This is a genomic window from Enterobacter cloacae complex sp. 382A5, from assembly GCF_050031095.1.
Lineage (GTDB): Bacteria > Pseudomonadota > Gammaproteobacteria > Enterobacterales > Enterobacteriaceae > Enterobacter > Enterobacter cloacae.
On record NZ_JBLGVK010000001.1, the window covers coordinates 1,151,382 to 2,066,554 of the forward strand.

The following is a 915,173-nucleotide window of genomic DNA, read 5'->3' on the forward strand; positions in this document are numbered from 1 at the left end:
ATCGCCAGCCCGGTCAGCAGAATCGAGCTGGTGCTGTAGCGGGCAATCAGACGCGGGGCAAACCATGCCGATATAAAATAGGTCACCCCCAGGGCGATAAAACTGTTCCCCGACTGCCACGGTGCCATTCCCAGACCGGTTTGCATGGTCAGCGCCATACAGAACATAAACCCGGACCAGACGCTGAAAAAGAGCAGCGCAATCAGCACGCCAAAGCGGATGCTGCGAAGCTGCATCAGACGCGGCGGGATCAGCGGATGGGCATCCTCACGCTCTTTTTTACGGGCATTTAAGACCATCAGATACCCCAGCGGGATAATCGCCATCAGTGCGGCCTTCAGCGGCCAGGACCAGTGCCACTGCGGGCCGAGGGCCATCGGAAACAGCAGGCAGCAGAGAATGACGGCCAGCAGGACGGTGCCCGTCCAGTCAATGCGCGACGGGGTTTCGCGACGGGTTTCCGGCACATAGCGACGGCTCAGCCCCAGAACCACCAGACAGATGGGCACGTTGATAAAGAAGGCGTTACGCCAGCCCAGCCCGGCGATATCTGCCGACACCAGCCAGCCGCCGCCCATCTGCCCGACGATAAACGCAATGCCGCCGATACCGCCAAACAGGCTGATCGCTTTCGCATGGGCCGTGCCTTTTAGCGTCACGTGCAGCGTGGCGAGGATTTGCGGCACGATCAGCGCCGCTCCTGCGCCCTGAATGATGCGCGCGGCAAGCAGTTGCTCAATGGTTCCCGCCATTCCACACAGCAGCGACGCCAGGCCAAAACTTGCCACGCCCCACATAAACAGACGACGGCGCCCGAGGTTATCCCCGAGCTTGCTGCCAAGGGCAAGGCAGACGGCGAAGGCCACGCCGTAGAGCGCGACAATCAGCTCCAGTTCGGTGGCGGTGGCGTGCAAGGAGTGGGTGATAGCGTCCAGCGCTACGTTGGTGATCGAGGTATCAATCAGCGGCAGCATCTGGCCGGTTAACAGCAATATCAGGCCTGCGCGACCCGGTGAAACAACTGACGTATTCATGGTAACTCCATTGCGTCATTCAACAGATGGTCGTAGCATCAACGATCTGATAAACGGGTACCAGTTCTTGCTTATACTGGTACTGGCACTACCATGCAGGGGGAGTTATGGCGCTGATGTCTGAACCTGTTGTCTCACTCAAGGACGACACGCGAAAACAGCTGGGGGCATTTTTACGCGCCCGGCGTGAGAGCCTTGATCCACAGCGTCTTGGATTGCCGCGCAGCGGCCGCCGCCGCACGCCGGGGCTGCGCCGTGAAGAGGTGGCTTTGCTGGCTGACGTGGGCGTGACCTGGTATACGTGGCTGGAGCAGGGCAGAGATGTTAATCCCTCCAGCACCGTGATGGCGGCAGTGGCAAAAGCGCTGCAATGCACCCCGACCGAGACGCGCCATCTGTTTGTGCTGGCCGGATTGCCACCGGGTGAAGCGCCACAGGCGACGGGCTGCGAGGGGATTAGCGAGGGCACGCGTCGCCTGCTTGATACCCTCATGCCGAAACCCGCCAGCATCCAGAAACCCAACTTCGATATCGTGGCGTGGAACGACAGCTTCGGGCACTTAATGGGCGTCGATTTCAATGCGATCCCGCCGGAAGATCGCAACTGTATTTATCTTTTCCTCACCCATCCCGCATGGCGTGCGCGGCTTGGCAAGCGTGACGACGTGCTGCCGATCTTTGTCTCCTATTTCCGCGCGGCGATGGCCGAGCACCGGGGCGATCCGCTGTGGGAAGCGAAACTGGCGCGTTTCTTTGCGGTGTCTGAAGAATTTAAAACCCTGTGGCATCAGCGCAATGACGTGCGCGGGGTGGAGAACCAGCTCAAGCTGTTTACCCATCCTGAGCTGGGCGAGTTTACCCTGCAGCAGATGTACTGGTACTCTGCACCGCGTAATGGATCGCGGCTACTGGTCTATCTGCCGGTGGATGACGCGGGGGAGAGGGCGATGGAATGGCTGGCGGAGCAGGCAAAATGAAGGTAACCCGAAAACAGGAGCGGCTTTTGCGCCGCGCGCTCAACGAGTGGCAACAGGAAGGCACATTAAGCGCTGACGAGCATCAGCGTCTGGCGGGCACCTTGACACGCGTCACCATGGACTGGCAGCGGCTCAGCCGCTATGCCTTCTGGACGGCGCTGGCCTGCGTGATCATCGCTATTGGCAGCCTGTTCTCCGACAGTGAACTGATGGCGCGCATTATTGCATTCTTCTCTTTCTCCTCCATCGCCCGCATCGGGCTGCCTGCGCTGGTTGCCGTGCTGTTTTATCTGTGGGGCTTCAGCCGACAGCGGCGTGAAACCCAGTGGCATTACAGCACTGAAGCCATGCTTTTTCTCGGCGTGCTCTTTACCGCCATCGCGCTCTGGCAACTCGGGGAGCGACTGGATAACGGCAGCGGCCATATCGCACCGCTGTTCCTGGCGGGATGTGCGGTTTACGGGCTGGTGGGCTTCTTTGGTCGCTCCGGCCTGGTGTGGCTGTTTTTCCTGCTCTCACTCGGTAACTGGTTTGGCGCGGAGACGGGTTATATGTCGGGCTGGGGCGCCTACTGGCTGGGAATGAACTACCCGGTACGCTTTATCTTCTTCGGCGGTGCGCTGCTGGCACTGTGCTGGCTGCTGCGCGGAAGGCTGCAGGCGCGCCATCTATATACGACCAGCAAAGCGATGGGGCTCACGTATCTGTTTGTTGCCCTGTGGATCATGTCGATTTTCGGCAACTACGATATCGATAACTGGTATGGCGTTACGCAGGCTTCGCTGCTGCCGTGGGCGCTGCTGTTCGCCGTGGCGGCGGTGCTCTGCATTTACATCAGCCTTAAAACCGACGACGGCATGCTGCGCGGTTTTGGCCTGACCTTCCTCGCCATTAACCTCTACACCCGCTACTTCGAATACTTCTGGGACGGCATGAACAAAGTGGTGTTCTTCCTGCTCCTCGCGGCGTCGCTGGCGGTGATTGGGCGCTATGCAGAACGAATCTGGCACGCGGGTAACCCGGCCAGGTAAGTTTTTTGCGAGAAGGATTCAGGGAATTGACGTGGACTCGGTTGATCCTGGCGCAAACGTGTAAGGTAAATCACGAAAGGCGAAATTAGCCTTTAATGCAAATTGCCTTATATGTTAATATTGTCAGGGATGAATAACCATGTTCAGACTTATCGTTCATCATGCGGTTCGGGAGGAGATCCTCGCATTGCCTGCGGTGGTACAGGCGAAGTTGATTCGCCAGCTAGATAAATTGCGTACTCATCCAACCGCATTGAGGGAGCCTGATAGCAAGCCGTTGCCACATGGCTTGTTTGAAATAAGAACAGTTGGGCTGCTCCATAGTCGGGGAATTTATGTCTACCAACGGGAGAAGACCATTTTTCTGTTGCGGGTCTTTATTAAGAAGACGCAAAAAACCCCCTCCGCTGAAATCCGTCTGGCACTGAAGAGACAACAGGAGATGTTGGATGAGCAAGAAGATTATTAACTGGGACGAATTAAGAGCTGAGTTATTAAGTGATTCAGAGGTACAGGCATCTTTTGATGCGGAAGAGCGTAAAGCGCGTCTTCGTGACATGCTGGCGCAATGGCGAAACCAGGCCGGACTGACGCGTGCGCAGGTGGCAGAGAGGATGGGGGTTAGCGCGCCAACGGTTTCACGAATGGAAGCAAATATCACACGAGCCAGTCTGGATACCTTAACGCGTTATGCGCTGGTGTGTGGGGTAAAGCATCCGCAGATCACGCTTTATTAACAGCTGGCACGCCGGGATCCAGCGTGCCAGTACTGATTAGCACTCAGTCACAATCGTGCTCAGCAGCAGGCGAGATTTTGGCAGCGTGGCGTTGAAATCTTCCACGCTGTGATGCCCAACCGGCACCACCACCAGGCTGGTGAAACCTTTCTCTTTCAGGCCGAACTCTTCGTCGAGGATCGCGGCGTCGAAACCTTCAATCGGTACCGCATCCAGGCCCAGCGCAGCCACGCCCAGCAGGAAGTTACCCACGTTCAGATAAACCTGTTTCGCCATCCACTGGTCGTCATCTTTCAGATCCACACGGTGCATGTCAGCGAAGTAGGTACGACCTTTATGGTTCGCCGCTTTGGCTTCTGGCGTGTTGAAACGGCCATCGGCCTCTTCCTGATCCACCACGCGTTCCAGCCAGGCATCATCCATCGCGGTTTTCGCGCAGAACACCACCACGTGAGAAGCGTCCAGCATTTTGCGCTCGTTGAAGACGTAAGTACCTGCGGCAGATTTCGCCACGCGAGCTTTACCTTCCTCGGTGCTGGCGACAATAAAGTGCCACGGCTGGGAGTTGGTGCTGGACGGGCTGTATTGCAGCAGGGTTTTGATCTTTTCCGCTTCGTCTGCGGTCAGTTTTTTAGCGGGGTCGAACGCCTTGGTGGAGTGGCGTTTCAGGGCGACAGAAATAATATCCATAACAACTCCTGGTAATGAAATTCGCCCGCACGCGGGCGCGAAAGGAGAGCAGATTACAGCGAGACGCGGAAAAAGATAAGTGCGATTCGAGCGCTTATACTGTTCGTCTCAGACGAACAATCAAACCGGTCTGATCCACTTCTGGTCTTTTTTCGGCAGCTTATCCACCACCAGATTCCACGAGTCATTGATGAGATCGGTCACCAGCTCTGGCGTAACGTCGTCGGTACCGTAGAGGGAAATCCAGTGTTTTTTATTGAGGTGATAGCCCGGTTCCACCCCGCGATAAATCTGCTGGTTTAACAGCGATTTTTCCGGGTCTGACTTCAGGCTGACGTGGGGCCGTCCATGTACGGTGCCCATCAGCATAAAAATTTTTCCGCCTATCTTAAACACATCGTATTCCGGCCCAAACGGCCAGCAGTGTTCGGTGAAAGGCAGCTCCAGCGCCACGCGTTTGGCGTGCTCCTGCAGGGATTTACTGTCCATCGCTCTCTTCCTGGGCAAGCCCGCGCCACATAACCTCAAACCCGAGCGCTTTAAAATCGACGGCGCGAGAAGGATCGCGGGTGGCAAATTCCATTGTGGATTCGGCAAGCGATAAGAAAAGCGCATCGCCAAAGGTTTTAAACTCATCGGACATAAATACCTGGCGCACCGAGCGGCGGCAGAGTTCATGCAGCTCCGGGAACATCTCTTTCACCGCCAGTTCCGTTTCGGCGCTCAGCTTTTCACTCACGCCTATCTGGCGGATTGCCGCATGCGCCACGGGGTTACGAATCCCCCAGTCCACATAGCTGTTCCAGATGTTTCGCGTATGCTCTTTCGGTGTGGTAAGGCTGCGATCCAGATTAGAGAGCATTGACTGACAGAGGTCCTGCTTGAGGTGCAGGTAGAGGGCATTCAGCAGATCGTCTTTGGTAGCAAAGTAGCGGAACAGGGTGCCTTCGGCGACGCCCGCTTTACGGGCAATTAACGCCGTTGAGGCGGCAATACCTGACTGCGCAAATGCCGCGGTTGCGGCGTCCAGTAAGGCCTGTTTTTTATCTTCACTCTTCGGACGTGCCACTAAATTTTTCCTCCTGTCAATTGTAAAAACCCTGATTGAAACACGTGCTTTGACCCGCTGCAACGCGGAATGTCAAAGATCGAAAACGTCTTGACGACTTTATCATCATATCTATAATGAGTGCTTACTCACTCATAATCAAGTTCAGCCCGCGCAAACCATCGGATGGGGCGCGTTTTCGGGTCAGGATATGAAAAAGTCCCTCTTCATCTGCGTGGTGTTTGTCATGATTATTGCTTCAGCCGCGAGTTTACCGTTTGTTCTGAATGCCGGATTTGGCCAGCCACCGCAGGGTGCGCAGCTCACGGAAGTGGAGGCCTCGCCGCAGTATCGCGACGGCAAATTCCACAATACATTGCCCACGCCAGGCTATAACGGCGACAAAAATATGCTGGTGGCGATGTGGGAGTTCCTGACCAAAAAGACTGAAAACGCCCGTCCTGCACAGCCGCTGCCGCTGGTGAAAACCGATCTCGCGAGTCTGCCGCTGGAGCAGGAGACGCTGGTGTGGCTCGGTCACTCCTCCTGGTATATGCAGCTTGCGGGGAAACGGATCCTTATCGACCCCGTTCTTGGAAATTACGCCGCGCCGTTTTCATTCCTCAACAAAGCCTTCGCCGGGGAATATCCCTGGCAGGCGAGCAGCATGCCGGAGATCGACCTGCTGATCATTTCGCACGATCACTACGATCACCTGGATTACGCCACCATCACGGCGCTGCTGCCGAAGGTGAAACGCGTGATCACTCCGCTGGGCGTGGGATCGCACCTGCGTTACTGGGGAATGAAGCCGGAGATTATTGAAGAGCGCGACTGGAACCAGTCGGTGCGCATCAGCGAGGCGCTGACGGTACATGTACTGCCCGCGCGTCACTTCTCCGGGCGCGGCATCAAGCGCAATCAAACCCTGTGGGGCAGTTTTATGTTCGTTACGCCCGAACAGAAGATTTATTACAGCGGCGATTCAGGTTACGGGCCGCATTTTAAGGCCATCGGCGAGCAGTTTGGCGAAGTGGATTTAGCCATTATGGAAAACGGTCAGTACGACCAGGACTGGAAGTACATCCATATGCTGCCGGAAGAGACGGCGCAGGCCTCGGTGGATCTAAACGCGAAAGCCGTGGTGCCGGGACATAACGGGCGCTTCGTGCTGGCGAAACATACCTGGAACGATCCGCTGATCCAATTGGCAAAAGCCAGCAAGGACAAAAATTATCGGCTGTTGACACCCGCGCTGGGCGAGCCTGTCCGGGTGAGTGATCCCACGCAAACATTTCGTGAGTGGTGGGAATAATGATCAATCAGGAAGCTGAAGGGGAGAGCAGTATGACCATTTCCGCTCAAGTCATCGACACTATCGTCGAGTGGATCGACGATAACCTGCACCAGCCATTACGTATCGAAGAGATTGCCCGCCATGCGGGTTACTCGAAATGGCACCTGCAGCGGCTGTTTATGCAATACAAAGGGGAGAGTCTGGGGCGCTATATCCGTGAACGTAAGCTGCTGCTGGCGGCGCGGGATCTGCGCGAATCAGACGCCCGGGTGTACGACATCTGCCTGCGTTACGGGTTTGACTCGCAGCAGACCTTCACCCGCATCTTCACCCGCACGTTCAACCAGCCGCCTGGGGCGTATCGTAAAGAGAACCACAGCAGGGCACACTGAGCTGTTTTGCCCGGTGGCGGTTTCGCCTGACCGGGCCTGCATCCTTACGACGCCAGAGAAAACCAGCGGCGCCAGACGAAACGCAGCACGAAGAATTCGATGGCGCCGAGCAGTAAGAACCACACGCAGAACAGAATGGTGTAGAGCTGGTTAAGGTCGACCATGTGGAAGGTCTGAACCAGCTTCTGCGCCAGCACCAGCCCGAGAGAGGGGGCCGGTAGCAGCAGGCACGAAAGCAGGGCCAGCAATAAAATGCCGCCCGCAGTGAGCAGCGATTCTAACGGGTGTTTCATCGTAATGTTAATCGTCAGTTAAAAATGTCATTGTCCGGCATCCCGGAACGTAAAGCAATATAAACCCACCCACCCGGTTTCACTGAAATAATCACCGCTTATCAGCTTCTTATTCGTAAAATAAAAATAAATCCTCACGCGCGATTAAAACAATATCGCGTTATGTCAATTAATGTCTGGATTACGAAAATAATTTTACAAAGGAATAGGTGCTATATCCAATTAACGTTGCAATAACAATGGCTGCGATAATGTATAACGCCAGACGGCGTCCGCGATAAATACCAAACATGGTTCCTCCTCGTTTAAAGTTGGTTTAGAAATATTTTGTAAAAATTGGCTCATCGAAATAGTTTTATGCAGTTTTGAATAACCGAGAAGTCATTATATTGCGGTAGATCAATTTTACTCGCAAGACTTTAAAATGAATTTATTTTAGCCCGAAAGGAATTCAGGCTTCAGTTCACCGGATATTGAAGGAAAAATACAATGACCGAAAAAAAATTGTCCCCGAACGTGCCGCCTTCCGGCGGGCTGGCATACCAGCAGACCGTAGAGCAGGTGCTTGCGCACACCCAGAGCCAGGCCAGGGGTCTGGAGCGTGCAGAGGCGCAGGCGCGTTTGCAAAAACATGGCCCGAATGCGCTGCCGGAGAAAAAAGGTAAACCCGCCTGGCTGCGTTTTTTAGCCCATTTTAATGATGTTCTGATTTATGTCCTGCTGGCCGCAGCCGTATTAACGGCAATAATGGGCCACTGGGTCGATACGCTGGTTATTTTAGGCGTGGCGGTGATCAATGCGTTAATTGGTCATATTCAGGAAAGCAACGCGGAAAAATCGTTGAAGAGTATTCGTAATATGCTCTCCAGCGAGGCGCGTGTTATTCGCGATGGCAACCATGAAACAATACCCACAACTGAAATAGTTCCGGGCGATATTATTGTTTTACGTGCGGGGGATCGTATTCCCGCAGATATGCGCTTAATCGAAGCACATAATTTACGCGTGGAAGAGGCGATTCTCACCGGCGAATCAACGGTGGTAGATAAACACACCAACCCGCTGACCGGTGAACTGCCGCTGGGCGATCGCACTAACCTGGTCTTCTCGGGCACCACCGTAAGCGCGGGTGGGGGGATCGGCGTGGTGATTGCCACCGGGCAGGAGACCGAGCTTGGCCACATCAACCAGATGATGGACGGGATTGAAAAACACCGCACGCCGTTGCTGGTACAGATGGACAAGCTGGGCAAGGCTATCTTCGCCATTATTCTGGCGATGATGGCGGCGCTGTTTATCTTCAGCCTGGTGTTCCGCGAGATCCCAATGGGCGAGCTGCTGCTCTCGCTGATTAGCCTGGCGGTGGCGTCCGTACCGGAAGGTCTGCCGGCGATTATCTCCATTATCCTCTCTCTGGGTGTGCAGGCGATGGCGCGCAAGCGGGCGATTATCCGCAAGCTGCCAACGGTTGAAACCCTGGGGGCGATGACCGTGGTCTGCTCGGATAAAACCGGCACCCTGACCATGAACGAAATGACGGTGAAGGCCATCATCACCGCTGACGCCTGTTACCGCGTGGACGGCAACAGCTACGAGCCGGTGGGTAACATTTACCTGGAAGGCAGCGACGAGCCGATGCAGATCCAGCCGGACACCGTGCTGGAGCAGTACCTGCGCACCATCGACCTGTGCAATGACAGCCAGCTGATTCAGGACGAGCGCGGCCTGTGGGGCATCACCGGTGGGCCGACCGAAGGCGCGCTGAAGGTGCTGGCGGCGAAAGCCCACCTCGCGCCGGTCATGACCACGCTGATTAACAAAATCCCGTTCGACTCGCAGTACAAGTACATGAGCACCCACTACCAGATTGGCAGTGAGGAGCAAATCCTGATCACCGGCGCGCCGGATGTGATTTTCGCCCTCTGCGCACAGCAGCAGACCCGCAACGGTGCGCAGGCGTTTGACCGTGCGTACTGGGAAAGCGAGATGGAGCGCTATGCGCGCCAGGGGCTGCGTATGGTGGCCGCAGCGTTCAAACCGGCAAACGGCGAGCAGGCGCTGACGCATGACGATCTCAGCCACGGTCTGATCTTCCTCGGTATCGCCGGGATGATGGATCCACCGCGCCCGGAAGCCATTGACGCCATTAACGCCTGCCAGCAGGCGGGGATCCGCGTGAAGATGATCACCGGCGATCACCCGCAGACGGCAATGAGCATTGGCCAGATGCTGGGGATCACCAACAGCGAGCAGGCGGTGACCGGCTACCAGCTGGAGAAGATGGATGACACCGAGCTGGCGGACGCGGCGGTGAAGTATGACATCTTCGCCCGTACCAGCCCGGAGCATAAGCTGCGCCTGGTGAAAGCGCTGCAGGACAAAGGCGAGATCGTCGGCATGACCGGCGACGGCGTGAACGATGCCCCGGCGCTGCGTCAGGCGGACGTGGGTATTGCGATGGGCATCAAAGGCACGGAAGTAACCAAAGAGGCGGCGGACATGGTCCTGACGGACGATAACTTCGCCACCATTGCCAGCGCGGTAAAAGAGGGGCGTCGTGTCTACGACAACCTGAAGAAAACTATTCTGTTCATCATGCCAACTAACCTGGCGCAGGGGCTGCTGATTGTGATTGCGCTGCTGGCGGGGAACATCATTCCGCTCACGCCGGTACTGATTCTGTGGATGAACATGGCAACCTCCGCCACGCTCTCCTTCGGCCTGGCGTTTGAAGCCGCCGAGCGCAACATCATGCGCCGTCCGCCGCGTCAGACCGGGCAGCACGTGATGGACGCGTATGCCGTGTGGCGCGTGGCCTTTGTGGGCACCATGATTGCCATCGCCGCCTTTGCGCTGGAAGCCCTGCTGGCCCCGCGCGGTCACAGCGCGGAGTTCATCCGCACCGTGCTGCTGCAGATGCTGGTCTGCGCCCAGTGGGTGTACATGATTAACTGCCGCAATACCGAAGGGTTCTCCCTGAACCGTGGCCTGCTGGCAAACAAAGGGATCTGGCTGGTGACCGGCGTGCTGTTCCTGCTCCAGGCGGCCATTATCTACCTGCCGTTTATGCAGATGCTGTTCGGGACGGAAGCGCTGCCGCTGCGCTACTGGTTCGTAACGCTTGCGGTAGCGGGTGTGATGTTCTTCGTCGTCGAAATCGAGAAGCGACTCACCCGCAGGTTCCGTAAGGCTGCATAATCTTTTGCCCTCACCCTAACCCTCTCCCACAGGGAGAGGGGACCCTGACCTCCCTCTCCCGGTGGGAGAGGGCCGGGGTGAGGGCAACAACCCTGAGGTACTCCCATGAAATTCCCACTCCTGTTCGCACTGTTTACCTTCACCCTGCCACCTGCCTTTGCCGCCGCCATTCCTGTTCGCGTTGCCACCGTGGAACAAACTACCCACGCTGCTGAACGCCAGATCCCGGGGCGCATCGAGGCGATTCACACCGTTGAGTTGCGCGCACGCACGGAAGGCGTGATAACCAAAATCAACTTCCGCGACGGGCAATATGTGAAAAAAGGCGACGTGCTGTTCGAACTGGATGATGCCGAGCCGCGTGCTGCCGTGCGTCTGGCCCAGGCCGAGGTGACAAGCGCTGAAGCGACGCTGCGGCAGGCGCAGCAGCAGCTCTCCCGTTTTGAAAGCCTGGGCAACAACAACGCCATCAGCCGCCACGATGTGGATAACGCCCGTATGCAGCGCGATGTTGCCCGCGCTGCGCTGGAACAGGCGAAAGCCCGGCTGGAAACCCGCAACGTGACGCTGGGGTACACGCGCATCACATCACCGATTGCCGGGCGCGTGGGGCACAGCAACTTCCACGTCGGCAGCCTGGTCAACCCCGCAAGCGGCGTACTGGTGGATGTGGTGCAGCTGGATCCGATCCGCATCGCCTTTGCGCTGGAAGAGGGCGCCTTTGCTACTAAGGCCGGACAGCATGCGGATATCAACGCCATGAAGCGTGCCTGGCAGGCGCTGATCGACAACAACGGCCAGCGCGTCAGCGGCGAGCTGACGTCGGTGGATAACCGCATCGATCCGCGCACCGCCAGCGTGATGCTGCGCGCCGAGTTCGCTAATCCGCGCCATCAGCTGCTGCCCGGCGGCAATGTGAATGTGACTTTGCGCCCGATGAGCGAGAAGGCGGTGCTTACGCTGCCCACCGCCGCGGTACAGCAGAACGGCGACGGGTTCTTTGCCTGGGTGATTAACGCCGACGGCAAAGCCGAAATGCGCCCGCTGAAGATCGCCGGACAGATCGGGCAGCAGTTCCAGATCGCCTCTGGCGTACAGCCTGGTGAGCGAGCGATCGCTGACGGCGTGCAGCGTGTTCAGCCCGGCGCTGCCGTCCAGATACTGAATTAAGGAGCCATCATGCTGACGTTTTTCATCAAACGCCCGCGCTTTGCGATGGTGATTGCGCTGGTCATTACCCTGTTGGGGGCTATCGCGCTGAAGCTGATCCCGGTGGAGCAGTATCCGCAGATCACGCCGCCGGTCGTGAATGTGTCAGCGTCATGGCCGGGGGCCAGCGCGGCTGACGTGGCCGAGGCCATCGCCACGCCGCTGGAGACCCAGCTTAACGGCGTGGATCACATGCTGTATATGGAGTCCACCAGTTCGGATGAAGGAACCTACAGCCTGAACATCACGTTTGCTGCCGGGACAGACCCGGATCTGGCCGCCATCGACGTGCAAAACCGCGTGTCGCAGGCCGTGGCACAGCTACCGGCCGAGGCACAGCAAAACGGCGTGCAGGTGCGCAAGCGCGCCACCAATCTGATGATGGGGGTAAGTCTTTACTCACCGGAAAACACCCATACGCCGCTGTTTGTCAGCAACTACGCCAGCACCCAGGTGCGCGAGGCGCTGTCCCGTTTGCCCGGCGTCGGGCAGGTGCAGATGTTTGGCGCGCGCGACTACAGCATGCGCATCTGGCTGCGGCCCGATCGCATGAACGCGCTCAACGTCACCACCGACGACGTGGCGCAGGCGCTGCGCGAGCAGAACGTGCAGGGCGCGGCAGGCCAGGTCGGTACACCACCGGTCTTTAACGGCCAGCAGCAGACCCTGACCATCAACGGGCTGGGGCGCTTAAACCAGGCAGAAGAGTTTGCCAACATCATCATCCGCGCGGGCGAGATGGGGCAACTGGTACGCCTGCAGGACGTTGCCACCATCGAACTTGGCTCGCGCAGCTACAGCTCGGGCGCGCAGTTGAACGGACATGACTCCGCCTACCTTGGTATTTACCCCACTCCGTCTGCTAACGCCCTGCGCGTTGCCGGGGCGGTGCGTGCAGAGCTGGAGCGTCTCTCGACGCGCTTCCCGGACGACCTGGTTTATGAGGTGAAATTCGACACCACCACCTTCGTGGCTGCCACCATTAAAGAGATTGGTGTCTCTCTGGCGCTGACGATGCTGGCGGTGGTGGTGGTCGTCTCCCTGTTTCTGCAGAGCTGGCGCGCCACGCTGATTGTCGCCCTTGCCATTCCGGTGTCGCTGGTGGGCACCTTTGCGGTGCTTTACACGCTTGGCTATTCCGCCAACACGCTCAGCCTGTTCGCCATTATTCTGGCGCTGACCATGGTGGTGGATGACGCCATCGTGGTGGTGGAGAGTGTTGAAACGCTGATGGCGGAAGGGCAGAGCCGGACGGCGGCGACCGCGCTGGCGCTGCGCCAGATTGCCGGGCCGGTGATCGCGACGACGCTGGTGCTGCTGGCGGTATTCGTGCCGGTGGCGTTGCTGCCGGGGATTGTCGGCGAGCTGTACCGCCAGTTTGCGGTCACGCTCTCCACCGCCGTAACGCTCTCAAGCCTGGTGGCGCTGACGCTGACACCCGCGCTGTGTGCGCTGCTGCTGCGTCCGCGTCCGGCGCAGTCCGCGGCGATTTTCCGCGGCTTCAACCGGGGGCTGGAGGCCACGCGTAGCCTCTACTCCCGCATGGTGAGTATATTCACCCTTCGTCCGTGGCTGGCACTGCTGGCCACCGCTGGTGCAGCGGCTGTGGTGGTGTTCAGCTTTATGTCGATGCCTAAAGGCTTCCTGCCGCAGGAAGATCAGGGCTACTTCTTCGCCAGCGTTCAGTTGCCGGAAGCGGCCTCGCTGGAGCGCACCGAGGCGGTGATGGCTACGGCACGCGAATTAATTGCTAAACATCCGGCGGTGGAAGACGTGATTCAGGTCTCCGGGTTTAACATCCTCAACGGCACCAGCGCCTCCAACGGCGGGTTTATCTCCATCATGCTGAAGGACTGGAGCGAGCGTCCGCCGCTGGATGAAGTGATGGGTACCCTTCAGCGCCAGCTGCTGACGCTGCCGGAAGCAACCATCATGACCTTTGCCCCGCCGACGCTGCCGGGGCTGGGCAATGCTTCCGGCTTCGACCTGCGTATTCAGGCGCAGGCGGGGCAGAGCCCGGCGGAGCTGGAGCGCATCACCCGCGAGGTGCTGGTGAAAGCCAACCAGCATCCGCAGCTGAGCCGCGTATTCACCACCTGGAGCAGCAACGTGCCGCAGCTGACGCTGACCGTTGACCGCGAGCGCGCGGCGCGTCTCGACGTACCGGTGTCACGCATCTTCAGCAGCCTGCAAACCGCATTTGGCGGCACGCGTGCCGGCGATTTCAGCGTCAACAACCGCGTCTACCACGTGGTGATGCAAAATGAGATGCAGTGGCGCGAGCGCGCCGGGCAAATCAGCGAGCTGTTTGTGCGCAGCAACAACGGCGAGCGGGTGCGCCTGAGTAATCTCGTGACCATCACGCCCACCGTTGGCGCGCCGTTCCTGCAGCAGTACAACCAGTTTCCATCGGTGTCGGTGAGCGGTTCCGCGGCGGAAGGGGTGAGCAGCAGCACTGCGATGGCGGCGATGGGCGACATTCTGGCGGAAAACCTGCCAGCCGGCTACGACTATGCCTGGAGCGGCATGTCATACCAGGAGCAGCAGACCGGCAATCAGGCGATATGGATTGTGCTGGCGGCGGTGGTGATGGCGTGGCTGTTCCTCGTCGCCCAGTACGAGAGCTGGACGCTTCCGGCGAGCGTAATGCTCTCGGTGCTGTTCGCCATCGGCGGGGCGCTGGTCTGGCTGTGGATAGCCGGCTACGCCAACGACGTGTATGTGCAGATTGGCCTGGTGTTGCTGATAGCCCTTGCTGCCAAGAACGCGATCCTTATCGTCGAGTTTGCCCGCGCGCGGCGCATGGAGGGGATAGCAATTGTCGATGCGGCTCGCGAGGGGGCATCACGCCGCTTCCGTGCGGTAATGATGACGGCGGTATCGTTCATCATTGGCGTCCTGCCGATGATGCTGGCGACCGGGGCGGGTGCCCAAAGCCGTCGCATCATTGGTACTACGGTATTCAGCGGTATGCTGGTGGCGACCGTAGTGGGGATCCTGTTCATCCCCGCACTGTTTGTGCTGTTCCAGCGCCTGCGCGAGTGGGGGCATAGCCTTACGGACTCGTCGCCCACAGCTCGCAGTGCTTCTGAACCAGAGAAATAAGCGAGCCGCCGTCGGCGATAAAGTCCCGCATGCGCTGCGCCTCGCTCTTGCCCTGCTTTAACAGCAGGGCAAGTTCCTTAATCGCGCTCGTCGCGCCGAGTTTCTCGGCCGATGGCGCAACCTGCTCCAGCAGCCAGGCAAGATCTTCCGCCACCGTCTTATGCTCGCCGGTATGCACGTCCGTCAGTATGCCCTCAAGCCCGTAGCGACACGCCTGAAAACGGTTAAAGCGATACAGCAGAAAATCCCTCTCCTGATGCTTATACGGCCGGGTGGTCAGCAGCCAGTGGGATGTCGCCTGGATCAGCCCGGCGATATTGATCGCATGGCCGAGCGTCAGCGGCGTATCCATCACCCGCACCTCAACGGTGCCAAAATGTGGGCTGGGGCGGATGTCCCAGTGCAGATCTTTAATGCTGTCGATCATGCTGGTTGAGCTCAGGCGGCGAAACAGCCCCTCGAACTCCTGCCAGTTGTTGACCCACGGCATCTGCCCGTTATCCGGGAACCCGGAAAAGATATTGAGTCGCGAGGAGGCAAACTTTGTGTCCGTGCCCTGCATGTAGGGTGATGCGGCGGCCAGGGCGATAAAGTGCGGGACAAAGCGTGACAGGCCATGCAGCAGATAAATCGCGTCATCGCCGGTCCGGCACCCGACATGCACGTGCTGGCCAAACACCGTCGCCTGTAAAATCAGATAGCCAAAGCGCTCCAGCGTGATGTTGTAGCGCTCGTCATCGCACACCTCCTGCCGCTGCCACTTCTGGAACGGATGCGTCCCGCCGCCGCAGATCTGAATATGCTGCTCCGCCGCCGCCCGCAAAATGCTCTGCTGCATCATGGAGAACTGTGCCGCCGCCTGATCGATGTTCTGGCACACGCCGGTGGCAATCTCAAGCATGCTTTCGGTGATATCGTGTTTAACTTCACCGCCTTTGATGTCGTCTTTAACGGCGGCGATAAGCGCGGAAGAGTCCTGGCTCAGATCGTATCCCGGTGGGTTAACCACCTGCAGCTCGAGTTCGATGCCAAGGGTATAGGGTTCAGAGGATTTGAAATCGGGTAAAGGCATGGCGCACTCCGTTGTCTGTCGTGTGTTGAGTATAGACAACGACGTGGCGCTCACTTTTTACAGTGGTATAACTGTTAGCAGGCTTAGCGAAAAGGGGAGTTAACCATGTCTGACAATCCAGTGATTGCGCTGATTGGTCCTGGTGCAATTGGTACCACCATCGCCGCGGTGCTACATGACGCTGGCCGCACGCCGCAGTTGTGCGGACGCACCGCACATCCTGAACTGCGTCTGCGCGACGACGAAGGTGAAACGGTCGTGCCGGGTCCGGTATTAACCGACCCGTCCGTCGTCACGCGTCCCGCCGATCTGGTTTTTGTGGCGGTAAAAACGACGCAGAACGCCGACAGCGCCGGGTGGCTGCGCGCCCTGTGCGATGAAAACACGGTGGTCTGCGCCCTGCAAAACGGCGTGGAGCAGAAAGCCCAGTTGGAGCCGTGGGTTAATGGCGCAACGGTGCTGCCGTCGGTGGTCTGGTTCCCGGCGCAGCGTGAGCCGGATGCGTCGGTCTGGTTGCGTGCCAAACCGCGCCTGACGCTGCCGGACGTTCCGCAGGCAAAACGGGTGGTAGACGCGTTGCAGGGCACACGCTGTGCGGTTGAGCTGTCGGCTGATTTTGCCACTGTCGCCTGGCGCAAGCTGCTGCAAAACGCGGTGGCCGGGCTGATGGTGCTGGCCAACCGTCGTGCCGGGATGTTTTCGCGCGAGGACATCAGCGCGCTGGGGCTGGCGTATCTGCGCGAAGGCCTTGCTGTCGCCCGTGCCGAGGGGGCAGCGCTCAATGATGACGTTGCGCAGGAGATCCTGGCGAACTTCCAGCGCGCCCCGGCCGATTTAGGCACCTCGATCCTTGCCGACCGTCAGGCCAACCGCCCACTGGAGTGGGATATCCGCAACGGCGTGATCCAGCGCTATGGCCGCGCGCACGGTATTCCGGTGCCCATCAGCGATGTGATAGTGCCGCTGCTGGCGGCGGGGAGCGAGGGGCCGGGGTGAGATAGAGTCTGGAGCGAGTGAAAGACCCGGCCATTGTGCGCCGGGTTCCCTTCTTACTTAGCCCGACGGGCTTTCTCTGCTTTGAACTCTTCCATTGTTGCCTCCAGGATCCAGAGGCAATGAGCACCGTCTACGGTTTCGAGTAGCGCCTGGCGTGTGTGTTGATAGAACGCGTCGATTTCTGCGGATGATTTCTCTAAAGGTGGGGTGCAGACGATATCGCTGCCTACCATGTGCGGCCATTTTCCGGCGTCAATGGTGCGGAGCGTTTTCAGCGTGGCGTCCGTGTTTGTTGTGAGCGCAGCGGCCAGGGCATCCTCTAGCCGCTGCGCCTGGTTCCCATCAGCGACGGCAGCCAGCGCTGGGGCTTGCTCAATCCAGTGTGCGTCGCCTGAGGCGATTCCCTTAAGTGCTAAAGACCAGTCAGTAACGCCAGCTATTGCCGGGGCTGTAAAAGCAGATAGCAGTAGTACGATCGAGTATTTCATCGTACAACCTCAAGCTCGCCGCCATCGCGAAGAATTTTACGCCTCGTTGACGGTGAGAGAATGATGCATCCCTCGGATGCAAAACCGGCGGGACCATACTTATGGTCACCATGAATGCGGAATTCTGAGCGACCAAAACTTTCTCCCGAGGTTTGCTCAAGAATGATGGTTATCGGTCCTTTAGAATTCGAATGACCCGCAATTTTATACGTACCGCGAGGCAGTGGCCCCAGTCCCTTTACATGCTGACGGTCCGGGTTATTTTTATTTGTAAGAGCACCGGAATATCCGGTCTCAATTAATTTACCATCTTTATACATCTTGCCGGTAGACTGCTCATACTTCCATCCCATAACACTCTCCTTATGCCGTCTTGCGGTCGTTCCAGCTGTCTGAATGTATAATGTTACCGTCCACATAGCGCCATGTGATTTTTTCATACAGCAGTTCTACCAGCTCAAGATGGTTATGTTTCTCATAGTCAGGATTTTTGACGTCAAGCATCATTGGACAGACGCTGACGATCGTCACGCCTTCCATGAAGGTGGAAAAATATTCTACTTCCTGTCCTGCATCATTGATGTGATAAAATTTGACCTCTGCGGATTTAAACTTCTGGCCTGTGCTGACAGCCTTGTACAAATAGGGGCTGGAGGCGTCTATCTCTTTATCGAAAGAATAGGGGGAATGGACGCGCAGACTGGTTGCCTTGCCGTTATGCTTGTCGGTTGGTTGCACTACGCCGTGATTCAGTCCGATTATCTCGATACTTCCTTCACGACCATATATATCAACAGAGCCTTTGATATCGGCACCGCCGTCATCTTTAAGCCATAAATAAGCGGGAATAGCCATTTATATAAACTCCATTTAAGGAAATTATGAAAAAATCTTTTTGCTTTAGTGGGTTATGTAACTATTTCAACGCTAGCGCTTCCAAAGTGGCTCGTCAATTTTTGTACGGCATGGATATAAAACGATCTGCGATTTCGTTGATGAAAATTAAGAAATGATGGGTTCTTACGGTTTGGAACTGGATAAAGTGTTAACGATTAATATCGTGGTTTAACTTAAAGTTTGATTAAGTTAATAATGATTGTAAATGTAATAAATAGTTGATCTGTTATTAAGGTTACATCGATTTGACGAGTTATGAGTTAATTAAAAGTTCCTGACGGCTCGTCAAAATCCCGTCAGTTTGGTGCCGCTGCTGGCTGCTGGCTGCTGGCTGCTGGCTGCAGGCCAGCGAGGGGCCGGGCTAACGGCCGCTGTTTTTCCGTTCGGCAAAGTAGTGCGCGGGCGTGGTGCCCATTGCTTTGCGAAACATGGTGATAAACGCATTCACGGATTCATACCCGAGTTTTGTCGCCACATTCTGCACCGGGGCACCGCTCGCCAGCTCCTGCAGGGCGATAATCAGGTGCAGCTGCTGCCGCCATCGCCCAAAGCTCAGCCCGGTCTCGCGCTGTATCAGACGCGCAAAGGAACGTTCGCTGAGCGCCAGCCGTTTGGCCCAGTCTTTCAGGGTGCTTCTGTCCTCAGGGTGGCTGACCAGCGCGTCGGCCATCGCGCGTATTTTGGGATGCGCCGAAACCGGCAGGCTCAGCTTTTGCTGCGGCATGCTGGCCAGTTCATCAAGCGTTACCCGGGTGAGTCTTGCCGCATGGCTGTCCGGCGGATAATCAACCTCCTCGCGGGTTAAGCGGTCAACCAGTTCCTTAATCAACGGCGAAATCGCCAGGATGCAGCATCGCGCCGGGAGCGCCGCCGCACCGGGCTCAATAAACAGATAGTTGAGATGGGCGTTCCAGGTTGCTTTGGCACTATGCGGAATGCCGCCGGGGATCCAGACCGCGCAGTCTGGCGGCACGATCCAGATATCGTTTTCTGCATAACAGCTGACCGCGCCATAGCGGGCAATAATCAGCTGCCCCTTGCGGTGGATGTGTACCGGCACTTCTGCAGCGTAGTCCACGAAGTCCAGATGACGCGCCACGGCAGGAGAGGCTGTGGCGTCAGGGTCATAGAGCGTATTAGCAAGTTGAGGTTTCATGTTTATGGCAATATTTAGGTATTTTTTGACAGAATAGAGTATTTAAGCGCGCTGACAAGCCGGTAATAATCCCGGCATGAACATCCTCATCTCTCGTTATTTACCAGCCGCACTGCAAAGCGATGCCCGCGCGCTGCTCTATTCCGCAAGGACATTTGCCGCCGCGATGCTGGCGTATTACATTGCGCTGTCGATCGGTCTCGACCGCCCTTCATGGGCCATTATTACCGTTTACATTGTGTCGCAGACGTCGGTGGGGGCATCGCTCAGCAGGGGCCTTTACCGTCTGGCCGGAACCGTAACGGGGGCCTGTGCCACCGTGCTGATCGTGCCCACTTTCGCAAATATGCCGATGGTTTGCAGCGTGGTGCTGACGGGGTGGATCACGTTCTGTCTCTGGTTATCCCTGCTGGAACGCACGCCCCGGGCCTATGCCTTTGTGCTGGCAGGTTACACCGTGAGCTTGATTGGTTTCCCGGCGGTCTCTGAGCCCGGTGCGATTTTTAACATCGCCGTCGTTCGGGTGCAGGAGATTGCGATTGGTATCTTCTGCGCGGCGGTGATTCACCGCTATGTATTGCCTGCGCGTATCTCCGCGCAGTTCAACAGCGCCTTATCGCAGACGCTGCGCACCGCACGCGAGCGGGTAGCCGACACGTTAGCGGGCAAACCCGGTACGGTGACGTCGCCCCTGCATTTTGCGCTGTCGCTGCAGTTCCTGCAGGGAATGAGCCATCATATCCCGTACGATTTCGCCCTTGCCGTTCCGGTACGCCAGGCCCGAAAAGCCATTCATGACCGGCTGGCGCGGTTGATTATGGTGAACTGTGAACTGCGTGACCGCTTACCCCTGACGGCGACAATGCCCGCTGAACTGCAAACCGTGCTGGACGATGTCCAGGCCTGGCTTGCCTGTGACGATGAAGAGCAACGAAAACAGCTGGCAGATGCCCTCATTAAGCGTTGCCAGCAGGTCGCTGACCGCGATGCTTCTCGGGCGCGGAGCCTGAAAGAGGCGGAGCGGGCAAGTTTTACCCGTTATCTGACAGAGGCCGTGCTTCTTTTGCAACAGTGCGATCGTCTTTCGGATGCCATCCACCACAGCCGGTTTGCGTCCGATCGCGTACAGAGCAGCGCGATCAAAGGCTACGTCTTCCACCGCGATCCGCTTACCGCCGCGCGCACGGCGCTGGGGGCGTTCGTCATCATCCTGAGCGGTTGTCTGGTCTGGATTTACTCCGCCTGGCCCGACGGCGGCACGGCAGTTTCGATCCTCGGTGTCTGCTGCACGCTGTTCGGCAGCTTCGACACCCCGGCGCCGCACCTCGTGAAATACATCATCGGCAGCATCTGGGGCGTAGTGATAAGCCTGCTCTACAGCTTTGCGCTACTTCCACAGGTGAGTGATTTCGCCGTGCTGGTGGCGGTACTTGCGCCAGCGTATCTGCTGGCCGGGTCGCTGCAGGCGCGCCCACCCACCACCTTTATGGCGATGGGGATCACCCTCACGCTGCCGGTATTATCGGAGCTAAGCGCGCGCTACAGCGGCGATTTCGCCGCGGCGCTAAACACCGCCATTGCTCTCTTTTTCGCGACCGGTTTTGCCGTCATCAGCATGAGCCTGCTGCAAACCGTGCAGGCCGACGCCGCCATCAACCGGCTGCTGAGGGTGTGTCAGCGCGATATCCGCCGCAGCGTGAAAGGAAAAATGCAGAGCGATGAAACCCACTGGATCAATCTGATGATCGACAGGGCGGCCCTGTTACTGCCGCGTTTGCCGCGCAGTGGGCACGCTACCGAACAGGCGCTTAACCGACTGCTACACGCGCTGCGGATTGGCCTCTCGGTGCGACACCTCCGCCGTACTGATATGCCGCCGGAGATCAACGCGCTGCTTTATCAACTGACGACGACGTCAGACACCGCCGCCTTACGTGAACGCCTCGCCGCCGCCATTGGCTGCCGTTTGCCTGCGGCTGATGAACAAACGCGGCAGGTTATCGGCAGGCTGGTGGATCTCCACTGCGCATTACGGGGGCCGGACGATGGTCAATGATCTCAATGTCGGGGGCGTATTGATCCCCGGGTTACTGATGGTGGCGCTTGTGGCGCTGGTCTGCACGCTGCTTCTCATACCGCTTTTCTCTCTCAGCAGGCTTTACCGCCGTTTGCCGTGTCGCCCGCTGATGGATGTTTCAACCTGGATCGTCACCTTTTACCTGCTCATGCAGGGGTTAACCGCGTTGGGGTTATTGATATGAAAGCATTACTTTCTCTGCTGGGCCGTTATGCGCTGACGCTAAGCGCCGTTGCGGCGGCAACGTGTCTGGCGTTTATCTTGTGGAAACATTACGCCCAGACCCCGTGGACCCGCGACGGACGCGTGCGGGCGGATGTGGTGCAGATAGCGCCGGACGTCTCCGGGCCGGTTATCAGCGTGGCGGTGCGGGATAATCAGTGGGTAAACCAGGGCGATGTGCTCTACAGCATCGATCCGCGCTGGCTCAAACTGGCGGTGGCCAGCGCGCAGGCGGATGTGGAGTCAAAACGCCATGAGATGCTGATGCGCCAGGATGCTGCCCGGCGACGCACGCAGATTAAGGAAGCCATCTCCCGCGAGGATTTGCAGCAAACTGGCAGTGCGGCCAACGTCGCGGTGGCCAATTATCATGGCGCACTTGCCGCGCTGGCGCTGGCGCTGGCCGAGCTTAATCTGGCTCACGCCACCGTTCGCTCGCCAGTCTCGGGCTACGTCACGCATCTGCGGCTTCGGCCTGGCAATTATGCGACAGCGGGGGAGACAAAGGTGGCCATCGTTGATGCCCACAGCTTTTGGGTGGTGGGGTATTTTGAAGAGACCAAACTGCGCCATATCCGCGTGGGGGATAGCGCGCAGGTGGCGCTGATGGGTTATGACCCTGTACTCACGGGGCACGTAGAGAGCATCGGTCATGGGATTGGCGATAACAACGACGAGACCGGCGGGCTGGGTCTGCCCGACGTGGAGCCCACCTTCAGCTGGGTGCGGCTGGCGCAGCGCGTACCGGTGCGCATTCATATCGACACCTTACCGAAGGGGGTTGAGCTGGTGGCGGGCCTGTCGGCGAGCGTGGCGGTGGGACAATAATCTGGGGATAGTCAGCCTTAAACACATATGCGAAACTTACCGCTTCTGAAAAAATGTGGTGGGACCCGCTCAATGTCAGAATCATCTTCGCAGTGCCTGTTTAATGAAGGAATGATCGCTTTTCCTGAGGGCTATCAGGATCGTACCGTCAATGTATTCGCGCCGCCTGCAGCGGATGCGCCAGCATTCAACATCTCCCGTGATACCCTCAACTCCGGCGAAGCGCTTGCCGCGTATATCGATCGCCAGCTCGCCCTGATGGAAAAACATCTCAAGGGCTGGAAGCAGGGTGAACGCAGTGCCGCAACGCTCGGCGACGGCCTGTTGCAGGGTGAAATTGTCCACGCCAGCTATCTGCGCGACGGGAAACGCATCTGGCAGCAGCAGGCCGTGTTTAATGCCGAGGACGATAACATTCTGGTGTTCACCATGACCTGCACCCGTACGCTGGGCGATACGGACTGCGCGCTGTTCGGCGATCTTCTCAGGAGCTTTCGCTTCCACCATTAACACCAGGGATAGTCGTTATGCTTGAAGCTGCACGCGTTGGTGATGATATCGGCCACTCCGGTGCGCTGGCCGGAATGATTGCCGGAACGATTGTCGGTGGCCTGATTGCCGCCGCCGGGGGCATTCTGGCAGGGGCCATGTTTATTGCCGGTCTCGGCGCATCCTGCCTTGGCGTGGGTGTGCTGCTCGTCGGCGCCAGCCTGGCCGTGGGGTATTACACCGGGGAGCTGGCGACCGCCGCCCGGGACAGTATCGCCGACGCCGGGGCATCCAGTATGACGAAGAAAGGTGTCATCACCTCCGGCTCGCCCAATGTGTTTATCAACAGCAAACCCGCCGCCATCGCGACGGACAGCGCGGTGAAGTGCTCGGACGACGGCTCGCAGCAGATGGCCGAAGGCTCCAAGCGCGTCTCGATTAACAGCCAGCCTGCGTCCCGCATCGGGGATCGCACCACCTGCGACGCGAAGGTGATGACCGGCTCGGACAACGTCTTCATCGGCGGCGATCCGCAGCAAACCCTGCCCATTCAGTCTGAAGTGCCCGAGTGGCTCTATAAAGTCTCCGATCTTACTTTGCTGTTCGCCGGGCTTCTCGGCGGCTGGGGCGGTGCGGCCGGCAAAGTCGGGGCGCTCTCTAAGCTGCTGGGCAAAATCCCTGGGATCAATAAGCTGGCCCGTATCGCCTGCCGCGCCGGCACGCTGATGACCGGCGTAGCGGCCGCGGGGATCATCGCCCGTCCGGTGGATATCGTCAGCGGACAGAAGTTTCTCGGCGGGGATGATGAGCTCGATTTCGTTCTGCCGTCACGCCTGCCGGTGCGCTGGCAGCGCTACTGGCGCAGCGGCAACCCCGGCGACAGCGTGTTGGGCCGCGGCTGGAGCCTGTTCTGGGAAAGCCGCCTGGAGCCCTATCAGGACGGGCTGGTGTGGCGTGCGCCGTCCGGCGATTACGTTGCCTTCCCGAACGTGCCGAAAGGGATGCGCACCTACTGCGAGAGCGAAAAAAACTGGCTTGAACATCACCATGACGACAGCTGGTCGGTGTATGACGTCAGTGGCGAGCGCTGGCACTACGCAGCGCTGAAAGATGACGCACCGTCACTGCTTCAGCGTATCTCAGAACCCTGCGGCAACGATATTCTCTTCGAGTGGAATGCGGATAATACCCTGCATGCCCTGACCGACAGCGCGGGCCAGCGCGTGGTCTGCCGCTACGACCGTGGCAGGCTCGCCAGCGCCTGGCTGGATGACGAGATTTGCCTGGTCAGTTACGCTTATGATGAACAGCGCCAGCTGGTCTGCGTGACCGGCCGGGGCGGTAGCGTGCGCCGACGCTTCCGCTGGCAGGACGGGCTGATGAGCGCCCACGAGGACGCCAATGGCCTGCTGAGCGAATACCGCTGGCGGGAGATTGATGGTCTGCCGCGCGTGGTCGGTTTCCGCCACAGCGGCGGCGAACAGCTGACGTTTGAATACGATTTTGAAAACGGCATCCGTCGCGCCAATCGTGATGATGGTGCGCAGGCGCACTGGCTGATTGACGACGACGACAACGTCGCGCGCTTCACGGATTACGACGGCCGCCAGACGACGTTTGTCTACCGCGACGGCGAGCTCAGCGATGTCATTCTGCCCGGCGGTGCAATGCGCTGCAGTACCTGGGATAAGTATGGCCGCATGACCAGTGAGACGGACCCGGCAGGCCGTCGCACAGAATATTACTGGTATCGTCTGACCGACCGCATCACCCGGACGGTCTACCCGGACGGTACTTCATCGCAGGCCATGTACGACCTTCGCGGTCGTCTGCTGTCGGAAACGGATCCGGCCGGTAACGCCACCGCGTATCACTATCCCGATGAGGAAGAGAACCTGCCGGAGAGCATCACCGATGCCCTCGGCGGCGTGGTACGTCTGGTCTGGAACATCCAGGGGCTGCTGACGCAGCGCACCGATTGCTCCGGCAGCGTGACCCGTTTCAGTTACGACCGTTTCGGGCAGCTGATTGCCAGCGAGGATGCGGAAGGGAATATCACGCGTCGGGAGTGGAACAACGCGGGGCTGTTGAGTGCCGTGATCCATCCGGACGGCAGCCGCGAGTCGCTGGTGTGGAACGAACGCGGCCAGCTCACGGGCTGGCGCGACCCGCTGGAAAGCGAGGTAAGCTGGGCCTATAACGCGCTCGGTCTCCCGGTCAGCCTTACCGACCGTATTGGTCGCGTGCGCCAGTGGCGCTACGACCCACGCGGTAACCTGCTGCGACTCGATAACGGCAACGGGGCGGAATACCGCTTCACCTATGACGCCGTGGGCCGCCCGCTCAGCGAAACGCGCCCGGACGAGACCGTGCGCCATATGGAATGGGATGCGCGAGGGTTCCTCTGCGCGCTCGAAGAAAATGGCCGACCTGCCGCCGACGGCGGCATCGCCCGTCGCGTCCAGCAGTTCAGCTATGACGACAGCGGGCTGCTGATCGGGCGCACTCAGCGCCACGCGGAGTACCGCTACGTCCGCGACCTGAGCGGCCAGATCACCCGCATCCGTCGCACCCCAACAGCCGACGGCGTTGCGCTGGGTATCGAAAGCGATGAGATTGCATACCGCCATGATGACGCCGGGCACGTGCTGAGCGAATCCGGCATTAACGGCGCGGTGGGCTATGAATGGGATGCCCTGAGTAACCTGACCGGCCTGACGTTGCCCGGCGAGCAAAAGCTGGCCTGGCTGCACTATGGCTCCGGCCATGTCAGCGCCATCCGCTTTGGGCAGCAGCTGGTGACCGAGTTCACCCGCGACCGCCTGCACCGCGAGGTGCGCCGCACCCAGGGCGCGCGCGAGCAGTTCCGCCAATATGACAGCCTTGGCAGACGTACCCTGCAGCGCAGTGAGCTAAGTACGGAGGTGACCCTGCCGGAGCAGGCGATACTGGAACGTCTGTATCGCTACACCGCACGCGGTGAGCTTTCTGGTGTCAGCGACACCCTGCGCGGTGAGGTGGACTACGGCTACGACGCCGAAGGGCGTCTGCTGAAGCACTACGAGGCCCGACAGGGGCACAGCCGCGCGCAGTTCAGCTATGACGCCGCGGATAACCTCGCCGCCAATGATGATGCGGTACCGGTCACGGATAACCGCCTGCAGCACTGGCAGGCGCTGTTTATGAAATACGACCACTGGGGCAACCTGGTCAGCCGCCGCAACGGACTGTATGAACAGCATTATGCGTATGACGCCGAGAACCGGCTGGTATCCGCCCGCGGAACCGGGCCGGAAGGGCGGTTTGAGGCGCGCTATCACTACGACGCGCTGGGCCGCCGTACCCGCAAAATAGTCACCACCGCGCACGGCACCACCGAAACGCGCTTCCTGTGGCAGGGCTACCGCCTGTTGCAGGAGCAGCAGCAAACCGGGCTGTGCAGCACGTATATTTATGACCCGAATGAAGCCTGGAGCCCGCTGGCGCGGGTGGATCATCTCCGTGACCAGAGCAGCGGTGAGATTTACTGGTTCAACACCGACCTGAACGGCGCGCCGCTGGAGGTGACCGACGAACGTGGTGCGGTTCGCTGGAGCGGCCAGTACGGCAGCTTTGGCGAGGTACGCCACCAGAGCGAAGGGTTCTCAAGGCTTGTAAATCGCACAGCGATGGCGCATCAACCGCTTCGCTATGCAGGGCAGTACGCTGACGGTGAAACGGGACTGCACTATAACCTGTTCCGCTACTACGACCCGCAGGTCGGGCGGTTTATTGTGCAGGATCCGATTGGGCTGAATGGTGGGTGGAACCTTTATCAGTATGCGCCGAATCCGTTGGGGTGGATTGATCCGCTGGGTTTGTCATTTGGCACTGGCAAAGGCACTCATACCGCCCATGCAACGCTTTTTGACAGTGAGGGTAATGTCAAAGCTCAAGGTATTTGGCAGAGCGGGAACATGACTCCAGAGGAAAAAGCTCTGGGCTTCCCACAAAGTTCCCTGGCAACACACACTGAAGCAAGAATCACCAGAGAACTTGATCAGATAGCGTCGCCTGGGGATAAACTGGTTATTGATGGACAGTATCCACCGTGTACATCATGCCGTGGTAAAATGAATACTTTTAAATTGAATACTGGCGCAGATGTCGTCTACAACTGGCCTTCCGACACTGGTCAGATTAATGAATGGCAGGCTTCTGGTAAAAAATCAGCCAGACGAAAAAACTGCTCAGGATGAGGATAGCGAATGAGTAATGTTAAAAATTTTGCTGCAACATGTATCAATTGCACTGAAGAAGACGATGTTCTTACCATTGGGGTAGGAGATGACGACTATGATCCTAAAAACTTTATCATTATCGGACGATTTGATGAGGATGAGTTACCTGTTAACGAATGTATTGGATTCCAGAGTGAGTCAACGGAATATGAGTTAACAGACTCTATTCGTTCCGTTCAACTCACAGATGACAAACTTGTGATCGTGCTTAATGATGATGCCGCAAAAAAAATTGGCATCAGCGAATATCACGTGGTCATTCCTGCTGCAAAAGATTCAAAATCGCTTGCAAAGAATTTAAGGGAAATGTTTGATGGCAGTGATGTGCCCCTACAATTACCGTAAGGTTTTAGCCACTACATGGCTATCTTAGCACCCGTTCTTTAAAATGATGCAAGCGAGCCATTTCGAGTAGAGTGCATATGTGTTGAGCCAACGTTTAACGGCGAATAGGATTGCTACGTCACTTTTTTCTTAATAAATAGAAATATGCCATCCTAATCAATTCCCCACAAATGCACTCACCGGCACGCCAAAACGCTTCGCCAGCGCGCGCATATGATCCAGCGTTAACGTGCGCTGTCCGTTAAGGATCCGACTCACCAGAGACTTCTTGCCTATCTCGTTCTCGAAATCGCTCTGAGTGAGATGGTACTGGTCCATCAGCGTTCGCAATAACGCAACGCCTGACGGAATGCTGGCAACACGCGCATTAAATTCTGCAAACTCCGGAGACTCGTTTTCATATTTATCGATTGTGGCGGTGAACCTCTCTACCAGCGGACTATCTGTGCCATGCTCAATTAGGTACACCACCAACCCCAGAGGATCCTCGTAATCTTGTCGCGACGGGCTTGAGCCCAGGAAAGGGAGTTCACTTGTTAAATCGTTTGCCGCTTTGATGGCTGGCTGCTGCATAGTCCATTCTTTCGTTCTCCGCTAGAGGTCCGTGAGCTTGTCTTACTCTGCGTGAGTGCTAATGTGCTTGATGAAGACTTTCCGCGCTCAAAATCAGCAAAAACATCACTCTTAAATGCCCGCCACCTACATCGATGACCCACCATTTTTCCCAGTATTTCATTCTGTCCAGTCTGGAAAATGTTCTAGTATGTTGTCCGGTGAAGAGTTATGTCCCTTAACATATGGCAAAGCTTGTTTGGCTAAGTGAAAAGTCATATAGATGGCTAAAAAATTCATTTGCTTTATGTCCGAAGCGGACATTGCAGACAATTAGAATGTTAATTTCGGCGGATGGATCAGTTCAATAATGTTAATAAATGGAGGTTAGCGTAAAGAAAATAATTAAATTTTCAGTCGCTTACCTCCATTTTTCCAGCTTGGCCACATTCTTGCGGTATCGAAAGAATTATGCGTTCTGCTGTGCTGTAATCTGCAACGCCGCACGGACTTCTTCATAGATAGGTAGCGAGACTCCAGGCGTATCCAAAGTCGCGATCACGACATAAGGAACCTTGAGGTTCTTGATGCCTGCACGGCCATAGCAGTTGATGCGTATGGCAAGTTGATCTCCTCTGGTAAATGCCGAGGCTCGATTACCTCTTCGAACCTCGTGATAAACAGTGCCATTCTTAAGGTAGGAGGGATAGTTATCGAATTCATCCAAGTCGATAGTGCCAAAAGCAGGACTCGCCCACAATTGGGCTCCACGATAGTCTTTATGTCCATGATTTACTGGTGAGAACCATGCAACAGTTACAATTAGACGGCGGTTGATAGTCCGGGCTGCTAGGCTGGGGGGGAGGGGCAGATAAAAATCCTGTGCCTTTTCGCCTTCAATAACGTTGGTATAAAGAAGTGTGGCTTGGTTGTCATGGCAGAAATGGATACGCCTTTCATTCACACGACCAAATCCCAAATATTGATTTAAGTCGGATTTGAATGTTCGACTGTTGTTTATGTCAAGATGGCGGCTGATAAGTTGCCTTGCCAGCACATCGTGTTCAGCACCATGAATCATCATTGCCTTTAAGATCAGCGCGTCTGGGGCTTTAGATAACGCCTCCCCATAGCCAAGCTCTTTCATTTCCTGCAGTGTTTCATGGAGCATGGCGAGTCTACGGGTTGCCAGCGCTGCAGCATTACTTGTTCCAGATGTAAACCCATAATGATTAATAGCCCCTTCTATTCCAGGCATAGCTGACAGGAGTCCAGGTCCGAACCGAGGTGTCTGAGAAACAGCTAATCTGACTGGATCACGGGCGGTAATGGTTTTATTAATATAAGTTTGCCTACCCCCCGGCATATGAATTTCGGGTTTGACCGATTTACGTCTCCCTAGCGCAATGGTGTTAATCGGAGAGAACATCCCCTGCGTTCTAAAAACATCTATCTGATTAATAGGGATTGCACCGCTATAACCATCATGATGCGTTGCTCCAACAGTAAGAGAGTTGATTGATTCTGCTGGTGATAGCAGGCGTCGCAGCGGACGCTGTGTTGCAATAGCTTTGAGGGCATGTTCTTCCAGCTCATCAGGAGTCAGTGTACTAAAGTCATCTCCGGCAACATTATCAAGTACCAATTGCATCCCAGAATTACCTGCGCTCACGACGAATAACACCTGAAACTCTAAAGAAAGCCAGTCAAGCATTCTCGCCCATGGGCTCATATGTGCATCAAACATTCTGCTGGGATCGCCCACAGACAAATTAATAACCGAAACATCCGGTGCAGTAGGGGGCTGACCGTTTTCCCCTTTTTTCATTCTAACTACGGCCCGATGAATAAGATCAGCAGGAAGGTAACGAGTCGGTATTTGCTCTCTGACACTACCATGAAATCCCGCACTGCCTGGCGCCATGATGGGTCTAACGTGAATTCTACGTCGAAGCGGGGGCTCTTCGGGATCGGATAAATCACCGTGCACTATCAATGAGGCCATTGAAGTCCCGTGGCTCTGGTAAGAAGGTGAATCATAGAGTGACTCAAAGTCATCTGGATCATCAATTTCGAGTCTGCCATTGAGTGCTTGATGATTCTCAAGGGGGAGCCCGTCGAGTAAAGCGATTACCGGATTAGCATAGGGATCAGGTAAGGGTTGATGGCCGAAGGGCAATCCCTGATGGGCAATCGTATCCTCGTTGTTCACGGTGATTGCACATTGTCCAAGTGGCCTGAAATACATAATATCGTCACAGCGCATGAGCTCCATAACTTCGCCCCCATTAGCAAGAACCTCCTTAACTTTGCTGACAGGTAATTCACCAACAAGTGCGTGATAGCTGATCCCATTATGAAGGCATCTGCCAGTGATTTTTCCACTGGCTTGGGCTATAAGATGTCTTATTCGTGTTTCCGCTTTGGTCTGCTCTGTCGGTAGTGCCCGGTACCAAAGTTCAATTTCAAATGGCACTTGAGTTTCATATCCGTCCGCCGCATCGTCAACAAGAGCTTGCCAATTTTCTATTACTGAGGTTGCTTCTAATCTGTCTCGTGTATCCCAGAATCTGATATCAATTAGTCTGTTGAATACATCTTTTAGGGCACCATATCCACGTGCAACGGTACGGGATCTCTGATATTCACGCCACAACGCAAGAAGACGACTCAGCCCAGCTTGGTTACTCATGGTTAGGTAAGCATTTTTGGAGGTAGGAGTACGTCTATTGTTGCTCAGAGTATAATAATCTTCGCTATCAAAAGACTTTTCTAGCAATGTTGAGGATAGATATTCAAAACCTTTGACGCGGGCAAGCGCATTAGCTAGCCCCTGAATCTCACCAGCGACTTCCAGGACGAGAACTTTCTCAGGCAAGAAGCCATCAGCAGTATCAGCTAGCTCAATATATTCTGCAAATTTACGTTCAAGTATTTCAACTTTAGGTATTACCCGAGCAGCCTGAATATCAAAAGGTGGTGACTGTATTGATGATACAAAGGGCGGAAGAACGTCCCTCTCACTGACGGTTTTCGGTGCAGTAAATATCAGTAGGGGGTTTTTCGCCATTTCACGTTCCTTTTATGTGAATTAATTTTCCTGCCGGTATCTCTCCGTCCAATGTTTGAGACAATGAACGGATATTTCCTTCAGCTTATTTTTACTTGCGGGGAGGCCAAGCACATATTTACGTTGTACGTCTAGAGCAAATTCCTCAAGTTCGGCAAAACTTAGTCCTGAGAGCTTTTTAGCTAGTGTTGAAGGTGCTAGTCCCAGAGTGTGACCAACACGTTTTTCAAATTCTTCAAACCATTTCGTTGCCATACTGTGTGTTGGCGCTGGTACAATAATCTGTAACTGGAATCTGCGCCAGATGGCTTTATCGAGCATTGATTCATGGTTTGTAGCTCCCACGACAACAACATGACTAGGCAAAAGATCAATCTGCTTGAGTAGTGAATTCACTACACGCTTCATTTCACCGTTATCGTTAGCATCTTCGCGCTCTTTTCCTATGGCGTCAAATTCATCAAAAAAGAGAACGCAACGTTGTGTTTTCACAAACTCAAATAATTTATCAATCTGCTGTGCTGTTTCGCCGAGGTAACGATTGATAATCCCTTCGTATTTTACCGTGAAGAATGGTAGAGAAAGATGATTTGCAAGTGCCTCGGCAAGGGAAGTTTTACCGTTACCCGGAGGACCAGATAGAAGAAGTCTGTGTCGGGGTTCAAGATTATAGGACCGCAGTATATCGCGGCGCGCATGTTCTTCAATAACCTCCAAAATCTGCGAGACAACTGATTCTGGAACAATAAGATCATCTAGGATTTTACGTGGCTGAATTTCATAAAACGCATTCTGGAGGTCATTATCGTAGGTATAACGACGCGTCTCACCTGAACTGGTAAGAATATTTTTTAGTTTGTCTGCCAGTTGATACTGGTGGCGTGCTGTAGCCTCAGCAGCTATCGCTTCTGCGGTAATTTTGAAACGAGGTAGATCACCTTTTATCCCCGTTTCTACTAAATTCAGCACTAAGTCGGCTCTGGCCATCTCTTACCTCACATAACTACAGAGTGTAGTTTATCAAGCCGATCAGACCCGGCAAACATATATCTGATCAGATCCTTCGATCAGGTGATTGTTGCTTCCACAGTGTGTCAAATGAGATTGATTCACTGGGATTTTCCGATTCCAGTGATGCTTACCTTATGAAGTGTAACGCGCTCAGTACTATGAGAAATATTAACCCAATGCTAAAAGTCTGTAAGCGCAAATCTTTCTTCTTACCCTTGAGCTGAGCCAGAGTAACAGATGGTGTGCTGCAAGCAATTACCATAAAAAATAGAAGTGTATCTGGCCGAAATTTTCGCCCATACGCAGCAGCAAATCCCGGTCCTCCATCACAGATGTCAGTGCGCCGGGATATAAGGCTCTTTCACAAACTCCGCCAGCAGCCAGACCATATCGTGCAACAGCCCGGTCAGGTCTTTTGCCACGTCCGCAGGCAGCGTACCACCCCTTACCGCACGCGTAAGTGCCAGCGCATAATCCACCTGCAACGTCGTCTCCTGCCAGCAGTCCGGCACACAGGAAACGATCTTTTCCCCCGCAATCAGTTGCTCAACCAGATGCGAGGGGAGTTCTGCATCGCAACGTTCACGCAGGCGTTTCAGTACCGTCAGCAGACGCTCGCAAAGGGTGGCATGGGTAAAGGCATCGTCGGTTTCAACCAGCACGCTGACACAGGCGGCGCAGGTGTCTGCCAGTTCGAACAGATCCGCAGAATCGGGAAGGGGCAGATGAGTAAGGTGATACACCGCGCTTTCTTCAGCGAGCGCGTAAGAAAATCCAGGGAGAGTCGTCATTGAGCATCCTCTTCAGGTAAAAATGTCGCGTCATGCTTGTGGGTTCCTGGCCCCGGTTGCGGATGTGCCGCAACGCAGGCACTTTACGGCGGCAAAAAAAGGAAGGAAAGGGATGCCCATGAATTACATAAGGTTGCTTGCAGGTTTGCGAGGCGGCTTCCAGAAGGGCATTGCCGGATGGCGGCTACGCCTTATCCGACCTACAAAAACCACCAACCAAACCGGCCGCTACTCCTCGCTTATCATCGTCAAGAACCGCTTCACCGTCCGCGAGCGTTCAAAGCGCCGCCAGCAGAGCGCGATATCGGTATAAAGCTCCGGTGAACTCAGCGCGTGGTAGGTGACATTCGGCGGAGAGATGGCCGCCATTGACTTAGGCACCAGCGCGAATCCGCCGCCTGCAGAGACCATGCTCAGGGAGGACGAGAGCTGAGACGACTGCAGCGCGTGCTGTACGTCTATTCCGGCCCGTTCGCAACAGCTGTAAACCCGGTCGAACAGGCCGGGCGCGACCTCCTGCGGGAACAACACCACTGGCGAATCCCGGAGCTGCTCCAGCGCCAGATCGCCGCTTGTTGCGAGCGGATGGTCGCGATGCAGTGCCACCACCATCGGCTCCCGGTCGAGGATTTTTAACTCGAATGCCTTGCTGCTCTCGCACGGCAGCCGCACGAAGGCGATATCCAGTTCCCCCTCCGCCAGCATCGCCGTCAGAGAAGACATATTGGCCTCCACCTGGTGTACCTGCACCGCCATGTTCTGTACCTGAAACTGACGAATGAGCGCGAAAATTTTGGGATGAAAAGCATCTGAACTGGTGATGCCAATCGACAGGTTGCCGTTCAGACCGCGCGCGATGCCGCGGGCTTTCTCCAGCGCGGCGTCGCTCAGCGCCAGGATCTTACAGGCATCCTCGTAGAAGGCTTCTCCCGCTTCGGTTAGCTCCACACCTCTCGTCAGACGCCTGAACAACGGCGTGCCCACTTCCTCTTCGAGCCGTTTGATCTGCTGACTCAGAGGAGGCTGCGAAATACCCAGCGCTTTGGCCGCCCTGGTGAAGTGTCGCTCGCGTGCAACCGCGACAAAATACCGCAGATAACGAAGTTCCATATCTAAAACGTCTCAAACCAGCATGGATTCTATATTGGAACTCTCTGCTGAATCGGGTCAACATTTATTTAACCTTTATAAATAAAGTTGAAGAGGACGAGCATGATGATGCACTCATCTGCCTGCGACTGTGAGGCGAGCTTATGCGAGACCCTGCGCGGGTTCTCCGCTAAGCATCCTGACAGCGTGATCTATCAGACATCGCTAATGAGCGCCCTGCTAAGCGGCGTATACGAGGGGGAAACCACCATCGCCGATCTGCTGGCACACGGTGATTTTGGTCTGGGCACCTTCAACGAGCTGGACGGCGAAATGATTGCCTTCAGCAGCAAAGTGTACCAGCTGCGCGCCGACGGCAGCGCCCGGGCCGCGAAGCCAGAGCAGAAAACGCCGTTCGCGGTGATGACCTGGTTCCAGCCGCAGTATCGGATAACCTTCAATGGCCCGGTCAGCCGTCAGCGGATCCACGACGCGATCGACCAGCAAATCCCCTCCGACAACCTGTTCTGCGCGCTGCGCATCGACGGCAACTTCCGCCACGCCCACACCCGTACCGTACCGCGTCAGACGCCGCCATACCGCGCGATGACCGACGTGCTGGACGACCAGCCGGTGTTCCGCTTTAACCAGCGCGAAGGGGTGCTGGTTGGGTTCCGCACGCCGCAGCATATGCAGGGCATCAACGTGGCCGGCTATCACGAACATTTCATTACCGACGACCGTCAGGGCGGGGGACATCTGCTGGATTACCAGCTGGAGAGCGGCGTGCTCACCTTTGGCGAAATACACAAGCTAATGATTGACCTGCCCGCCGACAGCGCGTTTTTACAGGCCAACCTTCACCCCAGCAATCTTGATGCAGCGATCCGTTCCGTCGAAAACTAACAGGAGAACTACCGTGAACAGTGAGAAACAGTCACGTCAGTGGGCGCACGGCGCCGATATGGTTGTCGGCCAACTGGAAGCGCAGGGCGTGAAGCAGGTGTTCGGGATCCCGGGGGCGAAAATCGACAAAGTCTTTGACTCCCTGCTGGATTCGTCCATCGAAATCATCCCGGTACGCCACGAGGCGAATGCGGCGTTCATGGCGGCGGCGGTAGGGCGTCTGACCGGCAAGGCAGGAGTGGCGCTGGTTACCTCCGGGCCGGGCTGTTCCAACCTGATCACCGGCATTGCCACCGCCAACAGCGAAGGCGACCCGGTGGTGGCGCTGGGTGGAGCGGTGAAGCGGGCGGATAAAGCCAAACTGGTGCACCAGAGCATGGACACGGTTGCCATGTTCAGCCCGGTCACCAAATACGCAGTGGAAGTCAGCTCTCCGGATGCGATTGCTGAGGTGGTATCGAACGCGTTTCGTGCCGCCGAGCACGGCAGGCCGGGGGGCGCGTTCGTCAGCCTGCCGCAGGATATTGTTGACCAGCCCGCCACGGGCGCGATTTTACCGGCCAGCGGCCCCGCGCTGATGGGCCCGGCTCCCGAATCGGCCATTAACGATGTGGCGAAGCTCATCGACAAAGCCAAAAACCCGGTGATCCTGCTGGGGCTGATGGCGAGCCAGCCTGCCAACAGCGCGGCGCTGCGTAAGCTGCTGGAGAAAAGCCGCATTCCGGTCACCAGCACCTATCAGGCCGCCGGGGCGGTGAACCAGGAGCACTTCACCCGCTTTGCCGGACGCGTCGGTCTGTTCAATAACCAGGCGGGCGACAGGCTGCTGCATCTGGCGGATCTGATTATCTGCATCGGCTACAGCCCGGTGGAGTATGAGCCTTCCATGTGGAACAGCGGCGACGCCACGCTGGTGCACATTGACGTGCTGCCGGCCTATGAAGAACGCAATTATGTACCGGATCTGGAGCTGGTGGGGGATATCGCTGAAACGCTGAACCTGCTTGCTAACCGGATCGATCACAAGCTGGAGCTGAGCCAGCGTGCGTCAGAGATCCTGGTCGATCGCCAGCATCAGCGCGATCTGCTCGATCGCCGCGGTGCCTCGCTTAACCAGTTTGCCCTGCATCCGCTGCGTATCGTGCGGGCCATGCAGGACATCGTGAATAACGACGTGACCCTGACCGTCGACATGGGCAGCTTCCACATCTGGATCGCCCGCTACCTCTACAGCTTCCGGGCGCGTCAGGTGATGATCTCCAACGGTCAGCAGACCATGGGCGTTGCGCTGCCGTGGGCTATTGGCGCGTGGCTGGTCAACCCCGGACGCAAAGTGGTCTCGGTATCCGGCGACGGCGGCTTCCTGCAGTCAAGCATGGAGCTGGAAACCGCCGTGCGTCTTAACGCCAACGTGCTGCACATCATCTGGGTGGATAACGGCTACAACATGGTCGCCATTCAGGAAGAGAAAAAATACCAGCGTCTTTCCGGCGTGGAGTTCGGCCCGGTCGATTTCAAAGCCTATGCCGATGCCTTTGGCGCCAGGGGCTTTGCCGTGGAGAGCGCCGATGCCCTTGAACCGACGCTGCGTGCGGCGATGGATGTGAATGGCCCGGCCGTGGTGGCCATTCCCGTTGACTACAGCGATAACCCGCTGCTGATGGGCCAGCTCCATCTCAGCCAGATTTTGTGACTCACTATAAGGACAGAGAAATGCAAAAAGTTGCTCTCGTAACCGGCTCAGGCCAGGGGATTGGTAAAGCGATTGCGCTGCGCCTGGTGAAAGATGGCTTTGCTGTCGCTATCGCCGACTATAACGATGAGACGGCGCGAGCCGTTGCCGATGAAATCATCCGTAACGGCGGTAATGCCATCGCCGTGAAGGTGGATGTCTCTGACCGCGACCAGGTGTTTGCGGCGGTTGAGAAAGCCCGCACCGCGCTGGGCGGTTTCAACGTGATTGTGAATAATGCCGGGATTGCGCCGTCTACGCCCATCGAATCCATCACGCCGGAGATTGTCGACAAGGTCTACAACATCAACGTCAAAGGGGTGATCTGGGGCATGCAGGCCGCGATTGACGCGTTTCGCAAAGAGGGACACGGCGGCAAGATCATCAATGCCTGCTCCCAGGCGGGCCATACCGGTAACCCCGAACTGGCGGTATACAGCTCCAGTAAATTCGCGGTTCGTGGCTTAACCCAGACCGCAGCACGGGATCTCGCGCCGCTGGGGATCACCGTTAACGCCTACTGCCCGGGCATCGTGAAAACGCCAATGTGGGCGGAGATTGACCGCCAGGTGTCCGAGGCGGCAGGTAAACCGCTTGGCTATGGCACCGAAACCTTTGCCAAACGCATTACGCTTGGCCGCCTGTCCGAACCGGAAGACGTCGCCGCCTGCGTTTCGTATCTCGCCGGGCCAGATTCCGACTACATGACCGGCCAGTCTCTGTTAATCGATGGTGGGATGGTGTTCAACTAAAAACGTAATACTAATAAGCTCTGACATGAGTTTTCCCCTGCCCCCGTGCAGGGGCTTTTTTTTGTCTCCTCCGCCATTGTGCATTACACTGCGCGCTGCAAAACTTTAGTCATGACGATTTGACAGGCGGTAACAGCGATGAACGGTACAATCACAACGTGGTTTAAAGATAAAGGCTTTGGATTTATCAAAGATGAAAACGGTGACAACCGCTATTTTCATGTGATTAAGGTCGCCAACCCTGATCTGATCAAGAAAGATGCGGCGGTGACTTTTGAGCCAACCACCAATAACAAAGGCCTTTCCGCCTATGCGGTGAAGGTGATCCCGGAAAGTAAGCACCTCTATATTGCGGGCGAGCGCGTGAAGCTCACCTCCATCAAATCCTTCGTGGTGTTTAGCGAAGAAGAGCCTGCGGATACGGGCATCGACAAAGAGAACGCGGTGCTGTCTGTCGGGCTGCTGATGAACAACATCAAACCGAAATCCGACAAAAAGCCGGGCGAAATGCGCACGGTGAAGAAGCTGGCAATCACCACCTTCCAGAACACCACGCTGATCTTTACCGAAGATGAAATCGATATCGACGCTACGGTTAAGCTGCTGAAGTAATCTGTTGCCGGGTGGCGTTTCCGTCTAACCCGGCCTGTAAATCCTCCCTTCTCGCCCGCTTTTTAACCTGCTATAACAAACTCCTTACCTTTCAGGGAGTCATCGCCGTGCCCGAAATCAATCAACATGGTCAAACCGTTAACGATATCGTCCCGGACTAGAAATGCTACCGGGTCTTAACCCGCACCCAGCCTGAAAGCGTGGAAGCCACCGTGCACTGGGTGCTCGGCAAGATAATGGATGACGATCTGGTTCCGTTTGCGGTAATCGATTTACGCACTGAAAAAGCTGTAGGGCTGGTGAGCTACATGGCGATTGAGCGGTTTCAGGACTCGGTGGAGATCGGCCGCGTCACCTGGTCGCACAGGATGAAAGTCACCCGCATCGGCACCGAAGCGGTGTGGCTGGTGTTGAAAAATGCCCTTGATCACAAGTACCGTCGGCTGGAGTGGAAGTGCGATTCGATGAACACCACCTCACGTAGTGCGGCGGAGCGGCTGGGGTTTGTCTGGGAAGGGTGCCTGCGTCAGAAACTGGTGCGTAAAGGGCGCAACCGCGACAACGATATGCTTTCAATTATTGACGGCGAATGGCCGCAAAGGGATGCGGAGCTGCGCGCCTGGCTGGCGGTGGAGAATTTTGACGGGGAAGGGCGGCAGATTAAGCGGTTAGAGTCGTTTCGCTAGCTACATGCACGCATTCTAGTTTTTGAGGACTTGTTTTCATTTTCGTTTCTGTCAGAGAATCCTTTCTCCTTTGAAACGCTGACAAGAAGGTATGTCTCAGGATTTTTCTGCACTTCTCTAGGTTTCCATGGAGTATGTTCATTATCCTTGAGATTGTTTGTGCGTTATAACAACTCTGAATGATATTTTGAGGCAATATATCACATTCATGATGAAAATGATTGTGATAAATTTACCGTGTAAATATTATTCTATATTGTTATTGTTTTAGACAAACTATTAAATGGTTATTTAATAATCTCGATCAAGATTTATCATCATATTAGCTAGTACTGTCACGAGACTCGATTTTTAGTCAATATTCTGAATGATGAGAAGGAGTGATAAATGGCTTGGACTGGATTTGGTGGTGGTTGGTCTAATGGTGTTCATAGTGGCGGTGATGATTCAGGTAGTATTGGAGGGGGAGGTATTCAACTCGATGGAAAAGGTAATCCAGTAAATACAAGAGCGCCAAATGCAAATGATATTGTCTCGCAATTTAATAGCTATGGAGGGACACAGATCACTTCTAGTCAAGTATCAAATATAAGAAGTGATGGGTATGGAGGGTATGCTGCTGATATTGCTGGACAGATGCATACGGTTTCATCAGAAACAGGCTCAGAAACCTCAAATACAGTTTCTGGATTTACAGGTGTATCTACAAGTTCAAATGGAAATGCTAATGGTTGGAATAATGTTACATATCAGATTCAACAGGGGAGGATCCCTTCCGATTTTTCACTGAAACATGGTAAGGTCGGTATCATAGTGGATGAAAAATTCATAGAGATTCCTTCTTTAACTTCGGCATACAATCAAGGTAAGGCGCAAAGAAAATCTGCAGATGAAAAGAAGGTATTAGAAAAAACAAGTGAAATTATTGTCGGCTCAGGGGAAAAGATTAGTCATAAACTTAATGTGCATTTTGCTACAATATCGAAAGAACTTGCAGATGAAATTAAGCGTTTTCAGGGAAAGAAAATCAGAAAATCAGCTGATGCTATGAAAACCATTAATAAGATTATAAATGACCCCAACCCACGAATGAAACTCAGTAATGCCGACAAGGCTAGCGTGGTCAAAGCATTAAAGTCATTTAATCTAAACACCTTCGCCAGTAATTTTAAAAACCTTGGGACGTCCTTTAAAGTTGCGGATATTGTAATGAAAGGTCAGACTATAATTGATAAAACGATTATAGGTTTTGAAACCGGAAACTGGTCTCCTCTTATGCTGGAGATTGAAACAATGGCTATTGGCAGCGTATTTAGCAGCGCTACTATAGGAATAGTTGGTGCTATAATCACAGCATATCTGGCACCCTCATCCTTGTTAGCATCGGCATTAACTATTGCTGCCGTTATTGCATTTACTATTTTAGCATCTTACATAGATACAAGTTTAATAGAAAAAATTAATACTTATTTAGTTCCGAGGACGGGGACAAAAATTCCTTCAAAGCTTCCCGCTAACGATATTAGTAGGCATTTAAATAGTAAGTAAAATCTATAAATAATTATATGTCCGTCATTTTTAGAATGACGGACGGTTACATTATCGATCAAAAACAGTATCAATCCGTTTTGATAAAAGGAAATAGGGTATTAACACTATAACATCGAAACTTAATGATACTAATATACCAATCTCTTTTAGTTCAAGTTGTATGTCAAGCATTAACCATGAATAAAATATTAAAGGAGCATTTGTTGCTATATTTACAAGGTAATATAATATCATTATGTATTTGGTTTTTTTTAGTTTTTTGAAAAATGAAAAAGTGGCAGCGTACAGTGTTAATAAATATACAAAAGAACCTGTTAATATTATTATCGCGAGCCAGCTTGAAACTGGTTCGTTATGATTAAATTTAGAAATAAATAATGCTATAATCCCCAGGGCGTTTAATGACCCCGACACGCAAGATATAACAAGCCCCGCAGCAGGGAAGTACAAAAAACCATTTATTTTTTTATTTTCAGTCATGAGTTACCCAAACTAAAGTTATAGACACTCTTAAATTATCATTTCAGCCTTCAGTTGGGATAGTAAACCACCGCACATAAGGATGTAAATCAGAAATATTTTTTGGATAACTGGTCACGTTAAATTATCTAACTAATGGCGTTGTGGTCTCTTTTCAAATTTGTGAATGTTTTGCATTTGTGAGTTTAAATCCATACCAAATTGTAATGACTGTGGAATGGTGTTTGGTCGGGTATTCGGCGAATGTAAATATTTAAGAAAAGATCCAAAAGGAAATTTACTTCGCATTCTTTAGAGAATTTATATCGTGGGAGTGATTTTAATGTTCCGTCATGAAACGTTAAATTTTTCAAGGAGTTTGCACCCATAAACATATGGTTTGTATAATAACCTGGTTCGTTATGACCTTAATGAGAAACTTTTTTAAAGTAACCCCTCTTGAGAGGGGCTCGATCTATCATCGGCGAACCGGCGCTCCGTTCGCCACGTAATACGCCGCCGTACTCTTCGCCAGCGGCTCACGCCCGCGAATGGCATCAGCAATTTTCTCACCGATCATAATTGTGGTGGCGTTCAGGTTGCCGGTGATGATCTGCGGCATGATCGACGCATCCACCACGCGTAACCCTTCGAGCCCGTGAACGCGGCCTTCGCCATCGACTACCGCCATCTCGTCATAGCCCATTTTGCAGCTTCCACACGGGTGGAAGGCGGTTTCGGCGTGGTTGCGCACAAACTCGTCCAGCTGTTCGTCGGTCTGGCACTCAACCCCCGGGCTGATTTCGCGGCCACGGTATTTGTCCAGCGCGGGCTGATGCATGATTTCGCGGGTGATGCGGATCGCATCGCGGAATTCCTGCCAGTCCTGCTCGTGGGACATATAGTTGAACAGGATCGCCGGATGCTGGTGCGGATCGCGTGATTTAATACGCACATGCCCGCGGCTTGGTGAGCGCATCGACCCAACGTGACACTGGAAGCCGTGCTCTTTCACCGCGTTGGAGCCGTTGTAGTTAATCGCCACCGGCAGGAAGTGATACTGAATGTTCGGCCACTCGAACTCCTCGCGGCTGCGGATAAACCCACCCGCCTCGAAGTGGTTGCTCGCCCCCACGCCGGTGCCGCCAAACAGCCACTCGGCGCCAATCTTCGGCTGGTTCCACCACTGCAGGGCAGGGTAGAGGGAGACCGGCTCTTTGCATTCGTACTGGAGATACATCTCCAGGTGATCCTGCAGGTTTTCGCCCACGCCGGGCAGGCCATGCACCAGCGGAATATCAAACTGCTTCAGCAGTTCCGCGTTGCCCACGCCGGAGCGCTGCAGGATCTGCGGAGAGGCAATCGCCCCGGCGCACAGCAGCACCTCTTTGTTTGCCGATGCTTTGGACGGGATGGTGCTTTCGCCTTCCAGCCACTCGACGCCCACGGCGCGCTTGCCGTCAAAGAGAATGCGATCGGTCATGGCATGGGTGCGGATGGTCAGGTTCGGGCGCTGCTTCGCCTGGTCCAGATAGCCGCGCGCGGTGCTGGCGCGTCGGCCCTGTGGCGTAACCGTTCTGTCCATCGGGCCGAAGCCTTCCTGCTGATAGCCGTTGAGATCGTCCGTGCGCGGGTAGCCCGCCTGTACGCCCGCTTCCACCATTGCCTCAAACAGCGGGTTCACGCCCGGTTTGGAGGTGGTGACGCTCACCGGGCCGTCGCCGCCGTGGTAGTCGTTCGGACCCACGTCGCGGGTTTCAGCCTTACGGTAGTAGGGCAGGCAGTTGAGGTAGCTCCAGTGCTCCAGACCTGGCTCTTTCGCCCAGTTGTCCAGATCCATCGCGTTGCCGCGCACGTAGCACATGCCGTTGATGAGCGACGACCCGCCCAGCCCTTTACCGCGTCCGCACTCCATGCGGCGGTTATTCATATAGGGCTCTGGCTCGGTTTCGTACGCCCAGTTGTAGCGCTTGCCCTGCAGCGGGAATGCCAGTGCGGCAGGCATCTGGGTGCGGAAGTCAAAGCGGTAATCCGGGCCGCCCGCTTCAAGCAGCAGAACGGTGGTGTTCGGATCTTCAGTCAGTCGTGTTGCCAGAACGTTGCCGGCAGAGCCGGCACCAATAATGATGTAGTCAAATTGCAAAAAAACCTCCCGGTTAAAATATGGACTGGAATTTACCCATCTCAACCTGGATGGACTTCACCTGGGTGTAACTCTGGAGCGTCATCACGCCGTTTTCGCGGCCGATACCTGAGTGTTTGTAGCCGCCAACCGGCATCTCTGCCGGGGATTCACCCCAGGTATTGATCCAGCAAATACCCGCCTCAAGCTGATGAATCGCGCGATGGGCCCGGTTCAGATCGGCCGTCACGATGCCTGCCGCCAGCCCGTAGTCGGTATCGTTGGCGCGGCGGAGAGCTTCTTCTTCAGATTCATAGGTGAGGATGGACATCACCGGCCCGAAGATCTCTTCGCGCACAATGGTCATCTCGTCGGTGCAGTCGGTGAACACGGTCGGAGCGACCCACGCGCCGTTGTCAAAGCCTTCGCCCTTCAGCACGTCGCCGCCGCACAGCACGCGCGCACCTTCCTCTTTGCCTTTGGCGATATAGCGCAGCACATTGTCGCGGTGCGGGAAGCTGACCAGCGGGCCAAAGTTGGTGTTTTCATCGAACAGATCGCCCGCGCGGATGCGGCCCACGCGCTCAACAATTTTCTGCTCAAACGCGGCCTTGAACTTCGCGGGTACGAACACGCGGGTGCCGTTGGTGCAGACCTGGCCGGAGCTGAAGAAGTTGGCCATCATCGCGATGTCGGCAGCGAGATCGAGATCCGCATCGTCAAACACAATCAGCGGGGATTTGCCGCCCAGCTCCATCGTCACCTCTTTCAGGGACGAGGCCGCCGAGTTCGCCATCACCTTTTTGCCGCTGGCGACGCCGCCGGTGAAGGAGACTTTCGCGATGCCCGGGTGTTCGGTCAGGTACTGGCCGGTCTCCGCGCCTACGCCCGGCAGAACGTTAAACACGCCGTCCGGCAGGCCCGCTTCGGTGTAGATTTCCGCAAGCTTCAGGGCGGTGAGGGGGGTGACTTCGCTCGGCTTGAAGATCATCGCGTTGCCCGCCGCCAGCGCCGGGGCGGATTTCCACAGGGCGATCTGGATCGGGTAGTTCCACGCGCCAATACCCGCCACCACGCCCAGCGGCTCGCGACGGGTGTAGACGAAAGAGGTATCGCGCAGTGGGATCTGGCTGCCTTCCAGCGCCGGGATCAGCCCCGCGTAGTACTCCAGCACGTCCGCACCGGTGACGATATCCACGGTTGAGGTTTCCGAATACGCTTTACCGGTGTCGAGGGTTTCCAGCTTCGCCAGTTCGTCGTTCCGCTCGCGCAGGATATCGACGGCGCGACGCAGAATGCGCGAGCGCTCCATGGCGGTCATTGCCGCCCAGATTTTTTGCCCTTGCCGGGCACTCTCGACGGCGCGATTGACATCTTCGCGCCCGGCGGCCTGTACGGTCGCCAGAACGTCGCCGTTAGCCGGGTTAATGGTCTCGAAGGTGCGACCGCTGGTGGCGGATGTATAACCACCATTGATATAAAGCTGCTGTTCTGCCATTCGGGACATAAATTCTCCTCGGTTATTCGGTCGGTAAATGCTGGCTGATAAAGTGGCTGGTGAGCGACTGGGCTACGTTTTTATCCAGCGGTTTGCCGCTTAGCGCGGCGCGCAGCCACAGCCCGTCGATCAGCGCTGCAAGCCCGTAACCCGCCTCCTGCGCCTGTTCACGCGGCAGTTCGCGGCGGAATTCGTACACCAGGTTTGAAAGCAAACGGCGGCTGCTCACCTGCTGCAACCGGTAGAGCATCGGCTGATGCATGCTGCTCGCCCAGAAGGCCAGCCAGGCTTTCATTGCCGCGCTGCTGATCTGGGTTTCATCAAAGTTGCCGCCGACAATCGCCTGCAATCGTTGCTCTGCGCTGCCATCCGGCAGGGCATGCAGGCGGCTCAGAACCGCGTCGCGCAGCTGGCCGGTGATGTCGCGCATGGTCGCTTCCAGCAGGCCATTTTTATCTTTGAAGTAGTGACTGATGATCCCGGTTGAGACACCCGCCCGACGGGCGATCTGCGCGATGGTTGCGTCATGCATTCCCACTTCATTTATTGCTTCCAGCGTGGCGTTGATCAGTTGCCTGCGCCGGATCGGCTGCATCCCCACTTTGGGCATTTTTGCCACTCCATTCATCAGCGTTGGTTAACCATTAAAGCGGTTTTTGATTGGACGTTCAATATAAAATGTGTCTTAATTGTTGCGGATTTGGATTTTAATAGTTACAAAAACAGTGGGGATACTGGATGACAGATCTTTCGCAAGGCAGAGAAAAGGACAAAATCAATCCGGTTGTTTTTTATACTTCCGCAGGACTGATTTTGTTGTTTTCCCTGATGACGATCTTCTTTAGCGACTTCTCTGCCGAGTGGATTGGGCGCACCCTGAACTGGGTGTCGAAGACCTTCGGCTGGTACTATTTGCTGGCGGCGACGCTCTATATTGTCTTTGTTGTCTGCATTGCCTGTTCGCGCTTTGGTTCGGTGAAGCTCGGGCCCGAGCAGTCAAAACCCGAGTTTAGTCTGTTAAGCTGGGCGGCGATGCTGTTTGCCGCCGGTATCGGCATCGACCTGATGTTCTTCTCCGTGGCCGAACCGGTCACGCAATATATGCAGCCGCCGGAAGGGGCAGGGCAGACGATGGAGGCCGCGCGCCAGGCGATGGTCTGGACGCTGTTCCACTACGGACTGACCGGCTGGTCGATGTACGCCCTGATGGGCATGGCGCTCGGATACTTTAGCTATCGTTATAATTTACCCCTCACCATTCGCTCTGCGCTGTACCCCATTTTCGGTAAAAAGATTAACGGCCCGATAGGGCACAGCGTCGATATTGCGGCGGTGATCGGCACCATCTTCGGTATCGCCACTACGCTCGGGATTGGCGTGGTGCAGCTCAACTACGGGCTGAGCGTGCTGTTTGATATCCCGGATTCGCTGGCGGCGAAAGCCGCGCTGATCGCGCTTTCGGTGATTATCGCCACCATCTCGGTCACTGCCGGCGTGGATAAGGGGATCCGCGTGCTCTCCGAGCTGAACGTCGCGCTGGCGCTGGGGCTGATTTTGTTTGTGCTGTTTGTGGGCGACACCTCTTTCCTGCTCAATGCCTTAGTGCTGAACGTGGGCGATTACGTGAACCGCTTTATGGGCATGACGCTGAACAGCTTCGCCTTTGACCGCCCGGTGGAGTGGATGAACAACTGGACGCTGTTCTTCTGGGCGTGGTGGGTGGCGTGGTCGCCGTTTGTCGGCCTGTTCCTGGCGCGTATTTCACGTGGTCGCACCATCCGCCAGTTCGTGATGGGCACGCTGATCATTCCGTTCACCTTTACCCTGCTGTGGCTGTCGGTCTTTGGCAACAGTGCGCTGCATGAGATCATCCACGGCGACGCGGCGTTTGCGCAGGAGGCGATGGCGCACCCGGAGCGCGGATTCTACAGCCTGCTGGCGCAATACCCGGCGTTCACCTTTAGCGCCTCCGTGGCCACCATTACCGGTCTGCTGTTTTACGTCACCTCGGCGGATTCCGGTGCGCTGGTGCTGGGGAACTTCACCTCGAAGCTGAAGGACATCAACAGCGATGCACCAAACTGGCTGCGTATCTTCTGGTCGGTCGCCATCGGCCTGCTGACGCTCGGCATGCTGATGACCAACGGGATTTCCGCCCTGCAGAACACCACGGTGATCATGGGGCTGCCGTTCAGCTTTGTGATCTTCTTTGTGATGGCCGGGCTGTATAAATCGCTCAAGGTGGAAGACTACCGCCGCGTCAGCGCCAGCCGCGATACCGCGCCGCGCCCGCTGGGTGCCCAGGACAGACTGAGCTGGAAGAAGCGTCTCTCGCGCCTGATGAACTACCCGGGCACGCGCTACACCAGCCAGATGATGGAGACGGTCTGCTTCCCGGCAATGGAAGAGGTGGCGCAGGAGTTGCGATTACGCGGTGCCTACGTGGAGCTGAAAAACCTGCCGCCGGAAGAGGGCGAGACCCTGGGGCATTTGGATCTGCTGGTGCATATGGGCGACGAGCAGAACTTTGTCTATCAGATCTGGCCGCAGCAGTATTCGGTGCCCGGGTTTACCTACCGCGCCCGCAGCGGCAAATCGACCTACTACCGGCTGGAGACCTTCCTGCTGGAAGGCAGCCAGGGGAATGATTTGATGGACTACAGCAAGGAGCAGGTGATTACGGATATTCTGGACCAGTATGAACGGCACCTTAACTTTATCCATCTGCACCGGGAAGCGCCGGGGAATAGCGTGATGTTCCCGGATGTGTAAGCGAATCGCATTCTAAATTGATGCCGGGTGGCGGCTTCGCCTTACCCGGCCTACCGCGAGCCAACTTTGTAGGCCTGATAAGCGAAGCGCCATCAGGCTTGTAGCAGCGTCAACACGCTGTCATCCCTTTTGTGCCAGAAGAGGGTGAAACGTGTGCCCTCCGCATATTCTCCAGCCGGGCGCGAAAGCACCAGCACAAGGGTTTTATCATCTAACGCTGCGACTCTCGCACAGTCAAAACCCATGTAAATCTTTACCTGCGGAAACAGCGCTTTAAACAAACTTTCTTTCGCGCTAAACGCGAGCGTCAGCGCCTGTGCAAAAGGGTAGCCTGAACGCGTTAAACACGCCGCTTCCTGCGCATTGATGATACCGTCCTGGATTTCATGGGCTTCACGCTCGGAAAGGATCGCCTCTGTATCGATACCTACAAGGGCATGAGGATGGTGAACCACAACCGCCATCGCCTGCGTGCCGCTGTGAGTGATGCTACCCGAAACCCCGTGCGGCCAGAGCGGTTCGCCGCTGGGGCCGATGCCGGGAACGGCGTGGCCAGGTAAGGCATGCGCGGCGGCGATGCGGCCCGCCAGATGTTCGGCTTTGCGTTTGCGTCCGGCGTCAGCCAGCTGTGCGTGATGGGGGAGCCAGAGGAGATCGGCGTCGGTGAAGGTGGTGGGGTCGAAGGTGATGCGGTGAACGGTGAGGCTGGCGAGAACGAACGTGCTGTGGGTTGTGTGCATGGTTTTCCCTTCAGAATTGTGCGGCCTGTTGCCCTCACCCCGGCCCTCTCCCACGGGGAGAGGGAGCAAACACTAAAAACGGCAACGGGGTTGCCGTTTTGCTTTTACCTCGCCCTCACCCCGGCCCTCTCCCACTGTACGGTCCGGGGACATGGTAGACAGGTGTTCGGGGACATGGTGAACACTTTTTAACATCCTTTACCCATGGTGATCGACTTTTTCTTCAGGTCGATCACCCCCACTTTTGTGCTGTACCACCACACCTCGTAGCGGCCGTCTTCCTGCATCTCCTTCAGCCCGACCCGTTCTCCCCTGAATGCCTTGCCTGCGCTCAGACTTACCCCTTTCACGCTCAGCTTTCCGCTGATATCCACTTTCCTGACCATCACGCCCTCGTCATACTCCGGAGGTGTTGTGTTGCCGCTGTACTGCCGTGCAGACGGCTGATACCGCGAGCCCGGTACCGCCATGTCCAGCGCCTCATGCGGGCGTTCAAGGTTATAGACCGTCCTCCAGTGGTCGAAGGCGCGCTGCAGTTCTCCCTCGTTCGCGAACCACTTCCCCTGCAGCACCTCTGCCTTCAGGCTGCGGTGAAAACGCTCCAGCTTGCCCTGCGTCTGCGGATGATACGGCCGGGAGTGCCCCACCCGGATACCATGGCGCATCAGCCACAGCTCCAGTGCCGTCCAGGTGCCGGTGGTGTCTCCCCACGGGGCGCCGTTGTCCATTGTCATCCGGTCCGGCAGGCCGTAGCGTTCAAACACGCTGACCAGCCGCTGCTGCACGGTCTCACGCCGTTCATCGGTACAGTGCGCCAGGCACAGGGAAAAACGGGAGTGGTCATCCAGCAGGGTGAGCGGATGGCAGCGGCCACCGCCAAAGGGAAAGTGGCCCTTAAAATCCATCTGCCAGAGCTGGTTCGGCGCGTCATGTTCGAACCGCCCCGTGGCGGGAATGCCCGGAGAAGTGCCCGGCAGCAGGCCGTGACGGGCCATCAGGTTATGAACGGTGCTGAAGGCGGGCATACGGTGCCCCTGGTCTTCGAGCCAGCGCTTTATCTTGCGTGCGCCCCAGCGTTCATGGCGGTCATGGGCCATACGCAGCAGGGCAGTGATGTCGTCAGACGAGCGGTTCGGGGAATGGTGCGGTATGCGCGGGTGGTCCTGAAGGCCGGCGGCCCCTTCCTCCCTCCAGCGGCGAAGCCACTTGTAGCCGGTGGCAGGTGAAATGCCGAAGCGACGGCAGAGGGAACGGATGTTCGCCCCGTCCTGCGAGGCGAACAAAACAAACTCAGTACGTAATGACATGGTATCTCTCGCATCCCAGGGCATAAGCGACTCCATAAACGGGTTCTTATGTCTTAGTTGTAAGTGTCTACCATGTCCCCGAACAAGTGTTCACTATGTCCCCGGACCGTACACCCACAGGGAGAGGGTGGAAGTCACTGCCTGTATCAGAATCGGGTATTCACGCTCATATACCACGTGCGGCCTGGCTCATTATAGGTATAAGCCCCCGCGCCGTACATATAGGCACCCGTCGAGGTATTCCCGGTGGTCTGGGCATTACCCGCACGCCACTGGCGTTTGTCGAAGACGTTATCCACGCCGCCGGTCAGGCTGACGTTTTTGGTCACGTCCCACGTCGCGCTCAGGCCAAGGATGCTATACGGGCTGACCTCGTCTTTCTCTGACCCGGTCACCGGCTGACCTTTGTAATTGTACTTCTTCGGCTGCTGCTTGCCGTACCAGGTGAAGGTCGACTGGAGCGACACATCCTGATGCACCTGCCAGCTCAGGGTAGAGTTCAGCGTGTACTCCGGGATGATCGACAGACGGTCGCCGGTCTCCTTGTTCTTGCTCTGCAGCATGTAGGTAATGTTGTTGGTCCAGTTGATGGTATCGCTGACCGGCACGTTCAGGGAACCTTCCAGGCCTTCAACCACCGCTTTCGGCACGTTCTCCCACTGGTAGATATCGGTGGTGACTTTGCTGGTGGAGGTCTGGCCAATCGGCGCATAGCCCGCTTCAATCTTGTTGCGATAGTCGTTGCGGAACCAGGTCACGCCCGCCAGCCAGCCGTCGCGTTTCCACTCCAGACCAATCTCTTTGTTGATGCTGGTTTCGGCTTTCAAATCGTCGTTACCCATCATGTAGCAGCCCACGCCGTCAGAGCTGGCGTAGCAGCCCTGACCCTTGCTGTATAACAGGTAGTTCGGGTTGGTCTGGTACAGGCTCGGTGCTTTGTAAGCACGCGCAATACCCATCTTCAGGGTGAAATCATCCCCCAGACCCTGCGACAGGTTCAGGGACGGGCTCCAGTTGTTACCCACGATGGTGTGATGGTCGAAGCGCAGCGCCGGGGTCAGCATGGTGCTGTCGGTCAGCTCCATATTGTTTTCCGCAAACAGGGAGAAAATCTCTGCGGAGGTATACGGGCTGCGATCGTCGCTCATCCCTGGAATGGTCCCGCCCTGCAGGGTTTGCGAGAAGGAGGTGGAATCCTTCATGCGCTGCTGGTTCCACTCGGTGCCCAGCGTCAGGTTCTGGTTGACGATGAAATCAATCGGCAGGTTGATCTCACTGTGCAGCATGACGTCGGCCAGGTCGGTATCGGTGAATTTATCGCTGTTGAACAGCCCTTCGGTTCCTCCGGCCAGCCCTTCACCCAGACGTGAGTTGCGGGTGTGTTCATACTGTGCCCAGTTGCTGGTGGTAATGCCGTTATCCCAGCCGCCGTTCCACGTGACGGCGAAGTTCTGACGATAGATACGGTTGGTCTCTTTACCGTAGTTCTTCTTCACCAGCGCATTGTCGTTGTTGGTGTTCTGGGTATCACCGGCGTAGAGGTTGTTCTGGCGGCTGTAGCCCGCTTCAAACTCCAGAGACTGCATTGGCGCAAAGTCCCAACGCACCACGCCATTGATGTCTTTGTTTTCTACCCCTTCACGGCCTGCAGGCAGGGTGTTGGCATAGGCGCCGGTACGCTCGGACTGATGGCCCTGGTTGATGTCCCACGCATCGGCCTGGGTTTTGTCGAGGTTACCGTACATGCGGAAGCTGAAGTCGCCGCCCAGCGGGCCGCTCAGGCTGAAGTTGGTGCGTTTTGTGGAACCTTCATCCTTGTGTTCAGGCGCGTTCAGATAGGTGTTCCAGGAGCCGTGCCACTGGTCGTCGAATTTTTTGGTGATGATGTTCACCACGCCACCTGCCGCACCGTTGCCGTAACGCGCGGCGGCCGGGCCACGAATCACTTCGATACGCTCAATCATCTCAGGCGGCACCCAGCCGGTATCACCGCGGGTGTCGCGCTCGCCGCGCCAGCCCAGACGAATCGAGTTGCGGCTGGTGACCGGCTTGCCGTCGATCAGGATCAGCGTGTTTTCCGGGCCCATACCGCGGATATCAATCTGGCGGTTGTTACCGCGCTGGCCGCTGGTGGAGTTACCGGTCAGGTTAACGCCCGGCATGGTGCGGATGATTTCAGACACGTCACGCGCGGGCGGATTTTTACGGATCTCATCGGCGGTAATGGTGGAAACCCCGGGCGCCTGCAAATTCTGCTCGGCGGCGGTGATCACCATGGTGTCTTCATGCTGCGCGGAGGCGGTGTTGTCGTCTGCCATGGCAGGCAGCGCGACGCCATAAATCCCTAAATTGACCAGCAAGGCCAGAGAGTGAATCTTCTTATTCATTGGATGTCCCGCTTTTATGGTTTCTTATGAACGCGCTTCCCACAGCGCGGGCATTACGCTATTGCAAATGCAAATAGTTATCAATAATATTATCAATAAAATTTGTCCTGAAACAAAAAAGACTGTTAAACATGAGGTTAGAAGGGTGTCGGTGTTAACAACGGGAAGTGAAGCCTGGTGGCAGTCGAAAAACGGCCCGGAATGGGTGCGTGAACAGGGGAAATATCGGGTCACCTTCTGGTGGCGCGATCCGGCGGGAACGCAACACACCTCGGCGGTGAAACGCGTCTGGCTGTATATCACCGGCGTAACCGATCACCATAAAAATGCCCGCCCACAATCCCTCGAACGCATCCCGGATACCGACGTCTGGCAATGGCAGGGCGAGTTCAGCCCCCAGTGGCGTGGCAGCTACTGCTTTATCCCCTCAGAGAATACAGACGATTTTGCGCCCGATGTGTTTCACGGTGAGCAGCCGGATCGCCTGGCGCTGCGCGAAGGCTGGCGCAAGCTGCTGCCGCAGGCAATGTCCGACCCGCTTAATACCCAGAGCTGGCGAGGCGGGAGGGGCCATGATGTCTCTGCGCTGGAGATGCCCGACGCTCCGGTGCAGCCCGGCTGGGATCGCCCCAATACGCCATACCGGCAGCCGGTCTGCATTGACTGGCAGAGCAAGCGGCTGGGCAACCGTCGTCGCGTCTGGATATTTACCACTGGCGATGACGATCCGGAACGCCCGCTGGCGGTGCTGCTCGACGGCCAGTTCTGGGCCGAGAGCATGCCCGTCTGGCCAGCGCTGACGGCGCTAACCCTCGGACGTAAACTGCCGCCTGCCGTCTACGTTTTAATCGATGTGATAGATATGGCGCATCGCAATAACGAATTGCCCTGTAACCCCGATTTCTGGCTGGCGGTGCAGGAAGAACTTCTTCCTCTTGTAAAACAACGCACGCCATTCAGCGACCGCGCAGACCGTACGGTGGTCGCAGGCCAGAGCTTCGGCGGTCTCTCCTCGCTTTATGCCGCACTAAACTGGCCGCAGCGTTTTGGCTGCGTGCTGAGCCAGTCCGGCTCTTACTGGTGGCCGCATCGCGGCGGGCAGCTGGAAGGGCTGCTTATCGCGCAACTGAAAGCGGGTGAAAAAACCGCACGCGGCCTGCGCATCGTCCTTGAGGCCGGGTGCAACGAGCCGCTGATTTATCGCGCAAATCAGGCCATTTACGACGAACTGCACACACAGCAGCAGGTTTACTGGCGTCAGGTTGACGGCGGACACGACGCGCTTTGCTGGCGCGGTGGGCTGACGCAGGGGCTGATGACCCTCTGGCAGCCGCTTATTCACTAACGGAGTCTGTATGGAATTCAGCAATCCTTTCGATAATCCGCAGGGGCAATTTGCTATTTTGCGTAACGATCAGGGGCAGTACAGCCTGTGGCCGCAGCAGTGCGAATTGCCCGCAGGCTGGCGCGTGGTATGCGAAGCGCAATCGCAGGACGCATGCAAGCAGTGGCTGGCCGAACACTGGCAGACGCTCAGCCCCTCTAATTATGCGGGGGAGTATGCATGAACCGTCTGCCGCTTGTTGCCGCCCAGCCGGGCATCTGGATGGCGGAGCAGCTTTCCAGCCTGCCGAACGCCTGGAGCGTGGCACACTACACCGAACTGAAAGGCGATATTGACGCACCGCTGCTGGCAAAAGCCATTGCCGAAGGTATGATGCAGGCCGACACTCTGCGCATGCGCTTCACCGAGGATAACGGTGAGGTGTGGCAGTGGGTGGATGCATCAATGACGCTGCCTGAACCGGAAATCGTGAATGCCGGTTCCCATGACGCCGCCGTGGCGCTGATGGACGCCGACCTTAATCAGAACCTTCGTGTCGACAGCGGTCAGCTCCTGGCGTTTCACCTGCTGATTCAGATCGGTCCGCAACACTGGTACTGGTATCAGCGCTATCACCATTTGGTGGTCGATGGCTTCAGCTTCCCGGCGATTACCCGCCAGATCGCCGCGATTTATGCCGCGTGGAAGAGGGGCGAGCCCACGCCTGACTCCCCGTTTACGCCGTTCGCCGGGGTGGTGGACGAGTATCAGCGCTACCGCGACAGCGAGGCGTATCAGCGCGACGGTGCCTTCTGGGCTGAGCAGCGCAAACAGCTTCCTTCTCCGGTCTCGCTTTCCTCTGCGCCGCTGCCTGGGCGCGCCGCCACCACCGACATCCTGCGCCTGAAAATCGCCGCCGATGGCCGCGCCTTCAGCCAGCTTGCGCAGGCCGCAGGACAGGTACAGCGCACCGATCTGGCGCTTGCGCTGGTGGCGCTGTGGCTGGGCCGTCTCACCGGACGGCTGGACTACGCCGCCGGGTTTATCTTTATGCGCCGCATGGGCTCCGCTGCGCTGACCGCGACCGGCCCGGTGCTCAACGTGCTGCCGCTGGCGGTGAACATTCATCCGCACGAGAGCCTGCCGGAACTGGCGCAGCGCCTGGCAAACCAGTTGAAAAAAATGCGTCGCCACCAGCGCTACGACGCCGAGCAGATCGTGCGCGACAGCGGGCGTGCCGCGGGTGATGAAGCCCTGTTCGGCCCGGTGCTCAACGTCAAGGTATTCGATTATCAGCTGGATATCGCTGGCGTGGAGGCCACCACCCACACGCTGGCCACCGGCCCGGTGAACGATCTGGAGCTGGCATTGTTCCCGGACGAGCTGGGCGGGCTGAGCATTGAGATCCTCGCCAATAAACAGCGCTACGATGAAACCACGCTGGCCCGTCACGTGGCGCGCCTGAATGCGATGTTGACCCAATTTGCCGCTAACCCGGACCTGCGCTGCAGCGAGGTTGAAACGGTCTCAGAGCAGGAATACCAGAAGCTTGCACGCATCAACGACACCGGGCTGGCGCTACCGTCCACCACGCTTGCGGAACTGGTGGCGGAACAGGCGAGCAAAACGCCGGACGCGCCCGCACTGGCGGATGCGCACATCGAGCTCAGCTATCGCCAGATGCGCGAGCAGGTGGTGGCACTGGCGCATCTGTTGCGTGAGCGCGGCGTGAAACCGGGCGACAGCGTGGCGGTGGCGCTGCCGCGCTCGGTATTCCTGACGTTAGCGCTGCACGGCATTGTGGAGGCGGGGGCCGCGTGGTTGCCGCTGGATACCGGCTACCCGGACGATCGTCTGCGGATGATGCTGGAGGACGCGAAGCCGTCGCTGCTTATCACCACCGACGAACAGCGACCGCGCTTTAGCGATCTGTCCGTCGGGACGTTTAGTTACAACACACTATTACCGGCTGAGGATGCTGAACCGCTGCGGCTGGCGAAGCCGGAGCAGACGGCGTACATCATCTTTACGTCGGGCTCGACAGGGCGTCCGAAAGGGGTAATGGTCGGGCATACTGCCATCGTTAACCGTCTGAAATGGATGCAGGATCACTACCCGCTGACGGCGTGCGACGTGGTGGCACAAAAAACACCGTGCAGCTTTGACGTGTCGGTCTGGGAGTTCTGGTGGCCGTTTATTGCCGGGGCGAAGCTGGTGATGGCCGAGCCGGACGCGCACCGTGATCCTCAGGCCATGCAGCAATTCTTTGCGCACTATGGCGTCACCACCACCCACTTTGTGCCGTCGATGCTGGCGGCGTTTGTCGCCTCGCTGACGCCGGAAAACGCCGACTGCTGTAAAAGCCTCAGGCAGGTATTCTGCAGCGGGGAAGCACTGCCGACGGAACTTTGTCGCGAATGGGAGCGGCTCACCCACGTGCCGCTGCATAACCTCTACGGCCCGACGGAAGCGGCGGTGGACGTTAGCTGGTATCCGGCATTTGGACCAGAGCTGGCGGCAGTTGCAGGTAACAGCGTGCCGATCGGTTTCCCGGTATGGAACACCGGGTTGCGGATCCTGGATGCGATGATGCGCCCGGTGCCGTTTGGCGTGGCGGGCGATCTCTATCTCACCGGTATTCAGCTGGCACAGGGGTATCTGGGGCGTCCGGATCTCACCGCCAGCCGCTTTATTGCCGATCCGTTCGCGCCGGGCGAGCGGATGTACCGTACCGGTGACGTCGCCCGCTGGCTGGACAACGGCGCGGTGGAGTATTTAGGCCGCAGCGACGACCAGCTGAAAATTCGCGGCCAGCGCATCGAGCTTGGCGAAATCGACCGGGCGATGCTGGCGCTGCCTGACGTGGCTCAGGCGGTGGCGCACGCCTGCGTGTTCAACCAGGCGGCGGCCACGGGCGGGGATGCCCGTCAGCTGGTGGGATATGTGGTTTCTGAATCCGGTTTACCGCTGGATCGCGACGCGCTGCTTGCCTCACTCAGATCGCAATTGCCGCCGCATATGGTGCCGGTGGTGTTACTGCAAATCAGCGCGCTGCCGTTAAGCGCAAACGGCAAACTGGATCGCAAGGCGCTGCCGCTGCCGGAGCTGACCAGCAAAACCAGCGGACGCGCACCGGAAAGTGCAACCGAAATTGCCGTCTCGCAGGCGTTTGCGTCTTTGCTGGGCTGTGCGGTGAACGACATCGAAGCCGACTTCTTTGCCCTCGGCGGCCACTCGCTGCTGGCGATGCGCCTGGCTGCACAGCTCAGCCGTACGTTCGCCCGCAAGGTGACGCCGGGGCAGATAATGGTCGCCTCTACGGTCAGCAGGCTGAGTGCTCTGCTGGATTCGCCGATAAGCGACGAGCAGGCACAGCGTCTGGGTTATGAAACCTTGCTGCCGCTGCGCGTAAGCGACGGCCCGACGCTGTTCTGCTTCCATCCGGCTTCCGGTTTTGCCTGGCAGTTCAGCGTGCTGGCGCGCTACCTTAGCCCGCGCTGGTCCATTACCGGAATTCAGTCGCCGCGCCCGGAGGGGCCGATGCAGCAGTGTGCGGATCTGGATGGGGTGATTGAACATCATCTGACTACGTTACGTGCCCGGCAGCCCCACGGGCCGTATTACCTGTTCGGCTACTCGCTTGGCGGTACGCTGGCGCAGGGGATTGCTGCGCGTCTGCGTGAACAGGGCGAAACCGTCGCCTTCCTTGGTCTGCTGGATACCTGGCCACCGGAAACCCAGAACTGGGCGGAAAAAGAGGCCAACGGACTCGACCCGGCGGTGCTGGCCGAAATTGAGCGCGAGCGACAGGCGTTTATCGCTGCCCAGCAGGGGCAGGGCTCCAGCGTGCTATTCAACGCCATTGAAGGTAACTACGCCGACGCGGTGCGGCTGCTCACCACGGCGTACAGCTCGCGGTTTGACGGGAAAGCAACGCTGTTTGTTGCCGAGCGCACGCGAACGATGGATCCGCAGGTGGCATGGTCGCCGTGGGTAAATGAACTGGAGGTATACAGCCAGGATTGCGCCCACGTGGACATCATTTCGCCGCAGGCGTTTGAGAAGATTGGGCCGGTGTTGCAGAAGATGTTGGGGGAGTGATTTCCCCTCACCCTAACCCTCACCCACGGCGAGGGGGGATGGTTTGCTCCCTCTCCCTGTGGGAGAGGGCCGGGGTGAGGGCATCAGCGCGCACGCTTTCCAAGCGGCACCACCAGCGGCGTGCCCGCCACCGGGTCGTCAATAATCATGCAGCGCATGCCGTAGATCCGCTCGATAAGCGCTGGCGTCACAATCTCCTTCGGCGCGCCCTGCGCCACAATTTCGCCGTCGCGCAGTGCAATTAAATGCGTGGCATAGCGGCAGGCCTGATTCAAATCATGCAGCACCGCCGCCAGGGTGTAACCCTGCGTGCGGTTGAGCTCGCTCAGCAACTCGAGCAGATCGATCTGATGGCTGATATCAAGCCAGGTCGTCGGTTCATCCAGCAGCATAATGGAGGTCTCCTGTGCCAGCACCATTGCGATCCACGCTCGCTGACGCTGGCCGCCGGAAAGCGTGTCCACGCTCTGCCGGGCAAGGTCGGTAATGCCCGTTGCCTGCATCGCGCGGTTCACCGCGTCTGCATCTTCCTTGCGCCAGCGGGTAAACAGCGGCTGGTGCGGATAGCGTCCGCGTGAGACCAGCTCCTGCACCGTGATGTCTCCCGGCGTGGTGGCGTTTTGCGCCAGCAGCCCGATGCGCCTGGCCACCTCTTTACTGGCAAAGCGCTGGATCTGCTCGCCGTCGAGGAATACGTGGCCTTCAACCGGCGTCATCAGGCGACTGAGGGTGCGCAACAGGGTCGACTTGCCGCAGCCGTTCGGGCCGATAATCGCCGTGAAATGGCCGTCAGGAATGTTGACGGTTAAGTCATGGGCAACGATTTTTTTGCCGTAACCGAGAGTAAGGCTTTCGCCGCGCAAGCGGGTGGTTGAATCGGTCATTTCTTGCGTGACTCCTGAACGAGCAAGACGATGAGGTAAATCCCGCCAAGGCTGACGGTGACAACGCCCACCGGAAGTTGATAAGGCATAAACAGCCGCTGGGCGCAGAGATCGGCGGCCAACAGTAACATTGAGCCGCACAGCGCCGCCTGGGTTAAGCCCCAGCGGGCCGTACCGCTAAGACGACGCGCAATGTGAGGGGCAACAAGGGCGATAAAGGAGATGGGTCCGGCAATCGCAGTGGAGGCCGCGGTGAGCAACACGGCGACCAGCATCAGCATCAGGCGCGAACGCTCAACGCCAACCCCCAGCGCACAGGCGCTGTCGTCACCCATCTCCAGCAGCCGCATGCGCCGCACCAGCAGCAGCGCGGCGATAAACATCAGCAGAATCAATGGCGCGGCAGGCCAGACTTTGCCCCAGGTCAGGCCGTTGAGGGAACCGGCATACCACAGCCCGGCCGACAGCGCCGTTTCCAGCGAAGCCTGCAGCAGCAGCCAGGTATTGAACGCCATCAGCATGGCACGCACGCCGATACCGATAATGATCAGGCGGAAAGTGTCGATACCGTTGCGCCAGGCAAGCAGCCAGATCACCAGCGCGGTCAGTATCCCGCCGGTCATCGCCGTCACGGTGATGGCCGTCAGATGCTGACCAAACAGCACCATCGCGACCAGCACGCCGCTCCAGGCGCCGGTGTTGAGACCCATTACATCCGGGCTACCGAGCGGATTGCGCATCAGCGACTGGAAAATCGCGCCGCTGACGCCAAGCGCGGCACCCACCAGCATCGCCATTGCCACGCGCGGCAGTCGCCACTCCGTCACCACCATCGTGACAGCGCGCGGGGCGCTGCCGGTGAGCGCGTTAAACACCTGGGCCAGATCGAGCGTCACCGCGCCGCTGCACAGGCTTGCGATCGCCAGCATCAGAATGGCGATAACCAACAGCGAAACGCTGACGATCAAACGACGAGAGGGGGCCATCATGCGTCACCTCCGCGTTTACGTCGTACCAGGAAGATCAGGACCGGCGCGCCGATAAAGGCGCTTACCACCGAAACGCGCAGTTCGCCGGGAACCAGAAGACGCCCGACAACATCAGCGAACAAGAGCAGGGCCGGGGTGGCCAGCAGCGTCACCGGCAGCGACCAGCGGTGATCGGCCCCCACCAGCCAGCGCGACAGATGCGGCATCATCAGCCCGATAAAGGCAATCGGGCCGACCACTGCCGTCGCACTGCCGCACAGCACGGTGATGACCACTAATCCCGTCAACTGGGTTCGCGCCACGCGGTTGCCGAGCGCGGTAGCGGTGTCGCTGCCAAGGCTCAGGCTGTTCAGCGCCCGGCTTAAACCGAGTGCCACGGCGGCGGCAATCATCACCGGGATGACCACCACCTTAAGCGTCTCCAGCGTGCGGATATCCAGCGAACCGGCCTGCCAGAAGCGGAGCTGGTCGTAAACGTCCGGGTTAAGCAGGGCAATGCCGTTAGATAACCCTTCCAGCACGGCGGCAAGCGCCACGCCCGCCAGCGTCAGACGTACCGGGCTAAGCTGCCCGCCGCCCTGGCTGCCGGTGAAGGCGACAATCAGCGAGGCCGCCAGCGCGCCGCAAAAGGCCATTACCAGTTGTACTGAGGGAGAGGTAAACCCGAACAGCGCCGCGCCAAGCACAATGGCAAAGCTGGCACCGCTATTCACGCCAAGAATGCCGGGGTCAGCCAGCGGGTTGCGGGTGAGGGTTTGCATAAGTGCCCCCGCAAGCCCCAGTGCGCCACCGGCAAGTAATCCGGCCAGGGTACGGGGCAGGCGGGCATCCAGCACGATGGTGCAGTCGGCGCTCTGACAGGTACCAAAGAGCGCATCAACAATCACGGAGGCGGGCAGCGGTTTCGCACCAACCAGCAGACTGAGCGCCATCGCAAGGATTAACAGCAGCAATAACACGGGCACGGCAACGGCGCGCACCGCAGAAGAAGAGGAAAACGACATAGCAACATCCATGATTTGATAATGATAGTGATTATCGTTATCTATCTTATTTGGCTATGTTAGCATGTGTGCCCATGGAATGGGTAGAAATAGACTCAAGGTCTTGTCATGAATCAAAAATCCTGGCTGATTAACCTCAGCCTGCTGAAGACGCATCCGGCGTATCGCGCCGTGTTTATCGCGCGTTTTATCTCCATTTTGTCCCTTGGCCTGCTCGGCGTTGCCGTCCCGGTACAGATCCAGACGTTGACGCACTCAAGCTGGCTGGTCGGGCTGTCGGTCACCTTAACCGGCGGGGCGATGTTTATCGGTCTGATGATCGGCGGCGTGCTGGCCGACAGGTACGAACGCAAGAAGCTGATCCTGCTGGCGCGCGGCACCTGCGGGGTGGGGTTTGTCGGATTGTGCCTGAACGCAATGCTGCCAGAACCCTCCTTACTCGCCATTTACGCCCTCGGGCTGTGGGATGGTTTCTTTGCTTCGTTAGGTGTGACGGCGCTGCTGGCCGCCACGCCCGCGCTGGTAGGACGTGAGAATTTGATGCAGGCGGGGGCAATTACCATGCTCACCGTCCGTCTTGGCTCGGTGATATCGCCGATGGTGGGTGGCCTGCTGCTGGCCACCGGTAACGTGGCGTGGAACTACGGCCTCGCGGCGGCGGGGACGTTTATCACCACCTTAACCCTGCTGCGTCTGCCGCTTCTGCCACCGCCACCGCAGCCGCGTGAGCATCCGCTGAAATCGCTGATGGCGGCGATCCGGTTTCTGTTCAGCAACCCGCTGATTGGTGGTATTGCGCTGCTCGGCGGCCTGCTGACGATGGCGAGCGCCGTACGCGTGCTGTACCCGGCGCTGGCGGGGGTGTGGCAGATGAGCGCCTCAGAGATTGGCGTGCTGTACGCCGCCATTCCGCTCGGCGCGGCGTGTGGTGCGCTAACCAGCGGCAGGCTGGCGCAGAGCGCGCGTCCGGGGTTGATTATGCTGTTGACGACGCTGGCGTCGTTTATCGCGATGGGGTTCTTCAGCCTGATGCCGGTCTGGGCGCTGGGTGTGCTGTGTCTGGTGCTCTTCGGCTGGCTGAGCGCCATCAGTTCTCTGTTGCAGTACACCCTGATCCAGACCCAGACGCCGGAGGGAATGCTCGGGCGCATCAACGGCCTGTGGACCGCGCAAAACGTGACGGGCGATGCCATTGGCGCGGCGATCCTCGGTGGGCTGGGGGCCGTCATGACACCGGTGGCTTCGGCGAGCACCAGCGGGTTTGCGTTAGCCGTTGTAGGTGGGATCCTGTTAATGGTATTAGCAGAATTGCGCCGGTTCAGGCAGGAGGTTGTATTGAACGACGGTGCGGCCTGATGCCCTCACCACGGCCCTCTCCCACGGGGAGAGGGAGGTAAAATGCCTACTTAAACAATGCGTTTAATCTCTCTAACACCAACATCGCGCTGTAATAATCCAGGCGGAACGTCTCCGTTCCCAGTGCCCACACGCGTTTGTTCTTCACCGCAGGCAGGTGCGCCAGCAGTGGGTTGGCGTAAATCGCCTCGACATCTTTTTGATCGCCGGCAAACAGGAACAGGCCTTCACCGTTCAGCCCGGTAGCCAGATTTTCACCGCCTAACTGGATGATGTCGTGACGTTTGCCCTGACTTTTTGAGGTGTGCAGCCCGGCAGGCAGATCGGCCAGGGTAAAGCCTAACTGGTGCAACAGCTGGCCCTGAGCGGACTCCGCGGTCCACAGGTTAGCGCTGTGCGCGGCAGCGGTGTAAACAATGGCGTTCACCGGCTGCGGCGGCAGCGTCATCTGCTGTTTCACCTGCGCGAGTTGTTTATCGAATGCTGCAATGCGTTCGGCGGCCTGTTTTTCCTGTCCGGTTATCGTGCCTAGCTGCTTCAGCAGTTCCTGCCAGCTTTTGTCGTCGTAGTTGATGATGAGCGTCGGCGCGATGGCGGAGAGCTGATCGTACAACGCCAGGGCCGAGTCTCCGCCGGTGGCGCTAATCAAAATCAGATCCGGCATTTGTGCCGCCACCGCTTCTGCGCTCGGCTCGCCAATGTACAGGCGCGCTACCTTGCGCTGTTTCGCAATATCACCCCACTGACGTAAAAAGCCCTGCGCATCCGCCACGCGGTTATTGGGCGTGGTCGCCCCGCTGGCCACTACCGGAGCGTCAATCGCCAGCAATGAGCCGGTCAGGGTCACGCTGGTGGAGACAATGCGCGTGGGTTTGCTCTCCAGGGTATGCACGCCGCGGCTGTCGGTTACCTGACGCGGCCAGTCGGCGGCGATGGCTGAGGTTAGTCCTAAAACAAAACATCCCGTTAAAAGAAGGGCATTACGGCAAACGGCGGGGAATTTCACAACGCGGCATCCTGTTCTCTTTGAAGTTAATGCTTCTCATTTTCATGATTGCGGCGAGGGGATGCAAGCGATACTCGCACAAGATGTTCGCTCTGCGGTTGACACCGGTGCGATGTGGGATTAGGTTAGCCAACGAAAATATAAATGATAATCATTATTGCTTCTTTTATCATTTTATGGAGGATGATATGGATACGTCCCTGGCTGAGGAAGTTCAGCACACCGCGACCACGCTGCCATCAGACAGCTTTTTCTTTATGTCGCCTTACCGCAGTTTTACCACGTCAGGCTGTTTTTCCCGTTTCTCTGAACCCGCCGAGGGCGGTGATAACCCGTCGGGGGCCTTCCAGCAGAAACTGGCTCAGGCTTTCCGCAACGCGAAGGCCAGCGGCATTGCCCATCCCGTGATGGTGGGAGCCATCCCGTTCGATACCCGCAAGCCCTCATCCCTGTTTATTCCGCAGCACTGGCAGACATTTTCGCGCCCGGCGCGTCAGCAGTCCGCGCGCTATTTTTCCGCTTCTCAGACGTTGAACGTGGAAACCCGCACTGAGATCCCGCCGCAGCCCGTGTTTGAAGAGATGGTTGCCCGTGCGGCAGCGCTCACCGCCACGCCACAGGTGAACAAAGTGGTGCTGTCGCGGCTGATTGATATTGCGACGGATAAAACGATTGAGAGCGGCGCGCTGATGGAGCGACTGATCGCCCAGAATCCGGCCAGCTTCAACTTCCATGTGCCGCTGGAAGATGGCGGCGTGCTGCTGGGCGCGAGCCCGGAACTGCTGCTGCGTAAAGAAGGGGCACACTTTAGCTCTCTGCCGCTGGCGGGCTCTGCGCGTCGTCAGCCGGATGACGTGCTGGATCGCGAGGCGGGTAATAAGCTGCTGGCCTCCGAGAAGGATCGCCACGAGCACGATCTGGTGACCCAGGCGATGAAAGCCATTCTGGCACCGCGCAGCCATCATCTCAGCATGCCAGCTTCCCCGCAGCTGATCACCACCCCAACGCTCTGGCATCTGGCGACGCCGGTGGAAGGGGACGCCCGTGAAAATGAGAACGCCCTGACCCTGGCCTGTCTGCTGCACCCAACGCCTGCGCTGAGCGGTTTCCCGCATCAGGCGGCAAAAGAGCTGATTGCCGGGCTGGAGCCGTTCGACCGCGAACTGTTTGGCGGCATCGTTGGCTGGTGTGACAGCGAAGGCAACGGCGAGTGGGTGGTGACCATCCGCTGCGCACGTTTGCTTAAAAATCGCGTTCGCCTGTTTGCCGGTGCGGGCATTGTGCCAGCCTCCTCCCCGGTGGGCGAGTGGCGCGAAACCGGGGTGAAGCTCTCCACCATGCTCAACGTTTTTGGTTTGCACTGAGGAATCATCATGACCATCCCCTTTACCCGTTGGCCTGAGGAGTTTGCCCGGCGCTACCGTGAAAAAGGCTACTGGCAGGATCTGCCGCTGACCCACATTCTGACCGACCACGCGGAGAAAGATACCGTCGCCATTATTGACGGTGAACGTCACCTGACCTGGCGCGCGTTCAACCAGGCGGTGAATAACCTGGCCTCCGTCCTGCAGGGGCAGGGCGTGCGTCGTGGCGAGACCGCGCTGGTTCAGCTCGGCAACGTGGCTGAGTTTTACATCACCTTTTTCGCGCTTCTGCAGGTGGGTGTGGCTCCGGTGAACGCGCTTTTCAGCCACCAACGTAACGAGCTGAACGCCTACGCCGCACAGATCAAACCCGCGCTGCTGATTGCCGACCGCGAGCACGCCCTGTTTGCAGGCGATGATTTCCTGAACCGTTTTGTGGATGAACATCGCTCTGTGCGTGTTGTCCTGCTGCGTGGCGATAACGGCGCACATGCCCTGGAGGCGGCCATCGCCCACCCGGCGGCCCATTTCATCCCCAACCCCACGCCCGCCGACGAAGTGGCGTTCTTCCAGCTTTCAGGCGGCAGTACCGGCACGCCAAAACTGATCCCGCGTACGCATAACGATTACGACTACAGCATCCGTCGCAGCAACGAAATTTGCGGCATTACCGCGGATACCCGCTATCTGAATGCGCTACCGGCGGCCCATAACTACGCCATGAGTTCCCCGGGTTCGTTAGGGGTATTCATGGCTGGTGGCTGCGTGGTGCTGGCGCACGATCCGAGCGCCACGATCTGCTTCCCGCTGATTGAACGCCATCAAATTAACGTCACCTCGCTGGTACCCCCGGCGGTCAGCCTGTGGTTGCAGGCGATTGCCGACGGCGCGGGCAATGCGCAGCTTAAATCGCTGAAGCTGCTGCAGGTGGGGGGCGCACGCCTCTCCGCCACGCTTGCCGCGCGTATTCCGGCGGAAATTGGCTGCCAGCTACAGCAGGTGTTCGGCATGGCGGAAGGGCTGGTGAATTACACCGCTCTCGATGATACCCCGGATCGCATCATCCACACCCAGGGCCGTCCGATGTGCCCGGATGACGAAGTGTGGGTGGCGGACGAGCACGGCAACCCGCTGCCACGTGGCGAAACAGGGCGTCTGATGACCCGCGGGCCGTACACCTTCCGCGGCTATTTCAACAGCCCGGAACACAACGCCAGCGCCTTTGATGCCAACGGTTTTTACTGCTCCGGCGATCTGATTGCCATCGACGAGCAGGGGTACATCACTGTGCAGGGGCGCGAGAAAGATCAGATCAACCGCGGCGGGGAGAAGATCGCCGCTGAAGAGATCGAAAACCTGCTGCTGCGCCATGAGGCGGTGATCCACGCCGCACTGGTGAGCATGGAGGACAGCCTGTTGGGCGAGAAAAGCTGCGCGTTTCTGGTGGTGAAACAGCCGCTGCGCGCGGTTGAGGTGCGTCGCTTCCTGCGCGAGCAGGGCGTTGCCGAATTCAAACTGCCGGATCGCGTGGAGAGCGTGGATGCGCTGCCGTTAACGCCGGTCGGCAAAGTCGATAAGAAACAGTTGCGCCTGTGGATCGCTGAACGCGCCCGGGCCTGAGGAACAGAGTATGGCTATTCCAAAATTAACCGCTTATGCGCTGCCAACTGCCGCAGAGTTGCCGACAAGTAAAGTGAACTGGGCGTTTGAGCCTGAACGTGCCGCGCTGCTGATCCACGATATGCAGGAGTATTTCCTGAACTTCTGGGGCGAAAACAGCGCGATGATGCAGCAGGTGGTGGCGAACATCGCCAGGCTGCGCGCGTATTGTAAAGCGCACAACATTCCGGTTTATTACACCGCCCAGCCGAAAGAGCAGAGCGACGAAGACCGTGCCCTGCTGAATGACATGTGGGGCCCGGGCCTGACCCGCTCCCCGGAGCAGCAGCGCATCGTCGCTGAACTGACCCCGGATGAAGCGGACACCGTGCTGGTGAAGTGGCGCTACAGCGCGTTTCATCGCTCGCCGCTGGAGCTGATGCTGAAAGAGACAGGCCGCAATCAGCTGCTGATCACCGGCGTGTATGCCCACATCGGCTGCATGACCACCGCCACCGATGCGTTTATGCGCGATATCAAACCCTTCTTTATTGCCGACGCGCTGGCAGATTTCACCCGCGAAGAGCATCTGATGTCGCTCAACTATGTGGCGGGGCGTTCCGGCCGCGTGGTGATGACCGATGACCTGTTGCCGTCGGTTCCGGCCTCAAAAGCGGCGCTGCGTGAGCTCATCCTGCCATTACTCGATGAAACCGACGAACCGATGGATGATGAAAACCTGATCGACTACGGCCTGGATTCGGTGCGCATGATGGCGCTCGCCGCACGCTGGCGTAAAGTCCACGGCGATATCGATTTCGTGATGCTGGCAAAAAATCCGACCCTCGACGCCTGGTGGGCGCTACTCTCCCGCGAGGTGCAGTAATGGTTTTTGATTTCACCGGCAAAACCGTCTGGGTGACAGGGGCGGGTAAGGGGATTGGTTATGCGACGGCGCTGGCCTTTGCCGACGCGGGCGCGAAGGTGACCGGATTCGATCTGGCCTTCCCGCAGGTAAATTATCCATTTGCTACCGAAGCGCTGGACGTATCTGACGCGGCGCAGGTGAGCGACGTCTGCGGGCGCTTGCTCGCCGTAGAGGAACGTCTGGACGTACTGGTCAACGCCGCCGGCATTCTGCGCATGGGCGCCACGGACCAGCTTTCGCAGGAGGACTGGCAGCAGACGTTTGCGGTCAACGTTGGCGGGGCGTTTAACCTCTTTCAACAGACGATGGGCCAGTTCCGTCGTCAGCAGAGTGGGGCGATTGTCACCGTGGCGTCCGACGCGGCCCACACGCCGCGCATCGGGATGAGTGCCTATGGCGCCTCGAAAGCGGCGCTGAAAAGCCTGGCCCTCACCGTCGGGCTGGAGCTGGCGGGCAGCGGCGTGCGCTGTAATCTGGTGTCGCCGGGGTCAACGGATACCGATATGCAGCGCACCCTGTGGACCTGCGACGATGCGGAGCAGCAGCGCATTCGCGGTTTTGGCGAGCAGTTTAAGCTGGGGATCCCGCTCGGGAAAATTGCCCGTCCTCAGGAGATTGCCAGCACGATCCTGTTCCTGGCCTCCGATGCTGCCAGCCATATCACCCTGCAGGATATCGTGGTGGACGGCGGCTCCACGCTGGGGGCGTAATGATCTGGAAACGCCATTTATCGTTAGATGCGCTGAACGCCACCAGCCAGAACACGCTGGTGGCGCATCTGGGCATCGTTTATACCCGCCTTGGCGACGATACGCTGGAAGCGGAAATGCCGGTGGATACGCGCACCCATCAGCCGTTTGGCCTGCTGCACGGTGGCGCGTCGGCGGCGCTGGCGGAAACGCTGGGCTCGATGGCCGGTTTTCTGATGACCCGCGACGGGCAGAACGTGGTGGGAACGGAGCTGAATGCCACCCATCATCGTGCGGTAGCGCAGGGGACCGTGCGGGGCGTGTGTCAGCCGCTGCATCTGGGTCGATCCAGCCAGAGTTGGGAGATTGTGGTGTTCGACGAGCAGGGACGGCGGTGCTGTACCTGCCGGTTGAGTACGATGGTGCTGGGGTAATGTTGTGCGGGCTGTTGCCCTCACCCTAACCCTCTCCCACAGGGAGAGGGGACGGTGTAGTACAAAATTAGAGCATTGAGACGACGCGTTTAAGTAACCGAATTCGCGGCGCAATGGACGCTTTGTCCAGCCACTCCGCCGGGCTGTGGAAGCCCGCGCCAATCGGCCCTAAGCCGTCAAGCGTGGGAATACCCAGCGCGGCGGTGTGGTTGGCATCGCTGCCGCCGCCAACCGCCTGCCAGGTAATGGCGATGCCTTCCGCTTTACCTGCCGCTTCAACCTGCTGCATCAGTGCCTGAGTCGCAACGCTTGCTGCCATCGCCGGTTTGTGATTGACCCGCGTCAGCGTCGTCGTCACGCCGTCTAAAAAGCCTTTTTCACATAAGGCTTCCAGCGCCTGATTCACCCGGTCGTACTCGTCGTTTTCCCAGAAGCGAACGTCGAGCTCGGCCACGGCGTTGTCCGCCACCACGTTTGCCGCGCTGCCGCCGCTAATCACCCCTACGTTGAGTGTGGTGCCGCGCGACCCGTCGCTCAGCGCATTCAGGGCAACGATGCTGTTTGCCAGCGCTGTGATTGCCGAACGGCCTTTTTCCGGGTCGTTACCCGCGTGTGCCGCCACGCCCTTGAAGGTAAGGTGATAGCCCGCCATACCTTTACGCGCTTTCACCAGAGAGCCATCAGCACGGGCAGCTTCGCACACCAGCACGCAGCGGGAGCGTTGTGCCAGTGCACCGATCCATTCGTGGGAGTATACCGAGCCCGTTTCTTCGTCCGGGTTCATCGCGACCGCGATTGCCAGGCGATCTTTATCCGCAGGATCTAGCTCGCGCATTGCCCACAGAATATTGAGCAGTCCGCTTTTCATATCAGACACGCCGGGGCCGTAGAGACGCGTATCGTCCTCGCTCAACGGGCGTTCGGCCACGGTGCCGGGGGCAAAAACGGTATCAAGATGGCCGACCAGCAGCACGTCGAACTGCTCTGCCTGCGGCTTGTTGCTGACGAAGAGGCCCGGGCCAACCTTCTCGCCCAGGTTTACCTGCCCGGTATGCCAGCCTTCGCGTTGCCAGAGTGATTCTAAAATGCCAGCCACGGCGGCAACGCCCGCGATGGTCTGGGTACCGCAGTCCACGTTCACCAGGCTTTTCAGCTCTTCAATGTAGCGATCCAGATTCATTTCCTTTTCCTTGTAAGCGGTAAGCGCGCGATCGCGCACGGTCATTCTGGCGAGGTTGAGCGTAAAAAAAATGATACAAATCATCCCGTAAGGTTGAGCCAGGACGAAAAACGCAGAAGTGTGACCGATGACAGCGACGGGGTTGTTTCAGCCTGAAAGTGATCGACTTAACACTGTGGTGTAAATCTCTGGTTTGACCACGCATTATTGCGTTTCAAAGTTGTTAAATTTTACGCGTTGTTCTAGAAACAAAATGTAACATCTCACTGTTCCACAACAACGGACAACAACTATGAACAACTCAGGGAAATATCTTACATGGGCACTGCTTTCCGTTGTGGGAGCTTTTGCCCTGGGCTATATCGCCCTCAACCGGGGGGAACAGATCAATGCGCTCTGGATTGTCGTTGCCTCCGTCTGCATTTATCTGATCGCGTATCGTTTTTATGGTCGCTATATCGCCAAAACGGTGCTGGCGGTTGACGGCACGCGCATGACGCCCGCCGTTCGTCATAACGACGGGCTGGACTACGTTCCGACCGATAAGAAAGTGCTGTTCGGTCACCACTTTGCGGCGATTGCCGGGGCAGGCCCGCTGGTGGGGCCGGTGCTGGCGGCGCAGATGGGCTATCTGCCGGGGATGATCTGGATCCTTGCCGGCGTGGTGCTGGCGGGGGCCGTACAGGACTTTATGGTGCTGTTCGTCTCCACCCGTCGCGACGGCCGTTCGCTTGGCGAGCTGGTGAAAGAGGAGATGGGCGCGACGGCCGGGGTGATTGCGCTGGTGGCGACCTTTATGATCATGGTGATCATCCTTGCGGTGCTGGCGATGATTGTGGTGAAAGCGCTGACCCACAGTCCGTGGGGGACTTACACCGTCGCGTTCACCATTCCGCTGGCCATTTTTATGGGGATCTACATTCGCTACCTGCGTCCGGGACGTATTGGTGAGGTGTCGGTGATTGGTCTGGTGCTGCTGGTGTTCGCCATTATCTCCGGCGGCTGGGTGGCAGAGAGCCCAACCTGGGCACCGTTCTTCGACTTTACCGGCGTACAGCTGACCTGGATGCTGGTGGGGTACGGGTTTGTGGCCGCGGTGCTGCCGGTGTGGCTGCTGCTGGCCCCGCGTGATTACCTTTCCACGTTCCTGAAAATTGGCACCATCGTCGGGCTGGCTATCGGTATTTTGATCATGCGCCCGACGCTGACCATGCCAGCGTTAACCAAATTCGTTGACGGTACGGGCCCGGTCTGGACCGGTAACTTGTTCCCGTTCCTGTTTATTACCATCGCCTGTGGTGCGGTGTCTGGCTTCCACGCGCTGATTGCCTCCGGGACCACGCCGAAGATGCTGGCGAATGAAAATCAGGCCTGCCTGATTGGCTACGGCGGCATGCTGATGGAGTCCTTCGTGGCGATCATGGCGCTGGTCTCTGCCTGCATTATCGACCCGGGCGTCTACTTCGCGATGAACAGCCCGATGGCGGTTCTGGCTCCGGCGGGCACCGCCGACGTGGTGGCATCCGCAGCACAGGTGGTAAGCGGCTGGGGCTTTGCCATTACCCCGGATACGTTATCGAGTATCGCCAGTGAAGTGGGTGAGCAGTCGATTATCTCCCGCGCGGGTGGCGCGCCTACGCTGGCGGTGGGCATGGCCTACATCCTTCACGGTGCGCTGGGCGGGCTGATGGATGTCTCGTTCTGGTATCACTTCGCCATTCTCTTTGAAGCGCTGTTTATTCTGACGGCGGTGGATGCGGGGACGCGTGCGGCGCGCTTTATGCTGCAGGATCTGCTGGGCGTGATCTCCCCGAACCTGAAGCGTACCGATTCGCTCCCGGCGAACCTGCTGGCAACGGCCTTGTGCGTGCTGGCGTGGGGGTACTTTCTGCATCAGGGCGTGGTGGATCCGCTTGGCGGTATTAACACGCTGTGGCCGCTGTTCGGTATCGCTAACCAGATGCTGGCAGGGATGGCGCTGATGCTGTGTGCGGTGGTGCTGTTCAAGATGAAGCGCCAGCGTTATGCCTGGGTGGCGCTGCTGCCTACCGCCTGGCTGCTGATTTGTACCCTGACGGCGGGCTGGCAGAAAGCCTTCAGCCCGGACAATAAAGTGGGCTTCCTGGCGATTGCCAATAAGTTCCAGGCGATGATCGACAGCGGTAAAATCCCGGCGCAGTATACGGAATCACAGCTGTCGCAGCTGGTGTTTAACAACCGTCTGGATGCCGGGCTGACCATCTTCTTTATGGTGGTGGTCGTGGTACTGGCGTTGTATTCTCTGAAGACCGCGCTGGCGGCGCTGAAAGAAGACAAGCCGACAGCGAAAGAGACACCGTATGAACCGATGCCTGAGAACCTGGAAGAGATTGTCACCCAGGCCAAAGGGGCGCATTAACCTGTGTGCCGGGTGGCGCTAGCGCTTACCCGGCCTACATTTCTTATCCTCCCTCTCCCTTTGGGAGAGGGCCGGGGTGAGGGAAACAAACGAGAAATGACTTATGTTCGACACCCTTTCGAAAGCAGGCAAATACTTAGGCCAGGCCGCCAAAATGATGATTGGCGTGCCGGACTACGACAACTACGTCGAGCATATGCGCGTCAACCATCCGGACCAGACGCCAATGACCTACGACGAATTTTTCCGCGATCGCCAGGACGCCCGTTACGGCGGCAAGGGCGGGGCGAAGTGCTGTTAACCCTCTTTCGGTAAATAGAGGCTGATCTGTTCCTGTTTACAGCCGTAGATCGCCGCCAGCTTTTCACGGGTGCGCTTTTGCGGACGGGAGTCCAGCGCTTCCAGCTGTGATACGGCAGACTGGGTGATGCCGAGTTTCTCTGCCACCTCCTGCTGGGACATGCCGCGCAGGATGCGCCAGGCGGCCTGCAGGCTGACGTTCTGCCAGGTCATGATGCTGCAAACCTCACCTGGAAGTTCAACGTCATCCAGCTCATCGTGTTCGACTTCAATATCCTCCAGATCGTCGTCGGTTTCGTCGTCGATTTCCGCCATCTGCAGGCACATACGAAAATATTCATCATAGGGAATAACCACGTACTGCGTTTTTCCGTTATCGTCCTTAATTAGCTGAACAGCCATAGGTGGCTTTCTCCTCGTGCAGGTAAGTTGTTGATGTTCTGCGCTTAACGGCCAAAACATAACAATGGTTATCGGGGTCGTCCCGAAGCGTATAGACGATGCGGTAATCGCCAACGCGTAGCCGGTAGTGATCTTCTGTCGCCGATATTTTTTTGATATCGGGCCGGGGAGCCGAGCGGTCATCCAGCTCAACAAGCTTCAACTCAATGCGACGCTGATATCGCTCGTCAATCTTTAAAAATGCCTTCTTTGCCCCATTGGACCAGACAATCTTCATCCGTACCTCCACTGTACGCCCACACAAAATATAAGGAAATAATAAGACTATTAGATAAATTCCGAATTTCTTATGGGCTACTGTAGAGCGGAGAACAAATGCAAGTAAGCGGCAAAACGCAAACCGTCGAGGCGGTGCGAAAACGCCTCTGCCGGGCGACAGAGGCTTGCAGAAAATGTGCGATCAGGCGTTCAAACCGCCGTCCACATCCAGCCCTGTACCGGAGATCTGTCCGGCGGCCGGGCTGGCGAGGAAGGTGACCGCCGCCGCGATATCTTCCGGTTGCCCGTAATGACCGACGGCAATCATCTGACGCTGGGCTTCTGCCTGTTCGCCGTCCTCCGGGTTCATATCGCTGTTGGTCGGGCCGGGATGCACCAGGTTCACGGTAATACCGCGGGGCCCCAGATCCCGCGCCAGACCGCGCGTGAAGGAGTTAAGCGCGGATTTGGTCATGGAGTAGACGGAGATACCCGGCATCGCCACGCGGTTTGCCAGACAGCTACCGATATTGATAATGCGTCCGCCGTCAGACATGTGTACCAGCGCTTCCTGCGTGGCGATCACCACGCCGCGAATGTTGACGTTAATCAGGGCATCGATATCCGCCAGCGTCATGGACTCCAGCGGGCCGCCGCGGGCGATACCGGCGTTATTGACCAGAATGTCCAGCCCGCCGAGGGTGCGCGCCGCATGGGTGACCGCGTCCTGAATAGCCTCTGCACTGGCGCTATCGGCCTGAACCGCCTCACTGTGCCGCCCCAGCGCGCTTATCTCATCGACCACGGCCTGGGCTTTATCGACGGACTTTTCATACGTGATAACCACATCGGCACCGGCGCGTGCCAGCGACAGCGCGATAGCACGGCCCAATCCCCGGCTGGCGCCGGTGACCAGCGCTTTCTTACCTGTTAAATCGATCTGCATGATGACCTCGTTGCGAGAGTGGTGAGAATCATCATTAGGTATAGTCGCTCGGCGCGTTTAACGGCTGAAGGATTCCACTTTCTCGAATGCCGCGCGCAGAACGTCAGGTGTGAGCGCCACGGGCAAATAGTGAATCGACTCCACCGGGCGCAGGGTGTGATTGATGACCTTGTCCAGTTCGTCACGGTTGTTGATATCCACCTCCAGCTCGCGAAGCCGGGTCGGCAGGTTAAAGCGCTGATACGCGGTGATAAGCTGCGCCAGCACGTCGTCCTGACCGAGCAGGGCGCTTTGCACCAGAATGCCGTAGGCCACTTTGGTGCCGTGCAGGTATTTTTCCGTCTGCGGCAGGACGGTTAAGCCGTTATGCACCGCATGTGCCGCCGCCACGCGTGTATAACGTTCGCCGAGGCCACCGACCATGCCGCCACCGGCAATAATGGCATCCACCACATCCCTGAATGCCTGCGTTGCTTCGCCGCGCTGCTGGTCAGCCAGCGCGTCCTCGCTGCGTTCCAGCAGCACGTCGCGGATAGCCAGCGCGCCGTTAATCCCCAGACGTACGGTCAGCGGCAGGTGCTCAGGCTGCGGTGCGAGTACAACCGCTTCATACCACTTCGCCAGGGTATCGCCGATACCAGCCAGCAGGTATTCCGCCGGGGCGTTAAGGATGATTTGCGGCTCCACCAGCACCAGGAAATTGGCATCGTCGAAAATTTCAAACTGCAGCGCCTGCCCGGCATCGTTGTACCAGACGGAGAGCGGCGTCCATGCCGCACAGGTAGCGGCGATGGTCGGGATACCCACGAACGGAACGCCCAAACGACGCGCCACGGCTTTGACCGTATCCATCACCACTCCGCCGCCAACACCAATCACCACGGCCGCCTCGCTGCCGGATTCATTCACCAGATGGGTGACGTCACGCTCGCTGCAGTGGCCTTTGAACAACAGGTGTTTTGCGCCGGGGGCCGCAAAGCTCTCCGGCAGGTAGGGACGTGCGCCTTCAAGCGCGCGTTCGCCGTAGATCCACACCGCGCGAGAAAGCTGCTCCGGGGTGAAGAAGTCATGCAGATGCGCAAGGCTTCCGGGGTGAGAAAAGTAGTTCGCCGGGCCGGGAACGACGCGGATATCGGTGTTGCTCATGGTGTTGTCCTTTTTTAGCAAGCGCTAACCCGATGTTATGTCTGGACATCCGGATGGCTAATAATATTTGGCTTTATCTTATGCCTTTTCTGTCGTTGTCAGTCAACCGGAGCTGTGAAAAATTCAATAAATCAAACTATTAATGAGGATCCTACGCGGATGGTTTCCAGTCGCCTTGAGATGCGCGGTATCAGCCTGGCCTTTTCCGGCTTTCAGGCGCTGTCGCGCGTGGACTTTACCCTGAACGGCGGATCGGTGCATGCATTGACCGGGGCTAACGGCGCAGGGAAATCGACGCTGATGGCGGTGCTGTGCGGAACGCACGATCGCTATGAGGGGGAGATCTGCATTAATAACCAGCCGGTGACGATCCGCGAACCGCTCGATGCCAAACGGCTGGGGATCCACCTTGTGCAGCAGGAAGTGGACGTGGCGCTGGTTCCGGGGCTGAGCATCGCTGAAAACATCATGCTCGACCAGCTGGCGCAGCCGGGACATCGCTACCGCTGGCGTGCTATTCGTCAACAGGCGAAGCAGGCGCTGGCGCAGCTCGACGTTACGCTGGACGTTCGCCGTTCCATCGACAGCTGTTCGTTGGCTGAAAAACAGCAGATCCTGCTGGCGCGGGCGCTGTCGCATCACTGCCGTTTTTTGATCCTCGATGAACCTACCGCACCGCTGGATGCCCACGACAGTGAACGCCTGTTCGCGGTGGTGCGACGTTTAAAGCAGCAGGGCATTGGCGTGGTGTTTATCTCGCACCGCATTCATGAACTGAAAGCCATCAGTGACACCTTAACGGTGCTGCGTGATGGCAAGCTGATTGAGACCGGCCCGATGGCGGATCTCAGCGGCGAAGCGATCGTCGAGAAGATGCTCGGCCACGAGCTGAGCGATATCTACCCGCCAGCACGTCCTGTGCATAGCGACGAGACGCTGCTGCGGGTGGAGGGACTGCACGACGACGCATTGCTGAAAGATATCTCCCTGCATCTGCGTAAAGGCGAAATCCTCGGCATTGCCGGGTTGGCGGGCGCAGGCAAAACCGAACTTTGCAAGGCGCTGTTTGGTGCCAGCAAAAGCCGGGTGGAGCGTGGCGAGCTCAATCATCAGCCCTGGAAACCGCGCGATCCGGCCGATTCCGTGCTGCGCGGGCTGGCGCTGGTACCGGAGGAGCGGCGCAAGGAGGGGATTTTCATCGACGAGCCGGTGAGCATGAACCTGGCCGTGACGGCAGATACCAGCTTTTCGCGCTGGAGTCTCTTTGGCCATCGTCAGGCGTGGCGCTGGGCGGAAGAGGTGATAGCCCGCGTCGGCGTGCGAACACGCGGGCCGGGGCAGGTTTTACGTCGGCTTTCTGGCGGTAACCAGCAGAAGGTTGCTATTGGCAAATGGCTGCGCAATGACGCCAGCGTGCTGATATTTGACGAGCCGACCAAGGGCGTTGACGTCAAAGCGAAGACCGATCTGTTTCAACTGATCGACGGTCTGGCCCGCGAGGGCAAAGGGGTGATTTACGCTTCGGGCGAATTTGCCGAACTGGTAGGGCTGTGCGACCGCATCTGCGTGCTCTGGGACGGACGCATCGTGGCGGAAATCCCCGGGGCCGAGGCCCGTGAAGAGACACTACTTTATTATTCAACCGGAGGAACGGCGTCGTGAGCAAAGCCCTTTCAGTGACCGCGGCGGCGTCTGGCCGTCAACAGATTTTCGATTTTCTCTACCGGTGGGGCATGTTGCTCACCGTGGTGGCGCTGGTGGTGGTTTTTGGCCTGGCGTCGGACAGCTTCCTCGACCCAAACAACATCATCAACATTCTGCGCTCGATCGCCATCGTCACGGTGATTGCCATTGGCGTATCGATTTCACTCACCGTGGGCGGGTTCGATCTCTCCGTTGGCTCCACGGCCTCGCTGGCGAATGCGCTGGTGATTTCGCTCTTCGTCTGGCACGGCTTCGGCACCACCGAATCGATTGTGATCACCCTTGCGCTCTGTACCCTGGTCGGGCTGTTTAACGCCTTTCTGATCGTCATTCTGCGTATTCCAGACATGCTCGCGACGCTTGCCAGCCTGTTCGTCATTCAGGGCGTGGCGATGACCTACAGCTACGGCGGGTCGATTACCGAAAACATGGTGCTGCCGAGCGGTGATATGGCGGAAGGAACCATTCCGGCGGCGTTCAGCCTGCTGGGGCAGGTGCCGACCATCGTCATCATCATGCTGGCGGTGACCCTACTGGCACAGCTGGGATTGTCACTGACCACCCACGGCCGGCGTATGTACGCCATCGGCGGTAACCCGGAGGCGGCGCGCCTTTCAGGCATTCGCACCACGCGCTACAAAGTTGCGGCCTACGTGCTTGCCTCGCTGCTGGCCGGACTGGGCGGGATTTTGCTGGCCTCGCGCATTGGGTCGTCGCAGGTGAATGCGGGCGGCGGGTATCTGATGGACGCGGTGGCGGCAGCGTGGATCGGCTTTTCGCTGGCCGGGTCAGGCAAGCCGAACGCGCTGGGAACGCTGGTGGGGGCGGTCATTCTGGGCGTGCTGTCGAACGGGCTGGTGATGCTCTCCGTACCGTATTACGCCATGGACATTATAAAAGGGCTGGTGCTTGCCGTGGCGCTGGCGATTACTTACATACAAAAACGCTGACAACACAACGGGATAAAAAAATGAAAAAGATTGCACTCTCTTTGGTGGCTCTTGGGTTACTCACCTCTCTGCCGGGCTTTGCGGCCACGCCTGCACCGGTTCCGGCGGCCATTGCCAACCACGACGGCCCCATTCGCATTGCGGTGATCCGCAACCTTGGCTCGGATGACAACACCACGCAGTTTGTCGCCGGGGCGATTCAGGAAGGGAAAAAACTTGGCTTTAAGGTCAGCACCTTTTTAAGCAACGGTGACGACGCAAAATTCCAGGACTTTGTGAATCAGGCGATCAGCCAGAAATATGACGGGATTATTCTCTCTCAGGGGCGTGATCCGTATGCGACCGCGCTGGTGAAGAAGGCGGTGGATGCCGGGATTAAGGTTTCGGTGTTTGATACCGCCGTCAACGGCGAGATCCCAGGTGTGACGGTCACCCAGCAGGACGATGCCTCCCTGACGAATCTCTCCTTCGGCCAGCTGGCGAAAGATTTCAACGGCAAGGCCAATATCGTCAAGCTGTGGGTCGCCGGTTTCCCGCCGATGGAGCGTCGTCAGGCGGCGTATAAGGAACTGCAAAAACAGTATCCGAATATCAAAGAGCTGGAGTCTATTGGCGCGGTGTCGTCTGACGTGCAGGGCGATACCGCCAACAAGGTCGGGGCAATTCTGGCGAAATACCCGAAAGGTAAAATCGACGCTATCTGGGGCACTTGGGACGCCTTCAGCCAGGGGGCGTATAAAGCCCTGAAGGAGAATGGCCGCACTGAAATCAAGCTCTACAGCATCGACATCTCCAACCAGGATTTACAGCTGATGCGCGAGCCGGGAAGCCCGTGGGCAGTGAGCGTGGCGGTGGATCCAAAGCTGATTGGGGCAACTAACGTGCGTCTGATCGCCAACAAGATTGCCGGAGAGCCGACGCCTGCAACCTATGATTTTAAAGCAGCGGCGATCCCGCAGGCGCTGCTGACCGCCCAGCCGGGTGCGGTGAACGTGGCGTCGCTGGGGAAAATCATTCCGGGCTGGGGACAGACCGAAGACTTTATTGCGCCGTGGTTTGCGACGCTGGAAGCGAAAAATAAATAAAAACAAGCCGGGTGGCGTCAGGTGCAGCCTGATGCCCTCACCCCGGCCCTCTCCCACAGGGAGAGGGGGAAAACCAACAGGAGCTAAAGGTGACAACATTACCCACCCCTGAATACAGCCGCAATATGCGGCTGATTGGCCATAGCGACCAGGGCGGTCGCCCGGACGGCGTGCAGCTGATGGTGCACCGCGGTTATGCGTATATTGGCCATATGGTGTCGCAGGGCTTTTCGATTGTTGACGTGCGCGACCCGAAAAACCCGAAAGCGGCGGGTTATGTACCTGCGCCGCCCGGCACCTGGAATGTGCATTTGCAGGCACACGACGATTTACTGCTGGTGATTAACGCCCGGGATCTGTTTGCCGATGCCCGCTTTGCCGATGAAAAGGTCTACTACACCCGTCAGGTGGGGGAGACCGTCAGCGACGTGCAGGACAAAGGCTGGAGCGCCGGGCTGCGCGTATTTGATATCTCCACGCCGGACAGGCCGCGTGAAATCGGTTTTCTGTCGTTAAATGGCATTGGCATTCACCGCATCTGGTACGTCGGCGGTCGCTGGGCCTATGTGTCGGCGCTGATCGACGGCTTTACCGATTATATCTTCCTGACCATCGACCTGGCCGATCCGCGTAAGCCCGAAGTGGCAGGGCGCTGGTGGTTGCCGGGGATGAACCAGGCCGCAGGTGAACGGCCAGAGTGGCCGGAAGGCAAACGCTACGCGCTGCATCATGCCATTATCGCCGGGGATACGGCATACGGCAGCTGGCGTGACGGTGGTTTAACGCTGCTGGATGTGAAAGATCGCACTCAGCCGAAGCTGATTAGCCACCGCAACTGGAGCCCGCCGTTTGGTGGCGGAACGCATACCGCGCTGCCGCTGCCGGACCGCGATCTGCTGGTGGTGCTCGACGAAGCGGTGCTCGACAACCAGGAGGACGGCGAGAAGCTCATCTGGCTGTTTGATATCCGCGAGCCGTCGAACCCGGTAAGTATCTCCACCTTCCCGCAGCCGGATGAAAGAGACTACGTGGCGAAAGGCGCGCATTTCGGCCCGCATAATCTGCACGAGAACCGGCCGGGAAGCTTTGTCAGCTCCACGCTGATCTTCGCCACCTTTCAGAATGCAGGGGTACGTGCGTATGACATTTCGAATCCCTACCGCCCGGTGGAAACGGGGGCGCTGGTACCTGCTGCACCTGAAAGGATGATGGATACACGCCCGAATCGCCCGCAGGTGATCCAGTCGTGTGATGTTTTTGTGGATGCGCAGGGAATTATTTACAGCACGGATTATAACGGCGGGTTGTCGGTGATTGAATATTGGGGGTGAATGCGGTTTGATGCCCTCACCCACAGTGAGAGGGAGAAAATCAACTGTACTGGCGCACTCTTGCCACCAGCTCTTCCACGCTGTCGATGCGATCGGCAATCACAATTAGCGCTTTACCCAGCGTGATGGCGTGGCGCAGACATTCGTGACGCATCGCGTCGTCCTGAATGGTATCGATGTCCGCGACGTGAGACAGCCCCACACTGCGGCGGATCAGCTCCGTTCCGCAGAAACCAATGGTATCTCTCCAGACCTTTTTCAAAAATTCAGAGGCATAGCCCGGCGCACTCAGCGCGGCATCCCGGGTTTTCTCGTGCGCCAGCGCCTGGAAGCGCTCCGCAAAGGTATTCCATAACGCCTGAATGTCGATCAGACGCTGTTCCCGGGCGGCCGCGGCATCGCGGATACCTAAATGCCCCGGCAGGCCACAGAAATTCAGCAGAAGGTTGCCGATGGCGGTACCCACGTCAAACCCAATCGGGCCAAAGTAACCGAATTCGGCGTCGATTGCTTTAAGACTGCCCTCGGCCACGAAAATCGATCCGCTGTGGATATCCCCGTGCAATAGCGCTTCGGCGTGGGAGAAGAAGCGATGCTTCAGGGAGGCCACGGCAATTTTCAACTGGGTGTCATCGCGCAGGGCGGCGACATCGTTTTCCAGCTCTGCCGGATAGTTGTTGCGCTCGTGGATCTGGTACGGATCGTTAAAGAACAGATCTTCAGTGATCTCGCACATCTCCGGGTTAATGAACTGGGCAACCTGCGCTTTTTTATCGTGCGGGTGCAGGTAAAAATCGCTGGTGTGGAACAGCGTGTGCGCCAGGTACTCCCCCAGTTGACGCGCAGCCTGCGGGTAGGCGTTATTCTTAATCAGCTCCCCGCGCCAGATGCGATGGTCGGAGAGATCTTCCATCACCATGACCGCCAGTTCCGGGTCAAAATGATGAATTTTCACGGTATGCTGCGGGCTGTGCTTGTAATGCTCCACCAGCGTTTGCGCCTCAAGACGGGCGCGGTCCAGCGTCAGCGGCCAGGACTCTCCGACGCAGCGAACGTATGGCAGCGCCTGTTTTACGATGATGCGGCTCACGCCCTGAGCATCGAAAATTTTGAAGACCAGATTGAGGTTGCCGTCGCCTACTTCCTGCGCCTCTACCAGTGATGATGGATTATCAAGGCCGCCAAACTGCCTGGCATACTCCACGGCGTCCTGGGCGGTAAAGGTACGGTATTGCGACATTGCCTGCTCCTCACTGATTTGCGAATAAAGACATTTAGACGTCTATACATCTGGATTTCATCCTGACACAATGTGCTACAACAACGCAACAGGGAATTAACGACATGCAGACATTACAGACGACCAGCCTGCGGGTGGCGGATAATCAGCTCTTTATTCTCGACCAACAGGCCCTTCCGCAGGAGAAACGCTGGCTTGACGCCTCAACGGTTGAGGCGCTGGTGGGGCATATTCACGCCCTTAGGGTGCGCGGTGCGCCGCTGATTGGTCTCTCTGCAAGTCTGCTGCTGGCGCTGCTGGCGGAAAAGGGGAAAAGCCGCGACGAGCTGGCGCTGGCGCTGGAAACGCTGTGCGCTGCCCGCCCGACGGCGGTCAACCTGATGAACAATCTCGACCGCATGAAGCAGGCGCTCTGGCAGGAAGATTTCGTTCCGGCGCTGGTGACGGAAGCTCTGCGACTGATTGACGAAGACAGGCAGCTTTGTGACGCCATTGCGACAGCGGGCAGCGCGCTGGTGAAGCCCGGTAGCCGCCTGCTGACCCACTGTAACACTGGCGGTCTGGCGACCGCTGGCGTCGGCACTGCGCTGGGTGTTATTGCTCGCGCACATCAGGAGGGCAACGTCAGCAATGTCTGGGTGGATGAAACCCGTCCGCTGCTGCAGGGCGGCAGGCTGACCGCGTGGGAGCTCGGCGAGCTGGGCGTGCCGTATCAGCTGATTACCGACTCCATGGCCGCCAGCCTGATGGCAAAAGGGGAGGTAGATGCCGTGTGGGTGGGGGCAGATCGTATTGCCGCCAACGGCGATGTGGCGAACAAAATCGGCACTTATTCCTTGGCGGTGCTGGCGAAATTCCACGGCATTCCGTTCTATGTCGCCGCCCCGCAAACCACCCTTGACCCGGCGTGCCCGAACGGTGAGGCGATCCCGATTGAGCAGCGCGCGGCCAGTGAAGTGACGGGCGTGGCGGGAAGCTTCGGCGCGGTACAATGGGCACCGGAAAATGCGCAGGTTTACAACCCGGCGTTTGACGTCACCCCAGCCTCGCTGATAAGCGGCTGGGTACTGGATACGGGCGTGGTCACGCCGGAAGCGGTAGCAAAGGGGAAATTCGCCTGAGTCCGGCTATCCTTGTAAGGGGTTCCCCTGAGAGGACAACATCGTGACGCTCGATCCCGAAACAGACTTAAAACTGGAACGCGTGGTGGATGCACCGCGCGACCTGCTGTGGCTCTGCTGGACGACGCCAGAGCACATCAAAAACTTCTTTATTCCTGCCCCCCATAAAGTGACCGAATGCGACCTCGACCTGCGCGTGGGTGGACGGTTCAATACCGTTTTCGACGTGGACGGGCAAAAAATGGACAATAAAGGTGTTTTCCTGGAAATCGATCCCGGTAAAAAGCTGGTCTTTACCGACGGCTATACCGAAGGGTGGAAACCAGCCGAAAAGCCGTTTATGACGGCGATTTTGTTGCTGGAAGATCTTGGGGAGGGCAAAACCCGCTATACGGCGATTGCGCGCCATCCCACGAAAGAAATCCGTGAGCAGCATGAACAGATGGGCTTCCATGAAGGCTGGGGGATCGTGCTGGATCAGCTGGTGGGGTATGTGAAGTCTCTCAGACCCCCTCTCCCTTGAGGGAGAGGGTTGGGGTGAGGGGGAGCATACGGTGATAGTGTTAAAGATGGGGGCGTTTTCTTGTCGCCCTTCTCTGACGAAAAATGGGTGTCCCCTTTTCATCAAAATACCTTTCCGGCCATATCACTTCTGGCGAGATGTTGAGCGCCTGAGCGATTAGCCATTCCCCTTTAGGCCATGGCCGGGAAAGCGCATTTGCCAGTGTAGATGATGATAGTCCAGCCTTACGTGACAAGGCTGCCAGGCTTGTTCCGTGTTTCTTTAGCGCGGCAACGATATCGGCAGGATGCCAGTTTTTATCACGCATTGTGTCCTCCTTACGTAAGTTCGTTACGGGCTCAATTATCCCGTTTTGGGATAAAAAGACAATGGGAGGATATTCGATTTCAGGATATTTGTATGGAATCGGAACAATGGCCTCAGTTTATTCAGATGAATACCAGCGAGTTATCAATTCGTTGAAGAAGGCACGTAAAGAGAAAGGGATTACTCAGACGCAGCTTGCGGAGGCGCTGGGAAAACCGCAGTCTTTTATCGCTAAAGTGGAAAGTGGTGAGCGCAGGTTGGATGTGGTGGAGTTTGTGCATTTGGCAAAATTGGTTGGGGCAGATGTGCAGAGGATTATTGCCAGCATTTAATTAATGTGTGACTGCAGAAATGACCACCAGAGCGGTATGTTCCCCCTCACCCCAGCCCTCTCCCACAGGGAGAGGGAGCAATGCTTCCACCTATGCGAGACGCGGATACGCATCCGCAATCGCATCACCGGTAAACTGCGCCACCCAGCCCTCCGGATTATCGAATATACGGATGGCCGTAAAGTTTGGCTCTGAGCCCATATCAAACCAGTGCGGTGTGCCTGCTGGCACCGAAATCAGGTCGTTTTTCTCGCACAGCACCTGATACACCTCATCGTCAATGTGCAGGCAGAACAATCCCGCGCCTTCCACGAAAAAGCGCACTTCATCTTCGCCGTGGGTGTGCTCGTTGAGGAATTTGGCGCGCAGCGCTTCTTTTTGCGGGTTGTCGGCGCGCAGGCTGATCACATCCCAGCTCTGGTAGCCTTTCTCCGCGACCAGCTTGTCGATGGCATGCTGGTAAGCGTCAATGACCACTTCTGGGGCAGGGTCGCGCCCTAAATCACGGTCAGCCGCCCAGCGTTCAAAACGCACGCCTTTGGCGTTGAGCTGTTGGGCGATCTCGGCGGCGTCGGTGCTGTGCCACAGGTGCTTACTCGCGTCTTTATCGGAATAAATGGTTAATGCGCTCATGAAGGGATCTGCTCCGGGTTAATCTCGTCGAACTGGTGAACCTGATGATGGTGGCTTGCACCGTCATCATCACCGCGAATCAGCTGCAGGGTGCGAAAACCGGCCTGTTCAGCAGCGTCCAGCTCCTGATGGATATCCGACAGGAACAGGATCTGCGACGGGGCGATGCCCGTCTGCGCCGCAATATTCTGATAAGACTGCACCTCACGCTTGGCACCAATATGGGTATCAAAGTAGCCGCTGAACAGATGAGTAATATCACCTTCATCGCTGTAGCCAAATAACAGTTTCTGCGCAGCGACGGAGCCAGAGGAATAAACATAGAGATCAATACCTTGCGCTTTCCATTTTTCCAGCGCCGGCAGCACGTCCGGGTAGAGATGGCCGGTAAAGTCGCCGTTGACGTAACCGTCGTGCCAGATAATTCCCTGCAGGGCCTTCAGCGCCGTCGATTTACGGTCTTCATCCATAAAGGTGAAGAGAGTCTCGATAAGATCGCTGACGCTGGCGTGCGGAGCGTCGATTTCATCGCGCAGGTTGTCCAGAATCGATTTGACCGGCTCGGCGTACTGCTGGGCGGTGACGAAGGCCGCCAGACGCTCACGCGCATAAGGGAACAAAACATCATGGACAAAACGGATATCGCTGGTGGTTCCCTCAATATCCGTCACAATCGCGCGAATCATATCTTCTCCAGTTGTCGTAAACGCATTTCGCATTCAAATAAGAATTCTAATCCTTCCAGATGACGGCGGGCTTCGGCCACATCACGTCCCCAGCAGGTTAAGCCATGGCCGCGCAGAAGAAAACCATAATTAAGCGGGCGCTCCTGCGTGTAATGGGCGATTCGCGAAGCGAGGGCGTCTATGTCCTGGTCGTTATCGAATACCGGAATGGCAACCGTAGACAGGTGCGTAGTCTGCCCGGTGAGGGATTTTTGCATCTCAAAGCCGCTGATGTACAACTCCGCCTCTTTCACCAGCCGCGAGAGCACCGTGGCGTTCACCGTGTGGACGTGCAGTACGGCGTTGGCCTCCGGGAACAGGCGATAGATGAGCGTGTGTAACCCGGTTTCGGCCGAAGGTTTACGGCCAGAGGGGGCGCGATTGGTGGCAATCTCCACCTGCAGAAAATCATCCGGCGTGAGGCTGCCTTTGTCTTTGCCGGATTCACTGAGCCAGCACAGGTTTTCATCCTGACGTACCGACATGTTGCCGCCGGTGGCGGGGGCCCAGCCTTTGGCACCAATCCAGCGGCAGGCTTCGACCAGTTGCGTGAGTTGCAGGTTGTCTGTCATTTCCTTTTACCCTCTCGGTCAGGAATATTCATATTGTTTAGACGTCTAAGCGTCTTGATTGCCAAAGACTAACATCGTGTTATAGTGGCAGCAACATAAGTATTACAAGCAGGCACCCCACAATGAGCAATAACGCATTGATTCCGCAAAGCAAACTTCCCAACCTGGGCACCACTATCTTTACGCAGATGAGCGCTCTGGCCCAGAAGCACAACGCCATTAACCTCTCGCAGGGGTTCCCGGATTTTGATGGTCCAGGCTATTTGCAGGAGCGTCTGGCCTGGCACGTTGCCCAGGGGGCGAATCAGTATGCGCCGATGACCGGTGTGCAGGCATTACGTGACGCCATTGCGGATAAAACGGCGGAATGCTATGGCTATCAACCGGATGCCAACAGCGACATTACGGTGACGGCAGGTGCGACTGAAGCGCTGTATGCGGCCATCACCGCGCTGGTTCGCGCGGGCGATGAGGTTATCTGCTTTGACCCAAGCTACGACAGCTATGCGCCTGCCATCGAACTGTCCGGCGGCGTGGTGAAGCGCGTGGCATTACAGCCGCCGCATTTTCGCCCCGACTGGCAGGCGTTTGCTGCGCTGCTGAGCGACAACACCCGGCTGGTCATTCTGAATACACCACACAACCCGTCGGCGACCGTGTGGCAGAAGAGCGATTTCGCCGCGCTGTGGCAGGCCATTGCGGAACATGAAATTTATGTCCTGAGCGACGAAGTGTATGAGCACATCTGCTTTGCCGGGGAAGGGCACGTCAGCGTGCTGGCCCATCCGCAGCTTCGCGAGCGCGCTGTGGCGGTGTCGTCATTCGGTAAAACCTATCATATGACCGGCTGGAAGGTGGGGTACTGCGTGGCACCGGCGGCCATCAGCGCGGAGTTGCGTAAAGTGCACCAGTACCTGACGTTTGCGGTGAACACGCCTGCCCAGCTGGCGCTGGCGGATATGCTGCGCGCTGAGCCTGAGCATTACCGTGAGCTGCCCGAGTTTTACCGCGCACGCCGGGATCGGTTTGTGAGTGCCCTGAGTCAGAGCCGTCTGGAGATCCTGCCGTGTGAAGGCACCTATTTCCTGCTGGCCGATTACAGCGCCATCTCCGATCTGGACGACGTCAGTTTTTGCCAGTGGCTGACCAAAGAGGTGGGCGTGGCGGCGATCCCGTTATCCGTCTTTTGCGCCGATCCCTTCCCGCATAAGCTGATTCGTCTCTGCTTTGCGAAACAGGAATCGACGCTGCTGGCGGCGGCAGAGCGTCTTAACGCGATCTGATTATTTGACCGTCCAGGCTTCTGAATAACGGCGGTCTGCAAAGAGTTCCAGCAGACCGTTGATTTGCTTGAGGCGTAATACCTCGTCGCTATCCATTCCCAGTTCCTGACTGATTCTCTCGTCGTCCCAGCCAAGCTGCACCAGCTCGCGGACGATATCGGACATCGCATTAATTTGATGGCGGCCGCGCGCCCGATTGTGGCGAATGGTGGCCGCTATCCGGTCGAACTTTTTCTGCCGCTCTTTACGCAGACAGGTGACAGGAAGATAGCCTTTAAGCTGGCGTTTCAATACCGCCCGGTTGGATCCAATTTCATGCCGATGGAAGCCATCGACAATTTCATAATGCCGGGCCTCACTTTCCGTCACCACAATGGGTTGGGTAAAACCGTCCATCTCCAGGGATTTACAGAGCAGCCGTTTTTCCGGCGGGGCAACGTTGTTGGGGTTGTAATCGTTCGCGGTAATCTCGTCCTGTTTGATCCACAGTACGCAGTCGACAGGCTGTTCGCGAAAAGGGCTATTTTCATGGATAGCCTGGCGAAAGGCGTTAATAGCTTCAATGCGTTTATCTTCGGGAAGAGACTGAAGATAATTTTTCATCTCGTTAATTAATTGCTGCTGCATAAGATCCCCCACTCCTTGCGTTTTGATTTCATCCGTTCGCTGTAACGCTGGTAATGCCTGGGTTTGTTCGGACTGAATGACAGCGCCCGGCACCAGTAGTCATTGTTGAGCAATACCTTGCACACGCGTCGCCAGGACGGGATATCTTTGGCGCCGATATCGCCCTCCTGGGTGTCGGGAATATCGGCCATGCCTCTCTTCTGGTACCAGTGCAAATAGATCGCGATTTTATTGCGGTAATGTTCCGCAGTGGTGTGCGGCATGCTGTCGAGAAGCAGCATGGCGTATTCCCGCCAGCTGAGCGCGTCGGGTTTCAGAATTTTGCGGTGGCCATAGAAATGATTGTCCTGCCCTGCGTAGACCCCGCCACTGTGCACGCCGTTTACCCGCTCACACATCGCCGCCCAACGTTCGGGCTCCACAACATGATAGAGCCACAATCCCTGACGCTGCTCCGGGCCAAAGGGTTCACAGATGCGCATATAGCGCGGCGGCACGCCAGCCTGAAACATCAGGTCGTAAAGCGGGTTATAGCACCCGCCTGTTTTCGCAAACCAGGTCCAGATATCGGCGGTTTTCCAGTCATAAAGCGGATAGACATACCAGGCGTGCCCGCCGGGGGCGACGGTGGTCCAGGGTTTGTCATCGGCAAAGCGCTGCTTTCGTGCGTTGGCGATTGTCAAAAAGCGATTGTAGGATTCATCGGCACGAATGCCGATCATCATTGCTGCCGGGCGCTTTTTGGCAAACCAGTCGGAAAATTCGCGAACAAAGGCCTCGAAGGTCATGCCGGGCTGGTAGAACGAGAAGTAATCGGGATCGGTTACCGCCTCTTCCGGGGGCGTGCGTACCCAGTTTTTACCCGGCTCCCAGCACTGCCATTCGGGCTGGAACTGTGAAAGTGAATTTTGCGTGGTCAACGGGAGCGCTACCCACCAGCACTTTTCAATCACATCGGCGTATTGTGCGATCATGTTATTCACATGCTGAATGGTACAGGTGAACTGTGCTTCCCAGTCGATAAATAACAGACAGATTTTCTTTCCCATTTTTCGGGCTTGTCGGGCCGTTAAATGGAACATAATGGTGGAATCTTTTCCGCCAGAAAATGAAACACAGACCCTTGGCAGATTCTCAAGCGTCCATGTTATGCGCTCTGTGGCAGCGTCAAGGACATTTTGATTGAGCGGATGCTTATAAATTGACAAAGGCAACTCCTCCTGGAAATAAATACCGGACGTTCATGTCAATGCAGGAGAGAGAATAATAGTAGTGAAAATAAAGGCAGGTAAATCAAAAAAGGCAGATTTTTTATTATCTATAAATGAGGGTTATATTTTGATGAGAGAAATGGCTGTAAATATCACAGCCATTTGGATTTATTTTTGCGCGATCTGCTCAACAAACTTCGAGAAAACCGAGCTATTAAGCGCTGAGCGGTTATAAACCATGAAGACTTCCATTTGTGGCAGCATGAAGGGGGCGTCCACTTTTTTCAGTCGCAATACGTCACGGTATTTTTCATACAGGACTTCCGGGATATATCCCACTAAATGCGATGCGCTGATCATGTTTATGATTGAAAAGAGAGAGTCGCAGCGAAAACCGATTGTCCTGTCGGCATGCACTTCCTCAGTCTTTGACTGATAGTGTTTCACACCCGCTTCATCGCTCAGGAAGATCGTAAACTTCTCTTTCTGCAGCTCTTCCAGGGTAGCGGTCTCCTGCAGACGGGGGTGATCCTGGCTGCACACCAGAATCATTCGGTAATTAACATAGGGAACGCACACCATTGAGCGATTGTTGATAGGCGCAATGGAGAAAATTAAGTCTGCTTTGCGGTAGGCAAGCAGGTCTTCTGCAGAATCCGCGGACAGCAGCATGTCATGAAGCTCTATTTCATAATTGTGCTCTCGCATCAAGAGCTTCATGGGGCTGAGCAGATTGTCGGTTGTCAGAACCTGCGGGCAGTAGATGACAAAATTCTTTTTGAGCGATGAGCCATGCATGATGTTGATGGTCTGCTCAAGCTGATTGAGGTTTTGCTCAAGATGATGATGCAAATTTGCCCCGACGGTGGTGGGAGTGATCCCTTTTCCTGAACGGATAAACAGCGGATCGTTCAGCTGGTTACGCAGCCGCTGCAGGGATTGACTGACCGCGGAAGGCGTTATGTAGAGCGTTTCTGCTGCCTTGCTGATGCTCAGGTGTTGGTAGATGCATTCGAAAATGACCAGCAGATTGAGATCGAATTTTTTTAAGTCGTAAAGATTTGCCATGTTTCATCCTGAGTGTGCTGCGTTGCGTTATCACATCACTGATAACTATAGAAGGAACGTAACCATTTACCATCCTTGATGGTTAGTTCGCTTAATTATGATTGAAAACCAACTTAATATATCACGAACGTAGATTAATGAAATAGAACTTCAATAATGGTTAAGATATTTTTACCTTTAAAATAGAAAACAGAACTGAATAAAAATAGTCAGATTTATATATGGACAAGTAATTATCACTCATTTTTATTTTTACTGGCGTGAGCATTAGCGGCGATGGGGAATGCTTAGTTTGGTAAAACCTATCACAGCCATAGATATGATTATCCCTTCAATCCATTGCCCTGTCCCGACAAGAGTGCTGTAATCGAGGGGCTGTAACGACCTTGATATAAAGGTATGTAGAGCGCAACGCAACGCCAGTCTCACTGGCACTGAAAGTTCCTGTGGAAAGTTCAGGTATCAGGGCCGCCCACCAGGGCGGCCTTTTTACTTTCGGGCTTTTATTCATTGGGTTCACAACGTTGTCTTGTTCGGGTTGTTAGGTATGGCTGATTGATTTGATAAAGCAAACGCATTAGCCCATGTAGCGAAAGTTCGTTACCTTACATCTCAACGAAAACACGGAGGAAGTACAGATGTCTTTGATTAACACCAAAATTAAACCTTTCAAAAACCAGGCGTTCAAAAACGGCGAATTCATTGAAGTCACTGAGAAAGATACCGAAGGCCGCTGGAGCGTGTTCTTCTTCTATCCGGCTGACTTCACTTTCGTTTGCCCGACCGAACTGGGTGACGTGGCCGATCACTACGATGAACTGCAGAAGCTGGGCGTAGACGTGTACTCTGTCTCTACCGACACCCACTTCACCCACAAAGCGTGGCACAGCAGCTCTGAAACCATCGCGAAAATCAAATACGCGATGATCGGTGACCCGACTGGCGCCCTGACCCGTAACTTCGACAACATGCGTGAAGATGAAGGCCTGGCAGACCGTGCGACCTTCGTTGTTGACCCGCAGGGCATTATCCAGGCTATCGAAGTTACCGCTGAAGGTATCGGCCGTGATGCATCTGACCTGCTGCGTAAAGTGAAAGCCGCTCAGTACGTGGCGTCTCACCCTGGCGAAGTGTGCCCGGCGAAATGGAAAGAAGGCGAAGCGACGCTGGCTCCATCTCTGGACCTGGTCGGCAAGATCTAAGTCTGTAAAGCCTGGCGGCGCTGCGCTTGCACAGGCCTACAGTATCGTAGGCCGGCTAAACGACGTGCCACCCGGCAACCCATGGGCGCCCCCCGCGCCCATTTCATTCCAGCACCATGATGCAAGTTGCATTCAGGCCGCCCGTATAAGGCAGCTTGCATGATGACGTTTTTAGAGAGGGAATAACAATGCTCGACACTACAATGAAAACCCAGCTCAAGGCATACCTTGAGAAACTGACCAAACCTGTTGAGCTGATTGCCACGCTGGACGACAGCGCTAAATCGGCAGAAATCAAGGAACTGCTGGCGGAGATCGCCGAACTGTCACCGAAAGTGACCTTCAAAGAAGCGAACGATCTGGCGGTGCGTAAGCCATCTTTCCTGATCACCAACCCTGGCTCTGATCAGGGGCCGCGTTTTGCCGGCTCACCGCTGGGCCACGAATTTACCTCACTGGTGCTGGCTCTGCTGTGGACCGGTGGGCATCCGTCGAAAGAGGCGCAGGCGCTGCTGGAGCAGATCCGCGATATCGACGGGGATTTCACCTTTGAAACTTATTATTCGCTCTCCTGCCACAACTGCCCGGACGTGGTGCAGGCGCTGAACCTGATGTCAGTCCTGAACCCGCGTATTAAACACACCGCAATTGATGGCGGCACTTTCCAGAACGAAATCACCGATCGCAACGTGATGGGGGTTCCGGCAGTGTTCCTGAATGGGCAGGAGTTTGGCCAGGGCCGTATGACCTTGTCCGAAATTGTGGCCAAAGTGGATACCGGCGCCGAAAAACGTGCCGCAGAAGAGCTGAACAAGCGCGATGCGTATGATGTACTGATTGTCGGCTCTGGCCCGGCGGGCGCCGCGGCAGCGGTCTATTCCGCACGTAAAGGTATTCGTACCGGTCTGATGGGCGAACGCTTTGGCGGCCAGGTGCTGGATACCGTGGATATCGAAAACTACATCTCTGTGCCGAAGACCGAAGGCCAGAAACTGGCTGGCGCACTTAAAGCGCATGTCAATGATTACGCAGTGGATGTAATCGACAGCCAGAGCGCCAGCAAGCTGGTTCCTGCCGCAGTCGAAGGTGGCTTACACCAGATTGAAACCGCTTCCGGCGCGGTGCTGAAAGCCCGCAGTATTATCATTGCCACCGGTGCCAAATGGCGCAACATGAACGTGCCAGGTGAAGATCAGTATCGCACCAAAGGCGTGACCTACTGCCCGCACTGCGATGGTCCGCTGTTTAAAGGCAAACGCGTGGCGGTGATTGGCGGCGGTAACTCCGGTGTCGAAGCGGCTATCGACCTGGCGGGCATTGTTGAACACGTTACCCTGCTGGAATTTGCACCAGAGATGAAGGCAGACCAGGTTCTGCAGGATAAAGTACGCAGCCTGAAAAACGTCGACATCGTGCTGAATGCGCAGACCACGGAAGTGAAGGGCGACGGCAGTAAAGTCACCGGTCTGGAGTACCGCGACCGCGTCAGTGGCGATGTGCACAGCGTTCCGCTTTCGGGGATCTTCGTGCAGATTGGTCTGCTGCCAAACACCACCTGGCTGGAAGGCGCCATTGAGCGTAACCGCATGGGCGAGATTATCATCGATGCCAAATGTGAAACCAGCGTGAAGGGCGTATTTGCGGCGGGCGACTGTACTACCGTGCCGTACAAGCAGATCATCATCGCGACCGGTGAAGGGGCGAAAGCGTCTCTGAGCGCGTTCGACTACCTGATTCGCACCAAAACAGCATAATAAAAGTCAGTAAGACTGCACCTGCACCAGGAGAGGCCACCAGAAGGTGGCCTCTTTTTTTTATCTCACGACCATCACCGGAATGTGGGTGTGACGGATAACGCTGGAGGCGTTTGAACCCAGCAGATGCGTGGTAATGGACGGATTGCGTGAACCGATAACCACCACGTCGGCGTTCAGCTCGCTCGCCAGCTCGTTAACGGCATCGCGCACGCTGCCAAACCGGACATGCGTTTTAATGCGGGAAGGATCGATGGTGAAGTGCCCGACCATCGTTTGCAGGCGATTTTCCGCCTCGTGCTGCAGATGCTCTTCAAAGCGGCGTACATCGGCGGCAAAGCGATGCAGACTCAGGCTGGCAGAACCCGGCAGCACGTGTAGAAGATGAATAATCCCGTCCTGCTGCGCCAGAAATTCCGCATGGCGTACGGCCTTGTCGCTCAGCTCCATCTCAAAAACATCAACCGGCATAATAATTCTTTGATACATACCCGTTTCTCCTTGTTTATAAACGCTGGACCCATTCAACCATAAAATGAATATGGTTTTTGTAAGCACTGCGGCACTTTTCTGTTTTTCCCAGGATAAATCTCAAAAGCCCGCTAATCCCGGGCAGGTCGTCAGGGAACGCTACCCTTAAATACTTACCCGGATCCTTTCGGAGGTCGCATGAAAGCACTCACGTACCACGGTCCACATCATGTTCGTGTCGAGAATGTCCCCGATCCTGTTATTGAACAACCTGACGATATTATCCTGCGCGTAACGGCCACGGCGATCTGCGGATCGGATCTGCATCTCTACCGCGGGAAGATCCCCAAAGTTGAACACGGCGATATTTTTGGCCACGAGTTCATGGGCGAAGTGGTGGAGACGGGCAGGGAAGTGAAGACGCTGCAAAAAGGCGACCGGGTGGTGATCCCGTTTGTCATCGCCTGTGGTGACTGCTTCTTTTGCCGCCTGCAGCAGTACGCGGCCTGCGAGAGTACCAACGCCGGGCAGGGCGCCGCGCTGAATAAAAAGCAAATTCCCGCGCCCGCCGCGCTGTTTGGCTACAGCCATCTTTATGGCGGCGTGCCCGGTGGACAAGCGGAATACGTTCGGGTGCCCAAAGGTAACGTTGGGCCTTTCAAAGTGCCTCAGCTGCTCTCCGATGATAAAGCGCTGTTCCTCTCCGATATCTTGCCTACCGCCTGGCAGGCGGCGAAAAATGCCCAGATTGAAAAAGGCTCCAGCGTCGCCGTTTTTGGTGCAGGACCGGTGGGGTTACTGACCATCGCCTGCGCGCGGCTGTTAGGTGCCGAACAGATCTTTGTGGTTGACCATCACCCGTATCGTCTGCGTTTTGCCGCAGAGCGCTACGGCGCTATCCCCATCAACTTTGATGAAGACAACGACGCAGCGGAAAAAATCATTGAGCAAACCGCAGGCCAGCGCGGCGTGGATGCCGTCATTGATGCCGTGGGGTTTGAAGCCAAAGGCAGCACCACGGAAACCATCCTCAGCAACCTTAAAATTGAGGGCAGCAGCGGTAAAGCGCTGCGTCAGTGTATTGCTGCTGTTCGACGGGGTGGGGTGGTGAGCGTGCCCGGCGTGTATGCGGGCTTTATCCATGGCTTCCTGTTTGGTGATGCCTTCGATAAGGGGCTCAGTTTTAAGATGGGCCAGACCCACGTCCACGCCTGGCTTGGCGAGTTGTTACCGCTGATCGAAAAAGGGCTGCTGACGCCGGAGGAGATTGTCACCCACTATCTGCCGCTGGACGATGCCGAACGCGCCTACCGGATCTTTGAAAAACGGGAGGAGGCGTGCCGCAAGGTGATTCTGGTGCCCGGTGCCGAAACGCCGGAAGCGGCGGAACAGCAGGTTAAAGGGCTGGTGAATGCGTTTCCGGGTGGGGTGGTTTAAGACGGTTCCCTTACCTGCGGCACGATATAGGACGTCCAGGTGAATCTGCGGAAAGAGGATGCGCAGGCATCCTCTGTGCAACGCGGGTCGCGCTTGTTCAGATGGGATTAACGCAGGTAATCGCCTGCCGCTTCTGGCTGGTAGAGCAACGCCAGCACTTCCAGATGGGTCGAGGCACCGCCCGGCAATTCCCAGTGAATGGTATCCCCCGTACGCAGGCCCAGCAGGGCCGCGCCGACCGGTGCCAGCACGGAAAGCTGAGCGCTGCTGTCGGTCATTTGCGCCGGGTAGACCAGCGTGCGGGTTAACTCTTCGCCCGTTGTCAGGTTGCGGAATTTGACCTGGCTGTTCATGGTGACCACGTCATGCGGCATGGACTCCGGGGTACACATCTGCGCCCGGTCGAGCTCTTCATTCAGGGCATCGGCTACCGGGAGCGAGGCGAATTCTGGTTTCTCCAGAAGTCGGTCAATACGTTCTGCGTCAAGTTCATTGATAATGATGGTGGGTCTGGACATTTTTTACTCCATGTCGTTAATGCTGCGTGTAACGCAGAAACCAATCCAAAAGAAAACCCTCGCCGTATGGCAGCGAGGGTTTAACTCTCCCGATGATACTGTCTGCGCACGCAACTTTGAAGTGATAGAGGTCACATTCATGGGCCATATGAATTTTCGCTGAAATTTATTCAGTCTGCATTTCTGGCGGATTGCGTTACGCTGAACGTTCTGAATCAGGATAGTGGGTAAACGCAGTTCGCGTCTGCCCCTTATAAGAGAGCGCTATGTACTTTTATCAACCGTCACAGGGGCATGGCCTGCCGCATGACCCGCTGAATGCCATTATTGGTCCGCGTCCGATTGGCTGGATCTCCTCCTGCGACCAGGCAGGACAGATCAACCTGGCACCGTATAGCTTTTTTAACTGCTTTAACTACCGCCCGCCGATTATTGGCTTTTCCAGCAACGGCTGGAAAGACAGCGTGCGTAATATTAACGAAACGGGTGAGTTTGTCTGGAACCTTGCCACGCGCGATCTGGCTGAGGCGATGAATCTCACCTCCGCTACGCTGCCTCACGATCAAGACGAGTTCTCTTTTTCCGGATTGACGCCAGCGGCAAGCCAGCTTGTAAAGGCGCCACGCGTGGCCGAGAGTCCGGTGAACTTTGAGTGCCGCCTGTCGCAGTGTATTCAGCTGACCGGCGCCGACGGCACGCCGGTTGACACCTGGCTGGTGCTGGGCGAAGTGGTGGGTATTCATATTGCAGAATCGCTGCTGGAAGAGGGGATCTATCAGACGGCGAAAGCGCAGCCCATCCTGCGTGCGGGTGGGCCGACGGCCTATTATGGCATCAGTGATGAACACCGCTTCGATATGGTGCGCCCGATTGTGGATCAGTAACCCACTTTATCGATAACAAACTGTTTGCCACAGTTACCCGGATGTGGCTGTGGCGCAAAAGAGCCGGCAGACAGCGGGTTATTAATGGTGCTGGCCTTAAGCGAGATCTGCATTTCGGTCAGGTAGGCCGGATTGCCATTGCAGGTCAGTTTGAATGCTTTGACATTGTCTTTGCTCCAGCTTTTCGCCACGGCGTTATCAAAATCTTTACGGCTTACCGTTTTACCGTAGTTATCCGCCAGGAATTTACCCACCGTGCTGTTTTTTATCTCCTGATTCATCCGTACCATGGTGCCGAAATAGGCGTCAGGATCAAAGCCGAAGCAGACGCCGTGTTTGGCATATTCATAGCGTTCCAGGCAGGAGTTACCGCCAGCACCGGGCATGACGCTGTTCAGCTTTGCGGCACCCGACAGTGATAGCCCGGTTTCGGCGGCTGAGCATTTGCGGCTGGCTTTGGCTTCCGGCATGTTCGGGATTGGGCGGGTCGCGCAGCCAAAACGCATCCAGCGGCGTTCATCCACGCCGCGTGCGGCGATGGATTTTGGCAGGCCAGGCCATAATCCGTGTACGGTCAGATAATCGGTCTTGTTATTGCTCTCTTTTTGCAGACGGCACTCTTCGGGTTCGTTACGGTTACGTTCAGCCATGCTCTGGCAGAACCCGGTTTGCCAGGAAAGCGCCAGAACGTAGCGATCGAAATCGCCATACTGCGTGGCTTTGAGCGGATCCGCCTGCGCGGAGAAGACACAGAGTGCAAGCGCCATGGCGCCAGACGGGATAACGATATCCTTCCTGAACATGTGATTTCCTGATGGGTTAACGCGATAGATTTCTGGAAGTTATTAAAGCACAAAAAGCGCCCGCAGGCGCTTTTTGGATATCGGTCATTTTACTCAGGCTGCGCCAGGAACCAGCACTTCGGTTGCGATAATCACGATGATCAGGCCCACAAGCACCGGGACCGACGTGCGTTTTACCACTTCGAACGGCGAGATTTTTGCCATCCCGGCGACCGCGACTACGACACCCGATACCGGCGAAATGGTACGACCGAGGTTAGACGCCTGCAGCATGGGAATGGAGAGGTAAGCCGGGTTAATACCGGAAGAATGTGCCAGTTTTGGGATCATCTCAACGAAGGCATAGAACGGCGCGTTGCCTGAACCGGTGGTCATTGCCGCCAGCATGGTCAGCACCACCAGTACCAGCATCAGGATAATGCTGGCAGAGCCGAACGACGTGGCGATAGAGATGAGGCTCTGAATAAAGCCGATAGTGCTCAGACCCTGCGCGAAGACGCCTGCCGCCACCAACAGCATCACAACGCCTGCAAATGCATCAGCCATACCGCGATACGCCACTTCCAGGCCAGAAAATACCTTCTGAGTGTTGAAACCACGAATAAATTCCAGCATGGCGGCCAGCAGCATACAGATAACCAGAATGGTAATGATGTGCAGCTGTGGTCCCCATTTGCCGTCAAAAATCAGCACGCCGATGATAGGCGTGAACGGCAGAATGGAATAGAACGCCGGGGCGGTGGTGGTGATTTCATTCACGTCCATCATTTCGTGGCTGATGTGCTCTTTTTTATCGAGATAACGCTGCCAGAAGAAATGCGCGATCCCCATGCCCACGATAGCCACAATGGAAATCGGCAGCGTGGTTTTAAAGGCGAAATCGATGAGTGACATTTCTGCGGCTTTCGCCGCCAGTACGACGTCGCCAGAGGTAGGGGAGAGAATAATGGCCGCCGGAGAGGCGCAGATAGCTGCCGCTGCACCACGGCTAATGCCGACGTTAACCATCACCGGGAACAGGGTAGCCATTAACAACACCCCCAGGCCAGTGGCGGACGACACGGCCAGCGACATCAGACAGGCGAGGAAGTAGGCTGCCACCATCAGCAGATACGGGGAGTTGATGTACTGCAGCGGTCTGGAGGCCAGCTTCACGACCATATCGTTGGCACCAATATGGGTCATGTAGGCGGCAAAACCGCACAGCATCATGATCATCATGCCCAGATCGCCACCGCGGCTCATGAGCAGAATTTTAATGTATTCAACAATGTCTGTGGCGGTATACCCGGTGCTGGCTGCGCTGGCGGGTAAGACCTGGTGACCCATCAGGGCGCTAACGATCAGCAAGGCCAGGCCGCCGACAAATAACACGCCCGTGGCGGAATACCCCTTAATGATGTAGCGTGCTACACCGACAATGACGACGACTCCGATAAGGAGCTCGAAAAACGTAAGCATGATTTCCCCTGTATCCTTGCTGCCCGAGAGCACAAATAATCAATAAAAAAGAAGGATGAGAATGTGCCGAATTAATGGCCAGTCCTTGCTGATTAAAATCAATAAATATACTACTAAAGCAGATGTTAGCGATATTTTTGCCATGGTGATGGCAATAATGACATATGGGTATTGACCGGTGACAACAGTGGAGTATGTCATTTAAATGCTAATGGGTTGTTAATTTATTGATTCTATATTAACACGTTCTTGAATAAGAGGGGAAAAGACTTTTCCTGCCGGTGCGCGTTGGTGAGTGGGTCCGTACAGCGTTTCGTGAGAAAGGGCTGAGCAGCACAAAAACACTGGCTGTAGAGGCTAATGATAATCTTTATACCTTGCAGACAGGGCGTTATGTTTGTCCTGAAAGCCATATTAAATGCAGGGTTATTTTTACCGGTAGGCATTATTAAAAAAGGTTTAAACGCGCCCGGGAGATGATTATTCAAAAGGCCACCGTGCCGCTCTCAGAATATTCTCGCAAAGTGGCTGATTAATTAGGAGTAATGCCGATGCCGTTAAGGCTCCATTCAACTATTGTATGGTAAACTTTGCCTCGAATACTAAGAATGGTAATTGCATTGTGATCGTACGTAATAAATTTTTCTTCATTTTTCTGTTTATTTTTGCACAGTTAACGCTCTCTTCTGTGGCACAGGCTGAAGAGAACGCGACGGATAAGGGCTGGTTCTCCACTTTTACGGATAATGTTTCGCAGACCTGGAATGCGCCAGAGCACTATGATCTCTACGTGCCGGCCATCACCTGGCATGCACGCTTTGCCTACGACAAAGAAAAGACCGACAAATATAACGAGCGCCCGTGGGGGGCAGGTTTTGGTCAGTCGCGCTGGGACGAAAAGGGCAACTGGCACGGTATTTATCTGATGGCCTTTAAAGACTCCTTTAACAAATGGGAACCGATCGGTGGCTATGGCTGGGAGAAAACCTGGCGTCCGTTAGCTGACGACAACTTCCACGTTGGCCTGGGCTATACCGCCGGGGTGACTGCACGCGACAACTGGAACTATATCCCCATTCCGGTTCTGCTGCCGCTGGCCTCAATTGGTTATGGCCCTGCAACGTTCCAGATGACCTACATTCCCGGTACGTACAACAACGGTAACGTTTACTTCGCCTGGATGCGTTTTCAGTTTTAACTGAAAAAAGCTGACAAAGCGGTGAAAAAATGCGCAGTCGTTGATTCATATGGGATAAAAATCCGCCAGCGAAAATTAACGCGACTTTAGTCACTTTTTATCAAAGATCCGCTGGACAAAAGGTCCCACAATTGTTGTACTGGTAACCGACACAGCATTTGTGTCGTTTTTTAATGTAAAGGTAATTTTGATGTCTAAGATTAAAGGTAACGTTAAGTGGTTTAATGAGTCCAAAGGATTCGGTTTCATTACTCCTGAAGATGGCAGCAAAGACGTGTTCGTACACTTCTCTGCAATCCAGTCTAATGGTTTCAAAACTCTGGCTGAAGGTCAGCGTGTAGAGTTCGAAATCACTAACGGTGCCAAAGGCCCTTCTGCTGCTAACGTAATCGCTCTGTAATTCAGACGCGTCAGCAAGAATTTCAAAACCCGCTCACTGAGCGGGTTTTTTTCGTTTTGCATCAGCCAAGCAGATACATCTTCAGGAAGCTGGCAACGATCAGCACGCTCAACAACACCACGCCTGCGCTCATCAAACTCTCTTTCATTCTGTCACCCTCGTTCTGTATTGGCACCAGAGTGACAGAGAAAAATTAAGCCAACATTAACGCTTCGGCAGTTAGTGGGGGCTGGCGGAAGAAAACAGCCAGAATGCGATCCCGGTCATCGCAAAAGAGCCGAGCATATTTATCGCAACGTTCAGCAACGCCCAGCCGATACGGCCTTCCTGAAACAAAAACACCGTTTCCGCAGAAAAGGTGGAGAAGGTGGTTAAACCGCCGCAGAACCCGGTGGTAATCAATACTTTCCACATGGGATCGATGTGCGTCATACGGTTAAACCAGGCCAGACCCATGCCAATGATAAACGCACCAATCAGGTTTGCGGCCAGTGTTCCCATTGGAATCGCCTGATGCAGTGGATTAAACCGCATACTCAGGAACCACCGCGCAACGCTTCCCGTCCCCCCACCAATAAAAACAGCTAAAAGGAGTTGTAACACTGTAAATACCTGCTATTTGATGTGTAAGAGTGGCGAGTTTAACGCTGTTTATAATCAGGGGACAAATATGTATGTTGCGGTAGGGCAGTTTGCGGTCACGCCTCGCTGGCATGAGAATGCGGCGCAGTGTGTCTCGCTGATGAAACAGGCACAACAGAAGGGGGCGTCGTTGCTGGTGCTGCCGGAGGCCTTGCTGGCTCGCGATGATAACGACCCGGATTTATCGGTGAAATCCGCGCAGCCGCTGGATGGCGCGTTTTTACAGCAATTACTGGCCGAGAGTGCGGGTAATGACATGACCACAATTTTGACGGTCCATGTGCCGTCAACGCCTGGCCGGGCAGTTAACACACTGGTAGCCATCCGTGGCGGCGTCATCATCGCCAGCTATGCCAAGCTTCATCTCTATGATGCGTTCAGTATCCAGGAGTCGCGCCTGGTTGACCCGGGGGAGTGCGTTCCGCCCCTGATCGCGGTTGATGGTTTAAACATTGGGCTGATGACCTGCTACGATTTGCGCTTTCCTGAGCTGGCGTTGAGCCTGGCATTAGAGGGAGCGGATGTGCTTGTTCTGCCTGCCGCGTGGGTGAAAGGGCCGCTGAAAGAGCATCACTGGGCCACGTTGCTTACGGCGCGCGCGCTGGATACCACCTGTTATGTGGTCGCGGCAGGGGAGTGCGGCAATAAAAATATCGGGCAGAGCAGGGTGATTGACCCGCTGGGCGTCACGATTGCCGCCGCAGCGGAAGGTCCGGTTTTGCTGATGGCGGAGATAATTTCAGAAAGGATAGCGCTTGCACGGCAGCAATTACCTGTTCTTCGCAACCGACGTTTTGCGCCACCGCAATTATTGTGATGTTTTTTTCAACAATGCTTGATTCACCTTGTTACAGGTTGCTATTGTGTGCACGCGCCAAATGACCGTTAATATGATCCGGTTTTGACGCTGAATGCAGCCTGTTTTAAGTAAAGAAGGTATCTATGGGTGAGATTAGTATTACCAAACTGCTGGTGGTTGCCGCACTGGTCGTCCTGCTGTTTGGTACCAAGAAGTTACGCACGCTGGGTGGTGACCTGGGTGCCGCCATCAAAGGCTTTAAGAAAGCGATGAACGACGATGACGCGGCAGCGAAGAAAAGCGCCGAGGATACCGTTCCGGCTGAAAAGCTCTCTCACAAAGAGTAACGGCAATGCCTTAAGGCTTGCGAAAAAAACCGGCTCAACAGGCCGGTTTTTTTGTATTCCTGTAAGTGAATATTACAGGGTTATTTAACTTCTTCGCCTTTTGCCTGCATATCGGCATGGTAAGAGGAGCGCACAAACGGACCGCAGGCAGCATGGGTGAAGCCCATCGCCATCGCTTCCGCTTTCATCTCATCAAACTCATCCGGGCTAACGTAGCGCTGCACCGGCAGGTGATGACGGCTTGGCTGCAGATACTGGCCCAGCGTCAGCATGGTCACACCGTGGCGACGCAGATCGCGCATCACTTCGATGATTTCGTCATTGGTCTCACCAAGGCCGACCATCAGACCTGACTTGGTAGGGATATGTGGATGCGCTTCTTTAAAACGCTCCAGCAGCTTCAGGGACCAGTTGTAGTCAGCACCCGGACGCACCTGACGGTAGAGACGCGGTACGTTCTCCAGGTTGTGGTTAAAGACGTCTGGTGGCGTTGCGGTCAGGATATCCAGCGCGCGGTCCATACGACCACGGAAATCCGGCACCAGCGTCTCAATCTTAATGTTCGGGCTTTTCTCGCGAATGGCAGTAATGCAGTCAGCAAAGTGCTGAGCACCCCCATCACGCAGGTCATCACGGTCAACGGAGGTAATGACCACATAACGCAGCGCCATATCAGCAATGGTCTGCGCCAGTTTTTGAGGTTCGTTTGCATCCGGCGCCACCGGGCGGCCATGAGCAACATCGCAGAACGGGCAACGGCGGGTACAGATAGCACCCAGAATCATAAACGTCGCGGTGCCGTGGTTGAAACACTCAGCAAGGTTCGGGCAAGAGGCTTCTTCACATACAGAGTGAAGGCCATTCTTACGCATCGCCGCTTTGATCCCCTGGATACGCGAAGAGTCGGCCGGAAGTTTGATTTTCATCCATTCCGGTTTTCTTAACAGCGCCTCGCGCTCTGTAGCCACGTTTTTAACCGGGATAAGGGCCATTTTATCGGCATCGCGGTATTTAACACCGCGTTCCATCACAATGGGTTTACTCATAGCGTGCGTGTTCCAGTTGCGAATATCGAAGGAAAGCGTTTCAATTCAAGGGAATGTTGTATTTATCAACTATTTTTGAACGAACGACAGGCAGTATATCATTGAAACGGTCGTTAAAGCAGCCTGCCAGGTCGCCAATTTGTAAAATAGTTGTTGTTTTGTGCCTTTTGCCCTGCGTGCGGCAGGGGCTTGTGCTGTGTCAACCTGTCAGAAGGCCTGGCGGATGATGCGGATCACATTTTCAAGTACCGGATCGCGCAGACTGAGCTTATTGTAATGCAGTGAAATCTCAATAGATTCTGCATTCAACTGGCTGAGCGGAATACTCTCCAGCGGCCAGCATTTCCGCAGCAGATGATACAGGCGCGAAGGCATGATGCAGAGCATGTCACTGCTGCCAATCAGGGATGCAGTAGTGAACATATTGTAACTGCTGAAGCTTATCTGTCGCTCCGGGAAAATGTCATCGATACGCTGGCGCAGCGCATGATGAGACTGTCCTTCCGTCATAAATGACGAGTGATCGTAGTTACGCAGATTTTCTATGGTGAGCGGCTCGCTGAGCACCGGATGCTGCTGGCGACAAACCAGCACCAGGTTGTCGGCATAAAGGACATTCTGCCCCAACGCGCGGGCGCTGAAGCTGCCGCTGTCGATAATTAAATCGGTCTGGAACTGGGCAAGCTGCACGTCAGGTTCGCTGATCGGTACATTACGCAGCAGCAGCTGCGGCGCATGCTCTTTTACGGCCTGGTATATTGCAGGCATAACCAACACCCCCACAGAGGGAGAGCAGCCGATGGTGATGGTTCGCTGTTTGTCGTAGCTTCCAGTTAAATCCAGCGCGCCCAGAATCGACTCCAGCCCCTGGCTGATGTACTCATGCAGATGCGTGGCGTAAGCCGTGGGGGTGACACCCTGTCCCTTACGAATAAATAACGGGTCCGGAAATATAGCGCGCAGCTTTTGAATTGACTGGCTTATTGCAGAGGGCGTGAGATTAAGAATTTTCGCAGCGTTAACGATACCCTTATGGACATATACCGCCTCAAAAATAGTCAGTAAATTGAGATCAATATTACGTAAAGTCCGAAAAATTTGCGGCTTGTCTTCGCCACCGGGTTCATTCAGGCGTTTGGCTGGTAAATTATTATACTCCACGCTTTTACTCCGTACACATTCACAACATGAATGATAGTTGAATTTATTTATTATGCTTGTAGAGATTCGTAAAGTGTTGGTTTTGTTTCACTTGTTTATCAAAAACAACCAGTTGAGTGATTATCACGCAAGTTACTTAGGTCCTGCACGCAGCGCTGACGGGAGGCTAAATAATATGGATCGGTAATATTCGAGCGCTTCGAAAATATAGAATCTGCGGATTATTGTAAAGTGTAAAAGCGGCAATTAAATCGTGGCCCGTCAAATTATCGAGCCACAATGTATAATATATTAAGCAGTGATATATTCGTGTGGGGGATTGTTAAGTAGCGCTAACATATTAGCTAAAAGTACAGGACGGATATTTTCTGTTGTTGCCGTATCAACCCACTGGCACATTTGCGTCATTTCCATCCCGGCATAGCCGCAGGGGTTGATGCGCTGGAAGGGCTTCAAATCCATATTAATGTTCAAAGCCAGCCCGTGAAACGAGCAGCCTTTACGGATACGCAACCCCAGCGAGCAGATCTTCATCTCGCCCACGTAGACTCCCGGTGCGTCGGCCCGCGGATGCGCATCAATACCGTATTCCGCCAGCGTGTTGACGACCGTTTGCTCAAGCAGAGTGACCAGTTCACGTACGCCCAGCTTTCTGCGTTTGAGGTTCAGGAGAACGTACATCACCTGTTGCCCTGGGCCATGGTACGTAACCTGCCCGCCGCGGTCGCTCTGAATAACCGGGATATCGCCCGTCATCAATAAATGTTCCGCTTTTCCCGCTTGCCCCTGCGTAAACACCGGCAGGTGTTCTACCAGCCAGATTTCATCGGGGGTGGTGTCATCGCGTGAGTCGGTGAAGTCATGCATAGCCTGGGAGACAGGCTCATATGGTTGCAGCCCGAGATGACGGACAAGAATTTTATCCTGATACAAAACGACGTCTCCGAAGACGAGGGACAAAAGATGAGGGGGAGTATATCACAGCGGGGAGAGGGGTTACCCGGCAAACCGGGTAACCGCAGAGGGACTACAGCACCATACGAACAATTTCGATATTGCCGAGCTCTTCGTACAGCGTCTCAACCTGCTCAATGTGTGTTGCGGTAATGGTAATAGATACCGAGTGGTAGTTGCCCTTGCTGCTTGGTTTTACTGACGGAGAGTAGTCACCCGGCGCATGGCGCTGTACCACTTCAACCACCTGATCAACCAGCTCAGGTTTCGCCAGACCCATTACTTTGTAAGTAAATGGGGTAGGGAATTCAAGCAGTTCGTTAAGTTTGGTTTTCATGTCAGCTCCGGCGTAACGTCAAAAAGAATAACTCCCACGTCAGGTGGGAGTTATCAGGATACTTAGTATATGGGGATCAAAATCACACTTTCAAGTGTTCAATTTTTAGCCAAACCAGTGATGGAACATCAATTTAATGTAATCAATGATTTTGCCGAAGAAATTGCCTTCAGGAATTTCCTGCAGGACAACCAGCGGGCGCTGATCGATAGTTTTGCCATCCAGCTGGAAGTTGATGGTGCCTACAACCTGGTTTTTCTGCAGCGGTGCATGCAGCTCGGTGGTGTTCAGCACGTAGCTGGCTTTCAGGTCTTTCATGCGTCCGCGTGGAATGGTCAGGTACAGATCTTTGTCCACGCCCAGGGAGGCGCGATCGTTATCACCGAACCAGACCGGCTCAGAGGCAAACTCTTTGCCTGCTTTCAGCGGGTTCACGGTTTCGAAGAAACGGAAGCCCCAGGTCAGCAGTTTTTTGCTTTCTGTCTCACGGCCTTTAAAGGTACGACCGCCCATCACGGCAGAGATCAGGCGCATCTGACCTTCGGTAGCAGAGGCGACCAGGTTGTAACCCGCTTTGTCGGTATGACCGGTTTTGATGCCGTCAACGTTCAGGCTGTTATCCCACAGCAGGCCGTTACGGTTGGTCTGGCGAATACCGTTGAAGGTAAACTCTTTCTCTTTATAGATGGCGTATTCGTTCGGTACATCGCGGATCAGCGCCTGGCCAATCAGCGCCATATCGCGCGCAGAACTGTACTGACCCTCCGCATCCAGGCCGTGAACGGTCTGGAAGTGGCTGTTTTTCAGGCCCAGCGCAGAAACGTAGCTGTTCATCAGGCCCACAAACGCATCCTGGCTGCCCGCAGCGAAATCGGCCATGGCGACACAGGCGTCGTTACCGGACTGCAGGTTGATACCACGAATCAGCTGAGAGACAGGAACCTGCATACCCGGTTTCAGGAACATTAAAGAAGAGCCTTTAAAGACCGGGTTGCCGGTTGCCCACGCATCGTTACCGATGGTGACCAGGTCTGTTTCTTTAAATTTACCTGCCTTCATCGCCTGGCCGATAACGTAGCTGGTCATCATTTTCGTCAGGCTGGCCGGATCGCGGCGGGCATCGGCATTCTGTTCTGCCAGAACTTTGCCAGAGTTGTAATCGATCAGGATGTAGGATTCCGCATCGATTTGCGGAACGCCAGGGATCATGGTCTTGATGTTCAGGTCATCGGCGTGAGCTGCGGAGAGCGCAGCAGCGCAAAGGGCCGTGGTCAGCGCCATGCGCTGCACAAAACGAGCAGAAAAAGTGGTCTTCATGGTCAGAACTACGACATCCGTGATGGAATTAAAAAAAGTGCCTTACTATAGCAAATGCTATTCAGGCAGGCATCCGACTTTAAGCATGAGTTTGTGAATGACTTTTACACAAACTGACAATTCGGATGCCGCCGATACATTACTTCGCTACAGCGATAAATGACTGGAGTTGCGCTTCATTTTGCAGACGCTGCTGCAGGGTCGCTGCCTGCGATTTGCTGGCAAACGGTCCCATCTGAATACGCCACACAGCCCCGTTTTGCTCAACGCGGCCTGGAACGCCAAACTGCTGGCTCAGGCGCTGTTGATACTGCTGCGCGCGGGCCTGATCGCTGACGGCGCCCACCTGAACGACAAAGCCGCCGCTGGAAGCGGCAGCAGGCGCTGCTGCCGCCGCGCTCTGGGTCGTTGCCGGAGCGGTGACGGGGGCAGGCTGCTGCGCTACGGGGGCGGCAACAGGCGCCGGAGCAGGTTCACTGCCTTCCAGCACGCCGGAGGCCAGGGTCGTTGGAGCCCCCAGGAAACCGCTACTCTTTACCGGTGCGCCAGTGTTGTCATCGCTTTGCAACGTGTCGTTGCTGATAGGACGCACTTCGCCTGCTGGCTGAGAAGGCTCGGCCGGCGATGAGACGCTCCCCATGCCACCGTCAAGATTCGGACGGTCGGGAAGGGCGTAGGTCTGTTTCGCCACTGTCGTACACGCGGTACCCGGCCCGGAGAGCGAGCCATCCGGTGCCACGATAATGGGGTCGATACGAACCTTGGTATTGTTCGAGGTGTTCAGGCGGTCGGCGGAGGCGCGCGACAGCGAAATCACACGGTCGTTACCGTACGGACCGCGATCGTTAATGCGGACCACAATCATACGGCCGTTCGCCAGGTTGGTGATACGCGCGTAGCTTGGGATAGGCAGCGTCGGGTGTGCCGCAGTGAGTTGCGTCGGGTCGAACGCTTCTCCTGATGCCGTCAGGTTGCTCCCGGGTTCCGCATCATAAATGGCGGCGAAACCCGCCTGGCTGAAACGGGAAGGGTCCTGAACGATTTTGTAGCTTTTGCCGTCGCGCTCATAATCCTGATTCGCGCTGGCGTTGAGCGGTTCATAAACGGGATCGGCGCCGCTGATTTCAACGATTGGGCCATTACACACCGCAGGCTGCGGCGGCGCGACGGTTGCCTGTTGCTGACCATCATCACTTGTGCACGCCGCAAGTAAACTTGCCGCAATGCAGATCCCCAGCCACTGCTTACGCATTCCGATCCCCTTATTTTTATACGCTTTTTGACAACATTTTTCTGTGGGTATGGATCGACATCACGATACCAAACCCGGCCATCAACACGATCAGTGCCGAGCCTCCGTAACTCACCAGCGGAAGCGGAACGCCTACAACCGGCAGAATACCACTCACCATACCAATATTTACGAAGACATAAACGAATAAAATCAACATTAACCCGCCCGCCATGACGCGGCCAAAGGTGGTTTGCGCGCGCGCGGCAATCCACAACCCGCGCATGATTAACAGTACATACAGCGCGAGTAAGATCAAGATGCCGACCAGCCCAAGCTCTTCCGCCAGGACCGCAAAGATAAAGTCGGTATGGCGCTCTGGTAAGAACTCCAGCTGCGACTGGGTGCCGTGCAGCCATCCTTTACCGCGCAGGCCACCGGAGCCAATCGCGATCTTGGACTGAATAATATGATAGCCCGCACCCAGCGGATCGGTTTCCGGATCGAGCAGCATCATCACGCGCTGGCGCTGATAATCATGCATCAGGAAGAACCAGAGAATAGGGATGAACGCGGCAACCAGCACCACCGCAATACCAATCAGACGCCAGCTCAGGCCCGACAAGAAGAGAACAAACAGGCCAGAGAGTGCGATGAGGATCGAGGTACCAAGGTCAGGCTGCGCCGCCACCAGCAACGTTGGCAGGAAAATCATTACCAGTGCGATGGCCGTGTTTTTCAGTGATGGCGGACAGACGTCGCGGTTGATAAAGCGTGCCACCATCAGTGGAACGGCGATTTTGGCAATTTCCGAGGGCTGGAAACGAACTACACCCAGATCCAGCCAGCGCTGTGCGCCTTTAGAGATGGCCCCGAAGGCATCTACCGCAACCAGCAAAATAATACAGAAGATGTAGAGATAGGGGGCCCAGCCTTCGTAGACGCGTGGCGGGATCTGCGCCATGACGACCATAATGACCAGCCCCATCGCGATCTGGCCAATCTTGCGCTCCATCATGCCGATGTCCTGGCCGCTGGCGCTCCAGATAACCAGAGCGCTGTAGACCAGCAGAGCCAGCAGGATCAGCAGCATGGCTGGGTCGATGTGGATTTTATCCCACAGCGATTTTTTATTTGGATTATCCGTCATGATTATTGGTCCTCCGCCGCAGCGGCCGCCGGGTTTTCAGCCGGCAGTTCGGTGTTGTTATCACCCAGCATGATGTGGTCGAGGATTTGGCGCATGATGGTACCTACGGCTGGCCCTGCGCCACCGTTTTCCAGAATCATTGCCACTGCCACCTGCGGGTTATCATAAGGTGCAAATGCCGTCATAAGCTTATGGTCACGCAGTCGTTCGGCAATGCGGTGCGCGTTATAGGTTTCGTTGGCCTTCAGGCCGAAGACCTGCGCCGTACCGGATTTGGCGGCTACTTTATACGGCGCACCGGCGAAATACTTATGCGCGGTACCGTTCGGGCGGTTTGCCACCCCGTACATCCCGTCTTTGGCGATCTCCCAGAAGCCGGAGTGAATATCCCCCACTGGCGGTTCATGCGGCTGGATCCACGGCACTTTTTTGCCCTCTTCAACGGTACTTTGCAGCAGGTGCGGGACTTTCACCACCCCGTCGTTAATGAGGATCATCATCGCTTTGTTCATCTGCAGCGGGGTCGCGGTCCAGTAGCCCTGGCCGATACCCACCGGAATGGTATCACCCTGATACCACGGCTTCTTAAAGCGCTTTAGCTTCCACTCGCGGGTTGGCATGTTGCCGGAGCGTTCTTCGGCGAGATCGACCCCGGTGTAATGGCCGTAGCCAAATTTGCTCATCCACTCTGACAGGCGGTCAATACCCATGTCGTACGCCACCTGATAGAAGAAGGTATCCGCAGACTCTTCCAGCGATTTCGTCACGTTCAGATGACCGTGGCCCCATTTTTTCCAGTCGCGATAGCGTTTCTCTGAACCCGGTAACTGCCACCAGCCCGGGTCAAACAGGCTGGTGTTGCGGTTGATGACACCCGCGCTCAGCGCCGAGACGGCGACGTAAGGTTTCACCGTGGACGCCGGCGGATAGACCCCCTGCGTGGCGCGGTTGACCAGCGGCGTGTTCGGGTCATTAAGCAGGCCGGAGTAGTCCTTACTGGAAATCCCATCGACAAAGAGGTTAGGGTCGTAGCTTGGCATGGAGACCATCGCCAGTATGCCGCCGGTACGCGGATCGGTCACGACAACTGCCGCACGGCTGCCCGCCAGTAAGGTTTCAATATACTGCTGGAGTTTCAGGTCGAGCGTCAGGTAGACGTCATGTCCTGCCTGCGGCGGCACCTCTTTCAGCTGACGAATAACGCGGCCACGGTTGTTAACTTCCACCTCTTCATAGCCGGTCTGCCCGTGCAGGACATCTTCGTAATAGCGTTCAATTCCCAGCTTACCGATATCGTGCGTCGCGGCGTAGTTTGCCAGCTTGCCGTCTTTATCGAGACGCTCAACGTCTTTATCGTTGATCTTGGAGACGTAGCCGATTACGTGCGTCAGTGCGGAACCGTAAGGGTAGTAGCGACGCTTGTAGCCTTTCACTTCCACACCGGGGAAACGGTACTGGTTGACGGCAAAGCGGGCGACCTGGACTTCCGTCAGGTTGGTTTTAACCGGAATGGAGGTAAAGCGGTGAGAACGGGCGCGCTCTTTCTTGAACGCAGCGATATCGTCATCGTTAAGATCGACAACGCTTCGCAATGCTTCCAGCGTATCCTGAACGTTGTCGACTTTTTCCGGCATCATCTCAATCTGGTAGATGGTGCGGTTTAAGGCCAGCGGAGTGCCGTTACGGTCGTAAATAATGCCGCGGCTGGGGGCGATAGGCACCAGCTTGATGCGGTTTTCGTTTGAGCGCGTCTGGTAATCGGTATAGCGGACAATTTGCAGATTATAAAGGTTGGCGATCAGCACGCCGGTAAGCAGCAAAATCCCCGTAAAGGCGACCAGCGCCCGGCGCACAAACAGCGCGGACTCAGCCGTATAGTCGCGAAAAGAATTCTGTAGTTTCATCCGCTGCTTAATCTACCCTGGTCAGTCATTACTCGCGGTGATAGGGGTGGTTGGTAGTAATGCTCCACGCGCGGTACAGGCTTTCTGCCACCAGTACCCGAACGAGCGGGTGGGGAAGCGTCAGCGCGGAGAGAGACCAACTTTGTTCTGCCGCCGCTTTACAGGCAGGGGACAACCCTTCAGGCCCGCCAATCAACAGACTGACGTCACGACCATCCTGCTTCCAGCGCTCCAGTTCGTGCGCCAGCTGCGGCGTATCCCAGGGCTTGCCTGGAATATCGAGGGTCACGATGCGGTTTTTGCCTGCGGCAGCCAGCATCAGTTCTCCCTCTTTATCAAGAATGCGTTTGATATCCGCGTTCTTGCCGCGCTTTCCGGCGGGGATCTCCACCAGCTCGAACGGCATATCTTTAGGGAAACGACGCAGATATTCAGTAAAACCGGTTTGTACCCAGTCCGGCATTTTGGTGCCGACGGCGACCAGCTGCAACTTCACGCATTAACCCCAGAGTTTTTCCAGCTCATACAGGCGACGGCTCTCTTCCTGCATGACGTGGACAATCACATCGCCAAGATCGACAACCACCCAGTCAGCGGTCGCTTCACCTTCAACACCGAGCGGTAGCAGCCCTGCTGCACGTGATTCCTGCACAACATGATCGGCAATTGAAACCACATGGCGAGTAGACGTACCGGTGCAGATGATCATGCAGTCGGTGATGCTGGATTTACCCTTAACGTCGATAGCGATGATGTCCTGACCTTTCAGGTCATCAATTTTGTCGATAACAAAATCCTGGAGTGCTTTACCCTGCAAGTTTTCCCCCTGGGTGAATGAGATTGTGCAACTATGAATTCGTAGCCAGACAGTATACCTGAACTGACGCCCCTGTCGGGACAAATGTCACCGGCCGGGCTTTTGAAGGCGGGTATCATCCCACCCTCCGCCGGAGATTGCATCGCCATTTTTGTAAAACAATTTCTGTAAAGCAATGAGCGGCGGGAAAGTCTGGCAGCGGAGGATAACAGTATGGCTTACTCTGTCAAGGCAGGATAATCAATAAGGCGCTTTTTGTGCGCCCGGATTATGCGTCTGCGCTTTTCTGATACAACCCGTGCGCGTGGATATAGTCCAGCACTGACGATGGCAGGAGATCGTCACAGGCTAAACCGTGCTGAAGCCGGTCGCGAATGATTGTCGCAGAAATATCAAACCACGGCGTCTCCGCCAGATAGATCTTCCCGGCAGGTTGATTATGCAGATCTTCCACATTGTCGGTCAGATGAGCTTCCAGCCACTGCTGATACTGTTCTTCACGCATGGTCAGCGGATAGCCCGGACGGCGGCAGACGAGGAGATGGCTGTTCTCCAGAATGGTTTCATACTGGTGCCAGGTGGGGAAGTTGAGCAGAGAATCCTGGCCGATGATAAAGGCCAGCGGTTTGTCCGGCCCCTGTTCGGCCCGCCACTCCTGTAGCGTTTGCGAGGTCCAGGACGGGGTGTCGCGACGGAGTTCACGCTCGTCCAGGCTGAAGAGCGGTTTATCCGCAATGGCCAGGGCGAGCATCTCTTTTCGCTGCTCGCTGGTGGCTTCAGGCTGAGGCCGATGTGGCGGAACGTTATTGGGCATGATAATCACGCGCTGAAGACCAATCAGATTCGCCAGAATTTCAACCGGTTTCAGATGACCGTAATGGACCGGGTCAAAGGTGCCACCGTACAGGGCCTGTAGAGAGTGCATGCTATCCATCGATAAATACATCTGCCAGCGCCTTGTGGCAGAGCAGCAGAGAAAGGCTTTCCAGTTCCGCCCAGACGGACTGGCCGTAATCTTGTTTTAACGTGAGCTCTGCGCGCATCAAAAGCTGTACCGCCTGGCGCAGCTGTTCATGGCTCAGACGATTAATGGCCTCGGTGGTCATCGCCCGACGGTTTTGCCAGATACGGTGTTTGTCGAACAACGAACGCAATGGCGTATGAGCAGACTGACGCTTGAGCGTGATGAGCATCAGCAGTTCACGCTGCAGCGTACGCAGCAATATAACCGGTTCGCTACCCTCAAGGCGTAGCTGCTGCAAAATATGCAGGGCACGCTTGCTCTTTGCCATCAGCAGCGCATCAACCCAGTGGAACGGCGTGAAGTGTGCGGCGTCGTTAACCGCCTGCTCCACGCGCGGCAGAGTCAGCTTGCCATCGGGCCAGAGGAGGGCGAGCCGGTCCAGCGCCTGAGCCAACGCCAGCAGGTTGCCTTCATAGCAGTAGCACAGCAGCTGATTCGCTGCGTCGTCCAGTTGCAGGTTATTCTGCTTCGCTCTTGCCGCCACCCATTTCGGCAGATGGGCCTGCTCAGGCGTCTGGCAGGTGACCAGCACGGCATGAGTGGCGAGTTGGGTAAACCACGCGGCGTTTTCCTGCGCTTTGGTGAGCTTGTTGCCACGTACGATTAACAGCAGATCGCTGTGCAACAGGCTGACCAGCGTCGCCAGTTGTTCATTGATGGCCGCGTTCGGACCATTCTCTGGCAGCAGGATCTGGATGGTCTGGCGTGATGCAAAGAGACTCATCGCCTGGCAAAGGGAGAAGAGGGCATTCCAGTCGGTATTGTTATCCAACTGGACGGTGTGGTGTTCATCAAAGCCCTGAGCGGCGGCGGCATGTCGCACGGCATCCAGGCTTTCCTGAAGCAAGAGCGGGTCGTTACCCAGTAGCAGATACGCCGCGCGCAGCCCTTCATTGAGCTGCGCGCGGAGTTGTTCAGGATACAGCCTGATCATCAGTTACCCATGGAGGTAGAAACAGGAGGCGTGTTGGCATCCGGTTTGTCGATGATGTCAGAACCCTGTCTTGTCGTTGCGGCAATGCCTGGCAGCTTACGGATCAGCTGTTCTGCGGCCTTGTCGTACATCTCGTTAATGATAATCTGCTGCTCAGCATCTTTTGCCAGCGCCGTTTGCGGGTTATCAAAGAACGAGCGGTACACTTTGGTATTGATAGGGAAAATGTCTTTACCCGGGATCAATACTGCCGCGTTCACCGTCAGCACCATCTGATATTCCGCAGTACGTCCATCCTGGAAGATCGACGCGGTATCTTTAGCCAGCGATGAGCTTAAGATACGTAATGACGGTACATCCTGGCGCAGGGTTCCTTTTTCGATCAGTTGAACATCGTTCAAACGCAGCTGGTTACGCACTGCCCGGCTGAGTGGACCATTCGGATCCCCTGAGTCGAAAATCATCGTTTTCATCTCAGCGGGCACCGCCGTGGTATTGCGCAGATGCCAGCCACACCCCGCGGTGACCAGCACCGCCAGAGATAAGAGTATTGTTGCCAGTTGTCGCACGTTTCCTCCCGCGCTTAGCCAACGACCAGATTCAGCAGTTTACCCGGTACGTAGATCACTTTACGTACGGTAACGCCCTCAAGATATTTCGCCACCAGATGTTCCTGGCCAGCACGCTCACGAACCTGTTCTTCGGTTGCATCAACGGCGACGGTAATTTTACCGCGTACTTTACCGTTGACCTGTACCACCACCAGCGTGGTGTTTTCCACCATGGCGGATTCATCAGCAACCGGCCACGGCGCGTTGTCGATATCGCCTTCGCCTTTCAGCTCCTGCCACAGGGTGAAGCTGACATGCGGGGTGAACGGGTTCAACATGCGCACGACGGCCAACAGCGCTTCACGCATTAAGGCACGATCCTGCTCGCCTTCCTGCGGTGCTTTCGCCAGCTTGTTCATCAGTTCCATAATAGCCGCAATTGCGGTATTGAAGGTCTGACGACGACCAATATCATCGGTCACTTTTGCAATCGTTTTATGAACATCACGACGCAGCGCCTGCTGATCTTCAGTCAGGGCAGCAACGTTCAGTGCCGGTGCGTCGCCCTGAGCGGTGTGTTCGTAAACCAGTTTCCAGACGCGCTTCAGGAAGCGGTTCGCCCCTTCAACGCCGGACTCCTGCCACTCCAGGGTCATGTCTGCCGGTGAGGCAAACATCATGAACAGACGCACGGTATCCGCGCCGTAGCGCTCAACCATCACCTGCGGGTCGATGCCGTTGTTTTTGGACTTGGACATCTTGCTCATGCCGGTATACACCAGTTCATGACCTTCGGCGTCTTTCGCCTTCACGATACGGCCTTTCTCGTCGCGCTCAACAATCGCATCAACCGGAGAGACCCAGTTACGTTCGCCGTTCGCACCCACATAGTAGAACGCATCTGCCAGTACCATGCCCTGACACAGCAGCTGTTTCGCTGGCTCGTCAGAGTTCACCATGCCTGCGTCACGCATCAGCTTGTGGAAGAAGCGGAAGTAGAGCAGGTGCATGATGGCATGTTCAATACCACCGATGTAGATGTCTACCGGCAGCCAGTAGTTTGCCGCGTCGGAATCCAGCATCCCTTCCTGATACTGCGGGCAGGTGTAGCGGGCGTAGTACCAGGAAGACTCCATAAAGGTGTCAAAGGTGTCGGTTTCACGCAGCGCAGGCTGACCGTTAACGGTGGTTTTTGCCCACTCAGGATCGGCTTTGATCGGGCTGGTGATGCCATCCATGACCACGTCTTCCGGCAGGATAACCGGGAGCTGATCTTCCGGGGTTGGCATTACGGTGCCGTCTTCCAGCGTGACCATCGGGATTGGCGCACCCCAGTAACGCTGACGGGAAACGCCCCAGTCGCGCAGGCGGTAGTTCACTTTACGCTCGCCCACACCCAGCGATGCCAGTTTGTCGGCGATGGCGTTGAAACCCTCTTCGAAGCTCAGGCCGCTGAACTCACCAGAGTTAAACAGTGTGCCTTTTTCCGTCAGTGCTTGCTCAGACAGGTCAGGTTCAGAGCCGTCAGCCGCCAGAATAACGGCTTTGATCGGCAGGTTGTATTTGGTGGCAAATTCATAGTCGCGCTGGTCGTGACCCGGAACAGCCATCACGGCACCGGTACCGTATTCCATCAGCACGAAGTTTGCTGCCCAGACCGGAATCGCTTCGCCAGTCAGTGGGTGCTTCGCATAGAAGCCCGTGGCAACGCCTTTCTTCTCCATGGTCGCCATGTCGGCTTCTGCCACTTTCGTGTTGCGGCATTCGTCGATAAAGGTAGCCAGCTCTGGGTTATTTTCGGCAGCTTTCTGCGCCAGCGGGTGACCTGCGGCCACGGCCAGATAGGTCGCGCCCATGAAGGTATCAGGACGGGTGGTGTAGACGGTCAGAGTCTGATCGTAGTTCTCAACGTTGAAGGTGATCTCCACGCCTTCAGAACGGCCGATCCAGTTGCGCTGCATGGTCTTAACGGTATCCGGCCAGTGGTCCAGCGTGTCCAGATCGTTCAGCAGTTCGTCAGCGTAAGCGGTGATTTTGATAAACCACTGTGGGATCTCTTTACGCTCAACTTTGGTGTCGCAGCGCCAGCAGCAGCCGTCGATAACCTGTTCGTTCGCGAGAACGGTCTGGTCGTTCGGGCACCAGTTAACGGCAGACGTCTTCTTATAGACCAGGCCTTTTTTGTACAGCTCGGTGAAGAACTTCTGTTCCCAGCGATAGTATTCCGGGGTACAGGTCGCCAGCTCGCGGCTCCAGTCATAGCCAAAGCCCAGCATTTTGAGCTGGTTTTTCATGTACGCGATGTTGTCGTACGTCCACGGCGCTGGCGCCGTATTGTTTTTGACCGCCGCGCCTTCAGCAGGCAGACCGAATGCATCCCAGCCGATTGGCTGCAGCACGTTTTTGCCCAGCATACGCTGGTAGCGTGCAATCACATCACCGATGGTGTAGTTACGCACGTGGCCCATGTGTAGTCGACCAGAAGGATAGGGAAGCATCGACAGGCAGTAATACTTCTCTTTGCTCTCGTCTTCGGTTACTTCAAAGGTACGCTTCTCGTCCCAGTGTTGCTGGACTTTTGATTCTATCTCTTCCGGGCGGTATTGCTCTTGCATGGCAGCCAGTGGTCCTGTTTTCAATACAGCTACAAATGTAGCCAATGGATGTGGTATTTCAGATCCGCATAGCATAGCCCAAACGCCCGCGTCAAAACAGCCTTTCGCACAAATGCGCTTTGCAGGAATTTACCGGGTCTGTGGTTCACCTGACAAAGCGGCGATGAAATAAGGTCTATTATTAGAAATAGTTACTTACCCGGGAGGCAAAATGATGAACAAGGTTGCTCAATTTTACCGCGAACTGGTGGCGACACTGACGGAACGGCTGCGTAACGGCGAGCGTGATATCGACGCGCTGGTGGAACAGGCGCGTGCGCGCGTGACGCAAACGGGTGAGTTAACGCGAACCGAAGTGGAAGAGGTGACGCGCGCCGTGCGTCGTGACCTCGAAGAGTTCGCGCGCAGTTACCAGGAGAGCCAGGACGAGGTGACCGACAGCGTATTTATGCGGGTGATCAAGGAGAGCCTCTGGCAGGAACTGGCGGATATTACCGATAAAACACAGCTGGAGTGGCGTGAAGTCTTTCAGGATCTGAATCATCACGGCGTGTACCACAGCGGTGAAGTGGTGGGGCTGGGAAATCTGGTCTGTGAGAAATGCCATCACCATATTGCCGTTTATACACCGGAGGTGCTGTCACTTTGTCCGAAGTGCGGGCACGATCAGTTCCAGCGTCGGCCGTTTGAGCCCTAGGTAAAAGCAAAACTGTTTGCGCCCTCTCCCACAGGGTTGAGGGATCCCCAGTAATTTTTTACCGAAAGCGACGAAAGTTGTTTCAGGAAAATTAATGACTTACAGCGACGCCCTGGTCCGGCTGTAAATCGCTGAGGCGTTTCCTGCAGGCCGGGGCGAGGCGCATGGATGCGCCGAGAGGGCGGATTTACAGGGATAATGAGATGGACGCTCCAGATTTTGCGGTATCAAGGTACCAGACTGGATCGTTGCAATACGTCCTGAAAAATGAGGAGCGTCCACATGAAAGTATCAACTCTTGGTATCGACCTGGCAAAGAACGTTTTCCAGCTTCATGGTGTCGATCACGAAGGTCATACAGTTTTGCGTAAAAGGCTAACCCGGGCCAAATTCGTTCAGTTTGTCATTCAACTGGAACCTTGCCTGATTGGCATGGAGGCCTGCTCGTCCAGCCATCATTTTGCACGATTATTCAGTCGTCACGGCCATGAGGTAAAACTGATTCCTCCGCAATATGTGAAGCCATATGTCAAAACGAACAAGACGGATGCAGCAGATGCTGAAGCAATCTGCGAAGCGGTAACCCGCCCGAATATGCGTTTTGTACAGATAAAAACCGAAGAGCAGCAGGCCGTTTTAGCGTTACACACTGAACGGGGAATACTTATCCGCGAGCGGATCGCCTGTTCCAATAGTTTAAGAGCCACACTTGCTGAGTTTGGTATTACGATTGCAGCCGGACAAAGCCATTTAACCCGTGAGCTACCAGCCATTCTGGAAGACAGCGAAAATGGTTTATCTCCCTTTGTCAGAGCCAGCATCTACAGACAGGCTAACCATATCCGGGAACTTGAGGAGCAGATTAAACAGGTAGAAGAAGCTCTGGCCTCCTGGTATAAAACGCAGACGGCCTGCCAGAGACTGGCCAAAATCCCTGGGGTAGGCATGCTAACGGCCACTTATGTGGTAGCAGCAGTGGGTAATGCCCAACAATTCAGCACCGCAAAGCAATTCGCTTCATGGCTGGGGCTGACACCAAAAGAACATTCCAGTGGCGGCAAACAGCAACTGGGCGGGATAAGCAAACGCGGAGATGGATATTTCCGATACCTTCTGGTTCACGGCGCACGAGCACTGACAGCCTGGGTCAACCGGAAAGGCTCAGTTGAGGAGAATGCCTGGCTTCAGGGGCTGCTTGAGCGGAAGCACTACAATGTTGCAGTTGTCGCGATGGCGGCAAAAACGTCGAGAATAATGTGGTCAATGCTGACACACGACACGGAATATAAGCCTCGTCAGGCCGCCTGACACAAGGCCAGTCAACCTGACGAGGTGCTGAAAAAGAGTTACGTCCTGGTAGGTGCAGTTGACTTCAGAAGATGGCAAAACAGGTAAGACCGCAGGCAGGATACACCGAGAGGCAACAAGGGCAAGTCAGCCCGAAGAGGATGATTGGTACCTGTCTGGCGGATTTCATCATGGTTCGGGATAAATAAATCCTATCAGAAACCGGATATATGGCTGCATCTACCCGTTTAATTGCTGAACTGAAGAAAACGTTGCATTCCGGGAGCGTCCATATATGTTACCTCCGCCCGTCCCCGATAAGCCGGAAGGAATAAGCCGAGGGCACCGCGAAGCGGCGATTTACCGCCGGGAGCCCGGGTCGCCAGGGTGGTGGCGACTGAGCCACCCTGGCACGTTCACGGGCTATGTCGTTACAGAGTAGCAAGGAACATAAAGTGAACGGAATGACCTCTACAGCCATATGTTCCCCCTCACCCCAACCCTCTCCCTCAAGGGAGAGGGGGTCCTCCGTGCAGGCATTATTTTGTGGGGAACCCTCAGCCCACAGGGAGAGGGCTGGGTGAGGGCATCAGGCCGCAGAATAGTAAGCCAGCTTCTCCGCCAGCAAATCCACAAACGCCTGCCGATCGATATCCACCATTAGCGTGGTATTCGGTTTATTGCCCGTCAGCGAATAGTAATCCACTACCGTCATCCCCTGGGTGTATTTCCCCTGGGTCTCCACACCAACCCAGCGCTCTACCGTGGTAAACATCTCAGGCTTCAGCAGCCAGGCAATGGTGCACGGGTCATGCAGCGGCGCGCCGTGGAATCCCCATTTCTCGGCTTTGTGATATTCCATAAAGAAGTCGAGCAGCTCGGCCACGGTCGTGGCAATCGGGTTGCCAATCGCACGAAAACGCTCGATGTCATTCGCCATAATCTGCGCCCGGTGGGTAACATCCAGTCCGGCCATCACAATCGGCAAGCCCGACTGGAAGACGATCTCCGCCGCTTCCGGGTCAACAAAGATGTTGAACTCCGCCGCAGGCGTCCAGTTACCCAGCCCCATGGCTCCGCCCATAATCACGATACGGGCAATATTGCTGTGCAGTTCAGGATGGCTGTTCAGCAGCAGCGCAACGTTGGTTTGCGGGCCCGTTGCTACCAGCGTGACGGGTTCGGCACTCTCGCGTAGTACCTTTGCCATCAGCTCCACGGCGGTACAGGATTGCGGGGCGAAACCCGGTTCCGGCAGCGCCGGGCCGTCCAGGCCGCTTTCTCCGTGTACGTTGTCGGCAATGATCAGTTCACGCATCAGCGGTTTGACCGCGCCACCGGCCACGGGAATATCGGGGCGCTTTAACAAGGTCAGCATACGCAGGACGTTGCACAGGGTTTTATCCGGCGTCTGGTTGCCGGCAGATGAGGTGACAGCTTTGACTTCAAGTTCAGGGGAGGCAAGTGCAAGGACGAGGGCAATCGCGTCATCATGACCCGGATCGCAATCGAAAATAATAGGCTGTGCCATAGCGTTCTCCATACGTAGCGTTATTTTGTGACAAGGTTAACGCTGCAATGTGATGCCGACGAGAAGCAGAGAGTGAAAGCGTGAGACAGTGCGCAATCCGCAGATTGCGCACTGAGAAGATTAATGCAGGATTTTAGCCAGGAAGTCTTTAGCGCGTTCGGATTTCGGGTTGGCGAAGAACTCTTCTTTCGGCGAGTCTTCAACGATCTTGCCTTCATCCATAAAGATCACGCGGTTTGCCACTTTGCGGGCGAAGCCCATTTCGTGGGTCACCACCATCATGGTCATCCCTTCGTGGGCCAGTTCAACCATGACGTCCAGCACTTCGTTGATCATTTCGGGATCGAGTGCGGAGGTCGGTTCGTCGAACAGCATTGCCACCGGATCCATACACAGCGCGCGAGCAATCGCCACACGCTGCTGTTGGCCGCCGGAAAGCTGTGCCGGGAACTTATCGGCGTGCGCAGAAAGCCCCACGCGATCCAGAAGCTTCAGCCCTTTCTCACGCGCCGCTTTTTTGTCACGCTTAAGCACTTTCACCTGCGCCAGCGTCAGGTTCTCGATGATGGAGAGGTGAGGGAACAGTTCAAAATGCTGGAACACCATCCCCACGTGGGAGCGAAGCTGGGCAAGGTTGGTTTTCTTGTCGTTCACTTTGGTGCCGTTAACAACAATTTCACCCTGCTGCACAGGCTCCAGACCATTAACCGTTTTGATCAGCGTCGATTTACCGGAACCGGACGGCCCGCACACTACCACCACATCACCTTTTTTGACTTCGGTGGAGCAGTCGGTCAGCACCTGAAAGTGCCCATACCATTTAGAAACATTTTTCAGGGAAATCATTATACCGTCCTTTTCTTCAGCCAACTGACCAACAGCGACGCGCTTAAACTAATCACAAAATAGACCGCACCTGCGAAGAGCACCATCTCAACCTGCGTACCATCGCGCTCACCGATGGTGGACGCAGTACGGAAGAAGTCTGCCAGGCTCAGGACATATACCAGAGAGGTATCCTGGAACAGCACGATGCCCTGGGTCAGCAGGAGGGGAACCATGGCGCGAAACGCCTGCGGCAAAATAATGAGTTGCATGGACTGCCAGTGGGTCATCCCCAGCGCCAGCGCCGCGCTGGACTGCCCGCGGGAGATACTCTGTATGCCCGCACGGATAATCTCGGAATAGTAAGCGGCCTCAAACATGGAGAACGCAACCATCGCGGAAATCAGGCGGATATCGGTCTTCGGTGACAGTCCCAGAACGTTTTGCAGGAATCCGGGAACAATCAGGTAAAACCACAGCAGCACCATTACCAGCGGAATAGAACGGAAAACGTTAACGTAGGCAGTGGCAAACCAGGCGAGCGGTTTAAAGCTCGACAGGCGCATTACCGCCAGCAGGGTGCCCCAGACGATACCGACGATGATGGCGATCGCCGTGATTTTTAAGGTGATCACCAGGCCATCCAGCAGGTACGGCATGGAAGGAACAATGGAACTCCAGTCAAATTCGTACATTATTTGCCCCCCAGATTGCCCGGCAGGCGAATTTTGCGTTCAACCAGGTTCATCACCAGCATGATGAAAGCGTTAATCAGAACATACGCGAGCGTAATTGCCGTGAAGGATTCCCACGCGTGGGCGGAATAATCCAGCAGTTTACCCGCCTGTGCCGCCATATCGACCAGACCGATCGTGGAGGCGATGGCCGAGTTTTTGACCAGGTTCATCATCTCTGAGGTCATCGGTGGAACAATGACGCGGTAGGCGTTAGGCAGCAGGACGTAGCGGTAGGTTTGCGGCAGCGTTAACCCCATCGCCAGACCCGCGTTCTTTTGTCCACGCGGCAGCGACTGAATAGCGGCGCGTACCTGCTCGCACACGCGTGCGGCGGTAAACAGCCCCAGACACATCATCGAGGAGACAAAGAACTGTACGTTAGGATCCAGTTCCGACTTGAACCACATGCCAATATTTTCCGGCAGCAGTTCAGGAACGACCAGATACCAGGTAAAGAACTGCACGATCAGCGGAACGTTACGGAACAGTTCCACATACAGCGTGCCGATAGAAGAGAGAAAACGGTTAGGGACGGTGCGCAGAATACCGAACAGTGAACCGACAAGGAACGCAATAATCCACGCCGTTATCGATAACGCAACGGTAACCTGAAAGCCGCTCCACAGCCAGCCAAGATAGGTTGTGTTGCCGAACGGGGCTTGTTGCAGAAATATGCCCCAGTTCCAGTCTATTGACATAATAAACTCCAGAAAAAAAAGGGTAGCAGCGCTACCCTCGAAGATTGGTGAGAAGCTCATTTTTCGCGCTGAGTGGGGAACGACCACTCAACGTATAGTCTGTCCATGCTTCCCGACAATCGAGAGGGCAGGAGATCCCGCCCCTGTAGTTCTAATTAGTTAAGAGCCTTGTCATTTGGTGATTTGAACAGTGCTTTCATGTCGTCAGACAGTTCAAAGTTCATGTTGAGATTTTTGGGTGGAATTGGGTTCTTGAACCATTTGTCGAACCATTTTTCCGCTTCGCCGGAGGTTTGCACCTGGGCGATGGTGTCATCGATCAGCTTCTTGAATTGCGGATCGTCTTTACGCAGCATACAGCCGTAGGCTTCTTTCGACTGGGCGGTACCAACGATATCCCAGTTGTCCGGTTTCTTCGCTTTTGCACGTTCGCCAGCCAGCAGAGCATCATCCATCATAAACGCGACGGCACGGCCACTTTCCAGCGTACGGAAGGAGTCACCATGGTCTTTCGCGCTGATGATGCGCATATCCATTTTCTTCTCGTCGTTCAGCTTGTGCAGCAGCACTTCTGAGGTTGTCCCGGAGGTCACAACAACGGCTTTGCCTTTAAGGTCAGCAAAATCTTTGATGTCACCGCCTTTTTTGGTCAGTAGACGGGTCCCCACCACAAAGATGGTGTCGGAGAAGGCGGCCTGTTTCTGACGCTCCAGGTTGTTGGTGGTTGAGCCACACTCAAAATCGAAGGTGCCGTTTTGCAGCAGTGGGATACGGTTCTGCGAGGTGATTGGAATCAGTTTTACCTGCAGGTCGGGTTTGTTCAGCTTTTTCTTCACGGCCTCAACGATGGCGTTAGAGTAGTCCTGTGAATAGCCCACGACTTTTTGCGTGTTGTCGTAGTAAGAGAACGGGACAGAAGATTCACGGTGGCCGACCACGATCACGCCGTTTTTGGCAATCTTGTCGAGAGTGCTGCCGGCTGCCGGCGCGTCTTCAGCGTGTACGACGCCTGCGGACATCCCCATTACCAGCATTGCTGTGGCCAGTTTACGTAATTGCATACCCAACTCCTTTCTTATCAGCGTCAGCGACGCATTGATACCCATTGTGATGTTGTTATATTTCGCGCTATGCGAGTGCAGTGTTATGCAAGCTTGTTAACATTTAGTCTGGCTTAATGTAAAGATTTTGCTGCGTTATTGTTTATTTTTGCGAAGCGCGCCGCACCATTCCGAGGCAGAAATTTCTCGTTGCACCGTTTCGGTGCTGCCGGCGATCTATGCTGGTGCGACAAGGTTGCACACGAAGCCAAACTGCGTTTACCTGAATAAACAAAGCAATAGGCGTGCCAGAATTGAAATTTGGGAGGGAACTGTCGGGTGGCGGCTACGCCTTACCCGACCGACGAAGCAAATGTAGGCCGGGTAAGCGTCAGCGCCACCCGGCAACAGAAGGTAAGATTAGCGACGACGCTGACGAAGGCTCATCAGCACAGCCCCAAAGCCAAACAGGGCGGTCAGGATCCACAGCGGCCAGTTGCCGGTGCGGGCATATGGCGTCAGGCCGCTTGTCGGCGTGACTTTAGCCGTCAACACGTCGCGCGTAAACTGCGGGATCATGGCCTGAATTTCTCCTCGCGGTCCAATCACGGCGGTGATGCCATTGTTGGTGCTGCGCAACAGCGGACGCGCCAGCTCCAGTGAACGCATCCGCGCCATCTGGAAGTGCTGCCACGGACCAATCGACTTACCGAACCAGGCATCATTAGAGATAGTCAGCAGGAAGTCCGTATCCGGACGGAAGTTATCGCGCACCTGTTCACCGAGGATGATCTCGTAGCAAATGGCCGCCGTCAGGGCAAAGCCGTGTGCATGCAGCTGCGGCTGCACATACGGACCCCGACTGAAGGAGGACATTGGCAGGTCAAAGAACGGTGCCAGCGGACGCAGTATCGATTCCAGCGGAACAAACTCGCCAAACGGAACAAGGTGATTCTTGTTATACCGGTCAGTCGAGGTGTAGCTGTACTCGCTGTCTTTGCCGAGCGTAATGATGGTGTTGTAGGTATCGTAGCGGTTCTGCTGATTCAGACGCGCATCCACAATCCCGGTGATCAGCGTACTGCCGCGCGCGCGCAGCAGATCGTTCATCATGTTGAGAAACGGCTGCTGGTTAATTTCCAGATCCGGAATGGCAGATTCAGGCCAGATGATCAGCTGTGATTTACCCATCACCTCTTCAGTGGCGTTGGCGTAAATTTTCAGCGTGTTCAGCAGCTCTTTTTCATCCCACTTCATCGCCTGCGGAATATTTCCCTGCACCATCGATACCTGTGTGGCGCGCTCTGGCATCAAGGTATACCACTGGATATAACGCAGCGGGAAGGGCAGAGCGAAAAGAACCAGCGCCACCACCAGCGGTTTCCAGTTACGCGTGACCAGCGCCAGCATCAGCAGGCCGCTCACCACCATCAGCAGGAAGTTAATGGCTTCAACACCCATTACCGGCGCCAGACCTTTCAGCGGGCCGTCAATCTGGCTGTAGCCAAACTGCAGCCACGGGAAGCCGGTCAGCACCCAGCCGCGCAGAAACTCGGTAATCTGCCAGACCACGGGAGCCGCAATGGCAACGCGCAGCCAACTGGTTTTAGGCCACAGGCGGGAAAGAATGCCCGCAAACAGACCGGTGTAGAGCGAGAGATAGGCGGCCAGCAGAACCACAAGGAAGACGTTAACCGGCCCCGGCATCCCCCCAAACTGGGCGATGCTGACGTAGACCCAGTTGATGCCGGAACCAAACAGCCCCAGCCCCCAGAAGTAGCCAATGGCTGCAGCCTGAACGGGACGACGATTCAGGGTTAACCCCTGTAACCCCATCAGGGAGAGAATGGCTGCAGGCCAGATATCGTAAGGAGAAAAAGCCAGCGTACCGCTGGCTCCGAGTAACAGCGCCAGCAGCAAACGGACGCGCTGGCGTTCAAGCAGTGGGGCAAATGCCATTTACATTAATCTTCCAGTTTTGGCACCGGTGAGTCGTCCGGCGTTCTGACATGAACCTGTATAATACGTCGGCTGTCGGCCATCGCCACTTTGAACTGGTAACCATCGATGTCAACGGTTTCGCCGCGGGCAGGAAGATGACCAAAGGCCTGCATCACCAGCCCGCCAATGGTATCCACCTCTTCATCGCTGAAGTGGGTGCCGAAGGCGTCGTTGAAATCCTCAATGGAGGCCAGCGCGCGGACGGTCCACGTGTGGCGGCTAAGCTGACGGAAGTCGATATCTTCTTCTTCGTCATACTCGTCTTCGATCTCGCCCACGATCAGCTCAAGAATATCCTCGATCGTGACAAGGCCTGACACGCCGCCAAATTCATCAATCACAATCGCCATGTGGTAACGCTGGGAGCGAAACTCTTTCAGCATCCGATCCACACGTTTACTTTCCGGCACAACCACGGCCTGGCGTAACACTTTTTCCATGCTGAAGGCTTCGGCATCGCTGCGCATAAACGGCAGCAGATCTTTGGCCATCAAAATCCCTTCGATGTGATCTTTGTCTTCGCTGATGACCGGGAAACGGGAGTGAGCGGATTCGATAATCACATCGAGGCATTCATCGAGGCTCTGGTTACGTTTCAGGGTAATCATTTGCGAGCGGGGGATCATGATATCGCGAACGCGCTGGTCGGCGATGTCCATTACCCCTTCGAGCATTTCGCGCGTATCTTCGTCGATAAGATCGTTTTGCCCGGAATCACGAATCAGCTCCAGCAGTTCATCACGGTTTTTGGGCTCACCATGGAAAAGCTGGCTCAGAATGAGGGAGAAAAATCCCTTTTTACTGTTTGTCGTGTCGCTACTGTGTGAATTGTCGTCGCTCATGGCGTTTGTTAAGGGTTCTCTCGTCAGTTCAATGTTTACCGCCGCGCTATTTCCTTACGCGGCGGCATGTTAGTCAGTCGGTTGTCTGACTATTCTTTCTCGGCAATGTACGGATCCTCATAGCCCAGAGCAAGCATTATCTCTGTCTCAAGGGACTCCATCTCTTCCGCTTCGTCATCTTCAATATGATCGTAGCCCAGCAGGTGCAGGCTTCCATGGACGACCATGTGCGCCCAGTGGGCCTCGAGCGGCTTTTGCTGCTCTTTGGCTTCCTGTTCCACCACCTGACGGCAGATGATCAGATCGCCGAGCAGCGGCATTTCAATACCCGGTGGGGCTTCGAACGGGAAAGAGAGCACGTTGGTTGGCTTATCTTTCCCGCGGTAGGTCAGGTTAAGCTCATGGCTTTCTGCTTCATCCACCAGGCGAATCGTGACTTCTGACTCTTCCTGAAACTGGGGGATAACAGCATCCAGCCATTTCTGAAACTGCGCCTCTTCTGGCATGCCGGAATTATCTTCACAGGCCAGCTGTAAATCGAGGATCACCTGACTCATTTCTGTTCTTGCTCCTGCGCTTCGCGCTTACGTTCTGCGGCCAGTTCGGCCTTACGCTTCTGATCGGCCTCTTCCCAGGCTTCATAGGCGTTAACGATACGCGCGACCACCGGGTGGCGTACCACGTCTTCACTGTGGAAGAAGTTAAAGCTGATTTCGTCCACCTCAGCCAGCACTTCGATGGCGTGGCGCAGGCCCGATTTGGTGCTGCGCGGCAGGTCAATCTGGGTGACGTCACCGGTGATAACCGCTTTCGAATTGAAGCCGATACGCGTCAGGAACATCTTCATCTGTTCGATGGTGGTGTTCTGGCTCTCATCCAGAATAATGAACGCATCGTTAAGGGTACGGCCACGCATGTAGGCCAGCGGGGCGACTTCAATCACGTTACGCTCAATAAGCTTCTCAACTTTCTCAAAGCCCAACATTTCGAACAGCGCGTCGTACAGTGGGCGCAGATAAGGATCCACCTTCTGACTCAGGTCCCCCGGCAGGAAGCCGAGTTTTTCACCTGCTTCAACCGCCGGGCGGGTCAGCAGAATACGGCGGATCTCCTGGCGCTCCAGCGCATCAACCGCAGCGGCGACGGCCAGATAGGTTTTACCTGTACCCGCCGGACCTACGCCGAAGGTGATGTCATGGTCGAGAATGTTGGCAATGTACTGCGCCTGGTTCGGTGTACGCGGCTTAATGACGCCACGTTTGGTCTTGATATTGATGGCTTTGCCATAGTCCGGCACGCTTTCTGCGCTCTGCTCAAGCACGCGCGCCTCTTTAATGGCGAGGTGAATTTGTTCCGGTTCGATATCCTGAATTTCGCCACGCATCGGGGCGGTATCAACATACAGGTTACGCAGGATGTCCGCAGCCGCATTGACGCAGATAGGGCGTCCGGTGAGTTTGAAATGATTATCGCGACGATTGATTTCGATACCCAGACGTCGCTCCAGTTGTTTGATGTTGTCATCAAACGGCCCGCACAGGCTCAGCAGGCGAGCGTTGTCTGCTGGCGTTAGGCTAATTTCAAGCGTGTCTATGTTCAAACTGTTCCTCTTTGATTGGTTAACTGGCCCGGCGCCCTCAGGCGTAATAAAACGGTCATTACCGAAATTATTCACGCCATGGAAAAAAGGCGCAAGCGTTGCGGAAGATATTGGGGACGTTGAGAGGAAATACAAGGCCTGCCGGGAGGGCAGGCCTGAAGGATTATGGCTGGTAAACCCGAACGCCAGAATCGTTTTCTTTACGCGTGCGGGAAATGACGGATTCAGGAGATTGCGCAATGCGCAGCCCCATCTCATCTTCGGTGCGCACCAGTTTTCCGCGCAGCGAGTTGGTCAATACTTCCACAATCTCGACGTCCACAAATTTACCGATCATGTCCGGGGTGCCTTCGAAATTCACCACGCGGTTGTTTTCGGTACGGCCTGAGAGTTCCATGATGCTCTTACGGGAGGTGCCTTCCACCAGAATACGCTGGACGGTGCCGAGCATGCGGCGGCTCCAGGCGTTGGCCTGCTGGTTGATACGCTCCTGCAGAATGTACAGACGCTGTTTTTTCTCTTCTTCCGGGACATCGTCAACCATATCGGCCGCCGGTGTGCCAGGGCGCGCAGAGAAGATGAAGCTGTAGCTGACGTCAAAATTCACTTCGCCGATGAGCTTCATGGTGCGCTCGAAGTCGTCAGCGGTTTCACCAGGGAAGCCAACGATAAAGTCGGAACTTATCTGGATATCCGGACGCGCTTCACGCAGCTTACGAATGGTGGATTTGTACTCCAGCACCGTATGCGGACGCCCCATCAGGTTCAGCACGCGGTCAGAGCCGCACTGAATCGGCAAATGCAGGAAGCTCACCAGCTCCGGCGTATCGCGGTAAACGTCGATAATATCGTCGGTGAATTCCATTGGATGGCTGGTGGTAAAGCGAATACGGTCGATACCGTCAATCGCGGCCACCAGGCGCAGCAGTTCAGCAAAGCTGCCGGTGGTGCCGTCGTAGTTCTCACCACGCCAGGCGTTAACGTTCTGCCCCAGCAGGTTCACCTCGCGTACGCCCTGTGCGGCAAGCTGCGCGATTTCAAACAGAATATCGTCTGCCGGGCGGCTCACTTCCTCACCACGGGTATAAGGCACCACGCAATAAGTGCAGTATTTGTTGCAGCCTTCCATGATTGAGACGAACGCGGTCGGGCCATCCGCACGCGGCTCGGGCAGACGGTCAAATTTTTCGATCTCCGGGAAGCTGACATCAACGACCGGACTACGATCGCCGCGCACCTTGTTGATCATTTCCGGCAGGCGGTGCAGGGTCTGGGGGCCAAAGACAATATCCACATAGGGGGCTCTCTGACGAATCAGCTTACCTTCCTGCGACGCGACGCATCCACCCACACCGATGATCAGGTCCGGATTTTTTCGTTTGAGAAGTTTCCAGCGACCTAAAACGTGAAAGACTTTTTCCTGCGCTTTTTCACGAATTGAGCAGGTATTCAGCAGCAGCACATCGGCTTCTTTCGCATTTTCAGTCAGCTGGTATCCGTGGGTGGTATCCAGCAGATCGGCCATCTTGGATGAATCGTATTCGTTCATCTGACAGCCCCAGGTTTTTATATGGAGTTTTTTAGTCATCGACTTGCTCAGCTCAGGATTGCAAGCCGTGTATTGTAATGCTTTGGTGGGGTTGTGACCAGTGTGAAGGTTATGCGTCTCAGGACCGCAAAAATCCGGTAAACTTAAGGGATTCTCCAATAAGGAAAAGTGACCATGACACTCCAACACACCGAAATTGCCGTTGTCGGCGGCGGTATGGTCGGCGGCGCGCTGGCGCTGGGGCTGGCGCAGCAGGGATTTGAGGTAACGGTTATTGAGCAGGCGGCTCCTGCTGAGTTTGACCCGACGGCAAAGCCGGATGTCCGCATTTCCGCCATCAGCGCGGCCTCTGTCGATCTGCTTCGCGGGCTGGGCGTCTGGGAGGCGGTGCTTGATATGCGGGCTCACCCTTACAGTCGCCTTGAAACCTGGGAATGGGAAAATGCCCACGTCGCGTTTGATGCCGCCGAGCTGAAGCTGCCGCATCTGGGCTATATGGTGGAAAACAACGTCCTCCAGCGGGCGCTCTGGCAGGCGCTGGAGGCGCATCCGAAGGTGACGCTGCGTGTTCCTGCGTCGCTGAAGGCGCTGCATTTTCACAATAGCGGCTACACGCTGACTCTCGACAGCGGCGATGAACTGGCCGTGAAGCTGGTCATTGGGGCTGACGGTGCTCACTCGCAGGTCAGACAGATGGCGGGCATCGGTGTTCATGCCTGGCAGTATGAGCAGTCCTGTATGCTGATCACCGTTCAGTGTGAAAATGCGCCGGGAGAGAGTACCTGGCAGCACTTTACCCCGAATGGTCCGCATGCCTTTTTACCGCTGTTCGATAACTGGGCATCGCTGGTGTGGTACGACAAACCGGCGCGCATTCGCCAGCTACAGGGACTTTCAATGGAGCAGTTGCAGCGTGAAATTCTGCAACACTTCCCGGCCCGTCTGGGACATATCACGCCGGTTGCCGCAGGGGCGTTTCCTCTTACACGTCGCCATGCGCTGCAGTATGCCCGTGAAGGGCTGGCGCTGGTGGGCGATGCGGCGCACACCATTCATCCTCTGGCGGGGCAGGGCGTGAACCTCGGGTATCGTGACGTTGACGCTTTACTGGATGTGCTGGGCAATGCACGCGCGCATGCGGAAGCCTGGTCAAGCCATCACGTACTCAAGCGCTACCAGACGCGACGTATGGCGGATAACTTCATCATGCAGTCTGGGATGGATCTGTTCTATGCCGGTTTCAGCAATGATCTGGCCCCGGTGCGTATTCTGCGAAACATTGGATTGATGGCGGCGGAACGCGCTGGCGGCTTGAAGCGTCAGGCGCTTAAATACGCTCTGGGACTCTAATCCTTTTACCCTCTCCCCGTGGGAGAGGGCCAGGGTGAGGGCATCAGGCCGCACAATTCTGTACAAAAACAAAAAAGCCCGCAGAGCGGGCTTGTTTGTTTTAAGTGGCTGGGGTGCAGGGATTCGAACCCCGGAATGCTGGTATCAGAAACCAGAGCCTTACCGCTTGGCGACACCCCAATTGCGTTAAACGTACTGCTTAACGACTTTTAAATTGGCTGGGGTACGAGGATTCGAACCTCGGAATGCCGGAATCAGAATCCGGTGCCTTACCGCTTGGCGATACCCCAACAATTTTTTATTACCGAAACAGATCGATAATCTTAATATGGTGGCTACGACGGGATTCGAACCTGTGACCCCATCATTATGAGTGATGTGCTCTAACCAACTGAGCTACGTAGCCAGTACTGCGTTCTTCGATGGCTGGGGTACCTGGATTCGAACCAGGGAATGCCGGTATCAAAAACCGGTGCCTTACCGCTTGGCGATACCCCAATACCGCGGAGAACCGCATGATCGAAGAAATATGGCTGGGGTACCTGGATTCGAACCAGGGAATGCCGGTATCAAAAACCGGTGCCTTACCGCTTGGCGATACCCCATCCGTGCAACGCTTACCTGGGAATGGTGCGGGAGGCGAGACTTGAACTCGCACACCTTGCGGCGCCAGAACCTAAATCTGGTGCGTCTACCAATTTCGCCACTCCCGCAAAAAAGATGGTGGCTACGACGGGATTCGAACCTGTGACCCCATCATTATGAGTGATGTGCTCTAACCAACTGAGCTACGTAGCCATCTTTTTTCGCGTTACCTTATCGGCGTTGCGGGGCGCATTATGCGTATAGACCCTTGCAGCGTCAACACCTTTTTCAACGAAAATGGCCGGAATGTGACTGTTTGGTTAGGTTGCGAACAGCGTGACCGAATATTCGGCAATTATTGGTTATTAATCGATTTTAGACGGTGAAATGTAAGGCAAATAAAAACAGGCCCCGCAGGGCCTGATGTTCAAATACGTGTTTATTTATAGGCAGACTGGTGAACGCCTACTGCACGTCCTGATGGATCGTTCATCGCTTTGAAAGATTCATCCCATTCAATGGCTTTCGCTGAAGAGCAGGCCACTGATGGACCGCCTGGCACACACTCAGCAGCACTCGGTACCGGGAACAGCTCTTCGAAGATCTCACGGTACAGATACGCTTCTTTAGAGCCTGGCGTGTTGTACGGGAAGCGGAAGCTTGCTGTTTCCAGTTGTTGGTCTGAAACCTGTTTCGCCGCCACCTCTTTCAGGGTGTCGATCCAGCTGTAGCCAACGCCATCCGAGAACTGCTCTTTCTGACGCCATGCCACGCTCGCCGGCAGGTAGGATTCAAAACATTCACGCAGGATATGTTTTTCCATTTTACCGTTGCCGCACATTTTGTCCTGCGGGTTAATGCGCATGGCCACGTCGAGGAATTTTTTATCCAGGAACGGAACGCGCGCTTCAACACCCCATGCGGACATCGCTTTGTTAGCACGTGCGCAGTCAAACATGTGCAGCGCCTGCAGTTTACGTACGGTCTCTTCATGCAGCTCTTTCGCGTTCGGCGCTTTATGGAAGTACAGGTAACCGCCAAACACTTCATCAGAACCTTCACCTGACAACACCATCTTGATGCCCATTGCTTTAATCTTACGGGACATCAGGTACATAGGGGTGGATGCACGAATGGTCGTCACATCATAGGTTTCAATGTGATAGATCACATCGCGGATCGCATCCAGTCCTTCCTGCACGGTGAAATGAATTTCATGGTGCACGGTGCCGAGGTGGTTCGCCACGTCCTGCGCGGCTTTCAGATCCGGTGCACCTTCCAGCCCTACGGCAAAGGAGTGCAGCTGCGGCCACCAGGCTTCTGAACGCTCCTGATCTTCAACACGACGCGCCGCAAATTTCTTGGTGATGGCTGAAATAACGGAGGAGTCCAGCCCGCCGGAGAGCAGCACACCGTAAGGCACGTCTGACATCAGGTGGCTTTTAACGGAATCTTCCAGCGCCTGACGCAGCTCGGCTTTGTCAGTCACGTTGTCTTTTACCGCATCATAGTCAAACCAGTCGCGCTGGTAGTACTGACGGATTTCACCATCTTTGCTCCACAGGTAACTACCTGCCGGGAACTCTTTAATGGTGCGGCATACCGGCACCAGCGCTTTCATTTCAGACGCAACATAGAAGTTGCCGTGTTCATCATGGCCCATATACAGCGGAATGATACCAATGTGGTCGCGGCCGATCAGATAAGCGTCTTTTTCGCTGTCGTACAGGGCGAATGCAAACATACCCTGCAGGTCGTCCAGGAACTCAGGGCCTTTCTCCTGATACAGCGCCAGAATAACTTCACAATCAGAGCCGGTCTGGAAGGCGTAGCGATCGCCATACTCGGCACGCAGCGCCTGATGGTTATAGATTTCACCGTTGACAGCCAGCGCGTGTGTTTTTTTCTCGTTATACAGCGGCTGTGCACCGGCGTTGACGTCAACAATCGACAGGCGTTCGTGCGCCAGAATTGCTTTGTCGCTGGCGTAGACGCCAGACCAGTCCGGGCCGCGATGGCGCATCAGGCGGGACAGTTCGAGTGCTTTTTTACGCAGTTCGCCCGCGTCAGTTTTAATATCCAGTACGCCAAAAATTGAACACATAACCTTCTCCGTTAACCCTGTTGCTTTGTAATGTTGCTTGCTTATGAAAATGCCGCAAAGGGGCAGGGTGCGCAAGGGGTGATAGAGAGGAAAAAGAAAATAATCAAAATTGATTGCGGAATGACAATTATTGAACAGCCCAATCACCTTATTATTGATGAATTGTCATTCTATGACGGATTTTTTTGTTGGATATCTAATTTTATATGATTCGTGTCGACCCGGTGCGCTGTTGCCACCGGGTCAGCGTGCGAGAATGATCAGAAGTGGTAGTAGAGACCGAGACGAATACGGTTTTCATCTCTGTTTTCGCTGGCCTTATCAAGCTGCGAGAGATCGATGTAAGGCGTAAAGTGGTCGTCGATTTTGTAACTCACCGACAGGGTATGCTCGTAGTTTTCTGTGCTGCCATTCCCGTAGCGGAAGTTGTCATCACGCTTATGATAAGTGAAGTTGTACTCCATCCAGATTTTGTCGGTAACGTTGATATCCGCCCACAGATTGACCTCCTGGTTGGAATCTTCAGTATAGCCACCATAATAGTTGTAGCTTTCGTAGTTGTTCTGGTTATAGCGATAACCGCCAATAAGCATGAAGTTATCCGTGACCTGCACACCCAGTTTTATGTAGGGGTCAAAAGCGCTGCCGTTGGATCCCCAGTTGAAGACGAAACCCGGCCAAAAGAACAGACGTGGAGCGAGCTGAATTTTGTAGTTCATCTCGGTTTCATTATACCGGTTGTTAAATTCATCCAATTCCTCTCCCTGACCAGAAGTATTTTGAATACTGAAATAGAGTAGGTCATCTACCTTCATGCCATATTCTATTTTAGTCTGGAATTGTTGACTTCCTGTCATATAGGCTTCACGGAAATTTACCCACGAGTCAGTGATTTCCATTGCGGGCGCATAAGCGCTAAATAAAGACAGGCTTAGCGCTGCATGATAATAATATTTTTTATTCATTAGGGTTCATCCATTATTGATTAGAATGTTTATCTCCGATACAACCCTATTCGGATATTTGTGACGGTTTTTTTAAGGCCATAATTTTTCGTGTTCGATCCCAGTAAGGGAATAAAGTGCTTTTTTGATCTGCGGATCGGTATTGTCTAAGTGACCTCCATTTTTAAGACGGGTAATCTCCTCTTTAACACGTTGATGGTTCTCTTTAGAAAGCTTAAAGCGAAAAGCAATTATCGTACTGACCAGCAATAACAGAATATTGCCAAAAAAGAACAGACCGGTAATACCATGAATGGTGGTGAGTGACTGGGTGCTGCTGGCCGGATCAAAATGAACAAACTGCAATACCGCGCCAATAAACATTCCTGCAAGCGCTGATGTACTTTTTCTGGCAAGTGTCATGACACCGGCAAAAAGACCTTCCCGACGTTGGCGAGTCACCAGTTCGTCGACATCAGGGATAAACGGATAAATATTCCAGATAATGTAGACGTACCCCCCTTTGAAAAACTGATAGAGCAGTGAGGTGGCATACATAATGGGGATAATGGATACCGGTCGCCAGAGAGAGAGGCCGCCAAAGATAAAAAACGACACCAGGCTGACAATAAGGCAGACTTTCAGGCACAGCGTTTGCCCGTAACGGATGACCGCCCAGGCCATCAGCGCATTGCTCCACCCTGTCAAAAAGATCCCGATGGCCAGCAGGTTTGAAGCAAGGATGGCATCACCGTTGAGAGAGTAAATAACAAAATAGATAAAAACCGTATAGAACAGATCTAAGGAAGTAAACGAGAAGATATACATGGTCAGGTGCTGACGGAAACAACGGATCCGCAGCGTTGATGCCATATCTAAGAAAATAGACTTCAGGTTAAAACGACTGGCAGACGCTACCGATTCGGAGGGGCCCTGTTTACGCTCCCAGGTTGTCGACCAGGTGATAAGGAGTGCAAACATAAAGATAATAGAAAATATCACCCCATTAATAAAAAAGACTTTACTGTCAGATGTACCGAAATGGGCGAATAACCGTCCGGGTAAAAAGGTTGCCAGCCAGGTACTGAAACCACCATAAAACAGTCGGATTGCGGAGAGGATACTGCGCTGCTTATAGTCGTCGGTCATTTCAGAAGCCAGCGTTTCCCAGGGGATAATCACCAGCGCGGCGATAATCTCGACGGCAATATAAACGAACAGATAATAGATCCAGGGCATACCCGGTATCCAGAGTAGAGAAAAGACATACACCAGCGCAGCGCCAGCCAGCAAAAACAGGCGTCGACGGCCAAAGCGTTTCCCTAATCGGGTATTGCCAATGTTATCGGTGATATAGCCCACGCAAGGGCTAATAAACGTGTCGATAATTTTGGCGATAAAGAGAATGGATCCCCCTTCAATCGGGGTTAAACCGGCAAAGTTAGTAAAAAAATACATCATCCATGCGGCTATAATGGCAAATGCTCCGCTGGAAAAGAGATCTGTCATTCCATAACCGATATACGTTCTCAATTTTATTGCAACAGGGGTGTCCATAAACTTTCTCCAGAAAGTACGGTGTTAATCCTCAGTACACTTTTCTGCTAATCTGCGCTGAACAGAAAATAGCGGCCCTTCTACGGGTAAATCGTGCGGTTGCGGCAATCCTTGATTCTGGATTTACGATAAAAATAGGTGTTGATCTGGTCTCGCCAGTCCCGGGCATTCACCAACTGTTTTTGTAAACGCAGAAGCACTTCCTCGAAAATATCGTCATCAATTCTTTGTTTCAGTGTTTGCCATTGCTGCAGGTACTCTTCGACCTGGCTGGCACCGTTAAAATGGCTGTCATATATATGCTGAATAAGCGTTTTCCCGGAGGGGAGAACATGGCGATACTGTAGAGAGTGGAAAAAAAGCAGGAGCTCCTGCGGGCAGCGATGCGGGTTGTTATACATTTGACAATTCAACGGATGATACTGCTTAACGAAACCGGTACCCCTGCCATGGGTTCTGTCGACGCCAAGGCGATAACGATCGGCATAATGGTAGGTGCCCCAACAGCTGTACTCGTATCCATCAATGGCAGGACCGTAGTGATGATGGGGCTGCACCATCCAGCCGATCCCCAGTGGCGCGGTATAATTTTCGTACGTTTGCCAGCTGCTCAGGAGCATCTGACTGACTGTTTTCACCACCAGAGGGTCGGAAGAGAGGGTCAACTGGCACCACTCCTCCGCAAGGGTGCGTTCGTCTGTCTGCGGATCCCACAGCAGCCGGCCATAGCCATACAGATTGGCCTGAGCAAGTGGATGCCCGGTCCAGCAGGGGCTGTCCCCAGTATTCACAACGGCGGTGACGCCTGTGTGCCGCATGTTATGGTGTGATTTTCCAGCGAGAATGTCGCTAATCAGCGCGTGATGTTCGCCTGGTCGGGTGTCGAAGTTAAGAATGGTTTTCCACTGTGGTACCAGCCAGCATAAGTCGATCTGCTGCCCCGTATATTCCTGAGTGATCTGCAATTCCATGACTTTATTGGTGTTGACCATTCCCCCAAGAAGCGGGGAGACGGGCTCGCGAACCTGAAAATCCATCGGTCCGCTTTTGATCTGCAAAATGACGTTATCATCAAAGTGACCATCCAGCGGTGAGAAGTGTTCCCAGGCCGCTTTTGCTCGATCTGTGGTGCGGTCGTACCATTTTTGCTGGCAGTTATACACAAAGCACCGCCAGTAAACGACGCCCCCTACCGGAGCCAGGGTTCTGGCCAGCATGTTTGCACCGTCGGCGTGGGTGCGTTGATAGGTAAAAGGGCCTGGTCGGTGTTCAGAATCGGCCTTGACGATGTAACCCCCGAAATCGGGAATATGGCTATAAATGCGTCTGGCCGCGGCTTGCCACCAGTCGATAACGGTATTATCAAGCGGGTCGGCAGTGTCGAGTGCCCCCGATTCGACGGGAGCCGCAAAGTTAATGCTCAAAAAGAGCCGGATGGCGTATTGACGGAAAATGGTGGCAATCTGTGAAACTGCAGGAAGGTGTGACTCCTCGATCAAGGCGGTTTCATGGTGATGGACGTTGACATTATTTATTGCGATGGCATTAATGCCGACGCTGGCTAACAGTCGCGCGTACTGGTACAGACGTTCGGCGTCGTAGCTGATCTGATTGTTGCAGAAAAATAATGAGTTCCCGGCATACCCACGTTCAATGGTACCGTCCATATTGTCCCAGTGATTAATCATTCGAATGGTGAATGCGGGCTGCTCATTAATAATAAGAGGTAATCCGGCGGGGGATTCATTATGTCTGAGTAGATGAAACCAGGCGTACAATAACCCCGACCAGTCATTTGCGGTAATTGATATTGTATTTTCAGCCACAACAATAGAAAATTGCTCGCTATTCTGCGATGGCGTTGTTGAGAGCCTGAAGATAATTGTGGCGCTTTCGGCTTCGTCAACGAATATTACATTAGCATTCAAAGCCTGAATTTCTGCACAAAGGGTAGCCTTTACTGGATTCATCTGCTCTGCCAGATGAACGGACTGAAGATAGCGAATAAGCCAGATGTCGCCTGAGGGGGAGGGAAGCCAGCATGGGCTGTAAGGTGTCGTTTTCTTATTACAGGGTTGCGTTGTCATAAGATTATTTCCATCTACCATACAAGTATCTCTAGGGTAGGGTCGATGAAAAATAAATCTATTATAAAAAATGCCATTCGAATTACGAGAATTCCTTTTCTCATAACCGATCACATTTTTACAGAATAGACAGAAAATTCGATGAGAATAATGTTATGGCTCAGAGAGGAGGCAATTAATAAATGATCAATTACCTTGGTTAGCTGAGAAAGAAAATGGATGCCCCGGTAAAGAGCATCCACAGAGTGATGACTTCAATCAGATGATGTCAATTTCGTCGACGGAGGGGTAGATCCAGCTCGGCCGGAACGGCATCGAATCAATGTCATCAAGTTGAGAGACACCGGAGAGCACCAGAATGGTCTCCAGACCCGCCTGGAAACCGGCCAGAATATCGGTGCGCAGGTTATCACCGACAATCACCGTCTCTTCAGAGTGGGCCTGCATCGTGTTCAGCGCGGCACGAATGATCCACGGGCTCGGTTTACCGACCACAAACGGTTTACGACCGGAGATTTTTTCGATACCGGCGCACAGTGCGCCGCAGGCCGGATAGAAACCGCGGCCGTGCGTATCCGGGTTGGTGGCGATAAAGCGCGCGCCGCTGGCGACAAAGTAGGCGGCCTTATGCATCATCTCCCAGTTAAACGAGCGCGTTTCGCCGACGATCACAAAGTCCGGGTTCACATCGGTAATGGTAAAGCCTGCTTTATACAGCTCGTGGATCAGCGCACCTTCACCGACCACGTAGGCTTTTTTCCCTTCCTGACGCTTCAAAAAATCTGCCGTCGCCATTGCGGAGGTATAAAACACGCTGTCCGGTACGTTGATGCCCGCAGTGGCAAAACGGTTCGCCAGATCCTGACCGGTTTGGGAAGGGTAGTTCGTGAGAAGAACCAGCGGCATTCCTTTGTCGATGATGCGGTGTAGAAACTCCGCAGCACCTGGCACGGCGACGTTGTCGTGCATCAGCACGCCGTCAATATCACAAATTACATTCTTAATGGTCATGAACAATCCGACATCAAAAAAAGAAGGCGTTACTATAAGTCCCGATTAGCTTTCCAGCAAATGCTGCAACAGGATCCCGTTGAGCATGGCGCGTTTGACCAGCGCAAACGCGCCAATCGCAGAGCGGTGATCCAGCGTCGAACGCACGACCGGTAAATTCTGACGAAACGCTTTCAACGCCTGGGTGTTAATGCAGCCTTCAATCGCGGGCAGTAACACTTTTTCCGCCTCGACGATTTCACCTGCAATCACCACTTTTTGCGGATTAAAAAGGTTGATGGCAATGGCAATGGTTTTGCCGAGGTGGCGCCCGACCTGTTCGATCACTTCGCAGGCCAGCGCATCGCCTTTATTGGCGGCTTTGCAGATGGTACCGATTTTACAATCATCCAGCGTCACGCGGCTCTGGTAGCCTTGTTCCAGCAGATGACGGACGCGATGCTCAATGGCCGCGTTGGCGGCAACCGTTTCAAGACAGCCAAAATTACCGCAGTGGCAGCGCTCGCCAAGCGGTTCCACCTGGATATGACCAATCTCGCCCACGTTGCCGTTACGGCCAATAAAGATACGTCCGTTGGAGATAATGCCCGCCCCGGTACCGCGGTGCACACGCACCAGAATAGAGTCTTCACAGTCCTGACTCGCACCAAAGTAGTGCTCGGCCAGCGCCAGCGAGCGGATGTCGTGACCCACAAAGCAGGTCACCTTAAAACGCTTTTCCAGCGCCTCCACCAGCGCCCAGTTCTCGACCGGGATATGTGGCATATAACGAATGACACCGCTTTCCGGATCAACCAGCCCGGGCAGGATCACCGAAATGGCGATGAGCTCGCGGATCTTGCGCTGACAGCTTTCGATAAAGTGCGCGATGGTATTGAGCAGCGCGTGCTCCAGTGTCTCCTGGGTGCGCTCCGGAAGAGGGTAGTGCTCTTCGGCAATGGCTTTACTGCTCAGATCGTAAAGCGTCAGGGTGGTGTCATGGCGACCAAGACGAACGCCAATGGCCTGAAAATTGCGGGTTTCGGTGATGATGGAAATTGCGCGGCGGCCTCCGGTGGAGGCCTGCTGATCGACTTCTTTGATCAGGCCGCGCTCAATAAGCTGACGTGTAATTTTTGTCACGCTGGCGGGAGCAAGCTGGCTTTGTTCGGCTATCTGAATACGTGAGATTGGCCCGTGTTGGTCAATCAGGCGATATACCGCCGCGCTGTTAAGCTGTTTAACGAGATCGACATTACCGATTTGAGCTTGTCCGCCTGGTGTCATACTTTTACTTACTCAGTGACGACCTCGTTACCATTAACGATGGTCTTAATAATTTTATAATCGTGTGTGAATGCCGTCAGGTTTGCAACCATGCCTGGTGCAATTCTGCCGAGCTGTTTATCCACGCCGATGGCACGCGCAGGATAAAGGGTTGCCATGCGCAGCACTTCTTCAAGCGCAATGCCGCAATGCTCGACCAGGTTACGCACGCCTTCAATCATGGTCAGGGAGGAGCCGCTCAACGTACCGTTTTCATCCACACACAGTCCGTTGCGGTAGTATATTGTTTTACCGGCAAAAATGAACTGCTCAATATTTGCACCTGCCGGTGCGGTGGCATCCGTCACCAGGCAAAGCTTGTCACCTTTCAGCCGCTTGGCGTTGCGAATGTTGGTGTAATCGACGTGTAAACCGTCCGCGATGATGCCGCAGTAAACGTCTGGCTCATCCAGAATCGCCCCGACCAGCCCCGGTTCACGACCCGTGATATACGGCATGGCGTTATACAGGTGTGTCGCAAAGGTAATACCCGCACGGAAACCGGCTTTTGCCTCTTTCAGCGTGGCGTTTGAATGGCCCGCTGACACGACAATCCCGGCGGCGGCCAGTTTGCTGATCACGTCAGTACCGGTCATTTCAGGTGCCAGCGTCACTTTGGTGATCACATCCGCATTGGCACACATATAGTCAACCAGTTCGGCATCAGGCTTACGCACATAATCCGGATTATGCGTGCCTTTCTTGACTATATTCAGCCATGGCCCTTCAAGGTGCAGACCCAGAGCCTGATTTGGGTGTTTCGCCAGGTATTCACGCATAACGCGGATACCCTGTTTCATCAGCTCATCGCTGCTGGTGATGAGGGTTGGCAGATAGCTGGTGCAGCCCGATTTCTCGTTCGTTTTCTGCATGATTTCCAGCGTTTCGACGGTGACGGCGTCTGCGGTGTCGTTAAACTGCACACCGCCGCAGCCGTTCAGCTGTACGTCGATAAAACCGGGGGAGATTACTGCTCCATTGAGTGAGCGCTGTTCAATCTCCGGCGGCAGCTCTGCCAGCGGACAAACACGTTCAATCAGGCCATTGGCGATAACAATCGCATGGTCATCCAGAATTTCATGGCCGGTATAAATCCGACCGTGGGTTAAAGCGTACATAACGACCCCCGGTTAAAAAAAGCGGCCGCCTCTTCATGAAGAGGCGGTTATTCAATTACAGACCTTTGATGTTCTCAGCTTCTAACTCGTTGAAGTATTTCAGCGTCTTCACCTTCAGTTCCATCGTGGACGGTTCGTCACAGACGATGACGGATTTTGGATGCAGCTGCAGGCAGCTGATGGTCCACATGTGGTTTACGTTGCCTTCAACGGCAGCCTGGAGCGCCTGCGCTTTCACGCTGCCCAGGACCAGAATCATCACTTCTTCGGCATCCAGCAGCGTGCCGACACCGACGGTCAGGGCATATTTAGGAACCTGGTTCACATCGCCATCAAAGAAGCGGGAGTTTGCCACGCGCGTGTCATGGGTCAGCGTTTTAATACGGGTACGGGACGCCAGTGACGACGCGGGTTCGTTAAACGCGATATGACCATCGTTACCCACACCGCCCATAAACAGGTGGATTTTACCGTAAGAACGGATTTTTTCTTCATACTGACGGCATTCTGCGTCAATATCAGGCGCGTTTCCATTCAGCAGGTTAATGTTTTCAGCTGGAATATCAACGTGATCAAAGAAATTACGGTGCATGAAGCTATGGTAGCTTTCCGGGTGATCCTTCGGTAAGCCGACATATTCATCCATGTTGAAGGTGACAACGTGTTTGAAGCTAACCTGGCCTGCTTTGTGCATCTCTACCAGTGCTTTATATGCGGTCAGCGGTGTGCCGCCGGTAGGGAGGCCAAGTACGAAAGGACGATCGGCGGTTGGTTTGAAGGCGTTGATACGGTTAACGATATGGCGAGCGGCCCATTTACCGACTTGTTCAGCAGTTGCCAGGGGAATCAGTCTCATTGTTCACCTCAAGAGTTTAAGTAGAAGAGTGGGCGGATGGGTATCGGGACCTGATACTTAAGCGTAACCTGGAACCTTTCAGGCCGGATCAATCCGTCTTGATTTTTCGAATGATAAAATAAGTTTTCGATGTTAGCCAGTGAAAGGGAGGGTGATAAACGATATTTGGTGACAAAAATCACAAAAAGTACGCTTTTAATTTGCGATACGAATTAATTTTTCACACACTCACAATGCCAGTGAATCATCAACTGTATTTCTAGTTCGTGACACAATAAAAAACATAGTTAATGCACGAGCCTTAACAAGGGTCTCGTAGGGGGAATAGGATGAATATTTTAGGTTTTTTCCAGCGCCTCGGTAGGGCTTTGCAGCTCCCTATCGCCGTGCTACCGGTTGCAGCACTGCTGTTGCGATTCGGGCAACCCGATCTTCTTAACGTGCCGTTTATCGCGCAAGCGGGTGGTGCGATATTTGACAACCTGGCGCTGATTTTCGCCATCGGCGTGGCGTCCAGCTGGTCTAAAGACAGCGCGGGTGCCGCGGCGCTGGCAGGGGCAGTCGGTTATTTCATCCTGACCAAAGCGATGGTAACCATCAACCCTGAAATCAACATGGGTGTTCTGGCGGGTATTATTACCGGTCTGGTCGGCGGTGCAGTGTACAACCGTTGGGCGGGTATCAAACTGCCAGATTTCCTGAGCTTCTTTGGCGGAAAACGCTTTGTCCCGATTGCGACAGGCTTTTTCTGTCTGATTCTGGCCGCTATCTTTGGTTATGTCTGGCCGCCGGTACAGCATGCCATTCATGCAGGCGGTGAGTGGATCGTGTCTGCGGGCGCAATGGGTGCAGGTATCTTCGGTTTCATCAACCGTCTGCTGATCCCAACCGGCCTGCATCAGGTTCTGAACACCATCGCATGGTTCCAGATTGGTGAGTTCACCAACGCGGCAGGTACCGTATTCCACGGTGATATCAACCGCTTCTACGCGGGTGACGGCACCGCGGGCATGTTCATGTCCGGTTTCTTCCCAATCATGATGTTTGGTCTGCCGGGCGCTGCACTGGCAATGTATCTGGCCGCGCCAAAAGCGCGTCGCCCAATGGTTGGCGGCATGCTGCTCTCCGTTGCGGTAACGGCGTTCCTGACCGGTGTTACTGAGCCACTGGAATTCCTGTTCATGTTCCTGGCCCCGCTGCTGTACCTCATGCACGCGGTGCTTACCGGTATCAGCCTGTTTGTGGCCACTCTGCTGGGCATTCACGCGGGCTTCTCCTTCTCTGCCGGTGCGATCGACTACGTGTTGATGTACAACCTGCCGGCAGCCAGCAAAAACGTCTGGATGCTGGTTGTGATGGGCCTGGTGTTCTTCGTTGTCTACTTTCTCCTGTTCAGCGCGGTTATTCGTATGTTTAACCTTAAAACGCCGGGCCGCGAAGATACAAAAGATGACGTCGTAACCAGTGAAGCAAACAGCAATACCGAAGAAGGGTTGACCCAGCTGGCAACCAGCTATATCGCCGCGGTAGGCGGTACCGACAACCTGAAAGCCATTGATGCCTGTATTACCCGTCTGCGTCTGACCGTTGGCGACTCTGCGCGCGTAAGCGATGCCATGTGCAAACGCCTGGGCGCGTCTGGTGTGGTGAAACTGAACAAACAAACCATCCAGGTTATTGTGGGTGCGAAAGCCGAATCTATCGGCGATGAAATGAAAAAAGTGGTTGCCCGTGGACCGGTTGCTGCTGCCTCAACGGATAGCGCGCCTGTGGCTGATGCTCCGGTTGCTAAACCGCAGGCTGTACCAAACGCCGCTACTATCGCCGCGCTGGTTTCACCGGTTACGGGTGAGGTGGTCGCGCTTGAGCAGGTACCTGACGAAGCGTTTGCCAGCAAAGCGGTCGGTGACGGTGTTGCGGTGAAACCAACGGAGAAAACCGTTGTGTCTCCTGCGGCGGGCACCATCGTGAAAATCTTTAACACCAACCACGCGTTCTGCCTCGAAACCGAAAAAGGCGCGGAGATCGTGGTTCATATGGGTATTGATACCGTTGCGCTGAACGGCCAGGGCTTTACTCGCCTGGTGGAAGAGGGCGCAGAAGTGGTTGCAGGCCAGCCGATTCTGGAAATGGATCTGGACTTCCTGAACGCCAATGCCCGTTCGATGATAAGCCCGGTGGTATGCAGCAACATCGACGACTTCAGCGGCCTGGTGCTTCAGGCGAAAGGTCAGGTGGTTGCGGGGCAAACGCCACTGTATGAGATTAAAGGCAAGTAATCGCTCCTGAGTAGAGTCATGCCTTAAGCGGCGGGGGAGATCCTCCGCCGCTTTTTTTTGCAGCAAATGCCCCCATTATTTTCTTCCGGGACGTTTTAAGGGTTGTCACTACGTCCGGCTTATAAGATCATATGCCGTTATACGTTGTTTACGCTTTGAGGAATCCACGATGAGTGAGGCAGAAGCCCGCCCGAGTAACTTTATTCGTCAGATCATCGATGAAGATCTGGCCAGTGGTAAGCACACCACGGTGCATACGCGTTTCCCGCCGGAGCCAAATGGCTACCTGCACATTGGTCACGCCAAATCGATCTGCCTGAACTTTGGTATCGCACAGGATTACCAGGGGCAGTGCAACCTGCGTTTCGATGACACCAACCCAGTAAAAGAAGACATCGAATACGTTGAGTCCATTAAGAACGACGTGCAATGGCTGGGCTTCAACTGGTCTGGCGATATCTGCTACTCCTCTGACTATTTCGATCAGCTGTATGCCTATGCCGTTGAGCTGATCAATAAAGGTCTGGCCTATGTTGACGAGCTCTCTGCGGATGAAATCCGTGAATACCGCGGCACGCTGACGGCACCGGGTAAAAACAGCCCGTTCCGCGATCGCAGCGTGGAAGAGAACCTGGCGCTGTTTGAAAAAATGCGTGCTGGTGGCTTCGAGGAAGGTAAAGCGTGCCTGCGTGCCAAAATCGATATGGCATCACCGTTTATCGTGATGCGCGACCCGGTGCTGTACCGCATTAAATTCGCTGAACATCACCAGACCGGTAACAAGTGGTGCATCTACCCGATGTACGACTTCACCCACTGCATCAGCGATGCGCTGGAAGGCATCACCCACTCGCTGTGTACGCTGGAATTCCAGGACAACCGTCGTCTGTACGACTGGGTGCTGGATAACATCACGATTCCGGTGCATCCGCGTCAGTACGAGTTCTCTCGTCTGAATCTGGAATACACCGTGATGTCCAAGCGTAAGCTGAACCTGCTGGTGACCGATAAGCACGTTGAAGGCTGGGACGACCCACGTATGCCGACCATCTCTGGTCTACGCCGTCGTGGCTACACCGCGGCGTCAATCCGTGAGTTCTGCAAACGCATTGGCGTGACCAAGCAGGATAACACCATTGAGATGGCGTCTCTGGAATCCTGCATTCGTGAAGATCTGAACGAAAACGCGCCGCGCGCGATGGCCGTTATCGACCCGGTAAAACTGGTTATCGAAAACTATCCGCAGGGTGCGAGCGAAATGGTCTCGATGCCTAACCATCCGAACAAACCGGAGATGGGCAGCCGTGACGTACCGTTCAGTGGTGAAATCTGGATCGATCGTGCTGACTTCCGCGAAGAAGCGAACAAACAGTACAAGCGACTGGTGCTCGGTAAAGAGGTGCGTCTGCGTAACGCCTATGTGATCAAGGCTGAGCGCGTAGAGAAAGATGCTGAAGGCAACATCACCACGATCTTCTGCACTTACGATGCCGAGACTCTGAGCAAAGATCCAGCGGACGGTCGTAAGGTGAAAGGCGTGATCCACTGGGTCAGTGCATCACACGCGCTGCCGGTAGAGATTCGTCTGTACGATCGTCTGTTCAGCGTGCCTAACCCAGGCGCAGCAGAAGACTTCCTGGCGACCATCAACCCGGAATCGCTGGTCATCAAACAGGGTTACGCTGAGCCATCCCTGAAAGCGGCTGAGGCGGGTAAAGCGTTCCAGTTTGAACGTGAAGGTTACTTCTGCCTGGACAGCCGTCACAGCACCGCTGAAAAACCGGTATTTAACCGTACGGTTGGTCTGCGTGATACCTGGACGAAGATCGGCGAATAATAACGCCGCGCTGGTCAATGAGAAACAAACGCCGCGTAATGCGGCGTTTTTTTATAGAGTGATCATGCTTTTAAAGCGGTAGCCAAATAGCGTTTATTAAAATAACAGGTCAATGTGGTGCTACTTATTTTTTTTAAAAAAAGTTTATCCCCTTCCAATTGTCTGATGCACCGTAAAAAGAATATCATTTAACGCGTTACTTATTGAAAATCGGCCTTTTCCCCCGCCAGTTCTGGCATCCCGTTAAATGTTACAAAGCACTACCAATTATGTGCTCTTCGTCATAATCCTGAGTTTTAGCCACCGAAAAGCATTGATAATTCGCGTCGCGAAAAATAACCTAAAGACGGTAGTTATTCGAGGGTATTTCCGACTACCCCTGACCATCAGGTCTTTTATATTTTTCGCCGTTTTAGGCGTTTTAATTCGTCAAAGAGGAATAATCTATGCGTACGTTCAGTGGCAAACGTAGTGCGCTGGCGCTGGCTATTGCCGGTGTGACAGCAATGTCAGGCCTGGTGGTGACGCCAGACGCTAAAGCAGCAGGCTTCATCGATGATTCAACCCTCACGGGCGGTATTTATTACTGGCAGCGTGAACGTGACCGTAAAGATGTCACGGAAGATAAATATAAAACGAACCTTTCTCACTCTACCTGGAACGCCAATCTGGATTTCCAGTCTGGTTACGCTGCCGATATGTTCGGCCTGGATATTGCCGCCTTCACGGCAATTGAAATGGCGGAAAATGGTGACAGCGGCCACCCGAACGAAATAGCCTTCTCCTCCAGTAATAAAGCGTATAAAGAAGACTGGTCCGGAGATAAAAGCGGTATCAGCCTGTATAAAGCTGCCGCGAAATTTAAATACGGCCCGGTATGGGCGCGCGGTGGTTATATTCAGCCAACCGGTCAAACCCTGTTAGCACCGCACTGGAGCTTTATGCCAGGTACCTATCAGGGGGCAGAAGCGGGCGCCAATTTTGATTACGGTGACGCAGGTGCGTTGAGCTTCTCGTATATGTGGACCAACGAGTATAAAGCGCCGTGGCATATCGAAATGGACAAGTTCTACCAGAACGATAAAAAGACCAAAGTAGATTATCTTCACTCGCTGGGCGCGAAGTACGACTTTAAAAATGATTTAGTGCTTGAAGCGGCATTTGGTCAGGCGGAAGGTTATATCGATCAGTATTTTGCTAAGGCCAGTTATAAATTTGACATCGCGGGTAGCCCGCTGAGTACCAGCTACCAGTTCTACGGTACGCGAGATAAAGTCAGTGATGGTGGCGTGAATGATATTTATGACGGCACGGCGTGGTTGCAGGCGCTGACCTTCGGCTACAAAGTCGGTCAGGTAGATTTGCGTCTTGAAGGAACGTGGGTAAAAGCGGAAGGGCAGCAGGGCTACTTCCTGCAGCGTATGACCCCAACCTATGCCTCTTCAAACGGTCGTCTGGATATCTGGTGGGATAACCGTTCCGACTTCAACGCCGATGGCGAAAAAGCAGTCTTCTTCGGCGCAATGTATGATCTGAAAAACTGGAACCTGCCAGGCTGGGCGGTGGGGGCATCTTACGCCTACGCATGGGATGCGAAGCCTGCTGATATGGCAACGCCAGACGCATACTACGATCCAAACTATCGTCTCAAAGAATCCGCTTACAGCCTGGATGCGATCTACACCCTGCAGGATGGTCGCGCCAAAGGGACCATGTTCAAACTGCACTTTACACAATACGACAACCACTCCGATATCCCGAGCTACGCGGGCGGTTACGGCAACATCTTCCAGGATGAACGCGACGTGAAATTCATGGTTATCGCACCGTTCACCATCTTCTGATGACTCGTCCGGCGGGGTAATTCCCGCCGGACCGGAGACTACATATGAAAAAGATTGTAATCGTCGCGTTGCTGGCATCGGGACTGGTGGCTTGTGCGCAGAATCAGGCCTCGAAAGAGGACTCCCGTCTGAAAGAAGCCTACAGCGCGTGTATCAATACGGCGGAAGGTTCGCCGGAGAAGATCGAAGCCTGTCAGAGCGTGCTGAATGTGCTGAAAAAAGAGAAAGCGCATGAACAGTTCGCAACCCAGGAGAATATTCGTGTAATGGATTATCAGGCCTGTATCCAGGCGCGTAAAACCGGTAACGATCAGGAAGTCGCGAAGCGTTGCGATCAGATCTGGAAAGAGATTCGCAGCAACAACAGCCTTTAACCCGCTGTTATCATGCCCGGTAGCGCTGCGCTGCCGGGCTTTTTTTTTGCCAGACAGCAGGCAAAAAAAAGCCAACCTTGCGGCTGGCTCAGAGTATGAAACGTGTTTATTTCGCGTCGTGCGCGTGATCGTCTTCGCGGCAATCGCCTTCAGCGCAATGACCATACAGGTACAGGCTGTGGTTCGTCAGGCGGATACCGTGACGTGCGGCGATTTCACGCTGGCGAGATTCAATGGAATCATCGCTGAATTCAATGACCTTGCCGCAATCCAGGCAGATCAGGTGATCGTGGTGATGCTGTTGAGTCAGTTCGAATACAGATTTACCGCCTTCGAAATTATGACGAGTGACAATGCCCGCGTCATCAAACTGGTTCAGCACACGATAGACGGTTGCCAGCCCAATCTCTTCGCCCATGTCGATAAGACGCTTATAAAGGTCTTCCGCACTGACATGGTGATTGTCTGGACCCTGAAGCACTTCAAGGATTTTTAACCGAGGAAGCGTAACTTTCAGGCCAGCCTTCTTTAATGCGGTATTGTTGTCAGTCATGCGGAATCTGTCCTGTTGCTAAACGATTCACTTCTGTAGGAAGTGACAGAAATTGCACCCGGGATAATGCGTCTCATTATAGAACTGCCATGGCTAAATGAAAACTGCAAGTCTCAGGTAAAGTATGCTTATAAAAACGTGGTATCACCAACAAACTTGCATTGTGAAAGCCACGTTTTATCAGGGGGTCATTGTACAGGTCTGGGCGAAAAAGTTAAAAGATTGTAGCAATTAATTTAATCGGTTTGACCTGGTTTATGGGCGCAACCACCGTTGCGCCGCAAGAATCATCAGGCGTTGAGAATATCGTCCAGGTGCAGCTCTTCACGGATCTGCTTAACCCATTTTTCAACGCGCTCGGCGGTCAGTTCTGGCTGACGGTCTTCGTCAATCGCCAGACCCACGAAGTGATCGTCGTCTGCCAGACCTTTAGACGCTTCGAAGTGGTAACCAGCAGTAGGCCAGTGACCTACAATAACGGCACCGTTTGGCTCAATAATGTCGCGGATGGTGCCCAGCGCATCACAGAAGTACTCTGCATAGTCTTCCTGGTCGCCGCAGCCAAACAGGGCAACCAGCTTGCCGTTGAAATCCACCTCTTCCAGCGTTGGGAAGAAATCATCCCAGTCACACTGGGCTTCACCGTAATACCAGGTCGGAATACCCAGCAGCAGGATGTCATAGCCTTCGAGATCTTCTTTGCTGCTCTTGGCGATGTCGTGCACATCGGCAACGTCTTTACCGAGCTGTTTTTGAATGTTTTTTGCGATATTTTCGGTATTGCCGGTATCACTGCCGAAGAAAATGCCGATAATTGCCATGAGTAAAATAACCTCTTGATACTTAATGGTATGGTGGCGCAATTTGTCCACGGATAAAGGCAATAATAGCAGAACAGGCAACCCTGCGGAAACAGCTATCGCGCAGGACTGCACTCTGTGCTACATGAAAAGGGTAATAAAGGGATTTTTCGGACTTATGCCTTACTGCGCATGGTCTCGAGTTGGGTGAGTAACATCTCTTCGATCAGCTCGCTGCGGCTGATATTACGTGCGTCAGCCAGTTCGTTTAGCGCATCGACAGCGTCGGCGTTGAGCTTCAGTTCGACACGCTTAAGCCCACGATTTTTATCGCGTTTAAGCTGGTTGCGTTTATTAATACGCAGCTGTTCGTCGCGCGAAAGCGGATTCGTTTTTGGTCGTCCCGGTCGACGCTCATTCGCGAACAGATCTAGTGTCGTACGGTCCGTTTGTTCTTTGGCCATGATTCTGAGACTTCGGGGGAAACACGCCGCCCTGCTAATGCCTGGGCGATAAGCGCGCCATCATACATCACCAAAAACGGCACGCCAACGACTGGAAGCCCGCAGCCTTCCAGTCGCTCTCTTTTTAATCAATTTGCCGTATCAGTCAGATAGCGGCGAATGGCGCGTAAGACGGCGTCTGGTTTTTCCGCATGAACCCAATGTCCGGCGCCAGCTATGACATGAGCGCGTGCCTGCGGGAATTGCGCCAGCAGGGTATCGCGACAGGCGTCGGTAACGTAGGGCGAATTGCCGCCACGAATGAAGAGGGTAGGGTGCGGCCATGCCGGAACGGTTTCCCAACCAACGATGTTATCGTACTGCTCCCACAGCACCGGCACGTTGAACCGCCACTGGCCGTCAACGAACGATTTCAGCAGAAACTGGATAACCCCTTCTTCATCCAGATGCTCACGCATAACGACAGCTGCCTGTTGGCGCGTCGAGACGCCAGCGTTGGTCACCGCGTTGATGGCGGCGAAAATCTCATCATGGCGACGCACGTGGTAATCCACCGGGGCGACATCTATGACCACCAGGCCACTTATTCTTTCTGGTGCCAGAGCCGTCAGTGCCATGACCGCTTTGCCGCCCATTGAATGCCCGATCAACGTCACTTTCTCGAGATTGTTGGCATCCAGCGTATCCAGCAGATCCTGCGCCATGGCCGCATAGGTCATCTCTTCTGAACGCCCGGAAAGGCCATGATTTCGCATATCCACCTGCAAAATATCGTGATCGGTAACCAGATCGCGCGCCAGCACGCCCAGGTTATCCAGGCTGCCAAACAGCCCGTGAACCAGTACGATGGGAGGATTCGTGTTCGGCGATTGTGCAGATTGCGCTCGGGTATTCAATTTCATGGCAAAGTTCTTTTTTTAGGTGTGACAGGTTAGGGTATTATGTTGACCATTCTGCCGCCCGGCTGCAAGGTTCCAGTTTAATCTGACTTTTGCCGCCAACCTGGTTTGACGCTATCCGCTGTTGGGATTTGACTTTATAATCTCAACGACTTGTATTCAGATAAGATATCGCACTGGATTAAGATGAAAACAATCGAAGTTGATGACGAACTCTATCAGTTTATTGCCAGCCAAACGCGGCATATCGGGGAGAGCGCGTCCGACATTTTACGGCGTATGCTTAAAATTTCCGCCGCCTCACCGTCTGCTACCCCAGCCACTAAAGATGTCGTGTCTCAGCCGAGTGTTGTTGCACAAGCAAAACCTGCCGTCGTGCAGGTGAAAGACAAAGTACGTGCGATGCGCGAGCTGCTGCTGTCTGATGAATATGCAGAGCAGAAAAAAGCGGTCAACCGCTTCATGCTGGTGCTGTCTACACTTTATTCACTGGATAACAAGGCGTTTGCTGAAGCGACTGAGTCGCTGCACGGTCGCACGCGCGTCTATTTCGCGGGCGACGAGCAGACGCTGCTGCAAAATGGCAACCAGACCAAACCTAAACATGTCCCTGGCACACCGTACTGGGTCATCACCAATACCAATACGGGCCGCAAGTGCAGCATGGTTGAACACATCATGCAGTCCATGCAGCTCCCGGCGGAATTGATTGAAAAGGTTTGCGGTACAATTTAACCCTTGCATCAGAAGGACCCGGTAATGGCAAATCACAGCCGTGCAGGCCAACCTGCACAACAAAGCGATTTGATTAACGTCGCTCAGCTGACCGCGCAGTATTATGTGCTGAAACCGGTCGTGGGCAACGCAGAACACGCAGTGAAGTTTGGGACATCAGGCCATCGCGGTAGCGCGGCACGCCATAGCTTTAACGAACCGCACATTCTGGCCATTGCTCAGGCCATCGCGGAAGAGCGCGCCAAAAACGGTGTTACCGGTCCGTGCTACGTGGGGAAAGATACTCACGCCCTGTCTGAACCGGCATTCATTTCCGTGCTGGAAGTTCTGGCGGCGAACGGCGTTGATGTAATTGTGCAGGAAAATAACGGTTTCACCCCAACGCCTGCCGTCTCTAACGCTATCCTTGTGCACAACAAAAAAGGTGGCCCACAGGCTGACGGTATCGTTATCACGCCTTCTCACAACCCGCCGGAAGACGGTGGTATCAAATACAACCCACCTAACGGTGGCCCGGCAGATACCAACGTCACCAAAGTGGTGGAAGACCGCGCCAACGCCTTACTGGCCGATGGTCTGAAAGGCGTTAAGCGTATTTCTCTGGATGCGGCCATGGCGTCCGGCCACGTGAAAGAGCAGGATCTGGTGCAGCCGTTCGTGGAGGGGCTGGCGGATATCGTCGATATGGCGGCTATCCAGAAAGCCGGCCTGAAGCTGGGTGTGGATCCGCTGGGCGGCTCTGGTATTGAATACTGGAAACGCATTGCAGAGCATTACAAGCTGGATCTGACCATCGTTAACGATCACGTCGATCAGACCTTCCGCTTTATGCACCTTGATAAAGACGGCGCGATCCGTATGGACTGCTCCTCCGAGTGCGCGATGGCAGGCCTGCTGGCACTGCGTGACAAATTCGATCTGGCCTTCGCCAACGACCCGGATTATGACCGCCACGGTATCGTTACCCCGGCCGGTCTGATGAACCCTAACCACTACCTGGCTGTGGCAATCAACTACTTGTTCCAGCATCGTCCACAGTGGGGCAAAGAGGTGGCTGTTGGTAAAACGCTGGTCTCCTCTGCGATGATCGACCGCGTGGTCGACGCGCTGGGTCGCAAGCTGGTGGAAGTGCCGGTGGGTTTTAAATGGTTTGTTGACGGTCTGCATGACGGCAGCTTCGGCTTTGGTGGTGAAGAGAGCGCAGGGGCATCCTTCCTGCGTTTCGACGGCACACCATGGTCAACCGACAAAGACGGTATCATCATGTGTCTGCTGGCGGCGGAGATCACCGCGGTCACCGGCAAGAACCCGCAGGAACACTACGACGAGCTGGCGGCGCGCTTTGGTGCACCGAGCTACAACCGTATCCAGGCAAGCGCGACCTCCGCACAGAAAGCAGCCCTGTCTAAACTCTCTCCGGAGATGGTCAGTGCCAGCACGCTGGCCGGTGATCCCATCACGGCCCGTCTGACGGCAGCGCCGGGTAACGGTGCCTCTATCGGGGGGCTGAAGGTGATGACCGAAAATGGCTGGTTCGCCGCGCGTCCATCCGGTACGGAAGATGCGTACAAAATCTATTGTGAAAGCTTCCTCGGCGCTGAGCATCGCCAGCAGATTGAGAAAGAAGCGGTAGAGATTGTCAGCGAAGTGCTGAAAAACGCGTAAGTGGTGTTTGGTGCGGGCTGATGCCCTCACCCCGGCCCTCTCCCACAGGGAGAGGGTGAAAACACGAAAAACGGCAACCCTTGGGTTGCCGTTTTGCTTTTACCTAACTATGTTTATTCTTCAATTCAAACCGCGGTGAGACCAGCCCGTACAGCGTCCAGCCCATAAAGGTCACCATCGCACCATAAAGCATCGCCTCCTGGCCGGATGAGTAGAGCGCATAGAAGCTGTAAATCGCCCCAATCAGTGCCACAATATTGGCCGCCCGTGCTTTACGGGGATCGACTTTCGCCACCTTCTGAATGATCACCAGCGCCGCCATCGACAGAATATATGGAATGATATTTGTCACCACCGCCAGGTTGACCAGCACGTTGAACTGGCTGTTCAGCGACGGGCTAATGGTCATCAGCGACAATCCGCTCTGGAAGATGACAATGGCCAGCATGCCCTGCACCGGCGCATCGGCTTTGGTCACGCGGGAGAAGATTTTCGGGAAGTAACCTTCGTCAGCCGAAGATTTAAACACCTGCGCAATGGTGAACTGCCAGCCGAGGAGTGAACCGCAACAGGACATGACCATCAGCCCCATGATCACTTTCCCGACTTCCGGGGTGAACATCTGCGCGAAGGCCAGCCCAAACGGCGCCGTGGAGTTAGCCAAATCCATGTTCGGTACGATACCGGCAATAACGTTAGTGGAGACGATATAGATCACCGCCGCGCCCAACGTTCCGCCAAGAACGGCAATCGGGACGTTCTTTTCCGGGTTCTCTACCACTTCCGCATTAGCACAGGCAGATTCCAGACCGAGGAAGGCCCATAACGTCATGGCGATAGAGGACCCCACAGCGGAAAAGAACGGCACATGGTGCGGGTTCCAGGAGTTCGCGTACAGGGTCGGACTGAACCAGAACCAGCCGATGATGCACAGCCCCACAACCGGGATAATCACGCCCCAGACGGTGATGCTACTCAGCTGGCCGGTGATGCGCGCGCCGCCAAAGTTGGCCACGGTGCAGATCCACAGTACGCCGATGGTCGCCAGCCCAATTTGCACCGGGCTGAGCGTGGCACCAAACAGCTCCGTACCGTAACCCACGGCGGAGATGGCAATCGCCACGTTGGCGATCAGCAGCGACACGCCATAGGTGTAGTTAGCCATAAAGTTGCCAGATTTGCCGAAGGCGTATTCGGCGTAGCCGCCCATCCCGCCTGACTTACGGCTGAACATTCCGCATTTGGCAAATGCCCATGCCAGCGCCATGGAGCCGACCGCGGTTACCAGCCAGGAGATAATCGAAATGGTACCCACCTCGGCAAGTTTGGTGGGCAGCATAATAATCCCTGACCCCATCATGTTGACCATGGTGAGGATGGTCAGCTGCACCACGCCCATCTTGTTGGACTTACTCATAATTTTTCTCCTTTCAGCAGCGCGGGCTGAGCGGCGGGTTGTTTGATGACGTTACAGCGAACCTGTTTGCGTCCGTCACACTCCTCGACGTACACACCCTGCAGTTCCGGTGCGAAGCCCGGTAAAAGGTTGATACCCTCTTCCAGCGCGGCAAAGTAGCGCAGGACGGAGCCTCCCCAGACTTCACCCGGAACCACGCACAGCACGCCTGGTGGGTAAGGCAGGGCGCCTTCGGCGGCAATACGGCCTTCCGCATCACGCAGCGAGACCAGTTCAACCTCACCACGCAGATACGCATAGTTTGCGTCCTGCGGGTTCATCATCACGCGAGGGAAGTGAGACTTGCGGAACATCTCTTTTTGCAGCTGTTTCACGTTATGGCGGGCGTACAGTTCATGCATCTCCTGGCATATCTGGCGCAGGGTATAACCGGCGTAGCGTTCCGGGTATTGCTTACAGATAGACGGAAGCACCTCTTTTAATGGCGCATCGGTCTGAAGCAGTTTTTCGAAACGCACCAGCTGCGCCACCAGCTGCTGCAGCTTGCCCATATCTTCCGCAGGGGTCAGCAGGAACAGGATCGAGTTGAGATCGCATTTCTCCGGCACGATGCTGTTTTCACGCAGGAAGTTAGCCAGGATGGTGGCGGGCACGCCGAAATCCTCATACTCGCCGGTACGGGCGTTGATGCCCGGCGTGGTCAACAGCAGTTTGCACGGGTCGATAAAGTATTGATGCTCGGCATACCCTTCAAAAGCGTGCCAGTTTTCACCCGGCACAAAGTGGAAGAAGCGCAGGTCGGTGGCAATTTCAGCCGTGTCCCAGCTTTCCCACGGACGGCCATCTACCAGCTCCGGCACGAACGGGCGAATAAACTGGCAGTTCTCCAGGATCAGCTTGCGTGCTTCAATGCCGGTAACCACGCAGTCCATCCACATATTGCGGCCACTCTGCCCCTCGTGCATGCGGGCGTTGATATCCAGTGCGGCAAACAGGGGGTAGAACGGGCTGGTGGAGGCGTGCATCATAAAGGCGTTATTCAGGCGCTTGTGCGGTACATAGCGCGGTTGGCCTTTAATATGGCGGTCTTTCTTGTGAATTTGCGAGGTCTGCGAAAAACCCGCCTGCTGTTTATGGACTGACTGCGTAACCAGAATCCCCGGATCGTTTTCGTTCAGCTCCAGCAGCAGCGGAGAGCAGTCGGCCATCATCGGAATAAATTGCTCGTAGCCCACCCAGGCAGAATCAAACAGGATGTAGTCGCACAGGTGACCAATTTTATCGACGACCTGCCGGGCGTTATAAATGGTGCCATCGTAGGTGCCCAGCTGGATCACCGCCAGACGGAACGGACGTTCGTCACGCGCACGACCCGGCGCCACTTCCGATACCAGCTCGCGCAGGTAGCTCTCCTCAAAGCAGTGGGCATCAATGCCACCAATAAAGCCGTACGGGTTGCGCGCCGTTTCCAGATAGACCGGCGTGGCACCCGCCTGAAGCAGGGCTCCGTGGTGGTTGGATTTATGGTTATTACGATCGAACAGCACCAGGTCGCCGGGGGTGAGCAGGGCGTTTAGCACCACTTTGTTGGATGATGAGGTACCGTTCAGCACAAAGTAGGTTTTATCCGCATTAAACACTTTCGCCGCGTGTTGCTGGGCAATGCACGGCGCGCCTTCATGAATCAGCAGATCCCCCATGGCCACGTCGGCGTTGCACAGATCGGAGCGGAAAAGCGTTTCGCCGAAGAAATCGACAAATTGATTACCGGCAGGATGACGGCGGAAAAATTGCCCACCCTGATGCCCCGGACAATCGAATGCGCTGTTGCCCTGATTCACGTAGTCGACCAGTGCGCGGAAAAACGGGGGGCGTAGCTGGGTTTCGTACTTCTGCGCGGCCGCTTCCAGTTGACGTCCGTAAAAGTCGTTACTGGTCTCTGAACACTCAAACACACCGTGGATGCGCGATAAATATTCAGCCGGAATGAACTCTTCTTTATGTGTCGCAATAAATACGGGAATACCAAACCCGGTAGCTTCTATTTCTTCCAGAGTGCCACTGGAAATATCGCTCACGGCCAGAACAATGGCGGCGACGTCAATATAATCAGAGGTGCTGACATCTACCAGTTCACGGTGAGTGGTAAAGCAATCAGGGCATGCACGGCTGGCTGCAATTTTTAAACTTTTCATCTTTCTCTCTTTATTTAAGGCAATATTCGTCCCTCGATTTCTCGCAAGAAAGAAATCGATAATGTCCGGAAATAAAAGCAAAGTGTGGCCGCTGATAAAAAATCAGTAAGTTGCTTTTTAATGAATGAGATTCAGTCCGCCCGGCTGCGGATAAGTCTGAATTAAATTGAATGAACGCACGCCTTCACAGGCAACGGCCTGTAAAATAGAGTTTTTTTCAGGTTAACCTGCAAGCGGGTGCGCCAGAAGTCGAAGGACTACCGGGCATTAAAGAGATGGAAGTCAAAGCAGTTTCGGTGGGCAAACATCATGATATGTGTTGTCCGCCTTATATGGGGCATCAAGCGATTATTGTTTTCCATGTTTCATTTTCCTTTCAGTAATTGAAAGCATGGTCATTTTATCCAGGAAAAAGCGATTAACTGTGAATCAGATCACCCTTAACCGATCAAATCAGAAATAATTATTCGTTTTCGATGAATATCGCAGATCAAAACACTGATTTGTTGGCGGTGCGTTAACGGATTGTGTTGTTTCTGTTTTGAATGAGCGAAAATAAGCCAAAATTATCGCTTATGGCTTATTTAAACGGAATTATGTGGGTGGGTTTGTTTTTATTGGAAATAAAATTGAATAGTTATTCAAAGCATAAACCGATAACCGATACCGGTTTCAGTTAATAAATGGCGAGGACGTGCGGGGTCGGTTTCAAGTTTCTGGCGCAGGTGGCCCATATATATGCGTAAATAGTGACTATGTTCCACGGCGTTGGGTCCCCACACCTGAGCCAGCAGCTGACGTTGGGTCAGCACCTTACCGTGGTTGTTGAGCAAAACCGCAAGCAGGCGGAACTCTATCGGCGTGAGATGGATCTCCTCTTCACCGCGCACAATACGTCGCGAAGCGAGATCAACGTGCACATCACCGAAAGTATACGTTGGGTCGGCAGGCGTGGCGGCACCGTGGCGACGCAGCGCCACACGAAGGCGAGCCTGTAACTCACCAATCCCAAAAGGTTTAATAAGATAGTCGTCCGCCCCGGCATCCAGCGCGGCGATTTTATCCGACTCTTCGGTGCGTGCAGAGAGCACCAGAATGGGCATCTGGCTCCACTGGCGCACCTCGCGAATAAAATCGATACCGTCGCCATCCGGCAAACCGAGATCGAGGATCACCAGGTCCGGCTTGCGGGTAGCGGCTTCAATCAACCCGCGCTGGAGCGTACCGGCATCATGAACGCGCAGACCGTCACCTTCCAGCGCAGCGCGCAGAAACCGGCTAATGGCGAGTTCATCTTCTACAATCAGGACGTTGATCACAAATCCTCTGGTAATTCATCAAGTTCTGGCGGGATGTCCAGAGGAAGTGTAACACAAAAACGTGCGCCTCCTTCCGGGCGGTTCTCTGCCGAAATGGTGCCGCCATGGACGTCAATAATGGCCTGGCAGATCGCCAGACCCAGCCCAACCCCCGGAATGGCAGACTCTTTATTGCCCCGCGAGAATTTTTCGAATATCGCTTTTTCCTGCCCGGCAGGAATACCGGGCCCAGTGTCCCAGACGTCGAGCCGCAGGGTGTGATCTTCCACCGAAGCATTCACCCCAATTTGCGCGTGTGCTCCGGCATATTTACCCGCATTTTCCAGCAGATTAATTAACACCCGCTCAAACAGCGGGCCATCAACGTGAATTAATGTCAGGGGATCGGGCATGTTCAGGGCGATATGCCGTCCGCCGAGACCGGGCTCCAGCATTTTCAGCGCGCTTCCTACCACTTCCTCAAGCGTGAGCCACTCTTTTTTGAGGTTGAACCCGCCAGACTGTATCCGCGCCATATCGAGCAGGTTATTCACCAGTCGCGTGGTGTTCAGCACGTGCTGGCGGATCTCGCTGGCCTGCAGGGCGTGTTTTGAACCTTCCGCCGCCAGATCCAGGGTCAGAATTTCCGACTGGCCAAACAGCACGGTGAGAGGCGTGCGAAGATCGTGTGAGAGCGCTGCCAGCAGCGAGTTGCGAATGCTTTCGCGCTCGCTTGCCAGCCGGGCCTGTTCTTCGCTGGCCGTCAGCGCCAGCCGCTCCAGGGCGCTGGCAACCAGCAACGTAAAGGTCTCGAGCAGCCTCTGCTGCTCAGGGATCATCAGCTGGCGCAGATTAGAAGGCTCGACGATGACCAGCCCCTGATTTTTATCTGCACTGCGCAGCGGCAGGATCTGATACGGCACGCCGGGGAGGGTGTCTGTCCCTGCGCCTGCCGGTAACCCTTTATCGAAGCTCCAGCGTGCAATGGCCTCATCCCACGGCGTCATGCCCGTGGCCGACGTCAGCGGGCGCAGCTTACCGTGCTCATCCGGGAGTAAAATCAGGTTGCTGGCGTTAAATGTCGAGCGGATAAACTGCTCGCTGGTCTGGACGATATCCAGCGGCGTGCGGCCCACCGCCAGCGATTTAGACATCTCGTATAAATGTCGGGTGCGCTGTTCACGATAGCGGGCGATACGCGCCTGATAGCGAACGCCTGCTGTCAGATTCCCGATCACCAGCCCGACGGTGAGCATGACGGCAAACGTGAGGACGTACTGTACATCCGAGACGGCAAGCGTTCCGCGCGGGTCGATAAAGAAGAGATCGAAGCTGATGACGTTAATCACCGTTGCCAGGACTGACGGCCAGCGCCCGTAAAAGAGCGCCACCACCACCACGCCGAGCAGGTAGATCATCACCAGGTTGGCGGCATCAAACGCAATCAGCCACTGGCTGGCAATAAAGGTAATCAGGGCGCAAAGCACGACGGCGACAAGGCAACCGCGAAGCTGGATGCGCCATTTATCGGTGAACGTGCGGCTGTCTGGCGCACGGTTGGGTAACGGCGTGGGTTTGTCGTCCAGCGCCACGACCACCAGATCCAGGTCGGGTGCACGCCGGGCCAGCTTGTCGGCAAACGATTCGCGGCTAAACCAGCGCCGGTGCTGGCGACGGCCAATGACAATTTTGCCCAGGTTGTGCTCACGCGCGTAGCGCAGAATGGCTTTATCTTCCTGCGGATCGGAGAGGGTCGCGGTTTCCGCCCCCAGCTCCTGCGCCAGGCGCAGCGAACTCAGGATCGCGCGACGCTGGTTTTCTGGCAGGGCGTGAAGCTGCGGTGTTTCGACATACACCGCGTGCCAGACGCTGCCAAATTTCGCAGCCAGCCGGGCGGCGGTACGGACAAGCTTTTCATTGCCGCTACTGTGACCAATGCACAGCAGGATGGCATCCCGCGTATGCCAGACGCGTTCCTGTCCTTGCAGATCGCGCCAGGCACGCATCTGGTCATCCACGCGATCGGCGGTGCGGCGCAGGGCCAGTTCGCGCAGGGCAATCAGGTTGCCTTTACGAAAGAAGTGTTCGATAGCGCGTTCGGCCTGGCCTGCAATATAGACTTTCCCTTCATGCAGGCGCTGGCGCAGATCGTCTGGCGGCAGGTCCACCAGCACCACTTCATCAGCGGAGTCAAAGAACGGATCCGGCACCGTTTCGCGCACCTGAATGCCGGTCACGCCGCTGACCACGTCGTTCAGGCTTTCAAGATGCTGAACATTCACCGTAGTGAAGACGTCAATCCCGGCTTCAAGTAACTCTTCTACGTCCTGCCAGCGTTTGGGGTGGCGCGAGCCTGGCGCATTGCTGTGCGCCAGTTCGTCCATCAGAATAAGGGCGGGGCGGCGGGCGAGGGCGGCGTCGAGATCAAACTCCGTCACCAGCCTGCCACGATGGCTGATACGGCGAGGAGGCTGCGTGGCCAGCCCCTTTAACAACGCCGCGGTCTCTTTACGGCCGTGGGTTTCCACCACGCCGATCAGAATATCGAGCCCCTGAGCCCGAAGCCGCTGAGCTTCTGTCAGCATGGCGAAGGTTTTCCCGACGCCCGCGCAGGCACCGAAGAAAATTTTCAGCTTGCCGCGATGGGCTTCAGCTGTCTGTTCCAGCAGCCTGTCAGGATCCGGGCGCAAGGGCTCGTCGGTCATTTAGTTATTCCTTAGCGCGTCCAGCGCCAGATTCAGCTCAACAATATTTACTACCGGCATGCCAATGAAACTGACCAGCGGCTTTTGCGTGTGCGCTGCCACCAGCTGGCTGACCTGCTCGACGCTCAGATGACGGGCAGCGGCGACGCGCGGTATCTGCCAGGCCACCGCTTCAGGCGTCAGGCTGTAGTCCAGCCCACTGGCGGAGGCGGTCACCAGTTCCACTGGAATCTCCCGGCTGGCCTGCGGGTTGGCGCTGCGCAGGGCCGCCACACGCTCAGCGATGGCTTTGTTCAGTTCAGGATTACTGCCCGCCAGGTTGCTCCCGCCGGATGCCATCGGATTATACGGGCTATCGGCGGTAGCGGAAGGGCGTCCCTGAAAGTACCGGGCGTCCGTAAAGTTTTGACCAATCAGGCGGGAGCCGCGGTTTTCACCCTGCTGTATGATCAGCGAGCCATTGGCCTGATCCTTGAACCACCACTGGCCCAGCGCGGTGGTCAGCAGCGGGTAAAGCCCACCGGTAATGAGAGACAGCAGAATAAACAGAAGTATAGCGGGACGTAACATCGTCATTTGATTCACCTTTTAAACCAGCCCGAACAGCGTTAACAGCAGGTCGATAGCTTTAATCCCGATAAAGGGCACCAGCAGCCCGCCCAGCCCGTAAATCCACAGGTTACGGCGCAGCATGGCAGCAGCCGTCAGCGGTTTATAGCTCACCCCTTTCAGCGCCAGCGGGATCAGGAAGACAATAATCAGGGCGTTGAAAATCACCGCACTGAGAATGGCCGAAGACGGGGAGTGCAGATGCATCACGTTCAGCGCGTTTAGCTGCGGATAGGTGGCCGCGAACGCCGCGGGAATAATGGCGAAATACTTCGCCACGTCATTGGCGATACTGAACGTGGTCAATGACCCGCGCGTCATCAGCATCTGTTTACCGATATGCACCACTTCAATCAGCTTGGTCGGGTTAGAGTCAAGGTCGACCATGTTGCCCGCCTCTTTTGCCGCCTGGGTACCGGAGTTCATCGCCACCGCCACGTCGGCCTGTGCGAGGGCAGGGGCGTCGTTGGTGCCGTCACCGGTCATCGCGACCAGACGACCTTCCGCCTGGTACTGACGGATCAACGCCAGCTTGGCTTCCGGTGTGGCTTCCGAGAGGAAATCATCCACGCCCGCTTCTGCGGCAATCGCGGCGGCAGTCAGCCGGTTATCCCCGGTGATCATCACCGTTTTAATCCCCATTTTACGCAACTGGGCGAAACGCTCTTTAATGCCGCCTTTGACGATGTCCTTCAGCGCAATCACCCCCAGCACATTCGCCCCTTCGGCTACGACCAGCGGTGTGGCCCCCTGGCGAGCAACGCTCTCAACCAGATTGTCCACTTCCGGTGGAAAATGGCCGTTGTTGGCTTCAATGTGGCGACGAATGGCATCAACGGAACCTTTACGGATCATGCGCTCCTGAATGTTGATACCGCTCATTCGGGTTTGTGCCGTGAAGGGGACAAAAGTGGCGTGCAGGCTCTGCACATCACGCTGGCGCAGATTAAAGCGCTGTTTCGCCAGAATAACGATGCTGCGGCCTTCCGGCGTTTCATCGGCAAGAGACGAGAGCTGGGCGGCATCGGCCAGCGTTTTTTCATCCACGCCCGGGGCAGGTAAAAACTCGGAGGCCTGGCGGTTGCCGAGGGTGATGGTCCCGGTTTTATCCAGCAGCAGCACATCCACGTCACCGGCGGCCTCTACGGCGCGTCCGCTGGTGGCGATAACGTTCGCGCCCAGCATGCGGCTCATACCCGCCACACCAATAGCGGAGAGCAGGCCGCCGATGGTGGTTGGGATCAGGCAGACCAGCAGCGCCACCAGCACGGTGATGCTGACCGCGGTGCCCGCGTAGCTGGAGAAGGGCCACAGCGTGGCGGTAGCCAACAGGAAGACGATGGTCAGCGCCACCAGCAGAATGGTGAGGGCAATTTCGTTGGGTGTTTTACGACGCTGCGCGCCTTCTACCATGGCGATCATCCGGTCGAGGAAGGTTTCACCCGGGTTGACGCTGCACTGGATCACCAGCCAGTCGGAGAGAATACGCGTCCCGCCCGTGACCGAGGCGAAGTCACCGCCAGATTCACGAATGACCGGCGCGGATTCCCCGGTAATGGCGCTCTCGTCTACCGAGGCGCCCCCTTCAATGACTTCGCCATCACAGGGGATGATGTCACCGGCTTCCACCAGCACCACATCGCCTTTACGCAGCTCATCTGCCGGCACGTGGTCCATCTGCGCGCCGTATTTTGGCTCACGTAATTTACGTGCGAAGGCGGTCTTTTTTACCCCTTTCAGGCTGTTGGCCTGCGCTTTACTGCGGCCTTCCGCCAGCGCCTCGGCAAAGTTGGCAAACAGCACGGTAAACCACAGCCACAGGCTGATGGCTCCGGTGAACATGGCGTTGCCCGGGAGGTGACCCGTTCCCATGGCAAGCGCCAGGACGGTAGTCAGCACGCTGCCTGCCCAGACGATAAACATCACCGGGTTGTGCCACTGTACGCGCGGGCTCAGCTTTTTCACCGCATCCATGAGGGCCTGACGAACTAACGACGGTTCGAACAGGGCCAGTTGTTTACGACTCATGACAATTCTCCGCAAAATCAGCGTAAAGAGAGGGTTTCCGCGACCGGGCCTAACGCGAGGGCGGGGATAAAGGTCAGGGCGCCTACCAGCAACACGGTGCCGGTCAGCAGGCCAATAAACAGCGCACCGTGTGTCGGTAATGTGCCGGTGGTGGTCGGTTGGATTTTTTTATTTACCAGCGATCCGGCGATGGCCATCACCGGCACAATCACGCCGAAGCGGCCGACAAACATGCAGAATGCCAGCAGACAGTTCCAGAAAGGCGAGTTGGCACTTAAGCCTGCAAAGGCGCTGCCGTTGTTGTTCGCCGCAGACGAGACGGCGTAGAGCACTTCACTAAAGCCATGGATACCCGGGTTAAAGATGCCGCTGCGGCCGGCTTCGGTCATCAGTGCCAGCGCGGTGCCGAGCAGCACGAGGGCAGGCGTGACCAGAATGGCCAGCGCGGTTAATTTCATTTCCCGGACGTCGATTTTTTTGCCCAGGTATTCCGGGGTACGGCCAATCATCAGACCGGCGATAAACACCGCCAGCAGCACAAACAGCAGCATGCCGTAAAGACCAGAGCCCACGCCGCCAAACACCACTTCGCCAATCTGCAACAGCCACATTGGGATCATGCCACCCAGTGCCGTAAAGGAGTCATGCATGGCGTTAACCGCCCCGCACGAGGCTGCGGTGGTAACCACGGCAAACAAACTGCTGGACAGGATGCCAAAGCGACTCTCTTTCCCTTCCATGTTGATCGCGCTGTCAGCGCCCAGCGTCAGGAAATGCGGATTACCTTTCCATTCCGCCCACATCACCAGCGCGACGCAGACCACGAAGATCAGAGACATGGTCCACAGAAGGGTGCGTCCCTGACGGCGGTCGTTGACCACATCGCCAAAGGCAAAACAGAGCGCGGCGGGGATCAGGAAGATCGCCAGCATTTCGACAAAGTTGGTCAGCGCTGTTGGGTTTTCAAACGGATGCGACGAGTTGGCGTTGAAGAAGCCACCGCCGTTAGTCCCGAGCATCTTAATGGCTTCCTGCGAGGCCACCGGCCCCATAGGCAAAAGCTGTTTTGCCCCTTCCAGAGAGGTATACGGCGCGTAAGGCAGCAGGTTTTGCAGGGTACCTTGCTGAATAAAGAACAGCGCGATAATGAGGGCAACCGGGAGCAGTATCCACAGCGTGATGCGTGTCAGATCGACCCATGCGTTGCCCAGCGTGCTGATATTTTGACGCGCAAAGGCACGCGTGAGCGCGAAGATCACCGCAATACCGGTGGCAGCAGAGAGGAAGTTTTGCACGGTTAACCCGGCCATCTGGCTAAAGTAGCTCAGCGTGGTTTCCCCGGCATAGGACTGCCAGTTGGTATTAGTGACAAAGCTGACTGCCGTGTTCAGCGCCAGATGCCAGGACAGACCCGGCAACTGCTGTGGATTGAGCGGTAAGCTCCCCTGCAGCATCAGCATGCTGAAGAGGACGATGAGGCCGACAATATTCAGCAGCAGGATCGCCATCAGATACTGGCGCCAGTTCATTTCCCCCTCCCGAATGCCCAGGACGCGCCAGATCCCTTTTTCAACGCGACCTGCCACTGGCAGCGCCACGTTGTTAATCATCCTTGCCAGCACTGTTCCCAGCGGTCTTGCCAGCAGGAACAACACCCCTAAAAAACTGGCAATAAGCAAAAACGCCTGAGCAGCCATCAGAATGCCTCCGCATTAATCAGGGCATAAACCAGATAACCCAATAACAGGAATACCAGCACGATGCCGGCAATAAGGCCTGCACTCACAATCCACCTCCGGGTGACATTTGTATTTGTGCTAACGGTAGGATTTATGGCGCAAAGATTTCGCAAAAATCAGGACGAGGGGTGTAAAAAAAGTATAAAAATGGCAAAGCCCACAATTTAACTATTGATAAGTAAATCGTTAACTTTTTTGTAACTTAATTACGGTGTGAATGTAAATTTTGGCTAAACGGCTAAAAATAAGTGGTCGGATGAGTAGTAAAATTACAAACAAAGCGATATTATTTTAGCCAGGTCACAGTTTTTGAATTTTCCGGAGTCAGTTTCCGGCCAACTACAGGGGAGAAAAATATGGATCTTTATAAAGAGTATCCGGCTCATATCGTGTTCATGCGTCGCGCTTTCGCCGTAGTGGCTGGCGTGCTGGCCCTGCCGGTGATGTTGTTCTGGAAAGATCGCGCACGTTTTTACAGCTATCTGCACCGCGTCTGGGCAAAAACCAGCGAGAAGCCGGTATGGATGGATCAGGCCGAAAAAGCGACCTGTGATTTCTACTGATAAAAAAGACTACACACAGCAATAAACAAACCGCCTACAGCAATGTGGCGGTTTTTTTGTCCCTCCTGATTCGCGGTTCGTTGGGTGGTTTTCAGGCATAACTTCTTATTCTGAGTCATCAACAGCCACTACCTTATTTCATCCTGTCTACACTTCATGGCAAAGTAGTTCAATGCGTGCCTTTTTCGTTTTACGGCATGCCCTTACGGACATAATGGACAATTGCCTGGAGTTTTATGCCCACCCATCTGGTTTGGTTTCGCGCGGATCTGCGCCTGCATGACAACATCGCCCTGGCGGCGGCCTGTCGCTCTGAACACGCCCGCGTGCTGGCGCTGTTTATCGCTACTCCCGGACAGTGGCAGCAGCATGATATGGCCCCCCGACAAGCCGCTTATCTCTGTTCGCATCTGAATGCCCTGCAACGTTCGCTGGCGGAAAAAGGCATTCCGTTGATTTACAAAGAGGTCAGCGATTTTACCGCTCAGCTCAGCGCGGTACAGGAGGTGTGTCAGCAGAACGACGTTACGCATCTTTTTTACAACTACCAGTACGAATTCAATGAACAGCAGCGCGATCGCGAGCTTGAGCGCATCCTCGGGGATGTAGAGTGTCAGGGATTTGATGACAGCGTCATGCTGGCGCCGGGCAGCGTGATGACCGGCAATCGCGAGATGTATAAGGTCTTTACGCCGTTTAAAAATGCATTTATCAAACGGCTGAAAGAGGCGTTGCCGGAGTGTGTTGCCGCGCCGTCTGCGCGAGGGGAGTGTGTAAACGACCTGCCTGAACTGACGTTTGACTATCCGCAACAGGCGTATGACCACTCTTTATTCCCGGCTGATGAAAAAGCGGCAATCGCGCAGCTGCGCCAGTTCTGTAAAACGGGGGCGGCCGCTTACGAGGCACGCCGGGATTTCCCCGCCATTGAAGGTACCAGCCGGTTGTCGGCCTGTTTAGCGCTGGGCGTGCTTTCTCCGCGCCAGTGTTTACACCGTCTTCTGGCAGAGCAGCCCCAGGCGCTGGAGGGGGGCGCTGGTTCGGTATGGCTTAACGAGCTTATCTGGCGCGAATTCTATCGTCATCTGATGACGTATCACCCTGAATTATGTAAACATCGTCCTTTCATTCGCTGGACCGAAAATGTGCAGTGGCAGCAAAACGAGACGCTGCTGCAGGCCTGGCAAAAGGGTGAAACCGGCTACCCGATTGTGGACGCCGCGATGCGCCAGCTGAATGAAACCGGATGGATGCATAACCGCCTGCGGATGATTACCGCCAGCTTCCTGGTGAAAGATCTGCTTATCGACTGGCGTGTCGGGGAGCGGTATTTTATTTCTCAGCTGATCGATGGCGATCTCGCGGCGAATAACGGCGGCTGGCAATGGGCGGCCTCGACCGGAACCGATGCGGCACCTTACTTCCGGATTTTTAATCCCACCACGCAGGGACAAAAATTTGATGCGGACGGGACGTTTATCCGCCACTGGTTGCCTGCGCTGAAAGCGGTTCCCGCTAAGGCGATCCACGACCCGTGGGCATGGGCGGACAAACAGGGCGTAACGCTCGATTATCCTCGTCCGATTGTTGAACATAAACAGGCGCGCGTCGCCACGCTGGCGGCGTACGAAGCGGCCCGCAAAGCGTAAGAGAGTCATGATGAAAAATACCGAACTGGAAAGTCTGATCAACGAAAAACTGAACAGCAGTGCCTTCAGCGACTACGGCCCGAACGGGTTACAGGTTGAAGGGCGCGACACGGTGCAAAAAATTATCACCGGCGTGACCGCCAGTCAGGCGTTGCTGGATGAAGCCGTGCGTCAGGAGGCCGATGCGGTCATCGTCCATCACGGCTATTTCTGGAAGAACGAATCACCGATCGTTCGCGGCATGAAGCGCAACCGTCTGAAAACGTTGCTGGCAAATGATATCAACCTCTATGGCTATCACCTGCCGCTGGACGCTCATCCCGAGCTTGGCAACAACGTCCAGCTCGCGCAGCTGTTAGGGATCACCGTAATGGGTGAAATTGAGCCGCTGGTACCGTGGGGCGAGCTGTCGATGCCGGTACCGGGTCTTGAGCTGGCCTCCTGGATTGAAGCACGTCTGGGCCGCCGTCCGCTGTGGAGCGGCGATACCGGCCCGGATACGGTGAAGCGTGTCGCCTGGTGCACCGGTGGCGGTCAGGGCTTTATCGATAGCGCTGCGCGTTTTGGTGTTGATGCCTTTATTACCGGGGAAGTCTCCGAGCAGACCATCCATTCAGCCCGTGAACAGGGGCTGCATTTTTACGCGGCAGGTCACCACGCCACCGAGCGCGGCGGCATTCGCGCCCTGAGCGAATGGCTGACCGAAAATACCGATCTGGATGTCACCTTTATTGATATCCCTAACCCGGCCTGATGAGAGGTACCTGAGTGCAGCGAGCGCGTTGTTATCTTCTGGGGGAAACGGCGGTGGTGCTGGAGCTGGAGCCGCCCGTCACCCTTGCTACCCAAAAGCGTATCTGGCGGTTAACGCAGCGTCTGGTGGATGTGCCGGAGGTGGTTGAAGCGATCCCGGGGATGAATAACATCACCGTGGTGCTGCGTAATCCGCATACGCTGGCACTGGATGCCATTGAACGTTTACAGCGCTGGTGGGAGGAGAGCGAAGCGCTGGAGCCGGAATCCCGCACGATTGAGATCCCGGTGGTGTATGGGGGCACAGGGGGACCCGATCTTGGCGTGGTGGCTGAACACAGTGGGCTAACCGAAAAACAGGTCGTTGAGCTGCACGCCTCCGTTGATTATGTGGTCTGGTTTTTGGGATTCCAGCCGGGCTTCCCGTATCTGGGCGGACTCCCTTCGGCACTGCATACGCCACGTCGCGCTGAGCCGCGTCTGAGCGTGCCGGCGGGTACCGTCGCGATTGGCGGCGAACAGACGGGCATTTATCCGCTGACGTCGCCGGGGGGCTGGCAGCTCATCGGACACACGTCGATGCCGTTATTTGAACCGGACCTGGACTCGCCGGTCCTCCTGCGTCCTGGCGACACCCTTCGCTTTATCCCGCAGAAGGAGGGGGTATGTTAACGCTTATTCGCGCCGGGCTTTACACCTCTGTTCAGGATGCGGGTCGCTTTGGCATGCGCCAGTCTGGCGTGAGCTATTGTGGCGCGCTGGACAGACCAGCACTGGAGATTGCCAACGTGCTGGTGGGCAATCCCGGCAATACGGCTGCGCTCGAAATTACGCTGGGGCAGTGTGTCATTGAATTTAGTCAGGAGACCTGGTTTGCGTTAACCGGCGCCGGGTGCGATGCCACGCTTGATGGCAAAGCGGTCTGGACCGGCTGGCGGCTGCGGGCAAAAGCCGGACAGCGTTTAACGCTTAAGCGTCCTCAGCATGGGGTTCGCAGTTATCTTGCCGTTGCCGGTGGGATTGACGTGCCGGAGGTGCTGGGCTCATCCAGTACCGATCAGAAAGCCGGAATTGGCGGCCACGAAGGACGTTTGTTGCGCGATGGCGATCGTCTGGCGATAAAACCGTCAACGCGGCACTTTTCAACCGCGCAGGGTGTAAAACAGCTCCTGTGGGGAAACCAGATCCGCGCCCTGCCGGGGCCGGAGTATCAGGAATTTGATGAGGTGTCTCAGGAGTCTTTCTGGCGCTCGCCGTGGAAGATTAGCCCGCAGAGTAACCGCATGGGGTATCGTCTTCAGGGGCAGCCGCTGACCCGTACGACGGACCGCGAGCTGCTTTCACACGGTCTGTTGCCCGGCGTCATTCAGGTACCGGGTAACGGTCAACCGATTGTGTTGATGAACGATGCACAGACCACGGGCGGTTACCCGCGCATCGCCTGCATTATTGAGGCCGATCGCTACCATCTGGCGCAAATCCCTCTCGGACAGCCGATTCACTTCGTGCAATGCTCCCTGGAGGAGGCGCTGAAGGCGCGGCAGGACCAGCAGCGTTATCTGGAACAACTGGCGTGGAGGCTTGATGGTAAAGATTGATTTAAACGCCGATCTGGGCGAGGGCGGCAGCGCCGACGCTGAACTGATGACCCTGGTCACCTCGGTGAATATCGCCTGCGGTTTTCACGCGGGTGATGCCCAAACGATGCTGGCGAGCGTGCGCAATGCCATCAAAAATGGTGTTGCGATAGGGGCGCATCCGAGCTTCCCTGACCGGGAGAATTTTGGCCGCACGGCGATGGATCTCCCGCCCGAGACGGTCTACGCCCAGACGCTTTACCAGATTGGCGCGCTCGAGGCGATTGTGCGTTCGCAGCAGGGCGCGCTGCGCCACGTGAAGCCGCACGGCATGCTCTATAATCAGGCGGCGAACGACCCCGCGCTGGCAGAGGCCATCGCCCGGGCGGTGTTCGATTGCAACCCACAACTGATCCTGGTTGGCCTGGCGGGGAGCGAGCTGATTCGCGCCGGTCAGCGTCTGGGGTTAACCACCCGCCAGGAAGTGTTTGCCGACCGAGGCTATCAGCCCGACGGAACCCTGGTTCCCCGTTCCCGGCCCAACGCGCTGATCACCGATGAGTCTCTGGCGCTGGCGCAGACCCTTCAGATGGTGCGCGAGGGAACAGTAACAACGGTTGAAGGTACAACGGCCAGCGTTCAGGCTGACACAGTATGCTTACACGGTGATGGCGAGCACGCGCTGCAGTTTGCCCGCCGCTTACGGGCGGCGTTTGCAGAGCAGGGGATCCTCGTCAGCGCCTGAAAATCATAAGGATAAAGAGATGCCAGAAGGCCCGGAGATCCGCCGCGCTGCGGATAGCCTCGAGGCGGCGATAAAAGGCAAACCCCTGACGGACGTCTGGTTTGCTTTTCCTCAACTGAAGCCGTTTGAAGCACCGCTGGTGGGAAAAACGGTGACCCACATCGAAACACGGGGAAAGGCGTTACTCACGCATTTTTCCCATAACCTGACGTTATACAGCCACAACCAGCTTTACGGCGTCTGGCGGGTGGTTAACGCCAACGAGCAGCCGCAAACCACCCGCGTGCTGCGCGTCAGGCTGCAAACCGCGGATAAAGCGATTTTGCTGTATAGCGCGTCTGATATCGAAATGTTAACGCCGGAGCAACTGCTTACGCACCCGTTCTTACAGCGGGTCGGGCCGGACGTGCTGGATATGCGTCTGACGGCGAACGATGTCAAAGCCCGCCTGTTATCCCCTAAATTCCGCAACCGGAAATTTTCCGGGCTACTGCTCGATCAGGCGTTCCTGGCCGGATTAGGCAATTACCTTCGCGTCGAAATTCTCTGGGAGGTCGGGCTGGCACCGCAGCACAAAGCGTCGCAGTTGAGGGATGATCAGCTGGAAGTGCTCTCTCACGCGCTGCTGGATATTCCGCGGCTATCGTACAACACCCGCGGCGTGGTAGATGACAACAAGCATCACGGGGCGCTATTCCGCTTTAAGGTGTTTCATCGGGCGGGGAAGAGGTGCGAGCGGTGCGGTGGGGTGATTGAGAAGACAACGCTCTCTTCACGACCGTTTTACTGGTGTCCCGGGTGCCAGAGGTAAAAAGTAAAACGGTAACCCTCAGGTTACCGTTTTTAATGTTTTCACCCTCTCCCGGTGGGAGAGGGCCGGGGTGAGGGCATCAGGCCGCACCCACGTCTTTTAGCGCTTAAGATCAGACTTAAAATCACGCTGCTCGTAGCCGGTATACAGCTGACGAGGACGGGCGATTTTCATGCCTTCGCTGTGCATTTCGTTCCAGTGCGCAATCCAGCCCACGGTACGCGCCATGGCGAAGATCACGGTGAACATGGAAGACGGAATGCCCATCGCTTTCAGAATAATGCCAGAGTAGAAGTCTACGTTCGGGTAGAGTTTCTTCTCGATGAAGTACGGGTCGTTCAGCGCGATGTGTTCCAGCTCCATCGCCACTTCCAGCAGATCGTCTTTGGTGCCCAGCTCTTTCAGCACTTCGTGGCAGGTTTCACGCATCACGGTTGCACGTGGGTCGTAGTTTTTGTACACACGGTGACCGAAGCCCATCAGACGGAAGGAGTCATTCTTGTCTTTCGCGCGGCGCACGAATTCAGGAATGTGCTCAACGGTGCTGATCTCTTCCAGCATCTTCAGTGCAGCTTCGTTCGCGCCGCCGTGCGCCGGTCCCCACAGGGAGGCGATGCCCGCAGCGATACAGGCGAACGGGTTCGCACCTGAAGAGCCTGCGGTACGGACGGTGGACGTCGAGGCGTTCTGTTCGTGGTCAGCGTGCAGGATCAGAATACGGTCCATCGCGCGTTCCAGCACCGGGTTCACTTCGTACTCTTCGCACGGTGTGGAGAACATCATGCGCAGGAAGTTACCGGCATAGGAGAGGTCGTTACGTGGATACACAAACGGCTGGCCGATAGAGTATTTGTAACACATTGCCGCCATGGTTGGCATTTTGGACAGCAGGCGGAACGCCGCGATATCACGGTGACGCGGGTTATTCACGTCCAGTGAATCATGGTAGAACGCCGCCAGCGCACCGGTAATCCCGCACATCACCGCCATCGGGTGAGAGTCACGACGGAACGCATGGAACAGACGGGTAATCTGCTCATGGATCATGGTGTGACGGGTCACGGTGGTTTTGAATTCATCGTACTGTGCCTGCGTCGGTTTTTCGCCGTTCAGCAGGATGTAGCACACTTCCAGATAGTTGGATTCGGTGGCTAACTGATCGATGGGGAAGCCGCGATGGAGCAGGATACCTTCGTCACCGTCAATGTAGGTGATTTTGGATTCGCAAGATGCGGTAGAGGTAAATCCAGGGTCAAAGGTGAACACTCCTTTGGAACCCAGCGTACGGATATCAATAACATCCTGACCGAGCGTGCCTTTTAGCACATCCAGTTCAATAGCATCACCACCGTTGAGGGTGAGTTTTGCCTTTGTATCAGCCATTTACGGTCTCCTTAGCGCCTTATGCTTAAGACTGCGCTTTACCGGATTTGCTTTCAGCTGTTAATCACCGTTACCAGATTGTTATTTGGCTTACCGCTCAGCTCACGAGGACAAACCAGGGTACAGAGCTATGGCGCCTTGCAGGTAAACGAATGAAATATCAGTGAAACAACAGCAAATCAGCGTTTTTGCAGTCCGAATTTTTCAAACCTGTATATCACTAATAACTGTCCTGATAACTTCGGTCAATACCATCACACTGTTACATAACTATTTGTCAGGTGAAAGAGAGACCTCATAACTTTTGCGCATTATATGCCTTTTCTGATGACGTTTGTAACAATATTGTTTAACATTTGTCAAATCAGATGATTAAAAATTAAAAAGATGTTGTTATCGTGACCCTGATCACTGTTCCAGAGAAAACCCGACAAACTGTATGTAGGTTAATTGTAATGATTTTGTGAACGGCCTATACTGCCGCCAGGTCTCCGGAACACCCTGCAATCCCGAGCCACCCAGCGTTGTAACGTGTCGTTTTAGCATTTGGAAGCAATGTTTTGCATGACGCGCAGTTATAGAAAAGGAACGCTGTCTGACCCGCATCGCAGTCCGGAGGAAGGAAACAATAAGAACAGCATGTGGGCGTTATTCATGATAAGAAATGTGAAAAAACAAAGACCTGTCAATCTGGATCTCAAAACGATCCGGTTCCCCGTAACAGCAATAGCGTCCATTCTGCACCGTGTATCGGGTGTGATTACGTTTGTGGCGGTAGGCATTCTGCTGTGGTTACTGGGCACCAGTCTCTCTTCTCCTGAAGGATTCCTCCAGGCCTCTGCCATCATGAACAGCTTCTTCGTGAAATTCATCATGTGGGGCATTCTGACCGCGCTGGCGTACCACGTTGTGGTGGGTGTTCGCCATATGCTGATGGACTTTGGTTACCTGGAAGAGACTTTCGAAGCCGGGAAACGTTCCGCTAACATTTCATTTGTGATTACAGTCGTGCTTTCACTTCTCGCAGGAGTTCTCGTATGGTAAGCAACGCCTCCGCATTAGGACGCAACGGCGTACATGACTTCATTCTGGTCCGTGCTACCGCCATCGTTCTCACCCTCTACATCATCTATATGATCGGTTTCTTCGCGACCAGCGGCACGCTGACGTGGGAAATCTGGAGCGGGTTCTTCGGATCTGCCTTCACCAAAGTGTTCACCCTGCTGGCGCTGTTCTCCATTCTTATTCATGCCTGGATTGGCATGTGGCAGGTGTTGACCGATTACGTTAAACCGCTGGCGATTCGCCTTCCTCTGCAGCTGGCCATTGTCGTTGCACTGGTGGTTTACGTTATTTATGGATTCGTTGTGGTGTGGGGTGTGTAATGAAACTGCCAGTCAGAGAATTTGATGCTGTTGTGATTGGTGCGGGTGGCGCAGGTATGCGCGCCGCGCTGCAAATTTCCCAGAGCGGCCAGACCTGTGCGCTGCTCTCTAAAGTATTCCCGACCCGTTCCCACACGGTATCTGCGCAGGGCGGTATTACCGTTGCGCTGGGTAACTCCCATGAAGATAACTGGGAATGGCACATGTACGACACGGTAAAAGGGTCCGACTACATCGGCGACCAGGATGCCATCGAATATATGTGTAAGACTGGCCCGGAAGCGATTCTGGAGCTGGATCATATGGGTCTGCCGTTCTCCCGTCTGGAAAATGGCACCATCTATCAACGTCCGTTTGGCGGCCAGTCGAAAAACTTCGGCGGCGAGCAGGCGGCACGTACCGCGGCAGCGGCTGACCGTACCGGTCACGCGCTGCTGCATACTCTGTATCAGCAGAACCTGAAAAACCACACCACCATCTTCTCCGAGTGGTATGCGCTGGATCTGGTGAAAAACGCCGATGGCGCGATTGTCGGTTGTACCGCGCTGTGCATTGAAACCGGTGAAGTGGTCTACTTCAAAGCGCGCGCAACCGTGCTGGCGACCGGCGGTGCAGGGCGTATTTACCAGTCCACCACTAACGCCCACATCAATACCGGTGACGGCGTTGGGATGGCTATCCGCGCTGGCGTGCCGGTGCAGGATATGGAGATGTGGCAGTTCCACCCAACCGGTATCGCCGGTGCGGGCGTTCTGGTGACCGAAGGCTGCCGTGGTGAAGGCGGTTACCTGCTGAACAAACACGGCGAACGTTTCATGGAACGTTATGCCCCGAATGCGAAAGACCTGGCGGGTCGTGACGTGGTGGCGCGTTCCATCATGATCGAAATCCGTGAAGGTCGCGGCTGTGATGGTCCATGGGGTCCACACGCCAAACTGAAACTCGACCACCTGGGTAAAGAGGTGCTGGAATCCCGTCTGCCGGGCATTCTGGAGCTGTCCCGTACCTTCGCCCACGTCGATCCGGTGAAAGAGCCGATTCCGGTTATCCCGACCTGCCACTACATGATGGGCGGTATTCCGACCAAAGTAACCGGTCAGGCATTGACCGTGAACGAGCAGGGTGAAGATGTGGTCATCCCAGGCCTGTTCGCGGTAGGCGAAATTGCCTGCGTATCCGTACACGGTGCCAACCGTCTGGGCGGCAACTCCCTGCTTGATCTGGTGGTGTTTGGTCGTGCGGTGGGTCTGCACCTGCAGGAATCCATTGCCGAACAGGGCGCGCTGCGTGACGCCACTGATGACGAAATTGATGCGTCGCTTGAGCGCCTCAACCGCTGGAACGGTAACCGTAACGGTGAAGATCCGGTGGAAATCCGCAAAGCGCTGCAGGAATGTATGCAGCACAACTTCTCGGTATTCCGTGAAGGTGACGCGATGGCGAAAGGTCTTGAGCAGCTGAAAGCGATCCGCGAGCGCCTGAAAAACGCCCGTCTGGATGACACTTCCAGCGAGTTCAACACCCAGCGCGTTGAGTGTCTTGAGCTGGATAACCTGATGGAAACCGCGTTCGCAACCGCGATGTCGGCCAACTTCCGTACCGAAAGCCGTGGCGCGCATAGCCGCTTCGACTTCCCGGATCGTGACGATGAAAACTGGCTGTGCCATTCCCTGTATCTGCCAGAGTCGGAAACCATGACGCGCCGTCAGGTGAACATGGAACCGAAACTGCGTCCGGCGTTCCCGCCGAAGATTCGTACTTACTAATGCGGAGACAGGACAATGAAACTCGAATTCTCAGTTTATCGTTATAACCCGGATGTAGATGACGCTCCGCGCATGCAGGATTACACGCTGGAAGCGGAAGAAGGTCGTGACATGATGCTGCTGGATGCGTTAATCCAGCTGAAAGAAAAAGATCCGACACTGTCGTTCCGTCGCTCCTGCCGTGAAGGGGTGTGTGGCTCTGACGGCGTCAACATGAACGGCAAAAATGGTCTGGCCTGCATCACGCCAATTTCCGCGTTGCAGCGCCCGGGCCAGAAAATTGTTATCCGTCCTCTGCCAGGCCTGCCGGTCGTGCGTGATTTGGTGGTAGACATGGGGCAATTCTATGCACAATATGAGAAGATTAAGCCTTACTTATTGAATAATGGGCAAAATCCACCCGCTCGTGAGCATTTACAGTCTCCTGAGCAGCGTGAAAAACTCGACGGATTGTATGAGTGTATTCTCTGTGCATGTTGTTCAACGTCGTGCCCGTCGTTCTGGTGGAACCCGGACAAGTTCATCGGCCCGGCCGGTCTGCTGGCTGCCTATCGCTTCCTGATCGATAGCCGCGACACCGAAACCGATAGTCGTCTGGAAGGTTTAAGTGACGCTTTCAGCGTATTCCGCTGCCATAGCATCATGAACTGCGTCAGTGTGTGTCCGAAGGGGCTGAACCCGACGCGCGCCATCGGCCATATTAAGTCGATGCTGCTGCAGCGCAGTGCGTAAGTAAGTAGTGAGAGGGGGCGCTGTTCCCCCTCACCCTAACCCTCTCCCAAAGGGAGAGGGGATAGATTGCAGAAACCTTTAAAAACTGCCCTGAAGTCTAGACAGTTTCTAAAGGTTCCTTCGCGGGCCAAAGTAAAAGAGCTCGCAGGTGAACCCCGGCACGTACACGCGGTGTGCGTGGTAGTTTCTACGGCGAAAGTAAGCATAAAAATGCTTAAGGGATCACGATGCAGAACGGCGCAATGAAAGCCTGGCTGGACTCTTCTTACCTCTCTGGTGCCAACCAGAGCTGGATAGAACAGCTCTATGAAGACTTCTTAACCGATCCTGACTCAGTGGACGCAAACTGGCGTTCCATGTTCCAGCAGTTGCCTGGCACGGGAGTCAAACCGGATCAATTCCATTCCAAAACACGTGATTATTTCCGTCGTCTGGCGAAGGATGCCTCACGTTACTCTTCTGCGATTTCCGACCCTGACACCAATGCGAAGCAGGTTAAAGTCCTGCAGCTTATTAACGCTTATCGCTTCCGTGGTCACCAGCATGCGAATCTCGATCCGCTGGGACTGTGGAAACAAGACCGTGTGGCGGATCTCGATCCGGCGTATCACGATCTGACCGAGGCCGATTTCCAGGAAAGCTTTAACGTAGGTTCTTTTGCCATCGGTAAAGACACGATGAAGCTGGGCGATCTGATTGACGCCCTCAAGCAAACCTACTGCGGCTCCATCGGCGCGGAATACATGCATATCACCTCGACAGAAGAGAAACGCTGGATCCAGCAGCGCATTGAGTCCGTGGCGGGCCACGCGACGTTCTCTGCTGAAGAGAAAAAACGCTTCCTCAACGAACTCACGGCAGCTGAAGGTCTTGAGCGCTATCTGGGCGCGAAATTCCCGGGCGCAAAACGCTTCTCGCTGGAAGGCGGCGATGCGTTAGTGCCAATGCTGAAAGAGCTGATTCGTCATGCAGGCAAGAGCGGTACCCGTGAAGTGGTACTGGGCATGGCGCACCGTGGTCGTCTGAACGTGCTGGTCAACGTGCTGGGTAAAAAACCGCAGGACCTGTTCGACGAATTCGCGGGCAAACATAAAGAACATCTCGGCACCGGTGACGTGAAGTACCACATGGGCTTCTCGTCTGATATCGAAACCGAAGGCGGTCTGGTTCACCTGGCGCTGGCGTTTAACCCGTCGCACCTGGAGATCGTCAGCCCGGTAGTTATCGGTTCCGTGCGTGCGCGTCTGGATCGTCTGGACGAGCCAAGCAGCAACAAAGTGCTGCCAATCACCATTCACGGTGATGCGGCGGTCACAGGGCAGGGCGTGGTTCAGGAAACCCTGAACATGTCCAAAGCGCGTGGTTATGAAGTGGGCGGTACCGTTCGTATCGTCATCAACAACCAGGTGGGCTTCACGACCTCTAACCCACTGGATGCGCGTTCAACCCCTTACTGCACCGACATCGGCAAGATGGTACAGGCGCCAATCTTCCACGTTAACGCGGATGACCCGGAAGCGGTCGCCTTCGTGACCCGTCTGGCGCTGGACTTCCGTAACACCTTCAAACGCGATGTGTTCATCGACCTGTTCTGCTACCGCCGTCACGGCCACAACGAAGCCGACGAGCCAAGTGCAACCCAGCCGTTGATGTACCAGAAAATCAAAAAACACCCGACGCCGCGCAAAATCTACGCTGACAAGCTGGAAAGCGAAAAAGTGGCGACGCTGGAAGATGCGACCGAAATGGTCAACCTCTACCGCGACGCGCTGGATGCGGGTGAGTGCGTGGTGAAAGAGCTGCGTCCGATGAACATGCACTCCTTTACCTGGTCGCCGTACCTCAACCACGAGTGGGATGAGAGCTACCCGAACAAGGTCGAGATGAAGCGCCTGCAGGAGCTGGCTAAACGCATCAGCACCGTGCCAGACGCCATCGAGATGCAGTCTCGCGTGGCAAAAATTTATGCTGACCGTCAGTCTATGGCGGCAGGTGAGAAGCTGTTCGACTGGGGCGGTGCAGAAACGCTGGCTTACGCGACGCTGGTTGACGAAGGTATTCCTGTTCGTCTGTCCGGTGAAGATGCGGGCCGTGGCACCTTCTTCCACCGTCACGCGGTAGTTCACAACCAGTCCAACGGTTCAACCTACACCCCGCTGCAGCACGTGCACAACGGTCAGGGCCAGTTCAAGGTCTGGGACTCCGTACTCTCTGAAGAAGCGGTGCTGGCCTTCGAATACGGTTACGCTACCGCAGAGCCGCGTACGCTGACCATCTGGGAAGCGCAGTTCGGTGACTTCGCCAACGGTGCTCAGGTGGTTATCGACCAGTTCATCTCTTCTGGCGAACAGAAATGGGGCCGTATGTGTGGCCTGGTGATGCTCCTGCCACATGGTTATGAAGGCCAGGGTCCTGAGCACTCCTCCGCGCGCCTGGAACGTTATCTGCAGCTCTGCGCTGAGCAGAACATGCAGGTTTGCGTACCGTCCACCCCGGCTCAGGTTTACCACATGCTGCGTCGTCAGGCGCTGCGCGGTATGCGCCGTCCGCTGGTGGTCATGTCACCAAAATCCCTGCTGCGTCACCCACTGGCGGTGTCCAGCCTGGATGAGCTGGCGAATGGCACCTTCCTGCCTGCCATCGGTGAGATTGATGAACTGGATCCGCAGGCTGTGAAGCGTGTGGTGATGTGTTCTGGTAAGGTTTATTACGACCTGCTGGAACAGCGCCGTAAGAACGATCAGAAAGATGTCGCCATCGTGCGTATCGAACAGCTTTATCCATTCCCGCACCAGGCGGTGCAGGAAGCGCTGAAACCGTACGCTCACGTGCATGATTTTGTCTGGTGCCAGGAAGAGCCGCTCAACCAGGGCGCATGGTACTGCAGCCAGCATCATTTCCGTGAAGTGATTCCATTTGGGTCTGCCCTGCGTTATGCAGGTCGCCCGGCCTCCGCCTCTCCGGCGGTAGGGTATATGTCCGTTCACCAGAAGCAGCAACAAGATCTGGTCAATGACGCGCTGAACGTCGATTAATTAAAGGATACATAATGAGTAGCGTAGATATTCTTGTTCCCGACCTGCCTGAATCTGTAGCAGATGCGACCGTCGCTACCTGGCATAAAAAACCAGGCGATGCCGTTAAGCGCGATGAAGTGCTGGTAGAAATCGAAACTGACAAAGTGGTACTGGAAGTACCGGCTTCGGCGGATGGCGTTCTGGACGCGGTGCTGGAAGACGAAGGCACCACCGTAACCTCTCGCCAGATCCTGGGTCGCCTGCGTGAAGGCAACAGCGCGGGCAAAGAGTCCAGCGCGAAGTCTGAAGAGAAAGCCTCTACGCCGGCTCAGCGCCAGCAGGCTTCTCTGGAAGAACAGACCAACGACGCGCTCAGCCCGGCGATCCGTCGCCTGCTGGCTGAACACAGCCTTGACCCGGCAGCCATCAAAGGTACCGGTGTAGGCGGTCGTCTGACCCGTGAAGACATCGACAAACACCTGGCGAAAGCGCCTGCTCAGGCAGAAGCGAAAGCCCCTGTGGCAGCCCCAGCAGCACAGCCTGCTCTGGGTGCGCGCAGTGAAAAACGCGTGCCAATGACTCGCCTGCGTAAGCGTGTGGCAGAGCGTCTGCTGGAAGCGAAAAACTCCACCGCGATGCTGACCACCTTCAACGAAGTGAACATGAAGCCAATCATGGACCTGCGTAAGCAGTACGGTGACGCGTTTGAAAAACGTCACGGTATCCGTCTGGGCTTTATGTCCTTCTACGTGAAAGCGGTTGTTGAAGCGCTGAAACGCTACCCGGAAGTGAACGCGTCCATCGATGGTGATGACGTGGTTTACCACAACTATTTCGACGTCAGCATGGCGGTGTCTACGCCACGTGGTCTGGTGACTCCGGTTCTGCGTGATGTGGACACCCTGGGTATGGCCGACATCGAGAAAAATATTAAAGAGCTGGCCGTGAAAGGCCGCGACGGCAAGCTGACCGTAGACGACCTGACCGGCGGTAACTTCACCATTACCAACGGCGGCGTATTTGGCTCGCTGATGTCTACCCCGATCATCAACCCGCCGCAGAGCGCGATCCTGGGTATGCACGCCATTAAAGATCGTCCGATGGCGGTAGACGGTAAAGTGGAGATCCTGCCAATGATGTATCTGGCGCTCTCTTACGATCACCGTCTGATCGACGGCCGCGAGTCCGTGGGCTTCCTGGTAGCGATTAAAGAGCTGCTGGAAGATCCAACGCGTCTGCTGCTGGACGTCTAGTCCCTTTTAGCATCACCTGCCCTGTAGGCCGGATACGCCTTGCACCGGCCTGCAGGTTTGAAGATAACGATTACCCTGAAGGATGGATAGAACACATGAACTTACATGAATATCAGGCCAAACAGCTGTTTGCCCGGTATGGCTTACCGGCTCCGGTGGGTTATGCCTGTACTACCCCGCGTGAAGCAGAAGAAGCCGCATCTAAAATCGGTTCCGGCCCGTGGGTAGTTAAATGTCAGGTTCACGCTGGTGGCCGTGGTAAAGCGGGCGGTGTGAAGGTTGTTAAGAGCAAAGAAGAAATTCGTGCATTTGCTGAACATTGGCTCGGCAAGCGTCTGGTCACTTACCAGACAGATGCGAACGGCCAGCCAGTCAACCAGATCCTGGTTGAAGCGGCAACCGACATCGCGAAAGAGCTGTATCTGGGCGCGGTGGTAGACCGTAGCTCGCGTCGCGTGGTGTTCATGGCGTCTACCGAAGGCGGCGTGGAAATCGAAAAAGTGGCAGAAGAGACGCCACACCTGATCCATAAAGTGGCTATCGATCCACTGGCAGGTCCAATGCCTTACCAGGGCCGTGAGCTGGCGTTCAAACTGGGTCTGGAAGGCAAGCTGGTTCAGCAGTTCACCAAGATCTTCATGGGTCTGGCGACCATCTTCCTGGAGCGCGATCTGGCGCTGATCGAGATCAACCCGCTGGTGATCACCACTCAGGGCGATCTGATCTGCCTCGATGGCAAACTGGGTGCTGACGGCAATGCCCTGTTCCGCCAGCCAGATCTGCGCGAAATGCGTGACCAGTCTCAGGAAGACCCGCGTGAAGCACAGGCTGCTCAGTGGGAACTGAACTACGTGGCGCTGGATGGCAACATCGGCTGCATGGTTAACGGTGCGGGCCTGGCGATGGGCACCATGGACATCGTTAAGCTGCACGGCGGCGAGCCAGCGAACTTCCTCGACGTAGGCGGTGGCGCAACCAAAGAGCGCGTAACCGAAGCGTTCAAAATCATTCTCTCTGACGACAACGTGAAAGCCGTTCTGGTGAACATCTTCGGCGGTATCGTACGTTGCGACCTGATCGCAGACGGCATCATCGGCGCGGTAGAAGAAGTGGGCGTTAACGTTCCGGTTGTTGTGCGTCTTGAAGGTAACAACGCTGAACTCGGCGCGAAAAAACTGGCTGACAGCGGCCTGAATATTATTGCAGCGAAAAGTCTGACGGATGCAGCTCAGCAGGTTGTTGCCGCAGTGGAGGGGAAATAATGTCAGTTTTAATCAATAAAGATACCAAGGTTATCTGCCAGGGCTTCACCGGTAGCCAGGGGACTTTCCACTCCGAGCAGGCGATTGCCTACGGTACGCAGATGGTTGGCGGTGTAACACCAGGTAAAGGTGGCACCACGCACCTGGGCCTGCCGGTGTTCAACACCGTGCGTGAAGCCGTAGAAGCGACGGGCGCAACCGCGACCGTTATCTACGTTCCGGCACCGTTCTGCAAAGACTCCATTCTGGAAGCGATCGACGCAGGCATCAAACTGATCATCACCATCACTGAAGGTATCCCGACGCTGGATATGCTGACCGTGAAAGTGAAGCTGGACGAAGCGGGCGTGCGCATGATCGGCCCGAACTGCCCGGGCGTGATCACCCCAGGCGAATGCAAAATCGGCATCATGCCAGGTCACATTCACAAGCCGGGCAAAGTGGGTATCGTTTCCCGTTCCGGTACGCTGACCTATGAAGCGGTTAAGCAGACCACCGACTACGGCTTCGGCCAGTCCACCTGTGTGGGCATCGGCGGTGACCCAATCCCTGGCTCTAACTTCATCGACATCCTGAAGCTGTTCCAGGAAGATCCACAGACCGAAGCGATCGTCATGATCGGTGAGATCGGTGGTAGCGCGGAAGAAGAAGCGGCTGCTTACATCAAAGAACACGTAACCAAGCCAGTAGTCGGTTACATCGCGGGTGTGACCGCGCCGAAAGGTAAGCGTATGGGTCACGCAGGCGCGATTATCGCCGGTGGTAAAGGTACGGCTGATGAGAAATTCGCAGCGCTGGAAGCCGCAGGCGTGAAGACCGTTCGCAGCCTGGCGGATATCGGCGAAGCACTGAAATCCATCATTAAGTAAGTCCTCTCTGCGCCCTGAAAGGGGCGCGTTGAAATAAAAAATGTCCGTTTCGACATGGTTGGCCGCTGTAAAGCGGCCTTTTTTATTGCCTGCGTTTCGCCACGAGGGTGAATTTGTAATCGTCGGTATTGAACACGTTGCGGCTGTATTCGAAAACCCGGCCATCATTCAGGAAACCGCGGGAGACTTTTTCCAGGATCGGTTTTGCCGGATCGAGCGCCAGCGCGGCAATCGCCTCTTCTGAGGGCATGACCGGCACCAGCTCCTGTTCACTGCGATCGATGACCAGCTTTTTGATCTGTTCAACGTAGTGGTATTTCGACTTTTCCATCACTTCCCAGGTGAGGTCGGGGAACATCGCCAGCGGCATCCAGGTTTCTTCCAGGTTTACCGGCTTCTGCTTAATGAAGCGTACGCGCTTGACGTGCCAGACCTTATCATCCTCGCCAATTGCCAGCGTAGCCGCGAGTCTTGTATCGGCTTTTACCACTTCAAAAATTTTAACATCGCTGTGCGTATCAACGTTGCGGTCCGCCAGTTTTTCGTAAAAGCCGGTGAGCTGGTAAATGTCGTAATTGACCCGCTCCTCTTTTACATATGAACCACTGCCCTGGATGCTTTCGATGATCTGTTCGTCGGCAAGCAGTTTCAGGGCCTGCCGGACGGTGACGCGGCTGACGCTAAACGCCTCCTGAAGGCTGGATTCCGTTGGTAGCGCGTCACCCGGTTTTAATTCTCCGGCGTTAATTTTTTCGCGGAAGACATCCGCTATCTGCCGGTATCGCGGTTTATTGCCCATTTTATCGCGCCTGATTAATACCTTTTCAAAGAATTATGCATTCAACTAATGATTTGTAAATAATACAACTTAAATACAAATGTTGATGTTAGTGAAAATGATCACATAAATGTATTATCCGCTCTGCCACAATCCTCCGCAGACTATAACGATGCAACTGTGAGGATCTCTATGAACCTGACGACCCTGACCGATCCGCGTGCTGTCTGCGTTCAGGCGCAGTTTACCCGCCGTGATGAGGCAATACGTCAGCTCGCGATGCGGCTGGAGGCGCTGGGCAAAATCACTGACGCCGAGGCTTTTCTGGTGGACGTTTTTCAACGGGAATCGCTTGGCCCAACCGCGCTGGGTGAGGGGCTGGCTGTCCCCCATGGCAAATCGGCCACGGTAAAAGAGGCGGCATTTGCCGTCGCAACGCTGTGCGAGCCGCTGGAATGGGAAGGGGTGGACGGGCCGGAAGAGGTCACGCTCATTTTCCTGCTCGCGATCCCTCCGGCGGAAGCCGGATCAACACATATTGAGGTGTTAACGGCGCTCACGTCTCGCCTGGCGGATGACGATCTCAGGGCCCGCGTAATGGCGGCGACCACGGCAGAAGGTGTGCTGAGCGCGCTGGACGCCGCACCCGGGGAGCAGGCCGACGCCATCCAGGAGAGTGCCCCGACTATTGTCTGCGTTACCGCCTGCCCGGCCGGGATTGCCCACACCTATATGGCGGCGGAGTACCTGGAAAAAGCGGGACGCAGGATGGGCGTCAACGTGGTGGTGGAAAAGCAGGGGGCGAACGGCATTGAGGGACGCCTCACCTCGCAGCAACTGCAGGAGGCCAGAGCATGTATCTTTGCCGCAGAAGTGGCGATCAAAGAGAGTGAACGCTTTGCGGGGATCCCCACCGTTTCCGTACCCGTTGCGGAGCCACTACGTCATGCTGAAGCGTTAATAGAACGCGCGCTGGCGTTAAAGCCTGCCGACGCTGCGCGGCATGCGCCCGTCGATACTGAAACAAAAAAGAGTGTCAAAACCGAGCTCAAGCAGGCGCTCCTGAGCGGCATCTCCTTTGCGGTGCCGTTGATTGTCGCCGGTGGTACGGTGCTGGCCGTGTCGGTATTGCTGGCGCAAATTCTGGGGCTGCAGCACTTATTCGATCAGGAAAATTCGTGGCTGTGGATGTACCGCAAGCTTGGCGGCGGCATGCTCGGCATGCTGATGGTTCCCATTCTGGCGGCGTATACCGCTTATTCACTGGCGGATAAACCGGCGCTGACGCCGGGTTTCGCTGCCGGTCTGGCTGCCAATATGATTGGTTCCGGTTTTCTGGGGGCCATCGCCGGCGGGCTGATTGCGGGCTACCTGATGCGCTGGGTGAAAAATCACATTCGTCTCAGTAGCCGCTTCAACGGCTTCTTAACCTTTTATCTTTATCCGGTCATTGGCGTACTGGGCGCGGGCAGCCTGATGCTGTTTGTGATTGGCGAACCGGTGGCCTGGATAAACAACGCGCTCACCGCCTGGCTTAATGGTCTTTCTGGCGCGAATGCGCTGCTCCTGGGCGCGATCCTTGGCTTTATGTGTTCGTTCGATTTGGGCGGGCCGGTTAACAAAGCCTCCTACGCGTTCTGCCTCGGGGCGATGGCCAACGGGGTGTATGGCCCCTATGCAATTTTCGCCTCCGTCAAGATGGTCTCGGCCTTTACCGTGACGGCGTCAACGATGCTGGCGCCGAGATTGTTTAAACCGTTTGAAATTGAAACCGGCAAATCAACGTGGCTGCTTGGCCTCGCGGGCATTACCGAAGGGGCGATACCGATGGCGATTGAAGATCCCCTCCGCGTCATTGGCTCATTTGTGCTGGGCTCCATGGTGACAGGGGCGATTGTTGGCGCGATGGGGATCGGCCTGTCCACGCCGGGCGCAGGCATTTTCTCGCTCTTTTTACTTCATGATGCAGGGCTGAGCGGTGTGGTTGCAGCGGCAGGCTGGTTTGGCGCGGCGCTGGTGGGGACCGCTATCTCCACATTTATTCTGCTGCTCTGGCGACGTCAGGCGGTCAAAACGGGCAAATACATCTCTGAAGACGCCATACCGTAAAACGCACAACACAGGAAACGAAGATGAAAGCTGTATCTCGCGTTCATATCACGCCGCATATGCACTGGGACCGTGAGTGGTACTTCACCACCGAAGAGTCGCGTATTCTTCTGGTCAATAATATGGAAGAGATCCTGACCCGTCTGGAGCAGGACGAGGCCTATAAATATTACGTTCTCGACGGACAGACGGCAGTGCTGGAGGATTACTTTGCCGTAAAGCCCGAAAACCGCTCGCGGGTGAAGGCGCTTGTCGAGCGCGGAAAATTGATTATCGGCCCGTGGTATACCCAGACCGATACCACGATCGTCAGCGGCGAGTCGATTGTCCGCAACCTGATGTACGGTATTCGCGACTGTATGGCGTTCGGCGAGCCGATGATGATCGGTTATCTGCCGGATTCGTTTGGGATGTCAGGCCAGCTTCCGCATATTTATAACGGCTTTGGCATTACCCGCACGATGTTCTGGCGCGGCTGTTCTGAACGACACGGTACCGATAAAACCGAATTTCTCTGGCAGAGCCAGGACGGCAGTGAAGTGACGGCACAGGTGCTGCCGTTGGGCTATGCGATTGGTAAGTACTTACCTGAGGATGAGGCCGGGCTACGAAAACGGCTCGACAGTTATTTCGAGGTCCTGGAAAACGCCTCTGTCACCAAAGAGATTTTGCTGCCCAACGGCCACGACCAGATGCCGCTGCAGCAGAATCTCTTTGCGGTGATGGAGAAGCTTCGTGAAATCTATCCGCAACGTCAGTTTGTGATGAGCCGCTTCGAGGAGGTGTTTGACCATATTGAGGCGCGGCGCGATGGACTGGCGACGCTGAAAGGGGAGTTTATCGACGGGAAATACATGCGCGTGCACCGGACAATCGGCTCCACGCGCATGGATATTAAAATCGCCCATGCCCGTATCGAGAATAAAATCGTCAACGTGCTTGAGCCGCTGGCGACGCTTGCCTGGACTCTCGGCTTCGACTATCACCACGGTCTGCTGGAGAAAATGTGGAAAGAGATCCTCAAGAATCACGCCCACGACAGCATCGGCTGCTGCTGCAGCGACAAGGTGCATCGCGAGATTATCTCCCGCTTTGAGCTGGCGGAAGACATGGCAGACAACCTGGTGCGCTTCTATATGCGCAAGATTGTCGACAACATGCCGCAATCCGACGCCGATAAGCTGGTGATGTTCAACCTGATGCCCTGGCCGCGTGAAGAGGTGATGAACACCACGATTCGGCTGCGCGCCAGCCAGTTTCGTCTGCGTGATGAGAAAGGCAACGAGATCCCGTATTTCATTCGCAGCGCGCGCGAGCTCGACCCTGGTCTCATTGACCGGCAGATTGTCCATTACGGTAACTACGAACCGTTTATGGAGTTTGATATCCAGCTCAGCCAGATCCTGCCGTCGATGGGCTACCGTACGCTGTTTATTGAACCGCACGTAGCCGGAAAGGTGCTCTCTCCGGCGCAAAACACCGGTGCCTTACTGGAAAATGCCTTCTGGCAGATTGATATAAACGACGACGGTACGCTGCGTCTGCGCGACAAAGAAACCGGCCTGATTTACGACCGGGTACTGGAGATTGAAGAGAGTTCGGATGATGGCGATGAGTACGACTACTCGCCTTCACGGGAAGAGTGGAGACTCACTTCAGCACAGGGCAAGCATCAGGTTGACGTCATACACGAAGCCTGGCAGAGCAGGGCGGTGATCCGCCACCGTATTGCTGTACCGGCAAACCTCTCTGAACGCGCAGCACGTCAGCGAAAGGGTTCTCTTGAGGTGGCATTTGACATTACGCTCAGCCACAACAACAGACGTATTGATGTGGCTGTGCGTCTGGATAACCAGGCGGATGACCACCGCGTTCGGGTGCTGATCCCCACACCGTTTACGACTCAGCACGTGCTCGCGGATACGCAGTTTGGCACCATTACTCGCCCCGTGCAGGACGCTGCGATGCAACGCTGGCTGGAAGAGGGCTGGAAAGAAGCGCCCGTTCCTGTCTGGAATTTGCTCAACTATGCCGTGCTGCAGGAAAAGCGAAACGGGCTTGCGCTCTTTACAGAAGGACTACGTGAATTTGAAGTGGTGGGCGATACCAAAAAAGCCTTTGCGCTGACTCTGCTGCGCGGCGTGGGGTTACTCGGAAAAGAAGATTTGCTGTTGCGCCCTGGCAGACCTTCGGGGATCAAGATGCCCGTCCCGGATTCCCAGATGCGTGGTCCGTTAACCTGCCGTTTTAGCCTGTTCAGTTTCAGTGGCACCCCTGAAAGCTCGGGCGTCACGCAGCAGGCTAAGGCGTGGTTAACGCCGGTGCAGTGCTATAACAAGATCCCCTGGGATGCGATGAAATTAAACCGTGCGTCGTTCACCACGCCGGAAAGTTACAGTCTGCTGGCGCTTTCCCCGACGGGATGCGTGCTCAGCGCGCTCAAAAAAGCGGAAGATCGGGATGAACTTATTCTTCGCCTGTTCAACCCTTCGGAGTCCAGCGTCTGCGAGACGACGTTATCCGTTAACCCGGCGTTGAAACGGTGCGGCGAAACGGACCTGAATGAACGGTTACTGGATGATCGTAAAGAGCAGGGGATTACCGGCACGTTCAGACCGGGGCAGTCACGAACCTTTAGCATTCTTCTTGCCTGAAAAACGAAAAAAGGCTGCCAGGTGCAGCCTTTTTTCATTAAATAGTCACGCTACGGTGTTAACTTATAGAGCGCGAAAAGTAAATTAAATGTAATTTCGAAGGGTTGCAGTCAAACTCTGGAAAAATAACCTGGCCCGACTACGCTTTAAGGATTGCCCCGCGTCGAAAAGGTGTTTTTCTTTTGCGTTAATTAAAATCACTTCTGTTTATATTTTTTCCCTTCTTCGATAACCAATCACAGCTTTGTATGCACATATCGTTAACATGGTTTTTACCATTCTTACCGCGTTTAAACATAGTTAACATCGGTCGTTGTTTTTGATTTAAATCAAAGTTTAATCCTTGGAAAAAGGTGCTTAAAAGCGCTAAATTGTCCCCGATCAAAATGGTCGAAAAGTGGTAATTTTGCTATAAATTGATCGCCGTCGAAAAACGTAAATATGATTCAATAAAAACCTGTTTATTGTAAGGGTTTTGCAGCGTATTATATTTGCGGGACCAATTTGAGTTTTTTATTAACGTATTTGTAACCTTTCATCACTGCTTTTTCATTCTGTAGAGAATAGGCAACGAAGAAGGGGAGCAGATAACTTTGTATTGGGGCATGCGTGTGGATCCTTTTCCTGGGGTTCACTCTCGGAGTCTTCATGCGATGAGCAAGGAGTCATAATGTTAGACGTAGTCGAACTGTCGCGCTTACAGTTTGCCTTGACCGCGATGTACCACTTCCTGTTTGTGCCGCTGACGCTCGGTATGGCGTTCCTGCTGGCCATCATGGAAACGGTATACGTTCTGTCCGGCAAACAGATTTATAAAGATATGACCAAGTTCTGGGGCAAGTTGTTTGGTATCAACTTTGCACTGGGCGTGGCTACCGGTTTGACCATGGAGTTCCAGTTCGGGACTAACTGGTCATATTATTCCCACTATGTAGGGGATATCTTCGGTGCGCCGCTGGCCATTGAAGGTCTGATGGCCTTCTTCCTCGAATCCACCTTTGTAGGTCTGTTCTTCTTCGGCTGGGACCGTCTGGGCAAAGTCCAGCATATGGCGGTGACCTGGCTGGTGGCATTAGGGTCTAACCTGTCCGCGCTGTGGATCCTGGTGGCAAACGGCTGGATGCAGAACCCGATTGCGTCTGATTTCAACTTCGAAACCATGCGTATGGAGATGGTCAGCTTTGCCGAGCTGGTCCTGAACCCGGTTGCTCAGGTTAAATTCGTCCACACCGTGGCCTCTGGCTATGTGTGCGGCGCGATGTTCATTCTGGGCATCAGCTCCTACTATATGCTGCGTGGTCGTGACTTCGCCTTCGCTAAACGTTCCTTTGCTATCGCTGCAAGCTTCGGTATGGCTGCCATCCTCTCCGTTATCGTGCTGGGTGATGAATCCGGTTATGAAATGGGTGACGTACAGAAAACCAAGCTCGCCGCAATCGAAGCTGAATGGGAAACCCAACCGGCCCCGGCTGCCTTTACCCTGTTCGGTATTCCGGACCAGGACGCCCAGGAAAACCGCTTCGCCATTCAAATTCCTTATGCGCTGGGTATCATCGCCACCCGTTCTGTTGACAAACAGGTGACGGGTCTGAAAGAGCTGATGGAGCAGCACGAAGGCCGTATCCGTAACGGTATGAAAGCCTACGCTCTGCTGGAACAGCTGCGTGCCGGTTCTACCGACCAGGCCGTTCGTGACCAGTTCAACGACGTGAAGAAAGATCTGGGCTACGGTCTGCTGCTGAAACGCTATACCCCGAACGTCTCCGACGCGACGGAAGCGCAGATCCAGATGGCAACCAAAGACTCTATTCCACGCGTAGCGCCACTCTACTTTGCATTCCGTATCATGGTAGGCTGCGGCATCATCATGCTGCTGATCATTGCGGCGTCCTTCTGGTCTGTGATTCGTAACCGCATCGGCGAGAAAAAATGGCTGCTGCGTACGGCGCTGTATGCTATCCCGCTGCCGTGGATCGCTATTGAGTCCGGCTGGTTTGTTGCGGAGTATGGACGTCAGCCATGGGCGATTGGTGAGGTGCTGCCAACGGCGGTGGCCAACTCCTCGCTGACAGCAGGCGATCTGATCTTCTCAATGCTGCTGATCTGTGGTCTCTACACCCTGTTCCTGGTGGCTGAACTGTTCCTGATGTTCAAGTTCGCGCGCCTTGGCCCAAGCAGCCTGAAAACCGGTCGCTATCACTACGAGCAGTCCGGTGTGACTACTCAGCCGGCACGCTAAGACAGGAGTCATCAAATGATCGATTATGAAGTATTGCGTTTTATCTGGTGGCTGTTGATCGGTGTTCTGCTGATCGGTTTTGCTGTCACGGATGGTTTCGACATGGGGGTGGGGATGCTCACCCGTTTCCTCGGTCGTAATGACACCGAGCGTCGAATCATGATCAACTCCATCGCCCCGCACTGGGACGGTAACCAGGTGTGGCTGATCACCGCAGGCGGCGCGCTGTTCGCTGCCTGGCCGATGGTTTACGCGGCTGCGTTCTCCGGTTTCTACGTGGCGATGATTCTGGTTCTGGCGTCTTTATTCTTCCGTCCGGTAGGTTTCGACTACCGTTCCAAGATTGAAGACACCCGCTGGCGTAACATGTGGGACTGGGGCATCTTCATTGGTAGCTTCGTTCCACCGCTGGTGATTGGTGTGGCATTCGGTAACCTGCTGCAAGGTGTACCGTTCCACATGGACGAGTACATGCGTCTTTACTACACCGGTAACTTCTTCCAGCTGCTGAATCCGTTTGGTCTGCTGGCAGGCGTAGTCAGTGTGGCGATGATCATCACCCAGGGCGCAACCTATCTGCAGATGCGTACTGTTGGTGAGCTGCATCTGCGTTCTCGTGCAACGGCTCAGGTTGCTGCCCTGATCACACTGGTCTGCTTCGCGCTGGCAGGTGTTTGGGTGGTCTACGGTATTGATGGTTACGTGGTGACGTCTGCCATTAACCACGTCGCGCCGTCTAACCCGCTGACCAAAGAAGTGGCGCGTGAGGCCGGTGCATGGCTGGTGAACTTCAACGCGATGCCTGTGCTGTGGGCTATTCCGGCGTTGGGTGTGTTGCTGCCGCTGCTGACGGTTCTGACGTCTCGTCTGGAAAAAGGCGCTCTGGCGTTCGTGTTCTCATCACTGACGCTGGCGTGCATCATCCTGACTGCAGGTATCGCTATGTTCCCATTCGTGATGCCATCCAGCACCATGCTGAATGCTAGCCTGACCATGTGGGATGCAACCTCCAGCCATATGACGCTGAACTTAATGACTTATGTTGCTTGCGTGTTCGTTCCGATTGTTCTGGCCTACACCATCTGGTGTTACTGGAAAATGTTCGGTCGTATCACTAAAGAACATATCGAAAGCAACACCCACTCTATGTACTAAGTAAGGAGCTGAATATGTGGTATTTCGCATGGATTTTAGGGACGCTTCTTGCCTGTGCTTTTGGTGTCATCACTGCCCTGGCGCTTGAGCACGTTGAAGCGACCAAAGCGGGTGAAGAAAAACACTAATGAATATTATCGCAACGTTATATGCGGTAATGGATAAGCGCCCGTTACGGGCGCTTTCTTTAGTGATGGCATTACTGCTGGCAGGGTGTATCTTCTGGGACCCTTCGCGTTTTGCAGCGAAGACCAGCGAGCTTGAGATCTGGCACGGCTTTCTCATTATGTGGGCGGTGTGCGCAGGTGTGATCCACGGCGTAGGCTTTCGTCCGAAAGCGATTCACTGGCAGGGCATTTTCTGCCCGCTTATTGCCGATATCGTGCTGCTTGCTGGATTGATTTTCTTCTTCTTCTGAATAAGAAATGTCCGTTAACCATATGGGCTTACCCGAGCCCATAAAAATTTACTCTCCGTTTACTTTCTCCCATTCCAAACCATCATTCCCGCGCGTATAGTAGCGAAGTTTAAAGCATAAACTTTTGTTGCATTACCGGGATGTAAAGTGAATACAACGCTGTTTCGATGGCCGGTTCGTGTCTATTACGAAGATACCGATGCCGGTGGTGTGGTTTACCACGCCAGCTACGTTGCTTTTTATGAACGGGCACGCACAGAGATGCTGCGCCATCATCACTTTAGTCAACAGGTACTGTTGGCTGAGCGAGTTGCCTTTGTGGTACGCAAGATGACGCTTGAGTATTTTGCGCCTGCCAGACTCGACGATATGCTCGAAGTCCAAACTGAAATTACATCAATGCGCGGAACCTCGCTGGTTTTCACGCAGCGGATAGTCAATGCAGAGAACACCGTACTTAACTCAGCTGAAGTACTGATTGTCTGTGTTGATCCAACCATAATGAAGCCTCGTGCGCTTCCTAAGTCTATTGTCGCGGAGTTTAAGCAGTGACTGACATGAATATCCTTGATTTGTTCCTGAAGGCAAGCCTTCTGGTTAAACTTATCATGCTGATTTTGATTGGTTTTTCAATCGCATCCTGGGCCATCATCATCCAGAGAACGCGTATTCTCAATGCGGCTGGCCGTGAAGCGGAAGCGTTTGAAGATAAGTTCTGGTCGGGTATCGAACTGTCCCGTCTGTATCAGGAAAGTCAGGGTCGTCGCGATAGTCTCGCTGGCTCCGAACAAATTTTCTACAGCGGATTCAAAGAGTTTGCCCGTCTGCATCGCGCGAACAGCCATGCACCTGAAGCGGTGGTGGAAGGGGCCTCGCGTGCGATGCGTATCTCCATGAACCGCGAGCTGGAAAATCTTGAAACGCACATTCCCTTCCTGGGAACGGTGGGGTCCATCAGCCCGTATATCGGCCTGTTTGGTACGGTGTGGGGGATCATGCATGCCTTTATCGCGCTGGGCGCAGTGAAGCAGGCGACGTTGCAGATGGTTGCACCGGGTATTGCAGAAGCACTGATTGCAACCGCTATCGGTCTGTTTGCGGCAATCCCGGCGGTTATGGCTTACAACCGTCTGAACCAGCGCGTGAATAAACTGGAACTGAACTACGACAACTTCATGGAAGAGTTCACCGCGATTCTGCACCGTCAGGCGTTTACCAGCACCGAGAGCAACAAGGGGTAAACCATGGCCAGATCGCGTGGACGAGGTCGTCGCGAGCTCAAGTCCGAAATCAATATCGTTCCGCTGTTGGACGTACTGCTGGTGTTGCTGCTGATCTTTATGGCGACAGCGCCCATCATTACCCAGAGCGTGGAAGTTGATCTGCCGGATGCGACAGAATCACAGGCGGTAAGCACCAATGACGATCCTCCGGTCATCATTGAGGTTTCCGGCGTAGGGCAATACAGCGTCGTGGTAGAGAAAGATCGTATGGATCAGCTACCGCCGGAGCAGGTGATTGCTGAAGCGCAACGACGCCTGGAGTCAAATCCGAAAACGGTCTTCTTAATCGGTGGTGCGAAAGACGTGCCTTACGATGAAATTATTAAAGCGCTGAACTTGCTACATAGTGCGGGTGTTAAGTCGGTTGGCTTAATGACTCAGCCTATTTGATCATCCGCGTAGTTTTTGGGAACCGATAGTGTCAAAGGCAACCGAACAGAACGACAAGCTTAAGCGAGCGATAATCGTCTCCGCAGTGCTGCATGTGATCCTTTTTGCAGGGCTGATCTGGAGTTCGTTCGACGAGCATATTGATGCATCAGGCGGCGGTGGCGGTTCTTCTATCGACGCCGTCATGGTGGATCCCGGTGCGGTCGTGCAGAACTATAACCGTCAGCAACAGCAGCAGGCGAGTGCAAAACGGGCTGAAGAGCAGCGAGAAAAACAGGCGCAACAGCAAGCGGAGGAACTGCGTGAAAAGCAGGCCGCCGAGCAGGAACGTCTGAAGCAGCTTGAGAAAGAGCGTTTGCAGGCGCAGGAAGCCGCGAAAGAGCAGGCACAACAGCAGAAGCAAGCCGAAGAGGCCGCGAAGAAAGCCCAGGAACAGCAAAAGCAGGCGGAAGAGGCGGCAGCGAAAGCCGCAGCGGATGCCAAAGCACAGGCTGATGCCCAGGCGAAATTAGCGGCAGAAGCGGCGAAGAAAGCCGCTGCCGACGCCCAGAAGAAAGCGGAAGCGGAAGCCGCGAAGAAAGCCGCCGCTGATGCTCAGAAGAAAGCGGAAGCAGAAGCCGCGAAAAAAGCCGCTGCTGATGCTCAGAAGAAAGCGGAAGCCGAAGCCGCGAAAAAAGCGGCTCAGGAAGCCGAGAAGAAAGCAGCTGCCGAGGCTGCGAAGAAAGCCGCTGCTGCCGAGAAAGCTGCCGCAGAAAAAGCCGCCGCTGCTGAAAAAGCGGCTGCGGAGAAGAAAGCTGCCGCCGAGAAAGCGGCTGCCGACAAAAAAGCTGCAGCTGAGAAGGCTGCTGCCGATAAAAAAGCGGCTGCTGAAAAAGCTGCAGCGAAAAAGGCTGCTGCAGAGAAAGCCGCTGCCGCTGCGGGCGTTGACGATCTGCTGGGCGATCTCAGTTCCGGTAAGAATGCGCCGAAAACAGGCGGTGGGGCGAAGGGGATTGGTCAGCCGTCTAAAGACAGCGGTACTTCGGGTGCCAACGGTGGTGCGACGGGGGCGGATATCAGCGCTTACGCTAAGCAGATTCAGGTGGCTATTCAGAGTCGCCTGTTTGATGCAGGCCTTTATCAGGGTAAACAGTGCGTGCTGCATATCAACCTTGCGCCAGACGGCCGGTTGAAAAATGTGACGTCTGAAGGGGGCGATCCTGCGCTTTGTCAGGCAGCATTGGCCGCAGCAAGATCGGCGAACATTCCTAAACCGCCTAGTGAGGCTGTTTATGAAAAGATAAAAGATGCCAAACTGGACTTTAAGCTGTAATCGACTCTCCTTACGGAAGTATGGAAAACAGTCTATTGTCGTAACCAGGGTTTAGTAGTTTTGTCTATTTGGGTTTGTTAACATTCTGCTAAATTATCGTGGGTAAGGTTACCCAGATAAGGGAGATATGATGAAGCAGGCATTACGTGTAGCATTTAGTTTCTTAATGCTGTGGGCAGCTGTACTGCACGCAGAAGTACGTATCGAGATCACCCAGGGGGTGGACTCGGCACGCCCAATCGGTGTAGTTCCATTCCAGTGGGCTGGCCCTGGTGCGGCGCCTGAAGATGCCGGCGGCATCGTGGCTGCTGACCTGCGTAACAGCGGTAAATTCAACCCGTTAGATCGTTCTCGTCTGCCTCAGCAGCCGGGTAGCGCGCAGGAAGTTCAACCTGCCGCGTGGTCTGCACTGGGCATTGATGCCGTGGTTGTGGGTCAGGTTACCCCTAACCCGGACGGCTCTTACAACGTGGCCTGGCAGCTGGTGGATACCGGCGGTGCACCGGGTACCGTTCTGGCTCAGAACTCTTACAAGGTCACTAAACAGTACCTGCGCTATGCGGCTCACGCTGCCAGCGATGCGGTATTCGAAAAACTGACCGGTATTAAAGGTGCGTTCCGTACCCGTATCGCCTATGTGGTACAGACCAACGGCGGCCAGTTCCCGTATGAGCTGCGCGTCTCTGACTACGACGGTTACAACCAGTTCCTGGTGAAACGCTCTTCTCAGCCACTGATGTCTCCAGCCTGGTCTCCGGACGGATCTAAACTGGCCTACGTGACCTTCGAAAGCGGTCGTTCTGCGCTGGTTATCCAGACGCTGGCTAACGGTGCTGTTCGTCAGGTGGCGTCGTTCCCGCGTCACAACGGTGCGCCTTCGTTCTCGCCGGACGGCTCTAAGCTGGCCTTTGCGCTGTCCAAAACCGGTAGCCTGAACCTGTACGTGATGGACATTGGTTCTGGTCAGATCCGTCAGGTGACGGATGGTCGCAGCAACAACACGGAACCATCATGGTTCCCGGACAGCCAGAACCTGGCGTTTACCTCTGACCAGGCAGGCCGTCCGCAAATCTATAAAGTGAACATCAACGGCGGTGCTCCGCAGCGTATCACCTGGGAAGGCTCTCAGAACCAGAACGCAGACGTGAGCAGCGACGGTAAATTTATGGTAATGGTCAGCTCCAACGGTGGGCAGCAGCACATTGCCAAACAAGATCTGGTAGCGGGTGGCGTCCAAGTTCTGTCGTCAACGTTCCTGGATGAAACGCCAAGTCTGGCACCTAACGGCACTATGGTAATCTACAGCTCTTCTCAGGGGATGGGATCTGTGCTGAATCTGGTTTCTACAGATGGGCGTTTCAAAGCGCGTATTCCGGCAACTGATGGACAGGTAAAATCTCCTGCCTGGTCGCCGTATCTGTAAATAATAATTAATTGATTACTAAAGGAATCATAGAAATGCAACTGAACAAAGTGCTGAAGGGGCTGATGATCGCTCTGCCTGTAATGGCAATCGCAGCGTGTTCTTCTAACAAGAACGCCAGCAATGACCAGAGCGGCGAAGGCATGATGGGTGCCGGCACCGGTATGGACGCGAACGGCAATGGCAACATGTCCTCTGAAGAGCAAGCGCGTCTTCAGATGCAGCAGCTGCAGCAGAACAACATCGTTTACTTCGATCTGGATAAATACGACATCCGTTCTGACTTCGCTGCGATGCTGGATGCTCACGCTAACTTCCTGCGTAGCAACCCGTCTTACAAAGTCACCGTAGAAGGTCACGCGGACGAACGTGGTACTCCAGAGTACAACATCTCCCTGGGTGAACGTCGTGCTAACGCTGTTAAAATGTACCTGCAGGGTAAAGGCGTTTCTGCTGACCAGATCTCCATCGTTTCTTACGGTAAAGAAAAACCTGCAGTACTGGGTCATGACGAAGCGGCTTACGCCAAAAACCGTCGTGCCGTACTGGTTTACTAAGAGAATTGCATGAGCAGTAACTTCAGACATCATCTGTTGAGTCTGTCGTTACTGGTTGGAATAGCGGCCCCCTGGGCCGCTTTTGCTCAGGCACCAATCAGTAGTGTCGGCTCAGGCTCGGTGGAAGACCGGGTCACTCAACTCGAGCGTATCTCTAACGCTCACAGTCAGCTTTTAACCCAACTCCAGCAACAACTTTCCGATAACCAAACTGATATCGACTCCCTCCGTGGTCAGATTCAGGAGAGCCAGTATCAGCTTAACCAGGTTGTGGAACGTCAAAAGCAGATCTTGCTGCAGATTGATAGCCTGAGCAGCGGGGGGGCAGCAGCGCAACCAGCAGCGGGCGATCAAAGCGGAGCGGCCACAGACGCGCCAGCGCCTTCAGCCGATGCCTCTGCTGTGACAGGGGCACCTGTGCAGAGCGGTGACGCGAACACGGATTACAACGCGGCCATTGCACTGGTACAGGATAAATCGCGCCAGGATGATGCTATCGTTGCGTTTCAGAACTTCGTTAAGAAATACCCGGATTCCACTTACCAGCCAAACGCAAATTACTGGCTGGGTCAGTTGAATTACAACAAGGGTAAAAAAGACGATGCGGCGTTTTATTTCGCTTCTGTGGTGAAAAATTACCCGAAATCGCCAAAAGCGCCTGATGCGATGTTTAAGGTCGGCGTGATCATGCAGGACAAAGGTGACACTGCGAAAGCCAAAGCGGTTTATCAGCAGGTGGTTGCAAAATTCCCGGGCACGGAAGGGGCCAAACAGGCGCAAAAACGTCTGAGTTCGATGGGATGATTATCGCATGACCAGAAATCGCGTTATTTCTGGTCGTGCAGCATGATTACTAAGCAGTTAAGTGATCTTCATCGAAATTTTTGTTGCGCAGAATTCTTAAATCAGTAATATATGCCGCCGTTGCCACGGGATATCAAACAACGTGAAAGCAGCGTAAAAGTGGGTCGTTAGCTCAGTTGGTAGAGCAGTTGACTTTTAATCAATTGGTCGCAGGTTCGAATCCTGCACGACCCACCACTTAAAGCAGTTCCGGCAGTACAGAGTGGGTGATTAGCTCAGTTGGTAGAGCATCTCCTTTACACGGAGGGGGTCGGCGGTTCGAGCCCGTCATCACCCACCACTCGGGTCGTTAGCTCAGTTGGTAGAGCAGTTGACTTTTAATCAATTGGTCGCAGGTTCGAATCCTGCACGACCCACCAATTTTAATGTCTTACTCAGATATTAAACGTGAAGGATAACGTTGCTTTAGCAACGGCCCGAAGGGCGAGGCGAAGCCGAGTCATCCTGCACGACCCACCACTTCAAACGTGGAACCGAGTAAAATCTTCGAAGTCAGCACCCGAACGGGTCGTTAGCTCAGTTGGTAGAGCAGTTGACTTTTAATCAATTGGTCGCAGGTTCGAATCCTGCACGACCCACCACTTCGAAGAAAAATCCCGCAAGGGGTCGTTAGCTCAGTTGGTAGAGCAGTTGACTTTTAATCAATTGGTCGCAGGTTCGAATCCTGCACGACCCACCAATGTTAAAAAGCGCCCTAAAGGCGCTTTTTTGCTATCTGCGATACAACAAATGCTCAGCACATCTATTCCCGGTGACTTTTCACTCCAGATTCGCTATCTTGTTTAGTATACAAAACACAATTGCCCTGCGTTTTGCTATGTCAGGCAAAAGAAAGGCAATATTGTTAAGCCAGTAAAACGAGAAGCCATAATGAGCGTGATGTTTGATCCTGAAGCCGCAATCTATCCCTTCCCGCCGAAGCCTGTTCCGCTGAGCATGGATGAAAAGCAGTTCTACCGTGAGAAAATCAAGCGTCTTCTCAAAGAGCGAGATGCCGTGATGGTGGCACATTACTACACCGACCCGGAAATCCAGCAGCTGGCGGAAGAGACCGGAGGCTGTATTTCTGACTCTCTGGAGATGGCGCGCTTTGGTGCAAAACATCCTGCTTCCACGCTCCTGGTTGCGGGGGTGCGTTTTATGGGGGAAACGGCAAAAATCCTTAGCCCTGAAAAAACTATCCTGATGCCAACGCTGAACGCGGAGTGTTCACTGGATCTCGGCTGTCCGATTGACGAATTCTCGGCCTTCTGCGATGCCCATCCTGACCGGACCGTGGTGGTGTACGCCAATACGTCGGCAGCAGTGAAAGCGCGCGCAGACTGGGTTGTTACGTCGAGCATCGCCGTTGAACTGATTGAGCACCTGGACAGCCTGGGTGAGAAAATTATCTGGGCACCTGACCGCCACCTTGGAAACTACGTCCAGAAGCAGACCGGGGCAGACGTGCTCTGCTGGCAGGGCGCCTGCATCGTTCATGACGAGTTCAAGACGCAGGCACTGTCCCGCATGAAGGCGCTTTACCCTGACGCCGCTATTCTTGTCCATCCTGAATCACCACAGTCGATTGTCGACATGGCCGATGCCGTGGGTTCAACCAGCCAGCTTATTAATGCTGCCAGAACGTTGCCGCATAAGCAGCTTATTGTGGCGACCGATCGCGGTATCTTCTACAAGATGCAGCAGGCCGTGCCGGAGAAAGAGCTCCTCGAAGCGCCAACCGCAGGCGAGGGAGCCACGTGCCGCAGCTGTGCGCACTGTCCGTGGATGGCGATGAACGGCCTGAAAGCGATTGCCGAAGGGTTAGAAACCGGCGGTGCGGCGCATGAGATCCATGTGGATGCCGCTCTGCGTGAAGGCGCGTTAGTTCCACTTAACCGCATGCTGGATTTTGCGGCTACACTACGTACTTAATTCACTACGTCCCGGGGAAAAGATGGATTTTTTTAGCACACAAAACATTCTGGTTCATATACCGATTGGTGCAGGTGGCTATGACCTGTCATGGATTGAGGCCGTTGGCACGCTGGCGGGATTACTCTGTATCTGGCTCGCAAGCCTGGAGAAGATCAGCAATTACGCGTTCGGGCTCATTAACGTTACGCTGTTTGCGATTATCTTCTTCCAGATCCAGCTCTACGCAAGCTTGCTTTTGCAGCTGTTCTTTTTTGCGGCCAATATCTATGGGTGGTACGCGTGGTCTCGGCAGAACAGCCAGCAGGAGGCCGAGCTGCAGATCCGCTGGTTACCCTTGCCGAAAGCCATCGCCTGGTTTGTCGCGTGTGTGGTCGCCATTGGTTTAATGACGGTCTACATCAACCCGGTATTTGCTTTCCTGACCCGTATTGCTGTGGCGGCCATGTCCGGCATCGGGTTACAGGTGACAATGCCTGTGCTTCAGCCGGATGCTTTCCCGTTCTGGGATTCCTGCATGATGGTGCTGTCCATTGCGGCGATGATCCTGATGACCCGTAAATACGTTGAGAACTGGCTGCTGTGGGTCATCATCAATGTCATCAGCGTGGTGATTTTCGCCCTGCAGGGCGTCTATGCGATGTCTCTGGAATATCTGCTGTTGACCTTCATTGCCCTGAACGGAAGCCGGATGTGGATTAACAGCGCGCGTGAGCGAGGCTCTCACGCGCTCTCCAGTTAATGGTGGTGATGATGTGAATGGTCGGACTGCGCCTCATTCAGGTGGCAATCCGGCCCGTTACAGGGCTGGTACTCCATCTGGATGGTCGCGTGACCAATTTCATAGTGATGTTCAAGAAAGTGCTGGATGCGTTCGAGCAGCGCATCGTGGTCGTGCGGCGGGATCACCTGGACGTGCAACGTCATAACCGCTTTCTCGCCCACCAGCCAGACGTGCACGTGGTGGACGTTACGTACTTCAGGAACTGAACGATGCAGATTACGCTTTAACTCGGCGATATCCACAGAGGCGGGCGCCCCCTCCAGCAACTCATTGACGCTCTCCTTCAATAGCCGCCAGGCGCTGCGTAACACCAGACACGAGACCAGTACAGAAAGAATAGGGTCGACAGGCGTCCAGCCAGTGTAGAGGATCACCAGTGCGGCAACAATGGCTCCCACCGAGCCCAGTAAATCTCCCATCACATGCAGAGCCGCGGCGCGTACGTTAAGGTTCTTTTCACCACTGCCGCGATGCAAAATCCAGAAGGCCAGAAGATTGGCAAGCAGCCCCGCCACGGCGATCGCCATCATTGTCATCCCGGCGACCGGCTGAGGGTGTCTGAAGCGCTGAATGGCCTCCCAGACGATAAGAAGGGTAATGACCACCAGCGCAATCGCATTAACAAACGCGGCAAGCGTCGTCAGCCTCAGCCAGCCGAATGTATGGCGTGCATTAGGAGGACGACGGGCAAACTGTACGGCCAGGAGGGCAAAAAGCAGCGCTGCTGCATCGGTAAGCATATGTCCGGCGTCAGCCAGCAGCGCCAGGGAGCCGGAGATCAAACCGCCGATGATCTCAATAATCATGAAGGTGGCGGTAACGCCGAAGGCCAGCAGCAGGCGTTTAGCGTTGTCGTCGCCGGAGGCGTGGGAATGCGTGTGTGCCATGTTATCTTTCCTGATTCGTTATTGTTATTAGTGTAGCGTTTTTAATAAGTTACTCAAAAAGAAAGGAGAGCCTGAGCTCTCCTTTCGCAGTTAAATCCCTAACCGGTTACTGGGTTGTACCATCCGTTTTGGTATTGGCATCATCGCCCACTTTGTCATTCGCGTCCGGGCAACGGCCGTCTTTACACATCGTGTTTTTGTGAACCTCATCCTTGCTCATATTGTCATGATTCATGGTGCCTGAGTCGGTACCATCAGGGTGCAGCATCGTGCCGCCGGTATTCGTGTTCCCGTTATTAATTTGGCTGTTATCGACATTGTTCGGGGCGACATTCTGTTTGGCATCAGGGGCCACCTGGCCTGCTGACGCAGCCGCGTTAGCATCGCCGTTACCCGATGAGCTCGTTTCAGCCGCAAGAACGCTGCCGCTTGTCAGGGTGAGGGTTGCCGTCAGGAAGAGAGTTGCCAGTTTCGTCATTTTCATCATGGTGCTCCTGTTCTTGTCGTTACGCTGGATAACATTCTCCAACAGTGCATCTTTTTCAGAGGCGAAAGATCCCGCCAGACGGACTTACGTCAGTAGGGAATCGCGTTTAATAAAGCAAATATGGTTGTTACAGTTAAAAAGCTTAGGTTAGATCTCGTTTTTCGCTATTTTGTGGCGATTTTTAGGCGAATTCCAGGAATTATCTGCGTGAAGTGTAAAACCGTGTTTACACTTCCTGGTCGACAAGATAGATTGAAAGGATTGCTTTCATTACAAAAGATATGGCAGAGCTGGAAAGAAGATGAATTATCAGAACGACGATTTACGCATTAAAGAGATCAATGAGTTATTACCTCCTGTAGCACTCCTTGAGAAATTCCCCGCCACTGAAAATGCCGCAAACACGGTTTCTCATGCTCGTAAAGCGATCCACAAGATCCTGAAAGGTAATGACGATCGTCTTCTGGTGGTGATTGGCCCGTGCTCAATCCACGATCCTGCCGCGGCAAAAGAGTATGCCGCGAGACTGCTTAAGCTGCGCGAAGAGCTTAAAGATGAGCTGGAAATTGTGATGCGCGTGTACTTTGAAAAGCCGCGCACCACCGTTGGCTGGAAAGGGCTGATTAACGATCCGCATATGGACAACAGCTTCCAGATTAACGACGGCCTGCGTATTGCGCGCAAGCTGCTGCTGGAGATTAACGACAGTGGCCTGCCAGCCGCCGGTGAGTTCCTGGATATGATTACGCCACAATATCTGGCAGACCTGATGAGCTGGGGCGCCATTGGCGCGCGTACCACTGAATCTCAGGTTCACCGTGAACTGGCGTCCGGCCTCTCTTGCCCGGTGGGTTTTAAAAACGGTACCGATGGCACCATCAAAGTCGCGATTGATGCCATCAATGCGGCAGGGGCACCACACTGCTTCCTGTCCGTGACCAAATGGGGTCATTCTGCCATTGTTAACACCAGCGGTAACGGTGACTGCCATATCATTCTGCGCGGCGGTAAAGAGCCTAACTACAGCGCAAAACATGTCGCAGAGGTGAAGGTCGGGCTGGAAAAAGCCGGGCTGCCGCCTCAGGTGATGATCGACTTCAGCCACGCCAACTCCAGCAAGCAGTTTAAAAAGCAGATGGAAGTCGGCGCAGATGTTTGTCAGCAGATTGCTGGCGGCGAGAAAGCGGTGATAGGGGTGATGATTGAAAGCCATCTGGTTGAGGGTAACCAGAACCTCGAAGGCAGCGAGCCGCTGGTCTATGGCAAGAGCGTGACGGATGCCTGCATTGGCTGGGAAGATACCGACGCCATCCTGCGTCAGCTGGCGAATGCGGTAAAAGCCCGTCGCGGTTGATTCTTTCGGCACAAATAAAAAAGCGCGGAAGGCTCCGCGCTTTTTTTATGTCCGGCGAAAATTACTTCGCTTTACCCTGGTTCGCAACAGCCGCGGCTTTCGCTGCGATCTCATCCGCGTTACCCAGATAGTAGTGTTTGATTGGCTTGAAGTTTTCGTCGAACTCATACACCAGCGGTACGCCAGTCGGGATGTTCAGTTCGAGGATCTCGTCTTCACCCATGTTGTCCAGGTATTTCACCAGCGCGCGCAGGGAGTTACCGTGAGCGGCGATGATAACGCGCTCACCGCTTTTCAGGCGTGGCAGAATGGTTTCGTTCCAGTAAGGAACAACGCGGTCAATGGTCAGCGCCAGGCTCTCGGTGGTTGGCAGCTCAGCGTCGGTCAGTTTCGCGTAACGCGGGTCGTGGCCCGGATAGCGCTCGTCATCTTTGGTCAGCTCTGGTGGGGTTACCGCGAAGCCGCGACGCCACTGTTTAACCTGCTCGTCACCGTACTTCTCAGCGGTTTCGGCTTTGTTCAGACCCTGCAGCGCACCGTAGTGACGCTCGTTCAGTTTCCAGGATTTCTCAACCGGCAGCCAGGCCTGATCCAGCTCGTCCAGCACGTTCCATAGGGTGTGGATGGCACGTTTCAGCACAGAGGTGTAAGCAAAATCAAAGCTGAAGCCTTCTTCTTTCAGCAGTTTACCTGCTGCTTTTGCTTCGCTTACGCCTTTCTCAGACAGATCAACGTCGTACCAACCGGTGAAGCGGTTTTCGTTGTTCCACTGGCTTTCGCCGTGGCGCACCAGAACCAGCTTAGTAATAGCCATCTCTTACTCCTCAAGCATTTTTAGAATGATAACAATTCTCATTATATTGCCGTGGCCGTGCCAGCAGCAACGCTTAACCCTAACCATAGCGAAAATAGTCTCTGAGTGTAAGGTGCTTGTGAATCCAGGGTTATGATTTTGTCTGCGATTGGCGCTATTTTCAGCAAGGCGTGCAGAAAAAAGCCCTCCAGGGGAGGGCTGACGATGTTGCGGCCGGAGGTTAAGCGTGCGGAGTAAAATGATACTCGGTGACGCTGACGTACTCTTCACCCGGGCGCAGGACACAGTCCGGCTGTGGCCATTCGGGATGGTTCGGGCTGTCCGGCAGGAACTCGCTTTCCAGCGCCAGACCTTGCCAGTCGCTGTACTCGCCGTGCTCACGTGCGGTTGTCCCGCCAAGATAGTTACCTGAGTAGAATTGCAGGGCAGGGGCGCTGGTGTAGACCGTCATCTGCAGTTTTTCATCCGCAGACCAGACCTGTGCAGCAGGCTGTTTCACATCGCCTTGTGCCTGCAGCAGGAACGCGTGGTCGTAACCTTTCACCTTGCGCTGATCGTCATCGCTCAGGAAATCCTGGGCGATAGATTTTGCGTTGCGGAAGTCAAAGCTGGTACCTTCCACGGGCTTCAGCCCCTGATACGGAATGCCCATCTCGTCCACCGGCAAATAGGCATCCGCAAGGATATGCAGCTTATGGTTACGTACATCGCACTGGTTACCGTCCAGATTGAAGTAGGCGTGGTTGGTCAGGTTGACCGGACACGGCTTATCGACCGTCGCACGGTATTCAATGGCGATACGGTTGTCGTCGGTCAGCGTAAAGCGTGCAAACGCGGTAAGGTTACCCGGGAATCCCTGGTCGCCATCCAGCGAGTCAAGTGAAAACAGCACTTCCCGGTCGTTTTGCTGGACAATTTTCCAGCGGCGTTTGTCAAATCCTTCCGGTCCACCATGCAACTGGTTCTCACCCTGGCTTGGCAGCAACGTGTAGCGAACACCGTCGAGCTCAAAACGGCTTTTCGCAATGCGGTTCGCATAGCGCCCGACGGACGCGCCAAGATAGGCGGCCTGGTTGATATACTGCTCAGGCGAGGCGCAGCCGAGAAGGGTTTCGCGCACGCTGCCGTCTGGCATTGGTACGCGGGCGGAAAGTAGGGTGGCACCCCAGTCCATGAGCGTAACAACCATCCCCGCGCTGTTGCGCAGGGTTAACAGGCGATACGGCAGACCATCCGGTGCGAGGGTTGGCGTTTCGTTTAGCACTGTCCGGCTCCTTGTGATGCTTTACAAACATAGAACGTTTCTTTAATGCCCGTTTTGGCTTCGTACTGTTTCTCCACCGCCGACTGGACGGCCGGGACGAGATCTTCCGGCACCAGAGCGACGATGCAGCCACCAAAACCACCGCCCGTCATGCGTACACCGCCTTTATCGCCGATGACCGCTTTGACAATCTCCACCAGGGTATCGATTTGCGGAACGGTGATTTCGAAGTCATCGCGCATGGAGGCGTGGGACTCTGCCATCAGTTCCCCCATACGTTTCAGGTCTCCTTTTGCCAGCGCGGAAGCGGCTTCAACGGTTCGGGCGTTTTCGGTCAGCACATGACGAACGCGTTTTGCCACTACCGGATCCAACTCGTGCGCCACTTTGTTGAATTCATCAAGCGTCACGTCGCGCAGGGCCGGCTGCTGGAAGAAGCGTGCGCCGGTTTCGCACTGCTCGCGGCGGGTGTTGTACTCGCTGCCCACCAGCGTACGTTTAAAGTTGCTGTTGATAATCACGACCGCGGCACCCTTTGGCAGGGGAACGGCTTTGGTTCCAAGCGTTCGGCAGTCAATCAGTAACGCATGCTCTTTTTTGCCCAGCGCGGAGATAAGCTGGTCCATGATGCCGCAGTTGCAGCCCACAAACTGATTCTCCGCTTCCTGGCCGTTCAGTGCGATTTGCGCCCCGTCCAGCGGCAGATGGTACAGCTGCTGGAAGACGGTTCCCACCGCCACTTCCAGGGATGCCGACGAGCTTAAACCGGCCCCTTGTGGCACGTTGCCGCTGATGACGAGATCTGCACCGCCAAAATTCTTGTTACGCTTTTGCAGATGTTTCACCACGCCGCGCACATAGTTGGACCACTGCTGGCTGTCGTGGATAACAATCGGGGCATCGAGGGAAAACTCGTCCATCTCATTACTGTAATCCGCCGCAATCACGCGCACTTTGTGGTCATCGCGCTTTGCGCAGGCGATCACCGTCTGGTAATCAATGGCACAGGGCAGAACAAAACCGTCGTTGTAGTCGGTGTGTTCACCAATCAGGTTTACGCGGCCAGGTGCCTGGATAACGTGGGTGGCAGGGTAGCCAAATTTTTCAGCAAACAGGGATTGTGTTTTATCTTTCAGACTCATTTATTAGACTCCTGATTCGCGATAATGGACATCGCTAACGGCACGCAGGCGTTCTGCGGCCTGTTCTGCCGTCAGGTCACGCTGGGTTTCCGCCAGCATTTCATAGCCCACCATAAATTTACGCACCGTCGCAGAACGCAGCAGCGGCGGATAGAAATGGGCATGCAACTGCCAGTGTTGATTCTCTTCGCCGTTAAACGGTGCGCCGTGCCAGCCCATTGAGTACGGGAAGGAGCACTGGAACAGATTGTCGTAACGGCTGGTCAGCTTTTTCAGCGCCAGCGCAAGATCGTCACGCTGTGCGTCGCTGAGATCCGTAATGCGCTGAACATGTGCTTTAGGCAGCAGCAGCGTTTCAAAGGGCCACGCCGCCCAGTACGGTACAACGGCCAGCCAGTGTTCCGTTTCGACCACAGTACGGCTACCGTCGGCCAGTTCACGCCGGGTGTAGTCCACCAGCATCGGGGAGCCGTTTTCCGCGTAATAGGCTTTTTGCAGGCGATCTTCTCGTTCGGCTTCGTTGGGCAGGAAACTGTTCGCCCAGATCTGCCCGTGTGGATGCGGGTTAGAGCAGCCCATCGCGGCGCCTTTATTTTCGAATACCTGCACCCACGGATAAGTCTGGCCCAGCTCCGCAGTTTGTGCCTGCCAGGTGCTCACCACCTCTTTCAGCGCATCAACGCTAAGCTCCGGTAGCGTTTTGCTGTGATCGGGCGAGAAGCAGATCACGCGGCTGGTTCCCCGGGCGCTTTCACAACGCATCAGCGGATCATCGCTCTGCGGCGCGTCCGGCGTGTCGGTCATGAGCGCGGCAAAATCGTTGGTGAAAACGAAGGTGCCTTTGTAGTCCGGGTTTTTATCTCCCGTTACGCGGGTGTTGCCCGGACACAGGAAGCAGTCCGGGTCGTGCTGTGGCAGCGTCTGTTTTGCAGGCGTCTCTTGCGCCCCCTGCCAGGGGCGCTTGGCGCGATGCGGAGACACCAAAATCCATTGCCCGCTAAGCGGGTTAAAACGACGATGCGGATGATCGACGGGATTGAATGAAGTCATGACGGATCCTTAGTCCGGATAACCTTGTGGGTGGCGAGACTGCCAGTGCCAGGTATCCTGTGCCATTTCATCCAGCGTGCGGGTAACACGCCAGTTAAGCTCTTTATCGGCTTTGGTTGCATCAGCCCAGTATGCCGGGAGGTCTCCTTCGCGGCGGGGGGCGAAGTGATAGTTGACCGGCTTACCGCAGGCTTTGCTGAAGGCGTTAACCACATCCAGCACGCTGCTGCCAATACCGGCGCCGAGGTTGTAAATATGCACGCCCGGTTTGTCGGCCAACTGCTGCATTGCTGCCACGTGGCCGTCGGCCAGATCCATAACGTGGATGTAATCACGCACGCCGGTGCCATCTTCAGTTGGATAGTCATTGCCGAACACCGCCAGCGACTCGCGGCGGCCCACCGCCACCTGTGCGATATACGGCATCAGGTTATTTGGAATACCCTGCGGATCTTCACCCATATCGCCTGACGGATGGGCGCCGACCGGGTTGAAGTAGCGCAGCAGGGCGATGCTCCACTCCGGCTGTGCTTTTTGCAGGTCGGTCAGGATCTGTTCCACCATCAGTTTGCTTTTGCCATACGGGCTTTGTGGCGTACCGGTGGGGAAGCTTTCAACGTAAGGAATTTTGGGCTGATCGCCGTAGACGGTGGCGGATGAGCTAAAGATGAAGTTTTTGACGTTCGCCGCGCGCATGGCGGAGATAAGACGCAGGGTACCGTTGACGTTGTTGTCGTAATACTCAAGCGGCTTCGCGACCGACTCACCGACCGCTTTCAGGCCAGCGAAGTGGATCACCGTTTCAATGGCATGGTCGTGGAGGATCTCGGTCATCAACGCTTCATTGCGGATGTCACCTTCGACGAAAGTCGGCTGTTTTCCGCCAAGACGTTCAATCACAGGCAGCACGCTGCGCTTACTATTGCACAGGTTGTCGAGGATGATGACATCATGACCGTTTTGCAGCAGTTGCACACAGGTATGACTTCCTATGTAACCGCTACCACCTGTTACCAGAACTCGCATATTTCGCTCCATTAGGCTTATGGTATGTAATAACCATAGCATAACAGAGACGTGAAAAGTGTGACATGGGATAAATTAGTGGAATCGTTTACACTGTTTTTCAAACCCGCTTTTTTTTGATCCACTCGCATTGTAGATCAAAGAGATAATGAAGTATCACTGCAGGTTATCTGAAAAGCGGAGGGCGGCGCCCTCCGGAAGTTAATCGATTTTGCTCAGCAGGTAACGATAGTGCTCACCGTCCGGGATAAACTCCAGACGGTGCGTGATGCAGGCCGGTGCGTCTTCAGCATGATGTGAGACAAACAGTAACTGGGTCTCACCTTCGCCAATCAGCACATCCACAAAGCGACGGATCAGCTGGCGGTTAAGCGGATCCAGCCCCTGAAGCGGCTCATCGAGGATCAGCAGCGTCGGGTGTTTCACCAGCGCCCGGACGATCAATGCCAGACGCTGCTGCCCCCAGGACAGACTGTGAAACGGCGCGTCAGCGACCCGGTTGTCCATCCCCAGAATATCCAGCCACTGCTGGGCCAGCTTGTGCTGTTTGTCCGATACCGCCTGATAAATACCGATGGAATCAAAGTACCCGGAGAGGATCACATTGCGTACGGTGGTGCTGACCCGGTAATCCAGATGCAGGCTGCTGCTGACATAGCCGATATGCTTTTTGATATCCCAGATGGTTTCACCGCTTCCGCGACGGCGGCCAAACAGGGTCAGATCGTTACTGTAGCCCTGCGGGTGATCGCCGGTGATCAGACTCAGCAGCGTCGATTTCCCCGCGCCGTTGGGGCCGACAATCTGCCAGTGTTCGCCCGGATTAACCGTCCAGCTGAGATGATTCAGGATCGGACGATCGTCATAAGAGACCACCCCGTTACGCAGCACAATCCGCGGCTGATTGGGATCTAAAGCGAGACGTACCGAAGGGGCGTCGGGTTCGGGCAGGGTAATGCCGTCGAGCTTTTCGCTGTGCGCCAGTTGGGCAATCAACGCCTGTTTCAGCAGTACCGATTTTTCGCCGGTTTCGGTAAGGCTGCAGTCCGCCAGCACCCCGGCGTTCTGCACAAAATCCGGGATTTCATCAAAACGGTTAAGCACCAGCACAAGGGTGTAGCCCTGCTGGTTAAGCGAGGCCAGCAGGTCTGCCAGCTGGGCGCGGGACTGCACGTCCAGACCGTCGAACGGCTCATCCAGGATTAACAGCTCAGGTTCGCTCATCAGCGCCTGGCAGAGCAGCGTTTTACGCGTCTCGCCGGTGGAAAGGTATTTGAAGCGGCGGTTGAGAAGGGCGGTGATGCCAAACTGCTCCGCCAGCTGCTGACAACGGGCGGGATTGTTGACTTCGTCCTGAATAATTTCTGCCGTTGTGCGGCCCGTGTCTTCTTCGCCCGGGCTGAGGAGGTCCGTGTTGTTACGCTGCCATTCATCGCTCACCAGCTTCTGCAGCTGTTCAAACGACAGGCGCGTCGTACGCGTAAAATGGCTCTGGCGTTCACCTTTAAGCAGGGTGAGCTCTCCGGCCAGCGCCCGGGCCAGCGCGGACTTGCCGCTTCCGTTGGTGCCCACAAATGCCCAGCTTTCACCCGCATGGAGTGTTAAATCTGGCAGCGTCAGCGTTCGGGTATCGCCAAGACGAAACGTACCTTGCGAAATATGCAATGATGACATGATTTATCCCATTTTTTGCAGCATCAGATGTCAGGGATACTCACTGTCGACACGCTTGTCAATCTGCTCAGCACAATGTGGCGATAATTACCCGGTCTGCGTTGAAATATGCGGTGACTACAGCACCTTCTTCTAATTCGTGCGCCTCGCTCAGGGCAACCGTCGCGCACAGCACCTGGCCGTCCGGCAGGGTCATCAGGACCTCACACTGCGCTTCACCACGTTCAATGTGCTGGATGGTGCCCTGCAGCTGGTTGTCTGCCGCTTTGGCGCGTTCGGCATCGCGCGTCACTGCGACCCACGGCGCTTTCAGCAACACCAGCACCTCCTTGCCTTCATCCAGCCCCAGACGCTCTCCACTTTGGGCGGTAATCGCGGCTTTCAGGCGGGTGGTACCGTCGGCAAGCAGGATCTCGATATGTTGCTGTACCTGCCCGTTATCGCGTGCGGTGACCGTGCCAAACCACTGGTTGCGGGCGCTGGTCTGGAGTGAGAAGCGAGAAATGGCGGCTAACAGGCTGTCCAGCGGGAGGTTATCATCGTCACTTAGCACATCGAACGCTTTCTGCTGGATCTGGGCCAGCAGGTCATAAAGCTGAATCAGACGCTGGCCGTAGCGGGTCAGCACGGCGCCACCGCCCCCTTTGCCGCCCGTGGCTCGCTCAACCAGCATCTGCTCGCTCAGGGTATTCATGTCGTTGATCGCGTCCCAGGCGCTTTTATAACTAATGCCCGCGTTCTTTGCCCCCTGGCTTATTGAACCCGTTTGTTCTATTTGTTTAAGCAGGGCGATACGTCGCGGATCGGCGAAAAGCTTCTGCTGAAGTCGTAGGGTAAGGAGAATTTCAGCCTGCATAACGGAGTGTCCTGACAAAAGGGCTATTGTGAACCAAATGGCACAGGGCGCAAAGGGGACCGCACAAAAGGGGATGTTTTTCTTACTTTTCAGGGTAGAATAAGCCGTCCACAATATCTGGAGAAAACCATGTTAGAGTTGTTGAAAAGTCTGGTATTCGCCGTGATCATGGTACCAGTAGTGATGGCCATCATCCTCGGTGCCATCTACGGCCTGGGTGAAGTGTTCAACGTCTTTTCGAACATTGGTCACAGAGACCGCGCTAAAAAGCAGCACTGATTCCCCACAAAACGCCCGGCTTGCCCGGGCGTTTTGCTCTCAAGTATTTTTCGTCATCGCCGATATGATTTAAAGCATCCGGTAATTGTACCTCTTGATCGGTACGATTTAACGCTGGGATATCTCCGGCGTTGTCGTTATATTATTGCGTATATAACGAAACTCACAGGAGCTACAGATGGCACGTACAGGGTTACGCTTTTTCGCAGGGGCAACGCTGGCACTTTCGCTGACCGGACACGCGCTGGCCGACGAAGGTAAAATCACGGTTTTTGCGGCGGCGTCGCTGACGAATGCGATGCAGGATATTGCTGCTGCGTATAAAAAAGAGAAGAACATCGACGTCGTCTCCTCTTTCGCGTCTTCTTCTACACTGGCGCGCCAGATAGAAGCGGGGGCACCGGCCGATCTGTTCATCTCTGCCGATCAGAAATGGATGGATTACGCCGTTGAGAAGAAAGCCGTGGATACCACAACCCGCGAAACGCTGCTGGGGAATAGCCTTGTCGTGGTCGCGCCAAAAGCCAGTCCGCAGGGTGACATCACCATCAACAAAGAGACTCACTGGACGCGTCTTCTGAACGGTGGCCGGCTGGCAGTGGGCGATCCGGACCATGTACCGGCTGGGATTTACGCGAAAGAGGCCCTGCAGAAACTGGGCGCGTGGCAGACACTGTCATCAGATCTGGCGCCGGCAGAAGACGTACGCGGTGCGCTGGCGCTGGTGGAGCGCAATGAGGCTCCGCTGGGCATTGTCTACGGCTCGGATGCCGTTGCCAGCAAGGGGGTCAAAGTGGTTGGCACGTTCCCGGAAGACGCCCACAAAAAAGTGGAATATCCTGTTGCGATTGTTGATGGACATAAAAATGCGACCGTGACGGCCTTCCAGGCGTACCTGAAGGGGCCGGAAGCGTCCGCAATCTTTAAACGTTATGGATTTACGACTCACGAATGATATTGACCGATCCTGAATGGCAGGCTGTACTGCTGAGCCTGAAAGTCTCTTCCCTGGCGGTTGCGCTAAGTTTGCCCTTTGGGATCTTCTTTGCCTGGTTGCTGGTGCGCTGTAAGTTTCCCGGCAAAGCCCTGCTTGACAGCGTTCTCCATCTTCCGCTGGTGTTGCCGCCCGTCGTGGTGGGATATCTGCTGCTGGTGTCCATGGGCCGACGCGGGTTTATCGGCCAATGGCTGTACGACTGGTTCGGGCTGACCTTTGCCTTTAGCTGGCGCGGTGCGGTGCTGGCCGCGGCGGTGATGTCATTTCCGCTGATGGTGAGGGCTATCCGCCTGGCGCTGGAAGGGGTGGATATCAAACTGGAACAGGCCGCCCGCACGCTGGGTGCCGGGCGCTGGCGCGTCTTTTTCACCATTACGCTACCGCTCACGCTGCCGGGCATTATTGTCGGTACGGTACTGGCCTTTGCCCGTTCGCTGGGTGAATTCGGTGCCACCATTACCTTTGTTTCGAACATCCCCGGTGAAACGCGGACGATCCCTTCGGCCATGTATACGCTGATACAGACGCCGGGTGGCGAAGGTGCTGCGGCGCGTCTGTGCGTTATCTCAATTGTGCTGGCGCTGATATCGCTGCTGGTCTCTGAATGGCTGGCGCGACTCAGCCGCGAGCGGATGGGGAAATAGTTATGCTGGAACTCCATTTCACCCAGACGCTGGGAAACCACACCCTTACACTGGACGAGACGCTGCCTGCCACCGGCATCACCGCCATCTTTGGGGTCTCCGGCGCCGGGAAAACCTCGCTCATTAATGCGATCGGTGGCCTGACACGCCCGCAGGCAGGTCGCATTGTGCTGAATAATCGCGTCCTGAATGACGTTGAAAACAAGATTTACCTGACGCCGGATAAACGGCGCATTGGCTATGTGTTTCAGGATGCGCGGTTATTCCCGCACTACAGCGTGCGCGGGAATCTGCGTTACGGCATGGCCAAAAGCATGGCCGCGCAGTTTGACAAGCTGGTGGCGCTGCTGGGCATTGAGCCACTGCTTGACCGGTTGCCTTCCTCGCTCTCCGGCGGTGAGAAGCAGCGGGTGGCGATAGGGCGCGCGTTGCTCACCGCCCCCGAACTCCTGCTGCTTGATGAGCCGCTGGCCTCGCTGGATATTCCGCGTAAACGTGAACTCCTGCCGTATCTCCAGCGCCTGGCGCGTGAAATCAAGATCCCGATGCTGTACGTCAGCCACTCCCTGGATGAAATTCTACATCTGGCGGATAACGTACTGGTGCTGGAAAACGGCAGCGTAAAGGCGTTTGGCAATCTTGAAGAGGTCTGGGGCAGTAGCGTCATGCACCCGTGGCTGCCCCGGGAGCAGCAGAGCAGTATCCTGAAGGTGAGCGTGCTGGAGCACCACCCGCATTACGCGATGACCGCCCTGGCGTTGGGCGACCAGCACCTGTGGGTGAATAAAATCGACAAGCCCCTGCAGTCGGCGCTGCGTATTCGTATTCAGGCGTCGGATGTCTCTCTGGTTTTACAGCCTCCGCTGCAGACCAGTATCCGTAATATCCTGCGCGCGAAGGTCGCCGAGTGTTTTGATGATAACGGTCAGGTAGAGGTGCAGCTTGAGGTGGGGAGCAGGACGCTCTGGGCACGGATCAGTCCGTGGGCCAGGGATGAGTTAGGGATCAAACCTGGCCTGTGGCTTTACGCGCAAATCAAGAGCGTCTCCATTACCACCTGATTACAGCAGGTGGGTATAAATATACTGCGCGATGCTGTCGGTGGTGTTATCGCCAATCACCACGTTAGCGCGCGCTTTCACCGCGTCATCGGCATTGCCCATTGCCACGCCCGTTCCGGCGGCTTCCAGCATGCTGATGTCGTTGTAGTTATCGCCAAAGGCGATTACATCCTGCATTGACCACCCCTGAGACTCTACGAACTGTGTCAGGCGTTTACCTTTGCTGTTGCCTTTACGGGCAATATCAACCTGGTCATGCCAGGACCATTCGCACTCCAGACCCAGCGCCTGTTCAACGTGTTTCGCGAAGGTATTCAGTTTGCTGGTATCTTCATCGGTCAACGCGAATTTCCAGATAGCCTCAACATCCTGAGCCGCCTGGCGCAGGGAAGAGACCTGGGTAAAGACCGGACGCTGCGCTTCTGGCAGAGACAGAGCCCAGTTGGTGGTGCGGATAACGTGGCCGGTCGGGCGCTCATAGACCATCGCATTATCGACATACATCAGGCCGTGGATCGCATGTTCATCCAGCAGATCTATTAACTGCAATGCCTGGGGAACCGGCAGTGGGTCGGATTCTAAAACCTTTTTTGCTTGATAATCATACAAATAAGTGCCATTACAACAAATTGCAGGTGTATCTAACGCCAGTGCCTGATAAAAAGGGTGAATGGCAACGTGATGTCGACCCGTTACGATAAGGAGTTGATATCCCACTTCCTGCGCGCGTTTAAGCGCTTGAAGGGAGGAGGGGAGAAGGGTTTTTTGCGGCGTCAGTAAGGTACCGTCTAAATCCAGAGCAATCACACGCGAGGTCATTTGTTTTTCCGGGTTAATATTGAATTTACGATCTGATGGGATGGTACACCGAGAGGCGAACGCGTCAAAATTCCCGTCGACAATTCAGCATTCACCGTCAAAAGTTAACTACTTTCATGCGCAGTGAGGAGTGAATATTCATGAAACAAACCGTTTATACCGCCAGTCCTGAAAGCCAGCAGATCCACGTCTGGCGTTTAAATGCCGAGGGGACCCTCACGCTGGTGCAGGTTGTTGATGTGCCTGGTCAGGTACAACCAATGGCGATCAGCCCGGATAAACGTTTCTTGTACGTGGGTGTGCGCCCGGAGTTTCGCGTGCTGGCCTACCGCATCTCTCCGGATGACGGCGCGCTGACTTACACTGCGGAAGCGCCATTGCCGGGTAGCCCAACCCACATCTCAACCGATCGCCAGGGCAACTTTGTTTTCAGCGGCTCCTATAACGCGGGCTGTGTCAGCGTGACGCGTCTGGAAGAGGGCATTCCGGTCGACACCGTGGATGTGGTGGAAGGGCTGGAAGGTTGCCACTCGGCGAACATCTCTCCGGATAACCGCACGCTGTGGGTACCGGCGCTGAAGCAGGATCGTATCTGCCTGTTTACCCTGAGCGACGATGGTCACCTGGTGGCGCAGAATCCGGCTGAAGTGACCACCGTAGAGGGGGCAGGCCCGCGTCATATGGTCTTCCATCCAAACCAGCAGTACGCCTACGTGGTCAACGAGCTGAACAGTTCAGTGGACGTCTGGGAACTGAAAGATCCTAACGGGCAGATTGAGTGCGTGCAGACGCTGGATATGATGCCGTCTGACTTCTCGGATACCCGCTGGGCGGCGGATATTCACATTACGCCGGATGGTCGCCATCTCTACGCCTGTGACCGTACTTCCAGCCTGATCACCATCTTTAGCGTCTCGGAAGACGGCAGCGTGCTTGCAGTAGAAGGCTTCCAGCCGACGGAAACGCAGCCGCGTGGCTTTAATATCGATCACAGCGGTAAATACCTGATTGCAGCGGGGCAGAAGTCTCACCACATCGCCCTGTACGAAATCAAAGGCGAGCAGGGCCTGCTGGAAGAGAAAGGGCGCTATGCGGTAGGCCAGGGGCCAATGTGGGTAGTGGTAAACGCTCACTAAGCGGCTTAAAACAAAAAACCTCGCGAACGCGAGGTTTTTTTATGCCCGGTGGTACTGCATTAACGGACAGGCCGGGTAAGGCGAAGCCGCCACCCGGCAAAAAAAGATTACTGCTTCGGCTCAGCAACCACTTTGCTACCCAGACCGCGGTTGTTGTATTCCCACATGCGGTTGAAGTTAGCGTCGTTCAGGTTGCGCTGCACGTTTCCTTTATCGTCCACGGAACCGGTATTGCCGGAGAATGGACGTTTGGAGATGGCGGCGTCAGCCCATGGTTTTGCCACGTTGAAACCTTCGTTGATAACGCTGTCGCGGATCACAACCTGACCGTTGGTTGCAGAGTCCACGTCCAGGGAGCGACCCAGCTGCGCCACGCCGTCACCGGAGGCGTTGAAGCGGCTGTTGACGGCGAGGAAGCCGTAGAACAGGTTAGACTGTGTCGCAGGTGCAAACACATAACCTTCCTGCTGGGTACGTGAGTTCACGACGCGGAAATCGGTGTTATCAAATACCACCGCGCCACGACCGGAGACCATATCCACATCACCTTCGATGTAGCTGTTGGTCACCAGCGTACGGGTCAGACGGTTATTCTGCAGGGTGTTCTGTACGCCGCTGTTGGTCACGAAGAAGGTGTTCTGACGACCCAGAATGTTCACGTTGTTGATCTGCACTTTGTCGCCATCGCTACGCAGCGCCACGGCCTGGTGGTTACCCGCATCAACGCTGTCGCCCAGGGTGTTCTGAATGGTCAGGTTCTGCAGTTGCAGACCGTTGTTCTGAGACCAGACGACCGCAGAACACATCACGCCAATGGTAGCGGCACGCTTGCTCTGGCAGTTATCAAACATATACCAGGCCGGTTTGCCCGGCATGTATTTACCCGCCGGGTTGACCAGGTGACGCCAGGTGGTGCTGTCAATTTCGGAATCAATCGCCAGACCAATTTTAACGTCGATGGCTTTTTCGCCCAGACCGTAAAGGGTGATGCTGCCCGGTGCTGCCGGAATGTAAACGGTACCTTCATATTCACCTGGCATGATCGCGATGTACTGGCGAGATGCGCTGTGTTTGGTGATGGCAGCGTCAACCGCAGCCTGGATAGAGGTATGCGTCACGCCCTGCGCCCCTGCCGGACCCACAACAAAGTTTGGCTGCTTTGGCAGGTTAATAGAAGACGGCGTCCACGGCGCAGCGTTTGGATCCATCGCGGAGAAGTAGTGCGCGCGATCGAAGTTTTTCGCTTCATCAGCGGACAAAATCGGACGGGACGCGGTGCCTGGCGCGACCTGCTCAGAAGGTCGCTGATCCGGTGGCGTTGAACTGCATGCGGATAATGTCACGCCAAAGGCGAGTGCCAACGCCAGACGGGAAATCCTGGAAATGTTCAAGGTGAAGCTCCTGGGTATGCAAGTCTTAAACGAGATAGACGAAATAGCCTGCTTTTTTATACTAAGTTGAGCGAAACGGGAAGATAAAAAGGGGAAAAGTTGCATTTTTCGCCCGCAGGGGGCGGGAAAGTCGTCACAAATAAATAACATTTTCATAAAGGCGGTTGACAGCAGCCAGCAGATGAAAATAAATGTCTATACAACCCATGACAAGTGAAAGGCTTATGCTGCAACTTCATCCCGACGATGTGATATGGCGAAATGCGCGACTGGCGACAATGGTTCCTGGTGAAGAATCGTATGGCCTGCAAGCGCATCATGCCCTTGTGGTGCGCGGTCAAACCCTTCTGGCCGTAATTCCTGAAGCAGAGCTCCCTTCCGGGCATGATAAATGCGTCGATCTCGGTGGACGCCTGGTTACGCCGGGTCTTATCGACTGCCATACCCACCTGGTGTTTAGCGGCAATCGCGCGGCGGAGTGGGAGCAGCGTCTCAACGGTGTCTCCTACCAGACCATCAGCGCACAGGGGGGCGGAATTAACGCCACCGTCTCGGCAACCCGCGACAGTTCGCCGGAAAATTTGCTTACACTGGCGCAGCAGCGGCTGGAGCGGTTAATGAATGAAGGGGTGACCACCCTGGAAATCAAATCCGGCTACGGTCTTAACGCCGCGGCTGAAGAAAAAATGCTGCAGGTCGCACGCCAGCTCAGCCTGAGTAATCCGGTTGAGATCAGCCCAACCCTGCTGGCCGCGCATGCGGTTCCGGCGGAATACCGCCACGATCCAGAAGCGTACCTCACACTGGTGTGCGAGCAGATCATGCCCGAACTGTGGCAAAAAGGGCTGTTCGAAGCGGTGGATGTTTTTTGTGAAAACGTCGGCTTCACGCCAGCACAAACCGAGCGGCTTTTCCTGGCCGCCCGCGCACGGGGTATTCCGGTGAAAGGGCACGTGGAGCAACTTTCTAACCTGGGCGGTGCGGCGCTGGTCAGCCGATTTAAAGGGTTATCTGCCGATCATATCGAATACCTGGATGAGAAGGGTGTTCAGGCCATGGCGCAAAGCGGCACGGTCGCGGTACTGCTGCCTGGCGCGTTCTATTTTCTTCAGGAGCGTCAGCGTCCACCGGTTGAACAGCTCCGGGCGCAGGGCGTACCGATGGCGGTCGCCACGGATTACAACCCCGGCACCAGCCCGTTCGCGAGCATTCATCTGGCCATGAACATGGCCTGCGTACAGTTTGGCCTGACGCCTGAAGAGGCCTGGGCTGGCGTCACGCGACATGCCGCGCAAGCGCTGGGGCGTGGAACAACGCACGGGCAGTTAAAGGCCGGTTTTATGGCTGATTTTATCGTCTGGGATGCAGACCATCCGGTAGAAATAGTTTACGAGCCGGGACGCAATCCGCTGTATCAACGCATTTTCCGGGGGGAGGCAGTATGAGTTGGCAGCCCGTTGCTAAGACCGTCTGGCAGGGGCGCGACGACAGCGCCGAGGCCAGCAACGCAAAACGTATTTTTCAGACCATACGCCAGCCGTCGCAATTTACCCCGGTTTCATCCGCGATTGCGCTGATAGGCTTTGCCTGTGATGAAGGAGTAAGGCGTAATCAGGGCAGGCAGGGTGCGGCGCAGGCTCCCGACGTGCTGCGTAAGGCGCTGGCGAACATGGCAACGCATTCCGGCCACGAACGGCTGGTGGACATGGGGTCGGTTTACGTTGAGGATGACCAACTGGAAGAGGGCCAACAGGCACTGAGCGATGCCGTGGTGACCTGTCAGCAGGCTGGCATGCGTACGCTGGTGTTGGGCGGCGGACACGAGACCGCCTGGGCCCACGGCCGTGGTATCCTTGAGGCGTTCCCGAATGAGCGCGTGGCGGTCATCAACCTGGATGCGCATCTTGATTTGCGCAAGGCCGAACGGGCCACCTCCGGCACCCCGTTTCGTCAGCTGGCGAACTACTGTGCTGACCACGCGCGGGAATTTGAGTACGCCTGTTTTGGCGTCAGCCGCGCGGCGAACACCCAGGCGCTGTTTGACGAGGCTGAACGGCTTAACGCCACGCTGGTGGACGATCTGCATTTCCACCGGGATGCGCTATCAGCCCTGGAACAGGTGCTGGCGCAGGCCGATCGTGTTTACCTCACCATTGATCTGGACGTTCTGCCCGCAGCCGAGATGCCCGCCGTGTCAGCCCCCGCGGCGTTAGGCGTGCCTGCGCGGGATCTCCTGCCCGCGATCGAGCGCATTTGCCGTAGCGGAAAACTGCAGGCCGCCGATCTGGTAGAATTTAACCCTCACTACGATCGGGACGGACAGGGGGCGAAGCTTGCCGCCCGTCTGGCCTGGCAAATTGCTCACTGGTGGGCATAACAACATTTAAGGAGTCACGATGTTCTCACGCTCACCTCAGCCGCCGTCCGGCTCTCCCGCGCCTTTCTACGAAAAGGTGAAGCAGACGATCAGCGAAAAAATCGCCACCGGCGTCTGGCGGCCGCATGACCGCATTCCCTCTGAAGCCGATCTGGTGGCGCAGTTTGGCTTTAGCCGGATGACCATCAACCGGGCGTTACGCGAGCTAACCGACGAAGGCCTGCTGGTGCGTCTGCAGGGGGTCGGGACGTTTGTGGCGGAGCCGAAAGGACAATCGGCGCTGTTTGAAATCCGCAGCATTGCGGACGAGATAGCGTCGCGAAACCATCAGCACCACTGCGAAGTGCTGGTGCTTGAAGAGACGCAGGCCAGCGCCGAACAGGCTGCGGTACTGAACGTCAAGGAGGGAACCCGGATCTTCCATTCCGTAATGGTGCATTTCGAAAATGACGTGCCGGTGCAGATTGAGGATCGCTGCGTAAACGCCGAACGGATACCGGACTATCTGGACCAGGATTACACCCAAACCACGCCGCATGCCTTTCTCTCGCTTGTCGCACCGCTGACGGAAGGGGAGCATATTGTGGAAGCGGTGCGCGCGACGCCGCAGGAGTGCGAGCTGCTGCGTATCAAAGAGCACGATCCCTGCCTGCTGATCCGCCGCCGCACCTGGTCATCCGCGCAGATTGTGTCGCATGCAAGACTGCTGTTCCCCGGTAGCCGCTATCGGTTGCAGGGCCACTTTATGTCATAAGTTTTAAAAGCGTGATAGCTAACGCAATATAACAAAATTGTATCTTTTTTGTTAAATCTGACCTTGTGTGTGCTTGTCTATACAAGTATATCTAAATGCATCATCTGTCCCGTATGAGGAGCACACAATGTCGTCAGGTAAATACCGTCAGCAGGATGTCCGCGCCGCGCGCGGCACCACCCTTACCGCCAAAAGCTGGCTCACCGAAGCACCACTGCGCATGTTGATGAACAACCTTGATCCTGAGGTTGCGGAAAACCCCCACGAGCTGGTGGTGTACGGCGGCATTGGCCGCGCCGCGCGCAACTGGGAATGCTATGACGCCATTGTTAAGGCCCTGACCGAACTGGAACACGACGAAACCCTGCTGGTGCAATCCGGCAAGCCGGTCGGCGTGTTTAAAACCCACAAAAACGCGCCGCGCGTTTTGATTGCCAACTCTAACCTGGTCCCACACTGGGCGACCTGGGAACACTTTAACGAACTGGATGCCAAAGGGCTGGCGATGTATGGCCAGATGACCGCGGGTAGCTGGATCTACATTGGCAGCCAGGGGATTGTGCAGGGCACCTATGAAACCTTCGTCGAAGCCGGTCGTCAGCACTACAACGGCTCGCTGAAAGGCCGCTGGGTACTGACCGCGGGTCTGGGTGGCATGGGCGGTGCACAGCCGCTGGCCGCGACGCTGGCTGGCGCCTGCTCGCTGAACATTGAGTGCCAGCAGAGCCGCATCGATTTCCGTCTGCGTACCCGCTATGTTGACGAACAGGCCGACAGCCTCGATGACGCGCTGGCGCGTATCAAAAAATACACTGCGGAAGGTAAAGCGGTATCGATAGCGTTGTGCGGCAACGCGGCAGAGATCCTGCCGGAACTCGTGGCCCGTGGCGTTCGCCCTGACCTCGTCACCGACCAGACCAGCGCCCACGATCCGCTGCACGGTTATCTGCCAAAAGGCTGGACGTGGGAAGCCTACCAGCAAAAAGCCGAAACCGATCCTGAAGGCACGGTACTGGCCGCTAAGCGTTCGATGGCAGAACACGTCTCCGCCATGCTGGCGTTCAGCGAGATGGGCATTCCGACCTTCGATTACGGCAACAACATCCGCCAGATGGCAAAAGAGATGGGCGTCAGCAACGCCTTTGATTTCCCGGGATTTGTCCCAGCCTATATTCGTCCGCTGTTCTGTCGCGGTATCGGTCCGTTCCGCTGGGTGGCCCTGTCCGGCGACCCGGAAGATATCTACAAAACCGATGCCAAAGTGAAGGAAATTGTCGCGGACGATGAACACCTGCACCACTGGCTGGATATGGCCCGCGAGCGCATTAACTTCCAGGGCTTGCCGGCGCGTATCTGCTGGGTTGGGCTGGAGTGGCGGCAAAAGCTGGGTCTGGCTTTTAACGAAATGGTGCGCAGCGGCGAAGTGTCAGCCCCGATTGTGATTGGTCGCGACCATCTGGATTCTGGCTCCGTCGCCAGCCCGAACCGTGAAACCGAAGCCATGCGCGACGGCTCAGACGCGGTCTCCGACTGGCCGCTGCTGAATGCCTTACTCAACACCGCCAGCGGCGCGACCTGGGTATCGCTGCACCACGGTGGTGGCGTGGGGATGGGCTTCTCCCAGCATTCCGGGATGGTTATCGTCTGTGACGGAACGGATGAAGCCGCCGCGCGTATCGCACGCGTGCTGCACAACGACCCGGCAACCGGCGTGATGCGTCACGCGGATGCGGGTTACGAGATTGCCATTGAATGTGCCACAGAGCAGGGACTGAACCTGCCGATGATCCCTGCCACACAAGGAAAGCATGAATGAACGCGTTAACACTCACTCCCGGCTCACTGACACTCAAACAGCTGCGAAGCGTCTGGCGTCAGCCGGTCACGCTCTCGCTGGATGAAAGCGCCCATGCCGCCATTAACGACAGCGTGGCCTGCGTTGAAGCCATCATTGCTGAGGGGCGTACCGCCTACGGTATCAACACCGGTTTTGGTCTGCTGGCGCAGACGCGCATTGCCACGCACGATCTGGAAAATCTCCAGCGTTCGCTGGTGCTTTCCCACGCCGCAGGCGTTGGCCAGCCGCTGGACGACGAGATTGTCCGTCTGATGATGGTGCTCAAAATTAACAGTCTGGCGCGCGGCTTCTCCGGCATTCGTCTGAGCGTGATCCAGGCCCTGATAGCGCTGGTGAACGCGGAAGTCTATCCGTGGATCCCCGCCAAAGGCTCTGTTGGCGCCTCTGGCGATCTCGCCCCGCTGGCGCATATGTCACTGCTGTTGCTGGGGGAAGGCCAGGCGCGCTGGCAGGGAGAGTGGCTCCCGGCAAAAGAGGCGCTGAAAAAGGCCGGGCTAGCGCCAATCACCCTTGCGGCAAAAGAGGGGCTGGCGCTGCTTAACGGCACGCAGGCCTCCACGGCCTTTGCGCTGCGTGGTCTGTTTGAAGCCGAAGATCTGTTCGCCTCGGCCGTGGTGTGCGGTGCGCTGACCACGGAGGCGGTGCTGGGCTCGCGTCGTCCGTTTGACGCGCGTATTCATGACGTACGCGGCCAGCGCGGGCAAATTGACGCTGCCGCAATGTATCGCCATCTGCTGACGGAGACCAGTGAGATTGCTGATTCGCACCATAACTGTGACAAGGTACAGGATCCGTACTCGCTGCGCTGTCAGCCGCAGGTGATGGGCGCGTGTCTGACGCAGCTGCGCCAGGCCGCAGAAGTGCTGCTGGTGGAAGCCAACGCGGTGTCCGATAACCCGCTGGTGTTCGCCCAGGAAAACGAGGTGGTCTCCGGTGGTAACTTCCACGCCGAGCCCGTGGCGATGGCGGCGGATAACATCGCGCTGGCGATTGCCGAAGTGGGCGCCTTGTCCGAGCGGCGCATTGCGCTGATGATGGATAAGCATATGTCCCAGCTGCCACCGTTCCTGGTGCGCAACGGCGGGGTGAATTCAGGCTTTATGATTGCCCAGGTGACGGCCGCAGCGCTGGCGAGCGAAAACAAAGCGCTGTCGCATCCGCACAGCGTGGACAGCCTGCCAACCTCTGCCAACCAGGAAGATCACGTCTCGATGGCTCCGGCTGCCGGACGTCGTCTGTGGGAGATGGCCGCCAATACCCGTGGCGTGCTGGCAGTGGAATGGCTGGCGGCGTGTCAGGGGATCGATCTGCGTGAAGGGCTGAAGTCCAGCCCGCTGCTGGAGCAGGCACGTCATGCGCTGCGTGAGCACGTATCGCATTACGATGATGACCGCTTCTTTGCGCCGGATATTGATAAGGCGATGCAGCTTCAGGAAGAGGGGCGTCTGGTGGGGTTGTTGCCTTCGGTGCTGTGATTTTTTTGCCCGGTGGCGCTGCGCTTACCGGGCCTACGAATCCGAAATGTAGGCCGGGTAAGGCGTAGCCGCCACCCGGCTTTTTTTTACGAATACATCGCCGTAATCGACGCGCTCTCCAGCGAATGGAAATGCACATTAAACCCTACCATCGCGCCGCTCGCCCCTTCGTCGACCTCAATCTTCTCTACATCCAGCGCGTGAACCGTGAAGATATAGCGGTGCGTTTCCCCTTTTGGCGGCGCCGCGCCACCGTAACCGGCTTTCCCAAAATCGGTGCGCGTCTGAATGGCGCCTTCCGGCAGGGCGACCAGGTCGGAGCCGGAACCCTGCGGCAGAACGCGCGTATCGGCGGGCAGGTTGGCCACAACCCAGTGCCACCAGCCGGAGCCGGTTGGCGCATCCGGGTCGTAGCAGGTGACCACAAAGCTTTTGGTGCCCGCCGGCACATCGTCCCATGCCAGATGCGGAGAGATATTATCTCCCTGATACCCCATCCCGTTGAAGACGTGGCGTTCAGGCAGTTTTTCGCCGTCGCGCAGATCTTTACTGATGATTTTCATACGGTTTGCCCTCGTTATTCACTCGTTCAGGAAGTGTAACGCATAGGGTCAAATCGTGAAATGCGCCGGAATGTTAACGGCTTCAACCACCGCGGCGGTTAACGAGCGTAGCTGTTCAGCCGTGATGATATACGGTGGCATCAGGTAGATAAGTTTGCCGAAAGGCCGCACCCAGACACCCCGCTCTACAAAGAAGCGCTGCAATGCCGCCATATTCACCGGATGGGTGGTCTCAATCACGCCGATGGCACCCAGCACGCGCACGTCCGCCACGAAATTCGCCCCCGAGGCGGCACTGAGCTCTTCTTTCAGCTGCGCCTCAATCGCCGCAACCTGCGTTTGCCACTCGCCGTTTTGCAGGATCGCGAGACTTTCGTTTGCCACCGCGCAGGCCAGCGGATTGCCCATAAAGGTCGGGCCATGCATAAAGCAGCCCGCTTCGCCGTCGCTGATGGTGTCGGCCACCTGGCGGGTGGTAAGGGTGGCGGAGAGCGTCATGGTACCGCCGGTCAGCGCTTTCCCCAGGCACAGGATATCCGGTGTAATATCCGCATGTTCGCAGGCAAACAGCTTACCCGTGCGGCCAAATCCGGTGGCGATCTCATCGGCAATCAGCAGGATGCCCTCGCGGTCACACATTTTACGAATGCGTTTTAACCACTCGGGATGGTACATGCGCATCCCACCAGCACCCTGAACAATCGGTTCGAGGATCACGGCGGCAATCTCATGGCGGTGGGCAGCCATCAGCCGCGCAAAGCCGACCATGTCCATTTCATTCCACTCACCGTCGAAACGGCTCTGCGGGGCCGGGGCAAACAGGTTTTCCGGCAGGTACCCCTTCCACAGGCTGTGCATGGAGTTATCCGGATCGCACACCGACATCGCGCCAAAGGTATCGCCGTGGTAGCCGTTGCGGAAGGTCAGGAATCGCTGACGGGATTCCCCCCTGGCATGCCAGTACTGCAGCGCCATTTTCATCGCCACTTCCACCGCCACCGAGCCGGAGTCGGCAAGGAACACGCACTCCAGCGCATCGGGCGTCATCGCCACCAGACGACGGCAGAGATCAACCGCCGGTTGATGGGTAATGCCGCCAAACATCACGTGCGACATCTGCTCAATCTGCGCTTTCATCGCGGCATTCAGACGCGGGTGGTTGTACCCGTGAATGGCCGCCCACCAGGATGACATACCGTCAACAAGCGGCTCGCCGCTGGCAAGGTGCAGTTCGCAGCCGTGGGCCGAGGCCACCGGGTAGACCGGAAGCGGGCGAGTCATGGAGGTGTAAGGGTGCCAGATATGCTGCTGGTCGAAGGCGAGATCGTCCTGGGTCATAATCGACTTGTAAACCATTTTGAAAAGTTTTAGGTTTACGAGTATAAACCGAACCGAAAATTAACAAAACCCTTTGGAGAAGCCCCATGGCTCACCACGCACGCTGGACGATGTCGCAAGTCACTGAATTATTCAATAAACCTTTCCTGGAGCTGATGTTCGAAGCCCAACAGGTGCATCGTCAGCACTTCGATCCGCGCCATGTTCAGGTCAGTACGCTGCTGTCGATCAAGACCGGCGCCTGCCCGGAAGATTGCAAATATTGCCCACAGAGCGCGCGCTATAAAACCGGGCTGGAATCCGAACGTCTGATGGAAGTGGAGCAGGTGCTCGACTCCGCGCGTAAGGCGAAAAACGCGGGCTCTACCCGTTTCTGCATGGGGGCGGCATGGAAAAACCCACACGATCGTGACATGCCGTATCTGGAGCAGATGGTGAAAGGGGTCAAAGAGATGGGGCTGGAAGCCTGTATGACCCTCGGCACGCTGAACGAAGAGCAGGCGCAGCGCCTGTCTGCTGCAGGGCTGGATTATTACAACCACAACCTCGACACCTCACCAGAGTTTTACGGCAACATCATCACCACCCGTACCTATCAGGAGCGTCTGGATACGCTGGACAAAGTGCGCGAAGCGGGCATCAAAGTGTGCTCGGGCGGGATTGTGGGGCTGGGCGAGACGGTGAAAGATCGCGCCGGTCTGCTGCTGCAACTGGCGAACCTGCCGACCCCGCCGGAAAGCGTGCCAATCAACATGCTGGTGAAGGTCAAAGGCACGCCACTGGCGGATAACGAGGATGTCGATGCGTTTGATTTTATCCGCACCATCGCGGTCGCGCGCATCATGATGCCAACCTCATACGTCCGCCTTTCTGCCGGTCGCGAACAGATGAACGAGCAGACGCAGGCGATGTGCTTTATGGCTGGCGCTAACTCCATCTTCTACGGCTGCAAGCTGCTGACCACGCCGAACCCGGAAGAGGACAAAGACGTCCAGCTGTTCCGCAAGCTGGGGCTGAACCCGCATCAGACCGAGGTGCTGGCGGGAGATAACGAGCAACAGCAGCAGCTGGAGCAGCAGATTTTCAACGCCGATACCGAACAGTTCTACAACGCGGCATCCGTATGACCTGGCAGGCTCGTATTCAATCCGCGCTGGAAGAGCGCCGGGCGCGGGATGCTTTTCGCGTTCGCAGGGTAGTGGAAAACGGTGCAGGCCGTTTTCTGACCCACGCCCGGCGGCAGTACTGTAATTTTTCCAGCAATGATTATCTCGGCCTGAGCCAGCATCCGGCGATTGTTCGCGCCTGGCAGCAGGGGGCGGAACACTACGGCGTGGGCAGCGGCGGTTCGGGGCACGTCAGCGGCTATACAACAGCGCATCAGGGGCTGGAAGAGACGCTTGCCGACTGGCTGGGCTATCCGCGCGCGCTGCTGTTCATCTCCGGCTTTGCCGCCAATCAGGCGGTGATTGCCGCGCTGATGGGCAAGGACGATCGTATCGCCGCGGATCGCTTAAGCCACGCCTCTTTGCTGGAGGCGGCGAGTCTCAGCCCGGCACAGCTGCGGCGCTTTGCCCACAATGATGCGCTTTCGCTCGCCACGTTGCTGGATAAACCCTGTGCCGGACAACAGCTGGTGGTGACGGAAGGAGTGTTTAGCATGGATGGCGACAACGCGCCGCTTCGTGCGCTGTCTGACGTTGCGAAACAGCAAAACGCCTGGCTGCTGGTGGATGATGCCCACGGTATTGGCGTGATGGGTGAGGACGGTCGCGGTAGCGCCAGTCAGCAGGGCGTGAAGCCGGAACTGCTGATCGTCACCTTTGGCAAAGGCGTTGGCGTGAGCGGGGCCGCCGTGCTGTGCAGCGAGTCCGTCGCCGATTATCTGCTGCAGTTCGCCCGACATCTGATTTACAGCACCAGTATGCCGCCTGCGCAGGCGGTGGCGCTCTCTGCCTCGCTGGAGGTGATCCGCGGTGAAGAGGGGGCTGAACGGCGCGCGCGTCTGGCAGAACATATTCAGCGTTTCCGTCAGGGTCTGGATCGGCTTCCTTTCCAAAGCACCGATTCGCAGAGCGCCATCCAGCCCGTTATCGTGGGGGAAAACAACCGTGCGCTCGCGCTGGCACAAACGCTGCGCGAACGGGGAATGTGGGTCACGGCCATCCGTCCGCCCACCGTGCCGCCGGGTACGGCGCGTCTGCGTCTGACGCTGACGGCGGCGCACAAAGCGGAAGATATCGATGCGCTGCTGGAGGCTCTCCATGTCGCCAGTCAATAAACAGGCCATTGCGGCGGCGTTTGGCCGGGCTGCACGCAGTTATTCTCAGCATGATGAGCTTCAGCGTCAGAGCGCTCAGGGGCTGCTTGAGCTACTCGGTGCGCGTCGTTTCCGGTACGTACTGGATGCCGGATGCGGCCCCGGCGGCAACAGCCGCTACTGGCGCGACGCCGGAAGCCACGTTACCGCACTCGATCTCTCTGAGCAGATGCTGGACGAGGCGCGACAGCAACAGGCGGCTGACCGCTATCTGACTGGCGATATTGAGTCGCTTCCGCTGCCGGATGCGCAGTTCGATCTGGTGTGGAGTCACCTGGCGGTACAGTGGTGCAGTAGCCTTTCGCAGGCGTTAAACGAGCTGTATCGCGTGGCGCGTCCGGGCGGAAAGGTGGCCTTTACCACCCTGCTGGAAAGCTCGCTGCCCGAGCTGAATCAGGCATGGAAAGCGGTAGACGAACAGCCGCACGCCAACCGCTTTTTAGCGTATGAACAGGTGACGGACGCGCTGACGGGCTGGCGCTATCAAAGCCAGGTGCAGACCATCACGCTGAACTTTAGCGATGCGTTCAGTGCCATGCGCTCGCTGAAGGGCATTGGCGCTACGCATCTGCATGACGGGCGCGAGAGAAAACCGCTCACGCGCGGGCAATTGCAGCGCCTGGAGCTGGCCTGGCCGCAGCGGCGGGGCACTTTCCCGCTCTCTTATCAACTCTTTCATGGGATTATCGAACGTGACTGAACGTTATTTTGTCACCGGAACGGATACCGAAGTGGGTAAAACGGTGGCCAGTTCCGCGCTGTTGCAGGCGGCTCGTCTGCAGGGCAAAACCACCGCCGGGTACAAGCCCGTCGCCTCCGGAAGTGAGATGACGGCACAGGGGTTACGCAATACCGACGCGCTGGCGCTGCAGCGTAACAGCACGCTGCCGCTGGACTATGCGGCGGTGAATCCCTATACCTTTGCCGAGCCGACATCGCCGCACATTATCAGCGCCGACGAAGGCCGCCCCATCGCGTTTTCCGTGCTCTCGGACGGCCTGCGCGCACTGGAACGCCAGGCTGACTGGGTGCTGGTGGAAGGCGCAGGGGGGTGGTTTACGCCGCTGTCGGACGAACTGACGTTTGCGGACTGGGTCCAGCGCGAGCAGCTTCCGGTGATCCTCGTGGTCGGGGTGAAGCTCGGCTGTATCAACCACGCCATGTTAACGGCACAGGCCGTTCAGCAGGCCGGGCTGCGTCTGGCGGGCTGGATAGCCAACGACGTGGTCGCACCCGGTAAGCGTCACCAGGAGTATCTGGCCACGCTCAGGCGAGTGCTTCCCGCGCCGTTCCTGGGGGAGATCCCATGGCTTGCGGACGGTGCTGAGCACGCCGACACCGGACATTACCTCGACCTCAGTGCCTTGCTTCCCGCGACATCCAGTGGGCAATAAGCTCGTCATCCAGCTCGGTAACGTGGCCCTGGGCCACGTTACGCCCGCGATACAGCATACAGAAGCGATCCACTACCCGGCGGATAAACGACAGTTGCTGCTCGGCTAATAACACCGTCATCCCCAGCTCACGATTAAGCCTCGCCAGCAGATGGCCCAGCTTCTGAGCAAAGCTGTACCCTGCGCCCTGCAGCGGCTCATCCAGAATCAATACCCGCGGTCGGTTGACCAGCGCGTTAGCCAGCGCCAGCTGATACTGATCGTCCGGGGAGAGCCCGTTCGCCCGAATTTGTCGCAGCGCCCACAGCTGCGGGAACAGGTCATAGACATCGCTTTTTGCACGCGTGTCCGTTGCCCCTGTCGCCCGCATGGCGATGTGCAAGTTTTCCTCAATGGTCAGTTGCGAAAAAATCCGTCGGTCCTGTGGCACGTAGCCAATCCCCGGCAGCGCGCGTTGATCCGGTGCCTGACGCAGTAAATCACAGGGCGGGGCACCGGCTTCGTGCCAGACGATGGTTCCGCTCTGCACCGGTAACGCGCCGGTGATGCAGTTGATGAGGGTGGTTTTTCCCATGCCGGGCAGGCCAATCACCCCTGTGCATAAGCCCTGCGGTAAATCCAAATCGACATTCCATAGCGTATGTTGGTTTCCGTAAAACTGATTGACTGCACGCAGACTCAACATCTTTCTCTCCTTAAAAATGTATGTGGGTGAGGCTCGTTAATGAATCTGCAAATCTCCTGCCAGAACCGTTGAACTGATTAAAAAAGAGGCTTTTTTAGGATAATGCCGTCGCAAAACGACCGATCGATAAGCGGATTGCACTGTCTCAGTGCCAGAACTGTTAGCGGTGGTGCAGGGACTGAAATGGCTGAATTGTGAGCAAGATCTCATTGATTGGTTATGAATAACGCAACGGTTGATTGGCAAAAATTAGCGATAAAAATTTTTTGTCACCGCCTCGTGGGAAAAACCGGGAATTTGCTGAGCGGCAGTCTGTATGGGCTGGACGCAGTTATCCACTATTCCTGTGGATAACCATGTGCATTAGAGTTAGAAAACACGCGATAAGCGAGAGAAGACGCGGGTTACGCCCAAATTGACGCGAAACGCGGCTCTGGAAAATATCCTTTAAGATTTAACTGGTTAGATAAAATCAATTGCCGTCATAAAAGTGTCACCGGTTGCCATAAAACTACCATTACCTGGCTTGACAAATGTTAAAAATGAAAATGTTCTGGGGATAACCGGGTAGGGCTGGTGTTTTATGTCGTCTCAGTCGAAATTTTGACCGGGAATACGCTAATCCTTCGGGTGCTATGCTAAATATCGTGACACGCTACTGGTTTTACATCCAGTGTTTTTTACTGGCATTCCTGGCCACAACGAGTAAAATTACTCACCTGCCGCTTTTTACATCACCAGGTTGTCGCCCATGAGTAAACCGTTCAAACTGAATTCTGCTTTCCGTCCTTCTGGCGACCAGCCTGAGGCGATCCGTCGTCTTGAAGAGGGGCTGGAAGATGGGCTGGCACACCAGACGCTGCTGGGGGTGACCGGTTCGGGTAAAACCTTCACCATCGCCAACGTCATTGCGGATCTGCAACGCCCCACCATGGTGCTGGCGCCCAACAAAACGCTGGCGGCGCAGCTGTATGGCGAGATGAAAGAGTTCTTCCCGGAGAATGCCGTCGAGTATTTCGTCTCGTATTACGATTACTACCAGCCAGAAGCCTATGTGCCGAGCTCTGACACCTTCATCGAGAAAGATGCCTCGGTGAACGAACACATTGAGCAGATGCGTCTCTCGGCGACGAAGGCGCTGCTGGAACGTCGTGATGTGGTGGTGGTCGCGTCGGTGTCTGCCATCTACGGTCTGGGCGACCCGGATCTCTACCTCAAGATGATGCTGCACCTGACGCAGGGGATGATCATCGATCAGCGTGCGATTTTGCGCCGACTGGCGGAGCTGCAGTACACCCGTAACGACCAGGCGTTCCAGCGTGGTACGTTCCGCGTGCGCGGCGAGGTTATCGACATCTTCCCGGCGGAATCGGACGACATTGCCCTGCGCGTTGAGCTGTTTGACGAAGAGGTGGAACGCCTGTCGCTGTTCGACCCGCTCACCGGCCACGTCGAGTCCGTTATTCAGCGTTACACCATCTACCCGAAAACGCACTACGTAACGCCACGCGAGCGTATTGTGCAGGCGATTGAAGAGATCAAAGAGGAGCTGGCGGAACGCCGTAAGGTGCTGCTGGCGAACAATAAGCTGCTGGAAGAGCAACGCCTGAGCCAGCGTACCCAGTTCGATCTGGAGATGATGAACGAGCTGGGCTACTGCTCCGGCATCGAAAACTACTCCCGTTTCCTCTCTGGCCGTGGGCCGGGCGAGCCGCCGCCGACGTTGTTTGACTACCTTCCGGCGGACGGGTTACTGGTGATCGACGAATCCCACGTCACGATCCCGCAGATCGGCGGGATGTATCGCGGTGACCGCGCGCGTAAAGAGACGCTGGTGGAATACGGCTTCCGCCTGCCGTCGGCGCTGGACAACCGTCCGATGAAGTTTGAAGAGTTTGAAGCGCTGGCACCGCAAACCATTTACGTTTCGGCGACGCCGGGCAACTACGAGCTGGAGAAATCGGGCGATGAGGTGGTTGACCAGGTGGTTCGTCCGACAGGGCTGCTGGATCCGGTGATCGAAGTCCGTCCGGTTGCGACGCAGGTGGACGATCTGCTCTCCGAGATCCGCGCCCGTTCGGCAATCAACGAGCGCGTGCTGGTCACCACGTTGACCAAACGTATGGCGGAAGACCTGACTGAATATCTGGAAGAACACGGCGAGAAGGTGCGTTATCTGCACTCGGATATCGATACCGTGGAGCGTATGGAAATTATCCGCGACCTGCGCCTGGGCGAGTTTGACGTGCTGGTGGGGATCAACCTGTTGCGAGAAGGTCTGGATATGCCGGAAGTCTCGCTGGTGGCAATCCTCGACGCCGACAAAGAGGGCTTCCTGCGTTCAGAGCGCTCGCTGATCCAGACCATTGGCCGCGCCGCGCGTAACGTCAACGGTAAAGCGATTCTCTACGGCGATAAAATCACCCCGTCGATGGCGAAAGCGATTGGCGAAACGGAACGCCGTCGCGAGAAACAGCAGCGCTACAACGAAGAGCATGGCATTACGCCGCAGGGTCTGAACAAGAAGGTGGTGGATATTCTGGCCCTGGGTCAGAACATTGCGAAGACCAAAGCGAAAGGACGCGGCAAGGCGCGTTCCGTGGTGGAGGAAGATACCGTCGCGCTGACACCGAAAGCGCTGCAGCAGAAAATCCACGAGCTGGAAGCGCAGATGATGCAGCACGCCCAGAACCTGGAGTTCGAAGAGGCAGCGCAAATTCGCGACCAGCTGCATCAGCTGCGGGATCTTTTCATCGCCGCATCTTAGGTAAAGCAGCGTGTTTTCGCCCTCTCCCGGTGGGAGAGGGCCAGGATGGGTGCATCAGGCCGCACAAAACGAGCCTAACCCAACTCCTGAATCGCCTTCTCCAGCGCCTCACGCAACAAGTGACGGTCATGACGGTATTTGATATCGCTGGCCTCCAGCGGCTCCTGCACCACCACGCGATCGCCAATACCCGACACATCCACTTTCGGCCCGACCACGACACCATCGATGATTTTTTTACCGACGTACTGCTCCATCAGCTCCAGTTTATCCGCCAGCGACAGGCTGGCCGCTGCCGGACTCAATTCGCGGCCTAAATTACCGATGTACACCATCGGGGCGGGCGTTCTGCGCAGGGCCTGCGCCAGCTCTTTCACCAGTAAAATCGGCATCAGGCTGGTGTAAAAACTGCCCGGGCCAATCAGGATCAAATCCGCCTCGGCGATGGCCTCAACCGCTTCGCGCGTGGCGGGAACGGCCGGGTAAGTCATCAGCTCTTTTGGCGGCAGCGTAAGCTGATCAATATTCACTTCGCCGTACACTTCATGACCTTCTACGTCGATGGCCATCAAATCGACCGGTTGTTCAGACATCGGGATCAGGAACGCATCCACTTTGAGCAGATTGCGGATGAGATTGATCGCTTCCAGCGGGCGCACGCTCAGGTGATCCAGCGCTTTAAGCATCAAATTTCCAAGGTTATGCCCGGAAAGTTCCCCGTTACCGCCAAAACGGTACTCAAACATCGCCGAGGCGACGCTCGGTTCGGTAATTAACTGGTTCAGGCAGTTACGCATATCGCCCCAGGCAATGCCGCCTTCTGCGCGTCGGATCCGCCCCGTCGATCCGCCGTTATCCGTTGTTGTTACTATCCCTGTCAGTCTTGAGCCAAGGGATGACAAAGAGGACATCACCCGGCCCAGACCATGGCCTCCACCCAGTGCCACCACCCGGTCAAGATCCGCAAAAGTGCGATTGCGCATACCTATTCCTTATCACGTTCGATCTGCGTAACAGTAACCTAACTACCCCTAAAAGACGATGCCTCAGCCAGGGCAAAATGACGTATATCAATGCGAATCTGCTGTTTTGGCGTATTCTGTAACGAAAATGCACGATCAGGTCGCTATATACATGTTTATATAGCGTTAAGCGGTAATGGCGAAAGGGTGATTTACGCGCTACTATCGCCATAACCACGTTTTCAAATTTGAAAACATACACTCTAGCCCTGGTGCCTGTGTCGAAAGATATGGCGCCCTGGCCGTGGCAACTATGCCACCAGGGTACAGAAAGAAATGACTGTGCCTCCCGTATCTGGAAAGGTGTACATGGCTTCACAACTTACTGATGCTTTCGCGCGTAAGTTTTACTACTTACGTCTGTCGATTACCGATGTGTGCAACTTCCGTTGCACCTACTGTCTGCCCGACGGCTACAAACCGGGCAGCGTCACCAATAATGGCTTTCTCTCCGTGGATGAAGTTCGCCGCGTTACGCGCGCGTTCTCGGCACTCGGCACGGAAAAAGTGCGTCTGACCGGCGGAGAACCTTCGCTGCGCCGTGACTTCCCCGACATTATTGCCGCCGTGCGTGAAAACGAACGCATCCGTCAGATTGCGGTGACCACCAATGGCTACCGCATGGCGCGCGATGTCGCCACCTGGCGTGATGCGGGCTTAACGGCCATTAACGTCAGCGTGGACAGCCTGGATGCCCGTCAGTTTCATGCCATTACCGGCCAGGATAAATTCCAGCAGGTGATGGACGGTATTGATGCTGCGTTTACCGCCGGGTTCGATAAGGTCAAAGTCAACACCGTGCTGATGCGTGATGTAAACCATCATCAGCTGGACACCTTCCTGGCGTGGATCAAATCCCGCCCCATTCAACTGCGGTTTATTGAACTCATGGAGACGGGCGAGGGCAGCGAGCTGTTCCGCCGCCACCATATCTCCGGCATGGTGTTGCGCGATGAGCTGCTTAAACGCGGCTGGATCCACCAGATCCGCCAGCGCAGCGACGGCCCGGCGCAGGTCTTTTGTCACCCGGATTACGAAGGGGAGATTGGGCTTATCATGCCTTACGAGAAAGATTTCTGCGCCAGCTGTAACCGCCTGCGCGTCTCCTCGGTGGGCAAACTGCATCTCTGTCTGTTCGGGGATGGCGGCGTTAACCTTCGCGATCTGCTGGAAGACGATGCGCAACAGGCCGCGCTGGAAGCACGTATTTCTGAGGCGCTGACGCATAAAAAACAGACCCACTTCCTGCATCAGGGCAACACCGGCATTACTCAGAACCTGTCATACATTGGCGGGTAATCAGGCTTAAGAAGGAACCAGAAGATGAGTCAGGTCAGCGCGGAATTTATCCCGACACGTATTGCCATCCTTACCGTTTCCGACCGTCGTGGCGAAGAGGATGACACCTCCGGCCACTGGCTGCGCGAAGCCGCCCATGACGCCGGGCATAAGATCGTCGATAAAGCGATCGTCAAAGAGAACCGCTATGCCATACGCGCGCAGGTCTCCCAGTGGATTGCCAGCGATGAAGTGCAGGTGGTGTTGATCACCGGCGGCACCGGTTTTACCGCAAGCGACCAGGCGCCAGAGGCGCTTATCCCGCTGTTTGACCGCGAGGTAGAAGGCTTCGGCGAAGTGTTTCGCATGCTGTCGTTTGAAGAGATAGGTACCTCGACGCTGCAGTCACGTGCGGTGGCGGGCATGGCGAACGACACACTGATATTCGCCATGCCGGGCTCGACCAAAGCCTGCCGCACCGCGTGGGACAACATTATCGCCCCGCAGCTGGATGCCCGTACCCGTCCGTGTAATTTTCATCCCCATTTAAAGAAATAAGCTATGTCGCAACTGACCCACATTAACGCCGCTGGCGAAGCGCATATGGTGGACGTTTCTGCCAAGGCCGAAACGGTCCGCGAGGCGCGTGCCGAAGCGTTCGTTACCATGCTGCCAGACACCCTGGCGATGATTATCGACGGCAGCCACCATAAGGGTGATGTCTTTGCCACTGCCCGCATCGCCGGGATCCAGGCGGCGAAACGCACCTGGGACTTAATTCCGCTCTGCCACCCGCTGATGCTCAGCAAGGTGGAGGTCAATCTTCAGGCCCAGCCAGAGCACAACCGCGTGCGCATCGAATCGCTGTGTCGTTTAACCGGTAAAACGGGCGTGGAGATGGAAGCGCTGACGGCGGCGTCCGTTGCCGCGCTGACTATCTACGATATGTGCAAAGCGGTGCAGAAAGATATGGTGATTGGCCCGGTTCGTCTGCTGGCGAAAAGCGGCGGCAAATCCGGTGATTTTAAGGTGGACAGCCATGATTAAGGTGCTCTTTTTTGCCCAGGTGCGTGAACTGGTGAATACCGACAGCCTGACGCTGGAAGCGACGTTTAAAGACGTTGCCGCACTGCGTGCGCATCTGGCGGCGCAAAGCGACCGTTGGGCGCTGGCTCTGGATGAAGGGAAGCTGCTGGCCGCCGTCAACCAGACGCTGGTGGAGTTTACCCATCCGCTGGCGGCAGGTGATGAAGTGGCTTTCTTCCCACCGGTGACGGGGGGTTAAGATGGCTGATACGCGAATTCTGGTTAGCCCTGAGCGCTTTAACGTCGGTACGGAATATCACTGGCTGGCAGAGCGCGATGAAGACGGTGCTGTTGTGACCTTCACCGGTAAAGTGCGTAACCACAACCTTGGCGACAGCGTAAAAGCGCTGACGCTGGAACACTATCCGGGCATGACCGAGAAATCTCTGGCTGCGATCGTCGAAGAGGCGCGAGACCGCTGGCCGCTCGGGCGTGTGACCGTTATCCACCGCATCGGTGAGATGTGGCCGGGCGAGGAGATCGTTTTCGTGGGGGTGACCAGCGCCCATCGCGGCAGCGCGTTTGCCGCCGGGGAGTTCATCATGGATTACCTGAAAACCAAAGCCCCGTTCTGGAAACGTGAAGCGACGCCGGAGGGGGAGCGGTGGGTTGAATCGCGCGACAGCGACAAACAGGCCGCCAGCCGTTGGTAACAGGTTTATGTGGATGTGTTAGTCTTAACGTGTGTGTCTACTTAATCAGGAGTGAATCATGGACCGATTTCCGCGTTCCGATTCGATAGTACAGCAGACCCGTAGTGGCCTGCAGACGTATATGGCTCAGGTTTATGGCTGGATGACGGTAGGCTTACTGCTTACCGCATTTATCGCGTGGTATGCGGCCAATACCCCTGAACTGATGATGTTTATCTTTTCCAGCAAAATCACCTTCTTTGGGCTGATCATTGCGCAACTGGCACTGGTGTTTGTGCTCTCCGGTCTGGTACAGAAGCTGAGTGCCGGGATGGCGACCACCCTGTTTATGCTCTATTCGGCACTGACGGGGCTGACGCTTTCCAGCATTTTCATCGTCTATACCTACTCCTCTATTGCCAGCACCTTTGTGGTCACCGGCGGGATGTTTGGTGTGATGAGCCTGTACGGTTACACCACCAAACGTGACCTCAGCGGTCTTGGCAACATGCTGTTCATGGGGCTGATCGGGATTGTGCTGGCGTCGCTGGTGAACCTGTGGCTGAAGAGCGACGCGCTGATGTGGGCGGTAACCTATATCGGGGTGGTGATCTTCGTTGGCTTAACCGCCTACGACACCCAAAAGCTGAAAAACATCGGCGAGCAGATTGACGTGCGTGACAGTTCCAACCTGCGTAAATACTCAATTCTGGGCGCCCTGACGCTGTATCTGGACTTCATCAACCTGTTCCTGATGCTGCTGCGTATTTTCGGCAACCGTCGTTAAATACTGCCCCTCACCCTAACCCTCTCCCACAGGGAGAGGGCCGGGGTGAGGGCATCAGACCGCTGCGCCTATTTTGCCATCGCCTTCTCGTTCTTCGCTCTCAGTTTCTTCGCCCGGCTCTCAAGCACCAGATAACAGACCGTTGCCAGCGCCAGCGGCAGGAAGTAATAGAGCATGCGGTAGGCGAGCAGGGCGGCGATAATCGTCCCATGAGAAACATGTTCTCCGGCAAGAAGGGCGATAAATACCGCTTCCAGCACCCCAATCCCGGCCGGTATATGTACGATCACCCCGGCAATACTGCTCACCAGCAGCACCCCCAGCACGAAGAAATAATTCACATCTTCGCCAATGAGCAGCCAGATAATTGCCCCCATCGCCATCCAGTTGGCGCTGGAAACCGCCATCTGCAGCACGGCAAATTTCCATGAAGGTAAAACCAGCTTTTGCCCTTTGATGGTCATATGGCGGCGTCTGGCAAAGGCGCAGGCCCAGAGATACAGGGCGATAATGAGCAGGAGCGCGAAACCTAAAATCCGCAGCGTGGCTTCATCGATATACCAGTGTGCGGGCAACTGCACCACGCCGATGGTAAAGATCACCCCACCCAGCAGAATATAACCCAGCCAGTTGGTAGTGATGCTCAGCGAAAATATACGCGTGATGGTCCCACCGGGCAGTCCCAGGCGCGAGTACAGGCGATAGCGCATGCCAATCCCCCCGACCCAGGTGCTGAGCGTCAGGTTAAAGGCGTAGCAGATAAACGACACCAGCATGACCTGGCGTTTTGCCAGCTTGTGGCCACAGTAGGCGCGGCCCAGCAGGTCATAGCAGCCGTACATCAGATAGCTCACAATCACCAGCCCAACCGCTCCCAGCAGCACCATCCGGTTGTAGTTGCGGATGACTTTCCACACCTCTTCCCAGTCCACCTTTTGCGCGTAAACCACCAGCAGCACCGCAACGGCAATAAAAAACAGCCAGGTCAGGATCTTTTTCGCCATTCGCCAGCGTGGATGCGATTTAGGCATCAGGTTTTCCCTCCATCTTCCGCCTCAATGCGGTCCTGGGTTTCCATCTCGGGTTGAACAGGCGGATCCACCAGCGCAAGTTTTGGGGTATGCGCCGGCAGCCAGCCCACCATCGCCGGGAAATGGCGCAGGAAGTGGAACACCACTACGCTGATCCCCAGATTCCACCAGGTGCGTTTTGGCACCATGGACTCGTCCACGCGCACGCAGTCGTTGACGATCAGACCCTGCAGGTTATCCCGCAGGGTCTGGTTAAACTGGCGATCGTGAATGATCAGGTTCGCTTCCAGGTTGAGCGACAGGCTCAGCGGATCGAGGTTACTGGAGCCGACGGTCGCCCAGTGATCGTCCATCAGCGCGACTTTGCCGTGCAGCGGTCGGCGACGGTATTCGTAGATCTGCACTCCGCCTTTGAGCAGGTAGTTATAGAGCAGCCGAGCGCCGACTTTGACGATGGGCATATCCGGCTCGCCCTGCACAATCAGCTTCACGCGGACGCCGCGTCGGGCGGCACTGCGCATGGCGTGCAGCAGCCGGTAGCCCGGGAAGAAGTAGGCGTTGGCGATGATCACTTCGCGTTTGGCATTCGCCAGCATTTTCAGGTAGTGGCGCTCAATATCGTCCCGGTGCTCGCCGTTATCCCGCCAGACGAACAGCGCCTGCGCTTCGCCGGGCTTCCGGTTCTCTTCCGGGCGATGACGGCGCTTCCACCAGCGCCTGGCGGCCTCTTTGCCGGGCAAGTTTTCCAGTTCAAACAGCAAAATGTCCTGAACCACAGGCCCTTCGATGCGGATGGCGTAATCCTGCTTGGCCTCCGGGCCGTAGTCAGACATATGCTCGGCGGAGTAGTTAATGCCACCGACAAACGCCACCGTCTCATCAACGACGACGATTTTGCGGTGCATCCGGCGAAAGAGATTGGTACGCATACCGAACAGGCGAGGGCCGGGATCGTAGTAGCGGAACACAACGCCTGCGGCAGTGAGCTCATTCACGAACGCATCGCTAAGATCGGGCGAGCCATAGCCATCCAGCAGCGCTTCAATTTTGACGCCGCGCTGGGCGGCGCGCAGCAGCACGCTGTGCAACTGTTTGCCCACATCATCTTCAAACCAGATAAAGGTCTCGAGGATCACTTTATGCTGCGCGTGGTCTATCGCATCAAAAACGGCGGGGTAATATTCGTCCCCGTTGACCAGCAGCGTGATCCGGTTGCCTTCCTGCCAGGTACATTTCATAAGTGGATCTCCGCGCTCAGCGGGGCATGGTCGGAAAGGTGGCGCCAGTTAAGCAACGCCAGCGCGGTCGGGCTGCTGGCATGGGCGTTTTTCACATAAATGCGGTCAAGCCTCAGCAACGGGAAGCGCACCGGAAACGTGCGCGCAGGTCTGCCGTGCGCGCGGGTGAAAATCTCCTCCAGCCCGGCCTCCACCTTCAGAGGGTGGTTAGCCCGCTGCCGCCAGTCGTTGAAATCCCCGGCAATCACCACCGGCTCTCCTTCGGGCAGGGCGTTAGTCCACTCGGCCAGCATCTGCAGCTGTGCCTGGCGATGCGCTTCCCGCAGACCGAGATGCACACAGCCAACGTGCACCGGAAAATCGAGATCCGGCGGGGCGATACGGCAATACAGCAGCCCACGCTTTTCGCTTTCGCCGACGGAGACGTCCCGGTTCTCGTAATGTTCAATGGGATAACGCGACAGCACCGCATTTCCGTGATGCCCTTCAGGATAGACCGCATTGCGGCCGTAAGCGTAATCACTCCACATGGTGTCGGCCAGAAATTCGTAGTGGGGCGTGTCGGGCCAGTTTTCGAAGTGCATCGGATGGACCTCGTGCGCGCCCATCACTTCCTGCAGGCAGACAATGTCCGCGCTGACGGTGCGAACCGCGTCGCGCAGCTCCGGTAAAATGAAGCGGCGATTAAATGCTGTGAAGCCTTTATGAATGTTTATCGTCAGCACTTTAAGCGAGAAATGCTGCATTTTTTTGGTCATAAGCTCCTTCCTGAGTGACTATCCCAATGAAAATAAAGTGTAGTCGTCGTCACAAAAAGATGCGGTGTTACGGAATTTTCCGTAAAGTGCGGTAGTCTGATTAAGCAGAGAAAAATCCTTCAGGAGAGAAGCCATGAAGTGGCAACAACGTGTTCGTGTCGCAACGGGTCTAAGTTGCTGGCAGATAATGTTGCATTTACTGGTCGTGGCCGTACTGGTGATGGGCTGGATGAGCGGCACGCTGGTGCGTGTTGGCTTAGGACTATGCGTCCTCTATGGCGTCACCGTGCTGTCGATGTTGTTCCTGCAGCGCCATCATGAAGCGCGCTGGCGCGAGGTGGGTGATGTGCTCGAAGAGCTCACCACCACCTGGTACTTTGGTGCCGCAATGATTGTGCTGTGGCTGCTGTCCCGCGTGCTGCAAAACAACCTGCTGCTGGCGCTGGCCGGTCTGGCCATTCTTGCAGGGCCTGCGGTGGTCTCTTTGCTGGCCAAAGAGAAAAAGCTACGCAATGTTGCGTCTAAACATCGCGTACGCCACTGACCCCGTCGTGGCCGCTATGACCAGTAGCGGCCACAAACTTCCCCAGATAATATCCAGACTCGCATCCTTCAGATAAATTTGCTTGGTGATATCCGTAAAGTGACGAATCGGGTTTATCCACGTCAGATCCTGTAACCACACCGGCATATTCTCAACCGGCGAAACATACCCGGAGAGCAGGATGGCCGGCATCATAAAGACAAACACGCCAATAAACGCCTGCTGCTGCGTGGAGCAGAGCGCGGAAATCAGCAGGCCAAACCCGACCAGCGACAGCCCGTAGATCACCATCGTGAAGTAGAACAGCGCCAGCGACCCGGCGAACGGGATCTGGTAGGCCCAGATCCCCACACCCAGCACGATGGTGGCCTGGAACGTGGCAACAATCAGGGCGGGAACTGCTTTACCGACGAAAATTTGCCAGGTCGCCAGCGGGGAGACCAGCAGCTGATCGAGCGTACCTTGCTCGCGTTCGCGGGCGACGGACAGGGAGGTGACGATCATCACCCCAATGGTGGTGATCATGGCGATCAGCGACGGCACCACAAACCATTTGTAGTCCAGGTTTGGGTTGTACCAGTTACGTACCACCAGCTCGCTGTTGTTGGGCTTCGGTTTCCCCTCCATCAACTCCTGCTGATAATCCTTCACCACCTGTTGCAGATAATTCGCGGCAATCTGCGCGCTGTTGGAGTTACGCCCGTCGAGGATCAACTGCATGGGCGCGGGCTGGAAGGTGTCCAGATTGCGGGAAAAATCAGCCGGAAAACGCACCAGCAGCAGCGCTTTCTGGGTATCGATGGTGGGCTGGATCGCCTGTGGGCTTTTCAGCAGCAGGATATGGGTAAAAGCCTTCGCCCGGGCAAAGCGCTGGGTCAGCTCGACGGAATGTTTACCGTTGTCTTCGTTGTAAATCGCGATGGTGGCGTTGGTCACCTCAAGCGTGGCGGCAAAAGGGAACAGAAACACCTGGATGAGCACCGGCAACACCAGAATGGCGCGGGTTTGCGGCTCGCGCAGCAGCGATTGCAGCTCTTTGCGTATTAACGTCCATAAACGGTGAAACATGTTCGCTCCTTAATCCAGACGCCGTTTGGTTTTCATCCACGTCAGCCCAATAAACATCGCCGCCGACGCCAGCAAAAACAGGGTATTGATAATCAGCACTACCGGAATATTCCCCGCCAGGAACAGGCTTTGCAGCGTGCTGACGAAATAGCGCGCCGGAATTATGTAGGTCACGGCACGGATCACCGCGGGCATGCTGTCTATCTGGAAGATAAACCCGGACAACATAATCGACGGTAAAAAGGCGGCGTTCAGCGCCACCTGCGCGGCGTTAAACTGGTTGCGGGTGACGGTGGAGATGAGCAGCCCCATGCCCAACGTGCTCAGCAGGAACAGGCTGGTAATGAAAAAGAGCAGCACCAGCGAGCCGCGGTACGGCACCCCGAGGATAAACACCGAGACCAGCATACAGAGCAGCATCGCCAGCATGCCGAGGAAGTAGTAGGGGATAAGCTTACACAGCAGCAGCTCAAGGCGCGTCACTTCGGTTGAAAGCAGCGCCTCCATGGTGCCGCGCTCCCACTCGCGGGCAATCACCAGCGAGGTCAGGATTGCGCCAATCACCGTCATAATGATGGTGACCGCACCCGGGATAATAAAATGCTGGCTGATGGCGGCAGGGTTAAACCAGTAGCGCATCTGTACGTCGATCAGCGGTTCGAACGTTTCGCCCCGGTCTTCGGCGCGCTGCATCTGCCAGAGCTGCCAGATCCCCTCTACGTAGCCCTGGACAAAGTTGGCGGTATTCGGCTCGCTGCCGTCAGTGATCACCTGGATCGGTGCAGCGGTATCTGCCCGCGCCATGTTGGCGGCAAAATCGACCGGGATCACCACCAGACCGCGGATTTTCCCGGCCTGCATCTTCTGAACAAGCTCTTGCCGGTTGTCGCTGATGGTGGCGTCAATATAGGGCGAGCCGGTCATGGCGTGGGTGAAATCCAGCGCCTCTTCGCTCTGCTGCTCCAGTAATATCCCGACCCGCAGCTTGCTGGAGTCGAGGTTGATCCCATAGCCGAAGATAAACAGCAGCAGAAGCGGGATAACCACCGCAATCAGCCAGCTGCTGGGGTCACGCACGATCTGACGCGTCTCTTTGATGCACAGCGCGCGCACCCGGCGCCAGGAAATCGCGTTATTGCGCATCGGCATTCTCCTTATCCCAGTCGTGGATGAGGGTGATAAACGCCTGCTCCATGGTCGGGTCCGGCACCTCATCGTCTGCGGCCTGGGCTTTCAGGTCATCCGGCGTGCCGTGGGCAATCAGCTTGCCGCGATAGACCAGCCCGATACGGTCGCAATACTCCGCCTCGTCCATAAAGTGGGTGGTTACCATCACCGTTACCCCTTTCTCCACCATGCTGTTGATGTGTAGCCAGAACTCGCGGCGGGTGAGGGGATCAACACCTGACGTGGGTTCATCCAGAAACAGAATATCGGGCTCGTGCATCAGCGAGCAGGCCAGCGCCAGCCGCTGTTTGAAGCCAAGGGGCAGCTCATCCGTGGCGTGGGAAGCGATAGCTGTCAGGCCAAACGCCTCGCTCATGCGGTGGATTTTCTCGTCCTGGGCGCGCCCTCGCAGGCCGTAAACGCCGGAGAAAAAGCGCAGGTTCTGCTCGACCGTCAGGTTGCCGTACAGCGAGAACTTCTGCGCCATATACCCCAGATGCTGGCGCGCCTTGCCGGAGCTGACTTTCAAATCCATATCCAGTACCAGCGCTTTGCCGGACGTAGGCACCAGCAGGCCACACATCATCTTAAAGGTGGTGGATTTCCCCGCGCCGTTTGGCCCGAGCAGGCCAAAAATTTCACCGCGCTTCACCGCGAAATTGACGTTATCGGTGGCGGCGAAATCACCGAATTTTTTGGTCAGGGATTTGGCTTCGATCACCGTCTCACCCGGCGTACCTTCCACCGTGTGCAGGATCGCCCCGAGCGGCGATTCCGAAGTACCCGCTCCGCCCAGCAGATCGATAAACGCGTCCTCAAAGCGGGGAGCCGTCTCTTCCATCTCAATGTCAGGCATGCCCGGCGCGTGACGAATATCCGCTTCGGTCGCCTCTTTGGTCAGGATCACGCGCACCGAACGGCCCTGAATCATCCCGTCGCTGACCTGGGGCAGCTTAAGTACCCGTTGCAGCAGTTTGCGGTTCGACTCCTGCGGGCTGTGCATCAGGAAACTGCGTCCGGCCATGCTTTGCGTCAGCTTCGTCGGTTCTCCCTGATAAAGCAGCTCGCCTTCGTTCATCAGCAGCACATCGCGACACTGCTCGGCTTCATCCAGATAGGAGGTGCTCCAGAGGATCAGCATTCCGTCACCGGCCAGCTCGTGCACCATCTGCCACAGCTCGCGGCGTGAAATGGGGTCCACGCCCACGCCGGGCTCATCCAGCAGCAGCACTTTCGGCTCGCCGACCAGCGTACAGGCCAGCCCCAGCTTTTGCTTCATCCCGCCGGAGAGCTTGCCCGCCAGACGATCGGTGAAGGGACCGAGGGAGGTGAAGGACAGCAGACGGGCGAAAGTCTGCTGACGGGTTTCACCGGTCACGCTGCGCAGATCGGCGTACAGATTAAGGTTTTCCATCACCGTCAGGTCTTCATAGAGACCAAACTTCTGCGGCATATAGCCGAGCATGGCGTGGAGTGCACCGTCATCTTTAATCGGATCGAGTCCGAGCACGCTGGCCGCCCCTTCATCGGGCTTAAGCAGGCCTGCCAGCATCCGCATCAACGTGGTTTTGCCTGCGCCGTCCGGGCCAACCAGCCCGGTCACATAGCCTTTCTGGATGGTGCAGTTCAGCGGCGCGACGGCCGGTTTTTCCATGCCCGCGAAGCGTTTGACCAGATTGTCGAGCCGGATAACCGCGTCATTCATGTCGTTCCCCGCTGTTCACTTTTACGGTGACTGGCATGCCCTGGCGCAGCGCGTCGTCCGCATCGGTGACGATGATGCGCAGGCGATACACCAGGTCGGTACGCAGATCCGGCGTTTCCACCGTTTTTGGCGTGAATTCAGCGGTGGGCGAAACAAAGCCCACTTTGCCGTGATACGGCTTATCGGGACGACCGTCGGTATAGAGCAACAGTTCGCGACCCGGCTGCATCTGGCCGAGGTTTGGCTCATCAATGTAGGCGCGCACCCATACCGGACGGGTGAGCGACAGGGTTAAAACGGTGCTGCCGGCGTTGAGCATGCTGCCGGGCTCCACGGCGCGGGTCATCAGCGTGCCGTCAGACGGTGCCACCAGCGTGGTGTCATGCAGATCGAGCTCCGCCTGGGCCAGCTGGGCCTGCGCCTGTTCAAGGCTGGCTTTGGCCTGGGCGATGTCCTGCGGGCGGTTACCGGTGTGGTACTGACTCAGCTTGTCCTGCGCGGATTTCAGCGTTGCCTGAGCCTGATCGCGTGATGAACGGGCGTTTTCCAGATCGTTGGCCGAAATGGTGCGGCTTTTCCACAGCCCTTGCTGGCGGGCATAGAAATTCTGCGCATAGTCATAGGCCGCCTGCGCCTGTTTGACTGCGGCAGCAGCCTGGGCAATCTCTTCGTCACGATAACCGGCCAGCATCAGATCATATTGCGCCTGGGCGACGGAAACCCCGGCTTTTGCCTGCATCAGCGCGTTCTCGTAGGGCGCTTTATCAAGCATCCCCAGCGTCTGCCCGGTTTTGATGGTGTCGCCCTCATCCACGTTAAGCGACGCCAGCCGCCCCCCGACGCGGAAGCTCATATTCACGGTGCGAATATCAACGTTACCGTACAGCGTCAGGCCGCGATCCTGATGGCTTTGATACCACAGCCAGCCACCGACGCCTGCGGCAAGCAAAACAACAACCACCAGAATGATGGCGACAGGTTTTTTCATGACTTCAGGCTCCTTTGCGTTAAGCCTTGCAGGATCAGATCCAGATGACAGGTGATAACCTGGCTAATCTGCGCGGCTTTATCCTCATCAAATTGTGTCCAGCCGGTGCGTAACAGAATCGTTTCTCGCCCCAGACGGAAGGCCAGAATCTCACCCAGCAGGGCGTGGGTATGCAAAATCGTAGCGGTATCGTTGGCGTCTTGCCCGGTATAGGCCGCGATCAGCCGGGTCAGGTGCGTGTGCATCGGGGCAATCACCTGGTCATGCACCAGCTGGTAGGCGGCAGTGGGGAAGAGCTGTTCACGGGAGATAAATCGACTCAGGTTCAGCGTGTCGTCGTGCGTCAGCAGGCGGATCATGTTGTGGCAGGCGTTGAGGATCAGCTGGCGGATGGCGTCACGATCGGGCGACGGCTGGCTGAGCAGCGCGGTGGCTTCCTCCACGTGCGGGTGAAACTGCGTGCCAATAAAATCGGCGATACACTGGGCACAGGCGAGGTATAAATCCTCTTTTGAGCCAAAATAGTAGGGGATAGCCGCAATGTTTTGCCCGGCCTGCGCCGCGATATCCCGGGTGGTGGCGTGTAAGCCATACTCACCAAACTGCGCCAGCGCGGCAGCAATAAGCTGGCTTTTGGCCTGTTCGCCTTTAGAGGTTGTCGGGGTTGTATTCATAGCGGCATTAAAAATTAATCAATCGATTGATTAAGATTATGCCTGATTAGCGAAATCGTCGAGGGAAGGTGGAGGGATATTTTATGCGCCACGTCACAAAAGCTGCTACACTCCGCCCCTTCGCGACATTGTGGTTTTTGTCCTCCTAATTGTTATATCTCCCTGAAAACTACACCTGTGATGGTCGGGGCGGTTCGGAGTTTTTATGTCTTTTGATTCCCTTGGCCTGAACCCGGAAATTCTGCGCGCGATCGCAGAGCAGGGCTACGTTGAGCCAACCCCAATCCAGCAGCAGGCGATCCCTGCCGTTCTGCAGGGCCGTGACCTGATGGCCAGTGCCCAGACCGGGACCGGTAAAACCGCAGGCTTTACCCTGCCACTGTTAGAGCTGCTGGTAAAAAATCAGCCGCACGCGAAGGGGCGTCGCCCGGTTCGTGCGCTGATCCTCACCCCAACCCGCGAGCTGGCGGCGCAGATTGGCGAGAACGTGCGTGATTACAGCCGCTATCTCAACATTCGTTCGCTGGTGGTTTTCGGCGGTGTGAGCATTAACCCACAGATGATGAAACTGCGCGGCGGCGTGGACGTGCTGGTGGCAACGCCGGGCCGTCTGCTGGATCTGGAACATCAGAACGCCGTGAAGCTAGATAACGTCGAAATTCTGGTGCTGGACGAAGCCGACCGCATGCTCGACATGGGCTTTATCCACGATATTCGCCGCGTGCTGGCTAAGCTCCCGCCGCGCCGTCAGAACCTGCTGTTCTCCGCGACCTTCTCCGACGAGATCAAGCTGCTTGCTGAAAAACTGCTGCATAACCCGCTGGAAGTTGAAGTGGCGCGCCGCAACACCGCCTCTGAGCAGGTGACCCAGCACGTGCACTTCGTTGATAAAAAGCGTAAGCGGGAACTGCTCTCCCAGATGATTGGTCAGGGTAACTGGCAGCAGGTGCTGGTCTTTACCCGTACCAAGCACGGTGCAAACCACCTGGCGGAACAGCTGAACAAAGACGGTATTCGCAGTGCGGCTATCCACGGTAACAAGAGCCAGGGGGCGCGTACCCGTGCGCTGGCGGACTTTAAATCCGGTGATATCCGCGTGCTGGTAGCAACCGACATCGCTGCCCGTGGTCTGGACATTGAAGAGCTGCCGCACGTGGTGAACTACGAGCTGCCAAACGTGCCGGAAGATTATGTTCACCGTATCGGCCGTACCGGTCGTGCGGCGGCCACTGGCGAAGCGCTCTCGCTGGTCTGCGTGGATGAACACAAACTGCTGCGCGATATCGAACGTCTGCTGAAGAAAGAGATCCCGCGTATTGAAACGCCGGGATACGAAGTGGATCCGTCCATTAAAGCGGAGCCAATTCAGAATGGTCGCCAGCAGCGTGGCGGCGGTGGACGCGGTCAGGGCGGCGGCCGTGGTCAGCAGCAGCCACGCCGTGCCGAAGGCGGCGCGCCGAAGTCGGGTAATAAACCGCCTCGCCGCGACGGCGAAGGGAAACCGGCAGGAGAAGGGCAGCGCCGTCGCCGTCCGCGTAAACCGGCTAACCCACAGTAATCTGGAAGCCCGGCCGTAAAGCCGGGCTTTTCTTTTTGCGGCGACGAAAATAAAGTGCCACAATAGTGGCTGTTTATACAGTATTTCAGGTTTTCCGATGGCTTTAACCGCGGCGCTGAAAGCGCAGATTGGTGCCTGGTATAAGGCACTCCAGCAGCAGTTCCCCGACTTTATCCCCCGGGCACCACAGCGGCAGATGATTGCCGATGTGGCAAAAACGCTCGCCGGTGATGACGGGCGACATCTGGCGATTGAAGCGCCAACCGGGGTCGGTAAAACCCTCTCTTATTTAATCCCGGGCATCGCTATTGCGCGGGAAGAACAAAAGACGCTGGTGGTCAGCACCGCTAACGTGGCGCTACAGGATCAGATCTTCAGCAAAGACCTGCCGCTGCTGCGCAAAATTATCCCCGAGCTGCGTTTTACCGCCGCCTTTGGCCGCGGACGTTATGTCTGCCCGCGTAACCTGGCGGCGCTCGCCAGCAGTGAGCCCACCCAGCAGGATCTGCTGGCGTTTCTTGATGACGAACTGACGCCAAACAACAAGGCGGAGCAGGAACAGTGCGCGAAGCTGAAAGCCGATCTCGACAGCTACAGGTGGGACGGTTTGCGCGATCACACCAGCCAGGCCATCGGCGATGATTTATGGCGCAGGCTCAGCACCGATAAAGCCAGCTGCCTCAACCGTAACTGTCACTACTACCGCGAGTGCCCGTTTTTTGTCGCCCGGCGGGAGATCCAGGAAGCGGAAGTGGTGGTCGCCAATCATGCGCTGGTGATGGCGGCGCTGGAGAGCGAGGCGGTGCTGCCGGAGCCGAAAAACCTGCTGCTGGTGCTTGATGAAGGCCACCATTTGCCTGACGTAGCCCGGGATGTGCTGGAGATGAGTGCTGAAATCACGGCCCCGTGGTTCCGCCTGCAGCTCGATCTGTTCTGCAAGCTGGTGGCCACCTGCATGGAGCAGTTCCGTCCTAAAACCACGCCGCCGCTGGCGGTGCCCGAGCATCTGAGTGAACACTGTGAAGAGGTCTACGGCCTTATCGCATCCCTGAACAACATTCTGAATCTGTATCTCCCGGCGACTCAGGAGGCAGAGCACCGTTTTGCCATGGGGGAGCTGCCGGACGAAGTGATGGAGATTTGCCAGCAGCTGGCGAAGCATCTGGAAAAGCTGCGCGGCCTGGCAGAGATGTTCTTAAACGATCTCAGTGAAAAGACCGGCACCCATGACGTGGTGCGTTTGCACCGTATTCTGCTGCAAATGAACCGTGCGCTGGGCATGTTTGAAGCGCAAAGCAAACTCTGGCGGCTGGCCTCAATGGCGCAGGCGTCCGGCGCGCCGGTCACCAAATGGGCCACCCGCGAAGTGAGAGACGGGCAGGTACACCTCTTTTTCCACTGCGTGGGCATCCGCGTGGCCGATCAGCTGGAAAAGCTGATCTGGCGCAGCGTGCCGCACGTGGTGGTAACGTCAGCGACCTTGCGTTCCCTGAACAGCTTCTCGCGGTTGCAGGAGATGAGCGGCCTGAAGGAAAAAGCGGGGGACCGCTTCGTGGCGCTGGACTCGCCGTTTAATCACTGCGAACAGGGCAAGCTGGTGATCCCGCGCATGCGCTATGAGCCGCTTATCGATAACGAAGAGCAGCATATTGCCGAAATGGCCGCCTATTTCCGCGAACAGCTGGAGAGTAAAAAATACCCCGGCATGCTGGTGCTGTTTGCCAGCGGACGCGCCATGCAGCGCTTTCTGGAACATGTTACCGATCTGCGTTTACTGTTGCTGGTGCAGGGCGATCAGCCGCGCTATCGGCTGGTAGAGCTCCACCGCCAGCGCATCGATAACGGCGAGCGCAGCGTGCTGGTGGGGTTACAGTCTTTTGCGGAAGGTCTGGATCTGAAGGGCGACTATCTGACCCAGGTGCATATTCACAAAATTGCCTTCCCGCCCATCGACAGCCCGGTGGTGATCACCGAGGGAGAATGGCTGAAAAGCCTCAACCGCTATCCGTTTGAGGTACAAAGTCTTCCGGCGGCGTCGTTTAACCTGATTCAGCAGGTGGGTCGTCTGATTCGTAGCCACGGCTGCTGGGGCGAAGTGGTGATCTATGACAAGCGTCTGCTCACCAAAAACTATGGTCAGCGCCTGCTGAATGCCCTGCCGGTGTTCCCGATAGAACAGCCGGAGGTGCCTGAAATAAAAAAACGCCCGGCAAAACAGACTGCCGGGCGTCGGAAAAGCATCCGTGCTAAGGGGCGCGGTCCTACTGGTAAGTAAAGGTGGCCTGAACAACGCTGTTGAAGGTACCCGCCGTCACAGGCAGGGCGGTAGCGTAATAGCGTGCCGCCATAGGAAAATCGGCGGTGTGGGTACCGGCGTCAATCACCACGCTGAAGCGGGCTTCGGGGGCAAGCACGATGTAATCCAGACGGTCGGCCAGCTCTAATGCCACCCCTTTGGCGGTGCCACTATTGGCGAATTTAAAGGGGTGGTCCGTATCGCGGGGGCCGTCAACGCTGATGGTGGCAACCGTCAGCGTGGGCGGACAATTGGTGAGCTTTAAATCGAAGTTTTTCCACGGGCCGGTGTCGCCGATATCCTTAAAATCACTGGCGACGGCCTGTCCCAGATCCACCACCATGTTCTGGCTGGCGCTGTCTACCTGGCAGGTGGTGTCGTAAATATTCCCTTCGATATTGAGCGTGACGTCGGTCGCGCCCGCTGAGAGGCTCGTCAGAGCGAGCAAAAGGGATAACGTTTTCATCTTCGCTCCGTTACTGGTATTCAAGATCGATGGTGGCAATCGTATTGGCTTTCCCCGCTGTGACGCTGGCATCCGTCTGGTAATACTGCACCGCGAAGGGGATCACATCCGGAACGCCTGGTTCGGCTCTTCCACCCACCGGGATTGGGTAGTCGTATTTAAGATCGACACCGTCAAGCAGCATTCTCACCCCCACGCCCGTGGCGCTGTCGCTGCCGGGCGTCAGGTTCAGGACATCTGCATACTGGCTGTTGATGCCATTTGCGCTGGTTACCGAGGCCGTAAGATTGACCTCTTCGGTACAGGTGGCGGTGATGTTGAAATACTTCCAGGCCGTATAGCTGCCCACGTGGGTAAATTGCGACACCGGGAAATTGCCGAGGGTCACCGTCAGATTTAGCGGATCAATAGAACAGGTCGCCGTTCTTTCGCTGACCGTGGCGGAATAGTGGCTGGTATTACGTGCACCAGAAATCCCCACAGAGTTAAAAACCCCGAATCCATAGGGATCCTGCGCGAGCGAAAGGGTACCGCTGCCGATATGTGATGCCGTTTTGATTAACCGCTGGGTGTAGCTGAAAGAAAATGTTTGTCCGCTGTCGCTGCTGACCGTCCCAATGGGCGTGGCGGTTGTATCGCATGAGTACCCTTTGCCGCGAACGATCTGCCCGCTGCTGTTCAGAAGCTCAATGCCGATGCCGTCAACATTGGTGGTATACACGCCCGGCATGCCAGGCACTTCCGTTCCCGTTCCGTAATAGCAGGAAATAAGGGTGTGATTCGTCATCGTGCCGGTACAGCTGCCGTTAACGGTATGGGTCTTTGCCGAACCCGGGATGACGCCGCCAATATCGAGTGTTGTGGGTACAGAAAGCGTGCCCGCATCAAGGGTATAAGGCAGATCGGCGCTGTCACAGGAGGTTGCCGCCTGGGCATGCGGCACCAGACACGCGCTCGTGAGTAAAACCAGCAGTGCGAAGACATATCTACACATGTTCATTTTTTCCTCGGGAAGGGTCATACACACTGCGCCGTGACGTTAAGAACAGGGCCGTCGGCTTTGGCAGGCAGGTGATAAGTTGCCTTGCAATGGCCGTCGGCGGTTTTCCCCCAGCTGACGTTAACCGTACCTGTCTCGTGCATACCGGTGAGGTACACCTGCCCGCCGTCGCCTACGATAAATTCACCGTCCTGATGGGCCTGAGATGCCGTTGCGCCAAAGGGGATCGGGCGACCATCCGCGCGTTTTAGTGTCATCAACACCCGACTGCCTACGTGCGTTTCATAATGTGCTCGCACGATGGCGCCGCGCGTTGGCGTCACAGTTTTGGCGGCCTGGTCGATATCGGCATTTTCCGGCAAGGTTTCGGTGTTCAGCGCGAGGGTGTTGTGACGGTATGGCGAAACGTACGGCACAATGGCATAGCCGCGATAATCGGTGTTGATGCCTGTCTGATTGGTGACATTGGTGTCGTCTGCGCCCGGCGCTTCGATCAGCGCAGCGGTCTCCCCCATCGGCTGACCAAGGGTGATGCCGTGCGCATGGGCGATCATGCTGCCCTGAAGACCGATATTGAGCTGTTGTTGCTGGTTATCCTGGGAATACCCGGCGCTCACTTCGCCGTAGGTGCCTTTATAATCGGCATTCAGACTGGTGCTGTCCCCACTGCTCTGACTATGGCCCTGCTGAACCCCCCAACTGAGGTTATTACCGGCCAGCGCCGTGCCGTTCAGACCCACGCTTTGGGTTGTTTCGTGCTTCGTGCTGTTCAGGTTGTAGTTCACCCAGGTGTTGCTGAGCCAGCGATCGAGCGGAACGGAGACGTTAAACGCGATCGTCTGCTCGCTGGTTTTCTCATTATTATCATCCCCGCTGTCACGCGTGTTTTTATCCAGTCCGTAACTGAGACCGTAGCTGATGCCGTGCCAGGAGTTGTTGTAGCCGAGGTTCAGTGAGGTCATCCCCTGGCTTGAATTCCAGTAGTTCTCTTTGACCAGGCTTAACGTCAGGGAACCAAACGCCCCGCCCAGGGACTGGTCGACAGTCGCCTCCTCGCGGCTGCGGCGCGTGTCCGGCGTTTCCCAGTCGTCATTACGGGTATGGGAATCCAGCGTGTCCTGCAGGGTGTAGAACCCCTTGCTGTTATAGCGATAGCCAGCAATGGAAAAATGGGTACCGGTGGTGGCGAAATCTTTGCTGTAGCGGATGCGCCAGGAGCGCCCGCGAGTGGGATCCTGATCCTGCATCTCTGATTTGGCGTCGGTGACATCCACCGAAAAGGCCCCGAGATCGCCGATATTCTTGCCGACCCCCAGCGCCAGCGCATCGTAATACTGGCTTGCCTGCACGCCGCCGTAGACTGTAAAGCCGTAAGGCAAGCCGTAGATTGCCGTACCCTGCATAAACGGGGTTTTTTCGACGTCGTTGTCATAGCTGCGATAGCGCCCCGCGGTGAGGCTGTATTTAAAGCGGCCTTCACGCTGCAACACCGGCACTGACGCATAAGGCACCACAAAATGCTGTTCGCTGCCGTCCGTCTCTTTCACGGTGACGTTCAAATCGCCGCTTCCGCCGGTGGGGTAGAGATCGTTGATCTCGAACGCGCCGGGAGCGACATAGTTCTGGTAAATGACGTAACCATTCTGGCGAACGATAACCTGGGCGTTACTGTGCGCCGTACCGCGTATCACCGGCGCAAAGCCCTTCATGCTGTCCGGGAGCATGTCGTCATCCGAGGCGATCTGCGCCCCGGTGTAAGAGATGCTGTCAAACACGTCGGAAGGGGAAGAGCTTTGGCCGAATGTGACGTTCCCGCCAAGGGCGATAATATCGCGCTGGGCGTAGGTATAGACCGAAGAAAACTGGCTCGCTGCGTCACCGTCACCGCTGGTTTTGCTCCAGGTGGAGTAGTTACGAAAACGCCACGCCCCGAGGTTAAGACCCGGACGCAGGTTAAGAAACTCGCTGCGCTGATCGCTACCGTTTTCACCTTTGCCGCGGTTGTTCCCGGCGGTGAAGCTGTAATTGAACAGCAGGGCGTTAATTCCCTCGTCATACTCCTGCGGGTCGACGTAATCACGCGGTACCTGAGTAATCGCGGTCTGGGGGATGCTTAACAGCAACTGCTGCGGATTAACATGAAACGTTGCGCTGGCGGAGGGGATCACGCTCAGGTCAATGCACTGCGCCTTATCGTCCTGCCCGAATTTTTCGATATTAATACCGAAGCTTTTTAACTGGGCGGCGCTAAGGCACGGCTGCAGGGTTGATTTACCGCTGGCGTCTTTCTTCAGCGTGAACTCAATCTCTTTGCTTGCCACTTTATTATTGTTGACGTAAACGTCAACGTGATATTTACCGGGAGCCTGACCGGGACCAATCTCATAAATACTGAGGTCGGTTTTACCCTGACCTGGGTTATCAATATCCAGTAGCGCCGGGTTGAAATAATCATCGGCCAGAACTTTTTGCACGCACACACCCAACAGCGTGCAGCCCAATGCAATAAGCATTGAGCGTCCGTGCTGTTTGGGTGGTTCGGTGGAGTAGTCCCAGCTCATAATAAATTTCGCTATTCCAGACGTTATTTAATCTGTGCGCTATAGGACTGGCTAATACCGCCGTAATCATTGATGATTTTCCAGGTCACGGTGTGTGCTGTAATATTTCCTGATGTCGCGAAATGGGTTTCACTTTTTGGGCCGGCATAGGTGGCTTTATCAACTTTTTTACCGTCGAGCGTTATTTCCTGGAAATTCATATAAAACGGCGTGGGGTTTTCGACAATCAGCTGGTTTCCCCGGGTGTGCCAGGATAATTGCGTGGCGACATCTTCCGGTTTTCCGGTAATACCTGACGGACGATAAAGCAGCTTAATGCGGGTTTTAATCGCAATCTGCAGCGTATTAACGCTCTCATTGCGCGCAGAAGAGGGGATGGATTTAATATTCAGCCAGAACAGCGATTCGCGATCGGCAGGTAAGTTTCCCCCGGTTCTGATGATGCGCAGAACGTTCTCTTGCTTCGCATCAAGGCGAAACAGCGGCGGCGTGATCAGAAACGGTGCTTTCTCACGTGCGTTATCTTCCGTCTCGACCCATGACTGCACCAGATAATCGAGATTGTCCGGGTTGGTGATCCCAATAGAGGATTCTTTTTTACTTTCTGGGTAGACCACGCGCGTGCCGCCAATGGTAATACCCGCATGGGCAACGGAGGCAATAAATAAAAAAGAGGAGGCCAGAAGATATTTTCGCATAGTGACACCGTAATAAAGCAATAACAGATATTAGCCACTGGGGTAGCTAATATCTGTTTTATTAGTTGTAAACGATAGTGAAGGTAGAAGCGGCATTCGCCAGTCCGGCAGACACCGTTCCTCCGGTCTGGATATAACGTGCACCAAACTGCAGATCGTTTGTTGTGGTACCAGGCGTGAGCGTATACGCAGCAGAGGCCGTATATAAACTCAGTGGATTTTCTGTTTTATCCAGCAACTGAACACCCACTCCTGACGCCGAACCGGTTCCTGATGTCACAGCAAGAATATCTTTGTTGTTACTGTCAGGCGTCCCGCCGAATGTCACCGAGGCGCTGGTAACCGTTTCAGGACAATCTTTTAACTGAATACTAAAGCGGGTTGTCGAGGTCGTCGAACCACTTCCGGTAAATGCAGATTTAGACACCTTACCTAATGAAACATTAAGCGGATTGCTTAAACCGTTTACCACAGTACATGCAGAATCAATAATCTCACCTGTGAAATTAATTTGACCTTCACCACTGGACGCAAATACAGAAACGGAAGCACACGCCATCCCGGCGGCGATCCCCGCAATAATCATTTTTTTCATTTAAATCCTCTGAATGAAAGTATGGCACTTCAGGTATTAATCATCACGTGGCTGATTAATTCGGCATGAACTATCGCTGAGAACTATTTTTCGTTCAATTTATCTTCAGACCATTTTTACCCTCGAAGGGCGTTTGTCAGGGTGTCGGGAGAGAAAGGAAAATGATTACCCGCCAGGCATTTATCAGGGCTATAGTATCTGCAAAGAGCCGCAAGGAGAGATGTCGTGGACTATCGTAAAATTATCAAAGAGGTAGGGCGGGGGAAAAACCATGCCCGCGACCTGGATCAGGAAACGGCCCGTGCGCTGTACACCCATATGCTTAACGGCGACGTGCCCGATCTGGAGATGGGCGGTATCCTGATTGCGCTACGCATTAAAGGTGAAGGCGAAGCGGAGATGCGCGGTTTCTATGACGCGATGCAGGCGCAAACGCTGCGCTTAACGCCACCGGTAGCCAGACCGATGCCGATTGTCATCCCTACCTACAACGGCGCGCGCAAACAGGCGAATCTGACGCCACTGCTGGCTATTCTGCTGCATAAGCTCGGGTTCCCGGTGGTTGTTCATGGCGTTAGCGAAGATCCGACTCGCGTCCTGACGGAGACCATTTTCGGCATGTTAGGTATCGAGCCGACCCTGCACGCCGGACAGGCACAGGCAAAGCTGGACGGTCATCAGCCGGTCTTTATTCCGGTTAAGGCGCTCTGTCCACCGCTGGAAAAACAGCTGGATATGCGCTGGCGCATGGGCGTGCGCAACAGTGCGCACACTCTGGCGAAACTGGCGACGCCGTTTGGTGAAGCGGATGCCCTGCGCCTCTCCAGCGTATCGCACCCGGAGTATGTCACGCGGGTGGGCAAGTTCTTTGAAGATATCGGCGGCAGGGCGCTGCTGATGCACGGCACCGAAGGGGAAGTTTACGCCAATCCGCAGCGCTGCCCGCAACTGGTGCTGATTGATGCCGCCGGCACGCGACCCGTGCTGGAGCGGGGTGAAGAGAATGTGGATGTGGTGTTGCCGGAGGCAAAAGATCCGCACACGACTGCACACTGGATTGAGCAGTGCCTTGCCGGTAATGTCCCTGTTCCGCACGCCCTTAAGCTGCAGATGGCCTGCTGCCTGCTGGCAACCGGTGAAGTGGAGTCTGTCCAGGCGGGGTTAGCCCGTGTGGAACAGGCGTTTTAGGCAAAAAAAAGCCCGTCCAGTGGCGGACGGGCAAGCAAGGGTAACAACAGGGTCAATGAGGGTTGGAGCAGCTCACCAGAGGGTATGGTGAGGGTGGAGCATTAATTCAGTCGATTATTTGTAGATAACCGCAGTGCCGCTCAGCTTGTTATTGCCGTTAGCGGAGGTGATGGTGTATCCGCTTGCACCGGCCGCAGCGGCTTTTTCAGCCAGTTTGGCTTCCAGACCGTCCAGCGTGGTTGCGCCATCAGCACTCACCACACCTACTTTATTCATGTTCTGTGCCTGAGCAGAAGAAACGGGCTCTACAGCGAAAGCGCCAAAAGACAGAGCGGACAGGGCAACAGCAGCAACAGCATATTTGATGGTTTTCATAATTAATCTCTCGCAGGTTTTTCTGTTAAGGGGACGATGTTCCGTCGATGTGATAAGTATCACGTTTTTTTTCGGCAGATAAAATCGAAGAGAATTGACGTGGTTGCTCAAAAAAATTGAATGACAAATAACTTATTGAATATTAATAAATTCAGAAGGGCAATTTACAGTTCTTGTCGCTCCGGTTTACAGACGCATGATTCATGGCACATTTTGCTACGCGCCTGTTAAAAAATCGTGAGCGTAAAGGAAATCGCTTGCGCGGTGAACTTCGGTAAAGGAAAGTCAACGTAACTGGCTGTCTTTCGATCCTCTGCGATTATATCCTGAATGTGATTTGTTTTTTGAATCTTTATCCTGCTGACAGGAGACGCATAACCGTACGCCGGGCATGGCTTTACGGCGCGCTTCCGGAATCGTTTCTCCGCACTCTTCACATTCCGTTAAACTTTCCCCGCGCGGAATTTCACCGCGAGCACGGGCAACGGCATCTTCAATGGTACTGTTGATCTGTTCGTTAACGGCGTCATCATTCGCCCATCCGGAAGCCATGGCTTATCCTCACGTTCGGTGTGTATCTTATTCATATGGGGTCAAAAAACGTACAGTCAAGACGGGGGGTGAGAACTGCATCTGTCAGCCAGATGCAGTGGTTCTCGGAAGGGGAACTTATTTATAGATGGTTGCTGTGCCATACATATGGTTATCGCCGCCAGCGGAATTCACCACGAAGCCTTTCGCACCTTCTTCGCGCGCTTTTTCGGCCAGCTTGTTTTGCAGATCGTCAAGGTTACTTGCACGGCTTACCGAGACGGTGCCTGCGGGGCGCAGCTGGCTGGTATCGGTACTTTCGGTCAGTGACTGAACGGCCATGGCAGAAAATGACGCACTCGCCAGCGCGCCAGCGATAACAACAAGAGTCAGGTATTTTTTCATAATCACATCCTCAGGGGGAAACAACAGGTGATTCCCTTTAAGTTTAGAAGCCTGACGAGTGTGATTTAGCGCAAAAATTTGATGATGATCTGCTTATTTTTTGAACGATATAAATTGACAATTCGCTGACAGATCAGCGACATAAAGGTCACTGATTTATGGCGTTTTTTTGCGCACAGCAGAGAGATATTTACCGTTGCTCCCGCACAGGGTATCTTACGCCGCTGTTTAAAGGAGAATGCCATGACTTCCAAGCCGGGATTACACCCGCGAAATCGCCACCGCAGCCGCTATGACATGAAGGCGTTATGCCAGAGTTGCCCTCCGCTGCAGGACTACATCGTGCAGACCCCAGCCGGTGAGCCTTCGGTCAACTTTGCCGACCCGCAGGCGGTAAAAATGCTGAATAAAGCCCTGCTGGCGCATTTTTACGGCGTTACGCACTGGGATATCCCGGAAGGCTTTCTCTGTCCGCCCGTGCCGGGGCGTGCCGACTATCTCCACTATCTTGCCGATCTGCTGGCTGACGATCGTGGCGGCGTTATTCCTCAGCAGGCCACGGTTCTGGATATTGGGACCGGCGCGAACCTGATTTATCCGCTCATCGGCGTGAATGAATATCACTGGCGCTTTACCGGGAGCGAAATTGGCGCTGAGGCGTTTGCCAGCGCGCAGGCGATCATTAATGCCAATCCTGGCTTAAGTCGGTCTATTCGCTTACGCCGTCAGAAAGATGCCGCCTCTATTTTCAACGGCATTATCCACAAGAACGAGCACTACGACGCCACCCTCTGCAACCCGCCATTCCATGATTCAGCGGCTGCCGCCCGGGCCGGGAGCGAACGTAAGCGTCGCAATCTGGGTCAGGCTGAAGATGGCGCGCTCAACTTCGGCGGCCAGCAACAGGAGCTGTGGTGCGAAGGGGGCGAGGTGGCGTTTATCCTGCGCATGATCGCGGAAAGTAAACAGTTTGCCCGTCAGGTGAAATGGTTTACCACCCTGGTTTCGCGCGGCGATAACCTGCCGCCGCTCTACCGCGCGCTGACCGAAGCCGGCGCCGTGAAGGTGGTGAAAAAAGAGATGGCGCAGGGACAAAAACAGAGCCGCTTTATTGCCTGGACGTTTATGGACGATAACAAACGTCGCAAATAGCATGCCGTCGTAAGCCGGGTAAGGCGAAGCCGCCACCCGGCTCGGTTACAGCGTCGGCTCCTGCGGCGGGAGCGGCGAGGCGGGCGGCGGCAGCACCTGATACGTCTGCACCGGCATACGCACATCCGCCAGATCAAAGTGTTTTTTCACCATGCTGTCGAGGGCAAAACGTACCGTCCACTGTTTGAGCGGCTGGGTAGTGAACGACACGCGCAGGGTAAAGGCGGTGTTGGTCAGCCCGACAATACCGGCAAACGACGGCTCGCCAATCACCAGGCCGCGAATATCCTCCATGGCCATCATCTCATCTACCGCGTTCCGCAGCGCCTGCTTGGCTTTATCGGCATCTTCATGACGATCGACATCGTAATTTGCCACCACCGAGCCAATACCCCGGACGAAGTTGGCGAAGGTGGTAATCGATGACCACGGAATAATGTGGTACGCCCCGGTGTCCTGGCGCACGCCGACGGATCGAATCGACATTCGCTCAACGGTGCCGGTCAGCGGCCCGATGGTCACCAGATCCCCGGTGTTCATGCCGTTTTCAAACTGAATAAAGATACCGGTGATGATGTCCTTCACCAGCGTCTGCGAGCCGAAGGAGATAGCCAGACCCAGCGCACCCGCACCGGCCAGCAGTGGCGCGATATTCACGCCAATTTCCGAAAGCACAATCATAATCGTGATGGTACTGATGATAACCGCCAGCGCGTTGCGGAACAGGGTGAGCAAGGTGCGGGCACGCGCGCTTGGCAGCGGCCTGCCGTGAATGTCAGAGACCAGGCGGTTCTCAATCAGGCTGGCCAGCAGCGTCCAGCCTACGGCAGAGAAGAACAGGATCAGCGCGATACGAATTAAAATATCAACGGTCTTTTCCCCCGCGCCGTTGTGCAGCCAGTTCCAGAAATCGAACAGTCCCCAGGCATTGAGCAGCAGCATAATCGCCACACAGACGGTGAGAATGCGCGCCACCTTCAGTGAAACCGAGAGCCAGCCGTTCACCCGTTTTTGCAGCTCCGGGTAATTGCGCTGGACCTGCGCAGACAAGGTAATGGTTTTCGATAGCCAGCGAGAGAGCAGGCCGGAAACAAAGGCCGCGACGCCAATAATGGCCAGGCTTTTAAACGTGGCACCCATCATAAATTTCAGGCTGTTGCCGGGATCGAACAGCGAGAAGAAGCACAGCACAATGAAGTAAGTGCTGGCCAGCCAGTGCCACACCAGGGCAAAAGCGCGAATAAAGAGGCTAAAGAACGAAAGGGAACGGTCGGCCAGATGCAGCAAGCTCTCGGTGATCGTCTTTTTGTTATGGAAGATGAGGTAGAGCGCCCAGACGGTAATGCAGATCATAATCAGCACATTCGCCAGCGCACCAGACTGGACGTTCACCTGGTTGGAGATGATTGGCACGGCAACCAGCAGACCATAGCCAATCAACCCGCTGAGCACGCTCAGACGCAGCGCCCAGTATCTGGCGCTGCTATCCCGAATAGTGAAAGGGCGAAGATCCGGCACGCGTGGGCAAAATATCAGCCGCAGCAGCGCCTTAAAGAACTCAATTACGGCGAAGGCATTCAGGAACAGCGCCTGCTGGAAGGCGATAGTTTTGTTGCCGGTATTTAGCCTGTCGGCCAGCAATTGCCCTGTAAACAACGTCAGCGCCAGCAGCAGTAAATCAATGATAAACGCGGCGGCGATCATCAGCGGCAGATGCAACCAGCTGCTTTTCTGCTGATTCTTCTTGCGACCCCATTGCCCCATTTTTCGGTACAGGGGCCACGCGCACAGGCGCACCAGCCAGTAAAAAATGAAGATGGCGGACGCCAGCAGTAAAAATTGCGTGGCAGCCGCGGTAAACGTCCGGGGGTTAAAGGGCTTGTGCGAAGAGCCCATCAGGTTGCGATAGAGCTGGGCAAAGCGCGAGGAGAGGGCATCGGCATAGTGGCGGCTAACCTCGGTCACATTTTCCAGCACCGTCTTTTGCTCTTCTACCGGCGGCGGGGTGATGGTTGGAACGGGCTCCTGGGGCGGTGTGGCGGCAATTTTTCGCAGCTGATCGACTAACTCTTGCCGGGAGGTGTCGTTTTCCAGCACATCGGCAAGGGCACTGTAGGCGGCTTTTTTCTCTTCTGCATCCGGTTCCGGTGGAGGCGTTTTTTGCTGCGCAGTGGACGTTCCGGTAGTGACGCCGGGGATAGCAACGGCTATCGATGGCGCACTAAACAAGCTAAGCAACAACAGCAGGATCCACGGCACGGTGCCCTCCGGTGAAAATGTCGAACAAAATGATAAGTATAGAGGGCAGGGAGCGGAGGGCGTGTTTTGGGAACAATCTGGCGTAAAAAAGCCGGGCATGCCCGGCTTTGTATTTCAGAGGTCTGGCATTCAGGAGACGTGCTGCAGAAACTCCTGCAAACGCTGGCTTGGCGGGTTTGCAATCAGCGCCTGCGGGTTACCGTCTTCTGCGATACGGCCTTTATCAATGAAGATAAGGCGGGACGCCACTTTCTCGGCGAAGCCGATTTCGTGGGTCACGATCACCATCGTCATGCCTTCTTCGGCCAGATCCTGCATGACTTTCAGCACCTCGTGGCGCAGCTCCGGGTCGAGTGCGGAGGTTGGCTCATCAAACAGCATCATTTTCGGTTTAACCGCCAGCGCGCGGGCGATAGCCACACGCTGCTGTTGTCCACCGGAAAGTTCAGAAGGGTAGTGGTGAGCACGTTCTGCGAGGCCCACTTTCGCCAGCAGATCTTTAGCCAGCGCTTCCGCCGCCGCTTTGTTGGCACCGCGTACGCGCAGCGGGCCAAACATCACGTTTTCCAGCGCCGTCAGGTGCGGGAACAGGTAAAACTGCTGGAACACCATGCCCGCTTCCTGACGAATCAGACGGTCATCCACTTTTGGATCATTTACCTTCAGACCATCGACGATCAGATCGCCACTGGTGATCTCTTCCAGCTTATTGATGCAGCGCAGCAGCGTGGATTTACCGGAGCCAGAGGGCCCGATAATGACAACCACTTCACCCTGTTTGATGCTCAGATCGATATTGTGCAGCACCTGGGTTGGACCAAAGTGCTTGGATACGTTTTTAAATTCAATCACAGGATTTTCATCCTTCTTTCAAGACGACGCAGAACGAAGCTCAGAACCAGAGTGATAATCAGGTAGACAACGGCTACCGCACTCCAGATTTCCAGCGCACGGAAGTTGCCAGCAATGATCTCCTGGCCCTGGCGGGTCAGTTCAGCAACGCCAATAACGATGAACAGCGACGTGTCTTTGATACTGATGATCCACTGGTTGCCCAGCGGTGGCAGCATGCGGCGCAGCGCCAGAGGCAGAATCACATGACGGATGGTTTCGCGACGCGAAAGGCCTAACGCCAGACCCGCTTCACTGAAACCTTTATGAATCGACAGCACCGCACCGCGCGTAATTTCCGCGATGTAGGCACCTGAGTTGATCATAATGGTCACGACGGCGGCGCTGAACGGGTCGATGCGCAGGTCGGTGAAGGCCATTGGCAGGGCGAAGTAGATGAACATGACCTGTACGACAATAGGCGTGCCGCGGATCACTTCGATGAAAACCAGTGCGATGTGGTTTGCAATCCAGCCACCGTAGGTGCGGGCGAAACCGGCGACAAGACCGATAATCAACCCGCCAACCAGACCGAGGACCGAAATCCACAGGGTCATTTTAGCGCCTTCAAGCAAGAGAGGAATGGCAGGCCAGATGGCGCTCCAGTCAAACTGCATGATGTATTCCTGTATACCGTGGTGAAAAACGAAAAACGTAGGCCCGGTAAGCGTGAGCGTCACCGGGCGTTACAAACCTGAATTCAGGTAAAATTATTTAGGCTCGGTACCGAACCATTTTTTGTAGATTTCGTTATACGTGCCGTTCTCTTTCAGGGTTTTCAGCGCGCCGTTAACTTTCGTACGCAGGTCGTCGCTGCCTTTCGGGAAGGCAATACCGTACTGCTGTGCTTCCAGAGACTCACCGACCGCTTTGAACTTACCGTTACCTGCGGTTTTGATGAAATAGAGGATGTTAGGCGTATCGTGCAGAACCGCGTCAGCACGGTTGGTGCCAAGTTCCATATAGGCGTTATCGATGTTCGGGAACTGGCGCAGATCTTTGGTTTTGATGTTCGCTTTCGCGTAATCAACGGAGCCGGTGCCGCTCTTCACCGCCACCACTTTACCGTCGAGATCTTTCACGCTTTTAACGTCGTTATTGTCAGCTTTGACCATCACCAGCAGGCCGCTTTTGTAGTAGCCGTCAGAGAAGTCGATCGCTTTTTTACGCTCATCAGTAATGGTGATGCCTGCCAGGGCCAGGTCTACGTTTTTGGTTTGCAGTGCCGGGATGATACCGCTGAAGTCCATTGGCTTCAGGGTGTAATCCAGTTTGAGTTCTTTTGCGATTGCGGCCCACAGATCCACATCAAAACCAACGTATTTATCACCCTGTTTGAATTCAAACGGAACAAACGCCGTGTCGGTGGCTACAACCAGTTTATCGGCGGCCTGAGAAGAGACCGCAAAAGCCAGGGTAAGTGCAGCCAGTGAAACTTTTAATACAGACTTCATAGCATTTCCTTTTATATCCACGGGGCGATCCCCTGCGAGAACGAAAGGCACAATGAAAAAATCGTGCCAACTTTACAAGCTGTTGTTTTGCAAAGGGGAGGATGTCATGCATTGCACAATAAACGTGGCAATGATGTCTGATTGCACCAAGGTGGAGCACCGTTTTGGTGCGCGTCGTTTGGCTCAACTGACGGGGAGATATTTAGCGCAAATAATGATGAAAAAACAATCTTCCGTTAACGGTTGTGTGAGGTGATTATTACATTTCTTTCACTTTTGCAGCGTCTCAGTGGAAAAGTGTGCACCATAAATGTGCAAAACCCTCACCGGAGGCGAGGGTTTGATAGAAAATTCGTATGGATTATTCGATGTTAGATTCGATAAACCACAGGAATTGATCCAGGTCGCGAGACGCGGCAGTGAAGATATCCGCAGTATCTTCGTCTTTAGCCTGGCTAATCGCTTTACGCACGTCGTTAGCCACAATCGCATAACGGTCTGCCAGCTCTTTCAGGTGATCCTGAACGGTGTGAATATCCAGCGGATAGCTTTTCAGTGGCGTTTTGCTGTTAATCACCTGCGTGGTACCCAACGCCACACCGCCTAACTGCACGGCACGTTCGGCCATGGTGTCCAGGTGGGTGACCAGTGCTGTGCGGAAGCCATCCAGCATTTCATGAACGGCAATAAAGTTTGCACCGCGCATATTCCAGTGGGCCTGTTTGGTGATCAGCGAAAGATCGATGAACTGGATCACCTGGCGATTCAGCAACTCAATCGTTGCTTTTTTGTCGCTGTCCGATACATCGTTACGGGTATAAAGCAGATTAGACGCTTTCGTTTTCACCAGTTTAGCGGTACTCATAATCTCATATCCTCTTGATGTTTATGTCCCAGGTAATTACGGAACTAAGTATAGCACCGGATTTTTTCCCTGCGGTTTGGCTGTGCCTATTGGTTTAATAGCAAGAAGGGAGTTGAATTATTAACTGATTGAACTGTATGGTATTTTTTAAAATTGACACAGATCAATCTTAATTCTCTATTTCCCATTAAGGGCGAGAGAAATATGACTTTTCGATGACGAAGAATGTAAGAAATTATAAATAATACAGAACTGGCCTTTATTCTGCATGGCACCGAGGCCATGCAGGATATACGGTATTAGCGGATGTCCACTTTCTCAACTTTTGGCTCAGGGCGCATGGTGAGCGTTGACCCCATCGACGCCGCAATAATGGAGCACAGCGCCAGCGTCTGGGTAAAGGTGAGGGTTTCCCCAAGGAATACCATACCGGAGATGGCGGCCAGTGCAGGCTCCATGCTCATCAGGGTACCGAAGATGCGCGTCGGCAGCCGCGTGAGGGCAATCATCTCCAGTGAATAAGGCAGAGCCGTTGAGAGGATGGCGACAGCAAAACCCACCGGCATTACTGACCACTGCCAGATAGAGTCCGTCGCCTGAGCCATACCCAGCGGAACAAAGATGATGGCGGCAATGAGCGAGCCCAGCGCGACGGTCGCCGGGCCGTGCTCTTCGCCAGCGCGCTGACCCGTAAGGATATACACCGCCCAGCAGGCTCCGGCGCCCAGAGCCAGCGCGGCACCCGTCAGGTCGATTTCAGAGACGCTCTGGCCCAGTGGCAAGAGGAACCACAACCCCACAACCGCTAGCACCACCCAGATAAAATCGACAGGCCGTCGGGAGGAGAAAAGGGCCACCGCCAGCGGGCCGGTAAATTCCAGCGCGACGGCAATCCCCAGCGGAATGGTCTGGATAGAGAGATAGAACATATAGTTCATGGCCCCCAGCGCCAGCCCGTAGAAGAGCAGCGGGAGGCGCTGCTCTTTTTTGACGCGCAACCGCCAGGGTTTAAAAATGACCACGAGGATCAGGGTACCCAAAGCGATACGCAGGGCAGTGACGCCCGGTGCGCCTACCAGTGGAAAGAGCGATTTCGCGAGGGACGCGCCACTCTGTATGGACAGCATCGCAATCAGAATTACAGCAACCGGCATCCATACCGATGACGTGCGGGATATCCCTGGCATCCTTTCTCCTGTCAATTTTTGTCAAATAGGGTAAAAGCCGCAGTGTAATTGAAATATGGCGCAACGGTTGAGCTACTGTTGAAAAAAAACCAGGGAAAATCCGTAAAATGGATAAGCGTTGCTGGTTTTATCGCCTGTCAGATTAGGAATAATCTGGATGAATGTAACGGCGTTGACGCGCAGTATGAGTATTTAGCAACAGAAATCCTTTGTGATTTGAACAAGATAACTGATGCTGGAAACGTTCTGTTACAGGAAAGGTCCCGTTAGACATCACGAATCACAAAGAGTTTCGCAAATTTTTTTGATATATTTAAAACTTACGGATTTACTTGAAGCACATTTGAGGTGGTTATGAAAAAAATTGCATGTCTTTCAGCACTGGCCGCTGTACTGGCTGTTTCCGCAGGTACCGCTGTAGCTGCTACTTCCACTGTTACCGGTGGTTACGCTCAGAGCGATATGCAGGGCGTAATGAACAAAGCTAACGGTTTCAACCTGAAGTATCGTTACGAGCAGGATAACAACCCACTGGGCGTGATCGGTTCTTTCACCTACACCGAGAAAGATCGTTCTGAAAACGGCGCATACAACAAAGGCCAGTACTACGGCATCACCGCTGGTCCAGCTTACCGTATCAACGACTGGGCAAGCATCTACGGTGTTGTAGGTGTTGGCTACGGTAAATTCCAGCAGACCGAAAACCAGGGTCTGAACCGCACTGCAAGCAACAGCGACTACGGCTTCTCCTATGGCGCGGGTCTGCAGTTCAACCCAATCGAAGACGTTGCTCTGGACTTCTCCTATGAGCAGAGCCGTATCCGCAACGTTGACGTTGGCACCTGGATCGCGGGCGTAGGTTACCGCTTCTAATCACTTCGGTGAGCCAGTAAAAAATCCGCCCATGTGGCGGATTTTTTTTAACCTTTTTCTCTATCCCTGTGGGCTGAGGGTTCCCCAGTCATTCACAAACAGAAACAATAACGCTGCCTTCAGAATGACTGAGGGCATTCAGCGATGCCCTGGTCCGGCTGTAAATCGCTGAGGCGTTTCCTGCAGGCCGGGGCGAGGCGCATGGATGCGCCGAGAGGGCGGCTTTACAGGGACGTTACATCCGCCCGTCCCCGATAAGCCGGAAGGAATAAGCCGAAGGTACCGCGAAGCGGCGATTTACCGCCGGGAGCCCGGGTCGCCAGGGTGGTGGCGATTGAGCCACCCTGGCACGTTCACGGGTCATGTTGTTACAGAGTAGCAAGGAACATAAAGTGAACGGAATGACCACCAGAGCTGTATGTTCCCCCTCACCCCAGCCCTCTCCCCTAAGAGGAGAGGGGGCCGTCCGTAGACGCTTTTTGTATGGGGATCCCTCTCCCGTGGGAGAGGGCCAGGGTGAGGGCATCAGATCGTACAGCTTACTTACTCTTTATATCGAAAATATCCGTACCCAAATGGTTATAGTCAACTTTCTGTAACTTGAAGTTGGTAACGTACACTGGGGGAGCTTTCTTGTTTGACATAAACGGGTAAGCATTTTTGATCTGCTCTGCTGAAATCCCCGTCCACTGCGAGAAGAACGTCAGGAAATCATTGGCCGAGCGGCGCGCGGTGATAATACGATGCTTCTTGTCATCACTCGACAGCACCATAAACGGTACCTGGAAGTTCTGCTGGAATTTATCGTCGTGCGCCAGATACTGCACCTCTTTACCGCGCTCTTTAAACGCCAGCCCGTGATCCGAGAAATAAACCATCGAGAAACTCTCACCCGTATTACGTAGCTGATCGTACAGCTTGCTGAGCAGCTCGTCGGTTTGCGTCATGGTGTACAGATAGCAAGAGGTCTCTTTAGATTGCACAAACTCGGCGTATTTCCCCTGCGTGCGGTCACAGGCCTGAGGGTGCGAACCCATCAGGTGCAGGACGATCAGTTGTGGCTGCGTGCGCTGCGTGGCAAAAACCTGTGCCGTCATCTTGAGCAATGCTTCGTCTTTGGTATTTTTATCGGCTTCAAAATCCCCGTTTTTCAGGAACTGCACTTCATCGGCACGCTTCGCGATGCTGGCAATGGCGGTATCGTATTCGCCAATTTGCCCCTGATTAGAGAACCACCACGTCTGAAAACCGGCACGGTTTGCCAGCGTGACAAAGTTATCCTGATACTGTGGTTTGCCGTCGACAACGCGGTTCAGGGTCAGGCCGAGCGATTTCTGCGTCGAGCCGCTGGCCGCAATATAATCGGTAAACAGGGTACCGTTGACGGCGCTGGCGAACGGCGTGTTATGCCAGTGTCCGCCGAACGCGCCCATCGCATCGCGGCGTGCGCTTTCGCCGATGACGACCACATAGGTATGGTACTTCGGCTTCACCGCCAGCACGTTCCAGGTGTCTTTCATATTTGAGAGCTCAGCCATGCGCGCCTGCTCGTCGAGAACTTCCTGGTTATTAACGACAACGTCTTTTACAAAGCGGAACACCGGGTAGCCGGTATCCTTCAGCTTGAACACGCCGCCCCAGGCCAGGTTTTGCACGGGGGTGACAAAGAAGGTCACTACGCTGAATGCCAGACACAGCGTCTCTATTTTTCCCCACGCTTTTTTCTCTTCGGGTTTACGACGCACCGCTATAACGCCAAGCGCAAAAATAAAAAGGCCGACCACGTAGCTGTACCACGGGAAAATCGTCAGGATCTCGGTCGACTCTTCCATGTTGGTCGAGTGCAGCGCCAGCAGGGTATTAAAGTTTGGCGAACCGTAGGCCTGACCAAACGGGAAATAGAGCGCTGCAATCAGGGAGCAGATGCCCACTAACGTTTTTTGCGCGCGCGGCGCGGTACGCCACAGCAAATGCAGAATGCAGGTAAACGCAACGGCATACAGCAGGCTGAAGGGGTAACCCAGCGCAAAGTTAATCAGCAAAGATTGTAAAAAGTAGAATGCCGTCCACGGACTTAAGGCCCGACTGCGGGTAACAACGGTGTCTATCAGGGTTAAATTCATAGGTCACTATCATGCATAAAAACGCCATGTGCTCACCCTGGCGTCAAGGGTCATAACCTGCCTGACAGTGCGTGGAGAGGGAATGAGGGTCCGCTTCAGCGAGCCGCAAATTGTGCAGGGCTGCAAGAAGATAGTGCGAGCGCTAAATAATATCAACCGTTGCTAAGCAGATGTTTTGCGAAGAGGATTGCAAATCCGTAAAAAAAACCGGGAATAGGGCGGCCGGAGGCCAGTTTACAGCGGGAATATGACGGCAAAATGAAGCGGCGTACCGCAACGCCGCTTAGTGGGAAGGTTTGTCGTCCTGATGCGGCTTGTTGTTAAACATATCGCACAGCATGTTCAACAGCATTAAGCGCACCCTGAAGGGGGAGTGAGTAAACACGGTCATACACCTCTTGAATTCGTTCATAAGACCTCCTGATTTTTGATCCCTTCGATCCGTGAAGGGTGACTGCATTACATACAGATATAGCACAGGCTATATTGTATAGCTATGGCTATTTCGTTAATTTTTTGTGCTTGTAGAGGTATGGTTTACAATGTGCGCTCTCGATACCGGGCGCTGGAAGCGTCACCCCACTGAGGAAGTACAATGAACCGTCGCGCAGGTAAGCCAACAATCAGAAAAACGACGCAACTGGTGAATGTGGAAGAGCACGTCGAAGGTTTTCGTCAGGTGCGTGAAGCCCACCGACGTGAACTGATTGATGATTATGTTGAGCTGATTTCCGATCTGATTCGCGAGGTCGGGGAAGCACGTCAGGTTGATATGGCGGCCAGGCTGGGGGTTTCGCAGCCAACCGTTGCGAAGATGTTAAAACGTCTGGCCTCCGTCGGCTTAATCGAAATGATCCCGTGGCGCGGCGTCTTTCTGACGCCGGAAGGGGAGAAGCTGGCGCAGGAGAGCCGCGAGCGCCACCAGCTGGTGGAGAACTTCTTGCTGGTGCTGGGCGTAAGCCCGGAGATTGCCCGTCGGGATGCGGAAGGAATGGAACACCACGTCAGCGAAGAGACGCTGGTGAAGTTTCGTGAGTTTACGCTTAAATATGGTTCCTCCGCTGAATGAAAATCCCTGGACTGCAGGCCCTCACGCGCGATCGCTTCTTTCATCTCTTATTGATTATTGGTGCAGGTTTAAGCCTTTTTGTACCGTTTGCGCCCAAGGCCTGGCCTGCGGCGATTGACTGGCGCACCATTATTACCCTGAGCGGGTTAATGATGCTCACCAAAGGGGTGGAGCTGAGCGGCTACTTTGACGTGCTGGGGCGCAAAATGGTGCGCCGGTTTGCCACCGAACGCAGGCTGTCGCTGTTTATGGTGTTCTCCGCCGCGGTGCTGTCGACCTTTCTCACCAACGATGTGGCGCTGTTTATCATCGTGCCGCTGACGCTCACCCTGCGTAAGCTGTGCGAGATCCCGGTGAGCCGGTTGATCATCTTTGAAGCGCTGGCCGTCAACGCGGGCTCGCTGTTAACCCCTATCGGCAACCCGCAAAACATTCTGCTCTGGGGACGTTCAGGGTTATCGTTCGCCGCCTTTACCTGGCAGATGGCGCCGCTGGCGCTGGTGATGATGGCGTCGCTGCTGGCGGTCTGCTGGTTTGCCTTCCCGGATAAAAAACTGCAATACCACAGCGGCACAACCGGCCCGCAGTGGCAGCCTCGTCTGGTCTGGAGCTGCCTGGGGCTGTATATCGTCTTTCTGTTTGCGCTGGAGCTGCGGTATGAACTGGCGGGCGTGCTGCTCGTGGCGGCTGGTTTTGTCGTGCTGGCGCGACGCGTGCTGGTGAGCGTGGACTGGACGCTGTTGCTGGTCTTTATGGTGATGTTCATCGACGTGCATCTGCTTATCCAGCTCCCGGTGCTGCAACACGTACTGCACAGCGTCAGCGGTCTGTCTCAGCCGGGGCTGTGGCTGACGGCGATTGGCCTCTCGCAGGTCATCAGCAACGTGCCTTCTACCATTTTACTGCTCAACTATGTTCCGCCGGACACGCTTCTGGCCTGGGCGGTTAACATCGGCGGGTTTGGTCTGCTGCCCGGCTCGCTGGCCAACCTGATTGCCCTGCGGATGGCGAACGATCGTCGCATCTGGTGGCGCTTCCATCTCTGGTCGATCCCCATGCTGCTCTGGGCTGCGGCGATCGGTTTCGGATTATTCCTTCTCATATAGTGCGCAATTTGTCAGTTTTTCCTGGCAAACGTATAGCAACGTCCTAGCTTTAGTGAACGGCATAGTGTGATGCCGCTCACTGACAGGACCGTTGCTGAACTATGGCTGAAGAACAAAACCCGCCTGCTGACGAGCAGGACAAAAACAATAATGAGCGTAAGCGTCCGGGCAAAAAACCGTTAATTATCCTCGGCATTGTCGTGGTGGTGATGGTCATCGTGGCGCTGGTCTGGTGGTTTTTAACCCGTAACGAAGAGACAACTGACGACGCCTTTACCGACGGCGATGTGGTGACGATTGCCCCTAAAACGGCGGGTTATGTCACGGCGCTACATGTGCGTGATAACCAGCGCGTGAAAAAGGGCGATCTGCTGGTGGTTATCGATCCGCGTGATACCACCGCCCAGCGCGATCAGGCTCAGGCCCAGCTTGGCCTGGCTATTGCGCAGCTGCATCAGGCCCAGGCACAGCTGGCGCTCTCGAAAGTGCAATACCCCGCCCAGCGCGACGAAGCCAAAGCGCAGGTGCTGAAAGCGCAGGCAGACCTCGCCAACGCGCAGGCGGAGTATCGCCGCCAGCGCGGGGTTGATCCGCGTGCCACCACCCAACAAAGCATTGATTCCGCCAACGCCCAACTGCGTAGTGCACAGGCCGCTCTGGCAAGCGCGCAGGCCCAGCTGGAAGTGGCGGAGCAGGTACAGCTGCAAATCCGCCAGCAGGAGACCAACGTCGAAGCGCGTGAGCGCCAGGTCGATCAGGCTAAAGCGCAGCTGGAAACCGCTAACCTCAACCTCTCTTACACCGAAGTTCGCGCCCCGTTCGACGGGTTTGTCACTAAGCGCAACGTGCAGCCGGGTACGCTGGTACAGGCGGGCACGGCGCTGTTCTCGCTGGTCTCACCCAACGTCTGGGTGGTGGCCAACTTTAAAGAGTCTCAGCTTGAGCGCATGAAGCCAGGCGATAAGGTGGAGGTTTCCGTCGATGCCTGGCCAGATATGGCACTTGTAGGCCATGTCGACAGTATCCAGCAGGGCAGCGGCTCGCGTTTCTCGGCGTTCCCGTCGGAAAACGCCACCGGCAACTTTGTTAAAATTGTCCAGCGCGTGCCGGTGAAAATCGTGATTGATAAAGGGCTGGATCCGAACAAACCGCTGCCGCTGGGGCTGTCGGTGGAACCGAAGGTCACCGTGGAATGACGGATCACAGCCACGACAACTGGAAGCCCGCCAGCAATCCGTGGGCGGTGGCGATTGTCGTCACGCTGGCGGTGTTTATGGAGATCCTCGACACCACCATCGTCAACGTGGCGCTGCCGCACGTGGCGGGCTCGCTCTCGTCCAGCTATGACGAGTCCACCTGGGTATTAACCAGCTACCTGGTGGCTAACGGCATCGTCCTGCCCATCTCGGCATTTCTCAGCCGGGTGTTTGGCCGCAAGCAGTTCTTCCTGATTTGCATCGTGATGTTCACCGTCTGCTCGTTCCTGTGCGGGATCGCGACCGAGCTGTGGCAAATCATCTTGTTCCGTGTGATGCAGGGCTTTTTTGGCGGCGGCCTGCAGCCCACGCAGCAGTCGGTGCTGCTTGACTACTTTAAACCGGAAGACAGGGGTAAAGCGTTTGGTCTCTCCTCCATCGCCATTATCGTTGCGCCGGTACTCGGCCCGACGCTCGGGGGCTGGATCACTGACAACTACTCCTGGCGCTGGGTGTTCTTTATCAACATCCCGGTGGGGATAGTGACGGTGCTGGCGATCTACCAGCTGCTGGAAGATCCACCCTGGGAGAGTAAAGCCAAAGAGAAGCTGACTATCGACTGGACGGGGATCGGCCTGATCGCGCTTGGCCTCGGCTGTCTGCAGGTGATGCTCGACCGGGGCGAGGATGATGACTGGTTCTACTCGAACTTTATTCGCACCTTTGCGGTGTTAACGCTGGTCGGCATCATTGGCGCCATTTACTGGCTGATGTATGCCAAAAAACCGGTTGTTGATCTGCACTGCATGAAGGACCGCAACTTTACCATCTCCAGCCTGCTGATGGCGGGGATGGCGATGATCCTTTACGGCAGCTCGGTGGTGATCCCGCAGCTGGCGCAGCAGGATCTGGGCTATACCGCCACCTGGTCCGGGCTGGTGCTGTCGCCCGGCGCAGTGTTGATTGTATTGACCATCCCGCTGGTCCTGAAGCTGATGCCGGTGGTGCAGACGCGCTGGATCATCGCCTTTGGCTTTACCTGTCTGGCTGTGTCGTTCTTCTGGTCGCGCACGCTCACCCCGGATATCGACTTCGAAACGCTGGTGCTGTTCCGCAGCGCCCAGTCGATTGGGCTGGGGTTCCTGTTTGTCCCGCTGACCACCATTGCGTTTATTTCTATCCCGAGGCGGCTGAACGCGGATGCCGCGGCGCTGTTCACCATGTTCCGTAACGTTGCGGGCTCGATTGGCATATCGCTTTCCACGGCGGCCATCACCGAGCGCTCGCAGGCCCACAGCGCGCACCTTGCGTACCACGCCTCGCCGTTTAACGAGCAGTTCCAGCAGGCGATCCGCGAAAGCGCGCAGGCGATCCAGAACTTTACCACTCAGGTCGGCGACCCGACCGGCATTGCCACCGGGCGCATGTACCAGACCATGATTGAGCAGTCGCGCTTCCTGGCCTATATCGACGTATTCACCATTCTGAGCGTGGTGGCGCTGGTCCTGATTCCGTTTTGTTTGTTGCTCTCGCCGGTTAAGAGCGAGGGGAGTGCAGGAGCACATTGATGATACACAGACGTTTACACCCCCTGATGATAATGATGCTGCTGGCAGGTTGCGCCGTGGGGCCGGATTACCAGCCGCCTGCACCGCCTGCCGTCACGCACTGGAACGATAAAGGCGACAGCACGGTCAAATCACAAACCACCTCCGCTGCGACTAACCCGCGCTGGTGGAAAACGTTCGGCTCGCCGCAACTCGACAGTCTGATTGAACGCGCCATCGCCGGGAATTTGTCCCTGCAACAAACGGTGCTGCGCATCGCTGGTGCGCGTGAACAGATTAACCAGGCGGGCGGGGCGTTTTATCCGTCGGTCAACGGCAATCTGCAGGCGACGCGCCAGCAGCTCGGCCTGGAAGGTGAGTTGAAGTCTCATGGGGTCTACGACCAGCTTGATAACGTCGATCCGGAACTCAGGGGTGCGTTAGGACCGCTGACGCAGCCGATCAACCTCTACCAGGGCAGCTTCGACGCCCAGTGGGAGATTGACCTCTGGGGTAAAGTTCGCCGTCAGGTTGAAGCTGCTGAAGCGCAGCAGAAAGCCGCTATTGAGCAGCGTAACGACGCGCTGGTCTCCCTTGAAGCCGAAGTGGCGCGCGCCTGGCTCCAGCTGCGCGGGGCGCAGAGCATTATTGCCACGCTGAACACCCAGATTAAAAGTGCGCAGCAAACGCTGGATCTGACCGAAAGTCGCCAGCGGGGAGGGCTGTCTCCGCAGATGGACGTAGAAAATGCGCGGGCGCAACTGGGCAACCTTGAAGCACAACTGCCGCAATATCAGGCGCAGGAGCGGCAGGCGATGAACGGCCTGGCGATCCTGCTCGGCAAGCCGCCGGGGGCGTTGGATGCGGAACTACAGTCGGCCCAGCCGATGCCTGCGCTGCCGGATATCGTGCAAACGGGTATTCCATCCACGCTGGCGCGACGTCGTCCGGACGTGCGAGAAGCGGAAGCGAATCTCCATGCGGCCACAGCGCAAATTGGCGTGTCGGTGGCCGAGCTGTTCCCGAGCTTTACCCTTTCCGGGCAGTTTGGCCTGCGCAACAGCGAATCCAACTGGCTCACCGACTGGAGCAGCCACTTCTACAGTTTTGGTCCGCAGGTCTCCATTCCCATCTTCCAGGGCGGAAGACTGGTCTCCAGCGTGAAAGTGGCGCGTGCGCAACAGGGGGCGGCGGTGCTGGATTATCGCCAGACGGTACTGACTGCGCTGGGGGATGTTGAGAATGCGCTGGTGAGTTACCGCACCGATCAGCAGCGTGAAGCGGGTCTGGCAAAAACCATCGATGCGCTGCAAAACGCCTTCGATCTGGCCAGCGACAGCTACCGGCAGGGGATTGCCAGCTTTATCGACGTGCTCGACGCCCAACGGCAGCTGGCACAGGCCGAGCAGCAACGTGCCCAGGCGCAGGTGCAAAGCGCGCTCGATCTGGTGGCGCTCTATAAGGCGCTTGGCGGCGGCTGGGAGCCCTATCAGCAGGTGCAGTTACCGGATTACGCCGTCTTTGGCGATGCCCCGCGCGGATAATATTCAGAGGATTGGGCAAGAAACGGACAGGAACGCCACATTCGCGTTGGCCAGGGGGCGGGTATAACTATCAGGCACCCATCAAACGACATGTGAGGACTATCTTATGCGTTATCAAAAACTGGGCAATACCGGTCTGTTTGTTTCTGAACTGTGCCTTGGCACCATGACCTTCGGCGGTGAAGGTGGCATGTGGGGCAAGATTGGCCAGCTGCAGCAAAGTGAAGCCGAGCAGCTGGTGGGCCGTGCGCTGGATGCCGGGATCAACTTCATCGACACCGCGAACGTCTATTCCGAAGGCCGCTCGGAGGAGATCACCGGCCAGGCACTCAAGAACCTGAAAATTCAGCGCGAAAACGTGGTGGTGGCCACAAAAGTGTTTGGCGAAACGGGCACGGCGGGGGTGAACTCACGCGGCAGCTCACGCTATCACATTATCAGCAGCGTGAAAGAGAGCCTGCGCCGTATGCAGCTCGACCATATCGATCTCTACCAGCTTCACGGTTTCGACCCCGCAACGCCGATGGAAGAGATGCTTTATGCCCTGGATAACCTGGTGCAGCACGGCCACGTGCGCTACATCGGTGTCTCAAACTGGGCCGCGTGGCAGATCGCCAAAGCGCTGGGCATTTCCGAGCGACTGGGTCTGGCCCGTTTCGCGTCGCTGCAGGCCTATTACACCATCGCCGGACGTGATCTGGAGCGCGAACTGGTGCCAATGATGCAGAGCGAAGGCGTCGGGCTGATGGTCTGGAGCCCGCTGGCGGGTGGCCTGCTGAGCGGAAAATATGGCCGCGACGGGCAAAGTGAAGCCGGTGGCCGTCGTCTGGAGTTTGACTTCCCGCCGGTGGAAAAAGAGCGCGCCTTCGACTGTGTGGATGTGATGCGTACTATTGCCGAAAGCAAAGGCGTCTCCGTCGCGCAAATCGCCCTGGCGTGGCTGCTGCATCAGAAGGTGGTGACCAGCGTCATTATTGGTGCCAAACGCGTCGATCAACTGGATGACAACATCGCCGCAACGGGGATCCGTTTAAGTGAAGACGAGCTGAAACAGCTTGATGCCGTCAGCGCACTGCCGCGCGAATATCCGGGCTGGATGCTGGAGCGGCAGGGTGAATATCGTCGTAATCAGCTCGCACAGCAATAACCCTCCTTTCCCCGGTGGCGCACCGCTCACCGGGGCTTTTTTTCCCGCTCTGCTCACAAAATTCGATCCTCCTCTTTGATCGCTTTTACATCTTCGCCTATATGACTAGTCATAAAATTTAAATGACTAGTCATATAGGGAGGGACCATGAATCAATCACTGCCAGCCAACTTTTTATGGGGCAACTCGGTGTCCAGCATGCAGACGGAAGGGGCATGGAATGAGGGCGGGAAGGGGATGTCGGTGTACGACATTCGCGAAGCGGGGGAAAACATCTCCGACTGGAAAGTGGCGACCGATTCCTACCACCGCTACCGGGAAGATTTCGACCTGATGCAGGATCTGGGCATGAACTGCTACCGCTTTCAAATCTCCTGGAGCCGGGTCTGTCCGCAGGGCGACGGCGAGTTCAACGATGAGGGCATCGCCTTTTACGACCGCTTTATTAACGATCTGATCGCCCGCGGTATCGAGCCGATGATCTGCCTCTATCACTTCGATATGCCGCTGGCGCTGGCGCAGGAGTACAACGGTTTTAACGATCGTCGCGTCATGGAGGCCTTTATCCGCTATGGCAAAAAAATGATCGACTGCTTCGGCGACCGGGTGAAATACTGGCTGACCTTCAACGAGCAGAACATCTTCCATATGCCGGAAGCATTCCGCATTTCCGGCTACATGAAAGGCGAGAAAACCCTGCGCGAGCTGTACGAGTTGCAGCATCACACCATGGTGGCGCATATGACGCTGACCGAGTACCTGCATCAGACCCGGCCAGGTCAGCTGATGGGCGGTATGCTGGCGCACCAGCTGGTTTATCCGGCCACCTGCAAACCACGCGATATCTTCTGTGCCCAGCAGTATGACGAATTCCTCAACCAGAACCTGCTGCGCGTCTTTGCCGGCCAGGGCTATAGCCCGGCGGTGATGGCGGTGGTGGAGCAGGAAGGATTTGGCGATATCTACCATGCCGAGGATCTGGCCCTGTTCGCAAGAACCCAAAACGACTTTATGGCCTTCAGCTACTACGCCAGTAAAACGCTGGACAGCGATGCCATTCCGCAGGGAACCCCGGTGAACAATTACCTGCTGTACGGCGATAAAAATAACCCGTACCTGAAAGCCACCGAATGGAACTGGCAGATCGATCCGCTCGGTTTTCGCACCATCATCACCCGCTACGCCAACGACTGGCGCATGCCGGTGTTCCCGATTGAAAACGGCATTGGCGTGATTGAATCCTGGGATGGCGTGAACCCGATTGAGGATACCTACCGCATCGACTATCACCGGGCGCATATCGAGGCCATGAAAGCCGCCATATTCGAGGATGGCGCAGAAGTGATGGGCTATCTCGGCTGGGGGCTGATCGACATTCTGAGCTCCCAGGGCGACATGCGTAAGCGCTACGGCGTGGTCTATGTCAACCGTGAAAACCACGACCTTAAAGACCTGAAACGCGTGCCGAAGAAGAGCTACGCGTGGTTAAAACAGGTTATCCATACCAACGGACGCGAGATGTAAGCCGTACGCTGCCGGGCCGTTTTTGTGACTGATTGATGGGAACTATCCGCTATGTCTGAAACAAAAATCACACCGCATATGCAGTCCTTTGTCGATAAATTTGTTGAGTTCTCGGCGCGCCTGGCAAACCAGGTGCATCTTCGCTCCCTGCGCGATGCCTTCGCCACGGTGATGCCGATTTTCATCCTCGCCGGACTGGCGGTGCTGGTGAACAATGTGGTGTTCCCATGGATTTTTGACGGCGACACGCTCATGCACTTCAAGGTATGGGGCGAGGCGATCATCAATGGCACGCTGAATATCGCCGCGCTGCTGCTGGCGCCGATGATTGCCTGGTCGCTGGCGCGCAACAAGGATTTCGACAATCCGGTCTCGGCAGTGGTTATCGCTGTCAGCAGCTTTATTATCATGATGCCGATGCGTCTGCAGCTCACGCCCGTCGGCAGCGACACCACGGTGAATGTCACCCAGGTGCTGACCTTCGCCAACATTGGTTCGACCGGGATTTTCGCCGGGGTGCTGATTGGCTTGCTCTCGACGGAGCTGTTTATCGCCATCTCTCGGCTTAAGGCGCTGCAAATATCACTGGGGGAAAACGTGCCGCCGGCGGTCAGTAAATCTTTTAGCGCCCTGATCCCGACCATCCTGACGCTCTCACTGTTTGCCGTTCTGGCCGCGCTGCTGGCGAACGTATTGCATACGGATCTGATTCACCTGATCACCACCTTTATCCAGCAGCCGCTGCGGCTCATCAATACCAGCCTGCCGGGGACGATTTTTATCTACAGCTTTGGTAACTTCCTCTTCACGCTGGGTATTCATCAGTCGGTAGTCAACAGCGTGGTGCTGGAGCCGTTCCTGTTGATTAATACCAATGAGAACATGCTGGCCTTTGCCAACGGCCAGCCGATCCCGCACATCATCAACAACATCTTCGTGCCGACCTTTGGCATGGTGGGCGGTACCGGTAGCACCATTTCACTGCTGATCGCCATTTTTATCTTCTCGCGGCAACAATCGGCGAAACAGGTGGCACGTCTGTCGCTGGCGCCGGGTCTGTTCAACATCAACGAGCCGGTGATTTTCGGCCTGCCGATTGTGTTTAACCTGCCTTTAATGATCCCGTTTGTCCTGTTGCCCGCCATTGGCATTTACTTCGCCTGGCTCTGCACCACGCTGGGATTAATGTCGCGCTGCGTGGTGATGATCCCGTGGACCACGCCGCCAATTCTGAGCGCCTGGCTGGCAACGGCGGGTGACTGGCGGGCGGTGGTGGTGCAGTTGGCAATCATCGTATTTGGTGTATTCTTCTACCTGCCTTTCCTCAAAATTGCCGAGCGAGTGGCGTTGAAAAACAGCGGGATAGAACATTAAACAGAAGGAAGGACGATGGCGGCGAAGTACATCACCATAGCGCGTGAAATCAAAAAACGCATCATCAGCCAGCAGTATGCCGCCAATGAACCCCTGCCGGACCAGTTTGCGCTGGCGGCGGAGTTCAATACCAGCCGGATGACCATTCAGCAGGCCATGCGTCAGCTGATCGTTGAAGGGCTGGTATATACCCGTCAGGGGCAGGGGACGTTTATCCGCAAAAACTTCCTTCAGCTGTCGCAGTGGGATCTCTCCGGCAGCGACTACTTTGGCGCGACCAAAACCTGGGAGCATCTGGGCACGGTAACGAGCCAGGTGGTGCATTTTGAACTGCGCTTCCCGAACGAAAAAGAGCAGGCCTCGCTGATGATCAATGCCGATACGCCGGTCTATGACTTCATTCGTCTGCGTTTGCTTAATGGTGAGCCCATGTCGCTGGACGCGACCGTAATGCCGCTCAACCTGGTGCCCGGGCTGAACAAAAGCCATCTTGAAAGCTCGGTGTTTCGCTATGTGCAGGAGACGCTGGGGCTGAAAATCATGGGATCGTACCGCGTGGTGCGGGCGCTAAAGCCGAATGCGCTGGATATGCAGCATCTGGTCTGCGAGGAGAGCGACCCGGTGCTGGAGGTGGAGCAGGTGATCTATCTGGAAGATGGCACGCCGCTGGAGTATGCGCACTGTCATTATCGTTACGACCACGGCGGGATTGTGATCGTGAATAACGGATAAAAAAAGCGGGCATCGAAGCCCGCTTTTTTCGCTGTATCGCGATTAGTTCAAACGCACCGGCATACCGGAACGGTTCTGCACAGCCTGGTCAACGATAGTCGTTTCCACGTCCGGCTGAGAGGTCACGGACTGCACCGCGCTGGTCAGCGTAATCGGCACGATTTCGTTATTGTTGATCTGGTCTTCGCTGGTGGACAGCGGGTTGTGCACTTCAATGTAACGGCTGCCATCCGGCTCAGAGGTCGCTTTAACCGGTTCGTTGATGAACTGGACGCGGGTACCTACCGGCACGTTTTCGAACAGGAATTTGATGTCGTCGTTACGTAGACGCACGCAGCCGTGGCTTACGCGCAGGCCGATACCGAAGTTAGCGTTGGTACCGTGGATGGCGTACAGGCGGCCGATGTACAGGGCGTACAGACCCATTGGGTTATCCGGGCCTGCCGGAACCACGGCTGGCAGCGGTTCACCTGCCGCGATGTATTCCGCGTGCATTTTCGCCGTTGGGGTCCAGGTTGGGCCTGCTTTCTTACGTTCAACTTTGGTGGTCCAGTTCAGCGGGGTATCTTTACCCAGCTGACCGATACCGATTGGCAGCACGATTACCGTGTTAGTGCCTTTCGGGTAGTAATACAGACGCATCTCCGCGCTGTTAATCACGATACCTTCATGAACGGTATCCGGCAGGATCAGCTGCTGAGGGATGTTGAGAACGGTACCTGCTTTTGGCAGGTATGGGTCAACGCCCGGGTTCGCTTCCAGCATGTTAGACAGGCCCAGCTGGTACTGAGCTGCAAAATACTCCAGCGGCTGAGTGTTACCCTCAGGCACCGTCACCACCTGGTTTTGACCCACCAGACGGCTACCGTCTGTCGGCAGCGGATAAGTCACCGCAGAAGCGGTTTTGCAAAAACCTACTACGGCTAACGCCGCCGCAAAAAGCGTTGTTAATTTCATGTTCATGTTGTGCGAGGTATCTAAGCCATTCAGGCGTGAGTTGATAAGTCTGAATCTGTGATGGGAGCGCATTATATGTGCATTCCCGCTAACAGGGAATTCAGATGTGTACGAAATCACATTTTTTTCGATTTTGTTAAAGTTTAGCGGAGCGTCGCAACACAGGATCTCAATTCGGAATTGTGGCATAATGCCGTGTTTATCACACTTTTCGCAGGAATCTCCCCGTGTTAGTTACCAGCAACGTCACTATGCAGTTTGGCAGTAAGCCGCTGTTCGAAAACATTTCCGTCAAATTTGGCGGCGGCAACCGTTACGGCCTGATTGGTGCCAACGGTAGCGGTAAATCCACCTTTATGAAGATCCTCGGCGGTGACCTGGAGCCGACGCTCGGCAACGTGTCGCTCGATCCCAACGAGCGCATCGGTAAACTGCGTCAGGATCAGTTCGCCTTTGAAGAGTTCACCGTGCTCGACACCGTGATCATGGGGCACGCGGAGCTGTGGGAAGTGAAGCAGGAGCGCGACCGTATCTATGCGCTGGCCGAAATGAGCGAAGAAGATGGCTACAAAGTGGCCGATCTGGAGACGCAATACGGCGAAATGGACGGTTATTCTGCAGAAGCGCGTGCGGGCGAGCTGCTGCTGGGCGTGGGCATTCCGGTCGAACAGCATTACGGCCCGATGAGCGAAGTGGCACCCGGCTGGAAGCTGCGTGTGCTGCTGGCGCAGGCACTGTTCTCTAACCCGGACATTCTGCTGCTCGATGAACCGACGAACAACCTGGACATCGACACCATCCGCTGGCTGGAGCAGACGCTCAACGACCGTGACAGCACCATGATCATCATCTCGCACGACCGTCACTTCCTGAACATGGTGTGTACGCACATGGCGGATCTGGATTACGGTGAGCTGCGTGTTTACCCGGGCAACTACGACGAATACATGACGGCGGCCACCCAGGCGCGTGAACGTCTGCTGGCGGATAACGCCAAGAAGAAAGCGCAGATTGCGGACCTGCAGTCCTTCGTCAGTCGCTTTAGCGCCAACGCCTCTAAATCCCGTCAGGCAACATCGCGTGCTCGCCAGATTGACAAAATCAAACTGGAAGAGGTTAAAGCTTCCAGCCGTCAGAACCCGTTCATCCGTTTCGAGCAGGACAAGAAACTGTTCCGTAACGCGCTGGAAGTGGAAGCCCTTACCAAAGGTTTTGATGAAGGCCCGCTGTTTAAAAACTTCAACCTGCTGCTGGAAGTGGGCGAGAAGATCGCCATTCTGGGTGCCAACGGCGTGGGTAAATCCACCATGCTGAAAACCCTGGTCGGCGAACTGCAGCCGGACAACGGGAGCGTAAAATGGTCCGAAAACGCGCAAATTGGTTATTACGCGCAGGATCATGAATATGAATTTGAAAACGACCTGACCGTCTTCGACTGGATGAGCCAGTGGAAGCAGGAAGGCGACGATGAGCAGGCGGTGCGCAGTATTCTGGGGCGTCTGCTGTTCAGCCAGGACGACATCAAGAAGCCTGCTAAAGTGCTCTCCGGTGGAGAGAAGGGCCGTATGCTGTTCGGCAAGCTGATGATGGAAAAACCGAACATTCTGGTGATGGACGAACCGACCAACCACCTGGATATGGAATCTATCGAATCGCTGAACATGGCGCTGGAGATGTACCAGGGCACCCTGATCTTCGTCTCTCACGACCGTGAGTTCGTCAGCTCGCTGGCGACCCGCGTGATTGAAATTACGCCAGAGCGCGTGGTGGACTTCACCGGTAACTATGAAGATTATCTGCGCAGCAAAGGTATCGAGAACTAAAAAAAAAGCCGGGTGGCGGCTTCGCCTTACCCGGCCTACGTTCTGTTCCCTCTCCCTGTGGGAGAGGGTTAGGGTGAGGGCATCAGGCCGCACTACATCACCCACTCACTCCCTTCAATCCCATTCACCAGCAGCCTGCGTTTTTCCCCCGCCGGTAATGACACCTTCAGTGCTTTCCACGCCGGACGATAATCTCCGTGCGCAGTGATCTTCAAATTGATGGTTGCCCCATCGCACACCATTTCCCACTCTACCCACAGCGCATTGCCGTTCTGATAGCCCCAGCTTTCACCGTCATCTTCAAACAGCAGACCGGTGCTGGTGCCCACGCCTTTGACAGGGAACAGCTTCAGCTCGCGGGTGTCGTCTTTTTCCGCGCTGACGTGAGTGATGCGTTCGCTGAGCGGCAGACCGGCACCGGTGCGCACCAGCAGCGGCAGTTTTTCCAGCGGTGCATCCAGAGCGATCCACTGCCCGCCCGCGTACCACGCGTGGGTGTAAAAATCGTACCAGCCGGTTTCGTTATCCGGCAGCCAGAGACGGCGCTCGCGCTGTCCGGCCTCCACCACGCTTGCCACCAGCAGGTCCCGGCCCAGCAGGAACTCGTCGCACTCTTCAAAGGTCTGCGCATCGTGTTCGTGGTCGAGGAAGGTTGGGCGCAGCATCGGTTCGTCATCGGCATGCGCCTGCCAGAGCAGGGTGTAGAGATACGGCAGCAGACGATAGCGCAGCTCAATAGCACCGCGAATAGCGGGGGTGACGCCCGGATACATCCACGGCTCGTTCACCGTGTGGTCATCGTTCCACGAGTGAATGGTAAAGCGCGGGTGCATCACGCCGTTCTGCACCCAGCGGACAAACAGTTCGGCGTCGGGTTTGTCGCCAGAAAAACCGCCCACGTCATGGCCAACGTTAAACAGCCCGGACAGGCTCATACCCAGTCCCATGCGGATGTTATAGCGTAGGGTGTCCCAGTTGGTGCGGTTATCGCCGCTCCAGGTCTGAACGTAACGTTGCATCCCGGCGCAGCCGGAACGGGAGATCAGATACGGGCGCTTTTCCGGGGCAAACCGCTGCTGCGCTTCCAGCGAGGCGCGCATCATCAGCAGCGGCATCACCGGGCGGATGTGTTTGATAGCGATCTCCTTGCCAAAACCATGGCAGCGCGCTTCGCCATCCCACACTTCGTACTCGTTGTTATCGTTCCAGGTGGAGTCGATCCCCATCTCCAGCAGCTGCGTGGTGACTCCTTCCTGCCACCATTTCACCGTCTGCGGGTTGGTAAAGTCGAGGTGGGAACCTTCGTCATCCCAGAAGCTGGAGCGTTCTGGTGCGTCGGTTTCTGAATCACGAATGAACAGGCCGTTTTCCGCCACTTCGCTATAGCGCGGGTGGTCCTGCAGCAGGCACGGCTTGATGTTTGCCGCCAGCCGCAGCCCCGCATCGTGGAATGCTTGGGTCATCACCTTCGGTTGCGGCACTTTGTCGTAGTTCCAGTTAAAGACATAGCGCTTGCCGTTGATTGAGGTATAACCCGATGAGAGCTGGAACGAGTCGCACGGGATCGCATGCTCTTCGCACAGGCGAATAAAATTCATCAGTTGATTCTGCGCGTCCGGCGCGTCGGTGTAATGCATGGTCGACCCGCTGTAGCCCAGGCTCCATTTCGGCCCGAACAGCGTTTTCCCGGTCAGGCGCACAAAGGCTTTGGTGACGTCCAGCACCCGTTTGCCGGTAAAGAGGTAGTAATCGATATCACCCGCTTCCGCCTGCCAGCGACGGTAGGCGGTGTGGTAGTTATCAATTTCGTTGCCCAGATCCAGCCAGCAGCTGCTCAGGTTGTCGTAGAACAGGCCGTAACTCACGTCATCGCGGCGGGTAAGGGTAAACGGGATGTGTTTGTACAGCGGGTCGGTGCTGGCCGCGTTGTAGCCCATGGCGTCGAGGTTGCGCATCTCGAAGCGCTTACCGTTGCGCTGCAGGTCGCCCGCTTTCTCACCCAGGCCGTAAAAACGCTCGTCCTTGCGACGGCTCAGGTAGTGTGCCACCCCGTCGCCGTGAGCGTTCAGCAGATAGGCGCTGGTCGGACGGTCATTGACCAGCGGCTGCCACTCACCGGTGTCATTGCGATAGTGCCACTCCAGCCACAGCGGCTGATGAACGGTCACACGCAGCTGTTCTGTGGCAATTGTCAGCCCCTCATCCTGCTGGCTTAGCGTCCAGGCAGGGCAGGTGAAGCCGCTCAGATCGTCGCGACGACGGCCTTCCCACGGCACATCTTCTTCCGGGGCGATGCTCCAGGTGCGGTCCAGCGCCAGCTCACCTTTACGTTTGATCAGTACGCGGAACAGGTTCTCTTCCAGCACATACAGGCACAGGCGGTGCTGGTTATCCACCAGCAGTTCCAGATGGTTGGCCGATTGCTTATCGACGGTCCAGTTTTTCAGGGTTTTCATATGCAATACATCCACTATCAGGCGCGCTTGGCGCGACGTTCAGCAATAAATGCCACCAGGAAAACAGCGCCAATCAGGTCAAAGAAACCCATGGCAATAAAGAGCGGGTTGAAGCCGATTTTGTCGGCGGTCACACCAATCAACAGCGAGAACAGGAAGCTGGCGATCCACGCCGCCGAGCCGCGCATACCGTTAACGGTCGCCATCTGGCCTTTATCGAACGACTCCACCACCAGGGCGCTGAGCATGCAGGAGATGATCTGATGCCCGAAACCGCCGATGGAGATCAGCACGATGGTGATGTACGGGTCGCGGGTAATGGCGACGACGGCCAGAGAGATCATCAGGAACGCGCCGGTGACGGAGCTTGCCACCACGGAGTTGACGCGGGAGCAGCCAAACAGGCGGGTATACAGACGGGTGAGGTAACCGCTTGCCACGCTGCCGAGATCGGCGGCCAGGAACGGCAGCCAGGCAAACATCGCGATCTGCTTCAGGTCCATGCCGTGCTCTTTGGCGAGATACAGCGGCACCCAGAAACTCAGCACTGCCCAGGCCGGTTCCGCCATAAAGGCCGGGATGGCGATACCGTAGAAGCGTTTATTTTTTGAGACGGTTTTCAGCGCGGTCAGGAAGGGCAGTTTTACTGCAGGCGGTTCGTTATCCTGCTTGATAAACGCCAGCTCGTCTTTGCTCAGGTTCGGGTGCTGTTCCGGATTGTGGTAGAACGCCCACCACAGGATCACCCACAGCAGCGCCAGCACGCCGGTGAACATAAACGCGCCCTGCCAGCCAAACGAGGCGTGCGCGAAGTAGATGATAGGCGGAGCCAGCATCGCGCCAATGGAGAAGCCCACACCAGCCCAGCCGGCTGCCACAGGACGTTCCGATTTCGGGAACCATTCACCAATGGTTTTGGCGTTTGCGGGCGTGGCGGCGGCTTCAGAAGCCCCCATAAAGAAGCGCAGGATGGCAAGGTGCAGCCAGCTCCCGGCACCCGCGTGGAAAATACACATCAGCGCCCAGATCCCGGCGCAAATCATAAAGCCAATCTTCAGGCCGATCACGTCGATCAGCCAGCCGCACAGAGGCTGGAAAATGGTGTAGGCGATCTGGAATGCCCCGACGATCCAGGAGTACTGCTCGGTGGTGATCCCGAGGCTCTCTTTCAGTTCCGGGGCGAGGATCCCGAGTGAGTTTCGGGTGATGTAGTTAACGGTGACGCCAAGTAAGAACAGCACCAGCACATACCAGCGCAAGTTTTTAATGACGCGACGGGTTTTGCTTGCCGCAACGGTGTTATTAATGTCCTGACTCATTTTACTCTCCACAAGACGGACGGTAAGGGGACGGAGGTTCAGGTGTCACACAGATTTATGACGTTGATTGTTATCTGTTTTACCGCTTCAAGTTGCTATACAACTAGTATGGAAGTTGTGTGACAACTTCACCTTAAGGGAGAAAATGAGAGGGCAATAGTGGATTTTGTGCAAAATTTCTCATAACTGAGCGACATCATTTGGCATCATGGCTTTGACATCAGCTATTGCCTGATATCCACGCTATGAAAATTTTGTCATTTCGCAAATGGAGCCAGATCACAAAATGGACAAAAGGCTAAAAATCACCGAAATCGCTGCCCGGACTCAGCTCTCCATCAGCACCGTTTCGCGGGTCCTTGCCGGGAAGGCGAATACCAGTGAAAAAGCACGTGCGAAGGTGCTGGCATGCGCGCGCGAGCTGGGGGTGCTGGACGGAATGGCTGCGGGCCGTTTGCTGCTCAACAGTCTCGTTGTCTTCGCCCCACAGCGCGCCTTTGACGAGCGGTCTGACATCTTTTACTACCGTGTGATCCAGAGCGTAAGCAAAGGCCTGGCCTCGTACGATGTTCGCCTGCGTTACTGCGCGCTGGAGGAGAACGACAGCGACGCCCAGCTGTTTCTGGCGCGAATGAACGAGCCGGACACCCAGGCCGCCATCCTCCTCGGCATTGACGATCCGCATATCCACGACCTGGCAGTGGATGTCGGTAAACCCTGTATGCTGATTAACTGCCGCGACCGGCATATGCGCCTGCCTGCCGTCGCGCCGGACCATCGGGCCATTGGCGAGCGGGCGGCGGACTATCTGTTTGAAATGGGACACCGTGAGGTGATGAATGTGTTGTGCCTGCGGCGTTACACCATGGAGCTGCGCCTTGCGGGGATCCGCGATGCATGGCAGTCACACAACCTGAAGTTCAACGATAAACGCGATTTGCTGGTGGCGCCGAGCTTCAGCGCTCGCGAAACAGAGCAACTGGTCACCGACTGGCTGAGCCACATGCAGGGGAAAGACTTGCCGACTGCGTTTCTGGTGGGTGGTGACTTTATGGCGGCGGGCACCATCAGCGCCCTGCAAAAACAGGGGTTGCGCGTGCCGCAGGATATCTCGGTGATGAGCATTGACGGCTTTAATCTGGCGGCCATTCAGGATGTACCGTTAACCGCGGTACATGTCCCGCGTGATGAGCTGGGCACCGAAGCGGTACATATGCTCCAGCAGCGGCTGATGCGCCCGGAGGCGCCATCAGGCACGCTATTGCTTAACGGCACCCTGACCGTACGGGAATCGGTCCGGCGGATACGTCAGGGGAAACGACGCACCGCCGTTGAGCGGGAAGGGCTGTACGACAGTTAAGCCATGCCCAGCGCACGCTTGCCGTGGATATTGAGATCGGCCACGGTAAAGCGATCCTGCCAGGTTTTTTCATAATCTTCGCGCGGGAAATCACCCGGCGATGCCCCGGTTTCCAGCGCCGCTTTCACCTTCTTCGCGTAGGCGAGGTTCTTCTCGCACATTGGCGCGGCAGGAATGTACATCACGTTGCCCCAGCCCTGTTGATCCTCAACCGGCGCGACGGAGTGGATCACATCGCAGTGCCACCACACCGAATCGCCCGCCTCCAGTGCCGGAATGCTGGTGAGCGCTTCGATAAGCAGCGGGTGCCATTTCTCTGACACCGGCAGAACGCGCCCCGGCGCGACGCCGCACAGTTCGTCCTCCGGCACGTCATCCAGCAGCGGACGCAGCAGAATATAAGCCATCGCTTCCGGGATTGGCACCACGTGCAGCAGCCCCTGGCCCGGGATCATGTCCGACAGCGCCGTCCAGCCCTGGAAGGTGCGGAACACCGAACATTTGGTGGTGTTATCCACGGTGTACTCTTCCACTTCAGTACGGTGCGCAGCATTCCACGGATCGTATTTCTCTACGTTGCCATCAAAGACGCGGGCGAAAACCTGCTGATAGGCGGGCAGCAGCCAGCGCTCCAGCGCACCGGAATCGGTATGCGCGCCCAGCCCTTTCGAGGTGGTGCCCGGTGGACGACGGCGGATGCGATCCGGGTAAATCACGCTGACGTCCGGGTCGAACCACTGTTTGCCGTTGCTCTCGAATGTCCACAGACGGTTCAGAAACGACTGCACCTGCGCCATCTCTTCACTCTGGCGCGCCTGCATTTGCGCCTGTGACCAGTAGATAGGGTAAATCTCCGGGCGAGACGCCGTTAAGGTACCAAAGAAGTTATCGCCTGGCCCTTTATAGACTTCATCAAACTGGTTGAGATCGAGGTAATCGAGCATCGACTGATCCCATGCCAGCGCCTGCTCGCGCGGGAAATGACCTTTTATTACCGCGCAACCCCGGCGTTTGATCGCCTCACGCTGCGCGGATGTGATGGTACCATTTTTCACATCCGCAAACGGGATCACCGGCCAGACGGGCTCGCCTTTGTTTTTCAGGGCGTTAATTTCCGCCACGCGGGTCGCGATGGTATCGCTGAGCTTATCGAACACCGCCTGCACATCGCCGATTTGCGCCCGTAGCTCGCGCTTCATCTCACGGATTGCGGCTTTGTGATCCGCCGGCAAAGTTTCACTGGTAAACGTCATAACTGCCTCGCATCTTTCATTCGAAAGTAAAAATGTCTACATGTGATACTTTAAGTTAAAAATTGGTTAATGCAAGTTTAAAAAATTGATGGGTAGCACAGGATAGAAAAAGAGTGAGGGGGGCCGGAGCGCGGCTCCGGCAGGAAGGGAATCAGGCGTCGAACGGGGAGTGGTGGTCCAGCACCGCCTGAATAACGTTCAGCGCGCCCTGATGGTTGTTGTCGTCGGTGCTGTAACGGCTTACGTCTCTGATGCTTTCGGCCGCGTTGCCCATTGCAAAGGAGTATTTCACCAGCTTCAGCATCTCTGCGTCATTGCCGCTGTCGCCAATACCCACGCACTCCTGCGGGGAGACTTTCCAGCGTTTCAGCAGACGGCTGATGCCATTGGCTTTGTGCAGGCCGGGGATAATCAAATCGACAAAACCAAAGCCGCTGGTGACCGGCTTCATAATGCCGTCCAGGGAGACATGCAGTTTATCGACCAGATTCGGGATATCGCTGTCCGGCAGGTTCAGGGAGAACTTAAACAACACGTCGTTAATGTCGCGGTAGTCGCTGATACGCTTTAAGCGGTGATAGTGCTTTGACATCAGCGCCACGAACGCCTCCGGGGCCTGGTCGCTGACGTAAGCGCTGTCGAGACCGCAGGCCACAAAGTTCAGCCCTTTGTCTTTCAGCAGTTCGCCAATAACGATTTGCGACTCATGACGCGTCAGCTCGCCGTGGAAAATTTGTTCACCGTGATCGAAGACCAGCGCACCGTTTTCCGCCACGAAGGAGATCTGATCTTTCAGTTCCGGGAAGAAGGAGATGAGCTGGTAATACTGGTTACCGCTGGCGACAACAAATTCAATATTACGGGCTTTAAGCTGCTCAAACTGTGCCTGAAAGCGGTCACGATCGTACTGCTTGGCATCATCAAGGAAAGTTCCGTCCATATCGGTGACGATAACTTTAACGGTCATACTGTGCTCCTGGGTCACTGCGTTTTGAAACATTCTAATAACAAGGTGACGGGGAGCACAAATTTAATTTCGAATGAAAGTAGAAAAGCCGGGTGGCGGCTTCGCCTTACCCGGCCTACGGGGATAATTGTAGGCCCGGTAAGCGCAGCGCCACCGGGCGTTTTTTTACAGCGTATGCTCCGTACGCGCAATGATATCGTCCTGTGCATCCGGCGACAGGGCGGTGAAGAACGCCGAGTAGCCTGCGACGCGTACCACCAGGTCACGATACTGGTCCGGGTGTTTCTTCGCGTCCAGCAGCGTTTCGCGTGAAACGATGTTGTACTGAATATGCCAGCCTTTATGCACCTCGAAGAAGGTACGCAGCAGCACCATCAGCTTTTGACGGTCGCTGTCGTTTTCCAGCGTTGACGGGTTCAGCTTCTGGTTTAACAGCACGCCGCCAAGAATCGCTTCGGTTGGCAGTTTACCCACGGAGCCGATTACCGCCGTTGGACCGAGGTGATCGGTACCGGAGGCCGGACTGGCGCCTTCCGCCAGCGGGGTGTGCGCTTTGCGTCCGTCCGGAGTCGCCATTGTCGCTGCACCAAACGGCACGTTTGCGGAGATGGAGGATGTGCCCGCGTAGTAGTTACCGCCAATGGGGCCACGGCCGTAACGCGGGTTGTGATACTGCTTCAGCTCGTCAATGTAGGTCTGATAAGCACGGGTCAGCAGCATGTCCACACTGTCGTCATCGTTGCCGTACTTCGGCGCACCGTTGATCAGACGCTGACGCAGCTGCTCGTGCGTCAGCCCGTCGAAGTCATCCGCCAGCGCCGCCGCCAGCTGTTGCTGACCGATGACGCCCTGCTCGAACACCAGTTTCTTCACCGCCGCCAGGCTGTTACCGAGGTTGGCAATACCTACCTGCAGGCCGGAGACCCAGTCATACTTCGCACCGCCCTGCTTGATGCTTTTCGCCCGCTCGATGCAGTCATCCACCAGCGCCGAGCAGAGGATATCGTGGACATTCTCTTCCAGCATGGTGTCCACGACATACTCAATCTCGATGGATTTACGGGTGTAATAGCGGATCTGGGTATCCCAGGCCGTCATCACCTCGTCGAAATTGCTGAAGTTACCGGCAGAGAGCGCTTTCTCCTGCGGCAGGAACACTTTCCCGCTGGTGGCATCGCGGCCGCCTTCCAGCGCGGCGAGCATCACGCGGGCGAAGTTAATAAAGCTCATGCCGGTGCAGCGGTAGCCCCATTTGCCGCCAACGGCGGTTTCGATGCAGCCGATGGCGGCATAGTCGTACGCATCTTCTTTTTCCACGCCGAGCTTGATGAATTCCGGGATCACGATTTCATCGTTGTTGAACGCCGGCATGCCGAAGCCGCAGCGGATCACCTGCACGCAGGCGTCGAGGAAGTCGTTGCTCATCCCTGCGTGATAACGCACGCTCAGGTTTGGCTGGGTGGAGCGCAGACGACCGCAGGACTCCAGAATCGCGTAAGAGAGCGGGTTGACGGCGTCCATTGGCTCACCGTTGACCAGCTTCTGACCGCCGATGGTGACGTTCTGGTACAGCGGGCTGCCTGCGGAGGCTTTGGAGTGCGAGCCGGAGCGGATCTTGTTCACTTCCAGCAACTTCAGCCAGCAGCTGTGGAGCAGCTCGATGGCGTGCTCGCGGTCAAGGCTCTGGTTCAGCTCTACGTCGCGACGGTAGTACGGGTAGAGATACTGATCCATGCGGGCGAACGACACGGAGTGGCCGTTGGACTCAATCTGCAGGATAAGCTGAATGAAGTAGCACAGCTGCAGCGCCTGCCAGAAGGTTTTTGGCGGTTCATGGGCAATCGCGTCACAGTTTTCCGCTATCGCCAGCAGCTCGTCGCGGCGGCTGACGCGGGATTCGGTAGCCGCCATTTCACGCGCCAGGGCTGCAAAACGTTCGATATGCAGACTTACCGCCTCCAGCACGATATCTATCGCTTTCAGGAACTGATCGCCGTGCAGGTCGTCCAGCACCGTCAGGTTGATGCGCGAGCGGCGCTCGGCCACTTTAGCACGCAGGCCGTCGAGCCCTTTTTCCAGCACCAGCGGGAAGTTCACCGCCAGGTGGGCATCGCCGGAGGTCATGTTGCCTTCGGCTTTGATAATGCCGGTTTCCAGCAGGCTTTTCTGCTCGTCGGTGAACATGCCGTAACAGCGATCCTGTACCGTCTGGCCGCGCCACCACGGGCAGATCTCATGCAGAACGCGCTTATTCTCTTCGCTGACCGCAAAGCCCGCGCCGGGACGGTCCGCCAGATCGTCAATCTCTTTCTCAATCCAGGAGACGGTATATTCCGGGAAGATCGGCGCGGCGCGCACTTCGCTTGCCTGGTTACCAACGATCAGCTCATCGTGTTTGATCCAGATGGTGCGCTGCGCGAGATGATGCGCCAGCGCCAGCGCGCGACGCACCGGGATCGGTTTATCCATATGCTGCTGGTACATTTCAGTGTAGTGCTGGGCGCGCTCGGTACAGACCGGCGGCTTCACGATATGCACCAGGGCCATTTTGTGCGCTTTAATGCGCTCGCTGAGGGTGTTGAGATTCAGGGTAGTCATCGTTTTATCCTCGTAAGGTCGCGGTTAACCCTTTCTGGCAGGCATACTGCTGTGCAAAGTCCAGTAGCGCAGGGTTATCCAGCGGTTTGTCAGGGGCAGAGTAAGGTTGGCCGAGCAGGGTGTATTTGTTCATGCCCAGCGTGTGATACGGCAGAAAGTGAATGTCGCGAACGTTCAGTTCGTCGGCGGCGAAATTGGTAATGGCGGTAACAGAGGCTTCATCGGCGTTAAAGCCCGGGATCAGCGGCACGCGAATGATGATTTTTTTCCCGGCCGCCGCCAGGCGTTTCAGGTTGTCCAGGATGCGTTTTGCCGAGCCGTCCGTCCACTGTTTGAACACCTCTGCATCCACATGCTTCAGGTCGGCGAGGAACAGATCGACATACGGAAGTGAAGGTGCGATATAGTGCCACGGCACGTGAAGGCAAGTTTCGACGGCGGTATGAATACCCTGTTCATGGCTGGCTTTAAACAACGCCAGTGCCAGATCGGGGTTCATAAACGGCTCGCCGCCGGAGAGGGTGATTCCACCGCCGCTGCGGTCGTAAAACGGCTTATCGCGCAGGACGGTCGCCATGATCTCCTCCACCTGACGTTCTTCACCACACACGGTGAGCGCCTGCGTCGGGCAGCAGTCGGTAAGGGCGTTAAGCGTCTGTTCGTCTAGTTTCTCTCGGTGGATGACCAGCCCGTTCAGCGCACGTTCGATACAGCCCGGTGCCGCCTGCTGGCACAGATCGCAGCCGTCCAGGCACAGACGCGCATCAAACAGCACGTCCCGCGTGCGGGCCCGGCTTTCCGGGTTCTGGCACCAGCGACAGCCCAGCGAGCAGCCTTTCAGGAACACCACGGTACGGATCCCGGGGCCATCGTGGGTAGAGTAACGCTGAATATTGAAGATCATGATTTTGCCTCTCATCTTGCATATGAAGATTAATTACTTTCGAATGAAAGTTATCTTGATACAGGTCAACTCCTGAGCAGGTTTTGTCGTGATAGGGTAAGTGCAGGCTAAAATTGAGGGCGACATCATGGAACTTTATCTCGACACTTCTGACGTTGCGGCAGTGAAAAAGCTCGCACGCATCTTCCCGCTGGCGGGCGTAACCACCAACCCCAGCATTGTGGCGGCAGGCAAAACGCCGCTTGAGGTTCTGCTGCCAGAACTGCACGACGCGCTGGGTGGCAAAGGCCGTCTGTTCGCGCAGGTGATGGCCACGACCGCCGAAGGCATGGTGGACGATGCGCGTAAGCTACGTTCTATCATTAACGACCTGGTGGTGAAAGTGCCGGTGACGGCGGAAGGGCTGGCGGCGATCAAAATGCTGAAAGCAGAAGGGATCCCGACGCTGGGGACCGCGGTATATGGTGCCGCACAGGGGATGTTGTCCGCGCTGGCGGGGGCAGAGTATGTCGCGCCTTACGTTAACCGCGTGGATGCGCAGGGCGGAGACGGGATCCAGACCGTTGTGGAATTACAGCAATTGCTGGCGCTGCATGCCCCGCAATCAAAAGTGCTGGCGGCGAGCTTCAAAACTCCGCGTCAGGCGCTGGATTGCCTGCTGGCCGGCTGTGAGTCCATCACGCTGCCGCTGGACGTGGCGCAGCAGTTTATTACCTCTCCGGCGGTGGATGCGGCGATCGTGAAGTTTGAGCAGGACTGGCAGGGGGCGTTTGGACGGACGGCTCTCTGACGCGTTATCTCCCTCTCCCGGTGGGAGAGGGCCGGGGTGAGGGCATCAGGCCGCAACGAGGTTTAACCGCTGCACACCTCACACCCCGGATTACGCATCAGCTTCATCTCGCGGAACTGGCAGGTCATTGCGTCATACATCACAATTTTCCCCGCCGCTGGCGTACCGTAACGGGTCAGCACTTTGATCGCTTCCATCGCCTGCAGTGACCCGATCACGCCGACTAACGGCGCCATCACGCCCGCCTCGACGCAGGTGAGCGCATTCTCACCAAACAGGCGGCTCAGACAGCGATAACACGGTTCGCCTTCAGCATAGGTAAAGACGCTGATCTGTCCTTCCATGCGGATTGCCGCGCCAGAAACCAGCGGCGTTTTGTGGGTAAAACAGCCGGCGTTTAGCTGGTTGCGGATGGCGACGTTATCAGTACAGTCCAGCACCAGATCGTGCTTTGCGATTTGCGCGTATAACGCCTCGTCATCCAGCATCGCGTTAATCGGGGTAAACTGAACGTGGGGGTTGATGCGCGTTAACGCTGCGCGGGCAGAGTCCACCTTCGGCTGGCCAAGTGTCGCATCGCTGTGCAGCGTCTGGCGCTGCAGATTTGACACCGACACGGTATCAAAGTCCAGCAGCGTCATCTTGCCCACACCCGCCGCGGCGAGGTATTGCGCGGCGGCGCAGCCCAGACCGCCCAGGCCGACGACCAGTACGCTGGCCGCCTTGAGCGCTTCCTGGCCTTCAAAATCAAAACCGCGCAGCACAATCTGGCGGTTATAGCGCATCATCTCTTCATCGCTCAGTTCCGCCGCCATCTCAGCCTCCGAACAGGTGGTTAAAGTGCTCCACCTCAACCCATTCGCCTGCTTCCACATTGCCACGCTCGCGCTCCAGCACGATAAAGCAGTTGCCCTGGCTGAAGGAGCTGAAAATGTGCGAACCCTGATGGCCGGTGGTGCTCACCTCCAGCTCGCCCTCCGCGTTGCGCGTCAGAATACCGCGCTGGAAATCAAGACGACCGGGGGATTTCTTAAGGCGCGTAGCGGCACGCACGCGCTGGCGTACCGGCAGCGGACTGGCACGGTTGCCCGAAAGCTTCGCCAGCAGCGGGATCACCAGCTGGTAGAAGGTCAGGGCGGCAGAGACCGGGTTACCCGGCAGGCCGCAGAACCAGCTGTGCTTAAGCTTGCCAAAAGCGAACGGTTTGCCCGGCTTGATGGCCAGCTTCCAGAAGGCGATTTCACCCAGCTCTTCCAGGATGGTTTTGGTGTAATCCGCTTCACCCACCGAAACACCGCCGGAGCTGATCACCACGTCGGCCGCGTTGTCTGCCTCAATAAAGGCGGCGCGCAGTTTTTCCGGGTCATCAGGAATAATGCCAAGGTTGATCACTTCACAGCCCAACTGCTCCAGCATCAGGTGTACCGCCAGACGGTTGGTGTCGTAAATCTGCCCGTCCTGCAGCGGCTGGCCCGGAAGCTGCAGTTCATCACCGGTAGAAAAGAGCGCGACGCGCACCTGACGGATCACCTCAATGTCCGCGATACCGAGCGAGGCCAGCACCGGCAGTTCACCCACCGTCAGCTTCTGCCCCGCAGCGAATACCGTTGCGCCAAGAGCAATATCTTCGCCGGTGCGGCGGATGTTCTGGCCTGCTTTGACGCTGGCGGTAAAGCGCACGCCGTCAGCGGTCTGTTCGGTCTCTTCCTGCATCACTACCGCATCGCAGCCTGCAGGAACCGGCGCGCCGGTCATGATGCGCACGCAAGTGCCCACAGGCCATTCTCCGTCAAACGGTTGACCGGCGAAGGCTTTTCCTGCGACAGGCAGCGCCTGACCCGTCTGGAGATCCGCCAGGCGTACCGCGTAACCGTCCATCGCTGAGTTATCAAACCCCGGCACGTTAAGCGGGGAAATGATGTCGCGTGCGGCAATACGACCAAAACAGCGCGCCAGCGGCAGCGTCTCTACGTCGTGCAGCGGGGAAAGTCGGTCCAGCATCTGCGTGAGTGCCGTCTCAAGCGGCATCAGTCCGGCGGTAAAATCCATGGTGGGCTCCAGCACAGTAACAACGAAAGCGCTCATTATGGCAGAAAAGTGCGGCTAACTGTATGACCCACCATGAGTACCCTTTACATCGCAGTTGCGTCTTTCTATATTCAAAAATTATCTGAAGAATCATCAACGATAATGATATTTATAGAAAAAGCCGCCATGCAGGCTGACAGGTGAGGCGAAATGGTTAATGCGGTAATCGCAATTCATGGCGGCGCCGGGGCTATTACCCGTGCACAGCTCACTCCTGAGCAGGAGAAGCGCTACATTGATGCGCTCTACGCCATTGTCGAAACGGGCCAGCGAATGCTGGAGGCGGGCGAAAGCGCGCTGGATGTGGTGACCGAAGCAGTGCGTCTGCTGGAAGAGTGTCCGCTGTTCAATGCGGGGATAGGTTCCGTGTATACGCGTGACGAGACGCACGAGCTGGATGCCTGCGTGATGGATGGCGTCACCCTGAAAGCAGGGGCCGTGGCGGGCGTGAGCCATTTGCGCAACCCGATTCTGGCGGCGCGACTGGTGATGGAAGAGAGTCCTCATGTGCTACTGACGGGCGTTGGGGCGGAGAACTTTGCCTTCGCACACGGGATGGAGCGGGTATCGCCGGATCTTTTTTCCACTGACGAGCGCTACCAGCAGCTACTGGCAGCCCGTACGGCGGGCATGACCCAGCTGGACCACTCCTCACCGCTCAATGAAACCACCAAAATGGGCACGGTTGGCGCGGTGGCGCTCGACAAGGCCGGTAATCTGGCGGCGGCCACCTCAACCGGCGGTATGACCAACAAGCTACCGGGCCGGGTTGGCGACAGTCCGCTGCCGGGCGCCGGGTGCTATGCCAATAACGCCACGGCGGCGGTCTCCTGCACCGGAACCGGCGAAGTGTTTATTCGCGCGCTCGCCGCATATGACATTACCGCCCTGATGGATTACGGCGGGCTCAGCCTGAGTGAAGCCTGCGAGCGTGTGGTTATGGAAAAGTTGCCCGCGCTGGGCGGTGAGGGTGGACTCATTGCGGTGGACCGTGAGGGTAACGTAGCCCTGCCGTTCAACAGCGAAGGGATGTACCGCGCCTGGGGCTATGCCGGTGATGAACCCAGCACCGGGATCTATCGTGAATAAGGGGGCAACGCGTGCCGCACAGTGAAGAGCTGGATAACCGCGAAGTGCTGGCTGTCCATCAGCTGAATATTGCGTTTCAGGAGGAGCGGCAGTTCATCCCCGCAGTAGAGAATTTATCCTTCTCACTCAACCGCGGCGAAACGCTGGCGATTGTGGGTGAGTCCGGCTCGGGGAAATCGGTCACCGCGCTGGCGCTGATGCGCCTGCTGGAACAGACGGGCGGGCAAATCAGCAGCGAGAAGATGCTTCTGCGCCGTCGCAATCGTCAGGTCATAGATTTAAATGAGCTGAGCGCAGCACAGATGCAGGGCGTGCGCGGGGCGGATATCGCGATGATCTTCCAGGAGCCGATGACCTCGCTGAACCCGGTCTTCCCGGTTGGAGAGCAAATTGCCGAATCCATCCGCCTGCATCAGGGGCTGAGCGGCGATGAAGCGCTTCTGGAAGCCAAACGGATGCTGGAGCTGGTACGTATCCCGGAGTCGCAGTCCATACTCGGCCGCTATCCGCATCAGCTCTCCGGCGGGATGCGTCAGCGGGTGATGATTGCCATGGCGCTCTCGTGCCGTCCGGCGGTATTGATTGCGGACGAGCCGACGACAGCGCTGGATGTCACCATTCAGGCGCAGATCCTGCAGCTTATCAAAGTGCTGCAGCAGGAGATGGAGATGGGGGTGATGTTTATCACCCACGATATGGGCGTGGTCGCGGATATTGCCGATCGCGTGCTGGTGATGCACCAGGGCAGGGCGGTAGAAACCGGCACGGTAGAGCAGATTTTCCATGCGCCCGCCCACCCATACACCAAAGCGCTGCTGGCGGCGGTTCCGCGTCTGGGAGCGATGAACGGCAGCGATCTTCCGCGCCGTTTCCCGCTGATTTCCCTTGAGGCGGCGGGCCGCCAGGAAGAGGAAACCGAGCAGGACACCGTGGTCCCCGGCAAGCCCATTCTGGAGGTGCGGGATCTGGTGACCCGTTTTCCTCTGCGCAGCGGCATTTTCAACCGCGTAAAGCGTGAAGTGCACGCGGTTGAAAATGTCAGTTTTGATTTATGGCCAGGCGAAACGCTGGCGCTGGTGGGGGAGTCGGGCTGCGGCAAATCCACCACCGGACGCGCGTTACTTCGGCTGGTGGAGTCGCAGGAAGGGAGCATTACCTTTAACGGCGAACGTATCGACACCCTTCCTGACAGTAAGCTTCAGGCGGTGAGGCGGAATATCCAGTTTATTTTTCAGGATCCGTATGCGTCTCTGGACCCGCGCCATACGGTGGGGTATTCGATTATGGAGCCGCTGCGGGTGCATAACCTGCTCGACGGCGAAGCCGCACAGCGTCGGGTGGCGTGGCTGCTGGAACGCGTGGGGCTGAAGCCGGAACATGCCTGGCGTTACCCGCATGAGTTTTCCGGCGGTCAGCGGCAGCGAATTTGTATTGCCCGCGCGCTGGCCCTGAACCCAAAAGTGGTGATCGCAGACGAATCTGTCTCGGCGCTGGATGTCTCTATCCGCGCGCAAATCATCAATTTATTGCTCGACTTACAGCGGGATCTGGGGATTGCCTTTCTTTTTATTTCCCACGACATGGCGGTGGTGGAGCGCATCAGCCATCGCGTGGCGGTGATGTATCTGGGGCAAATCGTCGAGATTGGTCCGCGGCGGGCGGTGTTTGAGAACCCGCAGCACCCGTACACCCGTAAGCTGATGTCTGCAGTACCGGTTGCCGATCCTGAACACCGTCACGGGCAGCGCGTGCTGCTGCAGGATGAGATGCCGAGCAATATTCGTAAACGGGGTGAGGTCATGGAGCGGGTCACGCTGCGTGAAGTGGGCCCCGGACATTTTGTTGCCCCTCCGCGTCAGGACAATGCATTTTCGCGGTTATAACGTACAACAGGCAGGAGAACACAATGGTTAAATTTGTTGCTCGTACATGGCTGTTAGCCGCGAGCGTGACGGCAGCCCTGGCCGCCTCTCCCGCGTTCGCTGCCAAAGATGTGGTGGTTGCCGTCGGCTCCAATTTCACCACCCTTGATCCCTATGACGCCAACGATACGCTGTCGCAGGCGGTCGCCAAGTCGTTCTACCAGGGGCTGTTTGGCCTGGACAGAGAGATGAAGCTGAAAAATGTGCTGGCAGAGGGGTACACCGTCTCGGATGATGGGCTGGTCTATACCATTAAGCTCAGAACCGGCGTGAAGTTCCAGGATGGCACCGATTTCAACGCGGAGGCGGTGAAGGTTAACCTCGACCGCGCCAGCAACCCGGAAAACAGCCTCAAGCGCTATAACCTCTATAAAAATATTGCCAGCACCGAGGCCGTCGATCCGACAACGGTAAAAATTACCCTGAAAGAGCCGTTCTCGGCCTTTATTAATATTCTGGCGCATCCGGCGACGGCGATGATCTCACCTGCGGCCCTGAAAAAATACGGGAAAGAGATTGGGTTCCATCCGGTCGGTACCGGCCCGTATGAGCTGGTGACCTGGAACCAGACGGACTTTGTAAAGGTGAAGAAATTCGCCGGCTACTGGCAGCAGGGGCTGCCGAAGCTCGACACCATCACCTGGCGTCCGGTGGTGGATAACAACACCCGCGCGGCGATGCTGCAAACCGGCGAAGCGCAGTTTGCCTTCCCGATCCCGTACGAGCAGGCGGCGATCCTGCAGAAGAACAGCAAGCTGGAGCTGGTGGCCAGTCCGTCCATTATGCAGCGTTACACCAGCATGAACGTGACGCAAAAACCGTTTGATAATCCCAAAGTGCGCGAGGCCATCAATTACGCGATTAACCGTCAGGCGCTGGTAAAAGTGGCCTTCGCGGGCTTCGCCACCCCGGCCACCGGCGTGCTGCCCCCGGCTATTGCCTATGCGCAAAGCTATCAGCCGTGGCCATACGATCCGGCGAAAGCCCGTGAACTGTTAAAAGAGGCGGGCTTCCCGAACGGCTTTAGCACCACGCTATGGTCATCCCATAATCACAGTACCGCGCAGAAGGTGCTGCAGTTTACCCAGCAGCAGCTGGCGCAGGTCGGTATTAAGGTGCAGGTCACCGCGATGGATGCCGGACAGCGTGCGGCAGAAGTGGAAGGGAAAGGGCAGAAAGAGAGCGGCGTGCGGATGTTCTACACCGGCTGGTCGGCCTCTACCGGTGAGGCTGACTGGGCGCTGTCGCCGCTGTTCGCCTCGCAGAACTGGCCGCCGACCCTGTTCAACACGGCATTCTACAGCAACCCGCAGGTGGATAAAGATCTTGCCGATGCGCTGAAAACCACCAAACCGGATGAGAAAGCGCGCCTCTACAAAGACGCACAGGATATCATCTGGAAAGAGTCGCCGTGGGTACCGCTGGTGGTTGAAAAACTGGTTTCGGCGCATAACAAAGCGTTGACCGGGTTTTACATCATGCCGGATACGGGCTTTAGCTTTGACGATGCGGATTTAAAATAACACTCATGCTCAATTATGTTTGTAAACGCCTGCTGGGGCTTATCCCGACGCTGCTGATTGTGGCGGTACTGGTGTTTTTGTTTGTCCATCTGCTGCCGGGCGATCCGGCGCGTCTGGTGGCCGGGCCAGAGGCGGATGCCACCGTCATTGAACTGGTGCGCAAACAGCTTGGTCTCGACCAGCCTCTGTACATGCAGTTTCTCCATTATATTTGCAACGTGCTGCAGGGCGATTTTGGTATCTCGATGGTGTCGCGTCGCCCGGTATCGGAAGAGATTGCCAGCCGCTTTATGCCTACGTTCTGGTTAACGATTGCCAGCATGTGCTGGGCGGTGGTGTTTGGGCTTGGCGCCGGGATTGTCGCTGCCGTCTGGCGCAACCGCTGGCCGGACAAGCTCGGCATGGCGCTGGCGGTGACCGGGATCTCTTTCCCGGCCTTTGCGCTGGGGATGCTCCTGATGCAGATTTTCTCCGTGGAGCTGGGCTGGTTGCCCACCGTCGGGGCCGATACCTGGAAGCACTACATCCTGCCGTCCATGACGCTGGGCGCGGCCGTCTCCGCGGTGATGGCGCGCTTCACACGCGCGTCGTTCGTTGACGTGTTGAGTGAAGATTACATCCGTACCGCACGGGCGAAAGGGGTGAGCGAGAAGTGGGTCATCCTCAAGCACGGTTTTCGTAACGCGATGATCCCGGTGGTGACCATGATGGGGCTGCAGTTCGGCTTCCTGCTGGGGGGCTCTATCGTGGTGGAAAAGGTCTTCAACTGGCCGGGGCTGGGGCGCCTGCTGGTGGACTCGGTCGAGATGCGCGACTATCCGGTCATTCAGGCGGAAGTTCTGCTCTTCTCGCTGGAATTTATTCTTATCAATTTAGTGGTGGATGTGCTGTACGCCGCCATTAATCCGGCCATCAGGTATAAGTAAGATGCGATTGTTGAACTGGCGTCGTCAGGCCATTGTAAACGCTATGCCGGGGCTGAAGCCGGACCATATCCGCACCCCATGGTTTGAATTCTGGCGGCGCTTTCGTCGCCAGCCTGTTGCCATGACGGCTGGGCTGTTTGTACTGCTGCTGATTGTGGTGGCCGCCATTGCGCCGTGGGTGGCACCGTATGATGCGGAAAACTACTTTGATTACGACCGCCTGAATGACGGACCGTCGATGATGCACTGGTTCGGCGTGGACTCTCTGGGACGCGATATTTTTAGCCGCGTGCTGATGGGCGCGCAGATATCGCTCGCCGCCGGGGTGTTTGCGGTGCTTATCGGTGCGGTCATCGGTACCGTTCTGGGCCTGGTGGCAGGGTATTACGAGGGCTGGTGGGACCGGATCATTATGCGCATTTGCGACGTGCTGTTTGCCTTCCCCGGCATTTTGCTGGCCATTGCGGTTGTCGCCATTATGGGTAGCGGCATGGCGAATGTCATCATCGCCGTCGCGGTCTTTTCGATCCCGGCGTTTGCCCGCCTGGTGCGCGGCAATACGCTGGTACTGAAGCAGCAGACCTTTATTGAATCCGCCCGCAGTATGGGGGCCAGCGACGCCAACATCCTGTTCAGCCATATTCTGCCGGGTACGGTGTCGTCGATTGTGGTCTATTTTACGATGCGTATCGGCGTGTCGATAATTTCCGCCGCCAGCCTGTCGTTTCTGGGATTAGGGGCCCAGCCACCGACGCCGGAGTGGGGCGCGATGCTCAACGAGGCGAGGGCAGATATGGTGATTGCGCCGCACGTGGCGATATTCCCGAGTCTGGCGATTTTCCTGACCGTGCTGGCGTTCAACCTGCTGGGTGATGGGCTGCGCGATGCGCTGGATCCGAAGATTAAGGGGTAGGGCAGTGGAATGTGCCGGGTGGCGGCTACGCCTAACCCGGCCTGAAAATGAGGTGCAGCGAGATTAAACCCGGCTACCCCACAGGTCATACTCGTCGGCGTTTTCCACTTTCACGCGAATGATGTCACCCGGCTTGACGTTGGTTTCCCCGTTCAGGTACACCGCGCCGTCGATTTCAGGGGCATCCGCCATGCTGCGGCCAATCGCGCCTTCTTCGTCAACTTCGTCGATGATGACCATAATTTCGCGGCCCACTTTCTCCTGCAGACGTTCAGCAGAGATCTGCTGTTGCAGCTGCATGAAGCGGTTCCAGCGCTCTTCTTTTACCTCTTCCGGCACCTGATCCGCCAGTTCGTTAGCGGTTGCGCCTTCAACCGGGCTGTACTTGAAGCAGCCTACGCGGTCCAGACGCGCCTCTTTCAGGAAGTCGAGCAGCATCTGGAAGTCTTCTTCGGTTTCACCCGGGAAGCCAACGATGAAGGTCGAACGCAGGGTCAGATCCGGGCAGATTTCGCGCCACTGCTTGATGCGCGCCAGCTGGCGGTCAACGGAGCCTGGGCGTTTCATCAGCTTCAGGATACGCGGGCTGGCGTGCTGCAGCGGGATATCCAGGTACGGCAGGATTTTGCCTTCGGCCATCAGCGGGATGACGTCGTCAACGTGCGGATAAGGGTAAACGTAGTGCAGACGCGTCCAGATGCCCAGTTTAGCGAGCTGTTCGCACAGGCCGACCATGCTGGTTTTCACCGGCTCGCCGTTGTGGAAACCGGAACGGTGCTTCACATCCACGCCGTAGGCGGAGGTATCCTGGGAGATCACCAGCAGCTCCTTCACGCCCGCATCGGCCAGACGTTTGGCTTCTGCCAGCACTTCGCCAATCGGGCGGCTCACCAGATCGCCACGCATGGACGGGATAATGCAGAAGGTGCAGCGATGGTTGCAGCCTTCGGAAATTTTCAGGTAAGCGTAGTGACGCGGCGTCAGCTTCACCCCCTGTTCCGGCACCAGGCTCAGGAACGGGTTGTGCTTAGGCTTGGGTACGTAGTGATGAACATGTTCCAGCACCTGCTCGTAGCTGTGTGGACCGGTGATCTCCAGCACCTTCGGGTGCACTTCACGGATCTGGTCCTCTTTTGCGCCCAGGCAGCCGGTCACAATCACTTTGCCGTTTTCCGTCAGGGCTTCACCAATGGCTTCCAGGGATTCCTGAACCGCGCTGTCGATAAACCCGCAGGTGTTCACGATCACCATGTCGGCGTTGTCGTAGCTTGGCACCACGTCGTAGCCCTCGGTGCGAAGTTCGGTCAGGATGCGTTCAGAATCCACCAGGTTTTTCGGACAGCCCAGGGAGACAAAGCCGATTTTCGGCGGGTGCGTAACATTGCTCATAGGTTAAAAATTCATCAATTATGGAGTTATCAGGGCGGGATTTTACAGCGTATCGCGGGGGATTTATACACTCTTTGCAGTGCAGATGATGTCCGCGCAAGTTGTAACATTGTAAAGAATGTTAATCAGTTAAGAATAATTGATCTCAGGCATTAAACTGTACAAAAAATAACCTTATTCTGACTGTGCACAGGGCTGACAGAGGAGGAATGAGCATGTCCGTTGACAGACTGAAACGCGATCTGCTGAACAAGCTGATCAACGCCCGAATCGACCTTGCCGCATATCTGCAGCTGAGGAAGGCGAAAGGGTATATGTCAGTCAGCGAAAGCGAACATCTGCGTGATAATTTCTTTGAACTTTGCAATTTCATGCGTGAAAAAGCACCCATCCTGAAAGCGGAATACGCCGAAAGCGAATGTATAGCGCTGCGCCGCGCCGCCGAGGTGCTCTCCATTGCCGGGGTTTGTCTGATGAACGGACGCCATGACTGCCCGACTTTTATCGCTGTAAACGCGGAGAAGCTTGAAAACTGCCTGACAACGCTCTCTCTATGCATCATGTGTCTGAACGAGCACGCGAAGCTTGAACAGCACTGATTCCGGGGGAGGCAACTCCCCCTTCTGATTAAGCTTTTGTAAAAGTGATAACGTGCCTGGACGTAGTGGCTAATCTTTATGCCATATGCCGATAAAGGAGCGCGTTATGCACCGATCCTCGCTGATTTTCCTGCCTGCGTTGTTATTTCCGTTTTCGCTCCTTGCTGCGCCTGATGCGGTTAAGGTTGAGGTATTGCAGAACAAACTCGAACACCCCTGGTCGCTGGCATTCCTGCCGGATAACAAAGGGCTGCTCGTGACGTTGAAGGGCGGCCAGTTGAAACACTGGCAGGCCGGGAAAGGGCTGTCAGACCCGATAACAGGGGTGCCCAAAGTCTGGGACAACGGACAGGGAGGACTGCTGGACGTGGTGCTGGCGCCGGATTTTGCCACCTCGCGCCGCGTCTGGCTGAGCTACGCCGAGGCAGGTGCTGACGGCAAAGCCGGAACGGCAGTGGGTTACGGGCGCTTAAGCGACGATCTTTCCCGCCTTGAGGCGTTCCAGGTGGTGTTCCGTCAGATGCCGAAACTCTCCACCGGTCACCACTTTGGCGGAAGGCTGGTATTTGATGGCAAAGGCTATCTGTTTATTGCGCTGGGTGAAAACAACCAGCGCCCGACGGCGCAGGATCTGGATAAACTCCAGGGGAAAGTGGTGCGCCTGACGGAGGATGGCAAAGTCCCGCCGGATAACCCCTTTGTGAACACCGCCGGTGCGCGGCCGGAAATCTGGTCTTATGGCATTCGTAACCCGCAAGGGATGGCGATGAACCCGTGGAGCGACACGCTGTGGCTTAACGAACACGGCCCGCGTGGCGGGGATGAGATCAACATCCCGGAGAAAGGGAAAAACTATGGCTGGCCGCTGGCGACCCACGGTATCAACTACAGCGGATTAAAAATTCCTGAGGCGAAAGGTGAACACGTTGAAGGAACCGAAAAACCGCTGTTTGTCTGGAAAGTCTCGCCCGCCGTGAGCGGAATGGCGTTTTATAACAGTGACGTATTCCCGCAGTGGAAAAACAAGCTGTTTATCGGGGCGCTGAAAGAGAAGGATGTGATCGTGCTGAGTGTGAACGGCAACACGGTGACCGAGGACGGACGGATCCTGGGCGACCGGAAACAGCGCATCCGCGATGTGCGCGTCGGTCCGGACGGCTATCTGTATGTTCTGACCGATGAAACGGACGGGCAGTTGCTGAAAGTCAGCCCGTCCGGGAGGTGATCAGCTTACCGGAATCATCACCACGTTACGGTAGGCCGGGCGTTCGCTCAGCTGTTTAAGCCAGCGCGCCAGGTGAGGGCGCGGCGTCCACGTCAGACCGAGGTTGGTCAGGTTCCAGACAAATGGCGCAACGGCAATGTCGCCCACGCCGAAGTCGGCACCCGAGAACCAGGCGTGATTCGCCAGCTCATCGTCCATCATCGCAAACAGATTTTCACAGGCGTCCTGCGCCGCATGAATGGCGGGATAGTCGCGCTCGGCTTCGGGGGTTCTGACCAGCCCCATCAGGATCACGCGGTGCGTGGGGGAGAGCGTCTGGTTGGCCCAGTCCATCCATTTTTCCCCCTGCGCGCGGCGGGCCGGATTTTCTACCCACAGACGGCCTTGTCCATACTGGGCGGCCAGGTAGCGGACAATGGTGTTGGATTCCCACAGCGTGGCGTCCGTCTCATCATCGCGCAGCAGCGGCACCAGGCCGTTCGGGTTCATCGCCAGGTAGTCGGCGTCTTTATTAACCCCATACTGCAAACCCGCCATTATCTGGTTAAACGGTAAATCCAGCTCCTCCAGCGTCCAGAGCACTTTTTTGACGTTGGTCGAATTATTCCTTCCCCACAGCGTAATCATAATTACTCCCGATAAGATGTGAATCCGAGTCAGCTTTTCGCCATGGTGAGATAAACCTAACAATTACGCAACAGAAGAGAAAAAAATCGCCTTAATCAAAGCGTATCTGAATGTTATTGCATAAACTTTAATAACTTTACCCTCGTTGGGTTTCATTAACCGTTTTAGTGCGCTATTACTCATCGCTTCTTGCGACACGGTGATGTGACGTAATTTTTGAATGGACACTCGGGTGGCATTTATGACGCGAAAAATGACTTCTCTGCGCAGCCTGGCGGCAGGCTCCGCGCTCCTTTTCCTGTTTGCACCAACTCTCTATGCGGCTGAGCAGGCTGCGCCCGAAGCGCCGCCGGTAGATGCGCGTGCCTGGATCCTGATGGATTACTCCAGCGGTAAAGTGCTGGCGGAAGGCAATGCGGATGAGAAACTCGACCCGGCCAGCCTGACCAAAATCATGACCAGCTACGTGGTTGGCCAGGCGTTGAAGGCGGGTAAGATCAAGCTCGACGATATGGTCACCATCGGGAAGGACGCCTGGGCGACCGGCAACCCGGCGCTGCGCGGGTCATCGGTAATGTTCCTGAAACCTGGCGATCAGGTTTCCGTTTCCGATCTGAATAAAGGGGTGATTATCCAGTCCGGCAACGATGCCTGTATCGCCCTGGCAGATTATGTTGCGGGAAGCCAGGACTCGTTTATTGGCCTGATGAACGGCTATGCGCAAAAGCTGGGTCTGACCAACACCACCTTTAAAACCGTCCACGGTCTGGATGCGCCGGGCCAGTTCAGTACCGCGCGCGATATGGCGCTGCTCGGCAAGGCGCTCATCCACGATGTGCCGGACGAATATGCCATCCACAAAGAGAAAGAGTTTACCTTTAATAAAATCCGCCAGCCGAACCGCAACCGTCTGCTGTGGAGCAGCAACGTCAACGTTGACGGGATGAAAACCGGCACCACGGCCGGGGCGGGTTATAACCTGGTGGCCTCCGCGACCCAGGGTGACATGCGTCTGATCTCGGTGGTGTTGGGCACCAAAACCGACCGTATTCGTTTTAACGAGTCAGAAAAACTGCTGACCTGGGGCTTCCGCTTCTTTGAAACCGTGACGCCGATTAAACCGGATGCCACGTTCGTCAGCCAGCGCGTCTGGTTTGGTGACAAGAGTGAAGTGAACCTGGGGGCCGGTGAAGCCGGGTCGGTGACCATTCCACGTGGTCAGCTGAAAAACCTGAAAGCGAGCTATACCCTGACCGATCCGCAGCTCACCGCGCCGCTGAAAAAAGGCCAGGTGGTCGGGACGATTGATTTCCAGTTAAACGGTAAGTCGATTGAACAGCGTCCGCTGATTGTGATGGAAGCGGTCGAAGAGGGCGGCTTCTTCAGCCGGATGTGGGACTTCGTGATGATGAAATTCCATAGCTGGTTTGGCAGCTGGTTTAGTTAAGTCTTCCAGCTTTTCACCCTCTCCCGGTGGGAGAGGGCCGGGGTGAGGGCATCAGACCGCACCCCTCTCAATACATTAACTTCACCTGCTGCGCCTTCGCGTAGGTCACGTATTCTTCATCCGGGCGGCAATCGCTGATGATGGCATTGAACTGTGCCAGCTCGCCCATCCGTGCCGGACGCACCTTGCCGAACTTGCTGTGATCCACCACCAGCACATGGTACTGCGCGGCGCTTAACGCCCAGTGTTTTACCGGTAGCTCTTCCAGGTTAAAACAGGTCGCCCCCTGACGGGTACTCACGCCCGCCGCGGAGTAAAACGCGATATCCGGGCACAAATTGCTGAGCGTGTCCTGAAGATTGAGCGGCTTAAAAATGGCGTTGCTGGCGTGGAACTCACCGCCGCAGAGGATCACCCGGCACTCGGGTTTCTCCTGAAGGGCCAGGAAGGTGTTCAGCGAGTAGCACACGGCGGTAAAGGGGATGCTGCTGTCGATGGCTTCGATTATCCACGGCGTGGTGGTGCCGCAGTCAAAAAACAGTGTCTGGTGCGGTTGTACCAGAGAGGCCGCCAGACGGGCGGCTTTGCGTTTCTCTTCAACCAGGCGCGTCTTTTGATCGCTGATCAGATAATGACTGGCGCTACGTGGCTCCAGCACAATATAGCCGCCCAGCAGCACGACGGGCGCGCTCTCGCTGTTCAGGTCACGGCGAATGGTCATCTCTGAAACGCCGAGGAGGGTCGCGGCTTCCTTAAGATGAAGCTTATCACTGCGCTTCAGCGCCTGTATCAACTGAGCTATGCGGTCATCGCGGCGTGTTTCCATAGATCCTCAGGATGAAAAAGTGAGCCCCCGCAGGGCGGGGGCTCAAGTGTAACCTGTCATACCGGGGTTAGTCACGTATCCAGCCTTTGCGGATCGGGATAGCGAAAAGGGTGCGATAGAGAGACGAGAGTCCGCGATACAGCGCCAGCCCGAAGAGGTTCCACAGGATCGCCGCACTGACGCAGCCGATCAGCCCCACCAGGAAGCCGCCTACCATATCCAGCGGCCAGTGTACGCCCAGATACACGCGAGACCAGGCAATGGCGACCGCAATGGCCATCAGCAGCGCACCTGACCACAGGCGATGCCAGAACAGGAAGGCCAGCGCAAAAGCAAAGATCACCGTACCGTGATCGCTTGGGAACGAGTCATCCGGCGCGTGGTGCAGGAAGGTATAGCCGACATGTTCGACAAAAGGACGATCGTGCGGGAAGGCGAGACCCAGAACATAGCTGACCAGCACGCTGACCCCGAGCGTCATCGCCACTTTGATCACCAGCTGACGCTGCGCGTTGACCTGGCTGCGCGGTCCCCACAGCCAGAGGATAGCCGCCAGCACAGGCACAATACTGATCAGATCTTTTGCCAGGAAAGTGGCCAGATCGATCATCCACTCAGGCGAGGCCGGTGTGGCGTTGATCAGATAAAACAGCTGGTAATTCAGATTCTCTAACATAGCGTTTTTACTCTTTAGCAAACCAGGCAGAAACGAGGCCGTAGACCGCTACCTGGGAAAACCAGACCCACCACCCAGCCCACAGGTTGTGAGAGAAAAAATGCGCCCCGCGCATGACCTGACCAAAGCCCATCGCCAGACCTAACACCACGCCGAAGGCCACAAAGCTCCAGGCGAGACGCGGACGCTCGCGCCAGAAGGCAAAGAACAGACCCATCACCATAAAGCCGCTGGACGCATGGCCGCCGGGGAAGCAGCGGCCAGGACCGCTGTCTGCCGGAGCGGAACTGAACAGGGGGTAAGAGACGGCCTTACCGCCATACTCCACCAGATCCCACGGGCAGCTGTGATGGCTCAGGCTTTTCAACACGCCAACCACCAGCGTGCCAAGCCCCATCAGCAGCGCGGCAGTGACCAGTCTCGCATTGCGCTTCCAGGCACCGTAAAACAACGCACCCACCGCCATGGCAATGGCGATGTACTTCGCCAGCCGGTGGTTCAGCAGATCCAGCAGCGGGTTTTTCTGCAGCGGGAAACGGTGTGTTGCCGCGTCATACCAAAAGCCAGTGATCCATTTATCAAGCGTTTCGCCACGAGAAAGCCAGGTAAACACCACGGCAAGGGCGATCAGCACTAAAAGCTGATAACCATAAAAGCGCACAGGCAGGCGGTAAAGTTGTTTTGTCTTATTTGTCTGTAACTTAGACAATTCTGAACGAGGGGATATGCGGGTCATAGAGTTGGTTGGCAGCGTGAAATATGGCTATCATATTGGTGTCAACTTAAGGAAACCTTAAACAACGACGATAAATGCTTTATTTCTGTTTCTTCTGGATAATTTGCTATCTCAGACAGCGGCAATTCATTACACTCATCGCGATTTTTTCATCATAAAGAGATTGCATGTTAAACCGTTCTTCTTCGGGTACGCGTCTGGGTCGTCAGGCGTTACTTTTCCCTCTGTGTCTGGTGCTTTACGAGTTCTCTACCTATATCGGCAACGATATGATCCAGCCCGGCATGCTGGCCGTGGTGGCGCAATACAACGCAGGTATTGAATGGGTGCCGACCTCTATGACCGCCTATCTGGCTGGCGGCATGTTTTTACAGTGGCTGTTAGGGCCGCTGTCGGATCGTATTGGCCGCCGTCCGGTGATGCTGACGGGCGTGGTGTGGTTTATCGTGACCTGTCTCGCCACGCTGCTGGCGCAAAACATTGAACAGTTCACCCTGCTGCGGTTCCTGCAGGGGGTAAGCCTGTGCTTTATCGGTGCCGTGGGGTATGCCGCTATTCAGGAGTCCTTTGAGGAGGCGGTGTGTATCAAAATCACCGCGCTGATGGCGAACGTGGCGCTGATTGCTCCGTTGCTGGGGCCGCTGGTGGGCGCCGCGTGGGTGCATGTGGCACCGTGGGAAGGCATGTTTGTCCTGTTTGCCGTGCTGGCCGCCATCGCATTCTTCGGCCTGCACCGCGCAATGCCGGAAACGGCCACCCGACTGGGTGAGACGCTGTCGCTGAAAGAGCTGGGACGGGATTATAAAGCGGTGCTGAAAAACGGCCGCTTTGTGGCAGGCGCGCTGGCGACGGGCTTTGTTAGCCTGCCGCTGCTGGCGTGGATCGCCCAATCACCGGTCATTATCATCAGCGGTGAACAGCTCAGTAGCTACGAGTACGGGCTGCTGCAGGTGCCGATTTTTGGCGCACTGATTATCGGTAACCTGGTGCTGGCGCGTCTGACATCACGACGCACGGTGCGCTCGCTCATCATCATGGGCGGCTGGCCGATTGCGGCGGGCCTTACCGTGGCCGCGGTGGCGACGGTGGTATCATCTCATGCCTATCTGTGGATGACGGCGGGGTTGAGTATTTACGCCTTCGGTATTGGCGTGGCGAATGCCGGGCTGGTGCGTCTGACGCTGTTTGCCAGCGAGATGAGCAAAGGCACCGTTTCGGCGGCGATGGGGATGCTGCAGATGCTGATTTTTACCGTCGGGATCGAGGTGAGTAAACACGCTTATGCGCTCGGCGGCAACGGTCTGTTCAGCCTGTTTAACCTCGCCAACGGCGTGCTGTGGGTTATCCTGATGGTGATGTTCCTGAAAGACAAACGCGTCGGGAACGCCCTGCAGCCATAATTCTTATTCCCTCTCCCGGTGGGAGAGGGGCAGGGTGAGGGCACCAGAGCGCACGGAATCAATTAAACGGTGCTTCTCTGTTGAGCACCTTATCAATCACATCCAGTACGCCTTCCTCGTTATTATGCGGCGCTTCAAACCGCGCCGCTGCCTTAATATGCGGTCTGGCATTCGCCATCGCAAAGCTGAAGCCTGACTGGCGCAGCATCTCCACATCGTTCCCGCTGTCACCGAAAGCCACCACCTCGCTGTCGTCAATGCCCCAGCGCTGTTGAAGGATCCGCAGGCCGTTGGCTTTATGCACGCCCGGGATAATCAGATCGATACTTCCATGGCCGGTCGTGACGGGCACCATAATGTCGTTGAGTTTTTCGTGCAGCATGGCCTGTATGCGCGGGATTTCATCATCAGAAACGTTGAGTCCGAACTTGAAGAAAATATCGTTCAGGTTGTCGAAATCACTTACCATTTCGAGGCGATGATAGTACTTCGCGGCGATAGCTTTGAACTCATCGTCATAGGCTTTGAGCGTATAGGCACTGCCTTTGCCGCAGGCGATAATCTCAATGCCGGGAACGTCGTTTAGCACGGCAGCAACGGTGTCGAAGTGCGTTTTCGACAGTTCACCGTTAAAAACATCTTCTCCGGCGCTGACCACCCAGCCGCCGTTTTCGGCGACAAACGCAATCTCATGCGCAATCTCCGGGAAGAAGGATATCAGCTGGTAATACTGGTTACCGCTGGCCACCACAAAGCGAATACCTTGCTCCTTCATACGCGCATACTGCGCCAGAAAACGTTCGCGATTGTAGGTTTTCGCGTCGCTCAGGAAGGTGCCATCCATGTCGACTGCAATCAGTTTAACGCTCATATCCCTTCTCCAGTGTCGTTTGATCTTTTTCCGGCTTCGCCACGGCGCGCGCCACCAGCGCCGCAATCATGACCAACCCTAATACCACCAGCATGGCGCTGCGCAGCCCGTAGTGCTCACCAAGGAAGCCCAGCAGCGGCGGCCCGACCAGGAAGGCCAGATAGCCTGTGGTCGCCACCACGCTGACGCGCGTCGGGGCGTCCGGGCCGGTATCGCTGGCGGCGGAGATGGTCAACGGGAAGCCAAGTGAGGCACCCAGGCCCCAGAGGATCACCGATACGCCGGCAATCCAGTCCACATCCACGAATATGATCATCGCAATGCCCAGCCCGCCGAGCAGGGCGCTGGCACGCACCACCGCCACGCGGCTGTAGCGGTCAATAAACCAGCCGCCGGTAAAGCGTCCGACGGTCATCCCCAGCGTAAACCCGGCGTAGATCAGCGAGCCAGAGGTCGGGCTAAACCCGTGGCCGTCCACCATCAGCAGCGGCAGCCAGTCGTTGGCGGAGCCTTCGGCAAACGCCATCGCCAGCACCACCACGCCGATCAGCATCAGCTGGAAATCACGGTAGAACGGCAGCCCTTTTTCCGCCGTTTTGTGTTCATCAGCGGTGTTTTTGCCCGTGCCGTCCGGAATGGCGCGGATACCGGTCAGCACCGGCACAACAGAGATCAGCGCGGCCAGCAGGATATGCAGATTCGCGCTTACGCCGGAGGCCGTCAGCGCCATGCCCACGCCCGCACCGGCCAGCGTGCCAAGGCTGTAAAAGCCATGCATCATTGGCAGCACGGTTTTATTCATCTCGCGCTCGACCGCAGCCCCTTCAACGTTAATGGCCACTTCCGCCGCGCCAAAGCTGCCGCCAAAGATCAGCAGACCCAGGGCAAACATGACCGGCGAGGCATACCACAGCGCCACGCTGAGCACCAGCATCCCCAGTATTGCGCAGCACATGGTGGTGCGGATCACCGCCCGGGTACCAAAGCGCTTCACCAGCCACGCCGAGCAGAGAATACCGCTCATTGAGCCTATCGACAGGCCAAACAGCACAATGCCCATCTCAGCGGTGGAGACCGACAAAATATCGCGGATTGCCGGGGTACGCGTGGCCCAGGACGCCATCAGCAGACCCGGAATAAAGAAGAACATGAAAAGCGCCCACATGCGCAACCGCAGGGCCTTACGGGATGAGGTCAGAGTCATTGAGATAAGCACCAGAAGCACAACAATAGCGACAACACTAGCAAGTTTGTGTACATTTGTACACAAATCAGATGAGGCATGTATGAGCAGACCACCAAACGACCCGCATCGCCGGGAGAAGATCCTGCAGGCGACGCTGGACACCATTGCTGAGCACGGTATCCATGCCGTCACGCACCGTAAAATCGCCAGCTGTGCCGGGGTTCCGCTGGGGTCGATGACCTACTATTTCGACGGCATGGAGTCGCTGCTGGAAGAGGCGTTCACGTGGTTTACCCGGCAGATGTCGCAGCAGTACCGTGATTTCTTCGCGGGGGTAACCAGCCCGGAGATGGCGTGTGAATCTATCACCACGCTGATCCACAGCTCGCAGGTGACGACGCCGCACAACATGGCGCTGATGTACCAGCTCTACACTTTTATGCACCGCAGCGCGGCGCTGAAAACGGTAATGCAGGACTGGATGCAGATGAGCCAGACGACGCTTGAACAGTGGTTTGACCCGGTCACTACCCGCGCGCTGGACGCCTTTATCGAAGGAATGACGCTACACTTTGTCACCGACAGAGCGCCGCTAACGCGCGAGGAGATCCGGGCGATGGTGGGAAGGATTGCAGGCGAGGGGGACCGCTAGCCTGCAGGCCCGCCTCTATTTCTGAGTGATTTTTTTCCCGCTGGCATCCACGACGGCTTCACCGTCCTCTTTCGTAAATGCCCCTTTCTGCGCAGCCGGCAGAATATCGAGGACCACTTCAGACGGGCGGCACAGGCGGGTGCCCAGCGGCGTCACCACAATCGGACGGTTAATCAGGATCGGGTGTTGCAGCATAAAACCGATAAGCTGGTCGTCAGTGAATGTATCTTCTGCCAGGCCCAGTTGCTCATAGGGCTCCACGTTTGTACGCAGCAGCGCCCGCACCGAAATGCCCATGTCGGCAATCAGTTTGATCAGTTCATCGCGTGACGGCGGATTTTCCAGATAGAGAATGATCTCTGGCTCGGTGCCGCTGTTGCGGATCATCTCCAGCGTGTTGCGCGAGGTGCCGCAGGCGGGGTTGTGGTAAATGGTGATGTTGGTCATATCAGTGGCTCATTACAGTGTGAAGGAGAGACGTAACGCCAGCGCGGCGAGCGTCACAAACAGAACCGGCAGCGTCATGATGATGCCCGTCCGGAAATAGTAGCCCCAGGTAATGGTCATGTTTTTTTGCGCCAGCACGTGGAGCCAGAGCAGGGTGGCGAGACTACCGATAGGCGTGATTTTTGGCCCCAGATCGCAGCCAATCACGTTGGCGTAAATCATCGCATCTTTAATCAATCCTGTTGCTGTGCTGCCATCAATAGAGAGCGCGCCAATCAGCACCGTGGGCATATTGTTCATTATGGATGACAGGAAGGCGGTGATGAACCCGGTTCCGAGGGTAGTTACCCATAAACCGTGGGTGGACAGCACATTCAGTACGCCTGAAAGGTATTCGGTTAACCCGGCGTTACGCAAACCGTAGACCACCAGATACATCCCCAGTGAGAAGATGACGATCTGCCACGGTGCGCCGCGCAGCACTTTTCCGGTATTAATCGCGTGTCCGCGTTTTGCAACGGCGAATAAAATCAGCGCGCCAGCTGTTGCAATGGCACTGACCGGAATGCCGAGAGGCTCAAGCACAAAGAAGCCGACGAGAAGAAGCAGTAGCACTATCCAGCCTGTTCTGAAGGTCGGGAGATCGTGAATGGCCCGGGCGGGCTCCCGGAGTTTCGCAAGATCATATTCCGGTGGAATTTCCTTGCGAAAGAACAGATGCAGCATTACCAGCGTGGCAGCAATCGCGGCGATATCAACCGGGATCATCACCGAGGCGTATTCGCTGAACCCCAGCTTAAAGAAGTCTGCCGACACAATGTTAACCAGGTTCGAGACAATCAGCGGCAGGCTGGCGGTATCGGCGATAAAACCTGCCGCCATCACAAACGCCAGCGTGGCCTGCTTGCTGAACCCCAGCGCCAGCAGCATGGCGATGACGATAGGTGTCAGGATCAACGCTGCACCGTCATTGGCAAACAGCGCCGCAACGGCCGCACCCAGCAGCACGATATAAGTAAAGAGCAAACGCCCCCGACCGTTTCCCCAGCGGGCGACATGCAGCGCCGCCCACTCGAAAAAGCCGGACTCATCCAGCAGCAGGCTGATGATAATAACGGCGATAAACGCCGCCGTGGCATTCCAGACGATATTCCACACCACCGGAATATCGTTAAGGTGGATCACGCCGCTGGCCAGCGCCAGCACGGCGCCAATCGTCGCGCTCCAGCCGATACTGAGCCCTTTGGGCTGCCAGATGACCAGTATCAGCGTCAACAGAAAAATTGCCCCTGCCAGAAACATCGTTTACTCCGTTATATCTGTTTTCATGAATGTGTTTAACACGACCCTGGCAGGCTGTTCTTTAGCCTTGCACGCGTTTCATCCCGCAGGCAGTTCCAGCTGTTATCGATGACGCTAGCTGCCCACGCAGGCATGTTCGGAGACAAACGGTAATAGACCCACTTCCCCTCACGACGGTCGATAACCAGCCCGGATTCGCGAAGTAAGGCCATATGGCGCGAGACTTTCGGCTGTAACTCCGTGGTTGCGGAACAGAGATCGCAGACGCATAGCTCACCGGCTTCACGCAGAAGCATGACGATGGAGAGCCGCGTTTCGTCGGAGAGGGTTTTGAAAAGCTGGAGCGGGTGGAGCATGGTTGAACCCTGCGGATAGTTGATACATATTTGTTTAATCATATATGTTTGAGGTGGGGGAGGGAAGAGGGGGATGATGGAGCAGAGAATTTCAGGCAACAAAAAACCCATCAACCTTGAACCAAAACGGCGGGGTTGATGGGCTCCACAAATTGGGGACATCAAAGAAAAGCAGTGGCACTAGTTATGACTGCCCCCTGATAAAAAAGTTCTGCGCGTAACGAAAATTTTTTCGTTACGCGCAAAGTTAAGAGTTATCCGAGTCCAGGCCAGATGATGATGATGAGCGTACCTGCCAGCGTAAGCAGTACGTTAGCGATAGCGTAGGTGCCCGCATAACCCAGCGCCGGGATGTTGCTGCGGGCGGTATCGCTGATGATTTCCATGGCTGGCGCACAGGTACGCGCACCCATCATCGCCCCAAAAAGCAGGGCGCGGTTCATGCGCAGCACGTAGGCGCCGAACAGGAAACAGATCACCACCGGCACCAGGCTGACGATAAGTCCGGAAACTAACATTTGCCAGCCGACGGCGCCCAGGCTGTGGCCAATGCCGCTCCCGGCGCTTAAGCCGACACCCGCCATAAAGACCATCAGACCGAACTCTTTCACCATGTTCAGCGCGCCCTGCGGAATGTAGCCGAAGGTTGGGTGGTTTGCTCGCAGGAAGCCCAGCATGATCCCGGCAAACAGCAGCCCGGCGGCGTTACCGATGCCAAAGCTAAAGTTGCTGAACTGGAAAGTGATCATCCCAATCATCAGGCCAACAATAAAGAAGGCGCAGAAGGCCAACAGGTCGGTGACCTGGCTGTGAATGGAGATAAAGCCGATGCGGTCGGCGACGGTTTTTACGCGGCGTGCGTCGCCGCTGACCTGCAACACGTCACCTTTATTCAGGACGACATTATCGTCGATAGGCATCTCAATCTGGCTGCGGATCACGCGGTTCAGGAAGCATCCGTGGTCGGTCAGCTTCAGTTGCGCCAGACGACGGCCGACGGCGTTGTGGTTTTTCACCACAATCTCTTCGGTGACGATACGCATGTCGAGCAGGTCGCGGTCGAATACCTCTTTACCGTTACGGAAGCTTGGGTCCAGCCGCGCGTGGGCATCCGGGTAACCCACCAGGGCGATGTCGTCGCCCATCTGCAGTACCGCGTCGCCGTCCGGGTTCGCCAGGATGCCGTTACGGCGGATACGTTCGATATAGCAACCCGTCTGGCGGTAAATCCCCAGCTCGCGCAGATTTTTACCGTCCGCCCAGGCGACCAGCTCTGGCCCGACGCGATAAGCGCGGATCACCGGAAGATAAACTTTTCGTTTGGAGTCCGTGTCCAGACCGCGCTCGCGGGCGATTTGCTGGGCGCTGGTCTGCAGATCCTGATGCTGCAGTTTCGGCAGATAGCGTGCGCCTACAATCAGGCTCACCAGACCAATCAGATAGGTCAGGGCATAGCCCAGGCTCAGGTGATCGAGTGCGGTAGAAAGCTGTGCCCCGGCCATACCGGAATGGCGCAGGGTATCGCCTGCACCCACCAGAACCGGCGTCGAGGTCATGGAGCCTGCCAGCATACCGGCCGTTAACCCGATATCCCAGCCAAACAGTTTACCCAGCCCTAACGCGATCAGCAGCGCACTGCCGACCATCACCAGCGCCAGCATCAGATAATTTTTGCCGTCGCGGAAGAAAATGGAAAAAAAGTTAGGACCCGCTTCCACACCAACACAAAAAATAAACAGCATAAAACCTAAGTTAAGCGCGTCTGTGTTAATGCTGAAATGCTGCTGACCTAATAATAAGGAGACGACTAAAACGCCAATGGAATTACCAAGTTGTACTGAACCCAGGCGCAATTTACCCAGGCAAAGGCCCAGCGCCAGTACCACAAATAATAACAGGATGTAATTCCCATTTAACAAGTCTGCGACGTTTATATTCACGGAGGCTAACTTCTTGTTTACCAGTAAGTTGTTGAATGAAAGGACATTTTGGGCTACTGTTTTCAGTGCCAGGGAATACTTCTACACTCCCTGCGGCCAAAAAAATTCCCTAAGACAATAGCAGCTGGATAGTTTAATCGCATTAGCTACCAACGGCTACTCATTATCGCATAACCGTATGCGGGTTTTGGCAAGGATTGCCGCATAACTTTATCCGATCGGGTGTCCACGCGACGAAACTTTATTTGATAGAGAAGTCAGGAGGATAATTTGAACAATAAAGGAAAATGGGCAGGAGCGATAAGCTGTTTCTTACTGTTCACCGTTGTCTGTATGTCATTAGCGTTTAATGTTAAGGGGGCATTCAGAGCCTCCGGGCATCCGGAACTGGGACTGCTCTTTTTCATTCTGCCCGGCGTGGCCGCGAGTTTTCTCTCCCGCGAAGGCGAGGTTGTTAAGCCGCTGTTAGGGGCAATGCTGGCGGCACCGCTGTGTCTGGTGCTGATGCGGTTGCTTTTCGTGTCCACGCGAAGCCTCTGGCAGGAGCTGGCCTGGCTGCTGAGCGGCGTATTCTGGTGCGCGCTCGGTGCGCTGTTTTTCCTGTTTCTTCGCACTCTGATACGGCATCAACGGTTACATAATAAAAAAGAATGAGGACGCCGTTGCGCCCTCATTGCGTCCTCATAACGGCAGCACGGTTCCGCCGGGCAATTGCACCCTCATTGGCCCCAGGATGCTATTCATCAGGAGATCGCCATCCGGCATAAACTCCATCTGCGCGTAAATACCGTTGCCGCAGATATTGTCGTTAAATACGGTACTGTGCACGGTTTGCCCGGTATTCCAGTCCATACCTACCACCTTCCATCCGCCGTTATTGCGATAGTAACCGCTGGTATAAACCGTATTACTCGCAGAACTGATGGCCGGGATCATGGTGTTGGAGCAGATATCAGCCCGGCTCCAGGTTGAGCTCCAGCTGTGACTGACGGGATCCCAGGCAAAGCGCTCAACGCCCTGAGGAGAATCAAGGATCGGGCCGCGCGCTAGCGCGTCGGTAAGGGCGACTCCCGTACCGGTGCCTGCGCCCACGTTATTGACCACAAAGGCACCGTAGTCCTGAATCGCCACGGACTGATCGCTCTGGATGTATTCAGTGCTCAGCGGCAGACCGCAGGTTACCGGGATGATCCCCGCAATGCGCTCGCTGAACCCGGTAGGGATCGCATCGCGCCAGAAAGCCACCAGACTCATTCGCTTCTTACCGTCGGTGATCACCACCAGCTTATCGGCATCGCTGCCGAACCCCATTAATGTCGGCGTAGCCCCTGAACCCGAGCCGAAGATGGTCGGGTAGGTATCACCGGTGGGATAAGAACTTACCCATGCGCCATCGGCCGGATCGGCAGAGAGCGTGCTGCCTGTCCAGACGACTTTATGCATCAGCTTATCCGAGACGACATAAATACCGCCGTGTTCATCTACCGCCGCCGAGTTCGAAACATACTCATCAGCGCCCAGCGTCAGGGTATGCACCGGGCCAGAGAAGGTGCGCGAAACGACCGAAATGGACCGCGTGCCCAGCACAACCAGATTCCCGTCATAGGTCAACACGAGACCTGTGATGGCCTGTCCTTCCGGAATAAATGCCGAGGTATCCAGCGTGCGTTTAATGCCTATCCCCAATAACGGTAAATCAGGAACGTTCAACCCAACGGCATAGACTTTTGTGCCGTAGTTAGCGAACAAGGTATTAGTGTTATCCACAAGGCAATAGGCACTGTTAATTCCCCCGGAAGGGGTAACCGGTGAGAGTTGAGAAGTGATGCCTTCGATCACGCCAGGTGAATCCAGAGGTTGGGTGAGCAGTGTCACCAGCAGGTCTATGGGAAACTGAGTCAGTCCCGGAACGGGCAGGCGTGCTACGGGTGTAAAGGCATTACCGCTGGTACTGATATAGGTAATGCCGGTCCAGGTAACTCCCCACATATAATCGGGTGAGGGAGAGGCGAGGGTCATGATGTTAATGGGACCATTGACCGCCTGCGGCAGAGCAGGCGTGAGCGGTAACGACGCATGCACTGTACTTTCACCCGACGGAACCGGAAACGGCAGCGAGTCGGATTGAGAAGAGTCGAAGTGTGTGATAGCGGCTTTAGGGGCGGCGAGGTAAATATTCACGACAGGGTTCATGGTGTATCTCCACGGGGTAACCTGCATAACGGACGTTGCCCAGCGTCAGGCGACGTCCTGCCCGGAACACAATTTAGCTGTATATATATACAGTATTTTGAGTTCGTTCAGAAAGTATAATCAGATCGCCCGGCTTCGCCAGAGAAAATAAGAAATTTTTAATATATTGATTTTTATATATTTATTTTTGAGTTGTCTGCGTAACAGGTTGAGGTGGGGAGCCCGGACTTCATCGTAAAGATCATTTGTGAAGAAATACGCAAGGGGGTATTGAAAGGTCTGTCCTGACGAACTGCGTCAAAACCCTTTTTACGGAAGGCTTTGTAAGTTGTTGATTTATTAAGAATGAACTGAATGAGTTGAAAAAAGGGTTAAAGGCATCAGAATTGATTATTTTCTTTTATGACAATACGATAGCGATGTTTGCTTTCAGTGCACTGCCGTACAGGCAGCTTAGAAATGCGGCAGCTGTCCAGATAGCCTGCGCAATGTGTGCACTGCCGTACAGGCAGCTTAGAAAGGGCCGCGACCTCAGAAAGCATGTCGTCCATCGTGCACTGCCGTACAGGCAGCTTAGAAATGAATGTCGGGATTGGTAGGCGACCTACTGCCGTGCACTACCGTACAGGTAGCTTAGAAAGTCACAGTACGCCGTGACGTGCTCATTTGGCTTGTGCACCGCCGTACAGGCAGCTTAGAAAGGCTTCGTAGTCCGGCGTCTGGTGCAACTCAAGTGCACTGCCGCACAGGCAGCTTAGAAACATTCAAACCAACCGTCTGCAAAGCAGATTGCGTGCACTGCCGTACTGGCAGCTCAAAAAGAATTAACCAACAGTTCCGGGAGCAGCGACATTTTTACTGCCGTTCAGGGAGATTTACAACCACCTGGCCGTCAACAATGCCGGGTGGCGCTGCGCTTACCCGGCCTACAATCGGCATTAATATCAAGGAATTACATTATTTATCGTAGGGCAAAACGCAAGACGCGCACTGGATTAACAGGCTAATCCATGCATCATATGGTTCAATTCTATTGAATGAAGTAAAAAAGCAATGACTGGCAAATAGATAAAACCCCACGTCAGGGCGTGGGGTTTGCTTAGTGATTACTGAGCGGCAAACAGTCCCAGATGTTCTTTAGCGTAAGCTTCAAAATCGGTGCAGCCGCCAATGTGTTTCTGATCGAGGAAGATCTGCGGTACGGTTTCAACCGGTTTACCCACGGTTTTTTCCAGATCGGCTTTGGTGATGCCTTCTGCGTGGATATCCACATAGCGGAAGTTAAAGTCATCACGCTCTTCAGTCAGTTTTTCAGCCAGCTCTTTTGCGCGCACACAGTAAGGGCATCCTGGACGACCAAAAATTACTGCAAACATTTCTCTCTCCTCAAAAAACAAGCCTGACGGCGAATGACACGTATAGTGCACGATAACCTGCCGTCATTAAAGTAGGTTTCGCCTGTCGCTTTAATACCCTTGAGCTATGTTTCGCCAATTACATGCCGCGCATCATTGCCTATACTGGCTGCCACACGTATTAAGCAAGACAAAGAGAGAGACGATGACGCCAACAATTGACCTGCTCCGTTCCCACCGTTCTATCCGCCACTTCACCGATGAGCCCATTACCGAGGCGCAGCGTGAGGCCATCATCGACAGCGCCAGAGCCACCTCGAGCTCCAGCTTTCTGCAGTGCAGCTCGATTATTCGTATTACCGACAAGGCCATGCGCGAGCAGCTGGTGACGCTCACGGGCGGGCAGAAGCATGTAGCCCAGGCCGCCGAGTTCTGGGTATTCTGCGCTGACTTTAACCGTCACCTGCAAATTTGCCCTGAAGCCGAGCTGGGGCTGGCAGAACAGCTGCTGCTGGGCGTGGTCGATACCGCACTGATGGCGCAAAACGCCTTTACGGCGGCGGAATCGCTGGGATTAGGCGGCGTGTATATCGGCGGGCTGCGTAACAATATTGAAAGCGTAACCGAACTGCTGAAGCTGCCGAAGCACGTCCTGCCCCTGTTCGGTCTCTGCCTCGGCTGGCCGGCTGACAACCCGGATCTCAAGCCGCGCCTGCCTGCGGCGATGCTGGTCCATGAAAACCACTACCAGCCGGTCGACCAGGATGTTCTGAATCAATACGATGAAGAGCTGGCGCACTACTACATGACGCGCGGCAGCAATAACCGCCGCGATACCTGGAGCGACCACATCCGCCGTACCATCATTAAAGAAAATCGCCCGTTTATTCTCGATTATCTGCACAAACAGGGCTGGGCGACGCGCTAGTCCATTCGGTATGATACGCAGGCTTTTCCCATGTCTTTAGAGAGGTGCAGGGTGAAAATTGCCATTTTGTCCCGGGATGGAACGCTCTATTCATGCAAACGCCTGCGAGAAGCGGCGGCAAAACGCGGACATCAGATTGAGATCCTCGATCCGATGTCCTGCTATATGAACATTGACCCTGCTGCTTCCTCGATCCATTACAAAGGCCGCAAGCTACCGCATTTTGATGCGGTGATCCCCCGCATCGGCTCGCAGATCACCTATTACGGTACGGCCGCGCTGCGCCAGTTTGAAATGCTGGGCAGCTATCCTCTCAACGAATCTGTCGCCATTTCCCGTGCCCGGGATAAGCTGCGCTCGCTGCAGCTGCTCGCCCGCCAGGGTATCGATCTTCCGGTCACCGGCATCGCTCACTCCCCGGACGACACCAGCGATCTGATCGACATGGTGGGCGGCGCGCCGCTGGTCATCAAGCTGGTGGAAGGCACACAGGGTATTGGCGTGGTGCTGGCAGAGACGCGACAGGCAGCAGAGAGCGTGATTGACGCCTTCCGCGGCCTGAATGCGCACATTCTGGTGCAGGAGTACATCGAAGAGGCCAAAGGGCGCGATATCCGCTGTTTCGTGGTGGGCAATGAGGTGGTGGCGGCCATTGAGCGTCAGGCGAAAGAGGGCGATTTTCGCTCCAACCTCCACCGGGGCGGCGTTGCGCGGGTTGCTGATATCAGCGAGCGCGAGCGGGAGATTGCCGTGAAAGCGGCGCAAACGCTGGGGCTGGACGTGGCAGGCGTAGACCTTCTGCGGGCGACGCGCGGGCCGCTGGTGATGGAAGTGAATGCCTCGCCCGGGCTGGAAGGGGTAGAAAAAACCACCGGTGTCGATATTGCAGGTAAAATGATTGCATGGATTGAGCGTCATGCCACGCCGGGCTACTGTCTTAAAACGGGTGGTTAAATGGATTACCGCGCACTTTTTGAGTACCCTATGCGAAGTTTTTACTAAAGAGGCTCCACCGCGATGGATTTACAGGTCGTTCCAACACTGGATACGTTACGTCAATGGCTTGATGATGCCGGTATCACCTTCTTTGAATGTGATTCCTGCCAGGCGCTGCATCTGCCTCACATGCAGAATTTCGACGGCATTTTTGATGCCAAAATCGATCTCATTAACGACGTGATCCTCTTCTCTGCGCTGGCAGAAGTTAAGCCGTCTGCGCTGCTGGCGCTGGCCTCTGACCTCTCTGCGATCAACGCCAGTTCTTTGACGGTGAAAGCATTCCTCGATATACAGGATGATAATCTGCCAAAACTGGTCGTTTGCCAGTCTTTGTTCTCCGGCGCGGGGCTCTCCTTCAAGCAGTTCGCCTGGTTTATGCGTTTGAGTGAAGAGCAAATTTCAATGGTAATGATGGAAGCCAATGCACACCATCTGCTGTACAGCGCGGAAGACGATGCAGAGAATAATGATGCATCTCCCAATTTTCTTCACTAAGCCTGTCTGACTTTTGCGCAGTCGCTGCCAGAGCGGCTGCATAACGCCATTTATTCTGCTGCTTTTAACCTTTCTTTAAAGAATTTTTCACCTCCCCAAAGGCCATTTCGGCTTATCACGTAGACATAACCTGCATAAAAAATTGATAAAAGGCGTTTTTTCGTCTGGGCTATAGCCGGAGACACGGGCTACAGTTATTCTTGCGATGCTTAAAAAAGCGAGCGGATCCTGCCGGGTAAAGAGGTTTCTTTTTATTTTGAGCAGAGCGACAAACTATGCATGATTTTTGCATATATCCAGATTGCACAGTTTTAGTTCGTTTGTTAACGAGCTTTCAGAAGGAATAACACTATGATCGCCTTGAATAAAAAATGGTTATCGGGTCTGGTTGCGGGTGCTCTGATGGCCGTCTCTGCCGGCACGCTCGCTGCGGAACAAAAAACGCTGCATGTTTATAACTGGTCTGACTATATTGCCCCGGACACGGTGGCTAATTTTGAAAAAGAGACCGGCATTAAAGTGGTCTACGACGTGTTTGATTCCAACGAAGTGCTGGAAGGCAAACTGATGGCAGGCAGCACCGGTTTTGACCTGGTGGTACCGTCCGCAAGTTTCCTGGAGCGTCAGCTGACCGCAGGCGTTTTCCAGCCGCTGGACAAGAGCAAGTTACCAAACTGGAAAAACCTCGACCCGGAAGTGCTGAAGCTGGTCTCTAAGCATGACCCGGAGAACAAATACGCCATGCCGTATCTGTGGGCGACCACCGGTATTGGCTACAACGTGGATAAAGTCAAAGCGGCGCTGGGCCCGGACGTCAAGCTGGACAGCTGGGACGTGGTGCTGAAGCCGGAGAACCTTGCGAAGCTGAAAAGCTGCGGCGTCTCCTTCCTGGATGCCCCGGAAGAGATTTTCGCCACCGTGCTGAACTATCTTGGCAAAGATCCGAACAGCAACAAGGCGGATGACTACACCGGCCCGGCGACCGATCTGTTGCTGAAGCTGCGTCCGAATATCCGTTACTTCCACTCTTCACAGTACATTAACGACCTGGCTAACGGCGATATCTGCGTGGCAATTGGCTGGGCAGGGGACGTCTGGCAGGCGGCTAACCGCGCGAAAGAGGCGAAAAACGGCGTGAATGTCTCCTACTTCATTCCGAAAGAGGGGGCGCTGGCCTTCTTTGATGTCTTCGCCATGCCTGCCGATGCGAAAAACAAAGATGAAGCGTATCAGTTCCTTAACTACCTGATGCGTCCGGAAGTGATTGCCCATATCAGCGACCATGTCTACTACGCCAACGGTAACAAGGCCTCCTTGCCACTGATTAGCGAAGAGATCCGTAATAATCCGGCTATCTATCCGCCAGCGGATGTGTTTGCCAAGCTCTTCACCCTGAAAGTTCAGGATCCAAAAATTGACCGCGTACGTACCCGTGCGTGGACCAAGGTGAAAAGCGGGAAATAACGGCGTTTGGTAACGTTGCCCGGTGGCGCTATCGCTTACCGGGCCGACACAACCCGTAGGCCGGGCAAGCGTTCGCGCCGCCCGGCGATGCGCACCCTGACGGTGCGTTTGCACCAGTTTTGATCTATGCCGGAGAACACCCCGTGAATGACGCGATCCCCCGCCCGCAGGCGAAAGTCCGTAAAGCGCTGACCCCGCTACTTGAAATTCGTAACCTCACCAAATCTTTCGATGGCCAGCATGCCGTGGACGACGTCAGCCTGACTATCTACAAAGGCGAAATATTTGCCCTTCTCGGGGCGTCTGGTTGCGGTAAATCAACCTTGCTGCGCATGCTGGCCGGGTTTGAACAACCTACCGCCGGGCAGATTGTGCTGGATGGCGTGGATCTCTCCAGCGTACCGCCGTATCAGCGTCCGATTAACATGATGTTCCAGTCTTACGCACTGTTCCCGCATATGACGGTGGAGCAGAACATCGCGTTTGGCCTGAAGCAGGACAAGCTGCCAAAAGCCGAAATCACCGCGCGTGTGGCGGAGATGCTGAGTCTGGTGCACATGCAGGAGTTCGCGAAGCGTAAACCGCACCAGCTTTCTGGTGGTCAGCGTCAGCGCGTGGCACTGGCCCGAAGCCTGGCGAAACGCCCGAAACTGCTGCTGCTTGATGAGCCGATGGGTGCTCTGGATAAAAAACTGCGCGACCGTATGCAGCTCGAAGTGGTGGATATCCTCGAACGCGTAGGCGTGACCTGCGTGATGGTCACCCACGACCAGGAAGAGGCCATGACCATGGCCGGGCGTATCGCGATCATGAACCGCGGTAAGTTCGTGCAGATTGGCGAGCCGGAAGAGATTTATGAACACCCGACTACCCGCTACAGCGCGGAGTTCATCGGCTCGGTGAATGTTTTTGAAGGGCTGCTGAAAGCACGTGAAGAAGACGGGCTGATCATCGAATCGCCGGGGCTGCAGCATCCGCTGAAGGTCGACCCGGATAACTCCGTGGTAGACAACGTGCCGGTCTATATCGCCCTGCGACCGGAGAAAATCATGCTCTGTGAAGATCCTCCGGCCGATGGCTTTAACTTTGCCGTGGGCGAAGTGGTGCACATTGCCTATCTGGGCGATCTCTCTATCTACCACGTCCGTCTGAAGAGCGGACAGATGCTCAGCGCCCAGCTGCAAAACGAACATCGCTACCGTAAAGGACTGCCGACCTGGGGCGACGAAGTGCGTCTGTGCTGGGATGCGGACAGTTGTGTCGTGCTGACGGTATAAGGAGCGGCCAATGAGTACACTTGAACCGCCAGCCCGCGTCGAAAAACCGGGCGGCTTTGCGCACTGGCTGGCGCGCATGCAGATGAACCACGGCCGCAAGCTGGTGATTGCCATGCCTTACGTGTGGCTGATCCTGCTGTTCATGCTGCCGTTCCTGATCGTTTTCAAGATAAGCCTGGCGGAAATGGCGCGGGCGATCCCGCCCTACACCAATCTGCTGGACTGGGCAGACGGACAGCTGACGCTGACGCTTAACCTTGGCAACTTCCTTCAGTTGACGGAAGATCCGCTTTATGTCGAAGCCTATCTGCAGTCGCTGCAGGTGGCGGCGATCTCCACGCTCTGCTGTCTGCTGATGGGCTACCCGCTGGCATGGGCGGTGGCGCACAGTAAGCCCTCGACGCGCAATATTCTGCTGCTGCTGGTGATCCTGCCGTCGTGGACCTCGTTCCTGATCCGCGTCTACGCGTGGATGGGGATCCTGAAAAATAACGGGGTGCTGAATAACTTCCTGATGTGGTTAGGGGTTATCGATCAGCCGCTGACTATTCTGCACACCAATCTCGCGGTCTATATCGGGATTGTGTACGCCTACCTGCCGTTTATGGTGCTGCCGATCTATACGGCGCTGACGCGTATCGACTACTCGCTGGTGGAAGCCTCGCTGGATCTGGGCGCCCGTCCGCTGAAGACTTTCTTCAGCGTGATTGTGCCGCTGACCAAAGGCGGGATTATCGCCGGGTCGATGCTGGTGTTTATTCCGGCGGTTGGGGAGTTTGTGATCCCGGAACTGCTCGGCGGCCCGGACAGCATCATGATTGGCCGCGTGTTGTGGCAGGAGTTCTTCAATAACCGCGACTGGCCGGTGGCCTCCGCGGTGGCGATCGTGATGTTGCTGCTACTGATCGTGCCGATCATGTGGTTCCACAAGCATCAGCAGAAACAGATGGGAGACCACGGATGAACAACTTACCGGTAGTGCGCTCTCCGTGGCGAATTGCGATCCTGGTGATCGGCTTTACCTTCCTGTATGCGCCGATGCTGATGCTGGTGATCTACTCGTTCAACAGCTCCAAACTGGTCACCGTATGGGCTGGCTGGTCGACGCGCTGGTACAGCGAGCTGTTCCACGACGATGCGATGATGAGCGCGGTGGGGCTGAGCCTGACCATCGCGGCGCTGGCGGCCACGATGGCCTGCGTGCTGGGCACGATTGCCGCGCTGGTGATGGTGCGCTTCGGGCGTTTTCGCGGCTCGAACGGCTTTGCCTTTATGATCACCGCGCCGCTGGTGATGCCGGACGTGATCACCGGCCTGTCGCTGCTGCTGCTGTTTGTGGCGCTGGCGCATGCCATTGGCTGGCCGGCGGATCGCGGCATGCTCACCATCTGGCTGGCGCATGTGACCTTCTGTACCGCGTACGTGGCGGTGGTCATCTCCTCGCGTCTGCGCGAGCTGGATCGCTCCATTGAAGAGGCGGCGATGGATCTCGGTGCGACGCCGGTGAAGGTCTTTTTCATCATTACGCTGCCGATGATTATGCCGGCGGTGATCTCCGGCTGGCTGCTGGCCTTTACCCTGTCGCTCGACGATCTGGTGATCGCCAGCTTTGTCTCCGGGCCAGGGGCGACGACGTTGCCAATGCTGGTCTTCTCCAGCGTGCGCATGGGGGTGAACCCGGAGATCAACGCCCTGGCGTCGATTATCCTCGGCGTGGTCGGAATTGTCGGATTTATCGCCTGGTATTTGATGGCGCGCGCGGAAAAGCAGCGCGTGCGCGATATCCAGCGTGCAAGACGCGGCTGAAGGAATTATTATTTCCAGTGATGTGCCGCGCATGACGCGGCACTGTTTTTCAGGGAAGTAAAACATTGGGATTATTAAAAAAATCACGTCTTACGCACGCTCGTCCAAACGTTCCTGCGCTGGTGCAGGTGGCGGCGCTCGCTATTATTATGATCCGCTGTCTTGATGTACTGATGATCCTCAACACCCTGGGGGCGCGCGGCATCGGTGAGTTCATTCACCGCAGCGTGCAAACCTGGAACCTCACGCTGGTATTCCTCAGCAGCCTTGTGCTGGTGTTTATCGAAATCTACTGCGCGTTTTCGCTGGTTAAAGGGCGCAACTGGGCGCGTTGGGTCTATCTGCTGACGCAGGTGACCGCCGCCAGCTATCTGTGGGCCGCCTCGCTGGGCTATGGCTATCCGGAGCTGTTCAGCATTGCCGGTGGATCCAAACGCGAGATCTTCCATGCGCTGGTCATGCAGAAATTACCCGATATGCTGGTGCTCCTGCTGCTCTTTGCTCCAGCCTCAAGCCGGCGGTTCTTCCGCCTGCAATAATGTGTATAATCGCAGCCCTCGTTATTCTTAAGGTTTTCCTATGCAGTGCGCACTCTATGACGCCGGACGCTGTCGCTCCTGTCAGTGGATAGAACAGCCGGTCTCTCAACAACTCACCGCCAAAATGGCCGACCTGCAACAGCTGCTGGCTGAACATGCGGTGGGTGAGTGGTGCGCCCCCGTCAGCGGCCCGGAGCAGGGTTTTCGTAATAAAGCCAAAATGGTGGTCAGCGGCAGCGTAGAAAAACCGCTGCTGGGCATGCTGCATCGCGACGGTACGCCGGAAGATCTCACCGGCTGCCCGCTTTATCCTGCCTCGTTTGAGCCGGTCTTCGCGGCACTCAAACCGTTTATTGCCCGCGCGGGGTTAACGCCTTATAACGTCGCCCGTAAGCGCGGCGAGCTGAAATATCTCCTCCTGACCGAGAGCCAGATGGACGGCGGTATGATGCTGCGTTTCGTGCTGCGCTCGCAAGCCAAGCTGGAACAACTGCGCGCGGCGCTGCCGTGGCTGCAGGAGCAGCTTCCGCAGCTGAAGGTCATTACCGCCAATATTCAGCCGGTGCATATGGCGATTATGGAGGGGGAGACAGAGATCTTCTTCACCGGGCAGCATGCACTGGCGGAAACGTTCAACAACGTGCCGCTGTGGATCCGCCCGCAAAGTTTCTTCCAGACCAACCCGACGGTGGCGAGTGCGTTATATGCCACCGCCCGCGACTGGGTGAGGGCGTTAAACATCCATCATATGTGGGATCTGTTCTGCGGTGTCGGGGGCTTTGGTCTGCACTGCGCCACGCCCGAGATGCAGCTGACCGGGATTGAGATCGCCGCCGAAGCGATTGCCTGCGCGAAACAGTCTGCCGCTGAGCTCGGATTAACCAATCTGCACTTCCAGGCGCTGGACTCCACGCAGTTCGCGACCGGGCAGGGCAACGTACCGGAGCTGGTGCTGGTCAACCCGCCGCGCCGGGGCATTGGCAAGGCGCTGTGCGACTATCTGAGCCAGATGGCGCCGGATTACATTATTTACTCCAGCTGCAACGCCCGTACCATGGCGACAGATATCGCTCATCTGCCGGGCTACCGTATTGAACGCGTTCAGCTTTTCGATATGTTCCCGCATACCGCGCATTATGAAGTGTTGACGTTGTTAACCCGCATCCCGGGTAAGGCGTAGCCGCCACCCGGCATGACATCCGCAAAATCTTCAACAAAATGTGAACTCTTCAACCCTGCGAAATCAGGTAAGCTTACGTCATAAGAGATGAAATAAGGCTTACCCATGAAGCAGATCCTGCTGGTGGAAGATGACCACGATATCGCGGCACTTCTGCGACTCAATTTAGAAGATGAAGGCTACACCATTACCCACGAGCCCGACGGCGGCAACGCGTTACAGTGCCTTGAAAAACAGCCGTGGGACGCGGTGATCCTCGATCTTATGCTCCCCAACGTCGACGGTCTGGAGATTTGCCGTCGTATTCGCCAGATGACCCGCTACCTGCCGGTGATCATTATTAGCGCCCGCAGCAGCGAAACCGATCGGATCACCGGCCTGGAAACCGGCGCGGATGATTATCTGGCAAAACCGTTCTCGGTGCAGGAGCTGATTGCGCGCATTAAGGCGCTGTTCCGCCGCCAGCAGGCGATGGGGCAGGCGCAGAGTGCCGGGAATATTCAGGCGCATGGCCTGACGATCGACCCGCTGGCCCGCAGCGTGCTGCTTCACGGCCAGATAGTGGATCTCACCCCGCGCGAGTTTGAACTGCTGTACTTCTTTGCCCGCCATCCTGGCGAGGTCTTCTCGCGTCTGGCGCTGCTGGAGCAGGTGTGGGGCTATCAGCACGAAGGTTACGAGCATACCGTTAACACCCATATCAACCGCCTGCGCATCAAGATTGAAAAAGACGCTGCCGAGCCGGAGATCATTCGCACCGTCTGGGGCAAAGGCTATAAATTTGCGGAGCCGCACCATGATGCGCCGCTTTAGCCTGAGCCAGCGCCTGACGCTGCTGTTCATTTTATTGATGATGCTCTGTGCCGCCGTCGCCTGCGCCGTCCAGCTCTACAGCAGCATGCAGTATGGTAACGCCATGGTTCAGCGTCTCTCTGGCGGCCTGGCGCAACAGATCGTGCAGCGCGAACCAATTCTGAACGCCCAGGGCAGGGTCGACCGTACCGCGCTGAAACCGCTCTTTGACAGGCTGATGACCTTCAACCCGAGCGTGGAACTGTACGTCGTCTCCCCGGATGGCGATATTCTGGCCGATGCCGCCCCGCCGGGCCATATTCAGCGACAAAGCATCAATCTCGCGCCGGTACAGGAGTTCCTCAGCGGTGCGGCCATGCCGGTTTTTGGCGACGATCCGCGTAGCCAGAACAAGAAAGTGTTCAGCGCGACGCCGTTACGTCAGGACGGCGAGCTTAAAGGCTATCTGTATATTATTTTACAGGGCGAGGAGTCGAACGCGCTGGCGGACATGGCCTGGCACAAGGCGCTGTGGAGTACGGTGCTCTGGTCAATGCTGTGGGTGGCGCTGTTTGGCCTGCTGGCGGGCTTACTGATCTGGTACTGGGTCACGCGTCCGGTTAAACGGCTGACGCGTGAAGTGGCCGGGCTGGAGCATGACAGCATGAGCGCGATACGCGCGCTGGCGGTCCAACAGCCGGATGCGACAGCAAAAGATGAAGTGGCGGTCCTGCGTAACAGTTTTATCGAGCTGGCACGCAAAATCACCCACCAGTGGGATCAACTGGCCGACAGCGACCGCCAGCGCCGGGAGTTTATCGCCAATATTTCCCACGACTTACGCACGCCGCTGACCTCGCTGCTGGGCTATCTGGAAACGCTGTCGCTGAAATCCGCCACCCTGACGCCGCAGGAGCATCAGCAATACCTCGCCACGGCGTTGCGTCAGGGGCAAAAGGTGCGTCATCTGTCACAGCAGTTGTTTGAGCTTGCGCGTCTTGAGCACGGCGGCATCAAGCCCCAGCGCGAGCGTTTTGCGATGGGAGAGCTTATTTCCGACGTGGCGCAAAAGTTTGAGCTCACGGCGCGCACGCGCGAGCTTCAGCTCCAGATAGACGTTCCCGGGCCGCTGCCGCTGGTGTATGCCGATGTCTCGATGATAGAGCGCGTGGTGACCAATCTGCTGGATAACGCCATCCGCCATACCCCCACCGGCGGCAAGATCCGTCTCGCCGTATGGCAGGAGAATGAAAAGCTACAGGTTGAGGTGGCCGATTCAGGAACCGGTGTGGATGCCGCGCTGCGCGACGATCTGTTCCAGCGGCCTTCAGCGTTGAATCCGCAGGCAACGCGGGAGAATCGCGGTGGGTTAGGGCTGTTGATTGTCAAACGGATGCTGGAACTACACGGGGGAGGGATCAGGCTGATGGAGTCGGTGAGCGGGGCGCGGTTCAGGTTCTTCGTGCCGTTGTGAGAGAGTGCCGGGTGGCGCTGCGCTTACCCGGCCTACAACTCCCCCCGTAGGCCGGGTAAGGCGAAGCCGTCACCCGGCAAAAAAAGTTACTGCGGGAACCACTGGTCGCTGATTTTCTGATACGTACCGTCAGCTTTAATCGCCTTCAGCGCGCCGTTCAGTTTGGCCAGCAACGCTTTGTTATCCGGACGCACCGCAATGCCCAGACCCGTACCGAAGTACTGCGGATCGGTCACTTTTTCGGTTGCCGTACCGAGCTGCGGGTTGGTTTTCAGCCATTCGTTTACGACCGCGGTGTCACCAAATACGCCATCGATACGGCCATTTTTCAGGTCGATAATCGCGTTCTGATAGCTGTCATACGCCACGGTTTTCACTTCAGGATGTTTGTCCTGCAGGTACTTCTGGTGCGTGGTGCCGTTTTCCATCCCGATGCGTTTGCCTTTCAGCTCATCAAAGGATTTATAAGCCCCTTTCTTCGCAATGACCACCGCCGAGTTGGCGTAGTATGGGTCGGTGAAGGCCACCTGCTTGCTACGCTCTGGCGTGATGTCCATACCGGAGATCACCGCGTCGTATTTTTTAAATTTCAGGGACGGGATCAGGCTGTCAAAGGCATGGTTGGTAAAGGTGCAGTCGGCCTGCATCTGTTTGCACAGTGCTTTCGCCAGATCGATATCAAAACCCACGATCTGGTTGCTGGCATCCAGCGATTCAAATGGCGGATATGTGGCAGAAACGCCGAAATTGATTTTATCGGCAGCCGTTGCGCCTGCGGCAAACGTTGCCAGTAATGCGGCCAGAACTAACTTTTTCATTGTAATACTCCCGTCTGTAGGTCTTATGAAAGTACAATGCCATTTAATGAATTTATATTCAATATAAATGATTAAATATTTATTGTGTAATAAAAAAAAGCGGATAACCCATCAGGTTACCCGCTCTATCAATACCGTTTTATGCATTTACGTGATTAATTTCTGCGCTCAAACGCCAGCGCTTTACGCTCGATCAGGCGCATCATCAGCGTCAACAGTCCGTTAACTACCAGATACACCACGCCTGCCGCGCCAAACACCATCACATCGTAGGTGCGTCCATAGAGCAGTTGCCCGTGGCCCATCACTTCCATCAGGGTGATGGTGTAGGCCAGCGAGGTACTCTTGAACACCAGCACCACTTCGTTGGAGTAAGAGGAGAGGGCACGCTTAAAGGCGTACGGCAGCAAAATGGCCAGCGTATCTTTTTTGCTCATGCCGAGCGCGCCGCAGGACTGCCATTGTCCTTCCGGAATGGCGCGGATCGCTCCGTAGAACAGCTGAGTGGTGTAGGCGGCGCTGTTCAGTGAAAGGGCGATCAGGGCACACAGCCACGGCTCAGAGAGCAGATGCCAGATAACCGGATACTCCTGCAGCGACGGGAACTGGCCCGGGCCGTAGTAAATCAGGAAGATCTGCACCAGCAGCGGCGTACCGGTAAAGAGGGTGATATAGCCGCGCACAATCCACACCAGCACCGGCGTTTTCAGCGTCAGGATGATGGTAAAGATCAGTGCCAGGATCAGCGCCACGATGATGGACGCCACGGTCAACGTCAGGCTGGTGTGCAGCCCTTTCATCAGCTCGGGTAAATAGTCCAGCATCAGCCTGGTCTCCGTTCAAAGCGCGTCGCACGCAGGTCAATACGCTTAAGGATGTACTGACTCAGCAACGTGATCACCAGGTAGATAGCCGCCGCCACAATGTACCAGGTAAACGGCTCCTGGGTGCGGGTAGCGATGCTTTTGGTCTGCAGCATTAAATCGTTAACGCTTATCAGGCTCACCAGCGCGGTATCTTTCAGCAGCACCAGCCACTGGTTCCCTAAACCCGGCAGGGCATGACGCCACATCTGCGGCATCACCAGACGGAAGAAGATCGCCGCTTTCGACATTCCCAGCGCCTGGCCAGATTCCCATTGTCCTTGCGGTACCGCTTTCAGCGCACCGCGCAGGGTTTGCGACGCGTACGCAGAATAGAGCAGGGAAAGGGCAATGACGCCACAGAGGAACGGGCTGACGTCGAAGTTTTCAATCTGCATCTGCACCGGGATCTGCACGACGCCAAGATTGAGGGTAAAGCCGTCCGACAGCGTCAGCAGCAGCTGTGAGGAACCGAAATAGATAAACAGGACCACCAGAATCTCCGGTAGCCCACGCAGCACGGTGACCAGCGCGGAGCCGGTCCAGGCGACAGGGAACCACTTTGCAGATTCCCATACCGCAAAGAACATCGCCAGCACCAGGCCGATAATCAGTGCGCAAACGGCAAGGCCGACGGTCATCCCGGCGGCGCTTGCTAAAGGAAGAATTTCATTCATCAGGAATTACTTCTGGAACCATTTTTTATAGATGGTTTCGTAGGTGCCGTCTTTCTTCACTTTTTCCAGCGCAGCGTTGAATTTCTGCTGCAGCTCAGTGTTGCCCTGACGAACGGCAATCCCCAGACCTGTGCCGAAGTAGTCCTTATCGGTCACTTTGTCGCCCACTGGCGCGAGTTTATCGTTGGCTTTCAGCCATTCGGTTACTACCGCGGTGTCACCAAACACGCCATCGATACGGCCGTTCTGCAGATCCAGCTTCGCGTTCTGGTAGCTGTCGTAAGGCACGGTGGTGATTTCCGGATGTTTATCCATGATGAATTTCTGGTGCGTGGTGCCGTTCTGTACGCCCACTTTTTTGCCTTTCAGCTGGTCAACAGAGGTAAATTTCCCTTTCTGACCAATAAACAGGGCGGAGTTGTCATAGTACGGCGTGGTGAACAGCACCTGCTTTTCACGCTCTGGGGTGATGTCCATACCGGCCATCACGGCGTCGATACGGCGGAACTTCAGGCTTGGGATCAGGCTGTCAAACGCCTGGTTGCTGAAGGTACAGGTCGCGTCGATCTCTTTACACAGCGCGTTAGCCAGATCGACATCGAAGCCCACAATCTTGTTGTTGGCGTCGATAGATTCAAACGGAGGATAGGACGCTTCGGTGGCGAAACGGATGGTCTGGGCTGCGGTAGCGGAAAGGCTGACGCTAGCGAGCAGCGCGGCAATCAATACTTTTTTCATTATCATTTTCCCTGGCACTCTCAGTGAGATAAGTAGTTTTTGAAGGCATCGGTTTGCGGGTTGGTAAAGCAACTCGCATCACCTTGCTCAACGATATACCCGTTTTCCATGTAGACCACACGGCTGGCGGTTTTACGCGCCACTTCCACTTCATGGGTGACGATGACCTGAGTAATGTTGGTTTCCGCCAGCTCACGAATGATGCTCACGATCTGGGCGGTGATTTCCGGGTCCAGCGCAGCGGTCGGCTCATCAAACAGCAGTACCGCTGGCTCCATCATCAGCGCACGGGCAATCGCCACACGCTGTTGCTGACCCCCGGAGAGGTGCAGCGGATAACGATCGCTGTAGGGCTTAAGGCGCAGACGCTCCAGCAGCTTTTCAGCACGCGCCATCGCCTGATCCTTGCTCAAACCGAGAACGCGGCAGGGCGCTTCAATCAGGTTTTGCAGGACGGTCAGATGCGGCCAGAGGTTGTATTGCTGGAAGACCATGCCAACGTTTTGACGCAGTTCACGAATCGCTTTATCGGACGGCGTTTTCGCAAAATCAAAGTGGTTACCGGCGATAGCCAGCGTTCCTGAACGGGGCATTTCAAGCAGATTAAGGACACGCAAAAGAGAACTTTTACCCGCGCCACTTGGGCCAAGCAAAACCAGCGTTTCGCCTTCCGGGCACTCCAGCGTGATGTCGAACAGCGCCTGGTGTGCGCCGTAGAAGCAGTTAATGCCGTTTAGTTTAATACTCATCGGGGCAGTCTTTACTCATCCAGGCAATCTATAGCAATTGAGGCCGCAGATAGTACCGTTGACAGAATAGTTATGCAATATTTCTGCGTTAAAAGTTAAATATAACCCGTAATACCCCTTAAACATAGCACAAAATAGCGAAGCCCAAGGTCGGCGAGTATAAATGTCGGCATTCCGCATGAAATGCCGCACATTTTTCGGGGTTTACAATTCTGAAACAGTGGGTTTAGCGATTCTCAATCGACTGGCGCAGCGTGCCTGCCGGGGCATGAACGCTCCCGCCGATATAGCGTACGTCATCCACCGCCCAGCACTGGCCTTCGCGGATCATCAGCACTTCATCCTGCCAGGTTTGGGTGCCCTGGGTCAGCTTCACGCGCAGGGGGATGTTACGCGCATCGGTGTTCGGGATGGTCGAGGCGCTGGCCACTTCGGCGCTGTCCGGCAACGTCGTGCGGCTGGAGAACGGATCGGATTTCAGCAGCGCGTTGTGCTGCGGATCGCGCGTGGCATCGTTCAGCAGTTTTGCCAGCCCATCGCTCAGATACGGACGCAGGCCGGTGAGATCGTTGCTGCGGTGTTGAATGCGATAATCATAGAACTGTTGCGCCACGGTATCCGGGCCGCCCTCTATACAGGGGCCGCTGCGGGTACCGATATCCTTAAAGGCTGGCGTGACCGTGGTGGTACACGCGCTGAGCACCAGCGCGCAGGGCACCAAAAGCGTTAAAGCAGAGTAGCGCATGTTGATTTCCTTATTTATTAACTATCCTTTCAATCATAGCGTAACGAACCGATAATGCTGGTGAAGTTATGGGCTAAGGCATTGAACGCTAAAGAAGGAGAGAAACCATGCAGTTTTCAACAACGCCAACCCTGGAAGGGCAGCCGATTACCGAGTATTGCGGTGTGGTCACGGGCGAAGCCATTCTGGGGGCCAACATTTTTCGCGATTTCTTTGCCGGTATCCGCGATATCGTCGGCGGTCGCTCTGGCGCTTATGAAAAAGAGCTGCGTAAAGCCCGGGAAATCGCCTTTAAGGAGCTGGGCGAACAGGCCAAAGCACTGGGGGCGGATGCGGTCGTGGGGATTGATATCGACTACGAAACCGTCGGTAAAGATGCCAGCATGCTGATGGTGAGCGTAAGCGGTACGGCGGTGAAAACCCGTCGATGAAACGCGCGTTTTCAACACTCCTGCTGGCGCTGTTGCTGGCAGGGTGTGCCACGGAAAAAGGCATTGTGGATAAAGGCGCCTATGAACTGGATACCCGCCACCAGGCGCAGGCGGCCTATCCGCGCATCAAGGTGCTGGTTATCCACTATACGGCGGATGACTTTGACAGTTCGCTGGCCACGCTGACGGACAAGAACGTCAGCTCCCACTATTTGATCCCGGCGAAGCCGCCCGCACCGGACGGTAAACCGCGCATCTGGCAGCTGGTTCCCGAGAACGAACTGGCCTGGCATGCGGGTATCAGCTTCTGGCGCGGCACCAACCGTATTAATGATACGTCGGTTGGCATTGAGCTTGAGAATCGCGGCTGGCAAAAAACGGCCGGGGTAAAACACTTTTCCCCGTTCGAACCCGCGCAAATTGCGGCCCTGGTGCCGCTCGCAAAGGACATTATCGCCCGCTATCACATTAAACCCGAGAACGTGGTGGCCCATGCGGATATCGCGCCTCAGCGCAAGGACGATCCCGGTCCGCTGTTCCCGTGGCGCGAGCTTGCAGAGCAGGGGATTGGCGCCTGGCCCGACGCGTCCCGGGTGGCGTTCTATATGAACGGGCGGCCACGGTATCAGGCCGTGGAGACCGCAGCGTTACTCGATTTGCTCGCGCGTTACGGTTACGAGGTTCCCGACAACAGCACCCCCGCTCAGCAGAAGCGCATCATTATGGTCTTCCAGATGCACTTCAGGCCGCAGCTGTGGAACGGCGTGGCAGATGTGGAAACGCTGGCCATTGCCGAAGCACTTTTAGAGAAATACGGGCAGGGGTAATCCTTCGGGATTAACCCGAATGCCTCGTTTTTGTGAGCATGATCATAAGATTAATCTTAAGTACATTCTCAATTCATTTTAAGTAAATTGATTTAAAATCGCCCTCATCTAAGATTGATTCATCGATTCACAGCATGAATCAAATTAAAGAAACAGTCCTCTTCTGGTTTTTTTAATTTCAAAAAGAATACCAACACATTTTACGGCAACGTAACGCCTTGTCGGATAATTTTCTTATTTAAACATCTTAATTGGGTATAATAATGTTAAGCATTTTTGGTAAAAAAACACGTCCCCATCATGAAATGGAAGCCATTATTTCTGCAACGGCCGGGTATGAAGAAAAAACGTTAAGAAAATGGCAAAAAATATCAACCTGCAACTCCGATAATATTCACATTATCGTCAGCGGAGAAGTCGAGTTCCGCCGCAGTTCTGATGACTTATGTATGTTTACGCTACAGGGACAATGTATCTTTGGTCTCTCCGCTATTTTCTACAACTCTACGCATATGCAGGGCGTGGTACGCAGTAATACCGTGGTTCGTACCATACATAAGGACGAATTCCAGCAGTTAATGACTCAGCACGGGCTGTGGCCTGAACTGACTAAAGTGCTGGCATGGTATATCTGTTTGCTCAGCAAGCGTGATGATGTTTTGGTTGCCCGCAGCGCGTACTCCGTCGTCCGTGAATTCCTGATAGAAATTAACGAACTGATTGTTGATCATCAGCGAGATATTAATATTTATGATTATATTCAGGAATACACCAACCTGGCACGTAGCACCATTATTAAAATTCTCTCAGACCTGAAAAAAGGTCAATATATTGTGGTCGAAAAAGGGCGACTGATTAGCCTGACCACCCTGCCGGAAAAATATTAATCCCCTCCCGCGTCTCCTTTTATTATCGAAGGAGACGCATTTTGCGTTTCGTCAACCGGTGGTGCGGGCATTTTTCCCTTCGCCATATCATCCTGCTGCTGTTTTAGCGCCTGCATAAATAACGTTTTTAATGAATTGTCTTCATCCGGCTGCGTTGCCTGCGCGTGTTTCATCGCCTGTTCGTGCGCTTCGGTGCCGGGTAAGGTATCGCGCGAGGTATCATGCGTGACGGGGCTGTCCGGCAATGCGCCATCAGGTGCCTGCTGCCAGTCATTTTCGTCGCTATTAATGGGCATATTGTCCATCGGCGGTAAATCTTCCTGCACTTTTACCGACTGTGGCTTTGGCTGCGGGTGCGGGAACGGTTTGGTGACATACACGTAATGCATATCAGAAAGGGTGGTGTCTGGCTTCGCGACGCTCACCTTTTTTATCACCGGTGCCGGGTGGCGCAGGTTCCAGTACACGTGCGCATAGAGGCCTGCGACGATCAGCGCGCACAGCCCCAGACACCAGAGCGTCACCACGCTGATAATTTTACTGAATGACGGCAAACGCCATGAGAACCAGACCGGTTCCCCGGTGGTATAGCTGCGCTGGGCAGCGAGGCAGATGGTAGACATTATGCGTGCTTCTCTTGCGTAGTCGGGTTAGCCTGGGTTGTCTGGATCAACACGCTCGGCGTGGTATGGGTTTCGCGCATCAGCTGCATCAGAGTGTCTTCACCCGGAATACCGTCGACGCGGAGGTGCATTTTTTCCTGGAATTCGCGGGTGCGCTTCATCAGTTCCGCCGTCCAGTTTTTATCGTGCGTTTCGTTTTCGCCCAGCGCCACGCTCAGCTGCTGATCCAGCCACTCAAGATCTTTACTGTCGCTGGCGGCGGTGATTTCGTCTTTGCCTGACGGGGTCAGGCGGTGCAGAAGGGTGTAATTGCCCGTTGCGTGCTGGTTATACCACGTGCGGCTCACCTGCCAGGTGCGGTTGTTCATCAGCAGATCGAGGGAATTTTTCCCGGCACGCGCCACGACGGCGTAATTAATGTGATCGCCTGTTTTAATCTCGCTCACCCACGGGTAACCGTCATTAGCCAGCGTGTCCAGGGAGGCATTACCCTGTTTACACATCAGGTTCACTTTTGCGGCATTCTGGCACAGGGCATCGTCGGCAGAGGCGTCATAGCCCCACATGGCATAAAGCTGGTGCATGGCATCGGGCTGATTCACCACCTCCTGTTCGATAACCGGCAGTACCGGCGCGTCTGGCGTTTTTACCTGCTGTTTCCAGCTGGCCGGTACCGGCAGCGCCACCGGCAGTTTTGCCGTAATGGACGAGGTCATCATCCAGCCGCAGGCGGCGAACAGGACGGACGCGAACAACCCGATGGAGGCCAGCGTTTTACCACGCTTAGGCGCTGGCAGGGCTTCACCGGTGGCGAGACGCAAATGACGCGGTCCAACGTTTGGCGCCCGTTCGGTCCAGGCGGCCAGCATGGAAAGATGAGCCAGTTCGTTCAGCTTGCTGATGTTGCCTTTAGTCAGGGCGTGGATTTTTTTCACGCGAGCGGGCGTCAGCGGAGAGACATCCGCGCCGTGCTCGTGGCACTGGGCGTCAACGTAGCTCAGGAACTCGCGGCAGGTCAGGTTGCGCAGGGTGTGGCAGGTCAGCACATATTCCTGCAGGGCAGAGGCTTTCAGCATCACTTCCTGGTCGGCCGTGCCCATCAGCACAATCGACAGGCGAACATCCAGCTCCTGCGCACGGGTAAGCAGTATGCCCAGGACGTCATAGCCGCTGGCCTTCATCGCCTGCGCCTGGGAAATGACCAGCACCTTGTGGGTCGACTTCGCATCGCGCCACAGGCGAATAATGGCGTCAACCGCCTGGAGCTTGTTCTTCTCTTTCGCTACCGGGTTGAGTTTGAAGAGCAGGCTACTGGCGCTCAGCTTCGGAAAGGCATTAATGCAGAGCACCGACTTGCTGCTGGCTTTGAGGGCATCGCTGAACTGCCCCAGCAGTTCGCTGTCGTGGTAAAAGAGCCCGGTGATCCCTGCCTGCTGGCTTTTCTCTTTCAGAAGATTAAACACATCCTGATGATAAGGCACCAGAAAATCGCCCGACTTGCGGGTGATATTTCTGAACGGCGGGGTACTGAATTTAAAATGGCTCTGATACATAACGACTTACCGTCTCTTCTCTTTAATAGCAATGGGCGAAAAGTACGGTAAGCCCCTGTCATGGTCAATTTAACACCAGAGTAAAAATAACCTGTCAGGCTGCATCTAACATTCCCTTTTTTTCCGGTCAATCATTTTCTTCATTAAAGTTAATAGCGAAGCCGGTGGTTTGCACTGGTCACGCTTATTACTATTTGCTCACTAAGTTATGCAGCATACCGCTGCGAATTCCTGCTTTGCTAAAAGGCCCGATAATAATGAGGAACGCATTCCTTTCCAGGCTAATGACGCCCTGCATAATGCTAGTCATGCTAATTTTTTGCAGCCAGCAGGGTTATGTCGTTTTTAAAGATTATAAAAAGGTTACGAATAAGTTAGCGAATGCTGATAAAGCGCCGCTAAAACCGCGTAACAGTGACAAAACGTTTGGTCTTTTTACGGCTGCGGTCCGTCAGGCCGACGTTCCGGCGGCAGTAAAAGCGCCGCTGTCTGCAGAAATTGAAGGCATCATCCGCAGCGATGAGTCGTGGCTGTCGTTCGCCGTGATTAAGACCCCCGCCGGGCAGCAGAGCTACCGGGAAGGGGAACCGCTGGTGGGGTTCGACGACGCGTATGTGGATGAAATTAATAAAGATAACGTGGTTGTTCAGTATGAAGGCACGAAGCAAACGCTCGCCCTCAAACAGCCGCCTTATTTTAAGGGCGATGCAGGCAATAGCCCGGTGACGAAATCGAAAAAAGATGCCGGCGCGGACAGTCTGCATCTCGATGATTATCTGGTGTTAAAACCGTTAATCGATAAAGGCCAACTGGAAGGCTTTAACATTAATCCACGCAATGCTTCGCCTTTTTACAGTGAAACAGGACTGAAACAGGGTGATGTGGTGGTGAAAGTGAATGACGTCGATATGACGAAAGAAGCGCAGGCGAAAAATATTATCGCCAACTGGTCGAAAATGAAAGAAGCGGAGGTCGTCGTCAGACGGCACGCTCACCTTGAAAATATTCGGGTTAATGTTCTAAACAATTAACAAGTGTAAATCATGAAGAAATTTCCATGGGCGTGCGTGGCGCTGACCGCATTGTCGTTATATTCCGGTTCGCTGTTTGCAGCCAACTTTAGCGCCAGTTTTAAAAATACCGATATTCGCGAATTTATCGATACGGTAAGTCGCAATCTGAATAAAACGATTCTCGTCGATCCGTCCGTTCAGGGCACGGTGTCGGTGAGAACCTATAACGTGCTGTCGGAAGAGGAATATTATCAGTTCTTCCTGAGCGTGCTGGATCTCTACGGTCTGTCGGTGATCCCAATGGATAACGGCATGATCAAAGTGGTGCGTTCCAGCGTGGCGCGTACCGCCGGGGTGCCGGTGGCCGACAGTAAAAACCCGGGCAAAGGGGATGAGATCATCACCCGCGTAGTGCGCATGGAGAACGTCCCCGTGCGCGAGCTGGCCCCGCTGCTGCGCCAGCTGAACGATGCCTCGGGGATCGGCAACGTGGTCCATTTTGAACCCTCTAACGTGCTGCTGTTAACCGGGAAAGCCTCGGTGGTGAACCGCCTGGTGGATCTGGTTGAGCGCGTGGACCGTTCCGGTATGCAGCGTCGTGAAATCGTACCGTTGCGCTATGCCTCGGCGAAAGAGCTCTCCGATATGTTGAATAATCTCAACAATGAAGAGCAGAAAGGGCAAAACGCCCCGCAGCTGGCGACTAAAGTGGTGGCCGATGATGAAACCAACAGCCTGGTGATCAGCGGCACCGAAGATGCCCGCGCGCGTACCCGCTCGCTGATTGGCCAGCTCGACCGCGAACAGAACAACGAGGGCAATACCCGCGTCTTCTACCTGAAATACGCCAACGCCTCGAAAGTGGTGCCGGTGCTGACCGGTATCGGTGAGCAGCTGAAAGACAAAGCCGGTACCGCGAAAAGCAAAACCGCCACAACCAATAGCGAGCTGAATATCACCGCCGATGAGTCCACCAACTCGCTGGTGATCACCGCTCAGCCAAACGTCATGAACTCGCTGGAGAAGGTGATCGACAAGCTGGATATTCGTCGTCCGCAGGTGCTGGTGGAAGCCATCATTGCGGAAGTGCAGGACGGTAACGGCATGGATCTCGGCGTGCAGTGGACCGGCAAACACGGCGGCGTGCAGTTCGGTTCAACCGGTCTGCCCATTAGCCAGGTCAAAAACGGCACGATCAAAGGGGCCTCCTTTACTGGCCTGGCGACCGGTTTCTTCAACGGTGACTATGGTGCACTGCTGACCGCGCTCTCCACCAGCGGCAAGAACGATATTCTCTCCACGCCAAGCGTGGTGACGCTGGATAACAAAGAAGCGTCGTTCAACGTGGGTCAGGATGTGCCGGTGCTGTCGGGTTCTCAGACCACCAGCGGCGACAACGTCTTTAACTCGGTTGAGCGTAAAACCGTCGGTACCAAGCTGAAGATTGTTCCGCAGATCAACGACGGGGACATGATCCACCTGAAGATCGAGCAGGAGGTCTCCAGCGTTGACGCCAGCGCCACCGAAGACGCCAGCCTCGGCCCAACCTTCAACACCCGTACCATCAACAACGAAGTGATGGTCCACAGTGGCCAGACGGTGGTGCTGGGCGGTCTGATGGAAAACGTCAGCAAACAGAACGTGTCGAAAGTGCCGCTGCTCGGCGATCTGCCGCTGGTGGGACAGTTGTTCCGCTATACCTCGGAGGATACGTCGAAGCGCAATCTGATGGTCTTTATCCATACCACCGTCCTGCGTGATGACGACAACTACAGCGCGGCGACGAAGGAGAAATACGACCAGATCCGCGCCCGTCAACAGCAGCGTCTGGAGGAGAAAAAGCTCGGCATTGTTGAGAACACCGATAACGCCGTCCTGCCTGCCTATCCAAAGCAGGATCACTCCATGCCGGTCGGCGTGAGCGCACCTGCCACCACGCGCAACCCCTTCAAAGAGTAAGGGGGGGTGACGCGTGGATGAACTGACGAAACAGCTTTGCACCAGCGGCTTTGCGAAGGAGAACGGCATCCTTTTCTGGAACGACACGGTCTATATCCGTGATGACGTCCCCGCGTTTGCGCTACTGGAGATGCGCCGGGTACTGGGGCGCGCCTTTGTGCCCCAGACGCTGAGCGCGGAGGCGTTTGATGAGATGCTGGCCAAAATCTGGCAGCAGAACAGCGGCGTTTCGCAGCAACTGGTGGACGATATGGATGCGGATATCGATCTGATGGCGTTAACCGAGGAGATCCCGGACAACGAAGATCTACTGGATAACGACGAAAACTCGCCGGTGATCCGCCTGATCAACGCCATTCTCGGCGAAGCGGTAAAAGACGGTGCATCGGATATCCATATCGAAACCTTTGAACGCACGCTGAGCATCCGTTTCCGCGTTGACGGCGTGCTGCGCCCGGTGCTCCAGCCCGCACGTAAACTGGCCCCGCTGCTGGTCTCGCGTATTAAGGTCATGTCGAAACTCGACATCGCCGAAAAACGACTGCCGCAGGATGGCCGTATCTCCCTGCGCATTGGCCGCAAGGCGATTGACGTGCGTGTCTCGACCATTCCGTCGCAGTACGGCGAGCGCGTGGTCATGCGTCTGCTCGACAAGAGCAACCTGAAACCGGATATCAACAAGCTCGGACTCATTGATGAAGAGCTGGAAAAACTGAAAGGGCTGATTAACCGCCCGCACGGCATCATCCTGGTCACCGGGCCGACAGGCTCCGGTAAAAGTACCACCCTGTATGCCATTCTGTCGGCCCTGAACGGACATGAACGCAACATTCTGACCGTCGAAGATCCGATTGAGTACGAGCTGGAAGGGGTGGGGCAGACGCAGGTCAACCCGCGCGTGGACATGACCTTTGCCCGCGGCCTGCGCGCCATTTTGCGTCAGGATCCGGACGTGGTGATGATCGGGGAAATTCGTGACGGTGAAACCGCGCAAATCGCGGTGCAGGCGTCGCTCACCGGTCACCTGGTCATGTCTACGCTGCACACCAACAGTGCGGCGGGGGCCATCACCCGTCTGCGGGATATGGGGCTGGAGTCCTTTTTAATTGGTTCGTCGCTACTCGGCGTCATTGCCCAGCGTCTGGTGCGTCGGCTGTGTCCGCACTGCCGTACCACCAGTCCGCTGGATGACAATGAAAAAGCGCTGTTTAGCTTTATGGATAAGCCACCAAAGGCCATCTATCGCGCCGTTGGTTGCGACCAATGCCGCCAGAGCGGGTATCAGGGACGCGCGGGCATTCACGAGTTTCTGGTGGTCGACAGCGCCATGCGCCGCGCCATTCATGAAGATAAAGATGAGATGTCCATTGAGACCGAGCTGTTCAAACAGGCCTACAGCCTGCGCGAAAACGGGCTGATGAAGGTTATCAGCGGTATCACGTCCCTTGAAGAGGTGATGCGCGTGACCGCCGAGCGTGGAGGCGATGAGTAATGGCTTTCTACGCGTGGACCGCGACCGATGCCGCCGGAAAAACCCAGCGCGGCACGCTGCAGGCGGAAGGACCTAAGCAGGTGCGCCAGTCGCTGCGTGAGCAGAAGCTGATGCCGCTCACCATCACCGAAACCCGTGAAAATGCGGCCAGCGCTAAAGCCAAAACCGGCACCAGACTCTCTGTGCCGGTGCTGTCGATGTTCACCCGTCAGCTGTCAACGCTGGTTAACGCGTCGCTGCCGCTGGAAAGCGCCCTGAAGGCCATTTCAAAGCAGACGGAAGACAAAAAGCTGGCGGCTATGGTGACGGAGATCCGCGAGAAAGTGGTGGAAGGCCATACGCTGTTTGATGCCTTCAGCCAGTTCCCGCGCACCTTCGACAAGCTGTACTGCACGCTGGTGATGGCCGGGGAAAAAACCGGCCACCTGGGCGATGTGCTGGAGAAGCTGGCGGAGTACAACGAGCAGCGCCAGAAGATGAAAAGCAAACTGACGCAGGCGATGGTCTACCCGATCACCCTGACGGTGGTTGCCGTGGCGGTGATCAGCATCCTGCTGGTGGCGGTGGTGCCGCAGGTCATCGAGCAGTTCGTGCACATGAAACAACAGCTGCCGATCACCACCCGCACGCTGATTGCGGTGAGCGATTTTCTGCAGGCGTACGGGATCTACATTGCCGGGGGGCTGTTCGGCGCAATCGCGGGCTTTAAGACGTGGGTAAAGAAAACCACGAACCGCTTTCGCTGGCACAGCTGGCTGGTGAATGGCTCGCCGATTAAAAAGCTGGTTTGCGCCATCAACAGCGCCCGCTATATCCGCACGCTCAGCATTCTGCAGGCCAGTAGCGTCCCGCTGCTGGAGGGGATGTATATCGCGATGGACGGGATCGAAAACCTCTATGCCCGGCAGGTGCTGGAGCAGGCGGCAGATACCGTACGTCAGGGCGCTTCTCTGTATAACGCGCTGGACCAGGCGAAACTCTTTCCGCCGACCATGCTGTATATGATTGCCTCCGGCGAAGAGAGCGGGGAATTAGGTTCATTAATGGATCGCGCCGCGGAAAACCAGGAATCGGCATTACAGCATCGAATTACGTTAACGCTGTCGGTATTTGAACCGGCACTGGTGGTGACAATGGCGACAGTGGTTTTATTTATCGTGCTGTCAATATTACAACCGCTTCTTCAGCTCAATAATATGGTGGGTTAAATATGTCTTTAAAACGAAATAGCCTGAAAGGTCAGGCCGGTTTTACCTTGCTCGAATTAATGGTGGTGATCGTTATTCTCGGTGTGCTCGCCAGTATGGTGGTACCAAATTTAATGGGGAATAAAGAAAAAGCCGATGCCCAGAAAGCAACCAGCGATATTGTGGCGCTGGAAGGTTCGCTGGATATGTACAAGCTGGATAACCACCGTTACCCCACGACGGAGCAGGGTTTGCAGGCGCTGGTCACCAAACCTGATATCGCGCCAATCCCGAAAAACTACCGTGATGATGGCTATATTCGCCGCCTGCCGGAAGATCCGTGGGGCAATGATTATATTCTGGTTAGCCCGGGCGAACATGGCGCAGTGGATGTTTTCTCTGCGGGCCCGGATGCCGAAGCGAATACCGCGGATGATATTACCAACTGGTCTTTAGATAAAAAAGAGAAGTAATGAATAAGCAACGTGGGTTTACCTTACTGGAAATTATTCTGGCGCTGGTGATATTTGCCTCCTGCGCCATGATGGTGGTGTCGACAATCCCCTCGCGCAGCGGCGCGGATATTTTCGGTCAGCAGTTAAAAGCCCTCGTTGAATATGGTTCAGACCGTGCAGTAATGGACGGAAATATCGTTGGGCTGGTGATCACCACCTCAGAATATCAGCTGGTGACCTGGGCCGAAAAAGAGGGCGAACGACACTGGGAACCCTTAACCGCCGGGCGCATTGTCACCCACGGCCAGTTCCCGGAAGAGATGCACGTGTCGCTGTCACCGCAGCGCATTGCTGCCACAACCGACGCCACGCCGCAGATTGTCTTTTTGCCGGACGGGGAGATAAGCCGCTTCACGCTGTCCCTGCAGAGTTTCGATAAAAAGCAGCGCTTTCGCGTGGTATCGCAGGGGGCATCACCGGTTTCGGTAGAGAACGATGACTAAACGCAAAGAACAGGGGATGACCCTGCTGGAAGTGATGGTCGCTCTGGTCATCTTCTCCACCGCCGCGCTGGCGCTGATGAACTCCGTCTCGCTGAACGTGCGCTTTACCCATGGCCTGGCCGATTCGCTGCAGGCGAGCTGGGTGGCGGAAAACCAGCTGGCGGAAGCAAAGCTGAGCAACACGCCGTTCCCGGATGCCCTGCAGACAGGGACAGAAATCATGGGGGGGCGAAGCTGGATCTGGCGCAAGCAGCGGGTGAAAACCGCCGAAAATCGCTTTGCCGATGAAGTGCAGGTGTACACCGAAGATGATGAAGACAAACCGGTGTTGAGCCTGCAGATACCGGAACCCGGAGAGGTGAAATGAGCAAGCACATTCAGCGTCAGCAGGGCTTTACGCTGCTGGAGATCATGATTGCGCTGACCATCTTCGCGGTTATCAGCACGCTTGCCTGGCAAATTCTGGACGGGGCGATGCGCACCTCGAACGCCACCGACGTGGCGGCGACTCAACTCAACCAGCTTCAGCGCGCCTATAACCTGCTGGAGCGGGATTTCTTTCAGCTTCAGGCACGCGCGCCACGCAACGAGCCTGACGTATTTGTCCAGCACGACGATGCGCTGGAGCTGACCACGCTGAACGGCGTGAGCGGTCAGGTCCAGCTGGAGCGCGTGCGCTGGCGGCTTGAGGACAAAAAACTGTGGCGCGATATCTGGCCGGTTATCGACAGCCCTGCCGATGTGAAGCCGGAAGAGGTGCCGATCCTCAGCGATGTCAAAGAGATGACGTGGCGCTTCTGGAAAGAGGGCTGGCAGAACAAATGGACCGACACGGCGCATCAGCCGGACGGCGTAGAACTTCTGCTGACCATGGAGAATGGCGATACCTGGCGCTGGGTATTTACCACGCCGGGTGATATGCCGGTCGCCCCGGCGGCTCCAGCAGAACAAACGCCTGCGCCATCGGGGGATGCGGCCACGCCAGCGCAGCCACAACCGCAGCCGGTGCCCGCTCCGTCAGGAGAGAACAAATGAGCGGAAAATCGGTTCGAAAACAGCGCGGTGTCGCGCTGCTGGTGGTGCTAATTTTGCTGGTCATGATGTCGGCGCTGGCGGCCAAAATCAGCCAGCAGTTCTGCCGCAATCTGCAGAAAACCCGTTATCAGGTAAGCCAGCAGCAGCTGCGCTGGGCCATTCAGAGCCAGCAAAAAACCATTGAAGGTCTGCTTCAGACCTACGCCAGCGGTGACAGCCAGGGGCTGTCGCCCAAAGGGGAGTGGACAGAGCCGGTGGAGACAGAGGGTGAACACTACACCGTGGTGAGCCAGATTGAGGATGCCCAGACCTGCTTTAACGTCAATAACCTGCTGGCGGCCGATCCGACCCCCGCGGTACAGACCGCAGGGGCGCTGCCGGAAAAACCGGTCAAAGCGCGCATCGTTGAGCAGCTTCTGACCGACAGCGGCATTTCCGCCGGTGACGCAGAAGAGATTTATCAGCAGCTGATGGACTATCTCGACGGCGATACCACAACGGCCAAAGAGGGGCTGGAGACAGATGCCTGGGCCGGCGTTGAGCCCGCACGGCTGCCTGCGAATCAGATGATGCGCACCCCGGGCGAGCTAAAGCTGCTGCCCGCGTTTCCGGTGGCGGCCTACGGCAAGGTCAGTAAAGTGCTGTGCGCCTTACCCGACACCGCCAGCAAGGTGGATGTAAACACCCTGACCGAAGAACAGGCACCGCTGCTGGCAGCCCTGTTTATCGGCTCGCTGAGCGAGGACGAAGCCGCCCGTCTGATCGCCTCCCGCCCGGAAGAGGGCTGGGAGTCGATGGAGGCATTCCAGAAAGAGCTTGAGACAAATTATCCGCAGACCAAAGACGCCCTCAAGCAGGTTCAGGCGTTTCTTGCGGTAAACAGTCACTATTTCCGGGTCAACAGTACCGGCAATACCGATGATTTAACGCTGCGCGTCGTCAGCCAGCTTCATGTTGATAATGAAGCCGGGAAGGTAATTACCTGGCAACGTCGCTACCGAATGGTTGAATAACACAAGACGAATTCTATGAAACAGGTGCTTTTTATTCGTCCCGACACGCATGAGGACGGGAACATAATGTGGTGCGAGTCCGGTAGCGACCAGGTGGAACAGCGTCAGGGCGGGGCGTCACTGGCGGCGCTTGCCGGTCACGCGTTAGCCGCACGCGTCTGCCTGCTACTGCCGGCCAGCGAAATGATCTTCCGTCGCTTCACGTTGCCCAAAAAAGGCAGCGTTGAGTTCTCCTGGCTGGCAGAAGAGACGCTGATTGGCGATGTGGACACGCTTCACTGGACGGTGCTCAACAAGAAGGGGCGGGAAGTGGACGCGGTGGCCATTGATGCGGCGCGTCTGCAGTACTGGCTGGACCGCTGTGCCGATGCCGGGCTGACGGTGGTGCAGGTGCTGCCCGATGCGATCCTTCTGCCGGTGACGGAGGACGGCAGCACGCTGGTCTCCACCGACAGCGGCTACTGGATGCGCTATTCGCCGTTTGGCGCCTGTGAAACCGACGCCGCCCTGTTGCCGCTGCTGTTGAGCCAGCAGTGCGCCGGTAACCTCGTCTGTTACGGCGATGCGCCAGCGGACGTGCAGGTGGATGAGCAACGGGCCTGGCAGCATCCGCTGGTGCTGATCCAGCCGCAGTGGAAAAGCTGCAAAGCAAACCTGCTGCACGGCGTTTTTAGCGCCACGGGTGCACAGACTGGTTTCCGTTATGCGAAACCGGCCCTTGCCGCCATGGCGGTGCTGAGTCTCGGGCTGCTGGTTGGCCCTCGCATCGGCATGGCCTGGATGCTCTCTAACCAGGAAAACCTGGCCCAGCAGCAGATGGTGGAATTGGCCCAGCACTATTTCCCCACGCTGCGCCAGACCACCAACCTGAAGTACCACTTCGGGCAGAACATCAAGAAAGAGAAGAAAGGGATCTTTCTTCAACTGGACGCACTGGAGCAGATCAAGCAATCGCTCCCGGCGGTCGAACTGAGTGAAGTGGGATACGACGACACCCAGAATCAGCTCACGCTGAACATCCGTTCGATGGATCCCACGGCGTTGCAGGCGTTCGTCAATAAGGCGAGTGATACCTTCGACTTTACGCTGCAGCCGGTCTCCAGTGAAGCGCCTTATACCGCTATCATCACAGGGAAATATAAATGAAAGAGAAAATTGGACAATTAAAAGCACGCTATTTGCGTTACAGCCCGCGCGAACGAACGCTGATTAAACTCTGTGGTTCGGCGCTCTGTTGCGCCATTATCTGGTACGGTGTAATGACCCCGCTGGATAATATTATTAAAAATGAGAAAAGCACGCTGCAAAAACAGAAACAGACCCTGAACTGGATGCGTGCAGAAATTAATAAAAATCACCTTCAGGCGAAAGTATTAAAAACCAGTAACCCGAGAAGCGTGGTGGAAGAGAGCGCCAAAGAGATCCACGTTGCGCTGAGTAATATCCAGCAGGACGGGCAAACCCTGACGTTTAATATTGATCGGGTCAACGTCTATGAACTGAAAAACTGGCTTCGGGAGGTGAATTTAACCTCCGGCGTGCGTCTGGAAAAAATGGATCTTACCCCGGTGGATCACCTCAGCGACGTGAAGGCGCAGATTAAACTCTCCTGGGCGAAAGCGGCATGAGCCCGCTGACGCTGCTTCAGGGCAGCCAGATGCCCGCCCTGTGCCTTCTGAGCGGCGCGCTTGGCGGCATTATCGGCAGCTTTCTGGGCGTGGTGGTCGAACGCATTCCTCCGCTCATCCAGGAAGAGGAGGGCGCCGGAAACCTGCTGTTTCCGGCATCCCACTGCCCCGCGTGTTCCCACGCGCTCTCCTGGTGGGAAAACATTCCTGTCCTGAGCTGGTGCTGCCTGCGCGGGCGCTGCCGTTGCTGTCAAACCGCGATCCCGCTGCGCCTGCTGTTACTCGAGCTTTCCAGCGCCCTGTTTTTTGCCCTGACGGCGGCGTATGCCCCGTCTGCGGCCGCGCTGATTTCGCTGTGGGTTCTCTGGTGCGGGCTGCTGCCGCTGGCGGCGATAGACGCAAAACACATGCTGCTGCCGGACTGCCTGACGCAGCCGCTGCTGTGGGCGGGCCTGCTGAATCATGCGCTTTTTCATACCTTACCGTTGTCGGATGCCCTGTTTGGCGCAGCGGCGGGCTACCTGTCGCTGTGGCTTCTCTACTGGGCCTTTCGCCTGACAACAGGACGCGAGGGATTGGGCTACGGTGATTTTAAGCTGCTGGCTGCGCTGGGCGCGTGGTGCGGCTGGCAGGCGTTACCTTCGTTATTGCTCGCGGCGGCATTAAGCGGTATCGCACTGTATTTTGTTTTTTATAAAGCGGTTAAAGAAAATAGCGTTATTCCGTTTGGCCCTCTGTTGTCACTCGCCGGTTTGGTTATTTTTATTCTGCAGACCTTGCAATTCACATTCTGATTTACGCGGTCAAGTTTTTTTTGAAATTTTTTCGCTGAGGGAATGAAAGGACACCAATTAATTCCCGGAGTATTGTAAGAAACATAAGCTGTAAGGATTGCCGCTCATGTCTTTTTATGGAGGGTATATTAGCACTATACATGGTTAGTAAAATTAAATTGGGTTTGTGGTTTTAATTAAATAGCTTATTCAGTACTCGCCCATGTTATATGGAATACATGGTCCTTTTCATTTATCAAAAATAAGATTATCAGGAATTAATAATGAAATTTATGAAGCCAACCTATCTGGCACTCTTTGTCGCAGCCGTTTCCGGCTCTGCGTTCGCCGCAGCGCCAGGTACGCCTTCAATCAGCAGCGGTAACGATAAATTTGCCATCGTTGAAGTGGACCAGGCCGTAGTGGACTACGGTAATCTTGTTAAGGTTCATAACGACGGTGTCGACGTAAAAGTCGAGTGGAACGTCTGGAGCGGCGATGCGCCAACCTCCGGTAAAGTGCTGCTGGATGGCCAGACCGTCTGGTCCGGTGCTGCCGGTGCATCCGGCTCTGCCACCTTTAAAGTGAAAAAAGGCGGTCGTTATCAGGAGCAGGTTGAACTCTGTAACAACAGCGGCTGTACCAAAAGCGCAAGCAAGCTGATTATCGTTGCCGATACCGACGGTAGCCATCTCCTGCCGCTGAATGCGCCTCTGCAGGAAAACAACAAAACCTTCGCAAAACACACCGATAAAGTGGTTGCTGCCTACTTCCCTGAGTGGGGCGTTTACGGCCGTAACTTCCCGGTCGATAAAATCCCTGCCGCTAACCTGAACCACATCCTGTACGGCTTCATTCCAATCTGTGGCGGCGACGGCATCAACGACGGTCTGAAAACCGTTGAAAACGGCAACAGCTTCGCAAACCTGCAGAAAGCCTGTGCTGGCCGTCAGGACTACACCGTGGCTATCCACGATCCATGGGCTGCGCTGCAAAAACCACAGTCTGGCGTCTCTAACTGGGACGACCCGTACAAAGGTAACTTCGGCCAGCTGATGGCGCTGAAAAAAGCGCATCCAGACCTGAAAGTGCTGCCATCCATCGGCGGCTGGACCATGTCCGATCCGTTCCACCATATGAACGACACCGCGATCCGCGCACGTTTCGTCTCTTCTGTTAAAGACTTCCTGAAAACCTGGAAATTCTTTGACGGCGTGGATATTGACTGGGAATTCCCGGGCGGCGGCGGCGTGAATGAATCGCTGGGCAACCCGCAGGTTGATAAAGCGACCTATACCGCGCTGATGCACGATCTGCGTTCTATGCTGAACGAGCTGTCCGCTGAAACCGGTCGTACCTATGAACTGACCAGCGCCATCGGCGCAGGCAAAGATAAGATCGAAGACGTGGACTACACCACGGCGCAGCAGTACCTCGATCACATCTTCCTGATGAGCTACGACTTCTACGGCGCGTGGAGCATGACCGATCTGGGTCACCAGGCGGCGCTGCATGCACCAGCATGGCGTCCGGATACCAACTACACCACCTCTAACGGCGTTGACGCGCTGCTGCAGCAGGGCGTACAGCCAGGCAAGATCGTGGTAGGTACCGGCATGTACGGTCGTGGCTGGACTGGCGTTCACGGTTATACCGGCGACAACCCGTTCACCGGTACCGCGACTGACGGCGTGAAAGGCACCTGGGAACCGGGCGTGGTTGACTATCGTCAGATTGTGAACGAGTACAAAGGCAAGCCAGGCTGGGAATACGGCTATGACGCGGATGCTGAAGCGCCATACGTCTTCAACAAATCCACCGGCGAGCTGATCTCTTATGAAGATGCCCGTTCTGCTACCGCTAAAGGTAAATACGTTCTGGCGAAAAACCTGGGCGGCCTGTTCGCATGGTCTATCGACTCCGATAACGGCGACATCCTGAACGCGATGAACGAAAGCCTGCTGGGCAGCTCTACGCCAGAGCCGGTTGTGACCAACCATGCGCCGGTTGCTTCTGCGGCGGATCAAACCGTGACCGGTCCTGCGACCGTAACCCTGGATGGCTCTGCGTCCACCGATCCTGATGGTGATGCGCTGACCTACAAATGGACTCAGATCTCTGGCCCAAGCGTCACGCTGACCAACAGCACCAAAGCGAAAGCAACCTTCTCCGTTGGCGCTGTCTCCAGCAACCAGACCCTGGCATTCCGTCTGACCGTGACCGATGCGAAAGGCCTGAGCAGCACCGCTGACGTGCAGGTTGTGAACAAAGCGCCTAAGGCTAACCAGGCACCAGTGGTTAACCAGATGCAGGCTGTGACCGTGGAAGCAGGTCAGACTGCTGCTCTGAACGTGCAGGCAGCGGATCCAGACGGTGATGCACTGACCTACGCCTGGAGCGTACCATCTGATATGCACGCGACCGGTACTGATACCTCCAGCGTACAGATCACCGCGCCGGACGTTACAACTGACTCTACCTACACCCTGAGCGTTGTCGTAAGCGACGGCAAAACCAGCGTACAGTCTAACGTACAGGTTACCGTAACGCCGAAAGCCACCCCGGTTGTGCCTGATGAAGACAATACCCCGTCTGACGAAGGCAACACGCCATCCGATGAAGGTAACACGCCATCTGATGAAGGCACTGCAACCGGCAGCTGCGATAACCCGGTAGATGCCAATGCCAGCAAATACGCGGCATGGGAATCCAGCAAAATCTACAACAACGGCGACATGGTCAGCTCCGATAATCTGGTATGGAAAGCGAAGTACTGGACTCAGGGCAACAAACCTGGCTTTAACGCCGATGCATGGGAACTGGTCAGCCAGGTGAAAATGAACTGGCGCTCCGACATGGTCTACAACGGTGGTGACAAGACAACCTATCAAGGTTTCGAGTACCGCGCGAAATGGTGGACAAAAGGTGACAAACCAGGCAACAGCGATGTATGGGTGAAAGAAGGCGCGTCAGCAGACTGCAAATAATCTTCTGAGCTTGAAATTGTGGGTGTGATATCAGCCCACAATCACTGGTCACACCCCGCTTCGGGTGTGGCCAGTACCTTCCACTAATTTAACAGGACGTGTTTGAGGAGAATAAAAAACGGCCACGCAGGTGAAGAATGAAAAGGTTTCTGTTTTTGTTATTGATATTAAGTCATAGCGCATTTGCAAATTGCTGGAATAAAGCGGCGCATTATTATCATATTGATCCGTTTTTACTTTATGCCATCGCGAATGTGGAATCGGGAATGAACCCGTATGCCATTGGCATCAATCATGACGGAACGCGCGATGTCGGATTAATGCAAATCAACAGCTCGCACTTTCCTGAACTTGAACGTAAAGGCATTAATGAAAACCGTCTGATGACAGAGCCCTGCACCTCCATTATGGTCGGCGCCTCTATATTGTCAGGCATGATTAAAGTTTATGGATACAACTGGGAAGCCGTGGGAGCGTATAACGCCGGGCTTAAAAGGGAAAATTATCCTAAACGTATGGTTTATGCCCATAAAGTCTGGAAAAAATATCAGCAGTTAAAATTAGCTGCCCATGACAAAACGAACTGGTGAGTTTTTTCTTTTTTGAAGAGTACCCACCCGTATTCTTCAGAAAATGAAAAACAGCTGTCTGGAGTTTATTTATTAATGGATTAATAAATAAACTGGGATTTTATTTTAAACCATCGAATTAACAGGAATAACCGAGATGAATAAAAGGACATTACTGAGCGTGTTGATTGCGGGTGCTTGCATTGCACCTGTTATGGCTCAGGCCACCATGTTGAAGGCAGAAAGCAGCGAGCCTTACACCATGAAAGCCAGCGATCTGGCGAAAAAGGAAAAAGAGCTCACTGATTTCCCGCTAATGCAGTCCGTGAAGGATACCATCCGTACGCTGGACAACGCATCAGTTGAGCAGATTGAGCCAGGCCGTGCAGCCAACCCGGCAAACGTGAAACGCGTTGAAGGGATCCTTAAAGAGAGCGACTGGGAATACCTGTTCCCACTGCGCGCGAAGGATTACAGCTACAGCAACTTCCTGAAAGCCGTGGGTAAATTCCCGGCGCTGTGCGACACCTACAAAGATGGCCGCGATAGCGAAGCTATCTGCCGTAAAGAGCTGGCAACCATGTTTGCCCACTTTGCGCAGGAAACCGGCGGTCACGAAAGCTGGCGTCCGGAAGCTGAATGGCGTCAGGCGCTGGTTTACGTGCGCGAGATGGGCTGGAGCGAAGGCCAGAAGGGCGGCTATAACGGGGAATGTAACCCGGACGTCTGGCAGGGTCAGACCTGGCCGTGCGGTAAAGACAAAGATGGCGACTTCCTGAGCTACTTTGGTCGCGGCGCTAAGCAGTTGTCCTACAACTACAACTACGGTCCCTTCTCTGAAGCAATGTACGGCGATGTCCGCACGCTGCTCGACAAACCTGAGCTGGTGGCCGATACCTGGCTGAACCTGGCGAGCGCCATCTTCTTCTTCGCCTATCCACAGCCGCCAAAACCAAGCATGCTTCAGGTTATCGACGGCACCTGGCAGCCGAACGACCACGATAAAGCCAACGGTCTTGTCCATGGCTTTGGCGTGACCACCCAGATCATCAACGGCGGCGTAGAGTGCGGTGGCCCGACTGAAATTGCCCAGTCTCAGAACCGTATCAAATACTACAAAGAGTTCGCTAACTACCTGAAAGTCCCTGTACCGGCTGACGAAGTGCTTGGCTGTGCCAACATGAAGCAGTTCGATGAAGGTGGCGCAGGCGCCCTGAAGATTTACTGGGAACAGGACTGGGGATGGAGCGCGGATACCCCTGATGGTAAGACCTACGCTTGCCAGCTGGTGGGTTACCAGACGCCATTCAGCGCGTTCAAAGACGGCGACTACACCAAGTGTGTACAGAAGTTCTTTAACGTGAACATCGTTAACGACGACGGTTCCGCGGTCGTGCCGGATGAAACACCGGCTCCTGCTCCAGCCCCGTCTGAAGATGAGACGCCAGCGCCGACACCAACACCGGATGAAACCCCGGCACCTGTGCCAGACGACATCCCGGCGGTGGTAAATCATGCGCCAGTAGCGCAGATTGCTGGTCCGATCGGTGCGGTTGAAGCCGGTGCGCAGGTCTCCCTGAGCGCAGAAGGCTCTACCGACGAAGACGGCAACAAGCTGACCTACACCTGGCGTTCCCAGGACGGCCAGACCGTTACCGGCGACGATAAAGCGGTGGTGACCTTCAACGCGCCTGAAGCCGCGACGGCGCAGCAGTATGAAATCAGCCTGACCGTCAGCGACGGCGAGCTGAGCAGCACCACCACATACCTGCTGAACGTAAAAGCCAAAGCAGCCACCCCGTCTCAGGACGAAGGCACTTCCGGCTCTTACCCGGCGTGGAGCGCGAACAGCAAGTACAGCGCAGGCGATATCGTGAACAACCACGGTAAACTGTTCCAGTGCAAACCGTTCCCGTACAGCGGCTGGTGTAACAACGCACCAATGTACTATGAACCAGGCGCAGGTCTGGCATGGTCAGAGGCCTGGACGGCACTGTAAAAGCAAAACGGCAACCTTCGGGTTGCCGTTTTCGTCTTTACTCCCTCTCCCTGTGGGAGAGGGCCGGGGTGAGGGCATCAGGCCGCACCCAATTAACTACCGATGCAACTTCCCGTGGTCCCGCAGCCACGCCGCGGTGCGCACAATCCCTTCATCCAGGGTCACAATCGGCTTATACCCCAGCTCGTTCTCCGCGCGCGAAATATCCAGCGTGAAATCAAAATTCAGCTTCGACACGCCGTAATGCGTCAGCGCAGGCTCTTTGGCGGTTTTGCTGCCAAAACGCTCCATGCTGCGGGCAATCATATCCAGCATAGGATAAGGCACCGAGCGAATGCGGCAGTCGATGTGCAGCTCGTCGATCAGGCGCTGCACAATGGTGCGAAGGCGGCAGGGTTCGCCGTTGGTAATGTTATAGGCGCGACCGGACGCCAGTTTATCGCTGTCCGGCTGGCTCGCCAGCCACATGGCGTACACGGCATTTTCGTAGTAAGTCATGTCCACCAGCGCATCGCCGCCGCGCGGCAGCAGCACGCTGCCGTAGTGGTGCATCATCTGCGCCAGGCGCGGAATAAACACTTTATCGTGCGGTCCGAAAAGACTTTGCGGACGCAGGATCGTAAAGCGCGTATGCGGGTTCGACTGCGCCAGCAGGTCGATCACCTCTTCGCTGGCCGCCTTGCTGCGGGCAAACTCACAGGCAAAACGGGCCGGACGGAACGTTTCCTGGATATCCCGGTGGTGGTGATAGTCGAAGTAGAGCGACGGAGAGGAGATATGAATAAAGTTACGCACGCCCCAGGCAACGGCCCACTCGCCCAGACGGCGCGTGGCGCGCACGTTGGCGAGATCGAAGGCTTCCTGGGTTCCCCACGGAGAGGTAAAACTGGAACAGTGCCACAGGGTGTCGATTCCGGCGAGCATCACTTTCGCCTGAGAGGAGACCAGCTCCGTCAGGTCGGCATGGACAAACTCTGCGCCCATTTTTTGCAGCAGCTTACCCATCGCCTCGTTGCGACCGGTAGCCCTGACGCTAATGCCTTTGTTGCGCAGAAATTCGACCGCATTTCGGCCTAAGCCGCTGGTCGCCCCGGTAACCAGTACCTTCATAACAATCCACTGTGTTGAAAAGAATTTCGTGCGCATTCTTTCGTGAATTACGGCGGGTTGCAATGGGAAAGGTGAAAGAAAGCGAGTTTTATTTAGTTCTTTTTCGTTTTTTGTTCTGCCAGTTGCGCAATCCGTTTTGCCATCCCGCGGAAGATAAACAGATGTGCGGGGATCATCAGTAACCAGTAGAACAGACCGGGCATCCCATGTGGGTGCCACCAGGCGCGGACGTCCAGTTCACGGCAATCGCCTTTGTCTTTCAGCGTGAAGCAGAGCCGTCCCAGCCCTGGCGCTTTCATGCCGAACAGCAGCGCCAGCTGTTTTTCCGGTTCGACAATGATGACTTTCCAGCTGTCGACCGTATCACCCACTTTGAGGTACGGCTGCGCAGGGCGGCCTTTCGCCAGCCGGTGGCCCACCAGCAGATCCATCGCTCCGCGTGTCTGCCAGAGAATATTGCCGAAGAAATAACGCTCTTTACCGCCGATCTGGTTCACCACCTCCCACAGTGATGCCAGGCTGGCCGAGGTTTTCACCGTGCAGCCCGCCTGTTTCGGGTAATAACCGTACTCCGGCCGCCAGCGGGCAAACGCCTGCGCGTCGTAGCCCCAGTCGCTGGAGTTCACCAGCTTCTCTTCTTCTTTCAGGGTATGGCGTACCGCGTCGTCAAAACGGATCAGCGTCTGTGGAATTAATGCGCGCAGTTCGCCATCGTCCGCCAGCAGATCGTGCTTCAGCCCCTGGATCAGCGCTTTCGCTGTCGTCGGCGGCACCGAGGTGATGACATTTAAAAACCACACGGAGATCCAGCGGGTCGGAAAGGGAACGGGGATGAGCCAGCGTTGGCGGCCGCTGACGCGCATAAAATGCTCGAACTGTTCCTGATAGCTCAACACCTCCGGCCCCGCGGCCTCAAGCACGCGGTGCCGTTCGGCGGGATGGTCCAGCAGTGCCACCAGGTAATGCAGCAGGTTTTCCAGGGCAATCGGCGTGGTGCGCGACCGCACCCAGCGCGGTGGGGTGAGCACCGGCAGGTTGTAGACCATATCGCGCATCACTTCGAAGGCGGCAGAGCCCGCGCCGACGATGATCCCCGCCCGCAGTTCGGTGACGGGGATATCCGCACTGCGCAAGGTGTCCGCGGTAAGCTGACGGGCGCGCAGGTGGTCCGACTGCTCATTTTCGGGCGCCTGGAGCGAGCTTAAAAAAATCACCTGCTTAACCGGCGTTTGCCGTAGGGCATCGCGGACGTTCAGGGCCACCTGACGTTCGTGGGCGATAAAATCGCCGCCTTCGCCCATGCTGTGCACCAGGTAGTACAGCGTGTCGACCCCTTCCAGCAGTGCGGGCAGCGACTCTGGCCAGTTAAGGTCGACGTTGTGGCAGGTGACGCCAGGCAGGTTCAGTTTTTGCAGGCGTTCCGTGTTGCGTGCCGCCGCCAGCACCTGATGCCCATGCTGGCTTAACGCCGTGGTCAGATGCTGACCGATATACCCGCTGGCACCAAGCACCAGAATACGTTGCGGCACGTTCTGCTCCTTAACGCTGTAAAAACGCCTGCCAGTGTTTTACGACGTCCAATAGCTGCTCGCGGTTGACGTCGAGATGCATCACCAGACGTACAACAGGTGACGCGTTGATCAGTACGCCACGCGCTTTCATGAACTCCCCAAGCGCAGCGGCGTGCTCATCACCCACGCGAACAAACAGCATGTTGGTGTCGTGTCGCATCACGTCGGCGCCAATTTCACGCAGTTGCCCGGCCATCCACGCAGCGTTGTCGTGATCGTCCTGCAGACGTGCCACGTTGTTTTTAAGGGCATACAGACCCGCTGCGGCCAGAATACCGGCCTGGCGCATGCCGCCGCCGGTCATCTTGCGCCAGCGGTTGGCGCGTTTGATGTAGTCCGCATCGCCCACCAGCAGAGAACCCACGGGGGTGCCCAGCCCTTTTGAGAGGCAGATGGTGAACGAGTCACAATACTGCGTAATCTCGTTCAGCTCGCAGCCGTAGGCCACCACGGCGTTAAAGATTCGTGCGCCGTCCACGTGCAGGCCGAGCCTGCGCTCGCGGGTAAATTCCCACGCCGCTTTGAGGTACTCGCGCGGCAGGACTTTGCCGTTGTGGGTGTTTTCAAGGCTGAGTAATTTGGTGCGGGCGAAGTGGATGTCGTCGGCTTTGATTTTTGCGGCGACCTTGTCGAGCGGGAGAGTGCCGTCCGGTGCGGCGTCGATCGGCTGCGGCTGAATGCTGCCGAGCACCGCCGCGCCGCCCGCTTCGTACAGGTAGTTATGCGCTCCCTGGCCGACAATATACTCTTCGCCGCGTTCGCAGTGGCTGAGCAGCGCCACCAGGTTGGCCTGTGTACCGGTAGGCAGGAACAGGGCGGCCTCTTTACCGCTGAGTTCTGCGGCATAGCGCTGCAGTTCGTTGACCGTAGGATCGTCACCGTAGACGTCGTCCCCGACCGGGGCGGCCATCATCTCTTCGAGCATGGCGTGACTCGGTCGGGTAACGGTATCGCTGCGTAAATCAATCATTTCACATCCCTTTAATTTAAGAGGTCATGCGAAATGTTTTACCTGAGCCAGTTGGTTTTTGCCAGTTCGATCACCTCATCACCACGGCCGCTGATGATCGCCCGCAGCATGTAGAGGCTGAAGCCTTTGGCCTGCTCCAGCTTGATCTGCGGCGGGATGGCCAGCTCCTCTTTGGCGACCACTACATCCACCAGCACCGGGCCGTCGATGGAAAACGCCCGTTGCAGAGCATCATCCACCTCGGAAGCTTTCTCCACGCGGATACCGGTTATGCCGCAGGCTTCGGCAATGCGGGCAAAGTTGGTGTCGTGAAGCTCGGTGCCGTCCGTCAGATAGCCCCCGGCCTTCATCTCCATCGCCACAAAGCCCAGCACGCTGTTATTGAAGACCACGATTTTCAGCGGCAACTTCATCTGCACCACCGACAGGAAATCGCCCATCAGCATGCTGAATCCGCCGTCACCGCACATCGCCACCACCTGACGCTCCGGGGCGGTGGCTTTGGCACCCAGCGCCTGTGGCATGGCGTTGGCCATTGAGCCGTGGTTGAACGAGCCGAGCAGGCGGCGTTTGCCGTTCATCTTCAGGTAGCGTGCTGCCCAGACGGTTGGCGTGCCGACGTCACAGGTAAAGATGGCATCGTCGTCCGCGAAGTGGCTGATCTGCTGCGCGAGATACTGCGGGTGGATCGCTTTGTCGCTCGGTTTGGCGAGTTCGTCCAGCCCCTTACGCGCATCGCGGTAATCGCTCAGGGCTTTGTCGAGGAATTTACGATCCGTTTTCTCTTCCAGCAGCGGCAGCAGGGCGGCAAGGGTGGATTTAATGTCGCCCACCAGCGCCATATCGACCTTGCTGTGTGCACCGATGCTGGCCGGGTTAATATCGATCTGAATGATTTTGGCATCTGTCGGGTAGAACGCGCGATAGGGGAACTGGGTACCGAGCAGAATCAGCGTGTCGGCATTCATCATGGTATGGAAGCCGGACGAAAAACCGATCAGCCCGGTCATGCCCACGTCGTAAGGGTTATCGTACTCGACGTGCTCTTTGCCGCGCAGGGCATGAACCACTGGGGCTTTTAGCTTACCCGCAAATTCAAGGAGTTCCTTGTGCGCGCCAGCACAGCCGCTGCCGCACATCAGGGCGATATTGCTGGCGTAACGCAGCAGTTGCGCCAGTTTTTTCAGCTCCTCTTCGGCAGGGGTAACGACCGGCTGGGGGGCGTGATACCAGTGAGTGCTGGCCCCTTCGGGCGCAGCCTTGAGCGCCACATCACCCGGGATCACGACCACAGAAACACCGCGGTTCAGCACCGCCTTGCGCATGGCTATCGCCAGAACCTGCGGGATCTGCTCCGGCGAGGACACCAGCTCGCAATAGTGGCTGCATTCACGGAACAGCTCCTGCGGATGCGTCTCCTGAAAATAGCCACTGCCGATTTCAGATGAGGGAATATGGGCGGCAATTGCCAGCACCGGCACGTGATTGCGGTGACAGTCAAACAGCCCGTTAATCAGGTGCAGGTTCCCTGGGCCACACGACCCGGCGCAGACGGCCAGCTCCCCGGTGAGCTGTGCTTCGGCCCCGGCGGCAAAGGCGGCGACCTCCTCATGACGGGTCGGCATCCATTCAATGGTTTTCATCTTGTTGAGGCTGTCGCTCAGCCCGTTCAGTGAATCGCCGGTTACGCCCCAGATACGTTTTACACCTGCCTGTTCAAGGGTCTTCGCTATGTATGCAGCCACGGTTTGTTTCATGGTTGTCCGTCTCCTTTTTGTGATATCGCTTACAAGCTTAGAAGAAAGTCACTGTATTGCCTGCACAATACCCCTCATTTCAGGGTGGTTTTCACCGGCAATGATTCGGCATAATCTGGCGACAGATTGGGTGAAAACGGGAATCATTTCAGATGGTTAAATCATTGTTAATTGCTGTAAACGAAAAGCTAATGTGCGACGATCTCGGCAAACTCTTGTTACGACTTGCCGTCGGTGGGCTGATGTTGTTTCACGGATTACACAAGTTATTTGGCGGTGTGGGCTTCATCAGCGGCCTGCTGGTGGAAAAAGGGCTGCCGGGGTTTATTGCGTACGGCGTATTGATTGGCGAAGTGGTGGCACCGATCCTGATCATTGTCGGCCTCTTTACGCGCCCGGCGGCGCTGGTACTGGCGTTTACCATGATTGTGGCATGGCTGATGGTGGGCACGGGCAAAACCTTTGCACTCGATGCCGTTGGTGCGTGGGCCATTGAGAGCCTGGTGTATTTCTTTATCGGCTCGCTGGCGGTGGCGTTTTTAGGGGCAGGGCGGTACGCGGTGGGGAAAGGTCCTGCGTGGCGATAGGGTTGTTGTAGGTCGGGTAAACGTAGTGCCACCCGACAAAAAGCCCGGTGGCGCTGACGCTTACCGGGCCTACGATCGAACATTTAACGTTTATGCAAGGACCAGGTCCCCCTGCGGATGACATGAGCACGCCAGCACATAACCTTCAGCAATTTCTGCATCGGTCAGCGTCATGGTGCTGGTCACGCTGTACTCCCCGGAGACTACCTTCGTTTTACAGCAACCGCATACGCCCGCGCGACAGGCAGCTACCACCGGCACCTTATTGCTTTCCAGCGCCTCCAGCAGCGTGGTGCCCACGCGGCCAAAGAAGGTTTGCGCCGGTTGCAGTTTGGTGAACTGAATCCCGCTGGTTGCCGCCTCCGCCACCGGCGTGAAGAACTGCTCTTTGAAGAAGCGGGTTACGCCCAGGGCTTTCACTTCCTGTTCCACAATCTCCATATACGGTGCCGGGCCGCAGGTCATCACCGTACGGTTCGCTATATCAGGCACGCGTTGCAGCAGCTCGCGGCTCAGACGTCCCTCGACAAAACCGTGCGTCGCGTTGTGCTCTGCCACCAGCGTTACCGGATAGTTGTGCCACTCATCGGCAAAGATCACATCGTCCGGCGAACGCACGCTGTAGATCACCTGCACGTCGGCCTGCGGGCGGTTTTTGGCCAGCCAGCGACGCATTGACATGATCGGCGTGACGCCACAGCCTGCGGCCAGCAGCAGGAATTTATCTTCGCTTTTGTCGTCACAGGTAAATTCCCCCTGAGCGTCAGACAGCCAGATGTAATCCCCGCGCTTGACGTCGCGCGTGAGCCACTGCGAGCCTGCACCGTCATCGATGCGGCGGATAGTGAGCGTAATGTATTCGCTCACGCCCGGCGTCGAGGAGATCGTATAGGCGCGCAATGTGTCCGCGGAGTTGCGGACGCTGACCAGCGCATACTGACCGGCACGGTACGGGTAGTAGTCATGGCACAGCAGCGACAGCGTCCACACATCCGGCGTCTCCTGATGGATGTGATGAACCTGCATCCGCCACGGGCACTGAGAGGTTGGCATGGTCATGAAATACTCCTTACGCGCTCAGCAGTTGCTGCATATCTTCTTCTACGGTGGTCACGGAACGCAGACCGAATTTCTCGTTCAGCACGGCCAGCAGGTCCGGCGTCAGGAAGCCTGGCGCGGTTGGGCCGGTGACGATATTGGTTACGCCCAGAGAGAGCAGGGTCAGCAGGATCACAATCGCTTTCTGCTCGAACCAGGAGAGCACCAGCGACAGCGGCAGATCGTTCACGCCGCAGCCCAGTTTCTCCGCCAGCGTGACCGCCAGAATGATGGCTGAATAGGCATCGTTACACTGACCAGCATCCACCAGACGCGGCAGCCCTTCAATGTTGCCGAAGTCCAGCTTGTTGAAACGGTATTTACCGCAGGCCAGCGTCAGGATCAGGCAATCTTCCGGCACGCGGGTGGCGAAATCGGTGAAGTAGTTACGCTCACCGCGCGCGCCGTCACAGCCGCCAATCAGGAAGATGTGGCGCAGTTTTTCACGGCTGACGAGGTCAATCAGCGAGTCTGCGGCGCCGAGCAGCGTTTCGCGGCCAAAGCCAACGGTGATCAGGTGCGGAATTTCACTGTACGGGAAGCCCGCCATCTGCTGCGCCTGGGCGATCACCGGACCGAAATCGTCACCTTCAAGGTGGCTCACGCCCGGCCAGCCGACGATGCTGCGGGTCCAGATGCGGTCATCATACGCGCCGACGGTCGGGTCGATGATGCAGTTAGAGGTCATCACAATCGGGCCCGGGAAGCGGGCGAATTCAACCTGCTGATTCTGCCAGCCGCTGCCGTAGTTCCCGATCAGATGTTTGAATTTACGCAGTTCCGGGTAGCCGTGTGCGGGCAGCATTTCGCCGTGGGTATAGACGTTAACGCCGGTGCCTTCGGTCTGCTTCAGCAGGTTGTAGAGATCTTTCAGGTCGTGGCCGGAGATGAGAATACATTTGCCTTCGGTCGCTTTCACATTGACCTGCGTTGGCGTTGGATGACCGTAGGTGCTGGTTTCACCGGCATCCAGAATGCTCATCACTTTGAAGTTCATCTGGCCGATTTCCATAGAGCACTCAAGCAGCGCATTCATATCGGCAGGCCAGGTGCCCAGCCACGCCATGATTTTGTGGTACTGCGCGTAGATGTCGTTATCGTACTGGCCAAGCACGTGCGCGTGCTCCATATAGGCTGCGGCACCTTTCAGGCCGTACAGGCACAGCAGGCGCAGGCCGAGAATGTTCTCGCCAATCGCCGCTTTGTCTTTGTTCGGGGTAAATTCTGCGGCCTGACGCTGTAATTCGCCCAGGTCGTCACTCACCAGCTGCAGTTCTGACATCGGGTTGTCCACGCGGGCGCTGGCATCGGCATTCAGGCACTGCGCTTTCAGCGCTTCGCGCAGGGCAATCGCTTCACGGGCGTACCCGACAATGCGCGGCGAATCAAAGTTAACGTTAGTCAGCGTGGAGAAAAAGGCGCGCGGCGCAAAGCTGTCTACGTAGTGGTCGACAATACCGTACTCGCGGGCTTTGAATGCCCAGGCGGAAAGCCCCTGCAGGGCAGCAATCAGCAGATCCTGCAGGTCTGATGTTTCTGCGGTTTTACCGCACATACCCTGCGCGTAAGAACAGCCATTGCCTGCCGGGGTACGGATAGTTTGTTCACATTGCACACAAAACATAATCACACCTGTTAAAGTTATATTTGATATACATGTTTAAGGTTATGCCTGTGTCCGGGCGGTGAAAAGGGCTTTTTCTGACAAAATAGAGGGAGATTGATTTAGCGCAATTTTGGCGGCAGGAACCCTACCGCCAGAGAGGTATCAGGCAGAGAAAAAGGCCATCAGAACAGGTACCAGCAGGCTCAGAATAAAGCCGTGCACGATGGCGGCGGGCACCATTTCCAGCCCGCCAGAGCGTTGTAATACCGGCAGGGTAAAGTCCATCGACGTCGCCCCGCTCAGACCCAGCGCGGTAGAGCGGCTGCGGCGAACCAGACCCGGGATCAGCATGATGGCGATTAACTCCCGCGCCAGGTCGTTAAAGAAGGCGGCGCTGCCAATAACAGGGCCAAACGACTCGGTTAGCAGAATACCGGAGAGGGAATACCAGCCAAATCCGGAGGCCATGGCCAGGCCGGTTTTGAGCGGCAGGTCGAGAATCAAGGCGTTAATGACGCCTGCTACCATTGAACTGGCGACCACAATAACGGCAACAATCATTCCCCGACGATTCAGGACAATCTGTTTCAGGGTCATGCCATTATTGCGTAACTGGATACCAATAAGGAACAGCAGGAAGATCAGGGTATATTCGCTGGCTTCGGTGGCGTGCTGCAAAAAAGGCCATCCGGTGAGCCCAAGGACAAAACCGAGCACCACGACGCCGCACAGTTTTAATGATTCCAGCGCCATCGCAATTCGGGAAGGCAGTTTTTCCTGATGGTGATGGTTTTTCCACGGAATAGTGCGCTCAAGCCAGAATAAGGCGGCGATATTGCAGAGCAAAATAACCACAACAGTGACCGCAGAATAATGCAGGATGGAAAGCAGATTGGTCGCCAGGTTATCCAGAAAGGCCAGGCTAATCCCCATAAAGAACAGAATGACGTAAACAATCCAGCTGAGAAAACGGTTGATAAGCCGTAATGCCGATGCCTGATGCAGCGGGATAAGATAGCCCACAATCAGGGGCAGCAGAATAATGAGGAGTCCTGAGAACATGAACAACCGGTCCTTGTGAGTAGCTGTTGAGCGCCAGAGACACTACCCAATAAAGGCTGTTCAGTAAAGCGGCAAAAGAAAGCCGGGTGGCGGCTGCGCCTTACCCGGCCTGTTACCTTCACCCTGGCCCTCTCCCACAGGGAGAGGGAGGGAAAGATTAATCGCGTTTTTCCAGCAGGGTGCGATACAGCACGCCGCCCAGAATACCGCCGACGATCGGCATTACCCAGAACAGCCACAGCTGCTCAAGTGCCCAACCGCCCTGGAAGATGGCGACGGCGGTGCTGCGCGCCGGGTTCACCGAGGTGTTGGTCACCGGAATGGAGATCAGGTGAATAAGCGTCAGTGCCAGACCAATGGCGATAGGCGCGAAGCCCGCAGGGGCGTATTTGTCGGTCGCGCCGTGGATCACCAGCAGGAAGCCGGCGGTCAGCACAATTTCAATCACAATGGCAGAGAGCATAGAGTAGCCGCCAGGCGAGTGCTCACCGAAGCCGTTGGAAGCAAAACCGCTGGCTGCGGCGTCAAAGCCGGCTTTACCGCTGGCAATCACGTACAGCACCGCGGCAGCAATAATACCGCCCACAACCTGAGCGACAATATAGCCAATGACCTCTTTAGCCGGGAAGCGACCACCAGCCCATAAGCCTAATGTCACGGCCGGGTTAAAATGACCACCGGAAATATGTCCTACGGCGAAGGCCATGGTTAATACCGTTAAACCAAATGCCAGCGCGACGCCGACAAAACCAATGCCGAGTTCCGGAAATGCTGCTGCCAGAACGGCACTACCGCAGCCACCAAACACCAGCCAGAATGTACCAAAGCATTCTGCTGCTAATTTTCTGAACATAACCACCTCAATTAACTACCGCACGCTTTCCCGCGTGCGGGATATATCGCCATAAAGGGATGACGACTCAAAGAGCCATTATTTTAGAAACCAACAACACCCCTTCGCCACTTAAATAAATTCGGATAATTTGATTTAAGGCAATGTGATGTCAATCCTTGTTCAAACTGGAGGTGAATAGATCATAGTCCAATTTGCGGGCAATAGTTTGTGGTGCTATTGAGACTATTTCAAATGAAACCTTGCACGTAAATTCTGAATTTTTCGTGCTGAGACAAAATAATCAGGAGGCCTGACAGTGTTCTGCGCGGCATCCTCCCGCTATACTGCTGATAACTTAAAGGAAAAAGTGATCATTTCTCGGGGGATGTATGCTTCTCGAACGTGTGGAAATTGTCGGGTTTCGCGGTATAAACCGTCTGTCACTCCAGCTGGAGCAGAATAACGTCCTCATCGGCGAGAACGCCTGGGGTAAGTCCAGCCTGCTGGATGCGCTGACGCTGCTGCTTTCGCCCGAAGGCGATTTGTATCACTTCGTTCATGATGATTTCTGGTTTCCACCCGGCGATGTCAACGGCCGTGAGAAGCATCTCCATATCATTCTGACGTTCCGCGAATCCGAGCCGGGGCGTCACCGGGTGCGTCGCTTCCGCCCGATGTCACCGTGCTGGGTTCAGAGCGACGATGGCTTCCACCGTATTTTTTATCGTCTGGAAGGCGAGATGTCAGAGAATGAAGGGGTGCTGACCCTGCGTGAATTTCTCGACCAGAAAGGCAACCCCATACCGCTGGACAATATCGACGAGCTGGCCCGGCATCTGATTCGTTTGATGCCGGTGCTACGCTTGCGCGATGCGCGTTTTATGCGGCGTATCCGTAACGGTACCGTGCCGCATATGCCGGAAGTAGAAGTCACCGCCCGCGAGCTTGATTTCCTGGCACGCGAGCTGGTTTCGCGTCCGCAAAATCTCACCGATGGGCAAATCCGCCAGGGGCTCTCTGCCATGGTGCAACTGCTGGAGCACTATTTTTCTGAGCAGGGGACCACGCAGTCGCGCCATCGTCTGATGCGCCGTCGATCCCATGATGAGCAACGAAGCTGGCGCTATCTCGATATCATTAACCGGATGATCGACCGGCCCGGCGGACGCACTCATCGGGTGATTTTGCTGGGGCTGTTTTCCACCCTTCTGCAGGCCAAGGGAACCGTCCGTCTGGATCGCGATGCGCGTCCGCTGCTGCTGGTGGAAGATCCGGAAACACGTCTGCACCCCATCATGCTCTCCGTTGCCTGGCACCTGTTAAATCTGCTGCCGCTTCAGCGCATTACCACCACCAATTCCGGCGAGTTGTTGTCGCTGACGCCGGTCGAGTATGTTTGCCGCCTGGTGCGTGAATCATCGCGCGTTTCTGCTTACCGATTGGGGCCGGGAGGGATGAATGCCGAGGATGGTCGCCGCATTGCGTTTCATATCCGCTTTAATCGCGCCTCGTCGCTTTTTGCCCGCTGCTGGCTTCTGGTGGAGGGGGAAACCGAGACCTGGGTCATCAACGAGCTGGCGCGCCAGTGCGGCCACCATTTTGATGCGGAGGGGATTAAGGTCATCGAGTTTGCGCAGTCAGGGTTAAAGCCGCTGATCAAATTCGCCCGGCGGATGGGCATAGAATGGCACGTACTGGTCGACGGCGATGAGGCGGGGAAAAAATATGCGTCTACCGTGCGTAGCCTGTTAAACGATGAGCGAGAAGAGGAGCGCGACCATTTAACCATGCTGCCGGCGATGGACATGGAGCACTTTATGTATCGCCAGGGGTTCGACGATGTGTTCCACCGGATAGCGATGGTGCCGGTCGATGTGCCGATGAACATGCGGCGCGTGATTGCCAAAGCGATCCACCGCTCTTCAAAACCGGATTTAGCCATTGAAGTGGCAACAGAAGCAGGGCGGAGAGGGATCGAATCGGTGCCTACGCTGCTGCGTAAAATGTTCTCCCGCGTCCTGTGGCTGGCACGCGGGAAAGCCGATTAACGCCGGGTTGCCTGGGTGACCTGCTCCGTCAGGCTATCCAGCAGCTCATAGCGGCGGCGATATTCCGCGCGTTTTTTACTGGCAATCTCTTCCATGGACTTACGCGGCATGGCAAGCGGCAGTTCAAAGTTACCGTTATCCTGTTTGTGTCCGCCGAGGGAGATCCAGAAGCTGTCGTAATCCGCCAGCAGTTTCCCCTCTTTTTTCTTGCGATATCGCCAGCTGCGATAGATGTGGGTGGCATTACTCACCGCCACAATCTGCTCCACCGGGAAGGCGCTGCCAAGCGTCATGACAGCTTCAACCAGCAGACGTTTCGGGAAAAGGCCATGGCACGCCTTGGTTGCCTTCTGGATCAGCTCATGCGGAACGTGGGCTTTCGCCCCCTGCAGGCCGCCGATAAAGAGTGTGCTTTTGCCTTCAAACGGGCACAGCGTAAACGTTATTTCCGCCAGCACGGTATCCTGATGGTCACTGAAAAAGAGGGTAGCTTCTCCCTCTTTATCCAGGAACGCATCGGCGCACAACCGAACGGTAAACTGCTGTTCATCCTTACCGGTTAAGGTCAGGAGCGTCACGCCCTGCTTAGAAAGATAGCCTTTGAGCAGCGCGGCTGGCAGGTGGTGACTCATGGTCTGGTAGTGCCAGTTCAGGGCTTCCAGCGCATGCGGGCGATCCATATTCACGGTCAGCCAAGGGCGATGCAGGCGACAGGGCAGGCCAGGCTGGACCTGCAGCATTTGCATCAAACGGGGCTGCTTTGCCAGGCTTGAGAGCAGACGTGCGGTGCTGAGCGGCGTCGCCAGCGTGCGAAGCGCAAACTTACGTCGATAGGCGGGATTTTGCCATGCCAGGCCCGGCGTAATGGCGCCAGTGACCAGGCTTTTAAACAGCTGCCAGCCGGATTTAGGCTGCGACAGAGTGGAATACGGTGTATCGACGATGGAAGACATGTGAGATCCTGCTTCTTATGGAATGGCGTTATTTCAGCAGGCCCTTTGTCAACGTTGTGTCAACAAATCCAGGCATTTCCTGAATTCAGGGGTTTCGTTGAGGAGTGGTTTAGATAGAATCGACGTTGATGTAAGCCAGAATAATTATTTGGAATATTTATGAACCTTAAGGGAAAACGCAGAAAGTGGTTTCTGCTGCTGGCGATAGTGGTGATAGCGGCCGGATACTGGTTATGGCAAGTGCTCAACGCGCCGGTTCCGCAGTATCAAACGCTGATCGTCCGTCCGGGTGAATTGCAGCAAAACGTGCTGGCGACCGGCAAACTTGATGCGCTGCGCAAGGTTGACGTGGGCGCACAAGTTAGCGGGCAGCTAAAAACGCTGTCCGTTGAGATTGGCGATAAGGTGAAAAAGGGGCAGCTGCTCGGCGTTATCGACCCGGAACAGGCTGAAAACCAGATCCGGGAAGTGGAAGCCACGCTGATGGAGCTGCGCGCGCAGCGTGCGCAGGCGCTGGCGGAGCGTAATCTTGCCCAGGTGACCCTGACGCGTCAGCAGGCGCTGGCTAAAACGCAGGCGATCTCGAAACAGGATCTCGACACGGCCGCCACCGAACTGGCGGTGAAACAGGCGCAGATTGGCACCATTGACGCGCAAATCAAACGCAACCAGGCCTCGCTGGATACGGCGAAAACCAACCTCGATTATACGAAGATTGTGGCGCCCATGGCCGGGGAAGTGACCCAGATCACCACGCTTCAGGGTCAGACGGTGATTGCCGCCCAACAGGCGCCGAACATTCTGACGCTGGCGGATATGAGCACAATGCTTGTGAAAGCGCAGGTTTCCGAGGCGGATGTTATCCATCTGAAGCCGGGGCAGAACGCCTGGTTTACCGTGCTGGGCGATCCGCAGACGCGCTATGAAGGCGTGCTGAAGGACATTCTGCCCACGCCGGAAAAAGTGAACGATGCGATCTTCTACTATGCCCGTTTTGAAGTCCCTAACCCGCAGGGCGTGCTGCGTCTGGATATGACCGCGCAGGTCCATATTCAGCTTACGGGCGTAAAAAACGTGCTGACCGTCCCGCTCTCGGCGCTGGGGGAATCCGCAGGGGATAACCGCTATAAGGTGAAGGTGCTACGCAACGGCGAAACGCGCGAGCGTGAAGTGGTGATTGGCGCACGCAACGATACCGACGTGGTGGTGGTGAAAGGGCTGGAAGAGGGTGACGAGGTAGTCACCAGCGAAACCCTGCCCGGAGCGGCGAAATGACGGCGTTGCTTGAGCTGACTGACATTCGTCGCAGCTATCCGTCGGGCGATGGTCCGGTGGAGGTGCTGAAAGGCATCTCCCTGCGCGTGGAAGCGGGCGAGATGGTGGCGATTGTCGGTGCGTCCGGCTCCGGTAAATCGACGCTGATGAACATTCTTGGCTGTCTGGACAAACCGACCAGCGGCACCTATCGCGTGGCCGGAACGGACGTTTCCACTCTGGACGGCGACGCGCTGGCGAAGCTGCGCCGGGAGCACTTCGGTTTTATCTTTCAGCGTTACCATTTGCTCTCTCACCTGAGTGCGGCGCAGAACGTGGAAGTGCCTGCGGTGTACGCGGGCGTGGAGCGCAAGAAACGCCTCGCGCGGGCGCAGGCGCTGTTAACGCGTCTTGGCCTGGCGGAGCGGGTAGATTATCAGCCCTCGCAGCTTTCTGGCGGTCAGCAGCAGCGCGTGAGTATTGCCCGTGCGCTGATGAACGGCGGGCAGGTGATCCTCGCCGATGAGCCCACCGGTGCGCTCGACAGCCATTCCGGCGAAGAGGTGATGGCGATCCTCCATCAGCTTCGCGATCAAGGGCACACGGTCATTATCGTGACTCACGATCCGCAGGTGGCGGCGCAGGCTGAACGCATTATCGAGATCCACGACGGCGAGCTGGTGAGCAACCCGCCGCCGCGGCACGTCAGGGCGGCAGCACCGAAAGAAGCCTTGCCTGCTGCAACCGGCTGGGGACAGTTTTCCAGCGGTTTTCGTGAGGCGCTGACCATGGCCTGGCTGGCGATGGCGGCGAATAAAATGCGCACCTTGCTGACCATGCTTGGGATCATCATCGGTATCGCATCGGTGGTGTCGATTGTGGTGGTGGGCGATGCCGCCAAACAGCTGGTGCTGGCGGATATCCGCGCTATCGGGACCAACACCATTGACGTTTATCCCGGGAAAGACTTTGGTGACGACGAGCCGCAATATCAGCAGGCATTGAAATACGACGACCTGGCGGCCATTCAGAAACAGCCGTGGGTCAATTCGGCGACGCCTGCCGTGTCGCAAAACCTTCGCCTGCGCGTGGGTAACGTGGACGTTGCCGCCAGCGCGAACGGCGTCAGCGGAGATTATTTTAACGTCTACGGCATGACCTTCAGCGAAGGGGCGACCTTCAACGCCGAACAGCTGGCGGGCAGGGCGCAGGTGGTAGTACTGGACGCGAACTCGCGCAGACAGCTCTTCCCCAATAAAACCAACGTCGTGGGCGAAGTGATCCTCGTAGGGAACATGCCAGCCACCGTGATTGGCGTGGCGGAAGAGAAGCAGTCCATGTTTGGCAGCAGCAAGATCCTGCGGGTCTGGCTACCGTACAGCACCATTTCCGGGCGGATTATGGGGCAGTCATGGCTGAACTCCATCACCGTGCGCGTCAAGGAGGGTTATGACAGCGCGCTGGCCGAACAGCAGCTTGAGCGGCTGTTAACCCTGCGTCACGGGAAGAAGGATTTCTTCACCTGGAATATGGACGGCCTCTTGAAAACGGCGGAAAAGACCACACGTACTCTTCAGCTGTTCCTCACGCTGGTAGCGGTGATTTCGCTGGTCGTTGGCGGTATCGGGGTAATGAATATCATGCTGGTCTCGGTGACGGAACGTACCCGGGAAATTGGTATTCGCATGGCGGTCGGGGCCAGAGCCAGCGACGTGCTGCAGCAATTTTTGATTGAAGCGGTGCTGGTGTGTCTGGTGGGCGGCGCCATGGGGATTGCGCTGTCGATGATGATCGCCTTTGCTCTGCAGATTTTCTTACCCGGCTGGGAGATTGGGTTTTCACCGGTGGCCATTCTTACCGCATTTTTATGCTCGACCTTTACCGGCATCTTGTTTGGCTGGCTGCCGGCCCGCAACGCGGCGCGGCTGGATCCGGTGGATGCGCTGGCTCGGGAATAACCCGAAAATAAAAATGCCAGCCGATCGGGCTGGCATTTTGACTGCGGGATGTACACAATAAAACAGAGAGCTAAGCAACCGTTTCTGCTTCAATCGGTACGATAAGGCTTGCGTGATTGCCTTTGGGTCCCTGATGTACATCGAACCGGACGGACTGCCCGGCTTTGAGCGTTCTGTAACCATCCATCTGAATGGTGGAATAGTGAGCGAATATATCCTCGCCGCCGCCTTCGGGGCAGATGAAGCCAAACCCTTTGGCGTTGTTGAACCACTTAACAGTACCCATTTCCATGCTTCGACATCCTTCGTAAATCTTATAAGTTAAGATGGAATGAACCGGTGGTGGAGTGGGGGCTGTTCAAAACCTCGCCATCTCACGCTTGTACAATTTAGAGAATCGAAAGACATCGTCAAGCGTTTGGCGCTGGAGATGGGACAATAATCAACCAAAGTTTGAAGCAGTTAACGCTATTGCAACAGTTTGTGACAGACATCGCGGATGACAGTAATAGATGATTGTTATCTAACATCTGAGGTAGATTCAAAGTGGTTATGCAAAATGGGTAAGACCAACGACTGGCTGGATTTTGACCAGCTGGCGGAAGACAAAGTGCGTGACGCGCTAAAACCGCCATCTATGTATAAAGTTATGTTAATGAACGATGATTACACGCCGATGGAATTTGTTATTGACGTGCTACAAAAGTTCTTTTCTTATGATGTAGAACGTGCAACGCAACTGATGCTTACCGTTCATTATCGTGGCAAAGCTATCTGCGGCATCTTTACCGCCGAGGTGGCGGAAACCAAAGTGGCGATGGTGAACGACTATGCGAGGGAGAACGAGCATCCGTTGCTGTGTACGCTGGAAAAGGCCTGATAAGGCATAAAATTGGGGGAGGTGCCTATGCTCAATCAAGAACTGGAACTCAGTTTAAACATGGCTTTCGCCAGAGCGCGTGAGCACCGACATGAGTTTATGACCGTCGAGCATTTACTGCTCGCACTGCTTAGCAACCCATCTGCCCGCGAAGCGCTGGAAGCCTGCTCCGTGGATCTGGTGGCGCTACGTCAGGAACTCGAAGCCTTCATCGAACAAACCACACCGGTGCTGCCAGCCAGTGAAGAAGAGCGAGACACGCAGCCGACGCTCAGCTTCCAGCGTGTGCTGCAGCGCGCGGTTTTCCACGTCCAGTCTTCCGGACGAAGCGAAGTGACGGGCGCAAACGTCTTAGTCGCCATCTTCAGCGAGCAGGAGTCACAGGCTGCCTATCTGCTGCGCAAACACGAAGTCAGCCGACTCGACGTGGTTAACTTTATTTCTCACGGAACGCGCAAAGACGAGCCTAACCAGGCTTCAGATTCCAGCAATCAGGTCAATAACAATGAAGAGCAAGCAGGCGGGGAGGATCGTATGGAAAACTTCACCACCAACCTTAATCAGCTTGCTCGCGTTGGCGGTATCGACCCGCTGATTGGTCGCGATAAAGAGCTGGAGCGCGCGATTCAGGTGCTGTGCCGTCGCCGCAAAAATAACCCGCTGCTGGTGGGGGAATCGGGCGTGGGTAAAACCGCGATTGCCGAGGGTCTCGCCTGGCGCATTGTGCAGGGCGACGTACCGGAAGTCATTGCCGATTGCACCATCTACTCGCTGGATATCGGCTCTTTGCTGGCGGGCACCAAATACCGTGGTGATTTTGAAAAACGCTTCAAGGCGCTGTTAAAACAGCTGGAGCAGGATACCAACAGCATCCTGTTTATCGATGAAATTCATACCATCATCGGTGCGGGTGCCGCTTCGGGTGGGCAGGTGGACGCCGCTAACCTGATCAAACCGCTGCTCTCCAGCGGCAAGATCCGGGTGATTGGCTCGACCACATACCAGGAGTTCAGCAATATCTTCGAGAAGGATCGTGCCCTGGCGCGTCGCTTCCAGAAAATCGATGTCACTGAACCGTCCGTCGAGGAAACGGTGCAGATCATCAACGGCCTGAAACCGAAGTATGAAGCGCACCATGACGTGCGTTACACCGCGAAAGCGGTACGTGCGGCGGTGGAGCTGGCGGTGAAATACATCAACGATCGTCATCTGCCGGATAAGGCGATTGACGTGATTGACGAGGCAGGGGCGCGTGCGCGTCTGATGCCAGCCAGCAAGCGTAAGAAAACCGTCAACGTGGCGGATATTGAGTCCGTAGTGGCTCGTATCGCGCGCATTCCTGAGAAGAGCGTTTCTCAGAGCGATCGCGACACGCTGCGTACCCTTGGCAATCGTCTGAAGATGCTGGTCTTTGGTCAGGATAAAGCCATTGAGGCCTTAACCGAAGCGATCAAGATGGCCCGTGCCGGACTGGGGCATGAGCATAAGCCTGTCGGTTCGTTCCTGTTCGCCGGTCCAACCGGTGTCGGGAAAACCGAAGTAACGGTGCAGCTCTCCAAAGCGCTGGGCATTGAACTGCTGCGCTTTGATATGTCCGAGTATATGGAGCGTCACACCGTCAGCCGTCTGATTGGTGCGCCTCCGGGATACGTGGGCTTTGACCAGGGCGGTCTGCTCACCGACGCGGTGATCAAGCATCCACATGCGGTACTGCTGCTCGATGAAATCGAGAAAGCGCACCCGGACGTGTTCAACATCCTGCTGCAGGTGATGGACAACGGGACGCTGACCGACAACAACGGGCGTAAGGCGGACTTCCGTAACGTGGTGCTGGTGATGACCACTAACGCCGGGGTACGTGAAACCGAGCGCAAATCCATCGGCCTGATCCACCAGGATAACAGCACCGATGCGATGGAGGAGATCAAGAAGATCTTTACGCCGGAGTTCCGCAACCGTCTGGACAACATTATCTGGTTCGATCACCTGTCTACCGAGGTGATCCATCAGGTGGTGGATAAGTTCATCGTCGAACTGCAGGTTCAGCTTGATCAGAAAGGCGTGTCGCTGGAAGTGAGCCAGGAGGCCCGCAACTGGCTGGCTGAGAAAGGCTACGACCGTGCGATGGGTGCCCGTCCGATGGCGCGTGTGATTCAGGACAACCTGAAGAAACCGCTGGCGAACGAACTGCTGTTTGGCTCGCTGGTGGACGGCGGCCAGGTGACAGTGGCGCTGGATCAGGCGAAGAACGAACTGACCTACGATTTCCAGAGTGCGGCGAAGCACAAGCCGGAAGCGGCTCACTGATTTCTTACGTAGGTCTAAAAACCGGGCATCAGCCCGGTTTTTTTATGCCTGCTTTTCTCCCTCTCCTAGTGGGAGAAGGGCGGGGTGAGGGCAACAGCCTGCAGAGGAATTTTGCGAGGCGCTTTCCAGTTTCGTTCGATGTTGGTTCTGGATAAATCCACAGCCATAAATTGGCGCCTCTGTACAACCGTGGAAGACAATACACCAACACTGAAGCCATGAATAAAAAAAGGCCGGGATTATCCCTAATGCTGGTCACTTAAGGTGATCAGCATTTTTTCTTGCCGGATATTTCTGGGCTTTTATTCTCACTTCCCGGGGGTAACTTCGCTCTCTTCTTCCCGGTAATACTAGCCACTTTGCTTTCTCATACAGCGTTCTTAACTCACCCGGCATCTTACCCGGTGAGGCCCATGGCAGCGTTATCAGAAGCCTGGTTATTTCACTTATTGTGCCGCTAAAGCTCAACTGGTAAGGCAGATAATCGCCCTTCAGTTCAAACGCCATCCTTACCATCTGGTATCTCACCAGGTTGTAAGTCAGCAGTACCCCCCATAACTCCTGTCGCACCAGTTCTGGCAACTTACTGCGTAACGTCCAGCGGCTGTCCATCATTCCCTGCTTCGCTTCCCGGTAACCCAGTTCAATTTCCCACCTGTGACGATATAACTCGCTGATATCATTGCCAGGGTAGCGATTCTGGTCTGTCAGGGATGTCAGAACCTGTTTTTCTTTTCCGTCAACCGTTCGGGTCAGCAGTCTTGCGGTGAACCGCCCCGGGAGTGCTGGCCACTGTTTCCGGGCCTGTGGGCTGGTTTTCAGTTCAACAAGCTCGTCGCCACGTCCCAGCTTACGCACAACTTCATATTGTGTGTTTTTTTTCAGTGGCAGCAGCCAGTGCCGGTTTTCTCCGGACATCTGCCAGTGATGAAGCAGTCCCGGAGAGTAAAATCCTTTATCGAATAAAGTGATACTCTCATCCGGCGTTCTTTCTGCCAGCTGCGCTGCCAGTCGCATTTCGCTGACGTTCTCGCTGTCAAAGGCGCTGGCGTTGATCAGATGGCTGCTCAGCTCCATCAGACAAACCATCCTGACCTGCGGATAGCCACCGGTACCATTTCGCCCTGCGGGTCTGCTGAAGGCCGCGCTGTTTTCCGGCGTGTCTGCCGTACGCCAGACAACACCGTCCACAGCAAACAGATTCAGTCCGTGCCATTTCGGATGGGCCGCCTGCTGGTTCCAGTACCGCTGTGTAATGTCGAACAGTTCCCGCACAGCATCTTCCCCGAGCGTTTTTCGGCGCTGAATAACTGAGCTGCGGGCGGTGAAAGGCTCACCGGTCCTGTCAGTGATATCCATCAGATTCACGATCTCGGTCATAGGGCGATTGCAGAAAATGGACATGCCAACGACCAGCCAAATCATGGATTCAAGAGGAAGTTTGCGTTTGCGGAGTGTGACAGTATCAGTCAACGTTAACGCTTTCTGAATGAATTCAGTGGGAATGAGGTCCGAGAGGCTACGGGCGTGCTCAGGGGAGGTAACGTTGATAATGCCGAGGGCTTGTGAAAGTTCCATTTAAAAAAGGGTCCATGATGAACATGAACCCTTTTTACACCAGCCACCGGATCGGTCAACCGATCCTTAAACGATCGGCATTAGGGATTATCCCGGCCTTTTTTAATATTCATCTGCCATTACAGGCGAAAACAATTAGCGACTACGGAAGACAATGCGGCCTTTGCTCAGGTCGTACGGGGTCAGTTCAACAGTCACTTTGTCGCCCGTCAAAATGCGGATATAGTTTTTGCGCATTTTACCGGAGATGTGCGCAGTTACCACGTGACCGTTTTCCAGCTCTACGCGAAACATGGTGTTAGGCAACGTATCAAGTACGGTACCCTGCATTTCAATATTGTCTTCTTTGGCCATCTAATCCTCTGGGGTATCACTACCAAGTTTTGAACCGGCAAGATAATGCCGAAATTCATCAATTAAGTAAAGAATTGCGCGTTTAAAACGCAGCAAAACAGTTTCGGCGCATTGCCCAAGCGTCACGGTACAACCGAACGGAAAGCGCATTCGTAAAGGGGATACAACAGGATAAACGTCAGGACGTTATCTGAAGCGAAGGTCCCAAACGGCGGCGGGGCAACAGGCAGAAGCTACTCTGCGGCATAATTATAACACCCTCATAAAAAATATGCGGAAAACATTTAGACATTGGGCATAAAGAGTGTCCGCGGTACCCAAAAATCGCGCGGCAGCTTCTCCTGACGGCAGTTATCCAGGTGCTCAATGTAGTGGCGGCGGGAGATTTCAACCGCACCGAGGGAGGCGGTATGCTCGTTCAGAACCTGACAATCCAGCAGCTGCCCGCCGCGCTGAGCAAACTCCTGGCAGAAAACCAGCAGGGCCGTTTTCGAGGCGTTTACCGCCCGGGAGAACATCGACTCACCGCAGAACAACGTCCCCTGCGCGACGCCGTACATACCGCCAACAAGTTCGCCACCTTCCCACACCTCAATGGAGTGGGCGTAGCCAAGCTCGTGCAGTTGATGATAGGCAGTGATGATATCGCGGGTGATCCAAGTCCCCTCATGACGGTCTTCCGCACACCCTTCTATCACCTGACCGAAGGCGTGATTCAATGTGACCCGGTACGGTGACTTTGCGTGGAAACGCTTCATGCTGCGGCTCAGGTGAAACTGCGTGGGCCAGAGCACGGCGCGCGGATCGGGAGACCACCATAAAATAGGGTCACCAGGTGAAAACCACGGGAATATGCCGCGCTGGTAGGCCATCAGGAGCCGGGCAGGGCTGAGATCGCCGCCAAGTGCCAGCAGCCCATTGGGTTCACGCAGCGCTCCCTCTGGCGACGGGAACGCAATGTTATGACGAGAAAGCTGGACCAGGCGCATGACAGCAAAACTCCAGTACGCGAGTGAGGACGCTACAAATATAGTCTACAGACGCTGTTTAAACTGGTAGTAGCGACCCTGTTTCGTCAACAGCTCTGCGTGACTACCTTGCTCAATAATGTGTCCGTTGTCCATCACAATTATCCGATCAAAACTTGCCAGTCCACGCAGGCGGTGTGTCACCATCAGTACGGTTTTACCGGCCATAACATTCGCAAGTAAATCAAGGATCTGGCTTTCAGTTGTCGCATCAAGCCCTTCTGTGGGCTCGTCGAGCAACATCAGCGGCGCATCATGCAGCAGCGCGCGCGCAATCGCCAGACGACGCAGCTCACCGCCAGAGAGTTGACGACCGCCTTCACCCAGCCAGCTGTTCAGGCCATCGTCTTCAAGCAGCTTATGCAGCCCGACCTGCTCCAGCATGGCGCGGAGTACGTCATCAGTGGCCTCCGGTGCAGCCAGCAGCAGGTTATCGCGCAGCGTGGCGCTGAAGAGATGAACGCGCTGCGGAACCACGCTGACGGTTTTGCGCAGCGCCTGTTCGCTGAAGTCTGCCAGCGGAGTTCCGTTAAACTGAATCTGACCTTGCTGTGGATCCCAGGCTCGCGTTAACAACTGCAAAAGCGTGGATTTGCCGCAGCCGGTACGGCCGAGGATCGCAATCCGCTGACCCGCATCCACAGCGAGGCTGATGCCTTCCAGCGCATTCTGTGCCTGCTTGTCATAGGCGAAGGTGACGTTATTGAGCGTCAGGGCAACCTGCTCAGGCGTGGCCGTTTGCTCTGCGGTGAACTTCACCTCCGGATCCTGCTCCGCAATCTCCGTGATGCGCAGGGCGGAGGCGATGACCTGACCGAGATGCTGGAAGGCACCCGTCACCGGCGCCAGCGCTTCAAAGGCCGCCAGGGCACAGAATACGAACAAGGCAATCAGAGGGCCCGGCTGTGCGTTATTGCCAACGCCACCGGACGCCATCCAGAGCATGGCGATGACTGCGACACCCCCGATTAACATCATAAGCGCCTGAGAGAACGCGGTAAGCTCAGACTGACGGCGCTGGGCTTCATGCCAGTTCAGTTCTGTGTTCTCCATTCGCGCACGGTAGCGCTCGCTGGCGCCAAATATCGTCAGTTCGGCCTGCCCCTGTAACCAGGAGGTGAGCTGCTGGCGGTACTCCCCGCGCAGACGCGTCAGGTTCTCTCCGGTGGATTTACCCGCGCGGTAAAATAGCGGCGGCAGGATAATGAGCGTCAAAAGCATGATCCCGCCCAGCGTCAGCGCAACAGCGACATCCAGCACCGACAGACCCAGCGTGACCACCACAATCACCACAAACGCGCCGACTATCGGGGAAATCACGCGCAGGTAGAGGTGATCCAGGGTGTCGACATCCGCAACCACACGGTTGAGCAATTCCCCCTGACGAAAACGCGCCAGTCCGGCAGGGGAGAGGGGCAGCAGTTTACTGAAGGTGTAAATGCGCAGATGTTGCAGCACGCGGAATGTCGCGTCATGGCTGACCAGTCGCTCGAAGTACCGTCCTGCCGTACGGGTAATGGCAGTGCCGCGGACGCCCGCCGCCGGAAGCATGTAGTTGAAGCTGTAGAGCCCGGCAACCCCCGCCACGGCAGAGGCAGACAAGAACCAGCCGGAAAGCGTGAGCAGGCCAATGCTGGCAAGCAGGGTAACAATGGCCAGCACGATGCCCAGCGTCAGCATCCATTTGTGGCGTTTATAGAGCGCGAGATAGGGAAGCAGGGCACGCATCAGATGTCCTCCTGACGATTCGCCAGCAGGGCAGCGAAGGGGCCCTGCGCGGTAACGAGAGAGGCGTAATCGCCTTGCTCAACAATACGACCGTTTTCCATGACCCAGATCTGGTCCCAGTCGGCAATGCCTTCCAGCTGATGAGTGACCATCAGGGTGGTTTGCTGCCGCGAGGCGGCGTTCAGGGCCGCCATCACGCGCTGTTCACTGTGCGCATCCAGGCTGGCCGCTGGCTCGTCCAGCAGCATTAACTGGCATGGATTAAGCAACGCGCGGGCGACCGCCACGCGCTGCGCCTGGCCCACGGATAACCCGGCAGACTGATCGCCGACAACGGTATCGACGCCATGCGGAAGCAGCGGCAGAAACTCGCTGACCCAGGCGCGGTCGAGAACAGATTGCAACTCGTCTTCACGTGCATCCGGGCGAGCCAGCAGAACGTTTTCCCGTAGCGTCGGGGCTGGCAGCTGCGGGTTTTGCCCCACCCAACTGAGCTGTTTACGCCAGGCGTCTGGATCGAGATCGCGCAGTTCGGTTTTGTTGATGCGCAGTGAGCCGGTATAAGCCATAAAACCGGATAACGCATTGATCAGCGAGCTTTTTCCTGAACCACTGGTCCCTACCAGCACCACCCGTTGCCCGGCGGGTAAGGTAAAGTTCAGTGGGCCAGCCAGCACTTTCCCTTCCGGTGACAGGATAGAGAAATCACGTGCTTCAATGGTCACGGGTTCATTGGCGTTCAGCGTTACCTCTCCCCGCTCCGGATGCGCCAGCGGCGTCTCCAGGAACGTTTTCAGGCTGTCAGCCGCGCCAACGGCCTGCGCTTTGGCATGGTAGAAGGTGCCAAGATCGCGAAGCGGCTGGAAAAATTCCGGAGCCAGAATAAGCGCCAGGAAACCGGCCGACAGCGTTACCGCCGTGCCGTAATGACCAAAATCCAGCGCGCCGAGATACGAGAAACCAAAATAGACCGCCACGAGGGCGATAGAGAGCGAGGTAAAGAATTCCAGTACGCCAGACGACAGAAACGCCAGACGTAACACTTCCATCGTGCGCTGACGGAAATCCTGCGACGCCAGGCGAATGTTTTCCGTTTCGGCTTCACCCCGGCCAAAAATGCGTAACGTCTCCATCCCGCGCAGACGATCAAGGAAATGGCCACTCAGGCGACCCAACGCAAGGAAGTTACGGCGGTTAGCATCGGCTGCTCCCATCCCCACCATCGCCATAAACAGGGGGATCAGCGGGGCGGTACCCAGCAGGATCAGCGCTGCCACCCAGTTGACAGGGAAAATGGTTATCACAATCAGCAGCGGGACGCAGACGGCCAGCGCCATCTGCGGAAGATAGCGGGCGTAGTAGTCGTGCATATCGTCAATCTGTTCAAGAATTAACGTTGCCCAGCTTCCGGCTGGTTTTCCCTGGATCCATGCGGGCCCGGCTTCCTGAAGACGATCAAGCACCTGTCGGCGAATTTCGTAGCGAATATGCTGCCCCGCATGAAAACCAACGCGTTCGCGCAGCCAGACGACCCAGGCGCGCAGAATGAAAACCAGGATCAGGACGATGAAGGGCAGCAGAAGCGCTTCACGCGGAATGTTCTCCATGATCATATGATTGAGAATGCGGGCCAGCAGCCATGCCTGGGCAACAATCAACAGACCACTGATCAGTCCCAGAAGACGGGAAATCATGAGCCAGCGGCGGGAAAGAACGCTCTGCTGTTTTAGCCAGCGTGTTAACTCTTGTTGACGGGTTTTTTCCATTGCGTGCTTTGCAGGTGATGTTATTAGAAAGTGGGCAGCGCAATGTTACAACGAGGAGACAATAAAGGCGACTTATCGCCGCCTTTATTTACGTTTGTTACTGACTTGTAAAGATTATTTACCTTGTTCAGCCAGCCCATCAAGGTAGCGTTCAGCGTCCAGCGCGGCCATGCAACCGGTGCCTGCGGAGGTGATCGCCTGACGGTAAATGTGGTCCATGACGTCACCAGCAGCGAACACACCCGGGATGCTGGTCTGGGTCGCGTTGCCGTGAATACCGGACTGCACTTTGATGTAGCCGTTTTCCAGCTCCAGTTGCCCCTCGAAGATTGCCGTGTTCGGGCTGTGGCCGATAGCCACAAACAGGCCCGCCACTTCCAGCGTTTCGACGTTATCGGTGTTCTGGGTATCACGAATACGCAGACCGGCAACGCCCATCTGATCGCCCGTCACTTCTTCCAGCGTACGGTTGGTGTGCAGCACAATGTTGCCGCTCGCCACTTTATCCATCAGACGTTTGATCAGGATTTTCTCGGCGCGGAAAGTGTCGCGACGGTGGATCAGGTGCACTTCAGAAGCGATGTTCGCCAGATAGAGCGCCTCTTCTACGGCGGTGTTACCGCCGCCGATGACCGCGACTTTCTGGTTGCGATAGAAGAAACCGTCGCAGGTTGCGCAGGCAGAAACGCCGCGACCTTTGAACGCCTCTTCTGACGGCAGGCCAAGGTAGCGGGCAGAAGCGCCCGTTGCGATGATCAGCGCATCGCAGGTGTACTCGCCGCTGTCGCCCGTCAGGCGGAACGGACGGTTCTGCAAATCGACCTTGTTAATATGGTCGAACAGAATTTCGGTTTCGAATTTAGCCGCATGCTCGTGCATACGCTCCATCAGCAGCGGCCCGGTCAGGTCGTTAGGGTCGCCTGGCCAGTTTTCCACTTCAGTGGTGGTGGTCAGCTGACCGCCTTTTTCCATACCGGTAATCAAAACCGGTTGCAGGTTAGCGCGTGCAGCATAGACCGCCGCGGTATATCCCGCAGGTCCAGAACCAAGAATTAGCAGCTTACTGTGTTTGGCCGTGCCCATGAGATCCCCATTGTTGTTGGCAGACAGTTGGCTGGATTGTAGGGAATTTGTTGCCGTAAAAAAAGAGCACAGCAATGTTGATCTCAATCTGTACGATAGGCGATGACGATAAATTGAGCGCTATAACATCAGGCTTACTTCTTAAATTCGCTTGTTTATAAGGCAATAAAATGAGGATTAATACCCCACCGAAATGAATATCCGGCATGTTGTACTAAAAATCGATGTTTTGCTTTGACAATCCCCTGCGCTTTTGCGAAAACATTCAAGGAAGAAAAAAAACCGCGTTAACCGTGTGCCGCATAGGCATGCATGTAAATGCCATTTTTACCGGGTCAGTGAAATCTACGCATGGCGTGGACAGACGCCATACGTGATGTCGGTGACTGCCTTCGGGCAACGGTCTTCTTACCAACAGAACCCGAATCCGCATCGCGTCTAATAGATAACCAGGCGATGTGATGACTAACGGGTACAGGCTCTGAACAGTGATGTGCACAGGGTCCAGGCAGGAGTAGGGAAGGAATACAGAGAGACAATAATAATGGTAGATAGCAAGAAGCGCCCTGGCAAAGATCTCGACCGTATCGATCGTAACATTCTTAATGAATTGCAAAAGGATGGGCGTATTTCCAACGTCGAGCTTTCAAAACGTGTGGGACTTTCCCCGACGCCGTGCCTTGAGCGTGTGCGCCGACTGGAAAGACAGGGTTTTATTCAGGGCTATACGGCTCTGCTGAACCCGCATTATCTGGATGCCTCACTTCTGGTATTTGTTGAGATTACTCTGAATCGTGGTGCACCGGATGTGTTTGAGCAATTTAACGCCGCTGTACAAAAACTTGAAGAAATTCAAGAGTGTCATCTGGTTTCTGGCGATTTCGACTACCTGTTGAAAACCCGCGTACCAGATATGTCCGCCTACCGTAAGCTGCTGGGTGAAACCCTGCTGCGTCTGCCAGGCGTGAACGACACCCGTACCTATGTGGTGATGGAAGAGGTCAAACAGAGCAATCGTCTGGTTATTAAGACGCGCTAACACGGAACAGGTGCAAAATCAGTGTAGTTTGATTACACTCCTGTTAATCCATACAGCAACAGTGCCGGGGTGTCCCGGCGCTGTTGTCCGTTTTAGCAAACAGGCAGGATATGCCTGATACCTGGAGAGCCTTTCTTGAGCCAGGAATACACTGAAGACAAAGAAGTCACATTATCGAAGCTAAGCAGCGGACGTCGGCTCCTTGAGGCGTTGCTGATTGTTATTGCCCTTTTTGCCGTCTGGCTGATGGCAGCCTTACTCAGTTTCAACCCCTCAGATCCCAGCTGGTCACAAACTGCATGGCATGAGCCTATCCATAATTTAGGCGGCGTTCCCGGTGCCTGGCTTGCGGACACCCTGTTTTTCATTTTCGGTGTGATGGCCTATACCATTCCCGTCATTATTATTGGCGGATGCTGGTTTGCCTGGCGCCATCGTCAGAACGACGACTACATCGACTATTTCGCGGTTTCGCTGCGCCTGATAGGCGCGCTGGCGTTGATCCTCACCTCCTGCGGGCTGGCAGCCATCAACGCCGATGACATCTGGTATTTCGCCTCTGGCGGGGTCATCGGTAGCCTGCTGAGCTCTGCGCTGCAGCCTATGCTTCACAGCAGCGGCGGTACCCTGGCCTTGCTGTGTATCTGGGCGGCAGGATTAACGCTGTTCACCGGCTGGTCGTGGGTGAGCATTGCCGAGAAGATCGGCAGTTTTGTCCTCACTATTCTGACCTTTGCCAGCAACCGTACCCGTCGTGACGACACATGGGTCGATGAAGACGAATATGAAGATGAGTACGAAGAGGAAGACGATGCGCCAGTACAGCGTCGTGAATCTCGTCGTGCACGTATTTTACGTGGAGCACTGGCACGCCGTCAGCGCGTCGCCGAGAAATTTGCCAACCCGCTGGGCCGTAAAACCGATGCGGCGCTCTTCTCCGGTAAACGCATGGACGAAGACGATCATGTTGAGTACCGTTCAGCCGGTGCCGCCGTCGATCCTGATGATGTGCTTTTCTCTGGCAGTCGCGCCATGCCGGGCGATTTTGATGAATACGATCCACTGCTAAACGGTCACTCTGTTACCGCACCGGTTGCCGCCGCGGCAGCCGCGACCACGGCGGCGCAGGCTTATGCAGCACCAGCGGAAGCCGTTATGCCGTCTGCGTCGGTTCCCGCTCCCGAGTCCGCTATTCAACAGCCTCAGGTAGAGTGGCAAACGGCGCCTGGCGTGCATACGCCAGAGCCGGTTATCGCACCCGAGCCAGAAAGCTATGCGCCGGTCCAGCAGGAACCGTGGCAGCAACCTTATCAGCCTGAGCCCGTTCATGAGCCGCAGGGGTACCCGTACGACGAGCAGCCCGTCGCGCAACCGTATCAGGAGTATGTCCCTGAGCCTGTTCAGCCTGCTGGGCCTTACGTCGCGCCTCAACCAGAACCTGAGGTGGTGGAAGAGGTCAAACCGTCTCGTCCGCCAATGTACTATTTCGAAGAGGTTGAAGAGCGCCGTGCCCGTGAGCGCGAGCAACTGGCAGCATGGTATCAGCCTGTTCCCGAGCCGGTGCAGGAGCCTGTTGTGAATACACCTTCTGTCTCCGCACCGCCGGTTACTCCAACGTCTGCGGTTGCACCAGTGGCAGAGAGCGTGAAACAGGCTACAGCAGCCGCTTCGGCTGCGGCGCCGGTCTTTAGCCTGGCGACAGGTGGAACACCACGTCCTCAGGTAAAAGAGGGGATTGGCCCGCAGTTGCCGCGTCCTAACCGCGTGCGTGTGCCAACCCGCCGCGAGCTGGCATCCTATGGCATTAAGTTGCCTTCTCAGCGTATGGCTGAGGAGAAAGCCCGTGAATCTGATTACGACGATGATGCAGATGAAATGCAGCAGGACGAACTGGCGCGTCAGTTCGCCGCACAGCAGCATCAGCGCTATGGCGAGGAGTATCAGCACGATCATCCTGCTCAGGCGGACGATGATGATGCAGCAGAGGCAGAATTAGCACGCCAGTTTGCGGCCACCCAGCAGCAACGCTATTCAGGTGAGCAACCTGCTGGTGCGAACCCGTTCTCGCTGTCGGATTTCGAATTCTCACCGATGAAAGATCTGGTCGATGATGGTCCGAGCGAACCGCTGTTCACACCGAGCGTCATGCCGGAAGCCGAGCCGGTGCGCCAACAGCCGGCCCCAGCGCCACAGGCTTACGCCCAGCCGCAGCAGCCTGCGCCACAATCTTATGCGCAGCCACAGCAGCCACAGCAGCCGCAATTCCAGCAGCCTCAGGCACAGCCGCAGGAAAGTCTCATTCATCCGCTGCTGATGCGTAACGGTGACAGTCGTCCGTTGCAACGTCCGAGCACGCCTCTGCCGTCGCTGGATCTGTTAACGCCGCCGCCAGCAGAAGTTGAGCCGGTCGATACCTTCGCGCTGGAGCAAATGGCCCGTCTGGTAGAAGCGCGTCTGGCTGACTTCCGCATTAAAGCGGACGTGGTCAACTACTCTCCAGGCCCTGTCATTACCCGTTTCGAACTCAACCTGGCGCCTGGCGTTAAAGCCGCGCGTATTTCAAACCTGTCCCGCGACCTGGCGCGTTCTCTGTCGACCGTTGCGGTTCGTGTGGTTGAAGTCATTCCTGGTAAACCTTATGTCGGTCTTGAGTTGCCGAACAAAAAACGTCAGACCGTTTACCTGCGTGAAGTGCTGGACAACACCAAATTCCGCGACAACCCTTCACCACTGACCGTGGTGCTGGGTAAAGATATCGCGGGTGAGCCGGTGGTAGCCGATCTGGCGAAAATGCCTCACCTGCTGGTCGCGGGTACAACCGGTTCTGGTAAGTCGGTGGGTGTGAACGCCATGATCCTCAGCATGCTCTACAAAGCGCAGCCTGAAGATGTCCGTTTCATCATGATCGATCCGAAAATGCTGGAACTGTCGGTCTATGAGGGGATCCCGCATCTGCTGACGGAAGTTGTGACCGACATGAAAGACGCGGCCAACGCTCTGCGCTGGAGCGTCAATGAGATGGAGCGCCGTTACAAGCTGATGTCGGCTCTGGGCGTGCGTAACCTTGCCGGTTATAACGAGAAAATCGCCGAGGCGGCGCGGATGGGTCGTCCAATTCCCGATCCATACTGGAAACCGGGCGATAGCATGGATGCCCAGCATCCGGTGCTGGAAAAACTGCCTTACATCGTCGTGCTGGTGGATGAGTTCGCCGACCTGATGATGACCGTCGGTAAGAAAGTGGAAGAGCTGATTGCCCGTCTGGCACAGAAAGCGCGTGCGGCCGGTATTCACCTCGTCCTGGCGACGCAGCGTCCTTCTGTGGACGTCATTACGGGTCTGATTAAAGCCAACATTCCGACCCGTATCGCCTTTACCGTATCAAGCAAAATTGACTCGCGTACCATCCTTGATCAGGGCGGTGCTGAATCGCTGCTGGGGATGGGGGATATGCTCTACTCCGGCCCGAACTCCACCTCTCCGGTGCGCGTTCACGGCGCATTCGTTCGCGACCAGGAAGTGCATGCCGTGGTGCAGGACTGGAAAGCGCGCGGTCGTCCACAATACGTTGACGGCATTACCTCCGACAGCGAAAGCGAAGGCGGCGGCGGTGGCTTTGACGGCGGCGAAGAGCTGGATCCGTTATTCGACCAGGCGGTTAATTTTGTTACCGAAAAACGCAAAGCCTCGATCTCCGGCGTTCAGCGTCAGTTCCGTATTGGCTACAACCGCGCGGCGCGCATCATTGAGCAGATGGAAGCCCAGGGTATTGTCAGTGAGCAGGGGCATAACGGTAACCGTGAGGTGCTGGCTCCGCCGCCGTTTGATTGATCTTCAGCGTGTGCAAAGAAGGGTAAATCAGCCAAATTTAAGCATTTTCTTCTGTCACCTGCCTGCGGGCAGGTCCAGAATAGAAAACGGAAACCCCATTTCGGGATGACGTATTTTAAGGAACAACAATGAAAAAAATCGCAATCGCCTGTGCATTACTCACCAGTTTTGTCGCCAGCAGCGTCTGGGCTGATGCGGCCAGCGACCTTAAAAGCCGCCTGGATAAAGTGAGCAGCTTCCACGCCAGCTTCACGCAAAAAGTGACTGACGGCAGCGGTAATGCGGTGCAGGAAGGCCAGGGCGATCTGTGGGTAAAACGCCCAAACCTTTTCAACTGGCACATGACTCAGCCGGATGAGAGCATCCTGGTCTCTGACGGCAAAACCCTGTGGTTCTTCAACCCGTTTGTTGAGCAGGCAACCGCCACCTGGCTGAAAGATGCGACCAGCAACACGCCCTTTATGCTGATAGCCCGTAACCAGGCCAGCGACTGGCAGCAGTATAATATTAAGCAGAACGGTGATGAGTTTGTCCTGACGCCAAAAGGCAGCAACGGCAACCTGAAGCAGTTCACCATCAATGTAAGCACCAACGGTACCATCAATCAGTTCGGCGCCGTTGAGCAGGACGATCAGCGCAGCAGCTATCAGCTCAAATCACAGCAAAATGGCGCTGTCGATGCATCTAAATTTACCTTTACCCCGCCGCAGGGCGTAACGGTGGACGACCAACGTAAGTAAGAGGCATGAGTGGGCAACCTGTCGCTCGATTTTTCAGATAATGCGTTTCAACCTCTGGCCGCGCGTATGCGGCCAGAAAATTTAGCTCAGTATATTGGTCAGCAGCACCTGCTGGCTGCGGGTAAGCCGTTGCCGCGGGCCATTGAAGCCGGGCATCTGCACTCGATGATCCTCTGGGGACCACCCGGTACCGGTAAAACCACGCTTGCTGAAGTGATCGCCCGCTACGCTAACGCGGACGTCGAGCGCATCTCGGCCGTCACATCTGGTGTGAAGGAGATCCGCGAGGCAATTGAGCGCGCGCGGCAGAACCGTAACGCCGGGCGACGAACCATCCTCTTTGTGGACGAAGTCCATCGCTTTAATAAAAGTCAGCAGGATGCATTCCTGCCGCACATCGAAGACGGCACCATCTTCTTCATCGGTGCCACCACCGAAAACCCGTCATTTGAACTCAACTCGGCACTGCTTTCCCGGGCGCGCGTCTACCTGCTTAAATCGCTCACCACCGAGGATATTGAAAACGTCCTCACCCAGGCGATGGACGACAAAGCCCGCGGCTATGGCGGACAGGGCATTATCCTGCCTGACGACACGCGTCGGGCAATTGCGGAGCTGGTCAACGGCGATGCGCGGCGGGCACTGAATACCCTGGAAATGATGGCCGATATGGCCGAAGTCGACGACGCCGGCAAACGGGTATTAAAATCGGAACTGTTGACCGAAATTGCCGGTGAGCGTAGCGCCCGTTTTGATAACAAAGGCGATCGCTTTTACGATCTGATCTCGGCGCTGCATAAGTCGGTACGCGGCAGCGCGCCGGATGCCGCGCTTTACTGGTATGCACGCATTATCACTGCCGGTGGCGATCCGCTGTACGTCGCGCGTCGCTGTCTGGCGATTGCCTCAGAAGATGTTGGCAATGCCGATCCGCGCGCCATGCAGGTGGCGCTTTCGGCCTGGGATTGTTTTACTCGCGTCGGGCCGGCAGAAGGTGAGCGCGCTATTGCTCAGGCGATTGTCTATCTGGCCTGCGCGCCGAAAAGTAATGCCGTCTATACCGCATTCAAAGCGGCCATGTCGGATGCGCGTGAGCGCCCGGACTACGATGTGCCGGTGCATCTGCGTAATGCGCCAACGAAGCTGATGAAAGAGATGGGTTACGGGCAGGAGTATCGTTACGCTCACGATGAACCCAACGCTTACGCGGCCGGGGAGGAGTATTTCCCGCAGGAAATGGCACAAACCCGCTATTATCACCCCACAAACAGAGGTCTTGAAGGCAAGATTGGCGAAAAGCTCGCCTGGCTCGCCGGACAGGATCAAAATAGCCCTATAAAACGCTACCGTTAGTTCAGTCGTTGCGGTAATGTTGGCATTGTATCCCTGTGGCCGCAGGCTGTGGCCACATTTTCCTATTTTAATTCGATAAGCACAGGATAAGCATGCTCGATCCCAATCTGCTGCGTAATGAGCCAGACGCAGTCGCTGAAAAACTGGCACGCCGGGGCTTTAAGCTGGATGTAGATAAGCTGCGCGCTCTTGAAGAGCGTCGTAAAGTTCTGCAGGTACAAACTGAAAATCTGCAGGCAGAGCGTAACTCTCGATCGAAGTCCATCGGCCAGGCGAAAGCGCGCGGGGAAGATATTGAGCCATTACGCCTGGAAGTGAACAAACTGGGTGAAGAGCTGGACCAGGCGAAAGCTGAGCTGGAAGTTCTTCAGGCCGAAATTCGTGATATCGCCCTGGCTATCCCGAACATTCCTGACGACAGCGTTCCTGTCGGTAAAGACGAAAACGACAACGTTGAAGTGAAACGCTGGGGTACGCCTCGTGAGTTCGACTTCGAGGTTCGCGATCACGTTACTCTGGGCGAAATGCACGCGGGCCTGGACTTTGCGGCAGCCGTGAAGCTGACCGGTTCTCGCTTCGTGGTGATGAAAGGTCAGATTGCTCATCTGCACCGTGCGCTGGCACAGTTCATGCTGGATCTGCACACTGAGCAGCACGGTTACAGCGAAACCTACGTTCCGTATCTGGTTAACCACGATACTCTGTACGGTACCGGACAACTGCCGAAATTTGCCGGCGATCTGTTCCATACCCGTCCGCTGGACGAGGAAGCCGACAGCAGCAACTACGCGCTGATCCCAACCGCGGAAGTGCCGCTGACCAACCTCGTGCGTGATGAGATCATCGACGAAGACGACCTGCCAATCAAACTGACGGCGCACTCTCCGTGCTTCCGCTCTGAAGCGGGTTCTTACGGCCGTGACACGCGTGGTCTGATCCGTATGCACCAGTTCGATAAAGTTGAGATGGTACAGATCGTTCGTCCGGAAGAGTCCATGGACGCGCTGGAAGAGATGACCGGCCACGCGGAGAAAGTGCTGGAGCTGCTCGGCCTGCCGTACCGTCGTATGGCGCTGTGCACCGGTGATATGGGCTTTGGCGCCTGCAAAACCTTCGATCTGGAAGTGTGGGTACCTGCGCAGAACACCTACCGTGAAATCTCCTCCTGCTCTAACGTCTGGGATTTCCAGGCGCGTCGTATGCAGGCACGCTGCCGCAGCAAGTCCGACAAGAAAACCCGTCTGGTGCATACCCTGAACGGCTCTGGTCTGGCTGTTGGCCGTACGCTGGTTGCCGTGCTGGAAAACTATCAGCAGGCAGACGGACGTATTGAGATCCCTGAAGTGCTGCGCCCATACATGAAAGGCCAGCAGTACATTGGCTAATTCTTTGCCTTACAACAAAAAAGCGCCTTTTGGCGCTTTTTTTATACCCTCGGTTTGATACGACGCAATACCCCCTCCCTCTAAAGTAGTAATACTCCTGCGAATGAAAGCCAGCATAAAACACGCATAACGCATTAGCTCGTTATATATAAAACTATATCGCGGTTAATTCCGCCCCTTATTCTTTGTGAGCAACCAAAGTGAGTCTTTATGAAAATCAAAGCGCCTGAAGCGTTAATGGCTGCCGAGGTCACTCGCCGTGGGTTGATGAAAACCACGGCAATTGGCGGTCTCGCCGTTGCCAGCAGTGCCTTCACTCTCCCTTTTACCCGACTGGCGTCGGCGGCGGATGCGTTGTCCCCGGCTACGGCCCCGGAAAACGTGGTGTGGAGCGCCTGTACCGTAAACTGTGGTAGCCGTTGTCCATTACGTATGCATGTGGTGGATGGCGAGATCAAATACGTCGAAACCGACAATACCGGTGACGATAACTACGACGGCTTGCATCAGGTTCGCGCCTGTCTGCGTGGCCGCTCAATGCGCCGCCGGGTTTATAACCCGGACCGTCTGAAGTACCCGATGAAACGCGTCGGTAAGCGCGGGGAAGGGAAGTTCGAGCGCATCAGCTGGGATGAAGCTTACGATATCATCGCCAGCAATATGCAGCGTCTGATAAAAGAGTACGGTAACGAATCCATCTACCTGAACTATGGCACCGGAACGCTCGGGGGAACGCTGACCCGCTCCTGGCCACCGGGTAAAACGCTGGTGGCGCGCTTGATGAACTGCTGCGGCGGTTATCTCAATCACTACGGCGACTACTCTTCTGCACAGATTGCTGCCGGCCTGAACTACACCTACGGTGGCTGGGCAGACGGTAACAGCCCGTCCGATATCGAAAACAGTAAACTGGTGGTGCTTTTCGGTAACAACCCCGGTGAAACGCGGATGAGCGGCGGTGGGGTAACCTATTACCTTGAGCAGGCTCGCGCCAAATCTAACGCCCGGATGATCATCATTGATCCGCGTTATACCGATACGGGGGCAGGCCGGGAAGATGAGTGGATCCCCATTCGCCCGGGCACCGATGCGGCGCTGGTCAGCGCGCTGGCGTGGGTCATGATCACCGAGGACCTTGTCGATCAGCCATTCCTCGATAAATACTGCGTCGGCTATGACGAGAAAACCCTGCCCGCCAGTGCGCCTGCCAACGGGCATTACAAGGCGTATATTCTGGGCCAGGGCAGTGACGGCGTGGCGAAGACCCCGGAGTGGGCATCAAAAATCACCGGGATACCGGCGGAACGTATTGTCCAGCTGGCGCGTGAAATCGGTTCAGCGAAACCGGCCTATATCAGCCAGGGCTGGGGGCCACAGCGTCACGCGAATGGCGAAATCGCCACTCGTGCTATTTCGATGCTGTCCATTCTGACCGGTAACGTGGGTATTAATGGTGGGAATAGTGGCGCGCGCGAAGGTTCCTATTCGCTACCGTTTGAACGGATGCCAACCCTGGAAAACCCGGTTCAGACCAGTATCTCCATGTTTATGTGGACCGACGCCATTGAGCGCGGGCCGGAGATGACCGCCCTGCGCGATGGCGTACGGGGCAAAGACAAGCTGGATGTGCCGATCAAGATGATCTGGAACTACGCCGGTAACTGCCTTATTAACCAGCACTCGGAGATCAACCGCACCCACGAAATCCTGCAGGATGACAAGAAGTGCGAGATGATTGTGGTGATCGACTGCCACATGACCTCATCGGCGAAATATGCGGATATTCTGCTGCCGGATTGCACCGCCTCGGAGCAGATGGATTTCGCGCTGGATGCCTCCTGCGGCAACATGTCCTACGTGATCTTCACCGACCAGGCCATCAAACCGCGTTTCGAGTGCAAAACTATCTATGAGATGACCTCTGAGCTGGCGAAACGTCTTGGTGTCGAACAACAGTTCACAGAAGGCCGCACTCAGGAAGAGTGGATGCGTCATCTGCATGAACTTTCCCGTAAAGCGATCCCTGACCTGCCGGATTTCGATACCTTCCGCAAGCAGGGCATCTATAAACAGCGCGATCCGCAAGGGCACCACGTGGCGTACAAAGCCTTCCGCGACGATCCGCAGGCGAATCCGCTGACCACGCCATCGGGCAAAATCGAGATTTACTCCGAAGAGCTGGCAAACATTGCCGCAACCTGGGAATTGCCGGAAGGGGATGTTATCGATCCCCTGCCGATCTACACGCCCGGGTTTGAAAATTATAACGATCCGCTGACCGCAAAATTCCCGCTGCAACTGACCGGATTCCACTACAAAGCGCGCGTTCACTCCACTTACGGCAACGTTGATGTGCTGAAAGCCGCCTGCCGCCAGGAGATGTGGATTAACCCGACGGATGCGAAAGCGCGAGGCATCAGCAATGGCGATCGTGTGCGTATCTTTAACGATCGCGGCGAGGTGCATATCGAAGCCAAAGTGACGCCCCGCATGATGCCTGGTGTTGTCGCGCTGGGGGAAGGCGCGTGGTACTGCCCGGATGCAAACCGCATCGACCAGGCTGGCAGTATTAACGTACTGACCACGCAGCGCCCATCGCCGCTGGCGAAAGGCAACCCGTCCCACACAAACCTTGTTCAGGTTGAGAAGGTGTAAGGAGTAACCGATGACAACCCAGTATGGATTTTTTATTGATTCCAGCCGTTGCACCGGGTGCAAAACCTGCGAGCTGGCCTGCAAGGATTACAAAGACCTGACCCCGGACGTCAGCTTCCGCCGGATCTACGAATACGCGGGCGGCGACTGGCAGGAGGATAACGGCGTCTGGCATCAGAACGTCTTTGCCTATTACCTGTCGATTGCCTGTAACCACTGTGAAGACCCGGCCTGTACCAAAGTGTGCCCGAGCGGGGCAATGCACAAGCGTGACGACGGGTTTGTGGTGGTGAATGAGGATGTCTGCATCGGCTGCCGCTACTGCCATATGGCCTGTCCGTACGGTGCGCCGCAGTACAACGCCGCCAAAGGCCACATGACCAAGTGCGACGGCTGCCATGACCGCGTCGCAGAAGGCAAAAAGCCGATTTGCGTGGAGTCCTGTCCGCTGCGGGCGCTGGACTTCGGCCCGATTGACGAGCTGCGTAAAAAACACGGCCAGCTTGCGGCCGTCGCGCCACTGCCGTCCGCGCACTTCACCAAGCCGAGCATTGTGATTAAACCTAACGCCAACAGCCGCCCGACGGGAGATACCACCGGCTATCTGGCAAACCCGAAGGAGGTGTGAGATGGGAAGTGGATGGCATGAATGGCCGCTGATGATCTTCACGGTCTTTGGGCAGTGCGTGGCGGGTGGCTTTATTGTGCTCGCGCTGGCGTTACTGAAAGGCGATTTGAAAGCTGAACAGCAGCAGCGCGTGGTGCTGAGTATGTTTGGTCTGTGGGTGTTGATGGGGATCGGTTTTATTGCCTCTACGCTGCACCTCGGCTCGCCAATGCGCGCGTTCAACTCTCTCAATCGCGTGGGGGCATCCTCACTGAGTAACGAAATTGCCAGCGGGGCGATCTTCTTTGCCGTCGGTGGGCTGGGTTGGCTGCTGGCAGCCCTGAAAAAGCTTCCTGCGGGGCTGCGCAACGTGTGGCTGATCGTGACAATGGTGCTGGGCGTGGTCTTCGTGTGGATGATGGTGCGGGTTTATAACACCATCGATACCGTTCCCACCTGGTATAGCGTCTGGACGCCAATGAGTTTCTTCCTGACGATGTTTATCGGTGGGCCGCTGCTGGGCTACCTGCTGCTGCGCGTGGCGAGTGTGGACGGCTGGGCGATGCGTCTGCTCCCTGCCGTTTCGCTGTTGGCGCTGGTGGTGAGCACGATGGTTGCGCTGATGCAGGGCGCTGAGCTGGCAACCATTCACAGCTCCATTCAGCAGGCCTCAACTCTGGTGCCAGATTACGGTTCTCTGATGGCCTGGCGTGTGGTGTTGCTGGCTGTTGCGCTGGTGTGCTGGATTGCCCCTCAGCTTAAAGGTTATCAGCCCGCACTGCCGTTACTGTCAGTGGCCTTTGTGCTGGTGCTGGCAGGGGAGTTGATCGGTCGCGGTGTGTTTTACGGCCTGCATATGACGGTAGGCATGGCTATCGCCAGCTGATTTGATTTTTCGTTATAAAAAGCCGGGACATAGCGCCCGGCTTTTCTTTTTTCCATCATGAAATTTTTCGACTGATGTTTGGTATTAAAAATCCCCTGAAATAAATAAAAACAACCAGATAATTAATATCAGTAGCAGACTTTGCATTAGCAGGATGAGTTTTTTAAATCGACATGGCACATATCGTGCGTGACGCCTGAATCGGTGGATTGACTTTGTTTTTGCCAGTGGCATGATGCGCACGAAATCTGAACTTCCTCACGGTTTTTAATCCATGACCATCTATACCCGGCCAGTGCTCCTGTTGCTCTGTGGCCTGCTTTTGTTGACCCTGGCGATCGCAGTGTTGAATACGCTCGTCCCGCTATGGCTTGCCCATGAAAACTTACCAACCTGGCAGGTGGGTATGGTCAGTTCGTCCTTTTTCACGGGGAACCTGCTGGGCACCCTGATGACGGGGAGCCTGATTAAACGCGTTGGCTTTAACCGCAGCTATTATCTGGCCTCGCTGATTTTCGCTGCCGGATGTGCCGGGCTGGGCCTGATGGTCGGTTTCTGGAGCTGGATGATCTGGCGCTTTATCGCTGGCGTAGGCTGCGCGATGATTTGGGTCGTGGTGGAAAGTGCGCTGATGTGCAGCGGTACCTCGCGCAACCGGGGACGTCTGCTGGCAGCGTATATGATGGTCTATTACGTCGGAACCGTGCTTGGGCAATTAATGGTCAGCAAACTGCCGACCGACCTGATGAGCGTTCTGCCGTGGGTAACGGGCATGGTCCTGGCGGCGATCCTGCCGCTGCTCTTTACACGCATTGTGAATCAGAACAGTGAGCATCAGGAAGCGACCCACGTCTGGCCGATGCTGAGACTGCGACAGGCGCGTCTGGGCGTGAACGGCTGCATCATCTCCGGGATTGTTCTGGGGTCGCTTTATGGTCTGATGCCGCTCTACCTGAACCATCAGGGCGTCAGTGATTCCGGGATCGGCTTCTGGATGGCGGTAATGGTCAGCGCGGGCATCGTCGGACAGTGGCCGATTGGCCGTCTGGCAGACCGTTTTGGGCGTCTGCTGGTATTGCGCGTTCAGGTCTTCGTGGTGATCATGGGTTGCCTTGCCATGCTCAGCAATGCCGCGATGGCGCCAGCGCTGTTTATTCTGGGGGCGGCAGGCTTCACACTTTATCCGGTCGCGATGGCCTGGGCCTGTGAAAAAGTTGAACATCACCAGCTGGTGGCGATGAACCAGGCGCTGTTATTAAGCTATACCATTGGCAGTTTGCTGGGGCCGACATTCACCGCGATGCTGATGCAGAATTATTCCGACAATTTGCTGTTTATCATGATTGCCAGCGTGTCGTTTATTTATCTCTTAATGCTGCTGCGTAAAGCGGGCGAACATCCCACGCCAGTGGCGCATGCCTGATGAATTAAAAGCCAGTCATTGACTGGCTTTTTTGTCCCCATCACATATAAGAATTTTACGCATTGTTTGTTTATCGCGCCAGGCGATAATTCAGGTGAGTTCTAACACCAAAAGGCAGCAATCATGGCTACACGTCGTTTAACCACTACCGCACTGGCAGTAGTGTTGTCTTTAACGTTTGCTACAGCACCGGTCATGGCTAACCCTGGAAACGGGAATGGCGGTGGTGGTCACGGTAACAGTGGCGGACAAGGTAATGGCGGTAATCACGGCAACGGGAATTCCGGCAATCATAGCAACGGAATGTCCGATACTCATGGCAATAAAAAAAGTGGTATGGACAACCCGGGTAAATCGAATAAAAGCGTCAGCGATGATGTCGATGCTCGCGTGAGCTTCGATCATGCTCGCCATCTGGCAGTGAATTATGGATTAACGGGGTATGAATCGCTGCCTCCGGGCATCGCTAAAAACCTCGCGCGCGGCAAACCACTGCCTCCAGGTATTGCGAAGAAAACCGTGCCAGCCTCCATGCTGGGCCAGCTCCCTAACTATCCTGGCTATGAATGGCGCGTGGTCGGTGACGATCTGGTCCTGGTTGCGCTGAGTACTGCGATTGTGACTTCCATTATTAATGGTGTCTTTAAATAAAATACAAAAAGGCCCGGTTCTCACCGGGCCTCTTCTTTAATACATGACCTTGTGTCCGTATTGTTCCAGAATACCTTTCACGCGCTCCATCGTCTCTTTCTTCGGCGGCTTAACGCCATCAAGCTTATATTCTTCACCCATCGCCACCCATTTATGTTTACCCAGCTCATGGTAGGGCAGAAGCTCAATTTTCTCGACGTTGCCCATATCGCGGGTAAATTCGCCCAGGCGATGTGCGGAATCATCATCATCAGACCAGCCTGGAACGACGACATAGCGGATCCAGGTTTTGATGCCCTTGGCTGAAATATATTTGGCGAACTCCAGCGTACGGTGGTTGGATACGCCAACCAGGTTCTGGTGGATCTCATCATTCATCTGTTTGAGATCGAGCATGACCAGGTCGGTGACTTCAAGCAATTCATCGATGACCGGATCGTAGCGGCGCACAAACCCGTTCGTGTCGAGGCAGGTGTGTATGCCTTCTTTGTGGCAGGCGCGAAACCAGTCGCGCACAAATTCCGCCTGAAGAATGGCTTCACCACCGGATGCGGTGACGCCCCCGCCGGACGCGTTCATAAAGTGGCGGTAAGTCACCACCTCTTTCATCAGATCTTCAACGGTCACTTCTTTGCCGCCGTGCGTATCCCATGTGTCACGGTTGTGGCAGTACAGGCAGCGCATCAGGCAGCCCTGGAAAAAGGTGATAAAACGGATGCCCGGGCCATCAACAGTGCCACAGGATTCAAAGGAGTGAATGCGACCAATAATTGACATTGCGGTGATATCTCCGAATTTGGCCCATCCCGGGGCCTGTGTTGATGCACAGCTCAAAGGCTATGTCGAGTCTGTTTTGGCTGTTATCCATTCAGTATAGATAGCGGCCAAAAGAGACTGGGGTGGGGAAGAAAAAGGCCCCACTGACGTGGAGCCTTTATTGTACGCTTTTTAACGCGTGATTTCAGTCAATTCCAGTTACATGGACTGAGTGAAAGTACGGGTGATAACGTCCTGCTGCTGTTCTTTAGTCAGGGAGTTAAAGCGTACTGCGTAGCCAGATACACGGATGGTCAGCTGAGGATATTTCTCAGGGTGTTCCATCGCGTCGAGCAGCATTTCACGGTTCATGACGTTCACGTTCAGGTGCTGACCACCTTCGATGGACGCTTCGTGGTGGAAGTAACCATCCATCAGACCCGCGAGGTTGGTTTTACGCACTTCGTCGTCTTTACCCAGCGCGTTTGGCACGATAGAGAAGGTGTAAGAGATACCATCTTTCGCGTAAGCAAACGGCAGTTTTGCAACGGAAGTCAGAGAGGCAACCGCACCTTTCTGGTCACGACCATGCATTGGGTTAGCACCTGGGCCAAATGGCGCGCCAGCACGACGACCGTCTGGGGTGTTACCGGTTTTCTTACCATACACAACGTTAGAGGTGATGGTCAGAACAGACTGAGTCGGGATAGCGTTACGGTAAGTGGTCAGTTTCTGAATTTTCTTCATGAAACGTTCAACCAGGTCAACCGCCATGTCATCAACGCGAGCGTCGTTGTTACCAAACTGCGGATATTCGCCTTCGATTTCGAAGTCGATAGCCAGACCGTCTTCGTCACGAATTGGTTTAACTTTCGCATATTTGATAGCAGACAGGGAGTCAGCAGCAACGGACAGACCTGCGATACCACACGCCATGGTACGGATAACGTCACGGTCATGCAGCGCCATCAGAGAGGCTTCGTAGCTGTACTTGTCGTGCATGTAGTGGATAACGTTCAGTGCAGTAACGTACTGTTTCGCCAACCAATCCATGAAGTGATCCATGCGATCCATGACTTCGTCATAGTTCAGCACATCGCCTTTGATTGGTTCAGACTTAGGACCAACCTGCATTTTCAGTTTTTCATCAACGCCGCCGTTGATAGCGTACAGCATGGTTTTCGCCAGGTTTGCACGTGCACCGAAGAACTGCATTTGTTTACCAACAACCATTGGGCTTACGCAGCATGCGATAGCGTAGTCGTCGTTGTTGAAGTCCGGACGCATCAGGTCATCGTTCTCATACTGCAGAGAAGAGGTGTCGATGGACACTTTAGCGGCGAATTTCTTGAAGTTCAGAGGCAGTTTTTCAGACCACAGAACGGTGATGTTTGGCTCCGGAGAAGGACCCATGGTGTACAGGGTGTTCAGGAAGCGGAAGCTGTTTTTGGTGACCAGAGTACGGCCATCTACGCCCATACCACCGATAGATTCGGTTGCCCAGATTGGGTCACCAGAGAACAGTTCATCATACTCTGGGGTACGCAGGAAGCGAACCATACGCAGTTTCATGACCAGGTGGTCAATCATTTCCTGAGCGTCTTGCTCGGTGATTTTACCTGCTTTCAGGTCACGTTCGATGTACGCGTCCAGGAAGGTGGATACACGACCGAAGGACATTGCTGCACCGTTCTGAGACTTAACTGCGGCCAGGTAGCCGAAGTAGGTCCACTGGATAGCTTCCTGAGCGTTAGTTGCAGGACCAGAGATATCGCAGCCATATTTAGCAGCCATCTCTTTGATCTGACCCAGCGCACGGTGCTGTTCAGCGATCTCTTCACGCAGACGGATAGTCGCTTCCAGGTTTACGCCGTTTTCCAGATCGGACTGCAGGGAAACGAACTGCGCGTATTTGTCTTTCATCAGGAAGTCGATACCGTACAGCGCAACGCGACGGTAGTCACCGATGATACGGCCACGGCCGTAGGCATCTGGCAGACCAGTCAGAACACCGGATTTACGGCAGTTCAGAATGTCTTTGGTATAAACATCGAATACACCCTGGTTGTGGGTTTTACGGTATTCGGTGAAGATTTTTTTCAGCATTGGGTCCAGCTCGCGGTTGTACGCTTTGCAGGAACCTTCAACCATTTTGATACCACCGAACGGGATGATCGCACGTTTCAGTGGTGCTTCAGTCTGCAGACCAACGATTTTCTCAAGGGCTTTGTTGATGTAACCAGCATCGTGAGAAGTGATGGTGGAAGCAACGGAGGTGTCAAAATCAACTGGCGCGTGAGTGCGGTTTTCCAGTTTTACGCCTTCCATTACGCTGTCCCACAGCTTGGTGGTCGCTTCAGTTGCGCCAGCCAGGAAGGATTCGTCACCTTCATACGGGGTATAGTTTTTCTGAATGAAGTCACGTACGTTTACTTCATTCTGCCAGTCACCTTTTGCAAAACCTTCCCAGGCTGTGGCTAACTTTTCATTAAGCTCGGACATGTAACACCTACCTTCTTAAGTGGATTTTTTATTTACTGCCTGAGATAACCATCAATGATGATCGTCGCCACGCAGGTAAATGACCCAGTATGTCAACCCAACTAACAGACCCCCACCGATAATGTTCCCGATAGTGACAGGGATCAGGTTATCAGTAATGAAATTCATAATAGTCAGGTGAGAGAAACTTTCCGGGGTTGAACCAACTGCAGTCCAGAACTCCGGGCTCGCAAAGTTGCGGATTACAATACCCATTGGGATCATAAACATGTTCGCGATACTGTGCTCGAAGCCGCTGGCAACAAACATCGCAACCGGCAGAACCATAATCATGGCTTTGTCCATCAGGCTACGGCCGGAGTAACTCATCCATACCGCCAGACAGACCATCAGGTTCGCGAGGATGCCAAGTGCAACCGCTTCGATAAATGTGTGGTGCATTTTGTGGTCCGCGGTCTGCAGGACGTTCAGTCCCCAGCCACCGTTGGCGGTCATATACTCGCCAGAGAGCCACATCAACAAAACAAAGAGCAGACAGCCAATCAGGTTACCAACATAGACGTTAAGCCAGTTGCGCGCCAGTTGACCCCAGGTAATTCTTCCGCTGGCTTTTGCTACGACAATCAGCACCGTTGAGGTGAAGAGGTCGGCGCCGCAGATAACGCACAGAATCAGACCCAGTGAGAAGCAAATGCCGCCAATCAGTTTGGCCATGCCGTAAGGCATCGCGGCAGTACCGGTGGTGGCAGTGATGTAGAAGACGAACGCGATAGAGATGAACACACCAGCCGTGATCGCCAGATAGAACGTCTTCATCGGGTGTTTCGTTGCTTTATAGACACCTGCTTCTTCGGCCACTTTGGCCATCGCAGCAGGGAGTAAAAGATCAAAAGGGTTGTCAGCTTTCACACTAACTCTCTCTTTATTAAGTCGGCGACGAGATACTAACAAAGCATTATAGAAGAGAAATTGATATAGATCATATCTCGCCTGGCTTATAGGCCCGCAGTGTGTATGGTTTTACGACAAATGCGGTGTAAGTTTTTGATTATCCGTATAAAAATAAATTTTAAAAGTTATGAAAAGAGTTGAATTTTTTCGGTCGACCACCTCTGAAACAGTTAATTAATATGGAGTATTTGCCATAAAAAGTAACAGTAAAACCCAGGTAAATATTATTATATTTACCCATATTTAACTTTATTATTACATTCAACGTTCATTGCCGAAAAAAATAAAAAACGGGGCAATGAAATTGCCCCGTAATATAGCCCAGACGATTAAATACGCCTACTGCTGATAATGTTATATGCGCTTATTTTGACCAGTAAGCGGCTTTTGCTTTCTGCAGTTTTTCATAGGCCTTCAACAGCGACTGATGCGCAGGGAAGGCTTTCAGATCGCTGTCTACCGCCTGCAGTCCGTAGAATGGCGCTTCACCACTCAGGGCCGCGCTGGCGGCTTCTACCGCCTCGGCACCGTACATGCGCACGAAGGCATTCAGGTACTGCAGTGGCTCACGATCCTCTTCCTGCGCAAGAAGCAGGAGGGTTTGCAGGCAGCGGTAGTAGTTGGTGCGCTCGGCAGAGAACACTGACTGATTGAATTCCATGGTCCACTCGGTCCAGGCCAGGGCCTGATCCAGATCGCCGCCAGCCAGCGCCAGCATCGCTTTCAGCTCGCCGATGCGCAGGGTATACCAGCCGTTGTCTTTACCGGTAGCCAGACCCAGCAGTTCACGTACGCGCGTGAAGTCATCATGGCCTTCGTCGTCCAGCTGGGCGATCAGGTTCAGATAATCCTCTTTTTCCCACTCGCTGCCCGGCAGGGCCAGCAGCGTTTCACGCAGGTGCGCACCCATGCTGTTGTTTGCCAGCCACAGATCTTCAGCCGGATAGATATCGGACATGCCCGGCACCAGAATACGGCAGGCGTAAACACCCAGGTGTTCGTAGTCAGCAATGTAGACTTCTTTATCTTCCGCGTTGAAGATGGCCATCAGGGTAGCGAACTCTTCTTCGGTCGTACCGGCAAAGCTCCAGTCGACGAATGGATAGTCTGCGTCCTGCTTGAACATATCCCAGGAGATCAAACCGCTGGAGTCGATGAAGTGGGTTTCGAGGTTGGTATGCTCGGCCACTTCTTCGTCGTCAAAGGTTGGTGGAGTAAATACATCGAGATCTTTCAGGCTACGGCCCTGCAGCAGCTCGGTGACGGTACGCTCCAGCGCCACGCCGAAGTCAGGATGTGCGCCGAAGGAGGCGAAGCAGGTGCCGTTCGTTGGGTTAAACAGCACAACGCAGATAACCGGGTATTTACCGCCCAGCGAGCCATCATACGCAAAGATAGGGAAGCCTTCTGCCTCCAGCTTAGCAATGGATTCCACCACGCCCGGATAGCGCGCCAGCACGTCGGCCGGAATTTCAGGCAGACTGATGGATTCAGCAATGATGCGGTTTTTAATGTGGCGCTCAAACACTTCTGACAGCCCCTGCACACGCGCTTCATTGCGGGTGTTACCGGCGGACATGCCGTTAGAGACATACAGGTTACCGACAATGTTCATCGGGATGTACACGGTCTGTTCATCAGACTGACGGGTGAACGGCAGGGCGCAGATCCCACGCTCTTCATTACCCGACTGCAGATCGATCAGCATGCTGGCGGTCAGTTCATTTTCTGGATCGTAGAACGCACGCAGACGCGCATCCAGAATGCCTTCCGGCAGTTCATCGTCTTCGGTCAGCGGGAACCATTTTTCATTGGGATAGTGAACGAACGGGCCGTTAGCGATGGTTTCACCCAGCCAGAAATCGGCGAAGAAGTAATTGGTCGACAGACGTTCAAAATACTCACCCAGCGCAGAAGCCAGCGCCGCTTTTTTCGTCGCGCCTTTACCGTTGGTAAAGCACAGTGCACAGTCTTTATCGCGAATATGCACGGACCAGACGTGAGGCACTGGATTAAGCCAGGAGGCTTCTTCGATATTAAAGCCCAGGTCGGTCAGTTTCTGCTGGAAGCGAGCGATGGAATCTTCCAGGGCGGCGTCTTTGCCGGGGATAAACGTTTGAGTCATGGCGTTCACTTTTATCGTACGTAAAGCGCGCAATGATACGGGTTTTGCGTGACGGGTGCTATCTCCGGCGAAAATAAAAGACTGGGCTATGCTTACTGTCAGTAACTGACTGTTAAGGCATAAAAAAATGAAAGCATTCGATCTGCAAAGGATGGCGTTTGATAAAGTCCCACCTGAATTTTTAGGCGAAGTGGCGCTGCGTAGTCTGTATACCTTCGTCCTGGTCTTCCTGTTTCTTAAAATCACCGGTCGGCGTGGCGTACGGCAGATGTCGCTGTTTGAGGTGCTGATCATTCTGACGCTGGGTTCAGCGGCGGGGGATGTCGCTTTTTACGATGATGTGCCAATGGTGCCGGTGTTTATTGTCTTCGTCACGCTGGCGCTGCTTTACCGGCTGGTCATGTGGCTGATGTCGAAAAGCGAAAAACTGGAAGACATGCTTGAAGGGAAACCCGTCGTTATCGTTGAGAACGGACAGCTGGCCTGGGAAAATGTCCAAAGCGCCAATATGACCGAATTTGAGTTCTTTATGGAGCTGCGCCTGAACAGTGTGGAGCAGCTTGGGCAAGTGCGTCTGGCGATAATGGAAACGAATGGGCAAATCAGCGTGTATTACTATCCTGACGACGAGGTTAAGCCAGGGCTCTGTATTCTGCCGGATATGTTGATCGAGCGGTTTAAAACGGTACCGGAATCCGGCGAATATGCCTGTGTAAGATGTAGCCATGTCGTTGCCATGCACGTGGGCGATCATCAATTGTGTCCCCGCTGTACAAATCCGGAATGGTCGAAGGTTAGCCGGGCCAAACGCCTTGTCTGACAGCCATTTTGTCGGTTTTGTGACAGCGAGGCGGCAGATTGTATTGTGTGACGAGGGGCACATTTCACCGGTCATAAGTTTTAGACATTGCGGCGCGTGTCACTGAATGATAAAACCGATATCCACAGTTATAACTTATGGCTTTTAGCGTGGTGAGGGGAAATGGCTCAAGTCTTTAATTTCAGTTCAGGTCCGGCAATGTTACCGGCAGACGTGCTTAAACAGGCTCAACAGGAACTTTGTGACTGGAACGGTCTGGGTACGTCGGTGATGGAAATCAGCCACCGAGGTAAAGAGTTTATTCAGGTGGCGGAAGAGGCAGAAAAGGATTTTCGCGATCTGCTGAACATTCCCTCGAACTACAAAGTATTGTTCTGCCACGGTGGTGGACGCGGCCAGTTTGCTGGCGTACCGCTGAATATTCTGGGTGACAAAATCACGGCAGACTATGTTGACGCTGGCTACTGGGCTGCCAGCGCGGTGAAGGAGGCGCACAAGTATTGCACGCCAAACGTCATCGACGCCAAAGTGACCGTTGATGGCCTGCGTGCCGTGAAGCCAATGAGCGAGTGGCAGCTCTCTGACAACGCCGCGTATCTGCACTACTGCCCGAACGAAACCATTGACGGGATTGCCATCGACGAGACGCCGGACTTCGGTAAAGACGTGGTGGTTGCTGCTGACTTCTCCTCCACCATTCTCTCTGCGCCGATTGACATCAGCCGCTACGGTGTCATCTATGCGGGTGCGCAGAAAAATATCGGCCCTGCAGGCCTGACTATCGTCATCGTACGTGACGATCTGCTGGGTAAAGCGCATAAATCCTGCCCGTCGATTCTTGATTACACTGTGCTGAACGATAACGACTCCATGTTCAACACCCCACCGACGTTTGCCTGGTATCTCTCCGGCCTGGTCTTTAAATGGCTGAAGCAAAACGGCGGCGTGGCGCAGATGGACAAGATCAATCAGCAGAAAGCTGAACTGCTGTACGGCGTCATTGATAAGAGTGATTTCTATCGTAACGATGTGGCGAAAGCCAACCGTTCCCGCATGAACGTGCCGTTCCAGCTGGCGGACAGCAACCTGGATAAAGTTTTCCTGGAAGAGTCCTTCGCCGCAGGTCTGCATGCGCTGAAAGGTCACCGTGTGGTAGGCGGCATGCGCGCCTCCATCTATAACGCCATGCCGCTGGAAGGCGTTAAAGCCCTGACCGATTTCATGATTGACTTCGAACGTCGCCACGGTTGATTGCGCTGTTTTCACCCCCGTAGCCCTGCTGCGGGGTTTTTATTATGTTGAGTTGAGAGTTAAGTTTCATGGAATCCCTGACGTTACAACCTATCGCGCGGGTAGATGGCACCATCAATCTGCCTGGTTCAAAAAGTGTCTCGAACCGCGCTCTGCTGCTGGCAGCTCTGGCAAACGGCACCACCGTCCTCACGAACCTGCTGGACAGCGATGACGTGCGCCATATGCTCAATGCGCTGAAAGCGTTGGGAGTTCACTACACGCTGTCTGACGACCGTACCCGCTGTGAAGTGACGGGGAACGGCGGTGCGCTACGTTCAGCCGAGGAACTGGAGCTGTTTCTGGGTAACGCGGGAACCGCCATGCGCCCACTGGCGGCAGCTCTGTGCCTGGGCAGCAACAATATTGTTCTGACCGGCGAGCCGCGCATGAAAGAGCGTCCGATCGGTCATCTGGTGGATGCCCTTCGTCAGGGCGGTGCCCAGATTGACTATCTGGAGCAAGAAAATTACCCACCACTGCGCCTTCGCGGTGGCTTTACCGGCGGCAACGTCGAGGTGGACGGCAGCGTCTCCAGCCAGTTCCTGACGGCACTGCTGATGACTGCACCGCTGGCACCGCAGGATACGGTCATCACCATCAAGGGTGACCTGGTGTCTAAGCCGTACATTGATATCACCCTGCATCTGATGAAAACCTTCGGTGTGGAGGTGGAAAACCACGCGTATCAGCGCTTCGTGGTTCGCGGTGCACAGCAGTATCAGTCTCCGGGTAACTATCTGGTTGAAGGTGACGCCTCATCTGCGTCTTACTTCCTGGCGGCAGGTGCTATTAAAGGCGGTACGGTGAAAGTGACCGGTATTGGCCGTAACAGCGTGCAGGGCGATATTCGTTTTGCTGATGTGCTGGAGAAAATGGGTGCGGTGGTGACCTGGGGGGAGGATTTCATCGCCTGTACACGTGGTGAACTCAACGCCATCGATATGGACATGAACCACATTCCTGACGCGGCAATGACCATTGCCACCGCTGCGCTCTTTGCAAAAGGTACCACGACGCTGCGTAACATCTACAACTGGCGCGTGAAAGAAACCGACCGTCTGTTCGCGATGGCCACCGAGTTGCGTAAAGTGGGTGCCGAAGTGGAAGAGGGCGAAGATTACATTCGCGTGACGCCTCCGGCAAAACTGCAGTTCGCGGAAATCGGAACTTACAACGATCACCGTATGGCGATGTGCTTCTCGCTGGTGGCGTTGTCCGATACACCTGTCACGATCCTCGATCCGAAATGTACGGCGAAAACCTTCCCGGACTATTTCGAACAGCTGGCCCGCATCAGTACACTGGCCTGATGACATAATGCCGCATCACCCGATGCGGCATTTCCTTACGTTTTCTGACGTTTGTTCCCGCACATTTCTTCTACACTCTGCTTCATTAATTCCGTAATTTGCACGCAAAGGTAACAGTTGCGCACGTTGGCGCGTATAATGCGCGGCGTTCATGTTAACGGTATGCCTTTATTAAGGAGAAAAAGATGACGGCAGTTGCCCCGGTAATCACCATTGATGGGCCTAGTGGCGCAGGGAAAGGAACTCTGTGCAAGGCGATGGCGGAAGCATTGCAATGGCATCTTTTAGATTCGGGAGCTATCTATCGCGTGCTGGCGCTGGCAGCGCTGCATCACCATGTTGATGTTGCGTCTGAAGAGGCGCTGGTTCCGCTGGCTGCGCATCTGGATGTGCGTTTTGTCTCGACCGATGGCAACCTCGAAGTGATCCTGGAAGGGGAAGATGTGAGCGGCGAAATTCGTACGCAGGAGGTTGCTAACGCTGCCTCACAGGTGGCGGCTTTCCCGCGCGTTCGTGAGGCCCTGTTACGCCGTCAGCGTGCTTTCCGTGAAGCACCCGGCCTGATCGCTGACGGACGAGATATGGGGACGGTGGTATTCCCTGATGCGCCAGTGAAAATTTTCCTTGACGCCTCCTCGGAAGAACGGGCTCAACGCCGCATGCTTCAGTTGCAGGAGAAGGGGTTTAGTGTTAACTTTGATCGCCTTTTATCCGAGATAAAAGAGCGCGATGACCGCGACCGTAACCGCGCCGTCGCCCCACTTGTTCCTGCAGAAGATGCATTAGTTCTGGATTCCACCAGTTTAACTATTGAGCAAGTGATTGAAAAAGCGCTACAATATGCGCGCCAAAAACTGGCACTCGCGTAATTGCGACCGATTTAGTAGTACCCCCGCTGCAATGGATTGACGGCGGGTATGTGAAACAACCCCATCCGGCACGGAGCCAGGTGGACGTTAATATTAACCTGAAGATTAAACATGACTGAATCTTTTGCTCAACTGTTTGAAGAATCCTTAAAAGAAATCGAAACCCGTCCGGGTTCCATCGTTCGCGGTGTTGTTGTTGCTATCGACAAAGACGTAGTACTGGTTGACGCCGGTCTGAAATCTGAGTCCGCCATTCCGGCAGAGCAGTTCAAAAACGCCCAGGGCGAGCTGGAAATCCAGGTAGGTGACGAAGTTGACGTTGCTCTGGACGCAGTAGAAGACGGCTTCGGCGAAACCCTGCTGTCTCGTGAAAAAGCTAAACGTCACGAAGCATGGATCACGCTGGAGAAAGCTTACGAAGAAGCTGAAACTGTGGTCGGTGTTATCAACGGCAAAGTTAAAGGTGGCTTCACTGTTGAGCTGAATGGTATTCGTGCGTTCCTGCCAGGTTCTCTGGTAGACGTTCGTCCAGTCCGTGACACCCTGCACCTCGAAGGCAAAGAGCTTGAGTTCAAAGTAATCAAGCTGGACCAGAAGCGTAACAACGTTGTTGTTTCCCGTCGTGCCGTTATCGAATCCGAAAACAGCGCAGAACGCGATCAGCTGCTGGAAAACCTGCAGGAAGGCATGGAAGTCAAAGGTATCGTTAAGAACCTCACTGACTACGGCGCATTCGTTGACCTGGGCGGCGTTGATGGCCTGCTGCACATCACCGACATGGCGTGGAAACGCGTTAAGCACCCAAGCGAAATCGTGAACGTGGGCGACGAAATCACTGTTAAAGTGCTGAAGTTCGACCGCGAGCGTACTCGTGTATCCCTCGGCCTGAAACAGCTGGGCGAAGATCCATGGGTAGCTATCGCTAAGCGTTACCCAGAAGGTACCAAACTGACTGGTCGCGTGACCAACCTGACTGACTACGGCTGCTTCGTTGAAATCGAAGAAGGCGTTGAAGGTCTGGTACACGTTTCCGAAATGGACTGGACCAACAAAAACATCCACCCATCCAAAGTTGTTAACGTTGGTGACGTAGTGGAAGTTATGGTTCTGGATATCGACGAAGAACGTCGTCGTATCTCCCTGGGCCTGAAGCAGTGCAAAAACAACCCATGGCAGCAGTTCGCGGAAACCCACAACAAGGGCGACCGTGTTGAAGGTAAAATCAAGTCTATCACTGACTTCGGTATCTTCATCGGCCTGGACGGCGGCATCGACGGCCTGGTTCACCTGTCTGACATCTCCTGGAACGTTGCAGGCGAAGAAGCAGTTCGTGAATACAAAAAAGGCGACGAAATCGCAGCAGTTGTTCTGCAGGTTGACGCAGAGCGTGAGCGTATCTCTCTGGGCGTTAAACAGCTCGCAGAAGATCCGTTCAACAACTGGGTTGCACTGAACAAGAAAGGCGCAATCGTAAACGGTAAAGTGACTGCAGTTGACGCTAAAGGCGCAACCGTAGAACTGGCTGACGGCGTTGAAGGTTACCTGCGCGCTTCTGAAGCTTCACGTGACCGCGTTGAAGATGCCACTCTGGTTCTGAACGTTGGCGACGATGTTGAAGCTAAGTTCACCGGTGTTGACCGTAAGAACCGTGCAATCAGCCTGTCTGTTCGTGCGAAAGACGAAGCTGACGAGAAAGATGCAATCGCTACTGTTAACAAACAGGAAGATGCAAACTTCTCTAACAACGCAATGGCTGAAGCTTTCAAAGCAGCTAAAGGCGAGTAATATCAAGTCCTCAGCATGCTTTGAGCGGTAACGCATTTATCGCGCGAAGGATGAGGAGCAAACTTGACAGATTGCAGGATTCGTCCTGTAATCAATAACAAAGGGCGGCTACGGCCGCCCTTGTTTAATGAGCTGTTCAGCTAATTGGTTTGAAAGGAACCGGAGGAATCATGACCAAGTCAGAATTGATTGAAAGACTTGCCAGTCAGCAACCGCATATCCCAGCTAAAGCAGTGGAAGATGCCGTAAAAGAGATGCTGGAGCATATGGCCACCACTCTTGCCCAGGGCGAGCGCATTGAAATCCGCGGTTTCGGTAGTTTTTCTCTGCACTATCGTGCTCCACGTACCGGGCGTAACCCGAAGACTGGTGATAAAGTCGAGCTGGAAGGTAAGTACGTTCCACACTTTAAGCCGGGTAAAGAACTGCGCGATCGCGCCAATATTTACGGCAACTGAGTTTAGCCATCAGGTTAAACTGGGTTCAAAAGAAAGCACCTCCGGGTGCTTTTTTTGTACTTATCGTTTTTATTCTGAAGCCGTGCCGCAATCCCCGTGTCGTTTTCTGCAAACCGACAAAAACAGTGCAGCGCGCGCTGTAATCTGCATTTTATTCAACTGACGCCTCTCTCCCTCTTCTTACATACTGCCGCCCTGAAACAGGGAGGTCGTAATGGGAATTCCCACACTAAGTCTGTGCGCCATTCTGGCGATAGTGCCGCTACTCTGGTTACCTGAACTACCTGCACGGCATACTGTATGGATCATGGTTACCGGTGGGGTGTTGCTGGGCTTACAGCGAAGCTTCAGTCTGAAGTGTATCGGTATGGGGTTGTTATTTTGCGCGTGGGGCATTCTGGCAGCGCAGGAAAGCGTCTGGCCGATGCAGCATCTAACCACCGGTGCAGTCAAGGCTGAGGTAGAGATCACCGCCACCGATGGCGCAACAGTCCATCAGGGGAAACTCGTTGCACTTAATGGCAAACGCTGGTGGGCATCGACGGGCATAGTGTTGTATGGCAATTACCTGCCGCAAAAGGCCTGCGCGGGTCAGCGCTGGGCCATGACGCTCAGGCTCAGGCCTGTACACGGTGAACTGAACGACGGGGGATATGATCCTCAGCGAAATGCTTTTGCCCGGCATCAAACGTTGAGCGGACGTTTTACACGGGCAGAAATGATTGATGAACGCTGTAGCTTGCGTGCCCACTATCTGTCATCGCTGCACGACACGCTTTCAGCCTATCGTTGGGGAGCGGTGATCCTGGGGTTGGGGATGGGCGAGCGCCTGGATGTGCCCCGGGAAATAAAAACACTGATGCGTGAGACCGGCACGTCGCATCTGATGGCGATCTCGGGTTTGCACATCGCGTTGGCGGCTTCCATCATCTGGATGCTTGCCAGGGGTTTTCAGTTTTTATTGCCGTGTCAGTGGATCCGCTGGCAGATGCCTCTGCTTGCGGGACTGTTTTTTGCGGCCTTCTACGCATGGCTGACGGGTCTGCAGCCGCCTGCATTACGCACGGTCATCGCGCTTGCGGTGCTGGCCGCTCTGCGGATCGGCGCGCGTCAGTGGTCTGCATGGCAGGTCTGGTGTAGCTGTATTGCAGCGATACTCATCGTTGATCCGCTGGCGGTGCTTTCTCAAAGCCTGGCGTTGTCAGCGTTTGCTGTCGCGGCGTTGATTTTCTGGTATCAGTGGCTGCCACTCCCCAGCTGGCGCTGGACTCGCCGGGTGCGACCCCTGATAAATTTACTCTATCTGCAGGTTGGGATGTTGCTGCTGCTCTTGCCTTTGCAGGTGTTGATGTTCCATGGCTTCAGCGTCTCTTCGCTGGTGGCCAATCTCTTTGCCGTTCCGCTGGTGACCTTTATCTCGGTTCCGCTGATTCTGCTCGGTATGCTACTGCACCTGCTCCCGCTGGTCCCCCTGGAGACTGGCGTATGGTTTGCGGCAGATAAGTCCCTGGCCGGATTGTTCTGGCTGCTGCAGCGTCTGCCTGATGGCTGGCAGGACGTCGATGAGCGCTGGCAGTACCTGACATTGCTGCCCTGGCTGGCCATTATCGGCTGGCGCTTTCGCTCCTGGAAAAGCATGCCGGCGGTGTGTCTGACAGGAACTGTCGTGCTGGCATCCCCATTCATGCAAACGGAGAAAATCGATAGCTGGACGTTGCATATGCTGGATGTGGGGCAGGGGCTATCAATGGTTATTGAGCGGCAGGGTAAAGCGCTTCTATACGACACCGGTCCCGGCTGGCCTGGGGGAGACAGTGCGCAGCAGTTGATCATTCCGTGGTTACGCTGGCATCACCTGCAACCAGAGGGCGTTATTCTCAGTCACGAGCACCTGGACCATGCTGGTGGTCTGGCATCGCTGCAGGCGGCATGGCCCGGCTTATGGGTAAGAAGCCCGCTGGGGTGGGCGCAGCATCTTCCCTGCTTTCGCGGGCAGCAGTGGAAATGGCAGGGGCTAACATTGACCGTTCACTGGCCACCGGCTGGATCCACTGCCCAGGGTAACAATCGCTCCTGCGTGGTTAAAATTGATGACGGTGAGCAGAGTGTTTTGCTGACAGGGGACATTGAAGCGCAAGCGGAACAGGCTATGCTTAGCCATTACTGGCGTTATCTGACGTCAACGGTGATACAGGTGCCGCACCATGGCAGTAATACCTCCTCATCGTTGCCGCTGGTACAACGGGTGGGAGGCGAAATCGCGCTGGATTCTGCGGCCCGTTACAATGCGTGGCGATTCCCGTCAGTGAAGGTGGTGAAGCGTTATCGAAAAGAGGGCTATGTCTGGCACGATACCCCACATTCGGGCCAAATATCGGTGACGTTTTCGCAACATGCCTGGCAAATCCGACAGTTGCGGGAGCAATATTTACCGCGTTGGTATCATCAGTGGTTTGGCGCGCCCGTCGATAACGGGTAGAATATGCGGCTATTTCAACAGATGCTGGTTTTTTGAATGCATAACGACAAAGATCTCTCCACGTGGCAAACCTTCCGCCGACTCTGGCCGATGATTGCACCTTTTAAAGCAGGTTTAATCGTGGCGGGTATAGCGTTAGTTCTCAACGCAGCCAGCGATACTTTTATGTTATCGCTCCTCAAACCGTTACTGGATGACGGTTTTGGTAAAACGGATCGCTCAGTGTTGCTATGGATGCCTCTGGTGGTGATCGGACTGATGATCTTACGCGGTATCACCAGCTATATTTCCAGTTATTGCATCTCCTGGGTGTCAGGAAAAGTGGTCATGACAATGCGCCGTCGGCTGTTCAGCCACATGATGGGCATGCCGGTGGCCTTCTTTGACAAACAATCGACGGGTACGTTGCTGTCACGTATTACCTATGACTCAGAGCAGGTGGCATCCTCTTCCTCCAGCGCACTGATTACCGTTGTGCGTGAAGGTGCGTCAATTATCGGTCTGTTCGTGATGATGTTCTATTACAGCTGGCAGCTGTCGCTGATCCTCATCGTGCTGGCTCCGGTTGTTTCTGTCGCGATCCGCGTCGTTTCAAAGCGTTTTCGCAATATCAGTAAGAATATGCAGAATACGATGGGGCAGGTGACCACCAGCGCTGAGCAGATGCTGAAAGGACATAAAGAGGTGTTGATTTTCGGCGGGCAGGAGGTCGAAACAAAACGCTTCGATAAAGTCAGCAACAAAATGCGTCTGCAGGGGATGAAAATGGTCTCGGCCTCTTCAATCTCTGACCCCATTATTCAGCTGATTGCCTCTCTGGCTCTGGCATTCGTCCTGTATGCGGCGAGCTTCCCGAGCGTAATGGAAACGCTGACGGCGGGGACCATCACCGTTGTGTTCTCTTCCATGATTGCGCTGATGCGTCCGCTGAAGTCGCTGACCAACGTTAACGCCCAGTTCCAGCGCGGGATGGCAGCATGCCAGACGCTGTTCAGCATTCTGGATTCCGAGCAAGAGAAAGACGAAGGTACCCGCGTCATTGAGCGCGCAAAGGGCGATGTCGAATTCCGCAATGTGACCTTCACTTACCCTGGCCGTGAAGCTCCAGCATTACGTAACATCAACCTGACCATTCCGGCAGGCAAAACCGTTGCGCTGGTCGGCCGTTCCGGTTCGGGTAAATCGACGATTGCCAGCCTGATTACCCGTTTCTACGACATCGATCAGGGTGAAATTCTGTTAGACGGTCACGACCTGCGGGAATACACCCTGCAGTCGCTGCGTAACCAGGTTGCGCTGGTGTCTCAGAACGTGCATCTGTTCAACGATACTGTTGCGAACAACATTGCCTATGCGCGCACTGAAGAGTACAGCCGCGAGCAGATTGAAGACGCCGCTCGCATGGCTTATGCCATGGACTTTATTAACAAGATGGACAACGGCCTGGATACCATCATTGGTGAGAATGGGGTTTTGCTCTCCGGTGGCCAACGCCAGCGTATCGCCATCGCCCGTGCACTGCTGCGTAACAGCCCTATTCTGATCCTTGACGAAGCAACCTCTGCTTTGGATACAGAATCTGAACGTGCAATTCAGTCTGCGCTGGATGAACTGCAAAAGAACCGTACATCACTGGTGATTGCGCACCGCCTGTCAACGATTGAACAGGCTGACGAAATCGTTGTTGTGGAGGATGGGGTCATTGTAGAACGCGGTAGCCATACCGATTTACTGGCACAGCGTGGTGTTTACGCTCAGCTTCATAAGATGCAGTTCGGCGAATGATTGCCCGCATCTGGTCCGGTGAGTCCCCGCTATGGCTGCTGCTTCTGCCGCTCTCCTGGCTGTATGGTCTGGTGAGCGGCATTATCCGTCTGCTTTACCGTCTGGGGCTAAAGCGGGCGTGGCGTGCGCCGGTGCCGGTTGTCGTGGTGGGTAACCTCACGGCAGGGGGGAATGGTAAAACCCCTGTGGTCATCTGGCTGGTTGAGCAACTGCAAAAGCGCGGCATCCGCCCCGGCGTGGTGTCGCGAGGATACGGCGGTAAAGCGGCTCACTATCCACTTATCCTGACGCCGGACACGACGACCGCCGAGGCGGGGGATGAGCCAGTATTGATTTATCAGCGTACTGGCGCGCCTGTCGCAGTCTCTCCGGTGCGTAGTGATGCTGTTCAGGCGCTGCTTGCTGAACACGACGTGCAAATAATTATTACCGATGACGGTCTGCAGCATTACGCGCTGGCGCGTGATAAAGAGATTGTGGTCATTGATGGCGTCCGCCGTTTTGGCAACGGCTGGTGGCTGCCTGCAGGCCCCATGCGTGAACGCGCTTCGCGCCTGAAGTCCGTGGATGCGGTGATTGTTAACGGCGGTGTGGCACAGCCGGGGGAGATCCCGATGCAACTCCAGCCAGGCATGGCAATTAACCTGTTGACCGGTGAACGACAGGCCGTTTCACGGCTACCGGCGCTGGTCGCGATGGCTGGTATTGGTCATCCTCCGCGTTTCTTCGCAACGCTGGAACAGTGTGGTGCCCGCCTTGATAAACGTGTTCCGCTGGCCGATCACCAGGCGCTGGTGGCGGAGCAGGTAGACGCGTTGACAACATCCGGTCAGACATTAATCATGACCGAAAAAGATGCGGTGAAATGCCGCGCTTTTGCGAAAGAAAACTGGTGGTATCTGCCGGTTGACGCTGAACTCAGCGGCGAGCAGCCGGAACACTTGCTCCAGGAACTGATTGCGTTGGTGCATTAAGAGCTTACGCGGTTCTGGTGGCGCTTTGACTGACAGGAAAACGCATGTCTTTACCGCAACTCTCGCTTTCAGCCGCACGTAACTTGCACCTTGCCGCGCAAGGACTTCTTAAAAAGCCCCGTCGCCGCGCGCAGCCTGCCGATATCCTCACTACCGTGCAACGCATGTCTTTGTTGCAAATCGACACCATCAACATTGTAGCTCGTAGCCCCTACCTGGTGCTGTTCAGCCGGCTGGGCAATTATCCGCCTCAGTGGCTCGATGATGCGCTCAGCAAGGGAGAGCTGATGGAATACTGGGCACATGAAGCCTGTTTCCTGCCCCGCAGCGATTTTGCCCTGGTTCGCCATCGTATGCTTGCCCCGGAAAAAATGGGCTGGAAATACCGGCAGGCGTGGATGCACGAGCATGCGGCTGAAATTGAGCAGCTCATTGCCCATATCGCGGAAAAGGGGCCAGTACGTTCCGCGGATTTTGAACATCCGCGAAAAGGGGCAAGCGGCTGGTGGGAATGGAAGCCGCACAAGCGTCATCTCGAAGGGTTGTTTACATCAGGCAAGGTGATGGTAGTCGAGCGGCGTAATTTTCAACGGGTGTACGACCTGACGCAGCGGGTGATGCCTCACTGGGACGACGAGCGCGACCTGCTCACACAGGAGGCAGCCGAAGCCGTCATGCTTGAAAACAGCGCCCGCAGTCTGGGTATTTTCCGTCCGCAATGGCTGGCCGATTATTACCGTCTCCGACAGCCCGCGCTGAAACCGTTGCTGGATAACTGGCAGCGTGAACAGCGGGTTATCCCGGTCTCTGTAGAGAGGTTGGGCGAAATGTGGCTGCATGCGGATTTACTCGCGCTGCTGCCACAAGCTGAAGCAGGTAAACTTCAGGCAACCCATAGCGCTGTGCTGTCACCTTTTGATCCGGTGGTCTGGGACAGAAAACGGGCCGAGCAGCTGTTTGATTTCAGCTACCGGCTGGAGTGCTACACTCCCGCGCCAAAGCGCCAGTACGGTTACTTTGTTTTGCCCCTGCTGCACAAGGGACAACTGGTAGGGCGCATGGATGCCAAAATGCACCGTAAAACCGGCACGCTAGAGGTCATTGCGCTGTATCTGGAAGAGGGCGTCAGGGTAACCGCGACCCTGGAAAAAGGGTTAACATCCGCCATCAATGATTTCGCCTGCTGGCAGAAGGCCTGCGAAGTGACGCTGGGCCGCGTGCCTGACGGGCTCTTTACATCCTGTCGAAGTGGCTGGGAAACAGGCACGCCCTGAAAAGGGAATGTGATAAGCTTTAGCGATTACCCATACGGAGGAACTATGGATCACCGTTTACTTGAAATTATTGCCTGCCCGGTGTGCAACGGCAAACTCTACTATAGCCAGGACAAACAAGAGCTGATTTGCAAACCGGACAGCCTGGCTTTCCCGCTGCGTGACGGTATTCCGGTACTGCTGGAAAACGAAGCCCGCTCCCTGGTAGCTGAAGAGAGCAAACCATGAGCTTTGTCGTCATTATTCCTGCCCGTTACGCCTCAACGCGTCTGCCGGGTAAGCCGCTGGTAGATATCAACGGCAAGCCAATGATTGTGCATGTCCTTGAACGCGCCCGTGAGTCCGGTGCTGACCGTATTATCATTGCCACCGATCATCCTGATGTTGCGCGTGCGGTTGAAGCCGCAGGCGGGGAAGTGTGCATGACCCGCGTCGATCACCAGTCTGGTACTGAACGACTGGCTGAAGTGGTTGAGAAATGCGCATTCAGCGACGATACGGTAATCGTTAACGTGCAGGGCGACGAGCCGATGATCCCGGCGGCGATTATTCGTCAGGTGGCGGAAAACCTGGCGCAGCGTCAGGTTGGCATGGCAACTCTCGCGGTACCTATCCACCACGCGGAAGAAGCGTTCAACCCGAACGCGGTGAAGGTTGTGACGGATGCGGAGGGCTATGCGCTTTATTTCTCCCGTGCCACCATCCCGTGGGATCGCGATCGCTTTGCGGTGTCCAAAGAGACCATTGGCGATACCTTCCTGCGCCATATTGGCATCTACGGCTATCGCGCGGGCTTTATTCGCCGGTATGTAACCTGGACACCGAGTCCGCTGGAGCATATTGAAATGCTGGAACAGCTTCGCGTGCTCTGGTACGGCGAAAAGATCCACGTTGCCGTCGCCGAAGAGGTGCCTGGTACAGGCGTAGACACCCCAGAAGATCTTGAGCGCGTTCGCGCTGAATTGCGTTAATCCTTGCGGCATCCCTCTTTTGGGAGGGATGCACTCCGCCGTTTATTTTCTCTTATCTTTTCCATAATTGATCTCCGCAGGGTGACATCTGCGTCCTGCGCGCTCATTATAAAAGCAGTAGTCTTAATGGGGGTAATCTCATATGGAACAGCTGCGTGCCGAACTGAGTCACCTGCTTGGCGAGAAGTTAAGCCGGGTGGAATGTGTAAGTGAAAAGGCAGATACCGCGCTCTGGTCGTTGTACGACAGTCAGGGAAACCCAATGCCGCTGATGGCCCGAAGCTTTACCTCGCCGGGTGTGGCCAGGCAGCTCGCCTGGAAAATTTCAATGCTCGCGCGGCAAGGAACCGTGCGTATGCCGACGGTTTATGGGGTGATGACGCATGAAGAGCACCCCGGTCCGGATGTTCTGCTGATTGAGCGTTTACGCGGAGTATCCGTTGAAGCCCCGGCGCGTACACCGGAGCGCTGGGAACAGCTGAAAGACCAGATTGTGGAGGCACTGCTGGCCTGGCACCGGCAGGATAGCCGTGGCCTTGTGGGACCCGTCGACAGCACTCAGGAAAATCTCTGGCCGCTGTGGTATCGCCAGCGGGTGGAGGTGCTGTGGGGAACGCTTAATCAGTTCAACAACACCGGCTTGACCATGCAGGATAAACGTATCCTGTTCCGCACCCGGGAGTGTTTACCGGCGCTGTTTGAGGGCTTTAACGACAACTGCGTGTTGATACACGGTAATTTTACCCTGCGTAGCATGCTTAAAGATTCTCGTAGCGATCAGCTTCTGGCGATGCTGGGGCCAGGGGTCATGCTCTGGGCTCCGCGCGAGTACGATCTGTTCAGGCTCAGCGACAGCGCGGCCGCTGAAGGCTTGCTGTGGCACTATCTGCAGCGCGCGCCCGTTGCGGAGGCGTTTCTCTGGCGGCGCTGGCTTTATTTATTGTGGGATGAAGTGGCGCAGCTGGTGAATACCGGACGTTTCAACCGCGCCAACTTTGACCTTGCGACAAAATCACTCCTGCCCTGGCTCGCCTGAGGAGCCTTTCAGCCACTGCCAGACGCGTCCCAGCGTCTCATAGCCGACGCGATCGCTATGCATCAACCACATCGGGGACGGGATCACCCGTTCCCATGGGTTGAGCGGGGCGTTAATGGCCATCTGGTTCGCCGGCGCGGGAAGCGGGTGCAGTCCTTGTTTTTCGAAGAAAATCATTGCCCTTGGCAGATGCGAAGCAGATGTAACCAGTAAGAACGGAACATCGCCAATAGCCTGTTTCACCGCGGCGGCTTCTTCTTCGGTATCTTTCGGACTGTCCAGCGTGATAATAGCGGAGCGCGGCACGCCGAGGGATTCCGCCACCCTGGCGCCGGCTTCAGCCGTGCTGACCGGGTTGGTTTTGGCTGGCGCGCCGGTGAAGATCATTTTTGATCCCGGATTAGCCAGCCACAGGCGAATACCTTCGTTCAGGCGCGGCAGGCTGTTATTGATCAGGTTGGAGCTGGGGGCCCAGTTTGGATCCCAGGTATACCCGCCGCCCAGCACCACGATGTACTCCACTTTCTGGTTTCCCTGCCAGGTTGGGTAGGTGTTTTCGATGGGACGTAACAGTTTGTCTGCAACGGGTTGCAGGCTCAGCAGCAGCAGTACCAGCCAGCCGAAGGTGATCAGCGTTTTGCCACTTTTCTGAAAGCGACTAAACCACACCAGCCCCAGCCCCAGCGCGATGATGAGCAGCAGTAGCGGAAGGGGAAGCATCATGCCTCCAATGTATTTCTTCAGGGTAAAAAGCATCCTTTTTGGTTCCTTTTTTAACCATATAGCAGGCGAATACCCGTGATATTACACCAGAGAGGTTCATTCTCCGCGCGGGTGTGACAAAATAGCGGTTTTGCAGTTAGCGAGTGGAACTCTCCCAATGCGGGATCGCAATTTTGATGACATCGCGGAAAAGTTTTCGCGCAACATATACGGCACCACAAAAGGGCAGTTACGTCAGACGATCCTCTGGCAGGATCTGGACACCATTCTGGCCACGTATGGCGGTCAAACGTTGCGCGTGCTTGACGCCGGAGGCGGTGAAGGGCAGACGGCCATAAAAATGGCTGAGCGCGGTCATCATGTCACACTTTGCGATCTTTCTGCTGAGATGGTTGCGCGTGCCACGCGTGCAGCAGAGGAGAAAGGTGTGAGCGACAACATGCATTTTGTACAATGCGCCGCTCAGGACATCGCACAGCATTTGGAAACCCAGGTTGATCTGATATTGTTTCATGCGGTGCTGGAATGGGTAGCCGATCCGTTAAGCGTGTTACAAACCCTGTGGTCGATGCTACGCCCGGGCGGTACGCTGTCGCTGATGTTCTACAATGCTAACGGCTTCCTGATGCACAACATGGTTGCGGGCAACTTCGACTATGTTCAGGTCGGAATGCCGAAAAAGAAAAAGCGCACGCTTTCCCCGGACTATCCGCGCGATCCCCAGCAGGTTTACGGCTGGCTGGAAGAGATTGGCTGGCAGATAACCGGGAAGACGGGCGTCAGGGTGTTTCATGATTATCTGCGTGAAAAACACAAACAGCGTGACTGTTTTGACACCTTAACAGAATTAGAAACGCGGTATTGCCGTCAGGAACCGTTTATCAGTCTTGGCCGCTATATTCACGTCACCGCGCACAAGCCGCAGATGCAAGGATAACCTATGAGTGAATTTTCCCAGACAGTCCCCGAACTGGTTGCCTGGGCCAGGAAAAATGATTTCTCCATCTCGCTGCCGGTAGACAGACTCTCTTTCCTGCTGGCGGTTGCCACGCTGAACGGAGAACGGCTCGATGGCGAAATGAGCGAGGGTGAACTGGTGGATGCGTTCCGCCATGTGAGTGATGCGTTTGAGCAAACCAGCGAAACCATTAGCGTGCGTGCCAACAACGCAATCAACGATATGGTGCGTCAACGTCTGCTGAACCGCTTTACCAGCGAGCAGGCGGAAGGTAACGCCATTTATCGACTGACGCCACTGGGCATCGGCATTACCGATTACTACATCCGCCAGCGTGAGTTTTCCACGCTGCGTCTTTCCATGCAGCTCTCCATTGTGGCGGGTGAACTCAAGCGTGCAGCCGATGCCGCGGATGAAAACGGGGATGAATTCCACTGGCACCGTAACGTCTACGCGCCGCTGAAATATTCGGTGGCGGAGATTTTTGACAGTATCGATCTGACCCAGCGTCTGATGGACGAACAGCAACAGCAGGTGAAAGATGATATCGCGCAGCTGCTGAATAAAGACTGGCGTGCGGCCATCTCCAGCTGTGAACTGCTGCTGTCGGAAACCTCCGGCACGCTGCGTGAACTGCAGGATACGCTGGAAGCCGCAGGCGATAAACTCCAGGCCAACCTGCTGCGCATTCAGGATGCGACCATGGCACATGACGATCTGCATTTTATCGACCGTCTGGTCTTTGATTTGCAGAGCAAGCTCGATCGCATCATTAGCTGGGGCCAGCAATCGATTGACCTGTGGATCGGTTACGATCGTCATGTACATAAATTTATCCGTACCGCCATCGATATGGATAAAAACCGCGTCTTTGCTCAGCGTCTGCGTCAGTCTGTTCAAACCTACTTCGATGCGCCGTGGGCGCTAACCTACGCCAATGCCGATCGTCTGCTCGATATGCGTGACGAAGAGATGGCGCTGCGTGATGAAGAGGTAACCGGTGAGCTGCCACCGGATCTGGAATACGAAGAATTCAACGAAATTCGTGAGCAACTTGCGGCCATGATCGAAGAACAGCTCGCTGTCTACAAAACCAGACAGGTACCGCTGGATCTTGGTCTCGTGGTGCGCGACTATCTGGCGCAATATCCTCGCGCGCGCCACTTCGACGTTGCCCGCATTGTGGTAGACCAGGCGGTTCGCCTGGGTATCGCGCAAGCAGATTTCACCGGACTGCCGCCGAAGTGGCAGCCGATTAACGATTACGGAGCCAAGGTACAGGCGCATGTCATTGACAAATATTGAACAAGTGATGCCATTAAAGCTGGCACAGGCGCTGGCGAATCCGTTATTTCCGGCGCTGGACAGCCAGCTGCGTGCCGGTCGTCATATTGGCCTCGACGAGCTGGATAATCACGCCTTTTTGATGGACTTCCAGGAGTATCTGGAAGAGTTTTACGCACGCTATAACGTTGAGCTTATCCGCGCGCCGGAAGGTTTCTTCTACCTGCGTCCGCGTTCCACCACGCTTATTCCGCGCTCCGTGCTCTCTGAGCTGGATATGATGGTTGGCAAAATTCTGTGCTACCTCTACCTCAGCCCGGAACGTCTGGCAAATGAAGGGATCTTCACCCAGCAGGAGCTTTACGATGAGCTGTTGACGCTGGCAGACGAAAGCAAGCTGCTGAAGCTTGTGAACAACCGTTCAACGGGGTCGGATCTCGATCGTCAGAAATTGCAGGAAAAAGTTCGCTCTTCTCTGAACCGTCTGCGTCGTCTGGGGATGGTCTGGTTTATGGGCCACGACAGCAGCAAATTCCGCATTACGGAATCTGTTTTCCGCTTCGGTGCCGACGTGCGTGCGGGCGACGACGCGCGTGAAGCGCAGCTTCGCATGATCCGCGACGGTGAGGCGATGCCGGTGGAAAACCATTTGCAGCTCAATGACGAGCCTGAAGACAATCAGCCGGATAGCGGGGAGGAAGAGTAATGATTGAACGCGGTAAATTTCGCTCACTAACGCTGATTAACTGGAACGGCTTTTTTGCCCGAACCTTTGATCTCGATGAGCTGGTGACAACGCTCTCCGGCGGTAACGGTGCGGGTAAATCCACCACCATGGCGGCCTTTGTGACGGCGCTGATCCCTGATTTGACGCTGCTGCACTTCCGTAACACCACCGAAGCGGGGGCGACAAGCGGCTCCCGCGATAAAGGCCTGCACGGTAAGCTCAAAGCTGGCGTCTGTTATTCGGTGCTGGATGTGATCAACTCCCGTCACCAGCGTGTGGTGGTGGGCGTGCGTCTGCAGCAGGTCGCCGGTCGCGATCGAAAAGTGGATATCAAACCGTTCGCGATTCAGGGCCTGCCAACCTCAATGCAGCCAACGGCGCTGCTGACGGAAACGCTCAATGAGCGCCAGGCGCGCGTACTGACGCTGCAGGAGCTGAAAGACAAGCTCGAAGCTATCGAAGGCGTGCAGTTCAAGCAGTTCAACTCAATTACCGATTACCACTCCCTGATGTTCGATCTGGGCGTGGTGGCGCGTCGTCTGCGTACCGCATCCGACCGCAGCAAATATTACCGTCTGATTGAAGCCTCCCTGTACGGCGGGATCTCCAGCGCCATTACCCGCTCCCTGCGCGACTACCTGTTGCCGGAAAACAGCGGCGTGCGTAAGGCCTTCCAGGACATGGAAGCCGCGCTGCGTGAAAACCGCATGACGCTGGAAGCGATTCGCGTTACCCAGTCTGACCGCGATCTGTTTAAACACCTGATCAGTGAAGCCACCAACTATGTGGCGGCGGATTATATGCGTCACGCCAACGAGCGCCGCGTGCATCTCGATCAGGCATTAGAGTACCGCCGCGAGCTGTTCACCTCCCGTAAACAGCTGGTGGCCGAGCAGTATAAGCACGTTGAAATGGCCCGTGAACTGGGCGAACACAACGGGGCTGAGGGCGATCTGGAAGCCGACTATCAGGCCGCCAGCGATCACCTGAACCTGGTTCAGACCGCGCTGCGCCAGCAGGAAAAAATCGAGCGCTACGAAGCCGATCTCGATGAACTGCAAATTCGTCTCGAAGAGCAAAACGAAGTGGTGGCCGAAGCTGCCGACATGCAGGAAGAGAACGAAGCGCGTGCCGAAGCCGCCGAACTGGAAGTGGATGAGCTGAAAAGCCAGCTCGCCGATTACCAGCAGGCGCTGGACGTGCAGCAGACGCGTGCAATTCAGTACAACCAGGCCCTGCAGGCATTGCAGCGTGCGAAAGAGCTATGCCATCTGCCTGACCTGACGCCGGACAGCGCCGATGAATGGCTGGACACCTTCCAGGCGAAAGAGCAGGAAGCCACGGAAAAACTGCTCTCCCTGGAACAGAAAATGAGCGTCGCGCAGACCGCGCACAGCCAGTTTGAACAAGCTTATCAGCTGGTGGTGGCGATTAACGGCCCGCTGGCGCGAAACGAAGCGTGGGACGTAGCCCGCGAGTTGCTGCGCGACGGCGTCAACCAGCGTCATCTGGCCGAACAGGTGCAACCGCTGCGTATGCGTCTGAACGAGCTGGAACAGCGTCTGCGCGAGCAGCAGGAGGCCGAGCGTCTGCTGGCCGAGTTCTGTAAGCGTCAGGGTAAACATTACGATATTGACGATCTTGAGGCTCTGCACCAGGAGCTTGAAGCCCGTATCGCCGCCCTTTCCGATACAGTATCCAGCGCCAGCGAACAGCGGATGACGCTGCGTCAGGAGCTGGAGCAGCTTCAGTCCCGCTCGCAGACGCTGTTGCAACGCGCACCCGTCTGGCTGGCGGCGCAAAGCAGCCTGAACCAGCTCAGCGAACAGTGCGGTGAAACGTTCGAATCCAGCCAGGAAGTGACCGAATATCTGCAACAGCTGCTGGAGCGCGAGCGCGAGGCGATTGTTGAGCGTGATGAAGTTGGCGCACGCAAGCGCGAGGTTGACGAAGAGATTGAACGCTTAAGCCAGCCGGGCGGTGCGGAAGATGCCCGTCTGAATACGCTGGCGGAGCGTTTCGGCGGCGTACTGCTGTCAGAAATTTATGATGACGTGGGTCTGGACGATGCGCCGTACTTCTCCGCGCTGTATGGCCCGTCGCGTAACGCGATTGTGGTGCCGGATCTGTCTCTGATTGCCGAACAGCTCGAAGGGCTGGAAGATTGCCCGGAAGATCTCTATCTGATCGAAGGGGATCCGCAGTCGTTCGATGACAGCGTGTTCAGCGTTGACGAGCTGGAAAAAGCGGTAGTGGTGAAAATCGCTGACCGTCAGTGGCGTTACTCGCGCTTCCCGGAACTTCCTCTGTTTGGCCGCGCCGCACGTGAAAGTCGTATTGAGAGCCTGCACGCTGAGCGTGAAACACTGTCTGAACGTTTTGCGACGTTGTCGTTTGACGTGCAGAAAACCCAGCGCCTGCATCAGGCATTTAGCCGCTTTATCGGTAGCCATCTGGGAGTGGCCTTTGAGGCTGACCCGGAAGCGGAAATTCGCAAGCTCAACACCCGCCGTGGCGAGCTTGAGCGCGCAATTGCCAGCCATGAAAATGACAACCAGCAGAGCCGCGTTCAGTTTGAACAGGCGAAAGAGGGCGTTGCTGCCCTTAACCGCATTCTGCCGCGTCTGAATCTGCTGGCGGACGATACGCTGGCTGACCGTGTGGATGAAATCCAGGAACGTCTGGATGAAGCGCAGGAGGCTGCGCGCTTCGTGCAGCAACACGGTAATCAGCTGGCGAAGCTGGAGCCGGTCGTTTCGGTGCTTCAGAGCGATCCAGAGCAGTTTGAGCAGCTAAAAGAAGATTATGCCTGGTCCCAGCAGGTGCAGCGTGAAGCACGCCAGCAGGCGTTTGCCCTGACGGAAGTGGTGCAGCGTCGCGCTCACTTCGGCTACTCTGACTCGGCGGAAATGCTTAGCGGTAACAGCGATCTGAACGAGAAATTACGCCAGCGCCTTGAGCAGGCTGAAGCGGAACGTACGCGTGCCCGTGAAGCGATGCGTAGCCACGCGGCCCAGTTGAACCAGTACAACCAGGTTCTGGCCTCGCTAAAAAGCTCCTTTGATACCAAGAAAGAGCTGTTAAACGATCTGCAAAAAGAGCTGCAGGATATCGGCGTCCGTGCCGACAGCGGGGCAGAAGAGCGGGCGCGTGTTCGTCGTGATGAGCTGCATGCCCAGCTGAGCAATAACCGTGCGCGCCGTAATCAGCTGGAAAAAGCGCTGACCTTCTGTGAAGCGGAGATGGATAACCTGACCCGCCGCCTGCGCAAGCTGGAGCGCGACTATCACGAAATGCGCGAGCAGGTGGTATCTGCGAAGGCAGGCTGGTGCGCGGTGATGCGCATGGTGAAAGATAATAATGTTGAACGCCGTCTGCATCGTCGTGAACTGGCGTACCTCTCTGCTGATGAACTGCGATCGATGTCGGATAAGGCGTTGGGTGCGCTGCGTCTGGCGGTGGCCGATAACGAACATCTGCGCGATGTGCTGCGTATGTCTGAAGATCCGAAGCGTCCTGAGCGTAAAATTCAGTTCTTCGTGGCGGTATACCAGCATCTGCGTGAGCGTATTCGCCAGGACATCATCCGTACCGACGATCCGGTCGAAGCCATTGAACAGATGGAAATTGAACTGGGGCGCCTGACGGAAGAGCTGACCTCCCGTGAACAGAAGCTGGCTATCAGCTCCCGTAGCGTGGCGAACATCATCCGCAAGACCATTCAGCGCGAGCAGAACCGTATTCGCCAGCTGAACCAGGGTCTGCAGAGCGTATCGTTTGGTCAGGTGAACAGCGTACGTCTGAATGTAAACGTCCGTGAAGCGCACTCTACGCTGCTGGATGTGCTCTCTGAGCAGCATGAACAGCATCAGGATCTGTTTAACAGCAACCGTCTGACTTTCTCCGAAGCGCTGGCGAAGCTGTATCAGCGTCTGAATCCGCAGATTGATATGGGGCAACGTACGCCGCAAACCATCGGTGAAGAGCTGCTGGATTACCGTAACTACCTGGAGATGGAAGTTGAGGTTAACCGTGGTTCAGATGGCTGGCTGCGTGCGGAATCCGGGGCGCTGTCGACCGGTGAAGCTATCGGTACCGGGATGTCGATTCTGGTGATGGTGGTGCAGAGCTGGGAAGATGAAGCGCGTCGTTTGCGCGGCAAAGATATTTCCCCATGCCGTCTGCTGTTCCTTGATGAGGCAGCGCGTCTGGATGCCCGCTCCATCGCCACGCTGTTTGAGCTCTGCGAACGTCTGGATATGCAGCTCATTATTGCGGCACCGGAAAATATTAGTCCGGAAAAAGGCACAACCTATAAACTGGTGCGTAAAGTGTTCCAGAACAGCGAGCACGTTCATGTTGTAGGCCTGCGTGGCTTTGCTCCGCAGCCGCCGGAGTCCTTACCGGGCACGGCAGACGCCTCCTGAGGCGTGTTGTTACAAAGCGCGGCGCATTAGCGCCGCTTTTTTTTACGCTTAACTTATGCTTACGGCTGCGTTATCTTTAAACTTCTTTACATAAGGTAAGGCAACTGCGTTTGTGCCTTCCTATAATGAATAAAAGCCCCAGTGTGATGGGCATGTCGTGAGAAAACAGGGGGCAAGGGATGTTGCTAAAGAAAAATCGTGGTCATCAGCTGTCAGCGTTGAGTTTGTGTCTGGCGGTGATGTTTGCTCCACTGTTAAGCGCTCAGGCCGATGAGCCTGAAGTTGTACCGTCAGACAGTTCTGCGACGATGAGTGCGCAGCCGACGTCGCTGTCACAACCGCTGGATCAATCTCCGGCGACGGCCATTTTAGCGGGTATCAGACCGCTACCCGAAGGTATCGACACCGGCGCGCTCCGCCAGCAGCTTCTAACCGGGCTTCCAGCAGGATACACGCCTGCCTACATTAACCAGCTTACGCTGCTTTATGCCGCGCGTGATATGAAGCCGATGTGGGAAAACCGGGACGCCGTGCGCGCTTTTCAGCAGCAGCTGGCGGAAGTCGCCATTGCAGGTTTTCAGCCGCAATTCACCACCTGGGTTGAGCTCCTCACCGATCCAGCCGTTACCGGTCAGGCGCGTGATGTGGTGCTGTCTGATGCCATGATGGGCTACCTCCAGTTCGTGGCGGGCATTCCGGTCAATGGCAACCGCTGGTTATACAGTCAAAAACCATACAAGCTGGCGACGCCTGCGCTGTCGGTCATTAACCAGTGGCAACTGGCGCTGGACAACGGTGACCTGCCGCGCTTTATCGCAAGCCTGGCGCCGGCCCATCCGCAGTATGCCACCATGCATCAGTCGCTGCTTGAGCTGGTTGCGGATTCCCGCCCGTGGCCTCAGGTGCGTGGCACAACCACGCTTCGTCCGGGACAGTGGAGCAGCGATGTCCCGGCGATCCGCGAAATTATGAAACGCTCCGGCATTCTCGAAAGCGGTCCTAAGATTGCGCTGCCTGGCGACGATACGCAAAGCGCGGTCGTCAGCCCGTCGGCCCCGGTAAAAGAGAAACAGGCCGTTGCGCAGAGCAACAAACCCGCCGCCTACGATCGCGAACTGGTCGCGGCGGTTAAGCAGTTCCAGGCCGCGCAGGGGCTGGGCGCAGACGGGGTGATCGGTCCATCCACCCGCGACTGGCTGAACGTCTCGCCTGCCCAGCGTGCTGGGGTGGTGGCGCTGAATATCCAGCGTTTACGTCTGCTGCCGGGAACACTGTCGACCGGGATTATGGTGAATATTCCAGCGTATTCGCTGGTTTATTATCAGAACGGTAGCGAAGTGCTGGCGTCGCGCGTGATTGTCGGACGTCCTGACCGTAAAACGCCGATGATGAGCAGCGCCCTGAATAACGTAGTGGTAAACCCGCCGTGGAACGTGCCGCCGACGCTGGCGCGCAAGGATATTCTGCCTAAGGTCTGGAACGATCCTGGCTATCTGGAGCGTCATAACTATACGGTGATCCGCGGCTGGAACAGCAAAGAGACGATCGATCCGTGGATGGTTGACTGGTCAACGATTACGCCGTCGAACCTGCCATTCCGTTTCCAGCAGGCACCGGGTGCGCATAACTCGCTGGGGCGCTATAAATTCAACATGCCAAGTTCGGACGCTATCTATCTGCATGATACGCCGAACCATAACCTGTTCCAGAAAGATGCCCGTGCGCTCAGCTCAGGCTGCGTTCGAGTGAATAAGGCATCGGAACTGGCGAATATGCTGTTGCAGGATGCGGGCTGGAACGACACGCGGATCTCCGATGCCCTCAAGCAGGGGGACACCCGTTACGTTAACATTCGACACAATATACCGGTCAATCTTTACTATTTGACGGCGTTTGTTGGTGAAGATGGACGTACCCAGTATCGTACAGATATTTACAATTATGATCTCACGGCGCGATCCGGCGCACAAATTTTGCCAAAAGCTGAACAATTAATCAGGTAAATGAAGCAGTTCGGGAAAATAGGTTGTCGTAAGTTAGGGCAAATACGTGGCGATATGGCTGGAAGCCGCGTGTTTGCTGGGGTTGGGTGCCTTGACGTCGTCGGCTTTGCCAGTTAAGGTGCCCTTCGTGCGCTAAGCATATTACGATTTCTTTGACCTGTAGACCTGATTATCATGGACAAATTTGACGCTAATCGCCGCAAACTGCTGGCGTTAGGTGGCGTTGCGCTCGGCGCAGCGGCCATCCTGCCGACGCCAGCATTTGCCACCCTCTCGACACCTCGTCCGCGTATTTTAACGCTCAACAATCTGCATACTGGTGAGTCGCTAAAAGCGGAATTCTTCGATGGCAGAGGCTATATTCAGGATGAATTAGCAAGACTTAACCATTTTTTCCGTGATTTCCGCGCGAATAAAGTAAAAGCCATCGACCCAGGATTATTTGACCAGTTGTTCCGCCTTCAGGGCCTGCTGGGTACCAGCAAGCCGGTGCAACTCATTTCGGGTTATCGTTCCATTGATACCAATAATGAATTGCGCGCCCGCAGCCGTGGGGTAGCGAAAAAAAGCTATCACACCAGGGGACAGGCAATGGATTTCCATATTGAAGGCGTTTCGTTAGCCAATATTCGCAAAGCTGCGTTATCTATGCGCGCAGGTGGTGTAGGATATTACCCAAGTAGTAACTTTGTGCATATTGATACCGGTCCAGTTCGGCACTGGTAATAACGAAACACAGGAGCAGTATGAACTATCGTATTATTCCGGTTACGGCGTTCTCCCAGAATTGTTCATTGATCTGGTGTGAGCAAACCAAACTGGCCGCGCTTGTCGATCCCGGCGGTGACGCTGAGAAGATCAAACAGGAAGTTGCAGAAAGCGGTGTGACGCTGATGCAGATTTTACTGACGCATGGTCACCTTGACCATGTCGGCGCAGCGGCGGAGCTGGCACAGCACTATGGTGTGCCGGTGATCGGTCCGGAAAAAGAAGATGAGTTCTGGCTGCAGGGTTTGCCAGCCCAAAGCCGCATGTTTGGCCTCGATGAATGTCAGCCACTGACGCCCGATCGCTGGTTAAACGAAGGAGAGCGTGTGAACGTAGGGAATGTGACTTTACAGGTGTTGCATTGTCCTGGGCATACGCCAGGCCATATTGTCTTCTTTGATGACCAGTCCCGTCTGCTGATTTCCGGCGATGTGATTTTCAAAGGTGGCGTAGGGCGCAGCGATTTTCCGCGTGGCGACCACGGACAGCTGATCCAGTCGATTAAACAGAAGTTATTGCCACTGGGTGATGACGTGACGTTTATCCCTGGACATGGCCCGATGTCGACGCTGGGCTACGAGCGGGTGCATAACCCCTTCCTTCAGGATGAAATGCCTGTCTGGTAAATCCGGATAATAAAAAAAGCCTGCATCGTGCAGGCTTTTTTGTGGGCGCTAATTACATTACAGTACGGCGACAATCGCTTCACACAGTGGCGCCATGTTGTCAGGGGTCATACCTGCAACGTTCACGCGGCCAGAGGCCACGGCGTACACGCCAAACTCTTCACGCAGACGCAGAACCTGTTCTTTGGTCAGGCCACTGAAAGAGAACATACCGTTCTGCTTAGTAATAAAGCTGAAATCACGGTCTGCACCTTTCTCTGCCAGGGTGTTCACAAACAGCAGGCGCATGCGCTGAATACGCTGACGCATATCGTTGAGCTCTTGTTCCCAAATCGCGCGGAGCGCATCGTTGCTCAGGATGGTGGCAACGACAGAAGCACCGTGTGCTGGTGGGTTAGAGTAGTTAGCGCGGATAACTGATTTCATCTGGCTGAACGCACGATCGGCAGTCTCTTCGTTTGCTGCGACCAGCGTACAGGCACCAACACGCTCATTGTACAGGCCAAAGTTCTTGGAGTAGGAGCTAGCAACGATCAGCTCCTGATGGACGGCTGCGAAAGCGCGCAGACCTTCAGCATCTTCTTCCAGACCACGGGCGAAGCCCTGGTAAGCGAAGTCAAACAGCGGCAGCCAGCCTTTTTCGACAGACAGTTTCGCCAGTTGTTCCCACTGTTCAAGCGTCGGATCAATGCCGGTTGGGTTGTGGCAGCAGCCGTGGAACAGTACCACGTCGCCCGCCTGGGCTTCACTCAGGCTCGCCAGCAGACCGTCGAAGTCCAGAGCGTGGTTTGCGGCGTCGTAGTAGGCATATTCGCGCACTTCCAGACCCGCAGAGTTAAAGACGCTCTTATGGTTCGGCCAGCTTGGGTTGCTTACCCATACGCGCTTAACAGCGGTATTTTTTGCAAGGAAATCCGCCGCCACGCGCAGTGCGCCGGTACCGCCAGGCGTTTGTGCTGTGCGCGCGCGTTTGTCGCTCACAATTGTACTACCTTTACCGAACAGCAGCTCCTGCGTGCAACGACCAAACTCAGGGATACCATCAATACCGAGGTAGTTCTTGGTGGTTTCATTTTCCAGCAGATACTGCTCAGCTTTTTTTACGCTGGTCAGTACCGGGGTTTTGCCGGTTTCATCTTTATATACACCAATACCCAGGTTGATTTTGCCAGGGCGGTCGTCGGCACGAAACAGATCGGCCAGGCCCAGAATAGGGTCGGCAGGAGCGGCGGTAATGTTCTCAAACATGACGAAGTTCCATTGTGATTACAGAAGTGAAATCCGCTATCAGGTTAACGGTAGATTTACAAAATGCCAACCGTTTGCGACGAAAAGCGTGCGGCTTTTCAAAAGTCGCCATTATTTTCTGTCAGGCATAAAAAAACAGGGCCGAAGCCCTGTTCATTAAGCATATAACAAAGTGGTGTACTGATTAGAACTGGTAAACCAGACCTACAGCAACGGTATCATCGTTGTTGATGCCCAGCTTGTTGTCGTCTTTCAGCTGGTTGATCTGGTAGTCAACATAGGTGGACATGTTTTTGTTGAAGTAGTAAGTCGCGCCGATGTCGATGTAGTTGATGTAGTCTTCGTCACCGATGCCTTCTACGTCTTTCGCTTTAGATTTGTAGTAAGCGATGGATGGACGCAGACCGAAGTCGAACTGATACTGAGCTACAACAGAGAAGTCCTGAGTTTTGTTAGCGAAACCATTGTCCAGACGAGCCGCGTTACGCATCTCACCGTACAGTGCTGCCAGGTAGATGTTATTCGCGTCATATTTCAGACCGGTTGCCCACTGCTCAGCTTTATCGCCTTTACCCCATTGCAGATTCTGCTGGGCATTGGTGCGGTCAGCCGCGCCGTAAGCACCGACGATACCGAAGCCATCGAAATCATAGCTCAGAGAGGTTGCCCAGCCGTCACCGTTGGAACGCAACGCATCGGTACGCTCATTTTTGCCCAGGTACTGAACGCCAAAGTTCAGACCATCAACCAGGCCGAAGAAGCCGCTGTTACGGTAAGTCGCCAGACCACCGGTACGACCAGAGAAGAAGTTATCGCTCACGCCGGTGTCACCACCGAACTCAGGCAGCATATCGGTGATACCGATTGCATCATAAACCAGGCCATAGTTACGACCGTAGTCGAAGGAACCTGCGTCACCGAATTTCAGGCCTGCGAATGCCAGACGGGTTTTGTTACCTGACTGAGCATCAGCGCCTTCAGAGTTGTTACCCTGGAAGTTATATTCCCACTGACCATAGCCGGTCAGCTGGTCGTTGATTTTGGTTTCGCCTTTGAAGCCCAGACGAGCATAAGTTTTGTCGCCATCGTTGCCGTCATTATCAGAGAAGTAATGCAGGCCAACTGCTTTCCCGTACAGATCCAGTTTGTTGCCGTCTTTGTTATAGATTTCTGCAGCGTTAGCTGCACCGGCTACCAGCAGGGCAGGGACTACCACTGCCAGAATATTGCGCTTCATCATTATTTATTACCCTCATTGGTTTTTTTATGACACTCGCCACTGCCGCCAATAAATTCCGTCAATAAATATTTCCGGAACTATTGATGAGAGTTTGGTGTCTTTATGTATCTGTCAGGCATCTTTCCATTCATAGAAGCGTTTCGCTAGCCTGAAAGTGCTACAGTTTTCAAGATTGAGTAACAAAAAGAAATTATATGTAACTAAATGTGTATTTTTCGGAACTTTGTGAACCACCTCAAATTTCAGAAAGACCTGGCGAATTAAACGGCAGGCAGATTCCTATATATATGAATTCCTTATAATTAATTTAGATAAAGGCAATTCGTATACGCGCACCTTCAACGACTCATTTTTTCTTATGACCCAAAAGGGACTTCTGGATGGCTGTGATTTTGGTTGAAATTTGTGCTATTGCTTGAGGATTAAATAATCGCAATAAGAATAGGGTTTATTTTTTGTTCGTAGATATTTCGTGGAAACAAAACGTAACAACTAGTGGTTGTGACGTGGTCAAAGTTGAAAGGTGCTTACTTTACGCTGACGAAAATTGACAGAGCAGAATAAAATAATGGCCAGCAAATGCTGGCCATTATGATGTTGGTTACTTAGAAGCTGGCATTACGCGGCGTACGTGGGAACGGAATAACGTCACGTACGTTCTGAACACCTGTGACGTAGGCGATCAGACGTTCGAAGCCCAGACCAAAGCCTGAGTGTGGCACAGTACCGTAACGGCGCAGATCGCGATACCAGCTGTAATCCGCCGGATTGAGCCCCATCTCTTGCATGCGCGCATCCAGCACATCCAGACGCTCTTCACGCTGGGAACCACCGATAATTTCACCAATGCCCGGCGCCAGTACGTCCATTGCGGCAACGGTTTTACCGTCTTCGTTAAGGCGCATATAGAACGCCTTAATGTCTTTCGGGTAGTTTTTCACAACAACCGGTGCTTTGAAGTGCTTCTCAGCCAGGTAACGCTCATGCTCGGAAGAGAGATCCACGCCCCAATAAACCGGGTTCTCAAACTTCTCACCGCATTTCTCGAGAATAGCGACCGCATCGGTGTAATCCACCTGGGCAAAGTCGGAGGAAACAAAGCGCTCCAGACGTGCAATCGCTTCGTTATCGACACGCTCAGCGAAGAATTTCATATCATCAGCACGTTCTTCCAGTACCGCTTTGAAGACGTACTTGAGCATGGCTTCCGCCAGGCCAGCGACATCGTTCAGATCTGCGAAAGCCACTTCAGGCTCCAGCATCCAGAATTCTGCCAGGTGACGGCTGGTGTTGGAGTTTTCCGCACGGAAGGTTGGGCCGAAGGTATAGATTTTAGACAGCGCACAGGCGTAGGTTTCGCCGTTGAGCTGGCCGGATACCGTCAGGAAGGCTTCTTTACCAAAGAAGTCTTTGTCAAAGTCCACTTTACCTTCCGGCGTGCGCGGCAGGTTTTCCAGATCCAGCGTAGAAACGCGGAACATCTCGCCAGCGCCTTCGGTATCGGAGGCGGTGATCAGCGGGGTAGATACCCAGAAATAACCCTGCTCATCGAAGAAGCGATGCAGTGCCTGCGCCAGCGTGTGGCGGACACGGGCCACCGCACCAATAAGGTTGGTGCGTGGACGCAGGTGAGCCACTTCACGCAGATATTCGATGCTGTGACGTTTTGCGGCCATCGGGTAGGTATCAGGATCTTCAACCCAGCCGGTCACTTCAACGGCAGTGGCCTGAATTTCGAAACTCTGACCCTGACCCGGTGATGCGACAACCACGCCGGTAACAATTACGGAACAACCGGTTGTCAGGTGCAGAACGTCATCATTGTAATTGGGCAGAGAATTATTAATGACGGCCTGTACAGGATCAAAGCAGGAACCGTCATAGACGGCAAGGAAGGAGATGCCAGCTTTAGAATCTCGGCGGGTACGCACCCATCCGCGCACGGTGACTTCTAGGTCTTCGGCGACACGGCCCTGGAGTACGTCGGCTACAGGCACAACGCTCATAATATTCTCTCTGTTAATAGTCGGAAAAAATAAACACTTGTCCACCCAAATGGGGGGATATCTATGTTACCTGCCATCCGCTATCAGACAAGTAAATTTCGCAGTCAAAAGAGAAGAATTAAGAAATAAATAAGAAGTAGGGAGCCATTTGGCTCCCTTAAGCGCTTAACTGGCTTTTTTGACCTGAGGGAGATCGAAAGCTTTGCGTAACGCGCGGACAAACGCTTTGTCATGACAGATGGTTTTACCCGGGCTATCGGAGAGCTTGGCTACCGGCTTGCCGTTACATTCCACCAGTTTTATCACGATATTCAGCGGTTTTACCTGAGGGATGTCGCAGGTTAAACGGGTGCCAATCCCGAAGCTCAGGTTTACTCGGGTACTGAAATGGCGATAGAGTTCAACCGCTTTCGCGAGATCGAGGTTGTCGGAGAAGACCAGCACCTTGCTCATCGGGTCGATGCCGAGTTTTTCGTAATGCGCGATCGCCTTCTCACCCCATTCAACCGGATCCCCGGAGTCATGACGTAACCCCTGGTAACGCTCAGCGAACTCAGGGCCGAAATCACGCAGGAACGCATCCATGGTGATGCAGTCGGTCAGGGCGATGCCGAGTTGATTCGGATACTCGTCAAGCCACGCGGCCAGTGCGGCGCGTTGGCTGTTGGCCAGATCAGGGCTGATCTGCTGATGTGCCTGGAACCATTCGTGTGCCTGGGTACCCATTGGTGTCAGGTTCAGACGACGTGCCAGATCGTAATTACTGGTGCCCACGAACCACGACTCTTGCTGCAGACGCTGAACAATGGCCTGCTGAACGTCGCGGGAGAAACGGCGACGTGTGCCAAAGTCCATCAGACGGAAGCGGGACATATCCAGCCCATCCGTCAGGGTGGCAAACCCTGCGAGTTTGTTTTCCAGCGCGGCCAGTGCCTGAGTCACCCCGGTTTCCGGCGAACGGTAGCGGTGAGCCAGCTCGCTGATCACGGCCAGCAGCGGAACTTCCCACATGATCACTTCACGCCATGGGCCTTCAAGGCGAATATCCAGCTTGCCGTTATCATTCGTGACGGTGACCTGCTCTGGCTTATAACGGAAGTCGCGCAGCCAGTTCAGATAGTCCGCTTTAAAGAAAGGCAGGCCGGAAAGCCACTGGTATTCGTCGTCCTGCAACGTCAGATGCTGCATAGCATCGACCTGTTCACGAATGGAATCTGCGTAGATACCGAGCAAGTCGTCGCCACGGCAGCGGAATTCCGCCGCAACATCAACATCATAGTAATGGTGGAAAACGGCTTGCTGCATGTGCAGTTTATACGCGTCGGTATCCAGCAACGTATGCAGAACAGGAGAAGCGAATCGAGTCATAGGTGCGCAGTAGCATCCTCTCACAGGAGCGTTTAGTACAATAAACAACTCGGGAGTATACCTTGTTTAGTGATTTATTGAACCCCGATCACAACATAAGCGCTCTTTATGGTCGAGGGCATTTTGTGCCCCGTGTTATACAAATGTAGCAAAAAGGGTGTTTGTACCTGAAAAGATGAACATTCTGCATAGCGCGATCTACACAACAGGAATAGACTGGAATCGTTATTCGACAAACGATGCATAAGGTTTTCTATGACACAACAGCCACAAGCCAAATACCGCCACGACTATCGTGCGCCGGATTACCTGATTAGCGATATCGATCTGACTTTTGACCTGGATGCCACTAAAACCGTTGTGACGGCGGTAAGCCAGGTGACGCGCCAGAGCGCGACGGCAGTGCCGCTGCGTCTGGATGGTGAAGACCTGACGCTGGTCTCCCTGCATATTAATGATGCAGCCTGGACTGACTATAAAGAAGAAGACAACCAGCTGGTGATCGATAACCTGCCGGAACGCTTTACGCTGCGCATCGTGAATGAAATCAGCCCTGCCGCCAATACGGCGCTGGAAGGGCTCTACCAGTCTGGCGTGGCGCTGTGTACCCAGTGTGAAGCGGAAGGTTTCCGCCACATCACCTGGTATCTTGACCGTCCGGACGTGCTGGCGCGCTTTACCACCAAAATCATCGCGGATAAAACGCTTTATCCTTTCCTGCTCTCTAACGGTAACCGCGTGGGTGAGGGTGAGCTGGAAAACGGCCGTCACTGGGTACAGTGGCAGGATCCGTTCCCGAAACCATGCTACCTGTTTGCGCTGGTGGCGGGTGATTTCGACGTCTTACGCGACACCTTCAAAACCCGTTCTGGCCGAGAAGTGGCGCTGGAACTGTTCGTTGACCGTGGCAACCTCGATCGCGCGCCATGGGCGATGACCTCGCTCATCAACTCCATGAAATGGGACGAAGAGCGTTTTGGTCTGGAATACGATCTCGACATCTATATGATTGTCGCCGTCGACTTCTTCAACATGGGCGCGATGGAGAACAAAGGTCTCAACATCTTTAACTCCAAATACGTGCTGGCCCGTACCGATACCGCCACCGATAAAGACTACCTCGATATCGAGCGCGTTATTGGCCACGAATATTTCCATAACTGGACCGGTAACCGCGTCACCTGCCGCGACTGGTTCCAGCTGAGCCTTAAAGAAGGCCTGACCGTATTCCGTGACCAGGAGTTCAGCTCAGATCTGGGCTCGCGGGCGGTTAACCGCATCAACAACGTGCGCACCATGCGTGGGTTGCAGTTCGCGGAAGATGCCAGTCCGATGGCGCACCCAATTCGTCCGGACAAAGTCATTGAGATGAATAACTTCTACACCCTGACGGTGTATGAAAAAGGGGCGGAAATTATCCGTATGATCCACACCCTGCTGGGCGAGGAGAACTTCCAGAAAGGTATGCAGCTCTATTTCGAGCGTCACGACGGCAGCGCCGCCACCTGCGATGATTTTGTGCAGGCAATGGAAGATGCGTCGAATGTGGATCTCTCTCACTTCCGCCGCTGGTACAGCCAGGCCGGTACGCCGATTGTCACCGTTAAAGACGATTACAATCCGGAGACCGAGCAGTACACCCTGACCATCAGCCAACGCACGCCGCCAACGGCTGAGCAGGAAGAAAAATATCCGCTGCACATCCCGTTCAGCATTGAACTGTATGATAACGAAGGCAAAGTGATCCCGCTGCAGAAGGGCGGCCACCCGGTACACCACGTGCTGAACGTGACCCAGGCAGAGCAGACCTTTATCTTCGATAACGTCTATTTCCAGCCGGTGCCTGCGCTGCTGTGTGAATTCTCTGCACCAGTGAAGCTGGAGTACAAGTGGAGCGATCAGCAGCTGACGTTCCTGATGCGTCACGCGCGCAACGATTTCTCCCGCTGGGATGCCGCGCAAAGTCTGCTCGCGACATACATCAAGCTGAACGTTAATCGTCATCAGCAGGGCCAGCCGCTGTCGCTGCCGGTTCACGTGGCCGACGCGTTCCGTGCGGTTCTGCTGGATGAACAGATTGATCCGGCCCTCGCGGCTGAAATCCTGACGTTGCCGTCCGCGACCGAAATCGCCGAGCTGTTCGAGACCATCGATCCTATTGCCATCGTGGCTGTGCGTGAAGCGCTGACCCGCACGCTGGCGGCCGAACTGGCGGATGAGTTCCTGGCGATCTACAACGCCAACAAGCTGGATGCGTACCGCGTGGAACATGGCGACATTGGTAAACGTTCCCTGCGCAATACCTGTCTGCGCTACCTGGCCTTTGGTGAAACAGACCTGGCGAACACGCTGGTGAGCAAGCAGTATCACGAAGCGGATAATATGACCGACGCGCTCGCCGCCCTGGCGGCAAGCGTGGCAGCCGAGTTACCGTGCCGTGATGCGCTGATGCAAGAGTATGACGACAAGTGGCACCAGGATGGCCTGGTCATGGACAAGTGGTTCATTCTGCAGGCGACCAGTCCGGCAGCCGATGCGCTCAGCAACGTGCGCAGCCTGCTGAAGCATCGCTCCTTTACCATGAGCAACCCGAACCGCGTCCGCTCCCTGATTGGCGCGTTTGCCAGCAGCAACCCGGCTGCGTTCCACGCGGAAGACGGCAGCGGTTATCAGTTCATGGTGGAAATGCTGACCGAGCTGAACAGCCGCAACCCGCAGGTGGCATCACGTCTGATTGAGCCGCTGATCCGCCTGAAACGCTACGATGCGCAGCGCCAGGCGAAGATGCGTGCCGCGCTTGAGCAGCTTAAAGGGCTGGAAAATCTCTCTGGCGATCTGTACGAGAAGATTTCGAAGGCGCTGGCCTGATAGAAAGCTTAACCCTCCCTCTCCCTGTGGGAGAGGGCCGGGGTGAGGGCATCAGGCATTAGCTTTAATCAACGCGCGCTCATTCACACCGCGCCTCATCACTCGCTCCAGCACCTCCGCTTCCAGCTCTGCCAGTCTTGCCGATCCCACACGGCGAGGGCGTGGAATATCTACCGTCAGATCCAGACCAATTTTTCCCTCTTCTATTAACAGCACCCGGTCGGCCATGGCGACGGCTTCGCTCACGTCGTGCGTCACCAGCAGGACCGTAAAACCGTGCTCCTGCCAGAGCGAGGCAATTAAATCCTGCATTTCAATCCGCGTCAGGGCATCAAGTGCCCCGAGCGGCTCATCGAGCAGCAGCAGGCCTGGACGATGTATCAACGCCCGCGCCAGCGCTACGCGCTGTTTTTGCCCGCCAGAGAGTGCAGCAGGCCATTCACCGGCGCGATCCTCCAGCCCGACGGCGGCCAGCGCCTGACGCGCCTCCTCCCGCCAGTGACCTTTCAGGCCCAGCCCGACGTTATCGATCACCGTTTTCCAGGGCAGCAGGCGCGCATCCTGAAACATCATGCGGGTATCATCCTGAATATTGGCCAGCGGCGTTGTCCCTGCCAGAATCTCCCCTCCATTCGGCACTTCCAGTCCGGCTAACAGACGCAGCAGCGTACTCTTGCCGCCGCCGCTGCGGCCGACAACGGCCACAAATTGTCCGGCGGGGATATGCAGATCCAGAGCGTTAAGAATGGTTTTGTCGCCGTAGCGTTTCGTGACGCCGTTAAGTAACAGCGGTGTCCCCTGAGTGAGTCGGGCGGTATTCATGCTTTCGCCTCCTGAGAGAAATAGGCCGGGTTCCAGCGCAGCCAGCTGCGTTCCAGCCACTGGGCGCTGACGTCAGCAAGTTTGCCCAGCAGGGCATAAAGGATAATGGCGACTACCACCACGTCCGTTTGCAGGAATTCGCGGGCGTTCATTGCCAGATAGCCAATGCCGGAGTTGGCTGAAATGGTCTCCGCGACGATCAGCGTCAGCCACATCAGGCCGAGCGCAAAGCGAACGCCAACCATAATGGAGGGCAGGGCGCCCGGCAGCAGCACGTTGATAAACAGGGCAAATCCTGATAATCCGTAGCTGCGTGCCATTTCAACCAGCCCGCGATCGATATTGCGGATCCCATGCCAGGTATTGATGTAAATCGGGAACAGCGTGCCCAGCGCCACGAGGAAAATTTTTGCGCTCTCATCAATACCAAACCACAGAATGACCAGGGGGATCAGCGCCAGATGCGGTACGTTGCGCAGCATCTGAATGGAGGTATCCAGCAACCGTTCCCCCCAGCGGGACAGGCCGCTGATCAACCCCAGCGTCAGGCCGATGCTCCCGCCGATGGAAAACCCAATCACCGCGCGCCAGGAGCTAATGGCCAGGTGCTGCCACAGCTCGCCGCTGGCACTCAGCGACCAGAAGGCTTCGATCACGCCCTCCGGAGAGGGCAGGATACGGCTCGACAGCCAGCCGGTGGAGGAGGCCAGTTGCCAGATAAGGACAATGCCGACAGGTAAAAAACACGGGGCGGCGCGCAACAGCCATTTTTGTGTGGTGAGAGACATAGCCACTCCTTAGCTTTGCGCGACTTTTCGCGGAATAAACTCGTTGGCCACGGCTTCGCCCTGAAGCTGCAGCTGGCGGGGCTGCGGAATGTCCGGGATAGCGACATCCAGATGCGGGAACAGCAGTTCACCCACTTTGTATGCCTCCTCAAGATGCGGATAGCCCGAGAGGATAAAGCTGTCGATACCCAGCTCAGCATATTCATTGATACGCGCCGCCACGGTCGGGCCGTCACCCACCAGCGCAGTACCCGCACCACCACGTACCAGGCCGACACCCGCCCAGAGATTGGGGCTGATCTCCAGATTCTCGCGTTTGCCGTTATGTAACGAAGCCATCCGGTGCTGTCCTACGGAGTCGGTTTTCGCAAACGCCGCCTGCGCTTTGGCGATGGTCTCATCGTCCAGATGCGAGATCAGCCGGTCAGCGGCCTGCCAGGCCTCTTCGTTGGTTTCACGCACAATCACGTGCAGGCGAATGCCAAAGCGCACCTTGCGGCCGTGGGCGGCGGCTTTGGCCTGCACCTGGGCAATTTTCTCTTTCACCAGTTCAGGTGGCTCCCCCCAGGTCAGATAGAGATCGACCTGTTCTGCCGCCAGATCCTGTGCCACATCCGACGATCCGCCGAAGTAGAGCGGTGGACGCGGCTGCTGTACCGGAGGAAAGTAGAGTTTCGCGTCGCGAACATGAATATGCTTGCCATCGAAGGTGACCGTTTCCCCCTCAAGCAGACGTCGCCAGACGCGGGTAAACTCGGCGGAGGCCTCATAGCGTTCCGTATGATCGAGGAACACGCCGTCACCGGCCAGTTCCTGCGGATCGCTGCCGGTGACCAGGTTAAACAGCGCGCGTCCGTTGGAGAGCCTGTCGAGCGTTGCCGCCTGACGTGCGGCAACGGTCGGGGAAACCACGCTCGGACGCAATGCCACCAGGAATTTCAGGCGCTGGGTGACCGGAATCATCGACGCGGCGACCAGCCAGGCGTCTTCGCACGAGCGTCCGGTGGGGATCAGCACGCCGGTGAAACCGATTCGGTCTGCCGCCTGTGCAATCTGCTGCAGATAGCCGTGGTCAACCGGGCGCGACCCCTCTTCGGTACCAAGATAGTGTCCATCACCGTGGGTGGGTAAAAACCAGAAAAGATTCAGACTCATGATTTGGCTCCTTCTTTAGCTGCGGGTTGCCAGATGCGTTCGCGAATGTTCACCTGTTTTGGGACTAAGCGGTTTTGATAAAAGAGGTCGGCAGTCTGTTGTTGCAGGGCTGCAACATGCGCGTCCACCGGGATAATGGTGGTGGGTGGACGGTGGTTGAGGTAGCTCGCGATCACCGCCTCCGGTAAGCCCATGGTTTTCGCCAGCAGGGTGATGCTCTCCGGGCGCTGGCTTTGCGTCAGGGTATCGGCCTCGGTAAAGGTATTCAGGACCTCCTGAACAAAGGCACCGTTTTTCTCTGCATACGGACGGGCTGCAAGGTAGAACGAACCGGTCTGTTTCAGGGTTGTGCCATCTTTCAATACCCGTACGCCGCCCTGAAGTAATGCCGCGGAGTAGTAAGGATCCCAGATAGCCCACGCGTCGACATTGCCTTGCTGGAAGGCGGCGCGTGCATCAGCCGGGGTGAGATAGACGGGCTGAATATCGGTGAACTTTAGCCCGGCCTCCTGCAGAGCGCGGAGTAGCAGGTTGTGCGAGCTGGAACCTTTCTGGAATGCGACTTTGTGACCTTTAAGTTCGGCGACATTTTTAATGGCGCTATTTTCCGGCACCAGAATCACCTCGGCTTTGGGTTTCGGTGGCTCAACGCCAACGTAGACCAGATCGGCCCCGGCCGCCTGCGCAAAGATCGGTGGAATATCGCCAGTACTGCCTAAATCGATGCTTCCAACGTTCAGCGCCTCCAGCATTTGTGGCCCGGCAGGAAACTCCACCCAGGAGAATTTGGTCTGTGGGAAGCGTTTTTCCAGAAGCTGGTGGCTTTTTGCCAGCACCATACTGACGCTGCCTTTCTGGTAACCAATGCGCAAACTGTCAGGTGCCGTCTCTGCTGCATGGGTCAGGGACGAGAGTGTGAGCAGACCAGCCAGGCTGATACGGGTAAGTGTTTTAAACATGTGCGACTCCTTGTGGCTGTCCAAACGCAGGTACCTGAATATCGCGACGGTGCAGGGCATGCCAGAATGTCTCCAGCGCAGTGTCGAGCCGGGTTTGCAGATTCGGGGTGAAATGCGGTTTGTGCTGGTAATCGATAACCTGCGAGTCATCGGCAAAAACGCCGTGCAGGATCTCCTGCGCCTTCAACGCGTTCAGTACCGGCTTCAGGGCGTAATCCACGGCCAGTAAATGCGCAACCGTACCGCCCGTAGCCAGCGGCAACACCACTTTTCCATCGAGTGCACGTTCAGGCAGCAGATCGAGCAAGGTTTTCAGTGCGCCGGAAAATGAGGCTTTATAAATCGGGGTCGCGACGATAAGCCCGTCAGCACTTTTTAGCTGTTCAATCAGGGTTTTCAATGCCGGACTGTCAAAGCGCGCGTAGAGCAGATCCTCAGGTTCAAAGTTGTGCAGATTCCAGTGGCACACTTCCACATCCAGAGCATTAAGCCTTTCGCGGGCATATTCCAGCAGGGCGCTGGAACGAGAAGGGAAACGTGGACTTCCGGCCAGGGTGATGACGCGCATGTGTGCTCCTTATAACTAATTGTTTGCTTTTATCTAACATTCATAACAATTTTCAGGAGTGTGACACTGCGTGGTTATTCCACTAAATGATTTATCCGCAATTAAAATGCGAAAAAGCGCATAAGAAGTGTACGGGGAAGTAAACGTTTGCGTTTTACGCTGATTTTTTTGCCGCAGGTCAATTCCCTTTCCGGGCAGGATCGCACATAATCCCCTCCCGGTTTGCACACCGGGAATCCAGGAGAGTTCATGTACTACCCCTTCGTTCGTAAAGCCCTTTTCCAGCTCGACCCTGAGCGCGCTCATGAATTTACATTCCAGCAATTACGCCGTATTACGGGAACGCCGCTGGCCGCGCTGGTGCGTCAGAACGTGCCGGAAAAACCTGTGCAGTGCATGGGTCTGACCTTTAAAAACCCGCTGGGTCTGGCGGCAGGTCTGGATAAAAATGGCGAGTGCATTGATGCCCTGGGCGCGATGGGCTTTGGTTCCATCGAAATCGGTACCGTAACGCCGCGTCCACAGCCGGGTAATGATAAGCCGCGTTTGTTCCGCCTGGTCGAAGCCGAGGGGCTGATCAACCGCATGGGCTTTAATAACCTCGGCGTGGATCATCTCGTAGAAAACGTTAAAAAAGCCCATTTTGATGGTGTATTAGGCATCAATATTGGCAAAAATAAAGACACGCCGGTTGAACAGGGTAAAGATGACTACCTGATTTGTATGGAAAAAGTCTACGCCTATGCCGGTTATATCGCCGTGAATATTTCATCGCCGAATACCCCGGGGCTACGTTCTCTGCAATATGGTGAAGCGCTGGACGATCTTCTCAGCGCCATTAAAAATAAACAAAATGAGCTGCAGGCGATCCATCATAAATATGTTCCGGTGGCGGTTAAGATCGCACCGGATCTTTCTGCTGAAGAATTGATCCAGGTTGCCGACAGCTTAGTTCGCCATAATATTGATGGTGTGATTGCGACCAATACGACGCTCGATCGATCCCTCGTCCAGGGAATGAAAAACTGTGACGAAGCGGGTGGGTTAAGTGGACGTCCGGTACAATTAAAAAGTACGGAAATTATTCGGGCGCTCTCCGCCGAATTAAAAGGTCGTCTGCCAATAATCGGTGTCGGTGGTATCGATTCGGTGATTGCTGCGCGCGAGAAGATGGCTGCGGGCGCCTCACTGGTGCAAATCTATTCCGGCTTTATTTTTAAAGGCCCGCCGCTCATAAAAGAAATCGTTACTCATATCTAATCTTTTCTCTTAATCAGACAACCAGGGCTTTATTTCCAGCCCTGGTTGTTTTATATTCCGTCACTGTTGCTTATTTAGACATTATAGTCTTTTATTAATGGTGTTATAAACGAAGCGGCGAATGGGACATTTTTAGTACAGGACGTTTGGGTACGGGAGAGACACATGCGAATTAAACCTGACGATAACTGGCGCTGGTATTTTTGTGAAGAGCATGATCGAATGATGCTCGATTTAGCCAATGGCATGTTGTTCCGTTCTCGTTTTGCGCGTCGAATGTTAACCCCGGATGCTTTCTCCCCGTCTGGCTTTTGTGTAGACGATGCTGCGCTTTATTTCTCCTTTGAAGAGAAATGCCGTGACCTGCTGCTCTCAAAAGAACAGCGTGCCGAACTGATATTAAACGCGCTGGTGGCGATTCGTTTCCTGAAACCGCAAATGCCGAAAAGCTGGCATTTTCTGCCGCATGATATGAACTGGACGCCGGCCACGGGCGATGCGGCCAGCGTTAATCTGAGCGATACCGCAGAAGAGGTGAGTTTACTGGTGGTGGAACCTGGCGAAAATGCCGCGCTTTGTCTGCTGGCCCAGCCCGGCGTGACCATTGCCGGGCGGACGATGCAGCTCGGGGATGCCATTAAGGTCATGAATGACAGGCTGAAACCGCAGCTGCGCGTGGATTCATTCAGCCTGGAACAGGCGGTTTAAGCTTCCAGCTGTATCGACGTTTTTGGAATACAGCTGCAGCACAGGATCGTCCCGTCATCACCGATTGCGGATTTCTTCAGCGCACTGACATCGCCCCCGACCAGCTTGATTCGACAGCAACCACAGATACCCGCCCGACAGGAATACGGGATACGGATCCCGGCTTGCTCCAGCTGCTCAAGTATCACCTGCTGATTGTTACCCCGTATAACGCGGCCCTGCCAGTGAATATCCACTGCGGAACTGGCTTGCGTCTCAACGTCTACCGTTTCTTCTTCCTGACCCGCACCGTACACGCGCGCAGGCCCACGGGTGAGAATTTCCACCTCGTCACCCACGCGGATCACTCCGCTTGAGCGCGGAATAAGATTCTGGCCGAAATCCACGTCGCCATTATCCTGCGCGGTACGGAATGATTGCAGGGTTTTCAGCGGTTCGCCGGAAGGATGCTTCAGGCCTTTCTCCGGACTTACGGTGGTGAAAATGCAGCGGCTGCACGGCTTCACGACATCAAAAATGACGCTGCCGATGCGGATCACTTTCCAGGTATCTTCATCCCAGGCTTCCGTACCGGTCACTACCAGATTCGGGCGAAATTGCTCCATCTGCACGCTGGCCTTACAGCGACGCTGCAGGTCACGCAGCGAGGCTTCGCTGGTTAACAGGAACGGGAAACCATCGGCAAACGAGAGGGGAACCGCGTCGTGGCGCTTGACGCGTCGAGTCAGCGCCGGACCCACCCAGCGCAGCTGTACCTCACGGGAGAAGAAGCCGCTCAGCCAGCGGTTAATCTCGTCCGGAGCGATGCGAGCGGTAAAATGATTGCCCCACACTTCCGTTGGCGCATCGACAGGCGCAAAATCAGCAAAGCGAATCACCACGCTTGAGCCATCCGGGGCGGTGAGGTGGAGGCCGTCATGCAGCGGCGAAGGCGTAAAGCGCACCATCTGCGGGAACTGGCGTGCGGTAATGAACGTACCGTCAGGCTCGGTGACCATAAAAATACGATCGAAGGCAAATCCACTGATGTCAGCCAGGGCGTGAGAAACGCCGATACCGCGCATGGATTTCACCGGATGAATAAAAAGCCTGGATAACGTCGCCACTGTGCACAGTCCCTCGAATGAAAATAAGCCTTCAACTTTATGACATACACGTCATATTAGCTATAATGCGCGACAATTTTCTTAGAGTAAAAGTGACGATATGAATTCTCTGTTTGCCAGTACGGCCCGTGGGCTGGAAGAGCTGTTAAAAACTGAACTGGAAGCCCTGGGCGCGCAAGAGTGCCAGGTGGTTCAGGGTGGTGTCCATTTTGAGGGCGACACACGGCTTATTTACCAGAGCCTGATGTGGAGCCGCCTGGCGTCACGCATCATGCTGCCGATGAAAGAGTGCAAGGTCTACAGCGATCTTGATCTCTATACCGGCGTACAGATGATCGACTGGACAGAGATCTTCACGCCAGACGCGACCTTCGCGGTGCATTTTAACGGTGTAAACGATGAGATCCGCAACAGCCAGTACGGCGCGCTGCGTGTGAAAGATGCCATCGTGGACTGCTTTACCCGTAAAAACAAAGAACGACCAAACGTCGATCGTGAAAACCCGGATCTGCGCATTAACGTCTGGCTCAATGGCGATACCGCCAGCATCTCTCTGGATCTGAGCGGGGCAGGTCTGCATCTGCGTGGCTACCGCGATCGCACCGGTATGGCGCCCATCAAAGAAACGCTGGCTGCCGCCATCGTGATGCGCTCCGGTTGGCTGCCGGGCACGCCGCTGCTCGACCCAATGTGTGGTTCCGGTACGCTGCTGATTGAAGCCGCGATGCTGGCCACCGACCGCGCTCCCGGCCTGCATCGTGGCCACTGGGGCTTTAGCGGCTGGGCGCAGCACGATGAAACACTCTGGAAAGAGGTCAAAGCCGAAGCGCAGGCCCGTGCGCGTAAAGGCCTGGCGGAGTATACCTCGCATTTCTATGGATCTGACAGCGACCCGCGCGTCATTGAACGCGCGCGCAGCAATGCCCGTCGCGCGGGTATCGGTGAGCTGGTGACCTTTGAAGTGAAAGATGTCGCGAACCTGACCAACCCGCTGCCGAAAGGCCCGTATGGTACTGTTATTAGCAACCCGCCATACGGCGAGCGTCTGGATAGCGAGCCGGCGTTGATTGCCCTGCACAGCCTGCTGGGCCGCAATATGAAAGACTACTTTGGCGGCTGGAATCTCTCCCTGTTTAGCGCTTCACCAGAACTGCTGAGCTGTCTGCAGCTGCGTGCCGATCGCCAGTTTAAGGCGAAGAACGGCCCGCTGGACTGTGTGCAGAAAAACTACCATCTGGCGGAGAAAGCGGCGGACAGCAAACCGTCGGGCGTGGCGGAAGATTACGCTAACCGTCTGCGCAAGAACCTGAAGAAATTTGAAAAATGGGCCAAACAGGAAGGCATTGAATGCTATCGCCTGTATGACGCCGATCTGCCGGAGTACAACGTGGCGGTTGACCGCTATGCAGACTGGGTGGTGATTCAGGAATATGCTCCACCAAAAACCATTGATGCGCAAAAAGCGCGCCAGCGCATGCTGGACGTGATCGCAGCGACGATTGCCGTGCTTGGCATTGCGCCAAACAAACTGGTGCTAAAAACCCGCGAGCGTCAGAAAGGGAAAAACCAGTATCAGAAGATGGGTGAGAAGGGCGACTTTATTGAAGTGGGTGAATACAACGCTCGCCTGTGGGTTAACCTGACGGATTACCTCGATACCGGGCTGTTCCTCGACCACCGCATTGCCCGTCGTATGCTGGGCCAGATGAGCAAAGGTAAGGACTTCCTTAACCTGTTTTCCTACACCGGTAGCGCCAGCGTGCATGCGGGCCTGGGCGGCGCGCGCAGCACCACTACGGTGGATATGTCGCGCACCTATCTGGAGTGGGCGGAGCGCAACCTGCGTCTCAATGGCCTGACCGGACGCCAGCATCGTCTGATGCAGGCCGATGTCCTGGGCTGGCTGCGTGACACCGATGAACAGTTCGATCTGATCTTCATCGATCCGCCAACGTTCTCCAACTCCAAGCGTATGGAGGATAGCTTTGATGTACAACGCGATCACCTGCGCCTGATGACCGACCTGAAGCGCCTCCTGCGTAAAGGCGGCACGATTATGTTCTCGAATAACAAACGCGGTTTCCGCATGGATCACGACGGCCTGGCCGCTCTGGGACTGAAAGCACAAGAAATCAGCCAAAAAACGCTGTCTCAGGACTTTGCCCGTAATCGTCAGATCCATAACTGCTGGCTTATCACCGCGGCCTGAAAGGAAAAATAAATGTCTTTAATTAGTATGCACGGTGCGTGGCTCTCCTTCAGCGACTCACCGCTTCTCGACAATGCTGAACTGCACATCGAAGACAACGAACGCGTCTGTCTGGTGGGCCGTAACGGCGCGGGTAAATCCACGCTGATGAAAATCCTCAACCGCGAGCAGGGTCTGGATGACGGGCGTATTGTTTACGAGCAGGATCTGATTGTCTCCCGTCTGCAGCAGGATCCGCCGCGTCATGTCACCGGCAGCGTGTACGATTTCGTGGCGGAAGGGATTTCGGAGCAGGCTGAATACCTGAAGCGCTATCACGAGATTTCTCATCTGGTGATGACCGACCCGAGCGACAAAAATCTTAACGAACTGGCGAAAGTCCAGGAGATGCTCGATCACCACGGCCTGTGGCAGCTGGAGAACCGTATTAACGAGGTGCTGGCTCAGCTGGGCCTGGAGCCGGATATGCAGCTGTCTGCGCTATCTGGCGGCTGGTTGCGTAAGGCGGCACTGGGCCGCGCGCTGGTCAGCGGGCCGAAGGTGCTGCTGCTGGATGAACCAACCAACCACCTGGACATTGAAGCGATCGACTGGCTTGAAGGGTTCCTGAAAACTTTCAGCGGTACCATTATCTTCATCTCCCACGACCGTTCCTTCATTCGCAATATGGCGACGCGCATTGTCGATCTCGATCGTGGCAAGCTGGTCACCTATCCCGGCGATTACGATACTTATCTGCTGGAAAAAGAAGAAAACCTGCGCGTGGAAGAGCTGCAAAACGCCGAATTCGACCGCAAACTGGCGCAGGAAGAGGTGTGGATCCGTCAGGGTATCAAAGCCCGCCGTACCCGCAACGAAGGCCGCGTTCGTGCCCTGAAAGCGATGCGTCGTGAACGCAGCGAACGTCGCGAAGTGATGGGCAGCGCCAAAATGCAGGTAGAAGAGGCCTCCCGTTCCGGGAAGATCGTCTTCGAGATGGAAAACGTTAACTACCAGGTTGACGGGAAAGTGCTGGTGAAAGACTTCTCCGCCCAGGTTCAGCGCGGGGATAAAATCGCCCTGATTGGCCCCAATGGCTGCGGTAAAACCACGCTGCTGAAGCTGATGCTGGGCCAGTTGCAGGCGGATAGTGGCCGAATTCACTGCGGCACCAAACTGGAAGTGGCCTATTTTGACCAGCACCGTGCAGAGCTGGATCCGGACAGAACGGTGATGGATAACCTTGCCGAAGGTAAGCAAGAGGTCATGGTAAACGGTAAGCCGCGCCATGTGCTGGGCTATCTCCAGGACTTCCTGTTCCACCCTAAACGGGCGATGACCCCGGTGCGTGCGCTGTCTGGCGGTGAGCGAAACCGTCTTCTGCTGGCGCGGTTATTCCTGAAACCAAGCAACCTGCTGATTCTCGATGAACCAACCAACGACCTGGATGTCGAAACGCTCGAACTGCTGGAAGAGCTGATCGATGGTTATCAGGGCACCGTGATGCTGGTGAGCCACGACCGTCAGTTCGTTGACAACACCGTGACCGAATGCTGGATCTTCGAAGGCGAAGGGCGGATTGGTCAATATGTGGGTGGCTACCACGACGCGAAAGGGCAGCAGGCACAGTCGCTGGCGCAAAAACAGGCGAAGTCTAAAACAACGACTGAACCTGTTGTAACAAAAGCAGAAACTGTCAAGAAAACCTCGGCTAAACTAAGCTATAACCTGCAGCGCGAACTGGAGGGTTTGCCTCAGCGTCTTGAGGAGCTGGAGGCCGCGCTGGAGGCGCTGCAAGCGCAGGTTGCCGATGCATCCTTCTTCACCCAATCGCACGACTATACTCAAAAAGTCCTGGCCGAATTGTCCGCAGCTGAAAAAGCTCTGGAAGAAGCATTTGAGCGCTGGGAGTACCTTGAGTCTCTGAAAAACGGCGCATAAACAGGGATAACATATGTGTGACCAGCACCATGCCGACAGGCATATATTATGCTCGCAATGCGATATGCTCGTGGCGTTGCCAGAGCTTGGTCACGGACATAAGGCCCTGTGCCCGCGTTGCGGCACAACGTTGACAACCGAATGGGACGCGCCAAGACAGCGTCCCACGGCGTATGCGCTGGCCGCGTTGTTCATGTTGCTGCTCTCTAATCTCTTCCCCTTCATCTATATGAAGGTGGGAGGGATGACAAGCCAGGTTGATCTGCTTGAAATTCCGGGGGTGATGTTCTCGGAAGATTACGCCAGCCTCGGCACCTTCTTCCTTCTGTTTGTGCAGATCGTTCCGGCTTTTTGTCTGGTTGTCATCCTTTTGCTGGTCAACCGCGTAAAAATGCCCGCAGCCCTGAAAATCAAACTGGCGCGAGTCCTGTTTCAGCTTAAAAGCTGGGGGATGGCCGAGATTTTTCTGGCGGGTATTCTGGTCAGCTTCGTAAAGCTGATGGCCTACGGTGACGTGGGGATTGGCAGCAGCTTTATCCCGTGGTGTCTCTATTGTGTGCTGCAGCTGCGCGCATTCCAGTGCGTTGACCGGCGTTGGGCATGGGATGATATCGCTCCGGCTCCCACACTTGCCCAGACGGTGAAGGTTGGCGTGCCGGGGATCCGCCAGGGACTGCGCTCTTGCTCCTGCTGTACTGCCGTGCTGCCCGCGGATCTGGACGTCTGCCCACGCTGTGAAACCAAAGGCCATGTGCGACGCAAAAATAGCCTGCAGTGGACCATGGCGCTGCTGGTGACCTCTGTGATGCTGTATCTTCCCGCGAATATTCTGCCGATCATGATCACCGATTTGCTCGGTGACAAAATGCCCTCGACGATCCTCGCCGGGGTGATATTGCTGTGGGGCGAGGGATCTTATCCGGTGGCTGGGGTGATTTTTATCGCCAGTATTATGGTGCCTACCTTAAAAATGATCGCGATTGCCTGGCTCTGCTGGGATGCGAAAGGGCACGGCAAACGCGATAGCGAACGCATGCACCTCATTTATGAAGTTGTCGAGTTTGTTGGACGCTGGTCAATGATTGACGTGTTTGTCATTGCCGTTCTCTCTGCACTGGTGCGGATGGGCGGTTTGATGAGTATTTATCCTGCGATGGGGGCTTTAATGTTTGCGCTGGTCGTGATTATGACCATGTTTGCGGCCATGACCTTCGACCCTCGTTTATCGTGGGATCGTGAGCCTGAATCAAGCCATGAGGAAGAGTAAGAGCATGGAAAATAAGAGTGGAGAGGCGAAAGTGCAGAAGGTCAAAAACTGGTCACCGGTGTGGATTTTTCCCATCGTGACGGCGCTGATCGGTGCATGGATCCTGTTTTATCATTACAGCCATCAGGGACCGGAAGTGACGCTCATCACCACCAATGCCGAGGGGATTGAGGGCGGTAAAACGACCATCAAAAGCCGCAGCGTGGATGTAGGGGTGGTTGAAAGCGCCACCCTGACGGATGATTTAACGCATGTAGAAATTAAAGCGCGGTTAAATGCCGGGATGGAAAAGCTGCTTCACGGTGACTCCGTTTTTTGGGTGGTTAAACCGCAGGTCGGACGGGAAGGGATCAGTGGTTTAGGCACGCTGCTCTCGGGCGCGTATATTGAGCTACAGCCGGGGGCAAAAGGGGCGCAGCCAGCCCAGTATCAGCTTTTAGACTCTCCACCGCTTGCGCCGCCTGATGCAAAAGGGATCCGCGTGATTCTCGACAGTAAAAAAGCGGGCCAGCTCTCACCTGGCGACCCGGTGTTGTTCCGCGGCTATCGTGTTGGCTCAGTCGAGACCAGTACCTTTGATCCGCAAAAAAGGACCATCAGCTATCAGCTGTTCATCAATGCGCCAAACGATCGTCTGGTGACCAGCAACGTACGCTTCTGGAAAGACAGCGGGATCGCGGTCGATCTCACCTCAGCAGGTATGCGCGTTGAAATGGGGTCGCTGACCACCCTGTTTGGCGGCGGCGTCAGCTTTGACGTGCCGGAAGGACTGGATCTGGGGCAGCCGGTGGCCGAGAAAACGGCCTTCAGGCTCTTTGACGATCAAAGAAGCATTCAGGACGCGCTCTATACCGATCATATTGATTACCTGATGTTCTTTAAAGATTCCGTCCGCGGCCTGCAGCCAGGGGCGCCCGTTGAGTTCCGCGGTATTCGTCTGGGTACGGTCGGACAGGTGCCGTTCTTTGTGCCGGGACTTCAGCAGGTACTTGATGATGACTATCGTATTCCGGTGCTGATCCGCATTGAGCCAGAGCGTCTGGTTAACCAGATTGGCGAGAATCAGGATATCGGCGCGCATATTACCGATTTAATGAACCGTGGCCTGCGCGGCTCGCTGAAGACTGGCAACCTGGTGACTGGTGCGCTGTATGTGGATATGGATTTCTATCCAAAAGCTCCGCCGATTACTGGTATCCGTGAATTTGGCGGCTACAAGATCATTCCAACGGTGAGCAGCGGTCTGGCTCAAATCCAGCAGCGTCTGATGGAAACACTGGATAAGATCAACAATCTGCCACTGAATCCGATGATTGAAGCGGCGACAGGCTCGTTGCATCAGAGCCAGGAGACGATGCAGCGTCTGCAAACCACGCTGGATAACATCAATAAGCTCACGGCAAGCCAGAGCATGCAGCAGTTGCCGCAGGATATGCAGAAAACGCTGCGTGAACTGAACCGTAGCATGCAGGGCTTCCAGCCTGGTTCAGCGGCCTACAACAAGATGGTGGCAGATATGCAGCGTCTTGATCAGGTCTTGCGTGAACTGCAGCCCGTACTGAAAACGCTCAATGAGAAGAGCAACGCGCTGGTGTTTGAAGCAAAAGATAAAAAGGATCCTGAGCCGAAGAGGGCGAAACAATGAAAAAATGGCTAGCGATTGTAGGTGCGATGGTGCTCACGGCCTGTAGCTCAGGGAGTGAAACGAAAAGCTACTATCAGCTGCCGCTGATGGCGCAGGCGGGTACGCAGAGCACCGCCTCGCAGGGCAACCGTCTGCTGTGGGTTGAGCAAGTGGCTGTGCCAGATTATCTGGCCGGCAACGGGGTGGTTTACCAGACCAGCGATGTGCAGTATGTGATTGCGAATAATAACCTGTGGGCCAGCCCGCTGGATCAACAGTTACGCAATACGCTGGTGGCGAATCTCAGCAGCCAGCTTCCGGGCTGGGTTGTCGCCTCCCAGCCTCTTGGAAGCGACCAGGACACGCTGAACGTGACGGTAACGGGCTTCCATGGTCGTTATGACGGTGCCGTTGTCATCAGCGGAGAATGGCTGCTTAACCATCAGGGACAGCTGATTAAGCGTCCGTTCCATCTGGAGCTCAAGCAGCAAAAAGATGGCTATGATGAAATGGTGAAAGTGCTTGCCCAGGGGTGGGCACAGGAATCGGCCAACATCGCGAGAGAAATCTCCCGGCTGCCATAAGTAAAATTCATCATAAAAAACCGCAATCGGTCTGCCACTGATTGCGGTTTTTTTTTCGTTTTCACGTCAGACCGTTACTTGTCCCGGGTCACAATTTTTGTACAAATGATCTTCTGGCTAGCTCACAAATATGACATCCGTATGAATTTTGAACGTTGACGCTACGACTAATTCGGGGTATTCGTTATCTGTGCCTGCACGCATTGTGCAGTCACTGTTTTCTTTCCACCAGACAAAAGAATGAGGGAAACGAGGCATGAAGAGACAGAAACGAGATCGCCTGGAACGGGCTCATCAACGTGGTTATCAGGCCGGCATCGCTGGACGATCTAAAGAAATGTGTCCTTATCAGACGATTAATCAAAGGTCACAATGGCTGGGAGGCTGGCGAGAAGCCATCGGCGACAGGGCACTCATAGCCTGATAACGTCTCTTTAAAAACAGAAACCTCCGCAATGCGGAGGTTTCGCCTTTCTGAAGCCGCGTATAGCAGCGTTTAGAAAGCAGATGTATCCTGGAACAGGCCCACTTTCAGGTCGTTCGCGGTATAGATTAAACGGCCATCTACCAGCACTTCGCCATCCGCCAGGCCCATAATCAGGCGGCGGTTAACAATGCGTTTGAAGTGAATACGATAGGTCACTTTCTTCGCAGTTGGCAGAACCTGACCCGTGAATTTCACTTCACCCACGCCCAGCGCACGGCCTTTACCTTCGCCGCCCAGCCAGCCCAGGTAGAAGCCAACCAGCTGCCACATCGCATCCAGGCCCAGGCAGCCAGGCATTACCGGATCGCCAATAAAGTGGCAACCGAAGAACCACAGGTCCGGATTGATATCGAGTTCTGCTTCTACGTAACCCTTATCGAAGTTGCCGCCGGTTTCGGTCATTTTCACGACACGGTCCATCATCAGCATGTTCGGGGCCGGTAACTGTGGGCCTTTCGCGCCAAACAGTTCACCGCGACCAGAGGCAAGAAGATCTTCTTTTGTATAGGATTCGCGTTTATCTACCATGTTCTCAGTAAGCCTTATTTTAGTGAAGGACGCAGGATAGCTAACACGTGTACGCTGAACAAGTCCGATCAGTTTGAACTAAACCAACCTAACCAGCGTAACGGCCACGGATAACGATGACGAGCATCTTGCTGGGTCGCCTGAGCAATGCGCTCCTGGATGGTCTGCATCAGGGTCGTTTGTCCCTCGCCGTCCCATACCAGGTTTGTCAGTAAGGGTAGTGCATCCTCGACGCCTTCGATGGCCCAGAGGGAGAATTGTCCCTGCTCTACCGCATCCAGCAGTGCCTGGCTGAGGCTTAAATGGCGTGCGTTGGGTGCTGGAATAATCACACCCTGTTTGCCGTTTAACCCGCGTTGCTGACAAATAGAGAAGAAGCCCTCAATCTTTTCATTCAGGCCCCCCACTGGCTGGGCACGACCAAATTGATCGACCGAACCGGTAATGGCGATGTTCTGATTGATCGGGACTTCCGCCAGGGCGCTGATTAAGGCACACAGCTCGGCCATAGAGGCGCTATCACCATCCACTTCGCTGTAGGATTGCTCAAACGTCAGCGAGGCAGAGAAGGGGATTTGTTGCTCAAGCTGCAGCTCTGACATCAGGAACGCCTGCATGATCATCATGCCTTTGGCGTGGATGTTTCCACCCAGCTCGGCTTTCCGTTCGATGTCGGTAAACTCGCCATCGCCAATATGGACGACGCAGCTGATGCGTGAAGGCTCGCCAAACGCACGCGGATGCCCGGGAAATTCAATCACCGACAGGGCATTGATCTGTCCGATGCGCTCGCCTTCGGTCTCGACCAGAATTTGCTCCAGCAGAATTTCATCCTGCATACGATCGGCCAGATAGCCTTCCCGCCACTCTCTTTGGGCCAGCATCTGGGAAAGTTGCTCACCGGTAAATGCGCCATTCCCACTGATCGCACCCACTTCACGCAGCTGTTTGCTGATCCAGAGCGGACACAGCGGCAGCGTCTCCTGGTCACCGGTATAGCGAACCGCTTCGCGGATAAGTCCCGGCCAGGCGTCAGCCGCAGGCGTCGGCAGGGCAAAGCGGGCAGCAACGGCCATCACCCACTGACACCACTGCGCCATGTCATCGGCATCAGCAATCTGAATATTGTCTTCGTACTCGCTGTACACCGCCTGTGCAGCCAGCTCCGGCTCCATTTCCTGGAAATCAGCCAGCGATTCACGGTCACCCGTCAGCACCACGGTCAACGACAGCGGCATGGAAGGGACAGAGACCGGCAGAGGACGAGACTCGTCATAGCCCACCCAGTCAAATCGTTGCTGGCTCACAATCGTTTTCAGGCGCATCCATAACAGCGGCTGGGAGAGCAGGGTACGCAGGGAAATGATCAGTACGCCGCCATTGGCGCGATGCACCAGGCCCGGTTGCAGCGATAACTCACCGTTGAACTGGCGAAGGCAACCAAAGAGTTGTTCGGCCTCGGCCCAGTTAGCGGATACCACTTCGCCCTTTACCGCAAAACGGCCATCAGCCTGTTCTGCGGGTTCGAAAGAGACATCATGTCCTGAAATACGATACTGGCCGCCGTAAATAGCATTGGCTTCCGGCTGCAACTGGCGCATGGCATCACCCAGAAGCGTTAAATACTCGGCTTCTTCCGGGGCTTTGAGCAGCATGAAGGGAGATGTCGCCCACGGGCTTAACACCTGCTCCAGTGCGTAATGCAAACGCGGTTGTGTATCGCTAAGTATGAATTCGTGTTCTTGTGCGAGGTCTGGCTGTGCAAACAATTCCTGATAGCTTTCGGTATCCGGAACAAGGTCACGCCATGCAAGTTTCGTAATGGTCAAAGTTGATGTTTTTTAGTCAGATGTAAAACCGTGGAGTATACCGTAAGCGGGGGGCTCTTCCCAAGCAGGATTGGGGTTTTCGGGAAGCGAATCGCCTGCAATGCTTCACAGGATATGATTTCTTTTCAGCAGATTGCTAAAAAACTGATATTCTGAACAGAGTTACGTGGTAACACTGAGATCGCAATGAAATATCAACAACTGGAAAATCTCGAAAGCGGCTGGAAATGGAAGTACCTGGTCAAAAAGCACCGAGAAGGGGAGCTGATTACCTGCTACATCGAAGCCAGCGCCGCACAAGAGGCCGTGGATATTTTGCTGACCCTCGAAAATGAACCGGTACAGGTGAATGGCTGGATTGAGAAACATATCAATCCGGCACTGTTGAACCGGATGAAGCAAACTATCCGCGCACGACGCAAACGGCATTTTAATGCTGAGCATCAGCACACCCGTAAAAAATCCATCGACCTGGAATTCATGGTCTGGCAGCGTCTTGCAGGGCTTGCGCAACGGCGGGGAAAAACGTTGTCAGAAACGGTGGTGCAGTTGATTGAAGATGCCGAGCATAAAGAAAAATACGCCAACCAGATGTCTACGCTGAAGAACGATCTTCAGGCGCTGCTGGGTAAAAAATAACTTTTGAGTTTCTTCAGATAATAAAAAACCCCGCATCGCGGGGTTTTTTTATAAGACGATAACTTAAGCCGCTGGCTGAGTTACAACGTCTTTAACGCCTTTAACTTCGATCTCTACGCGACGATCTGGTGCCAGGCAGTCGATCAGAGCAGCGCGAGCTTTAACGTTGTCACAGGTGTTGCCAGTAACTGGGTTAGATTCGCCCATACCACGTGGGGAGATCTTGTTAGCTGGGATACCTTTAGAGATCAGGTAATCAACAACAGACTGAGCACGTTTCTCAGACAGTTTCTGGTTGTAAGCGTCAGAACCGATACGGTCGGTGAAGCCCAGAACCACTACAGAACCGTCTTTAGGATCCAGGTTGCTCAGCTGGGTGTACAGCTGATCCAGTGCCTGCTGACCTTCTGGTTTCAGGGTCGCTTTGTTGAAGTTGAACAGAACGTCAGACTTCAGAGTGAAGTGCTTGGTCTGTACTTCTGGAGCTGGAGCCGGCGCTGGAGCAACAACTGGTGCTGCATCTTCCTGCTGGCCGAAACGGTAGGAAACACCTACGCTCAGCATGCCGTTGTCTGGACGAACACCAACGGTAGCACCGTCACCGATGTTGTTAACCCACTGGTATTCCAGACGGGTAGCGATGTCACGGGTCATAGCCCACTCAACGCCACCAGCGAATACTGGGGAAACACCAGTGTCGTGGTCGTCACCAGCGATGCTGTTGCTGGAGTCAGCGCGCCATACCATGCCGCCCAGACGGGTGTACACGTCCAGATCGTCAGTTACTGGGTAACCCAGTTTAGCGGTCAGCTGAACGCCCTGAGCTTTGAAAGCGCCGTTTACGGTGTCGCCTTTGTATGGCATACGACCTAACCAGTCGTAACCCATTTCAAAGCCAACATACGGGTTAACCTGATAGCCACCGAACGCACCTGCACCAAGCTGGCTCTCGTGAGTAGGGCCATCATTGTTCAGGCTGCTGTTGTACCAGCCGGTGTCGTGGAACTGAGACCAGCCCAGTTTACCACCTGCATACCAGGTATTATCTTTCGGAGCGGCCTGCGCTACGGTAGCGAAGCCAGCCAGTGCCACTGCAATCGCGATAGCTGTCTTTTTCATTTTTTGCGCCTCGTTATCATCCAAAATTCGCCATGAAAATCTCAATCGAGAATCACGGTTAAATCCTTCACCGGGGGGCGTGGTCAAATATAAATCTACCGATATCTTCGGCTTAGGCCGAGCACCCCTGGCGATGTAAAGTCTACAACGTAGCTGAAAACTTACAAGTGTGAAGTCCGTCAGGCATATGAAAAAAAAAGTTCCGTATACCGATTATTTAACAATTTCTGAACGAAATTTGTGCAATAAAATTAAGAAGAACCGCACCAGACAAGCCTTGCCGCCGTTTTGGACGATGGAACTAAAAGCGCATCTTAAGGTCGAAAAAAATTCCAGGAAAACTCTTAAATTTGCTCAGTGATACAAATTTGAGTGAATTTTTAGCCCTGAAAGTTGTCCTCTGCGGTAAGAATCCTGGCGAACCGGGCGCATGATAAAGCCGATCGCATTGCCTTCTTCTGCCGCTTCGGTGAGGCGAAAACGTTCCTGCTCTGTCAATTCGTCTGATAACCATCCAATCACCACGCTGTAATTCCCTGTACGTAATGCCCGGATCATCGACTCAACCGTATCGCAAGGAGAGAGTTGGTTAATTTGCATGACCTTCGTCAGCGGCAGGCCTGCAGACTGAACCCATTCCCGGCTCAGTTTCTGCTGCGGCGTCAGCCAGAGCTGCCAGCGCGATTGCTGACCAAGCTGCTGCAAGAGCGGCAGTAACAGAAGTTGGGTCAACAGGGGCTGGTCTTCACGATAAACCACTTCACTGATAAGCCCTGTCGAAACACGCCCGACGGCGTTCTGTGCGACATCGCCAGCGGTAGAAGAGAAAGATGTTGAGCGATTTGCATAGCCTGAAGTGTACATAATCATTCCAGCCCTGTAGTTACTGTATGAATATACAGTAACCCCTGTATGCATAAAGATCAACCTCAATTTCGGAAAGCGACTCGCAAAATTCATTCATTCCTGGCGAACCTGAAAAAATCATCTTGCTCATCGGCAATAAGTTGCCTATTTTCCTGTTAACGGATCCGTTAGTAAGAAATGTCGTCGTTAATATCTGATTTTTAATGGAAATATCATGAAAAAGATATCTTATGAACGGATTTATAAATCCCAGGAATACCTCTCTCCATTAGGAGAAATTCATCATCGTGCGCTTTTTGGTGGCTATACCCTGGCCGTCGATGAGGCGGTGTTTGCCATGGTGTCAGACGGTGAGCTTTACCTTCGCGCCTGTGAGGAAAGTGCGAAGTACTGTGTAAAAAACGGATCCTCCTTTTTGACCTTAATGAAACGCGGCCGGCCGATCCTTCTCAACTATTATCGTGTGGATGACGGTCTCTGGCAGGACAGGGAGCGGCTGCTTCAGCTTTCCTCTTACGCGCTTAATGCCGCGCGTAAAGAGCGCATACAACGCTACCAGCGAAACCGGCTTAAGGATCTGCCCAACCTGACTTTTCAGCTGGAAGTCCTGCTCTGTGAAGCCGGGATTACCAACGAAGATACCCTCCGGTCGCTGGGAGCCAGAACGAGCTGGCTAAAGCTGCGGGCAAAAAATAAAGCGCTCAGTATCAAAGTACTGTTTGCCCTGGAAGGGGCGATTGAGGGCCTGCATGAAGCGGCACTCCCGGCGGAAATTCGCCGGGAGCTGACGGAGTGGTTTAATGCGCTGCCTGAGCCACAGGAGAATCGCTCCTCCAGGTAGCGATTTGCTGTTGCAGTCGGCAAATTTCTGGCAGCAGAGCGATAAGCAGACCAATCTGCTGGAGAACCAGCGGCGCTTTGCTGTCGTTTCCTGGGTCAAGATGCGCAATCCGTTGAGCCAGTTCATCCAGCGCCTGCTGGACACGCGGTTGATCGGCTGGGCGGTGATGTAGCGCATCATCGACATAGCAGACAGCATCATCCAGCAAGGCAAGGATGCCCGGGTTTGTCAGTTTTTCGCGGTGGGCACCGAGCGTTGAGATATAGCTGGTGAAGGTATGGTTCAGGCACAGCAGGCGGAAAGCCGTTTCACGAATTTCTGCCGTGGCGCGCGGCTCCGTTGACATATTAGAGACTACAGAAGCCAGTTCAGCATCGCTGTTATGCGCATCACGTCGGGCAATGCGGTAAGCCAGACGGTTATCGCGTCCCTGGTGGTACTGTTCAAGAATGGCATCCAGATAGCGGCAGTTGGCATTCATCGCCCTGTCCAGGACGCGCGGCAAATTACGAAAACGCCAGTCGGGCCAGATAAAACTCACTGCCGCCCAGGCGATGGCACAGCCGAGCAGCGTATCGATCACGCGGGGCAGGGCGACTTCAAACCCTTCGCCCAGCAGATTAAAGCAGAGTAGCACCAGCAGGGTGATGAACATCGTCGCGTGGGCGTACTGCACATTACGAAAGGCGAAGAACAGCACCCCGGTGATTACGATGAGGATCAGCTGGCCTTCCACCGAGGGCACAAAATAGAGCACCGGTAGCCCGATTGCGACCCCCACCAGCGTGCCGATAATACGCAGCGCCAGGCGGTGTCGGGTGGCGTTATAGTTCGGCTGGCAGACGAACAGGCTGGTCAGCAGGATCCAGTACCCGTGGTGTAAACCGGTTACCTGGATAAAGGCGTAACCCACGCACAGCACCAGCGACATGCGTACCGCATGGCGAAACAGGGCGGATTCCGGCGTAAAGTTTCGGCTTAGCCGGAGCCACATATCGCTAAAACTGTGCACGCTGTCATCCGCGAGCTGACTGTCCGCCTCATTGCCCGGCAGCGCCATGGCCTGTTCAGATTCAATCGTTGCCAGCTGAGCATCAATCGCCCGCAGGTTATTGAGCAAAAATCCCAACGCTTTAATGTGCTCCGGCGACGTTCCGCTGGCTCGCACGCGGTCAATTGCCGCATCAAGATGGCTGAACACGCGTTCAAAGCGTGGATCGTGTTGATAAGGCGTGCGCAGCAGAATGGAGCGCGCCAGCTGCTGGCACGCCTGGGACTGCATGGAAAGCAGACGCTGGAAGCGGAACATAACGTCGCTGTAGCGAAACTTCTCGCGCAGGGCCGCATACTGAACATGAGACGAGCTGGCGCGTTCATGAATATCCTGAGCGGCAAAGTAATAGTGCAGCGTTCTGCGCGTCCCTCGCTGGCCACGGTCGCCGCGAAGCCGGGTAAGCAGCGACGCTTTTGTCTGGTTAAGCGTGGCGACAAGCTGGCCGTTCGCCAGAGCCAGATCGTAGAGCGGAGCCTGGCTCTCCTCTTCGATATCCGGGTCAAACAGCCGGGATTTGAGCTCAAGATAGTGGGCCAACTGCTCGTAACTGCGGGCAAGGTTATCCTGCAGAGGACGAACCGGGAAGATCAGATGGCCGGTTAACGTCAGCAGGTTATACCAGATGGCCCCCAGCAACAGCAGTACAGGCTGCTGATACCATTGGTCGTAAAGTGACACCCCCAGCATGGTGTAGATGGCAATCAGCAGGGCGCCAAACGCGATGGTGGCATAGCGCTGCCCCAGCCCACCCAGCAAAATAAACCCGCTGGTGGAAAGCGTAAGGCCTAAAGCAAACAGCCACGGCCACGGGAACAGCAACTCCACGGACGCGGAGGCAATAAAAAAGCAGACAAGGGTGATGACCAGGTTGCGCAGACGCCCGGCAAGGCGATCGTCGAGATCCGCCAGCGCTCCCGCAACCACCCCCAGCGTGAGCGGAATGGTGAGCTTGACATCGTTCAGCCACCACGGCAGCGCAACCGTGCCGCAAAGTGCGATAAAAATCCTGACGTTATAGAGCCAGGAGCTGTTCCAGGTGTAACGGCGAAGCAGTGGGCTTAGCATAGACGCGGCCAGTCCTTAATCACTGAAAACGACGACGTGCATTCGCTTCACGCGCCGCCTGGGCCACTTCGACCGGAACTACCCTGCGCCCGACAGGCCACAGAGCGATGGCGGCGATCTTAAAGTTCGCGATCCCCACCGGAATACCAATGATTGTGATGCACTGCGCAATACCGGCAAAAATATGCATTACGCACAGCCACCAGCCGAAGAAAATCAGCCACAGAATGTTCAGCACGGTTCCGCCCGTGTTCATCAGCGCGCTTTTATTCTCCGGGTTCAGTTCGTCAACGTGAACCGCTTCATTCCCGTAAGGGATAAAGGAGAGTTTGGTGATTTCCCAGCAGGAGCGGGTCAGGGGAAGCGTAAAAATCAGGACGATGCTCACTAGGGTGGCAAAAAGCCAGGAAAGGGTGGTGGCAAAACCGCCCAGCACAAAATTCAACACATTCAGAACGGTACGCATAAACCCTCACTTCCTTTCGATAAAATTAACGCCCAATGATTGTAACGTTTTTTTAGGCTGGAGCACCTTAAAACTGGCAGTTAAACTATCAGGCAATCATCTCTTCGTGGATCCGGCTGGATATGGAACTGAAAGCAACTTCAATGGGCAAACGCCTGGCGCAACACCCTTACGACAAGGTTGTCCTCCTCAACGCGGGAGTAAAGGTCTCCGGTGAACGCCACGAATACCTCATTCCGTTCAATCAACTCCTGGCCATCCACTGCAAACGCGGGCTGGTATGGGGCGAACTGGAGTTTGTGCTCCCTGCAGATAAAGTCGTACGTCTTCACGGTACGGAGTGGGGCGAAACCCAGCGTTTTCATCATCATCTGAACCAGCTCTGGCAGCAGTGGAGTCACGATATGAGCGTGATAGCCGCACAGGTCCTGCAGCAGGTGCTGAGTGATATCGCGCAGAGTAATGCCCAACAAACGTGGCTGACCCGTCAGCAGACCGCCGGTCTGCAGCAAAAAATCAGGCAGGCGCTGACGGCGCTGCCGTTACCGGTGACGCGTCTCAATGAGTTTGATAATTGCCGTGACGCCTGGCGACAGTGTCAGGCCTGGCTGAGCGACGCAGACAAGAGCCGGCTGGCGCATAACCAGGCGTGGACTGACGAAATGCTCACCCGCTATGCCGATTTCTTCAGTACGGTGGAGTCGTCGCCGCTGAATCCTGCCCAGGCTCGCGCCGTGGTTAACGGCGAACAATCGCTGCTGGTGCTCGCGGGGGCCGGGAGCGGCAAAACGTCCGTACTGGTCGCGCGGGCGGGGTGGTTGCTGACAACGGGCGAGGCCGTCGCCGATCAGATCCTGCTGCTGGCGTTTGGTCGCAAGGCGGCGCAGGAGATGGACGAACGCATTCAGGAGCGTTTGCACACCCGGGATATTACCGCCCGAACCTTCCATGCCCTTGCCCTGCACATCATTCAGCAGGGCAGCAAAAAAGTCCCTTCCATCAGTAAACTGGAAAACGACACCCAGGCGCGTCAGGCCCTGTTTATTAAGGCGTGGCGGCAGCAGTGCAGCGAGAAAAAAGCGCAGGCGAAAGGGTGGCGACAATGGCTGGAAGACGAGCTCAACTGGGACGTGCCGGAAGGCAGTTTCTGGCAGGATGAAAAGCTGGCGCGACGGCTTGGCTCGCGTCTCGACCGCTGGGTGAGCCTGATGCGCATGCACGGTGGAACGCAGGCTGAGATGATTGAGAGTGCGCCGGAGGACATCCGCGCGCTTTTTTCAAAGCGGGTCAAACTGATGGCGCCGCTGCTGAAAGCCTGGAAAACGGCGCTGAAGGAGGAAAACGCCGTCGACTTCTCAGGCCTGATCCATCAGGCCATCATCATTCTGGAGAAGGGACGCTTTGTCAGCCCGTGGAAACATATTCTGGTTGATGAGTTCCAGGATATCTCTCCGCAGCGTGCCGCGCTGCTTTCGGCGTTACGGGCGCAAAATAAACATACCTCTCTGTTTGCCGTAGGGGATGACTGGCAGGCCATCTACCGCTTTAGCGGCGCGCAGCTTTCACTGACCACCGCGTTCCATCACTATTTTGGCGAAGGCGATCGCAGCGATCTGGATACTACCTACCGCTTTAACTCCCGAATTGGCGAAATTGCGAACCGCTTTATTCAGCAGAACCCCCATCAGCTGGCCAAGCCGCTTAATAGCCTGAGGGCGGGAGATAAAAAAGCCGTAACCCTGCTGGCGGAAGACCAGCTTGAGCCGCTGCTGGACAAACTCAGCGGCTACGCAAAGCCAGATGAACGTATTCTGGTACTGGCGCGTTATCACCATCTAAAACCTGCGGCGCTGGAGAAGGCGGCGACTCGCTGGCCGAAGCTGCAGCTTGATTTTATGACCATCCACGCAAGCAAAGGCCAGCAGGCCGATTACGTCATTGTGGTCGGGCTGAAAGAGGGGAGCGATGGGTTCCCGGCCCCTGCCCGTGAGTCGGTGATGGAAGAAGCATTACTGCCGGTACCGGAGGATTTCCCGGATGCCGAAGAGCGGCGTTTGCTGTACGTGGCGATCACCCGCGCGCGTCATCGCGTGTGGCTGCTGTTCAACAAAGAGGAGCCGTCAGTATTTGTCGATATTCTGAAGAGTATTGATGTGCCGGTGGCGCGCAAGCCGTAGCGGGATTGCCGGGTGGTGGCTTCGCCTGACCCGGCCGACAAAACTCGTTGGCCCGTGCAAGCGTAGCGCCGCCGGGCATAACGCTACTTCAGTCTCTCGGAAAGATAACGCTGATAATCCGGGATGAGAATTTCAACCGGCGAGTTGAACTGCGGTGATTCAATGATGAAATCCGCCGTCGACAGGTTTGTCGCCACCGGAATATTCCAGACGGTGGCAAGACGCAGCAGCGCTTTCACGTCCGGGTCATGCGGAACCGCATTCAGCGGATCCCAGAAGAAGATCAGAACATCAATTTTCCCCTCAGAAATCTGTGCGCCCACCTGCTGATCGCCACCCATCGGGCCGCTCAGCATGGCGTTCACCTCCAGACCCGTTTCGCGGTGGATAAGGTTACCGGTGGTGCCCGTCGCCGAGAGGGCGTGCTTTTCCAGCAAGGACTGATGGCGACGAACCCAGTTAAGCAGCATTTGTTTACAGTGATCGTGCGCAACCAGCGCAATGTGCTTGCGTGCCGGTAATGTGCGTGTTGTCAGTTCCATAATCATATCCATCAGGTTAACTGGCTACACGATGACGGGAACCGCCTGATGCTGCAAGAGAAAGGCGAAAAAAATGTGGCTTACGACGAAGGTTGTTGCTTCACCCACTGTAAAAAGCGGGCTCGCGTGTCGGGATCGGCCTGCTGAAACCAAAATTTCAGGCGTTGTTCTGTCAGCGTCTGGGATTGAGGGGGGATCACATCCAGCTCTGAGACGCCGGACAGCAGTGTACTGTCGTCAGCCATCATGGAGGCAAACCGGGGCAGCGAGGCGCGCTTACCCGCTTTGTTATAGGCTTGCGTTGCGGCCTCATAATCTGTGCCCGTCGATGACGACGTCAGCGCCAGAATATCCAGCTTCACCGGGATCGGGGTGGCATCGCCATCCACCAGTTCCACACGCGGCGAGGCGTCAAACGTCGCCGACTCTTTTTCTGTTTCCAGACGCGGCAACGTAAAGTTCACCTGGCTTACCTGCTGGGTGTTAAAGCTCATAATCAGCGGAGGAGAGAGGTACGTTCGTTGTTCATGATTAGCAAGGCGGATGGTTTTTTCCACCCGGAACACCACCTGATGAGGGCCGTTATCCAGTTCGATGCTGTCGGCACCGCGTAATAACGAACTGGAGACTTTTTTCCCGTTCAGCACCAGCAGGTCAATGTCAGAAGAAAGCCGCAGCGTGGTTGCAAAAACGCAAACCGGCATCACTAACGCAATCACAGCAGTGGCAAGGCCGGCTTTCATAGGGGCTCCTGTTTACGTTCGCTTACCGCGATAATGTATCTAAATTTGTCGATAATCATGTTTACTAACATATAGACATATTCTGGCCTTTTGCTCTCATACATCTGTATGGGATGGATGGTTGAGATGTGCGCTTTGACATACACTTGTTAAAAAGCCAGGAGGAAAAGCATGAAAGAGAATGATATTGCCGAGATTTTGACGTCCACACGCACCATTGCGCTGGTGGGGGCGAGCGATAAACCGGATCGTCCAAGCTATCGGGTAATGAAGTACCTTCTCGATCAGGGCTACCATGTTATCCCTGTGTCACCAAAAGTGGCCGGTAAGACCTTGCTGGGCCAGCCAGGATACGCCACGCTAAACGACGTACCGGAAAAGGTGGATATGGTGGATGTGTTCCGTAATTCCGAGGCTGCATGGGGCGTGGCGCAGGAGGCCATTGCCATCGGTGCGAAAACGCTGTGGATGCAGTTAGGCGTTATTAACGAACAGGCTGCGGTGCTGGCGCGCGAGGCGGGGCTGAAGGTAGTGATGGACCGCTGTCCGGCGATTGAAATCCCCCGGCTGGGGCTGACAAAGTCATAAAAAAAAGCCCGTTATCGGGCTTTTTTTACACGCTTAGTTCCGCAGGCGCGGAGCCTGTAACTGTTTGCGGATAGTCTGAGCCAGTTCATCCATCGTGGGTTGCTCCGGATGCTCATCCTGCAATTCACTGCTTAGCTGCGCCTCAGCAAGATAAGTATGGACGGGTTGTCCATCATCACCTTCCATCACCACATGGTACCAGGGTGCGGCGCGAAGCTCTGCGTTCACCGCCAGCTCATCCGCCGACGGTTCATCAAGGGAATACTCCGGGTCGATATCCACGACCACACCCAAATACCCGAGCAAAGTGTGGCGGACCTGCTGGCCGATACCGAATTTGCTGGCAATCATAGTCACCTCCCGGGAAACACTACTTACACTCTATGTGCGGGCAATATTTCTCTTTTCAAGTTACATGACGCGACAGGCAAACCCTTTCAGATACAGCCCTTCCGGGTAGGTAGCGATCACCGGGTGATCGGCTGCCTGACGGAACTGCTCTATAAATTGTACATCACGACCAGCATCTATTGCGGCATCGGCGATGATTTTCTGAAATAAATCTGTGGTCATCAGTCCAGAGCAGGAGAAGGTGAGCAGCACGCCGCCTGGGTTCAACAGCTGAATGGCCAGCATGTTGATATCTTTATAGCCGCGGCAGGCACCCATCAGCTGGCTTTTGTTCTCCACAAACTTGGGCGGATCCATCACGATAACGTCAAACTTCTCACCCTGATCGCGATATTTACGCAGCAGTTTGAAGACGTCGTCGCGAATGAATTCGGCTTTGCTCAGATCCAGCTTGTTCAGCTCGACGTTCTGTTTTGCCACATCCAGCGCTTCCTGAGACGTATCCACGCTCACCACCTGCGCGCAGCCGCCCATTAAAGCCGATACCGCAAAGCCGCCGGTGTAAGAGAAGCAGTTGAGCACGCGTTTGTCGGCAACGTACTGACGCGTGGCCAGACGGCTGTCACGCTGGTCGAGGTAATAGCCCGTTTTATGACCACCCTGAATATCCACCAGCAGCTTCATGCCGTGTTCTTCGATAGGCAGCAGGGCAGGCGGCAGTTCGCCGGTCACCGGACCCTGGGTCAGTTCCATTCCCTCTTTTTTACGCACAGCCACATCGCTGCGGTCATAGATGGCGCACTCCGGGAACAGAGACTGCAGGGCGCTTATCAGCGCGGCGCGCTGGTATTCCGCCCCAGCGCTCAGTAACTGCAGGACCAGGAAGTTACCGAAGCGGTCAATGGTCACGCCCGGCAGACCGTCGGACTCTCCGGCAATCAGGCGGTAGCTGTCCAGACCATCGCGTTTGGCCAGCCAGTCGCGCCACTGCTGCGCCTGCTGCAAACGACGCACGAAGAAGTCGATATCGATGGTTTCATCTTTGTCGAAGGTCCAGACGCGCGCGCGGATCTGGGAGGCTGGCGAGTAGGCGCCTCGTGCTAACCATTTCCCCTGATGGTCAACAATATCAATGGTTTCACCGAGGCTGGCTTTACCTTCCATACGGGCAACCGCGCCGGAAAAGACCCAGGGATGACGGCGCAGTAATGACTTCTCGCGCCCTTTGGCCAACACTAAACGTACACTCATAATTTGCTATTCTGTCGATTCAAGAAAATGGCCGCCATTTTCCCGAGTTCGCCGGGGAAATGCAACGCGCCAGACGGATAAGGAGAAGGAAGATGTCAAAAGTCTGCACTATCGCCTGGGTTCACGGCGTCGTTCAGGGCGTGGGCTTCCGCTACAGCACGCAGCGCGAGGCCGTTCAGCTTGGGCTAACGGGATATGCGCGAAACATGGATGATGGCAGCGTTGAGGTGGTCGCCTGTGGCGAGGCAGAGCAGGTTGAAAAACTGCTGGCGTGGCTGAAAGCGGGTGGGCCGCGCAGTGCCCGGGTTGATAAGGTCTTAACCGAACCGCATCAACCCGGCCGGGAATACATGAACTTCGGTATTCGCTACTAAATGCATTTCACCGGTTTAGGCAGGCCGGCAATTTTGGTGGCCTGTTTGGCCGGGCCTTTCGGGAACAGACGATACAGATAGCGGCTGTTGCCTTTCTCTTCACCGAATTTATTGGCCATGGCTTTAACCAGCATCCGGATAGCCGGAGAGGTATTGAATTCGAGATAGAACTCGCGCACAAAGCGCACCACTTCCCAGTGCTCAGGGGAGAGCGCGATCGCCTCTTTTTCTGCAATCACTTCCGCCAGCGCCTCGCTCCACTGGTGGCTGTCTTTCAGATAACCGTCGTTATCGGTTTCGATCTCTTTACCTTCAAAGCTCAACATAGTTATTCACGCATCAGTCAAAAACCGCCGCAGTGTACCAAAAAACAAAGCCCCGCATAAGCGGGGCTCGGTACACAACACTCTGGCTTAATCCCGGCTGGCGAAGCCCAGGATGCTCAGCAGGCTGACGAAGATGTTGTACAGCGACACATACAGGCTCACGGTGGCGCGGATGTAGTTGGTCTCACCGCCGTGAATGATGTTGCTGGTTTCATACAGGATCGCGCCGGATGACAGCAGGATAAACACCGCGCTAATCGCCAGGTGCAGGGCAGGGAGCTGCAGGAAGATGTTAGCCACCATACCAATCAGCACCACCACGATACCTGCCATCAGCATACCGCCGAGGAAGGACATGTCCTTGCGGGTTGTTAGCACGTAGGCGGAGCAGCAGAAGAACACCAGCGCGGTGCCGCCCAGCGCCATACCGATCACATCACCCATGCCGGCAGACAGGTATGCGTTCAGGATTGGCCCCAGGATATAACCCAGGAAGCCGGTAAAGGCGAACGCGGAAAGAATACCGACCGGTTTGTCAGCGGTTTTGTAGGTCAGGAACATCAGACCGTACATCCCCACCAGCGTCAGGATCAGCCCCGGAGACGGCAGCATCAGCACGGTGCTGGCGGTGGCGGTGATCGCCGAAAACGCCAGCGTCAGGCTGAGCATAAAGTACGTATTGCGCAGCACCTTGTGGGTGCTGAGTAGCGATGTGCGGTCGCGTGAGGAAGTAATTATACGATCCATGAGTCACTCTCTTATGACAGATGTAATTAACGGAAAGAATAGGAAACGGCGCGCCAGTCTCAAAGTGGTTTTACCCATCTTTACTCAGCAGGTTAGCGCCAGAGCTGGTTATTTCTTCTGCAAAAAGACGTTTCATCAGTATGAACAGCGGTTTGGCTCAATTAATCAGATCAAGCTCTTATAGGTTACTGAAAAATATTGCCTTATTACCATAAGGCCGCTAAGAGTTATTTCCGGATCGTCACAAAACAGACAATAAGGCGAAGGAAATGAAACTACAAACACGCACTCACTTTACACTCTCTTTACTGGCGGCCGGGATCCTGTGTGCCAGCACGGCAACCTGGGCGGCTAACGTGCCGGCAGGAACGCAGCTGGCCGATAAGCAGGAACTGGTCAGGAATAACGGAAGTGAACCCGCTTCGCTCGACCCGCATAAAGTCGAAAGCGACGTCGAATTCAATATTATCAGCGATTTATTCGACGGGCTGGTCAGTGTCTCCCCGGCGGGTGAAATCCAGCCACGGCTGGCGGAAAAATGGGAGAACAAGGACAACAAAGTCTGGACGTTCCATCTGCGTCCGGGCATAACCTGGAGCGACGGTACCGCCATCACCGCGGAAGATATCGTCTGGAGCTGGCAGCGACTGGTTGACCCAAAAACCGCCTCACCGTATGCCAGTTATCCCGGAAGCATGCTTATCGTCAACGGCACTGAAATCGCCGAAGGCAAAAAAGCGCCCGATACGCTGGGCGTGAAAGCCATCAATGACACCACGCTGGAAGTCACGCTTTCGCAGCCGAATGCTGCTTTCCTGGCGATGCTGGCACACCCGTCTCTGGTGCCGATAGATAAAGTCCTGGTGGGGCGTTTCGGCGATAAGTGGACCAAGCCCGAGCACATCGTCAGCAGCGGCGCCTATAAGCTGTCCTCATGGGTGGTTAACGAACGCATTGTGGCGGAGCGTAACCCGCGCTACTGGGATAATGCCCATACTGTGATCAACAAGGTGACATATTTGCCTATCACCTCCGAGGCGGCTGATGTGAACCGCTATAAAGCGGGAGAAATCGATATTGTCTACACGGTGCCAGTCAACCAGTTCGCCCAGCTTAAGAAAACGCTGGGCAGTCAGCTGGATGTCTCTCCGCAGCTTGCCACCTACTATTACGAATTCAACACCGCCCGCCCGCCGTTCAACGATGCGCGCGTGCGTAAGGCGCTCAATATGGCGCTCGATAAAGACATCATCGCAGATAAAGTGATGGGGCAGGGACAGCGTCCGGCGTGGCTTATCAGCCAGCCGGACATTGGTGGCGTTAAGTTACAGAACCCGGATTACGCCAGCTGGCCGCGGGACAAGCGTATTGCCGAGGCGAAAAAACTGCTCGAAGAGGCCGGGTATAACGCCAGCCATCCACTGAGTTTTAATCTGCTGTATAACACCTCTGAAACGCACCAGCGTATCGCGATTGCTGCCAGCTCAATGTGGAAGAAAAATCTGGGCGTCGAGGCGAAGCTGCAGAACCAGGAGTGGAAAACCATGCTCGATACCATGCACACCCATAACTTTGACGCGGTGCGCTACGCCTGGATTGCCGATTACGATGACGCCTCCACATTCCTGAATAACTTCCGTACCGGGGATAGCCAAAACACCACGCAGTACAGCAATCCTGAGTACGATCAAGCGCTGGTGAATGCGGCGAAGTCGAAAATCGCACAAGAGCGCGGTAAGTTTTATCAACAGGCAGAGGATTTGCTGGGGCGTGATGTGCCGGCGATCCCTGTCTATCACTACGTTCGTACGCACCTGGTGAAGCCGTGGGTGGGGGGATTCACGCCGGATAAGCTCGGGTACTACTATACGAAAGATATGTACATCAAAAAACACTAAGACAATCGCTGGATATTATGCTGGCAAAATGGCCAATATGTTGTCTATTCAACCGATTAAACGTAATTTGGCTATTTTTAAAGCGAACGAATGCGCGTGCTCTTTACAGCCTGCGGTGAGGTGTTTATAGTTCGCCTCACTTAGGAAGCGTGGCCGAGCGGTTGAAGGCACCGGTCTTGAAAACCGGCGACCCGAAAGGGTTCTAGAGTTCGAATCTCTACGCTTCCGCCAAATTCGAAAACCCTGCGATAGCAATATCGCAGGGTTTTTTGCTTTGGCTCTACACCTCCGCCATGCCGCCCATGTTGTAGCCGATCGTCATCCCGGCGTCTGCCCTGTAGACGCTCGCTTTGACACACCAGGTTTGCTCTATATTTTCAGGGGTGAGCACCTCCGCAGGCGCGCCCGTGGCCGCGATACGCCCGGCCTTCAGAAGGATCAGCCGCTGGCAGTAGTTGGCCGCCAGATTGAGATCGTGCAGCGCCACCACCACCGTAAGAGGCAGTTGCGATATAAGTCGCATCAGCTCCAGCTGGTGCTGAATGTCCAGGTGGTTTGTCGGCTCATCAAGCAGCAACACCCGGGGCTGCTGCGCCAGCGCTCGCGCTATCTGGGTTCGCTGACGCTCCCCACCAGACAGTTGCTGCCACCGCCGCTGGCGTAATCCGCATAGCCGCATGAGGCTAATCGCCTCTTCCACCGCCATATCATCATCGCGAGTGCTTCTCTGAAACGCCTTCCGGTAAGGCGTACGTCCCAACCGCACGATTTCCTCGACGGTCAGTTCTCCCTCAACGTCGGCATGTTGTGGGACGAAAGCTAACTGCCGCGCGCGCGTTTTTAACGGCATCACGCTAAGCGACGTGCCATTAAGCGCGACGCGTTCACTGTGGTGTGGAAACAGCCCGGCAAGACAGCGTAACAGCGTTGATTTGCCCGAGCCGTTTGGCCCTAACAGGCCGACAATCTGCCCGGATGACAGGTCGAGATCGATATCCTCAAGCACCGTCTGTGCTTGTCGGGTCACACTTAACCCCGAGACGGAAATATTCATGGATGCTCCTTCCGGTTTTGATAAAGCAGCGCCACAAAGACAGGTGCGCCCACCAGTGCCGTCACCACGCCGATGGGAAGGACCTGGTGCACAATCAGCGTGCGTGACACGACATCGGCCAGGATCATAAAGTGCGCGCCGATAAGAAACGTCAGCGGGATCGTGCGGCGATGGCCCGGACCGCTGAGCATGCGCGTCACATGGGGAATGACCAGACCCACAAATCCCACTGCGCCTATGGCGCTGACCAGGGTTGCGGTGACGAACGCGCAGGTCAGCAACAGGATAATTCGTACGGCGGTCACCGGTATCCCGAGGGTGGTAGAGACCTCGTCTCCAAAGGTAAAGGTGTCCAGCGCCCGCGCAAAGAGGCATACCATCAGCAGGCCCGTCAACGTAACGGCCAGCGCCAGCAGCGCGTCCGGCCAGCGCACACCGCTCAGGCTGCCCATTAACCAGAACATAACGCTACGCGACTGCTCGGCATTGGCGGAGGTGCTGACGATATACGCGGTCATGGCGTTGAAGAGCTGTGTGCCCGCAATGCCTGCCAGCAAAATGCGCGACGGGCTTGCGCTCATGCCGTTTGTAATCAACATGATGAGCGCAAAAGCGGCGCAGGCGCCAACAAACGCACCGCTGCTCACGCCAATCACGCTCCCCCCGATACCGAGCAGCATCACACAGACGGCCCCCAGCGAAGCGCCTGCGGAGATGCCCAGCAGATAGGGCTCCGCCAGGGGGTTGCGCAGTATTGACTGGAGCACCAGCCCGCACAGCGCCAGGCCGCCGCCGCTGCAAGCAGCCATGAGTGCGCGACTCATGCGGTACTGCCAGACGATGCCTTCCTCGGGTTGCGGCAGAACGTATGCAGTCAGCCCAAGACCATTGAGGATCGCTTTTCCGGTAACGGCATACGATACCGGCATATCGCCGATACTCGCGGCAAAGACCAGCATCAGCGGCAATGCCACGGCGCCTGCCGCCATTAACCCCTGCTGGCGGCGGGGAGAAGATACATGACTCATTATTCGCCCTGGAATGAAGCCAGCCGATCGCTGATAAGCTCAACCGCGTCGACGTTACGCAAAGAAGGGTTTAACGACATTGCGGGCACCACAATAATCTGATTATTCCTGACCGCCGGAATGTTTCTTGTCACCGGATCGCGTCGTAAAAAGGCCTCTTTTACCGCGGCGTCATCGGCAGGGTAGAGCCTGCGTGACATCTGAGCGATGACGATAACGTCTGGCTGCATTTGGGCAATATGTTCCCAGGTGACAGCGGGCCATTCATCATGCGAGTCAATAACGTTCTTTAACCCCAGCGTGCGGCTTATCCAGCCAGGCGCGCCGTAATTCCCTGCCACCCAGGGATCGCCATTCAGGCGGCTGCTTGAAAACCAGAAGACAACCTTCAGGGGTTTTGCTGAGATGCGCGCCTGCGCTTTCTGAATCCGTTCTGTCAGGTCACGATTGAGCTGCTCGCCGCGCGTGGGGACATCAAAGATGGCGGCCAGGTCTGTGACTTCGTGTTTTATTTCTGCCAGTGAAAACGGCGTGCTTCGTGCCCCGTCTGCGTTTGAGGTTGCCGTCACCGTTTTGTCCGTGCAGTCGGCAGGGGAGATCCACGTCTTGATCCCCAGTGATGCAAACTGCTCGCGTGTTCCCACCTCGCCCTGCGGGCCAATATGCCAGTGATACTGAGCGAGGACGAGTTCCGGTTTTTGTCCCACCACGGCTTCAAAAGAGGGGGAGTTATCCGCAAGCCGGGGGAGTTTTTTTCCGGCATCAGCCAGCGAATCCGGGAGTTTGCCGAACCAGACTGAGGTTGCGGCGACAGATTTTTCCAGCCCCAGCGCGAGCAGCAATTCCGTTTCATGCTGACCCACGGTAACGACGCGCTGTGGCGCTTGCATAAAGGTCTGCCTGACGCCGCAATTTTCAATCGTCAGCGGGTAAGTTGTTGCTGCAAACGTGGCTGGTGCCATGGCCAGCAGTACTGTCAGTAATAACCCTTTTTTCAGAAGCATAAGAATTAATCCCAAATTGTTATGTTATAACATAATACATATATTATGATTGAGCGCAACACGCTGCCTGTCGGACATTTGCCGGTGCCTGTAATGAGAGGGAAACTTCACATCCAGATTAACGTCGCCGAAGTGAGTCATGACGCCAGAGGGCGGGGTGATGGTGAGCAAGTGTAACTTTATGCAATTTCACGCTTTACATCATGCTCAGAGATGTTTATAGTGCGCCTCACTTTGGAAGCGTGGCCGAGCGGTTGAAGGCACCGGTCTTGAAAACCGGCGACCCGAAAGGGTTCTAGAGTTCGAATCTCTACGCTTCCGCCAAATTCGAAAACCCTGCGATAGCAATATCGCAGGGTTTTTTCGTTTTACAGCCCAATCACCAGCTCAGCAGAATGACTTCTTGAGCAACACAGCGCCACATGCGGGTTCGGGGCGTTTTTCTCTGCCTCTGACTGTACGCTGTCCCGGTGATCCACCACGCCGTCAATCACCGGTGTCAGACACGCACCGCAGATCCCCATCTCGCAGGAGAGTGGAACGGCCACACCGTTTTCCTGTAGCACCTGGGCAATGGTTTTATCTGCGGGCACAGGCCAGCGCTCTCCGGTGGAGGCCAGTTTAATCGTGAAGATCTCGCCACTTTCAGCGCCGGTATCAGGCGCAGCGGGTTGAAACGCCTCGCTGTGGATCGTGGCGCCATCCCAGCCTTTCGCCGTCGCCACCTCACGTACTTTTTCCATAAACCCGGCCGGGCCACAGACCCAGGCGTGAAGACCCGCCGCGGCCATCGGGATATGCTCTGCCAGCAACGTGCGTGGGCTGGTGGTATGGATAACGCACTTACCATGCTCAAACTGCGCCAGCTCGCGGGCGAAAGCCGCGCTTTCAGCGTGTCTGACATAATAGTGCAGAGTGAACGGGGTTCCGGCTGCTTCCAGCTGCAGGGCCATGGCATACAGTGGCGTAATCCCGATCCCCGCAGCCAGCAGCAGCACCCGTTCGGCCTCCTGCAGGGCAAACAGATTGCGCGGCGCGGAGATCAGCAGCGTCTGACCGGGACGCAGCGTCTCATGAATATAGCGCGACCCGCCGCGCGAGGCGGTTTCCCGGCCCACGCAGATCAGATAGCCTTCACTCCCGCATGGGCCGGTCAGGGAATACTGACGTATAACCCCGCAGGTCAGATGCACGTCGATATGCGCACCGGGCTGCCACTCTGGCAGCGCTTCACCGTTTTCCGCCACCAGCCTGACGGCGAGGCTTTTGTTCCCCTGACGCCACAGCCCGTCGACGATAACGCTTAAGATATCACTCATGACAACCCTCCATCAGACCAGGAAAAACGCGCCAAAACCCATCTTTTTCAGCCCCCGGCGATAGGCAATCGAGCTTTTATCCGCGGGAATATGGGCTTCAAGGGTCAGATCCAACGGCAAACTTTCCGGGCGCTGGGTCTCGACCATCAGGCGGTCTTCCTCAAAAATTCGCAGGTTAAAGGCATGCACCTCTTCCACCGGGATATGCAGGTCAAAGTTGCGCGCAATCGGGGCAAACATGCGGGTGACGCGTGACGAGACCGGCGACGCGGCGTTCATGATCACCAGCCGGGATTCACCCGGAAAATGGATCGTCAGGGTGGCGGTAAACGGCAAATGCATTTCAAAATGGCGCAGCCACTGGAAGCCTTCCGGCGCCTGCACATCAGCGCTGGCGGGATAATTGCTCACCGAACTCCAGTAGTCCGCTACAAAACCAAACGGTGTTTCCTGTGGCTGATAGGTCGGGACGAGCTGGTTATCCGGGTCCGCAAAGGTGCTGGTGTGGATCCACGCAAAATGCGCCACATCCAGAAATCCTTCCACCTGGCGGCCAGCGAAGCCATTTACCTCAAACGCCGGACAGTTGATCTGCTGAAAGCCGTCGTCATCCCAGTGCGGCATGGTGGGCAGCGGCATCGGGTTGTCGGGGTCAAACGCCAGACACGTCCAGATCAAGCCAAAGCGCTCCTCCACGGCGTAGTTAATCAGGTTCAGCTTCGCCGGTACCGGCTGGTCGGGGCTGGAGGGAATACGGTTGCAGCGGCCATCTTCCCCGAAGCGCAGGCCATGGTAGGGGCAGATAATCCCGTGCTCATCATGAAAGCCCAGCGTCAGCGGCACGCCGCGATGCGGACAAACGTCGCGGGCGACCACGACCTGGCCGTTCACGCGGTAGATAACCAGCGCTTCGTCCAGCAGGGTCGCCTTAACCGGCGCCGCGCCAATGTCGCAGGCGCGCGCAACCGGATGCCAGCACTTTGCCAGACGCAGCCAGTCCTCTGGCTCAAACGTGCAATGGGCGGGTGGTACAGGTGCTTTATTCATGTGTATTCCTCTTACGTTCAGCCTAATGGTCCGCCCTGAATGGTGTCGCACAAACCGTTGATAATGCGCTCCCCGGTCTCCTCTCTCAGCTCCTGATACCAGGCTCTGGTTAACGCCATATCTTTACCGTGCGTGACGTCACAGCGCTTGCGAGCCTTCAGCACCAGGTCGCGTACCCGGTCACAGCGCAGGGCTTCGTACTGCCGCAGCGCCAGAGTAATGTTGTGGTTTTCGCGCAGACAATCACCCAGCACCACCGCATCCTCCAGCGCCGCGCAGCCGCCCTGGCCGATATCCGGCGTGGTGCTGTGCGCCGCATCGCCGAGCAGCGCCACGTGGCCGCGTACCAGGCTGTCGAAGGGCTCAATGTCGTGGATTTCTATGCGGTTGGTGGTATTCGGATCCAGCGCGGCGATCAGCTTCTGCACCGGCGGCGCCCAGCCGCGGAAGTAACCCGTGAGATCGGCTCTGAGGGTGGTGCGATCTTCCGCCAGACCGAGGGGAAGCGGGACATCAAAAAAGAAATAGAAGCGGCCACCGGAGACGGGCATCAGCGACACACGCTTGCCTTCTCCCACGAACGTGGTCCACTGGTGGGCGGGGGCAATCTCTTCATCAATCTTCACCAGTCCGTTCCAGTTAACGTAACCGGCGTAGCGGCGCTCGGGGGTATACCCCAGCACGTACGGGCGCACCGCCGAATGGCTGCCGTCGGCGGCAATCAGAAAATCGCCCGTCGCCGTGCTGCCGTCGGTAAATGTTACGCTGACGCCAGCATCATCTTCCCGGACGTGTTCGACGCGCTTGCCGAACTGCACCCGCTCGCGACCCCAGAAGTCCAGCATCTCGCGCTGCAGTTCAGCGCGCGAGACGGGGCAGGGGCGTCCCCCGGTGCGCTCCACCAGCGGGGCCAGGCTAAAGCGGGTCAACGTGTCGCCGCGCCGGTGATCCTTGTAGGCCATAAAGCGCATTGGCCCGCCGTATGTCTCAATGATGTCGCCCATGCCGAGGTGCTGCATGCATTTCACCCCGTTGGGCCAGATGGAGATGGCCGCGCCAACGGGTTTGATCTCTTTTACTGCTTCAAACACGGTACAGTCGATGCCCGCCTTTTCCAGCGCGACAGCGGCGCTCAGGCCACCAATGCCCGCACCAATGACGATTGCTTTCATGCTTCTCTCCTTTTGCCGGGTGTCATTAACATCAGCAATTTGCGTACCAGGCTGCAGAGTGCGGTAAAGGGCGTTGTGGGAGGGATGTTTGCACTGCTAAGGTGCGTTATCGCGGTGGGAATGCCTTTTTATGAATCAATAATTTCCGGTTTAGGGATCAGGAATCAACTGTTTCAGGCCTCAGGCAAGAGTGGCGTGTTTTGTGCAATGTTCAGGGACGATGATGACACGGGAGGAACCATGATAACGCTGGACGATTTTAATTACCGGAGTCACGAAGAGGTGCTTACGCTATTACACCCTTGCGTGGCCATTCCCGGCTGGGCCGAGGCGCTGGTCGCCGGGCGGCCTTATCCGAGCCGGGATGCTCTGTTTGATGCGGCCCAGGCGCTGACGAAACGCTGGGATGAACACGCGCTCACGCGGGCCCTGAGCGCGCATCCGCGCATCGGTGAGAAGCCCATGGGCATGCAGGCGGAGGCGGCGCTGTCGCGTCGGGAGCAGGGGGCGGTGAATCATGATGATGCCCGGCTTGCTGAGGCGTTACGGGCAGGCAATGCCCGCTACGAAAGCCGTTTCGGGCGCGTCTTTCTGATCCGCGCCAAAGGCCGCAGCGGGGAGGAGATCCTCCAGGCCCTGAACGCGCGGCTGGAAAACAGCGATGCGCAGGAGGTGCAGGCCGCACTAGATCAGCTGCGGGAAATTACCTTATTACGACTGGAAGGAGTCATTGGCGCATGAGCACACTCAGTACACATATTCTGGATATCTCGACGGGCAAACCCGCGCAGGGGGTGACGGTACGTCTTGAACAGGACGCGGAGATCATCGCAACTGGCGTGACCAACGCGCAGGGCCGCATCACCGAATTTGTTCCCGTCCTGCCTGCGGGCCGCTATCGGCTGGTGGCCGAGACTGGCGCCTGGTTTAGCGAAACGGGGCGCGACACGCTCTATCCCTGCGCGCAGATTGATTTTCTTATCGGCGAAACGGCAGATGAGCACTTCCATCTGCCGTTTGTGATTGCTCCTGGCGGCTGGTCAACCTACCGCGGCAGCTGACCACACTGGCTCGCCGTTGACCCAGGTTTGGCTGATATTACGCTCGTCGCCCAGGGTCATCAGCACAAACAGTTGCTCGTAGATATCCTTGCAGCGCCCGCTACGCAGGCGCTGCAGCGGGGTGACGGCCGGGTCGATCACGATAAAATCGGCCTCTTTGCCTGGTGCGAAGTTGCCAATTTTGTCATCCAGACGCAGGGCATGCGCGCCACCCAGCGTGGCATGATAAAAGGCCTCGCTGGCGCGCAGGCGATAGCTCTGCAACTGACCCACCTTGTAAGCTTCCCCCAGCGTGCGCAGCATGCTGAAGGTGGTACCCGCGCCGACGTCGGTGCCGATACCCATTCGCACCTTGTGCTGCCAGCAGGCGGGTAACCGAAACAGCCCGCTGCCAAGAAACAGATTGGAAGTAGGGCAAAACGCCACCGCCGAACCGGTGTCATGCAGGCATTGCCACTCGCTGTGGTGCAGATGGATCCCATGAGCAAACACGCTGCGCTCGCCGGTGAGGCCGTAGTGGTGATAGACATCCAGATAACGTTCATGCTCCGGCCACAGGTCATTAACCCAGGCCACTTCGTTCGGGTTTTCGCTCAGATGGGTCTGCAGCCAGGTGTCCGGAAACTCCTCTCTGAGTAAACGCACCGCTGCCAGCAGTTCCGGTGATGAGGTGGGCGCAAAGCGTGGCGTAATGGCATACCCCAGCCGTCCATGGTGGTGCCAGCGCTGGATTAGATCCCGCGTCTGCCGGTAGCTCTGTTGTGCCGTTTCGGTCAGGTAGTCCGGGGTGTGCCGGTCCATCATCACCTTCCCGGCGATAAGGCGCATATTCAGGCGCGATGCTTCGGTAAACAGCGCATCCACCGATTGCGGATGCAGTGTGCAAAACACCAGTGCGGTGGTGGTGCCGTGGCTCACCAGCTGATTTATGAAAAATTCCGCGATCTCTTTTGCGTAGCTCTCGTCGGCAAACTGGCTCTCCACCGGAAACGTATAGGTGGTCAGCCACTCCAGCAACTGCTCGCCGAAGGCGCCGATCATCTCGGTCTGCGGGTAATGAACGTGGGTATCGATAAAGCCGGGCAGCAGCAGTTTGCCGCGCAGGTCGGTGTAACCCTTGTGCGGGTCAAGATATTGCTCTCCCTCCTGCCAGGCCATGAGCGCCACGATTTTCCCGTGGTGAATAAACAGCAGGCCGTCCTCCTGGTAGCGCGCATGGTCGGCAATCAGGTCTGCGCTGTCGCAGACCCGGGCGATATCGAAAAATGCACCGCGTATCGCAGTCTGGTAATCCATCACGGCTCCTGTCTGATTGTTTGCGTGGCCTCGCGTGCCGTGAAGTGAGCGGCGGACGCCCCTTCGCGCTCTTCGCGTGCCAGCCAGCGGTAGGTTACCCCGCCAAGGAATACGCCAATGAACCAGCTAAAGTTTGCCACCTCATGCAGCGCCGGGATGAAGCTTATCACCAGCCCGACGGCAACCGAGGGGATCAGCGCGCCGATGGCTTTCGGGTTAAAGCCGTTGCGGTACCAGTATTTCCCTTCTGGCGTGTCATCGAACAGGTCGTCCACGGATACCTTGCCACGCTTAATCAGGTAGAAATCGGCAATCAGGATACCGAACAGCGGACCGATAAACGCCCCCAGCACATCCAGGGTGTAATGAATAAGCTCCGGGGAGTTAAACAGGTTCCACGGGGTTAACAGGATCGAGCCGACGGCGGCAATCATTCCCCCGGTGCGGAAGCTGATTTTCTGCGGGGAACAGTTAGAGAAATCAAACGCCGGGGAGACGAAGTTGGCCACGATGTTAATCCCGATGGTGGCGGTGATCATGGTCAACAGACCAATCGCCACCGCCAGATCGTTGCCCACGCGGCTGACGGTTTCAATCGGGTCGGTGATCATGCGGCCAAACAGCGACTGGGTACCGGAGACAATCACCACGGTCACGATGGAGAACAGCAGGAAGTTAAACGGCAGGCCCCAGCGGTTACCGCGGCGGATTTCCCCCATGCTTTTGCCGTAGCGGGAGAAATCACCAAAGTTGAGCAACGGGCCTGAGAAGTAGGAAACCACCAGCGCCGTGGCGGTGATCATCTGCCAGGTCTGCTCGCCCGCGCTCAGGGATTTGCTGGTGAGGGTAAAGGAGATCCCGTCGAATCCGGTCTTGTATACAATCCATCCTGCCAGCGCCAGCATCACCACATACACCGCCGGGCCGGCGATGTCGATAAAGCGCTTGATGGCATTCATGCCGTGCCAGAAGACCATTGCCTGCAATACCCACATAATGGCAAAGCAGACCCAGCCCAGGTGCGACAGCCCGAGGAACGCGCCGGTGGTGAGCGACGAGAGCGACGGCCAGAACTTCAGCGCCACCAGCATCAGGGCGTTAGCCGCCAGATAGGTCTGGATGCCGTACCAGGCAAAGGCGATAAGCCCGCGGATCACCGCCGGAATGTTCGCCCCGAACACACCAAAGGCCTGACGGCTGATCACCGCATACGGCACGCCCGCCATCTGGCTCGGTTTCGCCACCAGGTTGGCACACAGCTGCACAATGCAAATTCCCACCAGCAGGCAGAGCAACACCTGCCAGCTTGCCAGCCCGAGCGTAAAGAAGCTCGCGGCGACCACGTATCCCCCCATGCTGTGGACGTCGGACATCCAGAAAGAAAAGATGTTGTACCAGCTCCAGTTCTGGTCACGCGTCGGTGCCAGATCCTCATTGCAAAGCCGTGGGCTGTATACCGCACCGGAATCAGCGGCCGTACCGTGTTGCGTATTTTGTCTGTTTGGCATGAAACCTGCTCCTGTGAATGAAAACCCGTTGAGTGGGAGTGCAGACGGTGTTGCAGGATTCAGGCCAAAATAATAAATCTTGTATGCAATATTTTATTTTTATGTATACGATTCGATAGCGAAAAGTAAAAAGTGGAGTGGTTAATGAACAACGTGAACAGTCTGCACGCCGCGCCAGACCTGCAAGACAAAGACGAATCCATCTTTCAGGCGCTGATGACCGCGATTGTCGAACATCAGCTGCTGCCGGGAAGCAAATTGCCGGAAGAGGCGCTGGCGGAGGTCTTTGGCGTGAGTCGTACGGGCATCCGTAAGGTGCTGCAGCGACTCGCCGCTGTGCAAATGGTCACCTTAACGCCCAAACGTGGTGCACACGTTGCCAGCCCGACGGTCGAAGAGGCCCGGCAGATCTTTCGCACCCGCGCGCTACTGGAGGTCGCCAATCTACCGGACGTGCTGGCGCACTGTCAGCCGCCGCATCTGGCCGCGCTGGCGTCAATCATCCATCAGGAGCAGCAGGCGCATGAGGCTTACGACGGCCCGGCGGCGATCCGCCACTCCGCAAATTTCCATATTCAGCTGCAGGCCATCTCCGGCAATCAGGTCCTGACGGAAATGGTGACCCGCCTGAGCCAGCGCTCCTCGTTGGTGATTGCCACCTGGGGCGCACCGTGGCGTCAGGGGTGTCGCTGCAATGACCACGAACAGCTTGTGGAGCTGCTGCGTCAGAAAGCGCTGCAACCCCTGAGTGATGCCTTAATGCACCATTTTGAACACATCGTCGCCAGCCTCTGTTTCGAACGGGCAGGTGAATGCCTGCCCGATTTTGCCCGGCTGTTTGCCAGCCACAAGGAGTCGTAATGTCGTCTGTCCGTATACAAGTCATTAATCCCAATACCAGCCTCGCGATGACGGAAACCATCGGCGCGGCCGCCCGCGCGGTGGCTGCGCCGGGCACGGAGATCCTCGCGGTCTGCCCCAGTGCGGGTGTGCCCTCAATCGAAGGCCATTTTGATGAAGCCATTGCCGCCGTGGGTGTCCTTGAGCAAGTCAAAAAAGGCAGAGAGCAGGGGGTGGAAGGGCACGTGATTGCCTGCTTTGGCGATCCGGGGCTGCTGGCCGCGCGCGAGTTGGCGCAAGGGCCGGTTGTCGGCATTGCCGAAGCTGCCATGCACATGGCAACGCTGGTGGCGACGCGCTTTTCCATCGTCACCACGCTGCCGCGCACGCTGATTATCGCCCGTCATTTGCTGCAGCAGTATGGCTTTCAGGATCATTGCGCGGCCCTGCACGCGATTGATCTCCCGGTGCTGGCGCTGGAAGACGGCACCGGCCTGGCGCAGGAGAAGGTGCGCGCGCGCTGTATACAGGCCCTGAAAGAGGATGGCTGCGGCGCCATCGTGCTGGGCTGTGGCGGGATGGCAACGCTCGCCCAGGAGCTGACGCGCGAGCTGCGCGTGCCGGTGATCGACGGCGTCAGTGCGGCGGTGAAGATGGTGGAATCGCTGGTGGCGCTGGGGCTGTCAACCAGCAAGCACGGGGATCTGGCCTTCCCGGAGAACAAACCGTTAAGCGGACATTTTCAGGCATTGAATCCATTTTAATTTTTGGGGGGGTAGCAATGGGGCTTTTTGAAGAGGGTTATCCGCGGGATCTGCGTGGCTACGCAGGCAACCCGCCGCATGCGCAGTGGCCGAATCAGGCACGCATCGCCGTGCAGTTTGTGCTCAATTATGAAGAGGGGGCAGAAAACCACGTCCTGCACGGCGATGCCGGCTCGGAACAGTTTCTCTCGGACATCATCGGAGCGGCCAGCTATCCCGACAAACACATGTCCATGGACTCCCTGTACGAATACGGCAGCCGCGCCGGGTTCTGGCGAATTCATCATGAATTTCAGAAACGCGGCCTGCCGCTGACGGTCTTTGGCGTGGCGATGGCGCTGGCGCGTCACCCGGAGATTGTCGCGGCGATTAAGGCGGCGGATTACGACGTGGTCAGCCACGGCTGGCGCTGGATCCACTATCAGAACATGGATATCAACCAGGAGCGGGAACATCTGCACAAAGCGGTGCACGTGCTGACCGATCTGTTTGGCAAGCCGCCTGCGGGCTGGTACACCGGGCGCGACAGCCCCAACACGCGCCAGCTGGTGGTCGAGCACGGCGGTTTTGACTACGACAGCGACTACTATGGCGACGACTTGCCCTTCTGGACGGAAGTGGCCTGCAGCGATGGCAGCCGTAAACCGCACCTGATCGTGCCCTACACGCTGGACGCGAACGACATGCGCTTCGCCACCGCCCAGGGGTTTAATACCGCCGAGCAGTTTTATACTTATCTGAAAGACAGCTTTGACGTGCTGTATGAAGAGGGTGAAAGCGCGCCGAAGATGATGTCCATCGGCATGCACTGCCGCCTGCTGGGGCGTCCAGGCCGTTTTCGCGCGCTACAGCGGTTCCTTGATTATGTGCAGGAGCACGAGCGGGTGTGGGTTTGTACCCGCCAGCAGATTGCTGACCACTGGCGGGACGTGCATCCGTTTCAGAAATAGCGGTGTCGTATTGTGCCGGGTGTCGGCTGCGCCTTACCCGGCCTACAGCACCCGCAGGGTATACGGGACATTGCAGGCCCGGTAAGCGCAGCGCCACCGGGCAGGTTTTTCAGCGTTACACCATCACACTCACCTGTGCCGCAACAATGCGCCACCCGTAAGCAAACCGCACCCACGTCTGCTGCTGGCGGCCAATGCGTTCCGTCCCCTCGCGGGTAAATTCGGTGCTGCACACCGCGTAATCTTCTCCGAAGGTGGTGATCACGGTATTGCGCAACGTCCGCTGCAGCCCGGCGGAGGGGCGCGCCGCCCGAAAGGCGCGGATTTCATCAATGCCGTAGAGGTTTTCCCCCGCGCCCAGTCGCACCGTGTTTTTGTCGTGCCAGAACAACTCATCCAGCACCGCAATGTTGTTGCTCACCAGCGCATCTTCATAGCGATAAAACGCGGCCGTGACGTCCGCCATCACCCAGGGAAGGTTAATGTCGTCGTGATTCATCATTGTGCCATCTCCGCAGGACGGGCATCGGTTATCCCGCTCGCTTCCAGGACCCGCGCCACGCGCAGGCAGGCTTGTTCATTAAACGGTGCTGCGATGAGTTGCAGACCAATCGGTGCCCCCTGGGCGGTGCGTAGCGGAACGGTGGTGACGGGCAAACCCAGAAATGAAATCGGCTGCGTCAGCATCCCCATGCTGGCGCGCACCGGCAGTGGCTCGCCGTTAATCTCCATGGTCTGCTCGCCAATCGTCGTGGCGCTGCGCGGGGTTGCCGGGGCGATCAGCACGTCGGCCTGCTCAAACAGCGCTTTACAGGCCTGTCGGGCGTGGGCGCGAAAACGCTGGGCCTGAATATACCAGGCGGAAGGGATCATTGCCCCAGCCAGCAGGCGTTCGCGGGAGTGTGGTTCAAAACGCTCCGGTTCACGGCGAAGTGACGGCAGGTACTGGTTCCCCCCTTCGGAGGCGCTGATGATAAACGCGGCAGAGCGGGACAGCGCGGCTTCAGGGAACTGCAACTCCTCCTGGACGTCAAGAGCACGTGCCGCGCGCGCGACGGCTTCCCGGGCGTCGTCGTTACACCACGTGCTGAAATAGCCCCCGAGGACGGCGCAGCGCAAACCATCCAGACCGCGATCGAGCAAAGGCCGCGTCTGCTCGCGGGAGGACTCTGCCTGAAAAGGGTCGCTGGTGTCTCGTCCCTGTAGCGCATCGTACACGGACGCCAGATCGCACACCCGGCGGGCAAACGGCCCGATATGATCGAGACTGGCGACAAACGGGTGGCTGCCGGAGCGTGACAGGCGGCCAAAGGTCGGTTTTAAGCCGTAAATTCCGCACAGGGACGCCGGGACGCGAATCGACCCGTTGGTGTCGGTACCCAGTGAAAAATGGACCAGCCCGGCGGCGACGGCGGCGGCAGAGCCACCGGAGGAGCCGCCTGCAATGCGCGTCAGATCGTGCGGATTACGCGTGGCGCCGTAGTGGCTGTTTTCCGTGGTAAAGCCGTAGGCATAGGCATCCATATTGACCATCCCGGACAACAGTCCTCCTGCGCTGCGTAGCTGGCGAACCGCAAAGCTGTCTGCGCTGGCAGCGGAACGCTTGCTGAACAGCTCGGCTCCGGCGAGGGTGGTGTGCCCGGCCACATCAAACAGGTTTTTTACAGCGTAAGGCACGCCCGCCAGCGGCGGCAGGGGGCGCTTTTCCCGGCGCAGGGTGTCGATATTTTCTGCCTCGGCCAGCATCCGCGCTTCGGTAACCGCCGTCCAGGCGTTGATCTGCGGGTTGATGCGCGCAATATCTTCCAGCGTCTGACGGGCGATCTCGTGGGCGCTTAACTCGCCTGCACTCAGCGCCTGCTGGATCGCGCTGATACTCATCTCGTGTAGCCTCATGCTTTGTATACTCCTGCGATCTCCAGACGGTCATCAAGCGGCAGCGCCATCAGCGGGGCGGCCATGGTGGCAATGCGGCTAAACTGCTGCTGAAGCTCCGCGCGGCGGGCGTCATCCAGCTCAACGCCCAGCACGGCCTCCATCTGCGCCAGGTAGGCATGCCAGTCAGGTTGTTGTGTTGTCATGGTTTTCTCCTCAGTATCCGGCGGCGCCGCCGTTGCTGCGCGGGTCGAACGCGCCTTCAAACAGCCCGTTCGGGTGGCGGACAATCGCGCCCGCGTGGCCCATGGCTTCGCTAAAGTCCGGGAAGATCTCCACCTCGTGACCCAGCGCCTGCAGGCGTGCGATCGTTTCAGGGGAAAAGCGGCCTTCCACTTTTAAGGTGTCTGAGGTTTGTCCCCAGGTGCGCCCCAGCAGCCAGCGCGGGCGGGAGATGCTCTCCTGCAGCGGCAGACCCTGCACCACATAGCGGGTAAAGAGCGTGGCCTGGGTTTGCGGCTGGCCGTCACCGCCCATCGATCCGTAGACCATCACGCGCCCGTCCTTAAGACGCGCCGCGGCCGGGTTCAGGGTATGGAACGGCTGTTTGCCCGGCGCGAGGGCCAGAAGATGTGCGGAATCGAGGCTGAACGACGCTCCCCGGTTCTGCCAGACGATACCGGTATCCGGGAGCACCACGCCGCTGCCGAACTCGTGATAAATGCTCTGGATAAACGACACGGCCAGGCCGCTGTTATCCATCACCCCCATCCACACCGTATCGCCGGGGCCTTTGCCGGTGCCCCACGGCGCGGCATGGTTATCGTCAACCCGGTCGGCGAGCGCCTGAAGCGCTGCAGGATCCAGCAGGCTCTGGATATCCGTTTTCAGCTCGCGCGGGTCGGTGATGTGGGCATCGCGCAGGCCAAAGGCCAGTTTGGTGGCTTCCACAATGCGGTGCACCGTCCCGGCGTCGTCGGCATCGGCCATCGCCAGACGGTCGGTGATGCCGAGGATCGCCAGCGAGACCAGCCCCTGCGTCGGTGGGGCGAGGTTCCAGACCTCACCCTGCTGATGCGCTAATTTCAACGGCGTGGTGCGCCGGGCGACATGCGCGTTCAAATCCGCCAGCGTAATGGGCAGGCCGAGCGTCTCCATCCCACGGGCCAGACGCGCCGCCAGCGGACCGCGATAAAAACTCTCCAGACCCTCTTCAGCAAGTTGTGTCAGCGTGGAGGCCAGCGCCGGTTGATAAAACCGGCTGCCGACCTCCGGTGGTTTGCCGTCAACCAGCCAGGTTTCTGCAAAGCCGGGCAGGTCTTTCAGTTCGTCGAATTTACTGGCGGTGGCAGTGGCCTGCGAGGCCGTGACCGGCGTGCCATTGCGGGCATAGTCAATGGCATCTGCCAGCAGGCGCGTCAGCGGCAGGGCGTTGCCCGTCAGCGCGTGTGAGACCTTAAGCGCCTCCGCCCAGCCACTGACGGTACCCGCCACGGTCAGCGCCGCACGGGGGCCGCGGTGGGGGATGTGCGCCAGATCGCCATAGGCGGCAAGCGTCGCCAGCGATCCCGCCGCGCCGCTGGCATCGATGGCAATCGGTTCGCCGCCGGGGGGCACGATAAGCCAGAAGCCATCGCCGCCCAGGCCATTCATATGGGGATAGACCACGGCAATGGTGGCCGCTGCCGCGACCATCGCTTCAATCGCGCTACCGCCGTCGCGCAGCACAGACAGCGCGCTCTGGCTGGCAAGATGATGGGGGGCAACCGCCATTCCGTGTACGGAGACATTACTTTGCATGAACAGTCCTCATAACCCTGAAAGTCACAAGGCGCTGCAAAAGCTGTTCCAGGTATGAAAGAAAAGTTTCATGTCATCCCGGCTGATAAGCTGGCATGCTTAATGAATAGAGAGCAAGAGATGAAACAAACGTTACAGAGGCGTTATGGAACAGCTTGATGAACGACTGAAAGCACAATACGCGTCACTGTCGCCGCAGGAGCAGCGGGTGGCGGATTTTATTTTCGATCACTTCGACGACCTGATCAGCTACAACAGCGCCGAGCTGGCACAGCTGAGCGGAGTGTCGAAAGCCACGGTGAGCCGCCTGTTTAAGCGTCTGGGCTATGATAAGTATAAAGACATGCGCGATGAGTTGCGTACCCTGCGCCAGAGCGGTATGCCGCTGACGGACAACCGCGACGCGGTGCAGGGCAATACGCTGCTGGCGCGTCACTATAAGCAGGAGATGGCTAATCTGACCCAGTGGGTGAATGCCCTGGATGCCCGGCAGTTTGCCGACGCGATGGCGTGCATGGTTAAGGCGAGGCGCATTGTCATTATAGGGATGCGTAACGCCTATCCGGCGGCGCTGCACCTGCGTCAGCAGCTGTTGCAGGCGCGCGGGCAGGTGCTGGTGTTGCCGCAGCCCGGTCAGAGCCTGAGCGAAGAGCTGGTGGATCTCACCCCTGACGATCTGGTGGTGATGATGGCCTTTCGCCGCCGCCCGCGCATTATCCGCCCGCTGCTGCAGCAGCTTCAGGGCAGTTGTATTCCGGTGCTGCTGATGTGCGAGCCGCAGGCGCACAGCCTGTTTCCGCTGGCGAGCTGGCAGCTCTGCGCTCCGCTGGACAGCGTCTCAGCCTATGACAGCTACGCCTCGGTCAACAGTCTGATCAACCTGCTGGCAAACGCCTTTCTGCATGAAATCCTCGATAAAGGCCGTCCGCGCATTCATGAGATCGCCACCCTGTATCAGCACCTGGACGAGCTCGAACAACGATAATGGGGCATCGGTGTGGTGCTTTGCATTGAAATGGTGCAGTGAGGCGGGGCGAAAAAGAGACGGCTTTTTCGCCCCGCCTTTATTTTATCAGGCTTTACAACAAAATCCCGCGTTTCGCTTTATCTGGCACATTAGTTGCAAAATCCAATTCAAAGAATCTTTTGTTTCATGTTAACGTTACGGGGAAGCACCATGAAAAAATTGTTGATTGCACTGGCCGGGGCCGTCTGTCTGCTCACTAACCTGTCGGCAAAGGCGGACCAGCTTCAAAATATTGAAAAACGCGGCACCATTCGCATTGCCGTGCCGCAGGATTTCCCGCCGTTTGGCTCGGTCGGAACCGATCTGCAGCCGCAGGGCTATGACATCGATATGGCGCGTTATCTGGCCAAACAGATGAAGGTCAAGCTGCAACTGGTCCCGGTGACCAGCGCCAACCGCGTGCCGTATCTGCAAACCGACAAAGTTGACCTTGTCATTTCAAGCCTCGGTAAGAATGCGGAACGTGAAAAGGTGATCGATTTCAGCCGCGCCTATGCGCCGTTCTTCCTCGGGGTGTTTGGCCCGAAAGGCGCAGAGCTGAAAGATGCCGCCGCCCTGAGCGGTAAAACCATCGGCGTGACGCGTGGCGCGGTCGAGGACATGGTGCTGACCAGCCTGGCGCCGAAAGACGCAGACGTAAAACGCTATGAGGACAACAACACCACGCTGTCGGCGTATCTGTCCGGACAGGTACAGTATGTGGCCACCGGCAACCTCGTGGTGGCGGCCATCTCGCGCCAGAATGCGGAGAAAGCTCCGGTGCCGAGCTTTATGCTGAAAGATTCACCGTGCTTTATCGGGCTGAAGAAAAATGAACCAGCGCTGAAGGCGAAAGTGGATGCGCTGATTGAACAGGGTATTAAAGACGGTACCCTTAACGGCTTCTCTGAGCAGTGGCTCAAGGCGCCGCTGCCGGCAAGCCTTGGCGTGTAAGGCAATGACAGAGCAACTCCATTTCTCTGAGCTCTGGCCGCACTGGCCGGCGCTGCTGGCCGGGCTGTGGGTCACCATCCAGTTGACGGTGATGGCGACCCTGGGCGGTCTGACGATTGGTATTTTCGGGGCGGCTATTCGCAGCGGGCGGGCGACGTGGTTTAGCCGGATCTGGGGCGGTTACGTGGAGATTATCCGTAACACGCCGTTTGTAGTGCAGCTGTTTTTTATCGTCTTTGGCCTGCCCAATATGGGGCTGAAGATGACGGCGGGTGAGGCGGCACTGCTGGCGATGGTGATCAATCTGGGCGCGTACAGCACGGAGATTGTCCGGGCGGGCATTCAGGTGACACCCAAAGGGCAGTGGGAGGCCGGACGCGTGCTGGGGCTGACCCGCACCCAGACCTTCATTCGCGTGGTGTTACCGCCTGCGCTACAGCGTATTTATCCGGCGCTGGTGAGCCAGTGCATTATCGTGATGCTCGGCTCGTCGGTGGTGTCGCAGGTCTCGTATGAAGAGCTGACCTTTGCCGCCAACCTGATCCAGTCCAGAACGTTTCTGAGCTTTGAGGTTTATCTGGTGACAACCGGGATTTACTTAGCGCTGTCGATTACCCTGCGTCAGCTGATGATGGCGGCAGGACGCAAATGGCTGGGGGTACAGGCATGATGACCACCTTTACCGACTGGGACATTATTCGCAACCTGCTGCTGGCCGGGCGCTGGACGATACTGCTGTCGCTGGTGGCGTTTGTTGGCGGCGCGGTGGTGACCCTGCCGCTGCTGCTGCTGCGTCTCACTGGCGGGCGAATGATCATGCGCCTGATCCGCGGCTATATCGAACTGTTTCAGGGTACACCGCTGCTGATGCAGCTATTTCTGGCGTTCTTCGGCGTGGCGCTGTTCGGCCTCGATGTCTCGCCATGGACCGCCGCATCGCTGGCCCTCACGTTCTACACCAGCGCGTTTTTGCTTGATATCTGGTTTGGCAGCATTCGCGCGCTGCCCAAAGGGCAGTGGGAAGCGTCGCGCTGTCTGGGGCTGACCTTTGGCCAGACGCTTTATCGGGTGGTCGCGCCGCAGGCGTTGCGGATTGCGATTGCGCCGACGGTCGGTTTTGCCGTCCAGGTGATTAAGGGCACGGCGCTGGCGTCAATCATCGGCTTTATCGAGCTGACCAAAGCCGGGACGATGCTCACCAATGTCACTTATCAACCGTTTAAGGTCTTTGCGCTGGTGGCGCTGGGCTACTTCATTCTGTGTTATCCGCTGTCGCGTTACAGCCGTTATCTGGAGACTAAATTCAATGCCTCTCATCACCATTAATCAGGTGCAGAAGTACTACGGCGATAACCATGTCCTGAAGGGGGTCGATCTCGATATCGACATGGGCCAGGTGATTTCGATTATCGGGCGCAGCGGATCCGGCAAAAGCACCCTGCTGCGCTGCATCAACGGTCTGGAAGGGTATCAGGACGGCAGCATCAAGCTTGGCGGCATGACCATTACCGACCGGGATTCCCAGGCGCGTGAAATCAGCCGCTCGGTCGGGATGGTGTTCCAGAACTTTAACCTGTTCCCGCACATGACGGCGCTGGAAAACGTGATGCTCGCCCCGCGTCGGGTGCTGAAGAAAAGCGCCGCCGAATGCCGGGCGCTGGCGCAGCAGATGCTGGAGAAAGTGGGCCTCGGCGATCGTCTGGATTACTACCCGTCGAGTCTCTCCGGCGGCCAGCAGCAGCGCGTGGCGATTGCCCGTGCGCTGGCGATGTCGCCAAAAGTCTTACTTTGTGACGAGATCACCTCCGCGCTCGACCCGGAACTGGTGGGCGAAGTGCTTAAGGTGCTGGAGCAGCTGGCAGCAGAAGGGATGACCCTGATTCTCGTGACCCATGAAATGAATTTTGCCCGCGAAGTGGGCGACCGCGTGGTGTTTATGCACCAGGGGAAAGTCTGGGAGCAGGGCGACAGCAAAACGCTTTTCGCTAACCCGCAGACCACCGAACTGAAGCAGTTCATCTCCTCCGTGCGCGGCCTCAACTGATAAGGACTTAACAATGGATATCGCTCAATTTCCGCAACTTAATCCGCCGCAGCGTCTGCTGATGGGGCCGGGGCCGATCAACGCCGATCCGCGCGTGCTGCGCGCCATGTCGAGCCAGCTGATTGGTCAGTACGACCCGGCGATGACCCACTACATGAACGAAGTAATGGCGCTCTATCGCGGGGTGTTCCGCACCGAAAACCGCTGGACGATGCTGGTGGACGGCACCTCCCGCGCGGGCATTGAGGCGATTCTGGTGTCGGCCATTCGCCCGGGCGATAAAGTGCTGGTGCCGGTGTTTGGCCGCTTCGGCCATCTGCTGTGCGAAATCGCCCGCCGCTGCCGGGCGGAAGTGCATACCATCGAGGTGCCGTGGGGCGAGGTGTTTACCCCGGATCAGGTGGAGGATGCCATCAAACGTATTCGTCCCCGTCTGCTGCTGACCGTGCAGGGGGATACCTCCACCACCATGCTGCAGCCGCTGGCCGAGCTCGGCGCGATTTGCCGCCGTTATGACGTGCTGTTTTACACCGACGCCACCGCGTCGCTGGGGGGGAACGCGCTGGAAACCGATGCCTGGGGGCTGGATGCCGTCTCCGCTGGCATGCAGAAATGCCTTGGCGGTCCGTCCGGCACGTCACCGATCACCCTGAGCCCACGCATGGAAGAGGCGATCCGCCGCCGCAAATGCGTCGAGGAGGGGATCCGCACCGACGCCCATCGCGACGGCGACGAGGAGATGATCTACTCCAACTATTTCGATCTCGGCATGGTGATGGATTACTGGGGGCCGGAGCGGCTGAACCATCACACTGAAGCCACCACCGCGCTGTTTGGCGCCCGCGAATGCGCGCGGCTGATCCTGCAGGAGGGGCTGGACAACGGCATCGCCCGGCACAAGCTGCACGGCGATGCGCTGCTGAAAGGCATTCAGGCGATGGGGCTGGAGACCTTTGGCGATCTGAAGCACAAGATGAACAACGTGCTGGGCGTGGTGATCCCGCAGGGCGTTAACGGCGATCAGGTGCGTAAGCTGATGCTGGAAGATTTCGGTATCGAAATTGGCACCTCGTTTGGCCCGCTGCACGGCAAGGTATGGCGCATTGGCACCATGGGTTATAACGCCCGTAAAGACTGCGTAATGACCACCCTGAGCGCGCTGGAGTCGGTGCTGAACTACCTGAAATTTACCACCCCCCAGGGGGCGGCGATGCAGGCCGCGTGGGATCATTATCGCCGCGAGACGTCACAATGAGCCCGGCGGCAGAGCGGGTAATGGCCCGTGCCGATGCGCTGGCCGCCATCAGCGAAACCCCGGACGGCCTGACGCGGGTTTATCTTTCCACGCAGCATCTGCAGGCCAACCAGCTGGTCGGGCAGTGGATGAGCCAGGCGGGCATGACCGTCTGGCAGGACAGCGTCGGGAATATTTGCGGGCGCTATGAGGCGCAGCTGGAGGGCGCACCGGCGATACTGCTTGGCTCGCATCTGGATACCGTGCGCAATGCCGGGCGCTACGACGGCATGCTCGGCGTGCTCACCGCCATTGAGGTGGTGGACAGCCTGCATCAGCAGGGCGTGCGCCTGGCGCAGGCCATCGAGATTGTTGGCTTCTGCGACGAAGAGGGGACCCGCTTCGGCATCACGCTGTTAGGCAGTCGCGGTCTGACGGGCACCTGGCCGGAGAATTGGCTTGATACCTGTGATGCCAGTGGCATAAGCGTGGCGCAGGCGATGGTGCAGGCGGGGCTGGATCCCGCACGGGTAGCGCTTGCCGCGCGGCATCAGAACGATTTCAGCGCCTGTCTGGAGCTGCATATTGAACAGGGGCCGTGCCTGGAGCAGGAGGGGCTGGCACTGGGGGTGGTAGAAGCCATTAACGGCGCGCGGCGTCTGAACTGTCTCTTTACCGGCGAAGCCGGGCATGCCGGTACCGTGCCGATGGCTCACCGTAAAGATGCCCTGGCCGCAGCTGCCGAATGGATGGTGCAGGTTGAAAACACCACCCGACAGCGCGGCGGCAATCTGGTTGCCACGGTGGGGGCGTTACGCTGCCTGCCCGGCGCGGTCAATGTGATTCCCGGCGAGGTGGCGCTATCGCTGGATATTCGCGGCCCGCAGGATGCCCCGCTGGACGCACTGCTCACTGAACTGCTCATTCAGGCGGAAGAGATCGCAGCCCGACGTGGGCTCAGTTTCAGCGCCGAGGAGTTTTACCGGATCGCCGCCACGCCCTGCGATGCCAGACTGCAATCGCTGTTAGGGGAGGCTGTGACATCGGTTCAGGGCCGCACGCTATCGCTGCCGAGCGGTGCCGGGCACGACACCATTGCGCTGGCAGAACGCTGGCCGGTGGGGATGTTATTTGTGCGCTGCAAGGGGGGCATCAGCCACCATCCGGCGGAGTCGGTGATGGCTGAGGATGTCGCGCTGGCGATTGAGGCGTTTTGCCGGGCGGTGAGGACGCTGGCTGACGGTGGCGCGCGTTAAGCCACCGAACGCACCGCATCTTCGATATCAGCGCTCACCCGTACATCCTGGTCATCAAAAACCATGCAGTGATGGTCGTCAAACGCCACGTCTATCTTCTGCCAGGGCGCGAACTTCACGTCGCCCGGCAGCAAGATCTTCACGTTGTCATGGCCATAGCATTGCCCAAACAGGTAAGTATTGTTTCCCAGTCGCTCCACCACTTCACAGTTAAATTCCAGCCGCGTGCCGCGGTGAAGGTCGGTGGTTAAATGTTCCGGGCGGATGCCCAGCGTGACCTGACTTCCCGGCTGCAGCGGTGTGGTGGTTATCGCGAGCGTGAGCGACTTTTGTTGCGATATCCTGACGGTAAGCTTACCTGGCTGCCAGGCTTCAACGGTCGCCGGCAGAAAGTTCATCTTCGGAGAACCGATAAACCCGGCGACAAACTTATTTGCCGGTTTGTAATAGAGATCCATCGGGGCGCCCATCTGCTCAACCTTGCCATAGTTCATGACCACGATCTTGTCGGCCAGGGTCATCGCTTCGATCTGGTCGTGCGTGACATACACCATGGTGGTTTTCAGCTCCTGATGCAGGCGGGCAAGGTGCAGACGCATCTCGACACGCAGTTCGGCGTCCAGGTTAGAGAGCGGTTCATCAAACATAAAGACGCGCGGGTTACGCACGATGGCGCGGCCTATTGCCACGCGCTGGCGCTGCCCGCCAGAAAGCTGTTTAGGTTTGCGGTCCAGCAGATGGGAGAGCTGCAGCGTTTTTGCCACCATCTCCACCTGGTGACGGATCTGTTCTTTTGGGACCTTATTCACTTTCAGCCCGTAGCCCATGTTTTCGGCGACCGTCATGTGCGGATAGAGCGCGTAGGACTGAAACACCATGGCCACGCCGCGGTGGGAAGGCGCGACGTCATTCATGACCTCATTACCGATTAAGACTTCACCTTCGCTAATCTCCTCCAGACCGGCAATCATGCGCAGCATGGTCGATTTACCGCAGCCGGAAGGGCCAACAAAGACGGCGAATTCCCCGTCTTCAATTTCAAGATTCACGTTGTGCAAGGTGACGGTGTCGCCAAAGCGCTTGGTGACATTCCTTAACTGTATGTTTGACATCAGTGTTCCCCGAGTAAACCGCTGCCTATGTTTTACGTATAACAATCAGGTTCAACATAGCTGGACGGTGCAATTTGTCTGTATTGACTATAACTTCCAGTATTCATGCGCCCTATACAGATTTTCCATTAATGTTATGACGATCACACAACTTACAGTTTTTTGTAGAGTTATCATGATGTGAAGGGTAGCGTATACCAAACCAAAGATATTTGATGTCATACGTGCAGCATCTGATTTTGCTGAATTTTAGATGAGGCAGATAAGGCGTTAAATGTCATAACAACCATAAAATTGTTATACCTTCACATGAGGTTTGTAATGAAAAAGAACCTACTTGCCGCTCTGATCCTCTCTACGCTCTCGGTGCAGGTACATGCCACCACGCAGCTTAACGTCTGGGAAGACATCAAGAAGTCATCCGGTATAAAAGAGGCGGTGGCTGACTTTGAAAAACAGTACGACGTTAAGGTCAACGTCCAGGAAACCCCTTACGCCCAGCAGCTGGAAAAACTGCGTCTGGATGGCCCGGCGGGCATTGGCCCGGACGTGCTGGTGATCCCTAACGATCAGCTGGGCGGCGCCGTAGTGCAAGGGTTGCTGACCCCCCTGAATCTGGAGGCTAAGCAGACCGAACAGTACACCCCGGCCTCAATCAATGCCTTCAAAATGGATAATGCCCTCTACGGCGTACCGAAAGCGGTCGAGACGCTGGTGCTGATTTACAACAAAGACCTCATCGACAAGCCCCTCAATTCGCTGCAGGACTGGTATGACTTTTCGAAACAGCAGCGCGCGAAAAACCAGTACGGCCTGCTCGCCAAGTTCGACCAGATTTACTACAGCTGGGGGGCAATTTCCCCGATGGGCGGCTACATCTTCGGTCATAACGACAAGGGCGGCTATAACGCCAGCGACGTTGGCCTGAACAAGCCGGGCGCGGTAGAGGCCGTGACGTACCTTAAAAAATTCTACGCCGACGGGATCTTCCCGGCCGGGATAGTCGGTGACAACGGTCTGAACGCCATTGACTCCCTGTTCACCGAGAAGAAAGCGGCAGCCGTGATCAATGGGCCGTGGGCATTCCAGCCGTATGAAGCAGCAGGGATCAACTACGGCGTTGCGCCGCTGCCAACGCTGCCCGACGGCAAGCCTATGAGTTCTTTCCTTGGCGTGAAAGGCTACGTTGTCTCCACATGGAGCAAAGACAAAGCCCTGGCGCAGAAATTTATCGAATTCATCAACCAGCCGCAGTATGTGAAAACGCGCTACATCGCCACGCGTGAAATCCCGCCGCTTACCGCGATGATCGACGATCCGATTATCAAAAACGACGAAAAAGCGAGTGCCGTCGCGGTACAGTCGGCGCGCGCAACTGCCATGCCGGGCATCCCTGAAATGGGTGAAGTCTGGGGGCCAGCCAACGCCGCGCTGGAGTTGAGCCTGACCGGCAAACAGGATCCTAAAGCCGCGCTGGATAGCGCAGAAAAACAGGTCCAGATGCAAATCGAAGCCATGCAGGCCAGCAACCAGTAATTTTCTGCCGTCGCAAAACGGGAGGACTCTCTCCCGTTTTTTTGAAAGGAGTTGTCTGTGAGTATCATCCCGGAAAATTTTGCCAGACCGCACGGGGCCGGGCGCCATGCCTGGACCGGCCTGCTGCTGGCGTTCATCCCCGGCTTCGGCCAGTTCTACCATCGTCAGTGGCTGAAAGGGATCATCTTCCTGGTACTGCTGGTGAGTTTTATCGGCGTATTTGCCGATTTTCTGCGCGAAGGGCTGTGGGGGCTGGTGACGCTGGGCGAGGAGGTGCCGCGGGACAACTCCATCTTCCTGCTGGCTGAGGGGATCATCAGCGTGCTGATCGCCGCGTTTGGCGTGATGGTCTGGTACCTGTCGATGCGTGATGCGTGGGTGAATGGCAGAAAACGCGATGCGGGACTTGCGCTTAACAGCGTGCGCAAGCAGTACCAGATGTTGCTGAGCGACGGCTTCCCGTATCTTATGATCACGCCCGGCTTTATCCTGCTGGTGTTTGTAGTGGTTTTCCCGATCCTGTTCGGCTTTGCCATTGCCTTTACCAACTACAACCTCTATCACACGCCGCCGGCTAAGCTGGTGGACTGGGTTGGGTTTAAGAACTTCATCAATATCTTCACGCTCTCCATCTGGCGTTCGACCTTCTTCGACGTGCTGCAGTGGACGGTGGTCTGGACCCTGCTCGCTACCACGCTGCAATGTTCAGTAGGCGTGCTGCTGGCCATTCTGGTGAACCAGAAAGATCTGCGCTTTAAACCGCTGATCCGCACCATCTTCATTCTGCCCTGGGCGGTGCCGGGCTTTGTCACCATCCTGGTGTTTGCCGGAATGTTTAACGACTCCTTTGGGGTGATCAACAACGCCATTCTGGCCTTCTTCGGCATCGCGCCAAAAGCCTGGATGACCGATCCGTTCTGGACCAAAACGGCGCTGATTATGATGCAGACCTGGCTCGGCTTCCCGTTTGTTTTCGCTATGACCACCGGCGTGCTGCAGGCCATTCCGGACGATCTGTACGAAGCGGCGACCATGGACGGCGCCAGCAGCGCGACTAAGTTGCGTACCATCACGCTGCCGCTGGTGCTTTACTCGATTGCGCCGATTCTGATCACGCAATACACCTTCAACTTCAATAATTTCAACATCATCTACCTGTTTAATAACGGCGGACCGGCGGTGGTAGGGTCGAATGCGGGTGGGACGGATATCCTGGTGTCGTGGATCTACAAACTGACGATGTCCTCTTCGCAATATGCGATTGCGGCGACCATCACTATCCTGCTGTCGATCTTTGTCGTCGGGCTGGCGCTGTGGCAGTTCCGCGCCACGAAATCGTTTAAAAATGACGACATGGCGTAAGGAACGGAACAATGGCTCAATCACAAAGTATTAAACGTGAGAAGTGGGTTCGCCTCTCGCTCTCCTGGCTGGTTATCGTGCTGGTCTCGATAATCATCATTTACCCGCTGGTGTGGACGGTCGGTGCGTCGTTTAACGCGGGTAATAGCCTGCTGAGCTCGTCGATTATTCCAGAGAACTTCTCGGTGCAGCACTATGCCGACCTGTTCAACGGCCAGGTGAACTACATGACCTGGTACTGGAACTCAATGAAAATCAGCTTCCTGACCATGGTACTGACCTTAATCAGCGTCAGCTTTACCGCCTACGCGTTTTCGCGCTTTCGCTTTAAGGGGCGTCAGAACGGTCTGATGCTGTTCCTGCTGCTGCAGATGATCCCCCAGTTCTCGGCGCTGATTGCCATCTTCGTGCTGTCGCAGTTGCTGGGCCTTATCAATAGCCATCTGGCGCTGGTGCTGATCTACGTGGGCGGCATGATCCCGATGAACACTTACCTGATGAAAGGCTACCTCGATGCCATCCCGAAAGATCTGGATGAATCCGCGCGCATGGACGGGGCCAGTAATTTCCGGATTTTCATCGAAATTATCATGCCGCTTTCGAAGCCGATTGTGGCGGTGGTGGCGCTGTTCTCCTTCACCGGGCCGCTGGGGGATTTCATCCTCTCCAGCACCATTTTGCGCACCCCGGACAAATACACCTTACCCATCGGGCTTTATAACCTGGTGGCGCAAAAAATGGGGGCCAGCTACACCACCTACGCGGCAGGCGCGGTCCTGATTGCGGTGCCGGTGGCGATCCTCTACCTGGCGTTACAAAAATACTTCGTCTCCGGCCTGACCTCCGGGAGTACCAAAGGATAACCATGAAAAGACTCAAACCCGCTTTGCTCGCCGTTTGCCTCTCATGTGGCCTTGCCGCGAGTGCTTTTGCTGCCGACGCGGTGAAAACGCGTCCGTTTAACGCCATGCCTGCAGATTTTATTAAGGGGGCGGATATTTCGACCCTACTGGAAGCCGAACAACACGGCGCGAAATTCTATAACCAGAACGGCCAGCAGCAGGATGCGATTGCGATCCTGAAGGCCAACGGCGTGAACACCGTACGCCTGCGCCTGTGGGTTGATCCACAGGATGCGAGCGGCAAGACCTATGGCGGTGGCAGTAACAACCTGGAAAACACGATTGCGCTGGCGAAGCGCGTGAAGGCGCAGGGCCTGAAGCTGCTGCTCGATTTCCACTACAGCGATTTCTGGACCGATCCGGGCAAACAGTTCAAGCCGAAAGCCTGGGAGAAAATGGACTACCCGCAGCTTAAAACGGCGATCCATGACTACACCCGCGACACCATCGCCCGCTTTAAGCAAGAGGGCGTACTGCCGGACATGGTGCAGATCGGTAACGAAATCAACGGCGGCATGCTGTGGCCGGAAGGCAAAAGCTGGGGGCAGGGCGGCGGCGAGTTTGACCGTCTGGCCGGACTGCTCAACGCCGCCATTAGCGGGCTAAAAGAGAATCTGACCGGCGGCGAGCAGGTGAAAATCATGCTGCACCTGGCCGAAGGCACTAAAAATGACACCTTCCGCTGGTGGTTTGACGAAATCGCGAAGCGCGACGTGCCATTCGATATCATCGGCCTGTCAATGTACACCTACTGGAACGGCCCGATTAGCGCGCTGAAGGCCAATATGGATGACATCAGCAAGCGCTATAACAAAGACGTGATTGTGGTGGAAGCGGCATACGGCTATACGCTGGACAACTGCGATAACGCTGAGAACAGCTTCCAGGCGAAAGAAGAAAAAGACGGCGGCTATCCGGGTACCGTTCAGGGCCAGTACGATTATATTCACGATTTAATGCAGTCCGTTATTGATGTTCCGGACCACCGTGGCAAAGGCATCTTTTATTGGGAGCCGACCTGGATTGCCGTACCGGGCACCACGTGGGCGACCAAAGCCGGCATGAAATATATCCATGACGAATGGAAAGAGGGGAATGCCCGCGAGAATCAGGCGTTATTTGATTGCCAGGGAAAAGTGCTGCCATCAATAACGGTATTTAAATAATTTTTATCTTCATTCAGGACGTTTTTAATATGAATAAATTTGCGCCTTTAAGCCCAAAGGTCGCGGCGTTATTGCATGGCGCCGACTATAACCCGGAGCAATGGGAGAATTATCCCGGTATTATTGAAAAAGATATTGCCATGATGCAGCAGGCAAAATGTAATGTGATGTCGGTGGGCATATTTAGCTGGGCAAAGCTGGAGCCGCGTGAAGGGGAATATGATTTCGCGTGGCTGGATAATATTATTGAAAAACTGTATGCGGCAGGTATTCATATTTTCCTTGCTACGCCAAGCGGCGCGCGTCCGGCGTGGATGTCGCAAAAATACCCTGAGGTGCTGCGCGTCGGGCGCAACCGGGTGCCCGCGCTGCACGGAGGCCGACATAACCACTGCATGTCATCGCCAGTGTACCGTGAGAAGACATTCACCATTAACCGCCTGCTGGCGGAGCGTTATTCACACCATCCGGCGGTGCTGGGCTGGCATATCTCTAATGAATACGGCGGCGAATGTCACTGTCACCTGTGTCAGGCACGTTTTCGCGACTGGCTGAAGGCGCGCTATAAAACCCTGGACGCGCTGAACCACGCGTGGTGGAGCACCTTCTGGAGCCACACCTACACCGACTGGTCGCAGATAGAGTCCCCTGCGCCGCAGGGAGAAGTATCGATTCACGGCCTCAACCTCGACTGGCGTCGCTTCAATACCGCACAGGTGACCGATTTCTGCCGCCATGAAGTGGCCCCGCTAAAAGTAGCGAATGCGGAACTGCCGGTAACCACCAATTTTATGGAGTATTTCTACGACTACGACTACTGGCAGCTTGCGAAGGCGATCGACTTTATCTCCTGGGACAGCTATCCGATGTGGCACAAGGAGAAAGACGAAACGGCGCTCGCCTGCTACACCGCCATGTATCACGACATGATGCGTAGCCTGAAGGGCGGTAAGCCCTTCGTGCTGATGGAGTCGACGCCGAGCACCACCAACTGGCAGCCAACCAGCAAGCTGAAAAAGCCGGGGATGCATATTCTCTCGTCAATGCAGGCGGTGGCGCACGGAGCGGATTCGGTGCAGTACTTCCAGTGGCGTAAAAGCCGCGGGTCGGTGGAGAAATTCCACGGCGCGGTTATCGACCACGTGGGTCATCTGGATACCCGCGTCGGGCGTGAAGTGACGCGCCTGGGCGAGATGCTGGCACGCCTGCCGGAGGTCGCAGGTTGCCGTACCGAGGCCCGGGTGGCGATTGTCTTCGACCAGCAAAACCGCTGGGCGCTGGATGATGCCGAAGGTCCGCGCAATATGGGAATGGAGTACGAAAAAACCGTCAACGAGCACTATCGTCCGTTCTGGGAAAAAGGCATTGCGGTGGATGTCATTGACGCTGACGGCGATCTGAGCGACTACGCGCTGGTGGTGGCCCCCATGCTTTATATGGTACGCGAAGGGTTTGCCGAGCGGGCAGAAGCCTTTGTGGCTAATGGCGGGCATCTGGTGACGACCTACTGGACCGGCGTGGTGGATGAGACCGATCTCTGTCATCTGGGCGGTTTCCCTGGCCCGCTGCGCAAGCTTCTGGGCATCTGGGCGGAAGAGATCGAGTGCCTGGGCGAGGGGGAACGCAACCTGATTCAGGGGCTGGCAGGCAACGCGGCAGGTTTGCAGGGGCCGTATCAGGTGCGACATTTATGCGAGCTGATCCACGCTGAGTCCGCACAGGTGCTGGCGACCTACCGCGATGATTTCTACGCAGGTCGCCCTGCGGTAACGGTCAACCGCGTCGGTAAAGGCAAGGCGTGGCATGTCGCTTCACGTAACGATCTGCCGTTCCAGCGCGATTTCTTCGCCGGGATTATCAACGAGCTGGCACTACCGCGCGCCATCGAGTGTGAGCTCCCGCCGGGCGTGGTTGCCACGGCACGCACGGATGGCGAAACCACCTGGGTGTTTGTGCAGAACTACACGGCACAGCAGCAGTACATCACGCTGCCACAGGGGTATACCGACTGCATGACAGACGCCGCTGCTGCGGGCGATACCGCTCTGCTGCCCTGGGACTGTCGTGTGCTCAGGCGTAAAGCGTAATTGATTTTCTCCCTCTCCCTGTGGGAGAGGGCTGGGGTGAGGGCATCAGACCGCACCGTCCGGGCAAAAAGGCACAGAACGCCTGCTCCACGAGCAGGCATTTTTTTATCTGCATATAATGAGGCGTATTATGGACAGTCAAATTACCCAGCGTTTAATTCCCGCGTTTGGCGGCGACGATAATATCGAACACGTCGAAGCCTGTATTACCCGCCTGCGCGTGACGGTAAAAGATTTAAATAAAGTTGACTCTGAGGCGTTACAGAATGAAGGGGCGCTGGGGGTAATTATTATTGGCCAGCAGGTGCATGCCATATTTGGCAGGCAGTCTGATGCCTTACGTCAGTTATTAGATGAACATTTTAATCAATAAATAAAAAAAGGGATAGCCAAAATAATGGCTATCCCGAAACAGGCGAATAAACTGCCAGTTGTTGGAGATACAATAACGATTAACGCATTTTAGAAATAAATATTACCACCAGGCTTCAACCTGCACGCCGAAGTTCCAGGTATTACTGGCGGTGCCGTCTTCGAAGGATTTCCCATGTTCGGAATCATTCAGGTAGGAGGCAAACACCCGTAGCTCGGGACGTGACATAAAATCAGGTCCGTCCGCCAGACCTAAGGCGATCGTGTACTTCTCACCGCTCTGCTTGTAGTTTGAACCGTCGGTATAGGTATCTTTCTGGTAGAACCCGCCCACTTCACCAATCAGACGCACATATTCGGTGAACTGATACTGCGCGCGGCCCACCAGCGAAATCAGGCGCGATTTATCGGTATACTGCGTGGTGTCATCCGCCGAGCCCCAGGTCAGGACGTGGTTAAAGGAGAGCTTATCGGTAATGGGAATTAAGCCGGTATTAATCACGCGGTAGCCGCTGGCATCGTTCACATAGTTCCACATGTCGTACCAGCCGCCCCCCTGGGAAACCATGTTCTGCGCCAGACCTTTGTTGGCATACTGCAGCACCAGCTTGTTATAGCCGCCCAGCATGTCCTGGCTGATCTCTCCGGTTACCATCACGCCGTTGTCGGCCTCGTACAGCCCGCCATACTCTTTCTGTTTGTTGGTCGGGTTTGGCATGGCATAGTCAATACCCACTTCCGTCCACGCGCCTGCCCACGGTTTCCAGCCCGCATAGCGGAGATCGATATAATTAATGTTCACGTCGTTATCACCGTCAACGCGGTAGTCCACGTCGTTGGCATCGCCGCGGATCCAGGCCACGGAGACCGCGCCAGGGCCGAGCGTATAGTTTTCAATACCTGCACCGGATCCCGAGATGTTCCAGTATTTGGTGTCAATGATGTGCAGATCATGACGCTGGTAATAGCGCTTCCCACCCCAGATAACCGCATTCGGATCGCCCGGGATCAACCCCTTGATCTGCAGGTTAAGCTGACGCAGGCCAAACTGAGCGTCGTCGCCAAAGGTGGTTTCGTTATCGTTAGAGCCGTCAGACACCATGCTCACCATGCTGTCGAGATAAAAGCTCACGTCGTTCTTTTTGTAGACCTCAGAGCCCAGTTCCAGCTCGCCGTAGGTATCGGCTTCGTTACCCAGACGGCCTATTTTATTCTTCTGCCACTCCTCCATCCCACCATCCCGTGAGACGCCCACGCCGGAGCGAAGATAGCCATGAAAATCAATCGGTACTGAAGACGCAGCAAACAGCGATGGAGACGCTAACGCGGCAGCCAGCGCAACGGATACAGAGCGGATCGTCGTGTTCATTGTTACCCTCTTATTGTTTTGTAATACGTTCACAAATCCGCTGTCATAAAATGCCTAAACCTTCTGGCTGGCAATTGAACGATCCTAAATGTGTGATTAACTGCAAATAAAATAGACAATTTTGTTACGAGTGATGAGCTGTGCCACAAATTATGGCATTGTGAACGTAATACTTTTTGATGGTGTTATGTCTGCGAAGTGAGGGCGGTGAGCGTTTTTTTACAGCGCCCCTGTTACAATCATCGCATAACAACATAAGGAACCGGACCATGAAGTCGAAAAGCGCAACGTTAGAGGACGTCGCACGCCATGCAGGCGTCTCCTATCAGACCGTGTCCAGGGTACTGAATAAATCTGCCAATGTATCCGAGGCCACGCGCCACAAGGTTGAGAAATCCATAGAGTTATTGCGGTATGTGCCGAATCGCCTGGCCCAGCAACTGGTAGGCAAGCAGAGCCAGACCGTCGGGCTGGTGACCATTTCGCTGGCTCTGCACGCGCCTTCTCAGGTGGCGGCAGCTGTAAAACGCTATGCGAACGTGGAGGGATACCAGGTACTGATCTCAATGATAGATGAGAACGTCAACCAAAGTATTCAGGACTCTATCAACGAACTGAAGTCCCAGCTGGTGAGCAAGGTGATCATTAACGTGCCTCTGGAGGCCGAAGAGGCGCAGAAAATCGCCACCGACAACGACGATATCGTCTGTCTTTTCCTGGATGTCGACCCGTACAGTTCTGTGTTTAACGTTTCGTTTAACCCGGCGGATGGGACCCGCGCCAGCGTTAAATACCTTTACGAGCTGGGCCATCGCGACATCGCCCTGCTGGCGGGGCCGGAGTCCTCTGTGTCGGCACAGTTGAGGCTAAAAAGCTGGATCGAAACCCTGAAGGGTTACGGGCTGGAGCCCGCTTCGGTGATCCGCGGCAACTGGGATGCGCAGAGCGGGTATGCCGGTGCGCTGCAGATGTTGCGCGAAACGCCGCAGTTTTCCGCCGTACTGGTGGCCAACGACCAGATGGCGCTGGGCGTACTGAGCGCCTTCCACCAGCAGCAGATTTCCATTCCGGGCGAGAAGTCGGTGATTGGCTACGATGATACCTACGAAAGCTCGTTCTTCTACCCGGCGCTGACGACGGTCTCACTGGATTTAGATCTGCAGGGCAAAGAGGCGGTGCGCCGCATTCTGGACAGCGGCGAAGAGAGTGCCCTGCGCATGTCTTCGATTTTACCTGCCCGTCTGGTGGTGCGACAGTCCACCGGGCCGAAAGGGGAGAAGGGAAAAAACCTCCAGGCGCTGGCCCAGCAGCTGCGCGAGATTGCGCATCAACTGGGTGATGTGTAGCGGAGTGAGCACCTCAATCACAGGAAAGAGGTGCTCGTAAGATTACTCCAGCCCCAGCGTATACTGGGCGATTTTGAAGTAGATAATCAGCCCGGTACCGTCGATAAGCGTCGCGATAAACGGCGCGGAGACGACGGCCGGGTCAATGCCGCAGCGCTTGAGTACCATGGGAATAACGGACGAGACTATGGCACTCCACAGCGTAATGCACACCAGCGTCAGGCTGACGATAAGGGTAATTTCCAGCCCAATCCCCATCATCCATGCGCGGATGCACCCGGCAATACCGAGCGTGACGGCAATCATCAGTGAGGTGGTCATCTCTTTGCAAAGTACGCGACCAACATCGCGCAGATGCACTTCACCCAGCGCCATGGCGCGCACCAGCGTGGAGGTGATCTGCGTTCCGCTGTTCCCGCCGGTGCCAATCAGCAGCGGGATAAAAAATGCCAGCGCAATGGCGGACTCCAGCGCCTCTTCAAAGTGCTGGATCACCGAGCTGGTGTAGGCTTCCGCGACAAACAGCAGCAGCAGCCAGACAGAGCGTTTTTTCCACAGGCTGAAGGCGCTGGTCTCCAGATAGGGCTTTTCCAGCGGCAGCGTGGCCCCCTGGCGCTGGGCATCTTCGGTGACATCGTCTTCCAGCAGGTGAGCCATTTCGCGCTCGGTGAGGCAGCCAACCAGCTTGCCGTGGGTGACCACGGGCACCACATCCGCACCGCTGTGGGCCAGCAGTCCGGCGACATCGGCCCGCTCATCTTCCGGTTTGACCTGCAGAAATTGCGACAGCATCAGCGATTTTACCGGCTGTACGGTATCGGTGGTTTGCAGTAATTTGCGTACCGCAATCATGCCTGCCAGGCGACCCTGATCTTCAATGAAAATATGCGACGGAATATCATCGTCTTTTAATTTTTCGAAAAACTGCTCGCGCGCCAGCGCCACGCATAACGAAATATCGAGGACAATAAAATCGGTATTCATATATTGCGCGATAGCGCTGTCATTGAATACCGGGTTCTGGTTGTGAATAGCGTAAGACATAGTGAATTCCCTTTGAATAAAAAATCTCTCAGGGGCGAGCAAGACAGGGCATGTCGAAGAGGAGATCCCCACGTCCTGGGTTCAGCACTGTACACCGTATCCCGTAAGGGAAGTTATACTGACAAAGCCTTGATTCGACAGTGCCTGTTTTACCCTGTGCGGGTTCTCTCGAACCTGCCAGAGCGATAACGTGTATTTGTACAGGAGCCTCGCCATAACGAGATCGTTGTAAACCAGCGGGATAATACGCTTATTTTATTTTCCCGCTCTGGAATTTAAAAAATGTTTAGGGAATGTTTATGTATTCATTATTCATGACGCGTTGAGTCTTTATTTAAACTTGCTCGACTTTAATAAGAAGGTAAATATTCACGAGGAGAACAAGGTGGCGTGGTTTGACAATCTGCTCAATCATTTTGCGCATTATCCGACGCATCTCTTTGCGCTACTCTTCGTGCTGGCTTTGAGTAAATCCACGGTGCTGATCTCCTCCGTGCTGCCGCCCGCCTCGGTGATGTTGCTGACCGGGATCACCGTCAGCCAGGCGAGCCTGCATCCGGCGTTGACGTGGCTGGCGGTGGTAATGGGGGCCACGCTCGGTTCGCTGCTGAACTATCATATCGGTCAGTTGATGGGGCATACGCGGCTGGTGACGCGCATTACCTCAAAACATGCCGATACATTTTTGCGGGTGCAGCATCAGCTACAGAAAAACGGCGTGCTGGTGCTCTTCACCGCCCGTTTTCTGGCGGTACTGCGCTATATCGTGCCGCTGGCGGCGGGCATGCTCAGGCTCAACCGGGTGAAGGTTTACGCGGTCAGCCTGTTTTCTGCCGCCGTCTGGGCGGCGCTGTATGTCGGCATTGTCACCGGCATCAGCGCCTTTTAAGTTACAAACTTCCCATTCCGCCGTCCACCAGCAGTTCCGTTCCTACCGTGTAACTGGATTCGTCGGAGGCCAGATAGAGCGCGGCTTTTGCCAGCTCCGTCGTCGAGCCCATTCTGCCCAGCGGCACAAGCTTGATGATCTCCGCCATCATCGCGTTAAGCGTTTCTTCGCTTAAGCCCGTTTTCGTAAAGGCCGGGGTTTCTACCGGGCCGGGGCTCAGACCGTTAACGCGAATGCCGCGCGGTAACAGCTCTGCTGACAGTGTGCGTGCCAGCGACAGCAGGGCGGCCTTGCTCGCGGCATACACGCTGCTGGTGGGCAGGCCGATGCGCGCGCTTACGGAGCCGCACAGGATCACCGAGGACGGATTATTCAGCAGCGGCAGCAGCGCCTGAATTAAAAAGAACGGTCCCTTCAGGTTGATGCCCATCAGACGATCCCAGGCCTCTTCCTGCCACGCTTCCAGCGGCGCGTGCGTCACGTCGCCGGCATTGAGAAACACCGCGTCAAGGCGTGGCCAGCGGGCGGCAAGCGTCTCCGCCAGCGCTTTTTGCGAAGCAATATCTCCCGCATCGGTCGGGATCACCCAGGCCTTATCGCCCAGAATGCGCTCTGCTTCGGCGAGCGTTTCCGGGTTACGACCGGTGACGGCGACATGCGCCCCTTCGGCGAGAAACACCTGCGCAGTGGCAAGGCCAATGCCGCTGGTTCCGCCGGTAATCAGCGTATATTTACCTGCTAAACGACCCATGTTCTTCTCCTGAAATGTCTCTGGAGAAAGCACTATAGAAACGTTAGTATCGAAAGGAAACCAGGTACCAATTGGATACTAATGCGGCAAGAGGTGTGCTATGGCGGAATTGCTCGATATACGTTGTGAAAAAAATTCTGAGGTTTATGTCTGCCCGATGACGCAGTTTGTGAACCTGATTTCCGGGAAGTGGGCGATCCCTGTTCTTTATCGCCTGATTATCCTCAATGCGCCGGTACGCTTTGGCGATCTGCTGCGCGCTACCGCCCCCATCACGCAAAAAGAACTCACGAAGCAGCTCAGGCTGTTCGAACAGCGCGGGCTGGTGTCGCGCACGGTTTACCCGGAGATCCCACCGCGCGTGGAGTATCAGATAACGGGGCTGGGGTTGACCCTGCAAGGGGCGCTCTCGCCGCTGGCCGCCTGGATGAGTGAGTACGGCGACCAGCTTGAGCGTTAGCCTACTGTTTTACATAGCGCGGCGCCGGGATGCCGGTGCGGGCGCTGTTAAACAGTTCCAGACGTGCCGTTTCGTAGCGATCCCACAGGCTGGCATCATGCATTGGCGGAATGGTAATCAGCTCGCCCTGATCCAGACCCGCCAGCGAAGCATCCACCATATCGTCAGTGGTCATCACCGAGCCTTCCGGCAGATCGTTCACCGTCACGCCGGAATGCTGCCAGATTTCTGTTGCCGTCGCGGCGGGTAACACGGCCTGAATACGCAGATTGCTGTCGGCAAACTCCTCCTGTAACCCACGGGTAAAGCTGAGCACCCAGGCTTTGGTGGCGCTGTACAGCGCGCTGCCTGCACGCACGTGCAGGGACAACACCGAGGCGATATTGATAAGCGTACCGTGGTTATTCTGCGCCAGGCGCGGCAGGATCGCATAGGTCAGGCGCATCAGCGCCGTGGTGTTGAGGGTGTTAATGGCCTGATGCTGGGCCACATCGCCCGCAAGGAACGGCGCCATCTGCGCGGTGCCGGCGTTGTTAACCAGCGCATCAATGGCGGTATTGCTACGTAGTTCGTCTTCTACCGCGCGGATCCCGGTTTCATCGGTGAGATCGGCCACCAGAATATCGACGCTCACGCCATAGCGCGCGCGCAGGTCGGCGGCGAGGGTTTGCAGCCGATCCTCGCGGCGGGCGACCAGGACCAGGTTAGCGCCGCGCGCGGCAAGGCGATCGGCATAGACGGCACCAATCCCGGAAGAGGCACCCGTAATCAGGGCGGTAGTGATTTGTGTAGTCATCGTGTGTTACCTCAAAGCAAAGTGGATTATTTGGTTTCAATATGAAACTTAATTCACTGTCTGCTATTTGGTTTTATAATGCAACTATATTGATGGTCATTTTGTGCTTTTGCCGTCGGGAACGATCAGGAGGGGAGTTTAGCCACGATCTCTTCAGGCTTAAGTTCGCGGCCATCATCGGCGATAAGCAGCAGTTTACGCAGCGGTTTGCGCTGTTCGCTATCAACGAGAACGGTGCCGCATTCGTTTTCCGCGAACAAAAATTCATTGCCCCACTGGGACAGGGCCACCAGCACCGTCTGGAGTGCGCGTCCCTTGTCGGTCAGAACGTATTCCTGCCAGGCGCTGCCGTCGGAGGCGGGCTGGAGCCGGAGGATGCCTTCATCGACCAGCAGTTTTAGCCGCGCGGTCAGCATGTTTTTCGCGATACCGAGGCTTTTCTGGAACTCGCCGAAGCGTTTAATCCCACGCAATGCGTCGCGAACAATCAGCAGCGACCACCAGTCGCCGATGATATCCAGCGAACGGGCGACAGGGCAGGTACTCTCTTCAAGACGGGTGCGTTTCACAGGCAAATCTCCGGGCGTATGTAGTTTTATTATAAAACTAATCTGCTCACCGGGTAAGCGTGTTATTCATCAGTTTGAGAAATGCTTCCCGGAAAATTGTCACGGATCTGTCACACTGAACGCGACATTTTAAAACGAGTGAGGAATTAGGGATGAGAAAAGCACTACTCGCGGTGGCCGTAGCCGGTCTCTTTTCTGTAGCCTCCGGGGTGCAGGCGCAAGAGACGCCGGAAGGGTATCAGCTGGAGCAAGTTTTAATTATGAGCCGTCACAACCTGCGCGCACCGCTCGCCAATAACGGCAGCGTGCTGGAGCAGTCCACGCCAAAGCAATGGCCTGAATGGGAAGTGCCGGGCGGTCAGCTCACCACCAAAGGTGGCGTGCTGGAGGTTTACATGGGGCACTACATGCGCGAGTGGCTGGCCCAGCAGGGGATGGTGAAGACGGGAGAATGTCCACCGGCGGAGAGCGTTTATGCTTACGCCAACAGCCTGCAGCGCACCGTCGCCACCGCGCAGTTCTTCATTACCGGCGCGTTCCCGGGGTGCGATGTTCCTGTGCATCATCAGGACAAAATGGGCACCATGGACCCAACCTTTAATCCGGTAATTACCGATAACTCGCCGGAATTCCGCGAAAAAGCGCTTAAGGCGATGGAGTCCGAGCGCCAGAAAATGCAGCTTGCTGAAAGCTACCGGCTGCTGGAGCAGATGACGAACTACGCCGATTCGCCGTCGTGCAAAGAGAAAAAAGTCTGTTCACTGGCAGACGCGAAAGATACCTTCAGCGCCGACTACGAAAAAGAACCGGGCGTATCCGGGCCGCTGAAAGTGGGCAACTCGCTGGTGGATGCGTTCACGCTGCAGTATTACGAAGGCTTCCCGGCCGACCAGGTGGCCTGGGGAGAGATCAAAACCGACCAGCAGTGGCGCGTATTGTCGAAGCTGAAAAACGGATATCAGGACTCGCTGTTTACCTCAACCGAGGTGGCGCAAAACGTCGCCAAACCGCTGGTGAAGTATATCGATAACGCCCTGGTGACCGATCAGGCAAAAGCGCCGAAAATCACCCTGCTGGTGGGGCATGACTCCAACATTGCCTCTCTTCTGACGGCGCTGGACTTCAAGCCGTACCAGTTGCATGACCAGCAGGAGCGCACCCCAATCGGCGGCAAAATTGTCTTCCAGCGCTGGCACGACAAAAACGCCAACCGCGAGCTGATGAAAATTGAGTATGTGTATCAGAGCTCAGAGCAGCTGCGTAACGCCAGCGTGCTGTCGCTGCAGTCTCCGGCGCAGCGCGTGACGCTGGAACTGAAGGGGTGTCCGGTGGATGCGAACGGTTTTTGCCCGATCGATAAATTTAATACGGTGATGAACGACGCGGCGAAATAAGATAATCCCCCCGCGCAGGCGGGGGGAAACGCTCAGACGTTTTTACGTTCGATGGTTTGCTCACCCCAGAAGAGCGAGTCTTTGTCCGTTTTTTCGAAGGCGCGTACCAGCACTTCATCATTGCCTTCTTCCCAAATCTGCTCTGCCAGTTTTTCATCGTATTTCGCGACTTCAAAAATGGCTTCGGCGATCTCCGGAGAGGTATTGCGTAAACTTGCCCATTCGCCCACGTGGTGAGCTTTGGATTCTTGAGTTGGCATGCTTGTCCTCCTGTTGAGTTAGCCGTTCAGTTTTTTGGCCAGACCCGCGACGTATTCACCCTGATAGCGGGCGATAGCGAGCTCTTCATTGCTCGGCTGTCGGGATCCATCGCCACCGGCAATGGTGGTTGCACCGTAAGGTGTGCCGCCACGTACCTGAGAGACATCAAACAGTTCCTGCGCGCCATAGCCAATCGGTACAATCACCATCCCATGATGAGCAAGGGTAGTCCAGGTTGAGGTAATCGTCTGTTCCTGGCCTCCGCCGGTCCCGGTGGAGCTGAACACGCTGGCGAGTTTGCCGTACAGCGCGCCAGAGGCCCACAGCCCGCCCGTCTGATCGAGGAAGGTGCGCATCTGGCCTGACATATTGCCAAAACGGGTGGGGGTGCCGAAGATAATGGCGTCGTAATCCGCCAGCTCCTGAGGCGTGGCGACCGGCGCATTCTGGGTTTTTCCTCCGGCTTTGGCGAACGCTTCTGCCTGCATGGTTTCCGGTACGCGTTTTACCACAACCTCCACGCCGTCCACTTTGTTTGCACCTTCTGCTACCGCGTGAGCCATGGTTTCAATGTGTCCATACATGGAATAATAGAGCACCAAAACTTTAGCCATTTTGCATCACTCCTCGTTTGTTTTTTCTGACAGCGAATCGCTGCGTTCATTTAAAGATATGACATCACAGCCAGACTGCAAAAATGAACGGCATTTCTTTGATTTATAACAATATGCTGACCATCGCGGCTTGTAGCAAAATGAAACATTTTTACCGCCGACGATTTTTGAAATGATAAGAAAGGCTTATGAATGACCGCCGCGTTTTCTCACCCAAAAGACTGAGATCTTGTTGCAGAATATTAGCTACAGCTTGCCGGATACCCTCAGTCCACTAAGCTTAGTTTCACGCGGCACAGATAAAGGCGCTGTCCTTTAGCCGCGAGGTGAAAGAATCCTCTTTTACTGAATGCAATATGATGTCTAATGTTTCACATACTGGAGGTTAGAGATGGCAAACCATCGTGGTGGTTCAGGTAATTTCGCCGAAGATCGTGAAAGAGCATCAGAAGCAGGCCGTAAAGGTGGCCAGCATAGCGGGGGTAATTTTAAAAATGACCCTCAGCGCGCATCTGAGGCTGGCAAAAAAGGGGGTAAAAACAGCCATGGCGGCAATAAGTAAGTCGCCGGGTTGAAAGACCTCTGCCGCCGGGTTCTCCCGGCGGTTTTTTTATTTCTGTAACATTGAACTGCAATCAAAGGCATCGCACACTAGTCCCTTCATTCTACGTTCTGGTGCCTCATGTCTGTTTCTCGTTTTACCTTCTCCGTCAAACCTCAGGAAGCGATCCTCATTCTGATCACCATGTTCTGGGGCGGAACCTTTCTCGCCGTCCAGTATGCGGTCACCCTGAGCGATCCGTTCTTCTTTGTCGGCCTGCGCTTTGCGACGGCAGCGATTGCCGTGGGGTTGATCTCGTTGAAAACCCTGCGCGGGCTGACCCTGCAGGAGCTCAAGGCCGGGGTGGCGATTGGCGTGGCGATTGCCATGGGGTATAGCCTGCAGACGTGGGGGTTACAGTCAATTTCCAGCAGTAAATCGGCCTTTATCACCGCCATGTATGTGCCGCTGGTGCCGTTACTGCAATGGCTGTGTCTGGGACGCCTGCCGGGTGTGATGTCCTGCATCGGCATTGTCCTGGCGTTCATCGGCCTGATTTTGCTGGCCGGGCCGGAAAATAACCTGCTGGCACTGGGGCCGGGCGAGATCATTACCCTGGTGGGAGCCATTGCGATTGCCGCGGAAATTATCCTCATTAGTGCCTGGGCCGGGAAGGTCGATGTAAAGCGCGTCACGGTGGTACAGCTTGCCACAGCGTCGCTGGTGGCGTTCGCGACGATGGTTCCGGCAGGGGAGTCGGTTCCGCCGATGTCTGCCGGGCTGGTGGTGGTGGCACTGGGACTGGGTATTTTCAGCGCCATTATTCAGGTGACCATGAACTGGGCACAGCGCAGCGTGTCGCCGACGCGGGCGACGGTGATCTACACCGGGGAGCCGGTCTGGGCGGGGATTTTTGGACGCATTGCCGGAGAACGCTTACCGCTGCTGGCGCTGGTCGGCGCGGCGTTTATCGTTGTTGGGGTGCTGGTGAGTGAGCTAAAGCTCAAAAAAAGACGTAAGGCGATTGCCGGGTAAGCGCTGCGTCACCCGGCAAGTAAGGGGCCGTTATATCAGGTGGAGGGGGTGATGGCTTCCCCTTGCGCTTCATCCCCTTTCCGGCGGCTCAGCAGGGCATTAAGCAGGATCGCCCCAAAGGTCGCCGTACCAATCCCGCCAACCGTAAACCCGCCCAGCGTCAGGGCAAAATCACCTGCACCCAGCACCAGCGTGACCGCCACCATAATCAGGTTACTGTTCTGGCTGAGATCGACGCGATGCTGTACCCAGATGCGCGCTCCCGCCACGGCAATCAACCCGAACACCACAATCGATGCGCCGCCGATGACCGGCGAGGGAATGGTGTGGATCAGCGCACCAAATTTTGGTGAGAAGCCGAGCAGCATCGCCATGACCGCCGCCGCCACGAACACCAGCGTGGAGTAGACTTTCGTTACCGCCATCACGCCAATGTTCTCGGCGTAGGTGGTGACACCGCTGCCGCCCACCGACCCGGAAAGCATCGTCGCCAGGCCATCCCCGACAAACGCGCGCCCCATATACGGATCCATACTGCGCCCGGTCATGCCCGCCACGGCCTTCAGATGCCCTAAGTTCTCCGCCACCAGGATCACCGCGACAGGGGCGATAAGCATCATGGCCTGCGTGTTAAAGGTTGGCGACGTGATCTGCGGCAGACCGAACCAGGCAGCCTGATGGAGCAGGGTAAAGTCGACAGGCTTGCCGAAACCAAAGACATTGGCCAGCAGGGCGTAGATCAGACAGGCCACAATCAGCCCGACCAGAATCAGCAGACGCTGGACCATGCCGCGGGTGAATACCGCCACCAGACCGATACACAGCACGGTGATCACCGCCATCCAGCTCTCAAACGGCGAGCCGGAGACACTCTTCACGGCAATTGGCGCCAGGTTCAGGCCAATCGCCATCACCACCGCGCCGGTAACCACTGGCGGCATCATTCGCTCGATCCACCGGGTTCCGATCTTCATCACCACGACGCCAATCAGGGTATAGACAAGACCACAGGCGATAATGCCGCCGAGGGCGACGCTGAGGTTGGGGTTGATCCCCTGACCGTTAAACCCGGTGGTGGCGATGACCACGCCGACAAAGGCGGCGCTGGATCCCAGATAGCTGGGTACGCGCCCGCCGGTGACAAAAAAGAACAGCAGGGTGCCAATACCCGACATCAGAATGGAGAGATTGGGATCAAGGCCCATCAGCATCGGCATCAGCACCGTTGCACCAAACATGGCAACCGCGTGCTGGACGCCCATCACCAGGGTTTGCCCGAGCGGGAGCCGTTCATCCGGCGCGACCACGCCAGGTTCTGTAGAGGTCGATTTCAACTGCCAGTGGGGAAATCCGAACATTGCCATGAGCTGCTTCCTTAAGAAGGGTTAACAGGCGGGTCGCATAAGCGCGTGGTAGCCGCGGTCAAACCACACCAGCCCCTGCGGGGCGGGGTGGCGGATAATGGACACGATGTCGCAAAACAGAATGTCGTGGGTGCCGACGCTGACCACCTGGCTGATACGGCAATCAAACGAGGCCAGCGCCTCCTCCAGACGCGGGCAGCCCGTCTCGCCCGTCTGCCAGCGGGCAGCGGCGAAGCGATCTTCCATCGGCGTTTTGCCGCCAAACAGGTTTGAGAGTGGCTCCTGTCCGGCGCTCAGGGTGTTGACGCACAGGGTGCGGTTTTCGCTAAACGTCGGCCAGACGGACGCGCCGCGGTTAAGACACACCAATAGCGTCGGGGGCGAGTCGGTGACGCTGCACACGGCGCTGGCGGTGAAGCCCGCTCTGCCAGCAGGGCCGTCGGTGGTGATGATATTGACCGCCGCGCCTACACAGGCCATGGCATCGCGAAAGGTTTGTTTATCGGGTGTCGTCATGATGGCTCCTTACGCCAGCCCGCAGGCGTCTTCAAAGGCCAGGCGCGGCAGACGGCCGTAGAGTTTGCCCACATCGCCATAGCCGATATTGATCAGCAGATTGCTTTTCAGCAGCGTGCCGGTGAAAAAGGCTTCGTCGACTTTTTGCCGGTCAAAACCGGACATCGGGCCGGTGTCCAGCCCCAGGGCGCGACAGGCAAAGATGAGATAAGCGGCCTGCATGGAGCTGTTGCGAAAGGCGGTCTCTTCAGCGTGCGCGGGGCTGGTGGTAAACCAGCTCTTCGCATCCCCGTGCGGGAACAGTTCAGGCAGACGCTCATAGAATTCCGTGTCCCACGCCACAATCGCGGTGACCGGTGCGGTGAGGGTTTTCTCCAGGTTTCCGCTGGAGAGTGCGGGGCGCAGCTTCTCTTTACCCTCTGCGCTGCGCACAAACACAATACGGGCCGGGGAGCAGTTAGCGGAGGTAGGCCCCCATTTCATCAGGTCGTAGATCTCGCGCAGCGTCTCGTCGCTGACCGGTATGTCCAGCCAGCCGTTGTGGGTGCGTGCGCCGGTGAACAGTGAATCCAGCGCGGCAGAGGTAATGGCTTCGCTCATCGAAACTCCTTATAAAGCGGGTTCATGGCTGTGCAGCAGGCTGGCAAGCCCGTTCAGCAACAGGGTATTAAACGTTTCCGGCTCGGTGACGTTGCAGGCATGGCCGCCCTGGCGCATCACCACGCTGTGGCTGTGCGGGAGCGCCGCCTGCAGCTCAGACGAGCAGACAGAGGGCACCAGCAGGTCATCGGCGGAACAGATAAGGTGCACCGGGCAGGCGATGCGGGCGGCATGGCGACTAAAATCGGCCTTTTTCAGCGCGTTCAGCCTGCGCAGCAGATTGTTTTTGCCCTGAAAGTGCGCCAGCGCCAGTGCCTCTTCTGCTTCCAGACGCGGTGCGCGGGCGGCCATCCAGTCTGCCGGATAGAGAAACAGCGGCTGCGCCTCTACCCACGCCTGCGCGCCACCGGCATGCAGCAGCCGTTCGCGGATCTGAAAGCAGCGTCGGGTATGGGCATTCAGCGTCAGCCAGCCGTTGACGCACACCAGCGCTTTGAGCGCATCGGGGGTGTCGAGCGCCAGTTGCAGGCCGATCAGCGCCCCCAGCGCATGGCCGACCACACAGTAGCGGGTGATGCCGACCGCGGTCAGCGCCTGTGCCAGCTCACCGGCCATCTGCCCCAGGGTGTACTCTTCCGGCAGGGTGTCAGGGTTATTGCCGGTGCCACGCTGGTCGTAACAGACCACCTGATACTCCTGTTCCAGCGCGGCTAGCTGGGGTAACCAGTAGCTGCCGCCCCCGCCGAGTCCGGCAATCAGCACCACGACGGGCGCGCCGTCAAACGGGGGCGGTGAGACGGAGAGCTTCATGGCAGCCTCACTTTCCAATGTGCGCAACGGTGGCGATTTCAACCAGCGCGTCCGGCTTTACCAGCCCGCACTGAATGCAGAAGCGGGCCGGCTTATCGCCGGGGAAGAACTCCGCATAGATCTCGTTAATCGCGGCGTAGTTTTTCCAGTCGGTGATAAAGATGCTGTTGAACGTCACATCCTCCATCGTGCCACCTGCGGTTTCGATCACGGTCTTGATCGTCTCCAGCACGTGGCGCGTTTGCGCCTTTGGGTCGTTGATAAACACCACGTTGTTGTCTTTATCAAACGGCAGGGTGCCAGAGACGTACACCACGCCATCGGCGAGCGTGCCGGGGACAAACGGCGCAATCGGCGTGCTGGTGCCCGGTGGAATAATCACGGATTTCGGCATCGTATGTCTCCTCAGGCGATACGGGCGAGCGGCGGATTCAGGGCGTCGCAAAAATCGGCGACGTTACTGACCCAGCCAAAAAAGGTTTCGATATTGAACAGCGCCGCTTTCTGGGCAAATTCCGGCCCCGCCTGATGAGTGGCGTCTTCCAGTACCACGCCGAAATACTCGAGGAAGAAGCCGTCGCGCAGGGTCGACTCCACGCAGACATTGGTAGCAATGCCGGTAAAGACCAGATGACGAATGCCCCGGCTGCGCAGCAGGCTGTCGAGCGGCGTGTTGAAAAAGCCGCTGTAGCGCGGTTTGGGCAGCACGATATCGCCTGCTTCCGGCACCAGTTCATCCACCAGCTGATAATCCCAGCCACCTTTAGCCAGCAGCTTGCCCTGCAGTTCGGGCCGTTTGCGCATGGTTTTCAGGGCGTTTGATTTGTGAAAATTGGGCGAGCCGGGGCCACCGGCTTCCACGTATTGATCGTCCCAGCCGTTCTGAAACCAGATGATGAGCATCCCGGCGGCGCGTGCGGCGGCGACGGCGGTTTTGATGTTCTCAATCACCGGCCGGGTGGCGGAGACGTCAAACCCCGCCAGATCCAGATAACCGCCGGGGCTGGCGTAGGCGTTTTGCATATCCACCACAATCAGCGCGCTCTGCGGTGCAGAAAAGGTGATGGCTTCCGGACGGGCATTAAGGGTTGTCATTACGCCACCTCCTTGGTGATGGCGGGAATGTGGGCGCGGCACTGCATCAGCGGCTGAATGCGCTCGCCGAAGGTCTCCACACCGGTGAGGAAATCGTCGAAGGTCAGCAGAACGCCTTCCGCGCCGGGAACGGCGGCCACTTCGTCGAGCATTCTGGCAACGCTGGCATACGAGCCGACGAGCGTGCCCATGTTGATATTGACGGCAGAGGTCGGGTCGGCCATCTGGCGCACGTTGGTGTCCGCGCCGGAACGGGTATCTTTCTGGCTCTGTTCGGTGAGCCAGCTCAGGGCCTCGTCGTCGGCCCCGTCCTTATAACGCTCCCATTTGGCGCGCGCGGCCTCATCGGTTTCGTCGGCAATGACCATAAACAGCACGTAAGAGCCCACATCACGGCCGGTTTTGTCGGCGGCCTCTTTCATGCGTGCGGCGGTTGGGGCGAAGGCGGCGGGGGTGTTGACGCCTTTACCGAAACAGAAATTGAAGTCGGCGTATTTTGCCGAGAACGCCATTCCCGCGTCGCTCTGCCCGGCGCAGATCACCTTCATTGGTGCAGAAGGCTGCGGGCTGACGCGACAGTCATTCATGGTGAAGTAGTCACCTTTGAAATCGCTCTTGCCGGTACCCCACAGATCGCGCAGCACCTGCACGTATTCGGTAAGGTACTCATAGCGGCGCGAGAAGTACTCATCTCCCGGCCAGAGCCCCATCTGGTCGTACTCCGGCTTTTGCCAGCCGGTGACCAGATTGACGCCAAAGCGTCCCCCGGAGATGGAGTCGATAGTGGAGGCCATCCGCGCGACAATGGCTGGCGGCAGGGTGAGCGTGGCGGCGGTGGCGTAGATCTGAATCCGTGACGTCACCGCCGCCAGGCCCGCCATCAGGGTGAAGGATTCCAGATTGTGATCCCAGAATTCGGTTTTGCCGCCAAAGCCGCGCAGCTTGATCATCGAAAGTGCAAAGTCGAAATGGTAGTGCTCCGCTTTTTGCACGATGGCTTTGTTCAGCTCAAAGGTCGGCATGTATTGCGGAGCAGTGGTCGAGATAAGCCAGCCGTTGTTGCCAATGGGTACAAATACGCCAATTTTCATCACGAACCTCTCTTCACTACGTTGCAGGTGAACAGGGTTTTGCAAAGGGAGTGCCAGTTTTCAAAATGGCTTTGTTATTAATGTGTTAATCAATGGTAGGTGAATTGAACGTGACAAAAGTGGACTAAATGGTCAAAAACATTGCACACAAAACAGGCATTCATGCGCGATGGGAGTGCAGGATGTCGTGGCGAGGCGGGGGTTTTGCTATGCTGTTGGCAACGCAGAATAAGGAGAGCGGGATGACACAAGGCGCAGTGAAAACAGCAGGTAAACGTTCGCAGGCGGTGAGCGCCAAAAAGCACGCCATCCTCAGTGCGGCGCTGGAGACCTTTTCACAGTTCGGCATTCACGGCACGCGCCTAGAACAGGTGGCGGAGCAGGCCGGGGTGTCCAAAACCAATCTGCTCTACTATTACCCGTCGAAAGAGGCGCTGTATGTGGCAGTAATGCAGCAGATCCTGGATATCTGGCTGGCGCCGCTAAAGGCCTTTCGTCAGGAGTTCGCCCCGCTGGTGGCGATCAAAGAGTACATTCGCCTGAAGCTGGAGGTGTCCCGTGATTATCCGCAGGCATCCCGGCTGTTCTGTCTGGAGATGCTGCAGGGCGCGCCGCTGCTGAAGGCAGAGCTGACGGGGGATTTAAAACAGCTGGTGGACGATAAATCCGCGATCATCGCCGGGTGGGTCGCCAGCGGCAAACTGGCACCTGTCGATCCGCAGCATCTGATCTTTATGATTTGGGCCGCCACCCAGCACTACGCTGACTTTGCGGCCCAGGTGGAAGCGGTAACCGGAAAGACGCTGCAGGACGAAGCGTTTTTCCAGAGCACTCTCGAAAACGTGCAGCGGATGATTATTGAAGGGATCCGCGTGCGCTAGTTTCCCTCTCCCTAACCCTCTCCCACGGGGAGAGGGGACTGTTCTGTGCTGTCTTTTCTCCCTCGCCCCTATGGGGTGAGGGGACAGCTTAAGTTGCCCTCTTCACACTGCATCAGCGAGGCCAGAAACGCCTCGCGTTCCACGGTTTTCTCCGTCAGGCACTGACTAATGATCATAGGCTGCACACTGCCTCCCTCGGTACCAGAACCGATAAAATTGCAATCCGCATCGCGCAGGGCGATCCACGCCTGCTGCGCCTTTTTCAGCAGGTCACGCTGTGGGGCCGCCGCACGCTTAATGGCGGACTGATAAGTCTGGTTGAGCTTTTTATCAGCGGCCTGGTACTGCTGCGCGCTACAGGTGTTCAGTTCAAGCTGCGTAGTGGCGTTGTCGCACTCGTCGGCCAGCGCGCTGGCGCTCAGCAGCAGGGCGGCGCCTGCGAGAAATACTCTTTTCATCATCCCCTCCGTGTAAAAAAGCCGGATGCGCTGTGCTTATCCGGCCTAAGGTGAAGTTGTAGCCCCGGTTAGCGTAGCGTCACCGGGGAGAGTGTACAAGATTACCCGATTGTCATCAGGCTGGCGTTACCGCCCGCTGCCGCGGTGTTGACGCTGAGCGAACGCTCCACGTACAAGCGCTCCAGCAGCAGGTTGGTTTCACCGCGGGCGAAGCCCTGCACCGAAACAATCGCCCCGCTGCGGGCCGCAACCTGCTCGCACAGTTCGCGCAGTTGATCGGAATCACCGTGGTAGATAACCGCGTCAAACGGCTGCGCAAGCAGGGCATCAGGCTTCGCAAAGTGAATGCGGGCAGACACCGCTTTCGGCAGTTGCTTCGCCAGATCGCGGTGCAGACCGTCTTCCGGCCACAGCACTTCACAGCCCGTTGCCATCGCGGCGGCCAGCTGAACCAGCGCATCCTGTTCGTTATCCGCCACGCACAGCACGCGTTCGCGCGGCATCAGCGTCCAGGTGTTGCGTTCGCCGGTAGGACCCGGCAGCAGACGCTGCGTGCCAGCCTGCGCCAGCTCGCCGTACTGCTGTGCGACAGCGCGCAGCTCAGGACGTTTTTCCGCCCAGCTGATGAGTGCTTCCAGCGGCTGCGTCAGCACGGTTTTCAACTGGACATCCACCGGATAGTCCGCGTCCTGGCGTGCCAGCGTCACGCCCAGCGCGCGCTCAGGACGGTTCGCCAGCAGACGGTACAGATAGAGCGGGCCACCCGCTTTAGGACCGGTGCCGGAGAGCCCCTCGCCGCCGAACGGCTGCACGCCCACGACCGCGCCAACCATGTTGCGGTTGACGTACAGGTTGCCCACTTTGGCGCTGCCGGTGACTTGGGCGATGGTTTCGTCGATACGGGTATGCACGCCGAGCGTCAGGCCATAGCCGGAGGCGTTGATCTGCTCAATCAATGCATTCAGGTTGTTACGGTTGTAACGCACCACGTGCAGGACCGGGCCGAAGACCTCTTTTTTCAGCTCGTCGAAGCTTGCCAGCTCGATAAGCGTAGGCGGCACAAAGGTGCCGGTCTGCCACTCGCGGGCATCTTCGCTGTTCTCGCGCACGGCCTGGAACACCGGACGGCCTTTGGCACGCATGGCCTGAATGTGGTTTTCAATATTCGCTTTGGCTTCCGCGTCGATCACCGGCCCGATATCGGTGGTGAGGCGGCCCGGGTTGCCCATGCGGCACTCGGCCATGGCACCACGCAGCATCTTCAGCGTGTGGTCGGCCACGTCGTCCTGCAGGCACAACACGCGCAGGGCGGAGCAGCGCTGACCCGCGCTGTCAAAGGCGGAGGCCAGCACGTCTACCACTACCTGCTCGGTGAGAGCAGAGGAGTCGACAATCATGGCGTTCATGCCGCCGGTTTCCGCGATGAGCGGCGTTGGGCGGCCCTGGGCATCCAGACGGGTGGCGATGTTACGCTGCAGCAGGGAGGCCACTTCGGTCGAGCCGGTAAACATCACGCCACGCACGCGGTTATCCGCGGTGAGCTTCGCACCCACCGTTTCACCCCGGCCTGGCAGCAGCTGCACCACGCCCGCCGGTACGCCCGCTTCCAGCAGGATGTTAATCCCCTGAGCGGCAATCAGCGGGGTTTGCTCCGCCGGTTTGGCCAGCACGCTGTTGCCTGCGGCAAGCGCGGCGGCAATCTGGCCGGTGAAGATCGCCAGCGGGAAGTTCCACGGGCTGATACAGACCACAGGACCAAGCGGGCGGTGCGTTTCGTTATCGAAATCATCGCGCACCTGGCCTGCATAGTAGTGCAGGAAGTCGACGGCTTCACGGACTTCGGCGATGGCGTTGCTGAAGGTTTTCCCCGCTTCGCGCACCAGGATACCAATGAGCGACTGCATCTGATCTTCCATCAGCACCGCGGCGCGTTCCAGAATGGCGGCACGTTCTTGCGGCGGGGTGGCGAACCAGATTGGCGCGTTGTTTACCGCGCTTTCCAGCGCCTGCTCCACTTCCGCTTCCGTGGCTTCACGCACGTAGCCGACAATATCTTTTGGCTCTGCCGGGTTGATCACCGGCTGCATCTCGCCGTCTGCGACCGGCTGTTCCAGCATCGGTTTGGCCTGCCATTTCTGCAGCGCGCTGTTGAGCAGGGCAGAAGAGAGGGACGCCAGACGGTGTTCGTTGGCGAGATCCAGACCCGCCGAGTTGATGCGGCCTTTGCCGTACAGCTCGCGCGGCAGGGCAATCTTCGGATGCGGCAGACCAATCTGGCCTTCCTGAGCCGCCATTTTCTCAACGGCCTGCACCGGATCGGCAACCAGTTCGTCCAGCGGCAGGGTGGTATCGGCAATGCGGTTAACGAAGGAGGTGTTCGCCCCGTTCTCCAGCAGACGACGCACCAGGTACGCCAGCAGGGTTTCATGGGTACCGACCGGAGCATAAATACGGCACGGACGGTTCAGCTTGCCCTCTGCCACTTTACCGGTGACCTGCTCATACAGCGGTTCACCCATGCCGTGCAGGCACTGGAATTCGTACTGGCCCGGATAGTAGTTCTGCCCGGCCAGGGTGTAGATCGCCGCCAGGGTATGAGCGTTGTGGGTAGCGAACTGCGGGTAGATCAGGTTTGGTACGCCGAGCAGCTTTTTCGCACAGGCGAGGTAAGAGACGTCGGTGTAAACCTTGCGGGTGTAAACCGGGTAGCCTTCCAGACCTTCCATCTGGGCACGTTTGATCTCGCTGTCCCAGTAAGCGCCTTTTACCAGTCGGATCATCAGGCGACGACGGCTGCGGCTGGCCAGGTCAATCAGGTAATCAATAACGAACGGGCAGCGTTTCTGGTAGGCCTGAATAACAAAGCCAATTCCGTTCCAGCCTGCCAGTTCCGGCTCAAAGCACAGTTTTTCCAGCAGATCGAGCGAGATCTCCAGACGGTCTGCCTCTTCGGCGTCGATGTTGATGCCAATATCATACTGGCGCGCCAGCAGGGTCAGGGATTTCAGGCGCGGGTAGAGCTCTTCCATCACCCGGTCGTACTGCGCGCGGCTGTAGCGCGGGTGCAGGGCGGAGAGCTTGATTGAGATGCCCGGACCTTCATAAATACCGCGACCGTTGGACGCTTTACCGATGGCGTGGATCGCCTGCTGGTAAGAGACCATGTAGGCCTGCGCGTCGGCAGCGGTCAGGGCCGCTTCACCCAGCATGTCGTAAGAGTAGCGGAACCCTTTATCTTCCAGCTTGCGGGCGTTGGCCAGCGCTTCGGCGATGGTTTCACCGGTAACAAACTGCTCGCCCATCAGGCGCATCGCCATATCCACGCCTTTGCGGATCAGCGGCTCGCCGCTCTTGCCGATAATACGGTTCAGGGAGCGGGAGAGGTTCGCTTCGTTGTGGGTCGAGACCAGCTTGCCGGTAAACAGCAGGCCCCAGGTGGCGGCGTTAACGAACAGCGACGGGCTGCGGCCAATGTGTGACTGCCAGTTGCCGTTGCTGATTTTGTCGCGGATCAGCGCATCGCGGGTGGCTTTATCAGGAATACGCAGCAGTGCTTCTGCCAGACACATCAGCGCCACGCCTTCCTGGGAGGAGAGGGAAAACTCCTGCAGCAGGCTCTGCACCATACCGGCACGGCCGCTGGCGGTTTTCTGGTTACGCAGTTTGTCGGCCAGTTGATACGCCAGGCTGTGCGCCTGCGCGGCGACGGCTTCAGGCAGGCGAGCCTGCTCCAGCAGCATTGGCACGGCGTCCGTTTCAGCACGGCGGTACGCACCGGTAATGGCGGCGCGGCTGACGGACTGCGGCAGGATCTGCTCCGCGAACTCCAGGAACGGCTGATGATTCTCGTCGCCAGCAACCGGCGCGTCTTCGCTCTCATTGGCGGCACCTGCCAGCAGGGCGGGCAGCTCGGGCAGACCTTCGTCGCTCTCAAGCCGTTCAAGATAGTTAAAAATTGCCTGCTTGATTAGCCAGTGCGGCGTGCGGTCAATGCGGGTTGCTGCGGTCTTAATCCGTTCGCGGGTTGCGTCATCCAGCTTAACCCCCATGGTGGTCATGCCCATGCCAAAACTCCTGTTGTTCTTTGATCGTGTTCGGTGGTTAGCCTGAAATATCCACCATGTTGCAACTTTGTGCAACCGTGTTAAATGTGACCCGGCTAGCAAGCTGAAAAATGAATGGATTGTTAACGGATGGTTAGCTGGAAAAAAGCGCTGGCTTCTGCATGCGAAGCCTGTTTTTATGCGGTACTTAACACTTTTAAAAGGTGCAACCCGTATAAATGTGAGCGAGTGCAACCTATAGGAAAGACATATAAAACCGGGGATGAATTTGATGTAAATGCAGTGTTAAATCGTTTGTGTGCGAGCACTGCTTACGGCAGGATACGCGCGGCCAACAGAAACACAGATACCCATCACCCCGTTCCGGTGATGACATAACAAGGCAACCCGGACGGTTGTCGCTCGACTTTTGGAGAATTTGAATGGCAATGAGCACACCGATGCTGGTGACATTTCTCGTTTATATTTTTGGCATGATCCTGATAGGGTTTTTGGCATGGCGTTCTACAAAGAACTTTGACGACTACATTCTGGGTGGCCGCAGTTTAGGCCCAATGGTGACTGCGCTTTCTGCGGGGGCATCGGACATGAGTGGCTGGCTGCTGATGGGGCTGCCGGGTGCGATTTTCATCTCCGGCATCTCTGAAAGCTGGATCGCCATTGGCCTGACTCTCGGGGCGTGGATTAACTGGAAGCTGGTAGCAGGCCGTCTGCGCGTGCATACCGAAGTGAACAACAACGCCCTGACGCTGCCGGATTATTTCACCGGCCGTTTCGAAGATAACAGCCGCATCCTGCGCATTATCTCGGCGGTGGTGATCCTGCTGTTCTTCACTATCTATTGTGCCTCCGGCATTGTGGCCGGTGCGCGTCTGTTCGAAAGCACCTTCGGCATGAGCTACGAAACCGCCCTGTGGGCCGGTGCGGCGGCTACCATCCTCTACACCTTCGTGGGTGGGTTCCTGGCGGTAAGCTGGACCGACACCGTGCAGGCGAGCCTGATGATTTTCGCCCTGATCCTGACCCCGGTGATTGTGATCTTCACCGTTGGTGGTTTTGGCGAGTCGCTGGAAGTGATCAAGCAGAAGAGCATTGAAAACGTCGATATGCTGAAAGGGCTGAACTTTGTCGCCATCGTCTCCCTGATGGGCTGGGGTCTGGGCTATTTCGGTCAGCCGCATATCCTGGCGCGCTTTATGGCGGCCGACTCTCACCACACCATCGTTCATGCGCGTCGCATCAGTATGACGTGGATGATCCTCTGCCTGGCAGGGGCGTGCGCGGTGGGCTTCTTTGGCATTGCATACTTCAACAACAACCCGGCGCAGGCGGGCGCGGTAAACCAGAACGCCGAGCGTGTGTTTATCGAGCTGGCGCAGGTGCTGTTTAACCCGTGGATCGCCGGTATTCTGCTCTCCGCTATTCTGGCGGCGGTGATGTCCACCCTGAGCTGCCAGCTGCTGGTCTGCTCCAGTGCGATCACCGAAGACCTCTACAAGGCATTCCTGCGTAAAGGCGCAAGCCAGAAAGAGCTGGTGTGGGTAGGGCGCTTCATGGTGCTGGTGGTGGCGCTGGTGGCCATTGCGCTGGCGTCGAACCCGGAAAACCGCGTGCTGGGTCTGGTGAGCTACGCGTGGGCGGGCTTTGGTGCGGCGTTTGGTCCGGTGGTGCTGTTCTCCGTGATGTGGTCGCGTATGACCCGTAACGGCGCGCTGGCGGGGATGATTATCGGTGCGGTCACGGTTATCGTCTGGAAACAGTTCGCGTGGCTGGGCCTGTACGAAATTATCCCGGGCTTCATCTTCGGCAGTCTCGGTATTGTGGTCTTTAGCCTGCTGGGTAAAGCGCCGTCTGCCTCCATGCAGAAACGCTTTGCGGAAGCGGATGCCCATTACCACACTGCGCCGCCGACGAAACTCCAGGCTGAGTAATTTTTCTTCCTGCACACTGTAAGCCGGGTGAGCGTCAGCGCCACCCGGCTTTTTTCTTGCCAAAATCCGTAATTTACGATGATATCGCTGCACTTATAACAATGAGGATAGCGAAGCATGACAATCAAAACAGGGTTACTGGCAGTGGTATTCCTGATGTTGGCTGGCTGTACGGCACCGTCGCAGCATACGGCGACTGACACCTGCAAAGTGGATAACCAGATGCAGCAGACCACGCTTTATTTCGGCTTAAATCGTCCGGCCGGGGCGCAGATCACCCCCGACGAGTGGCAGCAGTTTGTTGACCGGGACGTAACGCCGCGTTTTCGTGATGGCTTAACGGTGTTTGATGCGCGCGGACAGTGGCTGGGCAACGACGGTAAAGTGGCGCGTGAGCCGAGCAAGGCCTTGATGCTGATCCACGGAAAAGATGCGCAGAGCGAGAAGAACATTGAGGCGTTACGCGGGATCTATAAATCCCGCTTTGCGCAGGAGTCAGTGATGCGGGTCGATCAGCCGGTGTGTGTGCAGTTCTAATGAAAACGGCGGGATAACCCGCCGTTGTTGTATCGTAGGCCGGGATCGCTGTGCGCCACCCGGCATCACATCACAGCACCAGGCCCGCAAAGCTCGCCGACAGCAAACTCACCAGCGTCGCGCCATACACCAGACGCAGACCAAACCGCGACACCACGTTGCCCTGCTGCTCGTTCAGGCCCTTGATTGCACCTGCGACAATACCGATAGAGGCGAAGTTGGCGAACGACACCAGGAACACGGATAAAATTCCCAGCCCGCGCGGTGACATCTGATGCGCAATTTTTTGTAGCTCAATCATCGCCACAAATTCATTCGCTACCAGCTTAGTTGCCATAATACTGCCGGCATTTAAGGCATCGCCCAGCGGAATACCCACCAGCCACGCCAGCGGATAAAACACATAGCCCAGGATCTGCTGGAAGCTCATACCAAATACGCTGGAGAAGAGGGCGTTAATGGCGCTAATAAGCGCAATAAAGCCAATCAGCATCGCCAGAATAATCATCGCCACTTTAAAACCGGCCAGAATATACTCGCCCAGCATTTCGAAGAAGCTCTGGGATTCATGCAGTTTTTCGAGCTTAATATCCGGCTCCGCTTCCGCGCGAACCGGGTTGATGACGGAGAGAATAATAAAGGTGCTGAACATGTTCAGAATGAGCGCCGCCACCACAAATTTAGCGTCGAGCATGGTCATATAGGCACCGACAATCGACAGGGAGACGGTCGACATGGCCGTGGCCGCCATGGTGAACAGACGACGTGACGAGAGATCGCCCAGTACGCCCTTGTAGGCAATAAAGTTTTCAGACTGTCCGAGGATCAGCGAACTCACCGCGTTAAAGGATTCCAGCTTGCCCATGCCGTTCAGTTTTGACAGCAGCGTGCCAATCAGCCGAATAAAAATCGGCAGAATGCGCCAGTGCTGAAGAATACCAATGAGTGCGGAGATAAAAATAATCGGGCAAAGCACGCCGAGGAAAATGAACGCCAGCCCTTTTTCACCCATTCCGCCAAAGACGAAATTGGTCCCTTCGCCGGCAAATTTCAGCAGTGATTCAAAGAAACCGGAGACGTATTTAATCAGGAATAACCCGCTTTCGGCGTGCAGGAAAAAGAACGCCAGCGCAATTTCAATAACGATCAGCTGTAAAACAAAGCGAATGCGAATTTTTCGGCGGTCAAAACTTACCAGCCAGGCAAGCGCAAGAATAATCACCAGCGCCAGCAGGAAATGGACAATCTTAAACATGGTTTATTTTCGGTTAGTTTGCGAGGCGGATATTTAGCCACAGCGCTGATTAACCGTAAATGGGCATTTTCGTTATACCTTATAAACCGGAACGTCACGAGCGCAACTATTACCCCGCGATGCGTTTACAACTCGTCATCAAAAACCACACATTTCGCTTGTTTTTCTTATCGCCGTAATGATAATCACTATCACAAGAATTTACCTTTCTTTGCATCAGTTGACCGCGATAAACATTTAAGGTGTCTGCATGTTTGTTCCATTTCTCATTATGTTACGCGAAGGCCTGGAAGCGGCCCTCATTGTTAGCCTCATCGCCAGTTATCTGAAGCGAACCCAGCGCGGACGCTGGATTGGGGTGATGTGGATAGGGGTTTTCCTCGCCGCTGCGCTCTGTCTGGGCCTGGGCATTCTGATCAATGAAACCACCGGTGAATTCCCGCAGAAAGAGCAGGAGCTGTTCGAAGGTATCGTTGCCGTGATAGCGGTGGTGATCCTCACCTGGATGGTGTTCTGGATGCGTAAAGTCTCGCGTAACGTGAAGGTGCAGCTGGAGCAGGCGGTAGATAATGCCCTGCAGAAGGGAAATCATCACGGCTGGGCGCTGATCATGATGGTTTTTTTCGCCGTGGCGCGTGAAGGTCTGGAATCCGTTTTCTTCCTGCTGGCTGCCTTTCAGCAGGATGTGGGGATCTGGCCACCGCTGGGGGCGATGCTGGGGCTGGCAACGGCCGTGGTGCTGGGTTTCCTGCTCTACTGGGGCGGCATTCGCCTGAACCTGGGGGCCTTCTTTAAATGGACCAGCCTGTTCATTTTGCTGGTGGCCGCAGGGCTGGCGGCAGGGGCGATTCGCGCTTTCCATGAGGCGGGTCTGTGGAACCACTTCCAGGATGTGGCGTTCGATCTCAGCAATGTTCTTTCTACCCATTCACTGACCGGCACGCTGCTCGAAGGGATCTTCGGCTACCAGGAAACGCCAAGCGTCAGTGAAGTGGCGATGTACTTTATCTATCTTATTCCGGCGCTGGCGCTGTTCTTTATGCCATTGCGCCCCAGCGCTCAGCCGTCGCGTACTGCGCCCTGATGTGCTTACTGTAGTTACAACATACTTTTAAAAGGGAAGGGTCATGGCAATTCAATTTCGTCGTAGTGCGTTACAGGTTGGTGTGGCAGCGCTTGTTGCTTCTGCCTTCGCCGCTCAGGCTGCTGATATTCCACAGGTCAAGGTGACGGTGAATGATAAGCAGTGTGAGCCGATGACCATTACGGTCAACAGCGGTAAGACACAATTTATTATTCAGAACCACAGCCAGAAAGCGCTGGAGTGGGAAATTCTCAAAGGCGTGATGGTCGTGGAAGAGCGCGAAAATATCGCGCCGGGCTTTAGCCAGAAAATGACGGCTAACCTGCAGCCGGGTGAATATGACATGACCTGCGGTCTGCTGACCAACCCGAAAGGTAAGCTCATCGTTAAGGGGAATGCCACAGCGGATGCCGCGAAAGGCACGGCCTTGCTGAGCCTGGGCGATGCCATCACCGCTTATAAAGCGTATGTCATCAAAGAGACGGCAGACCTGGCAGCGGGAACCAAAGCCTTTACGGATGCGGTGAAAGCGGGCGATATCGACAAAGCGAAATCCCTGTATGCGCCCACCCGTCAGCACTACGAGCGCATTGAGCCGATTGCGGAGCTGTTCTCCGATCTTGATGGCAGCATTGATGCCCGTGAAGACGATTACGAGCAGAAAGCGGCCGATCCAAAATTCACCGGCTTCCACCGTCTGGAGAAAGCCCTGTTTGGCGATAACTCTACCAAAGGGATGGAGAAGTATGCCGATCAGCTCAACAGCGACGTGCTGGAGCTGCAAAAGCGCATCAGCGAGCTGGCCTTCCCGCCATCTAAAGTGGTGGGCGGTGCGGCCGGACTGATTGAAGAAGTGGCCGCCAGCAAAATCAGCGGTGAAGAAGATCGCTACAGCCACACTGATCTGTGGGATTTCCAGGCGAACGTCGATGGCGCGCAGAAAATTGTTAACCTGCTGCGCCCACAGCTGCAGAAAGAGAACAGCGAGCTGCTGGCGAAAGTGGATGCCAACTTTAAGAAAGTCGACACCATTCTGGCGAAGTACCGCACCAAAGACGGGTTTGAAACCTACGACAAACTGACCGACGCCGACCGTAACGCGCTGAAAGGCCCGATTACCACCCTGGCGGAAGATCTCTCCCTGCTGCGTGGCGTACTGGGTCTGGACTAAGCACGATGAACAAGCATGACGAATACGACGTGGCAGAACCGTCACGTCGTCGGTTGTTGAAAGGGGTAGGGGCGCTGGGGGGCGCATTTGCCCTGGCCGGAGGGTGTCCGGTGGCGCATGCGGTAAAACCGCAAAGTGCGCCCGGTACGCTGTCACCGGATGCCCGTATGGAGACGCAGCCTTTCTATGGCGAGCATCAGGCGGGCATTCTGACACCACAGCAGGCCTCCATGATGCTGGTGGCCTTTGATTCGCTGGCAAGTGATAAAGCTGACCTGGAGCGCCTGTTTCGCCTGCTGACCACGCGCATCGCGTTTTTGACTGCAGGGGGACCGGCGCCAGAAACGCCAAATCCAAGACTGCCGCCTATGGACTCGGGGATCTTAGGGTCGTTCATCGCCCCGGATAATCTGACCATTACGGTGTCGCTGGGCGAATCGCTGTTTGATGAACGTTACGGGCTGGCAAAACAGAAGCCGAAAGCGCTGCAAAAAATGACGCGTTTCCCGAATGATTCTCTGGATGCTGCTCTCTGCCACGGCGATCTGCTCCTGCAGATTTGCGCTAACACGCAGGACACGGTGATCCACGCTCTGCGGGATATCATCAAACACACGCCTGATCTGTTGAGCGTGCGCTGGAAGCGGGAAGGGTTTATCTCTGACCATGCTGCCCGCAGCAAAGGCAAAGAGACGCCGGTGAACCTGCTGGGCTTTAAGGATGGCACCGCCAACCCGGACAGCAGCAACGGCGCGCTAATGAAAGAGGTCGTCTGGGTCACAGCCGATCAGGGTGAGCCTGCCTGGGCCGTCGGCGGGAGCTATCAGGCGGTGCGGGTGATTCAGTTCCATGTGGAATTCTGGGATCGCACGCCGCTTAAAGAGCAGCAGACGATCTTTGGCCGTGACAAGCAGAGCGGGGCGCCGCTTGGCATGAAGCACGAGCATGATGTGCCGGATTACGCCAGCGATCCTAATGGCGATACCATTGCGCTGGACAGCCATATCCGGCTGGCGAACCCGCGCACCAAAGAGACGCAGTCAAACCTGATGATGCGCCGGGGCTATAGCTACTCGCTGGGGGTGACCAATTCCGGTCAGCTGGATATGGGGCTGCTGTTTGTCTGCTATCAGCACGATCTGGAGAAGGGCTTCCTCACCGTGCAGAAGCGGTTAAACGGCGAAGCGCTGGAAGAGTACGTTAAACCTATCGGCGGCGGCTATTTCTTCGCGCTGCCAGGCGTGCGCGATTCGAACGCCTGGCTCGCGCAAGGGCTGATAGAAGCCTGATAATTGTCCCTGCGATAGTTCGTGGGGACATTATTTTTTCATATGACTATCCCTCTGTTATATTTCTGTAATATTCCTGTATGAGACTGTTTTCAACTGCAGGAGCAGTCTTAAAAGTTGCATTCAGGTAAAATAAATGTTGCATTTATGATAATCCCTGATGTACTTAAGATAAGACAGCGGTAGTTCCCGGCAGTGATGCTGAATCACTATGGAGATCGCGAATGGTATCGTCCTGTACTGGACAAGGTAAACACAACAACCGCAGTACCCGGCGCGGAGGCTCAGACTCCGGCAGCGATTTCCTCACCACTAAATTCTCCCCTTTTATTCAGAAATCAGATTCTACCGACGTGCAGAATGGTGCGCGTAGCTATTCTGTATCGTCATCCGGCAAGGCAAGCAATGGCTTACAAGGAAGCCAACCCTCTGATGTTCGTGCGCATAATCGTGCCGAAACTGGCGCGTGTGATGAATACCAACAACTCAAGGTGCTATCCATGGGAAGACAAAAAGCAGTGATCAAAGCTCGTCGCGAAGCAAAACGTGTGCTGAGACGGGATTCACGTAGTCATAAACAGCGTGAAGAAGAATCGGTCACCTCGCTTGTGCAGATGAGTGGCGTAGAAGCAATTGGCATGGCGCGGGACAGCCGTGATAATTCCCCAATTGTGGCGCGCAATGAGGCTCAGGCGCACTACCTGAATGCTATCGAGAGTAAACAGCTCATCTTTGCAACCGGTGAAGCCGGATGCGGGAAAACCTGGATCAGTGCAGCCAAAGCAGCGGAGGCCCTGATCCATAAGGACGTGGAGAGAATTATTGTTACCCGTCCGGTACTGCAAGCTGATGAAGATCTCGGCTTCTTACCCGGTGACATATCGGAGAAGTTTGCCCCTTACTTCAGGCCCGTATATGACGTACTGGTGAAGCGACTGGGTGCATCCTTTATGCAGTACTGCCTGCGACCAGAGATTGGCAAGGTGGAAATCGCGCCGTTCGCCTATATGCGCGGACGTACATTTGAAAATGCGGTCGTCATTCTTGACGAGGCTCAGAACGTGACCGCTGCGCAAATGAAGATGTTCTTAACGCGCCTCGGGGAGAACGTGACGGTTATCGTCAATGGTGATATTACCCAGTGCGACCTGCCATCCGGCGTGAAATCCGGCTTGAGCGACGCCATGTCACGTTTTGAGGAAGACGACATGATTGGGGTAGTACGCTTTACCAAAGAAGATTGTGTGCGGTCGGCGCTGTGCCAACGCACGCTGGAAGTCTATTCCGACTGACGGTAAAACATCGCCGTTTTACCGCTCACCTGTCATCTCTTCCCGGCGTAATGCCGGGAAGCTTCGTTTATTTCTTCTCACGACTCGCGTCTGGTTGTCTTTTAAAAGATTGCCTGTCTTGCGGAATTGATCATGTCGGTTATTCATTTTTGACGCTGGTTTTTTTATCACGCTCAGCGAAATGTGATGTGTATTTATAATATCCACAAAGTACCCATGAATATCATGATCGCGCTAATTGTTCGCTCAAATTTAAACGTGAATGTTGTCACATAATGTTACTAAGATGTGAAAATTAAGTTGGTGTATTGTGTCTAATTCTCTATGTTTCGTACTGATTCAAACAACATTCTAACAAGAAAATCCCATGGGGAACCGTTTCCCTGGAACATCACGTTGAGGGTCATACATGAACGAACTGGTTGGTGCAATTAACGGTGTTATCTGGAGCCCGGCGTTAATATTTTTATGTCTGGGTGTCGGCCTCTATTTCTCATTACGTAGTCGTTTTTTGCAGTTACGTCATATAAAACATATGATTACCTTGATGTTTCAGGGGCGTCCTACCGATGCTGGCGTATCGTCGTTCCAGGCACTGACGATGACGCTGGCAGGGCGTGTAGGGACCGGGAACATTGCTGGCGTTGCCACCGCTATTACCTTCGGTGGACCGGGCGCACTTTTCTGGATGTGGATTGTGGCGTTTTTGGGGGCCAGCTCTGCGTTTGTGGAATCTACGTTGGGCCAGGTTTATAAAGAAAAAATCAACGGTGAATATCGTGGCGGTCCTGCCTTTTATATTGAAAAAGGATTAGGCGTTAAATGGTATGCATGGTTATTTGCCGTCGTCACCATTTTCTCCTGCGGTTTATTACTGCCAGGGGTACAAGCAAACTCGATTGGTGCCAGCCTGGATATTGCATTTGGGCTTGATCCAAATGTCACGGCGGCATTACTTGCCGTACTGTTAAGTTTTATTATTTTCGGTGGTGTGAAAAGGATCGCCAGTTTTAGCAGTATGGTCGTTCCGTTTATGGCGCTCGGCTATATTATTGTGGCTTGCGTTATTATCGCCATTAATATTACTGAGCTTCCTGGTGTGATTCTGTTGATCTGGAAAAGCGCTTTTGGTCTGGAAGCTGGTTTTGGTGCCATTCTTGGTCAGGCTATCATGTGGGGCGTTAAGCGCGGGGTCTATTCCAACGAGGCGGCGCAAGGTACCGGGCCGCATGCGTCATCCGCGGCGGCAGTGAGCCATCCGGTGAAGCAGGGGCTGGTTCAGGCTTTCTCGGTCTATATCGACACGCTGTTTGTCTGCTCGGCGACCGGGTTTATGCTGTTGATCACCGGTCTGTATAACGTCCAGGGCATTGACGGTGCTGCACTCTACACCGGTATTTCCGGCGTGGCAGCAGGACCTGGCTATGTGCAGACGGCAATGGAAAGTATGATGCCAGGCTTTGGTAATTACTTTGTTGCTGTTGCGCTGTTCTTCTTTGCCTTCACGACCATTATTGCTTACTACTATATTGCTGAAACCAATATCGCCTTCATCAACCGTAAAATTCACCGTCCATGGCTGACATTCGTTCTCAAATTATGCCTGATGGCTTCAACGGTATATGGCACAGTTCGTACGGCGGATCTGGCATGGGGGCTGGGGGATATTGGGGTAGGGCTGATGGCATGGCTTAACATTATTGCCATTGTGCTTTTACATAAAAAAGCGTTTGCCAGCCTTAAGGATTATGAAATTCAGAATGCGCAGGGGGTTGATCCGCACTTTGACCCGATTCGACTGGGGATTAAAAATGCGGATTACTGGCTGGAAGAGCGTAAAGATGAACCTGCTGCGAATCCAGAACAGACGACTTCTGTCGTGAGAGAGCAGAACACAGGGAAACTGAACAATTAATGGTGGTAGCCCGTATTGCTATACGGGCTCAGACAGCTGGCAATGTGCGCTTTGTGGGTTTCGCCCGGCGGCGCTACGCTTGCACGGGCCTACGAGGCTTGTCGGCGGGATAAGGCGACTATAAAAGAAAAAAGCCCGTACTTTCGTACGAGCTCTTGTCTTGAATATGGCGGTGAGGGGGGGATTGACTCGCTTCGCTCGCCCTTCGGGCAGCCTGTTCGCTGCGCTCGCAGTCTGTCCAACTGGCTGTCGCCAGTTGTCGAACCCCGGTCGGGGATTCTCATCCCCCCCCTTTCGGAGACTATAAAAGAAAAAAGCCCGTACTTTCGTACGAGCTCTTGTCTTGAATATGGCGGTGAGGGGGGGATTCGAACCCCCGATACGTTGCCGTATACACACTTTCCAGGCGTGCTCCTTCAGCCACTCGGACACCTCACCATATTGTTTTGCTGCCTGACCGCTTGGGGGGCAACGGGGCGCTACTATAGGGAGTTGCGCTAAAACGGTCAAGCAGATTTTCAGCTTTAATGCGTGTTCGGTTAAGCCTTAATCAGCTTTGGTCACAGCACGGGCGCTTAACGCTGTGAATCGAGCGCTTCGCTGTTTTTCACCACTTCCTGCGCCTTACCGTAGCTCTCGATCAGCAGCTGGTACGCCGGGAAAATGTGCGTGTAGACTTCTGCCCACTCGGCCGCATCTTCACGGTTCCATGTCCGCTGGATCTCAGAGGCAACAGCCGCCGTATCCATTGGCACTACGCCCGCCTGCACCACACGGGCCAGGGTGATCTCCTGCGCCATTTTGCTGTAAGTACCGGACGCATCAATCACCGCAAAGACTTTATAGCCATCCGCCACTGCGCTAATCGACGGAAATGCCATGCAGACGCTGGTGATGGTACCGGCGATAATCAACGTCTTACGTCCGGTGGCTTTAACCGCGGCCACAAATTCCGGGTTATCCCAGGCGTTGATCTCCCCTTTACGTGCCACATACTGTGCATGCGGCGCGTTGGCATGAATTTCCGGGATGAGCGGACCGTTCGGGCCCTGCGGGACGGAAGCGGTGGTGATCACCGGGATGTTCGCAAGCGTCGCGATTTTCGCCAGAGCCGCCGCACGGGCACGCAGCTCAGGCATCGGCATATCGCCGACGGTCTGGAACAGGCCACTCTGGTGGTCGATAAGCAACATCACCGCATCGTTCACATCAATGACCGGACGTGCTCCATTAAAGTTGGCAGGTGTAGACATGTTCATCTCCTTTATTACGGTTAGATCTGGCCGAAACGGCCGGAGTTGAAATCACGAATGGCTTCATTGATTTCGGTTTTACTGTTCATCACGAACGGGCCGTAGCCCACAATCGGTTCATTCAGCGGCGCACCGGCCATCAGCAGTACTTTGGCATCGCTGCTGGCTTCCAGGTGTAACCTGTCACCTTCCTGACTCATGACCACCAGCTGTGCTTCTCCCGCGTGAGCCGTACCGTTCACCGTGACATGGCCTTCCAGCACCACCAGCGCCGTGCTCCAGCCCTCTGGCTGACTGAGCGTGACGTGGCTGCCCTGGTTGAGGGCAATGTCCCACACGTTCAGCGGTGAGAAGGTATGCGCCGGGCCGCTAACATCGTCGTAGTGACCAGCGATAACCCGCAGCGAGCCGCTGTTGTCGGGCAGCGTCACCACCGGGATATCGGCTTTGGTAATGCTCTGATAGCCCGGCGTGGCCATTTTGTCTTTCGCCGGCAGGTTGACCCAAAGCTGCATCATCTTGAGTTCTCCGCCTTTGTGCGCGAACGCGCTGGAGTGGAACTCTTCATGCAGAATGCCTGCACCGGCTGTCATCCACTGCACGTCGCCCGGACCAATGACGCCGCCTCTGCCGGTGGAGTCGCGATGCTCCACTTCGCCGGAATAGACAATGGTGACCGTTTCAAAACCACGATGCGGATGCTCGCCCACCCCGCGTTTTGTGCCGTCCGCCGGGAAGGTATGCGGGCCTGCGTAGTCCAGCAGTAAGAACGGGCTCAGCGACTCGCCGTGTGTCTGATAAGAAAACATCGAACGCACCGGGAAACCATTGCCAACCCAGTGTTGACGGGGGGCGGTATAGACGCCTGTTACGTTTTTCATGATGAACTCCTGATGTTCTGTTGATGTAATTAGCTTATATTCAGAGTTAATGTTCCGGTAGAGAGTGAAAATGGCATTCACTGTTCTGAAAATAGAACGATGAGGATTTATGCAGGATCTCAATGACTTTGTGTGGTTTGTGAAAGTGGTCGACTACGGTGGTTTTGCTGCAGCAGGGCGGGCACTCGATCTGCCTAAGTCCAGGCTGAGCCGCCGTATTGCGCAGCTTGAAGAGCGGCTCGGCGTGCGGTTAATTCAACGTACAACGCGACAATTTACGGTAACGGAGGTCGGGCAGACGTTCTATCAACACTGCAAAGCCATGATGGTTGAAGCGGAAGCAGCGGAAGAAGCCGTGGCCGCGCTGCAGGCGGAACCGCGCGGTATCGTCAGGCTCACCTGTCCTGTCACGTTGTTGCATGTGCATGTCGGCCCGATGCTGGCGCGGTTTATGGTGCGCTATCCCGGGATCAACCTTCAGCTGGAAGCAACGAACCGGCGGGTCGATCTGGTGGGGGAAGGTGTGGATGTGGCGATCCGCGTGCGTCCCCGTCCGTTTGATGACAGCGATCTGGTATTACGGGTGCTTGCCGACCGGGGACATTGCCTGGTCGCGGGCCCGGCCTTGATTGAACGCCTGGGAAAACCGTCGATGCCGTCAGAACTCAGCGCCTGGCCCGGGTTGAGTATGGGCGAGGGTAAGCATATCCATAAATGGCAATTATGCGGCCCGGAAGGCGCGAAAGCAGAAATCCATTTTACCCCGCGCCTGATTACCACCGACATGCTGGCGCTGCGTGAAGCGGCCATGGCGGGGATCGGTGTGGTGCAACTGCCGATATTGATGGTGAAAGATCAGTTGGCATCAGGAGAGCTGATTCGGGTGCTGGAGGCGTGGGAGCCAAAAAGAGAAGTGATTCATGCGGTTTATCCATCAAGACGCGGATTACTGCCGTCCGTCAGGGCGCTGGTGGATTTTCTTACAGAAGAGTATGCACGGATGGTTGAAGAGTAGTTTTTTGTAGGTCGGGTAAGCGCAGCGCCACCCGACATAAAGAGCGCACGGGGCTCAAGGTTCTCATCCCGCCGCAAGCGAGCAACATGCGAAAAAAAAGCCCGCATTTTCATGCGAGCTCTTCTTTAAATATGGCGGTGAGGGGGGGATTCGAACCCCCGATACGTTGCCGTATACACACTTTCCAGGCGTGCTCCTTCAGCCACTCGGACACCTCACCATATTGTCATCCCGTTGTTGTCGGGACGGGCGCTAATGTAAGGAAAAGCCGAACAGCCGTCAACACACTTTTTCAGTAAATTAGCGCATTTAGACAAACTTCAAACAACATGATTCTTAAATGTGCTGAAAGCGCCTTTTTTATCGGCAACGCGGTCCGGCGATAAATTTGTTATGCTGGCAATCCAGTTGAAAATGAAAATAAAACAGCGCAAAAAAGGCAGGAATGAGTATGGATATTATCTTCTATCACCCCACTTTTGATACGGCTTACTGGATTAAGGCACTTTCGGCAGCGTTACCGGGGGCGCGCGTGCGTGAATGGAAGCGCGGTGATAACGAACATGCAGACTACGCGCTGGTGTGGCATCCCCCGGTCGAGATGCTCCAGGGGCGCAAGCTGAAGGCCGTTTTTGCCCTCGGTGCCGGTGTGGATTCCATTCTGAGCAAACTGAAAGCGCACCCTGAAATGCTGCCGGAGGAAATCCCCCTGTTCCGCCTGGAAGATACCGGCATGGGCCAGCAAATGCAGGAATATGCCGTGAGTCAGGTGCTGCACTGGTTCCGGCGTTTTGACGATTATCAGGCCTTAAAACTGCAATCCCGTTGGGAGCCGCTGCCAGAATATCAACGTGAAGAGTTTACTATCGGTATTCTCGGGGCGGGCGTGCTCGGCTCAAAAGTGGCCGAAGCGCTGGCACCGTGGGGCTTCCCGCTGCGCTGCTGGAGCCGCAGCCGCAAGAACTATCCTGGCGTTGAGAGTTTTGCCGGAACAGATGAACTCCCGGTGTTTCTGAAGGGGACGCGCGTACTGATCAATCTGCTGCCGAATACGGCGGAAACGGTCGGCATTATTAATAGCGCGCTTCTGAATCAGCTGGCGGATCAGAGTTACGTGATGAATCTGGCGCGCGGGGTTCATCTGGTGGAAGCCGATCTGCTAAAAGCCCTTGAGGGTGGCAAGGTGAAAGGCGCGATGCTGGATGTGTACAGCCGCGAGCCGTTGCCGGCAGAGAGCCCGCTGTGGGCACATCCGCGCGTGGCGATGACCCCACACGTCGCCGCCGTGACGCGTCCGGCAGAGGCGGTGGCCTATATTACGCACACCATCAGTGAGATAGAGCAGGGCAACGCGGTGACCGGGCAGGTCGACAGAACGCGCGGCTACTAAGTGAAACCCGGCGTTAGCCGGGTTTTTGCTAATAATCGCAGCAGATAACTGCTATCCTTTGGAAAAACCGCAGAGGAGAGAGAGATGTATCCCGTTGACCTGCATATGCACACCGTCGCCAGCACCCACGCGTATAGCAACCTCCATGATTACATTGCACAAGCGAAGCTCAAGGGCATCAGGCTTTTTGCGATCACCGATCATGGCCCGGATATGGCGGATGCGCCGCACTACTGGCATTTTGTGAATATGCGGATCTGGCCACGCCTGGTGGACGGTATTGGGATACTGCGTGGCATTGAGGCGAACATTAAAAATACCGACGGTGAGATCGACTGCACCGGCCCGATGCTGACATCTCTTGACCTTATTCTCGCCGGTTTCCATGAACCTGTCTTTGCGCCTCAGGATAAAGAAACCAACACCGCAGCGATGATTGCCACCATTGCCAGCGGCAACGTGCATATTATTAGCCACCCCGGCAACCCGAAGTACCCAATCGATATTCAGGCTGTCGCGCAGGCGGCAGCGAAGCATCACGTGGCGCTGGAGATTAACAACTCCTCCTTCGTGCACTCGCGTAAGGGCAGTGAAGCGAACTGCCGCGAAGTGGCGGCCGCAGTGCGTGATGCCGGAGGCATGGTGGCGCTGGGTTCAGATTCCCATACTGCGTTCACACTGGGTGATTTCAGCGAGTGCCTGAAAGTGCTGAATGATGTTAACTTCCCGGAAGCGCAAATCCTGAACGTGACCCCTCGTCGCATGCTCGATTTCCTTGAGTCGCGCGGAATGGAACCGATTGCCGAATTTGCCGATCTTTAATTGTGTAATGGAATAAAAAAATGAATGAGTTTTCCATCCTTTGCCGCGTGCTGGGTACGCTGTACTACCGCCAGCCTCAAGACCCGCTGCTGGTCCCGCTCTTTACATTAATTCGTGAAGGGAAACTGGCGCAGAACTGGCCGCTGGAACAGGATGATTTACTGGAGCGCCTGCAGAAAAGCTGCGACATGCAGCAAATCTCCACAGATTACAACGCGCTGTTTGTGGGGGAAGAGTGCCGTGTTTCACCTTACCGCTCTGCCTGGCAGGAAGGGGCAACGGAAGCGGAAGTGCGCGCTTTTCTTTCAGAGCGCGGCATGCCGCTGACCGACACGCCTGCCGATCATATCGGTACGCTGCTGCTGGCCGCATCCTGGATTGAGGACCACGCCGGTGACGATGAGAACGAAGCCATCGAAACCTTGTTCGAAATGTATCTGCTGCCGTGGGTCGGGACATTCCTTGGGAAAGTTGAAGCGCATGCCACCTCGCCATTCTGGAGAACGCTGGCTCCCCTGACGCGTGACGCCATCGCTGCAATGTGGGATGAGCTGGAAGAAGAGAATGAAGAGTGATCATGATCACATTAGTTCTGCAACGCAACGCATCATCTTGCATATAATGTGCTTCTGATCTCATTTCCATGGCGCGCTTCTGCTAAGATGCGCGCCATGAACATATTACTTTGTATCGCACTCACAACAGGTATCCTCTCCGGGCTTTGGGGATGGGTGGCCGTCTCTCTCGGACTGCTCAGCTGGGCTGGATTTCTCGGCTGCACGGCCTACTTCGCCTGCCCGCAGGGCGGGATCAAAGGGCTTTTTATCTCAGGCTGCACGCTGATGAGCGGCGTTATCTGGGCGCTGGTTATCATGAAGGGCAGTGCGCTCGCTCCGCATCTGGAGATCCTCGGCTATATCATGACGGGCGTGGTCGCCTTTTTGATGTGCGTTCAGGCAAAGCATCTGTTGCTGTCGTTTGTACCAGGCACGTTTATGGGGGCGTGTGCCACCTTTGCGGGGCAGGGTGACTGGAAGCTGGTGGTCCCCTCGCTGGCGTTGGGGTTGCTGTTTGGCTATGCCATGAAGAACAGTGGTCTGTGGCTGGCGGCACGACGAGAAAAAGCGCAAAACGTGCCAGCGGTGAGTGAATAAAAAAAGGCGAGATAACTATCTCGCCTTTTTTATGCGCGTCCTGTCAGGATTCCGGAGGAACCGACATATCGCGGTATTTCACCAGTACCGGGTTTTGCACGTCTGCTTTGTTTTGCAGATCCCACAGCCCGCGGTCGATACCATCATTTATCAGGAAGATAACTCCGGTTTCAATGGCTGACATCAGGCACATCATCACCGGCTCGTTAGAGGTATAACCGATTTCACCCTCCAGCAGACGCTGATAGTCAATGAAGCGGAACACCCCGGCCTGCACTTCATAAGAGAGTATGGTTTTGCTGGTGGTTACCGAAGAGAGCACTTCCCCGGTACTGACGTTAACGACACGCAGGTTAACGGCAATTTGGTCGAGCTGATACTGGGTATCTGCACCGATACCAAAATAACGTGCGCCAGCACCGCCAGATTTCACGTTACTTTCGTAACCGATAATCGACCCTTCAATCATAACGTTCGCCGCAGCCAGAGATTGCAGCGGCATGCGGTTATTATCTGCAACGGTACCATTCTCCTGCGCCGCACGAATAATTTTTCGTTCATTTAACAGGTTTTGCAGCCCCTGACGTTCCAGTGGAATAAACCAGCGCGAATCTTTCAGCGCGGTCACCAGCATGGCGGTGGCGCTTTGCGGTACGGCCGTAGAGAAGTTACTTGCCGGGTAAGGTTTAAATTGCCCGGTTTCATCCTGAATGTTGTAGACGGAGACAAATATTTTACCTGTCGGGGCAGGCAAATGGGTTAAATCACGATAACTTTGAGCCCGAGGCATTAATGTCGGTTTTGCAGCTTCTTTAGGTGGAGCAGTTAAACAACCGCTCAATAAGCACACTGCAACAAGTATCAGGAAGCGCTGCATGATCGTTGTCCTTATTTTGGGGTTGTTCAAAAGTCAGTCGAGTTATTTTGTAAACCGGAAACCTGAATGGTTGAGGTTTTTCCGGTTTTACGATCGGTAACGTTCAACTGGAGCTGCCCGTCCCTGTTGGCAATATCGACAATGAAGTCATTGGTCACCATGCGGCCGGGTTTGCCGGTGTTGATATTGGTCAGCAAACCGCCCAAAATTTGCGACTGAATCGCCTGGGTGAAGTTGTCCAGTGCAGATGGCGTATCCACGCTAAAATCCTCGAAGCTGGGATCTTTATAAGAATTTTGCGCCTGGGCTTCATTTAACATGAACGCCCCATTATTCGGATTACCACCAAAGTTGGGATTACGGAACTGGAATGTCATATTCCCGGCCCAGCTTAATGGGGTGATAAGCATTATCGAAACAACTGCATATGCAATACGCATGACAGCCTCCGGATATAGGTTCGCTAGAACTCGTCTTTTGCTAAATCACTAGTGCTTAATAGCGCTTTGTCTATTTGCATGCGATTAATAGCGTCTTCTGATTGCGCCAGCGCCAAGGCTACGTTTTTATCGAAGTCTATTTTGGTGGGAAATAAAAATGTTTGATAAATAACGAACTGATTAGCCGTTATTGTTATCCAACTTCCCCATCGTGCACTGGGCCGCTCGTTGATTGTTATATTTCCAGGATACGTACTGTCCCATTTATCACTGAAGGCACGATAAAAATTGTGTCCGACAGAAGAGACGGTATGGTCCGTTAACAATCCGGGAACTTCGACCTCGACGGCCTTCAGGTTCCCGGCAGCGAGCAGAAAGCCCGCTGCGGCAATCCAACTCATGGTGCGTTTCATGTGATTAACGCCTGAGGTTATCGTTTGCCCATGAAACCGCCTGAGTTCGGTTTTTAACAGCTATCTTCTTGAAAAGATTATAAAGGTGCGTCTTTACCGTATTTTCGCTGATAAATAACGAACGGGCGATTTCAATATTTGAAGCACCAATGCGCAATTTGTTCAGGATCTCTTTCTCGCGGTGCGTTAGCAGTGCTGACTCTGAACTGTTGTAGCGGTAATTTCCGGAGTGCGTGATAAGGTAGCTGGCCAGCTTTTGCGAAAAATAACACTCTCCTCGCAAGATACCTTGCAGGCCTTCTACCACCCGATTCTCTTCTTCAGTGACGTAGAACACGCCATTGATATGCGGCCAACTTTCAATGTCCCGGAAAGGATACTCGTCAGGCGTATTCAATAATAACACGCGGATGTTATTGTTTTTCCTGCTCAAAGTATCTTGCCAGTAATGGATGAGCTTTTTATCCGCTTCCATCATATCGAAAAGAATAATGCAGCCAGGTGCAATATCATCGAAAGAACGTTGAATATTATGCAATTTCCCGTTCAGTGATAAAGATTGCTTTAAATGTTGTAATAAAGCGGTCGCCTGCAAAGAAGGTTTTGTGATCAACAGTAATGTATGACCATGTAAACTATGGACTTCATTATACATGATGAAACCCCACTTTTTTATGACACCTGGCAGTTGTCCTCCTGCGAAAAGAGGACACCAGAAGTACTGACAGATGTTGCGCTGCTGTGTGTAGAATCAAACCATAACCTCCACAAGGGAGGAAAATATAAAACGAATTTCGTACATCTAATTTCAATCTAGCTTTTACGAAGTTTAAAGCAAGTGTTAAACGTGTAACAAGATGTAAAAATCAATATTAATTTATGAATACGTGCCTTCTTGAAAGTCTTTAATTGATGAAAAAGTTGTACAGCTAAATAATGATGCACAGATTTTAAAAATCATACAATTATTTATATGTAACTGATTTTAATGTTTTTATGCTATTCTTTTTCAGAAATTTTAAAGTATGAGTTTCAAAAAAAAACTAACCTACGGAATGAATGCCGCTTCGCCTTAAGAAATCGCGTCTTGTGTCACACATTAACGTTAATGTCATCCTGTCGTTACGTTTAACCCTTCCTCTCTCGCGTCGGAACAGCCGCTGCGATGTTTCACTCATTTGCGATGGATAAGGCTTTATAGAAATTAAATGGATTCGCTTATCGCTATTTTTGTTCAGGAATTACTACTTTGAGGTGACCTGAAAAATAAAAATAAGCCGCGCGGGTGAGATATTTAACGTGTTTCGGCAGACATACTCTTCACCGTAACGACGCGTTAACAAAATATGCGTTGTTCTAACCTGAAGTCTTTTAAAACAGCCAGGTCCAGGGTGGCAACATGAAAAACACATCGTTATTTATGATGTTTACATTACTGGGAGCGCCTGGGGTTGTCACCGCGGCGAATTCAGATTTGGCTACCTCTGAATATAACTTTGCGGTAAATGAATTAAGCCGTACATCATTAAATCAGGCAGCCATTATTGGTCAACAGGGTGTACTTAATGACGCTCAGGTGCGCCAGGACGGTTCAAAATTATTGTCCATCGTTTCCCAGGATGGGTCAGGTAACAGGGCGCGGGTTGATCAATCAGGGACTTATAATATTGCGTATATTGCTCAGAGCGGCTTTGCGAATGATGCAGATATTACGCAGGATGGATTTGGTAATAGTGCGAAAATTATCCAGAAAGGGTCAGGTAATAGGGCAAGCATCACGCAGTACGGTACACAGAAAAACGCAGTTGTAGTGCAAAAACAGTCGCAAATGGCAATTCGCGTTATTCAACGTTAGTTATTCGCGGCGACTTTAATCAATCCGATGGGGGTTTTACCATGAAATTTATCAAAGTGGCAGCTCTTGCAGCAATCGTCGTTTCTGGTAGTGCTATGGCCGGTCTCATTGATCAAGGTGGCTGGGGCCATGGACACGGTCATGGCCATGGTCAAGGCGGTAATGGCCCAAATTCAACCCTGAATATTTACCAGAACGGTGGCGGTAACTCAGCTGTCGCCTTGCAGACCAATGCCAGAGATTCAACGCTGTCTATTAGCCAGAGCGGTGGCGGTAATGGCGCAGATGTTGGACAAGGTTCTGACGACAGCACCATCTCTCTGACTCAGAATGGTTTTGCCAACAGCGCAACGCTTGATCAATGGAACAGTCACGACTCCACAATGAATGTGAGCCAGTACGGTGGATTTAACGGCGCAATGGTTGATCAGACTGCGTCTAATTCTACGGTCAATGTTACCCAGATTGGTTTTGGTAACCACGCTGCAGCTTATCAGTATTAATACTGAAATCTGTGCTACAAAAAAACAGGGCCTCAGCCCTGTTTTTTTTCGGGAGTGCATCATGAATACCTTAATTCTCCTTGCCGCGCTTTCCAGTCAAATAACGTTTAACACATCGCAGCAGGGCGATATGACCACCATTATTCCCCAGGTTACGCTGACAACGCCGTGTGATTGTCAGGTACAAATCGTGGCTGAACGGGAAGGGCAGAGGGGCCAAAGTACATCACGCCAGCAAAACAGGCTTTTTATCCCCGCTAATCAGACGATCGATTTAATGCGGCTGAGTTTAAATATCGGTACGGGGGATACGGTGAACATTATTGTCACCGTCTCTGATGGTAAATCGCTTCATTTATCACAGCAGTGGTCACCGCCGGAGAAGAGGCTTTAATCATTCATAAAATCAATGATTTGCCAATGTGGCAGGCCTTCACCGTTGAGCTATGCTGATAACAGGAACTGAGCAACTAAGTTCCGAAACGTGAAATTACGTTTGCTTTAATGGAGCGCTTTTACCCCTCAAGGACGATTTTCATTGAGGAGTACATATACGTGACCAAATATATCGCTCAACTCGCTTCTGGTTTTAGTCTGCTCGTTTCTCTTTTTGTAACCCCGGTTTTTGCGGCGACGGTTGTTGAGGGTGGGGTCATTCATTTTCGCGGCGCGATTGTCGCCGACCCCTGTGAGGTGACTGCAAAAACGCGGCAGTTTGCGTTGTCATGCCCGGAAAATAACCGGATTCATACGCGCATGGTCAGTTATGAAGATGCACTTAATAGCCATGTGACCGATACCAGCCTCGCCACCCTCAGCATGAAGTACCTCAATCCTGAAAAAACGCTCGCGGTAGTACAAATTCAGTACCGCTGATGTCTGCTCTTCCGCTTTACGGCGGAAGAGGTTTTTCCCGATAGTTTTTTCTCTCGGGTACCTCTGCGATACACTTAAGAAAATGGCGGGAAGCAGAGGGTATTTATGAAACCGCAAATTGACGTTATTCATGGCGATATCACGACGATGCACGTTGATGTGATCGTCAATGCAGCCAATCCGTCACTGATGGGCGGCGGTGGCGTGGATGGCGCTATCCACCGGGCTGCCGGACCGCAACTGCTGGAAGCCTGCAAGACAGTGCGTCAGCAACAGGGGGAGTGCCCACCGGGTCATGCCGTTATTACGCTTGCGGGCGATCTTCCCGCGAAAGCGGTGATTCATGCCGTGGGGCCAATATGGCATGGCGGCGATCGGCACGAGGCGAGTATCCTCGAAGAGGCCTACCGAAACTGCCTGCGTCTGGCCGCTGATAATGGCTATAAAACCATGGCGTTTCCGGCCATTAGCACCGGAGTGTATGGCTATCCGAAAGCTGCCGCAGCGACGATTGCGGTAGACACCGTGTATCGTTACCTGTCGCTTAAACCGATGCCCGAAAAAGTGACATTTGTCTGTTTCGATGAGGAGACACTGCATCTTTATCAGCGGCTGTTGACCCAGCGCGGACAGGAATTAGAGACCTGAAACACACGCGGCGCACTCAGTGCGCCGCGTGTGTTTATGATGCTCTTACCTGCGGTTTCCCGGAGAAAAGGAAACGCAGAAGCGGTATCCGCAGGTGGATTTCGTAAAGCACGATGGCGATTCCAATCACAAAGACCAGCCCGGTAAAGAAGCCCAGCGTGTTGGAGGCGATATGCGGTGTGATATAGGCCCCGAAGAACAACGTCAGGGGGTGGTGCACCAGATAGATAAACAGCGAAGCATTGACGAAATAGGTGACGCGGCTGGACTTAAAATTAAGCAGCCGGTGGCCCAGCGCAAAGACCACATTCACCATCCACAGGCCCAGCAGCATGGTAATGACGCTCTCGGTTTCATACATCCACGCATCGCCGCTGCCGTAGCGCTGATTTAACAGATAGGCCGCAAACGCGATGGCGGCACCAAAAGCACACCACGGTGAGGGCGTCGTAAACAGCGATTTAAGCTTCGGATAAATAAAGGCCAGCGCCCCGATTAAAAAGAAGGGGATGTAGAACAGCGACTGCATCACCACAAAATTGAATAATCCGTCGCTCAGAATCGGCGGATAAACAATAAACAGCGTCCGTCGCACTGCCGCATAGGCGATGCCCAGCAGCAAAAAGAGCAGCGACAGTTTTCCCAGGGTGATACTGGCGAAAAAGGCGTTAGCTTTATCGCTTAAATGGCGGCGAAAGCGGCTAAAAATCAACACGCTGACTGTGGTAAGGACCACCAGCACCAGCAGGAACCAGAGGTGGGACACCAGCTCCCAAACCAGGGTGTTGTATTTTTCGTATAGCGACAGATTAGGCCAGTTCTCCGCCTTACCCTTTACGTACTGCAACATGATGAACTGCGGCAGCGTCAACAGAGGAATGGCGGTGAGCATCGGAATGCCGACGCGCTCCACGCGCACTTTCCACCAGCGCTTGATGGGGTAGCGCAGAAACAGCATATAAGAGAAATAACCTGAAATGACAAAAAACACCTGCATGCGGAAGGCGTGAATAAAGTCATTAAACAGCGTCAGCCACCAGGAGGGCATTTGACTATTAACATGCCAGGTGTGGCTGGAGTAAATCAGTGAAATGTGGAAGGGGATCCCCAATAGCATCAGCCATGCCCGGATCGAGTCGAGGAAGTATTCACGTTCTACAGGTGTTGTGCTCATATAACTTTGTGCATTCTCAGACTTTTCGCCTTATCCCTAAGACTCATAATGGTTACATTCGAAGCCAACCCTACACCAAGACCGACACCCTGTCTCCAGGATAAGCACGCAAAGTGAAAAGCGGGTTCTTTCATTTGCTTAATCCCTGAGCCAGCGAGCTGAACAAAGCGGTGATAATGTTGTCGGATTGCCTGAGTTTCCATTAAAATGGATCGGATCGATATAAGCACACAAAGGGGGAAGTGCTTACTTATTATGAAACATAAACCACAGATGATGAAAATGCGTTGGTTGGGTGCTGCAGTGGTGTTATCCCTGTATACCTCATCGGCACTGGCCTTTAACATCGACGATGTCGCAAAACAGGCAAAATCGATGGCAGGCAAGAGCTACGAAGCGCCGAAAAGTAACTTGCCCTCCGTTTTCCGCGACATGAAATATGCGGACTATCAGCAGATCCAGTTCAATCACGATAAAGCGTACTGGAACAATATTAAGACCCCGTTCAAGCTTGAGTTTTATCATCAGGGTATGTACTTCGATACCCCTGTTGCCATCAATGAAGTGACGGCAACGGCGGTACGTAAAATCAAATACAGCCCGGATTACTTCAATTTTGGCGATGTGCAGCACGACAAAGATACGGTTAAAGATCTGGGCTTTGCAGGCTTCAAGGTGCTTTACCCGATCAACAGCAAAGATAAAAACGACGAAATCGTCAGCATGCTCGGCGCCAGCTACTTCCGCGTTATTGGCGCGGGACAGGTGTACGGGCTTTCTGCGCGCGGCCTGGCTATTGATACCGCGCTGCCATCAGGTGAAGAATTCCCACGTTTCCGCGAGTTCTGGATCGAACGTCCAAAACCAACGGATAAACGTCTGACTATCTACGCACTGCTGGATTCCCCGCGTGCAACGGGCGCGTACCGCTTTGTGATCATGCCTGGGCGTGACACGGTGGTTGACGTGCAGTCTAAAGTCTACCTGCGCGACAAAGTGGGTAAACTGGGCGTTGCGCCGCTGACCAGTATGTTCCTGTTTGGGCCGAACCAGCCGTCACCGGCGACCAACTTCCGTCCTGAACTGCACGATTCCAACGGCCTGTCTATTCATGCCGGTAACGGTGAGTGGATCTGGCGACCGCTGAACAACCCGAAACATCTGGCTGTCAGCAGCTTTGCGATGGAAAACCCGCAAGGTTTCGGCCTTCTGCAGCGTGGCCGTCAGTTCTCTCGCTTTGAAGATCTGGATGACCGCTACGACCTGCGTCCAAGCGCGTGGGTGACCCCGAAAGGTGACTGGGGCAAAGGGAAGGTTGAACTGGTTGAAATCCCAACCAATGATGAAACCAACGATAACATCGTCGCTTACTGGACGCCGGATCAACTGCCGGAAGCCGGGAAAGAGATGAACTTCAAATACACGATCACCTTTAGCCGCGACGAAGACAAACTGCATGCGCCGGATAACGCGTATGTCATGCAGACTCGCCGTTCAACGGGTGACGTGAAACAGTCTAATCTTATCCGTCAGCCTGACGGTACCGTCGCTTTCGTGGTGGACTTCACCGGCCAGGACATGAAGAAACTGGCACCAGATACTGCCGTGACCGCCCAGGCCAGCATCGGTGATAACGGTGAGATTGTTGAGAACACCGTACGTTACAACCCGGTAACGAAAGGGTGGCGTCTGACCCTGCGCGTGAAAGTGAAAGATCCGAAACAGACCACTGAAATGCGCGCTGCGCTGGTCAGTAACGATCAGCCGCTGAGTGAAACCTGGAGCTATCAGCTACCTGCCAATGAATAATACATCTGAATATATTGATGCCATGCCGCTGACGGATATCGAAAAAGCGGCACTGCCTGAGAGCAACATCCGCGCGGTACATGCCGCGCTGGATGGGGAACATCGTCAGTTTTCACGTGATGACGATTCTCCGCTGGGGTCAGTGAAGGCACGTCTGGAGCAGGCATGGCCGGACTCGCTGGCAGAAGGGCAGTTGATTAAAGACGACGAAGGACGCGATCAGCTTCAGGCGATGCCGAAAGCAACGCGTTCTTCCATGTTCCCCGACCCCTGGCGTACCAACCCGGTTGGCCGCTTCTGGGATCGCCTGCGCGGGCGTGACGTGACGCCACGCTATCTGTCGCGTCTGACAAAAGAAGAGCAGGCCTCCGAACAGAAATGGCGTACCGTGGGGACGATCCGTCGCTACATTCTTCTGCTGCTGACGCTGGCGCAGACGGTTGTCGCAACCTGGTACATGAAGACGATTCTGCCTTACCAGGGCTGGGCGCTGATCAACCCGGCAGACATGATGGGCCAGGATATCTGGGTCTCCTTCATGCAACTGCTGCCGTATATCCTGCAAAGTGGCATTCTTCTGCTGTTCGCCGTTCTCTTCTGCTGGGTCTCGGCCGGTTTCTGGACCGCGCTGATGGGCTTCCTGCAGCTGCTGATGGGACGAGACAAATACAGCATTTCGGCGTCTACGGTCGGGGATGAACCCCTGAATCCTGAGCACCGCACGGCGCTGATTATGCCTATCTGTAACGAAGACGTTGACCGCGTATTCGCGGGGCTGCGCGCAACCTGGGAGTCCGTTAAGGCGACCGGTAACGCCGCCCATTTCGACGTCTATATCCTGAGCGACAGCTACAATCCGGACATCTGCGTTGCCGAGCAAAAAGCCTGGATGGAGCTAATTGCAGAAGTACAGGGCGAAGGTCAGATCTTCTACCGTCGCCGCCGTCGTCGTGTGAAGCGTAAAAGCGGTAACATCGATGATTTCTGCCGTCGCTGGGGTAACCAGTACAGCTACATGGTGGTGCTGGACGCCGACTCGGTGATGAGCGGTGATTGTCTGAGCGGTCTGGTGCGTCTGATGGAAGCTAACCCGAACGCGGGTATCATCCAGTCTTCGCCAAAAGCGTCCGGCATGGACACGCTTTACGCGCGTTGCCAGCAGTTTGCCACCCGTGTTTACGGGCCGCTGTTTACTGCCGGTCTGCACTTCTGGCAGTTGGGTGAGTCCCACTACTGGGGTCACAACGCCATTATCCGCGTGAAGCCGTTTATTGAGCACTGTGCGCTGGCACCGCTGCCGGGAGAAGGTTCGTTTGCCGGCTCGATTCTGTCGCACGACTTCGTGGAAGCGGCGCTGATGCGTCGTGCAGGGTGGGGCGTCTGGATTGCCTACGATCTGCCTGGATCCTATGAAGAACTGCCGCCGAACCTGCTGGACGAACTTAAGCGTGACCGCCGCTGGTGTCACGGGAACCTGATGAACTTCCGTCTGTTCCTCGTGAAAGGAATGCACCCGGTTCACCGTGCGGTGTTCCTGACCGGCGTGATGTCTTATCTCTCCGCGCCGCTGTGGTTTATGTTCCTGGCGCTGTCCACGGCTCTGCAGGTGGTGCATGCGCTGACGGAGCCGCAGTACTTCCTGCAACCGCGTCAGCTGTTCCCGGTGTGGCCACAGTGGCGTCCGGAGCTGGCGATAGCGCTGTTTGCCTCCACCATGGTGTTGCTGTTCCTGCCGAAGCTGCTCAGTATCATTCTGATCTGGTGCAAAGGCTCGAAGGAGTATGGCGGTTTCTGGCGGGTAACGGTTTCACTGCTGCTGGAAGTGCTGTTCTCCGTGCTGCTGGCACCGGTGCGTATGCTGTTCCATACCGTGTTTGTGGTCAGCGCGTTCCTGGGCTGGGAAGTGGTCTGGAACTCACCGCAGCGTGATGATGACTCCACGCCGTGGGGTGAAGCCTTTATGCGTCACGGCTCGCAGCTGCTGCTGGGGCTGGTGTGGGCTGCTGGGATGGCATGGCTGGATCTGCGCTTCCTGTTCTGGCTGGCGCCGATTGTCTTCTCGCTGATCCTGTCGCCGTTTGTGTCGGTCATTTCAAGCCGCTCAACGGTTGGCCTGCGTACCAAACGCTGGAAGCTGTTCCTGATCCCGGAAGAGTATTCGCCGCCGCAGGTGCTGGTGGATACTGACACCTATCTGGAGCAGAACCGCCGTCGTACGCTGGATGATGGCTTTATGCACGCGGTGTTTAACCCGTCGTTTAACGCCCTGGCAACGGCAATGGCTACCGCGCGTCACCGTGCCAGTAAGGTGCTGGAGATTGCCCGCGATCGTCACGTTGAACAGGCGCTGAACGAGACGCCAGAGAAACTTAACCGCGACCGCCGTCTGGTGCTGTTAAGCGATCCGGTGACTATGTCGCGTCTGCACTACCGTGTGTGGTCTTCCCCGGAGCGCTACTCCTCGTGGGTGAACTACTACAACGATCTGAAGCTTAACCCGCTGGCGCTGAAGGCGAAGTAAGTGGCAACGTAGGGCGGGTAAGCAATGTGCCACCCGCCAGATAAAATACCGGCTTAAACGCCGGTATTTTTTTAGAGGTAACGGATGAAAATAATCATCGTCGTCATGATGGCATGTCTGCTGAGCGGCTGCGGCAGCATCATCAGTCGCACCATTCCGGGGCAGGGCCACGGGAATCAGTACTATCCGGGCGTGAAATGGGATGTCCGGGATTCCGCATGGCGCTACCTGACGGTGCTCGATCTGCCGTTCTCGCTGATTTTCGATACGCTGTTGTTGCCCATCGATGCCAGCCACGGCCCCTATGAGTAGCGGGAATTAACGCTCGTCCCATTCGTCAGCTGCGGTTTGACCTTCTTCCGTATCCAGCGGTGGCTCGAGCTGAAATTCACCCTCATCCCACTCGTGCAGGGTGTTCTCTTCCAGCCACTCCTGACGCAACTCAATTTCGTCATAGTCACCATCAAAGACGGCCTGAGCTCCTTCACCGCTCAGGATCGGCAAACATTCGCCTTCTTCACCTTCGTCAGCAAAGAATTCGGCCTGCCACATAATATCTCCGTCCTGAAGGACATACTTTTGGATGTTGAGTTGTTGCACGTCCGCATCTTCTTCATCAACGCCGGGGTTATCGGCGAGGAACTCTTCACGAGCGGCATCAATAGCTTCTTCCAGCGTGGCGTACATGGTCATTGGTGTCTCCCTGTTTTCCAGAAGGTTTCAGGGAAAGAATAGCTGAATATCTGATTCTGCAAGTATGAATGCGAAAATAAGCCGTCACGTATTTGTCTTATTCCGCCACCGGCCGTAATGTCCGGGATAAACTGAACCACGAGTAAACCGCATTAAACAGTACTACGCCCGCCGTGACGATAAACACGGCGCGAAAACCGAAGCTGGCGGAGATCCCGGCCCCCACCAGCGGGCCGGTAACGTTGCCGATGTCGCGAAATGACTGGTTGTAGCTGAAGATACGCCCGGCGATCTGGTTCGTAGAGTTGTAAACCAGCAGGGTCTGGACGGCGGGCAGTAACGCCCCGTCGGCGGCACCCAGCAAAAAGCGCAGAACGCCCAGCTGCCAGGGTGATTGCACCATCGACATGGGAATGAGCAGCAGCACGGAGATCACCAGCGCACAAATCAGGATCTTTTCCGGGCCGACGCGGTCTCCCAGTTTCCCTAACCTCGGGGCGCTAAGCAGCGCCGCCACGCCGGGTACGGATGCAATCAGCCCGCTGATAAACGCAATGTTGCTCACGTTACCTGCCAGATCGCGAACGTACAGCGTCAGAATAGGGGCAATCGAACCGGTCGCGACCTGAATAATCAGGGTCGTCACGAACAGGCTCAGTACCAGTCTGGGGTTTTTGAGTGAAGCCAGCACATCCCGTGCGTGGAGCATCTCTTTTTTGGCGACGGGGGTGAAGTTTTCACGAATGCAGATCAGCGTAACGATAAAGCAGAGGAACAACACGCTGGCAGTAATGAAAAACACCGGGCGCAGGCCATAGCTGTCCGCCAGCAAGCCCCCCGCCAGAGGCCCCAGCAAGGCGCCGCTGACGCCTCCGGTTGAGAGCGTCCCGAGCGCCCAGCCGCTTTTATGACGCGGGATCTGGGTGGCGATCAGCGCATTCGCGTTGGGAATAAATCCTCCCAGCAGGCCAAGTAGCGCGCGCAAAATCAGAAACTGCCAGACGTTCTGCGCCACACCCATTAACGCCATGATGATGGCCATTCCCAGCGCCGAGCGCAGCAGCATGATTTTACGCCCTTTACGGTCGGCAAGGCCGCCCCAGAACGGCGAAGCAATGGCGGAGAAGAGGAAAGTGATGCTGAACACCAGACCAGACCACATATTGAGCGCACTGTGGCCCGTCACGCCCAGTTGTTCAACGTACAGGGGCAGAAAGGGCATCACGAGGCTAAACGCCGCGCCGGTAAGAAAACAGCCAAGCCAGGCAACCGTAAGGTTACGTTTCCAGTTTATGGGGGCATCTGAGGGTGACATAACAATCCGCATAATGAGGTGCAGCGCACCGTAAGGCATGAAGTAATAAGCCTGCTAATTATGCGCCTGGGTTATGATTGCCGCAATGAGGGAGAGCTTTTAAAGCTAAAACAGGGAGCGGCCCAAAGGGCCGCAGGGGGAATTAATAGCGGGACGGCGTACCTTCTGGCCGCGTTTTAAAGCGGCGGTGCAGCCACATGTACTGCTCCGGTGCGAGCATAATGCATTTCTCGACAATGCCGTTCATCCAGCGTGCGGTGGTTTCAGCATCATCCAGTGGAGGCGCCAGTTCGGGCTCCAGCATAATCAATTCGTAACCCGAACCATCCGGTTTGCGGCGCGGAACAAAAGGGACGATGGCGGCTTTGGACATGCGTGCCAGCATCCAGGTGCCCGTGGTGGTGGCCGCCTCTTCAACGGCAAAGAACGGAACAAATACGCTGGATTGCGGGCCGTAGTCGTGATCGGGGGCATACCAGACCACTTCACCTGATTTGAGGGCGCGGATCATACCCTTCAGATCCTTACGGTCGATCATGCTTTTGTTGGACCGCATACGGCCATTGGTCTGGATCAGATCAATAACCGGGTTGTCGTTTGGACGATAAACCCCAATGCCGGGCGCCTGCATACCGAACATACGGGCGCCGATTTCCAGGGTCAGAAAATGTACGCCAATCAGCAGCACGCCCGTCTGATTCGCCTGCAGCGAATGTACCGGCTCCATCCCCGTACCGGCAACGACGCTCCAGCGCGCCATGCGTTTGTCTGGCCAGAACCACGCCATTCCTGTTTCCATCAGCCCCATGCCGACAGACTCGAAATTCCTGGTCACCATGTCATGACGTTCAGCCTCGCTCATGTCCGGGAAGCACAGTTCAAGGTTGCGGTAGGCGATTCTGGCGCGACGCTTCATAAACATTTGCGCAAGACGACCCAGGCTTTTGCCCAGACGGAAAATAACCGGGTAGGGGAGTTGGACCAGAAGCCATAAAAAGCCAATGCCAAGCCAGGTCAACCAATAGCGAGGATGCAAAAGGGTGACGGTAAATTTCGGTAATTGGGTCATGTCGGTCCTGTTTTCTAACGTCCTGAAGGTCTTAGTGTCTCATTTTTTACTACATAGCCAAAATGTCTGATGTCGAAACGCGCGCTAATGCAGCAAATGTTATGACGCATAGTTCAGGCTGACAGAAATGTAGCGTAAATTGTGTGGATGTAAATTGTTATTGTTTGCTATATGATGCCGACCGATTTTCCTTTCTCAATAACGATTGCAGGACTTGTACACCATGCCAGTGTTACACAACCGCGTATCGAATGAGATGTTGAAAGCGCGTATGTTGGCTGAAACCGAACCGCGCACGACCATCTCATTCTATAAATACTTCACGATCAACGATCCGCAAGCGACCCGCGATGAGCTCTATAAAGCCTTCACCGCGCTGAACGTCTTTGGGCGCGTCTATCTGGCGCGTGAAGGTATCAACGCCCAGATCAGCATCCCGGAAAGCAACGTGAGCGCCTTCCGCGATTTTCTTTACGGCTTCGATCCGGCGCTGAACGGCTTACGCCTGAACATCGCCCTGGACGATGACGGTAAATCATTCTGGGTGCTGCGTATGAAAGTGCGTGAGCGCATCGTGGCAGACGGCATTGACGACCCGGCCTTCAACCCGGCCGACGTGGGGGAATACCTGAAGGCGGCGGAAGTCAATGCGATGCTTGATGACCCTGACGCGGTATTCATCGATATGCGTAACCACTACGAATATGAAGTGGGCCATTTCGAGAACGCAATGGAAATCCCGGCCGACACCTTCCGCGAGCAACTGCCGAAAGCGGTTGAGATGATGCAGGAACATAAAGATAAGAAAATCGTTATGTACTGCACCGGCGGTATTCGCTGCGAAAAAGCCAGCGCGTGGATGAAACATAACGGATTTAATAAGGTCTGGCATATCGAAGGCGGTATCATCGAGTATGCCCGCCGTGCCCGTGAGCAGGGGTTACCGGTGCGTTTTATCGGTAAAAACTTTGTCTTTGACGAGCGAATGGGTGAGCGTATTTCAGAAGACGTGATTGCCCATTGCCACCAGTGCGGCGCACCGTGCGATACCCACACCAACTGCAAAAATGACGGTTGTCATCTGCTGTTTATTCAGTGCCCGGCGTGCGCAGAGAAATTTAACGGCTGCTGTAGCGAACTGTGCAGTGAAGAGAGCATGCTGCCGGAAGAGGAGCAGCGCCGCCGTCGTGCGGGACGTGAAAACGGCAATAAGATTTTTAATAAATCCCGTGGCCGCCTGAATACCAAACTGGGTATTCCTGACCCGGAATGATAATGACGCCCGGCAACGTCAAACCCTGCCGGGCGTGTTTATTATGCCTTCTGCTGAACACCTTCAACGGAAATAATCAGTTCTACGTCCTGAGACGCCGGACCCAAATCCGTGGTGATATTAAAATCTTTCAGATGAATTTTCCCTGCGGCTTCAAAACCTGCGCGTTTGCCACCCCACGGATCGTCACCCTGGCCGAGTAATTTGGCTTCCAGGGTCACCGGTTTCGTGACGCCATTGAGCGTGAGATTACCGGTAATATTCAGCTTCTCACCTTCTTTCTTCACCTCGGTCGACGTAAAGGTCGCCTGTGGGAATTTTGATACATTCAGGAATTCCGCACTACGCAAATGTTTATCGCGCTCTGCATGGTTGGTGTCGACGCTATTCGTATTAATGGTCACATTGACCTTATCGGCGGCAGGATTTTTATCGTCAAAGGTGAATGTGCCGTCAAAATCTTTAAAGGTACCGTACAGCCAGCTATAACCGAGGTGCTGAATACGGAAATTGACGAAAGCATGCTGGCCTTCTTTATCAATTTTATAATCAGCCGCCACGGCAGAACCGGTGGTGAATAACAGAGAACCTAATGCGATACCCAGCAGGTGTTTTTTCATTTTATGCTCCAGAGTCAACTGACGAACGGCCAAGCATGCGCTTTAACGTATCGTCTTTATCGATGAAATGGTGTTTAAGGGCGGCAAGCCCGTGCAGGACAGACAGGATCACCACGCTCCACGCGAGCCAGAGATGCACCACGCCTGCGGTATCGGCCTGAACCCCTGCGTCAGAGAGCGTGGCCGGAACCTCAAACAGGCCAAAGACGTTAATCGGCTTGCCGTCTGCAGTGGAAATGAGATACCCGCTAATCAGAATGGCGAACAGCAGGATATAGAGCGTAACGTGCGCGGCAACCGCGCTGACACGCGTTAATTTACTGTGGGTTTTGGGCGCGGCGGGCGGCGGGGAAATGTGACGCCAGATCACGCGAATAACCAACGTCATCATCAGCAGGATGCCGATGCTTTTATGCAGTTCTGGTGCCTGGTGATACCAGCCATCGTAATAACTGAGCGTCACCATCCACAGACCCAGTCCGAACATTGCATAAACGGTAAGAGCAACTATCCAGTGTAAACACATGGATATTATTCCGTAGCGCTGAGAGGAGTTACGCAATTGCATCAGAATGACCATTCGAAGAAAAACAGAATAGTAAAAATGAACGGGAATAAATGATATTGCAACTGAAATAATTGAATATAGATTTTTATTTTATTTATTTCAGCGGTTTTGAAAATGATCCGCAAATGTAATTCAATCGCTTCGTGCAAGGCGGAATAAGCAGCAAGCAAAAGATTAAGCTAACCTAAAGTAATGTCAGTAATTGTCAGCTTCACTTTTCAGTAAAATACAATGTAAATAATATCAATGAGTGCCAGCAGCACCCATAATAAAATATAGAGCATAAAATGCTCACGAATGTTATTGATAAGAAAGCCAACGATCCTGCGCATAATGTCCCGTTTTCAGTCTGGAAAACGGGTTCCGGACGTCCGAAACCCGCGGCGGATTATCTGCTAAAACGCGAAAGTGAGAAGGGGGTGAGATCAAACTGCGGTGCGATCCCCTGGGCAAACTGCGCAGCGATCTCGCCCAGCACGGAGGCGAACTTAAAGCCATGACCGCTGAGGCCGGTGATGAGTAGCGTGTTGTCATGCCCCGGCAGGGTATCAATGATGAAGTCTTCGTCCGGCGTGTTGTCGTAGGTGCAGGCAGCACCATACAGTAAGCCGCCTACGCCCGGCAGGATATTGCGCAGGAAGGTAAACGCTTCGGATCCGTCCTGTGGGTATGCACCGAACGGTTTACGCTCTTCAGGGGAGGAGATCGCCTGCCCGCCATTGTGTTTTCCGATTTTGAGCGCGTCTTTCTCAGACGGGAAGCCGTAAAACTGATCGCCGTTCGGTAACTCCCCGGTAAATGCCGGGAATTTATTCTGTGCACTGTAACGGCCATCCGACTGGAACCAGGAGAAGACCTTGCGCACCGGCTGAACAGGCAGATCGGGCAGCAGACGGGTGACCCAGGTACCTGCGCTAATCAGCAGACGGGACGCTGAATATTCTCCGTCCGCAGTGGTGACCGTAACGCCGTCAGCGTGATGAGTGAGGGATTCCACCGGACAGTTGAAGAGCTGAGCGCAGCCCGCTTTTTCCGCAAGATCGATCCAGGTTTTGATGGCCGTTTCACTGTGTAAGACCCCGGAGTTGGCTTCAAACAGGCCGATATAATCGTCCGGGACGGCGATCTCTGGCCAACGGGCCATGATGCCTGCCGCGTCCAGCTTCTCCACATCAAGATTAAACGCTTTCGAACTCTGTTCAACGTTGGCCAGAAAATCAGAGCGGGCAGGGCCCAGGTTGATGATGCCCGTGCGTTCGAAAATGCGTTCTTCCGTCAGCTTCGCCAGTTCATCCCATAGCGTCTGGGCGCGGAGCACCAGCGGAACATAGCGCTCGCCTTCACCATAGGCGTGGCGAATAAGCCGGGTGTCGCCATGATGGCTGCCCTCTGCATGGGGAGGACGGTGGGCATCGATCATCAGGACCTTCAGACCCGCTTGCGTTGCGTAATAACCGGCGGCAGACCCCACGGATCCGCTACCAATAATGATTAAGTCGTATCTCATATCCATCTCTCGAACTTACGCTTTGTTAGCAGAGTAATTAACTATACCCGTCATACTTCAAGTTGCAGGTGCGTTGGCCGCACTCGTTCACCCCAGTCACTTACTGGAGTAAGCTCCTGGGGATTCACTCCCTTGCCGCCTTCCTGCAACTCGAATTATTTAGGGTATATGCGGGCTGACACAAGGGAGAAATAAATAAGGCACCCGGAGGGTGCCTGTTGAGCGAAGCATAGGTATAAACCTAGTGCCGTTTATACTCATTTTCCTGATAGTCGCCAGATTCTATTTTGGCAATACCTGCCTCTAAAATAGAAATAAACTGACGGGCGACGTCTGTTGTAAGCCACAGCGTCTGTCCAACTTCCGCTTCTTCACGGTTGAGTTGATTCGGGGTCTGGTAGTGCAAACGCAGCATCAGCGCATCGTAGCTATCTACGGTACTGATATCCCAGCCAACAAGCGGATGGGTCTGGATGACTTCGCTATTCTTTTCCATTATAACCCCCTTAATGCGTGTTAGAAGACAACGGCTCCGAGGTTCAATGCATGTTTTTCTGAAAGCATCTTCAGTATACAAGTAATAAGGGTTCGCAAGGGAAAAATAAACAGTTGGCAACACATTTTTCTGCTTTTTAGGATTGTTCGAACAATAAAACACCACCTTGTTCACGATTTTTAAATTTGTTGCCGAATTAATTTGAACGAACCGGATTTCAGACGAAAAAAAGCCGGGGCGACCCGGCAAAAAAGAACAATGAGGGAGCAAGATTAATCTGTGATGAACCAGTCGTCGGCGCTTTCCCAGGTTTCCTGCAGGATTTCGCTGATACGGTCTTTATCTTCTTTCGCGCCGCCAATGACGGAGAGGTTGTTTGCCGCCGCATAACGAACCGTTACGGCACCAGCGTTGTCAGGGAAAGTACTGTTAATACGGCGGGATAATTCACCGGCCAGCGCATCAAGCGCGCCAGCAGGCAGAACGGTTGTTTTGGCTATGGTGACTTCAATACGCATAAATGCCCCCTGTGTAATATACTGTTTATTTATACAGGTATATTATGGATTTGACAACAAGGGGCACTGTTTTTTTAGCGTTTTACCGTCCAGTTGACGGTTTCACCGGCAAGGAATGGGATGAGCGTGTCATCCGTCAGCGGAATGGCCTCGTCCACGCGGCTCTCTTTACGCTCCAGTTCAATGTACGTTTCGTTGACCGGCAGCCCGTAGAAGCGTGGTCCATTGAGCGAGCAGAACGCTTCAAAATGCTGCAGGGCATTCATCTCTTCAAACACGGTGGCGTAGCTGGCGAGTGCGGTAGGGGCGTTAAAGCAGCCTGCGCAACCGCAGCTGGCCTCTTTGCGGTGGCGTGCATGAGGCGCGGAGTCCGTGCCGAGGAAGGCGCGGGAGAAACCGCTGGCAACGAGTTCACGCAGCGCCTGCTGATGAACGTTACGCTTCAGGATAGGCAGGCAATAGAGATGCGGACGAACGCCGCCAACCAGCATGTGGTTGCGGTTAAACATCAGGTGCTGTGGCGTGATGGTGGCGGCAATCAGTTCATTGCCATCGCGGACATACTCTGCGGCATCTTTGGTGGTGATGTGTTCAAACACCACTTTAAGCGCAGGAAGACGCTGGCGCAGCGGCTCCATTACGGTTTCGATAAAGCGGGCTTCACGGTCGAAGATATCAATGTCGGCGTGGGTCACTTCACCGTGTACCAGCAGCGGCATGCCCAGTTTTTGCATGCGTTCCAGAACCGGCATGATGGCGTCAATACTGGTGACACCGTGGCTGGAGTTGGTGGTAGCGTTAGCCGGGTAGAGTTTCGCCGCGGTGAACACGCCTTCGTTAAAGCCGCGTTCCACTTCATTCGGATCGAGGGTGTCGGTCAGATAGCAGGTCATCAGCGGGGTGAAATCATGTCCTGCCGGCACGGCATCAAGAATGCGCTGGCGATAAGCCATAGCGGCATCAACGGTGGTGACTGGTGGAACCAGGTTAGGCATGACAATCGCGCGGCCATAAATTTCGCTGGTATACGGTACGACGGTTTTCAGCATATCGCCATCACGCAGATGGATATGCCAGTCGTCAGGGCGGCGGATTTTAAGAACCTGGGGTTGTGCAGTCATGGAAGCTCCGGCTTGTCAGGAATCAGTCATTAGGATGGCTGTTTTTGCCGGACACAAATCATAAGCGGAAACGTTTTCGTTTGCACACTTTTCCGTAAAAAAAAGGGCGCTTTTGCGCCCCTTCAGGTTAATCGGTGAATGGAATAACGATCTCTCCCGGTTTCACCTCGATGCCTTTGGCATATTTTTTCGCCAGCGCCTCACCCTTGCTCTTGTCTTCACTTAAGACATAGGCCGGCTGCTGGTTAAAGTAGTTGCGCAGGGACTGGTTCAGGTAGGGCATCAGGGTCTGCATCACCGGTTTCATCTTGTCCGGCGTGACGTCCGCGTCTACCACTTCCATCTCCTGCAGGAAGATGGCCCCTTTCTCTTTGTTAAAGACCGGCAGCGCCTTGAGCTTCAGCTTAATGTTGGCTTTCTGGTTACCGAAGAGAGAGGTCATAACGAGATTGGCATCCCCGGCGAGAGTGACTTTATTCGGCTCTTCGCGCCCAATCTGGCTGGTGAGGTTGCTGAGGACGATATGCGCATCGGCAAGCCCCGGCACACCAATGTCTTTTGAAAAGTTATTATGTTTTTCCAGCGCCTGATTAATTTCCTGCTCACTGACGGTGTATTGCGTAAGCTGGTTACAACCTACCAGCAGGCCGCTGACAATGAATGCGGCGGCAATGACAATTTTTTTCATAGTGTTCCTCAACGAAAAATCGGCGCTACTGTCCTGTTACGCCAGTATGTCAGGGTGAAATAGCGGAAACCAGCAGAAAAAACTGATAATGGCGCCGGGAGAGGCCCCGCCGCAGGGAATATTATGCCCCAGGTTCGAGCATGCCGCTCGCGCTGCGCTTCTGGCTGAATTGCCACCACAGTGCAAGGAGCGTCATAAAGCCGACCACGCCGAGCATGACCCAGGGCAGTTCCGGCTGGCTTAGGGCTTTTCCGGCATCGAACAGCCAGCCGCCGCCGGCGTAACCCAATGCACCGCCAAAGGCCAGCCCCAGGCGGCTGAACCCCATATAGCTGCCGCGAGCGCGCGCGTCGGCAAGCGAGGCGCTCAGCGTTTCACGAGCCGGTTCGGCAATAATGGAGCCGATATAGAAGGTGCAAATCAGCGTAAACAGTTGCTGGAGCGAGTTCACCAGCCCGATGGGCATCATGCTGAGCGTCATCAATAACAGCCCGGCCATCAGGCGATGCTCCAGGCGAAAACGCCGTTCGCTCCAGCGGGCGATCGGGTAGAGCAGGGTCAGAGAGAGGCAGGCTTCTATGGCGTACATCCATTTCACGGCGGCCGGGGTGCCCGCAATGTCGTTTACCATGATCGGCAGCATCAGCATGACCTGAACGGCCAGCATGTAATACCCCGTCAGGGTCAGCACGTACGTAACAAAGCGTTTGTCTCGCAGCACGCGGCCAAGACCTTCGCGTACCGGGGCTTTGACCGTCGACAGTTTCCATGCCGGCAGAAACAGGGCATTAAAGAGCGCGCACAGAATAAAGAGCAGCGCACCCGCCGCGCAGACCAGACGGAAGTCATACTGCAACAGCCAGCTTCCCAGCAGGGCGCCAATCACCGCCCCGGCACTGTCCTGCATCATCAAAATTGAGAAGAAGCGTCCCCGGTGCTGCGGACGAATGAGTTTAACCACCAGCGCGGTGCGCGGCGGGTCAAACAGGGTGCCACCGATACCGGAGAGGAAGCAGGAAAACCACAGCAGCCACGGCTCCTGGGCAATTGCCATGGTGGCGAAGCCTGCCGCGCGTAGCAGCATGCCCGTCACGATCATCGGTTTGGCACCAAAGCGGTCGGCGATGGCGCCACCAAACACGCCCAGACCCTGCTGGACAAACTGGCGTAACCCGAGCGCGATACCGACCATCAGTGCCGCCCAGCCCATTTGATCGACAAAACGGATCGAGATGAGGGGAAACACAACAAAAAAGCCGAGCACGACCAGCATGTTATCGACTAGCAGGAAATATTTACCCAGGCTCCTGGCCTGTGATACGCGGGACATTTTCCCTCCAGGGAAAACAGGATGGTGAGCACGCTAACATTCTGCGGTGTCGCCACGTTTTTTCCCACCCCCGCGCGTGACAATATTTTTTTATCAAAAGAGCGCTTTGATAGAGAGTTCTCATCGAAAAATGTGAAAAGAGGTCAAAATGGTATGTCACTGTTTTCACAGACGGCACAGGCGCAGGTATAGTAAAGCTAATGGGTAAGCAGAAGTGACGGGAAGGAGTGGTATCGATGTTTGGCTATCGCAGTAATGTGCCAAAAGTGCGTCTGACAACGGACAGGCTGGTTGTTCGTCTGGTGCACGAGCGTGATGCCTGGCGTCTGGCGGATTATTACGCCGAGAATCGCCAGTTTTTAAAACCCTGGGAACCCGTTCGGGATGAGAGCCACTGCTACCCTTCCGGCTGGCAGGCGCGCCTCAGCATGATTGCAGAATTCCACAAGCAGGGAAGCGCGTTCTATTTCGCGCTGCTGGATCCGGAGGAAAAAGAGATCATCGGCATTGCCAACTTTTCCAACGTGGTGCGCGGATCGTTTCACGCCTGCTACCTCGGCTACTCCATCGGCCAGAAATGGCAAGGGCAGGGGCTGATGTATGAGGCGCTAACGGTGGCGATCCGTTATATGCAGCGCACTCAACATATCCATCGCATTATGGCGAACTACATGCCACACAATCAGCGCAGCGGTAATTTGCTCGCGCGGTTGGGGTTTGAGAAAGAGGGGTACGCCAAAGATTATCTGCTGATAGACGGAGAGTGGCGCGACCACGTACTGACAGCATTAACCACCCGGGACTGGACGGCAGGCCGCTAAGGAGAAGAGATGAAATATCAGTTAAGCGCAACAGAAGCGCGTGTGATTGGCTGCCTGCTGGAAAAACAGGTCACCACGCCGGAACAGTATCCGCTCTCCGTCAATGCCGTGACGATGGCGTGTAACCAGAAAACCAACCGTGAGCCGGTGATGAATCTCGGCGAACATGAGGTGCAGGATATTCTCGATGAGCTGGTTAAACGCCATTACCTGCGCACGGTCAGCGGTTTCGGTAACCGCGTGACCAAGTACGAGCAGCGGTTTTGCAATTCTGAGTTCGGCGATCTGAAGCTGAGTGCCGCCGAGGTGGCGGTGATCACCACGCTGTTACTGCGCGGCGCGCAAACACCCGGTGAACTGCGCACCCGGGCCTCCCGCATGCATGAGTTCGCCGATATGCAGGAGGTTGAGCAGACCCTGGATGGGCTTGCCACCCGCGAGGATGGCCCTTACGTGGTACGTCTGGCGCGTGAGCCGGGGAAACGTGAAAGCCGCTATATGCACCTGTTTAGCGGTGAGGTTGATACGTCAACGGTGTTAGCAGATTCGGCTGCCCCCGCCGCGCATGACAGCCTCGCAGCACGCGTAGAGGCGCTGGAGGAAGAGGTGGCCGGGCTGAAACAACGCCTGGATGCATTGCTGGCACATTTAGGAGACTGACGGTGAAAAAATTACGCGTTGGCGTGGTAGGGCTGGGCGGTATTGCGCAAAAGGCCTGGCTGCCTGTGCTGGGGGCCGCGACGGACTGGACGCTGCAAGGGGCGTGGTCACCTACCCGCGAGAAGGCCGAGCGGATCTGCGAAACCTGGCGCATGCCGTATGCGGCATCGCTTCAGGATCTGGCGCGCGACTGCGATGCGGTCTTTGTGCACACCTCTACCGCCACCCATTATCAGGTGGTCAGCGAATTACTGAATGCCGGGGTCCACGTTTGTGTGGATAAACCCCTGGCGGAAAACATTCAGGATGCCGAACGGCTGATTGAACTCGCTGCGCGCAAAAAACTGACGCTGATGGTGGGCTTCAATCGCCGTTTTGCGCCGCTTTACCAGCAGTTGAAGGCCAAGTCTGGTGGGCTCGCGTCCCTGCGAATGGATAAGCATCGTACCGACAGCGTCGGACCGAACGATCTGCGCTTTACTCTTCTGGATGATTACCTGCACGTGGTAGATACGGCGCTCTGGCTAACCAACGGGCAAGCCCAGCTTAAAAGCGGCACCCTGTTGACCAACGATCAGGGCCAGATGGTTTACGCTGAGCACCATTTTGCTCTTGAGCATCTGCAGGTCACCACCAGCATGCATCGCCGGGCCGGCAGTCAGCGGGAGTCTGTGCAGGCGGTCACTGAGGGTGCCCTCTATGATATTACCGACATGCGCGAATGGCGCGAAGAGAAAGGCAGCGGCGTGGTCACGCTACCGGCGCCTGGCTGGCAAAGCACCCTCGAGCAGCGCGGCTTTGACGGATGCGCCCGCCACTTTATCGCCTGTGTGCAAAATCAGACGGTTCCGGAAACGTCCGGTGAGCAGGCCATCATGGCACAACGCATTGTTGAGCGGCTCTGGCGAGAGGCCATGAGCGAATAATTCTCTGTAACATCTGCCGATAGTAATTCCCTTAAATCCGGGTAGACTAAGCGCCGTTTGTTGGTTTCAATGGGTGGCGCTTTCGCTTACCCGTCCTGGAAATCCGTAGGGTTGTGGGAATTCTCATTAATGAACTTATTAAAATCGCTGGCGGCAGTCAGCTCGATGACCATGTTTTCCCGCGTGCTGGGTTTTGCGCGCGATGCGATTGTGGCAAGAGTATTTGGTGCAGGGATGGCAACGGACGCCTTTTTCGTCGCGTTCAAATTGCCGAATTTATTGCGTCGCATTTTTGCCGAGGGGGCATTTTCCCAGGCATTCGTTCCTATCCTGGCGGAATATAAAAGCAAGCAGGGTGAAGACGCCACGCGCGTGTTTGTCGCTTACGTTTCAGGTCTCCTGACGCTGGCCCTGGCGATCGTAACGGTACTCGGGATGCTGGCTGCGCCCTGGGTGATTATGGTGACGGCACCCGGCTTTGCGGACTCGGCAGATAAATTTGCCCTGACATCTCAACTGCTGCGTATTACCTTTCCTTATATCCTGCTGATCTCCCTGGCCTCGCTGGTGGGGGCAATCCTCAATACCTGGAACCGCTTCTCCGTTCCGGCCTTTGCGCCAACCTTCCTTAACATCAGCATGATTGGCTTTGCGCTGTTCGCCGCGCCCCATTTCAACCCGCCGGTGCTGGCGCTGGCCTGGGCGGTGACGGCGGGCGGCGTGTTGCAACTGGCGTATCAGCTGCCGCATCTGAAGAAAATCGGCATGCTGGTTCTGCCGCGAATTAATTTCCGTGACGCCGGTGCGATGCGCGTGATTAAGCAGATGGGGCCTGCCATTCTCGGGGTTTCGGTTAGCCAGATCTCGCTTATCATCAACACTATCTTCGCCTCTTTCCTCAAATCCGGTTCCGTTTCGTGGATGTACTACGCGGACCGTTTGATGGAGTTTCCCTCCGGGGTGTTGGGGGTGGCGCTGGGGACCATTCTCCTGCCGTCGCTGTCGAAAAGTTTTGCCAGCGGAAACCATGACGAATATTGCCGTCTGATGGACTGGGGGCTGCGTCTCTGCTTCCTGCTGGCGCTGCCGAGTGCGGTGGCGCTGGGGATCCTCGCGCAGCCGCTGACCGTTTCCCTGTTCCAGTACGGCAAATTCACCGCTTTTGACGCGTCGATGACGCAGCAGGCGCTGATTGCCTACTCGGTGGGGCTGATGGGGCTGATCGTCGTTAAAGTGCTGGCACCAGGGTTCTACTCGCGCCAGGACATCAAAACGCCGGTGAAAATTGCCATTGTGACGCTGATTATGACTCAGCTGATGAACCTGGCCTTTATTGGCCCGCTGAAGCACGCCGGTCTGGCCTTGTCTATTGGTCTTGCGGCCTGTCTCAACGCCGGGCTGTTGTACTGGCAGTTGCGTAAGCAGGATATCTTCACGCCGCAGCCGGGCTGGAAAAGCTTCTTTATGCGTCTGATTGTTGCGGTGCTGGTTATGGCAGCGGCGTTGCTTGGCATGCTGCATGTCATGCCGGAATGGTCGCAGGGCACCATGCTTTACCGTCTGATGCGGCTGATGGCCGTTGTGGGTGTAGGGGTTGTGGCCTACTTTGCGACGCTCGCGGTTCTGGGCTTCAAAGTGAAAGAGTTTGCCCGCCGTACCGCATAAACGCCAAAAGGGGAGTTCACCTTAGGGTGCTCCCCGCTGCCTGATTTGTCGCCTGGGCTTCAAATCGAAATCTTTTTCCCGCCCGTGACACGTGCCGTTGATGTTTGACCATCCGCACCGTACAGCCCGGGCTCTTTATGCGGCTTTAACACCTCAAGCGCTTGCTGATTACGCTCAATCTGGCCTTCCAGCAGCCAGCCGTTGTGCTGATTGAGATGGCGCAGATGCTGGGTTTTTTCTGTAATGGTCTGCCAGCGTTCTACAATATCGTCATTCGCACTGCGCTTAGGATCTTGCTCAGCGCGACGCTGTTGTTCCAGATAATCCAGCGTCGCCAGAAGCGAACTTTTATCTTCCGTAATACGCTGCAACGCGCTGCCGTTGATCTGACCGGAAGAGAGGTGCTGTTGCTCCGCGTCCATGACCGTTTTCAGGTCGTTCAGGACAACCGTCATTTGATCCAGTATTTCTGACAGTCGACTCATACGGTTAGTTACTCTGTAAGAAACTCTGTGCTTCCTGAATCAGGGCGTCAGCAATTTTGCTGGTATCCATCTTCAGCTCACCATTACGAATAGCCGTTTTCAGCGCTTCCACGCGTTCCATATTGATATCGCTGCTGCCTGGCTGCATCAGTTTTGCCTGAGCATCGCTCAGGGTGACGCTGGTGCTGTTGGACGTTGACGGTTTTTCCACACGCGTTTTCTGCGGCGTGGCGTCATTCGTTTCGCGAGGCTGTACAGCGCTTACCGGCTTCAGGGCTGATGTACGATCAATGCTCATAGTGTTGTCCTCATCGAGGGTTCGCGGCGTTGGCGCCTGACATCATCATTAGTTGATTATTTATCGGCAGTCGCAGCGATTTCTTTAAAAAGATTATAGGTTAATCAGAATATTCCCATCAGAATCGACGGTTCCGCTAACCACCTGGCCTGAGGACATCCTGACGCGGGCATTTTGCGCCACCGCGGCATTGTTTAATGCCTTCCCTTCACTGTTTATCTGAAAACCATCGCCGTTGGCCACCACCATCACCTGCTGACCCGCTTTAACCCGCCATGCCTGACGCAGCATGGAGAGCTGTATCGGCTGGCCTGGCGCGACATCACGCAGGCTGACGGCATCTTGTGCCTGGTTAATGTCAAGCATGGTGCGCGGCGGAAGCTGATCCAGACGACCGCGTTTCAGAGTCACGCTGCTGGCGTGCAACATGCTGCCGCGAGCAATGGGAACGGCGGCCACAACATAATTGCCCGTCGCCTGTACCGCAACCTGTAAATAGCGTTTTTCACCCGGACAGCGCGCCAGCACGTTCACGTTCCCCCACAGTTTTGTGGTGCCCGTTACGCTGAACGACGGCTGCTCACAGGAGGGATAGAGATTAGGTGGCGTGCGCACGGTGACGTTGACTTCGTCGCTAAAGCCCGCCAGTTGCTGAGCAAAGAAAGCCGTCAGTTGATCCTGTACTTCAGCCTGTACCAGGGGGCTGAAAAGCAGGGCCGTAGCCACCAGGCCGCGTTTTAACGTTTGCATCGCACATTCCACCGTTACCCGAATTGAGAGGATTCTACCTGCAGTGGTTTTGCATCAACGGAATAAATAGCGACGCATTTTGCGCTTATTCCGTCGATAGGGGTGACGGGGTGAGATTTAAGCTGTGAACTGAAATTTTGCCATCAGCGGAGGAGACATGCTCGATAAACTCGACGCCGCGTTACGTTTTCAGCAGGAAGCGCTCAATTTACGCGCCCAGCGGCAGGAGATTTTAGCCGCCAATATTGCCAACGCCGATACGCCAGGGTATCAGGCGCGCGATATTGATTTTTCCAGTGAGCTTAAAAAAGTGATGGAGCGTGGACGTGCAGAAGGGAGCGGTGTCGCGCTCGCTCTGACCTCCTCACGCCATATTCCTGCTCAGGCGATGACGGCGCCCACGACCGATTTACTTTATCGCATTCCCGACCAGCCTTCACTCGACGGTAACACCGTGGATATGGACCGGGAGCGTACGCAGTTTGCCGATAACAGCCTGAAATACCAGATGGGCCTGACCGTACTCGGCGGACAGATCAAAAGCATGATGAACGTCCTGCAGGGGGGCAACGGATAAATGGCCTTGCTGAATATTTTCGATATCGCCGGCTCGGCGTTAACCGCGCAGTCCAAGCGCCTGAACGTGGCTGCCAGTAACCTGGCGAACGCCGACAGCGTGACCGGACCTGACGGACAGCCTTATCGTGCAAAGCAGGTGGTGTTCCAGGTGGATGCTGCACCAGGCGCGGCGACGGGCGGGGTGAAAGTCTCTGACGTGGTGGAAAGCCAGGCACCGGACAAGCTGGTGTATGAGCCCGGCAACCCGCTGGCGGATGCGAACGGCTACGTGAAAATGCCAAACGTGGATGTGGTGGGGGAGATGGTGAACTCCATGTCCGCCTCACGTAGCTACCAGGCAAACGTCGAAGTGCTTAATACCGTGAAGAGCATGATGCTCAAAACCCTCACTCTCGGCCAGTAAAGGAGACATGCATGTCCATCGCCGTTAATGTGAATGATCCAACGAACTCGGGCGTCAGTGGCGCCAAAAGTTCGACGGGTTCCAGCTCCCTGACGGGAAGTAACGCCTCCGATCTGCAAAGCAGCTTTCTGACGCTGCTGGTGGCACAGCTGAAGAACCAGGATCCCACCAACCCCATGCAGAACAACGAACTGACCACGCAGCTTGCGCAGATCAGTACCGTCAGCGGCATTGAGAAACTCAATACCACCCTCGGCTCTGTTTCCGGGCAAATTGATAACAGCCAGTCCCTGCAGGCTGCGAGCCTGATTGGTCACGGGGTGATGATCCCGGGCACCACGATCCTGGCGGGCACCAGCACCACCGAAGGCAACACGACCACCACCACCACGCCGTTTGGCGTTGAGCTGCAGCAGGCGGCCGACAAAGTCACCGCGACGATCACCGACGCTACCGGCGCCGTGGTTCGCACGATTGATATCGGCGAACTGAAGGCGGGCGTTCATACCTTTACCTGGGATGGCAGCCTGACCGACGGCACCAAAGCGCCAAACGGTTCTTACAAAGTGGCAATCAGTGCCAGCAATGGCTCTACCCAGCTGGTGGCTCAGCCGCTGCAGTTTGCGCTGGTCCAGGGCGTCATTAAAGGTAGCGATGGCAACAAACTGGATTTGGGTACTTCTGGTACCACCACACTCGACGAAGTTCGGCAGATTATCTAAGCCTTAACACTTATCAGGAGTAAGTCATGGCCTTTTCTCAAGCGGTCAGCGGCCTGAATGCTGCGGCCACCAACCTGGACGTCATTGGCAACAACATCGCCAACTCCGCGACCTATGGTTTTAAATCCGGTTCTGCTTCATTTGCAGATATGTTTGCCGGTTCCAAAGTGGGTCTGGGCGTAAAAGTTGCAGGCATTACCCAGGACTTTACCGACGGCACCACCACCAATACCGGTCGTGGCCTGGACGTTGCCATCAGCCAGAACGGTTTCTTCCGTATGGTCGATGCTAACGGCTCGGTGTTCTACAGCCGTAACGGCCAGTTCAAGCTGGACGAAAACCGTAACCTGGTGAACATGCAGGGGATGCAATTAACCGGTTATCCGGTTGCCGGGACGCCATCAACGGTTCAGACCGGTGCGAACCCACAGCCTATCAATATCCCGACCACGCTGATGGCCGCGAAGGCCACCACCACGGCTTCCCAGCAGATTAACCTCAACTCCACCGATACCGCACCGACCACCGCCTTTGATCCGGCCAACCCGGATACCTACAACAAAAAAGGTACGGTCACCGTCTTTGACAGTCAGGGTAATGCGCACAACATGAACCTGTTTTACGTCAAAGATGCGACCCCGGCTAACTCCTGGAAAGTGTATGCCCAGGACGGTAGCGTGGCAGGCAGCACGGCCTCTCTCGCCACGACGCTGACCTTCAACAACAACGGTACGCTGATCGGCGGTGGCAACATCAACCTGACTACCGAGACCATTCCTGGTGCTACGCCTGCGACCTTCGCCATGAGTTTTGCGAACTCCATGCAGCAGAACACCGGTGCGAACAACATCGTTGGAACCAGCCAGAATGGTTTTAAACCGGGCGACCTGGTGAGCTACCAGATCAACGACGACGGCACCGTGGTCGGTAACTACTCCAACGAACAGACCCAGGTTCTGGGCCAGATCGTGCTGGCAAACTTCGCCAACAACGAAGGTCTGAAGTCTGAAGGTGACAACGTCTGGTCTGCCACGCAGTCCTCCGGCGTCGCGCTGCTGGGTACCGCGGGTTCCGGTAACTTCGGTACGCTGACCAACGGTGCGCTGGAAGCCTCTAACGTCGACCTGAGTAAAGAGCTGGTGAACATGATTGTCGCGCAACGTAACTATCAGTCGAACGCGCAGACCATCAAGACCCAGGATCAGATCCTCAACACGCTGGTTAACCTGCGTTAAGCGGCTAACAGGAAAGCGCAATGGATCACGCAATATATACCGCGATGGGCGCGGCAAGTCAGACGCTCAATCAGCAGGCCGTTACCGCCAGCAACCTGGCGAACGCCTCTACGCCGGGGTTCCGCGCACAGCTCAATGCGCTGCGTGCGGTGCCGGTAGAAGGGTTGTCCCTGCCGACGCGTACGCTGGTGACCGCCTCCACGCCGGGTGCAGACATGACGCCAGGGCAGATGGATTACACCGCCCGTCCGCTGGATGTTGCTCTGCAGCAGGACGGCTGGCTGGCCGTGCAAACGGCAGACGGCGGCGAAGGCTATACCCGCAACGGTAATATCCAGGTCAGTGCCACAGGCCAGTTGACGATTCAGGGGCACCCGGTAATGGGTGAAGCGGGTCCGTTGACGGTGCCGGAAGGCTCAGAGCTGACCATCGCCGCAGACGGTACCATCTCCGCGTTGAACCCCGGCGACCCGGCCAATACCGTTGCGCCCGTCGGGCGTCTGAAGCTGGTCAAAGCGGATGGCAAAGAGGTGCAGCGTGGTGATGACGGTATGTTCCGTCTGACCCAGGCGGCTCAGGCCACCCGTGGCGCCACGCTTCAGGCCGACCCGACCATTCGCGTGATGTCCGGTGTTCTGGAAGGCAGCAACGTCAAGCCGGTCGAAGCCATGACCGACATGATCGCCAGCGCCCGTCGTTTTGAAATGCAGATGAAGATTATCAGCAGCGTTGATGAAAACGCGGGCAAAGCTAACCAACTTCTGGCTATGAGTTAACAGGACTCCCTATGATCAGTTCTTTATGGATCGCGAAAACTGGCCTGGACGCGCAGCAAACCAATATGGATGTGATTGCCAACAACCTGGCAAACGTCAGCACCAATGGTTTCAAGCGTCAGCGTGCCGTTTTCGAAGATTTGCTTTACCAAACCATTCGTCAGCCGGGTGCACAGTCCTCTGAGCAAACCACGCTGCCGTCAGGTTTGCAGATCGGTACCGGTGTTCGTCCGGTCGCCACCGAGCGTCTGCACAGCCAGGGCAACCTGTCTCAGACCAACAACAGCAAAGACGTCGCCATTAAAGGCCAGGGTTTCTTCCAGGTGCAGTTGCCTGACGGGACCTCTGCCTATACCCGTGACGGCTCGTTCCAGGTCGATCAGAACGGCCAGCTGGTCACGGCCGGTGGTTTCCAGGTTCAGCCTGCTATCACGATCCCGGCGAATGCCCTGAGCATCACCATCGGGCGTGACGGCGTGGTGAGCGTCACCCAGCAGGGACAGGCCGCGCCTGTTCAGGTGGGGCAGCTCAACCTGACCACCTTCATGAACGATACCGGTCTGGAAAGCATTGGCGAGAACCTCTACACCGAAACGCAATCCTCCGGTACGCCGAATGAGAGCACCCCGGGGCTGAACGGGGCAGGGCTGCTGTATCAGGGTTATGTGGAAACCTCGAACGTGAACGTGGCGGAAGAGCTGGTGAATATGATCCAGGTTCAGCGCGCGTATGAAATTAACAGTAAAGCAGTGTCGACGACCGACCAGATGCTGCAGAAACTGACGCAACTCTAAGGTGCAGCCCGGTGCGGTGAACGCCGCACCGGCTCCCTGTTTTCGAAGATGAAGGCAATGCAAAAAAACGCGGCGTTTCGTTATCCGATTCTGACTGTTCTGGCCGTCACCCTTAGCGGATGTGCCTGGATCCCGTCTAAACCATTGGTCCAGGGTGCGACGACCGCCCAACCCGTTCCTGGCCCTGCGCCAGTGGTGAACGGCTCCATTTTCCAGACCGCGCAGCCGATCAACTATGGTTATCAGCCGCTGTTTGAAGACCGTCGCCCGCGTAACGTCGGCGATACCCTGACCATTGTGCTGCAGGAGAACGTCAGCGCGAGCAAGAGCTCGTCGGCGAATGCCAGCCGCGATGGCAAAACCAATTTTGGCTTCGATACCGTACCGCGCTATCTGCAGGGACTCTTCGGCAATGCACGTGCGGATGTTGAGGCGTCTGGCGGCAATACCTTCAACGGTAAAGGTGGCGCGAACGCCAGCAATACCTTCAGCGGCACGCTGACGGTAACGGTTGACCAGGTGCTGGTTAACGGCAATTTACATGTGGTGGGTGAAAAACAGATCGCCATTAACCAGGGCACTGAATTCATTCGCTTCTCCGGTGTGGTTAACCCTCGCACCATCAGCGGCACCAACACCGTTCCGTCCACCCAGGTGGCGGATGCGCGCATTGAGTACGTCGGTAACGGCTATATCAACGAAGCGCAAAATATGGGCTGGCTGCAGCGCTTCTTCCTTAATTTATCGCCGATGTAAGCGAGGTGACCCATGTTTAAATCGATCTTCGCCGTGGCGCTGATGCTGGTGGCAACATTTGCCCAGGCTGACCGCATTCGCGATCTCACCAGCGTTCAGGGCGTGCGTGAAAACTCCCTCATTGGCTATGGTCTGGTGGTTGGCCTGGATGGCACGGGTGACCAGACCACCCAGACGCCATTCACCACCCAGAGCTTGAACAACATGCTGTCCCAGCTCGGTATCACCGTACCGGCGGGCACCAACATGCAGTTGAAAAACGTGGCGGCGGTAATGGTGACCGCTTCCTACCCGGCGTTTGCGCGTCAGGGGCAGACCATCGATGTGGTGGTTTCCTCCATGGGTAACGCCAAAAGCCTGCGCGGCGGTACGCTGCTGATGACTCCGCTGAAAGGGGTGGATAGCCAGGTTTATGCCCTGGCGCAGGGTAACATTCTGGTGGGCGGCGCGGGGGCCTCTGCAGGCGGCAGCAGCGTGCAGGTCAACCAGCTGAACGGCGGGCGTATCACTAACGGTGCAATCATTGAGCGTGAACTGCCGACCCAGTTCGGCGCGGGGAATACCATCAACCTGCAGCTGAACAACGAAGATTTCACCATGGCGCAGCAGATCGCCGACACCATCAACCGCAGCCGCGGCTATGGCAGTGCGACGGCGCTGGATGCCCGTACCGTGCAGATCCGCACCTCAACGGGTGGCAGCAACCAGGTGCGCATGCTGGCCGATATCCAGAACATGGAAGTGAACGTCCCTGTTCAGGATGCCAAAGTGATCATCAACTCCCGTACCGGTTCGGTGGTGATGAACCGTGAAGTGTCGCTGGACAGTTGCGCCGTGGCGCAGGGTAACCTCTCGGTAACGGTCAACCGCTCCGCCAACGTCAGCCAGCCGGATACCCCGTTTGGTGGTGGGCAGACGGTGGTAACGCCGCAAACCCAGATCGATTTGCGTCAGAGCGGGGGCTCGCTGCAGAGCGTACGCTCCAGTGCCAACCTCAACAGCGTGGTGCGTGCCCTGAATGCCCTGGGGGCAACGCCGATGGATCTGATGTCTATTCTGCAATCCATGCAAAGTGCGGGCTGTCTGCGCGCCAAACTGGAAATCATCTGATGCTGACCGATAGCAAACTGTTGACCAGCGCGGCCTGGGATGCCCAGTCGCTTAACGAACTGAAAACCCAGGCAGGCAAAGACCCGGCGGCGAATATCCGCCCGGTCGCCCGCCAGGTGGAGGGGATGTTTGTACAGATGATGCTGAAGAGCATGCGTGAAACCCTGCCTAAAGACGGCATGTTCAGCAGTGATTCAACGCGTCTGTATACCAGCATGTATGACCAACAGATTGCGCAGCAGATGACCGCCGGTAAAGGGCTCGGTCTGGCTGACATGATAGTCAAACAGACCGAAGCCGCGCAGGGGATCCAGCCGAAGGATGAGCCACAGCAGGTGCCGATGAAGTTCGACCTGCAAACGGTGACCAGCTATCAGAACCAGGCGCTGACGCAAATGGTGCGTAAAGCGATACCGAAGGCGACGGTGAGCAGTGATGAGCCGCTCTCCGGTGACAGCAAAGACTTCCTGGCACAGCTTTCGCTGCCGGCCCGTCTTGCCAGTGAACAGAGTGGGGTGCCACATCACCTGATTCTGGCGCAGGCCGCGCTGGAATCGGGCTGGGGTCAGCGCCAGATCCGTAAGGAAAACGGCGAGCCGAGCTTCAACATCTTTGGCGTGAAGGCGAATGCCAGCTGGAAGGGGCCGACAACGGAGATCACCACCACCGAATATGAAAACGGAGCGGCGGTGAAGATCAAAGCAAAATTCCGCGTTTACAGCTCTTATCTGGAAGCGTTGTCCGATTATGTAGGCCTGTTGAGCCGCAACCCGCGTTATGCCGCCGTTACGCAGGCGGCTACGCCTGAGCAGGGCGCGCAGGCCCTGCAAAATGCGGGCTATGCCACCGATCCGAACTATGCGCGTAAGCTCACCAGCATGATTCAGCAGCTTAAATCGATGGGCGAGAAAGTTAGCAAAGCCTATAGCACAGATATCGAAAATCTGTTCTGAAACTTCTCAAGTCCCGGTGGAGGCTGCCGATAACTTTCATCAGGACTCGTGTCTGAACGAATAAAAGGAACCTCCATGTCCAGTTTGATTAACAGCGCCATGAGTGGCCTCAGTGCTGCTCAGGCGGCACTCAATACCGTCAGTAATAACATTTCAAGCTATAACGTGGCAGGTTACACCCGCCAGACGACCGTGCTGGGTGCGTCTAACAGCACGCTGACCGGCGGTGGCTGGGTGGGCAACGGGGTGTATGTGTCTGGTGTGCAGCGTGAATATGATGCTTTCATCACCAACCAACTGCGCGCCGCGCAAACGCAGAGTAGCGGTCTGACGACGCGCTATCAGCAGATGTCAAAAATTGACGATGTGCTCTCTGATTCCACCAACTCACTTTCGACGACGCTTCAGGATTTCTTCAAAAGCCTGCAAACGCTGGTGAGCAACGCGGAAGACCCGGCCGCAAGACAGACGGTGCTGGGAAAAGCGGATGGTCTGGTCAATCAGTTTAAAACGAACGACCAGTATCTTCGCGATCAGGATTCTCAGGTTAATACCGCCATCGCTTCAAGCGTTGAGCAGATCAACAACTACGCGAAACAGATTGCGAATCTGAACGATCAGATTTCCCGTCTTACCGGCGTAGGGGCAGGTTCATCGCCAAATGACCTGCTGGATCAGCGCGATCAGCTGGTGAGTGAGCTGAACCAAATTGTGGGTGTTGAAGTGGCTGTTCAGGACGGTGGCACCTATAACGTCTCCTTTGGCAACGGTTACAGCCTGGTGCAGGGGAGCAAAGCAAACCAGTTAGCTGCGGTGAAATCCAGCGCCGATCCGACCCGGACGACTATCGCCTACAGCGATGAGGTGTCCGGCAACGTCGAAATTCCCGAGAAAATGGTCACCACCGGTTCTCTGGGGGGCTTGTTTACGTTCCGCTCAGAAGATCTGGATAAAGCGCGTAACAACCTCAACCAGCTGGCACTGGCCTTTGCGGACGCGATGAATAAGCAGCATGAAGCCGGGTTTGATGCCAATGGCGATGCCGGTGGCAAGCTGTTCGACTTTGGTTCGCCAGCCGTGGTAACCAACAGCCGCAATACCGGTACGGCTGCAATGACGGCCACTGTGGCAGACAGCACCAAAGTGCAGGCCACCGATTATAAGCTGCAGTTTAACGGCACCGACTGGACTATCACCCGTTCGGATAAAACCAGCTTCACCATGGCCCCGGACGCAAGTGGCAATCTTTCCTTTGATGGCCTGAGCGTCAACGTGACCGGTAGCGCGAACGCCAAAGACAGTTTCATCGTCAAGCCTGTTTCTGATGTCATCGTCAATATGGAGCTCAAGTTCAAAGATGAGTCCAAACTGGCTATGGCATCCGCAAGCAACGGCGGCGAGAGCGACAACCGCAATGGCCAAAAACTGCTCGATCTGCAAAACAGTAAGGTTGTTGGCGGCAATAAGACTTTCAACGATGCCTATGCTTCCCTCGTCAGTACGGTTGGCAGCTCAACCGCCGCGCTGAAAACCAGCAGCGAAACGAAAGCGAATGTGGCGACGCAACTGACTAAGCAGCAGCAGTCCATCTCTGGGGTAAACCTCGACGAAGAGTATGGCAACCTGCAGCGCTATCAGCAGTATTACCTTGCCAATGCGCAGGTGTTACAAACTGCCAGCACGCTTTTTGATGCAATTATCAATATTCGCTAAGGCTGAGGTGAAAAATGCGTATTAGCACCCAGATGATGTACGACCAGAACATGCGGGGAATCACCGATTCCCAGAGCAAGTGGCTGAGCTACGGTGAGCAAATGTCCACCGGCAAGCGTGTTAACCGTCCGTCGGACGATCCTATTGCGGCGTCGCAGGCGGTTGTGCTGTCACAATCTCAATCCCAGAATAGCCAGTTTGCCCTGGCGAGAACATTCGCCACGCAAAAAGTCTCTCTGGAAGATAACGTGCTGAGCCAGGTTAACGCGGCAATTACCAGTGCGAAAGAGAAACTCGTCAATGCAGGAAATGGCACGTTAAGTGATGATGATCGTCTGTCACTGGCAAGTGACTTACAGGGTATCCGCGATCAGCTGATGAACCTGGCAAACTCAGCGGATGGTAATGGCCGGTATATTTTTGCTGGCTATAAGACCGAAGCGCCACCGTTTGATTCCGTTACCGGTGATTACAACGGCGGAACACAGGCCATCTCTCAGCAGGTTGATACCGCCCGTAATATGGTGATTAGCCACACTGGTCAGCAGATCTTCGAAAGTATTACCAGTAACGCCAAAGAACTGCCTGGCGGCGGTTATGGCGAGACGAATATGTTCAAGATCCTCGACTCGGCGATTTCCGCGCTCAAGGTTCCTGTTGATAACGACTCTGCGGCGGCGGAAGTGCAGAACAAAGCGATTTCTGACGCACAGATCGGCATCACCAATACCCAGAACAATGTCCTTACCGTCGTGGCGGATGTGGGTACCAAGATGAACGAACTGGAAAAACTCGATAACCTGGGCGATGACCGTGCGCTGGGGCAGACTCAGCAGATGAGCGATTTGGTCGATGTTGACTGGAACAGTGCCATTTCTTCTTACATTATGCAGCAGGCTGCCTTGCAGGCGTCCTATAAAGCGTTTAGCGATATGCAGGGTATGTCGCTGTTCCAGTTGAACAAATAACATCTTTACCTCTTAGAACATGTCTTGAAACTGGGCATGTTTTGACTGCCCAATCCGTCTGGATTGGGCATTTTTTTTAGGCGATGTCTGCCTGCACGGCGCTGACGCGAGCGCTCTCAATCAGGCGAATGACCAGCGCAATGACGCCGCATACCGTCGCAAGCGCGACCACCCCGGTCCATCCCGCCAGCGTATAGATATTACTGCCCAGCGCAGAGCCCAGTGCCATGCCGATAAAGATTACCGTAAAGAGCAGGGCGTTCAGGCGTCCACGGGCCTGCGGCTCAAGGCTATACACCAGATTCTGATGCGCCACCAGGCTTGACTGCAGACCCAGATCGAACCCGACGGCGGAGAGGGCAATCAGGATGAGCTGTCCATGAAGGCCCAGCGCGGGCATCAGGAACATCAGGGCAAATGAGACGGTCACAAGAAGCGCACCGAGCTGCGTGACTTTTCCGGCACCCAGCTTATCGGCCAGACCTCCCGCCAGCGGGGCGGCTAACGCACCTGCAGCACCTGCAATACCAAATCCCCCCGCGACCGCACTTCCTAAGTGATAACGTTCCAGCAGCATTACCGCCAGCGTGGACCAGAAGGCGCTAAAGGCAATCGACAGAAAACCCTGAGCCAGCGCCGCGCGGCGCAGAGCCGGATAACGACGCCACAGGTGTTCCATAGAACGCAGCAGCGCCGGATAGCTCAGGGTGGAGTGGATGGCAAACCGCGGGAGTACGGCCCACATCACAACGCCGATAAACGCAATGCTTGCGGCAGCCAGCTGGTACATGACGCGCCAGCCAAAAGCCTCACCTACCACGCCGCTGACGGTTCGGGAGAGCAGAATACCCAGCAACAGACCGGTCATCACCGTACCGACGGTTTTCCCCTGTTTGCCTTCCGGCGCAAGGATTGCAGCGGCAGGGACGATATCCTGCGCCATGGTGGCGGCCATGCCAATAAGCAGACTTGCCAGCAGCAGGGAGTGGATCTGTCCGGTCAGGCTACAGCCAAGCAGAAATAGCGCCAGGGCTGCACTTTTTATCAGGATCAGTGTTCTGCGGTCGTGGCGGTCGCCGAGCGGCAGCAGGAACAGGATCCCCAGAGCATATCCCGCCTGGGTAAGTGTCGGGACCATGCCCATTCCTTCGATACTCAGATGCAGGTCAGCGCCCATCAGCGGCAGCAGAGGCTGGGCATAATAGATGGATGCCACACTGAAGCCCGCACCGAGCGCCAGCATTAAGATGACCCAGCGGCTTACGGCATGGGCGGCGGATGTTGTGTTCATAAGATGTTCCTCATTCATCGTGTGTGGCTATTTTTTATCAGCACGCCTTGCAGCGGTAGCGGACCCGGTGGTAAAACGCTTATACGTTTAGCGTATAGGCAAAAAGATGATGAAAAGAGTTGAGCGTATAGACAGGGTGGAGTTAATGCGGACGTTTGTTCGTATTGTTGAGGCCGGGTCCCTCTCTGCGGCGGCACGGCAGCTGGCAACCACCCAGGCCACGGTGAGCCGACGGTTGCAGTCGCTTGAGTCGATGCTCGGCGTGCGCCTGATATTGCGCACTACTCACACGACGCGTCTGACGGATGACGGCGAGCGCTGCTATCAGCACGCCCGTCGGGTGATTGACAGCTGGCTGGCACTGGAAGATGAGGTAGGGCAGACGGAAGACGAACCGATAGGCGTCCTGCGGGTACGCGCCCCGCACGCGTTTGGTCAGGATCAGCTCCTGAAACCGTTAACCGAATTTCTGCAGCGTTATCCGCAGCTTTCTATTGAGTGGATGCTCAACGACCGGTCGGCTGACTTTCTCGGCGACAACCTTGACTGTGCGATTCGGGTGGGCGTCGAGGTTGACCCGGCGACCGTGTCCGTGCTGCTGGCTGAGGTGCCGCGCTCGGTGGTGGCTTCTCCGGCATTGCTGGCCCGTTTTCCGGCGGTTAACACCCCGGAAGATTTGCAGCAGCTTCCCTGGATAGCTATCAGCTCTTTCTACCAGCGCCATGTGGAGCTTTTTCACAATGCCTCGCCAGCCACCGCGCGCGTGGCGATTACTCCCCGCCTCAGTACCGACAGTCTGTATGTCGCACGCAATACGGCTCTCACCGGGCTTGGCGTGGCGGTGGTATCAAGCTGGACGGTGCAGGAGGATATTCGGGAAGGGCGGCTGGTGCATTTACTTCCCGAGTGGCAGCCGGCGGCGTTACCGGTGCATCTGGTTTACCCCTGGTCCCGTTACTATCCGGCGCGCTTGCGGCGTTTTCTGGAGTTGATGCGGCAGATCATGCCGGAGGTCACTGGAATGAGAAAGCCGCTACCGCAGCCATAAAAAAGCCGACCCGAAGGTCGGCTTTCACACTTAGGTTGCGTTATTCAACCGACTGCGGACGGGTTGCTGGTGCAGTAGCCTTGTGCGTAGCACTGTGACCACCGGCAGCACCTTTACCTTCGAAGTTGAACTCCGGGCGAACCCAGTCGCTGTGACGCGGTGCTTCAGGCACATACTCAGGCGCAGGGGCGCGAGTCATCGGTGCTGTGGCAACGTGCGCAGGCGCGACGGCAACCTTCACCGGCTCGGGTTTCACTTCCGGCGCTTTCGCTTCGTCAACAACAGGTTCAACCTGAATCTCAACGTCCTGCACAACCTCTTCGGTCGTGGTTTCAACGATGGTTTCAGCGGTTTCTTCCACTGCGGCTACAGGTTCAGCCTCTTCAGCGACTTCTTCAGCCACCACGGCATCTTCTTCGGCAATAAGCTGCGGCGCGGCATCAACCGGGGCAGCAATCACTTCTGGATGGGTGGTTTCGACGTCCACAGCGTGAGGTGCTTCAGTTTCAACAACCTGTGGTTCAACCACGGTTGCCGCTTCCGTTACAACCTCTTCTACAGCTGCTGCTGGTGCAATCACCTCTTCGGTCACTGCCTGTTCTTCAACAGCCTGTTCCGGGCGAGCAACAGGGTAGCGGATCCAGACTTTACCGGATGCCATTTCAGGTGACGCGCACGCCACGGTCATTGGCATTGGGGACTGCGTTGGGTAACGCTCGTCACGGTAGCGACGACGACGCTGACCGCTCACGCGCAGATGACGCGGAGAACGGCGCGAGCGACGCGGCATACCCGCGTTGTCACGGTTTTCACCGTTTTCATCCTGCTCTACCTGATTTTCCACGACGGTCGGGAGGTCAACTTTCGCAACCTGCGTGCCCGTTGTGGTTTCTGTCACTTCGGCTGCGACAGCTGCGGTTTCTTCTGCCTGAACAGCACCGACGCGCACTTTCTGAGACAGCTGGCGCTGCTTACGACGTGGCATAACCTGAGTACGTTCTTCCTGCTCGGTCTCCTGCTGCTCAGCAGGTTCTTCGCGATTCAGGTTTTTAACGTCCTGCTGCGCCTGGCGTTTTTCGTCGTTACGGCGACGGTTACGCTCACGGCGAGGCTGCTGCTCTTCGCGCTGTTTGCTCTTCTCGGACTCATCGCCCGCCTGCTGGCGAATTTCACGATCTTCAACGTTCTGCTGTTGTTTCTCGCGACGGTTGCGACGGTTGTCTTCGCGTTGCTCACGGCCTTCATTGTTGTCCGAACGGTTGTCACGACGCTCGTTACGGTCGCTGCGGTCATTACGATCGCGGCGGTTGTTCTGACGCTTACGACGGTCCTGCTGACGCTCAGGTTTAGCCGCTTTAGGTTCTTCTTTCGGCTGCTCTGGCTGAACTTCTTCACCTGCGAACATTTTCTTCAGCGCGCCAAAGAAACGGCTCAGCAGACCCGGTTGTGCTGGCTCGGCTTTTGCCGCCACTGCCGGTTTTTGTGCCGCAGGTTTAGCCGCTGGTTTTTCCAGGGCACTTTCTGGCGGAGCTTCCGGCATGATGAAGGTCGCTAACGCAGGCTGCTCTGGCAGTTTACGCTCGGCTGGCTCTTCATCAGATGGCAGCGCCATCTCTTCTTCATGCAGCTTCGGCAGCAGGTAGCTGAGTGTGCTGGTCTCTTCGCCTTTACGGACACGCAGCACGTGATAGTGCGGCGTTTCCATCTGGTCGTTTGGCACGATGATGCAGCGAACGCCGCCCTGGCGCGCTTCAATGGCACTCACTGCGGCACGTTTTTCGTTCAGCAGGTAGGAGGCAATTGGCACCGGAACAATGGCGTGAACCTCTTTGGTGTTCTCTTTCAGCGCTTCTTCTTCAATCAGACGCAGAATAGAGAGAGACAGAGATTCGTTATCACGAACGGTCCCGGTACCGGAGCAGCGCGGGCAAACGTGATGGCTGGATTCGCCCAGAGACGGGCTCAGGCGCTGGCGGGACATCTCCAGCAGGCCGAAGCGTGAAATATGGCTAATCTGGATACGCGCACGATCCTGGCGCACCGCTTCGCGCAGACGGTTTTCAACCGCACGCTGGTGACGAACAGGGGTCATGTCGATAAAGTCGATAACAATCAGACCACCCAGGTCGCGCAGGCGGAGCTGGCGGGCGATTTCATCAGCGGCTTCAAGGTTGGTGTTGAAGGCGGTCTCTTCGATATCGCCGCCGCGCGTCGCACGTGCGGAGTTGATGTCGATAGCGGTCAGCGCTTCTGTGGTATCGATAACGATAGAACCGCCGGATGGCAGACGGACTTCACGCTGGAAGGCGGACTCAATCTGGGATTCAATCTGATAGTGACTGAACAGCGGGATTTCGCCGGTGTACAGTTTGATTTTGCTGGTGAAGTCCGGACGACCCAGTGCGGCGATGTGCTGGCGAGCCAGCTCAAGCACCTTCGGGTTGTCGATGAGAATTTCACCGATATCCTGACGCAGATAGTCGCGGAAGGCTCGTACAATAACGTTACTTTCCTGGTGGATCAGGAACGGAGCAGGGCGGCTTTCTGCTGCTTTCTGGATAGCTTCCCAGTGCTTCAGACGGAAGCTTAAGTCCCACTGCAGCGCTTCGGCAGATTTGCCCACACCGGCGGTACGCACGATAAGACCCATGCCATCCGGCAGTTCAAGACTGGCCAGCGCTTCTTTCAGTTCGGTACGGTCATCGCCTTCGATACGGCGAGAGATACCACCCGCACGCGGGTTGTTTGGCATCAGTACCAGATAACTTCCCGCCAGGCTGATAAAGGTTGTCAGTGCGGCACCTTTGTTGCCGCGCTCTTCTTTATCAATCTGAACAATCACTTCCTGACCTTCACGCAGAACATCTTTGATATTCGGACGGCCATGAGCGTTGTAGTTAGCAGGGAAATATTCGCGGGCGATTTCTTTCAGAGGGAGGAAACCATGACGCTCAGCACCGTAATCGACAAATGCAGCCTCAAGGCTTGGTTCAATGCGGGTGATTTTACCTTTGTAAATGTTCGCTTTTTTCTGTTCGTGTCCAGGACTTTCGATATCCAGATCGTACAGGCGCTGCCCATCCACAAGGGCGACACGCAACTCTTCTTGCTGAGTTGCGTTGATTAACATTCTTTTCATCGTAACTTACTCGTTATTCTTACATTGACGACAAAGCTGCGGGCAAGGTGACGCTTTCCGGGGTATGAACCGATGGCCTCGTGTCTATTCACGTCGCCAACCTCACGGTTGTCGCTCGCTTAAGAGGCGCAGAGTGTCGGTTGCCTGTGTTTCATACGGAAACACAGCGCAATTATCAGGGGAATTGCCTGGGTAGAACTCTCCAGAGAACAATCCTTATACCGGGAAGTACTGCAACCCGCAGCCCGCTAACTGCCTGAAAGATCAATACGTCTTACGCCATTGCTGCGTGGATGATCGGTCAGACAAAATTGGTCATTCCGTCGACATCCTTACAAAACCCGGATTTAACGCGGAAAACGGCTTCATTATTCCACTGCTCGCCGGGTTATAGCAAGATGACTTTTACCAATTATCACCCGGTTACTCACAGTTTCTTCACTTCAGGATGGTGATTGGTTTAATAACCACCAAATCGATTGCGCGAAACCGGGGCAGGCCGGATAAAAGTAAATATAAGCATAGAAAAATGAGTGGCGCTAATGCCTGACGATATTTAGAATCGCCAACCATGAAAACAGAGACTCCAGCCGTAAAAATGGTTGCTATCGCCGATGATGAAGCGGGGCAACGTATCGATAACTTTTTGCGCACCCAGCTGAAAGGGGTACCAAAAAGCATGATTTACCGCATCCTGCGTAAGGGCGAGGTGCGGGTTAACAAAAAACGCGTGAAGCCTGAGTATAAGCTCGAAGCCGGTGACGAAGTGCGTATCCCGCCGGTGCGTGTTGCCGAACGTGAAGAAGAGGTCGTGTCGCCTAAGCTGCAGAAGGTGGCCGCCCTGAGTGATGTGATCCTGTATGAAGATGACCACATCCTGGTGCTGAATAAACCGTCGGGTACGGCGGTACACGGCGGCAGCGGTCTCAGCTTCGGTGTGATTGAAGGGCTGCGCGCGCTGCGCCCGGAAGCCCGTTTCCTCGAACTGGTTCACCGTCTCGATCGTGACACCTCTGGCGTGCTGCTGGTCGCAAAAAAACGTTCAGCCCTGCGCTCGTTGCACGAGCAACTGCGCGAAAAAGGGATGCAGAAAGATTATCTGGCGCTGGTGCGCGGTCAGTGGCAGTCCCACGTGAAAGTGGTGCAGGCCCCACTGCTGAAAAATATTTTGCAAAGCGGTGAGCGAATCGTTCGCGTCAGCCAGGAAGGTAAACCGTCTGAGACGCGCTTTAAAGTGGAAGAGCGCTATGAGTTTGCCACCCTGGTGCGCTGTAGCCCGGTGACGGGCCGAACCCACCAGATTCGCGTGCATACCCAGTTTGCGGGCCATCCGATTGCGTTTGACGATCGCTATGGCGACAGGGAATTTGATAAGCAACTGGCGGGAACGGGGCTGTCGCGTCTGTTCCTGCATGCGGCAGCGCTGAAGTTTACCCATCCAAATACCGGCGAGACTATACGTATTGAAGCGCCGCTGGATGAGCAGTTGAAACGCTGCCTGAAAGTTCTGCGCGGCTAAGGTAAAAGTTAAACGGCAACGGAGTTGCCGTTTTTAATGTTTGCACCCTCTTCCTGTGGGAGAGGGCCGGGGTGAGGGCATCAGGCCGCAACGGTCACGCCGTCAGTGGATTACACGCTTCGCGTCTTAACATCTGGCACAGCGCAATCAGCGGTAAGCCCACCAGCGTGTTCGGATCACGCCCCTCCAGCTTTTCGAAGAGCGCAATCCCAAGACCTTCACTTTTAAAACTGCCGGCGCAGTTCAGCGGCCGTTCACGACGCACATAATCAGTGATTTCTTGCTCGCTCAGGTGTCGGAAGTGAACATCAAACGGTTCGCATTCGGTCTGCAGGTGGCCCACGGCGGAGTTGTAGAGCGCGAGGCCGGTATAAAAGGTAACAATATTGCCGCGCGCCTGCATAAGCTGTTTACAGGCATTCTCTTCGGTGTGTGGTTTACCGGTGATGACACCATCCAGCACGCAAACCTGATCGGAGCCTATAATCAAATGCGAAGGGTATTGTGCGGCAAGCGATTGTGCTTTCTCTTTCGCCAGACGCGTCACTAAATGACGCGGCGACTCGCCAGGTTGTGGTGTCTCGTCAACGTCCGGCGCGGCACACACAAACGGGATCCCGAGCTTTTCCAGCAACATTCGGCGGTAGGGAGAAGTGGAAGCGAGAACGAGATTTGGCATATTTTTATCACCAGATATAGCGTATCGATGCCAGCCATTTTAAACTACAGGCCGCAATGTGTGCGAATAATTGGCAAAAGGCAGCCCTGGTTGCCTTTTTCTTTGACTATATGACGTTACAAAGTTAATATGCGCGCCCTATGCAAAAGGTAAAATTACCCCTGACTCTTGATCCGGTTCGTACGGCTCAAAAACGCCTCGATTACGAAGGTATCTATACTTCCGATCAGGCTGAGCGTATTGCCGAATCCGTAGTCAGTGTGGACAGTGATGTGGAATGCTCCATGTCGTTCGCTATCGATAACCAGCGCCTTGCCGTTTTAACCGGTGATGCAAAGGTGACGGTAACGCTCGAATGTCAGCGTTGCGGGAAACCGTTCACACAGCACGTTCACACAACGTATTGTTTCAGTCCTGTTCGTTCTGACGAACAGGCTGAGGCACTCCCGGAAGCGTATGAGCCGATTGAGGTTAACGAATTCGGTGAAATCGATCTTCTGGCTCTGGTTGAAGATGAAATCATCCTCACCTTGCCAGTGGTTCCGGTGCATGATTCTGAACACTGTGAAGTGTCCGAGGCGGACATGGTCTTTGGGGAACTGCCTGATGAAGCGCAAAAACCAAACCCATTTGCCGTATTAGCCAGCTTAAAGCGTAAGTAATTGAGGAGTAAGGTCCATGGCCGTACAACAGAATAAACCAACCCGTTCCAAACGTGGCATGCGTCGTTCCCATGACGCGCTGACTGCAGTTACCAGCCTGTCTGTAGACAAGACTTCTGGTGAGAAACACCTGCGTCACCACATCACTGCTGACGGTTTCTACCGCGGCCGCAAGGTTATCACTAAGTAATCACGCGTTTGCGTGATTAGGCTTAGTGAGGAACTCCCCGTGCAAACGGGGAATTTACCGAACCAGGCTGCGACGATACCTTGACACGTCTAACCCTGGCGTTAGATGTCATGGGAGGAGATTTTGGGCCTTCCGTGACAGTGCCTGCAGCATTGCAGGCACTGAATTCTAATTCGCAACTCACACTTCTTTTAGTCGGCAATCCCGACACAATCACGCCATTACTTGCAAAAGCTGACTTCGAACAACGTTCACGTCTGCAGATTATTCCTGCGCAGTCAGTTATTGCCAGTGATGCCCGGCCATCGCAGGCGATTCGCAATAGCCGTGGCAGCTCTATGCGAATGGCGCTGGAGCTGGTAAAAGAAGGACGTGCGCAGGCCTGCGTCAGCGCGGGGAATACCGGCGCGCTGATGGGGCTGTCGAAATTACTGCTCAAGCCTATTGAGGGCATTGAGCGTCCGGCGCTGGTGACGGTACTCCCGCATCAGCAAAAGGGCAAAACGGTGGTGCTCGATCTGGGCGCTAACGTCGATTGTGATAGTACAATGCTGGCTCAGTTTGCCGTGATGGGGTCGGTGCTGGCAGAAGAAGTGGTCGGGATCAAGACTCCCCGTGTTGCGTTACTGAATATAGGTGAAGAAGAGACCAAAGGCCTGGACAGCATTCGTGAGGCTGCCGAATTGCTTAAACAGGTTCCCTCCATCAACTATATTGGTTATCTCGAAGCCAATGAGTTGCTGACGGGGAAAACGGATGTTCTGGTGTGTGATGGCTTCACTGGAAACGTGACGTTGAAGACCATGGAAGGGGTTGTGCGAATGTTCCTTTCTCTCCTCAAATCGCAGGGAGAAGGTAAAAAAAGCGCCTGGTGGCTGATTTTATTAAAGCGTTGGTTACAAAAAAGCCTGACGCGGCGATTCAGTCACCTCAACCCCGACCAGTATAATGGCGCCTGTCTGTTAGGATTGCGCGGCATTGTGATCAAGAGTCACGGTGCCGCCAATCAGCGAGCATTTACTGTCGCCATTGAACAGGCAGTGCAGGCGGTGCAGCGACAAGTCCCTCAGCGGATTGCCGCTCGCCTGGAATCTGTATTAGCTAAAAGTGACTGAGCGTACATGTATACGAAGATTATTGGTACCGGCAGCTATCTGCCAACACAAGTGCGAACCAACGCCGATCTGGAAAAAATGGTAGATACGTCTGACGAGTGGATTGTCACGCGCACAGGTATCCGTGAACGTCGTATCGCCGCGCCAGACGAAACCGTGTCCACCATGGGTTATGAAGCCGCACAGCGTGCTATCGAGATGGCGGGCATCGATAAAGATCAGATTGGTTTGATCGTGGTTGCCACAACATCGGCCACGCATGCTTTCCCAAGCGCAGCGTGCCAGGTGCAGAATATGCTCGGTATTAAAGGCTGCCCGGCGTTTGACGTTGCCGCAGCCTGCGCAGGTTTCACCTATGCATTGAGCGTTGCCGATCAGTATGTAAAATCCGGCGCGGTGAAGTATGCGCTGGTGATCGGTGCTGACGTGCTGGCGCGTACCTGCGATCCAACCGATCGCGGAACGATCATTATTTTTGGCGATGGTGCGGGTGCCGTACTGCTGGGTCAGTCTGAAGAGCCGGGCATCATCTCCACGCATCTGCATGCTGACGGTAGCTATGGCGAACTGTTAACGCTGCCTAATGCCGACCGTGTGAATCCGGACAGCTCTATCTACCTGACCATGGCAGGTAACGAAGTGTTTAAGGTCGCGGTGACGGAACTGGCCCACATTGTTGATGAAACGCTGGAGGCGAATGGCCTTGAGCGCACCGCACTCGACTGGCTGGTGCCGCATCAGGCGAACCTGCGTATTATCAGTGCAACCGCGAAAAAGCTGGGCATGTCGATGGATAACGTTGTGGTGACGCTCGATCGCCACGGCAATACCTCTGCGGCGTCAGTACCGTGCGCCTTTGATGAAGCGGTACGTGACGGACGAATCAAACGGGGCCAGTTGGTCTTGCTTGAAGCCTTCGGTGGCGGGTTCACCTGGGGTTCCGCGCTGGTTCGTTTCTAGGATAAGGATTAAAAGATGACGCAATTTGCTTTTGTGTTTCCGGGTCAGGGCTCTCAAACCGTTGGGATGTTGTCTGAAATGGCAGCAAACTATCCGGTAATCGAAGAGACTTTCCGTGAAGCTTCCGATGCGCTGGGTTATGATTTATGGGCGCTGACCCAACAGGGTCCGGCCGAAGAGCTGAACAAAACCTGGCAGACTCAGCCAGCACTGCTTACTGCTTCCGTTGCGCTGTGGCGCGTCTGGCAGCAGAAGGGCGGTAAAGCGCCAGCCCTGCTCGCGGGCCATAGCCTGGGTGAATACTCTGCACTGGTCTGTGCCGGTGTGATCGCCTTTGCTGACGCGGTACGCCTGGTAGAACTGCGTGGTAAATTCATGCAGGAAGCGGTGCCAGAAGGTACGGGCGGCATGTCTGCTATTATCGGTCTCGACGATGCTTCCATCGCAAAAGCGTGTGAAGAATCAGCAGAAGGTCAGGTGGTTTCACCGGTTAACTTCAACTCGCCAGGCCAGGTGGTTATCGCCGGTCATAAAGAAGCGGTTGAACGTGCAGGTGCAGCCTGTAAAGCCGCGGGCGCGAAACGTGCGCTGCCGCTGCCAGTGAGTGTTCCGTCCCACTGTGCGCTGATGAAACCTGCTGCTGACAAGCTGGCGGTTGAGCTGGAAAAAATTACCTTTAACGCACCGACGATTTCCGTTGTGAACAACGTCGATGTGAAATGTGAAACCACGCCGGAGGCTATCCGTGATGCGCTGGTTCGCCAGCTTTATAGCCCGGTACAGTGGACCAAAACCGTTGAGTTTATGGCCTCTCAGGGCGTTGAGCACCTGTACGAAGTCGGCCCAGGGAAAGTCCTGACTGGTTTGACAAAACGTATTGTTGACACCCTGACTGCCTCGGCGATTAACGAGCAGGAAGCCATTGAAGCGGCACTCTCGCAATAAAAGAGGAATACCATGAGTTTTGAAGGAAAAATTGCCCTGGTCACTGGCGCAAGCCGCGGTATCGGGCGTGCAATTGCTGAAACACTGGCCGCGCGCGGCGCGAAAGTGATTGGTACAGCAACCAGCGAGAATGGCGCGAAGGCCATCAGCGACTATCTGGGTGCGAACGGTAAAGGTCTGGTACTGAATGTGACCGAACCTGCATCTATCGAATCTGTTCTGGAAAATATTCGCGCAGAGTTTGGCGAAGTGGATATTCTGGTCAATAATGCCGGGATCACTCGCGATAACCTGTTGATGCGAATGAAAGACGACGAGTGGAACGATATTATCGAAACCAACCTGTCATCTGTATTCCGTCTGTCAAAAGCGGTAATGCGCGCTATGATGAAAAAGCGTCATGGTCGTATTATCACTGTCGGTTCTGTGGTTGGTACCATGGGAAATGCTGGTCAGGCTAACTACGCTGCGGCGAAAGCAGGTCTGATTGGTTTCAGTAAGTCGCTGGCGCGTGAAGTCGCGTCCCGCGGGATTACTGTAAACGTTGTTGCTCCGGGCTTTATTGAAACGGACATGACGCGTGCGCTCACTGATGAGCAGCGTGCGGGTACGCTGGCAGCTGTTCCTGCGGGCCGCTTAGGCGACCCTAAAGAAATTGCCAGCGCGGTTGCATTTTTAGCCTCTGACGAAGCGGGTTACATCACTGGTGAAACCCTTCACGTCAACGGCGGGATGTATATGGTTTAATCACGATCGAAAATATTTGCGTTATTGGGGGGATTGGCCTCAAAATAACGTAAAATCGTGGTAAGACCTGCCGGGATTTAGTTGCAAATTTTTCAACATTTTATACACTACGAAAACCATCGCGAAAGCGAGTTTTGATAGGAAATTTAAGAGTATGAGCACTATCGAAGAACGCGTTAAGAAAATTATCGGCGAACAGCTGGGCGTTAAGCAGGAAGAAGTTGTGAACTCCGCTTCCTTCGTTGAAGACCTGGGCGCAGATTCTCTTGACACCGTTGAGCTGGTAATGGCTCTGGAAGAAGAGTTTGATACTGAGATTCCGGACGAAGAAGCTGAGAAGATCACCACCGTTCAGGCTGCCATTGATTACATCAACGGCCACCAGGCGTAAGTGAACATCTCCAGGCGGTCATTCGACCGCCTGAGTTTTATCTTTTTTAGTCCCACGAATCTCTTTTTTTATCCCTCCCTGGAGGACAAACGTGTCTAAGCGTCGTGTAGTTGTGACCGGACTTGGCATGTTGTCTCCTGTCGGCAATACCGTAGAGTCCACCTGGAAAGCTCTCCTTGCCGGTCAGAGCGGCATCAGCCTAATCGACCATTTCGATACTAGCGCCTATGCAACGAAATTTGCTGGCTTAGTAAAGGATTTTAACTGTGAAGAGATCATCTCGCGCAAAGAACAGCGCAAGATGGATGCCTTCATTCAATATGGAATTGTCGCTGGCGTTCAGGCCATGCAGGATTCTGGCCTTGAAATTACGGAAGAGAACGCAACCCGTATCGGTGCCGCTATTGGCTCCGGGATTGGCGGTCTTGGTCTGATCGAGGAAAACCATTCATCTCTCATGAATGGCGGACCGCGTAAAATCAGCCCGTTCTTCGTTCCGTCCACGATTGTTAATATGGTGGCGGGTCACCTGACCATCATGTTCGGTCTGCGTGGGCCAAGCATTTCTATCGCGACCGCATGTACCTCTGGCGTGCATAACATCGGCCAGGCCGCGCGTATGATTGCGTACGGCGATGCAGATGCTATGGTGGCAGGCGGTGCTGAAAAAGCCAGTACCCCGCTTGGCGTGGGTGGCTTTGGTGCTGCGCGCGCGCTGTCTACCCGCAACGATAATCCTCAGGCGGCAAGCCGTCCTTGGGACAAAGACCGTGACGGTTTCGTGCTGGGCGATGGTGCAGGTATGCTCGTTCTGGAAGAGTACGAACATGCGAAAAAACGTGGCGCGAAAATTTATGCTGAAGTCGTTGGCTTTGGTATGAGCAGCGATGCCTATCACATGACGTCACCGCCAGAAAATGGTGCGGGCGCCGCGCTGGCCATGGAAAACGCGATTCGCGATGCGGGTATTACCCCAGCGCAAATCGGCTACGTTAACGCACACGGTACCTCTACCCCTGCGGGCGATAAAGCAGAAGCTCAGGCTGTTAAGTCTATCTTCGGTGAATCTGCCAGCCGCGTACTGGTCAGCTCCACAAAATCCATGACCGGTCACCTGTTGGGTGCAGCGGGAGCAGTAGAGTCTATTTACTCTATTCTTGCGCTGCGCGACCAGGCTGTTCCGCCAACCATCAACCTGGATAACCCGGATGAAGGTTGCGATCTGGACTTCGTTCCTCACGAAGCGCGCCAGGTGAGTGGAATGGAGTACACCCTGTGTAACTCCTTCGGCTTTGGCGGTACTAACGGTTCTCTGATCTTCAAAAAGATCTGAGTCTGCGTACCCTATGGCTGTGAAAAAAGGTCCGCTTGTCGGGCCTTTTTTATTCAGGCTAATCTTCTTGTCGGCTGCACGACATACTGCCAGACTAAACGCCCACGCATAAGGAGCCACCATGTTTTTAATCAATGGCCTTGAGCAAGAATCTCTGCCTGCCAGCGACAGGGCGACTCAGTTTGGTGATGGCTGCTTTACCACGGCGCGCATTGCGGATGGCGACGTGTGTCTGCTGGATGCGCATATACGTCGTCTGCAAACGGCCTGCAAAACGTTACTGATCCCCTTTACGCAATGGGACACGTTGCGCCAGGAAATGCGCCAGCTTGCGTCCGGAAAGCCCAGTGGGGTACTCAAGGTCATTATCAGCCGCGGCAGCGGTGGACGGGGTTATAGCGGTGCCAGTTGCCAACATCCCACCCGGATCCTGTCGGTTTCTGCGTATCCTGCCCAGTATACGCGCTGGCGTGAAGAGGGCGTTACCCTGACGCTCAGCCCGGTACGTCTGGGAAGAAACCCCATGCTTGCCGGGATAAAACATCTCAATCGTCTTGAGCAGGTGCTAATCCGTACTCATCTTGAGCAGACGGCAGCCGATGAAGCGCTGGTTCTTGACAGCGAAGGGTTCATTACGGAATGCTGTGCGGCTAATTTATTCTGGCGGCAGGGCAACACTGTTTTCACGCCTTCGCTGGAACAGGCGGGAGTCAACGGTATTATGCGTCAGTTTTGTGTGCAGCAGCTGGCACGCTCTGACTTTCACGTTGTCGAAGTTAACGCACGCGAAGAGGCGTTGCAGGCAGCAGATGAAATCGTTATTTGCAACGCGCTGATGCCGGTTATACCTGTCCGCGCTTATGGTCAAATTTGCTTGCCATCGCGCGAGCTGTTCTCTTTTTTAGCCCCGATATGTGAGCAAACCAGATAGTCATGAAGAAAATGTTGCGCTTTGTCCTCCTTCTAATCGTTGCGCTGGGTATCGCTGGCGGCGCGGGAATGTGGAAAGTTCGCCAGCTGGCGGACAGTAAGATCCTGATTAAGGACGAAACGATCTTTACCCTGAAAGCGGGAACCGGGCGACTGGCGCTCGGTGAACAGCTTTATGGCGATAAAATCATTAATCGTCCACGCGTGTTCCAGTGGTTATTGCGTGTGGAACCTGAGCTGTCTCATTTTAAAGCTGGCACCTATCGTTTCACGCCCGGGATGACCGTCAGAGAGATGCTACAGCTGCTGGAAAGCGGCAAAGAAGCACAGTTCCCGCTGCGGTTTGTTGAAGGGATGCGCCTTAGCGATTACCTCAAACAGCTGCGTGATGCGCCGTATATTAAACACACGCTAAAAGATGACAGTTACCAGACGGTTGCCGCGGTACTTGAATTTGAACATCCCGAGTGGGTTGAAGGCTGGTTCTGGCCGGACACCTGGATGTATACAGCCGGAACAACCGATGTGGCGATCCTGAAGCGTGCGCACAAAAAAATGGTCGCGGCGGTGGAGTCTGCGTGGGAAGGGCGCGCCGATGGCCTGCCGTATAAAGATCAAAACCAGTTTGTCACCATGGCCTCAATTATTGAGAAAGAGACCGCGGTGGCTTCAGAGCGCGACCAGGTGGCGTCGGTCTTTATCAACCGACTGCGCATTGGCATGCGCCTGCAAACTGACCCTACCGTGATCTACGGAATGGGTGAGAGCTACAGCGGCAAGATTTCACGAAAAGATCTGGAGACGCCGACGGCGTATAATACCTACGTTATTAGCGGCCTGCCGCCAGGCCCGATTGCCACGCCGAGCGAAGCCTCGCTTAAGGCGGCCGCGCATCCGGCAAAAACACCGTATCTCTACTTTGTGGCTGATGGAAAAGGGGGGCATACCTTTAACACCAACCTTGCCAGCCATAATCGCTCCGTTCAGGATTATCTGAAGGCACTTAAGGAAAAAAATGCGCAGTAAATACATTGTCATTGAGGGACTCGAAGGAGCCGGTAAAACCACAGCCCGCAACGTGGTAATCGAAACGCTGAAAACGCTCGGCGTTGCGGACATGGTGTTTACCCGTGAACCCGGCGGTACGCAGCTGGCTGAAAAGCTGCGCAGCCTGGTGCTGGATATCAAATCCGTGGGCGATGAAGTTATCACTGACAAAGCCGAAGTGCTGATGTTCTATGCCGCTCGCGTGCAGCTGGTAGAGACGGTCATCAAACCGGCTCTGGCCGCTGGCAAGTGGGTCATTGGCGACCGTCACGATCTGTCGACTCAGGCGTATCAGGGCGGGGGACGCGGAATTGACCAGACAATGCTGGCAACGTTGCGTGATGCAGTATTAGGGGATTTCCGCCCCGATCTGACGCTGTATCTGGATGTAACGCCGGAAGTGGGCCTGAAGCGCGCGCGCGCGCGCGGCGAGCTGGATCGCATTGAGCAAGAGTCGCTCGACTTCTTTAATCGCACCCGCGCGCGTTATCTTGAACTCGCCAGTCAGGACAGTTCCATTCGCACCATTGATGCGACGCAGTCCCTGGAAGAGGTGACCCGTTCCATTGAGGAAACTGTCAAACACTGGCTACAGGAGCAACAGGCATGAAATGGTACCCATGGTTGCGCCCGCACTTTGAACAGCTGATCGCCAGCTATCAGGCCGGACGGGGGCATCATGCGTTACTGATTCAGGCATTGCCGGGCATGGGTGAAGATGCATTGATCTACGCCATCACCCGTTTTCTGATGTGCCAGCAGCCAGAAGGTCACAAAAGCTGCGGTAAATGCCGCGGCTGCCAGCTGATGCAGGCGGGCACGCATCCTGACTATTACACGCTGGAGCCGGAGAAGGGCAAAAGTGCGCTCGGTATCGATGCCGTGCGTGAAGTCAGTGAAAAATTATACGAGCACGCACGACTGGGTGGCGCAAAAGTCGTCTGGCTGAAAGACGCGGCGTTGCTTACCGAGGCGGCGGCAAACGCGCTGCTTAAAACGCTGGAGGAGCCACCGGAAAAAACGTGGTTCTTCCTGTCATGCCGCGATCCGGGTCGATTACTGGCGACGTTACGCAGTCGGTGTCGGCTTCATCACCTTGCGACTCCCCAGGAATCGTGGGCGCTGAGCTGGCTGGAGCGTGAGGTGACAACGTCACAGGATAGCGCGTTGTCCGCATTGCGCCTCAGCAGCGGCGCACCTGCCGCGGCGCTGGCTCTGCTGCAGGCGGACGTCTGGTCGCAACGAGAAGCGCTTTGCCGCGCCGTTGCCTCTGCGCTGGAGAGCGGTGACTGGTTGAGCGTACTGCCTGCACTTAACAGCGATCAGGCTGCCGAGCGTCTGCACTGGCTGGCTGCCTTACTTCTGGATGCCCTCAAGATCCAGCAGGGGGCCACGCTGCTGACCAATCCCGATGTCTGGCCACTGGTAAACACGCTGGCGAATCGTCTGCCAGGCGCCACGTTGCGTGCGATCCTGCACGATACTTGCCAGAGCCGCGAACAACTTTTAGCGGTAACCGGTCTTAATCGCGAGCTTGTACTGACCGACCAGTTACTGCGTATCGAACATTACCTGCAACCAGGCGTCACTCCGCCTGTTTCCCATCTCTGAGAGAGACATTATGTTTTTAGTCGACTCACACTGCCATCTCGATGGCCTGGATTATCAATCCCTGCATAAAGACGTGGACGACGTGCTGGCAAAAGCCGCCGCCCGCGATGTGAAATTTTGCCTTGCGGTGGCTACCACGCTGCCGGGCTATCGCACCATGCGTGAGCTGGTGGGCGTTCGCCCTAATGTGGTCTTTTCCTGTGGCGTGCATCCGCTCAATCAGGATGAAGCATACGACGTCGATGAGCTACGTCGCCTGGCGGCCGAAGAGGGCGTGGTAGCGATGGGGGAAACCGGGCTGGATTATTACTACACGCCGGAGACCATGGCGCGTCAGCAGGAGTCCTTCCGCCATCACATTCGCATTGGCCGTGAGCTTAACAAACCGGTTATCGTTCATACCCGCGATGCCCGCGCCGATACCCTGGCGATCCTCAGGGAAGAAAACGTGACGGATTGCGGTGGCGTACTACACTGTTTCACAGAAGACAGAGAAACGGCGGCAAAACTGCTTGATTTAGGGTTTTATATCTCGTTTTCCGGGATCGTGACGTTCCGTAACGCTGAGCAGCTTCGCGATGCTGCGCGTTATGTTCCGCTCGATCGTATTCTGGTGGAAACAGACTCTCCTTATCTGGCTCCGGTACCGCATCGCGGTAAAGAAAACCAGCCAGCAATGACGAGAGACGTGGCTGAATACATGGCCGTTCTGAAGGGCGTCAGTATCGAAGAGCTGGCCCGCGTCACGACGGAAAACTTCTCTACACTGTTCCATATTGACCCCGCCCGCCTGCAATCTGTTTGATACATCTGTTTTTTTTAGGCTCGTAATTAATAGTTAAAACGAGTAAAGTTCACCGCCTCATTTGGGGCGGTGATGGTGTTTTTAGACACATCCAGAAATGCTTTTTGTAAATAACTGAAAGTTTTTCGACCGTCTTAAGCTGAAACGTGATAGCCGTCAAACAAACTCAGAGGGAATTATTTTACTCTGTGTAATAAATAAAGGGCGCTTAGATGTCCTGTCCACGGCACGGTACTCCCCCCGGGCCAATGCGTGAAAGCGTAAAAAAAGCACAAATACTCAGGAGCACTCTCAATTATGTTTAAGAATGCATTTGCTAACCTGCAAAAGGTCGGTAAATCGCTGATGCTGCCAGTATCCGTACTGCCTATCGCAGGTATCCTGCTGGGTGTCGGTTCTGCAAACTTCAGCTGGCTGCCAGCCGTAGTGTCCCACGTAATGGCCGAAGCAGGCGGTTCTGTCTTTGCTAACATGCCGCTGATCTTCGCTATCGGTGTTGCTCTGGGCTTCACCAATAACGACGGCGTTTCTGCGCTGGCTTCTGTGGTTGCCTACGGCATCATGGTGAAAACCATGGCTGTGGTTGCACCGCTGGTTCTGCATTTACCTGCTGAAGAGATCGCAGCGAAACACCTGGCGGATACCGGTGTTCTGGGCGGTATCATCTCCGGTGCGATTGCAGCGTACATGTTTAACCGCTTCTATCGCATCAAGCTGCCTGAGTATCTGGGCTTCTTCGCGGGCAAGCGTTTCGTTCCGATCATCTCTGGTCTGGCAGCGATTTTCACGGGTGTGATCCTGTCCTTCATCTGGCCACCAATCGGTACGGCAATCCAGACCTTCTCTCAGTGGGCTGCTTATCAGAACCCGGTTGTGGCGTTCGGTATCTACGGCTTCATTGAGCGTTGCCTGGTGCCATTTGGTCTGCACCACATCTGGAACGTTCCATTCCAGATGCAGATTGGTGAATTCACCAACGCAGCAGGTCAGGTGTTCCACGGTGATATCCCACGTTACATGGCGGGTGACCCAACTGCAGGTAAACTGTCTGGTGGCTTCCTGTTCAAAATGTATGGTCTGCCAGCTGCGGCAATTGCAATCTGGCACTCTGCTAAACCAGAGAACCGTGCAAAAGTGGGCGGTATCATGATCTCCGCAGCGCTGACCTCGTTCCTGACCGGTATCACCGAGCCGATCGAGTTCTCCTTCATGTTCGTTGCGCCGATCCTGTACGTTATCCACGCGATTCTGGCGGGTCTGGCGTTCCCAATCTGTATCCTGCTGGGTATGCGTGACGGTACGTCCTTCTCACACGGTCTGATCGACTTCATCGTTCTGTCCGGTAACAGCAGCAAACTGTGGCTGTTCCCAATCGTGGGTGCGTGCTATGCCGTTGTTTACTACACCATCTTCCGCGTGCTGATCAAAGCACTGGACCTGAAAACGCCAGGTCGTGAAGATGCAACAGAAGACAGCAAAGCAGGCGCGACCAGCGAAATGGCTCCGGCACTGGTTGCAGCATTCGGCGGTAAAGAGAACATCACTAACCTGGACGCGTGTATCACTCGTCTGCGTGTGAGCGTTGCCGATGTTGCGAAAGTAGACCAGCCGGGTCTGAAAAAACTGGGTGCAGCAGGTGTGGTTGTTGCAGGTTCTGGTGTTCAGGCAATCTTCGGTACCAAATCCGATAACCTGAAAACCGAAATGGATGAATACATCCGCAACAGCTAAGCTGTGACCTGGGGAGACTAAGGCAGCCGAATGGCTGCCTTTTTTATGCCTGCAGTTTTGTTATGTCGGGTAGCGGCTGTACACTCAGAAGTCGTAGCTCGCGCTTACAGAGACGTTCAGCGGCGCGCCATATACCACATAAGAGCCGACGTAGTCGTAATACTCTTTGTCGAACAGGTTGTTGATGTTAGCCTGGACAGCAAAATCTTTAGTCACCTGATACCGGCTAAACAGGTTAACCAGCGCGTAGCTGCCTTGTTCTGCCCGTGATCGGCCTGCCGGGCCGCCATCTACATCGTTCCAGACTTTATTCTGCCAGTTCACCCCGCCGCCCACTGCCAGTGCAGGTAGCATGGGCAGTTGATAACGGGTAAAGAGCTTCATTGTGGTACGAGGCTGATCGGAACTTACCGCGTTGCCGCGCTTGTCTTCAGCAATGTAGCGGGTTGCGCCGAAGGTCAGCTGCCAGTTATCGGTCAGGGCCCCGTTTAGCTCGAACTCGATCCCTTTACTGACGACCCCATCCAGAGATTCATAAATTGACTCGCCGCTGGGCATGTAGGTGTAGGTATTATTCGCCACATTATCCTGCTCAATGCGGAAGAGGGCGAGCGAGGTGGTCAGGCGCGTACTAAACCAGTCTGCTTTCACCCCGGCTTCATAGCTTTTCCCCGTTGTCGGGTCCAGGTAGCGGCCGCTGGCGTCACGTTTGTCCTGAGGCTGGAAGATGGAGGTATAACTGACGTAGGTTGACCAGTCTTCATTGATATCATAAACAAGGCCCGCATATGGCGTTACATCATCCTTACTGCTTTCCAGGCGGGTGTCCGGGGAGCCCGCCGGGTTATAGCGAATGCTGTAATGGGTATAACGCGCACCGAGGATCAGAGATAGCGGATCGGCAAGCGAGAAGCGGGCTGAGGTATAGGCTGAAGACTGGCGGATATCATCCTGACTGTAAAGCTTCCAGGGGGTCCACTGTGGATCGGCGATATTCCCGTTCCAGTTTTTGAAGTTACCCACGTCAACCATGCCGTACAGCGCGTCCGGCATGGTGTTGTCATAGTGGTTACGCTGGCGGCTGAAGCTACCGCCAAACATCATCTCATGCTGGCGACCGAAAAGATCGAAACCGCCGCGCAGGAAGGCATCCACCGCATCCTGCTTACGTTCACCGCGGTTCCAGCCGCCATATCCGACCATACCCGCACCGGTCTCTTTATCCGGGTAGCCGGACATATACATCAGTTTGCTGTCGAAGTTGGTGTCGGCATGCATGCCGTTGATGTGGGCTTCCCAGCCGTTGTCGAAGTGTTGGGTGAGGTTGGCGAAAATACGGGTGTTGTCTTTATCTGAATAAGCCCAGTCTGGTGCAACGGTCTGGCTGCGGTTGTAATGGGTTTTGCTGCCATCGCTGTACCAGGTTGGCAGGCCGCCCCAGGTTGGGTTATCGGTATCGCTTTCCTGATATTCATAGCCCACAGACAGGGTGGTGCTGTCAGTCACGTCCGCATCGACCACGCCATAGAGGAACTTTTTGCGGTAGTGGTAGTTATCAACAAAACTGTCGTTGTCCTGATAACCCGTAATAAGACGACCGCGCACGTTACCCGACTCTACCAGCGGAGCCTGCAGATCCAGCACGTAGCGTTGTTTGTCCCAGCTACCGTAACTGGCGGAGACATTGCCTTTAAATTCATTGCTGTCTGCATGCTTACGTACCATGTTGACGTAGGCGGCGGGATTTCCCGTGCCGGACATCAGGCCGGTTGCGCCGCGTACCACTTCAATACGATCGTAAATGGCGGTATCGGCGGCGGTGTCGCCAAAGTTCCATACTTCGCTGATGGAGGTTGGCAGATCATCATACGCATAGTTACTGACAAAGAAGCCGCGCGAGTAAAATACCGTCCGGTCGCTGTCCTGTACCTGCGCGGTGACGCCGGTGGTGTTAGTTAACACCTGGCCGAGGGATTGCAGATTCTGATCTGCCATACGCTGCTGGCTAATGACGCTGACGGACTGCGGAATATCGCGGGGAACCAGTAACAGTTTCGTCCCCGTGGTGGTGGTCTTAACGCTGTAGTCCGTATCCTGACTGCTGGACGGGTCCTGTGCGTTATCAAAACCGCCCTCGACAACCACGGTATCTTCGGTCGCTGAGGCGGCGAAACTGACGGCTGGCATCAATGCCATAGCAATACAGGCAGCCAGCAACGAAGGCGTGGCGGCTGGCTGCGGTTGCCCATCCCTGGTGTGATAAATGAAAGACATCATCAAACCCTTACTGAATGGTGAAAGGTGAGTGCGACAGTCCCGCGAGTGCGGGCTGACGTCGTTTTCTATGTTAAAAATGCGCATGAAAATGCAAATGCGAAATATACGCATTGTGATTAGCACTGTAAACAGATGTGTCAAAAGGAAATGAAATTATGTTTCAGGTGGTGAAGCGTCGAGAGCGGTTACTCTTCAGTCAGCTGAAACGCTTTCAGGAAAGAAATCCGGGGAGAAGGTTGAAAGGACAGGAGAAAGTCGCTCATACTCTTCCATTGTGCCACACACTCATGCAGAGATTGTGTTAATAGCGGACGCACCACGCCAGATTAAACTACAAAGGAACAGGTCATGGCTGAAGAAACCATTTTCAGTAAAATTATCCGCCGCGAAATCCCTTCGGATATCGTTTATCAGGATGAGCTGGTGACGGCTTTCAGAGATATTTCTCCTCAGGCTCCGACTCATATCCTTATCATTCCAAATATTCTGATTCCCACCGTCAATGACGTAAAAGCCGAGCATGAAGTGGCGTTAGGCCGTATGCTGACGGTAGCCGCGAAAATCGCCGAGCAGGAGGGGATTGCTGAAGACGGTTACCGTTTGATCATGAACTGTAATCGCCATGGTGGTCAGGAAGTTTATCATATTCATATGCATCTTCTGGGTGGGCGTCCTCTGGGACCGATGCTGTCACATAAAGGTCTTTGACATGTTAAAAGGGCGTATTGCAGCGCTGGCAATGACATTGGTAATGGTGGGATGCAGCACGCGCCCGGCCATTCCCGTCAGTGATGAACAGACGCTGGTGATGGAGTCCTCGGTACTTGCCGCGGGCATCACCGCAGAACAACCTACGTTGACCATCAGTGAAATTAAATCTTCTGCGTCCTCTACGCTCTTTAACGAAAGACACGAACCGGTGACGGTGCACTACCGTTTCTTCTGGTATGACGTACGGGGTCTTGAAATGCACCCGCTGGAAGCGCCGCGCAGCGTGACCATTCCGGCAGGATCGTCGGTAACGCTCTATGGTAGCGCCAACTATCTGGGTGCGCATAAGGTGAGACTTTATCTTTATCTGTAAGAGGTGAACCTTGATTAAAAATATGAGCCGTTATGCGCTCGTGACAGCTTTTGCACTGTTCCTTGCAGGATGTGTGACGCGAACCGAACAGCCTGCGCCGGTGGACGAGGCAAAACCGGGTACGGAGCAGCCGACACAGCCAACGCAACCGCAGCCAACCGTGCCGTCTGTACCGACGATCCCGTCGCAGCCTGGCCCGATTGAACATCCGGACCAGACCTCCCAGCCAACGCCGCGCGTGCGTCATTATGACTGGAACGGTGCGATGCAACCGATGGTGGGCAAAATGCTGCAGGCGCAGGGCGTGACGGCAGGCAGCGTACTGCTGGTGGATAGCGTAAATAACCGGACTAACGGTTCACTCAATGCCGGGGAAGCGACAGAAACCCTGCGCAATGCACTGGCCAATAACGGCAAGTTTACGCTGGTTTCCGCACAGCAGCTGGCAGTAGCCAAACAGCAGCTTGGTCTGTCGCCACAGGACAGCCTCGGTACGCGCAGTAAGGCGATGGGGATTGCCCGTAACGTTGGTGCGCAGTATGTGCTGTACTCTAATGCCACCGGTAACGTGAATACGCCAGCCCTGCAGATGCAGCTGATGCTGGTTCAGACAGGCGAGATTATCTGGTCAGGTAAAGGTGCGGTTACGCAACTCTGACTGCACGCGTGAAGCGATCCTCACGCGTTATTTTCCGCAGTATCGTCTTATCGCGCCGCAGGCCCACTCCGGGCTTGGCGGCGCGAGTTGCATTCTGGAACAGGGCGAGCAGCGTCTGGTGTTGCGTCATCACCACGATCCCTTAGCCCCCGTTTCCCATTTTCGCCGTCAGTTTCGTGTCCTTAAGCGTCTACCGGCGGATCTCGTGCCAGCCCCGCGCTTTTTCAGACAGGGCTGGATGGCGGTAGAGTATCTGGCAGGGGAGATCCGGCATACGCTGCCCGACAGCGCAACGCTTGCGACGACGCTCTGTCAGTTGCACCAGCAGCCGTGTCTGGGGTGGCGAGTCACGCTACTCCCTTTGCTGGAACAATACTGGCAGCGAGCCTCACCGGACAGACGTACCCCACGGTGGCTTGCGCAGCTTAAACGGTTACGCACTGCGGGAGAGCCTCAGCCGCTTCGGCTGTCGCCATTGCACATGGATGTTCATGCCGGAAATATTGTGCATACGTCCACCGGCATCAGGCTTATCGACTGGGAGTATGCCGGCGATGGGGATGTGGCACTGGAGCTGGCGGCCGTCTGGGTGGAAGATGATACAGCGCGCCAAAGACTGATCGGCGATTACGCCCGCATTGCGCATCTGGACGCGGGACAGCTGGCGCGTCAGGTCAGACGCTGGCGACCCTGGGTCGTCATGCTGATGGCGGGCTGGTTTGAAATGCGTTTTCAGCAGTCCGGCGAGAAACAATTTATGGCGCTGGCAGATGATGCCTGGCGCCAGTTACACATTAAAGGATAAGAGAGGTTGCTGTGGGTCCAGTCATGTTGGATGTAGAAGGGTTTGAACTGGATGCGGAGGAGCGTGAAATTCTGGCGCACCCGCTGGTGGGGGGGCTCATCCTGTTTACCCGCAACTATCACGATCCGGCGCAGTTGCGTGAGCTGGTTCGCCAGATCCGCGCGGCGTCGCGTAATCATCTGGTCGTGGCCGTCGATCAGGAAGGCGGGCGCGTGCAGCGTTTCCGTGAGGGCTTCACCCGTCTGCCCGCGGCCCAGTCTTTCGCGGCGCTGCTCGGCACCGAAGAGGGCGGAAATCTGGCCCAGGAGGCCGGCTGGCTGATGGCCAGCGAGATGATTGCCATGGATATCGACATCAGTTTTGCCCCGGTGCTGGACGTAGGGCATATCAGTGCGGCAATTGGCGAGCGCTCTTACCATAGCGATCCCCGTATTGCGCTGGAGATGGCCACCCGCTTTATCGACGGCATGCACGATGCAGGAATGAAAACCACCGGTAAACACTTCCCGGGGCACGGCGCCGTGACGGCGGATTCGCATAAAGAGACTCCGCGTGATCCGCGCCCGGAGGCGGAAATTCGTGCCAAAGATATGTCGGTGTTCCGCTCGCTGATTAGCGATAACAAGCTGGATGCCATTATGCCTGCGCATGTGATTTACAGTGACGTCGACCCGCGCCCGGCGAGCGGTTCTCCGCACTGGTTAAAAAATGTGCTGCGTCAGGAGCTCGGTTTCAACGGCGTGATCTTCTCCGACGATTTGTCGATGGAAGGGGCGGCGATCATGGGCAGCTACGCGGAGCGTGGGCAGGCGTCGCTCGACGCAGGTTGCGATATGATCCTCGTCTGCAATAATCGTAAAGGCGCAGTCAGCGTGCTGGATAACCTGTCGCCGATCAATGCAGAGCGTGTTACACATTTGTATCATAAAGGTTCATTTAGCCGTCAGGAGCTGATGGATTCGGCACGCTGGAAAGCGGTTAACGCCCGGCTTGAAGCACTGAATGAGCGCTGGCAGGCACATAAAGCCAGCCTGTAAATCCTCCCGGAAGGCGTAGCGTGGTGAGAAGACGATGATCATCTATTTACACGGTTTTGACTCAAACAGTCCTGGTAATCATGAGAAGGTACTGCAACTGCAGTTTATCGATCCGGATGTACGGCTGATCAGCTACAGCACGCGCCATCCGAAACATGACATGCAGCATCTGCTCAAAGAAGTGGACAAGATGCTGCAGCTCAACATCGACGATCGCCCGCTGATTTGCGGCGTGGGGCTGGGTGGCTACTGGGCGGAGCGGATTGGATTCCTGTGCGATATTCGCCAGGTGGTATTCAATCCTAACCTGTTCCCGAACGAGAACATGGAAGGCAAGATTGACCGTCCAGAAGAGTATGTCGATATTGCCACCAAGTGCGTCAGCAATTTCCGTGAAAAGAACCGCGACCGCTGTCTGGTGATCCTTTCGCGTAATGATGAGGCGCTTAACAGCCACCGTGCGGCTGAGCTGTTGCATCACTACTATGAAATTGTCTGGGACGAAGAACAGACCCACAAGTTCAAGAATATCTCCCCGCATCTGCAGCGCATCAAAGCCTTCAAAACACTGGGCTAAGATACTGCATAAGATCTCCCTGGCCCGGCCGCGAAAGCGTGCCGGGCTTTCTTTTTCTGCAGAATTGTCTACTTTTAAGCCACCAAAACTTGATGCACATCAATTTTGGTATGACCAATGCGCCTGACGTGGTATTCTCAATGCACCTGAATGGTTTCAGTGCTGTAACCTGTTGTTAATTAAGGGTTATTTTTATAACTTTTAATTAACAATTGGTTAATAATTTGAGGGGGTCACGTTGACTACGCCATTGAAAAAGATAGTGATTGTAGGCGGTGGTGCTGGCGGGCTGGAGCTGGCGACACAGTTGGGTAAGAAGCTGGGTCGCGGCAAAAAAGCCAAAATCACGCTGGTGGATCGTAACCACAGCCACCTGTGGAAACCGTTGCTGCACGAAGTGGCGACCGGTTCACTGGATGAGGGCGTGGACGCGCTGAGCTATCTGGCGCACGCACGTAACCACCATTTCCAGTTCCAGCTGGGTTCCGTGGTGGATATCAATCGTGAGAGCAAAACCATTACCCTGGCCGAACTGCGTGATGAAAAAGGGGAGTTGCTGGTCCCGGAGCGCAAGCTTGCTTATGACACACTGGTGATGGCGCTGGGCAGTACCTCCAACGATTTCAACACCCCGGGTGTGAAAGAGCACTGCATTTTCCTGGATAACCCGCACCAGGCGCGTCGTTTCCACCAGGAAATGCTGAACCTGTTCCTGAAGTACACCAATAACATGGGTGCGAATGGCAAGGTGAATATCGCCATTGTAGGCGGTGGCGCAACGGGCGTTGAACTCTCCGCTGAGCTGCACAATGCGGTAAAACAGCTGCACAGCTACGGGTATAAAGGGTTAACCAATGAAGCGCTGAACGTAACGCTGGTTGAGGCAGGTGAGCGTATTCTGCCTGCGCTGCCTCCGCGTATTTCTGGCGCGGCGCATAACGAACTGACCAAACTGGGCGTACGTGTTCTCACCCAGACGATGGTGACCAGCGCAGACGAAGGTGGCCTGCACACCAAAGATGGCGAGTACATCAAAGCGGATCTGATGGTCTGGGCGGCGGGTATCAAAGCACCTGATTTCATGAAAGACATTGGCGGGCTGGAAACCAACCGTATCAATCAGCTGGTGACCGAGCCGACGCTGCAAACCACGCGCGATCCGGAGATTTTCGCGATTGGTGACTGTGCGTCATGCGCGCGTCCTGAAGGCGGTTTCGTGCCTCCTCGCGCTCAGGCAGCGCATCAGATGGCAAGCCTGGTGCTGCACAATATTCTGGCACAGCGCAAAGGCAAGCCAATGAAGGCCTACGTCTACAAAGACCACGGCTCTCTGGTTTCGTTGTCGAACTTCTCAACCGTAGGCAGCCTGATGGGGAACCTGATGCGCGGCTCGATGATGGTAGAAGGGCGCATCGCACGCTTTGTCTATATCTCCCTGTACCGTATGCACCAGATTGCGCTGCACGGCTACTTCAAAACCGGGTTGATGATGCTGGTAGGACGAATCAACCGCGTAATCCGTCCACGTCTGAAGCTGCACTAATTTTTCTCTCCCTCCGGGCCCTCCGGAGGGATTTTTTAGCATATCATGCTGCTCATCACAGATTGAGCGCTTAAGAGTTCTCCTAAACGCCCTGTCACTCTCCTGAAAGCTATTTTTTTGAGCCTTTGTCTTATTGGCGAAGCGTAGCCTGCATTGCAAAATTGTTACCAATAGCAACAAAGGAGGAAGTCCCGTGAATAAATCAATGTTGGCGGGTATAGGGATTGGCGTCGCTGCTGCGTTAGGTGTGGCTGCCGTTGCCAGTCTCAACGTACTGAATCGCGGCCCACAGTATGCGCAGGTGGTTTCTGCAACCCCCATTAAAGAAACAGTTAAAACGCCTCGTCAGGAGTGCCGTAACGTCTCTGTCACCCATCGTCGTCCGGTTCAGGATGAAAACCGTATTGCCGGCTCTGTGCTGGGCGCGGTAGCAGGCGGGGTGATTGGTCACCAGTTTGGTGGCGGCCGTGGTAAAGATGTGGCGACCGTGGTCGGTGCGCTGGGTGGCGGCTATGCCGGTAACCAGGTGCAGGGCGCAATGCAGGATAACGATACGTACACCACGACACAGCAGCGCTGTAAAACCGTCTATGACAAGTCGGAAAAAATGCTGGGTTATGACGTGACGTACAAAATTGGTGACCAGCAGGGCAAAATCCGTATGGACAGAGACCCTGGCACACAAATTCCGCTGGATGGAAATGGCCAGCTGGTACTGAATAACAAAGCGTAAAAAAAGATGTTCTCTGAACTTAGCTCCTCAAGCGCTCAGGCTGAGGAGCTTTTTTTTAGCCCTGCATTTTAAGCAGTTCAGGCCACAGTCGCAGGGTGGTCTCGGTGATATGCTGCAGTTTTTCCAGCGTCGCCCCTTCTCGGGCGCTAATCGACATCCCCTGTAAAATACAGCTCAGGTATTGTGCTAATTCCTGAGGGCGGCAATGTGCTGGAATTTCACCACGCTGCTGGCGCTGGGCCAGGAAGGTGCTGAGCGTCTCCTCCTGCATGGCATGACGCGATTTCACCGTGTTGGCGATCTCTTTCGAGGAGGCCGCAAGCGTCGCGGAGGTGTTAATCATAAAACAGCCCGCGGGCGTCTCTTTGCTGGTGAAGCAGGTGGCGATGGCGGTGAAATAGTCATGCAGTGCCTGCTCAACCGTTTTCTCTTCACAAAATAGCTGTGCTTCGTATCGCGATGCGAAGCGAGAGATGTATCGGTCCAGTACCGCCCTGAACAACCCCTCTTTATTCGTGAATTCCGCATACAGCGTCGGCGCTTTGGCTCCGGTGGCTTCTACCAGATCGGAAAGCGAAGTCGCTTCATACCCATGTTGCCAGAAGAGAGTCATGGCCTTATCAAGCGCTGCATCCCTGTCGAACACTTTTGGTCGGCCACGGCTTTTCTTCGCACAACTCGTGACATCGGTTGTCATTTGCCGTTGGTCCTCTGTTGGTTTGTTGAATAACCATTATAAAAATAAACGCATTTCACCACCAGTGCTGTTTTCTGAAAAATAAATTAATCATATGGGTATGAAAAATAACGGAATTAAAATTAATTTAATGGTCGTTATAAAAACATGTTGACGTGTGAGCTGGATCACATCTATCATTTACCTATCGATCGTTAACTAAATAGCTAACGACCTCAAAATTCATCTGCCAAAGGTAAAAATCATGAAAAACGTAAAAACCCTCATCGCCGCTGCTGTTCTTAGCTCACTCTCTTTCGCAAGCTTTGCTGCTGTGGAAGTCCAGTCAACGCCTGCTGACCAGCATAAAGTAGGGACCATCTCTGCCAGCGCCGGGACTAACCTGGGTTCACTGGAAGACCAGCTGGCGCAAAAAGCGGATGAGATGGGTGCGAAATCGTTCCGCATTACCTCTGTAACCGGTCCTAACACCCTGCACGGTACCGCTGTTATTTACAAATAAGCCTGGCTAAACCCTCATTTATGCCACTGCTAAAAAAACGCCCTGCACATGTGCAGTAATGCTGATCGTTTAAGCACACTTGAACGATCCTGCAAGTAAGAGGCAATCCGGGTTCAGCCCCTCTGAGCCCGGATTTTTTTACGTCTGAACACGATATGGATTTCGTTACGTATGCTTTCCCGTCCGAACTGGATACCTTTTCCCGCTCTTTACCGCCTCCTGCGAACCCGGGATACCGGGACGGATTTTATCCATACTGGTGGCAGATAAAATCCCGCTTACGGAAACTGCCGTATATTCTTATCAGGCGGCGAGCCGGTTTAATATTTACTGCTGTTCGCCAGGGAAGAGCGATTAATATCAGGAAAAAGGACCGAATAACCCTTCAGCGGCGGTTCCTAAATATCTGATGATGCGTTCACAGGAAAAACGCGTCGTCCATATGATGTTACCGACTGAATTGTTATATATGGGCCGGGTATTATCCCTGGTCTTTTTTATTTATGGTGTGAATATTTTTGTTTTATTTATCTTTAAACTGAATGATATGTATTTTGTAACATTCTGTGATGTGTTACGGAATGGCATTTTATTCAATGGCCTGTGAGTGTATTGTTTTTTAATAAACAGTCATTATTTATTAGGGATATTTGACGATGGAAGGACCGTCAGGCATTGTTCAGCAACAGGATACGTTAAACCGTTATTTACTGTATTTTCCCCGGAATAAATTTGTTTTACCGGATGTTCACTCTTTTACCGGGGAAGAAGAGCTCAGTAAGCCCTACCGCTACACCATCCGCTTTACCAGCCCAACACCGAACATAGCAATCAACGATGTCCTCAATCAGAGGGCTGAATTTATTCTGCGTGCCCCGAATCCGAAAGCTGGCTGGCACAATCAGGATCCCTGGCTGCCGGTGCGCCAGATCAACGGCGCGATCACGTCGTTTGCCCGTCTGAAGTCATCTGCCGATGAAGCCCTGTACGAGTGTGTGCTGGAGCATGAACTGGCACTGCTGGACCGGAACTACCGTTCAGCCGTGTATATGGACATGACGGTTCCTGAGCTCGTTACGAAGTTAATGAAAGACAGCGGCCATTTTCAGGGTTACAACGTCGATTTTGACCAGCTGAGCCACAGCTACCCCAGCCGTGAAATGATTATTCAGTGGAAGGAAACCGATCTCCAGTTTATCCGCCGCCTGCTGGCCGAGGTCGGGATCTGGTTTCGCTTTGAAAATCATGACAAGGTACAGGGCGAAACGGTGGTGATTTTTGGTGATGGTGGTCGCCGCTATGTTTTCAGCAATAAGCAGCTGCCATACGTCCGTCATTCCGGCATGACCAGTCATGAAGAGTACGTAACCGAACTCGAAGAGCAGTACCAGCTCATCCCCGAAAATGTACTGGTCCGCACCTATAACTACCGCGATCCGTTTTCCCCACAGGCGAATAAAACCATTGCAGGGAATGACATTCCTGACGGGATAACCCGCGGAAAACAGTACCACTACGCCGATCACTTTCTGGCTGCGGGTGATTTTTACGGCCAGGAGGCAGAAACAGCCTCGTTCTACGCACGCCTGCGTTATGAACGCCTGCTGAACAAACAGAGCGTACTGGGGGTGACAACCAGTGATCCGGAACTGCTGCCGGGCGTGATGTTTCACCCGACAGGGGATATTCCTGACGGGTTTAAGCCCGGATTTCTTGTGACCACCATGACGCTATCCGGCAGCCGTGCAGAACATTATCGCGCCATCCTGAAGGGTATCCCTTATCTGAACGGCTACAGTTACCGTCCGGACTCTCTGCAGCGCCCGGTGATAGCCGGTACGGTGCCCGGCCGTGTGGCGGCTATTAATCGCGATCCCACCTATGCCGGAGTCGATGCGCAGGGCCGCTACCGCGTGAAGTTTGATTTTGATCTCGATGAAAAACGTGACGGCTTTGAAAGTGCACTGATGCGTCTGGGCAGGCCGTACGGCGGGGATGTGTTTGGTTTTCACTTCCCGCTGCTGGACGGGACGGAGGTGGCAGTCGCCTTTGAAGGCGGCGATCCGGACAGGCCGTATATCGCGCACGTCATGCATGACGGCAGCCATCCGGATCTGGTCACAAACCGCAACGATACCCGCAACGTAATCCGCACTGCTGCTTCGAACAAAATCCGTCTTGAGGACCGACGCGGGCAGGAACACATCAAGATTTCCACGGAGTACGGCAAGAGTCAGGTCAGCGCTGGCCACCTCGTTGACGCAGAGGGAAAACAGCGCGGTGAAGGTGTGGAAGCGCGTACTGACAATCACATGGCGCTCCGTGCCGCCAGAGGGGTGATGATCACCACGGAGGCGCAACCGCGTGCTGCGGGTAAGCAACTGGATATGACGGCCGCCATTGCGCAGCTGGAGAAAGCGTTGTCGCTGGCAATGACGCTGCAGCAAAGCGCACTGACAGCCGGGGCCAGTAATGTGGAAACCGATCAGCAAAGTCAACTGAGCCAGACACTGACTAACCTTACCGGCGCGGGCCTGCTGACCTATGCCGACAAAGGGCAGGCGCACGTCACGCCGGACAGTCTGCAACTGTCTGCCGGGAAAGATGTGATTGTTACGGCGGGTCAGGATACCAGCGTAAACGTGGTGAAAAGGTTCTCGCTGGCCGTGGGGGAAAAACTCTCGCTGTTTGCCCGCAAGCTCGGCATTCAGATGATTGCCGGAGCCGGGGATATCACGACGCAGGCCCAGCGCGGTGCCATGCATATGCTCTCGCAGAATGATTTCACGATGGCGAGTACAGACGGGCAACTGAACGGTAGTGCTAAACAGGGCATACAGCTGGTCTGTGGCGGCGGCGGGATACGCGTCAGTCCGGACGGGCTGGTCACTATCTTCTCGCCGACGGGAATCGAACTGAAAGGCCCCAGTCTGAAGTATGACGGCCCGGAAAGCGCGCAGGTCACGGTCCCGTCGTTCAATAAGGGGGCATTTAAGCTCCGCTACCAGCTGCACGCCGGAGACGACCCGGAGCAAATTCTCGCGAACAAAAAATTCCGGCTGACCAGCTCGGCCGGGAAAGTGCTTGAAGGCGTGACGGACAGCAACGGCCATTCAGCGTTGCTCGATGCCGATGACCTGGACACCTACAAAATGGAGTTAATGGAATGACGGAAGTTAAAAAAAGCCCGTATGCGCCACGGGTAATATCTGAGGGTGATATTCCGGTACACAAAGATTTGGGTGAGGTGGCCCAGACCCGTCGCGTTGGCGTGCCGCGACCGATGCCGGGGATTGTTATTCTGGTTCACGGGGTGAACGACGTGGGCGAGGCGTATCAGAATCAGGAGAAGGGCATTCTTGCGGGACTGAGTAAGCGTCTTAATCGTCAGGATTTTTACGCGCATGAATGGGGCGATTACAGAATTACCCGTCCTGGCCGTTCGCCTGTTATCCCGTTTTACTGGGGGTACAAGCCGGTCACTCATGCTGATTATGTTGCAGACCAGAAGCGGTACCGGGATGAAGTCGGAAAACTTTCTTCCGGTGCCCATCTGCCGTATGACGCCTATCAGGAAGATAACGAGACGAACAAGGCCGCGCTGGGTAATGACGGTAAGGGTTCGTTTAAGTACCAGAATGACAATCTCAGGAATGGTCTTGATTCAAATTTTGCAAAAGGTGGCGGGACGTTCGCGAATGCGACTACCAACATTCCCGATATGCTGGGGCCAGGAGCTGGAGGTGTTGGCGTGGCTGCGGCGGGATTTGCATCACTGCATATGAACGACGGGGATTACACTCACCCCATTTATGAAAACCCGCACCGTATTTACCAGTTTTTTGCTGCCCAGCGTCTTGCAGATTTGATTATTCAGATCCGCCAGCAACAAGAGACGCGTGATGATGTGATTAATATTGTCGCCCACAGCCAGGGCACGATTATTACCATGCTGGCAAATATGCTGGTGAAGCAGGCGGGGTATGACCCGGTTAACTGCGTCATTCTGAATCATTCTCCTTATTCACTGGAGTCCCGCATGGCTGAAAATATTCAGCCCGGATACCAACAGACGGATGCTGCCAGGCAGAAGACATTCAAAAATTTCTGTAGCCTGATGCATACGCAGTGGAAAGGCGGAGGGATATTAGACGAGGATGAATTACTGGCTCTTGAAGCCTCCTGTACGCTGCGCAAACCCTCTGATAATCCGTTGCGGGCTGATGACCGCTATGGACGTAACAATAAAGGTAAAGTGTATAACTACTTCTGTCCAAATGATGGCGTTGTATCGCTGGAAAACGTACAGGGATTTGGCTGGCGTGGGATCCCTCAGAAAATTGCAGGTGGCATTCCTAACCTGTTCCAGCGAGTTTTTTATCAGCACGGCGAAGTAGGGAAAGCATTTGACACTAAACCCTTTGAGCTGCCACAACGAAAAGAGGGGGATGCAAAATATTCGTTTCTCCCGAATGCCAGCTACCGCGCCCATGACGTAGTGGTAAACGGGGAAGAATTGCCGGAGCCCTTTATTTTCAAACTACAGGGTCAGGATAACCATCCGGATAATGACCCTGAAACGAGTGACAAGCCGTATACGTATTATATCGACCCGGACAGCCCGGATGCCTACATCTCCTATTCGGCTAAAGCCAGTGCCATCAAACGCACGGATTCTGCGATGTATATGCTTAACAGTTATCAGCGTATTAGCTGGAAGCCTGGGCATGTTTTAACACCAGATGAGCTGAAGGTGGAAAGCCATGACCGGGGGCATACCGTTATTCACGGGGAAGTTACTGGTTCTAAAGATTATCCTGTGTTGTCCATTACCTGGATGAAAACCCGTGAAGAACTTGAAAAAGAATGGAAAAAAACTGACCCGGTAAGCTACAGCCAGCATTCGTCAATTGTCATGAGCGAGTTCGCGCCATCGCACGCGATGGCGTTCGACCTTGCAATTGGTCAGTGTAAGTCGTTTGACTACAAAGCCGGTAAATTCTGGGAAAGCCTGTTACACCGTGCGGATTGGCGCGACCCGCAGAATGATTATCAATTTGCGAAAAATTATTATAGAACCGGTCAACTTGGAGACCAGAACACAAAACAATATATGAATAAACCCGATGAAGTGTTGCCGAAAGGCGATTTCGGGGTGGTAAACGATTATGCAGGTATCCGGCCTCGTCCGCGTAATCTTATGGATATTGAGACGGGAACTGTCAGGCCGGGAGATTTCCAGGAAATAAAATTGCTGCAATGGGAAATGCCAAAGCCTAAGAGTGACAGCCAGTTAGCTAAAGGATAAACATGAAAGGATTATGCGCAGGGATTATTACTACTGCTGTTTTATTTGCGGCGACTTGTAAGGCTTCAGATCCGCCAACACAGGTGGTTTACCGTTTTGATGATCATCGGTATCTGGAGCTGAAGGGATGGGACTGCGAAGGTGAGCTGTGGTATACGGATACAAAACAAGGCGTTCACTCGCAAATAGCCAGCCAGTTCTACCGAATTTTCACGAAAAGATTCGTACATCCTTCCGAACGTTATATTGCTATTCCTTGGTGGGGAGTGGTAAATGGGGGATTTTCTGTGTCGAAAAATTATGGACAGACGTGGGAAAGAGGCGGTGCTTCTATGTCTCCAGGTGAGAATGAGCCAGATGGTAGTAATGCTCCTTACTACGATGATGTTCTTTCCTTCTCAGTCGTCAACGATCAGGGATTTTTACAGACGAAACACAGGTTGTATATGTCGTCGAAGCCGTTCGATGACCCTCGTTTATTACCGGGCGGACCGGGGATTCAATATAAACTTGAAGATGGAAAAAAAGGAAATATTAAGCCCGGTTCTGGGGGCTGGGCTTGGGGAATGGTTTATATGACTAAGCAAGGGCTGAAGGGAACGGTTCAGGAACTTCAGTCCAACTGGCAGGATCAGCCGGACAAGGTGCCTGAAGTGAAGGGGTACACTGGCTGGGATCACATGCGCTGCGATATGGACGCAGGAAGGAAGGGAAACTGATGAATGGCGTAATTCGACTGAATGACCCGCTGGTGAGCGGCGGGAAGGTAATTAAGGCGTCAGGCGCGCAATTTATAGGACTGCCCGTCGCGCTGAAAGACGATCTGGTGACGTGCCCTGAACATAAAGGAACGTTCCCTATCAACGAATGCCACCCGACCTGGACGATGAACGGCCGCGGCGTGGTCGTGGATGGCTGTAAAGCGGCGTGCGGCTGTGCCATTCGCACCACACTCCCCACTGCGGGGGCGGTGTGATGAACTGGTGGCTTTACCCTAAGCAGAACGAATTTAAACATGACTTTCCCACTATTGGTGTGTGTGTTGTCTATGTGCTCGTAGTGATTGTTTGTATTGGTATCCGGGCTGTCACCTGGCCGGGTAATAAACATGTTGATTCAAGTTTTCTTGTTGATGCCGTGGCAATACCTGTCGCAGCAGTAACCTTTTTAGTCCAGGCGTTCTGTATGGCGTATAACGCGAACAGACACTACATAGAAACGCGGTTATTGATTGCGGCACGGCAGGAATACAAGGTTGCCAGCTATGCCAGGAGTAATATCATCCTGGCTGGCTGGTCCGTGCTGACCCCGCCAAAGGCAACAAAGGAACTGGCACTGAACATGCTGAAACTGGAGGGGGAGTTTCCGCTGGCCGCCAAAATGCCGTTGAAAATTGAACTGGATAAATCTTTCGATTTCACGCGGGCCGGGCAGGCTATTATCCACGTCCTGGAACCGATGATGGAAAAACTCTCCCGGTACAGGCAGATTGAAGCGCTTGTATGGGTGCGAGATGGGGACGAATCCTGTAGCGATGAACTCCGGCGTGTGCTTGAACGTTCTGGGACCTCCACAAAAAAAATCACATTTTTGCCTGAATGTCCGGACTATACGTTAGTCACTGAGTGGATAAAACAGACGAACGGCTACGTCGTTGAACGCCTGCTTATCTGTGTAGATTTGCATTCTGAAGAAGGGGAGTGCAAGTGGATGGAGAATGTTACCGCGCTTCTCCTGACGAATTACTACGTTAAAACGGAAGGAGAAAAGCCTGTTTATCTTTATCAACCAATGACGGGGGTTATTGACGTTGAAAGAGCAGTACCTGTTTATCTGCGTGCAGAGCCTGTCAGTAAACCCAAACAGATTTGGTATACCGGTTTATCGCGCACAGAGAAGTATCCGCTGCTGGAAGTGCTGGACGAAAAAAAAGTTGTGCCGGATAGGCTGGAACTTGAAATGTCGCTCGGTGAGCATTCTGCAGGGTATCCGTGGCTGGCGCTGGCACTGGCATCAGATGCAGTGACGTATGCACAGGGCGACCAGTTTGTGGCGGCATCCGAACAGAAAAAGTTTTCTGTTACGGCGGTATCGTCCAGATTAACCCATCAGCCCGATTATCCGGAAGAAAAAATGTACACTCCACCGTGGGCTTCCGCCGGAATATCCGGAATGATGTTATTTTTCGCTGTTATATTAACTCTGTGTAGTTTCAGCGGTAACGAGGGTAAAGATATTTCTGGCTGGTTCCTGGTTATTCTGTTCGTAATATGTACTGGATTGATGACGGCTGCGGGGGTATTTATCACCTGGCTACATGGTGATAAGGCGTACCAGCACATGGGGATGTAATGATGAATGAACTAATCACTTTGATTTTACCTCATAAAGCTGTATTTTATTATGATGGTTTAGCCTTCGGTGTAATACTTGCATTAATGGCAGTGTATATTGATTTGTCTTTTGACTACAGAAACAAAAAACACTGGTGTACGCACAATAAATTACAGTCATTGAAAGATTCTCCGGAAATCTATCAGTTATATCTGTCGATACGTATCCCTTCCCGACGGAAATACTATGCTAGTGTGCCATTGAAATTTTTCATAGATTATAAGGTGTTTTTAATGATATTGACTGTGTATCTGGGCGTTACCGTGTTAACCATGTCTTATGTTATATATCAGTGGGCTTTGTGCCCGCTGTCTTTACATGTCTGAAATAGTAGACTAAATAATTTTCAGTTCTTTTATATTTTCCTGAATCAGCGTTAGTGCGGCTTCTGCCTGTTCGGGATCGCGCTGTTGGTTGTTCTGCCAGGCGGCCAGAACCAGTTTAAAACCTTTGGCCCTTACGATAACCAGATCCAGCGCAGGCTGGATGACAGTAAGCGTCCAGCGAGAGCCGTCTGGTCACAATCTGATGCATCCGACAACGTGGCGTCCACCAAATAAGTGGTGGGAATCAAAGTGTCAGATATGAAGAAAAATGTGATTCCTGGCAGACGTAAAGGCTGCCCTGATTATTCTCCTGAGTTTAAGTAGCAACTCATTGCCACCTCCTGTGAACCCGGGATATCCTGGTGTCCCGGGTACGGGTCTGTGGCAAAGGTGCGACGGGAAATATCACTAACTCTTTGAAGGGAATGAGGAAAAATGTAAAATACTTTATCCTGCCAGAAAAAAGAAAGCACCGACGATACGATCGTTCAGTGCTTTATGTGCCGCCTAAATATCCGTTCAGCTTTAAGTCACGCGAGCCTTAAGTGAACGGCATTACTGCACACGTGCAGGGCGTTTTCTTTCTGATTTACATCGACTGCTGGGCGACACCATGATGTCGTGTGACGTCAGTCGGCATGCCCGAACGTGCTTCCATTGCCCGCTCCATAACAATGCCATCCGTCCTTGCATCGGTTTTAAAACTCACCATCGCCGCATTCAGGTTGATTGGCAGCGTCTGCGGATCGTCATCAATGTTTTTCGATAAAGGCTGGTGAATTTCAACCAGTCGCACGCCGCCTGGCTCCTCAGAGACCTTGATCGGGGTATTAATGATGTTCACTTTGGTGCCCGGTGTGACCAGGTTGAAGAGCGTTTTGATATCGTCATCGCGCAGACGAATACAGCCGGAGCTGACGCGCATGCCAATACCAAAGTCCGCGTTCGTTCCATGTAACAGGTACACGCCGCCATAGGCCGCGAGGCGGATGGCATGGTGGCCCATTGGGTTATCCGGGCCGGCCGGTACAACGGCGGGCAGATCGATCCCCTGCGCTTTATAGCGGGCACGAATATTGGCCGTTGGCGTCCAGGTTGGGTTTGCACGCTTGTCTGATACGGTGGTAACCATCGTCGGGGTCAGCGTGTCGCCGCCCAACTGGCCAATACCAATAGGGTATACGGTCACCTCATTTTTACCGGGCGGGTAATAGTAAAGACGCAGTTCGGCAAGGTTTATCACGATCCCCTCGCGCGGCGCATCCGGCAAAATCGTCTGCAGCGGGATGGTTAACACGCTGCCAGCGCGTGGGACATAAGGGTCAACGCCGGGGTTGGCCTGTAGTAAGGCCAGAAAGCCGACGTTATATTTTTTGGCAATCGCCTCAAGCGATCCACCATTGTTTTCAACCACATGAAAACGGTTTTCCCCAACCACCTTACTGCCTGCATGCGGGAGTGGCCAGGTGTTTGCGCGAGCGGGAAGTACAACCGCGACCGTTGCGGCCAGCGCTAACACGGTTATCCAGCGAGTGAAACGCGAAGAGGTCATCATCACTATAATCCATATAAATGACAGGGTGATTGTTTTATAACGGTTAGTGATAATTATGGCGAAGGGGTCTGTCGGGAAGATCGGGTGAAGTGAAAAGAGTTTGTAAATTGTTACCCCCGGTAGCATGGCGCAACCGGGGGCAGAGCAGATTATGCGATCGCGTTCTCTTCCAGCTGGCGCATAAAGTTGCGTACCCAGTCCATACGGGTTTTACGCTCCGTCAGCTCCTGCGTAAATTTCAGACGCGTTGGCCCATCCAGGCGGAAATGCTGCGGCTGCTTTTGCAGTAAACCGATGAGCCACGTAGGGTTAACGTGGTTTTTCTCGGCAAACTCAATCACGCCGCCTTTCTCGTTGCCCTCAAGCTTACGGATGCCCAGCTTCTGCGCCTGCTGACGCAGCCGCGCAATATCCAGCAAGTTGCGTGCGGCATCCGGGAGCAGGCCAAAGCGGTCAATAAGCTCGACTTTGATCTCTTCCAGCTCGTTCTCATTTTTCGCACTGGCGATACGTTTGTAGAACGACAGGCGGGTGTTCACATCCGGAATGAAATCGTCCGGCAGCAGGGACGGCATGCGTAACTCAACCTCGGTTTGCTGGCTGGTGAGATCTTCCAGTGACGGTTCACGCCCGGCCTTCAGGGCATCAACCGCGTTCTCGAGCAGCTCCATATAGAGCGAGAAACCGATGGTTTCCATCGAGCCACTCTGATCTTCACCCAGCAGTTCACCCGCACCGCGGATCTCCAGGTCGTGGGTGGCGAGGGCAAAGCCTGCCCCCAGATCTTCCAGCGAGGCGATCGCTTCCAGACGTTTTTGCGCATCGGTGGTCATCGCTTTTGGATGCGGCGTCAGCAGCCAGGCATAGGCCTGATGGTGCGAACGCCCGACGCGGCCACGCAGCTGATGAAGCTGTGCCAGACCGAAATGATCCGCGCGTTCAATGATGATGGTGTTGGCCGTCGGGATATCGATCCCGGTCTCAATGATGGTCGTACACACCAGCACGTTAAAGCGCTGGTGGTGGAAGTCGTTCATCACCCGTTCCAGCTCGCGTTCGCGCATTTGCCCGTGACCGATGGCAATACGCGCTTCCGGCACCAGCTCTGCCAGGCGGTCTGCCGCTTTCTGGATATTTTCCACGTCGTTGTAGAGGTAATAGACCTGACCGCCGCGCAGCACCTCACGCAGAATGGCCTCGCGCACCACCAGATTGTCGTATTCGCGCACAAAGGTTTTCACGGCCAGACGACGCGCCGGCGGCGTGGCGATAATTGACAGATCGCGCATGCCGCTCATCGCCATGTTCAGGGTTCGCGGGATTGGCGTTGCAGTCAGGGTCAGGATATCGACGTCGGCACGCATCGCTTTAATACGCTCTTTATGGCGTACCCCGAAACGGTGCTCTTCATCAACAATCAACAGCCCCAGATCTTTCCACTTCACGTCGCTCTGCAGCAGTTTGTGGGTGCCGATCAGAATATCGATCTTACCCTCGCTGGCCTGCTCCAGGATTTGCGTTTGCTCTTTGGTACTGCGAAAACGTGACAGCATCTCGATGCGTACCGGCCAGTTGGCAAAGCGGTCGCGGAAGTTATCGAAGTGCTGCTGAGCGAGCAGGGTGGTGGGCACCAGTACCGCCACCTGCTTGTTATTTTCGACGGCGAGGAATGCCGCGCGCATGGCTACTTCGGTTTTCCCGAAGCCGACATCGCCACAGACCAGCCTGTCCATTGCCAACGGCTGACACATGTCGCTTAACACAGCATTGATGGCCTGAGCCTGGTCCGGCGTGGTTTCAAACGGGAAGCTGTCGCAGAACAGCTGGTACTGCTCTTTATCATGCTTAAAGGCAAAGCCCTCTTTGGCCGCACGCTGGGCATAGATATCCAGCAGCTCGGCCGCCACATCTCGCACTTTTTCCGCCGCTTTCTGCCGGGCGCGTGCCCAGGCGTCGCCGCCCAGTTTATGCAATGGTGCATTCTCTTCTGCACCTCCGGCGTAGCGGCTGATCAGATGCAGGGATGAGACCGGCACGTAGAGTTTGGCGTCGTTGGCGTAGGTCAGCATCAGGTATTCACCTTTGATGCCACCGGCTTCCAGCGTCGTCATCCCCTGATAACGGCCCACGCCATGTTCAAGGTGCACAATCGGTTGGCCCGGATGGAGTTCCGCCAGGTTGCGGATCAGCGTATCCGGGTTAATGGTGCGACGGCTGTCCTGACGGCGACGCGCAACACGTTCACCCAGCAGGTCACTTTCACAGATTAATGCCACGTTGTTGAGGGTATCGATAAACCCGTGCTCGGCGGCACCGATCATCAGGTAACGCCCCGTCCCCGTAGCTTCGCTCAGGCGCAAAATGCGTTTCGGGGCAACTTTAATCCGCCCCAGCAGTTCGCCCAGCGCTTCACGGCGGCCTTCACTCTCAACGGAGAAGACCACCGGGCCGGTAAAGGCGTCGAGGAACTTGCGCAGATTATCCAGCGGGGATTTCTGCTGTGCCTGAACGGCTAAATCTGGCAGCTTCTGGAATGCAAGATTGGTATTGGCAGCTTTATCGGCAAGCGTATCGGTTTTCAGCTGTACGCGCGGCCAGCGCTTGAGTTCGGCGTTAAGCTCGTCGGTGCGCAGCCACAGCGTCTCCGGTGGCAGCAGCGGACGCATCGGGTCCACGCCCCGGTTTTCAAAGCGTGCGCGGGTTTCGCTCTCAAAGCGGCTGGCGCTGGCGTCGATATCACCGGTGTTGACAATCAGCGTATTTGCCGGGAAGTAGCTAAACAGGGCGGGCAGTGGCTCGTTAAAGAACAGCGGCTGCCAGTATTCGATCCCGGCAGGAAGCGTACCTTTGCTGACCTGCTGATAGATATGCTCAGCGTCGCGCTTAACGTCGAACTTGTCGCGCCACTGGCTGCGGAACAGCTCGATAGCGGTTTTGTCCGTCGGGAATTCATGGGCGGGTAATAAATTGATGGCTTCCACTTCTTCCAGCGTACGCTGCGTGTCGGCGTCGAATACGCGCAGGCTGTCGATCTCATCGTCGAAGAAGTCCAGTCGATACGGCTGGTCGCTGCCCATCGGGTACAGGTCGAGCAACGCACCGCGCGTGGCGTATTCCCCGTGCTCCATAACCTGATCGACATGACGGTATCCGGCGCTGTCCAGTTGCGCGCGCAGATCGTCCCGGGACAGGCGCTGACCTTTTTTCATCACCAGCGCATGGCCGTGCAAATAGCTGTGAGGACAGACGCGCTGCATCAGGGTGTTGACCGGAACGATCAGCACGCCGCGCTGCATGGTCGGTAACTGATAGAGGGTCGACAGGCGCGAGGAGATAATCTCCTGATGCGGGGAGAAACTGTCATACGGCAGTGTTTCCCAGTCGGCCAGACTGAAGACCAGGTTATCGGTGAACTGGCGAATTTCATCATGCAGTCGCAGCGCATTTTGCATATCCGGGGCGACCAGCACCACCGGACCAGGATGTCGCTCAGCGATTTCTGCCACCAGCGTGGCGCAAGCCGCGCCAGTGAGTTCGCCCAGCTGGCGCTGGTCGCCCGCTTTGACAGGCAGGGAATAACGATAGTGTTCAGGCATGGCTATGTCAGAGTCTCTTGTGGATATACCCACAGTATTGGGGCATATCACTGATACGCAATGTCTTTATTATCCTCGATCGTTTTGCATAAGCAAATCTGAACTGCAACGCGGGAAGATTCGCCCCCGGACGGGGGCGAGGCCGGTATTATCGGGTTGTCGGAGACAGTGCGCTCGCGGAAGGGGGAGAGAAGAACAGATCGCCAAACAGTGCCGTCGATATTTTGCGTACGCCAAGCCCGGCGAGGGTGCAGATCAGCAGGCTGGCAAACGGGTAGACCAGGATCAAGGCAAGCTCGGCCCATACTGGCCAGTAGGCTGCATTCATCTCACCGATCAGGAACAGGCTGAAAGCCTCTATCAGGATGCGGTGCGTGGTGTAGATAGCGATAGTGTTTGAGCCGATGACGTTAAGCAGGTTGCTGGGGTGAACGGCATAACGCAGCTCGAGACTGTAGAAAAGCTTCATGATCAGCACGATTGACAGCAGGGAAAGCAGCAGCGGAACGTTAGCAAACCACAGTACCACGGAGACGGCAACAAAAGCGCCCAACGCCAGCCAGGTTCGGCGCAGGTTCAGCCCCTTCATCCATGCCATCAGCTCTGCGCCATACCACGCGCCAAGACTGTAGTAGATCATGTTGCGCACCACGCTGTTCATTCCCCACCACGGCAGCGGCAGGAAATTAATCGCGATGCTGGCCAGTGCCAGCAGTCCCAGCACGGGCAGTTTCCAGCGGCTCAGCAGTTTACATAGCGTGAAATAGACCACCAGAGCGTACAGATACCACAGGCTGGTGCTGGCCGTGAGCATCCCCAGCGCAAACCCGGAAAGTGAATCGGCATACGCGGCGTTCGAGGATGTGGCCAGCTCACGCTCGGGGGCCAGCCAGGCGTTCAGATGACTCAGCGCCTGCCATTGCAGTACTCCCCACAGCGCCAGTACCCAGACAATGCTCCAGATCCGTTTGTCAAAACTGGTGCGCCAGTTCACCTCGTCAATGTAACGACGGATCAGATAACCGGAAATGAAGAAAAATACCGGCATACGGAAGGGCGCGAGATAAAGATTGAAATAGACCCAGCATTTAGCGAGAAGACCGGACAGCGGATGTTGTAGCCCCGTCAGATGGGGATAAAATGTGATAACCGAATGATAGATCACCACCAGGCAGATACACAGCCCCTTTATCTGGTTAATCCATAATGCTTTTTGCTTCATTGTTCGCAACTACCTTATTGCCATAAACGAACGAGCAATTGTTGTTAAACAAAGCCGGGATGTAACGGGAAACAGTCTGTATCAGGTAGTTTTTCGGAAAAGGTGGAGGGTGTAGCGCCATAATTCGAAGAGTAGCATTCTGATTTATCAGAATTTTTCAGAAAAATGATTACCAAAGCTTACGGTTTCAGTCATTTACGCTTAACGGATTCGCTTATATACTCGTGGGTCTGCTATCAGCAAACAGACGGACTTCATGTATCAACCTGTCGCACTCTTCATAGGCTTACGCTACATGCGTGGGCGCGCCGCGGACCGTTTCGGTCGCTTTGTCTCCTGGCTTTCGACTATTGGCATTACGCTTGGCGTGATGGCACTGGTGACGGTGCTTTCCGTCATGAACGGCTTTGAGCGCGAGCTGCAAAACAACATCCTGGGGCTGATGCCGCAGGCCATTCTCTCTTCTACCAACGGTTCCGTTAACCCGCAACAACTGCCGGAAAGTGCGGCGAAGTTACAGGGTGTCACGCGCGTTGCGCCGGTGACAACGGGCGATGTCGTCCTGCAAAGCGCCCGCAGCGTGGCGGTGGGCGTCATGCTGGGGATTGACCCGGCGCAAAAAGATCCGCTCACGCCATATCTGGTTAACGTGAAGCAAAGCGATCTGGAAGCGGGCAAATACAACGTCATCCTCGGCGAGCAGCTTGCCGGGCAGCTTGGCGTGAACCGTGGCGACCAGCTGCGCGTGATGGTGCCGTCTGCCAGCCAGTTTACGCCGATGGGACGTTTGCCCAGCCAGCGTCTGTTCACGGTTATTGGCACGTTTGCCGCCAACAGCGAAGTTGACGGCTACCAGATGCTCATGAATATCCAGGATGCTTCGCGACTGATGCGTTATCCGGTGGGCAACATTACCGGCTGGCGTCTGTGGCTCGACGCACCGCTGAAGGTCGATACCCTCAGCCAGCAAACCTTGCCGGAAGGCACAAAATGGCAGGACTGGCGCGAGCGTAAAGGCGAACTGTTCCAGGCCGTGCGTATGGAAAAAAATATGATGGGCCTGCTGCTGAGCCTGATCGTCGCGGTCGCGGCGTTTAACATCATCACCTCGCTTGGTCTGATGGTAATGGAAAAGCAGGGCGAAGTTGCCATCCTGCAAACCCAGGGGCTGACGCCGCGCCAGATTATGGCCGTCTTTATGGTGCAAGGGGCCAGCGCCGGGATCATTGGCGCGTTACTCGGGGCCGTTCTCGGGGCGCTGCTGGCCAGTCAGTTGAATAACTTAATGCCGATCATCGGCGCGCTGCTTGATGGCGCGGCGCTGCCGGTTGCTATCGAACCGCTGCAGGTGGTCGGTATTGCGCTGGCCGCGATGGCCATTGCGCTGCTTTCTACGCTCTATCCTTCCTGGCGCGCTGCCGCCACTCAACCCGCTGAGGCTTTACGTTATGAATAAGATCCTGTTGCAATGCGACAACCTGTCCAAACGCTATCAGGAAGGCTCTGTACAGACTGATGTGCTGCACAATGTGAGCTTCAGCGTGGGCGAAGGCGAGATGATGGCGATTGTCGGCAGCTCCGGTTCCGGCAAAAGTACCTTATTACACCTGCTGGGCGGGCTGGATACTCCGACCAGTGGCGACGTAATTTTCTCAGGCCAGCCGATGAGCAAAATGTCTTCTGCGGCAAAAGCGGAGCTGCGTAACCGTGAGCTGGGATTTATCTACCAGTTCCACCATCTGCTGCCAGATTTCACGGCGCTGGAAAACGTGGCGATGCCTTTGCTGATTGGTAAAAAGAAACCGGCAGAAATTAATGCCCGTGCCAGCGACATGCTGAAAGCCGTAGGCCTGGGGCATCGCGGTGACCACCGTCCGTCTGAGCTGTCCGGTGGCGAGCGTCAGCGTGTGGCAATTGCTCGTGCGCTGGTGAACAACCCGCGTCTGGTGCTGGCGGATGAACCAACCGGCAACCTGGATGCGCGCAATGCTGACAGTATTTTCCAGCTTCTGGGTGAGCTGAATGCCTCACAGGGGACGGCGTTTCTGGTGGTGACCCACGATTTGCAGCTGGCAAAACGGATGGGACGCCAGCTTGAGATGCGTGACGGTCATCTGAACGCTGAACTGACTCTGATGGGAGCGGAGTAATGGCCTCACCGTTATCGTTACTCATCGGGCTACGCTTCAGCCGCGGCCGTCGTCGCGGCGGGATGGTCTCCCTTATCTCGGTGATCTCCACCATCGGTATTGCGCTCGGCGTGGCGGTATTGATTGTGGGATTAAGCGCCATGAACGGTTTTGAGCGTGAGCTGAATAACCGTATTCTGGCCGTTGTGCCGCACGGCGAAATTGAACCGGTTAATCAGCCGTGGAACAACTGGAGTGACGCCCTCAGCAAAGTGGAAAACGTGCCGGGCATTGCCGCCGCTGCACCTTACATCAACTTTACAGGGCTGGTGGAAAGCGGTGTTAACCTGCGCGCCATCCAGGTGAAAGGGGTGAACCCGGCGCAGGAGGCGCGTCTGAGCGCGCTGCCGAAGTATGTGCAGAACGGCGCGTGGGCAAACTTTAAGGCCGGTGAGCAACAGATCATCATGGGCAAAGGTGTGGCCGACGCGCTGAAAGTGAAGCAGGGCGACTGGGTGTCGATCATGATCCCAAACGCCAGCGCTGACCATAAATTGCAGCAGCCTAAGCGCGTGCGTCTGCACGTCACCGGCATCCTGCAACTGAGCGGTCAACTCGATCACAGCTTTGCAATGGTACCGCTGGAAGACGCACGTCAGTATCTGGACATGGGCGACAGCGTGACGGGCATCGCCATTAAGGTTAACGACGTCTTCAATGCCAATAAACTGGTGCGTGATGCGGGCAGCGTGACCAATAACTATGTCTACATCAAAAGCTGGATCGGCACTTACGGGTATATGTATCGTGATATCCAGATGATCCGCGCCATCATGTATCTGGCGATGGTGCTGGTGATTGGTGTGGCGTGCTTTAATATCGTCTCGACGCTGGTTATGGCGGTCAAAGACAAGAGTGGCGACATCGCGGTTCTGCGTACCCTTGGGGCAAAGGACGGTCTTATTCGCGCCATCTTTGTCTGGTATGGTCTGCTGGCGGGGCTGTTCGGCAGCCTGTGCGGGGTGGTGATTGGCGTCGTGGTGTCGTTACAGCTTACGCCAATCATCAACGGGATTGAGAAGCTGATCGGCCACCAGTTCCTGTCGGGTGATATCTATTTTATTGACTTCCTGCCGTCTGAATTGCACTGGCTGGACGTTATTTATGTGCTGGTTACAGCACTTTTACTGAGTCTGCTGGCAAGCTGGTATCCGGCGCGTCGCGCAAGCCGAATTGATCCGGCGAGGGTATTAAGTGGCCAGTAATTACGTCATGATCTAGCGGCTTACGGGCCGCCAGGTTAAAAGAGGAATGCGTTATGTATTACGGATTTGATATTGGCGGCACCAAAATTGCGCTCGGCGCGTTTGATAACGATCTCAAACTGCAGTGGGAAACCCGCGTTCCCACGCCGCGCGAAAGCTACGATGAATTTTTAACCGCCATTGCCGCGCTGGTGGCGCAAGCGGATGAGCGCTTTGGCGTGAAAGGCAGCGTCGGCATCGGCATTCCAGGCATGCCTGAAACCTACAACGGCACGCTGTATGCCGCCAACGTACCTGCTGCCAGCGGCAAACCGCTGCGCGCCGATCTCTCTGCTCTCCTTGAACGCGACGTGCGTTTAGATAACGATGCCAACTGCTTTGCGCTCTCTGAAGCCTGGGATGATGAATTCCGTCACTATCCGCTGGTGATGGGGTTGATCCTTGGCACCGGCGTTGGCGGGGGAATTGTTATTAATGGCAAACCGATCACCGGGCGCAGCTATATCACGGGAGAGTTTGGTCATATCCGTTTACCGGTAGACGCGCTTGAGGTCGTGGGACGCGATTTCCCGCTTACCCGCTGCGGCTGTGGTCAGCATGGTTGTATTGAGAACTACCTGTCAGGTCGTGGGTTTGCATGGCTTTACGAACACTTCTATCATCAGAAACTCGAAGCCCCTCAAATCATTACCCTGTGGGAGCAAGGCGATGCGCAGGCGCGAGAGCACGTTGAACGTTATCTCGATCTGCTGGCGGTGTGTCTGGGGAATATCCTCACCATCGTCGATCCGGATCTGCTGGTGATTGGGGGCGGGTTATCAAACTTTACCGCGATAACGGAACACCTGTCCGGGCGTCTGCCCCGACATTTATTGCCAGTCGCCCGCGTGCCGCGTATTGAACGTGCGCGACACGGGGACGCAGGAGGCATGCGCGGAGCCGCATTCCTTCATCTCACCGACTAGTTTACGAGGTTACTATGCTGTCGCGTCGCCAGGGTCGACTCAGCCGTTTTCGCAAAAATAAACGCCGCTTACGTGAGCGCTTGCGCCAGCGGATCTTTTTCAGAGACAGAATGATGCCAGAAGCGATGGATAAACCCAGAGTGGTGGTGCTGACCGGGGCGGGGATCTCTGCCGAGTCCGGTATTCGAACCTTCCGTGCTGCGGACGGGTTGTGGGAAGAGCACCGTGTTGAGGATGTGGCGACACCAGAAGGCTTCGCCCGTGACCCGGATCTTGTGCAGGCATTTTACAATGCCCGCCGTCGTCAGCTTCAGCAGCCAGAAATAGCGCCTAATCCGGCGCACCTGGCGCTGGCGAAGCTGGAGGAGGCGCTGGGTGATCGTTTTCTGCTGGTTACGCAGAATATCGATAACCTGCACGAGCGAGCCGGCAACAAAAACATCATCCACATGCACGGCGAGCTACTGAAGGTGCGCTGTGCCTGGAGCGGCCAGGTGCTGGACTGGAAAGAGGACGTGCTGCCTGAGGATAAATGTCACTGCTGCCAGTTCCCTTCGCGTCTGCGTCCGCATGTGGTCTGGTTTGGTGAAATGCCGCTGGGGATGGATGAGATTTACAGCGCGCTGGCCATGGCGGATGTGTTTATCGCCATCGGTACCTCAGGGCATGTCTATCCGGCGGCGGGGTTTGTTCACGAAGCGCGTCTGCACGGTGCGCATACCGTAGAGCTCAACCTCGAACCCAGCCAGGTGGGAAGCGAATTTGAAGAGAAGCACTATGGGCTGGCAAGCGAGGTCGTACCCGAGTTCGTCGATAAGCTGCTCAAAGGTCTGTAATAGCGACAGTATGAAAAGGCACCCGTTAAGCGGGTGCTTTTTTGTTTATAAACTCGTCCGCTGAAATTACCATTAATGACGTTTACTAAACCACAATATAAGCCCTGTTAATTAGTGTGGATGCTATTATTTTGTGCATTCAATCAAAATAGTGCTTAATAATGCTCGTTATCGTGGTGTAGAAAGAGGATGCTAATAAATATAACGTCGATAAGGAGGATGGGATATGTACGGATTTATTGCGAGACAACCCATTTTTAACCCGGATATGAATACGGTAGCTTATGAACTGCTTTTCAGGGATGGGATGGCAAACCGTTTTCCGGATGTATCGGCAGAATATGCAACATCCAGAATGATATCCGACCATTTTTTATCTGTACCGTCTCAGCGTATCGCCGGGACACAGACCTTGTTTATCAACTTTCCATCCAGAATGGTCATCGACCGCAGCGGTGAAGCGCTGGACAAGGAGAGCGTGGTCATTGAGATCCTTGAAGATGCCGTTCCCGGCGAGGCGTTATTGCAGGCCGTGAAAGAGATGAATGCGCACGGATATCGCTTTGCGCTTGATGATTTTACCCTCGCGCCGGAATGGGATCGCTTTTTACCCTATATTTCTGTACTTAAATTTGATGTCAGAAATTATACCTTAGCGCAAATTCAGGATTACCTGCGTACACGTAAAAGCCTGACCCACCATATAAAGTATCTCGCTGAAAAAGTTGAGACTAAAGAGGAATTCAAACGCTATCGTGATGCCGGTTTTTCGCTTTTTCAGGGTTACTTTTTCTGTCGTCCTGAAGTGATTAAATATAAGCGCTTATCACAAAATCAACTGGCGATTTTCCGCCTGCAGATGGAAGTGGGGCGGAATAAACCTGATTTTCGGATCATCGAGTCGTTAATAAAAACCGATCTCACCTTGTCCTATAAAATCATGCGTTATATGAAACACACGGCGTTTAAACACGTCGGTGCCTGCAATTTTAGCAAGTTAACGCTCAGTGAAGTCCTCAGGTATCTGGGGGAAAACCAGCTGCGACGCTTTGTTGCGGTGGTGGTGCTGGCCAGTGCCGGCAACGACACCGTCGACGAGCTGTATCCTCTGAGCATGATGCGGGGCAAATTCTGTGAGCTGATTGCAGAGAAGATGCCTGCGCCGGGGCTGGCGGAAAACGCGTTTATGTGTGGCCTGTTCTCTCTGCTTGATACCTTGCTTGAATTGCCAATGGCGGAGTTGATGAAGCAAATTGCGGTGCCGCAGGCTGTCAGCCAGGCCCTGTGTCATCAGGAAGGCGTGTTAGCCGATATGGTGACGCTGTGCCGCCACTATGAACAGCAGGAGTGGGAGGAGGCGGCCAGGATAGCGAACGGTCTTGGGCTGTCGGATGACGACGTTGTGGATGCCATGAGAATGGCGACGATCTGGGCGGGGGAAAATGCGGCGGGTTAAGGCCCCTCACGGCGTGGCGACGTGAGGAGCCAGACTGCGGCCCTTATCGGCCGGCTTTTAATTTCTGGTAATACTCTTCATACAGACGGCTCGCATCGCCGACATCGTTTTGCCATTCACCTTTGCTGATGGTGTCGGCATCCGGGTAGAGGGATTTATCATTCGCCACTTCAGGCTTCAGCAGCTTGCGGGCGGCCAGGTTTGGCGTCGGGTAGCCAATGGTCTCGGCAACCTGCTTCGCCACGTCCGGGCGCAGCAGGAAGTTAATGAGCTTCAGGGCACCGTCAACGTTTTTCGCATTCGCGGGAATAGCCAGGCTGTCCATCCAGAAGATACCGCCTTCTTTCGGCCAGACAACCTCCAGCGGCGTACCGGCCTGACGCGCAACCCATGCAGAGCCGTTCCACACCATGCCGAGATTCACTTCCCCTTCCATGTACGGATTCGCCGGGTTATCGGAGTTGAACGCCGCCACGTTAGGCATCAGTTTTTTCAGCTCGTTATAGGCCGCTTCAATCTCTTTCGGGTCCGTTGTGTTGCCCGAGTAACCCAGCTTGCGCAGCGCCACCTGGAACACTTCACGGGCATCGTCGGTTAACAGCAGGCTGCCTTTGTATTCAGGCTTCCACAGGTCGGCCCACTGGGTAACGGTTTTAGGATCGATTGCTTCGCTGTTAACCCCGATGGCGGTCGCACCCCAGATGTACGGAATGGAGTAGTCGTTGTTCGGATCGAACGGTTTGTTGAGCATCTGCGGATCGAGGTTGTTGAAGTTGGTCAGCTTCGACTTGTCGATCTTCTGGATCATGCCCTCTTTACGCATCTTGTCGACGAAGTAGGTCGATGGCACCACCAGATCGTACGCGCCGTCCTTGTACGTTTTAAGCTTGGCGTACATGGTTTCATTGGACTCGTAGGTAGAGTAGATGACCTTAATGCCCGTCTCTTTGGTGAACTGCTCCAGCAGACCCGGCGGCACATACTCAGTCCAGTTATAGAAGTAGAGCGTTTTGCTGTCATCAGCGTGCGCGACGCCCATTCCGAGCACCAGTGCCGCAGCGGCAAGCATTTTTTTCATTTCATTGTCCCCTGAGATTTTGTTTTATCACGAGCAATAATCTGGCTGGCAATCACCAGTACCAGCGAGAACACTAACAGTATGGTCGCCAGCGCGTTCACCTCAGGCGAGACGCCGACTTTCACCATCGAATAGATTTTCAACGGCAGAATTTCATAGCTCGGCCCGGTCACGAAAGAGGAGACCACAACGTCATCCATCGACAGGGTGAAGCTGAGCAGCCACCCGGCCGCGACGGCGGGCATCGCCAGCGGCAGGATAATTTTGCGCAAAATGGTCATCTCGCTGGCGCCGAGATCTTTCGCGGCCTCCAGCATACGCACATCAAAGCCTTTCAGGCGTGCATAGACCGTCACCACCACAAATGGCAGGCAGAAGGTGATGTGGGAAAACAGCAGCGACCAGAAGCCGAGCTGGACACCCAGCAGCATAAACAGTACCAGCAGAGAAATCGCCATGACGATATCCGGTGACATCATCACCACAAACAGCATGCCGCTGACGAACGGTTTACCGCGAAAGCGGTAGCGATACAGTGCCACGGCGGTGAGAGAACCAATTAGCGTGGCGAACGTTGCTGAAAAAATCGCCATCGTTAATGAGTGCTGCGCGGCCTGTAGCAGGCTGTCGTTGTTCATCAGCAGGCTGTACCAGTTAGTGGTAAAGCCCTGCCAGTTGATCCCGAAGCGTGAACTGTTGAACGAGTTCACGATCAATATGATAATCGGAATATACAGGTAAGCGTAAATGGCGGTCATAAAACCGCCGCGAAGCAGTCGACCGATCATTCGAGTTCCACCTTCTTATTCAGCAGCCGTGAAGCGCGCCAGTAAACCAGCAGCATCAGACCCATCACCACCGTCAGCGTAATGCTGGTGGCGGAGCCGAATGGCCAGTCGCGAATGTTAAGGAACTGGCTCTTAATCACGTTTCCGATCAGCAGGTTTTTCGCACCGCCCATCAGGTCAGAGACGTAGAACAAGCCCATCGCCGGAAGCATCACCAGCAGACAGCCTGCGATAATGCCGGGCATCGTCAGCGGAATGATAATGCGGATAAAGGTCTGCAGCTTATTCGCCCCCAGATCTTTGGCCGCTTCCAGCAGCGGTTTATCCAGCTTCTCAATGCTGGAGTAGAGCGGCATCACCATAAACGGCAGCAGGATATAGACCAGACCAATAATCACCGCACCCGGGGTAAACATAATGCGGATTGGCGTATCAATCACCCCCAGCCACAGCAGAAACTCGTTCAGATAGCCTTTGGTGCTGAGGAAAATTTTCAGCCCGTAGATGCGAATTAAGGAGTTGGTCCAGAACGGAACAATCAGTAAAAAGAGCAGCAGCGGGCGGATTTTTTGTGGCAGTCGTGCCAGGAACCACGCGAAGGGATACCCCAGCACCAGGCAGGCAACGGTGGCGATCAGCGCCATGTTCAATGAGTGCAGCAGCACATCAAAGTAGAGCGGATCGAGCAGACGTGAGTAGTTATCCAGCGTAAAGACCAGCGCCACAAAGTGGGCATCGTCGCGGGTCAAAAAGCTGGTGGCGATGATCATCAGGTTGGGTAAAAAGACAAACAACACAAGCCAACCGACGATCGTGGCAATCACCACATTCTGGAATTTACTTGTGTTCTTCATCAGCCAGCACAACCTCCCAGCTTTCTACCCAGTTAATAACCATTTTCTGATCGAGCGAGTGATCAAAGTCCGGGTCGTCCTCGTTAAAGAACTCGCTAACCATCACCATCTTACCGTTTTCCAGTTCGACAACGGATTCCAGCGTCATCCCCTTGTAATTACGCTCGCGGATATAGCCGATCAATCCTTCGGCTTGCGCATTGCCGTGGATCTCCTCGACGCGCAGATCTTCCGGGCGTAACAACACGTTGAGCTTTTGTCCCTTCTCAACGGCAAAGTTAACGGTGATATTGCACTCGCGGCCTTCGACATTCGCCCGAACGCGCTGCTCATCCAGACGCTCGACAACCGTGGCGTTGAAGATATTGATCTCGCCGATGAAGCTGGCCACAAACAGGTTTTTCGGCTCTTCGTAGATTTCACGCGGCGTGCCGTCCTGCTCGATTTTACCATCACGCATCACCACGATACGGTCGGACATGGTGAGCGCTTCTTCCTGGTCATGCGTCACAAAGACGAAGGTAATGCCGAGCTTACGCTGCAGGGCCTTAAGCTCGTTCTGCATCTGCTTGCGCAGTTTATAGTCCAGCGCGGAGAGGGACTCATCCAGCAGAAGCAGACGCGGTTTGTTGACCACCGCGCGGGCGATGGCCACACGTTGCTGTTGACCACCAGACAGCTGATGCGGTTTGCGTTGAGCAAACTCCTCCAGCTGTACCATCCTTAGCGCCTCGGTCACGCGCGGCGGGATCTCGCTGGCCGGTGTTTTTTGCATCCGCAGACCAAACGCAACGTTTTCAAACACGGTCATGTGCGGGAACAAAGCATAGCTTTGAAAGACGGTATTAACGTGACGATCTTCAGCGGGGACCTGGGTAATGTCCTGCTTTTCAAGGTGGATATGGCCGCTATCGACGCTTTCCAGCCCGGCGATAAGGCGCAGTACGGTTGTCTTGCCGCAGCCAGAAGGGCCAAGCAGCGTGAGGAACTCACCATCATTAATGGTCAGGTTGAGGTCGGAAATGACATCTTTACCATCAAAACTTTTACGAATTCGTTCCAGTTGCACCAACGGTGAACGTGAACGGGATTGAGTATTCAATTTTTGCGCTGTCCCATATAGACGCTCCGGGCAGCAGACCGAAGCGGGGTTTGTGTGTAACCACCTTGGTGACTCGTAATGAGGGCGGACATTCTACGGCAAACCACTGTAATCGCCAATCCTTGTCACTGATTCATAAGCTACATTTACTGACGTACACGATATAAACGGAAAATATTCTCGTTTGCGGGATAAAAGTGACCTGACGCAATATTTGCGTTTTAATGCTTATTGATAATGTTGTCACAAAAAGTGAGGGTGACTGCATGGATAAATTACTTGAGCGTTTTTTACAGTACGTTTCGCTGGATACCCAATCTAAACCGGGTGTCCGCCAGGTGCCAAGCACCGAAGGCCAGTGGAAGTTATTAAACCTGCTCAAAGAGCAGCTTGAGGCCATGGGGCTGGTCAATGTCACCCTGAGCGAAAAAGGCACTGTGATGGGAACGCTGCCTGCCAACGTCCCCGGTGATATTCCGGCGATTGGCTTTATCTCCCATGTCGACACCTCTCCGGATTTTAGCGGTAAACATGTTAATCCGCAGATTGTGGAAAACTACCGTGGCGGTGACATTGCGCTGGGAATAGGTGACGAAGTGCTTTCGCCGGTGATGTTCCCGGTGCTGCACCAGTTGCTTGGGCAGACGCTGATCACAACGGATGGCAAAACGCTGCTGGGGGCAGATGACAAAGCGGGTATCGCGGAGATCATGACGGCACTGGCGGTGCTGAAAGGAAAAAATATTCCGCACGGTGATATCCGTGTGGCCTTTACGCCGGACGAAGAGGTGGGCAAGGGGGCGAAACATTTTGATGTCGAGGCCTTTAACGCGCAGTGGGCCTATACCGTGGACGGCGGTGGCGTGGGCGAACTGGAATTTGAAAACTTCAATGCCGCGTCCGTGACCATCAAAATTGTGGGTAATAATGTGCATCCCGGCTCCGCCAAAGGCGTGATGGTGAATGCGCTGTCGCTGGCGTCCCGTATTCATGCGGAAGTTCCGGCGAATGAGAGCCCGGAGCAGACCGAAGGTTATGAAGGTTTTTATCACCTGACCAGCATCAAAGGCACGGTGGACAGCGCGCAGATGCACTACATCGTGCGTGACTTTGACCGTAAAGCGTTCGAAGCACGCAAGCGTAAGATGATGGAAATCGCGAAGAAGGTGGGTAAGGGGCTACACCCGGACTGCTATATTGAGCTGATTATTGAAGACAGCTACTACAATATGCGCGAGAAGGTTATGGAGCATCCGCATATCCTGGATATCGCCCAGCAGGCCATGCGCGACTGCGATATTGAACCGGTGCTGAAGCCGATTCGCGGCGGCACCGACGGTTCGCAACTGTCCTTCATGGGATTGCCGTGCCCGAATCTCTTTACCGGGGGATACAACTATCATGGTAAGCATGAGTTTGTGACGCTGGAAGGAATGGAAAAAGCGGTGAAGGTGATTGTGCGGATTGCGGAGTTAACCGCGAAGCGTTAAGACATCGCCCGGTGGCGCTGCGCTTACCGGGCCTACGGGAACAGGTAGGCCGGGTAAGGCGTAGCCGCCACCCGGCATCTGGAAAAGGAGTGCCCATGTCAAACTACCGTCGCCATTACGTCCCCGGCGGCACCTGGTTTTTCACCGTTAACCTGCAAAACCGACAGAGCGATTTACTTACCCGCCATATTGATAGCCTCCGCCAGGCCACCTCCTCGGTGAAACGATCAAAGCCCTTTACGATTAATGGCTGGGTGATCCTTCCTGAACATATGCACTGTATCTGGACCTTGCCGGAAGGTGACAGCGATTTTTCCGGGCGCTGGCGTGACATCAAAAAAACGTTCTCACGAAATATTGAAATGCGTCATATCTGGCAGGCGCGTTTCTGGGAACATACCATCCGCAACGACAATGATTACCGCCGACATATGGATTACATCTACCTCAACCCGGTGAAACATGGGTACGTTTGTAAGGTTGTCGACTGGCCGTTTTCAACGTTTCATCGGGATGTACGGGAAGGGTTGTATCCGGCGGATTGGGCCGCGGAGATTGCGGATTTTGCGGCGGGGGAGTGGAAGTAAAAACGCCGGGTAAGCGCAGCGCCACCCGGCAATACATTACAACTCAGTCCTCAAAGAACCAATACCCGCTGTTGACCAGCGCGGCAAGCATGGCGAGGAAAGAGGGATCTTCCAGGGCGTCGCCAAAGGTATCGGCAGTCAGTACCAGATGGCTGGCGATGGCTTCCAGCGCCGGGCGATGCGGAGAATCCAGCTTCTCGCCGTTGACGAAGACATCTTCACCGATGCGCAGCACGCGTAACCCACCCAGGCGAACCAGCTTGTCACCCTGCTGCAGCGCATCATAAATCTCGTCGGCCTGATACGGCGGCTCCGGAGGTGCCACATCCAGCTCGTGACGTGACTGGCTGATAAACTCACCAAACCACTGTCTGAAATGTTCCGGCTCGTTGATCAGATCCAGCATCATGCCGCGCAGCTTATCCAGTTCTGCTGGCAGAATGTCTGCCGGATGCTCGCGGGAAGGCACATCCGGATCGCTGTAGCGATGGCTGCCCAGCTCGCGTTGCAGAACGTAATCGGCAAAACCGCTGATCATCTCACGACCACTTGGCGCGCGGAATCCGACAGAATAATTGAGGGAGTTTTCCAGCGAGTAGCCTTCATGCGGGAATCCCGGCGGAATATAAAGAATATCTCCCGGCTCCAGCTCTTCGTCGATGATCCCGTCAAACGGATCCACCTGAAGCAGGTCAGGATGCGGGCAGTGCTGTTTCATCGGTACTTTTTCACCCACGCGCCAGCGACGGCGGCCGGTCCCCTGAATGATAAACACATCGTACTGATCCAGATGTGGGCCAACGCCGCCCCCTGGCACGGAGAAGGAGATCATCAGATCGTCCATTCGCCAGTCGGGCAGGGCGCGGAACGGGCGCATTAAGGCTGCCGTCGGCTCGTGCCAGTGGTTGACCGCCTGCACCAGTAATGACCAGTTATTTTCACCGAGGTGATCGTAGCTTTCGAAAGGACCATGGCTGACCTGCCATTTTCCATCCTGGTGGCTCACCAGGCGGCTGTCGACTTCGTTTTCCATGGCCAGGCCAGCCAGTTCATCAGGCGTGATAGGGTCGACAAAATTGCTGAACCCGCGCTTAAGAACCACCGGGCGTTTCTGCCAGTAGCGTTCAATAAACTCGGGCCAGTTCAGTGCTAAGTGATAATCCATATTTTTTTATTCCGCAGGCTCTTACTGAGTCGGATTATAACGGAAGCGCAGGAGCCTGGGTGCGAGATCCGCGCATTTTTCACATAACGGGCTAACTATCGTTCGATGTGGGCTGCTGACGGCCAAAAATCACTTCCATTCTGGCACCGCCAAGTAAACTTTCACCGGTTTCGATTTTGCCGTCGTACTGGTCGACGATCTCGCGTGCGACGGACAACCCCACCCCCTGGCCGGGACGCAATGTATCCGCACGCTGACCGCGATCAAATACCACGTCACGTTTGTTTCGCGGGATCCCCGGGCCATCGTCCTCAACAATGATGTGCAGCTCGTTGTCCGTCTGACGGGCGGAAACCTCCACGAACTCCAGACAATATTTACAGGCGTTATCGAGCAGGTTACCCATCACCTCCATGAAATCATTCTTTTCGCCGACGAAACTGATTTCAGGAGAGATATCGAGACTGATGTTCACCCCTTTACGCTGATATACCTTATTCAGCGCAGAGGTCAGGTTATCCAGCAGTGGTGCCACGGGGTGCAGCTCCCGGCTCAGCAGGGCGCTGCCGGAACGCATGCTGGCGCGATGAAGATAGTAGCCAATTTGCTGCGAAATACGACTGATCTGCTCAAGCATCACCGGCTCGGCATCATCGACGCTCATTCTGGAGCTGCGCATGGATCGCAGGGTGCTTTGCATGACGGCCAGCGGGGTCTTCAGGCTATGAGTGAGGTCAGTCAACGTGGTGCGGTATTTATCGTAGCGCTCGCGTTCACTTTTCAGCAGGCGGTTAAGGTTACGCACCAGACTTGTTAGCTCACGCGTTGTCTCAGGATTAAGCTTCTCGCGATGATGCTCCTCCAGCTCGCGAACCTCTTTCGCCAGCGATTCAATCGGGCGCAAACTCCACCAGGCAGCAATCCACAGCAGCGGTATGACCAGCAGCAGATTGGCAGCCAGCACGTAGACGAACCAGCCCCAGACCCGATAAGAGCGTTTAAGCTCGACGGGGATGGTATCCACCACCACGATGGTCAGCTGCGGCATGTCAGGCGTGGCGGGATAGAGATTGATGGCGACGGAGTGGGTCATTTCTGTTTCGGCGTCATCGGCGCGGATCTCATTCAGCTTTTTTTGCAGAGAGCGATCTTCGCGCAGCAGGCTGCTGGTGGTATTCAGATCGGCTTCAATTTCATGGAATCCGTTGGTTTTAAGCCATTCCGGGCGGATGCTTTTCACCAGCCAGGGAACATCACGCTGTGCCCACAGCAGTTTCCCTTTTTCATTGTAAATCAGCGCCAGCGTGGGACTCTGCTGGTTAAGATTCTCCGGCATCTCGACGCTGATCTGGTTGTTTTCCCACTTTGCGAGGGTATAAAACAGGTTGCTCTCACCGCGCAGCAGACGAAAGGTCGTTTTATCAAAACTGACGCTGTAACCAACCAGCGCCACCATGCCGTAAGAAAGCGACAGCACCAGCACAACGGCGGCTGTGGCCAGCAAAAAGCGAACCCGCAGTGAAAGGGGCATAATGTGCCGCATTAGTCGTTTCATTTAGCGTAATTCGAACAGGTAGCCCTGACCGCGCACGGTTGTGATCACATCATGCGGATACTGCGCCTGAATCTTCTTACGCAAACGGCCCATCAGCACATCAATGGTGTGACTCTCACGCAGTTCGGCATCCGGATAAAGCTGGAGCATTAAGGAGTCTTTGCTCACCACTTTACCGTTGTTACGGATTAGCGTTTCCATGATGGTGTATTCGAAGGCCGTCAGTTTGATGACTTCATTGTTGATTGAGAATTCCCGACGGGAGAGATCCACCTGGAAAGGTGGAAGGGAAATCACCTGGGAGGCGAGCCCGCTGTTGCGGCGTAACAGGGCCTGCATGCGTGCCGCCACTTCTTCAATATGAAACGGTTTGGTGACGTAATCATCGGCACCGGCACTGAGCACTTCCACTTTGTCCTGCCAGCCTTCACGCGCGGTCAGCACCAGGACAGGAAGGGAGACATCGTGGCTGCGCCAGCGGCGAATCAATGACAGTCCGTCTTCGTCAGGTAACCCGAGATCAACGATGGCGATATCCGGCAGGTGTTCATTGAGATAATAATCGGCTTCTTTTGCATCTTCCGCATCATCCACCTGATGTCCCATCTCCTGAAGCTGAACCTTCAGGTGATGACGTAGCAATGCGTTATCCTCAACAACCAGTACGCGCATCATCTTTCTCCCAGAATTAATAGTATGAATAGTTTAACGCTGATTATGTTGTTGTGGGGATAAACATTGAGTAAACCGGGGAAAAAGCAGCCCCCTTTTCGGGCGAAAAGGGGGCGGGGGAGATTACTTCAACTCGTCGACCATGGTGATGGCGCGGCCAATGTAATTCGCTGGTGTCATCTCTTTCAGGCGGGTTTTTTCCGCTTCCGGCAATGCGAGGCTATCGATAAACTGTTTCATACCTTCCGCATCGACACGTTTACCACGGGTCAGCTCTTTCAGTTTTTCATACGGTTTTTCGATGCCGTAACGACGCATCACGGTCTGGATCGGCTCGGCCAGCACTTCCCAGTTGTGGTCCAGCTCGTCCAGCAGACGATCGCGGTTCACTTCCAGCTTGCTCACCCCTTTCAGGGTGGACTGATAGGCGATCAGCGCATAGCCAATCCCCACACCCAGGTTACGCAGCACGGTGGAGTCGGTCAGATCGCGCTGCCAGCGGGAAACCGGCAGTTTGCTCGCCATATGCTGCAACACGGCGTTGGCCAGACCCAGGTTGCCTTCGGAGTTTTCGAAGTCAATCGGGTTCACTTTGTGCGGCATGGTTGAAGAGCCGATTTCACCGGCGATGGTCTTCTGCTTGAAGTGGTTCAGCGCGATATAACCCCACACGTCGCGGTCGAAGTCGATCAGAATGGTGTTGAAGCGGGCGATACAGTCGAACAGCTCGGCGATATAGTCGTGCGGCTCAATCTGAGTGGTGTACGGGTTCCACTGAATTCCCAGGGAGGTCACGAACTCTTCACTGAACTGATGCCAGTCCACTTCCGGGTAAGCGGCGATATGGGCGTTGTAGTTACCTACCGCGCCATTGATTTTACCAAGGATCTCAACCTGTTCCAGCTGACGATACTGACGCTCCATACGGTATGCCACGTTAGCCATCTCTTTACCCATCGTGGATGGCGTAGCGGGCTGACCGTGGGTACGGGAGAGCAGGGGAATGTCGCGGTATTCCACAGACAACGCTTTCACCGCGTCAATGATTTTACGCCAGTAAGGCAGAACCACCTCTTTGCGCGCGGTAGAGAGCATCAATGCGTGAGACAGGTTATTGATGTCTTCAGAAGTACAGGCGAAGTGAATGAATTCAGACACCGCGTGTAGCGCCGGAACGCTTGCCACTTTCTCTTTCAGGAAGTACTCAACCGCTTTTACGTCGTGGTTGGTGGTACGTTCAATGGTCTTGATGCGAGCAGCATCTTCTTCATTGAAGTCAGCAACGATTTTATCAAGGTAATCGTTTGCCTGGGCGTCAAAAGCAGGAACTTCCTTGATTGCTGCCTGGGCGGCCAGCTTTTGCAGCCAGCGTACTTCAACCTGAACACGGAACTTCAGCAGGCCATATTCGCTGAAGATCCCGCGCAGCGCGCTGACTTTATCGCCGTAGCGTCCATCGACAGGGGATACGGCGGTCAGTGAGGATAATTCCATAATTCGCAACTCCGGGAGGTTAACAATGAGCAAGAATTTGTTTTGCCTGAGTCGTCAGGCGATTACGAGAAAACATTAACTGCAGGCGGCCACCGCCAACCTGATGCCACAGCACGGCGGCACGGATACCGGCCAGCAGCGAGGCGCGTACTTTTGCCTGGACCTGCGGGCTTTGCAGTACGGCAGGTGAACCGGTGACCTGGATACGCGGGCCCAGCGGACTGATAACATCAACATAAATACCGGCCATGGCGCTCAACAGCGTTTCAGACTGCAGATCAAAATGGTCGAGCTGACGCTGCAAGCCGGCAATGCGGTCACCCAACGTATTCAGCGCGCCTTTCGCTGCGCTGAGTTTACGTTCCAGCACCATCAGGCTTAACGTATAACGGGTAAGCTCTGCGTTTAATCCCTGACGGCTGCTGGCATTAAGCACGCCAAGCAAGGTTTCAAGACCGAGACGAAGATTGGTTTCGCTGCCACCGAAGACACCCAGGGTTGAACCGGGGTTGAGATCGATAACGCTGTTGAGCGAAACGTGCAGCGCGTCAGCGTCACAATGACCCTGATGCGCCAGCTGTTGCACCAGACGGGCTGACTGGCAAATTCCTGCCAGTGCCAGGGTGATGTCATAATAGTTCTTCGCCACACGTTCTCCTTTATGTGTGCAATCGGGTTAAACGGCCGGCAGCGGCAGGCGCTGTTCTATGATCCCACCACCCAGGCAGATATCACCGCTGTAGAAGACGGCGGACTGGCCCGGCGTGACGGCTGCAACTGGCTCGTCAAAACGCACGTCAATGCGATCGTCATCCAGCGCGGTAATGGTGCAGGGGATATCCGTCTGACGGTAGCGTGTTTTTACCGTGCAGCGCAGGGTACCTTTGAGCGGTTCACGGTCGACCCAGTGCAACTGTTGCGCGATCAGGCCAACGGACATCAGACGCGGATGGTCGTGCCCCTGAGCGACGATCAGAATATTGTTTTCGACATCTTTGTCGACCACGTACCACGGATCTTCGCTACCGTCTTTGGTACCGCCGATACCCAGGCCTTTACGCTGGCCGAGGGTGTGGTACATCAACCCCTGATGCTGGCCAATTTCGTCGCCATCGACGGTGACAATTTTGCCCGGCTGCGCAGGCAGGTAGCGACCAAGGAAATCGCGGAATTTGCGCTCGCCAATAAAGCAGATACCGGTGGAGTCTTTTTTCTTCGCGGTGATCAGATCCAGCTCTTCAGCAATTTTACGGACTTCTGGCTTTTCCAGCTCGCCAACCGGGAACAGGCTTTGTGCAATCTGTTCATGGCTTAACGTATAAAGGAAATAGCTCTGATCTTTATTACCGTCCAGACCGCGCAGCAGCTGGCTTTTGCCGTTCACATCGGCGCGACGCACGTAGTGACCGGTCGCAATATAGTCTGCGCCCAGATCTTCCGCCGCGAATTCGAGGAAGGCTTTAAATTTGATCTCTTTGTTGCACAGAATATCCGGGTTTGGGGTACGGCCCGCTTTGTACTCTTCCAGGAAAAGCTCAAACACGTTATCCCAGTATTCTGCGGCAAAGTTAACGGTGTGCAGTTCAATGCCGAGCTTGTCGCACACGGCCTGCGCATCGGCGAGATCCGCAGCGGCAGTGCAATATTCCTCGCCATCATCTTCCTCCCAGTTCTTCATGAACAGGCCCTCCACCTTATAGCCCTGTTTTTGCAACAGGTAGGCGGAAACGGAGGAATCGACACCGCCGGACATGCCGACGATCACTTTTTTCTGGCTGTTATCTGACATGGAATACTCACGACATTGAACTTCAAGGCGGCGTATTCTATCACGCCCCCCCACCATTGACACCCTCTGTAAACGGCCAGTTAAATTCTGCGATGACCTCCAGCGGCAAGCGTGCGCCTGACTGCCAGCAGCGAATGCTTTCGGCAACCAGCGGCGAGCGCAGGTTTGGCGCGTTCAGGATCTCGTCGGTGGTGACCCACAGGCAGCGATCGATATCGTCGTCGTGCGGCTCAGTGGCGCACGTTTCGCTAAGCTCGACGGCAAATAAAAAACGCAGGAAGGGCGTTTTATCAGGCGCAATCCACTGATGCATACGAATGAAGTGCTGAGGCTCCGCGCGGATGCCCGTCTCTTCCCAGAGTTCACGTTTTGCGGCCTGTAATAAGGTTTCATTGGCTTCCAGATGCCCGGCTGGCTGATTCCACAGCGCTTTGCCGTTAATGCTCTCTTCTACAACCAGGAATTTCCCCTGCGCGTGAACCACACAGGCGACCGTGACATGAGGTTTAAACATATTGACTCCTTAAGGGGCAACGTCCCGCCATTCACCGTTAGCCAGGGAATCCAGGGTGTAACTGCCCATGGCATAGCGAATCAGGCGCAGGGTAGGGAAGCCCACGTGGGCGGTCATGCGCCGAACCTGACGGTTGCGGCCTTCATAAAGGGTGATTTTGAGCCAGCTGGTGGGAATAGATTTGCGCTCGCGAATGGGCGGGTTGCGCGGCCACAGCCACTCCGGTTCATTCACACGTTCAATACCTGCGGGCAGGGTGGGGCCATCGTTTAACGTCACGCCGTTGCGGAGTGCGGCGAGCGCCTCTTCATCCGGCTCACCTTCCACCTGCACAAAGTAAATTTTGCCGGTGCGTTTTCCGGGCTGCGTGAGTTTTGCCTGTAGGGCTCCGTCGTTGGTTAAGACCAGCAGGCCTTCGCTATCGCGGTCCAGACGACCCGCGGCATAAACGCCCTGAACAGGAATGTAATCCTTTAACGTGCTGCGCCCGGCTTCGTCGGTAAACTGCGGCAACACATCGTAGGGTTTATTGAACAAAATAACCCGCTTTGGCTGGCTTTCTTGCGGTCTTCTGGCGGCTTGTCGTGAGCTGAATCGCTCAACCCGGTGTTTTGTAAAAGAAGTTTTCTTCATGGTATTTTCAGGCGTTATCAATTGCCGCATTATAGCCTAATAACGTAGACCTTTCATGGCGCAGGACAATCAGGTACTATCGAAGGGCTCATTACAATTTATTAACATAAGATCAGTAACAACCAGAAGCGCTCGAAGGAGAGGTTAATGGAAAGCAAAGTAGTTGTTCCGGCGGAAGGTAAAAAGATCACCCTGCAAAACGGCAAGATTAACGTTCCTCACAATCCGATCATTCCATTCATCGAAGGTGATGGTATCGGTGTAGACGTTACCCCGGCAATGCTGAAAGTGGTTGATGCCGCTGTTGAGAAAGCCTACAAAGGCGAGCGTAAAATTTCCTGGATGGAAATTTACACCGGTGAAAAATCTACTCAAGTTTATGGCCAGGACGTTTGGCTGCCAGCAGAAACGCTGGACCTGATCCGCGACTACCGCGTTGCTATCAAAGGCCCACTGACGACGCCAGTTGGTGGCGGTATCCGTTCCCTGAACGTGGCACTGCGTCAGGAGCTGGACCTGTACGTGTGTCTGCGTCCGGTTCGTTACTATCAGGGCACCCCAAGCCCGGTTAAGCACCCTGAGCTGACCGATATGGTTATCTTCCGCGAAAACTCAGAAGACATTTACGCGGGTATCGAATGGAAAGCTGACTCTGCTGACGCAGAAAAAGTGATTAAATTCCTGCGCGAAGAGATGGGCGTGAAGAAAATTCGCTTCCCTGAGCATTGCGGTATCGGCATCAAGCCGTGCTCCGAAGAAGGGACCAAACGTCTGGTGCGCGCGGCAATTGAATACGCGATCACCAACGACCGTGACTCTGTGACCCTGGTTCACAAAGGCAACATCATGAAGTTCACCGAAGGCGCGTTCAAAGACTGGGGTTACCAGTTGGCGCAAGAAGAGTTCGGCGGTGAGCTGATCGACGGCGGCCCATGGCAGAAGATTAAGAACCCGAACACCGGCAAAGAGATCATCATTAAAGATGTTATCGCCGATGCGTTCCTGCAGCAGATCCTGCTGCGTCCAGCGGAATACGACGTGATCGCCTGTATGAACCTGAACGGTGACTACATCTCCGACGCCCTGGCTGCACAGGTTGGCGGTATCGGTATCGCCCCAGGCGCGAACATCGGTGACGAATGCGCCCTGTTCGAAGCAACCCACGGTACTGCACCAAAATACGCAGGCCAGGACAAAGTGAACCCTGGCTCTATCATCCTGTCCGCAGAGATGATGCTGCGTCATATGGAATGGTTCGAAGCCGCAGACCTGATCGTCAAAGGTATGGAAGGCGCGATTAACGCGAAAACCGTAACTTACGACTTCGAACGTCTGATGGAAGGCGCTAAGCTGCTGAAATGTTCAGAGTTTGGTGACGCGATTATCGCGAATATGTAATCCAGATTCTGGGTTAAACAAGAACGGGAGCTTGATGGCTCCCGTTTTTATTTTGTGTGAAACCGGTATCACGACTACCACGGAAATTTCATAAAAAAATTCATACTCAGAACATTCCCGGGAAATAAGCGAAAGCGAGACTATAGCTTCTGACAGAAATGGCTATGTGAGCGCATCAACGTTATTCGCTCTCGAAAGCGAACGGTGTGGAAATGTTATCCGGCATGACGTTAGCAGTCATAAATACTTTGGGAATGGACGCAACTGTTCGTATTATGTCCCTGAAAGATTTAATCAGGAGAAATTGATATGGAAGAGGTTATTTATGTTATCGACGATGATGATGCATATCGGTCGTTTGTTGTTCAGTTCTTAACAGCCGCGGGCTATCAGACGTTTGACTTCAGTAATGCCGAAGAATTTTTATCCTCTCCCATCGTTGATCATCCTTCATGCTTAATCCTTGAATTAAACCTTCCGCGTATGAATGGCTTTGACGTGATGGATGCACTCAAAGCGCGTGGATGCGCTATACCGGTACTCATTCTGACGAAGAGCGGCTCCATCCCTTCCTGCGTACGGGCAATGAAAGCAGGCGCCCGGGATTTTTTGACCAAACCGGTCGAACCTGAACAACTTTTGCGCGTGGTGAATGAGGTATTGATCGACGCGACAAACCATTTTCTGGAACAGCAACGGTTATTTGAACTATGCAAAAATTACCAGGCGTTGACGCGACGTGAGAAACAGATTTTTGAGCTGGCAATTAATGGCTTGCAAAATAAACAAATCGCATCGGAACTGGGCATAACAGAAATTACGGTGAAGGTACATCGACGCAGGGTGATGGATAAAATGCAGGTTCGTACGTTAGCGGATCTGGTGCATGCTGCCGGCACGTTGCAAATCGGTAAATCCCGATGTCCACCCCGCAGGCTTTATTGATAACGCGGCGATCGTCACCGGACAGTTTATACCACCCTGACATTCATTCAGATTATTGTCCCCCTGGGGTGTTGAATTTTGCTACCCTATGAGAGGTAACGCCTCTCAACCGGGGCGGTCTACGATAATGGAATGAATTGATTATGAGTGAAAATGATACTATCCCAAAGAAGTCTACAAGCCAGATTAACAAAGCGGTATTCTTCACATCTGCTTTGTTAATTTTCCTTCTTGTCGCCTTTGCCGCAGTATTCCCGGATCTGGCCGACAAAAAATTCAAACTCCTGCAGCAACAGATATTCACCAATGCCAGCTGGTTCTACATTCTTGCTGTCGCCCTGATTTTACTGAGTGTTACTTTCCTCGGTCTTTCGCGTTACGGTGATATCAAACTGGGGCCGGATCATGCCCAGCCTGATTTCAGCTACCATTCCTGGTTTGCGATGCTGTTTTCGGCAGGGATGGGGATCGGCCTGATGTTCTTTGGCGTTGCCGAACCGGTAATGCATTACCTTTCGCCACCCGTCGGCACCCCTGAAACCGTAGCCGCAGCGAAAGAAGCCATGCGCCTGACATTCTTCCACTGGGGACTGCATGCATGGGCCATCTATGCCATTGTGGCGCTGATTCTGGCATTCTTCAGCTACCGTCACGGTTTGCCTTTAACGCTGCGTTCCGCACTCTATCCCATCATCGGCGATCGCATCTACGGTCCTGTCGGCCATGCAGTCGATATTTTTGCGGTGATAGGGACGGTCTTTGGCGTTGCCACATCGCTGGGTTACGGTGTTTTGCAGGTTAATGCCGGTCTGAACCATCTTTTTGGGGTGCCCATCAATGAAACGGTGCAGGTCATTCTGATTGTGGTCATCACGGGGTTAGCGACGATTTCAGTGGTGTCCGGTCTGGACAAGGGAATACGTATCCTCTCTGAACTCAATCTGGGTCTGGCTGTTTTACTTCTGGCGCTTGTGCTGTGTCTTGGACCAACCGTACTTTTACTGAAATCTTTTGTCGAAAATACCGGCGGTTATCTTTCGGAATTAGTGAGTAAAACCTTTAACCTTTACGCCTACGAACCGAAATCAAGCAACTGGCTTGGTGGCTGGACGCTGTTGTACTGGGGATGGTGGCTTTCCTGGTCGCCGTTTGTCGGTATGTTCATCGCGCGCGTATCCCGTGGCAGGACAATTCGTGAGTTTGTTACGGGCGTGCTGTTTGTTCCCGCAGGTTTTACCCTCATGTGGATGACGGTGTTTGGTAACAGCGCCATTTATCTCATCATGAATCAGGGAGCAACAGATCTGGCAAATACCGTCCAGCAGGATGTCGCGCTGGCTCTGTTTAATTTCCTTGAACATTTCCCGTTTTCCTCAGTGTTGTCATTTATTGCAATGGCGATGGTCATTGTCTTCTTTGTCACCTCGGCTGACTCAGGGGCGATGGTTGTTGATACGCTGGCATCGGGTGGCGTCGCTAACACGCCTGTATGGCAGCGAATTTTCTGGGCCTCGCTCATGGGGATTGTGGCCATTGCACTGCTGATTGCGGGTGGGCTAAGCGCGCTGCAAACCGTGACAATAGCGAGCGCATTACCATTCTCCGTGATCTTATTGATCTCAATATACGGACTGTTAAAAGCCCTGCGTCGGGATTTGACCAAACGTGAAAGTCTGAGCATGGCGACGATTGCGCCGACTGCCGCACGTAACCCTATTCCGTGGCAAAGAAGGTTGCGCAATATTGCCTATCTGCCGAAACGTTCTCTGGTTAAACGGTTTATGGACGACGTCATCCAGCCTGCCATGACGTTGGTTCAGGAAGAACTGAACAAGCAGGGGACGTTGAGTCATATCAATGATGCGGCAGACGATCGTCTCCGGCTTGAAGTTGATTTAGGCAATGAGCTGAACTTTATTTATGAAGTGAGGCTACGTGGCTATAATTCGCCAACTTTTGCTCTTGCCGCTATGGATAATGACGAGCAACAGGCAGAGCAACACCGCTATTATCGCGCTGAAGTGTATCTGAAAGAGGGCGGTCAGAACTATGATGTGATGGGCTGGAATCAGGAACAGCTTATCAATGACATACTGGACCAGTACGAAAAACATCTGCACTTCCTGCATCTGGTTCGTTAATACCAAAATGCCGTCCGCTGGGACGGCATTTATTTTGCCACTGACTGTGTGAGACAGCCTCATGTTAGCCACTGTACTTATCGTTATTGTTGCGTTAATCCATCTCTATATTCTGGTGCTGGAGATGTTCCTGTGGAACACCAAAACCGGGCACAAGGCTTTCAATCTCACGCCCGATTTTGCGCGTGAAACCCGCGTACTGGCTGCGAATCAGGGGCTGTATAACGGTTTTCTGGCGGCGGGTCTGCTCTGGGGACTCTGGCTCGGAGAGCGCGGTGTCCCTGTGACCGTCTTTTTCCTGAGCTGCGTGCTACTTGCCGGAATTTTTGGCGCAGCGACTGCCAGTCGAAAAATCCTCTATGTTCAGGCTATGCCGGCTCTCGCTGCCTTACTTGCGCTGCTTATCTAATACTTTGGTCAACGTAATGCGTCCGCTATACTCGGTGCATCACCCGCTAAATGGCAGACGAGAGACTGTTTATGAACAACGATATTCCGCTTAAATATTATGACATCGTCGATGAGTATTCGACGGAAACCGCTGAACCAGTCAGTGAGTCAGAGCATGACGCGCTGGCGTACTATTTCCAGCTGCTGCTGACGCGGTTAACGAACAACGAGGAAATCAGCGAGGAAGCCCAGCAGGAAATGGCCAGTGAGGCGGGGATCCGCTCGGCACGCATCGATGATATTGCGAATTTCCTTAATCAGTGGGGGAACGAGTAGCCCGCAAGGGCATTCTCATCGTAAGTTTCTTCGCCAGTTCACTGCGTGTCAGTGATTTTGAGAAGTACCACCCCTGGATCAGAGCGTCAGGATACCTGTCCGCAATAAAACGATACTGGGTTTCACTTTCCACCCCTTCGAAAACGAGCGTTTTGTTGAGCCTGGCAAGCGCATCGCAAAAAATAGCAAAAATATTCTGCTTATAATGTTCATTGATACCGTCCACCAGCGACTTATCGATTTTGATTTCGTCATATTCCAGCAGAGAGAGCCGGTCCAGGTTTGAGTTTTTCACGCCGAAATCGTCTATCGATATTCTCACCCCAAGTTTTTTCAGCTCCAGACAAAACCCTTCAAGAATATCTGCACTGGATACCGCTTTTTCTGAAAGTTCCACCTTTATCAAAGACAGGGGGATGTGATTAAATGCACATTCACGACGTAACGTCTGGATAAACTGTCCATCTTCAATCTCTGTTCGCCCAACGTTCAGCGAAATCATCAGCTGATGTTTAATGGCAAGCGGTGCGATCTCAGACAGCGATTTTTCAATAATATTAATATAATACTGTCGGTACAGCCCAATTTTCTTAATTAAAGGAATAAACAGTTCCGGAGAAACATCGGTGCGATGATAATCGCGCCATCTCGACAGCACTTCTACCCCGACAATGCTTTTATCCTGGATACGTATAATCGGCTGGTAGTTAACGCTGATAGAATTGTTTTTTACCGCCTTAACCAGCGTTCGCTCCAGTGAGAAGCGATCTTCGTAAATGCGCATGAAAAACAACGAGATTGCGGTCCAGATAAAACACAAAATAGTCGTCAGAAGAATAAACACCACAACGGGGAGCGAAGCCAGGCCCGCGTCGTAATGCTTCACCGTAACGCATATGTCCCATCGCGTGCTGCACTGCGTCAGGATCAGGGTAAATAGCGCTGAATCTGGCCAGTGGTGTTTTATGACATCTGGCTTAACCGAGAAAAAAGTTCGGTCGAAATTTTTCGTCGTGGTACTCAGCGCATAGTTTGCCGTAACCGGCATGAATTTATCGTAGGCATAACGCGAGGTGAAAATAATCACATTATTATAGATTGCCGCGTTGCCAGTGAAAAAATCTTTTCTCGAAAACTGCGCTAACAGAAAGCCTCTTGGTGTTTTATGGAGTTCTGTTGGTAGAGGGACTGGAGTGGCGAGCTTACCCCAAAAGGCAGTACAGACGACTTGCCCATTTTCAACAAAACCGATATCGGAAAAATAGGGGCTGTCGAGTTTTAGCTTTCTGTAGCGATCAAGGCTGGTTTGATCGCAGCCTCGGGTTGTTACCTCTTTAAGGGCCAGCGCGATGCTTTCGGATAATCCTTCGGAATAGTGCAAAAGCGTCTGGGCGATCTCACGCTGTTTATCCTTCTGCTGGCTGATGATAACCGCATTCACCGCATACAGAGACAGAATGACCAGAATCGTTGATACGATAGCAACGGCAATGATTTTTTTCATTTTCCGGTTATCCTGTCAGCTCCCTGATGGGGTGAATCTTAACACAGCCGGGGCAGGGTACAAGCCTGGTCCTCACGGGAGAGAGCGGCAGGCGCCAGGGGATCTCCGTAATAACCCTGACGCAAATTTTAGTGAAGCAAAATAATAACCGCTTCTTATTGTGCGCTTAAGTGCAATTTATTTTCCTCTTATCCTGACCTTTGTTACAGTGACACGAGTTGTCAGCCAGGGATGTCAGGCGTGATAAGGTGGAAAAGCTCGTGCATGTGAAAAATACTTTTTACACAACAACCATTACTGTCATCATTGTCTCGTTGATCATCTCGTTGTCGCTTGCGGTCCAAATTACCACGTCCAGACAGCAGTCAATTCAGCAAATTAATACCGGCGTTGCTAACCTGAGCCATACCCTGGATGTTTATACTGAGGGGATCATGCGTCAAAGTGAAATGCTGATCACCACCATTTCAGACATGATCGACATTTATGGTATGACCCCGGAACAGGCGACCAATATTCAGCGGATAATTGAAAGCCAGGATAATCTTCTTAGCCAGATTAATAATGTGGTTATTTACGATGTCAATGGTGACATCTTCACGGCATTGTACGGACGTTTTTCCGGGCCGCGAAAAGGGGCTGACAGATCGTTTTTTATCTATCACAAGGAAAATAAAAGTCAGCAGATTTTTATTGGCCAGCCGGTCGTGAGCAGAACGAACGGGAAATGGGTGATTACGATCAGTCGACGGCTTGAAACGCAGACCGGAGACTTTAACGGCGTTGTCGTGGTGACGCTTGGAATCGAAAATTTTCTGGCACTCTACGGGCAGATTAATATTGGCCATGCTGGTGTCATTGGCCTCACGACACAATCCGGCGTGTTGCTGGTTCGCTATCCGTTTAAAAATAACTACATTGGCGCGATTGTTTCAGACTCACCCCTGTTCAGAGAATACCTGAAGGTACAAAATTCAGGGATTGCCAGCTCGGTTTCGCGGTTTGATAAAGTCGAACGCATTTTTGCTTTTGAGAAAAACAAACGTTACGGATTGGTCACCACCGTTGCAGTGAGTAAAGAAGAAGCACTTGCAGCCTGGCGTAAGCAGGCCATTCAGCTCGCCGTACTCATTCTTATTTTTACCGTGGCGCTTATCGTCGCGTCTTATTTCCTCTATTCAGATCTGTCCAGAAAAACCAGAGATAACAAAGAGCTCAAGATAATAGCCTCTGAAGATGCGCTGACGGGGCTTTTCAACCGCCGCACGTTTGATGAAAAAATTCTGTCTGAAATCGCCACGTGTGCGGATAACGACACGCCAATTTCTATCCTCATTGTCGATGTCGATTATTTCAAAAAATACAATGATAACTACGGTCACCCAGAAGGAGACCGATGCCTTACCCTACTGGGGAATAGCCTCAGAGAGAGCCTCACCCGCAACAACCAGCTTGTGGCGCGTTATGGCGGCGAAGAGTTTGCGCTGATCCTGCCAGACGCCGATATTCAGGAAGCCATCCGCCTGGCCCAGACGATCATCCGCAATGTATTTTCACTGCATATTGAGCATGCCTTTAGCCCCTTTGGACGGGTAACGGTCAGCGTCGGGGTGTCAACCGCACGTGCCGTTGACATTGCAGGCAGCCAGCAGAACATTATTATTGCGGCTGACCAGGCGCTCTATCAGGCAAAACGCGCAGGACGCAACCGGTATGCCTTTATCGCCGTGTAAGCGGGCAAAAAAATGCCCACTAAAGCGTGGGCAAAAATACTGGAAGCAATGTGAGCAATGTCGTACTGAATACCTGAGCGTTTAACTCAACTATTCAGTGTTGAGAAAGATAATCTTTCTCATCTTAAGTTGCAACCCCACATTTCGTGTGGTGCGGTTTTGGATACTAAATGCGCACTCTCTCGCTGTGATACTAATCACAAATTTCCTTTCCCGGATCCTGTGCTATCCTTTTTGTGTCGTTGATTTAATGACAAAAACCATACAGAGAGGAAAGTTATGGGAATTTTATCCTGGATTATCTTTGGGCTTATTGCGGGTATTCTGGCGAAGTGGATCATGCCGGGCAAAGATGGCGGTGGTTTTATCGTTACCGTGATACTGGGTATTGTCGGCGCGGTCGTCGGCGGCTGGATCAGTACGCTGTTCGGGTTTGGCAAAGTTGACGGTTTCAACTTCGGCAGTTTTGCTGTCGCCGTGATCGGCGCGCTGGTTGTTCTGTTTATCTACAGAAAAATCAAAAGCTAAGTTTGATAAGCGTTAAAAAAGGCTGCCAGATGGCGGCCTTTTTACGTTGCGGTGTTACCACCAGCCAAATTGCGTGCCAGCAACGGCGACGATGGCGACGAGCAGCATAATGAGGGTGGTTTTTCTCATTTATGCTCCCGGAGCCGCGTAACCACCGACAAAAAACCATGCTAAAAAAACCACCGCCGTTATAAAAATAACGACCGGGAAGAGGATCCCTATTCTCATGCCATCACCTGTTTTGGTTTTCAGAATGCCGTAGAGTGTACGGGGTTAATCCAAAACGTGAAAGCGCGTTTTGCCTTTACCCTTTTTATCCTGATACATCGCAACATCCGCGACGCGTAATGCGCTGTCCGGATCCATCCCGGCAGGATCAACTTCGACAACTCCCAGGCTTGCACCCGGGTACACAATACTCACACTGCCCAACCCGTATTGGCCGGCAATCCGGTCGCGAAGCCGTGCCCTGAGCTGGTTAATCTGACCCTCATCAGCCTGATTTTCCGCTTTACTCAGGCAGGCTACCAGGAACTCATCGCCCCCCAGGCGGCCGATAATCTCGTCTTCGGTCTTTTCATCTGACAGACGTTTGCCGACTTCAATGAGGAATTGATCGCCTGCTTCATGCCCGTACTGGTCGTTAATCCGTTTAAAATCATCCAGATCGATAAAAGCGATAATTACGTTGCGTTTAAGGTGGCGGCCTAAAGAAAACAGAGTGTTGAGATCTTCAAAGATGGCGCGGCGGTTGGGTAAACCGGTAAGAACGTCGGTAAAGGAGTAGGCGATGAGCGCTGCATTCGCTTCTCGAAGTTGAGAAAGCAACGACTCTTTCTGAATATACTGGGCAATCAGCCCGGCAAAGAGTTTCAGCACGTGTTCGCCGCGTTCACTGAGCAGCTTCTTTTCCGTGCTGGTCGCACAGAGTGTGCCGTACAGGGAACCATCCGCCAGGTGAACCGGCACGCTCATGTACGTGGTAATACCGAGCGCTTTCGCGGCGTCGCAATCCGCCCAGCGTTCAGGAACCTCGTTACTGAAAATGGTGTCACTGTCCAGCGCACGTTTGCACAATGTATCGCCCCAGGGCACGCTTAGTCCCTCCGGGATCTGCATCTGCTTACTGTTTCGGGCATACAAAATATGCTGAAGACGGGCATTGATATCGACCTTCGTCAGGTAGGTCGACTCCATTTCGGTCACAAGTTCCAGCATCTCCAGCAACTGGCGAACGAGACTTTCAAGGGATTGTTCCGTGGTGAGCGTTTCTGACACTCGGGCCAGGATGATATCTGACATGACGTAGGTTGACTCCCATGCACAAGACGTCTGCATCTGCATGTTATGCTGAAAATTTCGACTTCAGCCATAGTAAAACATGAATGGTGAAAATTTTATATATCCACCAGAAGCAGGCAGGGGAGAAAAAGGCCCCGTTGTTGAGACCGGGGCAAAGACATCTTGATTACGGAATGATGTTCTCTGGTCATAAGGAGAACACGCCTCACTATAGTATTGAAAAGTGCAGTTAAAATGGAGAAATGATGGAGAAAGCGACGGCGACCCGTTACCCTTATCTTCTGATGATGTAAAAAGGATCAACACGATGAGATTTCTGCTTTTGGCTCTCGCGCTACCCCTGGCGGCCTGTACCACAAAAACGTCTCCACCTGTTGCCCCACCGCCGCCGCATAGGGTGGGGATGGCTAACCCTGCCTCTGTCTATTGTCTGGAAAAAGGGGGAGAGCAGATCCCAATCCAGAGCCCGCAGGGCGTGCGTACGGAGTGTAAATTGCCCGGTGGCGAAGTGATCGACGAATGGGAGCTCTACCGCCGCGATCATCCGCAACCCGCCAGGTGACAGCAGGACAAAGATTGCGATACACTTCTCTTTAGGATTATTCTTAGCCAGTTTCTGGCCACCGTTATCGTGAGAGAAGTATGTTTCAGCTTAAACCGGGCAGCATGGCGTTGATCATTGGTGCCCGCACGGCCTCAGGCCGTCGCAATGTGGGTAAATCCGTTGAGTTGTTTGGCCTTTGCCAGCCCGGCCAGCGCTTTGTTAACCCGGTTAATGGCGTGATGACGCAGCTGCCTGCGACAGCGGATCGCGCGCTCTGGCTGGTAACTGGCGATGTCTACGCCTTTGATAATCAGCACGGTTTTGCGTTTGTGCGCGCCGAACATCTGCTGCCGCTCACGCCGGATGAGGCACCGCAAACCTTCGATGCGCTGACGGCAAGTTAATCACAAATGGCGCAGCCAGTCGGCTAAGACTATTGCGTGATTCTGTTCGGTATTTTTCGCGGCGTAGAGAAGGGTTAAGGTTTGCTGTCTCGCGAGGGTTGCAAGACGCAAACCTTCGTCTTTATGCTGCGCCAGCTCTTCCCGATACGCCTGGCTGAAGGCAGCGAAATCAATGGTTTCACTGTGAAAGGCCTTACGTAACCCGTCAGAAGGTGTGAGCGCCTTGCACCATTCATTATGCACAAGGTCTGCTTTTTTCACCCCTCGCGGCCACAGTCTGTCCACCAGCACCCGATAACCATCCTCCGGGGCTGCCTGTTCATAGACGCGCTTGCACTGAATCATCATTTCCCCCTCCCAATTTAAGGTATTGTGATTATTGCAGAAGATCGGTAGTCTGAGGTTCCTTATGTTATCTGATAATACTCTGGCATAAGGAACCTTTCATGGAACACCTCCCGGTTAAAACGACGCTGCGCATTGCGCTGGTTGGCGATTACAATCCCGATGTGATTGCGCACCAGGCGATCCCGCTGGCCATTGATGATGCTGCTGCAGTACTGGATCTCACCGCTGATTACGACTGGCTTGCGACGACGGAGCTGACCAGCCCTGAAGATCTGGTGGGTTACGATGCCATCTGGCTGGTTCCTGCAAGCCCCTACAAAAACACCGAAGCCGCCTTTATCGCTGCACGCTACGCGCGCGAAAACAGCATTCCATTTCTCGGCACCTGCGGCGGTTTTCAGCATGCATTGATTGAGTATGCGCGTAATGTGCTCGGCTGGAGCGATGCGGCGCACGCCGAAACGGACACCGAAGGCTCAATGGTGATTGCGCCGCTGACCTGCTCGCTGGTGGAAAAAACCGATGCGATTGAACTGCGTAACAACACGCTTATTGCGAAAGCCTACGGCAAGCCGGAAATTGAAGAGGGATATCACTGCAACTACGGCGTATCCCCGGAATTTGCGCAGGAGCTGGAGAGCGGTGATATGCGCGTGACGGGCTGGGACGAGCAGGGGGAAATCCGTGCCGCAGAGCTGGTCACCCATCCGTTCTTCGTGATTACCTTATTCCAGCACGAGCGTGCTGCGATGGCGGGGCGTCCGGTGGTGTTAGTACAGGCGATGCTGCGTGCGGCACGGGGATAAATAACAGGCAGACCGTCAGGTCTGCCACTGTTTTTAGCGTGGCGTGATCTCCCGGTCTCGCCCGGCAAGCATGCCGCAGATGGCCATCACCACCGAGGCCAGCGCGCAGGCCAGAAGGGGGATCTGCCAGTCACCGGCGGTATCGTGAATTTTTCCCATCAGCGGAGGCCCGCAGGCGGCCAGCAGATAACCAATCGACTGCGCCATACCGGACAGTGCCGCCGCCTGATGGGCAGAGCTGGCGCGCAGGCCGATGAACGTCAGACCGAGGATCATCGTTGCTCCGGTGCCAAAGCCAAACACCAGCGTCCACACGACCGCAAAAGCCGGTGCAAACCAGAAACCGGCCGCACTCACTGCGCACATCAGGGCTACGGCACCGGCGATCCCGCGTTGATCGTTCAGGCGATGCAGGATCAGCGGCACGGCAAGGCCCGGAATGGCCGTGGCCAGCTGTAAGAGCCCGTGCATGGAGCCCGCCTGCGCTTCGCTGTAGCCGTGGCTGAGTAATATCGCGGGCAACCAGCCGATGATGACGTAGTAAATCAGCGAGTTAATGCCGAGAAAGAGCGTCACCTGCCAGGCGAGGGCAGAACGCCATATGGCGCGGTTGTGCAGCGCTCCTGCACCGGTCACTGTAGCGACCTGCTTCTGGCGCCACTGTGGCAGCCAGAGCAATAACGCCAGCAGGGGAAAGATCATCAGCATTAGCAGCGCGCCATGCCAGCCTGCGGCTCCCTGGGCGAGAGGAACAATCAGCGCCGAACCGAGCGCCGCCGAAACGCCCATCGTCAGGGAATAGGCCCCGGTAAGGCGGGCAACCTGGCCGGGAAAGTCGCGTTTGATTAAGCCCGGTAATAGCACATTCCCGAGCGCGATACCGCAACCGATCACCGCCGTGCCGGTAAACAGCAGGGCCGCGGAGGGCAGAGAGCGCACGGCAATCCCGGCGCAGATCAGCAGCAGGGCGAGGAACAGGCTGCGCTCCATGCCGATACGCCGTGCTACGCCCGCGGCAAGCGGCGAGACAAGGGCAAACGCTAATAGTGGCAGGGTGGTTAGCAGGCCGGTTTGCGCGGTGGTTAATCCATATTCAAGGCGAATGGTATCGAGCAGCGGCGCTGCTCCGGTAAAGGTGACGCGAAGCGTCGTGGCAATCATCAGAATGCCGGCGATCAGCAGCGCGCCTTTGCGAGTAGCAGTAGTCATTGTTTTCTCATACGTTCAGGCGAGCGCACACAATACCGATTTTCGCCGTGGTTGAAATCAGGCTAAAATGACAGTTTATCGCTAATATCGGACAACCTGATGAACGGTCTGGGACTCGACGGCTACGATCCCGATAGCCAATTCGATGCCGCGGTCGCGTTTCGCATCCGCGTGGTAGCGCAGGAGCAATATATTCCGCTCCATCAGCACCGCAAAGGGCAGCTGATTCTGGCGCTGGGTGGTGCAATCACCTGTGAGGTAGAAAATGCCATGCTGATGGTACCGCCCCAGTATGCCGTGTGGATCCCCGGGCAGATGCCCCACAGCAACAGGGCCACGCCAGGCGCGCAGCTCTGCTTTTTGTTTATTGAACCTGGTGCCGTCAGTCTGCCGGACCGGTGCTGTACCCTGAAAATATCGCCGCTGGTGCGGGAGCTGATTCTGTCGCTGGCGGGAAAAACGCGTGAGCAACTGCCGCTTGCCACCACCTCGCGTCTGGTGGATGTGCTGTTTGATGAACTGCCGCTCCAGCGACAGGAACATTTACAGCTGCCCGTTTCCCCTCATCCTAAAATTCGGTTGATGAGCGAAAAGATGGCGGAAGAGCCCGCCGCGTGGCAGACGCTGGCGCAATGGGCGAACCACTTTGCCATGAGTGAGCGCAACCTGGCGCGGCTGGTGGTCAAAGAGACGGGCTTAAGCTTTCGCCGCTGGCGTCATCAGCTGCAGTTGATTGTGGCGTTGCAGCTGCTGATTGGCGGGAAGTCAGTTCAGCAGGTTGCGCAGTCACTTGGTTATGACTCCACCACCGCCTTTATTACGATGTTTAAAAAGGGGCTGGGGCAAACGCCTGCGCGCTATATTGCCAGCCTGACTACGACTTCCCAATAAACAGCGAAACCAGCCCGGCGGCAATGAGCGGGCCCACCGGAACGCCGCGAAAGAGCGCCACGCCAAGCACCGTTCCCACCAGCAGGCCAGCCACCAGCGAGGGCTGGCTGCTCATCAACGTGACGCCGCGACCACCCAGCCATGACACGAAAATCCCCACCGCGATAGCCACCAGTGATTTCCAGTTAACAAACGAGTGCAGCAGCGTTGAGGCCGGAAGCGTGCCGCTGGCAATGGGGGCCATCACCCCAATGGTCAAAATGATTATCCCGATCGTCAGGCCTTGTTTTTCTATCCACGGGAAAAAAGTGTTTAACGGGGTGACGCGCACAATGATCAACACCAGGATCGAGATGGCGACGGTGGTGTTATGGCTGATAAAGCCGAGTGCAGCGAGTGCCAGTAGAATAAGCAGAGTAGGGTCAAACATGAGGAGTCCTTGCCAGAATAATAAGCCTGCTTACTTTACGCGGAAAAACGGCTAACGACAGTGTTTTAAAAAAAATAGGAGATTGTCATATCCGTGTCATTTGCAGGGGATAAAACGGCATCAGGCATCGCAAAGGGTCGCTAAAGATGAACGATCACATGTTTGTTGAAACGCTGATTATCTCCTCATCGTTTTTCGCTATTGCGGTGATTTTGATCGCATCAGTTCTGTTTCTGGAAAAGAGAGGCTGACAGAGGCGTCAGCCATCACGGTCACGCTTTACGAAACGTCACCAGTTCAGGGCGGGCAATGCGCAGATAATCCTGGGTATCCATGATCACGGATTTTTCCAGCAGACCGGCGTTGAACGCGATTTCGTCAAAACGCTCGAACAGGAGCGGGTCGGCGACTAGCGTCAGATCCGGATGGAAGCTAAACGGTGGGATAGCGCCAAACACGCAGGCGGTCAGATGATCGACTTCGGCCGGGCTTGCGAGAGAGGCTTTTAAGCCGCCGAAATGGCTGGCAAGCTGGCTCAGGTCGGCCTGCTGGTCAGCGGCCAGGATTGCCAGAACGTGTTTTTTTACGCCGTTTCCCTTCACTTTGCAGACCAGCGCTTTTGCGCCTTGCCCCAGATCGGTTCCGCGGATTTCGCTTACCGCTTCGCATTTTCCTACGGCCTCGTGCTCCATCACGCGAAAGCGCGCACCTTGCTGCGTTAACAGCGAAATGAGTTGCTGGTGGGTAGCCGTACCCTTAACCTCATCAGACATAGTCAGTTTACCTGTTATCTGCCAATACGCAGTTTCCAACAGTAGCACAGATCTTTTTGCGAAGGGGATGGACGAAAGGGAAAGAAAACAGCCAGCGTGTCGCTGGCTGTGTGGTCAGGCATTGCTGGTGGCCGATTGCTTGTGGAACAGCTCCCGGAACACCGGATAGATATCATCCTGGTCACGGATGTGTTGCATGGCGAAGTTATCGAACATCGATTGCAGATGTTCATATTCACGCCACAGCGTCTGGTGAGCACGACGCGTGATTTCGATATAGCTGTAGTAACGCACCACCGGCAAAATTTTCTTCGCCAGAATGTCGTGACACAGCGGCGAATCATCCGCCCAGTTGTCGCCATCCGACGCCTGCGCAGCATAGATGTTCCACTGAGCCGGATCGTAACGCTCTTTCACCACCTCATCCATCAGCTTCAGGGCGCTCGATACGATGGTGCCGCCGGTCTCCTGCGAGTAGAAGAACTCATGTTCATCCACCTCTTTGGCCTGGGTGTGGTGGCGGATATAAACCACTTCCACGTTCTTATAGGTCCTGCTCAGGAACAGATAGAGCAAAATGTAAAAACGTTTCGCCATATCCTTGGTGGCCTGGTCCATTGAACCGGAGACGTCCATCAGACAGAACATGACAGCCTGGCTCGAAGGCTCCGGCCGTTTTTCGTAGTTTTTATAGCGCAGGTCGAAGGTATCAATAAACGGTACCCGCTCAATCTTCGCCCTCAGCTCGGCAATCTCTTTACGCAGGCGCTCCTCTTCCAGCAGTTGCGCCGGTTCTGTGTTTTCTACCACCTTCAGGCTGCTTTCCAGTTCGCGCAGCTCCCGCCGTTTACCGGCCGTCATGGCCGTGCGCCGCGCCAGCGAGTTCTGCAGCGAACGAACGACGCTGATATTGGCCGGTACGCCGTTCGCGGTATAACCCGCGCGATGGGTTTTGTATTCGTTAAGCTGACGGTGCTGGTTCTTTTTCAGATTAGGCAGCGCCAGATCCTCAAAGAGCAGGTCGAGATACTCATCTTTTGAGATCTGAAAGACGAATTCATCCTGACCTTCACCATCCTGACTGGCCTGTCCTTGACCGCTTCCTGAACCGCCGCCGCCTCCTTGTGGGCGCTCGATTCTGTCGTTCTGAACGAAGTGGTCATTACCTGGGTGTACGCGATGGCGCAGGCCGCCACGCCCCTGATGAAACATCGGTTCGCTGATGTCATCGGTGGGGATGGAGACAGACTCGCCGCTGTCGACGTCGGTTACCGAGCGTTTGTTGATGGCCTCGGAGATCGACTGTTTAATTTGCGCTTTGTAACGGCGCAAGAAGCGCTGGCGATTCACCATGCTCTTGTTTTTGCCGTTCAGACGCCGGTCAATAAACCAGGTCATATACCCCCCGTACTGCATTTGCCAACTTGCATTTTGTCGGCCCGGTGAGCGTTAAACGCCACCGGGCACTTGTTTTAAGACGATTTCCGTACGCGCAGATACCATTCGCACAGCAAACGAACCTGTTTGCGGGTGTAGCCTTTTTCCATCATACGGTCGACAAAATCGTCGTGTTTTTTCTGCTCGTCAGTTGAGGTTTTGGTGTTAAACGAAATGACGGGTAACAGCTCCTCGGTGTTAGAGAACATTTTCTTCTCGATGACCGTGCGCAGTTTCTCGTAGCTGGTCCAGTTCGGATTACGACCGTTGTTATGCGCTCTGGCACGCAGTACGAAGTTCACAATCTCGTTACGGAAGTCTTTCGGGTTACTGATCCCGGCAGGCTTCTCTATTTTTTCCAGCTCCGCGTTCAGGGATTCACGGTCAAACAGCTGTCCGGTATCCGGGTCGCGGTACTCCTGATCCTGGATCCAGAAGTCAGCATAGGTGACGTAACGGTCAAAGATGTTCTGGCCGTATTCTGAATAGGATTCCAGGTAGGCCGTCTGGATCTCTTTGCCAATGAACTCGGCATATTTCGGGATCAGATAACCTTTCAGGAACTCAAGGTAACGTTCCGCCTGCTCCTGTGGGAATTGCTCGCGTTCAATCTGCTGCTCCAGCACATAGAACAGGTGGACCGGGTTGGCCGCCACTTCCGCATGGTCGAAGTTAAACACGCGGGAGAGGATCTTAAACGCGAAACGTGTGGACAGACCGTTCATGCCCTCGTCGACACCCGCGTAATCGCGGTACTCCTGATACGACTTCGCTTTCGGGTCGGTATCTTTCAGGCTTTCCCCGTCATACACGCGCATTTTGGAGTAGATGCTGGAGTTTTCCGGCTCTTTCAGACGCGACAGGATGGAGAAGCGCGACAGCGTTTCCAGCGTGCCCGGTGCGCATGGGGCATGCATTAGCTCACTGTGGTTAAGCAGTTTTTCGTAAATTTTGATCTCTTCGGAGATCCGCAGGCAATAAGGCACTTTAACGATGTACACACGGTCAAGGAACGCCTCATTGTTTTTGTTATTTCGGAAGGAGACCCACTCGGATTCGTTCGAGTGCGCCAGGATGATGCCGTTGAACGGCAGGGCAGAGATACCTTCCGTCCCGTTGTAGTTCCCCTCCTGGGTGGCCGTCAGCAGTGGATGCAGCACTTTAATGGGTGCTTTAAACATCTCGACGAATTCCATAATGCCCTGGTTTGCCCGGCACAGTGCGCCGGAGTAGCCGTAGGCATCCGGGTCATTCTGGGCGTAATTTTCCAGCTTACGGATATCGACTTTCCCGACCAGCGCCGAGATGTCCTGGTTGTTCTCATCACCCGGTTCCGTTTTGGCGATGGCGATCTGCTCCAGAATGGATGGCCACACTTTCACGACGCGGAATTTGGTGATATCGCCACCAAACTCATGCAGGCGTTTCGCCGCCCACGGCGACATGATGGTGCCGAGATAACGACGCGGAATGCCGTACTCTTTATCCAGAATTTGCGCATCTTCCTGCGGGTTAAACAGGCACAGCGGATGGTCGTTCACCGGGCTGCGTTCACCGTTGGCGCTCAGCACATAGATAGGCACGCGCTGCATCAGCGATTTCAGCCGTTCAGCCAGCGACGATTTACCGCCACCCACCGGGCCGAGTAAATAGAGGATCTGTTTCTTCTCTTCCAGACCCTGAGCAGCATGCTTCAGGTAGGAGACGATTTGCTCGATGGCATCTTCCATGCCATAGAACTCTTCAAACGCCGGGTATCGGGCGACCACCCGATTCGAAAAGAGACGGGAAAGCCGTGGTTCCTGGGCAGTATCAACCATGTTTGGCTCACCAATAGCCATCAATAGCCGTTCTGCCGCGTTGGCATAGGCACTGCGATCTTGCCGACAGATGGTAAGAAACTCCTGCAGTGTGAACTCTTCGTCCTTGGCAGCTTCATAGCGCTGGCGATAGTGATCGAATATATTCATGGCATGCCGTCCTTTCGTTTTTTAGCACAGGATAAGAGCCGTTCGTATGAGTAGTGGAGGCTCCCGGAAGAGAATCTCTCGCACCTCACTGCCAGAGCAGCAACCTGTGTGCCAGGTCAGACGCTAAGAACCGCGGGGCGTGCAGGAAAACTCTTCTTAAATTAAAGCGTAGATGGCATTTGCAAAACTTGCATGCTGATAAAATCTAATTTCAATGACATATCAATAACTCATCCAAAAATATCCATTGCCGTTATATGTCATACGGGCATTTTTCACCCTGCGGTCACAGAAGTGAAAACGGCCTGTCATCTGAAAAATGAAAAATAACGGGTTAATCAAACTGATTAGCAGGCAAAAAATTTGGGGAAGTACGGGTCTGGCGGTTACACTTCTCCCGCTGATTATTTGACTACAGGAAAGAATGGATTGTGACCAAACTCAAACTTCTGGCATTGGGCGTACTCGCCGCGACCGCAGTTAGCACCGCACAGGCGGAAAGCCAGTGGACGGTAGGTGCGGGCGTTGGCGTCATTAACAGCCCGTATAAACAGTATGATCGTGATGTTTATCCCGTTCCGGTTGTCACCTATGAAGGCGATAACTTCTGGTTCCGTGGACTCGGCGGCGGCTACTATCTGTGGAACGATACGGCCGATAAGCTCTCCATTATGGCCTACTACGATCCGACGCACTTCAAACCGGGTGACAGCGACAGCCACGCCCTGCGTCGACTCGACAAGCGTAAGAGCACCATGATGGCGGGTCTCTCTTATGTGCATAACACCGAATATGGCTTCCTGCGTACCGCGCTGGCGGGAGACACGCTGGATAACAGCAACGGCTTTATCTGGGATCTGGCGTGGCTCTATCGCTACACGAACGGTGCGTTAACGCTGACGCCAGGTATTGGTGTGCAGTACAACAGTGAGAACTACAACGACTACTACTATGGCGTTTCTAAGAATGAATCCCGTCGTAGCGGTCTGAAGAGCTACAGCGCAGATGATGGTTGGGATCCGTACCTGGAGCTGACCGCGAGCTACAACTTCCTGGGTGACTGGAACGTATACGGTACTGGCCGTTACGAGCGTCTGAGCGACGAAGTGAAAGACAGCCCAATGGTCGACAAGTCCTGGGCGGGTATTTTCTCTGTCGGTGTGACCTACAAGTTCTGATTGTGCATCAAAACAGTGCAATCTTTGCATTATAACGGGGCGCTTGCGCCCCGTTTGCATTGTGCTGGTGCGGTCATAACCATACCGCGTCAAAGGCTTAGCGCTTCACAATGCGAATAGTCTGCCCTAAGCGAGACGGTTTTTCTTCGCTGGCTTTTTGCGCCGTAGTGACGCAGGCCGTTTCAACGCAGACAAACGTTTTGTAACCGTCATCGGGCACGTCGGCCATGCTCACTGAGAGTGCCGGACCTGGGTTCCAGCCCACCACGTTGCTGTGATGATGGTGAATCACTTCGATGCCACGGTTGAGGGCACTGTCGTGGATCACGTTGCACGCTTCCGGATGCAGGTAAACGCGGTCGGTACGGTCAGGGAAGGTCTGCACGCCGTCGCTGAGTTTCCCTTCTTTTGCATTGTCCACTTTGTCGATATAGGTATCGCCAAGGCCGCTCACTTTTACCGCGCTGATATCACCCACGTTGAAGTAGGTGTGCAAGGCAGAGGTCGTTTCAAACTCGCCGTGCGCTTCCAGCTCAATCTCGCAGGTTTTACCCAGCTTGAAGCGGGCGTACAGGGTAAACTCGTGCGGCCACAGCGCACGGGTCTCGTCATTGGCCTGAAGCTCAAAGGTCAGCACGGCACCGTTATCATCTTCGTTATGCGCTTTCAGGGTCCACTGCTGGTTGCGGGCAAAACCATGAGAAGGCAGTCCCTGCTGCGCTGACGGCCCAAACCATGGCCAGCAGACAGGCACGCCGCCGCGGATCGCCGCTCCTTTTTTGAAAGAGGTCGCATCGCTCAGCCACAGCACTTCCGTTTCACCTTCCGGTTTCCAGGAGAGCAGGTGGGCGCCGTTCAGCGCAACGGAGGCTTTCACACGCGGGTGGTCAACGACGATAACATCAGCGCCATCAATCTGGCGACGGGAGAGCACAGGGGTAAGTTGTTCGACTACCGGAAGTGCAAAAATTTTATTAATCATTAAGCAATCCTCTGTCTTATAAATAAAAAAGGCGACCGAAGTCGCCTTTTTGGATCAAGCACTCATTCCAGTTTATTTGGAGATGTGAGCGATCAGGTCCAGTACTTTGTTAGAGTAGCCAGTTTCGTTGTCGTACCAGGATACCAGTTTAACGAAGTTGTCGTTCAGTGCGATACCTGCTTTAGCATCGAACACGGAAGTGCATACTTCGCCGTTGAAATCGGTAGATACAACGTCGTCTTCGGTGTAACCCAGAACGCCTTTCATTGGGCCTTCGGAAGCAGCTTTGATTGCTTTCTTAATGTCTTCGTAAGAAGCAGCTTTTTCCAGACGAACGGTCAGGTCAACAACGGATACGTTAGGAGTTGGAACGCGGAACGCCATACCAGTCAGTTTGCCATTCAGTTCTGGCAGTACTTTACCTACCGCTTTAGCAGCACCGGTAGAGGATGGGATGATGTTCTGAGCCGCGCCACGGCCGCCACGCCAGTCTTTGTGAGACGGGCCATCAACGGTTTTCTGAGTAGCGGTGGTCGCGTGAACGGTAGTCATCAGACCTTCGATGATGCCGAAGTTGTCGTTGATAACTTTTGCCAGCGGTGCCAGGCAGTTGGTGGTGCAGGATGCGTTAGAAACGATATCCTGGCCAGCGTAAGTTTCGAAGTTAGCACCACGAACGAACATTGGGGTGTTGTCTTTGGAAGGACCAGTCAGAACAACTTTTTTCGCACCCGCGGTGATGTGTTTACGCGCAGTTTCGTCGGTCAGGAAGATACCGGTTGCTTCAGCAACAACGTCAACACCGATTTCGTTCCATTTCAGGTTAGCTGGGTCTTTCTCAGCAGTAACGCGGATGGTTTTGCCATTAACAACCAGGTGGCCGTCTTTCACTTCAACGGTGCCGTCGAAACGACCGTGAGTTGAGTCGTACTTCAGCATGTACGCCATGTATTCAGCGTCCAGGAGATCGTTGATACCAACGATTTCGATGTCAGAACGTTTCTGAGCAGCACGGAAAACAATACGGCCGATACGGCCAAAACCGTTGATACCTACTTTGATAGTCATATATTCCACCAGCTATTTGTTAGTGAATAAAAGGTTGCCTGTAAAATTACAAAAACCTTACGCAGCGTCAAGCGGAATCGTGTCAATCATTGCGACAAATCAATCCTGTGACTAACGTTTGTGCGACTGACTCGCCTCACTTTCCCTTTGAGCTAGCAACCACATGGGGGCTGCGCCCGGAATTTTAAAGGCCTCGCAGGATAAATATGTGAGCATGATCACAATTGCCTGACCGCCTTTTCGCGACACATAAGTTTAGATCAAAAGTGCACGCAAGGGTGTTAATGTTTTGTTAGAATCCGGGTTAAAAGGTGTCTGTTTCTACAGCGAGATGTAAGCATATGTCGAACCAACGTAACCCTGACGATTTGAAAAAAAACCTCACAGAAATGCAGTTTTACGTGACGCAGAATCACGGCACGGAGCCGCCATTTACCGGGCGTTTACTGCATAACAAACGCGATGGCGTATACCATTGCCTGGTCTGTGACGCCCCGCTGTTCAATTCACAAACGAAATACGATTCTGGCTGCGGCTGGCCGAGCTTTTACGAGCCGGTGAGTGATGACGCGATCCGCTACTTAACTGACTCGTCGCACGGGATGGTGCGTACCGAAATTCGCTGCGACAACTGCGATGCGCACCTGGGGCATGTCTTCCCGGATGGCCCTCAGCCAACGGGCGAGCGTTTCTGCGTTAACTCGGCTTCTCTGAGCTTTAGCGACGATGAAAACGGCGACCAGATTAAAGGTTGAAAAAACGATTCAGCAAATTATTCCTTTGAAAGGGAGAGATCGTGAATATTGATGACATGATTAACGGTATGACGCCGGAAGTTTATCAGCGTCTGGTCACCGCCGTTGAGCTGGGGAAATGGCCTGATGGTGTTGCCTTAACCCCGGAGCAAAAAGAGAACAGCCTGCAGCTGGTCATGCTGTGGCAGGCGCGCAACAATACCGATGCGCAGCACATGACAATCGATACCAACGGCCAGATGGTGATGAAGAGCAAGCGTGAACTGAAGGAAGAGTTTGGTATCACGCCAAAGCCGATTGCGACGATGAAAATACAATAACGGTGTAGGTTGATGTCCTCACTCAACCCTCTCCTTGTGGGAGAGGGTTTGATTGCCTCACTACTTGTGCGAGATCCCGAGCGACTCTGCCAGCTGCTTCGCTAACTGGTTATTATCATCCGCCCCATACTCCCAGAACATTGCGCCTGCCAGACCTTTCTCTTTGATATAGTCCGCTTTGATAGCGACGGAACGTGGATTCTCATATGAGAGGGCAAACAGATCCTTCCCGTCGGCGCCCTTCACGGAAAGCCACGGCACTTTCGCCTGGTCGTCCCAGTGTTCAGTAAAGCGCTTTTGCGGGTCGTTTAGCAGTTTCTTCACGATATCGTTGTACTTCACGTAGGTATCTTTGGTCAGGTCATAACCGAGTGATCTGAACAACCCGATCTCCTGAGGGCCGAAGTAAGGCTGTGTCACCGGATTGTTTTGCGCATCGGGCTTGCTCCAGTCAATGCCCGGTTCTACAGCGCGTTTTGGTACGCGCCCATAGAAACCAATCCCAAGGTTCATCTGCTGTGGCTTCAGCCCCGCGGCCAGATAATTGTTCACCACAAAATCAACGCTGTATTTATCTGCTGCCGCCACGGTCGGCCAGGCGCTGGAGTCATACAGGTTCGCGTTAAAATACTGAGTGCCGTACGCCATGTCGTAGGTCATCAGGTTGATATAGTCGAGAAGGGGAGCAATGGCTTTCACATCGACCCAGCTTTTCGGACTTTCCGCATTGGCCCCAACCGCAATCGTGACCAGTTTTTTCTGCCCGAAGGCGGCACGCAGCTCTTTCAGCAGGAAGGTGAAGTTATCCCGGTCTGCAGGCGTGCTTGCGACCAGCCCCCATGCGCCGTTTACCGGGTACTCCCAGTCAAGGTCGATCCCGTCCAGACCGTATTTCTCAACAATCTCCTGCGCCGAGCGGATAAACACCGCGCGGCTCTCTTTGGTGGCTGCTGCGCCCGAGAAACCACGGGCACCCCAACCGCCGACGGAAAGCAGAACGTTTAAATTCGGGTTTTGTTTACGAAGCTGTGGGATAAGCGCCAGGTCGGACGCCACTTTCGGAGATAACCAGATCTGATGCAGCTTCGCCGGATCTTTCAGTGCGGCGTTGGTTTCGTCTTTTTCGTTATTGTAGATAAGGCCAAACGAATAGTTCAGGTGGGTGATCTGGCGGACATCAAGCGTATTGATATCGCCGCCGGGTCCGGCAGTGACATCACCACCGCCGTTGAAGTAGCCCACGGACATCAGGGGAGCGGCGTAAGCAACTGACGCGCAAAGCAAGGGTAAAGCTGCCAGCAATGGCAAACGTTTCATAGGTGTTCCTCTTTGACAGAATAAAAATAACCACGCCACAGAAAAAGCGTGGCGAAAAAACAGCCTGAAAAGCATAGCATTGCCGCTTCGCTGGTGATGCGAGGGAGTTCACTTTATGGGGATCGGAGTGGAAATGCCGGGAAAGGCGAAGCCGCCCCCCGGCATAAAAGACTACGCCTGCGTCTCCAGCCAGTCTGCCAGCGTATACAGCGTCGCGCCTTCAGCGGCCATATCCATAAACGCCTGCGCGCTGTCCTGCGGTTGAATGTTCACCCCGCGACAGCCGTCGGTGATGACGCTGACCGTATAAACCAACTGGAGCGCGTCCAGCACGCTAAACTTCACGCAGTAATCGGTTGCCAGACCCAGCACAATCAGCTCGGTGATTTCGTGGTGACGTAACCACGCGTCCAGCGCCGTTTTCTGACGATGTCCGTTATCGAAAAAGGCGCTGTAGCTGTCAATAGCCGGGTTTTCGCCTTTATGAAACACCGCGTCGATGGCTTTCTGATTCAGCAGCGGATGTAGCGCGGCGCCTTCCGTTTGCTGCACGCAGTGATCGGGCCAGAAGGTTTGCGCCAGACCGTCGAGCTCACCCTGGCTGAAGGGTTCAACGCCGTGCTGGCTGGCAAAACTGCCATGGTTGGCCGGATGCCAGTCCTGGCTTGCGACAACGGCTTCACCGCGCAATTTACACCAGTCAATCAGGGTATTGGCCACGTCGACCGTGCTGTCACCTTCTGCGACGGCCAGTGCGCCGCCCGCGCAGAAATCATTTTGCAAATCGACCAGTAACAGGGCGCGTTGCTTCATGAGGCCTCCTTATTCGTCCGGGGTCAGTTCGCCGCGCAGGTTTTGCATCATGGCGCTGCGAATGGACTGGATGTCCAGATCCTGACTCAGTAAATAATGAAGTTTAGTCAGTGTGGCCTCGACGGTCATATCGAATCCGCTGATCACCCCCGCATGCGCCAGAGCGTTACCGGTGGCATAGCCGCCCATATTGACCTTGCCGGACATACATTGCGTCAGGTTAACCACCACAATCCCGCGCTCGCTCGCTTCCTGCAGCTCTTTCAGGAATTCACTGTTCTGCGGCGCGTTACCCACACCGTAGGAGCGCAAAATCAGCGCTTTTACCGGCTGGCGCAGGAAGTTACGCACCACATCAGCAGAGATGCCCGGATAAATGGTTACCACACCGATCGGCTGCGGAGTGATCGGGTGAACGATCAGCTCGCCTGAGGTGGTCGGCGCAGGCGGCGTGCCCAGACGACGAATATGAATACCCGCTTCCAGCAGCGGTTGCAGGTTTGGTGAGGCGAAGGCGTCAAACCCATCGGCGTGCGCTTTGGTGGTACGGTTGCCACGATACAGACGGTTGTTGAAGAACAGCGAGACCTCGTTAATCGGGTAGTTCGCCGCCACATAGAGGGAGTTAAGCAGGTTAATCTGTCCATCCGAGCGCAGTTCCGCCAGCGGAATTTGCGAGCCGGTTACAATCACCGGTTTGCTCAGGTTTTCCAGCATGAAGGAGAGCGCCGAGGCGGTAAAGGCCATGGTGTCGGTACCATGCAGGATCACAAAGCCGTCGTACTGGTCGTAATGGGCTTTGATGTCATCCGCGATATGCTGCCAGTCTTCCGGCGTCATGTCGGAGGAGTCCATCAGCGGCTCGTACTCGTGGATGGTAAAGTCAGGCATTTCCGGGCGGTGGAATTCCGGCATCAGGGCAAGCTGACGTTGAAGATGACCGGACACAGGAATATAGCCGTTTTCAGAGCGCTGCATCCCGATGGTACCGCCAGTGTAGGCTACATAAATCGATTTCTTCTGCATGGTAGTGATTTCTTGTTCTTCAAAAGAAAAAAATCCCCTCTTCACCGGAAGAGGGGACGGGGTTTAACGTACGTTTGCGCAGGTCAGGCAAAACGCGTAACGACTTTGTGGATCATTAAACGCCGCGAGCTTATCGCTTTCCGCTTTCATCGCTTTAGCGGCCGTGGCGACAGGCGCTGGCAGATAAGCCTGCAGCGCTTCCGGCAACATGGCGCGCACGGAGACGGACATGCTGTCCATCACCATATCGAAGAACGACGGCTCATCCTGATAGTATTCAACATGCCACTGTTTGAGCTTCGCCAGTTCGGCGGCTTTCTTCACCGCGTCATCAAAGTCACCCAGGCTGTCGACCAGGCCGTTGCTCTTCGCATCCTGTCCTGTCCAGACGTGGCCCTGAGCAATCTCGTCGATCTGCTGCGGCGTCTTTTTACGCGAGTCAGCGACCAGCGTGATAAAGCGCTTGTAGCCATTCTCAATGCTGAGCTGCATCATCTCGGACACTTCAGGTGGCAGGGATTTGGTTACCGACACATCCGCCAGCGGTGAAGTGGCCACACCATCCGTATGTACACCCAGGTAATCCAGGCTGTTCTCTACCGTGTTGATCACCCCGAAGATGCCAATTGATCCGGTCAGGGTGCTTGGGTTAGCGACGATGTAGTTAGCCGGGGTTGAGATCCAGTAACCGCCGGAAGCCGCCATGCCGCCCATGGAAACCACCACCGGTTTACCTGCTGCACGCGCAGCGGCCAGCTCGGCGCGGATCACTTCAGAGGCGCTGACGCTGCCCCCCGGGCTGTTCACACGCAGCACAATCGCTTTCACTTTCGGGTCAAGACGCGCGTCACGGATCTGCGACGCGGTGGTATCACCCCCGACGTTCCCCGGAGTCTCCTGACCGTCCATGATTGCGCCATTGGCGAAGACAACCGCAACGCTGTCACCGCTCTCATCCGGCTTTTTCGCCGCGTAATCGTACATGCTGATCGCGCTGTAATTTTTATCCTCTTTGCTCCAGCCGAACTGTTTGCTCAGGGACTTTTCGATCTCCGCGCTGGTTCCCAGGGCATCGACCAGCTTGTTATCAAGCGCATATTTCGCGGTATCGCCGTCAACCTTGCGCAAGCCGTCCAGCACGCCCTGAGCACCAGGGAAGACCTGTGCAGGGGTAATCTGGCGGTTACTGGCAACTGTGGTCAGGTAGTTCTGCCACAGCTCACCAATCCAGCGGCTGTCCGCTTCACGGGCGGCAGGCGACATGTCATCACGGATGAATGGCTCAACGGCAGATTTATACGTACCGACGCGGAACACATGGGTGGTGACCTTCAGCTTGTCGAGCAGAGATTTGTAGTAAAGCCCGTTCGTGGCAAAGCCGTGCAGGTCGACCGTACCCTGAGGTGAAAGCCAGATTTTATTGGCAAAGCTCGCCAGATAATATTGCCCCTGGCTGTAGCTGTCGCCTATTGCGATCACCGGTTTACCGCTGTCACGGAATTCACGCAGGGCTTTGCCGATGTACTGCATGGAAGGCTGGTCGGCCCCGGCAAAATCTTTCAGATCCAGCACGATACCCGTAATGTTGCGATCATCTTTTGCCTGACGAATGGTATCGACAATATCGAACAGGGAGTTTTCCTGCAGGCGGTCCGAGGTAGCGCCGAACAGCTGACGACCAATCACTCCCAGACGATTGCTGGTGGAAGGCTTATCGACAATCACGCCGGTGATGTCGAGCAGCAGCGCGCCGCGCGTCGAATGCTGTGACTGGTTTGCGTTACTGATGTGCATCCAGATGCCCGCGCAAACCAGCACCAGGAGGATGAAAACGAGGTTCATCACCAGGTTGCGGACGAAATTGAGCAGTCGCCACGTCCATTTAAAGAAACCGGCAAAGATTCGCCAAAGGGTTCGCATGTATTCTCCCTAACCAGAAAATGACTGTTTCCGTCGCCACTGGACGGTAATGTTGGGTTATCGTAATGACCCAACCGCCACTTGTCAGCAGGAATCGCCTGCCAGGCTGTAACAAAATCTGCCGTCGTGTTAATTTTGTGAGTAAATTTCAAGAAAGGAGTTAACCAATGGACGCACTTGAACTGCTTGTTAACCGCCGTAGCGCGTCACGTCTGGCGGAACCTGCGCCAGCGGGTGAGCAGCTGGAGAACATTCTGCGTGCCGGTATGCGTGCGCCGGATCACGGCACACTTCAGCCGTGGCACTTCTTTATTATTGAAGGTGAAGGCCGCGAGCGCTTCAGCCAGCTGCTGGAGCAGGGGGCGGTTGCCGCCGCTCAGGATGAGAAAGGGATCGATAAAGCCCGTAACGCGCCGTTCCGTGCGCCGATGATCATCGCCGTTGTGGCGAAGTGTCAGGCGGAGCATAAAGTGCCTGTCTGGGAGCAGGAGATGTCGGCGGGATGCGCGGTGATGGCGATGCAGATGGCCGCTGTTGCACAAGGCTTCAACGGTATCTGGCGTACCGGGCCACTGACTGAAAGCCCGGCGGTGCGCGACGGACTCAACTGCGGCGAGCATGACAAAATCGTCGGTTTCCTCTATCTCGGCACCCCTCAGCTTAAAGCCTCCAGCACCATTAGCGTGCCGGACACCACGCCTTTCGTCAGCCGTTTCTGATAACGCGCGCTAAACTGTCTGGATTCTGAGCATCTGCCGCAGAATTCAGACAGTCATACTTACCTCTTTAAGGAATGAGCGCTACCATAGCGCGATTGCATTGACAGGAGATGTCCATGAGCGAGCAAACCATTCGTTTAACGCAATACAGCCACGGAGCCGGTTGCGGTTGTAAAATTTCCCCCAAAGTGCTGGAAACCATCCTGCACAGCGAACAGGCGAAGTTTGTCGACCCGAACCTGCTTGTTGGCAACGAAACGCGTGACGATGCAGCGGTTTATGACTTGGGTAACGGCACCAGCATTATCAGTACCACTGACTTCTTTATGCCGATTGTCGATAACCCGTTCGATTTCGGGCGCATCGCGGCGACCAACGCCATCAGCGATATCTTCGCGATGGGCGGTAAACCGATTATGGCGATTGCGATTCTGGGCTGGCCGATCAACACCCTTGCGCCAGAAATAGCCCGCCAGGTGATTGAGGGCGGACGCTTTGCCTGCCAGCAGGCGGGGATTGCCCTGGCCGGTGGTCACTCTATTGATGCGCCGGAGCCGATCTTCGGTCTGGCGGTCACGGGCGTGGTGCCTACCGAGCGCGTCAAACGCAACAGCACCGCGCAGGCGGGTTGCAAGCTGTTCCTCACCAAGCCGCTGGGCATTGGCGTACTGACCACTGCCGAGAAAAAATCCCTGCTGAAACCGGAACACAAAGGTCTGGCAACGGAAGTGATGTGCCAGATGAACCTGGCCGGTGCCGCTTTCGCCAATATCGACGGCGTGAAGGCGATGACAGACGTCACCGGTTTTGGCCTGTTGGGGCATCTCTCTGAAGTGTGTCAGGGCGCGGGTGTGCAGGCGCAGGTCTGGTATCAGGACGTGCCGAAGCTGCCAGGCGTGGAAGCGTACATTGCCCAGGGCGCCGTGCCGGGCGGTACTCAGCGTAACTTTGCCAGCTATGGTCATCTGATGGGCGAAATGCCTGAAGAGTGGCGTAACCTGCTGTGCGATCCGCAAACCTCGGGTGGTCTGCTGCTGGCAGTCACGCCGGAGTCAGAAGCCGAGGTGCAGGCAACGGCCGCCGAGTTTGGTATTACCCTGACGGCGATCGGCGAACTGGTGACCGCGCGCGGTGGCCGACCGATGATTGAGATCCGTTAATTCGATGCGGTTGTTTATTGCCGAAAAGCCGAGTCTGGCTCGTGCCATCGCCGATGTGCTGCCGAAGCCGCATCGCAAAGGCGACGGCTTTATTGAATGCGGTAACGGGCAGGTGGTCACCTGGTGCATTGGTCACCTGCTTGAGCAGGCACAGCCAGACGTCTACGACAGCCGCTATGCCCGCTGGAACCTCAACGATCTGCCTATCGTGCCGGAAAAATGGCGCCTGCAACCGCGCCCCTCCGTCACCAAACAGCTCAACGTCATTAAGCGCTTTCTGCATGAAGCGTCTGAAGTTGTCCACGCCGGTGACCCGGACAGGGAAGGACAACTGCTGGTGGATGAAGTGCTGGACTATCTGGAGCTGGCGCCGGAAAAACGCCAGCAGGTGCAGCGCTGCCTGATTAACGACCTCAACCCGCAGGCGGTGGAGCGGGCGATTTCGCGCCTTCGCGCCAACAGCGAGTTTATCCCGCTGTGCGTGTCCGCGCTGGCCCGTGCGCGCGCAGACTGGCTGTACGGGATCAACATGACCCGCGCCTACACGATCCTTGGGCGGAATGCCGGCTATCAGGGGGTACTCTCCGTAGGCCGCGTGCAAACGCCGGTGCTGGGGCTGGTGGTGCGCCGTGATGAAGAAATTGAAAACTTCGTTGCCAAAGATTTCTTCGAAGTGAAAGCGCACATCGTCACCCCGAAAGAGGAGCGTTTTACCGCCGTCTGGCAGCCGAGCGATGCCTGCGAATCGTATCAGGATGAAGAAGGCCGTCTGCTGCATCGTCCGCTGGCGGAGCACGTGGTCAACCGGATCACCGGCCAACCTGCCATCGTCACCAGCTATAACGATAAACGGGAATCCGAACCCGCACCGCTGCCGTTTTCACTTTCTGCCCTGCAGATTGAGGCCGCGAAGCGCTTTGGCCTGAGCGCGCAGAACGTGCTGGATATCTGCCAGAAGCTCTACGAAACCCACAAGCTCATCACCTATCCGCGTTCAGACAGCCGCTACCTGCCTGAAGAACACTTTGCCGGACGCCACGCGGTGATGAACGCCATCGGCGTGCATGCGCCGGATCTGCTGCCGCAGCCGGTCGTCAATCCGGATACCCATAACCGCTGCTGGGACGATAAAAAAGTCGATGCCCACCATGCGATCATCCCGACGGCGCGGGCCAGCAACGTCAACCTGACGGAGAACGAAGCGAAGGTCTATAACCTGATCGCGCGTCAGTATCTGATGCAGTTCTGCCCTGACGCGGTGTTCCGCAAGTGCGTCATTGAGCTGGAGATCGCCAAAGGCAAATTTATTGCCAAAGCGCGTTTTCTGGCGGAAGCGGGCTGGCGTACGCTGCTTGGCAACAAAGAGCGTGACGAAGAGAACGACGGTACTCCGCTGCCGGTGGTGGCTAAAGACGACGAGCTGCTGTGTGAGAAAGGGGAAGTGGTAGAGCGCCAGACGCAGCCACCACGCCATTTCACCGATGCGACGCTACTCTCCGCCATGACCGGGATTGCCCGTTTTGTGCAGGACAAAGAACTGAAAAAGATCCTGCGCGCCACTGACGGGCTGGGAACCGAAGCGACCCGCGCGGGGATCATCGAACTGCTGTTCAAGCGCGGCTTCCTGGAGAAAAAAGGGCGCTATATTCACTCCACCGAGCCGGGCAGGGCATTAATCCACTCCCTGCCGGAGCTGGCCGCCAGGCCGGATATGACGGCGCACTGGGAATCGGTGCTGACGCAAATCAGCGAGAAACAGTGCCGTTATCAGGACTTTATGCAGCCGCTGGTGGGGACGCTGTACCAGCTGATCGATCAGGCGCGCAGCACGCCGGTGAAGCGGTTCAGAGGAATGGTGGCACCGGGTGGTGGTGCGAAGAAACCGTTTAAAAAGAAAAAGAGCGCGGCCTGATACCCTCGTTTTGTTCCCCTCTCCCTGTGGGAGAGGGCACCCGGCCGCACGATAAACCTTAAATCACACCCTGCCCAATCATCGCGTCCGCCACCTTCACGAACCCGGCGATATTCGCACCACGCACGTAGTTGGTTTGCGAGGCCTCACCGCCGTACTCTACGCAGGCATGGTGAATATCCAGCATGATGTGGTGCAGACGGGCATCCACTTTCTCTGCTTTCCAGCCCAGACGCGCGGCGTTTTGCGCCATCTCCAGACCGGACGTTGCCACGCCGCCGGCGTTGGCGGCTTTGCCCGGTGCAAACAGTACGCCTGCTTCCAGGAACAGATCGGTCGCCTCGATGGTGGTTGGCATATTCGCCCCTTCGGCTACCGCTTTTACGCCATTGCTGATTAAGGTGCGGGCGGCTTCAACGTCCAGTTCGTTCTGGGTTGCACACGGCAGGGCGATATCCACCGACACGCCCCACGGTTGTTTACCCTCAAGATAGGTCAGACCAAACTCGCGGGCATAATCGGCCACGCGGCCATCGCGACTGGCTTTGATTTCACACAGACGCGCCAGTTTCTCAGCCGTGAAGCCGGCTTCATCCACGACGGTACCGCTGGAATCAGACGCGGTGACCACGCGGGCACCAAACTGCATTGCTTTTTCGATGGCATATTGCGCCACGTTGCCGGAGCCGGAGACCGCCACGCGCATGCCTTCAAAGCCTAAGCCGTGGCGTTTCAGCATCGCTTCGGTGAAATAGACCAGACCGTAGCCGGTCGCTTCCGGGCGGATCAGGCTGCCGCCAAAGGAGAGTCCTTTGCCGGTAAAGACGCAGGCGCTGTTGTTTGAGAGCTTTTTCATCATTCCGGCCATAAAGCCCACTTCACGCCCGCCCACGCCGATATCACCGGCAGGGACGTCGGTGTCCGGGCCAAGGTGGCGATAAAGCTCGGTGATCAGCGCCTGGCAGAAGCGCATTACTTCGCCTTCGCTTTTGCCTTTCGGGTCAAAATCGCTGCCGCCTTTACCGCCGCCCATCGGCAGGGTAGTGAGCGCGTTTTTAAAGGTCTGCTCAAAGCCAAGGAATTTCAAAATCGACAGGTTCACTGAAGGGTGGAAGCGCATCCCGCCCTTAAACGGCCCGATAGCCGAGTTAAACTGCACGCGCCACGCGCGGTTCACCTGAATCTGATTGCGGTCGTCCACCCACGCCACGCGGAACTGGATCACGCGCTCAGGTTCGACGAGGCGCTCAAGCAAAGACATCTGACGATAACGTGGGTTTTGTTCCAGGAAGGGCCACAGGGTGGTCATTACTTCACGTACGGCCTGCGCAAACTCGCTCTGATGCGGGTCGCGCTGCTGAACATGGGTGAGAAAACTTTCCAGAGTGCGTGTCTGATCCATAGATATAAGAACCTCTTATGATAATTTCCGTATGTGTCTTATACGATTTGTGTTGTTTTTTTGACTATACCACCCGTACCGCTTTGCGAAGCAAGCAGAAATTTATGTCGAAAGGGAAATTAATGACCAGTGCGGCGTCATAACCAAAAGCGATGACGAGATAAATTAAAGGTTCCGCGATGATTAACCGTTATAGTCATTATCAGGACACAACAGGAAGAGAAGTCTATGAACCGTTACGTGATGACCGCGTTATGTTTGATGCTGAGCGCTGGCGCGCAGGCTGACCGCATTCGTCCGGATGTGGAAGTGAACGTACCGCCGGAGGTCTTTAGCTCCAGCGGCCAGAGAGCGCAGCCCTGTAACCAGTGCTGCATCTATCAGGACCAGAACTACTCAGAAGGGGCGGTGGTGAAAGCGGACGGCATCCTGCTGCAGTGCCAGCGCGATGAACGCACCATCAGTACGAATCCACTGGTCTGGCGTCGCGTAAAAGAATAAAGGCTTCCAGCAGCGGAATATCCGCCGGGGCTAAGGGGTAGTCAAACGCCTCTTCAGGCGTACACCACACCAGGGCGCTGTGGTAGTGCGCCGTTAGTTCACCGCTGAAGTGGGGCACGTGCCAGGCGTGTAAATGGATTAACCGCTGTGACACTTCCCGCTGGTGGCTTGCCACGTAGTACGACGGTCGCGCGTGGATCCCCAACTCCTCCTGCAGCTCGCGGATCAGCGCTTCGGGCTGCGTTTCTCCGGCTTCCACCTTTCCACCGGCAAACTCCCACAGGCCCGGCTGATCGGCATGCATGGGGCGCTGCGCCAGTAAAATTTTATTGTCTTTTTCGATGATTGCCGCAACGACATCGAGTGTTTTCAGCATGGTCGTCAATACTTGATAGCGAAAAACACCATATTATCGTGCCCTTTCCAGGAGTCCAGTCATCAGGAGAATCACGTGAAAGAGACATCCACCTGGGTTGCCCCGGTTGAATCCCTTCCCGCCAGCCTCAAACCTATTGCCGCCATGCAGAAAAAACACTTTGGCGCAGTGCTTAACCCCACGCGCTGGTGGGGACGTATGCCGCGCCTGTTCTGGCTGGTGGCGCTGTTTGTCGGGTTTCTGGAGCGACGCAACGCCCGCCTGACGCCGGTGCTGCGCTCGCTGCTGATGACGCGGGTATCCCAGCTCTGTCACTGTGCATTTTGCATTGATGCCAACAGCCTGCGCCTGGCCGAACGCGCGGGCGCGCTGGATAAAGTGCAGGCCGTGAGCCAGTGGCGTGACGCCTCGCTTTTTAATGAGCTGGAGCGCGCGGCGCTGGCCTACGCGGAGGCCGTCACCGCCACGCCGCCGCAGGTGGATGAGGCGCTTAAACGCGAGCTTAAACGCCTTTTTACCGATGAGACGATGAGTGAAATGACGGCGCTGATTGCGTTTCAAAACCTTTCGGCCCGCTTTAATGCCGCCCTGGATATCCCGGCTCAGGGACTGTGCGACACGTTTAAAGGAAAGCCGCATGCTTGATCGACATATTCATCCCCGGGTAAAGCCCGCCCTTAACCGGCTGGCCTCCTGGCTGGATAAACCCGGCATCACGCCCGATGGTTTAACGTTGACCGGATTTGCCGCAGGCGTGCTGACGCTACCGTTTCTGGCGCTTGGCTGGTATCCGGCGGCCCTGGTCGCCATTGTGGTTAATCGCCTGCTGGATGGCCTGGACGGCGCACTGGCACGCCGCAGAGGGTTGACGGATGCGGGCGGGTTTCTGGATATCGCGCTCGATTTTCTGTTCTACGCGCTGGTGCCGTTTGGTTTTGCCCTCGCGGCTCCCGCTGAGAATGCGCTGGCCGCGGCCTGGCTACTGTTCGCCTTTATCGGAACCGGCAGCAGCTTTCTGGCCTTTGCCGCTCTGGCGGCGAAACACAATATCGATAACCCCGGCTATGCGCACAAGTCGTTTTACTATATCGGCGGATTAACGGAAGGGACGGAGACCATCGTGCTGTTTGTGTTGTGCTGCCTGTTTCCGGCGCACTTCACGCTTCTCGCGTGGGTATTTGGCGCGTTGTGCTGGCTGACCACCACAACGCGCATCTGGAGCGGGTATCTGACGCTGCGTTCACTCACGCCCTAGCGCGAACTGTCGGGTCCGCGCTCGCCAGACGACACCGGGTTTTGCGGGTGGCTGCTCCATTCGTACCAGCCACCGTCATAGACGGAGATGTTTTTCCAGCCCATCGCCCGGGCATACATAAAGCCCTCAGAGGCTCGCCAGCCGGTACCGCAATAAAAGGCTACGTGCTGTTCCGGCAGGATGTTCCAGCTTTTCCACATGGCGGCGATGTCATCGGCGCTGCGCATGGTGCCGTCCGGGTTATGGAAATCTTCCATATGGGTGGCATCGCTTCCGGCATGACCCCAGCGGGCACCGGCAATTTCACCTTTGGGTTTGATGTAGCTGTAGCCGCTGGTTTCGCCAGTAAACTCCGGCCACGAGCGAATGCTGACCAGCGAAGCATCCTGGCGATGCAGCATCCCGCGCGCCTGCGCCATATCGATCATCAGCTGTGGCTGACCGGGGATTGGCGCGCCGAAATCGGGAGCGGGTTTGACATCAGCAGGCATCCCTCTTTCCACCGGCAGGTTGGCCTCTGACCACGCTTTCCAGCCACCATCAAGAATACGCACGTCCTTCACGCCCGCGTAGAGCATAATTTGTGCCACGCGGGCGGCGGCATAGACATCGCGACCATACAGAATGACGGTGGTATCGTGACGGATCCCGTGTTTTGCCAGCATCGCTTTCAGTTTGTCGTCAGAAACCTTATTCCACAGCGGCTCGCTTTCCACTTCGTTGGTATCAATATAATCCGCGCCGGGAATGTGGTTCAGCAGATAGAACTTCGGCGCACCCCAGGCGGCTTCAATCACTTTCCAGTCACCGGCCGGGGCGGCTGCCACCGGTTTGCCCTGCGAAAGCTGATAAATCCACTGCGGGTAAACGAGCTGTTCAAAGTGCGGCAGGCGCTGCAGACGCTCAGGGGACTGTAGGGCATCACTGAGAACGGAAACCCGGGGATAACCGGCTTTCTTCAGGCGGGCGCTCACCGCCTGGTTGTCAGCGTCACTGCCGTAGAGGGCGATAGTCGTTGTGGGGGTAAGCTGATGCTGTTTTGCCCAGCGGCCAATCTGGTCGTCGCTCATCGAGCTCAGCCAGGTGGCAGAGAGGTTAAGCGCAGCGGGCTCGTGCCCGGAGGGGGCGCTCAGCGTTTGCGGCCAGCCGTTATAAAACGCACTGGCACGGGTATCGATCGCCGCGCCGTGCTGTTCCTGAAGCTGAGCCAGTGTGAGCGAATGGGGCATATCAGCGGCCATGCAAGAGAGTGAGGCGAGGCCGCAAAGCAGGGCCAGCGCGGTCAGTTGAGAAACACGTTTCATCGAATAACCTGACGTCAGTAAAAGAGGGGGGCATTGTCGTCTCTCCTGAAAGGTAAAACATTGCGTTAGCACATTATTGCCAGCGAGAAATCTCAATCACCTCGCCACCCGGCGGAATATCTTCATCGTCATGCGTGACCAGCACCACCGGGATATTGCGTGCGCGCAGGGCATCAAACACCCATGTCCGAAATGACGACCGCAGTGATTTATCCAGGCGGCTAAACGGTTCGTCCAGCAACAACGCCTGCGGCTCGGCAAGCAGAGCCCGTAGCAGGCTCACCCTTGCACGCTCCCCGCCGGACAGCGTGGCCGGATCGCTGGCATAGTGGCGATTTAGCCCGGCTGAATCCAGGGCCTGTTGCACCCTTTCCCGGCGTGCGCGTCCGGTTATTCGCGCCGGTAACGCCAGCAGCAGATTTTGCCCGACGCTGTACTGGTCAAACAGCAGTGCGTCCTGAAAGAGAATACCGATCCCGCGTTGCTCGACAGGCAGCCCGTCACAGCGGCGATCGTCAAGCCACAGCTCGCCCTGCGCCTGAAAGTCGTCAGACAGTGCCCCAACCATCCATGAGAAGAGGGTCGATTTCCCGCTGCCGGACGGCCCCATCAGGGTGACAATTTCACCGCGAGGAACATAAAAGTTAACCTCGCGGAACAGCGGCGCAATGGTGAGATTGTTGACCTTCAGCATTAACGTAATCCTCGTCGATAATGGCCTGCGAGCCGGGATAACAGTGCGGCAACGCCGAAGACGGCCCCTGTCACCAACAGAAGCCACAGCGCCCGGTTAGCCAGAATCGGGATGCTGCCGCCGCTGCTGAGCGCCACGGTTTCGGTGGTAAGGGTGCTGAAACGCCCCGCGCCGAGCCAGAGTGTTGGCATGTATTGCGCCATGCTGACCGAAAATCCGGTTGCAAACGCCAGCAGCGCGGGGCGCAACAGCAGGGGACATTTGATCAGGCAGAAAACTTTTGTCCGCCGCCAGCCAAGCGTTCTGGCCGTGAGGAGAAGCCGCGGATCGATGCGCCGCCAGGCGGGTTGCAGTATCAGCAGCATCCACGGCAACACCCACAGCAGATGACTCCAGAGCACGGCGGCGTACTGCCCGTCGATACCCAGCCATAACGCCACCCTGTATTGCCCGGAAACCAACGGCAGCGCAGGAAGGGCGAGAGGGAGCCAGACCCACAGCGCACCACGCCGCGGCCCCCATTCCAGCCAGAGCAGTATCATGATCAGGCCTATCAGGCTGGCAAGCAGGCCGAACGATAAACTGGCACGCACGGCGCTAACATCATCCCACTGGGCCAACATCAGCAGCACTCCGGCGCAAAGCATGCCGCATGCGGGGAGGATTCCGCTGAGCATACGGGCGGGCGGCGCGAGGGGGAACGTGCGTCGCACCCCTGTCAGCGCAGGCAACGTGCGACGCCACGCCTTCCAGATACCGAACCCCAGCGCCGAAAGCACGGCCAGCAGCGCGAGCATCAGCAGGCAGAGCAGCATTCCTTTCGTTTGCTGCTGCACGTCGCCCTGGGTCAGCCACTGCCAGGCCAGTACCGCCAGGGTAGGCGGATTCCCCGGCCCCAGGATGATGGCGACATCCACAACAGAGAGGGACCAGGCGAGCACCGCCAGCATTGTGGCACCCAGCGCCGGCGCGATCTCCGGGATCACCAGCCAGCACAGCCGCTGGATCCGCCCATATCCCAGGGTTTGCAACACGACATTCTGGCGGGCCAGTCTGGTTTCAGGTAACACCGCGTATATCGCCCACAGCACGAAGGCGCTCTCCTTGACGGCGAGAGTCAGCCCCAGCCCAATCCCGTAGCGATCCAACATCGGGGAGCAGCGTGTACAGAGCTGATAAAACAGGCCGCCTTCGGCAAAAGTCAGCAACACGCTGGTGGCGAATGCAACGTGGGGAACGGCCAGCAGCCACGGCAAACGGGTACACAGACGACGCCAGCGCTCACCGGGCCAGAGCGTGGTGACGAAAATCAGGGCGATAAACAGGGCGCCGAGAGTGGCAATCAGCGTGGATACCAGGGTGGCGGCGAGCGCCTGCGGGATCTGCGGGTCGTCAAACAGGCGTTGCCAGTTTCCTGCCGACAGCGCCGGCGTCAACAGCATGGCGGCGGCGGGAACAAGCGGCAGATACACTGCCGCCATCGCCAGCCAGATGAGTGCGCTCAGCGGGTGCCGTAACGACGCAGCCATTCCTGCTCCAGCGCGTTAACCCAGGCTGCGTGTGGCTCCGCAAGCATCCGCGGAAGCCCTTGTGGCGTGTGGGCCTGAAGCTGTTTTGCTTCATCTGCGGGCAGCGTGTTCGCCTGCAGTACGCTCGGATCGCCCCAGATAGCCGGGTCGGCTTTGCGGATTTGCGCCTGAGGTGAGAGCAGGAAATTGGCAACCACCCTGGCCCCCGCACTGGCGCTGGCGTTCGCCGGGATGGCAACAAAATGAACGTTACCGATCATCCCGTTGTGAAAACCAAAGCTGTAGCTGTCGGCAGGCAGTTCACCGCTGGCCACTTTTTGCAGCGCATGTGCCGGGTTAAAGTTCAGCGACAGGCTCAGACTGCCGCGGGCGAGCAGGGTATCCATCCGCGCAGGTGAAGGCGGGAAATCTTTTCCTTCTCGCCACAGCAGCGGGTGGAGTTTGTCGAGGTAGTCCCAGAGCGGCGCGGTAACCAGTGTAAAGGTGTCATCGGGCGCGCGTTTCAGTGCATCGGGCCGGGAGGTGAGCGTGAGAAGTAACTGTTCCAGAAACGCGGTGCCGGTAAAATCAGGCGGACGAGGATAGCTGATTTTACCCGGATGCTGCTGCGCCCAGGCCAGTAATGCCTGCGGGTCTGATGGCGGAGTGGGCATGCTCGCTTTGCGGGCGATAAAGGTGAGCTGCGCGCCACCCCACGGAGATTCTGCGCCCTCGGTTGGCAGGGCGAAATCTTCCGTGACCGGTTTGCCCGTGTCGACATAACGCCAGTTAGGCAGCGTCTGTGCCCATCCGGTTTGCAGCAGGTTAGCCTCTTTCAGCGTGCGGAAATTCTCACCGTTAACCCACAAAAGATCCACCGAGCCATGGGTCTTACGCCCGGCGGCAGCTTCTGTCTGGATCCGTTTTACCGCATCCGCCGCATCGGCCAGGTGGACAATGTTGAGGTTGATCGCGTAGTGCGTTTTCATCTCGCCGCTGACCCAGTCGAGGTAGCGGTTAACCGCCTGATCGCCTCCCCAGGCGTTAAACCAGACGGTCTGGCCTTTGGCCTGTTGTTGGATAACGTGCCAGCTGTCGGCGGCACACAGAGGGGCGGTCAGCAGCAGACTGGTCAGAAACGCGCAAAAACGCACACGGCGCATAATGCCTCACTTTTTAAACGAAGAGGGGAGTCGGGAAAACAGCCATCGGCTCATCAGCGGTAATAACCCCAGTAGTGTAAAGGCTAACAGCATGCCCGGCGACAGAATATCGCGCAGCGAGGTGATTTTTCCCAGCTCGCGGCCGGCGTTGAGGAAGATAACCGTTGCGGGCAGCATGGCGAGCTGGCTGACCCACCAGTACCGACGCACCCCAATGCGGGTCAGCCCCATCAGCAGATTGACCAGAAAAAACGGGAACAACGGCATCATGCGCAGGGCGAATAGATACCCTGCGCCGTCACGCGCCATCCCCGCGTTCACCGTTTTCATCTGTTGGGCAAACCGTCTCTGAACCCAGTCGCGCAGCAGATAACGGCTGGCGAGCATCGCGAGCGTGGCGCCGAGCGTGGAGGCAAACGACACCAGCAGCGTCCCCTTCCACAGCGTAAACAGCGCGCCGCCCAGCAGGGTCAGTATCGCGGCACCGGGGATAGAGAGGGCGGAAACCACCACATAGAGCGCAAAAAAGATCAGCGCACTTTGCTGCGGGGCGTGTTCGACGCAGGCGAGCAAGGTTTGCTGATGCGTTTTGACGGTTTCAAGAGAGAGCGTGCCCGGAGGAAGAGTGAGCCACGTCAGCATAAAGGCGCCCAGCAGGGCGCACAGTACGACAATTTTTCGAATGTTCACAAGGGGTTACAGCTTGAATTTCGCCCACACCGGCGCGTGGTCCGACGGTTTTTCCATGCTGCGGATATCGTAGTCGATCCCGGTTTCAATGCAGCGTTCCGCCAGCGGGGAGCTTGCCAGCAGCAGGTCTATGCGTAGCCCGCGGTTGTCATCAAAGCCTTTTGAGCGGTAATCGAACCATGAGAAGCGATCCTGGGTGTCCGGGTTAGCCGTGCGGAAGGTATCCACCAGACCCCAGCTCAGCAGGCGATCCATCCACTCGCGCTCTTCCGGCAGGAATGAACATTTGCCGGTGCGCAACCAGCGTTTGCGGTTCTCTTCACCAATGCCGATATCCAGATCGGTCGGGCTAATATTCATGTCGCCCATGATCAGCACCGGATTCTCTTTTTTCAGTTCGGTGGTCAGGTAATCCTGCAGATCCTGATAAAACTTCGCTTTCGCCGGGAATTTGGTCTCATGGTTACGGCTCTCCCCCTGCGGGAAATAGCCGTTGATCACGGTGATATTGCCGAGCGCTGAAGGAATTTCCGCCATGATGATCCGGCGCTGCGCTTCTTCGCCATCACCCGGGAAGCCGCGGCGGACGGAAACCGGCGTCTCTTTGGTCAGCAGGGCAACGCCGTAATGCCCTTTCTGCCCGTGATAAAAGACGTTGTAACCCAGTTTCACCACCTCTTCGAGGGGAAACATATCGTCGTGAACTTTTGTCTCCTGCAGGCCGATCACATCAGGCTGATGTTGTTCAACAATCGCTTCAAGCTGGTGAGGGCGGGCACGCAGGCCGTTGATATTAAAAGAGACAAATTTCATAGTCGCTGCCAGTGCAAGGTGAATAGTGCATGGATGGTAGCAGAATTTGCGTCGTCTGTTACGGGGATTGACCAATAACTGCGACAGATAATGCCAACGGTGCAATATTTGCACCATTCTGACGCACTTCGCCCTTAAAAGGGGCGTAAATGGCCGATAAATTTCGCGAGCGATCACAATTCCAGAATTATATTTGGCCTCTGCATACTCTTTCTGATTTTCATGCGGCAAAGCGCCGCTTGTCGTAAAAATATTCACTTTTTATGCACTAAAAGTGAATAACTCCATATTGTAACTTATTGATATTCTGTTACCCCCACCCGTTTATGCATTTTTATCGCTGGCTGGCACGAAGGCTGCAATCTACATTCACAGTGCAAACACTCAATTATTTAACATTCAAATAACCTTTTATTTACCGGATGAGGTCGCTATGTCTCTGTCAATTACGCGTGAAAATTTCGATGAATGGATGATGCCGGTTTACGCTCCGGCGGCTTTTATTCCGGTTCGTGGGGAAGGCTCGCGCCTGTGGGATCAGCAGGGTAAAGAGTATATCGACTTTGCGGGCGGGATTGCGGTTAACGCGCTGGGCCATGCACACCCGGCGCTGCGCCAGGCGTTAAACGACCAGGCGGCGAAGTTCTGGCATACCGGGAACGGCTATACCAACGAACCGGCGCTGCGTCTGGCGAAAAAACTGATCGACGCGACGTTTGCGGAGAAAGTCTTTTTCTGCAACTCGGGCGCGGAGGCGAACGAAGCGGCGCTGAAGCTGGCACGCAAATATGCGCACGATAAATTCGGTGTGCACAAAAGCGGGATTGTGGCCTTTAAGAACGCGTTCCATGGCCGCACGCTCTTTACCGTCAGCGCAGGGGGGCAGCCGTCCTACTCGCAGGACTTTGCGCCGCTGCCGCCGGATATCCGCCACGGGGTGTATAACGATCTGCAGTCAGCCCGCGAGCTGATCGACGACACCACCTGCGCGGTGATCGTCGAGCCAATGCAGGGAGAAGGCGGTGTGCTGCCCGCACAGAAAGCGTTCCTGCAGGGGCTGCGCGAACTGTGCGATCGTCATAACGCGGTACTGATTTTCGACGAAGTGCAGACCGGCGTTGGCCGTACCGGTGAGCTGTATGCGTATATGCACTACGGCGTAACGCCGGACGTTCTCTCAACGGCGAAAGCGCTGGGAGGCGGCTTCCCGATTGGCGCGATGCTGACCACCGATAAATTCGCCAGCGTAATGGTCGTGGGCACGCATGGCACCACCTATGGCGGTAACCCGCTGGCAACGGCCGTGGCCGGACAGGTTCTGGATATCATCAATACCCCGGAAGTGTTGAAGGGGGTTAAACAGCGTCACGACTGGTTTGTGGAGCGTCTGAACGCCATTAACAGCAAGACCGGTCTGTTTAAAGAGATTCGCGGCCTGGGGCTGTTAATTGGCTGCGAACTGACGCCGGAGTTTGCCGGAAAAGCTAAACTTATTTCACAGGAAGCGGCGAAACAGGGCGTGATGGTGCTGATTGCCGGTGCCAACGTGGTGCGTTTTGCCCCTGCGCTGATTGTCAGCGAGGAAGAGGTGAGCACCGGTTTAGACCGTTTTGCGCTGGCCTGTGAACGTGTGAAATCCGGGGTGTCATCATGATGGTCATCCGTCCCGTTGAGCGCGGCGATCTCGCCGGGCTCATGCAGCTTGCCGGTAAGACGGGGGGCGGGCTGACCTCGCTTCCTGCCGATGAAAAAACGCTGTCGGCGCGCATTGAGCGCGCCCTGCAAACCTGGCAGGGGACGTTGCCAAAAAGCGAACAGGGCTATGTGTTCGTGCTGGAAGATACCGACACGGGGACCGTAGCCGGGATCTGCGCCATCGAAGTGGCCGTTGGTCTTAATGACCCGTGGTACAACTACCGCGTGGGCACCATGGTTCATGCCTCAAAAGAGCTGAACGTCTATAACGCGCTGCCGACGCTGTTTCTCTGTAATGACCACACCGGTGCCAGCGAGCTTTGCACGCTGTTCCTTGATCCGGCGTGGCGTAAAGAGGGCAACGGGTATCTGCTCTCCAAATCGCGCTTTATGTTTATGGCCGCTTTCCGCGATCGTTTTAACGAAAAGGTGGTGGCTGAAATGCGCGGTGTGATCGACGATAAAGGCTATTCGCCGTTCTGGGAGAGCCTGGGCGAGCGTTTCTTCTCGATGGAGTTCAGCCGGGCAGACTATCTGTGCGGCACCGGACAGAAAGCGTTTATCGCTGAGCTGATGCCGAAACACCCTATCTATACCCATTTCTTAACCCCGGAAGCGCAGGCGGTGATTGGCGAAGTCCATCCGCAAACTGCGCCTGCCCGCGCGGTGCTGGAGAAAGAAGGCTTCCGCTACCGTAATTATGTCGACATCTTTGACGGCGGGCCGACGCTGGAGTGCGACATCGACCGCGTGCGCGCGATCCGTAAAAGCCGACTGGTTGACGTCTCTGAAGGTCAGCCCGCGCCGGGTGACTGGCCGGCGTGCCTGGTGGCGAACGAAAATTACACCAACTTCCGCGCCATGCTGGTGCGTACCAACCCGAAATGTGAACGTCTGGTGCTAACGGCTGCAGAACTGGATGCCCTGAAATGTAATGCCGGCGATACGGTTCGCCTGGTGCGACTCTGCCCTGAGGAGAAAACAGCATGACTTTATGGATCAACGGAGACTGGGTAACGGGCGAAGGCGAACAGCGAGTGAAGACCAATCCGGTCGGCAACGAGGTGCTCTGGAAAGGTAATGATGCCAGCGCCGGGCAGGTTGAACAGGCCTGCCACGCCGCGCGCCGCGCGTTTCCGGCGTGGGCGAAACAGCCGTTCACCGTGCGCCAGGGGATTGTCGAAAAGTTTGCCTCTCTGCTGGAAGCGAATAAAACCGAGCTGACCCGCACGATCGCCCTGGAGACCAGCAAGCCACGCTGGGAAGCGGCGACTGAAGTGACGGCGATGATCAACAAAATCGCCATCTCGGTAAAGGCGTACCATACCCGCACCGGCGAGCAGCATACCGAAATGGCTGACGGCGCGGCCACGCTGCGCCATCGCCCCCACGGCGTACTGGCGGTGTTTGGCCCCTACAACTTCCCGGGGCATCTGCCAAACGGGCATATTGTGCCCGCACTGCTGGCGGGAAATAGCGTCATTTTCAAACCGAGTGAATTAACGCCGCTGACCGGTGAGGTGGTGGTGAAGCTCTGGGAGCAGGCGGGTTTGCCGCCGGGCGTGCTGAACCTGGTGCAGGGCGGGCGCGAAACCGGCCAGGCGCTGAGCGCGTTAAGTGATATTGATGGCCTGCTGTTTACCGGCAGCGCCGGGACGGGCTATCAGCTGCATCGCCAGCTGGCCGGGCAGCCGGAAAAAATTCTGGCGCTGGAGATGGGGGGGAACAACCCGCTCATTGTGGAAGATCCTGATGATATGGACGCGGCAGTCCACCTGACCATCCAGTCGGCCTTTATTACTGCCGGTCAGCGCTGCACTTGCGCACGTCGTCTGCTGGTGAAGCGCGGGGCGCAGGGCGATGCGTTCCTCAGGCGTCTGGTTGAGGTGAGCGCGCGTCTGGTGCCTGCGACGTGGGATGCCGACCCGCAGCCGTTTATCGGCGGGCTCATCTCCGAACAGGCGGCGCTGAACGTTCTGAAAGCCTGGCAGGACCATGTCTCACACGGCGCGAAAACCTTACTGGAGCCGAAGCAGGTTCAGCCGGGCACGTCGCTACTGACGCCAGGCATTGTTGAGATGAGCGGCGCGAGCAACGTGCCGGATGAAGAGGTCTTTGGGCCGCTGCTGTGCGTCTGGCGCTATGACGATTTTGACAGTGCCATTGCGATGGCCAACAACACCCGCTACGGCCTGTCGAGCGGTCTGATTTCACCGCAGCGCGAGAAGTTTGATCAGCTGCTGCTCGAAGCGCGCGCCGGGATTGTTAACTGGAACAAACCGCTGACCGGTGCCGCGAGTACCGCCCCGTTTGGCGGCGTAGGGGCTTCCGGGAACCATCGCGCCAGCGCGTGGTATGCCGCAGATTACTGCGCGTGGCCGATGGCGAGCCTGGAAACACCCGCGCTGACGCTGCCGGAAACGCTGAGTCCGGGTCTGGATTTTAGTCAGGGAGATCGCCATGAAAGCGCGTGAAGTCAATTTTGACGGCCTGGTGGGACTGACGCACCACTATGCCGGGCTCTCCTTTGGTAATGAAGCCTCGACGAAACACCGTTTTCAGGTCTCCAACCCGAAACTGGCGGCAAAGCAGGGGCTGCTGAAAATGAAGGCGCTATCGGACGCGGGTTTTCCGCAGGCGGTGATCCCGCCGCAGGAGCGTCCAAACGTGGCGGTGTTACGTCAGCTTGGTTTTAGCGGCACTGATGAACAGGTGGTGGAGAAAGCGGGAACGCAGACGCCACACCTGCTCTCGGCGGCGAGTTCCGCCTCCTCAATGTGGGTGGCCAACGCGGCGACCGTCGCACCTTCTGCCGATACGCTGGATGGCAAGGTCCATTTGACGGTGGCGAACCTGAACAACAAATTCCACCGCGCCACTGAAGCGGAGACCACGGAGCGCGTGCTGCGCGCCATTTTCCATAATGACGCCCATTTTGCTGTCCATCCGGCTCTGCCGCAGGTGGCGATGTTTGGTGATGAAGGTGCTGCCAACCATAACCGTCTGGGCGGCGATTACGGCGAACCGGGGTTACAGCTGTTTATTTACGGGCGGGAAGAGGGTGGCCACTCTGCGCCAACCCGCTACCCGGCCCGACAGACGCTGGCGGCAAGCCAGGCCGTGGCGCGTCTGAATCAGGTCAATCCGTCGCAGGTGATTTTTGCCCAGCAGAACCCGCATGTGATCGACCAGGGCGTGTTCCATAACGACGTGATTGCCGTCTCTAACCGCCAGCTTCTGTTCTGCCACGAGCAGGCGTTCGCCCATCAGGAGAAACTCCTCGCCACGCTGCATGAACGCGTGCCCGGGTTTACGCCGATTCAGGTGCCGACGCAGGCGGTGAGCGTGCAGGATGCGGTTGAGACCTACCTCTTTAACAGCCAGCTGTTGAGCCGGGACGATGGCAGCATGATGCTGGTGCTGCCGCAGGAGTCCAGCGATCACCCGGGCGTGTGGCGTTATCTGACTGAACTGGTGAAAGCCGATAACCCGATTGCGGAACTGCGCGTCTTTGATCTGCGCGAGAGCATGGCAAACGGGGGCGGTCCGGCCTGTTTACGCCTGCGCGTGGTCCTGACGCCTGCCGAAATGCAGGCCGTTAACCCGGCAGTGATGATGAATGAGACGCTGTTTAACACCCTGAACGACTGGGTGGACCGCTACTATCGCGACCGGTTAACGCAGGCCGATCTGGTTGACCCGCAGCTGCTGCGCGAAGGCCGCGAGGCGCTGGACGCGTTAACCTCAATCCTGCAACTGGGTTCGGTTTACCCGTTCCAGCGCTAAAGGAGGCGCTATGGAAAATTTACTGGCGCTGACGCTGGCCGACGAAACGCCCTCACACCGTGAGGGGGAGGTCCCCTCATTCCACTGGCGGTGGCTGGGGCGCGGCGTGCTTGAACTGACACCGACCGCCAGGAGTGAACTGTCGCTTCTGCTCTCAACCGGCATTCACGGCAATGAAACGGCGCCCGTCGAGATTGTCGACCTGCTGCTGCGCGCGTTGTATAGCGGGGAGATCGCGCTGCACTGCCGTCTGCTGGTGGTTCTGGGAAACCCGCCTGCGCTGGCGCAAAACAAACGCTATCTGGTGAGCGACATCAACCGCATGTTCGGTGGCCGCTGGTCGCAATTCCCACAAAGTGATGAAACGGCACGGGCGCAGTGGCTGGAGCAGATTGTCACCTCCTTTTTCACCGACGCGGGGCCATCGCGCTGGCATCTCGATCTGCATACGGCGATCCGCGCCTCGTATCACGTGCGTTTTGGCGTGCTGCCGCAGCGTAACCAGCCCTGGGAGGAAGATTTTCTGCGCTGGCTGGGGGATGCGGGGCTGGAAGCACTGGTCTTCCATCAGTCGCCGGGGGGGACCTTCACGCACTTTACCTGCGAACGCTTTGGCGCGATGGCCTGCACGCTGGAGCTGGGAAAAGCGCTGCCGTTTGGGCAAAACGATCTTACGCGCTTTGCCCCGACGCATTTTGCGCTGCGGGCGCTGCTGGGGGGGACGGAGCTGGAGCATACCAGCCAGCCCGTCGAGCGTTATCGGGTTGTGCAGCAGATCACCCGCCGTAGCGAGGCTTTCCAGCTACACATGGCGGCCCACACGCTCAACTTTACGCCGTTTCGCAAGGGGGCATTACTGGCGGAGGACGGCGACGAGCGCTATGAGGTGCAGAAAACAACCGAATATGTGCTGTTCCCCAACCCGTCTGTGGCCTTTGGTCTGCGGGCCGGGCTGATGCTGGAAAAAGTGTCCTGATCGTTTCCCCTCCTGTCTGCGGGAGGGGAATATTAAAACTATATTCTTAGCGATTAAGGCGATCGTATTTTCTTTGCAGAATATTCCTGGATAATTGCTTTATTATTAAACGGCAGTTGGTTATACTTCTGCACAATCTCTTAATAATCAGCTTATTGCATATTTTTGTTGCAACTCTCCACGCTTTATCCTTATTTTCTCCATATTTGACGAAAATTTGTTTTTTACACTTTCATTGTTTTACCGTTGCTCTGACTAATTGACGATAAACCCCGTAAAGTTAATCTCGTCAACACGGCATAGCGCCGAAGAATAACTGAAAGTAAGGAAATAAATTATGCGTAAGTTTACTGCACTGTTTGTTGCTTCTACCCTGGCTCTGGGCGCTACCAGCATGGCGTTCGCCGCAGATACCGCAACCACCACTGCCGCGCCTGCTGAAGGCAAAATGATGATGCATCACAAAGGCAAGCCGGGTATGCACGAGATGATGATGTTCAAAGATCTGAACCTGACGGATGCGCAGAAACAGCAGATCCGCGACATCATGAAAAGCCAGCGTGACCAGATGAAACGTCCTCCGCTGGAAGAGCGCCGCGCGATGCATGACATTATCGCCAGCGACAGCTTCGATAAGGCAAAAGCCGAAGCGCAGATCGACAAAATGGCTGAGCAGCATAAAGCCCGCATGCTGGCTCATATGGAAACCCAGAACAAGATCTACAACATTCTGACGCCGGAACAGAAAAAACAATTTAATGCCAATTTTGAGAAGCGTCTGACAGAACGTCCGGCAATGGAAGGTAAAATGCCAGCACCAACCGAATAATCGGTTCACTCTCTTAAGACCGCCGGGATCCTGTCTACAAAAGCGCAAATGCTGTGGACAGGACCGGCGGTTTTTTCTTTCTTACCCTCTTGTCTGCCGCAACAGGCGCGGTATTCTCCTGTCATCGCTTCAGAGAATTCATGACGTTAGATTTTTTATCAGCGTCCCGCTAAGGCTTGCCCGCTCTGCTGCCGATACTACGTCTGTAACTATTCAATCATAACAAACAAGACAGCAACGATAGCGATATCCTTGCCCTGGCGCTCGTTGCGCCATTCAGGAGTGGTGATGGAGTTCTTTGATATCCGTAAAATGCCGGTCAGTCTCTGGCGCAATGGTGCTGGTGAGACGCGCGAAATTTGTTGTTTTCCTCCCGCGACGCGCGATTTTTTCTGGCGTGCCAGCATTGCGACCATCGCCAGCAATGGCGAATTCTCCTCCTTTCCCGGTGTTGATCGGGTTATCACCCTGTTGGAAGGGGGGGAAGTGACGCTCGATGCCGGTCAGGCGTTTTGCCATACCCTGAAGCACCATCAGCCCTTTTGTTTTTCCGGCGACCAGCCGGTAAAAGCGCTGTTAAGCGACGGGCAGATGTCGATGGACTTCAACATCATGACCCGGCGGGATTGCTGCCAGGCGAAAGTGCGGGTGGCGGACCGCACCTTCACTACCTTTGGCTCACGCGGGGGTGTGGTCTTCGTCTTAAGCGGTGCGTGGCAGCTGGGGGATAAATTGCTGACAGCCGATCAGGGCGCGAGCTGGGAGGAGGGAACCCACACCCTGCGTTTGCTGGAATCGCACGGCAGGTTATTATTCAGCGAAATCAACTGGCTGCCTGGTCATTAAGCACAATAACGTCAAACTCGCCGGTCAGCACGGGCTTACAGAGAATTTTGTAGCCATCATGGTCGAAGCCGGCGGGTGTGCGTAACAGGGTGGCGGCCTCCTGCAGATTATCGGCCGCCCCCAGCCAGAACCAGTTATGAACGATGTGGTACTGCGTCATCGTCTCTCCCACCTCTTTTAGCGCAACGGCCCCTTCCCATGGCCAGCACTTCACGCTGATGGCCGCCAGCCCGCCAAGAAGCCGGGCGTGATGATCCTCGACGCTCTCTTTGCCGCAGCAGGCACCCGCACAGCGTTTGAGCGCAGAGCGGAAACAGGCGCGTCCACGAGTGGTGGCCTCCAGCCCCAGCAGGCTATAGCAAAGCTGCTGCTCGTCCGCCAGCGTTTGCAGCGCCTGTAGCGCAGCACGTTTGTTGGCGAACAGGCCGTACAGATTCGGTGCGTGCGAAAAATCGACGTCGCGCGCATAGACAACCTGCGGTTTGCCCGCGGTTATTTGCAGCGAGCAGAGCTGACGATTGCGGCGCAGACGCTTATTAAACAACGGCTGTTGCTCTTTGATCAGCCGGGCTTCCAGTAAGAGCGCTCCCATTTCCCCTGCCGTCGGATACCAGCTGATGCGTCGCGACTGGCGGAGCATGGCGGCTTCGTTCGGCGTGCGCAGATGGGACAGCACCCGGCTGCGAATATTCACGCTTTTGCCGATATAGAGCGGCAGAGTGTCGCTTTCGCCATGAAAGATGTACACGCCCGGCTGTTTAGGTAATTCCTCAAGCCAGGGGCGGAGATGTTCGGGATATTCATAGATAGCCGCCGCTTCAAACTCCAGACGCGGGGCAGATTGACGCCTGCTCACATACGACTCCATATACTGTTCAGGTATACAGTGTAGCAGGTGTGGGGTGGTTAAAAAAGAGCCGGGTCGCCTGATGCTCTCACCCCAACCCTCTCCCTCGGGAGAGGGCGCAAACACTAAAAACGGTAACCTGGGTTACCGTTTTGCTTTTATTTCTTCCAGAAATCGTCAAACACGGTAATGGGTGGGCGGCGTTTGTGCTCGGTTTTCAGATACCAGCCTTCGATAATCTTCGCGATACTCTCGTCCAGTTTCTTGCCTTCCAGATAATCATCGATGTTGTCATAGGTCACACCGAGCGCCGCTTCATCCGGCAGGGAAGGGCGATCGTCTTCCAGATCCGCCGTTGGCGCTTTCTTGTATAAATGCTCCGGGCAGCCCAGCGCAGCCAGCAACTGTTTACCCTGACGCTTGTTCAAACGGAAGATAGGGTTAATGTCGGTGCCCCCGTCGCCATATTTGGTGAAGAAACCGGTGATGGCTTCTGCCGCGTGATCGGTCCCGACAACCACGCCTTTGGTCATGCCTGCAATGCTGTACTGCGCTTTCATACGTTCGCGCGCTTTTTCATTGCCGCGCACAAAATCGCTCAGCTCAATGCCCGCTTCGCGCAGCGCCTGCTCACTCGCCAGCACCGATCCTTTGATATTGACCGTCAGTACGCGGTCTGGCTGGATAAAGGCGATGGCATCCTGACAATCCTGTTCGTCTGCCTGCACGCCATACGGAAGACGCACGGCGATAAACTGCAGCGCTTCATCTCCCGTCTCTTCGCGCAGCTCTGAAATGGCCATCTGGCAGAGTTTGCCGGTCAGCGTCGAGTCCTGCCCGCCGCTGATGCCCAGTACCAGCGTTTTCAGAAACGAGTTCGTTTTTAAATAGGATTTTAAAAAATCAACGCTTCGGCGGATCTCTTCATTTGCATCTACCGCAGGCTTCGCGCCCAGCGCCTGAATAATCTCGTGTTGCAGAGCCATCACGCCCTCCATATGCAGACCATAAACAGAATGTGTTAACTGTTAAAACTAACCCTTCAGGCGTAAAACGACAAGGATCACAGTTTCGAGTGCGCTATTTTGCGGCGTTTTAGCAGCTTATCGTTGTTTTATTAGAATTTTCCGAAATTCGTCTGGCGTAACTCGCAAAGTTGAACAATAGTACTTTTTATCCCATGCTTAGATAACACGCTGATAAACAAGAGGACGGAATATGAACAAGAACGTAGCAGGAATTCTTAGCGCAGCGGCGGTACTGACTATGCTGGCAGGGTGTACGGCTTACGATCGCACCAAAGATCAGTTTACACAGCCGGTAGTGAAAGATGTCAAAAAAGGCATGACCCGTTCGCAGGTGGCTGCGATTGCCGGTAAGCCTTCGTCAGAAGTGACCATGATCCACGCGCGTGGTACCTGCCAGACCTATATCCTGGGTCAACGTGATGGTAAGGCAGAAACCTACTTTGTTGCTCTGGATGACACCGGTCACGTCATCAATTCCGGTTACCAGACCTGTGCAGAATACGATACCGATCCGCAGGCACCTAAGGCGCAGTAACCCTGCTTGCCTGAGGATGTTAACAAGCCGGCCTTTGGGCCGGTTTTTTTATGCATACGTAAATCTTATTTCTTTGCGCGAATTATTTGCCTGAAATGTGAAGGTAGTCAACAAGCCAGGTCAATGAGAGACAATTTAGACCTGTGCAGAATTATCCCCCCTCTGTACCATTACGTATACTCACTCCAACGATAAACAACAGTCAGCACATTACCTGTCAGCCAGGAGAGCGAGTCGAGTGATAGCGAGACGGCAGGTAGTCATAAAAGAGGGAAATCATGATGGAAAAGAAACATATCTACCTGTTCTGCTCTGCGGGCATGTCAACGTCACTGCTGGTGTCGAAGATGCGTGCACAGGCCGAAAAGTATGAAGTGCCGGTGGTGATCGAAGCGTTCCCGGAAACGCTGGCGGGTGAAAAAGGCCAGACCGCAGATGTTATTTTACTGGGTCCGCAGATCGCTTACATGTTGCCAGAAATTCAACGTCTGTTACCGAATAAACCGGTCGAGGTAATCGATTCAGGGCTGTACGGTAAGATTGATGGTTTAGGTGTACTGAAAGCTGCTGTGGCAGCAATTAAAAAAGCTGCTAATTAATTTTTATTTTTCCCGTCAAAGAGTTATTTCACACACAATACGCCGCGACATACGTTGCGGCATTTAAGGGTATTTTCCTATGAGTAAAGTCATCGCTTCACTTGAAAAGGTACTCCTTCCTTTTGCTGTTAAAATAGGAAAGCAGCCTCATGTTAACGCCATCAAAAACGGCTTTATTAAATTAATGCCGTTGACGCTGGCCGGGGCAATGTTCGTTTTAATTAACAACGTTTTTCTGAGCTTTGGTGAAGGTTCCTTTTTTTATTCATTAGGAATTCGGTTAGACGCTTCAACCATTGAAACCCTTAACGGTTTTAAAGCCATCGGCGGCAACGTATATAACGGTACGTTGGGTATTATGTCGCTGATGGCGCCTTTCTTTATTGGGATGGCATTAGCCGAAGAACGTAAGGTGGATCCGCTGGCCGCGGGGTTATTGTCCGTTGCCGCCTTTATGACCGTCACCCCATACAGCGTGGGTGAAGCTTATGCTGTGGGTGCCAACTGGCTGGGTGGGGCAAACATTATTTCCGGTATCGTTATCGGTCTGGTGGTTGCCGAGATGTTCACCTTTATTATCCGTCGCAACTGGGTAATTCGCCTGCCGGATAGCGTACCGGGCTCCGTTTCCCGTTCATTTTCCGCGTTGATTCCAGGCTTCATTATTCTCTCCATCATGGGGATTATTGCCTGGGCGCTCTCTCACTGGGGCACAAACTTCCACCAGATCATCATGGACTCTATCTCAACGCCGCTGGCGTCGATGGGGGGCGTGGTCGGTTGGGCGTACGTGATTTTCACCTCCCTGCTGTGGTTCTTCGGCGTACATGGTTCACTGGCACTGGCCGCGCTGGACAGCGGTATCATGACCCCATGGGCACTGGAAAACGTTGCACTTTATCAGCAGTACGGCTCCGTTGATGCGGCGCTGGCAGCCGGTAAAACCTTCCATGTGTGGGCGAAGCCGATGCTGGACTCTTATATCTTCCTGGGGGGTACCGGGGCGACGCTGGGTCTGATCATCGCGGTCTTTATTGTCTCTCGTCGCGCTGACCATCGTCAGGTTGCGAAGCTGGCGCTGCCGTCAGGCATCTTCCAGATTAACGAGCCGATTCTGTTTGGTCTGCCTATCATCATGAACCCGGTGATGTTCATTCCATTCGTCCTGATTCAGCCGCTGCTGGCGGGGATCACCCTGACGGCCTATTACCTGGGCATTATCCCGCCTGTTACCAACATTGCGCCGTGGACCATGCCGGCGGGGCTGGGGGCGTTCTTCAACACCAACGGTAGCGTCGCGGCCTTCCTGCTGGCGATATTCAACCTCGGGATTGCAACACTGCTTTACATGCCATTTGTGGCGATAGCCAACAAAGCCGCGACCGTGATTGATGAAGAAGAGAGCGAAGAGGATATCGCCCTCGCACTGAAATTCTAAATAATGCCCGGCGCGGGGTAACCCGCGCCAGCGAAAAGGAGCTTAAAGATGTTAGATTTGGATAGTATCGTAGCCGAAGACGCCGTAGAGAACGATCTGGAAGAAGTGGTGATGGGGCTTATCATCAACTCCGGGCAAGCACGTAGCCTGGCGTATGCCGCTCTGAAGCAGGCCAAGCAGGGCGATTTTGCCGCCGCTAAGACCATGATGGATCAATCCCGTATCGCGCTGAATGAAGCACACCTGGTGCAGACTAAGCTTATCGAAGGCGACCAGGGGGAAGGGAAGATGAAAGTCAGCCTGGTGCTGGTGCATGCACAGGATCACCTGATGACCTCGATGCTGGCACGCGAGCTGGTGGCAGAGTTAATTGAGCTTCACGAGAAGCTGCAGTAAGTCAGACTGAGTAGCAGGAGGTCAGCACGATGGAAATTAAAACCGCACTTGAACAGCAGCTGTTTAATGGCAAGAATTTTCACGTGGTTATTTACAACAAGACGGAGAGCGCCAGTGGTCTGCACCAGCATGACTACTACGAGTTCACGATTGTTCTGACCGGCCGCTACTATCAGGAGATTAACGGCAAGCGTGTCCTGCTGGAGCGCGGTGACTTTGTTTTCCTGCCGATGGGATCTTATCACCAGAGCTTTTACGAATTTGGTGCCACCCGTATTCTGAATGTTGGCGTCAGCAGACGTTTCTTTGAGAAACACTATCTGCCGCTGGTGCCGTTCTGCTTTGTGGCGTCACAGGTCTATCGCGTGAAAAACGAATTTATGACCTGGATCGAAACGGTGATCGCCTCGCTCAACTTCCGCGACAATGAGTTCGATGAATTTATTGAAACCGTGACGTTCTATGTGATGAACCGCCTTCGCCACCACCGTGAAGAGCAGCAGGTGAGCGACGACATTCCGCAATGGCTGCGCAGTACCGTCGAGTTGATGCACGACAAAGGGCAGTTCAGCGAGAATGCTCTGGAAAATATGGTGTCCCTGTCCGGAAAATCCCAGGAATACCTGACCCGGGCGACACAGCGTTATTATCGTAAAACACCCGTGCAAATTATTAATGAAATCCGCATTAATTTTGCCAAAAAACAGCTGGAAATTACCAACTACTCTGTCACCGATATTGCTTATGAGTCCGGTTACAGTAGCCCCAGCCTGTTTATTAAAACCTTTAAGAAATTTACCTCATTCACACCAAACAGTTACCGGAAGAATTTGACGGTAATTAATTAGTGCCTGGCGAGTTTATTCGCCACGAATATTGACTTGATTGCTTGCCCAAATAGCGGGAAGAGTCCGCTATACCTTGCAGGCGATTAACCTGATACGCTAAGGGAGATGTTATGCAAAAGAAATTAAAAGTCGTGACCATTGGCGGCGGCAGCAGCTATACCCCGGAATTACTGGAAGGTTTCCTGAAACGTTATCATGAATTACCGGTCAGTGAACTATGGCTGGTGGATGTTGAAGACGGGCAGGAAAAACTGAATATTATTTTTGACCTGTGCCAGCGGATGGTAGAAAAAGCCGGTGTGCCCTTAACCGTGCATAAAACCCTCGATCGTCGCCTGGCGTTGCAGGACGCTGACTTCGTTACCACTCAGCTGCGAGTGGGCCAGCTCAAAGCGCGTGAACTGGACGAACGCATTCCGCTGAGCCACGGCTATCTGGGACAGGAAACCAACGGCGCGGGCGGCCTGTTTAAAGGTTTGCGCACCATCCCGGTCATTTTCGACATCATCAAAGATGTGCAGGCGATCTGCCCGAACGCATGGGTGATTAACTTTACCAACCCGGCCGGGATGGTCACCGAGGCGGTCTATCGCCATACCAACTTCAAGCGTTTTATCGGCGTCTGCAATATTCCGATTGGCATGAAGATGTTCATCCGCGACGTGCTGGAGCTGACCGACAACGACGATCTCTCTATCGATCTGTTCGGCCTTAACCACATGGTGTTCATCAAAGATGTGATAGTCAACGGCCAGTCTCGCTTTGCTGAACTGCTGGACGGCGTGGCTTCCGGCCGCCTGACCGCAGCATCCGTAAAAAATATCTTCGACCTGCCGTTCAGCGAAGGACTCATCCGTTCCCTGAATCTGCTGCCATGCTCGTATCTGCTTTACTACTTCAAGCAGAAAGAGATGCTGGCCATCGAAATGGGCGAGTACTATAAAGGCGGTGCCCGCGCTCAGGTTGTGCAGAAAGTTGAAAAGCAGCTGTTTGATTTGTATAAAGATCCGAACCTGAACGTGAAGCCGAAAGAGCTTGAACAGCGCGGTGGAGCGTACTATTCCGACGCGGCGTGCGAAGTGATCAACGCCATTTACAATGACAAGCAGGCTGAGCACTACGTCAATGTGCCGCACCACGGCCATATCGACAATATCCCGGCCGACTGGGCCGTAGAGATGACCTGTATCCTGGGCCGTGAGGGGGCAAAACCGCATCCGCGTATTACCCACTTTGATGACAAAGTGATGGGGCTCATCCATACCATCAAAGGGTTTGAAGTGGCGGCCAGCAACGCTGCGTTGAGCGGTGAGTTGAATGATGTGCTGCTGGCGTTGAACCTCAGCCCGCTGGTGCATTCCGACCGCGATGCGGAAGGACTGGCCAGCGAGATGATACTGGCGCATGAAAAATGGCTGCCAAACTTTGCCGCCACGGTTGAGAAGCTCAAGCATCAACACCGTTAAGAGGACGTGCGATGGAAAACCTGCTGATCGTCAATGCTGATGATTTTGGCCTGTCTAAGGGGCAAAACTACGGCATTGTTGAAGCCTGCCGACGGGGTGTGGTGACCTCGACCACCGCGCTGGTGAATGGAGAGGCGATAGAGCATGCGGCGCAGCTGAGCCGTGAAGCGCCTGAGCTGGGCGTGGGCATGCACTTTGTGTTGACGCTGGGGAGGCCGCTTTCAGCGATGCCGGGCCTGACGCGTGACGGGCAACTCGGGAAATGGATTTGGGAACTGGCGGAGCAGGACGCGCTGCCGCTCGAAGAGATTGCCCGCGAGCTGGACTGTCAGTACAACCGTTTTGTTGACCTCTTTGGTCGCGAACCAACCCATATCGACAGCCATCATCATGTGCATATGATCCCGGCGATTTTTCCGCTCGTTGCGGATATTGCTCAGCGTAAAGGCGTGGCGATGCGTGTGGATCGTGACGTGCGCGGGTTGCCGGACTTTGCCGTGACAACAACGGAGGGGTTCAGCAGCGCGTTTTACGGTGAGGAGATCGACGAAGTGCTGTTCCTGAAGGTGCTGGATGATTCCGCAGCCCGGGGGGAACGGTCGCTGGAGGTGATGGCGCATCCCGCGTTTGTCGATAACATCGTCCGTAAGAGCGCCTACTGCTGGCCGCGCCTGGCGGAGCTGGAGGTGCTGACGTTGCCGTCGCTGAAATACGCGATTGCCGAGCGCGGGTATCGGTTGGGGACTTTCGGGGATCTTTAAGACAAAGCCCGGTGGCGGCTTCGCCTTACCGGGCCTACAAAATCAGTCGAAATGTAGGCCGGGTAAGCGCAAGTGCCACCCGGCTTTTTTTACGCCGGTATCTGGTCAATCTTGCTGCTACGTGACCAGACGCGGTGCGCGGCTAGCAGATCAAACAACCTGGTCATAAACGCGTCGTCGACGTTATCGCCTTCCACAATCCCGTCTTCACCCTGATCGGCCACGTTCAGGCGCGCTTTAAACTGTCGCGCATCACCGGAAAGGGCGATCGGTTTCAGATGCTTATAGGCTTCAAGCAGATAATAGACCGCGTCACCGTTGCTGAGCAGGCTGGCAATATCGCCGCACGGCACAATCACCGCGTCCACCGTCAGGGATGGCGCACCGGCAAAGGTGGCGGCAACCGGCAGCACTGACCCGTCATCGGCAGTTACTTCACCCATTCGGGAGTAGAGCAGTTTGGCGTGTACGCCTTTGGTTTTCAGCGCCTGCATGATCCCCAGCACGTCGCTGGCGCGGGTTTTGTCGTTAAGCAGGATCGCCACCACACGGCCTTTAATCGAGCCTCCCGGCACCGCGTACAGGCTGAGCGACGGATCTTTTTTCACCCCGTTGACCTCTTTTGGCGGGGCAAGATTGCGTTGCTCATCCGTCAGCGTAATGCCGAGGTTATCGGCCACGCTCTGGGCGAGTTGAATATCAATGTGTGCCAGCTGATCGACCACGCGCTCGCGGATGTAGGTCCGCACAACCTTGCTCAGTTCAAAGCTGAAGCCGCCGATAATATGCTGCTGCTCAATCGGTGTCTGGCTGTTCCAGAACAGGCGAGGGTGGGCGTAATACTCTCCAAATGACGGGCTGCGCTCGCGGATTTTGTTGCCATCCACACGTTCCTGATACGACTCAAATCCACCCCGTTTCGGGCCAGGAGGCGTTTCACGCGGCCAGTTATCGTTGATGGAGTTCGGCTCATAGTTGGCCGGGTTGGTATCGATATCCTGACGATGCATCCCGTCGCGCTGGAAATTGTGGTACGGACAGGTGGGGCGGTTAATCGGAATTTCATGGAAGTTCGGCCCGCCGAGTCGGCTGATCTGCGTATCGGTGTAGGAGAACAGTCGCCCCTGCAGCAGCGGATCGTTGGTGAAATCCAGGCCCGGGACGATATGACCGGGGTGGAAAGCCGCCTGTTCGTTCTCGGCAAAGAAGTTATCCGGGTTGCGGTTAAGCACCATTTTGCCCACCAGCTGAACCGGTACCAGCTCCTCGGGGATCAGTTTGGTCGGATCCAGCAGGTCAAAATCGAATTTGAATTCGTCCTCTTCCGGGATCAGCTGTAACCCCAGCTCATATTCCGGGAAATCGCCCGCTTCAATGGATTCCCACAGCTCGCGGCGATGGAAGTCCGGATCGCGCCCGGTCAGCTTCTGGGCTTCATCCCACACCAGCGAGGCTTTCCCGGCGACCGGTTTCCAGTGGAAACGGACAAATGTCGCTTTGCCCTCGGCGTTGATCATCCGGAAGGTATGAATGCCAAACCCTTCCATGGTGCGATAGCTGCGCGGGATCCCGCGGTCAGACATCGCCCACATCACGTTGTGTAACGTCTCGGGTTGCAGGGAGACATAGTCCCAGAAGGTGTCATGCGCACTTTGTCCCTGCGGTATCGCCCAGTGGGGCTCCGGTTTTACCGCATGGACAAAGTCAGGAAATTTATGCGCATCCTGAATGAAAAAGACCGGGGTGTTATTGCCGACCAGGTCGAAGATACCCTCTTCGGTATAAAACTTGGTGGCAAAGCCGCGAATATCTCGCACGGTATCTGCCGAACCTGCGCCACCCTGCACGGTGGAAAAGCGCACAAATACGGGGGTGATCTTATCCGGGTCTGAAAGGAAGTCAGCTTTGGTGATTTCCTTCAGGCTCTTGTAGGGCTGGAAATAGCCGTGAGCGGCGGAACCGCGCGCGTGCACGATACGCTCCGGGATGCGTTCATGGTCAAAGTGGGTAATTTTTTCCCGCAGGATGAAGTCTTCCAGCAGGGTCGGTCCGCGGGATCCCGCGCGCAGGGAATTCTGATCGTCAGCGATGCGCACCCCCTGATTGGTGGTCAACGCATAGCCTTCTCCGCCTTTGCGGTGTGGCTCGAGTGATTTTAGCTTCTCATTGCCGGTGTCCGGCGATTTCATGCTACCGGGCGCGGTCGGCTGCTCGCCAGGGGCTGAGGGACCCGGTGAAGGGCGATGAGAGCCATCTTCAGGTGCAAGGGAGTCCATACCCGGCTGTGATTCTTCAGTGCCATGAATGGGTGATTGATGTGTGTTATCTTTGTTCGACATTGCACGCTTCTCCTTTATTCATTCCTAAAAAACCCTGTTAACTATAGAACAATGTACGGAAAGGGCAGGCGAACTCGGCTTTTTCAGACACCGCCTTAGTAAAAGAGGCGGTCCACCACACGCAAGGCGCGACGCGTGGGGGCAGGATCGGCTATCATAGAAATTTCCTGCTTTCAGAATGTGCTTTAATGAACCAGTCGCTTATGAAACCTCTTCGTCAACAAAATCGCCAGGTTATTAGCTACGTGCCCCGTGTCGAACCCGCTCCCCCTGAACATGCGCTGAAGGTGGATGGCTATCGCGATGTCTGGCAGTTACGTGGCAAATATGTGGCCTTTGTGCTGATTGGCGAGCATTTCCGTCGTTCTCCGGTGTTTACTGTGCCGGAAGCGGCCCAGCGGTGGGCGGTACAAATTCGACAGGATGAAGAAGTTTGAAAAATAACACGTATAAAAAAACCGCCTGATGGCGGTTTTTTTATTTTCAATGATTAACGGTGCGCCAGTTCGGCGTCATCTTCACTATCCAGAATGGCTTTGTCGGTCTGCTTCAGCCACTGGCTGGTCAGCGTACCGGCCGTCATTGAGCCGCTCACGTTCAGTGCGGTACGCCCCATGTCGATCAGCGGTTCAACGGAGATCAGCAGGGCCACCAGCGTTACCGGCAGGCCCAGCGCAGGCAGAACAATCAGCGCGGCGAAGGTAGCACCGCCGCCCACGCCCGCAACGCCTGCGGAGCTAATGGTGACAATACCGACCAGCGTAGCAATCCAGACCGGATCCAGCGGATTGATCCCAACCGTTGGCGCAACCATCACGGCCAGCATCGCCGGGTAGAGACCCGCACACCCGTTCTGACCAATCGTGGCACCAAAGGAGGCCGAGAAGCTGGCAATAGACTCAGGTACACCCAGGCGACGAGTCTGCGCTTCGACGTTCAGCGGAATAGATGCGGCGCTGGAACGGCTGGTGAAGGCAAAGGTCAGCACCGGCCAGACTTTACGGAAGTATTTCAGCGGGCTTACGCCGTTCACACCCAGCAGGATGCCGTGTACGACAAACATAATGCCCAGACCCAGATAAGAGGCGACGACGAAGCTGCCCAGCTTAATGATGTCCTGCAGGTTAGAGCCAGCAACCACTTTGGTCATCAGTGCCAGAACACCGTAAGGGGTCAGCTGCATCACCAGACGAACCAGCTTCATCACCCAGCTTTGCAGGGTATCGATAGCGGTCAGCACGCGCTCGCCTTTCGGCGCATCGTCTTTCAGCAGCTTCAGTGCCGCCACGCCCAGGAAGGCAGCGAAAATCACCACGCTGATGATGGAAGTTGGGCTGGCGCCTGTCAGGTCAGCAAACGGGTTCTTCGGAATGAAGGAGAGCACCATTTGCGGCACCGTCAGGTCAGCGACTTTACCCACGTAGTTGGTCTGAATTGCGGTCAGACGCGCGGTTTCAGCTGTACCCTGAACCAGACCCTCGGCGGTCAGGCCGAACAGGTTAGTCACCAGCACACCCACCAGCGCAGCAATCAGCGTGGTAAACAGCAGCGTACCGATGGTCAGGAAACTGATTTTACCCAACTGCGTAGCGTTATGCAGACGAGCAACAGCGCTCAGAATAGAGGCAAATACCAGCGGCATGACGATCATCTGCAGCAACTGGACATAGCCGTTACCGACAATATTGAACCACTGAATGGAGTCTTTCAGTATCGGGCTATCGGAGCCGTAGACGGCATGTAAGGCCAGGCCAAACACGACACCCATGACCAGACCCACCAGCACTTTCTTCGCCAGGCTCCACTGTTTGTGACGCGCCTGGGCGAGAAGCAATAGCAATATAACGAACACGACAATGTTCGCGATGAGTGGAAAATTCATCCCCGTTCTCCTGATTTATTATGTGGCCGGTTTTTACCGGTCCTGTTGGCGCAAGGTTAGCAGAAGTGTGATGTCGCGCTTATATCCAAATGGAATGGGTTATGACAAATGCGATAATTTTGCTGGTTTACTGTTCAATCTGGTGATGAATAAAGCGATTGAACTGAAATTGCAGCGAATTGATCATCTGAGAAGACCAGCGCACTGCACTGTTTTCGGGCAATGTCTGCGGCATCCAGACGGCATAGGCGAACAGAGCCATGCACAACACGCGCTCAAGCTGATTCCCTTTCTGGGGAACGAGAACAGGCAGGCGGAAACGCCAGCGGCAGGGCCACAGCAGCGGCACGCCAGCAGGCGTCAGCATATCGGCGAGAATATGACTCAAATAGCCCAGCACCATGCCCTGAATGGCATCGGCGGGCACTATCCAGCTTTCAGGTACTTTTAAATAGAACAGCGTCAGCAGGGCAAACACGGCCAGCAGGCTGTGCGTAAACCCGCGATGGCCAAACGCACGGGCGATAGGTTTTGAGATCCACTTCAGGCGTTGCCCAAGAAAAGATTTAGGATGGTCGATGTCGGGCAACAGGCAGGTCAGCACGGCAGAAGGAACAATATGCCACCAGTCCCCCTGTGCAAGCACGGGGGTAAGCTCAGCGTTTTTGGCAAATACTGCGCACGCAATGGAAAAAAGCAGGTGGCCTTCCGCCGTCATGATAAAACCCAGGAAACTGTCAATTCATACAGTATAGGGTTTTTATACAGTAGGCGAAAGAGGTGACGGTGTAACTCTTTGTCACAAAGCGGGTCAACGCGCCAGCCAGCCCCCGTCGACGGCCAGGGTATGGCCGTTCACGTAGTCTGACGCGGCGGAGGCCAAAAATACCACCGGGCCCTGCAGATCTTCCGGTACGCCCCAACGCCCGGCAGGAATGCGGTCAAGGATTTCCTGGCTACGCTGCTCGTCATCACGCAGCTGCTGCGTATTATTGGTCGCCATGTAACCCGGTGCGATAGCGTTGACGTTAATACCATGCGCCGCCCACTCGTTCGCCAGCAGACGGGTGATCCCCAGCACGCCACTTTTTGAGGCGGTATAAGAGGGCACGCGGATGCCGCCCTGGAAGGAGAGCATTGAGGCGATGTTGATGATTTTCCCACCCTGACCCTGGGCGATAAACTGCTTTGCCACGGCCTGTGAGAGGAAGAAGACGGATTTCAGATTGAGGTCGATCACCTCATCCCAGTCCTTTTCCGTGAACGCCAGCGCATCTTCCCGGCGAATCGTCCCGGCGTTATTCACCAGAATATCGACGCGCCCCATCTCAGCGACGGCACGCTCCACAACGCCCTGAAGACTCGCCTGCTGGCCGAGGTCGGCCCGAATGGCCGTAAACCGTCTGCCGAGCGCCGTCACGCTGGCCGCTGTTTGCTCAGGCGCTTTACGGTTGACGCCCACGATATCGCAGCCCGCCTGTGCCAGCGCGATGGCCATGCCTTGCCCCAGACCGGTATCGCATCCGGTGACGATGGCCACTTTTCCTGAAAGAGTAAAGGTATCCAGTATCATTCGCGCCTCAGAAGCAGGTGATTGTCGTTCTGAAACTTAGAATAGGAGTCGGGCGTGAGAAATGCAACCGAAATGGAACGGTGTTTTATTTTATTTTCAGGCAGCACGAGGCTGCCTGAAACAGAGCGTTTATTCGCCTCGCAGGTGTTGCACCGTCAGGTCAGCCAGGGAGTTTAGCTTCACGTCGGCAAGCGCAAAACGGGGATCGTGTCGGCCTTCTTCAGCAGGAACGACAATGGAACGCATCCGCGCAGCTTTAGAGGCCACCATGCCGTTAACGGAATCTTCCAGCGCCACGCAGGTTAGCGGGTCAAGACCGAGCTTAGCGGCACAATCCATATACACCTGGGGATGGGGCTTACTGTAGGGGAGCTTTTCCGCAGAGGACAGCGCATCGAAACTGTCACGCAGCTCGAACATAGTGAGCACTTTTTCCAGCATGTGCAGCGGGGAGGCGGAGGCCAGTCCCACCTTCAGCCCCTGCGCCTTGCACAGAGCGACAGCTTCACGGACGCCCGGCAGCAGCGGCCTGGACTCTTCCACCAGCGCAATGGCGCGGCTGATAATGCGGGCGGTGACCTCATCGCGATCCGGGCCCACCCATGGCTGATGGGCATACCACAGGTCAACCACCATATCGATACGCAAGCCCAGCGTATCCGGAAGTTCATGGCGGCGGCTGATATCGACGCCGAGGCTGGCCATGACGTCCAGTTCAGCACGATCCCAGAGCGGTTCGGAATCGATCAGTAATCCATCCATGTCAAAAATAGCGGCAAGAATTTGGCGCGGTGTCGACATCACAACGTCTCCTTATTAAGGGTGTACGACAGACGATACGTGCTAAGTACAATCTGCAATTTAGCATATTGCCTTTAAAGATCGGGCGAAAATGACGGTCAGGAGGTAGACTTAGCCACAAATAACGCGTCTTTATGAAGAGGAACTGATGACGTATCAACAAGCTGGACGCATTGCTGTCTTAAAACGGGTTGCTGGCTGGGTGATTTTTATTCCTGCCGTTATTTCTACGCTGATTTCTGTGCTCAAGTTTATGTACGATCACAGCGAAAAACAGCCGGGTATCAATGCGGTCATGCTTGATTTTGCGCATGTCATGATTGAGATGATGCGTTTCAACACGCCATTTTTGAATATCTTCTGGTTCAACTCGCCCACGCCGGACTTTCACCAGCAGCTGAATATCGGGTTTTGGGTGATTTATGCGCTGATTTTTATCGCCATGGCGTTACAGGCGTCAGGCGCACGCATGAGCCGTCAGACCCGTTTTTTACGTGAAGGGGTGGAAGACCAGATGATTCTGGAACAGGCCAAAGGCCCGGAAGGGATGACGCGTGAGCAGATCGAGTCCCGCATCGTGGTGCCGCGTCACTCTATCTTCCTGCAAATCTTTCCGCTCTATGTCCTGCCGGTGATCATTATTGTGGCGGGCTACTTCTTTTTCTCACTGCTCGGCTTTTTATAATCACAGGGTGGCCTGAGGCCACCCGTCCTGCCTTCACGCGGCCAGCACGCGCTCAAGCGCCCGCTGTGCGTTCACCAGATGCTCACCCCCAAACAGGATTGCGCGGTTCATCAGGGTATAAAGCTGATACACTGGCTGACGGTCGAGGAAGCCCTGCGGTAAGGGGGAGATTGACTGATAACCGTCATAAATTTGTGGCGGCTGCTCGGGGTGCAGGGGCAGCATGGCGAGGTCGCACTCTCTGTCGCCCCAGTAGCAGGCCGGATCGTATATATACGGCCCATTGGGGCCCAGCGCGCAGTTATCGGACCACAAATCGCCGTGCAGCAAAGAAGGCTGAGGCTGATGAGAGGCCAGGCGCTGCTGTATATGCTCGACGATAGCATCAATGTTGCCAAATTCGAGGCCTTTCTCGGCGGCGAGCTCAAGCTGCCAGCCGATACGCTGCTCGGCAAAAAAGGTCGACCAGCGGCGTTGCCAGGCATTCGGTTGTGGTGTGGTGGAGAGATCATTATCAAAGTCGAGACCAAACTGCGGCTGGTCGCTCCATTGATGCAGGCGCGCTATCTGCTGTCCCAGAATAAACGCATTGTGGGCATCCAGCGGACGGGCAGGGAGATATTCCATCACCAGAAAGCTGTAGTCGCGGTCGCTGCCCACGGCCAGCACCTCCGGGACGGTGACCGTTTTGCTGCGCGACAACAGTTCCAGTTGATCGGCTTCGGCGGTGAAAATCGGGAGCAACTCTCGCTCGTCGCATTTTACGAAGAGATCGCGCCCTGAGTAGCGTATATGCCATGCGGCGTGGATCTCTCCGCCTGGCAGTTCGTTACGCAGTTCAATTTCACCTTCGCCCAGTTGTTCACGTAAAAGATGACTGATAGCCTGCCACATGATCTCTCTCCCATGTTGTCTGCCAGATCATAAAGTTAGCGCATAACTGCGGTAAAAAAATACGAACTAACGCACACCTGAGCGGTTTACCTTCATGCAGGGCACTTATTGTTCTTTTTTCTGCCAGGTTTCCCAGGTATCCACATCAATTTCGGCAGGTTTATCTGTCACGCTCTCAGCCAGGCTTTCCGCCAGCGCGCGAACCTCCTCTTCGCTGAGGGCGCTTATCAGGCCGAATGCCAGCGTGCCTAAATCATGAATATTGCCTTCTTCATCCGTCAGCGTGAGCAGGAAATTGGCCCGGGTAAAGGCGTTGTTAAGCTCATTCAGCTCGGTCAGCGACGCTTCATGAATGTTGACGGTAACGACGTAGCGGGTGATGTCACCACTGCTCATAATTCACCTCATTGTTATCATGAAAGTTTTCTTAGCATAGTCGATAGTGTGTGTTTGGCGACTTTGCACTGCATTTCCCCTTCAGCGCGAAGGGGAAAGCGGGTTAATTTCGGGACAGGTAATCGACAATTTTTTGCGTATCGGCCAGCGAACACAGCCGCGTTCCCTGGTTGATGGTTGCCGCGCTACCTGCCGCCACGCCGTAGCGTGTCATCTCCAGCAGCGTCGCGCCCTGCGCCAGTTTTAGCGTCATTGCCCCAACCATGCTGTCGCCTGCGCCTACGGTGCTCTGGCTTTTCATCGGCGGCGGGACAACCTGCACTGACCCCGTTTCATCCACGGCCAGCGCCCCCTGCGGGCCAAGAGAGACCACTACGCGCCGCGCTTTACCCGTGCGCACCAGCTCCTGGGCCGCGCTGCGCACATCATCCGGCTGAGTAAGTTCGCGGTTAACCAGCGCGCTCAGCTCTTTCTGGTTTGGTTTGACCAGCTCAAGATTGCCCGGCTCTAACGCTGCCTGCAACGCCTCGCCGCTGCTGTCTACAATACAGCGGATGCCGCGCTGCTGTGCGGCCCGAATGAGCGCCGTCAGCTTTTCCGTACTGACACCGGGTGGCAGACTGCCGCTGATGACCAGCAGTGAACCGCTTTCAATCGTCAGCACTTTCTCTTCAAGCTGACGGAACTCGTCGTCGCTCAGTCTGGCGCCTGGCATCACAAAGCGATATTGCTCTCCGCTGGACTCCACGTGCACGTGCAGATTTTGACGCGTCCAGTCTTTGGCCTCGACCGTCTCCACGGCGACCTGTTCATCAGCCAGCAGAGAGACAAGATGTTCGCCGGTGGCTCCGCCTGCGGGGAATATCGCCGTGGCTTTCCCACCGAGATGGGTGATGGCGCGTGCCACGTTGATCCCTCCGCCGCCGGGCTCAAACACCGGGGCACTGCAGCGGAGTTTACCTTCCGGGTAAATCTGCGGCGTGAGGGTGGCGGAATCGAGAGAAGGGGAGAGCGTCAGAGTGTAGATAGAAACCATCATTACCTCCTTTTAGCGTGGGTTCCTTTTAGTCTGGCACCATTTGGCAGGAAGGCAATGTAAATAACAGTATGATTTTCAATATGAATAATGACAAAGCGAAGGCTAAGCGATATATAAAATAAAACGCATTTTGGGATCGTTCTTATTCAAAAAATGAAATAAGAAAACATTGCTATGTTATTTGCGGCTTTTTATAATTTGTTACCTTTCTCTGGACGCCTTGTCATTGATCCTCAAGAAAGTTTCCGGGACCGTGTGGTCTCTTTTTTTGTTGTACGGACTCCTTAATAAAATGAAGCTTTTGAAGACAGTGCCCGCTGCACTGATGCTGGCGGGTGGCGTGTTTGCGGCTATGAGCGCAACCGCTGATGATTCCGTTTTTACTGTCATGGACGATCCCACCGCGGCGAAAAAACCTTTTGAAGGTAATTTGAACGCCGGGTACCTGGCGCAATCCGGTAACACGAAAAGCTCCTCTCTGACGGCGGATAGCACGTTGACCTGGTACGGTAACACCACCGCCTGGTCTCTGTGGGGAAACGCCAGCAACACCTCCGCTAACGATGAACGCTCCTCCGAGAAATACGCGGTAGGTGGACGTAGCCGTTACAACATGACTGACTATGACTACCTGTTTGGGCAGGCAAGCTGGCTGACTGACCGCTACAACGGCTATCGTCAACGCGATGTCTTCACCGCAGGTTATGGTCGTCAGTTCCTGAACGGTCCGGTTCATAGCTTCCGCTTCGAATTCGGTCCGGGTGTCCGTTATGACGAGTTCACCGACGGCGATACCAAAACGCAACCGCTCGGCTATGCGTCTGGCACCTACGCCTGGCAGATGACCGACAACACGAAGTTCACCCAGGGTGTTTCTGTGTTTGGCGCCGAGGACACAACGCTGAATTCTGAGACAGCGCTGAATGTGGACATCAACGAACACTTTGGCCTGAAAGTGGCCTATAACGTGACCTGGAACTCTTCGCCTCCAGAGACTGCGCCGGATCATACCGACCGCAGAACCACCGTTTCACTGGGCTATAAGATGTAATGCAGACGGGCCGATTATTTCGGCCCGTTTTTTATTTTCAGAAACTGTGCTGTTTTATATTAAACGCTGTTTTAAAATAATTGGCCCACAAAAATCTTCTTAATTTCTTCATAATTCATCCTGGCCAGACCGCAGTCTGTTTATTTGACACAAATTGATAATAACCAGGCGAGGCAAAAGGATGAACCAGCGTTATACTCAATACACAGGCATTTATTTGCCTTGAGAAGTATTGCATGTCTTCAGAAAGAGAATAATAGTATGAAAAAAATCAAAAATACTGCTGCAGCTATGGTGCTTTCTGCACTTTCGTTTGGTGTATTCGCTGCAGATGATGCCAGTCAGGTTGGAATGACTCACGCTTCTGACGTTGAAGCCGGGTCAAACATCGCGCCGGGCGCGCCGTCTACCGGTCAATCAATGAATGACGCGTTTGATGTACATAAACTGGTAGCAGGTGAATGGTCCTGACAGGTAATTGTGTACGCCATTATTCCACCTGTATTTCGCCTTGACGAAAAACAGGTGGAATATCGATAACGTGTTTTATTCTGTCCGCCGTTGCGTCAAATTCCCGCTTAGCCCCAAATCATCGCCGCCCAACGCAATAGCAGCATTGCACCGCAGATGGCAATTAAGACCAGCACCATTTTCCAGTGTTTGACGGCAAATCGTTTTGTTGGCATAACCTAATCCTTGTCTGTTGATGCCTTCAGTCTATCAAAATACGCGCTGTCGGGGACAGAAGGTTATGCCACATCATCGGTTGGGCTAGAACCAATGAAATCTCTCGGCAAGGATCAACGCTAAACCGGCAGCAGAAAGTATATTCAATATCACTACGGTTCTACTGGATACATTCATGTGATGCCTCATGGCTGTGTCAGGACCTGTTCAAGAATAGCTCAACAATCGGGTATTGCGAGCTCTGGCAGGCGAACGTGCCCTCATACGTTCAAACTGGTCGCAGAGGGTGCATACGCCCTGTCATTAGTGTTACCATTAGAAAGCCTGCCGTAAACCGGCATTATTCTGATTTTGGCAGGTGCAGGATGACGAGCCAATTTGACGATTGTTGGTCAGATGGTGTCGTAATCTCTTGTTAAACTATGATTATTTTCTTTGTATATGCTCTTATGTGTGGGGCATCACTGCAAATAAGGATATAAAATGCCTGTAATTACTCTTCCTGATGGCAGCCAACGCCATTTCGACCACGCCGTTAGCCCAATGGATGTTGCCCTGGACATCGGTCTTGGACTCGCGAAAGCGACCATCGCGGGCCGTGTGAACGGTGAGCTGGTTGATGCATCCGATCTGATCGAAAACGACGCGCAACTCTCTATCATCACCGCAAAAGATGAAGAAGGTCTGGAGATCATTCGTCACTCCTGTGCGCACCTGTTAGGTCATGCCATCAAACAGCTGTGGCCAAACACCAAAATGGCGATCGGCCCGGTTATCGACAACGGCTTCTACTACGACGTTGACCTTGACCACACCCTGACCCAGGAAGATATCGACGCGCTCGAGAAACGTATGCACGAGCTCGCCGAAACCAACTATGACGTCATTAAGAAGAAAGTCAGCTGGCACGAAGCGCGTGAAACCTTCGTGAAGCGTGGCGAGAGCTATAAAGTCTCTATTCTTGATGAGAACATTGCTCATGATGACAAGCCTGGCTTGTATCATCACCAGGAATACATCGACATGTGCCGCGGGCCGCACGTGCCGAATATGCGCTTCTGCCATCACTTCAAACTGATGAAAATTGCTGGCGCCTACTGGCGTGGCGATAGCAACAACAAGATGTTGCAGCGTATTTATGGTACCGCGTGGGCAGATAAAAAAGCCCTGAACGCCTACCTGCAGCGCCTGGAAGAGGCGGCGAAGCGTGACCACCGTAAAATCGGTAAACAGCTTGATCTGTACCATATGCAGGAAGAAGCACCGGGTATGGTCTTCTGGCATAACGACGGCTGGACTATTTTCCGTGAACTGGAAACCTTCGTGCGTTCCAAGCTGAAAGAGTACCAGTATCAGGAAGTGAAAGGTCCGTTCATGATGGACCGTGTGCTGTGGGAAAAAACCGGCCACTGGGACAACTACAAAGATGCGATGTTCACCACCTCTTCTGAGAACCGTGAATACTGCATCAAGCCAATGAACTGCCCGGGCCACGTTCAGATCTTTAACCAGGGTCTGAAATCTTACCGCGATCTGCCGCTGCGTATGGCAGAGTTCGGTAGCTGCCACCGTAACGAGCCATCAGGTGCGCTGCACGGTCTGATGCGTGTTCGTGGCTTTACGCAGGATGATGCGCATATCTTCTGTACTGAAGATCAGGTACGTGATGAAGTTAACGCCTGTATTCGTATGGTCTACGATATGTACAGTACCTTTGGCTTCGAGAAGATCGTGGTCAAACTCTCAACGCGTCCGGAAAAACGTATCGGTAGCGATGAGACCTGGGATCGTGCAGAAGCGGATCTCGCCGTGGCGCTGGAAGAGAACGGAATTCCGTTTGAATACCAGCTGGGTGAGGGCGCCTTCTACGGTCCGAAAATTGAATTTACCCTGTATGACTGTCTCGACAGAGCTTGGCAGTGCGGCACAGTACAGCTGGACTTCTCCCTGCCTCAGCGTTTAAGCGCCTCTTACGTTGGCGAAGACAACGAGCGTCAGGTCCCTGTAATGATTCACCGTGCTATTCTTGGTTCTCTGGAGCGCTTCATTGGCATCCTGACCGAAGAGTTCGCGGGCTTCTTCCCAACCTGGCTTGCGCCGGTGCAGGTAGTGGTCATGAACATTACCGATTCTCAGGCGGATTACGTTAAAGAATTGACGCAGAAACTACAAAATGCGGGCATTCGCGTAAAAGCAGACTTGAGAAATGAGAAGATTGGCTTTAAAATCCGCGAGCACACTTTACGTCGTGTCCCGTATATGTTGGTCTGTGGTGATAAAGAGGTGGAAGCAGGCAAAGTTGCCGTTCGCACCCGCCGTGGTAAAGACCTGGGCAGCCTGGACGTAAGTGAAGTGATTGAGAAGCTGCAACAAGAGATTCGCAGCCGCAGTCTTCAACAACTGGAGGAATAAGGTATTAAAGGCGGAAAACGAGTTCAAACGGCACGTCCGAATCGTATCAATGGCGAGATTCGCGCCCAGGAAGTTCGCTTAACAGGTCTGGAAGGCGAGCAGCTGGGGATTGTGAGTCTGAGAGAAGCAATCGAAAAAGCTGAAGAAGCTGGAGTAGATTTAGTTGAAATCAGCCCTAACGCCGAACCGCCAGTTTGTCGTATCATGGACTACGGCAAGTTCCTTTATGAAAAAAGTAAGTCTTCTAAGGAACAGAAGAAGAAGCAAAAAGTTATCCAGGTTAAGGAAATTAAATTCCGTCCTGGTACCGACGATGGCGATTATCAGGTAAAACTCCGCAGCCTGATTCGCTTTCTGGAAGATGGCGATAAGGCCAAGATCACACTGCGTTTCCGCGGTCGTGAAATGGCCCACCAACAGATTGGTATGGAAGTGCTTAACCGCGTCCGTGACGATCTGAGTGAACTGGCAGTAGTCGAATCCTTCCCTACGAAGATCGAAGGCCGCCAGATGATCATGGTGCTCGCTCCTAAGAAGAAACAGTAAGGCCTTCAAGCAGCAAAATCTGTGGAGCCTTCGGGCCTCATAGGTTTTGCTCGCCTATGTTTCGTTTATTTAACAATGCGAAGTGGAAGTTATTAAAATGCCAAAAATTAAGACCGTACGCGGTGCTGCTAAGCGCTTCAAAAAAACCGGTAAAGGTGGTTTTAAGCACAAGCACGCTAACCTGCGTCACATTCTGACTAAGAAAGCTACCAAGCGTAAACGTCACCTGCGTCCAAAAGCCATGGTTTCTAAAGGCGATCTGGGCCTGGTTATCGCGTGCCTGCCGTACGCATAAGTCGTTAACGTTTAACTTTTTTAACTTAGAATAGATACAGGAGAGCACACATGGCTCGCGTAAAACGTGGTGTAATTGCACGTGCACGTCACAAGAAAATTTTGAAACAAGCTAAAGGCTACTACGGTGCGCGTTCACGCGTATACCGCGTTGCCTTCCAGGCTGTTATCAAAGCAGGTCAGTACGCTTACCGTGACCGTCGTCAGCGTAAGCGTCAGTTCCGTCAACTGTGGATTGCGCGTATCAACGCAGCAGCACGTCAGAACGGTATTTCTTACAGCAAATTCATCAACGGCCTGAAAAAAGCCTCTGTTGAAATCGACCGTAAGATCCTGGCTGACATCGCAGTATTCGACAAAGTCGCGTTCACCGCGCTGGTCGAAAAAGCGAAAGCAGCACTGGCATAAGCCAGTTGAGAGAGGGGGCCTGGCTCCCTCTTTTCATATACCCGTCATACTTCAAGCTGTACCTGCGTTGGCTGCGTTCGTTCCGAATTATTTAGGGTATAACCTTATCAGAAGATTGACTTTTATCCGTGCAGGCTTTTCAATAAGGTCTTAACGGTTTTTACCACACAAGGTAACGCAAGCATGAATGCTGCTATTTTCCGCTTCTTCTTTTACTTTAGCACCTGACTTCAGGAGGCTAGCGCGTGAAAGATGAAACGAAAAACAGCGCCAGATAAGCCTCCCGATGGAGGCTTTTTTTGTGCCTGAATTTGAGAGAATACGTCCACCAAATCGGTGTCTGTACCGACATAATGAGGAAAATCATGTCACATCTCGCAGAGCTGGTTGCCAGTGCAACAGCCGCCATTAATCAGGCCTCAGATGTTGCCGCGTTAGACAATGTCCGCGTCGAATATCTGGGTAAGAAAGGGCATCTGACCCTTCAAATGACTACCCTGCGTGAGTTGCCGCCGGAAGATCGCCCGGCAGCCGGTGCGGTGATAAACGAAGCCAAAGAGCAGGTGCAACAGGCTCTGAACGCGCGTAAAGCGGCGCTGGAAAGTGCCGTGCTGAATGCGCGTCTGGCGGCAGAGACGATCGATGTTTCTCTGCCTGGGCGCCGTATCGAAAACGGTGGCCTGCATCCGGTGACCCGCACCATCGATCGTATTGAAAGTTTCTTCGGTGAGCTCGGCTTTACCGTGGCGACTGGCCCGGAAATCGAAGATGATTACCATAACTTCGACGCTCTGAACATTCCAGGCCATCATCCGGCACGTGCTGACCACGACACTTTCTGGTTCGACGCCACCCGTCTGCTGCGTACTCAGACCTCCGGCGTACAGATCCGTACCATGAAGGAGCAGGAACCCCCAATCCGTATCATTGCACCGGGCCGCGTGTACCGTAACGATTACGATCAGACCCACACCCCAATGTTCCACCAGATGGAAGGACTGATCGTTGATAAAAACATCAGCTTCACCAACCTGAAAGGCACGCTGCACGACTTCCTGAACAACTTCTTTGAGGAAGATCTGCAGGTTCGTTTCCGTCCGTCCTATTTCCCGTTCACCGAACCGTCTGCGGAAGTGGACGTGATGGGCAAAAATGGCAAATGGCTGGAAGTGCTGGGCTGCGGCATGGTGCATCCGAACGTACTGCGCAACGTGGGTATCGACCCGGAAGTTTACTCCGGCTTTGCGTTTGGGATGGGCATGGAGCGTCTGACCATGCTGCGTTATGGCGTGACCGATTTGCGTGCATTCTTCGAAAACGATCTGCGTTTCCTCAAACAGTTTAAATAAGGGCAGGACAGAACAATGAAATTCAGTGAACTGTGGTTACGCGAATGGGTGAACACCACGCTGGACAGCGAAGCGCTTTCCAACCAGATCACCATGGCGGGTCTGGAAGTTGACGGTGTAGAGCCGGTTTCTGGCGCCTTCACCGGCGTGGTTGTGGGCGAAGTGGTTGAATGTGGTCAGCATCCTAACGCTGACAAATTGCGCGTCACCAAAGTTAATGTGGGTGGCGATCGTCTGCTGGATATCGTCTGCGGCGCGCCAAACTGCCGTCAGGGCCTGAAAGTGGCCGTGGCGACTGTCGGCGCTGTGCTGCCGGGCGATTTCAAAATTAAAGCGGCCAAACTGCGCGGCGAGCCGTCTGAAGGCATGCTGTGCTCGTTCTCCGAGCTGGGTATTTCCGACGATCACAACGGCATTATTGAACTGCCGCTGGATGCGCCAATCGGCACCGATATCCGCGAATACCTGAAGCTCGATGACAACACCATCGAAATCAGCGTGACGCCAAACCGTGCGGACTGCTTAGGGATTATCGGCGTGGCCCGCGATGTTGCGGTGCTGAACCAGACCGAACTGAACGCGCCGGAGATCGTCCCGGTTGCTGCTACCATCAGTGACGTCCTGCCTATTCAGGTAGACGCGCCTGAAGCCTGCCCACGCTACCTCGGTCGTGTGGTGAAAGGTATCAACGTCAAAGCGCCAACCCCGCTGTGGATGAAAGAAAAACTGCGTCGCTGCGGTATCCGTTCTATCGATGCGGTTGTTGACGTGACCAACTATGTTCTGCTGGAACTGGGCCAGCCAATGCACGCGTTCGATAAAGATCGTATCGACGGCGGGATTATCGTGCGTATGGCGAAAGAGGGTGAAACCCTGGTTCTGCTGGACGGCAGCGAAGCAAAACTGAATGCCGACACGCTGGTGATTGCCGATCACGGTAAGGCGCTGGCGATGGGCGGGATCTTCGGTGGCGAACACTCTGGCGTGAACGATGAAACGCAAAACGTTCTGCTGGAATGTGCCTTCTTCAGCCCGCTCTCTATTACCGGTCGTGCGCGTCGTCATGGTCTGCACACCGATGCCTCTCACCGCTACGAGCGCGGCGTTGACCCGGCGCTGCAGTACAAAGCGATGGAACGTGCGACCCGTCTGCTGATCGACATCTGCGGCGGCGAAGCGGGCCCGGTTATTGATGTAACCAACGAAGACACCCTGCCGAAGCGCGCGACCATCACCCTGCGTCGCAGCAAGCTGGATCGCCTGATTGGCCACCACGTTGCCGATGCACAGGTCACCGATATTCTGAAGCGTCTGGGTTGCGACGTGACGGAAGGGCAGGACGAGTGGAAAGCCGTTGCGCCGTCATGGCGTTTCGACATGGAGATTGAAGAAGATCTGGTGGAAGAAGTGGCCCGCGTCTACGGCTACAACAACATCCCTGACGAGCCGGTACAGGCCGGTCTGGTGATGGGCTCCCACCGTGAAGCCGATCTCTCCCTGAAGCGTGTGAAAACCATGCTGAACGACAAAGGTTATCAGGAAGTGATCACCTACAGCTTTGTCGATCCTAAGCTGCAGCAGCTGATCCATCCAGGCCAGGAGGCGCTGATCCTGCCAAGCCCGATCTCCAGCGAGATGTCGGCAATGCGCCTGTCTCTGTGGACCGGCCTGCTGGGCACGATTGTCTACAACCAGAATCGTCAGCAAAACCGTGTGCGAATTTTCGAAAGCGGTTTGCGCTTTGTGCCGGATAATCAGGCAAATTTAGGCATCCGTCAGGATCTCATGCTGGCTGGCGCCATCAGCGGTAATCGCTATGAAGAGCACTGGGACCTGGCAAAAGGCACGGTTGATTTCTACGATATGAAGGGCGATCTGGAAGCGATTCTCGATCTGACCGGTAAATTATCTGAAATTGAATTCCGTGCAGAAGCCATTCCGGCGCTCCATCCGGGCCAAAGTGCGGCTATCTATTTAGCGGGCAAACGCATTGGTTTTATTGGCGTTGTTCATCCTGAGCTGGAACGTAAACTGGACCTGAACGGCCGTACCATCGTGTTTGAGCTGGAATGGAGTCCGGTTGCAGACCGCGTGATTCCACAGGCGCAGGACGTCTCTCGCTTCCCGGCAAACCGCCGTGATATCGCGGTTGTGGTCGCTGAAAACGTGCCTGCAGCAGATATTTTGGCCGAGTGTAAGAAAGTTGGCGTAAATCAGGTAGTTGGCGTAAACTTATTTGACGTGTACCGCGGCAAGGGCGTAGCAGAAGGTTTCAAGAGCCTCGCTATCAGCCTTATCCTTCAGGATACCAGCCGTACACTCGAAGAAGAGGAGATTGCCGCTACCGTCGCCAAATGTGTAGAGGCATTAAAAGAGCGATTCCAGGCATCATTGAGGGATTGAACCTATGGCGCTTACAAAAGCTGAAATGTCAGAATATCTGTTTGATAAGCTTGGGCTTAGCAAACGGGATGCCAAAGAGCTGGTAGAGCTGTTTTTCGAAGAGATCCGTCGTGCTCTGGAAAATGGTGAGCAGGTAAAACTCTCCGGCTTTGGCAATTTTGATTTGCGAGACAAAAACCAACGTCCGGGCCGTAACCCGAAGACGGGGGAAGATATTCCCATTACAGCCCGCCGCGTGGTGACCTTCAGACCCGGACAGAAGTTAAAAAGCCGTGTCGAAAACGCAACGCCCAAAACAGAGTAATATGAACTAACTAAAAAGGCCGCTCTCGCGGCCTTTTTTCTTTGCTCTCGCTGGCAAACCCGCCGTAAAATCAATTACATCTCACGCTAATAAAACCGTACACATGCTTGATTTTGCCCATCGCCAACAGCGTTCCGATCGACGCCGCCTGCTTTTGCTGGTACTGCTGCTTTTTGTTGCCGCCGGTTTCAGCCTGTGTGCCGGCGACCAGTGGCTAAGCCCGGTACGCTGGTTTGGTCCTGAAGGGCAGCTTTTCGTCTGGCAAATTCGTCTGCCGCGCACGCTGGCGGTGATCCTGGTCGGTGCCGCGCTGGCGCTCTCAGGCACCATTATGCAGGCGTTGTTTGAAAACCCTCTGGCAGAGCCGGGGCTGCTCGGTGTCTCAAATGGCGCCGGTGTAGGGCTGATTGCCGCGGTGATGCTCGGCGGTGGGGCGCTTTCCCCCTGGGGCGTTAGCCTCAGCGCCATTCTCGGGGCATTGCTGATCACCCTTATTCTCCTGCGCTTCGCACGACGCCATTTATCAACCAGTCGGCTGCTGCTTGCCGGGGTTGCGTTGGGGATCATCTGCAGCGCGTTGATGACCTGGGCGGTCTACTTCTCCACCTCGTTCGATCTGCGTCAACTGATGTACTGGATGATGGGCGGGTTTGGCGGCGTAGACTGGCGGCAGGGCTGGCTGATGGTGCTGCTGGTCCCGGTCATACTTTGGGCGGGCGTGCAGTCGCAGCCGCTGAATATTCTCGCTCTTGGTGAAACCTCAGCCCGCCAGCTCGGGATGCCGATTGGCGTCTGGCGCAACGCGCTGGTGATTGCAATCGGCTGGCTGGTGGGAGTGAGCGTGGCGCTGGCGGGGGCGATTGGCTTTATCGGGCTGGTTATCCCGCACATGCTGCGTCTGTGTGGCATCACCGACCATCGAATCTTACTTCCCGCCTCGGCAGTGGCCGGTGCGGCAACGCTGCTGGTGGCGGATATCATCGCCAGGCTCGCCCTGAACGCCGCTGAGTTGCCCATCGGTGTGGTCACCGCCACGCTGGGCGCGCCGGTGTTTATCTGGCTACTATTAAAAGCTGGACGTTAAATCGATAACCTGAGGAAATGCTATGCAGTCTGATATTCTGAATACCGAAGTGACCACCATCGACGGGGACAAAACCACCCTGGAACGCTACAAAGGCAACGTGTTGCTCATTGTGAACGTGGCCTCCAAATGTGGTCTGACGCCGCAGTACGAGCAGCTGGAGAACATTCAGAAAGCCTGGGAGAAAGACGGCTTTACCGTGCTGGGCTTCCCGTGCAATCAGTTCCTGGGTCAGGAGCCGGGCAGCGAAGAGGAGATCAAAACGTTTTGCAGCACCACCTATGGCGTGACGTTCCCGATGTTCAGCAAAATTGATGTGAATGGCGAAAATCGTCACCCGCTGTATGCCAAACTGGTGGCCGCCGCGCCGACCGCCGTGGCACCGGAAGGCAGTGGCTTTTACGAGCGTATGGCCAGCAAAGGGCGAGCACCGCTCTATCCGGACGACATCCTGTGGAATTTCGAAAAATTCCTGATTGGTCGTGACGGCCAGGTCGTTCAGCGTTTTTCTCCGGATATGACGCCTGAAGATCCTATCGTCATGGAGTCAATCAAGCTGGCGCTGGCGAAATAATGACGCAGCTGATGCAGCTCACGGACGTTGCCGAGACGGGGCGTCTGGAGCCGGTGACGGCGGCCATCCGTGCAGGTGAAATCCTGCATCTGGTGGGGCCGAACGGGGCAGGGAAGAGTACGCTGCTGGCGCGCATGGCGGGGCTGACAGTCGGGCCAGGCTCGATCACCTTGCTCGATAGCCCCCTTGGTGACTGGTCGGCGGTCGCGCTGGCGCACCGGCGGAGCTACCTTGTTCAGCAGCAGGTCCCGCCGTTTGCGATGCCGGTCTGGCACTATCTGATGCTGCATCTGCACGATAAACAGCAGACCGCGCTGCTCACCGAAGTGGCGGCAGCGTTGGGGTTAGAGGACAAACTTTCCCGGCATGCCAGCCAGCTTTCCGGTGGCGAGTGGCAGCGCGTCCGTCTGGCGGCGGTGATCCTTCAGATCCATCCGGCGGGCAACCCTCACGGGCGACTGTTGTTGCTGGACGAGCCGATGAGCGGTCTGGACGTGGCGCAACAGGCGGCGCTGGACACGCTCCTCAGCGCACTGTGTCGACAAGGCATTGCCGTGGTGATGAGCAGCCATGACCTGAACCATACGCTGCGCCATGCGCACAGCGTCTGGCTTCTGGCGTGCGGGAAGATGATCGCCAGCGGCACGCGCGATAGCGTCCTTACGCCGCCAAATCTCGCTCGTGCTTACCATATGCCGTTCCGCAGGCTGGATATCGAAGGGCATAAGATGCTGATTTCTACCGCACACGAGTAACCGTTTCTTGCCTGTTAGCGCCATTGCACGCTAAATTACGAAAAGAATAAAAAAAGCAGAGGATTCGTCTGGACATGCGATTCTGGTTTCTCATGGTGGCAGCGTTATTTCTTGCGGGATGCAGTAGCCATCGCGCACCGCCGCCTAACCCACGACTTTCAGATTCAATCACCGTGATTGCCAGCCTGAACGATCAGCTGAGCAACTGGCGCGGGACACCGTATCGCTACGGTGGCATGAGTCGTGGTGGGGTGGATTGCTCCGGCTTTGTGCTGATGACGTTCCGGGATAAGTTTGATTTGCAGCTTCCGCGCGAAACGCGCAAACAGGCTGAAATCGGTACCGAAATTGATAAAGATGAGTTGTTACCCGGCGACCTGGTTTTTTTCAAAACCGGCTCGGGTGAAAGTGGTCTGCATGTTGGCATTTATGATACGGATAACCAGTTTATTCATGCCTCGACCAGTCGTGGGGTGATGCGTTCTTCGCTCGATAATGTTTACTGGCGTAAAAATTTCTGGCAGGCACGACGTATTTAGTCCGCCACCGACCACGCATTTCTGACGGCATGGCACAATTAAACCATGCCGTTTTTTTGCAAATAAGATGATTAAAGTTAAATTTACAACAAATTACTTATGTCCTTATGTGTCTGTTTTATCTAAAACTGGCTATTACGCAGCAACCAGGATAAGATTATTTTAGATTCAGGGATAAATCTGAAAATTAATACGGATCTAATGAAATTAAACTTATTAAAATCAAGACAGTGGAATTGTGTCAGCAATTGCTCCAGGATGTCCTCTCTCATCTTTAATGCGGGGCGAGTGCAATGATTATTACGTTAGATAATGCCTACCAGTCTGAACTGTTGCTCCAGCCTGCCCGCAATAATGCCGGTGAGCTTAAAGGATTAGAGGTGACGGTTAACTTTACTGGCGTCGGCAGCGATGTACGGATCCCCACTGAACTCGTTATCCCACGTCTGACACCGGCAGAAGAGTTAGCGCTGTTTCAAGAAAAACTGCAATTGCTTGATACCTGCAAACTGTTTTTTATTCAGCATCAGTTAATTGCATGGATCAATATTACACCTGTAATAGTTGAGTTTTTATTAAGTAATGGGAACGCTGTTTCAATACTTGAGCGTTATCCGTTTCTTGAGTTTACTGTTAATGAGAATTATCCAGGTTTAAATAACGGAAAAGACGATCCTGAACTGGCGAGAATGGCGATTCATTTTCCGCTGGTACTGGCAAACTTTGGTGCCGGTGAAGCCTCGCTTAAAGCCGTTTATGATGGTTTGTTTAAACGTGTCATTCTGGACAAAGGGTTTATCCAGCAGCACGCGGCAGCGCTTTCTTTTGAGCCCTTTATGCGTGCTATTCTGTGGCAAATAACGTCACATTGTCAGTCTGTGCTCGTCGCCGGTATTGACGATCATGCCCTGTTGCAGCGCGTTTTATCCTTCAACTTTGGTGCCATGCAGGGGGCGCTGTGGCCTGCCGTAACTGCAGAGCGCGTCACCACGCTGGTTCAGTGATAACCCTTTCTTTCGCCCGTGTTTAAGTCCGGGTAAACCCTCTACACTAAAAGCAGGAGGACTTATGACCCTGTCTTTTACTGCGCACTGGCATGACGAGTTGCCGGGTTTTTATACCGCACTCAAACCAACACCATTACATCATTCCCGTCTTGTCTGGCATAACGATTCGCTGGCGAACGACCTGGCTATCCCACCGGAAATGTTCCAGCCTTCAGACGGCGCGGGCGTCTGGGGAGGGGAAACGCTGCTCGATGGCATGCAGCCCCTCGCTCAGGTCTATAGCGGACACCAGTTTGGCGTCTGGGCGGGACAGCTGGGGGACGGCCGTGGGATCCTGCTCGGCGAACAACAGCTTCCCGGCGGAGAGACGGTCGACTGGCACCTGAAAGGGGCGGGTCTCACACCCTATTCACGCATGGGCGACGGGCGCGCGGTACTGCGCTCAACCATTCGTGAAAGTCTGGCGTCGGAAGCGATGCATGCGCTGGGTATTCCCACCACGCGCGCGCTGACGATAGTGACCAGTGACACCCCGGTGGTTCGCGAAACGGTAGAGAAAGGCGCGATGCTGATGCGCATTGCGCAAAGCCATCTGCGTTTCGGCCATTTTGAACACTTTTATTATCGCCGCGAGCCGGAAAACGTACGCCAGCTTGCCGATTACGCCATCCGACGGCACTGGCCGCAGTTACAGGACGAGGCCGACAAATACCACCTCTGGTTCCGGGATGTGGTTGCCCGCACGGCAATCATGATTGCCCGCTGGCAGTCCGTAGGCTTTGCTCATGGCGTGATGAACACCGACAACATGTCAATTCTGGGGCTGACCTTTGATTACGGTCCGTTTGGTTTTCTCGATGACTATCAGCCGGGGTATATCTGCAACCACTCGGACTATCAGGGGCGCTACAGCTTTGACAATCAGCCGGCGGTGGGGCTGTGGAATCTGCAGCGTCTGGCGCAATCCCTGTCGCCGTTTATCGACGTTGATGCCCTGAATGATGCGCTCGACGGCTATCAGGAGATATTGCTGCGCGAATACGGCACGCTGATGCGCAACAAGCTGGGGCTGATGACGCAGGAGAAGGGCGATAACACTATTCTGAATGGCTTGTTTGCGCTCATGGCGCGTGAGGGCAGCGACTATACCCGTACCTTCCGTATGCTCGGCCAGACAGAGCAGCATAGCGCCGCCTCACCGCTGCGCGATGAGTTTATCGACCGACAGGCGTTTGACGACTGGTTTGCCACTTACCGGGCGCGCCTGCAACAAGAGCAGGTGGATGACGCGACCCGGCAGGCGCAGATGAACGCGGCGAACCCGGCGATGGTCTTGCGCAACTGGCTGGCGCAGCGGGCGATTGAGCAGGCGGAGCAAGGTGAGTATGCGGAATTACACCGGCTGCACATAGCGTTGCGCACGCCGTTTGCCGACCGGGACGACGATTATGTCAGCCGCCCGCCTGACTGGGGCAAGCGGCTGGAGGTCAGCTGCTCAAGCTAATGTTATGGCCGGGAAGCACAGGTTTGCCCGGCCGATACGTCACTGGGCGACCCACCCGCCGTCCATATTCCACGCAGCGCCCCGCACGTGCACGGCGCTGTCACTACATAAAAACAGCGCCAGTTCACCCAGCTGTTCTGGCGTAACAAACTCTCCTGATGGCTGTTTCTCCGCAAGCAACTGCTCGCGCGCCCGATCCGCAGGCACCCCTTCTGCGATACGTTTGTCGATCTGCTGCTGAACCAGCGGCGTAAGCACCCATCCCGGGCAGATGGCGTTAGCGGTAATACCGGTGCGGGCAGTCTCCAGCGCCAGGGATTTTGTAAAACCGACCACCCCATGCTTGGCGGCGACATAGGCTGACTTCTCTTTCGATGCCACCAGCCCATGCACGGAGGCGATATTAATGATGCGTCCCCAGTTTTTCTCGCGCATTGCAGGCAGCGCCAGTCTGCTGGTGTGAAACACCGACGACAGGTTAATGGCAATAATGTCGTTCCATTTCTCCACCGGGAACGTCTCAACCGGGGCGACATGCTGTATCCCGGCATTATTGATAAGAATATCCACTCCGCCGAACTGCGTGTCGGCGTAGCGCATCATCGCGTCGATTTGCAGGGTGTCACGCAGATCTGCATCGTGATAGCCCGGTTTTTTCCCCAGCCGGGCGATCTCTTCTCTTGCTGCGTCACTGTCGCCAAAACCGTTGAGGATCAGCTGCGCTCCGGCCTTTGCCAGTACGCGGGCGATGCCCAGACCAATACCGCTGGTCGAGCCGGTCACCAGCGCCGTTTTACCGTTCAGATTCATTTTATTCTCCTTACACAATGCCGGTGAGATAGAACACGGCAATGACAAAAAGCACCGCCAGACTTTTGATGATCGTGATGGCGAAAATACCGCCATAGGCCTGACGATGGCTAAGACCAGTGATGGCCAGCAGCGTAATCACCGCGCCGTTATGGGGGAGTGTATCCATGCCACCGCTGGCCATAGAAGCCACCCGGTGCAGGACCTCCAGCGGAATATTCGCGGCATGGGCGGCGGCGACAAAGCTGTCTGCCATGGCCGCCAGCGCAATGCTCATCCCACCTGAAGCCGAACCGGTGATCCCGGCGAGAACGGTTACGCTGATCGCTTCATTCAGTAACGGGTTCGGAATAGCCGCCAGCGCGTGGGATAAGACCAGAAAGCCGGGCAGGGCGGCGATAACTGCACCGAAACCATATTCCGAGGCGGTATTCATCGCCGCCAGGATCGCGCCGCTCACTGCCGTCCGACTGCCTTCCGCCAGACGTCCCCGGATGTTGCGAAAGCCAAAGAACAGCACCAGCACGATACCGGAAATCAGCGCGGCTTCCACGGCCCAGATGGCGGTGATCTTGCTGACCTCGGTCACAATCGGCTTTGCCAGTCCGGGCAGGGTCAGCTCGTGGCTGGTGCCATACCAGCCGGGGATCCAGCGGGTAAACAGCAGGTTGAGGATCCCCACCACCAGCAGGGGGGAAATCGCAATCAGCGGATGGGGAAGGTTAATGTTGTCCGGCGTTTCCGGTTCGTTTTTCAGACCCGTGCCGTAACCTTCATTGTTATTGAGCGCTTTCCGCCGCTGGCGCTCCAGCCAGAGCAGGCCAAAGCAGATAATAAACAGCGAGCCAATCAGCCCCAGCCAGGGGGCAGCCCAGGCATTAGTGCCGAAGAAGCTGGTGGGGATAATATTCTGGATCTGCGGCGTGCCGGGCAGGGCGTCCATGGTGAACGAGAACGCCCCCAGCGCCACGGTCGCCGGGATCAGCCGTTTGGGGATCCCGCTCTGGCGAAACAGTTCGGCGGCGAAAGGATAAACGGCAAACGCCACCACAAAGAGCGACACGCCGCCGTAGGTTAACAGCGCGCAGACCAGCACAATCACCGGAATGGCGTGGCGGCGGCCAAGGATTTGAATCGCTGCGGCAACAATGGATCGTGAGAAGCCGGAGAGTTCAATCAGCTTGCCAAACACGGCGCCCAGCAGGAACACCGGGAAGTAGAGCTTGACGAAGCCCACCATCTTTTCCATAAACAGGCCGGTAAACGTCGGGCCGACAGCGCCCGGGTCGGTTAACAGCACGGCACCCAGCGCCGCAATGGGCGCAAAAAGAATAACACTATATCCGCGATAGGCCGCCAGCATCAGCAGCGCCAGCGCCGCCAGGGCAATTAACACACTCATTGCGACTCCTTACTGTTGTTATATTCGGGTACTCACGAGAGGTTTAACGCTCGACGGTCAGCGCAATGCCTTGCCCGCCGCCTATGCACAGAGTGACCAGCCCTTTTTTGGCGTCACGGCGCTGCATCTCATGCAGCAGCGTCACAAGGATCCGACAGCCGGATGCACCAATCGGATGGCCCAGCGCGATAGCGCCACCGTTAACGTTCACCTTGCGCGCATCCCAGCCAAGCAGGTTACCAACCGCCAGCGCCTGCGCGGCAAAAGCTTCGTTGGCTTCGATGAGATCCACCTCATCCAGCGTCCAGCCTGCCCGCGCCAGCGCGGTCTGGCAGGCGCTGACGGGGCCGATGCCCATTACGGACGGGTCGACCCCGGTAACGGCGTAGCTCACGATCCGGCCCAGCACCGGTAGTCCGCTCGCCCGCGCTTTTTCTTCGCTCATCATCAACACCGCGGCGGCGCCATCGTTCAGGGTGGAGGCATTCCCCGCCGTGACCGTGCCGTCCTCCTGGCGAAACGCGGGGCGCAGTTGCGCAAGCTGTTCTGCGGTGGTTCCTGGCCGGGGTTGTTCGTCATGACGAATCACCAATGGCGGCTTCTTGCCCTGTTTCACCGTTACCGGGGTAATCTCGGCCTCAAAGCGAGCAGATTCGATGGCAGACGCCGCCTTTTGCTGTGACCCGGCGGCGAAGGCATCCTGCTGTTCGCGTGAAATGCCGTACTGCCGGGCGACGTTTTCCGCAGTGATCCCCATGTGGTAATCGTTAAACGCATCCCACAGGCCGTCGACGATCATGCTGTCCTGCAGGCCCGTGTGGCCAAAACGCAGCCCGGAACGGGCGCCATCCAGCAGGTAAGGGGCATTGCTCATGCTCTCCTGACCGCCCGCGATCACCACCTCTGCGTCTCCACAGCGGATAGCCTGTGCCGCAAGCTGTACCGCCTTCAGCCCCGCGCCGCAGACCAGATTGACCGTGGTGGCAGGGGTACTGACGGGCAGCCCGGCGGCGAAAGCCGTCTGACGTGCCGGGTTTTGTCCGCAGCCTGCCGTCAGCACCTGCCCAAAAATCAGTTCGTCTGTGTCACCTGCCGAAAGCGAGCTCTCCTCAAGCAGGCGGCGCACCGCGACAGCACCAAGTTCAACGGCGGAAAGGGGAGAGAGCGAACCGCGAAAACTGCCAATCGGCGTTCGCGTTGCCCCGACTATCATGACGTTTTTCATGTTGAGTCCTCAGCTAAAGCGCATTTCGCGAACGTCGTCCGCCACGATGATTTTTCCGGCAGTTTTGCTGACGATCTCGTCAATGCCGACGCCGGGGGCGTATTCACGCAGAATGAACGCACCGTCTTTAATTTCCAGCAGGGCCAGGTCGGTTAACACCCGGCGGATGCAGCCCACGCCGGTGAGCGGTAGCGTGCAGCGCGACAGCAGTTTGGACTCACCGCTCTTCGACGCGTGGGTCATCACGACAATGATGTTCTGCGCCCCGGCGACAAGATCCATGGCGCCGCCCATGCCTTTCACCATCTTTCCGGGGATCATCCACGAGGCGATGTTGCCTTCCACGTCCACCTCAAACGCCCCGAGCACCGTGAGGTCGACGTGACCCCCCCGGATCATGGCGAAGGACTGGGCCGAGTCGAAAATGGCGGCACCGGTTCGTGCGGTAACGGTCTGCTTACCAGCGTTAATCATGTCGGCATCAAGGCTCTGCGCATCGGGAAATTCCCCCATCCCCAGCAGTCCGTTTTCTGACTGGAGCATCACGTCCATGCCGGCCGGGATGTAGTTCGCCACCAGCGTCGGGATACCGATCCCCAGGTTGACGTAGTAACCGTCGCGCAGCTCGCGGGCGACGCGCATGGCCATCTGTTCGCGGGTTAACATGGTCAGACTCCCTCTGCGCGCAGCGTGCGCTGTTCAATGCGTTTCTCAAACTGGCCGACAATCAGCCTGTCGACGTAAATTCCCGGGGTGTGAATGGCGGACGGCGGCAGCTCACCCGGCGGGACAATCTCTTCCACCTCCACCACGGTTATCCGTCCTGCGGTGGCCATCAGCGGGTTGAAATTTTGCGCGGTGTGGCGGTAGATGACGTTGCCGTACCAGTCCGCTTTCCAGCCTTTGATCAGCGCAAAATCGCCTGTAATGGCCTCTTCAAGGATGTAGTGCTTACCGGCAAACTGACGTACCTCTTTCCCGGCGGCCACGGGCGTGCCATAGCCGGTGGCCGTGTAAAATGCCGGAATACCGGCCCCGCCCGTGCGCACCTTTTCGGCCAGCGTGCCCTGGGGCGTCAGCTCAACCTCCAGCTCGCCGCTCAGCACCTGCTGTTCGAACAGCGCGTTCTCGCCGACGTAAGACGCCACCACCTTCCGCACCTGGCGCGTCTCCAGCAGCAGCCCGAGCCCGAAACCATCCACGCCGCAGTTGTTCGATACCACCGTCAGGCCCTGCACCTGACGGCGTTTGACTTCCGCAATCAGATTTTCAGGAATACCGCACAGGCCAAAGCCGCCCGCCAGCAATGTCATCCCGTCCGCCAGCCCCTCCAGCGCCTGCGCATAGCTGCCGACGCGTTTATCCAGTCCTGCCATAGCCATCCCTCCTGTTGTCCGTGGCGGTATCATTGGGGGCGACGACTCTTTTGTTAATTTTGAATTTGTGACTCACTCATTTGGTTTTTTTATTAATTTCCTGTTAACTAAATTTTTTCAATTAGTTAACAGGATGAAAAATGAGAATGAGTGTCAAACAGTTACGCGCGTTTTTAGCGGTAGCTCACACTCTCAATTTTGCGCACGCCAGCGAACGGTTAAATCTTTCTCAGCCTGCCCTCAGCCTGACGATTAAAGGGCTGGAGGATGCGCTGGGGGGCCCGCTGCTGCAGCGAAGCACGCGTAAGGTCACCCTGACGCAGGAGGGCGAAACCTTTTTACCGATGGCGCGGCAGCTGCTGGCTGACTGGGATAACGTGGAAGAGGCAATGCACCAGTGCTTTACGTTGCAGCGCGGCAAAATCTCGGTCGCGGCCATGCCGTCGTTTGCGGCTAACGTCCTGCCGGAGGTGCTGAAAGCGTTTCGCGATCGCCATGCCGGGATCAACGTCACCGTGCATGATGTCATCAACGAACAGGTGATTGAGATGGTGCGGGAAGGGCGGGTCGAGATGGGGATCGCCTTTGAACCAGCGCCGACGCATAACCTGCTGTTTACGCCGCTGGGCCTCGACCGGTTTGTCGCCATTGTGCCGAAAGCGTCCCCCCTTGCGGTGAAAAAACGCCTTTCCTGGAATGAACTGCTGACGCTGGATTTCATTACCCTGCAGCGCCCCTCGGCGGTGCGCCTGATGATGGAAGAGGAGCTGGCCCGTAGCGGCCGCAAGCTGGAGGTGGCGCTGGAGAGCCATCAACTGGTGACGGTAGGAAGGATGGTCGCCAGCGGGCTGGGCGGCAGTGCCGTACCGGCGCTGTGCGAGGCGCAGATGACATCGCTGGGTGCGGTCTGTATTCCGCTGGACAGCCCGCCGATAGAAAAGTGTATCGGGGTGATCCATCCGGGGCACACGCAGCTCTCAAAAGCGGCGCATGCCCTGCTGGAAACCCTGAAAGATTTTTATCAGCCCGATCAGGGGGCGAGAAACACCTGAGGTGCAGCATGAGCAGGGTGTCGGCCAACCTGCACCTGCGCGCCGTACCAGCGCGTCAGCGTATCGGCCTGCAGAACCGCCTCCGGGGCCCCCTGAGCGACCATTTTGCCGTTATGTAACAACAGGATCCGATCCGCCCACAGCGCCGCCAGATTGAGATCGTGCAGCACAACACAGACATGCAAATGCCCCCGACGGGTCAGGGAAGAGAGCAGGCGCAGCAGATGCTGCTGGTGGTAAAGATCCAGCGCGGACGTGGGTTCATCCAGAAACAGCCAGCCGCGCGGCGCACCGTCGCACCAGAGCTGTGCCAGCGCGCGGGCGAGTTGAACGCGTTGCTGCTCCCCGCCGGAGAGCGCCGCAAACTGCCTGCCCGCCAGCGGTAAACAGCCGGAGATGGCCATCACCTCCTCAATCACCGACGCCTCAGGGCGGCGCGTCCACGGCGCACGCCCCATCCCGATCACCGCTTCTACCGGCCAGTCGAATCCGAGCTGGGTATTCTGGCGCATGACCGCCCGGTAGCGGGAGAGTCTGTCCGGCGGCCAGGCCGTAAGCGGCGTTCCCGCCAGACTGCACCGTCCGCTACCGGGTTTGAGATAGCCGGTAAGCAGGCGTAACAAGGTCGATTTCCCGGCACCGTTGGGGCCAATCAACGCCACCAGTTCGCCCTGAGAGAGGGTCAGCGACACGTCGTCGATCAGCGTCCGTTGCCCGGCGTGAAAGACAATATTTTCCGCACAGTAGCGTTCAGCCATGCGCACCTCCGCGACGAAAGATAAGCCACAGGAACCACGGCGCACCGAGAAGACTGGTCAATAAACCGACCGGCATTTCCGCCGGGGCGACCAGGGTACGTGCCAGCGTATCGGCAGCCAGCAACAGTAACGCACCGGCCAGTACTGAGCCGGGGATCACCGCCCGGTGGTCGGCCCCCAGCCACATGCGCACCAGGTGTGGCACCACAAGGCCAACAAAGCCGATGACACCGCTGACGGCCACCGCGGCGGCCACCAGCAGGGCGCTGCACAGCAGCAGGAGCCGCTGTACAACGGCCACCTCCACCCCAAGGTAGTGCGCCTCTTCCTCGCCAAGCTGCAGCAAATTAAGTGCGCCAGCCAGGCGCCAGATAACCAGCACGGTGGGAACCATCAACGAACAGACGGCCAGCAGCGTTGACCACTGGGCCTGGCCGAGGCTGCCCATGCCCCAGAGTGAGAGCTGGCGAAGCTGGGCATCATTACTGAGCCAGGACAGCACGCCGACGGCCGCCCCGCACAGGGCATTGATGGCAATCCCCACCAGCAGCAGTCGCGACAGGGAACTGTCACGCTGCCGGCTGAGCAGGAAAATGACGAATGTCGCGGCCAGCGCGCCGAGAAACGCCGCCAGCATCGGGGCGTACAGCATCACCAGCGCGGGCAGCGAGAGCGGAATAACCACCCACAGCGCAACGGCGAGTGCTGCGCCGCTGCTGATCCCCAGCAGGCCCGGATCGGCCAGCGGGTTACGAAACAGTCCCTGCATCACGCAGCCCGCCAGCGCCAGTGAGCCGCCGATTGCCAGCGCCAGCAGCACGCGGGGCAGGCGGATTGTCAGCCAGATCTGACGCAGCGAGTCGTCGCTGCCGGTCCACAGCAGGCTGACCGGCAGGCGCAACGCGCCCACACCGCTGGCCGCCAGCGTCATGACGGCCAGGAGCGCGGCCAGCAACCACAATGCCAGTACGGCACGTCGGGACATCAGGGCAGTTGCTCCGCTTTACGGCGTAACTGCTGGATGGCCTGTGGCGTTCGCACGCTAAAGCCCAGCAGCGCCATATCGTCGATGGCCAGCATCTGCCGGTGACGTCCCGCTGGAGTTTGCGCCAGACCGGGCAGTTGCCACACCGCATCCGCCCCACCCAGAGCGTTCACGCCATCCTGCGAGATCACCACCAGGTCGGGCTGACTGGCGATAACGCCTTCCTGAGACAGCGGCTGATAGCGAGTGAAGCCCTGCATCGCGTTCTGCAGCCCTGCCGCACGAATGGCAGCATCCGCCGCGGTTTGTTGCCCGGCGGCCATCGCGGTCATCCCGCCGTGGTTGAGAATAAACAGCACCCGTTTATTGAGCGGTGACGCGGGAAGCGCCGACAGCGCCTGACGCAGCGAGCTGCGCAGGGTTTTCCCTTCTGCCTCGCGGTGTGTCGCCTCAGCGATAACCCGAACCTTTTCATCGATAACACTGAGGTCATTGCCTGCCGGAACGGTGATCACCCTGACGTGACTCTGCTCTACCTGTTTTAACGCCAGAGACGGCTGTGCCTGTGCACTGGCCAGCACCAGCGTAGGGCGCATGGACAAAATGCCTTCGGCATTTAGCTGGCGCAGATAGCCCACGTCCGGCAGCGTGTTCGCCGCCTGTGGCCACTGGCTGGTGCTGTCGCGTGCCACCAGCGAAGATGCCGCGTTGAGCGCATAGACAATCTCGGTGACGTCGCCGCCGAGCGCGACGATTTTCTCCTGCGGCGCAGCAAATGCCAGCAGCGGCAGGGCGCTGATCAGGGCAAGCCATTTTTTCATGCGGCCAGCCCTTTTGCCGTTAAGGCGTCGATCTGGCTGCGCCACTGGCTCTGCTCGGGTTCGCCTTCGCTCCGCTGGCCGTAAAGCTGGGCAATCTGCGTGCCGTCGGCGGCAAACAGCTCCAGGCTGGTGACATGTCCGTCAGCTGTCGGTTTGCGCGTGACCCAGGATTCTGCGATGGCGCCTTCCAGCAGATGGAGGGTGAAAGCCGGGTTGAAGATGTTCAGCCAGCCCTTCATCGGCATCAGTTTTTCCACCACGCCGGTGAAGATCTGCACGCAGCCGCGGTTGCCGACGAAAATCATGATTTCGTTCCCGTCCTGGCGCGCCGTTTCCAGCAGCTGGGCCAGCGCGGTGTTGTCGACCCTGCAAGCCAGATCGTCGCCCACCAGGCGAAACGCCTGTTGACGGCTGAGGTTGTGGCGCTTGAGCAGGCTGAAGAACTGATGCACGTCGGTCATGGCACGCCACTCTGTGTCCACGAGCGAGGCGTCCGGGTTTTCAGCGTGAGCCGGGACATCGGCCGTTTTCAACGCCAGCGGCGGATTCCCGGCAAAGATAAAGCGGGTGAGCAGATCGCCCCAGGCGGTGAGGTCGGTATTATCCGTGGCGTAAACCTTCAGCAGGGCGTCGCCCTGGTGGTCGAAGAACTGAATGCTCTGCCGCTCGCCGTGGGCGGTGGCCTCGCTGATATGAAATACGCTCGCCCACTGGTTAAGGAACAGGCGCAGATCCAGCGCGCGCGGGTTGAGGATCAGCCCGGCGTGGCCGCTCAGGTGTTGATGGGTAAAGGCGCCGACCTGCTCGTGAACGGCGTAGTCGTTGCGGCAGATGCATTTGGTTTCGCCCACCGATTCCAGCGCGGCCAGGATCTCGCGGACGTCACCGCGCAGGCGCCAGGCGTCATGGCCCACACGGGCGAAGGTCAGCTCGGCTTCGCTGATGTTCATTAAACCTGCAATGTCGCGCGCGTACTTACCCGGATTTTCTTCTTTTAGCTCAAGCCAGCGTGTGTAGTGATGCATTGTCTTTTCCTCTCAAAGCATTGCCCCGGCCAGCCGGGGCGTGGATTACCATTGATAACTGACGAAAATCTTCCCGTTTCGGCCATCCTGCGGAATGCCCTGTGGCGACCAGTATTGTTTGTCGAAGGCGTTGCCCAGCACCAGCGTCGTGGTGACGCCTTTAAGCTGCGCCTGGCCGGTGTAGCTCACGTAGAAATCATTAACCGCGTAGCCGGGTTGCTCGCTGTAGCTGCTGCTGATGTGCGTTGAGCGATCGACAAAGGTGCCGATCCAGCCGACGGAGAAGCCGCTTTGTGCCAGCGGAATATCCAGCTTGCTGGTGACGGTATCCGGGTTAATGCTGGAAATGTACTCGCCCGTGTCGGTATCTTTTCCGCGCGTGCGGTTATAGGCGAGGTCGAGGTTGAACAGGTCGGCGGAGTATTTCGCCATCACGTCCCAGCCCCAGATTTTGGCGTTCGGGACGTTATATGACATGGTGGTCGCCGCCGCAAAATCGACGGTGGTTGAGATGTAGTCTTTGGCGTTGGTATCGAAATAGCTGGCTTTAAACTCCAGCGCATCGTTGGCCAGCATCAGATCATCAAAGCGCAGACCAAAACCATACTCCTGCGTTTCGTTGGTTTCCGGGCGCAGATTGGGGTTGGGCACCCAGTAGTTGGTATAGAAGCGGCCAATGGAGAAGTGTTTGGCGTCGTTATACATTTCGCCCATGGTTGGCGCGCGGAACGCCTGCGCGTAAGAGCCGAACAGCATCAGCCAGTCGGTCGGGCTGACGGTTAACCCGGCGCGGGAGGACCACTTATCGGCATCCACATCCTTGTAGCCGTCGCTGCTGCCGCGGTAGTTGTCGTAGCGCGTGCCGCCAAGAAGGGTCACGGGGAGGTCGCGCAGGGTGATTTCATCCTGCAGCCAGCCGGAGCTGAAATCGATTTGTGCCTGCGGGAAGCCCGTTGTTGCCCCGCCCGGGCGTTGCTCCTGACGATAATACTCACCGCCGTAGGTCAGCAGGTGCGACGCAAAGGAATCGCTGAACAGGCGGGTGCGGTTCTCCACTTTGCCGCCTTTGGTGGTCTGTTTGCGAAACTCACCGCTGCCGTCGATGTTCTGGGCGTTGATACGCGCTTCGGACCAGTAAATTTTCGCGTCGGCGTTCAGCCAGTCGTTACCCTGTGGAGCAAGGTGATAGCCGAGCTGCGCGTCACGCTGGATGGTGGAGCGGTCGGTCAGCGGATTACTGCTGCTGTCTGCTGTACTGGTTTGCGGGTTTTTCGGCTCCTGTGCGGCATTGTTGTAATAGCGCAGGGAGCCGGTCAGGCTCTGGGCCGCGTCGATTTTCCAGCTGCCCTTCGCCAGCATGTTCTGAATGGATTCGTCGTTCGGGGCGGTGGTGCCGTCACTCTGGCGCAGATCGCCACGATCCCGGCTAGACCAGGAGAGCAGCCCGTCCAGGGTATCGGTGCGGCCATAGGCGCTGGCCCCCATGCCGATGCTGTGATCGCCCGTCGCACCGGTAGCGAACACCCGATAGCCGCTGTTTTTACCCGGCTCCAGCAGATCTTTGGCATCGACGGTGTCATAGGCAATCACACCGCCCAGCGCGCCGCTGCCGTACAGCAGGGCCGACGGACCGCGCACCACTTCGATACGTTTAATCAGCGCCGGATCGAGGAAGGTGCTGTTCAGGTGGCCGGTGTCGGTTCCCTGGCGTACGCCGTCAACCAGTACCAGCACGCCGCGACGGTCATAACCGCGCAGGTTAACGTCCTGGCCGTTGGTGCGTCCGGTGCCATCGAGCGTCAGGCCGGGGACGTTACGCAGCAGGTCGGCTGCCGAGCTGGCAGTTTGTTTATCCGGTGTGCTGGCGTCAATCACGCTTACCATCATGGGGGCTTCGAAGGCGCTACGGGCGTTACCCGTGGCGGTCACGGTCATTTCATCTGTGGTAGCAAACGCGACGCCCGGCAGGGTGCTGACAATCGCCAGCGCCAGAAGTGACGGACGTAAAGGCGCGGAAGGCAGGTGTGGCATAGCAACTCTCCATTAAGAATTGAAAGCGCTGGCTGCCTGGGGTTCACCTGGGTGGCTGGCGGAGTTTTTGTGTTGTTTATTTTGTGAGGATCAATTTTCCGGCATGGGTCTGGCGCAGCAGGTAGCGTTGACCGTCATGCTCGATAATGACCCGTCCCTCATCGCCCAGCAGGGTTTTGCTGTCAATGCGACGCTCGGCGGGGGCGGATGCGGTGTCTGTTTTTGGCGGCGTTGCCGCAGTGTTATCCGTACGTGACATAATGTTTATAAATAACAATCAATGTAACAATGATAATCATTATCAATAAACTGCAAATTCGCGGCAAGCGTTTTTGTGAAAAAAGGGTGAGAGGATCAAATTTGGGGGTGAAGTGCGGTCAGATGCCCTCACCCCGACCCTCTCCCACAGGGAGAGGGAGAAGGGTACGTATCGTAGGTAGGGTAAGCGCAGCGCCACCCGACAATAACATCAGAAGCGCGAATCTACCGCAGACGCCAGCTTCTCCAGCAGCAGTTCGCTGTCTTCCCAGCTCAGGCACGGGTCGGTGATCGACTGGCCGTAAACCAGCGGCTGACCCGACACGATTTTCTGCGTGCCTTCGCGGATAAAGCTTTCGGCCATAATGCCCGCAATGGCGCTTGAACCGCTACGGATCTGCTGGCAGATCTCATCGCAGACATCCAGCTGGCGACGGTGCTGTTTCTGACAGTTACCGTGGCTGAAGTCCACCACCAGATGTTCCGGCAGATCGAACTCGGCCAGCGTTTCACAGGCCGCGGCGATATCCCCGGCGTGATAGTTCGGTTTCTTGCCGCCGCGCATAATGATATGCCCGTACGGGTTACCGCTGGTCTGGTAGATGGTCATCTGGCCGCTCTTATCCGGCGAGAGGAACATGTGGCTGGCACGCGCAGCGCGGATCGCATCGACCGCAATCCGGGTGTTGCCATCGGTTCCGTTTTTAAACCCGACCGGGCAGGAGAGGGCAGAGGCCATTTCACGGTGGATCTGGCTCTCGGTGGTCCGCGCGCCAATCGCGCCCCAGCTGATCAGATCGGCGATAAACTGGCCGGTCACCATATCGAGAAACTCGGTGGCCGTGGGAACGCCCAGCTCGTTCACCTGCAAAAGCAGCTTACGTGCCAGCTCAATCCCATGGTTAACGCGATAGCTGCCGTTGAGGTCGGGGTCTGAAATTAATCCTTTCCAGCCCACCACGGTGCGGGGTTTTTCAAAGTAGGTCCGCATCACGATCTCAAGGCGATGCTGGTGTTTTTCCCGCAGCCCCTGTAGCCGTTTTGCATAATCCATCGCCGCGTCCAGGTCATGGATCGAGCAGGGGCCAATTACCACCAGAAGACGTTTGTCTTCACCATTAAGAATTTTTTCAATGCGTCGGCGCGAGGCCGTAACATGCTCCGCAACGCCTGCGGAAAGTGGATGCCGCTGTGCCAGTTCAGCCGGTGTAACCAGGCTGTCAATGCGCGCTGTGCGGAGTTCGTCGGTTTTATTCATGGAATGTCTCAGAAATTTTTTGCTTCATCGGCAGACTACCGGGAAGTGATGGGCATCACCTTAAACCAATCCCTGCTGATTTCAAGTTCGGGGCGGCTCCGCCCCGAGGATGTGGTGGATGATACCTGAATCTGAGCTAATGTACTAGCATATTAGTACATGCGGCGATTAAGACCCATGATGTCGAGAATTTTGGTGGCGATCTCTTCGACCGAATAGTTGGTGCTGTTCAGCCAAGGGATCTGGTTTTTGCGGTACAGCGCTTCCACTTCGGAGACTTCCATTCGACACTGGCGCATGGAGGCGTAGCGGCTGTTCTCGCGGCGCTCTTCGCGGATGGCGGCAAGGCGCTCCGGATTAATGGTCAGCCCGAACAGCTTGTGCTGCAGCGGCTTCAGGGCGGCAGGCAGCACCAGATTGTCCATATCATCGGCAATGAACGGGTAGTTGGCGGCACGAATACCAAACTGCATCGCCAGGTAGAGGCTGGTAGGGGTTTTGCCGCAGCGCGAGACGCCCAGCAAAATGACCTGCGCCTGGTCGAGGTTTCGCAGCGAGATGCCGTCGTCATGCGCCAGGGTGTAGTCAATGGCGGCGATACGCGCATCGTATTTGGTCAGGTTGCCAGGGTTCAGCCCGTGGGTTCGGTGGGCGATGGGGGTCGGGTCGAGCTTCAGTTCGCTCTGCAGCGGGGCCACCAGCGCCTGCACGATATCCTGACAAAAGCCTTCGCTTTGCAGAATGATGTTGCGAATTTCCGGGATCACGATGGAGTAGAACACCAGCGGGCGCACGCCCGTCTGCTGGTAAATGGCATCAATCTGGTCCTTGACCGCGCGCGCGCGGCTCTCATTTTCCACAAACGGCAGCGTGATGCTGTTAATCGAAACGGGGAACTGTGACATCACCGCATGCCCCAGCACCTCGGCGGTAATCGCCGTACCATCAGAAATATAAAAAACGTGGCGATCGACAGCATTATCCATTTTATCCACCCTGAATATCGGACCTAATTGTCTGAAAGCATAAATTAAAAAAGTTAATTGCACAGCAAAGAAGTTATCTGAATTTAAAATGAAATGGTGTTTTTGATTTTCCTGAAAAGTGGATTTCATTTTTCAAATAGCGACGTCATTTTTGTGGTTTTTGGCTGAATATATAGGAATCATCGGCTTATCCGGTGGAGGGAAAGTATCCGAAAAGTTGAAAATTTAAATTGCTTACACGATTCACCGTTTTTTTAGCGTAAATAAATATGCCAGTATAAATACGTAGTCAGGTGTTTCTTACTCCGATCAAATATCACAAAAGGATTGTTTCGATGTCCAACAATGGCTCGTCACCGCTGGTGCTTTGGTATAACCAACTCGGCATGAATGATGTAGACAGAGTTGGGGGCAAAAATGCCTCCCTGGGTGAAATGATTACAAATCTGTCCGGTATGGGTGTCTCCGTACCAAACGGGTTTGCCACGACCGCCGATGCGTTTAACCTGTTTTTAGACCAGAGCGGTGTAAACCAGCGCATTTACGACCTGCTGGATAAAACGGATATTGATGACGTTACCGCGCTTGCTAAAGCCGGGGCGCAGATCCGCCAGTGGATTATCGACACACCTTTCCAGCCGGAACTGGAAAAAGCCATTCACGATGCGTACAACCAGCTCTCCGCTGATGATGCGCAGGCCTCTTTCGCCGTGCGCTCCTCTGCAACCGCAGAAGACATGCCGGATGCCTCGTTCGCCGGACAACAGGAAACTTTCCTGAACGTTCAGGGGTATGACGCGGTACTGGTGGCGGTGAAACACGTGTTCGCCTCCCTGTTTAACGATCGCGCTATCTCCTATCGCGTGCATCAGGGCTATGACCATCGCGGCGTCGCGCTCTCTGCGGGCGTACAGCGTATGGTGCGTTCCGACGTGGGCTCTTCCGGTGTGATGTTCTCCATTGATACCGAGTCCGGCTTCGACCAGGTGGTATTCATCACCTCCGCGTGGGGCCTGGGTGAGATGGTGGTGCAGGGGGCCGTGAACCCTGACGAATTCTACGTCCACAAACCGACGCTTGCCGCCAACCGTCCGGCGGTGGTTCGTCGCACCATGGGCTCGAAAAAAATCCGCATGATCTATGCCCCGACCCAGGAGCATGGCAAGCAGGTGAAGATTGAAGATGTACCGCAGGAGCTGCGCGACCGCTTCTCCCTGACCGACGCCGAAGTGCAGGAGCTGGCGAAGCAGGCGGTGCAGATTGAAAAACACTACGGCCGTCCGATGGACATCGAATGGGCCAAAGACGGTCACACCGGCAAGCTGTTCATCGTCCAGGCGCGCCCGGAAACGGTTCGCTCCCGCGGCCAGGTGATGGAGCGTTATACCCTCCACGCGCAGGGCAAAATCGTGGCGGAAGGTCGCGCGATTGGTCACCGCATTGGTGCCGGTCCGGTGAAAGTGATCCACGATATCAGCGAGATGAACCGCATTGAACCGGGCGACGTGCTGGTAACCGACATGACCGACCCGGACTGGGAACCGATCATGAAGAAAGCCGCGGCTATCGTCACCAACCGTGGCGGGCGTACCTGTCACGCGGCGATCATCGCCCGCGAGCTGGGGATCCCGGCGGTTGTCGGGTGCGGTGACGCAACCGAACGCATGAAGGACGGACAGAACGTGACCGTCTCCTGTGCCGAAGGGGATACCGGCTACGTGTATGCCGACATCCTCGACTTCAGCGTTAAAAGCTCCAGCGTCGATACCATGCCGGACCTGCCGCTGAAGATCATGATGAACGTCGGTAACCCGGACCGCGCGTTTGACTTCGCCTGCCTGCCGAACGAAGGCGTGGGCCTGGCGCGTCTGGAATTCATCATCAACCGTATGATTGGCGTTCACCCGCGCGCGCTGCTGGAATTTGACGACCAGGACGCAAAGCTGCAGAACGAAATTCGCGAGATGATGAAAGGCTACGACTCGCCGAAAGAGTTCTACGTTGGCCGTCTGACCGAAGGGATCGCGACGCTCGGGGCGGCGTTTTATCCGAAGCGCGTGATCGTGCGTCTGTCGGACTTTAAGTCTAACGAATACGCCAACCTGGTGGGCGGCGAGCGTTACGAGCCGGAAGAAGAGAACCCGATGCTGGGCTTCCGTGGGGCCGGACGTTATGTCTCCGACAGCTTCCGCGACTGCTTCGCGCTGGAATGTGAAGCGGTAAAACGCGTGCGCAACGACATGGGGCTGACTAACGTTGAGATCATGATCCCGTTCGTACGTACCGTGGACCAGGCGAAAGCGGTGGTGGACGAGCTGGCGCGTCAGGGGCTGAAGCGCGGCGAAAATGGGCTGAAGATCATCATGATGTGTGAGATCCCGTCCAACGCCCTGCTGGCAGAGCAGTTCCTGGAGCACTTCGACGGCTTCTCTATCGGTTCGAACGACATGACGCAGCTGACGCTGGGTCTGGACCGTGACTCCGGCGTGGTCTCTGAGCTGTTCGACGAACGCAACGAGGCGGTGAAAGCCCTGCTGTCGATGTCCATCCGTGCGGCGAAGAAACAGGGTAAATACGTCGGGATTTGTGGCCAGGGCCCTTCTGACCATGAAGACTTCGCGGCCTGGCTGATGGAAGAGGGGATCGACAGTCTTTCCCTCAACCCGGACACCGTGGTGCAAACCTGGCTGAGCCTGGCTGAACTGAACAAGTAACGTCTTCCGTATCTGAAAAGGCGAGGGAAATAATCCTCGCCTTTTTTATTTCCGCTTATATTTGCTCCCCATCACAAATAAAGTAAAAAACCAAATATCATAATTTGTCTGTTAATTTAGACAATTGTTAGCACACAAAGGGTTGCTAATACTTGAGCCTTACCGCGCAAATCAACACGATTTTGCGCAACTGGTTGAAATACGTTTTAACCTGATAAAAAGGCAAATAACAAATGACAATCTCCTCTGTACTGCGTACCAAAGATAAAATAGGTTATGGCTTAGGTGATATGGCCAGTGCGCTGGTCTGGCAAACAGCGACGTTATTTCTTGCTTATTTCTATACAGACGTTTTCGGTTTACCCGCGGCCATTATGGGCACCATGTTTTTAGTGGTACGCGTGGTCGATGCCTTTATTGATCCCTGTATCGGCGCGCTGGTGGATCGCACCCAAACGCGTCACGGTCGTTTCCGTCCATGGCTGCTGTGGTTTGCCATTCCGTTTGGCGTAAGCTGCCTCATTACGTTCTACGTTCCCGACGTCGGGCCCACGGCGAAAATCGTCTATGCCTGTGTGACCTACGGGATTTTAAGCCTCATCTATTCCGCCATTAACGTCCCTTACTGCGCCATGCCGGGCGCGCTGACGCTGGATCCGCGCGAGCGCCATTCGCTGCAGTCGTGGCGCTTTGGCCTGTCGTTTATCGGCGGGTTGATTGTGACGGTTATCGCTTTGCCGTTGGTTTCGCATCTTGGACAGGGCAACGTACAGAAAGGCTATTTCTATGCCATGAGCCTGATGGGATTACTGGGGATTATTTTATTCTTCTGCTGCTTCCTGATGACCCGCGAGCGCTATTCTCCGCGGAATGATACTTCTGGCTCCATGCTCACCGATTTAAAACTGCTGGCCGGGAACAGCCAGTGGCGAATTGTGTTCCTGTTTAATATTTTGCTGTTAACGGCGGTCGTGACGCGCGGCTCTGCCACGATGTATTACGTGAATTATGTGCTGTTGCGTCCGGAACTGGTGTTTGCCTTTATCGTCTCCGGGATGGTGGCCTCCTTAAGTGGCGCATTATTATCCGAACGGCTGCTGGGGAAATTTGACCGCGTTCGCGCTTATCAGTGGACCATTATTTCCTTCGTGATTTTTGGGGCGCTGATCTTCTTCCTGCCGCCTTCACAGGTCTGGCTGATTTTCGGCCTCAATATTGTCTTTAGCTTCATCCAGAACCTGACCACGCCGCTGCAGTGGACCATGTTCTCCGATGTGGTCGACTATGAAGAGCACCGCAGCGGTCGCCGGCTCGATGGTCTGGTCTTCTCCACCGCGCTGTTCGCCATCAAATTTGGTCTGGCGTTGGGTGGGGCAGTGGTGGGTTGGGTGCTCGGGATGGTGGATTACGCGCCAGGCCAGGCAACCCAGACGCCGCACGTACTCACGACCATTAACGCACTGTTTACCCTCATTCCGTGCGTGCTGTTCCTCTGCATGGTCGCGCTGCTTGCCATCTACAAACTCAACAGTCGGCTGGTGGATTCCATCGCCCGCGAACTGGCCAGCAAGCGCGACGTGCGGCCAGAAGCAGGGCAACTCAGCCCGGCTGCCCCTTCCGCCCTACAGGAGTAAAACATGACTGCAATCTATAAGGACGCGGGACGTCCCGTGCACGAGCGCGTCGCCGACTTGCTGGCACGCATGACCCCGGAAGAGAAGTTCGCCCAGATGCACGCGTACTGGTTGATCCTCGATGAAAACGGCAACCACCGTGAACGCAGCGACTTGAGTGACGAATTCGCGGGGGTGAGTGAACAGGCCTCGCTCAGCGAACGGCTTAAGCTGGGCGTCGGGCAGATTACCCGTCCGCTGGGTACCCATATCGTTGATGCGCAAACCGGCGTGCGCGCCGCCAACCGTCTGCAGCGGATGATGATGGAAGAGACGCGGCTCGGCATTCCGGCGCTGTTCCATGAGGAGTGTCTGGTGGGGTTGTTGTGCAAAGCGGCCACGCTGTTCCCGTCATCGCTCAACTACGGTTCAACCTGGGATCCGGCGCTGGTACAGCGGGCAGCCGAGCAGATAGGCAAAGAGGCGCGGTCCGTGGGCTGCCAGCAGGGGCTGGCCCCGGTGCTGGATGTCTCCCGTGATGTGCGCTGGGGGCGCACGGAAGAGACCTTTGGCGAAGATCCCTGGCTGGTGGGCGTGATGGCCACGGCCTACGTTAAAGGGCTGCAGGGCGATAAACGCGATCTGCTGGCCACGCTTAAGCACTATGCGGGCCACTCGTTCAGCGAGGGAGCGCGCAACCATGCCCCGGTTCATCTGGGCTTTAGCGAACTGAATGATACCTTCCTGCTGCCGTTTGAAATGGCGGTGAAGCTGGCCAATGCCGGGTCGGTGATGCCTGCCTACCACGATATCGACAATCAGCCGGGGCACAGTGACCACTTCCTGCTGACCACCGTCCTGCGCGAACAGTGGGGCTTTGACGGGATCGTTGTGGCGGACTATGGCGGCGTCAGCCTGCTGCATCAGCATCACGGGGTCTCGCATGATGCGACCGAATCCGCCGCGCTGGCCTTTAACGCCGGGCTTGATGTTGAGCTGCCGAAAGATGACTGCGCCCGCCATCTGGCCGAGGCCGTTGAGCGTGGTCTGATCTCCATGGCGAAAGTGGACGAGATTGTAGGACGCGTGCTGACCGAAAAATTCCGTCTCGGCCTGTTTGAAAACCCGTATGCCGATGAAAGTGGGATTGATTTGCAAAATGAGACTACCCGGCAGGTTGCACGTGAGGTGGCGACCTGTTCGCTGACGCTGCTGGAGAATAACGGCATTTTGCCTCTCGGCGGCAAACCCCGCGTGGCGATGGTGGGCCCCACGGCGGACGATCCGCTGGCGTTGCTCAGCGGCTACAGCTTCCCGGTGCATTTGATTATCAGCGATATGGTTGACGAAACGTCGCAGGTGACGACCCCGCGCGCGGCGCTGGAGCACTATCTGGGCGCGTCGAACGTGCGTTATGCCAAAGGGTGTCACATTATCGAAAAACGAATGGCGGGCGCGCCGGTCTTCCCGGGTGACAGCGGGGGCAAACCGATGCAGCAGTCGCCGGTGTCGCAAAGTACCGCGCTGATCCCCGAAGCCGTGAACGCCGCGCAGGAGAGCGACGTGGTGGTAGCCTGCGTCGGCGACCTCGCCGGTTTGTTCCAGAGCGGCACGGTAGGGGAAGGATCCGATACCGATTCCCTGCACCTGCCTGGCGTTCAGCAACAGCTGCTGGAAGCCCTGGTCGCCACGGGCAAACCGGTGATTGTCGTGATGACCGGTGGGCGGCCGTACAATCTTCAGGGGCTGGAAGATAAGGTCGCGGCGCTGATGATGGCCTGGGCGCCTGGGCAGGAAGGGGGATGGGCAATTGCCGATGTGTTAACCGGCCGCGCGGAGCCGCAGGGACGTCTGGTGGTGAGCGTGCCGAAAAGTGCGGGCGCCATGCCGTACTACTACAACCACAAGCTGAAAAGCGGCGGCACGCCATTCGCGTTCCACTTTGGCTCCCGCTATCCCTTTGGTTTCGGCCTTGGCTGGACGCAATTTAACTGGGGCGCAGCACGCCTCGCGCAAAACAGCGTACCGGTGGACGGCGAAGTTGTGTTGAGTATTGACGTCACCAACCGCGGTGAACGCAGCGGCAGCGAGGTGGTGCAGGTGTACGTCCGGGATAAGGTTGCCACGCAGGTGCGGCCGCTTCAGGAGCTGAAAGCGTTCCAGCGCGTGGCGCTCATGCCGGGCGAAACGGCCACGCTCACCTTTACGCTGCCCGTGGAGATGTTCAACTTTACCCGTCGGGACGGCAAACGGATTGTCGAGCCGGGCGAGTTTGAGCTACAGGTGGGAGCATCGTCGGCGGATATTCGCGACGTGGTGACGGTCAATGTGACGGGAGAGACGCGGGTGCTGCCTGCTGAATGGCGCATGCTAAGCACCTGTCAGGTTCAGCACGCGTAGCCAGGATAAAAAAAAGCCCATCGTGGGAGATGGGCAAAGACTACACACAGCAATTCGTTGTTTCACTCAGGGGATTTCCATGCTTATAAATCAAGGTGTTGATTTATAACCGTGAGCTAATAGTAGGCATGCCAACCTTGAGCGTCGATCAGATTCGTCTCAATAGTTAAAGAGAAGTAAAGATTTCTTGAGGTGAATAGCGGACTTAGAGCAAAAAAGGCGGGTCGGACCAGTGCACAACGAATAAATAGTTTAGCAACATTTAAGTATTACCAGGGAGAATGTAGGCCGGGTAAGCGTCAACGCCACCCGGCAACCCCTTTTACTGCGTATTCTTCTCTTCCAGCTCTTCGAGTTCGCTCAAAATCACATCCGGGTCGGTGCCCGGCGGCGGCACTTCATGTACCCAGGCGGAGAAGAGACGCCAGGTGACGGCAAGCAGCACCGGTCCAATAAACAGACCGATCATCCCAAAGGCGATTAACCCGCCAATGACGCCGGAGAGGATCAGGATCAGCGGCAGGTCCGCGCCCATGCGGATGAGGATGGGACGAATCACGTTATCCATGGTGCCAACCACGCAGCTCCAGACCAGCAGAACGGTTCCCCACGTGGTATCCCCCGTCCAGTAAAGCCAGATGATGCTGGGGACCAGCACCAGCAACGGCCCCAGTTGTGCAAGACAGGTCATCAGCATCACCACCGTAAAGACGGTAGCGTACGGCACGCCAGAAATGGCCAGGCCGATACCGCCCAGCACCGCCTGCACCAGGGCCGTGACGACCACCCCAAGCGCAACCGCCCGCACGGCTTGCGCCGCCAGCAGAACTGCGGCATCGCCGCGTTTACCGGCCAGTCGGGTAGCGAAATGGCGTACGCCCAACGCTACCTGCTCACCGCGCCAGTAGAGCAGGGCGCTGAAGACCAGCATCAGCGCACAGTGCATCATAAAGCGACCAATATGTGCCGCCTGACCCACAAACCAGGTGGTGGTGGTGCCAATATACGGACGCACTTTCGCCATCAACGCGCTGCCGCCCATCTCCAGCAGGCTATGCCAGCCGCTGTAGAGTTTGGCGCCTACCACCGGAATGCTGTTCAGCCAGGCGAGATCCGGCAGCGTTAAATCACCGCTGGTGACGGCGCGAATAACCGGGCCACTGGAATCGACAAGGCTGTTCACCAGCAGCGCAATCGGAATAATAAACAGCAGGAACAGCAGCAGGGTCATGACCAGTACCGCCAGACCACGGCGGCCAAACAGCAGTTTCTGCAAACGTAACAGCACCGGCCAGGTCGCCACGACCACCGTCGCAGCCCAGGCGAAGCCAAGTATGAAAGGTTGAACAATCCACAGACACGCAATAATCATGAGGGCCAGAAACAGCACCGACAGCAAAATTTGCGCAACATCCCTGGGCTGGCGAAGATTGACCATAAATGAAACTTTCCTTAATAAACACCAGCGAGGCTGGCGGGAACGGATAACCGCGTCACTCTAATCATTAATGATATCAGCGATTTTTGACAGGCGGATTTTGCCCGTAATTCAGCGAAGCACATAAGAAAAAAATGTGATAAAACTTTCCAGACACAACGCAAACGATTTCATACCACTCTAATTAGGGTCGACAGTCATGATCCCACAGATTTCTCAAGCACCTGGCGTCGTTCAGCTGGTGCTTAATTTTTTGCAGGCACTGGAGCAACAGGGTTTTACAGGTGATACCGCCACGAACTATGCCGACAGGCTGACGATGGCGACCGATAACAGTATTTACCAGCTTCTTCCCGATGCAGTCGTCTTTCCACGTTCAACGGCCGATGTGGCGCTGATTGCCCGGCTGGCGACGCAAGAGCGTTTTAGCGCTCTGGTGTTCACCCCGCGCGGCGGCGGCACCGGAACAAATGGCCAGGCCCTGAACCAGGGCATCATCATTGATATGTCGCGCTATATGAACCGCATCATCGAGATCAATCCTGAAGAGGGATGGGTACGCGTTGAAGCGGGGGTGATTAAGGATCAGCTCAACCAGTATCTGAAGCCCTACGGCTACTTTTTTGCGCCGGAGCTTTCTACCAGCAACCGGGCAACCATCGGCGGGATGATCAACACCGATGCCTCCGGCCAGGGTTCGCTGGTCTACGGAAAAACCTCCGATCATGTTCTGGGCGTACGGGCGGTGCTGCTGGGCGGCGATATCCTGGATACCCAGCCTGTGCCGGTCGAGCTGGCTGAAACGCTGGGTAAAGAGAACACCGCAAGCGGGCGCATCTATCGCACCGTGCTGGAACGCTGTCGCGATAACCGCCAGCTGATCCTCGACAAATTCCCCAAACTGAACCGTTTCCTGACCGGTTACGACCTGCGTCACGTCTTTAACGACGAACTGACCCAGTTTGATTTGACCCGTGTGCTGACCGGCTCCGAAGGAACGCTGGCGTTTATTACCGAGGCGCGGCTGGATATCACCCGGCTGCCCAAAGTGCGCCGCCTGGTGAACGTCAAATATGACTCTTTTGATTCCGCGCTGCGTAATGCCCCGTTTATGGTGGAGGCGCAGGCGCTGTCGGTGGAAACCGTTGACTCGAAGGTGCTTAATCTGGCGCGGGAAGATATCGTCTGGCACTCGGTGCGGGAGCTGATTACCGATGTGCCGGACAAAGAGATGCTCGGGCTTAACATCGTTGAATTTGCCGGAGACGATGCAGAACTTATCGATAGCCAGGTGACCACGCTCTGTCAGCGGCTTGATGAACTGATCGCCCACGGCGAAGGCGGGGTCATTGGCTGGCAGCTCTGTAACGACCTGGCCGGCATTGAGCGTATCTACGCGATGCGTAAAAAAGCGGTGGGGCTGCTCGGCAATGCCAAAGGCGCCGCGAAGCCGATTCCGTTTGCGGAAGATACCTGCGTCCCTCCTGAGCATCTGGCGGATTATATCGTTGAATTCCGTGCGCTGCTGGACAGCCACGGCCTGAGCTATGGCATGTTCGGCCACGTTGATGCCGGGGTGCTGCATGTGCGTCCGGCCCTGGACATGTGCGATCCGCAGCAGGAGATCCTGATGAAACAGATCTCCGATGAGGTGGTGGCCTTAACCGCGAAATATGGCGGCCTGCTGTGGGGGGAACACGGAAAAGGGTTCCGCGCCGAGTACAGCCCGGCGTTCTTCGGTGAACAGCTCTTCGGCGAGCTGCGCAAGGTCAAAGCGGCGTTCGATCCCAATAACCGTCTCAACCCGGGGAAAATTTGCCCGCCGGAAGGCGTGGACGCGCCCATGCTGCAGGTGGATGCCGTCAAACGCGGCACGTACGACAGACAAATCCCCATTGCCGTGCGCGCGTCCTGGCGCGGAGCGCTGGAGTGTAACGGCAACGGCCTGTGCTTTAACTTCGACGTGAAAAGCCCGATGTGCCCGTCGATGAAAATCACCAGCAACCGCATCCACTCGCCAAAAGGGCGGGCGACGCTGGTACGCGAATGGCTGCGTTTGCTGGCCGATCGCGGTATCGACCCGCTCAAGCTGGAGCAGGAGTTGCCGGAAAAACGGGCCAGCCTGCGTTCCCTGATAGAGCGCACCCGCAACAGCTGGCATGCGAATAAGGGCGAGTATGATTTCTCCCATGAGGTGAAAGAGGCCATGTCCGGCTGCCTGGCCTGTAAAGCCTGTTCGACCCAGTGCCCGATTAAGATAGACGTACCGGAGTTCCGCTCGCGCTTCCTGCAGCTCTACCACACGCGCTATCTGCGCCCGATGCGCGACCATCTGGTGGCAACGGTGGAGAGCTATGCCCCGCTGATGGCCCGGGCACCAAAGACGTTCAACTTCTTTATCAATCAGCCGCTGGTGCGCAAGCTTTCCGAAAAACATATCGGGATGGTGGATCTGCCGCTGCTCTCGGTGCCGTCGCTGCAGCGTCAGCTGGTGGGGCACCGCTCGGCAAACATGACCCTGGAGCAGCTTGAGGCGTTAAGTCCTGAGCAAAAAGCGAAGGTGGTGCTGGTGGTGCAGGATCCGTTTACCAGCTATTACGACGCGCAGGTGGTGGCCGATTTTGTCCGTCTGGCGGAAAAACTGGGGTATCAGCCGGTGGTTCTGCCGTTCTCACCCAACGGTAAGGCGCAACACATTAAAGGCTTCCTCAACCGCTTCGCGAAAACGGCGCAAAAAACGTCTGATTTCCTTAACCGGGTCGCCGGGCTGGGCATGCCGATGGTGGGTGTCGATCCGGCGCTGGTGCTCTGCTATCGCGATGAATATAAGCAGACGCTGGGCGATAAACGCGGGGCGTTCCACGTTATGCTGGTGCACGAGTGGCTGCCGGCGGCTCTCGAGCAGACCAGCGCCATGGAGGTCAGCGGTGAGCCGTGGTACCTGTTTGGCCACTGTACCGAAGTCACCGCGCTGCCGGGCGCACCTGCGCAATGGGCCTCTATTTTTGCCCGCTTTGGCGCGAAGCTTGAGAGCGTCAGCGTCGGTTGCTGCGGCATGGCAGGCACTTACGGGCATGAAGTGAAGAATCACGCCAACTCGCTCGGTATCTACGAGTTGTCATGGCATCAGGCGATGCAGCGCTTGCCGCGAAACCGCTGCCTGGCAACGGGCTACTCCTGTCGTAGCCAGGTGAAACGTGTTGAAGGTAACGGGGTACGCCATCCGTTACAGGCTTTACTGGAGATTATCGGATGATCTGGAAACGTGCCGTCACGCTACAGGCGTTAAACGCCATGGGCGAGGGGAATATGGTCGGGTTGCTGGATATCCAGTTTATCCGCATTGGGGAAGATGATCTGGAGGCCACCATGCCTGTCGATCATCGTACGCACCAGCCGTTTGGTTTACTGCACGGCGGTGCGTCCGTGGTGCTGGCCGAAACCCTGGGCTCGGTGGCGGGGTATCTCTGCACCGAAGGGGAGCAGAAGGTCGTCGGGCTTGAGGTGAACGCCAACCATATTCGCTCGGTGCGCAGCGGGCGGGTGCGCGGTATTTGCCGCGCGCTGCACGCCGGTAGCCGTCATCAGGTGTGGCAGATTGATATTCTCGATGAGCAGGATCGGCTGTGCTGCTCATCCAGGCTGACGACGGCGGTGGTGTAAATTTCCTGATGTTTTTGCATTTGGTCAAAATCTCGCCAGGGTGTTGTGATATACTGGTCAGGATTTGTACACAAGTGAGGACATCATGGATACTGAAATAACCCCAACGCAACTGGCAATTGAATATTTACGTCGCGATAACAGCAACCTGTCTCCGGCGCAGTACCTGAAAAAGCTGAAACAGCTTGAACTGGAGTTTACAGATTTGCTGGCGCTCTCTTCGAATGAACTGAAAGAAGAGATCTATTTTGCCTGGCGCTTGGGCGTTCACGTCCATTGAGAGAATGAAAAGGCCGCGAGCGCGGCCTTTTTTGTGTCTGCAATTCAATACCGGGCGGGAAGTTTATTGATTTTAATCAGCCTGCCATCTTCCATTTCAATAAAGCCCCCTGTTTTGAGATCGGCCAGGATACGCATCACGCCGCTGCGGGAAAGCTGAGTTTTATCGCGAATGTAGCGTTCTGCGGTTATCTCCCGGCGATAAGATTCATCTTCATTCATTAATAACATCAGCTGCTGGCGGATCATCTCATAGGCCGTCGGGGCACCCTTTGGCATGACGGTGTTATAGAGCCGGTTGTACATAAACATCAGGTGGTTTGATATCAACCCCCACAGCGCCTTCTCCTGGATAATGACGTGGAGTTGCTCTGCGGTCAGCGTTCCAATCTTGCAGGGGGTCACCGTTTTCAGGTAGTCGTCAAAAAAGATGTCATTAATATTGGCCACTCCAAATAACGCCGGGCTTTTCGCGGTCGACAGCATCAGATTGTCGCTGCGTCGGTAAATGGCAACGGTCCCTTCCAGAATCAAATAACTCATTCCCCGGCCATTAACCACCAGATCCAGCTGCTCCCCGCGATCGAGATGACGGACAGAAGAATAAGGTTGTAAGTGCGTAATCAGCGCTTGCGCATAGGGAGAACCACGATGGGGTTTTTCTGTGGAGGACATAACCTGAACCTGAAAGAATCGTCTTTCTGATTATAGCGTTACTCCTTATTACCGACATCACCTGAATCAGTATTTCCGCGGCAGATGGTGGACATCAAGCAGCACGCCGCGCTCCATCGTAATGTACTTCCCGGTGCGCAGTTCGGCCAGGATCCGCATTATCCCGCTACGCGAAAGCCAGGTGCGACTTTGTATATAGGCGGCCGCCGTGGTGTTCAGCCGTATTGCTTCGGGCTCCTGCATCAATTCAACCAGCTGAAAACGGATGATGTCATAGGCCGACATCTGCGAGATCCTGGAGCAGTGCTCATAGACCCGGGAGGCGGTATAGATCAGCAGATGCGAAAACGGTTCCCACAAATTGTGTTGCGCAATCACGCCGTTAAAACGCTCCAGCGAAACCCCGGCGAGTTCGGAGGTCTCCAGCGCCCTGACATACAGGTGCTCTGAGGAGAACTGGCTACTCACGCCAAGAATAAACGGCGCGGATTCAGAATTTAAGACGATGCCATCTCCCCGACGGTGCAACGCCACGCTGCCCTGGAGCAATAAAAAGCACTGACGCACGTCGTCTGCATAATAGTGGAGCACTTCCCCCCGGGACAGTATGCGCCTCTCTGCCAACGGAAGAAGATAATCAATTAATTTCTCGATGTGCTTATAGGGTTTAGCCGTAAGCACGGTGGCTTTTTCATTATCGAGACTGGGAGCCATTCGGGTGTTCATCAGATACCTCACTCACGGACGCGATCATTATTTGATCGATATAAAGAATTATCTTAAAAAACAGCGAGTCGTGGAATATTTAAGACGGGTCCAAAAATAGACCGCAGTAAATGACGAGCCTAATTATATGAATTCTAAGGACGTAAATTAGGGGTCTAAAAGTAGACTGAAAATAGAAAGGCTTAAGAAATTCAAAACTGAAATGTATTTATTTTGTTAAAGAGAAGTCTACAGCTAGACCTCAAAATAGATTGTGTGCCGAAAAAGAGTTGTATAAATTTCGGTCATCGGCTGATGAAGCCCGAATTATGTAATCTGGATTTCGGTAATAAATAAAGTGATACAGGATTTGATGATGAAAAATAAAATGATGATAACCCTGCTGGCAGTTGGATCCGCCCTGACAGCAACCCACGCTTTCGCCGCAGCAGGTACCGTTAATTTTAACGGAAATATTCTGGATTCCGCCTGTGACGTTGATGTGGCTTCGCAGAACCAGGTGGTGGTATTAGGTGATTATTATAAGACCGAGTTTCCAACCACCGGGGCCAGAACCGCAGCCACGCAATTTAATATCGTGTTGAAAAATTGCCCGGTGACGGTGACTAACGCGAAGGTTCGCTTTGATGGTACGCCAGATGCCACCAATTCCAGCCTGCTGGCGATTGATTCGTCCGCGGCGGGAGCGGCGACCGGAGTGGCAATCAACCTGATGAGTGCGGATAAGGCTGATCTGCCGCTTCACGGCAGCAACAGCTATAGCTATGTGCTGAGCAGCACCGCGGATAATACCCTGAGTTTCTACGCTCAGTATATTTCCACCGCAGCGACTGTTACCGCCGGTCCGGCGAATTCTGTCGCTAACTTCTCCGTGGTTTACAACTAATCGTTTGCAGCAATGTGCAGGGGGCCATCCCGGCCCCTTTGTGGTATGAGGTTTACAATGCGTTTTATCAACACAACCGGACTGGCCGTAGCGCTGTCAGCACTGACGCTGAGCACAGCGCAGGCCGGAGTGATTATTGGCGGCACCCGTATCATTTTCGATGGGACAAAAAAAGAGGCGTCAATAAGCATTAATAATCCTGACGCGACGCCTTATTTAATTCAGTCATGGATAGATGTGCCGGAAGGTAATTCAGGTAAAGCGCCTTTTATTATTACACCACCGTTATACCGACTGGATGGCGGGCAAAAAAACGTCGAGCGAATTGTGATGGCGGGTGCACTGCCTCAGCAGCAGGAAAGTTTATTTTGGCTGAATATTAAAGCGATCCCTTCAGCATCAAAACAGACGAACGCCCTGCAAATAGCAGTGAAAACGCGCATCAAACTGATCTACCGGCCAGAAAGTTTGCGGGCGTCTACGCCAGAAGAACAGGCTAATAAATTAACCTGGCAACGCGCCGGGAATGAAATTCAGGTCAACAACCCCACGCAATATGTCGTCAATTTTAATGAAATTACGCTGGGGGGGAAAAAGCTGGACGATGTGACCTACGTGTTACCCGGCGCCTCAGCCCGGTTTGTATTACCCAATGAGGCAAGGGGAAATTCACTCACGTTTAAAATTATTAACGACTATGGCAGTCCCGGCGTATTACATCAAGCCAGTTTGTGATCCTTTCACAAACGGCAACGCCTGCATTAACCCGGTAATTCGCAATGACGGTAAATAACACAATGAAACCCGCACGCCTGGCGATGTTTATCGCCTTAGCGTTTGGCGGATCCTCAACCTCGCTCTACGCCAGTGTTGCCTTTAACACCGAATTAATTGAGCTGGATAATCCAGGCATGGATAAAGCCGATTTGTCGGCCTTTGAATCAGGCTCGCAGGCACCGGGGATCTACCATGTCGATATTATTGTCGACGACGCGTTTCTGGAGACGGGGGATATTCAGTTTACCGCGAGCAAAGCCGACAACGGCGATGCGTCATTGCAGCCTTGTCTGAGTCTTGCGCAATTAAAACGCTGGGGGGTGAAAACGGCATTATTTCCTGCGCTCAGTGCAGGACACGATGAATGCGTCAATCTTCAGGCGATTCCCCAGGCCAGTGCCGATTTCCAGTTTGGTGCCCAGCGTCTGGTGTTGAGTATTCCGCAGGCCGCCATCGATCTGCCTGCAAGAGGCTATGTGCCGCCGGAGATGTGGGATGAGGGGATAACGGCAGCCATGCTCAATTACAGCCTCAGCGGCGCGAACAGCCGGGCGAAAGCGGGTGAGGAGGCCAGCAGCAACAGCCAGTATGCGAACCTGCGTCCGGGGATAAATATTGGCCCGTGGCGTCTACGCAACTACACCACCTGGTCACGGGATGGCGCGGGGAAAGCTCGATGGGACACGGTCTACAGCTATCTGCAACGTGCCGTTATTCCCCTGAAAGCGCAGCTTACCCTTGGTGACAGTTCCGCCCCGGCCGATGTCTTTGACAGCGTGCCTTTTCGCGGGGTTCAGCTGGCATCGGATGATGACATGTTACCGGATTCCCTGAAAGGCTATGCCCCAGTGGTCCGCGGGATCGCGCGCACCAATGCTCAGGTGGTGATTCGCCAGAATGGCTATCAGATCTACCAAAGCTACGTGGCGCCGGGCGCGTTTGAAATTACCGATATGTATCCCACCGGCGGCGCGGGCGATTTAGACGTGACCATCAAAGAGGCCGATGGCAGCGAGCAGCATTTCACGCTGCCGTATGCCTCGGTACCGGTATTGCAGCGCGAAGGGCGACTGAAATATGCCCTCACCGGTGGACAGTATCGCGCCTACAACAGCAGCGTGGAGAAAACCCCGTTCGGGCAGATCGCCGCGATTTATGGGCTTCAGAAGGGCATCACGATCTATGGCGGGGGGCAGGGTGCCAGCAAATATCAGTCGCTTGCGGTCGGAGCCGGTAAAAACATGGGGGACTTCGGCGCGCTTTCCGTCGATGTCATCCAGGCCTGGTCAACGCCGGCCAATACTGCAAAAACGCAGGGGCAGTCCTGGCGAGCGCGTTACAGCAAGAACGTCATTAATACCGGCACCAACTTTTCGATTGCGGGGTACCGTTATTCAACGCGCGGCTATTACGGACTCCAGGACGTGCTGGACTCCTGGGGGAACAGCGGCGCACTTCAGGACAGACGGCGTAACCGCCTGGAGCTCACCATGAGCCAGACGCTGGGCGGTGACCGGGGCGCGCTGACGCTCAGCGCCGCGCGGGAAGATTACTGGAACGCTGACAGACCCATGGCGTCGTGGAGTGTCGGCTACAACAATGACTGGCACAACATCAGCTATGGCGTGAGCTGGACATACAGCAAAAATGGCAACCCGTCGTCCGGCAGTGGAAGTACAAAGACCTACGTTCACGACCAGCTTCTGGCGCTGACCGTTAGCGTACCGCTGGATAAATTTCTGCCGCAGACGTGGGCTAACTATGGCCTGAACGCCAGCAAGAACAGTGGCACGACGCACAGTATCGGCATGAACGGGGTGGCCCTCGACAATAGCGCCCTGAGCTGGAATATCCAGCAGGGTTACGGTACGGATGGCGTGGGCTATACCGGTACGCTCAACGGCGACTATAAAGGCACGTACGGGGAAGTTACGGCGGGTTATGGGTACGACAAACATAGCGAGCGCCTTAGCTATGGTTTGCAGGGGGGGATCCTCGCGCATGCTGATGGCGTGACGCTGTCTCAGCCGCTGGGGGAAACCAACGCGTTAATCAAAGCCGCGGGCGCGCACGGCGTGAATATTCGCAATCAGTCCGGCGTGCGAACGGATTTCCGGGGCTATACGGTGGTGAATAACCTCTCCGTATACCGCAAAAACGATCTCACTCTCGATCCGGAAAATATGCCTGACGATGTGGAGCTGGAGATCAACACCCGCACGGTCACGCCTACGCGCGGCGCGGTAGTAAAAGCCGATTATTTGTCCAAAGTCGGACGTCGGGTGCTGATGACGTTGACGACGCCTGATCAGTACGTGCCGTTTGGCGCGGTTGTTACCCTGGCGGATGATGACAAGAGCAGCTTTATCGTGGGCGATCGCGGCCAGGTCTATTTAACCGGCCTGCGCGACCAGGGCACGGTCCTGGCAACATGGGGACATCAACCTCACCAGCAGTGTCGGGCAGATTTTAGCCTGCCGAATGGAGCGCAATACGGCGGCATCACGGACATCAGCGTCTCGTGTCGCCAGGAGCATTAAGATGAAACGGATCAACATGTTATTACTGCTGTGCTGTCTTTGCGCATGGCATATCGCCCGGGCCGGGACCTGCACCACCATTACGCCTCAGCTTTCTACGCTGTCGGTGGGCACAATCAATGTTCAGCGCGATGCGCCTGTCGGCACGGTGATTTTTTCCGGCGCGGCGAGCAATACCGGCACCTACCTTAGCGGGTGTACCAATCCGCTTATGCTGGGTTTTAGCATGCGATACAACAATGCCGCGCTGAGCAGCTACGGCAATCATGTATACAACACCAACGTTAGCGGGATTGGCATTCGGCTTTCATCAAATGCCTATTTTGAGAACCCGAGCAATACATTCTCGTATAGTGCGCAGACCTCGTATGTGGTCTGGTACGGGGGCTGGGTCGAGTTGGTGGTGACTGGCCCGGTATCGTCCGGCGCCTTAACGCCAGGCCCCATAGGGGCGGTGACGCTGCAGGGCAGCGATGGTATTTACCGTGACGGGTTAACCGTGCAGCTGACCGGCGGCACAATCAACGCGCTGGCCTGCACCATCACCACGCCGCAGCTGACGTTCCCGATTGGTGATATTTCAGCCGCAGCATTTGGCTCAGTGGTGGGGACCACGCCAGCAGTTGCGCAGAATACGCAAAACCTCGGGTTGAACTGCAGCGCCGGCACCAATATTTCGGTTTCCCTGAGCGGAATACAGAACCCGGACAGTGCGAATACCAGCGTAATGGCATTAACAGGGCAGGGAAACAGCGGCACCGCAAAAGGCGTTGGCGTGCAGCTTCTCTATAATGGCTCGCCGCTGACGTTAAACAGCCGTCTTTTATTAAAACAGTCTGCAGGCGGGCAGGAGACGCTCCCGTTAACGGCACGCTATTTCCAGACATTAACATCCGTTGAGTCCGGCTCGGCAAATGCCTCCGCCACCCTTAATTTGACCTACCAGTAACAGGTGAAATGATGAAATTACCCTTCAGGAGAGGGATGCTCCTCCTTGCATTCAGCTGGAACGTCATTGCAGCTGATAGCGTTAATCTGGGCGTGACGGGAAATATCATCGCCTCGCCCTGCGTATTTAATGGCGGGAGCGCAAACCTGGATATTAATCTTGGAAATATACAGGCGACTAATATGGCGACGCCGGGATCGACATCCGATCCGGTGCCGTTTAATTTGCAATTTACCCAGTGCCCGGCGGGGACCCGCAGCGTCACGGTCTCGTTCACCGGCACCCCCGATCCGGCGGCCGGCGCGGACTACTACATGAACAGCGGCTCGGCGACAAACGTGGCGATAGCCATGCGTGAGGCCGCAACGGGAACGCTGAAGGGGACCGGGTCCAGCATAACGCAAAATATTGCGCCGGACAGAACGGCGACCATGGCCATGCAGGCTTCGGTAAAATCTGTTACCGGTGGCGCGACGCCGGGCAGTGTCAGCGCAGTTGTTGTGATGACCATGCAATACAATTAACAATCCCGCGCGTTAATAACGCTTATTGACTGACCCACATCGGTATTTGCTATGTTGAATATTCTGATTCAAGAGACAGACCAATTTTTTCACCATGGGCTGCAGTGTTTCTTTGTGGAATTCTTTTTGCGTAATTTTAAACAGCAGATTCATTTCGAGGCGGAGCTTAGCCGTGATAACGTCAGTGCCGCCGATATTATCGTTCTCTCGTTTTGTATGGGGGAGGCGCTGGTCTGTTTTCCCGAATTACAGGCGCGCCAGAAAGGGATTGTGATCGGATTGGTAGAAGATGAATATCATTTTTCTGCCTTACCCTCCTGCTTTAACGATATTATTTTTATTTCGCGTCGTGCTTCGCTTGATCGGATAAGCCAGGTGCTGTTCATTGCCTGGTACCGCGCAGAGCTGGCGGGGAACAGCTGGAAGCAAAAAAGCTGCGCAGAGTGTCAGCATAAAATATTATCACCCCAGCAAAAACGCATTATGGCCAATTTTTACCGGGGATTATCGGTAGTGCAGATCGCGCATGCGCTGAAGATCAGCGATAAAACCGTTTTTACACAAAAGTATGTAATGATGCAGAAATTTAATCTGCGAACCGATTTTGAACTGATTGCCCTTATTCGCCGAATGGTGCAGAGGAACAGTTATCCTAACCGGCTCGGTGACTATCTCGCATTCTCTTTGATACTGTAAATTACCTGAATTTGTGCGCCGTTATGCGCCTTTAGCATAGCGCGCGCGTCATGGTACTTTTTATGCTTTATATAATGACGCCTTCGCTATGCAAATTCATAAAACCATCAAGCCGATTTTTGTCTGTAAGTTTAAGTGTGTTGGGCCAGAATGCTTAATGTCATGTTGTCGTGGCTGGACAATCGCTATCGACAAGAAAACCCATCAGAAATACGTTCTCTCCTCGCACACAGAGATTGCCGCCATTGCCAAAAAGAACCTTATCCTTCAGAGAAAGGGTAAGAACAGCTACTCCAGAGTGAAGTTAAACGAAAAAGGGGACTGTCCTTTTATCGATGAAAACAAGCTCTGCATGGTCCACCGCGATCTGGGGGAAGAGGCGCTCTCGCATACCTGCAGCACTTACCCCCGGAGTTCAACTCGCTACAAGGATGAGACACGGCACACGATGACGCTCTCCTGCCCGGAGGTGGTGCGGCGGGTGCTATTTGACCCGGATGCGATGCTGCTTCAGGAGCAGGATGAGCTCGTGGCTGGCTATAAAACCAATTTGATTGGGCAGCGCCAGTCTGTCTCGCAGACTCAACAGGTAATCCATCTTTTCGCCTGGAATTTAATCCAGTCGCCATCCCGTAATATAGAAGAAAATTTGATGGCGCTGGCGCAGTTTATTCTTTGTCTCCAGCACGTTAACGTCGATCTGCATAATAAATTTGCTGAAGTGGAAAATTTCTACGAAGCGCTTCTCAATGAGTTGCAAAGCGGAAAATCGCTGATGGATTCCGGTCATCTGGCGAAGTCAAACGCAATGAAATATCTGGCTTTGTCCGTCATGGGAACGCATGTTGCAAAAGATACAGCCCGGGACGGTTTTATTCTTGAAGGGCATCAGCAAATTGCCGCATACCTGGATGTTGCCGGTATTAGCGACGCGGCGGAACTGGAGACAAAATTCGACGCGATTAATCAGCAGTGGCACAAATTATGTGAGGATTCCTGTTTGTCAGAACCTTACGTGTTACGCAATTACCTGCTGTACAAACTCTACAGCAGCTATTTCCCCGGCAAAAACATGGCGACGATGATGCGTCAGTTTTATCGTATCGTGCTGGACTTTTTCTATATCAAATTCATCCTCAGCGTGAGATCGATGCAGGGCGAAATCGACCAACAGGTGGTAATGAAAACCATCGCCAGCCTCTCCGAAAAGACCATGCACAATAACACCATTGATGCCCGCATGGACTTTGCGATTGATAAAATCAATGGCGGCGATGATTTATCCTGCCTGCTGTTGATTGGATAAACGCCCGTAACGTAGGCCGGGTAAGCGCAGCGCCACCCGGCATTTTCTCAGACATTCACCGCACTGATCAGCCGAGACTTCATGGACTGGTACGCCGATGCCGCAAAGTCCTCAGCCCAGCGTTGATCCTCAATGACGTCCAGCTGAACCGCACAATACTTCGTTTCCGGCGTTTTGGAGATGGGATCGAGATTATCCTGCGTCAGTTCGTTGCAGGCACCAATCCACCACTGATAGGTCATATATACAGCCCCGGGGTTGATGCGTTCGCTGAGGCTGGCGCGGGTAATCACTTTACCGCGGCGCGAACGCACCCAGACCAGTTGCCCGTCAGTAATACCGCGTTGTTCCGCATCCGCCGGGTTCAATTGCACCCGACCCGGTTCGTCGGCCAGGCTTTGCAGCGCAGCGCAGTTTCCGGTCATGGAACGACAGGAGTAATGTCCCACTTCGCGCACCGTGCAGAGCACCAGAGGATAGTCTTCGTCAGGTGTTTCAGCGGGCGCTCGCCAGGGCGCGGCAAACAGTTGCCCTTTGCCGGTTGGCGTGTCGAAGTGATTATCTTTGTACAGGTACGGTGTGCCGGGGTGATCCAGCGTTGGGCATGGCCACTGGACATGGCCCATTTCGCCCATTTTTTCGTATGTTACGCCGTAGAACAGCGGACACAGCGCGCGCATCTCATCCCAGATCTGCTGGTTTGAGGTGTAGTGCATCGGATAGCCCATTTCTGTCGCCAGCAGGCTGATGATCTCCCAGTCGCGTTTTACGTTGCCGCTGGCCTCAATGGCCTTGCCGAAACGCTGGAAGCCGCGATCGGCACAGGTAAAGACGCCCCCGTGTTCGCCCCAGGAGGTGGCGGGTAACAGAACATCCGCCACTTCCGCCGTTTTGGTCATGAAGATGTCCTGCACCACCACAAAGTCGAGCGCCTCAAAGCCGCTGCGCACCAGGCCCAGGTCGGCCTCGGTCTGCAGCGGATCTTCCCCCATGATGTAATAGGCTTTGACTTTACCTTCCAGGGCGAGATGCGGCACCTCGGTAATACGCGTGCCGACGCGATCGTCCATTACCGTAACGTCAATTCCCCAGGCATCGGCGAACTTCTGCCTGACAGCCGGGTCCGTCACGTCCTGATAGCCGGGGAACATATTGGGCAATACGCCCATGTCACACGCTCCCTGCACGTTATTTTGTCCGCGAACGGGACCGACGCCGACGGCAGGGCGACCAAGGTTACCGGTTAACAGCGCCAGACTCGAAAGGCCTTTTACCACATCTACGGCCTGACCAAACTGTGTGACGCCCATTCCCCACATCACGGTCGCTGAAGGTGCCGCTGCGAAAGTGCGCATCGCCTGGCGGACATCGTGGGCGGGAATGCCGGTCAGATGTTCGACCTTCTCTGGCGCGTACTCTTTCACCGTCTGCCGGTAGGCCTCAAGCCCCTCCGTGAAGCGTGCGACGTAGTTTTTGTCGTACAACTCCTCTTCCAGCAGCACATAGCCAAAGGCGTTAACCAGTGCCATATTGCTGCCGTTTTTCAGTTGCAGATGTTGGTCGGCAATGCGGGCTGTTTCAATCCGACGCGGATCGCAGACGATAATTTTCGCACCGTTCTCACGGGCTTTCAGCACGCGGCGGGCGACAATAGGATGGGAATCGGCGCAGTTGTATCCGAAAACCAGCAGGCATTTTGAGTGTTCAATGTCGTTAATGGAATTACTCATCGCGCCGTTGCCCAGCGTTTCCTGCAAACCCGCCACGGAAGGCCCGTGGCAGACGCGTGCGCAGCAGTCCACGTTGTTGGTATGGAGTACCGCACGGGCGAATTTCTGCATCACATAGTTGGTTTCATTGCCCGTCCCCCGGGAAGAACCGGTGGTCATGATGGACCGCGGGCCGAACTGCGCTTTAATGTTTTTAAGCTTGTTGGCGGTATAACGAATGGCCTCGTCCCAGGTGACTGGGGTAAAGGGTTCGCCTTTGTGGTAGCGGATCATCGGTTGCGTCAGGCGAGGGGTGAGCAAGCGGGTATCGTTAAGGAAGTCCCAGCCGTAAAAGCCTTTCAGGCACAAGGTGCCCTGATTGGTTACGCCGTCTGCGGCTTCGGCACGGATAATACGGTTATTTTCAACAACGAGGTTTAATTTACAGCCTGCACCACAGTAAGGGCAGACGCTGGCGATTTTTTTCATCAATAACAGACCTGTTAAGAAATGAAGCAAGATGACCGGAGAGCCCGATCCCGTAAAGAGGAGTAAGCAGGAAGTGTGCCATCTTTACGATGCGTGTTTTACAGGGTGTTATGAGGGGGGAGGGGTGTCATCGTCAGGCTGGTCGACAGTTATGACGATGACACGTTAGCTGATTTTAAAGGTCGTCCATTGTGTAACCCACAACAATTTCCAGCGTTTTACGAATGACGTCGGCCTGAACCACGTCATCCGTCGCTTCCAGCGTCTGGATCAGCCAGAGAATGATCGCTTTGTTGGTAAGGTGACCTTCCGTGGCCAGGACACAACGTACTGCAGTAGAAAAAATCGCGGATTCTTCAGCAAAACGATCGCCAGCGTGGCGGAAATATTCCGACAAAGCGCTGTCCAGAAAAGCCGAATGGTATTCGGGTTGTGGCTGAATATTCTGTCTCATTTGTTCTCACCGTAGCTGTTAAATTGCAGTCAATGTATTTTCCTGGGATTGGACGGTTTTCCATCACCAAATAACGGCACTACATTGTCTCTGTTATCCTTGAGAGATCCCTCTCTGCCTGGTCGTCCTTGCGCGGTTCTGCGACGTATAAAGGCGCTGTTTTTTGAGCCGATGTCGGCTATCACCCTCGCCAGTGTCTCCCGCCGCCGGGGATCCTTTTCATGTATTTGCATTTTACGCAGACGCTGTACCAGAGAATCGGTCGTCAGTGGCCCCCGTTCTTTCAGGAGGGAAAGCACGGCTTCACCGATAAGCTGGTCTGTGAGTCTTTCAGCGTCACTGCGATTCATAACGTTACCGTTCGAAGAGCAAACCAAGCAGCATGTGGTAATGCTGTTCCTCTTCCGGCCCTTCGGCCTTTTCGAGGCGACTTAAGAGTTTGGTGCAGAGCGACTTGCGGTTGAGGTTTCGCCCGTCGCTAAGAATTTCAACCACGACTTCACCCAGCGTTTCCTGTTGCGTTGGAAGCGCGGCTTTTTCGAAGTACTGCGCAATAGCGGCGGCAGAATCTGCGACGTAACCGTTCTGTTGCATGTTTCGCTCCTGTAAAATTTAGTAATCACTAACGTTACATTTAAGGTATACACAAATCCCAAATCTGTACATTAAAAATGTACAGATTTTTAAATATTTTATGATATATTTTATAAACTTTTTACATTTCAGGGGGTTATTGATGGGGTTTGTAACGGTATCGTAACAGAATATATTGTACAACTTGAAGCGTCGTGGTTAAGTTGTACAACATCGAAAATTCGGGTCATAAACGTCCTAAATCATTGAGACGTAAATTATTTGCCTGACAATTAATATGCTATAACAGAACTCTATCCACGCGTTTTCGTGGCCAAACCCCTAACCCCTCCAGGAAAAGCATGCTGACAACCATCATATACCGCAGCCATATCTGCGATGACGTTCCGGTGAAAGCGCTGGAAACCATGGTCGCTGCTGCAGATAGTAAAAACCGACAATCCGACGTCACGGGGATCCTGTTGTTTAATGGCACGCATTTTTTTCAGTTGCTCGAAGGGCCAGTCGAAAACGTGACCGCCATTTATGAGCAGATCTGCCGCGATCCGCGTCACCACAATGTGGTGGAACTGATGCGCGATCACGGACCTTCCCGGCGTTTTGGCAATGTTGGGATGGAGCTCTTTGATTTGCGTCACTTCGACCGGGAAGATGTTCTTCAGCAGGTGCTTAATAAGGGCACGACCCGCTATCAGCTGACCTATAACGATCGTCCGCTGCAGTTCTTCCGCACGTTCGTTGAGGCAACCGAGAAGGCCAACTATTTTGAATTGCCGCCCGCCGATGCCTGGGATTTTATCCCCGAGGAGACGCCGTTATCCGCACAACCGCCGGTGGTAGCAAAAGGGGCGGACTGCAGCTTTGCATTTCAGCCGATTGTGGATCCCTTTATGCAGGAGGTGGTCTCCTGGGAAGCACTGCTGCGCACGCCATCCGGCGACTCGCCACGGGCCTATTTTGCGGCGCTTCCGCGTGAAGAGGTCTACGCAGCAGATTTGCACAGCAAACAGGTTGCGCTCTCCATGGCCAGTGCGCTGGGGCTACAGAATCAGACGCTGTCGATTAACCTGTTGCCCATGACGCTGGTCAATGTCCCGCATGCCGTCGATTTCCTGCTCACCGCTATCGACGCGAACGGCTTTGTGCCGGAGCAAATTGTGGTGGAATTCACCGAAAGTGAAGCTATCTCGCGCTTCGATGAGTTTACCCATTCGGTCCGGCAGTTAAAAAGTGCCGGTATCAGCGTGACGATCGATCACTTCGGGGCCGGTTTTGCCGGGCTGCAGTTGCTGGCCCAGTTCCAGCCGGACAGAATTAAGATTAATCGCGATCTGGTGCTGGATGTGCATAAAAGCGGTCCGCGTCAGGCCATCATTCAGGCGATTATCAAGTGCTGTTCCTCGCTGGAAATTCAGTTCTGCGCCGTTGGCGTAGAGAAGGCTGAGGAGTGGATGTGGCTGGAATCTGCGGGAATTTCCCAGTTCCAGGGGCATCTGTTTGCCAGCCCCCGACATGGCGGCATTCCGGCAATTTCGTGGCCCGAGAAAAAGTCTGGATTGTGATAATGCTGTACAACCTTTGGCAGAGTTAACTGTACGGAAGGCGGAATTTAGACAACAATAGAGTTAACGGCGTGGATGGTGTCCTCACCATTCACCTGTTTCAAACTGAGGTCTTAGTTATACAAATAGCTTGTACAATCTGATAAGGTTGCTGTGGTTGGGTATGGAAGTATTGAGCGTGAGGGAGTTAATGGCCTATTACAGTATCGGCGAAGTCGCCGAACGATGCGGTATCAACCCCGTTACGCTGCGTGCCTGGCAGCGCCGTTATGGTTTGTTGAAGCCGCAGCGCAGTGAAGGGGGTCATCGTCAGTTCGACGACGAGGATATCCTGCGTATTGAAGAGATCAAACGTCTGATGAAATCAGGCGTTTCGGTGGGGAAAGTAAAAGCCTTGCTGGAGAACAAGGAAGTGATGACCCAGGGTAACTGGGCCGCTTTCCAGGAAGAGATGATGACCGTTTTGCGCTATGCCAGCCCGGCAAAACTGCGCGCAAAAATTGGCGAGTTTCGCCGCGATCACGCCATGGATGCGTTGATCGACAACATTATTACCCCCGTAAGGCAGCGCATGAATCAGGATCAAAATACGGTGCGCCACATGGCGAGCCTGTTTGATGGTGTGCTGATCGAATTCGCCGTGGCAAGCCTGGCAGAATCGCGTAAAAAAGCCGGTAAAGATGCGTTGCTCATCGGTTGGGAGTGCGACGACCGCACTCATCTTTGGCTTGAAGCCGCGCGCTTAGCCAATAAGGGCTGGCATATCGACGTGCTGGCAGAGCCGATTGATTCACCGCGTCCCGAACTCTTTCCCGGGCAGAAACTCTTTGTCTGGACGGGAAAATCGCCCACGCCCCGTCAGCAGGAACAGCTCGATCACTGGCGTGAACAGGGTTTTTCCGTCGCCTTTCATCATTAATCATCAGAGGCCTTGAGGGCCTTTTTTTCTTTCTGTCCTGTCCTGCGCAAAAGCTATCTCAAAAATAGGCATTTCCGATGCATATTTTGTTTTTCCTTTTAATCAGACGATCGCCGCAGCGAAATGCATTATTAATCAATGCATTGAACAATTAAATCCATCCCGCCAGCATCCTCTCACAGGGTCTATGCTTAATAAAACCAGGCAAAAAGGGCGATTAAGCCTAATGCCCCTGCTGTCAGAGGGTTGAAGTGATAATCGTTATCACTAACATGGTGTTATGCCCTGATGGCTTATCAGATGAGGTGGACCTATGGAACTGCATTCAGAAACCTTTAACCCTGCCGATTTCGCCTGGCGCGGTTTAACGCTCACGCCAGCGGCGGCGGCACATATTCATGAGCTGGTGGCGAAAAAGCCAGAGATCCTCGGCGTGCGTTTAGGGGTCAAGCAGACCGGCTGCGCGGGGTTTGGTTATGTGCTCGACACCGTCACCGAACCCGAAAAAGATGATCTGGTGTTTGAAACGGATGGCGCAAAACTGTATGTCGCGCTTCAGGCGATGCCGTTTATCGACGGCACCGAAGTGGACTACGTGCGTGAAGGGTTAAACCAGTTATTCAAATTTCATAACCCGAAAGCCCAGAACGAATGTGGCTGCGGCGAAAGCTTTGGGGTATAGGCGGTACTATGTCTCGTAATACTGAAGCAACGAGTGAAGTAAATACCTGGAGCGGCGGACACCTCAACTATAAAGAGGGGTTCTTCACCCAGCTGCAAACTGATGAACTGGCGAAGGGCATCAACGAAGATGTCGTGCGCGCAATTTCAGCCAAACGTAACGAGCCGGAGTGGATGCTCGAATTCCGCCTGAGCGCTTACCGGGCCTGGCTGGAGATGGAAGAGCCGCACTGGCTGAAAGCCCACTACGATAAGTTGAATTATCAGGATTACAGCTACTACTCTGCACCTTCCTGCGGCAGCTGTGACGACACCTGCGCCTCGCAGCCCGGCGCGGTACAGCAAACCGGGGCGGATAATAGCTTCCTGAGTAAAGAAGTGGAAGAGGCGTTTAACCAGCTTGGCGTGCCGGTTCGCGAGGGGAAAGAGGTGGCGGTGGACGCCATTTTTGACTCTGTCTCGGTTGCAACCACCTACCGTGAGAAACTGGCGGAACAGGGGATCATTTTCTGCTCTTTCGGCGAAGCGATCCACGATCACCCGGAACTGGTGAAAAAGTACATTGGCACCGTGGTGCCGTCTAACGACAACTTCTTCGCGGCGCTTAACGCAGCGGTCGCCTCAGACGGCACCTTCATCTACGTGCCGAAAGGGGTACGTTGTCCAATGGAGCTGTCGACCTATTTCCGCATCAACGCGGAAAAGACCGGCCAGTTCGAGCGCACCATTCTGGTGGCGGACGAAGGCAGCTACGTCAGCTACATCGAAGGGTGTTCCGCGCCGGTGCGCGACAGCTACCAGCTCCACGCCGCGGTGGTTGAAGTCATCATCCATAAAGACGCCGAAGTGAAATACTCCACGGTGCAGAACTGGTTCCCGGGCGACGGTAATACCGGCGGTATCCTCAATTTCGTCACCAAGCGTGCGCTGTGCGAAGGCGAAAACAGCAAGATGTCCTGGACCCAGTCTGAAACCGGTTCGGCCATTACCTGGAAGTACCCGAGCTGTATTTTGCGCGGGGATAACTCCATCGGCGAGTTTTATTCCGTTGCGCTGACCAGCGGTCATCAGCAGGCGGATACCGGCACCAAGATGATCCACATTGGTAAAAACACCAAATCGACCATCATCTCAAAAGGTATTTCCGCCGGACACAGCCAGAACAGCTATCGCGGGCTGGTGAAAATTATGCCTACGGCCACCAACGCGCGAAACTTTACCCAGTGTGACTCCATGCTGATTGGCGCAGACTGTGGCGCGCATACCTTCCCGTACGTGGAGTGTCGCAACAACAGCGCCCAGCTTGAGCATGAGGCGACAACGTCGCGTATCGGGGAAGATCAGCTCTTCTACTGCCTGCAGCGCGGGATCAGTGAAGAAGATGCCATCTCGATGATTGTCAACGGCTTCTGTAAGGACGTGTTCTCTGAACTGCCGCTGGAATTTGCCGTTGAAGCCCAGAAACTCCTCGCCATTAGTCTTGAACACAGCGTCGGTTAAGGAAAGCACATGTTAAGTATTAAAGATTTACAGGTTAGCGTGGAAGACAAAGCCATCCTGCGTGGCCTCAATTTTGACGTCAAGCCGGGTGAAGTCCACGCCATTATGGGGCCGAATGGCTCCGGGAAAAGTACGCTTTCAGCGACGCTGGCGGGACGCGAAGATTACGAAGTGACCAACGGCTCGGTGGAGTTTAACGGCAAAGATTTGCTGGAGATGTCGCCGGAAGAGCGCGCGGGGGAGGGCATCTTTATGGCTTTCCAGTATCCGGTCGAAATTCCGGGCGTCAGTAATCAGTTCTTCCTGCAAACGGCGCTCAACGCGGTACGCAAATACCGTGGCCTGGAGGCGCTGGATCGTTTTGATTTTCAGGACCTGATGGAAGAGAAGATCAAGCTGCTGAAAATGCCGGAAGATCTGCTGACCCGCTCGGTGAACGTCGGTTTTTCCGGCGGCGAGAAGAAGCGCAATGACATTCTGCAGATGGCGGTGCTTGAACCTGAACTGTGCATTCTGGATGAGACCGATTCCGGTCTGGATATCGATGCCCTCAAGATTGTCGCCGACGGGGTGAATTCTCTGCGCGACGGCAAACGCTCATTCATTATCGTCACCCACTATCAGCGTATTCTTGACTACATCAAACCGGATTACGTCCACGTGCTTTACCAGGGGCGCATTGTGAAATCCGGTGATTTCACGCTGGTCAAACAACTGGAGGAGCAGGGTTATGGCTGGCTTACCGAACAGCAGTAATGCGCTCCAGCAGTGGCACCGTCTGTTTGAAGCGCAGGGCGGAAGGCGTTCTGAGCAGGCACAACAGCACCTGCAACAGATGCTGCGCCTCGGTTTACCCACGCGTAAACATGAGAACTGGAAGTACACGCCGCTTGAGGGCCTGCTGAACGCTGAATTTGTCTCGCAACGGGCGGATATCACACCGACGCAGCGCGATGCACTGGCGCTGAATGTGGATGCCCTGCGCCTGGTGTTTGTCGACGGCCAGTTCCGTCCTGATCTGAGCGACAGCACCGACGAGAGCGGTTATACGATCGCCATTAATGATGAGCGCCAGAGCCTGACGGCACCCGTGCAGCCGGAGGTCTTTTTGCACCTTACCGAGAGCCTGGCGCAGAGTGTGATGCAGATTCACGTGAAGCGAAACCAGCGCCCGGCGAAACCGCTGCTGCTGATGCACATCACCCAGGGCCTGGACGGCGATGAAATCAATACTGCGCACTATCGCCACCATCTGGAGCTGGCGGAGGGGGCGGAAGCCACGATCATTGAACATTACGTCAGCCTCAACGATACCCGCCACTTTACCGGGGCGCGCCTGACGATGAATGTCGCCGCCAACGCTCAGCTGCACCATATCAAGCTGGCATTCGAGAACCCGCAGAGTCACCACTTTGCGCATAACGATATCCTGCTTGGACAAGATGCAGCGGCATACAGCCACAGCTTCCTGCTGGGGGGCGCGGTACTGCGTCACAATACCAGCACGCAGCTTAACGGCGAGAACACCACCCTGCGCATCAACAGCCTGGCGATGCCGGTCAAATCGGAAGTGTGCGATACGCGGACCTGGCTTGAGCACAACAAAGGCTACTGCAACAGCCGCCAGCTGCACAAAACCATTGTCAGCGACAAAGGCCGCGCGGTGTTTAACGGTCTGATCAATGTGGCGCAACACGCCATTAAGACCGACGGGCAGATGACCAACAACAACCTGCTGCTGGGGCGCCTGGCAGAAGTGGACACCAAGCCGCAGCTGGAGATCTATGCCGACGACGTCAAATGCAGCCATGGCGCCACGGTCGGGCGCATTGACGATGAACAGATGTTCTATTTGCGTTCGCGCGGTATTGACCAGCAGGCGGCGCAGAAAATGATTATCTACGCCTTTGCCGCAGAGCTGACGGAGGCGCTGGACGATGGCCTGTTAAAACAGCAGGTGCTGACCCGTATTGGTCAGCGTCTGCCTGGAGGCGAAGCATGAGTTTTCCCGTAGAGAAAGTACGGGCCGATTTCCCGGTTCTGACCCGTGAAGTGAATGGACTGCCGCTGGCCTATCTCGACAGCGCTGCCAGCGCGCAAAAACCGAATCAGGTGGTGGATGCAGAAGCCGAATTCTACCGCCACGGTTACGCCGCCGTGCATCGCGGTATTCATACGCTGAGCGCAGAGGCGACCCAGCGTATGGAGAACGTCCGCACCCAGGTGGCCGCTTTTCTGAATGCGCGATCGCCCGAAGAGCTGGTGTTTGTGCGCGGCACGACGGAAGGGATCAACCTTGTCGCCAACAGCTGGGGCAGTGCGCAGGTTCACGCGGGCGATAACATCATCATCACCGAGATGGAACACCACGCCAATATCGTGCCGTGGCAGATGCTCTGTGAGCGTGTGGGTGCCGCGCTACGGGTGATCCCGTTGAATCAGGACGGCACGCTCCAGCTTGAGCACCTTGATGCCCTGCTGGACGACCGCACGCGGCTGGTGGCGATAACCCAGGTCTCTAACGTGCTGGGCACTGAAAACCCGGTGGCAGAGATCGTCGAAAAAGCCCACCGGGCGGGCGCGAAGGTCCTGATTGATGGCGCTCAGGCGGTGATGCATCACGCGGTGGATGTTCAGGCGCTGGACTGCGATTTTTACGTCTTCTCCGGGCATAAGCTTTATGGGCCAACCGGGATCGGCGTGTTGTATGTGAAAGAGGATATTTTGCAGGCCATGCCGCCGTGGGAAGGGGGCGGCTCGATGATCGCCACCGTCAGCCTGTCGGAAGGGACCACCTACGCGCGCGCGCCGTGGCGTTTTGAGGCTGGTACGCCCAACACCGGCGGGATTATCGGGCTCGGGGCTGCTCTCTCTTATGTCTCCTCCATTGGCCTTGAGGCCATCCAGGAGTATGAGCAGATGCTGATGCACTACGCGCTGCAGGAGCTTGCCAGCGTGCCCGAGTTGACCCTGTATGGCCCGGCCAACCGGCAGGGTGTGATTGCGTTCAATCTGGGAAAACACCATGCCTATGACGTGGGCAGTTTCCTCGATAACTATGGCGTGGCCGTGCGTACGGGGCACCACTGTGCCATGCCGCTGATGGCATTTTATCAGGTCCCGGCAATGTGCCGCGCGTCGCTGGTGATGTACAACACAACGGAAGAGGTCGACAGGCTGGTGGCGGGGCTAAAACGCATTCACCAGTTGCTGGGCTAACGGAGAAGCGAACAATGGCAGAGTTGCCGGACAAAGATAAATTACTGCGTAACTTCGGACGTTGCGCAAACTGGGAAGAAAAGTATCTCTATATTATTGAGCTGGGGCAGCGTTTGCCGCCGCTCAGTGAAGCGGCGCATAACCCGGATAATATTATTCAGGGCTGCCAGAGCCAGGTGTGGATTGTGATGGAGCAAAAGGGCGACGGTACGATTGAATTGCACGGCGACAGCGATGCCGCGATTGTGAAAGGGCTTATCGCCGTGGTCTTTATTCTCTACCACCAGATGTCCGCGCAGGATATTGTCGCCTTTGATGTGCGCCCGTGGTTTGAAAAAATGGCCCTGACCCAACACCTCACCCCGTCCCGCTCCCAGGGGCTGGAAGCGATGATTCGCGCCATCCGCGCCAAAGCTGCAATCATTAGCTAGACTTACAGGACAGCATTCATTCTGTTTCGCGAGGTGGTTCCCGCCTCGCTGGTTTTTCAGCTTTCTGGCGTTCTGTCAGTGAATAAGGAATCTCAGCATGAAGCGCGCGTCTCTAATAACACTCTTACTCCTTGGTTCGCTCGGCGCTCTTAATTCGGCCAGTGCGATGGATTATCCGTTACCGCCCGCAGGCAGCCGTCTGATTGGGCAAAATCAAACCTACACAATACAGGAAGGGGATACCAAACTTCAGACCATCGCACGTCGGTTTAATACTGCGGCACAGCTCATCCTTGAAACCAATAATACCATTGCGCCGGTAAACCCTGCGCCGGGAACGGTGATTACCATTCCATCCCAGATGCTGCTTCCGGACACGCCACGCGAAGGTATTGTGGTGAACCTGGCCGAGTTACGGCTTTACTACTATCCGCCGGGGGGAAATATTGTTCAGGTCTTCCCGCTGGGGATTGGACAGCTGGGACTTGAGACGCCGGTCACGACGACCCGCGTGAGTCAGAAGATCCCTAATCCAACCTGGACCCCGACGCCGGGCATCAGAGCGCGCTCTCTGGAGCAGGGCATTAAATTGCCGCCGGTCGTACCCGCCGGGCCAAATAACCCGCTGGGACGCTTTGCACTGCGTTTAGGCGTGGGCAATGGGGAATATCTCATCCACGGTACCAGTGCGCCGGACAGCGTTGGTCTGCGGGTGAGTTCAGGCTGTATGCGCATGAATGCCCCGGACATTAAAGCCCTGTTCGAACAGGTGCGGGTCGGCACACGGGTGCAGATTATTAATGAGCCGGTGAAGTTCTCCGTCGAGCCGGATGGCAAACGCTATATTGAAGTGCATCGTCCGCTGGCGCAGGTGGAGGGAGAAAACCCGCAGATTACACCTATTACCCATTCCGCTGACTTTGCCTCGTTTGTTTCTCAGGCGGGAAGTGATAAAGCGCTTATTGATAAAGCCTTGTCGCGCCGGGCGGGGATCCCGGTCGCCGTATCGGCGGCTAACGGCCCGTCGGCCAGCAATAACGTGCAGTCCGTACAGAACAGCCGTGTCTCTGCTGCGGTAACGGAAGAGGATGGCGAGAAGGTGACGCAGTAGGATGTTTGACGCAGGCAAAAAAAATGGCGCACAATGTGCGCCATTTTATTAACAGGTACTATTACTTACGGTATTTAGTAGCCTGGTTGTCCAGACGCTGGTTAGCGCGAGCTGCGTCGTCTTTAGCAGCCTGAACGTCGGAACGCATTGCGTTCACGTCGTTGCTCAGCTGGTCAACTTTAGCGTTCAGAGTCTGAACGTCAGAAGACAGCTGATCGATTTTAGCGTTGCTGGAGCAACCTGCCAGCAGAGTAGAACCCAGGATTACCGCGCCCAGTACCAGTTTAGTACGATTCATTATTAATACCCTCTAGATTGAGTTAATCTCCATGTAGCGTTACAAGTATTACACAAACTTTTTTGGGTTGAGAATATTTTTTTGATGGGAATACGCCTATTTTTGATCGTTCGCTCAAAGAAGCAACGAATTCGGCATTTTTGTCGAAAAAGCTATGTTAAAAAAGGCATTTTTCATCGGATTCGTCTTACATAAATCGCGATTAAATAGAAAAACCCGATTTGCTTTTTGAATAGAGTTGGCTAATACCACGAATAAAAAAAGCGCCCCGAAGGACGCTTTTTATCAAAAACTAATTCGTTTGAACATTATTACAGCACGTGAACAGAGGCGGTATTGGTTGTACCACTCGGTACCAGTGCACCCGATACCATTACCACCACGTCGCCTTTCTGTGCCAGGCCGCTTTCCAGCGCCAGTTCTTTACCCTGAATGTAGAAATCGTCAGTAGAGGCGATCTCTTTCACCAGATGCGCAACAACACCTTTGCTCAGCACCAGCTGACGCGCAGTGGTTTCATTGGTGGTCAGCGCCAGGATGGTAGCATCCGGGAAGTATTTACGTACGGCACGCGCAGATTTACCGCCCTGCGTTGCAACCACGATCAGTGGCGCTTCCAGCTTCTCAGCCGTTTCTACCGCACCGCGGCAGACCGCTTCAGTGATGCGCAGTTTGCGGCTGTCGTTGTTGAAGTCCAGACGGCTGGTCATTACGCGGTCAGTACGTTCGCAGATGGTGGCCATAATGGACACCGCTTCCAGCGGATATTTACCTTTTGCGGATTCGCCAGACAGCATGACGGCATCAGTACCGTCGAGGATGGCGTTCGCCACGTCGCCTGCTTCTGCGCGGGTTGGACGTGGGTTTTTGATCATGGAGTCCAGCATCTGGGTAGCAGTGATAACCACTTTACGTGCGCGGACACATTTCTCGATCATCATTTTCTGCGCGAAGATCACCTCTTCTACCGGGATTTCAACACCCAGGTCGCCACGCGCAACCATGATACCGTCAGACGCTTCGAGGATTTCGTCGAAGTTATTCAGGCCTTCCTGGTTTTCGATTTTGGAGATGATCTGGATCTTCTCGCCGCCGTGCGCTTTCAGGTGCTCACGGATTTCAACCACGTCGGAACGTTTACGGATGAAGGAGGCAGCAACGAAATCAACGCCTTGCTCGCAGCCGAAGATCAGGTCTTGCTTGTCTTTTTCAGCCAGTGCTGGCAGCGCGATGGAAACGCCTGGCAGGTTAACGCCTTTGTTTTCGCCCAGGTCGCCGTTGTTCAGCACTTTACAGATGACTTTGTTGCCTTCGATGGCGGTGACTTCCATTCCGATCAGACCATCGTCTACCAGCACGGTGTTACCCACAGACAGATCGCTGGTGAAGCCTTCATAGGTTACCGCAACGATTTCGCTGTTACCGACCACAGACTTGTCAGTGGTGAAGGTGAAGGTCTGGCCCGCTTTCAGGGAGACGTCGTTACCGCCTTCCAGTTTGATGGTGCGGATTTCAGGACCTTTGGTATCCAGCAGGATGGCGGCTTTTTTACCGGTCTTGCTCATGACGTTGCGCAAGTTCTGGATACGCTGACCATGTTCAGCGTAGTCACCGTGAGAGAAGTTCAGACGCATAACGTTCATGCCGGCGTCCAGCATTTTGGTCAGCATCTCTTCAGATTCGGTTTTCGGGCCGATGGTACAAACAATTTTCGTCTTTTTCATGACAGTCTTAGTCTTTAAGTTGGGAAGGATATGGAAATCTCGCTCCGGGGGCGCACCGCCGCGGAGTCAAACCTGTGTTGCAAAAGAGTATATGACACGCACTAAGGATAGGAGACATCAAATGAGCGTGCAGAAGAAAGTGTGCCTGAGTGACAGCCCAACGAAGGAGAGGAGAAGTTGTACGTTGTTTTTTGTATTCCAAGCGCTGAAACCATTCACCAGGGATTTGGCGCGCATTATACGCTGATTTTAAGATAAAAGGAAAATGGAAACGGTGTTTCAGAAATAATCTGTGCAGTTTCACATAATATTGTTATCAATGCGTTAAGGCATAATGACATCTTATGGCGACAGGCGAGGGGCCTGCCGCCGTTTGCTTATTTTTCCAGCGCCTGACTCAGATCGGCAATCAGATCGTCTGCCTCTTCGATCCCCACGGACAGGCGGATCAACTGCGGCACAATGCCGTTAGCCAGACGCTGCTCGCGCGGAATAGAGGCGTGAGTCATGCTGTAGGGCTGACTCACCAGGCTTTCCACACCGCCGAGACTTTCTGCGAGGGTGAACAGCTTCAGCTTGCGGATCACCTCCGTCGCACGTTGCGCATCGCCTTTCACCACGACGGAAATCATCCCGCCCGGCAGCGCCATTTGCCTGCGGGCGAGCTGATAGTGCGGGTGCGAATCCAGCCCCGGATAGAAGACCTTTTCAACCTGCGGCTGCTGCGCAAGCCATTGCGCAATCGCCAGCGCGTTGCTGCTGTGCTTTTCCATCCGCAGAGCCAGGGTACGCATTCCGCGCAGCGTCAGAAAACTGCTGAAGGGATCGAGCACGCCGCCGATGGCGTTTTGCAGATACCCCAACCGTTCCGCCAGCGCCGGGTTATCGCCCACCACAGCCAGCCCGGCTACCACGTCGGAATGGCCGTTCAGGTATTTAGTGGCGGAGTGCACTACGATATCAAAACCCAGCTCCAGCGGACGGTGAATGACCGGGGAGGCGAAGGTGTTATCCGCCACGCTTATCACGTTATGGCGGCGGGCAATGGCCCCGATGGCTGCCAGGTCGGCCAGTTTCAGCAGCGGGTTAGTCGGCGTCTCCACCCAGATCATGCGCGTTTGGGGGTCAATGGCGGCTTCCAGCGCGGCCAGATCGTCGGGCTTTACCCAGCTGACCCGCAGCCCGGTGCTGCGCTTACGCACGTTTTCAATCAGACGGTAGGTGCCGCCATACACGTCATCAATGGCGACGATATGGCTGTCTTTATCCAGCAGCTCCAGTACGGTGGAAATGGCGGCCAGACCGGAAGCAAAAGCATAGCCGCGCGTGCCGCCTTCCAGTTCGGCGATGGCGGTTTCCAGCGCATGGCGGGTAGGATTGCCGCTACGGGAATATTCGTAGCCGGTATGCTCCCCCGGCGACGGTTGCGCAAACGTCGAGGTGGCGTAAATGGGCGGCATGACCGCGCCGTGTTGATCGTTAACCTGGCCGCTGTGTACGCTGAGCGTGGCGAGATTTTTCATTTTTGTTTCCTTATTGCTGTAGACGGTTGCGCCAGGCGGTGAGGAGATCGCTGCGGGTGATCAGACCCAGAAAACGGTCATTGTCATTAATCACCGCCACCAGACCGCGGTCGAAGATGGCGTGCAGGGCGCTTTCCGGCGCGTGCTTATCAAGAATCTCCACCTGTTGCGTCATGGCCGCCGTGACGGGGAGGGCAAAGCGAGCCCCGTCGCCGCCAATGTGGCGCAGTAGATCCCACTCATCAATAATGCCCACCACCTTGCCGTTCTCCAGCACCGGCAGCTGCGAGATGTCATACAGGCGCATGCGTGCCAGTACGGTGGAAAGCGTGTCGTCCGGGGCGGCGGTGACGGTGGCGCCCTCGTCGTGGCGCAGCGCAATGTAGTCGGAGAGATCGCCTGCCTGCGGGCGAGACATCAGCCCCTGCTGGCGCATCCAGTCATCGTTGAACATCTTTGAGAGGTATTTGTTGCCGCTGTCGCAGGCGAAGGTCACCACGCGTTTCGGCGTGGTCTGTGCCTGGCAATACTTCAGCGCGGCTGCCAGCAGGGTTCCGCTGGAGGAGCCAGCCAGAATGCCTTCCGTTTTCAGCAGCTCGCGCGCGGTGGCGAACGCGTCGCGGTCGGTGATGCGCCAGGCGCGATTCACCCCGTCAATGTGGGCCAGTGGCGGAATAAAGTCTTCGCCAATTCCCTCAACCAGCCAGGAGCCCGCGTCGCGGTAGCGTCCGGTTTCCACCTGGTCGGCCAGAACCGATCCTGCCGGGTCTGCGAGGACAAACTCCGTGTGCGGCGAGTGTTCGGCGAACCACGCCTGCAGGCCACCCAGCGTGCCGCCTGACCCCACGCCCACCACGATGGCGTCGATCCTGCCGTTAAGCTGTTCAAACAGCTCCGGCGCGGTGGTGGTACGGTGCGCCAGCGGATTGGCTTCGTTGTTGAACTGGTCGATGTAAAACGCGCCGGGCAGTTCACTCGCCAGACGCCGGGCGTAATCCTGGTAATAGGCGGGATGGCCCTTATTGACGTCCGAACGCGTCAGTACCACCTGGGCACCCAGCGCGCGAAGGTGGAAGATTTTCTCGCGGCTCATTTTGTCCGGTACCACCAGGATCAGCGAATAGCCTTTCTGGGCGGCGATCAGGGCCAGACCCAGGCCGGTATTCCCCGCCGTGGCCTCAATAATCGTGCCGCCCGGCTGCAGCTGGCCGGTGCGCTCCGCTTCATTAATCATCGACAGCGCCACGCGGTCCTTTATAGAACCACCCGGGTTCTGGTTCTCCAGTTTCAGAAACAGCGAGCAGAGGCCGGTGTCCAGTTTATGCAGCTGGATAACCGGTGTTTGGCCAATCAGTTCAGTGACGGAGTGGTAAATCGTCATGGGTTTTTCCTTTCAGGAGGTCATGACGGAATGATAGGGCGGTGAAAATTTCGCAAGAAAGAACGAATCTCTGCTTTTTAGAACAGAAAAGAATATAAATGGTGTTTTTGGATGTCAGGATAGCAAGACGTAAAGTGCTCCGGATGTGAGGATGGCTATATCAACAGAATATGTTGAAAAAATGCGCGTTTTTGGCGTGGGTCGCCCCTGACATATGCATCGTGCAGATAAACATTGCTGAAAATGGTCTAAACGGGTCCCGCCCGCGACAGGCAGTGTTTATTCCCTCTGGTTATAACACATGCTTTTTTGTTCATTTAAAAGCAAGTAACGGCTGATTACTATCGTTTGGACATCCATACTTCTAAACCGCCAGGGCGGACGGATAACGAATAAGAATGATTGTTCTCAGCAATATTTCGAAGGTCTTTGACAACGGCAAGGTGGCGCTCACGGCCGTTGATAACGTCAATCTGACGATTGAGCAGGGGCAGATATACGGCATTATTGGCTACAGCGGCGCGGGGAAAAGTACGCTTATCCGCCTGTTAAATGGCCTGGAAAAACCGAGCAGCGGCAGCGTGACCATTAACGGTCAGGACATTTCTGCCGCAAAGGGGGAAGCGCTGCGACAGGCGCGTCTGAAGATCAGCATGGTGTTCCAGCACTTCAACCTGCTGTGGTCGCGAACGGTAGCGGAAAACATTGCCTTTTCGATGCAGATCGCCGGGGTGCCAAAGGCCAGGATTCAGGCCCGCGTGGCCGAGCTGGTGGAACTGGTCGGGCTGAAAGGCCGTGAAAATGCGTATCCGTCGCAGCTGAGCGGCGGGCAAAAGCAGCGCGTGGGCATTGCGCGTGCGCTGGCGAACAACCCGGACGTGCTGCTCTGTGACGAAGCCACCTCTGCGCTCGACCCACAGACCACCGATCAGATCCTCGATCTGCTGCTGGACATAAACCGTCGTTTCAGGCTGACCATCGTCCTCATCACCCACGAGATGCACGTGGTGCGCAAAATCTGTGACCGGGTGGCGGTGATGGAGAACGGTAAAGTGGTGGAAGAGGGCGACGTGCTGAGCGTTTTTACCCATCCGCAGCAGCCGATTACGCAGCAGTTTGTCCGCCAGGTGAGCCAGTACGCCGAGGAAGAGACCTTTAATACCGAGCTGGCAAACGATCTGGAAGGGACGGTCATCCGTCTGACCTTCACCGGGCACAGCACACATAAACCGATTGTGGGTGAATTGACGCTGCGCTACGGCCTGCCGTTTAACATTCTGCACGGAAAAATGACCCAGACGGCGCACGGCGTGTTTGGCCAACTGTGGGTACACGTGGTGGCATCCGATGAACAACTGAACAATATCCTCGCCGACCTGAAGCACAGCGATATTGAAGGCGAGGTGATTAAACATGGCTGAGAATCTCTTTCCGCATCTGAAGTGGGATCAGCTCTGGGCGGCAACGCTTGAGACGCTGTACATGACCGCGCTCTCCGGTGTGGCGACCTTTGTGCTGGGGATCGTACTGGGTCTGGCGCTGTTTTTAACCGCCCGCGGCGGATTGTTCCACAACCGCACGGTCTATAGCGTCATTTCAATTGTGGTGAACGTGTTCCGCTCTATCCCGTTCATCATTCTGATTGTTTTGCTGATCCCGTTCACCAAGACCGTTGTTGGCACCATCCTGGGAGCTAACGCGGCACTGCCTGCCCTGATTGTGGGCGCCGCACCGTTCTACGCCCGCCTGGTGGAGATCGCCCTGCGCGAAGTGGACAAAGGGGTCATAGAAGCAACGCGCTCAATGGGGGCACGACTGAGCACCTTAGTGTTTCGGGTTTTACTGCCGGAATCATCACCCGCACTGGTTTCTGGTATTACGGTGACGCTGATTGCGCTGGTGAGCTACAGCGCAATGGCCGGGGTGATTGGCGCCGGTGGGTTGGGAAATCTGGCTTATCTGGAAGGATTCCAGCGCAACCATGGTGACGTCACGCTGGTGGCAACGGTGACCATTTTGATCATCGTTTTTGTTATCCAGTTCTGCGGCGACATCATTACCTCACTGTTAGATAAACGCTAATAAATACACACAGGAACCATCATCATGAAAAAGACACTGACACTGATCGCCGCAGCAACCCTCAGCGCCCTGAGCTTTGCCTCATGGGCTGACACCCTCACCGTGGGCGCGTCGAATACGCCACATGCTGAAATTCTCGAGCAGGCAAAGCCGATTCTGGCGAAGCAGGGTATCGACCTGGAGATCAAACCGTTCCAGGACTACATTCTGCCCAACACTGCCCTGGCGGGTCATGACATTGACGCGAACTACTTCCAGCACATCCCTTACCTGAACAGCGTGCTGAAAGATCACGAAGGCGATAAGGACTATGATTTTGTCAGCGCAGGCGCGATCCACATCGAGCCCATCGGCATCTACTCCAAAAAATACAAGTCGCTGAAAGACCTGCCGGAAGGCGGCAAAATCATCATGCGTGATGCCGTTTCTGAAGAGGGGCGTATTCTCTCTATCTTCGAAAAAGAAGGGGTGATCAAGCTGAAGCCTGGCATCGACAAAGTGACCGCGCGCATCAGCGACATCGTGGAGAACCCGAAAAAGCTGCAGTTCACCCCTAACGTGGAAGCGTCTCTGCTGCCGCAGATGTATAACAACGATGAAGGCGCGGCGGTTGTGATCAACGCCAACTACGCGATTGACGCCGGTCTGGATCCGGTTCACGACCCGATTGCAGTTGAGAGCGGTGAAAACAACCCGTATGCCAATATCATTACCGTGCATCGCGGTGACGAGAAGAAGAAAGATATCGTTGCGCTGGTGAACGTGCTGCACTCCAAAGAGATTCAGGACTGGATCCGCACCAAGTACAAAGGCGCGGTGATCCCGGTAAATAACTAATTAACTGATTTAGCTTAGGAAGCCCGGTGAGTTTCTCGCCGGGCTTCTTTTTTGTATCCGGGCGAGGGATCATTTAAGCTGACGGTTTAGGGCAACGGAGTGGAGCGCCATGGGCAATGTGACCAAAGACGAAGAGCTGTACCAGGAGATGTGTCGGGTGGTAGGGAAAGTCGTTCTGGAGATGCGTGACTTAGGGCAGGAGCCCAAGCATATCGTGATTGCCGGGGTACTGCGTACGGCGCTGGCGAACCAGCGCGTAAAACGCAGCGAATTAACAACCCAGGCGATGGAAACGGTGGTGAAGGCGCTGGCCGGGTAAGGCACCAGCGTTTCGCGAGTTACTCAAATCCTGCATATCAACTGTCGTTATTGTTATTTCCCCTTCCTGATGGAGGCGTGTTTTACTGAAGTCAGGTAAAGCGAGAGGGGTAAAGACGATGAAAAAGTGGATAAGCACGTTACGGCGGTTTTTTGCGGGCCGGCCCGCGAATGCGGAGAACAGCGCGCAACGTGTTCTTGAGTCGATACTACCTGTCGCCAGTCTGTATGGCGTGGACGTGGCCAACATTGACCCGGAGTGGTTCCATGATAAAACGTCACGCTGAACTGCGCCGCACGCGCGAAATGTACTGGAATGAGCTGTGCATCGACGCTGTAAAGCGTGGATGAGCGGAAAAATACGCTGGGAAATCCTCGGTTAACGCAGGCCGTTTTGTTACCAATATCTCCTTTCACAGATGGAGATGAAGATGAAACGGACTGTATTCACGCCCGCCCTTTTAGCCACCGCGTTACTGATTGCCATGCAGGCGGCCCATGCCGGGCCACAGGCGCATGTGGTCTGCAGTTACTCCCACACCCTCGGCGATGACGCCATCATGATGTTTGGTATGCCCAACCAGGCCATGTGGCACGATTTCTTTGGCAATACCCATACCGATGCCTTTTCAACCCGGGAAACCTTGCGCCAGCATGAAGAGACGACCTGTGATAACAAGGCCGACGGCTCTGCCTACTGGGCGCCTTCTCTGAGATTACCCGACGGAACGGTAGTCAAACCAGCCTACCAAAAAACCTATTATCAAGCCTCGAAGGTTGATGCCTATCCCTTGCACCCGTTCCCGGCCGGGCTGTCGCTGCTCGCCGGGGATCATCACGGCAGCACGCCCAACCCCCATATCAGCTTTTTATGCGCGAACGGAAATGGCTATAGCAGCAAAATCGGCGAGGTGTGCGGGCTACGTAAAGCTAACGATGCCGTCCAGTTTAATATTGGCATTCAATTTCCGAACTGCTGGGACGGCGTGAATCTGAAGCCCGACCACGGTCTGGCCAATGCGGCGTATGACGTTAACGGCCAGTGCCCGAGCGCGTTCCCGGTAAAAATTCCAACGGTTAATATGAATGTGGCTTACGTGCTGCATGGTATTACCCGCCTGGACACCCGTCAGGCGCAACTGTCGCTCGATCCGGTGATGCAGGGGGCTGAACGTGAAGAACGCTGGGGTAGCCTCTACACGGCGCATGCCGATTTCATGAACGGCTGGACGGACGATGCCGCCCGCTTTATGACCGAACGCTGCATGAACCGCGGTATGGATTGTGGTTCAACCGTGCCCTATGGTTATTCTATGGCGAAGGCCAATGTCTGGCTCAGCAGTCTTGAACCGAACATCACTCAGCCTTCACCGCAGGTGTTACTGGTAGAGGATAACTGGCAGAACGGTGGACGCACAAAAAACAGCGAGACGCTAAGCCTGGTAAAATTCCATATCCCGCCGCTGCCCGCCGGGCAGGATCCGTCCTTGTTTAAATACCGCGTCCGTATTTTCGGTGGGAAGGTAGAAAACAATGGGGCCGATCAGATTTTCTTTTATCCGGCCAGTAATGACTGGGATCCTGCGACCGTGAAGTGGTCGTCGCGTCCGGCCTGTAATTACCGTTCCGATGCCGTGCTTTATCTGAACCATGTTCGTGAATACCGGATGGTCGACGTGGATAAAGCCGTGCGTAAGGCGCTGGCGGAAGGGAAAACCGAGATCTCGTGGTATATCGGTGGCGATCGCCAGGGGAATCATTATCAGTTTGAACCAGCCTCATCACCAGACGGGTTAATGCTCATGCTGGCTGGCTTTAAACATACGCCGGAGGTCTGACCCCACGTTTTTTTGTTCTTAACAGGGTTAGCTGGTAAGGTCTCGGCATTCGCCACTGCCCCTGTTAACGCAATGTCCACCAACAGCATGATGAAACGCGCTATCGTTCTTTGGGCGATAGCGTGCACACTCAGCGGCGTACTGCTCTACGCCGAACAAATTCGCCGTCAGTTCTGGGAACGAGACCGTGAGTTCTCGGCGTTATTTTCCGAATTAAGCGCGGTCCTGACGCAAAATGAATCGGTCTTACCGCTTCTGAATGGCGATGAAGACATTGCCGCCTTGCGCAAAAAATTCCCCCATCTGCTCGCCCTGGAAAAAACGACGGGACGCCCACTGGATGCGGCGCGGGTGGAGCCTGCCCACGAGATGCAGTACTGGCTTTATAACCCCTGGCGTCAGATCCGCGTGCGGGTGGATCTCGGCCCGATTCTGAATGCGCATCATCCGTTTACCCATCTGGGGATCCGCTTCATACCGACCGGAGAAGAACGGCCCTCTGACGCATTCTGGCACTGGCAACGCACCTTCCCGCAACATACGCAACCTTTTACGCTTGAAGCGGATTCCCGGCCGGACTGGTTTGGCGTCTCCTGGTCTGTTTACCCCTTACTGTTTATCGGCTGGGGGATAGTGATTGCGCTGGCAAGCGTGGTGCTCTGGCAGCGTAAAGCACGTAAAGACGCCGAGCAAAGGGCGCGCTATTACCAGCACGCCAGGCTCAATACCCTGGGGGAGATCACCGCCGGTATTGTGCATGAGATAAACCAGCCGCTGACCGCCGTCCAGACGTGGATCCAGGGCGCGCAGCGTCAGTTACAGCAGGAAAACGGCCAGGCCGTGTCGCAGGCGCTGTCGGCTGCGCTGACGCAAACGCAGCGTATTAGCGCATTATTAACCCGTTTTCGCGAGCACGTTGTGAAGGAGAAAGTCACCCTGCGGGAAACCGATCTGGCAGCATGCTGGCTACAGGTGGTGAACTTACTTGAGCATGAGCGCAGGGCTGAGCATATCTCGGTCAGCCATGCGTTTGCCCCCGGGGCCACCACCGTGCTGGCCGACCCGCTCTGGCTGGAGCAGGTGCTACATAATCTGCTCAGCAATGCGATTCAGGCCCAACAGGCGAGTCCTGCTGGCTGGGTAAAGATTGAAAGCCACAAAACCGAGAGCGGCATTCAGATTACCGTGACGGATGGCGGGCCTGGCTTCAGCCCGGAGGCGTTACAGAATGCCTTCATGCCGTTTTACACCGGCCGGGAAGAGGGCATTGGCCTGGGAATGACCTTAACGGAATCATTAATGACGCGTATGAATGGATCGATTACGCTGGGCAATGTACCGCAGGGCGGGGCAGAGATCCGGCTACAACTGGCAAACGGAAAGGAGGCTACGGTTGGATAACACAATCTGGCTGATTGATGATGATGAATCCATCAGAGAGTCGATGGCGTTTTTGCTTTCGGGCATGGGGTGGCCGGTCAGGACGTTTGAAAGCGTTGATGCCTTTACCGCGGCCCATGCACGGGACGCGGAGCTGGTAGGCTGCATGCTGCTGGATATGCGGATGCCGGGCAAAGGCGGACTCACCTGGCTTGAGGAGGGGAGATGGCCCTGGCCCCTGCTGCCGGTGATCATCATGACCGGGCACGGGACCGTAGATGCCTGTCGTCGGGCATTTCGTAACGGCGTGTTTGAGTTTTTCACCAAGCCGCTGGATGCCGATAAGCTTATTGAAACGGTAGGATTAGCCTTTGAGGAGAGTCAGCGCCGGTTTGCCGGCTGGCAGGAAACCTCCCGGGTGAAAGCGCGCTTCGCACAATTAACCGCGCGGGAGCATGAGGTGCTGGGGGAGTTGATGAAAGGGCTCAGCAACAAAGAGGTGGCCGCCCGGCTGAACCTTTCGCCACGGACGGTGGAAGCGCACCGCGCGGCGGCGTTTACCAAGCTTGGCGTCGGCAGTCTGGTTCAGGCAATACGCGAATACGATAAATTGCAATCCGTATAACTACCAGGTTGAGTGCGTATTCAACCGAATTATGTTTCATCGCCCGGCGGGGTACGCTCTGCCACGTATCCCAACACACGAGGAAGTGCGATGAAAAAATTATTGATGGTTGCGGCACTGGCCGCAGGTAGCGTAAGTCTGACGGCACAGGCCGATACGTTAAACCAAAAGAGTCTCTCGCTGGCGCAGGCGAATGCGCTGGCCACGTCCGCCATTCAGGCGTGTACGGCAAAGAATTATCAGGTGACGGTCACCGTGGTTGACCGTGCGGGCGTGGTGAAAGCCGTGCAGCGTACGGACAATGCCGGTCCTCATACGGTTAAAGCCAGCGAAATGAAAGCCTGGACGGCGCTCAGCGCAAAGAATGCCTCAGGCAAAGTGATGGAAGCGGCGCAGAGCAACGCTGGCGCGCAAAACATGCGTGATATTCCGGGCTTCCTGCTGCTGGCGGGCGGCCTGCCGGTGAAAGAGGGCGATGAGGTGATCGGGGCGATTGGCATCGGCGGTGCGCCGGGTGGTCATCTTGATGAAGCCTGCGCGCAGGCGGCCATTGACGGGCTGAAAAAGTAACATAAAAAAAAGCACCGGGTTAACCGGTGCTTTTTCATCAGATCTTGCAGGCATCGCCGCAGTCGTCATCCGCAACAATCGCCTGGGCTTTTTTATCTGCGTCGTCCAGACGTTCCGCATTACGCTCTTCTGCTTCATCCAGTCCATTAAAGACCAGGTTTTCGAGATCAATTTCCATGTGGCACCTGCTTTGTTCAGTTTTTGATACTGGCACAGTATAGGGCAAAAAAGGCCAGCAATGTACCTCGCAGCACATATGGACAATCCCTGCCATACTCTCTGCTTTATGGCTGAGGAATGCATATGATGACACTCTGCAAAACCTGCGGTACTGCGTATGACACCACGCCGGAAACATGCCCGATTTGCGAGGATGAACGCCAGTATGTTCCGCACAGCGGCCAGGCGTGGATTGACTTTGCTACCGTGACTTCCACCCACAGCAACAAATGGCAGCAACTGGAGCCACAGCTGTTGAGTATCAAAACGGTGCCTGCCTTTGCGATTAACCAGCGCGCGCTGCTTTTGCGTACCCCGCACGGCAATATTCTCTGGGACTGTATTGCCAACCTCGACCCGGCAACCAAAACGCTCATTACTGCGCTCGGCGGCATCAGCGCGATTGCGATCTCGCACCCACACTATTACACCACCATGCAGACCTGGGCTGCGGTATTTAATGCACCGGTGTACCTGCACGCCAGCGACAGAGAGTGGGTCATGCGCGGCAGTCCTGCCATTCAGTTCTGGGAAGGGGATGCGCTGGAACTATTCCCGTCGGTCACCTTGCTGCGTCTGGGGGGACATTTTGCAGGCGGCACGGTGCTGCACTGGCAGGAGGGCGAAGGCGTATTGCTGGCGGGGGATATTCTACAGGTCACGCCCGGAAAAGACGCCGTTTCGTTTATGTGGAGCTACCCGAATATGCTGCCCCTGCCAGCCCGCACCGTTGAGCGGATTACCGGACTTCTGGAAGGCAAAAAATTTGCCCGCCTGTACGGTGCCTTTGAGGGACAAAACATCCCGGCAAACGCGGACGAGATTGTGCAGCGGTCGGGCCAGAAATATATTGCTTGTCTCAGGTAAAGCACGATGGGTAAACTTCACGAGTGTGATCCCGATCATACCTAAACAACAACAGATAAAAGAGAAATTGCTATGCAACATATCATTGAAGGTTTCCTCAACTTTCAAAAAGAGATTTTCCCGCAACGTAAAGAGCTCTTCCGCAGTTTAGCGTCCAGCCAGAATCCCAAAGCGCTGTTCATCTCATGCTCCGACAGCCGACTGGTACCAGAACTGGTCACTCAGCAAGAGCCAGGACAGCTCTTTGTCATTCGAAATGCTGGCAACATTGTGCCGCCGTTCGGGCCAGAGCCGGGCGGTGTCTCCGCAACCATCGAATATGCCGTTGTGGCGCTTGGCGTGACGGATATTGTGATTTGCGGTCACTCCAACTGTGGGGCGATGAAGGCGATTGCGGATAACGCGAACCTCGAGCCGATGCCTGCCGTCTCCCACTGGCTGCGTTATTCTGATGCCGCTAAAGCGGTGGTGGAGAAGAAAAGCTGGGATCAGCCGATCGACAAAGTGAATGCAATGGTGCAGGAGAACGTCTTTGCGCAGCTGAGCAACATCAAGACCCATCCATCCGTTGCTGTGGGTCTGCGCAATAACGCCCTTCGCCTGCACGGTTGGGTGTATGACATTGAGAGCGGTGAAATTCGTGCGCTGGATAAAGCGACGAAAACCTTCGTTTCTCTGTCAGAGAACCCGGAAGTGTTCTTCGAATAATGACGGTCAGGGCATGGAAGCCCTGTCAGCTATCGAAATACGGCAATCTCCTGCGTAACCCAGAAGCGGGTTTTTCCGCCGCTTTCGCCATCGACCCGGCAATCTCCGCACACTCGGCCAGTCCCTGAACGAAGGGATGATCGTGCATCAGCCACGGTATCGCGCCAAACGCGATTCTCCCGCGCACCGTTTCTGGTGCTTTAAGCGTGTAATCCTCGCCAATATCAGGGATCTCGTCGCCTGTCGCCTGCAGCTGTTTGCGCAGTGTCGGGAAAGGCAGATCCTCTGTTTTCAGCGGTTTTTGCCCACGGGCATCAATAAACACGTCAAAGAGATAGGTGTTGTCTTCAGTCGCGATCGCCGTCTGGGCGCGACCGACATCCAGCGTGTAATCATTACCTAATGCGACAACGCTGATGATCCCGGCCTCGCGCAGCGCAAGCAGCCGACGGATAGACTGCGGTGGAATGGCGGCGTAGTTGTCGATAAACACCCGCGCCAGTCCCTGTTTGAAACGTTCCCGGTCCGGCTCATTAAGATGCGGCACGATCTCCTGAACCACCTCGTGCAACCGAAGCACGGTGTAGCGCCAGGGCACCGTTCGCCGCTCACGTTTGTTGCGTTCGACCTCATTCAGATTGGCTTCTGCCCAGCTAAACGGGCCATGCTGTTTACGGTCCTCAAACCAGGCATCGCGAAGGGTGTCCGCATCCAGGGCGCGCAGCCCGATTTTCTCACACCATGTCGGGTCGGCGAGTTCCAGCTCTTTTACCATCAGGGCAAAAATACGATCCAGCAGGCCGTCAGACCCTTTGGCGATTTCATTCTCAACGACAAATTCAGTTAATACCGACAGCGGCTCGTAAGGAATAGGGCAGTAAAAATCGGCCTCAGGCAGAATGCCTGTCCGGGACATGAGGACTATTTTTAACGCCTCGCTGCCTTTATCCAGAACGAATTTGTCATCAACAAAGGCGCCATGCTGCATAACAACCGCCATGGCGGCGTCCAGTCCGCTTAATGAGGTCCCCATAATCCCCACCCGACAGGCTGGGATATCGGCGTCCATCAACCCGGACCAGGGGCTTGGGAAGAAGGTGCGCGTGGCCTCATCCTCATCAGGCCAGACGTGGCCGGTGGCGATGACGGCAAGGTTGAAGCGTTCAGGTAAGCGGCTGTTATTTACCGAAAGCGTAACGCCGTCTTTGTCGGTGGCGATATCCGTCACCTCGGCGGATTCATGGATATCGACCTGAAATCCCAGCCTGCGGGCCTCTTTGACCACTCTCAGAAAACTGTCGCGAAAATATTCCCCCAGCAGGATCCGGGGCAGAAACTGCCGGTCGTGCAGGGAAGCTTTATCGACGTGATAGCGGGCGAGATGGGCTGCACTCTGTTCTTTTAACCAGTCGAGGTAGGTCATAAAAACGGGTGGGATTTCAATGCTGGCAATATTCGCCAGCATCAGACGCGAGTTTTCATCAATTCGATAGGGCATGCCCACGCCCGCTTCCTCGGCTTTTTCGAAAATGGAAACGGCCAGTGGCGTTTTATGCTTCAGGAGCGCGTAAAAGGTGTAAATCCCTGTGGGGCCGGAGCCGATAATGGCGATTTTTTTCATCGACACTGTTCCTGCTTTTTTTTGTCATATGAAAAGCGTAGCAGGAGAAAGCGTAAAAAATCAGGCGATTGGGATTATTCAGACTACAAGAAGAGGATTTGCACCATTTCAGGACTGAAATGGTGCGTCCGAGTGGACTCGAACCACCGACCCCCACCATGTCAAGGTGGTGCTCTAACCAACTGAGCTACGGACGCAGAATGGTGCGTTCAATTGGACTCGAACCAACGACCCCCACCATGTCAAGGTGGTGCTCTAACCAACTGAGCTATGAACGCAACGTGTTGTCGGTGACAACGGGGACGAATATTAGCGGCACAGCACCGCAGTGGCAAGAGGCAAAATGCATTTTTCTCTCTGATTTCACGCGATTGCTTCATTACCGCGCAAAGTGAAGAGAAAGTAGCCGCCAGCAGGCGGCTACTGTGTATTTAACGTGCGGCGCGTTGCAAAATTACCGTGGATGGCTGACGCTGCAGGAAGCGCATACGCAGCATCATCATGATAGCCGCAGAGGTCAGACCGATGATAAAGCCGATCCAGAACCCCGCGGGCCCCATACGATCCACCACCAGATCGGTGAGCGCGAGAATGTAACCGCTCGGCAGACCCAACACCCAGTAGGCGATGAAGGTAATAAAGAAGATGGAGCGGGTATCTTTATAACCACGCAGTACGCCGCTGCCGATCACCTGGATGGAGTCAGAGATCTGGTATACCGCTGCCAGCAGCATCAGATGCGATGCCAGCATCACCACTTCCGGGTTGTCATTATAGAGCAGGGCAATTTGCTCCCGCAGTGCGACGGTGAAAAGCGCGGTGCAGACCGCCATACAGACACCCACGCCCAGCCCGGTGCGCGCAGCCGTTTGTGCATCAAGAGTTGAACCTTGCCCCAGACGGAAGCCGACGCGGATGGTGACCGCGGCCGCCAGCGACATCGGCAGGACGAACATCAGCGAGCTGAAGTTCAGCGCAATCTGGTGTCCGGCCACGTTCACAATGCCCAACGGCGAGACCAGCAGGGCGACCACGGCAAACAGAGTCACTTCGAAGAACAGTGCCAGTGCAATGGGCAGCCCCAGCTGTACCAGACGCATCATAATGTGCCAGTCCGGCGTGCTGAATGAACGCTCATTACGGATATCACGCAGGGAGCGGGCGTGTTTAACAAAGGTAAGTATGCTAAAGAACATCACCCAGTATACCGCCGCTGTTGCCACGCCGCAGCCTACGCCGCCAAGCTCCGGCATACCAAAATGGCCGTAAATAAAGATATAGTTCACCGGAATGTTGACCAGTAAACCGATAAAGCCCATGACCATCCCCGGCTTGGTTTTTGCCAGGCCTTCGCACTGGTTACGCGCCACCTGGAAGAAGAGATAACCCGGGACACCCCAGAGCAGGGCGCGCAGATACCCCACGGCCTTGTCTGCCAGAGCCGGGTCGATATTATGCATGGCGCGAATGATATGCCCGGCGTTCCAGAGCACGATCATAATCAGCACGGAGACAAATCCAGCTAGCCAAAAGCCCTGGCGCACCTGATGGGCGATACGTTCACGTCGGCCGGAACCATTCAGCTGGGCGATAACCGGCGTGAGTGCCAGCAGCAGGCCGTGACCGAAGAGAATGGCCGGAAGCCAGATAGAGGTTCCGATTGCCACGGCGGCCATATCGGTGGCGCTGTAGCCACCGGCCATCACCGTATCCACAAATCCCATTGCGGTCTGGGCCACCTGCGCGATGATCACCGGGATAGCCAGTGCCAATAACTGCCGCGCTTCATTCATGTACTTCTGCACGTGAACACCTTTATTTTGTAGTTATATGAGAGACTAAAAAAGCCGCCGTAACTGGCAGCAAGAAGAAAAAGCAGAGGGGGTGCCAGCTATTGTAGCGGGCTTTAGCTATTAATCTAGTGAAAAAATCGCCAGAAAATGCGCTGCTCTGGCAACCTGTATTTCCAACTGTTATTGTGGTGGGATTAAACGGTGTCACCACCGTCCGGAAAATACAGGAGTTGTAAGCATGTTTACTGGTATTGTGCAGGGCACCGCTAAAGTGGTGTCCATTGATGAAAAACCTAATTTCCGTACTCACGTCGTTGAGCTGCCAGAATATATGCTGGATGGCATCGAAACCGGTGCCTCGGTTGCGCATAACGGCTGCTGCCTGACGGTGACCGAAATTCATGGCAACCAGATTAGCTTTGATTTAATGAAAGAAACGCTGCGTATCACCAACCTGGGCGAACTGGTGGTGGGCGATACCGTAAACGTAGAGCGTGCGGCGAAGTTCAGCGATGAAATTGGCGGCCACCTGATGTCGGGCCATATCATGACCACCGCCGAAGTGGCGAAAATTGTCACCTCTGAAAATAACCGTCAAATCTGGTTTAAAGTGCAGGATCCGTCATTAATGAAATACATCCTGTATAAAGGATTTATTGGTATTGATGGGATTAGCCTGACGGTCGGAGAAGTGACGCCGACGCGTTTTTGCGTGCATTTAATTCCGGAAACGCTGCAGCGTACGACGCTGGGGGCGAAAAAACTGGGGCAGCGTGTGAATATCGAAATCGATCCGCAAACCCAGGCGGTCGTGGATACCGTCGAGCGTGTGCTGGCGGCGAAAGAGGCGGCCATAATAAAGGCCACCGAAGAAGAATAAAAAAATAACCCCGGATACCCGGGGTTATTTTTTAGCGCGGCACACGTAAGCCGTGTTCAATCCCGCGACTAAAGACCACCTGCCAGAGCTGAATATCACGCGCGCGGAACGCACCTGCGCAGGCATTCAGATAATAGCTGAACATCCGTTTAAATCGTTCAGAATAGTTGTCTGCAATATCAGGCCACGCTTGCTGGAAACGTTCATGCCACGCCATAAGCGTGGTGTCGTAATCCGCGCCAAAGTTATGCCAGTCTTCCATAATGAAGTGGCTTTCGCTGGCGTTGGCAATCTGGCGAACGGAAGGCAAACAGCCATTCGGAAAGATGTATTTATTGATCCACGGGTCAACGTTATTGTCCGTGCGCTTAGAGCCTATGGTGTGCAGCAGGAAGATGCCGTCGGGTTTTAAATTACGATCCACCACCTCAAAATAGGTGTCGTAATTTTTCGGCCCCACGTGCTCAAACATGCCCACGGAAACAATGCGATCAAACTGCTCGTTGAGGTCGCGGTAATCCTGCAGACGGATATCAACATCGAGACCCTGACAGCGCTCCCGGGCCATTTTTTGCTGTTCGGCTGAAATGGTTACGCCGACCACGCTGACGCCGTAGTGCTTCGCCATAAAATACGCCAGACCGCCCCAGCCGCAGCCGATATCCAGCACACGCATGCCGGGCTGCAGCTGCAGTTTCTCGCTAATCAGACGTAATTTATCCTGCTGGGCTTCTTCGAGGGTTGTCGCCTTTTTCCAGTAGGCGCAGGAGTATTGCATGAAGGGATCCAGCATGCGGCTGAACAAATCGTTACCGAGGTCGTAGTGCTCTTTGCCCACGATCCACGCCCGCTTTTTGCTTTGCAGATTGAACAAACGGGCGGAGGCGACGCGCAACGTATCTTTTATATTGCGGGGAAGCTGGTTCTCCAGACCGGCGCGCAACACGCTGGCAAAGAAAATATCCAGCCGCTCGCAATCCCACCAGCCATCCATATAGCTTTCGCCCAGCCCTAACGATCCCTCGCGCAGCACGCGTTTAAAAAAATCGGGATGTTTGACCTGCGGATCGGAGGGTGAAGATCCGTTGATAGTGATGCCTGCACGACCTAACAGTTCACTGACGATCCGGGACCAGTTATCGTCCGGAACGCTGACTTCTTCTATACACGATGAACTCATAGCTTCTCCATCACCTTACTGTGATCAGAACCTTCAAACAGCGTAGACGCTTTTTATGGTTTGTGAGAAATCTCACGGTAAATACCGCGAGGCTAGTATCCGACGTAGAACAGAGGAAGGGAGATAACCCTTGCCGAAATGCCTTCCATGGTAAAACGGGAGCACTCCGGCTCCCGTTAACACTTAATATTTATCGTATTTAATCGAACCAAATTTAGTATAGGCCTCAAAATTTGGTGATTCAATAGAAAATTCTTAGCAACCTAATCACTGAAATGTTACATATTTTCCCCAGTGATTACGCGTGCGACGTCTCCGCCTGAGCATGGTTCTCAAGCTCGCGCTGTGCGGCGGATTGCATGCGATAACCCATTACTGCCAGCGCAACGGTGACCAGCATCACGCTGGTGGTAGTTAACAGCGGGGTGGCAATCAGCGCTGACACCACCAGGCTTGCCAGGAAGCACAGGCCGAGCTGCAGGGTATTTTGCAGCGCCGCGGCGCGTCCTGTCGCCTGCGGGAAAGGACGTAACGCCTGTGCGACCACGATAGGATAAATGGCACCGTTAGCCACCGCCATCACGCAGAACGGAATCAAAATTTCCGCCAGACCGACGCCTGGAATAAACCCAACGGCCCAGGTGGCGCCCACGCTCAAAGCAAACAGCGCCAGCAGCCAGGGCAGCATCTGCTGGCCTTCCCATTTCTGCAGCGCCGCACGGCAGCCATATCCGCCCAGCAGGAAGGCGATGGTCTGTGGGACATAGCTCAGGCCAATGGCGGCCGGGCTGTATCCCATATCGTGCAGAATAAACGGCGAGCCGGTGAGCCAGGCGAAGAAGCTCGCCGAGCAGGCGGCATAGACCAGGACGTTACCACGATACGCTTTGGCGCTCAGCAGGAAGAGGAACGTGATCGGTTTAGCGTCAGCATGCGCCTCTTTTTTATGCGCGGGCTTGAGGGCAAACGCTGGCAGCATCAGTACCAGGGTGATGGCAAACAGCGTGGCAAAAATGGCCTGCCAGTCAAAGTGCGCGAGGATCCAGCTGCCCAGCAGGGGAGCGAGGGCGGGTGACAGGCCAACCAGCGGCATAATGGTGGCGAAAATTCGGTTGGTACGGTTGGCCGGGTAGTAGTCGGTCACGAGAGCCTGCCAGGTTACCGCCGCGGCACAGACGCCGACGGCCTGCACAAAGCGCAGCACCAGCAGCCAGGTCGCATCGCGTACCCACAACATTCCCAGACAGCCTACGGCAAAAATGGCCAGGCCCAGCAACAACACCGGTTTACGCCCGAAGCGATCGGAGAGCGGGCCCCAGAGCAGCTGTGCGATGGCAAATCCGGCGAGGAACAAACTCAGGCTGGCGCTGATGGCCGCGGCTGGCGTTTGCAGATCTTCCTGCATCGCCGCAAACGCGGGCAGGTACATATCGGTGGCCAAAAAGCCCAGCACGCTCAAACCGCCGAGCCAGACTAAAAATCCATTCCTGGGTTGCATTGTTTTATTCTCCTTGAGGAGGCAGGTAGACACTGGCGCAGAGTGTAGGGAGTGCAAAGCGGGTTGTGAAACGCTAATATTTGGCGGTTGCATTCAAATTTTTTGCAGGCAGAAAATGTGGTCAGATTATTCTCTTGAAGTGGTGGATGCTGTCGCGCGTAACGGCAGCTTTAGCGGTGCGGCACAGGAGTTGCACCGCGTCCCTTCGGCTATCAGCTACACGGTGCGGCAGCTTGAAGAGTGGCTGGCGGTTCCGCTGTTCGAACGGCGGCATCGCGATGTGGAATTAACGCCTGCTGGCGCGTGGTTTTTGAAAGAAGGGCGTTCTATTATCAAAAAAATGCAGATCACCCGCGAACAGTGCCAGCAGATCGCCAACGGCTGGCGCGGACATCTTTCCATCGCCGTGGACAATATCGTTAAGCCGGAGCGTACCCGGCAGATGATCGTGGATTTCTATCGCCATTTTTCAGACGTTGAACTTCGTGTCTCGCAGGAGGTATTCAACGGGGTCTGGGACGCGCTGGCGGACGGCAGGGCAGAGATGGCGATTGGCGCAACCCAGGCGATCCCCGTCGGGGGGCGCTATGCGTTTCGCGATATGGGCATGTTGAGCTGGAAATGCGTCGTGGCACACGATCATCCGCTGGCTGCCCTGGAGGGACCGCTGAGTGACGACACGCTGCGCAACTGGCCGTCGCTGGTGCTGGAGGATACCTCGCGCTCGTTGCCAAAACGTATTACCTGGCTTCTTGATAACCAGCGGCGGGTGGTAGCGCCGGACTGGGAATCCTCCGCGACCTGCCTCAGCGCCGGGCTGTGCGTCGCGATGGTTCCCGTCCATTTCGCTAAGCCGAGAATCGATACCGGTGAATGGGTCGAGCTGACGCTGGAGAATCCGTTCCCGGATGCGGCCTGCTGCCTGACGTGGCAACAAAATGATGTGTCGCCCGCCATGGCATGGCTACTGGATTATCTGGGAGACAGCGAAACGCTTAACCGGGAATGGCTACGGGAGCCAGCTTAGCTGGCTCCACACGAGATTAACGACGGTAGTCGCGGAATGGACCATCCGCAACGGAACGGCGCTCGATAAGGCGCGGGTGAACTTCAATGGACTGCGACTCTTCACGTTTGTTGACGATCCTGTCCATCAGCATATTGAAGGCCGTTTCACCGAGGGAGTCCTTCGGCTGGTGGATGGTGGTCAGCGCAGGCGTGAAGAAGCGCGCGTTGCGCACGTTGTCATAGCCGATCACGGAAATATCCTGCGGCACGCGCAGGCCCAGCTCATCGGCTGCACACAGGGCCCCCATCGCCATGATGTCCCCGCCGCAGAACACCGCCGTTGGACGATGCGGCTGAGAAACGATCTGCTGCATGGCGCGGTAGCCAGACTCCGGCTCAAAGTCGCCCTGCACGATCCAGTTTTCCGGCACGGTGATCAGCGCTTCTTCCATCGCCTTCATAAACCCGGCCAGACGGCCAGCACCGGTGTTGCGCTCGAGCGGCCCCGGGATCACGCCAATTTCACGGTGACCGCGTTCAATCAGATAGCGGCCCGCCATATAACCGCCTTCGAAGGCGTTATCGATGACGGAGTCGGTAAAGTCGGCGCGCGCTTCGCCCCAGTCCATCACCACCATTGGGATATGACGATACTCTTCCAGCATGGAAAGGACAGATTCCGGGTATTCGGAACACATCACCAGAAGGCCATCCACGCGTTTTTGCGCCATCATCGACAGATAGGCGCGCTGTTTTTCAATATTGTTCCACGCGTTGCCGAGGATAAGGGTATAGCCTTTCTGGAAGCAGTTTTTCTCAACCGCTTCGATGATTTCGGCAAAATAGGCCGCTTCACTGCTGGTCGCCAGCAAACCAATGGATTTGGTGTGATTAACTTTAAGGCTACGCGCAACGGCACTCGGCGAGTAGTGCAGCTCTTTGATTGCCGCCCAGACGGCGTTACGCGTCTCTTCCGCTACGAAGCGGGTTTTGTTAATTACATGTGATACGGTTGTAGTGGAAACGTTTGCGCGTTTTGCTACGTCTTTAATTGTTGCCATTAAATGTCACTCCAGACCATATCCTAAACTCCTGAAAACCTTGAAGGTAAACGTTTGCCTTATCTCACCCTTATCACGCAATCTTGAATTGCGGCACGCCAGGAAAACGACACGGGACGTCAGGAGGGGGTCAATGGCCGGTACGCTAATAAATTTAGCGTGGAATTTTGTCCTATCTTGATGAAAAGGGGAAGAGCTAAAGTGGTTATCCGTTTAAATCCTGGAAGATTTTTGACGTAAATTGTGTAAAAATGAGCAAGCTCACTTTTCGTGGGGGGATTAAAAGGAGAAAAATTGATGAGTTCCGATCTGAAGTTTTCACTGTTCACCACCGTTATTGTGCTGGCGCTGATTGTTGCTGCAGGTCTGACGGCTGCACTGCACTGATTTACGCGGAGGGGGCGTTCGCTCTCTCCCGCTTGCCCTCATTGTTACATCTCCGGCAAAAATCTTTTGCCAATTTGTTAACTTCTCATTTTTTGTGATTGATGTCATGCTTTCGGCTTCTTTGTTCTGTGTCACCACATGACACGGCATCCGGAGTTGACGCATGAAAATCAATTTTCCCCTGCTGGCCCTGGCGATTGGCGCTTTTGGGATTGGCACCACTGAATTTTCCCCTATGGGACTCTTACCGGTTATCGCCCGCGGTGTGGACGTCTCTATCCCTGCAGCCGGGATGTTAATCAGCGCCTATGCCATTGGTGTGATGGTAGGGGCACCGCTGATGACGCTGTTGCTTTCCCACCGAGCGCGCCGCAATGCGCTGATTTTCCTGATGGCTATCTTTACCCTTGGCAACGTGCTCTCCGCCATTTCGCCTGATTACACCACGCTGATGCTGTCACGTATCCTGACAAGCCTTAACCACGGCGCTTTCTTTGGGCTGGGGTCGGTGGTGGCGGCAAGCGTGGTGCCCAAACACAAGCAGGCGAGTGCCGTGGCAACCATGTTTATGGGCCTGACCATCGCCAACATTGGCGGCGTTCCTGCGGCCACCTGGCTGGGTGAGGTCATTGGCTGGCGTATGTCGTTCCTCGCAACCGCCGTACTGGGTGTTGTCGCGATGGTGGCGTTGTTCTTCTCTCTGCCGAAAGGCAGCGCTGGTGAGCGTCCTGAGGTACGTAAAGAGCTGTCGGTACTGATGCGTCCGCAGGTCCTTTCTGCGCTGCTCACCACCGTGCTGGGTGCCGGGGCGATGTTTACCCTTTACACCTATATTTCGCCGGTGCTGCATGACATCACTCACGCGACGCCGATCTTTATCACCGCGATGCTGGTGCTGATTGGCGTGGGCTTCTCGATTGGTAACTATCTGGGCGGGAAATTTGCTGACCGCTCCGTGAGCGGAACGCTGAAGGGTTTTCTGACCCTGCTGATTGTCATCATGATTGCCATTCCCTGGCTGGCGCGTAATGAGTATGGCGCGGCCATTGCGATGGTCGTCTGGGGTGCGGCCACCTTTGCCGTGGTTCCGCCGCTGCAGATGCGCGTAATGCGCGTCGCGCATGAGGCGCCGGGTCTTTCATCGTCGGTGAATATTGGCGCGTTCAACCTGGGCAATGCGCTCGGTGCCGCAGCGGGTGGTGCTGTGATTTCAGGTGGTCTGGGATACAGCTTTGTGCCGGTGATGGGGGCCATTATTGCCGCGCTTGGCCTGCTGTTAGTGATGATGTCGGGTCGTAAACAGCCTGAAGCGGCCTGTGCTGCCGAATAAAAAAACGCAGAAGGGGAAACCCTTCTGCGTCTCTCTTACGCGGCGAAGTTCTTCGCCACAAAGTTCCAGTTAACCAGTGCCCAGAAGTGCTCCAGGTAGTTAGGACGCGCGTTACGGTAATCAATGTAGTACGCGTGTTCCCAGACATCCACGGTCATCAGCGGTGTCGCGCTGGTGGTCAGTGGTGTACCCGCGTTAGACGTGGAGACGATAGCCAGTTTGCCATCGGCCTCTTTTACCAGCCATGTCCAGCCAGAACCGAAGTTTTTGATTGCGGCATCGGTAAATTTCGCTTTGAACTCCGCAAAGCTGCCAAAGGCGGCGTTAATCGCAGTAGCCAGTTCACCGGTCGGCTCGCCGCCAGCATTTGGTGCCAGGCAGTGCCAGTAGAAGGTGTGGTTCCACACCTGAGCAGCGTTGTTGAATACGCCACCGTCTGAACTGCGGACGATCTCTTCCAGCGTTTTGCCTTCAAAATCGGTGCCCTTGATCAGGTTGTTCAGGTTGGTGACATAGGTCTGGTGATGTTTGCCGTAATGATATTCCAGGGTTTCCGCAGAAATGTGCGGTGCCAGGGCGTCTTTTGCATACGGTAGTGCAGGTAATTCGAACGACATTGCTTCTCTCCTTATTGTATTTTGCGTTGCCAATAACCACACAGACAACAAGGACAGGATAGCAAATTGAAAGGGTATGCAAAAGAGGAACTTACCCTGCCGTGGTGACGGCAGGGCAGGGTTTAGCGGATGGTTTTCGGCGTCATGACGCGGCGTGCGCCGACGTAGTGACGCACCCAGTAGTCTTCGCTAAGCGAGGTGATCTGAATGTCCTGACCGCTTCGTGGGGACTGAATAAACTTCCCGTTACCCACATACACGCCGACGTGATCAGCCGTACCGCGACCCTGGGTGCGGAAGAAGACCAGATCGCCATTTTGCAGCTCGCCACGGTTAACAGGGGCGGCGTCGCGCAGGTGGTACATTTCATTGGCGGTGCGCGGAATGCGGAATTTCACCAGATCTTTATAGGCGTAATACACCAGCCCGCTGCAGTCAAAACCGGTGCGGGGAGAGGTACCACCCCAGCGATACGGTTTGCCAATTTGCCCCATCAGCTTATTCATCGCCGTTTTTTGTGCTTTCTGTACCCGAACCTTATGCGCGTCGGCAATTTTTGTCACTTTCGTGCATTTGGCTTTATGCCCTTTGCGCGTGGTGCATTTTTCCGTTACGAGGTTGGCAGCAGTTTTTGAGGCTTTACGTTTCGATGCGAGGGCAGTGCGGGAAGATGTTGATTTCGATTTGCTGGAGGCGGTCTTTTTCGTTTGAGCGGTTGTTTTTTTCTTTTCGTTCTTACTGGTAGTCTTTTTTTTACGTTCTGTGGTTTTTGCCAGATGCGTTTTTTGCACAGCAGAGTGCCGCGCCTGTTGAGAGGCGTTTGCCGCTGGCGTGAAAGAGAGTGATGTAAACAGTAAAGCACAGAGCGTGATCGAGATTTTATTTATCCGCGCCACTGGGCAGTCCCCTGATAAATGCAGGTCATCAATAATACCCGCGTGTGATTTACAAAGCCCGTCGATTCTAATCCATAAAAACCCGAGAAGTTAATAGCATTTTTCAATCTAAAAACCTGTTTCGTTAGCAAGTGCAAAAAAATTCATCGATTTGTCGCACAATTGTTCACGCCCTAAGCAAAACCCTGCCTGCCGCAGGGTTAAGCACCATTTACAATGCAACTTTTCGCCACTCGCGATAAAATAGCTATACGTGACAAAAATGTTATTTTCCGATGCCAGTCTGAACCGCTACAATGTCAGACTAATGCCGTAACAGAAGTTAAAGGAAGCAAGACATGAGCACCACTATTGAAAAAATCCAGCGCCAGATCGCTGAAAACCCAATTCTGCTGTATATGAAAGGTTCTCCGAAGCTGCCAAGCTGTGGCTTCTCCGCGCAAGCGGTTCAGGCGCTGTCTGCCTGTGGTGAACGTTTTGCTTACGTTGATATCCTGCAAAACCCGGACATCCGCGCTGAGCTGCCAAAATACGCGAACTGGCCGACGTTCCCGCAGCTGTGGGTCGACGGTGAACTGGTTGGCGGTTGCGATATCCTGATTGAAATGTATCAGCGCGGCGAACTGCAGCAGCTAATCAAAGAGACGGCGGCGAAGTACAAAACCGAAGAGCCGGACGCAGAGTAATTTTCTACGCAAATAAAAAAGCGACCTTAAGAGGTCGCTTTTTTTATTCTTCGCTGTCGCCCATCGTCAGCGGCCAGCCGCCCAGACGCTTCCAGCGGTTGACTATTTCACAGAACAGCTCTGCGGTGCGCTCCGTATCATACAGCGCGGAGTGCGCCTGCGTGCCGTCAAACTCAATCCCGGCCGTAATACAGGCTTTTGACAAGACCGTTTGTCCCAGCGCCAGGCCACTCAGTGCGGCGGTGTCAAAGGTCACAAACGGGTGGAAGGGGTTACGCTTAAGAGAGGCTCGCTCGGCGGCGGCCATCGTAAAGCTGTGATCGAACGTGGCGTTATGCGCCACCATAATGGCGCGGCTGCAGTTGCTCTCTTTCATGCCTTTACGCACCATTTTGAAAATGGCGTGCAGCGCGTCATATTCGCTCACCGCACCGCGCAGCGGGTTATGCGGATCGATGCCATTAAACGCCAGCGCCTCTGGCTGCAGGTTTGCGCCTTCAAAGGGCTCAACGTGGAAATGCAGCGTGGTGTCCGGTGTAAGCCAGCCCTCTTCATCCATCTTCAGCGTGATGGCGGCAATTTCAAGCAGCGCATCGGTTTTAGCGTTAAATCCGGCTGTTTCGACATCAATGACAACAGGATAAAAACCACGAAAACGGTCGCACAGACCGGTAAGTTGAGCGTTATCGGACATCAGGGTCTCTTACAAGGGGAAAAAAGCAGAGCGCATTATGGCAAATTTTGGCGTGGGATGCAGTAAAACAACGGGCGCATAGTGCGCCCTGAGGGATCAGTTGCCCAGACCGCGACCGGCGTCTTTGGCTTCAATCAGCTCGATTTTATAACCGTCTGGATCTTCAACAAACGCAATCACGGTGGTGCCGCCTTTTACCGGGCCCGCTTCACGCGTGACGTTGCCACCGTTGCTGCGAATGCGTTCACAGGCTTCTGCCGCGTTGTCCACTTCCAGCGCGATGTGGCCATAGGCCGTGCCCAGCTCATAGCTGTCGACGCCCCAGTTATAGGTCAGCTCGATAACCGCTTCATCCGTTTCCGGGCCGTAACCCACGAATGCCAGCGAGTATTTGTATTCCGGGTTTTCGCTGGTGCGCAGCAGCTTCATACCCAGTACGTTAGTGTAGAAATCGATGGAACGTTGCAGATCGCCAACGCGCAGCATGGTGTGAAGTAGGCGCATAATTTCCTCATTAACCAATGGAGTAGAGTATCTTTTTGAACAGAAACGATGTTTTAGTATAGCGGCGAAAGGCCGCCGCTATCAATGCACAACGGAGAGATTACAGCGTAGGGTAGTCGGTATAGCCTTCCGCGCCGCCGCCGTAGAAGCTTTCCGGGCGCTGTGGGTTCAGCGCTGCTTTCTGCTGCAGACGGGCAACCAGGTCCGGGTTGGCAATGTAATCACGACCAAAGGCCACGGCGTCGATCAACCCTTTATTAATCAGATCTTCGGCTTTCTCCGGCGTATAGGCCCCCGCACCGATGATCACCCCGTGGAAACGCTCGCGCACTTTCTGGCGGAAAGCCTCAGAGTAAGGCTGACCACCGGCCCAGTCCGGCTCGGACATGTGCAGATACGCGATGCCGCGTTTCGCCAGCCCTTCAATCAGATACAGCGCGTCCGCTTCTTCGTTCGGACCGTTGTCGACGTTCTGGAACGTACCGATTGGGGAGACGCGAATACCAATACGGTCCGGGCTCCACTCCTGACAAACGGCATCAACCACTTCCAGCACCAGACGGGCGCGGTTTTCGACGCTGCCGCCGTACTGGTCCGTGCGGTGGTTGGACGACGGTGAAAGGAACTGGTGCAGGAGGTAACCGTGCGCGGAGTGCAGTTCAACCAGATCAAAACCGGCTTCACGGGCGTTAGCCACCGCCTGACGGAAATCGTTCACGATACCCGGGATCTCATCCAGCTCAAGGGCGCGTGGCGTTGAGGTATCGACGCGGATCGCGTTACCGTTTTCATCGCGCAGGGAAGTGCGGGTATTCGCATTCAGGGCTGACGCGGAAACCGGTGCCTGTCCGCCAGGCTGAATGCTGCTGTGAGAGATACGACCGGTGTGCCACAGCTGAACCGCAATGCGACCCTCTTCGGCGTGAACGCCAGCGGTGATTTTCTTCCAGGCGGCAATCTGCTCCGGGCTGTGCAGGCCTGGTGCGCCGGCATATCCCTTCGCCTGTGCGGAAATCTGCGTGGCTTCAGTGATGATGAGACCAGAGCTGGCGCGCTGACGATAGTATTCACCCATCAGTGGGGTTGGGATATCACCCGGCTCAATGCTGCGCAGACGGGTGAGTGGGGCCATAAACACGCGGTTTGGTGCGGTGACGGCGCCCACTTTCAGTGGGGTGAAAAGTTTTTCAGCTGACATAACGACTCCTGAGTAGACCAGTCGACTAGTAATTAAGTAAATAAAAACGCCTGCTACACGCCAGGCGCAGTAATGCTGCTATTAACATGTGCCAGTGCGCTTTCCAGCGGCACGGCACTGCGGGAAATTTTGGCCTGCAGATTCGCCCCTAACCAGAGCGAATATAAAACCTGCGCCTGCGTTAACGCCTCACCGGCGAAGGCCAGCGTTTTTTCACGGCGGCCATTCTCAAGCGCCTGCGCCAGCAGGGCGATCACGCCGCTGGCACCTTTATCCATTGCCGCACGCATATCTTCGGAGAGATCGCACACTTCTGCAGAGAGTTTTACCGTCAGGCAACCGCTGATAATGCCCTGCTGACAGAACTGGTTCAGCGTTTCCTGATAGTAGTTGAGAACACGATCCCGATAGTTTCCTTCACCACTGGCGAAATGGGTGGCCAGGCGTTGATGGTAGCTGGCATAGTGCCTCTCCAGCATCGCCACGCCAAACGCCTCTTTGGATCGGAAGTAGTGATAAAACGACCCCTTTGGCACTTCAGCGGTTTTAAGTAACTCGCTTAACCCCATACCGGTAAACCCGCGATGCATGCAAAGCCGCTCGCCAGTCGCCAGTAAATGTTCGCGTGTATCGTGTTCAGTATTTCTGCTCATGGCCAAACTCTAATAGACCGTTCGGTCTATTGCAAGGGCGTTTACTGACGACATGCGTTCAGAATATCCAGTTGCTGCTGATAAACCGTTGATTTCACATCCATCATACCCAGTACGGTAGAGAACAGATTATCCTGCGAAACCGCATTTTTTGCTGCATAGTCGCGCAGGCACTGCGCGTTGATACCAAAGTTTTTCGCGTAGTCCGGTGATAACCAGAACATAAACGGAATGTGCGTTTGTTGCTCTGGCGCCAGCATATACGGCGTGCCGTGCAGATAAATTCCGCTTTCGCCCAGCGATTCGCCGTGGTCGGAAAGGTAAATCAGCGCGGTGTTCATATTCGCCTGACGTGCCTTCAGCGCATCGATGGTTTTGCTGACCACGCTGTCGGTATACAGAATGGTGTTGTCATAGGTATTCATCAGCGCCTGGTGATCGCAATCCTGAATCTCATTGGTGTCGCAGGTTGGGGTGAATTTGCGGAAATTGTCCGGGTAACGGTGATAGTAAGCCGGGCCGTGGCTGCCCATCAGGTGGATAACCAGTACGGTGTCCTGTTTCAGGCCGTCCAGCACGTTGTCGAGACGGTAGAAGTTCACATCATCAATACAGGACTTGTCTTGGCAGAACTGATCCAGGTTCCACTGGGTCATATCAGTATGGGGTATGCGGTCGCAGGCACCTTTACAGCCGCCGTCATTGTCGCGCCACAGCAGGTTGATTCCCGCGTGTTTGAGCACATCGAGCAACCCTTCCTGGTGATGTGCCAGGTCGGCATCGTATTTGCTGCGCGTCATCCCGGAGAACATGCAGGGAACGGAAACGGCCGTTTCGGTACCGCATGACGTGGCCTGCGGGAAGTTGATGACATCCTGTTTTTTCAGTTCCGGGTTCGTTTCACGGCCATAACCATTCAGCGAGTAGTTCGCGGCACGTGAGGCCTCACCGACAACCAGCACCAGAACTGTTTTCTTGTTCTGTCCTGCAATCAGCGGGCCTTTATGCGCATCTTCACCTATACGCACCAGCGTTTGGTCACCTTCGAACCAGCGCATTTTGCTGTATTTCATCATGGCGCTGACGTAGTTAGCTGGGGTGACCATCTTGACGATGCTCTTATTGTTGCGAAACAGCGACGCATAATCTTTATAAAACACGGCGGCGACGAGGATGATCACCAGCAGGGCGCCAAGCATGGCGGCAATGCGCATCAGCAGCGCATACCACCATTTTCCGGTCTGAATACGCGTCATCGCCAACACCACGGAAGGAACCAGTCCTGCTATGACAATCCACAGAATCATCTGCGGCGTGACCAGCGCTGTGGCTTCCTGGGAGTTGGTTTCGAACACGTTAACAATCATGTTCTGATCGATAACCGCGCCATAGGTATACATAAAGTACGTTGCCGCGGCACAGCCGACGGTTAAGACGATCAGCAGCGGCTTACGGATAAAGGGGATATTGAGCAGGCTGAAGACAATCACCCAGCCGCAGAACAGCACCAGCGGCACGGACGCGGCAAAAAGGATATCGTGAAGCCTTGCCGGGGCAATAATGGCCCAGCTACGTTGAATAAACAGTGCGTTTATCAGCGTAAAGAAAAGCGCACAACCCAGAGTGAATTTTATATCGTTACACTGTAACTTCTTCGTTAACCACATCGAAAAGAAACCTGTCATCATATTGATGAGGCGAGTATAGAGAGGGAAGATTAGTGAAACCTTAATGCCACAAAACTGTGGTAAAGCCCTTGCACGTGGGGCGTTTAACGTCTTCACTGTAGGTGAGTGTCGGTATTCGGAGGTGAACGTGGCAGAGCAGCTGGAGTTTTTCCCCATCCAGAGCCCGTGCCGGGGGATTTGTCAGGTGGATGAACGCGGTTATTGCCGTGGGTGTATGCGTACCCGCGACGAGCGGTTTAACTGGCAAAATTTCAGCGACACGCAAAAGCAGGAGGTGCTTCGCCTCTGCCGCCAGCGGTTTCTGCGCAAAATACGTGCAAACAAGCCGGGTGAAACCGAAGAACCCCAGCAACCTTCACTGTTTTAACACGCTTATTGCGTATACTCATGACATCACTTCCTTGAGGAAAATGTTATGGTTCAGCGTATTACCCTTGCCCCCCAGGGGCCAGAATTCTCCCGCTTTGTGATGGGCTACTGGCGCCTGATGGACTGGAATATGTCCCCCCTGCAACTGGCGAGCTTCATTGAGGAGCACCTCGATTTAGGGATCACCACCGTCGATCATGCTGACATTTATGGCGGCTATGCGTGTGAAGCGGCGTTCGGAGAAGCCCTCAAGCTTGTTCCGGCGCTGCGTGAGCGGATGGAAATTGTCACCAAATGCGGTATTGCCACGACGGCAAAACCTGAACATACCCTTGGTCATTACATTACCGATAGCGCACATATCATCAAAAGCGCCGAGCAGTCGCTGGTGAACCTGGCGACGGATCATATCGACCTGCTGCTGATCCACCGTCCTGACCCGTTAATGGATGCCGATGAGGTCGCCGAAGCCTTCCTGGCGCTGCATCAAAGCGGCAAAGTGCGTCATTTTGGTGTCTCAAACTTTACCCCGGCGCAGTTTGCGCTGCTGCAGTCTCGTCTGCCCTTTACCCTGGCCACCAACCAGGTGGAAATCTCCCCGGTGCATCAGCCATTGTTGCTGGATGGTACGCTCGATCAGCTGCAACAGCTGCGCATCCGTCCTATGGCGTGGTCCTGCCTTGGTGGCGGTCGTCTGTTCAATGACGATGAATTCCAGCCGCTGCGCAATGAGCTGGAAACCATTGCCCGTGAACTGAACGCTGAGAACATCGAACAGGTGGTTTACGCGTGGATCCTGCGTCTGCCGTCGAAACCGCTACCAATCATTGGTTCCGGTAAAATTGAACGCGTGCGTTCTGCCCTGGCGGCTGAAGAGCTGCAGATGAGCCGTCAGCAGTGGTTCCGCATCCGCAAAGCTGCGCTCGGTTACGACGTACCGTAAACCGGTAAAAATGTGACTTTCCGGTGAAATCTTTGCCTCTGGTATACACTTAAGAGGCAAAAAATAACCAGCGGAGGTCATATGAAGCGTTTTGCTCTGGCACTGGTCACGCTGGTTGTTTGCGCAGGGGCGCAGGCAGCCAGCGATGAAGTAGAAATGAATCTCGTCACCTCGCAGGGCGTAGGTCAGTCCATCGGCACAGTGAAAATCACTGAAACCGACAAAGGACTGGAATTTGCGCCCGATCTTAAGGCCCTGCCTCCCGGCGAACATGGTTTTCATGTTCATGCCAAGGGGAGTTGTCAGCCCGCGTTAAAAGAGGGTAAACCCTCGGCAGCAGAGGCGGCAGGTGGCCACCTTGACCCACAACATTCCGGTAAGCATGAGGGCCCAAATGGAATGGGCCATCTGGGCGATCTGCCCGTGCTGGTGGTAAATAATGACGGCAAAGCCACGGATCCGGTTGTTGCGCCACGCCTCAAAAAGCTGGATGAGGTGAAAGGCAAGGCGCTAATGATCCACGTCGGCGGCGACAATATGTCCGATCAGCCGAAACCGCTTGGCGGTGGTGGGGCACGCTATGCCTGCGGGGTGATCTGATCCCCAATCGTCCCCGGCGGTGGCGCTTGTTCCAGCTGCGACAGGGAACAGTGCAGCCGCCAGATTATCGACGCTAAATCACGCGCGGCGGGCTGATGGTGGTGAGCAAGACTGTCGCAGATCCGCTGCAGTTCAGTCAGCGTCGCTTCCAGCGGGCGTTGCTGAACGCCGCGTTCACTCATCACATCGCGTAGCAGAGAGATGCACACGTCGCGCACCTGCGACAGCGGATCGGAGCGTGTCTCCCATGCGCGAAGTTGCCAGACCACGTGGGAACAGTTCAGCAGGACCACTCCCCAGCGCAGCAGCCAGCGGCGGGAAAGCGAGTCCTGGCTGTTATTGAGCTGGCTGACATGGTGGTACACCAGCGATTCATACTCACTTTCACGCAGATGCGGTTTACGGCTGAGCTGATCGACAAACCCCCTACGAAGCTCGCGGATATGGCGTCGGCTTTTACGCGCGTCTGAGCCGGGGCGTAATACGGCAAAAGCCAGCCACGCCAGACCCACGCCCAGGATTTTTGCCAGATTATCATTGAGAAAATCGGCGTAATCATAAACCGGCGGGTTTGTGACTGAGATAAACGAGCCCATAAAGACAATCAACTGACCCCAGAGCCCCGCAAGTTTGGGCATTTGCAGCTTCAGAAGCTGCATCGTGGTTAATAGCGGAAACAGAAACAGCAGGAACTGCCACAGGTCGCTTATCTGCACCATCAGGCCGAACTTGACCACAAAGCTGAACAGCGATAACAACACCAGCGTGCGCAGCAGCAGCGTAAGCGAGTTGAACGGCGAGGCGGCGACGGAGTAGAGCACGCAACTGATGGCGGCCAGCGTGAGCGCGGCGGAGCCAGATTCCCACTGCGTGGTGATGCTCCATGCCCCCACCAGCGTCAGGGCGCAAAAGGTTCGAAAACCGCTCCACAGCGCTTCGAGATAGTCAGTGTGCCGCGCCAGCGCCGGGCTACTGGGAACGGCGAATTCCGTTATCGGCGTGGCATTTTCAACGGCCTTGATCCAGCGACTGCTGCGCAGATACAGGCGGCAAAAGTAGTTCAGGCGCTGCCAGAAGGCGCGGTGGCGATAATCGTACTCATCTTTCGGCGCAAGCGGGGCGATAATGCGGGCCACCGTGTAGATGTCGGCATCCGGGCGGGCAAGGGCTGCGAGCAGCGTTTCAATGATGGCGCGGGTGTTTTCCGGTGGCGTTGACCAGTTGAGTAACATCCGGCGCAGGCTGGAGATCGCACTGGTCATCCGTAGCTGCTGGTGAAGCAGGTAGTTCAGCAGGGTATTCTGGCGGCGAAAACGATAGTGGCTCCAGAAGGCCTGAATGCGTAACAGATTCATGGTCAGGATCTGACCAATCACCTTTTCATGCGCCAGGCGAATCTCATCGTTAGTATCCGGCTGCCAGAGCAGGCTCGCATGTTCCAGCAAGCGGGTATGCATGGTCTTCAGCGCCGTGATAAGCGCGGTGCCGTCGGAGGTGCTGGGCAGGATCATCATCATAAACCCGCCGCTCAGAATACCGACAATAACTTCACAGACGCGCGCCTGGGCGATATCCCATAACTCGGTGGTATCGAGAACGTTAACTACCGGAAAGGCAATAATCGCGGCGGTATAGCCCGCCAGCTGGAAGGCGTAGGCGACGTTGTTGGTAAAGTGGGCGCAGGCCCAGGTGCAGCATCCCAGCCATGCCGCCATGCTCAGTAAAAAAAGCCACGGATCGTTCAGGGTATGGCCTGCAATGATCAGCGCCGCAGTGGCACCGAGCAGGCTGCCCGCGATGCGCCCAAGGCTTTTACTGATCACTCCGCCAACGGTCGGGAAGCTCACGACCGCCGCGGAGGTCATGGCCCAGTAAGGCTCGTCAAGGTTCAGATAGTAGGCGACGGTCAGCGCAAGGCACATGGCAATGCCGTTGCGCAGGGCGTAGCGCCACTGAGGGCGCGTTGCTTTCATCCACGGCAGATTTCGCCAGGAGAAGGCATTCATCAGGGTGTTCCGATCGAGACAGTACAGGTTGTGCCGGAGACCAGCGTTAACCCCTGCGGTAAGCGGTCAAATTCAACCCGAACCGGCACGCGCTGGGCCAGGCGCACCCAGGGGACATTAGGTTTGATGTCGGGAACCAGGCCTGAATCGGTTTCAACGCTCTGATCGTAAATGGCACGGCCAATGCTGGAAACGTGACCCTGTAACCTTTGCGAGCCGCTATAAAGCGTTATTGTGGCAGGGGCACCTTCCCGAATATGGCGAAGTTTGGTCTCTTCAAAATAGCCCACGACGTAAAACGAGTGGCTGTCGACCAGCGCGAAAATCGGTTGGCCGGTGGTGGCATAATTACCCACGCGGGCAGAGAGGTTCGTCACCCAGCCATCGACAGGGGCCTGTACCACGGTTTGCGTCAGTTCCCATTGCGCCTGTTTGAGCGTTGCCTCTGCCACATTGACGTTGGCCTGCATCGCCTTGACGTTGATGTTGGCGGTGTCCAGGTCTTCGGCAGAGATATAGTTTTGTGATAAATGCCGACGACGCGTGGCTTCGTTGTTCGCTTTCGCCAGCTCAGTCTGGGCCTTAGCCAGCTGCGCCTGGGCGTTTAGGATCGCGATATGGTAAGGGGTGTCGTCAATGCGGAATAAAACATCTCCCTTTTTAACAAACTGGTTATCCTTAACCAGAAGCGCCGTGATACTGCCAGATACCTGCGGGGTGATACTCACTTGTTCAGCGCGAATTTTACCGTCGCGTGTCCAGGGTGACTGCATATAAAAATTCCACAGCCACCAGCCGGCAACCAGGGCCAGAGCCAGGACAAAGAGGGTGGAAAAGTACTTCAGCGTTTTCAGGGGCATAATCACCACACAATCAGCACAGCAAGGCCAAGAGACACGGAGAGGGCGAACAGGGAGAGATCCATCAGCATGGGGTGCCAGATCTCGCCAGAATACATCCAGTCGCGGAGCAGACGATGCGCGACAAGCCAGATCACAAAGCCCACCAGAACGGCTTTAAACAGGGGAGGAAAGTAGACTGATGCACCGAAGATCAGGTCCTGAAGGGGCAGCCCCTCTGAGCGATGAAAAAACGTCACGAGCAGAGATCCTTTGCAGTGAACAGAATGCCGGGATGGCTTGTCTTAATGAGATGGAACATCACTTTTCAGTGTAAGTCATACTTTTAAATTTGATGAATGTCGTAATGCATTTGTTTTGGCAATACAAATGCTGCACACTATTCTAAAATCAGTATAATAACTTAGCAAGCTAATTATAAGGAGATGAAATTGGAATCGCCATTAGGTTCTGATCTGGCAAGGTTGGTACGCGTCTGGCGTGCTCTGATTGACCATCGCCTGAAACCTCTGGAATTGACACAGACGCATTGGGTCACGCTGCACAACATTCATCAGCTGCCGCCCGACCAGTCACAAATTCAACTGGCAAAGGCGATTGGTATTGAGCAGCCGTCGCTGGTGCGTACGCTTGACCAACTGGAAGAGAAGGGGCTGATCTCCCGACAAACCTGTGCCAGCGACCGTCGCGCCAAGCGAATTAAACTCACTGAGAAAGCGGCTCCCATTATCACTGAAATGGAAGCAGTGATTACCAAAACGCGCGGTGAGATCCTGTCCGGGGTTTCCCCTGCGGAGCTTGAAATGCTCATCAGTCTGATTGGACGCCTTGAGCAGAACATTCACGACCTGCAGGCACGCGACGCCTGACCTTATCAGGCCTTGCATTCGCAAGGCCTTTTATCATCTGGAGACGATCACCCGGTTGCGACCCGTCTCTTTCGCCTCATACATCGCTTTATCAGCCTTTTCCACACACTCTTCAGCCGTCGTCTCCACGGACGTTGCCGTAAAGACGCCCATGCTGATGGTAATGGGCTCCGGAAGCTGTCCCCCGCTGCTGGTCTTATCAAAGCTGCTCAGCTTCAGGCGGATGCGTTCCGCCACCTGGTACGCGGCTGCTGAAGGGGTGTTGGTTAACATCAACACAAATTCCTCACCGCCAATACGTGCGGCAATATCCTGAGGCCGTACGGAATCCATCAGCAGATGCGCCACAAACTGCAACACTTTGTCGCCCTGCAGATGGCCGTAGCAGTCGTTGATGCGCTTGAAGCGGTCGAGATCGCTGACGATAACCGAAACCGGACGGCTGGCTTTACAGGCACCGAGTGCCTGGTTTAGCGAGTCGTAAAAATAGCTGCGATTGTAGAGGCGGGTCAGAGGATCGCGAATTGAGTTTTGATACGACTGTTGATATTTCAAATGCGAGTCGCGATAGAGTCTAAAGACATCATAAAGCAGAACAAAAATAATCAATAACGTCGCAACAGTTTCAAATAAGCGCGCTCGATACCAGGAAATATCCTCCGCGTGTCCGCCTGCTAATAGCATCGCGAGCGTCACGATATAACAGACACATAAAAAATTACCGCCCACCCAAAAAATATTGCGTACGCGGGTAATAACCATTAGCGTTGCTAATGTCACCACCCAAAGAATAATCAAGACGATATTGATTGCATGGCTCCAGAGAACCATAAATTGATGGGTTTCATTATCCACCAGGTCTAACGACATTAATGATGAGTGGCTGGAGCTAAGCCAGGCCAACAGCACCATGCCCACCATAAACAGAAATGTACCGGCAACAATGGCGATATGCGCCGCACGTGAAAGCGGATTATCCCTGACGATATATAGCAGGGCCGACGCAATCATCAGTACCGCCATTAACAGATGGCGGTACATAAAGAAGATCATCGTATCGTTATAGTCCACGACGTTGAGCTGGTAGAGATCAAGCCAGGCCGGGAAACTGGTAAGCGTACCCACCATCAGCATGGCTGAACCGGCAAAGGCGAAAGCGATAGCAATCAGGTACAACCGTCTTCTGTCACACCAGTATTTCATGGCCATAAAGCAGGCAATAAACAGATGGAATACCAGTAAAAAAATGGTGAGTGTAGGGAATAAAAGCGGTGAGAAAGAGGGAACCCATTCGACCAGTTTTAAAAATAAAATTTGTAATATTCCAATGACGACAATGCACCCTAAACAGAATGGAATATAGGGTTTTTTCACGTACCGGGAGATCGCAAGCATAAGTATGTTTCAACGAAAATAATAAATAAAAAAGTTAATTGAGATTAGCCTAATGCAAAAGAGAGGGGAATACTTTGCGCAGGAACAAGATACGGCGTGGTTAATTATTCATTGCCTGAATAAATTTTGTAAAACTATTTATTATAATGATGCTATTTGTAAAAGGATGCGGCCTGGCAGCCACATCCTTTTTATGAATTAACGCGGAGAAACGGTAACCTGGCTACCGTTGCTTGCCAGCACGACGCGCTGACCTGCAGAGAAGCGGGTGCTGCCCTGTTTCTGCACAACCATAATGGTGCTGCCGTCGTCTTTACGGATTTCCAGCTCTACGCCCTGGGTTTTATTCATCGCACCCTGAACGCCCTGGCCTGCTACGCCACCCGCAACGGCACCTGCCGCAGTCGCCAGAGAACGGCCTGTACCACCGCCTACGGTGTTACCCAGGAAGCCACCCAGAACCGCACCGCCGATGGCACCCATGACGTTGTTCTCGTCACCACCCTGAATTTGAACAGGACGTGCGTTAACAATCGTACCGTAAGTCACGTTCTGAACCTGTTTCGCTTCAGAAGCGCTATAAACGTCGCCAGAAAGTGAACTGTCATTCACACAGCCAGCCAGAGTTAAACCAATCAGCGAAACGCCCAGTACACGTAAAATCATTTGAATCTCCTGTTCACCAAAAACGCCCAATCCGGGCATCCGTTATGGCTAAATTATATGGCATAAAGGGCCATCGTTCATATCTTTGCACTAACAATCGGAAAATTGTACTTGAATTTGACTTAACGAGAGATAAACAAAATTTCGACGCGTTACCTCACTGAGAGTGTTAAAAAATATTATCGCCTGATGGCAAAGCGGGGCTGTTTATGGTTGAGTGGTTATCCTTAGCCCACGCAACGTAAGGAAAGCGCATGAAATCGGGTCGCTATATTGGTGTGATGTCTGGCACCAGTCTGGATGGGGTAGATGTCGTTCTGGCCGCCATAGACGAAAACATGGTGGCACAACAGGCAAGTCTGACCTGGCCTATCCCTGTTTCGCTGAAAGAGGAGATCCTGAGCATCTGCCAGGGGCAACAGCTGACGCTTTCGCAGCTTGGACAGCTTGATGTCAGGCTGGGGGCGCTGTTTGCCGATGCGGTGCTGGCGCTGATGCATAAAGAGAATCTCCGGCCGCAGGATGTGGTCGCGATTGGCTGTCACGGGCAGACCGTCTGGCACGAACCCACTGGCGATGCGCCGCATACCCTGCAAATTGGCGATAATAATCAGATTGTGGCAAAAACGGGCGTCACGGTCGTGGGTGATTTCCGGCGTCGCGACATCGCGCTGGGCGGGCAAGGTGCGCCGCTGGTGCCGGCCTTCCACCAGGCGTTGCTGGGGCACCCGTCAGAGCGCCGTATGGTGCTTAACATTGGCGGTATTGCCAACCTGTCGATGCTGATCCCGGGCCAGCCGGTACGGGGATATGATACTGGCCCGGGTAACATGCTTATGGATGCCTGGATCTGGCGTCAGTGCGGTAAACCGTATGATAAAGACGCCGAGTGGGCGAGTGAAGGCAAAGTCATTATCCCGCTGCTGCAGTCCATGCTTAGCGATCCCTGGTTTGCCCTGCCGGCACCAAAAAGCACGGGACGCGAGTATTTTAACTATGGCTGGCTTGAACGTCAGCTGGCTCGGTTCCCGGCGCTGGCACCGCAGGATGTTCAGGCGACGCTGGCCGAGCTCACGGCGGTCTCCATATCAGAACAGGTACTTTTGAGCGGTGGCTGCGAACGTCTGCTGGTCTGCGGGGGCGGAAGCCGCAACCCGCTGGTGATGGCGCGCCTTGCCGGCTTGTTGCCGGGCACCGAAGTGACAACCACCGATGAAGCCGGCATCAGCGGAGACGACATGGAAGCGCTGGCCTTCGCCTGGCTTGCCTGGCGCACCGTTGCCGGGCTGCCGGGGAATTTGCCCTCAGTCACCGGCGCACGCGAAGCCAGCGTTCTCGGTGCCATTTTCCCGGCCAATCCCCGTCATAATCAGAGTTAACTGAAATTCAGCGCAGCGCGTCGCCGGTAAAATAAAAGGGAACAGGAGGGCCCATTAGCCCTCCAGGACCAGGATAGTCTTCGGAATACGCTCATGAAAAAACTTCTTCTTATTGCTGTACCTGTCTTGCTGTCAGGCTGCAGCGTCTATAACCAGCTCGTTGAGCGCATGCAGACCGACACGCTGGAATATCGCTGTGATGAAAAGCCGCTGACCGTCAAGCTTAATAATCCCCGCCAGGAAGCCAGCTTTGTCTATGACAATAAATTGCTGACGCTCAAGCAGGGGATCTCCGCCTCCGGCGCGCGCTACAGCGACGGTATTTACGTCTTCTGGTCGAAAGGTGACAGCGCCACCGTCTACAAACGCGACCGCATCGTGCTGAACAATTGCCAGCTCGAAAATCCGAAGCGTTGAGATTTTCACAGGGGCGGCGCACAATAGCGCCACCCAATCTCAACGTCACCTAATGCCATGTCTGATAACGACGAACTGCAGCAAATAGCGCATCTGCGCCGTGAATACACCAAAGGCGGCCTGCGTCGCCAGGATCTTCCCGCTGAACCTCTGGTGCTTTTTGAACGCTGGCTGAAACAGGCCTGTGAAGCAAAACTGGCCGACCCAACGGCCATGGTGGTTGCCACGGTGGATGAAAATGGTCAACCGTATCAACGTATCGTGCTGCTTAAGCATTATGACGAGAAAGGGCTGGTGTTTTACACCAACCTGGGCAGCCGCAAAGCGCACCATTTAGAGAACAATCCCCGAATCAGTCTCCTGTTCCCCTGGCATATGCTGGAACGCCAGGTCATGGTCACAGGCAAAGCGGAGCGCCTTTCCACACTGGAAGTGGTGAAGTACTTCCACAGCCGCCCGCGTGACAGCCAGATTGGCGCCTGGGTCTCAAAACAGTCCAGCCGAATTTCTGCCCGCGGCGTGCTGGAAAGCAAATTCCTTGAACTGAAGCAGAAATTCCAGCAGGGCGAAATACCACTGCCCAGCTTCTGGGGCGGTTTCCGCATTCCGATCGAGCAGATTGAGTTCTGGCAGGGGGGCGAACATCGCCTGCACGACCGCTTTTTATACCAGCGCGACAACGGCGGCTGGAAAATCGACAGGCTGGCACCGTAATCCCCGAAATTTGTTGATTTAAGCGCTAGCGCACGCCGCGCTTGCGCTTTATTCTATGGTCCTTTCGCATCAGGCGAAAAGTCGTGTACCGGCAAAGGTGCAGTCGTTTATACATGGAGAATTTGATGGCAAGCAGTAACTTGATTAAACAATTGCAAGAGCGGGGCCTCGTGGCCCAGGTGACGGACGAGGAAGCGTTAGCAGAGCGACTGGCGCAAGGCCCGATCGCGCTCTATTGCGGCTTTGATCCCACCGCTGACAGCTTGCATTTGGGGCATCTTGTTCCATTGTTATGCCTGAAACGCTTCCAGATGGCAGGCCATAAGCCTGTGGCCCTGGTGGGCGGCGCGACCGGTCTGATCGGCGACCCAAGCTTTAAAGCCGCTGAGCGTAAACTGAACACCGAAGACACCGTGCAGGAGTGGGTGGATAAGATCCGCAAACAGGTTGCACCGTTCCTCGACTTCAACTGTGGTGATAACGCCGCGATTGCCGCCAATAACTACGACTGGTTTGGCAGCATGAACGTGCTGACCTTCCTGCGTGACATCGGCAAGCACTTCTCTGTTAACCAGATGATTAACAAAGAAGCGGTGAAACAGCGCCTGAACCGTGACGATCAAGGTATCTCCTTTACTGAATTCTCTTATAACCTGCTGCAGGGCTACGACTTCGCCTGTCTGAACAAACTGCACGGCGTTTGCCTGCAGATTGGCGGTTCTGACCAGTGGGGTAACATTACTTCCGGTATCGATCTGACCCGTCGCCTGCATCAAAACCAGGTGTTTGGTCTGACCGTTCCGCTGATCACCAAAGCCGACGGGACTAAATTCGGTAAAACCGAAGGCGGTGCGGTATGGCTCGATCCGAAGAAAACCAGCCCGTACAAATTCTATCAATTCTGGATCAACACCGCGGACGCCGATGTTTACCGCTTCCTGAAGTTCTTCACCTTCATGGACATTGAAACCATCAACGCCCTGGAAGAAGAAGATAAAAACAGCGGTAAAGCACCACGCGCGCAGTATGTGCTGGCGGATGAAGTGACCAAACTGGTTCACGGTGAAGAAGGTCTGGCTGCGGCGAAACGCATCACCGCAAGCCTGTTCAACGGTACGCTGAGCGATTTGAGCGAAGCTGACTTCGAGCAGCTGGCGCAGGATGGCGTACCGATGGTTGAGATGGAGAAAGGGGCTGACCTGATGCAGGCGCTGGTGGACTCAGAGCTGCAGCCGTCTCGCGGGCAGGCGCGTAAAACCATTGCGTCTAACGCCATCACCATCAACGGTGAAAAACAGGCTGACCCGGAATACACCTTCGCCGACAGCGATCGCCTGTATGGCCGCTACACGCTGCTGCGTCGCGGTAAGAAAAATTACTGTCTGGTCTGCTGGAAATAAATAAAAGTCTCCAGGGGCGTGGGAAACCACGCCCTTTTTGTTTTTTCAGGGTTTGGTAAGCATAAAATGAAGAACATCCTCGCCATTCAGTCCCACGTTGTTTTTGGACATGCTGGCAATAGCGCGGCGGAATTCCCGATGCGCCGCCTCGGGGCTAACGTCTGGCCCCTCAATACCGTACAGTTCTCAAACCATACACAATACGGCAAATGGACCGGCTGCGTGATGCCGCCTTCGCATCTCACGGAGATCGTGCAGGGCATTGCCGATATCGACCAGCTCAAACGCTGTGACGCGGTTCTGAGTGGTTACCTGGGCTCCGCAGAGCAGGGGGAGCATATCCTCGGCATCGTTCGCCAGGTGAAAGCAGCTAATCCCGCAGCAAAGTACTTCTGCGATCCGGTGATGGGGCATCCGGAAAAAGGCTGCATTGTGGCGCCTGGCGTGGCTGAATTCCATGTTCGCCATGCGTTACCTGCCAGCGATATCATCGCGCCCAACCTGATTGAGCTGGAGATCCTTTGCGAGCATCCGGTTAACAGCGTCGCAGAGGCGGTAAGCGCGTCTCGTGAACTGATAGCCCAGGGGCCTGAGATTGTGCTGGTGAAACATCTCGCCCGTGCAGGGCTGAGCAGAGACCGCTTTGAGATGCTGCTGGTGACCAAAGACGAAGCCTGGCACATCAGCCGTCCCCTGGTAGATTTTGGCCTGCGTCAGCCAGTGGGCGTGGGAGATGTGACCAGCGGATTGTTGCTGGTGAAACTGCTACAGGGTGCGACGCTGCGCGAAGCGCTTGAGCATGTGACTGCAGCGGTGTACGAAATTATGATTGCGACAAAAGAGATGCAGGAATACGAACTGCAGATAGTGGCGGCACAGGATCGTATTGCGCAGCCGGAGCACTATTTCAGCGCGACACAGCTCTAAACTATGCCGGGTGGCGCTGCTGTATGACCGGATACATAGGTGACAGATCAGACCGGGAACATAGGTAACACTTTTAGTCTATCCGGAGCACACTCTCGGTTTTCCGGTCGTAGTACGCAAGCGTTATTCCATTAAAGATGATGGCCTCCAGGCCATCATCTTGTTCTTCCAGCATAATGTACTCGCCAGTCAGGGCTTCACTTAGGAACACTGTCCCTTTTTTACCCATATAGAGTGTTCCCCTCGATTTTACTCTGTAGACCATACCCCCTGCCGGATAAGTGTATTCAGGAACCCTGCCATCCCATTGTCGGCTTGAGGGTTGCCACACCGTTCCGGGCGTTGCTCCCGACAGGGCTTCATGTGGCCTTTCGTGGTTAAACTCTTCCCGGTAGTCACTGAACCATCGCTGTTGTTCTTCCATCGTCATGAAGGTGTTGCCCTGTTTCACTGCGCTTTTCAGCGAACGGTGCATTCGCTCATGGCGGCCGTTTTCTTCCGGATGCCCCTTTCTGATACGTTCCGGTCTGATGCCCAGTTTGATTAGCCAGACCGCAAGGCGGCTTAATCCGGCTATACCTGTTCCTGCGAAAGGCTGACCGTTGTCCGTCCGGAGTACTTCCGGCAGACCGTATTCCAGGAACGCATCCGTCAGACACTTTCTGACGAAGGGCTCGCTTTCCCGGTCCGTTCCCTGACAGCTCAGAAGATACCGGCTGTGATTGTCGGTCAGGGTGAAGGGATGACAGTATTGCCGGTTCAGTAGCCTGAATTTACCTTTAAAATCAGCGCTCCAGACCTGATTGTTCTCACTGATGGTCGTCAGGGGCTGACGGTTTCCCGGCGTTCTGCGTTTTCTTTTTTTATCCGGGACCAGGCCTTCACGCTTGAGGATATCACCGATGGTGCTGGCAGCCGGTACGGTAAAATCGACATGATGGTTGAGGAGCCACATCCTCAGTTTTTTGGGACCCCAGTCAGGATGTTTTTGCCTCAGGGCCGTAAGCTGTCCGGCGACAGCATCAGGAACCGTCCGGGAGTGGGAGTGCGGAGCACGCGAGCGGTCAGAGAGAGATGACAGGTCAGAAGGGTCAAAACGTTCAAGCCATTTGTAACCGGTTTTTCGGCTGATGCCGAAGAGACGGCAGAGGGCTGAAAAAGACTGTACCTGCATGGCAGGCACGGATAAAATCAAGGCGTTGCATAGGTCGGGTCTCAGTCCAGGGCATAGCGAGTCTCCTCTTCTATGCCAGTTATAACTGTTACCCATGTATCCGGTCTAAAGTGTCACCCATGTTTCCGGTTCATACCCTGCGCTTACCCGGCCTACAAATCCCGTAGGCCCGTGCAAGCGAAGCGCCGCCGGACAATAACGACCCGGTTAATTCAATCCTTCCGCTTTCAGCGCCGCGGCCACCGCAGGGCGCTCCGCCATACGCGTCATATATGCTGCGATATGGTCTAACCCGTCCAGATTCAGCTTAACCGCACGCGCCCAGCGCAACACGGTAAAGAGATACGCATCGGCGATGGTGAAGCGTGCCCCGCAGATATACTGATCGTCCTTCAATGACTCATTGACGTACTGTAGCTTTTTCTCCAGCAGGGCGCGAACGGTCGGTTTGTACTCTTCCGGTGTATCCGGGCGGAACAACGGCGTAAATCCTTTATGCAGTTCGGTTGCAATGTAGTTCAGCCACTCGAGCGTTTTATAGCGTGAAACCGTACTTACCGGGGCCAGCAGCTGGCGATCGGGCACGCTGTCTGCCAGGTACTGCATAATGGCGACGCCTTCTGTCAGCAGGGTACCGTCATCCAGAAGCAGTGCCGGAACTTGTCCCTTCGGGTTAATCGCAAAAAAATCGTCGCCGTTTTCCAGGCGCTTTTTCATCAGGTCAACGCCGTCCAGCGTGAAATCTTTGCCGCTCTCGCGCAGGGTAATATGGGAAGCAAGAGAGCACGCGCCCGGTTTGTAGAACAGTTTCATCGGTAACTCCTTTTTGCTGAGGTTTCAGCTATGTTAGTGCGCAAGCAAACAAAAAAAAAGCCGCTAATAAATTAGCGGCTCATCGTTTCTCAATAACGTTACGCGGTAGCGGTTTCGGTCGCTTTCGTCGCTTTGTCGTCGTCCTGAGTCATGCGGTTCAGCTTCGGTGCCGTCAGCAGCATCAGCGCCGCGATAACCGCCGTTGCGATACCAATCTGCAGGAAGACGGTGCCGTACACATTCAGTGAAACCAGCGGGTCAGTCACGTTCTCAGGCACCGCCATCAGGTTTGCGATTTTACCTGCGATGATGGCTGCACCGGCAGTGGTCAGGAACCAGCTACCCATGATGAAGCCCATCAGACGCTGTGGCACCAGCTGTGCAACCATCGCCAGACCCAGACCGGAGATCATCAGTTCACCGATAGACTGCAGGGCATAGCTCAGGATCAGCCAGTTAACGGAGACGATACCGGCGTCAGTCGCAAATTTGGTACCCAGTGGCAGCACGAGGAACGCACCAGAGCACAGCACCATACCGATGGCGAACTTGTGCGGCATTGGCAGACGGTCACCCATCTTGTTATAGATAGCCGCCAGAATTGGGCTACCAATCATGATCCAGAACGGGTTCAGCGCCTGATACTGCTCCGGCTCGAACGCGATACCCAGGATGGAGTGCTCAACGTTGCGAATAGCGAAGAAGTTCAGCGAGGTAGGCATCTGGCTGTAGAGCACGAAGAAGATAATCGCTTCCAGCATCAGAATGAAGGCCACAATCATCTTGCGACGGGCCGCACCCTGCATCGCGAAGGCTTCTTTCGCGAAGATGATGACGATACCCAGTGCCACCACGCCCAGAACGGCACGTGCAACACCCTGGTTATGCAGCAACCAGGTGGCGATGGCCGCGAGGATAACAACACCCACGATGGTGGCCAGCAGTTTGCCCATATGCACCGGTTCGAAATCAGGTTTTGAACCGTAGTCCTTAACCCAGCTACGGCAGAACAGGAAGTTCACAACGGTAATCAGCATACCAACAAAGCTCAGCGCAAACGCCACGCTCCAGCCGAATTTTGCGGCGAGCCATGGGGTTGCCAGCATGGAGAAGAATGAACCAATGTTGATGGACATGTAGTACATGGTGAATGCACCGTCCAGACGTGGGTCATCTTTGCTGTAGCAGGTAGAGAGCAGGGAAGACGGGTTCGCTTTGAACAATCCGTTACCAACGGCAATGGTTGCCATACCCATATAGACTACGGCTGCGTCATGACCAGACCAGGCAACCAGACCATAGCCGATTGCCAGAACAATGGCGCCCAGCATAATGACACGCTTCGTACCCAGAACTTTATCACCAAGCCAGCCGCCAATCGCGACCAGACCGTAAACGAGGGCACTGAATGAAGAGAACAGCGTGATGGAATCGGCTTCGGACATACCCAGCTGTTTTACCAGGTAAACCGCCATGATCCCTTGCAGGCCGTAATAACCAAAACGCTCCCATAACTCGATAGAGAAGATGAGATAGAACGCTTTTGGCTGTTTAAAAGCGTTCAAACTCACGCTTTCATCTGTTGGTTTATTGTTTGCAGTTGACACATATACCTCTTTTTTTACATCCCATATTAACGGGGGTGTTCATAGCGTGATGGTCGGAGTCCATCCGCTTTATAGTTATATTGGGAGGAGAAACGGCGGGTAATGTTCACTATCCTGACCCGTCTGGCAATACGTTTGTAATAATCTGTTACATATAACTGAGCCGCTATAATCCTCGGTTTCTGCAAATGTTATTCAGCGTTAAATTTCACACAATGGGTTTTGTTGGTTTTTTTGACTGCGAAAAACCGGCGGAGAGGGTTGTTTGGCGATATGTTCTGCTATTTACCGTTAAATGCAGTCATATAGCCCATATTCTGAAAAATGAGTGGTCTTATCTGCGGCCATTGAAGGATTACATCTTGTCTGGCAAAGGGTTTAGGTGGGATCTGACAACAAAAAATCAACATGAAGTTATCAGAGTGATCGCGATCACAAATGTATAGAAATTTTCGGTAGTGAAAAAACTATTAACCTGTTTGAGCGTTAAATGACCGAACAATTGACAGGGCGTAAGAGAACATAAGCGGACAACTTGCGGCCTGAAGGAAGGTTTTTAGTTAAGCCTTCCTTTAGTAAGGTCTTGATGATGCGAAAGTAAATAAATAGCGCCGTTCAGGGATACACTTTTTCTTTATATTCGCAGAGATCTTCAATGATACATGAGCCGCAGCGAGGCTTTCTGGCAATGCAGGTATAACGGCCATGCAGGATAAGCCAGTGATGACAGTCGACTTTGAATTCAGCGGGAACCACTTTTAATAGCTTCTCCTCCACCTGTTCGACATTTTTACCCGGAGCGAAGTTGGTTCGGTTAGCGACACGGAAAATATGGGTATCAACCGCGATGGTCGGCCAGCCAAACGCGGTGTTAAGTACCACATTCGCCGTTTTACGTCCCACACCCGGCAACGCTTCCAGCGCCTCGCGATCTTCCGGCACTTCACCACCGTGACGCTCCAGCAAAATGCGGCAGGTCTTAATGACGTTCTCCGCTTTGCTGTTAAACAGCCCGATGGTTTTGATATAAGACTTCACCCCTTCCACGCCCAGCTCCAGCATGGCTTTCGGGGTATTGGCCACAGGATAGAGCAGGGCGGTGGCCTTATTCACGCTCACGTCAGTGGCCTGAGCCGAAAGCAGCACTGCGATCAGCAGCTCAAACGGCGAAGTGAAATTCAGCTCAGTCGTCGGGTGCGGGTTTGCGTCCCGAAGACGGGTGAGGATCGCAATGCGCTTTTCTTTGTTCATGAGGCTTTCCCGGGTATCCCTTCCTGCACGCTGCGCTCAGCCGCGCGGCGCTTACGTTTTTCATCAATCAGGTATTTTATCGCCAGCATCATGCCAAGGCCAATAAACGCACCCGGTGGCAGCATAGCCAGCAGGAACGGCGTATCCGTATGAAACACCTCGATGCGTAAAACTTTAGCCCAGCTTCCCAGCAGCGCGTCTGCGCCGTCGAAGAGGGTACCGTTGCCAAGAATTTCACGCAGTGAGCCCAGAACGAACATCGCGCAGGTGGCCCCCATTCCGATGGAGAAACCATCCAGGGCCGACATCGCCGGGGTGTTCTTCACGGCAAAGGCTTCTGCACGCCCCACCACGATACAGTTGGTAACGATCAGCGGGATAAAAATCCCCAGTGACTGATACAGACCGAACGCGTAGGCGTTAATCAGCATCTGAACGACGCTCACCACTGACGCAATGATCATGACGTAAATCGGAATACGGATTTCCGACGGCGTCCAGCGGCGCAGGGTGGAAATGGAGAGGTTGGTCAGGGTCAGCACCAGCGTGGTGGCAAGCCCCAGCCCCAATGCGTTGGTAGCGGTGGATGTCACCGCCAGCAGCGGGCACAATCCCAGCAGCTGTACCAGCGCGGAGTTGTTCTTCCACAACCCCTGGACAATGACCTCTTTAACCTGGCTCATGCTCACTCCTCACAGGCCGGAAGATTGTTAATCTGCGCAGGCAGCGTTTCTGCATACAACCCTGCACGTTTTACGGCATTCACGACGGCACGCGGCGTAATGGTGGCCCCGGTGAACTGGTCAAACTCGCCGCCATCTTTCTTGACGGCAAATGCCGGGTCCGCTTCGCCGTGGATCACCTTACCGGCAAAATGCAAAATCCAGTCGCTCAGGCGTGTCTCAATTTTATCCCCAAGGCCCGGCGTTTCGTGGTGTTGAGTCACGCGGGTACCCAACACGGTACCGGAAAAATCGGTACCCACAAGTAGCTGAATGGCACCGGAATACCCGTCTGGTGCCGTGGCCTCCATCACCACGCCCACCGCGTTATCGCCTCTACGGGCGATATAGAGACGATGCGGGCCTTTACCTAACTGCGGCGCCTGTACCACGAAACAGCTTTTCTGCAGGTCATTATCGTAGAAATCAGACGGCATCACCTGATCGAACAGCGCGCGTTGCTGCTTTGCGGCCTGTTCATCAATGGTCGTTTTGGTCAGTTCGTTCACCAGTGCCGTCATCCCGGTGAGGACAGCAGCGAAAATGGCCAGCGTGACGCCATGTTTTTGCATTGTTTTCAGCATCGCGAAACCCTTACCGATGGCCGTACACGCGCGGGCGCGTGTAGTAGTCAATGAGCGGAACGGTGATGTTGGCAAGCAGGACGGCGAACGCTACGCCATCCGGGTATCCGCCGAAACTGCGGATCAGCCACACCAGCAGACCGGCCAGCGCACCGAAGATCAGACGACCGCGATTGGTGGTCGAGGCGGTTACCGGATCGGTCAGAATAAAGAACGCGCCCAGCATGGTGGCACCAGAGAGCAGATGCATCTGCGGGCTCGCCAGGGATTCAGGGGAGAAGAGCCAGCCCAGCGTGGAGCAGACCGCGAGCGTGACCAGAAAGCTCACCGGAATATGCCAGCGGATCGCTTTCTGCTGCAGCAGGAACAGGCCGCCCAACAGATATGCCAGGTTAACCCACTGCCAGCCTGCACCGGCCAGCACGCCGCTGTAGATGGCTGATTGCATGATCTGCTCAACGCTGTGCCCGGCACGCAGGGACGTTTTAAACGTATCGAGCGGTGTGGCCTGGCTGACACCATCCACGCCCATACGCAACGCATTCATATCGGCACCGGACGCCGTATGGCCGGTAAAGATCACCTGAAGGGCATCCATAAAACCCGGCACCGTGGCGGCGATATCGTGCGGCGGCAGCCAACTGGTCATTTGTACCGGGAAGGAGATAAGCAGTACCACGTAGCCGACCATCGCCGGGTTAAAGGGATTGTGGCCCAGCCCACCGTACAGCTGTTTGGCAATAATCACCGCAAACACCGTGCCGAGCACGATCATCCACCACGGCGCAAACGGCGGAATACTGATGGCCAACAGCAGGCCCGTCAGCAGGGCGGAGTTATCGCTGAGAATACGGGAGATGTTCATCTTACGCAGCTTCAGCACCAGCGCTTCGGCCGCTACGGCGCTGGCACAGCCCAGTGCTAACTGGAACAGGGTTCCCCAGCCGAAAAACCAGAACTGAACGGCAATACCCGGCAGTGCAGCCAGGCAGACCAGCATCATAATGCGCGACGTCTGGCGCTGGTTATGGGTGTAAGGGGAACTTGCGATTCTGAAAACCATTTAATCCTCGTTAACTGCTTGCTGTGCGGCTTTCTTCGCCTGAACGCGTGCAATCGCGGCGGCGACGGCGGCTTTGCGTGGATCGTCGTTCGCGGCAGGCTGTTGTACTTCCTGCTGAGCCGCTTTACGCGCTTTGGCGCGGGCGATGGCCGCTTCGACAGCGGCTTTGCGCGGGTCGACTGGTGCCTCTTCTGCAGCTGGTTGTGGTTGCTGCGCCGCTTTCCGTGCTTTGGCCCGGGCGATGGCCGCTTCGACAGCCGCTTTACGCGGATCGACCGGCGCCTCTTCTGCGGTCGGTTGCGGTTGCTGCGCCGCTTTACGCGCTTTAGCGCGGGCTATCGCGGCTTCAACGGCGGCTTTGCGCGGGTCTGTGGCCTCTTGCTCAACGACTACCTGCTGCTCTCCCGCTTTCCGTGCTTTGGCGCGGGCGATGGCCGCTTCAACGGCCGCTTTACGCGGATCGACACGGGTTTCTTCCGGTTGCCCTGTTTGCGCTTTTTCCGCCTGACGCGCGCGCGCCGCGGCCTTACGCGCTTCACGTGCGGCAATGGCTTCGCTGTTATCTGGCTTCTCACCGGCGGAGATCACCACAGGTTGCGCTGCGGTCGCTTTTTTCTCGCGCACGCGAGCCAGCGCCGCGTTAATGGCATCCTGATCTTTCTCGCCTGGCTGAACGGCAGCCTGCTTATGACGCTCCTGACGGGCCAGTTTTTCACGCTCCAGACGAGCCTGGCGGGCTTCAAAGCGGGCTTTCGCTTCGGCAGCGCGTTTTTCTTCCATCGAGATGGCATAAATCTCGGCCTTCTCCTGACGGAAGTACTGCACCAGCGGAATGTTGCTAGGGCAGACCCAGGCGCACGCGCCGCATTCGATGCAGTCAGCCAGATTATGCGCTTGCGCTTTATCGTGCAGCTGACCTTTGCTGTACCAGTACAACTGCTGTGGAAGCAGATCGGCCGGGCAGGCATCGGCACAGGCGCTGCAGCGGATGCAGCCTTTCTCTTCCTGCTCTTCACCCATTTCGGTGGGGGAGGGGGCGAGCAGGCAGTTAGTGATTTTTACGACCGGAACGTCCAGCCACGGCAGGGTAAAGCCCATCAATGGACCGCCCATGATCACCATCTGATCGCTGCCGGGACAGAATCCGGCCTGCTCCAGAAGATGACGAACCGGCGTGCCCAGACGCGCCCAGACGTTCCCCGGACGAGACACTGATTCGCCCGTCAGCGTCACCACGCGTTCGGTCAGGGGTTCACCGTCAATCACCGCGCGTTTCACGGCGTAGGCGGTACCCACGTTTTGCATCAGCACGCCAATATCCGACGAGCGGCCGCCGTGGGGAACCTGCTTTCCGGTGAGTATTTGCGTCAGCTGTTTTGCCCCGCCCGACGGGTACTTGGTCGGAATGACGCGCAGGCTGATATCGTGGCTACCGGCGAGCACCGCGCGCAGCATGGAAATGGCCTGCGGTTTGTTATCCTCAATGCCAATCAGCACTTCACGGGGTTGCAGCACATGGGCAAGGATACGGATCCCCTCCACGACCTGCGCGGCGCAATCCTGCATCAGGCGGTCATCGGCGGTGATATAGGGTTCGCATTCGGCGGCGTTGATAATCAGGGTCTGAATTTTATCGCCGCCACCGCGCAGTTTGACGCCGGTCGGGAACCCTGCGCCACCCAGCCCGGCAACGCCGAACTGATGAATACGGTCGATAAGCGCTTCCCGGCTGCGGGCGCGGTAGTCGCTCCAGCCATCACGTTCGATCCAGCGGTCTTCGCCGTCGGCTTCAATAATGACGCTCAGTTCGGAGAGGGCTGACGGATGTGCAACGGTGTGAGGGGTAATCGCCACCACTTTACCGGATGTCGGGGCGTGGATCGGCAGCATACGCCCACGACCAAAGGTCAATGGCTGGCCGCGAAGGACGGTATCGCCTTCTTTAACGCACAACTCACCCTCAGCGCCAATGTGCTGCTTCAGCGGCATGACGAAACGGGTCGCCAGCGGAATTTGACGCAGCGGCGTGCCGCTGGACTGGGTTTTCATCTCTGGCGGATGGATCCCGCCGTCAAAGTCCCAAATCTTCTCTTTTCTGAAAGCAGAAAATAACTTAAGCATGTTGTTCCACAGGAATATTGCGAACCGGAATGGTTTGAAGATCCCACTTCCAGCTTTCGGTAGTCGTTTCAACCGGGCGCAACTCAATACATTGCGTCGGGCAGGGAGCCACGCAGAGGTTACAGCCGGTGCACAGATCCGCCACAACGGTGTGCATGGCGCGGGTGGCGCCAACAATGGCGTCGACAGGGCATGCCTGAATACACTTGGTGCAGCCAATGCAGTTCGCTTCGTCAATCACCGCGAGGGCACGCACGGGCTCCTGCACCTGCGCATCGCCATCAATGGGCTGTGGGTCGACGTTTAGCAGCGCTGCAATTTTTAGCATTACCGCTTCGCCGCCTGGCGCACAGCGGTTGATTTTCTCACCCTGAATACCCACGGCTTCTGCATAGGGACGACAGCCAGGATAGCCGCACTGCCCACACTGGCTTTGCGGCAAAAGCTCATCGATTTTTTCAACAACAGGATCGTCCTCTACCGCGAATCGGCGGGAGGCGTAACCCAGAATCAGGCCAAACACCAACCCCAGCACGCTGATGGAGGCGATGGCAATCCAGATGGTATTCATTACAACTTCACCAGACCACTAAAGCCCATAAAGGCCAGAGACATTAAACCTGCGGTCACCAGCGCAATCGCGTTTCCGCGAAAGGGCGCAGGGATATCCGCTGCGGCGAGGCGCTCACGAATAGAGGCAAACAGCACCATCACCAGCGAGAAACCGACGGCGGCAGAAAAACCGTACAGCGCCGACTGCATGAAATTATGCCCGAGATTAATGTTCAACAGCGCTACGCCAAGAACGGCACAGTTGGTGGTGATCAACGGCAGAAAGATACCCAGCAGGCGATAGAGCGCCGGGCTGGTTTTACGCACCACCATTTCGGTAAATTGCACCACTACGGCAATGACCAGAATAAAGGCCAGCGTACGGAGATAGACTAAACCCAGCGGGATGAGGATCCAGGTATCAATCAACCAGGCGCAGATGGACGCCATCGTCATCACGAAGGTGGTTGCCAGCCCCATGCCCATTGCCGTTTCCAGCTTTTTGGACACGCCCATAAACGGACACAGGCCAAGGAACTTCACCAGAACGAAGTTGTTAACCAGCACTGTGCCGACAAAGAGCAGTAAGTAATCGGTCATTATTCAGCCTGAAATAAAAAAGCCGCCTATTATCGGATAAACCACAACAGGCGACAACAGGTTATCTGTAAGGTTATTACGGATTCACGAAGGTGTTCTTCACCCGCGTCGAACGCTTGAAATAGGGCACCAGAAGCGCCGCCGCCAGTAACGGGAAAAGCAGCTGACGAACGGCCAGCGCATCCGAAACCGGTGAAAAAGCAAAGGCTTTCACCGCCAGCAGTACGGAAACGAGCAGCCAGATGATGTAGTGCTTAGGCACATTTTTGCGGCGTTTAAAGAACGCAATGGTTAGCCACAGCGTGTAGTACCACATGCCTATGGCGAAGACGAACGACACGAACCACAGCGTAATATTCAGCACACTTTGCGACATCAGGGTCTGGATGGCATGAGGGGTAACCAGCGCGGTGGTATAAAGCAGCAGCGCAAGTGATGCGCTTAATAAGGCAACCAGCAGCCATGCCAGTGGGGCGATTAACCAGCCTCCAATTCTTTCTCCAGGCGTTGCGGTCATGAACTCTCCCATAAATCTGCGCGAAATGTTGTACAGCCAGTTTGCAGGGCGGAGAGTATATAACATTTCGCGCGGATGGCTACTTTCTTATAAAACGTAACGCCATACGGACTTAGGCACTTCGCCGACGTTAAACAAACGGCCACCGGAGACCAGTTCCGCACGGCGATGATCCGCTGCACGATACATATTGATGATGTCCTGATTATCCGACAGCGTGTAGTTCAGGTGGTCAAACAGTTTTTCCAGGCTCTCAAGGGAATTGATCTTGCGAAATTTTAATAAATAGTCCTGAACTGTCATATTAATAAGTTTCCATATAAAAGTGAGTCATACCCGTTAAGGTAATTCGTTTGAATAATAAACGGATTAATAAAGACGTAAACTGCCCACTCAGGTAACGCGACTAAATTAGGAGTTTTCTTTGCGAAAGATTCAGGCATCAGATGATGCCTGGAAGAGAAGGTTAACCGTGTTCACCGGGAGTGGCAATAAGTAACTGACATATTATGTCACTCTTTATTACCGTAACCGGTTACTTAGGTTGGGCGACAGTGACAGGCTCCGGCGGTTGGTAGTTATCGATGTGGCTGGCAACGCCAAGCAAAATGACCGATACCCCAAGAACAATCCATCCCGCTAATTCAATGATTCGATTAATAATTGACGTCATAATTCGTGTTTGTAATTTATCCATAAATACCGGTTGCAAATGTTACAGCGCCAGGGGGGAGACAGCAAGTGCTTTGGGAACGGTTCCCTTAAGCACAATCAGCGGGTTAACCCCATATAACAAAAACAACCGGAGCAGGATGCTATTTTAAGTCATATGGCACATGCTTAATCTGTCATGTGGCCAGGTTAGCCAGTGTGAAATAAGAACATCACAGGAGAGGGCAACACTATGAGTGATAGCATCCGTGTCGGGCTTATTGGTTACGGGTATGCGAGCAAAACATTCCATGCGCCGTTAATTGCCGGTACGCCGGGAATGGCGCTGGCGGCGGTGTCGAGCAGCGATGCCACCAAGGTGCATGCCGACTGGCCCACCGTTCCGGTTGTCTCTGAGCCTAAGCACCTTTTCAATGATCCGAATATCGATTTAATTGTGATCCCCACGCCGAACGACACCCATTTCCCGCTGGCGAAGGCGGCGCTGGAAGCCGGTAAGCATGTCGTCGTCGATAAACCCTTTACCGTGACGTTGTCTCAGGCACGCGAGCTGGATGCGCTGGCGAAAAGCCTTGGCAGACTGCTGTCGGTGTTTCATAACCGCCGCTGGGACAGCGATTTTCTCACGGTAAAAGCGCTGCTCAGCGAGGGAACGCTCGGGGAGATAACCTTCTTTGAATCGCACTTTGACCGCTTTCGGCCGCAGGTGCGAAACCGCTGGCGTGAGCAAGCTGGGCCAGGCAGCGGCATCTGGTACGATTTAGCCCCACACCTGCTCGACCAGGCCGTGAATCTGTTTGGCCTGCCGGTGAGTATGACGGTCGATCTGGCCCAGCTCAGACCCGGCGCGCAAACGACCGATTATTTTCATGCCATCCTGAGCTACCCGCAACGGCGGATAGTGCTGCACGGAACGATGGTTGCGGCTGCGGAATCTGCGCGTTATATCATTCACGGCACGCGCGGGAGCTATGTGAAGTTTGGTCTGGATCCGCAGGAAGACCGGCTGAAAAACGGCGAGCGTTTGCCTCAGGAAGACTGGGGATATGATATGCGAGACGGGGTGGTGACCAAAGTGGAGGGGGAGACGCTGGTGGAAGAAACCTTGCTGACGAGCCCGGGGAACTACCCGGCATATTATGCGGCCGTGCGTAATGCGCTGAACGGCACGGGGGAAAACCCGGTACCAGCCAGTCAGGCGATTCAGATTATGGAGTTGATTGAACTGGGCATTGAATCTGCCAAACATCGCGCCACGCTCTGTCTGGCATAAGTTTTGTTGGCCGGGTAGGGCGTAGCCGCCACCCGGCAAAGGGGTTACGCGTTTGCCACCTTATCCCGAAGCGCCTGCTTCTCTTCCGGCGTGAGGAAGGCCATCTCCAGCCCATTAATCTGCGCCTGGCGGATCTGTTCGCGGCTCAGGCCCGCCTGCGGTGCGGCGACAGTGTACTCGTGGATAATGTCCACGCCCTGTACCGCCGGGTCATCGGTATTCAGCGAGGCCAGCACGCCGTGCTCAAGGAAGGTTTTCAGCGGGTGCTTATCCAGCGCGGGCACGGTGCTGGTCTGAATATTGGAGGTCAGGCAGGATTCAATCCCGATACGTTGCTCGGCCAGGAAGTCCATCAGGGCGCGATCTTCCACCGCTTTTACACCGTGACCGATACGCTCGGCACCCAGTTCACGGATGGCCTGCCAGATGCTCTCCGGCCCCGCCGCTTCACCGGCGTGAACGGTTACATGCCAGCCGGCATCACGTGCGCGGTTGAAATGTGACAGGAACAGGCTGCCCGGGAAGCCCAGTTCATCCCCGGCCAGGTCGACGGCGGTGATCGCGTCACGATGCGCCAGCAGCGCTTCCAGTTCCTGCAGACAGGCCGCTTCGCCGAAGGTACGGCTCATGATGCCAATCAAACGGGCCTGCACATCGAAGGTTTTGCACCCTTCACGGACACCTTCAATAACGGCTTCAACCACGCCTGCAACGGGCAGGCTGTGGGTCATCGCCATATAGCCTGGCGAAAAGCGCAGTTCGACATAATGCAGGCCGTTACGGGCGGCATCTTCGATATTCTCAAAAGCGACACGGCGACAGGCATCCAGTGAGGCCAGCATCTTTACGCCCCAGTCGAGTTTGCTCAAAAAACTGACCAGATCCGGTTCATTAGAGGTGACCTGAACGTGCGGGATCAGGGTTTCAAGCGATTGAGCAGGGAGCGTTAAATTGTACTGGCGGCCAAGATCGAGGATGGTTTGGGCACGAATGTTACCGTCAAGGTGACGATGAATATCTGTTAAAGGCAGGCGTGTATCAATCATGGTCGCACTCTTTTCTGGTTAAAGTGCGCCACATTATAAAAACAAAACGAGGTAAAAAGCTATTTGCGCAAGGGAATATTCCGTTGCGCAAACAAACTACAGGAGCGTGTTGATACCCGCAATCAGCCGCTGCACCCCTTGTTCCAGCTTGCTGCGCGGGCAGCCGGCATTCAGGCGGATAAAACCGATGCCTTCGTTTCCATAGGTATATCCCGGCATGATGGCGACTTTTTGCTGCTCAATCAGTACGTTTTGCAGGGCGCGATCGTCAATATTTAACGGGCGCAGGTCAATCCAGGCGAGATAGGTCGCCTCGGGTGGCGTCCAGTTAAGTGCCGGAAAAGCGCAGTTCATTTCACGTGCGATAAATTTCAGGTTCTCTTCCAGATAGTCGCGCAGCGCGGCAAGCCACGGCTCACCCTGCTGATAGGCGGCAATGTGCGCCGTCAGTGCCAGCACGGAGGGAGAGGAGAGGCCGTCACGGCCTTTTAGCGCGCTCAGATACGCATTACGGCTCTCCTCATCGCCTATTAACCCATATGCGCCGGTCAGTGCCGGGATATTAAAGCTTTTGGAGCCTGAGGTCAGTAGTGCCCATTTACCGCGCGCGACCTTGTTCCATGGCGTGTGGCGATGTTCTCCCCATACCATGTCCATATGAATTTCATCGCTTATCACCGCCACGTCATAGCGTGCGCACAGTTCAGCCATCTGCGCCAGCTCCTCCTGCGTCCAGACCTTGCCGGTCGGGTTTTGCGGGCTGCACAGCAGCAATATTTTGTTTTCCGGTTTCGCCAGGGCGGCCTCAAGCGCGGCCATATTTCCCTGCCAGCCCGACGCCTGTTTCTCCATCGCCACTGGCACCACGCGGCGCGCATTGCCTTCAATGGCTTTATAAAACGCGTCATAAGCCGGAGTATGCACCACCACACCGTCTCCCGGCATCGACCACAGGCGAATCAGCTCAGAGACCATATAGATCACGGAAGGGCCATAAACAACGGTTTCAGTATCAATCCGGCTGTTAAAACGTTGCTGGAACCAGTGCGCCACCGCGGCCAGGAATTCTTCGTTTTTCCAGCGGCTGTAGCCAAACACGCGGTGATCAATACGTTGATGTAGTGCATCGATAATGCAGGGGGCGGTGGCGAAATCCATATCAGAGATCGTAAAGGGCAGCAGGTCGGCGGCACCAAAACGGTCGGCAACATAATCCCACTGTGTACACCAGGTGCCGTGGCGATCGACAACGGTCGAGAAATCAAACATGACGTACATCCTTAAAGTAAAACCCCCTCTGCGTGAGGGGGGAGGCATCAGGCTTCGACTGTGCGCATCAGGGTGGCCAGCTCATCTTTGACCGACTGCACCTGCGGGCCGATAACCACCTGCAAATTGTGTTGATTCAACTGTACCACGCCGATTGCCCGGTTGGCTTTCAGGGCATTGGTATCCACTTTCGACATATCCGCCACCGACAGACGCAGACGGGTAATGCAGTTATCCAGAGAGGTAATGTTATCCGCACCGCCCAGCGCCGCCAGAATTGCCGGCGTGTTATAACCCGATTTACCCACTGTACCGGCAACGGCCTGTTCCACGCTGGTGGCGGTTTCGGCATCGCGGCCTGGCGTTTTCAGGTTAAAGCGGGTAATGGCGAAGCGGAAGATACCGTAGTACACCACGAACCAGATCGCCGCCACGACCGGCACCAGATACCACTTGGTGGACAAACCATGCAGGATGCCGAACACCACGAAATCAATTACGTTGCCGTCGGTGTTACCGATGGTGACGCCCAACACCGCCATCACGGTAAAGCCCAGACCGGTCAGCACCGCGTGGATGAGATACAGCACCGGCGCGACAAACAGGAACAGGAATTCGATAGGCTCAGTCGTACCGCCTACAACGCAGGCGATTACCCCGGAAATCAACAGCCCTTTAATTTTGTGACGATTTTCAGGTCGGGCGCAGTGGTACATCGCCAGCGCCGCGCCTGGCAGACCGCCGAGGAAGGCCGGCATTTTACCCTGTGACAGGAAGCGGGTCGCACTCTCAGAGAAGCCATGAGTGGTTGGGCAGCTCAGCTGCGCCTGGAAGATGGTCAGCGCACCGCTTACATCATGACCGCACACTTCCATGGTGCCGCCTGCTTCGGTGAAGCGAATCAGCGCCACCAGAATATGTTGCAGGCCAAACGGCAGCAGCAGACGTTCGCCGGTACCGAAGATCATCGGGCCGAAATCGCCCGCGCCGTTAATGATACGGCCAATACCGTTGATACCGAGCGCAAAGACCGGCCAGATCAGCGGGATGACCAGACCAAACAGCCCCATGACCACGAGAGTAATAATTGGCACGAAGCGGGTGCCGCCGAAGAATGCCAGGGCATCGGGGAGGCGGATATTGTGGAAGCGCTCATGCAGCATCCAGATAATGACCCCCGCGATCACCGCGCCGAGGATCCCGGTGTCGATAGACTGAATACCAATCACGCTCTGAATGTTGTTGGCTTTCAGCACCGCAGCATCGGTAGTGGGCAGGATGCCTTTGGCGGTCAGCCAGAAGTTCACCGCAAGGTTCATCACCGCGTAGCCCACAAAACCGGCGAACGCCGCCACGCCTTTATTCTCACGCGCCAGGCCCAGTGGGATGGCGATACAGAACATCACGGGCAGGAAACTGAAGGCAAAGGAGCCGACCTTACTCATCCAGATAAAGATCGCCTGCAGCACAGGGGTACCGAGGAACGGGATCAGCGTAATGACGTCCTTACTGCTGAGCGAGCTGCCGATCCCGAGCATGATCCCGCAGAACGAGAGAAGCGCCACGGGCAGCATAAAGGTTTTACCCAGTTGCTGGAAAAATTCCCACAGCGATATTTTTTGTGCTGTTTTCGCCGTCATAAAACGACTCCTTTATTGTTAAAATCAGTTTGTCTGCTTCAATGCTGCGAGAAGATAAAACGTTTTATCAAAGTTTAGTGCGCGCTGAATCACATTCTCAGCCTTTCACTGGTAGTATAAAGATAACGTATTGATAAAACGTTTTACCGATCTCATTATCAGGGAGTCACGCCAACACATGGCTGTAGCGAAAAAGATCACCATCAACGATGTCGCGCTGGCGGCGGGCGTTTCCGTCAGCACCGTTTCACTGGTCCTGAGTGGAAAAGGGCGCATCTCTCCCGCGACCGGTCAGCGGGTTAACGACGCCGTTGAACAACTGGGTTTTGTGCGTAACCGTCAGGCGTCGGCCCTGCGCGGGGGACAAAGCGGCGTGATTGGCCTGATCGTGCGTGACCTGACTTCACCCTTTTACGCCGAACTGACCGCAGGGTTAACCGAAGCGCTGGAGGCGCAGGGACGAATGGTGTTTCTGCTCCACGGTGGACGCGAGCCGGACCAGCTTCTTTCCCGGCTCGACATGCTGCTCACCCAGGGCGTTGACGGTGTGATTGTTGCCGGAGCGTCGGGCGTGAGCAGTGAATTATGCGAGCGCGCGGCCGCTAAAGGGGTGCCGCTGGTCTTTGCGTCGCGCGCCAGTTATCTGGATGAAGCCGATACCCTGCGGCCAGATAACATGCAGGCAGCCCAAATGTTGACCGAGCATCTTATTCGTCGCGGACATCAGCGGATTGCCTGGCTCGGCGGAAAAAGCTCGTCGTTGACCCGCGCCGAACGGGTGGGCGGTTATTGCGCGACGCTGATTAAATACGGTTTACCGTTCCACAGCGAGTGGGTGGTAGAGTGTGAATCCAGTCAGAAAAAAGCCGCAGAAGCGATCGGTGCGCTGTTAAGCAGCAGCCCGACGATAAGCGCCGTGATTTGCTACAACGATGTGATTGCGATGGGGGCCTGGTTTGGTCTGATCCGCGCCGGGCGTCAGAGCGGTGAGGGGGGTGTTGAAACCTTCTTCGGCCATCAGGTGGCGTTAGGGGCATTTGCCGACGTTGGCGAAAATGCGCTGGACGATCTGCCCATCGTCTGGGCCACCACGCCCGCACGGGAGATGGGTTACACGCTGGCGGACAGGATCATGCAACGCATCGAAAAAACAGACGTGCAGGCCGGGCACCAGATTGTGGCGGCGCGGTTAGTGACGGTGAAATAACCCAGAGCACGTTGCGGATCGTAGGCCGGGTAAGGCATTGCCGCCACCCGGCAATAAAAAACCCCTCATGCGAGGGGTTTTGTCGTTTACTGCTGTGGCGCCGCAGGTTCGGCTGGCGCTGCTGGTTCAGCCGGTTCCGGCATGCCCAGGGCAGGCATACCAAACATGCCGACAAAGTCCTCCAGCGGCATTTTGTCACCGTTGAGCGTCACCTGGCCGTTGGCATACTGCAGGCTGGTGGAAATCGTATTGTCGTCCACCTTCGTAATACGGAACATCTGGCCCATCGCCGCCAGGCCTTTCACCTGCTGGTTTGCCAGCTTACCGGCATCGTCATCGCCGTACCCTTCAAGCTTCGCAATCTGAGTCATAAACTCGGTTGCCATGTCCATTGGGATCGTCAGCTTGCTGTCCAGTGACTTCACGCTGCGATCCACTTCCTGCGCCAGCGTTTGCGGTTCGCCCGTTGCGGTTGCCGGATCTTTCAGGAACAGAGACAGGTTAAAGCTGGTTTCGCCTTTGCTGTTTTTCCAGCTCAGCGGAGCGACGGTGATCACCGGTTCACCTTTAAGCAGGATAGGCAGGTTGTTGAACAGCACGGCCATCGCCTGCTGCTGATACACTTCCGGGTTCTGCTGCAGCGCGGCATCGGTCAGCAGCGCCTGGCTCTCTTTGCTGTATTTCTGGCTGAATTCATGCCACGCCTGACCGTCAATATTGCCGATCTTCAGCGAAAGCTTGCCGGTACCCAGATCCTGATTCTGCACTTTCAGGCTCTTCAGGGTGTAATCCAGCTGAGTATTGATGCTCTTACCGTCTTTGGAGACATCCGATTTACCATCAACGTCCATGCCTTCCAGCACGGCCATCTCTTTACCTTCAATCGCAATGGCAATCTTATCAATCGAGAGTTTCTGATCGCCGATACGCTCTTTGAAGTCGGTCATGCGGCTGTTGCCGTCTGCTTTCAAATTGTTGAAGGTAATCTGTACCTTCTGATCGTATTCGTTAACGGCGTTGACCAGACCGCTTTGCGCTTCCCCTGTCAGGGAGAGCACGTTCCCTTCGCGGTCAGCATCTACGGTGAAGTTGCCACCGCTGAAGGTGACTTTCTCGTTCTCTTTCTCGTAGTTCAGCGCCTTCAGCGCGATATTCGAGCTGGTATCACCGGCATAGCTGATGCGGGTATCAACCGCGAAAGGTGATTCATTTTTTGCCAGTTCGAACAGCGGCTTAGTTAAGTCGTTATTCACCAGCACGGTGTGAACGGACGCCATTGATGGGATCAGATTAAAGGACTTCAGCTGCGCCAGCGGGAACGGACCGTGACTTACCACCTCATCCAGCACCACCGTCTGGCCCGGCTTCAGCCAGCCATTTTCATTTCCGGCAACGGGCTTCACCACAAGCTGCATATGGCTGGTGAATACCCCGCGCTCATAATTCTGATAGCTCAGCTCTACACCCGCTTCCGGTGCGCCACGCTTAATTTGGCTGTTAGCCTGTGCCACCATCTCAGCCAGACGGCTCTCCAGCTGCTTCCCGGTAAACCAGGATGCTCCCGTCCAGACTACGCCTAACGCTACAATCACGCCTACCGCTACGACCGATTTTTTCATTGCGACTATCCCTAAAATGAAACCAGGCGGTAGAAACCGCCCGGAGATATAAAGCCTGCCACTAGCTTAGCAAGAGTTGTTAAAAAATTCAGTATTGTCTAAAGCTTATTAAATACGCGCGCCAGGCGACCGGTACCGCTTACGCTGACCGGGGACTCATTAGCAGCAACGAATGCTGACTCACCCGGCTTAAGCACCAGACGCTGTTCGCCTTTATGCAGTGTCGCTTCACCCTCAACGCAGAACAGGATCGCCGCGCTCTCCTGCGCGATGGTCGTTTCGGTCTGGCTGAGGTCGTGCAGGGAGAAAGCAAAATCGTCAACCGGAATAGGGAAGTCCAGCTCTGCGCCATTTTTGACGGGCTGAGTAAGCAGCTCGGCAGCAGGTTTTGCCACAAACTTCACGTTAGCCACCAGTTCAGGGATGTCGATATATTTCGGCGTCAGACCCGCGCGCAGCACGTTGTCCGAGTTGGCCATTACCTCCAGCGCCACACCCTGCAGATAGGCATGCGGCGTTTCCGCGAACAGGAACATGGCTTCGCCCGGGTTTAGCTTCACCACGTTCAGCAGCAGCGGGGAGAACAGGCCGCTGTCGTCCGGGTAAAACGCAGAAATCAGACGGATGGTGTCCCATGGTTCGCCCTGCTGGCCGTCCAGCGCCGCTTTCAGCACCGCCAGGGCGTGGGATTTCTCGTCGCCCTGCATGTTGAGCAGGCTGGCGAACAGCTGGCTCAGGCTTTCCGCGTTCGGATTTGCCAGGAAATGCGCGATAGCGTTATGCGCTCCTGCGACCGGCTGCAGCAGAGAGATGATCTCGGAGAACTCGCGAAACGCGTTCATCGCCAGGAAAGGGGTCAGCGCAAAGACCAGCTCCGGCTTGTGGTTCGGATCTTTATAGTTACGCTCGGCGGCATCTAACGGGATACCGGCTGCATTCTCTTTTGCAAAGCCAATTTCAGAGGCTTTCTTGTTCGGGTGAACCTGGATGGAGAGAGGTTGATCGGCACACAGCACCTTAAACAGGAACGGCAGCTCGCCAAAACGGTTGGCCACGCTGTTGCCCAGCAGCGTGGCTTTATCGGCATCAATTACGTCGCGCAGCGCGCGCACCTGGCCGCTGGCATCTTCAACTTTTGAGCTGCTCTTCGGGTGGGCGCCCATCCACAGTTCTGCCATCGGCAGGTTGTCCGGGTTCGCGATACCGTAGAGTTCCGTTAACGCAGTTTTACTTCCCCAGGCGTAGTTTTGCACTGAGTTGATGAGTTTTTGCATTATCAAGCCCTGATTCAAATGTGGAATAAACTCCGGGTATTAAAGCAATAAACCACCTGGAAGTAACCTGCGGATGTAAAAAGTCGTACTAGTCTCAGTTTTTGTTAAAAAATTGTGTAGGATAAGCTGACTCGCTTTTAAGCCGGGCAGCGGAACATCTGCCCTGAATAATCAGACCGACGCAGTAAGTGAGAGAACAATGTCGAACAAACCCTTTCATTACCAGGATCCTTTCCCGCTCGGTAAGGATCAGACCGAATATTACCTGTTAACCCGCGATCACGTCTCTGTATCTGAGTTTGAAGGGCAGGAGATCCTCAAGGTCGATCCGCAGGCGCTGACCTTGCTGGCGCAGCACGCCTTCCACGACGCCTCGTTTATGCTCCGTCCTGCGCATCAGCAGCAGGTGGCCGATATTCTCAGCGACCCGGAGGCCAGCGAAAACGATAAGTATGTCGCGCTGCAGTTCCTGCGTAACTCCGATATCGCGGCAAAAGGCATTCTGCCGACCTGCCAGGACACCGGTACGGCCATCATCGTGGGTAAAAAAGGCCAGCGTGTCTGGACCGGTGGCGGCGATGAAGCCGCGCTGGCGCACGGTGTCTACAACACTTACACCGAAGACAACCTGCGCTACTCGCAAAACGCGGCGCTGGATATGTATAAAGAGGTCAACACCGGCACCAACCTGCCTGCGCAAATTGACCTCTATAGCGTGGACGGCGATGAGTACAAATTCCTTTGCATCGCGAAAGGCGGCGGTTCAGCCAACAAAACCTACCTCTACCAGGAAACGAAAGCGCTGCTCACACCGGGCAAGCTGAAGAACTACCTGGTGGAAAAAATGCGTACCCTGGGGACTGCAGCCTGCCCGCCATACCATATCGCCTTTGTCATTGGCGGCACGTCGGCGGAAGCGACGCTGAAAACCGTGAAGCTGGCATCGACCAAATACTACGACGGCCTGCCAACCGAAGGGAACGAACACGGCCAGGCGTTCCGCGATGTTCAGCTTGAGCAGGAGCTGCTGGAAGAAGCGCGTAATCTGGGGCTCGGCGCACAGTTCGGCGGTAAATACTTTGCTCACGACGTGCGTGTGATCCGTCTGCCGCGCCACGGCGCATCCTGCCCGGTGGGTATGGGCGTCTCATGCTCGGCGGATCGTAACATCAAAGCGAAGATCAACCGTGAAGGCGTGTGGATCGAAAAACTGGAGAACAACCCGGGTAAATACATTCCGGAAGCGCTGCGTAAAGCCGGTGAAGGTGAAGCGGTTCGCGTTGATCTGAACCGTCCGATGAAAGAGATTCTGGCGCAGCTGTCTCAGTACCCGGTCTCGACGCGTCTCTCCCTGAACGGCACGATCATCGTCGGCCGCGACATCGCCCATGCGAAGCTGAAAGAGCGCCTGGACAACGGCGAAGGGTTGCCGCAGTACATCAAAGATCATCCGATCTACTACGCGGGCCCGGCGAAAACGCCAGAGGGTTATGCCTCCGGCTCATTAGGCCCAACCACCGCAGGCCGCATGGACTCCTATGTTGACCAGCTCCAGGCCAACGGCGGCAGCATGATCATGCTGGCGAAAGGCAACCGCAGCCAGCAGGTGACGGATGCGTGCCACAAGCATGGCGGGTTCTACTTGGGCAGTATCGGTGGTCCGGCGGCCGTACTGGCGCAGGGCAGCATTAAGAGCCTGGAGTGCGTGGAATACCCGGAACTGGGTATGGAAGCGATCTGGAAAATTGAAGTGGAAGATTTCCCGGCGTTTATCCTGGTGGATGACAAAGGCAATGACTTCTTCAAGCAGATCCAGTCCTCTCAGTGTTCGGCATGTGTGAAGTAAGCTAAAAAGCCGGGTGGCGGCTACGCCACCCAACACCAAAAAGAGCGCACAAAGCGCCATAACGTTTCTCAGAAGTCATCAATACTTATCTCTTAAGCATGTGAGCAATCCCATCTTTAATTATCAAGGAGAAAGTAATGACAACGCATCGCCGTGAGAAAGATTCGATGGGCGCGATCGACGTTCCGGCCGACAAACTCTGGGGGGCGCAAACCCAGCGCTCGCTGGAACATTTCCGTATTTCGACAGAGAAAATGCCCGTTTCGCTGATTCAGGCGCTGGCGCTGACCAAACGTGCCGCCGCCAAAGTGAATCTGGATCTGGACCTGCTGGCGGCTGACAAAGCCAACGCCATTATCAGTGCCGCCGACGAAGTGCTGGCGGGTAAGCATCCCGACGAATTCCCCCTGGCCATCTGGCAGACCGGATCTGGCACGCAGAGCAACATGAACATGAATGAAGTGCTGGCCAACCGGGCAAGCGAGCTGCTGGGCGGCGTGCGCGGTATGGAGCGTAAGGTTCACCCGAACGATGACGTTAACAAGAGCCAGAGCTCCAACGATGTCTTCCCGACGGCAATGCACGTGGCGGCGGTGATTGCCATCCGTGAACAGCTGATCCCGCAGCTAAATGTGCTTAAAAGCACCCTTAACGAGAAAGCCCAGGCCTTCAGCGATATCGTCAAAATCGGGCGTACCCACCTGCAGGATGCCACGCCGCTGACCCTTGGACAGGAGATATCCGGCTGGGTGGCGATGCTGGAACACAATCTCAAACACATTGAGCACAGCCTGCCGCATCTCTCTGAGCTGGCGCTGGGCGGCACGGCGGTGGGGACGGGGTTAAATACCCATCCGGAGTACGCGGTGCGCGTGGCGGAAGAGCTGGCCGCGATTACCGGGCAACCGTTTGTTACCGCGCCCAATAAGTTTGAGGCGCTGGCAACCTGCGACGCGCTGGTTCACACCCATGGTGCGCTGAAAGGGCTGGCGGCATCACTGATGAAAATCGCCAACGATGTGCGCTGGCTGGCCTCTGGCCCGCGCTGCGGTATTGGTGAAATCAGCATCCCGGAAAATGAACCGGGTAGCTCCATTATGCCGGGCAAAGTGAACCCGACGCAGTGTGAAGCCATGACCATGCTCTGCTGTCAGGTGCTGGGAAATGATGTGGCCGTCAACATGGGCGGTGCGTCAGGCAATTTCGAGCTGAACGTCTATCGTCCGATGGTTATCCACAATGTGCTTCAGTCTGTACGGCTGCTGGCGGACGGCATGGAGAGTTTCAACGCGCATTGCGCCTCCGGCATTGAGCCAAACCGCGAGCGAATCAGCCAGTTGCTCAATGAGTCGCTGATGCTGGTGACCGCCCTCAATACCCATATCGGCTACGACAAAGCCGCTGAGATCGCCAAAAAGGCGCATAAAGAGGGGCTGACGCTGAAAGCCTCTGCACTGGCGCTCGGCTATCTCACGGAAGCCGAGTTTGATGCCTGGGTCCGCCCTGAAGCGATGGTCGGCAGCCTGAAATAGTCACGTCGCCACATACAGGTGCAGCCGGGGAATAATCAGCTGCAGCGGCTGCGCCTGAGGCTTATAGCGATGCTGAACGTTTTCCGCATCGTAATTCAGCAGTTCGCCAATGTCCGGTACCACGGCGCCCTGATCGGCATCATAGAGCGCAATCAGCGGCGTTGGGCAGGCGTACTGGATCTGCTTTTGCTGGCCTGAATACCAGACGCGGGCGATAGGCTGCACCTTCACCGGGCGTTTAATCTTCAGGCGCGTTTCAACGGGCAATGACGCGATGCTGTGATACTCCTGCTCCAGGCGCTCAATCCACTGCTCGCGCGACCACGGAGCCACGGTGCGCGGCGCTTTCAGGCTCTTTTCCAGCTGGGCCAGGATCTCATCCCGGGTAAAGTTTTTGATAATGTGCTTGTTGGCCCAGCCGAAGCGCAGCGTGGCGGGCTGACGCAGTACCGTCAGCGTACGGTAGGCATTCAGGGTGATTAAACCCGGAAGCTGGCGGTGCACCCACTCAAAGCGGGCGGCTGGTGCCAGGCCTGACTCTTCGGTAATGATTTTTTCAAATGCCGCTTTCAGGGTATTGATGTGCGTAATCTGGGTTTCCAGCGCCTCACGGGTTTCGGCGTCCGTTTGCAGACAGATCACCCCCGGCAGGCGAACGGCCGCCTTGCTGCTGCGGTTTTCTGACTGCTGCTGAATAAACAGGCGACGATAGTGCTGTAGCGCCAGATCCCGCGCGGATTGGCCGATATGCTGTTTGACGTCGATGGTTTGCAGCGGATCGTGCTCTGCGCCTTTTGCCACCTCCGGCAGGGTAAAGACCCGCGCAGCCAACAGGCGGCAGGCCTGCAGGCGCTCGGTTAGCGTTAACAGCTCATGCTCCATCTCCCGAAAGGTGCTGTTCAGCCTTTCGATAAGATCGTATGTCGCCATGTGAATCCCCATTAGTTACAACATACTCATGGTATAGCACAGCACGCCGGGTCAGGCCAGCGTGCGGTTAAGGTCAGGCAGGAACGGGAAGGGCGATGTTATGGTACACCGGCCAGCTAAAGCAGAAGCATGCGCCGCCGAGTTCACTCTCCCCGCACTGCACCGTGCCGCCCATCGCCTGCGCTATAGAGTGGACAATCGCCAGCCCCAGACCACACCCTCCCGTCGCACGGTCGCGGCTCGGGTCGAGACGCACAAACGGCTCGAACACGGTTTCACGCGCATCCGGGGCGATGCCGGGGCCATCGTCTTCCACCGTCAGACGGGCCTGATTGTCCTGCAAGTCCAGGCCAATCCGCAGCGTGCTCTCGCTGTAGCGCATGGCGTTGTTCATCAGATTATCCAGCACGCGTTCCATCAGGCGCATGTCCAGCGCGCCGTAATCACCCGGCGTGACGCGCGTTAACAGGGTGCGTTGCGGATTGACGCTCTGGACGTCATCAATATGGGTTTGGATCCACGTCGGCAGATCCGGGGTACTGAGGTGCAGTTCATTTTGTGGACGGTCAAGACGAGCATAGGTGAGCAGCTCCTCAATGAGCGCTTCAAGCTGGCCGATGTCGCGGTTTAACGCCTGAGACTCTGCCGCCGTAAGGTTTTCGCTCATCTCCAGCCGGTAGCGCAGACGCACCAGCGGCGTTCGCAGCTCATGAGCAATCCCGTCGATCAGTTGTTTTTTACTGGCAATCAGGGCGTTGATGTTATCGGCCATCTGGTTAAATGCCACCCCCAGACGTTCAAAGCTGGACCCGCTGTCAAAGTGAATACGCTCGGTAAGATGCCCCTCGCCAAAGCGCTGTGCGGCGGATTCCAGTTTCAGCATGTCCTGCCAGTGTGGGCGCATCCAGATAAAGACCGGGAAGGCGAGTGAAATGGCGATAAAGGCCATCAGGGCCATATCCAGCAGGCGCATCTGGTGCAGATAATAGAGATAAGGCACCGGCCCTACGGCCAGCACATAATGACTGCGCGGAATGCGCTGGATAAAGGTGTATTTCTCATCCAGTGCCACGATATCCCCGTCACGCAGGCGCTGCATGGCAGGCGGATCTAAATCGAAATCCTTCAGCGGTTCAATGCGCAGATCGAACGACAGGTTCAAATCCAGCTCTTTTAAGGTTCTCGCCCAGTCATGTGGCGGAATTTCACGCAGTTCGCTGCGCATCAGATAAAGTGAGCTTTTCATCAGATCGTCCAGCGACTGCCTGCCCGCTCGTTCGGCAGTGAACTTATAGACCAGCCCGACCAGCATGGTCATCACCAGGAAGCAGACAAACAGCAAAAGATAAAACTGCACAAAAAGCTTTTTCATTAAATCTCACCGAAAAAACGATACATGCCGAATATACATGAAAAACCTTCCGGTGTTTTCACCACCATCATGCACGACAAACGTATTATCTGAGCCGTGCCGAGGTTTGTTACATGGCATGAGTACTTCTTTTGATTTTGGCGATGAGTTTTTCTGTCACGCTCAGGCCTTCCGCGATCTCCGCATCAATCACGGCGCTTCCGAATTCGTTAATTAAATCCAACAATATTTCGTAAGACTGAATCAGTTCCAGAAGATCAAAGAGGGCTTTTTGGTCGGCACGCGCGGGGGAGGCTTGGTTAAGCGTTGCCTGATTAACAATCCATTCAAGATTGGTTTTGATGGCTTCTACGTCATGGTAGCTATACATATGTCATAGGCTTAAATCCTCATTTCAAGATTTTATGGGAGAGAGGTAGCGAAAGCGTCGCGATAAAAACGTTTATGTGGCGGGCCCGGTGCGAGCTCAAGAAGGAATGCAGGAAAAGTAATTATGGATTAGTTCGCTGGCTTAGCAAGTTAATTGTTGCGCCAACGGGCAAATTAACGCGCGAAAGTCAGGGCATTGTCGTGTAATGCCTTCATTTCGCGCAGGTTATGCTATTTTGCCAACACGATCAGGTTTCCCAGGCGTGCGGGGCGAACAGATAACCCTTGTTACGCACGGTTTTGATGCGGTACGGCTCGGTGGCGTTGTCCTGCAGTTTCTTACGCAGTCGCGAAATAGCCACGTCAACACTGCGATCCATTCCATCGTAACTTACGCCGCGCAGGTTTTTCAGCAACGCGTCACGGTCCATAATCTGCCCCGCATGGGTGGCCAGCTCCCAGAGCAGGTCAAAATCGGCGGTAGAGAGCGCGATAAGCTCACCGGAGAGCAGGACCTGGCGGTTAACCGGATCGATGGATAACGTGCCAAACCGCATCGCTTTATGCGGCATCAGGGACTGCGCCGGCACCTCGCGTTCACTGCTGGCATGCTGGCGCAAATGCAGGCGCAGACGGGCGAGCAGAACGGCAGGCGGCGTGGTTTTAAGAATGTAGTCATTGGCCCCCATCTCCAGCGACAGAATATGGTTCATGTCGCTGTCCAGTGAGGTCAGCAGCACGATAGGGCCATCCCACTGAGCGCGCAGGTCGCGGCACAGCGTCATCCCGTCTTTGCCGGGCAACATGATATCCAGCAGCACCAGATCCGGGTTTTCACGCACCACGACCTCTTCGGCGCGATCGCCACGTGGCTCAACAATAACGTCCATATCATGTTTACCCAGATAAGCGGCGATCAATTGTCCCACTTCGGGCTCATCTTCTACATAAACAATCTTATTCATACAACGTCTGTTATCGCGAAAAATGCCAACATACACCGCGTAACCTTAACCTTCCATTAATCTTTCAAAATTAACGTCAGTTCCGTTATTCTGGCTCTTATTGTTACTTGATTGTTATAGGAAAAAGCATGGGGCTGGCGATAAAAGCCGCGCTGGGCGCGCTGGTGGTGTTATTGATTGGCGTACTGGCAAAAACCAAAAATTACTACATTGCCGGGCTGATTCCGCTCTTCCCGACGTTTGCGCTCATTGCACACTACATTGTCGCCTCGGAACGCGGCACTGAGGCGTTGCGCATCACCATTGTGTTTGGCATGTGGTCAATCATCCCTTACTTTCTCTACCTGTTGTCCTTGTGGTATTTCACGGGCTTTCTGCGGCTTCCCCTGGCGCTGGGCGGGGCGGTGGTCTGCTGGGGGCTCAGCGCCTGGGTGCTGATTTTCTTCTGGAGCCGCTATCACTAGCGCAGCGGTCGCCCGCCGTCCACGGCAAAGGTCCTGCCGGTGACGTAACAGCTGGTGAGCAGATAATCGATAAGGTCGATCACCTCTTTCTCGCCAGGGGCGATTTTCATCAGGGATTTATTCAGCGCCTGCTGACGATACTCGGCATCATCGCCCTCATTGAATAAAATCATCGCCGGGGCGATGGCGTTCACCTTGACCTCTGGTGCCAGCTTGCGGGCAAATGAACGCGTCATGTTATCCAGTGCGGCTTTACTCGCCGCATAAGCGATGTGTTTGTCGCTCCCGCGCTCCACCACATAATCGGTGAAATGAATAATGTCACCCGCGGCATGGCCGTGGCCGCGCAGCAGATCCTGTAGGGCATGGTTAAGCAAATAGGGGGCATTGACGTGGATCTGCAGCATACAGGCGAGCGTTTCGCTGAGCGACGTACCGGGTTTTTCTGCAAGCCATGCGCTGGCGTTATGGATAATCGCCCGCAGACCGTGGGTCGTTGATTTGACCTTATCCGCAAAGGCAAGTATGCCGTCGTCGGTGGAGAAATCAGCCTGAATACAGGTTGCCCCCGCTTTTCGTAGCCCGTCTATCGAGGGGTATTCCGTGCGGTAACTGACAATGACCGGGTGGCGAAGGTTGAGAAAGTGATGGGCGAGGGCGAGGCCGATACGACGGCCTCCACCAGTGATCAGTATTGGGCGATGCTGCGCAGTTCCCATCGTATTCTCCTTTTCAGTTCAACAATGGGAAACGCAGGGTTATCCCATTAACATCCAGGTTGCCGGTACGGCAGCAACCAGTAACAGCCCGATGAGGGCCATTTCGCGGCGTTTAAGCGCGTTCTCCAGCTGATGAGTACGGCGGGCATAGATAAACACCAGCAGGCCCGGCGCATACAACACCACCGACAGCAGCAGGTGCATAGGCCCGGAAGCATACAACAACCACAAACCGTAAATACAGGCGCCGATCCCTACCGCATAGTGCGCCGGGCGGGTGGCGATTTTTAACAGATACGCACCCACTAAGAAATAGGGTACCAGAATCATCTCCGAGGCGATGGTCAGCAGGGTGTTATAGTCCGAACCTGTGAGCCAGATCAGCACCAGGCAGACCTGAACGCTGATATTCGTCAGCCAGAGTGACGCTGACGGCGCACTGTTTTTATTCTGACGGGCAAACAGACGTGGAAACGCTTTGTGCGTGGCAGCCAGGAAAGGCACTTCGGCCGCCATGATGGTCCAGCTCAGGTAAGCCCCGCAGACGGAGATAATCAGCCCCGCGGCAATGACCACATCGCCCCAGCTACCGAGCATTTTCACCATCAGACCGGCCATGGATGGGTTACGCATTTCGGCCAGTTCAGGACGAGCCACCACACCCAGCGACAGCAGGGTCACCAGCAGATAGACACCGAGGGCCGCCAGCACCGCCAGCAGCGTGGCGCGTCCGACGTCGCGCTTGTTGCGCGCGCGGGCAGAGACCACCACCGCACCTTCAACACCAATGAAAACCCACAGGGTGATCAGCATGGTGTTTTTCACCTGCTCCCAGACGGGGACGCCCAGCGCAAGGCCAGTGAAATCGAGTTTAAATACATCCAGACGGAATGCCATAAACGCCAGCACGATAAACAGCCCGAGCGGAACCAGTTTGGCCAGCGTCGCCACCAGGTTAATGCTTGCCGCTGTCTGGACGCCGCGCAAAATGAGCCAGTGTACGACCCACAGCAGCACCGACGCCCCGACAATCGACTGCCAGGTGTTGCCGTCACCAAAAAGACGCAGCTCGGGCGTATCGGTAAAGAAACTGAGCGCCGAGAAGACAATAACCAGATAGGAGACGTTAGCGATCACCGCACACAGCCAGTAACCCCACGCGGAGCAGAAGCCAATCAGTTCCCCAAAACCGGCCCGCGCGTAGGTGAAAATACCGCCATCGAGATCGGGACGAATACGGGTCAGCAGCAGCATGGCGAAGGCCAGCAGCAAAATGCCAACGCCGGTAATCCCCCAGCCAATCAGCAGTGCGGCAGGGCTTGCGACGGCCGCCATATTCTGCGGTAAACTGAATACCCCCGCACCCAGCATTGAGCTTAAAACGAGTGCAGTTAAAGCACTCAGGCCAAGTTTCTTTTCCATTGGCTTCCTGTTATGAAAGGTCCAAATCCAGAATAATTATTTCGCACAGGCGCATAAAAATGGTGGATCACACTAAGGCGCGGGATTTTACGGAGTGTCACGAACGCATGCAATGATGTGTAGCAGAAATTCAAAAAAAGTAACAAAAAAAGGCGGCACTGAGCCGCCTTTAATGAAGGGTTTTGTTACTTGTACAGATCGGCGCTGATGGTCATGTTGTTACCACGTTCCTGCCACTGGCGGGTGATGTGATAGTACTTCGCCCCTTTCTTCGCCGCACGCTTCGCGACCTGATAAGAGACTTCCGTACCGTTGCCATAGTTGCCGGTAAACTTGATGCTGTCGAACGGCACCATCTGCGCAGCCGTGGCGTTGTTCAGCTCTTCAACTTTGGTGCCGTCTGGCAGGGTAACGGAGTAACGGCCACCTTTCGTGGATTGCGTCTCAAAGAAACGGCCCACTTCAGCGCTTGGCGCTGCGGAGGTTGCTACGCCTGGAATTTCGACTTTCTTCGCTTCTTCGCCGCCTTTCGCTAACGCCGCGCGACCGGCTTCTGAATCAGCAGGGATGGCATCCGGGCTTTGCAGAACGCGTTTTTTCGCATCTTCTTTATAGATGAACGCGGTAATACGCTGGTTGCCACCCTGGTTAGCATCTACCTGACGCACGATGTAGAACGAGTAAGCCCCTTTTTGTTTCGCGGCTTTGGTGATGGCATCGTTCACTTCTGGCTGGCTGCGGTAGAAGCCCTGAACGGTAACGGTGTCATACGGTTCCAGCTCAATCGCCTGATCTTTAGGCAGTTCAACGACGCCGTTGATCACGCGGTTTTTCGGCGCGTCAGCTTTTGGCGCATTCTCTTTGTACAGCGCGATGGTCACGCGCTGGTTGCCACTATTGCCTTGATCGGACTGGTCAAGCACGTAAAACGACGCTGCGCCGTTTTTATCAGCGGCTTTTGATGCGGCGGTAACGGCATCGCCAATAGAGTTGTAACGACCCACAATGACCGTATGGTCAAAAGGTTTTAACGCTGCCGCTTGCTCCGGCGTTAACTCTGTCGCGGCATTCGCAGACAGGGCGGTCGCGGAAAGAAGTGCGGACGCCAGGAGTGTGTTCTTAAGCTTCATAAAAATAATCCTTCGCCTTGCGCAAACCATGTACTGGTATTGTTGTTAATTTGAGACGGTCCCGATTATGGCATTTAAAACCTGCTGCTGTCTGCGCCATTTTTCACAGCCTGTGCTCACCGAAGGATCTGATTCGATAACATTTAGTGATATGTTGAAAAAACAGGCGTTTGACAAGCAAAAGTGATAAAGCATATGACTTTTACAAGTTAATTTAATGTTAATAAGTTGATCTCATATGGCGCTATATCATGTTTTTACCGCTTCGCTTGCGCGATTTATCGGTTCTGAGGATGAATTTAAGGTAAATATCTCTGTCAGCGAGGCCGATCGCTTATTTTTCACAGATAATGTAAGAAATAGTGTTTTCAGGCGGTAGATCGCAGGCGCTATTTTCAGTAGGTTATAGAAAGTTTGTTACTGTTTTATTTTCCGGGGTTACTCATTTGCCGCCGCTCTCTGGATGGCGAAATTTGATGCAACTGCGGGCATTTATCGATAAACCATCATCAAAAACCGATGGAAGGGAAAACTATGCGTATTGGGGTACCAAAAGAACGGTTTGCCAATGAAACCCGCGTAGCGGCGACACCAAAAACGGTGGAGCAACTGCTTAAACTGGGTTTTACCGTCGCCATTGAAAGCGGCGCGGGCAAACTGGCGAGTTTCGATGACGAGGCCTTTATTCAGGCTGGTGCGGACGTGGTGGACGGTGCTGAAGTCTGGCAATCACCCGTTATTCTGAAGGTGAATGCGCCGCAAGAGAGCGAGATTGAGCTGCTGAACCCGGGCACCACGCTGGTGAGCTTTATCTGGCCTGCCCAAAACCCAGAGCTGATGGAGAAGCTGGCGGCACGTGGCGTGACGGTAATGGCGATGGACTCCGTGCCGCGTATTTCGCGCGCGCAGTCTCTGGATGCCCTGAGTTCAATGGCGAACATCGCCGGTTACCGTGCAATCGTCGAAGCCGCCCATGAATTCGGCCGTTTCTTCACCGGTCAGATCACGGCGGCAGGCAAAGTGCCTCCGGCAAAAGTGATGGTGATTGGTGCCGGTGTGGCAGGCCTGGCGGCTATCGGTGCGGCAAACAGCCTGGGCGCTATCGTCCGCGCGTTTGACACCCGCCCGGAAGTGAAGGAGCAGGTGCAGAGTATGGGCGCCGAGTTCCTTGAGCTGGACTTCAAGGAAGAAGCGGGCAGCGGTGATGGTTATGCGAAGGTGATGTCCGAAGCCTTTATCAAAGCGGAAATGGAACTCTTTGCCGCGCAGGCAAAAGAGGTGGACATTATTGTCACCACCGCGCTGATCCCGGGTAAACCAGCACCGAAGCTGATCACCCGTGAGATGGTGGACACCATGAAGCCGGGCAGCGTGATTGTCGACCTGGCCGCGCAAAACGGCGGCAACTGTGAATATACCGTGCCGAACCAGGTATCCACGACCGCCAACGGCGTGAAGGTGATTGGTTATACGGATCTGCCTGGCCGTCTGCCCACGCAGTCGTCCCAGCTGTACGGTACTAACCTCGTTAACCTGCTGAAACTGCTTTGCAAAGAGAAAGATGGCAACATCACCGTTGATTTTGACGATGTGGTTGTGCGCGGCGTGACCGTGGTGCGTGAAGGCGAAATCACCTGGCCTGCGCCACCGATTCAGGTTTCCGCCCAGCCTCAGGCTGCACCGAAAGCGGCGCCAGAACCCACAGAGCCTGCCAAACCGGCGTCTCCGTGGCGTAAATACGCGCTCATGGCGCTGGCGATTATTCTGTTTGGCTGGCTGGCCGATGTCGCGCCAAAAGAGTTCCTCGGCCACTTTACCGTCTTCGCGCTCTCCTGCGTGGTGGGTTACTACGTGGTCTGGAATGTCTCCCATGCACTACACACGCCATTGATGTCGGTCACTAACGCCATCTCCGGGATCATCGTGGTCGGGGCGTTACTGCAGATTGGTCACGGCGGCTGGATTAGCTTCCTGAGCTTTATCGCGGTGCTGATCGCCAGTATCAATATTTTCGGTGGTTTCACCGTGACTCAGCGCATGCTGAAAATGTTTCGTAAAGGCTAAGGGGTAGCATATGTCTGGAGGATTAGTGACAGCCGCATACATTGTTGCTGCAATCCTGTTTATTTTCAGTCTGGCGGGACTTTCCAAACACGAAACGTCTCAGCAGGGTAATAACTTTGGTATCGCCGGGATGGCGATTGCGCTGATTGCCACTATTTTCGGACCCGATACCGGCAACGTTGCCTGGATCCTGGTGGCGATGATCATCGGCGGGGCGATCGGTATTCGTCTGGCAAAACGCGTTGAAATGACCGAAATGCCGGAGCTGGTGGCGATCCTGCACAGCTTCGTCGGTCTGGCGGCGGTGCTGGTGGGCTTCAACAGCTATCTGTACCACGAACCGGGCATGGAGCCGATTCTGGTCAACATTCATCTGACCGAAGTGTTCCTGGGTATCTTCATCGGTGCAGTGACCTTCACCGGCTCGATTGTGGCGTTCGGTAAGCTGCGCGGTAAGATCTCCTCCAAACCGCTGATGCTGCCAAATCGTCATAAGCTGAATCTGGCGGCGCTGGTAGTCTCCTTTGTGCTGCTGGTGGTCTTTGTGCGTACCGAAAGCGTAGGTCTGCAGGTGCTGGCGTTACTGGTGATGACCATCATTGCGCTGGCGTTCGGCTGGCACCTGGTGGCCTCCATCGGTGGGGCAGATATGCCGGTTGTGGTGTCGATGCTGAACTCCTACTCCGGTTGGGCGGCGGCAGCGGCTGGCTTTATGCTGAGCAACGACCTGTTGATTGTCACCGGTGCGCTGGTGGGCTCTTCCGGTGCGATTCTGTCTTACATCATGTGTAAGGCGATGAACCGCTCATTCATCAGCGTTATCGCCGGTGGTTTTGGCTCTGACGGCTCCTCGACCGGTTCTGACGAAGAAGTGGGCGAGCACCGTGAGATCAGCGCAGAAGATACGGCAGAGATGCTGAAAAACTCGCACTCGGTCATCATCACCCCAGGCTATGGCATGGCGGTGGCGCAGGCGCAGTATCCGGTCGCTGAAATCACCGAGAAGCTGCGCGCGCGCGGCATCAAGGTGCGCTTTGGCATCCACCCGGTAGCGGGGCGTCTGCCAGGCCACATGAACGTGCTGCTGGCAGAAGCGAAAGTGCCTTACGACATCGTGCTGGAGATGGACGAGATCAACGATGATTTCGCCGACACCGACACCGTGCTGGTCATTGGCGCCAACGACACCGTTAACCCGGCGGCGCAGGACGATCCACGCAGCCCAATCGCCGGGATGCCGGTTCTGGAAGTGTGGAAGGCGCAGAACGTGATTGTCTTCAAACGTTCCATGAACACCGGCTACGCTGGCGTTCAGAACCCGCTGTTCTTCAAAGAGAACACCCACATGCTGTTTGGCGATGCCAAAGCCAGCGTGGATGCGATCCTGAAAGCACTGTAATTCGCGTTCTCCTCAAAAACCGCTCTTCGGGGCGGTTTTCTTATTTCTGCGGTCAGCGTTTCTCCTCTGTCTATACTTTACCCTTTGTGTACTACGAGGAGGTGAAATGCAATTTTTGTCCCGCTTCGACATCCTGGAGCTGATGATGACGCCGACATTCTGGGTAAGCGTCGCCACGGTTATCGTCGTGACGCTGCTGGTCTACTGGCTTCTGACGCGCCTGATCGCATTCGTTAAGAGAGGGATCACAACCTGGGGAGATAAGCACCCAACCACAAACAGGATGCGTTTTATCCTGACCGATATGCTTAACCGCACCAGTCGCTTCCTGCTTTTTGTCGTGGCGCTGCTCATCAGCTTGCGTTTTGTTGATTTACCCGACCGGCTCTTTAGCACCGTAAGCCACGCCTGGTTCCTTGTCTTCGCGATACAGGTGGCGCTCTGGCTGGATCAGGGCGTGGTGTCGTGGCTGCGACACGTTATGCTGGCCCCCGGCAGTCATAAAAATCCGGTTACCCTGGTGATCACCGGTCTTATCCTTCGCGCTATCGTCTGGTCTGTGATGCTGCTGTCGATTCTCGCTAACGCGGGCGTCAACATCACCGCGTTGGTAGCAAGCCTGGGGGTAGGGGGTATTGCTATCGCCCTCGCCGTACAAACCATTCTGAGCGACGTCTTCGCTTCGCTTTCTATCGGCTTTGATAAACCGTTTGAAATTGGTGATTTCGTGGTGTTCAACGACGTGGCGGGAACGGTGGAACACATAGGCTTAAAAACGACCCGTATTCGTAGCCTGAGCGGGGAGCAGATCGTTTGCGGTAACGCCATTTTGCTTCAGCAGACGCTCCACAACTATAAACGTATGCAGACCCGTCGCATCGTCTTCACGTTTGGCGTCGCCAGCGACACGCCGCCTGAAAAGCTGCGCTATGTGGGGGATATGGTCAGGCAGATCATCACCGATGTGGGTGAGACAAAGTTCGATCGCGCCCATTTCCTCGGGTTTGACCGTGACCGCCTGACGTTTGAAGTGGTTCATATTGTCAATACGGCGGATTACAACAAATACATGGATATCCAGCAGGAGATTAATATCCGTATTCTCGAAGGGCTGAACGCCCAGGAGATTAAGCTGGCGCTGCCCAGCATGGTGTTGCACGCACCGTGGATGCAGGATCGATCAACTGAAGAGACACAGACAGCGATCGAGAGCTGATAAGAAAAGCCCGCCGGGGAGGCGGGCGAGTAGACTGACGTTAATCGTCTTCCGGGTCATCCAGTTCAACCGGTGTCTGGTACTCATCCGGCTTAATGACCAGCAGGTCGCAGCGCAGATGGTCAATCACCTGTTCCGCGGTATTGCCCAGGAACGCGGCAGAAATACCGGTCCGTCCGATGGTGCCCAGCACCACAATCCCTGCCTGCAGATGTTCGGCTAAATCCGGGATCACCTCTTCAGGCAACCCTTTCTCGACATGCGTCATGTTCTCATCAATGCTGAACTTCTGGCGCAACGCTTTCATGGCCAGCAGGTGCTGTCCGCGGATCGCGTCGTTATATACGCTCGGGTCAAATTCAGGCAGTTCGATGGCAATATTGATAGGGGTAACCGGGTAAGCGCCGACCAGATGCACTTCGGTGTGGTTAACCTGCTCGGCAAGCAGCAGCGTCTCTTTGACCAGCTTTTCGTTCAGCGAATTGTGATAATCCTCTTCGCTTGCCAGGTTTACTGCCACGACGGCTTTGCCGCCTTCAGGCCACGGCTGATCTTTCACCATCCAGACCGGGCACGGGCATTTACGCAGCAAGTGCCAGTCTGTCGGCGTGAAGATCACGGATTCCAGCTTGTCGTGCTGGTGCGCCATTTTCAGCAGCAGATCGTGCCCACCGGCGACGACCTCCTGGATAATCGCTTCAAAGGGGCGGTTATGCCAGACCACTTTAATATCGATAGGCACACCCGCTTCCAGGTAGTATTTCGCCTGTTCGCGGATCCACGCGGTACGTTGGCTGATCACTCCCTGACGCATAGCGGTACGCTCGTCAGGCGACAGAAGGGTGGTCATCTCATACGAGAAGTCATAGATCGGCAAAAACGCTTTGATTTTGCCACCAATCCGTTGATGTAAATACACAGCACGTCGTAATGCCGGCTGATCGTCCTGATTAGGATCGATAGCTACCAGCATGTTTTGATACTTTGCCATACAGGTCTCCTTACTACTGTCACCACAGTCTGTAATTAAAAGAGTAACCTATATATCCTGAATGAAACAGAGGTAAGGTTTTGCCAGATCAATAATTCATGAAAATATCTCAGAAGAATAGCACCGTCGTTGTCACCGCGATAAACGCGATCAACAGCAGCACCATCACCACGATGGCAAACGTGGTGGAGTCCTGAACGTAGGTTTTTTCCTCTCCCTTCATTGGGCCGACAAGCATGATCCAGATGAAAAGAAAGGTCACGGAGGCAATAACAACTGAAACGAAAAATAAACTTTCTCTCAATTTAACCTCAACGAGAACCTTTCAGGAGCGGGGGATGTCTGTCGCAGGGGCGGGAAGTGGTGTGCTTACCTGCCAGACCAATAAATCATAAAAATTTATCGGCCTGGCATCAATCATTCGTGGGGTTTATGCCACGTTGCGGGCGTGGCCGGCAAGAACAGCCAGCGCTTCACCGTTTTCGATGGTGATGTATTTACCTTTAACGGCCAGCATGCCGCTTTTCTGGAAACGGCCCAGCAGACGGCTGATGGTTTCCACGGTCAGGCCCAGGTAGTTACCAATATCGCCACGGGTCATGGTGAGACGGAACTCACGTGGAGAGAAACCACGTTCGGCGAAACGGCGGGAGAGGTTATAGATAAATGCAGCCAGGCGCTCTTCCGCATTCTTTTTGGACAGTAGCAGGATCATGTCCTGATCGCCTTTGATCTCACCGCTCATCAGACGCATCATCTGCTGACGCAGGTTTGGCATTTTGCCTGACAGATCGTCCAGCGTTTCAAACGGGATTTCGCAGACCATTGAGGTTTCCAGCGCCTGCGCAAAGCTCGGGTGATGGCCAGTACCGATGGCGTCAAAGCCGACCAGATCGCCTGCCAGATGGAAGCCGGTGATCTGCTCATCACCCTGTTCGGTGATGGTATAGCTTTTGATGGTGCCAGAACGGATAGCATAGAGCGATTTCAGTTCGTCTCCCGCTTTAAACAGCGTCTGCCCTTTCTGAATAGGCTTTTTGCGCTCAATGATGTTATCAAGCTGGTCAAGCTCATGCTCATTCAGGGTAAACGGGATACAGAGCTGGCTGATGCTGCAATCCTGGCAATGGATAGCACAACCGCCAGACTGAATGCGTCGTATAATTCGCTTTTCTGGGATCATAGGTTTGCTCAAGCCTTAATTGATATTGGTCAATTTTAACATCTTTTTGGTAAGTACGTAAGCCTGGCAAACCATCAATAAGGACAAGAGACGGCAACGTGTTGCCATCTTCTTGAAATTCCACAGCTTGATTATGGATTTTTAGCCTAACCGGTAGAAAATTAAGCACAAAAAGCCTGGGAACTACAGCAAAAGATACCCTTCGTGACGCAGTAACCACTCCTTGCGCTGCACACCGCCGGCATAGCCGGTCATGGTGCCGTTGCGGCCGATCACACGATGGCAGGGCACCACGATACTGACGGGGTTAGAACCGTTCGCGGCACCCACCGCCCGCGCCGCGCCCGCGCGGCCTAACTGTTCTGCGAGCTGGCCGTAGTGCATAACCTGACCACACGGAATATCGCGTAGCGCCTGCCAGACTTCACGCTGGAATGGCGTACCGGCCGTGGCGGTTGGCAGGTCATTGATGATGCTGAGATCGCCCTCGAAGTACGCCGCCAGCTTGTCGCTCAGCCCACCTGGATTGGTGGCACTGATACGCTCAAAACCCTGGGCGCGGTAATGGATGTTGAGCAGCTCTTCCATGCGATCGCTGTGCTCTTCCCATTCCACGGCACGCAGATGGAACTGCTCGTCGGCGATAACCCACAGCGGCCCAAGCGGCGTTGCAATTTTATCTTCGAGTAATCTCAGCATCCTCTTTCCTTTAATTCAGCCTCGGGTAGATACCCGGTCCTATCGGCAGGCCGACAAGATACCATGCCACCAGCATCACCAGCCATACCCCTAAAAAGATAAGCGGATAGGGTAAAACCAGCGAATAGTAGGTACCCAGCTTCGCCTCCGGTTTATAGCGCTGCAGGAAGCCCAAAAACAGCGGTACGAATGGCGAAACCGGCGCCAGCGGGATCACCGAGGAGTCGGCGATACGGAACAGGATCTGCGCAAAGGCCGGATGGAAGCCCAGCATCATAAACATCGGCACGAAAATGGGGGCCAGAATCGACCAGATGGCGGATCCGCTGGCGATAAACATGCACAGCAGTGACGACAACAGCGCCAGACCCACAAACGCCGGGACGCCGCTTAACCCGGCGGCTTCCAGCGCATCGGTCAGGCCAACGGCCATAAATTTGCCCATGTTGCTCCAGTTAAACATGGCAACGAACTGGGCCAGCGGGAAGACCATCACGATAAAACCCGCCATCTCCTTCATCGGCTCAATCATCAGTTGCGGCAGATCGGCCTGGCGGCGGATTTTGCCAGTGGCGATGCCATACGCGAGCGAGACGACAAAGAAAAACAGGATGATCAGCGGCACAATGCCCTGTATAAACGGTGAGGGCAGGACGGTATGTTTCACCGGGTCGCGCAGGATACCGTTCTCCGGCACTACCATCAGCGCCACCATCGCGATAAATACCAGCGAGACTATCCCGGCGACGCGCAGGCCAAAGCGTTGCTCTTTGCTCAGCGTTTCCAGCTTTTCGTCACTACGGCCTTCCCATTTCCCTAACCGCGGCTCGATGATCTTATCGGTAATCAGCCCGCCAACAAGCGTCAGGACGATGACCGAACTGGCCATAAAGTACCAGTTGTCGATCACGCTGACGTGCATGGCCGTATCGATTGTTTTCGCCGCCTCGGTGCTAATCCCCGAAAGCAGGACATCGGTGGTGACGATCAGCAGATTGGCAGTGAAACCGCATCCCACACCGGCAATTGCCGACAACAGACCCGCCACGGGGTGACGCCCGACGGCAAGGAAGATCAGCGCCCCCATCGGCGGCATGATTACCAGCGCGGCATCAGAAGAGATGTGGCTGAAAAACGCAATAAACAGCACCATATAGCTGGCGTAGCGTGCGCTGACGTGAGAAGCCATTTTCACCATCAGCGCGGGGAGCAGGCCAACGCGCTCAGCCAGTCCGGCCCCCAGCACCAGCGCCAGAATGGCGCCCAGCGGCGCAAAACCGCTGAAGTTTTTAATCACATTCGGTAAAAACCAGTGCAACCCTTCAATGCTCAGCAGGTTCTTTACGCTTACCATGCTGCCATCGGCCGGGCTGCGCACGCTCACCCCTAAGGCGGACAGCACGGCTGTCGCCACCATCAAAACCACGATTAACCAGATAAAAAGCAGGAAAGGGTGTGGCACTTTATTGCCGATCCTTTCAACCCAGCCATAGAGCTTACCGGATGGGGAATGCGAAGGTATGGATGACATACTCATGGGCGTTCCTCGGGACTGTTGTGTTGTTGTGTTGTATTGTGTTTTTTATTTTAAAGGTGACGGTGTCACGCCTGCAGGGATCGGACACACGTACGGTTTTTCTTGTGTTTGTTGTTCGAACTCTTCACGACATTTTTTCAGCAGGTCTGCGTCCTGCAGCAGATGTAGCGCGGTGGCGCCCATCACTTTCCCGGCCAGCAGCATGCCTTTATGGGCAATGGACGTTCGCCCCTGAGCCACCAGTTGCCAGGTGTGCAGCGGCGTGCCGACGGTAAAGCAGGGGCTGAAACACTGGGCGACGGGCATTTTCCAGCTAACATCACCCACGTCCGTGGAGCCAGCCAGCACGTTATCGGTGATGGCGTAAGGCGCGACCTCGTCCACCAGCAGGGTCTCCTGGTGGCGGCGGGCAAAGGCTTTACCTTCGTTCCCCCCGGTTGCAGCAATGTTTCTGAGGCTGTTTTGCAGATCGTTTGCCGTCAGGGTGGCGCGGATCTCCCGGGCAAAGGCGCGTTCCTCCTCCGTCCAGGCTGGCGTGCCGTAATGTTGCAGGGCGCGATACATCGCCGCTTCGAGCGTGCGGTTTGGCAGGTAGCTGGAGCAGGCTTTATCAAAGCGACACTCGACGGTGGTTTCGGTCATCAACGCCGCACCCTGCGCGATCTTCTCAATGCGCGCGTAGATTTGCTGCGCGTCGGCCATCTCCGGGGCGCGGATCAGGTACAGCACTTCGGCCTGCGCCTGCACCACGTTGGGGGAGATGCCGCCGGTATCGGTTATGGCGTAATGGACGCGTGCTTTCTCGATGATATGTTCGTTGAGGAAGTTGGTGCCGGTGGTCATCAGCGTCACCGCATCCAGCGCGCTGCGCCCCAGATGCGGCGAGTTTGCCGCGTGCGCCGCCACGCCCTTAAAGCGCCAGGCGGCCTGGATATTGGCCAGCGTACTGACGTTAAACATGCCGGCAAACGCTTCCGGGTGCCAGGTGACAGCGGCGTCAACGTCGTCAAACAAGCCCTCACGGACCATAAACGTTTTACCGGAACCGCCTTCTTCGCCGGGACAACCGTAAAAACGCACGGTTCCACTCCCGCCGTGCTGCTCCAGCCAGCTTTTCACCGCAACGGCACCCGCCAACGCCGCGGTGCCGAGCAGGTTATGCCCGCAGCCGTGGCCGTTAGCACCGGGCGTGGTGGCGTGTGCCGTCGCGCAGTGTGCCTGCTGGCTTAATCCGGCCAGGGCGTCATATTCGCCGAGCAGGGCAATTACCGGTGTACCGCTGCCGAAGCTGGCGATAAAGGCATTCGGAATGCCGCCGGCCTCACGGGTCAGGGTGAAGCCTTCCGCTTCCAGTGCGCTGGCCAGCCGCTCTGCGGACCAGAACTCTTCAAAGCGGGTTTCCGGATGATCCCAGATTTCGTCGGCAATGTCGGTGAACGACCGACATCGCGTGTCGATTGCATCGGCAATAAAAGCGTAGTTCTCCTGCATTACACACCTCGCGTCCAGGGGAAATTCAGCGCAGTGCGCGCCAGCGTTTCGATAGCGACGGTCATGACGCGCTCATCAAAGTCGAATTTTTCATTGTGATGTCCGGCGCTCAAATCGGTGCCAAACACCATGTAGGAGGCCATGCCGCCGTTTTCTTGCACCCGGGCCATCATCAGCGTGGCGTCTTCAGAACCGGCCGGGGCTTTAACCTTATCAATGGCCTGTTCCACACCGGGCACCTGGCTTGCCTGCTGGCGCAGATAATCCACCCAGGCAGGTGTCGGAGCGCTGGCGGTGGCAGCCCCCATCAGACGCATCTCAGCCGTCACACCGTACAGCGCGGCGGCACCGGTAATGACGGATTGCGCGCGTTCGAATACATACTGATTGATCGCCTCGCTCTCGCCGCGGGTTTCGACCTTAAGCAGGGCATGGGCGGGTACCACGTTGCGTCCGCTGCCGGCCTGCATCACTCCCACATTCACCCGGGAAGCCCCTTCGCTGTGTGGCGCAATGCTGTGCAGCGCGAGCGCGGCCTGGGCGGCGGCGAGCAGGGCGTTACGGCCTTCTTCCGGTTTACCGCCTGCGTGTGCGGCAACGCCGGTAAACGTCGCGTCAAACTTGGTTGTCGCCATAAAGTTATCGCTGCCACAGATCACCGTCCCGGCAGGCACCCCGGTACCAATGTGAATGGCGGTGAAATAGTCCACCCCGTCCAGTGCCCCGGCGGCCACCATGGCGCGTGCGCCGCGAGTGCCTTCTTCGGCAGGCTGGAAGATCAGCCTGATGGTGCCGTTCAGCTGCGCTTTGTTGTGCATGAGCACGTGCGCCAGCCCAAGGCCAATCGTGGCATGGCCGTCGTGCGCGCAGGCGTGCATCATGCCCGGATTGCAGGAGGCAAAGCCGTCGCGGAACGGGCGGTGGCTGTCGTCGAGCGCTTCGCTCAGGTCGAGAGCGTCCATGTCCACGCGAAACGCCAGCGTCGGGCCGGGACGGCCGGTGTTAAGCGTGGCAACCAGGCCGGTGAAGCCGCCTTCAAACGGCGCGAGCCATTTTTCGGGCGCGCCCTGCGCACGGGCGCGGGCAAATTCTCGCGTCAGGGTAGCGTTATCCGGCAACCCCATACGGCTTTCGGCATCCACCACGTCGCGGCCCATCGCCAGGTCATAACCCAGGCTATCCAGGATCTCCGCGACCTTCGCGGCAGTCCGAAATTCCACCCAGCCGGATTCGGCAAAATGGTGAAAATCGCGACGCCATGCGCTCAGTTGCGGGGCTAAGGTTTGGATGTACTGTGCCAGTGAGTCCATATCTGTTCCTGTCATCATTAAAATATGTGAACTGCTTCACGCTGTGATAGTTTTTACTTATCACTAACCGATTTTTCACAGTTTTAACCGTTCAGGAATTACCCTCGCACATCCCTTTCCATTAAAGTAGATGACAGTTTCTTTACTCTGATAAACAACGGTTATCGGTCGGGCTATGTCATTTCAGATTAAATTTCATCAAATTCGGGCGTTCGTTGAAGTGGCGCGTCAGGGCAGCATTCGCGGCGCCAGCAGGACGCTGAATCTTTCGCAACCGGCGTTGACCAAATCGATCAAAGAGCTGGAAGAGGGCATGGCGGCGCAGCTCTTTGTGCGCCGAAGCAAAGGCGTGGCGTTAACCGAGTGTGGCGAAGGCTTCTATCAGCGCGCCAGGCTGATTCTGGAAGAGCTGCGCGCGGCGCAGGATGACATTCGCCAGCGGCAGGGCGAGCTGGCCGGGCAGATCAATATCGGGATGGGGGCGAGTATTTCGCGAAGCCTTATGCCTGCGGTTATCACCCGCTTTCATGCGCAGCATCCGCAGGTTAAGGTGCGAATTATGGAAGGGCAGCTGGTATCGATGATCAATGAATTACGCCAGGGCGAACTGGACTTCACCATCAATACCTATTATCAGGGGCCTTACGATCATGAATTTACGTTTGAAAAGCTATTAGAAAAACCGTTTGCCGTATTTTGCCGGGAGGGACATCCGGCGACGGGAGCAACCTCCATTAACGATCTGCTACATTATAACTGGACCATGCCAACGCCCCGGGGAAGTTATTATAAGCAGTTAGAGGATGTATTTAGCCATCGCTCGCAAATACCCCGCATTGGCGTGGTCTGCGAAACATTTTCGTCGTGTATCAGCCTTGTCGCACAAAGCGACTTTTTAAGCATATTGCCGCAGGAGCTGGGTTGTGACCCTCTGTTGGCGGGGCGTCTGGTTATGCTGCCGGTTGTCGAATCACTTCCAAAAGCGACGTATTATTTAATTCAGCGTCGGGATTCGCGCCAGACCCCGCTTACTGAGTCGTTAATTACGCAGTTCAGACGAGAGGCGCGGGCAATCGTCTCTGCGTGAAACATCATCCATAAAAAAACAGGGCCTGTCCGACATCAGACAGACCCTTCAGTACACACAGCAGTGCATCCCTTCGCATATCCTGGATGTTATATCCATGAGGCAGGTTAATTAAGTTATAACAGCTTTCTCTCAAAATGAAAGGCGGTTTAGTGTTTGATTTTATGGATGTTTAAGCCAAATTGCGTGTTTTATTTACGCTGAAGTTTGAGTTAAGTGATGTTTAATTTTTCCCCGGCTGTCGATTGATATTCATCAGCTTGCTTTCAGCGCCACCCTGCCCGGGGGAACGGCTGTTGAGGCACACCCCCCGCGAAGGTATAGTACTGGCTCAGATGTAGCCGGAGGATTTCCATGAACCCTGACGACAAATCACTGTTTCTTGACGCCATGGAGGATGTCCAGCCCCTGAAGCGCTGCGCAGATATTCACTGGCAGCCGAGCCGCAACACGCGGGCGCGCCAGGAGATTGATACCGAGCAGCTGGATAACTTCCTCACCCTGGGCTTTCTGGAACTTCTGCCCCTGGATGAGCCGCTGGCATTTCAGCGTGAAGGGATACAACAGGGCGTAATGGATAAGCTGCGCTCGGGGAAATACTCCCGCGAGGCCAGCCTGAACCTGTTACGTCAGCCCGCCGAGCGTTGCCGCCAGATGCTGTACGCCTTTATTCGCCAGGCCGGACGCGACGGATTACGCAATCTGATTATCATTCATGGAAAAGGGCGCGAACAGAATGCTCATCCTAACGTGATACGTAGCTATCTGGCGCGCTGGTTAACAGAGTTTGAGGAAGTGCAGGCCTTCTGCGTGGCGCTGCCGCATCACGGCGGCAGCGGGGCCTGTTATGTTTCACTGCGAAAATCCAACGACGCGAAACAGGAGAACTGGGAACGGCACGCCAAGCGCAGCCGTTAACGGGATTAGCGCGGGCGAGGTGCTCGCCCGCGCTGAACTCAGAAGGTTTCCCAGTTGCTGTCGGTGGCGGTGCCTGCCGTGGCCGGGCGCAACAGCTGTGGTGTTTTCACATGCGTTGGGCGGGGCGCGGTGGCCTGTTGCTTACCGTTCAGACGAAATGCCGCTACCGCCTGGCGCAGCTGTTCGGACTGATCTTCCAGCGCCGCTGCCGCCGTGGCGGACTGCTGCACCAGCGCGGCGTTTTGCTGGGTGACGCTGTCCATCTGCGAAACGGCCAGGCTCACCTGTTCAATACCGCGACTCTGCTCATCGGACGCAGATGAAATCTCGCCCATGATATCGGTCACGCGGGTGACCGCCGCCACAATTTCCTTCATCGTTGCACCGGCTTCGCTGACCTGTTCAGAGCCGGTATTCACGCGGCTGACAGAGTTCTCGATAAGGCCCTTGATCTCTTTTGCCGCCTGCGCGCTACGGCTCGCCAGGGTACGTACTTCCCCGGCGACCACCGCAAAGCCACGGCCCTGTTCCCCGGCGCGTGCGGCTTCTACCGCAGCATTCAGCGCCAGAATGTTGGTCTGGAAGGCAATGCTGTCAATCACGCCGGTGATGTGGGCGATTTGCTGCGAACTGTCGGCAATTTCCGTCATCGTGCGGACAACGTTATCCACCACATGACCGCCGCGCGCCGCGGTCTCAGACGCGTTCTTCGCCAGCAGGGTCGCCTGACGGGCGTTGTCGGAGTTCTGTTTCACCGTGGCGGTCAGCTCTTCCATGCTGGCCGCGGTCTCTTCCAGCGAGGCGGCCTGTTCTTCCGTACGGGCGGAAAGATCGTTGCTCCCGGCGGCAATTTCGCCTGCGCCGGTGTAGATGGAGTCGGTACTGCCGCGTACGGCGCTGACCGTGGTGACCAGAGATTGCTGCATCTCATGCAGACCGGCCGCCAGCTGGCCCATCTCATTGCGGCCAGAGAGGGTAATATCCTGCGTCAGGTCGCCCGCCGCAATGGTACGAATATGGTTCATAATGGTTTGCAGCGGTTTTAACAGCAGGTGCTGTAAACCCTGCCAGATCACCACCAGCACGGCGATAACGGCCAGGAATATAGCCGCCAGCGTCCATTGCATCTGGGTAAAGCTGCTCTGGTTCTCTTCGGCCGCGGCTTTCAGCAGCGTGTTGTTTTCGGCGCGCCAGCGGTTATAGACCGCTTCCATATCGTCCTGTGCCTGCTGCGCATCCAGATCGCCATAGGCCTGATAGTTGTCGGCACGCAGATACTCAATCGACAGACGCATCACTTCGTGCATCTGGTTCCAGGATTTCAGCATCTCGTCGGTTAGCGCCGCACTCTGGCCGTTAACCTGCGGCAGGGCCTGCCACTGTTTGTTATAGGCTTCTGCTTTAGCCAGAGAGTTACCCGCGGTGCCAAGCAGTTTGTTGATCGCCTCAAGGGACGCCGGATCGCGCTGATTTTTCAGATAGCGGATGGCCACGCGCGTCACGGTAACGCGCGTTTTGATGAGGGTGTTAACGCTGTCACTCAGGCTCTCCTGCTGGGCATTAAGCACCCCGGAGTTCTGGAAGTTATGGCGATCGTTGCTGACGGCAGAGTAGAACAACCCTCCCGTGACAACTTGTAGCAGGCAGAATATGGTGAGAGCAAAGATAATACCGGTAATCACGTGCAGATTTTTCAGCATAGCGGTCGTCCGTAAGAAAGTGCAGGGGTACACAAATACTATCGTCGTCTAAAATTTAAACTTTAATTTAACTCGCGCTTAACTATGGGTTCTGGTCGGGAACCTGTTGTAAATCCGGATCTTTTTTATGAGGAAGGTGAACATGAGCAGCATCGATAAAAGCGGGACATACGCGCTGGGCACACGCACGGTTAAACGGCTGGGTTACGGCGCAATGCAGCTGGCCGGGCCGGGCGTTTTTGGGCCACCGAAGGACAAAAATGCCGCGCTGGAAGTGCTCCGGGAAGCCGTGGCGGCGGGCGTGAATCATATCGATACCAGCGATTTTTATGGTCCGCATGTGACTAACCAGCTGATCCGCGAGGCGCTGCATCCGTACCGGGACGATCTTACCCTCGTCACCAAAATCGGTGCGCGACGCGATGATAAAGGCGCCTGGTTGCCGGCCTTTTCCGCCCAGGAGCTGACCCAGGCGGTACACGACAACCTGCGCAATCTGCAGTTGGATGTGCTGGACGTGGTGAACCTGCGGATTATGTTTAGCGCACACGGACCGGCGGAAGGCTCGATCGCTGAACCGCTGTCCACCCTGGCAGAGCTACAGCAGCAAGGGCTGGTGCGACATATCGGTCTGAGCAATGTCACCGCCACGCAGGTTGCCGAGGCGCAGAAGATGGTGCCCGTGGTGTGTGTGCAAAACATGTACAACATCGTGAACCGTAGTGACGATGCGCTGGTGGATTCGCTTGCGCAGCAGGGGATTGCTTATGTGCCGTTCTTCCCGCTGGGCGGTTTTACGCCGCTGCAATCTTCCGGGCTGCAGGCGGTGGCGGACGACCTGGGGGCGACACCGATGCAGGTTGCGCTGGCCTGGCTGCTGCAACGTTCTCCGAACATTCTGCTGATCCCGGGAACCTCTTCCGTGGCGCATCTGCGGCAAAACCTCGCGGCAGGGGAGCTGGTGTTACCGCCTGACGCGCTGGCTACGCTGAATGCGCTAGTGTAATCACGTATAAACAGAGCCCGGAGGGATCCGGGCTTTGTTATTTAACGATCGGCAAATCGGAATAGCGCGTGGTGTAGCAGGGCGACAGCATATCCCGCTTCATCGCCCAGGATTTCACCGCCCCCTGGCCCGCAAACCACACAGACCCCCGGCCTGAACGGTTAAGGCGGTCGATAACCTGCATCAGGGCTGTACTGTCTGGCCGCGGTGGGTGTTCATCGAACAGGCTAAGCTGCGCCACGCCCTGACTGAAAAAGTCACTGAGCATGACGCCCGCTTTCATATAGCGATGCCCCTCTTTCCAGATTCGGTTTAATGACTCGATAGCTACCCTGATAATATCCCGCGTATCGTTGGTGGGGATCGTCAGCTTGCCGGAGGCCTGGTTACCATAAAAAACCTCGTCCTCTGCATGCGGGCTGGTGCGAATAAAGACGCTGATATAGCAGCAAAACTGTTTCTCTTCGCGCAGCTTCTCGGCGGCGCGTTCGGCATAGGCGCAGATCGCCTGGTGCATATCGTCATACTGGGTGATACGGCTGCCGAAGGAGCGGCTGCAGATGATTTGTTGCTTTGTTGGCGAAAACTCTTCCAGCGCCAGACACGGTTCACCGCGTAACTCGCGGGCGGTTCTTTCCAGCACGACATTAAAGTGTTTACGGATCACCCAGCTTGAACATTCCGCCAGATGCAGGGCTGTCTCGATCCCCATCAGATTCAGTTTTTTGCTGATCCTGCGCCCGACACCCCACACTTCGCTGACCGGTACCAGTGACAGCAATTTACGCTGACGATCGATATTCGATAAATCCACCACACCGTTGGTTTTCTTCCAGGTTTTGGCGGCATGGTTAGCCAGCTTGGCTAAGGTTTTGGTGGGCGCGATACCGACCCCGACCAGCAGGCCGGTCTCTTTGTACAGGCGCTGGCGGATAGCCTGACCGAACGCCTCCAGAGACATACACTGGCTGACGCCCGTCAGATCCAGAAAGGCTTCATCAATCGAGTAGATCTCCACTCTCGGGGCCATCTCTTCGAGAATGGTCATCACCCGGCGGCTCATATCCGCATACAGCGCATAATTGGAGCTAAAGACGTGTACCTTCTGGCGTCTCAGCTCATCCTTCAGCTTGAAGTAGGGACCAGCCATGCCGATCCCCAATGCTTTTGCTTCTGCTGAACGTGAAATGATACAGCCGTCGTTGTTTGAAACGACCACCACGGGTTTCCCCTTAAGATCGGGCCGAAACGCCGTCTCGCAGGAGGTGTAAAAACTGTTTACGTCAACGAGCGCGAACATGGCGGTTAGCTTTCAGGGTAAACGTCACAACGCCGAAGATCTCCAGTTCGTCTTCTGCGGCAAAAACGACCGGTGTGTAGTCAGGATTATGGGGGATGAGCTGAAGACGCGGATGCGTTTGCAACTCCTTCACGGTAAATTCGCCCGCGACCGCCGCAATCACAATATCGCCATGAACGGCGTTTAACGAACGGTCAACCACCAGCAGGTCACCATGGCTGATGCCTGCGCCGATCATCGAATCACCGCTCACCCTGACAAAATAGGTCGCGCTGGGATGTTTGATCACCAGCTTGTTCAGATCAAGGCTATCCTCGACATAATCCTGAGCAGGGCTGGGGAAGCCACAGGGCACCCGCTCCATAAACAACGGAAGCAATAACGTGGCATCAGGCCCCAAAGGAGAGATCAACTGCATAATGGTTAACTCATATTACTGTGTTTATATACAGTATTCATGATTAACCAGAACGATCAAGAGACGGGAGGGGAATTTTCCGGAACTCGTTGAAAGTCGAAAATTTTTAGTTCAACAAGGCGCGCTGGTGAGTATGCATTCTGGAATGTTTAATTTTTCTTAATTATTTCAGGCAGTAGCTGTTCTATAACCCCCACAACGCTCCTTACCCTGTGTGGAATAAAGCGAGCGTCCGGATAAACCGCATAGAGAAAGCGGTCGGGTAACCGCCACGCGGGGAGTACCTGCACCAGCGTGCCGGTTTGCAACGCCCGTGCCGCGAGCGGTAGCTGCATACCGCCAATACCCATGCCTGCCTCCAGCGCCTGTAACAGGGCGTCGCTGGTATTGGCGCGGAAAACGGTATTCACTGCAATATCAATCGTTTCGTCATCAGAAACCAGGCGCAAAGGGGCGTCCGGCGGGATGCCGCTGAATCGCACGTGGGGAAGCGCCGCCAGCGCGTACACGGACTCTACCGGCGGGAATGACGGGGCGGCAAAGAGCGGCGTTTCAATGCGTGCCAGTACGCGTGCGGCATGGGTTTGCGGAGGCTCCGCGCTCAGCCGAAGCGCCACATCCACCCCTTCGGTGACCAGATCGGCGATGCGGTCATCAAGCGAAACCTGCAGATGTAATTCAGGATTCATGCGCTGTAGCGTCAGCAGGCGCGGCAACACGATCTGGCCCAGGCCGCTCGGCAACTGCACATGTACGGCCCCCTGATATTGATGCTCAACCGGGTTCAGGCGTCGCTCTGCTTCCTGCATGGCCTCCAGCACAAGCTGCATATCCCGCCGGTAACGCTCACCCTGCGCGGTGAGCTTCATCCTGCGCGTTGTACGATGCAGCAACACCACACCGAGCTCTTCCTCAAGGGCGGCGATCTGCTGGCTGACGGCGGACTGCTTGATCCCGGCCAGGCGGGCGGCAGCGGAAAAGGAGCCCGCTTCGGCGACGCGCAGAAAGGTGGAAATGGCGTTGAGCTTGTTATTCATTTCGTGATTCTGCTTATAAATGCCATCGGATTTGGGGGATATATCAGAAAAAAATAATAGATCACACTGTGTCTGTCACCCCTTTCGGAGAAACACCATGAATAAGACGCAGCAACGTAGGGTCGCGCTGGTCGCTGGCGCCAGCGGGATTGTTGGCAACCAGCTGGTCAAAACGCTTTTGCGCCATCAGTGGGAGGTCATTGGCCTGAGCCGCCAGGCGGTATCTCACCCTGAAGGCATTGCGATGGTTAATGTTGATTTACTGGATGCACAGGACAGCGCGCGGGCACTGTCATCGCTCAGCGGGATCACTCATGTGTTTTACAGCGCCTGGGTCAATGCCGCGAACTGGACAGAGATGGTTGAACCGAACGTCACCATGCTGCGCCATCTGGTCAGTAACCTCGAAAACACGGCGCCCCTTGAGACGGTCAGCCTGATGCAGGGATACAAAGTCTACGGCGCGCATCTTGGCCCGTTCAAAACCCCGGCACGTGAAAGCGATCCCGGCGTACCGGGCGCGGAGTTTAACGCGGCCCAGCTCAGGTGGCTTAGCGATTTTCAGCGGGGAAAACCGTGGCACTGGAGCGCCATCCGGCCGGGCGTGGTGGGCAGCACGGTGCCGGGTAACGCCATGAATCTTGCCCTGAGCATCGCGCTGTACGCATCGCTGTGTAAGGCGCTGAATTTACCGCTGCGTTTTCCCGGCGCCGAACAGACCTGGCACAGCATTGTTGATCATACAGACGGCGAATTGCTGGCAGAGGCGACCGTGTGGGCCGCCACGTCGCCGGTAGCAGAGAACCAGGCATTCAATGTGAATAACGGTGACATCTGGCGCTGGAGCGAGCTATGGCCACGCATTGCACACTGGTTTGAACTGGAGTCTGCCCCCCCGGTCCGGCTCTCATTTAAGCAGTTGTTTACGGACTACCGCACGGTATGGCGCGAACTCGCCGCAGCTCGCGGGCTGGTGGAAAGCGATATTTTGCAGCTGAACGACGGACAGTTTGCCGATTTCGTGTTTGGCTGGGATTACGATATGTTTGGCGATGGCAGCAAGCTGCGTCGGGCCGGGTTCACCGCCATGCGGGCCACCGACGAGATGTTTTTCAGCCTGTTTACGCAGCTCAGGGCGGCACGGATCATTCCCTGAAATGCATGGTGATAACCTGAAAAACAGCCCAAAGATAAAGCCTCTTTGGCTGTTTTTCATTATAAATCAGTGGATAAAAAATTATTTCTTCTTCGCCATCATCGCTTTCAAATCAGCAAACGGATTAAAAGTGGCCACACCCACATCTTTTTGCGCGTCTTCTCCCGCGACAACGGTGGTGCCGTACTGATCCGCTTCGGTGTACTTCGAGTGTTCATGATCGTGGCAAAACAGGCATAACAGCTCCCAGTTACTGCCATCTTCCGGGTTATTGGTATGGTCGTGATCGATATGGTGAACCGTCAGTTCCCGAAGGTTGGAATAGACAAATTCCCGTGAGCAGCGCCCACAGACCCATGGATAAATTTTTAATGCTTTTTCACGGTAGCCGCTTTCCAGCCGCGCGTAGTTTTTAGGGATCAGAGCCATTGTCGGTTTTACCTGCCAGGAAAAGAGTGAGCGAAATTATATCCCATTATGGAACGCAATAGCGATCTGCTCAGGTCAGTCAATTTATTTGACGCTTTCCGTTAAATAAACGGCATTTATTGTTGCCTGGTAATGCGTAGAGTAGAAGAAACGCAACACATTCTCAGGATTACCCCTTATGAAAAAGATCGGATTTTTATCATTTGGTCACTGGACGCCGTCGCCACAGTCCGGTACCCGAACCGCAGCGGACACGCTGCTGCAGTCCATCGACCTGGCCGTGGCCGCTGAAGAGCTGGGTGCCGATGGCGCTTATTTCCGTGTGCACCACTTTGCCCGCCAGCTCAGCTCGCCGTTCCCCTTGCTGGCGGCGATAGGCGCAAAAACCAAAACCCTCGAAATCGGTACCGGCGTGATCGACATGCGGTATGAAAACCCAATGTACATGGCGGAGGATGCCGGGGCGGCGGATCTGATCTCTGGCGGGCGTTTGCAGCTGGGAATTAGCCGCGGCTCGCCGGAGCAGGTGATTGATGGCTGGCGTCACTTTGGCTATGTCCCGCAGGAAGGGGAAAACGAATCGGATATGGCGCGTCGTCATACCGAGGTGCTGCTTGAGGTGCTGCGCGGAGAAGGGTTTGCGAAACCAAACCCGCAACCGATGTTCCCGAACCCGCCGGGCCTGCTGCGCCTGGAGCCTCATTCCGAAGGTTTACGCGACCGCATCTGGTGGGGCGCCGGTTCAAATGCAACGGCGGTCTGGGCCGCAAAACTGGGCATGAACCTGCAAAGCTCAACGCTGAAAGACGATGAAACCGGCGAGCCGTTCCATATTCAGCAGGCAAAACAGATCCGCGCGTATCGTCAGGCCTGGGCTGAGGCGGGCCATACCCGTCAGCCGCGCGTGTCGGTGAGCCGCAGTATCTTTGCCCTGATGGACGATCGTGACCGGATGTATTTCGGGGCCAGCCGCAACGACAGCGATAGCGTGGGCTATCTGGATGAAAAAACGCGGGCGATTTTCGGGCGCAGCTATGCGGCAGAGCCCGACAAGCTGGTTGAACAATTGAAGCAGGACGACGCGATAGCCGAAGCGGATACCCTGTTACTGACCGTACCGAATCAGCTTGGCGTGGACTACAACGCGCATGTGATTGAGTCGATCCTCAAACATGTGGCGCCAGCAATGGGCTGGCGCGAGTAGGTTAACTGACGGGTTGCTCAGCCTCTGTGACTCATATCGCTCAGCAGTACGGCGATACTTTGCCCGCCCGCCGTCTGCTCAAGCGCAATCTTGACGATGATGGTCAGCGGAACGGAGAGCAGCATGCCAACGGGGCCGAGCAGCCAACCCCAGAATATCAGGGACAAAAACACCACCAGGGTCGAAAGCCCGAGCCCGCGTCCCATCATGCGCGGTTCAAGAATGTTTCCGAAGACCAGGTTAATTACCAGATAACCGGCCAGCAGAATCAGGGCATCATACAAACCACTGAAAACCAGCACCTGCAGAATAGGCGGGATGGCCGCCAGCACGGAACCGATGTTGGGAATATAGTTAAGCGCAAAGGCGAGCAGTCCCCAGACGAACGCAAACCGCACATCCAACGCAACCAGCATGCCCCAGACAACGCACCCGGTGACGAGACTGATCGCCGTTTTCAGCACCAGATAGCGGGAAACACTGTCCAGCGCACGCTGAATCGCGCCCATGCCTTCCACGGGCCGAACCATTATATGCTGCAATTTGGCAGGCAGTTGCGGCACCTCCAGCAGCATAAACACCACGGTTAAAAACAGCAGGAAAATAGAGGTCATGGCGTTGGAGAGCTGCGCCAGCAGGCTGGTGACGAGGGTCATGGCCGCGTTGGGATCGATATACTTCAGCAGTTCCTCAACGGAGACCTCAATGCCCGCGCGCTGCAGCCAGGGTTCAATCTGCAACAGCGGTATCACCAGCGACGAGCGGTATTTCGGCAGCGTGCGCGCCAGTTCATTCAGGGATGTGCCCAGATAAGCGACCAGCAGCACCATCGCGATAATAATGATGCTGATGAGCAGGGTGATCGCCAGCACGCGCGGTATGCGTATCCGCACCATGCGCTGAACCAGCGGGTTAAGGATCACTGCAATAAACAGCGCCAGAATAAAAGGCACGATAATATCGGCGGCAAAACGAACGCCCGTCAGGATGATCACCAGCATACCGAGCATGATCACAATCTTAAGGCCGTTCAGGGTAATGATGGGTTTAGCCATGGCAATTCCTGCGTATTTTTTTATTTATAATAAAGGCGAAAGGCGTTTAATAAACTAACCAAAATCAAACGGCCTCGGTAAAGAATTGAAAAGACTTTGAGTAAAATCCTAGCTTATGGTACAAATTTAGCGTGTTTAACTACCGAGGACAATTTTGATCCGCAAAGACGAGAAGCAACACCGCGGATAATTGTAATTTTATGGACAATTTGTTCAGGACGTATTCTTCAAACCATACTGCTGTATTCTCCACCTCTTTCTTCCTTCTGTCCGGTGAGCAACACTGGCGCAACGCGCTATAGTCACGTCTTCTGCCTGAGCTGGCGCCATACGCTTAGCTATCTGATTTAATTTCCTTTTTTGGGTTTGCTGTTCGCAGCGAGCCGCGATGGATTATATTCTCAAGCAGGAGAAAAACATGTTTTACTGGATTTTATTAGCCCTGGCTATGCTCGCTGAAATTACCGGCACGCTGTCTATGAAATGGGCAAGCGTCAGCGATGGCAATACCGGTTTTATTTTAATGCTGGTGATGATTTCGCTTTCCTATATTTTCCTCTCGTTTGCGGTGAAGAAAATCGCGCTGGGGGTGGCTTATGCCCTCTGGGAAGGTATCGGTATTTTGTTGATTACGCTGTTCAGCGTTTTGTTATTTGACGAAACCTTATCAACAATGAAGATCGCCGGATTGACGACGCTGGTAGTCGGGATTGTGCTGATTAAATCGGGTACACGTAAACCGACAAAACCGCAGAAGGAGCAGACCCATGCAGCAGTTTGAATGGATCCACGCGGCCTGGTTGGGGTTCGCCATTGTTCTGGAAATTCTGGCGAACGTGTTTCTGAAATTCTCTGATGGTTTTCGCCGTAAAGTTTACGGTCTGATGTCGATTGCCGCTGTGCTGGGGGCGTTTAGCGCCCTGTCTCAGGTGGTCAAAGGTATCGATCTGTCAGTAGCCTATGCCCTGTGGGGCGGGTTTGGTATTGCCGCGACCCTGGCAGCAGGATGGGTGCTCTTCGGCCAACGGTTAAATAATAAAGGCTGGATCGGCCTGGTATTGCTGCTGGCCGGTATGATTATGATAAAACTCGCCTGATGACGTCAGGCGAGGCGGCGCTGGCCTGTTATTGTGCCAGCGCATCCAGCTTGTCGCGAAAACCGGTCACCGAGAGAGCACGGTTATCCGCGCGCCATCGGTCTTTGGCCGCCGGAGCTGAACTCTGCACACCAATCAACTGCCAGCCGTTATCCGTTTTCAGCATCAGCGGTGAGCCGCTGTCGCCCGGTAACGTATCGCACTGGTGAGAGAGCACGCTGTTTTGCGCCCAGCCGGTCACAATGCAGTCGGTGTGGGTATACAGCGTATCCAGATGATCGACCGGATAACCGGATTGCGTCACCTTGCGATCGACGGCTTTCAGCGCGGCGGTCAGCGCGGCTTTATCGCCATCAAACAGGGGTAGTGGAGTGATTCCAGAAGGCGGGTAGCGCAAAATGATGAGACCGAAATCCCAGGAGGCCGCAGCGGGCGGGACTATCCAGCCGTCGCCGTCCGGTTTCAGGCGCTTACCCAGCGAAGGGTCAACCCGGCCTTCAATCCCGTGAATTTCATAGCGCCACATCCCTTTCTGAGACACAAATCGCAGCACCACGGCTTTGTCGGGTTTGCCGTCCGGCGGCGTCAACAGGCAATGGCCTGCGGTCAGGGCAAGCTGAGGGGTAATCAATGTGGCGGTGCATAAGTTACCGCTGGCGGTTTCCAGTTGCCCGATGGCATCCCACGGGGCCTGGGTAGGATCGGCGACACGCGTACGATCATCATGACCGAAAAACAGCGTTTTAAGCTCTTTCGCGCTAATGGTGTCATCATCGCCATCATCCGCATGCGCGAATCCAGAAAAAAGAGCAAACGTTCCCAGTAATAACACAACAGATTTACGCATATCACACTCTGGTGGGGGTAATTATGATTATTAAAAGTGAACCCTATGAAAATACTATAGACGGGACAGCGCTAAAGTGGGAGTAAAATCAGCGTGCTACGATCAGGAAAGATAAAACTGGCTTGCGATGAGCGCGCATAAAATAAGCAGGATAAGGATCAACTCAAACCGATAGCGTCGCAGCATACGCCCTCCGGATAAAAAAACGGCGCTGTATTGAAAGGTTCAGCGCCGGTTTACCAACGTGCCCCGAAGGGCACGGTTTAGCTTGTACTCTTACGCAGCTGGCTGAGCAGCTGGTTTAGCAGCTTCGTGTTTTACTGCTTTTTTGTGATGCTTTTTAGCGGCCTGAGCTTTCTGCTCTACAGCGGGTTTAGTCGCTTTTTTGTGGTGCTTTTTGGCGGCCTGTGCTTTCTGCTCAACAGCAGGTTTAGCGGCGTCTTGTTTTACGGCTTTTTTGTGGTGCTTTTTAGCCGCCTGCGCTTTTTGCTCAGCAGCAGGTTTAGCAGCTTTGTGATGTTTCTTGTGGTGTACCGTTTTTGCCGGTGCAGCGGTGGTTGCAGCAGGTGCAGCGGCAGCTGGAGCAGTTGCAGTAGTCTCAGCAGCGAACGCAGCAGAAGACAGACCCATAGCAGCGGCAACAACCAGAGCTAATACTTTATTCATGTTCATACCCTCGAATTTGGTTTTTCATTTAACCCCACTGCGGGGCCGTTGAAATAACTATATCCCTGTAAATTCGGGGTTTCCGTGAGTGATTGGTATCGGCGTGTAACCGTTTGTACAACGCCGGGGGCTTTCCCCGGCGTGGGTCATTACAGGTAACGCGAGGTCAGGTGTTCACGGAAGTAGCGGATATTCAGATCTTCTCCCGTCGCCTGGGTGATCAGCTGTGATGTGGTAAACCGGCTGCCGTGTTGCCAGACGTTCTGGCGCAGCCAGTCAAACAGGGCCGACAGATCCCCGTCAGCGATAGAGGCCTGCAGACCTGGCAGCGCCGTTTTCGCGGCATGGAACAGCTGCGCGGCGTACATCGCCCCCAGCGTATAAGACGGGAAGTAACCGAATCCGCCGTCGGTCCAGTGGATATCCTGCATACAGCCGTTGCGGTAGTTGTCTTTGGTGGATAACCCGAGCCAGGCCTGCATTTTCTCATCCCACAGGGCCGGGATGTCCTCCACCTCGATATCGCCATTGATCAGCGCCCGCTCAATCTCATAGCGCAGCACCACGTGTGCCGGGTAGCTCACTTCGTCGGCATCGACGCGGATATAGCCCGGCTTCACGCGCTGGTTCCAGGCGATAAAATTCTCTTCGCTAAACGCCGCCTGGCTACCAAAACGGGCATGAACGGCAGGGAGGAGATGTTTCAGGAACGCCTCGCTGCGGCCAAGCTGCATCTCAAAGAACAGACTCTGGGATTCGTGGATTGCCGTTGAACGCGCCAGGGCAACGGGCTGACCGGCCCACGCGCGCGGCAGGTTCTGTTCGTAGCGCGCGTGTCCGGTTTCGTGGATCACGCCAAACAGGGCGCTGAGGAGTTCATCTTCGTCATACCGCGTGGTAATGCGCACATCTTCCGGCACGCCGCCGCAGAACGGGTGCGCGCTCACGTCCAGACGACCGCCGTTGAAATCGAAGCCGAGCATCTTCATGGCTTCCAGCCCCAGCTCACGCTGCGTTGCCGTCGGGAAGGGGCCCTGAGGCGGAACGAAGGTCTGCCTGGACTGCTTGTCGACCACGTTTGCCAGCAGATCCGGCAGCCACGACTTCATGTCGGCAAAGAGCACGTCCAGACGCGCGCTGGTCATGTCTGGCTCAAAAATATCCAGCAGCGCATCGTAAGGTGAGCAACCTTTTGCCTCCGCGCGCAGACGCGCCTCTTCACGGCTGAGTTTTACCACCTCTTTCAGATTGGCGGAAAAGCCTTGCCAGTCATTGGCCGGACGCTGGGTACGCCAGGCGTGCTCACATTTGCTGCCCGCCAGCGATTTGGCTTCCACCAGCGATTCCGGCAGCAGCGAGGCCTGCTGATATTGACGCGTCATTTCACGCAGGTTGGCCTGTTCGACGTCATTCAAATCTTCACCTGCCGCTGCAGCCAGCCATTCACCCACTTTTTTGTCGGTCAGGATCTGATGTTGCAGGACGCTCATCTCCGCCAGCGCTTCACCGCGCGCGGCGCTGCCGCCGGGCGGCATCATGGTGAACATGTCCCAACTGGCGATGGAGGAGAGGTGCGAGAAGCGGGAGAGACGCTGGAAGGTTTTCACAAGTGACTGATAGGCTGATGTTTTTTGCAATTCTTATTTCCTCTTGCCAGGGATGTGTTTCAGGGAGCATACAATGAAACAGACCAAATTCCCCAGCATTTCCCACACGGAGGAAATCTAAGCCGATCTCCTCCGTTGAAACCGTCTCCGGAATGCCGGGAGACGGTTTTCGGTGGTTACTTAGGTCTTATCACGCATAACCTGTTGCAAGATCGCCAGCGCCTGGGTGAACTGGGCATCCGGAATGGTCAGCGGATAAAGGAAGCGGATCACGTTGCCGTACTGGCCGCAGATCAATAACAGCAGGCCCTGGGCGAGTGCTTTTTGCTGGATCGCCTGCGCGATGGCGGCCGAAGGTGCACGGCTCTCGGGATCAAAAAACTCCGCCGCAATCATCGATCCTCTTCCCCTTATCGCCACGAGCGCAGGGAAGGTGCCCTGAATCTCTTCCAGGGTGGCTTTCAGTCGATCGCCCAGATGCCGGGCGCGGGCGCACAGTGACTCGTTGTCGATAATATTCAGCACCGCGTGCGCGGCGGCCACCGCCAGCGGGTTGCCTGCATAGGTCCCCCCCAGACCGCCGGGCGCCGGCGCGTCCATGATTTCGGCGCGGCCCACCACGCCGGACAGCGGCATTCCGCCTGCCAGGCTTTTCGCCATCGTCATCAGGTCGGGCTTGTCGGCGTAGTGTTCCATGGCAAACAGTTTCCCCGTACGGGCGAAGCCGCTCTGTACTTCGTCGGCAATCATCACGATCCCGTGTTCATCACAGATACGGCGGATGGCGGCCACCAGATCTGGCGGGGCGACGTTGAAGCCGCCTTCACCCTGAATGGGTTCAAAAATAATCGCCGCTACCTGTTTCGCCTCAATGTCTGCTTTGAACAGACGTTCTATCGCCGTGATGGCATCCTGCGTCGTGATGCCGTGCAGCTCCGAGGGATAGGGCACGTGATAAACCGACCCCGGGAAGGGGCCAAATCCCAGCTTATAAGGCGCGACCTTGCCGGTTAAGGCCATGGTCATATAGGTTCGACCGTGAAAGCCTCCTCCGAAGGCAATCACGCCCGGTCTGCCGGTGTGGGCCCGGGCGATTTTAATGGCATTTTCCACCGCTTCCGCGCCCGTTGTGAAGAATGCCGTTTTGGCCGGGCTCTGCACCGGAGCCAGCTCGTTAAGTTTTTCGGCTAATGAAACGTAGCTTTCATACGGCACAATCTGGTAGGCCGTGTGGGTGAACTGGTGAAGCTGTTTTTCCACTGCAGCCACCAGTGCAGGATGCCGATGGCCGGTATTCAGTACCGCGATCCCGGCGGCGAAATCAATATAGTCGTTGCCTTCCACGTCGGTAAGCGTGGCATTCTCCGCCGTGCGGGCAAAGAAATCACACATTACGCCTACGCCGCGCGGGGTGGCAGAAAGTCTACGCTGATGAAATTCCTGGTTACTCATGTCAGATACCCTTTTGTCGAAACGCTCATACGCCAAGACGATCGCGCAGGCTGTAATACGCCGCGCCCATCGCCGTGAATGGAATCCGCAGGCTGCGACCGCCCGGGAAGGGGTAGTGCGGAAGGTTGGCAAACGCATCAAAGCGCTCAGCGTCACCGCGCAACAGTTCCGAGATCAGCCGTCCGGCCAGGTGGGTGCAGGTCACGCCGTGGCCGCTGTAGCCCTGCATGTAATAGATGTTTTTATCCAGACGACCAAACTGCGGCATGCGCGACAGGGTCAGCAGGAAGTTGCCCGTCCAGCGGTAGTCGATTTTGACGCCAGCCAGCTGTGGGAAGGTTTTCAGTAGCTTTGGCATCACCAGACGCTCGACATCGTCCGGATCGCGCGCGCCATAGACGACGCCACCGCCGTACAGCAGGCGGTTGTCGGCGGTAAGACGGTAGTAATCCAGCAGGTAGTTACAATCTTCCACGCAGTAGTTATTGGGGATCAGCGTGCGGACGACCGCTTCCGGCAGCGGGGCGGTGGTCACAACCTGAGTGCCGCAAGGCATGCTGCGTTTTGCCAGTTCCGGTTCTATCTTATCGCCCAGATAGGCATTCCCGGCGACGATCACGTAGCGGGCCGTCACCTGGCCATGCTGCGTGCTTACCACAGCCGGGCTGGTGTGCTGAATGGCGGTCACCGGGGACTGTTCATACACCCGTCCGCCGTTCAGGCGAATGGCGTCTGCTTCGCCGATCGCCAGGTTCAGTGGATGAATATGCCCCCCGCTGCGGTCCAGCAGCGCGCCGGTATAGCGTTCGCTGTCGACCTCCCGGCGGATGGCACTGGCGTCCAGCAACTCCAGCTGCGTATTCCCGTAGCGTTCCCAGTTGGCTTTTTGCTCCTCCAGCGTCTCAAGTTGCTTATGGTTTAGCGCCACAAACAGCCCGCCGGGACGATAGTCGCACTGGATCTGATAGCGCTGGATACGCTCCCGGATGATCTCCCCGCCTTCAAACATCATGCTCCCGAGGACTCTGGCGGCATCGGGTCCGTAGTTTTTCTCAATCACGTCGATATCGCGGCTGTAAGAGTTAACCAGCTGGCCGCCGTTGCGTCCGCTGGCGCCGAAGCCGATGCGCGCCCCTTCAAGGAGCACCACGTCGTAGCCCATTTCGGCGAGATGCAGCGCGGAGGAGAGGCCGGTATAGCCGCCGCCCACCACGCACACGTCACAGCTGATCGACTCGTTAAGCGTCGGGAAAGGTTCGTAAGCGTTCGCGCTGGCCGCGTAGTAGCTGGTGGTATGTTCGGTCATGATTGAGACTCCAGGGCAATCCAGATGGTTTTCAGTTCAGTAAATTTTTCCAGCGCGTGCAGGGACTTATCGCGACCGTTGCCGCTCTGCTTATAGCCGCCAAAGGGTACGGTCATATCGCCGTCGTTATAGTTATTGACGAAGACCGAGCCTGCTTTCAGGCGGCGGCTCATGCGGTGCGCGCGGGAAAGATCGCGGGTCCATACCGCCGCGCCAAGCCCATATTCACTGTCGTTGGCCAGCGTTAAGGCTTCTTCTTCGGTTTTAAAACGGGTGACGACCAGCACCGGCCCGAAAATCTCTTCCCGGCACAGCGGGGAGGCAGGATCGATGTCGACAAAAATGGTGGGACCGACTGCACAAGGCCATGCTTGTTCCCGCCCGTCAAGCAGCAGCGTACCTTTTCGGGTTCCCTCGCGAATAAACGTGTGGACGGTATCGGCATGTGCAGCGTCGATGAGCATGCCCATCGTGCTGTCAGGGTTGAGCGGATCGCCCGGCTGCCAGTGACGGGCCTGCGCTTTTAGCTTTGCCAGAAAGTCGTCGGCGATGCTGTCTTCGAGTAGCAGGCGGGTACCGGCGATACAGACTTGCCCCTGGTTATAAAAAATCCCGGCGGCGGTCGCGCTCACGGCTTTGTCGAGGTCCGGACAGTCGGCAAATATAATGTTGGCGCTCTTGCCGCCCGCCTCCAGCCAGACGCGCTTCATGTTGCTTTCTCCCGCGTCCTTCAACAGCTGCTTGCCGGTACGGGTAGAGCCGGTAAACGTCAGCACCTCGACTTCTGGATGCAGTGCCAGCGCCTGGCCCGCTTCGTGGCCGTAACCGCTTATCACATTCAGTACGCCGTCCGGCAGGCCTGCCTCTTTCGCCAGCCCGACCAAACGCAGGGCGGTGAGTGGCGATTTCTCCGACGGTTTCAATACCACGCTGTTGCCCGCGATCAGTGCCGGGCCCAGCTTCCAGCAGGCCAGCAGCAGCGGGAAGTTCCAGGGAACGATGGCCGCAACCACCCCGATCGGCTCGCGCACGATCATCGCCAGTTCGCCCGGCCCCGTAGGTGCCACTTCGCCGTAGACTTTATCCGCCGCTTCGGCGTACCAGCGAATGGCGCGCGCCGCGCCGGGAATATCGTCGCGCAGGCTGTGGCGGATGGGTTTACCGGTGTCCAGTGTTTCCAGTAAGGCCAGCTCTTCGCCGTGGCGTTCCATCAAATCGGCGAGCTTATTGAGCACGGCCTTGCGCTGCGCCGGAGACGCCTGCGACCAGTCACCGCGTTCAAATACCTCACGCGCCGCCTGGACTGCACGGTCCACGTCCGCCTGCTTGCCCCGGGCCACGTTCGCCAGCGTCTGTTGTGTCGCGGGATTGACGGTTTCAAACGTGGCATTATCGGCGGCGTCACAATAGGCACCGTTAATAAATAACCGGGTCTCAATGGCGCTGTTTTTTGCTTTATCCTGCCAGTAAGTCAGGTGCTGAAAATGCATATTCACTCCTTTCTTTCGCAATCAGATAAATAAGGTCATGGCCGTTTCAGGCAATACGAAGCCGTGAGGCATCCCGGGAATTAACCCGCTGAATGCCGACATTGATCGTTTTTATTTGTCCCGGCGTAAGCGCACTTACGCCGGGACTGAGTGGTAATTAGAACGTGGTGGGGGTGTGGGCACTGATAATGCGGCAGATGCCTGCCGAGGTGTTGCTGAAGCTGTGCGGTATGCCGGTATTAATGGCATAGCTTTGCCCCGCAACCAGGTGATAAGGCTGGCCATTAATGGTCAGCACTATTTCACCTTCCAGTATCGTACCGATCTCCTCACCCTGGTGTTTGATCCTCTCTCCGGTCGTGGTTCCTGGCTGGTAAGTTTCAAAAATCATCGCCAGCGTACGGTTCGGATTTCCGTTATGAACCAGCTTCATCGAAACCCCCTGACTGCCTATTTCGATAAGGTCTTCCTGATTAATAACCACCTGCGGTTCATCAGGTTTTTCCGGTTCCGAAAAGAATTCCGAGAGCGACAGCCCATAAACTTTCAGCAGCTTTTGCAGCGTACTGATGGCAGGACTGACTTTGTCCTGCTCAATGGTGCTGATGGCACTGTGTGTTAACCCAGACAGTTCGGCGGCACGCCGCTGCGAGAGACCCAATTGCTGACGGATCTCAGACAGACGTTTCCCTGGCGCCAGTCCGTCATCGCTCATAGTTGCATTTCCTTTACGGTAGTGGTCAAAGCCGTTGCTTCTCGGCAATGTGGCTTTGACAGGCGGTGATAAAACCTTCAAACAACATGCGTGACAGGGCGTACTCGCTGCTGTTCCATTCGGGGTGCCATTGCACGCCGAGGGCAAAAGGGTGGTCATGAACGCTGACCGCTTCGACGAGCCCGTCCGTCGAGCGGGCCTCCACGCGGAGCCGTGGTCCTAACGTCCGTGCACCTTGCCCGTGTAACGAGTTTACCCAAAATGTGTTACAGCCTGGTATTAATTGAGACAGCAGTCCTCCCTCCTGGACCTGAACTTCATGAGAAGGGGCGTATTGTAGCTCAACCGGCAGTTCAGGATCTTCCCGGTGCTCAAGCAGGTCGTTCTGCTCGAACAGGCGGCGATACAGCGTCCCTCCCGTGGCAACAACCATTTCCTGCAGCCCCCGGCAGATGGCGAAAATGGGGATGCGCCTTTCGAGCGCGGCAGCAATCAGCGCCATACTCAGAAGATCTCGCCCGGGATCGGCGTCAGGCTCATCGCCGTTTTCACCATAAAGGTGCGGCTGCACGTTACTTGGGCTGCCCGGCAGGTAAATTCCGTCCAGGGTTGGCAGCAGAGCGGTAATAAGCTCTGGCTCTGCCAGCGCATGCGGTAAGGCAACAGGTAAGCCCCCCGCGTTAATAATGGCATTCAGGTACTTTTCTTGCAGGGTCTGGGTCTCATGACCCTTAAGCCTGTTTCTGCACATCACCACGCCAATAACTGGCTTGTTCATTATATTTTCCATGATCGCCCTCACAAAGTGGACTAAATTTAGGCCATTCTCGCCTGTGAAACGGCCTTTTCGTTCAATATTTTCTCAATCTAGCAACGAGATCTGCCTTTTGCAAACTTAATTTAACATTTGACAAACAATTTGTTTGCATACAGATTCGATAGTGTGGACATTATATTTGACAGTCCAGAGCAGCGAACGCAAATCCCAAAAACGGTGGTAAATCATGGAAACCAATATCGTAGAAGTTGAGAACTTTGTGCAGCACACGGATGAGAGGCGGGGCAGCGCCTTTACGCAGGAAGTGAAGCGCTATTTAGAAAAGTATCCTGACACCCAGTTTATTGATGTCCTCCTGACCGACCTGAACGGCTGTTTTCGTGGCAAACGCATCCCGGTTGCCGGACTGAACAAACTTGAAAAAGGCTGCTATTTCCCGGCATCGGTTTTCGCCATGGACATTCTGGGTAACGTTGTGGAAGAGGCAGGGCTGGGGCAGGAGCTGGGCGAGCCGGACTGTATCTGTGTGCCGGTGCCGGGCACCCTGACACCCTCCGCCGCCGACCCGGAATACATTGGTCAGGTGCAGCTCACCATGGTCGATGAAGATGGCGCTCCCTTTGACGTTGAGCCGCGGAACGTACTCAACCGACTCTGGCAGCAGCTGCGCCAGCGCGGTCTGTTCCCCGTGGTAGCGGTAGAGCTGGAGTTCTATTTACTTGACCGTAAACGCGATGCCGACGGCTATCTGCAGCCACCCTGCGCGCCGGGCACCGACGTGCGTAACACGCAGAGTCAGGTCTACTCGGTTGATAATCTCAACCACTTTGCTGACGTGCTGAATGACATTGACGAACTGGCGCAGCTGCAGTTGATCCCCGCCGACGGGGCAGTGGCTGAAGCCTCCCCGGGCCAGTTTGAGATTAACCTGCACCATACGGAAAACGTGCTGGATGCCTGCGATGATGCGCTGGCGTTAAAACGTCTCGTCAGGCAGATGGCGGAAAAACACAAGATGCACGCCACGTTTATGGCAAAGCCGTATGAAGAACATGCGGGCAGCGGGATGCATATCCACATCAGCATGCAAAACAACAGAGGCGAAAACGTGTTCGCAGACGCCAGCGGTGAGGATTCCGCGCTGCTGAAACGCGCGCTGGCCGGGATGATCGATCTGATGCCAGCGTCCATGGCGCTGCTGGCGCCGAACGTCAACTCCTACCGCCGTTTCCAGCCGGGAATGTACGTGCCGACGCAGGCGTCATGGGGACACAATAATCGCACGGTTGCCCTGCGTATCCCCTGCGGCGATCGCCATAACCACCGGGTCGAATACCGGGTGGCGGGAGCAGACGCGAATCCGTATCTGGTGATGGCGGCGATTTTTGCCGGCATTTTACACGGGCTGGATAACGATTTACTCCTGCAGGAAGAAGTTGAAGGCAATGGTCTGGAGCAGGACGGATTGCCGTTCCCGATTCGTCAGAGCGATGCGCTGTGGGAATTTATGCAAAACGATCACCTTCGCGAGCGGCTGGGCGAACGTTTCTGCCACGTCTATCACGCCTGCAAAAATGATGAATTACTGCAGTTCGAACGCCTGATTACCGAAACTGAAATCGAGTGGATGCTGAAAAACGCCTGATGACGTGCCCCGGTCAGGGGCCGCTTTGTTTCATTGCATACGTATCACCAAACGGCCTGCGCGGAGCCTGGCCGAACTGTTCGCTGGCACGCCAGCTATCTCCCGGGAGTCGCGTTATGGAGCGCAGGCGGCACAGGGACTTTCTTAACGACACTGTGTGACGAGGTAGGAAATGATGCAGATGTTCAACTATCCGCAGGGCGAAGGGGGCCAGTCAGGCGCCTGCTGTGAGTGCGAGCGAGAGACGCTGCGCTGGTACGATCGCGTATGTTCTTTACAACTTCCCCCTTTGCTAAGCAGGTTTGCGTTAAGGTCAACGCGATTGCAAACCACGGTAAGCATGGGGGGGATGGTCTATGGCGACTAACACATCTCTTGATTCGCCGGGCATGGCCGGAAGAACCCGGCTGCGCAGTTCCCTCAAGCTCTGGCAGGTGGTGATGATGGGGCTGGCTTACCTCACCCCCATGACCGTGTTTGATACCTTCGGCATTGTGTCCGGTATCAGCAATGGCCACGTGCCCGCCTCGTATCTCCTGGCGCTGGCGGGCGTCATGTTTACCGCCATCAGCTATGGCAAACTGGTACGACAGTTCCCGGAAGCGGGCTCTGCGTACACCTACACGCAGAAATCGATCGGACCCCATCTGGGTTTTATGGTCGGCTGGTCATCGCTGCTGGACTATCTCTTCCTGCCGATGATCAACGTGCTGCTGGCGAAGATCTACCTTTCCGCATTGTTCCCGGAAGTCCCACCGTGGGTGTGGGTGGTAGGGTTTGTGACGATCCTGACGCTGGCGAACCTGAAGAGTGTTAATTTGGTCGCCAACTTCAACACCCTGTTTGTGCTGGTGCAGATCGCCATCATGGTGGTGTTTGTCATACTCGTGGTACATGGTTTGCACAAGGGGGAGGGCGTTGGCACCGTCTGGTCGATGCAGCCGTTTATCAGCGAGAACGCACATCTGATCCCGATTATTACCGGCGCGACTATCGTCTGCTTCTCTTTCCTCGGCTTTGACGCGGTCACCACGCTGTCGGAAGAGACGCCAAACGCGGCGCGGGTGATTCCCAAAGCCATTTTCCTGACCGCACTGTATGGCGGGCTGATATTCATTGTTGCCTCGTTTTTCATGCAGCTCTTCTTCCCGACGATCGCGCGCTTCAAGAACCCGGACGCCGCGCTGCCGGAAATTGCGCTGTACGTGGGCGGCAAGCTCTTCCAGTCGGTGTTTCTGTGTACCACGTTTGTGAATACGCTCGCTTCAGGCCTGGCCTCACATGCCAGCGTCTCACGCTTATTGTATGTAATGGGGCGTGACAACGTCTTTCCGGAGCGGGTGTTTGGCTACGTGCATCCGAAATGGCGTACTCCGGCCCTGAACGTCATTATGGTAGGGATAGTGGCGCTGTCGGCCCTGTACTTTGACCTCGTGACCGCGACGGCGCTGATCAACTTTGGCGCGCTGGTGGCGTTTACGTTTGTTAATCTCTCGGTGTACAACCATTTCTGGCGGCGTAAGGGGCTGAACAAAACGTGGAAAGATCGGTTCCACTATCTCCTGTTGCCACTCATTGGTGCCGTCACGGTCGGCGTGCTGTGGATAAATCTCGAGGCGACATCCCTGACGCTTGGCCTCATCTGGGCGGCACTGGGGGTCCTTTACCTGACATGGCTGACGCGCCGTTTCCGCAAACCGCCTCCGCAGTTTGAAGCCGCTAAGATAGAGCAGGCCTGGGATTCCTGAATGTAAAAACGGCACCAGTACGCTGGTGCCGTTTATCTGGATCGTTCGTCTTACCGGACATCAGCCCGCAGGCTTGTTATCTCAGACGTTTATGAAGACTGGCTCCCACCAGCAGCGCCCCACACAGCATCAGCGCGATAAACCCGCCCACGCCGTTCCAGCCGTAGTTGTGCCAGAACACGCCGCCCAGTGTCCCGGCGAAGCTGGAGCCAAGATAATAGCTAAACAGATACAAAGAGGATGCCTGGCCTTTGGCACGACGGGCGCGCGGGCCAATCCAGCTGCTGGCAACGGAATGCGCGGCGAAGAAACCGGCAGAGAAGAGCAGCATTCCGGTGAAAATTAGCCACAGGGACGAGAAGAGCGTCAACAACAGGCCCAGCAACATCACGGCGGTTGAGACCAGCATCACCGGCCCACGGCCATAGCGGGCGGTCATCGCTCCGGCTTTTGGCGAGCTCCAGGTCCCGGTCAGATACGCCACGGAGAGCAGGCCCACCACCGCCTGGCTAAGATGCCACGGCGAAAGCATCAGACGATAGCCAATATAGTTAAACAGCGTGACGAACGATCCCATCAGCAGGAAGCCGGTCAGGAACAGCCGCGGCAGCCCTTTATCCCGCCAGTGCAGGCGGAAGTTGATAAACAGCGTTTTCGGACGCAGGGAGGTGGGGCGGAAGTGGCGTGATTCCGGCAGAATTTTCCAGAACATCAGCGCAGAGGCCAGTGCAAAGCAGCCAATCACCGCCAGCGCAATGCGCCAGGTAAAGAAGTCTGTAAACACGCCGCTCAGCAGGCGTCCGCTCATACCGCCAATGGAGTTCCCGCTGATGTACAGCCCCATGGAGAACGCGACAAAGCTCGGGTGGATCTCTTCGCTGAGATAGGTCATCCCGACCGCCGCCACGCCGCTGAGGGATAACCCGATGAGCGCGCGCATCATCAGGATCCCGTGCCAGCTGGTCATCATGGTGGAGAGCAACGTACAAACCGACGCCAGCATCAGCGCGGTCACCATCACCTGTTTACGCCCAATGGCATCAGAGAGAGGGCCGGTAAAAAGCAGGCCGACAGCCAGCATCCCGGTTGAAATAGAGAGAGAAATACTGCTGCTGGCCGGTGAGACACCAAACTCATGTGACAGCACGGGAAGGATAGGCTGAACGCAGTAGAGCAGGGCAAAGGTTGCCAGACCGGCTGAGAACAGCGCCAGCGTGACGCGCATAAATTGGGAGGTACCACGTTTAATAAACTGCGCCGGCTGAGAAGCTGCGGGTAAATCATCGATATCGCGTGCCGGTTCGATATCAACGGTAGATGTACGACTCACACATGTTCCTTGCTTAAACATCCCCGTGGTTTCTGGTGACGGGTATGACCACCTCTTCAGGGTAGGAAAATGTAAATATTCTGTCTAATATATTAATAATCTCAAATGATACATATAAAATATGAATATCGAACTGCGTCATTTACGCTACTTTGTCGCGGTGGCAGAAGAACTCCATTTTGGCCGCGCCGCCGCGCGCCTGAACATTTCGCAGCCGCCGCTCAGCCAGCAAATTCAGATCCTGGAGCAGCAGATTGGCGCCCGTCTTCTCGCCCGCACCAACCGTAGCGTGAGCCTGACGGCGGCAGGCAGGCAGTTTCTGGCCGACAGCCGACAAATTCTGAGCATGGTTGACGACGCCGCCGCCCGCGCAGAGCGGCTCTACCTGGGGGAAGCCGGTGAATTGCGCATCGGGTTTACCTCGTCTGCCCCGTTTATCAGCGCCGTCTCGCAAACCCTGTCGTCGTTTCGCCGTGACTTCCCGGACGTGCATATTCAGACGCGCGAAATTAATACCAGGGAACAAATAGCTCCGCTGAATGAAGGGGCGCTGGATTTAGGGCTGATGCGCAACACTCAACTGCCGGATTCGCTGGCGTGGCAGGTGATCCTGCGCGAGCCGCTGATGGCGATGATCCCGCGCGATCACCCCCTGGCGTCGCAACCTGCCGTCACGCTGGCGGAGCTGGCGAAAGAGCCGTTTGTCTTTTTCGACCCGCAGGTGGGAACCGGTCTGTATGACGATATTCTGGGCCTGATGCGCCGCTACGATCTCGCCCCGGTCATTACCCAGGAGGTAGGAGAGGCGATGACAATAATAGGCCTGGTCGCCGCCGGGCTGGGGGTTTCTATTCTCCCGGCCTCCTTTAAACGGGTACAATTGCGTGAAATGTGCTGGGTTCCGCTTGCCGAAGACGATGCGGTATCGGAGATGTGGCTGGTGTGGTCCAGACATCATGAACAGAGCAATGCGGCACAGCGTTTTAAAAAGCAGCTTATCACCGCCTCTGCCGGGCGATATTTATAGGGAAAAATGGGCAAAAATGTGCAGTAAATCACATGGCTAAGTAAATATTTGACGACGGCCATGCAAGTGCTTCACCATAGCCCAAAGTTTATTTCGAAGCTCGAAAATAAGGGAGTACGAGGTGGTTGCTGATAGTCAGCCAGGGCATATTGATCAGATTAAGCAGACCAACGCTGGCGCGGTATATCGCCTGATTGATCAGCTTGGTCCGGTTTCGCGTATCGATTTGTCGCGCCTGGCCCAACTGGCTCCCGCCAGTATTACCAAGATTGTTCGCGAAATGCTGGAAGCCCACCTGGTTCAGGAGACGGAGATTCAGGAGCCGGGGAGCCGGGGTCGTCCGGCGGTCGGGCTGGTGGTGGAGACGGAAGCGTGGCATTACCTGTCGCTGCGCATCAGCCGGGGTGAGATCTTTCTTGCGCTGCGCGATCTCAGCAGCAAGCTGGTGGTGGAAGACCGGCTGGAGCTGCCGCTTAACGCTGATCAACCGCTTCTTGAGGCGATTGTCACGCATATCGATCATTTCTTTATTCGTCACCAGCAGAAGCTTGAACGCTTAACGGCGATTGCCATCACCATGCCGGGCATTATTGATACCGAGAACGGCATTGTGCACCGCATGCCGTTTTATGAAGACGTCAAAGAGATGCCGCTGGGTGAGGTCCTGAAAAACCATACCGGCGTACCGGTCTACATTCAGCATGACATCAGCGCCTGGACTATGGCGGAGGCGCTGTTTGGCGCGTCACGCGGGGCGCGGGATGTCATTCAGGTGGTGATCGACCATAACGTCGGGGCGGGCGTCATCACCGACGGACGCCTGTTGCATGCGGGCAGCAGTAGCCTGGTGGAGATCGGCCACACGCAGGTCGATCCCTACGGGAAACGCTGCTACTGCGGCAACCACGGCTGCCTTGAGACCATTGCCAGCGTGGAAAGTGTGCTTGAGCTGGCGCAGGTGAGGCTCAGCCAGTCCATGAGCTCCTCGTTGCACGGGCAACCCCTGACGGTAGATTCCTTGTGCACAGCGGCGCGGCAGGGCGATCTGCTGGCTAAGGACATCATTACTGGCGTAGGGAATAACGTCGGGCGCATTCTCGCCATTATGGTGAATCTGTTTAACCCGCAAAAAATCCTGATCGGCTCCCCGCTCAGCCAGGCGGCGGATATCCTCTTCCCGGCGATCTCGGCCTGCATTAATCAGCAGGCGCTGCCCGCCTACAGCAAAAACATTGTGGTCGAAAGCACGCAGTTTTCGAACCAGGGCACCATGGCCGGCGCCGCGCTGGTGAAAGATGCAATGTATAACGGCTCCTTACTGATCCGCCTGCTGCAGGGCTAACTCTTTTCCACAGACTTACTAAAAATTGCGCTATCTCAAGCCGGATAGCGCACGCTTCCCGTAGACTTCCCCCACTGAATTATTTACCTGGTTTATATTTTCGAAGCATACCCAAGAGGTGGAATGAGTCATGCTTAAGCGTTTCTTTGTTACTGGTACAGATACCTCTGTCGGCAAGACTGTTGTATCGCGCGCGTTGCTACAGGCGCTGGCAGCAAGCGGTAAACGTGTTGCAGGGTACAAACCGGTCGCAAAAGGCAGTAAAGAGACGCCAGAGGGGCTGCGCAATAAAGATGCCCTGGTTTTACAAAGCGTCTCATCCCTGGAGCTGCCTTATGATGCGGTCAATCCTATAGCCCTGAGCGAAGAGGAGAGCAGCGTGGCGCACAGCGGGCTGATCAATTACACCCTGCTGTCGGATGGGCTGGCGAACCTGAGCGAGAAGGTTGATCACGTTGTGGTTGAAGGCACGGGCGGCTGGCGCAGCCTGATGAACGATTTGCGTCCACTTTCCGAGTGGGTGGTGCAGGAACAACTGCCGGTGGTGATTGTGGTGGGCATCCAGGAAGGGTGTATCAACCATGCGCTGCTGACGGCGCAGGCGATCGCCAATGACGGCCTGCCGTTAGTGGGCTGGGTGGCAAACCGTATCAACCCTGGCCTTGCGCACTATGCAGAAATCATCGACGTGCTGAGCAAAAAACTGCCCGGCCCTCTGGTGGGCGAACTGCCTTATTTGCCGCGCGCCGAGCAGCGCGAACTAGCGCAGTACATCGATCTCTCTGCTCTCGGCAGTGTGCTGGCCGTAGATCGAGTCGTGGCGTAACGTTCGCGAGAGCACGGACGCAACAACGCAGGCAATCAGCAGGCCGGGTAGCAGAAAATACTGCCCGGTCATTTCACACACCATCAGCGCCGACATAATAGGCGCATGCGTCGTGGCAGCGAGCAACGTCGCCATCCCCGCCAGTCCCAGCAAAATCGCCGTTTCAGAACCCGGCAGCCACAGCGCAAAAAGCTGCGCAAAGAGCATTCCTGTCGCCAGCCCGACAAACAGCGTCGGCGTGAAGACCCCGCCTGGTGCGCCCGAACCGCTGCTTGCCAGGACCGCCAGCAGCTTACAGATAAACACGCCCGCAATGACGGACAGCAGCGGCGGTGAGAGCAGAAAGGACTGCACCACGCTATAGCCATTGCCCCACACTTTGGGCGTAAGAAGCGACAACAGCCCGACGATCACCCCCCCGAGCGCCAACTGCCAGGGGGGTGAGAGTTTGAGACGCAGAAACAGGGCGTGGCTAACCGTCATCAGCCACATCAGCAGCGGGCCGCAGACGCCCGCCAGCAGACCGATGATAACGATCAACCCGTAATCGCCCGCAGTGAGCGTTTCGCTGAGATGCACCTCATACAGCGTGGTAGCGCCAGGGCTTAACAGACGCGTCGTCAGCAGCGCTACGACGGCCGCAATGACTACCGGGCCGAGCGAGGCGAGCATCAGCGTGCCGAACAGGATTTCCGCAATAAACAGGCTTCCGGCTAGCGGCGCGTGGTAGGCGCTGGCCATTCCCGCCGCCGCCCCGCAGGCTATCCATAATTTCCATTCGGACTTCGGCGTAAAGCGCTGCGCAAACAAGGAGGCGGCGAGGGCAGCGAGCAGGATCATCGCCCCTTCACGCCCGATGGCGCTTCCGCTGGAAACCACCAGCAGTGACGCCAGGGATTTGACCAGGCTGGCACCGTAATCGAACTGCCCGTCACCCGTTTCCAGCGCTTCCATATAATCCGTTGGCGCATGCGGGCGTTGCGCCGTCAGCCGCTGCCATCCCCACAGCAACAATCCGGCTGCCAGGCCGCCAAGAGCAGGCGTGAGCATGCGACGCCAGGGAGACAACGCCGCCGCGGCATTCACCAGGCTGCCGCTGTCGTTACTGAGAAACAGCCACTCCAGCAGATACATGCTGTGGCGAAACACGGCAACGGCCAGCGCGGCCAGTACGCCCGTGACGGTGGCAATCAGAAGCCGGCGAAACATCGCGCGGATATCGGGGTAAGTATGAAGACGTTGCATGGGTCGCGAGTAAACGGGGTCGATGCAATATTGTGGCGGGAAATGACGGGGTTAGCAAAAGGTCTGCGTGCGAAAAAAAGCCGGGCAAGCCCGGCCGGAAGAATTAACTTTCACTGTGAATATTCAGCGCCCGGCGCGTACGCCCTGAGCTGAGGTACTCCGCGATATAGTCCTGCGAAATCTCGCCGTTATAGCGACCCTCTTCATCCACAATCGGCATCCAGCTGGTGTTGCTTTCATACAGGCGGGAGAGCACCACGCGCAGGTTATCTTCCGCTTTGCCGGTCATACGGAATGGATGCAGGATATCGGCACAGGTGCCGCTGGCGTTGCGCGCTTCCCGGCGTTTCACAAACCCCAGCGGTTTACCGTGCTCGTCCACCACGGTGATGGCGCGGATATCGTTATCATCCATGGTGGCAAAGGCCTCTGGAAGCGGGGTAGAGCCGCGTACCGTGATAGTAGGCTGCTGGTCGGTGACGTCGCCTGCCGACACCAGCAGCAGGCGCTTCAGGGTGCGGTCCTGACCCACAAACGAGCCGACAAACTCGTTCGTCGGCTTCGCCAGCAGCTCGTCCGGGCTGGCGCACTGAACAATCTTCCCCTGACGGAAAACGGCGATACGATCGCCCAGCTTCAGGGCTTCATCGATATCGTGGCTGACCAACATCACGGTTTTCTTCAGCTTGCGCTGCATCTCCAGAAACTGGTTCTGGATCACTTCACGGTTGATGGGGTCCACCGCGCCGAAGGGCTCATCCATCAGCAGTACCGGCGGATCGGCCGCCAGCGCGCGGATCACGCCGATACGTTGCTGCTGGCCGCCGGACATCTCGCGCGGATAGCGGTGAAGAAACTTACGCGGATCCAGCGCCACCATATCCATCAGCTCTTCGGCACGGGTTTTACACCGGGCTTTATCCCAGCCCAGCATGCGCGGCACCACGGTAATGTTCTCTTCGATGGTCATGTTCGGGAACAGGCCAATTTGCTGAATCACGTAGCCGATGTTGCGGCGCAGCGTCACCGTATCCATCCCGCTGGTGTCTTCACCGTTAATCAGGATCGTGCCGCTGCTTGGCGTAATCAGGCGGTTGATCATCTTAAGGGTGGTGGTTTTCCCGCAGCCGGACGGGCCGAGCAGGACGCACATTTCCCCTTCGGGTACGTTCAGGTTGACGTTGTCCACGGCCTTAAAGGTCTGGCCATGCTTCTGTGAAAAATGTTTGGTGAGGTTTTCCAGTTTTATCATTATCGAATCCCCTTCGGAGTCAGTACCACCTGCAGACGGTGCAGCAGCCAGTCGAGCACAATCGCTAAAAGACAAATCATCAGCGCCCCCGCAATCAACATGCGGATATCGCTCCCGCCGATGCCGTTAAGCAACAGCAGGCCCAGGCCGCCCGCGCCAATCACGGCGGCAATCGCCATTACGCCGATGTTCATCACCACGGCGGTGCGGATGCCGCCGAAAATCACCGGTAGCGCCATGGGAATTTCAACCCAGCGCAGCCGCTGCCAGAAGGTCATGCCGATGCCGCGTCCGGCCTCACGCAGACCCGGTGGCAGGCTGTCCAGCGCGGTATGGGTGTTGCGTACAATCGGCAGCAGCGAGTAGAGAAACACCGCGGTAATGGCGGGCAGGGCGCCAATGCCCTGACCGATCAGCGAAAACAGCGGGATCATCAGGCCAAACAGGGCGATGGACGGAATGGTCAGCACGATGGTCGCAATCCCCAGCACCGGTGTCGCCAGCCATTTGTGACGGACAATTAGAATGCCGAGCGGAACGCCAATAATAATGGCCAGGCCAACCGCCAGCGCCACCAGCCACAGATGCTGCAGCGTCAGGGTTAACAGGTAATCCCAGTTATCCAGAATGTAGTGAATCGTCTCCATAGCGCCTCCTACAACAGCTTATTGCTACGCAGGAAATCACGGGCGACCTGCTGCGGTGACTGATGATCGATATCCACCTTCTTGTTCAGCTCGGTGATAACGTCGTTGTTGAGCTGGGCGGAGAGGGTGTTAAGCGCCTCTTCCAGCCCCGGGTTCGCCTCCAGCGTGTCTTTGCGCACCACCGGGGTGACGGCATAGCTCGGGAAGAAGCCTTTATCATCTTCCAGTACTTTGAGGTCGAAACCTTTCACGCGGCCGTCGGTGGTGTAGATCAGCCCGGCATCAACAAAACCGTCGCGCACCGCGTTATACACCAGACCGGGATCCATCTGGCGGATCTGCGGACGGTCCAGCGCCATGTTGTAGGCCTTCTGCAGCGGCTTCATCCCATCGCTGCGCCCGGCAAACTCAAGATCCAGTCCCAGCAGCCAGTTTTTGTCCGGGTTGGTTTTACGGACCTGCTCAATTTTCGCCACCATCTCAGACATGGTGTTGATATGTTCCGCTTCGGCGCGTTTACGCTGCATGGCGAAGGCATAGGTGTTGTTCATATCGGCGGGTTTGAGCCAGACCAGACCGTGCTTCGCGTCCAGACGCTTAACCGTCTCGTAAGATTCCTGCGGCGACATGCGCTTGTTGATGTGGTTAAAGATGATCAACGACGTACCGGTGTACTCCCAGGTCATATCAATTTGTTTGTTGATCATCGCGTTACGGGAGATAACGGTCGCAATATTGGTTTGCGGCTGCACCTGGAACCCTTTCTTTTGCAGGTACTGCACGGTCATGGCCGAGAGAATATGCTGCTCGGTAAAGCTCTTGGTCGCCAGAATCAGCGGGGCGGCTATCGCCTGGCTGGTGAAGAGCGCCGCGGCACACAGCGCCGTCAGGCTGGATATTAGTCTCATGAAAGCTCCTTGTTATAGTTATCGAGCGAGATGGGGACTCATCACGCGACCCAGCGCAGCCAGCAGGGTGTCAAGGATCAGGGCAAACAGCGCGGTGGCCGCCGCGCCCAGGATCAGCGTCGGGAAGTCGTTCAGGTAGATGCCGGGGAAAATCAGCTCGCCGTAACTGCTGGCGCCAATCAGGAAGGCCAGCGGAGCTGTACCCACATTAATGGCGGTGGCGATGCGGATGCCGGAGAGCATCACCGGCCAGGCGTTAGGTAACTCCACCTGGCGCAGACGCTGCCATTTGGTCATCCCAATTCCGTTTGCCGCTTCCAGTAACGACGACGGCACCGAGCACAGCCCGGCGTAGGTATTGCGCACAATCGGCAGCAGCGAGGCAAGAAACAGGGCGATGATGGCTGGCGTATCGCCAATGCCAATCACCACCATCGCCAGCGCCAGAACGGCCAGCGGCGGCAGGGTGTTGCCGACGTTGAAGATTTGCATCACGTATTCGGCTACCCCACGCGCCGCCGGGCGGCTGAGCAGGATACCCGCCGGAATGCCAACCAGCAGTGCGAAGAACATCGAGGAAAATACGAGGATTAAATGCTGTTGCCCGAGGTAGATCAGGTCAACCTGGCGCGCCTTGATCGTCTCCAGCCCAATGCCCCAGGTGAGGAGGGCCAGAACCACGATAATGGCGCCGACAAACAGCAGCGAGCGTTTGAGTAATGGATGCATTGCGGTGTGTCTCCCTGTGCGCATGCGTTATCGCAACCAGCGGTTGCCTGTTGTTATGCCATGTTTCGGCAGGGGTAGTTGACCTATAGCAAGCGTTTGGGAAGGGTTCCAGCGAAGGGGGAAAATCAGTAACCCTATGAAACTAGTGACAACCTTGATTAAGCCTTATGAGGTAAGGGCTGGCTGAGTGAGGGCAGAATAGTCCTAAAGCGGCTTCATGAAAGTGACGGTGTCACAACTGTCGCGACATTCTGCCCTCTGCGTTTTGACTATCGGCCGAGGGCTGCGCGAACTTTGCGCACACGTACCGCGATGGTAATCATGGAACAAACGGATACCAGCGCCAGTATGACACCCAGCGCCAGCATTGCATTAAAGCCAATCCACCGGAACAGGAGTAACCCCGCGATACCGCCCGTAATAAACGAGAACAGGGTGGTTAAGTGGGTTTTAAGCTGGCTTTTCTGCGCCGCCGTATCTTTGGAGTAGTCCCGGCGCAGCATCGCCACGACTACCGAGGCCAGCGATATTCCCGCGTCCGTCAGCGTGCCGGTGATGTGCGTCGATCTCACCCGGCCGCTGGAGAGCTGGGTGGAGGTGGAATTGTGGATCCCCATCAGACCACAGAGAAAGATAATAATTGTGCGGTTGCTGGTGAGGGCATGGAAATACATCTCGTAAACCGAAATACCGGTCAGTAATAACCCTTCGACAAACAGGATCTGGCAAAAAACCAGGCGGATATTATGGATAATGCCCCAGATAACAATAATGCGCGCAAGAATGGCACCCGTGACAAACGCCAGAATAATGGAGCCAAAGAAAATAATATCGTTCAGATCGGTGGAAGAGACTTCGCTGGATAATTGTGAGGTATTGCCGGTCATGTGAGAGGGGAAAAAGCCAAATGCCCCAAGGGCGATGGCGTTGAGCAAGCCGGCGGATGTCGCCAGCCAGAGGGCTAACCGGCGATCCTCCTGATGCGTTCGTTCTTTTTTGAGTTTAATCAGCAAGAATACCTCCGGGGTGAGCTTTGCCTGAAATGTCAGGCTAGCAAAGCGATACAACGGACAGTCCAGGATATGGCTTAATTATTATTCCCTCTGACGACATGCAGGGTTTTGTAATTAAATAAAATATCCTTGCTGAATATAGGGCCGTGGGGAATTCAGACCATGCCGTTATTTCCGTGTCGCAAAAATGCCGGGCGCTGATTAAGACGTTCAAACCAGGCATCAATGGCAGGCACCGCGGGTTTGTCAAAAGGCGTCATCTTCCAGCGGTTCACCGACAGCCCCAACACTACATCTGCAAGCGTAAACGTTTCGCCCGCAGTAAAGGCGCCGGTGCGCTGCAACTGCTGCTCAAGAATGCCGATGCAGTGGTTCCACTCTTTTATCCCGGCGGCAATCCGCGCGGGATCGTTATAGTCCGGGTTTTTGCGCCCCAGCGCCGGGAAGACATAGCGCCACGCGTTGTTGAATTCGGTTGCCTGCCAGTCCATCCAGCGCTCGACGTTAGCGCAGGCCTGCGGGTGAGATGGCAGCAGGTCATCGCGTCCGGCTTTGCGCACCAGGTAGCGGCAGATTGAATTCGATTCCCACAGCACAAAATCGCCGTCGATCAACACCGGCACCATGGCGTTGGGGTTCAGGGCGCGGAAGGCGTCCGTTTCCGTCGAGGCAAATCCGCTGCCGTAATCTTCCTGCTGGTATGCAATTCCGGCCTCTTCGCAGGTCCAGAGGACTTTACGCACGTTGATGGAGGTGGTTTTGCCGAGGATGGTGATCATGGGTCAGGTGTCCTGCACTGGAATGAATGGTTTAAAAACAATACATCAGTTTTGTGAAAGAGGTCGGGGCAAAATTAGGTGGTGAGTGCGCTGGATTGGGGGAGCGATACCGTCTTTCTGGAAGGAGCCTCGCAAACCTAAAAGTAACCCGGTGAAAATGAGGGTTAATGCTTTTATTCCGATTACCTGGGTCGTAAAGTGACGGCGTTGCGGCACATCCGCAATCGGGTGTAGGAACCCGTATTCCATATAGCGATATTTAGTATGTCGTGGCAGCGTTTATCCCGTTACAATCTCGGTGGCGCTGGCGGAGCAGCCGTAAGGCTGGCCGTTTTCTATGTGGGCGGTATTCCTACCTCCGTCAGTGCTACCCCCGAGCGTAGGAACTCACAAGGTAGTGAATAAAATTACATGTAGAGGATGCCCTAATATGGCGACTATCCAGACCCTGATTTTCCCGCAATCTGATGAAAACATTATTCAACAGCTTATTACGCGACCCCTTCCGGTTGACGCCGATCTCTTTGACGTGGCGGACAACTGCGCCGCGCTGGTGACCGTGCTGGTCGAAAGTGATGACAGCGTCATTTGCACTGCGCTCTGTGAGCGTCTGCTGCAAGCGCTTCATCGACTCCGCGAACTCTGCGATGCCGATCTCCCGCCGAACCTTATTGACCAGCTGATTGTGGGAGAGAAAATGACCTCCTGCGTGCCCGACTGCTGGCACGACACCGCTACCCAGATAGACTATGCGCTGGCACTTACCCAGGCCGTTAAAGGGGGGACATTGCCCGCGAACGTTGCGAAAGAGCTTACGGGGCTGCTGCACGATATGATTTGGCTTCTGGCGGAGTTTGTGAAGGAGCCGCGAATTGTGGCGCACTGAGTGCGGGCAGGCTTGGTTAGCTGCTTAGAGGGTGGTGTGGGAAAGGGGCTGGGTGGGCCCCTTTGAGGTTTTTGAGGGGCAGTGTTACTTTCACTGCATGGTGGATAAATAACTGTGTTGAGCAAGGTACGAACATTAGCCTATGGGCGAAAATTTACATCTCGTAAGCTATAAATTATGTAAATGAACTAAAATGTTGCAAGATAGTCACAAAATAGATAGAAATAAAATAACTTTGAGAATATTCAAGGGGATTGCTATTTCCAATAATTGCAGATAAGACTACTATTAATTTTAGTGTGTTTAGGGGGGGCAGCATGCAAGTAAATAACTTAAGGGAAATCGAAGGCGGGAAGTATGTTTTTGATATCTTACTGGATAATGGAGAATTTTACTTTACAAGTCATTCTTTTGACACACAGAAAGATGCTCTGAAATGGATAGACGAATGGTTGTCTTGGGCAAATAATGTATCAAATGGGAGAGAAAACAGTATTTATTATATTTTACAAGTGCCTGATACTTGGCCCGGTTCTTCTGATAAGGAAAATCCTTACTCTGGGCTCTATGTGAAAATTGGGCGCTCCAATAATGTACTAAAAAGATTGTCTAACTTGCAAACAGGTACATTTGGGCAACTGATTATACATGCCTTGGAACCTGGTGGCGCACAAAAAGAAAATGAGCTGCATGAAAAGTTCAAAACTGAAAGACGTCAAGGTGAATGGTTTATTTGTACTAGAGAGCTTACAAGACATATATTCACAACATGGTTTAAATATAAAATGCTTCCACCAGAACATCAAATAAAAATCATGGAGCTTTCAAAAAGAATCAATACCTATTCTTATATCCATAATCTGATGGGAGGGAAGCCTGATTTGTTAAATCCATCTATCAATGATCCTTGGATAAGTGAAAAATATGTTTTAGTTGATTTAGTTTATAGTTCCTTAGCAAAGAAAGGTAACTCGAAGAAGAATTAAATTTTTAGCATTTCATAACCATTAGGATTCAAATTTTCTTTAAAAGCACTTGATGCAATGAACGTAGTAATTATTCACTGTATTTCTGCCGTGTTGCTGAATTTCCATTTACAATTATTTTGGAAAAATGTCCCGTACTGGGAAAGTCCTTTATGAGATGCTAACTTACCTAGCGACATCCGCAGTGTGCTGCGGATGCCCTAAGGAGAGCGTGTGATTAGCTTATGCAGAATTTTCAATTTCACTCAACTTTTGTATTATTCGCTGCCAGAACGGCGCTTCTCTGTAAGCTTCACAATGATGAATAAGTTGTTTGACACCACAATTATCTCTATAATGATTTTCGACCTGATTTTTACGACTCCGGATTTCACTTTGCTGACAGTTAGCTTCAACCCACTCTTTATCTTTTCTCCTACTTGCATTTATAAACATCTCATAAAGAGGTCGAAACACAGAGTCGAGAAGATAATGGCCGTTGGTAAACAGGATGGCGTTATTAGGATTAATACCCCGTTGATTCAGCGTTTCTTGATATTGCATGTAACTATCTTGATCATCAATATATGGCCTATGCTGCATTAGATATTCATCCGCCGATCGATTGAGCTCTCGCAAGGCTTCTTCATTCACTCTGAGTTCGGCATCAAGGAGTCGGGCTCCTGCCGGAAGTCGGATGCTATTGTTGAAAACATCTTCCCTGAATTGTTGTTGATCGCGGTTATGTAGCCATGAAAAAAGACAAAGTGCCTCATGTATGGCACTGGAATAACTCTGAATCGCCTGAATAAGTTGGCTTTCGAGTCTTTCATGAAGATGAATGCAACCTGCAAGGGAATCAATTGCCTCCGGAGTATTAATGAAACTTTCCCTTGAGTAAAAAAAAGTGTGGAGAACAAAGGGGTTGCTATTAAGTGCCGTGGCGTATGCATTCCGACTCGGACACAGGTAGTCATAATCACTGTCTACAGCGACTAGCCTGTCTTTATTGAGATGCTCATATTCTTTTTCCAGTGCACGCTTGCCCTCAGCACCATTCCGAGAAAAAGGTTTAATATCATATCGGTTGGGGCAAACAGTATTTACAACCCTTTCCCAGAATAAGCGGTCTGATGCATCCTCAATATAAATAATTCCTTTCTGCGAACCGGAAGACTCTATCCCAGTATAAGCTCTTATAAATTCTCCGTTTCGCATTATATCGGTCAATTCAGACATTCTCTACCCCTCGCATAATGTCTTTCATTTCAACATACGCATCCATATGGCCATTCATGATAATGCCTGGACTGTGTGTTACCGCTATAATCTGCATAAGAGGATTGATGTTCATTATGGCCGTAAGTATCTTTTCCTGCCAGCTAAGATGTAAGGATATCTCAGGCTCATCCATTAGGAAGAGAGTCGCTTTATTACAGGTGTTCGCTGCCGTAGCAAGAATATAGACAAGTTGACGTTCACCAGAAGAAAGTTGTTCAAGCCCCAGAATACGACCTGTTTTGTTAGTAAATATCCATTCTCCATGTTTACGTATGGTCTTTTTACCTGATTCTTTAAGGAATGTATTTAATTGTTCTTTGAATTTCTTTTCTGCTGACTTGTTTTCATTTTTTAATAATATTCTAAGTTCATCGTAGATTGCAAGGTTAAGAGGGTTTTTTTCTATACTATTCCCAAAATCGATATTATTACCCGCGTTGGCTGAAATATTTACGGTTGATATGTATCTAACAACAATCGTATCCTTGATATCTTTGATGTGAAATTTATTTGAAAATATCTGCTTGTTGTTTTTATTTATTACTTCGCCGTACCCGTTTTTCAGCATGTTAAGAAAGGTTTCGGATTTCATAGTTGCTGCTATTAAACGTTCAGCTATATCTTTCTTTTCCACATCTGTGAGAGTAGAGTTAATTCCATCAATCCCAGGAATAATGGATTCTATACCTTTTTCATCATTCATGAGGTATTGCATGAGGCCTTTACTAGCGACCGATCTACTCATTTCTTCACTAATAACCCCAAAGGATATTATATTGCCATCTTCGAAGAAAAGTTCAATATTTTCACATATATCCTCATAATTTATTTCATGCTTGCCAGTCATAAACCCTTTTAAAATTTTTAGTAGCGTAGTTTTACCTAGGCCATTTTTACCCACTATAACTGTAAGGTCATTTAATTCAATGTTGACATTATACTGCCCAAATAGGCCTTCAATCTTCAGTCTTCTGATGATGCGAGAATTTTTCATGAACATATCCTTTTAGCGTTCACTCATTGTAACGTAGTAGAGTGCAAGCTTCATCATATCGTGTATTCATAGCTGTCTGTTTCGCCGATCTCAGGCTTTCCGTGTTTCATTAACGATCATGTTTTTGGAGGGAACATAGAGAAAGACACATCATACAGTGCTAAATCATCTTTATGAGCCTACAATCCAGCCATTACAGAATACTTCCTCAGCGATTTTAATGACAACAGGGCTGCGAATCTGACCTCTTCTCTGTTATCTCAGCGGTAGCTGTAATTACTAGCATCAATCAGATATTGTACTGATGGAATCACCAACCAAGTCATTATAGCCATTTTATCACCCATCCATCAAACGCCCCACCGCAGTGCACATCCCCCAAACCCGCTCCCCAAAACAGTGAAACCCAACCCGCAGCAATCCCCAACCCCCTAAAAAACAAAGCAAAACCATCCTGGCACACCCCTTGCTTAATCAACCGTGAAAGGGCAGCACACCACAATTTGAACAATAGCTGGCTAGGGTTCCGGTTCACCACGGTGAATGGCTGGTCCAAGAGCTGGCGACCTCTGAGAGGTTACACGGCGGGACAAAAGCCCGGGAGACAGCAGCACCAGACGGTGTCGCGCTGCCCCCTAATTTTGTGCCACTCAGAGGTCAAGCATGAAAAAAACGCCATTACTCCGCTCTCTTGTACTGTCGCTGGCAATGCTGGTCAGTCTCCCCACGTTCGCCGCTGTGAAAAAAGAGTTCAACGTCTGCTGGACCATCTACGCCGGGTGGATGCCCTGGGGCACCATCAGCAGTAGCAAAATCATCGATAAATGGGCCAGCAAATACGGCATCAAAATCAACGTTGTGCAGCTCAACGACTATATCGAATCCATCAACCAGTACACCGCAGGGCAGTTTGACGGCTGCACCATGACCAACATGGATGCGCTGACCATACCGGCCGCAGGCGGGGTGGACACCACAGCGCTGATCCTCGGTAGCTACTCGGAAGGCAACGACGGAGTAGTGATGAAAGGTAAGGGCAAAACCCTGAAAGATCTGAAAGGGATGAAGGTCTACCTGCCTGAGCTCTCCGTGTCCCACTATCTGCTGGTGCGCGGTCTGGAAAAAGCCGGGCTCGCAGAGAAAGACGTCACCGTGGTGAATACCTCGGACGCAGATATTGTCTCTGCGTTCGGGACCGCCAGCGTTCAGGCTGCGGTGGCGTGGAACCCGCAACTCTCCGTCATCAAAGGCACGCCAAACACCACCGAAGTGTTCAGCTCCTCGCAGGTACCGGGTGAGCTTATCGACATGATGGTGGTCAACACCGGGACCCTGAAAGACAACCCGGCGCTGGGCAAAGCGCTTACTGGCGCCTGGTACGAGATGATGGGGCTGATGAAAGCGCAAGATGCCGGCGCGCTGAATGCGATGGCCGCCGCCTCCGGGACCGATCTCGCCGGGTATCAGTCGCAGCTCAAAACCACCCATCTGTTCTATACCCCGCAGGACAACATGGCGTTTGTCACGTCACCGGATCTGGCGAAAACCATGCAGCGCGTGGCGTCGTTCTCCTTCGACAAAGGGCTGCTGGGCGAGGGCGCGCAGAGCGCCGATTTTATCGGTATGCGCTTCCCGGGCAATGTCACGGTGGGCGATGCCAGCAACGTGAAACTGCGCTTTGACGACAGCTTCGTGAAAATGGCCGCTGCCGGCACGCTGTGATAACGGACGGAGTCTCCATGCGACAAATTAATCGCCATCCCACACCCGGCATGCGGCTGATGCTCGTGATGCTGCCTTTTGTCCTGCTGCTGGCCGCCTACTTTTTGGGCTCGGCGATCAGGCTGGAGGCCAACCCGCAGGACAAGCTGCTGCCCGGCCTGCAGCAAATGCTGGACGCGCTATCCCGGATGGCGTTGACCCCGGATAAACGCAGCGGTGAATACCTGTTCTGGGTCGATACCCTGGTGAGCCTCGCGCGTCTGCTGGCGGGGCTGGCGATCGCCTCACTGATCGGCCTGTGCATTGGCGTTACCTCGGGCGTGTTTCCGCTGTGGCGTGCATCGCTCTCGCCGCTGATGACGGTGCTGTCGATGATCCCGCCGCTGGCAATACTCCCGGTGCTGTTTATCGTTTTCGGGCTGGATGAGCTGTCGAAGGTGATGCTGATTGTCATCGGCATCACCCCGATGCTGGCGCGCGATCTGGAGCACCGCGCCTGTGAAATCCCACCGGAGATCCTCATCAAAGCGCAGACGCTGGGGGCCAGTAGCTGGACGCTGGTGCTGCGCGTGGTGCTTCCGCAGCTGCTCTCCAGGCTGCTGACCTCGCTGCGCCTGCTGCTCGGGTCGGCATGGCTGTTTCTTATCTCGGCGGAGGCTATCTCCTCTACCGCCGGGCTGGGATACCGCATTTTCCTCGTACGGCGCTACATGGCGATGGATGTGATTATCCCGTACGTCCTGTGGATCACCCTGCTGGCGTGGCTGATGGATCTCGCTCTGCGTCAGTTGCACAAAACCTGTTTTCCCTGGGCGGAAGGAGGGAAGGCATGAGCTTTATCACCATCAACAATATCTGGCAGGAGTACGGCGACCATGTGGTGCTGGAACGCCTGAACCTGCAGGTGAAAGAGGGCGAGTTCTGCTCAATGGTGGGGGCGTCCGGCTGCGGAAAATCCACCTTCCTGCGTCTGCTGCTTGGTCAGGAAGCGCCCAGCCGGGGAGTGATCACCCTCGATGGCAAACCGCTGCGCGCCGAGCCGGACAGCAGCCGCGGGGTGGTGTTTCAGCGCTACTCCGTTTTCCCGCACCTCAGCGTGCTGGATAACGTCGCCATCGGTCTTGAACTGCCGCAATCGCCGCTGTTCGGGCGGCTGTTTGGGGCCAAAAAACGCGCCGTGCGTGAACGGTCGGCGGAGATGCTGGAAAAAGTCGGCCTCGGGCACGCGCTGGATAAATATCCCGCCCAGCTCTCTGGCGGCATGCAGCAGCGCCTGGCCATTGCTCAGGCATTCATCATGCAGCCGCGCGTGCTGCTGCTCGATGAGCCGTTTGGCGCGCTGGATCCGGGGATTAGAAAAGACATGCACACCCTGTTGCTGCAGCTGTGGGGCGAAACCCGCATGACCGTCTTTATGGTCACCCACGATCTGTCTGAAGGCTTCAACCTCGGCACCCGGCTGCTGGTGTTCGACAAAGTGCGCCTCGACCCGCAGGCACCGAATGCCTACGGCGCGCGTATCACCTACGACATTCCGCTCAACGAGACGCGGCTCTCCGCCCTGAGCGGAACCACGCCCGACAACGTTTATGCCTTAAGGGGGTAACAGTGAATACCATGACCATTTTACGTGAAGAGACGCTTCCCGGCGGGGGACACCTCTCGTTTGTCCTCAAGCGCGGGCAGATCCTGCGCATGACAGATACGCAAGGCGGTGCCAACGTCAGCCTGCTGATGCTCAACCCGCACGAGAAAAGCGAGCGGCTGAACTTGCCCGACACGCTGAAAGGCCAGCACACCGCGCGCCTGACCGCCGGACACTGCTTTTATTCCGACATGGGCCGCGTGCTGGCGGGCATTACCGCCGACACCTGCGGCTGGCACGACCCGTTTGGCGGCGTGCTGAATGCCGCCGAAGTGGCGGAAAAATACGGTCAGGGGCGTTATCAGGAGCTGCGCAACGGTTTCTACCGTAACGGTACGGACAACCTGCTGGTGGAGATGGGCAAGTGGGATCTCAACCTGGAAGATCTGCTGATGGTGGTCAATTTCTTCAGCAAGGTCACCGTGGAGGACAACGGCCAGTTCCGCTTCCACAGCGAACATTCGCAGCCGGGCAGCTACGTTGAGCTGTTCGCGCCGATGGACACGCTGATTGTCATGACCGCGCTACCGCACCCGATGGATCCCTCCCGGGAGTACGCCCCGCGCCCGGTACAACTGAGCTGGCGGCAGGCGGAGGATGAAGAGGGGGCGATTAACGCCCTCCTGACGCGCCCGGAAAACGAACGCGCCATCACTAACACTCAACTTTTCGCCCTGTAAGGAGCCGTGTATGACCGTTGCCAGCGAAAAACATCCCCAGCACGCCAGCTTCCGCCACGTTATCCCGGCGGGGGAACCGTATCTGTTTGAAGTGAAGAAAGGCCAGACGCTACGCCTGCTCGACCTGGAGGGCAACCAGGCGGTGGACACGCTGTTTTACAATGCGGACAACCCGCGTGAGCGCTACGACGCACAGCGCACGCTGCGCCGCCAGAACAACGCTTATCTCACCCACGGCAGCGTGCTGTACTCCAACCTCGGTAACCCGCTGCTGACCATCGTGGCAGATACCTGCGGGCGTCACGATACCCTCGGCGGCGCCTGCGCGCAGGAGAGCAACACCGTGCGCTATGCTCTCGATAAACGCCATATGCACAGCTGCCGGGATAACTTTCTCTGCGCCTGCCTGCACGATGGCCGCCTTCAAAAGCGCGATATTGCCGCCAATATTAACTTCTTCATGAACGTGCCGGTGACTCCGCAGGGCGGGCTGACCTTTGAGGACGGTATCTCCGCGCCGGGGAAATATGTCGAGCTGCGCGCCGAGTGCAACGTCATCGTGCTGATCTCCAACTGTCCGCAGCTTAACAACCCGTGCAACGGCTGGAACCCGACGCCAGCAGAGGTGCTGGTATGGAACTGACACCCACTCGCAGGCAGCGCCTGCGCCAGGCCATTTATCGCCTGTTTGCAGTCCGCGCCGGACGCATTCTGCCGTAACCGCTTTTTCCCCATGGACGACCATGGGTGAGCCGATTTTCGGCGGGACGACCCGCCACGATTGAGTCTGACCTATGTTGACGACACTTCTGATTGCAAACCGCGGGGCGATTGCCTGCCGCATTCTGCGCACCCTGCGCGCCATGAAGATCCGCGGCGTGGCAGTCTACTCCGAAGCCGATCTCAGCAGCCTGCATATCCGGGAAGCGGATGAGGCGCTGAGCCTGGGCGAGGGCCCGGCGGCGAACACCTATCTGGTGAGCGAAAAGATCATTGCGGCCGCCAGAGCCAGCGGTGCGCAGGCCATTCATCCTGGCTACGGTTTTCTGTCGGAAAACGCCGCATTTGCCGAAGCCTGCGAAGCCGCAGGCATTGCGTTTGTCGGCCCCACGCCGGAACAACTGCGTCTGTTTGGCCTGAAACATACCGCCCGCGCGCTGGCGAAAGCGCACGGCGTGCCGATGCTCGAAGGCACCGGACTGCTGGCTAACGTCGATGAGGCCGTTCACGCTGCGGCGGAAGTGGGCTACCCGGTAATGCTGAAAAGCACCGCGGGCGGCGGCGGGATCGGCATGCGGGTCTGTTACCACGCGGAAGAACTGCGCGACGCCTTCGATGCCGTGGTGCGTCTGGGCAAGAATAACTTTAGCGACGCGGGCGTGTTTATCGAGAAATACATTGAGCGGGCGCGTCACCTGGAAGTCCAGCTGTTTGGTGACGGCAAAGGCGAGGTGATTGCCCTCGGCGTGCGCGACTGCTCGGTACAGCGGCGTAACCAGAAGGTGCTGGAAGAGACGCCCGCGCCTAACCTGCCGGACGGCATGGAGGCCGCGCTGTGCGAGGCGGCGATCAAACTCGGCCAGGCGGTCAACTACCGCAGCGCGGGTACCGTGGAGTTTGTCTACGACAGCGACGCGGCCCGCTTTTATTTCCTTGAAGTGAACACCCGTCTGCAGGTAGAGCACGGCGTCACCGAGCAGGTGTGGGATGTTGATCTGGTTCGCTGGATGATTGACCTGGCGGCCGGAACGCTGCCGCCGCTGGCGGAGCTGCGCGCCAGCCTGCAACCACAAGGACACGCCATTCAGGCGCGGGTCTACGCCGAAGATCCGGGCCGTCAGTTCCAGCCGTCGCCAGGGCTACTCACCGAAGTGGTGTTCCCGGAAAACGACCGTCGCACATTGCGCATCGATAGCTGGGTGGAGTCCGGCTGCGACGTGCCGCCGTTTTTTGACCCGATGCTGGCAAAAATCATCGCCTGGCAGCCTACGCGCGAGGCGGCGATCCGCGTCCTGCACACCGCGCTGGGAGAGACGCGTCTCTACGGCGTGGAAACCAACCGCAGCTATTTGCAGCAGATTTTAACCTTCCCGCCGTTCGCCCGTGGCGAGCCGTGGACCCGCTGTTTAGAGACGCTGGAGTATCAGGCTTTCACGCTGGAGGTGCTCAGCGCCGGGACGCAAACCACGGTGCAGGATTATCCGGGGCGCACGGGCTACTGGGCCGTCGGGGTGCCGCCCTCCGGGCCGATGGACAGCCTGGCGCTGCGTCTCGGCAACCGTCTGCTGGGCAATGAGGAGGGGGCCGCCGCGCTGGAGATCACCCTCAGCGGCCCGACGCTGAAATTCAACTGCGACGCGCAACTGGCGGTGACCGGCGCAGCCATTGCGCTGACGCTGGACGGCGTGCCGCTGGCAAACAACCGCGTTTTCCGCGTCCGGGCGGGAAGCACGCTGCGTATGGGCGATATTCAGGGGGACGGCGTGCGCAGCTATCTCTGCCTGCGCGGCGGGTTTGAGGTGCCGGATTATCTGGGCAGCAAAAGCACCTTTACCCTCGGGCAGTTTGGCGGTCACGCCGGACGGGCACTGCGCACAGGTGACGTGCTGCATCTGTCCCCATTGACCGAACCTGTCGCGGACGGGGAGCTGCCGCAGGCCCTGCGCACCAGCCTGGATGGGGTGCGTGAGCTGCGGGTGATTTACGGTCCGCATGGTGCGCCGGAGTATTTTACGCCGGGCTATATGGCGACCTTTTTTGCCACCGAGTGGGAGGTACATTTTAACTCCAGCCGCACGGGCGTGCGTCTGATCGGCCCGAAACCGGAATGGGTACGCGAGAGCGGCGGCGAAGCGGGGCTGCACCCGTCGAACATCCACGACAACCCGTACGCCATTGGCGCGGTGGATTTCACCGGCGATATGCCGGTGATCCTCGGCCCCGACGGCCCAAGTCTGGGGGGATTTGTCTGCCCGGTCACCGTCATTGAGGCGGATTTACACGCGGTTGGCCAGCTGAAAGCGGGCGATAAAGTGCGCTTTATGCCGGTAGACGTTTCCACCGCCCGACGGCTGGCGCAGGGGCAGGCGGCGCAAATCGCCAGCCTGACGCCGCAGGTCATGCCGTGGCAACCTGTCGGGCTGAGCTCGACGGTGGTGCTGGAGGTGGGGGAGGACGATAA

Annotated in this window: 857 protein-coding genes, 18 tRNA genes, 2 other RNA genes, 5 pseudogenes, 1 CRISPR repeat array, 3 riboswitches and 1 other annotated feature (2 of these 887 cut by a window edge); of the genes and pseudogenes, 458 read left to right on the forward strand and 424 right to left on the reverse strand. The window is 55.5% G+C overall.

The features are described 5' to 3' along the window. Positions 1-1,034, reverse strand: partial view of an MFS transporter gene (locus ACQG2G_RS05430; RefSeq protein WP_029882609.1) — the 5' portion only. It extends 403 nt beyond the left edge of the window; 1,034 of the gene's 1,437 nt are visible here — the first part of the coding sequence; it begins with the start codon at positions 1,032-1,034; the stop codon falls past the left edge of the window. Positions 1,035-1,141: 107 nt separating this feature from the next. Here ACQG2G_RS05430 and ACQG2G_RS05435 point away from each other — a divergent pair, with 107 nt between their 5' ends. The 4 genes from ACQG2G_RS05435 to ACQG2G_RS05450 all read left to right on the forward strand — a co-directional run bounded on the left by ACQG2G_RS05435 (position 1,142) and on the right by ACQG2G_RS05450 (position 3,779). After that, complete coding sequence (locus tag ACQG2G_RS05435; protein WP_013097685.1) at positions 1,142-2,011, forward strand: helix-turn-helix transcriptional regulator; 870 nt, start codon at positions 1,142-1,144, stop codon at positions 2,009-2,011. Next, a complete protein-coding gene (locus ACQG2G_RS05440) occupies positions 2,008-3,042 on the forward strand; it encodes a hypothetical protein (RefSeq protein ID WP_044158814.1) in 1,035 nt (344 codons plus the stop codon). The genes ACQG2G_RS05435 and ACQG2G_RS05440 overlap by 4 nt, the downstream gene beginning before the upstream one ends. A 139-nt stretch (positions 3,043-3,181) precedes the next feature. Continuing rightward, positions 3,182-3,511, forward strand: a complete 330-nt coding sequence (locus ACQG2G_RS05445; RefSeq protein WP_014830966.1) for a type II toxin-antitoxin system RelE/ParE family toxin — start codon at positions 3,182-3,184, stop codon at positions 3,509-3,511. Further along, entirely contained in the window at positions 3,492-3,779 is a 288-nt protein-coding gene (locus ACQG2G_RS05450) for a helix-turn-helix domain-containing protein (RefSeq protein WP_013097683.1), read from the forward strand. Before ACQG2G_RS05445 ends, ACQG2G_RS05450 begins: the two co-directional genes overlap by 20 nt. A 36-nt stretch (positions 3,780-3,815) precedes the next feature. On the opposite strand, the gene nfsB is transcribed toward ACQG2G_RS05450, so the two are convergent. The 3 genes from nfsB to ACQG2G_RS05465 all read right to left on the reverse strand — a co-directional run bounded on the left by nfsB (position 3,816) and on the right by ACQG2G_RS05465 (position 5,538). After that, positions 3,816-4,469, reverse strand: a complete 654-nt coding sequence (nfsB, locus tag ACQG2G_RS05455; RefSeq protein WP_061772632.1) for an oxygen-insensitive NAD(P)H nitroreductase — start codon at positions 4,467-4,469, stop codon at positions 3,816-3,818. Positions 4,470-4,589: 120 nt separating this feature from the next. After that, complete coding sequence (locus tag ACQG2G_RS05460) at positions 4,590-4,958, reverse strand: MmcQ/YjbR family DNA-binding protein (RefSeq protein ID WP_013097681.1); 369 nt, start codon at positions 4,956-4,958, stop codon at positions 4,590-4,592. After that, positions 4,948-5,538: a TetR/AcrR family transcriptional regulator gene (locus ACQG2G_RS05465; RefSeq protein WP_013097680.1), complete on the reverse strand. Its 591-nt coding sequence runs from the start codon at positions 5,536-5,538 to the stop codon at positions 4,948-4,950. The genes ACQG2G_RS05460 and ACQG2G_RS05465 overlap by 11 nt, the downstream gene beginning before the upstream one ends. Positions 5,539-5,728: 190 nt before the next feature. Here ACQG2G_RS05465 and ACQG2G_RS05470 point away from each other — a divergent pair, with 190 nt between their 5' ends. Both ACQG2G_RS05470 and ACQG2G_RS05475 read left to right on the forward strand, forming a co-directional pair. Continuing rightward, complete coding sequence (locus ACQG2G_RS05470) at positions 5,729-6,832, forward strand: MBL fold metallo-hydrolase (RefSeq protein WP_061772631.1); 1,104 nt, start codon at positions 5,729-5,731, stop codon at positions 6,830-6,832. A gap of 32 nt (positions 6,833-6,864) precedes the next feature. Continuing rightward, positions 6,865-7,206 carry a RamA family antibiotic efflux transcriptional regulator gene (locus tag ACQG2G_RS05475; protein WP_014830972.1) on the forward strand — a complete coding sequence of 114 codons (342 nt, stop codon included), beginning with the start codon at positions 6,865-6,867 and terminating at the stop codon, positions 7,204-7,206. Positions 7,207-7,250: 44 nt separating this feature from the next. On the opposite strand, the gene ACQG2G_RS05480 is transcribed toward ACQG2G_RS05475, so the two are convergent. Then, positions 7,251-7,499: a DUF1158 domain-containing protein gene (locus ACQG2G_RS05480; RefSeq protein WP_013097677.1), complete on the reverse strand. Its 249-nt coding sequence runs from the start codon at positions 7,497-7,499 to the stop codon at positions 7,251-7,253. A 489-nt stretch (positions 7,500-7,988) separates the two neighbouring features. Between ACQG2G_RS05480 and ACQG2G_RS05485 the strand changes: the two genes are divergently transcribed. The 3 genes from ACQG2G_RS05485 (at position 7,989) to ACQG2G_RS05495 (ending at position 15,011) form a co-directional block, all read left to right on the forward strand. Continuing rightward, positions 7,989-10,697 carry a cation-transporting P-type ATPase gene (locus ACQG2G_RS05485; RefSeq protein WP_038418853.1) on the forward strand — a complete coding sequence of 903 codons (2,709 nt, stop codon included), beginning with the start codon at positions 7,989-7,991 and terminating at the stop codon, positions 10,695-10,697. Positions 10,698-10,802: 105 nt separating this feature from the next. Beyond that, positions 10,803-11,867: an efflux RND transporter periplasmic adaptor subunit gene (locus ACQG2G_RS05490; protein ID WP_061772629.1), complete on the forward strand. Its 1,065-nt coding sequence runs from the start codon at positions 10,803-10,805 to the stop codon at positions 11,865-11,867. A 9-nt stretch (positions 11,868-11,876) separates the two neighbouring features. Next, on the forward strand, positions 11,877-15,011 hold the full coding sequence (locus ACQG2G_RS05495; protein ID WP_061772628.1) for an efflux RND transporter permease subunit: 3,135 nt from the start codon (positions 11,877-11,879) through the stop codon (positions 15,009-15,011). Here the strand turns inward: ACQG2G_RS05495 and ACQG2G_RS05500 are convergent. Further along, positions 14,962-16,083: a YbdK family carboxylate-amine ligase gene (locus tag ACQG2G_RS05500; RefSeq protein WP_013097673.1), complete on the reverse strand. Its 1,122-nt coding sequence runs from the start codon at positions 16,081-16,083 to the stop codon at positions 14,962-14,964. The genes ACQG2G_RS05495 and ACQG2G_RS05500 overlap by 50 nt on opposite strands. Positions 16,084-16,188: 105 nt before the next feature. On the opposite strand from ACQG2G_RS05500, the gene ACQG2G_RS05505 reads away from it, so the two are divergent. Beyond that, the gene (locus ACQG2G_RS05505) at positions 16,189-17,079 is read left to right on the forward strand and encodes an oxidoreductase (RefSeq protein ID WP_038418860.1); all 891 of its coding nucleotides are present in this window, start codon (positions 16,189-16,191) and stop codon (positions 17,077-17,079) included. A 53-nt stretch (positions 17,080-17,132) separates the two neighbouring features. Here the strand turns inward: ACQG2G_RS05505 and ACQG2G_RS05510 are convergent, their stop codons facing one another. The 4 genes from ACQG2G_RS05510 to ACQG2G_RS05525 all read right to left on the reverse strand — a co-directional run bounded on the left by ACQG2G_RS05510 (position 17,133) and on the right by ACQG2G_RS05525 (position 19,620). Then, the gene (locus ACQG2G_RS05510; protein ID WP_061772627.1) at positions 17,133-17,567 is read right to left on the reverse strand and encodes a hypothetical protein; all 435 of its coding nucleotides are present in this window, start codon (positions 17,565-17,567) and stop codon (positions 17,133-17,135) included. Further along, positions 17,564-17,920 (reverse strand): tlde1 domain-containing protein, encoded by a 357-nt coding sequence (locus tag ACQG2G_RS05515; protein WP_014830982.1) that lies wholly within the window; start codon positions 17,918-17,920, stop codon positions 17,564-17,566. Before ACQG2G_RS05515 ends, ACQG2G_RS05510 begins: the two co-directional genes overlap by 4 nt. A 10-nt stretch (positions 17,921-17,930) precedes the next feature. Further along, on the reverse strand, positions 17,931-18,422 hold the full coding sequence (locus ACQG2G_RS05520; RefSeq protein ID WP_061772626.1) for an Hcp family type VI secretion system effector: 492 nt from the start codon (positions 18,420-18,422) through the stop codon (positions 17,931-17,933). 403 nt (positions 18,423-18,825) lie between these two features. After that, entirely contained in the window at positions 18,826-19,620 is a 795-nt protein-coding gene (locus tag ACQG2G_RS05525; protein ID WP_061772625.1) for an AraC family transcriptional regulator, read from the reverse strand. Between the two features lie 76 nt (positions 19,621-19,696). Here ACQG2G_RS05525 and ACQG2G_RS05530 point away from each other — a divergent pair, with 76 nt between their 5' ends. From ACQG2G_RS05530 to ACQG2G_RS05555, 6 genes are all read left to right on the forward strand, one after another. Continuing rightward, positions 19,697-21,676 carry an FUSC family protein gene (locus tag ACQG2G_RS05530; protein ID WP_061772624.1) on the forward strand — a complete coding sequence of 660 codons (1,980 nt, stop codon included), beginning with the start codon at positions 19,697-19,699 and terminating at the stop codon, positions 21,674-21,676. Then, positions 21,666-21,881 carry a DUF1656 domain-containing protein gene (locus tag ACQG2G_RS05535; RefSeq protein ID WP_029882597.1) on the forward strand — a complete coding sequence of 72 codons (216 nt, stop codon included), beginning with the start codon at positions 21,666-21,668 and terminating at the stop codon, positions 21,879-21,881. Before ACQG2G_RS05530 ends, ACQG2G_RS05535 begins: the two co-directional genes overlap by 11 nt. After that, positions 21,878-22,747 (forward strand): biotin/lipoyl-binding protein, encoded by an 870-nt coding sequence (locus ACQG2G_RS05540; RefSeq protein WP_061772623.1) that lies wholly within the window; start codon positions 21,878-21,880, stop codon positions 22,745-22,747. Before ACQG2G_RS05535 ends, ACQG2G_RS05540 begins: the two co-directional genes overlap by 4 nt. 72 nt (positions 22,748-22,819) lie before the next feature. Beyond that, positions 22,820-23,257 (forward strand): DcrB-related protein, encoded by a 438-nt coding sequence (locus tag ACQG2G_RS05545; protein WP_061772622.1) that lies wholly within the window; start codon positions 22,820-22,822, stop codon positions 23,255-23,257. A 17-nt stretch (positions 23,258-23,274) separates the two neighbouring features. After that, positions 23,275-27,474: an RHS repeat-associated core domain-containing protein gene (locus tag ACQG2G_RS05550; RefSeq protein ID WP_061772621.1), complete on the forward strand. Its 4,200-nt coding sequence runs from the start codon at positions 23,275-23,277 to the stop codon at positions 27,472-27,474. A gap of 9 nt (positions 27,475-27,483) precedes the next feature. Continuing rightward, the gene (locus ACQG2G_RS05555) at positions 27,484-27,861 is read left to right on the forward strand and encodes an Imm10 family immunity protein (protein ID WP_061772620.1); all 378 of its coding nucleotides are present in this window, start codon (positions 27,484-27,486) and stop codon (positions 27,859-27,861) included. A 156-nt stretch (positions 27,862-28,017) separates the two neighbouring features. Here the strand turns inward: ACQG2G_RS05555 and ACQG2G_RS05560 are convergent, their stop codons facing one another. The 6 genes and pseudogenes from ACQG2G_RS05560 to ACQG2G_RS05585 form a co-directional block, all read right to left on the reverse strand. Continuing rightward, positions 28,018-28,434: a helix-turn-helix domain-containing protein gene (locus ACQG2G_RS05560; RefSeq protein WP_061772619.1), complete on the reverse strand. Its 417-nt coding sequence runs from the start codon at positions 28,432-28,434 to the stop codon at positions 28,018-28,020. Positions 28,435-28,476: 42 nt separating this feature from the next. Next, positions 28,477-28,621 (reverse strand): annotated as a pseudogene (locus tag ACQG2G_RS05565) (type II toxin-antitoxin system HigB family toxin); the annotation flags it as partial. A gap of 261 nt (positions 28,622-28,882) precedes the next feature. Next, positions 28,883-31,483, reverse strand: coding sequence for a S8 family peptidase (locus ACQG2G_RS05570; protein ID WP_061772618.1), 2,601 nt, complete (start codon positions 31,481-31,483; stop codon positions 28,883-28,885). Positions 31,484-31,504: 21 nt separating this feature from the next. Continuing rightward, complete coding sequence (locus ACQG2G_RS05575; protein ID WP_061772617.1) at positions 31,505-32,470, reverse strand: AAA family ATPase; 966 nt, start codon at positions 32,468-32,470, stop codon at positions 31,505-31,507. 359 nt (positions 32,471-32,829) lie between these two features. Further along, positions 32,830-33,285, reverse strand: a complete 456-nt coding sequence (locus ACQG2G_RS05580) for a hypothetical protein (protein WP_057072271.1) — start codon at positions 33,283-33,285, stop codon at positions 32,830-32,832. A gap of 228 nt (positions 33,286-33,513) precedes the next feature. After that, a complete protein-coding gene (locus tag ACQG2G_RS05585; protein ID WP_061772616.1) occupies positions 33,514-34,395 on the reverse strand; it encodes a LysR family transcriptional regulator in 882 nt (293 codons plus the stop codon). Between the two features lie 105 nt (positions 34,396-34,500). On the opposite strand from ACQG2G_RS05585, the gene budA reads away from it, so the two are divergent. The 6 genes and pseudogenes from budA (at position 34,501) to ACQG2G_RS05615 (ending at position 40,610) form a co-directional block, all read left to right on the forward strand. Continuing rightward, a complete protein-coding gene (gene budA / locus ACQG2G_RS05590) occupies positions 34,501-35,280 on the forward strand; it encodes an acetolactate decarboxylase (RefSeq protein WP_061773093.1) in 780 nt (259 codons plus the stop codon). Further along, complete coding sequence (gene alsS, locus ACQG2G_RS05595; RefSeq protein WP_176601416.1) at positions 35,252-36,973, forward strand: acetolactate synthase AlsS; 1,722 nt, start codon at positions 35,252-35,254, stop codon at positions 36,971-36,973. The genes budA and alsS overlap by 29 nt, the downstream gene beginning before the upstream one ends. A gap of 20 nt (positions 36,974-36,993) precedes the next feature. Further along, entirely contained in the window at positions 36,994-37,764 is a 771-nt protein-coding gene (locus ACQG2G_RS05600) for a (S)-acetoin forming diacetyl reductase (protein WP_013097651.1), read from the forward strand. 138 nt (positions 37,765-37,902) lie between these two features. After that, positions 37,903-38,376, forward strand: coding sequence for a cold-shock protein (locus ACQG2G_RS05605; protein ID WP_023620402.1), 474 nt, complete (start codon positions 37,903-37,905; stop codon positions 38,374-38,376). A 116-nt stretch (positions 38,377-38,492) separates the two neighbouring features. Then, positions 38,493-39,062: pseudogene (locus tag ACQG2G_RS05610) on the forward strand (GNAT family N-acetyltransferase). 387 nt (positions 39,063-39,449) lie between these two features. Next, the gene (locus tag ACQG2G_RS05615; protein WP_080453114.1) at positions 39,450-40,610 is read left to right on the forward strand and encodes a colicin-like pore-forming protein; all 1,161 of its coding nucleotides are present in this window, start codon (positions 39,450-39,452) and stop codon (positions 40,608-40,610) included. 51 nt (positions 40,611-40,661) lie between these two features. On the opposite strand, the gene ACQG2G_RS05620 is transcribed toward ACQG2G_RS05615, so the two are convergent. From ACQG2G_RS05620 to betI, 4 genes are all read right to left on the reverse strand, one after another. Beyond that, entirely contained in the window at positions 40,662-41,093 is a 432-nt protein-coding gene (locus ACQG2G_RS05620; protein ID WP_071830097.1) for a DUF2569 family protein, read from the reverse strand. A gap of 457 nt (positions 41,094-41,550) precedes the next feature. After that, positions 41,551-43,215 carry a choline dehydrogenase gene (gene betA, locus ACQG2G_RS05625; RefSeq protein WP_248079016.1) on the reverse strand — a complete coding sequence of 555 codons (1,665 nt, stop codon included), beginning with the start codon at positions 43,213-43,215 and terminating at the stop codon, positions 41,551-41,553. A gap of 13 nt (positions 43,216-43,228) precedes the next feature. Then, a complete protein-coding gene (gene betB, locus ACQG2G_RS05630; RefSeq protein ID WP_150056971.1) occupies positions 43,229-44,701 on the reverse strand; it encodes a betaine-aldehyde dehydrogenase in 1,473 nt (490 codons plus the stop codon). Positions 44,702-44,714: 13 nt separating this feature from the next. Further along, the gene (gene betI / locus ACQG2G_RS05635; protein ID WP_013097647.1) at positions 44,715-45,302 is read right to left on the reverse strand and encodes a transcriptional regulator BetI; all 588 of its coding nucleotides are present in this window, start codon (positions 45,300-45,302) and stop codon (positions 44,715-44,717) included. A gap of 128 nt (positions 45,303-45,430) precedes the next feature. On the opposite strand from betI, the gene betT reads away from it, so the two are divergent. Further along, positions 45,431-47,464, forward strand: a complete 2,034-nt coding sequence (gene betT, locus ACQG2G_RS05640) for a choline transporter (RefSeq protein ID WP_248079018.1) — start codon at positions 45,431-45,433, stop codon at positions 47,462-47,464. Positions 47,465-47,556: 92 nt separating this feature from the next. On the opposite strand, the gene entD is transcribed toward betT, so the two are convergent. The 3 genes from entD to ACQG2G_RS05655 all read right to left on the reverse strand — a co-directional run bounded on the left by entD (position 47,557) and on the right by ACQG2G_RS05655 (position 51,898). Next, positions 47,557-48,204, reverse strand: coding sequence for an enterobactin synthase subunit EntD (gene entD / locus ACQG2G_RS05645; RefSeq protein ID WP_248766810.1), 648 nt, complete (start codon positions 48,202-48,204; stop codon positions 47,557-47,559). A 188-nt stretch (positions 48,205-48,392) separates the two neighbouring features. Beyond that, positions 48,393-49,535, reverse strand: coding sequence for an IS481 family transposase (locus tag ACQG2G_RS05650; RefSeq protein ID WP_426723007.1), 1,143 nt, complete (start codon positions 49,533-49,535; stop codon positions 48,393-48,395). 122 nt (positions 49,536-49,657) lie between these two features. Beyond that, the gene (locus ACQG2G_RS05655; protein ID WP_013097643.1) at positions 49,658-51,898 is read right to left on the reverse strand and encodes a TonB-dependent siderophore receptor; all 2,241 of its coding nucleotides are present in this window, start codon (positions 51,896-51,898) and stop codon (positions 49,658-49,660) included. A 67-nt stretch (positions 51,899-51,965) separates the two neighbouring features. On the opposite strand from ACQG2G_RS05655, the gene fes reads away from it, so the two are divergent. Genes fes through entF form a run of 3 tightly spaced genes read left to right on the forward strand, consistent with a single transcriptional unit; the run spans position 51,966 to position 57,323 of the window. Further along, positions 51,966-53,243, forward strand: coding sequence for an enterochelin esterase (fes, locus tag ACQG2G_RS05660; protein ID WP_276206483.1), 1,278 nt, complete (start codon positions 51,966-51,968; stop codon positions 53,241-53,243). 10 nt (positions 53,244-53,253) lie between these two features. Then, a complete protein-coding gene (locus ACQG2G_RS05665; protein ID WP_094085206.1) occupies positions 53,254-53,466 on the forward strand; it encodes an MbtH family protein in 213 nt (70 codons plus the stop codon). Further along, the gene (gene entF / locus ACQG2G_RS05670; protein WP_248766811.1) at positions 53,463-57,323 is read left to right on the forward strand and encodes an enterobactin non-ribosomal peptide synthetase EntF; all 3,861 of its coding nucleotides are present in this window, start codon (positions 53,463-53,465) and stop codon (positions 57,321-57,323) included. Before ACQG2G_RS05665 ends, entF begins: the two co-directional genes overlap by 4 nt. 83 nt (positions 57,324-57,406) lie before the next feature. On the opposite strand, the gene fepC is transcribed toward entF, so the two are convergent. The 3 genes from fepC to fepD are packed head-to-tail and all read right to left on the reverse strand — an operon-like array spanning position 57,407 to position 60,200. Next, the gene (gene fepC, locus ACQG2G_RS05675) at positions 57,407-58,207 is read right to left on the reverse strand and encodes an iron-enterobactin ABC transporter ATP-binding protein (protein WP_248766812.1); all 801 of its coding nucleotides are present in this window, start codon (positions 58,205-58,207) and stop codon (positions 57,407-57,409) included. Beyond that, the gene (gene fepG / locus ACQG2G_RS05680; protein WP_038418881.1) at positions 58,204-59,196 is read right to left on the reverse strand and encodes an iron-enterobactin ABC transporter permease; all 993 of its coding nucleotides are present in this window, start codon (positions 59,194-59,196) and stop codon (positions 58,204-58,206) included. Before fepG ends, fepC begins: the two co-directional genes overlap by 4 nt. Then, on the reverse strand, positions 59,193-60,200 hold the full coding sequence (gene fepD, locus ACQG2G_RS05685) for a Fe(3+)-siderophore ABC transporter permease (protein ID WP_248766813.1): 1,008 nt from the start codon (positions 60,198-60,200) through the stop codon (positions 59,193-59,195). The genes fepG and fepD overlap by 4 nt, the downstream gene beginning before the upstream one ends. A 108-nt stretch (positions 60,201-60,308) precedes the next feature. Between fepD and entS the strand changes: the two genes are divergently transcribed. Then, positions 60,309-61,556 carry an enterobactin transporter EntS gene (entS, locus tag ACQG2G_RS05690; RefSeq protein WP_038981022.1) on the forward strand — a complete coding sequence of 416 codons (1,248 nt, stop codon included), beginning with the start codon at positions 60,309-60,311 and terminating at the stop codon, positions 61,554-61,556. Between the two features lie 46 nt (positions 61,557-61,602). On the opposite strand, the gene fepB is transcribed toward entS, so the two are convergent. After that, positions 61,603-62,562 (reverse strand): Fe2+-enterobactin ABC transporter substrate-binding protein, encoded by a 960-nt coding sequence (fepB, locus tag ACQG2G_RS05695; RefSeq protein WP_061772545.1) that lies wholly within the window; start codon positions 62,560-62,562, stop codon positions 61,603-61,605. Between the two features lie 188 nt (positions 62,563-62,750). Between fepB and entC the strand changes: the two genes are divergently transcribed. Genes entC through entH form a run of 5 tightly spaced genes read left to right on the forward strand, consistent with a single transcriptional unit; the run spans position 62,751 to position 67,576 of the window. After that, entirely contained in the window at positions 62,751-63,926 is a 1,176-nt protein-coding gene (gene entC / locus ACQG2G_RS05700) for an isochorismate synthase EntC (RefSeq protein ID WP_061772546.1), read from the forward strand. A 9-nt stretch (positions 63,927-63,935) separates the two neighbouring features. After that, complete coding sequence (gene entE, locus ACQG2G_RS05705; protein ID WP_058681112.1) at positions 63,936-65,546, forward strand: (2,3-dihydroxybenzoyl)adenylate synthase EntE; 1,611 nt, start codon at positions 63,936-63,938, stop codon at positions 65,544-65,546. 10 nt (positions 65,547-65,556) lie between these two features. Further along, positions 65,557-66,411, forward strand: a complete 855-nt coding sequence (locus ACQG2G_RS05710) for an isochorismatase (RefSeq protein ID WP_020684613.1) — start codon at positions 65,557-65,559, stop codon at positions 66,409-66,411. Continuing rightward, positions 66,411-67,163, forward strand: a complete 753-nt coding sequence (gene entA, locus ACQG2G_RS05715; RefSeq protein ID WP_230134661.1) for a 2,3-dihydro-2,3-dihydroxybenzoate dehydrogenase EntA — start codon at positions 66,411-66,413, stop codon at positions 67,161-67,163. The genes ACQG2G_RS05710 and entA overlap by 1 nt, the downstream gene beginning before the upstream one ends. Beyond that, positions 67,163-67,576, forward strand: a complete 414-nt coding sequence (entH, locus tag ACQG2G_RS05720) for a proofreading thioesterase EntH (RefSeq protein WP_029883765.1) — start codon at positions 67,163-67,165, stop codon at positions 67,574-67,576. The genes entA and entH overlap by 1 nt, the downstream gene beginning before the upstream one ends. A 67-nt stretch (positions 67,577-67,643) precedes the next feature. Here entH and ACQG2G_RS05725 read toward each other — a convergent pair whose 3' ends face one another. After that, positions 67,644-68,756 carry a M20 family metallopeptidase gene (locus ACQG2G_RS05725; protein ID WP_013097629.1) on the reverse strand — a complete coding sequence of 371 codons (1,113 nt, stop codon included), beginning with the start codon at positions 68,754-68,756 and terminating at the stop codon, positions 67,644-67,646. A gap of 292 nt (positions 68,757-69,048) precedes the next feature. Between ACQG2G_RS05725 and cstA the strand changes: the two genes are divergently transcribed. Beyond that, entirely contained in the window at positions 69,049-71,154 is a 2,106-nt protein-coding gene (cstA, locus tag ACQG2G_RS05730) for a pyruvate/proton symporter CstA (protein ID WP_057072256.1), read from the forward strand. A gap of 103 nt (positions 71,155-71,257) precedes the next feature. Then, complete coding sequence (locus ACQG2G_RS05735) at positions 71,258-71,455, forward strand: YbdD/YjiX family protein (RefSeq protein WP_013097627.1); 198 nt, start codon at positions 71,258-71,260, stop codon at positions 71,453-71,455. On the opposite strand, the gene ACQG2G_RS05740 is transcribed toward ACQG2G_RS05735, so the two are convergent. From ACQG2G_RS05740 to ACQG2G_RS05755, 4 genes are all read right to left on the reverse strand, one after another. After that, entirely contained in the window at positions 71,452-71,856 is a 405-nt protein-coding gene (locus ACQG2G_RS05740; RefSeq protein WP_013097626.1) for a helix-turn-helix domain-containing protein, read from the reverse strand. The two genes, ACQG2G_RS05735 and ACQG2G_RS05740, sit on opposite strands and share 4 nt — an antisense overlap. After that, positions 71,837-72,133, reverse strand: coding sequence for a type II toxin-antitoxin system RelE family toxin (locus tag ACQG2G_RS05745; protein ID WP_045293352.1), 297 nt, complete (start codon positions 72,131-72,133; stop codon positions 71,837-71,839). The genes ACQG2G_RS05740 and ACQG2G_RS05745 overlap by 20 nt, the downstream gene beginning before the upstream one ends. Positions 72,134-72,316: 183 nt before the next feature. After that, positions 72,317-73,060, reverse strand: a complete 744-nt coding sequence (locus ACQG2G_RS05750) for an SDR family NAD(P)-dependent oxidoreductase (protein ID WP_013097624.1) — start codon at positions 73,058-73,060, stop codon at positions 72,317-72,319. A gap of 57 nt (positions 73,061-73,117) precedes the next feature. Continuing rightward, a complete protein-coding gene (locus ACQG2G_RS05755) occupies positions 73,118-74,206 on the reverse strand; it encodes an oxidoreductase (RefSeq protein ID WP_248766814.1) in 1,089 nt (362 codons plus the stop codon). Between the two features lie 159 nt (positions 74,207-74,365). Here ACQG2G_RS05755 and ACQG2G_RS05760 point away from each other — a divergent pair, with 159 nt between their 5' ends. From ACQG2G_RS05760 to ACQG2G_RS05775, 4 genes are all read left to right on the forward strand, one after another. Further along, entirely contained in the window at positions 74,366-75,868 is a 1,503-nt protein-coding gene (locus ACQG2G_RS05760; RefSeq protein WP_248766815.1) for a sugar ABC transporter ATP-binding protein, read from the forward strand. Further along, entirely contained in the window at positions 75,865-76,860 is a 996-nt protein-coding gene (locus ACQG2G_RS05765) for an ABC transporter permease (RefSeq protein ID WP_013097621.1), read from the forward strand. Before ACQG2G_RS05760 ends, ACQG2G_RS05765 begins: the two co-directional genes overlap by 4 nt. Before the next feature lie 20 nt (positions 76,861-76,880). Further along, the gene (locus ACQG2G_RS05770; RefSeq protein ID WP_058681105.1) at positions 76,881-77,945 is read left to right on the forward strand and encodes a sugar ABC transporter substrate-binding protein; all 1,065 of its coding nucleotides are present in this window, start codon (positions 76,881-76,883) and stop codon (positions 77,943-77,945) included. 89 nt (positions 77,946-78,034) lie between these two features. Continuing rightward, positions 78,035-79,276: an LVIVD repeat-containing protein gene (locus ACQG2G_RS05775; RefSeq protein WP_187443941.1), complete on the forward strand. Its 1,242-nt coding sequence runs from the start codon at positions 78,035-78,037 to the stop codon at positions 79,274-79,276. A 40-nt stretch (positions 79,277-79,316) separates the two neighbouring features. On the opposite strand, the gene mtnK is transcribed toward ACQG2G_RS05775, so the two are convergent. After that, entirely contained in the window at positions 79,317-80,516 is a 1,200-nt protein-coding gene (gene mtnK / locus ACQG2G_RS05780; RefSeq protein ID WP_061772145.1) for an S-methyl-5-thioribose kinase, read from the reverse strand. Between the two features lie 104 nt (positions 80,517-80,620). On the opposite strand from mtnK, the gene mtnA reads away from it, so the two are divergent. Next, positions 80,621-81,637 carry an S-methyl-5-thioribose-1-phosphate isomerase gene (mtnA, locus tag ACQG2G_RS05785; protein ID WP_248766816.1) on the forward strand — a complete coding sequence of 339 codons (1,017 nt, stop codon included), beginning with the start codon at positions 80,621-80,623 and terminating at the stop codon, positions 81,635-81,637. A gap of 43 nt (positions 81,638-81,680) precedes the next feature. Continuing rightward, positions 81,681-82,160, forward strand: a complete 480-nt coding sequence (locus tag ACQG2G_RS05790) for an SRPBCC family protein (RefSeq protein WP_013097615.1) — start codon at positions 81,681-81,683, stop codon at positions 82,158-82,160. 40 nt (positions 82,161-82,200) lie between these two features. Here the strand turns inward: ACQG2G_RS05790 and ACQG2G_RS05795 are convergent, their stop codons facing one another. Next, positions 82,201-82,467, reverse strand: a complete 267-nt coding sequence (locus ACQG2G_RS05795) for a helix-turn-helix domain-containing protein (protein WP_058650492.1) — start codon at positions 82,465-82,467, stop codon at positions 82,201-82,203. Positions 82,468-82,573: 106 nt separating this feature from the next. Between ACQG2G_RS05795 and ACQG2G_RS05800 the strand changes: the two genes are divergently transcribed. Further along, a complete protein-coding gene (locus tag ACQG2G_RS05800) occupies positions 82,574-82,798 on the forward strand; it encodes a helix-turn-helix transcriptional regulator (protein WP_058650493.1) in 225 nt (74 codons plus the stop codon). Between the two features lie 90 nt (positions 82,799-82,888). Here ACQG2G_RS05800 and ACQG2G_RS05805 read toward each other — a convergent pair whose 3' ends face one another. From ACQG2G_RS05805 to ACQG2G_RS05815, 3 genes are read right to left on the reverse strand one after another with little or no spacing between them, the layout of a single operon-like run. Next, entirely contained in the window at positions 82,889-83,431 is a 543-nt protein-coding gene (locus ACQG2G_RS05805) for a 1,2-dihydroxy-3-keto-5-methylthiopentene dioxygenase (RefSeq protein ID WP_029882124.1), read from the reverse strand. Continuing rightward, positions 83,428-84,117 carry an acireductone synthase gene (mtnC, locus tag ACQG2G_RS05810; RefSeq protein ID WP_014831058.1) on the reverse strand — a complete coding sequence of 230 codons (690 nt, stop codon included), beginning with the start codon at positions 84,115-84,117 and terminating at the stop codon, positions 83,428-83,430. The genes ACQG2G_RS05805 and mtnC overlap by 4 nt, the downstream gene beginning before the upstream one ends. Further along, entirely contained in the window at positions 84,114-84,728 is a 615-nt protein-coding gene (locus tag ACQG2G_RS05815) for a methylthioribulose 1-phosphate dehydratase (RefSeq protein WP_040020585.1), read from the reverse strand. The genes mtnC and ACQG2G_RS05815 overlap by 4 nt, the downstream gene beginning before the upstream one ends. Before the next feature lie 122 nt (positions 84,729-84,850). On the opposite strand from ACQG2G_RS05815, the gene ACQG2G_RS05820 reads away from it, so the two are divergent. Further along, on the forward strand, positions 84,851-86,011 hold the full coding sequence (locus tag ACQG2G_RS05820; protein WP_040020587.1) for a pyridoxal phosphate-dependent aminotransferase: 1,161 nt from the start codon (positions 84,851-84,853) through the stop codon (positions 86,009-86,011). On the opposite strand, the gene ACQG2G_RS05825 is transcribed toward ACQG2G_RS05820, so the two are convergent. The 3 genes from ACQG2G_RS05825 to citR all read right to left on the reverse strand — a co-directional run bounded on the left by ACQG2G_RS05825 (position 86,012) and on the right by citR (position 88,917). Beyond that, the gene (locus ACQG2G_RS05825) at positions 86,012-86,638 is read right to left on the reverse strand and encodes an IbrB-like domain-containing protein (protein WP_013097610.1); all 627 of its coding nucleotides are present in this window, start codon (positions 86,636-86,638) and stop codon (positions 86,012-86,014) included. Further along, positions 86,623-87,846 (reverse strand): phosphoadenosine phosphosulfate reductase, encoded by a 1,224-nt coding sequence (locus ACQG2G_RS05830; protein ID WP_094085224.1) that lies wholly within the window; start codon positions 87,844-87,846, stop codon positions 86,623-86,625. Before ACQG2G_RS05830 ends, ACQG2G_RS05825 begins: the two co-directional genes overlap by 16 nt. Before the next feature lie 171 nt (positions 87,847-88,017). Further along, positions 88,018-88,917 carry a DNA-binding transcriptional repressor CitR gene (gene citR, locus ACQG2G_RS05835; RefSeq protein ID WP_029882128.1) on the reverse strand — a complete coding sequence of 300 codons (900 nt, stop codon included), beginning with the start codon at positions 88,915-88,917 and terminating at the stop codon, positions 88,018-88,020. A 638-nt stretch (positions 88,918-89,555) separates the two neighbouring features. On the opposite strand from citR, the gene ahpC reads away from it, so the two are divergent. Together ahpC and ahpF are read left to right on the forward strand one after the other, a co-directional pair. Beyond that, positions 89,556-90,119 (forward strand): alkyl hydroperoxide reductase subunit C, encoded by a 564-nt coding sequence (ahpC, locus tag ACQG2G_RS05840; RefSeq protein ID WP_008501015.1) that lies wholly within the window; start codon positions 89,556-89,558, stop codon positions 90,117-90,119. Positions 90,120-90,307: 188 nt separating this feature from the next. Next, complete coding sequence (ahpF, locus tag ACQG2G_RS05845) at positions 90,308-91,873, forward strand: alkyl hydroperoxide reductase subunit F (protein WP_029882129.1); 1,566 nt, start codon at positions 90,308-90,310, stop codon at positions 91,871-91,873. 60 nt (positions 91,874-91,933) lie between these two features. Here the strand turns inward: ahpF and uspG are convergent, their stop codons facing one another. After that, positions 91,934-92,362 (reverse strand): universal stress protein UspG, encoded by a 429-nt coding sequence (gene uspG / locus ACQG2G_RS05850; protein ID WP_013097606.1) that lies wholly within the window; start codon positions 92,360-92,362, stop codon positions 91,934-91,936. A 180-nt stretch (positions 92,363-92,542) separates the two neighbouring features. Here uspG and ACQG2G_RS05855 point away from each other — a divergent pair, with 180 nt between their 5' ends. Continuing rightward, the gene (locus tag ACQG2G_RS05855) at positions 92,543-93,781 is read left to right on the forward strand and encodes a zinc-dependent alcohol dehydrogenase (protein WP_013097605.1); all 1,239 of its coding nucleotides are present in this window, start codon (positions 92,543-92,545) and stop codon (positions 93,779-93,781) included. A 107-nt stretch (positions 93,782-93,888) separates the two neighbouring features. Here ACQG2G_RS05855 and rnk read toward each other — a convergent pair whose 3' ends face one another. Further along, the gene (rnk, locus tag ACQG2G_RS05860) at positions 93,889-94,299 is read right to left on the reverse strand and encodes a nucleoside diphosphate kinase regulator (protein ID WP_013097604.1); all 411 of its coding nucleotides are present in this window, start codon (positions 94,297-94,299) and stop codon (positions 93,889-93,891) included. A gap of 266 nt (positions 94,300-94,565) precedes the next feature. On the opposite strand from rnk, the gene ACQG2G_RS05865 reads away from it, so the two are divergent. Next, entirely contained in the window at positions 94,566-95,183 is a 618-nt protein-coding gene (locus ACQG2G_RS05865; protein WP_013097603.1) for a flavin reductase family protein, read from the forward strand. Here ACQG2G_RS05865 and rna read toward each other — a convergent pair. Both rna and dcuC read right to left on the reverse strand, forming a co-directional pair. Next, positions 95,177-95,986, reverse strand: coding sequence for a ribonuclease I (gene rna / locus ACQG2G_RS05870; protein ID WP_061772745.1), 810 nt, complete (start codon positions 95,984-95,986; stop codon positions 95,177-95,179). The genes ACQG2G_RS05865 and rna overlap by 7 nt on opposite strands. 93 nt (positions 95,987-96,079) lie before the next feature. Continuing rightward, positions 96,080-97,447: an anaerobic C4-dicarboxylate transporter DcuC gene (gene dcuC / locus ACQG2G_RS05875; protein ID WP_020685657.1), complete on the reverse strand. Its 1,368-nt coding sequence runs from the start codon at positions 97,445-97,447 to the stop codon at positions 96,080-96,082. 580 nt (positions 97,448-98,027) lie between these two features. On the opposite strand from dcuC, the gene pagP reads away from it, so the two are divergent. Further along, positions 98,028-98,645, forward strand: coding sequence for a lipid IV(A) palmitoyltransferase PagP (gene pagP, locus ACQG2G_RS05880; RefSeq protein ID WP_155687007.1), 618 nt, complete (start codon positions 98,028-98,030; stop codon positions 98,643-98,645). Positions 98,646-98,835: 190 nt separating this feature from the next. Then, positions 98,836-99,045 (forward strand): transcription antiterminator/RNA stability regulator CspE, encoded by a 210-nt coding sequence (gene cspE, locus ACQG2G_RS05885; protein WP_002439184.1) that lies wholly within the window; start codon positions 98,836-98,838, stop codon positions 99,043-99,045. Positions 99,046-99,264: 219 nt separating this feature from the next. On the opposite strand, the gene crcB is transcribed toward cspE, so the two are convergent. Further along, positions 99,265-99,648: a fluoride efflux transporter CrcB gene (gene crcB, locus ACQG2G_RS05890; protein ID WP_029882131.1), complete on the reverse strand. Its 384-nt coding sequence runs from the start codon at positions 99,646-99,648 to the stop codon at positions 99,265-99,267. A gap of 67 nt (positions 99,649-99,715) precedes the next feature. On the opposite strand from crcB, the gene ACQG2G_RS05895 reads away from it, so the two are divergent. Together ACQG2G_RS05895 and tatE are read left to right on the forward strand one after the other, a co-directional pair. After that, the gene (locus tag ACQG2G_RS05895; protein WP_218656526.1) at positions 99,716-100,504 is read left to right on the forward strand and encodes a deaminated glutathione amidase; all 789 of its coding nucleotides are present in this window, start codon (positions 99,716-99,718) and stop codon (positions 100,502-100,504) included. A 125-nt stretch (positions 100,505-100,629) separates the two neighbouring features. Beyond that, positions 100,630-100,833: a twin-arginine translocase subunit TatE gene (tatE, locus tag ACQG2G_RS05900; RefSeq protein ID WP_013097596.1), complete on the forward strand. Its 204-nt coding sequence runs from the start codon at positions 100,630-100,632 to the stop codon at positions 100,831-100,833. Positions 100,834-100,913: 80 nt separating this feature from the next. Here tatE and lipA read toward each other — a convergent pair whose 3' ends face one another. The 14 genes from lipA to leuS form a co-directional block, all read right to left on the reverse strand. Continuing rightward, on the reverse strand, positions 100,914-101,879 hold the full coding sequence (gene lipA / locus ACQG2G_RS05905) for a lipoyl synthase (protein ID WP_013097595.1): 966 nt from the start codon (positions 101,877-101,879) through the stop codon (positions 100,914-100,916). A gap of 207 nt (positions 101,880-102,086) precedes the next feature. Further along, a complete protein-coding gene (locus ACQG2G_RS05910; protein WP_013097594.1) occupies positions 102,087-103,040 on the reverse strand; it encodes a YbeF family transcriptional regulator in 954 nt (317 codons plus the stop codon). Positions 103,041-103,331: 291 nt separating this feature from the next. Beyond that, a complete protein-coding gene (gene lipB / locus ACQG2G_RS05915) occupies positions 103,332-103,973 on the reverse strand; it encodes a lipoyl(octanoyl) transferase LipB (protein ID WP_013097593.1) in 642 nt (213 codons plus the stop codon). A gap of 94 nt (positions 103,974-104,067) precedes the next feature. After that, positions 104,068-104,331: a DUF493 family protein YbeD gene (gene ybeD / locus ACQG2G_RS05920; protein WP_003858718.1), complete on the reverse strand. Its 264-nt coding sequence runs from the start codon at positions 104,329-104,331 to the stop codon at positions 104,068-104,070. Between the two features lie 105 nt (positions 104,332-104,436). Next, the gene (gene dacA, locus ACQG2G_RS05925) at positions 104,437-105,648 is read right to left on the reverse strand and encodes a D-alanyl-D-alanine carboxypeptidase DacA (protein ID WP_013097592.1); all 1,212 of its coding nucleotides are present in this window, start codon (positions 105,646-105,648) and stop codon (positions 104,437-104,439) included. A 139-nt stretch (positions 105,649-105,787) separates the two neighbouring features. After that, the gene (gene rlpA, locus ACQG2G_RS05930; RefSeq protein WP_038418902.1) at positions 105,788-106,900 is read right to left on the reverse strand and encodes an endolytic peptidoglycan transglycosylase RlpA; all 1,113 of its coding nucleotides are present in this window, start codon (positions 106,898-106,900) and stop codon (positions 105,788-105,790) included. A 16-nt stretch (positions 106,901-106,916) separates the two neighbouring features. Then, positions 106,917-108,029 carry a peptidoglycan glycosyltransferase MrdB gene (gene mrdB / locus ACQG2G_RS05935; protein WP_061772562.1) on the reverse strand — a complete coding sequence of 371 codons (1,113 nt, stop codon included), beginning with the start codon at positions 108,027-108,029 and terminating at the stop codon, positions 106,917-106,919. A 2-nt stretch (positions 108,030-108,031) separates the two neighbouring features. Then, on the reverse strand, positions 108,032-109,933 hold the full coding sequence (mrdA, locus tag ACQG2G_RS05940) for a peptidoglycan DD-transpeptidase MrdA (protein ID WP_013097589.1): 1,902 nt from the start codon (positions 109,931-109,933) through the stop codon (positions 108,032-108,034). Positions 109,934-109,961: 28 nt separating this feature from the next. Next, entirely contained in the window at positions 109,962-110,429 is a 468-nt protein-coding gene (rlmH, locus tag ACQG2G_RS05945; RefSeq protein ID WP_003858701.1) for a 23S rRNA (pseudouridine(1915)-N(3))-methyltransferase RlmH, read from the reverse strand. A gap of 3 nt (positions 110,430-110,432) precedes the next feature. Continuing rightward, on the reverse strand, positions 110,433-110,750 hold the full coding sequence (rsfS, locus tag ACQG2G_RS05950; protein WP_003858696.1) for a ribosome silencing factor: 318 nt from the start codon (positions 110,748-110,750) through the stop codon (positions 110,433-110,435). Between the two features lie 268 nt (positions 110,751-111,018). Then, positions 111,019-111,684 (reverse strand): nicotinate-nucleotide adenylyltransferase, encoded by a 666-nt coding sequence (gene nadD, locus ACQG2G_RS05955; protein ID WP_020685664.1) that lies wholly within the window; start codon positions 111,682-111,684, stop codon positions 111,019-111,021. After that, complete coding sequence (gene holA / locus ACQG2G_RS05960; protein WP_047024238.1) at positions 111,677-112,708, reverse strand: DNA polymerase III subunit delta; 1,032 nt, start codon at positions 112,706-112,708, stop codon at positions 111,677-111,679. Before holA ends, nadD begins: the two co-directional genes overlap by 8 nt. Next, positions 112,708-113,277, reverse strand: a complete 570-nt coding sequence (gene lptE / locus ACQG2G_RS05965) for an LPS assembly lipoprotein LptE (RefSeq protein ID WP_028028133.1) — start codon at positions 113,275-113,277, stop codon at positions 112,708-112,710. Before lptE ends, holA begins: the two co-directional genes overlap by 1 nt. 14 nt (positions 113,278-113,291) lie before the next feature. Continuing rightward, the gene (gene leuS, locus ACQG2G_RS05970) at positions 113,292-115,874 is read right to left on the reverse strand and encodes a leucine--tRNA ligase (RefSeq protein WP_020685667.1); all 2,583 of its coding nucleotides are present in this window, start codon (positions 115,872-115,874) and stop codon (positions 113,292-113,294) included. Between the two features lie 214 nt (positions 115,875-116,088). On the opposite strand from leuS, the gene ACQG2G_RS05975 reads away from it, so the two are divergent. Together ACQG2G_RS05975 and ACQG2G_RS05980 are read left to right on the forward strand one after the other, a co-directional pair. Further along, positions 116,089-116,571, forward strand: a complete 483-nt coding sequence (locus ACQG2G_RS05975; RefSeq protein ID WP_014831082.1) for a zinc ribbon-containing protein — start codon at positions 116,089-116,091, stop codon at positions 116,569-116,571. A gap of 282 nt (positions 116,572-116,853) precedes the next feature. Continuing rightward, positions 116,854-117,879, forward strand: a complete 1,026-nt coding sequence (locus tag ACQG2G_RS05980) for an IS110 family transposase (protein WP_048971459.1) — start codon at positions 116,854-116,856, stop codon at positions 117,877-117,879. Positions 117,880-118,447: 568 nt separating this feature from the next. Here the strand turns inward: ACQG2G_RS05980 and rihA are convergent. The 10 genes from rihA to miaB all read right to left on the reverse strand — a co-directional run bounded on the left by rihA (position 118,448) and on the right by miaB (position 128,720). After that, positions 118,448-119,389, reverse strand: a complete 942-nt coding sequence (rihA, locus tag ACQG2G_RS05985; RefSeq protein WP_061772939.1) for a pyrimidine-specific ribonucleoside hydrolase RihA — start codon at positions 119,387-119,389, stop codon at positions 118,448-118,450. A 120-nt stretch (positions 119,390-119,509) separates the two neighbouring features. Further along, positions 119,510-120,235 carry an amino acid ABC transporter ATP-binding protein gene (locus tag ACQG2G_RS05990; RefSeq protein WP_014831084.1) on the reverse strand — a complete coding sequence of 242 codons (726 nt, stop codon included), beginning with the start codon at positions 120,233-120,235 and terminating at the stop codon, positions 119,510-119,512. Further along, the gene (gene gltK / locus ACQG2G_RS05995; protein ID WP_013097580.1) at positions 120,235-120,909 is read right to left on the reverse strand and encodes a glutamate/aspartate ABC transporter permease GltK; all 675 of its coding nucleotides are present in this window, start codon (positions 120,907-120,909) and stop codon (positions 120,235-120,237) included. Before gltK ends, ACQG2G_RS05990 begins: the two co-directional genes overlap by 1 nt. Beyond that, positions 120,909-121,649: an amino acid ABC transporter permease gene (locus ACQG2G_RS06000; protein ID WP_013097579.1), complete on the reverse strand. Its 741-nt coding sequence runs from the start codon at positions 121,647-121,649 to the stop codon at positions 120,909-120,911. The genes gltK and ACQG2G_RS06000 overlap by 1 nt, the downstream gene beginning before the upstream one ends. A 155-nt stretch (positions 121,650-121,804) precedes the next feature. Then, positions 121,805-122,710: an amino acid ABC transporter substrate-binding protein gene (locus tag ACQG2G_RS06005; protein ID WP_014883004.1), complete on the reverse strand. Its 906-nt coding sequence runs from the start codon at positions 122,708-122,710 to the stop codon at positions 121,805-121,807. 399 nt (positions 122,711-123,109) lie between these two features. Beyond that, entirely contained in the window at positions 123,110-124,648 is a 1,539-nt protein-coding gene (gene lnt / locus ACQG2G_RS06010; RefSeq protein ID WP_348595934.1) for an apolipoprotein N-acyltransferase, read from the reverse strand. A 5-nt stretch (positions 124,649-124,653) separates the two neighbouring features. Beyond that, a complete protein-coding gene (corC, locus tag ACQG2G_RS06015; protein WP_013097576.1) occupies positions 124,654-125,532 on the reverse strand; it encodes a CNNM family magnesium/cobalt transport protein CorC in 879 nt (292 codons plus the stop codon). Between the two features lie 89 nt (positions 125,533-125,621). Continuing rightward, complete coding sequence (gene ybeY / locus ACQG2G_RS06020) at positions 125,622-126,089, reverse strand: rRNA maturation RNase YbeY (protein ID WP_003858677.1); 468 nt, start codon at positions 126,087-126,089, stop codon at positions 125,622-125,624. Continuing rightward, positions 126,086-127,132, reverse strand: a complete 1,047-nt coding sequence (locus tag ACQG2G_RS06025; RefSeq protein WP_020684942.1) for a PhoH family protein — start codon at positions 127,130-127,132, stop codon at positions 126,086-126,088. The genes ybeY and ACQG2G_RS06025 overlap by 4 nt, the downstream gene beginning before the upstream one ends. A gap of 163 nt (positions 127,133-127,295) precedes the next feature. Then, positions 127,296-128,720 carry a tRNA (N6-isopentenyl adenosine(37)-C2)-methylthiotransferase MiaB gene (gene miaB / locus ACQG2G_RS06030; protein ID WP_013097574.1) on the reverse strand — a complete coding sequence of 475 codons (1,425 nt, stop codon included), beginning with the start codon at positions 128,718-128,720 and terminating at the stop codon, positions 127,296-127,298. A gap of 135 nt (positions 128,721-128,855) precedes the next feature. Between miaB and ubiF the strand changes: the two genes are divergently transcribed. Continuing rightward, positions 128,856-130,031 carry a 3-demethoxyubiquinol 3-hydroxylase gene (gene ubiF, locus ACQG2G_RS06035; protein ID WP_040020616.1) on the forward strand — a complete coding sequence of 392 codons (1,176 nt, stop codon included), beginning with the start codon at positions 128,856-128,858 and terminating at the stop codon, positions 130,029-130,031. Positions 130,032-130,136: 105 nt separating this feature from the next. On the opposite strand, the gene ACQG2G_RS06040 is transcribed toward ubiF, so the two are convergent. The 15 genes from ACQG2G_RS06040 to nagB all read right to left on the reverse strand — a co-directional run bounded on the left by ACQG2G_RS06040 (position 130,137) and on the right by nagB (position 141,598). Further along, positions 130,137-130,211 (reverse strand) — tRNA-Gln (locus ACQG2G_RS06040). Between the two features lie 35 nt (positions 130,212-130,246). After that, positions 130,247-130,321: transfer RNA gene (locus tag ACQG2G_RS06045), tRNA-Gln, on the reverse strand. A gap of 39 nt (positions 130,322-130,360) precedes the next feature. Next, a tRNA-Met gene (locus ACQG2G_RS06050) sits at positions 130,361-130,437 on the reverse strand. 17 nt (positions 130,438-130,454) lie between these two features. Then, positions 130,455-130,529 (reverse strand) — tRNA-Gln (locus tag ACQG2G_RS06055). A 32-nt stretch (positions 130,530-130,561) separates the two neighbouring features. Continuing rightward, positions 130,562-130,636: transfer RNA gene (locus ACQG2G_RS06060), tRNA-Gln, on the reverse strand. Between the two features lie 23 nt (positions 130,637-130,659). Continuing rightward, positions 130,660-130,744: transfer RNA gene (locus ACQG2G_RS06065), tRNA-Leu, on the reverse strand. A gap of 8 nt (positions 130,745-130,752) precedes the next feature. After that, positions 130,753-130,829 (reverse strand) — tRNA-Met (locus tag ACQG2G_RS06070). Positions 130,830-131,055: 226 nt separating this feature from the next. Beyond that, complete coding sequence (asnB, locus tag ACQG2G_RS06075) at positions 131,056-132,720, reverse strand: asparagine synthase B (protein ID WP_348595933.1); 1,665 nt, start codon at positions 132,718-132,720, stop codon at positions 131,056-131,058. A gap of 260 nt (positions 132,721-132,980) precedes the next feature. Continuing rightward, entirely contained in the window at positions 132,981-133,685 is a 705-nt protein-coding gene (locus ACQG2G_RS06080) for an oligogalacturonate-specific porin KdgM family protein (RefSeq protein WP_071830033.1), read from the reverse strand. A gap of 72 nt (positions 133,686-133,757) precedes the next feature. Then, a complete protein-coding gene (locus ACQG2G_RS06085; protein WP_248078720.1) occupies positions 133,758-135,173 on the reverse strand; it encodes an MFS transporter in 1,416 nt (471 codons plus the stop codon). A 128-nt stretch (positions 135,174-135,301) separates the two neighbouring features. Beyond that, the gene (locus ACQG2G_RS06090; protein WP_248078722.1) at positions 135,302-137,308 is read right to left on the reverse strand and encodes an alpha-glucuronidase; all 2,007 of its coding nucleotides are present in this window, start codon (positions 137,306-137,308) and stop codon (positions 135,302-135,304) included. A gap of 258 nt (positions 137,309-137,566) precedes the next feature. Then, positions 137,567-138,319, reverse strand: coding sequence for a ribonucleotide monophosphatase NagD (gene nagD / locus ACQG2G_RS06095; protein ID WP_013097571.1), 753 nt, complete (start codon positions 138,317-138,319; stop codon positions 137,567-137,569). 45 nt (positions 138,320-138,364) lie between these two features. After that, positions 138,365-139,585 (reverse strand): DNA-binding transcriptional regulator NagC, encoded by a 1,221-nt coding sequence (gene nagC, locus ACQG2G_RS06100; RefSeq protein WP_061771999.1) that lies wholly within the window; start codon positions 139,583-139,585, stop codon positions 138,365-138,367. A gap of 8 nt (positions 139,586-139,593) precedes the next feature. Next, the gene (gene nagA, locus ACQG2G_RS06105) at positions 139,594-140,742 is read right to left on the reverse strand and encodes an N-acetylglucosamine-6-phosphate deacetylase (RefSeq protein ID WP_348595932.1); all 1,149 of its coding nucleotides are present in this window, start codon (positions 140,740-140,742) and stop codon (positions 139,594-139,596) included. Positions 140,743-140,797: 55 nt separating this feature from the next. Continuing rightward, a complete protein-coding gene (gene nagB, locus ACQG2G_RS06110; RefSeq protein ID WP_013097568.1) occupies positions 140,798-141,598 on the reverse strand; it encodes a glucosamine-6-phosphate deaminase in 801 nt (266 codons plus the stop codon). A gap of 329 nt (positions 141,599-141,927) precedes the next feature. Here nagB and nagE point away from each other — a divergent pair, with 329 nt between their 5' ends. The 4 genes from nagE (at position 141,928) to chiQ (ending at position 147,932) form a co-directional block, all read left to right on the forward strand. Continuing rightward, entirely contained in the window at positions 141,928-143,877 is a 1,950-nt protein-coding gene (gene nagE / locus ACQG2G_RS06115; RefSeq protein ID WP_020684946.1) for a PTS N-acetyl glucosamine transporter subunit IIABC, read from the forward strand. A 169-nt stretch (positions 143,878-144,046) separates the two neighbouring features. Beyond that, positions 144,047-145,714: a glutamine--tRNA ligase gene (gene glnS, locus ACQG2G_RS06120; protein WP_013097566.1), complete on the forward strand. Its 1,668-nt coding sequence runs from the start codon at positions 144,047-144,049 to the stop codon at positions 145,712-145,714. 446 nt (positions 145,715-146,160) lie between these two features. After that, positions 146,161-147,558, forward strand: coding sequence for a chitoporin ChiP (chiP, locus tag ACQG2G_RS06125; protein ID WP_038418907.1), 1,398 nt, complete (start codon positions 146,161-146,163; stop codon positions 147,556-147,558). A gap of 44 nt (positions 147,559-147,602) precedes the next feature. Next, positions 147,603-147,932 (forward strand): ChiQ/YbfN family lipoprotein, encoded by a 330-nt coding sequence (chiQ, locus tag ACQG2G_RS06130; RefSeq protein WP_335251230.1) that lies wholly within the window; start codon positions 147,603-147,605, stop codon positions 147,930-147,932. A gap of 106 nt (positions 147,933-148,038) precedes the next feature. Here chiQ and fur read toward each other — a convergent pair whose 3' ends face one another. From fur to ybfF, 4 genes are all read right to left on the reverse strand, one after another. Continuing rightward, complete coding sequence (fur, locus tag ACQG2G_RS06135; protein WP_010428651.1) at positions 148,039-148,485, reverse strand: ferric iron uptake transcriptional regulator; 447 nt, start codon at positions 148,483-148,485, stop codon at positions 148,039-148,041. 290 nt (positions 148,486-148,775) lie between these two features. Continuing rightward, a complete protein-coding gene (fldA, locus tag ACQG2G_RS06140; RefSeq protein WP_008501067.1) occupies positions 148,776-149,306 on the reverse strand; it encodes a flavodoxin FldA in 531 nt (176 codons plus the stop codon). 155 nt (positions 149,307-149,461) lie between these two features. Next, on the reverse strand, positions 149,462-149,749 hold the full coding sequence (ybfE, locus tag ACQG2G_RS06145; RefSeq protein WP_013097563.1) for a LexA regulated protein: 288 nt from the start codon (positions 149,747-149,749) through the stop codon (positions 149,462-149,464). A 128-nt stretch (positions 149,750-149,877) separates the two neighbouring features. Then, the gene (gene ybfF / locus ACQG2G_RS06150) at positions 149,878-150,651 is read right to left on the reverse strand and encodes an esterase (RefSeq protein WP_023621115.1); all 774 of its coding nucleotides are present in this window, start codon (positions 150,649-150,651) and stop codon (positions 149,878-149,880) included. A gap of 183 nt (positions 150,652-150,834) precedes the next feature. Between ybfF and seqA the strand changes: the two genes are divergently transcribed. Beyond that, on the forward strand, positions 150,835-151,383 hold the full coding sequence (gene seqA / locus ACQG2G_RS06155) for a replication initiation negative regulator SeqA (protein ID WP_335251229.1): 549 nt from the start codon (positions 150,835-150,837) through the stop codon (positions 151,381-151,383). Between the two features lie 24 nt (positions 151,384-151,407). Beyond that, positions 151,408-153,048, forward strand: coding sequence for a phosphoglucomutase (alpha-D-glucose-1,6-bisphosphate-dependent) (pgm, locus tag ACQG2G_RS06160; protein ID WP_013097560.1), 1,641 nt, complete (start codon positions 151,408-151,410; stop codon positions 153,046-153,048). A 103-nt stretch (positions 153,049-153,151) separates the two neighbouring features. Here the strand turns inward: pgm and potE are convergent, their stop codons facing one another. The 9 genes from potE to kdpF form a co-directional block, all read right to left on the reverse strand. After that, the gene (gene potE, locus ACQG2G_RS06165; RefSeq protein WP_013097559.1) at positions 153,152-154,465 is read right to left on the reverse strand and encodes a putrescine-ornithine antiporter; all 1,314 of its coding nucleotides are present in this window, start codon (positions 154,463-154,465) and stop codon (positions 153,152-153,154) included. After that, positions 154,462-156,660 (reverse strand): ornithine decarboxylase SpeF, encoded by a 2,199-nt coding sequence (gene speF, locus ACQG2G_RS06170; protein ID WP_029883013.1) that lies wholly within the window; start codon positions 156,658-156,660, stop codon positions 154,462-154,464. The genes potE and speF overlap by 4 nt, the downstream gene beginning before the upstream one ends. A 257-nt stretch (positions 156,661-156,917) precedes the next feature. Then, on the reverse strand, positions 156,918-157,022 hold the full coding sequence (gene speFL / locus ACQG2G_RS06175) for a leader peptide SpeFL (RefSeq protein ID WP_003858645.1): 105 nt from the start codon (positions 157,020-157,022) through the stop codon (positions 156,918-156,920). A 279-nt stretch (positions 157,023-157,301) separates the two neighbouring features. Continuing rightward, entirely contained in the window at positions 157,302-157,979 is a 678-nt protein-coding gene (gene kdpE, locus ACQG2G_RS06180; RefSeq protein WP_013097557.1) for a two-component system response regulator KdpE, read from the reverse strand. Next, entirely contained in the window at positions 157,976-160,663 is a 2,688-nt protein-coding gene (gene kdpD / locus ACQG2G_RS06185) for a two-component system sensor histidine kinase KdpD (protein WP_061771579.1), read from the reverse strand. Before kdpD ends, kdpE begins: the two co-directional genes overlap by 4 nt. After that, entirely contained in the window at positions 160,664-161,239 is a 576-nt protein-coding gene (gene kdpC, locus ACQG2G_RS06190) for a potassium-transporting ATPase subunit KdpC (RefSeq protein WP_038986108.1), read from the reverse strand. A gap of 12 nt (positions 161,240-161,251) precedes the next feature. Further along, positions 161,252-163,300 carry a potassium-transporting ATPase subunit KdpB gene (gene kdpB, locus ACQG2G_RS06195; RefSeq protein ID WP_057071714.1) on the reverse strand — a complete coding sequence of 683 codons (2,049 nt, stop codon included), beginning with the start codon at positions 163,298-163,300 and terminating at the stop codon, positions 161,252-161,254. A gap of 17 nt (positions 163,301-163,317) precedes the next feature. After that, positions 163,318-164,997: a potassium-transporting ATPase subunit KdpA gene (gene kdpA / locus ACQG2G_RS06200; protein WP_061772646.1), complete on the reverse strand. Its 1,680-nt coding sequence runs from the start codon at positions 164,995-164,997 to the stop codon at positions 163,318-163,320. Next, positions 164,997-165,086 (reverse strand): K(+)-transporting ATPase subunit F, encoded by a 90-nt coding sequence (kdpF, locus tag ACQG2G_RS06205; protein WP_014069365.1) that lies wholly within the window; start codon positions 165,084-165,086, stop codon positions 164,997-164,999. Before kdpF ends, kdpA begins: the two co-directional genes overlap by 1 nt. Before the next feature lie 309 nt (positions 165,087-165,395). Here kdpF and ACQG2G_RS06210 point away from each other — a divergent pair, with 309 nt between their 5' ends. From ACQG2G_RS06210 to nei, 7 genes are all read left to right on the forward strand, one after another. Beyond that, entirely contained in the window at positions 165,396-165,602 is a 207-nt protein-coding gene (locus tag ACQG2G_RS06210) for a YbfA family protein (RefSeq protein WP_013097552.1), read from the forward strand. 236 nt (positions 165,603-165,838) lie between these two features. After that, positions 165,839-167,251: a deoxyribodipyrimidine photo-lyase gene (phrB, locus tag ACQG2G_RS06215; protein WP_057071715.1), complete on the forward strand. Its 1,413-nt coding sequence runs from the start codon at positions 165,839-165,841 to the stop codon at positions 167,249-167,251. A 10-nt stretch (positions 167,252-167,261) separates the two neighbouring features. Continuing rightward, on the forward strand, positions 167,262-168,005 hold the full coding sequence (locus ACQG2G_RS06220; protein WP_023621132.1) for a type 2 GTP cyclohydrolase I: 744 nt from the start codon (positions 167,262-167,264) through the stop codon (positions 168,003-168,005). Positions 168,006-168,019: 14 nt separating this feature from the next. Next, on the forward strand, positions 168,020-168,676 hold the full coding sequence (gene pxpB, locus ACQG2G_RS06225; RefSeq protein WP_040020633.1) for a 5-oxoprolinase subunit PxpB: 657 nt from the start codon (positions 168,020-168,022) through the stop codon (positions 168,674-168,676). Beyond that, complete coding sequence (gene pxpC / locus ACQG2G_RS06230; protein ID WP_013097548.1) at positions 168,670-169,602, forward strand: 5-oxoprolinase subunit PxpC; 933 nt, start codon at positions 168,670-168,672, stop codon at positions 169,600-169,602. The genes pxpB and pxpC overlap by 7 nt, the downstream gene beginning before the upstream one ends. Next, on the forward strand, positions 169,589-170,326 hold the full coding sequence (gene pxpA, locus ACQG2G_RS06235) for a 5-oxoprolinase subunit PxpA (protein WP_020684961.1): 738 nt from the start codon (positions 169,589-169,591) through the stop codon (positions 170,324-170,326). The genes pxpC and pxpA overlap by 14 nt, the downstream gene beginning before the upstream one ends. Before the next feature lie 19 nt (positions 170,327-170,345). After that, a complete protein-coding gene (gene nei / locus ACQG2G_RS06240) occupies positions 170,346-171,137 on the forward strand; it encodes an endonuclease VIII (protein ID WP_061772064.1) in 792 nt (263 codons plus the stop codon). A gap of 99 nt (positions 171,138-171,236) precedes the next feature. Here the strand turns inward: nei and ACQG2G_RS06245 are convergent, their stop codons facing one another. Next, positions 171,237-172,520 (reverse strand): citrate synthase, encoded by a 1,284-nt coding sequence (locus ACQG2G_RS06245; protein WP_013097545.1) that lies wholly within the window; start codon positions 172,518-172,520, stop codon positions 171,237-171,239. 639 nt (positions 172,521-173,159) lie between these two features. On the opposite strand from ACQG2G_RS06245, the gene sdhC reads away from it, so the two are divergent. The 8 genes from sdhC (at position 173,160) to sucD (ending at position 182,804) form a co-directional block, all read left to right on the forward strand. Beyond that, on the forward strand, positions 173,160-173,564 hold the full coding sequence (gene sdhC, locus ACQG2G_RS06250) for a succinate dehydrogenase cytochrome b556 subunit (RefSeq protein ID WP_020684965.1): 405 nt from the start codon (positions 173,160-173,162) through the stop codon (positions 173,562-173,564). Further along, positions 173,558-173,905 (forward strand): succinate dehydrogenase membrane anchor subunit, encoded by a 348-nt coding sequence (sdhD, locus tag ACQG2G_RS06255; RefSeq protein WP_008501088.1) that lies wholly within the window; start codon positions 173,558-173,560, stop codon positions 173,903-173,905. The genes sdhC and sdhD overlap by 7 nt, the downstream gene beginning before the upstream one ends. Continuing rightward, positions 173,905-175,671: a succinate dehydrogenase flavoprotein subunit gene (sdhA, locus tag ACQG2G_RS06260; protein WP_014831113.1), complete on the forward strand. Its 1,767-nt coding sequence runs from the start codon at positions 173,905-173,907 to the stop codon at positions 175,669-175,671. Before sdhD ends, sdhA begins: the two co-directional genes overlap by 1 nt. 15 nt (positions 175,672-175,686) lie before the next feature. Then, positions 175,687-176,403, forward strand: coding sequence for a succinate dehydrogenase iron-sulfur subunit SdhB (gene sdhB / locus ACQG2G_RS06265; protein ID WP_008501090.1), 717 nt, complete (start codon positions 175,687-175,689; stop codon positions 176,401-176,403). 227 nt (positions 176,404-176,630) lie between these two features. Beyond that, the gene (gene sucA, locus ACQG2G_RS06270; RefSeq protein ID WP_061772065.1) at positions 176,631-179,438 is read left to right on the forward strand and encodes a 2-oxoglutarate dehydrogenase E1 component; all 2,808 of its coding nucleotides are present in this window, start codon (positions 176,631-176,633) and stop codon (positions 179,436-179,438) included. Positions 179,439-179,452: 14 nt separating this feature from the next. After that, complete coding sequence (gene odhB / locus ACQG2G_RS06275) at positions 179,453-180,673, forward strand: 2-oxoglutarate dehydrogenase complex dihydrolipoyllysine-residue succinyltransferase (protein ID WP_013097540.1); 1,221 nt, start codon at positions 179,453-179,455, stop codon at positions 180,671-180,673. A gap of 95 nt (positions 180,674-180,768) precedes the next feature. Beyond that, on the forward strand, positions 180,769-181,935 hold the full coding sequence (gene sucC, locus ACQG2G_RS06280; RefSeq protein ID WP_006809579.1) for an ADP-forming succinate--CoA ligase subunit beta: 1,167 nt from the start codon (positions 180,769-180,771) through the stop codon (positions 181,933-181,935). After that, positions 181,935-182,804 carry a succinate--CoA ligase subunit alpha gene (gene sucD, locus ACQG2G_RS06285; RefSeq protein ID WP_008501094.1) on the forward strand — a complete coding sequence of 290 codons (870 nt, stop codon included), beginning with the start codon at positions 181,935-181,937 and terminating at the stop codon, positions 182,802-182,804. The genes sucC and sucD overlap by 1 nt, the downstream gene beginning before the upstream one ends. Before the next feature lie 82 nt (positions 182,805-182,886). On the opposite strand, the gene ACQG2G_RS06290 is transcribed toward sucD, so the two are convergent. Then, positions 182,887-183,603, reverse strand: a complete 717-nt coding sequence (locus ACQG2G_RS06290) for a GntR family transcriptional regulator (protein ID WP_038986094.1) — start codon at positions 183,601-183,603, stop codon at positions 182,887-182,889. A gap of 171 nt (positions 183,604-183,774) precedes the next feature. On the opposite strand from ACQG2G_RS06290, the gene mngA reads away from it, so the two are divergent. The 20 genes from mngA to pnuC all read left to right on the forward strand — a co-directional run bounded on the left by mngA (position 183,775) and on the right by pnuC (position 200,642). Then, positions 183,775-185,691, forward strand: a complete 1,917-nt coding sequence (mngA, locus tag ACQG2G_RS06295; RefSeq protein ID WP_061771790.1) for a PTS 2-O-a-mannosyl-D-glycerate transporter subunit IIABC — start codon at positions 183,775-183,777, stop codon at positions 185,689-185,691. Positions 185,692-185,714: 23 nt separating this feature from the next. Next, positions 185,715-188,345 (forward strand): mannosylglycerate hydrolase, encoded by a 2,631-nt coding sequence (mngB, locus tag ACQG2G_RS06300; RefSeq protein ID WP_061771789.1) that lies wholly within the window; start codon positions 185,715-185,717, stop codon positions 188,343-188,345. Between the two features lie 670 nt (positions 188,346-189,015). Beyond that, on the forward strand, positions 189,016-190,584 hold the full coding sequence (cydA, locus tag ACQG2G_RS06305) for a cytochrome ubiquinol oxidase subunit I (RefSeq protein ID WP_013097536.1): 1,569 nt from the start codon (positions 189,016-189,018) through the stop codon (positions 190,582-190,584). 15 nt (positions 190,585-190,599) lie between these two features. Then, positions 190,600-191,739, forward strand: coding sequence for a cytochrome d ubiquinol oxidase subunit II (cydB, locus tag ACQG2G_RS06310; RefSeq protein ID WP_013097535.1), 1,140 nt, complete (start codon positions 190,600-190,602; stop codon positions 191,737-191,739). Positions 191,740-191,753: 14 nt separating this feature from the next. After that, positions 191,754-191,867 carry a cytochrome bd-I oxidase subunit CydX gene (cydX, locus tag ACQG2G_RS06315; protein ID WP_003858598.1) on the forward strand — a complete coding sequence of 38 codons (114 nt, stop codon included), beginning with the start codon at positions 191,754-191,756 and terminating at the stop codon, positions 191,865-191,867. Then, the gene (gene ybgE, locus ACQG2G_RS06320) at positions 191,867-192,157 is read left to right on the forward strand and encodes a cyd operon protein YbgE (RefSeq protein WP_038418916.1); all 291 of its coding nucleotides are present in this window, start codon (positions 191,867-191,869) and stop codon (positions 192,155-192,157) included. The genes cydX and ybgE overlap by 1 nt, the downstream gene beginning before the upstream one ends. A 147-nt stretch (positions 192,158-192,304) precedes the next feature. Further along, the gene (ybgC, locus tag ACQG2G_RS06325) at positions 192,305-192,709 is read left to right on the forward strand and encodes a tol-pal system-associated acyl-CoA thioesterase (protein ID WP_003858593.1); all 405 of its coding nucleotides are present in this window, start codon (positions 192,305-192,307) and stop codon (positions 192,707-192,709) included. Further along, on the forward strand, positions 192,706-193,398 hold the full coding sequence (tolQ, locus tag ACQG2G_RS06330) for a Tol-Pal system protein TolQ (RefSeq protein WP_013097532.1): 693 nt from the start codon (positions 192,706-192,708) through the stop codon (positions 193,396-193,398). The genes ybgC and tolQ overlap by 4 nt, the downstream gene beginning before the upstream one ends. A 3-nt stretch (positions 193,399-193,401) precedes the next feature. Then, on the forward strand, positions 193,402-193,830 hold the full coding sequence (tolR, locus tag ACQG2G_RS06335) for a colicin uptake protein TolR (protein ID WP_003858589.1): 429 nt from the start codon (positions 193,402-193,404) through the stop codon (positions 193,828-193,830). Between the two features lie 28 nt (positions 193,831-193,858). Continuing rightward, positions 193,859-195,142 carry a cell envelope integrity protein TolA gene (gene tolA / locus ACQG2G_RS06340; protein WP_061771788.1) on the forward strand — a complete coding sequence of 428 codons (1,284 nt, stop codon included), beginning with the start codon at positions 193,859-193,861 and terminating at the stop codon, positions 195,140-195,142. Between the two features lie 130 nt (positions 195,143-195,272). Beyond that, a complete protein-coding gene (gene tolB / locus ACQG2G_RS06345) occupies positions 195,273-196,565 on the forward strand; it encodes a Tol-Pal system beta propeller repeat protein TolB (RefSeq protein WP_013097529.1) in 1,293 nt (430 codons plus the stop codon). 35 nt (positions 196,566-196,600) lie between these two features. Continuing rightward, entirely contained in the window at positions 196,601-197,122 is a 522-nt protein-coding gene (pal, locus tag ACQG2G_RS06350; protein ID WP_006177214.1) for a peptidoglycan-associated lipoprotein Pal, read from the forward strand. 9 nt (positions 197,123-197,131) lie between these two features. Beyond that, positions 197,132-197,926, forward strand: coding sequence for a cell division protein CpoB (cpoB, locus tag ACQG2G_RS06355; protein ID WP_061771787.1), 795 nt, complete (start codon positions 197,132-197,134; stop codon positions 197,924-197,926). A 161-nt stretch (positions 197,927-198,087) separates the two neighbouring features. Continuing rightward, positions 198,088-198,163: transfer RNA gene (locus ACQG2G_RS06360), tRNA-Lys, on the forward strand. A 27-nt stretch (positions 198,164-198,190) separates the two neighbouring features. Beyond that, positions 198,191-198,266: transfer RNA gene (locus tag ACQG2G_RS06365), tRNA-Val, on the forward strand. Positions 198,267-198,269: 3 nt separating this feature from the next. Further along, a tRNA-Lys gene (locus ACQG2G_RS06370) sits at positions 198,270-198,345 on the forward strand. 146 nt (positions 198,346-198,491) lie between these two features. Beyond that, a tRNA-Lys gene (locus ACQG2G_RS06375) sits at positions 198,492-198,567 on the forward strand. A gap of 22 nt (positions 198,568-198,589) precedes the next feature. Beyond that, positions 198,590-198,665 (forward strand) — tRNA-Lys (locus tag ACQG2G_RS06380). 191 nt (positions 198,666-198,856) lie between these two features. After that, positions 198,857-199,900, forward strand: a complete 1,044-nt coding sequence (nadA, locus tag ACQG2G_RS06385) for a quinolinate synthase NadA (RefSeq protein ID WP_048971046.1) — start codon at positions 198,857-198,859, stop codon at positions 199,898-199,900. A 22-nt stretch (positions 199,901-199,922) separates the two neighbouring features. After that, positions 199,923-200,642 carry a nicotinamide riboside transporter PnuC gene (pnuC, locus tag ACQG2G_RS06390; RefSeq protein WP_020685075.1) on the forward strand — a complete coding sequence of 240 codons (720 nt, stop codon included), beginning with the start codon at positions 199,923-199,925 and terminating at the stop codon, positions 200,640-200,642. On the opposite strand, the gene zitB is transcribed toward pnuC, so the two are convergent. Together zitB and ACQG2G_RS06400 are read right to left on the reverse strand one after the other, a co-directional pair. Then, positions 200,639-201,571, reverse strand: coding sequence for a CDF family zinc transporter ZitB (gene zitB, locus ACQG2G_RS06395; protein ID WP_248078725.1), 933 nt, complete (start codon positions 201,569-201,571; stop codon positions 200,639-200,641). The two genes, pnuC and zitB, sit on opposite strands and share 4 nt — an antisense overlap. A 106-nt stretch (positions 201,572-201,677) precedes the next feature. After that, positions 201,678-202,055, reverse strand: a complete 378-nt coding sequence (locus tag ACQG2G_RS06400; protein WP_061772169.1) for a YbgS-like family protein — start codon at positions 202,053-202,055, stop codon at positions 201,678-201,680. A gap of 304 nt (positions 202,056-202,359) precedes the next feature. Between ACQG2G_RS06400 and aroG the strand changes: the two genes are divergently transcribed. After that, on the forward strand, positions 202,360-203,412 hold the full coding sequence (gene aroG / locus ACQG2G_RS06405; protein WP_013097523.1) for a 3-deoxy-7-phosphoheptulonate synthase AroG: 1,053 nt from the start codon (positions 202,360-202,362) through the stop codon (positions 203,410-203,412). 61 nt (positions 203,413-203,473) lie between these two features. Here the strand turns inward: aroG and gpmA are convergent, their stop codons facing one another. The 7 genes from gpmA to modE form a co-directional block, all read right to left on the reverse strand. Then, the gene (gpmA, locus tag ACQG2G_RS06410; protein WP_008501111.1) at positions 203,474-204,226 is read right to left on the reverse strand and encodes a 2,3-diphosphoglycerate-dependent phosphoglycerate mutase; all 753 of its coding nucleotides are present in this window, start codon (positions 204,224-204,226) and stop codon (positions 203,474-203,476) included. A gap of 220 nt (positions 204,227-204,446) precedes the next feature. Continuing rightward, positions 204,447-205,490 (reverse strand): galactose-1-epimerase, encoded by a 1,044-nt coding sequence (gene galM / locus ACQG2G_RS06415; protein ID WP_061772168.1) that lies wholly within the window; start codon positions 205,488-205,490, stop codon positions 204,447-204,449. Then, positions 205,484-206,632, reverse strand: a complete 1,149-nt coding sequence (gene galK / locus ACQG2G_RS06420) for a galactokinase (RefSeq protein ID WP_038418919.1) — start codon at positions 206,630-206,632, stop codon at positions 205,484-205,486. The genes galM and galK overlap by 7 nt, the downstream gene beginning before the upstream one ends. Positions 206,633-206,635: 3 nt before the next feature. Beyond that, positions 206,636-207,682 carry a galactose-1-phosphate uridylyltransferase gene (gene galT / locus ACQG2G_RS06425; protein ID WP_013097520.1) on the reverse strand — a complete coding sequence of 349 codons (1,047 nt, stop codon included), beginning with the start codon at positions 207,680-207,682 and terminating at the stop codon, positions 206,636-206,638. Positions 207,683-207,691: 9 nt separating this feature from the next. Beyond that, positions 207,692-208,708: a UDP-glucose 4-epimerase GalE gene (galE, locus tag ACQG2G_RS06430; protein WP_023622345.1), complete on the reverse strand. Its 1,017-nt coding sequence runs from the start codon at positions 208,706-208,708 to the stop codon at positions 207,692-207,694. 201 nt (positions 208,709-208,909) lie between these two features. Beyond that, on the reverse strand, positions 208,910-210,382 hold the full coding sequence (gene modF, locus ACQG2G_RS06435; RefSeq protein WP_061771572.1) for a molybdate ABC transporter ATP-binding protein ModF: 1,473 nt from the start codon (positions 210,380-210,382) through the stop codon (positions 208,910-208,912). A gap of 67 nt (positions 210,383-210,449) precedes the next feature. Further along, on the reverse strand, positions 210,450-211,238 hold the full coding sequence (modE, locus tag ACQG2G_RS06440; protein WP_040020659.1) for a molybdenum-dependent transcriptional regulator: 789 nt from the start codon (positions 211,236-211,238) through the stop codon (positions 210,450-210,452). A gap of 129 nt (positions 211,239-211,367) precedes the next feature. On the opposite strand from modE, the gene ACQG2G_RS06445 reads away from it, so the two are divergent. From ACQG2G_RS06445 to modC, 4 genes are all read left to right on the forward strand, one after another. Further along, positions 211,368-211,517 (forward strand): AcrZ family multidrug efflux pump-associated protein, encoded by a 150-nt coding sequence (locus tag ACQG2G_RS06445; RefSeq protein ID WP_013097516.1) that lies wholly within the window; start codon positions 211,368-211,370, stop codon positions 211,515-211,517. Positions 211,518-211,695: 178 nt separating this feature from the next. Then, complete coding sequence (gene modA / locus ACQG2G_RS06450) at positions 211,696-212,472, forward strand: molybdate ABC transporter substrate-binding protein (RefSeq protein WP_061771571.1); 777 nt, start codon at positions 211,696-211,698, stop codon at positions 212,470-212,472. Further along, positions 212,469-213,158: a molybdate ABC transporter permease subunit gene (gene modB / locus ACQG2G_RS06455; RefSeq protein WP_013097514.1), complete on the forward strand. Its 690-nt coding sequence runs from the start codon at positions 212,469-212,471 to the stop codon at positions 213,156-213,158. The genes modA and modB overlap by 4 nt, the downstream gene beginning before the upstream one ends. Before the next feature lie 2 nt (positions 213,159-213,160). Continuing rightward, the gene (gene modC / locus ACQG2G_RS06460; protein WP_029882496.1) at positions 213,161-214,219 is read left to right on the forward strand and encodes a molybdenum ABC transporter ATP-binding protein ModC; all 1,059 of its coding nucleotides are present in this window, start codon (positions 213,161-213,163) and stop codon (positions 214,217-214,219) included. Here the strand turns inward: modC and ACQG2G_RS06465 are convergent, their stop codons facing one another. After that, the gene (locus ACQG2G_RS06465) at positions 214,220-215,038 is read right to left on the reverse strand and encodes a pyridoxal phosphatase (RefSeq protein WP_061771570.1); all 819 of its coding nucleotides are present in this window, start codon (positions 215,036-215,038) and stop codon (positions 214,220-214,222) included. Positions 215,039-215,178: 140 nt separating this feature from the next. On the opposite strand from ACQG2G_RS06465, the gene pgl reads away from it, so the two are divergent. Beyond that, entirely contained in the window at positions 215,179-216,174 is a 996-nt protein-coding gene (gene pgl, locus ACQG2G_RS06470) for a 6-phosphogluconolactonase (RefSeq protein ID WP_061771569.1), read from the forward strand. A gap of 107 nt (positions 216,175-216,281) precedes the next feature. Here pgl and ACQG2G_RS06475 read toward each other — a convergent pair whose 3' ends face one another. Next, the gene (locus tag ACQG2G_RS06475; protein ID WP_038986074.1) at positions 216,282-217,565 is read right to left on the reverse strand and encodes a putative acyl-CoA thioester hydrolase; all 1,284 of its coding nucleotides are present in this window, start codon (positions 217,563-217,565) and stop codon (positions 216,282-216,284) included. Between the two features lie 224 nt (positions 217,566-217,789). Between ACQG2G_RS06475 and hutI the strand changes: the two genes are divergently transcribed. The 5 genes from hutI (at position 217,790) to hutH (ending at position 224,029) form a co-directional block, all read left to right on the forward strand. Further along, positions 217,790-219,010: an imidazolonepropionase gene (gene hutI, locus ACQG2G_RS06480; protein ID WP_061771568.1), complete on the forward strand. Its 1,221-nt coding sequence runs from the start codon at positions 217,790-217,792 to the stop codon at positions 219,008-219,010. Then, complete coding sequence (gene hutG / locus ACQG2G_RS06485; protein ID WP_061771567.1) at positions 219,007-219,942, forward strand: formimidoylglutamase; 936 nt, start codon at positions 219,007-219,009, stop codon at positions 219,940-219,942. Before hutI ends, hutG begins: the two co-directional genes overlap by 4 nt. Positions 219,943-219,961: 19 nt before the next feature. Then, positions 219,962-220,696, forward strand: coding sequence for a histidine utilization repressor (locus ACQG2G_RS06490; protein WP_013097507.1), 735 nt, complete (start codon positions 219,962-219,964; stop codon positions 220,694-220,696). A gap of 127 nt (positions 220,697-220,823) precedes the next feature. Then, a complete protein-coding gene (hutU, locus tag ACQG2G_RS06495; RefSeq protein WP_029882491.1) occupies positions 220,824-222,512 on the forward strand; it encodes a urocanate hydratase in 1,689 nt (562 codons plus the stop codon). Continuing rightward, positions 222,509-224,029, forward strand: coding sequence for a histidine ammonia-lyase (hutH, locus tag ACQG2G_RS06500; RefSeq protein ID WP_248078728.1), 1,521 nt, complete (start codon positions 222,509-222,511; stop codon positions 224,027-224,029). The genes hutU and hutH overlap by 4 nt, the downstream gene beginning before the upstream one ends. Positions 224,030-224,115: 86 nt before the next feature. Here hutH and ACQG2G_RS06505 read toward each other — a convergent pair whose 3' ends face one another. Further along, a complete protein-coding gene (locus ACQG2G_RS06505) occupies positions 224,116-224,592 on the reverse strand; it encodes a kinase inhibitor (protein WP_013097504.1) in 477 nt (158 codons plus the stop codon). A gap of 48 nt (positions 224,593-224,640) precedes the next feature. Then, on the reverse strand, positions 224,641-225,948 hold the full coding sequence (gene bioA, locus ACQG2G_RS06510) for an adenosylmethionine--8-amino-7-oxononanoate transaminase (protein ID WP_058683713.1): 1,308 nt from the start codon (positions 225,946-225,948) through the stop codon (positions 224,641-224,643). A gap of 68 nt (positions 225,949-226,016) precedes the next feature. Between bioA and bioB the strand changes: the two genes are divergently transcribed. From bioB to bioD (ACQG2G_RS06530), 4 genes are read left to right on the forward strand one after another with little or no spacing between them, the layout of a single operon-like run. Then, positions 226,017-227,057, forward strand: coding sequence for a biotin synthase BioB (bioB, locus tag ACQG2G_RS06515; RefSeq protein ID WP_014831141.1), 1,041 nt, complete (start codon positions 226,017-226,019; stop codon positions 227,055-227,057). Continuing rightward, positions 227,054-228,211, forward strand: a complete 1,158-nt coding sequence (gene bioF, locus ACQG2G_RS06520; RefSeq protein WP_061771601.1) for an 8-amino-7-oxononanoate synthase — start codon at positions 227,054-227,056, stop codon at positions 228,209-228,211. The genes bioB and bioF overlap by 4 nt, the downstream gene beginning before the upstream one ends. After that, positions 228,195-228,950, forward strand: a complete 756-nt coding sequence (bioC, locus tag ACQG2G_RS06525; protein WP_061771602.1) for a malonyl-ACP O-methyltransferase BioC — start codon at positions 228,195-228,197, stop codon at positions 228,948-228,950. The genes bioF and bioC overlap by 17 nt, the downstream gene beginning before the upstream one ends. Then, entirely contained in the window at positions 228,943-229,644 is a 702-nt protein-coding gene (gene bioD, locus ACQG2G_RS06530; protein ID WP_020685271.1) for a dethiobiotin synthase, read from the forward strand. The genes bioC and bioD (ACQG2G_RS06530) overlap by 8 nt, the downstream gene beginning before the upstream one ends. Here the strand turns inward: bioD (ACQG2G_RS06530) and ACQG2G_RS06535 are convergent. Continuing rightward, positions 229,607-230,329, reverse strand: coding sequence for an ABC transporter ATP-binding protein (locus ACQG2G_RS06535; protein WP_013097498.1), 723 nt, complete (start codon positions 230,327-230,329; stop codon positions 229,607-229,609). The two genes, bioD (ACQG2G_RS06530) and ACQG2G_RS06535, sit on opposite strands and share 38 nt — an antisense overlap. A gap of 751 nt (positions 230,330-231,080) precedes the next feature. Between ACQG2G_RS06535 and uvrB the strand changes: the two genes are divergently transcribed. Then, positions 231,081-233,096 carry an excinuclease ABC subunit UvrB gene (gene uvrB, locus ACQG2G_RS06540; protein WP_061771603.1) on the forward strand — a complete coding sequence of 672 codons (2,016 nt, stop codon included), beginning with the start codon at positions 231,081-231,083 and terminating at the stop codon, positions 233,094-233,096. A 74-nt stretch (positions 233,097-233,170) separates the two neighbouring features. Here the strand turns inward: uvrB and yvcK are convergent, their stop codons facing one another. Beyond that, positions 233,171-234,079, reverse strand: a complete 909-nt coding sequence (gene yvcK, locus ACQG2G_RS06545) for a uridine diphosphate-N-acetylglucosamine-binding protein YvcK (protein ID WP_058650925.1) — start codon at positions 234,077-234,079, stop codon at positions 233,171-233,173. 226 nt (positions 234,080-234,305) lie between these two features. Further along, positions 234,306-234,440, forward strand: a riboswitch (molybdenum cofactor riboswitch). On the opposite strand from yvcK, the gene moaA reads away from it, so the two are divergent. The 6 genes from moaA (at position 234,428) to ACQG2G_RS06575 (ending at position 237,901) form a co-directional block, all read left to right on the forward strand. Further along, positions 234,428-235,417: a GTP 3',8-cyclase MoaA gene (gene moaA, locus ACQG2G_RS06550; RefSeq protein ID WP_058680904.1), complete on the forward strand. Its 990-nt coding sequence runs from the start codon at positions 234,428-234,430 to the stop codon at positions 235,415-235,417. (Overlaps the previous riboswitch by 13 nt.) 24 nt (positions 235,418-235,441) lie before the next feature. Beyond that, complete coding sequence (gene moaB / locus ACQG2G_RS06555; RefSeq protein WP_061771604.1) at positions 235,442-235,954, forward strand: molybdenum cofactor biosynthesis protein B; 513 nt, start codon at positions 235,442-235,444, stop codon at positions 235,952-235,954. A 3-nt stretch (positions 235,955-235,957) separates the two neighbouring features. Next, on the forward strand, positions 235,958-236,443 hold the full coding sequence (gene moaC, locus ACQG2G_RS06560) for a cyclic pyranopterin monophosphate synthase MoaC (protein ID WP_013097492.1): 486 nt from the start codon (positions 235,958-235,960) through the stop codon (positions 236,441-236,443). Next, positions 236,436-236,681 (forward strand): molybdopterin synthase sulfur carrier subunit, encoded by a 246-nt coding sequence (moaD, locus tag ACQG2G_RS06565; RefSeq protein ID WP_013097491.1) that lies wholly within the window; start codon positions 236,436-236,438, stop codon positions 236,679-236,681. The genes moaC and moaD overlap by 8 nt, the downstream gene beginning before the upstream one ends. A 1-nt stretch (position 236,682) precedes the next feature. Next, positions 236,683-237,135: a molybdopterin synthase catalytic subunit MoaE gene (gene moaE / locus ACQG2G_RS06570; protein WP_058660634.1), complete on the forward strand. Its 453-nt coding sequence runs from the start codon at positions 236,683-236,685 to the stop codon at positions 237,133-237,135. 58 nt (positions 237,136-237,193) lie between these two features. After that, positions 237,194-237,901: a Bax inhibitor-1/YccA family protein gene (locus tag ACQG2G_RS06575; protein WP_014831151.1), complete on the forward strand. Its 708-nt coding sequence runs from the start codon at positions 237,194-237,196 to the stop codon at positions 237,899-237,901. A 68-nt stretch (positions 237,902-237,969) separates the two neighbouring features. On the opposite strand, the gene ACQG2G_RS06580 is transcribed toward ACQG2G_RS06575, so the two are convergent. Genes ACQG2G_RS06580 through ACQG2G_RS06590 form a run of 3 tightly spaced genes read right to left on the reverse strand, consistent with a single transcriptional unit; the run spans position 237,970 to position 240,928 of the window. Continuing rightward, positions 237,970-238,932, reverse strand: a complete 963-nt coding sequence (locus ACQG2G_RS06580) for a lysylphosphatidylglycerol synthase domain-containing protein (protein ID WP_061771605.1) — start codon at positions 238,930-238,932, stop codon at positions 237,970-237,972. Further along, positions 238,932-240,170 carry a cardiolipin synthase ClsB gene (gene clsB / locus ACQG2G_RS06585; protein ID WP_020684983.1) on the reverse strand — a complete coding sequence of 413 codons (1,239 nt, stop codon included), beginning with the start codon at positions 240,168-240,170 and terminating at the stop codon, positions 238,932-238,934. Before clsB ends, ACQG2G_RS06580 begins: the two co-directional genes overlap by 1 nt. Continuing rightward, positions 240,167-240,928, reverse strand: a complete 762-nt coding sequence (locus ACQG2G_RS06590) for an endonuclease/exonuclease/phosphatase family protein (RefSeq protein WP_013097486.1) — start codon at positions 240,926-240,928, stop codon at positions 240,167-240,169. The genes clsB and ACQG2G_RS06590 overlap by 4 nt, the downstream gene beginning before the upstream one ends. Positions 240,929-241,061: 133 nt before the next feature. Between ACQG2G_RS06590 and ACQG2G_RS06595 the strand changes: the two genes are divergently transcribed. Then, entirely contained in the window at positions 241,062-241,472 is a 411-nt protein-coding gene (locus ACQG2G_RS06595; RefSeq protein ID WP_014831155.1) for a YbhQ family protein, read from the forward strand. Here the strand turns inward: ACQG2G_RS06595 and ACQG2G_RS06600 are convergent. The 5 genes from ACQG2G_RS06600 to cecR are packed head-to-tail and all read right to left on the reverse strand — an operon-like array spanning position 241,434 to position 247,074. Beyond that, entirely contained in the window at positions 241,434-242,540 is a 1,107-nt protein-coding gene (locus ACQG2G_RS06600; protein ID WP_014831156.1) for an ABC transporter permease, read from the reverse strand. The genes ACQG2G_RS06595 and ACQG2G_RS06600 overlap by 39 nt on opposite strands. Before the next feature lie 9 nt (positions 242,541-242,549). Further along, entirely contained in the window at positions 242,550-243,683 is a 1,134-nt protein-coding gene (locus ACQG2G_RS06605) for an ABC transporter permease (RefSeq protein ID WP_348595930.1), read from the reverse strand. Next, on the reverse strand, positions 243,673-245,412 hold the full coding sequence (locus ACQG2G_RS06610; RefSeq protein WP_013097482.1) for an ATP-binding cassette domain-containing protein: 1,740 nt from the start codon (positions 245,410-245,412) through the stop codon (positions 243,673-243,675). Before ACQG2G_RS06610 ends, ACQG2G_RS06605 begins: the two co-directional genes overlap by 11 nt. Further along, positions 245,405-246,400, reverse strand: coding sequence for a secretion protein HlyD (hlyD, locus tag ACQG2G_RS06615; RefSeq protein ID WP_013097481.1), 996 nt, complete (start codon positions 246,398-246,400; stop codon positions 245,405-245,407). Before hlyD ends, ACQG2G_RS06610 begins: the two co-directional genes overlap by 8 nt. Beyond that, entirely contained in the window at positions 246,397-247,074 is a 678-nt protein-coding gene (gene cecR / locus ACQG2G_RS06620; RefSeq protein WP_348595929.1) for a transcriptional regulator CecR, read from the reverse strand. The genes hlyD and cecR overlap by 4 nt, the downstream gene beginning before the upstream one ends. Positions 247,075-247,279: 205 nt before the next feature. Between cecR and rhlE the strand changes: the two genes are divergently transcribed. Together rhlE and dinG are read left to right on the forward strand one after the other, a co-directional pair. Beyond that, complete coding sequence (gene rhlE, locus ACQG2G_RS06625) at positions 247,280-248,632, forward strand: ATP-dependent RNA helicase RhlE (RefSeq protein WP_262786518.1); 1,353 nt, start codon at positions 247,280-247,282, stop codon at positions 248,630-248,632. 97 nt (positions 248,633-248,729) lie between these two features. Further along, the gene (gene dinG / locus ACQG2G_RS06630) at positions 248,730-250,907 is read left to right on the forward strand and encodes an ATP-dependent DNA helicase DinG (protein ID WP_348595928.1); all 2,178 of its coding nucleotides are present in this window, start codon (positions 248,730-248,732) and stop codon (positions 250,905-250,907) included. Here dinG and ACQG2G_RS06635 read toward each other — a convergent pair. The 5 genes from ACQG2G_RS06635 to ACQG2G_RS06655 all read right to left on the reverse strand — a co-directional run bounded on the left by ACQG2G_RS06635 (position 250,894) and on the right by ACQG2G_RS06655 (position 256,248). Further along, positions 250,894-251,394, reverse strand: a complete 501-nt coding sequence (locus ACQG2G_RS06635; RefSeq protein ID WP_038984985.1) for a fimbrial protein — start codon at positions 251,392-251,394, stop codon at positions 250,894-250,896. The two genes, dinG and ACQG2G_RS06635, sit on opposite strands and share 14 nt — an antisense overlap. Positions 251,395-251,404: 10 nt before the next feature. After that, positions 251,405-252,394, reverse strand: coding sequence for a fimbrial protein (locus ACQG2G_RS06640; RefSeq protein ID WP_028027902.1), 990 nt, complete (start codon positions 252,392-252,394; stop codon positions 251,405-251,407). A 17-nt stretch (positions 252,395-252,411) separates the two neighbouring features. After that, a complete protein-coding gene (locus tag ACQG2G_RS06645) occupies positions 252,412-254,907 on the reverse strand; it encodes a fimbria/pilus outer membrane usher protein (protein WP_061773037.1) in 2,496 nt (831 codons plus the stop codon). A 71-nt stretch (positions 254,908-254,978) separates the two neighbouring features. Beyond that, positions 254,979-255,653 carry a fimbrial biogenesis chaperone gene (locus tag ACQG2G_RS06650; protein WP_061771610.1) on the reverse strand — a complete coding sequence of 225 codons (675 nt, stop codon included), beginning with the start codon at positions 255,651-255,653 and terminating at the stop codon, positions 254,979-254,981. A gap of 61 nt (positions 255,654-255,714) precedes the next feature. Further along, on the reverse strand, positions 255,715-256,248 hold the full coding sequence (locus ACQG2G_RS06655) for a fimbrial protein (protein ID WP_029882477.1): 534 nt from the start codon (positions 256,246-256,248) through the stop codon (positions 255,715-255,717). Positions 256,249-256,473: 225 nt separating this feature from the next. On the opposite strand from ACQG2G_RS06655, the gene ybiB reads away from it, so the two are divergent. After that, the gene (gene ybiB / locus ACQG2G_RS06660) at positions 256,474-257,436 is read left to right on the forward strand and encodes a DNA-binding protein YbiB (protein ID WP_029882476.1); all 963 of its coding nucleotides are present in this window, start codon (positions 256,474-256,476) and stop codon (positions 257,434-257,436) included. A gap of 114 nt (positions 257,437-257,550) precedes the next feature. Here ybiB and ybiJ read toward each other — a convergent pair whose 3' ends face one another. The 3 genes from ybiJ to mcbA all read right to left on the reverse strand — a co-directional run bounded on the left by ybiJ (position 257,551) and on the right by mcbA (position 258,747). Next, positions 257,551-257,811, reverse strand: coding sequence for a DUF1471 family protein YbiJ (gene ybiJ, locus ACQG2G_RS06665; protein ID WP_013097471.1), 261 nt, complete (start codon positions 257,809-257,811; stop codon positions 257,551-257,553). Positions 257,812-258,096: 285 nt separating this feature from the next. Continuing rightward, the gene (locus tag ACQG2G_RS06670) at positions 258,097-258,363 is read right to left on the reverse strand and encodes a DksA/TraR family C4-type zinc finger protein (protein ID WP_061771611.1); all 267 of its coding nucleotides are present in this window, start codon (positions 258,361-258,363) and stop codon (positions 258,097-258,099) included. A 117-nt stretch (positions 258,364-258,480) separates the two neighbouring features. Beyond that, positions 258,481-258,747: a DUF1471 family periplasmic protein McbA gene (mcbA, locus tag ACQG2G_RS06675; RefSeq protein ID WP_013097469.1), complete on the reverse strand. Its 267-nt coding sequence runs from the start codon at positions 258,745-258,747 to the stop codon at positions 258,481-258,483. Between the two features lie 243 nt (positions 258,748-258,990). Between mcbA and rlmF the strand changes: the two genes are divergently transcribed. After that, entirely contained in the window at positions 258,991-259,899 is a 909-nt protein-coding gene (gene rlmF / locus ACQG2G_RS06680) for a 23S rRNA (adenine(1618)-N(6))-methyltransferase RlmF (RefSeq protein ID WP_061771612.1), read from the forward strand. 45 nt (positions 259,900-259,944) lie between these two features. Here rlmF and ybiO read toward each other — a convergent pair whose 3' ends face one another. The 6 genes from ybiO to rhtA form a co-directional block, all read right to left on the reverse strand. Continuing rightward, positions 259,945-262,158, reverse strand: a complete 2,214-nt coding sequence (gene ybiO, locus ACQG2G_RS06685) for a mechanosensitive channel protein (RefSeq protein WP_061771613.1) — start codon at positions 262,156-262,158, stop codon at positions 259,945-259,947. Positions 262,159-262,287: 129 nt separating this feature from the next. Continuing rightward, a complete protein-coding gene (gene glnQ, locus ACQG2G_RS06690) occupies positions 262,288-263,010 on the reverse strand; it encodes a glutamine ABC transporter ATP-binding protein GlnQ (RefSeq protein ID WP_013097465.1) in 723 nt (240 codons plus the stop codon). Further along, positions 263,007-263,666, reverse strand: coding sequence for a glutamine ABC transporter permease GlnP (gene glnP, locus ACQG2G_RS06695; protein WP_003858462.1), 660 nt, complete (start codon positions 263,664-263,666; stop codon positions 263,007-263,009). The genes glnQ and glnP overlap by 4 nt, the downstream gene beginning before the upstream one ends. Before the next feature lie 93 nt (positions 263,667-263,759). Further along, on the reverse strand, positions 263,760-264,503 hold the full coding sequence (glnH, locus tag ACQG2G_RS06700; protein ID WP_013097464.1) for a glutamine ABC transporter substrate-binding protein GlnH: 744 nt from the start codon (positions 264,501-264,503) through the stop codon (positions 263,760-263,762). A 361-nt stretch (positions 264,504-264,864) separates the two neighbouring features. Beyond that, positions 264,865-265,368, reverse strand: coding sequence for a DNA starvation/stationary phase protection protein Dps (gene dps, locus ACQG2G_RS06705; RefSeq protein WP_013097463.1), 504 nt, complete (start codon positions 265,366-265,368; stop codon positions 264,865-264,867). Between the two features lie 299 nt (positions 265,369-265,667). Continuing rightward, positions 265,668-266,555, reverse strand: a complete 888-nt coding sequence (rhtA, locus tag ACQG2G_RS06710) for a threonine/homoserine exporter RhtA (protein ID WP_058650918.1) — start codon at positions 266,553-266,555, stop codon at positions 265,668-265,670. 354 nt (positions 266,556-266,909) lie between these two features. On the opposite strand from rhtA, the gene ompX reads away from it, so the two are divergent. Beyond that, complete coding sequence (ompX, locus tag ACQG2G_RS06715; RefSeq protein WP_013097460.1) at positions 266,910-267,428, forward strand: outer membrane protein OmpX; 519 nt, start codon at positions 266,910-266,912, stop codon at positions 267,426-267,428. Positions 267,429-267,967: 539 nt separating this feature from the next. On the opposite strand, the gene ACQG2G_RS06720 is transcribed toward ompX, so the two are convergent. Together ACQG2G_RS06720 and mntS are read right to left on the reverse strand one after the other, a co-directional pair. Further along, positions 267,968-269,551: a phosphoethanolamine transferase gene (locus ACQG2G_RS06720; RefSeq protein ID WP_348595926.1), complete on the reverse strand. Its 1,584-nt coding sequence runs from the start codon at positions 269,549-269,551 to the stop codon at positions 267,968-267,970. A gap of 283 nt (positions 269,552-269,834) precedes the next feature. Beyond that, complete coding sequence (mntS, locus tag ACQG2G_RS06725; RefSeq protein WP_013097458.1) at positions 269,835-269,963, reverse strand: manganase accumulation protein MntS; 129 nt, start codon at positions 269,961-269,963, stop codon at positions 269,835-269,837. A 183-nt stretch (positions 269,964-270,146) separates the two neighbouring features. Here mntS and mntR point away from each other — a divergent pair, with 183 nt between their 5' ends. The 9 genes from mntR to ACQG2G_RS06770 all read left to right on the forward strand — a co-directional run bounded on the left by mntR (position 270,147) and on the right by ACQG2G_RS06770 (position 280,790). Next, positions 270,147-270,620: a manganese-binding transcriptional regulator MntR gene (gene mntR / locus ACQG2G_RS06730; protein WP_013097457.1), complete on the forward strand. Its 474-nt coding sequence runs from the start codon at positions 270,147-270,149 to the stop codon at positions 270,618-270,620. Next, positions 270,617-271,726: an anion transporter gene (locus ACQG2G_RS06735; protein WP_038418965.1), complete on the forward strand. Its 1,110-nt coding sequence runs from the start codon at positions 270,617-270,619 to the stop codon at positions 271,724-271,726. The genes mntR and ACQG2G_RS06735 overlap by 4 nt, the downstream gene beginning before the upstream one ends. A gap of 101 nt (positions 271,727-271,827) precedes the next feature. Continuing rightward, complete coding sequence (locus ACQG2G_RS06740; RefSeq protein ID WP_348595925.1) at positions 271,828-272,922, forward strand: HlyD family secretion protein; 1,095 nt, start codon at positions 271,828-271,830, stop codon at positions 272,920-272,922. After that, positions 272,919-274,490, forward strand: coding sequence for a DHA2 family efflux MFS transporter permease subunit (locus tag ACQG2G_RS06745; protein ID WP_029882858.1), 1,572 nt, complete (start codon positions 272,919-272,921; stop codon positions 274,488-274,490). Before ACQG2G_RS06740 ends, ACQG2G_RS06745 begins: the two co-directional genes overlap by 4 nt. Next, positions 274,490-276,013, forward strand: a complete 1,524-nt coding sequence (locus tag ACQG2G_RS06750; protein WP_038984969.1) for an efflux transporter outer membrane subunit — start codon at positions 274,490-274,492, stop codon at positions 276,011-276,013. The genes ACQG2G_RS06745 and ACQG2G_RS06750 overlap by 1 nt, the downstream gene beginning before the upstream one ends. Positions 276,014-276,119: 106 nt before the next feature. Next, on the forward strand, positions 276,120-277,160 hold the full coding sequence (locus tag ACQG2G_RS06755) for an aldo/keto reductase (RefSeq protein WP_094085262.1): 1,041 nt from the start codon (positions 276,120-276,122) through the stop codon (positions 277,158-277,160). 147 nt (positions 277,161-277,307) lie between these two features. Beyond that, positions 277,308-278,684, forward strand: coding sequence for a glycoside hydrolase family 1 protein (locus tag ACQG2G_RS06760; protein ID WP_094085263.1), 1,377 nt, complete (start codon positions 277,308-277,310; stop codon positions 278,682-278,684). Positions 278,685-278,735: 51 nt separating this feature from the next. After that, a complete protein-coding gene (locus ACQG2G_RS06765) occupies positions 278,736-280,058 on the forward strand; it encodes a PTS sugar transporter subunit IIC (protein ID WP_094085264.1) in 1,323 nt (440 codons plus the stop codon). A 15-nt stretch (positions 280,059-280,073) separates the two neighbouring features. Next, complete coding sequence (locus tag ACQG2G_RS06770) at positions 280,074-280,790, forward strand: GntR family transcriptional regulator (protein WP_013097449.1); 717 nt, start codon at positions 280,074-280,076, stop codon at positions 280,788-280,790. A 42-nt stretch (positions 280,791-280,832) separates the two neighbouring features. Here ACQG2G_RS06770 and ldtB read toward each other — a convergent pair whose 3' ends face one another. Continuing rightward, positions 280,833-281,753: a L,D-transpeptidase gene (gene ldtB, locus ACQG2G_RS06775; RefSeq protein ID WP_020689864.1), complete on the reverse strand. Its 921-nt coding sequence runs from the start codon at positions 281,751-281,753 to the stop codon at positions 280,833-280,835. Between the two features lie 221 nt (positions 281,754-281,974). On the opposite strand from ldtB, the gene ACQG2G_RS06780 reads away from it, so the two are divergent. Further along, complete coding sequence (locus ACQG2G_RS06780; protein ID WP_013097447.1) at positions 281,975-283,570, forward strand: ABC-F family ATPase; 1,596 nt, start codon at positions 281,975-281,977, stop codon at positions 283,568-283,570. Between the two features lie 92 nt (positions 283,571-283,662). Here the strand turns inward: ACQG2G_RS06780 and ACQG2G_RS06785 are convergent, their stop codons facing one another. Then, positions 283,663-286,026 (reverse strand): glycoside hydrolase family 31 protein, encoded by a 2,364-nt coding sequence (locus tag ACQG2G_RS06785; protein ID WP_348595924.1) that lies wholly within the window; start codon positions 286,024-286,026, stop codon positions 283,663-283,665. A 17-nt stretch (positions 286,027-286,043) separates the two neighbouring features. Next, positions 286,044-287,345 carry an MFS transporter gene (locus tag ACQG2G_RS06790; protein ID WP_023621974.1) on the reverse strand — a complete coding sequence of 434 codons (1,302 nt, stop codon included), beginning with the start codon at positions 287,343-287,345 and terminating at the stop codon, positions 286,044-286,046. A gap of 286 nt (positions 287,346-287,631) precedes the next feature. On the opposite strand from ACQG2G_RS06790, the gene ACQG2G_RS06795 reads away from it, so the two are divergent. Then, complete coding sequence (locus tag ACQG2G_RS06795) at positions 287,632-288,705, forward strand: LacI family DNA-binding transcriptional regulator (protein WP_048971702.1); 1,074 nt, start codon at positions 287,632-287,634, stop codon at positions 288,703-288,705. Here ACQG2G_RS06795 and ACQG2G_RS06800 read toward each other — a convergent pair. From ACQG2G_RS06800 to ACQG2G_RS06815, 4 genes are all read right to left on the reverse strand, one after another. Then, a complete protein-coding gene (locus tag ACQG2G_RS06800; RefSeq protein ID WP_029882865.1) occupies positions 288,702-289,958 on the reverse strand; it encodes a DUF1479 domain-containing protein in 1,257 nt (418 codons plus the stop codon). The two genes, ACQG2G_RS06795 and ACQG2G_RS06800, sit on opposite strands and share 4 nt — an antisense overlap. 151 nt (positions 289,959-290,109) lie before the next feature. Continuing rightward, positions 290,110-290,925 (reverse strand): Cof-type HAD-IIB family hydrolase, encoded by an 816-nt coding sequence (locus tag ACQG2G_RS06805; protein ID WP_029882866.1) that lies wholly within the window; start codon positions 290,923-290,925, stop codon positions 290,110-290,112. 165 nt (positions 290,926-291,090) lie between these two features. After that, entirely contained in the window at positions 291,091-293,523 is a 2,433-nt protein-coding gene (locus tag ACQG2G_RS06810) for a formate C-acetyltransferase/glycerol dehydratase family glycyl radical enzyme (RefSeq protein WP_045295693.1), read from the reverse strand. Positions 293,524-293,527: 4 nt separating this feature from the next. Continuing rightward, positions 293,528-294,427 (reverse strand): glycyl-radical enzyme activating protein, encoded by a 900-nt coding sequence (locus tag ACQG2G_RS06815; RefSeq protein ID WP_045295694.1) that lies wholly within the window; start codon positions 294,425-294,427, stop codon positions 293,528-293,530. Between the two features lie 127 nt (positions 294,428-294,554). Here ACQG2G_RS06815 and fsa point away from each other — a divergent pair, with 127 nt between their 5' ends. Then, positions 294,555-295,217, forward strand: coding sequence for a fructose-6-phosphate aldolase (gene fsa, locus ACQG2G_RS06820; RefSeq protein ID WP_094085276.1), 663 nt, complete (start codon positions 294,555-294,557; stop codon positions 295,215-295,217). A 62-nt stretch (positions 295,218-295,279) separates the two neighbouring features. On the opposite strand, the gene moeB is transcribed toward fsa, so the two are convergent. Together moeB and moeA are read right to left on the reverse strand one after the other, a co-directional pair. Then, complete coding sequence (gene moeB / locus ACQG2G_RS06825; RefSeq protein WP_029882870.1) at positions 295,280-296,032, reverse strand: molybdopterin-synthase adenylyltransferase MoeB; 753 nt, start codon at positions 296,030-296,032, stop codon at positions 295,280-295,282. A 1-nt stretch (position 296,033) separates the two neighbouring features. After that, the gene (gene moeA, locus ACQG2G_RS06830) at positions 296,034-297,266 is read right to left on the reverse strand and encodes a molybdopterin molybdotransferase MoeA (RefSeq protein ID WP_094085269.1); all 1,233 of its coding nucleotides are present in this window, start codon (positions 297,264-297,266) and stop codon (positions 296,034-296,036) included. A 189-nt stretch (positions 297,267-297,455) separates the two neighbouring features. Between moeA and iaaA the strand changes: the two are divergent. From iaaA to gsiD, 5 genes and pseudogenes are all read left to right on the forward strand, one after another. Next, positions 297,456-298,419 (forward strand): annotated as a pseudogene (iaaA, locus tag ACQG2G_RS06835) (beta-aspartyl-peptidase). After that, on the forward strand, positions 298,406-300,277 hold the full coding sequence (gsiA, locus tag ACQG2G_RS06840) for a glutathione ABC transporter ATP-binding protein GsiA (protein WP_040020707.1): 1,872 nt from the start codon (positions 298,406-298,408) through the stop codon (positions 300,275-300,277). Before iaaA ends, gsiA begins: the two are co-directional and overlap by 14 nt. A gap of 23 nt (positions 300,278-300,300) precedes the next feature. Continuing rightward, positions 300,301-301,839, forward strand: coding sequence for a glutathione ABC transporter substrate-binding protein GsiB (gsiB, locus tag ACQG2G_RS06845; protein WP_061772090.1), 1,539 nt, complete (start codon positions 300,301-300,303; stop codon positions 301,837-301,839). 5 nt (positions 301,840-301,844) lie between these two features. After that, entirely contained in the window at positions 301,845-302,765 is a 921-nt protein-coding gene (gsiC, locus tag ACQG2G_RS06850) for a glutathione ABC transporter permease GsiC (protein ID WP_020689877.1), read from the forward strand. Between the two features lies 1 nt (position 302,766). After that, the gene (gene gsiD, locus ACQG2G_RS06855; RefSeq protein WP_061772089.1) at positions 302,767-303,678 is read left to right on the forward strand and encodes a glutathione ABC transporter permease GsiD; all 912 of its coding nucleotides are present in this window, start codon (positions 302,767-302,769) and stop codon (positions 303,676-303,678) included. 63 nt (positions 303,679-303,741) lie between these two features. On the opposite strand, the gene rimO is transcribed toward gsiD, so the two are convergent. After that, a complete protein-coding gene (gene rimO, locus ACQG2G_RS06860) occupies positions 303,742-305,067 on the reverse strand; it encodes a 30S ribosomal protein S12 methylthiotransferase RimO (RefSeq protein ID WP_013097432.1) in 1,326 nt (441 codons plus the stop codon). Between the two features lie 215 nt (positions 305,068-305,282). On the opposite strand from rimO, the gene bssR reads away from it, so the two are divergent. Next, the gene (bssR, locus tag ACQG2G_RS06865; protein WP_013097430.1) at positions 305,283-305,666 is read left to right on the forward strand and encodes a biofilm formation regulator BssR; all 384 of its coding nucleotides are present in this window, start codon (positions 305,283-305,285) and stop codon (positions 305,664-305,666) included. A gap of 106 nt (positions 305,667-305,772) precedes the next feature. After that, the gene (locus ACQG2G_RS06870; RefSeq protein WP_040020711.1) at positions 305,773-306,891 is read left to right on the forward strand and encodes a PQQ-dependent sugar dehydrogenase; all 1,119 of its coding nucleotides are present in this window, start codon (positions 305,773-305,775) and stop codon (positions 306,889-306,891) included. Here ACQG2G_RS06870 and ACQG2G_RS06875 read toward each other — a convergent pair whose 3' ends face one another. Continuing rightward, positions 306,892-307,518: a glutathione S-transferase family protein gene (locus ACQG2G_RS06875; RefSeq protein ID WP_047024163.1), complete on the reverse strand. Its 627-nt coding sequence runs from the start codon at positions 307,516-307,518 to the stop codon at positions 306,892-306,894. 241 nt (positions 307,519-307,759) lie between these two features. On the opposite strand from ACQG2G_RS06875, the gene dacC reads away from it, so the two are divergent. Further along, a complete protein-coding gene (dacC, locus tag ACQG2G_RS06880) occupies positions 307,760-308,965 on the forward strand; it encodes a serine-type D-Ala-D-Ala carboxypeptidase (RefSeq protein WP_014831210.1) in 1,206 nt (401 codons plus the stop codon). 67 nt (positions 308,966-309,032) lie between these two features. Here dacC and deoR read toward each other — a convergent pair whose 3' ends face one another. From deoR to ACQG2G_RS06895, 3 genes are all read right to left on the reverse strand, one after another. Continuing rightward, entirely contained in the window at positions 309,033-309,791 is a 759-nt protein-coding gene (deoR, locus tag ACQG2G_RS06885; RefSeq protein WP_038418989.1) for a DNA-binding transcriptional repressor DeoR, read from the reverse strand. 67 nt (positions 309,792-309,858) lie between these two features. Beyond that, positions 309,859-310,467, reverse strand: a complete 609-nt coding sequence (ybjG, locus tag ACQG2G_RS06890; protein WP_020689884.1) for an undecaprenyl-diphosphate phosphatase — start codon at positions 310,465-310,467, stop codon at positions 309,859-309,861. A gap of 7 nt (positions 310,468-310,474) precedes the next feature. Continuing rightward, positions 310,475-311,203, reverse strand: coding sequence for a phosphatase PAP2 family protein (locus ACQG2G_RS06895; RefSeq protein WP_029882876.1), 729 nt, complete (start codon positions 311,201-311,203; stop codon positions 310,475-310,477). Positions 311,204-311,370: 167 nt separating this feature from the next. Between ACQG2G_RS06895 and ACQG2G_RS06900 the strand changes: the two genes are divergently transcribed. Then, entirely contained in the window at positions 311,371-312,603 is a 1,233-nt protein-coding gene (locus tag ACQG2G_RS06900; RefSeq protein WP_013097422.1) for an MFS transporter, read from the forward strand. 58 nt (positions 312,604-312,661) lie between these two features. Here the strand turns inward: ACQG2G_RS06900 and ACQG2G_RS06905 are convergent, their stop codons facing one another. Together ACQG2G_RS06905 and ACQG2G_RS06910 are read right to left on the reverse strand one after the other, a co-directional pair. Then, positions 312,662-313,474: a Cof-type HAD-IIB family hydrolase gene (locus ACQG2G_RS06905; protein ID WP_023620241.1), complete on the reverse strand. Its 813-nt coding sequence runs from the start codon at positions 313,472-313,474 to the stop codon at positions 312,662-312,664. Continuing rightward, positions 313,464-314,678, reverse strand: coding sequence for an MFS transporter (locus tag ACQG2G_RS06910; RefSeq protein WP_061772088.1), 1,215 nt, complete (start codon positions 314,676-314,678; stop codon positions 313,464-313,466). Before ACQG2G_RS06910 ends, ACQG2G_RS06905 begins: the two co-directional genes overlap by 11 nt. An 82-nt stretch (positions 314,679-314,760) precedes the next feature. On the opposite strand from ACQG2G_RS06910, the gene ACQG2G_RS06915 reads away from it, so the two are divergent. Continuing rightward, positions 314,761-315,312 (forward strand): TetR/AcrR family transcriptional regulator, encoded by a 552-nt coding sequence (locus ACQG2G_RS06915; protein WP_014831216.1) that lies wholly within the window; start codon positions 314,761-314,763, stop codon positions 315,310-315,312. A gap of 15 nt (positions 315,313-315,327) precedes the next feature. On the opposite strand, the gene arsC is transcribed toward ACQG2G_RS06915, so the two are convergent. The 4 genes from arsC to ACQG2G_RS06935 all read right to left on the reverse strand — a co-directional run bounded on the left by arsC (position 315,328) and on the right by ACQG2G_RS06935 (position 319,357). Then, positions 315,328-315,759, reverse strand: a complete 432-nt coding sequence (gene arsC / locus ACQG2G_RS06920; protein WP_248078736.1) for a glutaredoxin-dependent arsenate reductase — start codon at positions 315,757-315,759, stop codon at positions 315,328-315,330. A gap of 12 nt (positions 315,760-315,771) precedes the next feature. Next, the gene (locus ACQG2G_RS06925) at positions 315,772-317,061 is read right to left on the reverse strand and encodes an arsenic transporter (protein ID WP_061771793.1); all 1,290 of its coding nucleotides are present in this window, start codon (positions 317,059-317,061) and stop codon (positions 315,772-315,774) included. Between the two features lie 35 nt (positions 317,062-317,096). Further along, entirely contained in the window at positions 317,097-317,417 is a 321-nt protein-coding gene (locus tag ACQG2G_RS06930) for a metalloregulator ArsR/SmtB family transcription factor (RefSeq protein WP_061771794.1), read from the reverse strand. Between the two features lie 254 nt (positions 317,418-317,671). Further along, on the reverse strand, positions 317,672-319,357 hold the full coding sequence (locus ACQG2G_RS06935) for an aspartate:alanine antiporter (protein ID WP_014169303.1): 1,686 nt from the start codon (positions 319,355-319,357) through the stop codon (positions 317,672-317,674). A 270-nt stretch (positions 319,358-319,627) separates the two neighbouring features. Here ACQG2G_RS06935 and ACQG2G_RS06940 point away from each other — a divergent pair, with 270 nt between their 5' ends. Then, the gene (locus ACQG2G_RS06940) at positions 319,628-320,011 is read left to right on the forward strand and encodes an inner membrane protein YbjM (RefSeq protein ID WP_426769207.1); all 384 of its coding nucleotides are present in this window, start codon (positions 319,628-319,630) and stop codon (positions 320,009-320,011) included. 27 nt (positions 320,012-320,038) lie between these two features. Here ACQG2G_RS06940 and ACQG2G_RS06945 read toward each other — a convergent pair whose 3' ends face one another. Further along, positions 320,039-321,550, reverse strand: a complete 1,512-nt coding sequence (locus ACQG2G_RS06945) for a hypothetical protein (protein ID WP_061771795.1) — start codon at positions 321,548-321,550, stop codon at positions 320,039-320,041. Positions 321,551-321,982: 432 nt separating this feature from the next. After that, positions 321,983-322,371: direct repeats of the CRISPR family, unit length 28 nt; unit sequence GTGCACTGCCGTACAGGCAGCTTAGAAA. A gap of 285 nt (positions 322,372-322,656) precedes the next feature. Then, positions 322,657-322,926: a GrxA family glutaredoxin gene (locus ACQG2G_RS06950; RefSeq protein WP_006809455.1), complete on the reverse strand. Its 270-nt coding sequence runs from the start codon at positions 322,924-322,926 to the stop codon at positions 322,657-322,659. 184 nt (positions 322,927-323,110) lie between these two features. On the opposite strand from ACQG2G_RS06950, the gene nfsA reads away from it, so the two are divergent. The 11 genes from nfsA (at position 323,111) to ACQG2G_RS07005 (ending at position 333,859) form a co-directional block, all read left to right on the forward strand. Continuing rightward, entirely contained in the window at positions 323,111-323,833 is a 723-nt protein-coding gene (gene nfsA / locus ACQG2G_RS06955; RefSeq protein ID WP_013097374.1) for a nitroreductase NfsA, read from the forward strand. Positions 323,834-323,884: 51 nt separating this feature from the next. Continuing rightward, positions 323,885-324,787 carry a 30S ribosomal protein S6--L-glutamate ligase gene (gene rimK / locus ACQG2G_RS06960; protein ID WP_013097373.1) on the forward strand — a complete coding sequence of 301 codons (903 nt, stop codon included), beginning with the start codon at positions 323,885-323,887 and terminating at the stop codon, positions 324,785-324,787. 63 nt (positions 324,788-324,850) lie between these two features. Further along, positions 324,851-325,327 carry a YbjN domain-containing protein gene (locus ACQG2G_RS06965; protein ID WP_003858385.1) on the forward strand — a complete coding sequence of 159 codons (477 nt, stop codon included), beginning with the start codon at positions 324,851-324,853 and terminating at the stop codon, positions 325,325-325,327. Positions 325,328-325,678: 351 nt separating this feature from the next. Next, positions 325,679-326,791, forward strand: coding sequence for a spermidine/putrescine ABC transporter substrate-binding protein PotF (gene potF / locus ACQG2G_RS06970; RefSeq protein ID WP_013097372.1), 1,113 nt, complete (start codon positions 325,679-325,681; stop codon positions 326,789-326,791). Between the two features lie 143 nt (positions 326,792-326,934). Then, positions 326,935-328,068 carry a putrescine ABC transporter ATP-binding subunit PotG gene (gene potG, locus ACQG2G_RS06975; protein WP_013097371.1) on the forward strand — a complete coding sequence of 378 codons (1,134 nt, stop codon included), beginning with the start codon at positions 326,935-326,937 and terminating at the stop codon, positions 328,066-328,068. 10 nt (positions 328,069-328,078) lie between these two features. Then, on the forward strand, positions 328,079-329,032 hold the full coding sequence (gene potH / locus ACQG2G_RS06980) for a putrescine ABC transporter permease PotH (RefSeq protein WP_020689896.1): 954 nt from the start codon (positions 328,079-328,081) through the stop codon (positions 329,030-329,032). Beyond that, a complete protein-coding gene (potI, locus tag ACQG2G_RS06985; protein ID WP_013097369.1) occupies positions 329,029-329,874 on the forward strand; it encodes a putrescine ABC transporter permease PotI in 846 nt (281 codons plus the stop codon). The genes potH and potI overlap by 4 nt, the downstream gene beginning before the upstream one ends. A gap of 65 nt (positions 329,875-329,939) precedes the next feature. Next, complete coding sequence (locus tag ACQG2G_RS06990) at positions 329,940-330,413, forward strand: YbjO family protein (protein WP_020689898.1); 474 nt, start codon at positions 329,940-329,942, stop codon at positions 330,411-330,413. Between the two features lie 40 nt (positions 330,414-330,453). Next, entirely contained in the window at positions 330,454-331,593 is a 1,140-nt protein-coding gene (rlmC, locus tag ACQG2G_RS06995) for a 23S rRNA (uracil(747)-C(5))-methyltransferase RlmC (protein WP_029883195.1), read from the forward strand. A gap of 105 nt (positions 331,594-331,698) precedes the next feature. Beyond that, on the forward strand, positions 331,699-332,406 hold the full coding sequence (locus ACQG2G_RS07000) for a response regulator transcription factor (protein ID WP_020689900.1): 708 nt from the start codon (positions 331,699-331,701) through the stop codon (positions 332,404-332,406). Then, positions 332,390-333,859, forward strand: a complete 1,470-nt coding sequence (locus ACQG2G_RS07005; RefSeq protein ID WP_061771796.1) for a sensor histidine kinase — start codon at positions 332,390-332,392, stop codon at positions 333,857-333,859. Before ACQG2G_RS07000 ends, ACQG2G_RS07005 begins: the two co-directional genes overlap by 17 nt. Positions 333,860-333,945: 86 nt before the next feature. Here the strand turns inward: ACQG2G_RS07005 and artJ are convergent, their stop codons facing one another. The 6 genes from artJ to ACQG2G_RS07035 all read right to left on the reverse strand — a co-directional run bounded on the left by artJ (position 333,946) and on the right by ACQG2G_RS07035 (position 338,449). Next, complete coding sequence (artJ, locus tag ACQG2G_RS07010; RefSeq protein WP_013097364.1) at positions 333,946-334,677, reverse strand: arginine ABC transporter substrate-binding protein ArtJ; 732 nt, start codon at positions 334,675-334,677, stop codon at positions 333,946-333,948. A 155-nt stretch (positions 334,678-334,832) separates the two neighbouring features. Further along, positions 334,833-335,501 carry an arginine ABC transporter permease ArtM gene (gene artM / locus ACQG2G_RS07015; protein WP_013097363.1) on the reverse strand — a complete coding sequence of 223 codons (669 nt, stop codon included), beginning with the start codon at positions 335,499-335,501 and terminating at the stop codon, positions 334,833-334,835. Beyond that, positions 335,501-336,217 carry an arginine ABC transporter permease ArtQ gene (gene artQ, locus ACQG2G_RS07020; protein ID WP_013097362.1) on the reverse strand — a complete coding sequence of 239 codons (717 nt, stop codon included), beginning with the start codon at positions 336,215-336,217 and terminating at the stop codon, positions 335,501-335,503. Before artQ ends, artM begins: the two co-directional genes overlap by 1 nt. 6 nt (positions 336,218-336,223) lie before the next feature. Further along, the gene (gene artI / locus ACQG2G_RS07025; protein WP_020689903.1) at positions 336,224-336,955 is read right to left on the reverse strand and encodes an arginine ABC transporter substrate-binding protein ArtI; all 732 of its coding nucleotides are present in this window, start codon (positions 336,953-336,955) and stop codon (positions 336,224-336,226) included. Between the two features lie 20 nt (positions 336,956-336,975). Next, the gene (artP, locus tag ACQG2G_RS07030; protein ID WP_013097360.1) at positions 336,976-337,704 is read right to left on the reverse strand and encodes an arginine ABC transporter ATP-binding protein ArtP; all 729 of its coding nucleotides are present in this window, start codon (positions 337,702-337,704) and stop codon (positions 336,976-336,978) included. 226 nt (positions 337,705-337,930) lie between these two features. Next, positions 337,931-338,449, reverse strand: a complete 519-nt coding sequence (locus ACQG2G_RS07035; RefSeq protein ID WP_013097359.1) for a lipoprotein — start codon at positions 338,447-338,449, stop codon at positions 337,931-337,933. 107 nt (positions 338,450-338,556) lie between these two features. Here ACQG2G_RS07035 and ACQG2G_RS07040 point away from each other — a divergent pair, with 107 nt between their 5' ends. The 3 genes from ACQG2G_RS07040 to ACQG2G_RS07050 all read left to right on the forward strand — a co-directional run bounded on the left by ACQG2G_RS07040 (position 338,557) and on the right by ACQG2G_RS07050 (position 340,594). Then, positions 338,557-338,880, forward strand: coding sequence for a heavy metal-binding domain-containing protein (locus ACQG2G_RS07040; protein WP_006174327.1), 324 nt, complete (start codon positions 338,557-338,559; stop codon positions 338,878-338,880). Further along, the gene (locus ACQG2G_RS07045) at positions 338,877-339,707 is read left to right on the forward strand and encodes an N-acetylmuramoyl-L-alanine amidase (protein ID WP_013097358.1); all 831 of its coding nucleotides are present in this window, start codon (positions 338,877-338,879) and stop codon (positions 339,705-339,707) included. The genes ACQG2G_RS07040 and ACQG2G_RS07045 overlap by 4 nt, the downstream gene beginning before the upstream one ends. A gap of 263 nt (positions 339,708-339,970) precedes the next feature. Further along, on the forward strand, positions 339,971-340,594 hold the full coding sequence (locus ACQG2G_RS07050) for a helix-turn-helix domain-containing protein (protein ID WP_029883200.1): 624 nt from the start codon (positions 339,971-339,973) through the stop codon (positions 340,592-340,594). Here the strand turns inward: ACQG2G_RS07050 and ACQG2G_RS07055 are convergent. Further along, positions 340,591-341,217 carry a hypothetical protein gene (locus ACQG2G_RS07055; protein WP_038984443.1) on the reverse strand — a complete coding sequence of 209 codons (627 nt, stop codon included), beginning with the start codon at positions 341,215-341,217 and terminating at the stop codon, positions 340,591-340,593. The genes ACQG2G_RS07050 and ACQG2G_RS07055 overlap by 4 nt on opposite strands. Continuing rightward, on the reverse strand, positions 341,217-342,770 hold the full coding sequence (locus ACQG2G_RS07060) for an ExeA family protein (protein ID WP_038984445.1): 1,554 nt from the start codon (positions 342,768-342,770) through the stop codon (positions 341,217-341,219). Before ACQG2G_RS07060 ends, ACQG2G_RS07055 begins: the two co-directional genes overlap by 1 nt. A gap of 299 nt (positions 342,771-343,069) precedes the next feature. On the opposite strand from ACQG2G_RS07060, the gene gspC reads away from it, so the two are divergent. The 15 genes from gspC to ACQG2G_RS07135 all read left to right on the forward strand — a co-directional run bounded on the left by gspC (position 343,070) and on the right by ACQG2G_RS07135 (position 359,383). Beyond that, positions 343,070-343,801, forward strand: coding sequence for a type II secretion system protein GspC (gene gspC / locus ACQG2G_RS07065; protein WP_029883203.1), 732 nt, complete (start codon positions 343,070-343,072; stop codon positions 343,799-343,801). A 12-nt stretch (positions 343,802-343,813) separates the two neighbouring features. Further along, the gene (gspD, locus tag ACQG2G_RS07070) at positions 343,814-345,742 is read left to right on the forward strand and encodes a type II secretion system secretin GspD (RefSeq protein WP_013097352.1); all 1,929 of its coding nucleotides are present in this window, start codon (positions 343,814-343,816) and stop codon (positions 345,740-345,742) included. Positions 345,743-345,755: 13 nt separating this feature from the next. Beyond that, positions 345,756-347,234, forward strand: a complete 1,479-nt coding sequence (gene gspE, locus ACQG2G_RS07075; RefSeq protein WP_013097351.1) for a type II secretion system ATPase GspE — start codon at positions 345,756-345,758, stop codon at positions 347,232-347,234. After that, positions 347,234-348,442 (forward strand): type II secretion system inner membrane protein GspF, encoded by a 1,209-nt coding sequence (gene gspF, locus ACQG2G_RS07080; protein WP_058660311.1) that lies wholly within the window; start codon positions 347,234-347,236, stop codon positions 348,440-348,442. Before gspE ends, gspF begins: the two co-directional genes overlap by 1 nt. Positions 348,443-348,444: 2 nt before the next feature. Beyond that, the gene (gspG, locus tag ACQG2G_RS07085; protein ID WP_013097349.1) at positions 348,445-348,894 is read left to right on the forward strand and encodes a type II secretion system major pseudopilin GspG; all 450 of its coding nucleotides are present in this window, start codon (positions 348,445-348,447) and stop codon (positions 348,892-348,894) included. Further along, positions 348,894-349,379 carry a type II secretion system minor pseudopilin GspH gene (gene gspH / locus ACQG2G_RS07090; RefSeq protein WP_020689911.1) on the forward strand — a complete coding sequence of 162 codons (486 nt, stop codon included), beginning with the start codon at positions 348,894-348,896 and terminating at the stop codon, positions 349,377-349,379. The genes gspG and gspH overlap by 1 nt, the downstream gene beginning before the upstream one ends. Beyond that, positions 349,372-349,746 (forward strand): type II secretion system minor pseudopilin GspI, encoded by a 375-nt coding sequence (gspI, locus tag ACQG2G_RS07095; RefSeq protein WP_058660310.1) that lies wholly within the window; start codon positions 349,372-349,374, stop codon positions 349,744-349,746. The genes gspH and gspI overlap by 8 nt, the downstream gene beginning before the upstream one ends. Next, complete coding sequence (gspJ, locus tag ACQG2G_RS07100) at positions 349,743-350,414, forward strand: type II secretion system minor pseudopilin GspJ (protein WP_013097346.1); 672 nt, start codon at positions 349,743-349,745, stop codon at positions 350,412-350,414. The genes gspI and gspJ overlap by 4 nt, the downstream gene beginning before the upstream one ends. Beyond that, positions 350,411-351,427, forward strand: coding sequence for a type II secretion system minor pseudopilin GspK (gene gspK / locus ACQG2G_RS07105; RefSeq protein ID WP_013097345.1), 1,017 nt, complete (start codon positions 350,411-350,413; stop codon positions 351,425-351,427). Before gspJ ends, gspK begins: the two co-directional genes overlap by 4 nt. Before the next feature lie 15 nt (positions 351,428-351,442). Next, positions 351,443-352,573: a type II secretion system protein GspL gene (gspL, locus tag ACQG2G_RS07110; protein ID WP_348595923.1), complete on the forward strand. Its 1,131-nt coding sequence runs from the start codon at positions 351,443-351,445 to the stop codon at positions 352,571-352,573. After that, entirely contained in the window at positions 352,570-353,055 is a 486-nt protein-coding gene (locus ACQG2G_RS07115; RefSeq protein ID WP_348595922.1) for a type II secretion system protein M, read from the forward strand. Before gspL ends, ACQG2G_RS07115 begins: the two co-directional genes overlap by 4 nt. Beyond that, positions 353,052-353,849: an A24 family peptidase gene (locus ACQG2G_RS07120; RefSeq protein ID WP_348595921.1), complete on the forward strand. Its 798-nt coding sequence runs from the start codon at positions 353,052-353,054 to the stop codon at positions 353,847-353,849. Before ACQG2G_RS07115 ends, ACQG2G_RS07120 begins: the two co-directional genes overlap by 4 nt. Positions 353,850-354,112: 263 nt before the next feature. Continuing rightward, a complete protein-coding gene (locus ACQG2G_RS07125; protein ID WP_348595920.1) occupies positions 354,113-356,815 on the forward strand; it encodes a glycosyl hydrolase family 18 protein in 2,703 nt (900 codons plus the stop codon). Positions 356,816-356,952: 137 nt separating this feature from the next. Then, positions 356,953-357,405, forward strand: coding sequence for a type III secretion system invasion protein IagB (iagB, locus tag ACQG2G_RS07130; protein ID WP_348595919.1), 453 nt, complete (start codon positions 356,953-356,955; stop codon positions 357,403-357,405). A 136-nt stretch (positions 357,406-357,541) separates the two neighbouring features. Further along, positions 357,542-359,383, forward strand: coding sequence for a glycoside hydrolase family 19 protein (locus ACQG2G_RS07135; RefSeq protein ID WP_348595918.1), 1,842 nt, complete (start codon positions 357,542-357,544; stop codon positions 359,381-359,383). A 96-nt stretch (positions 359,384-359,479) separates the two neighbouring features. Here the strand turns inward: ACQG2G_RS07135 and ACQG2G_RS07140 are convergent, their stop codons facing one another. The 4 genes from ACQG2G_RS07140 to poxB form a co-directional block, all read right to left on the reverse strand. Further along, positions 359,480-360,493, reverse strand: coding sequence for an NAD-dependent epimerase/dehydratase family protein (locus tag ACQG2G_RS07140; RefSeq protein WP_013097338.1), 1,014 nt, complete (start codon positions 360,491-360,493; stop codon positions 359,480-359,482). Positions 360,494-360,585: 92 nt separating this feature from the next. Beyond that, positions 360,586-362,022 carry an SDR family oxidoreductase gene (locus ACQG2G_RS07145; RefSeq protein WP_348595917.1) on the reverse strand — a complete coding sequence of 479 codons (1,437 nt, stop codon included), beginning with the start codon at positions 362,020-362,022 and terminating at the stop codon, positions 360,586-360,588. A 10-nt stretch (positions 362,023-362,032) separates the two neighbouring features. Further along, positions 362,033-363,034 carry a low-specificity L-threonine aldolase gene (gene ltaE, locus ACQG2G_RS07150; RefSeq protein ID WP_348595916.1) on the reverse strand — a complete coding sequence of 334 codons (1,002 nt, stop codon included), beginning with the start codon at positions 363,032-363,034 and terminating at the stop codon, positions 362,033-362,035. A 38-nt stretch (positions 363,035-363,072) separates the two neighbouring features. Further along, a complete protein-coding gene (gene poxB, locus ACQG2G_RS07155; protein WP_348595915.1) occupies positions 363,073-364,791 on the reverse strand; it encodes a ubiquinone-dependent pyruvate dehydrogenase in 1,719 nt (572 codons plus the stop codon). A 152-nt stretch (positions 364,792-364,943) separates the two neighbouring features. On the opposite strand from poxB, the gene ACQG2G_RS07160 reads away from it, so the two are divergent. Then, positions 364,944-365,378, forward strand: coding sequence for a DoxX family protein (locus ACQG2G_RS07160; RefSeq protein WP_348595914.1), 435 nt, complete (start codon positions 364,944-364,946; stop codon positions 365,376-365,378). A gap of 90 nt (positions 365,379-365,468) precedes the next feature. Here ACQG2G_RS07160 and hcr read toward each other — a convergent pair whose 3' ends face one another. The 4 genes from hcr to aqpZ all read right to left on the reverse strand — a co-directional run bounded on the left by hcr (position 365,469) and on the right by aqpZ (position 369,997). Then, complete coding sequence (gene hcr, locus ACQG2G_RS07165) at positions 365,469-366,437, reverse strand: NADH oxidoreductase (protein ID WP_061771942.1); 969 nt, start codon at positions 366,435-366,437, stop codon at positions 365,469-365,471. Positions 366,438-366,447: 10 nt separating this feature from the next. Further along, positions 366,448-368,100, reverse strand: a complete 1,653-nt coding sequence (gene hcp / locus ACQG2G_RS07170) for a hydroxylamine reductase (RefSeq protein WP_023622157.1) — start codon at positions 368,098-368,100, stop codon at positions 366,448-366,450. A 144-nt stretch (positions 368,101-368,244) separates the two neighbouring features. Next, positions 368,245-369,144, reverse strand: a complete 900-nt coding sequence (locus tag ACQG2G_RS07175; protein WP_013097331.1) for a lysine exporter LysO family protein — start codon at positions 369,142-369,144, stop codon at positions 368,245-368,247. A 157-nt stretch (positions 369,145-369,301) separates the two neighbouring features. Further along, entirely contained in the window at positions 369,302-369,997 is a 696-nt protein-coding gene (gene aqpZ, locus ACQG2G_RS07180; RefSeq protein ID WP_013097330.1) for an aquaporin Z, read from the reverse strand. Between the two features lie 371 nt (positions 369,998-370,368). Between aqpZ and ACQG2G_RS07185 the strand changes: the two genes are divergently transcribed. After that, complete coding sequence (locus ACQG2G_RS07185; protein ID WP_061771941.1) at positions 370,369-372,027, forward strand: ATP-dependent endonuclease; 1,659 nt, start codon at positions 370,369-370,371, stop codon at positions 372,025-372,027. Here ACQG2G_RS07185 and ACQG2G_RS07190 read toward each other — a convergent pair. After that, positions 372,024-372,980 carry a VirK/YbjX family protein gene (locus ACQG2G_RS07190; RefSeq protein ID WP_048971423.1) on the reverse strand — a complete coding sequence of 319 codons (957 nt, stop codon included), beginning with the start codon at positions 372,978-372,980 and terminating at the stop codon, positions 372,024-372,026. The genes ACQG2G_RS07185 and ACQG2G_RS07190 overlap by 4 nt on opposite strands. A gap of 159 nt (positions 372,981-373,139) precedes the next feature. On the opposite strand from ACQG2G_RS07190, the gene macA reads away from it, so the two are divergent. Beyond that, positions 373,140-374,255, forward strand: a complete 1,116-nt coding sequence (macA, locus tag ACQG2G_RS07195; protein ID WP_023622163.1) for a macrolide transporter subunit MacA — start codon at positions 373,140-373,142, stop codon at positions 374,253-374,255. Beyond that, entirely contained in the window at positions 374,252-376,192 is a 1,941-nt protein-coding gene (gene macB, locus ACQG2G_RS07200; RefSeq protein ID WP_061771940.1) for a macrolide ABC transporter ATP-binding protein/permease MacB, read from the forward strand. Before macA ends, macB begins: the two co-directional genes overlap by 4 nt. A 70-nt stretch (positions 376,193-376,262) precedes the next feature. Here the strand turns inward: macB and cspD are convergent, their stop codons facing one another. Next, entirely contained in the window at positions 376,263-376,484 is a 222-nt protein-coding gene (gene cspD, locus ACQG2G_RS07205) for a cold shock-like protein CspD (protein ID WP_008499993.1), read from the reverse strand. Positions 376,485-376,751: 267 nt separating this feature from the next. Between cspD and clpS the strand changes: the two genes are divergently transcribed. Continuing rightward, entirely contained in the window at positions 376,752-377,072 is a 321-nt protein-coding gene (gene clpS, locus ACQG2G_RS07210; protein WP_006174393.1) for an ATP-dependent Clp protease adapter ClpS, read from the forward strand. A gap of 27 nt (positions 377,073-377,099) precedes the next feature. Continuing rightward, entirely contained in the window at positions 377,100-379,379 is a 2,280-nt protein-coding gene (clpA, locus tag ACQG2G_RS07215) for an ATP-dependent Clp protease ATP-binding subunit ClpA (protein WP_014831269.1), read from the forward strand. 255 nt (positions 379,380-379,634) lie between these two features. Here the strand turns inward: clpA and ACQG2G_RS07220 are convergent, their stop codons facing one another. The 6 genes from ACQG2G_RS07220 to trxB form a co-directional block, all read right to left on the reverse strand. Next, positions 379,635-380,957: an IS4 family transposase gene (locus tag ACQG2G_RS07220; RefSeq protein WP_020686790.1), complete on the reverse strand. Its 1,323-nt coding sequence runs from the start codon at positions 380,955-380,957 to the stop codon at positions 379,635-379,637. A 135-nt stretch (positions 380,958-381,092) separates the two neighbouring features. After that, the gene (gene infA / locus ACQG2G_RS07225) at positions 381,093-381,311 is read right to left on the reverse strand and encodes a translation initiation factor IF-1 (protein ID WP_002211347.1); all 219 of its coding nucleotides are present in this window, start codon (positions 381,309-381,311) and stop codon (positions 381,093-381,095) included. A 284-nt stretch (positions 381,312-381,595) separates the two neighbouring features. After that, positions 381,596-382,300 (reverse strand): leucyl/phenylalanyl-tRNA--protein transferase, encoded by a 705-nt coding sequence (gene aat, locus ACQG2G_RS07230; protein ID WP_013097324.1) that lies wholly within the window; start codon positions 382,298-382,300, stop codon positions 381,596-381,598. Positions 382,301-382,345: 45 nt separating this feature from the next. Then, on the reverse strand, positions 382,346-384,067 hold the full coding sequence (gene cydC / locus ACQG2G_RS07235; protein ID WP_038981357.1) for a heme ABC transporter ATP-binding protein/permease CydC: 1,722 nt from the start codon (positions 384,065-384,067) through the stop codon (positions 382,346-382,348). Next, the gene (gene cydD / locus ACQG2G_RS07240; RefSeq protein WP_029882997.1) at positions 384,067-385,833 is read right to left on the reverse strand and encodes a heme ABC transporter permease/ATP-binding protein CydD; all 1,767 of its coding nucleotides are present in this window, start codon (positions 385,831-385,833) and stop codon (positions 384,067-384,069) included. Before cydD ends, cydC begins: the two co-directional genes overlap by 1 nt. 114 nt (positions 385,834-385,947) lie before the next feature. Next, on the reverse strand, positions 385,948-386,916 hold the full coding sequence (gene trxB, locus ACQG2G_RS07245) for a thioredoxin-disulfide reductase (RefSeq protein ID WP_013097321.1): 969 nt from the start codon (positions 386,914-386,916) through the stop codon (positions 385,948-385,950). A 544-nt stretch (positions 386,917-387,460) separates the two neighbouring features. On the opposite strand from trxB, the gene lrp reads away from it, so the two are divergent. The 10 genes from lrp to ACQG2G_RS07295 all read left to right on the forward strand — a co-directional run bounded on the left by lrp (position 387,461) and on the right by ACQG2G_RS07295 (position 401,486). Further along, on the forward strand, positions 387,461-387,955 hold the full coding sequence (gene lrp / locus ACQG2G_RS07250) for a leucine-responsive transcriptional regulator Lrp (RefSeq protein ID WP_000228469.1): 495 nt from the start codon (positions 387,461-387,463) through the stop codon (positions 387,953-387,955). A 135-nt stretch (positions 387,956-388,090) separates the two neighbouring features. Further along, complete coding sequence (locus tag ACQG2G_RS07255; protein ID WP_061771455.1) at positions 388,091-391,786, forward strand: DNA translocase FtsK; 3,696 nt, start codon at positions 388,091-388,093, stop codon at positions 391,784-391,786. A gap of 128 nt (positions 391,787-391,914) precedes the next feature. Beyond that, positions 391,915-392,526, forward strand: coding sequence for an outer membrane lipoprotein chaperone LolA (gene lolA, locus ACQG2G_RS07260; RefSeq protein ID WP_013097319.1), 612 nt, complete (start codon positions 391,915-391,917; stop codon positions 392,524-392,526). Positions 392,527-392,535: 9 nt separating this feature from the next. Continuing rightward, positions 392,536-393,879: a replication-associated recombination protein RarA gene (gene rarA, locus ACQG2G_RS07265; RefSeq protein WP_061771454.1), complete on the forward strand. Its 1,344-nt coding sequence runs from the start codon at positions 392,536-392,538 to the stop codon at positions 393,877-393,879. 92 nt (positions 393,880-393,971) lie between these two features. Then, positions 393,972-395,264, forward strand: coding sequence for a serine--tRNA ligase (gene serS, locus ACQG2G_RS07270; RefSeq protein ID WP_061771453.1), 1,293 nt, complete (start codon positions 393,972-393,974; stop codon positions 395,262-395,264). 210 nt (positions 395,265-395,474) lie between these two features. Beyond that, positions 395,475-397,919: a dimethylsulfoxide reductase subunit A gene (gene dmsA / locus ACQG2G_RS07275; RefSeq protein WP_248078484.1), complete on the forward strand. Its 2,445-nt coding sequence runs from the start codon at positions 395,475-395,477 to the stop codon at positions 397,917-397,919. A 10-nt stretch (positions 397,920-397,929) separates the two neighbouring features. Beyond that, positions 397,930-398,547, forward strand: a complete 618-nt coding sequence (gene dmsB / locus ACQG2G_RS07280) for a dimethylsulfoxide reductase iron-sulfur subunit DmsB (RefSeq protein WP_029882994.1) — start codon at positions 397,930-397,932, stop codon at positions 398,545-398,547. Between the two features lies 1 nt (position 398,548). After that, a complete protein-coding gene (locus ACQG2G_RS07285; protein ID WP_061771786.1) occupies positions 398,549-399,412 on the forward strand; it encodes a dimethyl sulfoxide reductase anchor subunit family protein in 864 nt (287 codons plus the stop codon). 274 nt (positions 399,413-399,686) lie between these two features. Next, positions 399,687-400,835, forward strand: a complete 1,149-nt coding sequence (locus ACQG2G_RS07290) for an MFS transporter (RefSeq protein ID WP_013097314.1) — start codon at positions 399,687-399,689, stop codon at positions 400,833-400,835. Positions 400,836-400,958: 123 nt separating this feature from the next. Continuing rightward, positions 400,959-401,486, forward strand: coding sequence for an anti-virulence regulator CigR family protein (locus ACQG2G_RS07295; RefSeq protein WP_248078481.1), 528 nt, complete (start codon positions 400,959-400,961; stop codon positions 401,484-401,486). 36 nt (positions 401,487-401,522) lie between these two features. On the opposite strand, the gene pflA is transcribed toward ACQG2G_RS07295, so the two are convergent. The 4 genes from pflA to ycaO form a co-directional block, all read right to left on the reverse strand. After that, a complete protein-coding gene (gene pflA, locus ACQG2G_RS07300; protein WP_014831281.1) occupies positions 401,523-402,263 on the reverse strand; it encodes a pyruvate formate lyase 1-activating protein in 741 nt (246 codons plus the stop codon). A 198-nt stretch (positions 402,264-402,461) separates the two neighbouring features. Further along, a complete protein-coding gene (gene pflB, locus ACQG2G_RS07305) occupies positions 402,462-404,744 on the reverse strand; it encodes a formate C-acetyltransferase (RefSeq protein WP_013097311.1) in 2,283 nt (760 codons plus the stop codon). A 51-nt stretch (positions 404,745-404,795) separates the two neighbouring features. Beyond that, a complete protein-coding gene (focA, locus tag ACQG2G_RS07310; RefSeq protein ID WP_013097310.1) occupies positions 404,796-405,653 on the reverse strand; it encodes a formate transporter FocA in 858 nt (285 codons plus the stop codon). A 406-nt stretch (positions 405,654-406,059) separates the two neighbouring features. Next, complete coding sequence (gene ycaO, locus ACQG2G_RS07315) at positions 406,060-407,820, reverse strand: 30S ribosomal protein S12 methylthiotransferase accessory factor YcaO (protein WP_038981416.1); 1,761 nt, start codon at positions 407,818-407,820, stop codon at positions 406,060-406,062. Positions 407,821-407,947: 127 nt separating this feature from the next. Here ycaO and ACQG2G_RS07320 point away from each other — a divergent pair, with 127 nt between their 5' ends. The 13 genes from ACQG2G_RS07320 (at position 407,948) to ACQG2G_RS07380 (ending at position 422,874) form a co-directional block, all read left to right on the forward strand. Next, entirely contained in the window at positions 407,948-408,640 is a 693-nt protein-coding gene (locus ACQG2G_RS07320; protein ID WP_013097308.1) for a DUF421 domain-containing protein, read from the forward strand. Between the two features lie 162 nt (positions 408,641-408,802). Next, complete coding sequence (gene serC, locus ACQG2G_RS07325; protein ID WP_061771451.1) at positions 408,803-409,891, forward strand: 3-phosphoserine/phosphohydroxythreonine transaminase; 1,089 nt, start codon at positions 408,803-408,805, stop codon at positions 409,889-409,891. Between the two features lie 68 nt (positions 409,892-409,959). Further along, positions 409,960-411,243, forward strand: a complete 1,284-nt coding sequence (gene aroA / locus ACQG2G_RS07330) for a 3-phosphoshikimate 1-carboxyvinyltransferase (RefSeq protein ID WP_029882988.1) — start codon at positions 409,960-409,962, stop codon at positions 411,241-411,243. Between the two features lie 185 nt (positions 411,244-411,428). Continuing rightward, entirely contained in the window at positions 411,429-412,112 is a 684-nt protein-coding gene (cmk, locus tag ACQG2G_RS07335; protein ID WP_013097305.1) for a (d)CMP kinase, read from the forward strand. A 111-nt stretch (positions 412,113-412,223) separates the two neighbouring features. Next, positions 412,224-413,897 (forward strand): 30S ribosomal protein S1, encoded by a 1,674-nt coding sequence (rpsA, locus tag ACQG2G_RS07340; RefSeq protein ID WP_008499966.1) that lies wholly within the window; start codon positions 412,224-412,226, stop codon positions 413,895-413,897. A 170-nt stretch (positions 413,898-414,067) separates the two neighbouring features. Beyond that, complete coding sequence (gene ihfB / locus ACQG2G_RS07345) at positions 414,068-414,355, forward strand: integration host factor subunit beta (RefSeq protein ID WP_003858233.1); 288 nt, start codon at positions 414,068-414,070, stop codon at positions 414,353-414,355. A 214-nt stretch (positions 414,356-414,569) separates the two neighbouring features. Continuing rightward, complete coding sequence (locus ACQG2G_RS07350) at positions 414,570-416,834, forward strand: ComEC family protein (RefSeq protein WP_061771452.1); 2,265 nt, start codon at positions 414,570-414,572, stop codon at positions 416,832-416,834. Positions 416,835-416,870: 36 nt separating this feature from the next. Beyond that, complete coding sequence (gene msbA, locus ACQG2G_RS07355; protein WP_094084046.1) at positions 416,871-418,619, forward strand: lipid A ABC transporter ATP-binding protein/permease MsbA; 1,749 nt, start codon at positions 416,871-416,873, stop codon at positions 418,617-418,619. Continuing rightward, positions 418,616-419,593 (forward strand): tetraacyldisaccharide 4'-kinase, encoded by a 978-nt coding sequence (lpxK, locus tag ACQG2G_RS07360; RefSeq protein ID WP_094084047.1) that lies wholly within the window; start codon positions 418,616-418,618, stop codon positions 419,591-419,593. The genes msbA and lpxK overlap by 4 nt, the downstream gene beginning before the upstream one ends. A 44-nt stretch (positions 419,594-419,637) precedes the next feature. Next, positions 419,638-420,867, forward strand: coding sequence for a winged helix-turn-helix domain-containing protein (locus ACQG2G_RS07365; protein WP_061772033.1), 1,230 nt, complete (start codon positions 419,638-419,640; stop codon positions 420,865-420,867). 45 nt (positions 420,868-420,912) lie between these two features. Next, positions 420,913-421,095 carry a protein YcaR gene (ycaR, locus tag ACQG2G_RS07370; protein ID WP_013097300.1) on the forward strand — a complete coding sequence of 61 codons (183 nt, stop codon included), beginning with the start codon at positions 420,913-420,915 and terminating at the stop codon, positions 421,093-421,095. Then, a complete protein-coding gene (kdsB, locus tag ACQG2G_RS07375; protein ID WP_061772034.1) occupies positions 421,092-421,838 on the forward strand; it encodes a 3-deoxy-manno-octulosonate cytidylyltransferase in 747 nt (248 codons plus the stop codon). The genes ycaR and kdsB overlap by 4 nt, the downstream gene beginning before the upstream one ends. Positions 421,839-421,980: 142 nt before the next feature. Then, positions 421,981-422,874 carry a YcbJ family phosphotransferase gene (locus ACQG2G_RS07380; protein WP_013097298.1) on the forward strand — a complete coding sequence of 298 codons (894 nt, stop codon included), beginning with the start codon at positions 421,981-421,983 and terminating at the stop codon, positions 422,872-422,874. Here ACQG2G_RS07380 and elyC read toward each other — a convergent pair. Beyond that, entirely contained in the window at positions 422,851-423,630 is a 780-nt protein-coding gene (elyC, locus tag ACQG2G_RS07385) for an envelope biogenesis factor ElyC (protein WP_020689709.1), read from the reverse strand. The genes ACQG2G_RS07380 and elyC overlap by 24 nt on opposite strands. A 124-nt stretch (positions 423,631-423,754) precedes the next feature. Here elyC and cmoM point away from each other — a divergent pair, with 124 nt between their 5' ends. The 7 genes from cmoM (at position 423,755) to ACQG2G_RS07420 (ending at position 434,390) form a co-directional block, all read left to right on the forward strand. After that, positions 423,755-424,534, forward strand: coding sequence for a tRNA uridine 5-oxyacetic acid(34) methyltransferase CmoM (cmoM, locus tag ACQG2G_RS07390; RefSeq protein WP_013097296.1), 780 nt, complete (start codon positions 423,755-423,757; stop codon positions 424,532-424,534). A 3-nt stretch (positions 424,535-424,537) separates the two neighbouring features. Further along, entirely contained in the window at positions 424,538-425,860 is a 1,323-nt protein-coding gene (gene mukF, locus ACQG2G_RS07395) for a chromosome partition protein MukF (RefSeq protein ID WP_013097295.1), read from the forward strand. Continuing rightward, positions 425,841-426,545 carry a chromosome partition protein MukE gene (gene mukE / locus ACQG2G_RS07400; RefSeq protein ID WP_013097294.1) on the forward strand — a complete coding sequence of 235 codons (705 nt, stop codon included), beginning with the start codon at positions 425,841-425,843 and terminating at the stop codon, positions 426,543-426,545. Before mukF ends, mukE begins: the two co-directional genes overlap by 20 nt. Further along, positions 426,545-430,993 carry a chromosome partition protein MukB gene (gene mukB / locus ACQG2G_RS07405; protein ID WP_020689707.1) on the forward strand — a complete coding sequence of 1,483 codons (4,449 nt, stop codon included), beginning with the start codon at positions 426,545-426,547 and terminating at the stop codon, positions 430,991-430,993. Before mukE ends, mukB begins: the two co-directional genes overlap by 1 nt. Positions 430,994-431,172: 179 nt before the next feature. Continuing rightward, positions 431,173-432,996: a L,D-transpeptidase gene (gene ldtD / locus ACQG2G_RS07410; RefSeq protein ID WP_061772035.1), complete on the forward strand. Its 1,824-nt coding sequence runs from the start codon at positions 431,173-431,175 to the stop codon at positions 432,994-432,996. Positions 432,997-433,170: 174 nt separating this feature from the next. After that, a complete protein-coding gene (locus ACQG2G_RS07415; protein ID WP_013097290.1) occupies positions 433,171-433,722 on the forward strand; it encodes a YcbK family protein in 552 nt (183 codons plus the stop codon). A 20-nt stretch (positions 433,723-433,742) separates the two neighbouring features. Beyond that, complete coding sequence (locus tag ACQG2G_RS07420; RefSeq protein WP_013097289.1) at positions 433,743-434,390, forward strand: MBL fold metallo-hydrolase; 648 nt, start codon at positions 433,743-433,745, stop codon at positions 434,388-434,390. A gap of 57 nt (positions 434,391-434,447) precedes the next feature. On the opposite strand, the gene ACQG2G_RS07425 is transcribed toward ACQG2G_RS07420, so the two are convergent. The 4 genes from ACQG2G_RS07425 to pncB all read right to left on the reverse strand — a co-directional run bounded on the left by ACQG2G_RS07425 (position 434,448) and on the right by pncB (position 440,252). Then, positions 434,448-435,638, reverse strand: a complete 1,191-nt coding sequence (locus ACQG2G_RS07425) for an amino acid aminotransferase (RefSeq protein WP_029882979.1) — start codon at positions 435,636-435,638, stop codon at positions 434,448-434,450. 184 nt (positions 435,639-435,822) lie between these two features. Beyond that, on the reverse strand, positions 435,823-436,878 hold the full coding sequence (ompF, locus tag ACQG2G_RS07430; protein ID WP_020689704.1) for a porin OmpF: 1,056 nt from the start codon (positions 436,876-436,878) through the stop codon (positions 435,823-435,825). 605 nt (positions 436,879-437,483) lie between these two features. Then, on the reverse strand, positions 437,484-438,884 hold the full coding sequence (gene asnS, locus ACQG2G_RS07435; protein WP_029882977.1) for an asparagine--tRNA ligase: 1,401 nt from the start codon (positions 438,882-438,884) through the stop codon (positions 437,484-437,486). A gap of 165 nt (positions 438,885-439,049) precedes the next feature. After that, complete coding sequence (pncB, locus tag ACQG2G_RS07440; protein ID WP_029882976.1) at positions 439,050-440,252, reverse strand: nicotinate phosphoribosyltransferase; 1,203 nt, start codon at positions 440,250-440,252, stop codon at positions 439,050-439,052. 255 nt (positions 440,253-440,507) lie between these two features. Between pncB and pepN the strand changes: the two genes are divergently transcribed. Then, a complete protein-coding gene (gene pepN / locus ACQG2G_RS07445) occupies positions 440,508-443,120 on the forward strand; it encodes an aminopeptidase N (protein WP_029882975.1) in 2,613 nt (870 codons plus the stop codon). Positions 443,121-443,171: 51 nt separating this feature from the next. Here pepN and ssuB read toward each other — a convergent pair whose 3' ends face one another. The 5 genes from ssuB to ssuE are packed head-to-tail and all read right to left on the reverse strand — an operon-like array spanning position 443,172 to position 447,412. After that, complete coding sequence (gene ssuB, locus ACQG2G_RS07450) at positions 443,172-443,942, reverse strand: aliphatic sulfonates ABC transporter ATP-binding protein (RefSeq protein WP_248078477.1); 771 nt, start codon at positions 443,940-443,942, stop codon at positions 443,172-443,174. Then, entirely contained in the window at positions 443,939-444,730 is a 792-nt protein-coding gene (ssuC, locus tag ACQG2G_RS07455) for an aliphatic sulfonate ABC transporter permease SsuC (RefSeq protein WP_040021618.1), read from the reverse strand. The genes ssuB and ssuC overlap by 4 nt, the downstream gene beginning before the upstream one ends. A gap of 9 nt (positions 444,731-444,739) precedes the next feature. Beyond that, positions 444,740-445,885, reverse strand: a complete 1,146-nt coding sequence (gene ssuD, locus ACQG2G_RS07460) for an FMNH2-dependent alkanesulfonate monooxygenase (protein ID WP_013097272.1) — start codon at positions 445,883-445,885, stop codon at positions 444,740-444,742. After that, positions 445,882-446,844 carry a sulfonate ABC transporter substrate-binding protein gene (locus ACQG2G_RS07465; RefSeq protein WP_023619891.1) on the reverse strand — a complete coding sequence of 321 codons (963 nt, stop codon included), beginning with the start codon at positions 446,842-446,844 and terminating at the stop codon, positions 445,882-445,884. The genes ssuD and ACQG2G_RS07465 overlap by 4 nt, the downstream gene beginning before the upstream one ends. Further along, entirely contained in the window at positions 446,837-447,412 is a 576-nt protein-coding gene (gene ssuE / locus ACQG2G_RS07470; RefSeq protein WP_038419038.1) for an NADPH-dependent FMN reductase, read from the reverse strand. Before ssuE ends, ACQG2G_RS07465 begins: the two co-directional genes overlap by 8 nt. 249 nt (positions 447,413-447,661) lie before the next feature. Here ssuE and pyrD point away from each other — a divergent pair, with 249 nt between their 5' ends. Both pyrD and zapC read left to right on the forward strand, forming a co-directional pair. Beyond that, positions 447,662-448,672 (forward strand): quinone-dependent dihydroorotate dehydrogenase, encoded by a 1,011-nt coding sequence (gene pyrD, locus ACQG2G_RS07475; RefSeq protein WP_013097269.1) that lies wholly within the window; start codon positions 447,662-447,664, stop codon positions 448,670-448,672. 165 nt (positions 448,673-448,837) lie between these two features. Then, complete coding sequence (zapC, locus tag ACQG2G_RS07480; RefSeq protein WP_013097268.1) at positions 448,838-449,380, forward strand: cell division protein ZapC; 543 nt, start codon at positions 448,838-448,840, stop codon at positions 449,378-449,380. On the opposite strand, the gene ACQG2G_RS07485 is transcribed toward zapC, so the two are convergent. Continuing rightward, positions 449,377-450,486 carry a YcbX family protein gene (locus ACQG2G_RS07485; protein WP_047024002.1) on the reverse strand — a complete coding sequence of 370 codons (1,110 nt, stop codon included), beginning with the start codon at positions 450,484-450,486 and terminating at the stop codon, positions 449,377-449,379. The genes zapC and ACQG2G_RS07485 overlap by 4 nt on opposite strands. Positions 450,487-450,586: 100 nt before the next feature. Between ACQG2G_RS07485 and rlmKL the strand changes: the two genes are divergently transcribed. From rlmKL to rmf, 6 genes are all read left to right on the forward strand, one after another. Next, a complete protein-coding gene (rlmKL, locus tag ACQG2G_RS07490; RefSeq protein WP_038419040.1) occupies positions 450,587-452,695 on the forward strand; it encodes a bifunctional 23S rRNA (guanine(2069)-N(7))-methyltransferase RlmK/23S rRNA (guanine(2445)-N(2))-methyltransferase RlmL in 2,109 nt (702 codons plus the stop codon). A 12-nt stretch (positions 452,696-452,707) separates the two neighbouring features. After that, positions 452,708-454,615: an ABC transporter ATP-binding protein gene (locus tag ACQG2G_RS07495; protein WP_029883226.1), complete on the forward strand. Its 1,908-nt coding sequence runs from the start codon at positions 452,708-452,710 to the stop codon at positions 454,613-454,615. A gap of 13 nt (positions 454,616-454,628) precedes the next feature. Next, positions 454,629-455,882 carry a membrane integrity-associated transporter subunit PqiA gene (pqiA, locus tag ACQG2G_RS07500; protein WP_028027912.1) on the forward strand — a complete coding sequence of 418 codons (1,254 nt, stop codon included), beginning with the start codon at positions 454,629-454,631 and terminating at the stop codon, positions 455,880-455,882. A gap of 4 nt (positions 455,883-455,886) precedes the next feature. Further along, positions 455,887-457,527 carry an intermembrane transport protein PqiB gene (pqiB, locus tag ACQG2G_RS07505; protein WP_013097263.1) on the forward strand — a complete coding sequence of 547 codons (1,641 nt, stop codon included), beginning with the start codon at positions 455,887-455,889 and terminating at the stop codon, positions 457,525-457,527. After that, a complete protein-coding gene (pqiC, locus tag ACQG2G_RS07510) occupies positions 457,524-458,090 on the forward strand; it encodes a membrane integrity-associated transporter subunit PqiC (RefSeq protein WP_020689691.1) in 567 nt (188 codons plus the stop codon). Before pqiB ends, pqiC begins: the two co-directional genes overlap by 4 nt. A gap of 256 nt (positions 458,091-458,346) precedes the next feature. Then, positions 458,347-458,514 carry a ribosome modulation factor gene (rmf, locus tag ACQG2G_RS07515; RefSeq protein WP_013097261.1) on the forward strand — a complete coding sequence of 56 codons (168 nt, stop codon included), beginning with the start codon at positions 458,347-458,349 and terminating at the stop codon, positions 458,512-458,514. Positions 458,515-458,586: 72 nt separating this feature from the next. On the opposite strand, the gene fabA is transcribed toward rmf, so the two are convergent. Together fabA and ACQG2G_RS07525 are read right to left on the reverse strand one after the other, a co-directional pair. Beyond that, complete coding sequence (gene fabA, locus ACQG2G_RS07520; protein ID WP_000227926.1) at positions 458,587-459,105, reverse strand: bifunctional 3-hydroxydecanoyl-ACP dehydratase/trans-2-decenoyl-ACP isomerase; 519 nt, start codon at positions 459,103-459,105, stop codon at positions 458,587-458,589. A 68-nt stretch (positions 459,106-459,173) separates the two neighbouring features. Further along, entirely contained in the window at positions 459,174-460,934 is a 1,761-nt protein-coding gene (locus ACQG2G_RS07525; protein ID WP_038985584.1) for an AAA family ATPase, read from the reverse strand. A 186-nt stretch (positions 460,935-461,120) separates the two neighbouring features. Between ACQG2G_RS07525 and matP the strand changes: the two genes are divergently transcribed. Then, positions 461,121-461,573, forward strand: a complete 453-nt coding sequence (matP, locus tag ACQG2G_RS07530) for a macrodomain Ter protein MatP (protein ID WP_013097258.1) — start codon at positions 461,121-461,123, stop codon at positions 461,571-461,573. Positions 461,574-461,636: 63 nt separating this feature from the next. On the opposite strand, the gene ompA is transcribed toward matP, so the two are convergent. Both ompA and sulA read right to left on the reverse strand, forming a co-directional pair. Further along, positions 461,637-462,692 (reverse strand): porin OmpA, encoded by a 1,056-nt coding sequence (gene ompA / locus ACQG2G_RS07535; RefSeq protein WP_028027914.1) that lies wholly within the window; start codon positions 462,690-462,692, stop codon positions 461,637-461,639. 354 nt (positions 462,693-463,046) lie between these two features. Then, entirely contained in the window at positions 463,047-463,556 is a 510-nt protein-coding gene (sulA, locus tag ACQG2G_RS07540) for an SOS-induced cell division inhibitor SulA (protein WP_061771556.1), read from the reverse strand. 217 nt (positions 463,557-463,773) lie between these two features. Between sulA and ACQG2G_RS07545 the strand changes: the two genes are divergently transcribed. After that, the gene (locus tag ACQG2G_RS07545) at positions 463,774-464,400 is read left to right on the forward strand and encodes a TfoX/Sxy family DNA transformation protein (protein ID WP_013097255.1); all 627 of its coding nucleotides are present in this window, start codon (positions 463,774-463,776) and stop codon (positions 464,398-464,400) included. On the opposite strand, the gene yccS is transcribed toward ACQG2G_RS07545, so the two are convergent. Together yccS and ACQG2G_RS07555 are read right to left on the reverse strand one after the other, a co-directional pair. Then, positions 464,357-466,519, reverse strand: a complete 2,163-nt coding sequence (gene yccS, locus ACQG2G_RS07550) for a YccS family putative transporter (protein WP_061771555.1) — start codon at positions 466,517-466,519, stop codon at positions 464,357-464,359. The two genes, ACQG2G_RS07545 and yccS, sit on opposite strands and share 44 nt — an antisense overlap. A 19-nt stretch (positions 466,520-466,538) precedes the next feature. Continuing rightward, positions 466,539-466,985 carry a YccF domain-containing protein gene (locus ACQG2G_RS07555; protein ID WP_013097253.1) on the reverse strand — a complete coding sequence of 149 codons (447 nt, stop codon included), beginning with the start codon at positions 466,983-466,985 and terminating at the stop codon, positions 466,539-466,541. A gap of 122 nt (positions 466,986-467,107) precedes the next feature. On the opposite strand from ACQG2G_RS07555, the gene helD reads away from it, so the two are divergent. Continuing rightward, complete coding sequence (gene helD / locus ACQG2G_RS07560; RefSeq protein ID WP_038985577.1) at positions 467,108-469,162, forward strand: DNA helicase IV; 2,055 nt, start codon at positions 467,108-467,110, stop codon at positions 469,160-469,162. A gap of 83 nt (positions 469,163-469,245) precedes the next feature. Here helD and mgsA read toward each other — a convergent pair whose 3' ends face one another. Both mgsA and csgI read right to left on the reverse strand, forming a co-directional pair. Then, the gene (gene mgsA, locus ACQG2G_RS07565) at positions 469,246-469,704 is read right to left on the reverse strand and encodes a methylglyoxal synthase (protein ID WP_013097251.1); all 459 of its coding nucleotides are present in this window, start codon (positions 469,702-469,704) and stop codon (positions 469,246-469,248) included. An 80-nt stretch (positions 469,705-469,784) separates the two neighbouring features. Beyond that, positions 469,785-470,447: a curli synthesis inhibitor gene (gene csgI / locus ACQG2G_RS07570; protein WP_061771554.1), complete on the reverse strand. Its 663-nt coding sequence runs from the start codon at positions 470,445-470,447 to the stop codon at positions 469,785-469,787. A 171-nt stretch (positions 470,448-470,618) separates the two neighbouring features. Here csgI and ACQG2G_RS07575 point away from each other — a divergent pair, with 171 nt between their 5' ends. Continuing rightward, a complete protein-coding gene (locus tag ACQG2G_RS07575) occupies positions 470,619-471,035 on the forward strand; it encodes a CoA-binding protein (protein WP_020689684.1) in 417 nt (138 codons plus the stop codon). A gap of 33 nt (positions 471,036-471,068) precedes the next feature. Here the strand turns inward: ACQG2G_RS07575 and hspQ are convergent, their stop codons facing one another. Continuing rightward, entirely contained in the window at positions 471,069-471,386 is a 318-nt protein-coding gene (gene hspQ / locus ACQG2G_RS07580) for a heat shock protein HspQ (protein ID WP_013097248.1), read from the reverse strand. Positions 471,387-471,446: 60 nt separating this feature from the next. Continuing rightward, positions 471,447-472,637: a 23S rRNA (cytosine(1962)-C(5))-methyltransferase RlmI gene (gene rlmI, locus ACQG2G_RS07585; RefSeq protein ID WP_013097247.1), complete on the reverse strand. Its 1,191-nt coding sequence runs from the start codon at positions 472,635-472,637 to the stop codon at positions 471,447-471,449. Between the two features lie 92 nt (positions 472,638-472,729). On the opposite strand from rlmI, the gene yccX reads away from it, so the two are divergent. Next, the gene (yccX, locus tag ACQG2G_RS07590) at positions 472,730-473,011 is read left to right on the forward strand and encodes an acylphosphatase (protein ID WP_013097246.1); all 282 of its coding nucleotides are present in this window, start codon (positions 472,730-472,732) and stop codon (positions 473,009-473,011) included. Here the strand turns inward: yccX and tusE are convergent. Next, a complete protein-coding gene (tusE, locus tag ACQG2G_RS07595) occupies positions 473,008-473,337 on the reverse strand; it encodes a sulfurtransferase TusE (RefSeq protein ID WP_013097245.1) in 330 nt (109 codons plus the stop codon). The genes yccX and tusE overlap by 4 nt on opposite strands. A gap of 87 nt (positions 473,338-473,424) precedes the next feature. Further along, positions 473,425-474,084, reverse strand: a complete 660-nt coding sequence (gene yccA / locus ACQG2G_RS07600) for an FtsH protease modulator YccA (RefSeq protein WP_013097244.1) — start codon at positions 474,082-474,084, stop codon at positions 473,425-473,427. A 269-nt stretch (positions 474,085-474,353) separates the two neighbouring features. On the opposite strand from yccA, the gene ACQG2G_RS07605 reads away from it, so the two are divergent. Together ACQG2G_RS07605 and ACQG2G_RS07610 are read left to right on the forward strand one after the other, a co-directional pair. Further along, a complete protein-coding gene (locus tag ACQG2G_RS07605; RefSeq protein ID WP_348595881.1) occupies positions 474,354-475,982 on the forward strand; it encodes an ABC transporter substrate-binding protein in 1,629 nt (542 codons plus the stop codon). Between the two features lie 143 nt (positions 475,983-476,125). Then, positions 476,126-476,213, forward strand: a tRNA-Ser gene (locus ACQG2G_RS07610). Positions 476,214-476,262: 49 nt separating this feature from the next. Here the strand turns inward: ACQG2G_RS07610 and ACQG2G_RS07615 are convergent. Genes ACQG2G_RS07615 through ACQG2G_RS07625 form a run of 3 tightly spaced genes read right to left on the reverse strand, consistent with a single transcriptional unit; the run spans position 476,263 to position 479,068 of the window. Further along, positions 476,263-477,036, reverse strand: a complete 774-nt coding sequence (locus tag ACQG2G_RS07615) for an ABC transporter ATP-binding protein (RefSeq protein WP_058661152.1) — start codon at positions 477,034-477,036, stop codon at positions 476,263-476,265. Continuing rightward, positions 477,033-478,064 carry a FecCD family ABC transporter permease gene (locus ACQG2G_RS07620; RefSeq protein ID WP_095427249.1) on the reverse strand — a complete coding sequence of 344 codons (1,032 nt, stop codon included), beginning with the start codon at positions 478,062-478,064 and terminating at the stop codon, positions 477,033-477,035. The genes ACQG2G_RS07615 and ACQG2G_RS07620 overlap by 4 nt, the downstream gene beginning before the upstream one ends. Continuing rightward, positions 478,064-479,068, reverse strand: coding sequence for an ABC transporter substrate-binding protein (locus ACQG2G_RS07625; RefSeq protein ID WP_369118567.1), 1,005 nt, complete (start codon positions 479,066-479,068; stop codon positions 478,064-478,066). The genes ACQG2G_RS07620 and ACQG2G_RS07625 overlap by 1 nt, the downstream gene beginning before the upstream one ends. Positions 479,069-479,304: 236 nt before the next feature. Here ACQG2G_RS07625 and ACQG2G_RS07630 point away from each other — a divergent pair. Continuing rightward, positions 479,305-479,392 (forward strand) — tRNA-Ser (locus tag ACQG2G_RS07630). Between the two features lie 44 nt (positions 479,393-479,436). On the opposite strand, the gene ACQG2G_RS07635 is transcribed toward ACQG2G_RS07630, so the two are convergent. From ACQG2G_RS07635 to hpxO, 3 genes are read right to left on the reverse strand one after another with little or no spacing between them, the layout of a single operon-like run. After that, a complete protein-coding gene (locus ACQG2G_RS07635; RefSeq protein ID WP_369118568.1) occupies positions 479,437-480,387 on the reverse strand; it encodes a PDR/VanB family oxidoreductase in 951 nt (316 codons plus the stop codon). Between the two features lie 12 nt (positions 480,388-480,399). Continuing rightward, positions 480,400-481,434 carry a molybdenum cofactor-independent xanthine hydroxylase subunit HpxD gene (hpxD, locus tag ACQG2G_RS07640; RefSeq protein WP_038985564.1) on the reverse strand — a complete coding sequence of 345 codons (1,035 nt, stop codon included), beginning with the start codon at positions 481,432-481,434 and terminating at the stop codon, positions 480,400-480,402. Between the two features lie 17 nt (positions 481,435-481,451). Beyond that, complete coding sequence (gene hpxO, locus ACQG2G_RS07645; RefSeq protein ID WP_058651230.1) at positions 481,452-482,606, reverse strand: FAD-dependent urate hydroxylase HpxO; 1,155 nt, start codon at positions 482,604-482,606, stop codon at positions 481,452-481,454. A gap of 240 nt (positions 482,607-482,846) precedes the next feature. Between hpxO and uraD the strand changes: the two genes are divergently transcribed. Then, on the forward strand, positions 482,847-483,347 hold the full coding sequence (uraD, locus tag ACQG2G_RS07650; RefSeq protein ID WP_369118569.1) for a 2-oxo-4-hydroxy-4-carboxy-5-ureidoimidazoline decarboxylase: 501 nt from the start codon (positions 482,847-482,849) through the stop codon (positions 483,345-483,347). After that, positions 483,344-483,667 (forward strand): hydroxyisourate hydrolase, encoded by a 324-nt coding sequence (uraH, locus tag ACQG2G_RS07655; RefSeq protein ID WP_013097234.1) that lies wholly within the window; start codon positions 483,344-483,346, stop codon positions 483,665-483,667. Before uraD ends, uraH begins: the two co-directional genes overlap by 4 nt. On the opposite strand, the gene guaD is transcribed toward uraH, so the two are convergent. Both guaD and ACQG2G_RS07665 read right to left on the reverse strand, forming a co-directional pair. Further along, positions 483,647-484,963 (reverse strand): guanine deaminase, encoded by a 1,317-nt coding sequence (gene guaD, locus ACQG2G_RS07660; protein WP_369118570.1) that lies wholly within the window; start codon positions 484,961-484,963, stop codon positions 483,647-483,649. The two genes, uraH and guaD, sit on opposite strands and share 21 nt — an antisense overlap. Next, complete coding sequence (locus ACQG2G_RS07665) at positions 484,963-486,471, reverse strand: NCS1 family nucleobase:cation symporter-1 (protein WP_251998372.1); 1,509 nt, start codon at positions 486,469-486,471, stop codon at positions 484,963-484,965. The genes guaD and ACQG2G_RS07665 overlap by 1 nt, the downstream gene beginning before the upstream one ends. 144 nt (positions 486,472-486,615) lie before the next feature. On the opposite strand from ACQG2G_RS07665, the gene ACQG2G_RS07670 reads away from it, so the two are divergent. The 3 genes and pseudogenes from ACQG2G_RS07670 (at position 486,616) to puuE (ACQG2G_RS07680) (ending at position 489,025) form a co-directional block, all read left to right on the forward strand. Next, positions 486,616-487,332, forward strand: a complete 717-nt coding sequence (locus tag ACQG2G_RS07670; RefSeq protein WP_369118571.1) for a GntR family transcriptional regulator — start codon at positions 486,616-486,618, stop codon at positions 487,330-487,332. Beyond that, positions 487,332-488,208: pseudogene (hpxA, locus tag ACQG2G_RS07675) on the forward strand (allantoin racemase). Before ACQG2G_RS07670 ends, hpxA begins: the two are co-directional and overlap by 1 nt. Continuing rightward, positions 488,126-489,025 carry an allantoinase PuuE gene (gene puuE / locus ACQG2G_RS07680; protein WP_241030017.1) on the forward strand — a complete coding sequence of 300 codons (900 nt, stop codon included), beginning with the start codon at positions 488,126-488,128 and terminating at the stop codon, positions 489,023-489,025. Before hpxA ends, puuE (ACQG2G_RS07680) begins: the two are co-directional and overlap by 83 nt. A gap of 115 nt (positions 489,026-489,140) precedes the next feature. Here puuE (ACQG2G_RS07680) and hpxZ read toward each other — a convergent pair whose 3' ends face one another. From hpxZ to hpxW, 4 genes are read right to left on the reverse strand one after another with little or no spacing between them, the layout of a single operon-like run. After that, positions 489,141-489,527: an oxalurate catabolism protein HpxZ gene (gene hpxZ, locus ACQG2G_RS07685; RefSeq protein ID WP_047351978.1), complete on the reverse strand. Its 387-nt coding sequence runs from the start codon at positions 489,525-489,527 to the stop codon at positions 489,141-489,143. Further along, positions 489,524-490,921 (reverse strand): AtzE family amidohydrolase, encoded by a 1,398-nt coding sequence (locus tag ACQG2G_RS07690; RefSeq protein WP_047351979.1) that lies wholly within the window; start codon positions 490,919-490,921, stop codon positions 489,524-489,526. Before ACQG2G_RS07690 ends, hpxZ begins: the two co-directional genes overlap by 4 nt. After that, positions 490,918-491,106, reverse strand: a complete 189-nt coding sequence (hpxX, locus tag ACQG2G_RS07695) for an oxalurate catabolism protein HpxX (protein WP_029883244.1) — start codon at positions 491,104-491,106, stop codon at positions 490,918-490,920. Before hpxX ends, ACQG2G_RS07690 begins: the two co-directional genes overlap by 4 nt. A 10-nt stretch (positions 491,107-491,116) precedes the next feature. Then, positions 491,117-492,700 (reverse strand): oxamate amidohydrolase, encoded by a 1,584-nt coding sequence (hpxW, locus tag ACQG2G_RS07700; RefSeq protein ID WP_061772793.1) that lies wholly within the window; start codon positions 492,698-492,700, stop codon positions 491,117-491,119. A 145-nt stretch (positions 492,701-492,845) separates the two neighbouring features. Between hpxW and hpxU the strand changes: the two genes are divergently transcribed. The 7 genes from hpxU (at position 492,846) to hpxK (ending at position 499,194) form a co-directional block, all read left to right on the forward strand. Next, complete coding sequence (hpxU, locus tag ACQG2G_RS07705) at positions 492,846-493,685, forward strand: MurR/RpiR family transcriptional regulator HpxU (protein ID WP_061772792.1); 840 nt, start codon at positions 492,846-492,848, stop codon at positions 493,683-493,685. 192 nt (positions 493,686-493,877) lie between these two features. Continuing rightward, complete coding sequence (locus ACQG2G_RS07710; protein WP_047351981.1) at positions 493,878-494,660, forward strand: transporter substrate-binding domain-containing protein; 783 nt, start codon at positions 493,878-493,880, stop codon at positions 494,658-494,660. Positions 494,661-494,664: 4 nt separating this feature from the next. Further along, the gene (locus ACQG2G_RS07715; protein WP_040021584.1) at positions 494,665-495,330 is read left to right on the forward strand and encodes an amino acid ABC transporter permease; all 666 of its coding nucleotides are present in this window, start codon (positions 494,665-494,667) and stop codon (positions 495,328-495,330) included. Then, positions 495,330-495,986 carry an amino acid ABC transporter permease gene (locus tag ACQG2G_RS07720; RefSeq protein ID WP_047351997.1) on the forward strand — a complete coding sequence of 219 codons (657 nt, stop codon included), beginning with the start codon at positions 495,330-495,332 and terminating at the stop codon, positions 495,984-495,986. Before ACQG2G_RS07715 ends, ACQG2G_RS07720 begins: the two co-directional genes overlap by 1 nt. Beyond that, entirely contained in the window at positions 495,967-496,704 is a 738-nt protein-coding gene (locus tag ACQG2G_RS07725) for an amino acid ABC transporter ATP-binding protein (protein ID WP_013097221.1), read from the forward strand. Before ACQG2G_RS07720 ends, ACQG2G_RS07725 begins: the two co-directional genes overlap by 20 nt. Before the next feature lie 13 nt (positions 496,705-496,717). After that, the gene (locus tag ACQG2G_RS07730) at positions 496,718-497,959 is read left to right on the forward strand and encodes a pyridoxal-phosphate-dependent aminotransferase family protein (RefSeq protein WP_038419062.1); all 1,242 of its coding nucleotides are present in this window, start codon (positions 496,718-496,720) and stop codon (positions 497,957-497,959) included. Next, positions 497,956-499,194, forward strand: coding sequence for an allantoate amidohydrolase (hpxK, locus tag ACQG2G_RS07735; protein WP_061772791.1), 1,239 nt, complete (start codon positions 497,956-497,958; stop codon positions 499,192-499,194). The genes ACQG2G_RS07730 and hpxK overlap by 4 nt, the downstream gene beginning before the upstream one ends. Here hpxK and ACQG2G_RS07740 read toward each other — a convergent pair. Then, entirely contained in the window at positions 499,191-500,306 is a 1,116-nt protein-coding gene (locus ACQG2G_RS07740) for an ABC transporter ATP-binding protein (protein ID WP_040021581.1), read from the reverse strand. The two genes, hpxK and ACQG2G_RS07740, sit on opposite strands and share 4 nt — an antisense overlap. Before the next feature lie 321 nt (positions 500,307-500,627). Here ACQG2G_RS07740 and ACQG2G_RS07745 point away from each other — a divergent pair, with 321 nt between their 5' ends. From ACQG2G_RS07745 to ACQG2G_RS07770, 6 genes are all read left to right on the forward strand, one after another. Continuing rightward, entirely contained in the window at positions 500,628-501,842 is a 1,215-nt protein-coding gene (locus ACQG2G_RS07745) for an extracellular solute-binding protein (RefSeq protein ID WP_013097217.1), read from the forward strand. A gap of 57 nt (positions 501,843-501,899) precedes the next feature. Continuing rightward, positions 501,900-503,204, forward strand: coding sequence for a carbohydrate ABC transporter permease (locus ACQG2G_RS07750; RefSeq protein ID WP_161657684.1), 1,305 nt, complete (start codon positions 501,900-501,902; stop codon positions 503,202-503,204). Between the two features lie 11 nt (positions 503,205-503,215). Further along, entirely contained in the window at positions 503,216-504,067 is an 852-nt protein-coding gene (locus tag ACQG2G_RS07755) for a sugar ABC transporter permease (protein ID WP_013097215.1), read from the forward strand. A 2-nt stretch (positions 504,068-504,069) separates the two neighbouring features. Continuing rightward, entirely contained in the window at positions 504,070-505,272 is a 1,203-nt protein-coding gene (locus ACQG2G_RS07760) for a glycoside hydrolase family 53 protein (protein ID WP_061771975.1), read from the forward strand. 29 nt (positions 505,273-505,301) lie between these two features. Continuing rightward, positions 505,302-507,359, forward strand: a complete 2,058-nt coding sequence (locus ACQG2G_RS07765) for a beta-galactosidase (protein ID WP_061771976.1) — start codon at positions 505,302-505,304, stop codon at positions 507,357-507,359. A gap of 130 nt (positions 507,360-507,489) precedes the next feature. Further along, positions 507,490-507,732, forward strand: a complete 243-nt coding sequence (locus tag ACQG2G_RS07770) for a PTS transporter subunit EIIB (RefSeq protein ID WP_013097212.1) — start codon at positions 507,490-507,492, stop codon at positions 507,730-507,732. Between the two features lie 102 nt (positions 507,733-507,834). On the opposite strand, the gene ACQG2G_RS07775 is transcribed toward ACQG2G_RS07770, so the two are convergent. Beyond that, entirely contained in the window at positions 507,835-509,100 is a 1,266-nt protein-coding gene (locus ACQG2G_RS07775; protein WP_013097211.1) for a maltoporin, read from the reverse strand. Between the two features lie 269 nt (positions 509,101-509,369). Here ACQG2G_RS07775 and ACQG2G_RS07780 point away from each other — a divergent pair, with 269 nt between their 5' ends. Next, the gene (locus tag ACQG2G_RS07780; RefSeq protein WP_038419069.1) at positions 509,370-510,446 is read left to right on the forward strand and encodes a LacI family DNA-binding transcriptional regulator; all 1,077 of its coding nucleotides are present in this window, start codon (positions 509,370-509,372) and stop codon (positions 510,444-510,446) included. Between the two features lie 42 nt (positions 510,447-510,488). On the opposite strand, the gene ACQG2G_RS07785 is transcribed toward ACQG2G_RS07780, so the two are convergent. Further along, on the reverse strand, positions 510,489-511,490 hold the full coding sequence (locus tag ACQG2G_RS07785; RefSeq protein ID WP_040021574.1) for a magnesium transporter: 1,002 nt from the start codon (positions 511,488-511,490) through the stop codon (positions 510,489-510,491). Positions 511,491-511,549: 59 nt separating this feature from the next. After that, a riboswitch (M-box (ykoK) riboswitch) is annotated at positions 511,550-511,719 on the reverse strand. 156 nt (positions 511,720-511,875) lie between these two features. On the opposite strand from ACQG2G_RS07785, the gene ACQG2G_RS07790 reads away from it, so the two are divergent. Further along, positions 511,876-512,379: a DedA family protein gene (locus tag ACQG2G_RS07790; protein ID WP_023620983.1), complete on the forward strand. Its 504-nt coding sequence runs from the start codon at positions 511,876-511,878 to the stop codon at positions 512,377-512,379. 1 nt (position 512,380) lies between these two features. On the opposite strand, the gene ACQG2G_RS07795 is transcribed toward ACQG2G_RS07790, so the two are convergent. After that, positions 512,381-513,130 carry an SDR family oxidoreductase gene (locus ACQG2G_RS07795; RefSeq protein WP_013097207.1) on the reverse strand — a complete coding sequence of 250 codons (750 nt, stop codon included), beginning with the start codon at positions 513,128-513,130 and terminating at the stop codon, positions 512,381-512,383. 100 nt (positions 513,131-513,230) lie between these two features. Here ACQG2G_RS07795 and ACQG2G_RS07800 point away from each other — a divergent pair, with 100 nt between their 5' ends. Continuing rightward, positions 513,231-513,590 (forward strand): winged helix-turn-helix transcriptional regulator, encoded by a 360-nt coding sequence (locus ACQG2G_RS07800; RefSeq protein WP_013097206.1) that lies wholly within the window; start codon positions 513,231-513,233, stop codon positions 513,588-513,590. A 1-nt stretch (position 513,591) separates the two neighbouring features. Here ACQG2G_RS07800 and ACQG2G_RS07805 read toward each other — a convergent pair whose 3' ends face one another. Then, entirely contained in the window at positions 513,592-514,386 is a 795-nt protein-coding gene (locus ACQG2G_RS07805) for an SDR family NAD(P)-dependent oxidoreductase (RefSeq protein ID WP_248766839.1), read from the reverse strand. Between the two features lie 125 nt (positions 514,387-514,511). After that, positions 514,512-514,955, reverse strand: coding sequence for a winged helix-turn-helix transcriptional regulator (locus tag ACQG2G_RS07810; protein ID WP_020689657.1), 444 nt, complete (start codon positions 514,953-514,955; stop codon positions 514,512-514,514). A 152-nt stretch (positions 514,956-515,107) separates the two neighbouring features. Between ACQG2G_RS07810 and agp the strand changes: the two genes are divergently transcribed. After that, positions 515,108-516,349: a bifunctional glucose-1-phosphatase/inositol phosphatase gene (gene agp, locus ACQG2G_RS07815; protein ID WP_058680355.1), complete on the forward strand. Its 1,242-nt coding sequence runs from the start codon at positions 515,108-515,110 to the stop codon at positions 516,347-516,349. A 32-nt stretch (positions 516,350-516,381) separates the two neighbouring features. On the opposite strand, the gene ACQG2G_RS07820 is transcribed toward agp, so the two are convergent. Next, the gene (locus ACQG2G_RS07820; protein WP_008499832.1) at positions 516,382-516,609 is read right to left on the reverse strand and encodes a YccJ family protein; all 228 of its coding nucleotides are present in this window, start codon (positions 516,607-516,609) and stop codon (positions 516,382-516,384) included. Positions 516,610-516,627: 18 nt separating this feature from the next. Continuing rightward, the gene (gene wrbA / locus ACQG2G_RS07825) at positions 516,628-517,224 is read right to left on the reverse strand and encodes an NAD(P)H:quinone oxidoreductase (RefSeq protein WP_013097202.1); all 597 of its coding nucleotides are present in this window, start codon (positions 517,222-517,224) and stop codon (positions 516,628-516,630) included. 391 nt (positions 517,225-517,615) lie between these two features. On the opposite strand from wrbA, the gene ACQG2G_RS07830 reads away from it, so the two are divergent. Both ACQG2G_RS07830 and ACQG2G_RS07835 read left to right on the forward strand, forming a co-directional pair. Then, complete coding sequence (locus tag ACQG2G_RS07830) at positions 517,616-517,786, forward strand: general stress protein (RefSeq protein WP_013097201.1); 171 nt, start codon at positions 517,616-517,618, stop codon at positions 517,784-517,786. Between the two features lie 120 nt (positions 517,787-517,906). After that, on the forward strand, positions 517,907-518,800 hold the full coding sequence (locus ACQG2G_RS07835) for a DMT family transporter (protein WP_029882766.1): 894 nt from the start codon (positions 517,907-517,909) through the stop codon (positions 518,798-518,800). Between the two features lie 35 nt (positions 518,801-518,835). On the opposite strand, the gene rutG is transcribed toward ACQG2G_RS07835, so the two are convergent. The 7 genes from rutG to rutA are packed head-to-tail and all read right to left on the reverse strand — an operon-like array spanning position 518,836 to position 524,276. Further along, positions 518,836-520,164 (reverse strand): pyrimidine utilization transport protein G, encoded by a 1,329-nt coding sequence (gene rutG, locus ACQG2G_RS07840; RefSeq protein ID WP_013097199.1) that lies wholly within the window; start codon positions 520,162-520,164, stop codon positions 518,836-518,838. Between the two features lie 21 nt (positions 520,165-520,185). Then, positions 520,186-520,680, reverse strand: coding sequence for an NADH-dependent FMN reductase RutF (gene rutF, locus ACQG2G_RS07845; RefSeq protein WP_013097198.1), 495 nt, complete (start codon positions 520,678-520,680; stop codon positions 520,186-520,188). A gap of 9 nt (positions 520,681-520,689) precedes the next feature. After that, positions 520,690-521,280 carry a malonic semialdehyde reductase gene (locus tag ACQG2G_RS07850; protein WP_013097197.1) on the reverse strand — a complete coding sequence of 197 codons (591 nt, stop codon included), beginning with the start codon at positions 521,278-521,280 and terminating at the stop codon, positions 520,690-520,692. 9 nt (positions 521,281-521,289) lie between these two features. Continuing rightward, positions 521,290-522,090, reverse strand: a complete 801-nt coding sequence (gene rutD / locus ACQG2G_RS07855; RefSeq protein WP_038419080.1) for a pyrimidine utilization protein D — start codon at positions 522,088-522,090, stop codon at positions 521,290-521,292. Between the two features lie 7 nt (positions 522,091-522,097). Next, complete coding sequence (gene rutC, locus ACQG2G_RS07860; RefSeq protein WP_013097195.1) at positions 522,098-522,484, reverse strand: pyrimidine utilization protein C; 387 nt, start codon at positions 522,482-522,484, stop codon at positions 522,098-522,100. A gap of 11 nt (positions 522,485-522,495) precedes the next feature. Continuing rightward, complete coding sequence (rutB, locus tag ACQG2G_RS07865) at positions 522,496-523,185, reverse strand: pyrimidine utilization protein B (RefSeq protein WP_013097194.1); 690 nt, start codon at positions 523,183-523,185, stop codon at positions 522,496-522,498. After that, positions 523,185-524,276: a pyrimidine utilization protein A gene (gene rutA / locus ACQG2G_RS07870; protein WP_013097193.1), complete on the reverse strand. Its 1,092-nt coding sequence runs from the start codon at positions 524,274-524,276 to the stop codon at positions 523,185-523,187. Before rutA ends, rutB begins: the two co-directional genes overlap by 1 nt. 242 nt (positions 524,277-524,518) lie before the next feature. Here rutA and rutR point away from each other — a divergent pair, with 242 nt between their 5' ends. Continuing rightward, positions 524,519-525,157 carry an HTH-type transcriptional regulator RutR gene (rutR, locus tag ACQG2G_RS07875; RefSeq protein WP_013097192.1) on the forward strand — a complete coding sequence of 213 codons (639 nt, stop codon included), beginning with the start codon at positions 524,519-524,521 and terminating at the stop codon, positions 525,155-525,157. Positions 525,158-525,225: 68 nt separating this feature from the next. Here rutR and ACQG2G_RS07880 read toward each other — a convergent pair whose 3' ends face one another. Further along, the gene (locus ACQG2G_RS07880; protein WP_029882762.1) at positions 525,226-525,615 is read right to left on the reverse strand and encodes a lysozyme inhibitor LprI family protein; all 390 of its coding nucleotides are present in this window, start codon (positions 525,613-525,615) and stop codon (positions 525,226-525,228) included. A 101-nt stretch (positions 525,616-525,716) separates the two neighbouring features. Then, positions 525,717-529,679, reverse strand: coding sequence for a trifunctional transcriptional regulator/proline dehydrogenase/L-glutamate gamma-semialdehyde dehydrogenase (gene putA / locus ACQG2G_RS07885; RefSeq protein ID WP_040023863.1), 3,963 nt, complete (start codon positions 529,677-529,679; stop codon positions 525,717-525,719). 422 nt (positions 529,680-530,101) lie between these two features. Here putA and putP point away from each other — a divergent pair, with 422 nt between their 5' ends. Next, positions 530,102-531,610: a sodium/proline symporter PutP gene (gene putP / locus ACQG2G_RS07890; RefSeq protein ID WP_029882760.1), complete on the forward strand. Its 1,509-nt coding sequence runs from the start codon at positions 530,102-530,104 to the stop codon at positions 531,608-531,610. Between the two features lie 117 nt (positions 531,611-531,727). Next, positions 531,728-532,147: a DUF3574 domain-containing protein gene (locus ACQG2G_RS07895; protein ID WP_061772254.1), complete on the forward strand. Its 420-nt coding sequence runs from the start codon at positions 531,728-531,730 to the stop codon at positions 532,145-532,147. Positions 532,148-532,217: 70 nt separating this feature from the next. On the opposite strand, the gene ACQG2G_RS07900 is transcribed toward ACQG2G_RS07895, so the two are convergent. Further along, positions 532,218-533,402 (reverse strand): NupC/NupG family nucleoside CNT transporter, encoded by a 1,185-nt coding sequence (locus ACQG2G_RS07900; RefSeq protein ID WP_061772290.1) that lies wholly within the window; start codon positions 533,400-533,402, stop codon positions 532,218-532,220. Positions 533,403-533,652: 250 nt separating this feature from the next. Between ACQG2G_RS07900 and efeU the strand changes: the two genes are divergently transcribed. The 5 genes from efeU to ACQG2G_RS07925 all read left to right on the forward strand — a co-directional run bounded on the left by efeU (position 533,653) and on the right by ACQG2G_RS07925 (position 540,153). Further along, on the forward strand, positions 533,653-534,486 hold the full coding sequence (gene efeU / locus ACQG2G_RS07905; RefSeq protein ID WP_020689646.1) for an iron uptake transporter permease EfeU: 834 nt from the start codon (positions 533,653-533,655) through the stop codon (positions 534,484-534,486). A 43-nt stretch (positions 534,487-534,529) separates the two neighbouring features. Continuing rightward, on the forward strand, positions 534,530-535,657 hold the full coding sequence (gene efeO / locus ACQG2G_RS07910) for an iron uptake system protein EfeO (protein ID WP_013097185.1): 1,128 nt from the start codon (positions 534,530-534,532) through the stop codon (positions 535,655-535,657). A gap of 5 nt (positions 535,658-535,662) precedes the next feature. Then, entirely contained in the window at positions 535,663-536,946 is a 1,284-nt protein-coding gene (efeB, locus tag ACQG2G_RS07915) for an iron uptake transporter deferrochelatase/peroxidase subunit (protein ID WP_061772760.1), read from the forward strand. A 500-nt stretch (positions 536,947-537,446) separates the two neighbouring features. Next, positions 537,447-538,238: a phosphate starvation-inducible protein PhoH gene (gene phoH / locus ACQG2G_RS07920; protein WP_013097183.1), complete on the forward strand. Its 792-nt coding sequence runs from the start codon at positions 537,447-537,449 to the stop codon at positions 538,236-538,238. Positions 538,239-538,647: 409 nt separating this feature from the next. Then, entirely contained in the window at positions 538,648-540,153 is a 1,506-nt protein-coding gene (locus ACQG2G_RS07925; protein ID WP_061772762.1) for an alanine/glycine:cation symporter family protein, read from the forward strand. A gap of 167 nt (positions 540,154-540,320) precedes the next feature. On the opposite strand, the gene ACQG2G_RS07930 is transcribed toward ACQG2G_RS07925, so the two are convergent. From ACQG2G_RS07930 to ACQG2G_RS07945, 4 genes are all read right to left on the reverse strand, one after another. Next, positions 540,321-540,458: non-coding RNA, RtT sRNA (locus ACQG2G_RS07930), on the reverse strand. A 45-nt stretch (positions 540,459-540,503) separates the two neighbouring features. Continuing rightward, positions 540,504-540,591 (reverse strand) — tRNA-Ser (locus ACQG2G_RS07935). Between the two features lie 137 nt (positions 540,592-540,728). Beyond that, complete coding sequence (locus ACQG2G_RS07940) at positions 540,729-541,406, reverse strand: isochorismatase family protein (protein WP_020689641.1); 678 nt, start codon at positions 541,404-541,406, stop codon at positions 540,729-540,731. Between the two features lie 20 nt (positions 541,407-541,426). Then, positions 541,427-542,287, reverse strand: coding sequence for a pirin family protein (locus ACQG2G_RS07945; RefSeq protein WP_023622203.1), 861 nt, complete (start codon positions 542,285-542,287; stop codon positions 541,427-541,429). Positions 542,288-542,396: 109 nt separating this feature from the next. On the opposite strand from ACQG2G_RS07945, the gene ACQG2G_RS07950 reads away from it, so the two are divergent. Further along, positions 542,397-543,302 (forward strand): LysR family transcriptional regulator, encoded by a 906-nt coding sequence (locus ACQG2G_RS07950; protein WP_013097179.1) that lies wholly within the window; start codon positions 542,397-542,399, stop codon positions 543,300-543,302. A gap of 132 nt (positions 543,303-543,434) precedes the next feature. Here the strand turns inward: ACQG2G_RS07950 and ACQG2G_RS07955 are convergent. Further along, a tRNA-Ser gene (locus tag ACQG2G_RS07955) sits at positions 543,435-543,522 on the reverse strand. 231 nt (positions 543,523-543,753) lie between these two features. Here ACQG2G_RS07955 and ghrA point away from each other — a divergent pair. The 4 genes from ghrA (at position 543,754) to ACQG2G_RS07975 (ending at position 546,668) form a co-directional block, all read left to right on the forward strand. Beyond that, positions 543,754-544,692 carry a glyoxylate/hydroxypyruvate reductase GhrA gene (gene ghrA / locus ACQG2G_RS07960; RefSeq protein ID WP_130627031.1) on the forward strand — a complete coding sequence of 313 codons (939 nt, stop codon included), beginning with the start codon at positions 543,754-543,756 and terminating at the stop codon, positions 544,690-544,692. Positions 544,693-544,776: 84 nt separating this feature from the next. Beyond that, positions 544,777-545,514, forward strand: a complete 738-nt coding sequence (locus ACQG2G_RS07965; protein ID WP_040019375.1) for a phosphatase — start codon at positions 544,777-544,779, stop codon at positions 545,512-545,514. Between the two features lie 20 nt (positions 545,515-545,534). Beyond that, positions 545,535-546,089: a TorD/DmsD family molecular chaperone gene (locus ACQG2G_RS07970; RefSeq protein ID WP_013097176.1), complete on the forward strand. Its 555-nt coding sequence runs from the start codon at positions 545,535-545,537 to the stop codon at positions 546,087-546,089. Positions 546,090-546,185: 96 nt separating this feature from the next. Next, positions 546,186-546,668, forward strand: coding sequence for a DUF1097 domain-containing protein (locus ACQG2G_RS07975; RefSeq protein ID WP_072200468.1), 483 nt, complete (start codon positions 546,186-546,188; stop codon positions 546,666-546,668). A 43-nt stretch (positions 546,669-546,711) separates the two neighbouring features. On the opposite strand, the gene csgG is transcribed toward ACQG2G_RS07975, so the two are convergent. Genes csgG through csgD form a run of 4 tightly spaced genes read right to left on the reverse strand, consistent with a single transcriptional unit; the run spans position 546,712 to position 549,053 of the window. Beyond that, entirely contained in the window at positions 546,712-547,545 is an 834-nt protein-coding gene (csgG, locus tag ACQG2G_RS07980) for a curli production assembly/transport protein CsgG (RefSeq protein ID WP_028027948.1), read from the reverse strand. Positions 547,546-547,571: 26 nt separating this feature from the next. Continuing rightward, on the reverse strand, positions 547,572-547,985 hold the full coding sequence (gene csgF / locus ACQG2G_RS07985) for a curli production assembly/transport protein CsgF (RefSeq protein ID WP_029881945.1): 414 nt from the start codon (positions 547,983-547,985) through the stop codon (positions 547,572-547,574). Between the two features lie 23 nt (positions 547,986-548,008). Beyond that, the gene (gene csgE / locus ACQG2G_RS07990; RefSeq protein ID WP_013097172.1) at positions 548,009-548,398 is read right to left on the reverse strand and encodes a curli production assembly/transport protein CsgE; all 390 of its coding nucleotides are present in this window, start codon (positions 548,396-548,398) and stop codon (positions 548,009-548,011) included. A 4-nt stretch (positions 548,399-548,402) separates the two neighbouring features. Next, on the reverse strand, positions 548,403-549,053 hold the full coding sequence (gene csgD / locus ACQG2G_RS07995) for a biofilm master transcriptional regulator CsgD (protein WP_023620195.1): 651 nt from the start codon (positions 549,051-549,053) through the stop codon (positions 548,403-548,405). Between the two features lie 744 nt (positions 549,054-549,797). On the opposite strand from csgD, the gene csgB reads away from it, so the two are divergent. From csgB to ymdB, 5 genes are all read left to right on the forward strand, one after another. Then, entirely contained in the window at positions 549,798-550,253 is a 456-nt protein-coding gene (gene csgB, locus ACQG2G_RS08000) for a curli minor subunit CsgB (protein ID WP_013097170.1), read from the forward strand. Between the two features lie 41 nt (positions 550,254-550,294). Then, a complete protein-coding gene (gene csgA, locus ACQG2G_RS08005; protein ID WP_023620194.1) occupies positions 550,295-550,756 on the forward strand; it encodes a curli major subunit CsgA in 462 nt (153 codons plus the stop codon). A 61-nt stretch (positions 550,757-550,817) separates the two neighbouring features. Beyond that, positions 550,818-551,150, forward strand: a complete 333-nt coding sequence (csgC, locus tag ACQG2G_RS08010) for a curli assembly chaperone CsgC (RefSeq protein WP_095455638.1) — start codon at positions 550,818-550,820, stop codon at positions 551,148-551,150. Positions 551,151-551,311: 161 nt separating this feature from the next. Next, positions 551,312-551,632, forward strand: coding sequence for a type 1 fimbrial protein (locus tag ACQG2G_RS08015; RefSeq protein WP_095455654.1), 321 nt, complete (start codon positions 551,312-551,314; stop codon positions 551,630-551,632). A gap of 105 nt (positions 551,633-551,737) precedes the next feature. Further along, positions 551,738-552,280, forward strand: coding sequence for an O-acetyl-ADP-ribose deacetylase (gene ymdB / locus ACQG2G_RS08020; protein ID WP_045295774.1), 543 nt, complete (start codon positions 551,738-551,740; stop codon positions 552,278-552,280). 34 nt (positions 552,281-552,314) lie between these two features. On the opposite strand, the gene mdoC is transcribed toward ymdB, so the two are convergent. Beyond that, positions 552,315-553,454: a glucans biosynthesis protein MdoC gene (gene mdoC, locus ACQG2G_RS08025; protein ID WP_013097165.1), complete on the reverse strand. Its 1,140-nt coding sequence runs from the start codon at positions 553,452-553,454 to the stop codon at positions 552,315-552,317. A 255-nt stretch (positions 553,455-553,709) separates the two neighbouring features. Here mdoC and mdoG point away from each other — a divergent pair, with 255 nt between their 5' ends. The 3 genes from mdoG to ACQG2G_RS08040 all read left to right on the forward strand — a co-directional run bounded on the left by mdoG (position 553,710) and on the right by ACQG2G_RS08040 (position 558,096). Further along, a complete protein-coding gene (gene mdoG, locus ACQG2G_RS08030; RefSeq protein ID WP_020689627.1) occupies positions 553,710-555,263 on the forward strand; it encodes a glucans biosynthesis protein MdoG in 1,554 nt (517 codons plus the stop codon). Beyond that, on the forward strand, positions 555,256-557,784 hold the full coding sequence (mdoH, locus tag ACQG2G_RS08035) for a glucans biosynthesis glucosyltransferase MdoH (RefSeq protein ID WP_038985525.1): 2,529 nt from the start codon (positions 555,256-555,258) through the stop codon (positions 557,782-557,784). Before mdoG ends, mdoH begins: the two co-directional genes overlap by 8 nt. An 84-nt stretch (positions 557,785-557,868) precedes the next feature. After that, positions 557,869-558,096, forward strand: a complete 228-nt coding sequence (locus tag ACQG2G_RS08040) for a YceK/YidQ family lipoprotein (RefSeq protein ID WP_013097162.1) — start codon at positions 557,869-557,871, stop codon at positions 558,094-558,096. 6 nt (positions 558,097-558,102) lie between these two features. Here the strand turns inward: ACQG2G_RS08040 and ACQG2G_RS08045 are convergent, their stop codons facing one another. From ACQG2G_RS08045 to ACQG2G_RS08055, 3 genes are all read right to left on the reverse strand, one after another. Next, positions 558,103-558,477, reverse strand: coding sequence for a MysB family protein (locus tag ACQG2G_RS08045; protein WP_014831418.1), 375 nt, complete (start codon positions 558,475-558,477; stop codon positions 558,103-558,105). A 97-nt stretch (positions 558,478-558,574) separates the two neighbouring features. Continuing rightward, complete coding sequence (gene mdtG, locus ACQG2G_RS08050) at positions 558,575-559,792, reverse strand: multidrug efflux MFS transporter MdtG (RefSeq protein ID WP_028027946.1); 1,218 nt, start codon at positions 559,790-559,792, stop codon at positions 558,575-558,577. Positions 559,793-559,934: 142 nt separating this feature from the next. Further along, positions 559,935-560,861, reverse strand: coding sequence for a Kdo(2)-lipid IV(A) acyltransferase (locus tag ACQG2G_RS08055; RefSeq protein WP_020689625.1), 927 nt, complete (start codon positions 560,859-560,861; stop codon positions 559,935-559,937). 223 nt (positions 560,862-561,084) lie between these two features. Between ACQG2G_RS08055 and ACQG2G_RS08060 the strand changes: the two genes are divergently transcribed. Then, a complete protein-coding gene (locus tag ACQG2G_RS08060; RefSeq protein ID WP_013097157.1) occupies positions 561,085-562,134 on the forward strand; it encodes a rhodanese-related sulfurtransferase in 1,050 nt (349 codons plus the stop codon). 41 nt (positions 562,135-562,175) lie between these two features. On the opposite strand, the gene ACQG2G_RS08065 is transcribed toward ACQG2G_RS08060, so the two are convergent. The 9 genes from ACQG2G_RS08065 to mdtH all read right to left on the reverse strand — a co-directional run bounded on the left by ACQG2G_RS08065 (position 562,176) and on the right by mdtH (position 568,982). Continuing rightward, complete coding sequence (locus ACQG2G_RS08065; RefSeq protein WP_013097156.1) at positions 562,176-562,754, reverse strand: YceI family protein; 579 nt, start codon at positions 562,752-562,754, stop codon at positions 562,176-562,178. A gap of 1 nt (position 562,755) precedes the next feature. Further along, positions 562,756-563,322, reverse strand: a complete 567-nt coding sequence (locus tag ACQG2G_RS08070; protein ID WP_028027945.1) for a cytochrome b — start codon at positions 563,320-563,322, stop codon at positions 562,756-562,758. Between the two features lie 218 nt (positions 563,323-563,540). Beyond that, the gene (locus tag ACQG2G_RS08075) at positions 563,541-563,654 is read right to left on the reverse strand and encodes a YceO family protein (protein WP_020689623.1); all 114 of its coding nucleotides are present in this window, start codon (positions 563,652-563,654) and stop codon (positions 563,541-563,543) included. Between the two features lie 56 nt (positions 563,655-563,710). After that, positions 563,711-564,829: an N-methyl-L-tryptophan oxidase gene (solA, locus tag ACQG2G_RS08080; protein ID WP_348595879.1), complete on the reverse strand. Its 1,119-nt coding sequence runs from the start codon at positions 564,827-564,829 to the stop codon at positions 563,711-563,713. 241 nt (positions 564,830-565,070) lie between these two features. Beyond that, on the reverse strand, positions 565,071-565,325 hold the full coding sequence (gene bssS, locus ACQG2G_RS08085) for a biofilm formation regulator BssS (RefSeq protein WP_008500827.1): 255 nt from the start codon (positions 565,323-565,325) through the stop codon (positions 565,071-565,073). A gap of 272 nt (positions 565,326-565,597) precedes the next feature. Further along, on the reverse strand, positions 565,598-565,843 hold the full coding sequence (dinI, locus tag ACQG2G_RS08090) for a DNA damage-inducible protein I (protein WP_013097151.1): 246 nt from the start codon (positions 565,841-565,843) through the stop codon (positions 565,598-565,600). A gap of 74 nt (positions 565,844-565,917) precedes the next feature. Beyond that, positions 565,918-566,964, reverse strand: coding sequence for a dihydroorotase (pyrC, locus tag ACQG2G_RS08095; protein WP_058680544.1), 1,047 nt, complete (start codon positions 566,962-566,964; stop codon positions 565,918-565,920). A gap of 127 nt (positions 566,965-567,091) precedes the next feature. Then, entirely contained in the window at positions 567,092-567,652 is a 561-nt protein-coding gene (locus ACQG2G_RS08100) for a lipoprotein (protein ID WP_061772085.1), read from the reverse strand. 121 nt (positions 567,653-567,773) lie between these two features. Further along, positions 567,774-568,982 (reverse strand): multidrug efflux MFS transporter MdtH, encoded by a 1,209-nt coding sequence (mdtH, locus tag ACQG2G_RS08105; RefSeq protein WP_023620180.1) that lies wholly within the window; start codon positions 568,980-568,982, stop codon positions 567,774-567,776. Between the two features lie 236 nt (positions 568,983-569,218). Here mdtH and rimJ point away from each other — a divergent pair, with 236 nt between their 5' ends. The 4 genes from rimJ to murJ all read left to right on the forward strand — a co-directional run bounded on the left by rimJ (position 569,219) and on the right by murJ (position 573,054). Continuing rightward, the gene (gene rimJ, locus ACQG2G_RS08110; RefSeq protein WP_013097146.1) at positions 569,219-569,803 is read left to right on the forward strand and encodes a ribosomal protein S5-alanine N-acetyltransferase; all 585 of its coding nucleotides are present in this window, start codon (positions 569,219-569,221) and stop codon (positions 569,801-569,803) included. 9 nt (positions 569,804-569,812) lie between these two features. Next, positions 569,813-570,463 (forward strand): YceH family protein, encoded by a 651-nt coding sequence (locus ACQG2G_RS08115; protein ID WP_013097145.1) that lies wholly within the window; start codon positions 569,813-569,815, stop codon positions 570,461-570,463. Between the two features lie 2 nt (positions 570,464-570,465). Continuing rightward, entirely contained in the window at positions 570,466-571,389 is a 924-nt protein-coding gene (locus ACQG2G_RS08120; protein WP_348595878.1) for a Gfo/Idh/MocA family oxidoreductase, read from the forward strand. 129 nt (positions 571,390-571,518) lie between these two features. Beyond that, entirely contained in the window at positions 571,519-573,054 is a 1,536-nt protein-coding gene (murJ, locus tag ACQG2G_RS08125) for a murein biosynthesis integral membrane protein MurJ (protein ID WP_061772084.1), read from the forward strand. Between the two features lie 59 nt (positions 573,055-573,113). Here murJ and flgN read toward each other — a convergent pair whose 3' ends face one another. The 3 genes from flgN to flgA form a co-directional block, all read right to left on the reverse strand. Next, entirely contained in the window at positions 573,114-573,539 is a 426-nt protein-coding gene (gene flgN, locus ACQG2G_RS08130; RefSeq protein ID WP_028027944.1) for a flagella biosynthesis chaperone FlgN, read from the reverse strand. 4 nt (positions 573,540-573,543) lie between these two features. Continuing rightward, positions 573,544-573,837 (reverse strand): flagellar biosynthesis anti-sigma factor FlgM, encoded by a 294-nt coding sequence (gene flgM, locus ACQG2G_RS08135; RefSeq protein ID WP_013097141.1) that lies wholly within the window; start codon positions 573,835-573,837, stop codon positions 573,544-573,546. A gap of 93 nt (positions 573,838-573,930) precedes the next feature. Continuing rightward, positions 573,931-574,587: a flagellar basal body P-ring formation chaperone FlgA gene (gene flgA / locus ACQG2G_RS08140; RefSeq protein WP_013097140.1), complete on the reverse strand. Its 657-nt coding sequence runs from the start codon at positions 574,585-574,587 to the stop codon at positions 573,931-573,933. 157 nt (positions 574,588-574,744) lie between these two features. On the opposite strand from flgA, the gene flgB reads away from it, so the two are divergent. The 11 genes from flgB (at position 574,745) to flgL (ending at position 584,596) form a co-directional block, all read left to right on the forward strand. Further along, the gene (gene flgB, locus ACQG2G_RS08145) at positions 574,745-575,164 is read left to right on the forward strand and encodes a flagellar basal body rod protein FlgB (RefSeq protein ID WP_061771821.1); all 420 of its coding nucleotides are present in this window, start codon (positions 574,745-574,747) and stop codon (positions 575,162-575,164) included. Beyond that, positions 575,165-575,569, forward strand: coding sequence for a flagellar basal body rod protein FlgC (gene flgC, locus ACQG2G_RS08150; protein ID WP_013097138.1), 405 nt, complete (start codon positions 575,165-575,167; stop codon positions 575,567-575,569). A gap of 11 nt (positions 575,570-575,580) precedes the next feature. Beyond that, on the forward strand, positions 575,581-576,291 hold the full coding sequence (gene flgD, locus ACQG2G_RS08155; RefSeq protein ID WP_020689616.1) for a flagellar hook assembly protein FlgD: 711 nt from the start codon (positions 575,581-575,583) through the stop codon (positions 576,289-576,291). A gap of 26 nt (positions 576,292-576,317) precedes the next feature. Continuing rightward, complete coding sequence (flgE, locus tag ACQG2G_RS08160) at positions 576,318-577,526, forward strand: flagellar hook protein FlgE (RefSeq protein ID WP_058684526.1); 1,209 nt, start codon at positions 576,318-576,320, stop codon at positions 577,524-577,526. Between the two features lie 20 nt (positions 577,527-577,546). Then, positions 577,547-578,302: a flagellar basal body rod protein FlgF gene (locus ACQG2G_RS08165; protein WP_013097135.1), complete on the forward strand. Its 756-nt coding sequence runs from the start codon at positions 577,547-577,549 to the stop codon at positions 578,300-578,302. A gap of 11 nt (positions 578,303-578,313) precedes the next feature. After that, entirely contained in the window at positions 578,314-579,096 is a 783-nt protein-coding gene (gene flgG, locus ACQG2G_RS08170) for a flagellar basal-body rod protein FlgG (RefSeq protein ID WP_008500810.1), read from the forward strand. Between the two features lie 57 nt (positions 579,097-579,153). After that, entirely contained in the window at positions 579,154-579,852 is a 699-nt protein-coding gene (gene flgH, locus ACQG2G_RS08175; protein WP_003857987.1) for a flagellar basal body L-ring protein FlgH, read from the forward strand. Positions 579,853-579,864: 12 nt separating this feature from the next. After that, positions 579,865-580,962, forward strand: a complete 1,098-nt coding sequence (locus ACQG2G_RS08180; RefSeq protein ID WP_013097134.1) for a flagellar basal body P-ring protein FlgI — start codon at positions 579,865-579,867, stop codon at positions 580,960-580,962. Then, the gene (flgJ, locus tag ACQG2G_RS08185) at positions 580,962-581,915 is read left to right on the forward strand and encodes a flagellar assembly peptidoglycan hydrolase FlgJ (protein ID WP_020689612.1); all 954 of its coding nucleotides are present in this window, start codon (positions 580,962-580,964) and stop codon (positions 581,913-581,915) included. Before ACQG2G_RS08180 ends, flgJ begins: the two co-directional genes overlap by 1 nt. Positions 581,916-581,990: 75 nt before the next feature. Then, positions 581,991-583,628 carry a flagellar hook-associated protein FlgK gene (gene flgK, locus ACQG2G_RS08190; RefSeq protein WP_013097132.1) on the forward strand — a complete coding sequence of 546 codons (1,638 nt, stop codon included), beginning with the start codon at positions 581,991-581,993 and terminating at the stop codon, positions 583,626-583,628. A 14-nt stretch (positions 583,629-583,642) separates the two neighbouring features. Then, complete coding sequence (flgL, locus tag ACQG2G_RS08195) at positions 583,643-584,596, forward strand: flagellar hook-associated protein FlgL (RefSeq protein WP_013097131.1); 954 nt, start codon at positions 583,643-583,645, stop codon at positions 584,594-584,596. A 76-nt stretch (positions 584,597-584,672) separates the two neighbouring features. On the opposite strand, the gene ACQG2G_RS08200 is transcribed toward flgL, so the two are convergent. Next, positions 584,673-585,887 (reverse strand): MFS transporter, encoded by a 1,215-nt coding sequence (locus tag ACQG2G_RS08200; protein WP_013097130.1) that lies wholly within the window; start codon positions 585,885-585,887, stop codon positions 584,673-584,675. Between the two features lie 109 nt (positions 585,888-585,996). On the opposite strand from ACQG2G_RS08200, the gene ACQG2G_RS08205 reads away from it, so the two are divergent. Then, on the forward strand, positions 585,997-586,935 hold the full coding sequence (locus tag ACQG2G_RS08205; RefSeq protein ID WP_061773027.1) for a LysR family transcriptional regulator: 939 nt from the start codon (positions 585,997-585,999) through the stop codon (positions 586,933-586,935). Positions 586,936-586,975: 40 nt separating this feature from the next. On the opposite strand, the gene rne is transcribed toward ACQG2G_RS08205, so the two are convergent. Next, positions 586,976-590,074: a ribonuclease E gene (gene rne / locus ACQG2G_RS08210; protein ID WP_061771395.1), complete on the reverse strand. Its 3,099-nt coding sequence runs from the start codon at positions 590,072-590,074 to the stop codon at positions 586,976-586,978. A 571-nt stretch (positions 590,075-590,645) separates the two neighbouring features. On the opposite strand from rne, the gene rluC reads away from it, so the two are divergent. Continuing rightward, entirely contained in the window at positions 590,646-591,593 is a 948-nt protein-coding gene (gene rluC / locus ACQG2G_RS08215) for a 23S rRNA pseudouridine(955/2504/2580) synthase RluC (protein WP_028028073.1), read from the forward strand. Positions 591,594-591,687: 94 nt separating this feature from the next. Here rluC and ACQG2G_RS08220 read toward each other — a convergent pair whose 3' ends face one another. Next, entirely contained in the window at positions 591,688-592,272 is a 585-nt protein-coding gene (locus ACQG2G_RS08220) for a Maf family protein (RefSeq protein WP_028028074.1), read from the reverse strand. Between the two features lie 140 nt (positions 592,273-592,412). On the opposite strand from ACQG2G_RS08220, the gene yceD reads away from it, so the two are divergent. The 14 genes from yceD to ptsG all read left to right on the forward strand — a co-directional run bounded on the left by yceD (position 592,413) and on the right by ptsG (position 604,739). Next, positions 592,413-592,934 (forward strand): 23S rRNA accumulation protein YceD, encoded by a 522-nt coding sequence (yceD, locus tag ACQG2G_RS08225; protein WP_013097124.1) that lies wholly within the window; start codon positions 592,413-592,415, stop codon positions 592,932-592,934. Between the two features lie 16 nt (positions 592,935-592,950). Continuing rightward, positions 592,951-593,124: a 50S ribosomal protein L32 gene (gene rpmF, locus ACQG2G_RS08230; RefSeq protein ID WP_003857964.1), complete on the forward strand. Its 174-nt coding sequence runs from the start codon at positions 592,951-592,953 to the stop codon at positions 593,122-593,124. 80 nt (positions 593,125-593,204) lie between these two features. After that, positions 593,205-594,239 carry a phosphate acyltransferase PlsX gene (plsX, locus tag ACQG2G_RS08235; protein WP_060578773.1) on the forward strand — a complete coding sequence of 345 codons (1,035 nt, stop codon included), beginning with the start codon at positions 593,205-593,207 and terminating at the stop codon, positions 594,237-594,239. A gap of 6 nt (positions 594,240-594,245) precedes the next feature. Next, entirely contained in the window at positions 594,246-595,199 is a 954-nt protein-coding gene (locus tag ACQG2G_RS08240; RefSeq protein ID WP_013097122.1) for a beta-ketoacyl-ACP synthase III, read from the forward strand. Positions 595,200-595,214: 15 nt separating this feature from the next. Next, entirely contained in the window at positions 595,215-596,144 is a 930-nt protein-coding gene (gene fabD / locus ACQG2G_RS08245) for an ACP S-malonyltransferase (protein ID WP_061771394.1), read from the forward strand. Positions 596,145-596,156: 12 nt separating this feature from the next. Next, the gene (gene fabG, locus ACQG2G_RS08250) at positions 596,157-596,891 is read left to right on the forward strand and encodes a 3-oxoacyl-ACP reductase FabG (protein ID WP_013097120.1); all 735 of its coding nucleotides are present in this window, start codon (positions 596,157-596,159) and stop codon (positions 596,889-596,891) included. Positions 596,892-597,045: 154 nt separating this feature from the next. Then, positions 597,046-597,282 (forward strand): acyl carrier protein, encoded by a 237-nt coding sequence (acpP, locus tag ACQG2G_RS08255; protein WP_003857954.1) that lies wholly within the window; start codon positions 597,046-597,048, stop codon positions 597,280-597,282. Positions 597,283-597,373: 91 nt separating this feature from the next. Then, entirely contained in the window at positions 597,374-598,615 is a 1,242-nt protein-coding gene (gene fabF, locus ACQG2G_RS08260; RefSeq protein WP_028028098.1) for a beta-ketoacyl-ACP synthase II, read from the forward strand. A 121-nt stretch (positions 598,616-598,736) separates the two neighbouring features. Continuing rightward, positions 598,737-599,546 carry an aminodeoxychorismate lyase gene (gene pabC / locus ACQG2G_RS08265; RefSeq protein ID WP_061771393.1) on the forward strand — a complete coding sequence of 270 codons (810 nt, stop codon included), beginning with the start codon at positions 598,737-598,739 and terminating at the stop codon, positions 599,544-599,546. Positions 599,547-599,548: 2 nt separating this feature from the next. Then, positions 599,549-600,571 carry a cell division protein YceG gene (gene yceG, locus ACQG2G_RS08270; RefSeq protein WP_023621898.1) on the forward strand — a complete coding sequence of 341 codons (1,023 nt, stop codon included), beginning with the start codon at positions 599,549-599,551 and terminating at the stop codon, positions 600,569-600,571. Continuing rightward, entirely contained in the window at positions 600,561-601,202 is a 642-nt protein-coding gene (gene tmk / locus ACQG2G_RS08275) for a dTMP kinase (RefSeq protein ID WP_013097116.1), read from the forward strand. Before yceG ends, tmk begins: the two co-directional genes overlap by 11 nt. Next, positions 601,199-602,203, forward strand: coding sequence for a DNA polymerase III subunit delta' (holB, locus tag ACQG2G_RS08280; RefSeq protein ID WP_061771391.1), 1,005 nt, complete (start codon positions 601,199-601,201; stop codon positions 602,201-602,203). The genes tmk and holB overlap by 4 nt, the downstream gene beginning before the upstream one ends. A gap of 10 nt (positions 602,204-602,213) precedes the next feature. Then, positions 602,214-603,008, forward strand: coding sequence for a metal-dependent hydrolase (locus ACQG2G_RS08285; protein ID WP_061771389.1), 795 nt, complete (start codon positions 602,214-602,216; stop codon positions 603,006-603,008). Positions 603,009-603,305: 297 nt separating this feature from the next. Further along, positions 603,306-604,739 (forward strand): PTS glucose transporter subunit IIBC, encoded by a 1,434-nt coding sequence (gene ptsG, locus ACQG2G_RS08290; protein ID WP_013097113.1) that lies wholly within the window; start codon positions 603,306-603,308, stop codon positions 604,737-604,739. Positions 604,740-604,823: 84 nt separating this feature from the next. Here ptsG and fhuE read toward each other — a convergent pair whose 3' ends face one another. After that, positions 604,824-607,013, reverse strand: coding sequence for a ferric-rhodotorulic acid/ferric-coprogen receptor FhuE (gene fhuE, locus ACQG2G_RS08295; protein WP_248078487.1), 2,190 nt, complete (start codon positions 607,011-607,013; stop codon positions 604,824-604,826). A 351-nt stretch (positions 607,014-607,364) separates the two neighbouring features. Between fhuE and hinT the strand changes: the two genes are divergently transcribed. The 8 genes from hinT (at position 607,365) to ACQG2G_RS08335 (ending at position 613,453) form a co-directional block, all read left to right on the forward strand. After that, entirely contained in the window at positions 607,365-607,724 is a 360-nt protein-coding gene (gene hinT, locus ACQG2G_RS08300; protein WP_013097111.1) for a purine nucleoside phosphoramidase, read from the forward strand. Between the two features lies 1 nt (position 607,725). Beyond that, the gene (locus tag ACQG2G_RS08305; RefSeq protein ID WP_023621894.1) at positions 607,726-608,100 is read left to right on the forward strand and encodes a YcfL family protein; all 375 of its coding nucleotides are present in this window, start codon (positions 607,726-607,728) and stop codon (positions 608,098-608,100) included. A gap of 13 nt (positions 608,101-608,113) precedes the next feature. Continuing rightward, on the forward strand, positions 608,114-608,758 hold the full coding sequence (gene lpoB / locus ACQG2G_RS08310; RefSeq protein ID WP_104668931.1) for a penicillin-binding protein activator LpoB: 645 nt from the start codon (positions 608,114-608,116) through the stop codon (positions 608,756-608,758). Continuing rightward, complete coding sequence (gene thiK, locus ACQG2G_RS08315) at positions 608,739-609,563, forward strand: thiamine kinase (RefSeq protein WP_061771552.1); 825 nt, start codon at positions 608,739-608,741, stop codon at positions 609,561-609,563. The genes lpoB and thiK overlap by 20 nt, the downstream gene beginning before the upstream one ends. A gap of 11 nt (positions 609,564-609,574) precedes the next feature. Continuing rightward, entirely contained in the window at positions 609,575-610,600 is a 1,026-nt protein-coding gene (gene nagZ / locus ACQG2G_RS08320; protein ID WP_038979819.1) for a beta-N-acetylhexosaminidase, read from the forward strand. A gap of 34 nt (positions 610,601-610,634) precedes the next feature. Beyond that, positions 610,635-611,177, forward strand: coding sequence for an alpha/beta hydrolase YcfP (gene ycfP, locus ACQG2G_RS08325; RefSeq protein WP_013097106.1), 543 nt, complete (start codon positions 610,635-610,637; stop codon positions 611,175-611,177). A gap of 238 nt (positions 611,178-611,415) precedes the next feature. After that, on the forward strand, positions 611,416-612,720 hold the full coding sequence (locus tag ACQG2G_RS08330) for an NAD(P)/FAD-dependent oxidoreductase (protein ID WP_013097105.1): 1,305 nt from the start codon (positions 611,416-611,418) through the stop codon (positions 612,718-612,720). 193 nt (positions 612,721-612,913) lie between these two features. Then, entirely contained in the window at positions 612,914-613,453 is a 540-nt protein-coding gene (locus ACQG2G_RS08335; protein WP_013097104.1) for a glycine zipper 2TM domain-containing protein, read from the forward strand. A 55-nt stretch (positions 613,454-613,508) separates the two neighbouring features. Here ACQG2G_RS08335 and ACQG2G_RS08340 read toward each other — a convergent pair whose 3' ends face one another. Continuing rightward, a complete protein-coding gene (locus ACQG2G_RS08340) occupies positions 613,509-614,150 on the reverse strand; it encodes a TetR/AcrR family transcriptional regulator (RefSeq protein WP_038979824.1) in 642 nt (213 codons plus the stop codon). Between the two features lie 244 nt (positions 614,151-614,394). Between ACQG2G_RS08340 and bhsA the strand changes: the two genes are divergently transcribed. The 7 genes from bhsA to ACQG2G_RS08375 all read left to right on the forward strand — a co-directional run bounded on the left by bhsA (position 614,395) and on the right by ACQG2G_RS08375 (position 622,914). Continuing rightward, positions 614,395-614,652, forward strand: coding sequence for a multiple stress resistance protein BhsA (gene bhsA / locus ACQG2G_RS08345; RefSeq protein WP_013097102.1), 258 nt, complete (start codon positions 614,395-614,397; stop codon positions 614,650-614,652). A 656-nt stretch (positions 614,653-615,308) separates the two neighbouring features. Continuing rightward, positions 615,309-617,822 (forward strand): type VI secretion system Vgr family protein, encoded by a 2,514-nt coding sequence (locus tag ACQG2G_RS08350; protein WP_248105090.1) that lies wholly within the window; start codon positions 615,309-615,311, stop codon positions 617,820-617,822. Next, complete coding sequence (locus ACQG2G_RS08355) at positions 617,819-619,960, forward strand: T6SS effector phospholipase Tle3 domain-containing protein (RefSeq protein WP_061772940.1); 2,142 nt, start codon at positions 617,819-617,821, stop codon at positions 619,958-619,960. Before ACQG2G_RS08350 ends, ACQG2G_RS08355 begins: the two co-directional genes overlap by 4 nt. 2 nt (positions 619,961-619,962) lie before the next feature. Beyond that, positions 619,963-620,679 carry a T6SS immunity protein Tli3 family protein gene (locus ACQG2G_RS08360; protein ID WP_061772941.1) on the forward strand — a complete coding sequence of 239 codons (717 nt, stop codon included), beginning with the start codon at positions 619,963-619,965 and terminating at the stop codon, positions 620,677-620,679. Continuing rightward, the gene (locus ACQG2G_RS08365; RefSeq protein WP_248078465.1) at positions 620,679-620,936 is read left to right on the forward strand and encodes a PAAR domain-containing protein; all 258 of its coding nucleotides are present in this window, start codon (positions 620,679-620,681) and stop codon (positions 620,934-620,936) included. The genes ACQG2G_RS08360 and ACQG2G_RS08365 overlap by 1 nt, the downstream gene beginning before the upstream one ends. Beyond that, on the forward strand, positions 620,936-622,312 hold the full coding sequence (locus ACQG2G_RS08370) for a hypothetical protein (protein ID WP_071830126.1): 1,377 nt from the start codon (positions 620,936-620,938) through the stop codon (positions 622,310-622,312). Before ACQG2G_RS08365 ends, ACQG2G_RS08370 begins: the two co-directional genes overlap by 1 nt. Positions 622,313-622,764: 452 nt before the next feature. Continuing rightward, positions 622,765-622,914 carry a hypothetical protein gene (locus ACQG2G_RS08375; protein WP_248078463.1) on the forward strand — a complete coding sequence of 50 codons (150 nt, stop codon included), beginning with the start codon at positions 622,765-622,767 and terminating at the stop codon, positions 622,912-622,914. A 355-nt stretch (positions 622,915-623,269) separates the two neighbouring features. Here the strand turns inward: ACQG2G_RS08375 and ldtC are convergent, their stop codons facing one another. The 3 genes from ldtC to ACQG2G_RS08390 all read right to left on the reverse strand — a co-directional run bounded on the left by ldtC (position 623,270) and on the right by ACQG2G_RS08390 (position 629,053). Continuing rightward, on the reverse strand, positions 623,270-624,235 hold the full coding sequence (gene ldtC, locus ACQG2G_RS08380; protein WP_061772944.1) for a L,D-transpeptidase LdtC: 966 nt from the start codon (positions 624,233-624,235) through the stop codon (positions 623,270-623,272). A 149-nt stretch (positions 624,236-624,384) separates the two neighbouring features. Further along, the gene (gene mfd, locus ACQG2G_RS08385; RefSeq protein WP_047362204.1) at positions 624,385-627,831 is read right to left on the reverse strand and encodes a transcription-repair coupling factor; all 3,447 of its coding nucleotides are present in this window, start codon (positions 627,829-627,831) and stop codon (positions 624,385-624,387) included. A 148-nt stretch (positions 627,832-627,979) separates the two neighbouring features. Further along, positions 627,980-629,053, reverse strand: a complete 1,074-nt coding sequence (locus ACQG2G_RS08390; RefSeq protein WP_061772945.1) for an acyltransferase family protein — start codon at positions 629,051-629,053, stop codon at positions 627,980-627,982. 256 nt (positions 629,054-629,309) lie between these two features. On the opposite strand from ACQG2G_RS08390, the gene lolC reads away from it, so the two are divergent. From lolC to ACQG2G_RS08420, 6 genes are all read left to right on the forward strand, one after another. Next, positions 629,310-630,509, forward strand: coding sequence for a lipoprotein-releasing ABC transporter permease subunit LolC (lolC, locus tag ACQG2G_RS08395; protein ID WP_013097098.1), 1,200 nt, complete (start codon positions 629,310-629,312; stop codon positions 630,507-630,509). Beyond that, entirely contained in the window at positions 630,502-631,203 is a 702-nt protein-coding gene (gene lolD, locus ACQG2G_RS08400; protein WP_013097097.1) for a lipoprotein-releasing ABC transporter ATP-binding protein LolD, read from the forward strand. The genes lolC and lolD overlap by 8 nt, the downstream gene beginning before the upstream one ends. Then, positions 631,203-632,447 carry a lipoprotein-releasing ABC transporter permease subunit LolE gene (lolE, locus tag ACQG2G_RS08405; RefSeq protein WP_047024063.1) on the forward strand — a complete coding sequence of 415 codons (1,245 nt, stop codon included), beginning with the start codon at positions 631,203-631,205 and terminating at the stop codon, positions 632,445-632,447. Before lolD ends, lolE begins: the two co-directional genes overlap by 1 nt. A gap of 53 nt (positions 632,448-632,500) precedes the next feature. After that, complete coding sequence (gene nagK / locus ACQG2G_RS08410; protein WP_061772183.1) at positions 632,501-633,412, forward strand: N-acetylglucosamine kinase; 912 nt, start codon at positions 632,501-632,503, stop codon at positions 633,410-633,412. Between the two features lie 14 nt (positions 633,413-633,426). Continuing rightward, positions 633,427-634,248, forward strand: coding sequence for a Sir2 family NAD+-dependent deacetylase (gene cobB, locus ACQG2G_RS08415; protein ID WP_029881967.1), 822 nt, complete (start codon positions 633,427-633,429; stop codon positions 634,246-634,248). 226 nt (positions 634,249-634,474) lie between these two features. Further along, positions 634,475-635,704: an EAL and HDOD domain-containing protein gene (locus tag ACQG2G_RS08420; protein ID WP_058679145.1), complete on the forward strand. Its 1,230-nt coding sequence runs from the start codon at positions 634,475-634,477 to the stop codon at positions 635,702-635,704. Between the two features lie 43 nt (positions 635,705-635,747). Here ACQG2G_RS08420 and potD read toward each other — a convergent pair whose 3' ends face one another. The 4 genes from potD to potA are packed head-to-tail and all read right to left on the reverse strand — an operon-like array spanning position 635,748 to position 639,526. Next, complete coding sequence (potD, locus tag ACQG2G_RS08425) at positions 635,748-636,782, reverse strand: spermidine/putrescine ABC transporter substrate-binding protein PotD (RefSeq protein WP_013097092.1); 1,035 nt, start codon at positions 636,780-636,782, stop codon at positions 635,748-635,750. Beyond that, positions 636,779-637,570 (reverse strand): spermidine/putrescine ABC transporter permease PotC, encoded by a 792-nt coding sequence (potC, locus tag ACQG2G_RS08430; protein ID WP_013097091.1) that lies wholly within the window; start codon positions 637,568-637,570, stop codon positions 636,779-636,781. Before potC ends, potD begins: the two co-directional genes overlap by 4 nt. Further along, positions 637,567-638,424 carry a spermidine/putrescine ABC transporter permease PotB gene (gene potB, locus ACQG2G_RS08435; protein ID WP_013097090.1) on the reverse strand — a complete coding sequence of 286 codons (858 nt, stop codon included), beginning with the start codon at positions 638,422-638,424 and terminating at the stop codon, positions 637,567-637,569. The genes potC and potB overlap by 4 nt, the downstream gene beginning before the upstream one ends. Continuing rightward, positions 638,408-639,526: a spermidine/putrescine ABC transporter ATP-binding protein PotA gene (gene potA, locus ACQG2G_RS08440; protein ID WP_029881970.1), complete on the reverse strand. Its 1,119-nt coding sequence runs from the start codon at positions 639,524-639,526 to the stop codon at positions 638,408-638,410. The genes potB and potA overlap by 17 nt, the downstream gene beginning before the upstream one ends. A gap of 266 nt (positions 639,527-639,792) precedes the next feature. Here potA and pepT point away from each other — a divergent pair, with 266 nt between their 5' ends. Both pepT and ACQG2G_RS08450 read left to right on the forward strand, forming a co-directional pair. After that, positions 639,793-641,016 carry a peptidase T gene (pepT, locus tag ACQG2G_RS08445; protein ID WP_013097087.1) on the forward strand — a complete coding sequence of 408 codons (1,224 nt, stop codon included), beginning with the start codon at positions 639,793-639,795 and terminating at the stop codon, positions 641,014-641,016. A 95-nt stretch (positions 641,017-641,111) separates the two neighbouring features. Further along, entirely contained in the window at positions 641,112-641,603 is a 492-nt protein-coding gene (locus tag ACQG2G_RS08450; RefSeq protein ID WP_369118575.1) for an REP-associated tyrosine transposase, read from the forward strand. Between the two features lie 43 nt (positions 641,604-641,646). Here the strand turns inward: ACQG2G_RS08450 and ACQG2G_RS08455 are convergent, their stop codons facing one another. The 8 genes from ACQG2G_RS08455 to rluE form a co-directional block, all read right to left on the reverse strand. Next, on the reverse strand, positions 641,647-642,768 hold the full coding sequence (locus ACQG2G_RS08455) for a JmjC domain-containing protein (RefSeq protein WP_369118576.1): 1,122 nt from the start codon (positions 642,766-642,768) through the stop codon (positions 641,647-641,649). Between the two features lie 91 nt (positions 642,769-642,859). Beyond that, positions 642,860-644,323, reverse strand: a complete 1,464-nt coding sequence (gene phoQ, locus ACQG2G_RS08460) for a two-component system sensor histidine kinase PhoQ (protein ID WP_029881973.1) — start codon at positions 644,321-644,323, stop codon at positions 642,860-642,862. Further along, positions 644,324-644,995, reverse strand: a complete 672-nt coding sequence (gene phoP / locus ACQG2G_RS08465) for a two-component system response regulator PhoP (protein ID WP_013097083.1) — start codon at positions 644,993-644,995, stop codon at positions 644,324-644,326. Positions 644,996-645,118: 123 nt separating this feature from the next. Next, entirely contained in the window at positions 645,119-646,489 is a 1,371-nt protein-coding gene (gene purB / locus ACQG2G_RS08470) for an adenylosuccinate lyase (protein ID WP_040019575.1), read from the reverse strand. Positions 646,490-646,508: 19 nt separating this feature from the next. Beyond that, positions 646,509-647,138: a high frequency lysogenization protein HflD gene (hflD, locus tag ACQG2G_RS08475; RefSeq protein WP_013097081.1), complete on the reverse strand. Its 630-nt coding sequence runs from the start codon at positions 647,136-647,138 to the stop codon at positions 646,509-646,511. 27 nt (positions 647,139-647,165) lie between these two features. Then, a complete protein-coding gene (gene mnmA, locus ACQG2G_RS08480) occupies positions 647,166-648,278 on the reverse strand; it encodes a tRNA 2-thiouridine(34) synthase MnmA (protein ID WP_178328796.1) in 1,113 nt (370 codons plus the stop codon). Between the two features lie 40 nt (positions 648,279-648,318). After that, a complete protein-coding gene (locus tag ACQG2G_RS08485) occupies positions 648,319-648,792 on the reverse strand; it encodes an NUDIX hydrolase (protein WP_061771688.1) in 474 nt (157 codons plus the stop codon). A gap of 9 nt (positions 648,793-648,801) precedes the next feature. Next, positions 648,802-649,455 carry a 23S rRNA pseudouridine(2457) synthase RluE gene (gene rluE / locus ACQG2G_RS08490; protein ID WP_029881977.1) on the reverse strand — a complete coding sequence of 218 codons (654 nt, stop codon included), beginning with the start codon at positions 649,453-649,455 and terminating at the stop codon, positions 648,802-648,804. A gap of 117 nt (positions 649,456-649,572) precedes the next feature. Here rluE and icd point away from each other — a divergent pair, with 117 nt between their 5' ends. The 5 genes from icd (at position 649,573) to ACQG2G_RS08515 (ending at position 654,635) form a co-directional block, all read left to right on the forward strand. After that, on the forward strand, positions 649,573-650,823 hold the full coding sequence (gene icd, locus ACQG2G_RS08495) for an NADP-dependent isocitrate dehydrogenase (protein ID WP_013097077.1): 1,251 nt from the start codon (positions 649,573-649,575) through the stop codon (positions 650,821-650,823). A gap of 309 nt (positions 650,824-651,132) precedes the next feature. Then, positions 651,133-651,768 (forward strand): response regulator transcription factor, encoded by a 636-nt coding sequence (locus ACQG2G_RS08500; protein WP_029881986.1) that lies wholly within the window; start codon positions 651,133-651,135, stop codon positions 651,766-651,768. 143 nt (positions 651,769-651,911) lie between these two features. Next, positions 651,912-653,909: a BCCT family transporter gene (locus tag ACQG2G_RS08505; RefSeq protein WP_038979854.1), complete on the forward strand. Its 1,998-nt coding sequence runs from the start codon at positions 651,912-651,914 to the stop codon at positions 653,907-653,909. 61 nt (positions 653,910-653,970) lie between these two features. Next, positions 653,971-654,318 (forward strand): DUF1304 domain-containing protein, encoded by a 348-nt coding sequence (locus tag ACQG2G_RS08510; RefSeq protein WP_029881988.1) that lies wholly within the window; start codon positions 653,971-653,973, stop codon positions 654,316-654,318. Between the two features lie 71 nt (positions 654,319-654,389). Beyond that, complete coding sequence (locus ACQG2G_RS08515; protein WP_038979855.1) at positions 654,390-654,635, forward strand: YmjA family protein; 246 nt, start codon at positions 654,390-654,392, stop codon at positions 654,633-654,635. Here the strand turns inward: ACQG2G_RS08515 and ACQG2G_RS08520 are convergent. Then, positions 654,613-656,139: an EAL domain-containing protein gene (locus ACQG2G_RS08520; RefSeq protein ID WP_061771689.1), complete on the reverse strand. Its 1,527-nt coding sequence runs from the start codon at positions 656,137-656,139 to the stop codon at positions 654,613-654,615. The two genes, ACQG2G_RS08515 and ACQG2G_RS08520, sit on opposite strands and share 23 nt — an antisense overlap. 248 nt (positions 656,140-656,387) lie before the next feature. Here ACQG2G_RS08520 and ACQG2G_RS08525 point away from each other — a divergent pair, with 248 nt between their 5' ends. Both ACQG2G_RS08525 and ACQG2G_RS08530 read left to right on the forward strand, forming a co-directional pair. Further along, positions 656,388-657,872 carry a sensor domain-containing diguanylate cyclase gene (locus ACQG2G_RS08525; RefSeq protein ID WP_369706182.1) on the forward strand — a complete coding sequence of 495 codons (1,485 nt, stop codon included), beginning with the start codon at positions 656,388-656,390 and terminating at the stop codon, positions 657,870-657,872. A 279-nt stretch (positions 657,873-658,151) separates the two neighbouring features. Further along, complete coding sequence (locus ACQG2G_RS08530; protein ID WP_008500746.1) at positions 658,152-658,400, forward strand: GlsB/YeaQ/YmgE family stress response membrane protein; 249 nt, start codon at positions 658,152-658,154, stop codon at positions 658,398-658,400. A 54-nt stretch (positions 658,401-658,454) separates the two neighbouring features. On the opposite strand, the gene yoaJ is transcribed toward ACQG2G_RS08530, so the two are convergent. The 3 genes from yoaJ to ACQG2G_RS08545 are packed head-to-tail and all read right to left on the reverse strand — an operon-like array spanning position 658,455 to position 659,702. Continuing rightward, positions 658,455-658,529 carry a protein YoaJ gene (yoaJ, locus tag ACQG2G_RS08535; RefSeq protein ID WP_071830143.1) on the reverse strand — a complete coding sequence of 25 codons (75 nt, stop codon included), beginning with the start codon at positions 658,527-658,529 and terminating at the stop codon, positions 658,455-658,457. Continuing rightward, the gene (locus ACQG2G_RS08540) at positions 658,530-658,628 is read right to left on the reverse strand and encodes a YoaK family small membrane protein (RefSeq protein WP_014883431.1); all 99 of its coding nucleotides are present in this window, start codon (positions 658,626-658,628) and stop codon (positions 658,530-658,532) included. Positions 658,629-658,673: 45 nt separating this feature from the next. Next, entirely contained in the window at positions 658,674-659,702 is a 1,029-nt protein-coding gene (locus tag ACQG2G_RS08545) for a sensor domain-containing diguanylate cyclase (protein ID WP_023622217.1), read from the reverse strand. 307 nt (positions 659,703-660,009) lie between these two features. Here ACQG2G_RS08545 and ACQG2G_RS08550 point away from each other — a divergent pair, with 307 nt between their 5' ends. Next, positions 660,010-660,264, forward strand: coding sequence for a putative hemolysin (locus ACQG2G_RS08550; protein ID WP_038979863.1), 255 nt, complete (start codon positions 660,010-660,012; stop codon positions 660,262-660,264). 80 nt (positions 660,265-660,344) lie between these two features. Beyond that, the gene (locus tag ACQG2G_RS08555; RefSeq protein ID WP_013097068.1) at positions 660,345-660,650 is read left to right on the forward strand and encodes a hypothetical protein; all 306 of its coding nucleotides are present in this window, start codon (positions 660,345-660,347) and stop codon (positions 660,648-660,650) included. On the opposite strand, the gene ACQG2G_RS08560 is transcribed toward ACQG2G_RS08555, so the two are convergent. Further along, complete coding sequence (locus ACQG2G_RS08560) at positions 660,651-660,995, reverse strand: DUF488 domain-containing protein (protein WP_060578453.1); 345 nt, start codon at positions 660,993-660,995, stop codon at positions 660,651-660,653. A gap of 101 nt (positions 660,996-661,096) precedes the next feature. Here ACQG2G_RS08560 and ACQG2G_RS08565 point away from each other — a divergent pair, with 101 nt between their 5' ends. After that, a complete protein-coding gene (locus tag ACQG2G_RS08565) occupies positions 661,097-661,804 on the forward strand; it encodes a CTP synthase C-terminal region-related (seleno)protein (RefSeq protein ID WP_061771533.1) in 708 nt (235 codons plus the stop codon). A gap of 33 nt (positions 661,805-661,837) precedes the next feature. Here ACQG2G_RS08565 and ACQG2G_RS08570 read toward each other — a convergent pair whose 3' ends face one another. Further along, a complete protein-coding gene (locus ACQG2G_RS08570) occupies positions 661,838-663,013 on the reverse strand; it encodes a CynX/NimT family MFS transporter (RefSeq protein WP_061771532.1) in 1,176 nt (391 codons plus the stop codon). 99 nt (positions 663,014-663,112) lie between these two features. Between ACQG2G_RS08570 and ACQG2G_RS08575 the strand changes: the two genes are divergently transcribed. Next, on the forward strand, positions 663,113-663,904 hold the full coding sequence (locus ACQG2G_RS08575; RefSeq protein ID WP_038979869.1) for an AraC family transcriptional regulator: 792 nt from the start codon (positions 663,113-663,115) through the stop codon (positions 663,902-663,904). On the opposite strand, the gene ACQG2G_RS08580 is transcribed toward ACQG2G_RS08575, so the two are convergent. Beyond that, positions 663,888-664,334 (reverse strand): DUF441 domain-containing protein, encoded by a 447-nt coding sequence (locus ACQG2G_RS08580; RefSeq protein ID WP_008500737.1) that lies wholly within the window; start codon positions 664,332-664,334, stop codon positions 663,888-663,890. The genes ACQG2G_RS08575 and ACQG2G_RS08580 overlap by 17 nt on opposite strands. A gap of 146 nt (positions 664,335-664,480) precedes the next feature. Between ACQG2G_RS08580 and yoaI the strand changes: the two genes are divergently transcribed. Continuing rightward, a complete protein-coding gene (yoaI, locus tag ACQG2G_RS08585) occupies positions 664,481-664,585 on the forward strand; it encodes a small membrane protein YoaI (protein WP_020690334.1) in 105 nt (34 codons plus the stop codon). A gap of 21 nt (positions 664,586-664,606) precedes the next feature. Here the strand turns inward: yoaI and ACQG2G_RS08590 are convergent, their stop codons facing one another. The 3 genes from ACQG2G_RS08590 to yeaG form a co-directional block, all read right to left on the reverse strand. Then, the gene (locus ACQG2G_RS08590; protein WP_013097062.1) at positions 664,607-665,107 is read right to left on the reverse strand and encodes a YbaK/prolyl-tRNA synthetase associated domain-containing protein; all 501 of its coding nucleotides are present in this window, start codon (positions 665,105-665,107) and stop codon (positions 664,607-664,609) included. Between the two features lie 114 nt (positions 665,108-665,221). Continuing rightward, a complete protein-coding gene (locus ACQG2G_RS08595) occupies positions 665,222-666,505 on the reverse strand; it encodes a YeaH/YhbH family protein (protein ID WP_057071578.1) in 1,284 nt (427 codons plus the stop codon). A gap of 74 nt (positions 666,506-666,579) precedes the next feature. Beyond that, positions 666,580-668,514 carry a protein kinase YeaG gene (gene yeaG, locus ACQG2G_RS08600; RefSeq protein ID WP_013097060.1) on the reverse strand — a complete coding sequence of 645 codons (1,935 nt, stop codon included), beginning with the start codon at positions 668,512-668,514 and terminating at the stop codon, positions 666,580-666,582. 431 nt (positions 668,515-668,945) lie between these two features. Here yeaG and ACQG2G_RS08605 point away from each other — a divergent pair, with 431 nt between their 5' ends. Then, positions 668,946-669,692: a MipA/OmpV family protein gene (locus ACQG2G_RS08605; protein ID WP_013097055.1), complete on the forward strand. Its 747-nt coding sequence runs from the start codon at positions 668,946-668,948 to the stop codon at positions 669,690-669,692. Between the two features lie 97 nt (positions 669,693-669,789). Here the strand turns inward: ACQG2G_RS08605 and ACQG2G_RS08610 are convergent, their stop codons facing one another. Both ACQG2G_RS08610 and gapA read right to left on the reverse strand, forming a co-directional pair. Then, positions 669,790-670,674: a D-hexose-6-phosphate mutarotase gene (locus ACQG2G_RS08610; protein ID WP_013097054.1), complete on the reverse strand. Its 885-nt coding sequence runs from the start codon at positions 670,672-670,674 to the stop codon at positions 669,790-669,792. Between the two features lie 72 nt (positions 670,675-670,746). Continuing rightward, complete coding sequence (gene gapA / locus ACQG2G_RS08615; RefSeq protein WP_013097053.1) at positions 670,747-671,742, reverse strand: glyceraldehyde-3-phosphate dehydrogenase; 996 nt, start codon at positions 671,740-671,742, stop codon at positions 670,747-670,749. Positions 671,743-672,083: 341 nt separating this feature from the next. On the opposite strand from gapA, the gene msrB reads away from it, so the two are divergent. Both msrB and ACQG2G_RS08625 read left to right on the forward strand, forming a co-directional pair. After that, complete coding sequence (gene msrB, locus ACQG2G_RS08620; protein ID WP_058651475.1) at positions 672,084-672,497, forward strand: peptide-methionine (R)-S-oxide reductase MsrB; 414 nt, start codon at positions 672,084-672,086, stop codon at positions 672,495-672,497. A gap of 41 nt (positions 672,498-672,538) precedes the next feature. Continuing rightward, positions 672,539-672,817 carry a YeaC family protein gene (locus ACQG2G_RS08625; protein WP_013097051.1) on the forward strand — a complete coding sequence of 93 codons (279 nt, stop codon included), beginning with the start codon at positions 672,539-672,541 and terminating at the stop codon, positions 672,815-672,817. 60 nt (positions 672,818-672,877) lie between these two features. Here the strand turns inward: ACQG2G_RS08625 and ACQG2G_RS08630 are convergent, their stop codons facing one another. The 4 genes from ACQG2G_RS08630 to sppA all read right to left on the reverse strand — a co-directional run bounded on the left by ACQG2G_RS08630 (position 672,878) and on the right by sppA (position 677,893). Continuing rightward, positions 672,878-674,134, reverse strand: coding sequence for a glycoside hydrolase family 18 protein (locus tag ACQG2G_RS08630; protein WP_013097050.1), 1,257 nt, complete (start codon positions 674,132-674,134; stop codon positions 672,878-672,880). A gap of 171 nt (positions 674,135-674,305) precedes the next feature. Further along, positions 674,306-674,947, reverse strand: a complete 642-nt coding sequence (gene pncA / locus ACQG2G_RS08635) for a bifunctional nicotinamidase/pyrazinamidase (RefSeq protein WP_058651476.1) — start codon at positions 674,945-674,947, stop codon at positions 674,306-674,308. A 9-nt stretch (positions 674,948-674,956) separates the two neighbouring features. After that, a complete protein-coding gene (ansA, locus tag ACQG2G_RS08640; protein ID WP_013097048.1) occupies positions 674,957-675,973 on the reverse strand; it encodes an asparaginase in 1,017 nt (338 codons plus the stop codon). Between the two features lie 63 nt (positions 675,974-676,036). Further along, entirely contained in the window at positions 676,037-677,893 is a 1,857-nt protein-coding gene (gene sppA / locus ACQG2G_RS08645; RefSeq protein ID WP_020690337.1) for a signal peptide peptidase SppA, read from the reverse strand. A 167-nt stretch (positions 677,894-678,060) separates the two neighbouring features. Here sppA and ACQG2G_RS08650 point away from each other — a divergent pair, with 167 nt between their 5' ends. The 3 genes from ACQG2G_RS08650 to ACQG2G_RS08660 all read left to right on the forward strand — a co-directional run bounded on the left by ACQG2G_RS08650 (position 678,061) and on the right by ACQG2G_RS08660 (position 681,684). Next, positions 678,061-678,612: an NAD(P)H nitroreductase gene (locus tag ACQG2G_RS08650; RefSeq protein WP_048971532.1), complete on the forward strand. Its 552-nt coding sequence runs from the start codon at positions 678,061-678,063 to the stop codon at positions 678,610-678,612. Positions 678,613-678,728: 116 nt separating this feature from the next. Next, the gene (gene selD, locus ACQG2G_RS08655; protein ID WP_014831513.1) at positions 678,729-679,772 is read left to right on the forward strand and encodes a selenide, water dikinase SelD; all 1,044 of its coding nucleotides are present in this window, start codon (positions 678,729-678,731) and stop codon (positions 679,770-679,772) included. A gap of 4 nt (positions 679,773-679,776) precedes the next feature. Further along, positions 679,777-681,684 (forward strand): DNA topoisomerase III, encoded by a 1,908-nt coding sequence (locus tag ACQG2G_RS08660; RefSeq protein ID WP_038979877.1) that lies wholly within the window; start codon positions 679,777-679,779, stop codon positions 681,682-681,684. Between the two features lie 58 nt (positions 681,685-681,742). Here the strand turns inward: ACQG2G_RS08660 and gdhA are convergent, their stop codons facing one another. Then, positions 681,743-683,086 (reverse strand): NADP-specific glutamate dehydrogenase, encoded by a 1,344-nt coding sequence (gene gdhA / locus ACQG2G_RS08665; protein WP_100168559.1) that lies wholly within the window; start codon positions 683,084-683,086, stop codon positions 681,743-681,745. Positions 683,087-683,314: 228 nt separating this feature from the next. On the opposite strand from gdhA, the gene ACQG2G_RS08670 reads away from it, so the two are divergent. After that, positions 683,315-683,587 carry a YnjH family protein gene (locus tag ACQG2G_RS08670; RefSeq protein WP_013097042.1) on the forward strand — a complete coding sequence of 91 codons (273 nt, stop codon included), beginning with the start codon at positions 683,315-683,317 and terminating at the stop codon, positions 683,585-683,587. On the opposite strand, the gene ACQG2G_RS08675 is transcribed toward ACQG2G_RS08670, so the two are convergent. Further along, entirely contained in the window at positions 683,547-683,963 is a 417-nt protein-coding gene (locus ACQG2G_RS08675; RefSeq protein ID WP_045295809.1) for a pyrimidine (deoxy)nucleoside triphosphate diphosphatase, read from the reverse strand. The genes ACQG2G_RS08670 and ACQG2G_RS08675 overlap by 41 nt on opposite strands. Before the next feature lie 75 nt (positions 683,964-684,038). On the opposite strand from ACQG2G_RS08675, the gene ACQG2G_RS08680 reads away from it, so the two are divergent. After that, positions 684,039-684,608 (forward strand): carboxymuconolactone decarboxylase family protein, encoded by a 570-nt coding sequence (locus tag ACQG2G_RS08680; RefSeq protein ID WP_348595876.1) that lies wholly within the window; start codon positions 684,039-684,041, stop codon positions 684,606-684,608. Continuing rightward, positions 684,601-685,218, forward strand: a complete 618-nt coding sequence (locus ACQG2G_RS08685) for a CDP-alcohol phosphatidyltransferase family protein (RefSeq protein ID WP_014831518.1) — start codon at positions 684,601-684,603, stop codon at positions 685,216-685,218. The genes ACQG2G_RS08680 and ACQG2G_RS08685 overlap by 8 nt, the downstream gene beginning before the upstream one ends. Here ACQG2G_RS08685 and ACQG2G_RS08690 read toward each other — a convergent pair. The 6 genes from ACQG2G_RS08690 to xthA form a co-directional block, all read right to left on the reverse strand. Next, a complete protein-coding gene (locus ACQG2G_RS08690; protein ID WP_348595875.1) occupies positions 685,215-686,522 on the reverse strand; it encodes a sulfurtransferase in 1,308 nt (435 codons plus the stop codon). The genes ACQG2G_RS08685 and ACQG2G_RS08690 overlap by 4 nt on opposite strands. 73 nt (positions 686,523-686,595) lie before the next feature. Next, on the reverse strand, positions 686,596-687,216 hold the full coding sequence (locus ACQG2G_RS08695; protein WP_038419146.1) for an ATP-binding cassette domain-containing protein: 621 nt from the start codon (positions 687,214-687,216) through the stop codon (positions 686,596-686,598). Continuing rightward, positions 687,216-688,745 (reverse strand): thiamine ABC transporter permease, encoded by a 1,530-nt coding sequence (locus ACQG2G_RS08700; RefSeq protein WP_226836215.1) that lies wholly within the window; start codon positions 688,743-688,745, stop codon positions 687,216-687,218. The genes ACQG2G_RS08695 and ACQG2G_RS08700 overlap by 1 nt, the downstream gene beginning before the upstream one ends. Continuing rightward, positions 688,718-689,878 (reverse strand): ABC transporter substrate-binding protein, encoded by a 1,161-nt coding sequence (locus ACQG2G_RS08705; RefSeq protein ID WP_369706185.1) that lies wholly within the window; start codon positions 689,876-689,878, stop codon positions 688,718-688,720. The genes ACQG2G_RS08700 and ACQG2G_RS08705 overlap by 28 nt, the downstream gene beginning before the upstream one ends. A 15-nt stretch (positions 689,879-689,893) precedes the next feature. Then, positions 689,894-690,577, reverse strand: coding sequence for a TVP38/TMEM64 family protein (locus ACQG2G_RS08710; RefSeq protein WP_013097034.1), 684 nt, complete (start codon positions 690,575-690,577; stop codon positions 689,894-689,896). Positions 690,578-690,583: 6 nt separating this feature from the next. Then, complete coding sequence (gene xthA, locus ACQG2G_RS08715) at positions 690,584-691,390, reverse strand: exodeoxyribonuclease III (protein WP_226836218.1); 807 nt, start codon at positions 691,388-691,390, stop codon at positions 690,584-690,586. Positions 691,391-691,823: 433 nt separating this feature from the next. On the opposite strand from xthA, the gene astC reads away from it, so the two are divergent. The 7 genes from astC (at position 691,824) to ves (ending at position 699,522) form a co-directional block, all read left to right on the forward strand. Continuing rightward, positions 691,824-693,044, forward strand: coding sequence for a succinylornithine/acetylornithine transaminase (gene astC, locus ACQG2G_RS08720; protein WP_029882003.1), 1,221 nt, complete (start codon positions 691,824-691,826; stop codon positions 693,042-693,044). After that, entirely contained in the window at positions 693,041-694,075 is a 1,035-nt protein-coding gene (astA, locus tag ACQG2G_RS08725) for an arginine N-succinyltransferase (protein ID WP_014831525.1), read from the forward strand. The genes astC and astA overlap by 4 nt, the downstream gene beginning before the upstream one ends. Beyond that, positions 694,072-695,559, forward strand: coding sequence for a succinylglutamate-semialdehyde dehydrogenase (gene astD, locus ACQG2G_RS08730; protein WP_348595873.1), 1,488 nt, complete (start codon positions 694,072-694,074; stop codon positions 695,557-695,559). Before astA ends, astD begins: the two co-directional genes overlap by 4 nt. Further along, positions 695,546-696,871: an N-succinylarginine dihydrolase gene (gene astB / locus ACQG2G_RS08735; RefSeq protein ID WP_348595872.1), complete on the forward strand. Its 1,326-nt coding sequence runs from the start codon at positions 695,546-695,548 to the stop codon at positions 696,869-696,871. Before astD ends, astB begins: the two co-directional genes overlap by 14 nt. 10 nt (positions 696,872-696,881) lie before the next feature. Continuing rightward, on the forward strand, positions 696,882-697,847 hold the full coding sequence (gene astE, locus ACQG2G_RS08740; protein ID WP_348595871.1) for a succinylglutamate desuccinylase: 966 nt from the start codon (positions 696,882-696,884) through the stop codon (positions 697,845-697,847). Positions 697,848-698,184: 337 nt separating this feature from the next. Further along, positions 698,185-698,676 (forward strand): ATP-independent periplasmic protein-refolding chaperone Spy, encoded by a 492-nt coding sequence (gene spy / locus ACQG2G_RS08745; RefSeq protein ID WP_014831529.1) that lies wholly within the window; start codon positions 698,185-698,187, stop codon positions 698,674-698,676. Between the two features lie 288 nt (positions 698,677-698,964). Further along, positions 698,965-699,522: an environmental stress-induced protein Ves gene (ves, locus tag ACQG2G_RS08750; protein ID WP_013097026.1), complete on the forward strand. Its 558-nt coding sequence runs from the start codon at positions 698,965-698,967 to the stop codon at positions 699,520-699,522. On the opposite strand, the gene cho is transcribed toward ves, so the two are convergent. After that, positions 699,500-700,378, reverse strand: coding sequence for an excinuclease Cho (cho, locus tag ACQG2G_RS08755; RefSeq protein WP_348595870.1), 879 nt, complete (start codon positions 700,376-700,378; stop codon positions 699,500-699,502). The two genes, ves and cho, sit on opposite strands and share 23 nt — an antisense overlap. Before the next feature lie 149 nt (positions 700,379-700,527). Next, complete coding sequence (nadE, locus tag ACQG2G_RS08760; RefSeq protein WP_013097024.1) at positions 700,528-701,355, reverse strand: ammonia-dependent NAD(+) synthetase; 828 nt, start codon at positions 701,353-701,355, stop codon at positions 700,528-700,530. Between the two features lie 232 nt (positions 701,356-701,587). Here nadE and osmE point away from each other — a divergent pair, with 232 nt between their 5' ends. From osmE to chbG, 7 genes are all read left to right on the forward strand, one after another. Beyond that, a complete protein-coding gene (gene osmE, locus ACQG2G_RS08765) occupies positions 701,588-701,932 on the forward strand; it encodes an osmotically-inducible lipoprotein OsmE (protein WP_003857836.1) in 345 nt (114 codons plus the stop codon). Positions 701,933-702,213: 281 nt separating this feature from the next. Then, positions 702,214-702,531: a PTS N,N'-diacetylchitobiose transporter subunit IIB gene (chbB, locus tag ACQG2G_RS08770; protein WP_013097023.1), complete on the forward strand. Its 318-nt coding sequence runs from the start codon at positions 702,214-702,216 to the stop codon at positions 702,529-702,531. Positions 702,532-702,610: 79 nt separating this feature from the next. After that, positions 702,611-703,969 (forward strand): PTS N,N'-diacetylchitobiose transporter subunit IIC, encoded by a 1,359-nt coding sequence (gene chbC, locus ACQG2G_RS08775; RefSeq protein WP_013097022.1) that lies wholly within the window; start codon positions 702,611-702,613, stop codon positions 703,967-703,969. A 48-nt stretch (positions 703,970-704,017) separates the two neighbouring features. Then, positions 704,018-704,365 carry a PTS N,N'-diacetylchitobiose transporter subunit IIA gene (gene chbA, locus ACQG2G_RS08780; protein ID WP_013097021.1) on the forward strand — a complete coding sequence of 116 codons (348 nt, stop codon included), beginning with the start codon at positions 704,018-704,020 and terminating at the stop codon, positions 704,363-704,365. Positions 704,366-704,394: 29 nt separating this feature from the next. Next, positions 704,395-705,213: a transcriptional regulator ChbR gene (chbR, locus tag ACQG2G_RS08785; protein ID WP_013097020.1), complete on the forward strand. Its 819-nt coding sequence runs from the start codon at positions 704,395-704,397 to the stop codon at positions 705,211-705,213. Positions 705,214-705,323: 110 nt separating this feature from the next. Beyond that, positions 705,324-706,679 carry a 6-phospho-beta-glucosidase gene (locus tag ACQG2G_RS08790; protein WP_248766851.1) on the forward strand — a complete coding sequence of 452 codons (1,356 nt, stop codon included), beginning with the start codon at positions 705,324-705,326 and terminating at the stop codon, positions 706,677-706,679. Positions 706,680-706,690: 11 nt separating this feature from the next. Then, positions 706,691-707,440, forward strand: coding sequence for a chitin disaccharide deacetylase (gene chbG / locus ACQG2G_RS08795; protein ID WP_094084142.1), 750 nt, complete (start codon positions 706,691-706,693; stop codon positions 707,438-707,440). 89 nt (positions 707,441-707,529) lie between these two features. On the opposite strand, the gene katE is transcribed toward chbG, so the two are convergent. Further along, positions 707,530-709,779, reverse strand: a complete 2,250-nt coding sequence (gene katE / locus ACQG2G_RS08800; protein ID WP_045295825.1) for a catalase HPII — start codon at positions 709,777-709,779, stop codon at positions 707,530-707,532. 188 nt (positions 709,780-709,967) lie between these two features. Here katE and cedA point away from each other — a divergent pair, with 188 nt between their 5' ends. Next, positions 709,968-710,216: a cell division activator CedA gene (cedA, locus tag ACQG2G_RS08805; RefSeq protein ID WP_071829998.1), complete on the forward strand. Its 249-nt coding sequence runs from the start codon at positions 709,968-709,970 to the stop codon at positions 710,214-710,216. Between the two features lie 53 nt (positions 710,217-710,269). Here cedA and tcyP read toward each other — a convergent pair whose 3' ends face one another. The 4 genes from tcyP to hxpB all read right to left on the reverse strand — a co-directional run bounded on the left by tcyP (position 710,270) and on the right by hxpB (position 714,035). Further along, positions 710,270-711,661, reverse strand: a complete 1,392-nt coding sequence (tcyP, locus tag ACQG2G_RS08810; protein ID WP_038419159.1) for a cystine/sulfocysteine:cation symporter — start codon at positions 711,659-711,661, stop codon at positions 710,270-710,272. Positions 711,662-711,788: 127 nt separating this feature from the next. Continuing rightward, complete coding sequence (locus ACQG2G_RS08815) at positions 711,789-712,379, reverse strand: metal-dependent hydrolase (RefSeq protein WP_013097014.1); 591 nt, start codon at positions 712,377-712,379, stop codon at positions 711,789-711,791. A gap of 93 nt (positions 712,380-712,472) precedes the next feature. Continuing rightward, complete coding sequence (kduD, locus tag ACQG2G_RS08820; RefSeq protein ID WP_029882011.1) at positions 712,473-713,234, reverse strand: 2-dehydro-3-deoxy-D-gluconate 5-dehydrogenase KduD; 762 nt, start codon at positions 713,232-713,234, stop codon at positions 712,473-712,475. A gap of 129 nt (positions 713,235-713,363) precedes the next feature. Continuing rightward, positions 713,364-714,035: a hexitol phosphatase HxpB gene (gene hxpB / locus ACQG2G_RS08825; protein ID WP_061771519.1), complete on the reverse strand. Its 672-nt coding sequence runs from the start codon at positions 714,033-714,035 to the stop codon at positions 713,364-713,366. A 148-nt stretch (positions 714,036-714,183) separates the two neighbouring features. On the opposite strand from hxpB, the gene ACQG2G_RS08830 reads away from it, so the two are divergent. Beyond that, positions 714,184-714,720, forward strand: a complete 537-nt coding sequence (locus tag ACQG2G_RS08830; RefSeq protein WP_013097011.1) for a YniB family protein — start codon at positions 714,184-714,186, stop codon at positions 714,718-714,720. Positions 714,721-714,753: 33 nt separating this feature from the next. Here the strand turns inward: ACQG2G_RS08830 and ACQG2G_RS08835 are convergent, their stop codons facing one another. The 3 genes from ACQG2G_RS08835 to pfkB all read right to left on the reverse strand — a co-directional run bounded on the left by ACQG2G_RS08835 (position 714,754) and on the right by pfkB (position 717,046). Beyond that, positions 714,754-715,614: a fructosamine kinase family protein gene (locus ACQG2G_RS08835; protein WP_013097010.1), complete on the reverse strand. Its 861-nt coding sequence runs from the start codon at positions 715,612-715,614 to the stop codon at positions 714,754-714,756. A gap of 105 nt (positions 715,615-715,719) precedes the next feature. After that, entirely contained in the window at positions 715,720-716,010 is a 291-nt protein-coding gene (ghoS, locus tag ACQG2G_RS08840; RefSeq protein ID WP_013097009.1) for a type V toxin-antitoxin system endoribonuclease antitoxin GhoS, read from the reverse strand. Positions 716,011-716,113: 103 nt separating this feature from the next. Then, the gene (gene pfkB, locus ACQG2G_RS08845) at positions 716,114-717,046 is read right to left on the reverse strand and encodes a 6-phosphofructokinase II (protein ID WP_020688369.1); all 933 of its coding nucleotides are present in this window, start codon (positions 717,044-717,046) and stop codon (positions 716,114-716,116) included. 295 nt (positions 717,047-717,341) lie between these two features. Here pfkB and ACQG2G_RS08850 point away from each other — a divergent pair, with 295 nt between their 5' ends. After that, a complete protein-coding gene (locus tag ACQG2G_RS08850; protein WP_013097007.1) occupies positions 717,342-718,100 on the forward strand; it encodes a DUF481 domain-containing protein in 759 nt (252 codons plus the stop codon). Positions 718,101-718,361: 261 nt separating this feature from the next. Next, positions 718,362-718,571 (forward strand): hypothetical protein, encoded by a 210-nt coding sequence (locus tag ACQG2G_RS08855; protein ID WP_023620708.1) that lies wholly within the window; start codon positions 718,362-718,364, stop codon positions 718,569-718,571. 107 nt (positions 718,572-718,678) lie between these two features. Here ACQG2G_RS08855 and yniD read toward each other — a convergent pair whose 3' ends face one another. Beyond that, positions 718,679-718,786 carry a small membrane protein YniD gene (yniD, locus tag ACQG2G_RS08860; RefSeq protein WP_008500658.1) on the reverse strand — a complete coding sequence of 36 codons (108 nt, stop codon included), beginning with the start codon at positions 718,784-718,786 and terminating at the stop codon, positions 718,679-718,681. 85 nt (positions 718,787-718,871) lie between these two features. Then, positions 718,872-718,976, reverse strand: a complete 105-nt coding sequence (yncL, locus tag ACQG2G_RS08865) for a stress response membrane protein YncL (protein WP_071829997.1) — start codon at positions 718,974-718,976, stop codon at positions 718,872-718,874. Between the two features lie 294 nt (positions 718,977-719,270). On the opposite strand from yncL, the gene thrS reads away from it, so the two are divergent. The 14 genes from thrS to selO all read left to right on the forward strand — a co-directional run bounded on the left by thrS (position 719,271) and on the right by selO (position 731,966). Then, a complete protein-coding gene (gene thrS, locus ACQG2G_RS08870; protein ID WP_348595869.1) occupies positions 719,271-721,199 on the forward strand; it encodes a threonine--tRNA ligase in 1,929 nt (642 codons plus the stop codon). Between the two features lie 3 nt (positions 721,200-721,202). Then, positions 721,203-721,745: a translation initiation factor IF-3 gene (gene infC, locus ACQG2G_RS08875; protein ID WP_023616141.1), complete on the forward strand. Its 543-nt coding sequence runs from the start codon at positions 721,203-721,205 to the stop codon at positions 721,743-721,745. 97 nt (positions 721,746-721,842) lie between these two features. After that, positions 721,843-722,040, forward strand: coding sequence for a 50S ribosomal protein L35 (gene rpmI, locus ACQG2G_RS08880; RefSeq protein ID WP_001124225.1), 198 nt, complete (start codon positions 721,843-721,845; stop codon positions 722,038-722,040). Positions 722,041-722,090: 50 nt separating this feature from the next. Further along, complete coding sequence (gene rplT / locus ACQG2G_RS08885) at positions 722,091-722,447, forward strand: 50S ribosomal protein L20 (RefSeq protein ID WP_000124850.1); 357 nt, start codon at positions 722,091-722,093, stop codon at positions 722,445-722,447. 178 nt (positions 722,448-722,625) lie between these two features. After that, positions 722,626-722,750 (forward strand) — a sequence feature (Phe leader region). Then, positions 722,631-722,675, forward strand: coding sequence for a pheST operon leader peptide PheM (gene pheM / locus ACQG2G_RS08890; RefSeq protein ID WP_001386830.1), 45 nt, complete (start codon positions 722,631-722,633; stop codon positions 722,673-722,675). Its footprint overlaps the feature before it by 45 nt. A 62-nt stretch (positions 722,751-722,812) precedes the next feature. Then, complete coding sequence (pheS, locus tag ACQG2G_RS08895; RefSeq protein WP_020688366.1) at positions 722,813-723,796, forward strand: phenylalanine--tRNA ligase subunit alpha; 984 nt, start codon at positions 722,813-722,815, stop codon at positions 723,794-723,796. 15 nt (positions 723,797-723,811) lie between these two features. Beyond that, positions 723,812-726,199, forward strand: coding sequence for a phenylalanine--tRNA ligase subunit beta (gene pheT, locus ACQG2G_RS08900; RefSeq protein ID WP_045295826.1), 2,388 nt, complete (start codon positions 723,812-723,814; stop codon positions 726,197-726,199). Positions 726,200-726,203: 4 nt separating this feature from the next. After that, positions 726,204-726,503: an integration host factor subunit alpha gene (ihfA, locus tag ACQG2G_RS08905; RefSeq protein ID WP_013097001.1), complete on the forward strand. Its 300-nt coding sequence runs from the start codon at positions 726,204-726,206 to the stop codon at positions 726,501-726,503. Positions 726,504-726,606: 103 nt separating this feature from the next. Further along, positions 726,607-727,587: a vitamin B12 ABC transporter permease BtuC gene (gene btuC / locus ACQG2G_RS08910; protein ID WP_061771988.1), complete on the forward strand. Its 981-nt coding sequence runs from the start codon at positions 726,607-726,609 to the stop codon at positions 727,585-727,587. A 22-nt stretch (positions 727,588-727,609) separates the two neighbouring features. After that, positions 727,610-728,161 carry a glutathione peroxidase gene (locus ACQG2G_RS08915; protein WP_020688363.1) on the forward strand — a complete coding sequence of 184 codons (552 nt, stop codon included), beginning with the start codon at positions 727,610-727,612 and terminating at the stop codon, positions 728,159-728,161. Continuing rightward, positions 728,161-728,916: a vitamin B12 ABC transporter ATP-binding protein BtuD gene (gene btuD / locus ACQG2G_RS08920; protein ID WP_236276562.1), complete on the forward strand. Its 756-nt coding sequence runs from the start codon at positions 728,161-728,163 to the stop codon at positions 728,914-728,916. Before ACQG2G_RS08915 ends, btuD begins: the two co-directional genes overlap by 1 nt. Positions 728,917-728,990: 74 nt before the next feature. Continuing rightward, positions 728,991-729,455 (forward strand): C40 family peptidase, encoded by a 465-nt coding sequence (locus ACQG2G_RS08925; protein WP_023620702.1) that lies wholly within the window; start codon positions 728,991-728,993, stop codon positions 729,453-729,455. Between the two features lie 293 nt (positions 729,456-729,748). Beyond that, on the forward strand, positions 729,749-730,459 hold the full coding sequence (locus ACQG2G_RS08930) for an EAL domain-containing protein (RefSeq protein WP_020688361.1): 711 nt from the start codon (positions 729,749-729,751) through the stop codon (positions 730,457-730,459). Positions 730,460-730,523: 64 nt separating this feature from the next. Continuing rightward, complete coding sequence (gene selO / locus ACQG2G_RS08935; protein WP_058684486.1) at positions 730,524-731,966, forward strand: protein adenylyltransferase SelO; 1,443 nt, start codon at positions 730,524-730,526, stop codon at positions 731,964-731,966. Positions 731,967-732,005: 39 nt separating this feature from the next. Here the strand turns inward: selO and ACQG2G_RS08940 are convergent, their stop codons facing one another. From ACQG2G_RS08940 to ACQG2G_RS08960, 5 genes are read right to left on the reverse strand one after another with little or no spacing between them, the layout of a single operon-like run. After that, positions 732,006-732,776 (reverse strand): 3-hydroxybutyrate dehydrogenase, encoded by a 771-nt coding sequence (locus ACQG2G_RS08940; RefSeq protein WP_336340446.1) that lies wholly within the window; start codon positions 732,774-732,776, stop codon positions 732,006-732,008. Between the two features lie 10 nt (positions 732,777-732,786). Then, positions 732,787-734,178 carry a GntP family permease gene (locus ACQG2G_RS08945; RefSeq protein WP_038980281.1) on the reverse strand — a complete coding sequence of 464 codons (1,392 nt, stop codon included), beginning with the start codon at positions 734,176-734,178 and terminating at the stop codon, positions 732,787-732,789. A gap of 43 nt (positions 734,179-734,221) precedes the next feature. Further along, the gene (locus tag ACQG2G_RS08950) at positions 734,222-735,403 is read right to left on the reverse strand and encodes an acetyl-CoA C-acetyltransferase (RefSeq protein ID WP_095427187.1); all 1,182 of its coding nucleotides are present in this window, start codon (positions 735,401-735,403) and stop codon (positions 734,222-734,224) included. Positions 735,404-735,412: 9 nt separating this feature from the next. Continuing rightward, complete coding sequence (locus ACQG2G_RS08955) at positions 735,413-736,069, reverse strand: CoA transferase subunit B (RefSeq protein WP_020688356.1); 657 nt, start codon at positions 736,067-736,069, stop codon at positions 735,413-735,415. Positions 736,070-736,071: 2 nt separating this feature from the next. Next, positions 736,072-736,779, reverse strand: coding sequence for a CoA transferase subunit A (locus tag ACQG2G_RS08960; RefSeq protein ID WP_348595868.1), 708 nt, complete (start codon positions 736,777-736,779; stop codon positions 736,072-736,074). Between the two features lie 140 nt (positions 736,780-736,919). Between ACQG2G_RS08960 and ACQG2G_RS08965 the strand changes: the two genes are divergently transcribed. Continuing rightward, positions 736,920-737,831, forward strand: coding sequence for a LysR family transcriptional regulator (locus ACQG2G_RS08965; RefSeq protein WP_013096988.1), 912 nt, complete (start codon positions 736,920-736,922; stop codon positions 737,829-737,831). Here ACQG2G_RS08965 and ACQG2G_RS08970 read toward each other — a convergent pair. The 8 genes from ACQG2G_RS08970 to ppsR all read right to left on the reverse strand — a co-directional run bounded on the left by ACQG2G_RS08970 (position 737,810) and on the right by ppsR (position 745,953). Then, positions 737,810-738,589 carry a heme ABC transporter ATP-binding protein gene (locus tag ACQG2G_RS08970; protein ID WP_348595867.1) on the reverse strand — a complete coding sequence of 260 codons (780 nt, stop codon included), beginning with the start codon at positions 738,587-738,589 and terminating at the stop codon, positions 737,810-737,812. The genes ACQG2G_RS08965 and ACQG2G_RS08970 overlap by 22 nt on opposite strands. Next, complete coding sequence (locus ACQG2G_RS08975; RefSeq protein WP_348595866.1) at positions 738,582-739,574, reverse strand: iron ABC transporter permease; 993 nt, start codon at positions 739,572-739,574, stop codon at positions 738,582-738,584. The genes ACQG2G_RS08970 and ACQG2G_RS08975 overlap by 8 nt, the downstream gene beginning before the upstream one ends. Next, entirely contained in the window at positions 739,574-740,395 is an 822-nt protein-coding gene (locus tag ACQG2G_RS08980; protein ID WP_038419175.1) for a heme/hemin ABC transporter substrate-binding protein, read from the reverse strand. Before ACQG2G_RS08980 ends, ACQG2G_RS08975 begins: the two co-directional genes overlap by 1 nt. Beyond that, the gene (gene chuS, locus ACQG2G_RS08985; protein ID WP_348595865.1) at positions 740,392-741,420 is read right to left on the reverse strand and encodes a hematinate-forming heme oxygenase ChuS; all 1,029 of its coding nucleotides are present in this window, start codon (positions 741,418-741,420) and stop codon (positions 740,392-740,394) included. Before chuS ends, ACQG2G_RS08980 begins: the two co-directional genes overlap by 4 nt. A gap of 45 nt (positions 741,421-741,465) precedes the next feature. Beyond that, complete coding sequence (locus tag ACQG2G_RS08990; RefSeq protein WP_348595864.1) at positions 741,466-743,451, reverse strand: TonB-dependent hemoglobin/transferrin/lactoferrin family receptor; 1,986 nt, start codon at positions 743,449-743,451, stop codon at positions 741,466-741,468. Positions 743,452-743,527: 76 nt separating this feature from the next. Beyond that, complete coding sequence (gene hemP / locus ACQG2G_RS08995; protein WP_020688348.1) at positions 743,528-743,710, reverse strand: hemin uptake protein HemP; 183 nt, start codon at positions 743,708-743,710, stop codon at positions 743,528-743,530. A 210-nt stretch (positions 743,711-743,920) separates the two neighbouring features. After that, positions 743,921-744,967, reverse strand: coding sequence for a 3-deoxy-7-phosphoheptulonate synthase AroH (aroH, locus tag ACQG2G_RS09000; protein WP_058681460.1), 1,047 nt, complete (start codon positions 744,965-744,967; stop codon positions 743,921-743,923). 152 nt (positions 744,968-745,119) lie between these two features. Further along, positions 745,120-745,953 (reverse strand): posphoenolpyruvate synthetase regulatory kinase/phosphorylase PpsR, encoded by an 834-nt coding sequence (gene ppsR / locus ACQG2G_RS09005; protein WP_023620693.1) that lies wholly within the window; start codon positions 745,951-745,953, stop codon positions 745,120-745,122. A gap of 335 nt (positions 745,954-746,288) precedes the next feature. Between ppsR and ppsA the strand changes: the two genes are divergently transcribed. From ppsA to ACQG2G_RS09020, 3 genes are all read left to right on the forward strand, one after another. After that, on the forward strand, positions 746,289-748,667 hold the full coding sequence (ppsA, locus tag ACQG2G_RS09010; RefSeq protein ID WP_020688345.1) for a phosphoenolpyruvate synthase: 2,379 nt from the start codon (positions 746,289-746,291) through the stop codon (positions 748,665-748,667). A gap of 233 nt (positions 748,668-748,900) precedes the next feature. Continuing rightward, positions 748,901-750,301, forward strand: coding sequence for an MFS transporter (locus tag ACQG2G_RS09015; RefSeq protein ID WP_013096978.1), 1,401 nt, complete (start codon positions 748,901-748,903; stop codon positions 750,299-750,301). Positions 750,302-750,304: 3 nt separating this feature from the next. Next, entirely contained in the window at positions 750,305-752,680 is a 2,376-nt protein-coding gene (locus ACQG2G_RS09020; protein ID WP_348595863.1) for a glycoside hydrolase family 3 N-terminal domain-containing protein, read from the forward strand. 5 nt (positions 752,681-752,685) lie between these two features. Here the strand turns inward: ACQG2G_RS09020 and rprA are convergent. Both rprA and ydiK read right to left on the reverse strand, forming a co-directional pair. Next, positions 752,686-752,793: antisense sRNA RprA (gene rprA / locus ACQG2G_RS09025), an RNA gene on the reverse strand. A gap of 209 nt (positions 752,794-753,002) precedes the next feature. Then, positions 753,003-754,118 carry an AI-2E family transporter YdiK gene (ydiK, locus tag ACQG2G_RS09030; protein ID WP_013096976.1) on the reverse strand — a complete coding sequence of 372 codons (1,116 nt, stop codon included), beginning with the start codon at positions 754,116-754,118 and terminating at the stop codon, positions 753,003-753,005. 199 nt (positions 754,119-754,317) lie between these two features. Between ydiK and ydiJ the strand changes: the two genes are divergently transcribed. The 3 genes from ydiJ (at position 754,318) to ACQG2G_RS09045 (ending at position 758,061) form a co-directional block, all read left to right on the forward strand. Continuing rightward, positions 754,318-757,374, forward strand: coding sequence for a D-2-hydroxyglutarate dehydrogenase YdiJ (gene ydiJ, locus ACQG2G_RS09035; protein ID WP_020688342.1), 3,057 nt, complete (start codon positions 754,318-754,320; stop codon positions 757,372-757,374). Beyond that, positions 757,371-757,781 carry a 1,4-dihydroxy-2-naphthoyl-CoA hydrolase gene (menI, locus tag ACQG2G_RS09040; protein ID WP_023620692.1) on the forward strand — a complete coding sequence of 137 codons (411 nt, stop codon included), beginning with the start codon at positions 757,371-757,373 and terminating at the stop codon, positions 757,779-757,781. Before ydiJ ends, menI begins: the two co-directional genes overlap by 4 nt. A gap of 85 nt (positions 757,782-757,866) precedes the next feature. After that, positions 757,867-758,061 carry a YdiH family protein gene (locus ACQG2G_RS09045; protein WP_013096972.1) on the forward strand — a complete coding sequence of 65 codons (195 nt, stop codon included), beginning with the start codon at positions 757,867-757,869 and terminating at the stop codon, positions 758,059-758,061. Between the two features lie 44 nt (positions 758,062-758,105). On the opposite strand, the gene ACQG2G_RS09050 is transcribed toward ACQG2G_RS09045, so the two are convergent. Continuing rightward, positions 758,106-758,735: a helix-turn-helix domain-containing protein gene (locus ACQG2G_RS09050; protein WP_023620691.1), complete on the reverse strand. Its 630-nt coding sequence runs from the start codon at positions 758,733-758,735 to the stop codon at positions 758,106-758,108. A 66-nt stretch (positions 758,736-758,801) separates the two neighbouring features. Further along, positions 758,802-759,461, reverse strand: a complete 660-nt coding sequence (locus tag ACQG2G_RS09055; protein WP_061772765.1) for a helix-turn-helix domain-containing protein — start codon at positions 759,459-759,461, stop codon at positions 758,802-758,804. A gap of 355 nt (positions 759,462-759,816) precedes the next feature. Here ACQG2G_RS09055 and ACQG2G_RS09060 point away from each other — a divergent pair, with 355 nt between their 5' ends. The 7 genes from ACQG2G_RS09060 (at position 759,817) to fliB (ending at position 767,139) form a co-directional block, all read left to right on the forward strand. Further along, positions 759,817-760,347, forward strand: coding sequence for a fimbrial protein (locus tag ACQG2G_RS09060; protein ID WP_029882031.1), 531 nt, complete (start codon positions 759,817-759,819; stop codon positions 760,345-760,347). 57 nt (positions 760,348-760,404) lie between these two features. Continuing rightward, positions 760,405-761,082: a fimbrial biogenesis chaperone gene (locus ACQG2G_RS09065; RefSeq protein ID WP_013096968.1), complete on the forward strand. Its 678-nt coding sequence runs from the start codon at positions 760,405-760,407 to the stop codon at positions 761,080-761,082. 44 nt (positions 761,083-761,126) lie between these two features. After that, a complete protein-coding gene (locus tag ACQG2G_RS09070; protein WP_248078456.1) occupies positions 761,127-763,664 on the forward strand; it encodes a fimbria/pilus outer membrane usher protein in 2,538 nt (845 codons plus the stop codon). 1 nt (position 763,665) lies between these two features. Next, on the forward strand, positions 763,666-764,613 hold the full coding sequence (locus ACQG2G_RS09075; RefSeq protein ID WP_013096966.1) for a fimbrial protein: 948 nt from the start codon (positions 763,666-763,668) through the stop codon (positions 764,611-764,613). Positions 764,614-764,648: 35 nt separating this feature from the next. Continuing rightward, positions 764,649-765,137, forward strand: a complete 489-nt coding sequence (locus ACQG2G_RS09080; RefSeq protein WP_013096965.1) for a fimbrial protein — start codon at positions 764,649-764,651, stop codon at positions 765,135-765,137. Between the two features lie 51 nt (positions 765,138-765,188). After that, positions 765,189-765,833: a helix-turn-helix transcriptional regulator gene (locus tag ACQG2G_RS09085; protein WP_013096964.1), complete on the forward strand. Its 645-nt coding sequence runs from the start codon at positions 765,189-765,191 to the stop codon at positions 765,831-765,833. Positions 765,834-765,921: 88 nt separating this feature from the next. Continuing rightward, positions 765,922-767,139, forward strand: a complete 1,218-nt coding sequence (gene fliB / locus ACQG2G_RS09090; protein WP_248078454.1) for a flagellin lysine-N-methylase — start codon at positions 765,922-765,924, stop codon at positions 767,137-767,139. Positions 767,140-767,186: 47 nt separating this feature from the next. Here the strand turns inward: fliB and fdhF are convergent, their stop codons facing one another. The 4 genes from fdhF to ycgZ all read right to left on the reverse strand — a co-directional run bounded on the left by fdhF (position 767,187) and on the right by ycgZ (position 770,385). Further along, the gene (gene fdhF / locus ACQG2G_RS09095; protein WP_061772715.1) at positions 767,187-769,337 is read right to left on the reverse strand and encodes a formate dehydrogenase subunit alpha; all 2,151 of its coding nucleotides are present in this window, start codon (positions 769,335-769,337) and stop codon (positions 767,187-767,189) included. 175 nt (positions 769,338-769,512) lie between these two features. Next, positions 769,513-769,791 (reverse strand): biofilm development regulator YmgB/AriR family protein, encoded by a 279-nt coding sequence (locus ACQG2G_RS09100; RefSeq protein ID WP_013096961.1) that lies wholly within the window; start codon positions 769,789-769,791, stop codon positions 769,513-769,515. 29 nt (positions 769,792-769,820) lie between these two features. Next, positions 769,821-770,141, reverse strand: coding sequence for a hypothetical protein (locus ACQG2G_RS09105; RefSeq protein WP_047023701.1), 321 nt, complete (start codon positions 770,139-770,141; stop codon positions 769,821-769,823). 4 nt (positions 770,142-770,145) lie between these two features. Further along, on the reverse strand, positions 770,146-770,385 hold the full coding sequence (ycgZ, locus tag ACQG2G_RS09110) for a regulatory protein YcgZ (RefSeq protein WP_013096960.1): 240 nt from the start codon (positions 770,383-770,385) through the stop codon (positions 770,146-770,148). Between the two features lie 341 nt (positions 770,386-770,726). On the opposite strand from ycgZ, the gene ACQG2G_RS09115 reads away from it, so the two are divergent. The 9 genes from ACQG2G_RS09115 (at position 770,727) to ldtE (ending at position 779,808) form a co-directional block, all read left to right on the forward strand. Continuing rightward, complete coding sequence (locus ACQG2G_RS09115; protein WP_013096959.1) at positions 770,727-771,947, forward strand: diguanylate phosphodiesterase; 1,221 nt, start codon at positions 770,727-770,729, stop codon at positions 771,945-771,947. Between the two features lie 190 nt (positions 771,948-772,137). Then, positions 772,138-772,866 (forward strand): MerR family transcriptional regulator, encoded by a 729-nt coding sequence (locus ACQG2G_RS09120; protein ID WP_013096958.1) that lies wholly within the window; start codon positions 772,138-772,140, stop codon positions 772,864-772,866. A 313-nt stretch (positions 772,867-773,179) separates the two neighbouring features. Then, entirely contained in the window at positions 773,180-773,548 is a 369-nt protein-coding gene (gene sufA / locus ACQG2G_RS09125) for a Fe-S cluster assembly scaffold SufA (RefSeq protein WP_008500631.1), read from the forward strand. Between the two features lie 8 nt (positions 773,549-773,556). Then, positions 773,557-775,047 (forward strand): Fe-S cluster assembly protein SufB, encoded by a 1,491-nt coding sequence (gene sufB, locus ACQG2G_RS09130; protein ID WP_013096956.1) that lies wholly within the window; start codon positions 773,557-773,559, stop codon positions 775,045-775,047. Between the two features lie 9 nt (positions 775,048-775,056). Then, on the forward strand, positions 775,057-775,803 hold the full coding sequence (gene sufC, locus ACQG2G_RS09135) for a Fe-S cluster assembly ATPase SufC (RefSeq protein ID WP_013096955.1): 747 nt from the start codon (positions 775,057-775,059) through the stop codon (positions 775,801-775,803). Further along, the gene (gene sufD, locus ACQG2G_RS09140) at positions 775,778-777,049 is read left to right on the forward strand and encodes a Fe-S cluster assembly protein SufD (protein ID WP_348595861.1); all 1,272 of its coding nucleotides are present in this window, start codon (positions 775,778-775,780) and stop codon (positions 777,047-777,049) included. Before sufC ends, sufD begins: the two co-directional genes overlap by 26 nt. Continuing rightward, the gene (gene sufS, locus ACQG2G_RS09145) at positions 777,046-778,266 is read left to right on the forward strand and encodes a cysteine desulfurase SufS (RefSeq protein ID WP_348595860.1); all 1,221 of its coding nucleotides are present in this window, start codon (positions 777,046-777,048) and stop codon (positions 778,264-778,266) included. The genes sufD and sufS overlap by 4 nt, the downstream gene beginning before the upstream one ends. Positions 778,267-778,280: 14 nt before the next feature. Further along, complete coding sequence (gene sufE / locus ACQG2G_RS09150; RefSeq protein WP_013096952.1) at positions 778,281-778,697, forward strand: cysteine desulfuration protein SufE; 417 nt, start codon at positions 778,281-778,283, stop codon at positions 778,695-778,697. A gap of 97 nt (positions 778,698-778,794) precedes the next feature. After that, the gene (gene ldtE, locus ACQG2G_RS09155) at positions 778,795-779,808 is read left to right on the forward strand and encodes a L,D-transpeptidase LdtE (protein ID WP_023620680.1); all 1,014 of its coding nucleotides are present in this window, start codon (positions 778,795-778,797) and stop codon (positions 779,806-779,808) included. 61 nt (positions 779,809-779,869) lie between these two features. Here ldtE and lpp read toward each other — a convergent pair whose 3' ends face one another. The 5 genes from lpp to ACQG2G_RS09180 form a co-directional block, all read right to left on the reverse strand. Continuing rightward, positions 779,870-780,106: a murein lipoprotein Lpp gene (lpp, locus tag ACQG2G_RS09160; protein ID WP_001082307.1), complete on the reverse strand. Its 237-nt coding sequence runs from the start codon at positions 780,104-780,106 to the stop codon at positions 779,870-779,872. A 311-nt stretch (positions 780,107-780,417) separates the two neighbouring features. Beyond that, on the reverse strand, positions 780,418-781,830 hold the full coding sequence (gene pykF / locus ACQG2G_RS09165; protein WP_013096950.1) for a pyruvate kinase PykF: 1,413 nt from the start codon (positions 781,828-781,830) through the stop codon (positions 780,418-780,420). 7 nt (positions 781,831-781,837) lie between these two features. Continuing rightward, entirely contained in the window at positions 781,838-782,134 is a 297-nt protein-coding gene (locus ACQG2G_RS09170) for a hypothetical protein (protein WP_418250441.1), read from the reverse strand. A 73-nt stretch (positions 782,135-782,207) separates the two neighbouring features. Then, entirely contained in the window at positions 782,208-783,353 is a 1,146-nt protein-coding gene (locus ACQG2G_RS09175; RefSeq protein ID WP_348595859.1) for a PLP-dependent aspartate aminotransferase family protein, read from the reverse strand. A gap of 10 nt (positions 783,354-783,363) precedes the next feature. Beyond that, positions 783,364-784,734: a pyridoxal-phosphate dependent enzyme gene (locus tag ACQG2G_RS09180; RefSeq protein WP_013096948.1), complete on the reverse strand. Its 1,371-nt coding sequence runs from the start codon at positions 784,732-784,734 to the stop codon at positions 783,364-783,366. 398 nt (positions 784,735-785,132) lie between these two features. Here ACQG2G_RS09180 and ACQG2G_RS09185 point away from each other — a divergent pair, with 398 nt between their 5' ends. From ACQG2G_RS09185 to ACQG2G_RS09225, 9 genes are all read left to right on the forward strand, one after another. Beyond that, positions 785,133-786,155: a methionine ABC transporter ATP-binding protein gene (locus ACQG2G_RS09185; protein ID WP_020688322.1), complete on the forward strand. Its 1,023-nt coding sequence runs from the start codon at positions 785,133-785,135 to the stop codon at positions 786,153-786,155. Continuing rightward, positions 786,148-786,816 (forward strand): methionine ABC transporter permease, encoded by a 669-nt coding sequence (locus ACQG2G_RS09190; RefSeq protein WP_013096946.1) that lies wholly within the window; start codon positions 786,148-786,150, stop codon positions 786,814-786,816. Before ACQG2G_RS09185 ends, ACQG2G_RS09190 begins: the two co-directional genes overlap by 8 nt. A 24-nt stretch (positions 786,817-786,840) precedes the next feature. Then, complete coding sequence (locus ACQG2G_RS09195; RefSeq protein ID WP_013096945.1) at positions 786,841-787,653, forward strand: MetQ/NlpA family ABC transporter substrate-binding protein; 813 nt, start codon at positions 786,841-786,843, stop codon at positions 787,651-787,653. A gap of 109 nt (positions 787,654-787,762) precedes the next feature. Beyond that, positions 787,763-787,972 carry a fumarate hydratase FumD gene (fumD, locus tag ACQG2G_RS09200; protein ID WP_013096944.1) on the forward strand — a complete coding sequence of 70 codons (210 nt, stop codon included), beginning with the start codon at positions 787,763-787,765 and terminating at the stop codon, positions 787,970-787,972. 118 nt (positions 787,973-788,090) lie between these two features. After that, positions 788,091-788,258 (forward strand): hypothetical protein, encoded by a 168-nt coding sequence (locus tag ACQG2G_RS09205; RefSeq protein ID WP_249575861.1) that lies wholly within the window; start codon positions 788,091-788,093, stop codon positions 788,256-788,258. Between the two features lie 144 nt (positions 788,259-788,402). Beyond that, positions 788,403-789,809 (forward strand): DUF1996 domain-containing protein, encoded by a 1,407-nt coding sequence (locus ACQG2G_RS09210; RefSeq protein ID WP_348595858.1) that lies wholly within the window; start codon positions 788,403-788,405, stop codon positions 789,807-789,809. Positions 789,810-789,881: 72 nt separating this feature from the next. Then, positions 789,882-791,210: a sensor histidine kinase gene (locus ACQG2G_RS09215; RefSeq protein WP_095907729.1), complete on the forward strand. Its 1,329-nt coding sequence runs from the start codon at positions 789,882-789,884 to the stop codon at positions 791,208-791,210. Next, positions 791,203-791,814, forward strand: coding sequence for a response regulator transcription factor (locus ACQG2G_RS09220; protein WP_095907730.1), 612 nt, complete (start codon positions 791,203-791,205; stop codon positions 791,812-791,814). Before ACQG2G_RS09215 ends, ACQG2G_RS09220 begins: the two co-directional genes overlap by 8 nt. Before the next feature lie 90 nt (positions 791,815-791,904). Next, positions 791,905-792,384: a GlcG/HbpS family heme-binding protein gene (locus ACQG2G_RS09225; RefSeq protein ID WP_038419202.1), complete on the forward strand. Its 480-nt coding sequence runs from the start codon at positions 791,905-791,907 to the stop codon at positions 792,382-792,384. A gap of 37 nt (positions 792,385-792,421) precedes the next feature. Here the strand turns inward: ACQG2G_RS09225 and ACQG2G_RS09230 are convergent, their stop codons facing one another. Continuing rightward, positions 792,422-792,562, reverse strand: coding sequence for a hypothetical protein (locus ACQG2G_RS09230; RefSeq protein ID WP_013096938.1), 141 nt, complete (start codon positions 792,560-792,562; stop codon positions 792,422-792,424). 125 nt (positions 792,563-792,687) lie between these two features. Between ACQG2G_RS09230 and ACQG2G_RS09235 the strand changes: the two genes are divergently transcribed. Together ACQG2G_RS09235 and ACQG2G_RS09240 are read left to right on the forward strand one after the other, a co-directional pair. Then, entirely contained in the window at positions 792,688-793,470 is a 783-nt protein-coding gene (locus tag ACQG2G_RS09235; RefSeq protein ID WP_029883878.1) for an MBL fold metallo-hydrolase, read from the forward strand. 72 nt (positions 793,471-793,542) lie between these two features. After that, the gene (locus tag ACQG2G_RS09240; RefSeq protein ID WP_013096936.1) at positions 793,543-794,178 is read left to right on the forward strand and encodes a carbonic anhydrase; all 636 of its coding nucleotides are present in this window, start codon (positions 793,543-793,545) and stop codon (positions 794,176-794,178) included. A 25-nt stretch (positions 794,179-794,203) separates the two neighbouring features. Here ACQG2G_RS09240 and ACQG2G_RS09245 read toward each other — a convergent pair whose 3' ends face one another. The 4 genes from ACQG2G_RS09245 to mdtK form a co-directional block, all read right to left on the reverse strand. Next, positions 794,204-795,799, reverse strand: a complete 1,596-nt coding sequence (locus tag ACQG2G_RS09245; RefSeq protein WP_102752632.1) for an FAD-NAD(P)-binding protein — start codon at positions 795,797-795,799, stop codon at positions 794,204-794,206. Positions 795,800-795,919: 120 nt separating this feature from the next. After that, a tRNA-Val gene (locus tag ACQG2G_RS09250) sits at positions 795,920-795,996 on the reverse strand. 4 nt (positions 795,997-796,000) lie between these two features. Beyond that, positions 796,001-796,077: transfer RNA gene (locus ACQG2G_RS09255), tRNA-Val, on the reverse strand. A 153-nt stretch (positions 796,078-796,230) separates the two neighbouring features. After that, positions 796,231-797,604: an MdtK family multidrug efflux MATE transporter gene (gene mdtK, locus ACQG2G_RS09260; protein WP_013096934.1), complete on the reverse strand. Its 1,374-nt coding sequence runs from the start codon at positions 797,602-797,604 to the stop codon at positions 796,231-796,233. Positions 797,605-797,830: 226 nt separating this feature from the next. On the opposite strand from mdtK, the gene ACQG2G_RS09265 reads away from it, so the two are divergent. Further along, positions 797,831-798,472 carry a riboflavin synthase gene (locus tag ACQG2G_RS09265; protein WP_040023023.1) on the forward strand — a complete coding sequence of 214 codons (642 nt, stop codon included), beginning with the start codon at positions 797,831-797,833 and terminating at the stop codon, positions 798,470-798,472. Positions 798,473-798,503: 31 nt separating this feature from the next. On the opposite strand, the gene cfa is transcribed toward ACQG2G_RS09265, so the two are convergent. Further along, positions 798,504-799,652 carry a cyclopropane fatty acyl phospholipid synthase gene (gene cfa, locus ACQG2G_RS09270; RefSeq protein WP_029882768.1) on the reverse strand — a complete coding sequence of 383 codons (1,149 nt, stop codon included), beginning with the start codon at positions 799,650-799,652 and terminating at the stop codon, positions 798,504-798,506. Positions 799,653-799,950: 298 nt separating this feature from the next. Next, the gene (gene punC, locus ACQG2G_RS09275; RefSeq protein WP_058660877.1) at positions 799,951-801,150 is read right to left on the reverse strand and encodes a purine nucleoside transporter PunC; all 1,200 of its coding nucleotides are present in this window, start codon (positions 801,148-801,150) and stop codon (positions 799,951-799,953) included. Positions 801,151-801,265: 115 nt separating this feature from the next. Here punC and punR point away from each other — a divergent pair, with 115 nt between their 5' ends. Next, positions 801,266-802,177, forward strand: coding sequence for a DNA-binding transcriptional activator PunR (punR, locus tag ACQG2G_RS09280; RefSeq protein ID WP_061772604.1), 912 nt, complete (start codon positions 801,266-801,268; stop codon positions 802,175-802,177). A 16-nt stretch (positions 802,178-802,193) separates the two neighbouring features. Here the strand turns inward: punR and purR are convergent, their stop codons facing one another. Further along, on the reverse strand, positions 802,194-803,219 hold the full coding sequence (purR, locus tag ACQG2G_RS09285) for an HTH-type transcriptional repressor PurR (protein WP_013096929.1): 1,026 nt from the start codon (positions 803,217-803,219) through the stop codon (positions 802,194-802,196). Between the two features lie 297 nt (positions 803,220-803,516). On the opposite strand from purR, the gene ACQG2G_RS09290 reads away from it, so the two are divergent. After that, entirely contained in the window at positions 803,517-803,606 is a 90-nt protein-coding gene (locus tag ACQG2G_RS09290; protein ID WP_020688313.1) for a YnhF family membrane protein, read from the forward strand. Between the two features lie 163 nt (positions 803,607-803,769). After that, positions 803,770-804,936 (forward strand): MFS transporter, encoded by a 1,167-nt coding sequence (locus ACQG2G_RS09295; protein ID WP_038419208.1) that lies wholly within the window; start codon positions 803,770-803,772, stop codon positions 804,934-804,936. A gap of 35 nt (positions 804,937-804,971) precedes the next feature. Here the strand turns inward: ACQG2G_RS09295 and sodB are convergent, their stop codons facing one another. Then, the gene (gene sodB, locus ACQG2G_RS09300; RefSeq protein WP_038419209.1) at positions 804,972-805,553 is read right to left on the reverse strand and encodes a superoxide dismutase [Fe]; all 582 of its coding nucleotides are present in this window, start codon (positions 805,551-805,553) and stop codon (positions 804,972-804,974) included. A 122-nt stretch (positions 805,554-805,675) separates the two neighbouring features. Continuing rightward, positions 805,676-806,449: a C40 family peptidase gene (locus tag ACQG2G_RS09305; RefSeq protein WP_029882772.1), complete on the reverse strand. Its 774-nt coding sequence runs from the start codon at positions 806,447-806,449 to the stop codon at positions 805,676-805,678. Positions 806,450-806,787: 338 nt separating this feature from the next. Here ACQG2G_RS09305 and grxD point away from each other — a divergent pair, with 338 nt between their 5' ends. Next, a complete protein-coding gene (gene grxD / locus ACQG2G_RS09310; protein ID WP_003832760.1) occupies positions 806,788-807,135 on the forward strand; it encodes a monothiol glutaredoxin 4 in 348 nt (115 codons plus the stop codon). A gap of 43 nt (positions 807,136-807,178) precedes the next feature. Here grxD and rnt read toward each other — a convergent pair whose 3' ends face one another. The 5 genes from rnt to eptA all read right to left on the reverse strand — a co-directional run bounded on the left by rnt (position 807,179) and on the right by eptA (position 811,851). After that, positions 807,179-807,829 (reverse strand): ribonuclease T, encoded by a 651-nt coding sequence (gene rnt, locus ACQG2G_RS09315; RefSeq protein WP_161670482.1) that lies wholly within the window; start codon positions 807,827-807,829, stop codon positions 807,179-807,181. 96 nt (positions 807,830-807,925) lie between these two features. After that, positions 807,926-808,333: a lactoylglutathione lyase gene (gloA, locus tag ACQG2G_RS09320; protein WP_013096923.1), complete on the reverse strand. Its 408-nt coding sequence runs from the start codon at positions 808,331-808,333 to the stop codon at positions 807,926-807,928. Positions 808,334-808,433: 100 nt separating this feature from the next. Continuing rightward, positions 808,434-809,531: an alkene reductase gene (locus ACQG2G_RS09325; protein ID WP_348595857.1), complete on the reverse strand. Its 1,098-nt coding sequence runs from the start codon at positions 809,529-809,531 to the stop codon at positions 808,434-808,436. Between the two features lie 53 nt (positions 809,532-809,584). Then, a complete protein-coding gene (locus ACQG2G_RS09330) occupies positions 809,585-810,184 on the reverse strand; it encodes a TetR/AcrR family transcriptional regulator (RefSeq protein WP_028028082.1) in 600 nt (199 codons plus the stop codon). Between the two features lie 41 nt (positions 810,185-810,225). Then, complete coding sequence (gene eptA, locus ACQG2G_RS09335; protein ID WP_348595856.1) at positions 810,226-811,851, reverse strand: phosphoethanolamine transferase EptA; 1,626 nt, start codon at positions 811,849-811,851, stop codon at positions 810,226-810,228. Positions 811,852-811,999: 148 nt separating this feature from the next. On the opposite strand from eptA, the gene ACQG2G_RS09340 reads away from it, so the two are divergent. From ACQG2G_RS09340 to sodC, 3 genes are all read left to right on the forward strand, one after another. After that, entirely contained in the window at positions 812,000-812,239 is a 240-nt protein-coding gene (locus ACQG2G_RS09340; RefSeq protein WP_013096919.1) for a DUF1289 domain-containing protein, read from the forward strand. 48 nt (positions 812,240-812,287) lie between these two features. Next, positions 812,288-813,184, forward strand: coding sequence for an aldo/keto reductase (locus ACQG2G_RS09345; protein ID WP_013096918.1), 897 nt, complete (start codon positions 812,288-812,290; stop codon positions 813,182-813,184). An 81-nt stretch (positions 813,185-813,265) separates the two neighbouring features. Beyond that, positions 813,266-813,784: a superoxide dismutase [Cu-Zn] SodC gene (gene sodC, locus ACQG2G_RS09350; RefSeq protein WP_013096917.1), complete on the forward strand. Its 519-nt coding sequence runs from the start codon at positions 813,266-813,268 to the stop codon at positions 813,782-813,784. On the opposite strand, the gene ACQG2G_RS09355 is transcribed toward sodC, so the two are convergent. From ACQG2G_RS09355 to ACQG2G_RS09365, 3 genes are read right to left on the reverse strand one after another with little or no spacing between them, the layout of a single operon-like run. Continuing rightward, the gene (locus ACQG2G_RS09355; RefSeq protein WP_130626028.1) at positions 813,763-815,790 is read right to left on the reverse strand and encodes an FUSC family protein; all 2,028 of its coding nucleotides are present in this window, start codon (positions 815,788-815,790) and stop codon (positions 813,763-813,765) included. The genes sodC and ACQG2G_RS09355 overlap by 22 nt on opposite strands. Further along, a complete protein-coding gene (locus tag ACQG2G_RS09360; protein WP_013096915.1) occupies positions 815,790-816,650 on the reverse strand; it encodes an efflux RND transporter periplasmic adaptor subunit in 861 nt (286 codons plus the stop codon). The genes ACQG2G_RS09355 and ACQG2G_RS09360 overlap by 1 nt, the downstream gene beginning before the upstream one ends. Before the next feature lie 2 nt (positions 816,651-816,652). Continuing rightward, on the reverse strand, positions 816,653-816,889 hold the full coding sequence (locus ACQG2G_RS09365) for a DUF1656 domain-containing protein (protein ID WP_013096914.1): 237 nt from the start codon (positions 816,887-816,889) through the stop codon (positions 816,653-816,655). 186 nt (positions 816,890-817,075) lie between these two features. Between ACQG2G_RS09365 and slyA the strand changes: the two genes are divergently transcribed. Then, positions 817,076-817,519 (forward strand): transcriptional regulator SlyA, encoded by a 444-nt coding sequence (slyA, locus tag ACQG2G_RS09370; protein ID WP_020688303.1) that lies wholly within the window; start codon positions 817,076-817,078, stop codon positions 817,517-817,519. Between the two features lie 33 nt (positions 817,520-817,552). Here slyA and ACQG2G_RS09375 read toward each other — a convergent pair whose 3' ends face one another. Together ACQG2G_RS09375 and slyB are read right to left on the reverse strand one after the other, a co-directional pair. Next, positions 817,553-818,914 carry a sensor domain-containing diguanylate cyclase gene (locus tag ACQG2G_RS09375; protein WP_040023036.1) on the reverse strand — a complete coding sequence of 454 codons (1,362 nt, stop codon included), beginning with the start codon at positions 818,912-818,914 and terminating at the stop codon, positions 817,553-817,555. A 198-nt stretch (positions 818,915-819,112) separates the two neighbouring features. Next, the gene (gene slyB, locus ACQG2G_RS09380) at positions 819,113-819,580 is read right to left on the reverse strand and encodes an outer membrane lipoprotein SlyB (protein ID WP_013096912.1); all 468 of its coding nucleotides are present in this window, start codon (positions 819,578-819,580) and stop codon (positions 819,113-819,115) included. 254 nt (positions 819,581-819,834) lie between these two features. Between slyB and anmK the strand changes: the two genes are divergently transcribed. From anmK to pdxY, 5 genes are all read left to right on the forward strand, one after another. Then, positions 819,835-820,959, forward strand: a complete 1,125-nt coding sequence (gene anmK / locus ACQG2G_RS09385; protein ID WP_029882777.1) for an anhydro-N-acetylmuramic acid kinase — start codon at positions 819,835-819,837, stop codon at positions 820,957-820,959. Between the two features lie 93 nt (positions 820,960-821,052). Further along, positions 821,053-821,376 (forward strand): C-type lysozyme inhibitor, encoded by a 324-nt coding sequence (mliC, locus tag ACQG2G_RS09390; protein WP_013096910.1) that lies wholly within the window; start codon positions 821,053-821,055, stop codon positions 821,374-821,376. Between the two features lie 57 nt (positions 821,377-821,433). Further along, the gene (gene pdxH / locus ACQG2G_RS09395) at positions 821,434-822,090 is read left to right on the forward strand and encodes a pyridoxamine 5'-phosphate oxidase (protein WP_013096909.1); all 657 of its coding nucleotides are present in this window, start codon (positions 821,434-821,436) and stop codon (positions 822,088-822,090) included. A gap of 125 nt (positions 822,091-822,215) precedes the next feature. Next, positions 822,216-823,490, forward strand: a complete 1,275-nt coding sequence (tyrS, locus tag ACQG2G_RS09400; protein WP_014831636.1) for a tyrosine--tRNA ligase — start codon at positions 822,216-822,218, stop codon at positions 823,488-823,490. A gap of 66 nt (positions 823,491-823,556) precedes the next feature. After that, positions 823,557-824,417 carry a pyridoxal kinase PdxY gene (gene pdxY / locus ACQG2G_RS09405; protein WP_061773066.1) on the forward strand — a complete coding sequence of 287 codons (861 nt, stop codon included), beginning with the start codon at positions 823,557-823,559 and terminating at the stop codon, positions 824,415-824,417. 73 nt (positions 824,418-824,490) lie between these two features. Here pdxY and ACQG2G_RS09410 read toward each other — a convergent pair whose 3' ends face one another. The 13 genes from ACQG2G_RS09410 to blr all read right to left on the reverse strand — a co-directional run bounded on the left by ACQG2G_RS09410 (position 824,491) and on the right by blr (position 836,082). Further along, a complete protein-coding gene (locus ACQG2G_RS09410) occupies positions 824,491-825,687 on the reverse strand; it encodes a DDE-type integrase/transposase/recombinase (protein ID WP_248766856.1) in 1,197 nt (398 codons plus the stop codon). Between the two features lie 111 nt (positions 825,688-825,798). Beyond that, positions 825,799-826,404, reverse strand: a complete 606-nt coding sequence (gstA, locus tag ACQG2G_RS09415; protein ID WP_013096906.1) for a glutathione transferase GstA — start codon at positions 826,402-826,404, stop codon at positions 825,799-825,801. Between the two features lie 98 nt (positions 826,405-826,502). Continuing rightward, complete coding sequence (gene dtpA / locus ACQG2G_RS09420) at positions 826,503-828,011, reverse strand: dipeptide/tripeptide permease DtpA (protein WP_013096905.1); 1,509 nt, start codon at positions 828,009-828,011, stop codon at positions 826,503-826,505. 615 nt (positions 828,012-828,626) lie between these two features. After that, positions 828,627-829,262 carry an endonuclease III gene (gene nth / locus ACQG2G_RS09425; protein ID WP_020688297.1) on the reverse strand — a complete coding sequence of 212 codons (636 nt, stop codon included), beginning with the start codon at positions 829,260-829,262 and terminating at the stop codon, positions 828,627-828,629. Beyond that, positions 829,259-829,945, reverse strand: coding sequence for an electron transport complex subunit E (locus ACQG2G_RS09430; RefSeq protein ID WP_023622212.1), 687 nt, complete (start codon positions 829,943-829,945; stop codon positions 829,259-829,261). Before ACQG2G_RS09430 ends, nth begins: the two co-directional genes overlap by 4 nt. Positions 829,946-829,947: 2 nt before the next feature. Beyond that, positions 829,948-830,568, reverse strand: coding sequence for an electron transport complex subunit RsxG (gene rsxG / locus ACQG2G_RS09435; protein ID WP_047352548.1), 621 nt, complete (start codon positions 830,566-830,568; stop codon positions 829,948-829,950). A 10-nt stretch (positions 830,569-830,578) separates the two neighbouring features. Then, entirely contained in the window at positions 830,579-831,631 is a 1,053-nt protein-coding gene (gene rsxD, locus ACQG2G_RS09440) for an electron transport complex subunit RsxD (protein ID WP_038980391.1), read from the reverse strand. Beyond that, complete coding sequence (rsxC, locus tag ACQG2G_RS09445) at positions 831,632-833,752, reverse strand: electron transport complex subunit RsxC (protein ID WP_062934334.1); 2,121 nt, start codon at positions 833,750-833,752, stop codon at positions 831,632-831,634. Next, the gene (gene rsxB, locus ACQG2G_RS09450) at positions 833,745-834,323 is read right to left on the reverse strand and encodes an electron transport complex subunit RsxB (protein WP_013096899.1); all 579 of its coding nucleotides are present in this window, start codon (positions 834,321-834,323) and stop codon (positions 833,745-833,747) included. Before rsxB ends, rsxC begins: the two co-directional genes overlap by 8 nt. Continuing rightward, a complete protein-coding gene (gene rsxA, locus ACQG2G_RS09455; protein WP_013096898.1) occupies positions 834,323-834,904 on the reverse strand; it encodes an electron transport complex subunit RsxA in 582 nt (193 codons plus the stop codon). Before rsxA ends, rsxB begins: the two co-directional genes overlap by 1 nt. Positions 834,905-834,980: 76 nt before the next feature. Next, positions 834,981-835,421 carry a DUF2569 domain-containing protein gene (locus tag ACQG2G_RS09460; RefSeq protein ID WP_013096897.1) on the reverse strand — a complete coding sequence of 147 codons (441 nt, stop codon included), beginning with the start codon at positions 835,419-835,421 and terminating at the stop codon, positions 834,981-834,983. An 87-nt stretch (positions 835,422-835,508) separates the two neighbouring features. Beyond that, positions 835,509-835,724 carry a transcription modulator YdgT gene (gene ydgT, locus ACQG2G_RS09465; protein WP_013096896.1) on the reverse strand — a complete coding sequence of 72 codons (216 nt, stop codon included), beginning with the start codon at positions 835,722-835,724 and terminating at the stop codon, positions 835,509-835,511. 232 nt (positions 835,725-835,956) lie between these two features. Further along, positions 835,957-836,082: a division septum protein Blr gene (blr, locus tag ACQG2G_RS09470; RefSeq protein ID WP_168112406.1), complete on the reverse strand. Its 126-nt coding sequence runs from the start codon at positions 836,080-836,082 to the stop codon at positions 835,957-835,959. A 243-nt stretch (positions 836,083-836,325) separates the two neighbouring features. On the opposite strand from blr, the gene ACQG2G_RS09475 reads away from it, so the two are divergent. Continuing rightward, entirely contained in the window at positions 836,326-837,366 is a 1,041-nt protein-coding gene (locus ACQG2G_RS09475) for an oxidoreductase (protein ID WP_061771898.1), read from the forward strand. 44 nt (positions 837,367-837,410) lie between these two features. On the opposite strand, the gene add is transcribed toward ACQG2G_RS09475, so the two are convergent. The 3 genes from add to malX form a co-directional block, all read right to left on the reverse strand. Then, positions 837,411-838,412 (reverse strand): adenosine deaminase, encoded by a 1,002-nt coding sequence (add, locus tag ACQG2G_RS09480; protein WP_061771897.1) that lies wholly within the window; start codon positions 838,410-838,412, stop codon positions 837,411-837,413. Between the two features lie 96 nt (positions 838,413-838,508). Further along, positions 838,509-839,681 carry a MalY/PatB family protein gene (locus tag ACQG2G_RS09485; RefSeq protein ID WP_061771896.1) on the reverse strand — a complete coding sequence of 391 codons (1,173 nt, stop codon included), beginning with the start codon at positions 839,679-839,681 and terminating at the stop codon, positions 838,509-838,511. Positions 839,682-839,728: 47 nt separating this feature from the next. After that, positions 839,729-841,321: a maltose/glucose-specific PTS transporter subunit IIBC gene (malX, locus tag ACQG2G_RS09490; RefSeq protein WP_020688287.1), complete on the reverse strand. Its 1,593-nt coding sequence runs from the start codon at positions 841,319-841,321 to the stop codon at positions 839,729-839,731. 178 nt (positions 841,322-841,499) lie between these two features. On the opposite strand from malX, the gene ACQG2G_RS09495 reads away from it, so the two are divergent. Beyond that, positions 841,500-842,528 carry a Mal regulon transcriptional regulator MalI gene (locus ACQG2G_RS09495; protein WP_029882782.1) on the forward strand — a complete coding sequence of 343 codons (1,029 nt, stop codon included), beginning with the start codon at positions 841,500-841,502 and terminating at the stop codon, positions 842,526-842,528. An 86-nt stretch (positions 842,529-842,614) separates the two neighbouring features. Here ACQG2G_RS09495 and ACQG2G_RS09500 read toward each other — a convergent pair whose 3' ends face one another. Together ACQG2G_RS09500 and manA are read right to left on the reverse strand one after the other, a co-directional pair. Continuing rightward, the gene (locus ACQG2G_RS09500; RefSeq protein WP_046887918.1) at positions 842,615-844,147 is read right to left on the reverse strand and encodes a YdgA family protein; all 1,533 of its coding nucleotides are present in this window, start codon (positions 844,145-844,147) and stop codon (positions 842,615-842,617) included. 98 nt (positions 844,148-844,245) lie between these two features. Further along, positions 844,246-845,421 (reverse strand): mannose-6-phosphate isomerase, encoded by a 1,176-nt coding sequence (gene manA, locus ACQG2G_RS09505; RefSeq protein ID WP_013096880.1) that lies wholly within the window; start codon positions 845,419-845,421, stop codon positions 844,246-844,248. A gap of 199 nt (positions 845,422-845,620) precedes the next feature. Between manA and fumA the strand changes: the two genes are divergently transcribed. After that, positions 845,621-847,267: a class I fumarate hydratase FumA gene (gene fumA / locus ACQG2G_RS09510; RefSeq protein ID WP_013096879.1), complete on the forward strand. Its 1,647-nt coding sequence runs from the start codon at positions 845,621-845,623 to the stop codon at positions 847,265-847,267. 137 nt (positions 847,268-847,404) lie between these two features. Beyond that, positions 847,405-848,799, forward strand: coding sequence for a class II fumarate hydratase (gene fumC, locus ACQG2G_RS09515; RefSeq protein ID WP_061771895.1), 1,395 nt, complete (start codon positions 847,405-847,407; stop codon positions 848,797-848,799). Here fumC and tus read toward each other — a convergent pair whose 3' ends face one another. The 4 genes from tus to rstA form a co-directional block, all read right to left on the reverse strand. Next, positions 848,800-849,729 carry a DNA replication terminus site-binding protein gene (gene tus, locus ACQG2G_RS09520; RefSeq protein ID WP_013096877.1) on the reverse strand — a complete coding sequence of 310 codons (930 nt, stop codon included), beginning with the start codon at positions 849,727-849,729 and terminating at the stop codon, positions 848,800-848,802. Between the two features lie 73 nt (positions 849,730-849,802). Next, positions 849,803-851,101 carry a two-component system sensor histidine kinase RstB gene (gene rstB / locus ACQG2G_RS09525; RefSeq protein ID WP_013096876.1) on the reverse strand — a complete coding sequence of 433 codons (1,299 nt, stop codon included), beginning with the start codon at positions 851,099-851,101 and terminating at the stop codon, positions 849,803-849,805. Between the two features lie 109 nt (positions 851,102-851,210). After that, positions 851,211-851,471 carry a hypothetical protein gene (locus ACQG2G_RS09530; RefSeq protein ID WP_048971255.1) on the reverse strand — a complete coding sequence of 87 codons (261 nt, stop codon included), beginning with the start codon at positions 851,469-851,471 and terminating at the stop codon, positions 851,211-851,213. A gap of 247 nt (positions 851,472-851,718) precedes the next feature. Next, positions 851,719-852,435, reverse strand: coding sequence for a two-component system response regulator RstA (gene rstA / locus ACQG2G_RS09535; RefSeq protein WP_013096874.1), 717 nt, complete (start codon positions 852,433-852,435; stop codon positions 851,719-851,721). 128 nt (positions 852,436-852,563) lie between these two features. Here rstA and ACQG2G_RS09540 point away from each other — a divergent pair, with 128 nt between their 5' ends. After that, positions 852,564-852,899 (forward strand): GlpM family protein, encoded by a 336-nt coding sequence (locus ACQG2G_RS09540; RefSeq protein ID WP_061771894.1) that lies wholly within the window; start codon positions 852,564-852,566, stop codon positions 852,897-852,899. Here the strand turns inward: ACQG2G_RS09540 and folM are convergent. The 3 genes from folM to ydgH form a co-directional block, all read right to left on the reverse strand. After that, positions 852,896-853,618 (reverse strand): dihydromonapterin reductase, encoded by a 723-nt coding sequence (gene folM / locus ACQG2G_RS09545; protein WP_013096872.1) that lies wholly within the window; start codon positions 853,616-853,618, stop codon positions 852,896-852,898. The two genes, ACQG2G_RS09540 and folM, sit on opposite strands and share 4 nt — an antisense overlap. A gap of 39 nt (positions 853,619-853,657) precedes the next feature. Next, the gene (locus ACQG2G_RS09550) at positions 853,658-855,040 is read right to left on the reverse strand and encodes an amino acid permease (RefSeq protein ID WP_013096871.1); all 1,383 of its coding nucleotides are present in this window, start codon (positions 855,038-855,040) and stop codon (positions 853,658-853,660) included. Positions 855,041-855,225: 185 nt separating this feature from the next. Continuing rightward, entirely contained in the window at positions 855,226-856,170 is a 945-nt protein-coding gene (gene ydgH / locus ACQG2G_RS09555; RefSeq protein WP_013096870.1) for a DUF1471 family protein YdgH, read from the reverse strand. Between the two features lie 534 nt (positions 856,171-856,704). Here ydgH and pntA point away from each other — a divergent pair. The 3 genes from pntA to ACQG2G_RS09570 all read left to right on the forward strand — a co-directional run bounded on the left by pntA (position 856,705) and on the right by ACQG2G_RS09570 (position 860,849). Continuing rightward, a complete protein-coding gene (gene pntA / locus ACQG2G_RS09560; protein ID WP_020688274.1) occupies positions 856,705-858,234 on the forward strand; it encodes a Re/Si-specific NAD(P)(+) transhydrogenase subunit alpha in 1,530 nt (509 codons plus the stop codon). Between the two features lie 10 nt (positions 858,235-858,244). Next, complete coding sequence (pntB, locus tag ACQG2G_RS09565) at positions 858,245-859,633, forward strand: Re/Si-specific NAD(P)(+) transhydrogenase subunit beta (RefSeq protein WP_013096868.1); 1,389 nt, start codon at positions 858,245-858,247, stop codon at positions 859,631-859,633. Between the two features lie 106 nt (positions 859,634-859,739). Further along, positions 859,740-860,849 carry a mechanosensitive ion channel family protein gene (locus tag ACQG2G_RS09570; RefSeq protein ID WP_013096867.1) on the forward strand — a complete coding sequence of 370 codons (1,110 nt, stop codon included), beginning with the start codon at positions 859,740-859,742 and terminating at the stop codon, positions 860,847-860,849. A 40-nt stretch (positions 860,850-860,889) separates the two neighbouring features. On the opposite strand, the gene uspE is transcribed toward ACQG2G_RS09570, so the two are convergent. The 7 genes from uspE to ACQG2G_RS09605 all read right to left on the reverse strand — a co-directional run bounded on the left by uspE (position 860,890) and on the right by ACQG2G_RS09605 (position 868,060). Further along, positions 860,890-861,840 (reverse strand): universal stress protein UspE, encoded by a 951-nt coding sequence (uspE, locus tag ACQG2G_RS09575; protein ID WP_013096866.1) that lies wholly within the window; start codon positions 861,838-861,840, stop codon positions 860,890-860,892. Positions 861,841-861,949: 109 nt separating this feature from the next. Further along, positions 861,950-862,102 (reverse strand): hypothetical protein, encoded by a 153-nt coding sequence (locus ACQG2G_RS09580; protein ID WP_023620353.1) that lies wholly within the window; start codon positions 862,100-862,102, stop codon positions 861,950-861,952. Positions 862,103-862,270: 168 nt separating this feature from the next. After that, on the reverse strand, positions 862,271-863,023 hold the full coding sequence (gene fnr, locus ACQG2G_RS09585) for a fumarate/nitrate reduction transcriptional regulator Fnr (protein ID WP_006174991.1): 753 nt from the start codon (positions 863,021-863,023) through the stop codon (positions 862,271-862,273). Positions 863,024-863,206: 183 nt separating this feature from the next. Next, entirely contained in the window at positions 863,207-863,722 is a 516-nt protein-coding gene (gene ogt, locus ACQG2G_RS09590) for a methylated-DNA--[protein]-cysteine S-methyltransferase (RefSeq protein ID WP_013096864.1), read from the reverse strand. Between the two features lie 10 nt (positions 863,723-863,732). After that, entirely contained in the window at positions 863,733-865,259 is a 1,527-nt protein-coding gene (gene abgT / locus ACQG2G_RS09595; RefSeq protein ID WP_094084195.1) for a p-aminobenzoyl-glutamate transporter, read from the reverse strand. A gap of 45 nt (positions 865,260-865,304) precedes the next feature. Continuing rightward, entirely contained in the window at positions 865,305-866,750 is a 1,446-nt protein-coding gene (locus ACQG2G_RS09600) for a M20 family metallopeptidase (RefSeq protein WP_094084196.1), read from the reverse strand. After that, on the reverse strand, positions 866,750-868,060 hold the full coding sequence (locus ACQG2G_RS09605) for a M20 family metallo-hydrolase (RefSeq protein WP_061771771.1): 1,311 nt from the start codon (positions 868,058-868,060) through the stop codon (positions 866,750-866,752). The genes ACQG2G_RS09600 and ACQG2G_RS09605 overlap by 1 nt, the downstream gene beginning before the upstream one ends. A gap of 175 nt (positions 868,061-868,235) precedes the next feature. On the opposite strand from ACQG2G_RS09605, the gene ACQG2G_RS09610 reads away from it, so the two are divergent. Further along, positions 868,236-869,147: a LysR family transcriptional regulator gene (locus tag ACQG2G_RS09610; RefSeq protein WP_020688268.1), complete on the forward strand. Its 912-nt coding sequence runs from the start codon at positions 868,236-868,238 to the stop codon at positions 869,145-869,147. A 354-nt stretch (positions 869,148-869,501) separates the two neighbouring features. Then, positions 869,502-870,065 (forward strand): DNA endonuclease SmrA, encoded by a 564-nt coding sequence (gene smrA, locus ACQG2G_RS09615; protein ID WP_013096859.1) that lies wholly within the window; start codon positions 869,502-869,504, stop codon positions 870,063-870,065. A gap of 38 nt (positions 870,066-870,103) precedes the next feature. Here smrA and tcp read toward each other — a convergent pair whose 3' ends face one another. Further along, on the reverse strand, positions 870,104-871,765 hold the full coding sequence (gene tcp, locus ACQG2G_RS09620; protein ID WP_023620350.1) for a methyl-accepting chemotaxis citrate transducer: 1,662 nt from the start codon (positions 871,763-871,765) through the stop codon (positions 870,104-870,106). A gap of 142 nt (positions 871,766-871,907) precedes the next feature. Between tcp and ACQG2G_RS09625 the strand changes: the two genes are divergently transcribed. Continuing rightward, positions 871,908-872,771 (forward strand): aldo/keto reductase family oxidoreductase, encoded by an 864-nt coding sequence (locus ACQG2G_RS09625; protein WP_013096857.1) that lies wholly within the window; start codon positions 871,908-871,910, stop codon positions 872,769-872,771. Between the two features lie 37 nt (positions 872,772-872,808). Here ACQG2G_RS09625 and umuC read toward each other — a convergent pair whose 3' ends face one another. The 3 genes from umuC to ACQG2G_RS09640 all read right to left on the reverse strand — a co-directional run bounded on the left by umuC (position 872,809) and on the right by ACQG2G_RS09640 (position 875,526). After that, positions 872,809-874,071: a translesion error-prone DNA polymerase V subunit UmuC gene (gene umuC / locus ACQG2G_RS09630; protein ID WP_061771772.1), complete on the reverse strand. Its 1,263-nt coding sequence runs from the start codon at positions 874,069-874,071 to the stop codon at positions 872,809-872,811. Beyond that, positions 874,055-874,489: a translesion error-prone DNA polymerase V autoproteolytic subunit gene (umuD, locus tag ACQG2G_RS09635; protein WP_248079057.1), complete on the reverse strand. Its 435-nt coding sequence runs from the start codon at positions 874,487-874,489 to the stop codon at positions 874,055-874,057. The genes umuC and umuD overlap by 17 nt, the downstream gene beginning before the upstream one ends. Positions 874,490-874,638: 149 nt before the next feature. Beyond that, positions 874,639-875,526: a LysR family transcriptional regulator gene (locus tag ACQG2G_RS09640; protein WP_061772286.1), complete on the reverse strand. Its 888-nt coding sequence runs from the start codon at positions 875,524-875,526 to the stop codon at positions 874,639-874,641. Positions 875,527-875,623: 97 nt separating this feature from the next. Here ACQG2G_RS09640 and ACQG2G_RS09645 point away from each other — a divergent pair, with 97 nt between their 5' ends. Further along, complete coding sequence (locus tag ACQG2G_RS09645) at positions 875,624-876,682, forward strand: SDR family oxidoreductase (protein ID WP_061772287.1); 1,059 nt, start codon at positions 875,624-875,626, stop codon at positions 876,680-876,682. An 81-nt stretch (positions 876,683-876,763) separates the two neighbouring features. Here the strand turns inward: ACQG2G_RS09645 and yajD are convergent, their stop codons facing one another. Next, positions 876,764-877,111 (reverse strand): HNH nuclease YajD, encoded by a 348-nt coding sequence (yajD, locus tag ACQG2G_RS09650; protein ID WP_061772288.1) that lies wholly within the window; start codon positions 877,109-877,111, stop codon positions 876,764-876,766. Between the two features lie 178 nt (positions 877,112-877,289). On the opposite strand from yajD, the gene ACQG2G_RS09655 reads away from it, so the two are divergent. Next, the gene (locus ACQG2G_RS09655; RefSeq protein ID WP_248079054.1) at positions 877,290-878,315 is read left to right on the forward strand and encodes an LLM class flavin-dependent oxidoreductase; all 1,026 of its coding nucleotides are present in this window, start codon (positions 877,290-877,292) and stop codon (positions 878,313-878,315) included. Between the two features lie 17 nt (positions 878,316-878,332). Here ACQG2G_RS09655 and ACQG2G_RS09660 read toward each other — a convergent pair whose 3' ends face one another. Beyond that, positions 878,333-879,370, reverse strand: a complete 1,038-nt coding sequence (locus tag ACQG2G_RS09660) for an AI-2E family transporter (protein WP_020688252.1) — start codon at positions 879,368-879,370, stop codon at positions 878,333-878,335. A 131-nt stretch (positions 879,371-879,501) separates the two neighbouring features. Here ACQG2G_RS09660 and ACQG2G_RS09665 point away from each other — a divergent pair. The 3 genes and pseudogenes from ACQG2G_RS09665 to mdtI all read left to right on the forward strand — a co-directional run bounded on the left by ACQG2G_RS09665 (position 879,502) and on the right by mdtI (position 880,467). Continuing rightward, positions 879,502-879,672 (forward strand): annotated as a pseudogene (locus tag ACQG2G_RS09665) (hypothetical protein). 116 nt (positions 879,673-879,788) lie between these two features. After that, on the forward strand, positions 879,789-880,151 hold the full coding sequence (mdtJ, locus tag ACQG2G_RS09670) for a multidrug/spermidine efflux SMR transporter subunit MdtJ (RefSeq protein ID WP_369118579.1): 363 nt from the start codon (positions 879,789-879,791) through the stop codon (positions 880,149-880,151). Continuing rightward, positions 880,138-880,467 (forward strand): multidrug/spermidine efflux SMR transporter subunit MdtI, encoded by a 330-nt coding sequence (gene mdtI, locus ACQG2G_RS09675; RefSeq protein ID WP_369118580.1) that lies wholly within the window; start codon positions 880,138-880,140, stop codon positions 880,465-880,467. The genes mdtJ and mdtI overlap by 14 nt, the downstream gene beginning before the upstream one ends. 28 nt (positions 880,468-880,495) lie before the next feature. Here the strand turns inward: mdtI and ACQG2G_RS09680 are convergent, their stop codons facing one another. From ACQG2G_RS09680 to puuD, 8 genes are all read right to left on the reverse strand, one after another. Continuing rightward, entirely contained in the window at positions 880,496-881,314 is an 819-nt protein-coding gene (locus ACQG2G_RS09680) for a trypsin-like serine peptidase (protein ID WP_047023657.1), read from the reverse strand. 276 nt (positions 881,315-881,590) lie between these two features. Further along, entirely contained in the window at positions 881,591-881,980 is a 390-nt protein-coding gene (asr, locus tag ACQG2G_RS09685) for an acid resistance repetitive basic protein Asr (RefSeq protein WP_013096840.1), read from the reverse strand. A 149-nt stretch (positions 881,981-882,129) separates the two neighbouring features. Further along, positions 882,130-883,617, reverse strand: coding sequence for a carboxypeptidase M32 (locus ACQG2G_RS09690; RefSeq protein WP_058682988.1), 1,488 nt, complete (start codon positions 883,615-883,617; stop codon positions 882,130-882,132). Positions 883,618-883,767: 150 nt separating this feature from the next. Then, on the reverse strand, positions 883,768-885,039 hold the full coding sequence (gene puuE, locus ACQG2G_RS09695; protein WP_236275887.1) for a 4-aminobutyrate transaminase: 1,272 nt from the start codon (positions 885,037-885,039) through the stop codon (positions 883,768-883,770). Between the two features lie 25 nt (positions 885,040-885,064). Next, on the reverse strand, positions 885,065-886,345 hold the full coding sequence (locus tag ACQG2G_RS09700; RefSeq protein ID WP_013096837.1) for an NAD(P)/FAD-dependent oxidoreductase: 1,281 nt from the start codon (positions 886,343-886,345) through the stop codon (positions 885,065-885,067). After that, positions 886,342-887,835, reverse strand: a complete 1,494-nt coding sequence (puuC, locus tag ACQG2G_RS09705) for an aldehyde dehydrogenase PuuC (protein WP_057072713.1) — start codon at positions 887,833-887,835, stop codon at positions 886,342-886,344. Before puuC ends, ACQG2G_RS09700 begins: the two co-directional genes overlap by 4 nt. A 157-nt stretch (positions 887,836-887,992) precedes the next feature. Further along, positions 887,993-888,550: an HTH-type transcriptional regulator PuuR gene (gene puuR, locus ACQG2G_RS09710; RefSeq protein ID WP_013096835.1), complete on the reverse strand. Its 558-nt coding sequence runs from the start codon at positions 888,548-888,550 to the stop codon at positions 887,993-887,995. Between the two features lie 25 nt (positions 888,551-888,575). Next, the gene (puuD, locus tag ACQG2G_RS09715) at positions 888,576-889,340 is read right to left on the reverse strand and encodes a gamma-glutamyl-gamma-aminobutyrate hydrolase (RefSeq protein ID WP_014831700.1); all 765 of its coding nucleotides are present in this window, start codon (positions 889,338-889,340) and stop codon (positions 888,576-888,578) included. A 214-nt stretch (positions 889,341-889,554) separates the two neighbouring features. On the opposite strand from puuD, the gene ACQG2G_RS09720 reads away from it, so the two are divergent. From ACQG2G_RS09720 to ACQG2G_RS09730, 3 genes are all read left to right on the forward strand, one after another. Further along, positions 889,555-890,973, forward strand: a complete 1,419-nt coding sequence (locus ACQG2G_RS09720) for a glutamine synthetase family protein (RefSeq protein WP_248766858.1) — start codon at positions 889,555-889,557, stop codon at positions 890,971-890,973. A 181-nt stretch (positions 890,974-891,154) separates the two neighbouring features. Next, positions 891,155-891,340 (forward strand): hypothetical protein, encoded by a 186-nt coding sequence (locus tag ACQG2G_RS09725; protein ID WP_418250462.1) that lies wholly within the window; start codon positions 891,155-891,157, stop codon positions 891,338-891,340. Next, positions 891,330-892,721, forward strand: coding sequence for an APC family permease (locus tag ACQG2G_RS09730; protein ID WP_061772043.1), 1,392 nt, complete (start codon positions 891,330-891,332; stop codon positions 892,719-892,721). Before ACQG2G_RS09725 ends, ACQG2G_RS09730 begins: the two co-directional genes overlap by 11 nt. Before the next feature lie 76 nt (positions 892,722-892,797). Here the strand turns inward: ACQG2G_RS09730 and ACQG2G_RS09735 are convergent, their stop codons facing one another. Further along, positions 892,798-894,051: an MFS transporter gene (locus ACQG2G_RS09735; RefSeq protein ID WP_094084207.1), complete on the reverse strand. Its 1,254-nt coding sequence runs from the start codon at positions 894,049-894,051 to the stop codon at positions 892,798-892,800. 121 nt (positions 894,052-894,172) lie between these two features. Here ACQG2G_RS09735 and ACQG2G_RS09740 point away from each other — a divergent pair, with 121 nt between their 5' ends. The 3 genes from ACQG2G_RS09740 (at position 894,173) to bioD (ACQG2G_RS09750) (ending at position 897,246) form a co-directional block, all read left to right on the forward strand. Beyond that, a complete protein-coding gene (locus tag ACQG2G_RS09740) occupies positions 894,173-895,078 on the forward strand; it encodes a LysR family transcriptional regulator (RefSeq protein ID WP_248766859.1) in 906 nt (301 codons plus the stop codon). A gap of 121 nt (positions 895,079-895,199) precedes the next feature. Next, a complete protein-coding gene (gene mlc / locus ACQG2G_RS09745) occupies positions 895,200-896,420 on the forward strand; it encodes a sugar metabolism global transcriptional regulator Mlc (protein WP_013096827.1) in 1,221 nt (406 codons plus the stop codon). 130 nt (positions 896,421-896,550) lie between these two features. Further along, complete coding sequence (gene bioD / locus ACQG2G_RS09750; protein WP_248766860.1) at positions 896,551-897,246, forward strand: dethiobiotin synthase; 696 nt, start codon at positions 896,551-896,553, stop codon at positions 897,244-897,246. Here the strand turns inward: bioD (ACQG2G_RS09750) and clcB are convergent. The 7 genes from clcB to ACQG2G_RS09785 all read right to left on the reverse strand — a co-directional run bounded on the left by clcB (position 897,181) and on the right by ACQG2G_RS09785 (position 903,819). Then, on the reverse strand, positions 897,181-898,491 hold the full coding sequence (clcB, locus tag ACQG2G_RS09755) for a voltage-gated ClC-type chloride channel ClcB (RefSeq protein ID WP_248766861.1): 1,311 nt from the start codon (positions 898,489-898,491) through the stop codon (positions 897,181-897,183). The two genes, bioD (ACQG2G_RS09750) and clcB, sit on opposite strands and share 66 nt — an antisense overlap. A gap of 103 nt (positions 898,492-898,594) precedes the next feature. After that, on the reverse strand, positions 898,595-899,743 hold the full coding sequence (gene osmV, locus ACQG2G_RS09760) for an osmoprotectant ABC transporter ATP-binding protein OsmV (protein WP_061772581.1): 1,149 nt from the start codon (positions 899,741-899,743) through the stop codon (positions 898,595-898,597). After that, the gene (osmW, locus tag ACQG2G_RS09765) at positions 899,743-900,390 is read right to left on the reverse strand and encodes an osmoprotectant ABC transporter permease OsmW (protein WP_006808875.1); all 648 of its coding nucleotides are present in this window, start codon (positions 900,388-900,390) and stop codon (positions 899,743-899,745) included. The genes osmV and osmW overlap by 1 nt, the downstream gene beginning before the upstream one ends. Before the next feature lie 8 nt (positions 900,391-900,398). Next, entirely contained in the window at positions 900,399-901,298 is a 900-nt protein-coding gene (gene osmX / locus ACQG2G_RS09770) for an osmoprotectant ABC transporter substrate-binding protein OsmX (RefSeq protein ID WP_061772582.1), read from the reverse strand. Between the two features lie 18 nt (positions 901,299-901,316). Continuing rightward, on the reverse strand, positions 901,317-902,027 hold the full coding sequence (gene osmY, locus ACQG2G_RS09775) for an osmoprotectant ABC transporter permease OsmY (RefSeq protein WP_013096821.1): 711 nt from the start codon (positions 902,025-902,027) through the stop codon (positions 901,317-901,319). Between the two features lie 269 nt (positions 902,028-902,296). Then, positions 902,297-903,040, reverse strand: a complete 744-nt coding sequence (locus ACQG2G_RS09780; protein ID WP_014831711.1) for a YoaK family protein — start codon at positions 903,038-903,040, stop codon at positions 902,297-902,299. Positions 903,041-903,195: 155 nt separating this feature from the next. After that, positions 903,196-903,819 (reverse strand): glutathione S-transferase family protein, encoded by a 624-nt coding sequence (locus ACQG2G_RS09785; RefSeq protein ID WP_061772583.1) that lies wholly within the window; start codon positions 903,817-903,819, stop codon positions 903,196-903,198. Between the two features lie 430 nt (positions 903,820-904,249). Between ACQG2G_RS09785 and ACQG2G_RS09790 the strand changes: the two genes are divergently transcribed. Beyond that, positions 904,250-904,705: a hypothetical protein gene (locus ACQG2G_RS09790; RefSeq protein ID WP_061772584.1), complete on the forward strand. Its 456-nt coding sequence runs from the start codon at positions 904,250-904,252 to the stop codon at positions 904,703-904,705. A 317-nt stretch (positions 904,706-905,022) separates the two neighbouring features. Beyond that, on the forward strand, positions 905,023-905,691 hold the full coding sequence (locus ACQG2G_RS09795) for a GIY-YIG nuclease family protein (RefSeq protein ID WP_061773090.1): 669 nt from the start codon (positions 905,023-905,025) through the stop codon (positions 905,689-905,691). 222 nt (positions 905,692-905,913) lie between these two features. Here the strand turns inward: ACQG2G_RS09795 and ACQG2G_RS09800 are convergent, their stop codons facing one another. Further along, the gene (locus tag ACQG2G_RS09800) at positions 905,914-906,909 is read right to left on the reverse strand and encodes a DUF4435 domain-containing protein (protein WP_071830092.1); all 996 of its coding nucleotides are present in this window, start codon (positions 906,907-906,909) and stop codon (positions 905,914-905,916) included. Further along, complete coding sequence (locus tag ACQG2G_RS09805; RefSeq protein ID WP_061772587.1) at positions 906,902-907,945, reverse strand: AAA family ATPase; 1,044 nt, start codon at positions 907,943-907,945, stop codon at positions 906,902-906,904. The genes ACQG2G_RS09800 and ACQG2G_RS09805 overlap by 8 nt, the downstream gene beginning before the upstream one ends. 507 nt (positions 907,946-908,452) lie before the next feature. Further along, positions 908,453-908,551, forward strand: a riboswitch (guanidine-I (ykkC/yxkD leader). A gap of 57 nt (positions 908,552-908,608) precedes the next feature. On the opposite strand from ACQG2G_RS09805, the gene ACQG2G_RS09810 reads away from it, so the two are divergent. The 6 genes from ACQG2G_RS09810 to uca all read left to right on the forward strand — a co-directional run. Beyond that, a complete protein-coding gene (locus tag ACQG2G_RS09810) occupies positions 908,609-909,667 on the forward strand; it encodes a putative urea ABC transporter substrate-binding protein (RefSeq protein WP_061772588.1) in 1,059 nt (352 codons plus the stop codon). Between the two features lie 17 nt (positions 909,668-909,684). Beyond that, positions 909,685-910,500, forward strand: a complete 816-nt coding sequence (locus tag ACQG2G_RS09815; RefSeq protein ID WP_061772589.1) for an ABC transporter permease — start codon at positions 909,685-909,687, stop codon at positions 910,498-910,500. After that, a complete protein-coding gene (locus ACQG2G_RS09820) occupies positions 910,497-911,273 on the forward strand; it encodes an ABC transporter ATP-binding protein (protein ID WP_061772590.1) in 777 nt (258 codons plus the stop codon). Before ACQG2G_RS09815 ends, ACQG2G_RS09820 begins: the two co-directional genes overlap by 4 nt. An 11-nt stretch (positions 911,274-911,284) precedes the next feature. Beyond that, on the forward strand, positions 911,285-911,992 hold the full coding sequence (locus ACQG2G_RS09825) for an urea amidolyase associated protein UAAP1 (RefSeq protein ID WP_061773091.1): 708 nt from the start codon (positions 911,285-911,287) through the stop codon (positions 911,990-911,992). Between the two features lie 10 nt (positions 911,993-912,002). Next, entirely contained in the window at positions 912,003-912,635 is a 633-nt protein-coding gene (locus tag ACQG2G_RS09830; protein ID WP_013096803.1) for an urea amidolyase associated protein UAAP2, read from the forward strand. Positions 912,636-912,786: 151 nt separating this feature from the next. Next, a protein-coding gene (gene uca, locus ACQG2G_RS09835) for an urea carboxylase (RefSeq protein WP_248078872.1) crosses the window boundary here: on the forward strand, positions 912,787-915,173 show its 5' portion. It continues 1,216 nt past the right edge of the window; only the first 2,387 of its 3,603 coding nucleotides appear in the window; it begins with the start codon at positions 912,787-912,789; the stop codon falls past the right edge of the window.

Excerpts from the sequence above, each read along its gene's own strand:
- ACQG2G_RS05980 (WP_048971459.1), top strand. The coding sequence starts at position 116,854 with ATGAAAGTATCAACTCTTGGTATCGACCTGGCAAAGAACGTTTTCCAG.
- gltK (WP_013097580.1), bottom strand. The coding sequence starts at position 120,909 with ATGTACGAATTTGACTGGAGTTCCATTGTTCCTTCCATGCCGTACCTG.
- ACQG2G_RS05795 (WP_058650492.1), bottom strand. The coding sequence starts at position 82,467 with ATGCGTGATAAAAACTGGCATCCTGCCGATATCGTTGCCGCGCTAAAG.
- ihfB (WP_003858233.1), top strand. The coding sequence starts at position 414,068 with ATGACCAAGTCAGAATTGATTGAAAGACTTGCCAGTCAGCAACCGCAT.
- efeB (WP_061772760.1), top strand. The coding sequence starts at position 535,663 with ATGAACAAGCATGACGAATACGACGTGGCAGAACCGTCACGTCGTCGG.
- pykF (WP_013096950.1), bottom strand. The coding sequence starts at position 781,830 with ATGAAAAAGACGAAAATTGTTTGTACCATCGGCCCGAAAACCGAATCT.
- ACQG2G_RS09120 (WP_013096958.1), top strand. The coding sequence starts at position 772,138 with ATGGCCTATTACAGTATCGGCGAAGTCGCCGAACGATGCGGTATCAAC.
- ompF (WP_020689704.1), bottom strand. The coding sequence starts at position 436,878 with ATGATGAAGCGCAATATTCTGGCAGTGGTAGTCCCTGCCCTGCTGGTA.
- rhlE (WP_262786518.1), top strand. The coding sequence starts at position 247,280 with ATGTCTTTTGATTCCCTTGGCCTGAACCCGGAAATTCTGCGCGCGATC.
- ACQG2G_RS07190 (WP_048971423.1), bottom strand. The coding sequence starts at position 372,980 with ATGTCTTCCATCGTCGATACACCGTATTCCACTCTGTCGCAGCCTAAA.
- helD (WP_038985577.1), top strand. The coding sequence starts at position 467,108 with ATGGAACTGAAAGCAACTTCAATGGGCAAACGCCTGGCGCAACACCCT.
- moaD (WP_013097491.1), top strand. The coding sequence starts at position 236,436 with ATGATTAAGGTGCTCTTTTTTGCCCAGGTGCGTGAACTGGTGAATACC.
- icd (WP_013097077.1), top strand. The coding sequence starts at position 649,573 with ATGGAAAGCAAAGTAGTTGTTCCGGCGGAAGGTAAAAAGATCACCCTG.
- nfsA (WP_013097374.1), top strand. The coding sequence starts at position 323,111 with ATGACGCCAACAATTGACCTGCTCCGTTCCCACCGTTCTATCCGCCAC.
- ACQG2G_RS05725 (WP_013097629.1), bottom strand. The coding sequence starts at position 68,756 with ATGAATCTGGATCGCTACATTGAAGAGCTGAAAAGCCTGGTGAACGTG.
- bioA (WP_058683713.1), bottom strand. The coding sequence starts at position 225,948 with ATGGTTTACAAGTCGATTATGACCCAGGACGATCTCGCCTTCGACCAG.
- hcr (WP_061771942.1), bottom strand. The coding sequence starts at position 366,437 with ATGACCATGCCAACCTCTCAGTGCCCGTGGCGGATGCAGGTTCATCAC.
- dacA (WP_013097592.1), bottom strand. The coding sequence starts at position 105,648 with ATGAAGACCACTTTTTCTGCTCGTTTTGTGCAGCGCATGGCGCTGACC.
- ACQG2G_RS06950 (WP_006809455.1), bottom strand. The coding sequence starts at position 322,926 with ATGTTTGCAGTAATTTTTGGTCGTCCAGGATGCCCTTACTGTGTGCGC.
- ACQG2G_RS08205 (WP_061773027.1), top strand. The coding sequence starts at position 585,997 with ATGAAAAGAGTTGAGCGTATAGACAGGGTGGAGTTAATGCGGACGTTT.
- kduD (WP_029882011.1), bottom strand. The coding sequence starts at position 713,234 with ATGATACTGGATACCTTTACTCTTTCAGGAAAAGTGGCCATCGTCACC.
- rsxB (WP_013096899.1), bottom strand. The coding sequence starts at position 834,323 with ATGAATACCATCTGGATTGCCATCGCCTCCATCAGCGTGCTGGGGTTG.
- ACQG2G_RS08560 (WP_060578453.1), bottom strand. The coding sequence starts at position 660,995 with ATGATTCAGTGCAAGCGCGTCTATGAACAGGCAGCCCCGGAGGATGGT.
- hxpB (WP_061771519.1), bottom strand. The coding sequence starts at position 714,035 with ATGTCGACACCGCGCCAAATTCTTGCCGCTATTTTTGACATGGATGGA.
- nadD (WP_020685664.1), bottom strand. The coding sequence starts at position 111,684 with ATGGATAGCATGCACTCTCTACAGGCCCTGTACGGTGGCACCTTTGAC.
- ssuD (WP_013097272.1), bottom strand. The coding sequence starts at position 445,885 with ATGAGTCTGAATCTTTTCTGGTTTTTACCCACCCACGGTGATGGACAC.
- rsxD (WP_038980391.1), bottom strand. The coding sequence starts at position 831,631 with ATGGTTTTCAGAATCGCAAGTTCCCCTTACACCCATAACCAGCGCCAG.
- ACQG2G_RS05530 (WP_061772624.1), top strand. The coding sequence starts at position 19,697 with ATGAACATCCTCATCTCTCGTTATTTACCAGCCGCACTGCAAAGCGAT.
- ACQG2G_RS07805 (WP_248766839.1), bottom strand. The coding sequence starts at position 514,386 with ATGACTACACAAATCACTACCGCCCTGATTACGGGTGCCTCTTCCGGG.
- mntR (WP_013097457.1), top strand. The coding sequence starts at position 270,147 with ATGAACCGTCGCGCAGGTAAGCCAACAATCAGAAAAACGACGCAACTG.
- ACQG2G_RS08450 (WP_369118575.1), top strand. The coding sequence starts at position 641,112 with ATGTCAAACTACCGTCGCCATTACGTCCCCGGCGGCACCTGGTTTTTC.
- sdhA (WP_014831113.1), top strand. The coding sequence starts at position 173,905 with ATGAAACTGCCAGTCAGAGAATTTGATGCTGTTGTGATTGGTGCGGGT.
- ghrA (WP_130627031.1), top strand. The coding sequence starts at position 543,754 with ATGGATATTATCTTCTATCACCCCACTTTTGATACGGCTTACTGGATT.
- agp (WP_058680355.1), top strand. The coding sequence starts at position 515,108 with ATGAGAAAAGCACTACTCGCGGTGGCCGTAGCCGGTCTCTTTTCTGTA.
- sufE (WP_013096952.1), top strand. The coding sequence starts at position 778,281 with ATGGCAGAGTTGCCGGACAAAGATAAATTACTGCGTAACTTCGGACGT.
- ACQG2G_RS05570 (WP_061772618.1), bottom strand. The coding sequence starts at position 31,483 with ATGGCGAAAAACCCCCTACTGATATTTACTGCACCGAAAACCGTCAGT.
- uspE (WP_013096866.1), bottom strand. The coding sequence starts at position 861,840 with ATGGCAAAGTATCAAAACATGCTGGTAGCTATCGATCCTAATCAGGAC.
- ACQG2G_RS08220 (WP_028028074.1), bottom strand. The coding sequence starts at position 592,272 with ATGCCAAATCTCGTTCTCGCTTCCACTTCTCCCTACCGCCGAATGTTG.
- ACQG2G_RS06875 (WP_047024163.1), bottom strand. The coding sequence starts at position 307,518 with ATGATTACGCTGTGGGGAAGGAATAATTCGACCAACGTCAAAAAAGTG.
- ACQG2G_RS07365 (WP_061772033.1), top strand. The coding sequence starts at position 419,638 with ATGTCTTTACCGCAACTCTCGCTTTCAGCCGCACGTAACTTGCACCTT.
- fabG (WP_013097120.1), top strand. The coding sequence starts at position 596,157 with ATGAGTTTTGAAGGAAAAATTGCCCTGGTCACTGGCGCAAGCCGCGGT.
- ACQG2G_RS08830 (WP_013097011.1), top strand. The coding sequence starts at position 714,184 with ATGACGTATCAACAAGCTGGACGCATTGCTGTCTTAAAACGGGTTGCT.
- flgE (WP_058684526.1), top strand. The coding sequence starts at position 576,318 with ATGGCCTTTTCTCAAGCGGTCAGCGGCCTGAATGCTGCGGCCACCAAC.
- fumA (WP_013096879.1), top strand. The coding sequence starts at position 845,621 with ATGTCGAACAAACCCTTTCATTACCAGGATCCTTTCCCGCTCGGTAAG.
- pheT (WP_045295826.1), top strand. The coding sequence starts at position 723,812 with ATGAAATTCAGTGAACTGTGGTTACGCGAATGGGTGAACACCACGCTG.
- ACQG2G_RS09345 (WP_013096918.1), top strand. The coding sequence starts at position 812,288 with ATGGTTCAGCGTATTACCCTTGCCCCCCAGGGGCCAGAATTCTCCCGC.
- ACQG2G_RS06770 (WP_013097449.1), top strand. The coding sequence starts at position 280,074 with ATGGCGGCGAAGTACATCACCATAGCGCGTGAAATCAAAAAACGCATC.
- tyrS (WP_014831636.1), top strand. The coding sequence starts at position 822,216 with ATGGCAAGCAGTAACTTGATTAAACAATTGCAAGAGCGGGGCCTCGTG.
- clpS (WP_006174393.1), top strand. The coding sequence starts at position 376,752 with ATGGGTAAGACCAACGACTGGCTGGATTTTGACCAGCTGGCGGAAGAC.
- arsC (WP_248078736.1), bottom strand. The coding sequence starts at position 315,759 with ATGACCAACATCACCATTTACCACAACCCCGCCTGCGGCACCTCGCGC.
- ACQG2G_RS09100 (WP_013096961.1), bottom strand. The coding sequence starts at position 769,791 with ATGAGACAGAATATTCAGCCACAACCCGAATACCATTCGGCTTTTCTG.
- sufA (WP_008500631.1), top strand. The coding sequence starts at position 773,180 with ATGGAACTGCATTCAGAAACCTTTAACCCTGCCGATTTCGCCTGGCGC.
- ACQG2G_RS06580 (WP_061771605.1), bottom strand. The coding sequence starts at position 238,932 with ATGCCTAAATCGCATCCACGCTGGCGAATGGCGAAAAAGATCCTGACC.
- cstA (WP_057072256.1), top strand. The coding sequence starts at position 69,049 with ATGAACAACTCAGGGAAATATCTTACATGGGCACTGCTTTCCGTTGTG.
- ACQG2G_RS06400 (WP_061772169.1), bottom strand. The coding sequence starts at position 202,055 with ATGAAAATGACGAAACTGGCAACTCTCTTCCTGACGGCAACCCTCACC.
- fepD (WP_248766813.1), bottom strand. The coding sequence starts at position 60,200 with ATGTCGTTTTCCTCTTCTTCTGCGGTGCGCGCCGTTGCCGTGCCCGTG.
- ACQG2G_RS05605 (WP_023620402.1), top strand. The coding sequence starts at position 37,903 with ATGAACGGTACAATCACAACGTGGTTTAAAGATAAAGGCTTTGGATTT.
- flgD (WP_020689616.1), top strand. The coding sequence starts at position 575,581 with ATGTCCATCGCCGTTAATGTGAATGATCCAACGAACTCGGGCGTCAGT.
- msbA (WP_094084046.1), top strand. The coding sequence starts at position 416,871 with ATGCATAACGACAAAGATCTCTCCACGTGGCAAACCTTCCGCCGACTC.
- modB (WP_013097514.1), top strand. The coding sequence starts at position 212,469 with ATGATATTGACCGATCCTGAATGGCAGGCTGTACTGCTGAGCCTGAAA.
- ACQG2G_RS06605 (WP_348595930.1), bottom strand. The coding sequence starts at position 243,683 with ATGCGCAATAACGCGATTTCCTGGCGCCGGGTGCGCGCGCTGTGCATC.
- puuR (WP_013096835.1), bottom strand. The coding sequence starts at position 888,550 with ATGAGCGATGACGGACTGGCGCCAGGGAAACGTCTGTCTGAGATCCGT.
- rlpA (WP_038418902.1), bottom strand. The coding sequence starts at position 106,900 with ATGCGTAAGCAGTGGCTGGGGATCTGCATTGCGGCAAGTTTACTTGCG.
- ACQG2G_RS06785 (WP_348595924.1), bottom strand. The coding sequence starts at position 286,026 with ATGAAAACCCTGAAAAACTGGACCGTCGATAAGCAATCGGCCAACCAT.
- dacC (WP_014831210.1), top strand. The coding sequence starts at position 307,760 with ATGACGCGAAAAATGACTTCTCTGCGCAGCCTGGCGGCAGGCTCCGCG.
- ACQG2G_RS07975 (WP_072200468.1), top strand. The coding sequence starts at position 546,186 with ATGAACATATTACTTTGTATCGCACTCACAACAGGTATCCTCTCCGGG.
- rsxG (WP_047352548.1), bottom strand. The coding sequence starts at position 830,568 with ATGCTGAAAACAATGCAAAAACATGGCGTCACGCTGGCCATTTTCGCT.
- ihfA (WP_013097001.1), top strand. The coding sequence starts at position 726,204 with ATGGCGCTTACAAAAGCTGAAATGTCAGAATATCTGTTTGATAAGCTT.
- elyC (WP_020689709.1), bottom strand. The coding sequence starts at position 423,630 with ATGCTTTTTACCCTGAAGAAATACATTGGAGGCATGATGCTTCCCCTT.
- sdhD (WP_008501088.1), top strand. The coding sequence starts at position 173,558 with ATGGTAAGCAACGCCTCCGCATTAGGACGCAACGGCGTACATGACTTC.
- holB (WP_061771391.1), top strand. The coding sequence starts at position 601,199 with ATGAAATGGTACCCATGGTTGCGCCCGCACTTTGAACAGCTGATCGCC.
- rsxC (WP_062934334.1), bottom strand. The coding sequence starts at position 833,752 with ATGCTTAAGTTATTTTCTGCTTTCAGAAAAGAGAAGATTTGGGACTTT.
- ACQG2G_RS08115 (WP_013097145.1), top strand. The coding sequence starts at position 569,813 with ATGAAATATCAGTTAAGCGCAACAGAAGCGCGTGTGATTGGCTGCCTG.
- flgH (WP_003857987.1), top strand. The coding sequence starts at position 579,154 with ATGCAAAAAAACGCGGCGTTTCGTTATCCGATTCTGACTGTTCTGGCC.
- zitB (WP_248078725.1), bottom strand. The coding sequence starts at position 201,571 with ATGGCACACACGCATTCCCACGCCTCCGGCGACGACAACGCTAAACGC.
- mrdB (WP_061772562.1), bottom strand. The coding sequence starts at position 108,029 with ATGACGGATAATCCAAATAAAAAATCGCTGTGGGATAAAATCCACATC.
- pqiC (WP_020689691.1), top strand. The coding sequence starts at position 457,524 with ATGAAAAAATGGCTAGCGATTGTAGGTGCGATGGTGCTCACGGCCTGT.
- ACQG2G_RS09660 (WP_020688252.1), bottom strand. The coding sequence starts at position 879,370 with ATGGCTAAACCCATCATTACCCTGAACGGCCTTAAGATTGTGATCATG.
- ACQG2G_RS08575 (WP_038979869.1), top strand. The coding sequence starts at position 663,113 with ATGAACGGTCTGGGACTCGACGGCTACGATCCCGATAGCCAATTCGAT.
- ACQG2G_RS05450 (WP_013097683.1), top strand. The coding sequence starts at position 3,492 with ATGAGCAAGAAGATTATTAACTGGGACGAATTAAGAGCTGAGTTATTA.
- flgL (WP_013097131.1), top strand. The coding sequence starts at position 583,643 with ATGCGTATTAGCACCCAGATGATGTACGACCAGAACATGCGGGGAATC.
- ACQG2G_RS08515 (WP_038979855.1), top strand. The coding sequence starts at position 654,390 with ATGAACAACGATATTCCGCTTAAATATTATGACATCGTCGATGAGTAT.
- ppsA (WP_020688345.1), top strand. The coding sequence starts at position 746,289 with ATGTCCAACAATGGCTCGTCACCGCTGGTGCTTTGGTATAACCAACTC.
- galT (WP_013097520.1), bottom strand. The coding sequence starts at position 207,682 with ATGACTTCATTCAATCCCGTCGATCATCCGCATCGTCGTTTTAACCCG.
- puuC (WP_057072713.1), bottom strand. The coding sequence starts at position 887,835 with ATGCATTTTCAGCACCTGACTTACTGGCAGGATAAAGCAAAAAACAGC.
- potB (WP_013097090.1), bottom strand. The coding sequence starts at position 638,424 with ATGAAGAACACAAGTAAATTCCAGAATGTGGTGATTGCCACGATCGTC.
- gspK (WP_013097345.1), top strand. The coding sequence starts at position 350,411 with ATGAGCGGAAAATCGGTTCGAAAACAGCGCGGTGTCGCGCTGCTGGTG.
- ACQG2G_RS09725 (WP_418250462.1), top strand. The coding sequence starts at position 891,155 with ATGTTCAACTATCCGCAGGGCGAAGGGGGCCAGTCAGGCGCCTGCTGT.
- ACQG2G_RS07710 (WP_047351981.1), top strand. The coding sequence starts at position 493,878 with ATGAAAAAATTGTTGATTGCACTGGCCGGGGCCGTCTGTCTGCTCACT.
- ACQG2G_RS08610 (WP_013097054.1), bottom strand. The coding sequence starts at position 670,674 with ATGATTAATAAAATTTTTGCACTTCCGGTAGTCGAACAACTTACCCCT.
- rstA (WP_013096874.1), bottom strand. The coding sequence starts at position 852,435 with ATGAATAAGATTGTTTATGTAGAAGATGAGCCCGAAGTGGGACAATTG.
- flgJ (WP_020689612.1), top strand. The coding sequence starts at position 580,962 with ATGCTGACCGATAGCAAACTGTTGACCAGCGCGGCCTGGGATGCCCAG.
- artQ (WP_013097362.1), bottom strand. The coding sequence starts at position 336,217 with ATGAATGAAATTCTTCCTTTAGCAAGCGCCGCCGGGATGACCGTCGGC.
- phoH (WP_013097183.1), top strand. The coding sequence starts at position 537,447 with ATGGGAAGACAAAAAGCAGTGATCAAAGCTCGTCGCGAAGCAAAACGT.
- artP (WP_013097360.1), bottom strand. The coding sequence starts at position 337,704 with ATGAGTATTAAACTAAACGGCATTAACTGCTTCTACGGCGCACACCAG.
- ACQG2G_RS08540 (WP_014883431.1), bottom strand. The coding sequence starts at position 658,628 with ATGAGAATAGGGATCCTCTTCCCGGTCGTTATTTTTATAACGGCGGTG.
- ACQG2G_RS05655 (WP_013097643.1), bottom strand. The coding sequence starts at position 51,898 with ATGAATAAGAAGATTCACTCTCTGGCCTTGCTGGTCAATTTAGGGATT.
- ACQG2G_RS08505 (WP_038979854.1), top strand. The coding sequence starts at position 651,912 with ATGAGTGAAAATGATACTATCCCAAAGAAGTCTACAAGCCAGATTAAC.
- chiQ (WP_335251230.1), top strand. The coding sequence starts at position 147,603 with ATGAAAAAGATTGTAATCGTCGCGTTGCTGGCATCGGGACTGGTGGCT.
- bioC (WP_061771602.1), top strand. The coding sequence starts at position 228,195 with ATGTCGCCAGTCAATAAACAGGCCATTGCGGCGGCGTTTGGCCGGGCT.
- ACQG2G_RS09355 (WP_130626028.1), bottom strand. The coding sequence starts at position 815,790 with ATGAATGCCTTCTCCTGGCGAAATCTGCCGTGGATGAAAGCAACGCGC.
- ACQG2G_RS09235 (WP_029883878.1), top strand. The coding sequence starts at position 792,688 with ATGATGACACTCTGCAAAACCTGCGGTACTGCGTATGACACCACGCCG.
- ACQG2G_RS05495 (WP_061772628.1), top strand. The coding sequence starts at position 11,877 with ATGCTGACGTTTTTCATCAAACGCCCGCGCTTTGCGATGGTGATTGCG.
- bssS (WP_008500827.1), bottom strand. The coding sequence starts at position 565,325 with ATGGAAAAGAATAGCGAAGTCATCCAGACCCATCCGCTTGTTGGCTGG.
- bioD (WP_248766860.1), top strand. The coding sequence starts at position 896,551 with ATGCTTAAGCGTTTCTTTGTTACTGGTACAGATACCTCTGTCGGCAAG.
- mgsA (WP_013097251.1), bottom strand. The coding sequence starts at position 469,704 with ATGGAACTGACAACACGCACATTACCGGCACGCAAGCACATTGCGCTG.
- hinT (WP_013097111.1), top strand. The coding sequence starts at position 607,365 with ATGGCTGAAGAAACCATTTTCAGTAAAATTATCCGCCGCGAAATCCCT.
- ACQG2G_RS08075 (WP_020689623.1), bottom strand. The coding sequence starts at position 563,654 with ATGCGCAGGATCGTTGGCTTTCTTATCAATAACATTCGTGAGCATTTT.
- ACQG2G_RS09230 (WP_013096938.1), bottom strand. The coding sequence starts at position 792,562 with ATGGAAATTGATCTCGAAAACCTGGTCTTTAATGGACTGGATGAAGCA.
- hpxU (WP_061772792.1), top strand. The coding sequence starts at position 492,846 with ATGGAACAGCTTGATGAACGACTGAAAGCACAATACGCGTCACTGTCG.
- rluC (WP_028028073.1), top strand. The coding sequence starts at position 590,646 with ATGAAAACAGAGACTCCAGCCGTAAAAATGGTTGCTATCGCCGATGAT.
- ACQG2G_RS06795 (WP_048971702.1), top strand. The coding sequence starts at position 287,632 with ATGGACAAAAGGCTAAAAATCACCGAAATCGCTGCCCGGACTCAGCTC.
- wrbA (WP_013097202.1), bottom strand. The coding sequence starts at position 517,224 with ATGGCTAAAGTTTTGGTGCTCTATTATTCCATGTATGGACACATTGAA.
- ACQG2G_RS05815 (WP_040020585.1), bottom strand. The coding sequence starts at position 84,728 with ATGACAGACAACCTGCAACTCACGCAACTGGTCGAAGCCTGCCGCTGG.
- ACQG2G_RS05445 (WP_014830966.1), top strand. The coding sequence starts at position 3,182 with ATGTTCAGACTTATCGTTCATCATGCGGTTCGGGAGGAGATCCTCGCA.
- ACQG2G_RS08595 (WP_057071578.1), bottom strand. The coding sequence starts at position 666,505 with ATGACCTGGTTTATTGACCGGCGTCTGAACGGCAAAAACAAGAGCATG.
- smrA (WP_013096859.1), top strand. The coding sequence starts at position 869,502 with ATGAACCCTGACGACAAATCACTGTTTCTTGACGCCATGGAGGATGTC.
- ACQG2G_RS07785 (WP_040021574.1), bottom strand. The coding sequence starts at position 511,490 with ATGTCTTACGCTATTCACAACCAGAACCCGGTATTCAATGACAGCGCT.
- ACQG2G_RS07715 (WP_040021584.1), top strand. The coding sequence starts at position 494,665 with ATGACAGAGCAACTCCATTTCTCTGAGCTCTGGCCGCACTGGCCGGCG.
- rimJ (WP_013097146.1), top strand. The coding sequence starts at position 569,219 with ATGTTTGGCTATCGCAGTAATGTGCCAAAAGTGCGTCTGACAACGGAC.
- ptsG (WP_013097113.1), top strand. The coding sequence starts at position 603,306 with ATGTTTAAGAATGCATTTGCTAACCTGCAAAAGGTCGGTAAATCGCTG.
- mnmA (WP_178328796.1), bottom strand. The coding sequence starts at position 648,278 with ATGTCAGATAACAGCCAGAAAAAAGTGATCGTCGGCATGTCCGGCGGT.
- dinG (WP_348595928.1), top strand. The coding sequence starts at position 248,730 with ATGGCTTTAACCGCGGCGCTGAAAGCGCAGATTGGTGCCTGGTATAAG.
- ACQG2G_RS08055 (WP_020689625.1), bottom strand. The coding sequence starts at position 560,861 with ATGACCCAATTACCGAAATTTACCGTCACCCTTTTGCATCCTCGCTAT.
- sppA (WP_020690337.1), bottom strand. The coding sequence starts at position 677,893 with ATGCGAACCCTTTGGCGAATCTTTGCCGGTTTCTTTAAATGGACGTGG.
- ACQG2G_RS09530 (WP_048971255.1), bottom strand. The coding sequence starts at position 851,471 with ATGTATAGCTACCATGACGTAGAAGCCATCAAAACCAATCTTGAATGG.
- rna (WP_061772745.1), bottom strand. The coding sequence starts at position 95,986 with ATGTTCAGGAAGGATATCGTTATCCCGTCTGGCGCCATGGCGCTTGCA.
- ACQG2G_RS05470 (WP_061772631.1), top strand. The coding sequence starts at position 5,729 with ATGAAAAAGTCCCTCTTCATCTGCGTGGTGTTTGTCATGATTATTGCT.
- sufB (WP_013096956.1), top strand. The coding sequence starts at position 773,557 with ATGTCTCGTAATACTGAAGCAACGAGTGAAGTAAATACCTGGAGCGGC.
- ACQG2G_RS08065 (WP_013097156.1), bottom strand. The coding sequence starts at position 562,754 with ATGAAAAAACACCTGCTGGGTATCGCATTAGGTTCTCTGTTATTCACC.
- nagC (WP_061771999.1), bottom strand. The coding sequence starts at position 139,585 with ATGACACCAGGCGGACAAGCTCAAATCGGTAATGTCGATCTCGTTAAA.
- ACQG2G_RS08100 (WP_061772085.1), bottom strand. The coding sequence starts at position 567,652 with ATGAAAAAAATTGTCATTGCCGCCGCATTCATTGTCAGCGGCCTGCTG.
- phoP (WP_013097083.1), bottom strand. The coding sequence starts at position 644,995 with ATGCGCGTACTGGTTGTTGAGGATAACGCATTGCTACGTCATCACCTG.
- ACQG2G_RS09410 (WP_248766856.1), bottom strand. The coding sequence starts at position 825,687 with ATGGGTAACAGTTATAACTGGCATAGAAGAGGAGACTCGCTATGCCCT.
- pheS (WP_020688366.1), top strand. The coding sequence starts at position 722,813 with ATGTCACATCTCGCAGAGCTGGTTGCCAGTGCAACAGCCGCCATTAAT.
- cydB (WP_013097535.1), top strand. The coding sequence starts at position 190,600 with ATGATCGATTATGAAGTATTGCGTTTTATCTGGTGGCTGTTGATCGGT.
- ACQG2G_RS07800 (WP_013097206.1), top strand. The coding sequence starts at position 513,231 with ATGGCGGAATTGCTCGATATACGTTGTGAAAAAAATTCTGAGGTTTAT.
- potF (WP_013097372.1), top strand. The coding sequence starts at position 325,679 with ATGATCGCCTTGAATAAAAAATGGTTATCGGGTCTGGTTGCGGGTGCT.
- ACQG2G_RS09085 (WP_013096964.1), top strand. The coding sequence starts at position 765,189 with ATGTTGAATATTCTGATTCAAGAGACAGACCAATTTTTTCACCATGGG.
- osmY (WP_013096821.1), bottom strand. The coding sequence starts at position 902,027 with ATGCATCCATTACTCAAACGCTCGCTGCTGTTTGTCGGCGCCATTATC.
- ACQG2G_RS06925 (WP_061771793.1), bottom strand. The coding sequence starts at position 317,061 with ATGTTTCTGGCAGGGGCAATTTTTCTGTTGACGCTGATACTGGTCATC.
- rutF (WP_013097198.1), bottom strand. The coding sequence starts at position 520,680 with ATGACGACACCCGATAAACAAACCTTTCGCGATGCCATGGCCTGTGTA.
- putP (WP_029882760.1), top strand. The coding sequence starts at position 530,102 with ATGGCAATGAGCACACCGATGCTGGTGACATTTCTCGTTTATATTTTT.
- mdtI (WP_369118580.1), top strand. The coding sequence starts at position 880,138 with ATGCAGCAGTTTGAATGGATCCACGCGGCCTGGTTGGGGTTCGCCATT.
- guaD (WP_369118570.1), bottom strand. The coding sequence starts at position 484,963 with ATGGATTACCAGACTGCGATACGCGGTGCATTTTTCGATATCGCCCGG.
- ACQG2G_RS09185 (WP_020688322.1), top strand. The coding sequence starts at position 785,133 with ATGATTGTTCTCAGCAATATTTCGAAGGTCTTTGACAACGGCAAGGTG.
- ves (WP_013097026.1), top strand. The coding sequence starts at position 698,965 with ATGGAGTTCTTTGATATCCGTAAAATGCCGGTCAGTCTCTGGCGCAAT.
- ybiJ (WP_013097471.1), bottom strand. The coding sequence starts at position 257,811 with ATGAAAACCATCAAATATGCTGTTGCTGCTGTTGCCCTGTCCGCTCTG.
- ACQG2G_RS08590 (WP_013097062.1), bottom strand. The coding sequence starts at position 665,107 with ATGTCTGATGAGGTTAAGGGTACGGCTACCCACCAGCAACTCATTTCG.
- ACQG2G_RS08700 (WP_226836215.1), bottom strand. The coding sequence starts at position 688,745 with ATGGCTGCGTCGTTACGGCACCCGCTGAGCGCACTCATCTGGCTGGCG.
- corC (WP_013097576.1), bottom strand. The coding sequence starts at position 125,532 with ATGAGCGACGACAATTCACACAGTAGCGACACGACAAACAGTAAAAAG.
- csgI (WP_061771554.1), bottom strand. The coding sequence starts at position 470,447 with ATGAAAGCCGGCCTTGCCACTGCTGTGATTGCGTTAGTGATGCCGGTT.
- rstB (WP_013096876.1), bottom strand. The coding sequence starts at position 851,101 with ATGAAAAAGCTTTTTGTGCAGTTTTATCTTTTGCTGTTTGTCTGCTTC.
- ACQG2G_RS09070 (WP_248078456.1), top strand. The coding sequence starts at position 761,127 with ATGACGGTAAATAACACAATGAAACCCGCACGCCTGGCGATGTTTATC.
- ACQG2G_RS05665 (WP_094085206.1), top strand. The coding sequence starts at position 53,254 with ATGGAATTCAGCAATCCTTTCGATAATCCGCAGGGGCAATTTGCTATT.
- ACQG2G_RS07495 (WP_029883226.1), top strand. The coding sequence starts at position 452,708 with ATGTCTTTAATTAGTATGCACGGTGCGTGGCTCTCCTTCAGCGACTCA.
- gspG (WP_013097349.1), top strand. The coding sequence starts at position 348,445 with ATGTCTTTAAAACGAAATAGCCTGAAAGGTCAGGCCGGTTTTACCTTG.
- ACQG2G_RS05990 (WP_014831084.1), bottom strand. The coding sequence starts at position 120,235 with ATGATTTCCCTGAAAAATGTTTCTAAATGGTATGGGCACTTTCAGGTG.
- ACQG2G_RS05510 (WP_061772627.1), bottom strand. The coding sequence starts at position 17,567 with ATGAAATACTCGATCGTACTACTGCTATCTGCTTTTACAGCCCCGGCA.
- fabA (WP_000227926.1), bottom strand. The coding sequence starts at position 459,105 with ATGGTAGATAAACGCGAATCCTATACAAAAGAAGATCTTCTTGCCTCT.
- ACQG2G_RS08570 (WP_061771532.1), bottom strand. The coding sequence starts at position 663,013 with ATGACTACTGCTACTCGCAAAGGCGCGCTGCTGATCGCCGGCATTCTG.
- ACQG2G_RS09295 (WP_038419208.1), top strand. The coding sequence starts at position 803,770 with ATGAAAATCAATTTTCCCCTGCTGGCCCTGGCGATTGGCGCTTTTGGG.
- manA (WP_013096880.1), bottom strand. The coding sequence starts at position 845,421 with ATGCAAAAACTCATCAACTCAGTGCAAAACTACGCCTGGGGAAGTAAA.
- gspH (WP_020689911.1), top strand. The coding sequence starts at position 348,894 with ATGAATAAGCAACGTGGGTTTACCTTACTGGAAATTATTCTGGCGCTG.
- ACQG2G_RS06445 (WP_013097516.1), top strand. The coding sequence starts at position 211,368 with ATGTTAGAGTTGTTGAAAAGTCTGGTATTCGCCGTGATCATGGTACCA.
- pgm (WP_013097560.1), top strand. The coding sequence starts at position 151,408 with ATGGCAAATCACAGCCGTGCAGGCCAACCTGCACAACAAAGCGATTTG.
- xthA (WP_226836218.1), bottom strand. The coding sequence starts at position 691,390 with ATGAAATTTGTCTCTTTTAATATCAACGGCCTGCGTGCCCGCCCTCAC.
- pepN (WP_029882975.1), top strand. The coding sequence starts at position 440,508 with ATGACACAACAGCCACAAGCCAAATACCGCCACGACTATCGTGCGCCG.
- slyB (WP_013096912.1), bottom strand. The coding sequence starts at position 819,580 with ATGATTTTACGTGTACTGGGCGTTTCGCTGATTGGTTTAACTCTGGCT.
- umuC (WP_061771772.1), bottom strand. The coding sequence starts at position 874,071 with ATGTTCGCGCTCGTTGACGTAAACAGTTTTTACACCTCCTGCGAGACG.
- ACQG2G_RS06575 (WP_014831151.1), top strand. The coding sequence starts at position 237,194 with ATGGACCGATTTCCGCGTTCCGATTCGATAGTACAGCAGACCCGTAGT.
- ACQG2G_RS06535 (WP_013097498.1), bottom strand. The coding sequence starts at position 230,329 with ATGTTGAGTCTGCGTGCAGTCAATCAGTTTTACGGAAACCAACATACG.
- fliB (WP_248078454.1), top strand. The coding sequence starts at position 765,922 with ATGCAAATTCATAAAACCATCAAGCCGATTTTTGTCTGTAAGTTTAAG.
- csgC (WP_095455638.1), top strand. The coding sequence starts at position 550,818 with ATGAATACCTTAATTCTCCTTGCCGCGCTTTCCAGTCAAATAACGTTT.
- gapA (WP_013097053.1), bottom strand. The coding sequence starts at position 671,742 with ATGACTATCAAAGTAGGTATCAACGGTTTTGGCCGTATCGGCCGTATT.
- csgB (WP_013097170.1), top strand. The coding sequence starts at position 549,798 with ATGAAAAACACATCGTTATTTATGATGTTTACATTACTGGGAGCGCCT.
- ACQG2G_RS06745 (WP_029882858.1), top strand. The coding sequence starts at position 272,919 with ATGACGGATCACAGCCACGACAACTGGAAGCCCGCCAGCAATCCGTGG.
- tatE (WP_013097596.1), top strand. The coding sequence starts at position 100,630 with ATGGGTGAGATTAGTATTACCAAACTGCTGGTGGTTGCCGCACTGGTC.
- csgF (WP_029881945.1), bottom strand. The coding sequence starts at position 547,985 with ATGCGTATTGCATATGCAGTTGTTTCGATAATGCTTATCACCCCATTA.
- ACQG2G_RS05745 (WP_045293352.1), bottom strand. The coding sequence starts at position 72,133 with ATGAAGATTGTCTGGTCCAATGGGGCAAAGAAGGCATTTTTAAAGATT.
- potE (WP_013097559.1), bottom strand. The coding sequence starts at position 154,465 with ATGAGTAAGTCCAACAAGATGGGCGTGGTGCAGCTGACCATCCTCACC.
- ACQG2G_RS09500 (WP_046887918.1), bottom strand. The coding sequence starts at position 844,147 with ATGAAAAAATCGGTCGTAGCGGTAGGCGTGATTGTAGCGTTAGGCGTA.
- ubiF (WP_040020616.1), top strand. The coding sequence starts at position 128,856 with ATGACACTCCAACACACCGAAATTGCCGTTGTCGGCGGCGGTATGGTC.
- ACQG2G_RS08340 (WP_038979824.1), bottom strand. The coding sequence starts at position 614,150 with ATGACAACCGATGTCACGAGTTGTGCGAAGAAAAGCCGTGGCCGACCA.
- ACQG2G_RS05575 (WP_061772617.1), bottom strand. The coding sequence starts at position 32,470 with ATGGCCAGAGCCGACTTAGTGCTGAATTTAGTAGAAACGGGGATAAAA.
- mukE (WP_013097294.1), top strand. The coding sequence starts at position 425,841 with ATGTCATTGACAAATATTGAACAAGTGATGCCATTAAAGCTGGCACAG.
- dmsA (WP_248078484.1), top strand. The coding sequence starts at position 395,475 with ATGAAAATCAAAGCGCCTGAAGCGTTAATGGCTGCCGAGGTCACTCGC.
- rutC (WP_013097195.1), bottom strand. The coding sequence starts at position 522,484 with ATGCCGAAATCCGTGATTATTCCACCGGGCACCAGCACGCCGATTGCG.
- solA (WP_348595879.1), bottom strand. The coding sequence starts at position 564,829 with ATGAGATACGACTTAATCATTATTGGTAGCGGATCCGTGGGGTCTGCC.
- efeU (WP_020689646.1), top strand. The coding sequence starts at position 533,653 with ATGTTTGTTCCATTTCTCATTATGTTACGCGAAGGCCTGGAAGCGGCC.
- ldtB (WP_020689864.1), bottom strand. The coding sequence starts at position 281,753 with ATGAACATGAAATTAACAACGCTTTTTGCGGCGGCGTTAGCCGTAGTA.
- aat (WP_013097324.1), bottom strand. The coding sequence starts at position 382,300 with ATGCGCCTGGTCCAGCTTTCTCGTCATAACATTGCGTTCCCGTCGCCA.
- ACQG2G_RS05480 (WP_013097677.1), bottom strand. The coding sequence starts at position 7,499 with ATGAAACACCCGTTAGAATCGCTGCTCACTGCGGGCGGCATTTTATTG.
- ACQG2G_RS06465 (WP_061771570.1), bottom strand. The coding sequence starts at position 215,038 with ATGACCTCGCGTGTGATTGCTCTGGATTTAGACGGTACCTTACTGACG.
- nei (WP_061772064.1), top strand. The coding sequence starts at position 170,346 with ATGCCAGAAGGCCCGGAGATCCGCCGCGCTGCGGATAGCCTCGAGGCG.
- ACQG2G_RS06790 (WP_023621974.1), bottom strand. The coding sequence starts at position 287,345 with ATGAGTCAGGACATTAATAACACCGTTGCGGCAAGCAAAACCCGTCGC.
- rplT (WP_000124850.1), top strand. The coding sequence starts at position 722,091 with ATGGCTCGCGTAAAACGTGGTGTAATTGCACGTGCACGTCACAAGAAA.
- sulA (WP_061771556.1), bottom strand. The coding sequence starts at position 463,556 with ATGTACACTTCAGGCTATGCAAATCGCTCAACATCTTTCTCTTCTACC.
- punR (WP_061772604.1), top strand. The coding sequence starts at position 801,266 with ATGTGGTCAGATTATTCTCTTGAAGTGGTGGATGCTGTCGCGCGTAAC.
- yajD (WP_061772288.1), bottom strand. The coding sequence starts at position 877,111 with ATGGCTCTGATCCCTAAAAACTACGCGCGGCTGGAAAGCGGCTACCGT.
- ACQG2G_RS08915 (WP_020688363.1), top strand. The coding sequence starts at position 727,610 with ATGCAGTCTGATATTCTGAATACCGAAGTGACCACCATCGACGGGGAC.
- fepG (WP_038418881.1), bottom strand. The coding sequence starts at position 59,196 with ATGATGGCCCCCTCTCGTCGTTTGATCGTCAGCGTTTCGCTGTTGGTT.
- ACQG2G_RS07780 (WP_038419069.1), top strand. The coding sequence starts at position 509,370 with ATGAAGTCGAAAAGCGCAACGTTAGAGGACGTCGCACGCCATGCAGGC.
- ACQG2G_RS09700 (WP_013096837.1), bottom strand. The coding sequence starts at position 886,345 with ATGACCGAACATACCACCAGCTACTACGCGGCCAGCGCGAACGCTTAC.
- ACQG2G_RS07770 (WP_013097212.1), top strand. The coding sequence starts at position 507,490 with ATGGACAGTCAAATTACCCAGCGTTTAATTCCCGCGTTTGGCGGCGAC.
- gsiC (WP_020689877.1), top strand. The coding sequence starts at position 301,845 with ATGCTCAATTATGTTTGTAAACGCCTGCTGGGGCTTATCCCGACGCTG.
- lolC (WP_013097098.1), top strand. The coding sequence starts at position 629,310 with ATGTATCAACCTGTCGCACTCTTCATAGGCTTACGCTACATGCGTGGG.
- ACQG2G_RS05975 (WP_014831082.1), top strand. The coding sequence starts at position 116,089 with ATGAACAAGGTTGCTCAATTTTACCGCGAACTGGTGGCGACACTGACG.
- ldtD (WP_061772035.1), top strand. The coding sequence starts at position 431,173 with ATGTTGCTAAAGAAAAATCGTGGTCATCAGCTGTCAGCGTTGAGTTTG.
- ACQG2G_RS08960 (WP_348595868.1), bottom strand. The coding sequence starts at position 736,779 with ATGGCAGGACTGGATAAACGCGTCGGCAGCTATGCGCAGGCGCTGGAG.
- ACQG2G_RS05800 (WP_058650493.1), top strand. The coding sequence starts at position 82,574 with ATGGCCTCAGTTTATTCAGATGAATACCAGCGAGTTATCAATTCGTTG.
- sufS (WP_348595860.1), top strand. The coding sequence starts at position 777,046 with ATGAGTTTTCCCGTAGAGAAAGTACGGGCCGATTTCCCGGTTCTGACC.
- ppsR (WP_023620693.1), bottom strand. The coding sequence starts at position 745,953 with ATGGATAATGCTGTCGATCGCCACGTTTTTTATATTTCTGATGGTACG.
- mukF (WP_013097295.1), top strand. The coding sequence starts at position 424,538 with ATGAGTGAATTTTCCCAGACAGTCCCCGAACTGGTTGCCTGGGCCAGG.
- yvcK (WP_058650925.1), bottom strand. The coding sequence starts at position 234,079 with ATGCGCAATCGCACTTTTGCGGATCTTGACCGGGTGGTGGCACTGGGT.
- ACQG2G_RS05585 (WP_061772616.1), bottom strand. The coding sequence starts at position 34,395 with ATGGAACTTCGTTATCTGCGGTATTTTGTCGCGGTTGCACGCGAGCGA.
- ACQG2G_RS08455 (WP_369118576.1), bottom strand. The coding sequence starts at position 642,768 with ATGGATTATCACTTAGCACTGAACTGGCCCGAGTTTATTGAACGCTAC.
- asnB (WP_348595933.1), bottom strand. The coding sequence starts at position 132,720 with ATGTGTTCAATTTTTGGCGTACTGGATATTAAAACTGACGCGGGCGAA.
- ACQG2G_RS07665 (WP_251998372.1), bottom strand. The coding sequence starts at position 486,471 with ATGCCAAACAGACAAAATACGCAACACGGTACGGCCGCTGATTCCGGT.
- chbC (WP_013097022.1), top strand. The coding sequence starts at position 702,611 with ATGAGTAAAGTCATCGCTTCACTTGAAAAGGTACTCCTTCCTTTTGCT.
- asnS (WP_029882977.1), bottom strand. The coding sequence starts at position 438,884 with ATGAGCGTTGTGCCTGTAGCCGACGTACTCCAGGGCCGTGTCGCCGAA.
- ACQG2G_RS09485 (WP_061771896.1), bottom strand. The coding sequence starts at position 839,681 with ATGTTTGATTTCTCGACCGTTGTCGATCGCCACGGCACCTGGTGTACA.
- ACQG2G_RS05490 (WP_061772629.1), top strand. The coding sequence starts at position 10,803 with ATGAAATTCCCACTCCTGTTCGCACTGTTTACCTTCACCCTGCCACCT.
- ACQG2G_RS09175 (WP_348595859.1), bottom strand. The coding sequence starts at position 783,353 with ATGAAAAATCTCGCCACGCTCAGCGTACACAGCGGCCAGGTTAACGAT.
- ACQG2G_RS05855 (WP_013097605.1), top strand. The coding sequence starts at position 92,543 with ATGAAAGCACTCACGTACCACGGTCCACATCATGTTCGTGTCGAGAAT.
- ACQG2G_RS08950 (WP_095427187.1), bottom strand. The coding sequence starts at position 735,403 with ATGAAAAACGTCATGATAGTCGGGGCAACGCGAACGCCGATTGGCAGT.
- ACQG2G_RS07425 (WP_029882979.1), bottom strand. The coding sequence starts at position 435,638 with ATGTTTGAGAACATTACCGCCGCTCCTGCCGACCCTATTCTGGGCCTG.
- ACQG2G_RS06720 (WP_348595926.1), bottom strand. The coding sequence starts at position 269,551 with ATGAATTTAACCCTGATAGACACCGTTGTTACCCGCAGTCGGGCCTTA.
- ACQG2G_RS07720 (WP_047351997.1), top strand. The coding sequence starts at position 495,330 with ATGACCACCTTTACCGACTGGGACATTATTCGCAACCTGCTGCTGGCC.
- rne (WP_061771395.1), bottom strand. The coding sequence starts at position 590,074 with ATGAAAAGAATGTTAATCAACGCAACTCAGCAAGAAGAGTTGCGTGTC.
- ACQG2G_RS06505 (WP_013097504.1), bottom strand. The coding sequence starts at position 224,592 with ATGAAAATCATCAGTAAAGATCTGCGCGACGGCGAAAAACTGCCTGAA.
- flgA (WP_013097140.1), bottom strand. The coding sequence starts at position 574,587 with ATGCAAACGTTAAAACGCGGCCTGGTGGCTACGGCCCTGCTTTTCAGC.
- hutI (WP_061771568.1), top strand. The coding sequence starts at position 217,790 with ATGCTGCAACTTCATCCCGACGATGTGATATGGCGAAATGCGCGACTG.
- ompA (WP_028027914.1), bottom strand. The coding sequence starts at position 462,692 with ATGAAAAAGACAGCTATCGCGATTGCAGTGGCACTGGCTGGCTTCGCT.
- ACQG2G_RS08990 (WP_348595864.1), bottom strand. The coding sequence starts at position 743,451 with ATGCCACACCTGCCTTCCGCGCCTTTACGTCCGTCACTTCTGGCGCTG.
- mdoH (WP_038985525.1), top strand. The coding sequence starts at position 555,256 with ATGAATAATACATCTGAATATATTGATGCCATGCCGCTGACGGATATC.
- hutH (WP_248078728.1), top strand. The coding sequence starts at position 222,509 with ATGAACGCGTTAACACTCACTCCCGGCTCACTGACACTCAAACAGCTG.
- artM (WP_013097363.1), bottom strand. The coding sequence starts at position 335,501 with ATGCTGGACTATTTACCCGAGCTGATGAAAGGGCTGCACACCAGCCTG.
- ACQG2G_RS09105 (WP_047023701.1), bottom strand. The coding sequence starts at position 770,141 with ATGAATCGCAGTGACGCTGAAAGACTCACAGACCAGCTTATCGGTGAA.
- flgN (WP_028027944.1), bottom strand. The coding sequence starts at position 573,539 with ATGAGTCGACTGTCAGAAATACTGGATCAAATGACGGTTGTCCTGAAC.
- ACQG2G_RS08650 (WP_048971532.1), top strand. The coding sequence starts at position 678,061 with ATGGACGCACTTGAACTGCTTGTTAACCGCCGTAGCGCGTCACGTCTG.
- yoaI (WP_020690334.1), top strand. The coding sequence starts at position 664,481 with ATGAACGATCACATGTTTGTTGAAACGCTGATTATCTCCTCATCGTTT.
- ACQG2G_RS07765 (WP_061771976.1), top strand. The coding sequence starts at position 505,302 with ATGAATAAATTTGCGCCTTTAAGCCCAAAGGTCGCGGCGTTATTGCAT.
- ACQG2G_RS07175 (WP_013097331.1), bottom strand. The coding sequence starts at position 369,144 with ATGTTCTCAGGACTCCTCATTATTCTGCTGCCCCTGATTGTGGGCTAT.
- ACQG2G_RS05535 (WP_029882597.1), top strand. The coding sequence starts at position 21,666 with ATGGTCAATGATCTCAATGTCGGGGGCGTATTGATCCCCGGGTTACTG.
- ACQG2G_RS09810 (WP_061772588.1), top strand. The coding sequence starts at position 908,609 with ATGAAAAAAACGCCATTACTCCGCTCTCTTGTACTGTCGCTGGCAATG.
- lolE (WP_047024063.1), top strand. The coding sequence starts at position 631,203 with ATGGCCTCACCGTTATCGTTACTCATCGGGCTACGCTTCAGCCGCGGC.
- astE (WP_348595871.1), top strand. The coding sequence starts at position 696,882 with ATGGAAAATTTACTGGCGCTGACGCTGGCCGACGAAACGCCCTCACAC.
- ACQG2G_RS06750 (WP_038984969.1), top strand. The coding sequence starts at position 274,490 with ATGATACACAGACGTTTACACCCCCTGATGATAATGATGCTGCTGGCA.
- clcB (WP_248766861.1), bottom strand. The coding sequence starts at position 898,491 with ATGCAACGTCTTCATACTTACCCCGATATCCGCGCGATGTTTCGCCGG.
- rimO (WP_013097432.1), bottom strand. The coding sequence starts at position 305,067 with ATGAGCAATGTTACGCACCCGCCGAAAATCGGCTTTGTCTCCCTGGGC.
- matP (WP_013097258.1), top strand. The coding sequence starts at position 461,121 with ATGAAATATCAACAACTGGAAAATCTCGAAAGCGGCTGGAAATGGAAG.
- ACQG2G_RS05750 (WP_013097624.1), bottom strand. The coding sequence starts at position 73,060 with ATGCAGATCGATTTAACAGGTAAGAAAGCGCTGGTCACCGGCGCCAGC.
- ACQG2G_RS06915 (WP_014831216.1), top strand. The coding sequence starts at position 314,761 with ATGAGCAGACCACCAAACGACCCGCATCGCCGGGAGAAGATCCTGCAG.
- ACQG2G_RS07220 (WP_020686790.1), bottom strand. The coding sequence starts at position 380,957 with ATGGAACTTTCACAAGCCCTCGGCATTATCAACGTTACCTCCCCTGAG.
- ACQG2G_RS06600 (WP_014831156.1), bottom strand. The coding sequence starts at position 242,540 with ATGTTTCACCGTTTATGGACGTTAATACGCAAAGAGCTGCAATCGCTG.
- ACQG2G_RS06965 (WP_003858385.1), top strand. The coding sequence starts at position 324,851 with ATGGATTTACAGGTCGTTCCAACACTGGATACGTTACGTCAATGGCTT.
- ACQG2G_RS08350 (WP_248105090.1), top strand. The coding sequence starts at position 615,309 with ATGGAAGGACCGTCAGGCATTGTTCAGCAACAGGATACGTTAAACCGT.
- ahpF (WP_029882129.1), top strand. The coding sequence starts at position 90,308 with ATGCTCGACACTACAATGAAAACCCAGCTCAAGGCATACCTTGAGAAA.
- ACQG2G_RS09815 (WP_061772589.1), top strand. The coding sequence starts at position 909,685 with ATGCGACAAATTAATCGCCATCCCACACCCGGCATGCGGCTGATGCTC.
- ACQG2G_RS05520 (WP_061772626.1), bottom strand. The coding sequence starts at position 18,422 with ATGGCTATTCCCGCTTATTTATGGCTTAAAGATGACGGCGGTGCCGAT.
- ACQG2G_RS09790 (WP_061772584.1), top strand. The coding sequence starts at position 904,250 with ATGGCGACTATCCAGACCCTGATTTTCCCGCAATCTGATGAAAACATT.
- modF (WP_061771572.1), bottom strand. The coding sequence starts at position 210,382 with ATGTCATCATTGCATATTTCGCAAGGTACGTTTCGTCTTGGCGATACC.
- lpp (WP_001082307.1), bottom strand. The coding sequence starts at position 780,106 with ATGAATCGTACTAAACTGGTACTGGGCGCGGTAATCCTGGGTTCTACT.
- modC (WP_029882496.1), top strand. The coding sequence starts at position 213,161 with ATGCTGGAACTCCATTTCACCCAGACGCTGGGAAACCACACCCTTACA.
- kdpC (WP_038986108.1), bottom strand. The coding sequence starts at position 161,239 with ATGACGATGTTACGTCCCGCTATACTTCTGTTTATTCTGCTGTCTCTC.
- cobB (WP_029881967.1), top strand. The coding sequence starts at position 633,427 with ATGCTGTCGCGTCGCCAGGGTCGACTCAGCCGTTTTCGCAAAAATAAA.
- ACQG2G_RS07690 (WP_047351979.1), bottom strand. The coding sequence starts at position 490,921 with ATGAGGCTACACGAGATGAGTATCAGCGCGATCCAGCAGGCGCTGAGT.
- selD (WP_014831513.1), top strand. The coding sequence starts at position 678,729 with ATGAGCGAGCAAACCATTCGTTTAACGCAATACAGCCACGGAGCCGGT.
- nagB (WP_013097568.1), bottom strand. The coding sequence starts at position 141,598 with ATGAGACTGATTCCCCTGGCAACTGCTGAACAAGTCGGTAAATGGGCC.
- lrp (WP_000228469.1), top strand. The coding sequence starts at position 387,461 with ATGGTAGATAGCAAGAAGCGCCCTGGCAAAGATCTCGACCGTATCGAT.
- ACQG2G_RS09740 (WP_248766859.1), top strand. The coding sequence starts at position 894,173 with ATGAATATCGAACTGCGTCATTTACGCTACTTTGTCGCGGTGGCAGAA.
- ssuC (WP_040021618.1), bottom strand. The coding sequence starts at position 444,730 with ATGTCTCTCACCACACAAAAATGGCTGTTGCGCGCCGCCCCGTGTTTT.
- mdtJ (WP_369118579.1), top strand. The coding sequence starts at position 879,789 with ATGTTTTACTGGATTTTATTAGCCCTGGCTATGCTCGCTGAAATTACC.
- ACQG2G_RS05805 (WP_029882124.1), bottom strand. The coding sequence starts at position 83,431 with ATGAGCGCATTAACCATTTATTCCGATAAAGACGCGAGTAAGCACCTG.
- lolD (WP_013097097.1), top strand. The coding sequence starts at position 630,502 with ATGAATAAGATCCTGTTGCAATGCGACAACCTGTCCAAACGCTATCAG.
- ACQG2G_RS08305 (WP_023621894.1), top strand. The coding sequence starts at position 607,726 with ATGTTAAAAGGGCGTATTGCAGCGCTGGCAATGACATTGGTAATGGTG.
- hpxO (WP_058651230.1), bottom strand. The coding sequence starts at position 482,606 with ATGAAAGCAATCGTCATTGGTGCGGGCATTGGTGGCCTGAGCGCCGCT.
- potI (WP_013097369.1), top strand. The coding sequence starts at position 329,029 with ATGAACAACTTACCGGTAGTGCGCTCTCCGTGGCGAATTGCGATCCTG.
- betI (WP_013097647.1), bottom strand. The coding sequence starts at position 45,302 with ATGCCCAAAGTGGGGATGCAGCCGATCCGGCGCAGGCAACTGATCAAC.
- ACQG2G_RS08485 (WP_061771688.1), bottom strand. The coding sequence starts at position 648,792 with ATGTTTAAACCTCATGTCACGGTCGCCTGTGTGGTTCACGCGCAGGGG.
- ACQG2G_RS09625 (WP_013096857.1), top strand. The coding sequence starts at position 871,908 with ATGAGCAGCATCGATAAAAGCGGGACATACGCGCTGGGCACACGCACG.
- ACQG2G_RS06895 (WP_029882876.1), bottom strand. The coding sequence starts at position 311,203 with ATGACCCGCATATCCCCTCGTTCAGAATTGTCTAAGTTACAGACAAAT.
- hpxD (WP_038985564.1), bottom strand. The coding sequence starts at position 481,434 with ATGAATAAAGCACCTGTACCACCCGCCCATTGCACGTTTGAGCCAGAG.
- ACQG2G_RS05435 (WP_013097685.1), top strand. The coding sequence starts at position 1,142 with ATGGCGCTGATGTCTGAACCTGTTGTCTCACTCAAGGACGACACGCGA.
- uraD (WP_369118569.1), top strand. The coding sequence starts at position 482,847 with ATGATAACGCTGGACGATTTTAATTACCGGAGTCACGAAGAGGTGCTT.
- mrdA (WP_013097589.1), bottom strand. The coding sequence starts at position 109,933 with ATGAAACTACAGAATTCTTTTCGCGACTATACGGCTGAGTCCGCGCTG.
- uvrB (WP_061771603.1), top strand. The coding sequence starts at position 231,081 with ATGAGTAAACCGTTCAAACTGAATTCTGCTTTCCGTCCTTCTGGCGAC.
- serS (WP_061771453.1), top strand. The coding sequence starts at position 393,972 with ATGCTCGATCCCAATCTGCTGCGTAATGAGCCAGACGCAGTCGCTGAA.
- ACQG2G_RS08060 (WP_013097157.1), top strand. The coding sequence starts at position 561,085 with ATGCCAGTGTTACACAACCGCGTATCGAATGAGATGTTGAAAGCGCGT.
- gspF (WP_058660311.1), top strand. The coding sequence starts at position 347,234 with ATGGCTTTCTACGCGTGGACCGCGACCGATGCCGCCGGAAAAACCCAG.
- ldtE (WP_023620680.1), top strand. The coding sequence starts at position 778,795 with ATGAAGCGCGCGTCTCTAATAACACTCTTACTCCTTGGTTCGCTCGGC.
- sucC (WP_006809579.1), top strand. The coding sequence starts at position 180,769 with ATGAACTTACATGAATATCAGGCCAAACAGCTGTTTGCCCGGTATGGC.
- ACQG2G_RS08925 (WP_023620702.1), top strand. The coding sequence starts at position 728,991 with ATGCGATTCTGGTTTCTCATGGTGGCAGCGTTATTTCTTGCGGGATGC.
- rnk (WP_013097604.1), bottom strand. The coding sequence starts at position 94,299 with ATGTCCAGACCCACCATCATTATCAATGAACTTGACGCAGAACGTATT.
- flgK (WP_013097132.1), top strand. The coding sequence starts at position 581,991 with ATGTCCAGTTTGATTAACAGCGCCATGAGTGGCCTCAGTGCTGCTCAG.
- glnP (WP_003858462.1), bottom strand. The coding sequence starts at position 263,666 with ATGCAGTTTGACTGGAGCGCCATCTGGCCTGCCATTCCTCTCTTGCTT.
- ACQG2G_RS07160 (WP_348595914.1), top strand. The coding sequence starts at position 364,944 with ATGGTTAAATCATTGTTAATTGCTGTAAACGAAAAGCTAATGTGCGAC.
- ybfE (WP_013097563.1), bottom strand. The coding sequence starts at position 149,749 with ATGGCCAAAGAACAAACGGACCGTACGACACTAGATCTGTTCGCGAAT.
- ACQG2G_RS08530 (WP_008500746.1), top strand. The coding sequence starts at position 658,152 with ATGGGAATTTTATCCTGGATTATCTTTGGGCTTATTGCGGGTATTCTG.
- miaB (WP_013097574.1), bottom strand. The coding sequence starts at position 128,720 with ATGACTAAAAAACTCCATATAAAAACCTGGGGCTGTCAGATGAACGAA.
- nagE (WP_020684946.1), top strand. The coding sequence starts at position 141,928 with ATGAATATTTTAGGTTTTTTCCAGCGCCTCGGTAGGGCTTTGCAGCTC.
- yniD (WP_008500658.1), bottom strand. The coding sequence starts at position 718,786 with ATGCCAACAAAACGATTTGCCGTCAAACACTGGAAAATGGTGCTGGTC.
- ACQG2G_RS09190 (WP_013096946.1), top strand. The coding sequence starts at position 786,148 with ATGGCTGAGAATCTCTTTCCGCATCTGAAGTGGGATCAGCTCTGGGCG.
- ACQG2G_RS07745 (WP_013097217.1), top strand. The coding sequence starts at position 500,628 with ATGAAAAAGAACCTACTTGCCGCTCTGATCCTCTCTACGCTCTCGGTG.
- mdtH (WP_023620180.1), bottom strand. The coding sequence starts at position 568,982 with ATGTCCCGCGTATCACAGGCCAGGAGCCTGGGTAAATATTTCCTGCTA.
- cfa (WP_029882768.1), bottom strand. The coding sequence starts at position 799,652 with ATGAGTTCATCGTGTATAGAAGAAGTCAGCGTTCCGGACGATAACTGG.
- ACQG2G_RS06755 (WP_094085262.1), top strand. The coding sequence starts at position 276,120 with ATGCGTTATCAAAAACTGGGCAATACCGGTCTGTTTGTTTCTGAACTG.
- yeaG (WP_013097060.1), bottom strand. The coding sequence starts at position 668,514 with ATGAATATATTCGATCACTATCGCCAGCGCTATGAAGCTGCCAAGGAC.
- purR (WP_013096929.1), bottom strand. The coding sequence starts at position 803,219 with ATGGCAACAATTAAAGACGTAGCAAAACGCGCAAACGTTTCCACTACA.
- ACQG2G_RS09430 (WP_023622212.1), bottom strand. The coding sequence starts at position 829,945 with ATGAGCCAGGTTAAAGAGGTCATTGTCCAGGGGTTGTGGAAGAACAAC.
- hpxX (WP_029883244.1), bottom strand. The coding sequence starts at position 491,106 with ATGACAACACAACAACCTGACTGGCATGCCTACCTGGCGCAGATGGAG.
- ogt (WP_013096864.1), bottom strand. The coding sequence starts at position 863,722 with ATGCTGAGATTACTCGAAGATAAAATTGCAACGCCGCTTGGGCCGCTG.
- umuD (WP_248079057.1), bottom strand. The coding sequence starts at position 874,489 with ATGCAGTTGATCTCTCCTTTGGGGCCTGATGCCACGTTATTGCTTCCG.
- clsB (WP_020684983.1), bottom strand. The coding sequence starts at position 240,170 with ATGAAATGTACCTGGCAGGAAGGCAACCGGATCACGCTGCTGGTCAAC.
- ACQG2G_RS08955 (WP_020688356.1), bottom strand. The coding sequence starts at position 736,069 with ATGTTAACCCGCGAACAGATGGCCATGCGCGTCGCCCGCGAGCTGCGC.
- potC (WP_013097091.1), bottom strand. The coding sequence starts at position 637,570 with ATGATCGGTCGACTGCTTCGCGGCGGTTTTATGACCGCCATTTACGCT.
- btuC (WP_061771988.1), top strand. The coding sequence starts at position 726,607 with ATGCTTGATTTTGCCCATCGCCAACAGCGTTCCGATCGACGCCGCCTG.
- mtnK (WP_061772145.1), bottom strand. The coding sequence starts at position 80,516 with ATGTCGCAATACCGTACCTTTACCGCCCAGGACGCCGTGGAGTATGCC.
- osmW (WP_006808875.1), bottom strand. The coding sequence starts at position 900,390 with ATGGAGACGATTCACTACATTCTGGATAACTGGGATTACCTGTTAACC.
- ACQG2G_RS09325 (WP_348595857.1), bottom strand. The coding sequence starts at position 809,531 with ATGTCAGCTGAAAAACTTTTCACCCCACTGAAAGTGGGCGCCGTCACC.
- katE (WP_045295825.1), bottom strand. The coding sequence starts at position 709,779 with ATGTCGAACAAAGATAACACACATCAATCACCCATTCATGGCACTGAA.
- ACQG2G_RS08690 (WP_348595875.1), bottom strand. The coding sequence starts at position 686,522 with ATGAAACGTGTTTCTCAACTGACCGCGCTGGCCCTGCTTTGCGGCCTC.
- ydgT (WP_013096896.1), bottom strand. The coding sequence starts at position 835,724 with ATGACAGTTCAGGACTATTTATTAAAATTTCGCAAGATCAATTCCCTT.
- asr (WP_013096840.1), bottom strand. The coding sequence starts at position 881,980 with ATGAATAAAGTATTAGCTCTGGTTGTTGCCGCTGCTATGGGTCTGTCT.
- rutD (WP_038419080.1), bottom strand. The coding sequence starts at position 522,090 with ATGAAGCTCTCCGTCTCACCGCCCCCGTTTGACGGCGCGCCCGTCGTG.
- moeB (WP_029882870.1), bottom strand. The coding sequence starts at position 296,032 with ATGGCGGCGGAACTGAGCGATGAAGAGATGATGCGCTATAACCGCCAG.
- gloA (WP_013096923.1), bottom strand. The coding sequence starts at position 808,333 with ATGCGCCTACTTCACACCATGCTGCGCGTTGGCGATCTGCAACGTTCC.
- phoQ (WP_029881973.1), bottom strand. The coding sequence starts at position 644,323 with ATGAAACGACTAATGCGGCACATTATGCCCCTTTCACTGCGGGTTCGC.
- ACQG2G_RS06930 (WP_061771794.1), bottom strand. The coding sequence starts at position 317,417 with ATGCTCCACCCGCTCCAGCTTTTCAAAACCCTCTCCGACGAAACGCGG.
- rutB (WP_013097194.1), bottom strand. The coding sequence starts at position 523,185 with ATGACAACCCTTAATGCCCGTCCGGAAGCCATCACCTTTTCTGCACCG.
- ACQG2G_RS09805 (WP_061772587.1), bottom strand. The coding sequence starts at position 907,945 with ATGAAAAATTCTCGCATCATCAGAAGACTGAAGATTGAAGGCCTATTT.
- seqA (WP_335251229.1), top strand. The coding sequence starts at position 150,835 with ATGAAAACAATCGAAGTTGATGACGAACTCTATCAGTTTATTGCCAGC.
- pflA (WP_014831281.1), bottom strand. The coding sequence starts at position 402,263 with ATGTCAATTATTGGTCGCATTCACTCCTTTGAATCCTGTGGCACTGTT.
- sdhC (WP_020684965.1), top strand. The coding sequence starts at position 173,160 with ATGTGGGCGTTATTCATGATAAGAAATGTGAAAAAACAAAGACCTGTC.
- ACQG2G_RS07740 (WP_040021581.1), bottom strand. The coding sequence starts at position 500,306 with ATGTCAAACATACAGTTAAGGAATGTCACCAAGCGCTTTGGCGACACC.
- pagP (WP_155687007.1), top strand. The coding sequence starts at position 98,028 with ATGGTAAACTTTGCCTCGAATACTAAGAATGGTAATTGCATTGTGATC.
- ACQG2G_RS09600 (WP_094084196.1), bottom strand. The coding sequence starts at position 866,750 with ATGCAGGAGAACTACGCTTTTATTGCCGATGCAATCGACACGCGATGT.
- ACQG2G_RS05820 (WP_040020587.1), top strand. The coding sequence starts at position 84,851 with ATGAGCAATAACGCATTGATTCCGCAAAGCAAACTTCCCAACCTGGGC.
- cydA (WP_013097536.1), top strand. The coding sequence starts at position 189,016 with ATGTTAGACGTAGTCGAACTGTCGCGCTTACAGTTTGCCTTGACCGCG.
- ACQG2G_RS06650 (WP_061771610.1), bottom strand. The coding sequence starts at position 255,653 with ATGCGAAAATATCTTCTGGCCTCCTCTTTTTTATTTATTGCCTCCGTT.
- deoR (WP_038418989.1), bottom strand. The coding sequence starts at position 309,791 with ATGGAAACACGCCGCGATGACCGCATAGCTCAGTTGATACAGGCGCTG.
- mtnC (WP_014831058.1), bottom strand. The coding sequence starts at position 84,117 with ATGATTCGCGCGATTGTGACGGATATTGAGGGAACCACCAGCGATATC.
- clpA (WP_014831269.1), top strand. The coding sequence starts at position 377,100 with ATGCTCAATCAAGAACTGGAACTCAGTTTAAACATGGCTTTCGCCAGA.
- ACQG2G_RS06655 (WP_029882477.1), bottom strand. The coding sequence starts at position 256,248 with ATGAAAAAAATGATTATTGCGGGGATCGCCGCCGGGATGGCGTGTGCT.
- cmk (WP_013097305.1), top strand. The coding sequence starts at position 411,429 with ATGACGGCAGTTGCCCCGGTAATCACCATTGATGGGCCTAGTGGCGCA.
- ACQG2G_RS08555 (WP_013097068.1), top strand. The coding sequence starts at position 660,345 with ATGTTTCAGCTTAAACCGGGCAGCATGGCGTTGATCATTGGTGCCCGC.
- ACQG2G_RS08355 (WP_061772940.1), top strand. The coding sequence starts at position 617,819 with ATGACGGAAGTTAAAAAAAGCCCGTATGCGCCACGGGTAATATCTGAG.
- bhsA (WP_013097102.1), top strand. The coding sequence starts at position 614,395 with ATGAAAAACGTAAAAACCCTCATCGCCGCTGCTGTTCTTAGCTCACTC.
- galE (WP_023622345.1), bottom strand. The coding sequence starts at position 208,708 with ATGCGAGTTCTGGTAACAGGTGGTAGCGGTTACATAGGAAGTCATACC.
- ACQG2G_RS07965 (WP_040019375.1), top strand. The coding sequence starts at position 544,777 with ATGTATCCCGTTGACCTGCATATGCACACCGTCGCCAGCACCCACGCG.
- pgl (WP_061771569.1), top strand. The coding sequence starts at position 215,179 with ATGAAACAAACCGTTTATACCGCCAGTCCTGAAAGCCAGCAGATCCAC.
- ltaE (WP_348595916.1), bottom strand. The coding sequence starts at position 363,034 with ATGATTGATTTACGCAGCGATACCGTTACCCGACCGAGTCACGCCATG.
- rutR (WP_013097192.1), top strand. The coding sequence starts at position 524,519 with ATGACACAAGGCGCAGTGAAAACAGCAGGTAAACGTTCGCAGGCGGTG.
- zapC (WP_013097268.1), top strand. The coding sequence starts at position 448,838 with ATGCGAATTAAACCTGACGATAACTGGCGCTGGTATTTTTGTGAAGAG.
- ACQG2G_RS05525 (WP_061772625.1), bottom strand. The coding sequence starts at position 19,620 with ATGAAACCTCAACTTGCTAATACGCTCTATGACCCTGACGCCACAGCC.
- glnH (WP_013097464.1), bottom strand. The coding sequence starts at position 264,503 with ATGAAGTCTGTATTAAAAGTTTCACTGGCTGCACTTACCCTGGCTTTT.
- hemP (WP_020688348.1), bottom strand. The coding sequence starts at position 743,710 with ATGTCACGTACGGATAACACTGCGGCAACGCCGCCAAAAACAGACACC.
- ACQG2G_RS08180 (WP_013097134.1), top strand. The coding sequence starts at position 579,865 with ATGTTTAAATCGATCTTCGCCGTGGCGCTGATGCTGGTGGCAACATTT.
- ACQG2G_RS05865 (WP_013097603.1), top strand. The coding sequence starts at position 94,566 with ATGTACTTTTATCAACCGTCACAGGGGCATGGCCTGCCGCATGACCCG.
- nagK (WP_061772183.1), top strand. The coding sequence starts at position 632,501 with ATGTATTACGGATTTGATATTGGCGGCACCAAAATTGCGCTCGGCGCG.
- anmK (WP_029882777.1), top strand. The coding sequence starts at position 819,835 with ATGAAATCGGGTCGCTATATTGGTGTGATGTCTGGCACCAGTCTGGAT.
- ACQG2G_RS05540 (WP_061772623.1), top strand. The coding sequence starts at position 21,878 with ATGAAAGCATTACTTTCTCTGCTGGGCCGTTATGCGCTGACGCTAAGC.
- ACQG2G_RS06905 (WP_023620241.1), bottom strand. The coding sequence starts at position 313,474 with ATGAGCGTTAAACTGATTGCAGTCGACATGGATGGCACCTTCCTGAGC.
- ACQG2G_RS07320 (WP_013097308.1), top strand. The coding sequence starts at position 407,948 with ATGAAAGCATTCGATCTGCAAAGGATGGCGTTTGATAAAGTCCCACCT.
- rlmC (WP_029883195.1), top strand. The coding sequence starts at position 330,454 with ATGCAGTGCGCACTCTATGACGCCGGACGCTGTCGCTCCTGTCAGTGG.
- ACQG2G_RS06910 (WP_061772088.1), bottom strand. The coding sequence starts at position 314,678 with ATGACTCTGACCTCATCCCGTAAGGCCCTGCGGTTGCGCATGTGGGCG.
- modA (WP_061771571.1), top strand. The coding sequence starts at position 211,696 with ATGGCACGTACAGGGTTACGCTTTTTCGCAGGGGCAACGCTGGCACTT.
- ACQG2G_RS07945 (WP_023622203.1), bottom strand. The coding sequence starts at position 542,287 with ATGAAAAACGTAACAGGCGTCTATACCGCCCCCCGTCAACACTGGGTT.
- rutG (WP_013097199.1), bottom strand. The coding sequence starts at position 520,164 with ATGGCAATGTTCGGATTTCCCCACTGGCAGTTGAAATCGACCTCTACA.
- ybeD (WP_003858718.1), bottom strand. The coding sequence starts at position 104,331 with ATGAAAACCAAACTTAACGAACTGCTTGAATTCCCTACCCCATTTACT.
- ACQG2G_RS05440 (WP_044158814.1), top strand. The coding sequence starts at position 2,008 with ATGAAGGTAACCCGAAAACAGGAGCGGCTTTTGCGCCGCGCGCTCAAC.
- ghoS (WP_013097009.1), bottom strand. The coding sequence starts at position 716,010 with ATGAGCAGTGGTGACATCACCCGCTACGTCGTTACCGTCAACATTCAT.
- dcuC (WP_020685657.1), bottom strand. The coding sequence starts at position 97,447 with ATGCTTACGTTTTTCGAGCTCCTTATCGGAGTCGTCGTCATTGTCGGT.
- ydiJ (WP_020688342.1), top strand. The coding sequence starts at position 754,318 with ATGATCCCACAGATTTCTCAAGCACCTGGCGTCGTTCAGCTGGTGCTT.
- ACQG2G_RS07575 (WP_020689684.1), top strand. The coding sequence starts at position 470,619 with ATGAAAGAGAATGATATTGCCGAGATTTTGACGTCCACACGCACCATT.
- speF (WP_029883013.1), bottom strand. The coding sequence starts at position 156,660 with ATGAAAAGTTTAAAAATTGCAGCCAGCCGTGCATGCCCTGATTGCTTT.
- ACQG2G_RS07415 (WP_013097290.1), top strand. The coding sequence starts at position 433,171 with ATGGACAAATTTGACGCTAATCGCCGCAAACTGCTGGCGTTAGGTGGC.
- entA (WP_230134661.1), top strand. The coding sequence starts at position 66,411 with ATGGTTTTTGATTTCACCGGCAAAACCGTCTGGGTGACAGGGGCGGGT.
- leuS (WP_020685667.1), bottom strand. The coding sequence starts at position 115,874 with ATGCAAGAGCAATACCGCCCGGAAGAGATAGAATCAAAAGTCCAGCAA.
- chbA (WP_013097021.1), top strand. The coding sequence starts at position 704,018 with ATGTTAGATTTGGATAGTATCGTAGCCGAAGACGCCGTAGAGAACGAT.
- ACQG2G_RS09645 (WP_061772287.1), top strand. The coding sequence starts at position 875,624 with ATGAATAAGACGCAGCAACGTAGGGTCGCGCTGGTCGCTGGCGCCAGC.
- ACQG2G_RS08390 (WP_061772945.1), bottom strand. The coding sequence starts at position 629,053 with ATGAAGCAAAAAGCATTATGGATTAACCAGATAAAGGGGCTGTGTATC.
- nadA (WP_048971046.1), top strand. The coding sequence starts at position 198,857 with ATGAGCGTGATGTTTGATCCTGAAGCCGCAATCTATCCCTTCCCGCCG.
- ACQG2G_RS07970 (WP_013097176.1), top strand. The coding sequence starts at position 545,535 with ATGAATGAGTTTTCCATCCTTTGCCGCGTGCTGGGTACGCTGTACTAC.
- ACQG2G_RS06595 (WP_014831155.1), top strand. The coding sequence starts at position 241,062 with ATGAAGTGGCAACAACGTGTTCGTGTCGCAACGGGTCTAAGTTGCTGG.
- osmV (WP_061772581.1), bottom strand. The coding sequence starts at position 899,743 with ATGATAAAACTGGAAAACCTCACCAAACATTTTTCACAGAAGCATGGC.
- ACQG2G_RS07545 (WP_013097255.1), top strand. The coding sequence starts at position 463,774 with ATGAAAAAGATATCTTATGAACGGATTTATAAATCCCAGGAATACCTC.
- pal (WP_006177214.1), top strand. The coding sequence starts at position 196,601 with ATGCAACTGAACAAAGTGCTGAAGGGGCTGATGATCGCTCTGCCTGTA.
- ACQG2G_RS07950 (WP_013097179.1), top strand. The coding sequence starts at position 542,397 with ATGCAGGATCTCAATGACTTTGTGTGGTTTGTGAAAGTGGTCGACTAC.
- flgG (WP_008500810.1), top strand. The coding sequence starts at position 578,314 with ATGATCAGTTCTTTATGGATCGCGAAAACTGGCCTGGACGCGCAGCAA.
- phrB (WP_057071715.1), top strand. The coding sequence starts at position 165,839 with ATGCCCACCCATCTGGTTTGGTTTCGCGCGGATCTGCGCCTGCATGAC.
- holA (WP_047024238.1), bottom strand. The coding sequence starts at position 112,708 with ATGATCAGGCTGTATCCTGAACAACTCCGCGCGCAGCTCAATGAAGGG.
- modE (WP_040020659.1), bottom strand. The coding sequence starts at position 211,238 with ATGCAGGCTGAAATTCTCCTTACCCTACGACTTCAGCAGAAGCTTTTC.
- ACQG2G_RS08980 (WP_038419175.1), bottom strand. The coding sequence starts at position 740,395 with ATGAAAAAATGGCTTGCCCTGATCAGCGCCCTGCCGCTGCTGGCATTT.
- fnr (WP_006174991.1), bottom strand. The coding sequence starts at position 863,023 with ATGATCCCAGAAAAGCGAATTATACGACGCATTCAGTCTGGCGGTTGT.
- ydgH (WP_013096870.1), bottom strand. The coding sequence starts at position 856,170 with ATGAAGCTTAAGAACACACTCCTGGCGTCCGCACTTCTTTCCGCGACC.
- ACQG2G_RS07925 (WP_061772762.1), top strand. The coding sequence starts at position 538,648 with ATGAACGAACTGGTTGGTGCAATTAACGGTGTTATCTGGAGCCCGGCG.
- mngA (WP_061771790.1), top strand. The coding sequence starts at position 183,775 with ATGAACCTGACGACCCTGACCGATCCGCGTGCTGTCTGCGTTCAGGCG.
- ACQG2G_RS05615 (WP_080453114.1), top strand. The coding sequence starts at position 39,450 with ATGGCTTGGACTGGATTTGGTGGTGGTTGGTCTAATGGTGTTCATAGT.
- ACQG2G_RS07900 (WP_061772290.1), bottom strand. The coding sequence starts at position 533,402 with ATGTTTAAGATTGTCCATTTCCTGCTGGCGCTGGTGATTATTCTTGCG.
- ACQG2G_RS09195 (WP_013096945.1), top strand. The coding sequence starts at position 786,841 with ATGAAAAAGACACTGACACTGATCGCCGCAGCAACCCTCAGCGCCCTG.
- ACQG2G_RS07605 (WP_348595881.1), top strand. The coding sequence starts at position 474,354 with ATGAAACTACAAACACGCACTCACTTTACACTCTCTTTACTGGCGGCC.
- fdhF (WP_061772715.1), bottom strand. The coding sequence starts at position 769,337 with ATGAAAAAAATCGCCAGCGTCTGCCCTTACTGTGGTGCAGGCTGTAAA.
- ACQG2G_RS05710 (WP_020684613.1), top strand. The coding sequence starts at position 65,557 with ATGGCTATTCCAAAATTAACCGCTTATGCGCTGCCAACTGCCGCAGAG.
- pyrD (WP_013097269.1), top strand. The coding sequence starts at position 447,662 with ATGTACTACCCCTTCGTTCGTAAAGCCCTTTTCCAGCTCGACCCTGAG.
- ACQG2G_RS09205 (WP_249575861.1), top strand. The coding sequence starts at position 788,091 with ATGAAAAAGTGGATAAGCACGTTACGGCGGTTTTTTGCGGGCCGGCCC.
- ACQG2G_RS07820 (WP_008499832.1), bottom strand. The coding sequence starts at position 516,609 with ATGCCAACTCAAGAATCCAAAGCTCACCACGTGGGCGAATGGGCAAGT.
- pfkB (WP_020688369.1), bottom strand. The coding sequence starts at position 717,046 with ATGGTTTCTATCTACACTCTGACGCTCTCCCCTTCTCTCGATTCCGCC.
- ACQG2G_RS09240 (WP_013096936.1), top strand. The coding sequence starts at position 793,543 with ATGCAACATATCATTGAAGGTTTCCTCAACTTTCAAAAAGAGATTTTC.
- ACQG2G_RS08545 (WP_023622217.1), bottom strand. The coding sequence starts at position 659,702 with ATGTCAGATATCATCCTGGCCCGAGTGTCAGAAACGCTCACCACGGAA.
- csgE (WP_013097172.1), bottom strand. The coding sequence starts at position 548,398 with ATGAAACGCACCATGAGTTGGATTGCCGCAGCGGGCTTTCTGCTCGCT.
- alsS (WP_176601416.1), top strand. The coding sequence starts at position 35,252 with ATGCAGCGATCCGTTCCGTCGAAAACTAACAGGAGAACTACCGTGAAC.
- gstA (WP_013096906.1), bottom strand. The coding sequence starts at position 826,404 with ATGAAACTGTTCTACAAACCGGGCGCGTGCTCTCTTGCTTCCCATATT.
- serC (WP_061771451.1), top strand. The coding sequence starts at position 408,803 with ATGGCTCAAGTCTTTAATTTCAGTTCAGGTCCGGCAATGTTACCGGCA.
- ACQG2G_RS08200 (WP_013097130.1), bottom strand. The coding sequence starts at position 585,887 with ATGAACACAACATCCGCCGCCCATGCCGTAAGCCGCTGGGTCATCTTA.
- ACQG2G_RS08365 (WP_248078465.1), top strand. The coding sequence starts at position 620,679 with ATGAATGGCGTAATTCGACTGAATGACCCGCTGGTGAGCGGCGGGAAG.
- moaC (WP_013097492.1), top strand. The coding sequence starts at position 235,958 with ATGTCGCAACTGACCCACATTAACGCCGCTGGCGAAGCGCATATGGTG.
- putA (WP_040023863.1), bottom strand. The coding sequence starts at position 529,679 with ATGGGCATGACCACCATGGGGGTTAAGCTGGATGACGCAACCCGCGAA.
- yncL (WP_071829997.1), bottom strand. The coding sequence starts at position 718,976 with ATGAGGCATCACATGAATGTATCCAGTAGAACCGTAGTGATATTGAAT.
- ACQG2G_RS09730 (WP_061772043.1), top strand. The coding sequence starts at position 891,330 with ATGGCGACTAACACATCTCTTGATTCGCCGGGCATGGCCGGAAGAACC.
- ACQG2G_RS07185 (WP_061771941.1), top strand. The coding sequence starts at position 370,369 with ATGCTTCTCGAACGTGTGGAAATTGTCGGGTTTCGCGGTATAAACCGT.
- ycfP (WP_013097106.1), top strand. The coding sequence starts at position 610,635 with ATGATCATCTATTTACACGGTTTTGACTCAAACAGTCCTGGTAATCAT.
- ACQG2G_RS07040 (WP_006174327.1), top strand. The coding sequence starts at position 338,557 with ATGCAGTTTTCAACAACGCCAACCCTGGAAGGGCAGCCGATTACCGAG.
- hspQ (WP_013097248.1), bottom strand. The coding sequence starts at position 471,386 with ATGATTGCCAGCAAATTCGGTATCGGCCAGCAGGTCCGCCACACTTTG.
- rluE (WP_029881977.1), bottom strand. The coding sequence starts at position 649,455 with ATGCGGCAATTGATAACGCCTGAAAATACCATGAAGAAAACTTCTTTT.
- tus (WP_013096877.1), bottom strand. The coding sequence starts at position 849,729 with ATGGCGACATACGATCTTATCGAAAGGCTGAACAGCACCTTTCGGGAG.
- ompX (WP_013097460.1), top strand. The coding sequence starts at position 266,910 with ATGAAAAAAATTGCATGTCTTTCAGCACTGGCCGCTGTACTGGCTGTT.
- entH (WP_029883765.1), top strand. The coding sequence starts at position 67,163 with ATGATCTGGAAACGCCATTTATCGTTAGATGCGCTGAACGCCACCAGC.
- iagB (WP_348595919.1), top strand. The coding sequence starts at position 356,953 with ATGAAAAGGTTTCTGTTTTTGTTATTGATATTAAGTCATAGCGCATTT.
- ybjG (WP_020689884.1), bottom strand. The coding sequence starts at position 310,467 with ATGTTAGAGAATCTGAATTACCAGCTGTTTTATCTGATCAACGCCACA.
- ldtC (WP_061772944.1), bottom strand. The coding sequence starts at position 624,235 with ATGATGACCTCTTCGCGTTTCACTCGCTGGATAACCGTGTTAGCGCTG.
- purB (WP_040019575.1), bottom strand. The coding sequence starts at position 646,489 with ATGGAATTATCCTCACTGACCGCCGTATCCCCTGTCGATGGACGCTAC.
- ACQG2G_RS08500 (WP_029881986.1), top strand. The coding sequence starts at position 651,133 with ATGGAAGAGGTTATTTATGTTATCGACGATGATGATGCATATCGGTCG.
- ACQG2G_RS09540 (WP_061771894.1), top strand. The coding sequence starts at position 852,564 with ATGGGGCTGGCGATAAAAGCCGCGCTGGGCGCGCTGGTGGTGTTATTG.
- ACQG2G_RS06870 (WP_040020711.1), top strand. The coding sequence starts at position 305,773 with ATGCACCGATCCTCGCTGATTTTCCTGCCTGCGTTGTTATTTCCGTTT.
- ACQG2G_RS07620 (WP_095427249.1), bottom strand. The coding sequence starts at position 478,064 with ATGAGTCATGTATCTTCTCCCCGCCGCCAGCAGGGGTTAATGGCGGCA.
- fur (WP_010428651.1), bottom strand. The coding sequence starts at position 148,485 with ATGACTGACAACAATACCGCATTAAAGAAGGCTGGCCTGAAAGTTACG.
- ACQG2G_RS08370 (WP_071830126.1), top strand. The coding sequence starts at position 620,936 with ATGAACTGGTGGCTTTACCCTAAGCAGAACGAATTTAAACATGACTTT.
- ACQG2G_RS05650 (WP_426723007.1), bottom strand. The coding sequence starts at position 49,535 with ATGCCCTGGGATGCGAGAGATACCATGTCATTACGTACTGAGTTTGTT.
- ACQG2G_RS07135 (WP_348595918.1), top strand. The coding sequence starts at position 357,542 with ATGAATAAAAGGACATTACTGAGCGTGTTGATTGCGGGTGCTTGCATT.
- hcp (WP_023622157.1), bottom strand. The coding sequence starts at position 368,100 with ATGTTTTGTGTGCAATGTGAACAAACTATCCGTACCCCGGCAGGCAAT.
- rnt (WP_161670482.1), bottom strand. The coding sequence starts at position 807,829 with ATGTCCGATAACGCTCAACTTACCGGTCTGTGCGACCGTTTTCGTGGT.
- rutA (WP_013097193.1), bottom strand. The coding sequence starts at position 524,276 with ATGAAAATTGGCGTATTTGTACCCATTGGCAACAACGGCTGGCTTATC.
- rpsA (WP_008499966.1), top strand. The coding sequence starts at position 412,224 with ATGACTGAATCTTTTGCTCAACTGTTTGAAGAATCCTTAAAAGAAATC.
- pntA (WP_020688274.1), top strand. The coding sequence starts at position 856,705 with ATGCGTATTGGGGTACCAAAAGAACGGTTTGCCAATGAAACCCGCGTA.
- ACQG2G_RS06645 (WP_061773037.1), bottom strand. The coding sequence starts at position 254,907 with ATGCTTATTGCATTGGGCTGCACGCTGTTGGGTGTGTGCGTGCAAAAA.
- cmoM (WP_013097296.1), top strand. The coding sequence starts at position 423,755 with ATGCGGGATCGCAATTTTGATGACATCGCGGAAAAGTTTTCGCGCAAC.
- pflB (WP_013097311.1), bottom strand. The coding sequence starts at position 404,744 with ATGTCCGAGCTTAATGAAAAGTTAGCCACAGCCTGGGAAGGTTTTGCA.
- ACQG2G_RS06220 (WP_023621132.1), top strand. The coding sequence starts at position 167,262 with ATGAAAAATACCGAACTGGAAAGTCTGATCAACGAAAAACTGAACAGC.
- poxB (WP_348595915.1), bottom strand. The coding sequence starts at position 364,791 with ATGAAACAAACCGTGGCTGCATACATAGCGAAGACCCTTGAACAGGCA.
- hpxW (WP_061772793.1), bottom strand. The coding sequence starts at position 492,700 with ATGCAAAGTAATGTCTCCGTACACGGAATGGCGGTTGCCCCCCATCAT.
- ACQG2G_RS06635 (WP_038984985.1), bottom strand. The coding sequence starts at position 251,394 with ATGAAAACGTTATCCCTTTTGCTCGCTCTGACGAGCCTCTCAGCGGGC.
- ACQG2G_RS08040 (WP_013097162.1), top strand. The coding sequence starts at position 557,869 with ATGAAAATAATCATCGTCGTCATGATGGCATGTCTGCTGAGCGGCTGC.
- csgA (WP_023620194.1), top strand. The coding sequence starts at position 550,295 with ATGAAATTTATCAAAGTGGCAGCTCTTGCAGCAATCGTCGTTTCTGGT.
- pxpA (WP_020684961.1), top strand. The coding sequence starts at position 169,589 with ATGGTAAAGATTGATTTAAACGCCGATCTGGGCGAGGGCGGCAGCGCC.
- ACQG2G_RS07035 (WP_013097359.1), bottom strand. The coding sequence starts at position 338,449 with ATGCGCTACTCTGCTTTAACGCTTTTGGTGCCCTGCGCGCTGGTGCTC.
- fsa (WP_094085276.1), top strand. The coding sequence starts at position 294,555 with ATGGAACTTTATCTCGACACTTCTGACGTTGCGGCAGTGAAAAAGCTC.
- ACQG2G_RS08510 (WP_029881988.1), top strand. The coding sequence starts at position 653,971 with ATGTTAGCCACTGTACTTATCGTTATTGTTGCGTTAATCCATCTCTAT.
- gsiD (WP_061772089.1), top strand. The coding sequence starts at position 302,767 with ATGCGATTGTTGAACTGGCGTCGTCAGGCCATTGTAAACGCTATGCCG.
- ACQG2G_RS07350 (WP_061771452.1), top strand. The coding sequence starts at position 414,570 with ATGGGAATTCCCACACTAAGTCTGTGCGCCATTCTGGCGATAGTGCCG.
- nagA (WP_348595932.1), bottom strand. The coding sequence starts at position 140,742 with ATGTACGCTTTAACCCACGGTCGGATTTATACCGGCCATGAAATTCTG.
- ssuB (WP_248078477.1), bottom strand. The coding sequence starts at position 443,942 with ATGAATACCGCCCGACTCACTCAGGGGACACCGCTGTTACTTAACGGC.
- chbR (WP_013097020.1), top strand. The coding sequence starts at position 704,395 with ATGGAAATTAAAACCGCACTTGAACAGCAGCTGTTTAATGGCAAGAAT.
- ACQG2G_RS08685 (WP_014831518.1), top strand. The coding sequence starts at position 684,601 with ATGCTTGATCGACATATTCATCCCCGGGTAAAGCCCGCCCTTAACCGG.
- sufC (WP_013096955.1), top strand. The coding sequence starts at position 775,057 with ATGTTAAGTATTAAAGATTTACAGGTTAGCGTGGAAGACAAAGCCATC.
- aroG (WP_013097523.1), top strand. The coding sequence starts at position 202,360 with ATGAATTATCAGAACGACGATTTACGCATTAAAGAGATCAATGAGTTA.
- macA (WP_023622163.1), top strand. The coding sequence starts at position 373,140 with ATGAACCTTAAGGGAAAACGCAGAAAGTGGTTTCTGCTGCTGGCGATA.
- gspJ (WP_013097346.1), top strand. The coding sequence starts at position 349,743 with ATGAGCAAGCACATTCAGCGTCAGCAGGGCTTTACGCTGCTGGAGATC.
- ACQG2G_RS05545 (WP_061772622.1), top strand. The coding sequence starts at position 22,820 with ATGTCAGAATCATCTTCGCAGTGCCTGTTTAATGAAGGAATGATCGCT.
- mukB (WP_020689707.1), top strand. The coding sequence starts at position 426,545 with ATGATTGAACGCGGTAAATTTCGCTCACTAACGCTGATTAACTGGAAC.
- mtnA (WP_248766816.1), top strand. The coding sequence starts at position 80,621 with ATGCAGACATTACAGACGACCAGCCTGCGGGTGGCGGATAATCAGCTC.
- ACQG2G_RS07895 (WP_061772254.1), top strand. The coding sequence starts at position 531,728 with ATGACAATCAAAACAGGGTTACTGGCAGTGGTATTCCTGATGTTGGCT.
- mdoC (WP_013097165.1), bottom strand. The coding sequence starts at position 553,454 with ATGAGCACAACACCTGTAGAACGTGAATACTTCCTCGACTCGATCCGG.
- potD (WP_013097092.1), bottom strand. The coding sequence starts at position 636,782 with ATGAAAAAAATGCTTGCCGCTGCGGCACTGGTGCTCGGAATGGGCGTC.
- fabD (WP_061771394.1), top strand. The coding sequence starts at position 595,215 with ATGACGCAATTTGCTTTTGTGTTTCCGGGTCAGGGCTCTCAAACCGTT.
- cydX (WP_003858598.1), top strand. The coding sequence starts at position 191,754 with ATGTGGTATTTCGCATGGATTTTAGGGACGCTTCTTGCCTGTGCTTTT.
- ACQG2G_RS09265 (WP_040023023.1), top strand. The coding sequence starts at position 797,831 with ATGTTTACTGGTATTGTGCAGGGCACCGCTAAAGTGGTGTCCATTGAT.
- mngB (WP_061771789.1), top strand. The coding sequence starts at position 185,715 with ATGAAAGCTGTATCTCGCGTTCATATCACGCCGCATATGCACTGGGAC.
- nagD (WP_013097571.1), bottom strand. The coding sequence starts at position 138,319 with ATGACCATTAAGAATGTAATTTGTGATATTGACGGCGTGCTGATGCAC.
- chuS (WP_348595865.1), bottom strand. The coding sequence starts at position 741,420 with ATGCATCACTACACACGCTGGCTTGAGCTAAAAGAAGAAAATCCGGGT.
- ACQG2G_RS09830 (WP_013096803.1), top strand. The coding sequence starts at position 912,003 with ATGACCGTTGCCAGCGAAAAACATCCCCAGCACGCCAGCTTCCGCCAC.
- ACQG2G_RS08850 (WP_013097007.1), top strand. The coding sequence starts at position 717,342 with ATGAAGCTTTTGAAGACAGTGCCCGCTGCACTGATGCTGGCGGGTGGC.
- flgC (WP_013097138.1), top strand. The coding sequence starts at position 575,165 with ATGGCCTTGCTGAATATTTTCGATATCGCCGGCTCGGCGTTAACCGCG.
- ACQG2G_RS09680 (WP_047023657.1), bottom strand. The coding sequence starts at position 881,314 with ATGCGTAAATCTGTTGTGTTATTACTGGGAACGTTTGCTCTTTTTTCT.
- ACQG2G_RS07625 (WP_369118567.1), bottom strand. The coding sequence starts at position 479,068 with ATGCTTCTGAAAAAAGGGTTATTACTGACAGTACTGCTGGCCATGGCA.
- artI (WP_020689903.1), bottom strand. The coding sequence starts at position 336,955 with ATGAAAAAAGTATTGATTGCCGCGCTGCTCGCTAGCGTCAGCCTTTCC.
- ACQG2G_RS07850 (WP_013097197.1), bottom strand. The coding sequence starts at position 521,280 with ATGAGCGAAGCCATTACCTCTGCCGCGCTGGATTCACTGTTCACCGGC.
- ACQG2G_RS08945 (WP_038980281.1), bottom strand. The coding sequence starts at position 734,178 with ATGAGTGTGTTAATTGCCCTGGCGGCGCTGGCGCTGCTGATGCTGGCG.
- astD (WP_348595873.1), top strand. The coding sequence starts at position 694,072 with ATGACTTTATGGATCAACGGAGACTGGGTAACGGGCGAAGGCGAACAG.
- ACQG2G_RS07050 (WP_029883200.1), top strand. The coding sequence starts at position 339,971 with ATGTTAAGCATTTTTGGTAAAAAAACACGTCCCCATCATGAAATGGAA.
- fumD (WP_013096944.1), top strand. The coding sequence starts at position 787,763 with ATGGGCAATGTGACCAAAGACGAAGAGCTGTACCAGGAGATGTGTCGG.
- gspC (WP_029883203.1), top strand. The coding sequence starts at position 343,070 with ATGCTAGTCATGCTAATTTTTTGCAGCCAGCAGGGTTATGTCGTTTTT.
- ACQG2G_RS08520 (WP_061771689.1), bottom strand. The coding sequence starts at position 656,139 with ATGAAAAAAATCATTGCCGTTGCTATCGTATCAACGATTCTGGTCATT.
- betT (WP_248079018.1), top strand. The coding sequence starts at position 45,431 with ATGACAGATCTTTCGCAAGGCAGAGAAAAGGACAAAATCAATCCGGTT.
- ACQG2G_RS07045 (WP_013097358.1), top strand. The coding sequence starts at position 338,877 with ATGAAACGCGCGTTTTCAACACTCCTGCTGGCGCTGTTGCTGGCAGGG.
- ACQG2G_RS07420 (WP_013097289.1), top strand. The coding sequence starts at position 433,743 with ATGAACTATCGTATTATTCCGGTTACGGCGTTCTCCCAGAATTGTTCA.
- hlyD (WP_013097481.1), bottom strand. The coding sequence starts at position 246,400 with ATGAAAAAACCTGTCGCCATCATTCTGGTGGTTGTTGTTTTGCTTGCC.
- osmE (WP_003857836.1), top strand. The coding sequence starts at position 701,588 with ATGAACAAGAACGTAGCAGGAATTCTTAGCGCAGCGGCGGTACTGACT.
- dmsB (WP_029882994.1), top strand. The coding sequence starts at position 397,930 with ATGACAACCCAGTATGGATTTTTTATTGATTCCAGCCGTTGCACCGGG.
- cydD (WP_029882997.1), bottom strand. The coding sequence starts at position 385,833 with ATGGAAAAAACCCGTCAACAAGAGTTAACACGCTGGCTAAAACAGCAG.
- tolB (WP_013097529.1), top strand. The coding sequence starts at position 195,273 with ATGAAGCAGGCATTACGTGTAGCATTTAGTTTCTTAATGCTGTGGGCA.
- ACQG2G_RS06945 (WP_061771795.1), bottom strand. The coding sequence starts at position 321,550 with ATGAACCCTGTCGTGAATATTTACCTCGCCGCCCCTAAAGCCGCTATC.
- nfsB (WP_061772632.1), bottom strand. The coding sequence starts at position 4,469 with ATGGATATTATTTCTGTCGCCCTGAAACGCCACTCCACCAAGGCGTTC.
- ycgZ (WP_013096960.1), bottom strand. The coding sequence starts at position 770,385 with ATGCAACAGAACGGTTACGTCGCAGATTCTGCCGCCGCTATTGCGCAG.
- ACQG2G_RS07125 (WP_348595920.1), top strand. The coding sequence starts at position 354,113 with ATGAAATTTATGAAGCCAACCTATCTGGCACTCTTTGTCGCAGCCGTT.
- ACQG2G_RS08660 (WP_038979877.1), top strand. The coding sequence starts at position 679,777 with ATGCGGTTGTTTATTGCCGAAAAGCCGAGTCTGGCTCGTGCCATCGCC.
- ACQG2G_RS07285 (WP_061771786.1), top strand. The coding sequence starts at position 398,549 with ATGGGAAGTGGATGGCATGAATGGCCGCTGATGATCTTCACGGTCTTT.
- pepT (WP_013097087.1), top strand. The coding sequence starts at position 639,793 with ATGGATAAATTACTTGAGCGTTTTTTACAGTACGTTTCGCTGGATACC.
- bioB (WP_014831141.1), top strand. The coding sequence starts at position 226,017 with ATGGCTCACCACGCACGCTGGACGATGTCGCAAGTCACTGAATTATTC.
- macB (WP_061771940.1), top strand. The coding sequence starts at position 374,252 with ATGACGGCGTTGCTTGAGCTGACTGACATTCGTCGCAGCTATCCGTCG.
- cspD (WP_008499993.1), bottom strand. The coding sequence starts at position 376,484 with ATGGAAATGGGTACTGTTAAGTGGTTCAACAACGCCAAAGGGTTTGGC.
- infA (WP_002211347.1), bottom strand. The coding sequence starts at position 381,311 with ATGGCCAAAGAAGACAATATTGAAATGCAGGGTACCGTACTTGATACG.
- ansA (WP_013097048.1), bottom strand. The coding sequence starts at position 675,973 with ATGCAGAAGAAATCGATTTATGTAGCCTACACTGGCGGTACCATCGGG.
- fumC (WP_061771895.1), top strand. The coding sequence starts at position 847,405 with ATGACAACGCATCGCCGTGAGAAAGATTCGATGGGCGCGATCGACGTT.
- ycaR (WP_013097300.1), top strand. The coding sequence starts at position 420,913 with ATGGATCACCGTTTACTTGAAATTATTGCCTGCCCGGTGTGCAACGGC.
- flgM (WP_013097141.1), bottom strand. The coding sequence starts at position 573,837 with ATGAGCATTGATCGTACATCAGCCCTGAAGCCGGTAAGCGCTGTACAG.
- ACQG2G_RS09015 (WP_013096978.1), top strand. The coding sequence starts at position 748,901 with ATGACAATCTCCTCTGTACTGCGTACCAAAGATAAAATAGGTTATGGC.
- eptA (WP_348595856.1), bottom strand. The coding sequence starts at position 811,851 with ATGTGGTTAACGAAGAAGTTACAGTGTAACGATATAAAATTCACTCTG.
- odhB (WP_013097540.1), top strand. The coding sequence starts at position 179,453 with ATGAGTAGCGTAGATATTCTTGTTCCCGACCTGCCTGAATCTGTAGCA.
- rpmI (WP_001124225.1), top strand. The coding sequence starts at position 721,843 with ATGCCAAAAATTAAGACCGTACGCGGTGCTGCTAAGCGCTTCAAAAAA.
- rlmKL (WP_038419040.1), top strand. The coding sequence starts at position 450,587 with ATGAATTCTCTGTTTGCCAGTACGGCCCGTGGGCTGGAAGAGCTGTTA.
- entD (WP_248766810.1), bottom strand. The coding sequence starts at position 48,204 with ATGCACACAACCCACAGCACGTTCGTTCTCGCCAGCCTCACCGTTCAC.
- add (WP_061771897.1), bottom strand. The coding sequence starts at position 838,412 with ATGATTGATACACGCCTGCCTTTAACAGATATTCATCGTCACCTTGAC.
- ACQG2G_RS07060 (WP_038984445.1), bottom strand. The coding sequence starts at position 342,770 with ATGTATCAGAGCCATTTTAAATTCAGTACCCCGCCGTTCAGAAATATC.
- ACQG2G_RS06610 (WP_013097482.1), bottom strand. The coding sequence starts at position 245,412 with ATGAATGACGCGGTTATCCGGCTCGACAATCTGGTCAAACGCTTCGCG.
- astA (WP_014831525.1), top strand. The coding sequence starts at position 693,041 with ATGATGGTCATCCGTCCCGTTGAGCGCGGCGATCTCGCCGGGCTCATG.
- ACQG2G_RS08565 (WP_061771533.1), top strand. The coding sequence starts at position 661,097 with ATGGAACACCTCCCGGTTAAAACGACGCTGCGCATTGCGCTGGTTGGC.
- ACQG2G_RS07760 (WP_061771975.1), top strand. The coding sequence starts at position 504,070 with ATGAAAAGACTCAAACCCGCTTTGCTCGCCGTTTGCCTCTCATGTGGC.
- ACQG2G_RS06900 (WP_013097422.1), top strand. The coding sequence starts at position 311,371 with ATGTTAAACCGTTCTTCTTCGGGTACGCGTCTGGGTCGTCAGGCGTTA.
- pntB (WP_013096868.1), top strand. The coding sequence starts at position 858,245 with ATGTCTGGAGGATTAGTGACAGCCGCATACATTGTTGCTGCAATCCTG.
- ACQG2G_RS09495 (WP_029882782.1), top strand. The coding sequence starts at position 841,500 with ATGGCTGTAGCGAAAAAGATCACCATCAACGATGTCGCGCTGGCGGCG.
- ACQG2G_RS07055 (WP_038984443.1), bottom strand. The coding sequence starts at position 341,217 with ATGTCTACCATCTGCCTCGCTGCCCAGCGCAGCTATACCACCGGGGAA.
- dps (WP_013097463.1), bottom strand. The coding sequence starts at position 265,368 with ATGAGTACCGCTAAACTGGTGAAAACGAAAGCGTCTAATCTGCTTTAT.
- ACQG2G_RS09720 (WP_248766858.1), top strand. The coding sequence starts at position 889,555 with ATGGAAACCAATATCGTAGAAGTTGAGAACTTTGTGCAGCACACGGAT.
- ACQG2G_RS05770 (WP_058681105.1), top strand. The coding sequence starts at position 76,881 with ATGAAAAAGATTGCACTCTCTTTGGTGGCTCTTGGGTTACTCACCTCT.
- acpP (WP_003857954.1), top strand. The coding sequence starts at position 597,046 with ATGAGCACTATCGAAGAACGCGTTAAGAAAATTATCGGCGAACAGCTG.
- ACQG2G_RS09065 (WP_013096968.1), top strand. The coding sequence starts at position 760,405 with ATGCGTTTTATCAACACAACCGGACTGGCCGTAGCGCTGTCAGCACTG.
- ACQG2G_RS07000 (WP_020689900.1), top strand. The coding sequence starts at position 331,699 with ATGAAGCAGATCCTGCTGGTGGAAGATGACCACGATATCGCGGCACTT.
- ACQG2G_RS09210 (WP_348595858.1), top strand. The coding sequence starts at position 788,403 with ATGAAACGGACTGTATTCACGCCCGCCCTTTTAGCCACCGCGTTACTG.
- ACQG2G_RS09225 (WP_038419202.1), top strand. The coding sequence starts at position 791,905 with ATGAAAAAATTATTGATGGTTGCGGCACTGGCCGCAGGTAGCGTAAGT.
- pxpC (WP_013097548.1), top strand. The coding sequence starts at position 168,670 with ATGTTAACGCTTATTCGCGCCGGGCTTTACACCTCTGTTCAGGATGCG.
- ACQG2G_RS07290 (WP_013097314.1), top strand. The coding sequence starts at position 399,687 with ATGACCATCTATACCCGGCCAGTGCTCCTGTTGCTCTGTGGCCTGCTT.
- ACQG2G_RS09245 (WP_102752632.1), bottom strand. The coding sequence starts at position 795,799 with ATGAAAAAAATCGCCATTATCGGCTCCGGCCCCACAGGGATTTACACC.
- ACQG2G_RS05735 (WP_013097627.1), top strand. The coding sequence starts at position 71,258 with ATGTTCGACACCCTTTCGAAAGCAGGCAAATACTTAGGCCAGGCCGCC.
- tolR (WP_003858589.1), top strand. The coding sequence starts at position 193,402 with ATGGCCAGATCGCGTGGACGAGGTCGTCGCGAGCTCAAGTCCGAAATC.
- puuD (WP_014831700.1), bottom strand. The coding sequence starts at position 889,340 with ATGGAAAATATAATGAACAAGCCAGTTATTGGCGTGGTGATGTGCAGA.
- ACQG2G_RS07140 (WP_013097338.1), bottom strand. The coding sequence starts at position 360,493 with ATGAAGGTACTGGTTACCGGGGCGACCAGCGGCTTAGGCCGAAATGCG.
- kdsB (WP_061772034.1), top strand. The coding sequence starts at position 421,092 with ATGAGCTTTGTCGTCATTATTCCTGCCCGTTACGCCTCAACGCGTCTG.
- ACQG2G_RS08695 (WP_038419146.1), bottom strand. The coding sequence starts at position 687,216 with ATGCTGAAGGTCAACAATCTCACCATTGCGCCGCTGTTCCGCGAGGTT.
- rpmF (WP_003857964.1), top strand. The coding sequence starts at position 592,951 with ATGGCCGTACAACAGAATAAACCAACCCGTTCCAAACGTGGCATGCGT.
- uraH (WP_013097234.1), top strand. The coding sequence starts at position 483,344 with ATGAGCACACTCAGTACACATATTCTGGATATCTCGACGGGCAAACCC.
- ACQG2G_RS06090 (WP_248078722.1), bottom strand. The coding sequence starts at position 137,308 with ATGACAACGCAACCCTGTAATAAGAAAACGACACCTTACAGCCCATGC.
- csgD (WP_023620195.1), bottom strand. The coding sequence starts at position 549,053 with ATGTATAATGAAGTCCATAGTTTACATGGTCATACATTACTGTTGATC.
- cedA (WP_071829998.1), top strand. The coding sequence starts at position 709,968 with ATGAACCAGTCGCTTATGAAACCTCTTCGTCAACAAAATCGCCAGGTT.
- aroH (WP_058681460.1), bottom strand. The coding sequence starts at position 744,967 with ATGAATAAAACCGACGAACTCCGCACAGCGCGCATTGACAGCCTGGTT.
- spy (WP_014831529.1), top strand. The coding sequence starts at position 698,185 with ATGCGTAAGTTTACTGCACTGTTTGTTGCTTCTACCCTGGCTCTGGGC.
- ACQG2G_RS07730 (WP_038419062.1), top strand. The coding sequence starts at position 496,718 with ATGGATATCGCTCAATTTCCGCAACTTAATCCGCCGCAGCGTCTGCTG.
- tcp (WP_023620350.1), bottom strand. The coding sequence starts at position 871,765 with ATGCTGAAAAATCTGCACGTGATTACCGGTATTATCTTTGCTCTCACC.
- ACQG2G_RS09045 (WP_013096972.1), top strand. The coding sequence starts at position 757,867 with ATGGATACTGAAATAACCCCAACGCAACTGGCAATTGAATATTTACGT.
- bssR (WP_013097430.1), top strand. The coding sequence starts at position 305,283 with ATGTCCGTTGACAGACTGAAACGCGATCTGCTGAACAAGCTGATCAAC.
- selO (WP_058684486.1), top strand. The coding sequence starts at position 730,524 with ATGACCCTGTCTTTTACTGCGCACTGGCATGACGAGTTGCCGGGTTTT.
- ACQG2G_RS09570 (WP_013096867.1), top strand. The coding sequence starts at position 859,740 with ATGCAATTTTTGTCCCGCTTCGACATCCTGGAGCTGATGATGACGCCG.
- sodC (WP_013096917.1), top strand. The coding sequence starts at position 813,266 with ATGAAGCGTTTTGCTCTGGCACTGGTCACGCTGGTTGTTTGCGCAGGG.
- ACQG2G_RS06800 (WP_029882865.1), bottom strand. The coding sequence starts at position 289,958 with ATGACGTTTACCAGTGAAACTTTGCCGGCGGATCACAAAGCCGCAATC.
- ACQG2G_RS09460 (WP_013096897.1), bottom strand. The coding sequence starts at position 835,421 with ATGACCGCAACGCCTGGAGAAAGAATTGGAGGCTGGTTAATCGCCCCA.
- tmk (WP_013097116.1), top strand. The coding sequence starts at position 600,561 with ATGCGCAGTAAATACATTGTCATTGAGGGACTCGAAGGAGCCGGTAAA.
- ACQG2G_RS06740 (WP_348595925.1), top strand. The coding sequence starts at position 271,828 with ATGGCTGAAGAACAAAACCCGCCTGCTGACGAGCAGGACAAAAACAAT.
- ssuE (WP_038419038.1), bottom strand. The coding sequence starts at position 447,412 with ATGCGCGTCATCACCCTGGCCGGAAGTCCACGTTTCCCTTCTCGTTCC.
- ymdB (WP_045295774.1), top strand. The coding sequence starts at position 551,738 with ATGAAACCGCAAATTGACGTTATTCATGGCGATATCACGACGATGCAC.
- ACQG2G_RS09475 (WP_061771898.1), top strand. The coding sequence starts at position 836,326 with ATGAGTGATAGCATCCGTGTCGGGCTTATTGGTTACGGGTATGCGAGC.
- ACQG2G_RS08670 (WP_013097042.1), top strand. The coding sequence starts at position 683,315 with ATGAACCGTTACGTGATGACCGCGTTATGTTTGATGCTGAGCGCTGGC.
- moaE (WP_058660634.1), top strand. The coding sequence starts at position 236,683 with ATGGCTGATACGCGAATTCTGGTTAGCCCTGAGCGCTTTAACGTCGGT.
- osmX (WP_061772582.1), bottom strand. The coding sequence starts at position 901,298 with ATGAGACTAATATCCAGCCTGACGGCGCTGTGTGCCGCGGCGCTCTTC.
- mntS (WP_013097458.1), bottom strand. The coding sequence starts at position 269,963 with ATGAACGAATTCAAGAGGTGTATGACCGTGTTTACTCACTCCCCCTTC.
- ACQG2G_RS05460 (WP_013097681.1), bottom strand. The coding sequence starts at position 4,958 with ATGGACAGTAAATCCCTGCAGGAGCACGCCAAACGCGTGGCGCTGGAG.
- pdxH (WP_013096909.1), top strand. The coding sequence starts at position 821,434 with ATGTCTGATAACGACGAACTGCAGCAAATAGCGCATCTGCGCCGTGAA.
- ACQG2G_RS07115 (WP_348595922.1), top strand. The coding sequence starts at position 352,570 with ATGAAAGAGAAAATTGGACAATTAAAAGCACGCTATTTGCGTTACAGC.
- ACQG2G_RS09610 (WP_020688268.1), top strand. The coding sequence starts at position 868,236 with ATGTCATTTCAGATTAAATTTCATCAAATTCGGGCGTTCGTTGAAGTG.
- ACQG2G_RS09360 (WP_013096915.1), bottom strand. The coding sequence starts at position 816,650 with ATGCCCCTGAAAACGCTGAAGTACTTTTCCACCCTCTTTGTCCTGGCT.
- ACQG2G_RS07380 (WP_013097298.1), top strand. The coding sequence starts at position 421,981 with ATGGAACAGCTGCGTGCCGAACTGAGTCACCTGCTTGGCGAGAAGTTA.
- ACQG2G_RS09375 (WP_040023036.1), bottom strand. The coding sequence starts at position 818,914 with ATGCTTGCGATCTCCCGGTACGTGAAAAAACCCTATATTCCATTCTGT.
- ACQG2G_RS05555 (WP_061772620.1), top strand. The coding sequence starts at position 27,484 with ATGAGTAATGTTAAAAATTTTGCTGCAACATGTATCAATTGCACTGAA.
- rhtA (WP_058650918.1), bottom strand. The coding sequence starts at position 266,555 with ATGCCAGGGATATCCCGCACGTCATCGGTATGGATGCCGGTTGCTGTA.
- ACQG2G_RS05580 (WP_057072271.1), bottom strand. The coding sequence starts at position 33,285 with ATGACGACTCTCCCTGGATTTTCTTACGCGCTCGCTGAAGAAAGCGCG.
- gspD (WP_013097352.1), top strand. The coding sequence starts at position 343,814 with ATGAAGAAATTTCCATGGGCGTGCGTGGCGCTGACCGCATTGTCGTTA.
- ACQG2G_RS07775 (WP_013097211.1), bottom strand. The coding sequence starts at position 509,100 with ATGAACACGACGATCCGCTCTGTATCCGTTGCGCTGGCTGCCGCGTTA.
- ycaO (WP_038981416.1), bottom strand. The coding sequence starts at position 407,820 with ATGACTCAAACGTTTATCCCCGGCAAAGACGCCGCCCTGGAAGATTCC.
- ACQG2G_RS05485 (WP_038418853.1), top strand. The coding sequence starts at position 7,989 with ATGACCGAAAAAAAATTGTCCCCGAACGTGCCGCCTTCCGGCGGGCTG.
- ACQG2G_RS09290 (WP_020688313.1), top strand. The coding sequence starts at position 803,517 with ATGAGTTCCGATCTGAAGTTTTCACTGTTCACCACCGTTATTGTGCTG.
- ACQG2G_RS08580 (WP_008500737.1), bottom strand. The coding sequence starts at position 664,334 with ATGTTTGACCCTACTCTGCTTATTCTACTGGCACTCGCTGCACTCGGC.
- ACQG2G_RS07555 (WP_013097253.1), bottom strand. The coding sequence starts at position 466,985 with ATGCGTACCGTTCTGAATGTGTTGAATTTTGTGCTGGGCGGTTTTGCC.
- chiP (WP_038418907.1), top strand. The coding sequence starts at position 146,161 with ATGCGTACGTTCAGTGGCAAACGTAGTGCGCTGGCGCTGGCTATTGCC.
- msrB (WP_058651475.1), top strand. The coding sequence starts at position 672,084 with ATGTCGAACCAACGTAACCCTGACGATTTGAAAAAAAACCTCACAGAA.
- ACQG2G_RS07005 (WP_061771796.1), top strand. The coding sequence starts at position 332,390 with ATGATGCGCCGCTTTAGCCTGAGCCAGCGCCTGACGCTGCTGTTCATT.
- ACQG2G_RS09605 (WP_061771771.1), bottom strand. The coding sequence starts at position 868,060 with ATGGACTCACTGGCACAGTACATCCAAACCTTAGCCCCGCAACTGAGC.
- ACQG2G_RS09640 (WP_061772286.1), bottom strand. The coding sequence starts at position 875,526 with ATGAATAACAAGCTCAACGCCATTTCCACCTTTCTGCGCGTCGCCGAA.
- ybfF (WP_023621115.1), bottom strand. The coding sequence starts at position 150,651 with ATGAAATTGAATACCCGAGCGCAATCTGCACAATCGCCGAACACGAAT.
- yceG (WP_023621898.1), top strand. The coding sequence starts at position 599,549 with ATGAAGAAAATGTTGCGCTTTGTCCTCCTTCTAATCGTTGCGCTGGGT.
- ACQG2G_RS06490 (WP_013097507.1), top strand. The coding sequence starts at position 219,962 with ATGTTCTCACGCTCACCTCAGCCGCCGTCCGGCTCTCCCGCGCCTTTC.
- sucA (WP_061772065.1), top strand. The coding sequence starts at position 176,631 with ATGCAGAACGGCGCAATGAAAGCCTGGCTGGACTCTTCTTACCTCTCT.
- mdtG (WP_028027946.1), bottom strand. The coding sequence starts at position 559,792 with ATGTCACCCTCAGATGCCCCCATAAACTGGAAACGTAACCTTACGGTT.
- entF (WP_248766811.1), top strand. The coding sequence starts at position 53,463 with ATGAACCGTCTGCCGCTTGTTGCCGCCCAGCCGGGCATCTGGATGGCG.
- ACQG2G_RS09075 (WP_013096966.1), top strand. The coding sequence starts at position 763,666 with ATGAAACGGATCAACATGTTATTACTGCTGTGCTGTCTTTGCGCATGG.
- rihA (WP_061772939.1), bottom strand. The coding sequence starts at position 119,389 with ATGGCACAGCCTATTATTTTCGATTGCGATCCGGGTCATGATGACGCG.
- ACQG2G_RS07465 (WP_023619891.1), bottom strand. The coding sequence starts at position 446,844 with ATGTTTAAAACACTTACCCGTATCAGCCTGGCTGGTCTGCTCACACTC.
- speFL (WP_003858645.1), bottom strand. The coding sequence starts at position 157,022 with ATGGAAAACAATAATCGCTTGATGCCCCATATAAGGCGGACAACACAT.
- ybeY (WP_003858677.1), bottom strand. The coding sequence starts at position 126,089 with ATGAGTCAGGTGATCCTCGATTTACAGCTGGCCTGTGAAGATAATTCC.
- ACQG2G_RS08420 (WP_058679145.1), top strand. The coding sequence starts at position 634,475 with ATGTACGGATTTATTGCGAGACAACCCATTTTTAACCCGGATATGAAT.
- pncA (WP_058651476.1), bottom strand. The coding sequence starts at position 674,947 with ATGAAGCAACGCGCCCTGTTACTGGTCGATTTGCAAAATGATTTCTGC.
- ahpC (WP_008501015.1), top strand. The coding sequence starts at position 89,556 with ATGTCTTTGATTAACACCAAAATTAAACCTTTCAAAAACCAGGCGTTC.
- ACQG2G_RS09180 (WP_013096948.1), bottom strand. The coding sequence starts at position 784,734 with ATGACGATTTACCACTCCGTCACTGAACTGATTGGCCAAACACCGGTT.
- ACQG2G_RS08285 (WP_061771389.1), top strand. The coding sequence starts at position 602,214 with ATGTTTTTAGTCGACTCACACTGCCATCTCGATGGCCTGGATTATCAA.
- flgB (WP_061771821.1), top strand. The coding sequence starts at position 574,745 with ATGCTCGATAAACTCGACGCCGCGTTACGTTTTCAGCAGGAAGCGCTC.
- trxB (WP_013097321.1), bottom strand. The coding sequence starts at position 386,916 with ATGGGCACGGCCAAACACAGTAAGCTGCTAATTCTTGGTTCTGGACCT.
- ACQG2G_RS09055 (WP_061772765.1), bottom strand. The coding sequence starts at position 759,461 with ATGAACACCCGAATGGCTCCCAGTCTCGATAATGAAAAAGCCACCGTG.
- ACQG2G_RS08790 (WP_248766851.1), top strand. The coding sequence starts at position 705,324 with ATGCAAAAGAAATTAAAAGTCGTGACCATTGGCGGCGGCAGCAGCTAT.
- ACQG2G_RS08940 (WP_336340446.1), bottom strand. The coding sequence starts at position 732,776 with ATGAATCTGAACGGTAAAACGGCGCTGGTGACCGGCTCGACCAGCGGT.
- pqiA (WP_028027912.1), top strand. The coding sequence starts at position 454,629 with ATGTGTGACCAGCACCATGCCGACAGGCATATATTATGCTCGCAATGC.
- ACQG2G_RS07635 (WP_369118568.1), bottom strand. The coding sequence starts at position 480,387 with ATGAGTGATATCTTAAGCGTTATCGTCGACGGGCTGTGGCGTCAGGGG.
- moaB (WP_061771604.1), top strand. The coding sequence starts at position 235,442 with ATGAGTCAGGTCAGCGCGGAATTTATCCCGACACGTATTGCCATCCTT.
- murJ (WP_061772084.1), top strand. The coding sequence starts at position 571,519 with ATGAACTTATTAAAATCGCTGGCGGCAGTCAGCTCGATGACCATGTTT.
- ACQG2G_RS06765 (WP_094085264.1), top strand. The coding sequence starts at position 278,736 with ATGTCTGAAACAAAAATCACACCGCATATGCAGTCCTTTGTCGATAAA.
- ACQG2G_RS05825 (WP_013097610.1), bottom strand. The coding sequence starts at position 86,638 with ATGCAGCAGCAATTAATTAACGAGATGAAAAATTATCTTCAGTCTCTT.
- malX (WP_020688287.1), bottom strand. The coding sequence starts at position 841,321 with ATGACGGCGAAAACAGCACAAAAAATATCGCTGTGGGAATTTTTCCAG.
- ACQG2G_RS08835 (WP_013097010.1), bottom strand. The coding sequence starts at position 715,614 with ATGTGGCAGGCTATCAGTCATCTTTTACGTGAACAACTGGGCGAAGGT.
- sdhB (WP_008501090.1), top strand. The coding sequence starts at position 175,687 with ATGAAACTCGAATTCTCAGTTTATCGTTATAACCCGGATGTAGATGAC.
- ACQG2G_RS07295 (WP_248078481.1), top strand. The coding sequence starts at position 400,959 with ATGGCTACACGTCGTTTAACCACTACCGCACTGGCAGTAGTGTTGTCT.
- cecR (WP_348595929.1), bottom strand. The coding sequence starts at position 247,074 with ATGAATACAACCCCGACAACCTCTAAAGGCGAACAGGCCAAAAGCCAG.
- sufD (WP_348595861.1), top strand. The coding sequence starts at position 775,778 with ATGGCTGGCTTACCGAACAGCAGTAATGCGCTCCAGCAGTGGCACCGT.
- grxD (WP_003832760.1), top strand. The coding sequence starts at position 806,788 with ATGAGCACCACTATTGAAAAAATCCAGCGCCAGATCGCTGAAAACCCA.
- gspI (WP_058660310.1), top strand. The coding sequence starts at position 349,372 with ATGACTAAACGCAAAGAACAGGGGATGACCCTGCTGGAAGTGATGGTC.
- ACQG2G_RS05550 (WP_061772621.1), top strand. The coding sequence starts at position 23,275 with ATGCTTGAAGCTGCACGCGTTGGTGATGATATCGGCCACTCCGGTGCG.
- ACQG2G_RS06815 (WP_045295694.1), bottom strand. The coding sequence starts at position 294,427 with ATGATCTTCAATATTCAGCGTTACTCTACCCACGATGGCCCCGGGATC.
- ACQG2G_RS07835 (WP_029882766.1), top strand. The coding sequence starts at position 517,907 with ATGTCTGTTTCTCGTTTTACCTTCTCCGTCAAACCTCAGGAAGCGATC.
- ACQG2G_RS09550 (WP_013096871.1), bottom strand. The coding sequence starts at position 855,040 with ATGGAAAAGAAACTTGGCCTGAGTGCTTTAACTGCACTCGTTTTAAGC.
- lipA (WP_013097595.1), bottom strand. The coding sequence starts at position 101,879 with ATGAGTAAACCCATTGTGATGGAACGCGGTGTTAAATACCGCGATGCC.
- chbG (WP_094084142.1), top strand. The coding sequence starts at position 706,691 with ATGGAAAACCTGCTGATCGTCAATGCTGATGATTTTGGCCTGTCTAAG.
- ACQG2G_RS09050 (WP_023620691.1), bottom strand. The coding sequence starts at position 758,735 with ATGTCCTCCACAGAAAAACCCCATCGTGGTTCTCCCTATGCGCAAGCG.
- ACQG2G_RS07615 (WP_058661152.1), bottom strand. The coding sequence starts at position 477,036 with ATGAATATTTCCGTCTCGGGGTTAAGTGTGACCCGACAAGCACAGACG.
- ACQG2G_RS05560 (WP_061772619.1), bottom strand. The coding sequence starts at position 28,434 with ATGCAGCAGCCAGCCATCAAAGCGGCAAACGATTTAACAAGTGAACTC.
- entE (WP_058681112.1), top strand. The coding sequence starts at position 63,936 with ATGACCATCCCCTTTACCCGTTGGCCTGAGGAGTTTGCCCGGCGCTAC.
- ACQG2G_RS06080 (WP_071830033.1), bottom strand. The coding sequence starts at position 133,685 with ATGAATAAAAAATATTATTATCATGCAGCGCTAAGCCTGTCTTTATTT.
- moeA (WP_094085269.1), bottom strand. The coding sequence starts at position 297,266 with ATGGATTTTACCGCCGGACTGATGCCGCTTGAGACGGCACTCACGCAG.
- ACQG2G_RS08360 (WP_061772941.1), top strand. The coding sequence starts at position 619,963 with ATGAAAGGATTATGCGCAGGGATTATTACTACTGCTGTTTTATTTGCG.
- yccA (WP_013097244.1), bottom strand. The coding sequence starts at position 474,084 with ATGGATCGTATAATTACTTCCTCACGCGACCGCACATCGCTACTCAGC.
- pqiB (WP_013097263.1), top strand. The coding sequence starts at position 455,887 with ATGGAAAATAAGAGTGGAGAGGCGAAAGTGCAGAAGGTCAAAAACTGG.
- moaA (WP_058680904.1), top strand. The coding sequence starts at position 234,428 with ATGGCTTCACAACTTACTGATGCTTTCGCGCGTAAGTTTTACTACTTA.
- ACQG2G_RS07670 (WP_369118571.1), top strand. The coding sequence starts at position 486,616 with ATGAACAACGTGAACAGTCTGCACGCCGCGCCAGACCTGCAAGACAAA.
- ACQG2G_RS06590 (WP_013097486.1), bottom strand. The coding sequence starts at position 240,928 with ATGACCAAAAAAATGCAGCATTTCTCGCTTAAAGTGCTGACGATAAAC.
- pyrC (WP_058680544.1), bottom strand. The coding sequence starts at position 566,964 with ATGACTGCACAACCCCAGGTTCTTAAAATCCGCCGCCCTGACGACTGG.
- ACQG2G_RS05500 (WP_013097673.1), bottom strand. The coding sequence starts at position 16,083 with ATGCCTTTACCCGATTTCAAATCCTCTGAACCCTATACCCTTGGCATC.
- ACQG2G_RS09020 (WP_348595863.1), top strand. The coding sequence starts at position 750,305 with ATGACTGCAATCTATAAGGACGCGGGACGTCCCGTGCACGAGCGCGTC.
- ACQG2G_RS07120 (WP_348595921.1), top strand. The coding sequence starts at position 353,052 with ATGAGCCCGCTGACGCTGCTTCAGGGCAGCCAGATGCCCGCCCTGTGC.
- ACQG2G_RS09820 (WP_061772590.1), top strand. The coding sequence starts at position 910,497 with ATGAGCTTTATCACCATCAACAATATCTGGCAGGAGTACGGCGACCAT.
- rlmF (WP_061771612.1), top strand. The coding sequence starts at position 258,991 with ATGACTTCCAAGCCGGGATTACACCCGCGAAATCGCCACCGCAGCCGC.
- yccX (WP_013097246.1), top strand. The coding sequence starts at position 472,730 with ATGTCAAAAGTCTGCACTATCGCCTGGGTTCACGGCGTCGTTCAGGGC.
- ACQG2G_RS06760 (WP_094085263.1), top strand. The coding sequence starts at position 277,308 with ATGAATCAATCACTGCCAGCCAACTTTTTATGGGGCAACTCGGTGTCC.
- ACQG2G_RS05755 (WP_248766814.1), bottom strand. The coding sequence starts at position 74,206 with ATGAGCAACACCGATATCCGCGTCGTTCCCGGCCCGGCGAACTACTTT.
- thrS (WP_348595869.1), top strand. The coding sequence starts at position 719,271 with ATGCCTGTAATTACTCTTCCTGATGGCAGCCAACGCCATTTCGACCAC.
- ACQG2G_RS07880 (WP_029882762.1), bottom strand. The coding sequence starts at position 525,615 with ATGAAAAGAGTATTTCTCGCAGGCGCCGCCCTGCTGCTGAGCGCCAGC.
- pnuC (WP_020685075.1), top strand. The coding sequence starts at position 199,923 with ATGGATTTTTTTAGCACACAAAACATTCTGGTTCATATACCGATTGGT.
- kdpD (WP_061771579.1), bottom strand. The coding sequence starts at position 160,663 with ATGACCGACGAGCCCTTGCGCCCGGATCCTGACAGGCTGCTGGAACAG.
- hutG (WP_061771567.1), top strand. The coding sequence starts at position 219,007 with ATGAGTTGGCAGCCCGTTGCTAAGACCGTCTGGCAGGGGCGCGACGAC.
- ACQG2G_RS09060 (WP_029882031.1), top strand. The coding sequence starts at position 759,817 with ATGAAAAATAAAATGATGATAACCCTGCTGGCAGTTGGATCCGCCCTG.
- ACQG2G_RS08550 (WP_038979863.1), top strand. The coding sequence starts at position 660,010 with ATGAGATTTCTGCTTTTGGCTCTCGCGCTACCCCTGGCGGCCTGTACC.
- uspG (WP_013097606.1), bottom strand. The coding sequence starts at position 92,362 with ATGTATCAAAGAATTATTATGCCGGTTGATGTTTTTGAGATGGAGCTG.
- efeO (WP_013097185.1), top strand. The coding sequence starts at position 534,530 with ATGGCAATTCAATTTCGTCGTAGTGCGTTACAGGTTGGTGTGGCAGCG.
- mliC (WP_013096910.1), top strand. The coding sequence starts at position 821,053 with ATGAAAAAACTTCTTCTTATTGCTGTACCTGTCTTGCTGTCAGGCTGC.
- cydC (WP_038981357.1), bottom strand. The coding sequence starts at position 384,067 with ATGCGTGCCCTGCTTCCCTATCTCGCGCTCTATAAACGCCACAAATGG.
- ACQG2G_RS07755 (WP_013097215.1), top strand. The coding sequence starts at position 503,216 with ATGGCTCAATCACAAAGTATTAAACGTGAGAAGTGGGTTCGCCTCTCG.
- ACQG2G_RS06290 (WP_038986094.1), bottom strand. The coding sequence starts at position 183,603 with ATGGGCAATAAACCGCGATACCGGCAGATAGCGGATGTCTTCCGCGAA.
- ACQG2G_RS06735 (WP_038418965.1), top strand. The coding sequence starts at position 270,617 with ATGAAAATCCCTGGACTGCAGGCCCTCACGCGCGATCGCTTCTTTCAT.
- ACQG2G_RS05600 (WP_013097651.1), top strand. The coding sequence starts at position 36,994 with ATGCAAAAAGTTGCTCTCGTAACCGGCTCAGGCCAGGGGATTGGTAAA.
- puuE (WP_236275887.1), bottom strand. The coding sequence starts at position 885,039 with ATGAGTAACCAGGAATTTCATCAGCGTAGACTTTCTGCCACCCCGCGC.
- ACQG2G_RS06085 (WP_248078720.1), bottom strand. The coding sequence starts at position 135,173 with ATGACAGATCTCTTTTCCAGCGGAGCATTTGCCATTATAGCCGCATGG.
- ACQG2G_RS08930 (WP_020688361.1), top strand. The coding sequence starts at position 729,749 with ATGATTATTACGTTAGATAATGCCTACCAGTCTGAACTGTTGCTCCAG.
- dinI (WP_013097151.1), bottom strand. The coding sequence starts at position 565,843 with ATGCGTATTGAAGTCACCATAGCCAAAACAACCGTTCTGCCTGCTGGC.
- gpmA (WP_008501111.1), bottom strand. The coding sequence starts at position 204,226 with ATGGCTATTACTAAGCTGGTTCTGGTGCGCCACGGCGAAAGCCAGTGG.
- yccS (WP_061771555.1), bottom strand. The coding sequence starts at position 466,519 with ATGCTAAGCCCACTGCTTCGCCGTTACACCTGGAACAGCTCCTGGCTC.
- ACQG2G_RS07725 (WP_013097221.1), top strand. The coding sequence starts at position 495,967 with ATGCCTCTCATCACCATTAATCAGGTGCAGAAGTACTACGGCGATAAC.
- gsiB (WP_061772090.1), top strand. The coding sequence starts at position 300,301 with ATGGTTAAATTTGTTGCTCGTACATGGCTGTTAGCCGCGAGCGTGACG.
- nadE (WP_013097024.1), bottom strand. The coding sequence starts at position 701,355 with ATGGCTCTGCAACACGAGATTATTCAGGCGCTGGGCGCGAAGCCTGCG.
- ACQG2G_RS09785 (WP_061772583.1), bottom strand. The coding sequence starts at position 903,819 with ATGATCACCATCCTCGGCAAAACCACCTCCATCAACGTGCGTAAAGTC.
- ACQG2G_RS09825 (WP_061773091.1), top strand. The coding sequence starts at position 911,285 with ATGACCATTTTACGTGAAGAGACGCTTCCCGGCGGGGGACACCTCTCG.
- betB (WP_150056971.1), bottom strand. The coding sequence starts at position 44,701 with ATGTCCCGAATGGCAGAACAGCAGCTTTATATCAATGGTGGTTATACA.
- folM (WP_013096872.1), bottom strand. The coding sequence starts at position 853,618 with ATGGGAACTGCGCAGCATCGCCCAATACTGATCACTGGTGGAGGCCGT.
- hpxZ (WP_047351978.1), bottom strand. The coding sequence starts at position 489,527 with ATGATGAATCACGACGACATTAACCTTCCCTGGGTGATGGCGGACGTC.
- sucD (WP_008501094.1), top strand. The coding sequence starts at position 181,935 with ATGTCAGTTTTAATCAATAAAGATACCAAGGTTATCTGCCAGGGCTTC.
- mdoG (WP_020689627.1), top strand. The coding sequence starts at position 553,710 with ATGAAACATAAACCACAGATGATGAAAATGCGTTGGTTGGGTGCTGCA.
- kdpA (WP_061772646.1), bottom strand. The coding sequence starts at position 164,997 with ATGGCTGCTCAGGCGTTTTTGCTTATTGCCAGTTTTTTAGGGGTGTTG.
- ACQG2G_RS08045 (WP_014831418.1), bottom strand. The coding sequence starts at position 558,477 with ATGACCATGTACGCCACGCTGGAAGAAGCTATTGATGCCGCTCGTGAA.
- ACQG2G_RS07795 (WP_013097207.1), bottom strand. The coding sequence starts at position 513,130 with ATGGGTCGTTTAGCAGGTAAATATACGCTGATTACCGGCGGAACCAGC.
- punC (WP_058660877.1), bottom strand. The coding sequence starts at position 801,150 with ATGCAACCCAGGAATGGATTTTTAGTCTGGCTCGGCGGTTTGAGCGTG.
- ACQG2G_RS08675 (WP_045295809.1), bottom strand. The coding sequence starts at position 683,963 with ATGCTGAAAACACTCGATGTCGTTGCGGCAATCATCGAAAAAGACAAT.
- hpxK (WP_061772791.1), top strand. The coding sequence starts at position 497,956 with ATGAGCCCGGCGGCAGAGCGGGTAATGGCCCGTGCCGATGCGCTGGCC.
- ACQG2G_RS05760 (WP_248766815.1), top strand. The coding sequence starts at position 74,366 with ATGGTTTCCAGTCGCCTTGAGATGCGCGGTATCAGCCTGGCCTTTTCC.
- ACQG2G_RS05895 (WP_218656526.1), top strand. The coding sequence starts at position 99,716 with ATGTATGTTGCGGTAGGGCAGTTTGCGGTCACGCCTCGCTGGCATGAG.
- ACQG2G_RS08165 (WP_013097135.1), top strand. The coding sequence starts at position 577,547 with ATGGATCACGCAATATATACCGCGATGGGCGCGGCAAGTCAGACGCTC.
- chbB (WP_013097023.1), top strand. The coding sequence starts at position 702,214 with ATGGAAAAGAAACATATCTACCTGTTCTGCTCTGCGGGCATGTCAACG.
- slyA (WP_020688303.1), top strand. The coding sequence starts at position 817,076 with ATGAAATTGGAATCGCCATTAGGTTCTGATCTGGCAAGGTTGGTACGC.
- tcyP (WP_038419159.1), bottom strand. The coding sequence starts at position 711,661 with ATGAATTTTCCACTCATCGCGAACATTGTCGTGTTCGTTATATTGCTA.
- cpoB (WP_061771787.1), top strand. The coding sequence starts at position 197,132 with ATGAGCAGTAACTTCAGACATCATCTGTTGAGTCTGTCGTTACTGGTT.
- mcbA (WP_013097469.1), bottom strand. The coding sequence starts at position 258,747 with ATGAAAAAATACCTGACTCTTGTTGTTATCGCTGGCGCGCTGGCGAGT.
- ACQG2G_RS06210 (WP_013097552.1), top strand. The coding sequence starts at position 165,396 with ATGGATCTTTATAAAGAGTATCCGGCTCATATCGTGTTCATGCGTCGC.
- bioF (WP_061771601.1), top strand. The coding sequence starts at position 227,054 with ATGACCTGGCAGGCTCGTATTCAATCCGCGCTGGAAGAGCGCCGGGCG.
- ACQG2G_RS09655 (WP_248079054.1), top strand. The coding sequence starts at position 877,290 with ATGAAAAAGATCGGATTTTTATCATTTGGTCACTGGACGCCGTCGCCA.
- ACQG2G_RS06670 (WP_061771611.1), bottom strand. The coding sequence starts at position 258,363 with ATGGCTTCCGGATGGGCGAATGATGACGCCGTTAACGAACAGATCAAC.
- ACQG2G_RS08070 (WP_028027945.1), bottom strand. The coding sequence starts at position 563,322 with ATGCAATTGCGTAACTCCTCTCAGCGCTACGGAATAATATCCATGTGT.
- tusE (WP_013097245.1), bottom strand. The coding sequence starts at position 473,337 with ATGTTGAGCTTTGAAGGTAAAGAGATCGAAACCGATAACGACGGTTAT.
- ACQG2G_RS05620 (WP_071830097.1), bottom strand. The coding sequence starts at position 41,093 with ATGACTGAAAATAAAAAAATAAATGGTTTTTTGTACTTCCCTGCTGCG.
- potH (WP_020689896.1), top strand. The coding sequence starts at position 328,079 with ATGAGTACACTTGAACCGCCAGCCCGCGTCGAAAAACCGGGCGGCTTT.
- ACQG2G_RS09800 (WP_071830092.1), bottom strand. The coding sequence starts at position 906,909 with ATGTCTGAATTGACCGATATAATGCGAAACGGAGAATTTATAAGAGCT.
- budA (WP_061773093.1), top strand. The coding sequence starts at position 34,501 with ATGATGCACTCATCTGCCTGCGACTGTGAGGCGAGCTTATGCGAGACC.
- btuD (WP_236276562.1), top strand. The coding sequence starts at position 728,161 with ATGACGCAGCTGATGCAGCTCACGGACGTTGCCGAGACGGGGCGTCTG.
- ACQG2G_RS05505 (WP_038418860.1), top strand. The coding sequence starts at position 16,189 with ATGTCTGACAATCCAGTGATTGCGCTGATTGGTCCTGGTGCAATTGGT.
- ACQG2G_RS06245 (WP_013097545.1), bottom strand. The coding sequence starts at position 172,520 with ATGGCTGATACAAAGGCAAAACTCACCCTCAACGGTGGTGATGCTATT.
- ACQG2G_RS09115 (WP_013096959.1), top strand. The coding sequence starts at position 770,727 with ATGCTGACAACCATCATATACCGCAGCCATATCTGCGATGACGTTCCG.
- ACQG2G_RS08975 (WP_348595866.1), bottom strand. The coding sequence starts at position 739,574 with ATGTCCCGACGTGCCGTACTGGCATTGTGGTTGCTGGCCGCGCTCCTG.
- ACQG2G_RS06640 (WP_028027902.1), bottom strand. The coding sequence starts at position 252,394 with ATGAACATGTGTAGATATGTCTTCGCACTGCTGGTTTTACTCACGAGC.
- ACQG2G_RS08970 (WP_348595867.1), bottom strand. The coding sequence starts at position 738,589 with ATGGCTGAACGCTACTGTGCGGAAAATATTGTCTTTCACGCCGGGCAA.
- astC (WP_029882003.1), top strand. The coding sequence starts at position 691,824 with ATGTCTCTGTCAATTACGCGTGAAAATTTCGATGAATGGATGATGCCG.
- pabC (WP_061771393.1), top strand. The coding sequence starts at position 598,737 with ATGTTTTTAATCAATGGCCTTGAGCAAGAATCTCTGCCTGCCAGCGAC.
- aroA (WP_029882988.1), top strand. The coding sequence starts at position 409,960 with ATGGAATCCCTGACGTTACAACCTATCGCGCGGGTAGATGGCACCATC.
- ACQG2G_RS06000 (WP_013097579.1), bottom strand. The coding sequence starts at position 121,649 with ATGTCAATAGACTGGAACTGGGGCATATTTCTGCAACAAGCCCCGTTC.
- ACQG2G_RS08855 (WP_023620708.1), top strand. The coding sequence starts at position 718,362 with ATGAAAAAAATCAAAAATACTGCTGCAGCTATGGTGCTTTCTGCACTT.
- ACQG2G_RS06005 (WP_014883004.1), bottom strand. The coding sequence starts at position 122,710 with ATGCAATTACGTAAACTGGCCACAGCAATGCTGGTAATGGGGATGTCC.
- cspE (WP_002439184.1), top strand. The coding sequence starts at position 98,836 with ATGTCTAAGATTAAAGGTAACGTTAAGTGGTTTAATGAGTCCAAAGGA.
- entC (WP_061772546.1), top strand. The coding sequence starts at position 62,751 with ATGGATACGTCCCTGGCTGAGGAAGTTCAGCACACCGCGACCACGCTG.
- aqpZ (WP_013097330.1), bottom strand. The coding sequence starts at position 369,997 with ATGTTCAGAAAATTAGCAGCAGAATGCTTTGGTACATTCTGGCTGGTG.
- yceD (WP_013097124.1), top strand. The coding sequence starts at position 592,413 with ATGCAAAAGGTAAAATTACCCCTGACTCTTGATCCGGTTCGTACGGCT.
- sodB (WP_038419209.1), bottom strand. The coding sequence starts at position 805,553 with ATGTCGTTCGAATTACCTGCACTACCGTATGCAAAAGACGCCCTGGCA.
- astB (WP_348595872.1), top strand. The coding sequence starts at position 695,546 with ATGAAAGCGCGTGAAGTCAATTTTGACGGCCTGGTGGGACTGACGCAC.
- galK (WP_038418919.1), bottom strand. The coding sequence starts at position 206,632 with ATGAGTCTGAAAGATAAAACACAATCCCTGTTTGCTGAAAAATTTGGC.
- fldA (WP_008501067.1), bottom strand. The coding sequence starts at position 149,306 with ATGGCAATTATCGGCATTTTCTTCGGCAGTGATACCGGCAATACCGAA.
- nth (WP_020688297.1), bottom strand. The coding sequence starts at position 829,262 with ATGAACAAAGAAAAGCGCATTGCGATCCTCACCCGTCTTCGGGACGCA.
- artJ (WP_013097364.1), bottom strand. The coding sequence starts at position 334,677 with ATGAAAAAGTTAGTTCTGGCCGCATTACTGGCAACGTTTGCCGCAGGC.
- ACQG2G_RS05515 (WP_014830982.1), bottom strand. The coding sequence starts at position 17,920 with ATGGGATGGAAGTATGAGCAGTCTACCGGCAAGATGTATAAAGATGGT.
- citR (WP_029882128.1), bottom strand. The coding sequence starts at position 88,917 with ATGGCAAATCTTTACGACTTAAAAAAATTCGATCTCAATCTGCTGGTC.
- ybgE (WP_038418916.1), top strand. The coding sequence starts at position 191,867 with ATGAATATTATCGCAACGTTATATGCGGTAATGGATAAGCGCCCGTTA.
- ACQG2G_RS08630 (WP_013097050.1), bottom strand. The coding sequence starts at position 674,134 with ATGAAACGTTTGCCATTGCTGGCAGCTTTACCCTTGCTTTGCGCGTCA.
- ACQG2G_RS08965 (WP_013096988.1), top strand. The coding sequence starts at position 736,920 with ATGAGAATGAGTGTCAAACAGTTACGCGCGTTTTTAGCGGTAGCTCAC.
- pdxY (WP_061773066.1), top strand. The coding sequence starts at position 823,557 with ATGAAGAACATCCTCGCCATTCAGTCCCACGTTGTTTTTGGACATGCT.
- hutU (WP_029882491.1), top strand. The coding sequence starts at position 220,824 with ATGTCGTCAGGTAAATACCGTCAGCAGGATGTCCGCGCCGCGCGCGGC.
- mfd (WP_047362204.1), bottom strand. The coding sequence starts at position 627,831 with ATGCCTGAACACTATCGTTATTCCCTGCCTGTCAAAGCGGGCGACCAG.
- ACQG2G_RS09080 (WP_013096965.1), top strand. The coding sequence starts at position 764,649 with ATGCTCCTCCTTGCATTCAGCTGGAACGTCATTGCAGCTGATAGCGTT.
- ACQG2G_RS05475 (WP_014830972.1), top strand. The coding sequence starts at position 6,865 with ATGACCATTTCCGCTCAAGTCATCGACACTATCGTCGAGTGGATCGAC.
- lpxK (WP_094084047.1), top strand. The coding sequence starts at position 418,616 with ATGATTGCCCGCATCTGGTCCGGTGAGTCCCCGCTATGGCTGCTGCTT.
- pncB (WP_029882976.1), bottom strand. The coding sequence starts at position 440,252 with ATGACTCGATTCGCTTCTCCTGTTCTGCATACGTTGCTGGATACCGAC.
- rsxA (WP_013096898.1), bottom strand. The coding sequence starts at position 834,904 with ATGACCGATTACTTACTGCTCTTTGTCGGCACAGTGCTGGTTAACAAC.
- ACQG2G_RS09795 (WP_061773090.1), top strand. The coding sequence starts at position 905,023 with ATGCAAGTAAATAACTTAAGGGAAATCGAAGGCGGGAAGTATGTTTTT.
- csgG (WP_028027948.1), bottom strand. The coding sequence starts at position 547,545 with ATGCAGCGCTTCCTGATACTTGTTGCAGTGTGCTTATTGAGCGGTTGT.
- ACQG2G_RS07940 (WP_020689641.1), bottom strand. The coding sequence starts at position 541,406 with ATGTCTACACCTGCCAACTTTAATGGAGCACGTCCGGTCATTGATGTG.
- ACQG2G_RS09215 (WP_095907729.1), top strand. The coding sequence starts at position 789,882 with ATGTCCACCAACAGCATGATGAAACGCGCTATCGTTCTTTGGGCGATA.
- lnt (WP_348595934.1), bottom strand. The coding sequence starts at position 124,648 with ATGGCATTTGCCCCACTGCTTGAACGCCAGCGCGTCCGTTTGCTGCTG.
- menI (WP_023620692.1), top strand. The coding sequence starts at position 757,371 with ATGATCTGGAAACGTGCCGTCACGCTACAGGCGTTAAACGCCATGGGC.
- fhuE (WP_248078487.1), bottom strand. The coding sequence starts at position 607,013 with ATGTCTTTCATTTATCACACCAGGGATGGGCAACCGCAGCCAGCCGCC.
- abgT (WP_094084195.1), bottom strand. The coding sequence starts at position 865,259 with ATGAGTATGTCATCCATACCTTCGCATTCCCCATCCGGTAAGCTCTAT.
- ACQG2G_RS09330 (WP_028028082.1), bottom strand. The coding sequence starts at position 810,184 with ATGAGCAGAAATACTGAACACGATACACGCGAACATTTACTGGCGACT.
- rlmI (WP_013097247.1), bottom strand. The coding sequence starts at position 472,637 with ATGAGTGTACGTTTAGTGTTGGCCAAAGGGCGCGAGAAGTCATTACTG.
- fes (WP_276206483.1), top strand. The coding sequence starts at position 51,966 with ATGCAAATAGTTATCAATAATATTATCAATAAAATTTGTCCTGAAACA.
- kdpB (WP_057071714.1), bottom strand. The coding sequence starts at position 163,300 with ATGAGTCGTAAACAACTGGCCCTGTTCGAACCGTCGTTAGTTCGTCAG.
- entS (WP_038981022.1), top strand. The coding sequence starts at position 60,309 with ATGAATCAAAAATCCTGGCTGATTAACCTCAGCCTGCTGAAGACGCAT.
- fepC (WP_248766812.1), bottom strand. The coding sequence starts at position 58,207 with ATGACCGATTCAACCACCCGCTTGCGCGGCGAAAGCCTTACTCTCGGT.
- gspL (WP_348595923.1), top strand. The coding sequence starts at position 351,443 with ATGAAACAGGTGCTTTTTATTCGTCCCGACACGCATGAGGACGGGAAC.
- ACQG2G_RS06805 (WP_029882866.1), bottom strand. The coding sequence starts at position 290,925 with ATGACCGTTAAAGTTATCGTCACCGATATGGACGGAACTTTCCTTGAT.
- gdhA (WP_100168559.1), bottom strand. The coding sequence starts at position 683,086 with ATGGATCAGACACGCACTCTGGAAAGTTTTCTCACCCATGTTCAGCAG.
- ACQG2G_RS07830 (WP_013097201.1), top strand. The coding sequence starts at position 517,616 with ATGGCAAACCATCGTGGTGGTTCAGGTAATTTCGCCGAAGATCGTGAA.
- ACQG2G_RS08240 (WP_013097122.1), top strand. The coding sequence starts at position 594,246 with ATGTATACGAAGATTATTGGTACCGGCAGCTATCTGCCAACACAAGTG.
- ACQG2G_RS08815 (WP_013097014.1), bottom strand. The coding sequence starts at position 712,379 with ATGACGGCGGAAGGCCACCTGCTTTTTTCCATTGCGTGCGCAGTATTT.
- rmf (WP_013097261.1), top strand. The coding sequence starts at position 458,347 with ATGAAGAGACAGAAACGAGATCGCCTGGAACGGGCTCATCAACGTGGT.
- ACQG2G_RS06810 (WP_045295693.1), bottom strand. The coding sequence starts at position 293,523 with ATGACTACCCTGAATCTCAACACCCTCAGCGAGCGCATTAAAGCGCAC.
- ydiK (WP_013096976.1), bottom strand. The coding sequence starts at position 754,118 with ATGGTCAATCTTCGCCAGCCCAGGGATGTTGCGCAAATTTTGCTGTCG.
- ACQG2G_RS05740 (WP_013097626.1), bottom strand. The coding sequence starts at position 71,856 with ATGGCTGTTCAGCTAATTAAGGACGATAACGGAAAAACGCAGTACGTG.
- glnS (WP_013097566.1), top strand. The coding sequence starts at position 144,047 with ATGAGTGAGGCAGAAGCCCGCCCGAGTAACTTTATTCGTCAGATCATC.
- lolA (WP_013097319.1), top strand. The coding sequence starts at position 391,915 with ATGAAAAAAATCGCAATCGCCTGTGCATTACTCACCAGTTTTGTCGCC.